892 protein-coding genes, 10 tRNA genes, 2 other RNA genes, 2 pseudogenes and 1 riboswitch (2 of these 907 cut by a window edge) are annotated in these 922,746 nt (G+C 55.0%); of the genes and pseudogenes, 395 read left to right on the top strand and 511 right to left on the bottom strand.

The window, feature by feature from the left end; translation table 11 throughout:
* The 3 genes in view from OSB_RS07745 to OSB_RS16685 are tightly spaced (each overlapping or abutting the next) and all read right to left on the bottom strand, a layout consistent with a single transcriptional unit that may run on beyond the window.
* Positions 1-702, bottom strand: the 5' portion of a protein-coding gene (locus OSB_RS07745; RefSeq protein ID WP_049834448.1) for an ABC transporter permease. Its footprint begins 225 nt before the window's first position; only the first 702 of its 927 coding nucleotides appear in the window; the start codon lies at positions 700-702; the stop codon falls past the left edge of the window.
* Positions 702-1,793, bottom strand: coding sequence for an ABC transporter ATP-binding protein (locus OSB_RS07740; protein ID WP_049834447.1), 1,092 nt, complete (start codon positions 1,791-1,793; stop codon positions 702-704). The genes OSB_RS07745 and OSB_RS07740 overlap by 1 nt, the downstream gene beginning before the upstream one ends.
* Positions 1,790-1,966 (bottom strand): hypothetical protein, encoded by a 177-nt coding sequence (locus OSB_RS16685; RefSeq protein ID WP_158454107.1) that lies wholly within the window; start codon positions 1,964-1,966, stop codon positions 1,790-1,792. The genes OSB_RS07740 and OSB_RS16685 overlap by 4 nt, the downstream gene beginning before the upstream one ends.
* Positions 1,967-2,226: 260 nt before the next feature.
* Here OSB_RS16685 and OSB_RS07735 point away from each other — a divergent pair, with 260 nt between their 5' ends.
* The 7 genes from OSB_RS07735 (at position 2,227) to argE (OSB_RS07705) (ending at position 10,449) form a co-directional block, all read left to right on the top strand.
* Complete coding sequence (locus OSB_RS07735; protein ID WP_049834446.1) at positions 2,227-3,504, top strand: flavin-containing monooxygenase; 1,278 nt, start codon at positions 2,227-2,229, stop codon at positions 3,502-3,504.
* Between the two features lie 22 nt (positions 3,505-3,526).
* Positions 3,527-3,943, top strand: coding sequence for a RidA family protein (locus OSB_RS07730; RefSeq protein ID WP_049834445.1), 417 nt, complete (start codon positions 3,527-3,529; stop codon positions 3,941-3,943).
* A complete protein-coding gene (locus tag OSB_RS07725; RefSeq protein ID WP_049834444.1) occupies positions 3,940-4,614 on the top strand; it encodes a DUF1028 domain-containing protein in 675 nt (224 codons plus the stop codon). The genes OSB_RS07730 and OSB_RS07725 overlap by 4 nt, the downstream gene beginning before the upstream one ends.
* A gap of 15 nt (positions 4,615-4,629) precedes the next feature.
* A complete protein-coding gene (locus OSB_RS07720; protein WP_049834443.1) occupies positions 4,630-6,126 on the top strand; it encodes an aldehyde dehydrogenase in 1,497 nt (498 codons plus the stop codon).
* Positions 6,127-6,169: 43 nt separating this feature from the next.
* A complete protein-coding gene (locus OSB_RS07715; protein ID WP_049834442.1) occupies positions 6,170-7,108 on the top strand; it encodes a LysR substrate-binding domain-containing protein in 939 nt (312 codons plus the stop codon).
* Between the two features lie 97 nt (positions 7,109-7,205).
* A complete protein-coding gene (locus OSB_RS07710; protein WP_049834441.1) occupies positions 7,206-9,275 on the top strand; it encodes an oxidoreductase in 2,070 nt (689 codons plus the stop codon).
* Positions 9,276-9,300: 25 nt separating this feature from the next.
* Positions 9,301-10,449 (top strand): acetylornithine deacetylase, encoded by a 1,149-nt coding sequence (gene argE, locus OSB_RS07705; protein WP_049834440.1) that lies wholly within the window; start codon positions 9,301-9,303, stop codon positions 10,447-10,449.
* 261 nt (positions 10,450-10,710) lie between these two features.
* Here the strand turns inward: argE (OSB_RS07705) and OSB_RS07700 are convergent.
* Positions 10,711-10,798, bottom strand: a tRNA-Ser gene (locus tag OSB_RS07700).
* A gap of 145 nt (positions 10,799-10,943) precedes the next feature.
* On the opposite strand from OSB_RS07700, the gene OSB_RS07695 reads away from it, so the two are divergent.
* A complete protein-coding gene (locus tag OSB_RS07695) occupies positions 10,944-11,765 on the top strand; it encodes a DUF2059 domain-containing protein (protein WP_049834439.1) in 822 nt (273 codons plus the stop codon).
* Positions 11,766-12,002: 237 nt separating this feature from the next.
* On the opposite strand, the gene OSB_RS07690 is transcribed toward OSB_RS07695, so the two are convergent.
* Complete coding sequence (locus OSB_RS07690) at positions 12,003-12,353, bottom strand: hypothetical protein (RefSeq protein WP_049834438.1); 351 nt, start codon at positions 12,351-12,353, stop codon at positions 12,003-12,005.
* 185 nt (positions 12,354-12,538) lie between these two features.
* Between OSB_RS07690 and rplU the strand changes: the two genes are divergently transcribed.
* The 8 genes from rplU (at position 12,539) to OSB_RS07650 (ending at position 18,736) form a co-directional block, all read left to right on the top strand.
* Positions 12,539-13,285 (top strand): 50S ribosomal protein L21, encoded by a 747-nt coding sequence (rplU, locus tag OSB_RS07685; RefSeq protein ID WP_049834437.1) that lies wholly within the window; start codon positions 12,539-12,541, stop codon positions 13,283-13,285.
* Between the two features lie 12 nt (positions 13,286-13,297).
* On the top strand, positions 13,298-13,567 hold the full coding sequence (gene rpmA, locus OSB_RS07680) for a 50S ribosomal protein L27 (protein WP_049834436.1): 270 nt from the start codon (positions 13,298-13,300) through the stop codon (positions 13,565-13,567).
* 85 nt (positions 13,568-13,652) lie between these two features.
* A complete protein-coding gene (locus tag OSB_RS07675) occupies positions 13,653-14,141 on the top strand; it encodes a GNAT family N-acetyltransferase (protein WP_082166436.1) in 489 nt (162 codons plus the stop codon).
* Complete coding sequence (locus tag OSB_RS07670; protein WP_049834434.1) at positions 14,138-14,743, top strand: LysE family translocator; 606 nt, start codon at positions 14,138-14,140, stop codon at positions 14,741-14,743. Before OSB_RS07675 ends, OSB_RS07670 begins: the two co-directional genes overlap by 4 nt.
* Positions 14,740-15,306 carry a GNAT family N-acetyltransferase gene (locus OSB_RS07665; RefSeq protein ID WP_049834433.1) on the top strand — a complete coding sequence of 189 codons (567 nt, stop codon included), beginning with the start codon at positions 14,740-14,742 and terminating at the stop codon, positions 15,304-15,306. The genes OSB_RS07670 and OSB_RS07665 overlap by 4 nt, the downstream gene beginning before the upstream one ends.
* A gap of 54 nt (positions 15,307-15,360) precedes the next feature.
* A complete protein-coding gene (obgE, locus tag OSB_RS07660; RefSeq protein WP_049834432.1) occupies positions 15,361-16,395 on the top strand; it encodes a GTPase ObgE in 1,035 nt (344 codons plus the stop codon).
* Positions 16,383-17,486: a glutamate 5-kinase gene (gene proB / locus OSB_RS07655; RefSeq protein WP_049834431.1), complete on the top strand. Its 1,104-nt coding sequence runs from the start codon at positions 16,383-16,385 to the stop codon at positions 17,484-17,486. Before obgE ends, proB begins: the two co-directional genes overlap by 13 nt.
* Positions 17,486-18,736 carry a glutamate-5-semialdehyde dehydrogenase gene (locus OSB_RS07650; RefSeq protein WP_049834430.1) on the top strand — a complete coding sequence of 417 codons (1,251 nt, stop codon included), beginning with the start codon at positions 17,486-17,488 and terminating at the stop codon, positions 18,734-18,736. The genes proB and OSB_RS07650 overlap by 1 nt, the downstream gene beginning before the upstream one ends.
* Here OSB_RS07650 and OSB_RS07645 read toward each other — a convergent pair.
* On the bottom strand, positions 18,733-19,320 hold the full coding sequence (locus OSB_RS07645) for a histidine phosphotransferase family protein (RefSeq protein ID WP_244882153.1): 588 nt from the start codon (positions 19,318-19,320) through the stop codon (positions 18,733-18,735). The genes OSB_RS07650 and OSB_RS07645 overlap by 4 nt on opposite strands.
* Before the next feature lie 16 nt (positions 19,321-19,336).
* On the opposite strand from OSB_RS07645, the gene OSB_RS07640 reads away from it, so the two are divergent.
* Genes OSB_RS07640 through olsA form a run of 3 tightly spaced genes read left to right on the top strand, consistent with a single transcriptional unit; the run spans position 19,337 to position 21,158 of the window.
* Entirely contained in the window at positions 19,337-19,516 is a 180-nt protein-coding gene (locus OSB_RS07640; RefSeq protein WP_049834428.1) for a DUF3553 domain-containing protein, read from the top strand.
* Positions 19,517-19,557: 41 nt separating this feature from the next.
* On the top strand, positions 19,558-20,343 hold the full coding sequence (gene olsB, locus OSB_RS07635; protein WP_234967362.1) for an L-ornithine N(alpha)-acyltransferase: 786 nt from the start codon (positions 19,558-19,560) through the stop codon (positions 20,341-20,343).
* Complete coding sequence (gene olsA, locus OSB_RS07630; RefSeq protein ID WP_049834427.1) at positions 20,340-21,158, top strand: lyso-ornithine lipid O-acyltransferase; 819 nt, start codon at positions 20,340-20,342, stop codon at positions 21,156-21,158. Before olsB ends, olsA begins: the two co-directional genes overlap by 4 nt.
* On the opposite strand, the gene OSB_RS07625 is transcribed toward olsA, so the two are convergent.
* Positions 21,144-21,779: a thiamine phosphate synthase gene (locus OSB_RS07625; protein WP_082166435.1), complete on the bottom strand. Its 636-nt coding sequence runs from the start codon at positions 21,777-21,779 to the stop codon at positions 21,144-21,146. The genes olsA and OSB_RS07625 overlap by 15 nt on opposite strands.
* A 93-nt stretch (positions 21,780-21,872) precedes the next feature.
* On the opposite strand from OSB_RS07625, the gene OSB_RS07620 reads away from it, so the two are divergent.
* The 3 genes from OSB_RS07620 (at position 21,873) to OSB_RS07610 (ending at position 25,426) form a co-directional block, all read left to right on the top strand.
* Complete coding sequence (locus OSB_RS07620) at positions 21,873-22,610, top strand: RNA methyltransferase (RefSeq protein ID WP_049834426.1); 738 nt, start codon at positions 21,873-21,875, stop codon at positions 22,608-22,610.
* 203 nt (positions 22,611-22,813) lie between these two features.
* Positions 22,814-23,953, top strand: coding sequence for a heme A synthase (gene ctaA / locus OSB_RS07615; protein WP_049834425.1), 1,140 nt, complete (start codon positions 22,814-22,816; stop codon positions 23,951-23,953).
* A 3-nt stretch (positions 23,954-23,956) separates the two neighbouring features.
* Positions 23,957-25,426, top strand: coding sequence for a carboxypeptidase M32 (locus OSB_RS07610; RefSeq protein WP_049834424.1), 1,470 nt, complete (start codon positions 23,957-23,959; stop codon positions 25,424-25,426).
* A 6-nt stretch (positions 25,427-25,432) separates the two neighbouring features.
* Here OSB_RS07610 and OSB_RS07605 read toward each other — a convergent pair whose 3' ends face one another.
* Complete coding sequence (locus tag OSB_RS07605) at positions 25,433-26,218, bottom strand: enoyl-CoA hydratase (protein ID WP_074202207.1); 786 nt, start codon at positions 26,216-26,218, stop codon at positions 25,433-25,435.
* 54 nt (positions 26,219-26,272) lie between these two features.
* Between OSB_RS07605 and OSB_RS07600 the strand changes: the two genes are divergently transcribed.
* Positions 26,273-26,695 carry a PaaI family thioesterase gene (locus tag OSB_RS07600; protein ID WP_049834422.1) on the top strand — a complete coding sequence of 141 codons (423 nt, stop codon included), beginning with the start codon at positions 26,273-26,275 and terminating at the stop codon, positions 26,693-26,695.
* A 54-nt stretch (positions 26,696-26,749) separates the two neighbouring features.
* Here OSB_RS07600 and OSB_RS07595 read toward each other — a convergent pair whose 3' ends face one another.
* Positions 26,750-26,977 (bottom strand): DUF1127 domain-containing protein, encoded by a 228-nt coding sequence (locus OSB_RS07595; protein WP_049834421.1) that lies wholly within the window; start codon positions 26,975-26,977, stop codon positions 26,750-26,752.
* Positions 26,978-27,084: 107 nt separating this feature from the next.
* On the opposite strand from OSB_RS07595, the gene OSB_RS07590 reads away from it, so the two are divergent.
* The 6 genes and pseudogenes from OSB_RS07590 (at position 27,085) to OSB_RS07565 (ending at position 32,849) form a co-directional block, all read left to right on the top strand.
* Positions 27,085-28,485 carry an aminotransferase-like domain-containing protein gene (locus tag OSB_RS07590; protein ID WP_049836091.1) on the top strand — a complete coding sequence of 467 codons (1,401 nt, stop codon included), beginning with the start codon at positions 27,085-27,087 and terminating at the stop codon, positions 28,483-28,485.
* Positions 28,486-28,631: 146 nt separating this feature from the next.
* Positions 28,632-29,093: a 50S ribosomal protein L13 gene (gene rplM / locus OSB_RS07585; RefSeq protein ID WP_049834420.1), complete on the top strand. Its 462-nt coding sequence runs from the start codon at positions 28,632-28,634 to the stop codon at positions 29,091-29,093.
* A complete protein-coding gene (gene rpsI / locus OSB_RS07580; protein ID WP_049834419.1) occupies positions 29,093-29,593 on the top strand; it encodes a 30S ribosomal protein S9 in 501 nt (166 codons plus the stop codon). The genes rplM and rpsI overlap by 1 nt, the downstream gene beginning before the upstream one ends.
* A 108-nt stretch (positions 29,594-29,701) precedes the next feature.
* Positions 29,702-30,541: pseudogene (locus OSB_RS16855) on the top strand (YHYH protein).
* Positions 30,542-30,843: 302 nt separating this feature from the next.
* On the top strand, positions 30,844-31,923 hold the full coding sequence (locus OSB_RS07570; RefSeq protein ID WP_049834417.1) for a methyltetrahydrofolate cobalamin methyltransferase: 1,080 nt from the start codon (positions 30,844-30,846) through the stop codon (positions 31,921-31,923).
* A gap of 239 nt (positions 31,924-32,162) precedes the next feature.
* Entirely contained in the window at positions 32,163-32,849 is a 687-nt protein-coding gene (locus OSB_RS07565; protein ID WP_049834416.1) for a DUF4386 domain-containing protein, read from the top strand.
* A gap of 23 nt (positions 32,850-32,872) precedes the next feature.
* Here OSB_RS07565 and OSB_RS07560 read toward each other — a convergent pair whose 3' ends face one another.
* Together OSB_RS07560 and mnmA are read right to left on the bottom strand one after the other, a co-directional pair.
* A complete protein-coding gene (locus OSB_RS07560; RefSeq protein ID WP_049834415.1) occupies positions 32,873-33,256 on the bottom strand; it encodes an MAPEG family protein in 384 nt (127 codons plus the stop codon).
* 44 nt (positions 33,257-33,300) lie between these two features.
* Positions 33,301-34,440: a tRNA 2-thiouridine(34) synthase MnmA gene (gene mnmA, locus OSB_RS07555; RefSeq protein WP_049834414.1), complete on the bottom strand. Its 1,140-nt coding sequence runs from the start codon at positions 34,438-34,440 to the stop codon at positions 33,301-33,303.
* 130 nt (positions 34,441-34,570) lie between these two features.
* On the opposite strand from mnmA, the gene sciP reads away from it, so the two are divergent.
* From sciP to OSB_RS16920, 5 genes are all read left to right on the top strand, one after another.
* Positions 34,571-34,849, top strand: coding sequence for a CtrA inhibitor SciP (gene sciP, locus OSB_RS07550; RefSeq protein ID WP_049834413.1), 279 nt, complete (start codon positions 34,571-34,573; stop codon positions 34,847-34,849).
* A 93-nt stretch (positions 34,850-34,942) separates the two neighbouring features.
* On the top strand, positions 34,943-35,662 hold the full coding sequence (gene ctrA, locus OSB_RS07545) for a response regulator transcription factor CtrA (RefSeq protein WP_049834412.1): 720 nt from the start codon (positions 34,943-34,945) through the stop codon (positions 35,660-35,662).
* 133 nt (positions 35,663-35,795) lie between these two features.
* Positions 35,796-38,048 (top strand): NAD-dependent DNA ligase LigA, encoded by a 2,253-nt coding sequence (ligA, locus tag OSB_RS07540; protein ID WP_049834411.1) that lies wholly within the window; start codon positions 35,796-35,798, stop codon positions 38,046-38,048.
* Positions 38,045-40,144 (top strand): ATP-dependent DNA helicase RecG, encoded by a 2,100-nt coding sequence (gene recG, locus OSB_RS07535; protein ID WP_049834410.1) that lies wholly within the window; start codon positions 38,045-38,047, stop codon positions 40,142-40,144. The genes ligA and recG overlap by 4 nt, the downstream gene beginning before the upstream one ends.
* Before the next feature lie 109 nt (positions 40,145-40,253).
* Positions 40,254-40,376 (top strand): hypothetical protein, encoded by a 123-nt coding sequence (locus OSB_RS16920; protein ID WP_268794153.1) that lies wholly within the window; start codon positions 40,254-40,256, stop codon positions 40,374-40,376.
* A gap of 206 nt (positions 40,377-40,582) precedes the next feature.
* On the opposite strand, the gene OSB_RS07530 is transcribed toward OSB_RS16920, so the two are convergent.
* Positions 40,583-41,026, bottom strand: a complete 444-nt coding sequence (locus tag OSB_RS07530; RefSeq protein WP_049834409.1) for an iron-sulfur cluster assembly scaffold protein — start codon at positions 41,024-41,026, stop codon at positions 40,583-40,585.
* A gap of 69 nt (positions 41,027-41,095) precedes the next feature.
* Between OSB_RS07530 and hisI the strand changes: the two genes are divergently transcribed.
* A complete protein-coding gene (hisI, locus tag OSB_RS07525) occupies positions 41,096-41,455 on the top strand; it encodes a phosphoribosyl-AMP cyclohydrolase (RefSeq protein WP_049834408.1) in 360 nt (119 codons plus the stop codon).
* Here the strand turns inward: hisI and gluQRS are convergent.
* Together gluQRS and trmFO are read right to left on the bottom strand one after the other, a co-directional pair.
* Complete coding sequence (gene gluQRS / locus OSB_RS07520) at positions 41,452-42,336, bottom strand: tRNA glutamyl-Q(34) synthetase GluQRS (RefSeq protein ID WP_049836090.1); 885 nt, start codon at positions 42,334-42,336, stop codon at positions 41,452-41,454. The two genes, hisI and gluQRS, sit on opposite strands and share 4 nt — an antisense overlap.
* Before the next feature lie 4 nt (positions 42,337-42,340).
* Positions 42,341-43,696 (bottom strand): methylenetetrahydrofolate--tRNA-(uracil(54)-C(5))-methyltransferase (FADH(2)-oxidizing) TrmFO, encoded by a 1,356-nt coding sequence (trmFO, locus tag OSB_RS07515; protein ID WP_049834407.1) that lies wholly within the window; start codon positions 43,694-43,696, stop codon positions 42,341-42,343.
* Between the two features lie 168 nt (positions 43,697-43,864).
* On the opposite strand from trmFO, the gene OSB_RS07510 reads away from it, so the two are divergent.
* Entirely contained in the window at positions 43,865-44,839 is a 975-nt protein-coding gene (locus OSB_RS07510) for a YHYH protein (protein ID WP_049834406.1), read from the top strand.
* Positions 44,840-45,043: 204 nt separating this feature from the next.
* Here OSB_RS07510 and gyrA read toward each other — a convergent pair whose 3' ends face one another.
* From gyrA to rocF, 3 genes are all read right to left on the bottom strand, one after another.
* A complete protein-coding gene (gene gyrA, locus OSB_RS07500) occupies positions 45,044-47,803 on the bottom strand; it encodes a DNA gyrase subunit A (protein ID WP_049834404.1) in 2,760 nt (919 codons plus the stop codon).
* A 198-nt stretch (positions 47,804-48,001) separates the two neighbouring features.
* On the bottom strand, positions 48,002-49,045 hold the full coding sequence (locus OSB_RS07495; RefSeq protein ID WP_049834403.1) for an ornithine cyclodeaminase: 1,044 nt from the start codon (positions 49,043-49,045) through the stop codon (positions 48,002-48,004).
* A gap of 10 nt (positions 49,046-49,055) precedes the next feature.
* Positions 49,056-49,979: an arginase gene (gene rocF, locus OSB_RS07490; RefSeq protein ID WP_049834402.1), complete on the bottom strand. Its 924-nt coding sequence runs from the start codon at positions 49,977-49,979 to the stop codon at positions 49,056-49,058.
* Positions 49,980-50,084: 105 nt separating this feature from the next.
* On the opposite strand from rocF, the gene OSB_RS07485 reads away from it, so the two are divergent.
* Positions 50,085-50,513: an Lrp/AsnC family transcriptional regulator gene (locus OSB_RS07485; RefSeq protein WP_049836089.1), complete on the top strand. Its 429-nt coding sequence runs from the start codon at positions 50,085-50,087 to the stop codon at positions 50,511-50,513.
* 74 nt (positions 50,514-50,587) lie between these two features.
* On the opposite strand, the gene OSB_RS07480 is transcribed toward OSB_RS07485, so the two are convergent.
* Entirely contained in the window at positions 50,588-51,037 is a 450-nt protein-coding gene (locus OSB_RS07480) for a disulfide bond formation protein B (protein WP_049834401.1), read from the bottom strand.
* A 56-nt stretch (positions 51,038-51,093) separates the two neighbouring features.
* Positions 51,094-51,708 carry an exopolysaccharide biosynthesis protein gene (locus tag OSB_RS07475; protein ID WP_049834400.1) on the bottom strand — a complete coding sequence of 205 codons (615 nt, stop codon included), beginning with the start codon at positions 51,706-51,708 and terminating at the stop codon, positions 51,094-51,096.
* Between the two features lie 154 nt (positions 51,709-51,862).
* Between OSB_RS07475 and ypfJ the strand changes: the two genes are divergently transcribed.
* The 4 genes from ypfJ (at position 51,863) to OSB_RS07455 (ending at position 62,487) form a co-directional block, all read left to right on the top strand.
* Entirely contained in the window at positions 51,863-52,720 is an 858-nt protein-coding gene (ypfJ, locus tag OSB_RS07470) for a KPN_02809 family neutral zinc metallopeptidase (protein ID WP_049834399.1), read from the top strand.
* A gap of 62 nt (positions 52,721-52,782) precedes the next feature.
* Positions 52,783-52,868, top strand: a tRNA-Leu gene (locus OSB_RS07465).
* A 681-nt stretch (positions 52,869-53,549) separates the two neighbouring features.
* The gene (locus OSB_RS16595; RefSeq protein ID WP_049834398.1) at positions 53,550-61,034 is read left to right on the top strand and encodes a cadherin-like domain-containing protein; all 7,485 of its coding nucleotides are present in this window, start codon (positions 53,550-53,552) and stop codon (positions 61,032-61,034) included.
* Between the two features lie 286 nt (positions 61,035-61,320).
* The gene (locus tag OSB_RS07455) at positions 61,321-62,487 is read left to right on the top strand and encodes a Hint domain-containing protein (protein WP_049834397.1); all 1,167 of its coding nucleotides are present in this window, start codon (positions 61,321-61,323) and stop codon (positions 62,485-62,487) included.
* Positions 62,488-62,586: 99 nt separating this feature from the next.
* On the opposite strand, the gene OSB_RS07450 is transcribed toward OSB_RS07455, so the two are convergent.
* Both OSB_RS07450 and OSB_RS07445 read right to left on the bottom strand, forming a co-directional pair.
* Positions 62,587-63,156 carry a nucleotidyltransferase family protein gene (locus OSB_RS07450; protein ID WP_049834396.1) on the bottom strand — a complete coding sequence of 190 codons (570 nt, stop codon included), beginning with the start codon at positions 63,154-63,156 and terminating at the stop codon, positions 62,587-62,589.
* The gene (locus OSB_RS07445; RefSeq protein ID WP_049834395.1) at positions 63,153-65,543 is read right to left on the bottom strand and encodes a GcvT family protein; all 2,391 of its coding nucleotides are present in this window, start codon (positions 65,541-65,543) and stop codon (positions 63,153-63,155) included. The genes OSB_RS07450 and OSB_RS07445 overlap by 4 nt, the downstream gene beginning before the upstream one ends.
* A gap of 128 nt (positions 65,544-65,671) precedes the next feature.
* On the opposite strand from OSB_RS07445, the gene OSB_RS07440 reads away from it, so the two are divergent.
* Together OSB_RS07440 and OSB_RS07435 are read left to right on the top strand one after the other, a co-directional pair.
* Complete coding sequence (locus tag OSB_RS07440; protein ID WP_049834394.1) at positions 65,672-66,442, top strand: glycosyltransferase family protein; 771 nt, start codon at positions 65,672-65,674, stop codon at positions 66,440-66,442.
* Positions 66,442-68,847 carry a GcvT family protein gene (locus OSB_RS07435; protein WP_049834393.1) on the top strand — a complete coding sequence of 802 codons (2,406 nt, stop codon included), beginning with the start codon at positions 66,442-66,444 and terminating at the stop codon, positions 68,845-68,847. The genes OSB_RS07440 and OSB_RS07435 overlap by 1 nt, the downstream gene beginning before the upstream one ends.
* A 1-nt stretch (position 68,848) precedes the next feature.
* On the opposite strand, the gene OSB_RS07430 is transcribed toward OSB_RS07435, so the two are convergent.
* From OSB_RS07430 to hemB, 3 genes are all read right to left on the bottom strand, one after another.
* On the bottom strand, positions 68,849-69,406 hold the full coding sequence (locus OSB_RS07430) for a lipid-binding SYLF domain-containing protein (protein ID WP_049834392.1): 558 nt from the start codon (positions 69,404-69,406) through the stop codon (positions 68,849-68,851).
* 101 nt (positions 69,407-69,507) lie between these two features.
* On the bottom strand, positions 69,508-70,155 hold the full coding sequence (locus OSB_RS07425; protein WP_049834391.1) for a hypothetical protein: 648 nt from the start codon (positions 70,153-70,155) through the stop codon (positions 69,508-69,510).
* Positions 70,156-70,157: 2 nt separating this feature from the next.
* A complete protein-coding gene (hemB, locus tag OSB_RS07420; protein ID WP_049834390.1) occupies positions 70,158-71,150 on the bottom strand; it encodes a porphobilinogen synthase in 993 nt (330 codons plus the stop codon).
* 152 nt (positions 71,151-71,302) lie between these two features.
* On the opposite strand from hemB, the gene OSB_RS07415 reads away from it, so the two are divergent.
* Positions 71,303-71,791: a component of SufBCD complex gene (locus tag OSB_RS07415; protein WP_234967361.1), complete on the top strand. Its 489-nt coding sequence runs from the start codon at positions 71,303-71,305 to the stop codon at positions 71,789-71,791.
* A gap of 66 nt (positions 71,792-71,857) precedes the next feature.
* The gene (mfd, locus tag OSB_RS07410) at positions 71,858-75,295 is read left to right on the top strand and encodes a transcription-repair coupling factor (protein ID WP_049834388.1); all 3,438 of its coding nucleotides are present in this window, start codon (positions 71,858-71,860) and stop codon (positions 75,293-75,295) included.
* Here mfd and OSB_RS07405 read toward each other — a convergent pair.
* The 15 genes from OSB_RS07405 to OSB_RS07335 form a co-directional block, all read right to left on the bottom strand.
* On the bottom strand, positions 75,292-76,449 hold the full coding sequence (locus tag OSB_RS07405) for an MFS transporter (protein ID WP_049834387.1): 1,158 nt from the start codon (positions 76,447-76,449) through the stop codon (positions 75,292-75,294). The genes mfd and OSB_RS07405 overlap by 4 nt on opposite strands.
* Before the next feature lie 68 nt (positions 76,450-76,517).
* Positions 76,518-76,877, bottom strand: coding sequence for a potassium channel family protein (locus tag OSB_RS07400; RefSeq protein WP_049834386.1), 360 nt, complete (start codon positions 76,875-76,877; stop codon positions 76,518-76,520).
* Positions 76,874-77,518 (bottom strand): DsbA family oxidoreductase, encoded by a 645-nt coding sequence (locus OSB_RS07395; protein WP_049834385.1) that lies wholly within the window; start codon positions 77,516-77,518, stop codon positions 76,874-76,876. The genes OSB_RS07400 and OSB_RS07395 overlap by 4 nt, the downstream gene beginning before the upstream one ends.
* Complete coding sequence (locus tag OSB_RS07390) at positions 77,505-79,004, bottom strand: class I adenylate-forming enzyme family protein (protein WP_049834384.1); 1,500 nt, start codon at positions 79,002-79,004, stop codon at positions 77,505-77,507. Before OSB_RS07390 ends, OSB_RS07395 begins: the two co-directional genes overlap by 14 nt.
* A gap of 54 nt (positions 79,005-79,058) precedes the next feature.
* Entirely contained in the window at positions 79,059-79,286 is a 228-nt protein-coding gene (locus tag OSB_RS07385; protein WP_049834383.1) for a hypothetical protein, read from the bottom strand.
* Between the two features lie 62 nt (positions 79,287-79,348).
* Entirely contained in the window at positions 79,349-80,014 is a 666-nt protein-coding gene (locus OSB_RS07380; RefSeq protein WP_049834382.1) for an aquaporin, read from the bottom strand.
* Between the two features lie 283 nt (positions 80,015-80,297).
* The gene (locus tag OSB_RS07375; protein WP_049836088.1) at positions 80,298-80,930 is read right to left on the bottom strand and encodes a tyrosine-type recombinase/integrase; all 633 of its coding nucleotides are present in this window, start codon (positions 80,928-80,930) and stop codon (positions 80,298-80,300) included.
* A 371-nt stretch (positions 80,931-81,301) separates the two neighbouring features.
* Entirely contained in the window at positions 81,302-82,228 is a 927-nt protein-coding gene (locus OSB_RS07370; RefSeq protein WP_074202206.1) for an XdhC family protein, read from the bottom strand.
* A gap of 78 nt (positions 82,229-82,306) precedes the next feature.
* Positions 82,307-83,092: an FAD binding domain-containing protein gene (locus OSB_RS07365; RefSeq protein ID WP_049834380.1), complete on the bottom strand. Its 786-nt coding sequence runs from the start codon at positions 83,090-83,092 to the stop codon at positions 82,307-82,309.
* A 63-nt stretch (positions 83,093-83,155) separates the two neighbouring features.
* Positions 83,156-85,522: a xanthine dehydrogenase family protein molybdopterin-binding subunit gene (locus OSB_RS07360; RefSeq protein WP_049834379.1), complete on the bottom strand. Its 2,367-nt coding sequence runs from the start codon at positions 85,520-85,522 to the stop codon at positions 83,156-83,158.
* A gap of 12 nt (positions 85,523-85,534) precedes the next feature.
* Positions 85,535-86,020, bottom strand: a complete 486-nt coding sequence (locus tag OSB_RS07355; protein WP_049834378.1) for a (2Fe-2S)-binding protein — start codon at positions 86,018-86,020, stop codon at positions 85,535-85,537.
* A 36-nt stretch (positions 86,021-86,056) separates the two neighbouring features.
* A complete protein-coding gene (locus OSB_RS07350) occupies positions 86,057-86,572 on the bottom strand; it encodes an SRPBCC family protein (protein ID WP_049834377.1) in 516 nt (171 codons plus the stop codon).
* Positions 86,573-86,697: 125 nt separating this feature from the next.
* Complete coding sequence (locus OSB_RS07345; RefSeq protein ID WP_200802541.1) at positions 86,698-87,651, bottom strand: GAF domain-containing protein; 954 nt, start codon at positions 87,649-87,651, stop codon at positions 86,698-86,700.
* Positions 87,652-88,143: 492 nt separating this feature from the next.
* A complete protein-coding gene (locus tag OSB_RS07340) occupies positions 88,144-89,976 on the bottom strand; it encodes an extracellular solute-binding protein (protein WP_049834375.1) in 1,833 nt (610 codons plus the stop codon).
* A 335-nt stretch (positions 89,977-90,311) separates the two neighbouring features.
* On the bottom strand, positions 90,312-90,929 hold the full coding sequence (locus OSB_RS07335) for a hypothetical protein (RefSeq protein ID WP_049834374.1): 618 nt from the start codon (positions 90,927-90,929) through the stop codon (positions 90,312-90,314).
* Positions 90,930-91,103: 174 nt separating this feature from the next.
* Here OSB_RS07335 and OSB_RS07330 point away from each other — a divergent pair, with 174 nt between their 5' ends.
* Complete coding sequence (locus tag OSB_RS07330) at positions 91,104-91,889, top strand: 3-hydroxybutyrate dehydrogenase (RefSeq protein ID WP_049834373.1); 786 nt, start codon at positions 91,104-91,106, stop codon at positions 91,887-91,889.
* Positions 91,886-92,914 (top strand): patatin-like phospholipase family protein, encoded by a 1,029-nt coding sequence (locus tag OSB_RS07325; protein ID WP_234967360.1) that lies wholly within the window; start codon positions 91,886-91,888, stop codon positions 92,912-92,914. The genes OSB_RS07330 and OSB_RS07325 overlap by 4 nt, the downstream gene beginning before the upstream one ends.
* Before the next feature lie 9 nt (positions 92,915-92,923).
* On the opposite strand, the gene OSB_RS07320 is transcribed toward OSB_RS07325, so the two are convergent.
* The 3 genes from OSB_RS07320 to OSB_RS07310 form a co-directional block, all read right to left on the bottom strand.
* Positions 92,924-93,646, bottom strand: coding sequence for a DUF502 domain-containing protein (locus OSB_RS07320; RefSeq protein WP_082166515.1), 723 nt, complete (start codon positions 93,644-93,646; stop codon positions 92,924-92,926).
* A gap of 150 nt (positions 93,647-93,796) precedes the next feature.
* Complete coding sequence (locus tag OSB_RS07315) at positions 93,797-94,705, bottom strand: pseudouridine-5'-phosphate glycosidase (RefSeq protein ID WP_049834371.1); 909 nt, start codon at positions 94,703-94,705, stop codon at positions 93,797-93,799.
* Complete coding sequence (locus OSB_RS07310; protein WP_049836086.1) at positions 94,702-95,592, bottom strand: PfkB family carbohydrate kinase; 891 nt, start codon at positions 95,590-95,592, stop codon at positions 94,702-94,704. The genes OSB_RS07315 and OSB_RS07310 overlap by 4 nt, the downstream gene beginning before the upstream one ends.
* Before the next feature lie 162 nt (positions 95,593-95,754).
* Here OSB_RS07310 and OSB_RS07305 point away from each other — a divergent pair, with 162 nt between their 5' ends.
* Positions 95,755-96,426 carry a 1-acyl-sn-glycerol-3-phosphate acyltransferase gene (locus tag OSB_RS07305; protein ID WP_049834370.1) on the top strand — a complete coding sequence of 224 codons (672 nt, stop codon included), beginning with the start codon at positions 95,755-95,757 and terminating at the stop codon, positions 96,424-96,426.
* A gap of 6 nt (positions 96,427-96,432) precedes the next feature.
* Here OSB_RS07305 and OSB_RS07300 read toward each other — a convergent pair whose 3' ends face one another.
* Complete coding sequence (locus tag OSB_RS07300) at positions 96,433-97,623, bottom strand: hypothetical protein (RefSeq protein WP_049834369.1); 1,191 nt, start codon at positions 97,621-97,623, stop codon at positions 96,433-96,435.
* A 253-nt stretch (positions 97,624-97,876) separates the two neighbouring features.
* Between OSB_RS07300 and OSB_RS07295 the strand changes: the two genes are divergently transcribed.
* Positions 97,877-99,295 carry a pyridoxal phosphate-dependent decarboxylase family protein gene (locus tag OSB_RS07295; protein WP_074202205.1) on the top strand — a complete coding sequence of 473 codons (1,419 nt, stop codon included), beginning with the start codon at positions 97,877-97,879 and terminating at the stop codon, positions 99,293-99,295.
* Between the two features lie 39 nt (positions 99,296-99,334).
* Here the strand turns inward: OSB_RS07295 and OSB_RS07290 are convergent, their stop codons facing one another.
* A complete protein-coding gene (locus tag OSB_RS07290) occupies positions 99,335-100,141 on the bottom strand; it encodes a DUF4198 domain-containing protein (protein ID WP_049834368.1) in 807 nt (268 codons plus the stop codon).
* Between OSB_RS07290 and OSB_RS07285 the strand changes: the two genes are divergently transcribed.
* The 4 genes from OSB_RS07285 to tsf all read left to right on the top strand — a co-directional run bounded on the left by OSB_RS07285 (position 100,134) and on the right by tsf (position 104,665).
* Positions 100,134-101,486 (top strand): HupE/UreJ family protein, encoded by a 1,353-nt coding sequence (locus OSB_RS07285; protein ID WP_327196171.1) that lies wholly within the window; start codon positions 100,134-100,136, stop codon positions 101,484-101,486. The two genes, OSB_RS07290 and OSB_RS07285, sit on opposite strands and share 8 nt — an antisense overlap.
* 103 nt (positions 101,487-101,589) lie before the next feature.
* A complete protein-coding gene (locus tag OSB_RS07280; RefSeq protein ID WP_049834366.1) occupies positions 101,590-102,729 on the top strand; it encodes a diguanylate cyclase in 1,140 nt (379 codons plus the stop codon).
* 202 nt (positions 102,730-102,931) lie between these two features.
* A complete protein-coding gene (gene rpsB / locus OSB_RS07275; RefSeq protein ID WP_049834365.1) occupies positions 102,932-103,714 on the top strand; it encodes a 30S ribosomal protein S2 in 783 nt (260 codons plus the stop codon).
* 78 nt (positions 103,715-103,792) lie between these two features.
* Positions 103,793-104,665 (top strand): translation elongation factor Ts, encoded by an 873-nt coding sequence (gene tsf, locus OSB_RS07270; RefSeq protein WP_049834364.1) that lies wholly within the window; start codon positions 103,793-103,795, stop codon positions 104,663-104,665.
* A gap of 397 nt (positions 104,666-105,062) precedes the next feature.
* Here the strand turns inward: tsf and OSB_RS07265 are convergent, their stop codons facing one another.
* The 17 genes from OSB_RS07265 to katG all read right to left on the bottom strand — a co-directional run bounded on the left by OSB_RS07265 (position 105,063) and on the right by katG (position 126,887).
* A complete protein-coding gene (locus tag OSB_RS07265) occupies positions 105,063-105,812 on the bottom strand; it encodes an autoinducer binding domain-containing protein (RefSeq protein ID WP_049834363.1) in 750 nt (249 codons plus the stop codon).
* Positions 105,813-106,037: 225 nt separating this feature from the next.
* On the bottom strand, positions 106,038-107,090 hold the full coding sequence (locus tag OSB_RS07260) for a siroheme synthase family protein (RefSeq protein WP_049834362.1): 1,053 nt from the start codon (positions 107,088-107,090) through the stop codon (positions 106,038-106,040).
* A complete protein-coding gene (locus OSB_RS07255; RefSeq protein WP_049834361.1) occupies positions 107,087-108,028 on the bottom strand; it encodes a glycosyl transferase family protein in 942 nt (313 codons plus the stop codon). The genes OSB_RS07260 and OSB_RS07255 overlap by 4 nt, the downstream gene beginning before the upstream one ends.
* Positions 108,025-110,604, bottom strand: coding sequence for a nitrate reductase (locus OSB_RS07250; protein ID WP_049834360.1), 2,580 nt, complete (start codon positions 110,602-110,604; stop codon positions 108,025-108,027). Before OSB_RS07250 ends, OSB_RS07255 begins: the two co-directional genes overlap by 4 nt.
* Positions 110,601-110,948, bottom strand: coding sequence for a nitrite reductase small subunit NirD (nirD, locus tag OSB_RS07245; protein ID WP_049834359.1), 348 nt, complete (start codon positions 110,946-110,948; stop codon positions 110,601-110,603). Before nirD ends, OSB_RS07250 begins: the two co-directional genes overlap by 4 nt.
* A complete protein-coding gene (nirB, locus tag OSB_RS07240; protein ID WP_049834358.1) occupies positions 110,945-113,374 on the bottom strand; it encodes a nitrite reductase large subunit NirB in 2,430 nt (809 codons plus the stop codon). Before nirB ends, nirD begins: the two co-directional genes overlap by 4 nt.
* A complete protein-coding gene (locus OSB_RS07235; RefSeq protein ID WP_200802526.1) occupies positions 113,374-115,053 on the bottom strand; it encodes an ABC transporter ATP-binding protein in 1,680 nt (559 codons plus the stop codon). The genes nirB and OSB_RS07235 overlap by 1 nt, the downstream gene beginning before the upstream one ends.
* Before the next feature lie 5 nt (positions 115,054-115,058).
* Positions 115,059-116,132 (bottom strand): ABC transporter permease, encoded by a 1,074-nt coding sequence (locus tag OSB_RS07230; RefSeq protein WP_049834356.1) that lies wholly within the window; start codon positions 116,130-116,132, stop codon positions 115,059-115,061.
* Between the two features lie 72 nt (positions 116,133-116,204).
* The gene (locus tag OSB_RS07225; RefSeq protein WP_049834355.1) at positions 116,205-117,572 is read right to left on the bottom strand and encodes a CmpA/NrtA family ABC transporter substrate-binding protein; all 1,368 of its coding nucleotides are present in this window, start codon (positions 117,570-117,572) and stop codon (positions 116,205-116,207) included.
* 234 nt (positions 117,573-117,806) lie between these two features.
* On the bottom strand, positions 117,807-118,982 hold the full coding sequence (locus OSB_RS07220; protein ID WP_049834354.1) for a CmpA/NrtA family ABC transporter substrate-binding protein: 1,176 nt from the start codon (positions 118,980-118,982) through the stop codon (positions 117,807-117,809).
* On the bottom strand, positions 118,979-119,563 hold the full coding sequence (locus OSB_RS07215) for an ANTAR domain-containing response regulator (RefSeq protein ID WP_049834353.1): 585 nt from the start codon (positions 119,561-119,563) through the stop codon (positions 118,979-118,981). The genes OSB_RS07220 and OSB_RS07215 overlap by 4 nt, the downstream gene beginning before the upstream one ends.
* A 211-nt stretch (positions 119,564-119,774) precedes the next feature.
* Positions 119,775-120,965: an ABC transporter substrate-binding protein gene (locus tag OSB_RS07210; protein WP_049834352.1), complete on the bottom strand. Its 1,191-nt coding sequence runs from the start codon at positions 120,963-120,965 to the stop codon at positions 119,775-119,777.
* Positions 120,962-122,062 (bottom strand): branched-chain amino acid ABC transporter permease, encoded by a 1,101-nt coding sequence (locus tag OSB_RS07205; protein WP_049834351.1) that lies wholly within the window; start codon positions 122,060-122,062, stop codon positions 120,962-120,964. The genes OSB_RS07210 and OSB_RS07205 overlap by 4 nt, the downstream gene beginning before the upstream one ends.
* Positions 122,062-122,994, bottom strand: a complete 933-nt coding sequence (locus OSB_RS07200) for a branched-chain amino acid ABC transporter permease (RefSeq protein WP_049834350.1) — start codon at positions 122,992-122,994, stop codon at positions 122,062-122,064. The genes OSB_RS07205 and OSB_RS07200 overlap by 1 nt, the downstream gene beginning before the upstream one ends.
* A 1-nt stretch (position 122,995) precedes the next feature.
* Positions 122,996-123,712 carry an ABC transporter ATP-binding protein gene (locus tag OSB_RS07195; protein WP_049834349.1) on the bottom strand — a complete coding sequence of 239 codons (717 nt, stop codon included), beginning with the start codon at positions 123,710-123,712 and terminating at the stop codon, positions 122,996-122,998.
* A complete protein-coding gene (locus OSB_RS07190; protein WP_049834348.1) occupies positions 123,709-124,488 on the bottom strand; it encodes an ABC transporter ATP-binding protein in 780 nt (259 codons plus the stop codon). Before OSB_RS07190 ends, OSB_RS07195 begins: the two co-directional genes overlap by 4 nt.
* 212 nt (positions 124,489-124,700) lie before the next feature.
* The gene (gene katG / locus OSB_RS07185; RefSeq protein ID WP_049834347.1) at positions 124,701-126,887 is read right to left on the bottom strand and encodes a catalase/peroxidase HPI; all 2,187 of its coding nucleotides are present in this window, start codon (positions 126,885-126,887) and stop codon (positions 124,701-124,703) included.
* 96 nt (positions 126,888-126,983) lie between these two features.
* On the opposite strand from katG, the gene OSB_RS07180 reads away from it, so the two are divergent.
* Positions 126,984-127,880, top strand: a complete 897-nt coding sequence (locus tag OSB_RS07180) for a hydrogen peroxide-inducible genes activator (RefSeq protein ID WP_049834346.1) — start codon at positions 126,984-126,986, stop codon at positions 127,878-127,880.
* Here OSB_RS07180 and OSB_RS07175 read toward each other — a convergent pair.
* Positions 127,877-129,274: an aspartate aminotransferase family protein gene (locus tag OSB_RS07175; RefSeq protein ID WP_049834345.1), complete on the bottom strand. Its 1,398-nt coding sequence runs from the start codon at positions 129,272-129,274 to the stop codon at positions 127,877-127,879. The two genes, OSB_RS07180 and OSB_RS07175, sit on opposite strands and share 4 nt — an antisense overlap.
* A 196-nt stretch (positions 129,275-129,470) precedes the next feature.
* Between OSB_RS07175 and OSB_RS07170 the strand changes: the two genes are divergently transcribed.
* From OSB_RS07170 to OSB_RS07155, 4 genes are read left to right on the top strand one after another with little or no spacing between them, the layout of a single operon-like run.
* Positions 129,471-130,559 (top strand): polyamine ABC transporter substrate-binding protein, encoded by a 1,089-nt coding sequence (locus tag OSB_RS07170; protein WP_049834344.1) that lies wholly within the window; start codon positions 129,471-129,473, stop codon positions 130,557-130,559.
* 56 nt (positions 130,560-130,615) lie between these two features.
* Positions 130,616-131,749, top strand: a complete 1,134-nt coding sequence (locus OSB_RS07165; RefSeq protein WP_049834343.1) for an ABC transporter ATP-binding protein — start codon at positions 130,616-130,618, stop codon at positions 131,747-131,749.
* Positions 131,746-132,843 carry an ABC transporter permease subunit gene (locus OSB_RS07160; RefSeq protein ID WP_234967359.1) on the top strand — a complete coding sequence of 366 codons (1,098 nt, stop codon included), beginning with the start codon at positions 131,746-131,748 and terminating at the stop codon, positions 132,841-132,843. The genes OSB_RS07165 and OSB_RS07160 overlap by 4 nt, the downstream gene beginning before the upstream one ends.
* Positions 132,840-133,652 (top strand): ABC transporter permease, encoded by an 813-nt coding sequence (locus OSB_RS07155; RefSeq protein WP_049834342.1) that lies wholly within the window; start codon positions 132,840-132,842, stop codon positions 133,650-133,652. The genes OSB_RS07160 and OSB_RS07155 overlap by 4 nt, the downstream gene beginning before the upstream one ends.
* A 3-nt stretch (positions 133,653-133,655) precedes the next feature.
* Here the strand turns inward: OSB_RS07155 and phoB are convergent, their stop codons facing one another.
* The 11 genes from phoB to OSB_RS07100 form a co-directional block, all read right to left on the bottom strand.
* The gene (phoB, locus tag OSB_RS07150) at positions 133,656-134,339 is read right to left on the bottom strand and encodes a phosphate regulon transcriptional regulator PhoB (protein WP_049834341.1); all 684 of its coding nucleotides are present in this window, start codon (positions 134,337-134,339) and stop codon (positions 133,656-133,658) included.
* Between the two features lie 2 nt (positions 134,340-134,341).
* Positions 134,342-135,046 carry a phosphate signaling complex protein PhoU gene (gene phoU, locus OSB_RS07145; protein ID WP_049834340.1) on the bottom strand — a complete coding sequence of 235 codons (705 nt, stop codon included), beginning with the start codon at positions 135,044-135,046 and terminating at the stop codon, positions 134,342-134,344.
* A 10-nt stretch (positions 135,047-135,056) separates the two neighbouring features.
* Positions 135,057-135,818 (bottom strand): phosphate ABC transporter ATP-binding protein PstB, encoded by a 762-nt coding sequence (gene pstB, locus OSB_RS07140; protein WP_217511911.1) that lies wholly within the window; start codon positions 135,816-135,818, stop codon positions 135,057-135,059.
* A 50-nt stretch (positions 135,819-135,868) separates the two neighbouring features.
* A complete protein-coding gene (gene pstA / locus OSB_RS07135; protein WP_049834338.1) occupies positions 135,869-137,176 on the bottom strand; it encodes a phosphate ABC transporter permease PstA in 1,308 nt (435 codons plus the stop codon).
* Positions 137,176-138,657 carry a phosphate ABC transporter permease subunit PstC gene (pstC, locus tag OSB_RS07130; protein ID WP_049836085.1) on the bottom strand — a complete coding sequence of 494 codons (1,482 nt, stop codon included), beginning with the start codon at positions 138,655-138,657 and terminating at the stop codon, positions 137,176-137,178. Before pstC ends, pstA begins: the two co-directional genes overlap by 1 nt.
* Positions 138,658-138,753: 96 nt before the next feature.
* Positions 138,754-139,791, bottom strand: a complete 1,038-nt coding sequence (locus tag OSB_RS07125; RefSeq protein WP_049834337.1) for a PstS family phosphate ABC transporter substrate-binding protein — start codon at positions 139,789-139,791, stop codon at positions 138,754-138,756.
* Positions 139,792-139,919: 128 nt separating this feature from the next.
* A complete protein-coding gene (locus OSB_RS07120; RefSeq protein WP_049834336.1) occupies positions 139,920-140,978 on the bottom strand; it encodes a sensor histidine kinase in 1,059 nt (352 codons plus the stop codon).
* A gap of 3 nt (positions 140,979-140,981) precedes the next feature.
* Positions 140,982-142,163 (bottom strand): trans-sulfuration enzyme family protein, encoded by a 1,182-nt coding sequence (locus tag OSB_RS07115; RefSeq protein WP_049834335.1) that lies wholly within the window; start codon positions 142,161-142,163, stop codon positions 140,982-140,984.
* Positions 142,160-142,681, bottom strand: coding sequence for a gamma carbonic anhydrase family protein (locus tag OSB_RS07110; RefSeq protein ID WP_049834334.1), 522 nt, complete (start codon positions 142,679-142,681; stop codon positions 142,160-142,162). Before OSB_RS07110 ends, OSB_RS07115 begins: the two co-directional genes overlap by 4 nt.
* A gap of 12 nt (positions 142,682-142,693) precedes the next feature.
* Positions 142,694-143,344 (bottom strand): guanylate kinase, encoded by a 651-nt coding sequence (gene gmk, locus OSB_RS07105; protein WP_049834333.1) that lies wholly within the window; start codon positions 143,342-143,344, stop codon positions 142,694-142,696.
* Positions 143,345-143,348: 4 nt separating this feature from the next.
* Positions 143,349-144,248: a YicC/YloC family endoribonuclease gene (locus tag OSB_RS07100; RefSeq protein ID WP_234967358.1), complete on the bottom strand. Its 900-nt coding sequence runs from the start codon at positions 144,246-144,248 to the stop codon at positions 143,349-143,351.
* 252 nt (positions 144,249-144,500) lie between these two features.
* Between OSB_RS07100 and OSB_RS07095 the strand changes: the two genes are divergently transcribed.
* Positions 144,501-145,178, top strand: coding sequence for a PAS domain-containing protein (locus tag OSB_RS07095; protein ID WP_049834331.1), 678 nt, complete (start codon positions 144,501-144,503; stop codon positions 145,176-145,178).
* A gap of 10 nt (positions 145,179-145,188) precedes the next feature.
* Here OSB_RS07095 and OSB_RS07090 read toward each other — a convergent pair whose 3' ends face one another.
* The gene (locus tag OSB_RS07090; protein ID WP_049834330.1) at positions 145,189-146,559 is read right to left on the bottom strand and encodes a class II 3-deoxy-7-phosphoheptulonate synthase; all 1,371 of its coding nucleotides are present in this window, start codon (positions 146,557-146,559) and stop codon (positions 145,189-145,191) included.
* Positions 146,560-146,745: 186 nt separating this feature from the next.
* Here OSB_RS07090 and OSB_RS07085 point away from each other — a divergent pair, with 186 nt between their 5' ends.
* Positions 146,746-147,747 (top strand): GlxA family transcriptional regulator, encoded by a 1,002-nt coding sequence (locus tag OSB_RS07085; RefSeq protein ID WP_049834329.1) that lies wholly within the window; start codon positions 146,746-146,748, stop codon positions 147,745-147,747.
* A 40-nt stretch (positions 147,748-147,787) separates the two neighbouring features.
* Complete coding sequence (locus OSB_RS07080) at positions 147,788-148,213, top strand: hypothetical protein (protein ID WP_049834328.1); 426 nt, start codon at positions 147,788-147,790, stop codon at positions 148,211-148,213.
* Between the two features lie 151 nt (positions 148,214-148,364).
* Here OSB_RS07080 and OSB_RS07075 read toward each other — a convergent pair whose 3' ends face one another.
* Positions 148,365-149,237, bottom strand: a complete 873-nt coding sequence (locus OSB_RS07075; RefSeq protein ID WP_049834327.1) for an NAD(P)-dependent oxidoreductase — start codon at positions 149,235-149,237, stop codon at positions 148,365-148,367.
* Between the two features lie 101 nt (positions 149,238-149,338).
* On the opposite strand from OSB_RS07075, the gene OSB_RS07070 reads away from it, so the two are divergent.
* Complete coding sequence (locus OSB_RS07070) at positions 149,339-151,801, top strand: penicillin acylase family protein (protein WP_049834326.1); 2,463 nt, start codon at positions 149,339-149,341, stop codon at positions 151,799-151,801.
* A gap of 5 nt (positions 151,802-151,806) precedes the next feature.
* On the opposite strand, the gene hflX is transcribed toward OSB_RS07070, so the two are convergent.
* From hflX to dusB, 9 genes are all read right to left on the bottom strand, one after another.
* Positions 151,807-153,162: a GTPase HflX gene (gene hflX, locus OSB_RS07065; protein WP_049834325.1), complete on the bottom strand. Its 1,356-nt coding sequence runs from the start codon at positions 153,160-153,162 to the stop codon at positions 151,807-151,809.
* A 3-nt stretch (positions 153,163-153,165) separates the two neighbouring features.
* Positions 153,166-153,399 carry an RNA chaperone Hfq gene (gene hfq / locus OSB_RS07060; RefSeq protein ID WP_049834324.1) on the bottom strand — a complete coding sequence of 78 codons (234 nt, stop codon included), beginning with the start codon at positions 153,397-153,399 and terminating at the stop codon, positions 153,166-153,168.
* Between the two features lie 133 nt (positions 153,400-153,532).
* Positions 153,533-155,047 carry a TrkH family potassium uptake protein gene (locus tag OSB_RS07055; RefSeq protein ID WP_049834323.1) on the bottom strand — a complete coding sequence of 505 codons (1,515 nt, stop codon included), beginning with the start codon at positions 155,045-155,047 and terminating at the stop codon, positions 153,533-153,535.
* A complete protein-coding gene (gene trkA, locus OSB_RS07050) occupies positions 155,047-156,423 on the bottom strand; it encodes a Trk system potassium transporter TrkA (protein WP_049834322.1) in 1,377 nt (458 codons plus the stop codon). The genes OSB_RS07055 and trkA overlap by 1 nt, the downstream gene beginning before the upstream one ends.
* A 70-nt stretch (positions 156,424-156,493) precedes the next feature.
* On the bottom strand, positions 156,494-157,900 hold the full coding sequence (gene ntrX / locus OSB_RS07045; RefSeq protein ID WP_049834321.1) for a nitrogen assimilation response regulator NtrX: 1,407 nt from the start codon (positions 157,898-157,900) through the stop codon (positions 156,494-156,496).
* Positions 157,901-157,909: 9 nt separating this feature from the next.
* Positions 157,910-160,126 (bottom strand): sensor histidine kinase NtrY-like, encoded by a 2,217-nt coding sequence (locus OSB_RS07040; protein ID WP_049834320.1) that lies wholly within the window; start codon positions 160,124-160,126, stop codon positions 157,910-157,912.
* Between the two features lie 162 nt (positions 160,127-160,288).
* Positions 160,289-161,647, bottom strand: a complete 1,359-nt coding sequence (locus OSB_RS07035) for a sigma-54-dependent Fis family transcriptional regulator (protein WP_049834319.1) — start codon at positions 161,645-161,647, stop codon at positions 160,289-160,291.
* Positions 161,648-162,724 carry a two-component system sensor histidine kinase NtrB gene (locus OSB_RS07030; RefSeq protein WP_049834318.1) on the bottom strand — a complete coding sequence of 359 codons (1,077 nt, stop codon included), beginning with the start codon at positions 162,722-162,724 and terminating at the stop codon, positions 161,648-161,650.
* Positions 162,721-163,698, bottom strand: coding sequence for a tRNA dihydrouridine synthase DusB (dusB, locus tag OSB_RS07025; RefSeq protein WP_049834317.1), 978 nt, complete (start codon positions 163,696-163,698; stop codon positions 162,721-162,723). The genes OSB_RS07030 and dusB overlap by 4 nt, the downstream gene beginning before the upstream one ends.
* A 162-nt stretch (positions 163,699-163,860) precedes the next feature.
* Here dusB and OSB_RS07020 point away from each other — a divergent pair, with 162 nt between their 5' ends.
* The 4 genes from OSB_RS07020 to OSB_RS07005 all read left to right on the top strand — a co-directional run bounded on the left by OSB_RS07020 (position 163,861) and on the right by OSB_RS07005 (position 167,311).
* The gene (locus OSB_RS07020) at positions 163,861-165,012 is read left to right on the top strand and encodes a bifunctional 2-C-methyl-D-erythritol 4-phosphate cytidylyltransferase/2-C-methyl-D-erythritol 2,4-cyclodiphosphate synthase (protein ID WP_049834316.1); all 1,152 of its coding nucleotides are present in this window, start codon (positions 163,861-163,863) and stop codon (positions 165,010-165,012) included.
* Positions 165,009-165,509 (top strand): phosphatidylglycerophosphatase A family protein, encoded by a 501-nt coding sequence (locus OSB_RS07015; RefSeq protein WP_049834315.1) that lies wholly within the window; start codon positions 165,009-165,011, stop codon positions 165,507-165,509. The genes OSB_RS07020 and OSB_RS07015 overlap by 4 nt, the downstream gene beginning before the upstream one ends.
* Positions 165,506-165,979, top strand: a complete 474-nt coding sequence (locus OSB_RS07010; protein ID WP_049834314.1) for a CinA family protein — start codon at positions 165,506-165,508, stop codon at positions 165,977-165,979. The genes OSB_RS07015 and OSB_RS07010 overlap by 4 nt, the downstream gene beginning before the upstream one ends.
* A gap of 150 nt (positions 165,980-166,129) precedes the next feature.
* A complete protein-coding gene (locus OSB_RS07005; RefSeq protein WP_049834313.1) occupies positions 166,130-167,311 on the top strand; it encodes an ammonium transporter in 1,182 nt (393 codons plus the stop codon).
* A gap of 185 nt (positions 167,312-167,496) precedes the next feature.
* Here OSB_RS07005 and OSB_RS07000 read toward each other — a convergent pair whose 3' ends face one another.
* The 3 genes from OSB_RS07000 to OSB_RS06990 form a co-directional block, all read right to left on the bottom strand.
* Entirely contained in the window at positions 167,497-167,829 is a 333-nt protein-coding gene (locus tag OSB_RS07000; RefSeq protein WP_049834312.1) for a putative quinol monooxygenase, read from the bottom strand.
* Positions 167,830-167,833: 4 nt separating this feature from the next.
* Positions 167,834-168,475: a LysE family translocator gene (locus OSB_RS06995; RefSeq protein ID WP_049834311.1), complete on the bottom strand. Its 642-nt coding sequence runs from the start codon at positions 168,473-168,475 to the stop codon at positions 167,834-167,836.
* Positions 168,476-168,638: 163 nt separating this feature from the next.
* The gene (locus OSB_RS06990) at positions 168,639-169,082 is read right to left on the bottom strand and encodes a type II toxin-antitoxin system RatA family toxin (RefSeq protein WP_049834310.1); all 444 of its coding nucleotides are present in this window, start codon (positions 169,080-169,082) and stop codon (positions 168,639-168,641) included.
* An 84-nt stretch (positions 169,083-169,166) separates the two neighbouring features.
* Here OSB_RS06990 and hpt point away from each other — a divergent pair, with 84 nt between their 5' ends.
* The 3 genes from hpt to OSB_RS06975 all read left to right on the top strand — a co-directional run bounded on the left by hpt (position 169,167) and on the right by OSB_RS06975 (position 171,152).
* On the top strand, positions 169,167-169,703 hold the full coding sequence (hpt, locus tag OSB_RS06985; RefSeq protein ID WP_049834309.1) for a hypoxanthine phosphoribosyltransferase: 537 nt from the start codon (positions 169,167-169,169) through the stop codon (positions 169,701-169,703).
* 103 nt (positions 169,704-169,806) lie between these two features.
* A complete protein-coding gene (locus OSB_RS06980; protein WP_049834308.1) occupies positions 169,807-170,271 on the top strand; it encodes a c-type cytochrome in 465 nt (154 codons plus the stop codon).
* The gene (locus tag OSB_RS06975; RefSeq protein ID WP_049834307.1) at positions 170,271-171,152 is read left to right on the top strand and encodes a cytochrome c; all 882 of its coding nucleotides are present in this window, start codon (positions 170,271-170,273) and stop codon (positions 171,150-171,152) included. Before OSB_RS06980 ends, OSB_RS06975 begins: the two co-directional genes overlap by 1 nt.
* Here the strand turns inward: OSB_RS06975 and OSB_RS06970 are convergent.
* The 3 genes from OSB_RS06970 to OSB_RS06960 all read right to left on the bottom strand — a co-directional run bounded on the left by OSB_RS06970 (position 171,149) and on the right by OSB_RS06960 (position 173,799).
* Positions 171,149-171,685 (bottom strand): hypothetical protein, encoded by a 537-nt coding sequence (locus OSB_RS06970; RefSeq protein ID WP_049834306.1) that lies wholly within the window; start codon positions 171,683-171,685, stop codon positions 171,149-171,151. The genes OSB_RS06975 and OSB_RS06970 overlap by 4 nt on opposite strands.
* The gene (lipA, locus tag OSB_RS06965; RefSeq protein WP_049834305.1) at positions 171,685-172,641 is read right to left on the bottom strand and encodes a lipoyl synthase; all 957 of its coding nucleotides are present in this window, start codon (positions 172,639-172,641) and stop codon (positions 171,685-171,687) included. The genes OSB_RS06970 and lipA overlap by 1 nt, the downstream gene beginning before the upstream one ends.
* 114 nt (positions 172,642-172,755) lie before the next feature.
* Positions 172,756-173,799 (bottom strand): DUF6456 domain-containing protein, encoded by a 1,044-nt coding sequence (locus tag OSB_RS06960; RefSeq protein ID WP_049834304.1) that lies wholly within the window; start codon positions 173,797-173,799, stop codon positions 172,756-172,758.
* 217 nt (positions 173,800-174,016) lie between these two features.
* Between OSB_RS06960 and OSB_RS06955 the strand changes: the two genes are divergently transcribed.
* Positions 174,017-174,343 carry a DUF6477 family protein gene (locus tag OSB_RS06955; RefSeq protein WP_049834303.1) on the top strand — a complete coding sequence of 109 codons (327 nt, stop codon included), beginning with the start codon at positions 174,017-174,019 and terminating at the stop codon, positions 174,341-174,343.
* A gap of 34 nt (positions 174,344-174,377) precedes the next feature.
* Here OSB_RS06955 and OSB_RS06950 read toward each other — a convergent pair whose 3' ends face one another.
* Positions 174,378-175,931 carry a trimethylamine methyltransferase family protein gene (locus OSB_RS06950; protein ID WP_049834302.1) on the bottom strand — a complete coding sequence of 518 codons (1,554 nt, stop codon included), beginning with the start codon at positions 175,929-175,931 and terminating at the stop codon, positions 174,378-174,380.
* A gap of 150 nt (positions 175,932-176,081) precedes the next feature.
* Between OSB_RS06950 and guaA the strand changes: the two genes are divergently transcribed.
* The 9 genes from guaA (at position 176,082) to OSB_RS06905 (ending at position 184,373) form a co-directional block, all read left to right on the top strand.
* Complete coding sequence (gene guaA / locus OSB_RS06945) at positions 176,082-177,656, top strand: glutamine-hydrolyzing GMP synthase (RefSeq protein WP_049834301.1); 1,575 nt, start codon at positions 176,082-176,084, stop codon at positions 177,654-177,656.
* Positions 177,656-178,324, top strand: a complete 669-nt coding sequence (locus tag OSB_RS06940) for a YdcF family protein (RefSeq protein WP_234967398.1) — start codon at positions 177,656-177,658, stop codon at positions 178,322-178,324. The genes guaA and OSB_RS06940 overlap by 1 nt, the downstream gene beginning before the upstream one ends.
* 23 nt (positions 178,325-178,347) lie before the next feature.
* Entirely contained in the window at positions 178,348-178,710 is a 363-nt protein-coding gene (locus OSB_RS06935; protein WP_049834299.1) for a hypothetical protein, read from the top strand.
* Between the two features lie 5 nt (positions 178,711-178,715).
* Positions 178,716-179,579: a DMT family transporter gene (locus tag OSB_RS06930; protein ID WP_049834298.1), complete on the top strand. Its 864-nt coding sequence runs from the start codon at positions 178,716-178,718 to the stop codon at positions 179,577-179,579.
* Between the two features lie 135 nt (positions 179,580-179,714).
* Complete coding sequence (locus OSB_RS06925; protein ID WP_074202204.1) at positions 179,715-180,782, top strand: OmpP1/FadL family transporter; 1,068 nt, start codon at positions 179,715-179,717, stop codon at positions 180,780-180,782.
* Positions 180,783-180,877: 95 nt separating this feature from the next.
* Positions 180,878-181,741 (top strand): hypothetical protein, encoded by an 864-nt coding sequence (locus OSB_RS06920; protein WP_049834297.1) that lies wholly within the window; start codon positions 180,878-180,880, stop codon positions 181,739-181,741.
* Positions 181,742-181,781: 40 nt separating this feature from the next.
* Positions 181,782-182,747 (top strand): homoserine O-succinyltransferase, encoded by a 966-nt coding sequence (locus tag OSB_RS06915; RefSeq protein WP_049834296.1) that lies wholly within the window; start codon positions 181,782-181,784, stop codon positions 182,745-182,747.
* Positions 182,748-182,890: 143 nt separating this feature from the next.
* Positions 182,891-183,763 (top strand): polyphosphate kinase 2, encoded by an 873-nt coding sequence (gene ppk2 / locus OSB_RS06910; protein WP_049834295.1) that lies wholly within the window; start codon positions 182,891-182,893, stop codon positions 183,761-183,763.
* Positions 183,756-184,373 (top strand): TetR/AcrR family transcriptional regulator, encoded by a 618-nt coding sequence (locus tag OSB_RS06905; RefSeq protein WP_049834294.1) that lies wholly within the window; start codon positions 183,756-183,758, stop codon positions 184,371-184,373. Before ppk2 ends, OSB_RS06905 begins: the two co-directional genes overlap by 8 nt.
* A gap of 137 nt (positions 184,374-184,510) precedes the next feature.
* Here OSB_RS06905 and OSB_RS06900 read toward each other — a convergent pair whose 3' ends face one another.
* From OSB_RS06900 to OSB_RS06885, 4 genes are all read right to left on the bottom strand, one after another.
* The gene (locus OSB_RS06900; RefSeq protein WP_049834293.1) at positions 184,511-184,957 is read right to left on the bottom strand and encodes a MerR family transcriptional regulator; all 447 of its coding nucleotides are present in this window, start codon (positions 184,955-184,957) and stop codon (positions 184,511-184,513) included.
* Positions 184,958-185,058: 101 nt separating this feature from the next.
* On the bottom strand, positions 185,059-185,823 hold the full coding sequence (locus OSB_RS06895) for an SDR family NAD(P)-dependent oxidoreductase (RefSeq protein ID WP_049834292.1): 765 nt from the start codon (positions 185,821-185,823) through the stop codon (positions 185,059-185,061).
* Positions 185,824-186,909: 1,086 nt separating this feature from the next.
* Positions 186,910-187,836, bottom strand: a complete 927-nt coding sequence (locus OSB_RS06890) for a methylenetetrahydrofolate reductase (protein ID WP_049834291.1) — start codon at positions 187,834-187,836, stop codon at positions 186,910-186,912.
* A 32-nt stretch (positions 187,837-187,868) separates the two neighbouring features.
* Positions 187,869-188,165, bottom strand: coding sequence for a virulence factor (locus tag OSB_RS06885; protein WP_049834290.1), 297 nt, complete (start codon positions 188,163-188,165; stop codon positions 187,869-187,871).
* 217 nt (positions 188,166-188,382) lie between these two features.
* Here OSB_RS06885 and OSB_RS06880 point away from each other — a divergent pair, with 217 nt between their 5' ends.
* A complete protein-coding gene (locus tag OSB_RS06880; RefSeq protein WP_049834289.1) occupies positions 188,383-189,495 on the top strand; it encodes a Ppx/GppA phosphatase family protein in 1,113 nt (370 codons plus the stop codon).
* A gap of 90 nt (positions 189,496-189,585) precedes the next feature.
* Here OSB_RS06880 and OSB_RS06875 read toward each other — a convergent pair whose 3' ends face one another.
* The 15 genes from OSB_RS06875 to pyrH form a co-directional block, all read right to left on the bottom strand.
* Positions 189,586-190,350, bottom strand: coding sequence for an HpcH/HpaI aldolase family protein (locus tag OSB_RS06875; RefSeq protein WP_049834288.1), 765 nt, complete (start codon positions 190,348-190,350; stop codon positions 189,586-189,588).
* 35 nt (positions 190,351-190,385) lie between these two features.
* Positions 190,386-191,531, bottom strand: a complete 1,146-nt coding sequence (gene lpxB / locus OSB_RS06870) for a lipid-A-disaccharide synthase (RefSeq protein WP_049834287.1) — start codon at positions 191,529-191,531, stop codon at positions 190,386-190,388.
* The gene (locus OSB_RS06865) at positions 191,528-192,436 is read right to left on the bottom strand and encodes an LpxI family protein (protein ID WP_049834286.1); all 909 of its coding nucleotides are present in this window, start codon (positions 192,434-192,436) and stop codon (positions 191,528-191,530) included. Before OSB_RS06865 ends, lpxB begins: the two co-directional genes overlap by 4 nt.
* A complete protein-coding gene (gene lpxA / locus OSB_RS06860) occupies positions 192,433-193,212 on the bottom strand; it encodes an acyl-ACP--UDP-N-acetylglucosamine O-acyltransferase (protein ID WP_049834285.1) in 780 nt (259 codons plus the stop codon). Before lpxA ends, OSB_RS06865 begins: the two co-directional genes overlap by 4 nt.
* Before the next feature lie 2 nt (positions 193,213-193,214).
* The gene (fabZ, locus tag OSB_RS06855) at positions 193,215-193,676 is read right to left on the bottom strand and encodes a 3-hydroxyacyl-ACP dehydratase FabZ (RefSeq protein WP_049834284.1); all 462 of its coding nucleotides are present in this window, start codon (positions 193,674-193,676) and stop codon (positions 193,215-193,217) included.
* 82 nt (positions 193,677-193,758) lie between these two features.
* Positions 193,759-194,394 (bottom strand): OmpH/Skp family outer membrane protein, encoded by a 636-nt coding sequence (locus OSB_RS06850; protein ID WP_049834283.1) that lies wholly within the window; start codon positions 194,392-194,394, stop codon positions 193,759-193,761.
* A complete protein-coding gene (bamA, locus tag OSB_RS06845; RefSeq protein ID WP_049834282.1) occupies positions 194,394-196,709 on the bottom strand; it encodes an outer membrane protein assembly factor BamA in 2,316 nt (771 codons plus the stop codon). Before bamA ends, OSB_RS06850 begins: the two co-directional genes overlap by 1 nt.
* A gap of 160 nt (positions 196,710-196,869) precedes the next feature.
* Positions 196,870-197,001 (bottom strand): hypothetical protein, encoded by a 132-nt coding sequence (locus tag OSB_RS16915; RefSeq protein ID WP_268794152.1) that lies wholly within the window; start codon positions 196,999-197,001, stop codon positions 196,870-196,872.
* A 101-nt stretch (positions 197,002-197,102) separates the two neighbouring features.
* On the bottom strand, positions 197,103-198,482 hold the full coding sequence (rseP, locus tag OSB_RS06840) for an RIP metalloprotease RseP (protein WP_082166429.1): 1,380 nt from the start codon (positions 198,480-198,482) through the stop codon (positions 197,103-197,105).
* Between the two features lie 12 nt (positions 198,483-198,494).
* On the bottom strand, positions 198,495-199,667 hold the full coding sequence (gene dxr, locus OSB_RS06835; RefSeq protein ID WP_049834280.1) for a 1-deoxy-D-xylulose-5-phosphate reductoisomerase: 1,173 nt from the start codon (positions 199,665-199,667) through the stop codon (positions 198,495-198,497).
* A gap of 8 nt (positions 199,668-199,675) precedes the next feature.
* Positions 199,676-200,455 (bottom strand): phosphatidate cytidylyltransferase, encoded by a 780-nt coding sequence (locus OSB_RS06830; RefSeq protein WP_049834279.1) that lies wholly within the window; start codon positions 200,453-200,455, stop codon positions 199,676-199,678.
* Position 200,456: 1 nt separating this feature from the next.
* Positions 200,457-201,176 (bottom strand): polyprenyl diphosphate synthase, encoded by a 720-nt coding sequence (uppS, locus tag OSB_RS06825; RefSeq protein ID WP_049834278.1) that lies wholly within the window; start codon positions 201,174-201,176, stop codon positions 200,457-200,459.
* 47 nt (positions 201,177-201,223) lie between these two features.
* Positions 201,224-201,787, bottom strand: a complete 564-nt coding sequence (gene frr / locus OSB_RS06820; RefSeq protein ID WP_049834277.1) for a ribosome recycling factor — start codon at positions 201,785-201,787, stop codon at positions 201,224-201,226.
* Positions 201,788-201,881: 94 nt separating this feature from the next.
* Entirely contained in the window at positions 201,882-202,694 is an 813-nt protein-coding gene (locus OSB_RS06815; RefSeq protein ID WP_143831224.1) for a hypothetical protein, read from the bottom strand.
* Positions 202,695-202,723: 29 nt separating this feature from the next.
* Entirely contained in the window at positions 202,724-203,449 is a 726-nt protein-coding gene (gene pyrH / locus OSB_RS06810; RefSeq protein WP_049834275.1) for a UMP kinase, read from the bottom strand.
* 59 nt (positions 203,450-203,508) lie between these two features.
* On the opposite strand from pyrH, the gene miaA reads away from it, so the two are divergent.
* The 6 genes from miaA to OSB_RS06775 all read left to right on the top strand — a co-directional run bounded on the left by miaA (position 203,509) and on the right by OSB_RS06775 (position 212,079).
* A complete protein-coding gene (gene miaA, locus OSB_RS06805) occupies positions 203,509-204,399 on the top strand; it encodes a tRNA (adenosine(37)-N6)-dimethylallyltransferase MiaA (RefSeq protein WP_234967357.1) in 891 nt (296 codons plus the stop codon).
* Between the two features lie 78 nt (positions 204,400-204,477).
* Entirely contained in the window at positions 204,478-205,296 is an 819-nt protein-coding gene (locus OSB_RS06800; protein ID WP_049834274.1) for an AraC family transcriptional regulator, read from the top strand.
* A gap of 250 nt (positions 205,297-205,546) precedes the next feature.
* The gene (locus tag OSB_RS06795; protein WP_049834273.1) at positions 205,547-207,214 is read left to right on the top strand and encodes an ABC transporter substrate-binding protein; all 1,668 of its coding nucleotides are present in this window, start codon (positions 205,547-205,549) and stop codon (positions 207,212-207,214) included.
* A gap of 106 nt (positions 207,215-207,320) precedes the next feature.
* The gene (locus tag OSB_RS06790) at positions 207,321-208,367 is read left to right on the top strand and encodes an ABC transporter permease (RefSeq protein WP_049834272.1); all 1,047 of its coding nucleotides are present in this window, start codon (positions 207,321-207,323) and stop codon (positions 208,365-208,367) included.
* Positions 208,368-208,379: 12 nt separating this feature from the next.
* Positions 208,380-209,984, top strand: a complete 1,605-nt coding sequence (locus tag OSB_RS16470) for an ABC transporter permease (RefSeq protein ID WP_074202203.1) — start codon at positions 208,380-208,382, stop codon at positions 209,982-209,984.
* A 4-nt stretch (positions 209,985-209,988) separates the two neighbouring features.
* Positions 209,989-212,079, top strand: a complete 2,091-nt coding sequence (locus OSB_RS06775; protein ID WP_049834271.1) for a dipeptide ABC transporter ATP-binding protein — start codon at positions 209,989-209,991, stop codon at positions 212,077-212,079.
* A 69-nt stretch (positions 212,080-212,148) separates the two neighbouring features.
* Here OSB_RS06775 and OSB_RS06770 read toward each other — a convergent pair whose 3' ends face one another.
* Complete coding sequence (locus OSB_RS06770; RefSeq protein WP_049834270.1) at positions 212,149-212,736, bottom strand: lytic transglycosylase domain-containing protein; 588 nt, start codon at positions 212,734-212,736, stop codon at positions 212,149-212,151.
* A gap of 163 nt (positions 212,737-212,899) precedes the next feature.
* Here OSB_RS06770 and ssb point away from each other — a divergent pair, with 163 nt between their 5' ends.
* Entirely contained in the window at positions 212,900-213,421 is a 522-nt protein-coding gene (gene ssb, locus OSB_RS06765; protein ID WP_049834269.1) for a single-stranded DNA-binding protein, read from the top strand.
* Between the two features lie 60 nt (positions 213,422-213,481).
* Here the strand turns inward: ssb and aroB are convergent, their stop codons facing one another.
* Positions 213,482-214,594, bottom strand: a complete 1,113-nt coding sequence (aroB, locus tag OSB_RS06760; protein WP_049834268.1) for a 3-dehydroquinate synthase — start codon at positions 214,592-214,594, stop codon at positions 213,482-213,484.
* Entirely contained in the window at positions 214,587-215,171 is a 585-nt protein-coding gene (locus tag OSB_RS06755) for a shikimate kinase (RefSeq protein ID WP_049834267.1), read from the bottom strand. The genes aroB and OSB_RS06755 overlap by 8 nt, the downstream gene beginning before the upstream one ends.
* A 204-nt stretch (positions 215,172-215,375) precedes the next feature.
* Between OSB_RS06755 and OSB_RS16770 the strand changes: the two genes are divergently transcribed.
* The 5 genes from OSB_RS16770 (at position 215,376) to OSB_RS06735 (ending at position 219,676) form a co-directional block, all read left to right on the top strand.
* Positions 215,376-215,528: a hypothetical protein gene (locus tag OSB_RS16770; RefSeq protein ID WP_169750362.1), complete on the top strand. Its 153-nt coding sequence runs from the start codon at positions 215,376-215,378 to the stop codon at positions 215,526-215,528.
* Positions 215,528-217,093, top strand: a complete 1,566-nt coding sequence (locus OSB_RS06750; protein ID WP_049834266.1) for a hypothetical protein — start codon at positions 215,528-215,530, stop codon at positions 217,091-217,093. The genes OSB_RS16770 and OSB_RS06750 overlap by 1 nt, the downstream gene beginning before the upstream one ends.
* A complete protein-coding gene (locus OSB_RS06745; protein ID WP_049834265.1) occupies positions 217,090-218,019 on the top strand; it encodes a site-specific tyrosine recombinase XerD in 930 nt (309 codons plus the stop codon). Before OSB_RS06750 ends, OSB_RS06745 begins: the two co-directional genes overlap by 4 nt.
* A gap of 63 nt (positions 218,020-218,082) precedes the next feature.
* Positions 218,083-219,372 (top strand): HlyC/CorC family transporter, encoded by a 1,290-nt coding sequence (locus OSB_RS06740; RefSeq protein WP_049834264.1) that lies wholly within the window; start codon positions 218,083-218,085, stop codon positions 219,370-219,372.
* 37 nt (positions 219,373-219,409) lie between these two features.
* Positions 219,410-219,676: a helix-turn-helix domain-containing protein gene (locus OSB_RS06735; protein WP_049834263.1), complete on the top strand. Its 267-nt coding sequence runs from the start codon at positions 219,410-219,412 to the stop codon at positions 219,674-219,676.
* A gap of 41 nt (positions 219,677-219,717) precedes the next feature.
* On the opposite strand, the gene OSB_RS06730 is transcribed toward OSB_RS06735, so the two are convergent.
* Positions 219,718-221,256, bottom strand: coding sequence for a helicase HerA-like domain-containing protein (locus OSB_RS06730; RefSeq protein WP_049834262.1), 1,539 nt, complete (start codon positions 221,254-221,256; stop codon positions 219,718-219,720).
* Between the two features lie 505 nt (positions 221,257-221,761).
* On the opposite strand from OSB_RS06730, the gene OSB_RS06725 reads away from it, so the two are divergent.
* Complete coding sequence (locus OSB_RS06725) at positions 221,762-222,421, top strand: invasion associated locus B family protein (RefSeq protein WP_049834261.1); 660 nt, start codon at positions 221,762-221,764, stop codon at positions 222,419-222,421.
* A 76-nt stretch (positions 222,422-222,497) separates the two neighbouring features.
* Here OSB_RS06725 and OSB_RS06720 read toward each other — a convergent pair whose 3' ends face one another.
* From OSB_RS06720 to OSB_RS06705, 4 genes are all read right to left on the bottom strand, one after another.
* Positions 222,498-223,706: a beta-ketoacyl-[acyl-carrier-protein] synthase family protein gene (locus OSB_RS06720; protein WP_049834260.1), complete on the bottom strand. Its 1,209-nt coding sequence runs from the start codon at positions 223,704-223,706 to the stop codon at positions 222,498-222,500.
* Positions 223,703-223,960 carry an acyl carrier protein gene (locus OSB_RS06715; RefSeq protein WP_049834259.1) on the bottom strand — a complete coding sequence of 86 codons (258 nt, stop codon included), beginning with the start codon at positions 223,958-223,960 and terminating at the stop codon, positions 223,703-223,705. The genes OSB_RS06720 and OSB_RS06715 overlap by 4 nt, the downstream gene beginning before the upstream one ends.
* Before the next feature lie 66 nt (positions 223,961-224,026).
* The gene (gene lpxD / locus OSB_RS06710; RefSeq protein WP_049834258.1) at positions 224,027-225,070 is read right to left on the bottom strand and encodes a UDP-3-O-(3-hydroxymyristoyl)glucosamine N-acyltransferase; all 1,044 of its coding nucleotides are present in this window, start codon (positions 225,068-225,070) and stop codon (positions 224,027-224,029) included.
* Positions 225,071-225,095: 25 nt separating this feature from the next.
* Entirely contained in the window at positions 225,096-226,703 is a 1,608-nt protein-coding gene (locus tag OSB_RS06705) for a L,D-transpeptidase family protein (RefSeq protein WP_082166428.1), read from the bottom strand.
* A gap of 353 nt (positions 226,704-227,056) precedes the next feature.
* Between OSB_RS06705 and mepK the strand changes: the two genes are divergently transcribed.
* Both mepK and OSB_RS06695 read left to right on the top strand, forming a co-directional pair.
* Positions 227,057-227,626: a peptidoglycan L,D-endopeptidase MepK gene (gene mepK, locus OSB_RS06700; protein WP_049834257.1), complete on the top strand. Its 570-nt coding sequence runs from the start codon at positions 227,057-227,059 to the stop codon at positions 227,624-227,626.
* A gap of 155 nt (positions 227,627-227,781) precedes the next feature.
* Entirely contained in the window at positions 227,782-230,469 is a 2,688-nt protein-coding gene (locus tag OSB_RS06695; protein WP_049834256.1) for a peroxidase family protein, read from the top strand.
* On the opposite strand, the gene OSB_RS06690 is transcribed toward OSB_RS06695, so the two are convergent.
* The gene (locus OSB_RS06690; RefSeq protein WP_049834255.1) at positions 230,470-232,713 is read right to left on the bottom strand and encodes a xanthine dehydrogenase family protein molybdopterin-binding subunit; all 2,244 of its coding nucleotides are present in this window, start codon (positions 232,711-232,713) and stop codon (positions 230,470-230,472) included.
* A gap of 2 nt (positions 232,714-232,715) precedes the next feature.
* Complete coding sequence (locus tag OSB_RS06685) at positions 232,716-233,177, bottom strand: (2Fe-2S)-binding protein (protein ID WP_049834254.1); 462 nt, start codon at positions 233,175-233,177, stop codon at positions 232,716-232,718.
* A gap of 62 nt (positions 233,178-233,239) precedes the next feature.
* On the opposite strand from OSB_RS06685, the gene OSB_RS06680 reads away from it, so the two are divergent.
* Together OSB_RS06680 and OSB_RS06675 are read left to right on the top strand one after the other, a co-directional pair.
* A complete protein-coding gene (locus OSB_RS06680) occupies positions 233,240-233,806 on the top strand; it encodes a TetR/AcrR family transcriptional regulator (protein ID WP_049834253.1) in 567 nt (188 codons plus the stop codon).
* Between the two features lie 156 nt (positions 233,807-233,962).
* A complete protein-coding gene (locus OSB_RS06675; protein WP_049834252.1) occupies positions 233,963-235,594 on the top strand; it encodes an alpha-D-glucose phosphate-specific phosphoglucomutase in 1,632 nt (543 codons plus the stop codon).
* Positions 235,595-236,123: 529 nt separating this feature from the next.
* Here the strand turns inward: OSB_RS06675 and OSB_RS06670 are convergent.
* From OSB_RS06670 to iscR, 12 genes are all read right to left on the bottom strand, one after another.
* A tRNA-Arg gene (locus OSB_RS06670) sits at positions 236,124-236,200 on the bottom strand.
* Between the two features lie 30 nt (positions 236,201-236,230).
* Positions 236,231-237,454 carry a cysteine desulfurase gene (locus OSB_RS06665; protein WP_049834251.1) on the bottom strand — a complete coding sequence of 408 codons (1,224 nt, stop codon included), beginning with the start codon at positions 237,452-237,454 and terminating at the stop codon, positions 236,231-236,233.
* Positions 237,451-238,092, bottom strand: a complete 642-nt coding sequence (locus OSB_RS06660; protein WP_049834250.1) for a YIP1 family protein — start codon at positions 238,090-238,092, stop codon at positions 237,451-237,453. The genes OSB_RS06665 and OSB_RS06660 overlap by 4 nt, the downstream gene beginning before the upstream one ends.
* Positions 238,092-238,577: a hypothetical protein gene (locus tag OSB_RS06655; protein WP_049834249.1), complete on the bottom strand. Its 486-nt coding sequence runs from the start codon at positions 238,575-238,577 to the stop codon at positions 238,092-238,094. The genes OSB_RS06660 and OSB_RS06655 overlap by 1 nt, the downstream gene beginning before the upstream one ends.
* Positions 238,577-239,878, bottom strand: a complete 1,302-nt coding sequence (gene sufD / locus OSB_RS06650; protein ID WP_049834248.1) for a Fe-S cluster assembly protein SufD — start codon at positions 239,876-239,878, stop codon at positions 238,577-238,579. Before sufD ends, OSB_RS06655 begins: the two co-directional genes overlap by 1 nt.
* Positions 239,878-240,633 carry a Fe-S cluster assembly ATPase SufC gene (sufC, locus tag OSB_RS06645; RefSeq protein WP_049836081.1) on the bottom strand — a complete coding sequence of 252 codons (756 nt, stop codon included), beginning with the start codon at positions 240,631-240,633 and terminating at the stop codon, positions 239,878-239,880. Before sufC ends, sufD begins: the two co-directional genes overlap by 1 nt.
* 78 nt (positions 240,634-240,711) lie before the next feature.
* A complete protein-coding gene (locus OSB_RS06640) occupies positions 240,712-241,239 on the bottom strand; it encodes a hypothetical protein (RefSeq protein ID WP_049834247.1) in 528 nt (175 codons plus the stop codon).
* 119 nt (positions 241,240-241,358) lie between these two features.
* Positions 241,359-242,261 (bottom strand): FkbM family methyltransferase, encoded by a 903-nt coding sequence (locus OSB_RS06635; RefSeq protein WP_143831222.1) that lies wholly within the window; start codon positions 242,259-242,261, stop codon positions 241,359-241,361.
* A gap of 17 nt (positions 242,262-242,278) precedes the next feature.
* On the bottom strand, positions 242,279-243,802 hold the full coding sequence (sufB, locus tag OSB_RS06630; RefSeq protein WP_049834245.1) for a Fe-S cluster assembly protein SufB: 1,524 nt from the start codon (positions 243,800-243,802) through the stop codon (positions 242,279-242,281).
* A gap of 16 nt (positions 243,803-243,818) precedes the next feature.
* On the bottom strand, positions 243,819-244,898 hold the full coding sequence (locus tag OSB_RS06625; protein ID WP_049834244.1) for a cysteine desulfurase family protein: 1,080 nt from the start codon (positions 244,896-244,898) through the stop codon (positions 243,819-243,821).
* Positions 244,895-245,332, bottom strand: coding sequence for a hypothetical protein (locus OSB_RS06620; RefSeq protein WP_049834243.1), 438 nt, complete (start codon positions 245,330-245,332; stop codon positions 244,895-244,897). The genes OSB_RS06625 and OSB_RS06620 overlap by 4 nt, the downstream gene beginning before the upstream one ends.
* Positions 245,329-245,787, bottom strand: a complete 459-nt coding sequence (iscR, locus tag OSB_RS06615) for a Fe-S cluster assembly transcriptional regulator IscR (RefSeq protein ID WP_049836080.1) — start codon at positions 245,785-245,787, stop codon at positions 245,329-245,331. Before iscR ends, OSB_RS06620 begins: the two co-directional genes overlap by 4 nt.
* 188 nt (positions 245,788-245,975) lie before the next feature.
* On the opposite strand from iscR, the gene OSB_RS06610 reads away from it, so the two are divergent.
* From OSB_RS06610 to typA, 9 genes are all read left to right on the top strand, one after another.
* Positions 245,976-246,629, top strand: coding sequence for an alpha/beta hydrolase (locus tag OSB_RS06610; RefSeq protein ID WP_049834242.1), 654 nt, complete (start codon positions 245,976-245,978; stop codon positions 246,627-246,629).
* Entirely contained in the window at positions 246,629-246,880 is a 252-nt protein-coding gene (locus OSB_RS06605) for a hypothetical protein (RefSeq protein WP_049834241.1), read from the top strand. The genes OSB_RS06610 and OSB_RS06605 overlap by 1 nt, the downstream gene beginning before the upstream one ends.
* Positions 246,822-247,331 carry a hypothetical protein gene (locus OSB_RS06600; protein WP_327196170.1) on the top strand — a complete coding sequence of 170 codons (510 nt, stop codon included), beginning with the start codon at positions 246,822-246,824 and terminating at the stop codon, positions 247,329-247,331. Before OSB_RS06605 ends, OSB_RS06600 begins: the two co-directional genes overlap by 59 nt.
* A gap of 4 nt (positions 247,332-247,335) precedes the next feature.
* Positions 247,336-247,800: an NHL repeat-containing protein gene (locus OSB_RS06595; RefSeq protein ID WP_049834239.1), complete on the top strand. Its 465-nt coding sequence runs from the start codon at positions 247,336-247,338 to the stop codon at positions 247,798-247,800.
* Complete coding sequence (locus OSB_RS06590; RefSeq protein ID WP_049834238.1) at positions 247,800-248,966, top strand: HD domain-containing protein; 1,167 nt, start codon at positions 247,800-247,802, stop codon at positions 248,964-248,966. The genes OSB_RS06595 and OSB_RS06590 overlap by 1 nt, the downstream gene beginning before the upstream one ends.
* 222 nt (positions 248,967-249,188) lie before the next feature.
* Complete coding sequence (locus tag OSB_RS06585; RefSeq protein ID WP_049834237.1) at positions 249,189-250,400, top strand: NADP-dependent isocitrate dehydrogenase; 1,212 nt, start codon at positions 249,189-249,191, stop codon at positions 250,398-250,400.
* Between the two features lie 92 nt (positions 250,401-250,492).
* Positions 250,493-251,122: a YitT family protein gene (locus OSB_RS06580; RefSeq protein WP_049836079.1), complete on the top strand. Its 630-nt coding sequence runs from the start codon at positions 250,493-250,495 to the stop codon at positions 251,120-251,122.
* A gap of 12 nt (positions 251,123-251,134) precedes the next feature.
* On the top strand, positions 251,135-251,470 hold the full coding sequence (locus OSB_RS06575; protein ID WP_049834236.1) for a DMT family transporter: 336 nt from the start codon (positions 251,135-251,137) through the stop codon (positions 251,468-251,470).
* A gap of 109 nt (positions 251,471-251,579) precedes the next feature.
* Complete coding sequence (gene typA, locus OSB_RS06570) at positions 251,580-253,397, top strand: translational GTPase TypA (RefSeq protein ID WP_049834235.1); 1,818 nt, start codon at positions 251,580-251,582, stop codon at positions 253,395-253,397.
* A gap of 123 nt (positions 253,398-253,520) precedes the next feature.
* Here the strand turns inward: typA and alaS are convergent, their stop codons facing one another.
* Together alaS and recA are read right to left on the bottom strand one after the other, a co-directional pair.
* Positions 253,521-256,175, bottom strand: a complete 2,655-nt coding sequence (gene alaS, locus OSB_RS06565; RefSeq protein WP_049834234.1) for an alanine--tRNA ligase — start codon at positions 256,173-256,175, stop codon at positions 253,521-253,523.
* Positions 256,176-256,304: 129 nt separating this feature from the next.
* Positions 256,305-257,393 (bottom strand): recombinase RecA, encoded by a 1,089-nt coding sequence (gene recA, locus OSB_RS06560; protein ID WP_049834233.1) that lies wholly within the window; start codon positions 257,391-257,393, stop codon positions 256,305-256,307.
* A 181-nt stretch (positions 257,394-257,574) separates the two neighbouring features.
* Between recA and OSB_RS06555 the strand changes: the two genes are divergently transcribed.
* Both OSB_RS06555 and OSB_RS06550 read left to right on the top strand, forming a co-directional pair.
* Positions 257,575-258,174 carry a hypothetical protein gene (locus tag OSB_RS06555; RefSeq protein ID WP_049834232.1) on the top strand — a complete coding sequence of 200 codons (600 nt, stop codon included), beginning with the start codon at positions 257,575-257,577 and terminating at the stop codon, positions 258,172-258,174.
* Positions 258,175-258,272: 98 nt separating this feature from the next.
* Positions 258,273-259,184 carry an MBL fold metallo-hydrolase gene (locus tag OSB_RS06550; RefSeq protein WP_049834231.1) on the top strand — a complete coding sequence of 304 codons (912 nt, stop codon included), beginning with the start codon at positions 258,273-258,275 and terminating at the stop codon, positions 259,182-259,184.
* On the opposite strand, the gene OSB_RS06545 is transcribed toward OSB_RS06550, so the two are convergent.
* The 14 genes from OSB_RS06545 to OSB_RS06480 form a co-directional block, all read right to left on the bottom strand.
* Complete coding sequence (locus tag OSB_RS06545; RefSeq protein WP_049834230.1) at positions 259,181-260,236, bottom strand: YeeE/YedE family protein; 1,056 nt, start codon at positions 260,234-260,236, stop codon at positions 259,181-259,183. The genes OSB_RS06550 and OSB_RS06545 overlap by 4 nt on opposite strands.
* 29 nt (positions 260,237-260,265) lie before the next feature.
* Entirely contained in the window at positions 260,266-261,489 is a 1,224-nt protein-coding gene (gene hemA / locus OSB_RS06540; protein WP_049834229.1) for a 5-aminolevulinate synthase, read from the bottom strand.
* Between the two features lie 8 nt (positions 261,490-261,497).
* Positions 261,498-261,929, bottom strand: coding sequence for a DUF302 domain-containing protein (locus OSB_RS06535; protein WP_049834228.1), 432 nt, complete (start codon positions 261,927-261,929; stop codon positions 261,498-261,500).
* Positions 261,930-262,011: 82 nt separating this feature from the next.
* Positions 262,012-263,283, bottom strand: a complete 1,272-nt coding sequence (locus tag OSB_RS06530) for an NAD(P)/FAD-dependent oxidoreductase (RefSeq protein WP_049834227.1) — start codon at positions 263,281-263,283, stop codon at positions 262,012-262,014.
* A gap of 30 nt (positions 263,284-263,313) precedes the next feature.
* Positions 263,314-264,018: a c-type cytochrome gene (locus OSB_RS06525; RefSeq protein WP_049834226.1), complete on the bottom strand. Its 705-nt coding sequence runs from the start codon at positions 264,016-264,018 to the stop codon at positions 263,314-263,316.
* Positions 264,015-265,259: a c-type cytochrome gene (locus OSB_RS06520; RefSeq protein ID WP_049834225.1), complete on the bottom strand. Its 1,245-nt coding sequence runs from the start codon at positions 265,257-265,259 to the stop codon at positions 264,015-264,017. The genes OSB_RS06525 and OSB_RS06520 overlap by 4 nt, the downstream gene beginning before the upstream one ends.
* Positions 265,243-266,517, bottom strand: coding sequence for a sulfite dehydrogenase (gene soxC, locus OSB_RS06515; RefSeq protein ID WP_049834224.1), 1,275 nt, complete (start codon positions 266,515-266,517; stop codon positions 265,243-265,245). Before soxC ends, OSB_RS06520 begins: the two co-directional genes overlap by 17 nt.
* A gap of 15 nt (positions 266,518-266,532) precedes the next feature.
* Positions 266,533-268,236 (bottom strand): thiosulfohydrolase SoxB, encoded by a 1,704-nt coding sequence (gene soxB / locus OSB_RS06510; RefSeq protein ID WP_049834223.1) that lies wholly within the window; start codon positions 268,234-268,236, stop codon positions 266,533-266,535.
* Between the two features lie 102 nt (positions 268,237-268,338).
* The gene (gene soxA / locus OSB_RS06505; protein ID WP_049834222.1) at positions 268,339-269,190 is read right to left on the bottom strand and encodes a sulfur oxidation c-type cytochrome SoxA; all 852 of its coding nucleotides are present in this window, start codon (positions 269,188-269,190) and stop codon (positions 268,339-268,341) included.
* A gap of 24 nt (positions 269,191-269,214) precedes the next feature.
* Positions 269,215-269,544: a thiosulfate oxidation carrier complex protein SoxZ gene (gene soxZ, locus OSB_RS06500; protein WP_049834221.1), complete on the bottom strand. Its 330-nt coding sequence runs from the start codon at positions 269,542-269,544 to the stop codon at positions 269,215-269,217.
* A 14-nt stretch (positions 269,545-269,558) separates the two neighbouring features.
* Entirely contained in the window at positions 269,559-269,975 is a 417-nt protein-coding gene (soxY, locus tag OSB_RS06495; RefSeq protein WP_049834220.1) for a thiosulfate oxidation carrier protein SoxY, read from the bottom strand.
* Positions 269,976-270,008: 33 nt separating this feature from the next.
* Positions 270,009-270,479: a sulfur oxidation c-type cytochrome SoxX gene (gene soxX, locus OSB_RS06490; RefSeq protein ID WP_049834219.1), complete on the bottom strand. Its 471-nt coding sequence runs from the start codon at positions 270,477-270,479 to the stop codon at positions 270,009-270,011.
* Positions 270,480-270,586: 107 nt separating this feature from the next.
* On the bottom strand, positions 270,587-271,150 hold the full coding sequence (locus OSB_RS06485; protein ID WP_049834218.1) for a thioredoxin family protein: 564 nt from the start codon (positions 271,148-271,150) through the stop codon (positions 270,587-270,589).
* Between the two features lie 11 nt (positions 271,151-271,161).
* Positions 271,162-271,899: a cytochrome c biogenesis CcdA family protein gene (locus tag OSB_RS06480; RefSeq protein WP_049834217.1), complete on the bottom strand. Its 738-nt coding sequence runs from the start codon at positions 271,897-271,899 to the stop codon at positions 271,162-271,164.
* Between the two features lie 46 nt (positions 271,900-271,945).
* Between OSB_RS06480 and OSB_RS06475 the strand changes: the two genes are divergently transcribed.
* From OSB_RS06475 to OSB_RS06465, 3 genes are all read left to right on the top strand, one after another.
* A complete protein-coding gene (locus OSB_RS06475) occupies positions 271,946-272,344 on the top strand; it encodes a hypothetical protein (RefSeq protein WP_049834216.1) in 399 nt (132 codons plus the stop codon).
* 115 nt (positions 272,345-272,459) lie between these two features.
* Positions 272,460-272,795, top strand: coding sequence for an ArsR/SmtB family transcription factor (locus OSB_RS06470; RefSeq protein ID WP_049836078.1), 336 nt, complete (start codon positions 272,460-272,462; stop codon positions 272,793-272,795).
* A 54-nt stretch (positions 272,796-272,849) separates the two neighbouring features.
* The gene (locus tag OSB_RS06465) at positions 272,850-273,905 is read left to right on the top strand and encodes a YeeE/YedE family protein (protein WP_049834215.1); all 1,056 of its coding nucleotides are present in this window, start codon (positions 272,850-272,852) and stop codon (positions 273,903-273,905) included.
* Positions 273,906-274,646: 741 nt separating this feature from the next.
* On the opposite strand, the gene OSB_RS06460 is transcribed toward OSB_RS06465, so the two are convergent.
* The 8 genes from OSB_RS06460 to OSB_RS06425 all read right to left on the bottom strand — a co-directional run bounded on the left by OSB_RS06460 (position 274,647) and on the right by OSB_RS06425 (position 283,174).
* A complete protein-coding gene (locus OSB_RS06460) occupies positions 274,647-275,093 on the bottom strand; it encodes a hypothetical protein (protein ID WP_074202247.1) in 447 nt (148 codons plus the stop codon).
* A 256-nt stretch (positions 275,094-275,349) separates the two neighbouring features.
* Entirely contained in the window at positions 275,350-275,682 is a 333-nt protein-coding gene (gene fdxA / locus OSB_RS06455; RefSeq protein WP_049834213.1) for a ferredoxin FdxA, read from the bottom strand.
* Positions 275,683-275,774: 92 nt separating this feature from the next.
* Positions 275,775-276,044 (bottom strand): 4Fe-4S dicluster domain-containing protein, encoded by a 270-nt coding sequence (locus tag OSB_RS06450; RefSeq protein WP_049834212.1) that lies wholly within the window; start codon positions 276,042-276,044, stop codon positions 275,775-275,777.
* 6 nt (positions 276,045-276,050) lie between these two features.
* A complete protein-coding gene (locus tag OSB_RS06445; RefSeq protein ID WP_049834211.1) occupies positions 276,051-277,709 on the bottom strand; it encodes an FAD-dependent oxidoreductase in 1,659 nt (552 codons plus the stop codon).
* Complete coding sequence (locus tag OSB_RS16585) at positions 277,706-278,698, bottom strand: ABC transporter ATP-binding protein (RefSeq protein WP_049834210.1); 993 nt, start codon at positions 278,696-278,698, stop codon at positions 277,706-277,708. Before OSB_RS16585 ends, OSB_RS06445 begins: the two co-directional genes overlap by 4 nt.
* Positions 278,695-280,665, bottom strand: coding sequence for a dipeptide/oligopeptide/nickel ABC transporter permease/ATP-binding protein (locus OSB_RS06435; RefSeq protein WP_049834209.1), 1,971 nt, complete (start codon positions 280,663-280,665; stop codon positions 278,695-278,697). The genes OSB_RS16585 and OSB_RS06435 overlap by 4 nt, the downstream gene beginning before the upstream one ends.
* Positions 280,662-281,609 carry an ABC transporter permease gene (locus tag OSB_RS06430; RefSeq protein ID WP_049834208.1) on the bottom strand — a complete coding sequence of 316 codons (948 nt, stop codon included), beginning with the start codon at positions 281,607-281,609 and terminating at the stop codon, positions 280,662-280,664. The genes OSB_RS06435 and OSB_RS06430 overlap by 4 nt, the downstream gene beginning before the upstream one ends.
* Positions 281,610-281,674: 65 nt before the next feature.
* Complete coding sequence (locus tag OSB_RS06425; RefSeq protein WP_049834207.1) at positions 281,675-283,174, bottom strand: ABC transporter substrate-binding protein; 1,500 nt, start codon at positions 283,172-283,174, stop codon at positions 281,675-281,677.
* Between the two features lie 255 nt (positions 283,175-283,429).
* Here OSB_RS06425 and OSB_RS06420 point away from each other — a divergent pair, with 255 nt between their 5' ends.
* The 3 genes from OSB_RS06420 to OSB_RS06410 all read left to right on the top strand — a co-directional run bounded on the left by OSB_RS06420 (position 283,430) and on the right by OSB_RS06410 (position 286,472).
* A complete protein-coding gene (locus OSB_RS06420; RefSeq protein WP_158454106.1) occupies positions 283,430-283,909 on the top strand; it encodes a MarR family winged helix-turn-helix transcriptional regulator in 480 nt (159 codons plus the stop codon).
* A 32-nt stretch (positions 283,910-283,941) separates the two neighbouring features.
* A complete protein-coding gene (locus tag OSB_RS06415; protein WP_049834205.1) occupies positions 283,942-284,781 on the top strand; it encodes a ferredoxin--NADP reductase in 840 nt (279 codons plus the stop codon).
* Positions 284,782-284,843: 62 nt separating this feature from the next.
* On the top strand, positions 284,844-286,472 hold the full coding sequence (locus OSB_RS06410) for an alkaline phosphatase family protein (RefSeq protein ID WP_049834204.1): 1,629 nt from the start codon (positions 284,844-284,846) through the stop codon (positions 286,470-286,472).
* A 356-nt stretch (positions 286,473-286,828) separates the two neighbouring features.
* Here OSB_RS06410 and OSB_RS06405 read toward each other — a convergent pair.
* From OSB_RS06405 to OSB_RS06350, 12 genes are all read right to left on the bottom strand, one after another.
* Positions 286,829-286,918, bottom strand: a tRNA-Ser gene (locus OSB_RS06405).
* Between the two features lie 58 nt (positions 286,919-286,976).
* Positions 286,977-287,342 (bottom strand): hypothetical protein, encoded by a 366-nt coding sequence (locus OSB_RS06400; RefSeq protein ID WP_049834203.1) that lies wholly within the window; start codon positions 287,340-287,342, stop codon positions 286,977-286,979.
* The gene (locus OSB_RS06395; RefSeq protein WP_049834202.1) at positions 287,339-288,058 is read right to left on the bottom strand and encodes an alanyl-tRNA editing protein; all 720 of its coding nucleotides are present in this window, start codon (positions 288,056-288,058) and stop codon (positions 287,339-287,341) included. Before OSB_RS06395 ends, OSB_RS06400 begins: the two co-directional genes overlap by 4 nt.
* Positions 288,055-290,451, bottom strand: a complete 2,397-nt coding sequence (locus tag OSB_RS06390) for a DUF3772 domain-containing protein (RefSeq protein WP_049834201.1) — start codon at positions 290,449-290,451, stop codon at positions 288,055-288,057. The genes OSB_RS06395 and OSB_RS06390 overlap by 4 nt, the downstream gene beginning before the upstream one ends.
* On the bottom strand, positions 290,448-291,485 hold the full coding sequence (locus OSB_RS06385) for a cysteine synthase A (protein WP_049834200.1): 1,038 nt from the start codon (positions 291,483-291,485) through the stop codon (positions 290,448-290,450). The genes OSB_RS06390 and OSB_RS06385 overlap by 4 nt, the downstream gene beginning before the upstream one ends.
* A 50-nt stretch (positions 291,486-291,535) precedes the next feature.
* Positions 291,536-292,654, bottom strand: a complete 1,119-nt coding sequence (locus tag OSB_RS06380) for an NUDIX domain-containing protein (RefSeq protein WP_049834199.1) — start codon at positions 292,652-292,654, stop codon at positions 291,536-291,538.
* Complete coding sequence (locus OSB_RS16580) at positions 292,654-293,094, bottom strand: TrgA family protein (protein WP_074202201.1); 441 nt, start codon at positions 293,092-293,094, stop codon at positions 292,654-292,656. The genes OSB_RS06380 and OSB_RS16580 overlap by 1 nt, the downstream gene beginning before the upstream one ends.
* Before the next feature lie 255 nt (positions 293,095-293,349).
* On the bottom strand, positions 293,350-294,333 hold the full coding sequence (acuI, locus tag OSB_RS06370; RefSeq protein ID WP_049834198.1) for an acryloyl-CoA reductase: 984 nt from the start codon (positions 294,331-294,333) through the stop codon (positions 293,350-293,352).
* Between the two features lie 65 nt (positions 294,334-294,398).
* Positions 294,399-295,499 carry a dimethylsulfoniopropionate demethylase gene (locus OSB_RS06365; RefSeq protein ID WP_049834197.1) on the bottom strand — a complete coding sequence of 367 codons (1,101 nt, stop codon included), beginning with the start codon at positions 295,497-295,499 and terminating at the stop codon, positions 294,399-294,401.
* A 6-nt stretch (positions 295,500-295,505) separates the two neighbouring features.
* Positions 295,506-296,009, bottom strand: coding sequence for a DinB family protein (locus OSB_RS06360; RefSeq protein ID WP_234967356.1), 504 nt, complete (start codon positions 296,007-296,009; stop codon positions 295,506-295,508).
* The gene (locus OSB_RS06355; RefSeq protein WP_049834196.1) at positions 296,006-296,716 is read right to left on the bottom strand and encodes a DUF1326 domain-containing protein; all 711 of its coding nucleotides are present in this window, start codon (positions 296,714-296,716) and stop codon (positions 296,006-296,008) included. Before OSB_RS06355 ends, OSB_RS06360 begins: the two co-directional genes overlap by 4 nt.
* A gap of 12 nt (positions 296,717-296,728) precedes the next feature.
* Positions 296,729-297,514, bottom strand: coding sequence for a DUF2182 domain-containing protein (locus OSB_RS06350; RefSeq protein ID WP_200802525.1), 786 nt, complete (start codon positions 297,512-297,514; stop codon positions 296,729-296,731).
* Between the two features lie 63 nt (positions 297,515-297,577).
* Between OSB_RS06350 and OSB_RS06345 the strand changes: the two genes are divergently transcribed.
* The 3 genes from OSB_RS06345 (at position 297,578) to OSB_RS06340 (ending at position 299,389) form a co-directional block, all read left to right on the top strand.
* Positions 297,578-298,297 (top strand): FadR/GntR family transcriptional regulator, encoded by a 720-nt coding sequence (locus tag OSB_RS06345; protein WP_049834195.1) that lies wholly within the window; start codon positions 297,578-297,580, stop codon positions 298,295-298,297.
* Between the two features lie 52 nt (positions 298,298-298,349).
* Positions 298,350-298,700, top strand: a transfer-messenger RNA (tmRNA) gene (gene ssrA, locus OSB_RS16455).
* A 44-nt stretch (positions 298,701-298,744) separates the two neighbouring features.
* Positions 298,745-299,389 carry a DUF1194 domain-containing protein gene (locus tag OSB_RS06340; protein WP_049834194.1) on the top strand — a complete coding sequence of 215 codons (645 nt, stop codon included), beginning with the start codon at positions 298,745-298,747 and terminating at the stop codon, positions 299,387-299,389.
* Here OSB_RS06340 and OSB_RS06335 read toward each other — a convergent pair.
* Positions 299,386-299,847, bottom strand: a complete 462-nt coding sequence (locus OSB_RS06335) for an Lrp/AsnC family transcriptional regulator (RefSeq protein WP_049834193.1) — start codon at positions 299,845-299,847, stop codon at positions 299,386-299,388. The genes OSB_RS06340 and OSB_RS06335 overlap by 4 nt on opposite strands.
* 135 nt (positions 299,848-299,982) lie before the next feature.
* On the opposite strand from OSB_RS06335, the gene cysG reads away from it, so the two are divergent.
* From cysG to OSB_RS06305, 6 genes are all read left to right on the top strand, one after another.
* Positions 299,983-301,380, top strand: a complete 1,398-nt coding sequence (cysG, locus tag OSB_RS06330; RefSeq protein ID WP_049834192.1) for a siroheme synthase CysG — start codon at positions 299,983-299,985, stop codon at positions 301,378-301,380.
* 1 nt (position 301,381) lies between these two features.
* A complete protein-coding gene (locus tag OSB_RS06325; RefSeq protein ID WP_049834191.1) occupies positions 301,382-301,684 on the top strand; it encodes a DUF2849 domain-containing protein in 303 nt (100 codons plus the stop codon).
* 2 nt (positions 301,685-301,686) lie between these two features.
* Complete coding sequence (locus OSB_RS06320; protein WP_049834190.1) at positions 301,687-303,351, top strand: nitrite/sulfite reductase; 1,665 nt, start codon at positions 301,687-301,689, stop codon at positions 303,349-303,351.
* Positions 303,341-304,060, top strand: a complete 720-nt coding sequence (locus OSB_RS06315; protein ID WP_049834189.1) for a phosphoadenylyl-sulfate reductase — start codon at positions 303,341-303,343, stop codon at positions 304,058-304,060. Before OSB_RS06320 ends, OSB_RS06315 begins: the two co-directional genes overlap by 11 nt.
* A gap of 49 nt (positions 304,061-304,109) precedes the next feature.
* Positions 304,110-304,526 (top strand): DUF934 domain-containing protein, encoded by a 417-nt coding sequence (locus OSB_RS06310; protein ID WP_049834188.1) that lies wholly within the window; start codon positions 304,110-304,112, stop codon positions 304,524-304,526.
* 85 nt (positions 304,527-304,611) lie between these two features.
* The gene (locus tag OSB_RS06305) at positions 304,612-305,466 is read left to right on the top strand and encodes a ferredoxin--NADP reductase (protein ID WP_049834187.1); all 855 of its coding nucleotides are present in this window, start codon (positions 304,612-304,614) and stop codon (positions 305,464-305,466) included.
* Positions 305,467-305,535: 69 nt separating this feature from the next.
* Here OSB_RS06305 and OSB_RS06300 read toward each other — a convergent pair whose 3' ends face one another.
* Positions 305,536-306,540 (bottom strand): hypothetical protein, encoded by a 1,005-nt coding sequence (locus tag OSB_RS06300; RefSeq protein WP_049834186.1) that lies wholly within the window; start codon positions 306,538-306,540, stop codon positions 305,536-305,538.
* 202 nt (positions 306,541-306,742) lie between these two features.
* Here OSB_RS06300 and infC point away from each other — a divergent pair, with 202 nt between their 5' ends.
* Positions 306,743-307,291: a translation initiation factor IF-3 gene (gene infC / locus OSB_RS06295; RefSeq protein WP_074202200.1), complete on the top strand. Its 549-nt coding sequence runs from the start codon at positions 306,743-306,745 to the stop codon at positions 307,289-307,291.
* Between the two features lie 80 nt (positions 307,292-307,371).
* Here the strand turns inward: infC and OSB_RS06290 are convergent, their stop codons facing one another.
* On the bottom strand, positions 307,372-308,337 hold the full coding sequence (locus tag OSB_RS06290; RefSeq protein WP_049834185.1) for an XdhC family protein: 966 nt from the start codon (positions 308,335-308,337) through the stop codon (positions 307,372-307,374).
* Entirely contained in the window at positions 308,334-309,611 is a 1,278-nt protein-coding gene (locus OSB_RS06285; RefSeq protein WP_234967355.1) for a LysM peptidoglycan-binding domain-containing protein, read from the bottom strand. The genes OSB_RS06290 and OSB_RS06285 overlap by 4 nt, the downstream gene beginning before the upstream one ends.
* Positions 309,612-309,705: 94 nt before the next feature.
* Here OSB_RS06285 and OSB_RS06280 point away from each other — a divergent pair, with 94 nt between their 5' ends.
* Positions 309,706-310,260, top strand: a complete 555-nt coding sequence (locus tag OSB_RS06280; protein WP_049834183.1) for an LOG family protein — start codon at positions 309,706-309,708, stop codon at positions 310,258-310,260.
* A gap of 9 nt (positions 310,261-310,269) precedes the next feature.
* Here the strand turns inward: OSB_RS06280 and OSB_RS06275 are convergent, their stop codons facing one another.
* Entirely contained in the window at positions 310,270-311,430 is a 1,161-nt protein-coding gene (locus tag OSB_RS06275) for an AGE family epimerase/isomerase (protein ID WP_049834182.1), read from the bottom strand.
* A gap of 96 nt (positions 311,431-311,526) precedes the next feature.
* Positions 311,527-312,126: a superoxide dismutase gene (locus tag OSB_RS06270; RefSeq protein WP_049834181.1), complete on the bottom strand. Its 600-nt coding sequence runs from the start codon at positions 312,124-312,126 to the stop codon at positions 311,527-311,529.
* Positions 312,127-312,363: 237 nt separating this feature from the next.
* On the opposite strand from OSB_RS06270, the gene OSB_RS16850 reads away from it, so the two are divergent.
* Genes OSB_RS16850 through OSB_RS06255 form a run of 3 tightly spaced genes read left to right on the top strand, consistent with a single transcriptional unit; the run spans position 312,364 to position 316,777 of the window.
* Positions 312,364-314,961 (top strand): glycosyltransferase family 2 protein, encoded by a 2,598-nt coding sequence (locus OSB_RS16850; protein WP_234967354.1) that lies wholly within the window; start codon positions 312,364-312,366, stop codon positions 314,959-314,961.
* Complete coding sequence (locus OSB_RS06260) at positions 314,958-315,968, top strand: glycosyltransferase family 2 protein (protein ID WP_049834180.1); 1,011 nt, start codon at positions 314,958-314,960, stop codon at positions 315,966-315,968. The genes OSB_RS16850 and OSB_RS06260 overlap by 4 nt, the downstream gene beginning before the upstream one ends.
* Positions 315,965-316,777: a sulfotransferase domain-containing protein gene (locus OSB_RS06255; RefSeq protein ID WP_049834179.1), complete on the top strand. Its 813-nt coding sequence runs from the start codon at positions 315,965-315,967 to the stop codon at positions 316,775-316,777. Before OSB_RS06260 ends, OSB_RS06255 begins: the two co-directional genes overlap by 4 nt.
* On the opposite strand, the gene OSB_RS06250 is transcribed toward OSB_RS06255, so the two are convergent.
* From OSB_RS06250 to OSB_RS06230, 5 genes are all read right to left on the bottom strand, one after another.
* The gene (locus OSB_RS06250) at positions 316,774-317,778 is read right to left on the bottom strand and encodes a glycosyltransferase family 2 protein (RefSeq protein WP_143831218.1); all 1,005 of its coding nucleotides are present in this window, start codon (positions 317,776-317,778) and stop codon (positions 316,774-316,776) included. The two genes, OSB_RS06255 and OSB_RS06250, sit on opposite strands and share 4 nt — an antisense overlap.
* A 105-nt stretch (positions 317,779-317,883) precedes the next feature.
* The gene (locus OSB_RS06245; protein WP_082166426.1) at positions 317,884-318,414 is read right to left on the bottom strand and encodes a sarcosine oxidase subunit gamma; all 531 of its coding nucleotides are present in this window, start codon (positions 318,412-318,414) and stop codon (positions 317,884-317,886) included.
* Positions 318,407-321,415 carry a sarcosine oxidase subunit alpha family protein gene (locus OSB_RS06240; protein ID WP_049834176.1) on the bottom strand — a complete coding sequence of 1,003 codons (3,009 nt, stop codon included), beginning with the start codon at positions 321,413-321,415 and terminating at the stop codon, positions 318,407-318,409. Before OSB_RS06240 ends, OSB_RS06245 begins: the two co-directional genes overlap by 8 nt.
* The gene (locus OSB_RS06235; RefSeq protein ID WP_049834175.1) at positions 321,412-321,753 is read right to left on the bottom strand and encodes a sarcosine oxidase subunit delta; all 342 of its coding nucleotides are present in this window, start codon (positions 321,751-321,753) and stop codon (positions 321,412-321,414) included. The genes OSB_RS06240 and OSB_RS06235 overlap by 4 nt, the downstream gene beginning before the upstream one ends.
* Positions 321,754-321,882: 129 nt before the next feature.
* Positions 321,883-322,122, bottom strand: coding sequence for a hypothetical protein (locus tag OSB_RS06230; protein WP_049834174.1), 240 nt, complete (start codon positions 322,120-322,122; stop codon positions 321,883-321,885).
* A 39-nt stretch (positions 322,123-322,161) separates the two neighbouring features.
* Here OSB_RS06230 and OSB_RS16910 point away from each other — a divergent pair, with 39 nt between their 5' ends.
* Positions 322,162-322,284, top strand: a complete 123-nt coding sequence (locus OSB_RS16910) for a hypothetical protein (protein WP_268794151.1) — start codon at positions 322,162-322,164, stop codon at positions 322,282-322,284.
* Positions 322,285-322,366: 82 nt separating this feature from the next.
* Here the strand turns inward: OSB_RS16910 and OSB_RS06225 are convergent, their stop codons facing one another.
* On the bottom strand, positions 322,367-322,876 hold the full coding sequence (locus OSB_RS06225) for a hypothetical protein (RefSeq protein WP_049834173.1): 510 nt from the start codon (positions 322,874-322,876) through the stop codon (positions 322,367-322,369).
* Positions 322,876-324,120: a sarcosine oxidase subunit beta family protein gene (locus OSB_RS06220; RefSeq protein ID WP_049834172.1), complete on the bottom strand. Its 1,245-nt coding sequence runs from the start codon at positions 324,118-324,120 to the stop codon at positions 322,876-322,878. Before OSB_RS06220 ends, OSB_RS06225 begins: the two co-directional genes overlap by 1 nt.
* A 170-nt stretch (positions 324,121-324,290) precedes the next feature.
* On the opposite strand from OSB_RS06220, the gene ccmI reads away from it, so the two are divergent.
* From ccmI to OSB_RS06205, 3 genes are read left to right on the top strand one after another with little or no spacing between them, the layout of a single operon-like run.
* Positions 324,291-325,514 (top strand): c-type cytochrome biogenesis protein CcmI, encoded by a 1,224-nt coding sequence (gene ccmI, locus OSB_RS06215; RefSeq protein ID WP_049834171.1) that lies wholly within the window; start codon positions 324,291-324,293, stop codon positions 325,512-325,514.
* A complete protein-coding gene (gene ruvX / locus OSB_RS06210; protein ID WP_049834170.1) occupies positions 325,511-325,987 on the top strand; it encodes a Holliday junction resolvase RuvX in 477 nt (158 codons plus the stop codon). The genes ccmI and ruvX overlap by 4 nt, the downstream gene beginning before the upstream one ends.
* A complete protein-coding gene (locus OSB_RS06205; RefSeq protein WP_049834169.1) occupies positions 325,984-326,223 on the top strand; it encodes a DUF1289 domain-containing protein in 240 nt (79 codons plus the stop codon). The genes ruvX and OSB_RS06205 overlap by 4 nt, the downstream gene beginning before the upstream one ends.
* 662 nt (positions 326,224-326,885) lie before the next feature.
* Here the strand turns inward: OSB_RS06205 and OSB_RS06190 are convergent.
* Together OSB_RS06190 and dusA are read right to left on the bottom strand one after the other, a co-directional pair.
* The gene (locus OSB_RS06190; RefSeq protein ID WP_143831216.1) at positions 326,886-327,704 is read right to left on the bottom strand and encodes a sulfite exporter TauE/SafE family protein; all 819 of its coding nucleotides are present in this window, start codon (positions 327,702-327,704) and stop codon (positions 326,886-326,888) included.
* A gap of 55 nt (positions 327,705-327,759) precedes the next feature.
* Entirely contained in the window at positions 327,760-328,776 is a 1,017-nt protein-coding gene (dusA, locus tag OSB_RS06185) for a tRNA dihydrouridine(20/20a) synthase DusA (RefSeq protein ID WP_074202199.1), read from the bottom strand.
* A 112-nt stretch (positions 328,777-328,888) separates the two neighbouring features.
* Here dusA and OSB_RS06180 point away from each other — a divergent pair, with 112 nt between their 5' ends.
* Entirely contained in the window at positions 328,889-329,974 is a 1,086-nt protein-coding gene (locus OSB_RS06180) for a tyrosine-type recombinase/integrase (RefSeq protein WP_049834164.1), read from the top strand.
* A 19-nt stretch (positions 329,975-329,993) separates the two neighbouring features.
* On the opposite strand, the gene OSB_RS06175 is transcribed toward OSB_RS06180, so the two are convergent.
* Positions 329,994-330,257 carry a hypothetical protein gene (locus OSB_RS06175; protein ID WP_049834163.1) on the bottom strand — a complete coding sequence of 88 codons (264 nt, stop codon included), beginning with the start codon at positions 330,255-330,257 and terminating at the stop codon, positions 329,994-329,996.
* Positions 330,258-330,543: 286 nt separating this feature from the next.
* On the opposite strand from OSB_RS06175, the gene OSB_RS06170 reads away from it, so the two are divergent.
* The 7 genes from OSB_RS06170 (at position 330,544) to OSB_RS06145 (ending at position 334,790) form a co-directional block, all read left to right on the top strand.
* Entirely contained in the window at positions 330,544-331,074 is a 531-nt protein-coding gene (locus OSB_RS06170) for a hypothetical protein (protein ID WP_049834162.1), read from the top strand.
* A gap of 1 nt (position 331,075) precedes the next feature.
* Complete coding sequence (locus OSB_RS06165; RefSeq protein WP_049834161.1) at positions 331,076-331,567, top strand: hypothetical protein; 492 nt, start codon at positions 331,076-331,078, stop codon at positions 331,565-331,567.
* Entirely contained in the window at positions 331,567-331,815 is a 249-nt protein-coding gene (locus tag OSB_RS06160; protein ID WP_049834160.1) for a hypothetical protein, read from the top strand. Before OSB_RS06165 ends, OSB_RS06160 begins: the two co-directional genes overlap by 1 nt.
* Positions 331,808-332,062: a hypothetical protein gene (locus OSB_RS06155; RefSeq protein ID WP_049834159.1), complete on the top strand. Its 255-nt coding sequence runs from the start codon at positions 331,808-331,810 to the stop codon at positions 332,060-332,062. Before OSB_RS06160 ends, OSB_RS06155 begins: the two co-directional genes overlap by 8 nt.
* Positions 332,052-332,225 carry a hypothetical protein gene (locus OSB_RS16680; RefSeq protein ID WP_158454105.1) on the top strand — a complete coding sequence of 58 codons (174 nt, stop codon included), beginning with the start codon at positions 332,052-332,054 and terminating at the stop codon, positions 332,223-332,225. The genes OSB_RS06155 and OSB_RS16680 overlap by 11 nt, the downstream gene beginning before the upstream one ends.
* Positions 332,222-332,536: a hypothetical protein gene (locus tag OSB_RS06150; protein ID WP_049834158.1), complete on the top strand. Its 315-nt coding sequence runs from the start codon at positions 332,222-332,224 to the stop codon at positions 332,534-332,536. Before OSB_RS16680 ends, OSB_RS06150 begins: the two co-directional genes overlap by 4 nt.
* 289 nt (positions 332,537-332,825) lie before the next feature.
* Positions 332,826-334,790, top strand: coding sequence for a hypothetical protein (locus OSB_RS06145; protein ID WP_049834157.1), 1,965 nt, complete (start codon positions 332,826-332,828; stop codon positions 334,788-334,790).
* Positions 334,791-335,280: 490 nt separating this feature from the next.
* Here the strand turns inward: OSB_RS06145 and OSB_RS06140 are convergent, their stop codons facing one another.
* The gene (locus OSB_RS06140) at positions 335,281-335,901 is read right to left on the bottom strand and encodes an SWIM zinc finger family protein (RefSeq protein ID WP_049834156.1); all 621 of its coding nucleotides are present in this window, start codon (positions 335,899-335,901) and stop codon (positions 335,281-335,283) included.
* 63 nt (positions 335,902-335,964) lie between these two features.
* Here OSB_RS06140 and OSB_RS06135 point away from each other — a divergent pair, with 63 nt between their 5' ends.
* The 7 genes from OSB_RS06135 to OSB_RS06105 all read left to right on the top strand — a co-directional run bounded on the left by OSB_RS06135 (position 335,965) and on the right by OSB_RS06105 (position 344,968).
* Entirely contained in the window at positions 335,965-336,426 is a 462-nt protein-coding gene (locus OSB_RS06135) for a hypothetical protein (RefSeq protein ID WP_143831212.1), read from the top strand.
* 238 nt (positions 336,427-336,664) lie between these two features.
* Positions 336,665-337,339 (top strand): recombinase family protein, encoded by a 675-nt coding sequence (locus tag OSB_RS06130; protein ID WP_049834154.1) that lies wholly within the window; start codon positions 336,665-336,667, stop codon positions 337,337-337,339.
* Positions 337,340-338,094: 755 nt separating this feature from the next.
* The gene (locus OSB_RS06125; protein ID WP_049834153.1) at positions 338,095-341,217 is read left to right on the top strand and encodes a type ISP restriction/modification enzyme; all 3,123 of its coding nucleotides are present in this window, start codon (positions 338,095-338,097) and stop codon (positions 341,215-341,217) included.
* Entirely contained in the window at positions 341,210-342,229 is a 1,020-nt protein-coding gene (locus OSB_RS06120) for a restriction endonuclease (protein ID WP_049834152.1), read from the top strand. Before OSB_RS06125 ends, OSB_RS06120 begins: the two co-directional genes overlap by 8 nt.
* Positions 342,230-343,192: 963 nt before the next feature.
* The gene (locus OSB_RS06115; RefSeq protein WP_049834151.1) at positions 343,193-343,453 is read left to right on the top strand and encodes a pyocin activator PrtN family protein; all 261 of its coding nucleotides are present in this window, start codon (positions 343,193-343,195) and stop codon (positions 343,451-343,453) included.
* A 232-nt stretch (positions 343,454-343,685) separates the two neighbouring features.
* Positions 343,686-344,483: a phytanoyl-CoA dioxygenase family protein gene (locus OSB_RS06110; RefSeq protein WP_049834150.1), complete on the top strand. Its 798-nt coding sequence runs from the start codon at positions 343,686-343,688 to the stop codon at positions 344,481-344,483.
* A gap of 65 nt (positions 344,484-344,548) precedes the next feature.
* A complete protein-coding gene (locus OSB_RS06105; RefSeq protein ID WP_049834149.1) occupies positions 344,549-344,968 on the top strand; it encodes a bleomycin resistance protein in 420 nt (139 codons plus the stop codon).
* 24 nt (positions 344,969-344,992) lie between these two features.
* Here OSB_RS06105 and OSB_RS06100 read toward each other — a convergent pair whose 3' ends face one another.
* Complete coding sequence (locus OSB_RS06100; RefSeq protein ID WP_049834148.1) at positions 344,993-346,102, bottom strand: Gfo/Idh/MocA family protein; 1,110 nt, start codon at positions 346,100-346,102, stop codon at positions 344,993-344,995.
* Positions 346,103-346,105: 3 nt separating this feature from the next.
* Entirely contained in the window at positions 346,106-346,816 is a 711-nt protein-coding gene (locus OSB_RS06095) for a GntR family transcriptional regulator (RefSeq protein ID WP_049834147.1), read from the bottom strand.
* A gap of 101 nt (positions 346,817-346,917) precedes the next feature.
* Here OSB_RS06095 and OSB_RS06090 point away from each other — a divergent pair, with 101 nt between their 5' ends.
* From OSB_RS06090 to OSB_RS06065, 6 genes are all read left to right on the top strand, one after another.
* Positions 346,918-348,072, top strand: a complete 1,155-nt coding sequence (locus OSB_RS06090) for an LLM class flavin-dependent oxidoreductase (RefSeq protein WP_049834146.1) — start codon at positions 346,918-346,920, stop codon at positions 348,070-348,072.
* A complete protein-coding gene (locus OSB_RS06085) occupies positions 348,072-348,956 on the top strand; it encodes an aldo/keto reductase (RefSeq protein ID WP_049834145.1) in 885 nt (294 codons plus the stop codon). Before OSB_RS06090 ends, OSB_RS06085 begins: the two co-directional genes overlap by 1 nt.
* A gap of 1 nt (position 348,957) precedes the next feature.
* Positions 348,958-349,443: a flavin reductase family protein gene (locus OSB_RS06080; RefSeq protein WP_049836073.1), complete on the top strand. Its 486-nt coding sequence runs from the start codon at positions 348,958-348,960 to the stop codon at positions 349,441-349,443.
* 64 nt (positions 349,444-349,507) lie between these two features.
* The gene (locus OSB_RS06075; protein ID WP_049834144.1) at positions 349,508-350,263 is read left to right on the top strand and encodes a TRAP transporter small permease; all 756 of its coding nucleotides are present in this window, start codon (positions 349,508-349,510) and stop codon (positions 350,261-350,263) included.
* On the top strand, positions 350,263-351,810 hold the full coding sequence (locus OSB_RS06070; RefSeq protein WP_049834143.1) for a TRAP transporter large permease: 1,548 nt from the start codon (positions 350,263-350,265) through the stop codon (positions 351,808-351,810). The genes OSB_RS06075 and OSB_RS06070 overlap by 1 nt, the downstream gene beginning before the upstream one ends.
* Before the next feature lie 38 nt (positions 351,811-351,848).
* Entirely contained in the window at positions 351,849-352,910 is a 1,062-nt protein-coding gene (locus tag OSB_RS06065) for a TRAP transporter substrate-binding protein (protein ID WP_049834142.1), read from the top strand.
* Between the two features lie 87 nt (positions 352,911-352,997).
* On the opposite strand, the gene OSB_RS06060 is transcribed toward OSB_RS06065, so the two are convergent.
* Together OSB_RS06060 and OSB_RS06055 are read right to left on the bottom strand one after the other, a co-directional pair.
* On the bottom strand, positions 352,998-353,942 hold the full coding sequence (locus tag OSB_RS06060) for an MBL fold metallo-hydrolase (RefSeq protein WP_200802524.1): 945 nt from the start codon (positions 353,940-353,942) through the stop codon (positions 352,998-353,000).
* A gap of 99 nt (positions 353,943-354,041) precedes the next feature.
* On the bottom strand, positions 354,042-354,671 hold the full coding sequence (locus OSB_RS06055; RefSeq protein ID WP_049834141.1) for a DUF2238 domain-containing protein: 630 nt from the start codon (positions 354,669-354,671) through the stop codon (positions 354,042-354,044).
* Between OSB_RS06055 and OSB_RS06050 the strand changes: the two genes are divergently transcribed.
* Positions 354,643-355,428, top strand: a complete 786-nt coding sequence (locus OSB_RS06050; protein WP_234967353.1) for an endonuclease/exonuclease/phosphatase family protein — start codon at positions 354,643-354,645, stop codon at positions 355,426-355,428. The genes OSB_RS06055 and OSB_RS06050 overlap by 29 nt on opposite strands.
* Here the strand turns inward: OSB_RS06050 and OSB_RS06045 are convergent.
* Both OSB_RS06045 and OSB_RS06040 read right to left on the bottom strand, forming a co-directional pair.
* Positions 355,399-356,592, bottom strand: a complete 1,194-nt coding sequence (locus tag OSB_RS06045) for a Hint domain-containing protein (RefSeq protein WP_049834140.1) — start codon at positions 356,590-356,592, stop codon at positions 355,399-355,401. The genes OSB_RS06050 and OSB_RS06045 overlap by 30 nt on opposite strands.
* A gap of 132 nt (positions 356,593-356,724) precedes the next feature.
* The gene (locus OSB_RS06040) at positions 356,725-357,237 is read right to left on the bottom strand and encodes a tetratricopeptide repeat protein (RefSeq protein WP_049834139.1); all 513 of its coding nucleotides are present in this window, start codon (positions 357,235-357,237) and stop codon (positions 356,725-356,727) included.
* 66 nt (positions 357,238-357,303) lie between these two features.
* Between OSB_RS06040 and OSB_RS06035 the strand changes: the two genes are divergently transcribed.
* Positions 357,304-358,512: a cytochrome-c peroxidase gene (locus tag OSB_RS06035; protein ID WP_327196169.1), complete on the top strand. Its 1,209-nt coding sequence runs from the start codon at positions 357,304-357,306 to the stop codon at positions 358,510-358,512.
* Here the strand turns inward: OSB_RS06035 and OSB_RS06030 are convergent.
* From OSB_RS06030 to OSB_RS05905, 26 genes are all read right to left on the bottom strand, one after another.
* Positions 358,509-359,477 carry a nitroreductase family protein gene (locus OSB_RS06030; RefSeq protein WP_049834137.1) on the bottom strand — a complete coding sequence of 323 codons (969 nt, stop codon included), beginning with the start codon at positions 359,475-359,477 and terminating at the stop codon, positions 358,509-358,511. The two genes, OSB_RS06035 and OSB_RS06030, sit on opposite strands and share 4 nt — an antisense overlap.
* Positions 359,474-360,670 (bottom strand): hypothetical protein, encoded by a 1,197-nt coding sequence (locus OSB_RS06025; RefSeq protein ID WP_049834136.1) that lies wholly within the window; start codon positions 360,668-360,670, stop codon positions 359,474-359,476. Before OSB_RS06025 ends, OSB_RS06030 begins: the two co-directional genes overlap by 4 nt.
* Positions 360,667-361,533, bottom strand: coding sequence for a ThiF family adenylyltransferase (locus OSB_RS06020; protein ID WP_049834135.1), 867 nt, complete (start codon positions 361,531-361,533; stop codon positions 360,667-360,669). The genes OSB_RS06025 and OSB_RS06020 overlap by 4 nt, the downstream gene beginning before the upstream one ends.
* Entirely contained in the window at positions 361,526-362,482 is a 957-nt protein-coding gene (locus tag OSB_RS06015) for a hypothetical protein (protein WP_082166424.1), read from the bottom strand. The genes OSB_RS06020 and OSB_RS06015 overlap by 8 nt, the downstream gene beginning before the upstream one ends.
* Before the next feature lie 193 nt (positions 362,483-362,675).
* On the bottom strand, positions 362,676-362,885 hold the full coding sequence (locus tag OSB_RS06010) for a formate dehydrogenase subunit delta (protein ID WP_049834134.1): 210 nt from the start codon (positions 362,883-362,885) through the stop codon (positions 362,676-362,678).
* On the bottom strand, positions 362,875-363,699 hold the full coding sequence (fdhD, locus tag OSB_RS06005) for a formate dehydrogenase accessory sulfurtransferase FdhD (protein WP_049834133.1): 825 nt from the start codon (positions 363,697-363,699) through the stop codon (positions 362,875-362,877). The genes OSB_RS06010 and fdhD overlap by 11 nt, the downstream gene beginning before the upstream one ends.
* Positions 363,696-366,584, bottom strand: a complete 2,889-nt coding sequence (gene fdhF / locus OSB_RS06000; RefSeq protein WP_049834132.1) for a formate dehydrogenase subunit alpha — start codon at positions 366,582-366,584, stop codon at positions 363,696-363,698. Before fdhF ends, fdhD begins: the two co-directional genes overlap by 4 nt.
* Complete coding sequence (locus OSB_RS05995) at positions 366,581-368,098, bottom strand: formate dehydrogenase beta subunit (protein ID WP_049834131.1); 1,518 nt, start codon at positions 368,096-368,098, stop codon at positions 366,581-366,583. Before OSB_RS05995 ends, fdhF begins: the two co-directional genes overlap by 4 nt.
* Positions 368,095-368,562: a formate dehydrogenase subunit gamma gene (locus OSB_RS05990; protein ID WP_049834130.1), complete on the bottom strand. Its 468-nt coding sequence runs from the start codon at positions 368,560-368,562 to the stop codon at positions 368,095-368,097. Before OSB_RS05990 ends, OSB_RS05995 begins: the two co-directional genes overlap by 4 nt.
* A 97-nt stretch (positions 368,563-368,659) precedes the next feature.
* Complete coding sequence (locus tag OSB_RS05985; protein ID WP_049834129.1) at positions 368,660-369,544, bottom strand: LysR family transcriptional regulator; 885 nt, start codon at positions 369,542-369,544, stop codon at positions 368,660-368,662.
* A gap of 61 nt (positions 369,545-369,605) precedes the next feature.
* Complete coding sequence (locus OSB_RS05980; protein WP_049834128.1) at positions 369,606-371,069, bottom strand: mannitol dehydrogenase family protein; 1,464 nt, start codon at positions 371,067-371,069, stop codon at positions 369,606-369,608.
* The gene (locus OSB_RS05975) at positions 371,069-371,842 is read right to left on the bottom strand and encodes an L-iditol 2-dehydrogenase (protein ID WP_049834127.1); all 774 of its coding nucleotides are present in this window, start codon (positions 371,840-371,842) and stop codon (positions 371,069-371,071) included. Before OSB_RS05975 ends, OSB_RS05980 begins: the two co-directional genes overlap by 1 nt.
* Positions 371,839-372,855, bottom strand: a complete 1,017-nt coding sequence (locus OSB_RS05970; protein ID WP_049834126.1) for an ABC transporter ATP-binding protein — start codon at positions 372,853-372,855, stop codon at positions 371,839-371,841. Before OSB_RS05970 ends, OSB_RS05975 begins: the two co-directional genes overlap by 4 nt.
* Positions 372,856-372,866: 11 nt before the next feature.
* A complete protein-coding gene (locus tag OSB_RS05965) occupies positions 372,867-373,703 on the bottom strand; it encodes a carbohydrate ABC transporter permease (protein ID WP_049834125.1) in 837 nt (278 codons plus the stop codon).
* A gap of 12 nt (positions 373,704-373,715) precedes the next feature.
* Positions 373,716-374,654, bottom strand: a complete 939-nt coding sequence (locus OSB_RS05960; protein ID WP_049834124.1) for a carbohydrate ABC transporter permease — start codon at positions 374,652-374,654, stop codon at positions 373,716-373,718.
* Positions 374,655-374,830: 176 nt separating this feature from the next.
* A complete protein-coding gene (locus OSB_RS05955) occupies positions 374,831-376,126 on the bottom strand; it encodes an ABC transporter substrate-binding protein (RefSeq protein ID WP_049834123.1) in 1,296 nt (431 codons plus the stop codon).
* A 194-nt stretch (positions 376,127-376,320) separates the two neighbouring features.
* The gene (locus OSB_RS05950; protein ID WP_074202196.1) at positions 376,321-377,358 is read right to left on the bottom strand and encodes a LacI family DNA-binding transcriptional regulator; all 1,038 of its coding nucleotides are present in this window, start codon (positions 377,356-377,358) and stop codon (positions 376,321-376,323) included.
* Positions 377,359-377,498: 140 nt separating this feature from the next.
* Positions 377,499-378,260, bottom strand: coding sequence for a maleate cis-trans isomerase family protein (locus OSB_RS05945; protein WP_049834122.1), 762 nt, complete (start codon positions 378,258-378,260; stop codon positions 377,499-377,501).
* On the bottom strand, positions 378,260-379,423 hold the full coding sequence (locus tag OSB_RS05940) for a M24 family metallopeptidase (protein WP_049834121.1): 1,164 nt from the start codon (positions 379,421-379,423) through the stop codon (positions 378,260-378,262). The genes OSB_RS05945 and OSB_RS05940 overlap by 1 nt, the downstream gene beginning before the upstream one ends.
* Complete coding sequence (locus tag OSB_RS05935) at positions 379,416-380,465, bottom strand: pyridoxal-phosphate dependent enzyme (protein ID WP_049834120.1); 1,050 nt, start codon at positions 380,463-380,465, stop codon at positions 379,416-379,418. The genes OSB_RS05940 and OSB_RS05935 overlap by 8 nt, the downstream gene beginning before the upstream one ends.
* A gap of 191 nt (positions 380,466-380,656) precedes the next feature.
* Positions 380,657-381,937: an HlyD family type I secretion periplasmic adaptor subunit gene (locus OSB_RS05930; RefSeq protein ID WP_049834119.1), complete on the bottom strand. Its 1,281-nt coding sequence runs from the start codon at positions 381,935-381,937 to the stop codon at positions 380,657-380,659.
* Positions 381,934-383,688, bottom strand: coding sequence for a type I secretion system permease/ATPase (locus OSB_RS05925; RefSeq protein WP_049834118.1), 1,755 nt, complete (start codon positions 383,686-383,688; stop codon positions 381,934-381,936). The genes OSB_RS05930 and OSB_RS05925 overlap by 4 nt, the downstream gene beginning before the upstream one ends.
* Positions 383,689-384,132: 444 nt before the next feature.
* Entirely contained in the window at positions 384,133-387,642 is a 3,510-nt protein-coding gene (locus OSB_RS05920) for an RHS repeat domain-containing protein (protein ID WP_143831210.1), read from the bottom strand.
* Between the two features lie 20 nt (positions 387,643-387,662).
* Positions 387,663-399,449: a DUF7507 domain-containing protein gene (locus OSB_RS05915; RefSeq protein WP_049834117.1), complete on the bottom strand. Its 11,787-nt coding sequence runs from the start codon at positions 399,447-399,449 to the stop codon at positions 387,663-387,665.
* A 46-nt stretch (positions 399,450-399,495) separates the two neighbouring features.
* Complete coding sequence (locus OSB_RS05910; RefSeq protein ID WP_049834116.1) at positions 399,496-399,945, bottom strand: hypothetical protein; 450 nt, start codon at positions 399,943-399,945, stop codon at positions 399,496-399,498.
* 304 nt (positions 399,946-400,249) lie between these two features.
* Positions 400,250-400,325 (bottom strand) — tRNA-Thr (locus OSB_RS05905).
* Between the two features lie 142 nt (positions 400,326-400,467).
* Between OSB_RS05905 and OSB_RS05900 the strand changes: the two genes are divergently transcribed.
* Together OSB_RS05900 and OSB_RS05895 are read left to right on the top strand one after the other, a co-directional pair.
* Positions 400,468-401,343 carry a hypothetical protein gene (locus OSB_RS05900; RefSeq protein WP_049836067.1) on the top strand — a complete coding sequence of 292 codons (876 nt, stop codon included), beginning with the start codon at positions 400,468-400,470 and terminating at the stop codon, positions 401,341-401,343.
* Positions 401,333-402,190 (top strand): PhzF family phenazine biosynthesis protein, encoded by an 858-nt coding sequence (locus OSB_RS05895; RefSeq protein ID WP_234967352.1) that lies wholly within the window; start codon positions 401,333-401,335, stop codon positions 402,188-402,190. The genes OSB_RS05900 and OSB_RS05895 overlap by 11 nt, the downstream gene beginning before the upstream one ends.
* Positions 402,191-402,224: 34 nt before the next feature.
* Here OSB_RS05895 and OSB_RS05890 read toward each other — a convergent pair whose 3' ends face one another.
* A complete protein-coding gene (locus tag OSB_RS05890) occupies positions 402,225-402,482 on the bottom strand; it encodes a DUF2312 domain-containing protein (protein ID WP_049834115.1) in 258 nt (85 codons plus the stop codon).
* Between the two features lie 117 nt (positions 402,483-402,599).
* Here OSB_RS05890 and OSB_RS05885 point away from each other — a divergent pair, with 117 nt between their 5' ends.
* Entirely contained in the window at positions 402,600-402,815 is a 216-nt protein-coding gene (locus OSB_RS05885) for a hypothetical protein (protein ID WP_143831207.1), read from the top strand.
* On the opposite strand, the gene OSB_RS05880 is transcribed toward OSB_RS05885, so the two are convergent.
* Complete coding sequence (locus tag OSB_RS05880; protein WP_049834113.1) at positions 402,812-404,146, bottom strand: enoyl-CoA hydratase/isomerase family protein; 1,335 nt, start codon at positions 404,144-404,146, stop codon at positions 402,812-402,814. The genes OSB_RS05885 and OSB_RS05880 overlap by 4 nt on opposite strands.
* Positions 404,147-404,315: 169 nt before the next feature.
* On the opposite strand from OSB_RS05880, the gene OSB_RS05875 reads away from it, so the two are divergent.
* Entirely contained in the window at positions 404,316-404,741 is a 426-nt protein-coding gene (locus OSB_RS05875) for a protein tyrosine phosphatase family protein (RefSeq protein WP_049834112.1), read from the top strand.
* 6 nt (positions 404,742-404,747) lie between these two features.
* Here OSB_RS05875 and OSB_RS05870 read toward each other — a convergent pair whose 3' ends face one another.
* The 5 genes from OSB_RS05870 to OSB_RS05850 form a co-directional block, all read right to left on the bottom strand.
* The gene (locus OSB_RS05870) at positions 404,748-405,716 is read right to left on the bottom strand and encodes a FliM/FliN family flagellar motor switch protein (RefSeq protein WP_049834111.1); all 969 of its coding nucleotides are present in this window, start codon (positions 405,714-405,716) and stop codon (positions 404,748-404,750) included.
* A gap of 83 nt (positions 405,717-405,799) precedes the next feature.
* Positions 405,800-408,484, bottom strand: a complete 2,685-nt coding sequence (locus OSB_RS05865) for an ATP-binding protein (protein ID WP_049834110.1) — start codon at positions 408,482-408,484, stop codon at positions 405,800-405,802.
* Positions 408,481-408,765 (bottom strand): hypothetical protein, encoded by a 285-nt coding sequence (locus OSB_RS05860; RefSeq protein WP_049834109.1) that lies wholly within the window; start codon positions 408,763-408,765, stop codon positions 408,481-408,483. Before OSB_RS05860 ends, OSB_RS05865 begins: the two co-directional genes overlap by 4 nt.
* 18 nt (positions 408,766-408,783) lie before the next feature.
* Positions 408,784-409,152, bottom strand: coding sequence for a response regulator transcription factor (locus OSB_RS05855; protein ID WP_049834108.1), 369 nt, complete (start codon positions 409,150-409,152; stop codon positions 408,784-408,786).
* Between the two features lie 107 nt (positions 409,153-409,259).
* The gene (locus OSB_RS05850) at positions 409,260-410,528 is read right to left on the bottom strand and encodes an XRE family transcriptional regulator (protein WP_049834107.1); all 1,269 of its coding nucleotides are present in this window, start codon (positions 410,526-410,528) and stop codon (positions 409,260-409,262) included.
* A gap of 225 nt (positions 410,529-410,753) precedes the next feature.
* Here OSB_RS05850 and OSB_RS05845 point away from each other — a divergent pair, with 225 nt between their 5' ends.
* From OSB_RS05845 to accC, 10 genes and pseudogenes are all read left to right on the top strand, one after another.
* A complete protein-coding gene (locus OSB_RS05845; RefSeq protein ID WP_049834106.1) occupies positions 410,754-412,106 on the top strand; it encodes a substrate-binding protein in 1,353 nt (450 codons plus the stop codon).
* Between the two features lie 105 nt (positions 412,107-412,211).
* Positions 412,212-413,243: a branched-chain amino acid ABC transporter permease gene (locus OSB_RS05840; protein ID WP_049834105.1), complete on the top strand. Its 1,032-nt coding sequence runs from the start codon at positions 412,212-412,214 to the stop codon at positions 413,241-413,243.
* 62 nt (positions 413,244-413,305) lie between these two features.
* Positions 413,306-414,505, top strand: a complete 1,200-nt coding sequence (locus tag OSB_RS05835) for a branched-chain amino acid ABC transporter permease (RefSeq protein WP_049836065.1) — start codon at positions 413,306-413,308, stop codon at positions 414,503-414,505.
* Between the two features lie 11 nt (positions 414,506-414,516).
* A pseudogene (locus OSB_RS05830) lies at positions 414,517-415,035 on the top strand (ABC transporter ATP-binding protein); the annotation flags it as partial.
* Between the two features lie 15 nt (positions 415,036-415,050).
* Positions 415,051-415,275 carry an ABC transporter ATP-binding protein C-terminal domain-containing protein gene (locus OSB_RS17010; RefSeq protein ID WP_412457892.1) on the top strand — a complete coding sequence of 75 codons (225 nt, stop codon included), beginning with the start codon at positions 415,051-415,053 and terminating at the stop codon, positions 415,273-415,275.
* A 10-nt stretch (positions 415,276-415,285) separates the two neighbouring features.
* Positions 415,286-416,059, top strand: coding sequence for an ABC transporter ATP-binding protein (locus OSB_RS05825; RefSeq protein ID WP_049834103.1), 774 nt, complete (start codon positions 415,286-415,288; stop codon positions 416,057-416,059).
* Between the two features lie 130 nt (positions 416,060-416,189).
* Entirely contained in the window at positions 416,190-418,136 is a 1,947-nt protein-coding gene (gene acs / locus OSB_RS05820) for an acetate--CoA ligase (RefSeq protein WP_049834102.1), read from the top strand.
* A gap of 155 nt (positions 418,137-418,291) precedes the next feature.
* A complete protein-coding gene (locus OSB_RS05815; RefSeq protein WP_049834101.1) occupies positions 418,292-418,630 on the top strand; it encodes a hypothetical protein in 339 nt (112 codons plus the stop codon).
* A gap of 134 nt (positions 418,631-418,764) precedes the next feature.
* On the top strand, positions 418,765-419,268 hold the full coding sequence (gene accB, locus OSB_RS05810) for an acetyl-CoA carboxylase biotin carboxyl carrier protein (RefSeq protein ID WP_049834100.1): 504 nt from the start codon (positions 418,765-418,767) through the stop codon (positions 419,266-419,268).
* Between the two features lie 9 nt (positions 419,269-419,277).
* Positions 419,278-420,624, top strand: a complete 1,347-nt coding sequence (gene accC / locus OSB_RS05805; RefSeq protein ID WP_049834099.1) for an acetyl-CoA carboxylase biotin carboxylase subunit — start codon at positions 419,278-419,280, stop codon at positions 420,622-420,624.
* Here accC and OSB_RS05800 read toward each other — a convergent pair.
* Complete coding sequence (locus tag OSB_RS05800) at positions 420,621-421,328, bottom strand: class I SAM-dependent methyltransferase (protein ID WP_049834098.1); 708 nt, start codon at positions 421,326-421,328, stop codon at positions 420,621-420,623. The genes accC and OSB_RS05800 overlap by 4 nt on opposite strands.
* Positions 421,329-421,409: 81 nt before the next feature.
* Here OSB_RS05800 and aat point away from each other — a divergent pair, with 81 nt between their 5' ends.
* Positions 421,410-422,051 (top strand): leucyl/phenylalanyl-tRNA--protein transferase, encoded by a 642-nt coding sequence (gene aat / locus OSB_RS05795; protein ID WP_049834097.1) that lies wholly within the window; start codon positions 421,410-421,412, stop codon positions 422,049-422,051.
* On the opposite strand, the gene OSB_RS05790 is transcribed toward aat, so the two are convergent.
* The 12 genes from OSB_RS05790 to OSB_RS05735 form a co-directional block, all read right to left on the bottom strand.
* Positions 422,015-422,371, bottom strand: coding sequence for a DUF2155 domain-containing protein (locus OSB_RS05790; protein WP_049834096.1), 357 nt, complete (start codon positions 422,369-422,371; stop codon positions 422,015-422,017). The two genes, aat and OSB_RS05790, sit on opposite strands and share 37 nt — an antisense overlap.
* On the bottom strand, positions 422,368-422,814 hold the full coding sequence (gene mlaD, locus OSB_RS05785) for an outer membrane lipid asymmetry maintenance protein MlaD (protein WP_049834095.1): 447 nt from the start codon (positions 422,812-422,814) through the stop codon (positions 422,368-422,370). Before mlaD ends, OSB_RS05790 begins: the two co-directional genes overlap by 4 nt.
* A 3-nt stretch (positions 422,815-422,817) precedes the next feature.
* Entirely contained in the window at positions 422,818-423,201 is a 384-nt protein-coding gene (locus tag OSB_RS05780) for an NADH:ubiquinone oxidoreductase subunit NDUFA12 (protein ID WP_049834094.1), read from the bottom strand.
* Positions 423,202-423,282: 81 nt separating this feature from the next.
* A complete protein-coding gene (locus OSB_RS05775) occupies positions 423,283-423,666 on the bottom strand; it encodes a RidA family protein (RefSeq protein ID WP_049834093.1) in 384 nt (127 codons plus the stop codon).
* Positions 423,667-423,670: 4 nt separating this feature from the next.
* Positions 423,671-424,939 carry an ATP-dependent Clp protease ATP-binding subunit ClpX gene (gene clpX, locus OSB_RS05770; RefSeq protein WP_049834092.1) on the bottom strand — a complete coding sequence of 423 codons (1,269 nt, stop codon included), beginning with the start codon at positions 424,937-424,939 and terminating at the stop codon, positions 423,671-423,673.
* A 114-nt stretch (positions 424,940-425,053) separates the two neighbouring features.
* Entirely contained in the window at positions 425,054-425,680 is a 627-nt protein-coding gene (locus OSB_RS05765; RefSeq protein WP_049834091.1) for an ATP-dependent Clp protease proteolytic subunit, read from the bottom strand.
* A 167-nt stretch (positions 425,681-425,847) separates the two neighbouring features.
* Positions 425,848-427,017 carry a beta-barrel domain-containing protein gene (locus OSB_RS05760; RefSeq protein WP_049834090.1) on the bottom strand — a complete coding sequence of 390 codons (1,170 nt, stop codon included), beginning with the start codon at positions 427,015-427,017 and terminating at the stop codon, positions 425,848-425,850.
* A complete protein-coding gene (locus OSB_RS05755) occupies positions 427,017-429,281 on the bottom strand; it encodes an ATP-binding cassette domain-containing protein (protein ID WP_049834089.1) in 2,265 nt (754 codons plus the stop codon). The genes OSB_RS05760 and OSB_RS05755 overlap by 1 nt, the downstream gene beginning before the upstream one ends.
* Complete coding sequence (locus OSB_RS05750) at positions 429,278-430,609, bottom strand: TolC family protein (RefSeq protein WP_049834088.1); 1,332 nt, start codon at positions 430,607-430,609, stop codon at positions 429,278-429,280. Before OSB_RS05750 ends, OSB_RS05755 begins: the two co-directional genes overlap by 4 nt.
* 102 nt (positions 430,610-430,711) lie before the next feature.
* Positions 430,712-433,903 (bottom strand): Ig-like domain-containing protein, encoded by a 3,192-nt coding sequence (locus OSB_RS05745; RefSeq protein ID WP_049834087.1) that lies wholly within the window; start codon positions 433,901-433,903, stop codon positions 430,712-430,714.
* Between the two features lie 141 nt (positions 433,904-434,044).
* Entirely contained in the window at positions 434,045-434,872 is an 828-nt protein-coding gene (locus tag OSB_RS05740) for a YihY/virulence factor BrkB family protein (RefSeq protein WP_049834086.1), read from the bottom strand.
* A 9-nt stretch (positions 434,873-434,881) separates the two neighbouring features.
* Positions 434,882-435,433: a hypothetical protein gene (locus OSB_RS05735; RefSeq protein WP_049834085.1), complete on the bottom strand. Its 552-nt coding sequence runs from the start codon at positions 435,431-435,433 to the stop codon at positions 434,882-434,884.
* A gap of 95 nt (positions 435,434-435,528) precedes the next feature.
* Here OSB_RS05735 and moaA point away from each other — a divergent pair, with 95 nt between their 5' ends.
* Positions 435,529-436,533, top strand: a complete 1,005-nt coding sequence (gene moaA, locus OSB_RS05730; protein ID WP_049834084.1) for a GTP 3',8-cyclase MoaA — start codon at positions 435,529-435,531, stop codon at positions 436,531-436,533.
* Positions 436,526-436,999, top strand: coding sequence for a hypothetical protein (locus OSB_RS05725; RefSeq protein ID WP_143831205.1), 474 nt, complete (start codon positions 436,526-436,528; stop codon positions 436,997-436,999). The genes moaA and OSB_RS05725 overlap by 8 nt, the downstream gene beginning before the upstream one ends.
* Here OSB_RS05725 and OSB_RS05720 read toward each other — a convergent pair.
* The 3 genes from OSB_RS05720 to argE (OSB_RS05710) form a co-directional block, all read right to left on the bottom strand.
* Positions 436,996-438,159 carry a M20 aminoacylase family protein gene (locus OSB_RS05720; RefSeq protein ID WP_049834082.1) on the bottom strand — a complete coding sequence of 388 codons (1,164 nt, stop codon included), beginning with the start codon at positions 438,157-438,159 and terminating at the stop codon, positions 436,996-436,998. The genes OSB_RS05725 and OSB_RS05720 overlap by 4 nt on opposite strands.
* Before the next feature lie 120 nt (positions 438,160-438,279).
* Complete coding sequence (locus OSB_RS05715) at positions 438,280-439,626, bottom strand: NAD(P)/FAD-dependent oxidoreductase (protein ID WP_049834081.1); 1,347 nt, start codon at positions 439,624-439,626, stop codon at positions 438,280-438,282.
* Positions 439,619-440,782: an acetylornithine deacetylase gene (argE, locus tag OSB_RS05710; protein ID WP_049834080.1), complete on the bottom strand. Its 1,164-nt coding sequence runs from the start codon at positions 440,780-440,782 to the stop codon at positions 439,619-439,621. The genes OSB_RS05715 and argE (OSB_RS05710) overlap by 8 nt, the downstream gene beginning before the upstream one ends.
* Positions 440,783-441,031: 249 nt before the next feature.
* Between argE (OSB_RS05710) and OSB_RS05705 the strand changes: the two genes are divergently transcribed.
* The 5 genes from OSB_RS05705 (at position 441,032) to OSB_RS05685 (ending at position 446,932) form a co-directional block, all read left to right on the top strand.
* Positions 441,032-442,036 carry an ABC transporter ATP-binding protein gene (locus tag OSB_RS05705; protein ID WP_049834079.1) on the top strand — a complete coding sequence of 335 codons (1,005 nt, stop codon included), beginning with the start codon at positions 441,032-441,034 and terminating at the stop codon, positions 442,034-442,036.
* Entirely contained in the window at positions 442,029-443,105 is a 1,077-nt protein-coding gene (locus OSB_RS05700) for an ABC transporter ATP-binding protein (protein WP_049834078.1), read from the top strand. The genes OSB_RS05705 and OSB_RS05700 overlap by 8 nt, the downstream gene beginning before the upstream one ends.
* A 10-nt stretch (positions 443,106-443,115) precedes the next feature.
* Positions 443,116-444,837: a peptide ABC transporter substrate-binding protein gene (locus tag OSB_RS05695; protein ID WP_049834077.1), complete on the top strand. Its 1,722-nt coding sequence runs from the start codon at positions 443,116-443,118 to the stop codon at positions 444,835-444,837.
* A 165-nt stretch (positions 444,838-445,002) separates the two neighbouring features.
* A complete protein-coding gene (locus tag OSB_RS05690) occupies positions 445,003-446,025 on the top strand; it encodes an ABC transporter permease (RefSeq protein ID WP_049834076.1) in 1,023 nt (340 codons plus the stop codon).
* Complete coding sequence (locus OSB_RS05685; protein ID WP_049834075.1) at positions 446,018-446,932, top strand: ABC transporter permease; 915 nt, start codon at positions 446,018-446,020, stop codon at positions 446,930-446,932. Before OSB_RS05690 ends, OSB_RS05685 begins: the two co-directional genes overlap by 8 nt.
* 95 nt (positions 446,933-447,027) lie before the next feature.
* On the opposite strand, the gene OSB_RS05680 is transcribed toward OSB_RS05685, so the two are convergent.
* A complete protein-coding gene (locus tag OSB_RS05680) occupies positions 447,028-448,308 on the bottom strand; it encodes a DUF3422 family protein (RefSeq protein ID WP_049834074.1) in 1,281 nt (426 codons plus the stop codon).
* Positions 448,309-448,578: 270 nt separating this feature from the next.
* Between OSB_RS05680 and OSB_RS05675 the strand changes: the two genes are divergently transcribed.
* Together OSB_RS05675 and yghX are read left to right on the top strand one after the other, a co-directional pair.
* The gene (locus OSB_RS05675; RefSeq protein ID WP_049834073.1) at positions 448,579-449,124 is read left to right on the top strand and encodes a pseudouridine synthase; all 546 of its coding nucleotides are present in this window, start codon (positions 448,579-448,581) and stop codon (positions 449,122-449,124) included.
* A 74-nt stretch (positions 449,125-449,198) separates the two neighbouring features.
* A complete protein-coding gene (gene yghX / locus OSB_RS05670; protein ID WP_049834072.1) occupies positions 449,199-450,086 on the top strand; it encodes a YghX family hydrolase in 888 nt (295 codons plus the stop codon).
* A 151-nt stretch (positions 450,087-450,237) separates the two neighbouring features.
* Here yghX and OSB_RS05665 read toward each other — a convergent pair whose 3' ends face one another.
* The 3 genes from OSB_RS05665 to OSB_RS05655 form a co-directional block, all read right to left on the bottom strand.
* The gene (locus OSB_RS05665; protein ID WP_049834071.1) at positions 450,238-450,858 is read right to left on the bottom strand and encodes a hypothetical protein; all 621 of its coding nucleotides are present in this window, start codon (positions 450,856-450,858) and stop codon (positions 450,238-450,240) included.
* A 139-nt stretch (positions 450,859-450,997) separates the two neighbouring features.
* A complete protein-coding gene (locus tag OSB_RS05660; RefSeq protein ID WP_049834070.1) occupies positions 450,998-452,437 on the bottom strand; it encodes an NAD(P)(+) transhydrogenase (Re/Si-specific) subunit beta in 1,440 nt (479 codons plus the stop codon).
* Between the two features lie 13 nt (positions 452,438-452,450).
* Complete coding sequence (locus OSB_RS05655; protein WP_049834069.1) at positions 452,451-454,022, bottom strand: Re/Si-specific NAD(P)(+) transhydrogenase subunit alpha; 1,572 nt, start codon at positions 454,020-454,022, stop codon at positions 452,451-452,453.
* A gap of 146 nt (positions 454,023-454,168) precedes the next feature.
* On the opposite strand from OSB_RS05655, the gene OSB_RS05650 reads away from it, so the two are divergent.
* Entirely contained in the window at positions 454,169-454,519 is a 351-nt protein-coding gene (locus OSB_RS05650; protein ID WP_049834068.1) for an ArsR/SmtB family transcription factor, read from the top strand.
* Complete coding sequence (locus OSB_RS05645) at positions 454,519-454,986, top strand: SRPBCC domain-containing protein (protein WP_049834067.1); 468 nt, start codon at positions 454,519-454,521, stop codon at positions 454,984-454,986. Before OSB_RS05650 ends, OSB_RS05645 begins: the two co-directional genes overlap by 1 nt.
* A gap of 44 nt (positions 454,987-455,030) precedes the next feature.
* Here the strand turns inward: OSB_RS05645 and OSB_RS05640 are convergent, their stop codons facing one another.
* The gene (locus tag OSB_RS05640; RefSeq protein WP_049834066.1) at positions 455,031-455,507 is read right to left on the bottom strand and encodes a methyltransferase family protein; all 477 of its coding nucleotides are present in this window, start codon (positions 455,505-455,507) and stop codon (positions 455,031-455,033) included.
* Between the two features lie 421 nt (positions 455,508-455,928).
* Between OSB_RS05640 and OSB_RS05635 the strand changes: the two genes are divergently transcribed.
* Complete coding sequence (locus OSB_RS05635; RefSeq protein WP_049834065.1) at positions 455,929-460,845, top strand: Hint domain-containing protein; 4,917 nt, start codon at positions 455,929-455,931, stop codon at positions 460,843-460,845.
* A 91-nt stretch (positions 460,846-460,936) separates the two neighbouring features.
* On the top strand, positions 460,937-461,275 hold the full coding sequence (locus OSB_RS05630) for a hypothetical protein (RefSeq protein ID WP_049834064.1): 339 nt from the start codon (positions 460,937-460,939) through the stop codon (positions 461,273-461,275).
* Here the strand turns inward: OSB_RS05630 and OSB_RS05625 are convergent.
* From OSB_RS05625 to OSB_RS05615, 3 genes are all read right to left on the bottom strand, one after another.
* Positions 461,272-462,048, bottom strand: coding sequence for a gamma-glutamyl-gamma-aminobutyrate hydrolase family protein (locus OSB_RS05625; RefSeq protein ID WP_049834063.1), 777 nt, complete (start codon positions 462,046-462,048; stop codon positions 461,272-461,274). The genes OSB_RS05630 and OSB_RS05625 overlap by 4 nt on opposite strands.
* A 113-nt stretch (positions 462,049-462,161) precedes the next feature.
* Positions 462,162-462,590 (bottom strand): GlcG/HbpS family heme-binding protein, encoded by a 429-nt coding sequence (locus OSB_RS05620; protein ID WP_049834062.1) that lies wholly within the window; start codon positions 462,588-462,590, stop codon positions 462,162-462,164.
* A 72-nt stretch (positions 462,591-462,662) separates the two neighbouring features.
* Positions 462,663-464,810, bottom strand: a complete 2,148-nt coding sequence (locus OSB_RS05615) for a malate synthase G (RefSeq protein ID WP_049834061.1) — start codon at positions 464,808-464,810, stop codon at positions 462,663-462,665.
* A gap of 195 nt (positions 464,811-465,005) precedes the next feature.
* Here OSB_RS05615 and pepN point away from each other — a divergent pair, with 195 nt between their 5' ends.
* From pepN to OSB_RS05600, 3 genes are read left to right on the top strand one after another with little or no spacing between them, the layout of a single operon-like run.
* A complete protein-coding gene (gene pepN, locus OSB_RS05610; protein ID WP_049834060.1) occupies positions 465,006-467,567 on the top strand; it encodes an aminopeptidase N in 2,562 nt (853 codons plus the stop codon).
* A gap of 50 nt (positions 467,568-467,617) precedes the next feature.
* Positions 467,618-468,136, top strand: coding sequence for a hypothetical protein (locus OSB_RS05605; RefSeq protein WP_049834059.1), 519 nt, complete (start codon positions 467,618-467,620; stop codon positions 468,134-468,136).
* Entirely contained in the window at positions 468,133-468,552 is a 420-nt protein-coding gene (locus OSB_RS05600) for a hypothetical protein (protein WP_049834058.1), read from the top strand. The genes OSB_RS05605 and OSB_RS05600 overlap by 4 nt, the downstream gene beginning before the upstream one ends.
* Here OSB_RS05600 and OSB_RS05595 read toward each other — a convergent pair.
* Positions 468,549-469,415 (bottom strand): transglycosylase SLT domain-containing protein, encoded by an 867-nt coding sequence (locus OSB_RS05595; RefSeq protein ID WP_049836064.1) that lies wholly within the window; start codon positions 469,413-469,415, stop codon positions 468,549-468,551. The genes OSB_RS05600 and OSB_RS05595 overlap by 4 nt on opposite strands.
* 208 nt (positions 469,416-469,623) lie before the next feature.
* On the opposite strand from OSB_RS05595, the gene gatB reads away from it, so the two are divergent.
* Together gatB and OSB_RS05585 are read left to right on the top strand one after the other, a co-directional pair.
* Positions 469,624-471,135: an Asp-tRNA(Asn)/Glu-tRNA(Gln) amidotransferase subunit GatB gene (gatB, locus tag OSB_RS05590; RefSeq protein WP_049836063.1), complete on the top strand. Its 1,512-nt coding sequence runs from the start codon at positions 469,624-469,626 to the stop codon at positions 471,133-471,135.
* Between the two features lie 190 nt (positions 471,136-471,325).
* Positions 471,326-471,862 (top strand): DUF4177 domain-containing protein, encoded by a 537-nt coding sequence (locus OSB_RS05585; protein ID WP_074202195.1) that lies wholly within the window; start codon positions 471,326-471,328, stop codon positions 471,860-471,862.
* 6 nt (positions 471,863-471,868) lie between these two features.
* On the opposite strand, the gene OSB_RS05580 is transcribed toward OSB_RS05585, so the two are convergent.
* Positions 471,869-472,123, bottom strand: a complete 255-nt coding sequence (locus OSB_RS05580; protein ID WP_049834057.1) for a BolA family protein — start codon at positions 472,121-472,123, stop codon at positions 471,869-471,871.
* 74 nt (positions 472,124-472,197) lie between these two features.
* Here OSB_RS05580 and OSB_RS05575 point away from each other — a divergent pair, with 74 nt between their 5' ends.
* A complete protein-coding gene (locus tag OSB_RS05575) occupies positions 472,198-472,830 on the top strand; it encodes a DnaJ domain-containing protein (RefSeq protein WP_049834056.1) in 633 nt (210 codons plus the stop codon).
* On the opposite strand, the gene OSB_RS05570 is transcribed toward OSB_RS05575, so the two are convergent.
* The 6 genes from OSB_RS05570 to OSB_RS05545 form a co-directional block, all read right to left on the bottom strand.
* Complete coding sequence (locus OSB_RS05570) at positions 472,827-473,330, bottom strand: hypothetical protein (protein WP_049834055.1); 504 nt, start codon at positions 473,328-473,330, stop codon at positions 472,827-472,829. The two genes, OSB_RS05575 and OSB_RS05570, sit on opposite strands and share 4 nt — an antisense overlap.
* A gap of 149 nt (positions 473,331-473,479) precedes the next feature.
* Positions 473,480-473,887 (bottom strand): hypothetical protein, encoded by a 408-nt coding sequence (locus tag OSB_RS05565; protein ID WP_049834054.1) that lies wholly within the window; start codon positions 473,885-473,887, stop codon positions 473,480-473,482.
* An 84-nt stretch (positions 473,888-473,971) separates the two neighbouring features.
* Positions 473,972-474,439, bottom strand: a complete 468-nt coding sequence (gene msrB / locus OSB_RS05560; protein ID WP_049834053.1) for a peptide-methionine (R)-S-oxide reductase MsrB — start codon at positions 474,437-474,439, stop codon at positions 473,972-473,974.
* A 146-nt stretch (positions 474,440-474,585) separates the two neighbouring features.
* Positions 474,586-475,113 (bottom strand): fasciclin domain-containing protein, encoded by a 528-nt coding sequence (locus OSB_RS05555; protein ID WP_049834052.1) that lies wholly within the window; start codon positions 475,111-475,113, stop codon positions 474,586-474,588.
* Positions 475,114-475,239: 126 nt separating this feature from the next.
* Positions 475,240-475,935, bottom strand: coding sequence for an anti-sigma factor (locus tag OSB_RS05550; protein ID WP_049834051.1), 696 nt, complete (start codon positions 475,933-475,935; stop codon positions 475,240-475,242).
* Positions 475,932-476,474, bottom strand: a complete 543-nt coding sequence (locus tag OSB_RS05545; RefSeq protein ID WP_049834050.1) for a sigma-70 family RNA polymerase sigma factor — start codon at positions 476,472-476,474, stop codon at positions 475,932-475,934. Before OSB_RS05545 ends, OSB_RS05550 begins: the two co-directional genes overlap by 4 nt.
* A gap of 171 nt (positions 476,475-476,645) precedes the next feature.
* Between OSB_RS05545 and cobS the strand changes: the two genes are divergently transcribed.
* The 3 genes from cobS to OSB_RS05530 all read left to right on the top strand — a co-directional run bounded on the left by cobS (position 476,646) and on the right by OSB_RS05530 (position 478,608).
* Positions 476,646-477,635, top strand: coding sequence for a cobaltochelatase subunit CobS (gene cobS / locus OSB_RS05540; RefSeq protein WP_049834049.1), 990 nt, complete (start codon positions 476,646-476,648; stop codon positions 477,633-477,635).
* Positions 477,632-478,027: a hypothetical protein gene (locus tag OSB_RS05535; protein WP_049834048.1), complete on the top strand. Its 396-nt coding sequence runs from the start codon at positions 477,632-477,634 to the stop codon at positions 478,025-478,027. Before cobS ends, OSB_RS05535 begins: the two co-directional genes overlap by 4 nt.
* Positions 478,028-478,227: 200 nt before the next feature.
* Complete coding sequence (locus OSB_RS05530) at positions 478,228-478,608, top strand: hypothetical protein (protein ID WP_049834047.1); 381 nt, start codon at positions 478,228-478,230, stop codon at positions 478,606-478,608.
* Here the strand turns inward: OSB_RS05530 and OSB_RS05525 are convergent.
* A complete protein-coding gene (locus OSB_RS05525; RefSeq protein WP_049834046.1) occupies positions 478,591-479,109 on the bottom strand; it encodes a hypothetical protein in 519 nt (172 codons plus the stop codon). The two genes, OSB_RS05530 and OSB_RS05525, sit on opposite strands and share 18 nt — an antisense overlap.
* A gap of 106 nt (positions 479,110-479,215) precedes the next feature.
* Here OSB_RS05525 and cobT (OSB_RS05520) point away from each other — a divergent pair, with 106 nt between their 5' ends.
* The 3 genes from cobT (OSB_RS05520) to OSB_RS05510 all read left to right on the top strand — a co-directional run bounded on the left by cobT (OSB_RS05520) (position 479,216) and on the right by OSB_RS05510 (position 483,397).
* Positions 479,216-481,090 (top strand): cobaltochelatase subunit CobT, encoded by a 1,875-nt coding sequence (gene cobT / locus OSB_RS05520; protein WP_049834045.1) that lies wholly within the window; start codon positions 479,216-479,218, stop codon positions 481,088-481,090.
* A gap of 62 nt (positions 481,091-481,152) precedes the next feature.
* Positions 481,153-482,970 carry an aminopeptidase P family protein gene (locus OSB_RS05515; RefSeq protein ID WP_049834044.1) on the top strand — a complete coding sequence of 606 codons (1,818 nt, stop codon included), beginning with the start codon at positions 481,153-481,155 and terminating at the stop codon, positions 482,968-482,970.
* A gap of 85 nt (positions 482,971-483,055) precedes the next feature.
* Positions 483,056-483,397: a DUF427 domain-containing protein gene (locus OSB_RS05510; protein WP_049834043.1), complete on the top strand. Its 342-nt coding sequence runs from the start codon at positions 483,056-483,058 to the stop codon at positions 483,395-483,397.
* Here the strand turns inward: OSB_RS05510 and OSB_RS05505 are convergent.
* Positions 483,394-485,082, bottom strand: a complete 1,689-nt coding sequence (locus tag OSB_RS05505) for a chloride channel protein (protein ID WP_049834042.1) — start codon at positions 485,080-485,082, stop codon at positions 483,394-483,396. The genes OSB_RS05510 and OSB_RS05505 overlap by 4 nt on opposite strands.
* Before the next feature lie 77 nt (positions 485,083-485,159).
* Here OSB_RS05505 and OSB_RS05500 point away from each other — a divergent pair, with 77 nt between their 5' ends.
* Together OSB_RS05500 and OSB_RS05495 are read left to right on the top strand one after the other, a co-directional pair.
* The gene (locus OSB_RS05500) at positions 485,160-486,536 is read left to right on the top strand and encodes an FAD-binding oxidoreductase (protein WP_049834041.1); all 1,377 of its coding nucleotides are present in this window, start codon (positions 485,160-485,162) and stop codon (positions 486,534-486,536) included.
* Positions 486,537-486,584: 48 nt separating this feature from the next.
* Positions 486,585-488,357 carry a bifunctional helix-turn-helix transcriptional regulator/alpha/beta hydrolase gene (locus tag OSB_RS05495; RefSeq protein WP_049834040.1) on the top strand — a complete coding sequence of 591 codons (1,773 nt, stop codon included), beginning with the start codon at positions 486,585-486,587 and terminating at the stop codon, positions 488,355-488,357.
* A gap of 304 nt (positions 488,358-488,661) precedes the next feature.
* Here the strand turns inward: OSB_RS05495 and recN are convergent, their stop codons facing one another.
* The 14 genes from recN to ftsW all read right to left on the bottom strand — a co-directional run bounded on the left by recN (position 488,662) and on the right by ftsW (position 502,854).
* Positions 488,662-490,311: a DNA repair protein RecN gene (recN, locus tag OSB_RS05490; protein ID WP_049834039.1), complete on the bottom strand. Its 1,650-nt coding sequence runs from the start codon at positions 490,309-490,311 to the stop codon at positions 488,662-488,664.
* Positions 490,312-490,319: 8 nt separating this feature from the next.
* A complete protein-coding gene (locus OSB_RS05485; protein ID WP_049834038.1) occupies positions 490,320-491,174 on the bottom strand; it encodes an outer membrane protein assembly factor BamD in 855 nt (284 codons plus the stop codon).
* A 124-nt stretch (positions 491,175-491,298) separates the two neighbouring features.
* The gene (gene lpxC / locus OSB_RS05480) at positions 491,299-492,219 is read right to left on the bottom strand and encodes a UDP-3-O-acyl-N-acetylglucosamine deacetylase (RefSeq protein ID WP_049836062.1); all 921 of its coding nucleotides are present in this window, start codon (positions 492,217-492,219) and stop codon (positions 491,299-491,301) included.
* Between the two features lie 209 nt (positions 492,220-492,428).
* Positions 492,429-494,009 carry a cell division protein FtsZ gene (gene ftsZ / locus OSB_RS05475; RefSeq protein ID WP_049834037.1) on the bottom strand — a complete coding sequence of 527 codons (1,581 nt, stop codon included), beginning with the start codon at positions 494,007-494,009 and terminating at the stop codon, positions 492,429-492,431.
* A gap of 199 nt (positions 494,010-494,208) precedes the next feature.
* On the bottom strand, positions 494,209-495,555 hold the full coding sequence (ftsA, locus tag OSB_RS05470; RefSeq protein WP_049834036.1) for a cell division protein FtsA: 1,347 nt from the start codon (positions 495,553-495,555) through the stop codon (positions 494,209-494,211).
* A 17-nt stretch (positions 495,556-495,572) separates the two neighbouring features.
* Complete coding sequence (locus tag OSB_RS05465) at positions 495,573-496,451, bottom strand: cell division protein FtsQ/DivIB (protein ID WP_049834035.1); 879 nt, start codon at positions 496,449-496,451, stop codon at positions 495,573-495,575.
* Positions 496,439-497,350: a D-alanine--D-alanine ligase gene (locus OSB_RS05460; protein WP_074202194.1), complete on the bottom strand. Its 912-nt coding sequence runs from the start codon at positions 497,348-497,350 to the stop codon at positions 496,439-496,441. Before OSB_RS05460 ends, OSB_RS05465 begins: the two co-directional genes overlap by 13 nt.
* A gap of 90 nt (positions 497,351-497,440) precedes the next feature.
* Positions 497,441-498,376, bottom strand: a complete 936-nt coding sequence (gene murB, locus OSB_RS05455; protein WP_200802523.1) for a UDP-N-acetylmuramate dehydrogenase — start codon at positions 498,374-498,376, stop codon at positions 497,441-497,443.
* A 52-nt stretch (positions 498,377-498,428) separates the two neighbouring features.
* Complete coding sequence (locus OSB_RS05450; protein WP_049834033.1) at positions 498,429-498,683, bottom strand: DUF2484 family protein; 255 nt, start codon at positions 498,681-498,683, stop codon at positions 498,429-498,431.
* Positions 498,680-498,934 (bottom strand): DUF2484 family protein, encoded by a 255-nt coding sequence (locus OSB_RS05445; protein WP_049834032.1) that lies wholly within the window; start codon positions 498,932-498,934, stop codon positions 498,680-498,682. Before OSB_RS05445 ends, OSB_RS05450 begins: the two co-directional genes overlap by 4 nt.
* Entirely contained in the window at positions 498,931-499,158 is a 228-nt protein-coding gene (locus OSB_RS05440) for a hypothetical protein (protein WP_049834031.1), read from the bottom strand. The genes OSB_RS05445 and OSB_RS05440 overlap by 4 nt, the downstream gene beginning before the upstream one ends.
* On the bottom strand, positions 499,155-500,573 hold the full coding sequence (murC, locus tag OSB_RS05435; protein WP_074202193.1) for a UDP-N-acetylmuramate--L-alanine ligase: 1,419 nt from the start codon (positions 500,571-500,573) through the stop codon (positions 499,155-499,157). Before murC ends, OSB_RS05440 begins: the two co-directional genes overlap by 4 nt.
* Before the next feature lie 20 nt (positions 500,574-500,593).
* Entirely contained in the window at positions 500,594-501,688 is a 1,095-nt protein-coding gene (gene murG / locus OSB_RS05430) for an undecaprenyldiphospho-muramoylpentapeptide beta-N-acetylglucosaminyltransferase (protein ID WP_049834029.1), read from the bottom strand.
* Entirely contained in the window at positions 501,688-502,854 is a 1,167-nt protein-coding gene (gene ftsW / locus OSB_RS05425; protein WP_049834028.1) for a putative lipid II flippase FtsW, read from the bottom strand. The genes murG and ftsW overlap by 1 nt, the downstream gene beginning before the upstream one ends.
* 140 nt (positions 502,855-502,994) lie before the next feature.
* On the opposite strand from ftsW, the gene OSB_RS05420 reads away from it, so the two are divergent.
* Complete coding sequence (locus OSB_RS05420) at positions 502,995-504,179, top strand: BaiN/RdsA family NAD(P)/FAD-dependent oxidoreductase (RefSeq protein ID WP_049836060.1); 1,185 nt, start codon at positions 502,995-502,997, stop codon at positions 504,177-504,179.
* Here the strand turns inward: OSB_RS05420 and OSB_RS05415 are convergent.
* Positions 504,176-504,784 carry a carboxymuconolactone decarboxylase family protein gene (locus OSB_RS05415; protein ID WP_049834027.1) on the bottom strand — a complete coding sequence of 203 codons (609 nt, stop codon included), beginning with the start codon at positions 504,782-504,784 and terminating at the stop codon, positions 504,176-504,178. The genes OSB_RS05420 and OSB_RS05415 overlap by 4 nt on opposite strands.
* A gap of 18 nt (positions 504,785-504,802) precedes the next feature.
* Entirely contained in the window at positions 504,803-506,197 is a 1,395-nt protein-coding gene (murD, locus tag OSB_RS05410) for a UDP-N-acetylmuramoyl-L-alanine--D-glutamate ligase (RefSeq protein WP_049834026.1), read from the bottom strand.
* 159 nt (positions 506,198-506,356) lie between these two features.
* On the opposite strand from murD, the gene OSB_RS05405 reads away from it, so the two are divergent.
* Complete coding sequence (locus OSB_RS05405; protein WP_049834025.1) at positions 506,357-506,773, top strand: SpoIIAA family protein; 417 nt, start codon at positions 506,357-506,359, stop codon at positions 506,771-506,773.
* Here OSB_RS05405 and mraY read toward each other — a convergent pair.
* From mraY to OSB_RS05355, 9 genes are all read right to left on the bottom strand, one after another.
* Entirely contained in the window at positions 506,770-507,852 is a 1,083-nt protein-coding gene (mraY, locus tag OSB_RS05400; RefSeq protein WP_049834024.1) for a phospho-N-acetylmuramoyl-pentapeptide-transferase, read from the bottom strand. The two genes, OSB_RS05405 and mraY, sit on opposite strands and share 4 nt — an antisense overlap.
* Before the next feature lie 53 nt (positions 507,853-507,905).
* Positions 507,906-509,330, bottom strand: coding sequence for a UDP-N-acetylmuramoyl-tripeptide--D-alanyl-D-alanine ligase (locus tag OSB_RS05395; RefSeq protein ID WP_049834023.1), 1,425 nt, complete (start codon positions 509,328-509,330; stop codon positions 507,906-507,908).
* Entirely contained in the window at positions 509,330-510,823 is a 1,494-nt protein-coding gene (locus tag OSB_RS05390) for a UDP-N-acetylmuramoyl-L-alanyl-D-glutamate--2,6-diaminopimelate ligase (protein ID WP_049834022.1), read from the bottom strand. The genes OSB_RS05395 and OSB_RS05390 overlap by 1 nt, the downstream gene beginning before the upstream one ends.
* A 45-nt stretch (positions 510,824-510,868) precedes the next feature.
* On the bottom strand, positions 510,869-512,662 hold the full coding sequence (locus OSB_RS05385; RefSeq protein ID WP_049834021.1) for a peptidoglycan D,D-transpeptidase FtsI family protein: 1,794 nt from the start codon (positions 512,660-512,662) through the stop codon (positions 510,869-510,871).
* On the bottom strand, positions 512,659-513,012 hold the full coding sequence (gene ftsL, locus OSB_RS05380; RefSeq protein WP_049834020.1) for a cell division protein FtsL: 354 nt from the start codon (positions 513,010-513,012) through the stop codon (positions 512,659-512,661). The genes OSB_RS05385 and ftsL overlap by 4 nt, the downstream gene beginning before the upstream one ends.
* The gene (gene rsmH / locus OSB_RS05375; RefSeq protein ID WP_049834019.1) at positions 513,012-513,989 is read right to left on the bottom strand and encodes a 16S rRNA (cytosine(1402)-N(4))-methyltransferase RsmH; all 978 of its coding nucleotides are present in this window, start codon (positions 513,987-513,989) and stop codon (positions 513,012-513,014) included. Before rsmH ends, ftsL begins: the two co-directional genes overlap by 1 nt.
* A 1-nt stretch (position 513,990) precedes the next feature.
* Positions 513,991-514,494, bottom strand: a complete 504-nt coding sequence (locus OSB_RS05370) for a division/cell wall cluster transcriptional repressor MraZ (protein WP_074202192.1) — start codon at positions 514,492-514,494, stop codon at positions 513,991-513,993.
* 599 nt (positions 514,495-515,093) lie between these two features.
* Complete coding sequence (locus OSB_RS05360) at positions 515,094-515,573, bottom strand: GNAT family N-acetyltransferase (RefSeq protein WP_049834016.1); 480 nt, start codon at positions 515,571-515,573, stop codon at positions 515,094-515,096.
* Complete coding sequence (locus OSB_RS05355) at positions 515,570-516,664, bottom strand: Mrp/NBP35 family ATP-binding protein (protein WP_049834015.1); 1,095 nt, start codon at positions 516,662-516,664, stop codon at positions 515,570-515,572. Before OSB_RS05355 ends, OSB_RS05360 begins: the two co-directional genes overlap by 4 nt.
* Before the next feature lie 305 nt (positions 516,665-516,969).
* Here OSB_RS05355 and OSB_RS05350 point away from each other — a divergent pair, with 305 nt between their 5' ends.
* Positions 516,970-517,188, top strand: coding sequence for a YjiS-like domain-containing protein (locus OSB_RS05350; RefSeq protein ID WP_049834014.1), 219 nt, complete (start codon positions 516,970-516,972; stop codon positions 517,186-517,188).
* A gap of 232 nt (positions 517,189-517,420) precedes the next feature.
* Here OSB_RS05350 and OSB_RS05345 read toward each other — a convergent pair whose 3' ends face one another.
* Positions 517,421-517,873 carry an Lrp/AsnC family transcriptional regulator gene (locus OSB_RS05345; RefSeq protein WP_049834013.1) on the bottom strand — a complete coding sequence of 151 codons (453 nt, stop codon included), beginning with the start codon at positions 517,871-517,873 and terminating at the stop codon, positions 517,421-517,423.
* 72 nt (positions 517,874-517,945) lie between these two features.
* Between OSB_RS05345 and OSB_RS05340 the strand changes: the two genes are divergently transcribed.
* Positions 517,946-518,578, top strand: a complete 633-nt coding sequence (locus tag OSB_RS05340) for a LysE family translocator (protein WP_049834012.1) — start codon at positions 517,946-517,948, stop codon at positions 518,576-518,578.
* Positions 518,579-518,620: 42 nt separating this feature from the next.
* On the top strand, positions 518,621-519,007 hold the full coding sequence (locus OSB_RS05335) for a hypothetical protein (RefSeq protein WP_049834011.1): 387 nt from the start codon (positions 518,621-518,623) through the stop codon (positions 519,005-519,007).
* Here OSB_RS05335 and OSB_RS05330 read toward each other — a convergent pair.
* Both OSB_RS05330 and OSB_RS05325 read right to left on the bottom strand, forming a co-directional pair.
* Positions 519,004-519,411, bottom strand: a complete 408-nt coding sequence (locus OSB_RS05330; RefSeq protein ID WP_049834010.1) for a DUF6157 family protein — start codon at positions 519,409-519,411, stop codon at positions 519,004-519,006. The two genes, OSB_RS05335 and OSB_RS05330, sit on opposite strands and share 4 nt — an antisense overlap.
* Positions 519,408-521,774, bottom strand: a complete 2,367-nt coding sequence (locus tag OSB_RS05325) for an ATP-dependent helicase (protein ID WP_049834009.1) — start codon at positions 521,772-521,774, stop codon at positions 519,408-519,410. The genes OSB_RS05330 and OSB_RS05325 overlap by 4 nt, the downstream gene beginning before the upstream one ends.
* A 196-nt stretch (positions 521,775-521,970) precedes the next feature.
* On the opposite strand from OSB_RS05325, the gene pyc reads away from it, so the two are divergent.
* The 8 genes from pyc to OSB_RS05285 all read left to right on the top strand — a co-directional run bounded on the left by pyc (position 521,971) and on the right by OSB_RS05285 (position 529,323).
* Positions 521,971-525,414, top strand: a complete 3,444-nt coding sequence (gene pyc, locus OSB_RS05320) for a pyruvate carboxylase (protein ID WP_049834008.1) — start codon at positions 521,971-521,973, stop codon at positions 525,412-525,414.
* 3 nt (positions 525,415-525,417) lie between these two features.
* Positions 525,418-525,798 carry a VOC family protein gene (locus tag OSB_RS05315; protein ID WP_049834007.1) on the top strand — a complete coding sequence of 127 codons (381 nt, stop codon included), beginning with the start codon at positions 525,418-525,420 and terminating at the stop codon, positions 525,796-525,798.
* 72 nt (positions 525,799-525,870) lie between these two features.
* Positions 525,871-526,428, top strand: a complete 558-nt coding sequence (locus OSB_RS05310; protein WP_049834006.1) for a DUF2314 domain-containing protein — start codon at positions 525,871-525,873, stop codon at positions 526,426-526,428.
* A gap of 4 nt (positions 526,429-526,432) precedes the next feature.
* Positions 526,433-527,242 (top strand): phosphodiesterase, encoded by an 810-nt coding sequence (locus tag OSB_RS05305; protein WP_049834005.1) that lies wholly within the window; start codon positions 526,433-526,435, stop codon positions 527,240-527,242.
* Positions 527,243-527,429: 187 nt separating this feature from the next.
* Positions 527,430-528,242 carry a DUF481 domain-containing protein gene (locus OSB_RS05300; RefSeq protein ID WP_049834004.1) on the top strand — a complete coding sequence of 271 codons (813 nt, stop codon included), beginning with the start codon at positions 527,430-527,432 and terminating at the stop codon, positions 528,240-528,242.
* A 90-nt stretch (positions 528,243-528,332) separates the two neighbouring features.
* Positions 528,333-528,719, top strand: a complete 387-nt coding sequence (locus tag OSB_RS05295) for an MAPEG family protein (RefSeq protein WP_049834003.1) — start codon at positions 528,333-528,335, stop codon at positions 528,717-528,719.
* Between the two features lie 86 nt (positions 528,720-528,805).
* Positions 528,806-528,880 (top strand) — tRNA-Gly (locus OSB_RS05290).
* Positions 528,881-528,999: 119 nt separating this feature from the next.
* Positions 529,000-529,323, top strand: coding sequence for a DUF1801 domain-containing protein (locus OSB_RS05285; protein ID WP_049834002.1), 324 nt, complete (start codon positions 529,000-529,002; stop codon positions 529,321-529,323).
* On the opposite strand, the gene OSB_RS05280 is transcribed toward OSB_RS05285, so the two are convergent.
* Positions 529,320-529,907, bottom strand: coding sequence for a GNAT family N-acetyltransferase (locus OSB_RS05280; protein WP_049834001.1), 588 nt, complete (start codon positions 529,905-529,907; stop codon positions 529,320-529,322). The genes OSB_RS05285 and OSB_RS05280 overlap by 4 nt on opposite strands.
* A gap of 143 nt (positions 529,908-530,050) precedes the next feature.
* Here OSB_RS05280 and hisB point away from each other — a divergent pair, with 143 nt between their 5' ends.
* The gene (gene hisB / locus OSB_RS05275) at positions 530,051-530,638 is read left to right on the top strand and encodes an imidazoleglycerol-phosphate dehydratase HisB (RefSeq protein WP_049834000.1); all 588 of its coding nucleotides are present in this window, start codon (positions 530,051-530,053) and stop codon (positions 530,636-530,638) included.
* 4 nt (positions 530,639-530,642) lie between these two features.
* Positions 530,643-531,281 carry an imidazole glycerol phosphate synthase subunit HisH gene (hisH, locus tag OSB_RS05270; RefSeq protein WP_049833999.1) on the top strand — a complete coding sequence of 213 codons (639 nt, stop codon included), beginning with the start codon at positions 530,643-530,645 and terminating at the stop codon, positions 531,279-531,281.
* 81 nt (positions 531,282-531,362) lie between these two features.
* On the opposite strand, the gene OSB_RS05265 is transcribed toward hisH, so the two are convergent.
* Positions 531,363-531,749: a DUF2147 domain-containing protein gene (locus tag OSB_RS05265; protein WP_049833998.1), complete on the bottom strand. Its 387-nt coding sequence runs from the start codon at positions 531,747-531,749 to the stop codon at positions 531,363-531,365.
* Between the two features lie 161 nt (positions 531,750-531,910).
* Here OSB_RS05265 and hisA point away from each other — a divergent pair, with 161 nt between their 5' ends.
* The 5 genes from hisA to OSB_RS05240 all read left to right on the top strand — a co-directional run bounded on the left by hisA (position 531,911) and on the right by OSB_RS05240 (position 534,581).
* Complete coding sequence (hisA, locus tag OSB_RS05260) at positions 531,911-532,627, top strand: 1-(5-phosphoribosyl)-5-[(5-phosphoribosylamino)methylideneamino]imidazole-4-carboxamide isomerase (protein WP_049833997.1); 717 nt, start codon at positions 531,911-531,913, stop codon at positions 532,625-532,627.
* Positions 532,628-532,704: 77 nt separating this feature from the next.
* Complete coding sequence (locus tag OSB_RS05255; protein WP_049833996.1) at positions 532,705-533,202, top strand: DUF2867 domain-containing protein; 498 nt, start codon at positions 532,705-532,707, stop codon at positions 533,200-533,202.
* Positions 533,203-533,234: 32 nt separating this feature from the next.
* Complete coding sequence (gene hisF / locus OSB_RS05250; RefSeq protein ID WP_049833995.1) at positions 533,235-533,993, top strand: imidazole glycerol phosphate synthase subunit HisF; 759 nt, start codon at positions 533,235-533,237, stop codon at positions 533,991-533,993.
* Position 533,994: 1 nt separating this feature from the next.
* Positions 533,995-534,297, top strand: coding sequence for a phosphoribosyl-ATP diphosphatase (locus tag OSB_RS05245; protein WP_049833994.1), 303 nt, complete (start codon positions 533,995-533,997; stop codon positions 534,295-534,297).
* Entirely contained in the window at positions 534,294-534,581 is a 288-nt protein-coding gene (locus tag OSB_RS05240; RefSeq protein ID WP_049833993.1) for a Dabb family protein, read from the top strand. The genes OSB_RS05245 and OSB_RS05240 overlap by 4 nt, the downstream gene beginning before the upstream one ends.
* A gap of 67 nt (positions 534,582-534,648) precedes the next feature.
* On the opposite strand, the gene OSB_RS05235 is transcribed toward OSB_RS05240, so the two are convergent.
* The 3 genes from OSB_RS05235 to rlmB all read right to left on the bottom strand — a co-directional run bounded on the left by OSB_RS05235 (position 534,649) and on the right by rlmB (position 536,944).
* Positions 534,649-535,113 (bottom strand): CoA-binding protein, encoded by a 465-nt coding sequence (locus tag OSB_RS05235; RefSeq protein ID WP_049833992.1) that lies wholly within the window; start codon positions 535,111-535,113, stop codon positions 534,649-534,651.
* 177 nt (positions 535,114-535,290) lie between these two features.
* Complete coding sequence (locus tag OSB_RS05230; RefSeq protein ID WP_049836059.1) at positions 535,291-535,746, bottom strand: YHS domain-containing (seleno)protein; 456 nt, start codon at positions 535,744-535,746, stop codon at positions 535,291-535,293.
* Positions 535,747-536,167: 421 nt separating this feature from the next.
* A complete protein-coding gene (rlmB, locus tag OSB_RS05220; protein ID WP_049833990.1) occupies positions 536,168-536,944 on the bottom strand; it encodes a 23S rRNA (guanosine(2251)-2'-O)-methyltransferase RlmB in 777 nt (258 codons plus the stop codon).
* A gap of 112 nt (positions 536,945-537,056) precedes the next feature.
* Here rlmB and OSB_RS16645 point away from each other — a divergent pair.
* From OSB_RS16645 to OSB_RS05210, 3 genes are all read left to right on the top strand, one after another.
* Positions 537,057-537,140, top strand: a tRNA-Tyr gene (locus OSB_RS16645).
* Between the two features lie 184 nt (positions 537,141-537,324).
* Positions 537,325-538,494, top strand: coding sequence for an efflux RND transporter periplasmic adaptor subunit (locus tag OSB_RS05215; protein ID WP_082166423.1), 1,170 nt, complete (start codon positions 537,325-537,327; stop codon positions 538,492-538,494).
* Positions 538,494-541,604 carry an efflux RND transporter permease subunit gene (locus OSB_RS05210; protein WP_049833989.1) on the top strand — a complete coding sequence of 1,037 codons (3,111 nt, stop codon included), beginning with the start codon at positions 538,494-538,496 and terminating at the stop codon, positions 541,602-541,604. Before OSB_RS05215 ends, OSB_RS05210 begins: the two co-directional genes overlap by 1 nt.
* Here the strand turns inward: OSB_RS05210 and OSB_RS05205 are convergent.
* Positions 541,601-542,137 (bottom strand): hypothetical protein, encoded by a 537-nt coding sequence (locus OSB_RS05205; RefSeq protein ID WP_049833988.1) that lies wholly within the window; start codon positions 542,135-542,137, stop codon positions 541,601-541,603. The two genes, OSB_RS05210 and OSB_RS05205, sit on opposite strands and share 4 nt — an antisense overlap.
* Positions 542,138-542,222: 85 nt before the next feature.
* Between OSB_RS05205 and OSB_RS05200 the strand changes: the two genes are divergently transcribed.
* The 3 genes from OSB_RS05200 (at position 542,223) to OSB_RS05190 (ending at position 545,388) form a co-directional block, all read left to right on the top strand.
* A complete protein-coding gene (locus OSB_RS05200; RefSeq protein ID WP_049833987.1) occupies positions 542,223-543,251 on the top strand; it encodes a hypothetical protein in 1,029 nt (342 codons plus the stop codon).
* Between the two features lie 223 nt (positions 543,252-543,474).
* Positions 543,475-544,767, top strand: coding sequence for an O-acetylhomoserine aminocarboxypropyltransferase/cysteine synthase family protein (locus OSB_RS05195; protein WP_049833986.1), 1,293 nt, complete (start codon positions 543,475-543,477; stop codon positions 544,765-544,767).
* Between the two features lie 111 nt (positions 544,768-544,878).
* Entirely contained in the window at positions 544,879-545,388 is a 510-nt protein-coding gene (locus OSB_RS05190) for a hypothetical protein (protein WP_049833985.1), read from the top strand.
* Here the strand turns inward: OSB_RS05190 and OSB_RS05185 are convergent.
* Positions 545,385-546,101 carry an SIMPL domain-containing protein gene (locus tag OSB_RS05185; protein WP_049833984.1) on the bottom strand — a complete coding sequence of 239 codons (717 nt, stop codon included), beginning with the start codon at positions 546,099-546,101 and terminating at the stop codon, positions 545,385-545,387. The genes OSB_RS05190 and OSB_RS05185 overlap by 4 nt on opposite strands.
* Before the next feature lie 170 nt (positions 546,102-546,271).
* On the opposite strand from OSB_RS05185, the gene OSB_RS05180 reads away from it, so the two are divergent.
* Both OSB_RS05180 and OSB_RS05175 read left to right on the top strand, forming a co-directional pair.
* Positions 546,272-549,568, top strand: coding sequence for a hypothetical protein (locus OSB_RS05180; RefSeq protein ID WP_049833983.1), 3,297 nt, complete (start codon positions 546,272-546,274; stop codon positions 549,566-549,568).
* Positions 549,569-549,607: 39 nt separating this feature from the next.
* Entirely contained in the window at positions 549,608-551,518 is a 1,911-nt protein-coding gene (locus OSB_RS05175) for a cation:proton antiporter domain-containing protein (RefSeq protein WP_049833982.1), read from the top strand.
* On the opposite strand, the gene cobT (OSB_RS05170) is transcribed toward OSB_RS05175, so the two are convergent.
* Positions 551,519-552,529 carry a nicotinate-nucleotide--dimethylbenzimidazole phosphoribosyltransferase gene (cobT, locus tag OSB_RS05170; protein WP_049833981.1) on the bottom strand — a complete coding sequence of 337 codons (1,011 nt, stop codon included), beginning with the start codon at positions 552,527-552,529 and terminating at the stop codon, positions 551,519-551,521.
* Here cobT (OSB_RS05170) and OSB_RS05165 point away from each other — a divergent pair.
* Positions 552,528-553,382, top strand: a complete 855-nt coding sequence (locus OSB_RS05165) for an adenosylcobinamide-GDP ribazoletransferase (RefSeq protein WP_234967350.1) — start codon at positions 552,528-552,530, stop codon at positions 553,380-553,382. The two genes, cobT (OSB_RS05170) and OSB_RS05165, sit on opposite strands and share 2 nt — an antisense overlap.
* Before the next feature lie 37 nt (positions 553,383-553,419).
* Here OSB_RS05165 and OSB_RS05160 read toward each other — a convergent pair whose 3' ends face one another.
* A complete protein-coding gene (locus tag OSB_RS05160) occupies positions 553,420-554,163 on the bottom strand; it encodes an FG-GAP repeat domain-containing protein (RefSeq protein WP_143831203.1) in 744 nt (247 codons plus the stop codon).
* A 1-nt stretch (position 554,164) separates the two neighbouring features.
* Positions 554,165-554,488: a 2Fe-2S iron-sulfur cluster-binding protein gene (locus OSB_RS05155; protein WP_049833980.1), complete on the bottom strand. Its 324-nt coding sequence runs from the start codon at positions 554,486-554,488 to the stop codon at positions 554,165-554,167.
* A 220-nt stretch (positions 554,489-554,708) separates the two neighbouring features.
* On the opposite strand from OSB_RS05155, the gene OSB_RS05150 reads away from it, so the two are divergent.
* On the top strand, positions 554,709-555,257 hold the full coding sequence (locus OSB_RS05150) for a peptidoglycan-binding domain-containing protein (RefSeq protein WP_049833979.1): 549 nt from the start codon (positions 554,709-554,711) through the stop codon (positions 555,255-555,257).
* A 94-nt stretch (positions 555,258-555,351) separates the two neighbouring features.
* On the opposite strand, the gene OSB_RS16765 is transcribed toward OSB_RS05150, so the two are convergent.
* The 7 genes from OSB_RS16765 to rpiA all read right to left on the bottom strand — a co-directional run bounded on the left by OSB_RS16765 (position 555,352) and on the right by rpiA (position 561,941).
* Positions 555,352-555,528, bottom strand: a complete 177-nt coding sequence (locus OSB_RS16765) for a hypothetical protein (RefSeq protein WP_049833978.1) — start codon at positions 555,526-555,528, stop codon at positions 555,352-555,354.
* A gap of 106 nt (positions 555,529-555,634) precedes the next feature.
* Positions 555,635-557,131, bottom strand: coding sequence for a Do family serine endopeptidase (locus tag OSB_RS05140; protein WP_049833977.1), 1,497 nt, complete (start codon positions 557,129-557,131; stop codon positions 555,635-555,637).
* A gap of 137 nt (positions 557,132-557,268) precedes the next feature.
* Positions 557,269-557,469, bottom strand: coding sequence for a DUF2065 domain-containing protein (locus OSB_RS05135; protein ID WP_049833976.1), 201 nt, complete (start codon positions 557,467-557,469; stop codon positions 557,269-557,271).
* Entirely contained in the window at positions 557,469-558,356 is an 888-nt protein-coding gene (gene hflC / locus OSB_RS05130; protein ID WP_049833975.1) for a protease modulator HflC, read from the bottom strand. The genes OSB_RS05135 and hflC overlap by 1 nt, the downstream gene beginning before the upstream one ends.
* On the bottom strand, positions 558,356-559,606 hold the full coding sequence (hflK, locus tag OSB_RS05125; RefSeq protein WP_049833974.1) for an FtsH protease activity modulator HflK: 1,251 nt from the start codon (positions 559,604-559,606) through the stop codon (positions 558,356-558,358). The genes hflC and hflK overlap by 1 nt, the downstream gene beginning before the upstream one ends.
* 83 nt (positions 559,607-559,689) lie before the next feature.
* Positions 559,690-561,048, bottom strand: a complete 1,359-nt coding sequence (gor, locus tag OSB_RS05120; RefSeq protein ID WP_049833973.1) for a glutathione-disulfide reductase — start codon at positions 561,046-561,048, stop codon at positions 559,690-559,692.
* Positions 561,049-561,152: 104 nt separating this feature from the next.
* A complete protein-coding gene (gene rpiA, locus OSB_RS05115; protein ID WP_049833972.1) occupies positions 561,153-561,941 on the bottom strand; it encodes a ribose-5-phosphate isomerase RpiA in 789 nt (262 codons plus the stop codon).
* A 163-nt stretch (positions 561,942-562,104) separates the two neighbouring features.
* On the opposite strand from rpiA, the gene OSB_RS05110 reads away from it, so the two are divergent.
* The 4 genes from OSB_RS05110 to OSB_RS05095 all read left to right on the top strand — a co-directional run bounded on the left by OSB_RS05110 (position 562,105) and on the right by OSB_RS05095 (position 566,280).
* The gene (locus tag OSB_RS05110) at positions 562,105-562,794 is read left to right on the top strand and encodes a glutathione S-transferase family protein (protein WP_049836055.1); all 690 of its coding nucleotides are present in this window, start codon (positions 562,105-562,107) and stop codon (positions 562,792-562,794) included.
* Between the two features lie 93 nt (positions 562,795-562,887).
* Positions 562,888-564,261, top strand: a complete 1,374-nt coding sequence (locus tag OSB_RS05105) for an L-serine ammonia-lyase (protein WP_049833971.1) — start codon at positions 562,888-562,890, stop codon at positions 564,259-564,261.
* Between the two features lie 121 nt (positions 564,262-564,382).
* Positions 564,383-565,342, top strand: coding sequence for a DMT family transporter (locus OSB_RS05100; RefSeq protein ID WP_234967349.1), 960 nt, complete (start codon positions 564,383-564,385; stop codon positions 565,340-565,342).
* Positions 565,343-565,374: 32 nt separating this feature from the next.
* Positions 565,375-566,280 (top strand): DMT family transporter, encoded by a 906-nt coding sequence (locus OSB_RS05095; RefSeq protein ID WP_049833970.1) that lies wholly within the window; start codon positions 565,375-565,377, stop codon positions 566,278-566,280.
* Here the strand turns inward: OSB_RS05095 and OSB_RS05090 are convergent.
* Positions 566,225-566,860 (bottom strand): thiamine diphosphokinase, encoded by a 636-nt coding sequence (locus OSB_RS05090; RefSeq protein WP_327196168.1) that lies wholly within the window; start codon positions 566,858-566,860, stop codon positions 566,225-566,227. The two genes, OSB_RS05095 and OSB_RS05090, sit on opposite strands and share 56 nt — an antisense overlap.
* A gap of 188 nt (positions 566,861-567,048) precedes the next feature.
* Between OSB_RS05090 and OSB_RS05085 the strand changes: the two genes are divergently transcribed.
* Complete coding sequence (locus OSB_RS05085) at positions 567,049-569,337, top strand: hypothetical protein (protein WP_049833969.1); 2,289 nt, start codon at positions 567,049-567,051, stop codon at positions 569,335-569,337.
* 190 nt (positions 569,338-569,527) lie between these two features.
* On the opposite strand, the gene OSB_RS05080 is transcribed toward OSB_RS05085, so the two are convergent.
* Together OSB_RS05080 and OSB_RS05075 are read right to left on the bottom strand one after the other, a co-directional pair.
* Positions 569,528-569,758 (bottom strand): DUF2842 domain-containing protein, encoded by a 231-nt coding sequence (locus OSB_RS05080; protein ID WP_049833968.1) that lies wholly within the window; start codon positions 569,756-569,758, stop codon positions 569,528-569,530.
* Positions 569,759-569,761: 3 nt separating this feature from the next.
* The gene (locus tag OSB_RS05075) at positions 569,762-571,057 is read right to left on the bottom strand and encodes an adenylosuccinate synthase (protein ID WP_049833967.1); all 1,296 of its coding nucleotides are present in this window, start codon (positions 571,055-571,057) and stop codon (positions 569,762-569,764) included.
* Between the two features lie 142 nt (positions 571,058-571,199).
* Here OSB_RS05075 and OSB_RS05070 point away from each other — a divergent pair, with 142 nt between their 5' ends.
* The 18 genes from OSB_RS05070 (at position 571,200) to OSB_RS04985 (ending at position 587,418) form a co-directional block, all read left to right on the top strand.
* Positions 571,200-571,598, top strand: coding sequence for a DUF6524 family protein (locus OSB_RS05070; RefSeq protein WP_049833966.1), 399 nt, complete (start codon positions 571,200-571,202; stop codon positions 571,596-571,598).
* Between the two features lie 47 nt (positions 571,599-571,645).
* Positions 571,646-571,960, top strand: coding sequence for a DUF1272 domain-containing protein (locus OSB_RS16440; RefSeq protein ID WP_074202191.1), 315 nt, complete (start codon positions 571,646-571,648; stop codon positions 571,958-571,960).
* A 157-nt stretch (positions 571,961-572,117) separates the two neighbouring features.
* Positions 572,118-572,483: a preprotein translocase subunit SecG gene (secG, locus tag OSB_RS05060; protein WP_049833964.1), complete on the top strand. Its 366-nt coding sequence runs from the start codon at positions 572,118-572,120 to the stop codon at positions 572,481-572,483.
* A gap of 194 nt (positions 572,484-572,677) precedes the next feature.
* On the top strand, positions 572,678-574,321 hold the full coding sequence (locus OSB_RS05055) for a CTP synthase (protein WP_049833963.1): 1,644 nt from the start codon (positions 572,678-572,680) through the stop codon (positions 574,319-574,321).
* 100 nt (positions 574,322-574,421) lie between these two features.
* Complete coding sequence (gene rlmJ / locus OSB_RS05050; RefSeq protein ID WP_049833962.1) at positions 574,422-575,192, top strand: 23S rRNA (adenine(2030)-N(6))-methyltransferase RlmJ; 771 nt, start codon at positions 574,422-574,424, stop codon at positions 575,190-575,192.
* A gap of 37 nt (positions 575,193-575,229) precedes the next feature.
* Complete coding sequence (locus tag OSB_RS05045) at positions 575,230-575,655, top strand: tellurite resistance TerB family protein (RefSeq protein WP_049833961.1); 426 nt, start codon at positions 575,230-575,232, stop codon at positions 575,653-575,655.
* Between the two features lie 51 nt (positions 575,656-575,706).
* On the top strand, positions 575,707-576,144 hold the full coding sequence (locus OSB_RS05040; protein WP_049836052.1) for a tellurite resistance TerB family protein: 438 nt from the start codon (positions 575,707-575,709) through the stop codon (positions 576,142-576,144).
* A complete protein-coding gene (locus OSB_RS05035; protein WP_049833960.1) occupies positions 576,144-576,875 on the top strand; it encodes a phosphate/phosphite/phosphonate ABC transporter substrate-binding protein in 732 nt (243 codons plus the stop codon). Before OSB_RS05040 ends, OSB_RS05035 begins: the two co-directional genes overlap by 1 nt.
* A 63-nt stretch (positions 576,876-576,938) precedes the next feature.
* Positions 576,939-577,709 (top strand): ABC transporter ATP-binding protein, encoded by a 771-nt coding sequence (locus OSB_RS05030; RefSeq protein WP_049833959.1) that lies wholly within the window; start codon positions 576,939-576,941, stop codon positions 577,707-577,709.
* Positions 577,710-577,799: 90 nt separating this feature from the next.
* Positions 577,800-578,525 carry a transporter substrate-binding domain-containing protein gene (locus OSB_RS05025; protein WP_049833958.1) on the top strand — a complete coding sequence of 242 codons (726 nt, stop codon included), beginning with the start codon at positions 577,800-577,802 and terminating at the stop codon, positions 578,523-578,525.
* Positions 578,526-578,590: 65 nt separating this feature from the next.
* On the top strand, positions 578,591-579,475 hold the full coding sequence (locus OSB_RS05020; RefSeq protein ID WP_049836051.1) for an ABC transporter permease: 885 nt from the start codon (positions 578,591-578,593) through the stop codon (positions 579,473-579,475).
* Positions 579,475-580,281 carry an ABC transporter permease gene (locus OSB_RS05015; protein ID WP_049833957.1) on the top strand — a complete coding sequence of 269 codons (807 nt, stop codon included), beginning with the start codon at positions 579,475-579,477 and terminating at the stop codon, positions 580,279-580,281. The genes OSB_RS05020 and OSB_RS05015 overlap by 1 nt, the downstream gene beginning before the upstream one ends.
* 6 nt (positions 580,282-580,287) lie before the next feature.
* Positions 580,288-581,616, top strand: coding sequence for a glutamine synthetase family protein (locus OSB_RS05010; RefSeq protein WP_049833956.1), 1,329 nt, complete (start codon positions 580,288-580,290; stop codon positions 581,614-581,616).
* Positions 581,617-581,683: 67 nt separating this feature from the next.
* Positions 581,684-582,361 (top strand): type 1 glutamine amidotransferase, encoded by a 678-nt coding sequence (locus tag OSB_RS05005; protein WP_049833955.1) that lies wholly within the window; start codon positions 581,684-581,686, stop codon positions 582,359-582,361.
* Complete coding sequence (locus OSB_RS05000) at positions 582,358-583,710, top strand: glutamine synthetase family protein (RefSeq protein WP_049833954.1); 1,353 nt, start codon at positions 582,358-582,360, stop codon at positions 583,708-583,710. The genes OSB_RS05005 and OSB_RS05000 overlap by 4 nt, the downstream gene beginning before the upstream one ends.
* Entirely contained in the window at positions 583,707-584,837 is a 1,131-nt protein-coding gene (locus OSB_RS04995) for a hypothetical protein (RefSeq protein WP_049833953.1), read from the top strand. Before OSB_RS05000 ends, OSB_RS04995 begins: the two co-directional genes overlap by 4 nt.
* Before the next feature lie 12 nt (positions 584,838-584,849).
* Positions 584,850-586,157, top strand: coding sequence for an NAD(P)/FAD-dependent oxidoreductase (locus tag OSB_RS04990; RefSeq protein ID WP_049833952.1), 1,308 nt, complete (start codon positions 584,850-584,852; stop codon positions 586,155-586,157).
* A 79-nt stretch (positions 586,158-586,236) separates the two neighbouring features.
* On the top strand, positions 586,237-587,418 hold the full coding sequence (locus tag OSB_RS04985; protein WP_049833951.1) for a DegT/DnrJ/EryC1/StrS family aminotransferase: 1,182 nt from the start codon (positions 586,237-586,239) through the stop codon (positions 587,416-587,418).
* Here the strand turns inward: OSB_RS04985 and phaR are convergent, their stop codons facing one another.
* The 3 genes from phaR to phaC form a co-directional block, all read right to left on the bottom strand.
* Positions 587,419-587,973: a polyhydroxyalkanoate synthesis repressor PhaR gene (gene phaR / locus OSB_RS04980; RefSeq protein ID WP_049833950.1), complete on the bottom strand. Its 555-nt coding sequence runs from the start codon at positions 587,971-587,973 to the stop codon at positions 587,419-587,421.
* A gap of 148 nt (positions 587,974-588,121) precedes the next feature.
* Positions 588,122-588,571: a phasin family protein gene (locus tag OSB_RS04975; RefSeq protein WP_049833949.1), complete on the bottom strand. Its 450-nt coding sequence runs from the start codon at positions 588,569-588,571 to the stop codon at positions 588,122-588,124.
* A gap of 199 nt (positions 588,572-588,770) precedes the next feature.
* Positions 588,771-590,582: a class I poly(R)-hydroxyalkanoic acid synthase gene (phaC, locus tag OSB_RS04970; protein WP_049833948.1), complete on the bottom strand. Its 1,812-nt coding sequence runs from the start codon at positions 590,580-590,582 to the stop codon at positions 588,771-588,773.
* 155 nt (positions 590,583-590,737) lie between these two features.
* Between phaC and phaZ the strand changes: the two genes are divergently transcribed.
* Entirely contained in the window at positions 590,738-592,036 is a 1,299-nt protein-coding gene (gene phaZ, locus OSB_RS04965) for a polyhydroxyalkanoate depolymerase (RefSeq protein WP_049833947.1), read from the top strand.
* Between the two features lie 2 nt (positions 592,037-592,038).
* Positions 592,039-592,620 carry a DUF6151 family protein gene (locus OSB_RS04960; protein ID WP_049833946.1) on the top strand — a complete coding sequence of 194 codons (582 nt, stop codon included), beginning with the start codon at positions 592,039-592,041 and terminating at the stop codon, positions 592,618-592,620.
* Here OSB_RS04960 and OSB_RS04955 read toward each other — a convergent pair.
* The 3 genes from OSB_RS04955 to OSB_RS04945 form a co-directional block, all read right to left on the bottom strand.
* A complete protein-coding gene (locus OSB_RS04955; protein WP_049833945.1) occupies positions 592,617-593,327 on the bottom strand; it encodes an alpha/beta fold hydrolase in 711 nt (236 codons plus the stop codon). The genes OSB_RS04960 and OSB_RS04955 overlap by 4 nt on opposite strands.
* Before the next feature lie 71 nt (positions 593,328-593,398).
* Positions 593,399-594,256 (bottom strand): alpha/beta hydrolase, encoded by an 858-nt coding sequence (locus OSB_RS04950; RefSeq protein WP_049833944.1) that lies wholly within the window; start codon positions 594,254-594,256, stop codon positions 593,399-593,401.
* Positions 594,257-594,374: 118 nt separating this feature from the next.
* Positions 594,375-595,133 (bottom strand): alpha/beta fold hydrolase, encoded by a 759-nt coding sequence (locus OSB_RS04945; protein WP_049833943.1) that lies wholly within the window; start codon positions 595,131-595,133, stop codon positions 594,375-594,377.
* Positions 595,134-595,239: 106 nt separating this feature from the next.
* Here OSB_RS04945 and OSB_RS04940 point away from each other — a divergent pair, with 106 nt between their 5' ends.
* Positions 595,240-595,983: an ArsR/SmtB family transcription factor gene (locus OSB_RS04940; protein WP_049833942.1), complete on the top strand. Its 744-nt coding sequence runs from the start codon at positions 595,240-595,242 to the stop codon at positions 595,981-595,983.
* A gap of 12 nt (positions 595,984-595,995) precedes the next feature.
* Entirely contained in the window at positions 595,996-596,421 is a 426-nt protein-coding gene (locus OSB_RS04935; protein WP_049833941.1) for an MAPEG family protein, read from the top strand.
* Positions 596,422-596,424: 3 nt separating this feature from the next.
* Here the strand turns inward: OSB_RS04935 and OSB_RS04930 are convergent, their stop codons facing one another.
* A complete protein-coding gene (locus OSB_RS04930; RefSeq protein WP_049833940.1) occupies positions 596,425-597,084 on the bottom strand; it encodes a DNA-3-methyladenine glycosylase I in 660 nt (219 codons plus the stop codon).
* Between the two features lie 153 nt (positions 597,085-597,237).
* Between OSB_RS04930 and thrS the strand changes: the two genes are divergently transcribed.
* The 5 genes from thrS to OSB_RS04905 all read left to right on the top strand — a co-directional run bounded on the left by thrS (position 597,238) and on the right by OSB_RS04905 (position 601,900).
* Positions 597,238-599,184: a threonine--tRNA ligase gene (gene thrS / locus OSB_RS04925; RefSeq protein ID WP_049833939.1), complete on the top strand. Its 1,947-nt coding sequence runs from the start codon at positions 597,238-597,240 to the stop codon at positions 599,182-599,184.
* A 214-nt stretch (positions 599,185-599,398) separates the two neighbouring features.
* Positions 599,399-599,701, top strand: coding sequence for a BufA1 family periplasmic bufferin-type metallophore (locus tag OSB_RS04920; RefSeq protein ID WP_049833938.1), 303 nt, complete (start codon positions 599,399-599,401; stop codon positions 599,699-599,701).
* Between the two features lie 74 nt (positions 599,702-599,775).
* Complete coding sequence (bufB, locus tag OSB_RS04915; RefSeq protein ID WP_049833937.1) at positions 599,776-600,624, top strand: MNIO family bufferin maturase; 849 nt, start codon at positions 599,776-599,778, stop codon at positions 600,622-600,624.
* Positions 600,621-601,355 carry an HvfC/BufC N-terminal domain-containing protein gene (locus OSB_RS04910; protein WP_049833936.1) on the top strand — a complete coding sequence of 245 codons (735 nt, stop codon included), beginning with the start codon at positions 600,621-600,623 and terminating at the stop codon, positions 601,353-601,355. Before bufB ends, OSB_RS04910 begins: the two co-directional genes overlap by 4 nt.
* A gap of 11 nt (positions 601,356-601,366) precedes the next feature.
* A complete protein-coding gene (locus tag OSB_RS04905) occupies positions 601,367-601,900 on the top strand; it encodes a DoxX family protein (protein WP_049833935.1) in 534 nt (177 codons plus the stop codon).
* Here the strand turns inward: OSB_RS04905 and OSB_RS04900 are convergent.
* The 6 genes from OSB_RS04900 to thyX all read right to left on the bottom strand — a co-directional run bounded on the left by OSB_RS04900 (position 601,897) and on the right by thyX (position 605,724).
* Positions 601,897-602,262, bottom strand: coding sequence for a hypothetical protein (locus OSB_RS04900; protein WP_049833934.1), 366 nt, complete (start codon positions 602,260-602,262; stop codon positions 601,897-601,899). The two genes, OSB_RS04905 and OSB_RS04900, sit on opposite strands and share 4 nt — an antisense overlap.
* On the bottom strand, positions 602,262-602,585 hold the full coding sequence (locus OSB_RS04895; RefSeq protein ID WP_049833933.1) for an arsenate reductase family protein: 324 nt from the start codon (positions 602,583-602,585) through the stop codon (positions 602,262-602,264). The genes OSB_RS04900 and OSB_RS04895 overlap by 1 nt, the downstream gene beginning before the upstream one ends.
* Before the next feature lie 227 nt (positions 602,586-602,812).
* Complete coding sequence (locus OSB_RS04890; protein ID WP_049833932.1) at positions 602,813-603,136, bottom strand: arsenate reductase family protein; 324 nt, start codon at positions 603,134-603,136, stop codon at positions 602,813-602,815.
* A gap of 226 nt (positions 603,137-603,362) precedes the next feature.
* Positions 603,363-603,512 (bottom strand): hypothetical protein, encoded by a 150-nt coding sequence (locus OSB_RS16675; protein ID WP_158454104.1) that lies wholly within the window; start codon positions 603,510-603,512, stop codon positions 603,363-603,365.
* A gap of 545 nt (positions 603,513-604,057) precedes the next feature.
* A complete protein-coding gene (locus OSB_RS04885; RefSeq protein WP_049833931.1) occupies positions 604,058-604,816 on the bottom strand; it encodes a hypothetical protein in 759 nt (252 codons plus the stop codon).
* Positions 604,813-605,724 carry an FAD-dependent thymidylate synthase gene (gene thyX, locus OSB_RS04880; RefSeq protein ID WP_049833930.1) on the bottom strand — a complete coding sequence of 304 codons (912 nt, stop codon included), beginning with the start codon at positions 605,722-605,724 and terminating at the stop codon, positions 604,813-604,815. The genes OSB_RS04885 and thyX overlap by 4 nt, the downstream gene beginning before the upstream one ends.
* Before the next feature lie 194 nt (positions 605,725-605,918).
* Between thyX and OSB_RS04875 the strand changes: the two genes are divergently transcribed.
* Genes OSB_RS04875 through OSB_RS04865 form a run of 3 tightly spaced genes read left to right on the top strand, consistent with a single transcriptional unit; the run spans position 605,919 to position 608,957 of the window.
* Complete coding sequence (locus OSB_RS04875) at positions 605,919-607,034, top strand: hypothetical protein (RefSeq protein ID WP_049833929.1); 1,116 nt, start codon at positions 605,919-605,921, stop codon at positions 607,032-607,034.
* 3 nt (positions 607,035-607,037) lie between these two features.
* Positions 607,038-608,465 (top strand): tetratricopeptide repeat protein, encoded by a 1,428-nt coding sequence (locus OSB_RS04870; RefSeq protein WP_049833928.1) that lies wholly within the window; start codon positions 607,038-607,040, stop codon positions 608,463-608,465.
* A gap of 57 nt (positions 608,466-608,522) precedes the next feature.
* On the top strand, positions 608,523-608,957 hold the full coding sequence (locus OSB_RS04865; RefSeq protein ID WP_049833927.1) for a VOC family protein: 435 nt from the start codon (positions 608,523-608,525) through the stop codon (positions 608,955-608,957).
* A 63-nt stretch (positions 608,958-609,020) separates the two neighbouring features.
* Here the strand turns inward: OSB_RS04865 and OSB_RS04860 are convergent, their stop codons facing one another.
* The 3 genes from OSB_RS04860 to OSB_RS04850 all read right to left on the bottom strand — a co-directional run bounded on the left by OSB_RS04860 (position 609,021) and on the right by OSB_RS04850 (position 610,313).
* Entirely contained in the window at positions 609,021-609,536 is a 516-nt protein-coding gene (locus tag OSB_RS04860) for a MarR family winged helix-turn-helix transcriptional regulator (protein WP_049836050.1), read from the bottom strand.
* 103 nt (positions 609,537-609,639) lie between these two features.
* Positions 609,640-609,918 (bottom strand): succinate dehydrogenase assembly factor 2, encoded by a 279-nt coding sequence (locus OSB_RS04855; RefSeq protein WP_049833926.1) that lies wholly within the window; start codon positions 609,916-609,918, stop codon positions 609,640-609,642.
* The gene (locus tag OSB_RS04850; protein ID WP_412457889.1) at positions 609,915-610,313 is read right to left on the bottom strand and encodes a helix-turn-helix domain-containing protein; all 399 of its coding nucleotides are present in this window, start codon (positions 610,311-610,313) and stop codon (positions 609,915-609,917) included. The genes OSB_RS04855 and OSB_RS04850 overlap by 4 nt, the downstream gene beginning before the upstream one ends.
* A gap of 88 nt (positions 610,314-610,401) precedes the next feature.
* Between OSB_RS04850 and OSB_RS04845 the strand changes: the two genes are divergently transcribed.
* Entirely contained in the window at positions 610,402-611,604 is a 1,203-nt protein-coding gene (locus tag OSB_RS04845) for a pyridoxal phosphate-dependent aminotransferase (protein WP_049833924.1), read from the top strand.
* A gap of 53 nt (positions 611,605-611,657) precedes the next feature.
* On the top strand, positions 611,658-612,074 hold the full coding sequence (locus tag OSB_RS04840) for a hypothetical protein (protein ID WP_049833923.1): 417 nt from the start codon (positions 611,658-611,660) through the stop codon (positions 612,072-612,074).
* 159 nt (positions 612,075-612,233) lie between these two features.
* On the opposite strand, the gene OSB_RS04835 is transcribed toward OSB_RS04840, so the two are convergent.
* Positions 612,234-613,583 (bottom strand): MATE family efflux transporter, encoded by a 1,350-nt coding sequence (locus OSB_RS04835; RefSeq protein WP_049833922.1) that lies wholly within the window; start codon positions 613,581-613,583, stop codon positions 612,234-612,236.
* Between the two features lie 66 nt (positions 613,584-613,649).
* Between OSB_RS04835 and OSB_RS04830 the strand changes: the two genes are divergently transcribed.
* A complete protein-coding gene (locus tag OSB_RS04830) occupies positions 613,650-614,300 on the top strand; it encodes a DUF2461 domain-containing protein (RefSeq protein WP_049833921.1) in 651 nt (216 codons plus the stop codon).
* 90 nt (positions 614,301-614,390) lie between these two features.
* On the opposite strand, the gene OSB_RS04825 is transcribed toward OSB_RS04830, so the two are convergent.
* The 3 genes from OSB_RS04825 to OSB_RS04815 form a co-directional block, all read right to left on the bottom strand.
* Positions 614,391-615,524 (bottom strand): aminotransferase class V-fold PLP-dependent enzyme, encoded by a 1,134-nt coding sequence (locus tag OSB_RS04825; protein WP_049833920.1) that lies wholly within the window; start codon positions 615,522-615,524, stop codon positions 614,391-614,393.
* 73 nt (positions 615,525-615,597) lie between these two features.
* Positions 615,598-616,053, bottom strand: a complete 456-nt coding sequence (locus OSB_RS04820) for an Lrp/AsnC family transcriptional regulator (RefSeq protein WP_049833919.1) — start codon at positions 616,051-616,053, stop codon at positions 615,598-615,600.
* Positions 616,050-616,505 carry an Lrp/AsnC family transcriptional regulator gene (locus OSB_RS04815; protein ID WP_049833918.1) on the bottom strand — a complete coding sequence of 152 codons (456 nt, stop codon included), beginning with the start codon at positions 616,503-616,505 and terminating at the stop codon, positions 616,050-616,052. The genes OSB_RS04820 and OSB_RS04815 overlap by 4 nt, the downstream gene beginning before the upstream one ends.
* Before the next feature lie 135 nt (positions 616,506-616,640).
* On the opposite strand from OSB_RS04815, the gene ilvC reads away from it, so the two are divergent.
* Complete coding sequence (gene ilvC, locus OSB_RS04810; RefSeq protein WP_049833917.1) at positions 616,641-617,663, top strand: ketol-acid reductoisomerase; 1,023 nt, start codon at positions 616,641-616,643, stop codon at positions 617,661-617,663.
* Positions 617,664-617,723: 60 nt separating this feature from the next.
* On the opposite strand, the gene OSB_RS04805 is transcribed toward ilvC, so the two are convergent.
* Complete coding sequence (locus OSB_RS04805; protein WP_074202190.1) at positions 617,724-618,104, bottom strand: MarR family winged helix-turn-helix transcriptional regulator; 381 nt, start codon at positions 618,102-618,104, stop codon at positions 617,724-617,726.
* A 173-nt stretch (positions 618,105-618,277) separates the two neighbouring features.
* Here OSB_RS04805 and OSB_RS04800 point away from each other — a divergent pair, with 173 nt between their 5' ends.
* Together OSB_RS04800 and OSB_RS04795 are read left to right on the top strand one after the other, a co-directional pair.
* Entirely contained in the window at positions 618,278-618,853 is a 576-nt protein-coding gene (locus tag OSB_RS04800; RefSeq protein ID WP_049833915.1) for a hypothetical protein, read from the top strand.
* A 61-nt stretch (positions 618,854-618,914) separates the two neighbouring features.
* Positions 618,915-619,811 (top strand): DMT family transporter, encoded by an 897-nt coding sequence (locus OSB_RS04795; RefSeq protein WP_049833914.1) that lies wholly within the window; start codon positions 618,915-618,917, stop codon positions 619,809-619,811.
* Here OSB_RS04795 and glmM read toward each other — a convergent pair.
* The 8 genes from glmM to OSB_RS04755 form a co-directional block, all read right to left on the bottom strand.
* A complete protein-coding gene (gene glmM, locus OSB_RS04790; protein ID WP_049833913.1) occupies positions 619,801-621,156 on the bottom strand; it encodes a phosphoglucosamine mutase in 1,356 nt (451 codons plus the stop codon). The genes OSB_RS04795 and glmM overlap by 11 nt on opposite strands.
* A gap of 28 nt (positions 621,157-621,184) precedes the next feature.
* A complete protein-coding gene (gene folP, locus OSB_RS04785) occupies positions 621,185-622,180 on the bottom strand; it encodes a dihydropteroate synthase (protein WP_049833912.1) in 996 nt (331 codons plus the stop codon).
* Positions 622,180-623,082, bottom strand: coding sequence for a dihydroneopterin aldolase (locus tag OSB_RS04780; protein WP_049833911.1), 903 nt, complete (start codon positions 623,080-623,082; stop codon positions 622,180-622,182). Before OSB_RS04780 ends, folP begins: the two co-directional genes overlap by 1 nt.
* A 90-nt stretch (positions 623,083-623,172) precedes the next feature.
* Positions 623,173-623,838: a cell wall hydrolase gene (locus OSB_RS04775; RefSeq protein WP_049833910.1), complete on the bottom strand. Its 666-nt coding sequence runs from the start codon at positions 623,836-623,838 to the stop codon at positions 623,173-623,175.
* A gap of 189 nt (positions 623,839-624,027) precedes the next feature.
* A complete protein-coding gene (locus OSB_RS04770) occupies positions 624,028-626,574 on the bottom strand; it encodes a putative PEP-binding protein (protein WP_049836049.1) in 2,547 nt (848 codons plus the stop codon).
* Between the two features lie 80 nt (positions 626,575-626,654).
* Positions 626,655-628,880 carry a glycine--tRNA ligase subunit beta gene (gene glyS / locus OSB_RS04765; protein WP_049833909.1) on the bottom strand — a complete coding sequence of 742 codons (2,226 nt, stop codon included), beginning with the start codon at positions 628,878-628,880 and terminating at the stop codon, positions 626,655-626,657.
* The gene (locus OSB_RS04760) at positions 628,881-629,429 is read right to left on the bottom strand and encodes a DUF6446 family protein (protein ID WP_049833908.1); all 549 of its coding nucleotides are present in this window, start codon (positions 629,427-629,429) and stop codon (positions 628,881-628,883) included. It abuts the gene before it with no gap.
* Positions 629,426-630,355 carry a glycine--tRNA ligase subunit alpha gene (locus OSB_RS04755; RefSeq protein WP_049833907.1) on the bottom strand — a complete coding sequence of 310 codons (930 nt, stop codon included), beginning with the start codon at positions 630,353-630,355 and terminating at the stop codon, positions 629,426-629,428. The genes OSB_RS04760 and OSB_RS04755 overlap by 4 nt, the downstream gene beginning before the upstream one ends.
* A 208-nt stretch (positions 630,356-630,563) precedes the next feature.
* On the opposite strand from OSB_RS04755, the gene OSB_RS04750 reads away from it, so the two are divergent.
* Entirely contained in the window at positions 630,564-632,342 is a 1,779-nt protein-coding gene (locus OSB_RS04750) for a serine protease (RefSeq protein WP_049833906.1), read from the top strand.
* A gap of 2 nt (positions 632,343-632,344) precedes the next feature.
* Here OSB_RS04750 and OSB_RS04745 read toward each other — a convergent pair whose 3' ends face one another.
* Genes OSB_RS04745 through rpiB form a run of 3 tightly spaced genes read right to left on the bottom strand, consistent with a single transcriptional unit; the run spans position 632,345 to position 635,910 of the window.
* Positions 632,345-633,958 carry a thiamine pyrophosphate-binding protein gene (locus OSB_RS04745; protein ID WP_049833905.1) on the bottom strand — a complete coding sequence of 538 codons (1,614 nt, stop codon included), beginning with the start codon at positions 633,956-633,958 and terminating at the stop codon, positions 632,345-632,347.
* Positions 633,959-633,960: 2 nt separating this feature from the next.
* Entirely contained in the window at positions 633,961-635,412 is a 1,452-nt protein-coding gene (locus OSB_RS04740) for a TrkH family potassium uptake protein (RefSeq protein ID WP_049833904.1), read from the bottom strand.
* A gap of 54 nt (positions 635,413-635,466) precedes the next feature.
* Positions 635,467-635,910, bottom strand: coding sequence for a ribose 5-phosphate isomerase B (gene rpiB / locus OSB_RS04735; RefSeq protein ID WP_049833903.1), 444 nt, complete (start codon positions 635,908-635,910; stop codon positions 635,467-635,469).
* Between the two features lie 141 nt (positions 635,911-636,051).
* On the opposite strand from rpiB, the gene OSB_RS04730 reads away from it, so the two are divergent.
* Complete coding sequence (locus tag OSB_RS04730) at positions 636,052-636,477, top strand: hypothetical protein (RefSeq protein WP_049833902.1); 426 nt, start codon at positions 636,052-636,054, stop codon at positions 636,475-636,477.
* Here OSB_RS04730 and folE2 read toward each other — a convergent pair.
* Together folE2 and OSB_RS04720 are read right to left on the bottom strand one after the other, a co-directional pair.
* On the bottom strand, positions 636,474-637,577 hold the full coding sequence (gene folE2 / locus OSB_RS04725; RefSeq protein WP_200802536.1) for a GTP cyclohydrolase FolE2: 1,104 nt from the start codon (positions 637,575-637,577) through the stop codon (positions 636,474-636,476). The two genes, OSB_RS04730 and folE2, sit on opposite strands and share 4 nt — an antisense overlap.
* A gap of 164 nt (positions 637,578-637,741) precedes the next feature.
* The gene (locus OSB_RS04720; protein WP_049833901.1) at positions 637,742-638,920 is read right to left on the bottom strand and encodes an aminotransferase class I/II-fold pyridoxal phosphate-dependent enzyme; all 1,179 of its coding nucleotides are present in this window, start codon (positions 638,918-638,920) and stop codon (positions 637,742-637,744) included.
* 49 nt (positions 638,921-638,969) lie between these two features.
* Positions 638,970-639,047, bottom strand: a riboswitch (SAM riboswitch).
* Positions 639,048-639,198: 151 nt separating this feature from the next.
* Here OSB_RS04720 and OSB_RS04715 point away from each other — a divergent pair.
* A complete protein-coding gene (locus OSB_RS04715) occupies positions 639,199-639,480 on the top strand; it encodes a PilZ domain-containing protein (protein WP_049833900.1) in 282 nt (93 codons plus the stop codon).
* Here the strand turns inward: OSB_RS04715 and OSB_RS04710 are convergent.
* Genes OSB_RS04710 through ftsY form a run of 5 tightly spaced genes read right to left on the bottom strand, consistent with a single transcriptional unit; the run spans position 639,477 to position 644,180 of the window.
* Complete coding sequence (locus OSB_RS04710; protein ID WP_049833899.1) at positions 639,477-640,100, bottom strand: inner membrane-spanning protein YciB; 624 nt, start codon at positions 640,098-640,100, stop codon at positions 639,477-639,479. The genes OSB_RS04715 and OSB_RS04710 overlap by 4 nt on opposite strands.
* A 9-nt stretch (positions 640,101-640,109) precedes the next feature.
* Entirely contained in the window at positions 640,110-641,012 is a 903-nt protein-coding gene (locus tag OSB_RS04705) for a DMT family transporter (RefSeq protein WP_049833898.1), read from the bottom strand.
* An 8-nt stretch (positions 641,013-641,020) separates the two neighbouring features.
* Complete coding sequence (locus tag OSB_RS04700; RefSeq protein WP_049833897.1) at positions 641,021-641,935, bottom strand: hypothetical protein; 915 nt, start codon at positions 641,933-641,935, stop codon at positions 641,021-641,023.
* Positions 641,932-642,867, bottom strand: coding sequence for a hypothetical protein (locus OSB_RS04695; protein ID WP_049833896.1), 936 nt, complete (start codon positions 642,865-642,867; stop codon positions 641,932-641,934). The genes OSB_RS04700 and OSB_RS04695 overlap by 4 nt, the downstream gene beginning before the upstream one ends.
* Positions 642,864-644,180, bottom strand: a complete 1,317-nt coding sequence (ftsY, locus tag OSB_RS04690; RefSeq protein ID WP_412457891.1) for a signal recognition particle-docking protein FtsY — start codon at positions 644,178-644,180, stop codon at positions 642,864-642,866. The genes OSB_RS04695 and ftsY overlap by 4 nt, the downstream gene beginning before the upstream one ends.
* Positions 644,181-644,780: 600 nt before the next feature.
* Between ftsY and OSB_RS04685 the strand changes: the two genes are divergently transcribed.
* Together OSB_RS04685 and OSB_RS04680 are read left to right on the top strand one after the other, a co-directional pair.
* On the top strand, positions 644,781-645,803 hold the full coding sequence (locus OSB_RS04685; protein ID WP_049836047.1) for an alkane 1-monooxygenase: 1,023 nt from the start codon (positions 644,781-644,783) through the stop codon (positions 645,801-645,803).
* A gap of 46 nt (positions 645,804-645,849) precedes the next feature.
* Entirely contained in the window at positions 645,850-646,242 is a 393-nt protein-coding gene (locus OSB_RS04680; RefSeq protein ID WP_049833894.1) for a hypothetical protein, read from the top strand.
* 41 nt (positions 646,243-646,283) lie between these two features.
* Here the strand turns inward: OSB_RS04680 and xseA are convergent, their stop codons facing one another.
* Positions 646,284-647,693: an exodeoxyribonuclease VII large subunit gene (xseA, locus tag OSB_RS04675; RefSeq protein WP_049833893.1), complete on the bottom strand. Its 1,410-nt coding sequence runs from the start codon at positions 647,691-647,693 to the stop codon at positions 646,284-646,286.
* Positions 647,694-647,757: 64 nt separating this feature from the next.
* On the opposite strand from xseA, the gene purD reads away from it, so the two are divergent.
* Positions 647,758-649,020, top strand: coding sequence for a phosphoribosylamine--glycine ligase (gene purD, locus OSB_RS04670; RefSeq protein WP_049833892.1), 1,263 nt, complete (start codon positions 647,758-647,760; stop codon positions 649,018-649,020).
* A gap of 111 nt (positions 649,021-649,131) precedes the next feature.
* Here the strand turns inward: purD and OSB_RS04665 are convergent, their stop codons facing one another.
* From OSB_RS04665 to OSB_RS04645, 5 genes are all read right to left on the bottom strand, one after another.
* Positions 649,132-649,644 (bottom strand): CarD family transcriptional regulator, encoded by a 513-nt coding sequence (locus OSB_RS04665; protein WP_049833891.1) that lies wholly within the window; start codon positions 649,642-649,644, stop codon positions 649,132-649,134.
* Between the two features lie 179 nt (positions 649,645-649,823).
* Positions 649,824-650,159: a ferredoxin FdxA gene (gene fdxA, locus OSB_RS04660; RefSeq protein WP_049833890.1), complete on the bottom strand. Its 336-nt coding sequence runs from the start codon at positions 650,157-650,159 to the stop codon at positions 649,824-649,826.
* 76 nt (positions 650,160-650,235) lie between these two features.
* Complete coding sequence (locus OSB_RS04655) at positions 650,236-650,604, bottom strand: RNA-binding S4 domain-containing protein (protein ID WP_049833889.1); 369 nt, start codon at positions 650,602-650,604, stop codon at positions 650,236-650,238.
* Complete coding sequence (locus tag OSB_RS04650) at positions 650,601-653,279, bottom strand: helicase-related protein (RefSeq protein WP_049833888.1); 2,679 nt, start codon at positions 653,277-653,279, stop codon at positions 650,601-650,603. Before OSB_RS04650 ends, OSB_RS04655 begins: the two co-directional genes overlap by 4 nt.
* Before the next feature lie 21 nt (positions 653,280-653,300).
* Positions 653,301-653,840: a tetratricopeptide repeat protein gene (locus tag OSB_RS04645; RefSeq protein WP_244882144.1), complete on the bottom strand. Its 540-nt coding sequence runs from the start codon at positions 653,838-653,840 to the stop codon at positions 653,301-653,303.
* A gap of 118 nt (positions 653,841-653,958) precedes the next feature.
* On the opposite strand from OSB_RS04645, the gene OSB_RS04640 reads away from it, so the two are divergent.
* The 3 genes from OSB_RS04640 (at position 653,959) to OSB_RS04630 (ending at position 657,140) form a co-directional block, all read left to right on the top strand.
* A complete protein-coding gene (locus OSB_RS04640; RefSeq protein ID WP_049833886.1) occupies positions 653,959-654,249 on the top strand; it encodes an SCP2 sterol-binding domain-containing protein in 291 nt (96 codons plus the stop codon).
* Between the two features lies 1 nt (position 654,250).
* On the top strand, positions 654,251-655,198 hold the full coding sequence (locus OSB_RS04635; protein ID WP_049833885.1) for an alpha/beta hydrolase: 948 nt from the start codon (positions 654,251-654,253) through the stop codon (positions 655,196-655,198).
* A gap of 127 nt (positions 655,199-655,325) precedes the next feature.
* Positions 655,326-657,140, top strand: a complete 1,815-nt coding sequence (locus OSB_RS04630) for a M3 family oligoendopeptidase (RefSeq protein WP_049833884.1) — start codon at positions 655,326-655,328, stop codon at positions 657,138-657,140.
* 79 nt (positions 657,141-657,219) lie between these two features.
* Here OSB_RS04630 and OSB_RS04625 read toward each other — a convergent pair whose 3' ends face one another.
* From OSB_RS04625 to OSB_RS04600, 6 genes are all read right to left on the bottom strand, one after another.
* Positions 657,220-657,534, bottom strand: coding sequence for a DUF4389 domain-containing protein (locus tag OSB_RS04625; protein ID WP_049833883.1), 315 nt, complete (start codon positions 657,532-657,534; stop codon positions 657,220-657,222).
* A 25-nt stretch (positions 657,535-657,559) separates the two neighbouring features.
* Positions 657,560-658,534 carry a Gfo/Idh/MocA family protein gene (locus OSB_RS04620; RefSeq protein ID WP_049833882.1) on the bottom strand — a complete coding sequence of 325 codons (975 nt, stop codon included), beginning with the start codon at positions 658,532-658,534 and terminating at the stop codon, positions 657,560-657,562.
* Between the two features lie 117 nt (positions 658,535-658,651).
* Positions 658,652-659,548, bottom strand: a complete 897-nt coding sequence (gene rpoH, locus OSB_RS04615; protein ID WP_049833881.1) for an RNA polymerase sigma factor RpoH — start codon at positions 659,546-659,548, stop codon at positions 658,652-658,654.
* 194 nt (positions 659,549-659,742) lie between these two features.
* Positions 659,743-660,069, bottom strand: a complete 327-nt coding sequence (locus OSB_RS04610) for a hypothetical protein (protein WP_049833880.1) — start codon at positions 660,067-660,069, stop codon at positions 659,743-659,745.
* Positions 660,056-661,108: an RluA family pseudouridine synthase gene (locus OSB_RS04605; RefSeq protein WP_049833879.1), complete on the bottom strand. Its 1,053-nt coding sequence runs from the start codon at positions 661,106-661,108 to the stop codon at positions 660,056-660,058. The genes OSB_RS04610 and OSB_RS04605 overlap by 14 nt, the downstream gene beginning before the upstream one ends.
* A 163-nt stretch (positions 661,109-661,271) precedes the next feature.
* A tRNA-His gene (locus OSB_RS04600) sits at positions 661,272-661,348 on the bottom strand.
* Positions 661,349-661,485: 137 nt separating this feature from the next.
* On the opposite strand from OSB_RS04600, the gene OSB_RS04595 reads away from it, so the two are divergent.
* Together OSB_RS04595 and OSB_RS04590 are read left to right on the top strand one after the other, a co-directional pair.
* The gene (locus OSB_RS04595) at positions 661,486-661,677 is read left to right on the top strand and encodes a DUF6324 family protein (protein WP_049833878.1); all 192 of its coding nucleotides are present in this window, start codon (positions 661,486-661,488) and stop codon (positions 661,675-661,677) included.
* A 35-nt stretch (positions 661,678-661,712) separates the two neighbouring features.
* The gene (locus tag OSB_RS04590) at positions 661,713-662,528 is read left to right on the top strand and encodes a DMT family transporter (RefSeq protein WP_082166422.1); all 816 of its coding nucleotides are present in this window, start codon (positions 661,713-661,715) and stop codon (positions 662,526-662,528) included.
* On the opposite strand, the gene OSB_RS04585 is transcribed toward OSB_RS04590, so the two are convergent.
* Positions 662,525-663,001 carry an MmcB family DNA repair protein gene (locus OSB_RS04585; protein WP_049833876.1) on the bottom strand — a complete coding sequence of 159 codons (477 nt, stop codon included), beginning with the start codon at positions 662,999-663,001 and terminating at the stop codon, positions 662,525-662,527. The two genes, OSB_RS04590 and OSB_RS04585, sit on opposite strands and share 4 nt — an antisense overlap.
* Before the next feature lie 124 nt (positions 663,002-663,125).
* Here OSB_RS04585 and OSB_RS04580 point away from each other — a divergent pair, with 124 nt between their 5' ends.
* Entirely contained in the window at positions 663,126-663,443 is a 318-nt protein-coding gene (locus OSB_RS04580) for an ArsR/SmtB family transcription factor (RefSeq protein ID WP_049833875.1), read from the top strand.
* Positions 663,440-663,853, top strand: a complete 414-nt coding sequence (locus tag OSB_RS04575; protein WP_049833874.1) for an SRPBCC family protein — start codon at positions 663,440-663,442, stop codon at positions 663,851-663,853. The genes OSB_RS04580 and OSB_RS04575 overlap by 4 nt, the downstream gene beginning before the upstream one ends.
* Before the next feature lie 241 nt (positions 663,854-664,094).
* Here OSB_RS04575 and nusB read toward each other — a convergent pair whose 3' ends face one another.
* From nusB to OSB_RS04545, 6 genes are all read right to left on the bottom strand, one after another.
* Positions 664,095-664,577 (bottom strand): transcription antitermination factor NusB, encoded by a 483-nt coding sequence (gene nusB, locus OSB_RS04570; RefSeq protein WP_049833873.1) that lies wholly within the window; start codon positions 664,575-664,577, stop codon positions 664,095-664,097.
* Positions 664,574-665,113 (bottom strand): 6,7-dimethyl-8-ribityllumazine synthase, encoded by a 540-nt coding sequence (locus OSB_RS04565; RefSeq protein ID WP_049833872.1) that lies wholly within the window; start codon positions 665,111-665,113, stop codon positions 664,574-664,576. Before OSB_RS04565 ends, nusB begins: the two co-directional genes overlap by 4 nt.
* Positions 665,113-666,243: a 3,4-dihydroxy-2-butanone-4-phosphate synthase gene (gene ribB, locus OSB_RS04560; protein WP_049833871.1), complete on the bottom strand. Its 1,131-nt coding sequence runs from the start codon at positions 666,241-666,243 to the stop codon at positions 665,113-665,115. Before ribB ends, OSB_RS04565 begins: the two co-directional genes overlap by 1 nt.
* Positions 666,244-666,333: 90 nt before the next feature.
* The gene (locus tag OSB_RS04555) at positions 666,334-666,567 is read right to left on the bottom strand and encodes a hypothetical protein (RefSeq protein ID WP_049833870.1); all 234 of its coding nucleotides are present in this window, start codon (positions 666,565-666,567) and stop codon (positions 666,334-666,336) included.
* The gene (locus tag OSB_RS04550; protein ID WP_049833869.1) at positions 666,564-667,133 is read right to left on the bottom strand and encodes a hypothetical protein; all 570 of its coding nucleotides are present in this window, start codon (positions 667,131-667,133) and stop codon (positions 666,564-666,566) included. Before OSB_RS04550 ends, OSB_RS04555 begins: the two co-directional genes overlap by 4 nt.
* The gene (locus tag OSB_RS04545) at positions 667,133-667,729 is read right to left on the bottom strand and encodes a riboflavin synthase (protein ID WP_049833868.1); all 597 of its coding nucleotides are present in this window, start codon (positions 667,727-667,729) and stop codon (positions 667,133-667,135) included. The genes OSB_RS04550 and OSB_RS04545 overlap by 1 nt, the downstream gene beginning before the upstream one ends.
* Before the next feature lie 236 nt (positions 667,730-667,965).
* Between OSB_RS04545 and OSB_RS04540 the strand changes: the two genes are divergently transcribed.
* The 3 genes from OSB_RS04540 (at position 667,966) to OSB_RS04530 (ending at position 672,513) form a co-directional block, all read left to right on the top strand.
* Positions 667,966-669,177, top strand: a complete 1,212-nt coding sequence (locus OSB_RS04540; protein ID WP_412457888.1) for a capsule biosynthesis protein — start codon at positions 667,966-667,968, stop codon at positions 669,175-669,177.
* Between the two features lie 175 nt (positions 669,178-669,352).
* On the top strand, positions 669,353-670,483 hold the full coding sequence (locus tag OSB_RS04535) for a polysaccharide biosynthesis/export family protein (protein ID WP_049833867.1): 1,131 nt from the start codon (positions 669,353-669,355) through the stop codon (positions 670,481-670,483).
* Positions 670,483-672,513 (top strand): capsular polysaccharide biosynthesis protein, encoded by a 2,031-nt coding sequence (locus OSB_RS04530; protein ID WP_049833866.1) that lies wholly within the window; start codon positions 670,483-670,485, stop codon positions 672,511-672,513. Before OSB_RS04535 ends, OSB_RS04530 begins: the two co-directional genes overlap by 1 nt.
* Positions 672,514-672,517: 4 nt before the next feature.
* Here OSB_RS04530 and ribD read toward each other — a convergent pair whose 3' ends face one another.
* From ribD to OSB_RS04505, 5 genes are all read right to left on the bottom strand, one after another.
* Positions 672,518-673,597, bottom strand: a complete 1,080-nt coding sequence (gene ribD / locus OSB_RS04525; RefSeq protein WP_268794150.1) for a bifunctional diaminohydroxyphosphoribosylaminopyrimidine deaminase/5-amino-6-(5-phosphoribosylamino)uracil reductase RibD — start codon at positions 673,595-673,597, stop codon at positions 672,518-672,520.
* Positions 673,594-674,061 (bottom strand): transcriptional regulator NrdR, encoded by a 468-nt coding sequence (gene nrdR, locus OSB_RS04520; protein ID WP_049833864.1) that lies wholly within the window; start codon positions 674,059-674,061, stop codon positions 673,594-673,596. The genes ribD and nrdR overlap by 4 nt, the downstream gene beginning before the upstream one ends.
* A gap of 133 nt (positions 674,062-674,194) precedes the next feature.
* Positions 674,195-674,629 carry a hypothetical protein gene (locus OSB_RS04515; RefSeq protein WP_049833863.1) on the bottom strand — a complete coding sequence of 145 codons (435 nt, stop codon included), beginning with the start codon at positions 674,627-674,629 and terminating at the stop codon, positions 674,195-674,197.
* Complete coding sequence (locus tag OSB_RS04510) at positions 674,626-676,182, bottom strand: zinc-binding metallopeptidase family protein (protein WP_049833862.1); 1,557 nt, start codon at positions 676,180-676,182, stop codon at positions 674,626-674,628. Before OSB_RS04510 ends, OSB_RS04515 begins: the two co-directional genes overlap by 4 nt.
* Positions 676,179-676,577, bottom strand: coding sequence for a secondary thiamine-phosphate synthase enzyme YjbQ (locus OSB_RS04505; protein WP_049833861.1), 399 nt, complete (start codon positions 676,575-676,577; stop codon positions 676,179-676,181). Before OSB_RS04505 ends, OSB_RS04510 begins: the two co-directional genes overlap by 4 nt.
* Here OSB_RS04505 and OSB_RS04500 point away from each other — a divergent pair.
* Positions 676,564-678,234 (top strand): tetratricopeptide repeat-containing sulfotransferase family protein, encoded by a 1,671-nt coding sequence (locus tag OSB_RS04500; protein ID WP_082166420.1) that lies wholly within the window; start codon positions 676,564-676,566, stop codon positions 678,232-678,234. The two genes, OSB_RS04505 and OSB_RS04500, sit on opposite strands and share 14 nt — an antisense overlap.
* A gap of 25 nt (positions 678,235-678,259) precedes the next feature.
* On the opposite strand, the gene rpoD is transcribed toward OSB_RS04500, so the two are convergent.
* The 5 genes from rpoD to OSB_RS04475 all read right to left on the bottom strand — a co-directional run bounded on the left by rpoD (position 678,260) and on the right by OSB_RS04475 (position 684,782).
* The gene (rpoD, locus tag OSB_RS04495) at positions 678,260-680,218 is read right to left on the bottom strand and encodes an RNA polymerase sigma factor RpoD (protein ID WP_049833859.1); all 1,959 of its coding nucleotides are present in this window, start codon (positions 680,216-680,218) and stop codon (positions 678,260-678,262) included.
* Positions 680,219-680,354: 136 nt separating this feature from the next.
* Positions 680,355-682,310, bottom strand: coding sequence for a DNA primase (gene dnaG / locus OSB_RS04490; protein ID WP_049833858.1), 1,956 nt, complete (start codon positions 682,308-682,310; stop codon positions 680,355-680,357).
* Positions 682,311-682,363: 53 nt separating this feature from the next.
* Entirely contained in the window at positions 682,364-683,260 is an 897-nt protein-coding gene (locus tag OSB_RS04485) for a DMT family transporter (protein WP_049836045.1), read from the bottom strand.
* A 17-nt stretch (positions 683,261-683,277) separates the two neighbouring features.
* On the bottom strand, positions 683,278-683,883 hold the full coding sequence (locus OSB_RS04480) for a LysE/ArgO family amino acid transporter (RefSeq protein WP_200802522.1): 606 nt from the start codon (positions 683,881-683,883) through the stop codon (positions 683,278-683,280).
* A 143-nt stretch (positions 683,884-684,026) separates the two neighbouring features.
* Positions 684,027-684,782 (bottom strand): YebC/PmpR family DNA-binding transcriptional regulator, encoded by a 756-nt coding sequence (locus OSB_RS04475; protein WP_049833857.1) that lies wholly within the window; start codon positions 684,780-684,782, stop codon positions 684,027-684,029.
* 160 nt (positions 684,783-684,942) lie between these two features.
* On the opposite strand from OSB_RS04475, the gene OSB_RS04470 reads away from it, so the two are divergent.
* On the top strand, positions 684,943-686,718 hold the full coding sequence (locus tag OSB_RS04470; protein WP_049836043.1) for an SLC13 family permease: 1,776 nt from the start codon (positions 684,943-684,945) through the stop codon (positions 686,716-686,718).
* Here the strand turns inward: OSB_RS04470 and OSB_RS04465 are convergent.
* The 4 genes from OSB_RS04465 to mgtE form a co-directional block, all read right to left on the bottom strand.
* Entirely contained in the window at positions 686,715-688,496 is a 1,782-nt protein-coding gene (locus tag OSB_RS04465) for an SLC13 family permease (protein WP_049833856.1), read from the bottom strand. The two genes, OSB_RS04470 and OSB_RS04465, sit on opposite strands and share 4 nt — an antisense overlap.
* A 58-nt stretch (positions 688,497-688,554) precedes the next feature.
* Positions 688,555-689,370 (bottom strand): TIGR00282 family metallophosphoesterase, encoded by an 816-nt coding sequence (locus tag OSB_RS04460; protein ID WP_049833855.1) that lies wholly within the window; start codon positions 689,368-689,370, stop codon positions 688,555-688,557.
* Positions 689,371-689,472: 102 nt separating this feature from the next.
* A complete protein-coding gene (locus OSB_RS04455; protein ID WP_049833854.1) occupies positions 689,473-690,027 on the bottom strand; it encodes a 5-formyltetrahydrofolate cyclo-ligase in 555 nt (184 codons plus the stop codon).
* Positions 690,024-691,397 (bottom strand): magnesium transporter, encoded by a 1,374-nt coding sequence (gene mgtE, locus OSB_RS04450; protein WP_049833853.1) that lies wholly within the window; start codon positions 691,395-691,397, stop codon positions 690,024-690,026. Before mgtE ends, OSB_RS04455 begins: the two co-directional genes overlap by 4 nt.
* Positions 691,398-691,503: 106 nt before the next feature.
* Between mgtE and guaD the strand changes: the two genes are divergently transcribed.
* Positions 691,504-692,790 carry a guanine deaminase gene (guaD, locus tag OSB_RS04445; protein WP_049833852.1) on the top strand — a complete coding sequence of 429 codons (1,287 nt, stop codon included), beginning with the start codon at positions 691,504-691,506 and terminating at the stop codon, positions 692,788-692,790.
* On the opposite strand, the gene OSB_RS04440 is transcribed toward guaD, so the two are convergent.
* From OSB_RS04440 to OSB_RS04425, 4 genes are all read right to left on the bottom strand, one after another.
* Positions 692,787-693,248, bottom strand: coding sequence for a CAP domain-containing protein (locus OSB_RS04440; RefSeq protein ID WP_049833851.1), 462 nt, complete (start codon positions 693,246-693,248; stop codon positions 692,787-692,789). The genes guaD and OSB_RS04440 overlap by 4 nt on opposite strands.
* A 16-nt stretch (positions 693,249-693,264) precedes the next feature.
* Positions 693,265-694,602, bottom strand: coding sequence for an 8-oxoguanine deaminase (locus OSB_RS04435; RefSeq protein WP_049833850.1), 1,338 nt, complete (start codon positions 694,600-694,602; stop codon positions 693,265-693,267).
* A 183-nt stretch (positions 694,603-694,785) separates the two neighbouring features.
* Positions 694,786-695,598, bottom strand: a complete 813-nt coding sequence (locus OSB_RS04430) for an inositol monophosphatase family protein (RefSeq protein ID WP_049833849.1) — start codon at positions 695,596-695,598, stop codon at positions 694,786-694,788.
* Positions 695,599-695,672: 74 nt separating this feature from the next.
* On the bottom strand, positions 695,673-696,041 hold the full coding sequence (locus OSB_RS04425; protein ID WP_049833848.1) for a helix-turn-helix domain-containing protein: 369 nt from the start codon (positions 696,039-696,041) through the stop codon (positions 695,673-695,675).
* 284 nt (positions 696,042-696,325) lie between these two features.
* On the opposite strand from OSB_RS04425, the gene OSB_RS04420 reads away from it, so the two are divergent.
* Complete coding sequence (locus OSB_RS04420) at positions 696,326-697,282, top strand: NADPH:quinone oxidoreductase family protein (RefSeq protein WP_049833847.1); 957 nt, start codon at positions 696,326-696,328, stop codon at positions 697,280-697,282.
* Here the strand turns inward: OSB_RS04420 and OSB_RS04415 are convergent.
* Entirely contained in the window at positions 697,279-698,163 is an 885-nt protein-coding gene (locus tag OSB_RS04415; RefSeq protein ID WP_049833846.1) for a LysR family transcriptional regulator, read from the bottom strand. The two genes, OSB_RS04420 and OSB_RS04415, sit on opposite strands and share 4 nt — an antisense overlap.
* A 114-nt stretch (positions 698,164-698,277) precedes the next feature.
* Here OSB_RS04415 and OSB_RS04410 point away from each other — a divergent pair, with 114 nt between their 5' ends.
* From OSB_RS04410 to OSB_RS04400, 3 genes are all read left to right on the top strand, one after another.
* Complete coding sequence (locus tag OSB_RS04410) at positions 698,278-698,493, top strand: YjiS-like domain-containing protein (protein ID WP_049833845.1); 216 nt, start codon at positions 698,278-698,280, stop codon at positions 698,491-698,493.
* Between the two features lie 163 nt (positions 698,494-698,656).
* The gene (locus tag OSB_RS04405) at positions 698,657-699,400 is read left to right on the top strand and encodes a Bax inhibitor-1/YccA family protein (protein WP_074202188.1); all 744 of its coding nucleotides are present in this window, start codon (positions 698,657-698,659) and stop codon (positions 699,398-699,400) included.
* Between the two features lie 296 nt (positions 699,401-699,696).
* On the top strand, positions 699,697-700,284 hold the full coding sequence (locus OSB_RS04400) for a hypothetical protein (RefSeq protein ID WP_049833843.1): 588 nt from the start codon (positions 699,697-699,699) through the stop codon (positions 700,282-700,284).
* A 69-nt stretch (positions 700,285-700,353) separates the two neighbouring features.
* On the opposite strand, the gene rpmG is transcribed toward OSB_RS04400, so the two are convergent.
* The 8 genes from rpmG to OSB_RS04365 form a co-directional block, all read right to left on the bottom strand.
* Positions 700,354-700,521: a 50S ribosomal protein L33 gene (gene rpmG / locus OSB_RS04395; RefSeq protein WP_049833842.1), complete on the bottom strand. Its 168-nt coding sequence runs from the start codon at positions 700,519-700,521 to the stop codon at positions 700,354-700,356.
* A 96-nt stretch (positions 700,522-700,617) separates the two neighbouring features.
* The gene (gene mgrA / locus OSB_RS04390; RefSeq protein WP_049833841.1) at positions 700,618-701,649 is read right to left on the bottom strand and encodes an L-glyceraldehyde 3-phosphate reductase; all 1,032 of its coding nucleotides are present in this window, start codon (positions 701,647-701,649) and stop codon (positions 700,618-700,620) included.
* A 187-nt stretch (positions 701,650-701,836) separates the two neighbouring features.
* Positions 701,837-702,214: RNase P RNA component class A (gene rnpB / locus OSB_RS16255), an RNA gene on the bottom strand.
* An 11-nt stretch (positions 702,215-702,225) separates the two neighbouring features.
* Entirely contained in the window at positions 702,226-702,903 is a 678-nt protein-coding gene (locus tag OSB_RS04385) for an N-acetylmuramoyl-L-alanine amidase (protein ID WP_049833840.1), read from the bottom strand.
* A gap of 2 nt (positions 702,904-702,905) precedes the next feature.
* Entirely contained in the window at positions 702,906-703,592 is a 687-nt protein-coding gene (locus OSB_RS04380; RefSeq protein WP_049833839.1) for a hypothetical protein, read from the bottom strand.
* A 59-nt stretch (positions 703,593-703,651) separates the two neighbouring features.
* Complete coding sequence (gatA, locus tag OSB_RS04375; RefSeq protein ID WP_049833838.1) at positions 703,652-705,130, bottom strand: Asp-tRNA(Asn)/Glu-tRNA(Gln) amidotransferase subunit GatA; 1,479 nt, start codon at positions 705,128-705,130, stop codon at positions 703,652-703,654.
* Positions 705,130-705,417 carry an Asp-tRNA(Asn)/Glu-tRNA(Gln) amidotransferase subunit GatC gene (gatC, locus tag OSB_RS04370; protein ID WP_049833837.1) on the bottom strand — a complete coding sequence of 96 codons (288 nt, stop codon included), beginning with the start codon at positions 705,415-705,417 and terminating at the stop codon, positions 705,130-705,132. The genes gatA and gatC overlap by 1 nt, the downstream gene beginning before the upstream one ends.
* A gap of 68 nt (positions 705,418-705,485) precedes the next feature.
* Complete coding sequence (locus tag OSB_RS04365) at positions 705,486-705,941, bottom strand: nucleoside deaminase (RefSeq protein WP_049833836.1); 456 nt, start codon at positions 705,939-705,941, stop codon at positions 705,486-705,488.
* A 110-nt stretch (positions 705,942-706,051) separates the two neighbouring features.
* Between OSB_RS04365 and OSB_RS04360 the strand changes: the two genes are divergently transcribed.
* The 10 genes from OSB_RS04360 (at position 706,052) to dtd (ending at position 714,980) form a co-directional block, all read left to right on the top strand.
* The gene (locus OSB_RS04360) at positions 706,052-706,771 is read left to right on the top strand and encodes a class I SAM-dependent methyltransferase (protein WP_049833835.1); all 720 of its coding nucleotides are present in this window, start codon (positions 706,052-706,054) and stop codon (positions 706,769-706,771) included.
* Positions 706,772-706,798: 27 nt separating this feature from the next.
* Positions 706,799-707,656 carry a pseudouridine synthase gene (locus tag OSB_RS04355; RefSeq protein WP_049833834.1) on the top strand — a complete coding sequence of 286 codons (858 nt, stop codon included), beginning with the start codon at positions 706,799-706,801 and terminating at the stop codon, positions 707,654-707,656.
* A gap of 210 nt (positions 707,657-707,866) precedes the next feature.
* Positions 707,867-708,739, top strand: a complete 873-nt coding sequence (locus OSB_RS04350; RefSeq protein ID WP_049833833.1) for a 5-bromo-4-chloroindolyl phosphate hydrolysis family protein — start codon at positions 707,867-707,869, stop codon at positions 708,737-708,739.
* Positions 708,740-708,765: 26 nt separating this feature from the next.
* Positions 708,766-709,968, top strand: coding sequence for a toxic anion resistance protein (locus OSB_RS04345; RefSeq protein WP_049833832.1), 1,203 nt, complete (start codon positions 708,766-708,768; stop codon positions 709,966-709,968).
* Positions 709,969-710,958, top strand: coding sequence for a DUF2927 domain-containing protein (locus tag OSB_RS04340; RefSeq protein ID WP_234967346.1), 990 nt, complete (start codon positions 709,969-709,971; stop codon positions 710,956-710,958).
* Between the two features lie 36 nt (positions 710,959-710,994).
* The gene (locus OSB_RS04335) at positions 710,995-712,092 is read left to right on the top strand and encodes an SPFH domain-containing protein (RefSeq protein ID WP_049833831.1); all 1,098 of its coding nucleotides are present in this window, start codon (positions 710,995-710,997) and stop codon (positions 712,090-712,092) included.
* The gene (locus tag OSB_RS04330; RefSeq protein ID WP_049833830.1) at positions 712,092-712,412 is read left to right on the top strand and encodes a hypothetical protein; all 321 of its coding nucleotides are present in this window, start codon (positions 712,092-712,094) and stop codon (positions 712,410-712,412) included. Before OSB_RS04335 ends, OSB_RS04330 begins: the two co-directional genes overlap by 1 nt.
* Before the next feature lie 76 nt (positions 712,413-712,488).
* Positions 712,489-713,598, top strand: a complete 1,110-nt coding sequence (locus OSB_RS04325; RefSeq protein WP_049833829.1) for a TFIIB-type zinc finger domain-containing protein — start codon at positions 712,489-712,491, stop codon at positions 713,596-713,598.
* Positions 713,599-713,628: 30 nt separating this feature from the next.
* Entirely contained in the window at positions 713,629-714,543 is a 915-nt protein-coding gene (locus OSB_RS04320) for a carbohydrate kinase family protein (RefSeq protein WP_049833828.1), read from the top strand.
* Positions 714,540-714,980, top strand: a complete 441-nt coding sequence (gene dtd, locus OSB_RS04315; RefSeq protein ID WP_049833827.1) for a D-aminoacyl-tRNA deacylase — start codon at positions 714,540-714,542, stop codon at positions 714,978-714,980. Before OSB_RS04320 ends, dtd begins: the two co-directional genes overlap by 4 nt.
* Before the next feature lie 9 nt (positions 714,981-714,989).
* On the opposite strand, the gene OSB_RS04310 is transcribed toward dtd, so the two are convergent.
* The 4 genes from OSB_RS04310 to OSB_RS04295 form a co-directional block, all read right to left on the bottom strand.
* Positions 714,990-716,102 (bottom strand): hypothetical protein, encoded by a 1,113-nt coding sequence (locus OSB_RS04310; RefSeq protein ID WP_049833826.1) that lies wholly within the window; start codon positions 716,100-716,102, stop codon positions 714,990-714,992.
* A 73-nt stretch (positions 716,103-716,175) separates the two neighbouring features.
* A complete protein-coding gene (locus OSB_RS04305; protein WP_049833825.1) occupies positions 716,176-717,738 on the bottom strand; it encodes a trimethylamine methyltransferase family protein in 1,563 nt (520 codons plus the stop codon).
* A gap of 99 nt (positions 717,739-717,837) precedes the next feature.
* Positions 717,838-718,536, bottom strand: coding sequence for an HAD family hydrolase (locus OSB_RS04300; protein WP_049833824.1), 699 nt, complete (start codon positions 718,534-718,536; stop codon positions 717,838-717,840).
* Positions 718,533-718,811 (bottom strand): DUF3572 domain-containing protein, encoded by a 279-nt coding sequence (locus tag OSB_RS04295; RefSeq protein ID WP_049833823.1) that lies wholly within the window; start codon positions 718,809-718,811, stop codon positions 718,533-718,535. Before OSB_RS04295 ends, OSB_RS04300 begins: the two co-directional genes overlap by 4 nt.
* Positions 718,812-718,905: 94 nt before the next feature.
* Between OSB_RS04295 and OSB_RS04290 the strand changes: the two genes are divergently transcribed.
* Positions 718,906-720,297 carry a diguanylate cyclase gene (locus OSB_RS04290; RefSeq protein WP_049833822.1) on the top strand — a complete coding sequence of 464 codons (1,392 nt, stop codon included), beginning with the start codon at positions 718,906-718,908 and terminating at the stop codon, positions 720,295-720,297.
* Here OSB_RS04290 and OSB_RS04285 read toward each other — a convergent pair.
* The 4 genes from OSB_RS04285 to OSB_RS04270 all read right to left on the bottom strand — a co-directional run bounded on the left by OSB_RS04285 (position 720,294) and on the right by OSB_RS04270 (position 722,302).
* Positions 720,294-720,776 (bottom strand): periplasmic heavy metal sensor, encoded by a 483-nt coding sequence (locus OSB_RS04285; protein ID WP_049833821.1) that lies wholly within the window; start codon positions 720,774-720,776, stop codon positions 720,294-720,296. The genes OSB_RS04290 and OSB_RS04285 overlap by 4 nt on opposite strands.
* Positions 720,777-720,778: 2 nt before the next feature.
* The gene (locus tag OSB_RS04280) at positions 720,779-721,126 is read right to left on the bottom strand and encodes a hypothetical protein (protein ID WP_234967345.1); all 348 of its coding nucleotides are present in this window, start codon (positions 721,124-721,126) and stop codon (positions 720,779-720,781) included.
* Positions 721,107-721,691 (bottom strand): sigma-70 family RNA polymerase sigma factor, encoded by a 585-nt coding sequence (locus OSB_RS04275; RefSeq protein ID WP_049833820.1) that lies wholly within the window; start codon positions 721,689-721,691, stop codon positions 721,107-721,109. The genes OSB_RS04280 and OSB_RS04275 overlap by 20 nt, the downstream gene beginning before the upstream one ends.
* A gap of 80 nt (positions 721,692-721,771) precedes the next feature.
* Positions 721,772-722,302: an EF-hand domain-containing protein gene (locus tag OSB_RS04270; protein ID WP_049833819.1), complete on the bottom strand. Its 531-nt coding sequence runs from the start codon at positions 722,300-722,302 to the stop codon at positions 721,772-721,774.
* 189 nt (positions 722,303-722,491) lie between these two features.
* Here OSB_RS04270 and OSB_RS04265 point away from each other — a divergent pair, with 189 nt between their 5' ends.
* Together OSB_RS04265 and OSB_RS04260 are read left to right on the top strand one after the other, a co-directional pair.
* Positions 722,492-722,893 carry a DUF983 domain-containing protein gene (locus OSB_RS04265; RefSeq protein ID WP_049833818.1) on the top strand — a complete coding sequence of 134 codons (402 nt, stop codon included), beginning with the start codon at positions 722,492-722,494 and terminating at the stop codon, positions 722,891-722,893.
* 23 nt (positions 722,894-722,916) lie between these two features.
* On the top strand, positions 722,917-723,615 hold the full coding sequence (locus tag OSB_RS04260) for an NUDIX hydrolase (protein WP_049836040.1): 699 nt from the start codon (positions 722,917-722,919) through the stop codon (positions 723,613-723,615).
* Here the strand turns inward: OSB_RS04260 and OSB_RS04255 are convergent.
* From OSB_RS04255 to OSB_RS04245, 3 genes are read right to left on the bottom strand one after another with little or no spacing between them, the layout of a single operon-like run.
* Positions 723,604-724,509: a DMT family transporter gene (locus OSB_RS04255; RefSeq protein WP_049833817.1), complete on the bottom strand. Its 906-nt coding sequence runs from the start codon at positions 724,507-724,509 to the stop codon at positions 723,604-723,606. The genes OSB_RS04260 and OSB_RS04255 overlap by 12 nt on opposite strands.
* An 18-nt stretch (positions 724,510-724,527) precedes the next feature.
* Positions 724,528-725,433 (bottom strand): fatty acid desaturase, encoded by a 906-nt coding sequence (locus OSB_RS04250; protein ID WP_049833816.1) that lies wholly within the window; start codon positions 725,431-725,433, stop codon positions 724,528-724,530.
* Positions 725,426-725,629, bottom strand: coding sequence for a DUF2061 domain-containing protein (locus tag OSB_RS04245; protein ID WP_049833815.1), 204 nt, complete (start codon positions 725,627-725,629; stop codon positions 725,426-725,428). Before OSB_RS04245 ends, OSB_RS04250 begins: the two co-directional genes overlap by 8 nt.
* A 102-nt stretch (positions 725,630-725,731) precedes the next feature.
* Between OSB_RS04245 and OSB_RS04240 the strand changes: the two genes are divergently transcribed.
* Positions 725,732-726,592 (top strand): helix-turn-helix domain-containing protein, encoded by an 861-nt coding sequence (locus tag OSB_RS04240; RefSeq protein WP_049833814.1) that lies wholly within the window; start codon positions 725,732-725,734, stop codon positions 726,590-726,592.
* 33 nt (positions 726,593-726,625) lie between these two features.
* Here the strand turns inward: OSB_RS04240 and OSB_RS04235 are convergent, their stop codons facing one another.
* Both OSB_RS04235 and OSB_RS04230 read right to left on the bottom strand, forming a co-directional pair.
* On the bottom strand, positions 726,626-727,333 hold the full coding sequence (locus OSB_RS04235) for an SDR family oxidoreductase (protein WP_049836039.1): 708 nt from the start codon (positions 727,331-727,333) through the stop codon (positions 726,626-726,628).
* A 44-nt stretch (positions 727,334-727,377) separates the two neighbouring features.
* Positions 727,378-728,847, bottom strand: coding sequence for a carnitine 3-dehydrogenase (locus tag OSB_RS04230; protein WP_049833813.1), 1,470 nt, complete (start codon positions 728,845-728,847; stop codon positions 727,378-727,380).
* Positions 728,848-728,932: 85 nt separating this feature from the next.
* Here OSB_RS04230 and OSB_RS04225 point away from each other — a divergent pair, with 85 nt between their 5' ends.
* Positions 728,933-729,406 carry a DUF1203 domain-containing protein gene (locus OSB_RS04225; RefSeq protein WP_049833812.1) on the top strand — a complete coding sequence of 158 codons (474 nt, stop codon included), beginning with the start codon at positions 728,933-728,935 and terminating at the stop codon, positions 729,404-729,406.
* Here OSB_RS04225 and OSB_RS04220 read toward each other — a convergent pair.
* From OSB_RS04220 to bcoG, 3 genes are all read right to left on the bottom strand, one after another.
* Entirely contained in the window at positions 729,403-729,735 is a 333-nt protein-coding gene (locus tag OSB_RS04220) for a hypothetical protein (protein WP_049833811.1), read from the bottom strand. The genes OSB_RS04225 and OSB_RS04220 overlap by 4 nt on opposite strands.
* A complete protein-coding gene (locus OSB_RS04215) occupies positions 729,732-730,277 on the bottom strand; it encodes a lipocalin/fatty-acid binding family protein (RefSeq protein WP_049833810.1) in 546 nt (181 codons plus the stop codon). Before OSB_RS04215 ends, OSB_RS04220 begins: the two co-directional genes overlap by 4 nt.
* 564 nt (positions 730,278-730,841) lie before the next feature.
* Positions 730,842-731,750, bottom strand: coding sequence for a 3-dehydrocarnitine:acetyl-CoA trimethylamine transferase BcoG (gene bcoG, locus OSB_RS04205; protein ID WP_049833808.1), 909 nt, complete (start codon positions 731,748-731,750; stop codon positions 730,842-730,844).
* A gap of 77 nt (positions 731,751-731,827) precedes the next feature.
* Here bcoG and OSB_RS04200 point away from each other — a divergent pair, with 77 nt between their 5' ends.
* Positions 731,828-732,286, top strand: a complete 459-nt coding sequence (locus OSB_RS04200) for a GNAT family N-acetyltransferase (RefSeq protein ID WP_049833807.1) — start codon at positions 731,828-731,830, stop codon at positions 732,284-732,286.
* A gap of 11 nt (positions 732,287-732,297) precedes the next feature.
* Here OSB_RS04200 and OSB_RS04195 read toward each other — a convergent pair whose 3' ends face one another.
* On the bottom strand, positions 732,298-733,338 hold the full coding sequence (locus OSB_RS04195; protein WP_049833806.1) for an aldo/keto reductase: 1,041 nt from the start codon (positions 733,336-733,338) through the stop codon (positions 732,298-732,300).
* Positions 733,339-733,523: 185 nt separating this feature from the next.
* Between OSB_RS04195 and OSB_RS04190 the strand changes: the two genes are divergently transcribed.
* Positions 733,524-734,747, top strand: a complete 1,224-nt coding sequence (locus OSB_RS04190; RefSeq protein ID WP_049833805.1) for an MFS transporter — start codon at positions 733,524-733,526, stop codon at positions 734,745-734,747.
* Between the two features lie 147 nt (positions 734,748-734,894).
* Here OSB_RS04190 and OSB_RS04185 read toward each other — a convergent pair whose 3' ends face one another.
* On the bottom strand, positions 734,895-735,563 hold the full coding sequence (locus tag OSB_RS04185) for an imm11 family protein (protein WP_049833804.1): 669 nt from the start codon (positions 735,561-735,563) through the stop codon (positions 734,895-734,897).
* Positions 735,564-735,916: 353 nt separating this feature from the next.
* Here OSB_RS04185 and metG point away from each other — a divergent pair, with 353 nt between their 5' ends.
* Positions 735,917-737,629, top strand: coding sequence for a methionine--tRNA ligase (metG, locus tag OSB_RS04180; RefSeq protein WP_049833803.1), 1,713 nt, complete (start codon positions 735,917-735,919; stop codon positions 737,627-737,629).
* Between the two features lie 103 nt (positions 737,630-737,732).
* Positions 737,733-738,524 (top strand): lytic murein transglycosylase, encoded by a 792-nt coding sequence (locus OSB_RS04175; RefSeq protein WP_049833802.1) that lies wholly within the window; start codon positions 737,733-737,735, stop codon positions 738,522-738,524.
* Positions 738,525-738,636: 112 nt separating this feature from the next.
* Here the strand turns inward: OSB_RS04175 and OSB_RS04170 are convergent.
* From OSB_RS04170 to OSB_RS04160, 3 genes are all read right to left on the bottom strand, one after another.
* Positions 738,637-738,722 (bottom strand) — tRNA-Leu (locus tag OSB_RS04170).
* 49 nt (positions 738,723-738,771) lie between these two features.
* Positions 738,772-739,323, bottom strand: coding sequence for a tetratricopeptide repeat protein (locus OSB_RS04165; RefSeq protein WP_049836038.1), 552 nt, complete (start codon positions 739,321-739,323; stop codon positions 738,772-738,774).
* Positions 739,324-739,353: 30 nt separating this feature from the next.
* A complete protein-coding gene (locus OSB_RS04160) occupies positions 739,354-739,839 on the bottom strand; it encodes an Lrp/AsnC family transcriptional regulator (RefSeq protein ID WP_049833801.1) in 486 nt (161 codons plus the stop codon).
* 123 nt (positions 739,840-739,962) lie between these two features.
* On the opposite strand from OSB_RS04160, the gene putA reads away from it, so the two are divergent.
* Genes putA through OSB_RS04140 form a run of 4 tightly spaced genes read left to right on the top strand, consistent with a single transcriptional unit; the run spans position 739,963 to position 744,872 of the window.
* Complete coding sequence (gene putA, locus OSB_RS04155) at positions 739,963-743,337, top strand: bifunctional proline dehydrogenase/L-glutamate gamma-semialdehyde dehydrogenase PutA (protein WP_049833800.1); 3,375 nt, start codon at positions 739,963-739,965, stop codon at positions 743,335-743,337.
* Between the two features lie 47 nt (positions 743,338-743,384).
* Complete coding sequence (locus OSB_RS04150; RefSeq protein ID WP_049833799.1) at positions 743,385-744,125, top strand: rhomboid family intramembrane serine protease; 741 nt, start codon at positions 743,385-743,387, stop codon at positions 744,123-744,125.
* Positions 744,122-744,487, top strand: a complete 366-nt coding sequence (locus tag OSB_RS04145; RefSeq protein ID WP_049833798.1) for a GFA family protein — start codon at positions 744,122-744,124, stop codon at positions 744,485-744,487. The genes OSB_RS04150 and OSB_RS04145 overlap by 4 nt, the downstream gene beginning before the upstream one ends.
* 1 nt (position 744,488) lies before the next feature.
* On the top strand, positions 744,489-744,872 hold the full coding sequence (locus tag OSB_RS04140) for a VOC family protein (protein WP_074202186.1): 384 nt from the start codon (positions 744,489-744,491) through the stop codon (positions 744,870-744,872).
* Here the strand turns inward: OSB_RS04140 and OSB_RS04135 are convergent.
* On the bottom strand, positions 744,869-745,663 hold the full coding sequence (locus OSB_RS04135) for an inositol monophosphatase family protein (RefSeq protein WP_049833796.1): 795 nt from the start codon (positions 745,661-745,663) through the stop codon (positions 744,869-744,871). The two genes, OSB_RS04140 and OSB_RS04135, sit on opposite strands and share 4 nt — an antisense overlap.
* A gap of 211 nt (positions 745,664-745,874) precedes the next feature.
* Here OSB_RS04135 and OSB_RS04130 point away from each other — a divergent pair, with 211 nt between their 5' ends.
* Positions 745,875-747,779: a putative bifunctional diguanylate cyclase/phosphodiesterase gene (locus OSB_RS04130; protein ID WP_049833795.1), complete on the top strand. Its 1,905-nt coding sequence runs from the start codon at positions 745,875-745,877 to the stop codon at positions 747,777-747,779.
* Here the strand turns inward: OSB_RS04130 and OSB_RS04125 are convergent.
* Entirely contained in the window at positions 747,760-748,665 is a 906-nt protein-coding gene (locus tag OSB_RS04125) for a LysR family transcriptional regulator (protein WP_049833794.1), read from the bottom strand. The genes OSB_RS04130 and OSB_RS04125 overlap by 20 nt on opposite strands.
* A 94-nt stretch (positions 748,666-748,759) precedes the next feature.
* Between OSB_RS04125 and metF the strand changes: the two genes are divergently transcribed.
* Entirely contained in the window at positions 748,760-749,623 is an 864-nt protein-coding gene (gene metF / locus OSB_RS04120) for a methylenetetrahydrofolate reductase [NAD(P)H] (protein ID WP_049833793.1), read from the top strand.
* A gap of 122 nt (positions 749,624-749,745) precedes the next feature.
* Here the strand turns inward: metF and OSB_RS04115 are convergent, their stop codons facing one another.
* The gene (locus OSB_RS04115; protein ID WP_049833792.1) at positions 749,746-750,810 is read right to left on the bottom strand and encodes a DUF2235 domain-containing protein; all 1,065 of its coding nucleotides are present in this window, start codon (positions 750,808-750,810) and stop codon (positions 749,746-749,748) included.
* 281 nt (positions 750,811-751,091) lie between these two features.
* On the opposite strand from OSB_RS04115, the gene OSB_RS04110 reads away from it, so the two are divergent.
* Together OSB_RS04110 and OSB_RS04105 are read left to right on the top strand one after the other, a co-directional pair.
* The gene (locus OSB_RS04110; RefSeq protein ID WP_049836037.1) at positions 751,092-751,688 is read left to right on the top strand and encodes an HD domain-containing protein; all 597 of its coding nucleotides are present in this window, start codon (positions 751,092-751,094) and stop codon (positions 751,686-751,688) included.
* Positions 751,689-751,982: 294 nt separating this feature from the next.
* On the top strand, positions 751,983-755,156 hold the full coding sequence (locus OSB_RS04105; protein ID WP_049833791.1) for a valine--tRNA ligase: 3,174 nt from the start codon (positions 751,983-751,985) through the stop codon (positions 755,154-755,156).
* A gap of 14 nt (positions 755,157-755,170) precedes the next feature.
* On the opposite strand, the gene OSB_RS04100 is transcribed toward OSB_RS04105, so the two are convergent.
* The gene (locus OSB_RS04100; RefSeq protein ID WP_049833790.1) at positions 755,171-755,335 is read right to left on the bottom strand and encodes a hypothetical protein; all 165 of its coding nucleotides are present in this window, start codon (positions 755,333-755,335) and stop codon (positions 755,171-755,173) included.
* A 77-nt stretch (positions 755,336-755,412) separates the two neighbouring features.
* Between OSB_RS04100 and OSB_RS04095 the strand changes: the two genes are divergently transcribed.
* Positions 755,413-756,555 (top strand): pyridoxal phosphate-dependent aminotransferase, encoded by a 1,143-nt coding sequence (locus OSB_RS04095; RefSeq protein ID WP_049833789.1) that lies wholly within the window; start codon positions 755,413-755,415, stop codon positions 756,553-756,555.
* A gap of 174 nt (positions 756,556-756,729) precedes the next feature.
* On the opposite strand, the gene OSB_RS04090 is transcribed toward OSB_RS04095, so the two are convergent.
* On the bottom strand, positions 756,730-757,968 hold the full coding sequence (locus OSB_RS04090) for a pyridoxal-phosphate-dependent aminotransferase family protein (RefSeq protein ID WP_049833788.1): 1,239 nt from the start codon (positions 757,966-757,968) through the stop codon (positions 756,730-756,732).
* Positions 757,969-758,111: 143 nt separating this feature from the next.
* Between OSB_RS04090 and OSB_RS04085 the strand changes: the two genes are divergently transcribed.
* Positions 758,112-759,983: an ABC transporter ATP-binding protein gene (locus tag OSB_RS04085; protein WP_049833787.1), complete on the top strand. Its 1,872-nt coding sequence runs from the start codon at positions 758,112-758,114 to the stop codon at positions 759,981-759,983.
* Between the two features lie 9 nt (positions 759,984-759,992).
* The gene (gene ygfZ / locus OSB_RS04080) at positions 759,993-760,724 is read left to right on the top strand and encodes a CAF17-like 4Fe-4S cluster assembly/insertion protein YgfZ (protein ID WP_049833786.1); all 732 of its coding nucleotides are present in this window, start codon (positions 759,993-759,995) and stop codon (positions 760,722-760,724) included.
* Positions 760,725-760,727: 3 nt separating this feature from the next.
* Here the strand turns inward: ygfZ and efp are convergent, their stop codons facing one another.
* Positions 760,728-761,291 carry an elongation factor P gene (gene efp / locus OSB_RS04075; protein WP_049833785.1) on the bottom strand — a complete coding sequence of 188 codons (564 nt, stop codon included), beginning with the start codon at positions 761,289-761,291 and terminating at the stop codon, positions 760,728-760,730.
* A gap of 225 nt (positions 761,292-761,516) precedes the next feature.
* Between efp and OSB_RS04070 the strand changes: the two genes are divergently transcribed.
* Positions 761,517-761,855 carry a DUF6280 family protein gene (locus tag OSB_RS04070; RefSeq protein WP_049833784.1) on the top strand — a complete coding sequence of 113 codons (339 nt, stop codon included), beginning with the start codon at positions 761,517-761,519 and terminating at the stop codon, positions 761,853-761,855.
* 64 nt (positions 761,856-761,919) lie between these two features.
* Here OSB_RS04070 and OSB_RS04065 read toward each other — a convergent pair whose 3' ends face one another.
* Positions 761,920-762,597 (bottom strand): cobalamin biosynthesis protein CobQ, encoded by a 678-nt coding sequence (locus OSB_RS04065; RefSeq protein WP_200802521.1) that lies wholly within the window; start codon positions 762,595-762,597, stop codon positions 761,920-761,922.
* 62 nt (positions 762,598-762,659) lie between these two features.
* On the opposite strand from OSB_RS04065, the gene OSB_RS04060 reads away from it, so the two are divergent.
* Complete coding sequence (locus tag OSB_RS04060; RefSeq protein WP_049836036.1) at positions 762,660-764,114, top strand: cobyric acid synthase; 1,455 nt, start codon at positions 762,660-762,662, stop codon at positions 764,112-764,114.
* A gap of 9 nt (positions 764,115-764,123) precedes the next feature.
* Here the strand turns inward: OSB_RS04060 and OSB_RS04055 are convergent, their stop codons facing one another.
* The 3 genes from OSB_RS04055 to OSB_RS04045 all read right to left on the bottom strand — a co-directional run bounded on the left by OSB_RS04055 (position 764,124) and on the right by OSB_RS04045 (position 767,272).
* A complete protein-coding gene (locus OSB_RS04055; protein WP_049833783.1) occupies positions 764,124-765,113 on the bottom strand; it encodes a hypothetical protein in 990 nt (329 codons plus the stop codon).
* Positions 765,114-765,190: 77 nt separating this feature from the next.
* Entirely contained in the window at positions 765,191-766,558 is a 1,368-nt protein-coding gene (locus tag OSB_RS04050; protein WP_049833782.1) for a TolC family outer membrane protein, read from the bottom strand.
* A gap of 60 nt (positions 766,559-766,618) precedes the next feature.
* On the bottom strand, positions 766,619-767,272 hold the full coding sequence (locus OSB_RS04045) for a protein-L-isoaspartate O-methyltransferase family protein (protein ID WP_049833781.1): 654 nt from the start codon (positions 767,270-767,272) through the stop codon (positions 766,619-766,621).
* Between the two features lie 164 nt (positions 767,273-767,436).
* Here OSB_RS04045 and OSB_RS04040 point away from each other — a divergent pair.
* Positions 767,437-767,510: transfer RNA gene (locus OSB_RS04040), tRNA-Cys, on the top strand.
* Between the two features lie 34 nt (positions 767,511-767,544).
* Here OSB_RS04040 and OSB_RS04035 read toward each other — a convergent pair.
* From OSB_RS04035 to OSB_RS04015, 5 genes are all read right to left on the bottom strand, one after another.
* Positions 767,545-767,760 carry a hypothetical protein gene (locus OSB_RS04035; protein ID WP_049833780.1) on the bottom strand — a complete coding sequence of 72 codons (216 nt, stop codon included), beginning with the start codon at positions 767,758-767,760 and terminating at the stop codon, positions 767,545-767,547.
* Positions 767,761-767,878: 118 nt separating this feature from the next.
* Positions 767,879-769,189: a TRAP transporter large permease gene (locus tag OSB_RS04030; protein ID WP_049833779.1), complete on the bottom strand. Its 1,311-nt coding sequence runs from the start codon at positions 769,187-769,189 to the stop codon at positions 767,879-767,881.
* A complete protein-coding gene (locus tag OSB_RS04025; RefSeq protein ID WP_049833778.1) occupies positions 769,186-769,716 on the bottom strand; it encodes a TRAP transporter small permease in 531 nt (176 codons plus the stop codon). Before OSB_RS04025 ends, OSB_RS04030 begins: the two co-directional genes overlap by 4 nt.
* Before the next feature lie 67 nt (positions 769,717-769,783).
* Positions 769,784-770,776 carry a TRAP transporter substrate-binding protein gene (locus OSB_RS04020; RefSeq protein ID WP_234967343.1) on the bottom strand — a complete coding sequence of 331 codons (993 nt, stop codon included), beginning with the start codon at positions 770,774-770,776 and terminating at the stop codon, positions 769,784-769,786.
* Positions 770,777-771,103: 327 nt separating this feature from the next.
* Positions 771,104-771,742, bottom strand: coding sequence for a glutathione S-transferase family protein (locus OSB_RS04015; protein ID WP_049833777.1), 639 nt, complete (start codon positions 771,740-771,742; stop codon positions 771,104-771,106).
* Between the two features lie 281 nt (positions 771,743-772,023).
* On the opposite strand from OSB_RS04015, the gene OSB_RS04010 reads away from it, so the two are divergent.
* From OSB_RS04010 to OSB_RS03995, 4 genes are read left to right on the top strand one after another with little or no spacing between them, the layout of a single operon-like run.
* A complete protein-coding gene (locus tag OSB_RS04010) occupies positions 772,024-773,196 on the top strand; it encodes a zinc-dependent alcohol dehydrogenase (RefSeq protein WP_049833776.1) in 1,173 nt (390 codons plus the stop codon).
* An 18-nt stretch (positions 773,197-773,214) separates the two neighbouring features.
* Entirely contained in the window at positions 773,215-774,141 is a 927-nt protein-coding gene (locus tag OSB_RS04005; protein WP_049833775.1) for a dihydrodipicolinate synthase family protein, read from the top strand.
* Between the two features lie 18 nt (positions 774,142-774,159).
* A complete protein-coding gene (locus tag OSB_RS04000; protein ID WP_049833774.1) occupies positions 774,160-774,621 on the top strand; it encodes a cupin domain-containing protein in 462 nt (153 codons plus the stop codon).
* A 38-nt stretch (positions 774,622-774,659) separates the two neighbouring features.
* Entirely contained in the window at positions 774,660-775,634 is a 975-nt protein-coding gene (locus OSB_RS03995) for a quinone oxidoreductase family protein (RefSeq protein WP_049833773.1), read from the top strand.
* 8 nt (positions 775,635-775,642) lie between these two features.
* Here OSB_RS03995 and OSB_RS03990 read toward each other — a convergent pair whose 3' ends face one another.
* Entirely contained in the window at positions 775,643-776,326 is a 684-nt protein-coding gene (locus OSB_RS03990) for a FadR/GntR family transcriptional regulator (protein WP_049833772.1), read from the bottom strand.
* Between the two features lie 215 nt (positions 776,327-776,541).
* Between OSB_RS03990 and OSB_RS03985 the strand changes: the two genes are divergently transcribed.
* Entirely contained in the window at positions 776,542-777,597 is a 1,056-nt protein-coding gene (locus OSB_RS03985) for an Ldh family oxidoreductase (protein ID WP_049833771.1), read from the top strand.
* Between the two features lie 58 nt (positions 777,598-777,655).
* On the opposite strand, the gene OSB_RS03980 is transcribed toward OSB_RS03985, so the two are convergent.
* The 6 genes from OSB_RS03980 to OSB_RS03955 all read right to left on the bottom strand — a co-directional run bounded on the left by OSB_RS03980 (position 777,656) and on the right by OSB_RS03955 (position 783,648).
* Positions 777,656-778,603 carry a TRAP transporter substrate-binding protein gene (locus OSB_RS03980; protein ID WP_049833770.1) on the bottom strand — a complete coding sequence of 316 codons (948 nt, stop codon included), beginning with the start codon at positions 778,601-778,603 and terminating at the stop codon, positions 777,656-777,658.
* Entirely contained in the window at positions 778,600-779,733 is a 1,134-nt protein-coding gene (locus OSB_RS03975) for a Gfo/Idh/MocA family protein (RefSeq protein WP_049833769.1), read from the bottom strand. The genes OSB_RS03980 and OSB_RS03975 overlap by 4 nt, the downstream gene beginning before the upstream one ends.
* Positions 779,726-781,240, bottom strand: coding sequence for a tripartite tricarboxylate transporter permease (locus OSB_RS03970; RefSeq protein WP_049833768.1), 1,515 nt, complete (start codon positions 781,238-781,240; stop codon positions 779,726-779,728). Before OSB_RS03970 ends, OSB_RS03975 begins: the two co-directional genes overlap by 8 nt.
* A gap of 3 nt (positions 781,241-781,243) precedes the next feature.
* Positions 781,244-781,810 (bottom strand): tripartite tricarboxylate transporter TctB family protein, encoded by a 567-nt coding sequence (locus tag OSB_RS03965; RefSeq protein WP_049833767.1) that lies wholly within the window; start codon positions 781,808-781,810, stop codon positions 781,244-781,246.
* Positions 781,811-781,889: 79 nt separating this feature from the next.
* Positions 781,890-783,005 (bottom strand): Bug family tripartite tricarboxylate transporter substrate binding protein, encoded by a 1,116-nt coding sequence (locus OSB_RS03960; RefSeq protein ID WP_049833766.1) that lies wholly within the window; start codon positions 783,003-783,005, stop codon positions 781,890-781,892.
* A gap of 49 nt (positions 783,006-783,054) precedes the next feature.
* On the bottom strand, positions 783,055-783,648 hold the full coding sequence (locus OSB_RS03955) for a carboxymuconolactone decarboxylase family protein (RefSeq protein WP_049833765.1): 594 nt from the start codon (positions 783,646-783,648) through the stop codon (positions 783,055-783,057).
* A 229-nt stretch (positions 783,649-783,877) separates the two neighbouring features.
* Between OSB_RS03955 and OSB_RS03950 the strand changes: the two genes are divergently transcribed.
* The 3 genes from OSB_RS03950 to OSB_RS03940 are packed head-to-tail and all read left to right on the top strand — an operon-like array spanning position 783,878 to position 785,700.
* The gene (locus OSB_RS03950; protein ID WP_049833764.1) at positions 783,878-784,759 is read left to right on the top strand and encodes an MBL fold metallo-hydrolase; all 882 of its coding nucleotides are present in this window, start codon (positions 783,878-783,880) and stop codon (positions 784,757-784,759) included.
* An 18-nt stretch (positions 784,760-784,777) separates the two neighbouring features.
* Positions 784,778-784,957: an NAD(P)-binding domain-containing protein gene (locus OSB_RS03945; protein WP_049833763.1), complete on the top strand. Its 180-nt coding sequence runs from the start codon at positions 784,778-784,780 to the stop codon at positions 784,955-784,957.
* Positions 784,954-785,700, top strand: coding sequence for a sulfite exporter TauE/SafE family protein (locus OSB_RS03940; RefSeq protein WP_049833762.1), 747 nt, complete (start codon positions 784,954-784,956; stop codon positions 785,698-785,700). The genes OSB_RS03945 and OSB_RS03940 overlap by 4 nt, the downstream gene beginning before the upstream one ends.
* A gap of 27 nt (positions 785,701-785,727) precedes the next feature.
* Here the strand turns inward: OSB_RS03940 and OSB_RS03935 are convergent, their stop codons facing one another.
* From OSB_RS03935 to OSB_RS03925, 3 genes are all read right to left on the bottom strand, one after another.
* Positions 785,728-786,597: an NAD(P)-dependent oxidoreductase gene (locus OSB_RS03935; RefSeq protein WP_049833761.1), complete on the bottom strand. Its 870-nt coding sequence runs from the start codon at positions 786,595-786,597 to the stop codon at positions 785,728-785,730.
* 33 nt (positions 786,598-786,630) lie between these two features.
* Positions 786,631-787,425: a 3-oxoadipate enol-lactonase gene (gene pcaD / locus OSB_RS03930; RefSeq protein WP_049833760.1), complete on the bottom strand. Its 795-nt coding sequence runs from the start codon at positions 787,423-787,425 to the stop codon at positions 786,631-786,633.
* Between the two features lie 104 nt (positions 787,426-787,529).
* Positions 787,530-788,513 (bottom strand): Gfo/Idh/MocA family protein, encoded by a 984-nt coding sequence (locus OSB_RS03925; RefSeq protein ID WP_049833759.1) that lies wholly within the window; start codon positions 788,511-788,513, stop codon positions 787,530-787,532.
* A gap of 338 nt (positions 788,514-788,851) precedes the next feature.
* Between OSB_RS03925 and OSB_RS03920 the strand changes: the two genes are divergently transcribed.
* Complete coding sequence (locus tag OSB_RS03920; protein WP_049833758.1) at positions 788,852-790,066, top strand: pyridoxal phosphate-dependent aminotransferase; 1,215 nt, start codon at positions 788,852-788,854, stop codon at positions 790,064-790,066.
* Positions 790,063-790,866, top strand: coding sequence for an aspartate dehydrogenase (locus OSB_RS03915; protein WP_049833757.1), 804 nt, complete (start codon positions 790,063-790,065; stop codon positions 790,864-790,866). The genes OSB_RS03920 and OSB_RS03915 overlap by 4 nt, the downstream gene beginning before the upstream one ends.
* 55 nt (positions 790,867-790,921) lie before the next feature.
* Here the strand turns inward: OSB_RS03915 and OSB_RS03910 are convergent, their stop codons facing one another.
* The 8 genes from OSB_RS03910 to OSB_RS03875 all read right to left on the bottom strand — a co-directional run bounded on the left by OSB_RS03910 (position 790,922) and on the right by OSB_RS03875 (position 797,954).
* Positions 790,922-791,590, bottom strand: a complete 669-nt coding sequence (locus OSB_RS03910) for a GntR family transcriptional regulator (protein ID WP_049833756.1) — start codon at positions 791,588-791,590, stop codon at positions 790,922-790,924.
* Positions 791,591-791,605: 15 nt separating this feature from the next.
* A complete protein-coding gene (locus tag OSB_RS03905; protein ID WP_049833755.1) occupies positions 791,606-792,817 on the bottom strand; it encodes a LeuA family protein in 1,212 nt (403 codons plus the stop codon).
* Positions 792,818-792,842: 25 nt separating this feature from the next.
* A complete protein-coding gene (locus OSB_RS03900) occupies positions 792,843-793,718 on the bottom strand; it encodes a dioxygenase family protein (RefSeq protein ID WP_049833754.1) in 876 nt (291 codons plus the stop codon).
* Positions 793,719-793,737: 19 nt separating this feature from the next.
* Positions 793,738-795,045, bottom strand: a complete 1,308-nt coding sequence (locus tag OSB_RS03895; RefSeq protein WP_049833753.1) for a TRAP transporter large permease — start codon at positions 795,043-795,045, stop codon at positions 793,738-793,740.
* Positions 795,046-795,048: 3 nt separating this feature from the next.
* A complete protein-coding gene (locus OSB_RS03890; RefSeq protein WP_234967342.1) occupies positions 795,049-795,639 on the bottom strand; it encodes a TRAP transporter small permease subunit in 591 nt (196 codons plus the stop codon).
* 67 nt (positions 795,640-795,706) lie between these two features.
* Positions 795,707-796,795, bottom strand: a complete 1,089-nt coding sequence (locus OSB_RS03885) for a C4-dicarboxylate TRAP transporter substrate-binding protein (protein WP_049833751.1) — start codon at positions 796,793-796,795, stop codon at positions 795,707-795,709.
* Between the two features lie 22 nt (positions 796,796-796,817).
* Positions 796,818-797,276 (bottom strand): OsmC family protein, encoded by a 459-nt coding sequence (locus tag OSB_RS03880; protein WP_049833750.1) that lies wholly within the window; start codon positions 797,274-797,276, stop codon positions 796,818-796,820.
* A gap of 18 nt (positions 797,277-797,294) precedes the next feature.
* Positions 797,295-797,954, bottom strand: coding sequence for a malonic semialdehyde reductase (locus OSB_RS03875; protein ID WP_082166418.1), 660 nt, complete (start codon positions 797,952-797,954; stop codon positions 797,295-797,297).
* Between the two features lie 126 nt (positions 797,955-798,080).
* On the opposite strand from OSB_RS03875, the gene OSB_RS03870 reads away from it, so the two are divergent.
* The 6 genes from OSB_RS03870 (at position 798,081) to OSB_RS03845 (ending at position 803,533) form a co-directional block, all read left to right on the top strand.
* Positions 798,081-798,467, top strand: a complete 387-nt coding sequence (locus OSB_RS03870; RefSeq protein ID WP_049833749.1) for a YciI family protein — start codon at positions 798,081-798,083, stop codon at positions 798,465-798,467.
* 8 nt (positions 798,468-798,475) lie between these two features.
* A complete protein-coding gene (locus OSB_RS03865; RefSeq protein WP_049833748.1) occupies positions 798,476-799,774 on the top strand; it encodes a malonyl-CoA decarboxylase domain-containing protein in 1,299 nt (432 codons plus the stop codon).
* A gap of 133 nt (positions 799,775-799,907) precedes the next feature.
* Complete coding sequence (locus tag OSB_RS03860; RefSeq protein WP_049833747.1) at positions 799,908-800,936, top strand: type 2 periplasmic-binding domain-containing protein; 1,029 nt, start codon at positions 799,908-799,910, stop codon at positions 800,934-800,936.
* 93 nt (positions 800,937-801,029) lie between these two features.
* Positions 801,030-801,662: a TRAP transporter small permease subunit gene (locus OSB_RS03855; protein WP_049833746.1), complete on the top strand. Its 633-nt coding sequence runs from the start codon at positions 801,030-801,032 to the stop codon at positions 801,660-801,662.
* Positions 801,662-803,026, top strand: a complete 1,365-nt coding sequence (locus OSB_RS03850; RefSeq protein WP_082166417.1) for a TRAP transporter large permease — start codon at positions 801,662-801,664, stop codon at positions 803,024-803,026. The genes OSB_RS03855 and OSB_RS03850 overlap by 1 nt, the downstream gene beginning before the upstream one ends.
* Before the next feature lie 9 nt (positions 803,027-803,035).
* On the top strand, positions 803,036-803,533 hold the full coding sequence (locus OSB_RS03845; protein ID WP_049833745.1) for a GlcG/HbpS family heme-binding protein: 498 nt from the start codon (positions 803,036-803,038) through the stop codon (positions 803,531-803,533).
* Here the strand turns inward: OSB_RS03845 and OSB_RS03840 are convergent.
* Entirely contained in the window at positions 803,515-804,009 is a 495-nt protein-coding gene (locus OSB_RS03840) for a cupin domain-containing protein (RefSeq protein WP_158454103.1), read from the bottom strand. The two genes, OSB_RS03845 and OSB_RS03840, sit on opposite strands and share 19 nt — an antisense overlap.
* Before the next feature lie 110 nt (positions 804,010-804,119).
* Here OSB_RS03840 and OSB_RS03835 point away from each other — a divergent pair, with 110 nt between their 5' ends.
* The gene (locus tag OSB_RS03835; RefSeq protein WP_049833743.1) at positions 804,120-805,487 is read left to right on the top strand and encodes a hypothetical protein; all 1,368 of its coding nucleotides are present in this window, start codon (positions 804,120-804,122) and stop codon (positions 805,485-805,487) included.
* On the opposite strand, the gene OSB_RS03830 is transcribed toward OSB_RS03835, so the two are convergent.
* From OSB_RS03830 to modA, 8 genes are all read right to left on the bottom strand, one after another.
* Positions 805,484-806,065 (bottom strand): cupin domain-containing protein, encoded by a 582-nt coding sequence (locus OSB_RS03830; protein WP_074202185.1) that lies wholly within the window; start codon positions 806,063-806,065, stop codon positions 805,484-805,486. The two genes, OSB_RS03835 and OSB_RS03830, sit on opposite strands and share 4 nt — an antisense overlap.
* Positions 806,062-807,948 carry a TRAP transporter permease gene (locus OSB_RS03825; RefSeq protein WP_200802520.1) on the bottom strand — a complete coding sequence of 629 codons (1,887 nt, stop codon included), beginning with the start codon at positions 807,946-807,948 and terminating at the stop codon, positions 806,062-806,064. The genes OSB_RS03830 and OSB_RS03825 overlap by 4 nt, the downstream gene beginning before the upstream one ends.
* Before the next feature lie 67 nt (positions 807,949-808,015).
* On the bottom strand, positions 808,016-808,948 hold the full coding sequence (locus tag OSB_RS03820) for a TAXI family TRAP transporter solute-binding subunit (RefSeq protein ID WP_049833742.1): 933 nt from the start codon (positions 808,946-808,948) through the stop codon (positions 808,016-808,018).
* Positions 808,949-809,239: 291 nt separating this feature from the next.
* On the bottom strand, positions 809,240-810,082 hold the full coding sequence (panC, locus tag OSB_RS03815; protein WP_049833741.1) for a pantoate--beta-alanine ligase: 843 nt from the start codon (positions 810,080-810,082) through the stop codon (positions 809,240-809,242).
* The gene (gene panB, locus OSB_RS03810; protein ID WP_049833740.1) at positions 810,079-810,906 is read right to left on the bottom strand and encodes a 3-methyl-2-oxobutanoate hydroxymethyltransferase; all 828 of its coding nucleotides are present in this window, start codon (positions 810,904-810,906) and stop codon (positions 810,079-810,081) included. The genes panC and panB overlap by 4 nt, the downstream gene beginning before the upstream one ends.
* A 143-nt stretch (positions 810,907-811,049) precedes the next feature.
* Positions 811,050-812,087, bottom strand: coding sequence for a molybdenum ABC transporter ATP-binding protein (gene modC, locus OSB_RS03805; protein ID WP_049833739.1), 1,038 nt, complete (start codon positions 812,085-812,087; stop codon positions 811,050-811,052).
* Positions 812,087-812,782: a molybdate ABC transporter permease subunit gene (modB, locus tag OSB_RS03800; protein WP_049833738.1), complete on the bottom strand. Its 696-nt coding sequence runs from the start codon at positions 812,780-812,782 to the stop codon at positions 812,087-812,089. The genes modC and modB overlap by 1 nt, the downstream gene beginning before the upstream one ends.
* The gene (gene modA / locus OSB_RS03795; protein WP_049836030.1) at positions 812,779-813,567 is read right to left on the bottom strand and encodes a molybdate ABC transporter substrate-binding protein; all 789 of its coding nucleotides are present in this window, start codon (positions 813,565-813,567) and stop codon (positions 812,779-812,781) included. Before modA ends, modB begins: the two co-directional genes overlap by 4 nt.
* Positions 813,568-813,620: 53 nt before the next feature.
* Here modA and OSB_RS03790 point away from each other — a divergent pair, with 53 nt between their 5' ends.
* Both OSB_RS03790 and OSB_RS03785 read left to right on the top strand, forming a co-directional pair.
* On the top strand, positions 813,621-814,082 hold the full coding sequence (locus OSB_RS03790; protein ID WP_049833737.1) for an NUDIX hydrolase: 462 nt from the start codon (positions 813,621-813,623) through the stop codon (positions 814,080-814,082).
* A gap of 29 nt (positions 814,083-814,111) precedes the next feature.
* Positions 814,112-814,528 carry a DUF1178 family protein gene (locus OSB_RS03785; RefSeq protein WP_049833736.1) on the top strand — a complete coding sequence of 139 codons (417 nt, stop codon included), beginning with the start codon at positions 814,112-814,114 and terminating at the stop codon, positions 814,526-814,528.
* A gap of 3 nt (positions 814,529-814,531) precedes the next feature.
* On the opposite strand, the gene OSB_RS03780 is transcribed toward OSB_RS03785, so the two are convergent.
* The 3 genes from OSB_RS03780 to OSB_RS03770 are packed head-to-tail and all read right to left on the bottom strand — an operon-like array spanning position 814,532 to position 816,616.
* The gene (locus OSB_RS03780) at positions 814,532-815,074 is read right to left on the bottom strand and encodes an adenine phosphoribosyltransferase (protein ID WP_049833735.1); all 543 of its coding nucleotides are present in this window, start codon (positions 815,072-815,074) and stop codon (positions 814,532-814,534) included.
* A gap of 19 nt (positions 815,075-815,093) precedes the next feature.
* Complete coding sequence (locus OSB_RS03775) at positions 815,094-815,750, bottom strand: DUF2927 domain-containing protein (protein ID WP_049833734.1); 657 nt, start codon at positions 815,748-815,750, stop codon at positions 815,094-815,096.
* Positions 815,747-816,616, bottom strand: coding sequence for an S-methyl-5'-thioadenosine phosphorylase (locus tag OSB_RS03770; protein WP_049833733.1), 870 nt, complete (start codon positions 816,614-816,616; stop codon positions 815,747-815,749). The genes OSB_RS03775 and OSB_RS03770 overlap by 4 nt, the downstream gene beginning before the upstream one ends.
* A 163-nt stretch (positions 816,617-816,779) precedes the next feature.
* On the opposite strand from OSB_RS03770, the gene OSB_RS03765 reads away from it, so the two are divergent.
* A complete protein-coding gene (locus OSB_RS03765) occupies positions 816,780-818,393 on the top strand; it encodes a SulP family inorganic anion transporter (protein ID WP_200802534.1) in 1,614 nt (537 codons plus the stop codon).
* Between the two features lie 9 nt (positions 818,394-818,402).
* On the opposite strand, the gene OSB_RS03760 is transcribed toward OSB_RS03765, so the two are convergent.
* On the bottom strand, positions 818,403-819,005 hold the full coding sequence (locus tag OSB_RS03760) for a flavin reductase family protein (protein WP_200802519.1): 603 nt from the start codon (positions 819,003-819,005) through the stop codon (positions 818,403-818,405).
* 76 nt (positions 819,006-819,081) lie between these two features.
* Between OSB_RS03760 and OSB_RS03755 the strand changes: the two genes are divergently transcribed.
* Together OSB_RS03755 and OSB_RS03750 are read left to right on the top strand one after the other, a co-directional pair.
* Positions 819,082-819,555: a GNAT family N-acetyltransferase gene (locus OSB_RS03755; RefSeq protein ID WP_049833731.1), complete on the top strand. Its 474-nt coding sequence runs from the start codon at positions 819,082-819,084 to the stop codon at positions 819,553-819,555.
* 30 nt (positions 819,556-819,585) lie between these two features.
* On the top strand, positions 819,586-820,395 hold the full coding sequence (locus tag OSB_RS03750; protein ID WP_049833730.1) for an EcsC family protein: 810 nt from the start codon (positions 819,586-819,588) through the stop codon (positions 820,393-820,395).
* 25 nt (positions 820,396-820,420) lie between these two features.
* Here OSB_RS03750 and ptsP read toward each other — a convergent pair whose 3' ends face one another.
* The 13 genes from ptsP to coxB form a co-directional block, all read right to left on the bottom strand.
* Entirely contained in the window at positions 820,421-822,664 is a 2,244-nt protein-coding gene (ptsP, locus tag OSB_RS03745) for a phosphoenolpyruvate--protein phosphotransferase (RefSeq protein WP_049833729.1), read from the bottom strand.
* A 96-nt stretch (positions 822,665-822,760) separates the two neighbouring features.
* The gene (locus OSB_RS03740; protein WP_082166502.1) at positions 822,761-823,198 is read right to left on the bottom strand and encodes a GNAT family N-acetyltransferase; all 438 of its coding nucleotides are present in this window, start codon (positions 823,196-823,198) and stop codon (positions 822,761-822,763) included.
* Between the two features lie 2 nt (positions 823,199-823,200).
* Entirely contained in the window at positions 823,201-824,439 is a 1,239-nt protein-coding gene (locus OSB_RS03735) for an aspartate kinase (RefSeq protein ID WP_049833727.1), read from the bottom strand.
* Between the two features lie 68 nt (positions 824,440-824,507).
* Complete coding sequence (locus OSB_RS03730; protein ID WP_049833726.1) at positions 824,508-825,917, bottom strand: FAD-binding oxidoreductase; 1,410 nt, start codon at positions 825,915-825,917, stop codon at positions 824,508-824,510.
* Positions 825,918-826,021: 104 nt separating this feature from the next.
* Positions 826,022-826,606 carry a GNAT family N-acetyltransferase gene (locus tag OSB_RS03725; protein WP_049833725.1) on the bottom strand — a complete coding sequence of 195 codons (585 nt, stop codon included), beginning with the start codon at positions 826,604-826,606 and terminating at the stop codon, positions 826,022-826,024.
* The gene (locus tag OSB_RS03720; RefSeq protein WP_049833724.1) at positions 826,606-827,871 is read right to left on the bottom strand and encodes a M16 family metallopeptidase; all 1,266 of its coding nucleotides are present in this window, start codon (positions 827,869-827,871) and stop codon (positions 826,606-826,608) included. Before OSB_RS03720 ends, OSB_RS03725 begins: the two co-directional genes overlap by 1 nt.
* On the bottom strand, positions 827,868-829,256 hold the full coding sequence (gene thrC / locus OSB_RS03715; RefSeq protein WP_049833723.1) for a threonine synthase: 1,389 nt from the start codon (positions 829,254-829,256) through the stop codon (positions 827,868-827,870). Before thrC ends, OSB_RS03720 begins: the two co-directional genes overlap by 4 nt.
* 1 nt (position 829,257) lies before the next feature.
* Entirely contained in the window at positions 829,258-829,923 is a 666-nt protein-coding gene (locus tag OSB_RS03710) for an SURF1 family protein (RefSeq protein ID WP_049833722.1), read from the bottom strand.
* A gap of 83 nt (positions 829,924-830,006) precedes the next feature.
* Positions 830,007-830,810 (bottom strand): cytochrome c oxidase subunit 3, encoded by an 804-nt coding sequence (locus OSB_RS03705; protein WP_049833721.1) that lies wholly within the window; start codon positions 830,808-830,810, stop codon positions 830,007-830,009.
* A gap of 30 nt (positions 830,811-830,840) precedes the next feature.
* A complete protein-coding gene (locus OSB_RS03700) occupies positions 830,841-831,467 on the bottom strand; it encodes a cytochrome c oxidase assembly protein (RefSeq protein WP_049833720.1) in 627 nt (208 codons plus the stop codon).
* Positions 831,464-831,718 carry a hypothetical protein gene (locus OSB_RS03695; protein WP_049833719.1) on the bottom strand — a complete coding sequence of 85 codons (255 nt, stop codon included), beginning with the start codon at positions 831,716-831,718 and terminating at the stop codon, positions 831,464-831,466. Before OSB_RS03695 ends, OSB_RS03700 begins: the two co-directional genes overlap by 4 nt.
* A 1-nt stretch (position 831,719) precedes the next feature.
* On the bottom strand, positions 831,720-832,661 hold the full coding sequence (cyoE, locus tag OSB_RS03690; protein WP_049833718.1) for a heme o synthase: 942 nt from the start codon (positions 832,659-832,661) through the stop codon (positions 831,720-831,722).
* Between the two features lie 31 nt (positions 832,662-832,692).
* Positions 832,693-833,550: a cytochrome c oxidase subunit II gene (coxB, locus tag OSB_RS03685; RefSeq protein WP_049833717.1), complete on the bottom strand. Its 858-nt coding sequence runs from the start codon at positions 833,548-833,550 to the stop codon at positions 832,693-832,695.
* 180 nt (positions 833,551-833,730) lie between these two features.
* On the opposite strand from coxB, the gene tldD reads away from it, so the two are divergent.
* The 3 genes from tldD to dprA all read left to right on the top strand — a co-directional run bounded on the left by tldD (position 833,731) and on the right by dprA (position 836,874).
* Positions 833,731-835,152: a metalloprotease TldD gene (tldD, locus tag OSB_RS03680; protein WP_049833716.1), complete on the top strand. Its 1,422-nt coding sequence runs from the start codon at positions 833,731-833,733 to the stop codon at positions 835,150-835,152.
* On the top strand, positions 835,149-835,640 hold the full coding sequence (locus OSB_RS03675) for a hypothetical protein (RefSeq protein WP_049833715.1): 492 nt from the start codon (positions 835,149-835,151) through the stop codon (positions 835,638-835,640). The genes tldD and OSB_RS03675 overlap by 4 nt, the downstream gene beginning before the upstream one ends.
* Before the next feature lie 103 nt (positions 835,641-835,743).
* The gene (gene dprA / locus OSB_RS03670; protein WP_049833714.1) at positions 835,744-836,874 is read left to right on the top strand and encodes a DNA-processing protein DprA; all 1,131 of its coding nucleotides are present in this window, start codon (positions 835,744-835,746) and stop codon (positions 836,872-836,874) included.
* 6 nt (positions 836,875-836,880) lie between these two features.
* Here the strand turns inward: dprA and OSB_RS03665 are convergent, their stop codons facing one another.
* Positions 836,881-837,069 (bottom strand): hypothetical protein, encoded by a 189-nt coding sequence (locus OSB_RS03665; RefSeq protein ID WP_049833713.1) that lies wholly within the window; start codon positions 837,067-837,069, stop codon positions 836,881-836,883.
* Between the two features lie 187 nt (positions 837,070-837,256).
* Here OSB_RS03665 and topA point away from each other — a divergent pair, with 187 nt between their 5' ends.
* The 6 genes from topA (at position 837,257) to OSB_RS03635 (ending at position 844,619) form a co-directional block, all read left to right on the top strand.
* Entirely contained in the window at positions 837,257-839,902 is a 2,646-nt protein-coding gene (topA, locus tag OSB_RS03660; RefSeq protein ID WP_049833712.1) for a type I DNA topoisomerase, read from the top strand.
* 108 nt (positions 839,903-840,010) lie between these two features.
* On the top strand, positions 840,011-840,727 hold the full coding sequence (locus tag OSB_RS03655) for a CoA transferase subunit A (protein ID WP_049833711.1): 717 nt from the start codon (positions 840,011-840,013) through the stop codon (positions 840,725-840,727).
* Positions 840,724-841,347, top strand: coding sequence for a 3-oxoacid CoA-transferase subunit B (locus OSB_RS03650; protein WP_049833710.1), 624 nt, complete (start codon positions 840,724-840,726; stop codon positions 841,345-841,347). Before OSB_RS03655 ends, OSB_RS03650 begins: the two co-directional genes overlap by 4 nt.
* A gap of 223 nt (positions 841,348-841,570) precedes the next feature.
* A complete protein-coding gene (locus OSB_RS03645) occupies positions 841,571-842,578 on the top strand; it encodes a lysylphosphatidylglycerol synthase transmembrane domain-containing protein (RefSeq protein WP_049836028.1) in 1,008 nt (335 codons plus the stop codon).
* Complete coding sequence (locus OSB_RS03640; protein WP_049833709.1) at positions 842,575-843,870, top strand: FAD-binding oxidoreductase; 1,296 nt, start codon at positions 842,575-842,577, stop codon at positions 843,868-843,870. Before OSB_RS03645 ends, OSB_RS03640 begins: the two co-directional genes overlap by 4 nt.
* Entirely contained in the window at positions 843,867-844,619 is a 753-nt protein-coding gene (locus OSB_RS03635) for an SDR family NAD(P)-dependent oxidoreductase (protein WP_049833708.1), read from the top strand. Before OSB_RS03640 ends, OSB_RS03635 begins: the two co-directional genes overlap by 4 nt.
* Positions 844,620-844,925: 306 nt before the next feature.
* Here OSB_RS03635 and OSB_RS03630 read toward each other — a convergent pair whose 3' ends face one another.
* A complete protein-coding gene (locus OSB_RS03630; protein ID WP_049833707.1) occupies positions 844,926-846,350 on the bottom strand; it encodes a UbiA family prenyltransferase in 1,425 nt (474 codons plus the stop codon).
* A 1-nt stretch (position 846,351) separates the two neighbouring features.
* A complete protein-coding gene (locus OSB_RS03625; RefSeq protein ID WP_049833706.1) occupies positions 846,352-847,212 on the bottom strand; it encodes a lytic transglycosylase domain-containing protein in 861 nt (286 codons plus the stop codon).
* 352 nt (positions 847,213-847,564) lie between these two features.
* Between OSB_RS03625 and OSB_RS03620 the strand changes: the two genes are divergently transcribed.
* From OSB_RS03620 to OSB_RS03560, 13 genes are all read left to right on the top strand, one after another.
* Complete coding sequence (locus OSB_RS03620) at positions 847,565-847,750, top strand: Flp family type IVb pilin (protein WP_049833705.1); 186 nt, start codon at positions 847,565-847,567, stop codon at positions 847,748-847,750.
* 44 nt (positions 847,751-847,794) lie between these two features.
* Positions 847,795-847,980: a Flp family type IVb pilin gene (locus OSB_RS03615; protein ID WP_049833705.1), complete on the top strand. Its 186-nt coding sequence runs from the start codon at positions 847,795-847,797 to the stop codon at positions 847,978-847,980.
* 164 nt (positions 847,981-848,144) lie between these two features.
* Entirely contained in the window at positions 848,145-848,330 is a 186-nt protein-coding gene (locus OSB_RS03610; protein ID WP_049833704.1) for a hypothetical protein, read from the top strand.
* 133 nt (positions 848,331-848,463) lie between these two features.
* Positions 848,464-849,321 carry a Flp pilus assembly protein CpaB gene (cpaB, locus tag OSB_RS03605; RefSeq protein WP_049833703.1) on the top strand — a complete coding sequence of 286 codons (858 nt, stop codon included), beginning with the start codon at positions 848,464-848,466 and terminating at the stop codon, positions 849,319-849,321.
* A gap of 297 nt (positions 849,322-849,618) precedes the next feature.
* The gene (locus OSB_RS03600) at positions 849,619-851,043 is read left to right on the top strand and encodes a type II and III secretion system protein family protein (RefSeq protein WP_049833702.1); all 1,425 of its coding nucleotides are present in this window, start codon (positions 849,619-849,621) and stop codon (positions 851,041-851,043) included.
* Positions 851,044-851,061: 18 nt separating this feature from the next.
* Positions 851,062-851,733, top strand: a complete 672-nt coding sequence (locus OSB_RS03595) for an OmpA family protein (protein WP_049836027.1) — start codon at positions 851,062-851,064, stop codon at positions 851,731-851,733.
* A gap of 268 nt (positions 851,734-852,001) precedes the next feature.
* Positions 852,002-853,270, top strand: a complete 1,269-nt coding sequence (locus OSB_RS03590; protein ID WP_049833701.1) for a CpaE/TadZ family protein — start codon at positions 852,002-852,004, stop codon at positions 853,268-853,270.
* 12 nt (positions 853,271-853,282) lie between these two features.
* Positions 853,283-854,740, top strand: coding sequence for a TadA family conjugal transfer-associated ATPase (locus tag OSB_RS03585; protein WP_049833700.1), 1,458 nt, complete (start codon positions 853,283-853,285; stop codon positions 854,738-854,740).
* Positions 854,741-854,752: 12 nt separating this feature from the next.
* Positions 854,753-855,721, top strand: coding sequence for a type II secretion system F family protein (locus OSB_RS03580; protein WP_049833699.1), 969 nt, complete (start codon positions 854,753-854,755; stop codon positions 855,719-855,721).
* Positions 855,722-855,726: 5 nt separating this feature from the next.
* The gene (locus OSB_RS03575) at positions 855,727-856,704 is read left to right on the top strand and encodes a type II secretion system F family protein (protein ID WP_049833698.1); all 978 of its coding nucleotides are present in this window, start codon (positions 855,727-855,729) and stop codon (positions 856,702-856,704) included.
* Between the two features lie 8 nt (positions 856,705-856,712).
* On the top strand, positions 856,713-857,273 hold the full coding sequence (locus tag OSB_RS03570) for a tetratricopeptide repeat protein (RefSeq protein ID WP_049833697.1): 561 nt from the start codon (positions 856,713-856,715) through the stop codon (positions 857,271-857,273).
* Between the two features lie 29 nt (positions 857,274-857,302).
* A complete protein-coding gene (locus OSB_RS03565) occupies positions 857,303-858,160 on the top strand; it encodes a tetratricopeptide repeat protein (protein ID WP_049833696.1) in 858 nt (285 codons plus the stop codon).
* 2 nt (positions 858,161-858,162) lie between these two features.
* Complete coding sequence (locus tag OSB_RS03560) at positions 858,163-858,669, top strand: prepilin peptidase (RefSeq protein WP_049833695.1); 507 nt, start codon at positions 858,163-858,165, stop codon at positions 858,667-858,669.
* Here OSB_RS03560 and OSB_RS03555 read toward each other — a convergent pair whose 3' ends face one another.
* Entirely contained in the window at positions 858,670-860,286 is a 1,617-nt protein-coding gene (locus OSB_RS03555) for a hypothetical protein (protein WP_143831186.1), read from the bottom strand.
* Between the two features lie 169 nt (positions 860,287-860,455).
* On the opposite strand from OSB_RS03555, the gene OSB_RS03550 reads away from it, so the two are divergent.
* The gene (locus OSB_RS03550; protein WP_049833693.1) at positions 860,456-861,766 is read left to right on the top strand and encodes an ATPase; all 1,311 of its coding nucleotides are present in this window, start codon (positions 860,456-860,458) and stop codon (positions 861,764-861,766) included.
* A 138-nt stretch (positions 861,767-861,904) separates the two neighbouring features.
* On the opposite strand, the gene OSB_RS03545 is transcribed toward OSB_RS03550, so the two are convergent.
* From OSB_RS03545 to ruvC, 21 genes are all read right to left on the bottom strand, one after another.
* Positions 861,905-862,642: a LytTR family DNA-binding domain-containing protein gene (locus OSB_RS03545; RefSeq protein WP_049833692.1), complete on the bottom strand. Its 738-nt coding sequence runs from the start codon at positions 862,640-862,642 to the stop codon at positions 861,905-861,907.
* Positions 862,643-862,764: 122 nt separating this feature from the next.
* Positions 862,765-863,664 (bottom strand): bifunctional methylenetetrahydrofolate dehydrogenase/methenyltetrahydrofolate cyclohydrolase FolD, encoded by a 900-nt coding sequence (gene folD, locus OSB_RS03540; RefSeq protein ID WP_049833691.1) that lies wholly within the window; start codon positions 863,662-863,664, stop codon positions 862,765-862,767.
* Between the two features lie 99 nt (positions 863,665-863,763).
* Complete coding sequence (locus OSB_RS03535) at positions 863,764-865,440, bottom strand: formate--tetrahydrofolate ligase (RefSeq protein WP_049836026.1); 1,677 nt, start codon at positions 865,438-865,440, stop codon at positions 863,764-863,766.
* A 228-nt stretch (positions 865,441-865,668) separates the two neighbouring features.
* Positions 865,669-866,250, bottom strand: a complete 582-nt coding sequence (locus tag OSB_RS03530; RefSeq protein WP_049833690.1) for an MOSC domain-containing protein — start codon at positions 866,248-866,250, stop codon at positions 865,669-865,671.
* Positions 866,251-866,339: 89 nt separating this feature from the next.
* On the bottom strand, positions 866,340-867,095 hold the full coding sequence (locus OSB_RS03525; protein WP_049833689.1) for a methyltransferase domain-containing protein: 756 nt from the start codon (positions 867,093-867,095) through the stop codon (positions 866,340-866,342).
* On the bottom strand, positions 867,096-869,006 hold the full coding sequence (gene ftsH, locus OSB_RS03520) for an ATP-dependent zinc metalloprotease FtsH (RefSeq protein ID WP_049833688.1): 1,911 nt from the start codon (positions 869,004-869,006) through the stop codon (positions 867,096-867,098). It abuts the gene before it with no gap.
* 86 nt (positions 869,007-869,092) lie between these two features.
* A complete protein-coding gene (gene tilS, locus OSB_RS03515; RefSeq protein ID WP_049833687.1) occupies positions 869,093-870,361 on the bottom strand; it encodes a tRNA lysidine(34) synthetase TilS in 1,269 nt (422 codons plus the stop codon).
* On the bottom strand, positions 870,354-871,169 hold the full coding sequence (gene ybgF, locus OSB_RS03510) for a tol-pal system protein YbgF (RefSeq protein ID WP_049833686.1): 816 nt from the start codon (positions 871,167-871,169) through the stop codon (positions 870,354-870,356). The genes tilS and ybgF overlap by 8 nt, the downstream gene beginning before the upstream one ends.
* A gap of 19 nt (positions 871,170-871,188) precedes the next feature.
* Entirely contained in the window at positions 871,189-871,725 is a 537-nt protein-coding gene (gene pal / locus OSB_RS03505) for a peptidoglycan-associated lipoprotein Pal (protein WP_049833685.1), read from the bottom strand.
* Positions 871,726-871,817: 92 nt separating this feature from the next.
* Positions 871,818-873,140 (bottom strand): Tol-Pal system beta propeller repeat protein TolB, encoded by a 1,323-nt coding sequence (tolB, locus tag OSB_RS03500; protein ID WP_412457890.1) that lies wholly within the window; start codon positions 873,138-873,140, stop codon positions 871,818-871,820.
* Positions 873,141-873,251: 111 nt separating this feature from the next.
* Complete coding sequence (locus OSB_RS03495) at positions 873,252-873,641, bottom strand: hypothetical protein (protein WP_049833683.1); 390 nt, start codon at positions 873,639-873,641, stop codon at positions 873,252-873,254.
* Positions 873,641-874,762 (bottom strand): hypothetical protein, encoded by a 1,122-nt coding sequence (locus tag OSB_RS03490; protein WP_049833682.1) that lies wholly within the window; start codon positions 874,760-874,762, stop codon positions 873,641-873,643. The genes OSB_RS03495 and OSB_RS03490 overlap by 1 nt, the downstream gene beginning before the upstream one ends.
* A gap of 6 nt (positions 874,763-874,768) precedes the next feature.
* Complete coding sequence (locus OSB_RS03485) at positions 874,769-875,248, bottom strand: ExbD/TolR family protein (RefSeq protein WP_049833681.1); 480 nt, start codon at positions 875,246-875,248, stop codon at positions 874,769-874,771.
* Complete coding sequence (gene tolQ / locus OSB_RS03480; protein WP_049833680.1) at positions 875,249-875,917, bottom strand: protein TolQ; 669 nt, start codon at positions 875,915-875,917, stop codon at positions 875,249-875,251.
* Between the two features lie 114 nt (positions 875,918-876,031).
* Positions 876,032-876,421 (bottom strand): tol-pal system-associated acyl-CoA thioesterase, encoded by a 390-nt coding sequence (ybgC, locus tag OSB_RS03475; protein WP_049833679.1) that lies wholly within the window; start codon positions 876,419-876,421, stop codon positions 876,032-876,034.
* A complete protein-coding gene (locus OSB_RS03470) occupies positions 876,418-877,044 on the bottom strand; it encodes a hypothetical protein (RefSeq protein WP_049833678.1) in 627 nt (208 codons plus the stop codon). Before OSB_RS03470 ends, ybgC begins: the two co-directional genes overlap by 4 nt.
* Positions 877,045-877,313: 269 nt before the next feature.
* Entirely contained in the window at positions 877,314-882,137 is a 4,824-nt protein-coding gene (locus tag OSB_RS03465; RefSeq protein WP_158454102.1) for a beta strand repeat-containing protein, read from the bottom strand.
* A 346-nt stretch (positions 882,138-882,483) separates the two neighbouring features.
* Positions 882,484-883,506, bottom strand: coding sequence for a Holliday junction branch migration DNA helicase RuvB (gene ruvB / locus OSB_RS03460; RefSeq protein WP_049833676.1), 1,023 nt, complete (start codon positions 883,504-883,506; stop codon positions 882,484-882,486).
* A 7-nt stretch (positions 883,507-883,513) separates the two neighbouring features.
* The gene (locus OSB_RS03455; RefSeq protein ID WP_049833675.1) at positions 883,514-884,428 is read right to left on the bottom strand and encodes a DMT family transporter; all 915 of its coding nucleotides are present in this window, start codon (positions 884,426-884,428) and stop codon (positions 883,514-883,516) included.
* A gap of 3 nt (positions 884,429-884,431) precedes the next feature.
* Entirely contained in the window at positions 884,432-885,103 is a 672-nt protein-coding gene (gene ruvA / locus OSB_RS03450) for a Holliday junction branch migration protein RuvA (RefSeq protein WP_049833674.1), read from the bottom strand.
* On the bottom strand, positions 885,100-885,618 hold the full coding sequence (gene ruvC / locus OSB_RS03445) for a crossover junction endodeoxyribonuclease RuvC (RefSeq protein WP_049833673.1): 519 nt from the start codon (positions 885,616-885,618) through the stop codon (positions 885,100-885,102). The genes ruvA and ruvC overlap by 4 nt, the downstream gene beginning before the upstream one ends.
* Positions 885,619-885,949: 331 nt before the next feature.
* Here ruvC and OSB_RS03440 point away from each other — a divergent pair, with 331 nt between their 5' ends.
* Entirely contained in the window at positions 885,950-886,147 is a 198-nt protein-coding gene (locus OSB_RS03440) for a DUF1127 domain-containing protein (protein WP_049833672.1), read from the top strand.
* Positions 886,148-886,269: 122 nt separating this feature from the next.
* On the opposite strand, the gene OSB_RS03435 is transcribed toward OSB_RS03440, so the two are convergent.
* From OSB_RS03435 to OSB_RS03425, 3 genes are all read right to left on the bottom strand, one after another.
* A complete protein-coding gene (locus tag OSB_RS03435) occupies positions 886,270-886,620 on the bottom strand; it encodes a hypothetical protein (protein WP_049833671.1) in 351 nt (116 codons plus the stop codon).
* A 114-nt stretch (positions 886,621-886,734) separates the two neighbouring features.
* Complete coding sequence (locus OSB_RS03430) at positions 886,735-887,610, bottom strand: 50S ribosomal protein L11 methyltransferase (protein ID WP_049833670.1); 876 nt, start codon at positions 887,608-887,610, stop codon at positions 886,735-886,737.
* Positions 887,611-887,613: 3 nt separating this feature from the next.
* A complete protein-coding gene (locus tag OSB_RS03425) occupies positions 887,614-888,843 on the bottom strand; it encodes an MFS transporter (protein WP_049833669.1) in 1,230 nt (409 codons plus the stop codon).
* Positions 888,844-888,917: 74 nt separating this feature from the next.
* Here OSB_RS03425 and OSB_RS03420 point away from each other — a divergent pair, with 74 nt between their 5' ends.
* Positions 888,918-889,208 (top strand): DUF6958 family protein, encoded by a 291-nt coding sequence (locus OSB_RS03420; protein WP_049833668.1) that lies wholly within the window; start codon positions 888,918-888,920, stop codon positions 889,206-889,208.
* A gap of 104 nt (positions 889,209-889,312) precedes the next feature.
* Here OSB_RS03420 and OSB_RS03415 read toward each other — a convergent pair whose 3' ends face one another.
* Both OSB_RS03415 and OSB_RS03410 read right to left on the bottom strand, forming a co-directional pair.
* Positions 889,313-891,505, bottom strand: a complete 2,193-nt coding sequence (locus OSB_RS03415) for a primosomal protein N' (RefSeq protein ID WP_049833667.1) — start codon at positions 891,503-891,505, stop codon at positions 889,313-889,315.
* Positions 891,502-892,134, bottom strand: a complete 633-nt coding sequence (locus OSB_RS03410) for a LysE family translocator (RefSeq protein WP_049833666.1) — start codon at positions 892,132-892,134, stop codon at positions 891,502-891,504. The genes OSB_RS03415 and OSB_RS03410 overlap by 4 nt, the downstream gene beginning before the upstream one ends.
* A gap of 129 nt (positions 892,135-892,263) precedes the next feature.
* Between OSB_RS03410 and fsa the strand changes: the two genes are divergently transcribed.
* From fsa to OSB_RS03390, 4 genes are all read left to right on the top strand, one after another.
* Complete coding sequence (gene fsa / locus OSB_RS03405; protein WP_049836025.1) at positions 892,264-892,917, top strand: fructose-6-phosphate aldolase; 654 nt, start codon at positions 892,264-892,266, stop codon at positions 892,915-892,917.
* Between the two features lie 202 nt (positions 892,918-893,119).
* Entirely contained in the window at positions 893,120-893,827 is a 708-nt protein-coding gene (locus tag OSB_RS03400) for a DUF484 family protein (RefSeq protein ID WP_049833665.1), read from the top strand.
* A complete protein-coding gene (locus OSB_RS03395) occupies positions 893,827-894,759 on the top strand; it encodes a tyrosine recombinase XerC (RefSeq protein WP_049833664.1) in 933 nt (310 codons plus the stop codon). Before OSB_RS03400 ends, OSB_RS03395 begins: the two co-directional genes overlap by 1 nt.
* Positions 894,760-894,800: 41 nt before the next feature.
* Positions 894,801-895,496, top strand: coding sequence for a CDP-alcohol phosphatidyltransferase family protein (locus tag OSB_RS03390; RefSeq protein ID WP_049836024.1), 696 nt, complete (start codon positions 894,801-894,803; stop codon positions 895,494-895,496).
* A gap of 42 nt (positions 895,497-895,538) precedes the next feature.
* Here OSB_RS03390 and OSB_RS03385 read toward each other — a convergent pair whose 3' ends face one another.
* Together OSB_RS03385 and ileS are read right to left on the bottom strand one after the other, a co-directional pair.
* A complete protein-coding gene (locus OSB_RS03385) occupies positions 895,539-895,991 on the bottom strand; it encodes a methylated-DNA--[protein]-cysteine S-methyltransferase (RefSeq protein WP_049833663.1) in 453 nt (150 codons plus the stop codon).
* Positions 895,992-896,105: 114 nt separating this feature from the next.
* On the bottom strand, positions 896,106-899,024 hold the full coding sequence (gene ileS, locus OSB_RS03380; protein WP_049833662.1) for an isoleucine--tRNA ligase: 2,919 nt from the start codon (positions 899,022-899,024) through the stop codon (positions 896,106-896,108).
* A gap of 295 nt (positions 899,025-899,319) precedes the next feature.
* On the opposite strand from ileS, the gene OSB_RS03375 reads away from it, so the two are divergent.
* Positions 899,320-900,495: an FAD-dependent oxidoreductase gene (locus OSB_RS03375; protein WP_049833661.1), complete on the top strand. Its 1,176-nt coding sequence runs from the start codon at positions 899,320-899,322 to the stop codon at positions 900,493-900,495.
* A gap of 125 nt (positions 900,496-900,620) precedes the next feature.
* On the opposite strand, the gene OSB_RS03370 is transcribed toward OSB_RS03375, so the two are convergent.
* Positions 900,621-900,860: an accessory factor UbiK family protein gene (locus OSB_RS03370; protein WP_049833660.1), complete on the bottom strand. Its 240-nt coding sequence runs from the start codon at positions 900,858-900,860 to the stop codon at positions 900,621-900,623.
* A 101-nt stretch (positions 900,861-900,961) separates the two neighbouring features.
* Between OSB_RS03370 and lgt the strand changes: the two genes are divergently transcribed.
* The 5 genes from lgt (at position 900,962) to OSB_RS03350 (ending at position 905,233) form a co-directional block, all read left to right on the top strand.
* A complete protein-coding gene (lgt, locus tag OSB_RS03365; protein WP_049833659.1) occupies positions 900,962-901,876 on the top strand; it encodes a prolipoprotein diacylglyceryl transferase in 915 nt (304 codons plus the stop codon).
* A complete protein-coding gene (locus tag OSB_RS03360) occupies positions 901,873-902,931 on the top strand; it encodes a class I SAM-dependent methyltransferase (protein WP_049833658.1) in 1,059 nt (352 codons plus the stop codon). The genes lgt and OSB_RS03360 overlap by 4 nt, the downstream gene beginning before the upstream one ends.
* On the top strand, positions 902,928-903,695 hold the full coding sequence (pgeF, locus tag OSB_RS03355; RefSeq protein WP_049833657.1) for a peptidoglycan editing factor PgeF: 768 nt from the start codon (positions 902,928-902,930) through the stop codon (positions 903,693-903,695). Before OSB_RS03360 ends, pgeF begins: the two co-directional genes overlap by 4 nt.
* A gap of 260 nt (positions 903,696-903,955) precedes the next feature.
* Positions 903,956-904,123, top strand: a complete 168-nt coding sequence (locus OSB_RS16670) for a hypothetical protein (protein WP_158454101.1) — start codon at positions 903,956-903,958, stop codon at positions 904,121-904,123.
* Positions 904,124-904,405: 282 nt separating this feature from the next.
* On the top strand, positions 904,406-905,233 hold the full coding sequence (locus OSB_RS03350; protein WP_244882139.1) for a Hint domain-containing protein: 828 nt from the start codon (positions 904,406-904,408) through the stop codon (positions 905,231-905,233).
* Positions 905,234-905,241: 8 nt separating this feature from the next.
* Here OSB_RS03350 and OSB_RS03345 read toward each other — a convergent pair whose 3' ends face one another.
* Entirely contained in the window at positions 905,242-905,742 is a 501-nt protein-coding gene (locus OSB_RS03345) for an Lrp/AsnC family transcriptional regulator (RefSeq protein WP_049833655.1), read from the bottom strand.
* Positions 905,743-905,914: 172 nt separating this feature from the next.
* Between OSB_RS03345 and trxB the strand changes: the two genes are divergently transcribed.
* From trxB to OSB_RS03325, 4 genes are all read left to right on the top strand, one after another.
* Positions 905,915-906,856 (top strand): thioredoxin-disulfide reductase, encoded by a 942-nt coding sequence (trxB, locus tag OSB_RS03340; protein ID WP_049833654.1) that lies wholly within the window; start codon positions 905,915-905,917, stop codon positions 906,854-906,856.
* 20 nt (positions 906,857-906,876) lie between these two features.
* On the top strand, positions 906,877-907,605 hold the full coding sequence (locus OSB_RS03335; protein ID WP_049833653.1) for a class I SAM-dependent DNA methyltransferase: 729 nt from the start codon (positions 906,877-906,879) through the stop codon (positions 907,603-907,605).
* A gap of 159 nt (positions 907,606-907,764) precedes the next feature.
* Complete coding sequence (locus OSB_RS03330) at positions 907,765-909,798, top strand: bifunctional sulfate adenylyltransferase/adenylylsulfate kinase (RefSeq protein WP_412457887.1); 2,034 nt, start codon at positions 907,765-907,767, stop codon at positions 909,796-909,798.
* Between the two features lie 307 nt (positions 909,799-910,105).
* Entirely contained in the window at positions 910,106-910,846 is a 741-nt protein-coding gene (locus OSB_RS03325; protein WP_049833651.1) for a phosphoadenylyl-sulfate reductase, read from the top strand.
* Positions 910,847-910,908: 62 nt separating this feature from the next.
* On the opposite strand, the gene OSB_RS03320 is transcribed toward OSB_RS03325, so the two are convergent.
* Together OSB_RS03320 and OSB_RS03315 are read right to left on the bottom strand one after the other, a co-directional pair.
* Positions 910,909-911,133 carry a DUF1150 family protein gene (locus OSB_RS03320; RefSeq protein ID WP_049833650.1) on the bottom strand — a complete coding sequence of 75 codons (225 nt, stop codon included), beginning with the start codon at positions 911,131-911,133 and terminating at the stop codon, positions 910,909-910,911.
* 3 nt (positions 911,134-911,136) lie between these two features.
* Positions 911,137-911,550 (bottom strand): Hsp20 family protein, encoded by a 414-nt coding sequence (locus OSB_RS03315; RefSeq protein ID WP_049833649.1) that lies wholly within the window; start codon positions 911,548-911,550, stop codon positions 911,137-911,139.
* 183 nt (positions 911,551-911,733) lie between these two features.
* Between OSB_RS03315 and OSB_RS03310 the strand changes: the two genes are divergently transcribed.
* The 3 genes from OSB_RS03310 to OSB_RS03300 are packed head-to-tail and all read left to right on the top strand — an operon-like array spanning position 911,734 to position 913,559.
* Positions 911,734-911,952: a YdcH family protein gene (locus tag OSB_RS03310; protein WP_049833648.1), complete on the top strand. Its 219-nt coding sequence runs from the start codon at positions 911,734-911,736 to the stop codon at positions 911,950-911,952.
* A 55-nt stretch (positions 911,953-912,007) separates the two neighbouring features.
* Positions 912,008-912,493, top strand: coding sequence for a 5-(carboxyamino)imidazole ribonucleotide mutase (purE, locus tag OSB_RS03305; RefSeq protein WP_049833647.1), 486 nt, complete (start codon positions 912,008-912,010; stop codon positions 912,491-912,493).
* On the top strand, positions 912,486-913,559 hold the full coding sequence (locus OSB_RS03300) for a 5-(carboxyamino)imidazole ribonucleotide synthase (protein ID WP_049833646.1): 1,074 nt from the start codon (positions 912,486-912,488) through the stop codon (positions 913,557-913,559). The genes purE and OSB_RS03300 overlap by 8 nt, the downstream gene beginning before the upstream one ends.
* 69 nt (positions 913,560-913,628) lie before the next feature.
* Here the strand turns inward: OSB_RS03300 and OSB_RS03295 are convergent, their stop codons facing one another.
* Positions 913,629-914,348 (bottom strand): esterase/lipase family protein, encoded by a 720-nt coding sequence (locus tag OSB_RS03295; protein ID WP_049836023.1) that lies wholly within the window; start codon positions 914,346-914,348, stop codon positions 913,629-913,631.
* A 77-nt stretch (positions 914,349-914,425) separates the two neighbouring features.
* Here OSB_RS03295 and OSB_RS03290 point away from each other — a divergent pair, with 77 nt between their 5' ends.
* Entirely contained in the window at positions 914,426-914,884 is a 459-nt protein-coding gene (locus tag OSB_RS03290) for an NUDIX domain-containing protein (RefSeq protein ID WP_049833645.1), read from the top strand.
* A 125-nt stretch (positions 914,885-915,009) separates the two neighbouring features.
* Here the strand turns inward: OSB_RS03290 and groL are convergent, their stop codons facing one another.
* Positions 915,010-916,659, bottom strand: coding sequence for a chaperonin GroEL (gene groL / locus OSB_RS03285; RefSeq protein ID WP_049833644.1), 1,650 nt, complete (start codon positions 916,657-916,659; stop codon positions 915,010-915,012).
* Between the two features lie 42 nt (positions 916,660-916,701).
* Positions 916,702-916,989, bottom strand: a complete 288-nt coding sequence (locus OSB_RS03280; RefSeq protein ID WP_049833643.1) for a co-chaperone GroES — start codon at positions 916,987-916,989, stop codon at positions 916,702-916,704.
* Between the two features lie 249 nt (positions 916,990-917,238).
* On the opposite strand from OSB_RS03280, the gene OSB_RS03275 reads away from it, so the two are divergent.
* Positions 917,239-918,222 carry a TraB/GumN family protein gene (locus tag OSB_RS03275; protein ID WP_049833642.1) on the top strand — a complete coding sequence of 328 codons (984 nt, stop codon included), beginning with the start codon at positions 917,239-917,241 and terminating at the stop codon, positions 918,220-918,222.
* Here OSB_RS03275 and OSB_RS03270 read toward each other — a convergent pair.
* On the bottom strand, positions 918,219-918,875 hold the full coding sequence (locus OSB_RS03270) for a DUF2161 domain-containing phosphodiesterase (protein WP_049833641.1): 657 nt from the start codon (positions 918,873-918,875) through the stop codon (positions 918,219-918,221). The genes OSB_RS03275 and OSB_RS03270 overlap by 4 nt on opposite strands.
* A gap of 51 nt (positions 918,876-918,926) precedes the next feature.
* On the opposite strand from OSB_RS03270, the gene OSB_RS03265 reads away from it, so the two are divergent.
* The 5 genes from OSB_RS03265 to OSB_RS03245 all read left to right on the top strand — a co-directional run.
* Positions 918,927-919,280: an MmcQ/YjbR family DNA-binding protein gene (locus OSB_RS03265; protein ID WP_049833640.1), complete on the top strand. Its 354-nt coding sequence runs from the start codon at positions 918,927-918,929 to the stop codon at positions 919,278-919,280.
* A 105-nt stretch (positions 919,281-919,385) separates the two neighbouring features.
* Positions 919,386-920,303, top strand: coding sequence for a manganese-dependent inorganic pyrophosphatase (locus OSB_RS03260; RefSeq protein WP_049833639.1), 918 nt, complete (start codon positions 919,386-919,388; stop codon positions 920,301-920,303).
* Positions 920,304-920,441: 138 nt separating this feature from the next.
* Complete coding sequence (locus OSB_RS03255) at positions 920,442-921,314, top strand: TIGR01459 family HAD-type hydrolase (RefSeq protein ID WP_049833638.1); 873 nt, start codon at positions 920,442-920,444, stop codon at positions 921,312-921,314.
* Positions 921,315-921,408: 94 nt separating this feature from the next.
* A complete protein-coding gene (locus tag OSB_RS03250) occupies positions 921,409-921,852 on the top strand; it encodes a MaoC family dehydratase (protein WP_049833637.1) in 444 nt (147 codons plus the stop codon).
* Between the two features lie 35 nt (positions 921,853-921,887).
* Positions 921,888-922,746, top strand: partial view of a bifunctional riboflavin kinase/FAD synthetase gene (locus OSB_RS03245; protein ID WP_049833636.1) — the 5' portion only. The gene runs 74 nt beyond the window's last position; 859 of the gene's 933 nt are visible here — the first part of the coding sequence; the start codon lies at positions 921,888-921,890; its stop codon lies off the right edge, out of view.

Here is a 922,746-nt window from a genome sequence, read left to right as displayed (position 1 = left end):
GGCTATTACACCTGGCTTCACAGCGGGCAAAAGGATACGCCGCAGGGTCGTCCACTTGGTAGCGTAAAGGTCAGCCGCCGCTTCGGACATCGTGAAATTGTAACGTTCAACCGATGCGTAGATCGGTAGCACCATGAATGGCAGGTAGCTGTAAAACAGTCCCAATTGAACCGCGAGGTTTGTGTTGATGATATGCAGCGGATCGCCAATCAACCCGATGTTCATCAAAAAGTCATTTAGGGGACCCTCATCGCGCAGCAGGAATTTCATCGACACCGTGCGGATCAAAAGGTTCACCCAATAGGGGATCGTGATCAAAAACACCCAAAGCGCACGGGTATTAGCAGGGCGCGTGGCGATGTAATAGGCGGTTGGAAATCCGATCAGTAGTGACAGAATTGTCGCCAGGCCTGCTTGCCAAATTGAGCGCCAGAAAATGCTGATGTAGGTCCATTGCAGCGTCGGATCGTCGTCGCCGAACAAGCCGCGATCAAAGAAGAATTGATCGTAGGCCGCGAGGGTAGGGTCCCAGATTACTCCACCGCGAAATTCTTTGGTTAAAAACGAATAGATGACCATGACACAGACAGGCATGAGCACGAAAACAACGAGCACCAGCCATGACGGAAGCAAGAGCCAATTGCGCGCCTGTCTGTAGGTGTCGGATGCGGCACTGCCGCCGGAAGCTGCACCACCCGCCATTAGTCAACCAACAAGCGCGCAGCGCCTGTCTCCATGTCCACAAAAGCAGAGCTACCTGGCTCGAAAAGCCGTTTATTGCCGCGCTCAGTGTTTGATGTGCGGATGGTGATTTTCGGGCCACCGTCTAAATCCATCATCGTTGTGATATCGGTGCCAATAAAGATGTTTTGCGTCACCACACCTTTCAAACTCTCGGCGCTCGTGGCTTTTTCCGACAAGACCAGACGCTCCGGTCTTACAGAAAGATGTACTTTGGCGCCAGACGCGACACCTTCGACCGCGTCGCAGATTAGCTCATGACCACCGCCAATATGACATTGGGCGCGCCCTTGCGCGATTTTGTCGACGGACACCTCAAGAAGGTTGGTGTCCCCAATGAAATCGGCCACGAACATGTTGTGTGGGTGTTCGTAGATGTCGCGCGGCGCACCGAGTTGTTGCAATTCACCGGCGGACATTACGGCGATTCGATCTGACATGGTCAGTGCTTCTTCTTGGTCATGAGTGACAAAGATAAACGTAATTCCGGTTTCCCTTTGAAGCTGTTTTAGTTCTATTTGCATAGCCTTACGCAGCTTGAGATCGAGTGCAGACAACGGCTCATCCAGCAATAGAACTTTAGGAGATGGGGCTAGCGCCCGGGCAAGGGCTACACGTTGTTGCTGCCCGCCGGACAGTTGCGAAGGTTTACGGTGCGCAAACTGAGAGAGTTGAACCAGTTCAAGCATTTCTGCGGCACGTTTAGCGGCTTCTGCACGCGAGCTTCCCTTCATTTCAAGCCCAAAGCCGACATTTTCAAGCACTGTCATGTGTGGAAACAAAGCGTAGTTTTGAAAGACCGTGTTCACTGGGCGTTTGTGAGGGGGTAAGGTTTTTATCTCGTCACCAAAAAGGTAAATCCCACCCTCAGTCACGTCTTCGAAGCCAGCGATCATCCGCAAAAGCGTTGTCTTACCGCAGCCGGACGGGCCCAAAAGCGTGAAAAATTCATTGTCTCGAATGGCCAGTGAAATTTGCTGTAAAGCAGTGAAAGTACCGTATCGTTTGACAGCATCGCGGACATCGACCGCGATTTCTGTGGTCTCATTCATTTGTCGTCTCCCTGAATAGCAAGGTTAGGTGCGGTTTCATATTTGGTTTTTCCTACCTGAGCTGCTGCAATCGGGTTGGTCATCAAGGTGCCAATATTCACACTGTATTCATGAATACACTGGCAAGTAAAGTTATGAAGGCTTATCAAATGTCGATTGGCAACGCCGTTCATGACAAGCGCCCCTTTATCTTTATAGTCGCCATCATAGGATCTCTTCGATTTCGCCCTTCGTCTAGCGGGGGCTTGATACCAAAATTGTAGTTCCGCAGATAAAGAGATGTCACGTTTGAATTGACGAAGGCAAGCTTAGGCCCTTCCTTCCTCGCGGGGCAAAATCTTAGCCACACCCTAATCACAACTAATGCAGACTGTTCTTTCCACGGACCATTTAAACGGTAATCTTGAAAACCACCGATTGGGAAGGCCATTGAATGACAGTTGAAAAGATAGACACGCTAGTCGTTGGTGCCGGACAAGCGGGAATCGCGCTTTGTGAGCATCTAGGTCAACAAGGCGTACCGTTTCTGGTGTTGGAGAAAAGCCGGATCGCTGAGGCGTGGCGCACGTCGCGCTGGGATGCCCTAGTCACCAATGGCCCCGTGTGGCACGACCGTTTTCCGAACCTTGAATTCAAGGACAACGCGCCGGACGAATTCGTTGGCAAAGATAGGGTCGCTGATTACATTGAAGAATATGCATCCATGGTGAAGGCCCCAGTGCGAACCGGTGTTGAAGTATTGAGCGCTGTGCCGTTTGAGGATCGCGCTGGTTTTCGTGTTGAGACTTCAGATGGCATCATCGAAGCCATTCGGATCGTTGCAGCCACTGGGGCGTTTCAGCATCCAGTCATTCCGCCAATTGTTGAACAAGGCGCTGCAGTTCATCAGATGCATTCCGCCGCATATCGCAATCCTAATCAGCTCGCCGATGGCGCAGTCATGGTGGTTGGTGCAGGGTCATCCGGTGCACAAATTGCCGATGAATTAAACAGGGCAGGGCGCAAGGTCTTCTTGTCCGTTGGCCCACATGATCGTCCTCCGCGCCGTTACCGCGGCCGCGATTTCGTTTGGTGGTTGGGTGTGCTTGGTCTTTGGGACTTGGCGGCGCAAGAACCTGGCACAGAACATGTAACGATTTCAGTGAGCGGCGCTTACGGTGGTCACACAATGGATTTCCGCCGTCTTGCAAGTGAGGGCGTCACCCTTTTGGGACGCACGGAGACCTTCGCGGATGGTGTGCTAAAATTTGCAAATGACGCACGTAAGAATGTCGACGCAGGCGATGCCAACTATGCACAGATGTTGGATGCGGCAGACGCTTATGCTGCGTCCGCGGGGTTGGATTTGCCACTTGATCCGGACGCGCGCAAAACATGGCCGGACCCAGACTGCCTGACCGATCCTCAACTTAGCTTGGATATAAATGAGATGGGAATAACAACCATCATATGGGCAACGGGTTTCAAGCAAGACTTCAGCTGGCTAAAAGTGGATGCGTTCACTGAAACGGGCGCGCCAATCCACCAACGCGGCGTCTCCAAGGAGCCCGGCCTCTATTTCCTTGGCTTACCGTGGCAATCGCGCCGTGGGTCGACGTTCTTGTGGGGGGTGTGGCACGATGCCAAGTTCGTCGCAGATCTGATTGCAATCCAACGCGCCTATGCAGACTATGATGGCGATGCAGCAATTGTCCCTGCCGCAGATGAATGACTCAAAACTGAACGGAACCCCAATGGCACATACGCGCATTCGAAAATTCAATACGGGCGAAACCTACCCCGAACAGAACCTTGATAACGATCTGTGCCAAGCGGTTGTCACGCAAGGCGGCAAGACTGTTTGGCTTCGAGGGCAATGTCCGCAGAACCTTGATGATGCGCAAAATATCAATAGCCATGATCCCGTTGAACAGACCCATAAAGTGATGCAAAATATCCGTCAGCTGATCGAAGAGGCAGGTGGATCAATGGAGCACCTTGTCAAAGTTGTTGTCTACATTACGGACGTCCGCCACCGTGAAGACGTGTATCGCACGATGGGCGAATACATCAAAGGTGTGCATCCTGTTTCGACCGGTTTGGTGGTTCAGGCGTTGGCGCGGCCCGAATGGCTGGTCGAGATTGACGGCACAGCGGTGATCCCGGAATGACGTTCTCACTGGTCGCCCGCTGCGCTGAGACTGGGATGTTTGGTCTTGCGATATCATCGTCCTCTCCCGCTGTTGCAGCGCGATGCGCATATGCGCGCGCGGGTGTTGGCGCTGTGGCGTCTCAGAATGTTACGGACCCGACGTTGGGGCCATTGGCACTTGATCTCATGCAAGGTGGGATGGCCGCGGATGAGGCGATCGCAGGGGTGAGTGATCTGGGCAAATTCATCGAATACCGACAGGTTTTGGCCGTCGATAAAAATGGTGCGACGGCGATCCACTCTGGCCCGAACTCTCTCGGTATATGGACGCAAGCGCAGGGGCCGAATGTGGCATCTGGCGGCAATATGTTGGCCAATGACAGCGTGCCGCAAGCCGTGGTCGATGGATTTCTGAACAGTGCGGGTCACCTTGGGGATCGCTTGATTGCCGCGATGCGTGCAGGCTTGGCTGCCGGCGGTGAGGCTGGGCCACTGCATTCCGCAGGTCTATTGATGGTTGATAAAGTCGCGTGGCCCGTGGCCGAGTTACGCTGTGACTGGACCGAGGACTGCCCGATCGAGAATATCGCGACAGCTTGGGACGTCTATAAACCGCAATTGGATGCCTATGTGCAGCGCGCAATCGATCCACGCGAAGCGCCGTCTTACGGCGTTCCCGGCGACGAGTAAGTAAGGAATTTTACAATGCTAGATTACACCAAAGCCGACTGGACCAAGCGCGCCTCTGGCCTGACAATGCGTCACCAAGCTTTTATCAACGGGAAATTTGTTGATGCGGCTTCTGGAGAGACGTTTCAATCTATCAATCCGGCAACCGATGCCGTCTTGGCCGACGTCGCATCCTGTGATCTGGAGGATGTGAATCGCGCTGTGGCCTCTGGTCGCGCCGCGTTTGAGGCGGGCATTTGGTCGCGTACCGATCCTGCCCATCGCAAAGCGGTTCTTTTGAAACTCGCTGACCTGATCCGCGAGAATTTGGAGGAGTTTGCCCTGCTTGATAGCCTTGATATGGGTAAACTGGTCACGGACGCGGCGACAATTGACGCACCGGGTTCAGCGCATTTCTTTCAGTGGTACGCCGAAGCCATCGACAAGATTTACGATGAAGTCGCCCCAACCGGCCCCGGTGATCTGGCGATTGTCGCACGGGTCCCACTCGGTGTTGTTGGCGCGGTTACACCGTGGAACTTTCCACTCGACATGGCGACATGGAAAGCTGCAGCCGCTTTGGCCGCCGGCAATTCCGTTGTCTTGAAGCCCGCCGAGCAGTCACCCCTTTCGGCCCTTCGCCTTGCTGAGCTGGCGGTTGAGGCTGGCGTGCCTGATGGTGTGTTTAACGTCGTCCCCGGGTTTGGCCACACTGCGGGTCAGGCTTTGGGCCTACACATGGACGTGGACTGTCTCGCCTTTACCGGATCTACTTTGATCGGCAAGAAATTCATGGAATATTCAGGGCAATCGAACCTAAAACAAATCTGGCCTGAGACCGGCGGGAAAAGCCCGAACCTCGTGTTCGCTGATTGTGAAAACCTTGACGCGGCTGCGGATATGGCGGCCTTTGGAATTTTCTTTAACCAAGGTGAAGTTTGCTCCGCCAATTCGCGACTGTATGTTGAACGATCTATTAAGGACGAATTCGTTGAGAAACTCGTCGCGAGGGCGGCCGGCATGCAACCGGGTGATCCTCTTGATCCGGCCTCCAAGATGGGCGCGATTGTGGATCGTAAACAGACCGAAGGGGTGATGAAGTTTGTTGAAGCAGGCAAGCAAACCGCCAATCTTGTAGCAGGCGGTGAACAGGTTCACGTCGATGGCAAAGGGTGTTTTGTGCTGCCGACGATCTTTGATGACGTGAGCCATGATGACGCGCTTGCACGCGATGAGATTTTTGGCCCCGTTCTGTCGGTCATCCCGTTTGATGCAGAAGAGGACGCCATTCGTATGGCCAATGACAGTGTTTACGGCCTTGCTGCGTCTGTTTGGACAGACAACCTAAGTCGTGCGTTGCGCGTTTCTGATAGGTTGATGGCAGGAACTGTGTCGGTGAATACTGTTGATGCGCTCAGTGCGATGACACCGTTTGGAGGGATGAAACAGTCTGGTTTCGGGCGCGACCTATCGTTGCATAGCTTCGATAAATACACCGCGTTAAAAACCACGTGGATTAAGTATGCGCCCTGAGAATTGCGCTTGAAACTTTCAAGCAGCCCAGCGTAACTGGGGTATGGCGTTACGATTTACACTTCGACAATTGGAATACTTCGTCACGGTTGGTGAGCAGGGTTCAATTGCGCAGGCGAGTGCACAAGTAAACGTTTCGTCGCCTTCGATTTCTGCCGCGATTTCGCAGCTCGAAGACGAATTTGGTCTGCCGCTTTTCGTCCGAAAGCATGCGCATGGGTTAAGTTTGACGCAAGCGGGGCGTCAGTTCATGATACAGGCACAAAAAGTTCTGAAGGAGGCTGACAGCCTGAACCGGCTTGCGGGGACCATTTCCGGAAGCGTACAGGGACCACTGAATGTCGGCTGCTTGTTGACCTTCGCGCAGGTTTTGCTGCCTGCGCTCCGTCGCGAATTTCAACACAAGCATCCTGATGTGCAAATCTCGCAAATTGAATGCGATCAAGAAACGCTGATCGAGAAAATACGGCGGGCGGATATTGATGTCGCGCTGACCTATGATCTGGAAGTTCCGGCAGATTTAGATTTTATACCGCTGCGTTCATTGCCTCTGTATATTGTTGTCTCGGCCGACCATCCATTGGCCAATCGCAAATCGATTTCGGCTGAAACGCTCGTGAAATATCCGATGGTTTTGTTGGATCTACCGATAAGCCGCACTTACTTTATGAGCGTCTTTGATCGCGCCGGCGTATCCCCTAAAATCGTTGAAAGAACGCGCGATATGGCTGTTATGCGCTCGCTCGTCGCGAACGGTTTTGGATTCTCGGTTGCCAACATCCGTCCGCATACTGATCTGTCACCGGATGGCCGTGCGCTTTGCTTTATTCCGTTCAAGGACACGCCGAGGCCTTTGCGTCTCGGGTTCATTGTCCCCGAAGGTGCCCGCAATATTTTGTCGGTCGACACCTTCATCCATCATACATCTCAAACGATATCCAACTGGGGGTATCCGGGGCTTCCTATTGCCGATGGCGCTTAAGTCTTTCCTAAGCCATGGTTCCGCAACCGTGACTTTAGCCTAACCCGCTTCTCTGTCACGACTGGTCCTAAGCTTTTCCGTTACAGGAGTATTTTTCGTGCGCGATCCCCGTTACGACATTCTTTTCGAACCTATGCAGATTGGCCCAGTCACGGCTAAAAACCGTTTCTATCAGGTCCCGCACTGTAACGGAGGCGGTTACCGTGACCCGTCCGCGGCGGCTGAAATGCGGGCATCCAAGGCTGAAGGCGGTTGGGGCGTAATCTTTACTGAGCAGTGCGAGATACACCAAACATCGGAAATCACGCCCTTTATCGAGTTGCGTCTTTGGGAAGACAAAGACATTCCCATGCTGAACAAGATGTCGGAAAAAATGAAAAGTCACGGTGCTTTGGCAGGCATCCAACTGGCCTATTCCGGCGTGAATGGACCAAACCTTTATTCACGCGAAGTGCCAATGGCTGTCTCTGCTCAGCCAATTCGGACATTCACCAATGACCCTGTTCAGGCGCGCGCGTTGGACAAGACCGACATCAAGGATTTGCGACGCTGGTTTGTGAATGCGGCGAAACGATCAAAAGAAGCGGGTTTTGACCTGATGTGCCTGTATGGTGCGCACGGATTTGGCATTTTTCAACACTTCCTCAGTCGCGCCACCAACCACCGGACCGATGAGTACGGTGGCAGCTTGGAAAACCGTTCGCGGTTTGTGAACGAAGTCATCACTGACATGCGCGACGCCGTTGGCGACACAATGGCCATTACCTTGCGCGTCTCGTTGGATGAAACCATCGGTGACCTTGGGTTCTCAAATGCCGAAGTCCGCGATTTTGTAGAGATGAACCGCAATCTGCCCGACCTTTGGGATCTTGCCCAAGGTACGTGGGAGGACTGTTCAGGGCCGTCGCGTTTCAAAGAAGAAGCTGCGCAACACGAACTGGTCAAAGGCATTCATGAGCTAACCGATAAACCCATCGTAGGTGTGGGGCGTTTCACCAGCCCCGATGTCATGGCCAAGATGATCAAGTCTGGCACGTTGGATTTCATTGGATGTGCGCGTCCGTCGATTGCGGACCCGTTTCTGCCCAAAAAGGTCGAAGAAGGCCGGGTCGAAGATATTCGTGAATGTATCGGCTGCAACATTTGCGTTACAGGTGACATGACGATGTCGATCAGTCGCTGTACCCAGAACCCGACCTTTATGGAAGAATGGCGCAAGGGGTGGCACCCTGAACGGATGAACACCAAGGGCGATAGCTCTAATGTTCTTGTGATCGGCGCTGGCCCTGCTGGTCTTGAGGCTGCGCGCGCCGTCGCTGAGCGCGGCTATGACGTGGCGCTGGCCGAAGCTGGAACTGTCTTGGGCGGACGCGTGGCGCGAGAACGCCATCTTCCCGGCCTTAGCGCATGGGGGCGTGTGGCTGACTACCGCGAGTATCAGTTAAGCCAAAAAGCAAACGTCGAAAGCTATTTTGACAGTGAGCTGGACGCCGAAAGCATCCTCGAATTCGGGTTCGAAAATGTCTGCATCGCTACCGGTGCAAAGTGGCGGCGTGATGGCGTGTCTCGTCAACACGTTGTCCCGTTCCCCACAGACGATGCAATGCCGATCTTTACGCCTGATGATCTGATGGGCGATGCTAGCCCGAAAGGTCACGTCGTGATTTATGATGACGACCATTACTACATGGGCGGCGTCTTGGCTGAACTGCTGATCCAGAAAGGCTGCTCCGTTACTCTAATTACGCCTGCGGCTTATGTCAGCGAATGGACGCTTAACACGCTGGAGCAACACGAGATTCACCGCCGCTTGGCAAACATGGGTGTGTCAATTGAGCTTAACCGTGGCGTCTCCGCAATTGGTAAAGACCATGTCGTCAGCAATTGCATGTTTACAGATATGACCCGAGAGATCGCCTGTGATGCCGTGTTGATGGTGTCGTCACGCGCGGAAAACAACACCGTCTACAACGACCTAAAACTACGTGAACCGGAGTGGGCGGATGCAGGTATCAAGTCGGTCAAACTGATCGGGGACGCTAATGCGCCGGGGCCGATCGCTTGGGCGACTTATGCTGGTCACCGCTATGCACGAGAGTTGGATGGGACCGACATAGGTGATGCGCTTTCCTTCCGTCGAGAAATCACACAACTTGCTGATGATTGAACGCGTCAAATAGTTAGGCAATGACATGACAAACATAGCCAGAACGCTGGAGTTATTGGACAAGCTAGTGGCTTTTCCAACTGTCAGTTGCGACAGCAATCTTGATCTGATCGATTGGGTCGAGGATCTGCTGAAAAGCGCAGGTTTTGAGGTTGTGCGAATTTGGTCACCTGACCGAAGTAAAGCCGGATTGTTCGCGCGAATCGGCCCCGACGTTGACGGCGGCGTTTGTTTGTCGGCCCATACTGATGTGGTTCCCGTGGATGGACAAACCTGGACACGTCCGCCGTTTGAACTGACCGACGAGGGTGACCGCGTCTTTGGCCGTGGAACCACTGACATGAAAGGCTTTCTCGCGTCTGCTTTGGCGCTTGCACAGCGGGTAGGGGCGTCTTCATTGTCTGCTCCTCTAAGCCTGTCGATTTCTTATGATGAAGAAATCGGATGTGTTGGCATTCGTCAGATGATGCCCGAGTTGAAAAAGAAAGTGGGCAAGCCGCGCCTCGTAATCGTGGGCGAACCGACGTCCATGAAGGTCGCAACAGGACACAAGGGTAAGGCCGCTTTTAAGGTCACTTGCCATGGTCAAGCAGGACACAGCGCCCTCGCGCCGCAGTTCGTGAATGCAATCCATGTCGCCGCCGATTTCATTCACCAAACCCGCGACCTACAAGGCAAACTGGCAGCGGGACCACAAGATGCGGCGTATAGTGTCCCTTACTCAACCGTTCATGTCGGAAAGATCCATGGCGGGCGGGCGCTAAATATCGTGCCGGATAGCGCCGAGCTGGACATGGAAATTCGACACCTCGCCCAGACACCGGCACGTGAACTCCAGCAAGACATAGAAGATATCGCCCAGCGAGTAAGCGATGCTTATCCGGCAGCGTCGCCCGTTACAGTTGATCCCATCAATGCATACCCAGGTCTGCAAACCGACCCGTCAGAAGCAGCGGTCGTTTGGGCCACCAAGCTGGCCGGAGGCTGCGGCACGACCAAGGTACCGTTTGGAACAGAAGCTGGCTTTTTTGCTGACCTTGGATTGACGACAGTAGTGATTGGACCTGGTGACATGGCGTCAGACGGACACAAGCCAGATGAAGGGCTGCGCAAAGGCGATTTAGTCGCGTGCGACAAAATGATGGATAATATTTTTAAGGAGAATAGATCCTAGTCCTTCTTCAGGTAGGATTGGGCCAGGATCCGGTATGGGTCGAGAGAACAGCAACGGATGTCGCTAAAGGCTCGCGAAGAGAGGTTTTTCTAGGGGCTTTAAGCGGGTTTACGGCTGGTTCTGATGGTAAAACTCCGGCCTAGCAGTTAATTTTGATTTGTTGTTACCAGTCAGGGTCACACAAAACTGTACCCCGAAATGTACCCCAACCAAAAAGAACCCAGAATTTCTGAGTAATCCCAATATGTTCGCTAATCAAGATGGCGGAGAGACAGGGATTCGAACCCTGGGAACCGTTAGGCTCAACGGTTTTCGAGACCGCCACGTTCGACCACTCCGCCACCTCTCCGTGTCGATTGATCGCGGCTCTGATAGGCGCGGGGGCGAATTGGCGCAAGCGCTTTTGCTGACAATCGCGTGCACTTTGCGAACGGGTCTTGGAAATGCTGCGCCACGCACCTATTCCTATTATTAGAGCAGCAAAGAGGCCCCTTATGTTTATGCGTTTCGCGACACTGGCTACCGCCATCACTTTTGCCATGCCCGCAGTGGCACAACAAAGCGAGACGAACGAATTGTTCGACCTGTTGATGTTGCCTGACATCATCTCGATTATGCGCGAAGAAGGTGTAAGTTACGGCGACACCATCGGGCAGGACCTTTTTGCTGGCGCGCCAACGGCTGAGTGGGCCGCGACCGTGGAACGCATCTATGACTACGAAGTCATGGAAGGGATGGTCCGCGCGGACTTTGGAGCTTCCCTTGAGGGGGAAGACCTGACGCCGATCCTTGATTTTTTTGGCTCTGAACAGGGGCAAATGATTATCGGTCTTGAGGTGAGTGCGCGCCGCGCATTGCTGGATGATGCCGTCGAAGACGCGGCTAAAGACGCGGCCGTTATTGGACTCGCAGATGAAAACCCACGGATGATGCAGGTTGTCGAATTTGTTGACATCAACAACCTGATTGAAACCAACGTTGAAGGTGCGCTGAATTCCAACCTCGCGTTTTATGCAGGGCTGGTGGATGGGGGCGCGTTTGATGGGGCCCTCACGGAAGATCAAATCCTAACGGATGTCTGGAGCCAAGAGCCCGAGATCAGGCTCAGCACTACGGAATGGATAAATTCGTTCTTGTTCATGGCGTATCAGCCGCTAGATGATGCGGACCTTGAAGCCTATATTGCGTTCTCGCAAACAGAGGCAGGTGGTGTGATCAACCGCACGATGTTTGACAGCTTTGATCGCTTGTTCACTGGGATTAGCCGATCCTTGGGTCGTGCGGCTGCGAACGAGATGACGATGCAAGAGTTGTGAAGATAGGACGGCTCTGAGGGAGAAATCGGCCGTTCACTGCTTCCACTTCGTTGACGTAGCATCGCTTCGCGCACACGGTATGCCTGTTGCTGCACTGTTGCTGCATTTTCGTGGGAAAAGGTGGCAGCACTGGATCTCTCACTCTCGTAGAATTGTCACGCTGCGGGCCTTGGCGGCACGTTTTTGACACTTCTGCTTTGGGCTCAAATTCGACATTCGCAGCATAAGAAAACTGCGTTACCCTGACACCACCATAATCGCCACAATCAAAGCCTCGTAGTTGTTCGAGTAGAGCGCCAAGTCGGATTGTAACTGCAAAGTATGCGGTGCACGGATGGGTTTGGGGACGTCGGCAATCTCAAACGCTTGGGTCAGGATATCACCGCCGCCACGCTGGATGTCGGCGATGAGGGCAGGGTGGTTGGTTTTAACGAAGACTTCGACCTTGCCGCGGCGTTCATTGTAAACCGCATTCCCAAGGCTCGTGCCGAGCGCATTCAGGGGCAACAGCAGTGGGTTGCCCACGTGGTTCGCTTCATTGCTACACGCAGCGAGGAGCGTTAAGAAAACAAAGGTGAATTTGCGCATGTTGAACCTGACCAATTGGGTTGACTTGATGCGCAGTTGGACCGATAAGCCGCCATCCGAGCAAGGTATTTGTTCGGGCTAAGCGAAAACTCGCCCCAAGATGGGCGCGCTGTTTACGGGTTGCGAAAGCAATGAACGCCTTAGAAATAAGGGACCCCAGAGACGCGATTGAAAAGGAAAACGATATGTTTGCGGTTCTCAAAACCGGTGGCAAACAGTACCGAGTCGAATCTGGCGATGTACTGCGTGTCGAAAAAGTCGCTGCGGAAGCTGGCGAAACTGTTCAATTCAACGAAATTCTGATGGTTGGTAACAACGTGGGCGCGCCCCTCGTTAAAGACGCTGGCGTGCAGGCCGAAGTGATCGACCAGATCAAAGGCGAAAAGACGATTAACTTCGTTAAGCGCCGCCGGAAGCACTCTTCCAAGCGTACGAAGGGCCACCGTCAGCAACTGACACTCGTTCGCATCACAGACATCCTTGAAAAGGGTGCCGACAAGTCCGGCGTTAAAGCTGCGCTGAACGGTTCTGGCTTCATGTCTGCTGACATGATCGAACGTGCTGCTAACAAGGGCGCACCGTCGTCCAAGAAAGCTGAAGCTGCTGCTGCCCGCGCATCCCAGCCTAAGAAAGCGGCTGCAAAGAAAGCCGCACCAAAGGCCGCTAAGCCTGCTGCTGAAAAAGCTGCACCTAAGAAAGCCGCGCCTAAAAAAGCTGCTGCGAAAACTGACGGCGCAGACGACCTCACACGCATCAGCGGTGTTGGTCCGGTTATCGTGAAAAAGCTTCACGACCTCGACGTCACAACTTTCGCTCAGATCGCAGCATGGACCCCAGCGGACATCGCTGATATGGACGACAAACTGAACTTCAAAGGTCGTATCGACCGCGATGAGTGGCTGAAGCAAGCCGCAGAATTCGCTAAAGGTTAAGGAGAGACACCAATGGCACATAAAAAAGCAGGCGGCTCATCCCGTAACGGTCGCGACTCAGCTGGTCGCCGCCTTGGCATCAAAAAGTACGGCGGCGAGTCCGTTATCCCAGGCAACATCATTGCACGTCAGCGTGGCAATAAGTGGTGGCCGGGTACTGGCGTTGGCGAAGGCAAAGATCACACGATCTTCGCAGTCGTTGAAGGCAACGTGACCTTCCGCAAAGGCTTCAAAGGCCGCACCTTTATTTCTGTTGCACCGCTCGCGGAGGCAGCTGAGTAACCGAACCTTAGGTTTTAAAGAATTTGAAGGGGTCGGTGCAAACCGGCCCCTTTTTCGTATTTGTGTTCAGGCTTGGGAGGGCGTGATGATTTCAACAGAGAGACTAACGCTACGCGCCCCTAAGATGGGCGACGCGCCAGCCATTACGCGCATCCTTCAGGATGTTGAGGTCGCAAAGTGGCTTACGAACCCACCGTTCCCATACACGTTGGAGGATGCTGAAGCCTTTATTGGCATGGCTCACGATGAAGACGTGTATTTCATCGCTGACGATACAGGTGTCTGCGGATGCATATCTTTGCGCAGTGAGCTTGGGTACTACCTTGCGCCGGACCGTTGGGGGCGTGGTTATATGAAAGAAGCCGCCGTTGCGCTTGTCGCTGATCACTTTGAGACCTCAGATGCGGATCTGGAAAGCGGTCATTTCGTTGGAAATGAACGGTCGCGCGGCGTTCTAGTTTCACTTGGGTTTCAGGATACCACGATCGACAGGCATTTTTGCCCTGCACGCGAGGCCACGCTGAATAATCAAAAGATGATTTTGACCCGCGCAGGATGGGAGGCGCGATCATGAGCCTTGCTGTCCTTCCATTCCTAACGTTTGCTACGTCCCAAGTCGGCACACCCGGTCCAGCGAACATGGTTTTACTGGCAACGGGCGCACGATTTGGGCTGCGTCGTGCCTTGCCGTTTGTTGCGGGCGTTGCCCTTGGTAAGCAGTTGATCATCTGGCCGCTTGGTTTTGGACTTATGGCGGTACAGGACGACTATCCGATGCTATTTGAGGCTCTGAAATGGGTGTCGATCGCCTATATTTTATGGCTTGCGTACCGCGTGGCGAACATGCGCTTGAAGGCGGGTGAGGCTGAAGGCCAGCCCCATGGTTTCTTTGCAGGCTTAATCGTTCATCCCTTGAATCCTAAGGCATGGGCGATGATCACGACTGGGTTCACGACCTTCGTGAGCACCGGAACACCCCCCTTGCAAGCAACGGCATCCATCGCCATCTGTTTGTTGGGACTGCAAATGATACTGCATCCGATTTGGACCTATGCGGGACAGCGGATCGCGGTAAGTTTGGCCGGAACACCGGGGGAAAAATACCTGATGTGGACGCTTGCGGCACTTACTGTCGCGTCAGTTGTTTACGCATTATTTGCAGGAGGCGGCCAATGAATTCCGAAAGCCGGATTTCAGACGATATCGAGACCACTCAACCAGTGATTCACGCAGCACGCTTCGCGTTGCGCCCGATTGTGGCGTCCGACGCAGGCTTACTTGAGCGGTATTTGTCCGACGAGCGAGTCGCAAAAATGACCCGGGTGATCCCGCATCCTTTGCCACCTGAATACATCACGAACATGCTGACCCGTGCGCACGATCCTGAGCGCACAGAGGATTTTTGGGCGATTGACGGATCTGCGAATGAACACGCTGAAGTCATGGGCGTAATCAAAATGTCGCGTCTAGATCGCAACCAATCCGAGTTGCGTTACTGGGTCGCTCCCGCGTTCTGGAACACGGGTATTGCCACTGAAGCCGTTGAAGCAATCCTGTCCGCCAACCCGCAAGGGGCCGTTGATATCTATGCTGAGGTGTTTCAAGACAACCCCAGCTCTGCCCGTATCCTGACAAACGCCGGATTTGCCTACCTTGGTGACGCCGAAACGTTTTCCGTTGCGCGCAATATGGTGACACCTACGTGGACCTATGCCCGCAAGATGGGCAAGCCCGCTTGAGCGTGACGCGACTTTCGCGTATCGCCCAGTTAACCTGTTAGAAAGCCTGAACTGATGAACTTCCTCGACCTGTGTAAAGTCTATATCCGCTCCGGCAGCGGCGGCGGTGGCTGTATTTCGTTTCGGCGTGAGAAACACATCGAATATGGCGGTCCGAACGGTGGTGACGGCGGCAAGGGCGGCAGCGTCATCGTTGAGGCCGTTGATAACCTCAACACGTTGATCGACTTTCGTTATCAGCAGCATTTCTTTGCCAAAAACGGAGAGGCCGGTAAAGGTCAGCAACGTACGGGTGCGGATGGCAATGACATTGTTCTAAAGGTTCCAACGGGGACCGAGATCATGGATGAGGACCAAGAAACGGTCATTGTTGATCTTGCAGAAACGGGTCAACGCGTTGTGCTTGCAAAGGGCGGCAATGGCGGCTGGGGTAACCTGCACTTCAAGTCCGCAACCAACCAAGCGCCACGTCGTTCCAACCCTGGGCAAGACGGGATTGAGCGTACGATATGGCTGCGTCTGAAGTTGATCGCTGACGCTGGTCTTTTGGGTCTGCCGAATGCTGGTAAATCCACGTTCCTCGCAGCGACATCCAACGCACGTCCTAAAATTGCAGATTATCCGTTTACGACGCTGGTGCCGAACCTTGGCGTTGTTGGCGTCGATAATACCGAATTTGTTATCGCGGACATTCCTGGTTTGATTGAGGGCGCTAGTGACGGCAAAGGCCTTGGTCAGCTTTTCCTCGGCCATGTTGAGCGCAATTCAGTGCTTTTACACCTGATTGACGGAACATCCGGTGATCCGGTTGGCGATTACAAAACGATTATTGCCGAGCTTGAAGCCTACGGCGGCCACCTTGCCGACAAGCCACGTGTGACGGTTCTGAACAAGATCGACACGCTGGACGAAGAAGAACGCCAGTTCATCGTGGATGAGATCAAGGCCGGAACAGGCGTTGATGTGATGTTGATGTCTGGTGCCACGGGTGAAGGCACCGTTGACGTGTTGCGCGCCCTAAAGGTCGAAATCGATGCCGATAAGGAGCGCCAAAACGCACCTGAGGAGGAAGCGCCTTGGCGTCCCTAAAAGAAGCAAAACGTCTGGTCGTAAAGATTGGGTCTGCCTTGCTCGTGGACCAAAAATCAGGGCTGCGCTCTGATTGGTTGCGTTCGCTTGCGACGGACGTGGCCGCGATCCGTGCGCGTGGAACGGATGTGATCTTGGTGTCCTCTGGATCAATTGCTTTGGGGCGGGGCGTGCTTGGGCTGCCACGCACCGAACTTGCGTTAGAACAATCACAGGCCGCCGCCGCAGTGGGTCAAATCCGCTTGGCACGCGCTTACGAAGAAGCGCTCGCGCCGCATGGCATTACAACGGCACAAGTCTTGGTGACGCTTGAAGACAGCGAAAACCGCCGCCGTTACCTGAATTCACGTGCAACGATGGAAACTTTGCTGGGCCTGGGCGTAACGCCGATCGTGAACGAGAATGACACCGTTGCGACCGATGAAATCAGATATGGCGACAATGACAGACTTGCCGCGCAAGTCGCAGTGACGGTTGGTGCGGATTGTTTGGTTTTGCTGAGTGACGTTGACGGGTTCTATTCCGATAATCCTCACATCAACAAAGATGCACAGCACTATGAAGTTATTGAAGAAATTACCTGCGATATTGAACGGCAAGCCGGTGACGCCGGTTCTGGGCTTTCTAAAGGTGGCATGAAGACAAAGGTGATGGCGGCAAAGCTTGCGACAGGTGCAGGTTGTCAAATGGCGATCACATTAGGAACGCCATTAAACCCGTTGAAAACGCTTGAAGAAGGCGGAAAATGCACGTGGTTTAATGCGCAAACTAACCCGCAAGCGGCACGTAAAGGCTGGATCGCAGCGATGAAACCCCACGGCGAAGTTACCGTGGATGCAGGCGCTGGCGCGGCTTTGATGTCAGGTAAGTCGCTGTTGCCGATTGGCATTGTCGCAAGCTCGGGCGACTATCAACGTGGGGATGCGGTTGCGATTGTAACGGCTGATGGGCAGCATTTGGGCCTTGGACTGGCGCGTTACTCGAGCGCAGAGACTGTGGTGATCAAAGGCATGCAAAGCCGGGATATCGCTAAAGAACTAGGATATAAGGGACGCGGTGTGTTTATCCATCGCGACGATATGGTGATCTGATGACGGACGATATGAACATTCCTGCTTTGATGGCGGACATCGGTGAGCGCGCGAAAGCCGCTGCTAAAGCCCTTGCAAGCGCCACAGCAGAAGCCAAGACCAAGGCGCTCATGGATGCGGCGGATGCAGTCTGGGCTGCGCGTTCTGACATCATCGAAGCCAACGCCAAAGACATGGAATTTGGCCGCGACAAGGGCCTTAGCCCAGCAATGTTGGATCGGTTGATGCTGGATGAAACTCGCATTCAAGGGATGGTCGACGGGCTTCGCACCGTTGCAGCGCAGGACGATCCTGTTGGCGCTGTTATGGAAGAATGGACGCAGCCAACGGGCCTGAACATCCGTCGCGTTCGCACGCCACTTGGCGTGATCGGCGTGATCTATGAAAGCCGCCCGAACGTGACTGCTGACGCTGGGGCGCTTTGCCTGAAAGCGGGCAATGCGGTGATCTTGCGTGGTGGTTCCGAAAGTTTTCACAGTTCCGGCGCGATTCACGCGGCGCTTCAAAGCGGGCTTCGCTCTGCTGGTTTGCCTCATGACGCCGTGCAGTTGGTTCCAACGCGCGACCGTGCTGCGGTGCGTGAAATGCTGACGATGACTGACACCATTGATGTGATTGTGCCCCGTGGCGGCAAGGGGCTGGTGGGACTTGTGCAGAAAGAGGCCCGCGTGCCCGTTTTCGCGCATCTTGAAGGCATCGTTCACATTTACATCGACAAAGACGTCGACGCTGAAAAGGCGCGGGCTGTGGTGTTGAACGCAAAGACGCGACGCACTGGGATTTGTGGCGCGGCGGAATGTTTGCTGGTGCACAAAGATGCTGCCGCACTTGGCCAAGAAATCGTGGATGATCTGATGGCAGCGGGTGTCGATGTGCATGCGCAGGGTTTGAACGGGTCCAGTGTGGCGACGGGTGATGATTGGGGGATGGAATTCCTCGACATGAAGATCGCCGCGAAAACCGTTGATAACATTGACGAAGCCATCTCACATATCCAAACGTTCGGGTCCAATCATACCGATTGCATTTTGACCGAGAACGATGACGCGGCGGACCAATTCTTTGCACGCCTCGATTCAGCAATCCTGATGCGCAATGCCTCAACACAGTTTGCCGATGGTGGTGAGTTTGGAATGGGCGCAGAAATTGGGATTGCGACTGGCAAAATGCATGCACGAGGCCCAGTTGGGGCGGCGCAACTGACAAGCTTTAAGTATCTGGTTGTCGGTGACGGGACTGTCCGCGTTTAAAACTGGATCGCAACCCAGTCACTGCCGTGAGAAAACGAAAGCGTGCGTCTAGCTTCTGCTGCCATTTGGGGCAGGAGGCCGAAGTGAACCTGTGCGGCCGTCAGCGTATGCGAGTTTTCCCCTTTGCTAAGCGGAGCCCAGAGGTCTGGATCGAGGTTCAGGCGGTCGTGTTTTGCTTGAATGGTCCAGTTGGTGTCATCATGCGTGATCTGAACATCGCCACCCAATGGCAATGCCGTTTCGACACACATCGCTGATAACAGCGCGACACGCACATCGAGGCGCGGGGGATCAATTGGGACGTTCCAAGAATAACTAAGGCGCCCACCGTTGGAAACTTCGTCTAGGATCGACAGGATTTCGCTGCGCGCGACGACTTGGTCAGCCGTGGCATCCCCGAACGCCAAACGCAGAAACCGAACCTTCGCTGCTGCGTTTTGAACGCTTTCAGTGACCAGCGCCATTTCGGGGCTGTCGGCAACACCTGACAGGCCGAGTAGTTCAATGCCGTTGCCGATCGCGCCCAATGGGTTAATTAGGTCATGACAGATACGAGAGCCGATTAGGGCGTTAAAGTTGGACAACATGGAGCTCCGATAGATGACAGGGCCGTCTTTATTTGAACCTGGTATGATCGTGAAACATCCGGGCCAGCCGGATTGGGGTTTAGGGCAAGTCCAATCCGCTATTGGCGGAAAGGTGACTGTGAACTTTCAAGAGGCCGGCAAAGTTGTAATCGACGAAGCGCAGGTTGGATTAGTGGTTGTGTCATATGGTTAACGCTCCCGTCATAGGTGTAAAGGGCGAACTAGGTTTTCGCGATGAGTAAACTTGCTGAATTAAGTGACCGAATGGTTAACGGCGCACCTCTGTTTGAGACGCGGCTTGCGCGGACTGCGGCAGATATCCGTGGTGCGCAGGCGTTGCGTTATAAGATTTTCGTTGAAGAAATGGGCGCGGACGGCCCGCTTGTCGATCATGCGCAGGCGCTGGAACGTGATGTTTTTGATGCACATGCAGAACAGTTGTTGTTGATCGATCTGGCGCGTGCACCGGATGATCAGATCGTGGGCGTTTACCGTTTGTTGGGCCGCGAAGGTGCGAGCAACGCTGGGCAGTTCTATTCAGAAACCGAGTTTGATTTATCACCACTTACGCAATCTGGCCGCACCGTCATGGAATTGGGTCGTTCTTGTTTGCACGCTGATTACCGCGGTGGCGCGGGGATGTCGTATCTGTGGCAAGCACTGGCTGAGATCGTCAAGGAGCGCAAAGTAGAAATCTTGTTTGGGGTGGCGAGTTTTCACGGCACCGATTTAGACGCGTTGGCGCCATCGCTTTCGTTGCTGCATCAAAACTATCTTGCACCTAAAGACATTCGGGTGACGTCAAAGTTGAAACCACATTTAAACAACGAGCCTGTTACGGATCGCGTTGCCGCCATGCGCAATGTGCCAGCGTTGATAAAGGCCTATCTGCGGTTGGGCGGTTTCATTGGGGACGGTGTGTTTGTCGATCATGCGTTTAACACCACGGATGTCTGCCTTATCCTTGATCTGGCCCGCATGACGCCCAAGCAGGCATCACTCTATGGAGGCACGCGATGACATGGACGTCGGATGACCTGCCGCCAACGCATAAGGTAACGCCAGCTGGTTGGTTTCGTGTTGTGCTGCGTGGACTTGCATTGGCGATCCTTGTGTTTGGGTGTCTGGTGTTGCTGCTTCTCGTGCGTTTGATTGAAAGACCGTTGTTCGGGCAGGGTCGCCCTGTGACGCCCTACATCACGCAATTCGTTTGTCGCAGCTCCTTTGTGTTGATGGGGATCAAGTATACGCGCGTCGGCACGCCAATGGCGGGGGCGGGTGCGGTTGTGGCGAACCATTCGTCTTGGCTGGACATTTTCGCGCTGAACGCGGCAAAGCGCATATATTTCGTAAGTAAAGCCGAAGTCGCCGCGTGGCCCGGGATTGGCTGGCTGGCACGGGCAACGGGGACTGTTTTCATCGCCCGAGACCGTTCACAAGCGAACGCGCAGGTCGGTGTCTTCCGCGAACGTCTCGGACACGGGCATAAGTTGCTGTTCTTCCCAGAAGGGACATCAACGGATGGGCAATTGGTTTTGCCGTTCAAACCTACGCTGTTCGCTGCGTTCTTTGATGATGCATTACGAGAAACATTGGCGATTCAGCCGGTATCCGTCATTTACCAAGCACCCAAAGGCGTGGACCCACGTCATTATGGATGGTGGGGCGACATGGATTTCGGCACGCATTTACTGGCAACACTAGCGCAATCACCGCAGGGCGGCGTTACAGTCGTGTATCATGATCCAGTAAAGATCGCAGATTTTGAGAACCGGAAAGCACTAGCAGCACACCTTGAGAACGTGGTGCGCGCTGGTCATTCAGATCATAGCTGAGGCGAGCGTCGCAAGCGTTTCAGCTGGATCATCTGTTTTCCAAACTTCATCGCAAAGGCCAAAGAAATCGGTGTGTGGTGACAGCGTGCGTATAAGCTCGAGAGACAGTGCGCCTTCAGCGACAACTGGCACTTCGATCATTTCAGACCACCACTGGAACAGTTCAAGCTCGGCTTTTTCGCTGTTGCCGAGTGCTGTGTCACCAACAGGGCCGAAGCTGATGTAATCCGCGCCAAGTTCACAAGCCGTCATGCCGTTGTGGCGGGATGCGTAGCAGTTGGTGCCAATGATCGCGTCATCGCCCAACTCTTTGCGAACCGCTTTGATCGTGCGGGCCGCGTCATCAAGGTGCACACCGTCCAATCCGTGCGGTTCGACCAACATCACATGGCTATCGATGACCAAAGCCACGTCGCGGGCATGGGTGACTTCGCGCAGGGCATCAGCAGCTTTTGCGATGCGTGCTTCGTCCTTTGAGCCAAGCGAAAGACGCACACAGCCCACTTCGACCTTGTCCAAGCAAGCGGCAAGAAGGTCAGGATAGGTGGAAAGTTCGAATTCAGACGGGGTTATCAGGTATATCTGTGGTGTCTGCTTTTCTTCGATGATGTCGTCAGTCATGCGTGTGGCCTTTGTAATGGTGGCCTCGCTATAGCGTCCACATTGCGTATTGAATAGGGGTGCGCTACCTCAGCGGCAAATTAGGAGACAACCATGCCCACCGACGCCCCACAGCCGAGCTTTGTTTTGATCCGCCCGCAGATGGGCGAGAACATTGGTGCGGCGGCCCGTGCGATGTGGAATTTCGGGTTGGACCGGATGCGTATTGTCGCGCCGCGCGATGGCTGGCCGAACCCAGCGGCAGACGCAATGGCGTCAGGTGCGGGGCGTTTGTTGGACGAGGCTGAGGTGTCTGAAGACGTGGCAAGCGGGATTGCAGACCGAACATATGTGTATGCCACAACGGCACGTCCGCGTGAGCTGACCAAGCCGGTGTTTTCACCCGAAGCGGCTATGAAAGATGCAGCCGCGCGGATTGCGCGGGGTGAGAAGGTCGCCGTGATGTTTGGGCCTGAACGATCTGGGATGGAAAACGCCGATATTGCACACGCGAATGCAATTATCACGGTGCCGGTGAACCCTGAGTTTCCGTCCCTCAACCTTGCGCAGTGCGTTTTGCTTGTGGGGTATGAATGGCGACGTGCAGCAGGTGAGATTGAGGATGTTGTGGTGCAGGGTCAGACGACACAAATCGCTGATCAGCGCGACACCGAAGCCTTGGCGCGCCATTACGAAGAGCGTCTTGAAGAGGCTGGGTTCTTTTATCCAGAGCATAAGGCGGAGAATATGAAGGTGAACCTTCGCAATCTTTGGAGCCGTATGCCAATGACGCGCGCCGATGTTCAGATGCTTCATGGTGTGTTGCGCCAGTTGTTGCGTGGGAAAAGCTGAAGCTTTTGCGCCTGCGGCGGGCGGGGCACGCACCTGCAGTGCGCTTAAGAAAGAGGGGGCCAGCCCCCATCGCTGCGCGATCCCCCCGGGATATTTATGAAACAAAGACAATGTGAGCGTTTATGAACATTGCGGTGTTGGCTTTGGCTTGCCCATGCACGAGGGGCGGCATAGGTTCACCCAAAGCAAGTTTGAGGTTCGATATGGCTACCAAGCCGCGCAGTATTTTTGAAGATGTGAATGACGTACAAAAGCCCGTGGCAGCCCCAGGTGGGATTGACGCTGGCGGGAAGGGTGCTCGCGGCGCGATCCGAGTTTGGTTGATGGTGTTGTTTGCGCTGGTGGTCGTGATGATCGCAGTAGGTGGACTGACGCGGCTGACGGATTCAGGGTTATCGATTACGGAATGGGCGCCGATTTCCGGGTCTGTACCACCAATGAGTGTTGAGGCGTGGGAAGCCGAGTTTGAGGCCTATAAGCAGATTCCCGAGTACATTGAACAGAATGCCGGCATGTCACTGGGTGAGTTTAAGACAATTTACTGGTGGGAATGGGGGCATCGTCAGCTGGGGCGTTTTATTGGCGTCGTTTGGGCGTTGGGCTTCTTTTACTTTCTTTTGCGAAAGCAAATTCCGGTCGGGTGGACCGGGCGTTTGGTTCTTGTTGGCGCACTTGGTGGGCTGCAGGGCGCAATTGGCTGGTGGATGGTTCATTCTGGCCTGCAAGCGGGCATGCTGGATGTGGCGTCGTACCGTTTGGCGATCCATCTGGGGCTCGCGTTTGTGATCCTTGGGTTCATTGCATGGTTTGTGTTTTTACTTGGACGTCGTGAAGCGGATTTGATGCAAGCGCGCCGAAATGGCGAGGCCAAGCTGTTTTCGATGTCCACTGGGCTTATGCATTTTGCGTTCCTGCAAATCCTGCTTGGCGCACTAGTTGCCGGGATCGATGCAGGGCGCGCGTTTCCGACGTGGCCGTTGATGGGGGATGGATTTTTCCCGCCTGATCCGTTCCAGATTTCCCCGATCTGGCGCAATTTCTTTGAAGATGCGGGCTTGGTCCAGTTTATACACCGCATGTCTGGCTATTTGCTGTTTGCCTTTGGCGTTGTCGTTTGGCTGCGCGGGCGCAAGTCGGCCAACGGGCACACGCGCTTTGGTTTCAATGTGGTGTTTGCAGTGCTGGCGCTGCAAATGGTCATCGGCATTTTCACAGCGCTCTATTCTGCGCCGGTGCACATCGCGATCGTTCACCAATTCATGGCGGTCCTTTTGTGGGTCGCAATTCTAAGGGCGCGCTATTTGGCGCGGTATCCCCTGACACAATCCATTCGAGGAACCTGAGCCATGACTGCATATGATGATTTAATGGCGTTTCAACGCGACACGGAAGCCTTGGGCCAAGTGGCGGGTCGTTTGGGTTGGGATCAGGAAACCATGATGCCGCGGGATGCCGCACCCCAGCGTGGTGCCGAAATGGCCGCGATGGAAGGTGTGTTGCATGCGCGGCGCACCGACCCGCGGGTGGCGGATTGGCTGGCTGAGGCTGAAACCTCTGGCGAGGTTGAAGCCGCACAAGTGCGCGACATCAAGCGATCCTACGAGCGGGCGAGCAAAGTGCCAGCGGCACTGGCATCCGAGATTGCGCGGGTGACATCCCAAGCGCAGGGTAAGTGGGCCGAGGCGCGCGAAGCGGATGATTTCGCGGCCTTTGCACCTGTATTGAAAGAGGTTGTTTCCCTTAAGCGCGAAGAAGGTGCGGCGCTGTCTGCAGGCGGCGATGTCTATGACGCCATGCTTGATGACTATGAACAAGGCGCGACTGCGGCTGAGTTGAGCGCGATGTTTGATGCCTTGCGCCCGCGTTTGGTGGCGTTGCGTGAAAGCATTTTGGCCGCTGAAGCGCCAGCCGCGCTGCAAGGTAAATTTGATGAAAGCGCTCAGATGAAGCTGAGCCGTCAAATCGCCAAGACGTTTGGCTATGACATGTCCAAAGGGCGTGTTGATAAGGCGGTGCATCCGTTTTCAAGCGGTTCGGGCCTAGATGTGCGTATCACGACGCGCACGTCTGAAACCGATCCTTTCAACTGCATCTATTCAACGATCCATGAGGTCGGTCACGCGTGCTATGAACAAAATATCGACCCCGACTATCTGCTGACGCCACTGGGGCAGGGTGTGTCCATGGGTGTACATGAAAGCCAAAGCCGGATTTATGAGAACCAAATCGGGCGCGGCCGTGCGTTTACGGGCTGGCTATTTGGTCAAATGCGCGATGCGTTTGGCGATTTCGGGATTGCCGATGAAGATGCGTTCTACGCGACCGTGAACCGCGTTGAGAATGGCTATATCCGCACCGAGGCTGATGAGGTTCAGTACAATCTGCATGTGCTTTTGCGGTTTGATCTGGAACGCGCGCTGGTGTCCGGTGACATCGAAGTGGATGACCTTGAGGCTGCATGGAATGAGCGGTTTGAGGCTGACTTTGGCTTTGCCGTTGATAAGGCGAGCAACGGCGTTTTGCAGGATGTGCATTGGTCTGTTGGGTTGTTCGGATACTTCCCGACCTATTCACTGGGCAACGTTTATGCAGGCTGTCTGAACGAAGCGATGCGAAAGGGCGTTCCAGATGTGGATGCGGCGCTGGCACGTGGGGATACGTCCCATGCGACCCGTTGGTTGCGTGAGAATGTTCAAACGCATGGTGGGCTTTATGCGCCACGTGAAGTGATTGCGAAGGCCTGTGAGTTTGAACCGTCCGAAGCGCCGCTGTTGAGCTATCTTGAAGAGAAATTTAGCGGCATCTACGGGCTGTAAGTCAAACTAGTTCGACCAGTTGGGATCGCGCTTTTCTAGGAAAGCGTTGATGCCCTCATTGGTGTTGGCGTCGAGCATATTTTCAACCATGCGCGCACCTGTGTAGGTGTAGGCGTCTGCGGTGCTCATCTGTGATTGCTCATAGAAGGCCTGTTTGCCGGTTTTGACGGCGATGGGAAGTTTGTTGGCGATGGTTTCTGCCATATCGCGCGTTGCTTGGGCCAGTTGTTCTGCAGGAACTGATTTGTTGATCAGGCCAAGGGTCTGGGCCTCAACCGCGTCAATAAAGCGCCCAGTCGTCAGCATTTCGAACGCTTGTTTGCGCGGAATGTTGCGAGTGAGGGCCACCATTGGCGTTGAACAGAACAACCCGATATTCACACCATTCACGCCGAATTTGCAGGTGTCAGCAGACACCGCAAGATCACAGGTCGCGACCAACTGACACCCTGCAGCCGTGGCAATGCCGTGAGTTTGCGCAATGACCGGCTGGGGCAGCTTCTGGATCGTTTGCATCATCTTTGCGCAGCGATTGAACAGATCGCCAAGGGCAGCCGCGCCGCCATCAGCGGCCTGTCGTGCGGCCTGCATTTCACGAAGATCATGCCCAGCACAGAACGCCTTGCCCGCACCGGACAGGATAACAACGCGGGTATCTGTGTCATCCATCAGCCCGTCAAATTCAGCCTGAAGGGCGGCGATCATACCGTCGCTGAGCGCGTTTAAACGTTCTGGCGCGGTCATTTCGATATGGGCCACGCCGCTATGATCAGTTCTGTTCAGATGGGGCAACTTGTGTCTCCGCTTAGTGTCAGGCAAGTCTATGGGGTGAGGGGGCGTTTGGCTATGGAAATGAAGATGGATGCGGTTGCGCTGCAGGCGTTTTTAGAACGCGACTTTCCGCAAGTCGCGGATGATTTCGAATTTGTAGAGGTCGCGCCGCCATTTGTTACGATGGCTTTATCTGCTTCAGAAAAGCATTTGCGCCCTGGTGGGACAGTCTCAGGGCCAAGCATGTTCGCGCTGGCCGATGTCTGCGCCTATTTCTGCATCTTGTCTGTCTTGGGGCCCGTTGGATTGGCTGTTACAACCAATTGTTCCATAGATTTCATGCGCAAACCGCAACCGGGCCGTCTGCTATGCCGGATGGAACTGCTAAAGCTGGGGCGCGCTTTGGCTGTTTGCGAAGGGCGGATATTTACAGAAGGGTCTCCAGATAAACCCGTTGCGCGGGCGTCGCTGACCTATTCCATCCCGCCAAGTTCATAAAAAAGGGCCGATGACGATTGCGCGTCACCGGCCCAGTCAGGAAGTTACAAGAGTTCAGTCTTGCCAGAAGGGTTTGGACGCTTCGGTACGTGCGGTGACGCGGTCCAAACCGATGTCGTGGAGCAAATGCGCAGGCAGCCGTTTCAACTGCGTTCGGCTGCGGCGATTGTTATCCCATTTCGTCACCGTCACTGCGAATGCAACTGACCAACGAGCAACAAGCGGAAGGCTGTGTGCGCTGTGGAGGATATGCAATTGTGTCGCGTGAAGTGCGGGTGACATGGGGATGCTCCTTTATGTCATAGGGTGTTTTGTGTTGATTGTATCAATACAATTGGGCATTGTGCCGTGTAATGTTGATACAAAACGATTCCATGGCGGTAAACAGAATGATTGTACCTGATACAAAGTGGCTACCAGACCTGAAAGATAGCGGTCGATCTAAGTACAAAGCATTGGCTGAGGCGATCCGTGTTGCTGTTACCACCGGACAGTTGGAACCGGACGCGAAATTACCACCAGTACGCGAACTGGCCTACCAAATCGGCGTAACGCCGGGCACGGTTGCGCGGGCCTATAGCTTGCTGACCGATGAAGGCCGTCTGCGCGCCGAGGTCGGACGCGGTACATTCGTTGCCGGACAGGTGCGTAAAGCCCCAGCGCAGGATGTCCCCCTGATCAATACCGTCGATGAAACCTTTGCTGACTTTCGCAGCAGCCGCGTTCCAGACGTCGGGCAGGGCCGTCTGATCGATGCCGCCCTGATGGAAGTCGCATCATCCCACCGCCGCCGCCACATCAATTACCCAACTGAGGAAACTGACCTTGAGGCGCGCAACGCCGTTGTTGGTTGGCTTTCGAATGTGGACTTGGGCGCGTTCGATGCGAATGACATTGTACTTGCCAACGGCGCACAGAATGCAACGATCATGGCTCTCTTTTCCATCCTCAGCGGGCCAGCACCAGTTATTTTAACTGAAGATCTCGCTTATCCAGGGGTTCGCCATGCTGCACGCTTGTTGCGTGCCAAGGTCGTTGGCGTAGCTATGGATGATGAGGGGATCATTCCAGAAGCGTTGGCGCAGGCCTACCGCGAGCACGGCGGGCAGGTTCTGGTTACATCCGCAGAAGTTCACAGCCCAACAACGACACAGACGTCCCTAAGGCGCAAGAAAACCATTGCTGAGGTCGCGCGGTCCCTAAACCTTATGATCATTGAGGATGACTGTTACGGGCCGCTTCACACTGACATCCCAAACTACCGCGCGATCTTACCTGAACAAAGCTTCTACGTCTCTTCGCTGACAAAATCCGTAACTGGCGCGTTGCGGTTCGGGTTCGTTGTTGCACCTGCTGGGCAGGGGGCCGTGGTCCGCCAAGTCGCACAAAGTGCACATTATGGCGTGTCCCAACCGATTACGGACCTGTGCACTAAGCTGATTACCTCAGGCGTCGCTGCAAAAGTTCGGATTGATGTCACGGCTGCGGTGACGGCACGTGTGCGCTATGCTGTGAATAAGCTGGGCAGTTGGGACATTAAATGGCGCGAGGAAGCGCCGTTTCTTTGGCTGTCGCTTCCGCTAGGTTGGCGCGCCTCAAGTTTTGTGGCTGCGTGCGAACAACGCGGGGTGCTTGTTAAAGCTGCTGACGAGTTTGCATTACCCAGTGGCCGTGCGCCAAACGCAGTTCGGCTAGCAATTGGAACCTGTGTGTCTGACACGTTGTTTCAGGAAGCGGTTCAAACGATTGATGATTTGCTTAGTACTCCGCAGGGGCGGATTGATAATTGATGGGGTATTATAATACCTAATTTATAATGCATTGAAATCGTTTAACTAATGTAACTTCACACCGCTTGACCGTGTTTTCTAACCGCGTATAACGCCCCAATCGAATGACGGGCTACATGCGTGGCCCAAATACTTAGGAATGACCGATGAAAACCTTTTCTGCTACTCCGGCGGATATTGAGAAGAAATGGATCCTCGTTGACGCTGAAGGCGTTGTACTGGGCCGTCTTGCTTCCATTATCGCCATGCGCTTGCGCGGCAAGCACAAAGCAACGTTCACACCGCACATGGATATGGGCGACAACGTTATCGTAATCAACGCGGACAAGATCCAGTTGACTGGTAACAAGCGTGACAAGCCAAACTACTGGCACACAGGCACTGTTGGCGGCATCAAGTCCCGTACAACTGGTGAAATCCTCGAAGGCAAGCACCCTGAGCGTGTTGTCATGCAAGCTGTAAAGCGCATGTTGCCTGGCAACCGTTTGTCTCGCGTTCAGATGACACACTTGCGTGTGTTCGCTGGTGCTGAGCACGGCATGGAAGCCCAAAAGCCGGAAGTTCTGGATGTTGCATCCATGAACAAGAAAAACACGAGGACTTCATAATGGCTGATCAAGTAAACTCCCTCGAAGAGCTGGGCCAAGTTGCTGACAGCATCGAAACTGTCGACGCGGCACCTGAGATCACAACGATCCAACGCGAAGTCGTCAAAGACGCCCTCGGTCGTTCTTATGCGACTGGTAAGCGTAAAGATGCGATCGCACGCGTTTGGATCAAGCCAGGTTCCGGTAAAGTCATCATCAACGGCCGTGAGCAGGAAACATACTTCGCGCGTCCAGTTCTGCGCATGATCTTGCTGCAGCCATTCGAAGTAACTGCGACTGTTGGCCAGTTCGACGTTATGGCGACAGTCAAAGGCGGCGGTCTGTCTGGTCAAGCTGGTGCGGTTAAGCACGGCATCTCCAAGGCGCTTCAATTGTTTGACCCTACACACCGTGCAGCGCTTAAGGCGGCCGGCTTCATCACACGCGATAGCCGTGTTGTTGAACGTAAGAAGTACGGTAAAGCAAAAGCCCGTAAGAGCTTCCAGTTCTCTAAGCGTTAAGCTCTGGAATTACATTTTGGGGAAGGGCGTGCCACAGGGCGCGCCCTTTTTCGTTGGGAGAGTGTGCTTGCAGCGAATGTCCACTTAGAATTCCTGCTTCAATCCCCAATGCAATGCGGAAACGACTTTTTCGACGGAACCCTACGATATCTCCGTACAAGGCCTAAGGTAAACATTAGGAGGAATCCCATGCCAGCTCTACGCGTTGCAACAATCTTCATGATTGCAACTTCATCAGCCGCAGTTGCTCATGAGAACGTTACGCATACAGAAGTGAACGGGGACGTGACGTGCATTTCATCAAATGGGGCACCAGATCACGACATGGGAACTTTTCCTAATCGCGCCAATCCAAATGCATTTCGGATTCAGGATTTGACTTTCTGCTTTCCGACAGCGCCTAGCATGGCCGACACGGTCACGCGTGATTTGATGACCGTTGGCGTATCTGTCACGGGTTTCCCGATCCGACCGTATACCGCTGGTTATTATGACCCCGATGGACGGCGCGGGTTCAGCCAAGACCCGTCAAGCGGTTGGCGTCAACAGGCGATGCACAACCCTCGCAGTTTGGGCATGGACGATCAAAACGCCCATGTTGATCGATCCGGTCTGTATCATTACCACAGCGTTTCAAGTGACCTGCTGGCCTCGCAGAATGGCACATTAATCGGTTACGCACCGGACGGATTCGAGATCAAGTATAGCCCATCCACGGCAACGTCCTCGTGGCAGTAGAGGTCAGGTACCCGTCCGTCTCCTCCCCAAGGAACCTATGACGGCACCTTCGAGCAGGACTTTGAATACATCGCTGGCAGCGGAACGCTTGACGAATGCAATGGAGCGCAAGTGAATGGTGTCTATACCTACTTTGCGACGGACACCTACCCATACTTCCCCCGTTGTTTCGTGGGGCAAGTTAACCCAAGGTTCATGACGCGGAACTGATCAGCGCAATTGCTACTTGAATCGACGTGGTGGCTTTCCGACATGATTCTCGATCATCAATGGAAAAGTACGGACGATACAGACGTTCATTCCCATTTCACGAATGCCCGCTTCACCCGCAGAGCAGATCCTCTGCCATTTTGTCGACCTTCGACGCATAGAACTTCAGCCAGTTCCTCATCATTTTAATGAATACTATTCGGGGTGACGTCGCGGCTGGGGCTGGCTATGTCGCATGTACGCCGTACTTCAAGCAAATGCGCTCTAGGGTTCGGATATAACATTCTTACGGAGAGGCCAGTATGACCCGCACTGTTATCGAATCCAAAACCAAGACCGCCGTTATGGGCTTTGATGAGCCGTTCTGCGTTATTGGAGAGCGTATTAACCCGACGGGTCGCAAAATCCTGAATGAAGAACTTGAAGCGGGTGATTTCAGCCGTGTTGAAGCGGATGCGATTGCGCAGACAATGGCGGGTGCAACTGTGCTCGACATCAACTCTGGCGCTGTGTTCTCTAACAAAATGGCCGAAGATCCGCGCTATGCGGACAACAACTTCGTTGAGCCTGCTTTGATGGAAGAACTGGTGAAGCGCGTTCAGGCGATTGTGGATACCCCATTGTGCATCGACAGCTCGGTTCCGGGTGCGTTGGAAAACGGGTTGGCTGCTGCTGAAGGCCGTCCACTGTTGAACTCCGTCACGGGCGAAGAAGAACGTATGGAACTAGTTTTGCCGCTTGTGAAGAAATACAACGTGCCGGTTGTCGCGATTTCCAATGATGACACGGGTATTTCTGAAGACCCTGACGTGCGCTTTGCCGTGGCTAAGAAGATCGTGGAACGTGCCGCTGATTTCGGCATTCCAGCCCATGACATCGTGGTTGATCCACTGGTCATGCCGATTGGCGCGATGGGAACGGCGGGTTTGCAGGTGTTCACGCTTGTGCGCCGTTTGCGCGAAGAACTGGGCGTCAACACGACATGTGGCGCATCCAACATTAGTTTTGGTCTGCCGAACCGCCACGGCATCAACAACGCATTCCTGCCGATGGCGATGGCCGCTGGGATGACATCCGCGATCATGAACCCTGTGGCGCTACCGATTGGTCCCAAAAAGATCGGTGAAAAGAAGGCCGAGATCGAAGCGGCTGGCATCATCCTGCCAGAAGGTATTGATGACGAAACCTTCGTGACGCTGTTCGGCATGGGTTCAACTAAGCCACGTGCGGGTAAGGAAATGGAAGCCATTCGTGCGGCCAACTTCCTGACCAACAATGACGAAGGCGGTGCGGCTTGGATTTCCATGAACCGCGAAGCCCCGAAAGCCGGCCAAGAAGGTCGCGGTCGGGCAGGGCGCAAAGGTGGCCGTCGCCGCGGGTAACCCCAACTCGATCCTATTAATGTAGAACGCCCGCCATATTGCGCGGGCGTTTTGCGTTTCGGCGTCGAGCACGGCAATCCATACGAATTCGTATGGGATGTCTCAGGATTTCGACAATTCCTGCGTTGGCGTAGGTGATCTAAACAGTCTCCAGACACATCATGACGACAAATTTTAGCAGCTGCTTTGACGGGACCGTTTTAGCAGACGAACCCTTATTATCTGGAGAAGGACCTGACATGACTTCAACATATCCCTCACATCAACTGCCGCGCCTTGCCGGTGCATTCTATCTCGCAATCGCCTGCGTGGGCGGCTTTAGCATCGGCTATGTGCCGCAAGCGATTGTTGTCACTGGCGATGCTGCGACAACGGCCACCAATCTGTCCGCGAACCTCGGGCTGTTCAAACTCGGTGTATTGGCGGACATCTTTGTCATCTTGTTTGAGGTTGCCCTGACCGCAATCTTGTTCGTGATGTTCAAGAAAGTCAGCCCCGTTCTTTCTAGCACCGCAATGATAGCGCGGGCAGGGATGGCCATTGTTATGGGGCTGAACGTGCTGATCTGGGTCATGCCGCTGACATTCTTGGATGATCTATCGGGGCGGGCGGCAGAGATGATGATGCTCTTTGACGCACATGCACTTGGCATCTTTGTTTGGCAGCTGTTCTTTGGCGTTCATCTGTTGGCGCTCGGCGCGGCGATCCTGCGTTCGGACCTCGCGCCAAAATTGCTGGGCTGGGGGCTGTTTATCGGCGCGTTCGGCTATCTGGTGCAGGGCATCGCGAAGCTGATGTTCGTTGAAATCGCCGCCCTGAATTATGCGATCATCGGACTATTGGTCATCGTTACACTTGCCGAGCTTAGCTTTGCGGTTTGGCTGTTGATCTGGGGGCCAAAACGTTTCGCATCAGCGCAGCGCTAGTGAACTGGGCGTCGGTGCGCTGATTAGAACAGATGCCACACGGCGCCCAAAAGCGCCAAAACCAACAATGCCGCAATCGGGCCAAGCGAAAGCATGAAGCCAGTTCCACGCTTTGTTGGGGCATTCATGTAGGCCTGTTGGTACAGCGTGCGTCCTACCAGATAAACGATGCCGATTGGTGCAATTAGCCAAGCCGGCCAGTATTTCCCAGCCAATAACAGCACTGGAATGAGCGCGATCATAAGCTCAAGCGTGTTCATCTGGACGCGAAACGCCCGCTCAAACCCGTCATCGCCTGTCATTGTCGGTGCCTTCAGACCGGACTTTTGGCGCTGCATGCCAACTAAGTAACCAAAATACAGGAATTGGGCGACGGCAAGAAGAGCGATGATTTCGATCAAGGGCATTGATAACTATCCTAAAAATTGAGGTGTGTGGTGAAAACGGGAGATCAATACCCACGCCAAATCCAGCCGCCACCAAAGATGCGCGAGCTGTCATTGTCATAAAATACGCAAGCCTGACCCGGTGCGACGCCTTCTTCAGGGGTCAGCAGATCGACTTCGGCAGTCGTGGCGCTCAAGGGGCGGACGACGGCTTCCATCGGGGGCTTGGTGGAACGCACCTTCACCGAGATATGGTGCTCAGCCACGTCATCAAATGCACCGTCACCCAGCCAGTTGATTTCGCGCACGGGGATGGTCCGCGTTGTCAGCATCTCTTTTGGCCCGACGATGACATGCTTTTTGTCGACATCCAGTTTAACCACATAAAGCGGCGTGGCCAAACCACCGATGCCAAGCCCGCGCCTTTGGCCGATAGTGTAGTGAATAACACCGTTGTGTTGCGCCAAGACTTTGCCATCTGTGTCGACGATATCGCCAGGTTCCGCCGCACCAGGGCGCAGCTTTTCGATGACCGCAGCATAGTTGCCGTTTGGCACAAAACAGATGTCTTGCGAGTCCGGCTTATCCGCCAGCGCCAGCCCATATTTGCGCGCCAATTCGCGGGTCTGTTCTTTGGACGCGTGGTGGCCCAATGGAAAGCGTAGGTAATCCAGCTGTTCAGGTGTCGTGGAAAACAGGAAGTAGCTTTGATCTTTGGAGGCGTCCGCGGCTGAGTGTAGCTCGGCCCCGTCGTTTCCAACCATCCGTTGAATATAGTGACCCGTCGCCATGCAGTCGGCGTCCAAATCCTTGGCCGTTTCCAGTAGGTCTTTGAATTTCACGCGCTCATTACAGCGAATGCATGGCACGGGCGTTGCCCCCGCCAGATAGCTGTCGGCAAATTCGTCAATCACAGCTTCTTTGAACGTGTTCTCATAGTCCAAAACGTAATGCGGGAAATTCATTTCTTCAGCGACACGGCGCGCATCATGAATATCGCGCCCCGCGCAGCAGGCACCCTTTTTGGCCAAAGCAGCGCCGTGATCGTAAAGCTGCAACGTGACACCAACCACGTCATAACCTTCCTCTGCCAACATCGCGGCAACAACGGAACTGTCCACGCCGCCCGACATCGCAACAACGACACGAGTTTCGGACGGGGGCTTGGCAAAGCCGAGGGAATTTAGCGGATGATCAAGAGGCATAGGGCGTCCTAGCGGGAATATCAGTTGGAATATAGGAAAAGTGTAATCACTCTCAAGGGGCAGCTTTACCTCTCATTAGGCCGTTAGCTGCAAAAAGCATCCCATGAAAGACCACATAGGGGTGTGAGAGATGTATTTACGTAAAATTGACGGGCCAAGGTCCGTAAAACTTCCAGATGGAACTATGATGACGCGGGCAGACCTGCCTGCGCCAGAAACGCGCCGATGGGTCGCGTCGCGCAAAGCCTTAGTTGTGCGCGCGGTGGTGTATGGGTTGCTGTCGCGCGATGAAGCCCAAGACGTGTATGGGCTTTCGGGGGATGAGTTGACTGAATGGGAATCAGCAGTGCGCGACCATGGCGAAGTTGCATTAAAGGCAACATCGCTGCAAAAATACCGGCAACTTTAGGTAGAGTTGTAAAGTTAAATGTGTACGGTAACGTGTAGTTAACCATTGTTGCCCTAGGGTCTTCTTAGACACCGAAAGAGCGGAGAAGGCTAAATGCGCGTATTGCTGGTAGAAGATGATCCATCCACGGCCAAAAGCATCGAGTTGATGCTGAGCCATGCAAACCTGAACGTCTATACGACGGATCTAGGTGAAGAGGGGATCGATCTCGCAAAACTATATGATTACGATTTGATCCTTCTTGATATCAATTTGCCCGATATGAACGGGCACGAAGTTTTGCGCCAGTTGCGACTTAGCCGGATTGAAACACCAATACTGATCCTGTCAGGCGAAGATGGCACTGAAAGTAAGCTCAAGGGGTTTGGCTTTGGTGCAGACGATTACATGACCAAGCCATTCCACCGCGAAGAACTGGTCGCACGGATCCATGCGATTATCCGACGTTCAAAAGGTCACGCACAATCCATTATTAAAACCGGATCCATTGCTGTGAACCTTGATGCCAAAACGGTTGAAGCAGACGGCAGCCCGGTTCACTTGACTGGCAAAGAATACCAAATGCTTGAGCTTCTTAGCCTGCGCAAAGGCACCACGCTGACAAAAGAGATGTTTCTGAACCACCTTTACGGCGGCATGGACGAGCCTGAATTGAAGATCATCGATGTGTTCATCTGTAAACTTCGCAAAAAGCTCTCTGAGGCAACAAACGGGGACAACCACATCGAAACTGTTTGGGGACGTGGTTATGTGCTGCGTGACCCTGAAACAATGAGCATGCAAGACGCCGAGAAAATCGCAATCGGTGCCTAGCGCAATTTTTGTCTACGGCAAATCACTCACGGAGTGCCAAGACATTCGATGCGGGTCAGGGCTGGACCTGCCTCTGTCACAGACCTATCACTAGGCTAAAGGTTAATCGCTTTAGCAACGTCGGGGGTAGGGTGTGACCGCAGAGATATCGGTGAAAAATCTGACCCAAAATGAGGCCGCGCAGGAACTTGCGCGGCTTGCTCCGCTTTTGGCGCAGGCCAATGACGACTATCACCAAGCGGATGCGCCACAGATTTCAGATGCCGCTTATGACCAGCTGAAACGGCGTATGGCAGCAATCGAAGCGCAGTTCCCTGACTTAAAGCAGTCCGACAGCCCAACCGAGAAAGTCGGGGCGGCCCCGTCAGATGGTTTTGGAAAAATCCAGCATGAAGTTCGTATGTTGTCGCTTGGCAATGCTTTCGAAGATGATGATGTCGTTGAGTTTGATCAATCGGTTCGAAAGTTCTTGGGCCTAAACGCGGGTGCTTTGATCTACACAGCCGAACCCAAGATCGACGGGCTTTCACTGTCGTTGAGGTATGAAAACGGTAAACTCATGCAGGCTGCTACACGTGGTGATGGCAGCACTGGGGAAAACGTAACCGAGAATGCGCTAACCATCGAAGACATCCCGCATACCCTTTCAGGCGCCCCAGAAGTTCTTGAGGTGCGCGGTGAAGTTTACATGTCACACGCGGATTTCGACGCGCTCAATGTACGGCAAACCGAAGCGGGCGCCAAAACATTTGCGAACCCACGCAACGCCGCCGCCGGGTCATTGCGCCAGTTGGATGCGCGCATCACACGTTCACGCCCCCTTAAGTTTTTCGCCTACGCTTGGGGTGCTTTGTCTGAACCCCTCGCGCAAACCCAATCGGACGCTATCGAGCGGTTAAAAACACTTGGGTTTCAAACCAACCCACTGACCCAATCCTGCGCCGGCCTCAGCGCGATGATCAGGCATTACCGCGACATCGAAGCCCAACGCGCGACCCTTGGGTATGACATTGACGGCGTTGTTTATAAGGTTGATGACCTCGCGTTACAGGCGCGGCTCGGCTTTCGATCGACCACGCCACGCTGGGCTATAGCCCATAAATTTCCTGCTGAATTAGCTTGGACGACCCTTGAAGCAATCGATATTCAGGTTGGACGCACAGGTGCCCTCAGCCCTGTTGCACGTCTGAAACCTGTCACGGTCGGCGGGGTCGTCGTGTCTAACGCGACGCTGCATAATGAGGACTACATCCAAGGGCGCGGTAACAAGGGCGAGGCCATTCGCGACGGCAAAGACATCCGTGTCGGCGATTGGGTTCAGGTTTACCGCGCGGGAGATGTCATCCCGAAAGTTGCCGATGTTGACCTGAGCAAACGACCGGATGACAGCGTTCGCTACAGATTCCCCAGTGTTTGCCCGAAGTGCGGTTCAGCAGCGGTGCGTGACGAAGGGGACGCTGTTCGCCGATGCACAGGTGGTTTGATTTGTCCCGCGCAAGCCGTTGAAAAGTTAAAGCATTTTGTGTCCCGTGCCGCCTTTGATATTGAGGGTTTGGGCGCAAAGCAGATCGAAGCCTTTTACGAAGACGACCAACTGCCCGTTAAAGAACCTGCTGAAATTTTCACGCTACGCGCCCGAGACGCTGAGAACTTTACCAAGCTTGCGAACCGTGATGGTTGGGGTGACACAAGTGTCGCCAAGCTCTGGCAGGCCATTGACGAAAAAAGAAAAATTCCAATGGCGCGTTTGATTTTCGGCCTTGGTATTCGTCACATAGGTGAAGTTACGGCGCAGGATCTTGCGCGCCATTATGGAGATTGGGACGCGTTCGCGGACAATATCACAAAGGCACGCCCTGCGGCTTTGGCGCATCGCGCGGCGGATGTGGCCGAGGACAATGAACGCGTTGAAGCGGTGCGTGATGGGCGCCGCGCTCGGCTTGCGGATACGCGAAAAGCAGTCATTCAAGCGGCGAAGGTGCCATTTGATGCTGCGCGCGCTTGGGCGTTTTTGATCGACGCGGATGGGATCGGCGCGACAGTGGCCTTGTCGGTGTCGGATGCACTGGCAAACCCCGACGAACGTGCGGCGATTGACCGGTTGGTCGAGGCGCTAGAGGATATTCAACCGCCTGAAGCACGTGATACAAACAGCCCCGTGGCGGGCAAAACTGTCGTGTTTACAGGGACGCTTGAAAAAATGACCCGTGCGGAGGCAAAGGCCCGTGCCGAAATGCTTGGCGCGAAGGTGAGCGGATCGGTGAGTGCCAAGACGGACCTGTTGGTCGCGGGCCCGGGGGCTGGTTCAAAGGCGAAAAAGGCCGCTGACCTAGGGATTGAAACCATAGATGAGGACGGCTGGCTGGCGCTGACAAGCGGCGTATGAGCGCGCCGAGTGGCAGACCAGAGGTTCTTTGGCCGCTGTTTGGGAGCCTAGAAAGCCTTGATGGGATTGGCCCGAAATCAGCGCAGGCCCTTGTCGCGGCGCATATCGAAAAGCCGCGTGATTTGCTGTTCACACTGCCGCATTCTGGTGTCGACCGTCGTAGGCGTGCGTCCATTCTTGAGGTGCAAGCGCCCGCTGTTTGCACCGTGGAAGTGACCGTTGGCCAGCACAATGCGCCGTCTCAGCGGGGGCGTCCGTACCGTGTGATGGTCGAGGATGCACAAACGACGTTCCAGTTGGTGTTCTTTCGCAGTCACGGGGAATACCTTCGAAAACAATTGCCTACGGGGCAACGACGTGTGGTTTCGGGTAAGATCGAGCTCTTTGATGGTGTCGGCCAGATGGTTCATCCAGACCATATTCTGACACCGGATGAGGCGGAACAGATTCCGTTGTTCGAACCGGTGTACCCGCTGACAGGCACGGTGACCCAAAAGGCGATGTTTAAGGCAACGGCGGATGTTTTGGCACAAGCGCCGGACCTGCCTGAGTGGATTGACCCGGCGCTGCGCGCGCGCGAGGGCTGGCCAGAGTGGAATGCGGCATTGGCACAGGCGCACCGTCCGATGTCCTCGGCTGAGCTTGCGACGACAGCCGCAGCGCGGCAACGCTTGGCGTATGATGAAGTCTTGGCGCATCAACTGACGCTCGCGCTTGCACGTGCGCAACAACGCCGCGGTAAGGGGCGGGCGACTGTTGGGGATGGGTCCAAGCAGCGCGAGGTGCTGGCGTCGCTTGGGTTTGCGCCCACTGGTGCGCAGGTTCGTGCGACGGCTGAGATCGCTGAAGATCTGGCAAAGCCGCACCGGATGAACCGCCTTCTGCAAGGGGACGTTGGGTCCGGCAAAACACTGGTCGCGTTGTTGGCACTGCTGAACGCGGTTGAGGCTGGCGGGCAGGGCGTGATGATGGCCCCGACAGAAATCCTTGCGCGTCAACATCTTGAAGGGTTACAGCCGCTCGCAGCTGAGGCGGGTGTCGTGTTGGAAATATTGACAGGGCGCGACAAAGGGGCGGAGCGCAAAGCGAAGCTGGAGGCACTTGAAGCGGGCGACATTCACATTCTGGTTGGCACCCATGCGGTGTTCCAAAAGGATGTGGAATTCGCCGACTTACGCCTTGCGATCATTGACGAACAACACCGCTTCGGCGTCGCACAGCGTATGGAATTGGGAGCCAAAGGCGCTGCGGTTGATGTGCTGGTGATGACGGCCACGCCGATCCCTAGATCGCTGGCATTGGCGCAATACGGCGACATGGACGTCAGTGTGTTGGATGAAAAACCACCGGGCCGCAGCCCTGTGACGACCGCTTTGGTCGCGACATCAAAGATGGACGCGGTGGTGGACCGCCTGCGCGCTGCCGTGGCCGAGGGGCGGCAATGTTACTGGGTCTGCCCATTGGTTGAGGAGTCAGAGGTCAGCGACAAGACCGCCGCCGAGGAACGTTTTAAACGTCTACGTGCGGCATTGGGTGAGGGCGTTGTTGGTTTGGTTCACGGCCAGATGCCCCCCAGCGACAAAGACGCGGCCATGCGCGATTTCGTGAGCGGCCAGACAAAAGTGTTGGTCGCAACAACGGTGATTGAGGTTGGGGTGAACGTCCCGAATGCCTCGATCATGGTGATTGAACGCGCCGAAAGCTTCGGCCTTGCCCAACTTCACCAGTTGCGCGGGCGGGTCGGGCGTGGGTCTGCTAAGTCCACCTGTTTGCTGATGTATCAAGCGCCGCTGTCAGAAACCGGCCGACAACGGCTTGAGATCATGCGCGAAACCGAAGACGGGTTCCGCATTTCTGAAGAAGACCTTGCGATGCGCGGGGCGGGTGATGTCATTGGCACCGCGCAATCTGGCCTGCCAAGGTTCCGGATTGCTGATCTTGAACGGCAAACTGCCCTCATGGCGCTGGCCCAATCCGACGCTCGAAAATTGCTTTTGGACGATCCGACACTGGAATTTGAGCGTGGAACAGCCGCGCGAACGCTTTTATGGCTCATGGAACAGGATAGGGCTATTCGTTTAATTTCAGTAGGTTAAGCCTATTCAGAACATTTTGTTCACCTTTGTTCTCATAAAGTTCTTGCATTGTGAATTGGTTAATGAGAACAAAGGGGCAACAAAGAGAACATCACTGAGGAGCAGCACCATGGCGAAAGAAATCAAAAGCGTATTTGTTCGGTCAGCTGACACGATCATCGCGGATGCCATCGGTATGGCGGCCCTTGTTGTGATGCTTTTCGCGGCCCTGAGCCTGCCCAACGTCATCTAATACCTGTCTGTCTACCTTCGCGTTTCGTGCCGGTTTTCCCAGATCTTCTGTCCCACCTTACGATCTGTTTTAGTCCGACACTGCCTGTCATCGACCAATCGAGAGCCTGCCTTTCTCGCTTAACGCCGGTCCCACACGAAACGCATATCTGCCGCCACTTTCCGCTGTCCCGGAAAGTGGCGGTTTTTTCTTTTTGGGGCAGGGTGTTAGGCTGCTGTGGCGTCAGCAAAGGCATCCAATGTCGCATCGAACACCAGCAGGATAGACGCATGGCGGTTCTTGTATTCTGACGCGGGGCCGAGAACCTCGAACCCATCAAACGGCGCCTCTGGTGTTGGGCCTTCTGATTTCAGCATCGCAAAAAGCTGGTCGCGCCCGTGCTGCATTTCGGCTTGTGTGCGACCGATGATGTTCTGACCAACAATCGCCGCCGACGCTTGGCCCAATGCGCAGGCTTTTACGTCCTGACCGAACGCCGTGATCTTTCCGTCCTTAAGCGTCAAATCCACGGTCACTGTTGATCCGCACAAGGGGGATCGACGTTTCGCGGTGCCATCAGGCGCGTCCAAGCGCGTGCGATGTGGAATATCCGCAGCCAGCCCGAGAATGCGGGTGGAATACAATTTGATCAGGTCAGTATCGGCGGACATAGGTTTACTTTCTCGACGTGTTCTTCATAGATAGGCACGCGTAGCCAACTTGCCAAAGGAAAACCAGTCATGTCTTTCGATCCTTCAACATTGACCTACGATTCCAATGGCTTGATCCCATGTATTGCGCAGCAAGACGGCACGGGAGAGGTGCTGATGATGGCATGGATGAACGCAGATGCCGTTGCACAGACCTTAGCGACCAAGCGCGTCACCTATTGGTCGCGTTCGCGTCAGGCGTTCTGGATCAAGGGCGAGACGTCAGGCAACACGCAGGAGTTGGTGGATTTACGCGTGGATTGTGACAGCGATTGCCTGTTGGCCATTGTGCATCAAACGGGTGCGGCGTGTCACACAAATCGGCGCAGTTGCTTCTACACGTCAGTCATTGACGGTGAGGAAGTCGAGCTGATGGCACCAATGACCTAAAGCCCGACCATCTTGCGGATGTCTTCCGGCGTGGCACCTTCATCGCGGTACTTCGAAATTGCGCGGGCGTCGTCACGTTTGGCGAGGCGTTTACCCGCGTCATCGCGGATCAGCGTGTGGTGATGGTACACAGGTGTTGGAAGTTTCAGAACGCGTTGTAAAATAACGTGAATTTTGGTGGTTTCAAACAGATCTTCACCGCGCACGACGTGGGTAACTCCCTGTGCGGCGTCATCCAATACCACTGACAAATGATAAGAGGTGCCCATGTCGCGGCGTGCAAGAACGATGTCGCCAATCGTGTCGATCGCGTCTTGCATGCTGAATTCGATGCGGCCTGTTTCACTGTTTGGGCCTTGGCCTGTTTCTTCGAAAGAAAACAAATCACTACCTGTAAAGGCGCTGCCTTGTTTGCGTGCAACGGCATCCATCATCAAACGGATTGCGGTGTCTTCAGGCATCTGAACAGTGCCTGATTTATTGGTGCTAGCACGGCAAGTGCCAGGGTAGATCAGACCGTCAGGTCCGGTTGCAGGTTCTGCGCCTTCCTGTGGGGCTGACATAGCTTCCATCACATCGCGGCGGGAACAGCTGCATGAAAAGGCGTACCCATGGTTCCAAAACCAGCGCAGCTTGTCGCGGTACGCATCTAGGCGTTCAGATTGGCGCATGACGGGCGTTGGCCACCACAGGCCGAGCCATTTCAAATCCTGATAAATCTGCGCTTCCCATTCGGGACGTGCACGAGATTGATCAATGTCTTCAATACGTAACAGGAAATCGCCACCGCGTTCCATCGCCATGTCATGGGCCAGCAGTGCTGAATAGGCGTGCCCAAGATGCAGCGGCCCCGTTGGTGAGGGGGCGAAGCGGGTGATCATTGTGTCAGTCTGCATTCGCGTCCGATGTACCCAACCACGCTTGCCAGTCGAGCTTTGCGCGGTCTGTGTAAGCCTTGTAGCGGTCTTTGCGTCCGCGGCGACCGGACTTGAGGCCCTCAACTGGTGGGAACAGCCCGAAATTGACGTTCATAGGTTGGAACGTCTTCGCGTCAGCGCCGCCCGTAATATGTGTTACCAGTGCGCCGGTAGCCGTGGTGTTTGGAACCGCACCAAGGGTTTCACCGCGCATGTCGGCGGCTGCTAGGCGACCAGCCAAAAGACCCATCGCGGCACTCTCAACATAGCCTTCGACGCCTGTGATTTGCCCCGCAAAGCGGATGTTGGGTTTGGATTTCAAACGCATTTGATCATCCAGCAAAGTCGGTGAGTTCAGGAACGTGTTGCGGTGTATGCCGCCAAGGCGCGCAAAGTTCGCGTTCTCAAGCCCTGGAATGCGTTTGAAAACATCAACTTGTGCGCCGTACTTCATTTTGGTTTGAAAGCCGACTATGTTGTAGAGCGTCCCCAAGGCGTTGTCGCGGCGCAGCTGAACCACGGCGTAAGCCTTGTTTTGCGGATCGTGTTCATTGGTCAGTCCAACGGGCTTCATCGGACCAAAGCGCAATGTCTCGCGACCCCGCTCTGCCATGACCTCAATCGGGAGGCAGCCATCGAAGTAACCCGCTGTTTCGCCTTCTTTAAACTCGGTTTTGTCGGCGGCGAGTAGGGCGTCAATGAAGCCTTCGTAGTCCTCTTTGGTCATCGGGCAGTTCAGATAGGCTGTGCGTTCTTCTTCGGTCTCACCTTTGTCGTAGCGCGACTGCATCCACGCTTTGCTCATATCGATGCTGTCGTGGTAAATGATAGGCGCAATAGCGTCAAAAAATGCGAGGGCCTCAGCGCCAGTTTCGGCAGCAATCGCATCGGCCAGCTTGCTAGATGTCAGCGGCCCCGTCGCAATAATCCACTGACCGTCATCAGGAAGCGTATCTATTTCCTCGAATGAAACCGATATGTTGGGATGCGATGTTAATGTCGCTGTCACAGTCTCCGCGAAGGGATCTCGATCAACAGCCAAGGCACCACCTGCAGGCAATTTATGCTGATCCGCCGTGGTCATGATGATCCCGCCAGCCGCACGCATTTCCCAATGCAGCAGGCCAACAGCGTTTTGTTCATCATCATCAGAACGGAACGAGTTTGAACACACCATCTCAGCCAGATTGCCTGTGCGGTGGGCAAAGGTTTCGACCTTGGGGCGCATCTCGTGGATGACGACCTTTTGGCCGAGGTTGGCCACTTGCCAAGCCGCTTCAGATCCGGCCATTCCGCCGCCGATGATGTGTAATGTATCTGTCATGGGGCTGACTTAGGCGCTTGGTGTCCTATTGAAAAGAGTTGAATTTACTCTTGGGAGAGGCTTGGTCCAGTCGCCATCCTGCGATTACAACAAAAACGCCAGACAAACGACCAAATCGGAAACGTGGCACGTATCAGATAGAAATCGACCAATCGGAGAGAGCGAGACATGAGACAGCTTCACATCGGACTGATCGCGGTACAGGCCGCATTTGTCGCGCCGCAGTTGGTCTTGGCCCATGATGATGCTCAGCATTGCGAAGCGGTGCAAATGTCGGTGTCCGAGGCGGGGTTTTCGGAGACCGTGTTGGTGACCTGCAATGGTGATAATGCGGTTGTCAGCTCGGATACGTATCCCGATCATGAGCTGATGACAGGTATTGTTGGTACGAACGAGCAAGTGCCAGTGCCCGCAAAGAGCTACGACGCACCTATTCCCTTGCTGCCCGTTCTTGGCGATACACCGCAGACCCGCGACGCGGCCCTTGCGGTAGCTGTGAATGGTGTGCCGATTTTCGACTACACCGGTGGCGGCGAGATGAGTCAGGACGACTTGCTTCATTACCAGTCACAGCACGATACATTGACGACCCAGCAGCTTGATATTTGTGGCGGTCATGCGGGGCGTGGGGATGATTACCATTATCACGTCGCGCCGACCTGCATGATCGAGCAGATGAAAAACGCAGGCGATGATGCGATCATTGGCTGGGCGTTTGATGGGTTTCCGATTTATGGCGACAATAACCCTGATGGCACCGAGATCGCCGAAGGAGATCTCGATTTGTGTAACGGCCAACCTGATGAAACCTTCGGCTATCGCTATCACACCTCAACTGAGGCTCCGTATATCTTGCAATGCTTGATGGGTGAGGTCGCCAGCTTGCGTGACCTTCCGCGCACAGCACCGTTAGCACCTGCGTCAGGGGGCGGCGGCATTGAACCGGGGCGACCACCACGTGGCGGCGTCGAGGGTCTGGTTTTTACGCAATCGCCAGATGGTAGACGCAGCATGGATTACACCTATGAGGGCGAGGCCTATTACATGCGGTATTCACCGAGCGAAACGGCGGGCTGTTATAACTTTGAAACCCGCACCGTGACCAACGATGGCTCAGTCGTGTCCGAAGAATACTGCCGATAGGTTAGCTGCGCTTTTCAAGGGCAGCGGCGATGCGTTCAACCGCCGCTGTCTGTCGTTCTGCCAGTTCCATTTGTTTGCGTTGGTTGGCTTCGATCCGCTCGTTCGTCTTTTGCATCCGCTTGCCCCTTGGAATTCCCACCGCGACCATGAGGCCCAAAAGGGCGATCATGATTGTGAACGCGATGGGAAGAAAGATATCGGGGTTCATTCGTCTGCTGAATCCTCGGCTTCATCTTCATCCGCCTGATCCGCGATGTAGGCCACGGACACGACAACTTCGTTCTTGCCAGTGTTAAACACCTTCACGCCACCAGCGGACCGGCTGCGGAACGAGATACCTTCGATCGGTACGCGGATGGATTGGCCCTTGGACGTGGCCAACATGATCTGGTCATCCATTTCCACAGGGAAGGAGGCGACGATTTCACCCCCGCGCATGGCTTTGTCCATCGCCGTAACACCCATACCGCCGCGACCGCGAACAGGGTAGTCGTGGCTAGAACTGAGCTTACCAGAACCACCAGCGGTGATTGTCAGAATCAGGTTTTCTGACGCGGACATCTCAGCGTAGCGTTCTGTGGTGATGTCACCCGCTGGTTCTTCCTCGTCCTCTACTTCGGCATCATCTGCCAAGCCCGCCATGGCACGGCGCATCTTGAGGTAGGCCGTCCGCTCGGACGCTTCGGCGTCAAAGTGGCGGATCACGGACATGGAGACGATTTCGTCGTCGCCCTTTAGCTTAATCCCGCGAACACCCAGGGACGCACGAGAGTTAAACACGCGTACATCGGTACATGGGAAGCGGATTGCGCGGCCAGAGTTGGTGACAAGCATCACATCATCATCATCAGAACAGATGCGGGCGTTGATTAGGGAAACGCCTTCGTTCTCGCCCTCAAACTTCATCGCGATCTTGCCGTTGCGCATGACGTTGGTGAAATCAGACAGCTTATTGCGGCGCACGGTACCCGCTGAGGTCGCAAAGACGATTTGCAGGTCGTCCCAGTCTTTTTCATCGCGATCTACTGGCATGATGGCAGCAATCGAAACACCTGTCGGGATCGGCAGGATGTTGACGATGGCCTTACCTTTGGACGTGCGCGACCCTTGGGGCAGGCGCCATGTCTTGAGCTTGTAGACCATGCCGTCTGTTGTGAAGAACAACAGCTGTGTGTGGGTGTTGGCAACGAATAGCTGCGTAACAACATCGTCTTCCTTTAGACCACTGCCAGATACGCCTTTGCCGCCACGCTTTTGTGCGCGGAAATCGCTCAGCACGGTGCGTTTGATGTAGCCGGATTCCGTGACCGTCACGACCATGTCTTGGGATTCAATAAGGTCTTCGTCTTCCATGTCGCCGGACCAGTCGACGATTTCGGTGCGACGTGGAACAGCAAACAGATCGCGGCATTCTTGCAGTTCGTCCCGGATAATCCCGAGGATACGCTCACGAGAGGACAGAATGGCCAGGTATTCTTTGATTTTACCTGCGAGCTCTTCCAGCTCATCGGTGACTTCCTTAACGCCGATCTGGGTCAGGCGCTGCAGGCGCAATTCAAGGATCGCGCGGGCCTGAATTTCGGACAAGTTATAGGTGCCATCATCATTGGCCGTATGGGTCGGATCGTCGATCAATGCGATGAAGGGCAGGATTTCGGCGGCCGGCCAAGCGCGTGTCATCAAGGCTTCACGGGCGGCGGGCGCATCCGCGGACGCGCGGATGGTGGCGACGACTTCGTCGACGTTGGACACAGCCACAGCCAGACCACACAAAACGTGGGCGCGGTCGCGGGCTTTGTTCAGTTCAAACGCCGTGCGGCGGATGACGACATCTTCGCGGAATTCCAAGAAGGATGTCAGGAAACGGCGTAGTGTCAGCGTTTCAGGGCGGCCACCGTTCAGGGCCAGCATGTTGCAGCCAAAGCTGGTCTGCATCGGCGTGAAGCGGAACAATTGGTTCAGCACGACTTCGGCTGTGGCATCGCGTTTCAGCTCGACAACAACGCGCACGCCATTGCGATCTGATTCATCTTGAACGTGGGAAATGCCTTCGATCTTTTTGTCCCGCGCGGCTTCGGCGATACGTTCCACCATGGTGGATTTGTTCACCTGATAGGGGATTTCTTCGATCACGATGGCCCAGCGGTCCTTGCGGATCTCTTCGACTTTGGTCTTGGCACGGGTCACAACGGAACCGCGGCCCTCAAGATAGGCTTTGCGTGCGCCGGAACGGCCAAGCATAATGCCACCCGTCGGAAAATCAGGGCCGGGGACGAATTCGATCAGCTCTTCCGTGGTCAGATCAGGGTTTTCGATCAACGCCATTGTCGCGTCGATGACTTCGCCCAAATTGTGGGGCGGGATATTGGTGGCCATACCAACAGCAATACCGCCGGCACCATTCACCAGCATATTGGGGTAACGGGCCGGAAGAACCGTCGGTTCGCGGTCCTTGCCGTCATAGTTGTCTTGGAAATCGACGGTGTTTTTGTCGATGTCGGCCAACAGATACGCCGCCGGTTTGTCCATGCGGACTTCGGTGTAACGCATCGCGGCAGGGTTATCGCCGTCCATGGAGCCAAAGTTACCCTGACCGTCCAAAAGCGGCAGCGACATTGAGAAATCCTGCGCCATTCGCACCAAGGCGTCATAGATCGCGCTGTCGCCGTGCGGGTGGTATTTACCCATCACGTCACCGACGGCACGGGCGGATTTACGGTAAGGTTTATCGTGCGTATTTCCGCCTTCATACATCGCATAAAGAATACGGCGATGGACGGGTTTTAAACCGTCCCGAAGGTCCGGAATCGCACGGGAAACGATGACCGACATGGCGTAATCGAGGTAGGAGGTTTTCATCTCCGAAGTGATCGAAATCGAAGGGCCGTCATGCTCCATGCGAGTTACGACCGCGTCGCCAGAGTTTTCTTCTTCGTTTTCAGGTGTTTCCGGAGTGTCATTCATGTCGTTCGCCTGCCTGACCGAGCTGACTCGGTCCCTCTATATATTGTTAGTACAATCTATATCAGAGGCTAGGGATGGTGCAACGTCTGACAGTCGAATTTGCTTACGCAAATCCGATCCAGAGGGGGGCCAGCCCCCCCGTCCTGCGGACTCCCCCCCGGGATATTTTTGAGACAAAGACAGGCGCGGCACCTAGGACTATTTCGCGCGGTTGAGCATGCCATATAGGTCGCGAGGGTCGTCAGGGTCCGCAAGCATGTCGAAATCGATGTAAAAATCCGTTCCTTTGATCGCGTCTTTGATGCAGCGCAGCGCGGAGAAGTCCTCAATCGCAAAGCCAACTGAATCGAACAGCGTTATCTGCTTGTCGTCTGTACGGCCCGCCGTTTTGCCCGCAAAGACCTCGTGGAGTTCAATGACGGGGTGGTCGTTATTGAGGGCCTGGATTTCACCTTCAACGCGGGTTTGTGGCGGGTATTCCACGAAGATTGAGGAACGGTGAAGGATATCGGCGTGGAGTTCCGTTTTGCCCGGGCAGTCGCCACCGATGGCGTTGATGTGGACGCCAGCACCGACCATGTTGTCGGTCAGAACGGTTGCGTTTTGTTTGTCTGCGGTGCAGGTCGTTATGATCTGCGCACCCGTCACGGCGTCCTCTGCGGTTTGACACATCGTTACATGCAAGCCGCTGTTTTCAAGGTTCTTTGCACATTTTTGTGTTGCAGCCGCGTCGGTGTCGAATAGGCGCACATGTGTGATGCCACAGATCGCCTGAAAGGCACGGCATTGGAATTCAGACTGTGCGCCGTTGCCGATCATCGCCATTGTTGTCGCGTCTTTTGGGGCGAGGTGTTTGGCGGCCAATGCGGACATAGCTGCGGTGCGTAGGGCCGTTAGCAAAGTCATTTCAGACAGCAGAACGGGGTAACCGGAATGCACGTCCGCAAGCAGGCCGAAGGCCGTGACTGTTTGCAGACCTTCAGCGGTGTTTTTCGGGTGGCCGTTGACGTATTTGAACCCATACATCTCGCCATCAGATGTGGGCATAAGCTCGATCACGCCAACATCGGAATGCGACGCGACGCGCGGCGTTTTGTCGAACTGATCCCAACGCAAGAAATCGTTTTCGATCGTGTCAGCGATGCGGATGAGCATCTCATCAAGTCCGTTGTGATGAACAAGGCGCATCATGTTTTCAACGGACACAAAGGGCACAAGGGCGAGTTTTGAAGGCGATTGCATGTTCATTTCCTTAGGTAAAGGCGCGGGTTGGACGGTCAAAGACGCGGCGGCCCATGAGCGAGGCTGTGAGATCAACCATCAAAGAGGCGGTTTTGCCGCGCTCATCCATGAAGGGGTTAAGTTCGACCAAATCGAGGGAGGTGACGCGCTGGCTGTCGTGTAGCATTTCCATCACGAGGTGGGCTTCGCGTAGGGTCGCGCCACCTGGGACAGTTGTGCCAACTGCGGGCGCAATGTCGGGGTCGAGGAAATCGACATCGAGAGAGACATGAAGTAGGCCATTGGCGGCCTCAACTTTGGCAAGGAATTCGGCCAATGGCGCGCGAATGCCGCCTTCGTCGATTGCGCGCATGTCGGCGATGCTAACGTTCGTATCGGCGAGGGCTGCGTGTTCGGCGGGGTCAACGGAACGTAGGCCGATCATGCAGACGTTTTCTGTTGGAACGGGATTGTTGACCGCGGGAAAGGCGTCAAAGCCTGTGCGCCCCGTGAAATAAGCAGTTGGCGTGCCGTGGAGATTGCCAGAGGCGGTGGATTGTGGCGTGTGAAAATCGCTGTGGGCATCGAGCCAAAGCACGAAAAGCGGTCGCCCAACGTCGGCCGCGTGATCGGCAATACCTGTGACCGTGCCGAGTGCGAGAGAGTGATCACCACCTAAGAAAATCGGCAAACCCTTTGGAGCTGCGTCTTTTGCGGCCTCTTGCAATGTGCGCGTCCAGCCGACGGTTTGGGGCAGGGCGACGAGGTGGTCATGTTCCGAAATGTCCGTGTTTTCGGCGGTAAGGTTGCCTAAGTCAGAAACATTGTGACCCAGTTCAACCAAAGTCTCGGCAAGGCGGGCGGTGCGGTAAGCGTCTGGCCCCATTATGCACCCTTTGCGGTCTTTACCGCTGTCTACAGGGGCGCCGATGAGAAGAATGTCTTGTGGGGTCATGAGGGGCTCCGAAATGATTTGAGATATCTTCGCCGGAATTGACGGAGCAGTGAAGAAAGCGCATTGTGCAAATTGCGCGGTTAATTAGCAAAGTGGTCAGCTATGTTGGACGAATTGGATAGTAGGCTTGTGCAGGCACTAAAACGCGATGGGCGCGCGGCGGTTTCTGACCTCAGTGCCGATCTTGGCGTGACACGCGCCACGGTTAAGGCGCGGATGGATCGTTTGCGGGCTAGCGGTGAGATTGCTGGGTTCACGGTTCAAACCCGAAGCGATGTCGCAGCCCATAGCGTTCGTGGCTTGATGATGCTGGGTATCGAGGGGCGTGGAACCGACAAAGTCATGCGCGCGCTTTTGGGCATGGTTGAGGTTCAGGCCGTGCATTCTACAAACGGCACGTGGGATTTGATCGTTGAGATCGGCACCGAGACGCTGGATGTTCTGGATGCGGTGTTGTTTCGCATTCGTCGGATGGACGGCGTCACGCGATCAGAGACAAGTTTGTTGCTGTCAACACGTCGCGCGGGGCGGTGAGGGCGGGCTAGGGGCCAGCCGCTAGGGCCCCGGGTTACTTACAAAACAAAAGCAAAGCGGAAGAAAGGGTTTGATTATCGGCGCGCAGCCGCGATCCAAAGGCCCAGCAATACAAGTGAGATCAGCGCGTTGTAGGAGGCCATTGAAAGGCCCATGAGCGACCAGACGACATCGTCACACATGACAATTGGTGCAATGTCGGTGCTGAGAGGATCTGCCAAGTTTAATGCGCCGCCACCTGTGCAGCTTGTCGGGCCTTCCCACAAACCACGCTCGACCCCTGTATGGTAGACGCCGATGCCACCGGTTGTGAGGGCCGCGAGCGCGCCGAGGAGCGCCAGCTGGGTTTGGAAGCGTGTGAGCATGAGTGCCAAGATTCCGAGGACGATGGCCACCGCGTGCGGATAGCGTTGCCACAGGCACATTTTGCAAGGCGCATAGCCCAAGAATTGAAACAGGAACGCGCCAGCAAGGAGAGCGAAGCTGCCGAAAGCAGCAATGAAAATGTATTGAGATTTCGTCATTTCTTAACCGAGTCCTTCACAGCCGTTTGGGCCAGTTAGCAAGTGATTTCGAAGCATTATATCCCGAGCCAGCCACGCAATAGGGTGGCCAATGTCGCACCCGCAATAATCAAGGTTGCGATCCATGCTGTTCCAAGGAGTAGGCCCAGAAGGATCAAAATGCCATCCCGCTGTAAAAGACCCATTGAAATTATGACCACAGCCATACCCGGAACGGAATTGGTGCCGGGAAGCGGGACAAGGATGGAGGCGCTGAAAAGGACAAGCCCTATGCCAACCAAACGGTCCATTGGCGGGCGGGACAGGGCTGAAAGCCTTGGGTGACTGATGGCTTCGATTTTGCGTAGCCACGGGCCTGCACGGTCCGACAGGCTCTGAAGCCCCGCCTGCGTGACTGTGCGTGCACCCAGTTTTGCCGGAAGCCACGGAAGTCTGCGGCCGAATACGATTTGGATCGATACGAGCATCAGCGGCAAGGCCACGACCTGCGGGATTCCATAAAGAAAGGGAATGCAGCAGGGCAAAGCCAAAACAAGCAGAAACAGGCCAAACGCGCGTTCGTTCAGATGATGCAGAACCCAGTCAAGTGTGACGGTCTCATCGGGGGCGTTTGCAGCCAGTTGCGCGAGCTGTTGCGAGATCGCTAGATCTGAATGAGCTGAGGTTGTCATGGGCGTCCCCCTTTTATGGCACAGGTATTGTTGGCCGGGGACAAGGTACAGTTATAAAGACGACGGATCATGTAATGCTGCTCTTATTTGTTTGGTTTCTTAGGCCAGAGACAAGCTGTATGGTCAACAGCAACAATGTGCAGAGGATATGCAGATGAAGTGGCAAGGTAGACGTGGCAGCAGCAATATTGAGGATCGTCGCCGCAGTACAGGCGGTGGCGCGCGTAAGGCGGGGGGCATTGGTGGCATTGCCGGTGTGTTGATCTTGCTCGCTGGGTTGTACTTCGGTTTTGATACTTCGGGTTTTGTTGATCTTGGCGGTGGAACTGAACAGCAAGCAAGTGGCGGTGAAGTTACCGCTGCCGATGAAATGGCCGCGCAATTCGTCTCAGTTACTCTGGCTGACACAGAAGAAATTTGGGCGGATGTTTTTGAACGCCAAGTTGGGCGGGCATATAATCCACCAACTATGGTTCTGTTTAAGGGTGCAACGCAGTCACCTTGTGGGGGTGCATCCGGTGCATCCGGGCCGTTTTATTGCCCAGGCGATCAGAAGGCTTACCTTGATACAGAGTTTTTCGTGACGCTTGAAAACCGTCTCGGGGCAGGTGGGGACTTTGCAGCGGCTTATGTTGTGGCCCATGAAGTTGCACATCATGTCCAGAATGAACTTGGCATCTTGTCACAGGCCAACCGCATTCGTGCACAGGTTAGCGAACGGGAAAGTAACGAAATTTCGGTGCGCATTGAACTTCAGGCAGATTGTTTTTCCGGTATCTGGGCACGTTTGGCGCAAGAAAAGTTCAATTCACTTGAACGCGGCGACATTGGCGAAGCGATGAATGCGGCTGCACAGATTGGCGATGACACGTTGCAACGCAATGCTGGGCGCACGGTCCAGCCACATACCTTTACACATGGGACATCAGAGCAGCGTCAGCGCTGGTTCCGGACCGGTTATGAAACGATGCAAATGGCCGCATGTAATACGTTTGAGACCAATAACCTCTAAAACTTGATTTATCGCCGTTGACGTCGCGCGAGACGAGGGGTATTCGCCCCCTTGTCGCGTGTGCCGGTGTGGCGGAATGGTAGACGCAGGGGATTCAAAATCCCCCGATGGTGACATCGTGCCGGTTCGAGTCCGGCCACCGGTACCACTTAAAGTGGTGATGCATGCGACAAAATTCATATCAGATTTTAGTTGGTTTGTGACGTTGCGTCATAATTCGAATCGGTAACGTTGCCGAAGCGGATACAAATCGATTAAATTTGCGAAGTTTGTTTCCTTGCTGGAAGGCCCTTAAAGGGGGGCCTGTACTTAAGTTAGGTGCCTTTTGGGGGAAAACTTTTGTTTTTTTCCCCCGTTCAAAATTGTACATATTTTTAGGCCAATAGCCGGAAATTTGACCGATTGGTTGCAAAATGTAGCGTTTCTGGGGTTTTTCGGCTGTCGTCGTTTCCAATTTGGAAACAGTCGTTTCTCATTACCTTAGGTAAAGCGCAACCTATGAGTGTGCAGTCGCAGCATTGAATGAGCCGAGTAACGCAATCGTGCCACTTTTCGCTTTTTTGAACACAATTCTGTCTGTATTCAGAACAGGCCCATCTGGGGGGCATGCCGGCTGACTGGGGAAGCCGGGTCGAGATTTAGGTCTTGATGAAGTGAGTGGTGTCTGCGTGATCGGGGCTTTCCCTTTTACTAGCGGATGAGAGTTTGATCGCACTTTGTTAGTGCGGTCGGCGTGTGCGTGTAGCTGTGGCCCAAAACCCAGTTTCACACATACGTGTCATCAATAGGTCGGCCTGGGTTGGTCGACTTGGGGAAAGTAGGATTAACGATGTCTGATTATACAATTGACTGGTCAAATACGAACGTAGACGGAAACAACACAATCGCGGGCCCTGATGGGGACATCAGCGTTAGCATTGCAACGCCTCAAAATGCCGAGGGCAAAGAGTGGTTTGTTGACAACGGTATGTTGAAGAACTGGGACGTTACGTCCGATAGTTCAGCAGACATCACGTTCTCCGAAGAAGTGACGAACGTTCAATTCACAGTTCTAGACGTTGATGCGCTGGACGAGATTACCATCATGACAAAGGATGCCGACGGCAATCCTGTTGAAGTTCAGTTCGAAGCAACTGGCGTACACTCCGTTAACGGTAATACCGTGACTGGTACCCAAACAAACGCACCTGGCCCGGGTGAAACGAACAACGCCCAAGACATCAACATCACAATCCCAGGCCCACTCAAGACATTCTGGATCGTTCTGGATGACGGCCCAGAGCGTAGCTACTCTGGTACAGTTGCAGTAAGCGACATCACCTTCGACATTGCGACACAAGAAGACGGGTATGTAGAAGGTACTGCTGGAAACGACACAATCGACGTGGCCTACACTGGCGACCCAGATGGTGACCAAATCGACAACAACGATGCATTGCTTCCCGGTGAAGCCGCACAGGACGACATCGTTCTGGCTGGCGCTGGCGATGACCTCGTCATGGCAAACGACGGCGACGACGAGATCTATGGCGGCGAAGGCCATGATACGCTTTGCGGTCAAGATGGCGACGATGTCATCTACGGTGGCGAAGGCAACGATATCCTCGAAGGAATGAACGACAATGACGTTCTGATCGCAGGCGAAGGCAACGACACTGTATACGGCGACGCAGGCACAGACGTAATGTCTGGCGGCACTGGTGACGACAAACTGTATGGCGGCGCTGATAATGATGTTGCTTCTGGCGGCAAAGGCGATGACCTGATCAACATGGGTACTGGCGATGACGTAGCTTATGGCGGCGTTGGCGCAGACAGCATCCTTGGCGGCGCAGGAAACGATACTCTCATTGGCGGCAACATGTCTTATGACGGCACACAGGACTTCAATGACCTGTCCGCAGGTGAGCTCGTTGAAGGCCAGTACATCGCTGAAGGCGTGACAATCACGTCAGGTGATCCACGTCACCCTGTAATGGCGTTTGACACAAACAACCCAACAGGTGGTGACAGCGACCTTGCGACAAACAACCTCGGCACTGTTCTGATCCTTTCTGAGGATCGTGACGGCGGTGACCCAGATGACAACGCAGCTGGTGGTACATTCAACATCAACTTCGAAAACCCTGCTGATGTGACGTCTCTGACGTTGCTGGATGCAGACGGTGGTGCTTGGGTTAAGTACTACGACATGAACGGCAACCTGTTGCAGCAGGTCGATGTGACCACTGCAAACAACGGTCAGCATGTCGTGAACACCAACCTGTCCAATGTTGCTTCTATTGAAGTGATCCTCGGTTCATCCGGCGCAATCGACAACCTGACGTACTCTATCAACCCAGACAACATGGATGGCGCTGACGTTATCTCTGGTGGTGCTGGTGATGACTACATCGAAGGCAACGCAGGCGACGATGAATTGTCCGGCGACGACGGAATGGACACCATCCTTGGTGGTGCAGGCAACGACGACGCATTTGGCGGCGCAGACATGGACACGATCTATGGCGGCGCGGGTAACGACAACCTTGACGGTGGCGACGGCGCTGACCGCATCGAAGGCGGTGACGGCAATGACGTGATCGAAGGCGGTGCAGGCGATGACGGCTTCAACGGCAAAGGTCTTTATGGCGGCGCAGGCGACGATGACATCTATGGTGGCGAAGGCCGCGATGTGATCATCGGCGGGTCTGGCGACGACGAAGGCTTCGGCGGCGCTGGCAACGATGAAATCTGGATGGGTACTGGCAACGACACTGCAGAAGGTGGCGACGGTAACGACTGGATGCACGGTCAGGACGGTAACGATGAGCTGTTTGGCGGCGCTGGAAGCGACATGCTCTTTGGTGAGGGTGGCGACGATACACTGGACGGCGGCGACGGTGCTGACCTTCTGGAAGGTGGCGAAGGTTCCGACCTGATCCTCGGCGGCGCTGGCGACACTGTTGACGGTGGCGCAACGGGTTCCGATTGGGATGTTCTCGACCTTACTGGCCAAGGACCATTCTACCTCGACAACGTTGTGTCCGACACGGAAACTGGCGGTAACGGCAACGGCACAAACGGCACAGTTGTGTTCGTAGACGCTGATGGCAACCCAACTGGCGAAACACTGGCTTACACAGACATCGAACAAATCATCGGTGACGAAGTAAACCGTGGTCCAGACGCGGTAAACGACACTGCGACAACTGACGAAGACACGCCAGTAACAATCGACGTTCTTGGTAACGACACCGATCCAGATGGCGACGATCTGACGATCGTTTCTGCGTCAGTTCCTGCTGCGCAGGGCACTGTAGAGATCGTAAATGGCGAGTTGGTGTTCACACCAGCACAAGATTTCAACGGTGAAGCCACAATCACGTACACCATCTCCGATGGTAACGGTGGTGAAGACACAGCAACTGTTGCTGTTACTGTTGAAGCAGTGAACGACGGTCCTGACGCGGTTGACGATGCCGACACGACTGACGAAGACACAGCGATCACTGTTGATCTGCTTGCCAACGACACAGACGTTGATGGCGACACGCTGACAGTTATTTCCGCAACTGTTCCTGCATCGCAGGGTACATTGGTTGATAATGGCGACGGTACAGTCACATTCACACCGGCTGATAACTTCAACGGTGAAGCGACGATTTCTTACACAATCGAAGACGAATCCGGTGCAACAGACAGCGCAACTCACGTCATTACTGTAGAACCAGTAAACGACGATCCAATTGCTTGCCCTGACCACTACTTCGTTAACGAAGACGAAGACACAGGCGACCTGGACGGCAACGTCATCACAAACCCAAGTGACAACAACGCTGGCCTCGACATCGATCCAGATGGCGACACGCTGACTGTCGTTTCCGTTGACGGCGACGACACGGCTGTTGGTACGGTTGTGACGGGCTCTAACGGTGGTGAATTTGTTCTGAACGCAGACGGGTCATTCGACTTCTCCGCGAACGGTGACTTTGAAACACTGGGTGTTGGCGACACAGCCGATACACAGATCACCTACACTGTTTCCGACGGTAATGGCGGTGAAGCGACAACGACATTGACGATCACAATCAATGGCTTGAACGACGCACCTGATGCGGTGAACGACGCTGATACAACAGACGAGGACACTGCGATCACTGTTGATTTGCTTGCCAACGACACAGACGTTGATGGCGACACGCTGACAGTCACTGGCGCTACGGTTCCAGCAGAACAGGGCACACTGGTTGATAACGGCGACGGCACGGTAACTTTTACACCTGCTGAGAACTTCAACGGCACAGCAACGATTTCCTACTCCATCGAAGATGGCGAAGGCGGCACAGATACAGCGATCCACGAGATCGACGTGACACCTGTGAACGACGATCCTGTTGCGGTTGATGACATTGCTGAAACGGATGAGGACGTTCCTGTCACCATCGACCTGATCGGTAACGACACAGATGTTGACGGCGATCCGCTGACAATCGGTTCGGTCTCTGTACCTGCTGAGCAAGGCACAGTTGTCGATAATGGCGACGGTACTGTCACCTTCACACCTGCACCGAACTTCAACGGTCCAGCCACAATCACATACACTGTGGTTGACGGTCAGGGCGGCGAAGACGAAGGCGAAGCGACTGTAAACGTTGGATCTGTCAATGATGGTCCAGATGCAGTTGATGATGCGGACACAACAGACGAAGATACGCCGATCACGGTTGATCTGCTTGCCAACGACACTGACGAAGAAGGCGATGACCTGACTGTAACGGCTGCGTCCGTACCAGCAGAGCAGGGCACGCTTGTCGACAATGGCGACGGCACTGTAACATTCACACCAGCACCTGACTTTAACGGCGAAGCCACAATCAGCTACTCGATCACAGACGGAAACGGCGGAACGGACTCAGCTGAGCACGTGATCACCGTGACCCCAGTGAACGACGATCCAGTTGCGGTTGACGATATCGAGACAACAGATGAGGACACACCCGTCACCATCGACCTGATCGGTAACGACACAGACGTAGACGGTGACCCACTGACAATCGGTGAAGTTTCCGTTCCTGCCGAGCAGGGCACAGTTGTCGACAATGGCGACGGCACAGTCACCTTCACACCTGCACCGAACTTCAACGGTCCAGCCACAATCACATACACTGTGGTTGACGGCCAAGGCGGCGAAGATGAAGGCGAAGCAGTTGTTTCCGTAGGCGCAGTCAACGATGGCCCAGTTGCCAACACTGACACAGATACAACCGACGAAGACACACCTGTAACGGTTGATCTGCTTGCCAACGACACTGACGACGACGGCGACGATCTGACAGTTATCAATGCAACGGTTCCGGCCGAGCAGGGTACACTGGTCGACAACGGTGACGGCACTGTAACGTTCACGCCTGCGCCTGACTTTAACGGCGAAGCGACGATTTCTTACGAAATCTCTGATGGCAACGGCGGCACAGACACTTCAACGCACGTAATCACTGTAACACCAGTGAACGACGATCCAGTTGCAGTTGATGATACCGCTGAAACTGACGAGGACACGCCAGTCACCATCGACTTGATCGGTAACGACACAGACGTTGACGGCGATCCGCTGACAATCGGTGAAGTTTCCGTTCCTGCGGAGCAGGGCACGGTTGTCGACAACGGCGACGGCACAGTGACATTCACACCGGCACCTGACTTCAACGGCGAAGCTACAATCACATACACTGTGGTTGACGGCCAAGGCGGCGAAGATGAAGGCGAAGCAGTGGTTACTGTTGGCGCAGTCAACGATGGTCCTGACGCGGTTGATGATGCAGACACCACAGACGAAGATACACCAATCACGGTTGATCTTCTTGCCAACGACACAGACCCAGAGAACGATGACCTGACTGTGACAGACGCAACTGTCCCTGCTGAGCAAGGTACGCTTGTCGACAATGGCGACGGTACTGTGACCTTCACACCTGCTGAAAGCTTCAACGGTGAAGCAACGATCAGCTACACAATCACAGACGGCAACGGCGGTACGGACTCAGCTGAGCACGCGATCACTGTAACACCTGTGAATGATGCACCTGACGCGGTTGATGATGCAGACGTCACTGACTTCAACACACCTGTAACGGTTGACCTTCTGGCCAACGACACAGACGTTGATGGCGATGATCTAACAGTTGTCGCGGCGACTGTTCCTGCCGAGCAGGGCACGCTGGTTGACAACGGTGACGGTACGGTCACGTTCACTCCGGCTCTCGGATTTGTTGGTGAAGCAACAATCAGCTACACCATCGAAGACGAAGAAGGTCTGACAGACAGCGCAGTGCACGTCATCACTGTGGCACCTGGCGATCTGGACGGTACTGTCGAAGGGACTGCTGGCGATGACTTGATCGACGGCGACTACCTTGGCGATCCGGACGGCGACCTCGTTGACAACAACGATGCAATCCTGCCGGGTGATGTTGGTGACGATGACCTGATCTACGGCTTCGGCGGCGACGACAGCATCCTTGCTGGCGAAGGCAATGACGAAGTTTACGGTGGTGAAGGCAACGACACCATCGACGGCGGCAACGGCGCTGACAGCATCGAAGGTGGCGCTGGTGAAGACAGCATCCTTGGCGGCGAAGGTGACGACGTCATCGGTGGCGGCCAAGATGACGACATCATCGATGGCGGTGCTGGCGATGACATGATTTCCGGCGGTGCCGGAAATGATGACCTCTCTGGTGGTGCTGACGACGATAAGATCGAAGGCGGCTCCGGCGATGACACCATCGACGGTGGTGACGGTAACGACGATCTTTGGGGTGCATCAGGTGATGACACTGTCGACGGTGGTCTCGGTAACGACACAATCGCCACAGCCGAAGGCAACGATATTGTCTTTGGTGGCGAAGGTGATGACATCATCGACACTGCTAACGACCAAGTTCCACTACCTGATCTGAGCTTCGGTGACATCATTCCTGCGGATGGCGACCTTCCTGGGTCCTCACCAACGGATGATCTGGACACTGTGTTCGGTGGCGCTGGCAACGATAGCATCACAACTGGCGACGACGCTGACTACATCGAAGGCGGCACCGGTGCTGACACAATCGACGCAGGTATTGACGCTGACGAAGTCTATGGTGGTGAAGGCAACGACACGATCATCGGCGGCGAAGGCTCCGACACGATCTTCGGTGATGAGGGTAACGACACAATCTATGCAGGGCTTGAGCCAGGCACAGACTTGTTCGGTATCCCTGAGCAGATCGATGACAACCTCGGCGATCCAGAGCCCGACAACGGCGACGACACTGTTTACGGTGGCGCTGGCGATGACACGATCTTTGGTGCCGACGACAGCGATGTACTCTACGGTGACGAAGGCAACGACGTTATCAACGGTGAAATCGACGATGACACATTGTTTGGTGGTGAAGGCGACGACACTCTCGACGGTGGTGCCAATGACGACACCATCGAAGGTGGTGAAGGCAACGACACAATCATCGGCGGCACTGGCGTAGACGAACTGTCTGGTGGCCTTGGAAGCGATACCTTCCTTGGTGGCAACGGCGGCGACGTGGTTGTTGGTGGCGAAGACCCAGATGACGGCGACGTTGACGTTCTGGACCTGACAGGTTCCGGTGTTGCAAACATCACCTACACTGATGGTGACCCAGAGGCGGGTGAAGTGACCTTCCTCGACGGTTCAACAATGACCTTCTCCGAGATCGAGAATGTGATCCCATGCTTCACGCCTGGCACCACAATCGCGACACCAAAAGGTGAGCGTCTGGTTGAAGAGCTTCGCGAAGGTGATCGTATCATCACACGCGACAACGGCATCCAAGAGATCCGTTGGGTTGGCCGCAAAGAGATGTCCGGTAAGTCCCTCGTGGCGAACCCGCACCTCAAGCCAATTCTGGTTCGTGCTGGTTCCCTTGGGAACGGCCTGCCAGAGCGTGACATGCTGGTATCGCCAAACCACCGTATGCTGGTCGCATCCGAGAAAACGCAGCTCTACTTCGAAGAGCGTGAAGTTCTCGCGGCCGCCAAGCACCTCGTTGGTTCCGAAGGCATCCATGCCGTTGACGTGATGGGCACTGCCTACATTCACTTCATGTTCGACCGCCACGAAGTGGTTCTGTCGAACGGTGCATGGACTGAAAGCTTCCAGCCTGGTGATTATTCCCTCAAGGGTATCGGCAACAGCCAGCGCAACGAAATCTTTGAGCTCTTCCCAGAGCTTCAGGAAAAGCAGGGTCTGGAAGGATACCAGTCTGCACGTCGCGCACTGAAGAAGCACGAAGCAAAACTGTTGGTTCGCTAAACGAATATGCAGCACCCTCTGCGCGAATGATTCGCGCGGAGGGTGAGAAAAGGCCGATCCGCGCGTTTGCGGGTCGGCTTTTTTTGTTGATCGATTAAATTATGGGCGCTGTTGTTTACCGGCTGGAAACAATCGCCCATGAACATGAGCGTTGTCCCGCCGAAACTCTAAAATGATAGCCATTCGGAGAATATCCCCGGGAGTTTCGCCGAAATCTCATTATATGAATTCATGCGCCGCTGCTGGCGTAGACTAAGTTTCTTGAATTGCCACAAGGAAAACGAACATGGCCGAGATTACCGGCACCCAAAATGGCGACACGTTGCCAGGCACCGCCGACGACGACACCATCTCCGGTCTGAACGGTCAGGACAGCCTTTCTGGTGAAGGTGGCAACGACACGCTTTACGGAGGGGACGGTAACGACACCATCGAGGGTGGTGACGGTGACGATTCTATCGAAGGTGGGTCGGGGCAAGACATCTTGTACGGTGGCGACGGAAACGACACCATCCTTGACGACGAGGGCAACCAGAACCTTGGTCAAGATACGGTGTACGGTGGGGCAGGTGACGACACAATCTCCATGAGCGGCAACGGCGACATCGCCTATGGCGGCACAGGCGACGATGTTTTCAATATCCTGACGCTTTCGAACTTCAACGGACTTACAATCGATGGCGGCGAAGACGCCGATGGCAACGATAACGATGTCATCAACTTTTCAGCCCTGTACGAAGAATTTCCCGACCTGCAAATCATCTATGAGCAGGGCAGTGCGGACAGTGAAGACGGCCGCATCCTGATCAAAACTGCCCCGAACGGGCAGGAGCTTGGTCGTCTTACGTATACCAATATCGAAAGCATCATCTGCTTCACACCTGGAACGTTGATCGCAACGCCGCGCGGCGATATCCCTGTCGAAAACCTGCGCGCTGGTGACACGGTATTCACGCGCGACAATGGTATCCAGGAACTGCGTTGGACGGGTCGCAAAGATTTAGGCCACGTTGATCTGATGATGATGCCGGAATTGCAGCCTGTAAGGGTGAAAGCCGGATCGCTGGGCCATGGTTTACCGGAATCTGACTTGGTGCTGTCGCCCAATCACCGCCTGCTTTTGACAGGCGAAAGCGCGTCCTTATATTTTGAGGAATCCGAAGTCTTATCTGCCGCCAAACACTTGATAGGAATCGAGGGTGTGGAGCAATCGCAAGTCCCATCTATCGGCTACATTCACATCCTGTTCGACCATCACGAAGTGGTTCTGTCAAACGGCGCATGGACTGAAAGCTTCCAGCCTGGCGACTACTCCCTCAAGGGGATCGGCCAAGCGCAGCGCGATGAGATCTTTCAGCTCTTCCCTGAGCTTCGGGAAAAGCAAGGGTTGGAAGGATATCAGTCCGCACGCCGCGTTCTGAAGAAACACGAAGCCAAGCTTTTGTCGGCGTAAACGAATATGCAGCTGTGGCGAAGCCTTCGGGGTTCGTTGCTACAGAAAGGGCCGGATGCAGGGGTGCATTCGGTCATTTTTGGTTCTTAAACCTAAACATTATCGCGCGTGGAACTTGGCCCAGTCTTCCGGAGTATCCAAATCAAGACGTGCGCGATCACCTTGTAACGGAACAAACAACGTCTGCTCCTTAAGTTCGGCCGTTAGCTGCGCCGCGCCACGATCACCGGATATGGTTTCAAAGCGCGCAAAGGTTCGGGCCGCAAAGTAAATCGGGTGCCCCGCAAGGCCGTCTTGCGTGCAAGCGCGTATAATCGGCTCATCAGATGTCTGCGCAGCTTCAAGAATCTTGCGGATATCGTCTGCAGTTATGTCGGGCATATCGGCAGGGATAATCAACACTCCTTTGGCATCTGCGGGCAGGGCGGCGATCCCTGCTTTAATACTGTCGCTCATCTGGCCCGAAACCACGACGACCGTTGCTTCCTTTGGTAAAATCGCCCGCCGCGGATGATCTACACTTGGCAGTGTAACGTAGGTCGGCCCAGATTGGAGTGCGCGATCGGTTAGTAAACGAAGTAAGGGCACACCATCAACAAGTTCTCGTAACTTGTCGCGATCCCCCATGCGCGATGACTTTCCAGCCGCAATAAGAAGGATTGGTATCATCCGCGCAGTCTCGATCCATCGGCATCAAAGATCGGCTTCGTGATCAATGTCGCAGGGCGAAGGTCACCGAGGATTTCGATTTCAACGTTCAGGCCTTCTTTGGCGTCTTCCTTCGGGATCAGCCCAAACGCGATGGATTTGCCTGTGTGGTGGCTATATCCGCCTGATGTGCAAAAGCCCAAAACCTCACCATCAATGAAGATGGGTTCATAGGCTGTGACGTCCGCATCCGCGGCATCCACTTCAAATGTCACAAGCTGACGGGCAGGGGTTTCGGCCTCGGCGGCGTCTTTCCCGATGAAATCTTTGTCCCATTTGATGAAGCGATCCATGCCTGTTTCAGCGGCAGTATAGTCGGGTGAAAATTCCCGCATCCACGAGCCAAAGAAGCGGTCCAACCGCAACGACATGATCGCCCGCATTCCGAACAACGACAGGCCCATCGGCTGGCCAGCGCTCCACAATGTTGTCCACAGCGCGCGTTGGTCCATTGGATCGCAGTAAATTTCGTACCCCAGATCACCTGTGTAGGACACACGATTGACGGTGCACGCGACCTGCCCAATCGTCATCTGGCGCACGTCTAAAAACTTCATGTCTGCATCATCGCGGGTACACAGTTTAAGAAGTTCACGTGACTTTGGCCCTGCAATCGAAAATCCATTCATTTTATCGCTTATATTTCTGACGTTTACGCCATCTTTTTGATGTTGAAGGAACCAGCGCATGTGCTGCGCTTGCGCGCCATATGAAGCTGTCAGAACGAAGGTGTTTTCATCCAAACATGACACCGTGAAATCGCCCAAAAGCTTGCCCTTTGGGGACAACATAGGCGTCAAAGAAATGCGTCCAATTTTTGGGATACGCCCTGCCATAATGCGATCCAGCCACGCCCGCGCATTTGCACCCTCAACGCAATATTTTCCAAAGTTATGCACTTCGGTAATCCCGACGTTTTCGCGCAGGGATTTGACCTCACGTGCGACGGCATCAAACGCGTTTGAACGGCGAAACGACGGGTCTTCAAACGTCGGTTCATCGCCTTGGGCAAAGTAATTTGGAACCTCTAACCCATACTGATGCCCCCAAATCGCGCCATGCTGTGAAAAGATGTCATACATCGGCGTCATACGATGCGGGCGTGCCGCGGGAAGTTCTTCGTTTGGATACGCGATTGAGAACCGTTTTTGATAGTTTTCAATGACTTTGGGGCGCGTGTAACCGGGTGTGATCCAGTCCCCGAAGCGCGCGACGTCCATTGCGGTAACGTCACGCTCGCATTCGCCTTCAACCATCCATTGCGCCAGCATCAGGCCCACGCCGCCACCCTGTGAAAACCCAGCCATGACACCGCATGCAGACCAATACCCCTGCAAACCCGGGATCGGTCCGACGAGCGGGTTGCCGTCAGGCGCAAAGGTAAACGGACCATGCACGACAGATTTCACACCAGCGCGTTCAAGCGCAGGGAACCGTTTGTAAGCAAATTCAATGCTGTCCTCGATCTTATCAAGATCATCTGCCAGCAGTTCTGCACCAAAGCTCCATGGTGTTCCATCTACGGCCCAAGGGCGGCAGGGCTGTTCATAGAACCCGATACAGAGCCCGCGACCTTCTTGGCGCAAGTAGCTTTCGCCAGCAGGGTCCATCACATGGGGGTGTTCACTGTCACGCTCTACGATTTCAGGTACGTCATCGGTAACGATATATTGGTGTTCCATCGGGTGCAGCGGTGCGTAGATGCCCGCCATCGCCGCGACTTCACGCGCCCAAAGCCCACCCGCGTTCACCACGTTTTCAGTGTGGATCGTACCTTTGTCCGTGACCACATCCCACGTGCCGTCAGCCCGCTGCGTCGTTGCTGTGACCATGCAGTGCGTGACGATCTCCGCGCCGCCCATGCGGGCCGCTTTGGCATATGCGTGCGTCGTGCCGCTTGGGTCAAGGTGGCCATCAAGCGGATCATACAGCCCGCCGATAATGCCATCTGTGTTTGCGATAGGCGCGACTTTCTTGATCTCATCGGGGCCGATAATCTCGGTCTCGAGGCCCATATAGCGGTGCTTGGCACGTTCAGCGACGAGCATGTCAAAGCGGTCTTGATTGTCCGCCAGCGTCACACCCCCAACGTGGTGCAGCCCACAGGACATGCCGGTTAATTCTTCTAACTCTTTGTAAAGTTTGATGGTGTAGCCCTGAAGCGCCGCCATGTTTGTGTCGCCGTTCAACGTATGGAACCCACCTGCTGCATGCCACGTTGACCCGCTTGTGAGCTCTGATCGTTCTAACAGCATCACATCGGACCACCCCAGCTTCGTGAGGTGATACAATACAGACGCGCCAACAACGCCTCCGCCGATGACAACAACGCGGGTGGTGGTTTTCATAACATGCTCCTTCTTTCCTCAGCGTATTTTTGATTGGGACGCTTTGGAAGTCCGTTCGCGACAGGATGTGTCGCCTTACGGCAAATGATCGCTAGAATGGAGTTTCACAGTAAACGCAGGAGACATTGATGAGACTCGTTCTACTCACAGCATTCGCCACCCTTTGGTGGGCCGCAGCACAGGCTGATCCCGTCACTTTTGACGGTAGCATCGGGCCGTATGACATTGAGGCCGAGCTTTCGCGCAGCGATGATGGCTTGGTGGGGCGCTATCGTTATGCAGGGCGCGACACGTGGCTGGATTTGACAGGTGACGCGTTCGGACAAGACGTCATTCAGCTGAGCGAGCAAGTAGATGGCGAGGCAACAGGAACGTTTTTTCTAGACGTCGTAAACGACCAGCTTGAAGGGTATTGGGTAAACGAAACCGACGAGTACACGGCGCAATTGACGCCGCCTCAGGGCGCGCTCGTTTCCTTGCTTGATCCGATTGCGGAACCGCAGGTCAATTCTTCGGTAACGGGGCAGTATTTCGTCGGCAGTCACTGGGTCAATACGATGTGGGCGCCGCGCTATGAAGTTGCGTTCAATGGCGGGGACGTGAATGTCGTCGCTGTGTCGCCTGACCTCATTTACGTCCGGTTCGAATTTATAGTCGGGCCGACTTATCATTTCGCGTATTTCGAAGGGTTCGCGCGGCGCGCCAATGAAAGGACCTTTATTCACGATCAGGTGCTTGAGGGCGGCGATGAGCCCTGCCAGCTCGCCTTTACCTTCGAAGATGCCACACTTTCGATAGACGACAATAACAGCGGCTTTGCCTGCCAATTCGGCATGCGTGCCCATGCCAATTTTGACCTTAACAAGGTCAGCGATATTGCAGAATTTGAGGATTACTAATGCGAACACATGCCCAAGCAGTTGTTATCGGGGGCGGCGTCATCGGCTGCTCGATCTTGTATCATCTGGCGAAACTTGGCTGGACCGATGTGGTGCTGCTTGAGCGTGATGAGCTTACTTCAGGGTCCACATGGCATGCGGCTGCAAACATTCATGGGCTGCATGACAGCACAAATATCTCGCGTATTCAGCACTATACGATGAACCTCTATAACGAGCTTGAAGCAGAGACGGGCCAATCCTGCGGCGTGTTTCAACCCGGTTCGTTGTACTTGGCGCAGACCGAAGAACGTGAACATCAGCTGCGACTTCAGGCGGCTAAGGCCAAGTTCTACGGGATGAATTTCCATGAAGTTAGCCGTGCTGAGGCTGAGGCGCTGCATCCGATGGTCAACTACGACGGCATCCGCTGCATCATGTTTGAACCCGATGGCGGCAATGTGGACCCAAGCGGTGTGACCAACGCCTATGCAGTTGGCGCACGTCAACGTGGCGCTGAAATCATTCGCTTTTGTCCCGTCACCGCGACTGTGCAACAGCCTGACGGGACTTGGGTTGTTGAAACGCCAAAAGGCAATATTAGCACGGAGTGGGTTATTAACGCCGCGGGTCTTTGGGGGCGCGAAGTTGGCAAATTGGCAGGGATCGAACTGCCGCTATTGCCGACCGAACATCAGTATTTTGTAACCGAAACCATCGCAGAAATTGCGGACATGGATCGCCGACTGCCATCTGTCGCGGATCGTGACGGCGAATACTATCTGCGCCAAGAAGGGCAAGGTCTGCTCGTTGGGGCCTATGAGAAAGACGTACGATTCTGGGCTGAAGACGGAACACCGCAAGGGTTCGGGCATGAATTGTTTGCGGATGATCTAGAACGGATTGAGGACAACATGATGCGCGCAATTGATCGTGTGCCTGCCGTTGGTGAGGCAGGGATCAAGCGGGTGATCAATGGTCCGATGATCTGGTCGCCAGATTCCAACGTGCTGTTTGGCCCGCATCCAGACCTGTCGAACTATTTCTGTTGTAACGGGATTATCCCGGGCTTTTCACAGTCGGGCGGCATGGGCCTCATGGCTGCTGAATGGATCACCAAGGGCGAAAGCACCTATGATATGTTCGCGTGGGACGTGGCGCGGTTTGGCAAATGGGCGGATGCGAAATTCACCAAAGCGCGGGTCGGGGACCAGTATGCGAAACGGTTCGCAATCCATTTCCCAAATGAGGAACGCGATGCTGGGCGACCTGTGCGCGTGCGATCCGTTTACGAGCAGCAAAAAGAAATGGGGGCCGTGTTCGGGTTGAACTACGGCTGGGAACATCCGCTGTATTTCGATGCGGACACGCCGGAAAGCGCTGGATTTGTGCGCCAACCATGGTTTGAGAGTGTCGGGCGAGAGGCCAAGATGTTGCGCCAAGCTGTTGGCGTGATTGATATTTCTAATTTCGCCAAGTACCGCGTTGCGGGGGCTGAGGCCGAAGATTGGCTGAACGCTGTGTTTGCCAACAACATGCCCAAAGCCGTGGGTCGTTCGTGCTTGACGCCATTGATCGGTGTGAATGGTGGCATCGCGGGGGACTTCACCGTTACGCGCATGGGCGAGGATGAGTTCTGGGTCATCGGGTCGGGAATGGCGGAACGCTATCACCAGCGGTTCTGGAAAATGGTTCCGATGCCTGAGGATGTAACGTTTGAAAGCAAGACGGATGCTTGGTGCGGTTTCAATATCGCAGGACCTGCGTCACGTAAGGCACTACAAACGCTAACGAATGCTTCATTGGACACGGCGGACTTCCCGTTCATGCGTTCCAAGTGGTTGGAGATCGCGGGTGCGACCTGTCTTGCGTTGCGGGTGTCGTTCACCGGTGATCTCGGCTGGGAAATTCACTGCAAAGCAGAGGACCAAGCCGCTGTTTATAGTGCGCTGTTAACTGCAGCTAATCATGAGAAAGGCGGGCCGGTCGGCAGCCGCGCATTGATGTCGCTGCGGGTTGAAAAGGGCTATGGCTCATGGGGTCGTGAGTACTCACCCGAGTATTGGCCGCAAGAAGTTGGGCTGGATAGGCTCATTAAGACGGATAAGGGATTCTTACATAAAGACAGCTACTTGGAAGTCAAAGATAATCCATCACGTGAGGTGTTATCGCTGATCCATGTGCAAAACGTAACCACCGCAGATGCCACAGGTGGTGAGCCAATTTTCCTGACTGATGGAACACCTGTTGGTCGCGTCACATCCGGCACGTACGGCTATTCAGTTGATATGAGTTTGGCGCTTGGATACCTTAAAGATACCCCCGCAGGAGCGGCGGTGGATGTCATGATCCTAGGACAACCGCACCGCGGCGTGGTGCTGGCTGAGCCGCCGTTTGACCCGAAGGGTGAGCGGCTCAGAAACTAATTTATGGAATGATGCGCGTGTATTTGGTGCCTTCCAGCGTCGCACCTGCCCGAAAGCCCGCCTGTGCGAAAACAACCGCGATAACGGGGGCAAGCGACGTTGTGGTTTCCGCACGAATGGATTCGCCGGTGTCCTGCAGCGCGTATTCAATGTCTGCACCTGCCGCCCAACCATTTGCACGGCGGAAATCGGTAAGTGCATCTTGCGTCATGAAAAACAGCACTGTCGAGAATTGCTGCCCACCAATTTGCAGGCCCGCGCTCGCAGACGTTGCAGAGTAGTAATCCACAGTGGAGTTGCCGATGCGCAATGCGCCGCGTCCGAATGAGCCACCAAGCCCAAGTCCGGCTTCTGTAACAACCGGCATAACAAGCATACCGCTTGCTTTGTTGGCCAGATCGCGGGTGCCTGGGTAATCGTTATACATAAATGCCAGCGTGCTATCGACACGGCTGTCGATGACGGCGCTGCCGTTGCCGCCAATACCATTGCCACATGCGGACAACGTTGAGGTTGCAAGCGCGGAAAGCGCAAAGTTGCGTCTTGTGATTAGGGTCATAACTGCCTCGTGCCTATTAGATCGGGGTTTGTCCCCGTTATGACGCAAACTATAGGCGGTATTTCGCGCTCTGTCAGCAGCTAGATTTAGGGCGGCGAGAATTAGCCCGTTTTGACCCAAACGGTTAGTGGGCCGAGTGATGTAAACCCCATCGCGACAAAGGGGGCGGGGTCCGCCTCATAACCGACCAAACTGTCGCCAACGGGGAGATCGCTGAGCCCATCGAGGACGCGACTTAATGACCCGAACAAGTTGGAAATGCCTGTAACTCCATCGCGATGCCTGTTCGTAATAACGCCTGCATGGAAATCGGGTGTGGCACGCATTTGAATGTCAGTTCGCGCCAGAATGTCCAATGTGAAATTGCCTTGCGCACTTGAATTTCCTGCATCCCATGCGTTGAGCCAGCCCCGCAAGCTGAGCTCATCCGCAACACGATAGAGCGGTCGCCCCGTCACTTGCGTTGGTATACGTGCAATCCAATGGGCATTGACCACAGCGGTAAACCCCATCTGCGAAAGATCGAGCGTTGCAAAGCTGTCTTTGACTCCAGCGCCAATGGACAACGTTGCGATGTGGGCAATCGTGCGGTCGTCTAATTGCGCCTCACGGGTGATAACACTCGGAAAGTACGGACGCGGCATGCCATGAAATACGGTGGCGCAGCCGTGTGATTCCACTTTGATGCCAAACTGCGACAACACCGTGCGACACAAGTGAACATTGTTGTCGATTGCAGTGTTGAGCATCCTTAACCGTTTAACAACTTGGCCGCAGCCGGAGCGAAATACGTCAGGACACCATCACAGCCAGCCCGTTTGAAGCCCATCAAGGATTCCATCATCACAGCGTCATGATCAAGCCAGCCGTTCTGTGCAGCCGCTTGGATCATCGCGTATTCACCGCTGACTTGGTACGCAAACGTTGGCACACCGAATTCGGTTTTCACGCGGCGCACGATATCAAGGTAAGGCATGCCCGGTTTAACCATAATCATATCTGCGCCTTCAGACAGGTCTCGCGCAACAAGGCGCATGGCCTCATCCGAATTGGCGGGGTCCATTTGGTAGGTGTTCTTGTCACCTGTTAGCGCGGCAGACGCGCCAACAGCATCGCGGAACGGGCCATAAAACGCGGAGGCATATTTCGCCGTGTAGCTGAGGATGGTGACGTTCTGATGTTTGGCGGATTCCAATGCCGTTCGGATCGCGCCAACGCGCCCGTCCATCATATCGGAAGGTCCAAGAATATCTGCACCGCACTCTACCTGTGCCAGTGCCATCTTAACCAGTGCTTCAACAGTGCGGTCATTCACGATCTGGCCGTTTTCAACGAACCCGTCATGGCCGTTGATATTATACGGGTCGAGCGCAATGTCCGTCATCACGGCCATGTCCGGCACCGCATCCTTGATTGCGCGGATGGCGCGGTTTGCGACATTGTCGGGGGACCATGCAAGCGCGCAATCCTCGGTGCGCTGTTCCATTCCCGTATAGGGAAACACACAGATCGCGGGGATGCCAAGCTCGTACGCCTCACGCGCAGCAGCGCCGATACGATCAACCGTATGACGCATTACACCGGGCATGGATGCCACGGGTTCGCTTGCGTCCGTTCCATCCATCACAAACACTGGCCAAATGAAGTCACTCGGCGATAGCGTACTTTCGCGCACCATCGCGCGCAAAGCTGGGGTCGCACGCAGGCGGCGCAGGCGGGTGTTGGGGAAGGGTGGTTGCGTCATAACAGGGCCTTTCTGGTCACACCCATTGGGTGCCATGGAATTCACCTCATCACAAGGCTAGGCATTGTCGCATCGCGCGGCTAGGTTGCGACGAAATAGAGAGGCTGCCAAACCCCGTGAACTGGACCAATACCCTTTTCGAAGTAATCGACATGCGCTCATTCAGTAACCTTTGGTTCTGGATCGCGCTGGCTGTGTTCTGGTCGTCCGTAAGCCATTGGGTTTTGGGCGTGCCGTTCGACATGATCCAGAAAGCCCGAAAAATGGGTGGGCAGGCCGAAGTCGATCTACACGACATGGTGCGGATCAACGTGAACCGCTTGCTGTACATCGGCCAAGTTTCGGGCCTTGTGTTGTTGGCATTCCTGTCCTTTTTTCTAACATCAATGGGCATTTTGGCCTTTGTCTATGACGTGGAATTTGCTCAGGCGGTCTTTCTTCTCGGGTTCCCAATGACGATTGTTGGCGCGCTTAGCCTGTCCACGGCCAAAGTTATCGCAGCGCAGCAGCCCGAAGGTGAGGCGCTCTTTGCGCGACTTTCAAAGCACCGTGTGATTACGCAGTTCATTGGCATGATCTCAATCTTCATCACTGCGATGTTTGGCATGTATCAGAATTTGGCAGTCGGACCGGGGTTCTAAAGCTCGGGATTCTAAAATGGATTTCTAGCGGTTGACTTGGGCAGCCCGCGCAGTAAGTCGGACGTTATGACGAAACCATCACACATCACCGTTTCTGGCGCGCCGGAAGGCTTTGACGCCCGTTTGATCTTGGCCGAGGCCGAAAAGGGCGCGGTGGTCCACGTGTGTCGTGATGACAAACGCCTTGAGGCGACGCGCGCGGCTTTGGCGTTCTTCGCGCCCGATATGCCTGTGATTGTGTTTCCGGGCTGGGATTGTTTGCCCTATGACCGTGTGTCGCCCAATGCGGATGTGTCCGCTGCCCGGATGGCGGTGCTGGCAGGGCTGGCACATGGGATGCCGGAACGCTTTGTTCTGCTGACGACGCTGAACGCCGCGACGCAAAAGGTGCCGGCGCGATCCGTCCTGCGAGAGGCGGCGTTCACCGCACGCGTTGGGTCACGCATCGACGAACCCGCGCTTCGTGCGTTTTTGGTGCGCATGGGATTTGTTCAAAGCCCCACAGTGATGGAACCGGGCGATTATGCCGTGCGCGGTGGCATTATTGATATTTACCCTCCGGGGCAGGTCGGCCCTGTGCGCCTTGATCTGTTTGGCGATGATCTAGACGGCGCACGTCGCTTTGATCCAGCCACACAACGCACGACCGAAAAGCTGGATGTGGTTGAACTTGCGCCTGTGTCCGAGGTTATTCTGGACGAAGCTGCGATCACGCGGTTCCGCCAGACGTATCGTTTGGAATTCGGGGCTGCTGGGTCTGATGATCCGCTCTATGAAGCTGTGTCAGCAGGCAAAAAGCACGCAGGTGTCGAACATTGGATGGGGTTCTTTCACGAAAAGCTCGACACGCTGTTTGACTACGTAAAAGGCGCAACCATCACGCTGGATGAACAGAACGCCGCCATGCGTGAGGCCCGTTGGGTTTCCATTGACGATCAATACGATGCGCGCCGCGAAGCGATGGTCGCCAAGGGGCGGATGGATTCCGTTTATAAGCCTGCCAAACCAGACGGACTATATCTGGATGGTGCAGCATGGGATGCAGCGCTTGCTGGGTTTCGTGTGCTGCAATTCGGGGCACTTCCTTTGCCGTCCGGCCCGAACGTTATTGATGCAGGCGGGCGTATTGGCCGTAACTTCTCGCCAGAGCGTCAGCAAGAAAGTGTGAGCCTTTTCGGCGCTTTAGCACAACATATTAAAGCGAAGCTGGGTGATGGACCCGTTGTAATAGCGTCCTATTCTGAAGGTGCACGCGAACGTTTGATGGGTCTGATTGAAGATGAAGGCCTCGCTGAAACCATCCCTGTGACGGATTTCTCACGCGTTGGGAAAACGGGCCTGCATTTGGCCGTCTGGGCGCTGGAACACGGGTTTGAAGCCAAGGGCCTGACCGTTGTCTCCGAACAGGACGTGCTTGGTGATCGTCTGATCCGCCAAACCAAAAAGAAACGCCGCGCCGAGAACTTCCTCACTGAAACCCAAAGCCTCAGCCCGAGCGATTTGGTCGTTCATGTAGACCACGGGGTCGGGCGCTATTTGGGGCTTGAAGTTGTCACGGCGGCGGGGGCTGCGCACGAATGTCTGCTTCTGGAATATGCCGAAAATTCAAAGCTTTACCTGCCAGTCGAAAACATTGAACTGCTGTCGCGCTACGGCCATGAGGTCGGGTTGCTCGACAAATTGGGCGGGGGTGCGTGGCAGGCTAAGAAAGCTAAGCTGAAAGAACGCATTCGCGAGATGGCGGAACGTCTTATTCGTGTGGCGGCTGAACGTGCGTTGCGCACAGCCCCCGCACTAACGCCGCCAGATGGCATGTGGGATCAGTTCCTTGCACGCTTTCCGTATTCGGAAACCGACGACCAGATGCAGGCGATTGAGGATGTTCTTGAGGACCTTGGCTCTGGACTGCCGATGGACCGCCTTGTTTGTGGCGATGTTGGCTTTGGTAAAACCGAAGTCGCGATCCGCGCCGCGTTTGTTGCCGCGATGTCCGGCGTTCAGGTGGCAATTGTTGCGCCAACGACGCTGTTGGCGCGTCAGCACTATAAAGGGTTCGCAGAGCGCTTCCGTGGTTTTCCGATTAATGTCAGAACCTTATCGCGCTTTGTTAGTGCAAAAGATGCGGCGCTTACCCGCGATGGGATCACTAAGGGAACGGTTGATATCGTCATCGGCACCCATGCGTTGCTGGCGAAATCTATTCGCTTCAAGGACCTAGGCCTGCTGGTGATCGACGAAGAACAACACTTCGGTGTGCAACACAAAGAACGCCTAAAGCAGATGCGCACGGACATTCATGTGCTGACGCTGACGGCCACGCCGATCCCGCGGACGTTGCAATTGTCGCTCTCTGGAGTGCGCGAACTCAGCATTATTGGCACGCCACCTGTCGATCGACTGGCGATCCGCACCTATGTGTCGGAATTCGACACGGTCACCATCCGCGAGGCCTTGCTGCGCGAACATTATCGTGGCGGTCAGTCGTTCTTCGTCGTCCCGCGCATTTCTGATCTGGAGGAGATTGAAGATTTCCTCAAACGCGAAGTGCCCGAAGTGTCCTTTGTCACCGCGAACGGCCAGATGGCAGCGGGTGAACTCGATGATCGGATGAACGCGTTTTATGACGGCAAGTTCGACGTGCTGCTGGCGACAACGATTGTGGAATCCGGCCTCGATATTCCGACGGCGAACACCATGATCGTGCACCGTGCAGATATGTTCGGCCTTGCGCAGCTGTACCAAATTCGCGGGCGGGTCGGGCGTTCGAAAACCCGTGCCTATGCCTATCTAACCTACAAACCGCGCCAAAAGTTGACACCGCAGGCGGAAAAACGTCTTCGGGTTCTGGGATCAATCGACAGCCTTGGGGCTGGGTTCACGCTGGCGTCGCAGGATTTAGATATTCGCGGGGCTGGTAACCTGCTCGGCGAAGAACAGTCCGGCCAAATGCGCGAAGTCGGCTATGAATTGTACCAGTCCATGCTGGAAGAGCAGATCGCCAAGATTAAGTCGGGCGAAGTGACACTGGTCGACGACGGCAAATGGGCGCCGCAGATCAACCTTGGTGTCCCAGTGCTTATCCCAGAGGACTACGTGCCTGATCTGGATGTGCGCCTCGGCCTTTATCGTCGCCTGTCTGAACTGACGACGAAGGTGGAACTTGAAGGCTTTGCTGCCGAATTGATCGACCGTTTCGGCAAACTGCCGAAAGAAGTGAACACATTGATGCTGGTCGTACGTATCAAAGCAATGTGTAAGCGGGCAGGGATCAGCCAACTGGATGCGGGTCCGAAGGGCGCCGTGCTGCGGTTCCACAATGACAAATTCGCCTCACCGGTGGGGCTGGTTGAATTCATCGAGGACGAACGTGGAACGGCCAAGGTGAAGGACAACAAGATCGTCCTGCAACGTGACTGGGCAACTGATCGCGACAAGATCCAAGGCGCGTTCAACATCGCTCGTGATTTGGCTGCAAAGGTGAAAGCGGCTAAGAAGGCGCCTTAGTCGCTGTCTCTGCGGATCATTGATGTCAGCAAGAACGCCAAAAACGCGCAAACCAAAATTCCAATAGCAAGACGCAGGGGAGTGCCGTCAAAGCTGAGTCCGATTGGGATCGCAATAATGACTGCCCCAACGGTGGCTGTGGCGGTGACGATGGACGCCGCAGAACCTGCGATGTGGCCCATCGGTTCAAGAGCGAGTGCGTTCAGGTTGCCCAACGTAAGGCCAGCTTGAAAGAACACGGACACATTCCAGAGCGCGTAGAACAACAATTCAATCCGGTTTGGCAGGCCGAGCATCATCACAGCGAGCATTCCAACCGAGATCAAGATTTGCGCGATAAACATCGCCTTGATGATCGGGCGCATCCCTAAACGGCGTACAAAACGCGCGTTCACGATGGACGCCGTAGACGCGAGCACGGCGATGCCGCCGAACCAAAAATGGAAGGTGTGACCTTGCCCGTAGGTCTGATCAAACACCTGTTGAGTTGAGCTCAGCATCGAGAACAGCATCCCCAAGCTCAGAGTTTGTACGAACGTCGCAAGGCGTACCGTCGGATGTGAAAACACCTCAACGACGGCGGCCATCAAATTTGCCATGCTAAGGGGGCGGCGGTTTTCTGGGGCAAGCGTTTCAGGCTGGCGCAGCATCATCCAGAGGGTCATGGCGCTCATGAACATGGCGAAAGCCAAGAACAGGACACGCCAGTTGGCCAACGCGATAATGCCGGCCCCCAAAGTTGGAGCAAGCGCGGGAACAAGTGAAAACACAAGCATCACAAAGGACATGATGCGCGCCATTTCTCGTCCGGAATAAAGATCACGCACCATCGCAACAGCCGCCACGCGCGGCGCTGCGGCAGCAATCCCCATTAGCAACCGTGCCGCAAGCATCGTTTCGAGCGACGTCGTGAAATATGCGATGATCGTGGCCGTGACATAAAGAACAGCGCCCCAGACGATCACAGTTTTTCGCCCAAAGCGATCAGCCAAAGGTCCGGTGAAAAACGTCCCAATACCCATCCCGAGGACAAAGCTGGTCAGGATCAGTTGGGCACGGTTGAGGTTGTCAGGCGACAACTCTGCGCCGATGTCGGGCAGGGCGGGCAGCATTGCATCGATCGAAAAAGCAATGCTTGCCGTAAGCATAGCCATGAGCGCGACAAACTCGACTTGGCCGAGAGCCTTTGTCGGCGCAAATTTACGCGTCTTGGGTGCGCTCGTCACGCGTCAGGTCCGCGTTCGAGCGCTGCGTCTGCACGTTTTTCGGCTTCTGCCGCACGGTGGCGGGCCTTCATGAGTTCTTCGCGGGCTTTAATGCGGTTTTGCAATGTGAATGCTCCGATGTGTTGGATAACAGCGGCGACCACGATGACACCGAAGAATATCAGTATTGTTGTGCCAATTTTCCCGACTGCCGTCACGGGAACAAGCGACCCGTATCCCACTGTAGATAGGGTTACAACGGTGAAGAAATAGGCGTCTAGCCAGCTCCAACCCTCGACGAAATGAAAGAACACGGTGCCGACACTGACGATCATCACAAGGGAACCGATCAGGTAGACAACAAGGCCGCGACTCACTCTGCGGCCTCTATTTGCTCCATGATTTCGCCCATCACCTTGAGCCACATTTCAGTCGGCTGTGCGCCGGGAACAGCATGCTGATTGGCAATGATAAATGTAGGAACAGAATTGATGCCCATGTCGCGCGAATGTTGGTCGCGCTTTTGCATGTCATCAAGGTCCGCATCAGACGCGAGGAGTTTGGACACAACACCAGCATCCATTTCACAGCTGTCCGCAATGTCTGCGAGAACCTCAACATCGCCGATATCACGGGCATCGCGGAAATAGGCTTCAAACAGGCGCTGCACGACGAAGGATTGACGCTGCTCAATGCCGGCCCAATGAATAAGGCGGTGGGCGTTGATCGTATTTGGCGTGCGTTGCATGCCTTCGAAGTCGATCTTTAGACCAGCGGTTTCGGCAGCCTGAACAACGGGTGCGTAGGCGCGTACGGCGCCGTCTTTGCCGCCGAATTTACCCTCAAGATATTCACGGCGACCCATGCCTTCGGTCGGCATTGTTGGGTTTAGCTGAAACGGATGCCATTCAATCGTGAACGGATGATCGGGGAGCTGTTCCAGCGCGTGATCAAGATTGGTTTTGCCGATATAGCACCAAGGGCAAATCGGGTCGGACATAATATCAAGTTTGACCATTTTCGGTCTCCCATTGCGACCTGAGCGCACGGCGCAGGAGTTTGTTGTTGGCACCACGTGGCAAGGCGTCCTTGCGGATATAGAGGCGCGGGGTTTTGTAACGGGCAAGGTGTTTGGCGCAATGCGCCGACAGTTCATCTTCCTCTATCACATCCGTGCTGGTGTAAAAGGCGGCAATGACTGTGACATCTTTTTTGATCGGCAAAGCAACGGCGGCGGCTTCGTTCACATTTGGATGCAATGAAAGGGTAGTTTCAACTTCGATGGGGGAAACACGGAAACCGCCAGCGTTCATCATGTCATCCACGCGCCCGTCATACCCGATCGCGCCGGAGGGTAGACGATGGCCGACATCACCCGTCAAAAACCAATCACCGCGAAAACGGTTTGCGGTTTCTTTGGGCGCATCGAAGTAGCTCAACATAAGGCCCGTGTCGGATTTATGCACCGCGATTTGGCCATGATCGCCTAATGTTGCGTCGTCGGAGAGCAAAGCAATGCGGCGACCGGGTTGGGGGGCGCCTAGTGTTCCAGCATCAGCCGGTGTGGTTGGACTGCCTGAGATGAACGTGGAACACTCCGACATGCCATAGGCCTCATAGATGGGGGTCCCTGTGGCGGTCTCCCAAGCATCTCGCGTGGCATCTGGAAGCTTTTCACCCGCGGACAATCCGTGCCTTAGGGTGTTGATCGGTGGCATCTGTGACTTTAAGAGTTGCCGGTAAACACCTGGTGCGGCGGCAAAAATCGTGGCATTATGTTCGCGCAATAAAGCAGGAACCGCTTGGGCCGTCGTACCGGCCTCGGGGATCAACGCCGTCGCACCCAGCGTCCAAGGGTCCATCAGGCCGGTGCCGAGCGTATAGGTCCAGTTGAACGCACCTGCGTGCAAGACGCGGTCGGTTTGCGTTAGCCCGTACCAACCGTCATGCATCATACGGCGCGCCCAAATTGCGCGATGTGCGTGGACAACCCCACGCGGCGCGCCAGAGGTTCCTGAGGTGTAGATGATGTAGGCGGCGCGGTTGGGATCGCCCGTCACGTAATCCGCATGGGGGAGTGTGTAATAGCTTTCTAATGTGGGCGCGTCGATAACGGGGGCCGCGACATGTTCGGGCAGCGCGATATCATCGCCCGCAATGATCGCTTTGGGCTTCAAACCCTTTGCCATTGCCGTGATTTCCGCCGCTGTAAGCTGGGATGACGTCGGCACTGGGATCAGGTCCACAGCGATGCATGCCAAAAACGCGATTGGGAAATCCGGCGTATTTCCAAGGCGTAACAAAACGCGGTCGCCTGCTACCAATCCGCTGTTTAACAGCCCTGTGGCGGCACCCCGAATTGCAGCTTCAATTTGCCCATAGGTCCAGTTTCTGGCGGTACTGCGCCCTAGGATTGATAGCGCTGTTTTATTGGGGTTATCACCCGCGCGTGCCAGGACATACGCGGCCATATTGAACGGCGATGGAACAGGATCACGGGTCATGTACCAAGCGGTACCGTAAAGGCGTAGTCAGGCGCAAGTGTTGTGAAAATGGGCTTAGGCTGCGTCGGGTAGCGCTATTCGTTCGGCGCTATAGGCAAGCCAGTCATCCAGCGCTTGGGCGGCTTCTGTGATGGTCAAATCGTGGGTTTCAGCGAGGTACAGATTCATCTTGGCACGATTGCCGCGAAAACGGATCAATGCGCGGTGGTCTAGGTGTCGAAAACGGGTGCAAAGCTGCGCAAGCAGTTCTGACCAGTTGGCGAGGGCAAGGGTCCATGACATGACATTCCTTTCAATGACGCAAAGGGTCGGCATCATCAAAGCGCGTCAAAGTTGAAACTTCGTTAAGGTTGTTTTGGCGTCTCGTCAGAGAATAGCAAACGGATCATTGGCAGCGCGATCGCAAGCCCAATGATTTGCGCGACGATAAAGGCAACGACATGCGCTGGGTTTATGCCCGCGAAAGTATCCGTAAAAGCGCGTGCAATTGTGACGGCAGGGTTGGCAAAGCTGGTAGAAGATGTGAACCAATACGCCCCTGTAATATAGATCGCCACGAGGGTCGGCACAGTGTCAGGACGGCTGCGCAACCCGCCAAAGATAACCAGCAGCAACCCAAAGGTCGCAAAGATCTCCGAGGTCCATTGGTTCACCCCAGTACGCGCGGTGCTGGAGGTCTGAAAAAGCGACAGATCAAACATGATATGGCACAACCAAACACCCGCGATACCGCCGATGATCTGCACAGGGATATAGCTGGCAACGAGGCGCCACGGATGCTCACCTTTTATCGCGAAGGCCAGCGTCACGATGGGGTTGAAATGGGCTCCGGATATGGGGCCAAGGATCGTGATGATGAAATACAACGTGCAGCCCGTGGCGATGGCATTTGCCAACAGCGCAAGGGCGATATCATCAGTAAGCGATTGCGCCATGATGCCAGACCCAACAACCCCAATAAGAAGAAATGCGGTGCCTAAGGCTTCGGCGGTGAGTTTTTGAATATCCATTACGATTGGTTAGGTGGGTTTTGTAACGGGATCAAGACAAAGAGAGGGATGTCCGGTTTGCGGCCTTTAGCACCCGCAGCTATTGCTGATGCAGCATTTCTCACATGTACGTAAGCCTGATATCTCCGCCGCGGTCGCGGTCACCAGACCGGCCGTTCTTACCAGTAAATCTAGCCTAGATCGCGCAGCGTAAACTCATGCGCGATCGCCAAGGACCAATTCTGTGATGGTAACACAAGACCGCTTTGCATTGGCGAACGGCACGACCCCTCGCCATCGACAATTATAGGTCGATACGCTCCGCGATTCTATGCGCATTTTCCAGCTCGACGCCCAAGTATCGCACTGTGCTGTTGACCTTCGTTTGGCCCAGCAGAAGTTGCATTGCGCGAAGGTTGCCCATCTTGCGGTAAATTTCCGCAGCTTTGGTGCGGCGCATCGAGTGTGTTCCGTATCCGCTGGATTCCAGACCAATCGCTTTCACCCAGTCTCGCACAAGTCGACCGTATTGGCGTGTTGAAATTTGCGGGCGGTCACGAAAGCAGCTCGGAAACATGAACCGGCATCCGATCATCTCAGGTGATCTCACCCACTCAAAAACAGTATCACGTGTGTTTTCAGTCAGTTCGAGCTGAATTGGTTTCTTGGATTTACTCTGGATCACCGAAACCCGTTCACGCACGCGACCATCTTTGACCAAATCAGCCACGGCGAGTTTGACCAGATCACAGCCGCGCAGTTTGCTATCAATCGCAACGTTAAACACCGCCTTATCACGCAGGTGGCCTGCAAGTTCGAGACGGGCACGTATGGCCCACACTTGTCTGGGAAACAGCGGTCGTTTCTGACCAATTATCCGGCCCTTGTTCCATGCTTTGTGTATTGGGGTGACTGCGGGAAGTTGGACTCTTGGCATAAAATGCCCTCCAATCATCCTTCCAAACCAAGACATAAGCACCGCGCCGACAAAGAGAGCATAGCTTCCAGTCGAATGGCCGTTGTCCGAAGTCGCTGGCAAGCGGCGTTTCTGCAAACGCATTAGGCCGCGAAGAGCCCAAAACGACATATGCAACGGAGTGTGCGAAAGGCGTAAATAGTCGAAAACTGGAATATGAGCGCTAGAAGATTAATCGTTTCGGTGAACGATTCCACTAGACGCCATTTGTTATAGCGTTCGTTAATTAGTTGGTAGTTGTATCTATTTGGGGGTGTCATCTCAAAATGCCCAGCAAAATGCGAGGTGATCCTGCCGTTTCACTCTAAACACCGGAACTGTCTGTTTGAACCTCAATGGTTGGCGAGTATTTCCGCAAGGACCGAGACCGCAAGTGTGCTGCTGTCGCGTGCGGATGGTATTAGCCCAATCGGTCCACGAACTTTCTGGATTTTCGCCGCGGACACTCCGATGAGGTTCAATTCCGCAAGCCTCTTCTCGCTGGTTTTTTGGCTGCCCTGACATCCGATATAGAACGTTTCATGATCAAGGATTTTGCTGAGGATCGGGGCTTCCCAATCATGGTCATGGAAGAAAAGCAGAACGGCTGTGTTTTCATCCAATGATACCCCTGTCGGGCAAATTGGGCTGTGTATCTCATGTAAGTCCCACTCGCCGACGGCAGAAATGTTCAGCGTTTCTGGATCCGGAGAGACCAAGGCACCATGGTAACCGAGCGATTGGGCCAGTCGTGTGAATGTTGTCGCCTCGGGGCCTTTACCGAAGACCACAAATCTAAGCGGAGGCGTAAGGTGCAGGGCAAAGTTCGGGCCAAAAATTCCGGTCTTTGATGGTGGGCCTTGCGAAATTCGGCCGCTTTCCATTGCGATGGAAAGGTCAATTGCGTGACGATCGGTCACAATCTTGGCAATCAACGCCAGTTCATCGGGTTGCGGTTGCGGCAACAACAGGATCTCGAGGCCGCCGCCACAGGGCAACTGGATATCCACATAAGGCGACCCTGAGCCGTAGAGGATGCGCCGCGGGGAGTTATCTGCTTTTACCTCAGCGGCATGCAAGGCGAGATCGGATTCGATACATCCCGATGACAAACTGCCAATCCGGCTACCGTCGTCAGCAAAGACCATTGATGCCCCAACGGAGCGATAAGAAGGACCTTCGGTACGTATAACCAAGGCCACCACGCCAGAAACCTCGCCCATCGCCAGTGCAAGAAGCGGATCACGCGTGTTGGGTTGCGCGGTAGTGATCGCAGTCATGTGCATAAGGGGCTTTCGAACGATATTGAAAGAAGTGAGAACGCCACAATTGTGACGTCCTCACCCGTTTTTTTCGGCTTAGGTACAAGCCTGCACCGCGCGCCTAGTCAGTACGCCAATCAAATGCGCACGATACTCTGCAGACCCATGCAGGTCCGAAATCAGATCACCGGCATCCACAGAGAGGCCTTCGACTGCATCTGGCGCGAAATTGGCGCCCAATGCGGTTTCTGCTTCGCTCCAGCGGAATACTCCGCTGTTGGACGCGCCTGTGACGGCCACACGCACGGCGTCGCCGAACTTGGCAACAAAAACACCGACCAAAGCAAACCGAGAGGCGGGCTGGTCGAACTTCTGATAGTTCGCCGCATCAGGGATGGGGAAGTTCACGCCCGTGACGATCTCACCTTCCTCAAGCGCGGTTTCGAACAGATCGACAAAGTAGTCGTCCGCCGCAATTTCACGCGTATTGGTGACGATTGTCGCACCGGCCCCGAGTGCACCTGCCGGATAGCAAGCCGCCGGATCGTTATTGGCGATTGAGCCGCCGATAGTACCCCGATTGCGCACGGCTGGGTCACCGATATTGCCAGCCAAAACCGCCAAAGCAGGGAAAGCAGCGCCTTCGTCAGCAACCTGCGCATGGGTCGTTGCGCCACCAACACTGAGCGTACCCGATGCAGCGTTCACACCGACTAGTTCGCTAAGGCCACTTAGCCTCACCAAAACGTCCGGCGATGCCAATCGCTGTTTCATTGTTGGCAGGAGTGTCTGCCCACCGCCCAATGCCTGCGCGCCATCAGCTTTCATTGCTGTGGATGCCTCGGCCACCGAACTGGGGATTACCAAATCAAAATCATACATGTTTCATGTCCTTATTCTGTGACCAAAGGCAGGGGCGGACCCCAACCCTTGGCCTACGAGAGATCATTTGTTCATAGCCGCCCATACGCGTGACGGAGAGACAGGCATATCGATATGATCGACATCATGCCCCCCACGTACCAGCGCATCGACCACGGCGTTCACGATCGTCGGAGGCGACCCAATTGCACCCGCTTCACCGCAACCCTTGGACCCGATCGGGTTGTGGGTGCAGCGCGTCGCATGACTATGATCGACCACCAAATTTGGCAGATCGTCTGCCCGTGGCATCGCGTAGTCCATGAGCGATCCTGACAGCAGTTGGCCGTTCTCGTCATAGACGCTGTTTTCCAACAACGCCTGACCAATGCCCTGCGCTAAACCGCCCTGCACTTGGCCTGTGACGATCATCGGGTTCACGACAACGCCAAAGTCATCTAGCGCAACCATCGAACAAATCGTGACCTTGCCAGTTTCAGGGTCCACTTCAACCTCACTGGCATAAGCGCCCGACGGGTATGTGAAGTTCGCCGGATCATAGAACGCTGTTTCTTCCAAGCCCGGTTCGAGATCCTCAATCGGGTAGTCGTGCGGGATGTAGGCCTTAAGTGCGACATCACCAAAGCCCACGTTCTTGTTGGTGCCTTTAATCGTAAAGACGCCGTCTTTGAACTCGATGTTCTCCGGTTTATCTTCCAGCATGTGCGCTGCAATCGCAGTTGCCTTTAAGATGATCTTTTCCGTTGCGCGGAACACCGCGGACCCACAAACAGCAAGGCTGCGGGATCCATAAGTGCCCATCCCGAACGGGATTTTCGACGTATCACCATGCACGATGTCGACTGACAACGGATCAACCCCCAGCATATCCGCAACAATCTGCGGGAAGGCGGTTTCATGGCCTTGGCCGTGGCTATGCGCCCCAACCATGACCGAAATATTGCCCGTCGGGTTCACCCGCACAGTCGCGGCATCGTATAGACCAACACGCGCGCCAAGAATGCCGACAAGGTTGGACGGCGCGATGCCGCAAGCTTCGATGTAGGCGTTGATACCAAGCCCGCGTAGCTTGCCGTTCTTGGCACTTTCTGCACGGCGCGTTTCAAATCCGGCAAGGTCGGCAGTCTTTTCCAAACCGTCCATCAAGGCGTCATAATCACCGCTGTCGTATTCAAGACCAGCCGCTGAAGCGTAAGGATATTGATCCTTTTTGATGAAGTTTTTGCGGCGGATTTCGACAGGGTCCATCCCCAACTCGCGGGCGCACTTGTCGATGACCCGTTCGAGTGAATAGGTCGCCTCTGGCCGTCCTGCGCCGCGATAGGCATCGACGGGTGCCGTGTTGGTGAACACCGCTTTGACGTTCACGTAGACATTGGGAACCGTATAGTTCCCCGCCATCAACGTGCCGTGCAGGAAGGTTGGCGTCACAGTCGCAAAGTTAGACAGGTAAGCCCCGACATTGGCCATCGTTTCCGTGCGGAACGCGATGAAAGTGCCATCGGTTTCTGTGGCCAGTTCGATCTTTGTAACGTGGTCACGACCATGGGCATCTGCAAGGAAGGATTCTGTGCGGGTTGCCGTCCATTTTACAGGGCGACCCAGCTTCTTAGCTGCAGCAAGAACCAAAGCTTCTTCGCTGTAGTGGTAGATCTTCGAACCAAATCCGCCACCGACGTCCGGCGCATAAACAGTCAATTTGTTCTCAGGAATTCCAAGCACAAACGCCGCAATCAAAAGCCGTGATAGGTGCGGGTTCTGGGATGTGGTCGTAAGTTTATAGTCACCCGTACCAGGGTCGTATTCACCAATAGAGGCACGTGGCTCCAAAGCGTTCGGAACCAGACGGTTGTTGACCAATTCCAACGTCGTCACATGTGGCGCGGCCTTAATGGCATCGTCCGTGGCGGCACGGTTGTCTTCGATCCAGCCCCAGTCAAAACAGGTGTTCGTTTCGATTTCGTCATGAACGAGTGAACCTGCATTCGCGACGGCCGAAGCCATGTCGGTCACTGCATCGAGCTCTTCAATGTCCGCTTCAATCGCTTCCACCGCATCGAGCGCTTGTTCAAGCGTCTCGGCAACTACAGCCGCATAAGCATCGCCAACATGGCGGACTTTACCATGGGCCAGAACAGGCCGCTTGGGTTCTTTCATCGGCTCGCCGTCTCGGCTCACGATGGCCCAACCAGCGGGGTTCCCGCCGGTTTCGACGAAATCTTCGCCTGTGAATGTCGCCAAGACGCCGGGCATTTCTGCCGCCGCGCTCATGTCGACACTATTGATCTTGCCATTCGCCACTTGGCTGCGGGCAAAGGCGCAATAGGATGTGTTTTGGGGCGTGAAATCGTCTGTGTATTTCCCGCGGCCCGTCAGAAACCGCGTGTCTTCGCGGCGTTTGGTTGGTGCACCAATTCCTCCGTCTGGCATTTGGTATCCTCCCTATTCTGCGGCAATCGAGGGGACGTCTTGCCCGCTCGCTGCCATGATTGCGTTCACGATGCCCTGATATCCGGTGCATCGGCAGATGTTCCCCTCAAGGTAATCGCGGATTTCAGCCTCAGAGGGCTTGGGGTTCACTTTCAGAAGTTCAGCCGCGCTCATCACCATGCCAGGCGTGCAAAACCCGCACTGCAATCCGTGGTGATCCTGAAAGGCCTGCTGGATCACGTTCAGCGATCCGTCTGCGTTGGCTTGGCCTTCGATGGTGTCGACCGTCGCGCCATCAAGTTCAGCCGCAAAGACAGAGCAGGATTTCACGGCCTTGCCGTTCACATGCACCACGCAAGCGCCGCACTGGCTGGTGTCGCAGCCGATATGGGTGCCTGTCAGATGCAGGTTTTCACGCAATGCCGTCGATAGCAGGGTGCGGTTTTCCACCTCTGTCGACGTTTCGCGTCCGTTGATGTTCATCGTAATTTTAGGCATCTCTTCCTCCTTGGAAAATGATCTAAAGTCGGTGCGCTATGCTTTGAACATGCGCCCGATCCATCCCTTTCTCGTCTCTTTCTGGTCTGTATTTTCGGCAACGGTTTCGAGTTCTGGTTCCAGCCCTTCCTGAAACCTCTCAAAAAATTGGCCAGCCAATTTCTTGGCAAATCCGTCAATAATCCGGCTGCCGAGTTGGGCAAGCTTACCACCCACTTTGGCATCGACATCATATTCGAGCAGCGTGCCACCCTCTATATCAGTTAGACGAACGTCCGCCGAACCCGAGGCGAATCCAGCAGGCCCACCTTTGCCTTGCCCCGACAAGGTCAGGCTTTCGCCGATCACCACGTCGGAAATTGTGACTTCACCTTTAAACTTGGCTTTCACGGGACCGACTTTCTGTACGACGACGGCTTCGAACCCGTCTTCGTGCGATCCGGTCAGTTCCTCACAGCCCGGAATGCAGGCCTTTAGAACCTCCGGATTCAAGATCGCCTCCCAAACGGTTTGACGTTCAGCAGCGATCTCTCGTTGGTCGGATAATTTCATTGCGGCCCTCCCAGTCCATCAATGGCTCCTCGAAGTAGACAGAGCAGCAATTTTAGGGAGGTCTGGGAAGTGGCCTTTACGTCAAGCCATCCAACAAGTGTCGCACATCTGAGACAGGCGGCGGGTTATTCGCTCAAACCCAACCGTTTCATACGCCGGTAGAGCGTCGCACGGGACACAGCCAGATCGCGGGCCGCGACGCTGACGTTATTGTTGGCGCGAACCAAAGCACGCACAACGGCTGCGCGTTCTGCCTTTTCAAATCCGACAGGGCCGTCGCCACGCCCGAACAGATCACTGGCCGCCCTCGGCGATAGCGCGCCTTGCGCTTCCAAACCATAAGCCTTTCGCGCGCCACGGGTTGCCCCGACAACCACGTCGTCGGCATCGACAGCCAACAACATGGAGCTGGACGCATCGACGTGATCTGCAACCACGATACGGGCCTGCGCATAGGTCGCACGGAAATTGTCGGCCTCAACCGTGCGTGCAATCTGTGATACCATTTCAGCAATCATCCCATTGATGGCCTGCGTTTGGTCGGCACGCGCTGAAGACACATCAAGAGCTGCTATCAGTTGCCCATCGGATCCAAAGATCGGGGCGTCGATGCAGCTCATCGCGGTGTTGCGCGCCATGAAGTGCTCGTTGCGGTGAATCGTAACTGCGCGCTCTTCGGTGATGCAGGTTCCTATGCCGTTGGTACCTTCGGTCGCTTCACTCCACACCGCGCCAAGCCCCAGCCCCCATCCTTCAAAGACCGTTTGGTCGGCGTCCGAAAAACGATGATCCACAACGACGCCATCGCAGTCCGTCAATACAACGCCACAGCCTGAACTCCCCACCAGCTCGAAAAGTCGATCTAATTTGGGGGCTGCAATATCCATAACACGGCCCAAAGCGTCGCGTCGTTCGGCGATATCTTGACCGGGAAGACAGGCCTGTGGGGCCATATGGGACGGATCAAGACCATGCGACAACATCGAGCGGCGCCAAGACGCTGCAAGCCGAGAGCGCGCGGCCGCCGACTTTGATTGCACCGATGCGATTACAGCCTCGACGTGTGTTGTTGATAGCATTGCCAAGATTTGTGTCTCCCTCCGCAATCATTCTCAATTTCCTAAAAGAGTCAAATTTGACCATTGAAGACCTGCGCGGAGGTAAACTGACATTGAAGAAAAGTGTGCGGTTGCAGCCCCGATCCAGACGGCGAAAACCGACCCAGTGAAGTGACTTTTGCAACTGACCAGGTCCGCTCTTTTAACCTGAACGCAGCGTTTGAAAGGCAATCGAGAGGCAGTAGAAAGGTGGGTTTTGGCTGCAAGAAACCCTTTGAAAGGGAGAATTGAAAGCCAGCTTAGTCCCGCAACTTGTAAATTCGCCGGTTGATCCATGCTACGGGCTACACCATTGACAGTTTCTTTCGTTGCGCGACGGCATGGCGGCTTTCGCTTACGCAGCATTCTCCCCGCTGCGAGCGCGCGAAACGGGAATTTTACACTTCTGCTTTGGGTTCATTGCAGAAATTCGTTGCGCCGCAACAAAAAGGCGCTCCGAGGAGCGCCTTTTCTTTAGTCTTCTGAATACCACCAAACGTCTGGCTGCCAGCCGGGCCAGTCGCCGAAGATCGGCATGGTTTCTGGGTAGTGCAGGTTCTTGTCGTGGGCGATGCGGCTGATGTTCCACTGATAGATCGGGATCACGTAGCGCCCAGACGTCAGAAGACGGTCCAAGCCTTGCGTTGCGGCGAGGAAGTCGTCTTGGCTTGGGGACGTCAGCAAGTGGTCGATCATCGCGTCGATCGCTTCGGACTTCACGCCCATCATGTTGCGCCCACCTTCAACGTCAGCGCCTTCAACGCCCCAGTAGAGGTACTGTTCGTTGCCCGGGGACAGGGATAGCCCGCGGCGGTAGTAGGTCATGCCGAAGTCATAGACATCCGTACGCTCAGAGTATTGCGCGTTGTCCACCACAGTGATCGTTGGCGTGATGCCAAGGCGACCGAGGCTTTCGACATACATGTCCACCATCGACTGGTTTTCACTTGAGCCTGATTTCAGCAGGATTTCAAAGGTGAACGCTTCGCCGTCCGCGTTTGCCATCACACCGTCCTGAACGCTGTAGCCAGCCTGTTCCATCAGATCGAGCGCAGCGCCGATGTTGGCGCGGTTACGCTCTGATCCGTCAGACACGGGCAGGGCGTAGCCTGTGATCGCATCAGCAGGGATGCTGTCGGCGAATGGTTCAAGGAACTCCAACACGCGGCCCGTGGCTGGGCCGTCTTGCATCGCCAGTGGCGAGTTTGAGAAATAGGAGGTGATGCGCGGCTGCGCGCCGCCTGTCATCGTGTCGTTGATGAATTCAAAGTTGAACGCATGGATCATCGCATCGCGTACGCGGATGTCTTCAAACTGCGGCAGGCGGGTGTTCATGACGAAGCCTGTAATCCCGCTAGGGCGCGAGTGCGGCAGGATGGAGCGTACAAAATCGCCCGACTGCATCAGCGCGAAGTCATACTGGCTGTCCCACTTGGCGACGTTGAATTCACGGTTGGTGTTGATCTCCCCCACTTTGAAGGCCTCAAACGCGGCGGTTTCATCGCCAAAGAACTCCATACGGATCGTGTCGAGGTTATAAAGCCCGTTCACGAATGGCACGATATCGGCACCCCAGTAGTCGGGATTGCGTGTCATCTCGATGTGACGGCCAGCTTCAAAGTCGGTGATGATATAGGGGGAGGACGTGACAGGGATCACATCGAGGCCGGATTCAGCGAAATCCAAGCCTTCCCACTGGGATTTCTGCAAAATCGGACGCAAACCCGCGAGAAGCGCCAATTCGCGGTCTTCTTCATTGAAGTTGAAACGCACGCCGCGCTCGCCGACGGTTTCGATGCTGTCTACTTTGTTAAAGAAGCCATGGTAGCGCGGGTGACCCACAGTGCCGAGAGTTTCGTAAGACCAAATCACGTCTTCGACCGTAACTGGGCTGCCATCAGAGAATCGGGCCTCTGGGCGGAGGGTAAATTCGACCCATGAGCGGTCTTCAGCGGTCTCAACCGATTCGGCGAGAAGGCCATAAAGCGAGAAAGGTTCATCCAAAGAGCGCCCCATCAAGCTTTCGCCCATCAAGAAACGCATCTGCCAATGAACCGAGCCTTTGACGATGAACGGGTTCAGGCTGTCAAAGGATCCGACGTTGGCCGTGACGATAGATCCGCCATATGGCGCATCGGGGTTGGCATAAGGTAAATGCGCAAAATCTAGGGGTAGGGCAGGGTCGCCATACATAGCTATGCCATGTGTTGCCTCAGCATTGGCAAACGTCGCAAGCGCTGTGGTCGCCATTGCAAGCGCCGTCGTGCGCAGTGTCGCGCCCAGCCTTGTGTATATTCCTGTGGTCATTTTGGTCCCGCTCCCCGTTTCAATGAATCTGTTCTTGGGGCCACGTTAGAGGTGGAAACAAACCTTTTCAAACTTTTAGCTTGGATGCGGGCGGCCTAACGCTTATACAAAGGTCACTGCTCGATAGGTTTCTTGCCTGTATGAAACCTGCCTCAATAACTTAACCCCAGCTTCGGCTGGGGTTTTTTTCTGCCCATTTTTTAAGGGCGAGCAGTGATTTATGTTTTTGATTTTAGGTTGTGAAAACTGACCGCAGGAATCACCAGAATCGGGCGTTAAGAATACTTAACGCGGCAGGGTGAAGTATGCTGAATATCGTGAAAGATTCGGGTGGCCTAAAGTGTGCCTACCCGAAGCTCGTTTTCCAACGCTTCAATGTCGAGATCATTGAGGCTGGACGTGGCCGCGTTTTCAAATGTCGCGTTTAAGGAAACGACAACGTCGTTCTTGCGGTTTTTCTGTTTTGCCTTAGCGCGTTGTTTCGGCCGATTATTTCGGGAAGCCGCCGCAAAAATTCCACTCAGCTCGTTCGCGCTAAAGAATTCACCTGTGGTGAGGTAAAGCGCTTTTTTACCTGAAACCAGTTCATCCATTTGTTTGGCGTTCAGTTCAACGTTCAGATCAAGCGGGGCATCTTCGGTTTGGTCGGTTGTCGCAAGAACGTCCGTTGCATCATACCAAGGCGTATCCACATCAGCATATGCGGCGTTAAGGTCCGCAACGGTGATGTGAATGTCAGGGTAGGTTGAGTGGGTCTTTAGAACCACAGCTGCAGATCGGGTCTGAACATCAATGCGGTCGACCGTGCCACCGTTTGGCAGGCCTGTTTCGGCATCATAAGTAAGATTGGCCCCATAAACGACCGCGCCCTGAAAAACAGGCGCGCTGTCGACATCCGCAAATGTGCCGAACAAAAAGCGCGTTTCGCCTGCATTTGAGATAATCGGGGTCATTCTACGTCCAAATTCGAAACAGTTGTCTGGTTCGCGAGTGTTTTACGCGTGAATCGTGGACAAATCGGGGCAAGGATAGGGCAAATTTGGCTAATTCAATGCGGCTACGACGAGCACTCGCGCATTGTGCAGATGCAGCATATACTACGCCAAACGCAACGCAGGAGCAAAACCATGTCAAACAACGGACCTCTTACAGGAAAAACCGCCGTCATTACGGGTTCAAATTCAGGCATCGGCCTTGGCGTTGCGCGTGAGATGGCCAAAGCGGGCGCGGATGTTGTTCTGAATTCGTTTTCAGACCGCGAGGAGGATCATGCGTTAGCAACTGAAATCGCTAAAGAATTCGACGTAAAGGCGACCTATATTGCCGCTGATATGTCAAAGGCTGATGATTGCCGCCGCCTCATCACGGATGCTGGCGCTTGTGATATCTTGATCAACAACGCGGGCATCCAGCACGTCGCCCCGATCGACGAATTCCCGACGGCTAAGTGGGACGCGATCATTGCGATCAACATGAGTTCTGCTTTCCACACCACGGCGGCGGCCTTGCCGATGATGCGGGCGGCAGGTTGGGGACGTGTGATTAACATTGCCTCAGCCCACGGTTTGACGGCTTCACCTTACAAATCAGCCTACGTCGCGGCCAAGCACGGGATTGTTGGCATGTCCAAAACTGTTGCTTTGGAAACTGCGCAAGAACCAATCACCTGCAACGCGGTTTGCCCAGGCTACGTGCTGACACCGCTTGTCGAGGCGCAGATCCCCGACACGATGAAAGAATATGACATGAGCCGCGAAGACGTGATTAAGAACGTCATGCTTAAGCGCCAACCTTCCAAGGAATTCGCAACCGTTGAACAGCTTGGGGGCACTGTTGTGTTCCTTGCATCTGATGCGGCTGCCCAGATCACAGGAACGACCATCAGCGTTGACGGCGGATGGACGGCGCTGTGACAAAAAACGTAAAACGCATCAACCTCGCGCTTCAGGGCGGCGGTGCACATGGTGCGTTCACTTGGGGCGTGTTGGACCGCATCCTTGAGGATGATCGCATTGAAATCGCTGCGATTTCTGGAACCTCTGCAGGGGCGATGAATGGCGCAGCATTGAAGGCTGGGATGCTGAACGGTGGGCGTGAAGGCGCGCGCGAGAACCTGAATTGGTTCTGGGGGCAGGTTGGTGCGGTCAAGGATGAGGCCATGTCGCAATGGATGGATATTATGTCTCCCGCGACAAGCATCCTATCCGCTGCGATGGCCTATTCGCCAGCTTATGCCGCCTTGGATATGACGACACGCATGATGTCGCCCTATGGGTCTGGTCCGTTTTACAGCAATGCGTTGAAGCCGATTGTCGACCAGATGAGTTACGATGCGGTTTGTGCCGAAACTGGTCCAGAATTGCATGTTTGTGCCACGAATGTACGCACTGGTAAAATCAAGATCTTCAAAGGCGACGGTATCACAAGTGAGGCGCTGATGGCGTCCGCCTGTTTGCCAACGATGTACAAAGCGGTTGAGATCGACGGCGAGGCCTATTGGGACGGTGGTTACACCGGTAACCCCGCGCTGTTCCCGTTGTTTGAGGCAGGATTGCCGGAAGACATCATGGTCATCAACATTAACCCGCTGCACCGCGAAGAGGTTCCTACGGACAGCCAAGCCATTCAGAACCGGATCAACGAGATCAGCTTTAACAGTTCGCTCTTTCGCGAACTTCGGGCGATTAACTTTGTGAAGCGTTTGCTTGCCGCAGGGTCGATGCCTAAAGGCGCGATGAAGAACGTATTGGTGCACATGGTGTCTGATGACGTGCTGATGAATGAGCTGAGTGTGGCGACGAAATCTGTTCCAAATCCAGTTGTATTGGCGCGCTTAAAGGCCGCCGGACGGGCCGCGGCGGACACGTTTATTAGTAATCATTACAACGATTTAGGTGAACGTGATACCGTGGATCTTCAAGAGATGTTCTCTGAGTAAAAGCGCGGATTACTCAGCAGCGTCCGTGTCAGACTTATGCGTATGGGCGATTTTTTCTGCAAGGTCGGTGTAGGACTCTGACAGTTCGCCTTCTTTTTCACCCGGATAGACAAGACCTGCAGAGATGACCAATTTGGCCGCGTCTTCCACCGTCATATCCAACTCGATGATGTCGCGGGTCGGGAAGAACAACAAAAAACCCGATGTCGGGTTTGGCGTTGTTGGCAAGAACACGGACGTCATTGGTCCTGTGTCTGCCTTGTCCAAAATCTCACCCTTGGTTGAGGTCGACACAAAGGCGATCGCCCAGATACCTTTGCGCGGGTATTCAATCAGGCAGGCTTTATCAAAGCTGGTTTCTGTCTGTGCGAAAACCGTTTCGGCGATTTGTTTGACGCCGTTATAGATGGAGCGCACGACCGGCATGCGCGCAACAAGCCCTTCGCCCCAGCGAAGGAAACTACGTCCTAGTAGGCCTTTGCCCATCCAACCCACAAGCATCGTAAACAGCAGGAAGACAAAGACGCCAATGCCGCGCACGTTAACCGTGATCCAATTTTCATCACCAACAGTGCGGCCGAGCGCCCAGTTCAGCAATTCTTCGGGCTGATAAGCGTTTGGAACGAACGGCCATACGAAACTGTCGACCCAGCCCACAACGGTCCAGATCAGCCAAAGCGTCAGGCCAATTGGCGCGATGACCACAAGGCCGGCGAGGAAATTGGTCCGCATGCCACCGATAAGCGAACGGCGCGGTGTAGTCGGGTCTTTGATCGTTTTCACTTAAGCGCAGCCTTGGATACATGCTCCGCGAAGGTGCGGACAGATGTTATGTAGGGGATGGTGGGCGCTTCCACAATGATTGGCGGGATAACTGCGCCTTTAGGTCGCCAAACTGCCTGCAATTTGGGCAGCAAGACGTGCATTGTTTCGCACCAGTGCAATATTCGCCGTTAATGACGCTCCATCGGTAAGCTCAAGGATACGACCAAGCAGGAACGGCGTGACGCCTTTTGCGCTGATGCCATGTGCGTCAGCTTCCGTCAAAGCCTGCGCAATGATCGGGGCAAGGGTCTCAGCGGGGATCTGTGCGTCGCTTGGGATCGGGTTCGTGACCAACTGTCCACCGGGGAGGCCCATCGCGACGCGCATTTCATGTGCAGCCGCGATGTCAGCTGCGCTGTCCATGCGTAGGGGCGCGGGCAGGGGCGATGTAGCGGACCAGAACGCGGGAAGGGTGTCTTGGCCATATACAATGACAGGAACTCCCAGCGTTTCGAGGACTTCGTAGGTTTTCTCAAGATCTAGAATGGCTTTGGCGCCTGCGGCCACGACGGTCACCGGCGTTTGGGCCAACTCGTTCAGGTCAGCGGAAATGTCGAACGTGGTTTCCGCGCCTTTATGGACGCCTCCAATGCCGCCTGTCGCAAACACTTTGATACCCGCCAGATGTGCCGCGATCATCGTGGCGGCCACGGTTGTCGCACCTGTGCCACCCGTTGCTATGCAAGCTGCGATATCTGCACGGCTGAGCTTGGCGACGTTTTGGGCTTGGCCAAGGGTGTCGAGTTCCACGTCGGTGAGGCCGATGTGCAATGTTCCATTCAATACGGCGATGGTTGCAGGCACTGCACCACCAGCACGAACTTCTTCCTCGACCAGTCGCGCGGTTTCGACGTTCTGCGGGTAAGGCATGCCGTGGGTGATGATTGTGGATTCAAGCGCAACGATGGGTGTGCCGTTCTTTTTGGCGGTTGCTACGTCTGGCGCGAAAGTCATTGGAATGGTCATGAAGGTGTTTCTCCGGAAACGTAAGTTGCGGCAGCGTTGAGGGCGCGTTCCAGCGCGGCTTGACGCGGCATGCCTTGGATTTCTGACGCGATGTGCGCCGCCATAAACGTGTCACCCGCGCCTGTAACGCGTGTAACGAGAACCTCTGGGGGCTGCGCCGTTAGAATGTCACCGTTCAGGCATTCAGCAGCGGGATTGCCGCCATCGGTCACAAGGGCGCGGTGCACACCACGTTCTGTCAACGCCTTGGCGCCGTCTTGTGCAGTTTTAAACGTGGTTTGGCACAGCAGCCCAGCTTCTTCGAGGTTCACATAAAGCGTCGCGGATGGGTGCCCGACAAGGGCCAGAAGGCGTTCCGCCTTACCAGGTGACGCTGGTGCGACCCGTAAATCGGAGGCCGCAAACAGTGGCGATGTTGCGATGTCTGCCAGCAGATCACGGGTGAGGTTGCCATCCAGCGCCACAAGGCCAGACCAAGGCGTGGTTTCACTACCTAAGGTGCCGTCAGACATCGGGCGAAGGATTTTGGTGCCTGCTTGCTCAAGTGAATGTGCGTCCGCAATGGCCGCAATCAACCCGTTCGCGCCCTCAATCGCCATGTAGGAATCGGTTGGCAGGTCTTCCGAACGGTAGACGTAATCGGTGATAATCCCGAGGCGCGCGGCCTCACCGACAAGCTCATCCCCTTCAAGATCGCGCCCAACGGCGGACAGGGCCGCGGGTGTGAGGCCAAAGTTGTTCAGCGTCATTGCGATATTCATCGCGACGCCACCGGGCAGGCGCGTAATACGGCCCGGTACATCAGATCCCGCGCGCATGCTGCTGGATGAGCGTCCGATGATGTCCCAAAGGAAGGAACCGATGCAAAGAATGTCAGGTTGTTTCATACGGAAGTTCATGGCGCGGCCACTGCATAAGGTCAACGGGGTGTGTTGGGTATGGAATGCCTGACCTTACTGTTGGCGGCTAAATTGGCATAAATGAACGATGTTCACGTCTCGAGAGTTTCCCAACTTTCAATCAATTCACTCTTCTGCCAAGGTTGCCCCATGATGCGATTTTTTGATGCCACGCTCGGTAAGTGGACCCGCCATTTATTTTTTGTGCTGCTGCGCACGTACTATGGGCTGTTCTATAACGTCAGCGCCTCAGGCAAGCACTTGTTGCAAGCCCAGCCGGGGACATTGATTTTGGCCACGCACGTCAGCCGCCATGACGGGCCGCTGATCGCAACGACCCTTTATTCCACGACACGTGTGCGCCCGACAGTTCACTATGATGAATACCACAACTGGGCGCAGTGGTTCCCGATGTATGTCGCAGGGGCCGTTCCTATGAGTTCGCCAAAAGCATGGCCAGAAGAAAAACGCGCCCAGCGTAAGGTTGAGACATTGGAGAAAATCCATACGCTTTTGGGGGACGGGAATTCCATTCTGCTGTTTCCTGCGGGGCAGGTGCGTCGCCAACCTGAGGAGATCGTGAAGCCGTATCTCTCTGGGGTTCATGAAATCCTACGGGCTGAGCCGGATACCCCTGTGATGTTGTTGCGCCTTGATGGTTTGGGAAAGTTCCAACGCGCCACCCATGATCTGTTCTGGAGCTTTATTGGCCGTAAAAAAGGCCGCCGTCATGTCAGTCTTGATTTGCAACCGATTGAGCTGGACGCAAACATGGAATTGGAAGCGTTTAACATTGAGTTGGAGCGGTTGTTGAATTCGTAAACGGCTCTATTCAACTGCTTGGCCAAAGACCGTAATTGCGATGCCAACACAGGTCAAAACCGCAAAAAAACCTGACTTGGCTGTGCGGCCTGTTTGATGTGCTGAAATCGCTGCGATACCTGCTTGCAGGGCATAGTAAGCTGCAAACGCGCGTGAGGCGTAGCTGATGATTTGGAACACATCCGCAGTCCACGTTAGAAACACGCCGACAATGACAAGCACCCCGTAGGCGCTTTTTTCGCTCACTTTGCCTTTGGTGATTTCGGAAATAAGGCCACCTGCACCGCTGGTGTCGGCCACCGCCGCGCTAAATTGCGCACTCAATGCAGCGGCCACAAGCAAAAGTGGAAGCACAGGCGCAACAATGGCCGTAAGATCAATAATCGCGGTTTCACTAAGCGTCAAAGATCCTGCGTCCAACGCATAAGTGAGCAAAACAATGTAGGCGATATAAATCACGGCAGAGATCAATTGCGCCAAACGCATCGAACGTATCCGAAGCGCTGCGCTATATGCATTACCAAGGTAGCGTGATGTCTCGAACCCTTGAACGGTCACGATCAAACCCGCCGCAAGTGTGAGTGCCCCCCAACCTGAAACTTGGGCAGGGTCAAACGCGAGTGTTTGGTCATGGACCGCTTCGCCAAAATACACGATTAGGCCGAAGAGCAGGCCCGCAATGATCGCAAGTTTGATCCCAACGGTGATTTGCTCCATGCGCTCTAGTGCTGAAAAACCGCGCGTCCAGCCCACCAATAGGATAATCGCAAATACCGAGGTCGTAAGTAGACGTGCGTTCTGGCTGTTGTTGAGGTCCGTAAGGCTAACCCCGAATGCGCCAAACAGGTTCAAGTAATACGCAACAGAAATGATAAATGCGAAGGCCAATACGACCGATGCAACCTTGTCCAATTGTTCAGTAAACGAAGGGCGCGAATGTCCGCGATCTATCTGGGCGATGTTGAACCGAATTGCGCTGCCAAACAGGTAGGCCACCACACAAAGCCCTGCCATCACCAATGGCGCGTACCCCCCATAGCTGACGTCGAGGATCGGCCCGAGAACCAAGAAGCCGCTCCCGATGATCGAGGCAAGCGGTGTGATCGTGGCCCGCCACAGCTGCGCATTTGCGACCCTTGGAAGGATCAGGATGCCGCCAACAATAACGACGACAGCAAGGATAAGTGCATTTAGCATATTTGCGTTAAACCGCGCTGTCGGTTTGCTGGCAAGCTGGTGAAACAGCGCACCTAGAACATGCAGCCATTTGGGTTGAACGCAAAGCTGGGACGGGTGGCATTTGATACCGTGTTAGCGCGCTTTGTGAGGGATAAAGTTTCAGTCCTTTGATGGACGAAACGCCAAAGAAAGTAGCAAGTTCGGTTGAAGTTGCGAAGCGACCTAAAAAAATGTTCTAAGACCGCAACACTGCTTTCAGAAAGGCTTCGCTATGACGCATGAGGGTGCCCACCTTGACCCAGAGAACTGGGATGAATTCAGCCGCGACATGCACAAGTTAATGGATCAATGCCTTGATCGTATGAAGCAAGCAAGAGATCTGCCATGGCAACCAAAGCCGAATGATCTTAGCGAACGGTTGTCACTGCAAGACGCAGAAACAGGGGCGGGTTCTGCGCAAACCTTCAACCAACTAACATCTGAAATCATGCCTTATGCCACGGGTAACACACACCCGAATTTCTTTGGCTGGGTACACGGCGCCGGGTTGCCTGTCTCTGTTGGGGCCGAGCTTGTGGCGGCCACGATGAATAGCAATTGTGGTGGCCGTGATCACGGCGCCATTGAGGTAGAGCGCGCAACGCTGGATTGGTTGCTCGGTGTTTCGGGCATGCCCAACGACGCCTCAGCGATCTTAACAACAGGAACGTCACAAGCGACGATCCTCGCCCTGATTGCTGCGCGCAATCGCCAGTTTGGTCAGGATGTTCGAAAGACCGGTATTCAATCACTGCCAAATGTTGCGGTCTATGTCCGCAAAGGAACCCATTCGTGCATTAGCAAAGCGCTAGAAGCGATCGGCTACGGGTCGGATGCAATTCATGTCGTTGATACGGACGACAACATGAAAATGAACTTAACATCATTGGCAGACGCGGTGGCCGCAGACCGTGCGGCGGGCAGGGTGCCGTTGGCGGTGGTCGGAACAGCCGGATCCGTGAACACAGGGTCGTTTGATGAATTAGATAAGATAGCTGATTTCTGCGGCGAGCAGAACATCTGGTTTCATGTCGATGCGGCTTTCGGCTTTTGGGCCAAGCTGGCTGACGATCCATGGAAACAGCTGACGAACGGAATGGAGCGGGCCAATTCGATTTCATGCGATTTTCATAAATGGTTGTCCGTCCCGTACGACTGCGGGGCGTGCATGATTTATGACCAGACTTTGCACTTTGACAGCTTCACCTCGCGCCCGAATTATCTGGAACAGCAGGACGCGGGCCTTGGCGGCGGCGACGTGTGGTATTGTGACTACGGGCTTGAGCTGTCCCGCGGCTTCAGAGCGTTGAAAGTCTGGACAGCAATTAAGTCCATCGGAACCGAGGCGTTTTCGAAATCCATTACCGACAATTGCAAGCAGGCCAATTTGATGGCCGACTTGGTCGAGGAATCCGACCTGCTAGAGCTCGCGTTTCCGGTCGCGTCCAATGTGTGTTGCTTCTCTGTCGCGCATGGAGACGTAAACAAAATCGCGGCTGAGCTCCAACTGAGCGGCGAGGCGGTTTTTTCGACCACGGTGATCCACGGGAAACCCTGTCTGCGTGCCGCGCTGGTGAACCACCGCACGACGTCTGACAACATCCGCCAATCGATCAAAGCTGTTGAGGATGCCGTAAGTCGTTGTAAATAAAACTGTTCGGGCAGCCGCGGGACTGCGCCCAGCCACCATTTACTCCGCTGGAACACCAAACGTCAGGGCTGCCCACAGGGTCTCCCATACAATATCGGCCTCACCTACAAGTTCTGGGTCAGGCTCGCGCAGCACCACCGCATCGACAAGATAACTGTGCCCCGCTTTGACGGGCAGGGTGGCAACACCCATCGCATCTGTGCGGTGCAGGGTAACGGCGACGGTGCCGTCGGGTGCCTTTTCAAACAGTTCAACTTGGGCATCGGCGCGCTGGTTGCCGAGGTAGAACAGCTGAACGCGGATGCCATTACTCAGATCATCTGTATAGGGATTATCAAGCGCGACGAACTCGGTCGCGAGACCGGTGTTGAAATCGCGCCCCATTGCGTTTCCAACACCAACGAGGGTCTTGGCAAACCGCCAGTACCCTTCGGAGAAACCGGTGCGGGGCAGGCCGCGGGCATCGTGGATGGCCTCAATGTCGGCGAAATCCTTATGCTCGGCGAAGGCCAAGAATTTAGCCCATTCCGAATAGCCGATTGTTGCAAGCCGCGACTGATAACTAATTACGTGCAATCCCTCAGCCAGAGGGTCGATATTCAAAGCAGGCCGCGCACCAAGGCGGTTTTCGACATCGTTCTGGCGCATGCCCGCTGCAACCGTAAAACGTTCAAACCGTTGAGGAAGATATCCCAGATGCGCCCCTGAAAACTCTTGTCCATTGATAAGCTCGCCGCTAATCATTCCATCTGAATCAACTTGATACGCCAATGGTTCAATCCAGAATTCATGGGATTGGGCGGGTAGGGCGGCAAAGACTGTTAGAAGGATGGCGAGTATGCGCATGGGGAACTCCGTTTGGGCTGAGACAAAGGTGACATTCATGCGGGTGGTGTCAATGGCTGCCCTCGTTTGGATCACGCTCGCGTCATTCGCAAATGCCCATGAAGTATTCCCGACGATTGGCGACATGGAGGTCGTGGACGATCAGATCACGTTCCGCCTTGAAGGGAACTTCGAAAGCATCGTTGCCGGAATCGATTTGGACGGTCTGGAAGACACGGAAGCCGCGCCAGAAGCCGATATTTATGACACCCTACGCGCGCTTGAACCTGATGCCCTTGGTGCCCAAATGCAGGCCTATTGGCCAAACATGGCGGATCAAATTACAGTTTTGTCGGGTGGTGAGCCGGTTGCGCTGTCACTGACATCGTTTGACGTGCCTGAGGTCGGCGATGTCGAGGTCGTGCGCCAATCTACGTTGGTTTTTCAAGGCACGCTTCCAGATGGTGCCCAGGATATGCAGATCGAATGGCCTTCTGAATACGGTGTGCTTGTGTTGCGTCAAGTGGGCGTTGAAGGGGGATGGGACGGCTATTTGTCCGGCGGTGGCCTGACAGATCCAGTGTCCCTAGCGGGTGGCGATGAAATGTCTGGTGGCGAGGCGTTTATGCGCTTTATCCCTGTTGGCGTTGAACACATTGTTCCGCTTGGATTGGATCACATTCTGTTCGTGCTGGGCTTGTTCTTCTTGTCCGTCAAAATGCGCCCGCTGCTTTGGCAGGTAACAGCGTTTACTGCGGCCCACACGGTGACATTGGCGCTGGCGACGATGGGGTATGTCAACATCCCAGACGAGCATATGTGGATCGTCGAAAGCATCATTGCAGCATCGATTGTTTATGTCGCTGTCGAGAACATATTCACGGATGGTCTGAACCCGTGGCGACCCGCGATTATCTTCTGCTTTGGCCTGCTGCACGGGCTTGGCTTCGCGTCGGTGCTTACGGCCTATGGTCTGCCGGACGGTGCTGTCCTGCCAGCATTGCTCGGCTTTAACATTGGCGTCGAACTGGGCCAGCTGTTGTGCATCGCGATTGCCTTTATCATCGTGGTGTCCGCGATCCGTCTTTCTGAAGACGGCAAAGCCAACAAGCCAGCCGCTTGGGTTTATATGGCCATCGCTATTCTCGTTGTGCCATTGGCGATCATCCCTGTTTCAGCGCTGGGCGCAGATGCGGTCGAGGCTTACTTGCCGCTGTTGTTCATGGTTGCAGCCCTGTCCGGTCTCTGTGCGGCGTCTTGTGCGGTGGAACGGTTTGAAAGCTACCGCCACATGGTCGCGATGCCTGCGAGTATCGGTATCGCGCTTATCGGCGCGTATTGGGTTGTTGAACGCGTGTTTCTTTAACGGATCGGTTTTTATTGGAGAATCCCACAATCAAAACGTCTTAGTAACGGTTTGTTAGGGGCTATCACGTAGCACGTTACCAGAGTGAATTTTTGGTGCTGTTATGATCGAGCTTCTTTTTAATGCCCACATCGTGGTGGACCCGATCGCTCTGATCTTGGCGTTGATATTGATCGTCAGCATCGTCAAACGGAAAAAACAGTCAGAGTGGAAAAGCCGACTGGTGATGGCGGGATTGTTTTCGTTCACCTTGATGCTCTCCATGTCCAACCCGATAGACCTAGGGGAAGGCGGTATTCACGACATGCGCGGCCTTCTTATTGGCGTCGCGGTTGCGTTGCTTGGGCCAACGGTAGGATTGCTAACGTTGGCGACAGGGCTGGCTATGCGTTTGGGCATTGGTGGGCCGGGCTTGGCTCCAGGGCTCGTCGCGATGTTCGCGGCTTTCGGGGGCGGTCTGGTCTGGCGTTACAAGTTTTATGACTCGGAGCACGCAGTTTGGATTAAGTCGGTAATCTTGGGGTGTTTGATATCGTTTCACCTCGTTGGACTGACGTTGTTTCCGGCGGACCTGGCGCTTCACCTCTTTTTGGTAATGGGGCCGTATTACATCGCTGGCAACATTATTGGTGCGCTGGTGATTAACTACCTGTTGGGCGGGGAGCTGTCCTTTCTGTCAGAAGCTCAAGCCCTAGAAATTGATGCGAACACAGATCACCTGACAGGGCTGTTAAACAGGCGCGGCTTGGAAAGCGCCTTACCGAACCTGAAGACAAAATTTGCGCCAAAGAAGGGGCGCGCCTTGCTCTACTTCGACATCGATAACTTCAAAACTTCCAACGACAAATATGGCCACGCCTTTGGTGACGACCTTTTGGTCGGAATTTCTGAACGTATTTCTATGAACCTACGAAGGCATGATGTGTTTGCGCGCATGGGGGGAGACGAATTTGCGGTCATTCTGCCTGAAGTGGACATCGAAGAAGCGCGGTTTGTTGCAGAACGCTGCCGATCCGTCGTTGGAGATGAAGGCTTTTTTTATGGCGAACAAAAAGTTCCTGTAACGCTTAGTATCGGCGCTGTTTGGCTGGATGAGCCTAGCGAAATGAACGCAATGATCCTCGCGGCGGACAGGGCAATGTATCATGCCAAGGTTAGCGGACGAAATGTCGTTGTTTTCTTGGAAAACCATAGCAACTCGACCTTGAAGCGACCAATTCAAAACATGCAGCAAGTCGCTTAAGAAAAGACCGCGTTGTGGCATTGATATTGGTGCGTGCAAGATTGACGTAAATCACTTGCGTCTTACCCAAACCCAAACTATACGCGCGACACGAAATCCCCAGACGGGGGCGGGTAACTTGGGGAGAAATCCCAAGGCATCCACCGGTTGGCGAAAGCTGATACCCCCGTCCAAGGCTAATGAAACCGGAAAGGAACTACACATGGCTCTTCCAGAGTTTACCATGCGCCAACTGCTTGAAGCAGGCGTACACTTCGGCCACCAGAAACAACGCTGGAACCCGAAGATGCAAGAATTCATCTACGGCGCCCGCAACGGCATCCACATCATGGACCTTACACAGACGCTTCCAATGTTGGACGCTGCTCTTGATATCGTTCAGAAAACTGTCGCTAAAGGCGGCCGTGTTTTGTTCGTTGGTACCAAGCGTCAGGCGCAGGCACCAATCAAAGACGCTGCTGAGAAGTCCGCGCAGTTCTACATGAACCACCGTTGGCTCGGCGGCACGTTGACCAACTGGCAGACTGTTTCCAAGTCTATCCAGCGTCTCAAGAACATCGACGAAGCAGCTGAGCGCGGTTTTGAAGGTTTGACCAAGAAAGAACGTCTTGGCATGGAACGTGAGCAGGGCAAGCTTGAAGCTTCCCTCGGCGGTATCCGCGAAATGGGCGGCGTACCTGACCTGTTGTTCGTCATCGACGTCAACAAAGAAGATCTGGCCATCGCTGAAGCCAACAAGCTGGGCATCCCAGTTGTAGCTGTTGTCGACACCAACTGTTCCCCAGCTGGCATCGACTACATCATCCCGGGCAACGACGACGCGGCCCGCGCGATTGCACTGTACACAGACCTCGCAGCACGCGCGGCACTGGACGGTATGACAGCACAGATGGGTGCCGCTGGCATCGACATCGGAGAAATGGAAGCCTCTGTTGAAGAAGAACTCGCAGAAGCAGCACCAGCTGAAGCACCTGCAGCCGAATAAGGCAGCGGACGCTTATACGAATTTGGATGCGGGGATAGCCTCGCATCCACTTCACACACATTCCAAAGGAGACCAAAGATGGCGATTACAGCTGCATTGGTAAAAGAACTGCGCGACTCCACAGGCGCGGGCATGATGGACGCTAAGAAAGCGTTGACTGAAACGAACGGCGACATGGAAGCAGCGGTCGATTGGCTGCGCACCAAAGGTCTTGCAAAGGCCGCTAAGAAATCCGGTCGTACAGCTGCTGAAGGCCTCGTGGCTGTTGCGGTTAAAGACGGCAAAGGTATCGCGGTTGAAGTGAACTCCGAAACTGACTTCGTTGGTAAAAACGCTGATTTCCAGAAAATGGTTTCCGGCATTGCTGACGTTGCGCTCTCTGTAGACGATGTTGACGCGCTGAAAGCGGCTGACATGGACGGCAAGTCTGTTGAGCAGACTGTCACAGATGCTGTTGCGATCATCGGTGAAAACATGTCCGTGCGCCGGATGGCGACATTGGGCGGCGACACTGTTGTGTCCTACGTTCACAACGCTGCGGCACCTGGCATGGGTAAAATCGGCGTTCTGGTTGCAATGACTGGCGGCGACGAATCCCTTGGCAAGCAGGTTGCGATGCACATCGCGGCTGTAAACCCAGCAGCACTTTCCGAAGCCGACATGGATGCGTCCATCGTTGAGAAGGAAAAGCAGGTCCAGATGGATATCGCACGTGAGTCCGGTAAGCCAGAAGCTGTAATCGAAAAGATGATCGTTGGCCGCATGAAGAAGTTCGTTGCTGAAGCGACACTTCTGAACCAAGCGTTCGTCGTGAACCCAGACCTGACAGTCGGGCAGGCGGCTTCTGAAGCTGGCGCGACCATCACAGGGTTTGCACGTTTGGAAGTTGGCGAAGGCATTGAAGTCGAAAAAGAAGACTTCGCAGCTGAAGTTGCGAAAATGAACGGTTAAGCCAGTACATTAAGTACAGCCAGTAAGCTTTTGAAAGGCCGCTCTTTTTTTTGAGCGGCCTTTCTTGTTTTTGGAATGTAGTTGCGGCCTTGCGATGGGAAGATCGCAAGGCCGCATTGACGTGCATCACAGGGATAAGAAAAACAACACACGACTACTCAGGGTGCTGGTCTCCTTGGGCTTAGCCCAAACAGACCAGCGTCCGGTTTCCCGGTGCGGCTAAGCTAGCCTTGAAATCTCAAGGGTTCAGAGCCACTGTTCCCAGGCCTAAGGCCACCACTCACGGAACAACCATAGAGTTGCATTTACGCAGGGGAAACTACAGTACGGGTTTCCTTACCGGCGCATTTTTGTCGATAATAAAGGGGAAAATGCGAGGATTTCGCGCAGAACGCGTTTACGCGGCTTCCAACTCGATCACAAACATCTGGTTGTAAAATGCTGCCTTTAGAACGGCTTGCGCTGTGGTTTCGACGTCTAAGGCTTCACGCGCCAAACGAAGGTGTTTCTCGATCGTTGCGGCCGTAAGTTCAAGCAGGATAGCAATATCTTGCGTTGTTTTGCCATCTCCGACCCATTGCAGAACTTCGCGCTGGCGTTTCGTCAGTTGGCGTTGAGAATAGGGCAGGGTTTGGATTTTTAGATGCATCACATTGTTTAACATAGTGATTTCGTCACCATACTTAGCCCATACTGCGTCAATATCGTCTTGGGACATGCCTGCTTTCGCCGTGAGCGCGGTCGCGCCCTTGGTGCGTTCCGTAACGCTCAGAAAGCTCACGGTATAGCCAGCTGTAACATTTTGGCCGATATTAAAAGCCATAACGTCTTGCTCTTGGGCGCTCAGCTCGGCTTGCTTCATCCAACTCCAAGAGCACGCGCCAGTGTTGGCGAGCGCCCAGCGGATCATCGGTGCGTGATAGAGATGACCTTTACCGAGAAATTCTTCCATGTAGCTGTCACCGTGGTTGGTGAGCAGAACCCAATCTTGAGGATCACCAAGCGAGCGGCCACTGCGGTAACGGGTAAAGCCGTAGATGATACGATCAAAGCCGTAAGAGGCCATACGGTTCGAATGCAAAGCCCAAAGGGCCTCAACGGTCGGCGCGTTCGTTAAAGAATTTAGGTATGAGGTTAGGTCTGACATTTTGTATGGGTAGCATTGTTTGTCTTAAGCGCGAAGGTTTTTTGTTAATTCGACCGGGTGCTACAATTGTCAACTTAACGCGTTCATGCATCTAATTGATTTCAAATAGCAATACATATTTTACATAATACTGATTATAGGAATTATGTACATTGGAAATCAGGATTACCAATTGCCCTCCACTATGTGGACCACGCGACTCTCTTCCCCCAAGTCTTCCGCCTATCAGCGCAGCTGAGCGACCTTTTCGACATAAGGGCCACGAGACGCCGTATTTCCCGTTGTTGCCGTACAGCTCACGCCAGGTACGATTTCGAAATCGATGTCGGCTGCGCTGAGAGCGTCGACGTCATTGGCGCTACGCGGATCGCCGGTTTGAAGATGAACGACACGTTTGCCTTGTCGTGCGGCTGAAACAAGTACGCCTAGAATTTTGTCTTGCGGCCATTGTTGGAGTTCTGGTGCGTTACCAAGCTGAACACGTTCGGCATCGCGCCGCGCAAGATCTAAAACTTCGCCGTCAATCTGATGATCATAATAAATCACATCAGCTTCTTGCAGCCGTTGAACGCCGCGCATCGTTATGAGGTCCTTTGAGCCAGGCCCTGCCCCAACCAGCGCAACCGAACCGGAACTGTCTGCGCCGAAACTTGCGGTGTCGATGGCTTTCTTAATCATCTGCGCGGCGTTGCGCTCTGCGCCGCGCGCATGAACGTCGCGAACCGGACCAGCAAACACCCAGCGCCAAAGATCACGTCGCATACGCGGGCCAAGGCGCGTCGCAGCACGATCACGCAAACGACCAGCCAGCGCGGCCAAGTCGCCCAAGCGCGGCTCAAGCATGTCTTCAAGGCGGGTTTTGATCTGGCGTGCCAACACCGGTGCCGTGCCCTCAGTACCAATCGCCACAACAACCGGCGAGCGGTCGACAATCGAAGGTGTCAGCGCATCGCAAAGATGCGGTTGATCTACAACATTGACCGTCGCCCCAGCAGATTTCGCAAACATATGCAGGCTGGCATCTGCTGCGGGACACCCCGAAGCGATGAACACAAGGGCGGCGTCTTTAAAGTCGCTTGGGCTAATCGGGCCCCGTTGCCAGTTAATCCGCCCCTGCCCGTTAAGGTCTTCAAGCTCAGGATCGAGTGATTGTGCCAACACGGTTATCGCGGCCTCGGTTTTCAGGATCAGACGGCATTTTTGCGCGGCTTGCTCTCCGCCGCCGGCAATAATGACGCGGCGACCCTGCATTTGCAGAAACATGGGAAAGGTCTTCATCCTGCTCTCCTTGATAGGGAATGTCGGTCGCGCCACATGTCCGCTGCAAGGGCGCTGGATTGCGAGACTGTAGCGGCTTCATCCAGTGTCCAAAGGGCCAACGCGGCCGTTCCTATGATCGTCTCGATGGCGAATGTGTCGTCACTTGAACCACGCCATAATGATTTAATATCAAAGGCTTGCTCGGGTTCGTTCATGCGGCGTGTTTCGCTTAGGCATGCGGGGGCTGAGGTGTTCAACTCTTCCCCATTGCGCAAACCAAAGATGGCCGTTTCCTTCGTTGGGTTACGCTCGAATTCGCCACCGCCGCCTTTGATGACGGTCAAATTTCTGTCGCCAAGTAAAGCAGCCGCGCGCGATTGCAACCCGCGATAGGACGGATGAAAGACACCCTGTACCGATGCCCCTGCCCCAGACGGATTCCACATACGAAGAACCGTGTTGATGCAGCTTCGCAGCCCGAATGTATCGCGCAGTTTTAACAACTCAAACGCGGCCGGGTTTAAGGTTTCAAGTGGTCGGTATGTGAGCCCGTCACCTTCCAGCTCGAGATCGTACAGAACCTCACGCACATCCGCAGCTGAGCTTTGGTGCGAGTTCCAGCCATGAAGCGTAACCGCGTATCCAGCCTGTGCCACCAGCTTTGCGGCGAGTAGAAACAGCGGCGAACCACGTGTGCGCCCAGCAGCGTAACAGGGCCAATCCAAGTCAGCGGTAGGGAAGTTTGGCGTTGTGGCCCGTAATGCGGCCGTAAACCCTGCGATTTCCGCATCTGTTTCACCGCGCAAACGCAGCACCATAAGAAGCGCACCAACGGCTTCAGGCGCGGCATCACCTGACAACATCAATGTCATCGCTTGCTGCGCCTCGTCCTGCGTCAATGGGCGTGCGCGGCCTTTGCCGCGGGCGACAATACGAACAAATGGCGCAAGCGTCATTCTGCGGCCATTGGAAGTTGGAAATCTGCGAGCAAGCGGGCCAATTCAGGTTTGCACGAGCCGCAATTGGTCCCAGCAGACGTGGCGTCGCCCAAGGCATCGACACTGTTCGCACCGTCCGCGATTGCCTGTCGCAAGGTGTTCACACCAACGTTGAGGCAGGCACAAATGGTGGCGCCCGGATCTGGTTGGTCCGCACCGCTTTGCCCAGCCAGCGCCAACAGCGGCGGCGTTTCGGTGCCGATCAAGGACACCGCGTGGCTACGGGACAGGGACACAGGTTTTGGGCTGATAAAGAAAAGCCCGATCACCTGGTCGCCATCATGAAACGCAAGACGGGTTTGTTGCCCTGTGTTGTCCCGAACCTCAGACACGTCGCCCTGCCCTATGTCCATGAGATCACGCGCAAGCGCTTCCCAGTTTTCAGGCGCATCAAGACCCGCGAATTCACCCTGCCAACCGGTCAAGGTTCGTGAAATAGCGCCATACGTGCAATCGGGGCTAATGGGGTTCAAACCCGCGGCATAACCGTACCAGCTCGCGCCATATCTGCGTGCCGTGACATTGATATTCTTGGACGCAGGTTGCCCAGAAAACGGATCAACTACAGATGAGGCCAGATTATTCACCCAAGCTTTGCTGCTTTGCTGGCGGGTCCAGTGCATGGGCGCGAAGAGTTGACGCTCAGTGGTGCGATCAGTGATGAGAGCCCGCAGAACTGACGTCCCCTTCGGGTTGCTTAGCTCAATTAGATCGCCAGCCGTGATGTCCAATTTGGCCGCATCAACGGGGTGAATTTCAACGTAAGGTTCCGCCAAATGCGCCCCAAGACGCGGGGCTTTGCCTGTGCGGGTCATTGTGTGCCACTGATCGCGGTTGCGCCCAGTATTCAATATAAATCCGTCACCCTCGCACGGCGTTGGTGCGCAGACAGGCAGCATACGTGCTTTGCCATCAGGGTGATAGAATCCACCATCCGCGAAGAACCGTTTTCCATCTTTAGGCCACTGCGTCGGTATCAAGTTGGCGTAGTCGGCATCTGCAAAGATGCTCAGATCAAGGTCACGCCCGAAGTCAGCGGAGGCAGATGAAAGTGCGACGTATTCGGCAAACACCTCAGCAGGAGACGCAAAGGTAAACGCGTCTTTCCAACCCATTCGAACACCAACGTCACAGATGATTTCCCAATCTGGACGGGCTTGTCCTGGCACGGGAAGGAACGCGCGCTGGCGTGAAATACGGCGTTCTGAATTGGTAACCGTGCCATCTTTTTCGCCCCATCCGGTTGCCGGCAACAACACGTCCGCCAGATCACCGGTATCCGTGCGTGCCATGATGTCAGAGACGACGACAAACGGCACCTTTTTGATCGCCTCTGCAACGCCATCGGCGTCTGGCAAGCTAACGGCAGGATTGGTCGAGATAACCCAGAGCGCCTTGATCTTCCCGTCAGCGCAGGCCTGAAACATATCGACCGCCTTAAGGCCAGCCTGCGTCGACATAGTCGGGCTGTTCCAAAAGTTTTGTACGCAATCGCGGTGATCTGGGTTTTCGATGTCCAGATGATTGGCGAGCATATTGGCCAAGCCGCCTACCTCACGCCCACCCATCGCATTGGGTTGTCCTGTAACAGAAAACGGCCCACAGCCCGGCGTTCCGATGCGCCCTGTTGCAAGGTGGCAATTCAGGATCGCGTTCACTTTGTCAGATCCGCTTTCAGATTGGTTTACCCCTTGGGAATAAACCGTGACCACCTTTTGCGTGCTAGTCCAAAGCTGATAGAAGTCAGACAGCTCTTGTGGGGTTAGCCCGCTTTCAGATGGATCATCAAGGCGGGCTTGCGTGATCGCAGGAAGGCCGCCTTCGACGTGATCGCGGATGTAGTCATTGTTCAACGCACCTGTGTCAGCCAAATGCGCCAGCAACCCGTTGAACAGCGCGACGTCGCCGTCTTTTGCGATCCGCAAATGGATGTCAGCTAGGTCGGTGGTCGCGGTTTTGCGCGGGTCGATATTGACGATGCGCATGTTGGGGCGCTCGGCTTTCGCCGCAGCGATGCGATGGTGCAGCACGGGATGGCACCATGCAAGGTTGGACCCGACCAACACGATCAGATCCGCCTGTTCAAGGTCCTCATAGGTGCCGGGCACAGTGTCGGTCCCAAAGGCCCGTTTATGGCCCACAACAGATGACGCCATGCATAGCCGCGAGTTCGTGTCGACGTTCGCAGAGCCAATGAACCCCTTCATCAGCTTGTTGGCGACGTAGTAATCCTCCGTGAGGATTTGTCCTGAAAGGTAGAACGCAACACTGTCGGGGCCATGCTCACGGATGGCGGTGTTGAACTGTTCAGCAATAAGGTCGAGGGTTTCGTCCCAATCGGCATCCTTGCCGTTGACCTTTGGCGTCAGAAGCCGTCCTTCAAGATCAATGGTTTCACCAAGTGCCGCCCCTTTTGAACACAGCCGCCCAAAGTTCGCTGGATGTTCAGGGTCGCCCTTAATGGTGCCGTCAGCACCGGCCAAAACCCCGCAGCCGACGCCGCAATAGGGGCAAACTGTCTTCGTTAGATTCATGCAACCGCCCGTCTGACTAGGAAGGCTGTATCAAGCGTGATGCGCCCATCAACGACCTTGGCCGGATAGGTTGCCACCTGCCCCTCGTCCGCGCCCTGCACTTCCCCTGTTTCCAGCGAGATAACCCAGTTGTGCAACGGGCACGTCACGGATTTATCATGCACGATCCCATCTGCCAGCGGACCCTGTTTGTGCGGACACGCATTGTCGAGGGCGTAGACCTCATCCGCTCCGGTGCGGAACACAGCGACGCAGCCATGCGCGGTTTTGATCAGGCGCGCGCCCCGTTTCGGTACGTCTTCAAGGGCGGCGATATCGACCCAATTGGCTGGTTGCTCGTTCATTCTGCGGCCTCCAAAGTCAGGTCAGCTAGTGGCTGATAGGTTTCGGCCTTGGCGACGTGCTGCGCCCAAGGGTCCTTGCGGTAGATAGTTTGTGAAAGATCGAAACGCTCAACCAGCGCTGCGCGCGTGTCGAGGTCCTCAACGGTTTCTTGGATCCACTCAAGGCCAACCTTGTCCATCCATTTATAGATGCGATCCAAATATTTGGCGTTTTCACGATAGGATTGTGTAACCGCTTTTATGACGTCGACGACTTCTTCTTCCGTCGGAACCTGGCACAGCAGAACCGTTTCGCGCACATCCATGCCCGCAGCCCCACCGATGCTGATCTGATACCCACTGTCGACACAGACGATGCCGATGTCCTTACAGGTGGCCTCAGCGCAGTTGCGCGGACACCCCGAAACACCAAGCTTCAACTTATGCGGCGTCCAAGAGCCCCAGAGTATCTTTTCCAGTTTGATGCCAAGACCGGTGCTGTCCTGGGTCCCAAAACGGCAATGGTCCGTACCAACACAGGTTTTGACCGTACGCAACCCTTTGGAATAAGCGTGGCCAGACACCATGCCAGCCTTGTTCAGATCGTCCCAAATTGCTGGCAGGTCTTCACCCTTTACACCGAGCAAATCGATCCGCTGACCGCCAGTGACCTTAACGGTTGGCACCTCAAACTTATCGGCGGCATCGGCAATCGCACGCAGCTCATCCGGTGTGGTGATCCCACCCCACATGCGCGGAACAACTGAGAATGTGCCGTCTTTCTGGATGTTGGCGTGCTTGCGTTCGTTAATGAAACGCGACTGCGGGTCATCTTGGTATTCAAGCGGCCAGTCGGCCAGCAGATAGAAATTCAATGCCGGGCGGCAGACATGGCAGCCACAGGATGTCTTCCAACCGCATTCCTGCCAAACGGCGGGCATTGAGGTCAGTTTTTGCGACTTGATCATGCGACGCACGTCTTCGTGCGTCATGTCTGTGCAGCCACAAATGGACGCGGCCGCTGGGATGACAAAATCATCGCCCAGTGTGACGGCCAAGACCTGTTCAACCAATCCGGTGCAGGTCCCGCAGGATGCGGATGCTTTTGTGCTGGCTTTGATGGCAGCTAGGTCGCCAGAACCAGCTGCGATTGCGTCTTCGATTTCACCTTTGGAAATGCCGTTGCAGCCGCAGATTTCCGCATCACGCGGTAAGGCTGCAACGGCTGAGAGCGGGTCCGAGGCACCGCCCCCCTGAAAGGCTGGACCAAAGATCAAGGTCTCGCGCATGTCAGACACGTCGGTCTTTTCGCGGATCAGGCCAAAGAACCAGTTGCTGTCAGCGGTGTCGCCATACATGACGGCCCCGACGACAACGTTATCTTCAAGCACCAAGCGGCGGTAAACGCCGCGCGCAGGGTCGCGGAACACAATATCTTCGCGCCCTTCCCCTTCAGCGAAATCACCCGCGCTGAACAGATCACAGCCCGTGACCTTCAACTTGGTGGACAGTTCTTTCTGAACGAATTGCGCCTCGTCGCCCATCAGCGTTTTCGCGACGACCTTTGCTTGATCATAAAGCGGGGCAACCAAACCAAAGATCGCACCGTCGTGTTCAACACATTCGCCAACCGCCAAAATATCGGCATCAGACGTACACATTTGATCATCCACATGGATGCCCTTGCCGACAGCCACGCCAGCGTCTTGCGCAAGCTTGGTATTCGGGCGGATGCCCACGGCCATGACCAACAAGTCACACGGCAATTCAGTGCCATCATCCAACAGCAACGCACGGACTTTACCGTTTTCGCCAAGGATTTCTTTTGAGTTGGCAGAGCATTTAACGGTAATGCCCTTGTCCACCAATGCCTTGCGCAAAAGGTAGCCCGCGGCTTCGTCCAACTGACGTTCCATCAAGTGGCCCATGATGTGAATAACGGTGACGTCGACACCCCGCGCGGCCATGCCTGCAGCCGCCTCTAGGCCCAACAAACCACCACCGATGACAACGCATTTATTGTCAGGGCCAAGGCCCATCATGCGCTCGGTGTCCTCAAGGTCGCGGTAGGCAATGACGCCTTCAAGATCATGACCCGGAAGCGGGATCATAAACGGATTAGACCCCGTCCCGAACAGCAGTTTGTCATAGGACAGAACATCGCCGTTTTCAGCCGTCACAGTTTTGGCGGCCCGATCAATCGATGCGATTTTCTCACCGAAGCGGCAGGTGATGCCGTTCTCTTCGTACCATTCAGCCGTGTGGGTTTCGATTTCGGCATATGTTTTTTCGCCGGACAAAACGGGCGAAAGCATGATGCGGTTGTAGTTGCCGCGCGGTTCCGCGTTAAACAACGTTACGTCGTAATCCGCGCCTGCATCCAACAGATGCTCCAGCGCGCGGCCTGTCGCCATGCCAGCGCCGATTATGATCAATCTCTGTGTCATTATTCTGCCGCCACTGTTGTTATGGGTTTCGGTTTCGGGGTTTTTCCGTGTTCATATTCCTCAAGGAAATCAAGAACCTCTGCGCGGTAGTTGTAGTAATCTGGATGCTCTAGCAACGCTTTGCGTGTGCGTGGGCGTGGCAGTTTCACATCGGTAATTTTGCCGATTGTGGCCTGTGGTCCGTTGGTCATCATCACCACGCGATCCGCGAGCAAAATAGCCTCATCCACATCGTGCGTGACGCAGATGGCGGTCACTTTGGTACGGGACCAAACCTCCATCAGGACCTCTTGTAGCTCCCAACGAGTAAGACTGTCGAGCATGCCGAATGGTTCGTCCAAAAGCAGCAATTTCGGCGACAGCGCAAATGCGCGTGCGATCCCGACCCGCTGTTTCATACCGTTGGACATGGAGGATGCGACCGTATCCATGCTGTCGGCCAAACCAACACGTTCAAGGTAGTATTCAATCACGTCCTGACGTTCGGCTTGGGACGCACGCGGGTAAACCTTATGCACGCCAATCGCGACGTTTTCCTTGGCTGTCAGCCATGGAAACAGGTTTGGCGACTGAAAGACCACAGCGCGTTCTGGATCAGCGCCTTCAACGTTCCAACCATCCAGTTTGATCGCACCCTTTGAAATCGGGTTCAGGCCGGCGGCCATGGTCAGAACCGTGGATTTACCACAGCCAGAATGCCCGATCAGGCTGATGAATTCACCCTTGTTGACCTTAAGGTCAAAGTCTTCGACCACGGTTAGCGGGCCTTTGGGCGTTGGGTACACTTTGTGTAGCTGCGAGAAGTTCAAATAGCGTTCTTCGATGCCGCCCTCTTGTGCCTCGGCGACCGCCGCAGGAACCGAATGGATCGGGGTTACGTCTGGCAAATGCCGCGTATCTTCGACCTTGGCCGCGATACCGATATCCATCAAATACTTGGTTACCTGTGCACGCAACGCTTTAAATGTTGCGTCATCGTTCATCGCACCGCGATCACGTGGGCGCGGAATGTTGACGGTAACCGGATCGGCCAAGGTGCCATCCGGGTTCAATGGTATGATACGGTCGGCCAGCAAAATCGCCTCGTCCACGTCATTGGTGATCAGGATACAGGTCTTCTTGTCCGTCTCCCAAATATCAAGGATTTCGTCTGCGAGATTGGCACGGGTCAACGCATCGAGCGCACTTAGCGGCTCGTCCAGCAACAACATCTCAGGGCTCATTGCCAGTGCACGGGCAACGGACACCCGTTGGCGCATGCCACCGGACAGTTCTGATGGTCGCCGCGACGTTGCGTGGGACAGCCCCACCATGCTGACATAGTGGTCAATCTTGGCTTGGCGTTCTTCTTTGTTCAGCTTTGGGAACACCGCATCGACCGCAAGGCCGACGTTTCCCCCAACCGTAAGCCACGGCATCAGAGAGTAGCTTTGAAAGACCAGACCACGTTCCGGCCCAGGCCCCTTAATAGGCACGCCTTTAAAGGTAACGCTGCCGGTGTCGGGCATTTCCAGCCCAGCGATCAGGTTCATCAGTGTGGATTTCCCTGTACCGGAAAATCCGAGGATTGCGACGAACTCACCGTCTTCGATTTCAAGATTGATGTCTTGAAGAACATCGACGCGGTTGGTGCCTTGGCCGAAGCCCTTGGAGACGTTTTCAAACTTTAGGATGCTCATATCGTTCACCGGTTTTCTGTGAAGGTGAACATGGATTGCAGTGCGAACATCACGCGGTCCAGCAAGAAGCCGATGATACCGATGGTGAAGACAGCAACCATGATTTTAGCGAGTGATTGGGATGAGCCGTTCTGGAATTCATCCCAGACGAATTTCCCAAGACCAGGGTTCTGCGCGAGCATTTCCGCAGCGATCAGAACCATCCAACCCACACCCAATGACAAACGAAGGCCGGTGAAGATCAGCGGCAATGCAGACGGCAATACCAGCTTGGTGATCTTCGAATAAGTGTTCATTTTCAGAACCTTGGATACGCTGACCAAATCCTTGTCGATGGATGACACACCCAAGGCCGTGTTGATCAATGTCGGCCATAGTGAACAAAGGGTCACCGTGATCGCGGACACGAGGAAGGATTTGGAAAACATCCCGTCGTTGGTCGCGTAAACCGCAGAAACCACCATGGTAACAATCGGCAACCATGCCAGCGGGCTAACCGGTTTGAAGATTTGAATGATCGGGTTGATCGCGGCGTTTGCCGTCGCGGAAAGGCCGGCCATAATCCCGAGTGGGATCGCAATTGCTGACCCGATGAGGAACCCGAAGAACACCGTTTTGATGGATGTCCAGATCTGTTGATAATACGTCGGCTTACCTGTGTAGATACGGTCGCGTACGTCTTCTGCGTTTCCTTCTGCAATCAATGCCGCGTTGCGCTCGTCTTGGCGCACGTAGAACGCAGCTTCTTTCTCGCGTTCGCGCACGGCGTCGGCGTTCAGATTAATCGCCTGCTCCCAGACCTGTACGGGTCCTGGGATCGCACCGAGGGACGTTTGCACTGTTGGAGCCAAGGTCGCCCATGCAGCGATAAAGATACCAATCGCCAGAACAGGCACCCCTAAAAGGCGCCAGATTTCAGACATTTGCGCGCGTGGGTTGTCCCCTGCGGCGGCTTTCAGAATTGGCGTTAACCACGCCAAACCCATCACCTGAAACCATGCGTCGGCTTTGTTGATCCGCGTAAAACGGCGCGCTTTGCGGGCCTCTTGTTCGATTGTATCTGGGTCGATGGCGGTCATGTGAGGGCCTGTATTCTGGAGGACGTTAAAAGGAGTTTGCCCGCCCCACGGTGCGTGGGGCGGGAAAGTGTTTTAGTTTTGGATTTCGGAACCGACGACCATTTGCTCGCCCTTCAAGCCGATCGGAAGGCTCTCGAGGTAGGCGTTTGGCGTGCGGCCGTCATAGCCGATGCCGTCGATGACATCTGCTGCTGGTGTTGGCTCTTTGAAACCGTCGCTGTCCCAAGGAAAGTCAGCTTCGTTTGCGATACCGTCGTCGACCAACATGCGTGCTGCATCAAGGTAGATGTCGGAGCGGTAAACAGACTGCGCGGTTTCAATGTACCACTCATCTGTCTGTGGCTCAGCGATTTGGCCCCAGCGACGCATCTGTGTCAGGTACCAGATCGCATCGGACGCAAACGGGTATGTCGCGTTGTAGCGGAAGAACACGTTGAAATCTGGAACGTCACGAACGTCGCCGCTTTCGTATTCAAACGTACCCGTCATTGAGTTCGCGATGACTTCTGCATCTGCGCCGACGTATTCGGAACGCGCCAAGATTTCGACCGCTTCTTCGCGGTTGGCGTTGTCGTTTTCATCCAACCAGATCGCGGCACGGATCAGCGCTTTGGTCAGGGCGATTGTTGTGTTCGGGTTCTCTTCCGCGAACTCAGCTGAGATGCCAAACACCTTCTCTGGGTTGTTGCGCCAGATTTCATAGTCGGTGATAACTGGAACGCCGATGCCTTTGAAAACGGCCTGCTGGTTCCAAGGTTCGCCAACGCAGTAACCAAAGATCGTACCCGCTTCCATTGTGGACGGCATCTGCGGTGGAGGTGTCACGCTAAGGAACACGTCTGCACCGATTTGGCCGCTTACGTCGTCTGGAGAGTAATACCCTGGCTCAAGCCCGCCAGCAGCCAACCAGTAACGCAGTTCGTAGTTATGTGTGGAAACAGGGAAAACCATACCCATGTTGAACGGGATACCTTGGTCTTGGTAATCCTCAACAACCGGCGCGAGGGAGGCCGCGCTGATCGGGTGTTGTGGGCGGCCATCTTCCATCAATGGAACGTGTGGGCGCATTTGCTCCCAGATGTCATTGGAAACGGTGATGCCGTTGCCGTTCAAGTCCATCGAGAAAGGCGTAATGATATGCGCCTCTGTACCGTATCCGATTGTCGCCGCCAGAGGTTGGCCTGCCAGCATGTGTGCGCCGTCCAATTGGCCGTCAATCACGCCGTCCAGCAAAACTTTCCAGTTCGCTTGTGCTTCGAGCGTTACGAAAAGGCCCTCGTCTTCGAAGTAGCCAAGTTCATAAGCGACGGCCAAGGGCGCCATGTCGGTCAGCTTGATGAAGCCAAGTGTGAGTTCATCTTTTTCAAGGTCCAACATCTCTGCCATCACGGGGCTTGCGCAGAAAGCTGTGGAGGCGAGAAGCCATTTAAGAGTGTTCATTTATTAGTTCCCTGTTGAAACGCAAAAAACCGCACGACTGCTACATGCGGGAGGAGGTGCATGCACAATCGAGCGGCTTTGCTCTGAAAACGTTAGCTGGCAACACTGTCAGCTGGTAAAGGCATCGTTGCCTTGCTTCATACTTTTAACCTTTACGTAGGGGGTTGCCATGTAACGGCTTCGCATTTGCGGCATAATTTGCCGCAATGCAGCAAGTGCTTAAAAACTGTGCAGTTATGGCGCATCAAAGTCGAAAACCGCGCCATTGAAAAACCGGTCCGGTCCCAGAATCATTTGACCCATAGTTGAAGTAACGGTTGTCGGGCCTGCCATTGTACCTTCAATCTTTTGGGATGCTGCAGGCAAGTCGACACCAATCGGTAGCAAAGCTTCGCGGTAAATATCGCTGCGAAAACAAGCCTGTGCGATCTGTCGCGCCGCGTCACGGTCAAGGGAATGCCAGCGTGACAGGATATCAGCGATCCAACATGCCTGACTGCGCCATGGGAAATTCGCAGCCCCCTGATGAAAGACCATGAAGCGATCCATCTGTTCCGGCGTCTCTCCCTGCTTGGTTATGAACTGACCACTTAGCGCGGGATCAATTGCATGATCGGGAAGGTCTAAGTGTTGGCTTCGCGCCAAGATTTCCACCGCAAGCGGAATGTTCTCGGGTTGCGCCAACCAACGCGCGGCTTTGTAAATCGAACGGATCATCGCGTGGCATTGCTTGGGGTTTTGGGTTGCCCAACTGCGCTGTACACCCAACACCTTTTCAGGTGAAAACTCCCAGACGCGGGATCCGGGTAGAATAAGCGTCGCGCCGCTTTGCTGAACTGCGACCGAACCCCAAGGCTCACCGACGCAGAACATATCAAGGTCTCCGTCTTGCATGGCGTCTGCCATTTTGGTGGGGGGAACGGTCACGATCTCGATGCGGTCTTCCGAGTACTCGGGCGCTTGTGAAAGCCATGTCTCAAGCAGCATGCGGTGCATTGAAAACGGGAATGGCACCCCGATACGCACCGGTTTACCGCCTGCGGCAAAGATCGCTTGCGATGCGGCGGATGGGTCGTTGAAGGTGTTTGACCAACCGGTTTCTTGCATCCTGCGATCCAGATCAGCGGACACACCGACAATCGTGCCATTGGCCGACAGAACCATCAAAACGTCGATGTCGCGTGCCACGCCACCCAGACCCAGCGACATCGCCACGGGCATAGGTGAAAGCATATGAGCAAAGTCGATTTGACCGAACGCCAGCATGTCGCGCAACGAGGACCACGAAGGCTGTTTAACTAGCGTCAGATCTAGCCCCTCTTGGGCGGCGAACCGTAATTCTTTGGCAATGATCAGCGGTGCACAATCCACAAGCGGAAGATAGCCACAGCGCACTTGGGTCAACTTCATTGCAAAAGCTCCGCAGCTGTGACCAAGGCAGTGGCCACATCGATCACTTTGCGCCCCTGATCCATCGCTGTTTTGCGCAGCAACCCATAAGCCTCGTCTTCCGAAATACCGCGTGCACGGATCAAGAGGCCTTTGGCGCGGTCAATCATCTTGCGATCCGAAAGCGCCTGCTTCGCGGCATCCAGTTCGGATTGCATTTTCTCGACCATGCGAAAGCGTGCAATTGCGGTTTCAAGCACGGGCTTGATGCGATCCTTTTGCAGGCCATTCACGACATAGGCGCTCAGCCCAGCCGAAATCGCAGCTTGTGTCATTATCTCATCGGTTTGATCGACAAACATAGCAACAGGCCGATTGCGCGCGTTGGCCACCTGTCCAAGGTGTTCAAGCGTATCCCGATCCGGGTTTGCAAGGTCGATCAAGATGATGTCGGGGTCGAGGTCCTTTACCGTGCGTTCAAGCGCGGTTGGCGAAGATATGACCGTGACGTTGTTCCAGCCGCCATCCATGAGAGCATCGATGATCTCATGGGCCTTGGTCTTGTCGCGTTCCACGACGAGTATGGTGAGGTCTATTTGCACTTGGTTTGACTACGGTGCTTCGCCCGTCAGTGACCAGACGCGGTCGCACGCTCAACAAGGTCAGCGGCACGGTGCCCGCTTAGTTTGCGGATTTTGGGCGGTGTGCTTAGTAAATAGGCGGCGTGAACATGAGCTGGCCACCCTGCCCTGCATACGAAAAATGCCGGAACCCTTCGGCTCCGGCATCTTAGTTCTTAATCGAACAGATCGCTTATTGGATCAGTTCAGCAGCCCATGCGCCGTCAACGACTGTGGACTTAGAGAAGTTACCAGCAACGTCGCCGTTCTCGTCAAAGTCTTGGTTGCCTGCGCCACCCTCATAGTTGATGTCGCCACCAGCTGCGAGGATCGCTTTAGCTTCAGCCCACTGACCTGGCAGGATGATTTCACCCGGTGCAGAGGAAATCGCGCGCAAGGATGCAGCGATTGCTTCACGGTCGCCAGACCCAGCGTGCTCGATCGCGAGTGCCATCATGAACGTCGCATCGTAAGAGTTCGGAACGAACGGGTCAGATGCCGGAACGTCAGCCGCATCAGCGATTGCCTGCCAAGCAGCGAACGCATCGGTGCTGGAGTCGGACGCCGCAGTCGTGAACGTAGACGTCGTCAGGTTTTCTGCACCCAGCTGTTCGATCAGCTCGTCTGACAACATGCCGTCAGCACCGATGAAGTTCGTGAACGCGCCTGTTTCGAGAGCGTTACGCATCAATGTGATGCCGCCGGAACCGTAGTATGAAAACAGAGCGAGGTTTTCAGAGGATGCACCGATTGTCGCGACTTCAGAACGGTAGGATGCTTTGTTCGGCTCGTGTGCTTCATTCGCAGTCACGGTGCCGCCCATGCCCTCATATGCTTCTACGAATACAGCTGCGATCGCCGCGTTGTAGTCGTCGTTTGCATAAGAAACAGCAAGCTCAGTCATGCCCTGTGCCATCGCGAGTTCAGCCAGTGCAACGCCCTGATACGCATCAGAAGCAGTTGTACGGAATACGAGGTCAGTGCCGTCTTCCATTGCTGTGATCGCTGGTGAGGACGCGGAAACAGAAAGCGTTACAACGCCAGCTGGAATGGAGACTGATTCAGCTTGCGCGATTGTACCACCAGAACAAACTGGGCCAACAATTGCGGATACGCCGTTTACGTTGATCAGCTTTGTTACCGCGTCAACAGCAGCAACTGGGTCACATGCGGAGTCAGCACGCACAACGTTGAACGCTTCGCCGTCAGCGAACATGCCGCCTTGGTCGTTGATGTTCTGTGCCGCAAGATCAACAGCAGCCGCCATTGGTGCAACCAGATCAGGAATTGGGCCAGTCAAACCCATTGGGTTGCCGATGCTGACATCAGCCATTGCAGTTGTTGCCATAAGTGTCGCGGCAGTCGCGAAAGTCATAGTTTTCATTTGGTCTCTCCCATTGAGCCCGCGTCTTGTTTTTCAGCCTTCGGTGATGCGGGTCTCACCTCAGGTAGTATCCCTTCAGGATAGCGTTGCAGGATAACTTGCATCAAGATGCCAATCAGCATCATACGCAAGAACCCTGCCCGTGTCTGCAAGAAGCTTGGGTCAAGCGTCGAGAAGATGTTTGAAATCAGGTCTATGCCGCCTGTGATGACGAGTTCGGACGCCGACCAAATGGTCCAGATCAGGAACGCACCAAGGATGGCACCGCGGTTGTTGCCGGATCCACCAAGGATCAACATCACCCACGTTAGGAACGTGACCTTGGCTGGATCAAAGGTGTTTGTCGGCTCAATCAGGCGCAGGTGTTGCGCGAACAGCGCCCCTGCCAGTCCCATGATGGCGGCACCAATCACGAAGGCCTCAATGCGGCGACGCGTGACGTTTTTGCCGGACGCACGTGCGGCGGGTTCGTTTTCACGGATCGCTGTCATCATGCGGCCCCAAGGCGCGGTGCGTGCGCGTTCGAGCATGCGGTAGATGATATACATGATCAAAAGGATCGTGGCTGCGAACAGTGGCTGCCAGTACCAGTTTGGCAGCTTGTCAAAGAAGGCTTCCCAGTTTTCAGGCGTTCCGAACCAGCTCATCGGCCAGCTGGAATAGAAACGTTCTTCGCTGAAATGTTCCCAAGCACGCGGGATTTTGTTGATACCACGCGGGCCGTTGGTGACCTCGGTTTCGTTCTTCAGGATTAGCTTAATGATCTCGGCAATCCCGATTGTGGCAATCGCCAGATAATCCGCCCTGAGCCTGATACAGATTAGACCGATAAAGGCCGCGACAATGGCCGACATGACCATGCCGACAAACATGCCAATCGGCAGAGGCAGACCAAAGCCGCCCAAATGGAACGTCGATTCAGCCGTTGTCAGCAGCGCATATGTATAGGCACCCACAGCTGCAAAGCCGACGATACCCACGTTAAACAGGCCCGCGAAACCCCACTGGACGTTCAGCCCAAGTGCAAAGATCGCGTATATGCCACCAACTGTCAGGAGCGACAGAAGATAGAGGAAATATCCAACATAAGCTTCCATTAGAACGACCTCCCCTTGAACAGACCTTGTGGGCGTACGATCAGCATGATGACCATGATCGCAAAGGCCACGCCGGTTTTATATCCCGGTGAAAGCAGTGGCGCGTCGCCGATCCACGGATAGGCGCTGAGTTCTTCTGCAAGGCCGATAATCAAACCGCCAGCAACCGCCCCGTAGGGTTTGCCGATACCGCCCAAGATAGCGGCAGCAAACATCGGCAACAGCATTCTAAAGCCCATCGTTGTTTCCAACATCTGGGTATCCATCACAAGGAACACCCCTGCAGCCGTGGCGCAGATACCGCCAACGATCCATGTGGCGTTGATGACTTTATCAACGTTGATCCCTGTCACGTGGGCCAGATCAGGACTGTCAGACACGGCGCGCATGGCCTTGCCGATGCGTGTGCGGTTCAGCAAATACCCGAGTGCGACCACAAGCACGATTGTCCCTGCAAAGATGAACAAGTGCTTGTTTGGCATCAGAATTTGCAGGCCCATGTTTGACGTAATTTCGCTAAGGGTTGCGTTTGGCTTTGCAATGCCGCGCACAAAGGTGATCTGGTTTGGTCCCCAAATCATCTGCACCGCAGAGCGGATGATCAGCATCATACCAAAGGACGCCATTACGACCTTGATCGTGTCTTCCTTACGGAAAGGTTTGTAGAAAAACTTGTCCGTGCCGAGGAACAACAAGATCACAAGGAAAGCTGCAGGCACCATCGCCACCAGCGGATGCAAGGTAAGCCCCGCACCGGCCGCAATCGCCATGACGGTCCATGTCAGATACGCGCCCGACATCATGATTTCGCCGTGCGCAAAGTTGGCAAAGCGCAAAATACCGAATGTCAGCGTGATGCCGATCGCGCCGAGCGCATAGATGCAGCCCAGCACAAGACCGGGGATGAAGTAGTAGTTTACGAATTCCCACATTTCAGTGACCCCCGCCCAAGAACATGCGTGCGATTTCTGGATCAGCGGCAAGCCCTGCCCCAGTCCCCGTGTGGCGGTTCGCACCGTCAACCAGCACATAACCACGATCAGAAACGCCAAGCGCCTGCTTTGCGTTTTGTTCAACAATCAGGATCGGCACGCCGGTTTCCTTGATCTTTTGAATGGTTCCGAAGATCTCACCACGGTATTTTGGCGATAGACCCGCCGTAGGTTCATCCAGCAGCAAAATCTTGGCATCCACCATCAGCGCCTTGGCCATCGCTACCATCTGGCGTTGCCCACCAGACAGCGATCCCGCCGCCTGATTGCGCTTTTCCGCGAGGTCAGGAAACAGCACGTACATTTCTTCAAGACGCTCTTCGACACCCTTTGGCCGCGTCCACGCGCCCATCTCAAGGTTTTCTTTAACGGAAAGGTTCACAAACACGTTGTTGGTTTGCGGCACGTAAGAAATGCCCTTCTCGATGACCTTTTGCGCTGGTGTGTCGGTGATGTTTTCACCGTTCAGCTCAACCGAGCCCTCGGTGATGTTCAACAGTCCAAGGACCGATTTCATCGCTGTCGATTTACCAGCACCATTAGGGCCGATGATCGCAACGATCTCGTTTGGGTTCACGAACATGGACAGGTCATGGAGGATTTCGGTTTGGCCGTAGCCAGCTTTTAGATTGTTTAGCGATAGTACAGGCTGGGTCATACGACTTCTCCGCCGAAATAGGCGTCAATAACGCGTTCGTCGTTGCGCACTTCGTCCATCGTGCCTTCCATCAAGACTTGGCCCTCTGCCAGCACGACGACCTTGCCGCACAGTCGTGCGATCATGTCCATGTCGTGTTCGATAATGCAGAACGTGTAGCCGCGTTCTTCGTTCAATTGTTCAATCATTTCAGCGACTTTGCGCATCAATGTCGGGTTCACCCCTGCCCCTGGCTCATCCAGCAGAACGACTTTGGAGTCGTTCATCATGGTGCGGCCGATTTCGAGCAGCTTTTTCTGACCACCTGACAAATTGCCCGCCAGTTCTTCACCGACATGGGTCAGCCCGAGGAATTCCAGCGTGTCGCGGGCGAGTTCAATCACCTCGGCCTCGCGCTTCTTAACACGGCCGTTGGTAAACCAGCTGGACCAGATGCTTTCGCCTGTCTGATCAGGTGCTGCGACCATCAGGTTTTCAAGCGACGTCATACGCGCATATTCGTGCGAGAGCTGAAACGTGCGCATCAGGCCTTTGTGGTACAGCACATCTGTGCGCTGGCCAGTGATGTCTTCGCCATTCAGCGTGATCTTACCTGATGATGGCGGCAATTCACCGGCAATCATGTTGAAGGTTGTGGTTTTGCCAGCACCATTCGGGCCGATCAGCCCGACGATTGCGCCTTTGTCGACGTGGAAATCCACACCACGCACGGCATGTAAACCACCGAAATTTTTTGCCAACCCAGCTACGCTGAGGACAACCTCACTTGCAGACATCCGCACCCTCTCCCAAAAGTCGCGTGTGCTTTGAGGTTTCGGGTAGGTGCGCGTGCGCACACCATGCTTATCCATCAAAGCGGCTGTGAAATTGCTAACGCGCTGTTTTTGGGTTGTCCACGGCGAACTGAAGTCATTTCGACTGCGTTTCGCCGCGTCACAATGCGAAACGGCGCCCCAAAGGGGGCGCCGCTAACTTTTTGGTTCGTTATTTAGTGTAGATCGAAGCGATCAAGCTCCATCACCTTGACCCATGCTGCCACGAAGTCGTTGACGAACTTGTCGCCCGCATCCGCGCTTGCATAAACTTCAGCCAATGAACGCAGGATTGAGTTGGACCCAAACACAAGGTCAACAGTCGTTGCGGTCCACTTCACATCACCACCGTTACGTGCGCGGCCTTCCATGATGTCGCCGTTTTCAGTCCAGACAGTGCCCATATCGAGCAGGTTGGTAAAGAATGACTGATCCAGCGTACCAACGTTGTCCGTTAGAACACCGTGCTTTGATCCACCTGTGTTGGCACCGATCACACGAAGACCACCAACCAGAACGGTCATCTCAGGCGCTGTGAGTGTGAGCAATTGCGCACGATCAACCAAATGTTCTGCAGAAGAACGTGTTGCACCGTCTTTGATATAGTTGCGGAAACCGTCTGCCTTTGGTTCTAGCCATGCATAGCTTTCCACGTCTGTATCGTCTTGGCTGGCATCTGTACGGCCTGCGTTGAACGGAACGGTGATGGTTTTCCCAGCAGCCTTCGCCGCCATCTCAACACCCACAGAACCTGCAAGAACAATCGTATCAGCCAAGGACACCGGCTTGCCGAACGCTGCGCGCACCTCGTCCAGTTTCGCAAGGACAGAAGCCAACGCTTTCGGGTCGTTTACTTCCCAGTCTTTGGCAGGGTTCAAACGTACGCGCGCACCGTTAGCACCGCCACGTTTGTCAGAGCCGCGGAAAGACGCTGCAGATGCCCAAGCCGTGGTCACCATTTCAGCAGAGGTCAGCCCAGACGCCGCAATCGCTTCTTTCAACCCATCAACATCAGCGCCAGAAATCAGCGCATGATCAACCGCAGGCACAGGGTCCTGCCAGCTTTCAGCCGTTGCTGGAACGTATTTGCCAAGACCGAGTTCATAAGGACCCATGTCGCGGTGTGTCAGCTTGTACCACGCCTTGGCGAAGGCCTTGGCGAACTCTTCAGGGTTTTCCATGTAGCGACGGGAGATCTTTTCGTAGGCAGGATCCATGCGCAACGCCATATCGGCCGTTGTCATCATGATGTGCGTCTTGCCTTTGCCGTCAGCTGTTGGCGCTTGGTCGCTGTCTTTCAGGTCTTTTGGCTGCCATTGCTGGGCACCAGCCGGAGACTTCGTCAGTTCCCATTCGTACCCGAACAGAACACCAAAGAATGACATGTCCCATGTGGTTGGCGTTGGCGTCCATGCCCCTTCAAGACCGGACGTAACCGTGTCGACCCCGTTGCCGGTTCCGAAGGATGTTGACCAGCCAAGACCCATTTCCGTCAGGGTCGCTGCTTCAGGTTCTGCACCGACATACTTTTCGGGGTCTGCAGCACCGTGGGTTTTACCGAACGTGTGTCCACCGGCGACCAGCGCTACGGTTTCTTCGTCGTTCATCGCCATTTTGCTGAATGTTTCGCGGATGTCGTTGGCGGACAGCAATGGATCAGGGTTGCCCATCGGGCCTTCTGGATTCACGTAAATGAGGCCCATCTGCACAGCACCCAGCTGACCGATCAGTTCACGGTTGTCTTGCTTGTAACGCTCGGAATCGTCGCCCAGCCATTCGGTTTCAGGACCCCAGTAAATATCTTCTTCAGGCTCCCAAATATCGGCACGGCCACCAGCAAAGCCGTGGGTTTCAAAGCCCATGCTTTCCAGCGCAACGTTGCCTGCAAGGATCATCAAGTCAGCCCAGCTAAGTGCCGCACCGTACTTTGCTTTGACGGGCCACAAAAGGCGACGCGCTTTGTCGAGGTTGCCGTTATCAGGCCAGGAGTTCAGCGGCGCAAAACGTTGTGAGCCGGAACCCGCACCACCGCGACCATCGCCCACGCGGTACGTACCAGCAGAGTGCCACGCCATACGGATCATGAATGGGCCATAGTGGCCGTAATCCGCGGGCCACCAGTCTTGGCTGTCTGTCATCAGCGCTGTGAGGTCCGCAATAACTGCATCCAGATCAAGCGTCTTGAACGCCTCAGCGTAATCAAACGCGCCGCCCATTGGATTGCTTTGGACGTCATTCTGGTGGAGCGGTTTCAAGTTCAGGGCATTTGGCCACCAACCAGCGTTGGCGACAGAACCTGTCTCTTGCGACGTACCGTGATCGAATGGGCATTTGCCGCCTGTGTCTTTGGGTGAACCGTCCATTGGGGAATCTCCTGTTTGCTGAATTTAGAACAACTCTAACCAGCCAATTTGATTAGTTTAAGTGGTATTTTCTGATTGGATTGATAAGTTGACCTTATGATGAACTTAACATTAAAACAGCTTCGTTATTTTGAAGCATTGATCCAACACAAACACTTCGGACATGCGGCGGATGCCAGTGGAATTTCACAACCTGCCTTGTCCATGCAAATCAAGGAGTTGGAAGAAAGCCTTGGTGTGCCCCTGTTCGAACGCGCTGCCCGTCAAGTCCGCCTAACGCGCTTTGGCGAAGACCTCGCCCCACGGGTGCGCGATATTTTGCGCAGCGTTGGCGAGGTTGAGGACATGGCACGCCTTGCACAGCATACGATGTCGGGACGCTTGCGCATCGGTGTGATCCCCACGATTGCGCCCTACCTATTGCCTGCGTTCATTGGTCATTTGAAACAAGAACACCCGACACTTGATGTTCACATCCGTGAAACCCTGACACCACGCCTGATCGCGGAACTTTCTGAGGGAAAGATCGACACCGCCATCGTAGCCCTGCCTGTATCTGAGCCTGCGTTTGAAGAAGTCACGATATTTGAAGAAGATTTTGTATTGGTGCGCGCCGAAAGCGATGCATCGCGCCCTGTACCAAGTGCGGCGGACCTTCAACTTATGCAACTTCTGCTTCTTGAGGAAGGCCACTGCTTTCGCGACCAAGCGCTGTCGTTCTGCAATATCCGCTCTTCCCTGCCACGCGAAGGGTTGGATGGATCATCCCTTACAACACTGGTGCAATTGGTGGCCGCAGGGCTGGGTATCACGTTGATCCCGCAAATGGCGGTGTCTGTTGAAACACGTTCGGCCGCCGTTTCTGTGGCGCGGTTTCCCGCGCCACAGCCCAAACGTAAAATCGGGATGATTTGGCGAAAGACTTCGCCATTGTCCGAGCAGTTTCAACAGATTGCCAAGATCGTAGAAGTCGCTGCCAGCGGCTTGCGCTAGCCGACTTGATACAACCCGTCAGCTTTGATCAGGTCCAACGTCTCATCCAGCGATTTGATCGCGCGTTCAATAAGCGTATCAATTTCGGCTTTGGTGATAACCAGCGGCGGCGAAATCACCATGCGGTCCCCGACGTGACGCATAATTAGGCCGTTGGCAAAGCAACGCGTGCGACAGGCCAGTCCAACAGTGCCAGCATCGGCAGCAAACTTGGCACGGCTTTCTTTATGCGGCGTCAGCGCGATAGACCCCATCATCCCGACGATCTTCGCCTCGCCCACAAGTGGGTGCGCAGTCAGGGATTCCCATTTCGCTTTCAGATAAGGGCCCGTGTCTTGCGCTACGTTTTCGACAATCTTCTCTTCCTGCATGATGCTTAGGTTTTCCAAGGCAACCGCACAGGCAACTGGATGCCCAGAGTAGGTGTATCCGTGGTTGAAGTCCCCTGCATTTGCGATGGTGTCCGCCACTTCATCACAGACCAAGGACCCACCAATCGGCGCGTAACCAGACGACAACCCCTTGGCTATGGCCATGATATGTGGGCGGATGCCGTAGTAGTCGGTGCCAAACCAATGGCCTGTGCGTCCAAAACCGCAAATGACCTCATCCGCGATCAACAGGATGCCGTGCTCATCACAGATGCGCTGAATTTCTGGCCAATAGGTTGAGGGAGGAACAATCACGCCCCCTGCCCCTTGGACTGGTTCCGCGATGAAGGCCGCGACGCGGTCCGCGCCAAGCTCATGGATCGCGGCCTCAAGCTGGCGGGCGCGTTCCAGACCGAAGTCTTCTGGCGTCTTGTCACCCCCTTCGGACCACCAATCAGGTTGGTCGATGTGGTGAATGCCCGGAATGACCGGCACACCTTGGTTTTGCATGCCCGACATACCGCCTAGCGAACCACCACCTAAGGTGGACCCGTGGTAGGCGTTCTTACGGCTGATGATGATGTTCTTGTTGGGTTGGCCTTTGATCGCCCAATAATGGCGCACAAGGCGGATGTTTGTATCATTGGCCTCAGACCCAGATCCTGCATAAAACACGTGGTTCAAATCGTTCGGCGCGAGTTCCGCCAGCTTAGCAGACAGCGCAATCACGGGCACGTGGCTCGTCTGGAAGAACGTGTTGTAATACGGCAGTTCCTTCATTTGGCGCGCGGCGGCATCCGCCAACTCATGGCGTCCGTAACCAATATTAACGCACCAAAGCCCTGCCATTGCGTCCAGAATTTGCACACCTTCGCTGTCGGTCAGTGTTACGCCATTTGCGCTTTTAATAATGCGCGCACCGGTTTGGGCCAGTTCAGCACCGGCCGTAAACGGATGCATGTGGTGTGCCGCATCCAGCGCCTGCAAATCCGCCGTCGGCATGTGGTTTGAAATCACGTTCATGAAGCTGTCCTATCGATTGGGAGTTGCGCGTGTTTCGCGCCTTTCCGTCACATTATTCGGAACCTTGGCCAAGTCAATTGGTCGAGAAATTCAATTCCCCCATTCCAGAACGCCATATATTGCCAATCCCTTAGCTGCTCATCATACTGACGCATACAGACGGGCAAGCCCGCCGAAAATACGACAGGGAAATCACATGAAAAACGTAAATCTACTTTCCGGCATCGCCGCCCTTGCGCTCGTTGCGGGCACGGCTACGGCTGAAGAAGTTCGGGTCTATAACTGGTCCGATTATATCGACGAAGACTTGCTGACACAGTTCGAAGAAGAAACCGGCATCGATCTGATCTATGACGTTTTCGATTCCAACGAAGTTCTTGAAACAAAGATGCTTTCTGGTGGCTCGGGCTATGACGTTGTCGTGCCGTCCGCAACTTTCCTGCAGCGTCAGATCTCAGCGGGTGCCTTCCAGCCACTTGATGTTGCCGCGCTGTCTAACCACGGCAATCTTTGGGGCGCAATTCAGGACCGCACCGCGCAGTACGACCCAGATGGCGCCTATTCCGTGAACTACATGTGGGGCACCACTGGGATCGGCTTTAACATCGGCAAAGTAACCGAAATCTTGGGCGAAGATGCCCCGTTTGACAGCTGGGACCTCGTGTTTGACCCGGCAAACATGGAAAAACTGGCCGAATGTGGTGTGTATTTCCTCGATGCTCCGTCCGAGATGATTCCGGCGGCGCTGAACTACATCGGCGAAGACCCCGACAGCCACGATCCAGAGGTAATCGCTAAGGCCGAAGACGTGTTCGCAGCGGTTCGTCCCTACATTCAAAAGTTCCACAGCTCGGAATACATCACGGCGCTGGCTAACGGTGACATTTGTGTAGCTGTCGGCTGGTCAGGCGACGTCTTCCTTGCGCAACTTCGCGCTGTTGAGGCCGAAAACGGCCAAGAGATCGACTATGCAATCCCGAACGAGGGCGCGCAAATGTGGTTTGACCAAATGGCTATTCCAGCCGATGCGCCGAACCCTGAGGGCGCACATGCATTCATCAACTTCATCCTTGATGCAGAGAACGCGGCGGCTGCGACCAACTATGTTTGGTATGCAAGCGGCAATGAAGCTGCACAGGAGTTCATTGATCCAGAGATCCTCGACTATCCAGCGGTCTACCCAGACGCTGCAACGCTTGAGAACCTCTACACAACACGGCCCTATGATGCGCGTGTTCAGCGTGTCGTGACACGTCTTTGGACCACTGTTAAGTCCGGTCAATAAGCTATTGATCCCTCGCGCTTTTTTGCGCGAGGGAATTCCGATTTTGAGGATGAATAATGGCGCAACCTGATCCAAAACCAGTCTTCGCTCCTTGGGAAGATGCGAGTGAGAAGCCTCTCATCCAATTCAAGAATGTCACCAAACGGTTTGGCGATTTCACAGCTATCGACAACCTCTCACTTGATATCTACCCACAAGAATTCTTTGCGCTGCTCGGCCCTTCGGGATGCGGAAAAACCACGTTGATGCGCATGCTCGGCGGATTTGAAACACCTACTGAAGGTACGATACTGCTCGACGGTGTCGACATCGGCCCCGTTCCCCCGAACGAGCGCCCTGTGAACATGATGTTTCAATCATACGCGCTGTTTCCGCACCTATCCGTGTGGGACAACATCGCGTTTGGGCTAAAGCGGTCAAACATGCCCAAAGACCAGATTGGCGACCGCGTTGAAAAGATGCTGAAGCTGACACAGCTGAGCAAATTCGCCAAACGCAAACCGCACCAGATATCCGGTGGTCAACGCCAACGCGTGGCTCTTGCCCGTGCGCTCGCTAAAGCGCCAAAACTATTGCTGTTGGATGAACCCCTCGGCGCGCTGGACAAAAAGCTACGAAACGAAACCCAGTTTGAGTTGATGGACATTCAAGAAACCACTGGCACCACTTTTGTGATCGTCACACACGACCAAGAAGAAGCCATGACTGTTGCATCACGGGTCGCTGTGATGACCGAAGGCAAACTGGCGCAGGTCTCGACGCCGGATCAGATTTACGAAGCTCCCAATTCCACCTATGTCGCGGATTTCATCGGGGACGTGAACATTATCGAAGGCACATCGGCGGTCGCGCAAGGTGGCATGGATGTGCATTGGGGCGATCAACAGCCCGCCATTCACATCACCACGCAAACGCCCCTGCCCGCTGGGTCAAACTGTCACTTTGCGATCCGCCCCGAAAAGGTGTCGATCTCGGCAACCAAGCCGAAGGCTGCGAATGTGGTTAAAGGCACAATCCTCGACATTGCGTACCTCGGCAATATTTCGACCTATCACGTTGAGATCGCCGCCGGGGTGATCTTCAAGGCCCAGACCACCAATTCGCAGCGCCTGTCTCGGCGCTCGTTCACGTGGGAGGATGAGGTCTACCTCAGCTGGACAGACACCGCTGGTGTCGTGCTTACAGAATGAAGTTTCGCCGCCTCCTTTTGATCTCAATCCCGTACACGTGGTTGCTGATTTTCTTCCTTGTGCCGTTTGGCATCGTGTTAAAAATCTCCGTTTCAGACCCTGCCGTGGCGATCCCACCCTATACACCGACTTTGAAGGACGGCTTCTGGCAAATGCTGTCAGGATTGGACCTCGAGAACTATGCATTCATCGGCGCAGGAGCCGTCTTCGCGCTGTTCGTTGGAATCGTGCTTTCCATCGCCATGTTCCAAATTGTCTATCCTTGGGTGCTTCGCGCCCTAATCCCAGAGGACAAACATGGCATATTTTATAGTGCTGTGGCCGCTTTGGCGACTTTGGCTGTGGCTCTGGTCAATGTCGCATTGATCGCCGCGCTTCTCAGTTTTCTGTTCCCTGTCCTCAAAGCTTTCGTTGATATCCCCGATTTTCTATACTTCGCGGCCTATCTTTCGTCCCTGAAAATTGCGATCATTTCGACGTTCCTGACGCTTCTTATTGGCTACCCGATTGCATACGCTATGGCGCGCGCAGCCGAGCATTGGCGACCCACGTTATTGATGCTGGTGATCCTACCGTTCTGGACCAGTTTTCTAATTCGCGTCTATGCATGGATCGGCATTCTCAGCACCGAAGGATACCTCAACCAATTCCTGCTTGGGGTGGGTATCATCGGCGAGCCCTTGGCGATTTTGAACACGCCCGTCGCCGTCTACATCGGCATCGTTTACACCTACTTGCCCTTCATGGTGCTGCCAATTTATGCGGCCCTTGAAAAGATGGACGACAGTCTTGTGGAAGCAGCAGAGGACCTCGGGTGTTCGGCGTTATCCGCCTTTTGGCTGGTCACGGCCCCCCTGTCCAAACCTGGTGTCATCGCGGGCTGCTTCCTTGTGTTCATCCCAACACTCGGTGAATTCGTGATCCCGTCCCTGCTGGGCGGGTCAAACACGGTAATGATCGGTAAGGTCCTGTGGGAAGAGTTTTTTAACAACCGCGACTGGCCTGTGGCCTCGGCCGTTGCTGTGATCTTACTGTTGATCCTGATCATTCCCATCGTGTTGTTCCAGCGCAACCAAGAGGAGGCGGAACAATGAGACGGTTTTCTTGGTTCAACGCCACATCCCTGACATTCGGGTTTGCGTTCCTTTACCTGCCGATGCTGATGTTGATCATCTACAGCTTTAACGAGTCTCGTTTGGTCACGGTTTGGGCCGGCTTTTCCACCAAATGGTACGGAGAGCTGATGCAAAACGAGGCATTTCTTGATGCCGCGTGGGTTACGATCAAAGTGGCGTTCTGGTCGTCTTCCTTGGCCACAATCCTTGGCACTATGGCGGCCTACATCATGGTTCGCGCAGGGCGTTTTCGCGGGCGCGGATTGTTCAGCGGCATGATCTACGCCCCGCTCGTGATGCCCGAAGTCATCACTGGTCTATCTTTGCTGTTGTTTTTCATCGCTGTTGACGTGAACCGCGGAATCTTGACGATCGTGCTGGCCCACACGACGTTTGCAATGTGCTATGTCTCGGTCGTTGTCACATCGCGTCTGGTGAGCTTTGACAATGCCTTAGAGGAAGCAGCGCTCGATCTTGGGTGTACGCCGTTCGATGCGTTCCGCTCTGTTACGCTGCCGATCATCTTCCCTGCGGTGATTTCAGGCTGGCTGCTGGCGTTTACGCTGTCGTTGGATGATCTGGTGATTGCAACATTCACCTCTGGCCCGTCATCAACCACATTACCGATCAAGATTTTCAGCGCCGTGCGCCTTGGCGTGACGCCAGAGATAAACGCGCTATCGACGATTATGATCTTGCTGGTAACGGTTGGAGTGATATCCGCCTCGCTTGTGTCGCGCAGTATGGCGATCAAGGCGAAAGCGGATGAACGGAAAGCTGAACAGTAAGTGTTAGCCTAGCGCATAGCCTGCGCCGCGCACGGTGCGTACAGGGTCCGCTCCACCATTGCTCGTTAGGATTTTGCGAAGTCGTCCGATGTGAACATCAACAGTGCGCGTATCAACGTAGATGTCACGCCCCCAAACACGATCCAACAGCAAGTCGCGGCTCCAGACACGGCCTGGGTTTTCCATAAATGTCGCCAGTAGACGAAATTCAGTCGGGCCGAGTTTGAGTTCAGCCTCGCTCCGCATAACGCGGTGGGTTTCACTGTCTAGCGTGATGTCCTCAAACTCTAGAACCTGACCTACAGTGCTGGGGCGAACGCGGCGTAACTGGGTGCGCACGCGTGCCATGAGCTCGGCGACAGTGTAAGGTTTGACCACATAATCATCTGCGCCAGTTTCAAGGCCGCGTACCTTGTCGACTTCTTCGGATCGTGCAGACAGCATGATGATCGGAATGTTGCGCGTATCACTTCGAGACTTGAGCTGCCGGCAGATTTCGATGCCCGATATATGGGGCAGCATCCAATCCAACACGATCATATCAGGCGCGTCTTCTTCAACCGCCAAAAGCCCTTGCTCACCATCGGCCGCAGTGCTGACGCGGTAACCCTCAGCACTTAGGTTATAGCTAAGAACTTCGCGCTGTGCAGGTTCGTCTTCGACAATGAGGACATGAGGCTGCGACATGGTTAGATCTCTTCTGCCGCGATTGTGCTGCTCATTTTTGGACGTTCGTCTTCGGGCATTTCGCCTTTGACCATGTAGATCACCTGCTCAGCCATATTAGTGACCAGATCACCCATGCGTTCAACGTTCTTGGCGATGAAATGCATATGCATACAGGCGGAAATGTTGCGCGGGTCTTCCATCATGAACGTCAGGAATTCGCGGAACAGCGCGTTGTACATCTGATCCACGTCCAGATCGCGTTGGCGCACGCTTTCGGCCAGTTCAACATCGTTGCGAACGTAAGCATCCAGCGCGTCACCCAGCATGGATTGCACTTCTTTGGACATGCGGCGCAGCGCTGAGTCAGCACCGCTGATCGGCTTTAGATCGGCAAGGATCGGTGTACGTTTGGCGATGTTCTTGGCGTAGTCCCCGACTCGTTCCAGCGACGCGGACAGCTTCAAAACGGACAGCAATGTGCGCAAATCTTTGGAAACGGGCGCGCGCAACGCAATCGTGCGTGCCGCAGCTTCGTTGATCTGTTCTTCAAGGGCATCAATTGCCTTGTCATCCTTTCGCACCACTTCGGCACGCTCAATATCACGCACCTCAAGCGCCTTTGCGCTCTCAAGGATGGCATGTTCAACCATGCCACCCATCTTCATGATAAGCGTTTGAATTTGCTCAAGATCGCGGTCGTACGCAGATGAAATATGTTCGTTCATGTCGCTCTCCTTACCCGATCCGACCAGAGATATAGCTCTCTGTGCGTGGATCTTCGGGGTTGGTGAAAATCTTATCCGTTTCGTCGAATTCAACCAGATTGCCGAGGTGGAAGAAGGCTGTTTTCTGGCTCACACGCGCGGCTTGCTGCATCGAGTGGGTCACGATCACAACGCTAAAGCTTTGGCGCAACTCGTCGATCAGTTCTTCGACTTGGGCCGTGGCGATTGGGTCAAGCGCAGAACAGGGTTCATCCATCAGCAAGACTTCTGGGGCCGTGGCAATCGCGCGCGCGATACACAGGCGTTGCTGTTGGCCGCCGGACAGTCCAGTCCCTGGTGAATGAAGGCGATCTTTCGCTTCCGTCCAAAGCGCCGCTTTGCACAAGGATTGCTCAACGATCTCATCAAGCTCGGCCTTGTTACGGGCCAAACCGTGGATTTTCGGACCGTAAGCCACGTTGTCATAGATCGATTTCGGGAACGGGTTTGGTTTTTGAAACACCATCCCGACCTTGGCGCGAAGCTGCACAGGGTCAACGGCGGGATCATAGATGTCTTCGCCATCAAGCAGAATGTCGCCCTCAACGCGGCAGATATCAATCGTGTCGTTCATCCGGTTCAGGCATCGCAAGAACGTAGACTTGCCACAGCCAGACGGGCCAATGAACGCGGTCACAGTCTTGTCGTCGATGTCGACATTCACGTCCTTGATGGCGTGGTTGTCGCCATAATAGACCTGCACACCTTTGGCAGAGATTTTGTAGTCGGTCATTAGGTCCGTGTCCTTCACGTTCGTATCTGTCACGTTCGTATCTTTCATATCTACCACCGACGCTCGAATTTTTTGCGCAGTAAGATGGCGATGGCGTTCATCAACAACAAGAACACCAGCAGCACGATAATCCCGCCCCATGCTTTCTCATAAAAGCCTACGTCAGCACGTGCGGCCCATGTGTAAATTTGGGCGGGCATGGCCGAATTCGGGTCCAAGAAACCGGATGCGATACCGTCTGGGTATTCGCGTGCAACAAACCCGACCATCCCGATTAATAGCAGTGGTGCGGTTTCGCCCAAAGCCTGCGCAAGGCCGATGATTGTCCCCGTCAGGATGCCCGGCATCGCCAGTGGTAGCACATGGTGGGTTACGGATTGCATTTTGGATGCGCCGATGCCCAGTGCCGCGTCGCGGATGGAGGGCGGCACGGACTTCAGGGATGCACGGGTCGAGATGATGATCGTTGGCAATGTCATCAACGTCAGAACCAAGCCCCCGACCAGTGGCGCGGATTGCGGGAGGTGCATGTACTGAATGAAGACAGACAGGCCCAAGATACCAAACACGATGGATGGCACCGCCGCGAGGTTAGAGATATTGACCTCAACCAAGTCTGTGAAACGGTTCTTTGGTGCGAATTCTTCAAGGTAGATCGACGCGGCGACACCGATTGGCAGGCTTAGGAAGAGAACCACCAACATCATAAAGAACGAGCCAATCACAGAGGCCCCGATCCCCGCTCCACCTGGGTTATCCACGCCAGAGTCCTTGCCGGTCAGGAACGCCCAGTTGAAACGCCCTGTCATCAAACCGGCATCGCGCAGCACGTCAACGATATCGAGGTCTGCTTTCTCAAGGAAGCGGCTGTCGACCAACGTGTCGCGTGTCACACGTCCGCGAAAGTAGCCTTCAACCCGTGATGACAGTTGAAGCTGAAATGTGGTCGGTTGGCCAATGTCGCTGGGGTTTTCGCGGTAATGGGCGCGGATATCGCCACCAACTTTGCCAAGCAAGCGTTCTAGCGCAGCGGCGTCGTATTCAACCTCAACGCCGTTGGTGTCCAGTTGCTCAGAGAAGTTATCGATAAAGATGTCGCGATAAACGGCTGTCTTCAACAGCTGGCTTTCGGCGTCATCAAACTGTTCTTGGCTCAGCGTGACTTCCAGCTTCATCACATATTGCGTGAAAGCTGGAAGGCCGGACTTTACGATCGTGAATGTCAGCGCGGCCAAGAAAAGCCCGCCAATCGCAATCGCGACGATACCATAGGCACGGAACCGTTTTTCAGCGGCGTTGCGTTTCTTGGTGCGCGGATCTTGCACCTTCAACGATGTGAATTTGGATGTGTCAGTCATCAGTCGTACTGCTCCCGGTACTTGCGCACGATATAAAGCGCGAAGACGTTCAAACACAGGGTGATGACAAACAAGGTCATCCCGAGCGCGAAAGCCACCATCGTTTCTGGGCTGTTAAACTCACCGTCACCGGTCAGCTGGCTGACGATTTTGGCGGTCACGGTTGTCATAGCTTCGAACGGGTTGAGCGACAGGCTGGCCGCAGCCCCTGCCCCAAGAACCACGATCATGGTTTCACCAATTGCCCGCGACGTGGCGAGAAGGATCGCACCGACGATGCCTGGTAAGGCTGCGGGCAGGATCACTTGACGAATGGTTTCAGATTGGGTCGCACCAAGCCCGTAAGACCCGTCGCGCATTGCTTGTGGGACGGCATTGATGATGTCGTCAGACAACGAGGACACGAACGGGATCAACATGATGCCCATGACAGAACCCGCAGTGATCGCAGCAGTTCCCCCCGACATCCAGTTCACCCCGAACAAACCACCGCTGCCAAAGGCACTGACCAAGAGCGGCCCAACCGTAAGCAGCGCGAACAACCCGTAAACAATGGTCGGGATCCCTGCGAGGATTTCCAACATCGGCTTGGCAACTGCGCGTACACGGTCAGACGCATATTCAGACAGGTAAATCGCGGAAAACAGGCCCAGCGGAACGGCAACGATCAAAGAGATGATCGAGATGTACAGGGTGCCCCAGATCAGCGGCAAGAACCCAAGGTCCGATGCGCCGCCGCGCCCAGAAAAGCTCGGCTCCCAACGGGTGCCGAAGAAGAAGTCGGCGGCGGGAAACGCGTCAAAGAAATTGATGGTATTGAAGATCAGGCTCAACACGATGCCGACTGTTGTTAGAACCGCGACAGAGGCCGCGCTAAACAGCAGAACCAAAACACCGCGTTCAACGACGTTGCGGGCGCGGAAATCTTTGTGGGTGCGCTGCAAAGCAAACACAAAACCGGCAAGCGCTACGGCAAGCACCGCAAAACCGCGCCATAAGTTTCCGGTCTGCGCTAACGTGCGGTAATGACGTGCGCCGTCCAAAGTCTGTTGTGTGATCTCAGAGCCAACCGCGACGCCAACATCGCCCAGCAAGTCGCGAACGTTTGTGGTGTCAGCGTTAAGTGCCGCGATCTCAGCGTCGGCCAAAACCCCTTCGTGAACGACAACATCCAGACCGTCAGCAACGCGGCGCATATCTTGAATAATAAGTGAGCTCGACGCGCCTTCAGCGATGTCTTGTTCCGCAATCAGACCAGCAACGGATTGATTAATCAAAAGCGGTTGCGCGATCAGCCAGATCGCCAGCAAAATCGCGGACGGTACAAGAACACTAAGTGCAACGTTCTGGCCGTAATATCCTTTTAGGGAGTGGAGCAACCTCTGATCGCCATCCGCTGAACCCAGCGCGCGACGCGTCCCCAATATGTAGCCAATGACGCAAAGCGCGAGCACCAAGTTGACAGTTAGCAGCAATGACATTTCGGTTGTGCCCCCAAGCAGCAAGCGTGGCCTTTCGGCCCCAAAGTTTGTTCAGGTGGCCCGATGTTGGGCCACCCGAGAGGTCATAAGGACGTTTTAGTTAACGTCCAGTGTTTCTTCTGCTTCAACAGCGGCCTGCGTTGCAGCAAGCTCAGGGTCGGACACAAGTCCGTACTGTGCAAGTGGACCATCTGGGCCAGCGATTTCGTCAGCGATGAAGAACTGAGCGAATTCTTTCACACCAGGGATCACACCGATGTGCGCCTGCTTGATGAAGAAGAACAATGGGCGGGATACTGGGTAGTCACCTGCCGCGATTGTTCCAGTGGTTGGCTCAACGCCACCCATTGTCGCAACTTTCAGGCTGTCTGTGTTGTTCTCGTAGAACGCCAGACCAAATACACCGATACCGTTCGGGTTTGCTTCGATACGAGCAAGTGTTTCTGTGTAGTCACCGTCGATGTCGACTGTGATGCCGTTGCCGCGCACTTCGATGCATGCATCTTCAGCGTCGTCTTCGGACATGCCAGCAGCCATCATAGCGTCAAATGCGCCAGTTGTTTCACAACCAACCATCAGGACTTTGTCTTCGAACACTTCACGTGTGCCGTGCTTTGTACCCGGGATGAAGGCTACGATGTCGTCAGCTGGCAGATCAGCGTTGAAGTCAGCCCACTGTGTGTGCGGGTTCGCGACAACTTCGCCGTCTACCAGTACAGTCGCGCCAAGTGCGTTGAAGATGTCAGCAGGTTCAAACGCTGTGTAAGCAGGGCCGTCGATCTGGGATGCAAACACGATGCCGTCATAACCGATGCGAACTTCGATGATGTCAGTCACGCCGTTTTCTAAGCAAAGCTCAATGTCGCTGTCACGGATTGGACGGGAAGAGTTTGCGATGTCGATTGTGTTTTCGCCAACGCCTTCACAGAAGCGCTTAAGGCCAGCGGAAGAGCCACCGGATTCAACAACTGGTGTCGGGAAATCTGTGTTGTCGCCGAATGCTTCAGCAACGATGGATGCATATGGAAGCACTGTGGACGAGCCAGCGATCTGGACGTTTTCACGTGCTGTTGCGGATGTTGCTGAGATCGCAGCGATCGCGAGCGTTGAGGCAGTCAATTTGAGAACGGACATTGTAACTCCTACGTTTGTCATCATCTCTCGCCCATCGCGAACCGAGGGGCGTTGAGGCACGAACTACGGTGTCCCCACAAAGCTTTTGTGACAGTAATGTAAAAGTAATATGACAGCGTTAAACAACGTTAACTTTGTTGCGATGCCGGTCTGCGCTCGACGGGCAAAATTACTTTAAATTCAGAGCCTTCGCCAATTACGCTAGAAATGCGCAGCCGCCCTCTGTGACGGTTAATAATGTGTTTTACGATGGCCAATCCAAGCCCCGTTCCCCCGACTTCGCGACTTCTGTGACTATCTACACGGTAAAACCGTTCTGTGAGCCGTGCGATGGCATGGCTTGGGATTCCGATTCCATTGTCGCGCACAGTGATTTGCACACCGTCTCGCATGATCGCGCGCTCATGTTCGGGACCCGTCATTGAAATTTTGACTTCACCACCCTCAACGCCATATTTGATAGCGTTTTCAATGAGATTGCTGAAAACCTGCCAAAGCTGTTCACGGTCTCCGACGATTTCGATGTCTTCCTCTGGCAATTCCGGCACAAGGGTCACCGTCTTCGCAGCGGCGACGGGCGTTAGGGCGGCAAGGACCTCGTTGACCAGCCTTTGCAAGTGGACCTCGGTGGTGGGTCGTACGCGAACATCGCTTTCAACGCGGCTGAGCGACAACAGATCCTCAACCAATCGGTGCATGCGCCCTGCTTCTTGATCCATGATCCCTAGAAAACGCTCAATTGCGGCGGGGTCGTTCTTGGCGGGGCCACGAAGCGTTTCGATAAACCCTTGCAGCGATGTAAGCGGTGTTCGCATTTCATGGCTGACATTAGCGACAAAATCGCGGCGCATGTCCTCGGCTTGCTCAAGCGCTGTGAGGTCTTGGTAGGACAAGACCACAGCTAGGCCACTGGAAACTTCGGCGCAGCGCACCGAAACCTCAAACGTGGTGCCTTGCACACCGTCATTGCCAAGATAGGTCGTGGTGCGCGCTGCGTGGTCCTTCAAAGTGGCCTCTACCGCATCTAGCAACGCGGGTTGGCGCAGCGCGGTGATATAAGGCATCCCCTCACAGTCCATCCCAACCAACTGCTTGGCCGGTTCGTTAATTCCAATGATCCGTTCATCCTGCCCGACCAGAATGGTGGGGTGTGGCAGAGCAAGGATCAGGGATTTGGCGTCAGACATACTTTAGGCTTTTTGGCTTTCGGCGATGGCATTGCTGATCTCTTCAATCAGCAACTTCGGCTCCTCAAGCCCGACCGAGACCCGAAAGAACCCTTCCGACATGCCAAGGTCTGCACGCGCTTCAGGTGTCAGAGCGCGGTGGGATGATGACGCTGGGTGGCTGAGGGTCGTCCCCACATCCCCCAAGGTCGGAGCGAACGGCAATTCGGGTGCAGCGCGGGTCAACGCGTCTGCGGCGGCACGCCCGCCTTCAACTTCAAAGCTAAGCATATTGCCGGGACGGTCCCCCAGAATTTGAAGGCCACGGTTGTGATCAGGGTGATCAGCGCGGCTGGGATGAATGACGCGTTTCACGCCTTTCACATCGGCCAACGCCGCAGCCAGTTCAATCGCCGTTGCCTCAGCGCGGTCATAGCGCAGATCAAACGTCTGCAAGCCACGTTCGGCAAGCCAACAATCAAACGGGCTCGCCGTAAAGCCAAAGGTCGTGTTGGCGATGTAGATTTGTTCCATCAATTCAGGGTCTTTGGCGACCACATAACCCAGCGTCGCATCTGCATGGCCCGCAAGCAGCTTGGTGACCGAATGCAGAACGATATCCGCGCCGTTTTCAAACGGTAGATAGCTGCGCGGCGTGGTAAAGGTGTTGTCGACCACCAACAGAATACCGCGCTCATTGGCGATTTTGGCGATGCCTTCCATGTCGGCAATCCGGATCGTCGGGTTCGAAACCACTTCAACAACCATCATCCGTGTGTTCGGTTTGATCGCAGCCTCAAAGGAGGCCGCGTCGGTTGGGTCAGCCAACGTGGTTTCCACACCAAAGCGTGGCAAATCCTGCGTCATCATCCGCAGAGTACGCCCGTACAGCTGATCCGCGCCAATGACATGATCGCCAGCTTTCAGAATGCCCAGAAATACCGCCGACACAGCCGCCATGCCGGACCCGTTCACAATACCGCCTGTAACACCTTCGAGCATGTCGATTTTTTGCGCCAGAACCGTTGCGTTCGGGTGGCCTTCACGGGCATAGGTGAACCCGCTGCCGTCCGCATATTGTTGATCAAGCGAACTTGGGTCCGGTGAAGAATAGACGACTGTTGGCTGAAGCGGCGTCGCGACGGGGCGTGATACGCTTGTCGGCCATTCAGGACGGCGGGATAGGGATTTGGGTGTATCGCTCATGATTGAATCTCTTTTAGACCTTTGCGGAACCGTGCCGCATTTTGTTGGTATCCAAGTGCTGATAGCGTGAGGCCGTTTATCGCTTTATCGTCCAATTCGCGCACGATTTTGCCAATGCCCATAACAAGCGATCCGTCAGGTATCACTTTGCCTTCGGTGATCAACGCCCCTGCCCCGATCAGGCAGTTTTTGCCAATCACAGCGCCATTCAACACCGTCGCGCCCATTCCGATCAGGGAATTGTCGCCAATGGTACACCCGTGCAGCATCGCCTTGTGACCGATGGTGCAGTTACTGCCGATAGTCAGCGGAAAGCCCATGTCTGTATGAAGGACGCTGTTTTCTTGAACGTTAGATCCTTGGCCGACACTGATCAGCTCGTTGTCACCACGCAGGGTGGAGCCAAACCAAACGGACGCCAAATCAGCGATGCTGACCTTTCCGATCAGATGCGTTCCGGGTGCGATCCACGCGCCCTTATGAACTTCCGGCGATACGCCGTCCAATTCGTAAAGCATTGTAAACTCCGTTTATCGGCCCTTCTTTAAGCCGTCTGTAAACTCGTCATGTAACAATCTTACGTGGTCCGCCAAATCAGGTTGTTGATCCCGTCGCTGGCGTTCACCTTCAACGATGGTGCGCAGCTGTGCTTCCGTGGCGTCCAGATCGTCGTTGATCAACACATAGTCGTAAGACCGCCAATGGCTGATCTCATCCCAGCTTTGCATCATACGTTTGTCGATTGTCTCTTTGTCGTCCTGCCCACGTGATTCCAGTCGGCGGCGCAGTTCTGTGATCGAGGGTGGCAGAAAGAAAACGCTTAGGACGTGCTGGCCAAGAGAGGAGTCCTTGATTTGCTCAGCGCCTTGCCAGTCCACATCAAACAATACGTCACAGCCCGCATCGATTGACGCCTTAACCGGGCCCTTTGGTGATCCATAAAAGTTCCCGAAAACATGGGCGTGCTCAAGCATTTCACCATCCGCGACGAGGTGACGGAATTCATCTTCCGTGCGGAAATGGTAGTCCTGCCCGTCTACTTCACCTTCACGCGGATTTCGCGTCGTTGCGGACACCGAGAATTCGATCGTCGGATCCCATGCGCGTAACCGTTTGGAATGAGTGGATTTTCCAGCGCCGGACGGCGAAGACAGAATAATCAATAGACCACGACGTTGCATTGTATCACTCCACGTTTTGTACTTGTTCGCGCATTTGGTCGATGACCGCCTTCAGCGCAAGGCCGATCTGGGTCAGCGCGACATCCTGCGCCTTGGAACACAGCGTATTGGCCTCGCGGTTAAATTCCTGCGTCAAAAAATCAAGCTTACGACCAACCGGACTGCCCTGCGCCAGCAAATCGCGCGCCGCTTTGATATGTGCGCCCAACCTGTCGATTTCCTCAGTAATGTCGGACTTCACCGCAAGCAGCGCCAGCTCTTGTGCGACGCGATCAGGGTCAGCTCCGGTTGCGCTATCCATCACCCGTGCAAGCGCATCGGCCAATTGGGTTTTGACAGCTTCAGTCCGATCCTTAGCGGCACTTACAGACTGCGTCGTCAGCTCTTCGATTTGATCAACTTGTTCTGTCAACACGGCCAGCAGCGCGGCACCTTCGGCTTCACGCATATCTTTCAAAGCACCAAGCGCCACGTGCAGGTCTGCACTGAGCGGCTCCAACAGATCAGCACTATCCGCCGCCTGCCCGTTCACCAAGACACCGCGCTGCGCCAAAACATCGGCCGCAGTCGGCTGACCAAGCGTCACGCCCTTATCAAATGCACGGTCCTGCACCGTGTCGAGCGCTTCAAGGATTAAATCCATCCGCGCAGGGTCAATCTGCAAAGCCCCTTCAGCTTGCGCGCGCTGCAATCGAAGCCCGATCGTCACGTTGCCGCGGGTTACGTGTTCTGCTGTCGCGCTCCGCACTGCCGCTTCAAGGCCGGGTGTTCCTTCCGGCAGGCGAATTTTCACATCCAGACCGCGCCCGTTCACACTACGCACATCCCAAACCCATGTGGTTTCGCCTGCATCGCTGGCTGAATTTCCTTGCTGCGTGGCGAAAGCCGTCATTGATCGGATCACAGATAATTTCCCCAGTTAGACGCGTTGCTTATGCTCTTGCACCTAAAGGCAAACACGCCGCCAGAGCAAGGGTGCGAACCGCGCCATTGTCGCTTGAGCCGTAGCAGTACGCGCTGAGCGAACCAGCGCGCACATTAACCTGTTAAGACTTTGTTAAGAGCAATTTGAACCAAAATCGGTCAAAACAGTGGTGCATACTTAAAACCGTTCCTAACCAGTCAGGACGGGTTTCAACACTGAAAGACGTTCCACATGAGCATGACATTTGACCCCTATAAGGTACGCGCCAAAGACGTTTCCCAAGCGCAGGACGTTATCATGACAAATCCGACCGCATTGAAAGAGCTCGAAAGCTACTGGGCCTCACTGCCGCGTATGAACGGCATTCCAAGTCGCCAAAACGTTGATCCTGTTGCGCTGGGTGGTTTGCTTGAAGACACTTTTATACTTGAGCGCGTAGCGCCCGGTGTCGCGCGCATTCGCGTTGCGGGGCGAAACATCTCAAAGTTGATCGGTGTTGAACCACGTGGGCTTCCGTTAACCAGTCTCATGCTTCCAGAGGCACGCGCGGACATTGCCAACCACCTAGAGACAGCCTTTGCAACGCCAAGCGTTGTTGAAATCCCCCTCGTCGGTCCACGCGCAGTCGGTCAGCCTAAACTTCAAGGTAAGATCCTGCTTTTACCACTGCGTGACAATCATGGTCGCGTCAGCCGAATTCTAGGAGTTTTGGTCATGAGCGGTCGACGGGGGCTTGGCGGTCGCCGGTTTGCAATCTGTTCTGAAACTGCTGTCCGGACGGACGCTGTTGTTGGGCTGCGCTCAATAGATGGCGGCGTGACAGAAACGCGTTTTCCGACGTTTCGGGTTCCCGACCACGAAAAAGCGGAGGACAAACCTGCCCTCCGCCTTGTTGTTTCAAACGTCTAAGCGCGTTTGCTTAGGCTGACTGTGCCGCCAAAACTTTTTCACGACGAGCAGACAGCTCTTCGCCGACCAAGAACGCCAGTTCAAGTGACTGGGACGCGTTCAAGCGTGGGTCACAGGCTGTGTGGTAGCGATCAGACAGATCCTCGTCTGTAACAGCACGTACGCCACCGGTACATTCAGTCACGTCAGCGCCTGTCATCTCAAAGTGAACACCACCTGGGATTGTGCCTTCGGCGTTATGTACGCCAAAGAATTCACGAACTTCGCGCAGTACGGACTCGAACGGACGGGTTTTGTAACCCGTGGACGATTTGATCGTGTTGCCGTGCATTGGATCGCAAACCCAAGTAACCTTGGCGCCTTCTTCTTCAACAGCTTTGATAAGACGCGGCAGGTGTTCGCCCACAGTGCCTGCACCAAAACGTGCGATCAGGGACAAACGGCCCTCTTCGTTGTTCGGGTTCAGCTTCGCCATCAATGCCTTAAGGTGGCCAGATGTCATTGTCGGGCCGCACTTCAAACCAATTGGGTTTTGCACACCTGCGCAGAACTCAACATGGGCACCATCAGGTGAGCGTGTGCGATCGCCGATCCAAACCATGTGACCAGACCCCGCCAGCCACTTGCCGGATGTTGAATCCAAACGTGTGAGCGCCTCTTCATACTCAAGCAACAACGCCTCATGGGAGGTGTAGAACTCAACTGTTTGCAGCTCGTGGTTTGTATCCGTGGACAGGCCAGCCGCTTTCATGAAATCAAGCGTATCGCCAATGCGCTCCGCCATTTCACGGTACTTTTCGGCTTCAGGCTTGGCTGTGAACGCAAGGTTCCAGCCATGCACTTGATGCACATCCGCGTAACCACCGCTGGAAAATGCGCGCAACAGGTTCAACGTACCAGCGGCCTGTGTGTAGGCCTGCAACATCTTTTCAGGGTTCGGAATGCGGGCTTCTGGTGTGAAGTCCAGATCATTGATGATGTCACCGCGGTAGCTCGGCAGCTCCACACCATCGACTGTTTCGGTGTTTGCCGAACGCGGCTTGGCGAACTGCCCCGCCATGCGACCCACCTTAACAACAGGAACTTTGGCGCCGTATGTCAGCACCATCGCCATCTGCAACATCACTTTGAACGTGTCGCGGATTTGATCAGCGTTAAACGCCGCAAAGCTCTCGGCGCAATCGCCGCCCTGCAACAAAAACGCTTCACCACGGCTAACGGCCGCAAGGTGGTCACGCAAACGACGGGCTTCACCCGCAAACACGAGCGGTGGATAGGAGCTGAGCTTTTCCTCAACAGCGGCCAAGGCCGCAGCGTCGGTATAGTCAGGCATCTGTACCCGCGGCTTGTTGCGCCAGTCAGATTTTTTCCAGTCCGTCATTTTCTTGCTCCGAGTTTGGCGCCCAAAATGGGCGCGTTAGCGATATCAGACCTGCATATAGCCTTCCTGTGGATAAGGTCCAATGGCAAAGACGCCTGTTTTTCTTGCAAACGGTGTTTAATTGTCTTGATCGAGGTGCAGAAAGGTGGTGAGGCTGGGTATCAGATTTATAGATGCGAACCTGCCATGCAACGTCAAAACACCATCGACATCGACGTCTCACGCAATACACCGCGCCGTTTCGTCTTTGTCTTATTGAACGAATTTACGTTACTGTCCTTTGCGGCAGCCGTTGATTGTTTGCGTCTGGCCAACCGTATGGCTGGGCAAGAGCTATATAGCTGGCGTTTGGTGGGCGAAGGTGGAGAAAGCGTCTCCTGCTCGACAGGCACGACATTTCAGTTGGATGGCGATCTTGATGAACTGCACCGCGATGACACTGTCATTCTGTGCGGTGGCGGCGACATTCAGATCGCAACCACCAAGAAGGTTCTGAATTGGCTGCGCCGTGAAGCCCGTCGTGGTCTGATTATCGGTGGGTTGTGCACTGCAGCTTATACAATGGCAAAAGCCGGATTGCTGGATGGAAAACGTGCGACGATCCACTGGGAAAACAACGATAGCTTTTCCGAAGAATTCCTTGAGGTTGAACTGACAAAGTCCGTATTCGTCAAAGACGGAAACCGTTGGACGACCGCTGGTGGTACCTCCTCGATTGACTTGTTTCTACAGATTCTCGCGGACCAATGCGGCGAAGAACTGGCCAATGCGGTCGCCGATCAGCAGATTTACAGCGCGATCCGAACCGATCAAGACACCCAGCGTCTGTCCATTCCGACACGAATCGGCGTGCGCCACCCGAAACTCAGCCGCGTCATTCAGGCAATGGAACAAAACATCGAAGAACCGATCAGCCCGTCGATACTGGCCAAAGACGTTGCCATGTCGACCCGCCAGCTTGAACGCCTGTTTCGTCGCTACCTAAATCGGTCTCCAAAACGCTACTACATGGAATTGCGGCTACAAAAGGCGCGTAACCTGTTGATGCAGACGGATATGTCGGTGATTAATGTCGCACTCGCCTGTGGATTTGCGTCGCCAAGCCACTTCTCCAAGTGTTACCGCGCGCACTATGACACAACTCCATACCGCGAACGCGGCTCTCATGCGGCCCGTCTATCTGTGTAAAGTACTCGCCCCTCGGCAAAGTTTCGAAGAGATCTGATTGATGAAAAACTCCACCGTGCTGCCAGTCTTGGTCGTTATCACAATCGTCATTCTTACCCTGACTGTCATGATGTCAGGCCGTTCCAACGATCCGGGAATTCAAGGTGACCGCGCCTACCCCCACTACGCCTGCCAGATCAACAGATACTGCGAAGGTAACAACTGTTCGGATACTCCGATTTCGTTCATTGCCTACCTTAGCCACGAAGATGGCGAGCCGCGCCTAGAATTGCCGCGCTTTGACCCGCGCGCAACACTTACCGAAACGCCTGACAGGTACTTTTTTGAAAGCAACGACGGTGACATCAGCGGTATAGTGACCATTTTCAAAGATCGCGGCGTTGATCTTGCTGGAACGTCCGGTGCTGGCGCTTCACTTGTTGAACACTTTGCCTCAGGCAGTTGTGATCGTCTGGTCGAACCATAGAGCTAAGGCGCGTCGCTTATCAAACCATCAGGAGAGGCCAAAACCTAAAGCGCGGCTTTGCTTTTGTTTCTCAAATATCTTGGGGTGGATCGCGAAGCGATGGGGCCTAGCCGCCTGTTGATCGGATTTGCGAAGCAAATTCGAAGGCCTCTTACCCCAAAGCGCGCAGTCGCTTTATTAAGCTGGACGTATCCCAACGTCCGCCCCCAAGATTTTGAACATCCTTGTAAAACTGATCGACCAAGGCCGTGACAGGCAGCGATGCCCCCGTCTCATCCGCCGTATCCAGACAAATCCCAAGGTCTTTGCGCATCCAATCCACAGCAAAGCCGTGTTCAAACTCACCGTCAATCATCTTCTCATAGCGGTTTTGCATCTGCCATGAACCCGCTGCGCCCTGGCTGATCACCTCAACCACGGCGCGCCCATCCAAGCCCGCCTTATCAGCGAAATGCAATGCCTCGGACAGGCCCTGCACCAATCCTGCAATCGCGATCTGGTTACACATTTTGGTCATTTGACCCGCGCCAGAGTCCCCGATGCGGCGGCATACCCGTGCGTAGGCATCAATGATTGGCTCAGCACGCGCATAAACTTCAGCATCCCCACCACACATGACAGACAAAACACCGTTTTCGGCACCAGCTTGGCCGCCAGAAATCGGAGCGTCGACAAACCCGATCCCACGTTCTGCAGCGGTAGAATAAAGCTCTCGTGTAACTTTTGCAGACACCGTGGTGTGGTCGATAAAGACAGAGCCTTTCGCCATTGACGGAAATGCGCCGCCTGGCCCCGTGCAAACTGCCCGAAGATCGTCATCGTTACCGACGCAAGCAATCACGAAATCGGCTTTTTCGGCGGCTGACGCTGGCGTCGCACCGAAGCCTCCGTGATAGTCTTGCACCCACAAGTCCACTTTCGAAGCTGTACGGTTATAGACCGTTACCTCGTGTCCGGCCTTCACCAAATGCCCTGCCATCGGGTAGCCCATGACCCCTAAACCCAAAAATGCGACCTTCGCCATAGTGTCTCTCCCGCTTGCATCACAATTGCTGTTGCGAGATAGGTAACGGACCCGCGCCGCACGTCAACCACTCCGGCGGCTCGATTAACAAGGGACCTGTTATGGCACTCGTATTTCGTTGGCTCGTCCGGCTCGCCTCCGCGCTTATTGCTCTCACTGTTGCAGTGTTTGCGCTGGCTTACTATTTCGCCTCGCGCTCCCTGCCCGATTATGACGGCACGCTCGAGGTTGCTGGCATTTCAGCACCTGTGGAAATCGTGCGCGACAACGCCAATGTTCCCCATATTTTCGGACAAACCGACGAGGACGTCTTCTTTGCCCTCGGCCTCGCGCATGCTCAGGACCGTCTGTGGCAAATGACGATGCTGCGTCGCACCGCCCAAGGGCGCTTGTCTGAGCTGTTCGGCGAACGCACATTGCCCATCGACAGCCTTATCCGCCGCCTTGATTTGCATCCGCTCTCGCAAAGATCTGTGCAGGCATTGGACGCGGAAACCCAGTCAGCACTTCGGGCCTATTCAAGTGGTGTGAATGCATGGATCGACCAAGTGAACCAAGGCGCGCGCGGACGCGGCGCACCTGAAATGTGGGTTTTCAACCAAGCAATCGCCCCGTGGCAGCCCGCGGATTCCGTGTCGATCATCAAATTGATGTCGCTGCAGCTCTCCAGCCATTTGGAAGAAGAAGTCTTGCGCGCACGAACCTCGCTGATCTTAAGCGACGAGGACCGCTTGAATGACATTTTGCCCGAAGCCCCCGGCGCAGGTTTGGCGGCATTGCCGAGCTACGCCTCATTGATGCCGGATGTTCCACGCTATGCCCCTAACAACCGTATGGCGTTCGCTCCGATCTCACCTGTTGTTCCACGTAATTTGGCGGGCGCGTCTAACGCATGGGCCGCTGGCATTACGCGTTCAGCCACTGGCTCAACGTTGCTGGCTAATGATCCGCACCTTGGTCTAACCGCCCCGTCAATTTGGTACCTCGCACGTCTTGAGCTTGAGACCGGCGGCGTGATTGGCGGCACCATCCCGGGAGTTCCGGTGGTCATGCTCGGGCGCTCCGCTGATTTGGGTTGGGGAATTACATCGTCCTATCTGGACGACCAAGACGTCTACATCGAAGAAGTGAACCCATCAAACGCCAGCCAATACCGCGTCCCGAACGGGTGGGCCAATTTTGAGACCCGCGAAAGCATCATTCGCATCAAAGACGCACCCGCCGTGACGTTGCAATTGCAATGGACGGTGAACGGCCCCGTCTTACCGCCAGATCAATACGACCTCGCGACGATCCGCCCCCCGGGGCATGTGACGGTTTTGGGCTGGACGGCCCTGTCAGGCGAAGACACGACGATGCAGGCCGCGATGGGCTTGATGCGTGCGCGTACGGTTGAGGCTGGGATTGCAGCGGCGGAAGATTATGTCGCGCCCTCCCAGATGCTGACACTCGCGGATCGCAACTCTGTTGGGCTTAAGCTGATCGGCCATGTCCCGAACCGCAGCCCTGATCACGTAACCCAAGGGCGCCTGCCCCATTACGGCTATCTGCCGCAAAACCGTTGGGATGGCCGGCGCGATTACGGCGAAAACCCTGAATGGATCGATCCATTTGGCGGGATTGTCGGCAACACCAACAACAAGATCATCGACGCACCCTTTCCCGCACATATCAGCCACATGTGGGGCGATAGCCAACGCGTAAACCGCTGGCTTTTGCTGATGCAAGCGCGTGAGGTTCACACCCGTGACAGCTTTATCGAAGCCCAAAGTGACACCGTGAGCTACACAGCGCGTTCTATTCTGCCGCTGATCGGTGCGGACCTTTGGTTCACCGGTGAAGCCGCGCCTGAAGGAACGCCAGAAAAGCTGCGCCAAGACGCGTTAGATTTGCTTGCGCAATGGAATGGTGAAATGAACGAGCACCTTCCAGAACCCCTTCTATACGCTGCGTGGATGCGTGCCCTGCAAGATCGCCTTATCCGCGACGAGCTAGGCCCACTGTCCCAAGAATATACCCATGTCGAACCGCTGTTCATTGAACGCGTTTACCGCAACACGGACGGCGCTGCGGCGTGGTGTGACGTGCTGCAATCTGCGCCACAAGAAACCTGTTCTGACATCGCGCGCTTGGCCTTGGATGATGCGCTGATTTGGGTCGCTGCGAACCGCGGCACTGCATTGGAAAGCCTGCGCTGGGGTGATGCCCATGAAGCGACCCACGATCACCCCGTTTTGGGCGAAGCCCCTGTGTTGCGCTGGTTCGTCAACATCCGCCAATCCACGTCTGGTGGTGACAACACATTGATGCGCGGACGCACGTCTGGTGGCGCCGAGGACCCGTTCATGAACGTGCATGCCGCCGCCTATCGTGGGGTCTACGATTTCGCGGACCCTGACAGTTCAGTGTTCGTGACATCCACAGGGCAATCAGGACATTTCCTCTCGCGCCACTATGACGATCTTGGCGATCTGTGGCGTCGTGGCGAGTACATTCCAATGTCACTCGACCCCGCGTTGGCGCGTGGTGGTGCTGTTGGTGTAACGGTGTTGGAGCCGCAGTAATAAGGCTAATCTAGCGGGTGATATTCGCCACTTGGCGCGTCTTCATCCTTGTCAGATTTGTCAGCTTCGACCGTCGGCATGGCATCTGGAAATTGTTTTTCAAACTGCGCCTGCTGGATCGCGCTCCAGCGGACATCAATGGTCCAGCCGGTCTCTGTCTGCTTGTCATCGACAATAACGCCCTCGCGCTGCAGCCAGCTTTGCGCGGCACCCTGCGCCCAATCAAGCGACAGGGTCATCGTGCGCGTAGACCCTTTTAGGATTTCGCTGACGGTCCCAAGAAGACGATCAAGCCCCTCACCGGTCACGGCAGAAATCGCGAACACACCTTCGTCGTCTTTGTTGAGCGCCTGCAAATAGCCTGCGTCCTCCTCAGACAGCAGATCAACTTTGTTCAGGACTTCGATCATCGGAACATCCGGGTTCACGTCAAGCTGGCGTAGCGTGTCTAGCACCGCTTTCTTCTGTTCAGCAGACTGCGGATGGCTGACATCACGGACGTGCAGAATAATGTCTGCCTCAAGCACTTCCTCTAAAGTCGCGCGGAACGACGCGACCAGCTGGGTTGGAAGCTCAGAGATGAATCCAACCGTGTCGGACATGATCACATCTTCGCCCGACGGCAGTTCAACGCGGCGCATGGTCGGATCAAGGGTCGCAAACAGCATATCTTTGGCAAACACATCCGCGCCCGTAAGACGATTGAACAACGTAGATTTGCCTGCGTTGGTATACCCGACAAGTGCGACAATCGGATACGGCACTTTCGCGCGGGCTTTGCGGTGCAACTCGCGCGTCTTGACGACTTTGGACAGTTGCTTTTTCAGGTTGTTCAGTTGGATATCAATGGCACGACGGTCGGCCTCGATCTGGGTTTCCCCAGGACCACCGACAAACCCAAGCCCGCCACGTTGGCGTTCAAGGTGGGTCCACGCGCGGACAAGGCGTGTGCGTTGATAGGTCAACGCGGCCATCTCAACCTGCAAAACACCTTCGCGCGTGCGCGCACGGTCGCTGAAAATCTCAAGGATCAGACCTGTGCGATCCAGAAGTTTAACGCCCCACTCTTTTTCAAGGTTGCGTTGCTGAACAGGGCTTACGTGGCCGTCAATCAATACGAGGCCCGCCTCAGCGTCCTTCAACCATTGATCGATTTCTGCAATCTTGCCCTTACCAAACAACTTGCCCGCATGAACTTTGGGCAGGCTCACGACCTGACCGCCTACAAGCTCTAGCTCGGGCAAGGCACGTGCTAATGACATGCCTTCTTCAAGCGCAGAAGCGGCGTGCCTGCGCGTTTGGTTTGATTTTATTTCAGGATGCAGGACGAAGGCTCGCGTGGCGGACCGTTCTTCACCCATGTGCTATTCTTCGCCGTCGTACATGTTGATCGGCGTGCTTGGCATGATGGTGCTGATCGCGGATTTATACACCAGCTGGCTCTGACCATCGCGGCGCAACAGCACACAAAAGCTGTCAAACCAAGTGATAACGCCTTGCAACTTTACGCCATTAATCAGGAATATCGTTACTGAAACTTTGGCTTTGCGAACGTTATTTAGAAATGCGTCCTGAAGGTTTTGCTTGTCTGAGGCCATGTTCCCCGTCCTTATTTTTATTGTGACCGACGTTGCGGCCAATTAATATCCATCCAAAGTGCACTATGTCTGGACGTGTTTGCAATATCCACCCCAAAAACCAAAGCGCCCGCAAAGCATGTTTTATGGTGACTTATTGGCGCCAGAACTCGGGATTGAGCAATGCAATGATCGCCAGTGCTTCAAGGCGGCCAACCACCATCGCAAATGCAAGAACGGTTTTACCGAAATCAGGAATACCTGCATAGGAAATAGGCGTTTCAGCCGCGACTGATGCAAGCGGGCCCGTGGTCGACAGCGCTGATACCGCCAGCACCATTGAGGTCTCAAATTGAACACCCGTGAATGACAACAGGACCATGACTGCGGCGATCGATATCGTGAACAGCATAAAGAAGATCCACGCGATCTGTGCACCTTGGCGTCTAATGCGGCGTGCATCAGCCCCTGCTCCGCCAACGGATGACGGATGAATCAGGCGCTCAATCTCGCGTTGTCCGTGTTTCCAAAGCGCGTAAACCCGCAACAGCTTGATGCCCCCAGCCGTGGTCGCAACGCCGCCCCCGATGAGAGACAACCCGACCAACATCAACCCAGGTGCGCTAAGGCCGGACCATGCGCGCGTTGATGACCAGTCCGCTGATTCAAACCCTGTCGTGGTTAAGAAGCTCGTGACGGTAAACAACGCGCCCCAAAGCGCGGACGCCGCAGATGCGATGTCGTTGTTGGCAGCATCGTCGAACGCGATAATCCCGTGGCGCAAGAATAGAACGGTTACCAACGCCCCGATCAACATCAACGCCAGTCGCACTTCGCTGTCTTTGCGCAACGGGTTGGTTTCTTGCCCTGAAAGGCCTCGCGAAAACGTAACCCGCGACAAAGCGAAAGCAAAAAATATCACAATGATGAACTCGCCTGTAAAGCCCGCCGGAGAGAAAACCAATCCACCAACCGGCGAAATGCCAGACGTCGCCAAGACAGACATCGCATGGCACAAAGCCACGAAAGCGTTCTCGCCCGATGCCGTTAGCCCTAGCCACAAAAGCGCTGTAAGGGCGAAATACAAAGGCACCAATTTCGCGCCAAACCGCAACAGTCGCTCTGATGGATCGGACACGCGACCTACCTGTGCAAAGGTCCTGTCGCTTGCGCTGCCGCCGTGGACGGCACGGACTTCGAACCCACCAATGTTGAGCGGCGCAAGGATCGCGATGGCAGATACCCAGACCAACAACCCACCAAGCCAGCCCATCAGTGCACGCCATAAATGGACAGAGCTCGGCAGGTCTTGCGGGTTATCAAACAGCGTCGCCCCTGTGGTCGTGAAGGACGAGACGCTTTCGAACCATGCTTCGTGAAAGGTCAGATCGGGAACGGCTTCGTACATTGGTACGGCCAGCATGATCGGTAGAACCAAAAAAGCGGCCAACAATGAAACAAGGTAGCCCCGTGAGAGCGCGACCTTATAGCCCGCTGTTGCCAGCCCAATGAACAAGGTCAAAACGAAAAACAGCAGCGCAGAATAGAAGAACGCCCGCGCTACGGCGTGGTTGTCGATAGACAATGCGTGGATCGCAGGAAGAACCATCGCCAACGCGCCTAGCCCCATAAGTAGGACGAAAAACGGTCGTTGCGACAGGCTGTGCATCAGAAAAAGTCGATGGAAACTTGAAGCAGCGCTTCAACTTCGGCGACTTGACTCGTCATTGCGAAAATGGCGACGACGTCCCCTTCTTCGATGCGCATGTTTCCGTGGGGTTTGTGCATTTTGCCAGCTTTCAACACACCGCCGACAAGGACCCCTTCAGGAAAGTCGACATCACGCAGCATTTTGCCCGCCATTGGGCTCGTGGTCAGCACTTGCGCCTCGATCACTTCTGCCTCGGCGTCCCCGATTGAGTACACTGACCGCACGCGCCCGTGGCGGATGTGGCGCAAAATTGAGCTCACGGTGGTTGAGCGCGGGTTGATGTAGGCGTCAATTTCGAGTGGGCCCATCAAGGGAACCAAAGTCGGATCATTGGTCAAACAAATCGTCATCGGACAACCCAGCCCTTTGGCGCGTACCGCGGCCAAAAGGTTTGTTTTGTCATCATCTGTGACCGCCAGAACCGCATCAGCGTTTGAAATGTTGGCTTCTTCCAAAAGCGACGCATCCAGCCCGTCGCCATTCAGAACAATCGTGCGTTCCAACTGATCGGCAGCGGCTTCAGCAATTTCGCGGTTCCGCTCAATCACGCGAACGCGCACGCGCTCAGTTCTGGTTTCCAGAGCCCTAGCCACGGCAAGGCCAACGTTGCCGCCACCAATTACAACCACACGCCCAAGTTTACCTTGGGTTTTGCCGAAAATTTCTAATGTGCGCGTCACGTCAACGCTCTCGGTCATGACGTAGCATTCATCGCCCGGGAACAGTTGGTCGCCAGCGTTCGGCGCAAACAAAACACCCTTGCGGCGGATGCCCATCACAACGGCCTTCAACGTCGAGAACAGGTCACTCAGTTGGCGCAGCGGCGTGTTAATGACTGGGCAGTCTTCATCGATCTGAATACCCAAAAGCTGTGCGCTGCCTTCAAGGAAGCTTTCCGTGTCAAACGCCGCAGGTGCCGCCAAACGTTGCAACGCGGCCTCGGCGACTTCCATCTCAGGTGAAATCACAACATCAATCGGCAGATGGTCACGACGGTAAAGATCAGAATAAATTGCGTTCAGATAGCTTTGCCCACGCAAACGGGCGATCTTGCGCTGTACGGAAAACACCGAATGCGCGACCTGACAGGTCACCATGTTCACTTCATCAGAATGGGTCGCGGCAATGACCATATCCGCATCCGCCGCGCCTGCACGCTCAAGAATATCAGGGTAACTTGCGAACCCGACAACACCCTGCACATCGAGCGTATCCGTAGCACGCCGCACGAGTTCGGGGTTCTTATCAACAACCGTAACGTCGTTTCGCTCGGACGCGAGGTGGCGAGCAATCTGCCAGCCAACCTGACCTGCCCCGCAAATAATGACCTTCATGAACGCACCTTGAGTGGTTTGAATTCAAATGTCGTGACAGATGGGCGCAGTCCGGTCAACACGCGAGGGGCTACTCTTCTGCGTCTTCTTCAACATGTGCCACCCGCGCACCCGCCTTATTGGACGTCACAACACCAAGTGTCTTTAGCTTGCGGTGAAGGGCAGAACGCTCCATTCCAACAAAGCTCGCGGTGCGGCTGATATTGCCGCCAAAGCGGTTGATTTGCGTCAATAAATACTCACGCTCAAACAGCTCACGGGCTTCGCGCAGCGGCAAGGTCGCAAGGCTGCCGGACAGCAGCACTCGCCCTTCATCCGCTGGTCCGTCGGACTGGCTTGGAAGCTCCTTGGCCTCAATCGGACCTGTTGCATCGCCTAGGATTAGGACACGCTCCATCACGTTCTTCAACTGACGCGCATTGCCCGGCCATTGCATCGTTTGCAGCAACGCGCCCGCTTCATCGCTCAAGGTACGTGCTGTCAGGCCTTGCGTTGCGTTGAGTTCTTCAATGAAATACGCCGCCAAAAGTGGAATGTCTTCACGACGTTCCTCTAAGCTTGGCACATGTATCGGCACGACGTTTAGACGGTGATACAGTTCTTGCCGGAACGTTTCTGCTTCAATTGCCGCTGTTAGGTCTTTGTTTGTGCTGGAAATAACCCGCACATCCACTTGTACCTTATCGACACCACCAACGCGTTGGAATTTCTGATCGACCAAAACCCGAAGAAGTTTCGATTGCGTCCCAAGCGGCATATCCGCAACGCCATCAAAGTAGATGACGCCTCCGTCTGCCTCTTCCAGCAAACCGCGCTCAACGCCGCGGCCCTCAGTCTCACGCCCGAACAGGACTTCTTCCATGCGCTCTGGTTCGATGGAGGCGCAATTGACCGATACAAAAGGCATATCAACGCGATCAGAGTTCACATGAATATAACGCGCAGCCGTTTCCTTGCCGGATCCACCCTCGCCCGTCAGCATCACGCGACCATTGGATTTGGTCACCTTGTCTAGCTGGGAAATCAGCGTGCGGAACGATGCACTTTCACCTAGCATTTCTGTTGGACCTGCATCGGTGCGCTTAAGATCAATATTCTCACGGCGCAAGCGGCTGGTTTCCATTGCACGGCGAATAACAACCATTAGTTGGTCAATATTAAACGGCTTTTCAATGAAATCATAAGCACCCTGCTTAATCGCGGCGACTGCGATTTCGACGTTCCCGTGGCCAGAAATGATGACCACAGGTACCTCAGGATGGTCGCGTTTCACCTGTTTAAGGATGTCGATTCCATCCATCCGACTGTCTTTAAGCCAAATATCAAGGATCATCAGCGCGGGCGTTTCTTTCTCGATCTGCGCCATGCACTCGTCAGACGTGCCGGCCAGTCGTGTTGAAAACCCTTCATCCTTGAGGATATCAGAGATCAATTCGCGGATGTCGCGTTCGTCGTCGGTGATCAGAATATCGCCCATTGGGTTACCTCATGCAGTTTCTATTTGGGGCAGCGCGGCGGCTGCTTGAATTGGAAGTGTGATGACAGCCATTGCGCCAAAGCGCCCTGTCTCATCAAAGGCGGGCGCGTCCGTCAAGGTCAGCGTTCCGCCATGCTCATCGATAATTTTCTTCACGATCGGCAGACCAAGACCGGTGCCTTTTTCGCGGGTGGTTACGTATGGTTCGAACAGTTTGGCGCGGTCTTCAGGAAGGCCGATGCCATTGTCCGCAATCGTCAGGGTCGCCACATCACCTTCTGTCGTCAGGCGAATTTTGATTTGCGGAGAAATCTTGATTGCAGGGTCCATTTCCTGAAGGCTTTCAATAGCTTCACCAGCGTTCTTAATCAAATTGGTAAGCGCTTGAGACATCATCGTGCTGTCCAAATCCGACAGAATTTCACCGTCCGGAATGTTGACATCAAAGGTCACATCAGGCTGACCGGATTCTTGTAATGTCACTGCGTCACGCAGGATCTTCGCGAGGTCATAGGTTCGTCTGTCTGGTTCGGGCATCCGTGCGAACTTTGAAAATTCATCAACTATGACCCGTAAGTCGTTGGTTTGCCTTACAATAACGCCTGTGAGTTGTTCTAGGTCTTCTGGAACTTCGACTTCACGGCTGAATTTGCGCTTGATACGTTCCGCCGACAATTGGATCGGCGTCAGCGGGTTCTTGATTTCATGGGCAATTCGGCGGGCAACATCGCCCCATGCGGCCATGCGCTGCGCTGATACAAGGTCGGTCACGTCCTCAAACGCAACAACATAGCCCTCAAGCGTGCCATCTTCCCGAAGACGGTGGGACATACGCACCAAAAGGCTTTCTTGCAGGCCACCCCGCACAAGGTTCACCTGCCCCTGGACTACAGACTTCCCGCCCTGTGTCATTTCTTCAAACAGCGATGCAAACTCAGGCACGGCAACCGCAAGCGCGCTGTCTTGCCCGCCATCCACCTCAAGCAGTCGGTTGGCGGATCGGTTCACGAATGTTACGCGCCCATCTTCATCAAGGCCCACAACGCCAGACGGCACCGAAGACAACACAGAGTCAAACAAACGGCGGCGGCGTTCGATCTGGCGGGTATTGTCGAGCAGTTCTTCACGTTGATCGTGGAGTTGGGCCGTCATTTGGTTAAAGTAACGCCCCAGCTGCGCGATCTCATCTTCGCCTTCTTCTTCACGCACACGCACGTTCAGATCACCTGCACCAACACGCTGCGAGGCACCCACAAGTCGCCCAACCGGTCGTGAAAGCCTTTCGGCAAACCAAAGGCCAACCCAGACAGACGCTAGGATCAGGATCAGTGCAAAGCCGAGGTAAATAAGGCCGAATTCGAACAGAACCCGTCCGCGCTCGTTTTCCAACTGACCATAAAGCGCAACCGTTTCTTGCGTGTCATCCAGAAGCGCTAAAATGCCGCCGTCGACTTCACGAGTGACGTACAAATACTTTTCACTGAACGCGACCAGCGGGATCAACGCACGAAATTCGTTGTTCGCCCAGTCCTCAATAATCACAAGTCCAGTAACGCTGGCTTCCGCCAACTCTTCACGGGTCGGTTGTTCGAAATAGAACTCATATGAACGCTCACCTCGTGCCCAAATCTCACCGTCGCCATCCAGAACGAAGGCTTCGGTTAACCCCCGCTCGATCTGCGGTTGAACGGCCGCAAGGGCTTGGCGTACCTCGCCACGTTCCATGAAAAAGGTCTGCAAACGTTCAGTGTTCAAATACCCCGCAAGTGCATTGCCATCGCGCGTGACTTCGGTGCGGTGTTCTTCTTCGTAGGCTTGGGCCGCGGACAGCGAATTGCCCAAAACGTCGCGAACGCGTTCGGAAAACCAACCTTCAAGGCCGATGTTGATCGTCAAAACGGCAAAGACCGCAACGGCAACCGTTGGGATCAATGCCAATAAGCCAAAAACGCCGGTAAGACGCAGGTGCAACCGCGAACCCGCGGACTTGGCGCGTCGGGCGACAATCATACTGACAATGCGCGATGACACCAATGCGGCAATCACCAAGACATAGATAATATCGGCAAGCAGAATTAGGCGCAGAACTTCAGTGCGCCCTGTTTGGTCAAGTGGGCGCAGTGCCGTGATGGTAAGAATAACAAGAAGCGGGCCGAGCAAAACCAAGACAGCCGTCGTCACATTCTGGACGCTGCGCCGCCTGCGCCAGCGTGAAAACGCCAGCATGTTTTTACCCAAATGGGATCGCTTCACGCGATAACCCCCGTTTACCAAGGGCTTATGTGCCGTTGTTAAACCACACTTCGCCCACCGCCTGTTTGATGTGGTCCTGCCCTGATTCCACCAAATACGAAAAGGTGGGGCCAGAGGGCCACGGTTGTTGCCCTTTTACATCATTTTGCGGCGGCGTGTCACGCGGATATCCAGTTCTGTGATCTTTTTTCTCAAGGTATTGCGGTTGATGCCAAGCAACTCGGCACATTTAGCTTGATTTCCAAGGGTCGCGTCGAGCGCGATTTCGATCAGTGGCGCTTCAACTTCGCGCAAAACACGCTGGTAAAGTCCGGCGGGCGGCAGTGATCCACCATGCAGATCAAAGTAACGGCGTAGGTGTTGTTCAACCGAGCCCGACAACTTGTCCGCCTGCCCTGTATTCAGCGGTTCAATGGCGGGTTGCGAACCAAGGACTTGTTCGACCTCGGGGCGGTGAATTTCCGGGTTGCTTGAGGTCACCACAAGGCGGCGGATCACGTTCTCAAGCTGGCGCACGTTTCCGGGCCAAGTATAAGCGCGCACAATATCTACGGCATTGCTGGCCAAACGACGCGCAGGCGCGCCTTCACGGTTCGCGCGGGTTAGAAAGTGTTCCGCCAAAAGCGGAATGTCATCGACGCGATCACGCAAAGGTGGAACTGCCACCGTTACGCCGGCCAGTCGGTAATACAGATCTTCGCGCAATGTGCCCTTTTCGAGCGCATCCAAAAGGTCGGAACGTGACGTGGACATAATGCGGGGTGCTGTGTCGCCCAATGCATCTAACATCCGAACGATGCGGGCCTGCGCGTCCATCGACAGATCGGACACTTCATCAAACACAAGGCTGCCCGCCTTTGCGCGTGACAATAGTGATTGCGGGCCGTCCATTCCTTCTAGGTCAGTCGCAGAAGCCACCACAAACGGCAGTGAGCGGCGATCTGAAAAGTCATGGATAGCACGTGCAATCAGGCTTTTTCCGGTGCCGCTTTCACCCGTGACTAGAACCGAGAGCGACGTGTTCATTACCCGTGCAACCAAGCGATAGAGCGCCTGCATCGCGGCCGTGCGCCCAACGAGTGGAAGATCATCGCTTTGCGCGTCCTCGGTCGGCGACGCTGCACGACGTGGCGTTGCTTCAAGTGCGCGCGACGCACGTTTCATAAGATCCGGCAAATCAAATGGCTTTGGAAGGTAGTCGTAGGCATCAGCCTCCGCTGCCTTGATCGCCGTCATGATCGTGTTTTGCGCCGAGATGACAATCACAGGCAAATTCGGGCGCAATTCCGCAATCTTCGGGAGCTGGTCCAACCCGTTGCCGTCAGGCATGACAACATCGGAAATGACCAAGTCGCCTTTGCCCTCTTCGACCCAACGCATCAACGTCACCAAGGACGACGTGGCGTGTACCTTGCACCCTGCCCGTGTGAGAGCTTGGGTTAAGACCGTGCGGATTGTGCGGTCGTCATCTGCGACCAGAACTGTACCATCCATTTATGCGTCTCCTGAATTTTCTTTTGGAACAACGGGAAGCGATACCCGAAACACGGTGCGCCCAGGTACGGAGTCCACGGATATCCATCCGCCAACGTCCGCAATCAATTTACTTACAAGGGCAAGGCCAAGGCCGGTGCCGTTTTCACGACCTGAAATAAACGGCTCAAACACGTCAGCTGCAATATCTGGCGGCAGTCCGGGGCCATCATCAATAATCTCAATTTGGAGCGGTAAACGCGCCGCAGAGCCGTCTTTTCGTTGCATGCGCAGGGATGGCTCGTAGAAGGTGTGCAGCGTTATTGTGCCACCAGCGGACCCAGCTTGGGACGCGTTCTTTAGCAGATTTAGCAGAACCTGCAGCAACTGATCAGGGTCTGCGTAGGTGGGTGGCAAGGACGGGTCATAGTCCTCAAGGAACATCATATGCGCACCAAACCCGACGGAAGCAGATTGGCGTGCGCGATCTAGCACATCATGCAGGTTCACAGGCTGGCGATTAGGCGGTTGAAGGTTGCCGAACTGTTCGACCTGTTCCAGCAGCTTCACGACACGGCGGGATTCCTCGACGATTAGATCCGTCAACTCGCGGTCTTCATTGGACAGGGTCATCGACAAAAGCTGTGCGGCACCCGTGATGCCAGCCAGCGGATTCTTGATTTCATGGGCCAGCATTTCTGCCATCCCGATAGCGGACCGTGCAGCACGTACCGATTTGGCGGACGTGTTCATGCGCATCGCCATTTCACGCGGCTCAAATATCATCAGCATCTGTTCGCCTGACTTTTCATCAGGCTCGTTCAGCGGCGCGAACTGGATGTTGCATTGCATCGGCATCCGCTCACCGCTGCTAACGTCGACGTCGTTCACAAACAATGATGAGCGATTTTCACTGGCGCGCGCATAGGCGGCCTCTAGTGGGGAGTCGATCATCACTTTGTCCCAAACGCTCGACCCGACAAGCGCCTTGGTGGATAGATTCAAAAACGCCTCAGCCGCTGGGTTGCTTTGTGCAATCGTGTCATCGCGGTTCAGGAGGAGCGCGGGCACCGGTAAGGAATTCCAAAGAGCATTCATATGACGGCCTCCTGTGCCAGCGCCTCGGGGAGTAGTTTGAAAACTTGCGCGGTTAAGCGTTGTGTCAGAACGGCTTTACGCAAAGCAGGCTCCGGCTGAGAAATGTCCATGTACCAACCCAAATGTTTACGGGCGACTTTGCCGCCGAGCTCGTCACCATAAAAAGACAGCATGGCGTCGTAGTGGGTGGACGCCATGTCGATGAAGGCAGACCCTTGTGGGGCTGACGGTGCCACCTGCCCTGACAATTCCAACGCGACGTCGCGCAATATCCATGGGCGCCCCTGTGCGCCGCGCCCGATCATCACGCCGTCAGCACCCGAGGCGCTCAACGCTTTCTTGGCAGTTTTGGTGTCGACAATATCGCCATTTGCGATGACTGGGATTGAAACCGCATCTTTAATCGCTTTGATCGCAACCCAATCAGCGTTGCCTTTGTAAAACTGACAGCGCGTGCGGCCATGAATAACAATCCGCGAAATGCCTGCGCTCTCGGCGCGGACCGCCAACTCAGCGGCGTTTAGCAGCGCGTCGTCCCATCCAAGACGGGTTTTCAGCGTTACAGGAATATCAACTGCCCCAACAACGGCATCAATCAACGTGAGCGCATGATCCAAATCGCGCAGTAGCGCAGAGCCCGAATAGCCACTCGTGACCTTCTTGGCTGGGCAGCCCATGTTGATGTCGATCATCGCCGCGCCGTTTGCTTCGACGTGACGCGCGGCCTCGGCCATCCAGTGCGCTTCGCGACCGGCCAACTGTACGGCAGTGTTGCCTTGGTTGAACCCAAGCTCCGCTTTTTCGCGCACGCCGGGTTTCGCCTGAACCATTTCTTGGCTCGCGACCATTTCCGACACGACCCAGCCTGCCCCGAACGACGCGACCAATTGGCGGAACGGCAAATCCGTAATGCCCGCCAGCGGCGCGAGGGCCACTGGGCTGTCAGGTGTGGGCAAGGGAAATTCACGGTACATGGGAATTGGCTATCGCGAATTTAGGGCATACTCAAGAAATCACTGACTAATAATCAGGCACGAAACACGACGTGCCTAATATTTGTGCGCATCCTTCGATCCCCTTCCCACCAACCGCTGCGCTGGGTAGAACGGGGCGACTAGTAAGGACTTTTCCCGACCATGAACGCCAAGCCAACAGTCGCCGCAATTATCGTTGCCGCCGGACGCGGAGTCCGCGCTGGCGGCGATGTGCCAAAGCAATGGCAGAAGATTGCTGGAAAAACCGTTGTAGAACACACGCTTGATTTGTTCATTGGACATCCCCGTGTAAGCGAAGTTGTTTTGGTAATCGCTGAAACTGATCGCGATTGGGTCACGTCACTGGGGCTCGATAAACACGCGTTGATCGCCATTGGCGGCGAAGATCGCGCGGCGTCTGTGCTGAGTGGCGTGATGCAAACCCAAGCAGATCGCGTGCTCATCCACGATGGCGCACGGTGCTGCTGCCCTCGTGATGTTATTTCGCGGGTTTTAGACGCACTGGATCATAATGATGCAGCGGCCCCCGCATTGCCTGTTACTGACGCGCTTTGGACTGGGGCAGATGCGATTGTCACCGGCGTTCAGGACCGCACAGGCCTTTTTGCGGCTCAAACACCCCAAGGGTTCACCCGTTCAGCGATATTGGACGCCCACCGTAAAAACACCGGCCCCGCTGCGGATGACGTTGAAGTTGCGCGGCGCGCAGGTCTTGATGTCGCAATCGTTCAGGGCGATGCACGCAACCTTAAAATAACCACGCCCGAAGACTTTGCGCGGGCCGCTAAACTGCTGGAGACATCAATGGACATTAGGACAGGCAACGGGTTTGACGTGCACCGTTTCGGAGATGGCGATCATGTTGTGCTATGCGGTGTTAAGGTTCCACACGCGCGTGGATTGCAAGGCCATTCGGACGCAGACGTAGGCATGCACACGGTGACGGACGCAATTTATGGCGCGCTGTGCCGCGGTGACATCGGCCAGCATTTCCCGCCCAGTGACCCACAATGGAAAGGCGCTGAAAGCCATATTTTTCTAGCCCACGCCTGCGCTTTGGCGCGTGAGATGGGCTTTGCGATTACCCACATGGATTGCACGCTTATCTGTGAATTTCCAAAGATCGGGCCTGTGGCGCAATCCATGCGCGCCCGCATGGCCGAAATCATGGACATCGACATTGACCGCGTTAGCGTTAAGGCCACAACCTCTGAACGGCTTGGCTTTACGGGGCGCGGCGAAGGCATTGCGGCGTTGGCAACAGTGACCCTTATTAAAGGAACAACAGCATGAAACAACGCTGGGCAGAAATCACGGCGACGTATTTTTACGTAGGCTACATGAAACCCGCACCAGGGACTTGGGGGTCCCTCATGGCCCTGCCTCTTGCGTGGTTGATCTATGAATTTGGTGGACTATGGCTGTTCCTCGTCGCCATTCCCGCAGCCTATATCAAAGGCTACATCGCGACAAAGATCATGACAGAGGGCAAAGATAACCATGATCCGTCAGAGATCGTGATTGATGAAGTTGTCGGCCAATGGATTGCCCTCGCACCTGTGATAATCGCCGCATCATTCATCGGTGTCTCGTCCCTTTCCCTTTGGCCCGGCTGGATCGTCGCTTTTGCTGCGTTTCGCCTTTATGACATCACGAAACCCGGTCCTGTTGGCTGGGCCGATCGGAAAGATAACGCAACGGGCGTGATGTTGGATGATGTTATTGCAGGTCTGTTCGCCGCGCTTTGGGTGGTTGTTCTTGCAGGTGTTTGGCACGGGGTTATGCAGTGACGCTGGCCCGTGATGTTGTCGCCGCTGCGATTGCTAAGGGGCTTACCATCACCACTGCGGAAAGCTGCACAGGTGGCATGGTCAGTGCGGCCATCACGGACATCGCCGGAAGCTCGGCGATGTTTGAACGCGGGTTTGTAACCTATTCCAATACTGCAAAAGTCGAAATGGTGTCCGTTTCGGAAGCGACCTTAGACGCGCATGGTGCGGTCAGCGAAGAGGTCGCAGCGCAGATGGCGACGGGTGCCGCAAATGCTGCGCGCGCAGATGTTGCCGTATCGATTACAGGCATCGCAGGGCCTGGCGGATCAGAACACAAACCAGAGGGACGCGTGTGCTTTGGCGTGGCGGCTGGCGGCTCAGTTCAGACCAAAACCGTTGAGTTCGGCCCCATAGGGCGTGCGCAAGTTCGTCAGCGTAGTGTTGAAGCCGCATTAACGCTGATTGCCGAAGCAATAGATTCACTTTAGCGACATTTTTGGGCGTTTAGCGCTGGTCGCGCCTATAATTATGGCATTTGCCGAATGCCTGTAAATTATGCGGCCTCGATTCCCATTGCCTCTTTTTAAGTCGCAAAAAGTGCGCTTTGAGGTTTTCCAAATAAAATGGAGGAATATCCCATGAACGGAGCGGACACCGCTTGGATTATCGTCGCAACAGCACTCGTGTTGTTTATGACCCTACCCGGGTTGGCTTTGTTTTACGGCGGCCTTGTGCGCGCCCGCAACGTGCTCAGCGTGTTTATGCAGTGTTTCGGCATTGCCTGCCTTATGTCGGTGCTGTGGCTCGCGTTTGGGTACTCCATCGCATTTGGTGACGGAAACGCATACTGGGGCGGTCTCGGTAAGATGTTCCTGAACGGCGTGGATGAAGACACCATGTCAGGCAACATTCCCGAAGTCTTGTTCTTTGCTTTCCAGATGACATTCGCAATTATCACGCCTGCGCTGATCGTTGGTGCCTATGTGGAACGTATTGGGTTTGCCTTTGTGATGACTTTCTCAGGCCTTTGGATGTTGATCTGTTACGCACCTGTTGCGCATTGGATTTGGGGTGGCGGCTTGTTGGCTGGCGCTGAATGGTCCCTGTTCGCAGATGGCGTAAACGACTTTGCTGGTGGTATTGTCGTTCACCAAACGGCTGGTCTTGCAGCGTTGATCGTTGCGTTCTTCCTTGGCCCACGTCGTGACAAAGGCAAGCCACCGCATAACCCAGGTATGGTTATGATCGGTGCTGCGATGCTTTGGGTTGGTTGGTTCGGCTTTAACGGCGGTTCTGAACTGGCGGCAAACGGCTCTGCTGCAATGGCGATCACAGTGACGCACCTGTCTGCTGCAACGGCATCCCTGACATGGATCCTGTGGGAACGTATTCGCTACGGCAAATCTTCCCTCGTTGGTCTTGTCACAGGTACGATTGCTGGTCTCGCGTCCATCACACCTGCATCCGGTTCTGTCGGCCCTGTTGAGGCGCTGATCATCGGTGGCGTTGCAGGCATCATGTGCCAAGAGCTGTGTTCTTTCGTGAAGAACAAATTGAAGATCGACGATACACTCGACGTATTCGCGGTGCACGGCATCGGCGGCATGTTCGGTATCGTTATGCTGGCCGTGTTCGGCCACGCAAGCTGGACAGCCCAACTGGGTGGCCTTGCAGTCGTCGGTATCTGGACTCTGGTCACAACGGTTGTGATTGTCTTTGTCGTAAAAGCGATCTTCCCGATCCGCGTTGGGGAAGAAGACGAATACACTGGTCTTGACCTGACATCGCACGGCGAACGCGCCTACGACATGACAAGTTAAGACCTGTTACAAACAACACCAAAAGGCGCCCTAACCGGCGCCTTTTTTTGTTTTTCGGATGTTGAGGAAAGTTTCAACTCAATGTCGGCTTTGCGGACTTAGCGCCATTTCGCTGCAGCTGCGCCAATGACCGCTATCCGTTCCATGCCACTAAACCAGCCCGACTTCCGCTGGAATGAATGGCCTTATGTCACGAAGGGCACAAACGGGATACGCTCTCGATGCACGGCCTTTGCGATGAGATCATCAACCGCTGCAAGGAAATGGAGTGATGTGTTGTGCGCGTCCCACCCAGACGCATCTTCGTAAAGTTCATAGACAAAAAACTGTGATGAATCTTCCGGTGATCTGTAGGGCATGAAGAATTTCATGCCCGGTTCTGCGTTTGATGGTCCGGCCAAACTTTGGAGGATTTCAGCTACGGCGTCAGCTTCTCCTTCCTTAGCTGTTATCCGCACCATCACTGCGAAACCTGTATTGAGGTTTTGAGCCGTTGCGTTGTCGTCGTAGGTTCCCATCCGTTCAACCCCGATCCGTTAGCAATCGAAGACCAGCGAGGCCGAAAAATGTGCAAAGCGCGCCTTGAATGAAGCGGCGTGCGCGCCCGTAAACACGAACCATCATCGGCGTCGAAAAAGCCACCGCATAGAGAAGGTGGATCACCACTGACAACACAAACGTGCCACCCACAATCGCGCCTGCAACCCATAGCGGTGCACTGGGAGCAAGGCCAAGCGAGATAATCGCGATCCACGCCAAGGCTGCTTTCGGGTTCGTCATCTGGATGATATATCCGCGTCTTGCGTAGCCCCAAGCAGTGCGCCTGTCACCCGCCAGCTCTACGGCATCAATATCATGGGCGGATGCCGCTGACCGAAACGCCTTAAAAGCCAACCAGAGCAAGTAGAGCCCACCAAATATTTTGATGATGAGAATGGCAGAAGCATAGGTCGCGAGCAGGGCTGACAAACCGATTGCAGTCAGCAGCGCCCACGTAAGCGTGCCTGTCGCCACGCCCATGGCTAGCGCCATACCCGAAGGACGGTTGACTGCCATAGAGGTTCCGATCACAGCGAGGACGTTCGGACCGGGGCTTGCGATAGCCATCAAAAATGCACCGTAGGACAGCAGAATACCGACTAGGTAAGGTGAAATATTTTCCAAGAATTGAGCCTCGCTTGGGAATAATGATGTTCACACTATGTTCTGCGCGGCATGTTTTCGCAAGGACTTGTTGTTGGACTGGATCGCGTCAAAGCGGCCACTCGTGCATTCCGCAGCATCGGTCGAAGAGGGTTCTAACCTGCCGTGCTCCGCAGCATCGACCTTACCCGTACAGCGCCTCAGCACGTTTTTCAAAAGCGCGAACAATGGTTTGCATGGCTTGATTAAAGAACATGCCAGCCGCGCCTTGCAGGATGCGGTTTTTAAATTCGAAGTCGACTTGGAAATGCACGTCGCACCCGTCCTCAGACTCTATAAACGTCCAAACGCTTTCCAAATACTTGAACGGCCCATCGATATATTCAGTTTCGATCTTGCGCATTTCTGGCCACAGCACAACTCGGCTGCCGAATTTTTCGCGAAACACTTTAAAGCTAACAACCAAGTCAGCGAGCATCACAGTATGATCGCCCATTTCATCACGTGAGCGAATGCGTGCAGCAGCAGTCCACGGCAAAAACTTCGGGTAATTGGCGACATCACCAACCAAGGCAAACATTTGCTCGGCGCTATAGGGAAGGTGTCGGGTTTCGGAATGGGCAGGCATATCGGACTTTCGCGCGTGACTCTTACACTCCATGTCGTATGGTTTGTTCGAAGATTCAAGCAATTGGCACAAGGTCCGGACCTAATGACGCACGACCCTTACGTGATCGACGAAATGATATCCGCGAAATCTATCGCTGCACGCATCGAAGACTTGGCCAAAACCATTCAAACTGAATTCAAAGATACAGACAAACTGGTGGTGGTTGGTCTTCTGCGCGGATCTTTCGTGTTCATCGCGGATCTGGTGCGTGAGCTGGATTTACCAGTCGAGGTCGATTTCCTTGAGGCGTCTTCTTATGGCGACGGCATGGAATCCTCGCGCGAAGTGCGCATCCTTAAAGATCTACGTGGCCAAATCGAAGGGCGTGATGTGCTGGTTGTTGAGGACATCGTTGATACTGGCCACACCCTGCACCAAGTCATTGATATGCTGAACACGCGTCACCCAAGAAAACTGAAATCTATCGCCCTGCTCGACAAACCGTCGCGCCGCGAGGTTGATATGCGGGCAGATTGGACGGGCTTTGAAATTCCTGATGAGTTTGTCGTGGGTTACGGCATTGATTACGCACAGCGTAATCGCAACCTGCCCTTCATCGGCAAAGTGCGCTTCACCTAAGCGCACACGCTTTTGTGCGCAGACGCACGGAAATTGCACGGTGCGATTGTGTGTTCCTATGTTAGCGTTACGTCAATTGTAACGTCCACGCAGGAGCTTATTCATGAAAACCCTTTCTCTACTCGCAGGTGCGGTTGCCGTATCCCTGACAACAATGGCTTTCGCAGACGGCCACGCTGAGGTCGATCCAGCAGTCACAGCGCGCCAAGCGCATATGCAGCTTTATGCCCATAACCTTGGGGTCTTGGGCGGTATGGCGCAGGGCAAAATTGACTACGACGCTGATGCCGCACAATCTGCCGCGGACAACATGGTCGCTCTTATTGGCATGAACCAAATGAGCTATTGGCCAGCTGGAACCGACAATGCCAGCATCGAAGGCACCAAAGCCCTGCCCGCACTTTGGGAAAACTTTGACAACGTTATGGTGATCAGCGCTGACTTCGGTGCTGCCGCTGATGCGATGGCGGACGTTGCTGGTACAGATCTTGAAAGCTTGCAAGGCGCGATGCAGGCCCTTGGTGGTGCGTGTTCTGCCTGTCACCGCGAATATCGCCAGCGCAACTGATGCGTAAACGCTGGCTTGCACTCGGGGTCGGCGTTGTTGGGGCTGCAGTTGCGTTTTACGTGACTGCGCCCCAAAACCTTGATCCGGAGTTTTTGATTGATCCTTCAACCGACAGCTTGCTTGCCGGCGATGCAGCACGTGGTGAAGTTGCCTTCGCTGCTGCTGGATGTGGGTCTTGCCACAGCGCGGAAGGTTCCGAAGCACTTGCCGGTGGAAACGCTTTTGTTAGTGACTTTGGCACGTTCTATGCGCCGAACATTTCTCCTGATTCCGACCACGGAATTGGCGGTTGGTCGGTCTATGAAATAGCTAATGCGATGATGGCTGGTGTGTCACCAGATGGCGCGCATTACTACCCAGCCTTCCCCTACACGACCTACTCAAAAATGACGGCACAGGACGCTGTCGATATCATCGCCCACCTGCGCACCCTGCCCGCCGATGCCACCCCATCGCGGGATCATGACGTTGGCTTTCCATTCAACATCCGCCGCTCACTTGGCGGCTGGAAATTCCTTTTTGCAAACGATGATTGGGTCGTGACGGATGTGCAAACACCGGAAATCAAACGTGGCCGCTATCTGGTCGAAGCCCTTGGCCACTGCGCTGAATGCCATACCCCGCGCAATCCCCTTGGTGGTCTAAAGACGGACCAATGGCTTCGCGGCGCGCCGAACCCATCTGGCGAGGGTACGATCCCATCAATTCACCCCGATGATCTGGGATGGTCTGCGCAAGACATTGTGATCTATTTCGACAGCGGGTTTACACCTGACTTCGATACCGTAGGCGGTGAAATGGTTGATGTGGTTGAAAACATGTCGAAATTACCAGAAAGCGACCGCGCCGCGATTGCGGCCTATCTTGTCGCACTAGATTAGGAAGCCGGTGCGCTGCATGGAGGGCTTGGCTCATTCAAAAAGGTAAATCCCGGCATCGTTGCTTGTAGGATCTGGTCGGAAAACGCATCTCTCGTTTGGACGAACCATTCGCCGCCAAACCCGAACACCAAATAGGAATTGCATTCTCGAGGAAGTATTTCAGCCGTTTCGAGGTACTTAATTTGGCTTGTGAACGGGACAATGCCCCATTTCAACGGCCCATTTTCGCCAAAAACTGCACCGTCGGCCTGAACATTGTGTTCGACAACCTCGACAAGTTCTTTCGACTGCGCATATCCAAGCCGCATCGCGTCATAAAGGTCTTGCGTTGAGGGCAAGTTCAATTGCCGAGCAGCCGTTTCCGCATACGGTTCAAAGGTTCGCGAAATTGAATGTTCTATGCCATCACCAGAAAGTAACGCTGCACTGAATTCCTGAGCTTCATCAATGATTTGTTGCTGCGCAACCTCACTTACATCCGCCGCGACACCAATAGGCAGTGTCGCCAACGCGCCAAATAAGAACGCCCGCATCACGCGCCAAATTTTTCCATCCGTGCGGCCCGCAGTTTCGCGAAATCATCGCCTGCATGATAGCTGGATCGCGTCAAAGGCGTTGACGACACCATTAGAAAGCCTTTGTTGAAGGCCGTTTTTTCATAGGATGCAAACTCATCCGGCGTCACAAAACGATCCACTTTATGGTGCTTCGGCGTTGGTTGAAGGTATTGGCCAATCGTCAGAAAATCGATGTCCGCGGCGCGCATGTCTTCCATGACCTGCGTCACACCCTGCTTATCTTCGCCAAGGCCAACCATGATGCCGGACTTGGTGAACATTGTCGGGTCAAGTTCCTTCACACGCTGCAATAGACGCAAGCTGTGGAAATAGCGCGCGCCCGGGCGTACCTCTGGGTACAGGCCCGGAACGGTTTCAAGGTTGTGGTTGAACACATCAGGACGTGCTTCAACAACGACCTCTAACACACTGGGGTCACAGCGAATAAAGTCAGGCGTCAGGATTTCAATTGTTGTGCTTGGGGACTGCTTGCGAATGGCGCGGATTGTTTGGGCGAAATGTTCAGCCCCGCCATCTTCAACATCATCGCGATCCACGGATGTGATCACCACGTGGTTCAAACCCAGCTTTTTCACGGCATCCGCCACACGGCCCGGTTCAAAAACATCCAAATCCTCGGGCGGCTTACCCGTCGCGATGTTGCAGAACGTACAAGCCCGCGTGCAGACCTCGCCCATAATCATCATCGTCGCGTGGCCTTGCGACCAGCATTCGCCAACGTTTGGACAACCGGCTTCTTCGCAAACTGTGGTCAGATTATGCTCGCGCATGATGTCGCGCGTTTCCATGTAGCCCTCAGACACAGGCGCTTTTACGCGGATCCAGTCCGGTTTTTTCGGCTGCGGGCTATCAGGCCGACGCTGCTTTTCAGGGTGACGCTGGGCCGGAATCTTAAGATCGCGCGTGGACATTAGCTTCTCCTCTTAGCTGTAACTTAAGGAAAAAAGCCTGATGATCCAAGTGCCTTGGTTGCACGATTTGCGGAAATGCATAGGGTGCATGGCTCAGCGTACTTGGGTCGGCAATCAGCCGATACGAGGGCCCAACTCTCCACGCGCTTCATAGTGCAGGACAAGGCGCTGGAGGGCGATGCGCAACACGATTTTGCAAGACCGCGCAGCCCAACCTAAATGCTTCTCAGTTGTCTCTAAGCCTTCCAACAAACAACAACAGCGCAACGCGACCTCGGACAACCCAGGCCCAAGATAGACCAACGCGGCCTGCATTTGCCCGACTGCATTGTCCCCTTTGGTGTCGACCGGTTGATACGTTTCAATCGAATGCAAAATATCACGCCAATCCAAAGTGGTGCGTTTCTCACGGTTTTGGCTCACGAGAGCGAGTTCGTAATCTTCGCGTAAACGTTCCGCCGCACGCACCATCACGCGGTTTAAAAAAGGTTGACCGTCACGGTCTTTGCGTCGCGCAAGCGCTTGCACAGGGCTTTCTAATGACGGCTGACGCACCATGCCTGGCTTGTCATCGCGATCCCCCAGCCACGTACCGGTCCCCGTAGGTGCGCCCTCAAACGAGGCCGGCGCCTCCGCCATAGCACGCGCGCGGTTTTCTGTTTCGGCGGTCAATTCACGCAACGCCACGCGGCCAGCGGGCGTGATGCGATACCGCAAGACCCGCCCGATCGTTTGGCCACCTTCAATCCAACCACGTAACGCCAAAGTCATCGCTGTTTCCGATGGTAGTTTGCTGCCGTGATCAGGGTCGCCCTTGGCTGTGTCATGGATGATCACGCCTTGGTCCATCCCTAGCGCAATCGCCAACATTGCATTGGGTTTTGCAAGGTTGCGAAGGGCCTGCATCATCTCCAAACCATTTGGCACCGGTTTGCTTGAATTCTCTTCGGCCAAGGCCTTGATTGCACGGTCCACCAGCGGGTCATCGCGGCGCGTTTCCACCTTACGGATCTGGCGCATGATCGTTGAAGCATGGCAAGATTGCGATCGCGCCAGCACCCGAATGGGTTGTCCCATCTCAGTATGAAAAACGTAATTTCGCACCTCATTAGGCACCCAAGAAGGCACCGCGCGCACGGCGGTTTTCGCTTCAGTCATTCCTGTCCCCAATACCCTGCCTGTCGGTTCTTTAGACCTAGAGGCAGTTCAAACGTTGCCGTTAATTGTTTCCGAATAGTTAATTTTGTCTACAGGGGTCCATGATTGTTTCTATTTGGTAACCAATTGTAAACGCACCGAACGCTGCGACTTATGCACACGCAACACCCCCTTAAGTTGTGTCAGGTTGGCTGGAGTTGAATGAGGGAGACTCAATATGGAAGATGCTTTGACAATGATTTCGCGGCTCAAACGCCCGACGCTTTTGGTACGTACAGCCCGCCATGGACTTGCCGATTACAAACGCGTGATACACCTTCGACGCCTGCTAAAAACGGAAGCCGTTCCCGGCCCATCACAGGCCATAATCAAGCTGATGGACCTTGAGGTTGAGCTGGATCTACAGCGCCAAAACAAACGTGCTGAATACTCGGCCGCCAGACACGTCGAAGCCCTCGTCGCGCTGATGAGCGAGGCACGCATTTTGAAAGCCTCACAAGCATCCAAGATCGCACGCGAAAGTCGCGAACTACTGGATCACTGACGCCAAGCGAACGACGACATAACGATTGGGGCGTCTACATAAAGCTGTCTGGTTCAGACGCCTTTTTCTGCGCAACATAGGCTTCAAGCTTTGCGCGGATTTCAGGGTCTAGCGGAGGTGCAACATATGTCCCGAGAAGGGTATCGACACGTGTCGCGGCAAGTGTTTGGCTGTCGCGCGCGCCTTCCTCTTCCCATGTCTCGAAAGGCTTGTAATCAAAGACATCGGAGCGCCAAAATGCCGTTTTAAAGTTAGCCTGCGTGTGCGCACACCCGAGGTAATGTCCCCCTGGGCCAACTTCGCGAATAGCATCCATCGCTTGGGCGTTTTCATCAATTTCGACGCCTTTGGCCATGTGGTGCAACGTTCCAAGCTGATCGGCATCTAGAACGAACTTTTCAAAGTCGGCCACAAGCCCGCCTTCAAGCCAACCGCATGCATGCAGCATAAAGTTCACCCCTGACAGCAATCCCATGTTGAGGCTGTTGGACGTTTCATACGCGGCCTGCGCATCTGGTAGCTTGGAGCCATTAAATGACCCCGCAGAACGGTATGGCACGCCAAGACGGCGGGCCAGCTGCCCTGCCCCGTTTGTGATATGTGCGGCTTCTGGTGTGCCAAAGGTCGGTGCACCTGAATTCATGTCAATTGATGTCACAAATGTACCGAAGATAACTGGCGCTCCGGGGCGAATGATTTGGCTATAGGCAATGCCCGCCATCACTTCGGCCAAGACCTGCGTTAATGTGCCCATGACGGACACCGGTGCCATTGCACCGCCAACAATAAACGGCGAAATGATCGCGGCCTGATTATGCGAGGCATAAACCTCAAGCGCGCCCATCATTGTTGCGTCAAAGGTTAACGGCGAGTTGATGTTGATCAGGGACGTCATGACGGTGTTGTCGGCCACAAATTCTTTGCCGAACAAGATCTCACACATCTCAATGCTATCGCGCGCGCGGCTAGGCTCTGTGACAGACCCCATGAACGGTTTGTCTGAAAGCGTCATATGCGCCATCAACATATCAAGGTGGCGTTTGTTAACGGGCACGTCTGTCGGCTCACACACTGTGCCACCAGAATGGTGCAGCCATTTGGACATATAGGCGAGCTTCACGAACTTTTCGAAATCAGCGATCGTGGCGTAGCGGCGTCCTCCGTCTTTGTCTCGCACGAATGGCGGGCCGTAAACGGGTGCCAGAACCAAGTTGTCGCCGCCAATGGTGACATTGCGCTCTGGATTTCGGGCGTGCTGAACAAACGTACTTGGCGCAGTGGCACATAATTTGCGCGCCAAACCTTTCGGAATGCGAACCCTTTCACCATCCACTGACGCGCCAACAGATTTCCAACGTTCCAGCGCTTCGGGATTGTCGACAAAGGCAACACCAATCTCTTCGAGCACCGTTTCAGCATTCGCCTCGATAATATCGAGCGCTTCATCCGAGAGCATTTCGAGGTTTGGGATCTTGCGTTCAATCGTTTTCGCTGTGTCAAAGCTTACAGCTGTCCGTTCTGCACGTCGTGCAGCGCCGCCGCCACCGCGTCCACGTCGTGCTGGTGCTTTTTGTGCTGCGTCCGACATCGTATTCACCCCATTAGAATCCTGTTGATGTGCAAGCTACACCGCGCAGCCGCCTCTGATTTGAAAAGAAGCGGCCATTAAGGGGCGAAAGCGACATCGAACACCCTCGGCTGCACTTGCACGCCGCGCCTTCGCGTTTTACGAGACCACATGGATAATCTCACACACGACACCCTGCTTATCATCGACTTTGGTTCCCAAGTAACGCAGCTGATTGCGCGCCGTCTGCGGGAACAGAACGTCTATTGCGAAATTCACCCGTATCAGAACGTTACGGACGCGGTTTTGGCCGATATCGCGCCCAAAGCTGTGATCTTGTCTGGCGGTCCGGATTCGGTAACCCGCGAAGGCAGCCCCCGCGCACCTGAAAGCCTGTGGGGCATGGGTATTCCGGTTCTCGGCATTTGCTACGGTCAGCAAACCATGATGACGCAATTGGGTGGCCTTGTTGAAGGCGGCAAGATTTCCGGCGGTGGTGGCACCGCTGAATTTGGCCGCGCTAAGGTAACGCCAAAAGCCGACCTTGATCTGCTGGACGGTTGGTTCACAGAAGGTGATGAGCAAGTCTGGATGAGCCACGGCGACCACGTATCCAAAATCGCACCGGGGTTTGAAGTTTACGGAACCTCCCCCAACGCGCCTTACGCCGTACTGGCTGACACAAACCGCAATTTCTACGGTGTGCAGTTCCACCCAGAAGTTCACCACACCCCACGTGGTGCGAAGCTCTATGAGAACTTCGTGAAGCTTGCTGGTTTTGCCGGCGACTGGACGATGGACGCCTACAAAGACATCGCGATTGAGAAAATCCGCGAACAGGTTGGCGACAAGAAGGTCATCTGTGGATTGTCCGGCGGTGTGGATTCATCCGTTACCGCAGCATTGCTTCACGAGGCGATTGGCGACCAGCTTACTTGCGTATTCGTTGACCACGGATTGTTGCGTAAAGACGAAGGCTTGGACGTGATCGCGATGTTCCGCGACAATATGAATCTGCACGTCATTCACGCGGATGAAGCAGACCTGTTCTTGGGCGAACTCGAAGGCCAGTCTGACCCCGAAACCAAACGCAAGATTATCGGTCGTTTGTTCATCGACGTGTTCCAGAAGTACGCGAATGAGATCGAAGGCGCTGAGTTCCTCGCGCAAGGTACGCTTTACCCTGACGTGATCGAATCCGTGTCATTTTCCGGCGGTCCATCTGTAACGATCAAGTCGCACCACAATGTTGGTGGCTTGCCTGAGAAAATGGGCCTGAAACTGGTCGAACCGCTGCGTGAGCTGTTCAAAGACGAAGTGCGCGTGTTGGGACATGAGCTTGGCCTACCTGCCAGCTTTATCGGTCGCCATCCCTTCCCTGGACCGGGTCTTGCGATCCGCTGCCCGGGTGAAATCACCCGTCAGAAGTTGGATATCCTGCGTGAAGCCGATGCCGTTTACATCGATCAGATCCGCAAACACGGTTTGTATGACGATATCTGGCAGGCCTTTGTCGCGATCCTTCCGGTCCGCACCGTTGGTGTGATGGGCGACGGGCGCACCTATGACTTCGCATGTGCACTGCGCGCTGTGACGTCTGTCGATGGTATGACAGCGGATTATTATCCGTTTAGTCACGAGTTCTTGGGCGAAACCGCCACGCGCATCATCAATGAGGTCGCAGGTATTAACCGCGTCACCTATGACATCACGTCCAAACCCCCAGGAACGATTGAGTGGGAGTAATGCGTCTCGTCCGATTTGTCGGACGGTTCGCAAAGCTTGGCTTCGCGGCTTACATTGTGATGACACTGGCAATGCTGGCGTGGACATTCCTATGGCCTGAACCTGACGTGCGCGAAATCCAAAAGGCGGATGTAATCATTTGCCTTGGTGCGGGAATGAGCGCGGATGGCACCCTTGATGCAGCCGCCCTAGCCCGCGTTGATCGCTGCGTGCAGCTTTTTGAGGCCGATCTAGCGCCCGCCATCGTGTTCTCAGGTGGCGTCGCGCGCGAAGATGGTCCAAACGCAGGTGGGCAAATGGCACGCTACGCTCAGTCCCTTGGAGTTCCAGAAGAAAACACCATCATCGAAGGCCGCGCCCAGTCTACACTGCAGAACGCCCTATTTTCACTAGACCTGACACGCGATGCACAGGACATCATCCTCGTGACAGAAGCATTCCACCTGCCCCGCTCATGGATGTCGTTTCATTGGGCCCGTTGGGAGATGGACCTGCTGAACACCATGTCGTTTCATCTGATCATGTCCGAAGACGTGCGGCGTACCCAACCTGAAAACAGAATTGGCTGGCCTGTTTTGTTCCGCGAAAGCATCGCGATTTGGTTTAACGGCGCGCGCGCAGCGGCCTATTCCATATCCCCTCACAAATCTGTTGGGTTGCTTCACTAACGGTAAAGTTTAGGATCATCGGTATGCGAATATTGAGTACACTTCTTCTGGTCGGCCTCACATCGATCGCGAACGCACAAGAGCCCGTATTGCTTCCAACGCCTCTAACTTGCGGCGGCGTTGAACCGGAATGGTCTATGTCCCTAGACGGCAGCCAAGGCGAATTTGAATATCACGGCGCGTCGAACATGACGATCATGCTGGACACGCCTGCGGAAGGTGCAGACTGGCCGCGTGCGTTTACGCTGATCGGGCGTGGCGATAGCGCGATTTTGATCGTTGAGCCAAACGCTTGCGAAACAGGCCCATATACTGCACGGGTCCTTACACAACGCGGCGAAACACCCGTTCTTTTGACGGGCTGCTGCCTGTTTTTACAGGGTTAACATTGATGACGGACACCTTGCGCGCAGGGCTTTGGATGATCGGCGCGATTGTGTCGTTCACGGCAATGGCTATCGCTGGCCGCGCTGTCAGCCTTGAGCTTGATACGTTCGAAATCATGATGTTCCGCAGCTTCACGGGGATCGTGATTGTGCTGGTCGTGGCTTACGCTGCGGGCACGTTAGGCCAAGTAAATCGCCAGCAGTTCGGTCTTCACGTTGTTCGCAATGTCGCGCATTTCACAGGGCAAAACCTCTGGTTCTTCGCCCTGCCTCTTATTCCTCTCACGCAATTGTTTGCCTTGGAATTCACGTCACCGATTTGGGTCATTCTTTTAGCCCCCATCATGCTGGGTGAACGTCTAACGCGCATTGGCGTTATTTCTGCGCTTATTGGCTTCATGGGTGTGATGATCGTCACCCAACCGTTTGAGACCGGAATTTCAACAGGAACAATCGCAGCTGCCTGCGCCGCAATTGCATTCGCATTCACCGCAATCTTCACGCGTAGGCTTACCCGCACGCAATCCATCACCTGTATTTTGTTTTGGCTGACCGTGCTTCAAGCGATCTTTGGCATCATTTGTGCGGGCTATGACGGCGACATCGCCTTGCCGAGTTTGTCGGCCCTGCCATGGATCATCTTGATCGGCTTTGCCGGGCTCATCGCGCATTTTTGCCTGACTACGGCGCTTTCTCTTGCGCCAGCGAACATCGTCATGCCGATCGACTTCATCCGCCTTCCCGTCATCGCGATTGTCGCCGCCTACGTTTACAACGAGATTCTGGATCCATGGGTTTTCATCGGCGCTGCTGTGATCTTTGCGGCCAATTACCTCAATATTACCTATGGTCAACGCGCAAAAGCGTGATGCAAATGTCGCCAATCCGGAGCGCTGCGTTTTAGACGTAGCGTCACGACGGTATAAGAATTGACCAAAATGCCGCACCCTCCGTAGGGTATGAATTGGGAGAATACATGCACTCTAGGGATAAGGGAAAGAGACATGAAAAAGTTTATGACAGCAGGCGCAGCCCTGCTTATGACGACCAGCATCGCGGCCGCGGGCGGTCTTGATCGTTCAGGCCAAGGCATTGGCGTGATTTTTGAAGATACAGGCGCGACGGGTGCTTACGCTGAATTGAGCTACGGTTCCGTTAATGCGGACCTGTCAGGCACATTTGCAGGCGGTCAAAGTGGTGATATCGCACCTCGCTACGGTCAGCTTGGCATGGCATTTAAACAGCAACTCTCCGAGCAGTTCTCGCTCTCTATGATCTACGATCAACCATTTGGCGCAAGCGTGGACTATTCAACACCCGGTTATGCATTGTCTGGAGTAAACGCCGAAGTCAAAAGCGACAGCGTTACGGTTCTTGGCCGTTATGAGATTAACCCAAGCTTCAGTGTGCACGGTGGTTTGCGTTACGTTCAAGCCAACGGTGTTTATGACATCGTCGCTTATGAATCCATTTACGATACTGACGGTGACTTCGGTTATGTCCTTGGTGGCGCGTATGAGCGTGATGACATCGCAATGCGAGTTGCCCTTACCTATTCCAGCGGTATTGACCTTGAGCTTGATGGCAACTTCTTCGGCAATACGTTGACAGCGAACCTTCCTGAGAGCGTAAATCTGGACTTCCAGACAGGGGTTGCGGCAGATACTCTTGTGTTCGGTTCCATTCGTTATGTTGCATGGGACGGTTTCCAACTGGTTGATAGCAATGACCCAACTGGTGACGGTAATATCTTGTCCTATGATGACGATGTCATAACTTACAATATTGGCGTTGGTCGCCGTTTCAGTGACAGTTTTTCAGCGTCCTTCGGAATCGGCTACGAACAATCTACTGGTGAGCTGACTGGTCAGCTCGGCCCAACAGATGGCTACATTAGCTATCAGGTTGGTGGCGCATATACGTTGGACAACGGTATCGAAGTTTCTGGCGGCATCCGCTACGTGAACATTGGCGATGCGAACACTAACCCCGTTGCGCCTGCGCCGTTTGGTCAAACCTATGAAGACAACAATGCGATCGCAATTGGCCTTAAGGTAGCTTACGCATTCTAAGTCGACACAAACTCGGAATTATTAAGCCCCGCCCGTCCCAGACGTGGCGGGGCTTTTTCGTTGCCCCACCCGCGCCCATCCGCTACCCAATCCCCATGATTTATCAAACCGCCTCTGATTGGACCAATGCCGCGCAAAAGCGTGTGCTTATCTTCGCTATGTCGGGGCTGGGAAAAACCTATGCCTCCAACATGTTGCGCGAGACGCGAAGCTGGTTTCACTACTCAATCGATTACCGTATTGGCACCCGCTATATGGGCGAATTCATCGCCGATAACGCCAAGGCTGAGGCAATGAAGGTTCCGTTTCTGCGTGAATTGTTGATGTCTGATAGCATCCACATCGGATCAAACATCACCTTTGATAACCTCGAACCTGTAAGTACGTACCTTGGTAAGCCTGGTGATCCGTCTAAGGGCGGCCTACCGATGGATGAATACCAACGCCGCCAAGAGCAGTTCAAACGTGCTGAACTGGATGCGCTTCGCGACACGCCTTACTTCATCGATCGCGCACAGGCGCTTTATGGGTATCCGAATTTCGTGTGCGACACGGGCGGGTCAATTTGTGAATGGGTCGATGCGAATGATCCCCATGATCCACTTCTTAAGATGCTGTCAGATAATGCTTTGATGGTTTGGATCAAAGGCAGCGATGATCATACGGCCGATCTGGTTGCACGCTTTGATAAAGCACCAAAGCCGATGGCCTATCAGCCTGAGTTTTTGGTAAAGGCATGGCGCGATTATCTGAGCGAAAACAAAGCCCAAGAAGGTGATGTTGATCCAGATTCTTTCATCCGCTGGACTTATGCACGCGCCCTCGCACACCGCCAACCCCGCTACAGCGACATGGCGAAAAACTGGGGCATAACCGTAGATGCCTCAGACATGGCAACTGTGCGTGACGAAGCGGATTTTATCGCCGTTGTCGCCATGGGCCTTGAGGCCCGCACCTAAGCGCACTACCTAATTAGACTTAGCAACACAGGTTATTCAGATGCCCATTCGCCTTCCCCGTTCTCTCCCCGCTTTTGACGTGCTTTCGCGCGAGGGTGTGATGGTGATGGGGCAATCCATGGCGGATACCCAAGACATTCGCCCGATGCGCATTGGTATTTTGAACCTGATGCCAAAGAAAATTCAGACTGAAAATCAATTCGCTAGGTTAATTGGTGCTACGCCTTTGCAGATTGAGCTGACGTTGATCCGCATGTCCGAACACGAGGCCCGCAACACCGCAGCGGACCATATGCAGGAATTCTATCGCACCTTCCAAGAGGTGAAAGACCAAAAGTTCGACGGCCTCATCATCACAGGCGCGCCCATTGAACATTTGGATTTCAAGGACGTTACCTATTGGGACGAACTTTCCGAAATCATGGATTGGACGCAAACCAACGTGCATTCAACCTTCGGCGTCTGCTGGGGCGGCATGGCGATGATCAACCACTTCCACGGCGTGAAGAAACACTTACTCGATACAAAGCTGTTTGGTTGCTACCGCCACATGAATAACGCCCCGCAAAGCCCTTATCTTAGAGGGTTTTCCGATGAAATGGCGATGCCTGTTAGCCGCTGGACAGAGATGAAGCGCGACGAGATTGATGCCGCCGGTCTGACCACATTGCTGGATTCAGATGAAGTCGGTCCCGCGCTTGTCGAAGACCCAGCGCACCGTGCGATCTATGTGTTCAACCACTTCGAATACGACAGCGACACCCTAAACCAAGAGTACATGCGCGATTTGGAAAGCAATCAGGTTGAAGGCGCAGAAATTCAGCTGCCGGTAGATTATTATCCAAATGACGACCCGTCCCAGCCGCCCAAGAACAATTGGCGCAGCCACGCGCATTTGCTTTATGGTAACTGGATTTCTGAAATCTACCTGACCACGCCCTACGATATCGATCAGATCGGGTTGAGCAGCACAGATTTACGCGCTTCAACAGACGCTACGGAATGAAGCCAACCAACCGCGTTGGGTTTGCCTTCTCACACATGGTGCCTATGTTAAAGGTTAACACATAAGTCTTCGCGACAGTGTTCAAAGTGTGCTAACCCTTTGTAACCGTGTAGTGACGTTCAAAAAACGATGAGGCGAAACAGATGACAGACCTGCCCTTTGACGGCGAAATCCGCCGCTATTTCCGTGAAGATGCACCAAGCGAGGTGCGCGATGAAATTGAGGACGCGAAAAAGGGTGAAATCCTCGCCACTGATTTTCCGTACGACAAGAAATGGAAACGCAGCGAATATGAGGACGCCCTCGCCACAATCCAGATCGAATTGGTCAAGATGCAAGCCTGGGCGCGTGAAACGGGTCAACGGATTGCCATTGTTTTTGAAGGCCGTGACGCGGCAGGTAAAGGCGGAACGATCAAGCGGTTTCGTGAAAACCTGAACCCACGCGGTGCGCGTGTTGTCGCCCTCAGCAAACCAACGGACGCGGAAGCCGGCCAGTGGTATTTCCAACGCTACATCCAACACCTGCCCACCGCAGGCGAAATCGTGTGCTTTGATCGGTCTTGGTACAATCGCGGCGTCGTCGAAAAGGTCTTCGGTTTTTGCGACGACAAGCAGCGTGACAAGTGGTTTGAGCAAGTTAACCCGTTTGAACAGATGTTGGTCGATGAAGGCATCAAGGTTTTCAAAATTTGGCTGACGGTTGATCGTGCAGCGCAATTGCAGCGTTTTATGGACCGTGAAAGTGATCCGTTAAAGCAATGGAAGCTCAGCTGGATCGACGTTGAGGGCCTTAAGAAATGGGACGAATACAGCGCGGCGATTTCAGAGACGCTGGCAAAAACTCACACGGACGACACCCCTTGGCTGGTTGTGCGGTCCGCGGACAAGCGCCGTGCGCGTGTAAATGCGATCCGCGCGGTTCTTCAGCAGTTGGATTACACTGGCAAAAACGCTGCCGCCTTGGGCGATGTAGACCCGAAAATCACTGGCGGACCGGAGCATCTGGGTGGCTAAACGCGGGTATCATCACGGTGACCTAAAACGCGCATTGGTCGATGGCGCGTTGCGCTTGATCGAGGGAAAGGGCCCGACAGGTTTCACCCTGTCAGAAGCTGCCCGCGAAGCTGGCGTGACCCCAGCCGCCGTCTATCGCCACTTTGAAGGCCGCGAAGACCTGATCGCAGAAGCGGCACGCCAAGGCTACGAGATTTTCGCCGACCTTATGGAATACGCCTACGCCAAGGGGCAGCCATCCGCACTTGCGTCATTTGAGGCCACGGGGCGCGCCTACCTTGCGTTTGCACGCAAATATCCCGGGCACTACGTGGCGATGTTTGAGAGCGGGATTTCAATCCAACGCACGCCTGAATTGAATGATGCAGCAACCCGCGCAATGGGCGTGTTGGAAAAGGCCGCCGAAGAGCTGTCCATGCACATTCCAGAAGAAAAGCGCCCGCCACCGCAAATGTTCAGTGCCCATATTTGGGCCATGAGCCACGGGGTCGTTGAGCTGTTTGCACGTGGATCCCCAGGAACGAAGTCACCGTTTCCACCTGAAGACCTGCTGGAGACCGGAATCGGGGTGTATTTGCGCGGATTGGGTTTAGTAAAAGCGGACGAATAAACTCGCATCTCAATCGAATGACGCTCGAAGGTCCGCTGTGCGGGACAAAACGGACTTTGCTGAACATTAGTTCGACGGCCTCTTTCGAGATTTGGTGATGGGCAAAGCGCTCCGCTCGAAGTAATTGCCGCTTGGTTCTATCTGGGGTCGGCCGCGCTTAAGTCGGCGGGTTTCTCACGACGCACAAAGGGGCCGGTCGTGGTTTCCATTGTCTCAACTGACTCGTCCGAACTTGAAATACCGTTCTTCAAGACGGCAAGGCGCTCAAGAACCGCCGTGCGGCGATCGTCCAGATCAGCCCTGAGCCGTTCAATATGCTCTAGCTTTTCCAACATTTTTTCAATTCCACCCTCACAAGGGCCGGAGCCGTCGTCGGATAGGCAGGCGCTCATGGCACGGATTTCGCGTGTGGAAAATCCGGTCGCAATAAAGTCGCGAATGCGACCAGCGCGACGCAGATCGGATTCGTTATATCGACGATACCCATTGAGCGTGCGTCCAACGGACATCAGACCTTGTTTTTCATAGTGGCGCAACATGCGTTGCGTTATCCCGAGCCGTTCGGACGCTTCTTTAGCCTGCATCTTTATCCCCTTTCATCTAACCTAGACACACATGTGAAGGTGTTCATTGTTCGTCAAGGGTGGAACTGGAGGAAACGGTTTCCTCCAGCCCATTTGTTCCCTCAGGTTCGCAAAGACCAACCGCCGTCTACGGTCAAGATTTGACCCGTCAGCCATTGGTTATCTGAACTTCCCAATTGGAGGATCCATGGCACGATATCGCTTGTCAAACCGCGACGCCCAAGAGGAACCTGAGCAGCCTCTTGTTCTTCGATCTGTTGCGCCATTTCGTCTGGTAATCCCATCATTCCCGTCAGCGCGCCACTTTTGACGGGACCGGGCGCAATCGCGTTTACACGAATGCCATCACCAGCCAGTTCGATGGCCCAAGACTTGGTCAAACTTTCCAGAGCGACTTTGGTTGCGGCGTAGTGGGCAATCATCGGCACCGCGTTTTGGGCCGCAGCTGTACCGATATTCACAATGGCCCCTTTGCTTTCGCTCAGGGCGGTGCGCCCTGCCTTTACCAAAAGTGAAGGCGCAACGATATTCACAGCAGACATATTGGCGATGACATCGGCATCGTAACCGACCATCGGGTGCGGTTGACCCGCCCCTGAATTATTAACGATCAGGTCAAGGCGTCCCCACTTGCTGGTTGCTGCCTCTACGATCTGCATTCCGCTCTTTGGGTCCGCGCTGTCTGCCTGCAGTGTTTCAATCGCATCGCTCATTGTTGCCACTTCGGCAAGTTTATCAGCGTTGCGTCCGGTGATCAGAACTTTCGCGCCCTGTGCAACAAGCTCAAGCGCCGTCGCCTTGCCAATGCCGGAACTGCCGCCGGTCACAATTGCGACCTTGTTTTGCCAAATGTTATTTTGTGTCATGTCGTGTTCTTCCTGTCTGTAAATACATCATCACCTATGGTGAGCAGACAGCCTTAGCGGCCTAACACTAGTGTCAGGGTCAAGCCCGTTTTTTGATATTATCAAAATTTCACTTATGGACGAATGTTGGACCGGGCTGGGCTGGGGGACTGAAATTCACGCCTATGAGCTAGTCGTAAAGCAGACCTTCGCCGCATCACAGAAATCTAGAAATTTGGGCTCATAGCCGACCTTCTCTGCATCTGCATCCAGATTAGCGCACAAAAATACCGTAGGTGTCGGTTCTGCGGACGACGTTGTCGTTTGGAGGTAAAGATGCAAGGGCCGCTTTCTTGAATTGATCCAATGTTAAGCATCACTGCACTCACAAAAGGCTATACAAAACGGAGTGTATAAGAGCTCAAGTTACCCGTAACTGAAGCGTATTAGTGGGCCCTTAAGCGTTTTCTTGACCAGCTCTTTTCCAGCCGCCGCGGAAAATATTGACCCATTAGCAAGACTGGTCCAACCGATAAGCATTGAAGCCGAAGCACGGGAATTAATATTGCCCAGGCCAGTGTGACTGATTGCATGCTCAAGTTCGAAACACTTCGGCGCTATTCAGGTCGCAGGATTGTCTCGACAACAGACATTGCCGATCTCGCGGACCTCAACGGAAGCAATTCTGTGTTCTATTCACCCCTGGACGTGAAGATGAGGGCACGCCATGGCGAGTCTTCATTTCGGCCGATCAGGCAAGAGCCACTAATCGACTTGATCGCCCCTCAAGATCTGCCCGATTGTCTTTCCAAGAAAGGTTCGGGCAACAATGCAGAGATGAGACATGTCAATTCGAATACCTCCCCAAAGTTTGGACATACGTATCCAATCAAGCATTCCGTCCAAGCGCGCAGATCGGGAAAATGCGTTTCGAACCGCGAACGACATATGCCACAGTCAGGCTGACCACCCCGGGTTAGTATCCGAAAAGCGGTAGTCCGAAGTCAGAACGCACAAAGCGGTCACGCTGCCAAAGTGCAACGTCGTTGGGTCTGGTCTCAGACCCGACGTTCGTTTCAAACAAAACGCGTGTTCTATTTTGTACGTTTACCCTTCAGCTGCAGGCACCGCTGACGCCCCGCCATGTTCAATGGCCCAATTGGCATTGGTCTTAATGCCACCTAGTGGAAAGAAGTGGACGCGTTCGATGTTGCTATCAGGGTTCGCAGCCTTATGGGCGGCCAATTCTGTCAGCACGTTTGTTGGTTCAAATGGTAACAGCAGCTTGGTCACATCCTTGGCGCGCTTTTGCAGCACTTTAAGGGATGGGCCAACACCGCAAGCGATTGCGAATTTGATCATGGTTTGCAGCTTGGCTGGGCCTGCAATCCCGATATGGATCGGAATTGTAATGCCTGCTTCTTTTAAACTGTCGGCCCATTCAATGATCGGACCAGATTCAAAGGCGAATTGCGTTGCCAGCGCCATCTCGGCGTCTGTGGTTTCAGAAAACTTCTGCTTCCAACGAAGGGCTTCATCGACCATGGCTGTCCCGCCCTTGGGATCGATATCTTTGTTGCCCTCAGGGTGCCCAGCGACATGCAAACGCTTGAAGCCCGCGCGATCAAATGCGCCGTTTTCCAAAAGCTGCATGGAGGAATGGAAATCACCGTGCGGCGTGGTCACGCCACCAGCAAGCAGCAACGCTTGATCGACCCCAGCTTCGCCCTGATACATCGCAATCCAGTTTTCCAACGTGGCAGCATCTTTGATAATGCGCGCTGGAAAATGCGGCATGACGGGGTAGCCATCATTGGACAGACGCTTGGCCGTTGCGACCATGTCTTCAATCGGTGTGCCCTCAATATGGGCGATGTAAACGCGAGTGCCTTTGGGCAGAAGCGCTGTGAAGTCTTCGACCTTTTCAGCGGTGCGCGGCATGATCTCAATAGAGTAGCCATCAAGAAACGTTTCAAGCTGCGGGTTCACACCAGCGGCTTCGTCTACTTTTTTGCGGAAATTCAATAGCGCCATCACAGCCTCCCAGACGTTCGGTTTTGGCCCACTCACGCACGACCATCGTTGTTTATAAGAACCATGAGGCGATCCTTGTCGTATTCCGCCTCAAGACGCGCAGCTTCAGAGGCGGCGACATCAGCGTCAGCGCCTTCAACGGGATACGGCGCAGCCTTGCGCCAATCCGCCAAGTAATCGTCCGTACCAGCGGCACCGGATTTCATCGCAGCGCGATCAATTGCTTGCTCAAAACGTTCGGTAAGTTGCACCTTGGTGCCCCGACGCCCTTTGCCAACGATGACCTGCGCAGGAATATCCCGCCAATAAACGATTGTGACATCTGCCATGCGATTCTCGTGCCTCTTACCTGCGTTCTTCAAAACCTAGCTTGGGTGCTAAACTCTACGTCGCCTATTTTCGACATTGGGGACGCATTTGGCGACCCCTTTAAGGACGCATTATTCTCATCTTAGGTATGAGGGCGGTTACAAGTCTCATCTCTGGGCTTGCGCGACACCGGTTGCGGGCTTACCTTTGGGGTAACTCGAAATGGAGGGCGTTAAAATGACGCCCAAGCGTCCCGATGGTGCGGGCGCGTTCCCGAAACCGGTTGAGCACGCCGTGCCAAAACCGCCCGATCCATCACAGCTTTATGCTGCGTTGGATTTGGGCACGAACAGTTGCCGTATGCTGATTGCCCAACCGAAGGGCAGCCAGTTTCATGTGGTCGACAGCTTTTCCAAATCCGTCCAGCTTGGGCAAGGTTTGGAACAGACTGGCAAATTGTCCCGCGCTTCGATGGCGCGAACGATCAATGCTATGCGTGTTTGCCGCCAAAAATTACAACGCCACAACGTCAGCCACATGCGCCTTGTTGCGACAGAAGCCTGCCGCCGCGCGCGCAATTCCAAACACTTCATTTCTTCGGTTAAACGCGAAACCGGATTGACGCTTGAGATAATCGAACCAGAGGAAGAAGCGCGTCTTGCGGTGATTTCTTGTGCTCCGCTGGTCAGCACCAAGACAGAACAGTTGTTGGTTGTTGATATTGGCGGCGGGTCTACCGAATTGGTTTGGATCGACCTGACGAATGTTCCCAAACGCGAACGCCCCCGCGCGATCATGCGACTGCATTCAGGTTTTCGCCAGGACCCCGGCCCGTTTGCGGCAGCCAAGGTTGTTGATTGGATTTCTGTGCCGCTGGGTGTTGCCACATTGCGTGACCAATTTGCCGACGTGGAAGACGATTCCGCACGGTTTGCGTTGATGTCGTGGTTCTTTGAGGAAAACCTCGAGAAATTCGCTCCCTCTTTGGAGGAACAGGCCCGCGAAGGATTCCAGATTGTCGGCACCTCAGGAACAGTTACCACGGTTGCGGCCAGTCATCTTGGGTTGCGGCGCTATGATCGTCTGAAAGTTGACGGGCTGCGCATGACCACCGATCAGATTGATGCGGTGATCCATGGGTATCTGAAGCTTGGAGAAGCGGGCCGCAAAGCGGACCCTCGTATTGGCAAAGACCGCCAAGCGCTAATCATGTCCGGTGCTGCCATTTTGCAAACGCTAATGCGGCTCTGGCCGACGGACCGCCTGTCCGTTGCGGATCGTGGCTTGCGTGAAGGGCTACTGTACCAGCAAATGTCCGCGAATGGTGTCTTGGAAGACGCGCCCTACTGATCTGTTGGGATGATCTAGCGATCAGCACCTGCGGTGGGCGGGGAGCGCCCCTGCGGGGCGCAAGAGTGAGTATTTAAGAGCCAAAGAAAATCAGGGCGCTTTTGAAGCAAGCGTGCGCAGTGAGGTTTGGAGCGCAAAACTGTCTGCGCCCAAGCCGAGAAAGGTGACGCCTTTGTCGATTTGGTTCTGGAAATCGGACGCGTCAAAAACCACGGTTCCAATCGCTTTTCCGGCGGCTTTGGCGCGCTCATAGACATGATCAATGGCAGCGATGACCTCTGGAGCGTCCATCTGGCCGACGAACCCCATATCGGCGCTGAGATCGGCTGGGCCGACGAAAATGCCATCTACGCCTGGTGTGGCGGCAATTGCATCTACGTTTTCGACGGCTTCAGTGCTTTCGATCTGCACGAACAGGAATATCTGCTCATTGGCTGAGCTTACGTAATCGACGATCTCTCCGTAACCGGAGGCGCGGGCCAGGGTTGCACCCATTCCACGTGACCCCTGCCCTGGGTACCGCACGGCCGATGCGACCAGCGCGGCTTGTTGTGCGGTGTTGACCATTGGAACGACGACTGTTTGGACGCCAAGGTCCAAGACCTGCTTCAGGATCCAGTCCTCGCCACTTGGCACACGCACCACCGCCTGCGCAGGTGTTCCCGCCAAGGCCTGAAGCTGTGTTTGGATTGTGGTGAGCGTATTTGGCCCGTGTTCAGCATCGATCAAACACCAGTCAAATCCCGCCTTCCCTGCGATTTCGGCAACGGCACCGCTGGCCAGTGTCAACCAAAGACCGTTTTGAATGTCGCCGTCATCAAGGGCTGCTTTGAGGGCGTTTTGTGGGGCTGGCATTTGCGTCTCCTGTTTGGGATAGCTTCGCCTAACGTTTACAGACGTGCAAGCACTGCGCGCGCGGCACGCAAACCGGGGGCATCGCCACCGCGGCCAAGGCGTTCCATCGTTACATCAAGAGCATCGAGTTGTTCATCGGGGTTCCCCAGAACGTTTGTGAGCGCTTCTGCGATCGGGGTTGGCGTGCAATCGGCGCCAATGAATTCGGGCACAACGCGGGTTTCGCTGACGAGGTTCACCAAGGTCACAGTATCTGTCAGGAGCATGCGGCTGATGATCTGTCGGCTAAGCCAGCTCATGTCATAGGCGATGACCATAGGGGTGCGCACGGCTGCAAGTTCAAGGGACACGGTTCCAGAAGCAGCCAAAGCCACATCTGCGCATGCCATTGCAACAAGGCGTTCACGTGCTGCGGCTTCTGGGGACAGGCCGTCGCCGGATAGGATGCATCGGTTGGTATTTCTCAATGGCAGCGTTGTGGTAACAGCCTCAACGAGGTGCGGTAGCGTTGGGACAATGACCGTTCTGAACGCGCCATCCGTTTGTGTGAATGCGGCGTCGAACGTTTCAGCAAGACGGGCAATTTCTGAGCGGCGTGAACCAGGAAGAATGGCTAAGATCGGCGATTGCGTAATTCCGTGGCTGGATTTGAACGCGTCGATCTCATCTTGGGTAACTGGCGGTTCGGCCGCCACGGGATGCCCGACAAAATCACAATCCATGCCTGCGGCTTCCATAAAGGGCGGTTCAAACGGGAACAGCGCAAGCACATGGTCAATGACCTGCGCCATTTTTTCGGCGCGCTTAGGGCGCCACGCCCAAACAGTTGGGGCTACGTAATGCACCGTCCTGATGTTTGAGCCTGCCTTGACCAGCCGCGCGACGCGAAGGCAGAAATCAGGGCTATCGATCGTGATCAGGACATCCGGCTTGGCAGCGATGACAGCGTCGGCCGTTTGGCGGATACGGCGTTTTAGGTGCCGATACTTTGGCAGGATTTCCGCGATCCCCATGAGGGACAGTTCTTCCATCGGGAACAGGCTTTTCACGCCAAGGTTTTGCATCAACGCGCCGCCGATCCCCTCAAAGGTCACGTCGGGGACTTCGTGGATCAACCCTTCCATCAAGGCCGCGCCGAGCTTGTCGCCGGACGGCTCTCCCGCAATCACGAACACCTTCATGACGTCACCCAGAGGAACATATTTTGCGCATTTAGGATTGCGACGACTTGCGGCAGGTCGAGCACCATCACCACGCCGCTTGGGATTACGATGCCCGCCAAACCTGCTTCGGAAGCCTGCATTGCTGTTTCCGGCCCGATGAGCGGCATATCAGCAGTCAAGATCTGGTCCGGCTTAGGCGCTTTATACAAAACGCCCCCTTCCGCTGGTCCTTTTGTAGCCGTGTCGGCTAATGCAGCGCCTGCAGCAATGCCAACTGCAGAAATTGCAATTCCAAGAACGGTGCTTGTATCGTTTGGCATGAAAACGTTCTGAGAGGACGGTTGGCAAAGACTATTAAGCATAGCAGCGGTTCCGCGGTCATCTTCGCTCACAAGAATTGTTCCGTCTCGAACCACAACCGCTTGCCCAATATCGGCACGCCCCATCTGGTCAAGTGCTTTGCGTGCAACGGCAACTTCCGTTTCGATATCATGAGGTGCGATTTGCGTTAAAACGCCTGCGTTAGGCAACAATTCCGGAGCAATTTCATGAGCACCGACAACTTCGAACCCCCACTCTTCAAAGAGTGCAACAATTTCACGCAGGGTGCCATCGTCTCCTTTGGCCATTGCTGCGCTGAGCCGAGGAACTAGCGGTGCGGTTGCGGCGTCAATGAGCGTAGGATCGACCTTAGGCCGTGACACTGCCCCTGCCATACAAATTTGCGTAACGTCCAATCTCTTCAATTCATTCAGAAAGCTAGCTAACGTCTCGATACGAAACGACAAACGTTTGAAACCACCCGCTATAGAAGAAGAAAAACCCTCCATTTCACAGACCAGAGGAGCGTTCCCTGCTGCTTTGAGGCTACCCGCCAAATGGGGAGGCAAACCACCCGTCCCTGCGATCAGCGCGATGGTCATCTTGGGGTCAGGAAATGGCGGTCCGTATCGGCGAGGATGAAATCGACCATTTCAGAAACATGTGCGCTCTCGGATTCATCGCCCAAACGACGTGCGCGATCCATGAACGAACCATCCCCGTCCTTGAGAGTTTGAAACGCGACCCGCAGCGCAGAGATATCTTTGCGATCCACACCGCGGCGCTTTAACCCGACAAGGTTCAACCCGTCCAATTCGCCCCGTGGTCCTTGCACCAAACCATGTGGGATGACGTCGTTTGTGACCATCGACAAAGCGCCAATAATCGCGCCTTTGCCAATGCGTACGAACTGGTGAATCCCACACAACCCGCCAATGATAACGTCGTCTTCAATGATGCAGTGCCCTGCAATCGCCGTTTGGTTCACGACAATCACGCGGTCGCCGACGATGGCGTCATGTGCAACATGGCACCCAGCAAGGAAGAACCCGTCATCGCCAACTTTGGTTATGCCACCGCCGCCTTCGGTTCCAGGATTCATGGTCACGTGTTCGCGGATGCGGTTGCGTTCACCTATGACCAATTTTGCAGCTTCGCCGTGGAATTTCACATCCTGCGGAATTTCACCAATGCAGCAAAACGGGAATATCGACGTATCCGCGCCAATTTGCGTATCACCCGTCACCACCACATGGGACTTCAGTTCAACCCGATCGCCAAGAACGACTTTGGGGCCGACAATGCAAAACGGACCAATCGAAACGTCCGCGCCAATCTGCGCGCCGTCCTCAATAATGGCGGAAGGGTGAATGGCCATGGTTAGCTCTGCATGTCCATCATTGCAGTGAACTCTGCTTCAGCCGCGAGTTCGCCATCAACAGTTGCGACGCCTTTGAATTTCCAAACCTTACCACCGGGCTTGCCGCGCGTGGTTTCGACCTTCATTTCCAACACATCACCGGGGACAACTTTACGGCGGAACTTACAGCCGTCGATGCCCATGAAATAGATCAGCATGTTCTTGTCCATCAGGCCCATCGTGGCCCCGACCATAACGGCAGATGTTTGCGCCATGGCCTCAATAATCGTGACACCCGGCATGATTGGTGTGCCCGGGAAGTGGCCCTGAAAATGCGGCTCGTTCATCGTGACGTTCTTGATGCCCGTCGCGGATGTCGTACCTTCGATGTCTATGACTTTGTCCACCAGCAGGAAAGGATAGCGATGCGGGATAATCCGTTGGATCAATTGAATATCTGCGGATGTAATCGGGTCTGACATATGGTTCTCCCTGTGGACGTTTCACGCCCGTATCTGTCGTTACTTATGACTAGCAAGACAGGCGGTGCGCGGCAAGGCAGGACTAATTTTCAGGGGTGTCATCCGTTGTGGAATCTGGCGCTGTTTCTAGCGTTATCTGCGATCCGTCCCCGATAGCGGCGTCGATCCGTGCAATGGCGTTTTCGGTTACATCAATGCTGCCCAGTGATAGCAATACAGAACGCCGATCGAGGATTGCAAATGCCCCGCGTTCCACCATCAATTCGCCAAGGATCGGGCGGGTCACGCTGAGGAACTGATCACGTCCAAGCGAAAGCGCCTCTTCAAGCTCGCGCTCTTTGGCATCTTGGGCCCGCCGGATTGCCTGTGCCTTTTCGTCAAATGCGACGGCTTCCTCCCGAAAGACTGCGACATCCATTTCGCTGCGTTGTGCTGCTAACGCGAGTTCGTCTTCACGAAGCGCCTGTGCGATTCGTCCATTTTCTGTCGCAAGCGCTTCGCGCCCTTGGGCATAGCTTTGCCCAACGCGTTGTCCGAACTGCGACTGAATAAACAGCTGCTCAATATCAACGGTCAGGATTGTCGGCGCGACCTGTACCGTTGGCACTTCAAACACTGAAGGGTCGACCGCTTGTTGCGCGCTCCCGCTTCCAGAAAGAAGCGCTAATGCGAAAACGGCCAGTAGACGAGAAACCGAAATGGTTGCCCAGAGACGCATCAGAAGTCCGTTGAGATCGTCACGTCGAAGTTCTTGATTTGGTCATTGGCCTGCACATCAAGCGGTTCTGTATAGTTGAACCGCAGCGGGCCAATTGGCGTGTCCCAGAAGATAGAAACACCGGCAATCGTACGAGGTGTAAAATCATTGTAAAGCACATTGGCTGCTGACGCACCGTTGCCCACATCCCAAACAGACCCATAGTCAAGGAACAGACCGCCCGAGATGCCATATTCTTCTGGAAGGCCCAGCGGAAACTCTGCTTCAAGACGCGCAACTGCGAAGGCGTTGCCGCCAAGGGCTTCGTCAGTCGCCAGATCGCGTGGTCCGACACCACCAGCATCAAACCCACGCATGGTTCTGCTGGATAGGAAGTAGCGGTCCGAAATGCGGCTATCGTCATTTTCAAAGGCCAGATAACCACCTTCAATGGTTGCGCGCAGGGTTACTTCTTCTGCGAGGACAAGCGTTTGCGCCGTGACCTCGGCGGTGGTTTCAATATAGCTGGCATCGCCGACACCGAATTCCTGTCCGAAGCGGAACAGAACGCCGGCGTTCGGGTTCAACCCTGTGCGTCGCGTGTCGAAACTGTAACTGTATCCAAGCGCGTGCGTTGCGACGGCGCCCTTGGCTTCATCGTCCGTAATGAAGTTCGACGTGCTGGTCACATCTTTGATGTCTGTAAAATCGTAAGCGTAATAGAGAACCAAACGCCCGTTTTCGCTAACCGGAAAACCGAAACGTGGGCTGATTGCAGCGGTTGTCGTATCATACAGCGCAGCGTCGCTGTCCGTCTCTTGGTAGCTTGCATCAAGACCAAAACTTAAATCGCGACCAAGCAAACGCGGCTCGGTGAAGCTAAAGCTGAAAATATTGCTGTTTTCGCCGGCCTGTAAGTTGAAGCTAAGCGCCTGACCACGACCCAAGAAATTCCGCTGGCTAAATTTCGCCAGAAGGCTAAACCCATTATCGGTTGAGAAGTTACCGCCAAAGGACAGCGAACCTGTCGGCGCTTCAGTAACGTCAACATCAATCACGACCTGATCCGGACTAGAGCCTTCACGGGCATCAACATCAGCGTTTCCGAAGAAGCCCAACGCACGAATGCGTTCAGCGCTTTCGCGGATTTGGCGCGGATTGAACGGGTCACCCTCAACGACATCAAATCGAGAACGGACAACGCGATCAAGTGTGGTGTTGTTGCCCTCAATATCGATGCGCTCAACGAAAATGCGTGGACCGTTCACGAGGGCGAATTCAACGTCCAACGTCAACGTCCGGTCATTGCGTGTAACACGCGGGTCGACACGAACGAAATTCAGACCTTCGCGGATCGCCAGCAACTCAAGCCGTGCAATGTCGCGTTCGATCAACTCAGGTGAATAGGTAACGCCAGTGCGCAAACGCAATGCGTTTTCAAAGATCGCAGGATCGGCATTGGTAACTTCAGATGTCACCGAAATATTGCCGAATTCGAACTGCTGCCCTTCTTGAACGTTAAACGTAATGAGGTAGGCATCGCGTTCGCGTGTCAGAGACACATCAACGTTTTGAACTTGGAAATCAACGTAGCCACGTGATTGATAAAAGTCAGTCAGGACCTGTTGGTCGAATGCAACGCGGTCCGCGATGAATGTATCGCGGCCGATCACGGCGCGCAAAAGTCCGGCTTGCTTGGTTTCAAGTACACGGCGCAGGCGGTTTTCACCATAAGAACGGTTGCCGACAAAGCTGATGCGCTCAACCTCGGTCAGACCGCCTTCAAAGACTTCAAACACCAGATCAACACGATTGTCTGAGCGCTGAATAATGCGTGGCGAAACCGTTGCGTTGATGCGGCCTTGGTCTGCGTAGACTTGTGTGATCGCGGCTGTGTCTGCCTCTGCTTGGTTTGGGCTGTAAACGCGGCGTGGTTGGCTTTGGACAACGGCGCCCAGCTCAGCGTCACGAACGCGGTTGTTGCCTTCAAATGAGATGCGGTTGACCGTTGGGTATTCCGCGACGCGAATAACCAATGTGCGCCCCTGTGGAACGACATCGACGCTCTCAAACAGGCCCGTTGCGCGAATCCGTTGTGCGGCGTCATTGAGAGCGCCAGCAGTCACCGCCTCGCCCTGACCAAAGCCAAGGTAGGTCAAGATCGTTGCGGTTTCGATCCTCTGGTTTCCTTCGACAGAAACGTTGGAAAAGTTGAAGTTTTGAGCGGTTACAGGGGTGGCAATGGCCATCATCCCAGAAACGAGCATGAAGGCGACAGTCGCCCCAACCCGGATACGTCCCAAAATCGCAGTTACAGCTTGCAGCGCATTGTTCATATTTTTTGCTCGTTTAGACATCCCAAGTAGGTCCGGTCTACCCGTGCTACGTAAGGTTGTCAAAAGCAACAAACGCGTCACACAGAACCAACTGTGAGACGCGCTAAATACTGCCGATCAATTAGATGAAATCGATATGTCGAAGACCTGCTTTGCCAGCTTAATACTGCAGTGATCCAACCCAAGCGCCTATACCAAGCGCCGCAACGATTGTGCCAAGATAGATCATGCGATCCCAATTCAGGTTCACAAGAAGGCTAAGGCCTTGGTATCCAGCTGTAATCGTCTGCATTGTACTATCCTCATTGGATCAACTCATGTTCAAACATGACGACCAAATGTGGCAACTTCTGGGCAGCCCCATGACAACTGTAAGGTAATCCCTGCCCTCGTTTATGGGCAAAACAGTAAATCATTCCCAATTGCGAACAGCATCAGAGTACCAATCAGCGCGATTCCGATCGCCATTAGGATCCGCAAAGCACCATCGCTTGGCATCTTTCCCGTAACGGCTTCATAGGCATGAAAAACGAGGTGCCCGCCATCAAGAATTGGAATCGGGAACAGGTTCAACAAACCAACAGCCGTCGACAACACGGCGATAAAGCTAATGAAGCTCAGCGTGCCTTGGCTGGCCATTGAGCCGGACGTTTCCGCGATCCCAACTGGCCCGCTTAGATTGCAGGTATTGATGTTGCCGATGATCATCTGCTTAAGGCCGTTGATAGACTGTTTGATGATGAACCAGACCTGCTGGATCGCCAGCTTCAACGACTCGCCGAAACCAACGGCTTCGGTCGCAGGCTCAAAGAACAAACCACCCGTGCCAATGCCGAGCTTTGGCTCATCGCGCATGGACCCGTCTTCTTGCGGCATTGCCGTCAGACGTGGGGTCAATGTGCTTTCAAATGTTTCACCATCGCGCCAGACTACCAGTAAAATAGGCTGTTCACGCGTTTCGTTTACGAATTCAATCATGTCGTTGAACTGATAAACGGGCGTGCCATTCATGCTGACAATGACATCGCCAATCTTTAGATTTGCATCATCGGCTGCCGAACGTGGCGTGATGGCTTGGACAAACGATGGCTGTGGCTGTGGGCCAAGCACGGTCATCTGCTCGCCGTTGCGTTCAATGGTATATTCAACGGACGGCTTGGATGGCACGTCTGACACAGCAGCAAAGAACCCGTCTGGATAGTTCAGTGCGACGCCCTCAACCTCAAGGATGCGATCACCTTCTTCCAATTGCTGCTCAATCGCATCAGGAAACGCGGGTAACGCCGAAACGGTCAATGGCGTGCTAGGCTGACCTTGGAACAACAAAATTGCGGCAAACACCAGGAAAGACAGGATAAAGTTAAAGATCGGCCCCGCAGCAACCGTGGCGGAACGCGCCCAAAGTGGCGCGCCGAGCATAGTATTGCGTGCGTTAAAGTTGTGCTTTGTGCCGTCCGCCGTTGCGGTTTTATCGATATAGGCCCGCAGGTCCGGGTCAGCGTCCCCGCCAACGGACGCCGCATTCGCATCACCCAAGAATTTAACATAACCGCCGAACGGCAACGCCGCGATTTGCCAGACAGTGCCGTGCTTATCAGTGCGGCTCCAGATAACTTTACCAAACCCAATGGAAAACACTTCCGCATGGATGCCAGACCAGCGGCCCACGATGTAGTGACCATATTCATGGATCGCCACGATGATCGACAATGCGATCACGAAGAACAGCATCGTAAAGGCAATATTCCCGAAGGACGGGATCAGGTTTGTCATGAAATCCAAGGTCTAACTCTCAATCTTCGCAATTTCTTCGACGGCAAGCGCGCGCGCCATGCTGTCGGCTTGGTTAACGCTATCTAATGTGATCGTGGCATTTTGCAGCCCCTCGCGGGACAACATCACGTCAACGACCCGATCAACAACCCGTGCCATATCGGTGAAACCGCAATCCCCTGCAAGGAATGCATCCAGCGCTTGTTCTTTTGCGGCGTTGAACACGGCCCCTGTCAGACCACCCTCTTCCATTACCTTTTGTGCAATGGCGAGCGCGGGGTATCGGGCCGCCTCGGGTGCGCGGAAGTTCAGCTGACCGATGGCGGCAAGATCAAGACGTTCGACAGGAACGTGTTTGCGATCCGGCCAGTTCAGCGCGAAGCCAATGGCGTGGCGCATGTCTGGTGGTCCGACATGGGCCATCAACGCCCCGTCGTTAAACCCGACCAACGCATGGATCAGGCTTTCGGGGTGAATGATGGTTTCGATTTGATCGGCGCGGACGCCAAAGAACTCTTTTGTTTCAATCAGTTCCATTGCCTTATTAAACATAGAAGAACTGTCGATGGTGATGCGTTGGCCCATATCCCAATTGGGATGGTTTGAGGCCTCAGCCACGGAAACACGGTCCAACGCATCAAGCGGATGATCGCGAAATGCACCGCCGCTTGCTGTGATAACAATGCGTTCAACCGCCGAGATGTCCTCGCCGATAAGCGCCTGGAACACTGCAGAATGTTCGGAATCCACAGGCAGAACTGTCGCCCCTAACCGTTTGGCCTCGGACATCAAAAGCGGGCCGGCAGTGACGAGGGATTCTTTATTCGCGAGCGCCAAAGTCGTGCCCTGCTTCAACGCCTCTAGCCCCGGCGCGAGACCAGCGGCACCGACAATCGCGGACATCACCCAGTCAGCAGGCCGTGCTGCGGCCTCAATCAATGCGATGTCACCAGCGGCAGCCTCAACCCCGGATCCGGCCAGACCATCGCGTAACTCGTCCAGCTTTGAAGGATCAGAGGTCACAGCAATTTCGGCATGTAACGCTATGGCATCTTTAATTAATTGGGGAATGTTCTGTGACCCTGTCAGGGCCACAACATCATATTCATCGGGGATTCGTGCGATCAGATCGATCGTGCTTTGACCGATAGAACCGGTTGCCCCTAGGATCGAAACACGCCGCATGCGCACCTCTAGACCGAGACCTGCATGACCAAAGACAGCGCCAGCAAAAAGATCACAGCACCAGAAATGGCATCGAAACGATCCAACACACCACCGTGCCCCGGGATCAGGTTTGAGCTGTCTTTGATACCCTGTTTCCGCTTAAGCGCGCTTTCCGCGATATCGCCCATTTGCCCCGCAAAGGACGTCAGAACCGAGACGAAGATCAGGCTGATTGGGGAGCCGTTCCAGATCACAAAGCAAAACCCGACCAGTGCCGCCCCAACCCAGCCTGCGGCTGTTCCAGACCATGTTTTCTTGGGGCTAATCGACGGCCAGAACTTAGGCCCCCCGAATGTCTTGCCAGCGAAATAGCCCATAACGTCGGAGGCAATAACGACCAGCAACATCCACAAGATAAAGACTAAACCTTCGTTTCCACGAAAAATCAGTAACCCACAGCCAACAACTGTTGGCACAAACAACAAAGAAAACACCCAATCATTGATCTTCTCAGGACCGAAGTAATGACCAATCAAAAGCAATACAGCCAAACCGAAGGCGAGCCACAGGCCGATGCCTCCAACGAATGATAGCAAGATGATGACAGCGCTAAGCCCTGCGAACAAAACCTGTTTTTGGCCTTCAAAAACGCCAAACATCCGCAAGAGTTCCCATGTCATCGCCCAAACACATAGCGCGACCAACAGATTGAACCAGATACCGCCCAGAAAGACCGCCGCGCCACCGACCAAGGTCATGACAACCGCTGAGCCAACGCGTGGACCTAGGTCGGACCAGTTCGCCATATCAGGCCTTTACCCCGCCAAAGCGACGATCACGCGCTTTGAAGCCCAGTAAAACATGGTCAAAAACCTCAGGCGTGAAATCCGGCCAAAGCGTATCGATGAATTCATATTCAGCGTAGGCCGACTGCCAGAGCAAGAAGTTCGAAATCCGTGCCTCACCGCTGGTGCGGATCACAAGGTCAGGATCGGGCAGGAAACAGGTGTCCAAATATTTGGGCAGCGTTTCATCGTTCACATCTTTCGGGGCGAGCTTTCCGGCGGCGACATCATAAGCCAACCGCTTCGTTGCTCGGGCCACCTCATCGCGGCCGCCATAGTTGATCGCCACAGTTAAGTGAACACGGTCATTGTCAGAGGTCAGTAACTCCAGCTCATCCATCAAGTTTACGAGCTTGTCGTCCAGACGCACACGGTCGCCGATAAAACGAACCCGAACACCATTGGCCAACAAATCGCGGGCTTCGCGCTGAATATAGCGGCGAAACAGCTTCATCAAACCGGCAACTTCGGTTTGCGTGCGCTTCCAGTTTTCCGTCGAAAACGCAAATATTGTCAGATACTTAACGCCTTGATCCGGGCATGACTCAACAATCTCGCGCACGCGTTTCGCACCAGCATGGTGCCCGAACAGGCGCGGACGCCCACGCATCTGCGCCCAGCGTCCGTTCCCATCCATAATGATAGCAACGTGGTTTGGACCGTTTTCAACATCTTTGGCCATTAAGAGGCCCCCGCTTTACTCGTCTACCTCTCACCCGCGATTGCGGATCAGACTTGCATGATCTCGGCTTGCTTCGTTTCAAGCTGATCATCAATGCGCTTGATGAAGTCGTTGGTCATGTCCTGCATTTCAGATTCCCAAAGCTTTTGGTCATCTTCGGACATGCCGTCGTTCTTGGCTTTCTTGATCTGGTCCATCCCGTCACGACGTACGTTACGAATGCTGACCCGCGCGCTTTCGGCATAGTTGCCCGCAACCTTTGTCAGATCGCGACGGCGTTCTTCGTTCAGTTCTGGAATTGGCAGCATGATAATCGTGCCGTTCAACTGTGGATTGATCCCCAAGCCGCTTTCACGAATGGCCTTTTCGACCTTACCAACAAGGCCCTTGTCCCAAACGTTGACCGTAACCATGCGCGGCTCGGGAACGTTAACGGTGCCAACTTGGTTGATCGGCGTCATGGAGCCATAGGCGTCAACCATCACCGGCTCCAAAATCGACGCAGAGGCACGACCCGTGCGCAGGGAAGCGAACTCAACCCGCAAATTGGCAATCGCACCGTCCATGCGGCGGTTCAAATCGTCGGTATCTAGAATAAAGTCATCTGACATTGTGCTGCTCTTCTCGCGTTATTTCGGTTGATATACAGTTAATGCGCTGGGTTTGTATAGAAGGTGTGCGCAGAAGTTGTGCAGATCGGCGGGTTCAGTTCGGATAATGGCACAATGGCGGGCGTGGAGCGCCACGTTCTGATCCGCTGAGGCCCTCGTGCCACCCCGCGGCCATTGTGATCAGTTCGTATTCGAAGAACAGCCATGCATTAAACGTGGGGTCCGGATCCTCAAATCTGTCCCCGCTCAACCCCTGAAGTTCCGCGGCGATCGACAAGGCCGAACCGGATGCAGGCCCGTCACATTCACTCGTTTCGCCAATGGCACGGACATATTGGCCAAAATGGGATGCAATGAAATCATGGCTCGGCGTGACAATGGGCATGTTTGGCACGTCTGCGCAGTCCCCTGCAAACGACTGGAACCCAAGTGGGGTCGCAAGCGGATTGGGCGAGAAGAAGCGCAATTCGCCGGAAATGATGCCAGCCGCTAGAAAATCAAGATAGTCAGCGGTCCCTCGGTCCAGATCCCCGCTAGCGCGATCAGTAAACACGTCCACCGCGTCAGTTAGGAAGCATCCCTCATTGACGGTCGTTTCGCCTGCGTACTCATATTCATCGCGAATGTAGGGTGCTATTGCGCGAATTTCGGGGTTGCCAACGGCCAATGTTGTTTGAATATCGGGCAGTTCAATCGTGCAAATGCTGGCATCCAGCACCACATAGGCACCTTCTTGCTTTGCAACTCCGCGCGATAAGGCGTCCGCAATAATCGCATTTGTATAAGGTTCAAGGAAACCAGCGTTAGCCAATGCATCTTTGGATTCTTCACTTACCGTGCATCCATGGCGAGCCAGAAAGTCAAATGTCTGTTGATCAGCAAAAACAGGTGTTGATACGGCTGACATCGCAACCGTTGCAAAAGCTATAGCGCGCATCAGTCCGTAACAGTCGTCGACGTTCCCGACCCGTCCAGAATGCCTTTAAATCCACCATCTGCATCAAGGCTGAATACCACAATCGGCAGTGAGTTTTCACGGGCCAACGCAATCGCGCTGGCGTCCATCACACCAAGGTGCTGCGCCAGAACTTCGTCATATGTGATCTTTTCATAGCGCTTAGCGTCTGCGTGTTTGGCGGGATCTTTGTCGTAGACGCCATCAACCTTCGTGCCCTTAAAGATCGCTTCACAGGCCATTTCGGATGCACGCAATGTGGCTGCGGTGTCTGTCGTGAAATACGGGTTGCCCGTACCGGCGGCGAAAATACAAATGCGTTTCTTTTCAAGGTGACGCACGGCGCGGCGGCGGATGTAGGGTTCTGCAACCTCGTTCATAGTGATCGCAGAAATCACACGGGTGTGGATGCCGAGCCCTTCAAGGGCGGCCTGCATCGCCAGCGCGTTCATCACTGTCGCGAGCATGCCCATATAGTCAGCCGTGGTGCGTTCCATCCCCTGCGCAGAACCCTGAAGTCCGCGGAAGATATTGCCGCCCCCGATGACCATGCAGATCTCAACGCCCATCTCCTGAACGCTTTGAACTTCGCGTGCGATGCGTTCAACGGTTGGCGGGTGCAGACCAAAGCCTTGGTCGCCCATCAGCGCCTCACCGGAGATCTTTAGCATGACACGTTTATAGGCGGTTTTTTCTGTATCAGACATGGGTGCTCCGGTGCTGCTTTCAGTTCGCCGTAAAATGTCGCAAAAGGAGGCAGGACGCAATGGGACATCGCATGATTGAGCTAAGCAAAATAGACGCCGAAAAGCCGGTCTTGATTTACGGGCCAACGGCATCAGGCAAGTCGGGTTTGGCGCTGCGAATTGCCGAAGAACAAGGCGGCGTTATTATCAACGGCGACGCGTTGCAGGTCTATCAAGGCTGGCCGGTCTTAACGGCGCAACCACCTTCTGAAGACTTGGCGCGTGCGCCACACCATCTTTATTCCCACCTTGCATATGATGCACCTTATTCTGTCGGCGATTGGCTGCGTGATGTGGCGCCATATTTAAACGGCGTACGCCCGATCATCGTTGGGGGAACAGGCCTTTACTTTAGTGCACTCACAGAAGGGCTTGCCGAAATTCCGCCGACACCTGCGGCTGTCAGGGCCAATGCGGATACCATCGCCCTGCCCGACCTTATTGCCGCGCTGGACGGCGAAACTGCCGCCGGAATTGATTTGAACAACCGGGCCCGCGTGCAACGCGCGTATGAGGTGCAGGCAGCGACTGGACGCAGTATTCGCGAATGGCAGGTTGATACGCCACCGCCGCTAGTCTCCTTGGAAAGTTGCACGGCCCTTGCCCTGATGCCCGATGTCGAATGGCTGAACGCGCGTATTGCGCAGCGATTTGATATGATGATGGATGCGGGCGCACTGCGTGAGGCTGAGGCCATGCTGCCGATCTGGGATGAAACGGCCCCGTCCTCCAAGGCGATCGGGGCGCGCGAAATGATCCAATTGCTGAACGGTGACATCACACCCGATTCGGCGCGAGAGGCGATAATTGTCGCGACGCGCCAATATGCCAAACGACAACGCACTTGGTTACGATCCCGCATGAAGCGGTGGCAGATTGTGCCGCTACCAGATGTGGGCGATCACAAATAATCCACATAAAGGTCTTTGATTTACACGCATTTACGGTGAAAATTGTCCTAATCGAACATATGTTAGGATTGCCCGCCAATGATGACCGACCCTCAAAACCGCCTCGCACTGACTGCAATTGCACAGAATGCTGGCCAAGGGCGTTGGCGTACCGAAGCGATGCGCAGCCATGCATCGCCGCGCCTGATCTTTGTGGCACGCGGCCAAGGGCGGATCACAATCGCAGGGCTGACCAGCGGATTTGGCGCCAATAACCTGATCTATATTCCAGCGGGCACCATGTACGGATTTGAAGTCGGCCCGACTGTGTTTGGCCAAATGTTGACGGTCCCGTCGGCAATGGCAGATGAATGGCCACTTGAACCGGTACATCTGCGTTTGCGTGATGTGATCGCGCAAAAAGAACTCGCCGCGCTTTTGGATGTGTTGGAGCGGGAATTGAAATCTGATCAGGCGGCAAGCACACGCGCAGCGCACTACCACCTCGGATTGTTGGCGATCTATTTTGAGCGCCAGTTGGAAGTGCGCACCGAAGACAGCAAAGATGCGCGCAAAGACAGTGCCGCCGCACGACTTGTGGCCGCCTACACCGATCTGATCGAGCGCGACTTTCATCAACATGAAGGTGTCGCGGATTACGCTGCGAAGCTTGGCGTGACCCCCACCCACCTTGCGCGCAGTTGTAAACAGACCAGCGGCAAATCTGCGCTGACATTGCTGAATGACCGCATCCTATTTGAGGCTCGCCTGCTATTGCGCGACACCAAAGCCCCCGTTCGACAAATTGCTGACGACCTTGGCTTTGGGTCGGCGGCCTATTTCACCCGCGCGTTTCAAACACAGACGGGACTGACACCGTCCGAGTTCCGTAAAAAAGGCCCGCTTGCGCAGGCTTAACGGTGTATTTTCCTTAACTTAACGCCGCAGCGCAGCAATCCCTGCTTTCGCCTTGCGGTCCATTTACGACCATGCAAACGTCGCAAACGTGATCGCAAATGCCGATTGTAGCCGTTGACGGGGTGGCAAAAACCCTGCCCAATACACTTTCTAATGGGGGGGAATAGTAATGAGGCAGTACAAAACTGTGCTGACTGTCTATTCCTAACACCCCAACAAAAACAAAAGCGTGTCATCAGGGAGAACACGAATGACAAAACATACAACCATTAGCGCGCCGATGCATTCCGCTATCGATGCCTACGTCAAAGACGAGAAGGCCGGCAAACTCAGCCGCCGCGAGTTTTTGACGCGCACGACTGCGCTCGGTGTAACCTCTGCCGCAGCTTACGGCCTTTTGGGTCTTCAGCAGCCGGCAGCAGCTGCTGGCCACGCCCAACAGGGCGGCACCATGCGCATGCAGATGGAAGTCCGCGCACTCAAGGACATTCGCGCAACAGACTGGACGCAGATGGCGTTCGTATATGCTGGCTGGCTTGAGTATCTCATCGCGTACAATTCCGATGGTACGTTCACCCCTGCTCTCCTCACAAGCTGGGACGTCAACGCTGACGCTACTGAGTACACACTGAACGTCCGCCAAGGCGTTAAGTGGAACAACGGCGACGACTTCACTGCTGAAGACGTTGCACGCGTGCTCACCGACTGGTGTGACAAAGACGCAGAAGGCAACTCCATGGCGGGCCGTATGTCCGTGATCGTTGATGCAGACACAAACAAAGCCATCGAAGGCGCAATTGAAGTCGTCGATAGCCACACTGTTAAGCTAAACTTGCCAGCATCCGACATCACGTTGATTGCAGGCATGGCCGATTACCCAGCTGCGATCTACCACGGCTCAATCGACCGGGATAACCCAATCAATACACCTGTCGGTACGGGCCCATACATCCCTGAAAGCCACGAAGTCGGTGTTAAATCCGTTCTCGTGCGCAACGAGGGCTTTGAATGGTGGGGCTACGCTGAAGGCGAAGGCGCTTACCTCGATCGTATTGAATACATCGACTACGGTACTGACCCATCTGCTTGGGTTGCTGCTGCAGCGGCAGACGAAATTGACATGACATACGAAACGGTCGGCGACTTCGTCGAAGTGTTTGAGTCAATCGGCTACGAGCGTTCTGAAATCGCATCCGCTGCGACAATCGTTATTCGCCCGAACCAAGCTGCTGAAGTTGACGGCAAGACACCTTACGCTGACGTTCGCGTACGTAAGGCGATCGCAATGGCGGTTGATCCTGCTGTTTGCCTTGAGCTGGGCTATGCAAACCAAGGTGAAGTTGCACGCAACCAGCACGTTGGTCCGATGCACCCAGAATGGGCTGACGTTCCAGCGACAGAACTGGACCCAGAAGGCGCTCTTGCCCTGCTGACAGAAGCTGGCATGGCGGATTTCGAGATGGAAATCTCTTCCATCGACGATGACTGGCGCAAGAACACGACTGACGCGGTTGCCGCGCAGTTGCGTGACGCAGGCTTCAACGTGAAGCGCACAATCATTCCAGGTTCTACATTCTGGAACGACTGGACGAAGTACGCGTTCTCATCCACCAACTGGAACCACCGCCCACTTGGCACACAGGTTCTTGGCCTTGCTTACCGTTCTGGTGAAGCATGGAACGAATTCGCGTTTGCCAATGCAGAATTCGATGCGTTGCTTGATGAAGCGAACTCCATCGCTGATGCAGATGCACGTCGTGAGGTAATGGTGAAAATCCAGCAGATCCTCACGGATGAAGCTGTGACGATCCAGCCATACTGGCGCACGGTTTACCGTCACGCCAAGCCGGGCTTTGTTGGCTGGGATATGCACATCGCGTACCTGCCGCAGATCTATAAGATCGGCATCGCAGCCTAACGAATACGACAATCGGGCCGTCCCACATCGGGGCGGCCCTTTTTTCACACGGCTACTAAAAAGATCGCGCCACTAACGCGCGCGGCAAACCCAACAGGGGTACCACATGGGACTGTTTATTCTGCGCCGCTTAGGGGTCATGCTCCTGACGGCACTATGCCTAACGTTCATCGTTTTCTGGCTGACCAACCTTTATCCAAAGCTTGAGGTTCTGGCCAAAACGCAAGGCAACTTCCGCATGTCCGATGAGGCTGTCACCAGCTATCTCGACAACCGCGGCTACACACAGTCCCTTCCAGTGAAATACGGACAATGGCTGGGCGTCGTCCCCGGTTATGTCATTGACGGGTCAGACGGCGAGACCCGCGCAAAATGCGAAGGCAACGCCGCACCAACCGCCGACACCCCACGGTTCTGTGGCATTATCCAAGGCAACTGGGGCTTTTCCACTGTTGCAAAAGACGATGTTGCAACGGTTCTGCCAACCCGCCTCGGCAATACTGGTAAACTGATGTTCTGGGTCATGGTTGTCATGGTTCCGGGCGCGCTGATCATCGGCGTTTTGGCCGGTATGCGCGAAGGGTCAAGGACGGACAGATCGCTGTCCACCGTGTCCATCGTCGCCACCGCCACACCTGAATATGTATCCGGTGTTATCCTGATTGCTTTATTCGCAACGCCGCTGTTTGGCATGCAATATTTCAAAGGCACCGCGACGAGCGCGATGGATGACATAACGTTCAATAACTTCTTCTTACCCGTCATAACGATCGCGCTTTACGGCATGGGCTACATCGCCCGCATGACCCGCGCCTCTATGACCGAAGTTATGACAGCACAATACGTGCGCACCGCCCGCCTAAAGGGCGTGAGCTTTCCAAATATCGTGATGAAACACGCCCTACGCAACGCGCTGATCGCACCGTTTACGGTCATCATGTTGCAGGTGCCGTGGCTTCTGAACGGTGTTGTCATCGTTGAGACCTTGTTCAACTACAAGGGTTTCGGATGGGAGCTTGTGCGCGCGGCGTCCAACAACGACATCGAAATGCTACTTGGCGTTTCAGTGATCTCCGTCATCGTGGTGCTGACGACGCAGCTGATCTCAGACATCGGCTACGTTTTCCTCAACCCACGCATTCGCATTTCTTAAAGGAGCCAAACAATGGAAGAACTATCCTGGACCGGCTCCTTCGGGAGCAACCTCATCCCCGCCCTTGTCATCACTGCTGCAGTGTTCTTGGCGGGCGTCGTTTTACAACTCATCATGGGCTTCTTTGCGCCTGAAGAGAAACTGCAAGCCAACGCGGACGGCACGCTACAATCACGTGGCGGTCTGCTCGGCGGGCTTGAAAAGCTCAATGGTCAGATCTTTATGCTGATCGTGTTCATTCTTGCCGCAATCGTCGTGATCTCTTGGTTCATGCCTTATGGCAAAGCGGGCATCTTGGGCGAAGTCATCAAGCGTTTCCTACCTGTCTGGATCGCGTTGATCGTGACGTTCGCCTTGTCGATCACGTTCAAACGCAAACTGGGTCTTTACGGTAAGTTGTTTGACTCAACCATCGGCATGATCGGCTTTGCGCTAGTGATGTTCTGGGTTTTCACGTCGATCTTCGTCGGTGTGTTCGACATGATCGCTACCCATGATCCGTTGCAGCAAATCTCGGGCCTGAAGAACAAAACACCGGGGATTGCGGTTCCTGAGGGGCAAGATGCGGATTTCTTCCCGCATTACCTGCTTGGTGGAGACAACCTTGCGCGCGACATCTTTAGCCGCATGGTCCACGGGTCCGTCATCGTGATGATCATCGCACCTTTGGCGACAGTGTTTGCCTTCATGGTTGGCATCACGCTGGGCCTGCCAGCGGGTTACTATGGCGGCGTGGCGGTTGAACCCAAGTCACTAATTTTTTGGGTCATAACCTTAGTTTTTGCTGTTTTGGCAATCTTGGCAGTTGTAACATTTGGCTTCGGCCCTGGGCTTATGGCAGTGGTGGCCTTGGCCATTTTGTTAGCTTTGCTGACGCATTCGAAACTGGACACGATCCTGTCCTTCCTTGCCAACCTGATCCTCGCCTTCCCAGTGATCCTGTTGTTCTACCTTCTCGTCACACCGGAAATCGTGGAAACGGGTCTGCCAAACTATATGGCGGCTTTCCTGTTCATCTTCCCGCTGATTTTCTTCGGCGTGCTCATCAACTCGCGCTACAAAACTCAAGGATCCAAGAACACGCTTTACCTTGCGGTGGTCTTGATCCCACTGGCGTTCATCTACCTGAGCGCGATCAGCGAACCGAACTCGCCACTGCAAATTTGGCCAGCAGCGCTTGATCTGTTCTCGATCAATTCGGGTATCTTGGTGGTGTTTGTGTCCGTGGTCTTCGTGAACTCGCCCACAGTGTTTCGTATCGTGCGCGGCCTCGCGCTAGATATCAAAACACGCGACTACGTGGCGGCGGCGCAAACCCGCGGTGAAGGCACATGGTACATCATGCTTTGGGAAATCCTGCCCAACGCACGTGGACCGCTGATCGTCGATTTCTGCCTGCGCATCGGCTACACCACAATCCTTCTGGGCACCTTGGGCTTCTTTGGCCTTGGTCTTCCGCCGGAATCCCCTGACTGGGGCAGCACGATCAACGAAGGCCGAAAGCTGCTGTTGATCTTTGCACACCCTGCTCTGCCACCTGCGATGGCACTCCTGTCACTCGTACTCGGCCTCAACCTTCTCGCGGATGGTCTGCGTGAAGAAAGCCTGAAGGATTAAGCCCATGGATAAGCAAACCCCAACGGAAAGCTATTCCGGCCCCATCCTTGAAATCGACCGCCTGTCGATCAGCTTTTTCACACGGCTGCGCGAAATCCCTGCGGTGATGAACTTCTCGGCCTCCCTACAACCGGGCGAAGCGCTTGGCATTGTCGGGGAATCTGGCTGCGGTAAGTCCACAGTTGCGCTTGGGGTCATGCAGGACCTTGGCGTTAACGGACGCATCGTTGGCGGCTCGATCAAGTTCAAGGGCCGTGAGATGAACACCATGACGCGCGAGGAATTGCGCGACATTCGTGGATCCGAGATCGCGATGATTTATCAAGAACCCATGGCGTCCCTGAACCCCGCTATGCGCATCGGCAAGCAGCTGATGGAAGTGCCGATGATCCACGAAGGTGTGTCAAAGGAAGAAGCCTACGCGCGTGCCTTGGAAGTAGTCACCGACGTTAAACTGCCTGACCCGAAACGCATGCTGAATTCGTTTCCGCACCAGTTGTCAGGCGGGCAACAACAGCGCATCGTGATTGCCATGGCGCTGATGTCCAAACCGTCTTTGCTGATCTTGGACGAACCAACAACCGCGCTTGATGTGACGGTTGAAGCGGCGGTTGTTGAACTGGTTAAAGACCTCGGCAAAAAATACGGCACATCTATGCTGTTCATCAGCCACAACCTTGGGCTTGTGCTGGAAACCTGTGACCGCATCTGTGTGATGTATTCCGGCGAAGCGGTTGAGCGTGGCACCATTGAAGGTGTGTTCGACAACATGCAGCACCCCTATACACAGGCGCTGTTCCGTTCGATCCCCCTGCCCGGTGCCGACAAGAACGAGCATCCCTTGGTCGCCATTCCTGGGAACTTCCCGCTTCCGCATGAGCGCCCGAACGGCTGTAATTTCGGCCCACGCTGCGATTACTTTGAAGCAGGTCGCTGTGACCAAGACCACATTGCAATGCGCGACGCGGATGTAGATCACGAAACCCGCTGCCTGCGCTTCGATGAAATCGACTGGAACGCCCCACTTGTTGCCGGTGCGCAAACCGAAAAGCCCGCACCGGGTAAGGTCGTTCTGAAAATGGACAACCTCAAGAAATACTATGAGGTCGCGGCGTCTGCGCTGTTTGGCGGTGGATCAAAGAAGGTCGTCAAAGCCAATGAAACGCTGAGCTTTGAAGCGCGCGAATCCGAAACCCTCGCCATTGTTGGCGAATCCGGTTGCGGTAAATCTACGTTCGCTAAGGTGCTGATGGGGTTAGAAACCGCAACAGACGGTGAAATCCTGCTCGACAACAAAAGCATCGGCAACATCCCGATTGAGGACCGCGACACCAACACGGTCGCAGATGTGCAGATGGTGTTCCAAAACCCGTTTGATACGCTGAACCCATCTATGACAGTCGGGCGCCAAATCATGCGTGCGCTTGAGATCTTTAAGATCGGGAACAACGACAACGACCGTCGTGAGCGCATGTTGGACCTTCTGGACCTTGTGAAGCTGCCCCGTGCCTTTGCGGATCGGATGCCGCGCCAGTTGTCTGGTGGTCAAAAGCAGCGTGTCGGTATCGCGCGTGCCTTTGCAGGTGATGCGCGCATTGTTGTGGCAGATGAACCCGTGTCCGCATTGGACGTGTCGGTTCAGGCCGCTGTGACCGACCTATTGATGGAGATCCAGCGCGAGCATAAAACCACGCTTCTGTTTATCTCGCACGACCTTAGCATCGTACGCTATCTGTCTGATCGCGTTATGGTAATGTACCTTGGGCATGTTGTGGAAATGGGCAGCACGGACCAAGTCTTCGCACCACCGTACCACCCCTACACCGAGGCGCTTTTGTCCGCCGTTCCGATTGCGGATACGAAGATCAAAAAGAAGCACATCGTGCTTGAAGGCGACATTCCATCAGCCATGAACCCACCAAGCGGTTGTCCGTTCCAGACGCGTTGTAACTGGAAGGACAAGGCCGGAAAGTCGCTTTGTGAAACCGAAGTGCCACCAGTTCGGATGCTGGCAGACGGTCATCAGGTGAAATGCCACCTGTCTGATGCAGACTTGGCCGAAATGGAGCCCGTCATCGAGATGGCTGCTGAATAATATTCACGCAATATCAATGAAAAAGGCGCCGCAATTCATGCAGCGCCTTTTTCATTTAGAGGTAACTAGTTAGCTTCCCCAAATAACCCGAACATAGTTGCGCGTTTCGCGGTACGGCGGCACACCACCGTGCTGCTGCACTGCACCCGGTCCCGCATTATAGGCCGCGAGTGCCAAACGCCATGACCCGAAAGTGTCATACTGTTCACGCAGATATCGCGCGCCGCCATCAAGATTTTGATAAGGATCACGAGGGTTTACGCGCAGATACTGCGCCGTTCCTGGCATAAGCTGCGCGAGCCCAATCGCTCCAGCATGGGACACAGCATTGGGATTGAACGCGCTTTCCTGTTGCACCAAACGCAGGAACAAATCCTCAGGCACTTGGTTACGTCGCGCTGCTGCCTTGGCCATGTCCAAGAACTGGCCACGGTAGTTGCCGTTGTATTGCGGGCCCGTGTTCGTCGCGGTTGGAACCACAACGCGTGGCGGCTGTAGGCGTACGGAATTTGCATATTGCGACGACGCGCGGCCATCCAAAACATCCAATTGAGAACTAAAGAGCGTCGTACGGTTGCGCGTCGACAGGCTATCGGCAGTGACAGGCACCGCTGATACCGCTGTGGCGAACGCCGCCAAAAAACCAATTACTCGCATATTTCGTCCCCAAGTTTCCGCACATATAGCCCACCCACGGGTTGGTTTCCACACTTTATGGTACATTTAGGCGGTGTACAGCCCATCCTAGGCTTCCATTAACCACTTTCAGGTGATGTAACAGTCATCAACTCTTAATAGATTCGAGCAAGGAGACGCTGTAATGGCCGGTTCACTTAACAAAGTCATGATCATCGGTAATTTGGGGCGTGACCCCGAAGTGCGCAGCTTCCAGAATGGCGGCAAGGTTTGTAACCTAAACATCGCAACGTCTGAAACTTGGAAAGACAAGAACACAGGCGAGCGCCGCGAAAAGACAGAATGGCACCGCGTCGCCATTTTCCAAGAGGGGCTGGTCCGCGTCGCGGAGCAATACCTGAAAAAAGGCTCAACAGTTTACATCGAAGGCAAACTGCAGACCCGCAAGTGGCAAGACCAATCCGGCAAAGACATGTACACGACAGAGATCGTATTACAGGGCTTTGACGGCGTGATGACCATGATCGGCGGCCGTGGTGACGGCGGCAACGGTGGCGGTTACGGTGGTGGCGACCAAGGCGGCGGCTATGGTGGCGGCGGTGGCGGTGGCTACGGCGGCAATGACCAAGGTGGCGGGTACGGCGGCGGCGACCAAGGTGGTTCCAGCGGCGGTGGCGGCGATATGGACGATGAAATCCCGTTCTAAGGCGCGGCCAAACTCCAAAATTCAGAAACCCGCGTGGCACATGCTATCGCGGGTTTTCTTTTAGCGGGCGGCCAGACCGTCGTTCAGCACGGACAACACGACATCCGCAGGAACATCGCCTGTGACAAAGGCATCGCCAATCGCGCGGGCCAGAATGAAACGTAGCTGGCCATCAACGACCTTTTTATCCTGTCCCATTAAAGACAGTAGGCCTTCGGCATCCGGCAAATCGCCATCAATATCGGCCAGATCAGTCTTCATACCCATCGCTTTAAGGTGTTCGCGCACGCGGCTTGGGCTTTCTTGCGAACACAGCCCCATCCGTGCGGACACTTCAAACGCCATCGCGCAACCAATCGCCACGCCTTCACCGTGCAACAAACGGTCGCTGTAACCAGTGGCCGCCTCAAGCGCGTGACAGAACGTGTGGCCAAGGTTCAAAAGGGCGCGGTCCCCCTGCTCTGTCTCATCGCGTTCAACGATGCGGGCTTTCATTTCGACGGATCGTTTGACCGCCCGAACGCGTGCATCCATGTCGCCCGCCGCCAACGCCGGACCCTGCGCCTCTAACCAGTCAAAGAATTCTGCATCCCCCAACAGACCGTATTTCACGACCTCGCCGTAACCAGAAAGGAGATCACGCGGCGTGAGGGTCCCAAGCAATTCAGTATCCGCCAGCACCAATGAGGGTTGATGAAACGCACCGATTAGGTTTTTACCCGCAGGCGAGTTAATACCCGTCTTGCCCCCAACGGAACTGTCGACCTGCGCCAATAGTGACGTCGGCATCTGCACGAACCGCACACCGCGACGTAAAACGGCGGCGGCAAAGCCGACCAAATCCCCAATCACGCCGCCACCAAACGCCACGACGATATCGCCACGCTCTACCTTTTGGGCCAGTAGCCATTCAACGGTTTGCTCAAGGAAAGGCCAGCTTTTGGTGCCTTCGCCTGCAGGCAACACGAGCGCTTCTGACGAAATACCGGACGCTTCAAGGCCCGACTGAAGACCCGTCAAATGCAAGGCCGCAACGTTTTCTTCCGTCACAATGACAACGCGTGGGCGACGTAGGAACGGCGCGATACGTGCGCCCGCGTCTGCCAGCAATCCTGGCCCGATCACCACATCATATTCACGGCCCGGAAGGTCTACGTGGACGGTCTCAATCATTCTTGGTCTCCAGAACGTCGGGGCGCGCGGCAAGAACCTGCAACACCTCATCCGTCATTTCATAAATAGAAAATTCCGCTTTCGCCTCGGCGCGCATGTCGGCCAAAGCGTACACAGGTGCACGCTGCTCAAAGATTTCGCTCAGCGTTTTCTTTGGGTCCGCTGTTCGCAACAGTGGCCGCGTATCCTTGTGGCGCACGCGTTCCCACAACAATTCAAGCTCAGCATCAAGCCAAACAGCAACACCCTGTTCGGAAATCGCAGCGCGGTTGCGCTCTGCAAGGTAGGCACCGCCGCCCGTGGAGAGAATGCAGGGTTCCGATTGCAACAGGCGTGCGATTACTTCTGCTTCGCGATCACGAAAGAACGGCTCACCTGAGCGTTCAAAAATCTCGGAAATTGTTGCGTTTGCCGCCGCTTCGATCTCGGCATCAGAATCGACATAGGGCACATTCAAGCGATAGGCCAATTCGCGCCCGATCGCGGTTTTTCCCGACCCCATCATGCCAACAAGCACCACAGTGCGGCGCAAAATTTGCTCCGGTTGTGGCGTTTGCATGCCGTCTTGGTCGTTCATCGCGCCCGTTGCCCCCTTTTAAACAACAATATGCCAATCAAAATCGGCTGTGCGCCGCCGGTTTGAAAAAATTAACGAACCAGTGGCGTGATCTTGCTAAAAAGGACATATATAACCTAGGGCAAAGCAGCAACTGAGGCTGCGCAATTGGTTCGTGAAATCGAACCATCGGGTAGAATTGAAAACAGGCGGAGCGAAATTCATATGTGGCGGTTGATCAAATTCTTATTCGTGCTGGTCGTTTTAGCGGCAATCGCGTTTATTGCGTTTGCCTATTTAGGACCGATCTTCATGCCAGCTGATTTCGCGGCGCCCGTTGAAGAAGTGGTTGTACCAGTAACGTTGGGTGGTGGCTGATGATTTCGCGTTCGACAATTGTGTGTGTGTTAATGTCGTGCGCGGCGCCTGTTTGGGCCCAAACCAGTGAAGACGCGCCTTTGTCCGCCATCGATTGGCTGTCAGAAAGCGTTGAGCAACCCGAAGTCCTCGCCGCGGCCCCCGTTCTTGGAACGCAAGCAACCCGCACACCGGATGCGAATGAAGCGCCTGTCGCTGATTCTGCATCCACACCGAATGTTTCCGTGCAAACCCTTGGTGGCCCTGCCCCACGCGTTCTTGGCCTTTTACCGCCAAGTGCCACAGGCTTGCCCGCTGATCTTTGGGGGCAAAGCGACGTCACCACATTGATCGCGTTGTTGCAGGCCGAACAGATCGACACCCTGCCCGCGATTCAAGATTTGCTGAAGACACTGACCTTGGCGCAGGCCAATCCCCCGATAGAGGCCGCCACACCTGGCGCGTTCTTTACCGCCCGCATAGATAAACTGTTGGAATTTGGTGCGCTGGAACCCGCGCAGGCGATGCTCGAAAGCGCCGGCGCAGATACGCCAGAACTATTGCGCCGTTGGTTTGATGTGTCACTTCTTACAGGCACCGAAGACGGCGTGTGTCGTGCATTGCGCGACCAGCCCGATATCGCACCAACCCCGTCTGCACGGATATTCTGCTTGGCCCGTTCAGGCGACTGGTCTGCGGCTGCGCTGACGTTGAACACCGGACTGGCGCTTGGTGATATTGATGCACCAACTGGTGCGTTGCTTGCACGCTTCCTTGATCCCGACCTTTATGAAGGCGAACCTGAACTTGATGCGCCAACACGCGTAACACCACTGACGTTTCGCATGTTTGAAGCCATCGGGTCATCCCTTACAACTGTCGGACTGCCGCGTGCCTTTGCACATGCGGATTTGCGGGCAAATGTTGGCTGGAAAGGCCAGCTTGAGGCCGCTGAACGCCTTGCCCGCGCGGGTGCAATTTCTGACAACGCGTTGATTGGCCTATATACCGCCCGCGTCGCAGCTGCGTCTGGCGGGGTTTGGGAACGTGCGAAAGCTGTTTCACGTGTAAGAGCAGCCCTTGTTGACGGGAATGGCGACGACATGCTTTTCGTCCTCAACAACCTTTGGGATGAAACCCAAGCTGTTGGCGTGACGGTGCCCCTCGCACGGCATTTTGCACCTGACCTTATGACATCAACACTTGCTGATCGCCGTTCTGACGCGGTGATGTTCAAACTTCTGCTCCTCTCCGATCACTACGAAGACGCCGCATTGATTGATGCCTTTGCACAAACCGATCCATTCCTTGCGGCAGTCGCACGGGGCGATCCGTCCCAAGCCCATGCTGGCCGCGGGCAGTATCCTTTGGTCCGAGATGCGTTTGCTGCTGATCCAGATGCAACACTTGTTGAGATGGCTGCAAACGGTCGCACCGGTGAAGCGATCTTGCGTAGCATCGCAACATTGCAACAAGGCATCGACGGTGATCAGGTCGCGTTTAAAGAAGGTTTCGCAACACTACGCGCCCTTGGCCTAGAAGACGTCGCACGCCGCACGGCACTGCAATATCTGCTGCTAGAATGAGCGCGTCAGATCGACCCAACGCCAATTGGATACAAGCCTTTCTAGAAGCACAGGCCGCTGAATTGGACGCGGCGACGAATACTCAATTGGCTTACGCACGCGACCTTGCTGACTTTTCCGATTGGCTGAACGGCACGCATTTCTCAAAGGTCACGCAAGACCATGTTGAGAAATATTTGATCTGGTGTGACAGCCAAGGCCTTGCCAAATCCACACGGGCGCGGCGTTTGTCCGCCGCCAAACAGTTGTTCCGCTTTGCGTTTGAAGAAGGCTGGCGCGAGGACAATCCAGCGATCCAGATTTCCGGCCCCGGACGCGACAAGCGCCTCCCCAAGACCCTAAGCCATGAAGAAGTCGACGCGCTTTTGCAGGCTGCCCGCGGCGCCAAGAAAGACCCGTTGCGCACGACCTGCCTGATGGAACTGTTATACGCCACGGGCATGCGCGTTACTGAATTGGTGTCACTGCCCGTATCCGCAGCACGCGGTGATCCGCGTATGTTGTTGGTGCGTGGTAAGGGCGACAAAGAACGCATGGTTCCGCTGTCGCCCCCTGCCCGCGCTGCCACAGCTGTCTGGTTAAAAACCCGCGACGAGGCCGAAGATTCCGCATTCAAAGATGGCACTCCGCGCAGCAAGTTCCTTTTTCCATCCCGAGGAAAGCTTGGCCATCTGACACGGCAGAGCTTCTTTAACCTCATCAAAGACCTTGCCGTTGCGGGTGGTGTTTCCCCTGCAAAAGTCACGCCCCACACGCTGCGCCATGCCTTTGCGACCCACCTTTTGGCGGGCGGTGCGGACCTGCGGTCTATCCAGACGTTGCTGGGCCATGCAGACGTGGCGACCACTGAAATCTACACCCATGTGCTTGATGAACGCTTGAAAGAACTGGTGCTGGATCATCACCCACTTGCGAAAGACGATTGAGTGGTACTTGAAAACGCCCGCAAGCCCCTACATACAAAGGGCAAATGACAAAAGTGACCCCCCATGCTTGATGCTGCCTTCTGGACCACCGCCGGTGCGATCCTGTTTCTTCTTGTGCTTTCCGGTTTCTTTTCCGGCTCTGAAACCGCTCTGACGGCTGCGTCGCGCGGTAAGCTGCGCAGCAACGCTGACAAAGGGGATAAGGGTGCTGAAAAAGCGTTTGAGGTAACTGAGGACCGTGAAAAACTGATCGGCTCAGTGCTGTTGGGTAATAACTTGGTCAACATCCTGGCGACGTCGCTGGCGACGACCATGTTTTTGCGCGCTTTTGGTGAAAACGGTGTCGTGATCGCCACGGCAGTCATGACCGTGCTGGTTCTGATCTTCGCAGAAGTGCTGCCCAAAACCTATGCCATCACCAATCCAGAACGCGCAGCCAGCATCTCGGCACGGCCAATTTCGATTGTCGTGACAATCTTTGCACCATTCGTGACAGCCGTGCGTTGGCTGGTGCGTGGTGTGCTGCGTATTTTCGGTGTTCAGACTGACCCTGACAGCAACATCCTTGCCGTGCGTGAAGAAATCGCCGGCGCGCTTCAGCTCGGCCATTCCGAAGGCGTCGTTGAAAAAGAAGACCGCGACCGTATTTTGGGCGCGCTTGATCTGAGTGAGCGGATGGTGGAAGAAATCATGCTTCACCGTAAAGAGATTGAGATGATCGACGCGGCCCTGCCCGTCCCTGAAATCCTGCGCCTTTGTTTGGAAAGTAACCACACGCGTTTGCCCCTTTATCGTGACGATCCTGAAAACATCATCGGCACACTTCATGCCAAAGACTTGTTGCGCGCACTTCATAAGATGCTGGGTGACGGGCGGATTGAACCGCAGGAAATGGCGGATTTCGATATTATGGCCGTGGCCATGACGCCCTACTTCGTGCCCGAAACCACGACGCTGGATGACCAGATGCGCCAATTCTTAGCACGCCGTGCGCATTTCGCACTGGTCGTGGATGAATACGGCACGCTTCAGGGTTTGATTACGCTCGAAGACATTCTTGAAGAAATTGTCGGTGAAATCACCGATGAATTCGACACAGATGAAGAGAACGAAGTCACCGAAGAGGAAGACGGCAGTTACATCGTTGAAGGCACCATGACGATCCGCGACGTAAACCGCGCGACGGATTGGAACCTGCCAGATGACGAAGCCAATACCGTTGCTGGACTGGTGATCCATGAGGCGCAGATGATCCCTACGGTCGGCCAAGTGTTTAGCTTTCATGGGTTCCGCTTTGAGGTCATCGCAAAAGATGAAAATCGCATTTCCGAGCTGAAGATTTCCAAGCTATAGCAACTGAACGCACAAAGACCGAATTGGACCAAAGACCATGACAACAGAAACAATCCTCGCTGACCGCCTGAAATCAGTGCGTAAAGCGCGTAAGATTGGGCATCCGAAGCTGGCGAAGTTGTCTGGACTGACAGAACGCCAACTTGCAAAAATGGAAACCAAAGGGGCTGAATTGCCCGACGCAGTACTGGTCAGTTTAGCCGACGCGTTAAAGATTACGCCTTTGGCACTGACGGGCGCCCTGCCCTTGATTGATGCGGATTTGAAGCCAGCATCCACCTGCACAAGCGGATGCTGTAGCTAGACACCAAGCGTTCGCAGGGCCGACAAAGGCCCTGCGCTTCGTTAGCGGCCTTTGAACAAGCCACCCAAAATGCCGCGCACGATGCGCCGACCAGTGGTGCCTTTCAACTCCTTGGCAACGACGGTCGCGATCGCACCACCCCAGCCTTCGGACTTGGAAGACCTGCGGCTGGTTGAACGTTCTCCATCACTACCTGTGTAACGACGCCCTTGCTTGTGCTCGCGCTCCTCCGCCTCAAGCTTTTCTTCGGCATCCTCAGCCTTTTCAGCCGCCTCTGCCGCTTCGCCTGCGCGTTTCGCCAGCATTTCAGCGGCGGAATTTCGATCTAGGCGTTCGTCGTATTTGCCTGACATCGGGGATGCAGCCATTACTTCGGCACGCTCGGCTTTTGTGATTGGGCCAAGCTGGGATGATGGTGGGCGGATCAGCGTGCGCTCAACAATTCCAGGAATGCCTTTCTCGATCAGCATGGATGTCACCGCTTCACCCGTCCCGACTTCACGGATCGCTTCAGCCGTATCAAACGCAGGGTTCGGACGGTACGTATCCGCCGCCTGTTTCAATTCCTTTTGGTCGTTGGCCGTAAACGCGCGCAATGCGTGCTGCACACGGTTACCAAGTTGGCCAAGGATATCTTCCGGAACGTCCGCTGGGTTCTGCGTGATGAAATACACGCCAACCCCTTTAGAACGGATCAAACGCGCGACCTGTTCAACCTTATCGACCAGTGCTTTGGGCGCGTCGTCAAACAGCAGGTGCGCCTCGTCAAAGAAGAAGACGAGCTTGGGTTTGTCAGGGTTCCCGACTTCTGGCAGCTCTTCAAACAGCTCAGACAGCAGCCATAGAAGGAAGGTTGCATAAAGTTTTGGCGACGCCATGAGCTTGTCAGAGGCTAGTATATTGATACGTCCGCGCCCGTCATCCTCGGTTGCCATGATGTCGCGCAGATCAAGCGCGGGTTCACCAAACAGCCCTGCACCGCCTTGGTTTTCCAACACAAGCAACTGACGCTGGATCGCGCCAACCGAAGACGTCGCCACGTTGCCGTAGCGCAAGGACAATTCCTTTGAGTTCTGACCAACCCAAACAAGCAACGCCTGCAGGTCTTCGAGATCAAGCAGCGGCAGGCCTTCTTCATCGGACACACGGAACGCCACGTTCAGCACGCCTTCTTGCGCTTCGGTCAGTCCCATCAGCGTGGACAACAACAACGGACCCATTTCGGCAACCGTGGTGCGGATCGGGTGGCCCTGCTCGCCCAGAAGGTCCCAGAACGTGACAGGGAATTTGTCGTATTGAAGATCAAGGCCAATGGTATCCGCGCGTTTCATGAACGGTTCATGAAGTTTGAAATCCGCGCTGCCGGATTTTGCCAAGCCAGAAAGGTCTCCTTTCACGTCAGACAAGAAGACCGGAACACCAATCGCGGAAAACCCTTCTGCAAGGATCTGCAACGTGACGGTCTTACCTGTCCCTGTCGCACCAGCGATAAGCCCGTGGCGGTTTGCATACTTTAACAACAGGTCCTGCGCCTCGCCGTAGTCGTTGCCACCGCCACCTAAGAAAATTCCGTCGCTCATTGCCTGTTCCCTATTTCCATCGACCACACTTCAACTTGGTCGCATTTCCGTTTGCGCCAAAATACATCCTTAACCTTTATGGGCCAGTATATTCGTATCAGCGCCGCTCATGTCCTCCTGCGGCGTTGTTAACTTCCTCCTTGTTGGACTTGCCGCGTGCTCAGTTTTCACTGACGCGCGGCCTTTTTAGATTCAAATGGCGTAATATTATCAAATCAAACAAAAAAGAGAATTCTAAGTTATAGAAGAATAGCCTGTTGACGGTTAGTCCACTGTTCCGTAACGTCTGCGCAATAAATCGGCTAAGTCCGATAGGGAGAAGACGAAGAAGGACCTTTCGGGGTCCTTTTTCTATTTTATAACCGACTGTTACACTGCCCCAAATTACACTACGAATTTTGCAAAGACCGTTTCGGCAAAGGCCTGCCTATGCTTGTTTTCGCCCTGACACGCCACACAACCCATGTTAAGCCTCGCGCAACGACAGACCATATTGGACGGACTTATGACCCTTTTCACTTCTAACATTTCAAAAACGCTAACGGCTGCGGCATTGGCTTGCACACTTGGCGCACCAACGTTTGCGCAAGAAGCAACCGAAGAGACGCCCGCAGAAGCTCCTGCTGAAACGACTGAAGAACAGCCTGAGAGCGTTTTCAATATGGGCGAAGAAGTTGATGAAAACGGTGATCCTGTTGCCGCTGAACTGCAAGAACCGCAGCCGGGCCAGCAATATCTTTCAGAAGTCCACGGTGATTGGGCTCTGCGTTGCCTGAAGGCTGAAGAAGGCGAAGACCCTTGCCAGATGTACCAACTGTTGAACGATGCTGACGGCAATGCTGTGGCAGAAATCGCCATCGTTGTTCTACCAGAATCTGGCCAAGCGGTTGCTGGTGCGACGATCGTTGCCCCGCTTGAAACATTGCTGACTGAACAGATCACATTGCGCGTTGATGGTGGCCAAGCCCGCCGCTTCCCGTTCAATTTCTGTAACGTTGGTGGTTGCGTAACGCGTCTTGGTCTGACTGAGCAGGACGTTGCATTGTTCCGCCGTGGTGCAGAAGCCACGCTGACAATGGTACCAGCTGCCGCGCCTGATCAAAACGTAACCGTCACAATGTCATTGGCTGGTTTCACAGCAGCGTTCAACGCAGCGGCTGAGTAATACGCACCGCTACTTGAGTATTTAAGAGCCAAAGAAATCAAAGCGTCGCGCCTGTAATGGGTGCGGCGTTTTTCGTTTACGCAGACCTAAGTGCGATGACGGCGTTCAGGCCGCCAAACGCAAAGGCGTTGGAGAGAACAGCGGTGACCTTCGCCTCGCGCGCCACGTTTGGAACAACGTCCAGCGCGCATTCTGGGTCGGCTTCTTCATAACCAATGGTGGGCGCGATGATGCCGTCGCGCAGCGCCATGACACAGGCCAAAAGTTCGACCGCGCCGGTTCCGCCAATCAGGTGGCCGTGCATGGACTTGGTACTCGACATCATCAAATTGTCCGCGTGCGCGCCAAACACATCTGCAACGGCGGCGCATTCGGCTTTATCATTTGCGGCCGTGCCTGTTCCGTGGGCATTCACGTAGCCCACGTCCTCGCGGTTCAACTTGGCGTCCTTTAATGCGCCAGCAATGGCGCGTGCAGCCCCCTGTTTGGACGGTGTGACGATATCGGAGGCATCCGAGGACATCGCAAAACCAGCAACTTCTGCGAGGATGGTCGCGCCGCGTTTGACGGCATGATCGTAGTCTTCGAACACAAACACGCCCGCTCCCTCGCCCTGCACCATACCGTTTCGGGTGGCCGAAAACGGGCGGCACGCGTCCTTTGACATGACACGCAGGCCTTCCCAAGCTTTTACGCCACCAAAACACAGCATGGATTCAGACCCGCCCGTGACCATCACGTCGGCCATGCCAGAGCGGATCATCATAAAGGCTTGGCCCATCGCGTGGTTGCTAGAGGCGCAGGCGGTGGCCAAAGTAAAAGACGGGCCGCGCAGGTTGTATTGCATCGACACATGGGATGCGGCGGCATTGTTCATCAGCTTTGGTACGATGAACGGATGCACGCGGTTTTTGCCTTCTTCATAGACGGCGCGGTAGTTTTCGTCCTGTGTGTTTAGCCCACCACCAGATGTTCCAAGGACGACGCCAGATCGATCCGCAAGATCGCCTGAGAACGTAATCCCAGCCTCATCGATCGCCTGTTTAGCCGCTAAAAGCGTGAACTGGGTAAAGCGGTCATAAAGGCTGATTTGTTGACGGTTGAAATGGGTTTGTTCGTCATAGTCACGCACCTGACCGCCGATTTTAACAGCCAAACGATCCACATCACGTATATCTAGCGGGCCGATGCCACAGCGCCCTTCGCGCATAGCCTCGAGCGTGGTTGGCACATCATGGCCCAATGCATTGATTGTGCCAGATCCGGTGATGACGACGCGTCTCACGCTTGATCCTTCACCAATGCATCCACGGCTTTGATGATCGAGCCAACTGTTGAGATGTCAAAATCACCCTCAGACGGGTCATTGGCGTTAAACGGGACCGTGATATCAAAGGCTTCTTCAATTGCGAAAATACTCTCGACCAAACCAAGGCTATCAATACCAAGGTCTTCCAGCGTGGAAGCCTCAGTCACGTCACTTGGCTCAAGCAAGGCTTGCTGTGCAATGATTTCAATTACTTGCGGCGCAATGCTCATGTAGAAGTACCCGTCATGTCCTCATCCTGCCCTTGATGTAAAGCGAAGGGCGCGGTTTTGGAACCTTTATTGCTGGGTCAGGCGCTTCAGGGCTTTAAGGCCGGCGCGGTATTCATGGGTTGGTTGCGCCGGATGGCCCGAGACAAACACGCCATCTGCGACATTACCTAAAACGATCGCCCCGCCTCCGACGACCACATCGCGACCGATGGATAAGTTGTCCGCAACACCGGATTTACCACCAAGGATGACGCGATCGCCAAGAATGGCGGACCCTGCCACCGCAGCCTGCGCGCATAGCAGGCAATCTTCACCCAAAACAACATTGTGGCCAACTTGAACAAGGTTATCGATTTTGCAGCCGTTTGACACACGCGTAGCGCGGATCGTGCCGGCGTCGATGGTGGAATTGGCACCAACCTCAACATTGTCGCCGATCACAACGCCACCCAGTGAATGAATGCGGTGCCATGTGCCGTCCATCGGTTTGAGCGGTTCACCGCGCGCGCGTACAGCACGCTCCACGTTTGATGGGGTTTCAGTCGTGAAAGAGAACCCATCCCCACCGATAGCGGCGCCCATTTGTACGATACAGCTGTGCCCGATAATGACATTGGGCCCGATGCGCACTCCAGAATGCAGCACAACATTCGCGCCGATCTCAACCTCGCGGCTGATGCTAACATGGGATGCAATCCGCGCATTGGCCCCGATTTGAACGTCAGCAGCGATGACAACGAACGGGCCGATGACTGCGCCTTCGCCGATCTTAGCGGATGGGTCGATCACTGCGCTGGGATGGACGCCTGTCTGCCCATCAAAGGCCAGATCACGATCCATCTGTTGCGTCAGCCCTGCCATCGCCAAGCGTCCGCGTGGCGCAACGATTGCGCCCTCAAGCCCAAGCTCATTTAGGTTCGCCCCCGGCCAGACCACGGCGGCGCGGGCTGCTGACTTTTGCAGGTGTTCGGCAAATTTCGGGGCCACCGCAAGTGCAAGGTCCCCTGCACGTGCCTCAAGTGGCTCAGCCAAGCGGTCCACCAAAAGCGAAGCGTCGCCAAGGGTTTCAGCCCCAAGCGACGCAGCGAGTTCTTTCAAAGTCTGTGACATCTGCGTCCCCTATTCGGGACCAGATTTACCCGCCAATCGCGCGGACAGCCACCCCTTCGTTTGCCAAGGCACTCCAGATGCGGCTGTCGCGGTTGTAAACGTCACCGCGAAAGTTCAGCTGACCTGTCGTGTGGGTAAACGCTGTGCGGTAAACCAGATGCACTGGAACCGGATTATCAAGGTTCACACGTGCTTCACGGCCGGTGCGCAGTTGCGACTGGAAATACGCTTCAGGGTCGGATTCTTGAACAGCAAGCAGCGCATATGCGAAATCAAACGGGTCATTCAAACGAATGCAACCATGTGAAAACGCACGCACTTCGCGGCCAAACAAGGACTTCGCCGGCGTGTCGTGCAGGTAAATGTTGTACTGGTTTGGGAAGATGAACTTCACCAGACCAAGCGCGTTGCCACGGCTCGGAGGTTGACGCATGGAGTACGGGAAAGTGCTGGCGTTGAACTGACTGAAATTCACGTTGCTGCGGTTGATCGCACGACCACGGCTGTCTGTGATTTCAATGTGGCTGACAGCGTTACGGTTACGCTGCAACGCTGGAAGGTATTCGTTCACGATGATCGAACGCGGCACATACCAGCTTGGGTTGATGACCATGTATTCCATTACGTCTGAGAATTCAGGGCTTTGGCGGTCGCTTGCCGTCGCACCAATAACAGAGCGCGTTTGGTAGGTTACGCGGTCGTTATCCATGATCGCAGCCGTGAAATCGACGAGGTTTACCCAAACGTGGCGCTCACCACGGGGGCGGTTCATCCAACGTTCGCGTTCCATCGCAACGATGATCTGCTGCAAGCGGGATGCGACGGGTACGTTCAATTCACGCAGTGTCCCTGCCCCTGCTTCGCCGTCAGCCGTTAGCCCGTGGGCTTGCTGAAAACGCTGCACGGCAGCTTGAACCGTCGCGTCATATGTCTGCGTTGCTGAGCGTTCCATATAGCCCATCACGACCAAACGGTCGCGTAACGCCACAACACCAGCGCCAGATGCACCCGGCGCAAGACCGCCGCCAGTGACAGTTGGGCCCCAACCACCGTTGGACAACAGACGTTCAAGGTTCAGCTTTTCACGCAACAGCCGCGCATACTCTGGGGAGCTTGGTGGCAATGTCGCGAGGTAGGACGCAGGCGAGGAATCAACAAAACCCTGAAGGTATCCAAGGCGTGAACGGAGCGGAATTTCGCGGCGAATTTCGGAAACAACGCGGCTTGGTGTTAGGATGCCTGTTTGAACGTCGCGGGCGTATGAAAGGAACAGACGCGACATCTCGACTTCCATTGCGCCTTTCTCAGCTGGCGTGTTGGCGGCCTGCAGGCGCGCCATCAATGCGTTCGGGTCATACTGTGCGGCTGGCAGGCCATGATCACCGGCATTCGCAAAAACTGCGAGCAGCGCGTTGCGGCGTGCCCGGTCACGGCCAGTAGCACCTGTCCAGATACCTTCAAACTCGCGGGCACGGTAAAATTCAGCCAGAACATCATCTTGCGATGCGCCCTCGGCAACGGCTTGGCGAAACGCCGTTGTCTGAGCCGCGGCGTCTTGCGCGGACAAAGCAAAGGCGATTACAAACGCCAGAAGCGCAAAACTGCGCGAAAACAAATGGTTAAAGGTCGTCATTTTGTCCCCCCAGGAACGTACAGGCCCACATGAACTGTGAGTCGATTAATAGTCTTGATCCGTGAATCAGGCAGCGAGCACCTTATGTCTATTCACTTTTCTGCTATTACGCGAGTTGGTTTATATCTGTCGCCGCACTGCCGCGAACTGTTCTTGCACAAATGCAACAAATCCTAAATTGCACACAATCTGCGCAAAATACCGCCTATTTCCCCCTTGATACGATTTCTAACCCCTCAAAGGGCTTGGTCCACGAATCATTTTGTGGCATAGAGTTCGAGCATCTGGGGACAAGAATGCACAATCGCCTGCAAAATAGCAGGTTTACAGGTAAGCGACGGGACAGCGCTAACATGACAATGAAAACAACTTCGAGCATTTCTCGGCGTGGATTGCTGGGCGCTTTTGCAGCGACAGCGGTTATGGCCGCCCCTACTTATTCAAACGCAGCAGGCTTTTTGCGCGGTGGTGGTGATATCCGCCGCTTGAAAATGTATTCTGGCCGCACTGGTGAAAGCATCGACACGATCTACTGGATCGAAGGAAACTACATTTCCGAAGCGATGACTGAAGTGAATCGCTTCTTCCGCGACTGGCGCAATGGCCAGACACATCAGATCGACACCCGTACGATCGATATTGTTGCGGCAACCCAGAACCTTCTGGACAACGACCAGCCCTACACACTGATTTCCGGCTACCGTTCACCACAAACGAACGCGATGCTGCGTGCGAACTCGTCCGGTGTTGCACGCAATTCATTGCACTTGCAGGGTAAAGCGTCCGATCTGCGCATGCAGGGTCGTTCCGTGAACCAAATGGCACGTGCTGCTGCCAGCTGTAACGCTGGCGGTGTTGGCCGTTATTCCGGTTCTAACTTTATCCACGTTGATTGCGGTGCTGTACGTAACTGGGGCAGCTAAGCCCGACGACTGACCGTCATTGATATTGATACAATTCAAAAGCCCGAACTTAATTGTTCGGGCTTTGTGCATAATACACCATTTTTCTTCAATTAATTTGTCAAAACATTTCCAACGCCCTAATTATCACAAAGGGGTGATGTGAAGGTGGTCTGATGGCAAGTAGCTGTCCTTTTCTTGCGAATATCGAAGCACAAGAGCGTCTTACTGAGGCGCGCTATGATGATGGCATATCTGAAACGTTCAGCGGTGGCGCTGATCTTGTGGACGTGTCGATGGTTGTATTTGACCAAGACGGCGACGCGCCCAATAGCGCCGGCCTGTCCACGCTTTTCACCACCTTTGGCCAATTCCTAGACCATGATTTAGTTCTGACGCCCGAAGACCATGACGAAGGCGTGCTTGATCTGGTCGGTATGCCCCATGACATCGCCCGTTCTGCCGTTGCCGATGAGATCGGCGAAGGTGAAACGATTGCGCCGTTCAATGCAGTGACGTGGCAGATTGATGGATCGCAAATTTATGGATCCACCGAGGCACGCATGGATGACTTGCGCAGCTTTGAGGACGGCAAACTGCGGGTGCAGGATGACAGGACTTCGGCCAGTGAAATGCTGCCTGACGCGGACGAAGACAGCTTTATGGCGGGCGACATCGAAGGTGACGATCCTGTCTATCTTGCCGGCGATGTGCGTGCCAACGAGAACCCTAACCTGTTGTCTATGCAGACAATGTTCGTGCGCGAGCATAACTATTGGGCTGAAAGGCTAGCAGAAGAACACCCTGATTGGGACGACGCGCAGCTTTATGATGCTGCGCGCTCTATTGTGGAATTTGAGCTGCAACAGATCACCTACAACGAATGGCTTCCGCATTTGGTCGGTGACGCAGTCGGCGAAGACACCGGCTTTGATGCAAATGTATCCGGTGAAATGTCTGTCGAATTCTCGACGGCGGCGTTCCGGTTTGGCCACACCTTGGTTTCATCCAGCATTGACCGGATTGCCGAAGATGGCACGGACGATGGGTCCATGGCGTTGATGGACAGCTACTTTAACCATTCTCCGGTTGAAGACGGCGGTATTGAAGCGATTATTCGCGGCCAACTCAGCGAAACGGCGCAAGAACTCGACACTGAAATCGTCGATGACCTGAACTTCTTTCTGGAAACGCCGGATGGGGTGTCTGGATTTTCCCTCGCCGCGATCAACTTGGCGCGTGGCTTGGATCACGGGTTGGACAGCTACATCAATGTGCGTGCACAGCTGATTGGGGACATTGCTCCTGACACGCTGGACCCCCTAGATTTCTCCATCATCACCAGCGATGAGGACGTACAAGCCCGACTTGCCACTGTTTACACCGATATTTTCCAAGTGGATCTTTGGGTTGGTGGTTTGGCCGAGGATGCGACTGGTGGCACCCAAATGGGGCCCCTATTCACCCATATCATTGCGGACCAATTCACGCGTACCCGCGCAGCGGATGAAACGTTTGGTGACCTAGACCCTGCCTTGGGTGACACGATTATCGCCGAAGTTGAGGCCAGCACTTTTGCGACCATCATCGAACGCACCACCGATGTGGACATGGTACAAGACGATGTTTTCATTGCAGAAGACCGCATCCTAACCGACGCAGACCCGATTGAGACCACGTGGAACGCCGATATCATCACCCTCGCTGCCAAGACGGTGAACGGGTCGATTTACACCCAAGGGGGCGACGATGTCGTGACGCTTTCAGGCGGCACGATGATCACCGGCGATGTGAGCCTTGGCGATGGCGATGATACGTTTTTTATGTCGAGCGGCACCGTCCTAGGAAGCGTTAGCACTGGTACCGGTAATGACGTTGTCACGCTGGAAGGTACCGCAAAGGTACTGGACGGTATCAACACGAATGAGGGTGAAGACACCGTTGTTTTGTCAGACATGGCCCAAGTTGTTGGGGATGTCCGCACCGGAGACGACAACGACTCGGTAACATTGTCAGACCGCGCAAGCATTGATGGCACGCTTTGCACAGGTGGCGGCGATGATGTTGTCACGCTGGGCGCACGCACGTCTGTCGATAATGTTAGCTTGGTTTATGGCGATGACGTCATCCACCTTGAGGCCGGTGCCGACGTTGGCACAATTCACGGCGGCAAAGGGTTTGATACCCTGAAGCTGTCTGGAAACACCCGTGTTGAATACGATGGCAATCCGTCAAATGGCACGGTTTTCTATCTGGACGCTGACGGCAACGACACCGGTGAAAGTGTTGCGTTTCATTCCATCGAAAGCATCACCTGCTTTACCTCTGGGACGATGGTCATCTCTGAACGTGGCAAAGTCGCGATTGAAACGTTGCAAGTTGGCGATCGCGTTTGGACCTTAGACAATGGGTTGCAGCCGATCGCGTGGATTGGTCAAGCGACGGTTCCAGCCAAGGGCGACCTTGCGCCGATCCTGATCCGCCAAGGCGCGATGGGCAACGCACGTGACCTTCTTGTGTCACCACAACACCGCATGATGTTGGATGGCTGGCGCGTTGAAATGCACTGCGGCGCGGATGAGGTTCTGGCCCCCGCCAAAGCCCTTATCAATGACGGATCAATCCGCCGCGTTGAAGGTGGCACCGTCACCTATGTCCACATCGCATTCGACACTCATGAGATTGTCATGGCCGAAGGCATCCCATCAGAAAGCTTCTTCCCCGGGGCCGAAGCGCTTAACGCGCTGGATCAAGCCGCACGCGACGAAATCCTCGCGTTGTTCCCTGAATGGCGTTGCCCACATCTGCGCCCAACAGCGGCACGTCAGGTCATTACCCCACGCGAAGCCAAAGCTCTGATCTAGTTAGACAAAATCGATATGCCTACTGAACGGCATCTCACGAATACGCTGCCCAGTTGCGGCGAAAATCGCGTTTGCCAACGCGGGCGCTGCGGGTGGCACCGGTGGCTCCCCAATGCCGCGCACATGGTCACCCAACTCTAGCCCGCGCACCTGGATTTCAGGCGCTTGGTACTGTCGCATCGCTTGGAAGCCGTCATAATTGATCTGGTCCGTCATCCCATCGCTATGGGTGATTTCGGCAAACATCGCGTGCCCAAGTCCCCAGAGCATCGCTCCACTCATCTGACTTTGAAGGTTGATCGGATCTATAATGCGCCCAACGTTCGCAACAGCGTAGGCTTTGTCGATCTGGATGCCGCGATCTGTGTTCGTCACCTCAACGACCTCAGCACAGGGCACGCCGAACGACATGCAAAACGCAACACCGCGCCCGCGACTAGGGCCCATATCAGGGCCATCCCAACCAGACATTTCGGCCACGGCCTCGAGCACCGCGCGGGAATTGTCGTCCCACGCAAGGCGAATGCGTTCTTCCATTGGGTCAGCCCCCGCGGCGTGGATAAGTTCATCCAAGGCGCTGTCATGGAAGAAACCGTTGGTTGATGCCCCGACGCTACGCCAACTTGAAATCGGTGCAAGCGGTTCACTTCGATAGCCTGTGACACGATAGTTCGGGATGCCGAACGGCTGATCCCACGCACCTGCAACGATCATTGGGTCGGGCCCGGGGACCGACAAACCAAGCCGCCCCATTTGGCTACTTGTTACGGACGGCATCGCAATGCCAAGATCAAGCGTATCCACCTGCCCGTCTTTCACCGAGCCACGCATCCGCGCCATCGCGATCTGGCGCGTGTAGTCATGGGCCATGTCTTCTTCGCGCGAATAGGTCAGCTTAACGGGCGTGTCTTTCATCGCTATGCCAAGCAGCGCGGCCTGTTTCACAACTTCGATCTCAAGGCGATGCCCAAACGAGCCGCCCATCATCAAGACATGGATATGCACGTCCGCATCATCCAAGCCCGTCAGTTCAGCCACAGCGCTTTGCGCAAATCGCGGGGTCTGTGTGCCTGTCCAGATATCTGCACGTGTATCCGTGATCAAAGCCGTCGCATTGATCGGCTCAAGCGGAGCGTGGGCGACATAAGGCGCGCGGTATTCAACATCGATCACGTCAGCGCTGTCCAATGCGTCGTCAACGTCGCCGTCATCACGGTACCGGCTGTCGCGCTGATCATCTTTGAAACTATCAGCAAGTGCGGCCCAATGGTCTTCTTGCTCAGCTGGATATGTCGCCGCGTCCCAGTCAAACGAAATAGCCTGTGCCGCTTGGAATGCTCGCCACGTGTTGTCAGCGATCACGCCAACGCCGTTCGGCAGCTCAACGACCTTTAGAACACCGCGCATGGTTTCGGCTTCGGATGAATCAAATCCCAGCATCGCGGCGTCTTTGCGCGGGTTGGTAATGACGGTGGCATGAACCATTCCGTCCAGTTCCATATCGATGCCGTAGGTTTGCGTTCCGGTTGATTTAGGAACGATATCAAGGCGCTGCATATCCTTGCCGATATAGCGCCACTCGGACGGGTCTTTCAGGGCGACCGCATCCACTGGGTCCAATGTCGCCGCTGTTGCCGCCAATTCGATATAGGTCAGCTCAGATCCATCAGGTAGGATCACCGCTCCACGCGCTGTCCGCATTTCACCGACATCCACGCCAGTTTCAAGGGCTGCCGCCGCCTTTATTGTCTCGCGTGCAACCGCGCCTGCAACCCGCAGCTTTTCCCAGGAATCCGCAACGGTGGATGAGCCGCCGGTGATCTGAACCCCCATGATTTTCATCGCCGCGTCCATCACTGTGCGCACAGAATTAGCAGCAAAGCCTTCGTCTGTCGGCATAAAGCCCGGTGCTTCGGCGCTAAGGGCAGTGTTGTAATAGGCTGGCGAAGGTGGTCCCGGTTCAACGGTGACCTGATCAAGGTCGATGTCCATTTCCTCGGCGATCAGGGCGGCTTGAACATGGTAAACACCCTGCCCTTTGTCCGCACGCGGCGTGATCAGTGTGACGCCATCCGCAGTGATGCGGACATATTCAGTCATGGACGCTTCATTCTCGCCCAAGTCATCGAGCAATGGGTTCGCAACGGGTTTCTTGTACAGATATGTGCCAAAGGCAACGCCGCCGACAATCGCCGCTGAACCAAACAAAAAAGTACGCCGTGCAATGGTTTTCAAACGACCCATGATTAAGCCTCCCGCAATTTGGCTGCAGCCGTGACGATGGCGGCGCGAATTTGCGGATATGTTCCACATCGGCAAAGATTGCCGGACATTTCGGCATCGATGTCTTCATCCGTGGGGTCAGGAATTGCTGCTAGCATTGACGCCGCCTGCATAATTTGCCCCGACTGACAGTACCCGCACTGTGCAACCTGATGTTCAGTCCATGCCTCTTGAACAGCGTGCATCGCCGCAGGCGTTCCGAGCCCATTGATCGTCGTGACTTCAGCGCCAACCGCGTCCACGGCCCACGTCTGGCAAGACCGCACTGCGACACCGTCCAGATGCACAGTACAAGCCCCGCACTGCGCAATCCCGCAGCCGTATTTCACACCCTTGATGCCAATTTCATCGCGCAACACCCACAACAGCGGCATGTCGTCTTCAACATCGACCTCGTGGGTGGTTCCATCTACAGTTAGTCGCATTGCGGGTCTCCTGTTGTTTGAGCTCAACTTGACACTTCGTCAAAATTTGTCAAGGTGTCGAAATGAAGACGGAAGAAATTGCAATCCTTGATGCCGCCTTAGAGGTGTTCATGCGCTACGGGTTCAGGCGCTCGACCATGAGTGACGTGGCCAAAGCGGCTGGTTTGTCACGACAATCCCTTTATGCACGATTTGCCAACAAAGACGAAGTCTATGCCGCAGGCGTCATTCTTTACGGTGAACGTATTCTTGAAGAATTAAAAACAGCGTGGGCGCAGGCGACCTCCATGGACCAAGCAATGGATAATTTCGCCAACATTTGCATTGTTCCCACGTTTGACTTGTTACGCAGCAGCCCTGATGCCTCTGACTTGATTGAGGCCGCCAACAGCCCCGAAGGTCAGGAGGCTATGGCCCGCCTCAAGATCCTAAAATGTGCAGCTCTAAGTGAATTGTTCACGCCTTACGCCAAGGCTCTGAACACCCGTGGGCTAACGCCCGAGCAACTGGCTGATTTTGTCGAGACCAACAAACATACCATTGCAAAAACCTCGCAAGACCACGGACAGCTCGAGGCCCAAATCGCGACGCTCAAAGCGTCGGTCCTATCGTTGACGTCGCAAGCGTAAAAATGGCGGCCTTTATGTGCCGCGGTCACCGCGCTACGCAAAGCCGACGCTATCAAGTCACACTGGGCATGGCAGTGGCGTGAAATTGCGTCGTGGTCCTCTTAAATGAAACAGAAAGCAGCTAGACCGCAAAGACGACAATAAGAAGGAACAAACATGCCAGTGCAGAATGTGCAAACGTCACCGATTGAGGGACAGAAACCGGGAACGAGTGGCCTTCGAAAAAGGACAGCGGAATTCAGACTCCCGCATTTTCTTGAAAACTACGTACAGTCGACCTTTGATGGGATTGGTGGGGTTGACGGCAAGACGTTGGTTATTGGCGGCGACGGCCGGTTCTTCAATGATAGCGCGATCCAGATCATCTTGCGCATGGCTTCTGCAAATGGCGCGGCTAAATGTATTGTCGGTCAAGGTGGGATTCTGTCGACCCCTGCCGCATCGCATCTTATCCGTTTGCGCAAAGCGGACGGTGGGCTAATCCTATCTGCCAGCCACAATCCGGGCGGTCCGGACGCTGACTTTGGCTTGAAATACAACGGCCCCAACGGTGGGCCCGCGTCCGAATCCGTAACGGACAAGATCTATGCGTGCACGAAGTCGATCGAACAATACCTTATTGCGGCCGGCGATGATGTTGATCTTGGGCAACGCGGCACGCAATCGCTTGATGGGATGTCGGTCGAGATTGTAGATCCAGTGGCAGACTATGCTGCATTGATGCAGACCATTGTGGATTTCGACAAAATCCGCGCGCTGTTTGCTGGTGGCTTCACGATGTGCTTTGACGCGATGCACGCAGTGACTGGCCCCTACGCACACACGATCCTTGAAGACATGTTAGGGGCACCCAAGGGGACCGTCATGAACGGCACACCCAGCCCCGACTTTGGCAAAGGCCACCCTGACCCCAATCCGATCTGGGCAAAAACCCTGATGGACAGGATGTATGGCACGGACGCACCTGACTTCGGTGCCGCCTCTGACGGGGATGGCGACCGCAACATGATTGTTGGTCGCAGCGCCTATGTCACGCCTTCTGACAGTCTGGCGCTTTTGACGGCGCATGCGCATCTCGCCCCTGCTTACAGCGGTGGTTTGGCAGGCGTCGCACGGTCGATGCCAACATCGCGTGCGGTTGATCGCGTTGCCGAGAGCCTCGGAATAAGCTGTTTTGAAACGCCCACAGGCTGGAAATTCTTTGGCAACCTGTTGGACGCCGGAAAAGTCACTCTTTGCGGTGAAGAAAGCGCTGGGACTGGGTCGGACCACGTACGCGAAAAAGACGGGCTTTGGGCTGTTCTTTTGTGGCTTAACGTTCTGGCCGAAAAAAAGATGTCCGTTTCAGATTTGATGACCGATTTGTGGGCGACTCATGGCCGCTGCTACTATTCGCGTTTGGATTACGAGGAGGTCGACAGCGCGAAAGCGAAGGACATGATCGAAGGCCTGCGCGGCAAGCTTTCTTCGCTTGCTGGAACCAACGTCGGAGCATTGGCGATCGAAACAGCGGATGAGTTCGCTTACCTCGACCCTGTGGACGGATCGCAATCAGCGGGCCAAGGTATCCGCATCTCCTTTGAAGGCGGCGCGCGCGCTGTGTTCCGCTTGTCGGGAACAGGCACGCAAGGAGCAACGATCAGGCTTTATCTTGAACAGTTTGAGACTGATCCAAATCGTTTGCACGAAGACCCGCAAACGGTATTGAAAGACGTGCGCGAGGCCGCGTTGGCGCTTTCTGACCTGACGGCGACCACAGGACGCGATGCGCCCGATGTCGTAACCTAAACAGAGCGGGAGCGTCTGCGAAGCTCTACCCCTTTAGAACGGGATCTTCAAAAATGCGCGCATTTTCACCCCGTCAATTTAATTGCGACGTTCTTCGTTTGCACGTAGTTCTACGGGATAAACTGCGCGGAAACACTGAAAGGCTCATAAGTCGTGAAATCGAAAGAGCCCTTCCCGAGCGGGATCGCCCCCCTCAAGGGTCTCGGCTTAGTTGTCGCAGTTCTCAAAACACCGCGCCTCACCTTCTATTTCGATACGGGTTTCCCAAAGTGGCTTGCCTAGTTCCATCGTTAAAACAGATGCAATCTCATCGATTTGATCCGGTGCAGATTAAGATGATCGTTATGAGGTTTCATACACAGGTGAACACGACGCACCCGTTCAGGTGCGTCATCTACTTCAAATTGGCGTCGTTTCTAGCGTCTAAGTCCAGAAGGGCTTCGCTCAAGAACAGTTTAAAAGAAAGTCATGCGCAATTTAACTGCGGCGCGGTCATGGAAAAACCTAGTGTCGTTTCACAGTGGTTTTTTGGCGGTCCCTAGAGGATTCGAACCTCTGGCCTCTGCCTTCGGAGGGCAGCGCTCTATCCAGCTGAGCTAAGGGACCTTCTGTGTCGCTATAGCCGTGGTCTGGGCCTTACGCAAACAACTTGTGGCACAACTCAAGAGCATCAACCAAGGCGTCGACATCATCCGTCGTGTTGTACATCGCGAATGACGCACGGCAGGTTGCTGAGACGCCCAAGTGTTCCATCAATGGCCCCGTGCAATGTTGCCCTGCACGCACCGCCACGCCCTTTTTGTCGAGAACCGTGGAAATATCATGGGCATGGGCCGCGCCTTCAAGCGTGAAGCTGAAGATCGCCGCCTTACCTGCGCTGGTGCCTTGTACGTTCAGCCAGTTCAGCCCGTCGAGCTTGGACCGTGCGTAGTCGCGGATGTCACGTTCATGCACGGCGATGTTCTCCATCCCTAGACCCATCATATACTCGAGTGCCACACCAAACCCGATGGTTTGCACGATACCCGGCGTTCCGGCCTCAAACTTCATCGGCGCGTCGTTGTAGATGATGTGATCCTTGTGGACTTCGCGGATCATATCTCCACCCCCAAGGAACGGGCGCATTTCGGCCATTCGTTCCGCGCGAATGTAGATCGCACCGGACCCCGACGGGCCATAAAGCTTGTGACCTGTGATCGGGTAAAAATCACAGCCCAGATCTTCGACGTTCACGGGCATATGTACTGCTGCCTGCGATCCATCGATAAGCGTCGCGATGCCTTTCTCGCGGGCCGCGTGGCAGATGGTTTTCACGTCAACAACGGTGCCAAGCACGTTGGACAGGTGCGTCACCGCAATAAGCTTGGTGCGCGGCGTCACCGCATCCAGCACCTTTTGCGGGTCAAGATCGCCATTGGCGTCCACATCGATCCAAACCAGTTTCACCCCCATGCGTTCGCGTAGGAAATGCCACGGCACGATGTTGGCGTGGTGTTCCATGACGGACAGGATGATTTCATCCCCAGCCTGCATGTTTTCCATCGCCCAACCGTAGGCCACCGTGTTGATGCCCTCAGTCGTGCCGGAATTCAGGACGATCGTATTCTCGTTAGACGCACCAAGAAACTTCGCGATGGTCCCACGCACGCCTTCGTATTTTTCCGTCGCCAGGTTGGACAGATAATGCAGCCCACGATGCACGTTCGCATACTCGGACGCATAGGCGGTGTTGATTGCATCAATGACAATCTGCGGCTTTTGCGCAGACGCACCGCTGTCGAGATAAACCAGTGGTTTGCCGTTCACTTCACGTGACAAAATGGGGAAATCCGCACGGACCGCGGTGACATCAAAACTCATAGCTCATTTCCAATCGGCAATGGCACGATCGTGCCTTGTGGCGTCAAACCAAGGATGCTTGCCCCGAAAACAAGCGCCATAAATAGAACAACCGTCGCAATCACCGCGACCCAAGCAGAGCGACCAAGGCTGTTGAAATCATGACCGACATTCACGGCATGTCCAAGACCGCGCAACGCCACATAGAACGCAACCAGCAACAGCCCGAATGCAAAGATCGGCAAGATAATATCCGTCAGGTAAACGACAACGAACAACGCCGTTACGACCATCTGCAATACGGCCGTCACGCCAAAGATATCCGCCAAATCGCCCTGCCCGCCCATACGTTGACCGACCCAGAACAATGCAAAGCTACCGCCGATCCCTGAAAGCACCGCGATAAGCCCCTGCGCAATCGGGCCAGCGCGTTCCATCTGAAGCCCCTGCGTTTCCGAAATCGGCAGGATGATATCTGGCGATCCGATCATGATGTAATGCGCACCCGCCGCCACCGCAGACACGACGCCAGCCAGCACAATCATCAGGATTGAAACTTCCAACGGCAGTTTGGCAGATTTTACCAGCTCAAACGCCAAACGCGGATTGCGCACGGTTAGTTTGGTCCACTCCAAAAGGTTGGCAAAAGAAAGGTCCATCAGTCCGTCCCACTCGTTTCAATCAACCCGCAAACCCAAAACCACGCAAGCACAGCAAGCCAAAGCGCGCCGATCATGACCGTGCCCGGATGATCCGCCCCGTTGAACCCAACCAGAAGTCCGTAAAACAAGGCCAGCGGCGTGGCCGCAAGCCAGCCCCAAAACACCGAAAGCCGTGCGCCATATGCTGTCGCGCTTTTGCGGAATGCGTAGATCAGGCCAAATGCCGCGAACGACAGCGCGTAAAAGCCAAGTGGCCAAACCAAAAGCCACGAGACAAACGCATAGACCATATCGCGCTGAAAATTCCCGCCCTCAAACACGGCACTGCGTTGCAGTGCAGGCAAATAGGACACGAACACAATGAAACAGCCGATCATCAACCACGCAATTGCGCGGTCTTCTCGTTGGCCCATGTCATACAGCCCCCGCACCACTTGGCGCGGGGCGCGGTACATAAGCACGATATCGCGGCTAACTGGCATCAGCTCGCGCGACGCGCCAACCAGCCTTCAAGGCGTTCAAGAATACCCTCGGCCAGCGTTTCGTCTTCGATTTCTTCCAGTGCTTCCGCAAGGAACGCGAGCACAAGAAGATCCGTCGCTTCTGCTTCAGGAACCCCGCGGGACCGCAAGTAGAACATCGCGTCCTCATCAATCGCGCCGGTCGTGGACCCGTGCGAACAAATGACGTCATCGGCGTAAATCTCAAGCTCCGGTTTGGCGAGGAACTGGCTGTCATCATCCAGCAACAAAGACTGGCTGATCTGATAGCCATCCGTCTTTTGTGCGTCCTTTTTCACAAGGATTTTGCCTTGGAAAACGCCCGTCGCACCGTTGCGCAGCACCTTTTTGAAAACCTGGCGGCTTTCACAGTTCACGGCGTCATGGGTGATGAAAACTGTGTCGTCATGGTGGAAGTCACTGCCATCCCCAACACAAGCACCAGCAACATGTGCAATTGCATCGTCGCCTGTCAGCTCAATCACACATTCGTTGCGCGTCATCACGCCGTTCATCGTAAGGGTGAAAGATTTGAACGCGGATTCAGTGCCAAGGCGTGTGAAGATACCCGTTACAGCACGGCGTTCATGATCACGACCTTGAACACGAACGTGGTTGAACTTGGCGTGGTCAGCGACATCGACTTCCATCACGTTGTTAAACCGCGCGGCCGCTGGTCCAGTTTCCAGAAGGGTCATTTCGGCCCCTTCTTCAAGCTTGATGCAGTGGTGTAGCGTCGCATCAGAAGTCTCTGATTTATGGAGATAAACCAGACGAACAGGTTTGCTCACTTTGCCCGTCACGTGGATCACAACACCGTCCGTTGCAAAGGCCGTATTCAACGCAGCTAGCGGGCGTTGAACGACCTCTTGGCCGCGTGTTTCAAGAACGCCATACAAATCCTTAGCCCAGTGAATGTCTTTGTCAGCGACATCCGCCAGACGTTCGATGCTAAGACCTTCAAGTGCGAAATCATCGGATGCGCCAGCATCAAAAACACCATCAACGAAGACGATCGTCAGGTTTTCTACATCAGCCCAGAGTGGCCCCTCATCGCTTTGGAACACGGCGGCTTTCGGGGCATCGCGCTGCACCAAACTGTCTGGCTTGGTGAATTTCCAATACTCATCACGACCATGCGGAAGGCCCATGTCACGCAGGCGCGCAAGTGCATCTGCCCGCGCATCATTGGCCCAGGCAGCGCCGGTCGGCAGCGCCCGATCCGCAAGAAACGCGTCCGTTGCGTCCTGCTTTACTTGCAGCATTTTCTTCGACTGGGCCATTAGGCCACCTCTGCGAGGATATCGGCGTAACCATTGTTTTCGACTTCGAGCGCGAGCTCAGGTCCGCCTGTTTTTACGATACGACCATCGGCCATGATGTGCACAACGTCTGGTTTGATATGGTCCAGAAGACGCTGGTAGTGCGTGATAACCAAGAAACCACGGCCCTCGTCGCGTAGGGCGTTCACGCCTTCGGACACCAATTTCATCGCATCAACGTCCAGACCAGAATCCGTTTCGTCCAAGATGCACATCTTTGGCTCAAGCATGGCCATCTGCAAAATCTCGTTGCGCTTTTTCTCACCACCAGAGAAGCCAACGTTCACAGGGCGTTTCAGCATTTCTGCATCGATCTTAAGCGTCTTGGCTTTCGCGCGGATCACTTTCAAGAACTCGCCCGCGGACATTTCTTCTTCGCCGCGTGCCTTGCGCTGTGCGTTCACAGCTGTGCGCAGGAACGTCATGTTGCCGACGCCCGGGATTTCCACAGGATATTGGAACGCAAGGAACAAGCCAGCAGCGGCGCGTTCTTCGGCCTCCATATCCAGCAATTCTTCGCCTTCCAACGTGGCGGATCCTTTGGTCACTTCATAGCCACCCTTGCCGGACAACACGTAGGACAATGTCGACTTACCTGAGCCATTCGGCCCCATGATCGCATGGACCTTGCCCGGTTCGACAGTCAGGTTCACACCCTTAAGAATCTGCTTGTCTTCTTCTTCAAGTTTGACGTGCAAGTTTTTGATTTCTAGCATTTTATCATGTTCCCATAGCATTCGAGAGGACTCGCGAAACCGCGGTCCTCTTCATCTGATTAAGTGTAAATTTCGGTGTTAGGTCAGCAGGCTTGCGGTTGCGACCATGTCGGCAATCCAGCTCTGCGGGTAAAAACGTGCGTAGACTTCCGGTGCCAGCGCAACCAGTTCGCCCTCGAACAGGACCGCCCCGATGAAGCCAGCCATCTGCAACGGCACTGTTTGTTTGGAGCGCAGGCCCAGCACAAACATCGCGATTATGCTGATGATCACGGCCAACGACAGCGCTGTTGGCACGTTGCCAATCACCGCTGCAGCGTCCACGCCCTTCTCGGCGGCAAATGCCATCGCGGTGTCCAGATAGGTGAAGTCGATCCAACGCGCTGCGATTACGCTGACCGCGCCCACAGCTAAGGCCGCGACGTACATCAGTGGATTGCGTTTCTTCTGCGTAGATTTTTTCACTGTCTTTACGGAGGATTTGCGTAGGAAGCTGCGTTCGTCGCTGGAGGTCGCCAAGCCTTGTCCAGGCACAGTCCACGATGTGGTCTTGCCTGAATTGATCTTGTCCATACGCTGCGCAAATGTTGTCGAACTGACTGCCATTTAGATCGCTCCCCTTGAATTCTATACAAAGGGTTAATCTGAAGGTGCGGCCGAAATTGGGCATAGTACGGGCATCACAAGGGCGTTTGTGTGCAAACTGCGACATAAATCGAACCTCCTCAGTTTGCTTTTGGCTTCAGAAGGAAGTTCTGATTTACGCGGGTTGCTTCGAATGCATGGGCCACCTCATAGTCGAACTCTTCAATCAATGCGTGAAATGCGTCCAGATTTTCTTTGTCGACCTCGATGAACATCGTCGGCTTGCACCGTGCGAGTGTGGCTTTAAGCCCCTTCAACGCGCCGATCTCCATGCCCTCAACGTCCATCTTCAGCACGTCGATTTGCATGCCATCAAATAGTTCATCTCCAGCACGCACGGAAATCGCTTCATCACCCTCGCCTGCCTTTTTGAGACGCGCCCAACCAAGGTTTTCACGTGGCGCGTGAATTGCGAGGTCATCAGCGGCGCCTTCGTCTAAGCCATAGCCCAGTGTTTCAAGGGCCACACGGTCAGCCACGCGGTTCAGGATCATGTTCGACAGAAGCAATGATATAGCATCAGGGTTCGGCTCAACCGGCACCACACGCCCAGCGCCGCCTTTCAGCAGCATGTAAAGCGAATGGTTGCCGACGTTGGCCCCGATATCACAGAACGTACCCCCCTTTGGCATATGTTCGGCCATCATCGCCAATTCGTCTTCCTCGTAGAAGAAACCCTTGGTCTGGCGCATGTGGATACGGTCATCTGGGTTGTTTACGCAAAAAATCACCGGAACGTCATAGCGGTGTGACATGATCGTGCGCACGCGGCGCGGCGTGCGAAAACGGTTCTGGTTGCCCAGCGCACGGCGCACAGATGGTTGAAGGCGCTCATCGGCTAACGCATCCGCAATGGACCATGGGGCCGCTACGGGTGCTTTGGCCTTCGCAGTTTTCTTTGGCGTTGCCGCTTTTTTAACAGCAACTCTCTTGGTCGTAGCTTTCTTGGTGGTCGCCTTCTTAACGGTAGCTTTCTTTGCCACCACAGGCTTCTTCGCGCTCACCCGACTGACCCTTCAAGAGAGATCGCCACCAGCGCCTGTGCTTCCATGGCAAATTCCATAGGCAGCGCTTGCAGCACTTCCTTGGCGAAACCGTTCACGATCAGCGCAACTGCTTCTTCTTCGTCCATACCGCGGGATTGGCAGTAGAACATTTGATCATCATCGATCTTGGATGTGGTTGCTTCGTGCTCAACACGGGATGAGTTATTCTTCACCTCGATATACGGCACAGTGTGCGCCCCGCATTTGTCGCCGATCAGCAAGCTGTCACACTGGGTGTAGTTGCGGCTATCTTTGGCTTTCGGGTGCATGGATACCAGCCCACGATAAGTGTTCTGCGCTTTACCCGCTGAAATGCCCTTGGACACGATGCGCGACTTGGTGCGCTTGCCGAGGTGGACCATCTTTGTGCCGGTGTCGGCCTGTTGCATGTTGTTGGCAATCGCGATGGAATAGAACTCGCCTTGGCTGTCGTCCCCACGCAGGATGCAGGATGGGTACTTCCATGTGACAGCAGAACCTGTTTCAACTTGGGTCCACATCACCTTAGAGCGATCACCACGGCAATCAGCCCGCTTCGTCACGAAGTTATAGATGCCGCCCTTGCCGTTCTCATCGCCAGGGAACCAGTTCTGAACGGTGGAGTACTTCACCTCAGCGTCGTCCATGATCACGATCTCAACCACTGCCGCGTGCAGCTGTGCCACATCGCGCTTAGGCGCTGTACAGCCTTCAAGGTAGGACACATATGCGCCCTCATCACAGATGATCAGCGTACGCTCGAACTGACCAGTGTTTTCAGCATTGATGCGGAAGTACGTGGACAGCTCCATCGGGCATTTTGTGCCCTTGGGAATGTAAACGAATGAGCCATCGGAAAACACAGCGCTGTTCAGCGTCGCATAGAAGTTATCTTGCACGGGAACAACGGACCCAAGGTATTGCTTCACCAGCTCAGGGTGATCTTTGATCGCCTCAGAGATGGAACAAAAGATTACGCCCGCTTTGGCCAGCTCATCCTTAAAGGTCGTGCCCACAGACACAGAGTCAAACACCGCATCCACAGCAACCTTGCGCGGAGCATCTGTCAGCTCCTCAGCACCCTCGACGCCTGCAAGAATCATCTGTTCCTTCAACGGAATACCTAGCTTCTCGTACGTCGCCAACAACTTCGGGTCGACCTCGTCCAAGGACTTAGGCTTCACTTCCATGCTCTTTGGACGGGCATAGTAGTACTGATCCTGAAAATCGATCTTCGGGTAATCAACCATCGCCCACTCGGGCTCTTCCATTTGCAGCCAGCGCTGATACGCGGCCAGACGCCATTCCAGCATCCATTCGGGTTCATCGTTCTTGGCAGAAATCAAACGCACGATGTCCTCAGACAGACCAAGCGGAGCATACTCCATCTCGATATCCGTGTCCCAGCCGTATTTATACGTGCCGGACAGCGCCTGAACCGCATCAACGGTATCCTGATCAACCCCGTCTTTAACGTCTACTTGGTCTATCGTGTCCATTTGCTTCATCCCTACTTCAAGCCGACCGCGCACGGTGCTTGTTTAATTTATCAGTCCAGACATCCACAAAGCGCGTGACGTCCTCTTCGGTATTCTCCGGCCCCAGTGACACGCGTATCGCGCATGCCGCATCGGCCTCGTTGTATCCCATCGCCATCAGCACACGGCTGGCTTTTACCTTACCGCTGCTACAGGCAGACCCTGCGGAAACGGCAAAGCCCGCCAAATCCATCGCCATAACTTGCGTTTCACCCTTCCAGCCAGGTGTCAGCAAGCACGACGTATTGGGAATCCGCGCTTCGTCTTTCCCGACCAAAATAGTCTCCTTTGACGCAGCCTCAACCCCAGTTTCTAGAATATTTCTAAGTTTCTCGACGTGGTCCCAAACACCGCTTTCAAGATCGCGCATCGCGGCCTCGATAGCGGCCCCCATCCCCGCAATGCCAATGACGTTTTCGGTACCCGACCGACGCCCCATTTCTTGGCCACCCCCAACGGACAAAGGATCGGTATCAAGGTTGTCGCGAATGATAAGCGCCCCGACACCTTTGGGCCCACCAAACTTGTGGCCCGTCAAAATCGCCATGTCCGCCCCAGCCCATGAAAACGCAAACGGTATGCGCCCGACGGCCTGGGTAATGTCGAGCAACAACCAATCGGCAGCGGCACGTCCCACAGGCCATTGCCCCTCTACCTTTTCAGGTGGCCGCGTAATCACACCCGTCTCGGAATTCGCCAAACCCATCGCCAACGTATGGCCCGGTCCGTTTGGCTTCAACTCCCAGAGATACATGGAACTTTGCGCCCAAAGCGCATCATGGGCCGATTGATCGACCAGCACATCAACACCCGTTTTTGGGTTCCCTAATACACTCGCAGCCTCAGTCGCCCCGCTGGTAAACACAACCTCAGCCGGATTGCAGCCTACAGCTTCCGCGACCTGCGCTCGTGCACGCTCAACCAAAGCTTTCGCAGCGCGTCCCTCACCATGCACGGAACTCGGATTTCCAACGACATCCATCGCCTCAATCATCGCCGCCCGCGCTTCAGTCCTCAAAGGCGCTGTCGCATTATGATCCAAATAGATCCGGCTCATGCTGCGTCCTTTCGCAAGGCAGCAACCTGATCGCGCAAATCCACGACCACGTCTGCACGCAATAGATACAAGGACGCCGGTGCTGCAAGTTCACCCACATCGCTACCAATTGCCTCCATCACTTGGATCAGAATTCGCCCCGGCACCTGCGCGTATCCGGGAAAACGGGTTGTCATCAAATTATGTATCCGCCCGAAAACCGATTGTTCCCGATTCCAGCTTTGAGTGGCATCCTGCGCGGCCCGTGCGAGGAAAAGATGAATTTCACCCAACGCCATGCCCGACAGCGCTACGGCTTCAATGCGTCCTCGTCTGTGTTCCATCCTCTCGCCTGGCGTTGCCCAAGTAGACAGCTCCTCTAGACCGCCTTGCCCATCAGGCCCAATCACTGCGTCCAGTGCCTGCAGTGTGATCAAGGCGCGAAGTTCGCTCATTCGTCAACAACCTCAAACAACGACGGAACAGCCGGACACGGTGCCAGCTCGTTTTGCACAACATCGCTCAGTCGTGTCTGGTGCAAGAATACGTAAACATGTGCGCTAAGCCCCTCCCATAACCTGTTGGTCATAGACTGTGCGCGGCTTCCTGACGATCCACCCGACGCGCCTGCACCTTGATGCATGGCACTCACGGTCTCATCCACTGCCGCCAAAATCTCGACCACACGAATTTCTGACGCCCCGCGCGCCAGCTTATATCCGCCCCCTGGCCCACGCACACTGTCCACCAAACCGGCGCGACGTAACTTCACAAAAAGCTGTTCCAAATACGGCAAAGACACATCTTGACGCTTGGACAACTCCCCAAGGCTCACCAATGTTCCTTCAGGCTGCAAAGCGATATCGGTCAATGCCACCATCGCATATCGGCCTTTTGTACTTAATTTCATTGGCATTCCCCCATTTCGTTTCGTGCTTGGGCGTTGACGCGGACCCACGCTGCGATTAACTCAAGCTAACTGCAAAGGATCAAACGGGTCCCGCGCTAGAAGTTAGAATCTTTCTAAGGTGACTGAGCGTTTTCGTCAACTATTTCGCGCAACGCCCTTAGAAAACAGCAGACGAGAAACGGACAAACATGCCCGAAGTCATCTTCCCCGGACCCGAAGGCCGCCTAGAAGGCCGCTACCACCCACAAAAAGAAAGAGACGCGCCAATCGCGATCGTCTTGCATCCGCACCCGCAATTTGGCGGAACGATGAACAACAAGGTGGTCTACAACCTGCACTACGCCTTCTACCAAATGGGCTTTACGGTTTTGCGCTTCAACTTCCGTGGCGTTGGTCGCTCTCAGGGTGAATATGATCAAGGCATCGGCGAATTGTCTGATGCGGCGTCTGCACTGGATTACCTGCAGTCGATGAACAACAACTCTAAGCACTGCTGGGTTGCCGGTTTCTCGTTTGGCGCATGGATTGGCATGCAACTGCTGATGCGCCGCCCAGAAATCACAGGCTTCATCTCTGTGTCGCCCCCAGCCAACATGTATGACTTCTCCTTCTTGGCGCCTTGCCCAAGCTCAGGCCTGATCATCAACGGCGCAGCGGACCGCGTGGCACCACCAGCTGATACCGTGAACCTTGTGAATAAACTGCACGAGCAAAAGGGCATCACCATCACCCACGAAGAAACACCGGGTGCTGGCCACTTCTTTGAGGACCCGCATATGGATCCGATGATTGATACGGTGCAGTCCTACGTTAAACGTCGCCTGACAGAGAACACGCGCTAATGTCTGAAAGCCTGACCAAATTGGCTGCAAAATTGGCCGAAGATGTGCTTGAGATCCAAAAGGCCACGGGCGAAGACCGCTTGTTTATTGAGCTTGGCCACATCGTCGGCGCGGCATCCCAGACGCTGGAAGAGGCATTCTTGACCGAATGCCGCATCCGCCTCGCGGAGCAAGGCGCGCGTAAGTTCCTCGATGACAAGATTGCGGAATTGGCTGCGAAAGCCGAAGCGCAGGCCAAAACCGAAGGCTAGGATGCAAGAGGCCGACCATATTCTCATCCCCCTCCTCGATGGTCGCCACGGCGTCGCGCAGGTGGTTCGGCTTCAGGATGATCGCGTCTTCTTGTATCTGTCCAATCGCCGCCATCATCAAAACGACAAGGTCGTCGCGTTTGCCGATAACGACGTTAACGCGTTTATGTTTGTCGACATCGCGGATCTACCGGACAATCATTGGCCCGTGATTGGTTATGACGCCATTCCAAATCTACGCCGCGCACCAGAACATCTTTCGTGGGACCTGCTTGGCGAAAAAGACCCGATCCACGATCCCTCCATTATCGAAGCCTTCGCAAACGCGGTCCACGGGCTTTACCCTTGGGACGGTTTTCCTGATCCCGAATTCTTCACCAACATGCTGAGTGATCCCAACACGCTACCGCCTTTTGCTCGGATGACATCCGACTTCCCATCTCCGGAGTAACCCGATGCGCAACTTGCCAAGCACAGCCTGTGTCGTCCTTTCGGCTTTCTTGGCATCCCCTGCGCTTGCCGATGACGGCTGCGACGACATTCGCAAGCTTATGCCTGAAGATTTCAACGACTTCGCGCTCGTTAGCTGCGAAACTGAAGGCACCCCACAAACAAGGGCCCAACTCACGCTGACAGTTCCGCCCGAAGACGTCATCGCACTGTCAAAGCGCCTAACGGCTGACTTTGGAATGGGCGAATTGGTGTTCTTGTGCTGCGGATATGAGCCAGCTGGCGGACAAAACGGTAGCTTTGAAGTCCCTGAAGGCATCATTGCTCCTGGGCCGAGTGGTTCATACACCCATCTCTCAATCGGGATGTCAGCAATGGGGTTAGATGAAACTGGGTCCGGCGGTGCGACTGAATTCTTCTCGCTTGGCGAAACTACTGCAACGCTTAGCCTCGCGATCGTGGATATATAATGACCATTCCAACTCCCGCAGACCGCATCCCCGCCCAGCTCGCGTTTTTGATTGAAGCCGACAAGCTCAAATCTGTCACCCGCGCAAATGTGCTTTCAGATGGATCACGGTTTGAGAACACGGCGGAACACTCATGGCATGTCTGCCTTTGGGCGCTTGTCTTTGCGGATCACTCAGGCGGCGCAAATATCCCCCGTGTCATCCAAATGCTCTTGGTGCACGACATCGTTGAAATCGACGCCGGCGATCACCCTGTTCATCTTGATCACGACATGGACGAAGTGCGCCGCCTTGAAGCAGCTGCTGCAGCCCGCATCTTTGGTCTGCTCCCTGCAGATCAAGGCATCAACTACCGTCTTTTGTGGGAAGAATTCGAAGACGGCAAAACCGCTGACGCGCGCTACGCCAACATGATCGACAAAGCGTCGCCCATGTTTCAAGAGCTTTCCAATCCAGTGCAGACCCAAGACGAACACGACATCCTGCGCGGCATCTTAGAAACCGGCCGCTTCAGCGATCTGCATGATGACTGGCCCGAGATCCACCAACACGCGTCAAACTTGCTGAACAAACGCCACCTTGCGCCACTTGAACCCTTGGCCTCACAGCTGCGGTTCGTCATGGAGGCCGATCAACTCAAGTCAGTCCTGCGCGGCACCACCCTTTGTGACGGATCACGGCGCGAAAACTCGGGCGAGCACAGCTGGCACATCATGCTTTGGGCCATGACCCTCCATGAACACAGCCACGCCCCTGCGCAGTTGGATGTGGTGCTGATGATGCTGCTTTTGCACGATATTGTTGAGATCGACGCAGGCGACAACCCAATCCATGGAACCTTTGATGCCGCAGCGGTCGAGGCTGAAGAACAAGCCGCCGCGGATCGGCTGTTTGGCATGCTCCCCCCAGCGCAACGCGACACGTTCCGTGCAACGTGGGAAGAATTCGAAGCCGCTTCAACAGTCGATGCTGTCTTTGCCAAATCACTCGACCGCGCCCAACCCCTTATTTGCAATCTGGAATCTGGTGGCGGCTCATGGCGCGATTACAAAGTCACGCGCGACCAGCTCGACGCCCGCGTCGGCCACAAAGTCAAACGCGGCGCCCCTGCCCTTTGGGACGCGCTCGTCCCCGGCCTAGACGCGTGGTTTTCCGCAAACACCTAGCCCCCTTTTGCTTCTGTTTCCCAAATATCCTCGCCGAACGCAGCAAAATTTCTTGAAATTTTGCCCCTGCTCGCCGCAGGCGCTAAGGGTATGTTCAATAACCTGCGCTAACTGACGCCGAGACACGCTATCAATACTGTATACAACGGCATACAGGCTTCCCAAGACACACCAGATGCGCTATCTGGTCGCCAACTCATACGCACAAAAGGATATCCCCAGATGGATAAGATCAAAGTAGCAAATCCAATCGTCGAGATGGATGGCGATGAAATGACCCGCATCATTTGGGCCTTCATCAAAGACAAACTGATCCTCCCTTACCTTGATATTGATTTGCTCTACTACGATCTCGGCATGGAAAGCCGCGATGCGACGGACGATCAAATCACGATTGATGCCGCTGAAAAGACAAAAGAAATCGGTGTTGCGGTCAAATGTGCAACCATCACCCCCGATGAAGCACGGGTTGAGGAATTTGGCCTCAAGAAGATGTGGAAATCACCCAACGGCACAATCCGCAACATCCTTGGCGGTACGATCTTCCGCGAACCAATCATCTGTTCCAACGTGCCGCGCCTTGTGCCGGGTTGGACTCAGCCGATCGTTATTGGCCGCCACGCTTATGGTGACCAATATAAAGCGACCGATATGAAGTTCCCTGGGCCAGGTAAGCTCAGCATGAAGTTCGTTGGCGAGGACGGCACAGTCATGGAAGAAGAAGTCTTCGATGCGCCAACGTCCGGCGTCTACATGGCGATGTACAACCTTGATAAATCCATCGAGGACTTCGCTCGCGCGTCGTTTGAGTACGGCTTGAAGCGCAACTTCCCAGTTTATCTGTCCACTAAGAACACGATCTTGAAGCAGTATGACGGCCAGTTCATGCTGACCTTCCAGCGCATCTTTGACGCTGAATACAAAGACAAATTCGACGAAGCAGGTCTTGAGTACCAGCACCGCCTGATTGACGATATGGTTGCATCGGCGATGAAATGGTCTGGAGGTTATGTCTGGGCCTGTAAGAACTATGATGGCGATGTGCAGTCTGACACAGTCGCGCAGGGCTTTGGCTCGCTTGGCTTGATGACATCCCAGTTGATGACACCAGATGGCAAGATCGTTGAATCCGAAGCCGCGCACGGCACCGTCACGCGCCACTACCGCCAGCACCAGAAAGGCGAAGCAACGTCTACGAACTCCATCGCGTCTATCTTTGCGTGGACGGGTGGCCTGCGTCACCGCGCCAAGCTGGATGACAACGCAGCACTGACCAAGTTCGCTGAAACTTTGGAAAAAGTCATCGTGGATACGGTTGAATCCGGCTTCATGACCAAAGATCTCGCACTTCTCGTTGGCCCAGACCAATCTTGGCTCACCACTGAGGGCTTCCTTGAGAAAATCGACGAGAACCTGAACGCTGCTTTAGCTTAAAGACTAAGCTAACGTATTAAGAATTAAGGGCTGCCCAACTGGGTAGCCCTTATTTGCTGGACACCTACCTTTTCGGCAAATACCCCTTCTTCATGTCAGATGAATCCCTTATCCCGCCCAAAAACCGCCCCCGTCGCCACACGCTGTTGGAAGACGCGCAAGGGCTTGTCACGGGCACAGGCATGGCTGCCACGGGTCTCGTCATCCTGACCCATCTTGGCCTTGTCACAGGGCAAACTGCCGGGCTTGCGCTGCTGTTGTCCTACGCCACCGGCTATTCATTCGCGTTGATGTTCTTCTTGGTGAACCTGCCGTTCTACTGGCTGGGCTACAAACGCATCGGGCCGCGATTTGTTGTGAAGACCGTGATTGCCGTGGCCATGGTTTCGGTATTTTCGATTTGGTTCCCGACCTTGATCAGTTTCGAAGCGCTCGACCCGTTTTATGGCGTCGCCCTGTTTGGGGCCCTTACGGGTGCTGGCCTGTTGGCAATCTTTCGCCATGGCGCGTCGCTTGGCGGTGTTGGCATCCTTGCGCTTTATATTCAGGAAAGCACCGGCTTTCGCGCCGGTTTCACTCAGCTTTTGTTTGACGCCTGCATCTTTGCGGCCGCGTTCTTCATTATTGATGCGCGTGCTGTACTATTCTCGATGCTTGGTGCGTTCATCGTCAACATGATCATCACCTTCAACCACCGCAAAGACTGGTACGTAGCCACGTAAAGGACGCGAAACATGCCGACGCATTTCATCACGCTTTTTGTCGCCGTTATATTTGAGACAATTGGCACGACCGCGCTGCAAGCCAGCCAGCAATTCACCAAACTCGGGCCATCGATCATCGTTGTGGTTGCTTACGGTCTTGCATTTTATCTGCTGGCCTTAACGCTTAAGTCTATGCCGGTTGGGATTATGTATGCGATTTGGTCAGGCTCTGGCATCGTGCTGATTGCGCTGATCGGTTGGATCGTATTTCGCCAAACGCTTGACTGGCCAGCGATCCTTGGAATGGCGCTGATCCTTGGCGGAATTGTCGTCATTCAGCTGTTCTCAAAAACCGCCGTGCATTAAGCGGCGCTAGATAACCCTAGCCTTTCTGCCGAAGGCGCGTTAAAGCCCGCGCAACGTCATTCACGGGCCCGCGTTTGCGCCCGATCTAATGCTTTCTTAAGGACATCCAATGGAACTGCGTAACATCGCCATCATCGCTCACGTTGACCACGGCAAAACCACACTTGTGGACGAATTGCTGAAGCAATCAGGCACCTACCGCGAAAACCAAGCGACGACAGAACGCGCTATGGATTCCAACGATCTGGAACGTGAACGCGGCATCACAATTTTCGCCAAACCAACATCTGTTGAATGGCAAGGCCACCGCATCAACATTGTTGATACACCAGGCCACGCCGATTTCGGCGGCGAAGTGGAACGCATCCTGTCCATGGTTGATGGTGTTGTCTTGTTGGTGGACGCCGCTGAAGGCCCGATGCCACAGACGAAGTTCGTGACATCCAAAGCGCTGAAGCTTGGCCTGAAGCCGATTGTTGTCATCAACAAGGTCGACAAGCCAGACGGCGAACCAGACCGCGCACTGGATGAATGCTTCGATCTGTTCGCAAGCCTTGACGCAACAGACGAGCAACTTGATTTCCCACACATGTACGCATCTGGCCGTTCCGGTTGGGCCGACATGGAGCTGGACGGTCCACGCAAAGACCTGAGCGCGATGTTCGAATTGATCACAAAGCACGTCCCTGCCCCTGCGCAGATCGCTGATGCGGGCAAGCCATTCACAATGCTGGCCACGACACTTGGCGGTGACCCGTTCTTGGGCCGCTTGCTAACGGGCCGTGTTGAATCCGGCACGCTGACCGCTGGTCAGTCGATCAAAGCAATGTCGCGTGATGGCACATTGATCGAAAACTTCCGCGCCACCAAAATCTTGGCGTTCCGCGGCCTCGAGCAAACAGCGATCGACACGGCAGAAGCTGGCGACATCGTTTCCATCGCAGGCATGACCAAGGCGACGGTTGCCGACACGCTGGCCGACACATCTGTCGTTGACGCGATTCCGGCGCAGCCAATCGATCCACCAACCATCACTGTGACATTCGGCATCAACGACTCGCCTCTGGCAGGTCGTGACGGCAAGAAAGTTCAGTCTCGTGTGATCCGCGAACGTTTGTTGAAAGAAGCTGAATCCAACGTGGCCATCAAAGTTACGGATTCCCCGAACGGTGACTCGTTTGAGGTTGCAGGTCGCGGCGAATTGCAGATGGGTGTTTTGATTGAAAACATGCGTCGCGAAGGGTTCGAATTGTCGATTTCCCGCCCACAAGTGTTGTTCCAAGACATCGACGGCGTACGCCATGAACCGATTGAGGAAGCCACAATCGACGTGGATGACGAATACTCCGGCGCTGTGATCGAAAAGATCACGGGTGTGCGCAAAGGTGAGCTGGTCGAAATGAAGCCAGCTGGTGCAGGCAAAACCCGCATCATCGCCCATGTGCCATCCCGTGGCCTGATTGGTTACCACGGCGAATTCCTGACCGACACACGCGGTACAGGCGTTATCAACCGCGTGTTCCACGACTGGGCACCGCACAAAGGTAAGATCCCAGGCCGTCGCGCTGGTGTTCTGATTTCCATGGAAAATGGTACGTCCGTATCCTTCGCGCTATGGAAGCTTGAAGACCGCGGTAAGTTCTTTATCGGTGCGCAGGTCGAAGTGTATCAAGGCATGATTATCGGTGAGCACACACGCGAAAACGATCTGGAAGTGAACCCATTGAAGGGTAAGCAGCTGACCAACGTTCGCGCATCCGGTACAGATGAAGCGGTTCGTTTGACGACACCGGTAACCCTGTCGTTGGAAGAAGCGATTGCGTACATCGACGATGACGAATTGGTTGAAGTGACACCAAACGCTATCCGTCTGCGCAAGCGCTACCTTGACCCGCATGAGCGCAAGCGTCACGCAAAGTCTGAGTGATAACTCACTGAAAAGTATAAAAAAGGGCCGCGCTTCATTTGAAGGCGCGGCCCTTTTTTGTTTGAGAGAAGAACCAGGGGCTAGCCCCCGGACCCCCAGGATATTTGAGAAACAGAGACAGGGTTAAGAAGAGATTACCTGCTCAGCCGCAGCGATTGCGGCGTCAGAGTTTGTCGCGTCTTTGCCGCCACCCTGCGCCATGTCAGGACGACCGCCGCCGCCTTTGCCACCAAGTTCCGCGACAGCGGCGCGCACGAGGTCCACGGCGCTGACTTTGTCGGTCAGGTCCGCCGTAACACCCGCAGCCACGGCCGCTTTGCCATCTGCATCTGCAATCAACAGAACAGCACCGCTGCCCATCGCCGCTTTCATTTCATCGATCATAGCAGGCAAATCACGCCCTGTGACGCCTTGCATCACTTGAGCTTTGAACGCTACGCCGTTGATTTCTTTTGCTTCTGCTGTTTCAGCCTTGGCACCGCCACCCATCGCAACTTCGCGACGCAGCTGCGCCACCTCATTGGCGAGCGCTTTGCGTTCATCCATCAAGGCCTTGACGCGCGTTGGCACGTCAGCTGCTGGCGCTTTAAGCAGTGTGGCGGTTTCGGAGAGGCGTTGATCCTGCGTCAGCAATGCGTCCAGCGCGGCCTGCCCCGTGAGTGCTTCGATCCGGCGCACGCCGGCGGAAGACGCTGAATCGCCCAATGTGACGAATGCACCAATGTCACCAGTTTGGCGCACATGAGTGCCGCCGCAAAGTTCCAGCGACCATGTTTGGCCGTCTGCGCCCTTGCCCGTATCTGCGCGACCCATGGATACGACGCGGACTTCATCGCCGTATTTCTCACCAAACAGCGCCTGAGCGCCAATGGCACGGGCATCGTCAGGTGTCATGATGCGGGTATCTACAGATGTGTTCTGGCGGATCATCTCGTTTACGCGGGCTTCGACTTGGCGAATTTGATCCGTTGTCATCGCGTCGTTGTGGCTAAAATCAAACCGCAAACGATCTGGTGCATTAAGCGAACCCTTCTGCGCGACATGGTCGCCCAAGGCCTCGCGCAGTGCTTCGTGCAGCAGGTGCGTCGCTGAGTGGTTGGCGCGGATGGTGCTGCGGCGGGTGTGGTCAACCGTAAGCTCAGTACCCTGCCCTTTGGTCAGCGTGCCATCTGTGACTTCAGCCATATGCAGGAACAATCCAGCGACCTTTTTAGTATCGGTAATACGCGCTGTGCCTGTGTCTGTTTTCAACACACCTTCATCGCCAACCTGACCACCGCTTTCCGCGTAGAATGGCGTTTGGTTGAAGATCATTGCAACAGTGTCGCCCTTTTTGGCGCTGTCGACAGCGTCGGTATCGGCGACAATCGCTAATAGCTGACCTTCAGCGGTTTCGGTTTCATAGCCGAGGAATTCAGTGACCCCATGTTTGTCAGCAATATCAAACCAGATCGCGGCGTCGGCCGCGGCGCCTGTGCCAGACCAAGCAGCGCGTGCTTTGGCCTTTTGTTCCGCCATGGCCGCATCAAAGCCGTCAACGTCCACGCCGTGGCCCTTTTCGCGCAAGGCATCTTGCGTGAGGTCAAGTGGGAAGCCGAAAGTATCATAAAGCTTAAACGCAGTTTCGCCCGGTAAATCCGCGCCTTCATCGACATCAACCAAGGCGTCATCAAGCAGTTTCAAACCGCGATCCAGCGTTGTTTTAAAACGGATTTCTTCGTTCAGGAACGTGTCCTCGATCAGTGTTTGACCTTGGCCCAGCTCAGGATAGGCAGCACCCATTTGTTGGACCAATGCAGGCACCAGTTTGTGCATGACGGGGTCCTGTGCACCCAAGAGGTGCGCGTGGCGCATAGCGCGACGCATGATGCGGCGCAGCACGTAGCCGCGGCCCTCATTGGATGGCAGCACACCTTCAGCGATCAAGAAAGATGTTGAACGCAAGTGGTCCGCGATGACGCGGTGATGCACGTTCTGGTCGCCGAACGGGTCGGTTGACGTTGCATGTGCAGACGCTTCGATCAGGGCCTTGAAAAGGTCTGTCTCGTAGTTGTCATGGCCGCCTTGCAGCAGCGCGCCGATACGTTCCAGACCCATCCCAGTGTCGATGGATTGCATATCTAGCGGTGTCATTGTGCCGTCTTCGAACTGCTCGTTTTGCATGAAAACAACGTTCCAGATCTCAATGAAGCGATCGCCATCTTCATCCGCCGATCCCGGAGGGCCGCCCCAGATGTGATCGCCGTGATCATAGAAGATTTCAGTGCATGGGCCGCAAGGACCAGTCGGCCCCATGCGCCAGAAGTTGTCGTCCGTGGCAATGCGAATGATGCGGTCTTCCGGCACGCCGATCTTTTTCCAAAGCTCAAACGCTTCGTCATCGGTGTGATAAACGGTCGTCAGTAGCTTGGATTTATCAATTCCGAAATCTTTGGTCAGCAGTTCCCACGCAAATGGGATCGCTTCTTTCTTGAAGTAATCGCCGAAAGAAAAGTTGCCGAGCATTTCAAAGAACGTGTGGTGACGCGCGGTGTAGCCAACATTGTCGAGGTCATTGTGCTTACCACCGGCGCGCACACATTTCTGGGATGACGTCGCACGCTGATAGTCGCCTGCTTCAACGCCAGTAAAGCGGTTCTTGAACTGAACCATGCCGGAGTTGGTGAACATCAGAGTCGGGTCATTGCGCGGGACCAGCGGACTGGAGGCCACGACCTCATGTCCCTGACGTTTGTAGTAATCAAGGAAGGTAGAACGGATGTCTGACAGGCTGGTCATGGCACTTCTTTCGGGCGGGTTAATTGCGACACATGAAATAGCCCTGCGCCTGCCCCAAGTCCACAGGCAGCAAACGAAAAAGGGCGCAAGGTTTCCCCTGCGCCCTTCAATTCTAGGTTTCGTGCTGGATTAATCTTCCAGCAAAGCCCCGTCATCATTTGCGGTATCTTTGGCGGCATCTTCGGAACCGTCAAAATCAAGGCCGTGTGCAGCGCGGATTTTATCTTCGATCTCAATCGCGAAATGTTCGTTATCGCGCAGGAACTGTTTGGCGTTTTCACGGCCCTGCCCGATCCGCTCATCCCCATATGAGAACCAAGAGCCGGATTTCTCAACGACACCGGCTTTCACGCCCATATCGACAAGTTCACCCATCTTAGAGATGCCTTCGCCATACATGATGTCGAATTCCACAACCTTAAACGGCGGTGCGACCTTGTTCTTCACGATTTTGACCTTGGTAGAGTTACCCACAACTTCGTCGCGGTCTTTCACGGCGCCAATGCGGCGAATGTCCATGCGAACGGAGGAGTAAAACTTCAGCGCGTTGCCGCCAGTTGTCGTCTCAGGCGAGCCGAACATAACGCCGATTTTCATGCGGATTTGATTGATGAAAAGAACGGTACATTTTGTGCGGCTGATAGAGCCCGTCAGTTTACGCATCGCTTGGGACATGAGGCGCGCATGTACACCAACGGAATGGTCACCCATGTCGCCTTCAAGTTCAGACTTCGGTGTCAGCGCCGCAACAGAGTCGACAACAACCATGGAAACCGCGCCGGAACGCACCAGTGTGTCAACAATTTCAAGGGCTTGCTCACCGGTATCAGGTTGCGAGATCAGTAGTTCATCAAGGTTAACACCCAGTTTCTTGGCGTAGCCTGGGTCGAGCGCGTGCTCGGCATCAACAAACGCACAGACGCCGCCCTTTTTCTGCTCTTCCGCGATGCAGTGCAGTGTAAGCGTTGTCTTACCAGATGATTCAGGACCGTAAATTTCAACGATGCGCCCTTTCGGGATGCCACCAATGCCAAGCGCGATATCCAGACCCAAAGAACCGGTTGAAGTGCTTTCAATCTCTTGGGTAGCGTTACCGCCCAACGTCATGATTGAGCCCTTACCGAACTGACGTTCGATCTGTGCCAGCGCGGAATCGAGCGCCTTTTGCTTATCCGCGGATTTCTTGTCAGTCATTTTTAAAAGCTCTGCCGTTGCCATGATTTTATTCCTTATTCCACGCCCTACTGAGGGTAGCAATTATTTGCTTCGTTCACCTCTTGTTCTCTTTCTTATGAGATCAAAACGAGAACACATCAACTAAAATCGTTCACAACACATCTTTCATGCTTATTGGTTAAAGAGTAGTTTACGGTTAACCGGAGAGTGGAGCCCTATGTAAATGCTTGTTTTCGCAAAAGAAAAATTGGTCCTTCTGGCCCTACCCAAGACCGGAACAACAGCAATTGAAGAAGCGTTGTCAGCACGTGCTGATATGGCGTTGCGCAATCCAGCGATTCTAAAACACACCCCAGCCTACCGATACATCCGCTATTTAGAACCCTATCTGGGCAAATGCGGCGTCAGTGATTTGGAGGTGGTTTGTACGGTTCGCCACCCAATCGGTTGGCTCGGAAGCTGGTACCGGTATCGTCAGCGCTCCGCGGTAGATGGCAAACCCCAAAGCACCAAGGGTGTGTCTTTCGATGATTTTGTGAATGACTACGCCAAAGGCGACCCGACCAGTTGGTCCCATGTTGGTGATCCCAAAAAGTTCGTGCGCGACAATGAGGGCGAATTGGCCGTCGATCATATGTTCCAATATGAGCAGCTCGACAAATTGGTCGACTTCTTGGAAGAACGGTTGGACTTTAAAATCTCACTTGAGAAGCACAATGTTTCCCCCGTTGGCGACATGACGTTAAGCCGCCAAACCGAAAACAAACTCATGCGGAAACGGCCTGAGTTGTACTCGGATTGGGAAGCTGCACGACGCAGCTAAAGGGGTCCGAACTTCATATTTCTATACGCCTAGGCCATTTGACTAAACGTAGCAAACCCTATTACATATTCCCAAATAAGAATATGTAAGGACGTGCCATGACGTTATCACGCAGAAAGCTGCTTTCAATGGGTGCCGCAGGGCTTGCTGGATCGCTCTGGCCGCATAACCCCTTGATGGCGAAAACAGAAATCGGTGCGTTCACTTTGACGTCCCTTTCTGACGGATCGCTAACGCTTCCTGCATCCATGGTTCTAGCCCCCCTTCCCGAAGATGACCGCGCAGGCGCGATTGTCGAATTTGGGATTGGCGAAGTTATGACGCCCCCTTGCAATATCACATTGCTGCAAACAGATGAGCGCAACATCCTGTTTGATGTCGGCGCAGGATCTGAATTCATGAGCAGTGCTGGCTTTCTGCTGGATGCGCTTGATGAAGTCGGCCTTACACCGGACGACATCACCGACATCGCCTTTACCCATGCCCATCCTGATCACATTTGGGGTCTTGTCGATGATTTCGACGATCTATTGTTCCCCAACGCGCGTTATTTGATTGGGCAGCAGGAGTGGGACTATTGGACCAACCCAGAAACCGTCGACACCATTGATGAGGGGCGCACGACCTTTGCTGTTGGGGCGGCACGCCGTCTGGCGAGGATTGAGGACAACATCACGTTCTTTAACGATGGTGAGGAAATCTTACCCGGCGTGGCGGCGCGTGCCACCTTTGGACACACACCTGGGCATATGGCTTTCGAAGTGCGACACGGCACAAATGCGATGATGATCCTTGGTGATTGCATCGGTAACGATCATATCGCGCTGGCCCATCCGACTTGGAAGACGGGATCGGATCAAGATATGGAAATGGGGGCGATGACGCGCGCATCGCTGCTGGATCAGATTACCCATGACCAAATCCCAGTCCTTGGCTTTCACATGCAAGGCAATGGCATCGGACGTATCGAACGCGCCGGCGACAGGTATCGCTTTATTCAGGATATCTAGGCCGCGACGACCTGCGGCTTTTCTAACACCAGCTGCGCACCCATCGCGCCGATCCACATGCATCCAACAGCGACCCATGCCGTTAGCGAGAAGATCGCGCCACCAGACATGCCCGCGCCAACCGCGCAACCGCCAGCTAGCATGCTGCCGAAGCCCATCAGAAACGCGCCGATCAAATAGCGCTCCATCGGGGTGTCTTGGCCAAATCGTTGAATGCGCAGGCCCGACGTCAAAGCGGCAGCTGTTGCCGCACCGATAAACACCCCCGGAACGAGGCCAAGGCCAAAGCCCATTGGCACGCTTGGCTCAGTTACCAGCGCCATCAAAGTATCCGCCGACGGCCCTGTAAACGTGACCGAGGTAATTGAAACCACTTCAAATGACGCCTGTGCGATCTGATAGGTGCCGACCCAGCCCCCCGCAACCGCGAGGCCAACAATCACCGCCGCGCCATACTGCGATACGGGAACTTGTTTTCGTGCTGCAAAGATCAACGCACCCACAAAGCAGATACCAGCAAGTGTTGCAGCACCCGTCGCGTTCAATCCGATGAGAGCCAACATATCACGCGCCGATCCCCCTTGGATCGACCACAGGCCGGACAAATAGATCCGCGCTGGAGCAAGGACGCCGCTAAGGGATGCTTGCGCCACGACCGTCAGGACCAAGCCTGTTACCAATGCACGCAAGTTTCCTGTGCCCGACAGCACCAATAGGCGGCTTGCACAGCCGCGTGCCAGCACCATGCCGATACCGAACATCAACCCGCCAATGATAGCCCCTGACAGGCTGCCGACATTTGCCAACTGGCGTGCGTCCGCGACGCTTAGCCAGCCCATTGCGATGGAAAACTGAACCCCGAAGACCGCTGCGCAAAACGCAATAAGCCAGATGCTCAACCGGCTTCCGAAGCGGCCTTGCGCGACCTCGATCGTCGCCGCACGCAGGCAAAATTTTGATTGATACGCTGCAGCGCCAAACACCAGACCGACGATGCCGCCAAGCGCAAAGAGTACGGTGCCTTCACCGTAGGTTTCCAATAGGTTTTCCATGCCACTTACCTGCTAAATTGCTGGTCGCGTCACTGCGCTGCCATCGGAATGCGTGCCAATTCACACTGGGACCAAAGAAGTTCCAAAGCGCCAACGAGGTTATCAATATCCGCTTGGCTATGCACCGGAGACGGCGTGATACGCAGACGTTCTGTCCCCTTTGGAACAGTTGGGTAGTTGATCGGTTGGATGTAAATACCGTGATCTTTCAATAAGATATCGGACAGATACTTACACTTAACCGGATCACCAACCATCACCGGAATGATGTGGCTGTCGTTGTCAGTGTGTGGAATTCCAACCGCATCCAGACGTGCGCGAACTTGTGCGACACGCTGCTTATGCTGCGCACGCTCAAAGCTGCTGTCCTTAAGGTGACGCACAGACGCCGCCGCCCCAGCCGCTACGGCTGGTGGAAGCGCAGTCGTGAAAATGAACCCGCTCGCGAAGGACCGGATGAAGTCACAGAGCGCCGTGGATGCCGCAATATAACCGCCCATGACGCCGAATGCTTTGCCGAGCGTCCCTTCGATTACCGTCAGGCGATCCATAAGGCCGCGTTCTTCGGCGATACCGCCGCCACGTGGGCCGTACAGCCCAACGGCGTGAACCTCATCAAGATAAGTCATGGCGTTGTATTTGTCCGCCAGATCGCAAATTTCTTCGATCGGGCCGATGTCGCCGTCCATCGAGTAAACGGATTCAAACGCGATCAGTTTCGGGCGATCAAGCGGTTGCGCCTTCAGGAGTTCTTCAAGGTGTTCAACATCGTTGTGGCGGAACCGCTGACATTCTGCACGCGAATGGCGAATGCCTTCGATCATACTGGCGTGGTTCAATGCGTCTGACAGCACCAAGCAATCGGGAATGCGCGCGGCCAAAGTACCAAGTGCGGCCCAGTTGGACACATAGCCCGATGTGAACAGCAACGCGGCTTCTTTGCCATGCAAGTCGGCCAGTTCCTGTTCTAGAACAACGTGTTGGTGGGTCGTGCCAGAAATATTGCGCGTGCCGCCTGCCCCAGCGCCAACCGTATCAATCGCTTCGTGCATCGCGCCCAGAACGTTTTCGTGCTGGCCCATTCCAAGGTAGTCGTTGGAACACCAGATCGTCACATCACGCTTTTGGTCGCCGTCACGATTTAACGCCTGCGGAAAAGAGCCGCGCTTGCGTTGGAGGTCAGCGAATACACGGTAGTTGCCGTCGTCGCGCAGGCGGTCAAGTTCGCCAGTGAAGAAGTCAGTGTAGTTCATAGCGCGTGTTACTCTCCGAGGGCCTCTTGGACGATACCGTCAAGAAGGCTTTGGACCTTCTGCATTTCGCCCTCTGGGTAGTTGCGATAGCCGATCATCACTTCGCCGTCCCGTTCAGCAACGAAAACGCCGTATGGGCAATATGCGATGTTCATCGGGTCTGCCTCCATCACTTCGCGTGACAGACTGGCGGAACAAAACACGAAGATGTCGGCCGCAGTAAACAGTTCAACGTCACTGCCGACGTCCGCAGCGGTTCGCGCCAGCATCTCACCTGTGTGGCTGACGTAATCGATGACCAAACCTTGGCCAACAATCGCGCTTTCAACAGAAAAAGTTGCGTCATCAAATGAACCGTCAAAGGTGTAGACCGTCGATCCCTGCGAAGCAGCGATCGTGCCAATCACGCTTAAACAAGCTGAAAGTAAAAACCGTTTCATTGTCAGTCCTCCAATATTTCACTTTTTGATAACGCGAAATTAGGTGCTGGGCCGTGATCTAGATCAAGGCCCAGCAGGTATTTTAGCCAAACATGTCGGCTGTGATGCCGTCATACCAACCAACAGATTCTTCAAATGTCGCCTGACGCACTTCAGCGCTTTCGCCGACTTCTGAAATGAACCCGTCAACCTTGGCGATCTTCTCATCCGTGGCTTCATACGAAGCACCGACTTTAACACCATTATTGGTATCGATCAGTGACCAGCATGTGTTTGCGAAACGTGCCGGGAACACGGTTGAACCCGTCAACGCACCGCGCACCGCATTGGCACAAACCTTGGCCTGAGAGTTAGCCGAGAAACCGGACTTCGGCATATCGCCCTGCGCACAAGCATCGCCCAAGACGTGGATGTTTTCATCCATCTTGGAGGACAGGTCAGCCGCGTTGACTGGCGCCCAGTTGCCTTCGGTGATGCCCGCAAGATCCGCAATCTTGCCCGCTTTCATTGCAGGAATAACGTTACAAACATCAACGTTTGTTACGTCACCATCAATGCTTAGCGTCATAGCGTTTGGATCAACTTCGATGTTGTCGCCACCAAAGTCAGGACCAACGCGTTCGATCATGCCCGCGTAGTGATCGTTCCAACCGGCTTCAAACAGCCCCTGCTTTGAGAACTTTTCCTTCGGGTCCGCAATTAAGATCTTGGCCGTTGGGTTTGTTTCTTTCAGCATATGCGCAACCATGCTCACACGCTCGTATGGGCCAGGAGGGCAACGGAATGGGTTTGGCGGAGCCACCATTGCGTAGGTACCACCCTGCGGCATTGCCTCGACCTGCGCACGCAGAAGTTCAGTCTGTGAACCCGCTTTATAGGCGTGCGGCATCGCGTTCTGGGATGTCACATCCCAACCAGCAACAGCACCGTCAACAAAGTCGATACCAGGTGACAGGATCAGACGATCGTATGGGATTGTATAACCGCCAGCTGTCGCAACAGTCTTAGCGTCGCGATCAACACCCGTTGCCCAGTCATGCACAACGTTGATGCCGTATTCCGCGGCCAGCGTGCCGTAAGAATGGCCCAAGCTGTCCATTGTGCGGAAGCCGCCCAAGTAGAGGTTGGAGAAGAAGCATGTGTAATACGTGCGCGTCGGTTCGATCAACGTAACGTCGATTTCACCATTGCTGTCCTTGGCGATGTAACGTGCAGCAGTTGCGCCGCCAGCGCCCCCGCCGACAATTACAACACGTGGTTTTGCATGGCCGTCCGCACGAACCAACAACGGTGCGGCAAATGTACCAGCCGCTGCAGCCGCAGTACCAATAAAGGCGCGTCTATTCAGTTTCATGTCACTTTTCTCCCTTTTATGATGCATCGATTATTCGATGTCTTCGAAATACGCAGCAAGCGCTGCGATCTCTTCGTTTGACAGCCTCCCAGCCATCATTTGCATGACGGGATGAAGGCGAACTCCATCCTTGTAGGCATGCATGGCGATCACGAAATCTTCGCTTGGCCAATGGGTGATGCTGGGAATGCCGCTGGCCGCACCACTGATTTGGTGACACGCTGTGCATTCGCCAGACAGGTATTCTCCGTAGGCAGGATCCCCGACAATCGCGAGGATTTCGGGCGCAACCTCATGGTCAACAGCAACCGCTGTCGGGGCGGATTCCGGAATGTCGCGCGGGTTGTCAGAAAACAGGCGTAAGTAGGCTAAAACGTCATCGCGATCTTGTTGATCGTCAAATCCGCGAAATGACATTCGCGTCTGAGACACCAGTGAACGCGGGTCCTCGATGTAGGCATCGAGGGATTCATACGTCCAAACCAAACCACCAGTCGCTGCACGTTCCATACCGCTTGAGTAACGGAACCCTTCGGACTGCCCCGCCGCGCGGTCGAAAATACCATTCAGGTGCGGACCGACCCGATCAACAGCACCTGCACCAATTTGGTGGCAGCTTGAGCATTGACGATACAGATCTTCTCCGCGTGTCGCATCGCCCCCAACGTCTGCATGTGCCACCGCTGCGACCGCAACGGTGGACACTGCCAATATGTAGCGCGCTACACCCTTCATTCAGAGCCAACGCTTTGAATGTAGGCAATAATCGCCGCAATATCTTCCGGATTACGAACACCGCGGAAGGCCATTTTGGTGCCAGACATAACGCCGCGTGGGTCCGTCAGGAACGCGTCGAGCGCTTCTGCAGTCCACGTATCACCTGCTTCGCCTGCGTCACTCATCACGCTGGAGTAGCGAAAGCCATCAATGCTGCCGATTGAGCGTCCAAGCAGACCGTTCAATTCAGGGCCAGTCCGGTTTGACGCGTTTTCACCGACTTCATGACACGCCGAACACTGGCGGAACGCGCTTTGACCGGCTTCGATCAATGCTGGATCAACAGCGGCCTCAGTTTCCACTGCAGCGCCTTCAACCGCAGGTTCGGTCACAACAGCGGCTTCCTCTGCCGCGGCTTCTTCTTCAGTCTCTGGTGTAACGTCGACAACAGATGCATGCATCGTGATCTCAACGCCTTCTTTACAACCCGTCATGCACGGTTCTGCGCGCCAAACGGTGTATTCAGTGTCAGCACGATCATCGAGAACGAACCCGCCCGCGTTGGGCAGTTCAACATCCATGAAGGTCTCGTTGCTCAGGACGAAGTCGTCATCAATCAGGTCGTTGGAATACAAAATGTAAGCAACGATTGCATAAGTATCATCCGCGCTAAGCGTACCCGCGTTGCCAAATGGCATGGAGCGGTTGATGTAGTCCCAAGACGTGGACAGGTACGGCCAGTAAGACCCGATTGTCTTCACAGGGTCTTCATCTGAAAGTGTGCCAAATCCGCCAGCCAAAACCGGCCAATTTCCCGAACCTTCTGCGAAGTCACCATGACAGGCGGCGCATTGCTCAACGAAGATTTCTTCGCCGGTCCAAACATCACCACTGCCCACAGGCAAACCACGACCGTCTGGAAGAATGTCGACGTCCCATGCGGCGATTTCTTCAGGTAATGCTTCGCGGCCAAGCCCATAGACAGCCTCGGCGACTGGTGCAGGTTGTGTTAATCCGCCACCAGCTGCCGCAATGACCTGAAGTTCATCGCGTTCTGCTGCCAAAACTTCGATCTCAGCTTCAGCAGCGCGCGCATTTGCAACCGCGTCCGCGGCGCTTGCAGTCGACTGCTCAACCTGAATTTCAAGGCTTTCGATCTTTTGTTCCGCATAGTCACGCGAGGTGAAGCCGTAAGCGCCCCCCAACATGAGGGCCGTACCGCCAATTGCGGGGAGAAATAGATTAAGAGACTTCGACATTCTCGGCGACCCCTTCTTCATTCACAAACCATGTCTGGATGCAGTTGTTGTGGTAGACCGAATTCTCGCCGCGCATCTCGCGGAGTTGGTCTTTTGTGGGTTGGACGTAGCCGGTGTCATCCATCGCGCGGGCCTGCATCAGCATCTCGCGGCCGTCCCAGTCCATGTCGTAGTAGAAACGGGTCAGTGCTTTGGTATCGCCCTGCTTGCCCAAACGCGCGGTTTCCCATGTGATGCCGCCGTCAATCGACACATCAACCCGTGTGATCTTGCCGTGGCCAGACCAAGCGAGGCCCGAAACAACAAGTGGGCCTGTGCCGTGCGTGATTGGCATTTGCGGGCTCGGCGATGTGATGATCGATTTGGCATCCATCACCCACGTCCATTTGCGGGCCACGCCGTCCTCGTGAAGATCGGTGTATTTTGACGTTTCTTCGCGGCTTTCGACGGCTGCGTCAGTGACTTCAATACGGCGGATCCATTTGATCCACATATTGCCTTCCCAACCCGGTACGACAAGGCGCACTGGGTAACCGTGCTCCATCCGCAAAGCTTCGCCGTTTGCTTTGAACGCAACGAGCACGTCATCCAAAGCTTTTTCCATCGGAATTGAGCGGCCGTTAGACGACGCATCAGCGCCTTCCACATAAACCCACTTGTCCGCAAAATCGCCTGCCGCATCGAGGCCCGCTTCCGCCAGCAACGTGCGCAATGGAACACCGGTGTATTCCATGTTGTGGATCATACCGTGGGTGAACTGCGCGCCGTTTAGCTGCGCACCCGCCCATTCCATGCCTGTGTTCGCCGCACATTCGCAGAAGTACACGTGGTTCTCACGTGGAAGTCGCTCAAGATCGGCATAGGTAAACACCAACGGGCGGTCGACCAAACCGTTGATCATCAAGCGGTAATCGTCCTTGCTCAATTCAATCGCGCCGGAATGGTGACGTTCAAACGCGCAGCCTTGTGGTGTGATCGTACCTTCAAGGGCGTGGATCGGTGTAAAGTTGATCGACGAAATCGGAGATGCGGTCAGCCACGGAACACTGCGGCGCACGACGTCTGTTTCGAATTTGATCGGCAAGCCATATGGCGTTTCATCGACGCCGACGCCGAGATAGGACGCCCAGTCCTGAAGTTCTGTGATCGCCGGATCAGGCGCGCCTTGTGCGGCCGCATGCCCTGCGACAGTTCCCGCAGCGACTGCTGCGCTGCCGCGCAAAAACGCGCGACGGGATGTTTTTGCAAACTCATCCATTTTTATTGCTCTCCCTTATGCGCCAACAACGTCGACACTGGTGTTTGGTGCCACGCTGACGGTGCCCTCGCGTTTGATGTAGTTTTCGACCACGTCCCAAATTGGCGGGCCTTCTGTGCCCTCATTCACCGACGCCCAACCCGCGACCATGTAGGTCTTAGACGGATCAATTGCTTCGCCGGTTTTGAGCAGCGTCAGGTTGCTGACGCGCTCGCCGATGGGCTTGTTGATGTCGATGCGGTAGCCCATGCCACCAACACGGACCATGTCGCCGCCTTGCTGGTAATATGGGTCCTCATTGAACAGGTTATCCGCTACGTCTTCCATGATGGTGTGAATGAATTCACCTGTCATTTCAGTACGGTAAGCGTTCGGGTACGTCATAGACGTAACATTCCAAAGGTCTTCCCGTGTGATGTCTTGGCCCGGCAATATCGACGGCCCCCAACGCACACCTGGTGACATGGCGATGTCGGCTTCACGCTCTTCGATCAGCGCATCACAGATCAGGTCGTCCCATGATCCGTTAAAGTTCCCACGACGATAAAGCGTCGTGTCCTCAGCCGTTCTGCCCAGTACTTCGGACAGCTCAGCCTCAAACGGTGCACGTTGCTCGTCGATCACGGCAGTAACTTCTGCGTCCGGCTCGATCACGTCCGAGAAGATCGGGATCAGCTTGTGGCGGAAGCCCATCATTTTGCCATCACGCACATCCAGATCAACGCGGCTGACGAATTTGCCGTTAGAACCAGACGCGATGATGATGGTGTCACCGACCAAAACAGGCTCAGGCAATGCATCATGGGTGTGACCCGCAAGGATCACGTTAATCCCTGTAACGCGGCCTGCCATTGCTTTGTCGACGTCAAACCCGTTGTGGCTGAGGCAGACGACCAGTTCGGCCCCTGCTGCGCGCACTTCGTTGACCATTTCTTGCATCCGCTGATCGCGAATACCAAAGGAATACTCTGGGAACATCCAACCCGGGTTGGCGATCGGCATGTATGGGAACGCCTGCCCGATGACGGCGATCTTAACGCCGCCACGTTCAAAGAACTTATACGGCGCGAAATCCTCGGATGGTTCATCCCATTCGCTATCAAAGATGTTCTGTCCAAGGGCCGCGAACGGCAGGTCATTAACGATGTCACGCACACGGCCAGAGCCCAGCGTAAATTCCCAATGGAATGTCATCGCGTCTGGTTTCAGCATGTTCATCACGTTGACCACGTCTTGGCCTTCGGTGTGATAGCAGGTGTAAGACCCGTGCCATGTATCGCCGCCATCCAGCAGCAATGCATCAGGACGTGCAGCGCGGATTGAATTTACAACGGTGGACACACGATCCATGCCACCCATCTTGCCGTAGCCTTGGGCCAAAGCGGAAAAATCGTTATATGTCAGCGCGTAATGGGACGAACTTCCATCATCAATACCGTAAGCCTTACGAAAATCTGCGCCCGTAATATGCGGCACAGCGCCCCTGTTTGATCCCACACCAAGGTTCACTTCAGGCTCACGAAAATAGATCGGCTTTAGCTGCGCATGAATGTCCGTAACGTGGATCAGGGAGACATTGCCGTAAGTTTCAAAATCCAGAAGGTCGTTTTGCGACAACGTCTGCTGTGCGGCCAGTTTGCCCCAATTGCCGAAGCCGGATGCGCCTACGAGCGCGCTGGCGGCCATGCTGGCCTGTAGAAAATCACGGCGAGAAATCATGCTGTGTCCTGCTTCCTAAGTCGAAATCATATTCCGAAAGGTGAATGTATAAAGTGAAAGAAAGGCCGCGTACGCTTTCACGCCGCGGCCTTTTCGGGAGGTTTAGTTTCGGACGGATGGACCTTCGACGCCCAACCCATTGCCGCGTGAAGCAACATAAAGCTCAAGCGCGACGAACTCAGGGCTACCAACCGCATAAGTTTCAGCGCGTGTGTCACGGACACAACCACGGAAGCGCGAGTGCACACCGTTTAGACGCGCGTTTTTAAGACGATACGTTGGGAAGCCGTTGATCTGGCCTTGGCTCAGGTGATCCGCGCGGATGTTGTTGCCGTAGTTGTCTTCGTGGCAATTCGCGCAGGACAGTTCAAGCAAACCCGTGCGTGTGTAGTACAAGTCACGCCCCTGCTCCCATGCTGCTTGTGCTGGACCATCAATCGCTACGTTTACAGGCATTCCACGAGATACGGAGGCCAGAAGCGCTGTCATGTTCAACAGGTCCGCTTTGTCATAGGCCCATTCTTCAGCGCCCATCTGCTCAGTGCGGCAGGCGTTGATCTGCATGGTCAATGTGCGCACTTCTTCCGCGCCATCGTTCCACTTTGGGTAAGTCGCGCTCACGCCAGCCATTTCTTCCGGAGCATCGTGACAACTTGCACAAGACTCGCCAGCTTCACCTTCAACAGTGTTCCAAGATTCAATTCCTGAATCCACAAAGATCATGCCTGGGTTTTCGAAGTCATCCAATTGAAACGCTTGCGTTTCAGTTGAACGATAGACCCAACCAGATGTGATCTCGTCAAGGTTCTCGACATGCGCAGGTGCAGGTGCACGTACCGCGATCTCAAGCTCGCCGTTTACGACAAGGTCTGCATCCTCATCCGCAAAAGCCTGCCCAAACGGAACGGCCATTGCGAGGCATGCGGCACTTATTGAAGTAAGTGTTCTTTTCATCTTGGCCCCTCCCCGGGTCAGTGATTAGCTAACGGCGATTTCTTTTGTGTCGGTGTAGATGTCACCGTCATCGTCGTACCATGTGAATTCAAACGCGCCGCTCTCTGGGACGATCGCTTGGAATTCAAGGAACGGGTTTGTGGAAATCGCAGGTTCCATCGTCACGTCGATGACGTTCTGACCGTTGAAGTCACACGTAAACCGATTGATGATCGAGCGCGGGATGACATTGCCGTCCCCGTCTTTACGCTGACCGGATTCCATTGGGTGAGAGATCAACGTTTTGATTGTGATCGTCTCGCCAGCGGATGCTTCGCGTGGAACGCGAATGCGTGGTGTTACATTTTCTGCCATGTTCTTATGCTCCCTTAGCCGCCGCAGCCGCCGATTGTGACTTTAACTTCTTGGCGCGCTTGCACGAATGTGCCGTCAGCCATTTTCGCGATTGCGAGAACGTCTTGCGTCCCTGCAAGGCGGATCCGTGTGGACGCCATTTGAGCGCCAGCCAGTGGACCGAAGTTAAACGTACCAACAGCTGGTGTTGGGTTGCCTGTCGCAAGAACCAAGATCGCTACCGCGCCAGGGGCGTCGACTTCGATTGGCACTGTGTTGCCGTTTTCAGCGATCTCCGGCGCGATGAGCGTAATACCGCCCTCACCGATTTCCGCACCCTCTGTGAAGGCTGCGACGTCTGAGTCGACATCTGCAAATACTTTGAATGGAATAGCCGCCGCGAATGCGGTGCCCATTGCCAGTCTGAGCGTATCTCTACGTGTAAAGCTCATGATTTCTCCTGTTATTTTGTCGAAAGCTGAAGATTACTCTTTCAGCGTCATTAGATAAGCGACCACATCTTCGATCTCTTGTGCGGTCAGAATTGGTTCAATCTCACTTTCTGCTGCGCGACCTGTGTAGCCATCGCCAGCGCGAACAAAGCCTTCAGTCTTGTAAAACGATGGCATGACTGATTCAGGGAATGTCATCTTCGCGTTTGCGACGATGCCCCGCAGATCAGCCTCTTCCCAACGTTCGCCGACGAAATCCAAAGACGGGCCAACTTCCCCGTGGAATGGATATTCTTCAAGCGCAGTCACCTGATGGCACGCAATACAATTGCCCTTGCCGCGGTTGACCATAATCTCAAGGCCAGCCGCCGGATCGCCAACCAGACCAGACAAAGATGTCTCGATCTGACCGTACTCACCGAAGGTGATTTCATTTGGTGCTGTCTGGGCGACCGCGATGGTCCCCATGCCTGCAATTGCGGCAGCTAGTATAGTTCTTTTCATTGGGCCCCTCCCAGAGTCCGTCCTCTTGTTGTGTACCGTAGCGCACCGAAACAGATTCTCGCAACTACAAAATCAACTATTTGAATGTGACAATGTGAAGCGATGCTTTATTCAACAATTCCACGCTCTTGCAGGATGCGTGCGTGATAACGTTGAAAGGTTTCCTCGTCTTCATAGCGATCTTCGCTAATCCAGTTCAGCAAATTCAGTGTCGTCCACTTCCCGAAAGCGCCCGGCATGGACACAATCGCCGCGTCATTTGCGGCGACGTCACTAGCAACTTCTGGTGGAAAGAACATCAGCATTGGTGTGAAGTTCGCATTCCAACGCTGGACCATATCTTTCTCGGATAACGTCTCACCGTCGAAGTCGGTTACCTCAACGTCGCCAAACATATTAATTTGAACGACATAGAAGTCATCCATCAACGCTGCCGTGATCTCTGGTTCGGGGAACACTTCTTCGTACATCTTGGTGCAATAGATGCAGCCACGCTGTTCGATGATCACCATCAACGTCTTGCCCTGCGCCTCGGCCTCTTCCAAGTCTTCGCGCAGGTCTTTGAACGTCTCTTCAATCCAAGGGGCCTCGTGCAAACCATCATCGCCAATTTCAGCAGCGAAAACAGGTACCGCAAGCAATGCGATTGCGGCCAGTGTTGAGCGGAACATAAAATTTCTCCTTAACCAATGGATGTGAAAGACGGGAAAGTACGGATCAGCCAATCGGCGATGTAGTTGATTGAATTGGTCGCAATCAGGATCGCAAAGACAATCAGCATCGCGCCCATGACCTTTTCAACGATGCCAAGGTATTTGCGGTTGCGCTGTGCCCAACCAAGGAACGGGCGCGCAAACAAGGCTGCGATAATGAAAGGCGATGTCATCGACAAACCGTACACCGCCAACAGCGCCGCACCCTCCCAGATGTTACCAAACCCGCTGGCCATCATGAGGATCGACGCCAACGCCGGGCCAACGCAGGGTGTCCAACCAAATCCAAACGCAAGCCCCATAAGATAGGCACCGACAACGTTGGACGGCTTCGCACTGCTTTCAATTTTCGCTTCGCGATACAAAAGCGGAATGCGCATAATCCCGAGGAAATGCAGCCCGAATAACAACAGGATTGCCGCCGCGACCCAGCGCAGCTCATCCTTCCATTGCCCAAAGACGCCCCCAACAGCGGTCGCCCCCATCCCGAGCAGAATGAAAATCGTCGTGACACCAAAAGCGAATGCGACGGCGGAAAAGATCAAACGGCGTTGCGTCCCTGGTGGAAAATCATCCTCGCCTTGCAGCTCGTTCATGGACACACCCGCCATGTAGCTTAGGTAAAACGGAACCATCGGAAGGATGCAGGGTGTGAAAAAGGACAGCAGCCCTGCAATCATTGCTCCAAAGAATGTGATCTCTTGCATGTCGGGCTTTCTTGAAACGGCGCTTGATTCATATTACAATAATTGAATGTTTGATCATTTGACCAGAGTTTTCGCAACAACCGTGCTTTTGGCCCTGCCGTCATTGGCGATGGCCGAAACCACTTTGCTAATGGCAGAAGAACCGGGCTGCGTATATTGTGCGCAATGGAATGCGCAGATCGGCCCAATCTATGGCAAAACCGGTGAAGGTGCTGCTGCACCATTGCGCCGTGTTGATATCACCCAAGCCCTCCCCAATGACATCATCCTCGCCCGCGCGATCAACTTCACACCGACGTTTGTGTTGCTGGTCGACGGTGAAGAAGTGTCGCGCCTTGAGGGCTACCCAGGCGAAGATTTCTTCTGGGGACTTGTCGGCATGATGCTTGAGCGCAACGACATCCCGTTTGAGGTTAAGTCGGCTTCCGGCAGTGATGACACGTGACACACCATCCGAATATTAATTCGCGCGAGTCTCGCAAAACGAACAAGAACGCTGTAAACGAGCATGAATTGGTGGCGAAAACCTCGCTACGCAGGCCCAAGAGCAGATGAGTAACATGTCCATTCCCGTACTTGATGACAGCCTTAGCGAAGCCGAAATTGACCGTATGGTTGAAAGCGCGGCCAACGCGACGAACTTCCTCAAGGCGATTGGTCATGAGGGTCGCTTGCTGATCCTTTGCCATCTCGCAAGCGGTGAGAAATCCGTGGCCGAACTGGAACATTTGCTGTCTGCGCGCCAAGCTGCAGTGTCTCAACAGCTGGGCCGCTTACGACTAGAAGGTCTTGTGAAACCTCGCCGTGAAGGCAAAGCAATTTACTACAGCTTGACGGATGACCGCTGTAAGCGGATCATTTCTGTCGTCTACGATCTATTCTGCAACAAAGACTGATCGACGCGCGGGGAGGTAAGCCGCGTTGTTCAAGTCAAATAGGGAGGACGCACCATGCTTGACGCTTGGGGTGATGGAACCGTTGCCGCGTTAGGCGGTGCTTTGGGGGGGATTCTTCTCGGACTGGCGGCCCGTTTGGGGCGGTTTTGCACCCTCGGCGCGATAGAAGACTACGCCTTTGGGCGCAGCGATGTGCGTTTGCGGATGTGGGTTCTTGCGATTGGCACCGCGGTTTTTGGCACGTTCGCATGTCTCGCGTTCGGATTGGTCACTCCGTCGGCCTCGTTTTATCTTAACCTAAATGTTGCCCCCATCGCGACGATCTTTGGCAGCTTATTGTTCGGCTACGGTATGGCGATGGCTGGAAACTGTGGGTTCGGTGCGCTTGCCCGACTTGGTGGCGGCGATTTGCGGTCGTTTGTCATTGTCGTTGTCATGGGCATGGCGGCCTATGCAACATTCTCGGGGCCCATTGCGTGGCTTCGCGTTGCGCTGTTCCCGCCACAAAGCCCTGCCCTTGAACCACAGGGTATCGCCCATTTCATCAATGGCTTCACGGGCTTCCCTGTTTGGGCCATTGGGTCAGTGATCGGACTTGGCCTCGTTGCGCTGGCGCTGTCCAGCACAGCGATGCGTTCGGACAAGCGGGCGATGTTTTGGTCCGTCGTTGTTGGCTTTGCGGTCATCAGCGCGTGGATTTCAACCAGCTGGATAACCGCGAACGGTTTTGATGGCACGCCAGTCGTGTCCCACACGTTCGCGGCGCCGATTGGCGAAACAATGCTTTACGCGATGACGGCATCGGGACAAACGCTGAGCTTTGGAATTGGCTCGGTTGCGGGCGTCTGGCTCGGTGCGTTTATCGGCAGCCTCATTAAGGGCCATTTCCGGTGGGAAGCCTGCGAAGACCCACGCGAACTGCGCCGTCAGATCTTTGGCGCTGCGATGATGGGTGTTGGTGCTGCAATCGCGCTTGGGTGCAGCATCGGCCAAGGCCTTTCGGCGTTTTCACTTCTGGCTTTCTCAGCACCGCTCGCATTTGCATCCATGTTCATTGGCGCACGTATCGGTCTGCGGCATCTCATCGAAGGCTTCGTACCTGCCGACTAGCGTCAATGTCTCATGTAATGGAAGTGGCGGACAGACAGCCCATACAATAAAGTGAACCACTCTCAAATAAACAAATATTGTCATGTAGTTTTGGTGGAACGTAGAGCTTGTCGGTGCGGCGGAATGTCTAGCAGTTTTGCCTATTTGTGACAGGTATCAGGCCCCACAAGCGCTAGCAAAATTATGTCCATTTTTACCCATCTCCATAACGAAATGAGTTCGACGCAAGCTAAAAATGTACCCGTGAACGGCCCTTTCCGCCCTCAGGCCGGCCATCGCATGCTGCGCTGCTGCTTCCCCGAAGCAGACATTAACTGGTCTTCTAATTTTTCCATCTACAAGCGGCTCACTATGCGCTGTTGCGCGACCCGCACACGGCATGTTAGCCGAGCAATAGCCATTCCTGCGTATGCTGCTCAGGTGTCGGTTAGGGCTGGTTCGGTGATTGCACACCTTTCCAGCCCGAACAGGAACTGTCCTGAACGGACAATCCTATTGGTCGCAACAAATGTTTGCTTCAAGCTCACAGCAGAGCTTTTCAGGCAATTGGCGCAACCGAGATCCAGATTGGATCGCCCGCCTCAAAGACACTAGCCAAAGCGTCTTCCGGTCAGGACTTATCGAGCCGTGGATCGATATAGAACATTCGTGATTTGCCAATCATCTCTCACTAAGGAGGTTCAACTGCGCAAGCTGGACGCCGTTCAAGCGCTCTGTGCTCGCGCCGAGCAAAACGACCACCTAAGAAAGGCCGTTTAAGCGGGCTACGAGCAAAACTGTAATAACCAGCAAAACGGTTACCGGTGTGAATTGGGTCAGATTGGCGTCCGTCGCGACCTCGCGCCCGAACACCGTGAACTGGTATTTAGGTACGCCGTTCACTTTGTCCTGCGGTGCGCCCCCGTAAATTTTCTGGGTGAAAAAGGCGATCCAGAAACCGCCAAGGCAACAAACGGCCAGCGCGGTTGGGATCCATAGCTGCGTAACATCGTCACCAGCCGTCCAGATGAGGAACAACGACAGCAGCGCTATGAGGTCGTAGGAAGCAACCTGCCATACAACATGCCAACGAGCATGCGGCGTCCAAGACGGATTAGTCGCATGGGTGTCGCTGAGATCATAATTTGTCGGAATAGCACTGTAGGCCAAGGTCAACAGTGTCAGCAGAATTTTTACAAGGATCAGCATCAGCGCCTCCATTTTTTCTGTGCAATCATGCGCGTACTTACGCCCTTTTCGACGGGCATAAATCAGCCAACCTGACCTTCAATAAACAATACCGAAAGGGCATGATCCCTAACAATGATCTGGATCAATAGGTTTGCGCGGTGCGGATGTGGGCATGCTCAGGAGTTGGCGATACCTGTCAATGCAACCTATTTCGGAGGCCGCGTTTCACAAACTCGCCATGATGGGTTCCGGCTTTGGGGCAAGACACTTCCCATTACTCCGCTGGTGCTTCAGAGAAATACTTCTCGAGCTTTCCTTCTACGCCGACAAAGTCATCCGCGTTTTCCAGAGGCTCTTTCTTTTCGATGATGACAGGCCACAGGGCAGCGTATTTACCGTTGAACGCAATCCACTTTTCCGCAGCGCTTTCAGTGTCCGGAATAATAGCATCCGCAGGGCATTCGGGTTCGCAAACCCCGCAATCAATACATTCGTCGGGCGCGATCACGAGCGTGTTTTCACCCTCGTAGAAACAATCGACGGGGCAAACCTCCACACAATCTGTGAATTTGCACTGAATGCAGGCATCTGTGACAACGTATGTCATTCCTTTAAATCCTCGATCTTAAGTTGAGTTTATTACTTTCAGCGCCGGGTCGATGCATAGCTGTCGCCCGACGTCTCCGGCGCTTGTTTTCATCAACCGAAACTCATGGCAAAACCCAACGGTTTGTCAGCTGAGATTGTGATGGCCCCGGGCTCTGGGCAATCCAACTCGCAAAGTTTGCACAGCATGCAATCTTCCCAGTAAGTCGCCTCTAACCACCTAGTTTCTCTGTTGATCCGCAACACATCAACCGGACATGAGCGAATGCAAATGGCGCAGTTGATGCACAGGTCGTAGTCGATGTTGACCACGCTCGCCGCTGGCTTTTGAGTGTCCGGTTTAGGGGGTAATTTCTTGCTCATGGTTTTCTACCTTGCTGTTTCTTCGGCAGTTGGGATGACTTCGTTCGGCAAACGCCATTCGTAGCGTTCGACGTAGGGGCGCGACAAATCCGGTTTCCATTCATCGGGGACCAGCTCTTTCTCAAGCACCATCTTTCCGTCTTGCTCACCGATCAAAACCCAAGCAAGCCAGTCGTCGTCACGCGATGGGAAGTCTTCTCGATAATGGCAGCCGCGACTTTCGGTGCGGAACAATCCGGCACGTAGACGCATCTCGGCGTTGAGGACCATGTTGGCGGTTTCATGAACCAAACGAAGTTCATGTGCGTCTTTGGCGTACATTTTCGGCACAAGATGATCGCGCATGAATTCAATCAACGTCAGAGTGGCCTGCAATCGATCCCCGTCTTTCACCATCAAGACAAAGTACGGCATCATGTAGCCCTGCAATAGGTTCGTAACCCAGCCAGGGGAATACCCGCCTTTGCGTTCCATGGGCGCAAGTATTCTTGTTCGTGTCTCTTCAATCTGTTCGGGCGTGATGCTTGTCTGATCGATTGTCGCCGCATAGACGGCAGCAGCCGTTCCAGCGCGTGCGCCTGTCACGGTACAATTGGCGGACGACAAGCCCATTGCCGCATAGGTGGCACCGCTGGCCATAGATCCGAGAGCATCACCAGCTGCGTACAAGCCGGGCACGCCACTCCAGCCGTTCATGTCTTTGGCCCAAACGCCCTCGGCCTTGTGAATAGACATACCGAGCGCGCCGCCACCTACCAAGGTGCGTCCTTCAACCCGCTCACCTTCGGGGTGGAACTGTATTGGCGCGCGCCCTGCGTGGGCTTCAAATTCTAATTCCAGAAACAGGGTGCCACGTTGAGACACGACATCACCCTCAGCGTTCGTTAGATGCCCCTGAGGCGGCCCTTTGTCTTCGAGCTTTTGACCACCGAACTTGAACTGCCAGTTAAAGTCCGCGGGTTTTTCTGCGCTCGTTGGATGCGGATCCATGAACTCTTTTCCGGTGATCGAAGCACCGGCACGGTAGGCCATAGCATCCCCATCGCCAGTCAAACTATGAATTGGCCAGTGCGGGCCTTTCATGCCACTTGCACCCGTCGCTAACACCACTGATTTGCATTCAATGACAGTGAGCGCAGTGCCCTTAATTCCAAAACCGACGGCACCGACAACCTTTCCGTCCCGCACGAGCAGATCGTTGATCATACGCCGATAGAGGATATTAACGCCCCGTGCCAAGGCCTGTTCGCGCAGAACGGTTGGAACTTTCGCTGGCTCCATGAACAGCGTTTTCGCAGGGCCAAGTTTCGCAGTCTTGCGGAAAAGCGTTCCATCGTCATGTTTCGCAAACTCAACACCCCACTCGACGAGTTCCTCGTAACGATCGTGGGATTCAACAAAGCCTGCTTTCGTCCATTCGCGGTGATTAACATGCTCGCCAACCTGGCCGATCATATCCATCCACTCATCGAGATTGTCGCCCCAGTCCTCATTGAAAACGAGGAAACTATCGACGTATGGCGACTGGCCAGATCGGCTCATGTAACCTTTGTCGATAAGGGTAACACTGGCGCCAGCATCAGCGGCCTTGATTGCCGCATACCCGCCAGCGATACCGCCGCCGATTACAAGCACATCAGTCTTCATCACGCGTTCTTTGGTCATGATCTTTCCTGTTTCAGTAAGTGGCAACGGCCCTGCCCGCCGTCTGTTATTTTTTCGACTTCGGGGAGCTTGCTGTGGCATATGTCCATGACTTCAGGACAGCGAGTCCGGAACGGACAGCCTTCGGAACCTCTAGGTGCGAGCTGCGCCGATCCGTAGTTACGCCGCACATCTGCGCGCAAGCGTTGGCGTTCAGGGTCGGCCACCGGCGTCGAGGCGACGAGCATTTTCGTATAAGGGTGTTGCGGGTTTGCGAACACCTGTTCGGTCGGACCTTCTTCTACCAATCGGCCTTGCAACATCACGCCAATGCGTTGGCTGATATGTCGTACGGTGCCAAGATCATGGGAGATGAACAGATAGGTCACGCCGGTTTCCGCCTGTAGATCGCGAAACAGGTTTACGATCTGACCCGCGACAGAAACATCGAGTGCGCTGGTTGGTTCGTCACACAGGATTACCTTGGGCTGGACAGCCAAGGCACGGGCAATCGCAATGCGCTGCCGCTGACCTCCTGACAATTCGCTTGGAAGCCGCCCAGCGATCGCGGAAGGGAGTTGTACGAGGTCCAACAATCGCGCCGCTTCTTGACGCTGTTCATGCGCAGTGCCAGTCGCGAGGTGATGTTTCTTAAGGACTTGAGCGATCGCGTCCCCGATTGTCATGGACGGGTTGAGCGCCGAGGTTGGGTCTTGAAATACAGCCTGCACTTCACGGCGGAATGATTTGAGCGCCTCACCCTTGGGACTGGAAACGTCTTTGCCGTTTAATATGATTTGGCCCGACGTTACCGGAGCCAGCTGAAGAACGGCTCTGGCAACCGTAGACTTGCCTGAGCCGGACTCGCCGACCAACCCAAAAGTTTGGCCCGGCGCTACGGACAAGCTGACACCGTCAACTGCGCAAAATCCTTCGGGCTTAACAAACAGCCCCCTCTGCCCGGGGTAGGTTACGTTCAGATCGTTAATGGCGAGCATTGGCGTGGTCATAATGGCGTCCGATCTCGCAAGTTGAAGTCTAATTCATCGACGCGTCGACAACGGGCATGGTGGTCTTCTGTCAGCGTAAACATAGCGACCGGCCCTGCTGCGCAAGCGTCGTGCGCAAAGTCACACCGTGCGTGGAAGCGGCACCCAAGCGGGAATTCAGTGGCTGAAGGAACACTGCCTTCGATAACGAACATCTCATCCGAAACAATCTCGGGCTCAGGAGAAGCGTTCAACAACGCTGCGGTGTAAGGGTGGCGAGGGCGTTTAAACAACTCGCCAACCGGCCCGTCTTCAACGACTTCGCCCGCGTACATTACAACCACCTGATCACAGATTTCGGCAATGGCACCCATGTCGTGGGATATGAAGAGAAGCGACATTCCCATGTCGGCTTGGATCTCTTTCAATAAATCGAGCACTTGACCCTGTACCGTAACGTCGAGGGCACTGGTCGGTTCATCAACGATCAGGGTTTCAGGTTTACACGCGAGCACGCGAGCAAGACCGACGCGCTGAGCCATGCCGCCTGACAACTGGTGCGGATAGGTGTTGATGATCTCTTGCGGGTTTGGAATGCGAACTTTGCTCAACAGCTCGAGCGCGACTGCGGTTGCGGCATTTGTATCGAGACCTTGGTGATGTTTGATCACTTCGCGCAATTGGGACCCCACCGTTCGGGTCGGGTTCATTGACGCGTGGGGTTCTTGATACATGATGGCGATGCGACGGCCACGGATCTGTTCCCATTCATCACGGCTGTTCCCGACAAGTTCTTGCCCATCAAGCTTGATTGAGCCCTCATTGACCAAGATCGCTGAGGGCAGCATCCCGACAATGGAATAGGCGGTCATGCTTTTTCCTGAACCGGACTCGCCCACCACGCCCACAGTTTCGCCGGGCTTAAGGGAAAACGCGACATCGCGAATGAGCCTGATCGGTTCCCCCCGAACGGCCGGTATCGACACAGAAACGTTTGAAAGCTGGAGACCCTTTTCAACTGTGGCGTCGTCACTGGCTTGGCGGTCATTGGGCAGGCCACCACCGTGCAAAGCCATCATGACCTTGCTTGGCGTCGGAATGTCGTGCTTGCGATCCAATGCTCGCAGGATCCCATCGGCGAGAAGGTTGAACGCAACCACGTTGAGGATCAGCGCGATGCCTGGTGGAACGATGAGGAACGGTTCTCTGATGAGCAATTCCCGAGCGGTGGCAAGCATACGGCCCCAAGTCGGGGTATCTAGCGGCACGCCAAGCCCCAAGAAACTCAGCTCGGACTCCAGTACAATCACGACACCCATGGTGATCGCCATCAGAACGATCAACGGTGGCAACGCGTTTGGCAAAATCTCACGCAGGATGATGTGGAAATCGGAAAAACCAAGCACTTTGGCGTTTTCAACGTAGGTTTGTTCGCGCTGCGCAAGCACCGCTGCTCGCGCGTGTCGGACATAGATCGCTGACAGCAAAACACCAACCGCCGCCATTGCGGGGATAAGCCCGGGAGGCAGCAATGTGAATGCGGCAATCAGCATAATGAGGCCAGGCAACGCGATGAACAGATTCACGACCCACATAATTGAACGCTCAGTACGTCCACCAAAATAGCCCGCAGCTAGTCCGGTTGGTATCCCGATAAGCGCGGCTGTGCTTACTCCAACCAGAATAGAAATGGCTGCGTATCGATAGCCCCAGATCAGCTGGCTGAATACGTCGCGACCGAGATCATCCGTGCCAAGCAAATGATCCATGCTTGGTCCGACCAACACGTTGCGCAGGCTTTGCGCAGAAGGATCATGCGGCGCAATCCAAGGTGCAAAGACAGCTATAAATATCTCAATGGCGATGATGACGAGCGCAAAGACAACGCGCGGTTGGCTTCGAAGGTTACGCAAAAGCCGTCGGTTCGGCGTGTCAGGCGTCGCCTTAGAAGTCTTGGAAACGGAGTTTTTGGAAATGACTGTGCTCATGAAATTCGCACCTTTGGATTTAGCCACGCATAGCTTAAATCAACAACCAAGTTGACGATGATCACAGCCCCCGAGAGCACCAAAACAGCGGCCTGTACCGATGGCAGATCTCTGGTTTGCACGGCGGAAATTAAATACGGACCCAAGCCTGGGAGGCCGAAAACGTTTTCAACCACCACGGATGACCCGATGACGACTGTGGCTCGAAAGCCAATGTCAGTCACAATAGGGAGCATCGAATTTCTCATGACGTGACCACGCACGACCGCGTTTTCACTGAAGCCTAAGGCTCGGGTTGCTTGCACATGGCGTGCATCCAACCCCTTTAGAACCGCAGATCGTGTCTGGCGGCTGAGTGAGGCTGCACCCGGAATACCAATCGCAAACCATGGTAATACCATGCGCACCACCCATTCCAGCGGACTGTCGCTAAACGGCACGTAGCCGCCAAACGGAATGAGCTGGAGCCAAACAGAGAAAATCACAGCGAGGACGAGTGCTGCATAAAACGGCGGGACCGCAATCACCGTGGACGCAACGACGTTGATCGCTGTGTCGAGCTTGGAACCCGCGCGCCTTGCGGACACCACTCCGGCGGTGATGCCGATGATCGCGCCGACCATCAATCCGCCGATTGCCAATTGGAATGTCACGATCGCCTTTGGTCCAATACGCGTCGATACGGCTTGGCCGTCAGAAAAGGAATTCCCGAAATCCCCTTTCAGCATTCCCATCGCCCAATTCACGTATTGAACGACAACCGGCTGGTCGAGGCCGAGCTCGGCCTCCAGCTCCGCCACGGCTTCGACTGTGCGCATGTTAGCGGGCAGCAGAAGGTCAACCGCACTCCCGGGCAATGCCACGGCGATGGCAAAAATCAGAAACGACAAGACGATCAGCATAACGAGCGCCCCGACGAGTTTTCGCCCAAAAAATATCAACATTTGATGACTTTCACCTTATCGACCTAGCAATGTATGAGCCCGCCATCAGCGGGCTCATGCGCTCTCTAGTCTGCGAACCGCATGGACCGCCAAGTCGGTGTAGCCGGCATGTGCATGCGCAGGTTTACACCTTCGAGGTTTGGTCCGGTTACGACGGGTCCACTGAAGTTCGCTACGAAAATGATGTTGTTCGCTTCAGTAAACTGCTTCAACAACTCGGTCCAAAGTGCATCTGCATCTTCAGGCGCCGCTGCGGAAGCTTCTTCAAACAAGGCCATCAACTCAGGATCCTCGACCCCAAACGGATTAAAGAGCCCTCTTGGAAGCATGTACTGCTCAAGGAAGTCTTTCGGGTGAAGGACTTCTACAGGTGCGTAGACCATACCGAAATTACCGCTCAGGTATGTTGCAACATGTGGCAGATCGACCGGAACCAAATTGGCGCTGATACCCACATTCTGGAGCAACCCGCCAAGCGCCTGAGTGCGTTTTCCGAAGATGAAAGCAACGGGCAAATCTACTTCAAGATCGCTGACCCCTGCTTCTTCAAGGAGCGCGCTCGCCTTGTCGGGATCATAGGTGTAATTTGTCAGATCATCGATGTGCCAAGGGGATGCGGGGTCTGAGTAAAGCTGATTGGTTACAGACCCAATACCGCCTTCGATCACGTCGACCAGAGCCTCGCGGTCAACCGCATACTGAAGAGCTTCCCTCACAAGTGGGTCGGCCAGTTCGGGCGCCATTGTGCCATCACGATCCATTGGCACGAGAGCGAAGACAACCGACTTGTTCTCGGACACCGTAAACCCTTGCTCCGTCAAGGCGGCTGCGTCGGCGCCTGTAATATGCACGCCGTCCATGTCACCATTCGTCAGTGCTGCAGCGCGTGCAACCGGCTCAGGTACTCCGTTGATCTGGACCGCATCAAAGCCTTGCTGCGACAGGTCATAAAAGCCGTCAAACGCGTCGAAGTGATAAAGCGATCCGTCGATACCCGCATCCGCGTTGTACACATAAGGTCCAGTCCCAAGCGGCGTCGTGTTGGCTGTTTCCAAGCCTTGGGGGCTGATCATCATGCCAGGTTGGCGCGCCAACGCATAGATAAGCACGGGATCAGGAGACTTCAGATTGAGGCGCACTTCATGCGAGCCAATAACCTCGACGGAGTCGATGGAATTCAATCGGAAAGCAATCGGAGGCAGGGCGTTTGCCTGCGTGTGTTCGAGGTTTGCCTTTACGGCCTCAGCATCAAAGGGCGTTCCGTCATGGAAAACCACGCCTTCGCGCAATTGCATGGTGATGGTGCTGCCGTCGATAGTCCACGACGTGGCCAGACTTGGTTCAAGCATGCCATCAAGATCTTCGACCACAAGCGAGTCGTACATCAGCGTAAGTTGCGCCATCGTTCCGGCTGGAATTGCTTGATCTGGGTTCAGTGGGAACGTTGGTGGGATGAAAGTGCCCCAGCGCAGGGTGCCTCTTTCTCCGTCTTCCGCCATCGCGGTGCCAATTGCCGAGGCGGATACACCCAGCCCAACAATCAAACCTAGTATTTTGCTATTCATTTCGTCTTCCTCCCTAGTGTTATTATCCTCGATGGACGCGAATGCCGGGATGTAGATCCATTCAACGAAATGCGACCATCTGAGGTCTGTGCCGTGAAGCTCCTTCTTCGTGGTCGAACGCAAACCCCGCAGACTTTGCGATGCGTTTCCTTGTTAAAATCAGCTCCTCCCAAAGCTGATTTAACCCTCACGTTTGATTACGCTCACATGAACTTTGTACTTGCAAAAAACAAAAGTCAATATATTAACTTTGGTATGGTTGACCGCATTCCCCAGTTCCACCCTATCCTGCATGCCGCCCAGATTATCTCTGACAAGCTGCGCGAAGATCTTGCCGGTTTCGGTGGAACCTCGACGCAAGGCCGCGTCTTGGATGTCATCGACCGTCTTGAAGACCCAGTGCCCGCGCGCGTTGGAGAAGCACTTAGCCTGACGGCATCCGCGATGAGTCAAATGGTGCAACGGTTGCGCAAGGCAGGATTGATTGAACCATCCACTCGAACGCAAGGGCGCGCCTATTCAGAGCAGCTCGTGCTATCTGCAAACGGTAAGGATTTTCTGCATAAGACCCGCCAAACTTGGGATCAGATCGAACGAGACCTCATAGAGATCGTCGGCGAAGACGCTTTGGCGAACATGTTTCATACAAGTTACGATATTGTTCAGGGCCTTGGCGCACACCCACCCTTTCCTAGGGATATTCACATGGCGAAAAAACGAAACGATGTTTCTTAGCGCTACCATCTGAAAATGAGGAAGTAACACCCGTGACTGACCCATCAACTGCACCCACCAAAACCGTCCCCGCCCTGCCCGATGCGCAGACCGTGACCGAGGTTAAACACTATACCGACCGCCTGTTCAGCTTTCGTTGTACGCGCCCTGCATCATTACGGTTCCGGTCCGGTGAATTTGTCATGATTGGCCTGATGGGCGAACCACACCCCGAGACAGGCAAAGTAAAACCGCTATTGCGCGCCTATTCTATCGCATCCCCTTCATGGGACGAAGAAATGGAATTCTATTCCATCAAGGTCCCTGACGGCCCATTAACATCGCGCCTTCAGCACATCAAAGTTGGCGACGAGGTTATCCTGCGCCCCAAACCAGTCGGGACCTTGGTTCACGACGCTTTGATCCCCGGCAAACGTCTTTGGTTCTTTGCAACCGGCACTGGCTTTGCGCCTTTTGCATCCCTTTTGCGCGAGCCGCAGACCTATGAAGACTACGATGAGATCATCATCACCCACACCTGCCGCGAAGTCGGTGAACTTACGTATGGCCGTGACCTGATCGAAGATTTGAAATCGGATGAGTTGCTTAACGATGTGATCGGTGAAGGCTTCAGGAAGAAGATCAAATATTACCCGACCACAACGCGCGAAGAGAGCCCAAAGATGGGCCGCATTACAGACCTTATGAAGTCTGGCGAGGCGTTTGAAGATCTTGGCGTACCGCCATTGAACGCGCAAACCGATCGCGCAATGATCTGTGGCAACATGGCGTTCAATCTTGAACTCAAGGACATGTTTGAAAACTATGGCCTTGAAGAAGGCGCAAATTCAAAGCCTGCGCATTATGTGGTCGAGAAAGCGTTTTTGGACTGAATTCGAAAGCGAAAGAACGTTCGATCGTTTCCGCATTTCGCAGAACAAGAAGTGGAAAAGATATGAGTAAGGCCAAAAACGTACTCTTCATTATGGCTGACCAATTGCGCTGGGATTACCTCAGTTGCTACGGTGCGACGCATATTGACACCCCCAACCTTGATTGGCTGGCGTCCCAAGGCATGCGGTTCAACAAAACCTACGTCCAGTCACCCATTTGCGGCCCCAGCCGGATGAGTTTTTATACGGGGCGCTATACTCGTAGCCATGGAGCGACGTGGAACGGGTTTCCGCTGCGCGTTGGGGAACCCACGCTGGGCGATCATCTGCGCGAAGCAGGTGCAAAATGTGCGCTTGTTGGCAAAACTCACATGCTTCCGGATGCAGAGGGTATGAAACGCCTAGGCATCACACCTGAAAGCACCATCGGGGCCTTGGTCGCGCAATGCGGCTTTGAGGAATACGTGCGCGACGACGGCGAGAACCATACCGACTGTCCCATGCGCCGTGGGGAAGACTACGATAGATATCTGCGTGAAAACGGCATGGACGGCGATAACCCTTGGGAAGAATGGGCCAACACGGCCATCGGGCCCGACGGTGAAATGTGCTCTGGTTGGATGCTAGAGAACTCTGGCCTCCCCGCGCGAGTGCCAAAGGAGCATTCGGAATCGGCGTGGCTGACCACTCGCGGTATCGATTTCATTGAAGAACAAGGCGACCAGCCATGGCTGTGTCACCTGAGTTACATCAAACCCCACTGGCCCTATCTTGCGCCTGCCCCCTACAATGACATGTACGGGCCAAGCGACTTGCCGCCCGTAAACCGCAGCGACGCTGAGCGCCAAACCGATCATCCGTTGATGCAGGCATGGATGGACATGCGGGTTAACCAAACCTTCTCAGGCGAGGAGCTCCGCAACATCGTGGCACCCGTTTACATGGGGCTGATCAAAGAGCTCGACGATCAAATGGGCCGTCTGTTCGCCTATCTACGCGACACGGGGCGGATGGACGACACCATGATCGTGTTCTGCTCTGATCACGGCGACAACATGGGCGATCACTGGATGGGCGAAAAAGACCTTTTCTTTGACTGCTCTGCCCGAATTCCGTTAATCGTCTATGATCCGCGCAGCGAAGCCGATGCAACACGGGGCACGTCAACCGACGCCTTAGTTGAGGCGATTGATCTTACGCCGACGTTCCTTGAATTCATGGGCGGGGAGGCGAAACCGCACATTATAGAAGGCCGTTCTCTTTCGACATTACTGCACGATACGGGGGACGATTGGCGGACCTATGCGGTGTCGGAATACGATTATTCTACCCGCGCAGCCCGCAAACCGTTGGGCCTTGATCAAGGCGACGCGCGACTGACGATGATCTTCGACGGACGTTGGAAATATATCCACGTTGAGAAAATGCGCCCATTGCTGTTTGACCTACAATCCGATCCTGATGAGCTTGTCGATCTTGGCAACGATCCCGCTCACGCAGACCAGATTGAACGGCTGGCGGCGCTTCACTTTGACTGGGCGCGTAAACACCACACCCGAATTACGCGATCCGCAGGTTTCATCGACATGATGTCGAACAAAGGCGAACCCCCGGGCGTCTATATTGGCGTTCGGAACAAAGAAGAGAATGAGGCTATGGGGCGGGATCTGCCCCCCCATGTCACACGATAGTTGCCTTTCGCTAAAGAGTTCGCCCGCAAGTTGGTTTGATGTCTGCGGCCGAGTTTATTGCTGATCAATTACTCTGACCGCTCGCACCAAATTTAAGGTCCGCATTTCGTCCCCCTGTGGGCCATCGTGGAATGGGAATTGAACTCTCTTTCCGTCGCGAAGGTCTTCCCGCTGGCACCCTGCCCCATGAACATCCATGGGGTATCCTCCCATAACGCATCCCGCAATCGACCTACCGTGTAGAATATTGTGTAGCAATTTCGGGGTGTTAGATTGATCCACACTGCATGGAAAACACCTTTAAGGAGCTTACTATGCCAAAGGATCGGGTTTCATGCGGGTGGTAGAAAAGGTCATGGCGGACAGACAGGGATTCGAACCCTGGAGACGGTCTCCCGCCTACACACTTTCCAGGCGTGCGCCTTCGACCACTCGGCCACCTGTCCGTGAGGGGCGTTTAGCCAATAAAGCCCTACCTTTGCAAGAGGCGTTTGCCGCTTTGTTCTAGTTTTTACGCGTGCCAAGCAGAAGTGCCGCAATCAGGACCTCACCCGCTGCCGCCAACAGGATCATCGGTGCGGCAGTCCCTTGCATCCAGGCCAGCACTCCGGTCATGGCGACACCGGCAAACATAACCGCAAAACCCAAAGCGACAGCCTCGCGCAACTTACTGTGCGCAGCGCTGGACGCGGCCCATAAAACGATCACTGGAGCCAGAAACATAGGCGCAGCGCGGCGTGTCATGAATTGCGCGCTTTGGTTTGTTTCAACGCCGTAAAGCGGCGAATAGGCTTGCGGGGCAAACAAGAATATCACGAACAAGATCGCGCAGACAAGCACCACAAGGCGGGCTGTCAGCTGAAACGTCATGTGTCCAAGTGCAAGTAAACGCGGCGGTTTTGCTTGCCCTTCTTTTCGACCTTACCCAAACGAACGCGCCCGATCTCAGATGTGTAACGGACGTGCGTTCCGCCGCAGGGCTGCAAGTCGGCGGTGTTTTCACCCTCACCGATGCGAACAAGGCGGATGCGCCCTGCCCCTTTGGGTGGCGCAACGGACATGGTTTTCACAAGCTCGGGCTTTGCGGCCAGTTCTTCTTCGCTGATCCATTCGTTGCTGACTGCAAAATCACACTCAATGAGCTTGTTCAGTGTGTCTTCTAACGCGGCTTTGTCTTCAATCGCGTCGGGCATATCGAAATCAAGCCGCCCCTTTTCTGTACCGATAGACCCGCCTGTCACAGGCAGCGGTATGACCACCGACAACAAGTGCAGTGCCGTGTGCACGCGCATGTGGCGATGGCGGCGTTCCCAGTTCAGCACTTGCGTTACAACCGCGCCCACCGCTGGCATTGCGTTAGGTTCAGCTGGAACAAGAATGATTGCGCCGCCCTCGCCTTTCACAGCCGTTGCGATTTCGATCTCACCACCGTCCCAGGTCAGTTTCCCACTGTCGCCCGGTTGCCCGCCACTGGTGGCGTAGAAGATCGTTTCGTCCAGAATAATACCGCCTTCGTCCGTCACGGCAAACACCCGCGCCGCAGCGTCACGCTGATAAGCATCTTCAATGAACAATGGCTTGGTCATGCTTTTGTGTCACCTTTCGGTTTGCTTGGCTTTCGGGCTGGCCGTTTAGCGCCAAAATCCAACGCCTCAGGATTGCGCAACCAGATGTCGCGCTGCCCGAACGGAATTTCGATCCCTTCCGCCACAAAGCGCTTGGCGATTGCGTGGTTCATTTCGGATTTGACGGACAGCACGTAATTCACATCCCGCAAAATCGCGCGGATCTCAAAGTTAAGGCTGTCGGCTCCGAATTCTTGGAAGACAACAGACGGCGGCGGATTCAACAGCACCATCGGGTGCGCCTCGGCGATCTCTTGCAAGATGCCAGCGATCATATCGGTATCAGTGCCGTAAGCCACGCCAACCGGAACGATCACACGGCCCACGTTGTTGCCACGGGTCCAGTTGGTGACCTGATTGCTGACAAGATCGGCATTGGGAACGATGACGTCTGTGCGATCAAAGGTCTCAATCCGGGTTGAGCGCACCGAGATGTCGCGCACATAGCCCATCTGCCCGCCGACCTCGATCCAATCGCCCTGAGAGATCGGGCGCTCAATAAGCAGGATGATCCCAGCCACGAAGTTGGACACGATGTTTTGCAAACCAAAACCAATACCAACGGACAATGCACCGGCAACAATCGCCAAACCGCTAAGGTCGATCCCTGCAGTCGCAATCGCGACAACGGCGGCCAAGATTATCCCGACATACCCCATGCCAGAGACAACAGCATTCTGCCCGCCAGCATCCATTTTGGTACGTGGCAAAACGGTTGAGCGCAGCGCACCTTGGACCATTCGGGTGATGGTGTAGCCGATGACGAATACAATTGCGAACAACAGGAAGTTGCTTGGTGAAATCGTGGTGTCGCCAATGCTGAACCCTTCGCGGAATCGCGTCCAAAGCTCGGTCATATCAGTGACTTGTGCGCCCCAGATCAACGCAAAAACAGGCAAGGAAAGAAGAACGAGAATAAAACCGATCAACACAGGGATCAGCGCCTCAGACGCGACACCCTCGCCTTTGGAAAACAGCGCATAGGCATCAACCGATAAACGCTGCAAAAGCAACAAAACAGCCAAGACCATGACCGACAAGCTCGCTGGGAAAATGACATCCTCAAAGGCATTGGCGTATCCCAAACACGCCAAAACAAAACCACCTACCGCTGCAAGCATCAGTCCGCGACCTACTGTCGTCCGTAAGCCAGCCCGAAACTGTCGCGATGCATCATCGCGCATATCAGCGGCGCTTTTGCGGATAATTTTTCCGAACAAATACAGTGCCCACGCAAGCAAAAAGCCGAACGGGAACATCACCAATGCTTCGGATGCCGTGCTGAAATTATTGGACGATACGAACACGGAAACGAGCCCGAACAACGCCATAGCATAGCCCAGAATGATAAGCCGCGTATGCGTCCGTGATGACACCTGCGGTGACATCCCAAGTGGATGCGCATCTTCGTCCATGTTGTACGGTGCCAACTGCCCCGCAAGCCAATGCCCGACGATGGCCAGAAACCCGTATAGCGGAATTACCTCGATAAGCGCACCTAAGCGACGCCCAGACATGCCTGTAAATTCGAGTGCCTTTGCCAGCGCAACAACCCCGACGAGCGGAATGATGATTTGCCCAAGCGACAGGACAAACTGCGCAACCGCGTGGCCGCGCCGAAAGCGGGACGCTATTGCATTTGCCCCGATCAGGTACCAAGCCCGCCCGCGGAACAAAAACACCAGCGCAAGCGCGAGAAGCGCGAAAATGGCAGGCAGGTTGCTGACGAGTTCGGACTGCCGGCTTGGGTTGGTGATTTCACTTTCCACCTCTGCCTTAACGCCAAGCGCGGCGTCTCCAACAGACTCCCATGTTGTGGCCCATCCGCTTGGGTTCAACGGAGACAGGGTGCGCGTCAAGAACGTCTGTGTTTGCCGTTCGCGGATCAGATTGTCGATCTCGCCAATAAGCCCATCGGCTTGTGTGTGGGCTTCGGTCGCCAATGTGGCGGGCACACTTAGCTCATTCAGTTGTGCCGTCAGCTCAGAGCGACGAGTAGCAACGCGCGTGTCCTCCTCCCCGCTTTCCGGTGCATCACCGAGCGCGGCAATCTGCGAACTTACTGTCGCAATGCGCGGCCCATTTAAAGACTGGCGCTCAAGGAAAGTATCACGCCAATCCGCAAGCTCGCCGCGCAGTTCCGCGAGAACCGAGTTGGACGCGAGGCCCGCTTCAATCGCCGTTTCGACACGGTTGGCGAACGTATCCCATTCGGCCTCATCGCTAAATGTACCCACAAGCGGAGAAACCACGAACTGATCCAGAGGCTCTAGCGGCACGGTTGTTTCGTCTTGTGACCAAGCTGGCGACGCGACGATCAAAAGTGCGATCAACAGGCCTCTAAGGAAGGTCATACGTCTTCAAATACCGTTGGAATTTCAAGCGGCTCTTTGTCCAACCAATTTGGCACGGGTAGCCCTTTTTCCCGCAGGAATTCAGGGTTGAAAAGCTTGGACTGATAGCGCGTTCCGTAATCGCACAGAATCGTCACGATCGTGTGGCCCGGCCCCATGTCTTTGGCCATCCGAACGGCACCAGCGATGTTCACACCACTTGAACCGCCCAAACACAGGCCTTCGTTTTGGAGCAGATCAAACACATAGGGCAAAGCATCCGCATCGTGGATGTTATAGTTGTAATCCGGCGTCAGGCCTTCAAGGTTTTTGGTGATGCGCACCTGACCGATGCCCTCGTTTATAGAGCTTCCGTCAGTCATGGTCAGCTCACCTTTGGTGTAATAGTTGAACAGCGCTGCCCCGTCTGGGTCCGCAAGGCCGATCTTTACGCCCTTAGGCTGGAGCGCCATCGCGACACCTGCCAGCGTACCGCCAGATCCAACAGCACAGATGAACCCGTCAACCTTACCACCCGTCTGTTCCCAAATCTCAGGCGCAGTGGTTTCGATATGGGCTTGGCGGTTGGCGACGTTGTCAAACTGGTTGGCCCAGATCACACCTTCGTTGGTGTTGCGGGCCAGCTCGTTTGCGAGCCGTTCAGAATAGCGAACAAAGTTGTTCGGGTTGCGGTACGGCGCCGCTGGGACTTGCACCAGTTCAGCCCCTGCAAGGCGCAGCATTTCTTTCTTTTCTTCCGATTGCGTTTCGGGAATGACAATGACCGTCTTGAACCCCATCGACGCGCCAACCAGTGCAAGGCCGATGCCGGTGTTTCCGGCCGTGCCTTCGACAATCGTGCCACCCGGTTTCAGCAGCCCCTTGGCCACTGCATCACGGATAATGAATAACGCCGCGCGGTCCTTAACCGATTGACCGGGGTTCATAAATTCCGCTTTGCCCAAAATCTCGCACCCTGTCTCCTCAGAGGCGGCTTTCAGACGGATAAGGGGTGTGTTGCCAACTGCGTCAGCGAGGTCAGTTCGGATGGTCATTGGTGCGCCTTTCACATTTGTTACTGGTGTAGGCGAGCGTTCGCACACCTTCAAGCAGATGCGCGCAATGTCTCACGATTACGTGCCAACCAATGCCCTGCCACAAGCAGCGGCAAAAGCCTGTATTCGCCAGCGTTCAACGCATCATCAAAGTCCGCCCAATCCATAACCTGCGAGCGGATATCTTCAGCCTCTGACAGCTTACCCGCGATACCTTCTGCCCCATCAGGTAAGTCGGTGATGCCGATGAAAACATAGAAGTGCTCTGTCGTTGATCCAGGGCTTGGGTAGGCCGCTGACACGCATTGAAGGGACGAAATATTAATACCCGCCTCTTCTTTCGCCTCGCGGATCGCGGCTTCTTCGGGGCCTTCGCCGGGGTCAATGCGTCCCGCGACGGGTTCCATCGTCCACGGGTTCGGATCGCCGCGAAAATATGCACCGGGGCGGAACTGTTCGACCAGCATCACGCGGTCCCGCACTGGGTCATAGGGCAGTACAATAGCCGCATCCACGCCAACGAAAACCGCACGATTTACCGGCTCTGACATTGACCCATCAAAACGGCGAAACGTAAAGTCCAACTCTTCCACGTTGAAAAAACCAGCGTATTGCTTGCGCGCTTCGATCAGATGCACATCCGCGCGCCCCATGCCGCCCCCACCAGACGAGCTCGCAGCGCGGTGCTGGGACGCCGCGCGCGCCATCATACTCTCATAAAGCGCGCCCATCTGCTGCGCAGTCATGGTTCCAAGGGCCGCCATCGCCTCACGCGCCGCGATTTTGGTCACTGCGCCAAGCTCGGAAATCCATTGTTGACGGTTCCACGGTTCCGCAGGCGTCCAACGCCCTTGCGCTGGCACATAGGCGGTGACGCTGCGCGGTGCCTGATCCTTATCGAGGACAACAAAATCAACGCGATCATAGTCGAATGCTTTTTCGTAGAAGTCCAATCGCTCAAGCTGCGTGTCGCTCAGGCCTTCAATAACCACGCCTTCGGCAACACTGTCGGCGTCTTCATGCATCATCGGAAACTCATGGCCATCAACACGGCTCACACGGTAACCGGGACGAACGGCCCATGTAATACGCTTGGCTATGTCGCAATCACCACTCACCACTTCCAAAAGTGGCATGTGCAGCAAAGTGCCGAAAATGAATAGGTCCATTAGGTGAACCGCCGACCGAACACCTCAGTCACGAGGCCGCCGACCACGCCACCGACCAGCAATGTGGTGATGATTTCCGGCGTCAGGATCATCAGCCCGTGCTCCATAAACAACGCAAAGACGTCCGTCACAGCTTCACCGGCGCCATCATAGCGTTTGCGCAAGGAACGCTCGATCATCACAACAAAGGAATTAAAGAACAAAGCCATCACGACCATAGAGACCAATGCGGTCAGCCCATAGCTAAATGACGCAACATATCCCGTTCCCGCCCGCGGCCCTGCGACAGTCCAACCAGCGACCAAACCAAAGAACGTGTTCACTTCTTGGAACAACCCTAAATTCGTTCCCTCAGGGAACAGAGGTACAATCAGAGTCGTTGTGTACCAAGCAAGCGCCCCAAACAGGATCGCCCCGATCAATCTTCCCATAGTCGGCATTGTTCTGCTCCTCAGCTTTAACGCTGCCCGACTTTTTTCACGCCTTTGGTCGGTTCACCGTGATCTGCGTTACAACGCAAATACCCCCCCGAAAGGCCCCCGCGCAAGAGGCGAGGTAAAAGTTCCGTATCAGCCAGACGCATTCACACACCCAAATCAAAGAAAGACGGTGCTTTCACGCCACCCATTTGCTTTTGTTTTATAAAGATCCCCGCCGGAGGCTCCGAGCAGAACCTCAAACGCGCGGACCGTCGTTTACGCGTTCACATCAACAACAACGCGTCCCTTCACTTGGCCCTTTAGAATGTCGCGACCAAGTGTTGGCAGGTCAGACAAGACAGCCGGTTGGACCATCGCTTCAAGCTTATCCATCGGCAGATCTTTGGCAATTCGCGCCCAAGCACGGACACGGTTATCATAAGGCTGCATGACTGAATCGATCCCGAGCAGGTTCACACCGCGCAGCAAAAACGGAATGACAGTCGCCGGAAGCCCCGCGCCACCTGCAAGGCCCACAGCCGACACAGACGCCCCGTATTTCATCTGCCCAAGTACGCGCGCGAGCATCTCGCCGCCAACAGCGTCAACACAACCGCCCCAAACTTCAGCCTCGAGCGGGCGTTTGGTGGTCTCGTTCAACTCTTCACGGGCCACGATCTGCGTTGCCCCAAGGGACTTCAAATAGTCCGCTGTTTCAGGCCGTCCCGTAACGCCGGCAACCTCATGGCCCAAGTTCGCCAAGATCGCAGTCGCAACGGACCCGACGCCACCAGCCGCACCCGTGACCAGCACAGGCCCGTCTTTGATCCCATGATCCTCAAGCGCCATTACGGCGAGCATGGCCGTAAATCCAGCCGTTCCAACGGCCATCGCTTGGCGTGCGTCCAGACCATCGGGCAACGGAACCAACCAATCGGCTTTCACGCGGGCCTTTTGGGAATAACCGCCCCAGTGCGCCTCGCCGACGCGCCAGCCGGTCAACACAACCTTATCACCTGCCTTGTATCGCGGGTCATCGGACGCCTCGACGGTCCCTGCGAAATCGATGCCGGGAATGTGGGGGTAATTGCGTACCAAACCACCACCTGGCCCAATGCACAGCCCGTCTTTGTAGTTCACGGTCGAATATTCGATCGCAACCGTGACGTCGCCTTCGGGCAACCGATCCAGATCAATCTGCTGCACGGACGCGCTGGTTTTGCCGTCGTCGTCCTTCTCAACCATCAAAGCGTTAAACATAGTCTTCTCCTAACTTCATCTTGGCCCAAAAACTCCCGCCGGTGGCTCCGACGGTGCAATAGGCGCTAAATCCAAAACGTTTCTTGCACGACCGCAGGGAAAACCCCTGCTTGCGTCACGACATCTACGTCGGTCATCGGCTCCCAGTGGGTCATCCGCACCATGCCAATCGCGACGTTTGTTTCAAAATCTGGGCTCCACGCGGCGGACGTCACAATGCCAACCTGTCGTTGCCCATCCATCAGCGGCCATCCGCGATCACAGGGTGGCAAATCACCCTCAATGCGCAGTGCGCGCACTTGTTTTACAGGGCCTTCCTTGGACACACGCAACAATGCATCGCGGCCTACACAGCCAATCGCAGTCTGCGTTGAACAAAACCGCCCCAAACCTGCCTCATGCGGGGTGTTGTCGCGGTTCATGTCATTGCCATACGACAGCAACCCACCCTCAATCCGTTCAATCAGGTTCGGGCAGCCCGCATAGACATCAAGATCCTTGCCCGCCTCCATCAGCGCATTCCAAAGCGGCATGCCGTTTTGCGTGCCCTCAACATAGACTTCGAAACCGCCCTGTTTGGAATAACCCGACCGTGCGACCAACATCTGCTGGCCTTGAAAGTCGAACCACCCGTAGCGGAAAAACTTAAGGTCTTTCACCTTGTCACCAAACACCCGCGCTGCCAGCTCATCCGCTTTGGGCCCTTGGATCGCAAGCGGAGAAACATCAGGTTCATCCACCAAAACATCCAGACGAAGTCCATAGGCCAATCCTTTGACCCAAAACAATAAATCACTATCCGCGATGGACACCCAATACCGATCGTCCGTGATCATAACCGCAACAGGATCATTCAACATCCCACCGGTTTCATCCACCATCGGCACGTAATAGCACATACCGGGCAGCATCCCGCGAAGGTCACGTGGCGTCAGCATTTGCATGAGCTTTGCCGCGTCCGGCCCGCGAATTTCGACCTGTCGTTCTACTGATACATCCCAAACCTGCACCGCAGATTTCAGATGGTGATAGTCTTCTACAACCGAGCGAAACACGGTGGGAAGAAGCATATGATTATAGACCGTGTAGCCTTTGACACCGGACGCCTCTACGCCATCAGAGAACGGCGTGCGCCGAATACGGCGCGATCCTGCAATAATAGCCATGCTCGTTTAACCCTCTGGAATAAAAGGAAGATCAGTATCGTTGGGCTTTTGCCCCGCAGCCGTCAGCATTGCATGCACCTGCCCGCGGTGATGGGTTTGGTGGTTGAACAATTGCATCACGCAGATCGCCTTAGGCTTGGTCATGTCACGCCCCAAAGCACCGGAATACCAATGCAGATCGCCAACGAGATCAATCGTTGCGACGTTGCGCGCCCACTCATTGATCCGGCCATCCACGCGAAACCGCTCAGCGGCCCAATCCGAACCATTGGCCATAAAATCGAGGCTATCAGGGATTGAAACATCCGTGCTTGGCCCACCATCAAAGCGGCTAATCCAAAGCGTGTCACCCCAAAGCAAATGGTTCAACGTTCCAAGGATGGACCCGAAAAACGCGCCGCGATCCAACTTTAACTCATCATCGCTCATTGACTTAACAATGTCACGCAAGCCATTGTTTTGCCATTGATTATACCGCGCCATCGTTTGGCAGTATTCAGGCGAAATCACGCCTTTGGCCCCTTCCAGTCAATCGGACAAATTTCCGCGGACATGCCACCAAAATCCCAAACACGACCATAGTCGCGCACCTTGGACTTAAGACCCTTAGCCGCAATAATATCCGGCCCCATCCAGTACTTGGAATTGGAAATCATAACCGGATGGTCAGGGCTCGCGCCGTCGATCATTTCAATCTCACCAGCAATCTTACGGCCGATATAAAGCCCGCGCTTCTTGCCGTCGCGTGTGATTTCGACCTTTTCGCGCTCAGCACCAATGATTTCGGAGACAAGGAACGTGAACAGCCCTGTTGTGCCACCCGCGGCACCGCTGAAGATTTTCAACAGCCCATTATAGGCCTTTTGCGTTGAGCGTTCATCCACATATGCCGCCACGCGCCAGTTGCCCTCGCCCATACGACCGGGAATATCCACCAGCAGACCAACGTTAAGACCTGACAGGTCTTCACCCTCAAAATGGCCCTCATCAATCGCAATCGCCATCCACGCGTGACAATGCCCTTCCGTGGGCGGATGCGCACCAAGCGACACGACACAAGGACAGAACATGGTGCAAGAGCAATTCAAAAACAGCTCGCCCTTGATGGCCCAGTCCGTGGGCCGCATCTTACGGCGTAACGGATGGCTTTCTACCTTGCTATCAATACGTTGGCTAACCGGCAGGCGGTCAGACGGTGCGCGTGTTTTTTCGGCCATGTGGCGTACTCCCTAAAGGTTTGCCCAAGCGGGCAATGCAAGTCCTGCGGTGATCAAGGCGACCCCCATAGGCTTCGTTACGATATGCCCGACGCTGGGCAGTTTTTCTAAAATCATGAACACAGTCGCGAGACCCATCCAAAGCAGGCTCATCACGCCGCCAACAAAGCCGAGCGCCATAAAACCCCAGCAGCAGCCAACGCAGAACGCGCCAAGCCCGAGCCCCATCCGCAACCCACCCTGAAAACCTGTTTTCCAGTGGCCAACGAAATACATCATCGGAGAATGGCAAACCCCGTGGCACATTTCCTTAACGCGGCTGAACTGGAACAATCCGACGACAATCAGCAATCCCGCCGACACCCAGATGCTTTTCGCAATCCCAAGCATGTCAACGACACCGCCAAACAGTAGCCCCAGTTGAACGGCCGTAATCAGTGCCGCGAAGCCGACCCAAACAACAGAATACCCCAACAAAACGCCAAGCCACCCTGCCCGTGTGCCATTCGCGCTGGCCATCAGGTCTTCGTAGGACCGTAATGTTGGGATCATTGTCGGCAACATCATCGCCGCCATCATAATTGCCCACATTGCAAACAGCGGGCCAAACCGCGCCATCGGCATATCCATCGGCATCCGCGGATCCATCACGGCCATCGCTGCGCCCATTTCACCAGGACGCCCGATAAGGTCGAGGTCCATGCTGATTGCCATCATGTACATCATCGCCCACGACAGCAAAATCGCGGCAAAGAACGCAATCCAAAGCACTGAACGGATATTTAGCAGTGACGACACAGGCGCCCTCCCAAGCGACTCATTCCTTGCAAAACAAATGTCAGACAATTAAATGTCTGACAAATGAAAAATGCACCTGACCTTTCCGCGCAAATCGCCAAGTCCATCCGTGACGCCATTGTTTCAGGTGATTTGCCTGTGGATGAGCGCCTTCCAAGCGAGGCAGAGCTGAGCGATCAGTTCGATGTGTCCCGCTCAACGGTGCGCGAAGCCCTCAAACGTCTCGCGGCGCAATCCCTGATCCGGACCCAACGCGGCGCAACAGGCGGCGCGTTCGTGAATCGCCTCACGTTTGAGGACGCCTACGGCCAGCAAATCACCACATCCGCCCTGCTCCTCAGCATGAATGCAGTGGATTTTGACACCGCCTGCGAAGCGCGTTTCGCACTGGAACGCGCCTGCGCGCCCCTCTCTGCCACGCGCCGAACGGCCGATCACCTCGCCACCATGCGCGCCGAGATCACGCGCCAAGCCCAACCAGGCCTCAGCGATGAAAGCTTCTGCGCTTCAGATGTCGCCTTCCACCGCGCTTTGGTTGATGGCGCTGGCAACCCTGTATTGTCCTACCAGCTCGCCGGCGCGGTTGAGGCGATTGAACCGTTGATGAACATGATCACCTTCACCGCCCGCTCAAGAACTCACATTGTCGGCTTGCACACCGCCATCGCCGACGCACTTGAGCAGCAAGACGCGGGCAAAGTAGATGCGATTTTGGCAGATCTTGCCACCTATACCGCTAAGCTGGGTCAAACCGTGGCCGATGCAAAGAAAACGCACGCATAGCCAACGAAAAACGCTACGCCCCGCTTCTTTGGCTCAAAAATACTCAATTGTACCCTTTGCAACAGGCGACCACCGCCCCTATATATGAACTGTCCTTCGGGACTATGAACATAAACGCGCTCGTAATAAGCGGATCGGACCCGGGGGCGGTACCCGGCGTCTCCACCAACACACCCTCATTTGGGGTAGGACGGGGACGAAATAGGATCGACGAACGTCTAAAGGGGTTAGCTTTGTTTCGGTGAGTTACCACCGTTATCGGTACGTTTTAAGCTAGTTGCAAATGACAACAATGCTCAGGTTGCTCTCGCTGCGTAAGCAGTGCGAAATACCGAAACTTAAGCCCCTACGCTTTGCAGCCTAGGGCGGGGTTCGCAGGTACCTGGCAACAGAAACCTGCACTTACACCCCCTATCATTCCAAGCTGTTCCGCGCCAAACTCATGGCATGAGAGAACTAATCGCAGCCTTTTCGCTCGGCGCAACACAGGCAATTGCTTGTGATACGGCCCTCATGTTGACCATAGACGTTTCAAACTCCATCGACCCTGTTGAATATAGGCTTCAAACCGATGGCATGGCAGACGCTGTTCTGGACGCCGAAGTGTCCGAAGCCCTTATCCAAGGCCAGGTTGCTGTCGCCGTCATCCAATGGTCTGGCGTGGATCGTCAAGAACTGTCGATCCCGTGGCGCCAATTACGATCAACCGCTGACGTGCAGGCCTTCGCCGTTTATGCCCGCACCATGCCGCGCGCCTTTGTGCAAAGTGACACAGCCCCCGGAAACGCAATCATGTTCGCGCTCGATCAGTTCGCTGATGCGCCCAAATGTGACCGACAAGTCATTGATATATCAGGAGATGGTACGCCTAATGCAGGTAGCGATACCCGCCTCGCATCGCGTGAAGCCGAGCGCCGCGGCGTGACAATCAACGGCATCGCGATTGAAAGCATGGGCGTCGCCATCACGACGTTTTTTACCCGTTCCGTCATAACCCGCGATGGTTTTGTCATTACCGCACGCCGCCACCGCGACTATCCGCGTGCGATCCGTGAAAAGATCCTGCGCGAGGTCTCGCGGATCTTTGGCTAAAGCGGCAAAGCAACCGTCGATTTGATCTGTTCCATGCTCAGCAGCGCGGTCACGTTGAACACCCGCACCTCAGAAATCAGCGCTTGATAAAACACGTCATAGGCCCGCGCGTTTTGAACCCGTACTTTCAAGATGTAATCGATGTCGCCTGCCAGGCGATGTGCTTCTTGCACTTCCGGGCGATCCATCAACGCTTTCAGAAACTTAGCCTGCCAATCTGCTTCATGCTCAGACGTGCGGATGAGCACAAAAAAGCACGACTCAAACCCCAGTGCTTCGGCGTCTAGCATCACCGTTTGCTGCCCGATCACCCCTGCTTCACGCATCTTGCGAATCCGGTTCCAAACGGGTGTCTTGGATGACCCCACAACCTTGGCAATTTCGTCCAAAGATTGCCCTGCATCCGCTTGCATAGTGCGTAGGATTTTCCGGTCTAGTTCATCTATCCGAACATCCATTCGCTTTTCCTTCCGTTTTGGAAACATTTTGACTGACTCTCAGGTTAAGGTGAACAAACGTCCCTTTCAAGCGCTGATATGAAGCAATTTGTGGAACATTATTCTATATTGAACCCAAGCAACGGGATCAGACACATGAACCACTTTCCAATCTTCCTCGCCACACAAGGGCGTCGCATCGTTCTTTCAGGCGGTGGCGAAGCGGCATTGGCCAAGTTGCGCCTGCTTTTGAAGACCGAAGCGAAGCTAACAGTTTTCGCCAAGGATGCCGCGCCAGAAATCCACGCTTGGGCGTCTGAGGGTAAGCTGGCATTGGTTGAGCGGTCCATGGACCACGGGGACGCTTTGTGTGCCGCATTGTTCTATGCCGCCGATGAAGACCCGATTGAAGACGCACGCACGGCAGCCATCGCCCGCGCAGACGGCGCGCTGGTCAACATCGTGGACAACTTGCACGACAGCGAATTCATCACGCCTGCCATCGTAGACCGTTCCCCTGTCACGGTCGCGATTGGTACCGAAGGCGCAGCACCTGTTTTGGCGCGCAAGATCAAGGCCGACCTTGAGGAAAACCTTCCCGCTTCCCTTGGCACCCTCGCCCGCATCGGAAAAGGCTTTCGCGCAATGGCAGAAAAGCTCCCGTTTGGTGTGGCGCGACGTGATTTCTGGTCTGACTTCTACTTTAACGCTGGCCCCCGCGCGATCACGCAGGGCGAAACCGCTGTAAAAGAAACGCTTAACTCGCTGCTGCAGGACCACCTGAACACCAGCGCCAAGCCCGGTCACGTTGATCTTGTCGGTGCTGGACCCGGTGATCCCGACCTGCTGACACTGAAGGCACGCAAAGCCCTCGATAAGGCTGATGTGGTTATTTACGACCGTTTGGTGACGCCTGAAATCCTCGAGCTCGCCCGCCGCGAAGCGATCATGATTGATGCGGGCAAAGAGGGTTTTGGCAAAGCAATGGCCCAAGGCGACATCAACGCGCTGATCGTTGAACACGGTTCAAACGGCCACCACGTTGTGCGCCTTAAGGCGGGTGATCCGACTGTGTTTGGCCGCTTGGATGAAGAAATCGACGCAATTGAGGGGGCGAACCTGTCCTATACAGTTGTGCCGGGCATCACTGCGGCTTCCGCTGCGGTGGCTGACATTGGCCAGTCCCTTACCAAGCGCGGGCGCAATTCATCCGTTCGCTTCATCACGGGCCATGACACCAAAGGCTACGCGGATCACGATTGGAAGACATTGGCCGAAACGGGCCAAGTCGCTGCGATCTACATGGGCAAAAAATCCGCACGCTTTATCCAAGGCCGCCTGCTGATGCATGGTGCCAACCCTAACACGCCCGTCACCGTTATCGAAAACGTCTCTCGCGCTGATCAGCGTGTTTTGACAACCACACTGGCGGAAATGGAACCGACCATTACCGCTGCAGAGTTGACTGGCCCTGCCCTGACATTCCTTGGGCTCGCGCCCCGTGCGGCCATCGCGGCTGCGTCATCTTACGACCTACAACAGGAGGCCCAATAACATGGCCCGCGCATTCACACCAAAAGTGATCACATCCAACCTTCTGATTGAGGGCGATGCGGTTTGGTTCACAGCCAAGGATACATGGTCCGGCGATATTGCCGAAGCAGAGTTCCTGACAGACGAAGCGCACGCCGATCTGCGCCTTCTGGAAGCAAACGCACAAAAGAACGTGATGGTTGGCGCCTACTTGGCCGATGCCAAGTTGGGTGAAAATGGCCCAGAGGCCACCCACTTTCGCGAAGAATTCCGCACACGCGGCCCATCCAACTATGCCCATGGCAAACAAGTCGAGCAGGTTTAATCATGTATAAGTACAACGATTTTGACGAGAAATTCGTCCGTGAACGTGTCGCCCAATTCCGCGGCCAAGTTGAACGTCGTATTGATGGGTCTTTGACCGAAGACGAATTCAAGCCGCTGCGCTTGATGAACGGCCTGTACCTGCAACTGCATGCCTACATGCTGCGCGTTGCGGTGCCGTATGGCACGTTGAACAGCAAACAAATGGATATGCTCGCCCACTTGGCTGAGACATATGACAAAGGCTACGGCCATTTCACCACGCGCCAGAACATCCAATACAACTGGCCTGAACTGCGCGACGTGCCTGACATGTTGTCTGACCTCGCAGATGTTGAAATGCACGCGATCCAGACGTCTGGGAACACCATTCGTAATGTCACCGCTGACCACTTTGCAGGCGCTGCAGCTGATGAAGTCGCAGACCCGCGCCCTGTCGCAGAATTGCTGCGCCAGTGGTCGACTGACCACCCGGAATTCCAGTTCCTGCCACGTAAGTTCAAACTTGCTGTAACGGGTGCTGCTGCCGACCGCGCCGTGATCAAGGCGCATGACATCGGCATCCGCATTCTGGAGCGCGACGGCGTTCGTGGTTACGAAGTGCTTGTTGGTGGTGGTCTTGGCCGCACACCAATGATTGGCAAAGTGCTGCACGACTTCCTGCCAGAAGCCGACCTGCTGCCATTCATTGAGGCGACTGTTTCCGTTTGGAACCGTCTTGGTCGTCGCGACAACAAGTATAAAGCGCGCATCAAGATCACTGTGCACGAGCACGGAATCGATGAAATCCGCCGCTTGGTGGACGAACGTTTCGCTGAAATTCGCCCAACGTTTAATGGCGTCGATCAAGACATCCTGCGCACGATTGAGGCGCAATTCGCTGCGCCAGAGTTCAAGTCAGCCAACACGGATGGTTTTGAGGCCGCGCGCCTTGCAAACCCTGCGTTCCGCAGCTGGACTGATACCAACCTGACTGCGCACCGCGCCGACGGATATGCAATTGTCAGCATTTCCATCAAAAAGCATGGTGATACACCAGGTGACGCAACTGCGGATCAAATGCGCGTCATGGCGGACCTTGCCCGCAAGTACGGCCACGATGAGCTGCGCATCAGCCACGAGCAAAACGTTATCCTGCCGCATGTCCACAAATCTAACCTTATGGATATCTACCAGATATTACGGGTAGCTGGGCTAGCGACGGCCAATATCGGACTGGTATCAGACATCATCGCCTGCCCCGGTATGGACTACTGCGCACTTGCAACAGCCCGCTCTATTCCAATCGCACAGCAGATCGCGACACGTTTTGACGAACTGAAATTGGAACACGACATCGGTGAACTAAAGATCAAAATTTCGGGCTGCATCAACGCCTGTGGCCACCACCACGTGGGCCACATCGGTATTCTTGGCCTCGACCGTGCTGGTGTTGAAAACTACCAGATCACACTGGGTGGCGATCACACCGAAACGGCCGCTGTTGGTGAACGCGCAGGCCCAGGGTTCAGCGCGGATGATATCGTGCCGGCAATCGAACGTCTTGTGGTCGGTTACATGGACCTACGCGACAACGACGACGAGACCTTTATCCAAACCTACCGTCGCCTCGGTGCGGCACCGTTCAAAGACATTCTTTATCCAAAGGAAAAAGCAGATGCCGCTTGATGGTCAACTTTCCACGCTCAACCGCGTCTACAAAGACAAAGATGCGCAGGACGTCCTTGAACACGCGCTGAACAACTTTGGCGACATGGCTTTGGTCAGCTCGTTTGGTGCGGAAAGCGTTGTTTTACTGCATATGGCTGCACAAATTAACCCTGACGTGCCGGTTTTATTCATCGACACTGAAATGCTGTTTGCCGAAACGCTTGAGTACCAGCGCGATGTTGCGGCCCAACTTGGCCTGACAGACGTGCGTGCTATCCGTGCCAAGCGCGAAACACTGTTTGAGAAAGACAACGAAAACCTGCTGCATCTTCACGACACAGATGCCTGCTGTGCCCTGCGCAAAACAGAACCACTTCAACGCGCGCTGCAAGGGTTCGACGGTTGGGTTTCTGGGCGCAAGCGCGTCCAAGGTGGCGATCGTCAGGCGCTCGAGTACTTTGAGATCGAACGTCCATTAGGCCGCCTGCCACGCGCCAAGGTAAACCCGTTGGCCCATTGGGACAGGGATGATCTGCAGGACTATATCAAGGCGCATAACCTGCCGCGCCACCCGCTTGTCGCCAAAGGCTACCCATCCGTTGGATGTTCGCCTTGCACGACAAAAGTAAAGACCGGCGAAGACGCACGTGCGGGCCGCTGGCGCGATCAAAGCAAGACGGAATGTGGCATCCACTTCGGAGCCAACGGCGCCGTTCGAGCCTCCTGAATTTGAGTTTATTGGCCAAGATGAAGTTGAGCCAGAAAAGGACGAAAAAATGAGTGTGATCGTAACCGACACAGGGTTTAGCAACGATGACTGGCAGACCGGATGGGTCGCTTTGACAGACATTGCGGCCAATGATTGTGCTAAGCTGGCTGTGGACCTTGCGTCAGATGCCGAACCATCCGATTTGGCAGAATGCCTGCAAAAGATCGACATGATCCGCATTGATTTCCCGTCTTTCGCGGATGGGCGTGGCTTTACGATTGCTGCGCAGTTGCGTCGCATGGGGTTCACGGGACGCCTTCGCGCGCGTGGTCACGTGATTGCGGATCAATACGCAATGGCGCGGCGTTCTGGGTTTGATGAGGTCGAGATTTCCGATGATCTGGCCGCGCGTCAGTCTGAGGACCAATGGCTGGCCCGTGCGGACTGGAAAGCACACGATTACCAAGCACGTATGCGCGGCTAATCCCGTCGCGGTAAACGCACCCCTTTCACTGACATAGATCAAAGCGTAACAGAGGGGCGTGGGCATATGCCTGCGCCATAGACACATGACAGAAATGAAGCCCGTGACAGATACAAGCACAGCAACCAAAGCCGTTCCCGCCCTGCCCGATGCGCAGACCGTGACCGAAGTGAAGCACTACACAGACCGCCTGTTCAGCTTTAAAATGACCCGCCCCGCATCCATGCGGTTCCGCTCGGGTGAATTTGTGATGATCGGTCTGATGGGTGATCCGAACCCAGACACGGGCAAGGTTAAGCCGCTATTGCGTGCGTATTCCATCGCCTCCCCTAGCTGGGACGAGGAATTGGAATTCTATTCCATCAAAGTGCAAGACGGCCCGCTGACATCCAAGTTGCAGCACATCAAAGTTGGTGAGCAAGTCATCTTGCGCCCCAAGCCTGTTGGCACACTGGTGCATGACGCATTGATCCCGGGCAAGCGTATCTGGTTCTTTGCAACCGGCACTGGCTTTGCGCCTTTCGCATCCTTGCTGCGCGAACCACAGACTTATGAAGACTACGACGAAGTCATCATCACGCACACCTGTCGCGAAGTTGGCGAATTGACCTATGGCCGCGACCTGATCGAGGCGCTCAAAGATGATGAGCTGCTGAACGAAGTGATCGGTGAAGGGTTCTGGAAGAAGATCAAGTATTATCCGACCACCACACGTGAAGAGAGCCCGAAGATGGGCCGTATCACGGACCTCATGCGTTCTGGCGAAGCATTCGAAGACCTTGGCGTGCCACCGCTGAACCCAGAAAGCGACCGTGCGATGATTTGCGGGAACATGGCGTTCAACCTTGAGCTCAAAGAGATGTTCGAGGAATACGGCCTGGTTGAGGGCGCGAATTCCAACCCACAACACTACGTGGTTGAGAAAGCCTTCCTAGACTAAACACTTGTTACAGAATGCAAAAAGGGCCGCTCGATTGAGCGGCCCTTTTCGTTTGGTATGCCGTTTGGCTTACATGCCAAGCGCTGTTTTGATCGCAGCAAGTACGTCAGTCAGCTTGGATGGGTCAGCCGCAGCTTCTGCAACCTGTGCAGCCAGCTGTGTCTTAGCAATCGCGCCAAGGTCGGAAGACTGAACCAGTTCCAGAACCTGACCAGCGTCGAAACCTTCTGGTGTCAGAAGTGTCGCGATGTCGGGTGTTGCTGCTGTTGCTGCTTCAGTTGCTGCTTCTGCAGTGTCAGCAGCAGCATCAGTCGCGCCTTCTGCAACGTCGGATACTGCGTCTGTTGTTGCTTCAACTGCGTCGGATGCTACGTCTGCTGCGCCTTCGGCAACGTCGGATACTGCATCAGTTGTTGCTTCAACTGCATCAGACGCCATGTCTGTCGCGCCTTCTGCAACGTCAGATACTGCATCTGTTGTTGCTTCAACTGCATCAGACGCCATGTCTGTCGCGCCTTCGGCAACGTCGGATACCGCATCAGTTGTTGCTTCAACTGCGTCGGATGCTACGTCTGCTGCGCCTTCAGCTACGTCGGAAACCGCATCAGTTGTTGCTTCAACCGCGTCGGACGCCATGTCTGCAGCACCTTCGGCTACGTCGGAAACCGCATCAGTTGTTGCTTCAACAGCGTCAGACGCCATGTCTGTCGCGCCTTCGGCTACGTCGGAAACTGCGTCAGTAGTTGCTTCAACCGCGTCGGACGCCATGTCTGCAGCGCCTTCGGCAACGTCGGAAACCGCATCAGTTGTTGCTTCAACCGCGTCGGACGCCATGTCTGCAGCACCTTCGGCAACGTCGGAAACCGCATCAGTTGTTGCTTCAACTGCGTCAGACGCCATGTCTGTCGCGCCTTCAACAACGTCACCAGCCATGTCTGCAGCGCCGGTCGCTGCGTCGCCAGCCATTTCAGCAGCGCCCGTGAATACTTGCATCGGGTTTTTGCCATTGGCGCCCCACTGGTAACCAAAGTAACCAAGTACGGCGATAACGATAATTGCAATCGTGCCTCTCATGTGTCTCGTCCTTTAAAAATACATGGCCCCAACTGGACCTCGGGCGGACGTATGCCATGCTGCTTGTGCAAAGAAAAGCGGGAAGCGATACCCTATCTTCCCCGTTTCACCCAATTACGAATTCGCGTTTTGCGCCTTGAAGTGCTGGCGTGGCAGGTTTACGTTCTGCGCTTGAACGACAAACAATCTAAGGAAAAGTCCAATAGCCCGCAGACCTCATAATGCGCCTCCACAGCGCGACACCGGCCCCCGCGTAAATGACCGCATTCGCGCACCCGAAATCCGTCTCATCGGAGCGGATGGCGAAAACGCCGGCGTCGTAACGCCTGAGCGCGCGATGCAAATGGCAGATGATGCCGGCCTCGACTTGGTTGAGATCTCTCCGAACGCATCGCCGCCCGTGTGTAAGATCATGGACTTCGGCAAGTTCAAGTATGAGACGCAGAAACGCGAGGCCGAAGCCCGCAAGAAGCAAAAGATCATCGAGATCAAAGAGGTTAAGTTCCGCCCGAACACGGACACCAATGACTACGACGTCAAAATGCGCAACGTTTTCAAATTTCTGGACAACGGCGACAAAGTAAAGATTACTTTGCGGTTCCGTGGTCGCGAAATGGCGCACCAGAACCTTGGCCGCGAGCTGCTGGAGCGTGTTGCTGAAGACACCAAAGAGCACGGCAAGATTGAGAACTTCCCGAAGATGGAAGGCCGCCAGATGGTCATGATCATCGGGCCATTGCCGCAAAAATAAGTCGCTCGCGACATTCTAATTTGAAAGCGCGGCACTTAATTGTGCGGCGCTTTTTCGTTTAAAGGCAGCCGGTTAACGCCCTACCCTTGGCGTAACGCCTGCGTCACTTGCGCGATAATGCTGACGGCAATTTCCGCAACCGAACGCCCGCCAATGTCCAAGCCAACTGGCGCATTGATCCGCTCAAGTTCATCGCTAAAACCTGCGTCATTCAACCGTGTCACCCGCTTCGCATGGGTGCGCGTGGACCCCAAGCACCCAAGGTAAAATACATCCGAGCGCAGCGCGGTCATGATCGCGGGGTCGTCCAGTTTCGGATCATGGGTTAGTGTGACAACTGCCGTGCGTGCATCAAGGCCCAGTTGCTCAAGTGCTGCATCGGGCCATTCTTCTATGATCGTTACATCCGGAAACCGCGCAGGTGATGCAAAACTTGTGCGTGGATCCACCAAAGTAACGTCATACCCACAAGCCCGCGCCATGGGCGCTAAGTGTTGGGCAATATGTACGCCACCAACGATGATCATGCGCAAAGGCGGGTTGTGAACGGCGACGAACGTCTGGCCGTCCTCTTCCACGCCGGACCGGTCCAAGCGAAACCGGTCTGGGTAAGAACCACAACCGACCAATGACCGTGCTTCCCCGTGCAGATCAGCGACATAGGCTATGGATTCGCTGGCTTCGCGCGTCGCGACCAATTTGGTCAAAACATCGACGGGCAACGCCCCACCGACAGGCTCAACCAGTACGCGTATGCGACCACCGCAGGCCAAACCGACGGCAAAGGCCTCATCATCACTGACGCCAAAATCCAAAAGCCGCTGTTTTCCGTCATTCAGGGCGTCCATCGCCTCAACGATAACCGCGCCTTCAACGCAGCCTCCTGAAACGGACCCCTCCATATGCCCGTCGGCGCGAATGGCCAGTTGGCTGCCCGCGGGCCTTGGTGCGGATCCCCATGTCTCAACGACAGTTGCAAGGACCGCGCCTTGCCCACTTAGATGCCAATCAAGGGCCAGTTTTGGAAGCCCGCCTAGATCGTTCAATTTGAACTCTCGGCATCGTCTTCAGGAACCATAAACACCTGCCCCGGATAGATCAGGTCAGGGTCGCGGATGCGGTCGCGGTTGGCCTCGAACACTTTAAAATACAAAACGCCCGATCCATATCGTTCCTCAGCAATCGCCCAGAGCGTCGCCCCAGGTTGAACCGTGCGCGTTGCAACTGTGAATTCAGGATTTGCGACATCTTCGGCCATCGCTTCGATCACATCGGCTGGGTCTTCACGCAGGAACGGGGTTTCAATGCGGCTGACAACATCGCCCTCAACGTCGACCTCATCGATTCGCAGCGTGTACACGCCCGTATCAACATCCGGCAAATCGCCACGCCATGTCCCGTTGGCATCAATGGGTAAGCGGCTAACGGGAGCGTTGTTCACGTAAACCTGCACATACCCGCCCTCCCCGATAGCGCGGCCGCGCAGGATCACATCGCCTTCTAAATCATAGGTGATCGTATCAAGTGCAACGTTGGACATCACCTCGGGCGGCGTGTCCGCGGCAACCGGAGCCTGAACAACATCCACGCCTTCAGGTGTAATGGCGATGATCGCGGGTGTCGCTGGGCTGGCTGGGGCGGTTGTTTCAGCGACCTCTGGTTCCTCGGGCGCCTCAAGAGCGTCTGGTGCTTCAGCAACTTCAAGTGCTTCAGTTTCCTCAGGCGTTTCAACTTCCTCAGCTACTTCAGTTTCCTCCGGTATTTCAACATTCTCAGGTTCTTCGGCTTCTTCGGCGGTTTCATCAACTTCGGTGACTTCTGGAATGACCTCTTCCACAGCAGCAACAACAACCGGCGCAGGATTTGCGGCCAACACGAACGTTCGGTCTGCTTCAACGCTATCACCGTCAGGGTTGCTAACGACTGTCATTGTACGCGGGCTGTCGGAATGGCCCACAAAACCGACAAACGAAAACGCACCATCCGCGCCGGACATCACCCGTTCAACTTCGACACCATCAATCATCACAGCGACTGCGGTGTTTGGCTGCCCCGTGCCAGAGACCACAAAGCCGCCATCAGGTTCAAACCGCAAATCGGTCAACAGCAACGGTGGAACGGGTACCGGCTCAGCGACCGGTGCTGTTTCCTCAACAGTTTCAGCGGGTTGCGCAACAACGACCACCTCTTGAGCGGCAGGTTCAGCAACTGCCTCAGGCACGCTATCCGCGTCTTGCGGCAACGGGCGCAAGTAAATCGCCGCGCCAATTGCGACAGCAACCACGGCGCCGCCGCCGATCATTTGGTATTTCGTCTGCACGTTTCGCTCCCCAACAGTTGGCAGACTGTAGCAACGAGACTATCACGGGTCAAAACCTGCTTTAGTGCAGCCAATAACGATGATCGGAGCCAACATGTCCCCTACCTTTTCAGTCTGCGTCTATTGTGGGTCTCGTGATGGAACGGACCCAGCTTATGCGCAGGCCGCCACCGATTGCGGGACAATGCTCGCCAAGAACGGTTGGCGATTGGTTTACGGTGCGGGCGATGTCGGATTGATGGGTCGTGTCGCACGTGCGGCCCAGATCGGCGGCGGTGATACGTTCGGCGTTATCCCTCAGCACTTAATGGATTGGGAAGTGGGCAAAACCGACCTCACGACCTTTATCGTGACTGAAACCATGCATGAACGTAAAAAAGTCATGCTGATGAACGCCAATGCAGTCGTCGTTCTACCGGGTGGCGCCGGAAGCCTTGATGAACTGTTCGAAGCCCTCACATGGCGACAGCTTGAATTGCATGACAAACCCGTCTTTGTGATCAATACCAATGGGTACTGGGATCCGCTCCTGACAATGATCGATCACATGATCGACAATGGATTCGCAGACGCAAGCCTGCGTGGATATGTTGAAGTGGTGTCGGATATTGGCGCGCTGGAAACCGCGCTGTCAAAACACGTGGCTTAGGCACGAGGCTTAGGTCTGGGGTATTTCCCATAGACCTGCCTTGGCCCCTTCGGTCATTGCAATGACGATGTGGTACATCAGGCGGGTTAGCCCTTCGCCCCAAATGACGGTGCCATTCGCATCAAGCTGGTTGATGAAGAAACGATACTCAGTGAACCAGCGCTCGAACATCAGGCACATCAGATGTTGCGCCTGTTCACCTGCCGCTGGGTCGCCCGCACGATGACGGGATGAGAGGATCTTGATCGCTTCGGTCTGTGGCCACATTAGGAAACTGTTTTCAACAACTGCCCCCTGCGCGGACACCGCATCATAAACCGCACCGCTAAACAGGCCATTACGCGCAAACCCATGCTGGTTGGTGAATGCAATCAAACGCGCAGCGGCGGTTTTTGGGGCGTCGATCTGCGCAAGCTCGGCCTCCTCAAGCAATAACCACGCCCATTCGCATTGATGCCCGACTTCGCGGCGCTGTCCGTTCGCCCCCTGCAATGGCTTCAGGTCTGGCGTCAAGAACTCAGCGATTGTTCCGCTGTCCTCATCCATGAAGTGCTTCAACCCAATTTCGCGCAATCCAGCGGCGCGTGATAACCAAACCGCGTCTTGCGTCATTTGGAACCCCTGAAGGCAGGCTTCATAAAGGTGCATATGTGGGTTTTGCGCGGGTCCTGTATCTGCACCGCTATCATCATTGCGCAAAAGACCCGTGGCTGGGTCCGTTAGATCAGACTGTAGCGCAGCCCAACAATCTTCGATCAGAACAGCATTTTCAGCGGACGGAACAATCTTGTTCCACGTCACAAAGCCCAGAATGATAAAGGTCTGGTCGTAGCTGCGTGCGAAACTATCCTCAGGGGCGTCGCTCGGTTGCCCGTCCCGTGTCATTTTGGCGCGGTACAAGCCTTTCGATTTTTCAAAACTGCGCACAATGTCGGCCTGCTTGCGGGCAGCGTCAATGAAGACCGGATTGCCCGTCGCCAATGCGGCATGGGCAAACGTGAAAAGACTGCGCGCCTGCGCAAGAACGGTTTTGCCAGACGAGAGATCAGACGCACCGTCTAGATCGAGAAAATCAAAGACCCCGCCTTGATCGTCCTGAACAACCGAAAGCCAATCGGCAAAGAACGTGTCCCAAAACCAGTTCGACCAATACTGTGCGTCTTTTGTCATCGTCTAAGTCCATCGTTTCGCTGCCTGGCAACCGGCACCCCGATTGAAAAAGGCCCACCAAACTGGCGGGCCTTTCTTATGTCTGGGTTGGGTTGATCACATGCGGGATGCGACGTTTTCCCAGTTCACAAGGTTGTCGAGGAAGTTTGTAAGGTACTTCGGGCGCGCGTTGCGGAAATCGATGTAGTAGGAGTGCTCCCATACGTCGCAACCAAGCAGTGCAGTCTGGCCGAAGCACAATGGGTTCACGCCGTTTTCTGTCTTGGTCACAGCCAAGGAACCGTCAGCGTTCTTCACAAGCCATGCCCAACCGGAACCGAACTGGCCTGCACCTGCTGCGGAGAACTGTGATTTAAATTCGTCAACAGAGCCGAAGCTCTCTTTGATGGCGGCTTCGAGCTCGGACGGCATTGCGCCAGAGTTCGGGCCCATCATTTCCCAGAACTGGTTGTGGTTCCAAAGCTGAGAGATGTTGTTGAAGATGCCGTTCTGCGCAGTTGCAGATGCATCGTATGTACCCGTGATGATGTCTTCGAGGGATTTACCAGCCCACTCAGTGCCCTCAATCAGCTTGTTGCCGTTGGTGACGTATGCGTTGTGGTGCATGTCGTGGTGGAATTCCATTGTTTCAGCGGACATGCCGTGTGCTGCAAGTGCGTCGTGGGCATATGGAAGATCAGGAAGTTCAAAAGCCATTAGGTAACCTCATTGTTGGATTTACAATTCTCTAACACGTAACAAAGCCTTCAGGCCCCTAAGGTCAAGTCGCTTTGCATCAAAATGGTCGCAATTGGCATTGTTTCCCCCCTCGCAACAGTGGACTTGGGGCCTCAGGTCGTTATGGTGCGTTAACGCCAAAATAACTGGCAACCGCGCGAGAACGCGAAATAAAAGCAGGTAAAACGTGAACAACGCACAGCTGGGCCGCATCTGATGGCTAAACACCAGTATACAATTTTGTCGATGATGAAGGATGAAGGCCACTCGCTCGTTGAATGGGTCGCCTACCACAAGCACATCGGCTTCGATAACATCTGCGTTTACACAAACAACTGCGGCGACGGCACGGATGAGATGCTTATTCGCCTGCAAGAGCTTGGTTGGGTCCAGCACTTCCGCAATGACGTCCCAGAAGGCAAAAAACCCCAACCGAACGCCTTGGCCTTGGCGTCGGCAAATCCCGAAATTACAGACTCTGACTGGGTTCTCACAATGGACGCAGACGAGTTTGTGTCCATCAAGTGCGGCGACGGCATGATCTCTGATGTGATGGACCGCCTGCCCCCACAAACGGATGCCCTTGCGATCACATGGCGGTTTTTCGGCTCGTCCGAAGTGACGCCATGGAATCCTGGACTGGTCACCGAGACATACACAAAAGGCGCACCAGACAGGTTCCGCAAAGGCTGGGGCGTTAAGTCCATGTTCAAGCCGCGCGAGCACATCAAGTTTGGCATTCACCGCCCCACCAACAAACCTGGAAAGATCGAACAACTTGGCGAAGACGCCGATATTCTGAAGCACTGGGTCAATGGATCCGGCCAGCCAATGCCCGAAAGCTTTCAGCAAAAAGGCTGGCGTTCTACGGGTCGCACGCTGGGCTACGGGCTGATCGAACTGAACCACTATGCCGTCAAAAGCTACGAGGCTTATTTGTTGCGCCGTTTGCGCGGTAACGTAAACAACAAAGAAGACAAGTATAACGCCGGTTATTTCGCGATCTTTGACCGCAACGAAGAAGAACATCTGAATGTGCAGCGCCACAGCAAAGCGTTACATGAAACGATTGCCGAAATCCTCGCTGATCCAATCATGCGTGAACTACAAGACAAGGCGCTGGACTTTCATGCGTCTCGCGTAGAACGCCTTCGCAGCCTTGGTGAATATGATCCATGGATCGTCGAGCTGAAAAAGGCGAGTGCCGTTGAAATTACGGGTTTGGATGAAGTTTTGTTCACCCAACACTTGCCCAAGGTCTGGCAGGAAAAAATCAAAGAGATGCAGGCCAGCGGTATTGACGACGCGACGATCGCAAAAATGGTCGCCCGCTCTGTCGGTATTAAGGCCGAGGAAGACGCGCGCAACGAAGATGTCTTTGATGCTGCTCGACCGACCCAAAAGGGCGACAATCGACCTGTGTCGCGTGAAAAAGAGAAAGAAAAGGCACCCAAACTCAACGCGAAGGTCAACCCAGAATCTGCGGCCCCCAAATACCGCACGACCATCCTTTCGATGATGAAAGACGAAGGTCATAGCCTTGTCGAATGGGTCGCCTATCACAAGCACATCGGCTTCGAAAATATCTGTGTCTACACCAACAACTGTAATGACGGCACCGACAAGATGTTGATGCGATTGCAGGAATTGGGACACGTTCAACATTTCCGAAATGACGTACCCGAAGGCAAACGCCCCCAGATGAACGCGCTGTCCCTTGCGGGTCGCAATCCTGAGGTGATGCTGAGCGAATGGGTTTTGGTGATGGATGCCGACGAGTTCCTGACCGTTAAGACCGGCGAAGGGAAAATTGACGACCTGCTGGATGTGATGAACCCAGATGCGCAGGCAATGGCCATTACGTGGCGCTTTTTCGGGTCGTCTGGTGTTACAGATTGGAACCCCGGCCTTGTGATCGAAAACTACAGCCATGCGGCTGACGACGGATTTCGCAAAGGTTGGGGGGTTAAGACCCTCTTCAAACCCTACGCGGATATTAAACTCGGAATTCACCGCCCCTCGATCCGCAAGTTGAACCACCGCCCAGAGAACGCCAAAGCATTGCTCGATCAGCTTTGGGTCAACGGGTCTGGCGATCCATTACCAGATGAATTCTCTTTGTCGGGTTGGCGTTCTACTCGGCCCACGATTGGGTATGACATTGCTGAAATGAACCACTACGCGGTTAAAAGCTACGAGGCCTATTTGCTGCGTCGTGTGCGTGGCAATGTGAACAACAAAGAAGACAAGTATAACGCCGCCTATTTCGCCTATTTTGACCGGAATGAATCCACACCCGGATCCATTGACCGCCACATCCCTACGGTCCAAAAAATGGTCGACGACATTCTAAGCGACCCACAAATGCGCCAACTGCAAGACGAAGCATTGGATTATCATGCTGGCCGCGTGAATATGCTGCGTGACAACGGTGAATATGATCATTGGCTTTCAGAACTGAAAGAAGCCTCTACGATTGATGTGGATGCGCTGAAAGAGTCGGTGATCTTTACACAGCACTTGCCCAAGTCCGCACAGGCCGAAGTAACACGCCTGAAAGAAGCCGGCGTCGCCGATGATGACATTCGCGCATTTATCACGTCGCTGCGCACCGCATCCAAAGGCGCCAGCCGCAGCAACCTCATCGCGCAAGCGAAAGGGGAAGCGGTTGCCGATGACAAAACACCGAGCGAGGACGACACAGACGCCCGCACAAGCGCTGCAGAAGCGACCGCATCTGCAGATGCGCTCATCGCAGCCCTCTCAAAAAAAAAGTCTCGAAAAGACCTAAACCAGAAAGCAGCAAACCAATGACGATTGCTCCTGATGCGGGCCGAAAGGTCCTTGTGTCGACAATGAAGAATGAAGGCCCCTACCTTTTGGAATGGCTGGCCTATCATAAGTCCATTGGAATCACAGATTTCTGCATCTTTTCAAATGATTGCACGGATGGCACCAACTTAATCTTGAACCGTTTGGACCAGATGGGAGTTGTTAAACATTTCGACAACCCCCTTGGCCCCAAAATGGACCCACAACGCCGAGCCTATTCGCGCGCCAATCAAATTGACTGGGTCAAGGCTGCGGATTGGGTCCTCATTGTCGACGCTGATGAGTTCCTCAACATCCATGTTGGAGACCGCTCAATCGACGCGCTGATTGAGGCATGCGGCGCCCCTGACGCCATTTCAATCAACTGGCGTTTGATGGGCAGCCAAGGGCAATCCAAAATGTCGGATGAGCTGGTAACAGAACGCTACACACGCGGATCTAGCTTCGATGACCCCGAGAACGGCCTTGTCTGGGGCTTCAAAACACTATTCCGCCCAGGCAAGTTCGACTATTTCGCTGTCCACCGCCCAAGGTTTGAAAAAGACGTTGAGCTTGTACCAGGCATGGTCAAATGGACCAATGCAGCGGGCAAACCGATGGGTGACCAATACCTTGAAAAAGGTTGGCGCGGGAACAGCGAAAACGTTTCCAACGAGTTTGCACAGGTTAACCACTACGCGATTAAATCCCGCGAAGATTTCCTTCTTAAGCGTCTGCGTGGCACTGCGAACTCCAAGAACAAAGACCGTATCGACATGGAGTATTGGGACAAATACGACATCAACACCTGTGAGGACACGACGATCCGCACAGACGGTATTCGCCCCATTATTGATGAGTGGATGAAAGACGATGACCTTGCGGCGCTAACCCGTGCCTGCGCGGATTGCTCCCAACGTGTGCTCGATTACCAACTGACAGAGCCGGATTTCCGCACGTTCATCGACACGGGCCATTTCGGAAAGCCGAAAGACGCAAAAAAAAAGTGATAAATCCGGCTGAGATCGGCCCTGCGCGGTTCTTATGTGTCGGAACCCATCACAAAACGGGCACCGTTTGGCTGCGCCGTGTTCTGCACGAGATAAAGCGCGATCAGGACATCCCCCTGATGCAATGCCACGACGCGGAAAAGATTAGTTTGGCAGCCGAAACTGGCCCGCAGATTATAGTGAATTGGGAAAGCACCTTTCCCAACGAACTGCACGCCCTGCCCCATGCCCGTTTCATTCACATGATCCGCGATCCGCGTGATGTGCTGTTGTCGGGAATGCGCTATCACCGCAAAGCCCCACTTGGACGAGAGAAATTCCTTGCTAACCCGAGCGATGATCTGGGTGGCAAAAACTACCAAGACCACCTGAACGCTCTGCCCAATGACCTTGAGCGATGGCAGTTTGAAATGCGCAACAAGCATGCCGAGACTGTCGCTGAGATGTTGGCATGGGATTATAGCGGCAACGCGGTTGGTGATGTGCGCTATGAAGATCTGATCGTTGATGTGAACTGCGTGAAAATTCGTGAAATCCTTGAAGAATTCGCGATTGAGGGCCTCGATATCGACAAAGCCGTGCAGGCCTATTGGCAGCACAGCCTGTTCGGTGGCGTGAACGAAGCATCCGAACTTGGCAAACAGCATGCACGCCACATTACCTCCGGTTCCGTGGCGCAATGGAAAACTCAAATGCCGCGCGCGCTGGCGGAAATCTATGTCGAGGAATACGGTGATGCGCTCATCAGTTTGGGCTATGCTGACGATAAGAACTGGGTGAAAGACTGCCCCGTTTCGGTAAAGTCCTAGCCCGCCAAACCTGGTTTCTTGCGTTGCTGCTTACGAATTCGGTTGTATAGCCCGCTCATGTTTTCGTCTTTCTTCAACTCAACAAGTCGGTTTTTGTGAATCTCAACCGCGCGTTGGTGCAGATCGTTCAACTCTGGGTCTTTGCGCAGCTCGGCCACGGCGTCTTGCACCCGTTCGGACCATCGTTGAATGCGCGTGTCATGCACGTCGTTGTTGTTGTAACGGCGCCAGTATTTGAAATCTGCGCTGCGGTCCGCGTGGTTTGCGTTGCCGCGGTCCGCTTGCAGCAGAAAGCTTTCCGCAGATTTGACAACGTAATGGTTCAACTGCACCAAATCGTAGCCAAAATCGGGTGCTTCAAGGAATTTCACGTCGTTCAGCAAACGCGACGCATCAAGTGGCGCGCCACTGCCATTCACATATTTTACACCGCCCAGATCCTCCTTGCGCACGTTCGGAGAGTGATTGGCGAAATTGCTCGCGTTTGCCGACTTATGCGTGAGGGACTTGGTGCCGCGGCGCGACACACCACGATGGTATTCACCTTCATAGGCCCAAGCATATTCGAACTGGTCAATAAGCAAACGATCTTCATAGGTGTCTAAACCGCCAGACCCGAAGTTAAGCTGATTGAATGTAATGACGTTCGCGCCATTCACGGCATCAAACAACGCCTGCAATGTTCCGTCACCTGCATTAACACAAATAAACTCGTCCACATCGAAACTTGCCACCCAATCGGACCGTTTCAGGCGTGTAAACGTGTTGATGTATCGAATAACTTGCCAATGATGGTGCGTGCTCTTGGTAAACATTGTCGGGTTGGCAAAATGGCGCAATTTGCCCAACTCATCCAGCCGCTCCAGCATCAAATCGGTGCCATCAGTGCAATCGTTTGAAAACACTAGAAAATCATTAAAACCAATCAAGCTGTGATAGGCATACCATTCCAGAATGAACGGCGCTTCGTCCTTCATTGGCGTGATTGATGTAATGCGCATGGCCTGCCCTGACTTTTGTTCGTTTTTCAGAGTTTCGCACGACACCGCAGCGGACAAAAGGTAGCGCCACACAAATGCACAAGTTGCTGCAAAATGCGCACGCCTTTAGGCGAAAAAGCCGGTCTTGTCTCCGGTGGTCGCTGCGCGGGTCAGTACCCCGTGCGCATAATCCGCGACCGAGCGGAAACAAACCACGTCAAGGCCACCCTCATGCATCCAGAACGCCGCCGCAATCTGCGCTAAGCGCGTGCGGCGTGCTTGGCCGACGCCAAAGCTGTCAGGGTGCAAATCAACAGGGCAAAGCCGCGCCAGCACATCGCGTGCGCCGTCTCCGGAAACCGTAAACACCGCCCGTGCGTCCGAAACATCCACAGTCAAGAAGTGCGTCTTGACGAGCGCTTTGTTGAGCCCCTCGATTGACGTGCCAACGCTGTCATAGGGAACGATCAACAACAGCTCATCCGGGGACATCCACGCAACACCCTGTGTCCCGTCGCCCAAAAACTGTCCAGACACAGGCATCTTTTGCCCTGTGGCAGCTTTGACCGCTTTCTTTATCTTTGCGCTGCCCAGATCACCGCGCAAGGTAATCATGCCGCGTGCATCTGCGCGCGTTACTACTGCTATATTAGACATTTTGTTTCTCCCCAGCTGGGTCATAGAAAACCGGATCAACGATCTTTGCTTGAACTTCCGTGCCGTCAGTTTTGGGGAAGGTAATCACCTCGCCCATCCGGTCCGGCCCGTTGTGCACAAGCCCCATCGCGATCCCGCGCTCAAGGTTGGCGCTGTAATAGGTTGATGTAATGCGCCCCTGCACGTTGCGTTGGCCATTGGCGTTCTCGCCCTCCGCAACAGCATAAGCACCATCAGGAATGACGGACCCATCCGTGCTTTCCAGCCCCACAAGTTTCCAGCGATCAGGATCAACCATATGGCTGCGCAGCTGGCCGCGTTTGCCCAAGAAGTCTTCTTTCTTCTTGGAAATCGCCCAGTTCAGCCCAAGGTCTTGCGGGATGACCGTGCCATCCGTCTCGTCCCCGATCATAATAAAGCCCTTCTCGGCGCGCAGCACGTGCAGGCCTTCGGTGCCGTATGGCATCAGGCCGAATTCCTGCCCTGCCTCATACAAGGTCTTCCAGAATGCTTCGCCTTCACTGGCTTTCACCGCGATCTCGTAAGACAACTCGCCCGAGAACGAGATGCGATAGGCACGACAATCAAACCCGCCGATTTCACCATCGCGCCATTGCATGAACGGCAGAGCCTCTGCCGATACATCCATGCCGCCCAGCTTTTCCAACAGCTTACGGGCATTGGGGCCGACCACAGCGATTTGCGCGTATTGTTCCGTGATGTTGGCGACGTAAACGTCCCAATCCCACCATTCTGTCTGCAGCCACTCTTCCATATGCGCATGAATACTGTCCGCGCCGCCCGTGGTCGTGTGGCAAAGCCAGCGATCCTCAGCGATGCGCGCAACCACACCATCATCTGACAGGAAGCCCTGCTCACCGCACATCAAACCGTAGCGGCATTTCCCGACAGCCAAATTGGACATCATGTTGGTGTACATCATGTCGAGGAACTTGCCCGCATCGGGGCCGGAAACCACGAGCTTCCCTAGGGTTGACGCATCCAACAGACCAAGGTTCTCACGGGTGTTCTTCACCTCACGGTTCACCGCATCCTCAATGCTTTCACCGTCTCGCTGATAGGTGTAAACGCGACGCCATTGGCCGACAGGTTCCCAGTAGGCACCGTTGTCGTCGTTCCACTCATGGATCGGCGTTTTGCGCAACGGTTGGAATAGCTCGCCTGACGCTTCGCCGCCAATGGAACCCAGTGAAATCGGGGTATACGGCGGGCGGAATGTTGTTGTTCCCGTCGCCGGAATAGCCTGCCCAAGTGCGTCAGAAAGGACCGCCAAACCGTTGATGTTACTTAGTTTACCTTGATCCGTCGCCATACCCAAAGTCGTATACCGCTTGGTGTGTTCAACGCTTTCATAACCTTCCTGCGCGGCCAGCTGAACGTCAGAAACTTTCACGTCGTTCTGATAATCTAACCACATCTTTGAGCGCAGCTTATACCCCGCACCCTGCGGCATGATCCAAACCGCCGCCATCGGAGCCTCATCTGGCGCGTCACCTTTCGGGGCTTTGCCAACCTTGCCGGTCGCCCCAGCCAATGCCGCTGCCTGAGCGCCTGCTTCATGGCCGTTGACAAGGCAATCGCGGGTGCTCATGGCGCCGTGGGCGATCCCTGCTGTGGTCACGAACCCTGTGCCATCAGCCCCCAGTGGTGGGCGCGCGGGATCAGGACGGAAATGACTTTGCGCCTCGTCCCAGATCAGCTTGCCGCCGCAATGGGACCATAGGTGCACCACGGGCGACCAACCACCTGACATGGCCACGGCGTCGCATTCAATCTCTTCCAGCGCGCCGCCTTCTCCGGCCTGCGCACAGATTTCAACACCGGAGACCTGTTTGCCACCTTTAACCTTTGAAATACCTTTGCCGTGCAGCACGCGAATGCCCAGCGCCTCGGCCTCCAGCGCCAAAGGCCCCGCTGCCATCCGCGCATCGATGATCGCAGGGACATCAAGGCCTGCGTCCACCATTGCAATCGCGGTGCGATAAGCGTCGTCATTGTTCGTCACGACAACGGTGCGATCCCCAACAGACGCGCCGTAGTTCACCACGTAATCACGCACCGCAGACGCCAACATGACCCCCGGAATGTCATTTCCAGCGAACGACAGCGGGCGTTCAATCGCACCTGTCGCGGTCACAATCTGCTTCGTGCGAACGCGCCACAAACGATGACGCGGGCCGTCTTTTCCGCTTAGGTGGTCTGTCAGACGCTCATACGCCAAGGCATAACCGTGGTCATAAACACCCGCCCCCATGCAACGTGCAACAACGGTAACATTCGACATATTTTCAAGATCTTGCAGAGCGTTCTTTAACCACGCATCGGCATCCAAACCGTCAATCTGCGCACCATCAACTGGCGCACGACCGCCCCAATGGGCCGTCTGTTCAACCAGCAACACGCGCGCGCCAGCACGTCCAGCAGCCAAAGCTGCGGACAGACCCGCAATGCCGCCACCAACGACCATAACGTCCACATGGGCGTAAAAATGTTCGTAGATATCTGCATCGCGATCTTTGGGCGCCTTGCCCAATCCAGCGGCATGGCGAATGATCGGCTCATAGACATGCTTCCACAATGGGCGCGGATGGATGAACATTTTGTAATAGAAGCCAGCCGGCATAAAGCGTCCCAGCTTGGCGTTCACAGCCCCCACATCGAATTCAAGGCTCGGCCAATGGTTCTGTGAGCTCGCCTCAAGCCCGTCAAACAGGTCCTGCGTTGTGACCCTTTGGTTGGGCTCAAAATGCCCGTCCTTGCCAAGGTTCACCAAGCCGTTGGGTTCTTCCGCACCGGATGCCACAATGCCACGCGGACGGTGGTATTTGAACGAACGCCCCACCAGCATCTGGTCATTGGCGATCAGTGCAGACGCCAGCGTGTCGCCTTCAAACCCATGCATGTTCTTGCCATTAAACGTAAAGCTGACAGGCGTGTCGCGGTTGATCAGCCGCCCTGCAGTGTTCAGACGTGTGCTCATGTCGATGCCCCCCCGAATTCACGCCATGTCCAGTCAGGGCGCTTCTCTTTTATCTTTGCAACCAATTCCTTAGGCGGCGCGAGGGTTTGTGCGGAATACGTGCCAAACACCTCAAGCGTCGTCGTGCAGCGCGCGGCGTGGAACCACTTGCCGCAGCCATAACGGTGCTGCCAGCGTTCCAGATGCACACCCTTGGGGTTTTCGCGCACGAACAAGTAGCCTTCGAACTCTTCATCAGACGCCTCAGGTCCGAACCGTTTCAGGTGCGCTTCGCCCCCTGCGTGCAGCTCGGTCTCATCAGCGTTTACGCCGCAATATGGGCATTCAAGGATCAGCATGGGCGGACCTCCGTAGCGGAGGCAGCAATGCCCCCAAGTTCAAAGTGAAGGGGCAAGTTTAGGGCGGACACGGCTTTTGGGGCGGGGATTGCGCCCCGCCCTGTAAGACTTAGCCGTGAGTGGTGGTCGTTATTGCGTTGGCGCGGGTGTTGCGTCGGCAGCAGGTGCTGGCACTTCAGACGCGGGCGCAATGGCGCTTGGGTCTTGCTCAAGCGGCACGGCAGCCCCCCCGAAGACAGCGTAAAGCACGACGAGCACGATGACGGTGCCAACGAGGATAAGCCCCAAGCCCCCCGTGCCCGAGCCCGTGTTATGCGGAATGCGGTGCGACCGGTCTGGCGCAGGTTTCGAGAAGTCGTAGTCAGCCATTTCAAGTCCTCCTGTTTCTGGCGTTTTGGGCCCCCCAGAATGGAAGACGCCGACAAAATGTCCCGAAAGCGCGAAGCGCGGCAGGGTATTTTGGCGACAGTCATGTCCCGAAACGCCTTTGGTGAGGACACAATGGCGGAAATTGGGCGCGTTGGAATATGAGCGGAAAACGCCGGACGATTTGGGCGAGAGGTGGCCGGATTGGCGGGTTTGGGTCGGCTGGAAGATGCCTGATAGACTGAGATCAATAGCATACTTGCCACCCGTTTCCGTGCGCCCAACAATGAAACAGGTCACCGTAGCCCCACTGTAAAGTTCCAACGATCAACAACGCTATTTCCGCAATCGACAAATTCCTCAGAAACCGTGCCACTTGCGGCAACAATTCCAATCCGTTCTCAACTTCTTCTTTCACACTAAGAACTTCGTTGATCTTGGCTTTTTCCTCGGTTGCCAACTCAGCTTCGCTTAGTTCCGAAACGCTCTGTTCCAGATCGCGAATGCTCTCGGCGGCCGCCTGTAATCTCTCAAGTTTATCAGAGTCCACGCTCTTTCTTAATGTGGTTAACTCTTTGTTCGTAAGCGCAAACGCGAAAACTGTAAAAGCAACAATCACCGATCCGAACCTCTGAAAATCAGTTGCTGAATCCCCCAGTGCTGCCTTTGCAAACGACCAGCCCATGAAGCCACAAATCGGGAGTAAAACCAAAGCAAACCCTATACGCCTGCCGCTCAGGCCCTTGAGCCACTCCATCAATGCGCGACCCCCGCCGCTACACTCTCATCAATGAACTTCCCTTCCCTAAACCGGTACATGGAAAACTCATCCGTCAACGGTGACGCGCCCTTGGCCATCAGTTCTGCCATCGCAAAGCCGGACCCTGGGATGGCCTTAAAGCCCCCCGTGCCCCAGCCGCAGTTCACAAAGACGCCCTCAATCGGGGTTTTCGATAGAATGGGCGAGCGATCCCCCGTCACATCAACAATCCCGCCCCATTGGCGCAGCATTTTCAGGCGCGACAGGATTGGGAAGGTTTCATTGAGCGCCCGCACGGTTTCCTCAACATGGTGGAACGACCCGCGCTGGGTGTAGTTGTTAAATCCGTCCGTGCCGCCGCCAATCACCATTTCGCCCTTATCGGACTGGGACAGATAGCCATGCACAGTGTTGGCCATCACGACAATATCCATACACGGCTTGATCGGCTCACTCACAAGCGCCTGCAACGCCACAGATTCCATCGGCAGTCTAAAGCCCGCCATATCCGCCAAATGCGACGCGTGACCTGCAACAACCATCCCCAGCTTATCGCAATCAATCGCACCTTTGGTCGTATCGACACCGACGACCTTGCCACCCTCGGTGCGCACATTCGTGACTTCGCATTGCTGGATGATGTCCATGCCCATATCAGAACAGGCCCGCGCATAGCCCCATGCAACCGCATCGTGACGCGCTGTGCCGCCCCGTGCCTGCCACAGACCACCCAGAACCGGATAACGCGGCCCCTCAATATTCATGATCGGGCAGAGTTCCTTCACCCGTGCAGGGTTAATCCATTCTGTCGTGACGCCCTGCAACGCATTGGCGTGCGCTGTGCGCTGATAACCGCGAACCTCATGGTGGGTTTGGGCCAGCATGATCACACCGCGTGGGCTAAACATGACGTTGTAGTTCAGGTCTTGGCTCATCGTTTCGTACAAGGACCGAGACTTCTCATAGATCGCCGCAGACGGGTCTTGCAGGTAGTTGGAGCGGATGATGGTCGTGTTGCGCCCTGTGTTACCGCCGCCAAGCCAGCCTTTTTCGATGATCGCCACATTGGTGATGCCGTAGTGCTTGCCCAAGTGCCACGCCGTCGCCAGCCCATGTCCACCGGCACCAACGATAATGGCGTCGTATTTCTTCTTTGGTGTAGGGCTGCGCCAATGGCGTTCCCATCCTGAATGGTAACGTGTGGCTTCACGGGCAATGGCAAAAGCGGAAAAGCGGCGCATGTCGGTCCCCTGGACGTTAAATCATCTACTTATTCTTCTGGGCCGTATGGAGAAAAAGAGGATACTCGCAGCGGCATAAAGACATCAGTTTGCGACACGCGCCCTTTGGCCGCAACACTTCACGCGATTGTCCCTTTTTTCGGACGCGCCAAACGACTACATCTTGCGGTATGAACAGCGAATTTATCATTTTCGGGCTGACGTGTGCGGTACTCGGTGTGCTGGCAGTTGGCGCAGTGCTCACCCCGCTTTGGCGCGGGCGCGCCGCTCAGGCCGCCAAAGACACAGACATCAACATTTACCGCGACCAGTTGCTGGAAGTTGAGCGAGACTTGGCGCGTGGCGTATTGGATGAGGCTGAGGCCGAGCGTACACGTACCGAAATCTCACGTCGTTTGCTGACAGCAGACACAAATGCGCGCGCCGATGCCACAGGCGCTCCACAAAAGATGAGCCGTGCGGTTGCGTTTACTTTGGCCGCGGCATTACTGACCGGCACTGGTTTGCTGTACTGGGAACTTGGTGCTGCAGGTTACGGCGATGTTCCACGCGCTGAACGCATTGCGATTGCCGAAGAACGCCGCGCCAACCGCCCTTCCCAGCTTGAGGCAGAGGCCGAAAGTCCCGAATTTGACTCGATCTCATTGGCTGAACCTGAGACCGCTGAAATTCTGCAAGCTTTGCGCGCGGCGGCGTTTGAACGTCCGGATGCTGTGCAAGGATGGGCTTACCTCGCGCAGGTTGAGGCCAGTATCGGAAATATGCAGCGCGCTGCCCGTGCGCAGGAACGCACCATCGCCCTTTTGGGGGATACCGTCACTGAGGCTGACTACGTACGCCTCCTCGACTTTCTGGTGATCGGCACGCAGGGCTATGTGTCGCCTGAGGCAGAAACAATCACTGTGCGTATTCTGCAAAACAACCCTGAAAGCACCCCTGCGCTGTATTATGCGGGTCTGCTTTACGCGCAGAACGACCGCCCTGATCGCGCCTTTAACTTCTGGCGCAATGTGGTGGAAAACGGCGACAAAGATACGATGTATTGGAATTTCGCCGCTGGCCAGATTTCCGACGTCGCTGCGCAATTGGGTATGGACTACGCCCTGCCCGATCAACGCGGTCCAACCAACGCCGACCTTGAAGCGGCCGAAGACCTGAGCCCGGAAGAGCGCCAGCAAATGATCCAAGGCATGGTTGGTCAGTTGGCAGATCGCCTCGCATCCGAGGGCGGCCCACCACAAGACTGGGCGCGTCTCGTCTCATCCCTTGCGATACTCGGCGAAGATGAAACTGCATTAACGGTATTTAATGAGGCCGAGGCAATTTTCGGCGCTGACATCCAAGCTGTTCAAATCGTACGTCGCGCAGCACAAGATGCAGGCCTGACCGAATGATCTTCGAAGACGTCACAGAATTTGCTGGCGCCCTACCCAGCTTTGCGCCCCTTGTTGGCCTCGATCTTGGGACCAAGACCATTGGCGTTGCTGTGTCTGATGCGATGCTGACGATCGCCTCTCCACTTGAAACCATCAAACGTACGAAGTTTCAGGCTGATGCCACGCGCCTGTTTGAAATCACAGCGCATCGCAATGTGGCGGGCATTGTGCTTGGCTTGCCGCGCAATATGGACGGCTCTGAAGGGCCGCGCGCGCAATCCACTCGCGCCTTTGCCCGCAATCTTGCCCGCCTAACCGAGCTGCCGATCACCTACTGGGACGAACGCCTGTCTTCCGTGGCCGCTGATCGTGCCATGCTTGAGGCCGACCTATCGCGTAAACGCCGTGCCGAACGCATCGACAACGTCGCCGCTGGGATCATTCTGCAAGGCCTGCTAGATCGCCTCGGCCATTTGCGGACCGCGTCATGACCGACGACACAGATGACATCTGGAAGCGCGCCGAGATCGAAAGCCCCTGCATCAAGATTTGCGTGATCCATCCAGAATCGCGCCTGTGCACCGGCTGCTTACGCTCAATCGATGAAATCGGTGCATGGTCCAGCTTGTCTGGCGATGCGCGCAAGGCGGTTATGGACGACCTGTCCAACCGCACAAAGCTAATCACCAAACGTCGCGGTGGCCGTGCGGCACGCCTTAAGGGATGAATATCTGCATTGAGCCCAATGTTGCCAATGCTATGTCATGCACGGATGTATGCTATCAATGCGTTATTGAGCCGAATCCTCTTTATATTATTGGTCTGTCTAGGGGTGGTTAGGTATGCTGTGGCGTTTGCGGGGGAACTTAAGATGTATGACTTTTGGCGCGCAAAAAGAAAACGAATAACAATGTTCTTTTGGATCACGGTATTAATGTTCGCTACTGCCATCGCAATTCCATACACATCTTTTCCTGAGAAACACTGGCTTATCAGAAAGCTCTTCTTAGTGTTTGGTTGGCCCATTTTTCTTACACATGAGTGGTTTGACTATAAGAGGCGTAAGTGATGAGCCTTTTTGAAAAGAAGGGCATCTCTTGTTCAAGATCACATAGAGAAGAACGCCCTAAGCCAAACCAACATCGAAGAAAAACGTAAGAAAAGAAGCACGAAAAATGACACGCCAAGTAAACCGAGGACCACCATGGTGCTGGTCTTTGGGTCTCCCGCTTGTAATAAGTCGCCAAAAAAGCAAAGCCAAACAAAGCAAGCAACGCAAACAAGGGCCAAGACATTTTTTAATTTAACCATGGAAACTGCTAGAGCACGACTCGCCAAAAAGTTCAATCAAGCGGACGGCAGCTTTGTCCGCAAAGTGGACCTTAGCACCTAACCCAACAGAACCTTACGTAGCATGTTCAGCGCAACCAGTATCAGGAAGAACCCGAACACCCGCTTCAGCGGTTTCGGGTCCATGCGGTGCGCCAGTGCCGCACCCCAAGGCGCTGTGATGAGCGTCATGCATACAACCACACCGAACGCACCGAAGTTCACCGCCCCCACGGTTAACGGTGGAGCGACCTCAATATCGGCAAACAGGAAGCCAATAACTGCGGGCAGTGCGATAATCACGCCGTAGCCGGACGCTGTTGCCACAGCACGGTGGATCGGTACGCCGAACAACGTCATTGTTGGCACCCCAAAGCTGCCGCCGCCAATCCCCATCAACACAGATAGAAACCCGATTACCGGTGATCCAATCGCGCGGAACGCACCCTTCGGCATCCCCTCACCCAGCCGCCAGTCCGATTTCCCAAACGCCATATACAAGCCGATGCAAATTCCCAAACCACCAAACAGCGCCTGCAAAACAACGGATCGTAATTGCGTCGCCACGGCCACGCCGATGATCGCGCCAATGACAATGCCCAAACCCCAGCCACGCAGAATGTCCCATTCCACCGCACCCTTTTTGTTGTGCGAATTCAGAGACCTTAGTGACGTAACGATGATCGTCGCCAAGGAGGTCGCCAAACAAATTTGCATCAATTGCGGGCTGTCATAGCCAAGCGCCGAAAACGCATAAAAGAACGCGGGCACCAGCACGATGCCCCCTCCAACGCCCAATAATCCCGCCAAAACGCCAGCAAACGCACCAATCACCATAAGCAATCCGACAAGCGGTAAAAGTACAGACATTTCAGGCATAGTAAGCTCCAAGATTTGCGCCAACATTGCCTAAGCACGGCGCGGCGACAACCCGTTAAGCCGCAGTGCGCTCCATCGCGGCCAGCGCATCTTCGATCGTAGACCAGCCTGCGCCCTCAAGGTGGGCATTTTCAGACAGGTAGCGCCGCCATTGGCGCGCACCTGGACGCCCTGCAAACAGCCCCAACATCGGCTTTGCAACGGGCATCAGCTTGCCACCGCCACGCGTCGTGTCCGCCATGTGTGCTTCGATATAGTCGCGCATTTGCAGAACGACATCTACGGGGTCCCGCCCCATGTCCCCGCCCCAAACAACGGCATCAGCGGCTTGCAAAATATCGGTCGGATTGTGGTACGCCGCCCGCCCGATCATCACACCATCAAGGCCTGCATCCAGCAATTCCTTGGCATGTTCCAGCGTCGCGACACCGCCATTGATGGAAATATGCAGGTTCGGAAACAGCCCCTTCATCCGGTGTACCAGATCATAATCCAGCGGCGGTACGTCACGGTTTTCCTTAGGCGACAGCCCTTGCAACCACGCCTTTCGCGCATGGATCGTGACGCGGGTTACACCTGCGCCAACGATACGGGCGAGGAACTCTGGCAAGACTTCTTCGGGGTCCTGATCATCCACAGCAATGCGGCATTTCACAGTGACTTCAGCAGGTTGCGCGGCAATCATCGCAGCGCAACATTCAGCCACCAACGCGGGTTGTTTCATCAAGACAGCCCCAAACGCGCCCGATTGCACCCGATCAGACGGGCAACCGCAGTTGAGGTTGATCTCAGAATATCCCGCATCCGCGCCCATCACAGCGGCCTTTGCAAGCTCTACAGGGTCAGATCCGCCAAGCTGCAACGCCACTGGCTGTTCCGCCCCATCAAACCGCAATAAATGGCGCGCATCACCACGTACCAGCGCAGGCGACGTCACCATTTCCGTATAGAGCAACGTGCGGCGCGACAACAGACGATGCAGATAGCGGCAATGGCGATCCGTCCAGTCCATCATCGGTGCAACGCTGAGGCGAGCAGAGCTGGAAAGGTTATATTTTATTGGGTTATTCACTTATTTTCCACTCTATCAGCCTGCCCGATTTTGTCCCTTTTTGCCCCATTTACGCCCGTTTTGTCATACAGTATGACTCAGAGTCATACGAAATATATCGGAGTCATACAGAATGGCCACCTTTCGCGAACGAACCTTAAAGAGCGGCAAGACCAGTGTTACGGCGCAAATTGTCCGCCGCAATCCTCCTTACCAAGAGTCGCGTACGTTTGACAAACCGAAGCCCGCCAAGGCGTGGGCGAAGAAACGCGAAGAAGAGATTGACGCAGAAATCCGTTTGGGGCTGACGCCCAAGAAGCGAAGCGATGCAGGTGTAACCCTAGGGGATGCAATTGATAAGTATATCAAGGAGTCTTTGACCGCGATTGGGAAGACAAAGGCACAGGTTCTGCGGACCATACGTACGGAATATGATATTGCAGGTATGCCCTGCGATAAGATCGAGTCCAAACATATCGTTACGTTTGTGAAAGAGCTTCACGACCGCCCCGACCTAAACTCAAGCGCCACCGCCCTCAATTACCTCTCACACCTTGCCGCCGTATTCTCAGACGCACGACCGCTGTGGGGCTATGAACTGGACGCACAGGCTATGAAGGACGCGCAACGGGTTCTGACCCGTAACGGCCACGTCAGCAAAGCAGAAGAGCGCACCCGCCGCCCTACACTGGACGAACTGGACAAGCTAATGGCGCATTTCCAGCAGGCCACGGAGTCCAATCCCAGAACCATGCCTATGCACAACGTTGTCGCTTTTGCTATTTTCAGTACCCGCCGTCAGGCGGAGATTTGCCGGATCACGTGGGAAGACTTTGAGCCGGACCATCATAGAGTCTTGGTCCGCAAGATGAAGAATCCGGGGCAGAAGGGCGGCGTGGATACGTGGGTGGAATTGCCGGACCCGTGCACCGCGATAATCGAAGCCATGCCACGCAAAAAGGAAAAGATTTTCCCCTACAATGGCGACACCGTCAGCAGGCGATTTACAGAGGCCTGTAAGCTACTGGACATCCACGACCTACACTTTCACGACCTTCGCCATGAAGGGGCTTCATACCTCGCGGAGAAAGGCCTCAGCGTGCCTCAGCTTGCCGCCGTAACCGGCCACAAGGCATGGAAGAGCTTGGAACGGTACACGCACGTCCGCGAGCGCGGCGACAAGTACGCAAGTTGGAAGTGGATCAACGAAGTGACCTGACACGCCGCTAACGCGGCCATCAGGAATTCAGCCAGAACCCAAAACCAATTAAGGCGAGAAAAACAAATGTCAGGGGCAATGCCCGCCCGATGGATTTATGTATCCGTACTTCATGGTAAAGCATGACCGGCCAAGTCAGAACAACGAGCATGAATCCGACTAGAAAGCGGCTTGAGTTGCGGGCATATGCTGGACGGTTGTGGAAGCTCTGCTTGAAATCTTGCCTAATTCGATAAACGCCTGTCAGCAAATACGAAATAACAATGACGATAATTGGGTTCATGAATATGGCCTTTTCGAAATGGGTTTACCTTTCATACCCATAAGCATCCAGACTTTCCATATACCCACGCCTGCGCCGCCTTGTAATGGTCCCAGCCGCGTTTGCGCCCTTGCTGTGCCAGCGCCCCTGCCCGTTCTGTAGCCCCGTTAGCGGCGTGGAGGTGTGCGGCCCCCTAAATCAAAACGAATCATTTTTGACCCGTTCCTGTCAAAAACGAGACTCGGCCCTGCCATATGTGGTAAAGATAGTCAATAAATAAAAACTCTCTAACCGCAAAAGGCCCTCAATGTTCATTTCTATCGACGATTATGAGAATGCGGCGGGTGTGTGCCGAATTACCCCCACCCGTCGCTTCAAGCGCGGGGGGATCACCCCCTCGCATCTCGCCCCCACACCCTCACCTAAGTCTATCGCACCGGCATATCGCCGCCGCTATTTGCTCGCAGAAGCTGTGACGACCTTAGCACCTTCTGAGGTAGCAGCGGGTGCAATTGAGAAGCTTTTCGCAGCCGCAACCATCGCACCGGACAGCATGTATGCAGGAGGGATCGAGGCGACACCCACCGCACGTCGTCTTATTGATTGGTTGCCTGACGAGGCAATGCAGGACCGGTGGGCGCAGGTCCAGAGCGCATTTTTTGTGGCCGTTGCGAATTCAAAGCTTTGCGTCCCCGCCGTCGTTGGGAATCTTAACGAGCTGAAGGACCTCGCAATCCTGCAGCCGCACGTCTTGGCGCACGTTATTTGCAACGCCCCCCGCCCCGCAATGCTGGCAATGTCGCCCGCGTTCATCATCGCCAATAATGAGGAGTCTTAAAATGACCGACCACACAAACTTTACCGCAATCGTAAACGCCTCTGACACGCTTGCTAGCCGCCTCGCAGAACTGTCTGAACGCGCAATCACCGACGCCCGTGCGCAGGGCGTCACAATTGAACCGGCGGACGTTCTGGACATCCGCGAGATTCGCCTTGCGACTATGGGTGCACCGCTGGACGAAGAGGCCTATCAGCGTGAACTGCGCGAGCTTCCGGCGTTGTCCGATGTGGCGCGCAAGGCGGCAATCGCGGATGGGGACGAAGACGCACGCGCCGCCGCCGTTGCAGAATTGGATAAGATCACCACCGACGCAGCCCACGCACGCAGCACCGACGCCCGCGCACGTAAGCTCGCCCGCGCGCGTGATTTGGGCGTGACCACCGCCCCCGTGGGTGAAGCTGACGACCGCAATGAAAAGATTCGATTGCTTTCAGAAATGTCAGACCATCAGGCACGCCTTCGCATGGCGCGCAAGTGGGGGCTTTTGTGATGACCTTGGATAAGATTGAAAACGCTTGCCGCGAACACGCACCGGACGGTCCATATGACCACCTGTTTCGAATTCAGGACGGCGCGCACCAGTGCGTCTTGTTTCCTAGCCGCCTGTTGACCGTGGCAGAGTTTGAAGCCCTCCAGCGGCGTCTTTCAGGACCTGTGGCCCTCACGCCTGAGGATCGGCGGCGCAACGATTTGAGGGCGCGTGCCAGCCTCAAGGACGGGGACCGCCGTTATGGATGAATTTGAAGACGGCGGCGCAATGTCGGATTCTTCCGTCATTTATCGCAAGAACAGCGACGGTCGCGACGGCTTTGGGAAGAAGGGAAAGACCGCTTCAGAGATCGCGCGCGAACGTGAAAAGCGTGCGCGCATTGAGCGCGGTTTGGAGGCCCGCGAACGTATGACCCCCGAACAGCGCGAAGCTGAAGAGGCGCGTCTCAAGATCGAAATTGATGAGTTTTTGGAGGGCATGAAGAATGCAGAATAAGACGACCACACGCCCCGCGCGTCGTGCCGAACTGTGGGCAAACGCCCGCGCCGCAATGGTGGGGGCATCCCCTCAGGAATTCGAGTCCGCTTTCGAGACCATCCGCGCGGCAATCGCGAACCGGTTGAATATGGAATACCCACACTTGAAGGAAACGTCATGACCTCTGACATTGAACACAACGCCCCGTTTATTAGCGATGATAACGCCCTGACGATTGAACTTATCAACATTTTTCGCGCGGCGACGACCACAACACGCCCCGCGCGTTGTGGCGGATTTTATATCAGTTTCGTTGATTTTGCAGCCGTGTTGGACGGGGATGAGGCAGTGGCCCGCCGCGTTCTTAGTGCATCAAATTTTATCCCCCGCGATGACGGGACGTGGACCTTCAAAAGGGGTGGTTGGCCTCTTCAGGACACAATCTCGTTTGACTGTTTGACGGATAGTGTGGACTTCCACCGGCCCGTTTAAGCGCAGCTTGAAGCTGCATTTGCCGTACTTTGGTGCAACCTCCAATTCATCTTCAAGCCAGAAGTAACTGAATTTGTTGCACTTTCCTTGACCCAACCCGCACGAATTGCGTAGAAGAAAGCGGCGTCTCACTGACGTCCTGAGATACTATTGGCGGCGTTAGCCGCCTTCATCAGCCTGCCCTTGTCCGTTGCGGCGTCCCCCTGATCATCGGGGCAAGCGAAACGGTCCAGAATGTGAATCGAGAAAGGAATCCGAATGCAAATTTAACCCACAAAAAGGAAACCACATGGCAAATGTTATCGCGATGACTCCGCCGGATCATCCAACCGTTACCGTCCGGACAAAGATGTCGGAAGGCGGCAGAAAGTTTAGGAACAAGTTCAACATTCGAGAAATCGAAGAGATTAGAAATGTGCCGTTGTATGTAAACGTGATGTTCGAACAGCAGATCGAAGAGCACGCAGACGACTCCCCCTTCACGGACCTCGAACTTGCCAAGTTCTATATGTCGCTTGTGAAGTCCAAGATCGATACAAGTCAGATCAACATCTTTTCCAGTAAAATCGCGACAAAGTGGTCTGCGGCCCTTCCCAAGCGCTATTTGAACGCAGCTCATAACTTCGCAGAGTCGGAATGGTCCGCCATGGGTATCGCGAATGACAAGGCAAAGGGAAAGACGAACGTGATGGGGACGTTTGGCTTCGACGACCTCAAGACATACGCATACGACAGCATCAAGAACGTGAATGATAATTATACACCTGTCCTGTTACGGCACGGTAAGAACCTTGTCCGCGTCGTCCGCAACCCTCAGGCAGAGCGCGAAGAAATGGACTTTTTGTCCCCGCGTAGTCTTCGTCCAATCGTCCACGATTACGCCCCGTTCTTTGTAGATCAGGGGGGCGAAATGCAGTCATGCAGCGCCCCCATGGATGTAGTAGAGGAGCTGTATTACGGTAACTACACCTTCCCCTGCCTCACCCAGATTGCAACGCACCCTCTGTTTGCGTCCGATGGGGATTTGATCAGCACGAACGGATACGACGAAGACACAGGCATCTATATGTCGCTTCCTGCGAACTTGCGTATGCTGAACATTCCTCGCATTCCGACGCAGCTTGACATCGATGAGGCCTTGGAAACTTTGTTGGACCTGTTTGGAGACTTTCCTTTTGACGGGGAGGACTGCCGCCCCGACGGGGAAACGCTTTATGCGGATGACGTTCCTGCGAGCATGGCGAATTTTCTTGCGATGTTGCTTACCCCCTTTTGCCGTCAGATGATCGACGGGCCGCTGCCGATGGCTTTCATTACGAAGCCCAAGGTCGCAACGGGTGCGTCTTTGCTCGCAGAGGGTGCGTATCGCATTGTTGCCGGTGCATCCGAACCGTCCGCCGCCTTGCCTTCAAACGAAGAGGAACGGCGCAAGCTTATCTTTGCCTCTCTGCGCGCGCCCAAGCCTTTCATGTGGTTTGATAATGTATCGGGCGAAATTGTGTCCGACGCCTTGGCGTCCGTTCTGACGGCAACGACGTTTGAAGGCCGCATTCTTGGGCAGTCATCGATGGCGACCGTGGCCGTAAACGCCATGACCATCATGACGTCAAATAATGCCCGCTTGAACGAAGACCTCAAGCGGCGCGCGTTTTTGATCCGCCTCGACGCCCAGATGGAGAACCCCAAGGCCCGTACCACATTCAAGTATAGCTTGGAGGGGGGGCATATCGCAAAGCACCGAGAAGAGCTTCTGTGCGCCGCGCTGACGCTTGTGAAGGCGTGGGTGTTCGCGGGTATGCCCGCCCCTCAGAATGCCCCCCATATGGCCTCGTTTGGCGAATGGGTCCGCGTATTGGGCGGCGTCCTTGAACATGCTGGGATCACCACCTTTCTGTCTAACGAAGACCAGAAGGACCGCGTCGCGTCGATCAACGAGGCGGAAGGCATCAATGACCTTGTCGCCGTCTGGTGGGAAAAGGCTAATGACGCGGCACAGAGGAACGTCAGTAACGAAATGTTGGTCGGGGGTGACGAGGGACTTGTGGACTTGTGTTTCACTGAAGACATCGCACTTGAAGGCGTCCGCAAGACGAAGCGCGATGCAGACGTCATCTATGACGCCACCGCGATGGGAAAGTTTCTCGCACAGTACGCTGACGCGTACTTTAACCTCGACGGTGTAGAGGTGCGTCTGGAGAAGGCAGGGACACGCCAGCGCCGGACCGTGTGGAAGTTGACGCCTAAGGTCACTTGAACGTCGCTGAATTTGAGTGACAGTGAGAGGATAGAGGGCGCGTCAGCGCCCTTTCTCTTGTCCGGCGAGGGATGTTCTGGCCTGCTTCAGGAAGTCACTTCACCATCCTGCCCGTCATAATGAAGTGCAACAAGGACACATCACACCAGTAAGTACCTGTTTTAATTACAACAAGTAAGATAAGTGAGGTAGGTGAGGTCATGAGGTACCCCTGCCCGCGCCGCCCCATAGGATATATTTTTTATTTTTCTTTATCGACATATGCCTACGGCAATAAAAAGAAATGTTTCTCTATAATAACTCTCAGATCACTTCATTAACATCACTCAACTCACTTAAAGAAGAAAAGACCAATAAAATAAGTACGAATTAGAGGTGAGGTAAATCTAGACCACCTCATTTCACCTCATACGATGAAGTGGGCAGGATTCAACGCGTGGCGGCTCTTCGCTGAGGGAGAAGTGATTGCGTCTGTAGGCGCGTCAGCGCCTCAACCGCGCTTCGCCATAGCCTTGATAAGGAAGTCATAAGCATCCTCGAATTTTTTGCGTGTGACGGTCTGCATGCTCTTCCCCCTAACCACGTATGGACGCGCACGGGGCTTCACGTTCTCATAGGCCAATGACCCGTCCGCTTGGACCACCACGTCCCCTGACATTTCTTCCCAAGTCAGTTCAAACGCCGCGCCCTTCTTAAGGTTTCCGTTCCTCCAACGTTCGTGCAGTGTCAGGCGGCGCACCTTCCAGTCCCCGCCCTCTTCGCTGTATTGAGGCGTCAGGTCCGTTGCGTCGATTAGCGGGCAACCGACTTCGTAAAGCGACTTCACGCAGCTCGCGCCCTCAGGCGGTCTGTGTGGCATCTTTTCAAGTGGTCGGTCCATGGCCTCTGCAATCGCCGATGACCCCGCCGCCAGCTTCGCCAATTCAACTAAGTCGCCAGACCCTTCCTGTAGCGCAGTCACCTCCCCCATAAGAAGCGCGCGGGCGTGCTTGCATTGTTTTCCTGTCTTGCGTCCGGCTGGGCATGAACAAGCCAGATAGAACGTCTCACCTGCGCCCGTTGCTTTCAATTCGTACGGGGTCTTCCCGCTTCCTTGGACATAGAACAGCATATCTGACTCCTCTTTTCGGAATTGGTGCAGCACATTTACGGCACGATTAAGGCGCACACGCCCTTGCATAATCCGTCCGCCGCTGTGATTTATCCTCGCAACCTAGAGGGGCATACGATCATGGACCAGTGCACGATTGATGAAATCCAAAGGACATCTAACCTCCTGCCCTTTGAGGCCAAACACACGCAGTTTCTTCTGTCAGTTTTGAAAAAGCAGCACTCGAAGGGTTTGGTGGTACGGTTTCATCCGGAATTTACACAGTCTGCACAGGCAGCGTTAGACGGCATGGACAAGGGTGTCTTTGTCCTGACCTGCCCTCAGATTGAATCAGACTTTGTCTTCACTTGTGAGAATGCTGGACAGGGATTGTTCGGAAGGCAAAAACGAGTGTTCAAAGTGTATGATGGCGATTTTGCGCTAGACGAATTCAGTGCAGCATCCACGTTCAAATCGTTTGCACTTGCCGCGACCTCGATCAACAACATCTTTAGACACGTTGGTCTGCTCAGCGGCCCGCTTTGAGGCAGGTTATATGGCGTCCGCAATAACACCTAAGGCGCCAAAATACCCCGATTAGCCGCCTTCGACGTGGCACCGCGCAACCTCGCGCAACCTTGCATTCTAGCATACCAGATTGCAAACAACGTTCACGACACGCACTACTCCCCCAATAAGTCATTGAAAAGACTCCAGAATCATGCATAACCATGTTACAAATGGCGTAGGGCTCCCTAGTCCATTTGTAAAAAGAGGAATAAGTATGAAGATCGTAACGTATATCAGAGTAAGCACCGATAAGCAGGGGCGCAGCGGTTTGGGTATCGAAGGCCAGCGCGCTGCAATCGCGGCTTACGCCGCCACCCACGGCGCAGAAATCGTGGCAGAATTCGAAGAGGTAGAGTCGGGACGGATCGACTCCAGACCGCAGCTTGAAAGCGCCCTTAGAACGGCACGCGCCAAGGGTGCGACCCTTGTCATCGCCAAGCTGGACAGACTCTCACGCAATGCGGCTTTCCTCCTTAATTTACAGGACTCTAAGGTCCCTTTCGTGGCGTGCGATATACCCACCGCCAACCCCATGACCATCGGAATCATGAGTGTTCTTGCACAGGAAGAATCCCGCATGATCGGGGACAGAACCCGTGTCGCCATGAAGGCCGCAAAGGCACGTGGAAAGACATTCGGGAACCCCAACGGGGCTGACGCCCTTAGGCGTGCTGACAAGGGCAATACAGCCGCTGTGCAGGTCATCAAGACACGCGCGTTAGCGCGTGCATCGGACCTATCCGCAGCCTTGGAAGACCTCAGAAACGAAGGTTTTAACACCCTTCAGGCCAAGGCAAATGAGTTGAACAAACGCGGTTTTGAAACGGCACGGGGAAAGCAGTGGCACCCCACATCCGTGGCCAGATTAGAGGCCAGACTCGCCGCATAGTAGAAACAAGCGTATTTCTGGCCCATGGGCATGGCGGGGCGGCGTGGTCTGGTCACGTTGAATCGTTTGGTTCGATCAAAGGGAACTGAGCGCGTTAGCGCTAAGACGTTGACGAATATAAGCAATATGAGGCTCCAAGGGGGTATACCCTCCACGTCGATTCCGGCGCGTAGTAGCTGAGGACCAGAGCAACAGCAACAGAAACGGAACCCATCCGGCGCGTGCAACCGTGTTTAACACTTTCCTTGCAGACTCCTCCGAAATACAGCCGTCCGGTTGTAGACTCGCTAATTTTTCCACGCTTGTAAGATTTTGCCTTTTTCTGACAGCCCCCCCTCCCCCCATGGGGGATTCGCAGGTGGCCCGAAAAAAATTTCAATTCTGGCTGGAAAAGGTTGCCTTTGTTAACCCGTTTTCGCGCCGTTTTCTTGGTCCAAGTGGCTCTCTATGCGCAGTTGCACGACCCACACACTGCATGTTAGCCGGGCCATAGCCATTTCTGGGTATGCTGCTCAGGCGTCGGTTAGGGCTGGCTCGGTGATTGCACACCTTTCCAGCCTGAATAGGGACGGCCCAAAGCAGACACTGGCTCACCCTCTGCCATGCTGCAGTGCGGCCCATCGAACCAAACTTTCGCTGCAGCGCTGAAATCGACGCGCCCGCGAACTCACACTTAGCTCAGGCAATGCCTTTTCTCTTTCGAGTAGACGTTCTTCCTCAGGAGCTCTAACCATGTTACACGTATGGGGTGAGTAATGAGCCAAAGACTGATCAACAGCTATCTTGCTGACATCGACAAAATCCGAATGGTAAGCGGCTCTCTTACTGAAGGCGTCATCAGCGAGGCGTTCAAGGACTTGCTAAAAGCTTGGGCCAAGTCGGACGGCCTTACCTTCATCAATCAGTATCCGATGCAATCTAGCCTCAAGAAACCTATCCGCCCTGACGGGGCTATCCTGCACGATGTGCGCGTCCCCTTGGGGTATTGGGAAGCCAAAGACACCGACGATGACCTTGACGCTGAAATCAAGGCGAAGCTGCTTACAGGGTATCCTCAAGACAACATAATCTTTGAAGATTCCCGTGTCGCGGTCTTGTGGCAGGACCGCAATGAAATCACCCGTTGCGATATGACAGATACCGCTGGGCTTGAGCAACTCCTCAACCTGTTCTTCGGCTATCAACGCCCCGAGATCGCTCAGTTTCGACTGGCGGTTGAACAGTTCAAGGCTGACTTACCCGCTGTCCTGACTGCGCTACGCGAGAAGATTGACGAAGCCTACAAGATCAACGTGACATTCAAAACCGCTGCCAAGAAATTCCTCGCCCACGCATGCGAAACCATCAACCCCACGCTTGGGCGCGATGACGTGCGCGAGATGCTTATCCAGCACATCCTTACGGAAGAAATCTTTGCCCGTGTCTTTGACGAAGCGGACTTTCACCGCGACAACAACGTGGCGAAACTGCTCTACGAACTAGAGGGCGCATTCTTCACCGGAGCGGTCAAGAAATCCACTCTCAAGGCATTGCAGCCCTACTACACGGCGATCAACGCCAACGCTGCGCAGATCACCAGCCACACGGAGAAACAGACCTTCCTAAAGGTGATCTACGAGAACTTTTACAAGGTCTATAATCCTGACGCCGCTGACCGTCTGGGGGTGGTCTATACACCAAACGAGATCGTGAAATTCATGATCGAAGGGGCCGATTGGCTGACCGACAAACATTTCGGCAAGCGCCTGATCGACGAAGGCGTCGAAATCCTTGATCCCGCGACGGGCACTGGCACCTATATTTGTGAACTCATCGAGTACTTTCGTGGCCAGCCCGACAAGCTGCGCCACAAATACACCGAAGAACTGCACGCGAACGAGGTCGCGATCCTGCCCTACTACGTGGCCAACCTGAACATTGAGGCGACCTATCAGGCGGTGTCAGGCCAATACGCTGAATACCCCAACCTGTGCTTCGTGGACACGTTGGACAACATCGGCGGGCTTGGCATCAAGTCTGGCCACCAGTTTGATATGTTCGCGTCCGTGTCGGATGAAAACGTCGCGCGGGTAAAGCGCCAGAACAAGCGCAAGATTTCCGTGGTGATCGGCAACCCGCCCTACAACGCCAACCAGCAGAACGAGAACGACAACAACAAGAACCGCACCTATCCGCACATTGATGACCTGATTAAGCGTAGCTTTGTGAAGCTGTCCACTGCGCAGAAAACCAAAGTCTACGACATGTATGCGCGGTTCTTCCGTTGGGCGTCAGATCGGTTGCACGATGACGGTGTCATCGCCTTCGTCACCAACCGTAGCTTCATCGACAGCCGGACGTTTGATGGGTTCAGAAGGTATGTCGCGCAAGAGTTTGACGAAATCTACCTTGTGGACCTTGGCGGTGATGTGCGTGCCAACCCGAAGCTGTCCGGCACCAAGAACAATGTCTTTGGCATCCAGACGGGTGTGGCGATTTCGTTCTTCGTGCGCAGACAACTGGGCAAGAAAAAGAAACGCGATTGCAAAATCCACTACGTGCGCAGGCCGGAACTGGAAACCTCGGACGACAAGCTGTCATGGCTAAGTGCGGTCAAGGCGTCGGATGCGAAATACGAGGTGGTGACACCGGATGAAAAGGGGAACTGGATCAACCAGACGGAAAACAACTGGGACGATCTGTTGCCCGTCGCGGATAAGAAGACGAAGGCTGCGAAGGTGGCCTCGCAAGAGAAAGCGATATTCAAATTATTTTCTCTTGGCGTTGCTACGAACCGCGATGATTGGGTTTACGACTTTTCGGAGAATGATTTGGCCGCAAAAGCCAAGCATCTTGTTGGGATTTACGAACAAGATCGAAAGCGATTGAAAACACTCAAGAGCCCCAAAGAAATCGCTGACGCGCTAGACTATTCAATCAAATGGACCCGCTCGGTAAAAAAAGACTTGCTGGGACGCAAGAAGCACCGATTCAATAAGTCGTCAATCATTACCGCGAATTATAGGCCGTATGTCAAAAAGGCGATGTATCGAGACACGGCCTTTAACGAAATGTCAAATCTGACTCGAACAATCTTTGGGATGGGTCAGCACCTAAATTCCTCAATCACGTTCATGGGTGATAGTTCAGGGAAGCCATTCTTGAGCCTTGCGATTAATCAAGTCCCTGACCTGAACTTTGTCAGTCCGGCGTCCGGTGGGAGTCAGACGCTTGCCCGCTATCGCTACAACCTTGAAGGCGGGCGTATCGACAACATCACCGATTGGGCCTTTAACAAATTCACCGCCCATTACGGCAAGAAAGCCAAGATCACCAAGGACGACATTTTCGCCTATGTCTACGCCGTCCTGCACGATCCCGTTTACCGTGAAACCTACGCAATCAACCTGAAACGCGAATTTCCCCGCATTCCGTTCTATCCCGATTTCCCCCAATGGCGCGATTGGGGCCAGACCCTGCTGGACCTGCACATCGGCTACGAAAAGGTCAAGCCGTATAAGCTGAAACGCTCTGACGAAGAGGACGTGAAGGCTGTGAAGGCAGGTCTGGCACCCAAGGTCAGCCTCAAAGCCGACAAGGACGCTGGGACCATCACACTGGATAGCGAAACAACCCTGTCCGGTATCCCGCCAGAGTGTTGGGACTACAAGCTGGGCAACCGCTCCGGCCTTGAATGGATACTGGACCAATACAAAGAGAAAACGCCTCGTGATCCCACGATCCGCGAAAAGTTCAACACCTACCGCTTTGCCGACTACAAAGAACAAGTGGTGGACCTACTTAAGCGCGTTACCCGCGTCAGCGTCGAGACGATGGAAGTCGTCGAGAAGATGAAAGCCGTCAAACGTAGCAGTAACGAGGACAGCAAAGATGACTAATATCTGGGGCGTTCACATGCCAAAACAGGTGAGCGACACGCCGCTAGAAGATGGCTTCGTCTCAATGGGCTGGCATGAACTCGGCAACATCTTTGAACTTCCGGATGATCGGGAAGCCTATAAAACCGCCATCGCGGCCACATACCCTGACCTTAAAGCGGGCGCAGTGCCTGTTACAGCAGGCATAGTCTATCGCTTTACCCATGCGGTTAAGGCTGGCGACTACGTTATCTATCCCTCCAAACACGATGGGCGCGTGAATATCGGAACCTTCACTGACACGGTCGAGCGTGTCAACATGGGCGAAGATGGACTGGACGAACTGACGCACAGGCGCGGCGTGAACTGGATTGAATCATTTCCACGTAGCGACTTCACCCAAGCCGCACTTTATGAAATCGGATCGTTCATCACGCTTTTTGCTGTGACCAAACACGCAGCAGAATTTTTGGCAAAGGTCGGCGTTAAGACTGACGCGGACGTCCCAGACGAAGACACTCCAAATGACGATCAAGTAACCCAGCGAGTGTCAGCGCAGGCAGAGCAGACCACCCATGACTTCGTCATTAAGCGCATTCATTCCGGCCTAAGCGGGTATGACTTTGAAGAGTTCACCGCCCATTTGCTAGAGTGCATGGGCTACACCGCGCGCGTGTCTGACAAATCTGGCGACGGTGGCGTCGATGTGATTGCCCACACGGATGAACTCGGATTTCAACCTCCCATCATCAAAGTTCAATGTAAGCGCCAGACAGGACAAATAGGTGAGCCAGACGCGAACCAGTTGCTCGGGACACTGGGGGACGGTGAATTTGGCCTGTTTATAACCCTTGGGTCCTACAGCCGCCCCGCCCGATTACTGGAACGCAATCGCTCAAAGCTGCGATTGATCGATGGCGAAGAACTCGTCGACATTATTCTCGAAAACTACGGGAAGATGTCAGCAAGTTACAGGACGCTCATCCCACTTAAGCAAATCTACGTTCCAGACGTTATCGAAGCTGCGGAATAATCGGCAAACACAGCACAAAGCCGAATGTTCTCGAAGGTGTTTTCTCCAGTCACAAAACCGACCATCTTGCACCCGCAGCGAATGTCTGCAAACCGCCCCTTCTTGCTAGTGGCTATCTAGTCGCGTTCTGTTTTCGCGCTTGCGGCGAATGCCAACTGCGTCCGCTAACGCGGACAATGACGACTCCCCGCCCATCGAAATCGTCAGCAACCCCGATTAACAAACCCACCGCCTTTGCCTGAGGTGGGCAGCTAATCGCGGCCAGATAAGTATTGTTATCGCGTCGTACAGGTGACGTTGTTTCCAAACCGATTGCAGTTTGTCGTCGTGGTCACCGGCGCAGGATTCACCACAATGGGCGGTGGAACGTACTGTTGCCCCCGAAACGGGAAGCTAGGCGTGCGCCCATCGGAAGCACCACACTGATAATTCATATAGTACCAAGTGACCGGACCCGGAAGAACGTCAGCAATCAAACCGCCAGACTTGCTGTAGCTATCTAGGACTTGATAAGACCCCTGACAGGTTTCTGAAGCTTGTTGGTAGCATCCATTTGGTGACTGACTGCATCTGGCCAATGACATGACCTGCCCAGATGGGCCAACAACAGCGGTCTGCTCAGGCGGCACGCACCCTGTCAAAACCAACAATGCTCCAACGACAAGGCCCGACTTCGACACAATGCACCTCCAGTAATAAACCATCGCCGTCTAGTTTCGCTGAGAAAAATAAAATGACAAGTGCGTTCGCCCATCGTGCACGAAGCTTCCGCGAAAATGGTAACGGCTCGCGGCGTCAGCCGCCCTGCCCGTCCGTGCAACCCAAAATTCAGCTTCAAGCTTAAAAATGCATTCAAAAACAATGACTTGACCGTTTATCTGTCTGTCTGCTATACGTACCATGCCCACAACAAAAAGGAGAGCTGGCATGCAATGAAACGACGAACGGAAGGAAATATGACATATGGATACACTTTGGATGCTGACGGGCCGATATGAGGGATTGCCCATCATCCCCGTGGACGTAGTAGTTAAGGACTACTTCCCCCACCTCACCTTGCCCAAGTTCCTGCGCAAGGTTTCAGACGGCAAAATCAAGCTGAACGTCATTCGCATGGAAGACAGTCAGAAGGCCGCAAAGGGCGTGCACGTGCGCGACCTCGCCACCTATGTGGATGAACGCCACGCGGATGGATTGGAGGAATTTAGCCGCCTTCACAGCTAGGTTAAATGGGACGGAACACCATTGCGCGTATGACTCGCGTATGACTCGGAAAAAACAGCCGCCTAACCCTCTGGTAAGGCGGCATTTTTCTGTCTGTAGGTCCAATCCATCATCGGGGCCACGCTTAGGCGGGCAGCTGTATGTAAATTCGCGCTCATGGCCGCGCATATAACCCCGCCACGGCGCGCTGTCATCCCTTGACGCACCGCAGCGCGAGGCCCACGCTGCTGACATGACACATCTCCTTATTACGCAAGACCACATCGACGCCTATCAACGCGACGGCGTGGTCCTCATCAAAGGTCTGTTTGCAGACCACGTCGAAACACTTCGAGAAGGCGTTGATCGCAACATGGCTGAACCTGGCCCCTACGCCGCCGAAAACCTAAAATCTGGCGAAAGCGGGCGTTTCTTTGATGATTACTGTAATTGGCAACGCATCCCCGAGTTCGAAACGGTCATTCGCGACAGCCCCGCAGCCCAAATCGCAGCCGACCTGATGCAAAGCCAAACGGTGCAGCTGTTTCATGACCACGTGCTCGTGAAAGAACCGGGAACGTCAAAGCCCACGCCGTGGCACACGGATGGCCCATATTATTTCGTTGAAGGCCAACAAACCGTCAGCTTCTGGTCGCCGCTTGATCCGGTCACGGATGCATCTTTGCGCTGCGTTGCTGGATCGCACAAATGGCCCAAGCCCGTTCTGCCCACCCGCTGGCTTTCTGAGACTGCGTTTTATCCGAATGAGGACGACTACATGCCCGTACCGGACCCAGACGCCGAAGGCATGGAAGTCCGCGAATACACTATGGAGGCAGGCGACGCTGTGGCGTTTAACTACAACATCCTGCACGGCGCGCGCGGCAATGAAACGGCATCTCGCCGACGCGCCTTTTCCCTGCGATTATTGGGGGATGATGCGCGTTACACCGAACGCCCCGGCCCCACATCGCCCCCATTTCCGGGGCACGACATGGTTCAAGGACAGAAATTGCGAACCGATTGGTTCCCGATGATTTGGCCGCATTGAGCCCAAATTGACGGCCCCATCTTGTATGTTCTATCTACCTACCGGTCATTAGAAGGTCGTTTTTCATGCCATCCTTAGTTGTTCCAGAATTCGCAGTTTCTGATTGGGTCAAATCTCGAACGTTCTATTGCGAAATTTTGGGCTTTGCGTGCCTTTATGACCGTCCAGAAGAAGGTTTCAGTTACCTTAGCCTCGACGGCGCTGAACTTATGATTGATCAGATTGGCGAAGGAAGAACATTTGACGACGGTCATTTACCGACCCAATACCCTTTTGGCAGAGGTTTAAACGTACAGATACAGGTCGAAGATATCGCCCCTATTACAAACGCGCTGGCAGCGGCTAAAGTCCCGCTTTACCTCGAAGTTGAAGACAAATGGTATCGGAAAGACGACTGCGACGTAGGTAACCGTCAATTTGTCGTCGCTGATCCCGATGGATACCTGCTACGTTTCTTTCAACCACTTGGCTCAAAGGGGCGTTAAGTCCGCACAGCGGACCATCTTAACCTATTGAACCGTAACCGCCTGCCCCGTACGCGCACTTTCCTGCGCGGCCAACCCAATTGCCACAGCCTTTGCGCCATCCGCAAGGGTGACCTCGACCTCACCCTGCCCGCGCACCACTGCGTTGAAGCGTTGATGCTGGTAGAACGTAGAACCGTTGTGATCGCCTGCGTCCAGCAATGCCGGATCAACAGGAATATCCATTGTGATCGGCCCCTGAGGTGCACGTGGCGAGATGATCACCTGCGGCACGGGCGCTGGTCCCAATTGTGCTGGCCAAAACCGTCCCGGTCCGGGCACGAGGCATTCGATCTTGCCCTTTGGCCCCACAGCGCTGATTTCTTCTTGGTAGCGCGATCCTTCGGCAAACATGCACAGCTCAAGCATGGCGCGGGTGCCGTTTTCAAAATCGACAATCACATAGCCGTTGTCCCAAATGTCAGGCGTGCGTCCGTCGTAAGTTTCTTCCAAATGGTTCATCGCCTGCCCTGCAGACGCCATAACGCGCACAGGTTCCGCCTTTAGAATAAGGCGCATGAGGTCAAAGAAGTGGCAGCATTTTTCGACAAGTGTGCCGCCTGTGTTCTCGTTAAAGCGGTTCCAATCGCCGATCTTTGGCAAAAACGGAAAACGGTGTTCGCGCACGGTCAGCATGGATATCCCGCCCGTTGCTTGCTCAGCCTGTTCAATCAATGCTGCTACGGGTGGCATGTAGCGGTATTCCATCGCGACCCAAACAGGATGCGGGTAACCCTCAAACAATGCGTCCAGCTTAGCGGCATCTTCGGGGTCCGTATAAAGCGGCTTTTCGCACAAGATCGGCAAAGGTCGTTTCGCGACGATTTCGTGCAATTGGGCGGCATGCAGGTAGTTCGGGCTCACGATAACAATCGCGTCCAACTCTGGATGCGCCAATAAATCGTCCAGCGATCCAGCAACCACTGCTTCAGGCCCTGCCCCGCCTTTTCCAGCCAGCACTGCGCAATTTTGCGCCATTTCCAGCACTGGGTCGAACACCACCGAAACGCGGCCATGAGGCAGCAGGTTGATATTTTGAATATGCTCGCGCGCCATCATTCCGCAGCCGATTATGCCGTAGTTCACCATGTCCATGTGTTAGGTCTTTCCAAGTCTCGAGACGTAATTAATCTGGTTCGGATCGAACCATGTTCTTGAATACTCAACAGTTTCGCCCGTATGCGCGCGCCCTGTTCGCTCAATATATCCAGCAATTTCACCCGCCCTTAAACCAAATCGGGGATCAACCCAATCAGGTGTAGGCGCAAGGTTAATTCGGTCTTCAGCGCTGGTGATCACGACCCCAAGCACTTCAGAATAATAGAGGTAAAGGGATTCAGATACGGCATCCTCATCGACCACCTCTGTAACCGCGCAATCCAGCCAAATTTCTTCCATGGCCGCTGGAATGTCGTCCATGAATCGCAACCTGCGGAACCGAAACCCGTTCGGGCTGGCAAATCCTGCTTCGCGTGGGGCCACCATCTGGTCAATCGACAACACTTCGGCCGTTGGCAAACCACCGCCCTGCAACCGCTCGATCCGCAAAAACGAATAGACAGACGGCACATCAGCGCGCGCACGTACATAGTTCCCCGACCCCTGGACACGTTCCAGAAGGTTCTTTTCCACCAATAAATCCAGTGCCTTACGCAAGGTTCCAACTGCGGTGTTCAGGGATTGAGACAGCTCACGCTCAGGCGGCAAACGCGCGCCATCCACAAGCCGACCGGCCGCAATATCACGGATCAGCATCTCTGCGATCTGAACGTATTTGGGCAGCGCCGTGGGGCGTTGACTGTCTGACATTTGCGCCCCTCCCTAAAGTTGCGAAATAATTGATACAGTATTGATGCACTACGTTTGGGATGCTACGCAAGGGGCAATACCACTCTCTGGGGAGGAGAATCATGAGCATCGTTCCAGTCACGTCCGCCGACCTTGATGCATCAGAGGTTAGCTGGTTTTCCGCTTTATGTTCAGACGACTACGAGTTTTTGGGCGTGCCTGATGGATCACTTCGTTCCTCATGGGAGCATTGCCGCGACATCGTTCTGGAAGCCGAACAACAAGGATTCCGCAACATCCTCGCGCCGTCCAGCTATCAGGTTGGGCAAGATACACTGTCTTTCGTTGCGGGCATGGCTCCACTCACGGAAAAGATAAACATGCTCGCCGCGATCCGGTGCGGTGAAATGCAGCCAATCATGTTGGCGCGCACGGTGGCGACGTTGGATCATATGATGAAGGGCCGTTTGACCCTGAACGTCATCTCCTCCGATTTCCCAGGTGAAGTTGCAGAAAGCGGCTTTCGCTACCAACGTTCCCGCGAAGTTGTCGAAATCCTCAAGCAAGCGTGGACGCAGGACGAAATCAACTATGACGGCGAAGTCTACCAATTCGCAAACGTCCCCACTGCCCCAGCGACCCCGTACCAAACTGGTGGTCCGCTACTTTACTTTGGCGGCTACTCGCCCGCTGCACTAGACCTGTGCGGTCAGCACTGTGACGTTTACCTGATGTGGCCCGAGCCCAAGGAACAACTCGCACAGCGCATGAAAGACGTGAACGCGGTGGCGGAACGTTATAATCGCACACTCGATTACGGCCTGCGCGTCCATATGATTGTGCGCGACACCGAAGCTGAGGCACGCGAATACGCGGACCACATCGCGTCAAAACTTGACGATGAATACGGCAAACTGATCCGTGATCGCGCCCATGACAGCATTTCGTTGGGAGTTGCCCACCAAGCTAAGGCGCGGGAATTGGCCGATAAATTCGGCTATGTTGAACCAAACCTTTGGACCGGCGTTGGTCGTGCGCGGTCTGGCTGTGGCGCGGCCCTTGTTGGATCTGCCGATCAGGTGCTTTCCAAAATCGAAGAATACCGCAAAATGGGCATTCGTTCTTTCATCTTCTCAGGTTACCCACACATCGATGAAGCTAAGCACTTTGGTAAACTCGTCATGCCAGACCTAAAAACCTGTTCATTGCCTCATGCCTATGGTCGTGTCCCCAATGACACGCCTGCAACCCCTCTCGGAAACGGACCCCGCATCTAATGGAACGCATTAATCTCACGCCTGACCTTTCTCTTTCGCGCATCGTGTACGGTATGTGGCGCCTTGGAGACGTGGATGACACGTCCCCCAAAGCCGTCCAAGCCAAGATCGAAGCCTGCCTTGAGCAAGGCATAACAACCATGGACCAAGCTGACATCTATGGCGGCTACATGGCCGAGGAAATTATGGGTGCGGGCCTGACCCAATCCATCAAAGACCAGATCGAAGTCGTCACCAAATGCGATATCCTGATCCCTGCGGGTCGTTACGGTCATGTCTCTGGCAAGTTTTACGATACCAGCCGTGAGCATATCTTGAATTCCGTCGAACATTCCTTGCGTTTTATGGGGATCGACAAGATCGACGTTCTGCTGATCCACCGCCCTGACCCACTGATGGACCACCACGAAACGGGTGCGGCACTGGACGAAGTCGTTGCCTCTGGCAAAGTGCGTTCCGTGGGTGTTTCCAACTTCAAGCTGCACGACTGGACGCTGCTGCAATCTGCGATGAAGTCCAAATTGGTCACCAACCAGATCGAAGTTTCCCTGTCTGCACATGACGCGCTGACCAACGGCGACCTTGCATTCCTGCAAGAACGCGGCGTTGCTCCGATGGCATGGTCCCCGCTGGGTGGCGGTGCGTTGATGACTGCCGACACGGACCTTGGCCGTGCAATGGATACTGTTGCCGCTGAAAACTCAGTGGATCGCAGCGCAGTTGCCGTCGCTTGGCTTTTGGCGCACCCTGCAAAAATCCTTCCTGTTATGGGAACAAATAACATAAGCCGTATCAAAGGCTTCTCTGACGCACTTAAGGTAGAAATGGATCGCGAGACTTGGTTCAAACTCTATGAAGCCGCGCTAGGACACGAGGTTGCTTGACGTGAACGCCTTTGACCCCACGCAAGATGCACGCGCGTTTCGCGACGCCCTTGGCGCTTATGCCACTGGGGTTACTGTGGTGACGGTTCCGTCAGCCGATGGCCCAATCGGGATCACCGCAAATAGCTTTGCCTCGGTGTCGCTTGACCCACCATTGGTGCTGTGGTCCCCCGCGAAATCATCCAAGCGTTTCAATTACTTCACAGGTGCAAAGCACTTTGCGATCCACGTTTTGGACGCCCATCAGAAACAGCTTTGCGACGGGTTCACCAAAAACAAATCTGCTTTTGACGGGTTTGATGTGTCTATGAATGAAAACAACGTACCCCTCATTGAGGGATGCCTTGCACGGTTCGAATGTTCACTTCACGCCGAACATGACGCGGGCGATCACACGATCATCATTGGTCAGGTCACACGCGCGCAATCACGGGACGGCCTACCGCTATTGTTCCAATCCGGAAAGTTCGTTTCGCTAAAAGGTTGAATTAGAAACAGGGCGTAAGACCCTGATAACAGCTCAAAATGAGCAAGCTAGGGAGGGTAAGCCGTTGGGAGGACGTCTTGCAATCGGACTGGTCGCCGCCGCATATGTGGTGATCTTGTTCATCGGTGCCTTTGAGGACCGCCGCGAAGCTTTGGCTGATGCCATCGGCATGGGTGATATGGCCTTTGTCGGTCTCATGCTCGCGATCCTTTGGATTGCTTGTTTGATCCGCCCTGTTCCGGCGGTCCAAGCCCATGCGGCAATTAATGAACGCCTTCATAAGGCCTGCAAAGCCATTTCAATTGGCGCGCTTATCCTCATGGTTTGCTTCATTCTGCTCCAAGTCTTCATGCGCTACGCCCTAAACGATGCCCCCAACTGGACCGAAGAAGCTGCCCGTTTCGGTATGCTCTGGATGACAGGCCTTATGGCGCCAGTCGCCTACCGTCATGGTGGTTTTGTCGCCATTGATATGTTGGAACGCGCCCTCGCGCCGCGCCTTTCTGCGGTTTTGACGCTTATCTTGTTTGGCATGTCTTTAGCAGTGCTGCTTGTGATGTGGGACAAAGGGCTAAACAACCACGTCGACACGCTGTCTGGTCGCGGCTGTTCGTCAACGCTGCGCTGGCCCTTCGGGATCGAAATCGGCAAGTGCCGCGCTAAGTTTAGCAACTATTATCAATACATTGCCCTGTGGATCGGGATCAACCTCCTCATCTTGGCGTGTGTTGAGTTGATCCTTCGTCAAATCCTGAAACTGTTCGGTAAAGACACCGGCCTCGCCCCCCTTGGCGACGAAGACATGGCGAGTGCTTCCTGATGCTGATTTGGTTCCTTCCCCTCTTCCTCGTGATCTTGATGATCGGCACACCGGTCGTTTTTGCGCTTCTGTTCGCCCCGGGTTTCATGACGTGGGTAACCGGTAACGAAAAGGATCTCGCGATCCTTTATCGCAATGTTTACACGGGGATCGACAGTTTCCCGCTGATGGCTTTGCCGTTCTTCATGCTTGCTGGTGAAGTGATGAACCGTGGTGGCATCACCACGCGTCTTGTTGAGTTTTCACAGGCATTCATGGGCCATCTGCGCGGCGGACTTGCGCAGGTGAACATCCTCAGCTCCATTCTATTCGCAGGCCTGTCCGGGTCCGCTGTGGCAGACACATCTGCCCTTGGCTCCACCTTGATCCCTGCGATGGAAAAGAACGGCTACACCCGCAAATTCGCTGCTGCCATTACGGCAGCATCTTCCGTCATTGGCCCGATCATCCCGCCCTCCGGCATCATGATTATCTACGCTTATGTCATGGGGGAAAGCGTCGCGGCGTTGTTCCTTGCAGGTATCGTACCCGGTGTTCTCGTGGGTGTTGGCCTGATGGTTATGGTGCGCCTCATGGCGGATCGATACGACCTGCCGAAAGCGGAACGCATCGTCACCAAAAACCAGACCATCGCCCCGATTGAATTCTGGCTGTCCTTTGTCCTCGCACGCATCAACCTTATGGGCCTGCTTTGGGCCGTTTATCGTGGCGTGCAATCCTTCAGCGGTTACACGCGCCCAGAAGGTTTCATGCTTTGGGGAACGCTGCTGATCTTACTGATCTTGGCGCACGTCCTGCTGGTCGCGTTGCGTGGCCAAGTCAGTGCTGACTTCCGCACCGTGTGCAAAAAGGGCGTCGTTCCGCTGCAAACACCGATCATCATCCTCGGTGGTATTCTGATCGGCGTCATGACCCCGACGGAAGCCTCGACAATCGCGGTGGCCTACGCCCTTCTGGTGTCCGTGTTCGTGCTTAAATCCCTCACATGGGCGGACTTCTTTGACGTGTTGCAACGCTCGGCGCTTGCGTCGGCATCGGTGCTGTTGCTTGTGGGCGCAGCCGTTGCGTTCAAAACCATTGTCGCGACATCCGGTGCGGCAACGACATTGGCAGACCTGATTCTTGGGTTGTCTGAAAACCCGCTGATCCTGTTGTTCCTGATCAACATCCTGTTGTTCATCGTCGGCATGTTCTTGGACGCAGGACCCGCGATCATCATCCTTGGACCCATCCTCGGACCAATCTTTGTTGATATCGGCGTACACCCTGTCCACTTCGCCATCATCATGAGCGTCAACCTCACGGTAGGCCTGGCAACGCCGCCAATGGGACTTGTTCTATTCGTGGCTTCAACGGTCTCTCGCGAAAAGGTGGAAACCATCGCGAAGGCTATCCTGCCGTTCCTTGCCGTGGAAGTCGCGGTGATCTTTTTGATCACCTTCTTCCCACAAATTTCAATGACGGTTCCCTATCTCGCGGACTTCCTCGGATGTGCGCCTGACAGTGGTTACATGGCTTGCATTAGCCCTGGACCACCCGCAAACTAACCCTAATCCAACATCAAAAATCTGGGAGGATTATTAAAATGATGAAGTATCTCGCAACGGCTGGCATGATCGCAGCCTACACAATGGCCGCAGTACCAGTTTACGCTGATGGCCACGCTGTCACTCTGCGTGCCACGGCGAACTCCAACGAAAACGATGAAGACTATGACGGTCTGATCGTGTTCAAAAACTACGTTGAATCTGCATCCAACGGCGCAATTGCCGTGGAAATCTTCATGGGCACACAAATCTGTGCGACTGGTGCGGAATGTCTTGAAGGCGTTTCTGAAGGCTCCATCGACATCTACGTGTCCACATCTGGTGGCGCTGCGGGTATCTTCCCGTACGTGCAAGTCCTCGACCTGCCGTACCTGATGTCTGATGACCGCGTTGCTGAATCCGTGCTTCAAGGCGATTTCGTGCGCACAATGCGTGACATGGCGCTGGAAACATCTGAGGACACGATCCGTCTGATGACGATCGGTAACACCGGCGGCTGGCGTAACTTTGCGAACACTGTTCGCCCTGTTCAGACACCTGCCGACATGGAAGGCCTGAAGATCCGTACGGTTGTGGCCGACCTGCCGCAGGAACTCGTGCGCGCTTTGGGTGCATCCCCGACACCGATCCCATGGCCTGAGCTGTTCACATCGTTCCAAACGGGCGTTGTTGAAGGGTCCAAGAACGGCATCACAGACATCATGGGCATGAAGTTCCCTGATGCAGGCCTGCAGTACGTCACGCTTGACGGCCACGCTTATATGGGTGCGCTCTGGTGGATGAACAACGAACGTTTCACTGGCATGGACGAAGCACAGCGCCGCGTAATCGTGGACGGCTTCTACGCGCTGCAACAGGCGACTTTCGCGTCACCTAAGCGTAACTCTATCCAAGCCTACGCAGACTTCGTTGCGGGTGGCGGTAACCTCTACGTTCCAACACCTGAAGAGAAAGCAATGTTCGCTGAAGCGGCTGAGCCAGTTCAAGCTTGGTTCCGCGGCAACGTGGATGGTGCAGACCAAATCCTCGACGCATTGATCGCGGCCGTGGACGAAGTCGAAGCCGACCTCGCAGCAAGCTACGACGCTGACCTAAACTAATCTGTTGTTTCTAAACACAGTGAGGGCCGCCCAGTTACGGGCGGCCCTTTTACGTTTCGGCTTATTCTAATGGGACGAAAGCGTCGCTTATTCCCACTCCATCTCGGAATAGACCACGCCTGCGTTTCTAGTGGCCAGTTCCTCAAACGTGTCTAAATGTTTGTAGGGAGACTGATCAACGTAGTAAGCCCCAGCCAGATCGCCGCCTTCCTCGATGTGCTCGCCAATCTTTTCGCGCAGGTAGCTGACGTAGCCATGGGTCCCTGCGCGCACCACGTCCATGTTCGTTGGGTGGCCGTGCCCTGGGATTACGTAAAGCGCGCCGAGCGGTTCGACGGCGGTTTCCCATGTCTCCAACCAACAGCGCGTACAAGTGTCCCCGAAAATTGGGGGCATACGTTCGTGAAATGCTGCATCGCCCGCAATCAACATCTTCTGTTCAGGTAGCCAGACCGAAACATCACCGGGGCTGTGCGCGGGGCCAAGGTCCAAAACCTCAATCCGCATATCGCCCATCTCAATGATGTATTCGCCTTCAAACGTAATGGTTGGCCCGTGAGCAACTGTGCCTTCAGAGTTTTCACGAGCATACCGAACCATCCCTTCGTAACTTTGCGCAGCCCGATCCTCAAACGCGGCGGCGGCATCGACGTGGGCGAGGATATCAACCCCCTGTTCGACCCAGTAGTTGTTGCCCAGCATCGCGTGGCCCTGCCCGTTCTCGTTGATGACCAATTTCACGGGTTGATCCGTCACGGCGCGAATTTCGTCATGCATTGCAGCGGACAACGCGTAGTTGGCCCCAGCATTCACCACGATCACGCCGTCGCCCGTCACAATGAAAGACAGGTTGTTGTTGTGCCCAGCGTTTTCATACGTTGGCGGTGCCGTCGCGCCGATTGCGGACCACACGTTCTTGATGACCTGAACTGGCGCTTCGTACAGAACGGACTGTGGATACTGATCGGCAATGTCCTCATTCGCCAACAGCGGCGTTGCTGCCGTCATGCATAAAATACTGGTGCGGATCATTGGGCGCGCCCTTCTGGCAATTACATTCAAGAACATGCATACGATATTTTGCATGGATGTCACCAGTGCAGGTCGCCGCACCTGCGAGACCAACTTTCGCTACTTCCCGTACCAACGCTTATTGGCGTCTACAAACTGTTCCAGAACCTTTCCAAGCCCGCCGAACTGTCGACCTTTCAAGTAAAGATACCCTGAAAATGCGCCAATCGCAGCGCCGGCGGCGTCGACGATCAGGTCCTTCATGGTATCCACGAGGCCGGATTTTTGCATGTTCATCCCAAACAGCTGATCCATGGAAAACTCAAAAACCTCCCACAAGCTACCAATCGACAGGCCAACGCAAAACGCTAATGTCGCTAAGGCCCAAGGCGGTGCGGCGTAGCGATCCCCCTCAAACAACATGAAGATCAGCAAGAACCCAAACGCGCCAAAGCTGAGCGCGGACATGAAGTGCAACACGACATCCCACCACCAGAATTTTTCATAAAAATCGCCAACCTCGCCCAGAAACATTGTCGCGAATATGAACACGACAATCGATGTGAGAACCGAGCGTGGCAATCTAATCCCAAAGAACGCAGCAAACCGTTCTGGCAAGAACGTAAGCCCCAAGGTCGCCGCACCCACGAAAACCGCCTGCCAAGTTTGGGTGGCAACACCCGATAATATCTCAAGCGTTAGAATGGTCTGGATGATGCGAATGACGATTGGACTGGATATCTTTTGCATGGGTCTTCCGATTGCAACGTTGAATGCCAATATAGGTAGTATGCAGCAACACACACCCCTTCGCATAGCCAGCTATAACATTCGCGCAGGCCTTGGCACGGACCTGCGCCGTGATCCGTTGCGGGTACTGGACGCTGTGAATGCCCTTGATGCCGATGTGGTTGCCCTGCAAGAGGCGGACTTTCGTATGGGTGCGCGCCCATCAGCCCTGCCGCGCAATCTGATCGAAACCCATACCGATCTGCGGCCGCTTCCTGTGGCCGACAACGACACCAGCCTTGGGTGGCACGGTATCGCGTTGCTGGCACGTCCAAACATTACCGCTGAACAGGTTCACAGGTACCCGCTTCCAGGGTTGGAACCGCGTGGCGCGATTGCTGTTGATTTGCCAAACCTTCGCGTTGTTGGCGTTCACCTTGGGCTGTTGCGCCGTTCGCGCCGAAGCCAGCTGGACCATATCCGTGAGGAACTCGATGCGTTACCGCCGCGCCCAACCATCATTTTGGGGGATTTCAACGAATGGTCACAGCGCGTGGGGCTTGGTCGCCTTGCACGACGCTACACCATCCTGACCCCGGGGCGTACATTTCCGTCGAGCCTGCCCATGGGTGCGCTCGATCGGATCGCCCATTGCAAACGGCTAAACGTGCGCATGCTTGATATTCCGCGAAAGGTGACGGGGCGCCACGCGTCAGATCATTTACCGATACTAGCAGAGGTGCAGATTTCAGATCGCAAGCGGACGGTTGTTGCGTAAATGACGGGCGACCAGTCTGGATGCACGGCGACCACCGACCAACGCACGCGCTGGCAACGCTTCAACGCTCCCATCCGTCAGATCATCGATTGAAACATCCAACAACAGGCTGATTTCCTTCAGACCTTGTTCAGGGATAGACGCCAAGGCTTGCTCTCCAAGAAACAAACTTTCAGCCGCAACTGCGTTGGCGGTAACGATGTGATGATCGTCTAACATGACATGATAATAGGTGACCGAAACCTCCGGCACCTCAAGAGATACGCCCGCCACACTTAGTAATGCTTTGGCTGGAATTAGGACTTCATCTTCGCCAAACATGCGTTGCGCAATGGCCCCCTGCACCAAGACACGATGTTGTTGGGATAAACGCAAATCACAACTAGGCAAGCCAACGCCAAGTGCGTCTGCGCGGATTAAGACAGCTGAAAGGTTTAGCGATTGACTGACGTCTTCGCGTTGCCACGTGCAGCTGTAAAGCCAGCGAACAGGTTGCGGCCCATCATCTGCGGTGTGCACAAGATCACCAATCTTTAGGTCTTCAATTGAAATTTCCCCATTGGGTGTCGCAAGGCGCGTTCCATCGGCAAAACAGACGTTCGTGGTTCCCGGCGTCGGTGTTCCGCTGATGAAAGTGTCCTGACCATCACCATCCCGCTGTAAGGATTCACCGTCGGTGTCATTGCCAAAGTCTTCGCCTGCACCGACCTGCGTTGCTGTACCGGAAAACCCTGAGTAGGTCGTTGGGTCATCCAAAGGATCGCCATTGAACGTCGCCTGAATGAATTCGTCATTGTTAGGGTCATAGAGGGTGACGTTATCGCCACCGTTGTTGATCACCGCCGTTCCGCGCCCTGCATCAAAGAACAAATCATCTGGGCCACCCGTCGGCAAACTACCACCTAACTGCACACCAGTGAGAACCATAGCGCGGCCGCCAGATTCCAATACCGAGCCCGCAGGAAACGTGAACCATTGTCCGGACCCAGAATCCCACAATTCTAGTCCAGAAATATCAATCGCGCTGCCAGATGTGTTGTATAGTTCAACATACTCATCCAGTGCGCTCGCGGTACCATTCCCGTCTGTGTCGAAATTGAGCGCGCCATTTGGATCAACGAAAATTTCGTTGATAATAATGCCACCTAATAACATATCGGCCATGGTACACGTCCTTTGTCGACAGGCCGCAATACAGCCCACAATTGCGTGCGAATTAACCTAAAAGTCAGTCATTAATATGTCGATAATTTGCGGATAAACGGCGGATTTCTGGGAAATCTAGACCGCGTAACATCACCGAAACGGGTACATCCAGACCTTGTAGTCATCCACCAAAACCTGCGCACGGGCGATCTGCTCGGCGGTCATGCGCGGGGTCAGTTCCTCAAGCGAGTCCGGCGCGTCCACGTCTCCGCCAATCGCAGATAACGCATACCATAAATAGGCCCGAACCAAGTCAGGCGCCTCAATCCCGCGTCCGAGTTCATAGTACCAGCCAATCCCGGATTGCGCGCCAGGGTGCCCTTTCATTGACGAACGCAAGTACCATTCAAAGGCACGTTCGTCGTCCTGTTCGACACCAAGTCCAAGGGCATACATGACGCCGATCAGTTCCTCGGCATCGGCATTACCGGAGCGCGCCAGAACCTCAAATTGCGCACGCGCGGCTTCAAATTCGCCCGCTTCCATCAAATCGCGCGCATCTTCCAAATCAGCCGCGTAAACAGGGCTTGTAACCCCCAGCAATGCAGCCAAAATGCCTGCATGAGCTATACGTTTTCCATACGGTTTCCATACGTTTTCCATATCGTACTTTCCTGCAGTTTTGCTGCGAGCGGGGCGTTCGCCGACTCGATCTCCATGGATGATTTCGTGGACAGCGACCCAGCGCAAGCGCGGATTGGGCAATTGCTATTTTATGATAGGATATTGAGCGGAAACCGGAATATTTCATGCGGAACCTGCCATCATCACGACCTCGCCAGTGGCGATGGGCTATCGCTGGGGATTGGTGAAGGCGGCATCGGGCTTGGCGAAGAACGTCTTGTCGGGGACATCCGAAAACGCGTGCCGCGAAACGCTCCAAGCCTTTGGAACATTGGGCATAACTCGATTGATGTGCTGTTCCATGACGGGCGATTGGAAGTATCCAACCAATTCGGGAACGGATTTGATTCACCCGCCGAAGAATGGCTCCCTCAAGGTCTCGATAATATCGTTGCCGCCCAAGCCTTGTTCCCCCTAACGGCCCAATTCGAAATGGCGGGAAACCCTGGCGAAAACGACGTAGCTGGCGCAACCCATGACCGCATTGATGCGGCATGGCCCATCATCGCCGCGCGGGTCCGAGGGAACGAGACTTACGTGGACATGTTCATCGAGGCCTTTGATAGCGTTGAAGAACCGCTGGACCTGACAATCGTCGAAATTGGCAATGCTTTGGGTGCTTTCATCAATACCGAGTGGCGCAGCTTTGACAGCCCTTATGATGCGTGGCTGGCCGGAACACCCCTGCCCGAAAACGCCGAACGTGGGCGTGCGTTGTTCTTTGGCGAGGCCCGTTGTGCCACATGCCATTCTGGCCCGCTGTTCACAGACCAAGGCTTCCACGCACTTGGCTTGCCAGCATTCGGTCCCGGTCGCACACGCACCTTTGATAAAATGCCACGAGATGTCGGGCGCATGGGAGAAACAGACCTGCTATCAGACGCCTACCGCTTTCGTACACCATCGCTGCGTAATGTCGCCCTCACGGCGCCATATGGGCACAACGGCGCTTACCCGAGTTTGGCCGACATGATCCGCCACCATGCCGATCCGGTCAGCGCGCGCGCGGCTTGGACCACTGATATGGCCGCCTTGCCCGACGCCCCGCGATTTGGAGGCGTTGATTTCGCGATCCGTCAAGACACGCGCGAAATGGCGCGGCAAGTGGCAGTCCTCGACATTAATCCAGTTGCGCTAAGCGTCGCTGAAGTGACCTATATAGAAGCGTTTCTGCATGCACTAACAGGCGTCACAGCTGACGCGCGTCCAATGGGGCGCCCAGAAAGCGTGCCAAGCGGATTGCCCGTAGATTAACGGATGACTTCGCTTAAGGGGCGGCGCGCACGGGGTGCGGCTTCACCTGTAGGTAATCCAAAACGAATGACCTGAACCAATTGGCGATCTTGCCCGATCCCGAAACGTTCACAGACCTGCGCGTTCGTTGTTGGATTGTCCGACAAAGCTGCCATTGGCCACCCAGCAAAGCCTAACGACGCGGCCTCAAGACACATGCGCAGATACGCACGGCCAGAAACGACCGGATCTTCAGCATTATCTCTATGAAACAAAGCTATAAGAGGCGCTGTTAATGTCACTTCTGTTTCAGAAACCAACCCCTTTGTAAGACCGAAGACTTTCAAACAGCGCCAGAAGTTAATCAGTGCATAGTGCGCCATGCGCGCCTCAGACTCACTCATCTGCATGGAGGCGCGATCCATCCCATCAAGACCTGCGCGCGGATGAGTGTCGCTCAATCGCATCCAGCTCACCAGTTCATCACGAAAGCGGCCCTGCTGCATGATTTGATGGCTGGCCCAGTCATTGCGTTCCGCCAGCCAACTGCGACCTGGCTGATCCATGACGAACCGTGCATCGCCCCGCGTCCAGCCGAACAGCTTCGCAGGCTCAGACGAAAACGCGCCACGCCATGTGAACCGGTTTTCTAGCTGCTCATGCAAACCGTCCTGTTCCCCAGACGAAACAACTAGGTGGGCCACAGCAACGAGCCCCTGATTTGGCGCAGTGTCATTACCTGTCAGGGTCACTTCAACCGTGATCTGATTAGCGGACAAGGCCAAGATCATGGCCTCAAGCACAGCGCCACAAGACAAAGCGGCATCGCGCCCTGACGGGTCCCCAAACGTAAGTCCGACGTTCGTGTCACAGAACAGCGACAGAACATTTTCATCCCGCACCCAACGGGCCGGCTGGGTATTGTGGACGGTCGGTGCCAATGCAGCACGCGCCACGCAGGTTTCAAAAATGTCTTGAGATATCATGGCCTTGCCTTCGTCATTAATCGCGCCATGCGTTGGACTGCGGCTAGTTCTAGCTCGGCACGTGGTGACGTCGCCAAGGATGGCATCGACAGCGCGACCAGCGTGATCGGTTCGTCGTCAGCCAGCAGGATGTGGCTGGCGTTAAACATGCTGAACAGGTGCTTGATGTGGTCACCCTCTGCGCCGTCTGTGAAGGGTGGATCGGCGCGGCGCAACACGGGGCGAACCTTAAAGATGTGCTTCAATACAGATGTCTCTAGATCACTTAGCTGCGTGGCCTCGATCAATGCGGCCCCTTCTACCAAGGGGTGCGCTTGTAATCCGCGTAGGAAGCCGAGCGCGTCGCGAGAGCGATCCTCGGCCAGATGCCGAAGTAGTGTTTGCGACTGTTCTTCCGAGCGCAGTGTTTGCGCTTCGATAAAGAGGACAGCGACCAAAACAGCAGCGAGGATCACCACCAATGTTAGGATCGTCGCATCCTTATCCATCCCAACCATGTGTGCGATGACAAACCCAGAAAGCCCCGCGCCCAAAACGATGGCAAAGAATGACACCAACGGTGCGCGATGTTGCGATTGCGAGCGTCCTAATGAAACCGCAAGCCAGCATAAAAATAGCACGCCTAGCGGTGAGATTTGTGCCGGAAGATCCAGATAATCCATAAGAAAATCTGCTGCGGCGAACGGAACAAGTAAGAAAAGCGAAAGAGCCAATCGCTCAACAGTTTGGTTTTCTGCGACCGTTAAGCTCGCCTTGTTGCGGGTCAAAACAAGCCATGCCCCGATGAAAAAGCCGCTCAATTGGAACGCCAGCAGGCCAACAAGCCTTAACGGATCGACGCTGTTTGACCACCAAAATGACAGAATGGAAAACAGGATCGTGCCCCCCATAACCCAGAATTTTACGCCCAGCGGTGCATGTCGCCGCAGCAAGCCCTCGGCCAAAAGCAGGACCGACAGTGGGATCAAAGTCGCCCCTAAAAGGATGAAAAATCTGAAGAAATCCCATCCCGTTAAGATTAAAAGCGCACGCCCAGCAAAAAGCATCGCCATAACGCGTAACCCAAGCAAAAAGCGGCGATTAAGCGGTGCCCAAGGGTCGCGCGCACAAATCACGGCCTGCAAAATCAGTAACCCTGCGAGGGCGGCCAACGCTAGGAAGAGGTTTCCAGTATCTGAGGCAGCCAACGTCATTTCATCAGCCCATTCAGAAATCTCCGCACAAGTGGGCGCATAATTGCTGCGACGATCGCGGGTTTGGGGCGTTCAACGCGGGCTTTGTACGGATTGAAAAAGTAGCCACGGTTATCGGTGCCATGCGGGCGGTCCAGTACGGCGTTAATGACTTCGTAGCACATTAACTGACCGGTTGTGATCACCATTGGCGCAAAAGACATACGGGATCGTTTGCCCGCAACAACGTCCCCAACGATTTCCAAGTCGATGTAGTTTCTAGATGAGGAATGAATCACAACCCATTCAGATTCCAATAAAAATGCCTGATTTATCTGATCGTCTTTTAGCTTATCCCAATCCGTCCCAATCGTCGGGTAGCCGAACTTTTCCTCATGCGGCTTATCCGTTGGAGCCGTAACGTAGACCGACGGAAGTGGTGAGGCATAGGCATCGATCACGGTCTTCCCCAAAGCGCGTGCGCGGCGGTAGAGCAGCAATGAGGCCCCTAAATCATCGGTGCCGTTTACCACAATTATCGCACGATCAATCAGCGCATCGACCTGCTCTGTCCAATCCCCGTGATGAACTTCGATCTCGATCTCCGGGTTAATCTGGCGCGCGATTTCAGCCGTGGCTTCGGCCTTATGTCGATCCATCGTATGATCAAACGCAAAGACCTGACGGTTGAGGTTACTGACCTCAAATTCATCAAGGTCCGCGATGATCAGCTTACCGACACCTGCCCGCACAAGGCCCAGAATACAGGCCCCACCCATACCGCCGGTGCCACAGACGAACACGGTGGCGTCGCGTAGCTTGGTTTGCTCAGCTTGAGTGACGAACCCGATGTTACGGGTGGTGAATTCAGCGTAATCAAACATCGCGATCCCCTTTTGCGGGGCGTAGGATCGAAAACTGTCGCGAACTGTCAGACCAATACAGTACAGGAAGGATCAAGCGCCGCAACGCAACGAAGCCTGCAGTGAACAGGACGCCAATGACCGCAGTTTTTGGGACTTCACGGGTCAGATATCGTCGGATCGCGGCAAGATCCATGCGCCCCAACTGCAAGACATCGTCACCGCGGGTGTAATCCAATTCGGCAGAGCAGAAGTCATTAAACGCTTCATCACGGTGCTTTGGGGCGGCGTTCCACGTCTTTTTCAGATCATCCGATCCCCCCGTGTAGGCGTTGGCGATGACAAAGCGTGTTTCGTCAAATTCTGCATCTTGGCCGACACCAAAGACATGGCGTTGGCTGCCCATAATCCGGCGCGCCATTAGGAGGTGGCTCAACGTACGGCGTTCCGCGTTCGGTTTAGGCCAAATATCTGAAAACATTTCAGAAACCATACCAACGACGGCAGGAACCTGAGTGACATTAGATATCCAAAGCGGGCGAAACTGATTGCGCACGAATAACAAAAAGCACGTGAGACCATAAAGCACCCAAGACAGTCCACCAGAGCGCTGCGCTGGGTCCACCATCACAAGACCGAGGTGCAAAACGTCAACAGGTTCGGGTTGTGTTTCTAAGGTCATCACGGCCAGCGCGTTAAAAGCGATTGGCGTTCCATCGCGCAGGGTAACCAGCGTAATGATGGTGTCCCGCATACGATCGCGATCCCCCGCAAAGACGCCGTAGGTTAGGCTGCCTTCGTCCAAGGTTTTAGCCGCAATAGTGCGCAGGTCCGTTGTGAGGGCGTTCAGCTGGGTTTCGGACATCCAATGGCCGGGGCGTTCCATAATACGCACAATACGCTCACGCCCATTGCGCAGGGTCACGTCCATGTATTCACGCCGGAGCGATTTGAGGATGGGTCCGATCATGATCCGCCTGCATTGCCTGTTAACCATCAGGTTATGGCGGCGGTGCGTGGCAAACAAGCGTGGAAACCCTGACCTTTTTGCGGCAACCGGTCGGGTTTGCGCCTGCGGCGGGCGTGGTCAGGGGGCTGTCTGCCCCCTCTGGCCAGAGGCCATTCACCCCCGAGGATATTTTCGAAACAGAGACAAAGCGAAGTTAGGACGTAACTCGTTTGCTGGCTTCTAACGCGAGCGGGCTGAGGCCTTCGCCGCCGGTTTTCAGATGGGCCGCGAGTTTTTCTAGCATGCGTGGTTCCCAAAATTCCTTGAGGTGCGCGGCAACGCTGCCTGCTTTGTCAGCGTCCGGTTGGCTTTCAAAGAAGGTGGCGATTTGGTTTGCCATACGGGTCATTTTTTCAGGCGACATCGGGGGCCTCATTGGATTGGGAAGATTGCACCAAGATACGGTGCGGACGGGTGAAAATTTCAAAGGTTTCATCGCGTGCGAGAGCGACGAGTGTGATGTTTGCCGCCTTAGCCGTGGCGACGGCGAGGGTCGTTGGGGCAGAGACGGCGAGGATTATTGGGGCACCTGCCATCGCGGATTTTTGCACCATTTCGACGGACACACGTGATGTAAGTGTGATTGCCCCATGGCTGCAGTCTGGTGTCGCACCAATGAGTTTGTCGAGGGCGTTGTGGCGGCCAACATCTTCACGAATTTCTGTAAGACCCTGATCGGGATCGTAAAAACCTGCCCCATGAACGGCGCGCGTTTGGTCGTGCAGGGTTTGCCCCGCCCGTAAACTGCGCATCGCGGTGGCGATATCTTTCGCGGTTAGCGTAATATCACCGTCAACCGCCGGCACGTCGCGTATGGCTTGATCAAGGCTGTCGATGCCGCACAAGCCACATCCAACGGGCCCCGCCATCGCACGGCGGCGGGTTTGCAATGTATCTGCCATTTCTTCGGGCAACCACATTTGCACTTCGATACCGTTTTCGTGGGGCACGACTTCGATGCTCTCAACCTCGCCCCAGCCTTCCGTGCGGGTGAAACCACGACCGAAGTCTTTTAGATCACAGGGCGTTGCCATCATCACGGCTTGGGTCGTGCCGTTGTAGACCAGTGCCACCGGCACCTCTTCGGGCAGGCTTCGCGTGGCCGCAACTGAGCGGCCGTTGCTCACAACGTGAGCATTGGTCGCGCGTGCGCCGTTGCCTGCCCGGCTCGGGCTCATTCGGCAGCCGGTAGGATGCGGCGCGATTGCGCTGCCTGTGCGTTATAGTCTTCCTGCCAGTCAGACGGGCCGTTGGACAGAGCCACTTGCACCGCTGTCACCTTGTATTCAGGGCAGTTCGTGGCCCAATCGGAATAGTCCGTGGTGATAACGTTGGCCTGTGTGTCGGGGTGGTGGAAGGTCGTGTAAACCACACCCGTCGACACGCGATCGGTGATCTTGGCGCGCAATTGCGTTTCACCTGCACGCGAAGCAAGCCGAACGTACTGGCCATCGCGCACGCCGCGAACTTCTGCGTCATGGGGGTGGATTTCGAGTACGTCTTCCTCGTGCCAGACGACGTTCTCGGTGCGCCGCGTCTGTGCGCCAACGTTGTATTGGGACAAGGTCCGCCCAGTTGTGAGGAGTAGCGGGAAGCGTGGGCCGGTTTTTTCATCCGTCGCCACGTATTCGGTAATGATGAACTGCCCTTTGCCGCGCGCAAATCCGTCGACGTGCATGATCGGGGAACCGTCAGGCTTATCGTCATTGCACGGCCATTGAACCGAGCCGCGTGTTTCCAGCATTTCGTAGTTCACATTGGCAAAGCCGGGTGTGGTGGCCGCGATTTCGTCCATAATCTGGCTTGGGTGGGTGTAGGTCCAACCTGCGTCCATCGCGTTGGCCAACATCATGGTGATTTCCCAATCCGCATAGCCGTTTTTCGGGGCCATAACCTTGCGCACGCGGTTGATGCGGCGTTCGGCGTTGGTGAATGTGCCGTCTTTTTCAAGGAACGTGGAACCAGGTAGGAAGACGTGGGCGTAATTCGCGGTCTCGTTCAGGAACAGGTCATGCACGATGACGCATTCCATCGACGCAAGACCCGCCTGCACGTGCTTTGTATCTGGGTCGGACTGAAGGATGTCTTCACCTTGGCAGTAAAGCCCCTTGAACGTGCCATCGACGGCGGCGTCCAGCATGTTGGGGATGCGCAGGCCCGGTTCTGGGTCGATCTTGCCGCCCCAGATTGCTTCGAACACTTCGCGTGTGGCGTCGTCAGACACGTGGCGGTAACCGGGCAATTCATGCGGGAACGAGCCCATATCACATGCACCTTGCACGTTGTTCTGGCCGCGCAGCGGGTTCACACCAACACCGTTTTTGCCCAAGTTGCCCGTCATCATCGCAAGGTTTGCGATGGCCATAACCGTGGTCGACCCTTGGGAGTGTTCCGTCACGCCGAGGCCGTAATAGATGGACCCGTTGCCGCCAGTTGCAAACAGTTTGGCAGCGGCACGTAATTCTTTTGCGTCAACTCCCGTTAGCATCGCAGTCGCCTCAGGTGCGTGGCGCGGATCGGAGATGAATTCGGCGTAATGCGCGAACTCGTCCCAATCACAGCGCGTGCGGATGAACTCTTCGTCCATCAATCCCTCAGTCACGATAACATGGGCGATTGATGACATGACCGCGACGTTCGTACCCGGAAGCAGCGGCAGGTGGTGCTGCGCTTCGATGTGTGCAGATTTCACGATATCCGTGCGGCGTGGGTCGATTACGATCAACTTGGCTCCTGCCCGCAAACGCTTTTTTAAGCGGCTGGCGAACACGGGGTGGCCGTCTGTTGGGTTGGCGCCAATTATGATAACAACATCTGTTTCCTCAACGGAATCAAAATTTTGCGTACCAGCTGAGGTACCGAAAGTCGTCTTCAAACCGTAGCCTGTTGGCGAATGACACACCCGCGCGCAGGTGTCGGTGTTGTTGTTGCCAAAGGTTGAGCGGATCATCTTTTGCACGAGGTAAGTTTCCTCGTTCGTGCAACGCGACGACGTGATGCCACCAATGGATTTCACGCCGTGCTTGGCTTGCAGATCGCGCAAGCGTTTGGCGGTGTATGAAATCGCCTCGTCCCAGCTTACTTCTTTCCACGGATCGGTGATCTTATCGCGGATCATTGGGTTCAGAATACGGTCAGAATGGTTGGCGTAGCCCCAAGCGAAACGGCCCTTCACACAAGAATGGCCGCGGTTGGCTTCGCCGTGCTTGTAGGGAACCATGCGCACCAGCTCGTCGCCGTTCAGTTCAGCCTTAAACGAACAGCCAACACCGCAATAGGCGCAGGTGGTGATAACGGACCGCTCAGGCGTGCCCATTTCGATCACGGATTTTTCCTGCAAGGTCGCCGTTGGGCAGGCCTGCACACAGGCACCACAAGACACACAGTCAGAGCTGAGGAAATCGTCCCCCCCAGCGCCCGCAGACACGCGAGAATTGAAACCCATGCCTTCGATCGTCAGGGCAAACGTCCCCTGCACTTCTTCGCAGGCCCGCACGCAGCGCGAACAGACGATGCATTTGGCAGGATCATAAGTGAAATACGGGTTGCTGTCGTCCTTCGGGATGAACTGAGCGTTCGTCTCACCAGATGTGTCCCGTGCTTCAAAGTGGTTCGCGACGGCCTCATAGCGGACATCGCGCAGACCGACCATGCCGGCCATGTCTTGCAGCTCACAATCGCCGTTTGCCGAACAGGTCAGGCAATCAAGGGGGTGATCGGAAATGTACAATTCCATCACGCCTTTGCGGATCTTTTTGACCTTTGAAGATTGCGTTTTCACAACCATGCCCGATGTAACCGGTGTGGTGCAGGACGCGGGCGTACCACGGCGCCCTTCGATTTCGACGACACATAGGCGGCAAGACCCGAAGGCCTCAACGCTATCAGTGGCGCACAATTTCGGAACCTGAATGCCAGCCTCAGCCGAGGCGCGCATTACGGAGGTGCCCTCAGGAACCGTCACGTCAAAGCCGTCAATCGTCAGCGTAACCATTTCCGTAGATTTGGACGCAGGCGTGCCCATGTCCATGTCTTTGCTGGTCGGGATTATGAAATCTTTCATTCGGCGGCCTCCTTCTTGGTGGCAAAGTCGTCTGGGAAGTTCTGCAGCGCGCTCATGACTGGGAACGGGGTGAACCCGCCCAATGCACAGAGCGAGCCGTCTTTCATAGTCTCACAAAGGTCTTCCAACAGCTCAATCGCGTCTGTGTCGCCCTTGCCGATGCGGTCAATCGTTTCGACGCCCCGCACAGCACCAATGCGGCACGGAGTACACTTACCGCAGCTTTCAACGGCGCAGAATTCCATCGCGAAACGCGCCATACCAAGCATGTCGGTACTGTCATCAAACACAACGACGCCAGCGTGGCCGATCAAGCCGCCCTGCCCGTCGAATTCCTCATAGGCAAACGGCGTGTCGAATTTGGACCTTGGCATATACGCGCCAAGTGGCCCACCAACCTGCACGGCCTTTACCGGACGACCTGAAAGCGTGCCGCCTGCAATCTTGTCGATCAGATCACCCAACGGCAGACCGAAGGCCGTTTCATACAAGCCGCCAAATTTGACGTTACCTGCAATCTGGATCGGCATGGTGCCTTTGGAACGGCCAAGGCCGAAGTCCGCATAATGCGCCGCACCCTTTTCCATCACCACAGGCACAGTCGCCAGTGAGATCACGTTGTTGACCACTGTGGGCTTGCCAAGGAACCCTTCAAGCGCGGGCAGCGGCGGCTTGGCACGCACAACGCCACGTTTGCCTTCGAGAGAGTTCAGAAGCGACGTTTCTTCACCGCAAACATAGGCCCCCGCGCCAACGCGGATTTCCATATCAAACGCACGACCAGAGCCAAGGACATCGGCCCCGAGAATGCCAGCAGCACGCGCCAGAACAACCGCTTTCTCCATGATATCAATGGCATCGGGGTATTCTGAGCGCAGATAAACGTAGCCTTGGGTCGCTTCAACGGCGAGGCCTGCGATGATCATACCCTCAATCAAGGTGAAAGGGTCGCCCTCCATGATCATGCGATCCGCGAAGGTGCCGCTGTCGCCCTCGTCCGCATTGCAAACGATGTATTTCTGATCGGCCTGCGCCCCCAGAACCGTGTTCCACTTGATCCCCGTCGGGAATCCCGCGCCACCACGACCACGCAGACCGGAATTGGTGACTTCCTCGACGATGCCCGCTGGTGTCATCGCGATTGCGTTGCGAAGTCCTGTAAGACCACCGTGGGCCTCGTAGTCAGTCAGCGACAGCGGGTCAGTTATACCGCAACGCTGGAACGTCAGGCGGGTTTGGCCCTTCATCCAGTCGAGGTCTTCGACCACACCAAGGCTTTCGAGCTTGCCGTCGAGCAAGGCAGGAACATCAGCGACATCGACTATGCCATAGCCAACGCGACCGCTTTCGGTTTCGATCTCAACCAGTGGCTCAAGCCAGATCATGCCACGTGTGCCATTGCGGATGACTTCAATGTCTAACCCGCGCGTATTTGCCTCTAGCAGGATCGCATCTGCAACATCGTCAGCACCAACCGCCTTTGCAGCGCTGTCTAAAGGAATGTAAATCTTCATGCGCCTGCTTCCGCCAAGAGTTTATCCAGCTTGGCACCGTCGACACGCCCGACAACCTTGCCGTCCACCATCGCTGCAGGGCCACAGGCACACAGACCAAGGCAATAGACCGCTTCAATCGTAACGGAACTGTTTGCGGTCGTGCCGCCCCACTCAACCCCGAGCTTTTCTAGTGCGCGGTCGGAAAGCGCATTCGCACCGACCGATTGGCACGCTTCAGCACGACAAATCTTGATGATGTGCTTGCCCGCAGGTGCGTCGCGGAAATCATGGTAGAACGAGATCACACCATGCACTTCGGCGCGTGTGATATTTAGATGGTCGGCAATAATCTGCACCACATCTACGGGGATGAATCCATATTCAGCCTGCACCGAATGTAAAATTGGCAGCAACGGCCCTTCCTGCTTCGCATGACGAGCAAGAATACCTTGCATTATTTCAATGGTTTGCACGTCCGACATCTGGAAAACCCCCTAAATTCTTATGTTAGGTATCACCAGTTTTATATAGGTTATCAATATCGCTATTCCGTCAATTGATAGAAGCTACCTATCGAACCTATGCAAGTTCTGAAAGCGCCCGCGCACGGTCCAGCAAGCCTGCTAGAACTGGCGTAAAGGGTTCGCGGTGCGGTGCGACAAGGCCAACCACGTGGCTTGCGTCAGGCCTAATCAAAGGAACCGCACCAAGGTCGTCGCCCTTGAGAAAAATCTCAGCCGCACGAACCGGCAAAATCGTCGCCAAATTGCTGCGCACAACATGGCTAACCAAAACAACCACTGAAGAGGCTTCGATTTGCGGTGTCGTTTCAACCCCCGCTTCAATCAGATGCTGCGCAATAATCCGACGGTTTTGCATGTCCGGCGTCAAAAGGCATAGCGGCACGTCCCCCAGATCGCTCCACTTTACCGGACCAGACAATAGCGGATGACCTGCTTTTGCGACCAAAACATATCGCTCGGCATAAAGTGGCACTGTCGTCACACGGCCCAAGGGTTCATTGTCGAGGTAGGTCAGCCCTGCATCGATCTCGAGATTGTCGAGCATCGATAGAATCTGAGCCGACGTCTTGGATTGCACAGAGAACCGCACGTTCGGATGGGACTCGCCAAAATCGGCTGTTAATTCAGATACAACCGTCAGCGCGGTTGGAATAACCGCCAGTCGTAGATCGCCTGACAGTCCTTCACGGGCGACGCGCATTTCTTGGCGTAACGTACGCGTGTCCCCAACAATCTGGCGCGCCCAAATGAGGGCGCGTTGCCCTTCCGGCGTTAGCCCCTGATAGCGCGACCCTCGCCAGACAAGCATCACGCCAAGCTGGTCCTCTAACTGCTTGATCGCAGCGGACAACGTGGGCTGGGTCACCCCCTGCGCCAGTGCTGCACGGCCAAAGTGTTCTTCGCGCGCAAGGGCGATGAACATTTCAAGTTTGTCGATCATGGGTGTGACTTTCGATAGGACATGCCTATCAAACCCTACTCACCGATGTGACGCAAGTGTATCAGCTATCGAGATAAGCTTGAAGCGCAGCCTCGGTGCCGTCTGACTGAATGAGACCGTGCCATTTCGCAAAGCTTTCCGCGAAACGCGGGTTGGCCCCAAGATCACCATATGCTTGTTCTTGGTCAATCCACGCTTGCGGATTGTTCTTTGCTTTCAAGGCAGTGGCATTCAATGCGTCCCAGAACGGGTCATTGGGTTCAATCAAACTGCCGTCCTCGCGCGTGCCTTCACACATGCGCGCCCAGAGCGCCTCAACCAGCACAAGACCGTCAATTGCCGTGCCTGCCGCAAGCGCATCGCGCAGGATCGGGTGCAAGAAACCAGAATGGCGGGAGGAGCCATCAAACGCCACGCGGCGCGTGGTGTCGTAGATTTCAGGATTTGAAAAGCGATCGTCGATCAGGTCGACGTATTCCAGTGCAGTCATGTCAGGGACCGTATGGACGTGCGGTGCGATCTCTTCGATCTCCACCTTACGAAACAAGCCCTTGATCAGCGGATGCGCCATTGTACCAGCGATTGTCGGCACAGACAGCAGTTCACCCGGTGTCGCAATAATCTGGTGGCCCGCGTTCAACTGGCGCAGCTTCATGGCTTCAAATGCGTGGACGTCATCGGTGAATGTCGCGCCGACTTTGTCCCAATCAGGACGTCCGGCACAGAATTTGTCTTCAATTACCCATTGGCGAAAGTTTTCATGGGTAACCGGTGCGTTGTCTTCGATCCCAAATTCACGCGCGAGTTTTAGCTCGGCAGGACCGGTTGCTGGAACGATACAATCCACCATAGCGTTGGGAAATGTGGCGTTGTCGTTGATCCATGCGGCAAGATCAGGGTCGCTTAGCGTGGCCAAGCCAACGACTGTTTGACGCAAAATGTCACCATTGGCCTGCAGGTTGTCACAGCTTTGACAGGTAAATGGCCCCGCACCGCTTTCACGGCGCGCTTTAAGGGCGGCAATCATAGCGCCAAAAGCAGTTCTTGGGATTTCAGGGTTTTCAGCATCGTGTTTGATGTCGTCGTGGTCCGCATCGAACCCACCCTCAGGGGATAAGTAGTAACCGCCCTCAGTCACGGTCAATGCCACGATACGGATCGCAGCCTCAGACATATGCGCAATCAATGGGCCATTGTCGTCCGCGACATTGATAAACCCAATCATGGACCCGATCACTTCGGCAGATTTACCCTTCGGATCCAGCTCAATCAATGTGGTAAAACAGTCCTGATCCAGCAGACGATCACGCTGTGCTGCATCCCCTGCCCGCACGCCAGCACCAAGGATGGCCCAGTCTTGCGCAAGGCCCTGATCCATCAAACGGTGCAAATACCACGCCTGATGCGCACGGTGAAAATTGCCCAAGCCAATATGGACAATACCTGCGCTCAGCTCATCACGCTCATAGCGTGGGCCGCGGACTCCATCTGGCAAGTTAGCAATGTTTTCAAGGGTCAGTTTCATTAGCTCATCCATTGGCCGCCATCGACGTTGTACGTCTGGGACACGATATAATCGGAGTCAGATGACGCCAGAAAGACGGCCATCCCTGTTAAGTCTTTAGGGTCGGCGAACCGCCCAGCTGGGACGCTTGCTGCGACCTCTGCTTTTTTCTGGCCAGGTTTCTTGCCCTCCAGTTTGGCGAACATGGAATCCACGTGTTCCCAATGGTCACCGTCAACAACGCCTGGTGCGATGGCGTTTACGTTGATGCCGTGCTTGATCAAATTGAGACCAGCCGATTGCGTCATCGAAATCACCGCTGCTTTGGTGGAACAGTAAACCAACACCAGCGCTTCCCCCCGCCGCCCCGCTTGGGACGCCATGTTGATAATTTTGCCGCCGTGCCCCTGTGCGATCATTTGTTTTGCTGCAGCCTGCATTGTGAACAATGTACCCGCCACATTGACGGAATAGAGCTTGTTGTAGCTGGCACGCGTAATGTCCACTGTTTCAGCGGCATCAAACAAAGCTGCATTATTGATCAGGATATCTAGTTTGCCAGCTTGACTGACGACAGCCGCAATTGCGTCGTCGATGCTGCCTTGATCAGACACATCAATTTGGATCGGATAAGCACCCGATCCAAGCTCAGCAGCCGTTTGTTTGGCCGCCACCATATTGATGTCCGCAATCGCAACCGTCGCGCCTTCAGCAAGATAGCTTTCAGCGAAGCCGCGCCCGATTCCGCGCGCGGCCCCCGTTATGAGGGCAGACTTTCCCTCAAGCCGTTTCATTCGACCCGCAGGCCTTGCGCATCGAACTTGTGCAGCTTGTCCATCTGTGGCGTCAGGTACACTGTATCGCCGTGGCTGACTTCGATGTTGCCGCTGATGCGTACCGTGAACAGGTCGCCTTCGCCTACATCCAAGCCAGTTTCGTGCACGTGGATGAACGTGTCAGAGCCGAGGTGTTCAGCAACGCCAACAACGCCCTTCCATGTGCCTTCCGTCAGGGACACGTCTACGTGCTCAGGGCGGATGCCGATGGTAGTTGCGTTGTGCTTGGCTGCTTCAGCGCCCTCGATCTGGTTCATCTTCGGTGAGCCGATGAAGCCCGCAACGAACTTGTTGCGCGGACGGTGGTATAGCTCCAATGGGGAACCAACCTGCTCAATCACGCCCGCCTGCAGAACGACGATCTTGTCGGCCATTGTCATGGCTTCGACCTGATCGTGCGTCACGTAGATCATGGTTGTGTTCAGCTTCTTGTGAAGCTCCATGATTTCCAGACGCATGCCAACACGCAGCGCGGCATCAAGGTTGGACAGTGGTTCGTCAAACAAGAACGCGGATGGTTCACGAACAATCGCACGGCCAATGGCCACACGCTGACGTTGACCACCAGACAGCTGGCCCGGCTTGCGATCCAGATAGTCTGTCAGGTTCAAAGACTTCGCCGCAGCGTCGATCTTCGCGTCTTGTGTCGCTTGATCAATGCCCGCCATCCGCATCGGAAAAGCGATGTTTTTGCGAACCGTCATATGCGGGTAAAGCGCATAGGACTGGAACACCATCGACAAGCCACGCTTGGCTGGGGACGTTTCTGTCACGTCGGCGCCGTCGATTGCGACGGCTCCGCTTGTGAGGTCTTCGAGACCAGCAATCATGCGCAGCAGTGTTGATTTACCGCAGCCAGATGGCCCAACAAACACAACAAATTCGCCGTCGTTGATTTCTAGATCCAGCGGTGGAATGACTTCCGTTTCGCCAAATTTCTTTTGAACTTTATCAAGTACGATGCTTCCCATGAGATCGCTCCTTATTTCACTGCGCCAAAGGTCAAACCTGAGACCAATTGTTTCTGACAGAACCAACCCAAGATGATGATTGGTCCAACTGCTGCCGTGGAAACCGCCGAGAGGCGACCAAAGAACAAGCCTTCTGGGGCGCGGTTGCCCTCAATCAGCTTGGACAGCGTTGCTGCGTCGATTGTTGTAAGACGGACCGTCCAGTACGCTTCGTTCCAACAGAAGATGAAGGTCAAAAGTGCCGTAGACACGATGCCACCCCACGCCAGTGGGATCAGGATCTCTTTGACCTCGCCCCATGTTGTCAGGCCGTCCATTTGACCGGCTTCGATGATGTCTTTCGGGATGTCCTTAAAGTAAGTGAACAGCATCCAGATCACGATCGGCAGGTTGATAAGACACAGAACCAGGATAACCAGGAAGTGCGTATCAAAAAGGCCAAACACGTTCTTTGTCAGGAACGTCATCGGATACAAGACAGCCGCGGCTGGTAGCATCTTTGTAGACAGCATCCACATCAACACGTCTTTGGTTGCGCGGCTGGGGTTGAACGCCATTGCGTAAGCACATGGCACCCCGACAACCAACGCAAACAGTGTCGCGAAGACAGAAACGATGACCGAGTTGGTCGCAAAGCGCCAGTAGTCATAGTTTTCAGCCATGTTGGCGTAGTTTTCCAATGTTGGCGTGAAGAAGAATACATGTTCCGGCTTAACAGCGTCAGCGTCTGTCTTGAAGCTGGTCAGGATCATGTAAAAGATCGGAAAGAAAAAGATCAGTGCGACGATCCAAGCCACTGTGGGCCATGCGATCCTTGAGAAACGAGAAGTTGTTGCAACGATTGCCATTGGTATGTCCCCCTATTCCATCAACGTCTTGCCGACAGCGCGCAGCAAGAAGATGGCTACGATGTTGGCGAGAATGACGGCGAAAATGCCCGTGGCGCTTGCAGCACCGATGTTGTTGTTGGTGAATTCACCAATCAAGTAAGGCAGGTTTTTGTTGCCGTTACCGCGGCTAACGATTTCGATCTCTGCGTATAGCGAGAGGTGGAAAATCGCTTGGATCATCACCACAATCGCCATCGGGCGACCAAGGTGCGGCAAGGTCAAGAAGCGGAACTGCGACCAGCGGCCTGCCCCGTCCAAAATGGCGGCTTCTTTTTGCTGTTGGTCCTCAGACTGCAGCGACGTCATAAAGATCAGTACCGCAAAAGGTGTCCACTGCCACGTCACCATCATGATGACAGCAATCGAAGACGTTTGGGTTGCACGGAACGAAATCGGCTCAAGCACAGGCCACAAGTTAAAGAACCAACCAACGAGTGGTGCGTCCTGCATGCCGGCTGCAAAATTGTTGATTCCGCCAATGGCGATACCTTGAAGGCCCAGAACCGGATCAAGCAACATGTTGATCCAAAGAACCGCGTTTACCGCAGGCATAATAAAGAAGGGTGAAATCAAGAGAACGCGAACAATGCCCCGCCCCGGAAATGACCGGTTGATAAGAACCGCGATAAGAACACCAAGAACAACAGTAAGCGTCAGAATGCTTGTCACGATGAACAGGCTGTTCTTGATTGCAAACAAGAAATCCTTTGAGTTCAAGACGAATTGGTAGTTACCAAAGCCGCGCCAGTTCGAGAATGACGGTGTCGTCCATTCAGGTCGAACGGTGCTGTTTAAAACGTAGCGGATAAACGAATAAAAGAGCGTCATCGCGAGTGGTACGATCATCCAGAACAAGAGCAGTATAACCGCCGGCGTCTGAAGTAATCTTGGGATTGTTCTATTAGCCATGTTCTTGAGTCCCCCAGTTAATTGAAAGTCGCTCGCTTTCAGAATTCGAGTTTCTGAACGCCGTAGCCAGGCCGGTTAAAGCGGCCCTATCAATAGTAGCGACGATCAAAGAGAAAAAGAAAGAGAAGTGGAAAGACCCAAGCTAAGCCTGGGTCTTTCCTTTTAAGTCGAGTGACTTATTCGTAGTAGCCAGCTTCACGCATGATCGCGTCAGCAGCTTCCTGGCTTGCAGCCAGTGCTTCTTCAACAGTCTTCGCGCCGGACAGAGCCGCTGCGATTTCCTGAGCTACCGCTGTACCCACTTCTGGGAATTCTGGGATAGCTGCGAACTGAACGCCAACGTATGGCTTCAGGTCTGTTGCTGCTGGAGCCGCAGATTCAATCGCAGCCATCTCAGCTGCTGCGAAAGGAGCAGCCGCCTGGAATTCAGCGATTTCATATGTGGATGCACGTGTACCTGTTGGAACAGAACCCCAACCGAAGTCTGGGTGGTTACCTACAGCTTGGATGTACTCTTTAGAAGTTGCCCACTCGATGAACGCGTGTGCTGCTTCGGAGTTTGGTGAACCTGTTGGAACAGCCATTGCCCAAGCCCAGAGCCAGTTTGCACCGACTGGGTTACCAGCGTTTGGAGACTGTGCGTATGCAACGCCGTCTACTTCAAGGAAAGAAGCAGCGATTGTAGCATCGATCCACAGGCCACACTTGCCTTCGTTGTAGAGAGCCAGGATTTCGTTGAAGGAGTTACCTTCGGAACCTGGAGGGCCGTATGTACCCAGAAGCTCAACGTAGAAGTTGATTGCAGCATTCCACTCGTCGGAGTCGAGAGCTGGCTTCATGTCAGCGTCGAACCAAGCACCACCGAAGGAGTTAACCATTGTAGTGACGAACGCCATGTTGTCGCCCCAACCTGGCTTACCACGGAGACAAGCACCGTATACGCCGTTGTCTGGGTCGTGCATTGCAGCAGCAGCCGCCATGACGTTTTCCCAAGAGTCGTTGTCAGCGATAGTCACGCCAGCAGCGTCTGTCAGGTCCTTACGGTACATAACCATAGAGGATTCACCGTAGAATGGTGCAGCGTAGAGTGTGCCGTCAGCGGACAGACCGTTTGCCATAGCTGGCAGAAGGTCGCCTACGTCGTAGTCGTCGCTCAGCTCAAGTGGTTCGATCCAACCTGCAGCGCCCCAGATTGGTGCTTCCTGCATGCCGATGTTGATGATGTCGTACTGGCCGCCACCGGTTGCAGTGTCAGAAGTAACCTGCTCGCGCAGAACGCCTTCTTCCAAAGATACCCAGTTCAGCTCAACGCCAGTTTCGGCAGTGTAAGCTTCAGCAACTGTTTGCATGTTGATCATGTGACCGTTGTTTACGATCGCAATTGTCAAAGATGTGTGGCCGTCAGCGGCAGCGATGCCTGCTGTAAGACCGAAACCGACCGCAGTGGTCAGAAGTGTTTTCTTGATAGACATTGGTGTCCTCCCTTTTTTGACACACGTAAACTTTGCAGAACGACCCTCGATGAGTCAAGTACATTTCGTCGCACCCGAGAATTCTAGTTAGCGCTAACACAAACTTCGGCGGCAAAGTCCTCCCCTCGCAAACGATTACACACCTGCCTTGGCGGCATGCTGCAACGCGGCATCAGGTGGAAACAATCTTGCGTTCAGGCAGACCTGCGAACAACTAAATTGCCGTCAAAAAGCGTGATTTCGGGAGTGTCATCAATGACTTCCCCCCGGATAAGTTGCAGCATCCGCGACACTGCTTTTCGCCCAATAGACGCGGTATCCTGCGCGACTGTGGTAAGGGGTGGGTTCAGGTAAGGGCAAAGTAGGTAATCGTCGTGCCCAGCAATCCGCAGCCCCCCTTTTTTCGTCTGTCCGGGTGTTAAACCGTGAAGAGCAGCAGCGCGAAGGGCCCCAATTGCAACGCGATCATTCGCACAAAGAATCGATCTGTCAGTAAATCGGCCCTGAGCAAACTCCGCCGATAGAACGGCCTCACCATGGTCCTCAAAGTGCCAATTTTCATTGACGAACTCGGCACCGATGACCTCAGGCTTAAGGCCCAATTCATTCATTTTAGCGACATAGCCATTTTCACGCTCAATGGCGTTAAAGTTAACGCGCGGCATTGCCATAAACACAGGTGGCTCGCCTACGCGAGATAGGTATTCTGTAATTAAACCAGTGCTCTGGGCGTGATTTGTCCCAACATAATCCACATCAGGCATCGTCGTAGGGCGCGAATCCATCAAAACGAACGGCATGCGCGACTTTAACCTTTGGTAAACCGCTTGATCGCTATGATCCCCGAGAGGCGCAACAATAGCGCCATCCACGTTCATCGACATAAACGTCTCGGCTGCGCGGGCCTCAATCGCGGGATCGGAGTGAGAACATTGAGTGATAACTGTCAATCCCGCATCCATCGCGGCGACCTCAACAGCCTCCAACAACTCAGTAAAGAATAGGTCATTTAGGTAGGGAATAATGACCCCAATCATCCGTGTAGACTTGCGATTTAGTCGGGTCGCAAAGAAGTTAGGGACATATTCAACCTGCTCCAACCCCTTCTCGATTTTGGCGACAGTTTTCGCTTTAACGAGAGTCGGATCCTGAAAGAAGCGCGACAGCGTCGGACGCGAAACACCAATCGCAAGCGACAGCTCTTCCATGGTTTTGATACGTGGCTTGCTCAACTTAATCCCCCCAGTCAGCGCTGTTTACTATATAGTATGAACTGAAGATGTCGAACTTTTTTACACGTGGAAATTTTTTTCTTTGCTTTTTTACACGCGAATTTCACAAAAAACTGGTCAAATTTGGTGCGCTAGGAAAACTACTGACTGTGTGCGCACGTCTTGCAAAGAGCCCCCGGTGCATCCTGCGCAAGCTGCGCTGACGCGAGTTGAGCCATATGCCATGCCAGCGCTTGATTGCTGCTGACGACAGGGCAACCTAGGCGTTGTTCAAGGTCGTCAATGATATTCAAGGTACGCAAGTTCGTGCAGGACAAGAACACCGCATCAACCCCGTCGGTCTTTCCAATCGCCAGAGCGGCCGCATGAATTGAGGCCGGATCAATGCGTGCGACATTGGCTTCAACTTCCTCTCCGAAGGACACCGTTGCAGGAACATCAAAGCCTGCATCCTCAAAAGCCGCCTGAATGGGCGTAGCCACAGTCGCTATATAGGGCGAAACAATCGCGATAGATTTCACGTTAAGCGCTTTGAACGCAGCTATCGACGCGCTTAACGGGTTCGTAACCGCCTTCGTTTTAGCGTGCACTGTCACCAAATCACTAACTTTGTCCGCGCCGATCAGCGTTGTGCCAGATGTGCAGGCATAGCCAATCACATCAAACGCGGCCGCGGGCGGTAGAAGCGATGCGGCTTGTGGTAGATCAATCGCCATTTGTGCAATTGTGTCTGGGGTCAGATTGTCCCCCGACGGGATGCGGCTGACATAAAGCGCCACGTCTGGCCCAGAAAACAACCTGTGGAAATCTTGTTCGATCGTCTCATCAACTTGCAGCACCACCAATCCCAATGTCGCCGTAGTCCCGATAGGCCCCGTTAAGGTATAGGGAAAGTGATCCATCATCCTAACTCTGGCAAAGTTTGGGGCGCGCGTGTTGATAGCAGCTCCGGCCCGTTTGCCCGCAAAACGATGTTCTCTTCATGGACAAGGAATTTCCCCGCCGACACCTCAACACCCGGCTCCAGTGTCAAAACCATTCCTTCGCGCAGCGGCGTGGTGTCTTTGGCAGTGAACGAGGGCCACTCCGTCAATGTAATGCCCAGCCCATGCCCGAACCGGCCACCCCCAACTGTTGCACCAGCCGCGCCCAAGGCTTTCGTCATAATCCCATATAGGTCTGCGGCCGTCATACCGGGGCGCAGGGTGTTCAGCGCCAGCTCAGTGGCCATGAACAACGCATCCTGCGCGCGTTGAACTGCGGAAGATGGCGGGCCAACGGAATAGTTCCGATCAAAGTCGCAAAAATACCCGTCCTTAACAGCGCCTGTGTCGAGCATCAAAACATCACCCTTGGCGAGTGGTTGCGCCGTCGCGGGCGAGATCACGTCGCCGTAGCCCCCCTGCCCAGCACTGCCCGCAACATAGCTGACCCAGTCAGCGCCTTCTTGCAGCAGCGCGATCTGGAAGTCGCGAAAGACCTGATCGAGCGGTTTTCCACTCGCTGCAAATTCGGGCACGCGTGCGAAGACGCGGTCGGCGATTTCACAGGTTGCCCTAATCTTGGCGATCTGAGTCTCAGACTTAATCTCGCGGACACGCTGCACGGTTGTCGTGCCATCCACGATGTTCCGAGGTTTGATCGCGTTCCCGACACGCGCGAAATCGGCAAGCGGCATGCGAAGGTGCGTTTCCAACCCCATTGGAACCCCAAGCGAACCCTTCATCGGAATGGTCTCAGCGATGGCATCCACCAGCAGGGAAACCCCGTCATCGGTCGGATCGGGGGCGTCCCATGTGCGAATATCATCCAGCCAACTTTGCCCCATTAACGCGGCCCCAATAGACGGGATGACAGCAATCGGGCGGCCCGTCGCTGGGATCAAAATGAACCAAGGGCGCGCAGGGCTTTCCCAGAACCGCGTTAGAAAGCCCGTGACATAGAAGATATCGGCAGGCGTCGTCAGCAGCAGACCATCTAGCTGCTCGGTCTTCATGTGATCCTGCAAACGCGTGACCCGCCAGAGATATTCTTGGGTCGAAAACAGTGGCGCTGCGTCAGACATCCTCTGCGCCTTCGCTCAGTATAATCAAAACACGCGCTTCCGGTCCCATGTCTTCAAACCCATTTAACGCCGCCGCGAAACCCGCCCCGCCTGATGGCGTGGTTGTCAGACTGTGTTCAGCCAGCACCTGAACGGCCAAGGCTGCGTCTTCTTCGGTGACTGTTAAAAACGTATTCGCATCGCGTGCGAGACCAGCCAGCGCAATCATAGAAGGCGTTTTGCAATCCAGCCGTCCCATATCGGAAACAGGGCCCGTCGTTTCGACAATCGCGCCAGCCCGCATGCTCTCAATCAACGCAGGTGCGGCGTCCGGTTCAACAACGACAATCACAGGCCCAATGCCCCAAACGCGCCGACTATACGCCGCAACTGCGGCCGCCAGACCGCCAACGCCCGCCTGTAAAAAAATATGCGTCGGCGCCTCATCTATTTGCTCTGCAACCTCAACGGCCATTTGCAAATACCCCTCCATGACCCGCGACGGGAGGGTCGTATATCCGGGCCATGATCCGTCTGATAACAATGTGCCCTGCCCTGCATCCGCACTGACCTGTGCAGCATCCAAGCTGTCCTCATAGGTCGCACCTGCACGCACCACATCCGCCCCAATCGCGCGAAGCCTGTCGGCAAAGGCTTCGGGTACGGATTCAGCAAGGTAAATGATCGCTTTGGCGCCGAACAAACGCGCACCTGCGGCCACAGACAAACCGTGATTTCCGGCACTCGCTGTAATGAACACTTCACCTGTCAGCGCCATGCTCCATTGGTGATCGACCACTTTGTCGGCAGCTTCGCAGGCGATAGCATAGGCCGCCCCAAGGGCCTTGAAGCTTCCTAGCCCCATGCGCCCGCTTTCATCTTTCACGCTGACTTTCGCCACCCCGATACGGCCTGCCAAATCCGGCATATCCAACAGCGTCGTCGCCTTGTGCGCCGGACATTTCGCCAACAACGCAGAGACGTTCGTGGGGTCATCTTTTGGCATGTCTTTCCAATCGGGCAGTCCAACTTGGAAATACGGGTTGTCAAAATGGTCGCGCATGGAATGTACCTTTGAGCTATCTCGCCACGATGACTGAGCGTGGTTTCCAAAGCCTGACCGAGTTCTTAATACAAGTCTAGCGCAGTGCGTGCGTCGCCAGATGCCCCAGTTGCTTAGGACCTTCCGCCCTCACCTTCTCGATGCGGAAAATCTGGCCCGATACGGCAATACTGGATCAGCGCAGCTTTGCGTCAACCATCGCGGAAAACGCGGGCCACGTAGTCCATCAACGGGCGTGTTAGGTAATTGATCGGTGTGCGGTCCGCCGTTCTGATGAACGCCTCAACGGGCATGCCGGGGATCAGGGTCGTGCCATCTGGAAGCCGCGCGAGTTCCCCGTCATTGAGCCGAATTTCAGCGCGAAAGTACGACGCGCGGGTTGCACTGTCTGTGAATGCATCTGCAGACACAATTGCCACCGTGCCGTAAAGCTCCGGTGTGGTGCGTTGATCAAGGGCGGAGAACCGCAGGCTCACCTGCTGGCCGATTGTCAGCACGTCTACATCGTTCGGCGAAACCTGTGTTGCGATCACCAGTGGGCGATCTTGCGGAACGATATACAGCAACGGATCGGCAGGGCTGACCACTGCTCGAGAGCCAAACACGCTCAATCCATAAACGATACCACTCACAGGAGAGCGAATATCAAGCCGGTCAAGCTGACGTAGAATGCTGGTGCGTCTCTCACGCAGTTCTAATTCGTTGAATTGCAGGTCACGCAAACGGGTGATGGCTTCTTCGCGCCGTGTTGTTTGCAGGCTCAGGATCTCGATCTCGATCTCGGTACTTCGTTCCTCGGCACCGCCAATGGACGCGACAAGTTCCCCGACCTGCCCCTCAAGGCGTGCCTGTTCACGCTGCAAATTCAACACCACCGACGCCTGCGCCAAGCCGCGATCAAGCAAGGCCTGCTGGTTGGTGAGTTCTTCTTTGATAAGGTCAAGCTGCGTTTCAAGCGCCGCCTGTTGCGCCACGATCCCGCGCACCTGTGATGCGATTTGATCCTTACGGTTCAAAAGCTGCTCCGTGCGGCGCGCTTCGGTTTCGAGGCGGGCATGAAACAGGCTGAGCTGCCCTGATGTTAAGTCGGTTGTGGCTTCGTTCAAAAGCGGATCAAAGGTGAGTGTTTCAGCATTCTCACGCTCGGCCTCAAAACGGGCGCGACGGGCCAGAACTTCAAACAACTGCCCCTCAACCACCGCAAGCTCTGCCTGCAGATCTTGCGCATCAAGGCGCAGCATCACGTCGCCTTCTTCGACAAGATCGCCCTCATCGACTAGAATTTGCGTAACGACACCGCCGTCTTGGTGCTGAACGATTTGCCGATTTTGGTCGACTTCAATCAACCCGCTCGCAATGATGGCACCACTGATTTGCGCGGTCATTGCCCAAGTGCCAAAACCGCCCACCAGCACCACAAGTGCGAGCAAGCCGACGATAAGTGGGCGACGTGCGGACCATTCCGTCTTCATGCGACGCCCCCCCCTTTACCTTTGCCCTGATCAATCTGCGCACGGTTCGCGAGGATTTGCGCTTTGACCTCTTCGGTCGGACCAAACGCCTTTAGCAACCCGCCGTCGATGTACATCAGTTTATCGCATTGCTCGATCGCGGCGGGACGATGGGCCATCACGAAGACACAGCGGCCTTCCTGACGCATAAGGCGTATCGCATTGTTAATCGCAATAGAGCCGGCATTGTCGAGGTTTGAGTTTGGTTCATCCAGCACTAGATAAACAGGATCGCCATACATCGCGCGTGCAAGGCCAACGCGTTGAACTTGCCCGCCAGAAAGGCGCCCGCCCGTACTATCGACAATCGTGTCGTAACCTTCAGGCAACTCAAGGATCATTTCATGTGCAGCGGCACGTTTCGCGGCTTTAATGACAGCTGCATCATCAGGGGTTGTGGACATGCGCGCAATGTTGTCGCGGATCGTACCGTTTAGGAGCGTAACGGTTTGCGGTAAGTAGCCGATATAGGTGCCAAGGACATCCGGTTCATATTGATCCAACGACGCCCCATCCAAACGGATCGTCCCACCCGCTGGGGTCCACAGCCCTGCAAGCGCACGTGCAAGCGTGGATTTACCCGCACCAGATGGTCCGATGACGCCCACTGCTTCGCCCGGGTTAACCTTGAACGACACCATGCGAAGGCTGGCTTTGGCTTCACCGGGCGGCAGAATAGTTACTTGATCCGCAACAATCAGTGCCTTGGGTGTTGGCAGTTCAGTGCGACGCTGCACAACGGGTACCGAGCCCAGCAAACGTGCCAAATTGCGCCAGCCAGAACGCCCCCGATTGAGAACCGGCCATTGGTTCACAAGCATTTCAACAGGCGCAAGTGCGCGCCCCAAAAGGATAGAACCGGCAATCATCGCACCCGGTGTCAGTTGGTCCTGCAAAACCAGGTAAGCACCCATCCCCAGCATTGCAGACTGAAGAAATAGCCGCAGCGATTTGGTCAGGCTGCCGAAGCTTCCCGCGAAATCCCCTGCCTTGATACCTGCCTGCAAGGAACCATTGCGCAGGTCCTTCCAACGTTGAAACGCTGACGCCCGCATGCCGAGCGCCTGTATGGTATCAGCATTGCTTCGCAACTGCTCGCCCATGTTTTCGGCATGCAACGTTGCGGCGTTTGCCTGCTCGAGTGGACGTTTTGTGCTGATTTGATTGATGATCGCAATCGCCACGAGCAAAACCCCACCCGCAATCGCCAAGTAGCCGAGGTAGGCGTGGAAAATGAAAATGCCTAACAGAAAGACCGCCGTCCATGGCAGATCAAACTTGGCCATTGCCACAGGGGACGTAATGGATTGTTGAACCGCTTGAAGGTCGCGCAGGCCAGTGGCGGCTTCAGCGGGCGCACGACCTGATGCCTTGGCACGCATGGATGCGTTAAAAACACGCTCGTCCAAATCGGTCTGAAACTGCGCACCGATACGTCCCATGATCCGCCCGCGTGCGTAATCCAGTATCCCCATCATCAGATACATGAACGCCACCAACACAGACAGCGCGACCAAGGTTTCAAATGAACGTGATCCGAGCACAGAGCCGTAAACGTTGAGCATATAGAGAGGCCCAGTCAGCATCAATGCATTCACAAAGCTGCTGAAGATCGCGACAAACCAGTATAACCCACGCGATCTCTTTCGCACGCCCAAAAGCTCAGCTTCGCCGGCTTTTACTTCCGCTTGGGTGGGTTCTTTCAAATTCATTTGTTGTGATCGGCTTCCATCAAATTAGCTTCGTAATCTACCGTTAGAGCTTATACCTAGTAAAGCCAGTTTAAAGAGGCATGAAAACTGAAAAAGGCAGACTAATAACGCAGCCTTTTTCAATCAACCCTGCCAAGATGTGCTTGGCGGGACAATGTTGACCTAATGCGGCTCATCTTTTCCCCATGCAGCCGTTCTGGTGCCCGGTCATATTAAACTGCCCACAAAACCGCATCGCGTGATGGCAATCAGTATTATTTGCTCATTTTTAAACGCAAGTTGGGCCCAAATAGGATAACATCAGGGGACCAGCACCTTTGACGCAGGTGTTTGCTCGCAGTTAAACCGGTTAACGAATTCGGCTTTTCAAGCACTGTCCTAGATGGACTAGATCAAGAATAGGGGGCGCCATGCTTCTTTGCAGTCATCATGCGGATAACTGATCTAGTACTTTGCGATGATGTTCAGGAAGATGCCTTCATCATTGGACATATCTGTCAGATCATCCGAGAACGAACCAAAGTTATAACCGACGCCAACTTTGAAGTTGTTTCCAAAGTGCCGATACGCCGCCGCGAGAGCCGCGGTCTCAGAGGTGCCGGCCTGAATGGTTTGGAAATTGCGCAACTCAACCAGCATGTCCCAGTTGTGAACTAGGTGGTAGCGCAGGCTAACGGCGCTCAATACCGCATCGTTCTGTTCGAATGGCGACGTCTCATCCGCCGACGTTTCCGAAATACGGTAACCAAACTTACCACCCAGCGTCCAATGTTCATTCAGGTCATAACTGGCATCAACGCTTAGAACGTGACTGCGCTGGCGCGGGCCGTTTTCATCGGTGTCATCTACCCTCTGACCATACATGTCATGCAGGTAACGGTATCGCGCCAGCACGTTCAGACGGTCATGTTCGGTCGGACGGTAGGCATAGCCAACCGACAGTTCGCCGTACTCACCATCTAGTGCAATATTGTCATCGGTCTCGGTGCTTGCTGCGTTCAAATCGAAGACAAGTCGGGCATCGGGGCTAATGATATAGGTCGCGTTTGTGGCAATTACGAAGGTTTCTGAATCGATGGCAGTGCCCGACTTGTCACCCTCTTCGACGCGGTACTCCAATCGACCCGACAGCGAAAGGTTTTCAGTTTCACGACGTAAGCCAAACGAAACCGCTGTGCGGTCGAAGACGTTTTCGAAGTCATCATCTACTGAGCCAAGTTCAAAGGCGACCGTTGTCGACCAAATGTCAGACGGGGTGTAAGTCAATCCATAGGCAGATGTGAACGAGCGGTACCGTCCGAATGCGTCATATGAGTTCTCGCCAAACATGGTGACTTCATCACTAACAGTTCGCGTTCCACCCATGATGTATCGGCCGCGGTCACGACCGACGACTGTATTGCCATCAATTTCGCGCCCAGCATCAAGTTCGTAGCCAAGGTAGCTCGTATTGCCAGCACCATCGTCACGTTCGGCAATTATGCGTGCGCCCTGCCCGTCAGACCCATCAGATATCTCACCTGCAAGCGACCAGCCGTTTTCCATCACATAAACGCCACCAACACCGTAGCGGTCATTCCTGTCGAGTCCGTCAACAGCGACCGAGTTTTGGCCAAAGGCATAGACTTCAAGCGTTTCGGTAAGCGCATAATCAAAACGCGCAGCAATATCAGTGCGGGTTCCTTGCTCCGCTGACGGAGTTGGATCAACTATATCAACATGCTCAATGCCAAAACTAAGGATTGCGCGCTCGGACAAGACAACCGCGGCTTCTGCCCCAATCGTGCGATCCACTTCGCCTGCATCGTTCTCATAACTGTCAGCATAGACTGTATAGCGGAAGGCATCGCTTGGTGCGACATCAGCGTAGATACCCCAAAGCGTTTCATCACCTGTTGCTGCTAGAACTTGATAATCGAGGCTGGAAAATCCTTCAGTGCGGTGTTCGAAATACGCGCCAATTGAGCCCTCTGTCGTAAGACCAAGATCGGCCAGACCCACTCGCGCATCAAATTTTAAAGCTTCGCCCGTACGCGCAGCACGGGCTTCGTCATCGTAAACTAATTCATCAAAAACAGGGTTTGGATCAATTACCAACCCACCATCGCTGGAATACGTGCTTCCAAATCCGGTGCCTTCAGTACGGGCAAATTCGGCGACAACATAGGTGTCGTCATTTAGGCGCCAAAGGGCGTCAATGCCGACGGCCGTGTGATCAACAGAACCGCTGTCATCGACCATTGCGTTTACACCAAGTCGGAATTGATCCGTCACCCAAACTTCACCACGTCCACCATAGGTAAAGCCGTCAATATCCGTCAGCGTTGGTGTGTATTCATACTGCGCAACAAGAACGAGGTCGGGGTCGCTGCCCGTGATAATCAATCCGCTGTCCAGCGTGCTCGCGAGCGGTCGCGCAAGGGTTACGATGCCTTGAATGTAGTTAACGTCGTAATCGACACCGGGTTGCAGTTCGACTGTATCGAGGATGCGACCTGTGTCGGGGTCACGGATTTGGGCAGTCAGGGTTGCGGTGCCGCTAAGGATGTCCTGACGTTCGAGGAAATAAACCGAACCGCCCGTTCCAAGGAACACATCGCGCTGCGGTAGCTGGTCAGGTTGCGCAGCATATAGCATTACGCGTGCGCGCGCCTCGCCTTCATCGGTAGTTTCAGCGGTCGCGTAGGCACCCTGCAGGCCGTAAAGCGCGCGGTCGTTTTGAACGAGGGTTCCGCCATCAAGGTCCGCTTCGAAGTCACCAAACTGAACGAAGTTACCTTCGCGTTCAATGCGCAGATAAACACGGCCCGAAGTCGGCGTGTTGTCAAAGGATGTGCTGTCATCGCCATACGTCGGATAAAGTGAATCTGGGTCAACCCGAAGGGATAACTGACGTGGGTCTTTTTCCTGAAGACGCGAGAAAATGTCTTCCAAATCGCCGTTTCCGGTGTCTACGCTTGCGGTGATCTCAACGCCATTTTCGGTACGTCCATCAACGTAGGCAGACAGGCGGCCTTCTTGATAGGTTTCGGAAATTCCGGTGGCGCCATCTGTACGGCGACCAAGAGTCAGATCCGCCACGGCAACATAGAACCACTCAGATGCAGGGATATCCACGTCACGCGTAAGGTCAACGTTTTGACCTGCGCCGCTTACCTGCACATTCACAGGGTAGTCCCCTGCCGGCAGGATACGTTGCAGAACGAAACCACCCGAAGAGTCAGGTCGAATTTGTTCACCAAGAGCTGAAACAGTCGCGCCTGCCGGAACATTGTCACCGGACACAGTAACAGCGCCGCCATAGACGGGAATGCGGCGCAACGCCGTTTGGTCTGTTCCTTCTTCAACACCGTCGGTATTTGCTCGTCGATCTACACGGGTCACTGGAATTGGTGCAGTCGCATCAAACCGTCCATCCGCGTCATAGACGCGGTGGATCAACGCGATGTCGCCGCCCTCGGGCACAGTAATCGTCATCTGCCCATTCGGCGAAATTGGAACAACGCCGATCACCTGTGGACCACCACGCGCGGCAAGATCGACAACACGGATTTCGCCACGTTCCACATAAGCTGGATAGTTCAATTCGGATTGCACAGTCAGGCTATCACCAGCCCGATACATACGGGGCCCGCCCAACAGTTGAAGATCAAGACGCGGTGTCCCACCCAGACCGTCATAAACCACCTGCACATCCGCTTGAGCGAGTTGTACATCTGTTCGACGGATTACATCGCGCACGCCGACATCACCGGCAATCGCATCGCCATCGATAGAAATCACAAAGCCCTGCGGTGCCGAAACAGGTGGCACGCCGACGCTGGTATTTTCCTGACGTGGCATTTCCACGACCAATGGCGGGCTATCCCCGTCAGAGATCGCAACCTGAGCAGGCAACATCAAAGCAGTCGCCCCCAGAAGGGCAGCAAGCGTGGATTTGCGGTTCGTCATCATCATCACTCTCACTCGTCTTTCTACTGCAACCGGTTGATCGTGCGTTCAATGGGCAGTCGTCCTGCACCAGTGTCGCGCCAGCGGTCACGGATCAAGGCTTCTAGCCTATCCATACGGTCACGCGCCAGTTGCTGACTTTCGTCGGCGCGGTAATAGGTCAAACGCAGCACGGAAGGATCTTCTTGCAGTGCCGCAACCAATTGATCGACACCCTGTCGCAGCGCAGGCGTTATTTCTTCCGAACCCGGCGCAAAAGCGCTGTCCATTAGATCGATGTCAACGACAGTCGCGATCGTTGCGCCGAAGTTCAGACGCGCCATGGTGCCTGCGGTCACGCGGATAACGCGCGGGTTTTCCGTTGTGACCTGATACCCGCTTGGTAGCGAGCGTGTATCTAGCTTGAGAGTGAAGTTTTCACCGGTATCACCAGGCAATGCCGCACAAGGTACGCTGTAGCGCCCGTATTCATCTGTCGTGATGATCGTACCGTCCACTGTCGACAATCGTACATTTGGCAAGCCCGGCTCGCCGTCTGGCTCAATAATCGGAGCTACAGTGAATTTACCGCCATCGTAAGTCTGATCAGTAATACCGCGATCTTCAATCACGCCGTCCTGATAGCCATTCATGTTCCGATCATCGAACACTTTGCCAATGATGTCTGTACAATCGAACACGGCCTCAACGGGTAGACGCAGAGTTGCGCTGGCAACGTTAGACACGCGTGCGCCCGACGGGTCGAGCACATAGGCTTCGTTCACGATATCGCCCAAACCACCATCGCTCACACGCGCTTGCACCGTGATCGTGACGGTCTCACCAGCGGCAATCGTGACGTCAGGCCATGTCAGAGTGCGGCCTGCGACGTCAGGTTGAGGGCTGGCGGCACCGTTATAGGTCGCGCTGTCAGGCGTGTAGGTCAGGCCCGCTGGCATCGCATCAACCAAGGTCAAATTGGCCTCATCGGTGGCAAGGTTGTTGGTGAACAGCATCGTATAAGTAACAGTCTGACCAACAGTTGCGCGGTCTGGAGTGACCGTTTTCACAGCGAGGATATCGGGGTCGGCACCTGCGATTACGGTCGCAGTTGCGCTGACTGCCGATGTGATACGATCGGACGTCGCGCTAAACACGTTTGAGCCTTCTGGCTGCCCATTGGTTACGTCATAGGTAACCGTCAGCTCGATCGTGCCTGTCGCCCCCGGAGCGAGAGACGTTCCGGCCGAAGCCATAACAATATCACTTGTACCGTTGTAACCCAGATTTGCCGTTCCGGTGGTGAAATCTTTCAAAACTGGCGTCGCAACTGAGCTGAGCGTTGCTGGCGAAACAAATGCCGTCAGATCATCTTCGAGGACCAAGTTGGTTTGCGTCACATTGCCGAGGTTGGTCAGCGTCATCGTGAAGGTCACTTCAAAGATATTCGGGGCGATGCGCGTCGGTGTGCTGGCAACTTTCGTGGCTTCCATCGTGTCGATCTGAGTGATCGGCGCTGGAGTTGGAGTACTACCGTCGCCACCATTTGGAATGTCTGACACGTCTGATACGGACGTCCCGTTTGGTGCGACACCTGTTGCCGTTGCGGTGTTGCTGACACCGCCGCTGTCCACATCAGCCTGCGTCAATGTGTAGGTAACACGGTAAGTCAGGATGCCATCCACTGCCAACAAAGCCGGATCGCCAGGCGACACTACGGCCACCGTTACAGGGTCCAGAACCGTGCCGTCATTATTGGTCATGGTGTCGACGATAACCACATCGCGCAATGTCGCTTCGCCAGTGTTGGTGACCGTGATCAGGAATTCGACCTGTTCAAGTGCTGCGTCACCGACGCTGACAAATTCTTTCACAACGGTAAGCGCTGGAACCGGAATAATGGCAAAAAGAGTGTCATCATCTTCGGAATTACCATCAGTATCATCGCCATTGTCAGATTGGTCGGTCACTGGATCACCGCTTGGGTCACTGCCGCCGGCTGTGGCTGTGTTTACCAAACCGCCTGCATCAACGTCGTCTTGCGTGATCTCGTAAGTAAAGGACCAAACCCATGCCTCGCCCGGATCAATCCCGTCGGCATTGCCAGAAGTCAGGGTAGGCCCAGTTGTTACGCCAGTCGCCACCCCCCCGTCAGCGCGCGTGATGCTGTCTGTGATCGTGTGATCAGTCAGCGTGACGTTGCCAATGTTTGTTGCGGTAATCACATATGTGATCAACTCGCCCGGCGCCGGATTGCCCAATGTCGGATCGCGTGGAACAATTGTCTTAACCGTATTGATCGCCGGACCTTGGACGATCGGAACTTCGGTTGGATCATCAGTGGTGTTGCCATCACTGTTGTCGCCGTCATCAGACGTGTCAAACGCTTCTGTGTCATCCCGCGCTGTCGCGGTTACGTCGACCGAGTTGGACAATCCACCAGCATTCAAGTCGGCTTGGCCCAATGTATAGGTCGCGGTGTAGACCCAAGTTTCGGTAACATCGACTTCGTCGTCGTCGTCTGTGTCGCCAGACTGGTACTCAAACGGCGCATCAAGACTAACAACCTGACCATTGTTTCTCGTCATGGTGTCAACGATCGTTGGCGTGTTTAGCGACACGTTGCCAGTGTTTTCGACAGTCAGCGTATAGGTGATCTCGGACCCAACGGTCGTACCCCCAACACTGGCTGTTTTGACGGCTACAAGCGCTGGCTCCGCATCTGGACCTTCGGCTGTATTTGTCGCGGTAGCTGGAACTTCTGTTTCAAATGGATCAGTGGCTGTCGCGTTCGCCACGTTGATGATCTCGCCTGCATCAACGTCTTCTTGAGTGACTTCATAAGACAAGGTGCAGCTGTTGTCGTTTGCGCCGACATTCAGGCGCGCGATCGTACAGCTATAAGCCGGATCAACGATGTCATCCGTAATCGTGACGTCAAAGAGGGTGACGGTACCGTCGTTTGTTGCCGTGAATGTGTAAAGGACGCTGGTCCCAACGGCGCCAAACGGATCAGGGTTCGCAGTTTTGCTGAGTACAAACGAAGGTTCGGCGTCGGGCATTCTGGTGATGATTTCGTCACCACCGAGAACCTCTTCGCCCTGCGGATCAACCGCAGAAACGCTCGCCGTGTTTACCAGTGTTTCACTATCAATATCGTCTTGCGTGACGATGTAAGTGTCAGAACAAATAAGCTCGGCATCAACAGCCAATTCGTCGACTTCACAGGTGAGATCGGGCAGCAAAATATCAGTGGCACTGATGTTGGTCAGAGTCTGGTTGCCTGTGTTCGTGATCGTCAGTGTATACGTCAGAACTTGATCAACTGCCGTAACAGGCAAAGTCTCAACGGACTTCACAAGCTCGATCAGTGGGGCTGGGTCGGCAGGCGTTGTTTCCGAACCTGCTGGAGACTCTACGGTGGTCGGCAAATCGCCAAATGATGTCTGCGCCGTTGCTTCATTGAACACTTCGCCCGCATCCAAATCGTCCTGCGTGACTTCATATGTACCTTGGCAGGTAACCACCTCATCCGATCGGAAATCAGGGTCTGCATCAGGGCCGACCGTGGTTGATGTGAAGCAAGTAATCGGGCTCTCGACGATCATCGGGTCGACCACCAAAACATCATTGGAGAAGGACACCTCACCCGTGTTGGTCACGGTAAACTCATACGTTAGAATATCACCGACAGTATCAAACATTGTCGCCGCTTCATCGCCATTTACTGCGAACAGCGTTTTGACGGTGTTCAGTGCTGGTGTGCCGTCATTCGGGATCGTCTCACTTGCAGTAGGCGAGGTCGTGGTGCCGTCCGTCGCCGTCGCGTTGTTAGTAACCACACTCAGGGTGTTGTCATCGACTGTGACTTCGTAGGTAGCAGTACAAACGTAGGTGCCGTCAGGTGCAATGCCTGTTGACGGGAACGTTGGGCAACTGATGTCGGCGCTGTCGATCTTGTTGTCAGAAATCGTAATCGGATCCGTAATCGTCACGTTACCGGTATTGGTTACAGTGTAGGTATAGCTTGCAATTGCCCCAACGAAAAATTCGTCTGCCGGCATGTCATCCGCGACCTTCAGCAATTCAAGTTCCGGTTCCTGCAACGCTGGAACTGTAACTTCTGCTGGCGTTGTTTCGTCAGATTCATCGCTCAGCGCTGTCGCGGAGTTTGTGATCGATCCGTCATCGATGTCTTCTTGGGTAACGAAATACGACCCTGTGCAGTTGAGGGTATCACCAGGTGCAAGTGGTGTTGGATCACAGGTTATTGCTTGGGCAGGAACTGCGCCTGTAATCATTGCATCATTGATCGTGATTGGATCGGTTAGCGTTATGTTTCCTTCGTTTGTAACAGCGAAGTTAAAGACCAGCTCTTGGTCAACGGCGTTATATGTAGGTCCGCCTGAAAGCAGCGTCTTGATCATGGAAATTTCAGGCTCTGCAGCGATATCAAGTTCGGTCGGATCATCGCCGCCGCCTGTACCGTTGTCTGTCACGTCACTCGCCGAGCCGCCGGACGGATCATTACCGGTTACGGTAGCCGTATTGACGATACCGCCCGCGTCAATGTCTTCTTGAGTCAGTACATACGTCGCCTGATACGTTGCAATCTCGCCCACCAGCAAAGTGCCTTCGACCGAGTTTTGATCAGCCGAAACGAATGCTGGTGGTGTGGTCAGTGTCAACGGCGTGCCATCTGCGCGGGTCAATGTATCACTGGCCACTGCAACGCTGTTCAGCGTGACGTTGCCGGTGTTCTCAATCGTGATCTCAAAGATTACTGTTTCATCCACGGCAGTTGTTCCAGACAGAATAGTTTTCAGACCTTCGACTGCTGGTTCATAGTCGATCGGGAACGGAGTCGGCTTGCTGCCTGCGCCCGTTCCGTCGTCTGACGTATCTTCAACATCGGTACCAAATGGATCGGTCGCCTCAGCTAGAACGGAGTTAGACAGACCACCCGCGTCGATGTCGTCTTGTGTAATCACATGGCTGACTGTGTAGGTCCAAATCTCACCCACATCCAATGTACCAGCAGTGCCAGTCGTCGCCGAATCGCCTGATGCATAAGCAGGAATAGGGGCCGGCATGACTACCGTCGTGTCCAAACGGGTCAGCGTATCGGTCAGGACCGGAGCCGTGAGGCTGACATTACCGTCGTTCTGAACCGTGATCTCAAACGTGACTGTAGTTGTTGGCGCAACCGGATCGGGTTCCACCGACAGAGTTTTAAGCGCAACAAGCGACGGGTCGGCCGCTTCAACCGTGACCGTTTCGTCAGCGGTGACTGGGTCTAGCGTGGTGCCAGAAGGCGGTGTCGGTGTCGCGGTGACAGTATTGGTCAGATCCGCACCCGCATCGATGTCTGCTTGAGTGACGATATAGGTCGCCTCAAGAACCACAACATCATCTGGTGCCATCGTGGCGATAATTCCGCCGTCTTCAATAGCGAGCGGAAGGTCCGCGCCAGCAGCGGACGTGTGGTTGTCTACCAACGTCACCGGTTCCAGCGTCACATTACCAGTGTTGGTCACTGTGTAAGTGTAGGTAATCGTGTCACCCGCCTCTACGTCCGTCGTGTCAGACGCAACTTTGGTTACTGTCATCTCAGGATCGCGCACAGCAGGAAGCGTCACGCTATCAGTGGCTTCGATCGGCGAGGTGCCATAGTCGTTTGGCGCAGTGACAGTGGCGATGTTGGTCAATCCATTTTCATCCGCGTCATCCACGTCTTCCTGCGTCACCGTATAGCTGCCGGTACAGGTGATGAAGTCAGAGGGCTCAAACCCGTCCGCGGGAATGTCGTCACAAATCAAACCAGTCGGTATTTTGTCATCACTCAAAGTCGGTTGATCAAAGATCGTTACGTTACCGGTGTTGGCAATTACGTAAGTATAATCGATCTGTTCGCCTTCAAAGCTGAACTCAGTCGCTTCGGTTGTTTTGTTCACGGTGAGTTCTGGCTCAAAATCTGGCCCGTCGACCTCAATGTCGTCTTCTCCAGTGACGTCTTCTGCACCGGGTGTGACAGGTGTGCCGACGGCGCTGGCCACGTTGGTCAGCTCGCCTGCATCTATATCTTCCTGTTGGATTTGGTAAACGAAGATACAGCTGCTGTCACTTTCATCAGGTGCCAACGGACCGGCGATCGTGCAGCTCGCCGTGCTGCCATCGGGAAAATCGTCCGTCACCACAATGTCGCGAAGCGTGACGTCGCCACTGTTGGTCACCGTGATCGTAAACGACACCGGCTGACCCGCGTCCGTATAGGTCGCCGCAGAGCCTGGCGTCAGATTTTTCTCTACGCTCACAGCACCTGTGTCAGTAATTAGGTCCTGTTCGTGTACGGCCGGATCCGGTTGAACCAGCGTGCCGTCAGGCGACGAGCCCTCAGCCGTGGCCGTATTCTCCAACGCAACCTGTGCATCGATGTCATCTTGCGTCACCTCATAGGTGCCCACACAGACCAGCTCCTCCCCTGCTCCGTTCAGACCGGCCTCAAGCGTGAATGGTGACGTCACCGATGTGCCGTCAATGGTACAGGTCAACGTCGGGATCAGCGGATCGTTCACCGTGATGCCACTGACGCGCTGGTTGCCCGTGTTCGTCGTGGTGATCGTGTATCCAAGCACATCGCCAACCGCCGCTTCCGCAGGGCCGTCTGTCATATCTTTGGCCGTGGTTAGTTCAGGCTCTGCAGATCCATCAACAGTCACAGTTTGTGCTGGCGAGACAACGGTAGTGGTAGCAGTAAATTCAGTTTCGGCGATAGCGTTGTTGGTGACAAAGGCCGACGTCAGCCCCCCTGCCCCGTCACCTTGAACGGCATCCAGATCATCCTGCGTAACAAAGTAGGTCGCTGTACAGGTTGTTTCTTCGTCTGGCGACAAACGGTTGTCAGCGGTCGGAAGACAGGCGATGTCGACACCGGGGAACTTATCATCTGTGATTGTGATCGGGTTTTCAAACGCAGGACGCAAGAACACACCCGGGCTTGTTTCTACACCGATTGAGGTGTTGGTCACCGTATAAGTATAGACAATCGGATCATCTACAGCGCTGAACGTCGCTACGTCGGCCTCTTTAAGCATCGACATTGACGGGTTTGAATCTCCCGGTACGGTTTCATCCGCAGGCGGGCTTTCGGTGCCGCCACCATCTGTGGCCGTCGCAATATTGGTCACGGAGCCAAGTTCAACGTCGTCAGTGGTGATCGTGTAACTCGCTGTACAAACCATCGGAGCGTCTGTCGGAGCAAGGTCAACCAAAGGACAGTTAATGGTACCAATAAGGTTGTCTTCGATCGTGATCGGGCTGGTCAGTGTCGTGTTACCAGTGTTGGTGATCGTGTAGCTATAAAGGGCCACGTTACCAGAGGCGAAGGTGGTTGTGGGTGCGCTGCCCGGTGCCGGTTCTTGTAGACCGGTCAGTACTTTCACCATTTCCATTTCAGGGGTCTGAATCGCGGTCGCGATTGCGGTCGCAGGGACCGGAGTTACCACGGGGTCGGTTCCAAAGGTCGTGGCTGCTGTAGCTGAGTTGGTAAAACTACCGTCGTTTATGTTTCCCTGTTCGGGTGACCAAGTGGCCGTACAAGTCACAGTGTCACCAGGCGCGATGTCGACTGGGCCAACCGCTGGACAAGTCAGCGTCGTGGGGTCGAGGTTTAGATCTGTGACTGTCACTGTATCCGTCAGGGTCACGTTGCCTGAGTTGGTAACAACAAACTGGAACGTCACGATATCATCTGTTGCGGAGTAGGTAGAAGGCGTGCCAGGCGCGATAGATTTTGCAATCTCAAGCCCAGGATCCTGAAACGCGGTTACCATTTCTGTGACTTCAGCCGAGGACACTTCAGCTGTGCCTGTCGGATGGGTCAAAGACGGCACAACTGTTTGACGAATTGTCGCTGTTGCATCGTTGGTAACGACACCGGCATCCAGATCATCCTGATTTACCGCATAGGTCGAAGTACAGGTAATGCTTTGAAGTGGTGGCAACCCAGCTGCCGGTAACACAGGACATGTCACCGTAGTCTTATCGTCCGCCACCGTTATCGCCGCTGTTAGGGTCATATTTCCGGTGTTCGTGACAACGTAATCGTACTCAATTACATCCCCCACATCGCTGAAGTTCGCCCCTGAGGTCGCCGTCTTGGTCATGTCCAGCAGCGGCAATTGCGCAGGTCCCAACAGTGACACGGTATCCGTCGCTGTCGTCGTGCCGTCGGTCACAGTGACGGTATTCGAGAACGATCCGCGGTCGACGTCTTCTTGTTGCACGGTATAAATCGTACTCAGCGCCGGGGCGCCGGTGTCACAGGTTGTCGTGGATGCTCCGGGAGCAAGGTCTGGAAGTGTACAGGAAAAGCCGGTCAGGTCGTCCGTAAGAACAAAACCCTCTAAAGTTACGTTGCCGTCGTTGGTGACTTCAAAGGTAAATGTCTCTGTTGTCGGCGGTGTGTCCAGATTGTCAAAGCTCGCCGTGCCGTCGCTTTCGGTTTTGACAACGCTGATCGAAGGCGCAATGTCTTCCAGATCAACCACTTCACTAGACGTGACTGGATCAACCGTGGTGCCAGAAGGCGGTGTCGCCGTAGCCGACACGGTGTTGGTCACATCCGCGCCCGCATCGATATCGTCTTGCGTAATCACATAAACGGTGGTCAGCGTCACACTGTCCCCCGGCGCCAATGTCGCAATCACGTTGGACGGCGAGAAGGTCAGCGATTGAGTGCCACCAGCGCTTGTATGAGTATCCGTCAACGTAATGTCGGTCAGCGTCACAGTGCCATCGTTGGTCACAACGTGGCTGTAGGTAACAATTGTCCCCTCGGCCACCTCAGTGTCGTCGCTGGCTGTCTTTTCGATCGTGAATGAAGGCGTACGGGTCGGGCCGGTGACAGTGACATCGGACATAACGCTTGCAGCGTCTGTTGCGGATGCCGTCGCCTCGTTAAAGACGCTTCCTGCATCGATGTCTGCTTGTGTGATTTCGTAGGTGCCCACACAGCTGTCATCGCTCGCAAGCGGTGCGAGCGTTCCAATGTTACAAGTTAGACCAAGTGTTGCGTCGGTAATGACAACGTTCTCAAGCGTAAGTGTTCCCGCATTCGTCACTTCGATCGCATAGTTGATCGTCTCACCAACAGTCGTGAAGGACGTGGTGCTGGCAGACTTATCTAATTCAAGAATAGAGGTCCGAAACGCAGGCCTCATTCTAATCGTGTGCACATCCGTCGCCGTTTCGGTAAGGCCCGTTGGGCTTGTTCCAAGCGCGTTAGCTGTGTTGACGATTTCACCTAAATCCACATCTTCCTGCGTGACAAAGTAACCGCCTGTGCAACTGCTATCCGTCGCACCCGGCGCTAGATCCGTGATGGTGCAGGACAGCGTCGGGATAAGTGGGTCCGTTACCACAACAGACGTCAAAGTTTGCGTTCCATCGTTGGTCACCGCAAAGGTATACTCAATCTCTTCGCCCAAGGTTTGGTAACGATGATGTATTCCGCTTACAGGCAAACCCTCCTTCACAAGCGATAGTTGCGGGACAATGTTCGCTAGTACTGTTGCAGAGCTGCTTGGGGATGTAACCGTTAGTCCACCAACTTCAAAAGACGCCGACGCGGTGTTGTCCACCTGCCCCGTATCGATGTCACCTTGGCTTACAGGTCCGTATGTCCGTGTACAGCTAAAGCTGTTTGGCGTTGACCCACTAGAAACCGGGAACAGGTTCAACGGTTGTTCCGAACAGGTGAACGGTGCGCCGATTAACGGGTCATCAATAGTGATCGGCTGGCTGCTTGCGATGGGGGTTTCGCCAGAGTTGGTAACAGTAAAGGTGTAGGTAATAGTATCGGCCAGATCGTCATAGCTCGGAGTGTCCGCAACCTTATCCAATGTAATCCCTGGTGCACCGTCTTGCGGGATCGCAACGCTGTCAGTGTTCGAAGTCACGTTTCCATCGCTGGCCGAAGCCACGTTTACAACAGTGCCCGCCGCAACATCCGCACCTGTGATCATATAGGTTTCGCGGCATTCAATTGAATCCCCAGGCGCAATGTCACCTGGAGGACAAGTGATCAGCGACCCAAATTTATCGTCCGTAATCGTAACAGCATCAGTGATCGTCACGTTACCGTCGTTGGTGACCGTATAAACATAGTCGACCGTCGCACCGTCAAAGAAATCCGCGGCAAGAACAGGATCAGGGTCAGACGCTTTTACTAAGCTCAGCTCAGACGTTTGCGTTGCAGGAACTGTCAAAGACACTTCGGGCGATATTATCGTATCGCCATTAGCAGCCACGGCTGTGGCGGAGGCAGTGTTTGTCACGCCACCGTCGTCGATATCGCTTTGCAACACGTCATAAGGATCGGCGATTGACGTACAGGTCACGCTGTCACCGGGGTCGAGCGTTACCACTGGGCAGACTACGTCGACTTTGTCGTCACTCACTGCGAGTGTGTTTAGCTGCGTGTTGCCGTCGTTCGTCAATTCATAGCTATAAACAAGCTCGTCCGTATCGGCGGTGATCGGGTTCGCTCCGCTTTCCAGCGTTTTTACTATGGTCAGGCTGCTTAAAGGCACTGCATCGTCATTATTTGTAAAGGTACAAGTGACTGCCTCCCCCGCCGCCAACGTCAGGCCGTCCGTCAAATCAGTGTCGCTCCCCCCAGTACAAACAAGATCGGTTTGCGTATAACCTGTTGGTCCGGCTTCGCTCAGGCTGTAGTCCCCAGCCGTAACCGTTCCGCTGATGCCTGTGGCGCCCGACAAAACTGTCGGCCCTGTCGCAGTCAGGGTCCACTCAGAAGGAACCGCAGTTCCATCGTTATCGTTTACGACCGTCTTCTGAAGCGTCAGAACGGGATCAGATGGAAGCGAATTTGTAATCGTGCAAGCAATATCGTCGCCAACATCGAGGGTCCCACCCGCAATCGTCAACGACGCTGTCGCTTCGGAAAACGTCCCAATGGACTCGACCCCGTTTCGAGTACAAGAGATATCCGTGACCTCCCATCCCGACGGTAAGGTCTCGGTTAACACAAATGGATCGGCGAGGTCTTGGATCAGAAACTCCAAGCCGTCGGTTGCAGAGGTGCCGGATGTTGTTGTTGTAATCGACGACGTGTTGCCACCAGTTGCGCTGTTAATTTCTGCATTTGATACCGAGTAGTCGAAAGTCCCGGTGTCGCCATTCGATATCTTTGAAATAGAAGAAATCGCTGCGGCGGTCGGGATTGTAAAACGAGCCAATCCATCAGCATCGCCAATCCGACACTTTGGACCCTCAAACTCCCAATCCTTATTGTCTCCTACTCGTTGAACCCAATCCAAAACGGGTGAGACCATAAGGTTTGGATCGACTGCCCCCGTCCCTAAGGGATCACAAGACATCGTGAATGAAACAGTTCCAGCCGTACCAGGCGTGCCTCCATAGACATCGCCGCAGTCACCATCACCGTCGATGTCGTCAAAAATGGACGAGCCTGCGGATGGGTCCGCCGGATCATCTGGTGTAATGCCCAATGCGGAATGGGCACATTCCTGATAGAACACCTGTTCAGTTCCGCCAGATGGCGTGGATAGCCCAAATCGGAAGTCATATCGGTTCGAGTTTGTAAAAAATGAATAATCGAATGAAACGTCAACCGTATCACTGGGGGAACCGCAACTACCGACAATCTGGACATTAGCTACGGAAACTGCGCCGGCGTCTTTTGCTGAGCAGCTCGGCAATGTGTAAGGTAGTGGACCAGTTTGGGTTGTCTGGGAAAGCGTCGCCGTTGGCAGAAAAAATGGGGCCGCAAGAAAGATTGCTCTCATTGTAACGTTGCTAAAAGTCAAACTTCTGAGCCCTTTTCTAAAAAAATCATACACCTAGTGGCCCATCCTGTGCTTGGTATCCGTTGATGAACAGCTTGATGTCATCCTCACCAAAGCCATCCGGCTGGGTGCCGCCATCCCAAGCCGAAAAACGCACATCCATTCGCGCAATGGACCCACCGAAATAATCGAAACAAGACGAAAACCCGCAATCCAACGAGATGGGGTCGTTTACAGTAAACGGATTGCCGCGAAACGCGACAGGCTGACCATTGTTGTTAAATCCGCGAAAAGCGCCATCCGGATCGCTAAACTGGTAATAAATGTTACCGTTTGCGCCGGTCAGAACGATAACAACGCCACCAGCAGCCGGATATTCTGGCGGCAAAGGCAATGAAGTCGGCGCAGGAACGTTCTCTGTGTAAGGGGTCGCCAGAGTCGAACTTGACCAAATGCTCAGAAGCAAGATCATGGCTACCTGAAAAAGGTGTTTCATATACTTACGCGCCCATGTCCGTCTTAATTATACTTATTAGAAATTTATCAGGCATAGATCGCTTAGAAGCAAGGTCGCACCCAGTAATATTTTCCCCCTAGAGTAGAAATTTTGGATAGGTTGAAAATCGAAAATGGTTTAAGTAATTGGTGCCAACTGCGGGAGCCACGATGACATCAGAATCGAGGCACCACAGGGCCGTACAAGATGTGCCCCCATACCCTCATGCCGTTTGCAGGACCAACTCCAGCAATAGCAGCCAAAGCGCGAGCTACAGTAAGCTCTTTGATATTCATGAGTGAAATGGTGCCCCCACACGGACTCGAACCGCGGACCTACTGATTACAAATCAGTTGCTCTACCAGCTGAGCTATAGGGGCACTGGGCGCTGCTTTAAGGAACCTTTTGGGTTCGCGCAAGAGGGTCTGAACAGAAATTTGCATCAAGAGCGGTTCCACTAGTGATAAATCGAGCATAAGGTCTGAAAAACAACATTTCACAACGATGTCAGGCGCGGAATTAATGCAGATTGTTTATCACATCGGTGCGAATTGTACGGATCAGGACCGCCTACTTAAGTCTGTCCTTAAGAATGCTGAAACATTCGCCGAACAGGGCGTGAAGGTTCCCGGACCCGGCAAGTACAGACGTCTGATTCGTGAAACAATTCAAGCGCTTGATGGGCAACAACCCGCGAGCGATACTCGCGAAATTTTGATGGATGCGATTCTTGACGATGAACAATGCAACCGCGTTGTAATGAGCCATGCTCAGTTTATGTGCGTGCATCGGCGTGTATTTGAGGACGGTATTTTCTACACGCTCGCCGAACAGAAGCTTCACGGCCTTTCGGACCTGTTTCCGGACGATGATATTGAAATTTTTATCGGTCTTCGCAATCCAGCGACGTTCATTCCCGAGACATTCGGGGACAGCAATACAACGAGCTTCAACAACTTCATGAACGGGATCGCTCCACTCGATTTGCGTTGGTCTGATCTGATTGCGCGGATCCGCAATATATTGCCACGCGCCAGCCTGACGGTTTGGTGCAATGAGGACACCCCGCTTATCTGGGCGCAGCTTATTCGTGAGCTGGGCGGCGTTGATCCCCTCACCAAAATTACCGGCGGGTTTGACCTTCTCAGTGCCATCATGAGCGCTGATGGCATGAAACATTTCGTCACTTATCTAAAGGCCAACCCTCCCCAGACCGAACAGCAAAAGCGGCGTATCATTGCGGCGTTCTTAGAGAAATACGCGCTGGAAGATGAAATCGAGGACGAAATCGACATCCCAGGTTGGACGGAAGAAACCGTGGACCAGCTGACGGCGAATTATGACGAAGATATTGACCGGATCGTCAGCATGGAAGGTGTGAATTTCATTGGCCCGTGATCGTAACCCAAAATCCCGCGCATTCATGCAGTGCGACGTTTTCAGCACGACCCCAACCGGTGGCAACGGGCTGGCGATCGTATTGGACGGTGACGGGCTTAGCGACGATGAAATGCAGGCCTTTGCGCGTTGGACCAATCTGGCTGAGACGACATTTGTTTGCCCTCCGAGCGACCCTGATGCGGATTACGACATTCGAATTTTCACAGTCTCACGGGAAATGAAGTTTGCAGGCCACCCCACATTGGGAACTGCGCAATGCTGGTTGGCGGCAGGAAACAGCCCTAAGATCACAGGCAAGATCGTACAAAACTGCGGTGTCGGTCTGGTCGAAATTGACCTAACAGGTGATGTGCCCGCCTTTGTCGCCCCACCGACCACGATCTCACCGATGCCCGACGATATTTTGACCCGTTTATTAGGCCAGTTCGACCTTGATCCAGCGCAGGTTCGTGGCGCTGCCGTCTTGAACAATGGCCCCGAATGGCATGTCATCGAAATGGCTGAGGCGCGTGAAATTCTCGCGATCGATATGGACGCTCTTGGCCAGACTGAAAATGTCGCGCTCGGGTTGATTGCGGCCCACCCGGACGGCCGACCAACCAACTATGAGGTGCGAATGTTCGGAATGTTGTACGGCATTAAGGAAGATCCGATTACCGGATCACTGAACGCCGCGCTTGCCCATTGGTTCCAACAACTAGGACGCGCGAACGACCCCTATATGGTGGCACAAGGGACCAAGATAGGGCGTAGCGGCCGCGTACATGTCCTTCCGACACCCGAAGGTGACATCAAGATCGGTGGCCATACGAATATCTTGATTGAGGGTCACGTGACCCTCTGAATAGCCTGAATGTTAAACGTCCCCTTTGGGACGATTACATGCCAAGCGCTTCTTTATACATTTCCAACACCGCTTCTTCTTCGGCGATGTCATCGCTGTCACGCTTGCGCAGTGCGATCACTTTGCGCATGACTTTGGTGTCGTAACCACGACCCTTGGCTTCTGCCATCACTTCTTTTTGCTGCTCGGCAAGGTCTTTTTTCTCGGCGTCCAAACGTTCAATCCGTTCAACGAACTGGCGCAATTCGTCTGCGGTTACGCGGTAGCTTGCATCGGTGGAAGTGTCAGACATATCGGGCCTCATTTAGGTTGGATCGGCCCCTTCCCTAACCCTCCCAGCGCCGCGCGGCAAGCGGTTGCGTGCAGCGCGTGGGCGCGGTACCCGATGTCTGGAAAACAGGAGACGCAAATGGACCTACTCATCAGCATTGGCGCCGTCATTTCGGTGATTGGCCTTGTCGGAATTATTCTGAGCATCCTGAAAGTGCGACGCGCCAAACGCGAGGCGACCAACGATGAAGAGTTGCGTGCGAAAGTTCAGGCTGTGCTTCCCCTGAACTTAGGATCATTCCTGTTGTCCGTGATCGGCCTGATGTGCGTCGTTGTCGGCGTGATCCTCGCCTAAGATCGCAAGATCGCGTCAAAGCCGCCCGCGTCTTTGATCGCGTCATCCAGCAGATCCGGTACAGCCCAGTTATCGCTGTCTTGCGCCCAAACCCGCATGTCTTTGCGTAAGCTGATAAGCCCAAGCGTTTGCGCAGCACGCATCGGACCACCTTTTCGGCGCGGAAAACTGATCGCGTGAACCGCGATTGCATCGATGTCTGAGGGCCGCTGAACTGCACCTTCATCAACACAGGCCGCGCCTTCAACAAGAAGCGCTGCGATCAATTTGCGCTCAACGTTGGAATTACTTTCGGTTTTCGTTCTGCCGCCAAACGGCCCTTTTCGAAATCCGTAAGCGACCATTGCGCCGTCAACGTCAGCCTCGTTTGCGCCGTTATCTACAAGGTTTTCCGCAGCCTTAAGAAACGCTTTACGCAACCGGTTTGCCACCGCTTTGCCCATCGGTACGACGGGGCGGAAAACGCCATCGTCCTTCTCAAGCAAGGCATTGTCGACCTTGCGTTCCGCCATGAAAACATGACGCAATGCGACAGATTGTGGATGTTCAAGACAGCGCGCAAATGCGTCGGCTTCAAATGCCAACCCCGCGTCAAACGGCAGCAAGGCCGCAACCTCAACGCAATCGACCACCCTTTCAGGCGCGTTAAGCGGGTTGTCCTTTAAACTCTCACGTGCGTGCGCAATCGCGGCAGCATGGGCCCGCACGTCTTGAAAATGTGTCCGATTTGCTCGCGTTGATCTTGGGCCTTGCTCGCGCGCAACCAAGTTGTTTGCGAACGCAATAGCGCCAGACCCGAGGTCCCCTTGAACGATCCCGTCCACCAGTCCGACACGGTGCGCGACGCCGGCCTCAATCGAGCTAGTGGACACCATCAACTGAAGCGCGCGTTCGGCCCCAATAAGGCGTGGCAGCCGCTGGGTACCACCTGCACCAGGAACAAGGCCCAGCGCGACTTCTGGCAGTCCAAACCGCGCATCCGGTGACGCGAGCCTGTAATGCGCTGCAAGCAACAGTTCCGCCCCACCGCCTAATGCTTGGCCATGGAATGCTGCGACGACAGGTTTGGAACAGGCTTCGATGTGGTTACACAACTGCGACAAGGACGGCTCACTTGCTGGATTGGAAAACTCACGAATGTCAGCGCCTGCTGAAAACATACGCCCCGCAGCCATTAACACGGCCGCTTTGATATCTGGGTTTGCGTCAATGCGTTTGAAGACTTCCCATAGGCCTGCCCGCAACGGTGCCGAAAGCGCATTCACAGGGGCCGCGTCCAGCGTGACGACGGCTATGCCGTCTATAACTCGAAACCGCACCAAACGCGCCATGCCACATCCTTATCCAGCGGGCCTATGAAACCGCCGCCCCACTTTGGTTAACAGAATGGCGGCCTGAGCGAAAAAGGGAAAGCCCCCAAACGCATCAATCTGGCGTTGCGTGGTTCGATTAGTGACTTGTCGGGCTAGACCTGCGCCGCGACAGGTATTAAATCGGGGTATGGATATACGCCAACTGACCCCCGACTACGCCGTTTCCCCACAGATTGACCCGCAGGACTTACCTGCGATCGCTGCGCTTGGGTTTACGACCATTATCAACAACCGCCCGTGTTCTGAAATCCCGCCGTCCCATCAAGTGGACGCGATGCAAGCGGCCGCAACTGCAGCTGGGATTGAACTTGTGGTTCTGCCCGTCACGCACGCAACGCTATCAGTTGACTTGGCAGCCCAACAGCAAGACGCCTGTTCACAGGCAAAAGGTCCAGTTCTCGCCTACTGTGCATCCGGTACGCGCAGCACAATCGTTTGGGCGCTTAGTCAAGCTGGAAAGCGTGACACTGATGAGATCATGCAAACCGCCGCGCAAAACGGCTATGATTTGTCGATGATGCGCGGACAGCTGAACGCCCTAGCAGGCAGCTAAACCGATTTAACTATCGACCAAATCCGACGAAGTCGGGTTCGGTTCCTTCGCGGTTTCGACAAACTGTTGAACAGGCGCCAGTTTCGGCGGGGCGTCCTGCATATCAACTTGAGCATCCTCAATCCGCACGGCCCGTTTACCTGCCACCTGCCCCAGACGCGCCGTTGCAACCTTTTCACCGCCCGGCCCAGTCAGCGTGACGGACCCAACGGTTGTTCCGGCCAGTTGCACCACCTGCCCCACTTCGAACGCGTCAATCTTGCCGATGGGCAAAGTCATTTTGGAAAGAACTGCATCCAGATCGGCGGGCGCGTCATCCAAGGCGTCGCGCAGGTTCGTTGACCACGCATTTGAGTCTTCAACGGGTTGCGGGGCGTTGTCGCTTTGGGGGCGTAACGCGATCATCATCTCACCTTGTGCTTCCCCCCCGCCCAATTGAACCGTGACCCGCCAGACGCGATATTGGCCTTGCATCATAACCAGCCCAGCCGTGCGCAGATTTTCGACAGGGCCTATGTCATACGCGGCCATGTTAAAATCTGGTGTGCCAAATTCGACCTCTCCTAATTCGGCAAGCAGGTTTGCAGCAAATGGGACCGTCATCACCGCGTCCGTGCGTGTGACAGCACGCTGCGTTTCCGCCAAGGGGAGCAAACTACCCATCGTTTGCATTTCGATCAATGCGGATCGCAAAGGTTGATCCATTAGAAATAGGCCCGACAAGCCTGCGGCGTCTCCGGTACGCAGCCCCAATACGATCCATCCGTCAGGCCCGTCTGCGATAAGGCTTTCCGCATCCATCGCTTCTTCAGAAATCCCTAGAACGGACGCGGATAAGCCGACAGCATTGTCTGCGGCGCGCCCCAGCGCACGGCGCATCTGTCGCGTGGGCGACGTCGCACTTTCAGCTTGCTCGGACGCAACCGGTTGCGAGTGCCCAAGTTTGTGGGCCAGGATCGGATTTACCGCGTCCATCAGGGCTGCCTTTTGTCAAAACTCATGGCTCTTTGTAGGGGCGGTGTGGTTACCAACACCCTAACAACACAACAAAGTTTTCACTATTGTGCCGCCAAGGCTTGCGTTTGTGGCAGCGTCACCCGAAACGCTGCACCGCCTTGGCCTGGAAGGTACGTAACATCCCCCCCAAGCGCGCCCATAATTTGACGGCAAATCGCAAGCCCTAGACCCGCGCCCCCCGCCTTTCCTTCGTCTTCAAGCCGCGAGAATTTCTCGAAAATCATGGATTGGCTCTCGTTTGGGATGCCTTCGCCATTGTCGCAAAAATCGACAACCGTTTCGCCCCCGATTTCACGTACAATGATCCGCAACTGTGGCGTTTCCGACGTGCAGTATTTTGCGGCATTGCTGATGAGATTAATGAACACCTGCGCCAGTCGGTCTAGATCGGTGTTCACGACAACAGCCTCGTTTGCAGGCTTGCGCATGATCTTGAGCTTCCCAGTATCCGCGCCGGACGCAATCACCGCGCGGTCCAATACGTCCGCCAAACTGCCCTGCCCCAAATTCAACTGCACCTGCCCGCTTTCCAGAACACCAAGGTCCAGCAAGTCATCCAGCAAACGGGTCAAGCGGTTGGATTCTTCGTGTATAATTCCTGCAAAGCGTTTACGCGCATCGTCCTCAACTTCGCCGTCTCGCAAAATATCCGAAAATGATCGGATCGACGTCATTGGCGTGCGCAGTTCGTGGCTGATCTGGCTTAGGAACGCATCCTTCTGGATCGACAGCGCCGTCAACATTTCATTGGCCTCAAGAAGGGCGCGTGCGGTACGTTCTTGCTCAGCGCTTTTGGCTTCCAATTCGTTGGAATATTCCATGATTTGCGCGGTTTCATCCGCCACCGCAATAAGGTCTTCAACGGACACCATCGTACCTTCGGTCAACTGACCGATCATCGCGTGTGCCGTGGCCGCGCCGACGGAACCGGATAATTCACGCTCTAAGCGTCCAATAAAATCAGGTGTCACATCCGGCAAGAACCCGACTTTACCTTGAGATTTTGCTTCTGCCCTAAATGTTTCCTGCGCTACGGATCCACCAAGGATACGCTGCGCCATGACCAACAGGTCTTCGGCTTGTGCCGCCGATTGTGACCACGTGCGCGCACCGCTTGAATAATCAAACACATTCACAAATTGCGCCCCCTGCAAACGTTCCAACGGGTTCGGGAATGTCAGGATGGAAACCACCATAAACGAGGTGGTGTTCAGGAATATCGACCAGAACAACGCGTGCACGAACGGGTCCATCCCAGTGACGCCAAACAGTGCCTGTGGGCGAAGCCAGCCGATCCCGAATGGCCCGTTCTCGAATACGGATTGGGAAATCGCAGCATCAACCCCGAAGCTCGGCAAGAAACTGGTCCATGCCCAGACTGTAAACCCGACCAAAAGACCAGCACCTGCCCCCCATCGATTGGCCCCGCGCCAAAATACGCCGCCAATCATCGCAGGCAGCACCTGCACAACGCCCATAAAGGACACGAGCCCGATAACCGCCAATGCCGTGCCGCCCCCAGACAAGCGGAAGTAAATGTAGCCAAACGCCAAGATCATCCCAATGGAAATACGCCGTGAGATCACGACCACGCGCCGCACGTCACCTGACACCACCGCCCCCGGCGTGCGGGCGTTCAACCAGCTCGGTACAATGATGTGGTTGGACACCATCGTCGCCAAGGCCAAAGTCGCTACGATCACCATGGATGTCGCAGATGAAAAGCCGCCAAGGAAAGACAAGATCGCAAGGCCCTGCCGCCCCTCGCTAAGGGGCAGTGTCACCACGAACAAGTCAGGGTTCGCGCCTTCTGGCATCAGATCAAGCCCGACGACGGCGATCGGCACGACAAACAGGCTCATCAACAACAGATAGGCCGGAAATGCCCAGCTTGCGGTGCCCAGCGCGCGTTCGTCAGAGTTTTCAACGACCAAAACTTGAAACATCCGCGGCAAACAAAGGAATGCACCGGCAGAGACGAAAATTAGACCGATCCAGCGCCCTGAAATCGGCCGCCACTGTGATTGTGCTGACGCATCGATAAGGTCCAGTGTCGGCCCGACCCCGCCGGCGATGCCCCAGACGACGAAAATACCAACCGCCAAAAGCGCAAACAGCTTCACCACGGCCTCAACAGCGATGGCCAGAACGATCCCGTGGTGACGTTCATGGGCGTCTAGATTTCGCGTACCAAATGCGACCGTGAACACCGCCAGCCCCACCGCGACCCACATTGCCGCGCTATTCAGGTCGCGTGGTAGCCATGTTTCACCACTGCTGGCCGCAAAAACTCCGATGGATTGCGTAACAGATTGAAGTTGCAGAGCAATATAAGGTGTCGTTCCGACAATCGCGAGGACTGTTACCATAACGCCCAACACCGTCGACTTGCCGTATCGGGACGAAATCAGGTCAGCGATAGACGTAAGGCGTTGCGTGCGTCCGATGCGCACCAATTTGCGCACCAGCCACCACCACCCAATCATCACCAACGTCGGCCCAAGGTAGATCGTCAGGTATTCAAGGCCAGATCGCGCGGCATATCCAACCGCGCCGTAAAATGTCCACGCGGTGCAATAGATGCTCAGCGACAGTGTGTAGATTGTAGAGGACCGCAGCCATCCGGTTTTGCCCTGCGCAGCGCGGCGTTCAGCGGCAAAGGCCACCAAAAACAAAAACGCCACATAAGCCAGTGACACAAAGACTAGCAGGTTAAACGAAATCATTCGCCGCCACGCGGCGTGCGCGCCTCTTCGTCACGAACCGGATCGCTGAGACGTAACACACGCGACAACGCGTATGCGCATACGATCAACAGCATCCAAAGGAAAAAAATATATATAATTCCACTGCTTGTCAGACTTTGCTCAGGTGCGTTGCGCGGCCACATCAACGGCAAGACCATCAACACCAACGCAATGATTGGCAAGAGGCGTGCACCGTCACGGATGCGACGTTGGCGATAGCTGCTGCGCTCGAGGAATTCGGTACGTTTGGGTTTGCTCATATCGCTGTCCCCACCGCGTTACGGCGTGACCAGTGCGCGAACGCTTTCCAGCACTTCGGCATTTGAGAATGGTTTCGTCATGAACCGCGTCGCCCCAAGATCAATCGCCATTTCGCGATCTTTGGCTTGGCCCCTCGCCGTGAGCATCATGACAGGAACATCCGCCGTTGTTTCTTGGGCCTTCAGGTCACGAAGAATGTCATAGCCCGATCGTCCAGGCAGCATCACATCGAGAATAATCAGATCAGGGACGCCTTGCATCACCTTTTCCATCGCCGTTTCACCGTCAGAATGCGTATGAACCGTCCAGCCATCCTTACTCAGGATATAGCTGACCGCTTCGATAATGTTTGGTTCATCTTCGATAAGAAGGACACGTTGGCCCATATTGTCATACCCTCCCAAAGGTCTGAAATGTCACGCTCTAAGCTCCCCCCTAGACCGGACAGTTTAACTATCGCGTTAACTTACCGCGAAGTCAAAGACTCGCGGTACTAGACAAGGCTCGGATGCCTGCGGCTGGAACACTCTTTCACGGTACACACACGACACCCCGGCCCGACAACATCGGGAAGCTCTTCATTTCGTGCCGGACGCACCAGCATTGTTGCTATCACGCGTGGCTCTGATGAAAAGGACGCATCACCAACAGGCGTTGCAATCGCGAAGCATTCAAAAGGCGTATGCGCTGCGCCAGGAAGACGCACAACGCGACGTATCGCCCTACCCGGTTGGGTCAACGCCTGATAAAGCGGCCAGAGCGGACAAGCTGCGCCAGACCGTGGAAGGCGGAAGTCCAACACCGGCTTTTGAAACGTTACCACGCCAGCCGCATCACAAACGGCCAACCCCATCAACGGATGGTCCTTGTCGCTTGGCAAATGCGCGAGCCGCCGAAAGACCATATCTAGCGGCACATCAAACCTTGCAGCTAAGCGGGCTGGATCATGTGCCGTTGCGTGGGCGGCTTGACTGAAGGCATCAAGTGGTAAGCGTTCGGCGTCTTTTCTGGCGAGGCTGGCCCAATCTTGCAAAATCAACTGTGCCGCTGGATCACCCACATCACCAAAATCCGGTTCTTCCCCCTTATCAATACCGGCAAAGTAAAATGAGGACTCCGCCATCTTTGCTTCCACCTGCTCCATCGCGGATTCAGTTTCGGTATCACCTGCCTCCATCTCCATATCCAAGAACCCCAACAATGCCTGACTACTTTGGGCCAACCGCGCCGAGTCCGTGTCGATGTTGGTGTGAAAGCGGGCTTGCCATTCGCGATCCAGATCCGGTGTTTCGGCAAGAATGCTCGCCGTTGATCGGATCGCCGTCGCAGTTGAGATAACTTCATGCAGTGAATTGGCGATTTGGCTGTCATGGGCCAACCTGTTGCTGAGCGCTTCAGTACGTTCTTCAAGTTGCGCGATACGGCGACGCTGTGCGGCGACCAAGGCCGCCCATCCCGGAAAGCGGGACACCAGTTCTTCCGCGCGGGCATCCTCTACGATCGCTTCAGGGAATGCCGCTGCAGCTTCTTTGATCGGCAACAAAATGGCGTCCGTGGTATCGTCAGAAAGAAGGGCTGCATCGATTTCTAGTACACGTGCGAGATCAGTTAACAATTTTCCGCCGATTCTGCGGCGGTTGTGTTCAATCAGGTTCAAATAGGACCCTGAAATCCCCACAACTTTAGCGACAGTTGCCTGACGCAACCCCAAATCAAGCCTGCGATTACGCGCTCTAGTCCCCGTCAAAACCCTATCCGGCATTAAATTTTCCTAAGCAAATTCATAATGTTTCTGCAGTGTGTAGATAATTTATTTACAACTTACTGCTTTGCCGCGTCGATGTCTTTACAAAACTTTGCAATTAACCCGAGACCTTATTGTCAAGTTTTCAAAATGCCCGTCTATTAAGCAGGCTACTAAAAGCATGTGCAGCCGGGCGGGAGGCCCAAGGTCGTAAGATCGCTGTATCACTCTAGGGAGGATTAAATGTCCAAATCAAACTTTACACGTCGTGGTGTACTGAAGACTGGTGCCGTTGCTGGTGCTGGCCTGACACTGCCAACTTATCTGCGCGCTGATGGCCACGCTGGCTTTACCAACGCTCCAGGCGACTCTGAAGTCGTACTTGGTTTCAACGTTCCACAGACAGGCCCATACGCTGATGAGGGTGCAGACGAACTGCGCGCTTATGAGCTGGCAGTCGAGCACCTGAACGGTGGCGGCGACGGCGGCATGCTGAACACGTTCTCTTCCAAAGTTCTGGACGGTACAGGCATCTTGGGTCGCGAAGTTAAGTACGTAACTGGTGACACACAGACCAAATCCGACGCGGCGCGCGCTTCTGCACGTTCCATGATCGAAAAAGACGGCGCAATCATGATTACTGGTGGTTCATCCTCCGGTGTGGCTGTTGCTGTTCAGGCTCTGTGTCAAGAAGCTGGCGTCATCTTCATGGCTGGCCTTACGCACTCCAACGACACAACTGGTAAGGACAAGAAGGCCAACGGTTTCCGTCACTTCTTCAACTCTTACATGACTGGTGCGGCTCTCGCGCCTGTTCTTGCAGCTCAGTACGGTACAGACCGTAAGGCATACCACCTGACAGCTGACTACAACTGGGGCTACACAACTGAGGAAGCCATCCGTGCCTCCACAGAAGCCATGGGTTGGGAAACTGTTAACTCTGTTAAGACACCTCTTACACAGACTGACTTCTCTTCCTACGTTGCTCCGGTTTTGAACTCCGGTGCTGACGTTCTGGTTCTGAACCACTACGGCGGCAACATGATCAACTCTTTGACATCCGCTGTTCAGTTCGGTCTGCGCGAAGCTCAGGCAAACGGCCAGAACTTCGAAATCGTTGTTCCACTGTACTCCCGCCTCATGGCGCGTGGTGCGGGCGAAAACGTTAAGGGCATCTTCGGTTCCACAAACTGGCACTGGTCCTTGCAGGATGAAGGTTCTCAGGCGTTCGTTCGTTCCTTCGGTACGAAGTACGGCTTCCCACCATCCCAGGCTGCACACACAACATACGTTCAGACACTTCTGTATGCGGATGCTGTTACACGTGCTGGCTCTTTCGCACCTTGTGCGGTTGCTGAAGCTCTCGAAGACTATGAATTCGACGGTTTGGGCAACGGTAAGACACTTTACCGTGGCGACGACCACCAGTGCTTCAAAGACGTTCTCGTCGTGAAGGGTAAAGAGAACCCAGAGTCCGAGTTCGACCTTCTCGAAGTTGTGGAAGTTACACCTGTTGATCAGGTTATGTACGATCCAGCACACCCACAGATGGGCGGCGCAGAAGCCACTCTCGGTGAGTGTAACAACGGCGCGTAAGCGACTTTGTAAAACAATCCGGACGCGCGGCCTTGGCTGCGCGTCCACCCCCACTGCTGCACCCCCTACTCACATTTCCTATTTCCCCGAACCGAGGCCACGTCCATGGACCAGATCATCGTTCAAATTCTCAACGGTCTAGACAAGGGGTCCGCTTATGCGTTGATTGCCCTTGGTTTGACCCTCATCTTCGGCACGCTTGGCGTTGTGAACTTCGCACACGGTGCGCTGTTCATGATGGGCGCCTTCTGCGCCGTTGTTACATCCAAAATTTTGTCTTCATCCCACAAGGTTGTTGACGAAACGCGCACTGACTTCCTCGGTAATCCTCTCGAAGTGGATGTGTTCTACATGCAGGATTGGTTTGGCGAGGCCGCAGGTGCTGCGATTATGGATTGGGCCGTTCCGCTCGCCATTTTGGTCTCTATTCCGGTAATGATCCTGATTGGTTTCGTCATGGAACGCGGTTTGATCAAACACTTCTACAAACGCCCACACGCTGACCAGATCCTTGTGACCTTCGGTCTTGCGATCGTTATGGGCGAAGTCATCAAGTACTACTTTGGTGCGAACCCAATTCAGACCCCTGCCCCAGAAGCGCTTTCTGGTCGTGTGGATTTCGGCGTCTGGCTTGGCTACGGACCGAACGCAATCGTCTACCCGATGTGGCGCTTGGTATACTTCTTCTTCTCCGCTTCGATTATCGCAGCCGTCTTCGCCTTCTTGCAGTTCACAACCTTCGGTATGGTTGTTCGCGCAGGTATGGCTGACCGTGAAACGGTTGGCTTGCTGGGCATCGACATCGACAAGCGCTTTACGTTCATGTTCGGCCTTGCTGCCGCCGTGGCCGGTATTGCCGGCGTGATGTACGCGCCAATCGTTTCCCCTGCCTACACGATGGGTATGGACTGGTTGGTTCTTAGCTTCGTTGTTGTTGTTGTTGGCGGTATGGGCTCTTTGCCTGGTGCTGTTTTAGCCGGCTTCGTGCTCGGTATCATCGAAAGCTTCGCGTCTATGCCAGGTGTCGTTAACCTGCTGCCAGGCATCAACCAAATTATCATTTACGTGGTCGCAATCGCGATCCTGCTGATCCGCCCTCGTGGCTTGATGGGTCGCAAAGGCGTGATGGAGGACTAATCATGACCGATCAAACAACACAGACACCAATTGCCGCTCCGGCCAGCTCCTCAAAGGGTGGCATGTTCGGATTGGCAGCCAAAGACACGACACTGTTTCTCGTCGTTATCGGGTTGGTTATCTTTGCCCCTTTCATCCTAAACCCCTTCCCTGAAGGTTCCGCGATGGCGCAGTTCAACGCGGGTTACCCCGACTTGATGCAGCGTTTCGTAATCTTCGGGATCCTCGCAATCGGCTTTAACATCCTGTTTGGCCTTACTGGCTACCTCAGCTTTGGTCACGCCGCCTTTCTGGGTGTGGGTTCCTACGCTGCGATCTGGTCACTGAAACTGTTCACACTGAACGTTATCCCGGCCATTTTGTTTGCGATCATAGTCGGTGGTGTATTTGCTTGGGCTATTGGCAAGATCTCTTTGCGACGCTCTGGTATCTACTTCTCGATCCTGACGCTTGCGTTTGCTCAGATGTCCTTCGCGATGGCCTACTCTGTTTTGACACCGATCACTGGTGGTGAAACAGGTCTGCAGATCAAGAACACAGACAACCCGCTGATTGGTGGCCCAACGGATGGCAGCATCGGACGCGCAAACTTGTTTGGCGCCGAGATGGGCAACTCGTTCGAGCTGGGCATCGGCAACTGGGTGTTCACATTCAACCTTGGCTACTACATCGCGGCATTCGCCATGATCGTCGCCTTCTACCTGTCGATCCGCATCTTCCGCAGCCCATTCGGCATCATGCTTCGTGCGGTTAAGTCTAACCAAAACCGCATGAACTACACGGGCCTGACACCTAAAGTTTACACACTGTACGCCTTTGTCATCTCTGGCATGTATGCTGGTCTTGCTGGTGGCCTGATGGTTGCAATGGATACCCAAGTTGGACCTGAGCGTATGTTCTGGACCGCGTCTGGTGAAATCGTAATCATGACCATTCTCGGTGGTGCCGGTACGTTGATTGGCCCCGTCCTTGGTGCTGGTTCGATCAAGTACATGGAAAACATCCTGTCCAAGATCAACAAAGACGTTCTGCACCAGTGGTTCGCGATGCTCCCTGATGGCTTGGAAGACGTAGTCGTTGAATTTGCTTACATCTTCGTAGGCAAGCAGTGGCACTTCACCCTTGGTATCGTTTTCATGCTTGTTGTTATCTTCCTGCCAGGCGGCCTTGTTGAAGGCGCACAGCGCGTCTCTGCACGCTTTGGTCGTAAGAAGAAGACAACTGACACCACCGACAACTCCGCAAGCACTTCTGCGGAATAAGGAGACAAACAATGGCAATACTCTCAGTCAAAGGCGTCAATAAACGCTTCGGTGGCCTGCAAGCTTTGGGCGACGTAAACCTCGATGTGGTAGAAAACACCTGCCACGCAATTATCGGCCCGAACGGGGCCGGTAAATCCACCCTCCTCAACGTGCTGGTTGGCAAGTTGATCCCAGACTCCGGTTCGGTCGTTTTCGATGGCCAATCCGTTCTGGGTCGTCAGCCACACGAGATCAACCAGATGGGCATTTCGCGCGTGTTCCAAACACCGGAAATCTTCGCTGACCTGACCGTGATGGAAAACATGCTTATCCCATGTTTCGCAAAGCGCGACGGGGCCTTTCGGATGCACGCCATCGAAAGCGTGCGTCATGAGAAGGACATGATCGAAAAAGCGGAATCGATGCTGGCCGAAGTCAACATGCTTGATAAGCGTGAGATGACTGCATCGTCCATGTCACGTGGTGATAAGCGTCGCCTTGAGATGGCGATGTGCTTGGTGCAAGAACCTCGCCTTCTGCTTCTAGATGAACCAACCGCTGGTATGGCCCGTGCTGACACGGAAAACACCATCGAGTTGCTCAAGACCATCCGCAAGGAACGCGGACTGACAATGGCAATCATCGAGCACGACATGAACGTTGTGTTCTCGCTTGCTGACCGCATCACCGTGCTTGCGCAGGGTATGCCGCTGGTCGAAGACACGCCTGACAACATCAAAGGCCACCCGAAAGTACGTGAAGCGTACCTCGGCGAAGCTCAGGTCTAAGGAATATCATATGACACACGTTGAACACCTCGAGACCGACAGCAAATTCGACAAGAACCGCAACATGGCGGCCACGTCTACCAAGTTCTTGTCAGTTTGGAACATGGAAGCCTACTACGGCGAAAGCTACATCGTTCAGGGCGTTAGCTTTGACATCCACGAAGGCGAAATCCTCGCGCTTCTGGGACGTAACGGTGCTGGTAAAACATCCACTCTGCGTGCCCTCGCCCGCATGGATGACCCACAGCTGAACCACGGTGAAATTTGGCTCGACCACAAGCCAGTTCACGAAATGAAGGCTTGGCAGGCATCACAGGCTGGTATTCAGCTCGTGCCGGAAGATCGTTCGATCATTCCTGGCCTGACGGTTGAAGAAAACCTCAAGCTCGCACAGATCGCACCGCCACATGGTTGGTCTATCGAGCGCGTATACGAATTGTTCCCGCGCTTGAAAGAACGCCGTAACCAAGAAGGCGTCACGCTTTCTGGTGGTGAGCAGCAGATGTTGGCCATCGCCCGCGCCCTTTGCCGGGACATCAAAATCCTGCTTCTGGACGAGCCCTATGAAGGTCTGGCGCCTGTTATCGTTCAGGAAATCGCGAAAACATTGCAATTGATCCGCGACCAAGGCATCACGACCATCATCGTTGAGCAAAACGCGGTTGCCGCGCTTAAGCTTGCAGACCGCGCTGTGATACTTGACATCGGTAAGGTCGTCTACGACGGTTCCGCGACTGAGGTTCTCGAAGACGAGGCTCTGCGTTCAAAGTACCTCGCGATCTGATATTTTAGCGGGGGCCTAACGGCCCCTGCCCTACTCTTTATACCACTTTCGGGCTGATCCGGTTCCAGACGTGAACCAAGCGACAACATAGTTGCCGCATCAGACCCCAACCCAAACGAGGGATGCCCCCATGCCAAAGACCTACCCCCCTTCCGCCAAAACCATTGCCAACGCTCACATCACTGCCGAAAACTATGGCCCGATGTATGAGCAGAGCATCAATGATCCGGATACGTTCTGGGGAGAGCACGGCAAGCGCGTCGATTGGATCAAGCCTTACACAAAGGTTAAAAACACATCCTTCGAGCCTGGTAATGTGGACATCAAATGGTTTGAAGACGGCACGCTGAACGTGTCTGCCAACTGTGTGGATCGTCATGTTGAAACACGCGGCGACCAAACGGCGATCATCTGGGAACCGGACGATCCAAACACAACCGAATCCATGCACATCACGTACGCTGAGCTGCAGGTTCACGTTTGTAAAATGGCCAACATTCTTCAATCACTGGGTGTTTCTAAGGGCGACCGCGTTGTTCTTTATCTCCCGATGATCCCTGAAGCTGCCTATGCGATGCTGGCTTGCGCGCGTATCGGCGCGATCCACTCCATCGTTTTCGCTGGGTTCTCTGCGGATGCTCTGGGTGCGCGGATCAATGGATCTGACGCCAAAGTGGTCATTACAGCCGACCATGCCCCACGCGGCGGCCGCTCTACCCCTTTGAAATCAAACGCGGATGCGGCCCTGCTGCACTGCAAAGAAAGCGTCAAATGCCTCGTGGTCAAACGCACAGGCGAACAGACCACTTGGACGGATCGCGACTATAACTACAACGATATGTTGCTTGAAGCGGACGACTACCAAAAGCCACAAGAAATGAACGCCGAAGATCCGCTGTTCATTCTCTACACATCTGGTTCAACTGGCCAACCTAAGGGCGTCGTCCACACAACTGGTGGCTACCTCGTTTATGCGTCCATGACCCATCAATACACATTCGATTATCATGATGGCGATGTGTTCTGGTGTACCGCTGATGTTGGTTGGGTCACAGGCCACAGCTACATCGTCTATGGTCCATTGGCCAACGGCGCGACAACGATCATGTTTGAAGGCGTGCCAACCTACCCTGACGCAGGTCGCTTCTGGGAAGTCTGTGCAAAGCACAAGGTCAACCAATTCTACACAGCGCCAACTGCAATCCGTGCACTAATGGGTGCTGGCAACGAATGGGTCGAAAAGCACGACTTGTCAGACCTTCGCTTGCTCGGCTCTGTTGGTGAACCGATCAACCCTGAAGCTTGGAACTGGTACAACGACGTCGTCGGCAAAGGAAATTGCCCAATCGTTGATACGTTCTGGCAAACGGAAACGGGTGGTCACATGCTGACACCCCTGCCTGGCGCAACAACTCTGAAACCGGGTGCAGCGCAGCAGCCGTTCTTCGGCGTCAAACCTGTCGTGCTGGATCCGCAATCGGGCGATGTCGTTCATGGAAACGATGTCGAAGGTGTTCTCTGCATTGGCGACAGCTGGCCAGGTCAGATGCGTACCATTTACGGCGACCACGAGCGTTTCGAGAAAACCTACTTCGGTGATTATGCTGGCTACTACTTCTCTGGTGATGGCTGCAAACGCGATGAAGACGGTGACTACTGGGTTACTGGCCGCGTAGATGACGTGATTAACGTCTCTGGCCACCGTATGGGCACCGCCGAAGTCGAATCCGCACTTGTGGCACATGTCGCTGTCGCTGAAGCCGCGGTTGTGGGCTACCCACATGACATCAAAGGCCAAGGTATCTACGCCTACGTCACATTGATGAATAACCAAGAACCGTCAGATGAGCTGCGCAAGGAGCTTGAAAAGTGGGTTCGTGCCGAGATCGGCCCAATCGCCAAGCCTGACCTTATTCAGTGGGCACCGGGCCTGCCGAAAACACGCTCAGGTAAGATCATGCGCCGTATTCTGCGCAAGATTGCCGAGGATGATTTCGGTGCATTGGGCGATACATCGACCCTTGCGGACCCGTCGGTGGTTGATGATTTGATCGAAAACCGCATGAACGGCAGCTAAGGCGCAAAAAACTAGAATAAAGTGCCGCGTTGATCCGTCAGCGCGGCACTTTTTATGAGCAAGTTAGCTCAAATGTTCTATTCAATACTTCCTTAAGACTTCTCGCGTTAGGTCAATCCTTGGTGGGGGTTCCGTTCTAGCAACAGGAGCTTGAGATGGAATTTCAGAACACAACAGCTGCAAGTCAGGTGTCTGCGCCTTCGGTACAACAGACGGCACCTCCCCAGGCACAAGCAGATGGGCAAGCGCCCGCGGATGCCAAAGCAACATCCACCGACCCAACACCTGAGGTGCCGCTGCCGATCCCCGCGAGCCCATCACAGACTGGTTTGGTGAGCAAAGCATCCCTTCCAGACGACGAAGCTGAACCAAAGTTCGACACGACCGGCGCATCTGCGGCACAACGCACATTGAAACCTTACGGGATCATTATGCTGCCTGAAAAACTTGAAACGCCCCAGCAAGGCCCCCTTCCCGATACATCAAGCGAATAGCGCCTCAAATTCCCTAACGTCATTTTCCAAGCAGCGCCCGCTTCCCACCCTCGCAACCTTGGTGTAGGACTTACGAAGCGTTTGCGCTAAACCTGTGCAAACGAGCTATAAGACAGGCAACCGCCGAGGGAAAAATGACTAAAAAAACGCCTCACGACTCAGATGTCAGCTTTATTCAAGCACTGGCAGAACTGCTGCGCGAAAATGATCTGACAGAATTGCAGGTTAAACGCGAATACGGCGAAAACGACGCATTGAACGTGCGCGTAAGCCGCCAACAACCCGCGCAAGTCGTGACCCAAGTGGCCGCCGCTGCGCCTGCTGCTGCACCCGTTGCCGCCGCAGCGCCTGCCGCTGCCGCAGCTGCCCCTACGGCTGAGGCAAGCGCTGACCCTGCCAGCCTGCCCGGAGCCGTAACATCCCCGATGGTCGGAACAGTTTATATGTCCCCTGAACCAGACGCCGATGCCTTTGTTAAGGTCGGCGACACGGTTTCTGAAGGTGACACGCTGTTGATCATCGAGGCGATGAAAACCATGAACCACATCCCAGCGCCTAAATCTGGCACGGTTAAGCGTTTGTTGGTCGAAGATGGTGCGCCCGTTGAATTCGGCGCCCCGTTGATGATCGTCGAATAGGCCGCCGCCATGTTTGACAAAATCCTTATTGCGAACCGTGGTGAAATTGCACTGCGCGTGATTCGTGCTTGCCGTGAAATGGGCATCAAGTCCGTTGCGGTCCATTCCACCGCCGACGCAGACGCCATGCATGTGCGCATGGCGGATGAATCCGTTTGCATCGGCCCTGCCCCGTCTCCGCAAAGCTACCTTAGCTTTCCGGCGCTGATTTCCGCCTGCGAAATCACCGGTGCGCAGGCTATTCACCCTGGATATGGGTTCTTGTCCGAAAACGCCCAATTCGTGCAGATCGTTGAAGACCACGGCCTGACGTTCATTGGCCCAACAGCCGAACACATCCGCACAATGGGCGACAAAATCACAGCCAAAGACACCATGAAAGCCCTTGGCGTTCCGTGTGTTCCAGGGTCTGAAGGCGGTGTTGATACCGTTGAAGACGCGCTGAAGATCGGCGAAGAATTCGGCTACCCTGTCATCATCAAAGCCACGGCTGGTGGTGGTGGTAAGGGCATGAAAGTCGCCAATTCCGCGGACGAAATAAAATCCGCGTTTCAAACCGCGCGTGCTGAGGGCAAGTCGAACTTCGGCAATCCTGACGTTTACATTGAAAAGTACCTCACCACGCCGCGCCACATCGAAATTCAGGTGTTCGGCGACGGTAAAGGCAAGGCTGTGCATTTGGGCGAACGCGATTGTTCCCTGCAGCGTCGTCACCAGAAGGTCTTCGAGGAGGCCCCTGGCCCGTCGATCACTCCAGAAGAACGCGCGAAGATCGGTAAGATTTGTGCGGATGCCTGTGCCAATATCAACTACATCGGCGCTGGTACGATTGAATTCCTGTACGAGAACGGCGAATTCTACTTCATCGAAATGAACACCCGTCTGCAGGTCGAACACCCTGTGACAGAAGCGATTTTCGACCAAGACCTCGTGCGTGAACAGATCCTTGTGGCGGCTGGCGAACCCATGTCGTTCACACAGGAAGACCTGAAAATTCGCGGTCACGCGATTGAGGTTCGCATCAACGCCGAGAAACTGCCGAACTTCTCGCCCTGCCCAGGCCGGATCACGCAGTTTCATGCGCCGGGTGGTCTTGGTGTGCGGATGGATTCAGCGCTTTACGACGGCTATTCGATACCGCCCTACTACGACAGCTTGATTGGGAAACTGATCGTGCATGGCCGCGATCGCCCCGAAGCCTTGGCACGCCTTGCGCGCGCTTTGGGTGAATTGATCGTGGACGGCGTGGACACAACCGTGCCGCTGTTCCATGCATTGCTGCAAGAAGATGCTGTGTTAACAGGGGATTACAACATCCACTGGCTCGAGCATTGGCTTGAAGAGAACCTTACCTAAGCGATAGGACGCAGCGCGCAAGTTCCGCGCCGCATTTCCTTTTCGCGATAGTAATCAGAGACCCCGCGCCGATCATCTTTGGCGCGGGCGTCCCAATCCACCCACTCAGTCTTATATCCCAGCGCGTCCGCGATGTGTTCCATCGCGACAAAACTTGGCACAGCTTTGATGGCGCGTTCTTGGCCCTCAAATTGCGGAATGGCGTTCAGGACATTGGACGTGCGTTCAGTCTTTAGCAACATAATCGGACCAGAGCGCAGCATGAACTCGCTGTCGACAAGGATCAGCTTGGGCTGCAGCTTTCGTGCAAGTTGGAATAGTCGAAAGTGGTCCATGACGTGATACAATATCCCGAAAACGCCAATAACATCATAGGTTTCACCGTTTTTGACGGCGTCCTCCATTCCTTCATACAGATCACCAACGCGCATTTCGACCTTGGCCCTCAGGTTCGCGTCTGGGTAATCACCAAACTTGTCCACCATCTCTTGACGACCTTCAATTCCAACGACTGAACGTGCGCCTGCACCGGCAAAGGCATAACACCAACGCCCGTCATGTGAGGCAAGATCCAGCACCTTCGCACCGCTGATTTCATCCACAAAAGGGTCAATCAGCGCTTCATATCGCTTGTTCATTCGAGGTACTGGTGACGTGTGGTCTTCATAATGCGGCAGGTCCGCGATGAAATCGAAAAAACCCAATGACTTACCCCTACTAAGTTGTCGCCAATTATTTACGGGCGCGACCGATCATGCAACAACCATTAGGTGCAAAGGGGCGCTATGACGACAACATTGACACCAGAAAATCTACTTGCTGCCTATGCTGGCGGGGTTTTTCCGATGTCCGAACATCGCGACGATCCTGAACTGTTCTGGGTCGACCCGCGCCAACGCGGGGTTTTGCCGCTTGATGGGTTTCATATATCTCGCTCGCTAGCGAAAGCGATCCGATCAGAACGCTTCAAAGTTACTTTTGACGTTGATTTCAACGGTGTTGTCGCGGGCTGTGCCGATCGCGACGAGACTTGGATCAACGACATGCTCACCACGCTTTATGGGCAGCTTCATTTGGCACGTATGGCCCGATCTGTTGAGGTATGGGATGGCGACGTCCTTGTCGGTGGGGTATTCGGCATCACCCTTGGCGGCGCGTTCTTTGGGGAAAGCATGTTTAGCACTCGTACGGACGCATCCAAAGTGGCCCTCGTTTATTTGGTGGACAGGTTAAATGTTGGTGGATTTGCATTGTTTGACACCCAGTTTATCACACCGCATCTGGCCAGCTTGGGCGGGCTTGAAATTCCAAGGGCTGACTATCGAAAGATGTTAGATGACGCGCTGGTCTTAGGTGCAGGGTTTGATCGACAGGGCGAGGTCCCTGACCCTTATTCGCTGCTACAGCGCAACGCCCAGACATCATAGCGCGGGTGGTCCAGCGCATTGATCGCTGGTGCGGATGCGATCATCCAGCCACGAAACACCGGATCCGCCGCATTCCCATATACAATCGTAAGCAAAGCATATGCGTCACCCGACCTGTTGCCACTGGGATATCGGCATTCGGACATCGTGATCGCCAAAAGGCCAAGCGACTGTGTCTGGCCATTCCTAAACTCCATATCGTGCGTAGAGCCTGTGATCTTATCGAGAACCCGCAACGTCCCACCCGGCGCAGTCGTTGCTTGCTGTGCAACCGCTGGGGTCGCAAGAACCAGTGCCAACGCTGTCAGGAGGGCCTTCATGCTTCTTCCCCGCCAACGAACTTCATAAGTAGTTGAATTAGGCTTACAGCACCTTGGGTGTCTTGGATAAGCCCGCCATCTGCGAACATCTCAAATGATCCGCCCGGTACAAGCTCAACAAATGTTCCACCCAAAAGCCCCTCAGAGGCGACAACAGCCGCGCTGTCGTCAGGAATGGCGATACCTTCATCAATCGAAAACACAGCTTCTGCGCGGTAGGTTTCGCCGTTCAGGTCAAGTTGACTGACGGTTCCAACGGAAACACCAGCAAGGCGGATATCGGTGCCAACACTGACACCTTCTGCAGAACGGAAATTCGCCTTAAGTTCCATGCCTGCGGTACCACCACTAAGCCCCGTCGCGCTGACAATGAACCACAAAAAGCCCAAAGCCGCCGCAAGAACGGCGGCCCCGACAACGACCTCTGTGGTGTTTTCACGCATCGTTTATTCCGGTGTCCACGCTTCATAATCCGCGCGTGACGCAGGTTCAGCTCGACGCAAGGAACCAGCAGGCGCATAGGCTGCCGCTGTCCCTGTCAGGTTCTCAAGGTGCGGTTTTTCCCAAGACTTGTGGGCCAATGGCTTATCGCCCGGCATTTCGTCAAACGTGTGGTGCAGCCAGCCGTGCCAATCAGGGCTTACGCGGGAACCTTCCACTTCGCCGTTGTAGATAACCCAACGACGTTCGCCTTTTGCATCGGTGTAATAGATGTTGCCGAGTTCGTCTTCGCCAACCTTTTTACCCTTGCGCCATGTCCACAGCTGCGTGCCGAGCGTTTGCCCGTCCCACCATGTGAAAATACGTTTGATAAAGTTGAAAACGCCCATTGGCTTGGCTCCGGTTTTGCTTGGCCCCGTGATGCCCGATTATTGCGGCGAGGTCCAGTGGCGCGATTGCGTGCTTGCGCGTTAACCCGCTAATGCAGTGACTTCGATTTCGATACGGAACCTAGGGTCAATCAAACCGCATTCAATCATTGTCGCCGCTGGAGGATTTGCACCGAATGCTTCACGAAGCTGCGGCCAACACGCCTCAAACTCAGCGCGATCTGGCAAATAGTAATTCACCCGAACGATGTCCTCAAACCCGACACCCGCCTCTGCCAATGCGGAACCAATGATCTTGAGAATACCTTTGGTTTGAACTGCGACGTCAGTGGTTTCCGTGCCAGCGTCTTCGTCAAACCCGCAAACAGTTCCCGCAATGTGAACAAACCCGCCCGCGACAACGGCGCGGCAGTAGCCGATCTTTTCCTCAAAGGGACCGCCAGAATGGATGCGTTTGATCGTCATTCGGTTAACCTGCAGACGCCGGCTCGGCCTTTTTCTTGCTCTCATCGTGGATCATCAGCGGTTGTACGTCGGGGCCAACGGCCTCTTCGTTCACGACCACTTCGGTCACAGTCTCCAAGCCTGGCATTTCAAACATCGTGTCGAGCAGGATGTCTTCCATGATAGAGCGAAGGCCACGCGCACCAGTTTTGCGTTCAATCGCGCGTTTAGCGATTGCTGTAAGCGCGTCGTCGGTGAACGTTAGCTGCACATCTTCAAGTTCGAACAGGCGTTGGTATTGTTTGACCAACGCGTTCTTTGGCTTGGATAGGATCGTGACTAGCGCATCCTCATCAAGGTCTTCGAGCGTCGCGATAACCGGCAAACGGCCAACAAATTCAGGGATAAGACCGAACTTCAGCAAATCTTCTGGTTCGAGATCGTTGAAGATTTCGCCGACGCCACGATCATCAGGACCGCGTACTTCTGCACCAAAACCCATGCCAGCGCCTTTGCCGCGCTGCGCGATGATCTTGTCGAGGCCCGCAAACGCGCCGCCACAAACGAATAAGATGTTTGTTGTATCCACTTGCAGGAATTCCTGCTGTGGGTGCTTACGACCACCCTGCGGAGGAACGGAGGCAACGGTGCCTTCCATGATTTTCAAAAGTGCTTGCTGCACGCCCTCACCCGAAACATCACGTGTGATGGATGGGTTGTCGGATTTGCGAGTGATTTTGTCGACTTCATCAATGTAGACGATGCCGCGCTGTGCGCGTTCAACGTTGTAATCAGACGCCTGCAACAGCTTGAGGATGATGTTTTCGACGTCTTCACCCACATAACCTGCTTCGGTCAGCGTAGTGGCATCAGCCATTGTGAACGGCACATCCAGAATACGTGCCAATGTTTGGGCCAGAAGTGTTTTACCGCAACCCGTTGGCCCGATCAGCATGATGTTGGATTTCGCCAACTCAATCTCGGACTTTTCAGCGTGGTTCAGGCGTTTGTAGTGGTTGTGAACCGCCACAGACAAAACGCGCTTGGCGTGGGCTTGGCCGATTACGTAGTCGTCAAGCACCTGACAAATCTCAAGCGGCGTTGGCACCCCTTCGGAGGCTTTAAGGCCGGCCGACTTGGTTTCTTCGCGAATGATGTCCATGCACAACTCAACGCATTCATCACAGATGAAGACCGTTGGTCCTGCAATCAGTTTGCGAACTTCATGCTGACTTTTGCCGCAAAAGCTGCAGTAAAGGGTGTTTTTGCTATCACCGCTGGACGCCGTTGCCATGTCGATTTCCTTTTACCCGCTTAAAAATATGGGGCCGATAAGTGTGTTTCGGGCTGCTTTGGTCCGTATCCTACGGCAGCCCGAAATGGTCCACAACGCCAAAACGTCGTGTGTTTACTCTTCGTCAGCAGCCTTGCCGCGGCTTTCAACGATCTCGTCGATGTGGCCCCAGTCTTTGGCTTCTTCTGGTGTCATCCAGCTATCGCGATCAAGCATCTTTTCGACCTCTTTTTTGGTCTGGCCAGTGTGCTTGTTGTACAGCTTGTACATCCGCTCACGTGTTTGCTCGATGTGCTTGGCGGAAATCAGAATGTCAGACGCCTTACCCTGTGCGCCACCAGAAGGCTGGTGCACCATGATTTCAGAGTTCGGAAGCGAGAAACGCATGCCCTTTTCGCCGCCAACAGCAATGATAGAACCCATTGATGCTGCCATGCCGCAAATCAGCGTGGACACCTTCGGGCGGATGTATTGCATGGTGTCATAGATGCTCATGCCGGAATGCACAGCGCCACCAGGGCTGTTGATGTACATTGAGATTTCTTTTTTCGGGTTCTCGGCCTCAAGGTGCAAAAGCTGCGCCACGATCAGTTGGCTCATGCCGTCGTGAACGGGGCCGTTTACGAAAATGATGCGTTCTTTCAGCAAACGCGAGAAAATGTCATAGGCGCGTTCGCCACGGCTGGTCTGTTCAACAACCATAGGAACGAGGTTCATGTATGTTTCGACGGGATCGTGCATATGCTCTGCCTTAGAATTGGGACGCGTGCGGCGCCCGTGTACGGGAATTTTGTTACCCAAACCTTAGTGCTGCAATCGGGGGGCTACAAGAGCACCTGAACGCTTTGGTTAGGGGAAAGATAAAAGCATTCCCGCACAGAATTACAACCAAGCGTTAACCAATTATCCTAAGGTTCGCGAAGCGCTTCCTGAGAACGGTACAGCGGCTTGGTGAGATATTGCAAAACGGTCTTTGATCCGGTGTGAAGTTCGACGTCCGCCTGCATACCAGGACGAATTTCGATCTGGGACTGACGCTCACCAAGGTCGGTGGTGTCCACACGCAATGTCACGCGGTAGTGCGGTGGCGCGTTCGGATCGCGTTCGTCTTCAAATGTATCAGCAGAAATCAGCTGAACTTCGCCCGTCAGTGCGCCGTAGATAGTGTAGTCATAGGCGCTGAGCTTAATCGTAGCTGCTTGGCCGGGGATGACGTTGGCGATGTTGGAGGGCGACACTTCGGCCTCAACGAACAGCTCATCGTCCAGAGGAATAATCTGGAAAATCTCTTCACCGGGGCGAATAACGCCGCCGATGGTTGTCACAGCCAAACTGTTCACGATTCCGCGCATTGGGCTGGTGATCACGGTGCGGTCCATACGGTCTTCCGCGCCGCGCAAGTCTTGGCGCAGGGTCGCGAGGGCAGACAAAACATCAGAATACTCAGATGCGCGTTCCAGTTCAGACCGTGTCACGATTTCATTGTACGTATTCAGCGCGTCGGAATTAGCTTTGCGGGCGCGGGTCACCTCGATCAAGGCTGCGATGTCGCGATTATACAGGTCTTCCATCACGCCAAGTTCGCGGCGCGTTTCTGTGACAATCGCCTGTGCGCCGTCTGTGCGGCTAACATAGTCGGACTGGCGCGCGTTCAACAGCGCACGCTCGGACGTCACCATTTCTGGGCTGAACGATGCGATGGCTTCTGGCACTTCAAAGTCGAACATGCCGTCGATTTCGGCCTCAAGACGCAAGCGACGGATTTCAGCGGCGATCACTTGCTCGCGCAAGTCCGTCACAGAGGTTTCAAACTGTGTACCACGCAAGCGGGCCAATACATCGCCCGGTTCAACTTCATCACCTTCGGCGACCAGCAGTTCAGCCAAAATGCCGCCTTCAAGGTTTTGAATGATCTGCGGACGGGACGAGGACACGACATTGCCGTTCGCACGCACAATTTCATCAATCGCCGCGAACTTTGCCCAAAGGATAAAGAGCAGTACCGTCAAGCCGATCAACCAGATCAGCAGGCTTGGGCCTTTGGTACGTGCTTCAAACTCGTCATTAAACGTTACCATTACGCGGTCGCTTTCTTATTATTCTTTTGCAGATGCGCCAGCACCTCTTGGCGCGGGCCGTCCACAGCCAAGCGGCCATTTTGCAGGATCACGGTACGTGTTGTGAGTTCAAGGATTGGCACACGGTGCGTCGCGATGATCGCGGTGCGCCCTTCCAGCCACGTGTCCAAGCGACTCACGATCGTGGCTTCAAGCGTTTGGTCCAGTGCCGCAGTAGGTTCGTCCAGCAGGCAAACCTTGGGGTCTTGCAGCCACAAGCGCGCCCAACCGATTGATTGGCGCTGGCCAACAGAAAGGCCTTCCCCACCATCAGAGATTTCAAGATCGAGACCCTTAGGGTGGTTGCGCACGAATGGGCCGAGGCCCGCAAAATCGAGCGACGCCAACAGGCGATCATCATCGCGTTCCAGCAAAGTCAGGTTCAGGTTTTCGCGAAGCGTGCCAGAGAACAGACGCACTTCTTGGGAGAGGTAGCCGATGGAACGGCGCAGATCGCGCGGCATCACTTGGCCCATGTCAACGCCGTCAATCAAAACGCGCCCCTTTGTCGGGCGGTAGATGCCGGACAACAGCTTAAGCATTGTGGACTTGCCTGACCCGTTGGAGCCAAGCACAGCAATGCGCTGGCCCGCTTCGATCTTTAGGCCCGGAATGTCGAGGTTCTGACCGCTGTCTGCGTTATAGCAAAACGCGATGTCGCGCAGCTCAAACGCGCCCTTCATCTCTTCGCGGCGCAGATAGGTACGGTCTTCTTCTTGGTCTTGCTCAGCGTCGGCGATTTCGCCCAAGGCTTCCAAAGCGGCCTTAACGTTGGACCAACGTGCAAGCGTCGCAGCAAGTTGGGTCAGTGGACCCAATGTGCGGCTTGTCAGAATACCAACGGCGATAATTGTACCAACGGTAAATTCACCCGTGAACACCATGAAGGTACCCGCAACAACGGCTGCCACATAGGTCGCCTGCTGCACACCCTGCGCCCAGAATGTCAGGGTGCTGGCGAGCTTGCGTTGCTCGGACGTTGCAAGGGAAGACACGGCGGACAGTTCGGACCAAAGACGCTTGAAACGGTCTTCGCCACGCTGCGCTTTGATTGTGTCGGCTTCATAGATCACTTCGTGAAGCAGCTTGTTGGACTTGGCCGATGCGCCCTGTGTTTGGTGCGTCAGCGCGATCATCTTCTTTTGTAGGAAGAAGGACGGCAAAACCATCAACAAACCACCAACAAACAAGACCCAAACCACGTTGCCACCAATGGAGGCCACAAGTGCAAGGAACAATACGATGAACGGTAAATCGGTCAGCGTACCAATAGTGGAAGCTGTGAAAAATTCGCGCACAGAACCGAATTCACGCACGGCGGAGAACAAACCAGACGGTGTTTGGCCTTCTTTGCCGCGGCGCATGCCGAGCAAGCGATCCATCAGCAGGCTTTGCACCTTCAATTCAATCTTGCGCCCTGCCCCGTCCATAAGACGGGCACGTGCAATGCGAAGGCCCGCTTCAAGCAACATCGCCAAACCGGCGCCAATCGCCAAAACCCATAGCGTCGCGGTGGACTGGTGTGGGATTACGCGGTCATAGACCTGCAAAGAAAACAGTGCCACAGCCACAGCCAGAAGGTTGGCAACGAATGATCCGAGCGCAACTTCCGCGATGTGACGGCGGAATTGCATCATCTCGCCCCAGAACCAGTGCGCCTTTTTGCCTTTGCGCGCGTGCTTTTTGGACAGATCGGCGATCGCCATATCCGCACGCAACACGAGGCCGCTAAAGTACGGCAGGAATTCGTTGATCGGCACTTCTGCGCGGTTGTCGCGACAGGTTGTGTCAAACACGATTACCGCGTCATCAGTCTGGTCCAGCACCAACAACACATGGCCCGATGTCATTTCAACAAGGGCAGGCCATTGATCAGGCGTCGGTTTGCGCACGGTTGTTACCGCAGTCACAAGGCCAGCTTGGTTCAGTGCCTTTGCGATCGCGTGCGGGGTAATGTCATCGCCACTTTCCGTGGTCATGACCTCTAGTAAATCGGAGCGTACGATGTCGACACCGAGCAAACCCGCGTAAGTCGCAGCCAGATCAGCACGTAGCTTGGCCTTATCGGAAAAGCGATCTTCGGCACCTGCAGAATAGGCTTCAACACTTGGTTCAGTCATCGGTGTCTCAGTATTCGCGGCCTCAGCAGGTTCAGCCTTGGAAACGCGCGTAACTTTGCCGCCACGTGTGGCGTTGATATCAAAAGCGATGACGGGTCCGGTCATATGTCTTCTCCGTCAACCAATGTACCGTAAATACGGGCAAGCTTCAGTTCTTGGCGGGCAAGATCATAGCGCAGTGCAACCGCGTCGCGTTCTGCATCCAACTTGGTGCGAAACACACCGACGACCTCAGGCACGGTCCGCTGACCGGCACGCAACTGTTCTTCAAACAGTGTGTAGTTGTCATTGGCTTGCGAAATGATCGTTTGGATATTGGACTGCTGGCGACGCAGGGATGTGATTTGCCCCTCAATGGCCGCCACTTCGCGATTACTATCTTCGCGTTGCTCTGCAACTTGCAATTCAGCCGCTTGGCCCATTGCGTCAATAGCCGCCATATCAGCACGACGACCAAAACCAAGGCCGTTCGGGATACCAACATCAATGCCAGCGCCCCCGCCCTCTCCGATCAGACCGGTGGCGGATACACTCGGGGAATAGCCAGCCTGAAGCGCGCGCGCTTCGGCCATGCCGCGTGTGCCTTCGGCCTCAACCTTCATCACATCGAGCGGCTGGGAGGTTCCAGCGGGATCGCTGATTGTGTCAATGCCGCTTACACCGTCTAAAGACGTGGCGGACATGGCTGCAAGTTCTGCACGCGCTGAAGATGCGGCTTCGCGGTCTTCCAAAACGTCAGAACGCATTTGTGTTAGCTTTTGTTGCACCAACTGTAGATCGGCGCGGTCATTTATGCCCGCGTTCACACGCTCGGACATCACGTATTCAAAACGCTCCATCCGGGCCATGCCGCCTTCATTCACGGCCGCGCGGGCTTCGGACGCTTGCGCAGTCAGGTAAAGATCAAGCGCTTGGTAAACACGGTCGTTGGTATCTTGGGCCAGTGCCACTGCCGCGACTTCAACGTCAGCGCGGGCAAATTCACGCTCAGAGCGTTTGGCACCGTTATCAAACAGAGTTTGCTCAACCACCAAGTTCGCAACGATGGACCCGAGGGAGTTCAAGGAAATCGTCGGGCCAAGCGTTGGCAACCAGTTCAGCTCACGCGCCTCAGCACGCAACATCGCTGCGCGAAGCTCGGCTTCGGCAGCGCGGGAGTTTGCAGCCAATACGGATGAAGAAACTTGGGCGTAAGGTCCGGAGGAAATGACAGAGCGGCGATTAAGGAGTGCATCGATTAGTTCGGAACGTTCGCCATTAGAAAGCTCACCTTCAAGCGCGGCGGTCGATTGCGGCGCGTCCGTTGCGATCTCTTCGTTAGTCCCTAGTAGGTTGCCAGCGCGGGAAACGATGTCTTCGCCCATGCACCCGCTCAAGACAGTTGCGGCCAACAGTGCAGCAATCGGTGTCTTGATGTAATTCGCCTGTCTCACTCGATACCCCAGTTCGCTTATATTTTGCGTAGCGGGGGCCGGTTGGTCCGGCCCTCCGCCAATGTCGTGCGCCCTCCCCTATTGCGGGGAGAGCGTGGGTTTTTAGATGGTGACGTTTACGCCATCTTCGATAAAGACCTGTGCGTCGTCGCCCATTGTGTAGATGTCGTAGGACTTGCCATCGATGTTCTTGGACTGACCACTGTCTGTCGCCCCAAGGATCGTGACGCTATCATTGTCGGCATCGCTACCGTGAATGATGAGGTTGTTGTCGACATCCGACAGACCTTCAAGCGCTGCAAGATCAAGCGTAAGTTCAGCATCCTGTGCGTAACCCAGATCGATCGCGCCGATGTCAAATCCGTCCAAGCCACCCAAGTCTACCGAGTTGGTTGCTGTTTCTTCCAACACAACGAATGTCGCGTTCGAGTTTCCAGCGTCATCCAGCTCGTTGACGACAAGGTGTGAACCGTTTGGCAGAGGTGCGTCGAAGCCGTAGTAATCGCCAGCTGAGCCAAGGGAGATGCCGTCGTCTTGGTCACCCAACTCGTTGGTCTGGTGGGAAGCCGTGATTTCGTTAACAGTCACATCGGCGTCAGTCGCTTCGATCGTTACAGCCGTTACACCCTGCGGCGTCACAACAACGCTTTCGATTTCTGGCGCTTCTGGGTCAACCGTATCAACGCGGAACTCGTCCGTGATGCTGAGGGTGTTGCCATTGGCGTCTGTTGAATCGATTGTGATGTTTACATCGTACTCACCCTGCGGGATCTCAGAGCCCGCATAAGTGATGGACCAGTTACCTGCGGCATCAACCGTTGCTTCACGAACAATCTGACCACCATTGTAGTCGTATGTGATCATCACCGTAGAGCCCGCTTCGACCGTACCTGTCAGCGTAACACCGTCAGCAGCTTCCGCGAAGTTGACAACGTTGTCTCCTTCAACCGGATCAGCAGTCGTTAGGTGCGTCACGAGCGTGTCGACCTCAACCGTGCGAGTGATTGGCGCGGATACGTTGTCGTGCACGTCAGTTGCAGTCGCCTTAACAACTGCTGTGTACTCATCCACACCGATTTGCGCTTCGGTGAATGTCGCGCTCCACTGACCTGCACCGTTTGCAGTCACTGTTTGCGAGTATCCGTTGAATTCAACCAGAACAGACGAGAACGCCTCAACCTGACCATCAAATGTCACGCCGCCGTCTTGGGCTTCTGCGTGATTGATGATGTCGTTGCCTTCAACCTGACCAGCAGAGAAGTTGAACGGGTTAACAACAGTATCAATCTCAACTGTGTCGCTAACTTCTTTGTAGTTTCCAGCCGCATCCGTGATGGAAGCTGTGATTTGCGCGGACGCAGTATCAGCAGGAACTTGGCTTGCTGGGAAGTTTGCAGACCATGTGCCGTCTGGCTGAGCGAGAACATTCATTGTCGCGTCACCAAAGCCGACCGTAACAATCAGGCCAGCCGTTGCAGTACCATTAATCACAACACCATCGCTGGCTTCGTCATAGTTGACCACATCGTCAAATTCGATCGGCTGCGTGGACAGCGCAAGATCGCCAGCAACTGTATCAACCTGTACAGCTTCTGTCAGCGAAGAGGAGTTTCCTGCTGCATCTGTAGCCGTGACAACAACAGTTGTAGGGTAGTCACCGCCCGGCAGCGTGCCGCCTGGGTATGTGACAGTCCATGCGCCTGATGCATCAACAGAGGCTTCCATGATGACACCATGCAAGTTCACGCTGACAGTTGAGCCGGCTTCAACCGTGCCTGCCATTGTGATGGACTGGCTGGATTCATTGAAGTTAACCACACCGTCGTCGCCGCCAGCAGTGTTTGTCGTCATCTCGAGTTCGTTCACGTAAGTGTCGATCTCAATCGTACCTTCGTCACGTGACATGTTGCCAGCTGCGTCCGTTGCCTCAACAGCGGCAACCAAAGTCAGCTCACCCGTCGGCAGTTCGCTTGCTGGGAACGTGTGTGACCACGTACCGCTTGCACCCGCAGTAAACGTGTGTGTCGCATAGGTTTGCGATCCATCGGACAACGTCACAACTACAGTTGAACCCGCTTCGGCAGTACCTGTCAGAGACACTCCGCTTGAGTGCTCTCCAGAGAACACAACGCCGTCTGCGCCACCAACACCAGACGTGCTGATCGTTGCAGTCGTGACTGTATCAACAACAACCGTGCCAGTCGTGCTGGAGGAGTTACCAGCCGCGTCTGTAGTTGTGATGATGATGTCGTGTGTATGATAGTCGCCAGCGGTAATCGCCGTGCCAGTCACCAAGGTCCATGTAGAACCAGACACCTCAGCCGCGTATTCTGTGCCGTCGATTGTGACAACAACAGCGTCACCACCGGTAACGGTACCCGTGAGCGTCACGCCATCGCCAAATTCAGTCGCATTAATTACGCCATCAGCGCCACCAGTTGCCGTCAAATCTGCACCAATCACGGTATCAACAACAAGCGTATGCGTTACAGATGTGGACCCACCTTCGTTGGTGACAGTCACATCTACCTCAGTAGAGTATTCGCCAGTTTCAACATCGGCCGGATCGAACGTAACTTCCCAAGTACCATCTTCGCCGACAGTCGTTGTTTCAGTTACCTCATCAATCGTAACATCGACTGTCGCGCCAGGTGTACCCGTGCCGCCAATATCTACGCCATCAGCGTGGTCTTCTTCATTCACAACATGGCTATCGCCTTCGTCGGTTCCAGTTGTCACTGCAACTTCCGGGGCCGCAGGGCCACCGCCATCACCGCCACCGACAGTCGTCACCAACGCCGCAGCACCAGCTGCAGCAGCCGCGCCACCCCAACCAAACAATGGGGCCATCGCGCCCAACATGCCAACTTCGTCGTCAGCAGGTACATATGCATCAGCCAGCATAACGTCTGAGCCGCGCATGAAATAAAGGTCGTCATTTACTGCGAACTTGCCGGCGCTATCAGCCTGCAGATAGTTTGCATAGTAGTCAGCACCCGCGCCCTGCGTCAGGTCTACTTCTGTTAGGTAGCCGTCTGAAGACAAGAACAACTGGTTTTCGGAGACACCCTCAGACGTGAAATACCCCTCAATCACAATCACACGCCCGTCAACCAATGTGACCTCTAGCGCCTGACCCTGACGGGTATATGAAATGATTTGGCCCTGTGTGAGGTTAAGCGAAACATCCGCCCCCGCCCCAACAATTAGAGATGACGGAACGCCCTCTCCGGCTACAGTTCCTCTGGAAATATTGCCCGCAACATCGCGGACAACGAAATTAATCGCTGACATGGTACTCACTCCGCCTCATTATCACGGCATTTTTTACGCCGCTTTTATCATTGCAGATACCATATGTTGATTTATCCACAATTTCTAGGGGGAATTTTAATCCGTCTCAATCATGCCACATTTTAAATATTTCACATTGTTTCACAATGGCTTACGGCGATCCAAGGCAACATTTACCGCCCCTCCAGCAAGGATCAGGTACGCGCTTAGGTAGAACCAAAACAACAGTGCAATGACCGCCCCAAGCGAGCCATAGACCTCGTTGTAAGTGCCGAAATTAGCTACATAAACCGTGAACATAGCCGACATTCCAAGCCAAACTGCCACAACGATAAACGCACCCGGAGTGATCCAACCGAGCCGTGAAAAACGGCGATTGGGGCCGTAGCGGTACAAGACACCGAGCCCCACAAAAAGTACCGATATCGCAACGATCCAGCGGATGGTTTCAAGCAGTACGCCTGTATCCGTTTTGAATGGAATAACCGCAAGGGCGATAGGCGCAACGACAAGCATCAACAAGGCGACAATCGCGATCCCGACCAGACAAAAGGTCAGCAACAGCGCCACCAAAACATGGCGAATACTGCCGCGATTAGGGCGCTCAAAAATCGCGTTAAGCCCACGAATTAAGGCCGCAACACCCGTGCGCGCAGACCAAAGCGCCAACCCAATTGAGATCAATGTTGTCAGACCAAGGGTCGTCGTTCTTGCACTCAAAAGTCGATCAACCTGTGTCTCGAAAAGCGTAAAAACCCCAGTCGGCATTATCCCCTGCATGATGTCCAATTGCGCCTCGACGACGAAGGGATCCGCGAAAAGGCCAAACAGAGAAATCGTCGCTGCGATGCCGGGGAAAATCGCAAATAGTGCATAAAACGCAACGCCAGCCGCGATCAGGCTGGCGTTCTTTTCTCCAAGATCATCAATGACTTGACGTGAAACATCGTATGCCGTCCGCCACGCCATCAAGACCCCCTAGTTTGCATAGACTGTCACTTCGGGAAGTCCGGTAAGCGGCGCTTCAATCAGGCGCATCGCGGCCAGTGATATCTGGCTACCAGACCCTGCCGCGCCCCCGCTTGGGCGTAGCTCAACGTTTACCGACTTGCCATTGTAGTCGACGCGGCCTTGCGTGACCTCGCTTACCAGCGGTGTTTTGAACCAAATTCCTGGATCTGTCGGGCTGCCTAGACTTGCTATGGTTGTCCCGAGACGACGTTCCCCGCTAGCGGGCGGCGCAACTGCTGCGGCGCGATCTTCGGCCGTCGTCGTGTCAAATTGCTCAACCGTTCGGGCCGTTGGTGGTGGTGGCGGCGGTAAATCAGGCCGCGTCTGCGTTCTGTCGAGGGTAGGACGTACCGGCGGCGCAAAGGCTTCACCGCGGGATGGGGACAAATCCGGCCCCTCAACCGTGACAGCAACAGGTACCACAACAGCAGGATCAGTGTTTTGCATCCCACCAAGAAAAGACCCCTCAGCACAGGCCGTCAGCCCAGCAAGGGCGGCAATCGTAATAACGTATTTCATGACGCCAAACCTACGGTTGGCCCCCGCCACTGTCGAGGGGGAATTGGCCGCGTAATTCCCTTGCGCGGCCTGTTGCGCGTGCTAACGTTCAACGCATGGAACAACGCCTCATTGACCCCTTTCAACGTGCCATCACTTACCTTCGGGTTTCGGTGACCGATCGCTGTGATTTTCGCTGCGTTTATTGCATGTCTGAAAACATGACCTTCCTTCCCAAGAAGGACCTTCTGACACTAGAAGAACTCGACAGACTGTGCTCGAGCTTCGTTCGATTAGGCGTTGAAAAACTTAGAATAACTGGCGGTGAGCCTTTGGTGCGTCGCGGCATCATGACGTTCTTTGATGCGATGACCCGTCACCTTGATAGTGGCGCGTTGAAAGAGCTAACGCTGACCACCAACGGTTCCCAGCTTGAGAAATATGCCGACGATTTATACGCCGCTGGCGTGCGCCGCATCAACGTTTCGCTGGATACGCTGGACGACGACAAATTCGCGAAGATCACCCGTTGGGGCCGCCTGCCCCAAGTCATGCGCGGCATTGACGCAGCCCAACGTGCTGGTTTGCGCGTCAAGATCAACGCCGTGGCTCTCGCGGATTTCAACGAGTCCGAGCTGTTCACCATGCAAGCTTGGTGCGCAGAACGTGATATCGATCTGACATTTATCGAAGTCATGCCGATGGGTGATATCGGAAATGAGGACCGCATCACGCAATACTGGTCGCTCAAAGACTTGCGTGCACGTCTTGAAGAACGGTTTACTGTAACTGATCTAGCGGAAACCACGGGTGGACCTGCACGCTACATCCGCCTTGAAGAAACCGGCCAGAAAATCGGCCTCATCACCCCGATGAGCCATAATTTCTGCGAAAGCTGCAACCGTGTGCGCATCACCTGCACCGGTGAAATCTATACGTGTTTGGGCCAAGAAGGGCATTCCGATCTACGCGCACCGTTGCGCGCCAGCGAGGATGATGCACATCTAGAAACGGCCATTCGCGCGGCTATTGGGCTGAAACCGAAGGGCCATGATTTCGACTATTCGCGCCAATCCGTTGACGGCCAAGTGTCCCGCCATATGAGCCACACAGGTGGCTAATACTTTGTTTCGTCGTGCGTTATGGGCAGCGCTTTTAGCTTTCGTTGTTTCAATTTGGTGCTGGGTCTTGGTGTCCCTTCACGGCGTGTGGTCTTTTGGCATGGTTGAAGGCTATCTCGATGGTGGCCGCCTCCCGCTCACGCCAAGTGTTAACGTGACTTACGGCGACTTCTTTCTTCTTGGCCTGACATCCATTGTTGTCACCTTCCCGCTCGCCTTCTTTTGGAGCAGCTTCGCCCCGCAACGGTTTAATATTCCAGGACTTTTGGTCTGCTGGTTGATCGGGTTCTGGACAGGTGCGGAAAGCATCGCCTTCGCGTTTCAGATTGATTACGGCGCGACGTGGGGGCCGTTCGAAGCCTTCCTCGAACTGTTTTTCCACCCTGTCGTAACGCCGTTCGCGATAGCCATCGGATTGTTCGGCATCGACACAATCACCGGTGCACTTCGCCGAAAGCTGGTTTAGCCAGCAGGCATCCGCTGCTCCACGATCTCCGCCCACCAGCTACACCCTGCCGGAATTGCTTCGTCGTTGAAGTTGTATTCAGGGTGGTGAACCATCGCCGTGTCGCCATTGCCGACCAGAATGTATGCGCCGGGACGTTCTTCAAGCATGAACGCAAAGTCTTCCCCGCCCATCACAAGCGGCGCATCATCGCAATCGCCTGAAACAGACGCGGCAACTTCGGCGGCAAACGCTGTCTGGTCTTCGGAATTCACCATGACCGGATAGCCGAGAATATAGTTCACATCCGCACTGCCCCCAAATGTCGCCGCGGTGCCATCGCAAATCTCGGTGACGCGCTTCTCAGCCAGCGCACGCATGTCCTTGCTCAGCGTGCGCACAGTACCACGGATCGTGACCCGCTGCGGGATCACATTGAACGCCTTTGAAGACGATTCAATTGATGTCACCGACACTACAATCTGATCAACGGGGTCGGCATTGCGGCTGGCAATCGTCTGCAATGTCATCACCGCTTGGGACGCCATGACCAGCGTATCCACCGTTTCGTTCGGCTTAGCCGCATGGCCGCCTACCCCCTCAAACGTGATTTCAAACGTGTCGGTCGCAGCAAAAAACGCACCGGGGCGGATTGCAAAAGAGCCAACTGGCTTACCCGGCCAGTTGTGCATGCCGTAGACTTCTTGAATTCCGAAACGTTCCATCATGCCGTCATCGCACATTTCCTTACCGCCGCCGCCGCCTTCTTCTGCGGGCTGGAAAATCACCACAACGGTGCCGTCGAAATTGCGTGTTTCAGAAAGATACTTGACCGCGCCAAGCAACATCGCCGTATGCCCGTCATGGCCACAGGCATGCATCGCGCCATCGGTTTTAGATGCGTATTCAAGGCCAGTTTGCTCATGGATCGGTAGTGCATCCATATCCGCGCGAAGCCCGATCACTTTGCCAGATGCGTCAGATTTCCCTTTGATAACAGCCACAACACCCGTGCGCCCGATACCTGTCACGATCTCATCGCAGCCAAATGCCTTGAGCTTCTCAGCCACAATCGCGCTGGTGCGGTGCGTCTCAAACAAGATCTCAGGGTTTTCGTGCAAATCGCGGCGCCACTCTGTGATCTCTGGCAGCAATTCGGCAAATCGGTTCTTAACTGGCATGTCTTTTCTCCAAATGAATTGACCTTAGCTTGATCTTCGGCTCGCCGTTCAGCAAGCCCCCCTATCGCTTCTTTGGCTCTTAAATACTCAAGCGACGTGTCCGAACGCGCACCGTTTCCGCTAGATAGCGGGCCCCAGCACAATTTTTGATCCATCCGAAAACCGCGAAATCCGGAAGCGGGACAAATCATAACCCGCGTCTTTTCCTGTCACGACATCTGCCAGAATGCGCCCGATGGCAGGGCCAATTCCAAAACCGTGCCCGCTCATGCCCGTCGCGATCGTCAAGCCACCGACGTTTTCAACGCGGTCAACCACAGGGACAAGGTCCGGCATCGTGTCAATCATCCCCGCCCAAGCGGCCTTGGCTTTGATCGGACCGAGGTTGGGGAACAGTTCGGCAAAGTCACTGACGAGCGACGCACATTTTTTCGCATTCGGTTTGGGGTTCAAAACGCGCATCCGCTCAAACGGGGATTGTTCATCCAGTGCCCAGCGCCGCGGCGTGCCCCAGGCATCGGGATAGCCTTTGGGTGCTGCGGGAAAATAGCGCGTGCCGAACGGGTCGTGTTTTATCTGGGTAAGGTATTTGCCAAACGCCCTGAATGCGTCTGGGCCGATGAAGAACTCATGAAATTCACCTGCGGCGAGTGAATAGCCACCATCTGCACGGGTTCGGAATGCGATTTTCGAATCCGCGCCACCGCCTTGGTATGTCATTGGCGCACCGTCCACGGCGACTACGCTGGCACGCACAGACAATTGCGGAACGTTCACACCCGCGTTTCGCAAGAACAGCGACGACCACGCCCCGCCTGCAACAACAACTTGTGGCGTGTTGATCGTTCCTTGTTCGCTAACCACAGCCGTGATCTGTCCCGCTGAGGTCTCAACCCCACGGGCCGCGCAACCTTCAAGGATCGTCACCCCCTCGGACACCGCCAACCGCGCGAGGGTTGGAACGGCCACCCAAGGTTCAGCCCGCATATCGCTTGCGGTGTAGATACCCCCTGCCCAGTTGCATTTGGCATCGGGGATCAGATCGGCCAGCTCCGAACGGTTCAGCATTCGGCTATCAACGCCGTTTGCTTTCGCATGGGGCATCCACGCCGCGAACTTTTCATATTCGGCGTCGTCTTGGGCCATGTAGGTCAGCCCGCCTTGAACCAGCCCGATGGTGTCACCTGTTTGCGCGGAAAGTTCACGCCACAAGCGGCTTGCCTCTACCATGATTGGCAGCTCATCTGGATCACGCCCTTGCTGGCGAATCCAACCCCAATTGCGGCTGGACTGCTCGCCTGCGATGCGCCCCTTTTCAAGTAGCACAACGCGTTGTCCAAGCCTGTTCAGATAAATCGCAGCGGATACGCCGATAATACCGCCACCGATAATAACGACATCCACTCTTTCAGGCAGTGCTGCACTGTGCTCGATCGGGTTGGCGTCCGAGATCGGGAACTTAACCAAGGCTGTCGAGCAAGCGTTCCATGAACGCTTCTCCTGCTTTGAATTGCTCAATCGTGATGAACTCGTTGGGCTGGTGGGCCTGTGCGATGTCGCCTGGTCCACAGATTACAGCGCTATATCCGCGTTCTTGGAACTGCCCCGCTTCAGTGCCGTAACTGACGACGTTCACGGCGTTGTCACCTGTCAGGTTGCGCACAATTTCTTCGGCTTCACCGGCCACTTCCGGCTTCAACCCCGGAACGTCGAATTTGCGGGTGTAATCGATGCCCGTGTCAGGATGGATCGCCTTCATCTCGGCCTCGATCTCGGCCACTTTATCCTCAAACGCTTTCACCCACATATCGCCTGGTTCCCCAGGTACAGCGCGGAAAGTCAGCACAAAATTGCAGTCCTTTGCCGTAATGTTGTGGGCTGTACCACCTGTGACCATGCCCACATGAAGCGTCGTGTAGGGCGGCACGAAATCGGCATCAATCTCAAGCGGCGCTTTGTCGGCGTTAATTGCATTCATCTCGTTGCACCAATCGATCAGCTTGGCCCCAAACATGATCGCGTTGACGCCGGTATGGATCAGCGACGAATGCACTTCGAATCCGCGCATGTGCACGTCAAATCCAATGCCACCCTTATGCCCCGTGACCACCTTCATCATCGATGGCTCGCCAATGATGGCGGCAGACGCGCGCGGCATTCCGCTACTGACCATCGCATCAATCATCACCGGCGCCCCCGTACAGCCGACTTCTTCATCGTAGCTCAGCGCGAGTTGCAATGGCCGCGTGACGTTACGTTTTTTCGCTTCAACCAAAGCCCAAATCGACAGCGCATCAAAGCCTTTCATGTCGCATGTTCCGCGCCCGAAAAGCTTGTCCCCTTTTTCAACGACCTCAAACGGGTCGGTGTCCCATGCCTGCCCATCTACGGGCACAACATCTGTGTGACCGGACAAAACAATCGCGCCTTCAACCTGCGGTCCGACATGGGCGTAAAGCGCGGCCTTTTCCCCTGTTTCATCAGGGACACGCGTGGAATTGATGCCATGTTCTGACAAGTAGGATTCGACGAAACCAATCAATTCGAGGTTGCTGTCTCGGCTGACTGTCGGAAACGCGATCAAGCGTTCCATCAGTGTTCTGGCGTCCAGTGTTGTTGTCATAGTGCCCCTGAGTCTGGCCGCAAATTGGGCCGCGCGTTTCAACTGTGACCGTGAAACGGGCATGCCTTGCGGTCAAGCGCGATAAATCACCGGAAATAAAAATTTACCATACGGTAAAATGCTATCAGGGGTTGCGGGATGTCTTTTTTCCGCTAACGTCAACTCAATCGCACGGTCTGCTCATGCATCGCATGGGACTTACTGGCAACAAAAACAAATACTTAGACCGCTTTTACAGGGAGGTCGCCTATGCCCGATGGGGCTCAACCCGTGCTCGATGTACGGGGACTAAAGACTGTATTCAAAATTCGCGGCGGGGAAGTCCACGCCGTTAATGACGTGAGCTTTGATCTCAAACCCGGCGAACTTTTAGGCGTTGTCGGAGAGAGTGGTTCTGGCAAGTCTGTCACCATGATGTCCCTCTTGGGTCTGCTGCCCAGTCCGCCCGCTGACGTGCGTGGCGGCACCGTTACGTTTGACGGTCAGGACTTGTTGAAAGTGGACGCCGAGACCTTGCGCAAGACACGCGGCGGCAAAATCGGGTTTGTGTTTCAGGATCCGATGACGTCCCTAAATCCAGTCTACAACGTCGGCATGCAGATCATGGAACCCCTGCGCAAACATATGGGGATGACCAAGAAACAAGCAGCGGTTCGTGCAAAAGAATTGCTTGAACTGGTCGGTATTCCTGACGCGGACCAGCGTCTGAAAGATTACCCACACCAGTTTTCTGGCGGTATGCGCCAACGCGTCATGATCGCGATTGCGCTTGCCTGTGATCCAAAGGTGTTGGTCGCGGATGAACCGACAACGGCCCTTGATGTGACTATTCAAGCGCAAATTCTTGAGTTGATGAAAGAGCTTCAGGAGCGCCTCGGGATGGCGGTGATTTGGATCACCCACGATCTTGGCGTTGTGGCCGGCATCGCGGACCGTGTGGTGGTGATGTACGGTGGGCAGATCGTCGAACAAGCCCCAACGCGCGAATTGTTCAAGAACCCACAACACCCCTATACGCGTGCGCTATTAAAGACGGTCCCACGTGTATCTGGTGGCCGCGAAGAGAGGCTTGAAATCATCGAAGGCCAGCCTCCTATTCTTGGGGCCTCGCCGACAGCCTGCCCGTTCCGTGATCGTTGCGATGTCGCGATGGACCGTTGCGCACACGAAAACCCGCAGCGCTATGACGTCGGCAACAACCACGACGCCGCCTGTTTCTATGATGCCCGAACAGGAGCGCCGCGCGATGTTTGATGACACCAAAACCGCGACCAAGCTGGTTGAAGTAAACAACCTCAAAATGCACTTTCCAATCCATACCGGTTTATTTCGTCGCCACACGGGTGATGTGAAAGCCGTCGATGGCGTATCCTTTGATATTTATGAGGGTGAAACACTGGGACTGGTCGGGGAATCCGGCTGTGGCAAATCCACCTGTGGGCGTGCCGTATTGCGTCTGTATGACATAACGGATGGGTCCATTGTCGTTGACGGCGATGACATCGGGGATGTGCCGCAGAAAGACCTGCGCACCAAACGCCCGACGATGCAGATGGTGTTTCAAGACCCGCAAGCGTCCCTTAACCCACGCATGACGGTTCAAGCGATTATTCAAGAACCGCTGGACGAACATACCTCGCTGTCTAAAGCTGAAAAGCGCGAAAAGGTTTTGGCCTTGATGGATCAAGTTGGCCTGAACCGGAAGTTTTCCGGCCGCTACCCGCACGCGTTTTCTGGCGGGCAACGTCAGCGTATCGGCATTGCCCGTGCTTTGGCATTGAACCCGAAGTTTATTGTCTGTGATGAACCAATTGCAGCGCTTGATGTGTCGATCCAAGCGCAGGTTGTGAACCTGTTGGAAGACCTGCAACGCGAATACGGGCTGACCTACCTGTTTATCAGCCACGATCTGTCGATGGTCCGCCATATCGCGACGCGTGTGGCGGTGATGTACCTAGGCAAAATCGTCGAACTCGCCCCGCGCGAGGAATTGTACGCGGAACCGCTGCATCCCTATACAAAGGCGCTGCTTTCCGCCGTGCCAGAACCAGATCCCGATTTGCATGACACAATGGAGCGCACCATCCTAACCGGTGATGTCCCCTCCCCGTCCAATCCGCCAAAGGGGTGCAATTTCTGCACCCGTTGCCCCGCGGTCATGGACGTCTGCAAGCAAATCGAACCTGAATATCGTGAAGTGATGCCAGGCCGCTTTGTCGCCTGCCACCACTACAACGACGTGACAACGACCGCCGAACAAACGGCGGCGTCCGAGGCATCAGACCGACAGAGCCTGAGCAATACAAATACGAAAACCAACTAGGAGAGAGTTCATGAAAAAACTATCAGCCCTAATGGGCGCTACCGCACTGGTAGCCTGTAGCACGGCAGCACTTGCTGACGGCCACGAAGGTGAGCGCGGCCGTGACGGCCAGCTCAACATCATCTATTGGCAAGCGCCATCCACGTTGAACCCGTATCTATCGGGCGGCACAAAAGAAGTTGAATCCGCATCCCTTGTGCTGGAATCCCTTGGCCGTTTTACCGACACTGGTGAACTGGTCCCGTGGCTTGCTGCTGACATTCCGACTGTTGAAAACGGCGGTGTTTCTGAGGACCTGACATCCATCACATGGACGCTGCAAGACGGTGTAATGTGGTCGGACGGCACACCATTGACCGCAAATGACGCAGTTTTCACATGGCAGTACTGTACTGCTGAAGGCGGCGGCTGTGCGCAGGCGTCTTACTTTGACGGTGTTGAATCCGTTGAAGCTGTTGATGATCAAACTATCAAGATCACCTTCGATTCACCAAAACCATTCCCATACACTGCGCTTGTCGGTGCTGAATCCCCAATCATCCAAGCGGCACAGTTCGCGGACTGTCTTGGTGCGGCTGCGCCAACATGTGTGGATGCAAACTTTGGTCCAATCGGAACCGGCCCATTTGTTGTGACGGACTTTAAAGCCAACGACGTGGTTCAGTTCTCGGCCAATGAAAACTTCCGTGTTGATGGTCAGCCCGCGTTTGAAACAGTTCTGTTCAAAGGCGGCGGCGATGCAGCATCCGCAGCGCGTTCCGTTTTGGAAACAGGCGAATTTGACTACGCTTGGAACCTTCAGATTGACCCAACTGTTCTATCCGATATGGAATCCGCTGGCCTTGGTACAGTTGTCACGGCGTTTGGTACGTCCGTTGAGCGTCTGCACCTGAACCAGACGAACCCGTCTGCTGATTTGGGCGATGCACGTGCGACAGAAGCTGGTGGACCACACCCGTTCCTGACAAACCAAGTGATCGGTCAAGCGATGTCTATGGCGATCGACCGTGGCCTGCTGGTTGAAATCGGCTACGGCGCTGGTGGTCAAGCAACATGTAACGTGCTGCCTGCCCCTGCGGTTTATGCATCCACTGCGAATGACGCGTGTCTGACACAAGACGTGGCTGGCGCGATTGCCTTGCTTGATGAAGCTGGCATCGTTGACAGTGACGGCGACGGCATTCGTGAGTTTGAAGGCACACCACTTGTTGTGTCCTACCAGACATCCACAAACGCTGTTCGTCAGGATGCGCAAGCCCTGATCAAGCAGTGGTGGAGCGAGATCGGCATTCAAGCTGACCTGCGAAACATCGACGCGTCTGTGTTCTTTGGTGGCGATCCTGCGTCCCCAGATACGTTCCAGAAGTTCTTTGCTGACGTTGAAATGTACACAAACAACTTCGCGGGCGTTGACCCAGAAGCGTACATGGCGAACTGGTCATGTTCTGAGTGGCCAAGCCCAGAAAGCCAGTGGCAGGGTTCCAACATGCAGCGTTTCTGTGACCCTGCATATGACGCTCTGATCGACGAGTTGGCAGCAACAGCTGGCATCGAAGCCCGCGCTGAGATCGTCAAGCAGATGAACGACATGCTGATGCAGTCGTATTCCATCATCCCACTCGTTCACCGTGGCGGCGTATCTGCCCACGCGAACACACTGGGCGGCGTGAAGATTTCCGACTGGGATTCTGAACTGTGGAACATCGCTGAATGGTACCGCGTCGGTGAATAGTCACCATTGATAACAACGGGGTGGGCAGAAATGCCCACCCTTTCCCTCATCTTAACAGATTAGATTTTTATGCCGTCCACTGCCTCGGTGTGGATCACATTGAAATCCAATCTCACGACACAAGGCCGATCTGTTGAATTGCTGCATTACAAATAGGGCCCGCCCATGCTGACCTACACAATCCGGCGTTTGCTGACTGCGATCCCGACACTGATCTTCATCTCGTTGATCATATTCTTGCTACTCGACATGGCACCGGGCGATCCAACGGCGCAATTGCCGCTGACGATCCCGCCAGAAGTGCGCGAGCAAATCCGCCAGTCCCTCGGCTTGGGCGAACCCGTCCACATCCGCTACCTGCTCTGGCTGAAGCAAATGGTCTGGTCTGAGCCTGTCTACTACCTGTCGCAATCCGTCGATTGGATATCTGCACCTGATGAAGCGCGCCTTATCTCATGGCAGACCCGCGCACCTGTCATGGATACGATCCTTGAACGCCTACCCCAAACGTTGATGGTTGTCGGCCTTGCCTATGTTGTCGGCGTGTTGATCGCCCTGCCGATCGGCATCATATCCGCTTACAAACAGTATTCCGTCTTCGACCAAGCGGGTACATTCGTCTCCATGATCGGCTTTTCAATCCCGCCATTCTTTAGCGGTGTTTTGATGATCATCCTGTTCACTGTGATGATGCCAAACGACAGTTTTTGGTGGTTCCCATCCATCTATGACACCACACTCGTCATCGACAGCTGGGAAAACTTCGGCAAACAAGTTCGTCAGATGGTGCTTCCTGTGATGGTCTTGGCCCTGCAAACCACAGCGCAAATTAGCCGGTTTATGCGGGCCTCCATGCTCGACAACCTGAACCAAGATTACGTGCGCACCGCCCGCGCGAAGGGCATGACCGAAAGCGTCGTTGTCCTGAAACACGTATTGCGCAATTCGATGATCCCGGTGGTCACTGTCATCGCCCTTGGCATCCCTGCAATCTTTGGCGGCGCAATCATCACCGAACAGATCTTCAAAGTGAACGGCATCGGCCAGCTTTTGATCGTATCGATCCAAGCCAGCGACGTTCCGATGGTGCAAACATTGACCTTCATTTTCGCGATCCTGATCGTGTTCTTCAACCTGATTGCCGACATCCTCTATGGCATCCTAGACCCGAGGATCCGCTATGACTGATCAATCAATCGACGCCCGCAACGACGCCGTCGCCCGCAACCAATGGTGGGACGTCTGGGACCAGTTCAAAACCCATAAGGGTGCGGTCATGGGGGCGTGCTTCTTCATTTTCATCGTACTCGCCGTTTACGTGGGCCCATGGATCTGGAGCATTGACCCAACCTACATCGACGTGCGTGCACGCAACCAAGGGCCAACATGGGCACACCCCTTTGGCACAGACCAGCTGGGCCGCGACATGCTCGCGCGGATGATGGCCGGTGGGCAAACCTCTATTTCCGTGGGCCTTACGGCAATGGGCCTCGCCCTGTTCCTTGGCACGCTTGTTGGCGTACTTGCAGGCTATTTCAAACGCATCGACGGTATCTTGATGCGCCTCACCGATCTATTCCTCGCCCTGCCCTTGCTGCCGCTCTTGTTGGTCATGGTCATGCTGTTCCGCCAACCGCTTTCGGCGTCCTTCGGCCCTGAAACCGGTATCTTTATCCTGATCGTGATCGCGATCGGCATCACCTCATGGATGCCCACCGCCCGCATCGTACGCGGTGATGTGCTGGCGCTGAAAGAACGCGAATTCGTCCTTGCCGCGCGCTCAATCGGGACCCGTCCTGGTAAGATGATCCTGCGCCACGTGCTGCCAAATGTGATGTCACCGATCATGGTCTCTGCCACGCTTGGCATCGCCACAGCCATCATTACTGAGTCCGCACTCAGCTTCCTCGGCCTTGGCTTTCCACCTGACTTCCCGACGTGGGGCCGCTTGCTGTTTGATGCGACAGACTTCATGCAACAGCACCCACAGCGCGTCATGTGGCCCGGCCTCGCAATCAGCCTAACCGTGCTGAGCGTCAACTACATGGGCGACGGTCTCCGCGACGCATTAGACCCCCGTATCCGCGGCCTTTGAACCTGTCTCTGTTTCTCAAATATCCTGGGGGGAGGCCGAAGGACGGGGGGCTAGCCCCCTCTTCTTCGGATGAGCGCAGCTCATTCGAAACCAACTTAGTGCAACGCCTTACGAATACGGCGCACCATCAACCAAACCCCTAGGATCACCAGAGGCGTCAATATTGCCTTCAGCGTCTTTTCACCCACCCCAAGATCATAGGCAAACGGGGCCGCGATATTGCCCGCAAGATTGACCGCGTAATAACTGATCGCCACAATCGACAGCCCCTCGACGGTTTCTTGCAATCGCAGCTGCATATCGGCGCGCCGATCCATACTTTGCAGTAACGCTTTGTTCTCGGCTGAGCGTTCCACATCAACCCTAGTGCGCAACAAATCCGACGCCCGTATCGCGCGGTTTCCCATCGCTTCCAGCCGTGCCCTAGTACTCGCGACCGTCCGCATCGCGGGATCAAAACGCCGCATCATGAATTCACCAAACGTTTGTCGCCCCAAGAACCGCTCTTCGCGCAACACTTCAATGCGTTGGTTCACGATCGTTTCATAGGCGCGGGTCGCCCCAAATCGAAACGTTGATCGTGCTGACAACGCTTCCAACTCTCCCGATATTTGTAACAGTGCACCCAGCGTGTCTTCTGTGCTCTCAACAGGGCCAGACAGCGCCTCTGTCAACGCAGACAAGCGAACATCTATCGCCCCCATATCCGCGCCAAGCTCTCTGCAGCGCGAAAATCCAAGCATCGACATCGCCTTATAGGTTTCAATCTCACACAGCCGCTGAACAATGCGCCCCACGCGCCGCTCGCCTGTTGCGGGCCGCGCAAAGACCGCGAAGCGAATATGTCCCGCCGAATCAATCCTGAAATCGCCAGCAATGACCGCATCATCATCCAGCACACGGCTTACGGCGACGCTTTCAGGAACAAACCAATCCGCTACCTTTTCCGCTATCCCTTTGTCCCCGATCAATTGCTCCACCCGAATAAGCGCTGACGTTACCCGTGTGCAATTCGTCCCTTCAAGCCAGCTTTCGGGAAACATCGCAAAGGTCGTTCCATCAAACGGCACGTCGCGCACACCGTCCTGAAAGATCGTGTAAGTCACAAATTCAGTATGACTTTCCCATTTCAAAGTGTGGCGTCCGATCTGGCCAAAATAGTGCGTAGCGCCCTCCTCTGGATGCGGTGCTGCATAATGATCCAGCAAGGCCGTAAGTTGCGCCATATCAGCAGCGCGATCCCGTCCGGCGGCATCCTGTGCAGGCTTGATCGCTAGATAGGCTGCATGACACGGCGCACTCAGGGTCGGAAACGGACGCGCGTGCAGCTCATTCGCCATTGCGTAGCGAAGTGGGTGGTCTTTGATAGAACTCATTGCAGATTCCTTACAGAATTTGTCCAGAACCTAGCGGATCGCCGTCACCTGTAAAGCAAAAAATTGTTTAATCTCAATAAGTTATGTGAATACAACGGTATACATCCATACCTTTTCAAACGCGCCGAGTTCGGAACAACCGTTCAAATACCCAATCATTTCAAAGCCTTTAGCAGTCTCTTCTGCTTTGCTTTTGTTTCAAAAATATCTCGGGGGGCGCGCAAGCGCGGGGGCTGGCTCCCTCCCGCACATCGGGTTACCACTGCGTCCATGACCACAATTCTGTTCAATAAACCCTTCGGCGTTCTCACCCAGTTTACGGACGTCAAAAGCCCAACCGAACGCCCAACACTCTCAGGCTTCAACCTTCCCAAAGGGGTCTACGCTGCGGGTCGTTTGGATCGCGATAGCGAAGGTCTGCTGGTGCTGACTGATGACGGCAAACTTCAAGCCAAGCTATCTAGCCCGAAGTTCAAGACCCCCAAAACCTACCTGGTTCAGGTTGAAGGTGATCCATCAGACGCGGACATCGCCCCGCTTCGCACATCAGTGACCCTCAAAGACGGCCCGACCCAACCTGCCAAAGTACGCCTCATAGATCCGCCCGACCTTTGGTTGCGCGATCCGCCCGTGCGGGTGCGAAAATCGATCCCCGATCGCTGGATTGAGGTCACAATCACCGAAGGTCGCAACCGCCAAGTCCGCCGAATGTGCGCCCATATTGGCTTCCCGTGCTTGCGACTTGTGCGTTGGTCGGTTGGGGCATGGTCGTTAGACGGATTGGCGCAAGGCCGCTGGCGGGACGAACGCGCGTAAATGTGAATTGCCCTGCATACAACCTGAGGTAACGTGGACTTAGCCGCAAATGGCCCACACTCAGGAGATTCCCGATGACCCGGATGACTGCCAAAGACTTCGATCAAGAACTGCTCGATCTCTATGATTTCTACGCCCACGGTAAAATCACCAAGCGCCAATTTCTGGACCGCGCAGGGAAGTTCGCCGTCGGCGGTGTGACAGCGGTTTCGTTGTTGGGGATGCTCAGCCCTGATTACGCGCTTGCTGAACAAGTTTCGTTTACCGACGAAGATATCTTGCCCGAATATATCACTTACCCGTCCCCCAATGGCACGGGCGACGTGCGTGGCTATCTGGTGAAACCCGCGAATGTGACAGGACCTGTGCCATCGGTGTTGGTGATCCACGAAAACCGTGGCCTTAATCCTTACATTGAAGACGTCGCCCGCCGCGTGGCGAAGGCAGGGTTCATCGCGCTGGCCCCCGATGGACTAACATCTGTGGGCGGCTATCCGGGCAATGACGTTGAAGGGCGCGAATTGCAACGCACCGTCGACGGCACAGAACTGATGAACGACTTTTTCGCAGGCTTCGAACACCTGATGGGCCGCGAAGACACCACTGACAAAGTTGGCGCAGTTGGGTTCTGTTACGGTGGTGGCGTTTGTAATGCGCTGGCCGTGGCCTACCCTGAAATGGCAGCATCTGTTCCATTCTATGGCCGTCAGCCCGCGACTGAGGACGTGCCGAAAATCAATGCCGCGATGCTGATGCAATATGGTGAACTAGACGAACGCATCAATGCAGGTTGGCCCGCTTATGAAGAAGCACTGAAAGCCGCTGGAACAACCTATGAGGGCCACATCTACGAGGCCGCTAACCACGGTTTCCACAACGACAGCACGCCGCGCTATGACGAAGAAAAAGCCGAGCTTGCGTGGTCCCGCACGATTGAATGGTTCAACACCTACCTCGTTTAAACATTAGACCGCAGGGATCGGTACTGACTGATCCTTGCGATCCTGAAACTTCAAATAAGCGTCTGCATTAGGTCAGTAGGCATTCGAAGCGTTTGTGGGCCGAAGGACGAATGAGTTTTCGTTAGGCCGTATGAGGAAACCGTCGCTCCGTTTAAGGCGTATCCGTTCCGTAAATATATAGCTCAACCGTAGCCAAAGAACCGCTGTCCGTAAGCCCGACGCCGGTAGGATCGCCGGCGATTGTACCTTTGATTATATTGTCAGGGTCACTCGTTCGGTTGCCCTGAAACTGACCGACCAGATCGCCATCCAAGGAGACGCCACCACTTGCCCAGCTCAAGTCGCCTTCGTAGTCCGCAGCCCATTGGTTCTCGACGATGATGCTATCGTTACCCCCAATGGTGATCGTGCCTGACACCTGCTGAAGTTCAGGAGACACTGGGTTCGGAATTAGCGCGTCCAGATCTGACACAGTCCCTGTCACTGGACCTGGTTGGTCAAAACGCACTTCCAAATGGGTCAAACCAAGCAACAAAACATCATCTATGTCCGTTGATGGAATAGTGCTGACTCGCATTGTCGCATAACCGTCGAAGGTCGCCATCCCACTTGTTGGCATGCGTTCAACGGTTGTCGGGGCATAGCCTGTAACTTCATCAAGCATTGTTTGCGCTGCAGTTGCACGATTGAAAGCTGCTTGTTGTTGAGATTCAGTATCGCCGCCACATGCGGCAAGCCCAATAAGGGCTGGTAAAAGCGCTAAAATCCGCAAAATGAAGTTCCGTCTCTGATCCTAAAAACAAGTGTTAAGGAACAGTTAGCCACAACCTTAGGTTGGCGCAACGAGCATAGAAGAAATAGATTGTTTCTAGGGATGCCCCATCATCCAATTGGACAATGGGGCAACCGAATTAGCTAATTTTACCGAGCAACGCGTCCAAGGATGCCTTCGCATCGCCGTAGAACATGCGTGTGTTGTCCTTGAAGAACAACGGGTTCTCGATGCCGGAGTAGCCAGTACCTTGGCCACGCTTGGACACGAATACCTGCTTGGCTTTCCAGCATTCCAGAACCGGCATGCCCGCGATTGGGGAGTTCGGATCGTCCTGCGCAGCTGGGTTCACGATGTCATTGGAACCGATCACGATAGCGACGTCCGTTTCTGGGAAGTCCTCGTTGATCTCGTCCATTTCCATCACGATGTCATATGGCACTTTGGCTTCTGCCAAGAGCACGTTCATATGACCCGGCAAACGACCCGCAACAGGGTGGATCGCAAAGCGTACATTTTTGCCTTTAGCACGCAAACGGCGTGTCAGTTCAGCGACGTTCTGCTGTGCCTGCGCCACGGCCATACCGTAACCTGGGATGATGATGATGCTGTCAGCTTCTTCCAAAGCCGTCGCAACACCGTCCACGTCGATGGCGATTTGCTCGCCCTCAACGGCCATCTGCTCACCCGCTGGGCCACCAAAGCCACCCAAGATAACGGACACGAACGAACGGTTCATCGCCTTACACATGATGTAGGACAGGATCGCACCAGAGGAACCAACCAGCGCACCAACAACGATCAACAGGTCGTTCCCGAGGGAGAAACCAATCGCCGCTGCGGCCCAACCAGAATAGCTGTTCAACATGGAAACCACGACAGGCATATCCGCGCCGCCAATTCCCATGATCAGGTGGTAGCCGATAAACAGCGCAGCCAAAGTCATGAGGAACAGTGGGAAGAACCCGCCTGTGTTGAAGTACCAAATCAGTGTGATCACGGAAACTGCTGCCGCAGCGATGTTGAGCATGTGGCCGCCCGGCAGTTTCGTCGCTGCAGAATCCACTTTGCCCGCCAACTTACCGTAAGCAATGATCGAACCTGTGAAGGTGATCGCACCGATGAAGATACCAAGGAACAGCTCAACGCGAAGGATGTTAAGCTCAACCGTTGATTTCTTGGCGATAAGTGCCGCGAATGTCCCGAGTTCCTTAAGGTCCGCGTTTTCCGCGATAAGGCCAGCAACGCGACCCATCTCAAAGTGAGCGATAAAGCCAACAAACACCGCCGCAAGGCCGACGAGCGAGTGCATCGCTGCAACCAGCTCAGGCATTTGCGTCATCTGAACCTTCGTGGCGAGCTGATACCCAATGGCACCGCCACCTGCGATCAGCAGAAGCGACAAAAGCCAGAAACCGCTACCCGGTCCGACCAGTGTCGCAGCGACGGCCAAGGCCATACCAACGATACCGTACCACACCGCGCGTTTCGCGCTTTCTTGGCCAGAAAGACCACCCAATGACAGGATGAAAAGAACTGCTGCAACTACGTAAGCTGCTGTTGTGAAACCAAATTCCATTGAACAGCCCCCCTTAAGATTTCTGGAACATGGCAAGCATGCGCCGTGTGACGAGGAACCCGCCAAAGATGTTGATACCCGTCATGAACAAGGCAAGACCCGCAAGCAGAACAACAAGGAAAGACCCCGATCCGATCTGCATGAGTGCGCCCAAAATGATGATCGAGCTGATCGCGTTCGTTACAGCCATCAGTGGTGTGTGCAGGCTGTGCGCCACACCCCAGATGACTTGGAAGCCGATAAAGATCGACAGAACGAAGACAATAAAGTGCTGCATAAACGATGCTGGCGCCCAAAGGCCCGCGAGCAAGATAACGGCGGCACCGATTCCAAGAAGCGTAACCTGCTGCTTGGTCTGCGCTTTGAACGCTTCGGTTTCTGCTGCACGCTTTTCTTCTGGTGTCAGCTCAACGACGGCCGCTTTAGGCTGTGCTGCAATCGCTTGGATTTTTGGAGGCGGCGGCGGGAAGGTCACTTCCTTGCCATGGGCCACTGTCGCGCCGCGGATGACATCGTCTTCCATGTTGTGATCGACCACACCGTCCTTTTCAGGGGTCAGATCGGTCATCAGATGGCGGATGTTGGTCGCGTAAAGCGTGGATGATTGCGCTGCCATACGGGATGGGAAATCGGTGTAGCCGATGATGGTCACACCGTTGTCGGTGACGATCTTCTCGTCCTTGACGGTCAGTTTACAGTTGCCGCCCTTTTCAGCGGCAAGGTCAACGATCACAGAACCAGGCTTCATGGAAGCAACCATGTCGGCCGTCCAAAGCTCAGGCGCCTCGCGGTTCGGAATCAACGCCGTGGTGATAACTATGTCCATGTCAGGTGCAATTTCGCGGAACTTGGCAAGCTGCGCTTCGGCGAACTCTGGCGATGACACAGCGGCGTAACCACCTGTGGATGCGCCGTCGGCCTGTTCTTCTTCAAAGTCGAGGAACACAAATTCCGCGCCCATGGATTCAACCTGCTCGGCCACTTCAGGGCGAACGTCGAACGCATAGGTGATCGCGCCAAGGGACGTCGATGTGCCGATAGCCGCAAGACCCGCGACCCCTGCCCCGACAACCAGAACTTTCGCTGGCGGAACCTTACCCGCAGCGGTGATTTGACCTGTAAAGAAACGTGGGAAGTTGTTACCCGCTTCAATAACCGCACGGTAGCCTGCGATGTTCGCCATCGAGGACAACGCATCCATCTTCTGGGCGCGGCTGATGCGTGGGATCATCTCCATCGCGACAACTGTGGCACCTTTACGGGCCGCAGATTTCATTTTGGCTTCGTCAGCGACTGGGCTGAAGAAGGAAATGAGCGTCTGATCCGCAGACAGGCGTTTCATCTCGCCGTCGTCGGGAACGCGGACCTTGGCAACAATGTCTGCCGCCTTCCACAACGCGGCGGCGGTTTTAACAACCTCAACGCCTGCATCTTTATAGTCCTTGTCCGAGAAACCCGCGGCTGCGCCTGCTTTGGTTTCGATCACACAAGTGTGCCCCAATTTCTGAAGTTCGAGAGCAGATGCCGGCGTCATCGCGACGCGGTTCTCTCCCTCAAACAGTTCTTTTGGCGTGCCGATTTTCATAAAGTGTCCCCCTCATATGCCGCAATTGCGCAATTCGTATAGGCCTAGACGGTTGATCACAAGCAAGTGGTAGCATGTTAGCGTTCACAGGGGGCAATTCCCCGTCAATGGTTGACTCACGGCTCCACATATATAACAATATAGTTATGGATAAATCGACGAACCAAAACCTCGACAAAGTCTTTTCGGCCCTCTCCGATAGCACCCGGCGGGCGATCCTGATGAAACTCACCAACGGCGACGTTGGCGTCATGGATCTCGCCGCCCCGTTCGACATGAGCCAACCTGCGATTTCACGTCATATCAAGGTGTTGGAAACAGCGGGGCTTGTGACGCGCCACCGCCAAGGCACCCACCGCATGTGCCGCTTGGCCCCTGATGCCCTTGGCGAAATTGAACCGTGGTTGAGCATGATCGCCGACCGTTACCGCAATAAATACGATCGCTTGGACGTTGTCCTAGAGGCGATGACCCCAACAATACAAGGAGACGAATAATGCCACCACTTCAACTTACCCTAGAGGGCGACACAGACGTTCTTGTCACACGAAAGTTCAACGCGACGCCCGAAAACGTCTACCGCGCCCATCTTGAGCCAGAGCTGATTTGCCAATGGATGGCAGCATGGCCAGGCTGGACGATGCCCGCCTGCGAAACAGATTCCCGCGAAGGTGGCGCATTCCGGTTCGAGTTTGATGGCGGTGAAGAAGGCGCGTTCACGACGACAGGTGAATACATCACGCTCACGCCGAGCTCGCTGATCGTTCACGTGGAACGCATGCATATGCCGGATCCCGCGCCAGACAGCCATGTTTGCACGACGTTTGAGGCGTCTGGCACGGGCACATTGTTGACCCTAAAGATGTCTTTACCGGATGCTGAATCCCGCCAAGGGATGATGGACATGGGCGCCGCTGACGGCATGGAATTGTCCTACGCCAAGCTGGATGAAATCATGTCGTAAGCTACGCGACGACGTCCCCTTCTCACCCGCCGTTACACCCGCCGTTAGATCCAGCGGCGGGTTTTTTGTGTGTACTTGAAAAAGTCCTGCCGGAACTTACGGCGCAAACGGTTTTCTTCTGGGATGACAAACCGTTTCTCTAGCACCCAAAGCAAAATTGGAATTAATGGCAGCGCGACAGGCGCATCCCAGCGTAAGATGAAGCCCGCCAAAATCATTACATCGCCCAAGTAAATCGGGTTGCGGGAGTGTTTGAAAATGCCCGACTGCACCAGCTGATCTGCCTCCAGATGCGGAATGACTGTCGTCTTTTGGCGGCGCATTTCCGCTATGGCCAAAAGCATCAATATCAAACCACCGCCAATCAAAACAGCGGCCAAGAATTGGGTCACCGGATGCGCAATGCTAAGGTTCCATGGTTGGCTTTGGCCAAGGAAGTATGCGGCCAACAACGCGGCGACCAACCAAACTGGAGGTATGTCGATCCACTTGAGCGGTGATTTAAGGGGCGAGTTTTCCATGCCCGAGGACTGACATAGGAATCCGCCTTATTCCAGAGTTCTTTATAGGATATGTCGGCCTAAAAGTGGCGAAAGCCGCCATGCAACCCAAGGTGGTTAACGAAAAATGTAGCTACCGCTCAGCTAGATTTGAACCGCTTCTTTCAAAATTTGCACTCACTAAATTTCAACACATGACGCCTAAAACCCCTTTGTACGCAGTACGAATCGTGGCGCAGGGAAGATGGCCCAGTGGCCACCCGCCTTCCAACTAGGCCGACAGAACACACCAATTAGGGCGCTACGCCTAAATTGTTTCTACCACAGCGTGCAAATGCCATTATTGCGCCGCAAACAGACCCCGCCCTCGGCCCTGTTGAACCCAACTTGCGCCACCTCGTTCCGATAGTTCGCAGGCAAGAAACGAGTTTAGGAGTTATGTATGCCCACCCCGCTTGAGTTAAATTGGTCCGACGAGACAACGATCACCACTGCTGGCTTTACCCAGGATACAGGGGGCATCAACGTTGGTGTTTCCTATTTTGGACAGGCAAGTGGCACTACCTTTACCGGATCAACGTCCGCCCAGTACGTTGACACGGGCGCGGGTGAAACGTTTGCATCGAACTCTTCTTTGCAACTCGGTGGTAACGGCAACGACGGCACCGAAGGTGATGAGCAAACATCCACAACTACGATCGACTTTAGTGCCGTTAGTGGATCCGGCTTTAGCGAAGAAGTTGAAAACGTTTCACTCAGGATCAACGATTTTGATACCAGTTCTTGGATCGACGTTGTCACTGTGCGCGCCTATGATGCTAACGGTGACCAAATTAGTGTCGACCTAACTTGGAACGGTAGTAGCTATAGCGGCACCGACGTGACGCTGACATCTAATGTTGCGAACGGTTCTGCGGCGACACAAACAGGATCTATCCTAGTCGAGATCGCGGGACCTGTGTCCTATTTCGAAATCGATTACGACAACAACGGGACTGGTGGTCAGGCCTTGTGGGTTACAGATATCCACTTTGATGCCATTTCACTGGACGGTACGGTCGAAGGATCCGCTGGTAACGATGTTATTGACGACAGCTATATTCTTGATCCCGATGGCGACAAAGTAGACGCAGGTGACGAGATCCTCGCGGGTTATGGCACAGACGGCGACCTTATCGAAGCTTATGGCGGTGATGATACTGTCCTTGCAGGTGCTGGCGATGACAGCGTGTACGCAGGTACAGGGGCGGATTCCGTCTCCGGTGGCGATGGTGACGATACGGTCTTCCTAGAAGACGGCAACGACACCTTCGGAGATTGGGGCACTGATTCAGGCAATGACACCATTTATGGTGGCGCTGGCAACGATGACATTAACGCGGGTGACGGCAACGACACTGTCTACGGCGGCACAGATGACGATACGCTTATAGGTGCATCTGGGAATGACACTTTGTTCGGTGGGACTGGAAATGATGAATTCCAGATCACAGACGACCACGAAACTGACGTCATTGTTGGTGGCGAAGACGTTGGTGACGGTGACGTCGATATCGTAAACTTCTCTAACTACGAGACCACAGACGGCGTAACTGTCACAGCGACAGGCGACGAAGCTGGTACTTATGACTTTGACGGCACCGTAGGTAGCGGTTCCTACACCGAAATCGAAGGTTTCAACGGCACGTCAGGTGACGATACGTTCAACCTAAGCAGCGACGGCAGCGGGACCAACGTGGATGCTGGCGCGGGCGACGATAGCATCACAACCGGCAGCGGCGACGACGTTATTGACGGCGGCCAAGGCGCTGACACGTTCAATGCTGGCGCTGGCAACGACCAAATCAACTTGGGCGAAGATTTTCCAGGAACGCCAGATGGCGACCCTGATGTTGTTGTGCTTGAAGACGGCTTCGGCAATGACATCGTCACCAACTTCGACGCCCCTACCCCAGATGGCGACGGCACATTTACAGGTATCGACACGCTGGATGTCTCGAACCTCTATGACCTGCCAGTTGGCGACCCTGATCGCACACCGGTTTTGACGAACGATGTGACTGTCACGGATGACGGGTCTGGCAACGCGCTCCTGACGTTCCCGAACGGCGAAACGATCACGCTCGTCGGGATTAGCCCGACTGACGCTGATGATCCGTTTTACCTCAACGCGATTGGCATCCCGATGCCGGATGGCACTGTTGAAGGCACCAGCGGCGATGACACGATTGATGACAGCTATATCGGTGACCCTGATGGCGACATGGTCGATGCAGACGATGCGATCCTAACAGGTGACACGGGTGATGATGACCTGATCTATGGCTACGGTGGCGATGACAGCATCACTGCTGGCCAAGGCTTTGACGAGATCTACGGCGGCGCCGGTGCAGACACGATTGATGGCGGCGATCAAGGCGACTTGATCTATGGCGGCGCGGGCAACGATACGATTGAGGCCGGCGAAGAACTAAGCATCGGCGACGATGACGTCATTTATGGCGGCACAGGCGACGACACGATCACCTCGAGCGAGGCGGCAGCCACGTCCAACGACACGCTTTACGGTGAAGATGGTAATGATACCATCTCGGTAACAGGCGGCAGCAACAACCTGCTGGACGGCGGCGCTGACGATGACACCATTACAGGTGGCACAGGCAGTGACACGATGCTGGGCGGCACGGGCGACGACAGCCTGAGCGTGGCCAGTGGCGGTGGTGTCGATGTTATTGAGGGTGGTGAAGACGTCGGAAACGGCGATACCGACACCCTTACATTTAGCGACAGCAGCGGCACCGATGGCGTCGACGTAACAATGTCCGGCGACGAGGCTGGCAACTATTCGTTCCCGACGGATGGCGGCTCTGGCACGTTCTCAGAGATCGAGCAATTCGACCTCACAGACCTTGACGACACGTTCGATGGGATTGCCGCAACTGGTGGCAGTACAGTGGATGGTGGTGCCGGTGATGATACGCTTGTTGGGTCAATTGGCAGTGACAGCTTTACCGGCGGCACTGGCGACGACGTTCTGAATGCCAATGCAGGCGACGATACGCTTGACGCAGGCGACGGTAACGACACGGTCTACGGCGACGAAGGTGCCGACAGCATCACGGGCGGCACCGGTTCTGACGAGCTTTACGGCGGCGACGACAATGACACTGTCGACGGTGGTGATGATGACGACACGATTGATGGCGGTGCCGGTGATGACACCCTGACAGGGGGCGATGGCGCTGACACGATCACGGGTGGCGCAGATCAAGATGTGATCTATGGCGGTGCAGGCGATGTTATAGACGGATCCGAAACCGGAACCGACAACGATACGCTGATCGTATCGGGCGTTGACTATATCGATTACGACACCAACCCCGAAAACGGCATCGTCTACTTTGAAGGCGGCGGCAGCCTGACGTTTACAAACATCGAGAACGTTGTTGTGTCAGACCGTGACGGCACAGTTAGCGGCACCGCAGGCGACGACACGATCAACGCCGGTTACGTTGGCGACCCTGACGGCGACCAAGTGGATGACACGGATGCTATCCTCGTCGGTCACGAACCAAACGATGATCTGATTGAAGCAGGTGCTGGTAATGACGCCATCACCGCTGGCGCTGGTGACGATTCAATCTATGCAGGCACTGGTAATGACACGGTTCAAGCAGGCACGGGTGATGACACCGTGTTTGGCGAAGCTGGTGATGATTTGATCATTGGCCAAGATGGAACTGACACCATTTATGGCGGCGCAGACAGCGACATCATCAATGGTGGTGTCGATGCAGATGCCCTGTTTGGTGGCGATGACGATGATCGTTTTGTACAAGAAGCCAGCTTTGGCAACGATGTAATCGTTGGCGGCGAAGGCGGCGTTGATAACGATGAAATCTGGTCGACCCAAAACGTCGACATGACGATTACGACGTCAGGCGACGAAGCGGGTACCATTTCGGATAGCACGTCCACCGCGACGTTCACTGAAATCGAAGCCATCGAAACCGAAGGCGGCGACGACACAATTAACCTGAGCAATGACAGCGCAGGCATGACCATCGACTCTGGCGCAGGTACGGACACGATCACTGGTGGTTCCGGCAACGATAGTATCGATGCAGGCACTGGTGCGGACGTCATCACAGGCGGCGCTGGCAATGACGTTATGGATGGCGGAACAGGCTCTGACAGCTTCGTGCTTGGCGAAGGGTTTGGTACTGACGACATCACTGCAGGCGAAGACGCGGGTCTCGTTGATATTGACGTTGTCGATGCGGGCGGTATGACGTCTGACGTAACGCTAGACTTCACCGGAGACGAAACTGGCACATTGAGTGACGGCACAAACACGGCTTCGTTCTCTGAGGTTGAATTGTTCAACCTTGGCTCTGGCGATGACACCGTTGTTGGCGGTGTTGGCGATGAGCTGGTGTTTGCGGGTGCAGGTGACGACACAATGAGCGCTGGAGCAGGCGAAGATACGTTCTACGCTGGCTCAGGTGATGACGACATCACCTTCTCTGAAGGGGATGAGATGTATGGCGGGTCGGGTGACGACACGTTCACACTCGAAGATCTTGGTGAACCTTCAAATGGCGCGATCACAATTGAAGGTGGCGACGGTGGTGAAACCCTTGGCGGCGGCGATACGCTGCAGCTGGGCTCACTTGCCGATTTGTCGACGTTGGTGCAAACAAGCGACGGGATCAACGCCGATGGTAACGAAAGCTTCTCGGGTTCGGTTACGCTGGATGACGGCACGATCCTAAACTTCTCTGAGATAGAAAACATCATCTGCTTCACGCCGAACACCCGCATTGCTACGCCGAAAGGCTTGGTTGCGATTGAAGACCTTGAAGTTGGCGATATGGTGGTCACCCGTGATCATGGCCTGCAGCCGATCCGTTGGATTGAAGGGCGTACTGTGCCTGCCTTTGACTGCTTTGCACCAATCAAAATCCGCAAGAACGTATTGGCGGGCCAAGAACGCGACTTGATCGTGTCTCCGCAGCACCGCGTGCTGTTCCAAGGATACCGTGCCGAGCTGTTGTTCGGTGAGAGCGAAGTTCTGGTTGCGGCCAAGCACCTCGTGGACGGAATGGATGTGACACAGGACGAAGCCGAGATGGTGACCTATGTGCACATGCTTTTTGACCAACACGAGGTCATCTATGCAGAAGGTGCAGCCACAGAAAGCTTCCACCCTGGCGACATCGGCTTTTCCGCGGTTGGCGACGCCGCGCGCGAAGAACTGTTTGCGATCTTCCCTGAGCTGCGCGTTGACCCGCGTCAGTACGGCAACACTGCACGCCGTTGCTTGAAACCTCATGAAGCAAAATTGATCCGGACCTAAGAACTGCTTGATTAGGCGAAATTCGCGGGCCAGTGTTCACGTAACACTGGCCCGCTTTGCTTTTCGGGTATTCATTAAAGGGATCACGACGATGCGTCTGACTTTACTTGTAATTCCAGCTTTCGCGCTCGGCGCTTGTACCGCCGTTCCACAGCAAACCGTATCAACCACTGCTAGCCCAGAACCAATTGCCGCATTTGAAGTGCCAATGGACCCCGGTCTCATTCGTTGTTCTTCGCTGACAAATCCAAACGCCCTTGCGGCCGCCACCCAATGGACAATTGGCCAAGCGCGCGCAGGTGTTCTGGCGGGTCGGGTTGCTGAGTTGCCAAATGAAGGGAACCTAGCCCAGACGTTCACAGCTTATTGTGCTGAAAACCCTAACAACACCGTTCGCGCCGCCGCTGTTCATTGGGGCCTCGCCTCTTAGGCGGATTGGCGCAGCGACGGTCTGCTTTGGTTGGCCCAAGCACGCGCCGCGTCGCCAAAGGCTTCGAACAGCGGCTTTGAAACCGGATCGAGGCCAGCTTGCCATTCGGGGTGCCATTGTACCGCGAGCGTAAAGCCGGGCGCATCTTTGATGTAGATCGCTTCGGGTGTGGTGTCGGGTGCCCGTCCATCAATCACGATGCGTGGGCTACATTCGAGGATCCCCTGCCCGTGCAATGAATTGGTCATAACCTCACGCTTGTTCCATAGACGATGGTATGGGCCGCCGTCCTCAACTGTAACGACATGGCGCATCTCGAATTTCTCTTCGAGGCTGCCTTCGGGTGGCATACGGTGGTTATCACGTCCAGGAATATCGCGAATTTCAGGATGTAGCGTGCAGCCCATGGCGACGGCGATTTCTTGGAAACCGCGACAAATCCCAAGGATCGGTTGGCCTCGTTCAACGCATTTACGGATAAGTGGCAATGCAATCGCATCGCGTTCGCGATCAAAGGCACCATGCGCCTCTGTTTCGTCGTGCCCGTATTCGTCCGGATGCACATTGGGGCGCCCGCCCGTAAACAAGAACCCGTCACACACGTCTGCCAAATGATCGACATCAACCAAATCCGGATGTGCCGGCACAACCAGTGGCAAGGCACCAGACACCTGCGAAACCGCAACGGCATTCATCGCACCCGACGTATATGCCGGATAGTCACCATGAAGGATATCATGGTTGCCGATGATGCCGATAACAGGTCTATACATTGCACGTCTCTTTTAGCAGGAACTTTATCTGGTATCTCTTAGCAGTTACTTAACAAATAATGCGTTAACAGCAAAACTCAAATCGCTGTTCCTGCTAACTCGGCGTAACGTTACTAAACTTCTGCTACGAAATTTGCGGCCTCGATGCCAAATGCAGCACAAATCGCATCATTTTCGGACAGATCGCCGGTAACCCCAACCGCACCAATAACGGCACCGCGTTTGTCGCGCACCAGCACACCACCAGGCACAGGCACGACTTGGCCGCCAAAAACGCCGTTCGCGGCGTCCATGAAATAGGTTTGCTGTTCAGCCCGCGCCATTTGCGCAGTCCCTGCCATGCCTAGCATCACAGACCCGTAGGCTTTGCCGTGCGCAATCGCATAGCGGCCCGGTGCAGTTCCGTCTTCACGTTCAAATGCTTTAACGTTTCCGCCTGCATCCAAAACGATAACCGCAAGCGGCTTGAGGTCCAGCTCACGGCCTTTTTGCATTGCCTTGCGGATCATAACCCGCGCCTTGTTCATTGAGATATCAGCCATTTTTCTAGTCCTTAATCTTTGCTCTTTGCCCCACGGTTTGGGACAGATGATATTGTTTTCAGGCGCGACAGATCACGAATTGCGCTGTGCTTTCAACTCTAAACGACGACGGTGCAGCACGGGTTCAGTGTAGCCCGACGGCTGTTCACGGCCGCGGAACACCAGATCACATGCTGCTTGGAACGCAATTCCATCGAAATCTGGCGCCATCGGGCGATAGGTCGGATCACTGGCGTTTTGCCCATCCACGACCCCTGCCATCTTACGCATCGCTTCCATAGTGTCGGCCTCATTAACGACACCGTGGTGCAGCCAGTTGGCGATGTGTTGCGCTGAAATCCGGCAGGTGGCGCGGTCTTCCATCAAGCCGACATTGTTGATGTCAGGCACCTTGGAACAGCCAACACCGGCATCGATCCAGCGTACAACGTAGCCAAGAATACCCTGCGCGTTGTTTTCAACTTCGCGGATGATTTGCGCCGGCGTCCAAGAACGGTAGCTTGCCAACGGAATATCAAGCAATGCCTGAACATAGGCGCGACGCCCCCCTGCTTTCAGCTTTTGTTGAACCGCAAACACATCGACCTTGTGATAGTGCAGCGCATGCAATGTCGCCGCGGTTGGCGATGGCACCCAAGCACAGTTCGCGCCAGATTTCGGATGTCCGATTTTCTGTTCGATCATCGCTTCCATCGCATCGGGCATTGCCCACATGCCTTTGCCGATCTGCGCCTTACCGGACAGACCACATTCCAGACCGATGTCGACGTTCTGGTCTTCATACGCACCGATCCAGCCCTTGCGCTTGATAAAGTCTTTACGGCTAAATGGCCCAGCTTCCATGGAGGTGTGAATTTCATCGCCTGTGCGATCAAGGAAGCCCGTGTTGATGAATGCGACACGTGATTTCGCGGCGCGGATACATTCCTTAAGGTTCACCGACGTGCGGCGTTCCTCGTCCATGATGCCGACCTTAATCGTGTGCTGCGGCAGGCCAAGTGTGGATTCCACATGGGCAAAGATGTCATTGGTAAACGCCACCTCTTCTGGCCCGTGCATCTTGGGCTTCACGATATAAACCGAGCCATGCACCGAGTTGCCGCTTTCGCGTGCAAGGTCGTGCTTGGCGATCAGGGTCGTAACCATCGCGTCCATCAAGCCCTCAAACACTTCGTTGCCATCACGGTCCAAAATGGCAGGGTTCGTCATCAAGTGGCCGACATTGCGGATCCACAAAAGTGCCCGCCCCTTAAGCGTCAGTGTGCCACCGTCCGGCGCGGTATAGCTGCGGTCATCGTGAAGACGTCGCGTGAAAGTTTTACCGCCCTTTTCAAGCACAGCTTCAAGGTCGCCTTTCATTAGGCCAAGCCAGTTCCCATAGGCCAAAACCTTATCTTCAGCGTCCACACAGGCCACGGAATCTTCGCAATCCATGATCGCGGAAACCGCGCTTTCAAGACGCACATCCGCCAACGACGCGCGGTCATGCTCGCCAATCGGATGGTTCGCATTGAACACCAACTCAACGTGCAAGCCATTGTTCTTAAGAAGGATTGTTTCTGGCTCTGCCGCGTCACCAGTAAAGCCGACGAATTGCTCTGGCATCATCAAGGCATTGCCATCCACCAACAACGCACCGTCTTTTACGCAATAGGTTTCCGCATCCCCATGCGACGCCCCTTGGATCGGGAACGCATCATCAAGGAACACACGGGTGCGGGCCACAACACGGCTACCGTGACCACGGTCATAGCCTTTGCCCTGCGCATGACGCCCCATCGCGTCGGTGCCATACATGCCATCATAAAGGCTGCCCCACCGCGCATTCGCGGCATTCAACGCAAAACGCGCGTTGGTGATTGGGACAACCAGTTGCGGGCCAGGAATGCTTGCGATTTCGGGATCTACGTTTGTGGTGTCGATTGTGAAATCTTCACCTTCTGTGACCAAATACCCAATCTTACGCAGGAACGCTTCATAGCCGGCCTCGTCGTGGGCTTGGCCAATCCGTGCGCTGTGCCAATCGTCAATTTGGCTTTGCAATGCATCGCGCTTTTCCAACAGGGCTTTGTTCTTGGGGCCAAAGTCATGAACAAGGTCGGACAGGCCAGACCAAAACACATCGCCGTCCACGCCAGTGCCAGGCAATGCCTGCGTGTCGATAAAGTCAGCCAGTTCCGTCGCCACGGATAGGCCGGCACGATCTACTCTGTTGGTCATGATATTTTTCCTTTGCATGCGGCTGTATACAGCGCTTGAGGGACTTCGTAGGCCACATGGTACACATTGACAACTAAATGCGGCTTCAAAATTATTACTAACCGTTATCAAAATTAGGGCGACAATCACCGCCCAGCGCACCTTGTAGCCCCGCCTCGCCAAGCCTAGGTTTCCACAACATCACCGGAGATTCAAATGACCGACGCGGCCCCACAAACCATTTACCTCAAAGACTACCGTCCCTTCGCCTATATCGTGGATGACGTGCATCTGACCTTTAAACTGGCGGACACTGCGACGCGCGTGATCAGCCGGACTTCGTTTCGCCCGAATACGGACTTTCCCGGTGAATTCTTCCTGCATGGTCAGGATATTAAGCTGATTTCCGCCAAGGTTGACGGCGTTGAGGTTTCGCCCAAAGTCACGTCCGAAGGCCTGACATGCGATGTCCCCGACAAGCCCTTCGTGTGGGAAGCCGAGGTTGAGATATCCCCAAGCACCAACACCGCGCTTGAGGGGCTTTATATGTCTGGCGGCATGTATTGCACGCAGTGCGAGGCCGAGGGCTTTCGTAAGATCACCTTCTATCCTGACCGCCCCGATGTAATGAGCGTGTTCACCGTGCGGGTTGAGGGGGACTACCCTGTGTTGCTGTCCAACGGGAACCCCGTTGCATCCGGTAACGGCTGGGCCGAATGGCACGACCCGTGGCCCAAGCCCGCCTATCTGTTCGCATTGGTGGCCGGTAATCTGGTCGCCCACCCAAGCTCCTTTACCACGATGTCCGGCAAGGACGTGGACCTGAACATTTACGTGCGCCCCGGTTCTGACGAGGACAAATGCGCCTTCGGGATGGAAGCGCTTAAGCGGTCAATGAAGTGGGATGAAGACGTCTATGGGCGTGAGTACGACTTGGACATCTTCAACATTGTCGCCGTGGATGACTTCAATATGGGTGCTATGGAAAACAAGGGACTGAACGTCTTCAACTCCAGCTGTGTTCTTGCCTCGCCCGAAACCAGCACCGATGCCAATTTTGAGCGCATCGAAGCGATCATCGCCCATGAGTATTTCCATAACTGGACTGGTAACCGGATTACCTGCCGCGATTGGTTCCAGCTGTGTCTAAAAGAAGGGCTGACCGTTTTCCGCGACCAGCAATATACGGGCGACCAAGGCAGCCATGCGGTTAAACGGATTGAGGATGCAATCACCCTGCGATCCCGTCAATTCCGCGAAGACGGCGGCCCGCTCGCGCACCCTGTTCGCCCCGAAAGCTTTATTGAGATCAATAACTTCTACACGATCACCGTTTATGAAAAAGGTGCTGAGATCATTGGCATGCTTAAACGCCTTGTCGGTGATACCGAATACTACAATGCGCTCGATCTTTATTTCAAACGCCATGATGGCGACGCCGCAACAATTGAAGACTGGTTGCAGGTGTTTGAGGACTCAACGGGCCGCGATCTAACCCAATTCAAACGCTGGTATTCACAAGCAGGAACACCGCGTGTCACGGTCACTGATGATTTCAGGGATGGCTCCTACACCCTTAATTTTGCACAAGAAACGCCGCCGACACCGGGACAAGATGAAAAGCATGCGCAGGTTATTCCGCTCGCCGTTGGTTTGCTTTCTGAGAACGGTGATGAAGTTGTGCCGACAACAGTTCTTGAAATGACTGAAAGCACCCAAAGCTTCACCTTCGATGGCCTCGCGACCAAGCCTGTTCCGTCAATTCTGCGGGACTTTTCAGCCCCCGTGATCTTGCAACGACAGCAAACCAGCGCCGAGCGTGCGTTCCTCATGGCCCATGACACGGACCCGTTCAACAAATGGGACGCTGGCGATGCATTGGCCATGGATGTTTTGAAGCAGATCGTTACGAAAGACGCAGCACCGGACGCGGCCTACCTTGACGGGGTCGCCGCGATTATGCGCGATGACAGTCTTGATCCGGCGTTCCGGTCTTTGGCAGTTTCCCAGCCTTCAGAAAGTGAGGTGGCCCAAGCCTTGCATGATGCCGGCACCACGCCCGACCCACTGGCCATCTATCACGCGAGCGAGGCCCTCAAGCTGGCGGTTGCCCAACATATGCAGGATATCCTGCCACTTATCATGGCCCAATATACAGTCGACGGGCCCTACTCGCCCGATGCTAAATCCGCCGGAAAGCGTAGCCTCGCGCGCGCCGCTTTGGGGATGTTGACGCGGCTGGACGGTGGCGCGGCAGCGGCCAAAACCTTTGCTGAGGCCGACAACATGACCATGCAATTGGCGGGGCTTGCTGGATTGAGGATGATTGGCAAAGGCGAAGACCAAAGCCAAGCGTTCCGCAAGCAGTGGCGCGATGATCGCTTGGTGATGGACAAATGGTTTGGCTTGACTGTTTCACTTGCCGCACCTGAGAACGCCGCACAAACGGCAATCATGATGACGCAAGAGCCTGATTTCGATATGAAAAACCCGAACCGTTTCCGTGCTGTGTTTGGCGCGCTTGCGGGGAATTCGGCTGGTTTTCATGACGCTTCGGGCGCGTCTTACACCCTTCTCGGAGAATGGTTGGCCAAGCTTGATGCGATCAACCCGCAAACCACCGCGCGGATGACGGCGGCCTTTGAAACGTGGCCGCGTTATGATGCGGATCGGCAAGCAAAGATGCGGGCGGCACTTGAAACGCTGGGCGCAACATCGGGGCTTTCGCGTGACACTGGCGAAATGGTTGGGCGCATGCTGGGAAACCAGACTTCCTGAAGGGGCTAAACGGCGGTATCCATTAGAAAAGTCATATTGGGAACCTGTTTATGCCGTTTATCATTGCACTTCTTGGGATCATTGGGGCCGCGTATTTCTGGGCACAACGTGCGCGAAACGCACGCGACGTGGTTGGCGATGTTGCAGATATGGCCAACGATGTGCGCCTTGCCGCGCGGCGGTTCGGGTTCAGCCGCAAAATGAACGTGCACCCTGTTGAAAACATTGAAGACCCGCGCCTCGCCATCGCTGCGATTGGGGCTGCATTTATTGAACTGGATGACCTTCCAACGGCAGAGCAACGCAAGCTTTTGCAAATCCAAATCCGGTCAAAACTGCGTGCCGACGCGGAAGAAGCCGAGGAAATGGAAGTCTTGGGCCGTTGGTTTATGTCTGAATGCGGCGGGGCTGATCCGGCCGTGGCACGCATTTCCCGCAAGCTTTACAAAATTGGCGGTGCTGAACAGATGGAACCATTGTTGGAGCTTCTAAAGGCCAGCGTAACCACCCTGAGTGATCGGCAACGCGACGCATTGGACGACATCAAACGCGCAATGCGGGTGCGATGATTTATCGGCACGAGCGCCGTGGCCGACGCTGGGGCGTTGCCCTGCCATTGTTTGGCGCGTGGGTCGCGATTTTCGCGCTTTGGATCAGCCTGAGCGCCGCGTGGTGGATTGTCGTTATTGCCGTCGCTTTCACCCTGCCCGCCCTTTGGGACGTGATCCGCGACACACGAACATGGGTCGAAGTTTGGCCGCAACGCATTGTTTGGGGCTCTGCTCTGCGCAGCGGCGAAACGGCAGACATTGATCACGTAAGGTTAGACCGCAAGTTCGATGGCGGCATGAAAATCACGCTTATTCATGTGGGCGGAACGCATACGCGTCTGCCACCAGATGTGTCACCACCAGTGGATGCATTTCAGAAAGCGTTGAAAGACGCGGGAATAACCGCCCAGCGCCACCCGTTCTCGGTCTTTTAGCTGTCGTCGTTCATGGTCGACAGCGTCGCTTGCACGATCGGGCGTGCTTGCGGGCGGATTGAGCGGCGCGAAACGCAGTATTCTTGGCGTCGCGTCCATGCGGACATCTCAGCGATCTTGGACCGATGGGTCATTGGGCCCCAATCAGCCGCTACACCACGCCAACGACTGTCGCGAATTGCGATGGCCTGATCACGCGGCACGGTCACATTCATGATGCGAATGGCGCAGCTAAGATTGTCTTCGGGATCCTTGAGTTGCTCACCCGTTGTTGCGCGACACCCATAACGACGCGCTGTGTCAGGATAGATTTGCAGCAATCCGTACCAAAGATTGCCCCCGCCAACCGCGGTGGGGCGATAGGTGCTTTCGTGCTTGGCCAAGGCAGACATCATGCCGACCCAAAATGCACGGCGCAAATGCGGTGGGTTTTCCTCATAAGCTGGACACCAGTCCGCGATATCACGCGGCACAGTTTCTTCCATGAGGCTGCCGTGGCTTCGCAACGATGCAAGTGCCGCACGCGTCCAACTGTCTGATCCGCTGACGAAATCCCAACGGGTGTCAGGAATGTAATTGGTGCGCATCACCGGGCGCTGCGACGGGTTTTGCGACAGCGTGACCGGATAGCGCACCATATAAACGGGACGCGACGTCGGGCGCGCTTCTGCAAGCGCTGCGATTGCGGTCAGCCGCGCGTCTTCGGCCCGCGTTAGGGCGGCCTGCGTGCGCATTACAACCACATCAGCGCGGCTTAGGGGGCGGGTCTCGCTCGCAGGGCCACCAACCGGCCATTCAGCCAGCGCAGCAGTTCCCATCGTGATCGCGAGAATCCCCCCCAGGAGATTTCTAAAAGCAAACATCGCGTAGACCTTTGCCCATGCTTCAAAAATTTGCAAGAAAATCGGGCAATTCCCGTGCGTTACAAGCAAGTTTCCGCAATCGGACACCAGATATTGCGTTTACCCAACGTTGAACCGCAACGCAGCCGCTTGATGTCGTCTTGAAGCTCGGCGCGTGCAGGGCTATTCAGCCCTTAACAACGCCCAACAACCTGATGCGGAGCGCGATATGCTTGACCTCACCTATGAGACGCCAAAAGTGAAAACCATTGCCGGAATGACTGGCGACTGGGAGCTTGTGATTGGTCTAGAAGTCCACGCGCAGGTCGCCACCAAAGCGAAACTGTTCTCAGGTGCATCCACCCAGTTCGGCGCGGAGCCTAACAGTAACGTCGCATTCGTTGACGCAGGCATGCCTGGCATGTTGCCCGTTATCAACGAAGAATGCGTGGCATACGCGGTAAAGACGGGCCTTGGTTTGAAGGCCGAGATCAACCTGAACTCTGCGTTTGATCGCAAAAACTATTTCTACCCCGACCTGCCCCAAGGCTATCAGATTTCGCAACTATATCACCCGATTGTCGGTACAGGTGAAGTCTTGGTCGAAATGGGCGATGGCACTGCGCGCAACGTGCGCATTGAACGTATCCACCTTGAACAAGACGCGGGTAAATCAATCCACGATATGGACCCAACGATGTCTTTCGTTGACCTGAACCGTACAGGCGTTGCCCTGATGGAAATCGTGTCCTTCCCTGATATTCGCGGCCCAGAAGAAGCCGCTGCCTATGTTGTGAAGCTGCGCCAGATCCTGCGGTACTTGGGCACGTGCGATGGCAACATGCAAAACGGCAACCTGCGGGCGGACGTAAACGTGTCCGTGTGCCGCCCTGGTGACTATGAAAAGTTCCAAGAGACTGGCGATTTTGGCGTTCTGGGCACCCGTTGCGAGATCAAGAACATGAACTCCATGCGCTTTATCCAAGCTGCGATTGAGCACGAAGCGCGCCGTCAGATCGCGATCATCGAGGATGGTGGCGAGATCGTTCAGGAAACACGCCTGTATGATCCGGACAAAGACGAAACGCGGTCCATGCGATCCAAAGAAGAAGCGCATGATTACCGCTACTTCCCCGATCCAGACCTGCTGCCATTGGAAATTGAACAGGCTTGGGTCGATGACATCGCGGCCTCCCTGCCCGAACTCCCGGACGCGAAAAAGGCCCGTTTCATCAAAGATTTTAAATTGTCCGACTACGATGCCTCAGTGCTAACGGCGGATGTTGTGAACGCTGGTTTCTTTGAAGCCGTTGCGGAAGGTAATGACGGCAAGCTTGCGGCCAACTGGGTCATCAATGAGCTGTTTGGCCGCCTGAAAAAGGACGACAAAGACATCGCGGACAGCCCGATTTCTGCCACCCGACTTGGCCAGATCGTAAGCTTGATCAAATCCGAAAAGATCAGCGGCAAGATTGCCAAAGACGTGTTCGAGATTGCCTATACCCAAGACCGCGATCCAGAAGAGATCGTAAAGACCGAAGGTATGGAGCAGGTCACGGATACGGGCGCGATTGAGGCGGCTGTAGATGAGATTATTGCCGCCAACCCAGACCAAGTTGCCAAGGCGAAAGAGAACCCGAAACTTGCGGGTTGGTTCGTTGGTCAGGTGATGAAGGCCACGGGCGGCAAGGCGAATCCTGCGGCTGTGAACAAGTTGGTCTCTCAAAAGCTGTCGCAATAAGCACGACTACACGGGGGCAAGTTGCCCCCGTCGCTCCCTTCAAGTTCCCCAAGGTCCCTGAAACGAACGAAGATGTTGGGGTAGCGCGATCTTGCGCTACTACCCTTAGTACGTTTCTAAAAAATCCAATGATTGCTTTGCGTTAAAGCCCACTCTTGATACAACTCTCTCGGGCAGAGTGAGGTAAGTCATGACCGGATTTGAGTATAAAGTAGTGCCAGCACCGATGCGCGGGCTAAAGGCCAAGGGCGTCAAAGGCACGCCAGCGCGGTTTGCGAATGCACTGCAATCGGTGATGAACGACCTTGGTGCGGATGGTTGGGAATACCAGCGCACAGACACACTGCCCGTTGAAGAACGCGTTGGTTTGACCGGAAAGAATACGACGTTTCAAAACATGCTCGTATTCCGCCGCGCGATTGAATTGCAGGTTGAAGACGCGCCAGAAGTGGCCGCCCTCATCGAAGACCAGACCGAAGTTCTAGAAGACGTGACTGAGCCTGACGTGGCAGTCGAAGACATTGCAGCTGCATCGGAAACGGACGCTCCGATCGAAGACGCGCCTGTTGTTGACGTTGTTGAACCTGAAAGCGACGAGACGATGCCCTTGGAAGCCAAAGACCGCGTGAGTGAAACCCTCAATGCGCCGTTCGTGTTTCCGTGGAACAAGCGTCGTGCGGCTGGGGCGCCATCAAACGACGACCAACCCCAACACCCCGCGGAATAACGAAACCTACGAAATCTGAAGCGACAGGGCGTGAATACGCCCGATGATGTCTGTACCAAGTGCGGCGTGGATCGCGCGATGCTTTGCGATACGGGATTTCCCGTCCAGCGCAGGCGCCGTAATTTCAACCCGCCAATGGCTTTCACCAGACCCGTCATCGCCAGAATGACCCGCGTGTAAATGGCTCTCATTGATCACGGCAAGCGTCGTCGGTGAGAGCGCGGCTACCAAAGCATCATTTATTTGTTGTTCAAGACCCATTATTTTCACTTCTGCCCCTTCAATCCTCGCGTCGTTGGTCTAATATCTATCGTCCGAGTCGGAAAGGTAACACCATGTCAAAAGACGATCCATTTGGTTTCAATATGTCGGTTTCGGCCAGCAAAAAGAAGAATCCGCGCGGACGCCGTGGCATGTCTGGTGCGTCAGAGACGTCAAAACGGGTTTGCGAGAAACCTGGCTGTACTGAGCCGGGCTTGTACCGTGCCCCCAAAAACCCTGATGTCTTGGATGACTTCTACTGGTTTTGCAAAGATCACGTGCGAGAGTATAATTTGGGCTGGAACTTCTTTGACGGCACGACCGAGGCCGAGATCAACGCGCAGCAATCCAAGGACCGCGTTTGGGAGCGTGAGACGTCTTCGATGAAGAAGTCCGACGAGCAGCGCGCATGGGCGCGTCTAGGCGTTGATGATCCCCATCAGGTGTTGGGCGTGAACGCGACGCAGAACCCGGGCAAGTCCATAACAGGGTCAACGCGTAAGTTGCCTGCAACGGAACGCAAAGCGATTGATATTCTGGAAGCCAAGGATCACTGGGCCAAGCCTGAAATCCGCAAGGCTTATAAGAAGCTTATCAAAGTGCTGCACCCTGACATGAACGGCGGGGATCGCAGCCAAGAAGAACAGCTTTCCGAAGTTGTTTGGGCTTGGGACCAGATCAAATCCAGTCGTCACTTCCGAAACTAGGTGAAACGACCTTGAAGGTGCATGCGTAGGCTTTCGGGGTGATCGGAGATGTTCATTCGTGCGGGGGTAAAGATCGTGTCCCGTTCACGTTGATACGTTGCCATCAGAAAGTGAACTCCGAGAAGGTTGAACGCCCAAAGCATCGCCAAAATCGGTGCACCCATCAAAGTTACCACGACAATGAACGGCCCAAACATCGTTCCGTAAAACGGCAGACCGAGCGTTCCCCCGATCAATGCACCGATAAACGTCACCCAGATTGCCCCCGCTAAGGCTCTTAACGCCCCAGTGCTACCAGACTGACCCATTCGGTCGCCCGACAAGAAAAGTGCGATCATACCGCCAAGTCCCGATGCGACGATTATCCATGTTTGATACCAACTAAGGCCATCCAAAAGCGCTGTATTATCCAAGTGGTGCACAGCGATAAACCCAACTCCCGCACTACAAACCCCCACGAGCAAAAAGGCCAACGCGCGTGCACGTTCACCTTCTGACATCTTCTTTCTTTTGCGCGTTAGTGGACGCATCGATCCTCCGAGTTTGAAGGTTTGATATGATGGCGATTTGAGGCGGGTATAAGGCATCGGGTGGCGTTTAGGGAAATGCACTGTTTCGCCACGCACAACAGTCGCGCTCCAAAGACCTCCTAACCATTTGTTTTCAATAAAATAACATGCATACTCGCCATTAATGCGAGCCAAACAATTATGATCATCGGATGGGCAATCGCTTCATCCAGAATCGCAGATGGCGCCATGATTGTTCCCAATATCGGGAACACGATATTTCCACCGATTGCAGCGCCTAGGATCGTCGACAAGCACGCACCCAAAGAAGCCAACACCCATCCTTCCGCTTTAGGGCGGCCGAACATCCAGCCACAAGCCATTCCTGCCAGCCACGCACTTGGCCCCGCGATGATCACGACGCCAATCTGACCCGTCCACGTCGCGTCCAAGATCCGTGTGTCTCCGAACGCTAGAAGCGCCAGCGCGGTCAACAACCCCACCAGCCCAAAACCTACTGCAACGTCTTTTCGTTCTGGTCGTGCCATAAAAAATCCCTCGTCCTAGTTTTTCTAGGAGAGGGATTAAACGCGTGCGGTGCAGGTCCCGCGTACCAGATGTGCAGCATTTGCTTATGCCGCGCGGAACACCAAGCTAACGCCGTTTAGACAATGACGCAGGCCTGTCGGTGCAGGGCCGTCATTGAAGATGTGCCCAAGATGGGAACCACACCGGTCACAGTGGCATTCCGTGCGCACTGATAGAATGCGCCGATCTTCCTTGGTCTGGATTGCACTTGGCAACACGTCATAGAAAGATGGCCAGCCTGTTCCACTGTCGTACTTATGTTCAGACGAATAAAGCACCTGATCGCAACCGCGGCAGTGATAAACGCCATCCGCATAGTTCTTATCCAAAGGCGAGGACCCTGCCCGTTCGGTGCCTTCTTCACGCATAACCCTGTATTGCGCGTTGGTCAGCATGCCGCGCCATTCGGCCTGTGTTCGGGTCACCTCATAGGGGCCGTCAGCTGCGGTGCTTCGCGTTGCGCCAAATGCGGCGGCTGCGAGGGCGGTGAATGAAAACATCCGGCGGTTCATGGCGGTACTCCTGTAAACTTGAGGTCATTGTAAAACGTGCGCCGCGACATGGGGATAGTTTTCGTCGCAACGCACGTAGATGTGACCGAAAGCCTGTTCACTGGGGGAATTGCCTTCGATCCATAACCCGATCTTGGTGTCGGGTATTATTGCTGTGGTAAAATCACGCGGTCGATCGCGTGGATCACACCGTTGGAAGACGCAATGTCAGCAACAGCCACAGTCGCAGCACGACCGTTTTCATCCGTAAGCATAATGCTGTCGCCGTCCATCTCTGCGTTCAAGGTACAACCACCCAAAGTCTCAACCGCAAACGCACCGCCGTTATCGGCAATCAAACCCGCGAGCGCATCAGAAAACACCTCTGCGCCAACAACGTGGCAGGTCAAAATTTGCGTCAGTTGCGCTTTGTTTTCGTCCATCAGAAGTGCACCAAGTGAGGCGTCTGCAATCATGCCAAACGCATCATCCGTTGGGGCAAACACCGTGAACGGGCCCGCGCCAGACAACGTCTCGACAAGGCCAGCCTGCGTAACGGCAGCAACGAGCGTTGTGTGAATTGGTGAGTCTACGGCGTTTTCGACGATCGTCTTACCTGCAGCGTGTCCATCAGCGAAAACCATACCAGCGGTTACAACAAAGGCAGCGGCAGTTGTGAATGTCTTGATAGTCATGAAACTTCTCCAGTTTGTTGAACTTGGAACCGCATGATTGCGACCACGATGCCATGAGCAACGGATGTTTCAGGAAATGAGTTTCAGCGTATTACAGCGCCTCACAGCGATGTGAGGTTGCCGTGATCAAAGGGTCGTAATTGGCCCAACCGCAAGCACAGCGCCAGTCGCAACCCCAGTGGGTGATCCGCCAATCGGCTCATCAGTCACCGCAAGCGCGCCGTCAGCCAAAAGATCTTGCAGCTCAGCAGGTACAGAGAATTCCGTAATCTTTCCTTCTTTGCTCAGGACACCGAGGGAAATCGCTTCGCCTTCGGAAACCAGCCAAAGTTCAACATCACGGTCAGGCAGTCGTTCTCCAACTTGCCATTCGACAAACAGCGTATTGCTGTTATCGACATAGGCTGCCGCAACGACAATGCTTTCGTCTTCGGCCACCATCTCTGCCACAAGGCTGGCAACGGGTGTTTCGGGCTGCATGTAATTGCCAAATTGCAGAGCTAGGATCAGAACGAGCGCCGCAGCCCCTGCCCCCAGAAACGCCGGGAGAATGCCGAGATGGTGCCAGATACGTATTGAGCTCTCAGGGTACGCTTGCTGAGTAATCTTATGAAACAGGCCCTTCGGTGGTGTCACCGGCTCAATCGTTTCAGTTAGCGTGCTGAAATGAATGTCCCAGTCTTCGACTAGGCTGGCAAATCGCAAATCCGTGCGCGCACGACGTTGTGCATGGGTCAGCGCATCGCCCGACAACAACCCAAGGCTCAGCTCAGCCGCAAGGACATCGTCGTTGTCTTCTGGAATGATGCTCTCGTCGCTCATCTGCTCAAACAGTCTTTCAAACTCATTAGGCTACGGCGCAGCCATGTTCGCATTGTATTTAGCGGCACATCAAAACGCGCCGCGAGGTCCGCATATGTGTCCCCGTCTAGATAGGCACCGCGCACAGCTGTTGCACGGTCGGGCTGTAATTCATCCAAGCACGCATCGATCATTGCGCGCTCAGACGCGGCAACGGCAAGTCCTTCTGGCCCCAGTGCCGGATCGCGTGGTTCAGCAACACCATCAAGGTTGCTTTCGGGTTTAACGCGCCGCAACCGATCAATCGCGCGGTTGCGTGCAATTGTGGCAAGCCAACTGATCGGGCTGGCACGCCCTGTTGCGAATGTCTGCGCCCCGCCCTGCCAAAGACGCAGGTAAACGTCCTGCAACACATCCTCAGAAGCGGCGCGATCTTTTAAGACACGTAGGATAATCCCAAAGAGTTTCGCACTTGTCGCGGAATACAACGCCTCAAACGCTGCGCGGTCATTCAGCGCAACGCGATTGATCATATCCTCGATGTCTTGACGTGTTGTCATTTGCAGGCGATCCCCTTGGCACGCAGCATGACAGAGTGAACACCAAATACAAGCAAATGGAATGGGCGATACAAGCAATTGGAATGCCCGTTCCCCTTGCAGCTTACCGCGAATTGTTGCATCCCAAATCGCAAAGCGACCACGCAGATTTTGATAAGTAAGGGCACCATCATGGCCGAAGAAAACCTTGACCCGAATATGAAACCAACCGAAGAGATTTCGGTCCGTGAAGTGTTCGGCATTGATACCGACATGAAGGTCAAAGGGTTTCCAAAAGGCACGGGCGACCGCGTTCCGGAAATTGACCCAACTTATAAATTTGACCCAGACACCACGATGGCGATCTTGGCGGGCTTTGGTTACAACCGCCGTGTCATGGTGCAGGGTTACCACGGCACAGGTAAGTCCACGCACATTGAACAGGTCGGCGCACGCCTGAACTGGCCAACTGTGCGTGTGAACCTCGATTCACACATCTCTCGGATTGATCTGATCGGTAAAGACGCGATCAAGCTGAAAGACGGCGTTCAGGTCACGGAATTCCATGAGGGTATTCTCCCATGGGCGCTGCGCAATCCTGTTGCGATTGTGTTTGATGAATACGACGCGGGCCGCGCGGACGTTATGTTCGTGATCCAGCGCGTTCTAGAAGCCGACGGTAAACTGACGCTGATGGACCAGAACGAAATCATCACGCCGAACCCGAACTTCCGCCTGTTCGCGACAGCCAACACGGTTGGTCTTGGCGATACGACGGGCCTGTACCACGGCACACAACAGATCAACCAAGCGCAAATGGACCGTTGGTCCCTCGTGGCGACGTTGAACTACCTCAGCCATGATGCGGAAACCAACATCATCCTGTCCAAAGCACCGACGTTTAACAACGAAAAGGGCCGCAAGACGATTTCCCAGATGGTGACCGTCGCCGACCTGACACGCACCGCGTTTATGAACGGCGATCTGTCCACCGTCATGTCCCCACGGACCGTCATCGCATGGGCCGAAAACGCACGTATCTTCCAAGATGTCGGCTATGCGTTCCGCCTTTCGTTCCTGAACAAATGTGACGAACTCGAACGCCAGACGGTTGCTGAGTTCTATCAGCGGTGTTTTGACGAGGAACTGCCGGAGAGTGCTGCAAGCTTGAGCTTGGGGTGAAGCTGCGCGCTGTCTTCGCTGTGACTATTGGTTCGATCTTGCCGCTGCAAGTCAACGCGCAAGACGTGCAACGCGACATCTTTGAGTATGCGAAATGTATCGGACAAACCGATGGATATCACGTTGCAGCCGAACCTTATGCCGAAGGAACCTTTTTATTAGACCTCCACTTAAAGGATGTCGCAGTATTGCAGTCGGCTTCGACGCCAGAGCAATGGGCGAACTTTCAAGTGAACAGGGCGCTGGGTCTTTCGGAGTGGGAAGCGCGGATCGCGGTTTTACAAACAATACCGATGGAGCAAAGCCCATTATGGACTGAGCATGCTTCAATTGCGTGGGAATGTGGCCAGCAGCGACAACGCCTTGTGGCTGCTGGAGTTTTTGAACATTAAACATACCAACCGATAACCCTGCTGATCTGTTCAAAAAACCGCTATCCGAGATCCCGTAGAAAACGCCGCTCGCGACACAAGGCTGAGGCTGCCCCTATTGCTCCTGCCGAGTACCCCGCCCCCTAAATACCGCCCAATATCGATAAAAGTTTTCATACCGCACACTTGACGGGCGCTATTTCACCATGCTTGCATAAGTTATGGGCGGAATAAAAACATACACCCCCATCGGGCTTCTTGCGCTTTTGGCGCTGACAGCCCCTGCGCCAGCACAAGCCGACCTCGAAAATCCGTTGCGATATTTCGCCTCCTGCGCAGGGCGGCTTTCAGCGCAAATGGAACATGAATGGCTTCTGGCAGATGCGAACTCAGATCAAACAGAAGACCACCGCGCAGCGATGATCAGCCTACTGGACGCGACGATGGGCCCAGACGATGGAAGGCAGGTTTTAGCGTGGCGCATTGAGGCCAAAGCTGCACATTCGCGGCTATTAACCCGCGCCACATTTCGCGAAGATACTTGGGCCAAAGATCGCGCTGTTCAAATGGTACAGGCCTGCACGTCAATTATGATGTCTTGAAGATGTCATTTCATCCAAACGGAACAGCGGCAACGCGGCCGACCGACGCCATTGTGTCCAATCCTCGTGCTGTTCTACCAAGCCCATATCGCGTGCAATCAAGTACGCCCCCGCCCGGCTAACGGGCTGTAACACGCGACGCACTGAACCGTTTTCGCCAGCCAACCAAGGCGCTGGGTTTGAAGCCCGCTCCGTTAGCATTGACGTTACAACGCTTCGGTAAGATTCCATTTGTGTCAGATAGTCCAACGCCCGATCCTGAGTAAGCGGATCAACATCGGCTGCGTAAATCATCGCATCAACGCAATCCTGTGCCATCTGCATCCTGAAGGTCGCCTGCAACCGCCCGCGCCTATCCTTAAACGCTTGATTGGTGAAGAACTGGCAGGTCCTGTCAAAGTCTGTCGCGCGACCCTCGGCGTACGCAGCAAAAGGGGTGACAGATACGTATGTCAAAATGCCGACCAGTAGGAGTTTCAAAAGCCCTTGAAAATTCAACATATGAATAGGCTACACCAAAAACGTCATAGAACTGTTACTTTTTGAAAATTTCTTTGCGACCGTTCCCCTTGCGGCCATGGACCCAATGTCGGAAAAGAAAACCATCATGAATAAACCAACCGACAACCCAGCTGATCCGTTCAAAAAAGCGCTTGCCGAGGCCACGAAGGTCATGGCGGATGATCCTGAACTGGCCGTGACGTTCACTGTGGACCCTCCGGGTGCGACGGCGGAAACCGTTCGTTTACCGCAGGTGTCCCGCCGCATGACCCGCGAAGAGGTCTTGATCGCACGTGGGACAGCAGACGCGTTCGCGCTTCGCCACAAGTACCATGACGCCAAAGTGTCCGCCAAATACATGCCGCAAGGCCAGATGGCGCAAGACCTTTACACCGCGATGGAAAACGCGCGGGTTGAGGCTGTTGGCGCACGTCACATGCCTGGAACTGCTGGCAACATCGACGCCAAGATCGGCAATGAGGCCCTGCGCAAGGGCTATGACCAAGTACGCGAAGCGTCCGAGGCCCCACTGGCGACGGCTGCCGGTTACCTGATCCGCCACCTCGCAACAGGGCGTGAAATGCCAAGAGGTGCGGCCAATGTGATGGAACTCTGGCGCGGGTTTATTGAGGATTCCGCAGGCGGAACACTGGATGCCTTGCAGGAAACTCTCGAAGACCAAGCAGCCTTCGCCAAGTTCGCCCGTCAGGTGATTTCTGATTTGGGTTACGCAGATCAATTGGGCGACGACCCTGACGACACTGGCGAAGAAGACGAAGCCGCAGATGAAGGTGGCGAGGACGAACAAGAGCCAGATTCCACCGGACAAGATGACGGCGACGAAGAAGAGACCGAGGGCACGCCCGAGCAGTCGCAAGAAGAACAGCAAGACAGCGCCGAGGCGCAGGTCAGCATGGATGACAGCGCAGAGTCCGAGATGGCCGAAGAAGCGGAAATGCCCGAGGGCGAGGCCCCGATGGAGCCGCCTGCCCCGCAGCCCGTGTCTGACGCCGACCCGAACTACATCGTTTATTCCACGGAACATGACGAAGAAATTGGCGCCGAAGATTTGGCGGAACCTGCTGAACTGGAACGCTTGCGAGCTTACCTCGATCAACAGCTTGAGCCTTTGAAGGGCGCGGTGTCGCGTCTGGCTAACAAGTTGCAACGCCGACTTCAGGCGCAACAAAACCGCTCATGGTCGTTTGACCAAGAGGAAGGCATTCTGGACGCGGGTCGTTTGGCGCGTGTTGTTGCCAACCCGACAACGCCGCTGTCCTTCAAAGTTGAGCAAGACACCGAATTCCGCGATACCTGCGTGACACTGCTGCTGGATAATTCCGGCTCTATGCGCGGCCGCCCGATTTCGATAGCTGCGATTTGTGCGGATGTTTTGGCGCGTACTTTGGAACGGTGCTCGGTGAAGGTCGAAATTTTGGGCTTTACGACGAAAGCTTGGAAGGGAGGCCTGTCCCGCGAGGAATGGCTGGCTGAGGGCCGTCCACAACAGCCCGGCCGACTGAACGATTTACGTCATATCATTTATAAACGTGCCGACGCGCCGTGGCGTCGGTCGCGCGACAATCTTGGTCTGATGATGAAAGAAGGCCTGCTGAAAGAAAACATCGACGGCGAAGCGTTGGAATGGGCGCACCGCCGCATCACAGCGCGCCAAGAAGCCCGCAAAGTACTGATGGTGATTTCTGACGGCGCGCCAGTGGACGATTCAACTTTGTCCGTTAACCCCGCGAATTACTTGGAAAAACACCTGCGCGACGTGATCGAGATGGTCGAGAAACGCAAAGCTGTCGAGTTGATTGCGATTGGGATCGGCCACGATGTGACGCGCTACTATGACAAAGCCGTCACGATCACGGATGTCGAACAATTGGCTGGTGCAATGACCGAGCAATTGGCGAGCCTTTTTGACAGTGATCCACGTAAGCGCGCCCGTGTTCTGGGGATGCGCAAGGCGGGTTAGTCTGTGGGTTAGGTTTACGACAGATTTGAGTATTTTTGAGCCAAAGAAGCGGGGACGCACACATGTTTCAGACGTTTGATGTGACTTCGACACCTGAGACGGGGCCTGCGCGGTTGAATGCGTTACGCGCCGAGATGGACGCGCGAAACCTGGACGGCTTTCTGGTGCCCCGTGCGGATCGGTTCCAAGGCGAATACGTTGCCCCGTGTGATGAACGATTGGCATGGTTGACTGGGTTCACGGGCTCGGCTGGATTTAGTGCCGTGCTTGCGAATGTGGCGGGTGTGTTCATTGACGGGCGCTACCGCGTTCAGGTGCGCGACCAAGTGGCGGATGTGTTTACGCCGGTACACTGGCCTGAGGTTCAGTTGGCTGATTGGTTGAAGGAGCAGCTGCCAAACGGCGGCGTCGTGGGGTTTGATCCATGGCTGCATACGGTTGCGCAAGTGCGCGAGTTGACCAAAGCGCTCGATAAGACGGGGATCGAATTGCGGCCTGTTGGCAATCTTGTGGACGCGATCTGGGACGACCGCCCCGCCCCACCCCGTAATCCCGTTCGCGTCCAACCAGATGAATTGGCGGGACAGTCGTTTGGTGAAAAGTGCCGCCAGCTTGCAGCGGAACTTATGAAGAATGGGCAGCAAAGCGCATTCATCGCATTGCCAGATTCCATTTGTTGGCTACTTAATATCCGCGGCAGAGATATCCCGCGAAATCCTGTAATGCAGGCTTATGCCATTCTAGGCGCAACGGGTGTGGTTCAGCTGTTCACCAACGCGCAGGTCGGTGACGATGTTCGAACGCATTTAGGCGCCGATATCGGAGATGTTGAACTCCACCCGCTTGAAGCACTTGAGGAAGTGTTAAAAAAATCCATCGATCAAGCGTTTCAGATTGACCCTGCATCGACCCCGCACGCTGTGTTGGAAATCGTTGAAGAACGAATTGCGTCAAACCTAATTTCAGAAGGCCAAGACCCCTGCATCCTGCCCAAAGCACGCAAGAATGAAGTCGAGGTTGAAGGATCCCGTCAGGCGCATCTACGGGACGGTGCGGCGATGGTGCGGTTTCTGGCTTGGCTGGATGCAGAAGGCCCCAAGGGAGCGTTGACTGAGATTGATGTTGTGACAGCACTTGAAGGGTTTCGTCGTGAAACGAATGCTTTGCAGGACATCTCATTCGAAACCATCAGCGGTGCGGGGCCGAATGGGGCCATCGTGCATTACCGTGTAAACGAGGATACGAACCGTGCTGTTAACCCAGGCGAGTTACTGTTGGTCGACAGTGGTGGGCAATACCTTGATGGCACCACGGATATCACGCGCACCATTGCCATTGGTGATGTCGGTACTGACGAGAAAACCTGCTTCACCCGTGTGCTGCAAGGCATGATTGCCATCAGCCGTGTGCGGTTTCCAAAAGGCGTTGCCGGCGCTGATTTGGATGCGCTGGCTCGGTATCCGTTGTGGTTGGCGGGGCAAGATTATGATCACGGCACGGGCCACGGCGTTGGGTCATATCTATCCGTGCACGAAGGGCCGCAGGGACTGTCGCGACGGGCGAAAACCCCGCTTGAGGTCGGCATGATCTTATCGAACGAACCGGGGTACTACCGTGAGGGGGCATTCGGTATTCGTATTGAAAACCTGATTGTTGTGCGCGACGCGGACGCCGTTGCGGGTGGTGATGCACGCAACATGCTAGATTTCGAAACACTGACCTATGTGCCGCTTGATCGTCGTTTGATAGATGCGACACTTTTGTCGGGTGACGAACGCGCATGGATTGATCAATATCATTCTGATACGTTGCAAAAAATTGGCCCTCGCGTGGACGGGTCGGCGCTGGATTGGCTCAAAGCGGCCTGTGCGCCGCTTTAGTCTCTACACTATGACTTAACGCGAATGAGCCAATATCCCTGATCATGAAGATCACGGAAATACTGCCTTTGGGGGGACGATACGAATGTCTGATCATATCAAAATTAAAGCCGCGGCTGGGACTTGGGTTGTGCGCGCTGCTGGCGCTGTTCTGGGCGAAAGCAATGACGCCTTGGAACTTTCAGAGGGTGCCTTTCCAGAGGTAATCTACTTCCCACGCAAAGACATTTCGATGGCGTTCTTTGATAAGTCCGAAACGACATCAAGCTGCCCCCATAAGGGCGCGGCAACCTATTATAATCTGGAAGCCAAGAGCGGCACTTTCGCGGATGCGGCTTGGTCTTATGAAGCGCCGATTGATGGCGTGTCCGAGATTGCAGGCTACCTTGCCTTTGATCCAACTAAAGTCGCAGTTGAAAAGCTTTAAGAGTGCTCTTCGGCTGCGGTTGCGGCCAAAGCACGGTTGAACGCACGCAGGGCATCTACCTGAAACAGCGCACCGCGCAGCTCGGGTGGGCCGTCGCCATTGGCGGGGGCGACAACGGGAATAAAGTTTGAACCCGTGGCCTCAAGAATGGGCATGGCTTGGTCGAGGGTCTTATCCTCAAACACATATGTTCCTTCCAAGATCAGAGCAGCGCAGGTTTCCTGATCCGCCGCTTTGGGGTGATCGACACCGCGCATTACGCTGGAAACCTTAAACGTCCCGAGCAAATAAGCCTGCGGCCCTGCAGCCAAATGCACGTCGCGACGTTCTAGCTGCGAAAGGAAGAAGCTGCGGTGCACAAGCTTTGATGCCAAAGCCGAGGACAGCGAGACGGACACCATAACTGCGATCCCTGTTTGCCAATCCCCTGTCAGTTCAAAAACGATGAGTGTCGTGGAAATCGGTGCACCTAGGACCGCCGCCGTGACAGCGCCCATACCTGCCAACGCATAAAGGGTCCCTTCCCCAGAAACGTCGGGGAAGATGCCTGTGGCGACGAAACCAAACGCCAAGCCGGTCAATGCGCCAACCATCAAAGACGGTGAAAACACCCCGCCCCCCATACGACCTGCCATTGTGATTGCGACTGCTACGATCTTGATAAACACGAACACCACGGCCTCGTGCATGACCAAGCGGCCTGTCAGTGCGTCTGATGTCGTCTCATATCCAACACCGATGATGTGCGGATAAAAGATTGCCAATGCGCCAAGCAGCGTGCCGGCAATCATCGGGCGCAGGTAACGTGGCAATCCAATCTTAGCTTGCAAGTTTGAACCAAATTTATCCGCCCAAAAGATAGATCGCATCAGAACGACCGCGATCAGCCCACACAGCAATCCGAGGATCAGGAATGCTGGAAGTTCTACGTAAAAGGCCAAAACATTCTGGTTTGGAATAAGGAATTCGGTGACATCTCCGTACACAAGACGGTTGATCACTGTACCCGCAACAGAGGCGATAACAATTGGCGCAAAGGCATGTACTGCGAAGTGACGCAGCACGACCTCAAGTGCGAAAAGCGCACCTGCAATCGGCGCGTTAAAACTAGCAGAAACAGCGGCGGCAACAGCACAGCCTAGCAGATCACGACCCGTAATCCCGTCCGCGCGGATCAGCCGGCTTACGTATGTCGATACAACTGCCGCCAAATGCACAACCGGCCCTTCACGGCCAGTCGAACCACCCGTGGACAGCGTGATGAAAGATGCGAGCGTTGAGGCAAGTCCCTTGCCTCGCTCAACCCGCCCATCATAAAGGGCGGCCCCTTCAATCACATCAGCAACAGATCGCACGCGCCCGTCGTCGGTGAAGCGATCCAAGATCAATCCAACCAGCAATCCACCGGCCATCGGGATCAACAAGATCCACCACCAATCGAGCCGCGCTGCATCTGTGCGCAGATTAGCAATGTCATCGGTGCGATAGAGCCAGGCCTGCAACGCCTCGATCCCAAAACGAAACCCAATGGCAGCAAAGCTCGCGGCTATGCCGACAAGCAACGCGATGAACCAAAACTGCACCTGCGATGGGCCGCGATTGCGGATCACGTTCCACATGTCACGCGAGGCCTGAAGGGCATCATCAACCCCTTGCCGTATCGCTGACTTTTGCGGTTCCGCCATTTCTTTCCCCTGCTACACGTCTGGTCCCCTTCAAAGGAACCGCCTAATCTTAAGCCAAGCCAATGTAGGAGAATTCCATGTCCATCGACGCCGCTATTCGTGCGCTTTCCACAGTGTTAGGCGATAGGCTGTCGCTGTCCAAGTCCGATTTGGATGCACACGGCCAATCAGAGGCCCACTTTGAGCCAATCGCACCAGATGCGGTGGCATATCCATCTTCAACAGATGAGGTTTCCAAAATCGTAGCGATTTGTTCCGAGCATCGCTGTCCTGTTGTCGGCTATGGCGCGGGAACTTCATTGGAAGGACATACTTTGGCGATCCAAGGCGGCATCGCGCTGGATTTTCGCGACATGGCGCAGGTAATTGAGGTTAACAACACTGACATGACCGTAAGGGTCCAACCAGGCATCACCCGCGAAGCCCTGAATGAAGACCTCCGCGCGACGGGCCTGTTTTTTCCCGTTGATCCGGGGGCAAACGCGTCGCTTGGCGGCATGGCGTCCACCCGCGCGAGTGGCACAACGGCGGTGCGCTACGGCACGATGCGCGACAATGTCATGGCGCTCGAAGTCGTGTTGGTTGATGGGCGCATCATTCGAACCGGGTCCGGCGCACGCAAATCCAGTGCGGGATATGATCTGACGGCGTTGATGGTCGGTTCCGAGGGAACTTTGGGGCTCATCACCGAACTCACCCTCAAACTTCAGGGCCAGCCCGAAGCTACAGCAGCCGCGACCTGTGCTTTCAAAACAATCGACGAAGCCGTGGATGCGGTTACAGCGACCATTGCAATGGGCATCCCCATGGCCCGTATCGAATTCCTAGACGCCGCCAGTGTTGCCGCCGTGAATGCCTATTCAAAGGCCGATATTCCTGTCTCGCCGCATCTTATGGTGGAATTTCATGGCTCCGATCAGGGTGTAGCTGAACAGGCGGAACGGTTTGGTGAAATCGCTGCAGAGTTTGGCGGATCGGCTTTTGAATGGGCCACCAAACCCGAAGACCGCACACGCCTTTGGCAGATGCGCCACCATGCGTACTGGGCCATTCTTGCGTCCCGCAAGGGCGCGACGGCGATTGTTACGGATGTTTGCGTTCCGATTTCAAAACTGGCGCAAGCGGTCGCAGAAACCCAAGCCGACATTGACGCATCCACAATCCCAGCCCCGATTTTGGGCCATGTTGGTGACGGAAACTTTCATGCGATCCTTTTGATCGACCCCGACAATGCTGCTGAAAAACAAGAGGCTCAGCGCCTGTCTTCTCGCATGGCTGAGCGCGCCATCGCCCTTGGTGGCACCATTACGGGCGAGCATGGCGTCGGCATGGGAAAACTGCCCTACATGGCCGCGGAACATGGTGCTGGCTGGGATGTGATGGCGCAGATCAAACGTGCACTGGACCCCGAAAACATCCTCAACCCCGGCAAGGTCGTGCGCCTGAATGGCTGAGGTGACCCATGGGAAACTTTCTGCTATTCACTGAACCAGAGAGGGAAAATGGGTACTGACGAAAAGCCAGCGGCGCCGCACAGCACCGCAAACACAAACGAGATGATCGATCGGCTTTATGAAGTCGCCGTCGACCCTTCTCGCTATGAGGCGTTGTTAGACCATTGGGAAGCCATGATCGGGCCGGAACGCCTTGCTGCACACAAGTCGAACACTCCAATTATCGGGCTGGAGCATTTGACGGGGCATGTTGAAAGGGCGGATCAGGTTTTGGACCGTGTCCTGCGCGATGATTTCAACAAAGGGCCGCGCACGATAATCGACCAAATTGACCATTCCGCAGCGTTTGCAGTTGATCGGTCCCTCACAATCATCGCGGCAAATGCAGGTGCGACCCAACTGCTGCATGTTCAGCATGGCAACCGTTTGCAAGATGCCCAACTTGGCGAAGGTGATACGGACCAGCTCGCGCACCACATCGGCCGTCTATTGAACCTGAAACAAGACGAACCTGTAGTTTTGCGGGGCCACACCGCACAAGGCGACCGCTTAATTGTGTTTCACATGCGGGTCATTCGCACTGACGACAGCGAACCATATGTTCTGATCCTCTCCTCTGATATCCATTGGCCTGACGGGTTCTCTGAAATGTTGCGGGCCGCTTTTGACCTTACCCCCGCTGAATCCCAAGTTGTTCGTGCCCTAACCGAGGGAAATACACTTCAACAAGCGGCCGAAATCCGTGGGCGCAGCGTTGATACGATCCGTGCGCAACTCAAATCCATCATGGCCAAAACCGAGACCCGCAGCCAAACAGAGCTGGTTCGCCTTACACTCTCGACCATGGAAATTGCCCAGTTCACGACGCAAGTGTCCGAAAAGACAAGAGCCATTTCGCAAGGGTACGACACCTTGCCGCCCCGCCCTTTCCAGACGTTTACATTGGAAGATGGGCGGCGGATGGATTACCTGATTTTGGGCGATCCATTTGGGGCACCCCTTGTTTATTCGCCGTTGGATTACGGTTTAGTGCGTTGGCCGGCAAAGGCAGAAGTCGAAGCGGCGCGTCTTGGTATCAAAGTGATTGTACCTGTTCGGGCCGGATACGGTAAATCTGATCCCATTCCCAAACGAACGCCCTATGTTCCCCAACTCTGCGATGATCTTGCCGCCCTGATGACCCACGTTGGCGTGGAAGCCGCGCCCATGCTTACCCTTGGCGGGGACACCCATTTAGCCTGCCAATTCAATCAATTACACGAAGGTCGCGTCACGGCGCTTATCGCCTGTGCCGGCGTTCTTCCCCTAACCCGCGCCGAACAATACGACCGAATGGACAAATGGCACCGCTTCATCCTCGCGGGCGCGCGCTACACGCCTCACCTGCTGCCGTTTATGGTTAAGGCTGGGTTCGCCTTGGCCAAAAGGCTCGGGAAGTATGGTTTTCTCCAAGCGGTTTATGGAAAGTCGGACGCGGATATGGCGGCGGTCGCGAACCAGGATGTGTTCGAGGCCTTGGTTGTTGGCTCGGAAGTTTGCCTTTCTGAAACGCACAGTGCCCACGATGCATTCGCCCGCGAAGTTATCGCCCATGAGACGACAGAGTGGACGGATTCCGTCTTGGCGTTGAAGGGGTCCGTCCCTGTCATCATGATGAATGGGCTGCAAGATCCACAGGTTCCGGCGGAAACGCTTGCGGAGTTTCGGCGCGACTATCCGTGGATAACCTTTGACGTGTTTCCAGACGCTGGCCAATTGCTGTTCTTTGCCAAATGGCCGCAAGTTCTTGAGCGTCTTCAACAATTTCTCAACAAAACCTAACTTTACCCCAAATGGGGTAAGCGAGAAGTTGACCAAAAGGTTAATTTACTCCTCATTAGAGTGGTGAATTGGTATTTGGCTCTCGGGCCACAGAATTTCTTTTAGACCTCGTGGCACGAACTAATCGTGGAGCGAGTATTTTAACAAGCCGAGCAATCGGCGCTGGTCTTGGTCGGACGGTGGCAATGACGTGGGTATTTCAGCGTTAAACACCAACCGGCTGGGCTTGTCTTTTTCCAATAAAATTCAACCAATTATCTGTAATCTCATGGGGCAAGGTTGACCTTTCGCGACCTAAAGCGGGTCACTCAGGAACCAACGCCCTTGCAGCAGCGCGGGCTTCTTCTGTGATGCGGTCACCGCTGAGCATACGTGCGATTTCATCTATACGCTCATCATCCACCAAGCCAACGACAGTCGACAGCGTTGCGTCTTTGGTCTGGCGTTTCTCGACACGCCAATGATGATCCCCGAGGGCAGCAACCTGTGGGCTGTGCGTCACGACCAGTACTTGGCCCTGCCCTGCCAGCTCTGACAAACGGCGGCCAACAGCATCCGCCGTCGCACCACCTACACCGCGGTCGATCTCGTCAAAAATCAAAGTCAGACCGGACTCAGCGCCCGTCAGACAGACCTTGAGGGCAAGTAGGAAGCGGCTTAATTCACCACCCGAAGCGATCTTTCCGATTGGCCCAGCGGGCGCGCCTGGGTTGGTTGCAACTGTAAAAGCAACCGTATCAACCCCATCCGGCCCGGCCTCGGCTTCGGTAATTTCAGTAACGAAAACAGCGCGTTCCATTTTCAACGGGGCAAGCTCACTCGCCATCGCCTTGTCAAGCTTCACGGCCCACTTGCACCGCGACGCCGTCAACTTGGCCGTCGCTTTGTCGTATCCCGCCTGCGCAATGCCCAATTCTGTCGTTAGATCGGCAAGGTCAGACGCGCCGCGATCCAGCGCGTTCAATCGTTCGCGCAATCCATCGGCAAATGGTCCAAGCTCATCTGCAAGAATGTTGTGTTTGCGCGCCAAACCACGGATCGCGAACAGGCGCTCTTCGACTTGTTCCAGCTCAAACGGATTAAACGCCAGCGCATCGATGCAGGTTTCGACGCCCGCCTGCGCTTCGCTTAGTTCAGCCATTGCGCGTTCCAATGCGGCGATCGGCGCTTCTAATGTGCCGTCTGCTTGGTCGGCTGAATCGCTGAGCCAACGCATCGCATCTCCAAGCATGCCTTCGCCCCCATTTAGGCCAAGTGCTTGTTGTGCTTTGGAAATATCAACGCCAATTTTCTCAGCGGCCTGCATTTTGCGGCGTTGCTGATCAAGGTCCGCATCTTCACCGGCAGTCGGCGCAAGCCCATCTAGCTCAGCCACAGCGTGACGCAGAAACTCTTCTTCCGCTTGCAGCTCAGCGACACGCGCCTCAGCTGCAGTGAGTTCTTTCTTCGCCGCCACCAAGGTTTTCCACGTGCTGCGAACCTTAGCCAACTCAGGCGCGAGGCCGCCAAAATCATCCAGAAGCACCCGATGCCCCCGTGGGTTCAGCAACCCGCGATCATCGTGTTGGCCGTGTAACTCGACCAGCGTTTCAGACACCGCCCGCAAGATTTCGCCACTGACGCGACGATCATTGATCCAAGCCGTTTTGCGCCCGTCGCGCGTGTTGATGCGCCGCAAAATCAGACTGTCATCATATGTGAAACCCGCCTCACGCAGCACATCCCATGCCGCGTGACTTTCGGCGAGATCGAACTCGGCAATCACCTCACCTTGGTCTGCGCCTTGGCGAACAAGCTCAGCTCGGCCACGCCAACCGAGAACAAAACCCAACGAATCCAACAGGATGGATTTACCCGCACCAGTTTCACCCGTCAGCACATTCAACCCCGGTTGGAACGCGAGCTCCAACCGATCAATGATTAACATGTCACGAATATCAAGGCTGCGGAGCATGCCCTAGCCTAGAGCCATTCGCCGCGAACCATCTGACGATAGATGGCGGACAGCCAGTTGTCGCCGATAGATTTCGGCTCAAGCCCCTGCCCTGTCAGCAATGCGAAACTGTCCTCGTACCACTCAGTTGATTGGTAGTTGTAGCCAAGGATCGCACCTGCGGTTTGGGCTTCTTCAACAAGACCAAGCGACAGATACGCCTCAACCAAGCGGTGCAAGGCTTCGGGTGTGTGGGACGTTGTTTGGAAATCTTCGACAACGATACGGAAACGGTTGATCGACGCCGCAAAATGGTCACGCTTAAGGTAGTAGCGGCCGATTTCCATCTCTTTCGCGGCGAGGTGGTCAAAGGCGAGGTCGAACTTCAGAACCGAAGAACGCGCATATTCGCTTTCAGGGTAGCGTTCGATGACAACGCGCAGTGCTTGTAGTGCTTGGAACGTCAAACCTTGGTCACGACCAACTTCGTCGATCTGATCGTAATAGGACAGCGCCAGCAAATATTGGGCATAGGCCGCGTCTGCATCCACTGGGTAAAAGTCGATGTAACGTTGGGCTGCGGCACGTGAATTCGGGTAGTCTTGATCGCGGTGATAGGAAAACGCCTGCATAATCAATGCGCGTTTGGCCCATTCTGAATAAGGGTAAAGGCGTTCGATTTCACCGAAGTAGAACGCAGCCTCATCGCCCTGCCCGCGTTCGAGTTCAAACTCGCCGCGTTCAAAAATTTCTTGTGCGGAGTATGATTCCAAGGCGCCCGGTGAACGCGTATCAAGCGAACCACACCCTGCCAGTAGACCAAGCGAAAGCACGCCTGTGGCCAGACCCTTACGAAGTTTCAAAATGCTGCTGCGGCCTGACATTGAGGCGCCCCCGCTCAAGATTATTGTTCGAACATCGTTTCTCGTTGGGATCGGTCTAGCACATAAATATTGGGTGCAAAATGCCTTTTGCACACGCGTGATCACGATTGATAAATGTCGTAATTTAAGCGACGGCCGGAACGTCAGCCCAACGAAGGCCAACACCCGGCAAACGAGCCGCGGTTGCCACGTCAGCATCGCGCCACGCCCAAGCATCAGGGTCGTTAAACAACGCACAGAGCAAGGCGTTTGTGACCGCATGGCCGGCCTTTGAGCCCGTGTAGCGACCCAGAATTGGTGCGCCAGCCGTGTACAAATCGCCCAATGCATCCAACATCTTATGGCGTACCGCTTCGTCTTTGTGACGTAATCCACCGGGGCTAAGAACCTCGGCACCGTCAACCACAACGGCGTTTTCCAACGTGCCGCCAAGGGCAAGACCCTGCGCGCGCATCGCGTCTACATCAGAGGAACGGCAGAACGTACGGCTATTACTTAGCTCACGTACGAATGCGCCATTCGACATGTTCAAAGTCTTTTCCTGATGCCCAATCGCACGGTCTGTAAAATCGATTTCAAAGCGAATGTGCAACGTATCGGCAGGATCAAGGCGTGCTGTTGCATCGCCCACCTTCACTGAAACGGGTTTCAACACTTCAATCACACGCAAAGGTGCGTTCAGGCGGCGAACGCCTGCGTGAAGGAAACCTTCAACAAATTGCGCAGCAGACCCGTCAAGGATCGGCACTTCGGGGCCCGTTACTTCAACCAATGCGTTGTGTAGGCCACATCCCGCAAGTGCTGCCATGATGTGTTCGATTGTGGACACAGACGTCCCTGCCGCGTTCTCAATCCGTGTGTTCAGCGGGGAAACGATGACACGGTGCCATAATGCCGGAACATCAGCTTTGGATGCATCAACGTCCATGCGGCGAAAGATAATACCGTGATCCGCAGGCGCAGGACGCACAACAACAGACACAGGCTGCCCGAGGTGCAGCCCCTTGCCTTCAAATGCCACTGTTGTGTCGAGAGTCGTTTGCACGGATAGAACCTTCTTTGTTGAAAAAGACTTAAGAGGTGGCTGGCCTTCTCTCAACACACTCTTTGCAACGGACTGAAACATCCCTGTTACAAAACGGCGCAAAACTGCCTGCCTTATAGCGGCAACGCGGCAAACGCTTGATACAAAAAGAAAAAGGGCCGCCAATTGGCAGCCCTTCCCCGTAAATTGTGACCTAGCGTCACATCAATTTAGTTCGCTTGGCGACGCAGGAACGCTGGAATTTCGATGCGTTCTTGGTCTGCGTCAGCTTCAGACGCTGGTGCAGCCTCTTCGCGCAGGGTCGCAACCGGCGGCTGCGGGCGCTCGTTGGCTTGGCTTTCGTTGTGACCAGTCATGCGGCTGATCAGGCTGTTCAGCCCACCCATCCGTGGCTTTGCAGCCTCTTCTGTTTCCATTGGCTCAGCCACTGGAGCAGCTGCAGGCGCGCTACGTGTCGCTGCAGTCCGCAGACGATCAAGCGTTTCCTGAGATGGCGTTCCAACTGCAGGGCGCTGAGGTGCAACGAAAGCGTCTGTTGTTGCTTCAATTTCAGGCTCTGCACGTGGCTGGTAAGCAGCTGGTGGCAGGTCAGCTTCTGCAGCAGCGGCGGCTGCCGGTGCGTCAAAAGTTGGTGCAGGTGCCGGTGTAGCGGCGGCTGTTTCGTCAAACAGTGTTGGCTCAGGTGCTGCTTCAGCAACAACCGCAGCAACTTCGGCTGGCGCTTCAACTGGTGCCGGCGCTTCTTCTTTTACTTCAGCAGTAACTTGCTGTGTCAAAGGTGCAGCCATTGGGCGGCGTGGAACCGGAACATCGGATGTCTTCGCAACAGCGTCGATACCAGTGGCCACAACGGACACGCGCATCTTGCCTTCCATGCCAGTGTCCAATGTGGAACCAACAATGATATTTGCTTCTGCGTCGACTTTTTCGCGGATCTTGTTCGCTGCTTCGTCGAGTTCGAACAACGTCAGGTCGTAACCACCTGTGATGTTGATCAACACGCCGCGTGCACCTTCCAAGGAGATCTCGTCCAGCAGTGGATTCGCGATGGCTTTTTCAGCTGCCTGAACCGCACGGTCCTGACCGTCGGCTTCGCCTGTACCCATCATCGCCTTGCCCATTTCGTCCATAACGGCGCGAACGTCAGCAAAGTCGAGGTTGATAAGACCTGGGCGAACCATAAGGTCTGTAACACCCTTAACACCTTGATAAAGCACATCATCCGCAAGGGAGAACGCTTCGGTGAATGTTGTGTTTTCATTCGCCAGACGGAACAGGTTCTGGTTTGGAATGATGATCAGCGTGTCGACAACCTTCTGCAGAGCTTCGATGCCTGCATCAGCTTGGTTCATGCGCTTGCCGCCTTCAAACTGGAACGGCTTGGTAACAACACCAACAGTCAGAACGCCAAGCTCGCGGGCAGCCTGTGCGATGATTGGTGCAGCGCCCGTACCGGTGCCACCGCCCATGCCAGCTGTGATGAAGCACATGTGTGCGCCAGCAAGGTGGTCGACGATTTGTTCGATTGATTCTTCTGCGGCAGCTGCACCAACGGTTGCACGTGCTCCTGCACCCAAACCTTCGGTGACTTTGACACCCATCTGAATTTTCGCATCAGAGCGGGACTGCTGAAGGGCCTGCGCGTCTGTGTTGGCGACGACAAATTCAACACCTTCAAGCTCTTGCTCGATCATGTTGTTTACTGCGTTGCCGCCTGCGCCGCCGACACCAAATACGGTGATGCGTGGTTTCAGTTCTTCCTGCCCGGGCATGGAGAGGTTCAATGTCATGTGCTGTCCGCCTGTCTTGTTGGGCCCGTCCCATCGGGCGTTCTTGTCGAATTATTTACTGGACCTTAACGGCCTCTGCCCCTTGGGTCACGTCTAAAGTGCCAAAAAACCGCAAAATGTGGGCCTCCCAGCAAGTTTTTCCGCCGTATCTGGGGTGATCGGCGAAATCTTGCGTATGCGTGGGTGGTAACCCACGTAACTACCAGTTCTCTCTAAACCAACGAACCGCCCGTTTGAGGGAGCGTGCTGGATATTTCTCGGCAGGAATATCGAAGTCCCACCACTCGTCTTGCGGGTTCGCCGCAAAAAGGCTGAGGCCAACAGCCGCCGAAAATGCTGACCCGGTCGCCGCTTGAGGCAAACCTTGAACGCGCAACGGGCGACCAAGGCGCACTTGCTGGCCAAGGATTTTGCTGGCTAGACCATCAAGGCCCGGAATTTGGCTGCCGCCACCAGTCAGAACGATCTGTTGGCTTGGCAAATGTTCAAAGCCCGCCGCGTCCAAACGCACGCGCACTTCTTCAAGGATTTCTTCAACGCGTGGGCGCATGATGCCGATCAGTTCCGCGCGACTGACGGTGCGACGATCGCGCTCCCAATCACCTGTGTTACTGCCAACTTCGATCATCTCGCGATCATCCATGCCCGTCGCCAGCACGCCGCCATAGAATGTCTTGATCCGCTCCGCCATCGCAGGCGCAACCTGCAGACCCATGGAAATGTCGGACGTCACATGGTCCCCGCCCATACGAACAGAGTCCGAATAGATCATATGTTTGCGCATAAAGATGGAAATACCGGTTGAACCGCCCCCCATATCAATACACGCGGCACCGAGTTCTTGCTCGTCTTCCACCAGCGACGAAATCCCGGCCGCATAAGCAGAGGACGCAACGCCCGCCAGTTCAAGATCACAGCGTTTGATACAGTATAGAAGGTTCTCAATGATGCTGTCTTCGACAGTCATGAGATGCATGTCTGTGGTCAATGTTGACCCGATCTGACCACGCGGGTCTTCAAGACCCGAGCGGTGATCCAGTGCGAAATTGATCGGCTGCGCGTGCAACACTTGGCGGCCTTCGCCGATATCCGGTACTTCGCATTCCGCCAACACGCGACCAATGTCGCCCTCAGTAACGGTTTGACCCATCACATCGACCTGCCCGTCCAACCCGTATGAGCGCGGACGCCCACCTGACAAACAGGCAATCACGTGATCCACACGAACATTCGCCATCTTTTGTGCCGCTTGAACCGCCGTACGGACCGCACGTTCCGTTTCAGCCATTGCTTCAACTTCACCAAAACGCACACCGCGTGAACGGGTTGTCGCCGCACCAATCACCCGAAACGAGGACTGCCCCGCCATGGAACCAACACCATCCCCGAAACCATCCTTGGCGCTAAATTGCTCAGGTCCGTCGAAACGCAGAACAAGGCAGGCAATCTTGGAACTGCCGATGTCCAAAATCGCGATAACGCCGCGTTGCATTGCCGCTTGACGCATGCTGCGCATGGCGCGCTGGGATTGGTAAAGATCTCTCATGTTTTACACACCTATTCTTATTCTTGTTCGGCGTTGATCTGACGCAAATTCGTCACGGCCTGTTCGTTTAATCGGATTGTCGGACGGTCTGGGTGGCGCATATCAACGACGGCGACATCCCGTTCCAGCAAGTCTTGGGCTTGGTTCAATGCAACAACGCGTTCAAACGCGGGCACTGGGCTTTCTGTTGGCAATAGAATGCGTTGCCCACTGTCGAGGATCACATCCCAACGACGCTCCCCCATGCGAACAACACCGCGCATACGCGGCGCAAGCGGCCCTGCAACGCGGTAGATCTCAAGCCCTTCACCAAGCGCTTCGCGGGCGCCATCACCCGTAATCAGTGGTAAGTCAGAACGATCCGCACGCGCGATAATATTCTGTATCAGCACACCTCCGCCGTCGATTAGCTTGAGGCCTTCAGGCGCACGGAACACGGCAACCGGAACCCGTTGCGTGACGTTCACTTGCAAAATTCCACCCGGACGCACGCGCAACGCGGCCTCAGCTACGGCGGGCAATGCAGCAACCGTTTGGCGCATTTCCTCTAGGTCGAGGTCAAAGTTGGACTGCGGAAATTCCAATGGCAAAACCGTGCGGATATCAGCTGCCAACGTGTCATCAGCCCCATCAATCGCCATCATCTTAACCATGAATTCATCGCGCTGCTGAATTTGGGTTTTGGTGTTGTTGTAGGCATCCGCGATCATCTGACGGTTCGCTTCGCGCGCCGTCCAACCCGCGATCAATCCACCAACCACCAGCAACGGAACACCAACCTTAACCAGCTTGCGAAAGCCTGGTGTCAGCATCAAACGCTGGTAACGATATCCCCAACGGCTTGGCGCTGGGTCGCGGCGTGTGCCGTCTGGGCGTTGTGCCTTTAGCGATCGCATGACGCGTCCTCCACCATCCAAGTCATCAGTTCTGGGAAAGAAATTCCAACATGCGCCGCCTGTTCAGGGGCCAACGATGTCGGTGTCATTCCAGGCTGTGTATTCGTTTCCAGCAAAATCAGCCCATCAAGACCGCGGCTTTCGTCCCAACGGTAATCCGAGCGACTCAAACCACGACAGCCAAGCGCATCATGGGCGCGCACCGCGTAATCGATACAAGCATCGAAAATTTCCTTTGGAATATCTGCAGGCAGAATGTGTTTGGATCCGCCATCGCCATACTTGGCTTCATAGTCATACCAACCGTCCACGACGATATCCGTCACCGTCAACGCGCGATCGCCCATCACTGCTGTCGTCAACTCACGACCTGGCGCATATGTTTCGACCATCATCAAATCCGGCAAGCCATCCGCAAGCGTTGGGGGCGTATCGCCTTCCATCACCAGATAAATACCTACGCTAGAGCCTTCATCAAATGGCTTTACAACGTAAGGCGGCGTCATCACGTGGCCCGCTTCAATCTGCGCCTTCGTTGCCAAAACGCTTTTCACGAACGGCAAGCCATGGGTGCGATAGACGTCTTTGGTCTTTTGCTTATCCATCGACGTGGCCGACGCCAAAACGCCGCTGTGCGTGTACGGGATACGCAGCCATTCCAGCACACCCTGCACAACACCATCTTCGCACCAACGACCATGCAGCGCATTAAACGCAACATCTGGCTTGGCGGATTTCAGCTGTTCAACAAGGTCGACACCTGCATCGATCTCAACCACGTCGAAGCCGGCGACGCGCAAAGCGGTCGCACATTCTTTGCCTGAACTGAGGGATACCTCACGTTCAGCCGAGGGGCCGCCCAATAGAACGGCTACGGTTTGGGGTGTCCTGCTCGACACGCTATCGCCTCTTTCGCGACCCTTTGTTGGGTCGTCATATACTTTGTTTACCGCGCCCCTGCCTGTGGGGCTTTGACCCGATAAAGGGGGTCAGTCTTTCGGGGCCGGTTCACCAACCCTCATAATTTCCCATACTAGCGTTAATCCACTGGTTTCGTAAACCTTTTTTCTAACGCTTTCCCCTAGGTCTTCTAGGTCGGCAGCAGTCGCGCCACCAGCGTTGGTCAAAAAGTTGGAATGTTTAACGTTCATGACCGCGCCACCGATGGTTGCGCCGCGCATGCCAGCGTCGTCAATCACCTTCCACGCCTTCAGGTCTTGGCTGTCATCCGCCTTCCCTGTGCTGGAAAACCCTGCCGGATTGCGGAATGTACTTCCCGCCGTTCGGTCTTTCGTCGGCTGGGTTTCATCGCGCTTGGCCAGCTGTGCCGCCATGCGGTCTTCAAGAACCTGCGCATCTTCACTTGGGGCTTTCAAAGTGGCCGAAACGATCACGGCCCCCTCTGGCAAAGTGGACGAGCGGTACTGCAAATCAAGCGCATCAGCGGCCAGCGTTTGCACAGAACCATCCCGCATCACCACGCGCACGTCCTGCAAAACATCGGCCATGTAATCGCCGTAGCACCCAGCATTCATCCGAACAGCGCCGCCAACGGACCCTGGGATTGTGCGCAAAAACGTCAGGTTCAGCCCCTGCGCCGCAGCCTTGCGCGCTACATGCATATCCAACGCCGCAGCCCCTGCCCGCACAGTATCTCCGTCAAACTCAATCCCGTTGAAACCACGCCCAAGCCGGATCACGACGCCGCGCACCCCACCATCACGCACGATCAGATTTGACCCGACCCCCATCGCAAAAACGGGAATATCATCTGGCAATGCGGCCAAGAACGCGCACAAATCGTCTTCATCGGCAGGTTGGAACAACACATCCGCAGGCCCACCCACGCGCATCCACGTCAACTCAGACAGGTCACGGTTTGGCGTTAACACGCCGCGTACTTCGGGCAAATCATTCAACATCATGGGGCTCGTTTAGCGCGACACACCACTGCTGCCAAGTGATTGTCGGTCGATCTTAGCTTTCAGCCTTTGTCACCATGCGGCGCACCCAACGCGTCAAATAGACCACCGGCCAACGCAACACGCTACATCCAGCGATCAAAAACACCATGCCAAGAAGCGGTCCGTTCGTATAGGTAATGTAGCCCAACAACGGAATTCCGATCGCGATCAGCACATAGGCCCGCGTCCACAAATTATCTCGGCTCGGTATAAGTGCCAAAACATTGGCGGCAACAAGCCATGCAAATCCTAACCCCATAGCCATCATTTCGGAAGCTCCGGTCGTCGCCCGCGCGCGCGCGCAAACAGGTATCTAAGCGGATTACGAAACATTGATGCAAACGCAAGGAACGCCGCAACACTCCAGCCCCACCCAAAGTCATAGCCAAGCCAAAGAATGAGGATCGGTGCGAGCAACAACAAAGTCACGCCAGGCACATATTGCCTGCGCATCGGCAGCAAAGCCGTCCCAGTCGCGGCCAACACCCAAAGGGCGGCAATGACTATCGACCAGCTCACAGCATTCCCCCCAAAACCATGCGTCGGATGGGGCGTGCAAACATCAACCCGCCGCCCATCGCGCCCAGTGCCAGTGTTGCCTCACCGGGATTGTGCTGCATATGAATTAACATCATTCCAACGAATGCAATCGTGAACGCCCACAGCAAACGGCGCACCCATTTGATCATCGGCAAAAGCGCGACAATCAGAACCGCACCAAGGATGAGCCATTCATAGGTCACGCTTTAAGTAGCTCCGGCAATGCGTTCGCCCAGCTGGAAATAGAACCAGCACCAAGACAAACCACCATATCACCTGGCTTTGCTTGCTCGCGTACCAAACGCACCAAATCGGCTTCATCCGTAATTGCGCGGGCATGGCGGTGGCCTGCGCGGATCAGTCCTGCGACCAAATCATCGCGCGTTGCGCCCTCGATTACGTCTTCACCCGCGGCGAAAACCTCGGAAATGGCGACAACATCGGCATCGTTGAAACATGCACAGTAGTCGTCAAAATGATGGTGCACACGCGTGTAGCGGTGCGGTTGGTGAACCGCGATGATACGCCCGTCGCAGGCTTGGCGTGCGGCCTTTAGTACAGCCAGAATTTCGGTCGGATGGTGACCGTAATCATCAATTATCGTCACGCCATCCACTTCGCCAACACGGGTAAATCGACGGTTCACGCCGCCAAAGTTTTCCAACGCCGTGCGAATTTCTTCGGCTTTCATCCCCAAATGACGCGCCACGGCGATTGCCGACAACGCGTTTGAAACGTTGTGATCACCGGGCATTGGCAATGCACAGCCCTCGATAGTCATATCTTCGTTTTGCAAGACCACATCAAAATGCGCGATGCCTTGTTTGTAGGTCAAATTGGTCGCCCGCACGTCTGCTTGGGCGTTAAACCCATAGGTCATCACGCGGCGATCAGTGATTTTACCAACCAACGCCTGAACGTCGCTATCATCCGTGCAGCACACGGCCAGCCCGTAAAACGGAATACCTGATACAAAATCATAGAACCCGCGATGCAGGTTTTCTTCGGTGCCCCAATGCTCCATGTGCTCTGGGTCAATGTTGGTCACAATCGCGATCGTCGCTGGCAGGCGGTTGAACGTGCCGTCGGACTCGTCCGCTTCGACCACCATCCATTCACCGTCACCGACGCGCGCATTAGATCCATAGGCGTGAATGATGCCGCCGTTCACGACCGTCGGGTTGAAATTGCCACCATCAAGCAACGCCGCAACCATCGTCGTGGTCGTCGTTTTACCGTGCGTCCCTGCCACAGCAATGTTGGACTTCATCCGCATCAGTTCCGCCAGCATTTCGGCGCGACGCACGATTGGAAGACCACGCGCGCGCGCTTCGTCCAGCTCAGGGTTGCCTGCTTTGATTGCGCTGGAAATTACGATGACTTCCGCGTTTGCAATGTTCTCGGCCTTTTGGCCTACGAAAATATGCGCACCCAGTTTGGTTAGCCGCTTGGTGATTGGGCTTTCCTTAAGATCGGACCCTTGAACGGTGTACCCATGCGACAATAAAACTTCTGCGATCCCCGACATGCCAATACCGCCGATACCAACAAAGTGGATCGGGCCGACGTCGAGGGGGAGTTTTGTCGCTGCTGCGTTCATGGGTCTGCTTCCGTCCATCTTCTTAGTGTTACTCGTATTTACGGTTTAGGTTGGGTCAATTCTATCGTCAGCGAGACCAGGGTTTCGGTCGCATCTGGTTTGCCACACGCAAGTGCCGCTTGGGACATGGATTGCGCTTTGCCTGCATCGCCCAACACGTTTGAAATCTGCTCTGAAAGACTGTCGACCTGAAGGTCCGTCTCGGCGACTAAAATAGCCGCGCCTGCGTCAACCAGTTGGCGCGCATTCGCCGTTTGGTGGTCTCCTAATGCCATTGCATATGGAACAAGAATTGCTGGACGCCCGATGATGCTAAGGTCTGCAATAGACGACGCACCTGCGCGAGAAATCACCAGTTGGCACTCAGACATCAGCGTCGGCACGTCATTAAAGAACGGCTGCACATCAGCGGGAATACCTTCGTCTGCATAATACTGCGCAACGCGCTCAAGGTCCTCAGCGCGGGCCTGATGGCTGACGCGAATGTTGCGGCGAATGGCGGACGGAAGCGCAGAAATCGCAGGTGGGACAATGTCGGACAAGATGCGTGCGCCTTGCGAGCCACCCATCACCAGAATGGACATTGGGTAGTCACCCGGTGCGATGTAACCTGCCCCTGCCCGTTCCAGAATTGCATTGCGGACGGGGTTGCCGACGGGCACGCCCTCGACACCACTTGGCAATTCAGTCGGCCACGTTCCGCAGGCCACCTTGTTCACCCGCTTTGAAAATATCTTGTTCACGCGGCCCAGAACGCCGTTTTGCTCGTGGATCATTGTCGGTTTACGCAAGACCCACGCGGCGGACATCGCCGGAATGGTTGGGTAGCCACCAAAGCCCACAACGACTGTCGGCTTGTCACGCAGCATCTTGAATACAGCGGATATCACTCCGCCAAAAATCGTAAACGGCGCTTTGAGTTTCGCGATCAATCCACCGCGTGCGAACGTCGCCGAACCAACTTGCTCAATCTCAACCGCATGGGGGAAGCCACCCGTATAACGCGCACCGCGCACATCCGTGGACAGTTTGACCCGCCAGCCGCGCGCCAGCATCGCTTCGGCCAAGGCTTGGGCTGGGAACATATGCCCGCCCGTGCCGCCCGCTGCGATAATCAGAAGTGGATCAGCCATTAGCGCCCCCGCCGTAGCAAAATGTCACCAATTTGTCCCTGTGGACGCGTTCGCGTGAACGCCAGCAACATGCCCACCGCAATCGCGGAAGCAATAACCGAGGATCCACCGTAGCTCACGAACGGCAATGTCATGCCTTTGGCAGGCAACAAACGCACTGCCACGCCCATGTTAATCATCGCCTGAACACCCACGATGCACGCAAGCCCACAGCCGGCCAAACGAATGAACGGATTACGTTCTTTCATCAGGCGCATCAAGGAACGCACGACGACAGTGGCGTAAAGCCCGATGATCGCCAGAACGCAAATTAGCCCGTATTCTTCGGCCGCAACTGCAATAATGAAATCCGTGTGCGCATCCGGCAGCGACCATTTCACCTGCCCCTCGCCCACACCAACACCGAAGAACCCGCCTTCGCGAATGGCGTTTGTGGCATAGCCAAGCTGCGTGGTCGGATCGACGTCTGGATTCAAGAACCCATCAATACGACGCGCAAAGTGTTCTGAATTCGAATAGGCAACCGTGCCGCCAAAGATAACAACAACCGCCAGTCCGACAAGAATAAGCATCGGCGCGCCAGCAATGAAATACATCACGCCCCAGCCAAACAGGATCAGTGCGGATTGGCCAAAGTCAGGCTGCATTGCCAGCATCAACACGATCACCGCCGTCAAAATAAGGGAATATGACTTACCTGGAGGACCACCAATCTCTTGGCTCGCGGCCATAAACCATGCTGCCACAACGATAAAACCGGGTTTCAGGAATTCGGACGGCTGCACGGACGCAAAGCCCAATGAATACCAGCGCACAGCGCCTTTACCAAAGTCAGTCCCCAAGAATGGTAGACCGGCCAGCGCGATGAACGCGGCCAAAAAGCCAAGAACAGCCAAGCGACGCACCAAAGTCGGCGACATCATCGACGTGACAACCAGCACAACCATCGCGATTGAGCCAAACAACGCCTGACGTTGCACATAGTGGAAGGGTTCAAACCCGTTCTTTGCAGCCAAAGGCGGCGACGCAGCCAGCCCTAACAACAATCCAATACCGAATAAAACGATGATGCAGGACAACGTCAATTTATCAACGGTCCTCCACCAACGTGGAAGAACCGGATCACCCGATTGAGCGGGGATCGCACCGAAAACCATTTCTGTCATGGCGACTGCCTTACTGCCTCAAAACGCCCGTTTGCCGGGTCTGCTTTTTACTCTAACGACAAAACCCTTACGATTCCAGTGAAATGACACGTTTTTTACCCCCCCTTGTGCGCGACGCGTTTTCAAGGCACCTGATTGCTATGCATGTAAACACACTTATCCTTGGTGCCGGCGCAGCCGGACTTCACTGCGCTGCCTACGCGGGTCCCAGCACTTTGGTCGTTGATCACGCCAAAACCGCCGGCGAAAAAATCCGCATTTCAGGCGGCGGGCGCTGTAATTTCACCAACCTTGGCACGACGGCCGCGAACTTTATCAGCCAGAACCCCCATTTCGCTAAGTCCGCGTTGGCGCGCTACACGCAGTGGGATTTCATTGATCTGATGGACCGCTACAAAATCGCATGGCACGAAAAAACCCTTGGGCAGCTGTTTTGCGATGACACGGCCAAGGACATTATCGCTATGTTGCTGGCTGAAGTTGAGAACGCCGGTGGTGAGGTTTGGACACAAACAAGCATTGGCAATATCCGCCACGACGGTGCGCAGTTTCAGGTCGCCCTGAAACGCCACGGTCAAGCGCAAGTGGTCACGGCTGACAATCTAGTGGTCGCAACGGGAGGCAAATCCATTCCCAAAATGGGGGCGACTGGGTTGGCCTATGAGATCGCAACGCAGTTCGGGCTTGCCGTTACGGATACCCGCCCTGCCCTCGTGCCGTTCACGTTTTCAGATGAAAAATTCAAACCGCTGGCTGGCGTCGCCACCCCCGCGCGGGTCACGACGAACGACGGCACCGCGTTTGATGAGGCCCTGTTGTTCACCCATCGCGGGTTGTCCGGCCCTGCTGTTCTGCAAGCGTCATCTTACTGGGTTGAGGGTGAAGATGTGTCCGTGTCGATTTCGCCAGACTTCGACCTCGCAAGCGCGTTGAAGGCGGGCCGAACCACCGAGGGCCGCAAGGCACTGACCACGACATTGGCAAAATACATCCCTGCCCGACTGATCGATTTCTTGACGGCGGACCTAAAGCTAACCGGAAATACAGGCGACCTGTCGGACGCTCGCATCGACGCGGTGATCGCAGACTTGCACAACTGGAAACTCAAACCCTCCGGCACCGAAGGCTATCGCACAGCCGAAGTCACGGCGGGTGGCATCGACACAAACGGGCTGTCCTCAAAGACGATGGAGGCCAAGGCGCAAGCGGGTCTCTATTTCATCGGCGAAGCGGTTGATGTCACGGGGTGGCTTGGTGGGTATAACTTCCAGTGGGCATGGTCTTCGGGTTATGCCGCCGGCACCGCCATCGCCGCCAGACCTTAGGTATGGTTCCAATCGTCTGGATTGTTTGAATCATTTGGCGACAGTCCAATGATGTCTCCGACTGTCGAGCACCCAAGTCCCAGAACCGTGCGGTTGGCGTAGTTAAAATAGGCGCAAACTTGATTGATTTCGAGGATTTCTCCATCATCAAATCCCGCCTCGCGCAGAGAAATCGCGTCAGCCTCAACCATGCCTTGCGGGTTCAGCGTTAGCTTTTCTGCATAGACCAAAGCCTGTTTTTGCGCAGCGCCCAACGGAGCCCCCGAAAGGTCTCGCGCCTCAATCGCGCCTCGGATCGCGTTTGATTTTGCGTCGTCGCCAACCAACCGCTTCATCCCGCCAAAATGATGTTCAACGCAATACGCACAGTCGTTCAATGAACTGACCCAAACGCCAAGCACTTCAAGAAACCATTTTGGAACAGTGTTGGAGGAATGGTGCAGCACATTTTTGTAAATCGTCATGTGCCCTTCCATCGAATGCGGCCGCAGGCTGTGGGCCATCATGATGTTGTCGACATTGTCATCGGGCCCTTTAACACGATCGTAGAGCATCTTCAGTTTGCCTGTGGCGACGGAATAGGGAACTGTTTTAATCCACGACATATCGGGCTCCTTCAAGGGTTAGGAAAGTGATGCAACCTGTTCCGCAAAATCATCACCGCGCTTCTCAAAGCTATCGTATTGATCAAACGACGCCGCGGCTGGCGCGAGCAACACGGTTTCCCCCGATTGGGCATCGGCCGCGGCCTTTGTCACAGCCGTTTTCATGTCACCGCAGATTTCCACGTCGAGCCCCTTAAGCTTCATAGCGAAGGCCGCGGCCTCACGCCCGATGACGTAGGCTTTGACCACGGTTGGCGCGGGCAGCAGGGCTTCCAATCCGCCCTCTTTTTCCAACCCGCCGCAGATCCAACGCACCTTACTGAACGCTGCCAGCGCTTTGGCGGCTGAGTCGACGTTGGTCGCTTTACTGTCGTTAACAAATGCCACGCCATCGCGCTGCGCGATCAACTGACTGCGGTGCGGCAGGCCCTTAAAGCTGTGCAAGGCTTGCTCAATCACCCGTGGCCCAATCCCCAAAGATCGACAAGCAGCATATGCGGCGCAGGCATTCTGATGATTATGCGCGCCCGGCAATCCCGCGATTTGACGTAGATCGATTGATGCAACCTGCCGCCCCTTACGGGTCTCGCTTAGGAAACCTTTGCGGGCAAACACGTTCCAGCCATCCCCGCCAAGCTTGGTACCGCTTGAGACGCGGATCACGCGATCATCTGCCGGCCCTTCCGACAGCTGGTTGGCGATGTAGTTGCCTTCGGGTTCATCCACACCGATTACTGCGCGATCTGGCCCGCCTTCTGCGAACAGGCGACGTTTCGCGGCGAAATATCCTCCATGCCCAGCGTGACGATCCAGATGATCCGATGAAAGGTTCGTGAATACGGCCACATCCGGCGTGAGTGCACGGGCAAGGTCGGTTTGATAAGAGCTAAGTTCGAGTACGATAACTTCGCCGTCATGCGCTTCATCAATGTCCAACACCCCGCGCCCGATGTTTCCGGCCAACTGGGTCGGACGGCCCGCCTCCTCAAGAATATGATAGATCAGCGCAGAGGTCGTGGATTTACCATTGGACCCAGTCACCGCAATGACCTTTGGGATGGTTTCAAAGTTGTCCCACTCCCCCGTCGCAAAGCTGCGAAAGAACAACCCGATGTCGTTGTCCACTGGGCAGCCCTCGACCATCGCACGCGCAATTGCAGGATGCGGTTCGGGGTATAGATGCGGGATGCCAGGGGACGTAATCAGCGCCGCAACGTCTGTGAACGCGCCCTGTTTGGTTAGATCGCGCAGCGTCACGCCAGCGTCATTCGCTTTGTCGGCGGCTTCGGGGCTGTCGTCCCACACGATCACATTAGCGCCGCCAGCTTGCAGTGCCGTGACAGTCGCAAGACCTGATCGTCCAAGGCCAAGAACCGCGACGGTTTTGCCTGAATAACCTTGAACTGGAATCATGTTTTTAGCCCCTTTGATTGGCGCGCAGAGTGCCGTGTGCGAGACGGTTTCGCAAGCTCATGATAGTGGCGGCAATAGTTTGCTGAATTGCTCCAGATCAAGGTGCGAAACTCCTGAAGGGCGTATGGTTAGCGTGTGATCAAAAATGGAGGACACGCGATGTTACTCGTACATAAAGCCAACTCTAATCGCCTCGATATTGAAATTGGGGGACCGCTGGATGCGGACATGATGAAATTCGGCCTCGAAGACTTTTTCCAAGAGTCCGAAGGCATGTCTGACGCTCAAATGATGATAAAGATTGCAGATTTTGCGATGCCGACATTTGCCGCCGTCATGATTGAAATGGCACGGCTTCCGGCGCTGTTTACCGCGATGCGGCGGTTCGAAAAATGCGCTGTTTTGACAGATGCGAAGTGGATGCAAAAGGCGGCCCAGATTGAAGGCGCGCTCATGCCTGGTTTGGAAATCAAAGCGTTTGATATCGGGGATGCGCCTGCTGCCGAAACATGGCTAACAGGAACGCCGGCGCCCGTTGAAGAAGAATACGATCCGATGGACAATATGCCCGTTTAGCGGACCTTCAACGTCGCAAGACCAATCACCGCGAGGATCAAGGAAATGATCCAGAACCGGATAACGATCTGCGGTTCGGCCCATCCCTTTTTCTCATAGTGATGGTGGATCGGCGCCATAAGGAAAACGCGTTTCCCTGTGCGCTTGAAATACAGCACTTGGATAATCACGGACATGGCTTCAACAACGAAGAGGCCGCCAACGATGGCGAGGACGATTTCATGCTTGGTGGCGACTGCGATTGCGCCCAGCGCGCCGCCAAGTGCAAGCGACCCAGTGTCGCCCATGAACACGGCTGCTGGTGGGGCGTTGTACCACAAGAAACCCAAACCACCGCCGATGATTCCGGCTGCAAAGATAGCAAGCTCACCAGTCCCAGGAACGTAGTGCAGGCCAAGTTCGGTTGTAAAATCGGTACGACCAACGAAATAGGCGATGACAGCAAAGGCACCTGCCGCGATCATAACCGGCATAATCGCAAGGCCATCCAAACCGTCGGTCATGTTCACAGCGTTCGCTGCACCAACAATGACGATCATCGCAAACGGAATGAACAGAACGCCAAGGTTGACCAAAACGTCCTTGAAAATAGGCAGCGCGAGTTTGTTGGACAGCTCAACCGGGTGATATTGCGCCGCCCAATAGGCCGCAACGCCAGCGATCAGAAACCCAAGGGCAAGACGCAGCTTACCAGATACGCCAGCCGTGTTTTGCTTGGACACCTTTGCGTAATCATCAGCAAAACCGATCAGAGCGAACGACATTGTGACGAACAGAACCATCCAAATGAACGGGTTATCTAGACGCGCCCACAGCAACGTTGACGTCAGCAATGCGCCCACAATCAGCAAACCACCCATTGTCGGTGTACCCGCTTTAGCAAAGTGGCTTTCTGGGCCGTCGTCACGGATCGGTTGGCCTTTACCCTGACGTTTGCGCAGTACACGAATAAGGGATGGACCAAACACGAAACCGAAAATCAGTGCTGTCAGAAACGCGCCACCGGCACGGAACGTGATGTAGCGAAAGAGGTTGAAGAAGTCCCCGCCGTCAGAAAGTGCCGTGAGCCAAAACAACATATACGTAAACCCCATCGCGTTATCACTAGATCGTGTCGGTTCACATTGAACCGCTAGAGGGTATCGGGATGCCCCAGTTTGCGGATGGCGTCAACGACAAGGCTGACTTTTGAGCCTTTTGAGCCCTTAACAAGCACAACATCGCCCGCATCCACGAGTTGAGACACCTGTCCAGCCAGTTCTTGCGCCGTCTCGGCCCACTCGCCGCGCTGCGCATTCGGCAAAGCAACGTATAGGTGGCGCATCCGTGGGCCCGCACAATGGATCAGATGCAAAGCTGGAACAGACGGGTCTTTCACCACATCGGCATGCATCGCCATTTCATGTGGCCCAAGTTCAAGCATGTCACCAAGGATCGCCACACGCCGCCCCTTCACCACACGTCCCACGTTGTCGCGCGGGGTGTAGGATGCCAGCACTTCGAGCGCGGCTGTCAGCGATGTCGGGTTGGCGTTGAACGCATCATCCAGCAGTGCAAGGCTTTCGCCAACGTTGGCTGGGTCCGTCGTGACGGTTTCCAACGTGCCACGCCCAGCGGGGGGCTGCCAAAGGCCGAGGTCCATCGCCGCTTGCACAGGGTCCGCGCCCATTGCATCACAGGCGGCCAGAATGCCAAGCCCGTTCATCGCAAAGTGACGCCCCGCCGTTGAAAGTTTGAACATAAGCGGGCCATTGGGCGTATCCGCCTGAACCATTGTCTGCCCCTCGGACAGGGCCACATGTTCCAACTTCCAAGATCGCGACATTTGGCCGAACAAGACCTGCTCGACCTCACGGCGCGAGGCGTAGTTCTGCAAAACGGCGCTTGTTTCGGTATCCGCGTTCAAGACAGCAACACCGTGATTGCCCAGCCCATCAAGGATCGAGGCCTTTTCACGCGCAATGCCGGTAATGTCGTCAAACGCTTCAAGGTGAGCGGCTGCCACCGTTGTGATCATCGCAACATCAGGATGGGTCATGCGTGACAGCGGCGCGATCTCACCGGGGTTGGACATGCCAATCTCGATCACTGCGAATTCTGTGTCTTGCGGCATCCGCGCAAGGGTCAGTGGCACGCCCCAATGGTTGTTATAGCTGGCTTCGGCGGCATGGGTCTTGCCCTGGCGCTGCAATACCGTGCGCGCCATTTCCTTGGCCGAGGTTTTCCCGACCGACCCTGTAATCGCAAGAACTTTGGCTTTGGTGCGCGCACGTGCTGCCTGCCCCAGTGCCTCAAGTGCCACCAAGACGTCAGGCACAACCAACAGCGGTGCATCATCGGCAACATCATCTGGTTTGTGCGTTACAAGCGCCGCAGCGGCGCCTTTTTCCAGCGCCATCTTTACAAAGTCATGACCGTCGCGTTCGGCCTTAAGGGCTACGAACAGGTCACCTTCCTTAATCGTGCGCGTGTCGATGGACACGCCATTCGCGGTCCATTTCGTGGTGGAGGTGCCACCCGTTGCAGCAACCGCATCGCCTGATGTCCAAAGCGTCATTACAAATCTCCGTCAAGCGCGCCTACGGCAACGCTGGCTTGTTCCACATCGTCAAATGGTAGCACATCATCCCCAATGACCTGCCCGCTTTCATGACCCTTACCGGCAATCAACAACGCATCCCCAGGTCCAAGCGCATCAACACCGCGCAGGATTGCTTCGGCGCGATCACCGACCTCAATAGCCTCAGGGCAGCCCGCCATAACAGCGGCGCGAATGGTGCTTGGGTCTTCTGAACGTGGGTTGTCGTCAGTGACGAACACAATATCCGCGTTTTCTGCAGCCGCCTGCCCCATCAAAGGCCGCTTGGTTGCATCACGATCACCGCCTGCCCCGACAATCGCGATGAGCTTGCCCATCACATGCGGGCGCATCGCCTTCAACGCTGTGGCAACCGCGTCAGGCGTGTGGGCATAATCAACGAATACCGATCCACCATTCTTGCGGGTCGCGGCATGCTGCATGCGGCCCCGAACCGTCGTAAGGTACGGCAGCGTGTCGAACGCTTCTTCGGGATCGCCCCCCGCGGCAATCACCAACCCAGCGGCAAGCAATACGTTGTCGGCCTGAAACCCGCCGATCAGATTTAGACGTGCCTTGTGGCTGCCGCGTTGCCAATCAAACAGGATTTCCTGCCCCGTTCCGTCAAACCGTTGTCCTGTAAGCTGCAAACGCGCATCAGCGCTGCGACCAACTGTGATGGTTTCCAAACCGCGCGCTTCGGCGAGTTCAACAACCTCGGGTCCTTTTGGGTCATCAATGTTGATAACGGCCACGCCTTCTTCCGGCAGAAGCCGCGTGAACAACCCCATCTTGGCGTCAAAGTAAGCTTCAAAGGTCTCGTGATAATCAAGGTGGTCTTGCGTGAAATTGGTAAAGCCAGCGGCTGCCAAAATCACCCCATCAAGGCGGCGTTGGTCCAACCCGTGGCTGGACGCCTCCATCGCGACATGGGTTATGCCTTCGGCCTTCGCCTGCGCCATGGTCCGGTGCAGAGTGATTGGTTCTGGCGTTGTGTGTTTAAGCGGATGGGTCCACGCGCCCTCAACACCCGTGGTGCCAAGGTTCACGGCGGCAAGCTCCATCTCGATCCAGATTTGGCGTGCGAATGTGGAAACGGATGTCTTTCCGTTGGTTCCGGTGACCGCAATGACCGTTTCGGGGTGCGCACCAAACCAAAGGGACGCGGTTTGCGCCAAGGCACCACGTGGGTCTTCCGCAATAATCAGCGCCGCATCACTTTCAGCCAGCTCTTTCGCTGCAATTTCAGCGCCTTGCGCGTCTGTCAGGACAGCGGCCGCCCCCATGCGAAGCGCGTATTGAATGAATTCAGCACCATGCACTGTGGAACCGGGAAGTGCGAAGAACAACGTGCCCTCGCCAACCTCACGGCTATCGACGGTTAGGCCGGTAATCGTTGCCTCTTGCCCACCCTGCGCATGCAGGCCAAGGCCCGTCAAAGTGGATGATTTCTGGTCTGCTTGGCTGCTCATGTTCGACCTCACGTTAGGGCGACGTGGTTTCACCAAACGCCCGTATCAATTTGAGGTCAGTGTTACACCCGTTGGCGTCAGGGATTCAACGTCCGGTCGCATGCCCAACAAAGGAGCGACGCGGCGGATCATCTCTGCGGCGACTGGAACGGCTGTCCAACCTGCGGTGCGGCGTTCCTCACCGAGGGTTTCGATTGTTGGTTCATCCAAGGTGACGATCAAAACATATTGCGGATCGGATGCTGGGAACACGGATGCAAATGTCGCGATGGTGCGGTCCTCATAATAACCACCCGTTGGGCGCGGCTTGTCTGCGGTGCCTGTTTTGCCACCAACCTCATAACCATCCACATCCCCGAAGGACGCCGTGCCGTGGTCAACAACGGCGCGCAACATATTGCGAGACGTGGTCGATACCTGCTCAGACACGACGCGATCACCGTATTGCGGTCCGTCTTGACGGATGATCGTCGGTTCAACCCGGTAGCCGCCGTTCAAAAGACTGGAATAAGCCGTCGCAAGGTGAACAGGCGAAGACGACAGGCCGTGCCCGTAAGAAATCGTCATCGTCGAAATTTCTGACCAATTCGCTGGCAATAGCGGGTCGCCTGTCGGGGCCTCAACCATTTCAACTGTGGTTTCTTCCAGCAAACCCAATGTGCCGAGGAATGCACGCTGACGCTCGCCGCCAATCATCATCGCAATGCGGGCTGTGCCGATGTTGGATGATTTCACAATCACATCCTCAGCGCTCAACGCGGGGCCGTAGTTGTGGAAATCGCGGATGCGAAAACGTCCCCATTCAAGCGGACCAGACGTGTCGATCATCGTGTTGGCGTTGATCAGGCCAAGGTCCATGGCCTGTGCCACAGTGAAAATCTTAAACACCGACCCAAGTTCATAAACACCCTGCACCGCACGGTTAAACAACGGGCTGTCGGATTGGTCCCCAGCACCGTCGGCCGCGGTTAAAACGCGCGGGCGATCGTTCGGGTCAAAATCTGGCAAAGACACCATTGAGATAATTTCGCCCGTGTGGACATCCATCAAAACGGATGACGCGCCCTTGGCGGACATCAACATCATACCGCCCTGCAATACGCGTTCAGATGCGGCTTGCACGGTTAGGTCGATGGACAGTTCCAGCGGTGCGCCCTCATTTGCGGGGTCCCGTAGGAAATCGTCATAGAAGCTTTCAACGCCAGCAACGCCGACAACCTCGGCTGAGCTAACGCCTTCACGCCCGTAGGTCGCCCCACCAAGGATGTGCGCAGCAACGGACCCGTTCGGGTAAAGGCGCATTTCACGTGGGCCAAACAACAGACCCGGATCGCCAATGTCATGCACGGCTTGCATCTGCTCAGGTGAAATTTCACGACGAATCCAAAGGAAACGGCGCTCTCCTGTAAAATCTTTCAACAGTTCTTCAGCATCAAGCTCGGGAAAAATAGCAGCCAGATCGGTCGCAGCTTTCGCCGGATCAATCATATCTGGGATTTGCGCATAAAGGCTGTGCGTATCAAGGTTCGTCGCCAATACGCGTCCGTTTCTGTCCACAATATCAGACCGTTGCCCGATGATGGGCGAACCAGACGCCTGCGCAGTTGGTTCTTCCGGAACAGATCCTGACAAGGTACCCATACGCACGCCGATAACTGTGAACGCACAAAAGAACGCGATCCCCATAACCAACAAGCGCCCTTCGGCACGGTTGCGGGCACGGTCGCGGTCTTCCTCGTGGCGTAGACGGATGTTTTCCGCCTCAATCGCGTCAGGGTTTTGGCCCTGTTCGCGGGCTTTGAGGATACGGGCAAGCGGGCGCAGTGGCGTGCGGATCATTGGTTCGCCTCCGGTGCATTATCCGAGGACACTTCAACAGAGTTGGAAATGTCGAAAACGATCTCGGTCGGGTATGCCACCTGTTCGATACGCCCGAATGCGTCAGGCATAAGCGGCAACAATCCAAGGCGGTCAAAGTTCAATTCCGCCAAGTCACGCAGGCGGTCTGGGCGGTTCAGGTAGGCCCATTCGGCCTCGAGGATATTCAGACGTTCATGGGCGGAACCAATTTGGCGGTGCAAGCTGCGCACATCCTTCAGGGAGGCCTGCGTTTCGTAATTCTCATGGTAGGCCCAATACGCCAGACCCATGACCATCAAACCGGAAATAATGTAAAAAATTGAACGCATTACCGTTTGTCTTTCAGTTGAGGCATACCAAGTTTTGAGCGATCCACAGCACCAGCTGGCGCTTCCGTGCGGCGCGCGACACGCAGCTTGGCCGATCGCGAACGCGGGTTCATTTCCAGCTCATCTGCGTCTGGGCCGATGGCTTTTTTCTTGGTGATTTCAAACGCTGGCTTTTCCGTTTCCAGAACAGGGGAATAGCGGTTGGCATTGCCCATCCCGCCCCCGCGCTGCTGCAAGAACCGCTTAACCATGCGGTCCTCAACAGAATGGAACGTCACAACGGCTAAGTAACCACCGGGCTTCAACGCCCGTTCAGCGGCCTCAAGCCCTTCGGCAAGCTGGCCGTATTCGTCATTCACAGCGATGCGGATCGCTTGAAAAGACCGCGTCGCAGGATGGCTTTGCCCCGGTTTGGACCGCGGCAAACATCCTTCGATTATTTTTGCGAGGCGAAGTGTCGTTTCAATAGGCTCACGGTCACGTTCTGTGACGATTTTTCTTGCGATCCTTCGTGACGCTCGTTCTTCACCATAGGTAAAGAGAATGTCAGCAAGATCGGTCTCGTCTGCTTCATTGATAATGTCAGTTGCACTTGGCCCCTCCTGTCCCATCCGCATATCCAGCGGACCGTCCCTCATAAACGAAAATCCACGCTCTGCTTGGTCCAGCTGCATGGAAGACACACCGAGGTCCAGGACGACCCCGTCTAAATCGGTCGCAATCGCGTCAAGGTTGGAAAATGTATTTTCCACCAACTCAATTGCGGGGTTTTCGATCGCCCATTGTGCCATTTTGAAAACGGCTGGGTCGCGATCAACACCAATTACCTTGTCGGCACCAGCGTCCAAAAGGCGCTGTGTGTAACCGCCCGCGCCAAACGTGCCATCCAACCAAGTACCCTGAATAGGCGAACAGGCCGCGATAAGCGGCCCGATCAGCACGGGAACATGTGGAGGAGAGGCGGCAGCAATCTCCATCTTACTCGGACCCTGGGGGATAGATTAAAGAAAGCGGATCAAAATCACCGTCAAATTCTTCTTCCATTGCGGCGGCTTCCGCGGCCTCAACTTCGGCGTAGGTTTCTGCGTTCCAGATTTCAAAGAAATCGCCCATCGCGGCCATCGTCGCCTCACCGGTCAAACCGATCTGCTGGCGCAAGCGCTGGGGCAAAACGATACGTCCGTCTTTATCGACTTCGGTATCCCATGATTTACCAAGGATCATCCGGCTGGCACGCTTTCGGGCTTCGGACCCGCGCGGCAAAGCTTTGATACCCTCTTCAATTTCTTCCATGGCTTCAATTGTATAAGCGTGGAGGCAATTTTTAAGATGTGGGCCGTGCAAAACGACCATACGTGGGAGAGGGTTTTCAGGGGAACGCGGATCACCATCGGCGAGCACAACGCGAAAATCAGCAGGGATCGACATGCGTCCCTTACCGTCAACCTTCTGATTGAATTCGCCTCTGAAGCTCAAACCCACTGTCCCGCGGCTCCTACTACTCTTCCCCCCATTAAATTACTGTTTTTTAACGAAAAGAGGCGGATTAGTCTGCTGCCACTGACCAATCCGCCATCTCCGTCCCGTTTCCGGGTTAGTCCAGCTGCGCGCGCCACCTGGGGGGATGTCTGCTCGCTCGCGCGCCGGATCTCTTCGTTCAAGAATTGGGTGCCTGTATGAAACCTGACCTAAGTTTTCTTAGTGTCGGTGGGGTCGTTTGGTGCCCCGTATTGTCTGCCCGTCTTCTTGTGATGTTTATGCATGGGAAAGTATGGTCCGCCAAGTACTTTCTGGGAATTCATGGCACAACATGGTGTTTTCGAGCACCTTCCAACACAAGAGCTTGTGTTGGAAATAGCATATATGGGCAATTTGCCCAGAATTCCGGCAGTTGAGGCACAAGATATAGAAAACGCGCAATTCAGAAAAAAGTTCCACGATTTCCCGGAAAAATGCGCATCTGAGGGAATGATCCGTGGTTTCCCACGACTGATTTGGCCAAATTTCGCCGAATCATGGAGCATTTTCTTGAATTTGATTCGGAAAGCACAGACCTTGCCCATGATTTCCCATCTAGCCGCTTATAGCGCTTTCCACATGACGTGACCGTCAACGGTACCCAACGTAGGATGGTCAAACGCGGACGGAAGCGTTCCAACGATATCAAACCCAAGCTTCTGCCAAAGCCGCACAGCGCCTGCATTGGACGCCAGCACCATATTGAACTGCATTGCGCCGTACCCCAGATCACGCGCTGCGTCTTGGGAATGCTCGCACATCATACCAGCAACACCCCTACCCCGCGCCGCATCCGCCGTGACATAGCCGCAGTTGCACACATGCGCACCGCCGCCTTGGTGGTTTGTCTTGATATAGTACGTGCCAAGGATTTCGCCGTCCTGCGCCACAAACGTCGCCGCTGGCGCGTCCATCCACATGGCGCGTGCCGCCGCTTCATCTATGTCACGGGAAACCGCATAGGTTTCACCCGCACGAAATACAGGACGCAACATGTCCCAGATCGCGGGCCAGTCCGCATCGGTGGCCCGCCGGATCATCATCCCATGCCGCCGTCAATCAGACGCTTTGCAAGGGTCGCATAGGCCTGCGCCATTGGTCCCTCACCTGCCGCGATGGGGGTACCCGCATCGCCAGCCAGTCGCGTATCCAGATCAAGGGGAAGCGCACCAAGGAAAGGCGCGCCAATGGTTTCGGCCTCGGCCTCTACACCGCCGTGACCAAACAGATGCGCCTCATGCCCACATTCAGGGCATATATAAGTAGACATGTTTTCGACCAAACCCAGCACAGGGGTCTTGAGCGTGTTGAACATATCAATCGCCTTGCGCGCATCGATAAGGGCCACGTCTTGCGGCGTAGAAACAACGATCGCGCCGGTCAGGTTGGTTTTCTGACAAAGCGTCAACTGCACATCGCCCGTTCCGGGTGGCAGATCGACCAGCAAAACATCCAGCTCGCCCCACTCAACCTGCGTCAGCATCTGTTGCAGCGCGCCCATTAACATCGGGCCGCGCCAGACAACGGCCTTGGCAGGGTCCAACATCAGACCAATAGACATCAGCGTTACGCCATGCGCCTGAAGCGGGATAATCGTTTTACCGTCTGGAGACGCAGGGCGCTTGTTGGTGCCCATCATGCGTGGCTGGCTTGGCCCATATATATCGGCATCCAAAAGACCGACTTTGCGGCCCTGCTTGGCAAGCGCCACAGCAAGGTTGCTAGAGACAGTCGATTTACCAACGCCACCTTTACCAGACCCAACAGCAATAATACGTGCAACGCCGGGAATACCTTCTGGCCCCGCTTGCGGTGTCGGGTGACGGCCGATCGTCAGGTTCGGCGGCGTTTTATCAGCGGGTGGCGGTGGCTGCTTTGCCGGACCACCACTGTGCGCTGTAAGAACGACAGAAACCGTCTCAACACCATCCATCTTTGAGACGATCATCTCAGCGGCTTGGCGAACAGGCTCCATTCGTCCTGCCATTGCCGCATCGGGCGCTTCGATAACAAAGCGTACGGTGTCACCTTCAACTTGCAACGCGCGCACCATATCCCGCGAGACAAGATCCCCGCCATCCGGAAGCCCAATTGTTCCAAGAGCTGCAAGAATCGTTTCTTTAGTTTGCGACATATGTTCACCCGATAATTGTTAGCACTTCCTTAGACCGCCCAAGAATAAGACAACAGTGTTGATATTTCGAACAGGTTGAAAAATCACTGAGTGCAAATGCGCCCATTTACCTAGCGTAAAGATATTCGTTTGCGCAATCAGTAACAGTTTCAAGACATTAACTATGCATTTTCTGCATAGCGGCATTGAGCACGCGAGGGATTGTGCAACTGCAGCAATTGCCTATTTTCAATCACAGAAGCGCAATACGGCGCAACAACCGATGGCCCACCTAAACGGGCCCAACACTGAAAAGAGACTAAGACATGGCACATATTACTGACGTTCGCATCGGCAACGCATCTGTGTTCTCAAACATCGCGGCTCTGCGCGACACACTCGCAGCACGCTTCGCACAGCACCGCGTTTACCGCAAAACATTGGCTGAGCTTCAGTCCCTGTCCAAGCGCGACCTGGCTGACCTCGGCATGCACCCAAGTGCAATCGTATCAATCGCTTATCAAGCGGCATACGGCCAAAAGTAATTACCGGAATCGGGGCTTTCTCTTCCTCCCAGAAAGTTGCCCCGTGATCGCGCCCACCTCCTCCTCCCGGGGAACGGGCGCAGCGATCAAGACGCGGCGATGTCTTCCTCCTCCCTGACATCGCCGCTCTTGAACCGCGACACGGCCAACCGTCCTCCCACGAGTTGGCCAAAGAAAAGAGCGACGAGTTCCCTCCTCCCGGGGCTCGTCGTTTTTTTGTTTCAGGGTGGCGCTATGCGCGCATATCTTTCGGGGATCCCATAACCATATAGCTTGTGATTGAACGCACATGCGGCACGGTCCCAAGCCGATCTGTGTGAAATGTTTTATAGGCGCTCAGATCTGCCGTTTCGACACGCAGTAAATACTCAAACGCGCCTGCGATATTGTGGCATTCGCTTACTTCATCGAACAATTTCATAGCCTTCTCGAACCCTTCTTGGGCGGCCTTTGAATGCTCCGACAACCCCACAGCGACATAGACCACATAGGCCTGTCCGGTTTGAACCGGATCAAGGCGGGCGCGGTAGCCAGTGATCACGCCACGACGTTCAAGGTCCTGCACACGCCGCAAGCATGCTGACGGGGACAAGCCGACCTTTTCTGCCAATGCCAAATTGCTTATGCGCCCATCAACGCTTAACTCGCGCAATATTTGCGCGCCCATTTGATCTAATTCCATCATTAATTGCCCACTTACTCCGGTCGTTACACAATTTGAAATTTCATTGCTGGAACTACTGCATATAATTGCGCCATGAGCTATGATATTTTCCTCACCCTGATAACGTTTGCCTTTGTTGGAACCGTCACACCCGGACCAAACAACGCGATGTTGATGGCATCTGGCGCGAACTTTGGGTTGCGACGCACCTTGCCGCATATGTTGGGAATCACACTCGGGTTCCCGCTTATGATCGCGCTGGTTGGTTTAGGGCTGATGCAGGTGTTTGACGCCTTCCCCATTGTAGACCGGACCCTAAAGGTCGTCTCAATCGCTTATCTTTTATGGCTAGCCTACAAGATTGCGACAGCAGCACCAAAACTGCCCGACGTGCCTCAAACCGGTGGTAAACCGCTAACGTTCCTGCAGGCCGCCGCGTTTCAATGGGTGAACCCAAAGGCATGGAGCATGGCGGCCTACGCCATCACGCGCTTTGCCACGGATGCAGACGGCACACGTTCCCTTTTGGCGGTCGGAATAGTGGTTTTCGCGTTCTTCGCCGTCAGTTTCCCGTCAATTTCGTTGTGGACGGTCTTGGGCCAACAAATGCGCCGCTTCCTGACGTCCCCAGTTCGATTGCGCAGCTTTAACATCATCATGGCTTTGCTACTGGTCGCGACCCTTGTTCCGGTTGTTTTTCCAAACCTGTTAAGCCCTGCGTCATAATGCGCTCTGGTTCGACTCAAAGGACTGAACCACCCTTCCCCCATGTTTGACGACGTTCAAAACCTTTGGCTTTTTGCAGCAGGCGTTGCCGCTGCACTAACCGCTTTGATCCATATCTTCGGTGGTGGCCCCGAAAATGTCCGCCCCTTATTGCGGTCCAATGACATCGCGGACGTGCCCAAATATGTGAACTACTACTGCTGGCACTTGGTAACGCTGACAATCACGGCAATGGCCACGGGTCTTATCTGGGCGTCTCTTGATCCTACGCAAACCGGCTTAGCATGGATGTGGACAATCATGGCGATACTGTTCACGCTATGGTCGCTCGTCCTTATCAAATGGAAGGGGCAAAAGCTGTTTCATATGCCTCAATGGACATTGTTCGGCGTGGTTTCAGTGCTGGCTGTGATCGGGCTGGCAACCTAACGGCGCTTGTTGCGCATTCCGTGAATTTTTCGAACGTTATCATCGGCATTCAACGCGGCGTATTCTTTGGTGCCGACGTCAATCATTGCGATTCTGCTGTTGGCGTCGTGGTGCAGCGCCCAGCCCATTGTTTTGACAAGCGGAGAAACGCGCGTGCAAGGCTGGCCTTTGCTGAAAATCTCAGCCCGTAAATCCGCCCATTCTTCTTGCGGAATGCTCTTTCGTGTTGCGAGAACCGCAATCAACAAATCATCCCCTGTCAACGTGTAAGGACTGGCCTGCAGCATATCAAATTGCACCGCACCAATCGTACCTGACGTGCTGGGCATCATTGAAAACGCGGCTTTGCTGTCCTCAGACGGGGTAATCAGAACATTCGTGTAATTTGTGCTGTGAACCTTCAAAACGGTACATCACTGGCTTTGTCTGCGCTGACAATAAACTTCCCAACCACCTTCTTTTCACCGGCTTTATCGAATTCAATCACCAGCTTGTCGCCTTCAATCTCGATCACTTCACCATAGCCGAACTTTTGATGGAAAACCCGCTCACCCGTGGTGAAGGACGACGTCGCGGTCATATCGATTGTTGTGCCGCGGGCCTCTCTGGATTGGCCCGTTGGGCGTTGTTGTTGCCGGCTTTGCAAGCGCTTCCAACCCGGAGAATTGTAAACATCAGCGCTGGCGACTTTTTCGTGGATCGATCCAGCCATGTCATCCTCGCCACCAAAGCCCATGCCAAACTGGCTCGTCGTTGGGAGGACTTCGACGTGCTTGTGCGGCAGCTCATCGATAAATCGGCTTGGCGCTTGATTTTGCCAGCGGCCAAAAACCTGACGGCTGGACACAAACGAAATCAAACAATGCTTTTCGGCCCGCGTAATCCCGACATAGGCCAGCCGCCGCTCTTCCTCGAGGCCCTTGAGCCCGCTTTCGTCCATGCTGCGCTGGGATGGGAATATCCCCTCTTCCCAACCGGGTAAAAACACCGCTGGAAATTCGAGGCCCTTAGAACCGTGCAGCGTCATGATCGTAACCATGTCGCCGTTTTCTTCCTTGGCGTTGTCCATAATCAGGCTGATGTGTTCCAAGAACCCTTGAAGGTTTTCAAACCCTTCAAGCCCGTTGACCAATTCCTTAAGGTTCTCCAGCCGCCCTGGCGCTTCGGGGGTTTTGGTGTTTTGCCAATGGGCGGTATAGCCGGACTCGTCCAAAATCATTCCGGCAAGTTCGATATGGGTGTCGGCCTCATCAAGAAGCTGGCGATGCCAACGATCCAGCCCCTGCACAAGCTCCTTCAACGCCGTCGCGCCTTTGCCCTTAATCAGCCCGCTTTCAACACACATCCGCGCGCCTTCAACAAGGTTAACGCCATTGGAGCGCGCTGTGACCTGAATGGTCTGCACAGCCTTATCGCCCAAGCCGCGTTTCGGGGTATTAACAATGCGTTCAAACGCGAGGTCGTCGTCTTGGCTAACAGCCAACCTAAAATACGCCAGAGCGTCCCGAATTTCGAGGCGCTCATAGAACCGTGGCCCGCCAATCACGCGATATGGCAAGCCGATCGTCAGAAAACGGTCTTCAAAGGCCCGCATCTGATGCGAGGCACGCACCAAAATGGCCATTGAATTCAAATTGATAGGGTCAAGACCGCGTGTACCGCGTTGCATGGATTCAATTTCTTCGCCGATCCAGCGGGCCTCTGTGTCGCCGTCCATATGCCCGATCAAACGCACTTGTTCGCCGTCTTCGCCAGCTGTGAACAATGTCTTGCCAAGGCGATTGGTGTTGGCGTCAATCACGCCCGCCGCTGCGCCAAGAATATGTCCGGTTGAGCGGTAATTCTGTTCAAGCCTCACGACATGCGCGCCCGGAAAGTCCTTTTCGAACCGCAAGATATTGCCGACTTCGGCCCCGCGCCAGCCGTAGATGGATTGGTCGTCATCGCCCACGCAGCAGATATTTTTATGCCCCTGCGCCAGTAACCGCAGCCACATATACTGCGCCACGTTGGTATCCTGATACTCGTCCACAAGGATATATTTGTACCAGCGTTGATAGTTGGCCAGAATATCCGCGTGGGTTTGGAAGATCGTTACCATGTGCAGCAACAAGTCGCCAAAATCGCAGGCATTCAGCTCCTTAAGGCGCTGTTGGTAGGCCGTGTATAGCTCAACGCCCATGCCGTCATAAGCAGAGCTTTCGGCGACGGGAACTTGGCTGGGCAGCCATGCTTTGTTCTTCCAACCATCGATGATCCCAGCTAGCATACGAGGCGGCCAGCGTTTCTCGTCGATGTTTGCGGCACGCACCAGCTGTTTCAGAAGCCGGATTTGGTCGTCCGTATCCAAAATCGTAAAGCTGGTTTTCAAGCCAACCAGTTCCGCGTGTCGGCGCAGCTGCTTCACGCAAATCGCGTGAAACGTCCCGAGCCAGCGCATCCCCTCTGACACACCATTGGTCAACGTCCCAATACGGGTCTTCATCTCGCGCGCGGCCTTATTGGTAAACGTCACGGCCAGAATTTCATCCGGACGAGCGGAATTTGTGGCCAACAGATGCGCAATCCGACAGGTCAGCGCTTTGGTTTTTCCGGTTCCCGCACCGGCAAGCATCAATACTGGCCCCTCCAACTTCTCAACCGCTTCACGCTGCGCGGGGTTCAAACCATCGAGATAGTCGAATTGGGGCATACCCATCGCCTGTTGCGACAGGGACGGCTTGGCTATTGCGCCCTCAAAGGCGTCTTCATCGGAATAACTGCTCATGCTGCGCAACCTACCTCCTCGTGCATTGCAAGAAAACCCCATGTTCGCGATCTGTTCACGCATGATTGGTAATATAAAATTACCAATTTTTTAGTGTTACCGCAAACAGACGGGTGACCTTTCTGGTTCAATCGTTTACACCACGCGCAATTTGTAACTAAATGCTGCAACTGCACAAAAAAGGGCCCAACTACACATGGCTGACTTTCAGAAAATCCTCATTGCCAACCGTGGTGAAATCGCAATCCGTATCATGCGGGCTGCCAACGAGATGGGAAAGAAAACAGTTGCTGTCTACGCCGAAGAAGACAAGCTTGGCCTGCACCGTTTCAAAGCGGATGAAGCCTACCGTATCGGCGAAGGCCTTGGCCCTGTTGCGGCCTATCTGTCCATTGAGGAAATCATCCGCGTCGCCATAGAATCTGGAGCGGACGCTATTCACCCTGGTTACGGGCTGCTGTCGGAAAACCCTGAATTCGTAGATGCCTGCGAAGCCAACGGTATTAAATTCATCGGCCCCAAAGCTGAAACCATGCGCATGCTGGGCGATAAAGCCAGCGCACGCGACGTTGCGGTTGACGCAGGTGTTCCAGTTATTCCCGCCACGGGCGTGCTCGGTGATGACATGGACGCCATCAAGAAAGAGGCTGCTGAAGTTGGCTACCCACTGATGCTTAAGGCGTCATGGGGTGGTGGTGGTCGCGGTATGCGCGCCATCAGTTCCGAGGATGAGCTAGAAGAAAAGGTACTTGAGGGCCGCCGCGAAGCTGAGGCTGCGTTTGGCAACGGTGCTGGCTTCCTTGAAAAGATGATCGTGAAGGCCCGCCACGTCGAGGTGCAAGTCCTTGGTGACAGCCATGGTGCGATCTACCACCTTTGGGAACGCGATTGTTCTGTGCAGCGCCGCAATCAAAAAGTAATCGAACGCGCCCCTGCCCCGTATCTGTCTGGCACCCAGCGCGAACAGCTGTGTAACCTTGGCAAGAAAATCTGCGAACACGTAAACTATGAATGTGCCGGTACAGTCGAATTCCTAATGGATATGGACAGCGGCGAATTCTACTTCATCGAAGTGAACCCGCGCGTACAGGTTGAGCACACCGTGACCGAAGAAGTCACAGGCATCGACATCGTTCAGGCGCAGATTAAGATTGCCGAAGGCAAATCATTGGTCGAGGCGACGGGCTGTGCAAGCCAGTATGACGTCAAACTCGACGGTCACGCGCTGCAAACTCGCGTAACCACGGAAGACCCATCTAACAACTTCATTCCTGATTATGGTCGTATCCAAACGTACCGAAGCGCGACTGGCATGGGCATCCGTCTGGATGGTGGTACAGCCTATTCCGGCGCGGTTATCACGCGTTATTACGATAGCTTGTTAACCAAAGTGACCGCATGGGCCCCAACGCCCGAGGCCGCGATTTCTCGTATGGACCGCGCGTTGCGTGAATTCCGTATCCGCGGCGTAAGCACCAACATCGCCTTCGTTGAAAACCTGCTCAAGCACCCGACGTTCTTGAACTACGAGTACCACACCAAGTTCATCGATCAGACGCCTGAGCTTTTCAATTTCAAGCCGCGCCGTGACCGTGCGACCAAAATCCTGACCTATATCGCGGACATCACCGTAAACGGGCATCCTGAAACCGCTGATCGCCCGAAGCCCGGCGCAGAAGCGATTAACCCCAAGGCCCCGACCCCGCGCACAAAGGACAACGTTCCAGGTACGCGCCAAATCCTTGACCAGTTTGGTCCAGAAGCCGTGGCCGACTGGATGCGTGATCAGAAGCAACTTTTGATCACAGACACCACGATGCGCGACGGGCACCAGTCCTTGCTGGCCACGCGCATGCGATCTGTCGATATGGTTCGTGTTGCGCCGAGCTATGCTGCAAATATGTCTGGCCTGTTCTCAATGGAATGTTGGGGCGGTGCGACGTTTGATGTGGCTTACCGTTTCTTGCAGGAATGCCCATGGCAGCGCCTGCGCGACATTCGCGCCAAGATGCCCAACATCATGACGCAGATGCTTTTGCGTGCGTCAAATGGCGTTGGCTACACCAACTATCCTGACAACGTCGTGCAGGAATTCGTCCGCCAAGCCGCCACATCTGGCGTCGATGTCTTCCGCGTGTTTGACAGCCTGAACTGGGTTGAAAACATGCGCGTCGCGATGGATGCGGTCATCAAAGCCGAGAAAGTTTGCGAAGGCACGATCTGCTACACTGGCGACATGCTGGACCCTAATCGTTCCAAGTATGACCTGAAATACTACGTCGGCATGGCCAAGGATCTGGAAAAAGCTGGTGCACACGTGCTGGGCCTGAAAGACATGGCCGGCCTGCTGAAGCCACAAGCCGCGACGCAACTGATCAAAGCGCTGAAAGAAGAGGTCGGCCTTCCGATCCATTTCCACACGCACGACACATCGGGTGCTGCAATCGCGACTGTTCTGGCGGCGTCCGCAGCGGGCGTTGATTGTATCGATGCGGCGATGGACAGCTTCTCTGGCAACACATCCCAGCCGACACTGGGTTCCATCGTGGAATCCTTGCGCGGATCTGAGCGTGATACGGGTCTAGATATTTCCGCCATTCGCGAAATTTCCAACTACTGGGAAACTGTTCGCGCCCACTACGCACCGTTTGAATCCGGCCTTCAGGCCCCTGCATCTGAGGTGTACTTGCACGAAATGCCTGGCGGTCAGTTCACCAACCTTAAGGCACAAGCTCGCTCCTTGGGTCTGGAAGAACGCTGGCATGAGGTTGCGCAGACTTACGCAGACGTGAATCAGATGTTTGGTGACATCGTAAAGGTCACGCCGTCCTCCAAGGTCGTTGGCGACATGGCCCTGATGATGGTGTCCCAGAACCTGACACGTGCGCAGGTTGAAGACCCTGAAACAGACGTCTCCTTCCCCGATTCAGTCGTGGATATGATGCGCGGCAACCTTGGTCAGCCACCTAAAGGCTTCCCAGATACGATCGTGAAAAAGGTTCTAAAGGACGAGAAACCAAATCTGACCCGTCCGGGTAAGCACTTGAAAGCCGTGGATTTAGAGGCGGTTCGCAAGGAGCTTTCAGTCAAATTGGATGGGGCGGAAATCGATAATGAAGACCTCAACGGGTACCTGATGTACCCGAAGGTCTACACCGATTACGCGGAACGTCATGAGACTTACGGTCCAGTCCGCACACTTCCAACGAAGACATTCTTTTACGGCATGGAACCAGCCGAAGAAATTTCAGCTGAGATTGATCCAGGTAAAACTTTGGAAATCCGCCTGCAGGCCGTGTCAGAAACCACCGAAGAAGGCGAAGTGAAGGTCTTCTTTGAACTCAACGGTCAACCACGCACCATCCGCGTGCCGAATCGCATGGTTGCAGCGTCCACAGTCCAGCGCCCGAAAGCGGAAGTTGGCAACGACAACCATATCGGCGCACCAATGCCTGGCGTTGTTGCCAGCGTTGTTGTTGCTAATGGTCAGACAGTCAAAGAAGGCGATCTGCTTCTGACGATCGAGGCGATGAAGATGGAAACAGGCATCCACGCTGAACGTGACGGGGTTGTTAAAACGATCCACGTCGCAGCAGGCGGGCAAATCGATGCCAAGGATCTTTTGGTGGAAATGGAGTAAGGCGTGCAGCGTCTCTCTACCCTTTCCATCCTTGTTCCCACCTATGAAGCTGGGCTTGCGTTTTTCGTGGGCCAGCTGGGGTTTGACCTGCTCGAAGACACGGACCAAGGTCACAAACGTTGGGTGAAAGTTGCGCCTAAGGGCGCTGAAACCGCGTTTCTTTTGGCCCAAGCCTCGACGCCTGAACAGATCGCCGCGATTGGCAATCAAGGCGGCGGGCGTGTTTGGTTGATTTTGGAGACCGACGACTTCACCCGCGATCACGCGGCCTACCTTGCCGCAGGAATTACGTTTGAAGAAGCCCCCCGCAATGAGCCCTATGGCACCGTGGCTGTGTTCAACGACCCGTTTGGCAACCGCTGGGATCTGATCGAATTTACCTAAGGTTGCGTTAATGTGTTGCGGCAGCAATCCCGCCCTGCTCTATATTTCCTCGACAGTTTTGAAAGGATCAATATGAGACGTGTGGTAATTGGCGCTGTAATTCTTGGCGGGTTCTGGCTTTATAACAACGGCCATCTGGACAGTATCTTAGGAAGCGTAGCACCTGAATACGTGTCGACGGGTAGCGGCGATCCCGTGACCGAATTCAGTAATGATGATTCACAGATGAATGCGGCAGAGGCCGAAGCGCAGGCAACATTCCCGAAATTCTTAGCTAACGCCGTCGATGAAAACGGTGCCGCGTTCGACAATGTTATGCTGAAGGCCGCCTTTCCAACCTCTGGCGTCGACAACGCCGAAGTGATCTGGATTTCCGGTTTTCAACAAACATCCGCGGATGAATTCAAAGGGTTCCTTGCCAATCAGCCAAGCATGATGGAAGGCTTGAACGCTGGCGACGAGGTTACATTCACCACCGATATGGTGCGCGACTGGTCATTGGCCACGGACGATGGGCAACTGTTTGGCAACTACACGACACGAGTGATGTTACCCCACGTGGATGAGGAGACAGCAGCGATGCTAGGTCAAATGCTGTCACCTGATCCTGTACCCGCAGACTGGAACTAACACCTTGGAAAAGATCCTCGCGCTGACCGATTTGCATTTGCGCGGCGCGGGGCAAACGATCATCGGGCTCGACCCGACCGCGCGGCTGCGGGAGGCGCTTGACGCGGCACTTAATGACCACCCAGACGCCAAGGCATTGATCTTGATGGGTGATCTAACCCACTCAGGCCGTAGCGAAGAATACGAGACCCTACGCGAGATATTGCAGGACTGCCCTATCCCCGTGACCTATATGCTTGGCAACCACGACCTGCGTGCGCCATTTCGCACCGCCTTTCCTGATGCGCCGGTAACGCCGCAAGGCCATGTTCAACACATCATTGACCTGCCAGATCATCGGATCATTACGCTTGATACCCATCAGGCAGACGTTGAGCCACATCATGCAGGGTTCCTATGTGAAGACCGCCTCGCTTGGCTGGATGCAGCCCTTGAGGGGGCTGACGGTCGGTTGCCATTGGTTTTTACCCACCATCCACCCCATGCGGTTGGGCTACCCGGAATGGACGCGATTGCGCTGACGAATGGCGACGCACTGCTGGAAAGACTGGCCCACGCCAAAGCACATCTGTTTTGCGGGCACGTTCATCGCACGATTTCGGGGCAAGCCAGTGGTGTACCCTTTACGATGTTCAAAAGTACCTGCCACCAAGCCCCGCTTGATCTGATCGCCGCCGACAGCACACTGTCGAATGCAGAGCCAGCCGCGTACGGTTTGCTGTTGCTCAGCAAAGGTGGCGTAATTGCCCATAGCGAGGATGTCGGGCTGAACTTTCCACCTATCTCTGGCTCAGACGCCCTGCCAAAACACTAGCCCTGCCGCGACGTCAGTCGACGCATCGGCCTATTTTGGCCCATCACTCCCCCCACCTTCGGCGGGAAATTGTGCATGAGCGCTAGGTGCGTTTCCTCCCCCTAAATTTTCAAACGAACTAGGCGTAGGTCGAACAAGTCACCGCACATATTTTGTGTGCGGATCAAAGACTTGAAGGAAAGAAACAATGAAAAACACCACTCTCCTCCTCGCAGGTACCGCATTGTCCATGATGACAACGGGTGCCGTTGCCCAAACTTTTGGTGACAGCGCCGTAGACACCCGCAACGAGCAATTGGCCGAAAACATCGCTGATGATTTCAACCGCGACGTTGGCACATTTGGCAACACAGGCCGCGCACTGGGTTTTGAAGGCTCTATGTCCCTTCAGGGCGCCGCTGCGACTGGTAACACCGACACGGCATCCCTCGGGATTGGCGCTGACTTGGGCTACTATGACGGCACAAACGGTTACAGCGTACAGCTGAGCTACCAGTACTCCGAAAACGAAGGCACAACAGACGAAGACAGCCTGTTGTACGATCTGGAGTACACCCGTGACCTCGGCGCGTCTTACTACGGATTTGCAACGCTGCAAGGTAACGTTGAAAGCATTCCGTTTGACACATCCGACAACTTCCTTGGTTTCGGTGCCGGTTACCGCATCTACGACACATCCAAAGTATACTGGGCTGCACAAGCAGGTGTTGGTTACCGTGTGGCTGATTTGAACTCTGCCAGCGATCTCGGTGAAGGGGCATTCACAATCGGGTCCACCTACTCCAACCAGCTGTCCGAAACGCTGGCCCTCACAATGGATACGGATATCGTTTCTTCCGAAAGCGACACCGTTGTTTACAACGATCTGGGCCTAAACGTTGCCATGACTGAAGTTCTAGCACTGCGTACGTCCTTGGTTACGGAATACCATACTGAACCAGAAGCCGGTCTAAACGACACTGACAACACATACGGTGTTTCGCTCGTCTTTAACTTCTAAGCGATACTTCTACGTGTTTGCAGGACGGGGCGGTTGCATCATGCAGCCGCCTCTTTCATGTTCTGGGTGAAACCAGAACAGGAGCTTCCAATGATCACAGGCATCTATGCAGCCCTCATCGCCGTTATTTTCATCGTACTGAGTGTGCGGGTTATTCTATTCCGGCGACAGAACCAGCTCGGTTTGGGGGATCACGGCAACAAGAGTTTGATGAAACGCATGCGTGCGCAGGCCAATTGCGCGGAATACGCGCCGTTTGGGTTGCTGTTGATGGCCCTGGTTGAATTGCAAGACGCCGCCCCAAGTGCGTTGCATCTGATCGGTGCCACCCTGTTTTTGGGCCGCATCGTTCACGGATACGGGTTTTCCGCATCGCCCCCGATAATGCCTCTGCGTCAGGCCGGTATGTTGCTAACGCTCGCGTCTTACTGCCTTAGCATTTTTTGCCTGATATTCTTTGCATTCGTCTGGACCTAACGGCCGCGAAAAAAAGTAGTCGGATTAATAACTTTTCCTCTTGCGGGGTTTGGCGAGAGTTTATAGATGCTGCCTCACGAAACGGTGCGGGCGTAGCTCAGGGGTAGAGCGAAACCTTGCCAAGGTTTAGGTCGGGCGTTCGAATCGCCTCGCCCGCTCCATTTCGATCCAGCTTACCCAGCTGGAAGCACAGGCCACCCCAAGGGGTGGCTTTTTGCTTTTCTAGGCCATCCCCATTCGGCGGCGTTGCTTGGCAGGAATTGCCAATCTAGGGTGGCTTATGGATGAAACAGTCAAATCAACGATCATTGAAACCGTCGTCGCCCGCGCCAAAGACCTGCGTCCGAGCATTCACATCGGATCCAAATATGGTGGCACCATCTTCGTGACTGATCCCGAGTTTCCGGATTCGGTTAGCTTGGTTGGCGGCGTCTACGGTTATAAAGACTACGTTTCCGTCGAGTTCTCAAAAGGTGCTGGATTTGATGACCCCAACGGATTGCTTGCCGGAAAAGGCAAAGCCCGCCGTCACGTCAAACTGCACAGCCTTGGCGACATAGATGCGATGAACGTCGCGGGATTTCTGAGCCAAGCATTCGCTTAGATAATGGGTTCCTGCGGGCTGCTGTCGCGAGGCAACACACCGTTCAGCCGCGGATCGTCCGCAATTTCGACCTGGCGATCATAGGCAGTAAAGCCGCTTCGCATGTAAAACGGCAATGCTTGCGGACTATCTAATGTGCAGGTGTGAACATGAAAGCGATTGACCGGCTTTTCCCAAGCCTTTTCAAGCGCATGTTCCATCAACCAGCGCCCTGCCCCTGTGCCAACCATCGCGGCAGTTAGACCGAAATATCCTAGCTCACATTCGTTTGGCACACGGTAATCAAGTTCCAGCATCCCCTCGTCGCGCCCATCAACCCTCACCGAGAATATCTGAACATCCTCGTGGTGAATAACCGCGGCCAAATCCGCATCATCCATGCCAAGGCGCGAAAACCACATCCAGTCATGCCCACCAACGCGCGAGAATAAATCACGGTACCAAGTAAGGTCTGGTTTTTCATGGGCAATCAATTCAGCTTTCACCGCAGGCACCTTGCGCGGTGCAGGGCGTTCAAACATCTGTAAATGCGTGACGACGGCGGCAATTTTGCCCTTTGGCACATCCCAAAACTCTGACTGCATTTCAACGCCTTCCCGTGCTGACTGACTGCATCTGATGCCATTGAAAGCACAATACAAACCTGAAAACCACACCCCAGTGAAGCATGGTTGCTCGGAGCCCCACAGGCGGCCTATAAGGGCGCCAACATCAAGGAACCAATCCCATGCGCACCAGCTCAATCACCCGCAAAACTGCGGAAACCGATATTTCCATTGAGATTAACCTCGACGGAACAGGCGTTTATGACAATCAGACCGGCGTTGGTTTCTTTGACCACATGCTTGATCAACTGGCGCGCCACTCTCTGATCGACATGACGATCCGCGCGACAGGTGATCTGCACATTGACGACCACCACACCGTCGAGGACGTGGGCATTGCACTAGGTCAGGCTTTGGCTGACGCATTGGGCGACAAGCGCGGCATCAACCGTTACGGCGATTGCCACCTTGCGATGGACGACGCACAGGTGCGTTGTGCGCTCGACTTGTCGGGCCGCGCCTATCTGATCTGCAATCTTGAGCTTCCAACAGCCAAGATCGGTACATTCGACACCGAATTGGTGCGTGAATTCTTCCAAGCGCTGTCCAGCGCGGGCGGTATCACCCTGCACATCGATCGTTTGCACGGCTTTAACAGCCACCACATCGTTGAGGCTGCGTTCAAATCCGTTGCCCGTGCCCTACGTATCGCGGTTGAGACTGATCCGCGTAAGGCGGATGCAATTCCGTCGACCAAAGGCGCTCTTTGATCCTATGACCACAGTCCTTATCGATTACGACAGCGGCAACCTGCACTCGGCGCAAAAGGCGTTCGAACGTATGGCCGCTGAGGTAGGCGCAGGTGACGTTATCGTCACGGGCGACCCTGATGTCGTGGCAAAAGCGTCCCGCGTTGTCTTGCCAGGTGACGGTGCCTACCCCCACTGTCGGAGCGAACTTCACGGTATTTCTGGCCTTGCCGATGCGATCATCGAGGCCGTTGAAGTACGTGCAGTGCCGTTCATGGGCATTTGCGTGGGCATGCAGCTGCTTGCCCAAAAGGGCTATGAGTACCAAGAGACTGAGGGCTTCGGTTGGATCGACGGTGAGGTCCAAAAGATCACGCCAGCGAACCCAAGACTGCCGGTTCCGCACATGGGTTGGAACGACCTTGTCATCGATACACCGCACCCCGTACTGGACGGAATGAAGACAGGTGACCACGTCTATTTCGTTCACTCATGGCAGATGGTTTTGAACGATCCAAATCAGCGTTTGGCCCATTGCGATTACGCAGGTGACATCACGGCGATTGTCGGGCGCGACAACATCATTGGCGCGCAATTTCACCCCGAAAAAAGTCAAGACGCAGGGTTGCGGATGATTGCAAACTTCCTGCAGTGGACCCCATAAAAAAGCCGCCCCCCTGAATTTCCAGAAAGCGGCTTTCTCAAATTATATCAAATCGCTAAAGGGCGATCTTAACTTAACGCATTAATTGCGAGTCCACGTACCACCGTCGCGGCAAATGCCCAGAACACAACCGGAAACGGACAGCGTGTTGCCGTTCAACGTCAGGCGTGAGTTATAGGTTTTGTCACGGTCGGGCGAGTACACCTGACCACGGTACTCACCACCCCCACTTGGCGTTGTGTCAAAAATAATCTGACGGCCAATGTTCGCAGAATCCATAGCCGCGCCAGACCCGTCAAATGCTTGTACAAGGGTGCCACACAGGGCCGCGCCACAAGGTGCAACCTGCACAATGCCAGAATTTCCGTTGTCATCTGTTGGCGTGCGCCAGTTGCCTTCCAGCGGGTCAGCCGCAGCAGCCCCAGCGAAGCCAACAACAGCCGCGAGTGTAAGTGCAAAAGTCTTCATTTTAGTATCTCCTCCCTGAGATTGAACAAATCTTGCCCGCGATGTGCGATTCCACGCAAGCGTAACGTTAGGTCGCACCGAAAACGTAGGTTTGACAGCTTGCGTTGCATCCCCCGCCTGCCCGTGCATAAACGCGCCAAACGTAAACCACAGGTGCCATCATGATCCTTTACCCAGCAATCGACCTTAAAGACGGACAAGCCGTTCGACTGGTGCATGGCGACATGGACCAAACCACCGTCTTCAACGACGACCCTGCCGCGCAAGCGCGTGAATTTGTGGATGCGGGTTGTGAATGGCTGCATCTTGTCGACTTGAATGGCGCATTTGCGGGCGAACCTGTGAACGCTGCCCCTGTTGAGGCGATCCTCAAGGCCTGCCCTGTGCCTGCGCAACTGGGCGGTGGCATTCGCGATCTGAAAACAATCGAGACATGGATCGACAAGGGCCTCGCTCGCGTGATCCTTGGCACGGTGGCCGTGGAAAACCCTGATCTGGTGCGCGAAGCCGCGAAAGAATTCCCCGGCCACGTCGCTGTGGGCCTTGATGCGCGTAACGGTTTCGTTGCGACCAAAGGCTGGGCAACAGAAACGGACATCCAAGTCACCGACCTCGCCAAATCATTTGAGGACGCAGGCATTTCGGCGATCATCTACACAGACATCCTGCGCGACGGCGCTATGAAAGGCCCCAACATCACCGCGACCGAAGCACTGGCCCGCGCTGTTAGCATCCCCGTGATCGCGTCCGGCGGTGTGTCCTCAATGGCCGACCTTGAAGCGTTGAAGGCCACAAACGTGATCTCTGGCGCTATTTCGGGACGTGCGCTTTATGACGGAGCAATTGATCTGGGCGCGGCTCTGGCGGCACTCGCCTAACCTGCGTCACCACGCCACCTACGTTTACACAAGGACCAAGCATAACCTTTCCAGACAACAGGAAAGTGAGCCGTATCATGCCCCTTGTACTAAAAACCCCTTTACCGAAAACATCTCATCTCTGGACGCATGTCCAAACGGGTGATTTCATCGATGGCTACTGCGTTGCCGCTGAATTGCCTCCCAAACTGGCGGCTGAAATCGGCCTAACTATGCCGGCATGGGCAAATTTTCTGCTGGCCTTGCGAAACAAGATCGTCGCTCCACTTGGATTGAAAACAGAGACCGACGCGTCCTCGGGGGATTCGGAAAATCTAATTTTTCCCACCACCTATGAAAGCGTGGATGAAATTATTCTCGGGACCGATGACAAGCACCTCAACTTTCGTATCGCGGTGCGGCGCGAAGCTGGCATGATCCATATGGCAACATGGGTTCACCGCAATAACCTGATGGGGCGCATCTATTTGGGTTTGGTCATGCCGTTTCACATTCTCATTGTCCGAGATGCCATGCGCCGCATCGCACGACATGGCACTGCGGCACCAATTGCATCGCCGCCCAGCACACACTAAAGACAGGCCAATCGCTCTGAAAAGGCTTCTTTATGCTCAAGACACGCATCATCCCCTGCCTTGATGTCGCCAATGGACGCGTCGTCAAAGGCGTGAACTTCGTTGATATCGTTGACGCGGGCGACCCTGTTGAATCCGCGATCCGTTACAACGACATGGGCGCGGATGAGCTGTGTTTCCTCGACATCATGGCAACCGAAGAAAACCGCGGCACTATGTACGACCTCGCGACGCGCACGGCTGAAGCGTGCTTTATGCCGCTGACCATCGGTGGCGGCGTGCGCACCCACGTTGATGTCCGCAATCTGCTGCTGGCGGGCGCTGACAAGGTCAGCTTCAACTCCGCCGCCGTTGCCGACCCTGATGTCTTGACAGAAGCCGCCCTGCGCTTTGGATCCCAATGTATCGTCTGTGCGATCGATGCCAAAACCGTTGAACCTGGGCGCTGGGAAATCTTCACCCACGGCGGACGCCGCGCAACCGGTATTGATGCGGTTGAATTCGCGCTGACGGCACAAGCCAAAGGCGCGGGCGAGATCCTGCTGACCTCAATGGATCGCGACGGTACCAAAGCAGGGTTCAACCTGCCCCTTACAAAGGCCATCACCGACGCGGTGTCCATTCCTGTGATCGCTTCGGGGGGTGTCGGCACGCTTGATCACCTTGTGGAGGGCGTCACAAAGGGCGGTGCCTCTGCCGTCCTCGCTGCCTCGATTTTCCACTTTGGCACCTACACAATTCCTCAAGCCAAGGCACATATGGATGCCGCTGGCGTCCCTGTAAGGCTCTGATATGTCATTAAAAGACCTCGCGAATACCATTGCAGACCGCGCAAACACTGATCCAAGCGAAAGCTGGACAGCCAAGCTGCTTGCCAATCCAGACAAAGCCGCTGAAAAGTTCGGCGAGGAAGCTGTTGAAGCGATCATTGAAGCAACCAAAGGCGACAAGACCCGCCTCACGTCTGAGGCCGCTGATGTGATGTACCACCTGTTGGTCATGTGCGCCGCGCACGGTGTCACGCTGAACGATATCGAAGCAGAACTGGCCAAACGCACCAACCAAAGCGGCCTCGCCGAGAAGGCCAGCCGATGATCCGTCACATTGCCTTCTTCTCAGCAATCGATCCAACCGACTTGGATGAAATCGAAGCGGGCCTGTGGATCCTAAAAGACAATCCGCACGCCGAAACCTTCAGCGTCTCGCGCAACCTAAACCTTGATGAAATCCCCGGCCCACATCCGGATTTCGTCGTGATGGCCGAAATTAAGGACGAAGCCGCGCTCGCAGCCTACAAAGCCCACCCGCTTTACGCAGAATCCATCCGCCGCGTACGCCCCCTACGCGATATCCGCGTCGCAGCCGACTTGCGGATCTAATCCCACACCTCACCTTGTCTCTGTTTCTAAAATATCCCGGGGTTCGGGGCAGCGCCCCGATCCAACGCTACAGTCTGGACGAAATCACACCCGTGGCGAACCCACCCATCCGTAATTCCCCAAACAAGCGCTGAAATTCAATCTTCGGGCACCGGTTTTCAATCACAGTCACATCGCGCGCCCGCGCCACCTCAGCGGCCTCAGAATGCTCAACACCCAACTGCATCCAAATCGTCTGCAAGTGCGGCCAACGGGCCAACGCCTCGTCCACAATTGCAGGGACTGCATCTGAACGACGGAATATATCAACCATATCAACATCAAACGGGATATCGGCCAAGGTTGCGTAAACCGTTTCCCCAAACAGCTTTTGCCCCGCCAGCCCGGGGTTTACCGGCACAATGCGATACCCTTTAAGTTGCAGATACCGCGCAACAAAATAGCTGGGGCGAATCTGTTTAGCGGACACACCAACAATCGCCACTGATTTGGCACGTTTCAACACATCTTTGAGCATTTGATCACTATACATACTGCCTCACTAACCGAGTCTTTCATCATAAAAAAGGCGCCCGGAATGAACCGGGCGCTAAGTTCGGAACGAGGGACAGTGAGTTCGCGCAAGGGGGTTCCAGCCCTTGCTCACCAACTAGAGATATGCACGAAAGCCTGTTTTTAAAGGGAGATCAGGTAAACGTGATCGAAGACACTAGCCTAAGATTGTAGGCCATTGCGCGTCCGCCAAAGCGATATTTCCGGGAATATCTTCAGACCAAACCTGACGCACATTTACTGAATAATTCAGGTAAAGCTTCCCGTCATGCACGGTCCAAGCTTCAGGAACGGAGCTCGCCAAAGACCCTTTTGACAGAGCGAAAGCACAATACCCGCCATATTGCGGCGCATAGGCACGCGGATCGGCCATAAACATTTCCATGTTCTCAACGCTGGCAAAATGCCACGTCGCCCCTTCCCACATCAACGCATGATCAGGGCTGCCGATAACGGGTGCACCTTCGGTAAAAAAGGCCACGGGGTCGGCGCCGCGAATGGCGATCCCGTCTTCGGAGAAGATATATGGCTCTGCGGCCTTTGCAGGGTGGGCGAAAAATGCGGCGGCTGGGGCAGCAGCGGCGGCGCTTAATAGCATACGGCGTGTCAGCATTGGGGGCTCCAAGAATTCAATTGCGTTGAAACCAATTTGGGGCATCTCGGGGCGTTAAAATACCCACCTCGCCAATCTGTGACAGGCCGTGCACAAATGTTTCAATCGAAAATATCTTCGATTTCGTCCCAAATCCCCTCAACAAGATGACGCATCAACCCTTTGCGTTTATTGTATTTTTTCACCTTTCTCGGCCTTGGATGGGGCTGCTTAGGGTGTGTTGGTTTGGGCGTCGGGCGGGCGGGCGTCGCGGAACGCGCGGTGGCCTGCACGGCGGCAATCGGTAACATTTTGAGGTCGCGCAACGGCGCTCCACAGCTTGAACACGCCAGTTCATGGCGCTCAGATCCGCTTAGAATCAGAACCGCGCGGGTTCCGCAGTAACAACAGGTCGCTAATTTCCGCGCAGGCATGTCGGCTCCTAGGTCGCGCGACTTGCATAAAGCGCGACTGCCGCTGCGTTTGAAACGTTCAACGACCCAAACTCACCCGCAAAATCGATCTTAACCAGTGCGTCGCAGGTTTCTTTCGTCTTTTCGCGCAACCCCGGCCCTTCGGCCCCCAAAACCAGCGCAATTGCACGGTCACGCTTACCTTCTACAACCTGTTCGATGGTCTGCTCGGCTTCACCGTCCAGCCCAAGCACCATATATCCCATTCCCTGAAGCTCAACGATCGCGTCGGCAAGGTTACGGACCCGCAAATAGGGTTGGCGTTCCATCGCGCCACTGGCAGTTTTCGCCAAAGCGCCTGTTTCAGGTGCTGCGTGGCGGCTCATGGCGACGACAGCCTGTGCGCCGAACACCTCCGCCGAGCGAAGAATCGCCCCGACGTTATGTGGATCAGTTACACGGTCCAGAAGGACAACACGCGGCGGATTTGTCCCATCCCCCATGCAGCGGTCTTCGATTTTGCCCCAATCCAGCGGTTTCACTTCAAGAGCGGCCCCTTGGTGGACGGATTGCGGATCAATTGGCGCTGCAAAACGGCGTGGATCGCTCATTTCAGGCTCAGGACCATGCTGAACGGCATCACCAAGACGATCAAAGGCGTTTTTTGTCACGACAAAGCGTAATTTTTCACGCGCAGGGTTCAAAAGCGCGTCGCGCACCGCATGAATCCCAAACAACCAAACAGTTTCGTTGGCAGCAATGCGTTTGTTGCGTTCTTTTTCAACAACCCAAGTCGGTTTTTTCATGGTGTTTTCCTTTGTCCTTGCCCCCTCATGCGCGGCTTATGCAAAAACCGCAAGGTGCAGCGCAGAATTGAGGTTGACGGCCCCCAGACCCAAAGCTATTCACGCCGCCAGTGGGCGTCAGGCCGCAAGGTGTGGCAGGAGACTGTAACTCTCTCGCGGAAACGCACGCCTGGTTCGATTCCAGGGTCGCCCACCATTTACTCCCCTCTGCTATTTTGTTTCACAAGAACAGCGTGCCCCCTATTCCAATTCGCCCAAGCCGTCCTATTTCGAACGGTGAAGTGCCATTTTATGACATTGACGATTTTACGTCGTATTAAGTTCAGTAGTATTTGAACAATCGACTTTGTAGCAGCCCGCAGTTCAAAAGGACTGACCTAATGACAAGTAAGCCCCAAAAAGCCGCCAAACCCGAAACCGTTAACCCGCCTGTGGTTGAAGACCCTAAAGCCGCGCGGGAACAGCTAACGTTTACGGCCGACAGTGGTGCGTCTCGCTCGACGTGGTTTTCGGGTATATTGGTGCTGGTCATTGTGGGATGGATGGGCAGCGGATTCATTTTCCCTTCAGAAGATACTGACACGGTCACGGCGCGCGAAGAACCTGCGCCGGTCGCCGTTGCGGTTGAAACCTCTGTCGCCGAGGTGATTACGCAGTTCTATCAAGCCGAAGGGCAAGCCCTGCCCGATCGTGACACGATGATGCGGGCCGAAACCTCAGGTGACATCGCCGAGGTCTTGGTGCGTAAAGGGCAAGACGTTTCTGCGGGTGACGTCATTGCCCGCTTTGACCCGACCAGTAATCAGGCCGACGCAAACCGCGTCGCCGAAGACCTCGCCAGCGCTGAGCGCGAGCTTCAGAACGCGCAGCAACTGCTTGAACGCGGGGTCGCAACGGCTGACCGCGTCGTGGACGCCCGTGCAAGTTTGGCTTCGGTGCAAGCCGAAGCGATCGCCATTGAACAGGCCGCCGATGCGCTGACGATCACGGCGCCATTTGATGGGCGCATCGAGGCTCTCGATCTTGATGAGGGCGAATTTGTCTCTGCCGGTACGGAAGTGGGTCGTCTGGTGGATATCACGCCCCTCACCGTTGCCATTCAGGTGCCGCAACAATCATTGACGCGCTTGTCTGTTGGCCAACCTGCCACTGTACGTTTCATCACCGGCGAAGAGCGGACAGGCACAGTCACCTTCGTTGGGACGTCTGCCGCCGCTGAGACCCGAACGTTTTTGGCGGAAGTTGAAGTGGAAAATGACGACGGCGCGATTCCCGCAGGCATTTCTGCCGAAGTGATAATCCCGACAGGCGAAGCTACAGCACACTTCTTGTCCCCTTCGATCGTATCACTTAGCGCCGAAGGTGAACTTGGAGTGAAAACAGTAAACAGCGATGATGTCGTTGAGTTTTACGCGATCCAAGTCGTCAAAGCACAGATTGACGGCATTTGGGTCACTGGATTGCCTGAAAGTGTGGACATCATCACTGTGGGCCAAGGCTTTGTGAATGAAACCGAAACTGTTGCACCCAGCGTCGGGGAGCAAAGCTGATGTACGCCATCATCGACGCTGCATTCTCGCGTTCGCGCGTTGTGGTCATGGCGCTTCTTATGATCCTCGCTGTGGGCGCATATGCCTATGTCGCGATCCCCAAAGAGGCCAATCCCGAAATCCCACTACCATTCTTTTATGTCTCGACAGGTCTAGACGGCATTAGCCCCTCGGATGCCGAACGGCTGTTGCTAGAACCGATGGAAACCGAGTTCACGTCCATTGCCGGTCTGCAAAGCATGAATTCGGATGCCACAGAAGGTTTCGCCAGTATCCAGCTAGAATTCAGTGCTGGCGGTGACACGGCTGAGGCGCTGGATAAGGTGCGAGAGGCTGCAGATCGTGCGCAGGGTGATCTGCCCGATGACGCCCGTGACATCACCATCACCGAAATCAACACCGCCCTCTTCCCGATCATTACCGCGATTCTGTCTGGTCCAGTCCCAGAACGGACGCTGAACAATCTGGCCGACCAGATGCAGGAAGAAATCGAAGGTCTGCCTGGCGTTCTCGAAGTTAGCGTTGGTGGGCAGAGGTTCGAGTTCCTTGAAGTGCTGATCGATCCCACGGTTTTTCAAACCTATAACCTGTCGTTTGACGAACTCATCGGGCAAATCCAACGCAACAACATGCTGATCGCCGCTGGCGCGATTGAAACCGGATCTGGGCGCATCGTGCTTAAGGTGCCGGGGTTGATCGAAGACCTCGAAGACGTCATGGCGATGCCCGTAAAGGTGCGCGGCAATGCTGTTGTGACCTTCGGGGATGTCGCCACGATCCGGCGCACATATGAAGACCCTAGCTCGTTCGCGCGCATCAATGGCCAACCTGCCTTGGCCTTGGAAGTCACAAAACGTTCCGGTGCCAACATCATTGAAACCGTCGCAGCCGTCAAAGCCGTCGTAGAAGAGTTGCAGTTGGACTGGCCGGACAACATCGAAGTCGCATTTTTGCAGGACCAATCCAAGACAGTTGAAGACCTGCTAAGCGACCTTGAAGCCAACGTTATCGCCGCCGTGATCCTCGTGATGATCGTGATTGTATTTGCCCTTGGCACGCGCTCAGCTATCCTCGTTGGCCTATCCATTCCGGGGGCGTTCTTTGCGGGCGTCATCGCGCTTTGGACCTTGGATTATTCCATGAACATTATCGTGCTGTTCGCGCTGATCCTTGTGGTCGGGATGCTGGTGGACGGAGCCATTGTGACCACCGAGCTGGCGGATCGAAAGCTGCAAGAAGGGGTCGAACCCAAGGAGGCCTATTCTTTTGCCGCCAAGCGAATGGCATGGCCTATCATTGCATCAACCGCGACGACCCTGTCAGTATTTTTCCCGCTGTTGTTCTGGTCCGGCATGGTCGGGGAATTCATGAAATATCTGCCTATCACAGTGATCTTCACGCTGTCGGCTTCCCTGTTTATGGCGCTCATATTTATTCCTGTTGTCGGCGGCTTGATCGGCAAGCGCCAATCGCAATCCGTCAAAGCCAAGGCCGCACTTCATGCCGCCGAAATCGGCGACCCGCGTGATATGGGCGGATTAACGGGGGCTTACGTGCGCGTTCTGCATTGGGCCATCATGCGCCCCGCCGCGACGTTGCTTCTTGCCATCGCATTGTTACTCGGTGGTTTCAGCCTTTATGGGCAATTCGGCAAAGGTGTGACGTTCTTTCCCGATATTGAACCTGACTTCATGCAGGTCCAAGTCCGCGCGCGCGACAACTTCTCAATCTTTGAACGCGATGCATTGGTGCGGGCCGTTGAAGACCGCCTTTTGGGGTATGACGAGATCGCCAGCATCTATGCCCAATCCACCATGAGCGCCGGCCAAGGCGACGAAGAAACCATCGGAACCCTGCAACTGGAACTAACGCCGTGGGACACGCGTCGCACTGCGGCCGATATTGGAGTCAGCATCCGTGAAAGCGTAGCAGACATCGCGGGCATTGACGTGCAGGTGCAAACCGAAGACGGCGGCCCATCAGCGGGCAAGCCTGTGAACCTTCAGATTACCGCCCGCAACCCCGACGTCCAAAACGAAGCCGTGCAACAGGTGCGCGATATCATTGACGGTATGGGTGGATTTACGGACGTTACCGACACCCGCCCTGTCCCCGGTGTCGAAGTGTCTATCCTTGTAAACCGCGCGGAAGCGGCACGATTTGGCGCGGACGTTAGCCTCCTTGGGCAAGCGGTGCAGCTTTTGACTCAAGGGATTACCGTCGCAGATTATCGCCCTGGTGATGTCGACGGTTCACTGGATATCCGCGTGCGCTTCCCACGTGAAGAACGCTCGCTTGCAGAACTTGGAAGCCTGCGGGTCCCGACGACATCTGGTCTTGTTCCGATCTCAAACTTCGTGACATTTGAGCCAACCGACCGAACAGGTATCATCCGACGCATTGATGAAAAACGTGTGGCCACGATCGAGGCCAATGTTACCGCCGATGTTCTGGTGAACGACCAAGTTGTTGCACTGACTGCGGCGCTTGAAGCGGCGGACTTGCCCGAGGGCGTGGACTTTAGTTTCGGTGGCGAAGCAGAGGATCAAGCCGAAAGCATGATCTTCCTTGTTGGGGCCTTCATCACAGCGATTTTCTTGATGTTCGTGATCCTAGTGATCCAGTTCAACAATTTCTACCAAGCCTTCATCGTCATGAGCGCGATTGTCTTCTCGATTGCGGGCGTTTTACTTGGTCTTCTTGCGACAGGTCGCCCTTTTGGTGTGGTTATGGGCGGTATCGGCGTCATCGCGTTGGCGGGGATCGTTGTGAACAACAACATTGTTCTAATCGATACGTTCAACGACCTTAAGAAAGCGGGCCAATCCCCGCTTGAGGCCGCATTGCGCACGGGCGCACAACGTCTACGACCTGTAATCTTGACGTCTGTGACCACGGCGCTTGGGTTGATGCCGATGGTGATCGGCCTCAACCTGAACTTCTTTACGCGTGACATTGTCTACGGCGCACCGTCAACGCAGTGGTGGACGGAACTGTCCTCTGCCATCGCGGGTGGTTTGGTCATTGCTACGATCCTGACGCTGGTTGTGACGCCCGCCATGCTGATGCTTGGCGAAAGACGGCGTCACGAACCAGCGCAAGTGCATTAAGGAATCCGAACTTCGTTACGCTCAAACTGGCCGAAGTCAGTCGTCCCATCGTCGAAAACAATTTCCACGTAAACGCTTTCAATCGATCCGACCGGATAAACGACGTAGGGCAGATAGTTTTCGATATCGACCATGACATTGGGCTGAGCGAATTCTTCGTTGCAGGGTTCCATCGGCACGACGATGTCCGCCGGTTCACCGTTGATGCCATACCGAATATCCCAAAGCCCGCAGCGCCACGCCATCAGGTGTGAAAAGTACAGTAGATCCTGCCCTTCATATTCGCGCACCCCGACCCAATTTGTCTTGGTCATTCCAAGAATGGGGCGGATTTCGATGGCGGTGGTGTATTTCCCCGTTGGGATTTGCGGCTCTGGCTCGCGCGCGGCGCTTAGATCATCCCCAGACCCGAGATCAACAGGCGGCAGTGCCTCGGCCACAACCTCAGGTTCAGCGACCTCGTCAACCTTACCTTCTGGGGGCGTGATCCCGATACCAAGGCCCAAAACGAGCGGTAAAAATAAATCAATCATCTTCGTCTCCTATGCGGCAAACGGGCCTTCCCTTGCGGCCCGCAGCACCCCTATAGTGGCAGCATCGAGCAAGCAGGCAAGTAAAATGGCGAAAAAGACATCCCGAACCAAGACCTCAGCAGCGGCTGCAGTGTCGTCCGACTTTGATATTGTGATCGTCGGACAAGCGGGTCGTTTGCAATATGAAGCCCTGCTTTTGACGGCGTCGTTGCAGGCAAATGCGCCCAATTTCACAGGCACACTTTACGTCGCAGAACCACAGATGAGCCGGCATTGGCCCAAAGACCCGTCCATGCCGGGCGACATTAAATCGGCGTTAGAAGAACTAGGCGCGGTGATCCTGCCGTTTGAAAACCAAGTTTTCGGTGCTGAATATCCATACGGAAACAAGATCGAAGCGCTTTGCGCAATGCCCGCTGGTCGCAATTTTTTGTTTTTGGACACCGACACGCTGATTGTTGGAGACATTGCGACTCTTGAGACGGATTTCACCAAGCCCAGCGCATCCATGCGCCGCACCGGAACATGGCCGGAAGAAGAGCTGTACTGGCCCGGCTATTCTGCAACGTGGAAGTCACTTTATGACCGCTACGGTTTAGACTTTGAGAGCACCTTGGACACAGATCAGCCGGACGAATACTGGCAGCGCTACCTCTATTTCAACGCAGGCTGGATCACGGGTCATGACGCACCGACGTTTGGTGAGCGATGGAAAGAATGGGCGCTAGATGTGCGCGACGACCGCCCTGAAGAATTGGTGCTGCAATCGCTTGATCCGTGGTTGGATCAGGTGACATTGCCGCTTGTGATCCACAGTTTCGGCGGTGGACGACCTGGGGATGATCTGGCCGGATTGGACGGCGACCTGACCTGCCACTACCGCATGCTGCCCTTGCTTTATGCCCGAGAAGACGATGCGGTTGTGGCCGTGCTAGAAAACGTCACCGCACCGAACAAAATCAAAAAGTGGCTCAAGCAGTACGACCCGTTCAAGCGTATGATCTACCAAAATCGCGGCGACAAAGTCCGCGCCCTGTTTGACCAAAACGACATGCCACCGCGAGAGCGCCAGATCCGGAATACGATCAAGCGCGAAGGATTCTGGATGCGCTAAAGCGCAGCGCCTGCGGCGAGCGGGGGCGGATTTTTTTCAAAAACCCGCAGTGGCCGACCGCAAGCATTGCGCTGGCAATTTCAGTATGAGGGGGCTGTCTGCCCCCGCCTTCGGCCCCCCGAGGATATTTCCAAAACAAAAGCAATTGAGCGGGGCTGCCCATTTGATTGAGGTTTGCGCTGTAATTCCCTAACGTGGCGGCAACTATTTTGGGAGAGACCACATGACCGACACGCCATCTTACGGCTTTGATACGCTGCAAATTCACGCGGGCGCACGCCCTGACCCGGCAACAGGTGCGCGCAATACGCCTATTTACCAGACTACGGCCTATGTGTTTCGTGACGCAGACCACGCAGCCGCGTTGTTTAACCTGCAAGAGGTTGGCTACATTTATTCGCGTCTGACAAACCCAACGGTTGCTGTTTTGCAAGAACGCATCGCAACACTTGAGGGCGGTGCTGGAGCCGTATGTTGTTCGTCAGGTCATGCCGCGCAGATCATGGCGCTGTTTCCGATCATGTCTCCGGGTAAGAATGTCGTCGTCTCCACGCGCCTTTATGGTGGGTCCATCACGCAGTTTTCGCAGACGATCAAACGGTTTGGTTGGGACGCTAAATTCGTTGATATGGATGATACCGCTGCCGTAAAAGCCGCGATTGATGACAACACCCGCGCGGTATTTGGCGAAGCCATTGCCAACCCTGGTGGTTACATCATGGATGTGCGCGCGATTGCCGATATTGCGGATGCTGCTGGCATTCCGCTGATTATCGACAACACAACAGCCACGCCGTACCTGTGCCGCCCGATTGAGCTGGGTGCGACGCTCGTTGTGCATTCCACCACCAAGTACCTCACAGGCAACGGGTCTGTGACGGGCGGTTGTGTCGTAGATAGCGGCAAGTTTGATTGGGCTGCATCCGACAAGTTCCCATCCCTCAGCGAGCCAGAGCCAGCATATCACGGCATGAAGTTCGCCGAGACGTTCGGTCCATTGGCCTACACGTTCCACGGCATTGCAATTGGCCTGCGCGACCTTGGCATGACAATGAACCCGCAAGCGGCGCATTACACGCTTATGGGCGTTGAAACCTTGTCATTGCGCATGGATCGCCACGTTGAAAACGCGACCAAGCTGGCCAAATGGCTAGAAGCGGACGCACGGGTTGATTACGTCACCTACGCTGGTTTGGAATCGTCACCGTATTTCCACCGCGTGAAAGATGTATGCCCACGTGGGGCATCTGCGCTGTTCACATTCGCGGTCAAAGGCGGATACGATTCTTGCGTTAAGCTTGTGGATTCACTGGAAATTTTCAGCCATGTCGCAAACTTGGGTGATACGCGTTCTTTGATCATTCACCCAGCATCAACAACACACCGCCAGTTGACGACCGAACAACAAGAGGCCGCGTCTGCTGGCCCAGGCGTTGTGCGTGTATCCATTGGCCTTGAGGATGCGGATGATCTGATCGCGGATCTGGACCAAGCGCTGTCAAAAGCGACAGCGTAAAAATAATATTCTATAGATTTAGAAAAGGGCCCTGTCGCGGGGCCCTTTTTTGTGGGTGTCTGCGCGCGCCGTCTTGCCTTAAGGGGGTGCCAACCCTGAGGAGAATGATCGATGGACGCGTCACAAAACCTACCAGAACTGGTCGCAGCCGCACAAAGCGCCGCGAGCGCATCGCAAAGCCGCATTGCTGCGGCGCGCGCCCAGCCTGACAGTGAAACCGCTGAAGCAGACCTGACCGCAGCCGCGACAGAGATCGGCGCATCCGCAATCGACATTTTTGCTGTGTTCGAGGCACGCATGCAGCGTTATTTCAAACGCGGCCCGTTGTCGCGCAAGGTTAAGGCGGCTTTGCTCGATGTTGGACAGGCGGACCTCGCCGATAGGCTTCACCAACACTACCTGATGATCAATGTCCTGAAACACGGCACAGGCGCGAGCCACCGTGAGTTGCTGGGCAACAAAAGCACCCTTGTGTCAGCCAAGTCTACGGACAATGACCGCGATGATGCTGCCGCCCCGCACATTGACCTGATTGATGTCACACAACCGGGTTTCTTTGATACCTTGGCGGCAACCATTCTTGAGGCCGCCGCCTTTCTTCAGAACAGAAACGCACCTTAGTCAGCGATTGCGTAAACCAGAACAACGGACGCGTTCAGGTCAATTTTTCCTGGCGATACGGGGACATCGTATTGCGGTGACGACGCAGCCAGTTCCATTTGGCGCGTTTCGGCAACCATGGGTCGATACCCAACGCTACCTGCTTCGTTGATCAGTTGTAGTTCGCCCACGGAAACACCTGCGGCCTGCGCGTAAAGGTCAGCCAAACGCGCGGCTTCTATGACGGCGCGACGGCGGGCTTCGTCCGTGGCCTCACTCGGGTCTTGCAGTCCAAAATGAACGCCATCCAGACGGTTCGCTCCATCGCCGACCACTGCGGCGAGTAGCCCGCCCAAACGGTCCAGATCATTCACCTGCACTTCAACGGAATTCACAGCCTGATACCCCGTAATCTGTGTGCCCGAGCTAAGCACACTTTGGCTGTAGCGCGGATTAAGGCGGATCGCGCCGCTGCGAATATCCTCAGCCAAGACCCCTTCCCCGTCTAACGTTGCCAGAATCGCAGCCGTTGCTGCGCTGGCTTCATCAAGCGCCGTTGCCGCGATCTCTGCTTCGGTTTGAACCCCGATGATGACGGTTGCCATATCCGGTTCAACGCTGATTTCCCCGCGCCCTGTTACGGTAATGGAACGCTCTTGTGCAGCGACAGGTGCCGACAAGGCTGCAACGGCGAGTGTTACGGTTAAAAGACTAAGGGAAATGTACGTACGCATGAGTGACTCCATTCTTGATGCTTCATCTTATCTGACGTGGGTCGCTTCGCCATCCTTGGAAATAAAATTCAGAAAAACTCCCGCTTGGCGTGGGCGAAAGCTTGCTATACCGTTGCACGTTAAGAAAAAGGGGAGTTTTCAGCCCCGCTACAGGATGCTAAGCCACGCAGATGAAACCGAATTTCGCCTTGTCATTGTCCTTTGACGGACTGCGTTTGATGCACCGCGTTACTGGTGGCTGGCATCTCGTTGGTGAAGTGGCGTTGGATGAGGCCGATTTGTCAGGTTCGCTGGCACGGTTGCGCAGCGCCGCTGAGGGGCTTGAACCCGATGGTATCTCAACCAAGCTTTTGATTCCAAACGACCAAATCAAGTACCTCGCCCTTGATACAACACGTGCTGAAGTCGACGACGTGCGTGAGGCGCTTCATGGCGCGACGCCGTACAGCGTTGATGAGCTGGTGTATGATTTCACCAAAGGTGGCGGGCGCACTTATGTTGCGGCAGTCGCCAAGGACACGCTGAACGAAGCACAACAGTTTGCGACAGAGCATGGGTTTAACCCAAACAGCTTTGCGGCGGTGCCGGAACCGTTTACTTACGTTGGTGAGGCCTTTTTTGGCCCCGTTGACGGGCAAGCAGTAGAACGCGACGCCGACTCGGTTGTGATTATCGGGGATGCCGACGTTTCGATCCCTGAACCAGTGGCTGAACCCGCGCTCGAGCTGGAAGAGGTACCTGAAACCGTTGCCGAGGAAGCACCGGTCGATGTGTCAGAACCAGAAGTGGACGCGCCAGCTGAGGACGTTGTCGCTGACGAAGAAATCGCAACGGAAGTTGTGCCAGACGTTGAAGTAGCTGAAAAAACTCCTGTTGAGGAAGCGCCTGAAGACGTTGCTGAGCCTGAACTCGTTCCTGAAATTGCGCCCGAAAACGAAGACGTTGTTGTCAGTGAACCGAGCACGGATGAACCCGCTGCTGAAGCTGCGGTAGAAGACGTAGTGGTTGAAGAAGACGCGACCGTCGAGGACGAGCAAGTAGAGGAAGCACCTGCCCCGATGTTTGCGTCGCGTTTGCGCGCAGATCGCACGGACGGGCACCCTGCTCCGGCTCCCGAAACCGAGGTCACGCCAGAAACTGGCCGTACCGAGCCGACGTTCAGCCGCCAAACGCCCGCATCTTTGGCCGTCCCAACTGGCAAAGGCACCGATCCGATGCCACCATTGTCCGCGCCAAACCGCGGTGTAGATGCAGCCCCAGTTGTGCAACCGATCACGACCGAAGCACCTGATGTGCAAGCTCCGGCAGCTGAGATTGCCATCACAGGAGAAGCGCCAACCGCGTTGTCGCCGGATGCAGCGGTCACGGCCAAGCCCCTGACAGCACAGCACGACGACGACGTTTCAGCACCGAGCGTCGAGACCACAGATGAACCATCGGACGAAAAGCGTGGGGCTGCAGCCACGGCGATTGGCGCAGCTACAGCAGTTGGTGGGGCCGTTGGTGGCATGTTCGCCAGCCGACGCATGGCGCGCGCCGAAGCAAAGGCCGCCGATGCCGCCAAAGAAGCGGAAACAGACGCAAAACCCGATGAAAAATCACGCCTAACCGTCTTTGGCGCACGCAAGCAGCCGAAGAAAAAGCCTAAAGTGGTCGTCGGTGGTAAGCCGCGTTTCCTATTACCGATCCTAACAGCCGTGTTGTTGCTGTTCCTTCTTGCATTCGCAGCGTTTGCGGCAATGTCTGAAGAAGGCTTCGCCTATTGGTTTGGATTTGGCTCAGCTGAAGAAACACAAATCGCAGCTGACCCTGCCGATCCTACATCGGCTCCGGAGGTGGCCGAAGCGCAAGCTGAAGACGCCACAGAAGTGGCCGCATTGGATTCGTCCGATGCATTGGCCGCTCCAACAGCGCCCGCAGGGGGACAGGTCCTTACCCCTGAGGAAGCCGCGCGTATCTATGCCGCCACCGGCGTGTGGCAAAGGGCCCCCCGAATTCCCCTAAATCCCCGCACAACTTCACTTGATCAGCTGGCGCTTGCAACCGCCCCAAGCCCCGTCGTGCGTGTCCCACCCAGCCCCTTGGCATCCGCCAGCAGCGTGGCAGGTGATGCCGTTATCGCCACTCCGATTGACCCACCCCCACCAAGCCAACAGTTTGATTACAATGAAGAAGGCCTTGTTGTTGCAACCGAACAAGGCGCTGTAACACCTGACGGGATTTTGGTGATTGCTGGCCGCCCTGCGCTGAACCCACCGACGCGCCCTGGAACCGTTGCCCCTGAAATCACCCCGCAAGACCAGCTTGCCGCCGTTATACCCGAGGAAGCAGCACCCATCGAAAACGCCCCTGAAGGCGTCATTGTGATTGCTGGCCGCCCGTCAATTGAACCACCCGTTCGTACTGGAACCGCTGTCCCTGCCCCTGCGCCTGCGCCTGAAGCCGCCGCATTGGCCGCTGGTGATGCGCCGCTTGTCGCCACAGATGATCTGTTGGTTCTCGCTGGGTCGCCGACCATTTTGCCCCCTGTACGCCCAGGAGCGCTGGCCCCCACGGCTGCCCCAACACCTGAAGTCGCGCCCGAACTTCCCGCTGACGTTACCCCCGAAGTTGAGACGCCGACGACAGATACCGCTGTTGACGGTGTGAACTTGATTGCGGGTCCGCCACCGATTTTGCCACCTGCCCGCCCAGGAACCATTGCACCGCAAGCGGACATCGACAGCCTGACGCAAGACATTGCCGTCGCGCTTTCGACAAGCACGGCACAAACACCTGATACGGACACACGACGCCCGACACAGCGCCCAGCCAGTATCCAACAAGTCGCTGTTGCCGCCGCCGAAGCTGCAGCCGCCGCAAACACCCCCGTTGTTGGCGCACTCACGATTGAGCAAGCCGCAGGTTTCCGCCCGCGAACACGCCCTGCCGGCCTTGCCCCCGTACCGACGCCCGACCCAGAGCCCGAACCCGAAGTCGCGGCCGTCGAACCCGCGCCAGCTGGCCTCCAAATCGCTCCGGAAATCGCAGCCGCGGTACAGGCCGCCGCGAACCGTCCGAACCCTATTGTAAACCCAACCGCGCAGGCCGTACCGCAATCCTCACGACCAGATACACGCCCGCGTAACATGGACCGTATCGTTGCCCGCGCCGCACAAGCTCAAGAACGCGCAGCCACACAAGTGGCCGCCGTCGCGCCGCGCACTGTCGCGCCAAGTGGTCCAACAGCTGGCTCTGTGGCGCAAGCGGCGACACTCGACAATGCGATCAACCTGCGTGACGTGAACCTCATCGGGATTTATGGCGGGTCGGGTGACCGTCGCGCATTGGTCCGCATGGGCAACGGCCGCTATTTGCGCGTCACCGTTGGCGACCGCCTTGATGGCGGTCGCGTGACAGCCATCAGCGCGAGCGCACTTAGTTATTCAAAGCGCGGGCGCGCGATAACCTTGGAAGTTCCCGGCTAGGCCCTTGTCATTCCTGCACTGCACGCGGATATCTAGGCTATGGAACAAACCCTAATTCTAGCAACAGTTTTGCTTGGCGCCGCGGTCATTGCAGTGCCTTTGGCTGCACGCCTCGGACTTGGGTCTGTTCTTGGGTATCTCCTAGCAGGCGTCGCCATCGCGCCTATCATTGGTGCGCAAGCCGCCGAACTTCAGCATGTCGCCGAATTTGGCGTGGTTATGATGCTATTCCTGATCGGGCTTGAGCTCGAGCCACGCGCGCTTTGGGGGATGCGCCACCGCCTTCTTGGGCTTGGGGGGCTACAAATCGGGCTGACGACCGTCTTGTTGATGGGCGTTTTCATGTGGCTTGGGGAACCTTGGCAAACCTCGCTCGCCATCGGTATGATTTTCGCGCTCTCCTCCACTGCGATTGTGCTGCAGACCTTGGACGAAAAAGGCCTGATGCAAACGAGCGGCGGGCGAAGCACGTTTTCTGTTCTGCTTACCCAAGACATCGCAGTGATCCCAATGCTCGCATTCTTGCCCCTACTTGCCTTTCGCTCACCTGTGTCGATTAACCCTGATGGCTCCGTGACCCGTGGGATTGAGACCGAGGATACGGCACACCACGCCATGAGCCTCGTTGAAGGGTTGCCTGCTTGGGGCGTCACCCTTGTGACACTTGGTGCTGTCGCGGCTGTCATTTTAGTCGGTGTGTTCCTAACCAATCCACTGTTTCGATACATTCACCACGCACGCCTGCGCGAAATGTACACTGCCCTCGCCCTGCTTATTGTTGTCTCAATCGCAGCGCTTATGGGCCTTGTCGGGCTTTCTGCCGCCCTTGGCACATTCCTTGCAGGTGTGGTCCTTGCGAACTCAGAATTCCGGCACGAACTGGAAAGTGACCTTGCCCCGTTTAAGGGTCTGCTGCTTGGGTTGTTTTTCATCACCGTTGGCGCGGGTATTGATTTTGAAACGCTACTTAACAAACCCGGCCTTATCGTTGGGCTAACGCTTGCTGTGATCCTGATTAAGGGGTTCGTGCTTTACTTACTTGCTGTCATTTTCAAGCTGCGCGGTCGTGCGCGTTGGTTGTTCACCCTCGGCCTCGCGCAGGCTGGCGAATTCGGGTTCGTCCTCATTGCATTCTCACTTCAGCAGAACGTTCTTACGCAATCTCTTGGTGCTGATCTTTTGCTAGTTGTGGCGCTTTCCATGCTCGCCACCCCGCTGTTATTCATCCTCTATGAGGTCCTCTCGAGACGCATCACATCCGAGGCGACCGACGATCCTGAGGACGAGATTGACGAAAAAGGCACCGTCATCATCGCAGGTATCGGGCGTTTCGGTCAGGTCGTGAACCGTCTTGTACAATCCAGTGGGTTTAGCACGGTGGTTCTTGATGCCGACCTTAAGACGGTTCAAACCATGCGGACATTTGGGTTCAAAGGCTTCTTTGGCGATCCGACGCGGCCTGACATCCTACATGCTGCAGGGTTGGATGATGCCTCGGTGCTTGTGGTTGCGCTAGACAGCAAAGAAGCGGCCGTCAAACTGGTGAAATACGCGCGTTCGCACAACCCTGATCTACATATCGTGGCCCGTGCCCGTGACCGCGTTCACGTCTACGAGCTCTATGCCGCTGGCGCGAATGATATCGTCCGCGAGCTGTTTGACAGCTCACTTCGTGCCGGTCGATATGTTCTGGAAAACCTTGGTCTGTCTGAATTCGAAGCCTCAGAAGCGGAGATGTCATTCTACCACCATGATCGCCGCGTGCTGCGTGAACTTGCCGAAGTTTGGGACCCGAAAATTCCAATCGCACAGAACAGCGCCTACATCGAACGAGCGAAAGCATCGAACCGTGACTTGGAAAGTGCGCTGGCCCAAACCTTGGACGAGGCTGAACGCAAGGCATCGCGCCAAAGCGATAGCCCTGCGTTCAGCCACAAGCCTAAAAGCTAGTTAGCCTGCAGCAACGCCAGCTTCTGCAAATGTCGCCATGTCGGAATGGCATGCAATCGCCGACTTCAACACATTGATTGCCAAGGTCCCACCAGAGCCTTCGCCTAAACGTAGCCCCAATGACAATATCGGTTTCTTATCAATGGCGTTCAGCAGGCGTTCATGGGCACCTTCCGCACTCAGGTGGCCTGCAACCGTATGATCCAGCGCACCCTCGACGGCCATTTCAAGCGTCGCAGCGGCTGCGCTGCAAATGAACCCGTCCAAGATAACCGGAATACGGTGGTGACGTGCTGCCGCAATCGCGCCAGCCATCGCTGCCAGCTCGCGCCCACCAAGGCAACGCAGTGCCTCAAGCGGATCGGTTGTGTCATGCAATGCCAATCCGCGCGCCACGACGTCCGTTTTGCGGGCAAGCCCTTCGTCATCCACACCAGTCCCGCGACCTGTCCAATCAGCGGCATCGCCCCCCAAAACCGCCGCCGCAACCGCCGCCGCAGATGTCGTGTTGCCGATGCCCATTTCACCCGTCACCAGCAAATCTGCTTTCGGGTCAACGGCCGCCCAGCCAGCACTCAGCGCCTGCACAACTTCATCCTCAGTCATCGCCGCAGTGACGGTGAAGTCCTGCGTCGGAGCCTCTAGATCAAGGGCAACAACATCCAAAGACGCGCCTGCCGCTTTGGACAACTGGTTGATCGCCGCCCCGCCATGTTCAAAATTCGCAACCATCTGAACGGTCACTTCAGGTGGGAACGCCGAAACGCCTTGCGCACAAACGCCGTGATTGCCCGCAAAGATAATCACCTGCGGGTTTTCGATGCTTGGGCGGTCCGTATCACGCCACCCAGCATACCAAATCGCCAGTTCCTCAAGTCGCCCTAACGCACCCGGCGGCTTGGTCAGCTGCCCATTGCGCTCTTTGGCTCCGGCGATCGACGCCATGTCAGGTCCCGTTGCCGCCGCAAGCGTGGCGCGAAATTCGGAAAGCGTCGAGAAAGGAGCGGTCATGGGAAAGGCCTCATTGCAAACATTTACCGCACTCTCTACCCAATGGGGCGGAAATGACCAGACAGGAAGCGGCGACATGGCACAAAACAGCGACAAGACTACGCCTATCGCGTTCTCAGACATTGCCGCAGCCCTCGGACTGCTTAGCCGCCTGCCGATATCCGTGGACACAGAACGCGCGACGCAACGCGGCGCCTTGGCCGCTTGGGCCTATCCTATCGCCGGCCTTATCCTTGCGCTGATCGCTGGCATCGTAACCCAATGCGCGCTGTGGCTCGGCTTACCCGGCACACTGGCCGCAGGCCTCACCCTCGCCACGCTCATCATCACAACGGGTGCAATGCACGAAGATGGTTTAGCAGATTCTGCCGATGGGCTTTGGGGCGGCTGGGATAAGGATCACCGCCTAAAGATCATGAAAGACAGCTTCATAGGCACTTACGGCGTGCTGGCTCTTGGCCTTAGCCTTCTTCTACGGTGGAGCGCACTGACGCTTATCGTCGAGAACAACATGCTTTGGCCCGCACTCCTCGTTGGCGCAATGCTCAGCCGCGCGGTGATGGTTCCAATGATGGCATTCGTGCCCCACGCCCGCACAGAAGGCCTCAGCCACTCGGTGGGCCGCCCACCCGTACAAACAGCCTATATCGCACTTGCCATCGCTGCTGTTGGGGCCCTTATCCTCGTCCAGTTCTCGGTGTTCTGGCTTGTCGTGACTTGCACACTCACAGCGTTCACATGTGCGACGATCGCAAAATCAAAGATTAATGGTCAAACCGGTGACATTCTCGGGGCTACGCAACAGCTAACAGAAATCGCGGCTTTGCTTACATTTGCAGCACTTCTTTCTTAAACTTGTCTCTGTTTTGAAAATATCCCCGCCGGATGCTTCAAAGCGAACAGTTAAGAACCGCTTGCAAACGTTGCGATGAAAACGCTGCAACCGAGCGCGTCTCTAAAACGCCGCCATCCATACGCGTCACCATGATATCGGACCAATCACTATCCGCCGTCACCATCTCAGGGCTGTCGCCGCAATCGCGCACGCCACTGGAAATGAAATCCTGACCAATCTGATGGTTCGTCAATCCGCCAAGCTCAGCGTCCAACACCAAGCCCGTGCCGTCCCATTCAAAGACCCGCAATGTCTTGGCTAAATGCGGGCGATCAATAAACGCAACCTCAATCCGACCGTCCCCATCAAAATCAGCGGCACCAATTGGCGCTAGCCAACGGTTCGAGCGGCCAATGTGGGGCGTTTCGCCAATCTTACCGGTCTCGTCGTAAACGGCCAAAGACCCGCCGCGCGCCGTGTCCGTTTCAATCACCACTACTTCAGGCGCACCATCGCCTGTGATGTCCCACAGGCGCGGCGCGATATCTTCAAAAACATGATCTTCCGGCAGACTCACGCGATATCGCACCTTATGTGACCAATCCTCGGTCTCGATCACAAGCTCAGTGAACTCAATCGCGTCACCCAGAATACCATGCCCATACCGTGTCGTTGGCCCGTCGAACGTCGCGCCAACAATCGTCTCCGCTGCACTGGCCCCTGCCAACCCCACGCAAAACGTCAACGACGCACCGCGCAAAAGACCTTGCAACGCCCACGACATCAGACGCGGTGCCATCTTAAATCTGCTTTTCAGGCATCCGAACGACCAAGCCGTCCAAACCGTCTGTCACTTTCAACTGGCACGTCAAACGGGACTTTTCAGCGTCCGGTTCATAAGCGAAATCAAGCATGTCTTCTTCCATCGCGTCTTTCGCTGGGATTTTCTCAACCCAAGCTGCGTCCACATAGACGTGGCAGGTGGAACAAGCACATGCGCCGCCGCAATCGGCTTCGATACCCGGAATGCCGTTGTCACGCGCGCCTTCCATAACGGTCAAACCGTTGGCAACGTCTACGATGTGCTCTTTGCCGCCGTGCTCGATATAAGTGATCTTTGCCATTGTTGTTGACCCTTTTTAAAAAAACTCTGTTGCCTGATAGATAGGCCGCGTTGCACGACCATTCCAGCCCCTTTTAAACACAAGGTCGTTGATGGGGTGGCACGTAAACGACACCATCGACACCTGAAATGCCCCGTCGCGGCGCATCATGCTTTGCGCGCATGCCTTGCTCGGGTACAAATCCGTAACAAACGGGCCAAAAGAGCCCGAGGATGAGCAGATGACGACACGAACCCTTCGATCCACGTTTAGCGTGCTTGCGGCCTTTGGGCTGACCGTTTTGACGGGCTGTATGGAGGCGCCTCAAGTGACCCGTGCAGATAGCGACCTTATTGGTCCATTGGCGGAACCTGCCACCGTGGACACAGACAGCGGCACTTGTTTCGCACGCGCAACGACCCCTGCCATCATTGAAACCGTGACTGAACAAATCATGGTGCAACCTGCAACCGTGCGCAGTGACGGCAGCGTCGATTCACCTGCGGTCTTTCGCACTGTTACGCGCCAGCAAATCCTACGTGAACGTCGCGAGGTGGAATTTGAGACACCCTGCGCCCCGCTGATGACGCCGCAATTCGTGGCCTCTGTGCAGCGTGCGCTTATTGCACGGGGCTATTACCGTGGAAGCATCAACGGAACCTTGGATGCACGCACAACGGGGGCGATTGAAAGGTTCCAGACAGCACAAAACGATGTGCACACTGGCACCCTCACCCTCAAGACGGCTCAAACTTTGGGATTGGTCGCGCTTCCACGCGATCAACTATAAGCGCCAAGGCGCAAACAGTTGCTTTGTCAAAAACGAAAGGTTTTCGCCGGCAATTATGTGGCGGCGAAACCTGCGTGATCCATAGCGCGCACGATCACTTCTTGTCGCGCGCGGCTTTCTCTTCTTTGGTCAAAGTTTGGTTCCAAACGTTCTTGCTGATGCCCAAGGCTGGGTCCAGCGGTTTGGTTTTACCTTTGGTGACCTTGCCGCCCTTATTCAGATATTGCTGAATTAGATCGTCGTCTGTGGTGTCTTTGGGTACATGTTTCATACCCAAGGCTTACCCCGATCAATTGAGGGAGGCAACACAGGCCCGCGCCCTCCAACGAAAAAGGGCGCTCCGATCGGAGCGCCCCATTCCTAAAGTTTGGTTCTGTTTACTCAAGCCCAAGCGCAACAAACCGCGGCGCGCCATCGCGGCGAACCAGCAGAAGCAAAGACTTACGCCCTGCTTCTTGCGCCTCTTCAACACGGGCTTCGAAATCCGCGATGCCTGTCAGCTTTTGTTGGCCGGCCTCGGTGATCAGATCCCCTGCAAGCAGACCTTTGGTTTCCGCCTCAGAGTCAGCTTCGACTTCAACCACAACAAGGCCGCTGCCTGCTTCAACGCCAAGGCTTTCTTCCATGTCAGGTGAAATTTCGGACAGGGTCATGCCAAGCATGTTGGTCGTGTCAGGCGTTCCTTCATCAGGTGTTTCGCCTTCTTCTGGGAAGGCTGCGGCTTCGGCAGTTTCACGGCGGCCAAGCACAACCGTTAGGTCAACCATTTCGCCTGTGCGCAGCACCTGAACCGGAACTTCTTTGCCCACGGGTGAGTTGCCGACGATCTGTACCAGCTCACGTGTGTCCTCAATCGCGACACCGTCAAACAAAAGGATAATGTCGCCAGACACCATGCCCGCATCTTCTGCTGGGCCAGAAGGCACATCAGTAACCATCGCACCACGTGCTTCTTCCAGCCCATCAATCGCGTCGATCATATCAACGGTGACGTCCTGAATGCGCACACCGAGCCAGCCGCGACGTGTCTCACCGAATTCCTCCAGCTGATCGACAACATTGGTCACAACATCCGAGGACATCGCAAATCCAATCCCGATTGATCCGCCGTTCGGGGACAGGATCGCCGTGTTCACGCCAATCACATCACCATCCATGTTAAACAATGGCCCACCAGAGTTCCCGCGGTTAATCGCAGCGTCGGTCTGGATGTAGTCATCATATGTCCCTTGAAGCGAGCGGTTGCGCGCTGAGATAATACCAGCGGAAACAGAGAACCCCTGCCCCAACGGGTTACCCATCGCCATGACCCAGTCGCCAACACGCGAGCCCGGGCCGTTGCTGTCGCCAAAGCTTACGAAGCTTAGCGGGGTGTCATATTCAACCTTCAAAAGCGCAATGTCTGTGTTCGGATCGGTCCCGACCAACTCAGCTGGAAGCAGCTCGGATGGCTGGCCGTCGCCTGGGAAAAACTCGATCTCGATCTCGTCCGCGCCTTCAATGACGTGGTTGTTCGTCACGATGAAGCCATCAGCAGAGATCACGAAACCGGATCCCAACGCAGATGAACGGCTTGGGCCGTCGTCATCAAACTCGTTAAAAAAGTCTTCAAACGGAGAACCTTCTGGCACAACGCCCTGCGGTCCAGTGCGACCTGCAATCACGGTGCTTGTGGTGATGTTCACCACGGACGGGCTGATCTGTTCCGCCAAATCCGCGAATGTTGCGGGGCGGTTCTGTGCGTCCGCGCTCACGACTGTTAGCAATGACAAGGCAAGGCCGGTCATCAGTGCGGCGATCCATTTCTGGCGCGTAACGTCTTGGGTTGGGGCGATTGCGATAACCTGTGGCTTTGTAACCGATTGGGGTTTCACGTGACTCTCCTTCAGAGGGTAGCAATTCAATGACTGAACATCAGTCCTTGGGATAGAATGTAGGGGACGATTGCGCCAACGCAACGTCTAACACGCGTTCGTCAACAGCTTGTGAGCATTTCTGAGCAACGAAACGCTTAGCTTAGCACGTCAAGGCTTGCCGCCAGCCAAACCAGTGCAATGCCGATGCACAGCGCTGCGAAGCCGACCAAGCGCCGTGTCTCGAGTGTCATTTGACGCAAAGCTGCCAACATGTCCTCAACAAGCGAAGGGGCCAGTGCGTACACCAGCCCCTCCACGATTAGCACCAGCCCGAGGGCTAAAAGTGCAATACCCATTATTCGCCAGCATTGCCGGTTGGGGAGCGTAAGTAATCAAAGAAATCGTCCGGAGGCGTCATGACCAGGCGGGCGTTACCCGATGCAAGACCCGTACGATACGCTTCCAAAGAACGGTAGAACTCAAAGAACTCAACGTCTTGTCCGTAAGCTTGCGCAAAGATTGCGTTGCTTTGGGCGTCTGCTTCACCTTCAACGATACGCGCTTCGCGGTTCGCATCAGATTCCAGCTCGACCACAGTACGATCCGCAAGGGCAGTGATGCGTGTCGCGGCTTCACGACCACGAGCACGTTCATCTTCTGCTTCACGCTGACGTTCCGACACCATCCGCTCAAACGTGCGTTCAAGGTTTTGGGACGGCAGGTCCGTGCGCTTAAGACGCACATCGATCACCTCAATACCCAAGGCAGACGCCTCGGCAATCGCGGCATTTCGGATGCGTAGCATCAGGGCGTCACGGTCCGTGGACAGGATGTCGCCAGACGTCACCTCACCCAGAACGGTCCGTGTTTGCGCGTTCAAGATCCGTTCAAGACGCTGATCTGCAATTGCAATTGCCTGATCCCCGCCCGCACCAGTCGCCTGACGCACACGTTCCAGATCAACAATCCGGTACCGTGCGAAGGCATCAACGCTCAGACGGCGGTCATCACTCGGAATGACCTCTTGCGCGGCCATGTCGATGGAAATGATGCGGTCGTCATATGTGATAACTTGATCAATCATCGGCATACGGAAGTTCAAACCGGGGTCTTCAACAGTCTGCACTACACGACCGAACCGCAACACGAGCGCCTTTTCGCGTTCGTCCACGATGAAAATCGAACTCAGTGCCGCTACGATCAGGATGACAATAACCGGCAAGATAAAGAGTGACTTATTCATTAGTTCGACCCCCCAGAGTTGGTTGGAGTACGTAGTTGATCAAGCGGCAGATATGGTACAACACCGCTTCCGCCATCCGTGTTTTCATCAAGCAGAATGATATTCGCCGTTCCGAAGACGTCTTCGACCATTTCCAGATATAGACGTTCACGCGTCACTTCCGGTGCTTTCTGGTATTCTTCAAGAACGGAAACAAAACGCGCAGCTTCACCCTGTGCTTCGTTGACGACACGGGCACGGTAGCCTTCTGCATCTTCGAGGATTTGGGCTGCATTACCACGGGCACGCGCCGTTTCACGGTTGGCATAAGCGTCCGCTTGGTTTTGCAATTGAATGCGTTCTTGTTCGGCATCCTGAACGTCGCGGTAAGCCGCGAGTGGGGATGTCGAGATGTCTTCGCCATCGATGTTTTGCGTGTCTACGCGCGTCGCGGGCGGATCGGCAGCACCAAGGTTGATGCGAACGATATTAACACCGGAGTTATAGCTATCCAATGTTGTTTGCGTAAGTTCACGCATCCGCTGTTCAATAGACGCACGATCTTGGTTTAAGTTGGCCAGTTCCGATGTCGCGATGATTTCACGCATTACAGATTCAGAAACCGCTTCGATGGTCTCAGTTGGTTCAGCCAAGTTGAACAAGAACTCATCAGCGCGGTTGATGTTCCAGACCACCTGGAAATCGATGTCGACGATGTTTTCATCGCCCGTCAGCATCAAGCCTGTATCGCCTTCAAGTGCACGTAGCACTGATGGGCTTTCGGACAATTCTTGTGGAACCGGATCGTCGCCAATCGAGATCACGCGTTCCTGCGTAACCTGAACGATTTCATATGTGACCAGCGGCCACGGTGCGAAGTTCAGACCGTCAGACCCGATGCAGGGGTCATTACATTCGCCAAGGAACAGCTCAACAGACTGTTGTTCAGGCAAAACGCGGTAAAAGCTATTGAACCCCCAAAGGGCAACAGCCGCCAAAACACCAAGGCCGATCATGCCACGCGACACAACAGGGCCACCTGCCCCACCGCTGCCACCAGAACCGCCGCGGTTTCCACCGCCGCCGCCCAGCAGGTCGCGCAACTGGTCTTTGGTTTTGTTTATGATCTCATCGAACTCAGGGATCTGCGGTTCGTTGGTTGGGCGACGCCCACCATTGCGATCGCCATTCCCGTTCGGGCGAAAACGGTCGTCGTCGTCGCCTCCGTCGTTGCCTCCGCCCCCCCAGGGGCCGCCGTTGTTTCCAGCCATTAAGCCTGTCTTCCCTTGTTGCGGTCCGATATTTTCGGACCCGAATTATCTTGTTCTATTAAATGGGCTTTTGACCCCAACATTCAAGCGGTTCTCACCGGTTCCTTCATTGTCACCAGTTCTTCCGAAATCGTCGGGTGCACCGCGCAAGTCGCATCAAACTGCTCTTTTGTGGCCCCCATCTTGATCGCGATGCCCGCCAATTGGATCATCTCGCCGGCATGCGGGCTGACGATATGGCATCCTAGCACCTTTCGGGTCGCTTTGGACACGACGAGTTTCATCAACACGCGATCTGGGCGATCCGCGAACGCTGATTGCATCGGACGGAAACTTGTCGCGTAAATCTCAACGGGCTCCTGCTCGGCGGCGGCTTCCTCAGAAAGGCCCACGGTGCCCATTTCCGGCTGTGTGAAAATCGCGGACGGGATAAGATCGTGGTCCACTTTTGTCGGGTTGCCTTTGAATACTGTCTCAACGAAGGCCATACCCTCGCGGATAGCAACAGGTGTCAGCTGGACGCGGTTCGTTACATCGCCAACGGCGTAGATGCTTGGCACTTTGGTCTGGCTATAGTCATCAACCACAATCTCGGACTTACGACCAACTTCAACGCCTACAGCCTCAAGTCCCAGCCCGTCTGTGTTTGGGGTACGGCCTGTCGCGAACATCACTTGGTCGTAAATCTTTTCAGACCCATTCGTGCACTTCACCCAAATGCCACCGTCACGTTTTTCCATCTCAAGCACGTTGGTTCCCAAATGCAAGCCAACGCCCTTCTCGATCATCATCTCTGAAACGAGTCCACGGGCCTCATCGTCAAACCCGCGCAGGATTTGCGCGCCACGATAGAATTGCGTGACCTCAACGCCGAGGCCATTGAGAATACAGGCAAACTCAGACGCGATGTATCCGCCGCCAACGATCAGGATCTTCTTTGGCAGCTCAGGCAGCAGGAAGATTTCATTCGACGTGATGCCAAGCTCGGCATTTTTGATGTCCGGCAGAACCGGCCGCCCACCTGTCGCAACAAGGATGTGCTTGGCGCTGTAGGTTTTACCGTCTGCCAACGTGACCTCATGGGTGCCAGACACCGTTGCGCGGCTATCATGAATGATGACGTCTGAATTGCCGAGGAGCTTGCGGTAAATGCCCTCAAGACGGTCCAACTCAGCGTGCAGTTTCTTTTGGAACTGCGGCCACTCAAACGTGCCATCCTGAATGTCCCACCCGTAAGCGCGCGCGTCTGCGAACATCTCATGATACTCGGACGCGAAAACCATCAGCTTTTTGGGAACGCAGCCACGGATCACGCAGGTCCCGCCCATGCGGAACTCTTCGGCCAAACCAACCTTAGCACCCGTCGCAGACGCCACGCGAGCAGCGCGAACGCCGCCAGAGCCGCCACCAATTACAAATAGATCGTAGTCGAAATCAGCCATGGCGTTGGTCCTTCAGCGCAAAATTTGTTCGGGAGTTGGATAAAGCACAGCCCTGCGATGATGACCAGTCACAGGGTTGTGCAATTGAAGCGGCCGATTCCGCCTTAGTCGTTCAAGTCAGCGAACAGATTTTCCGTTTCAACGAATTCGATCCGGTCTTCTTCAACCGATCCCTCATTAATATCGCGGCTCTCAACGCGCCCATCGCCGAACCCGATTATGACGACGTCACAGATATCAATGAACAATCCGTTCTCAACAACGCCCGGTATCTGATTGACTATAAGTGACAATTGCCGCGCGTTCCCGATCCGGTTCAGGTGCATATCAAGGATATGGTTGCCCTCGTCCGTGTAAAACGGCGCATCCCCATTCATTCGTAATGTCACCTTACGGCCCAGCACATCCATGCCGATCAGTGTTTCCTCGACCAGTGTTTTGGTTGTCTGCCAGCCAAAAGGGATCACTTCGATCGGCAACGGAAATGTACCCAGAGTCTCCACCTGCTTTGACGCATCCGCGATCACGATCATCTGGTCGCTTGCGGTCGCGACAATCTTTTCCTGCAGCAACGAACCGCCACCGCCTTTGATCAGGTTCAGGTTGCCGTCATACTCATCAGCGCCGTCAATAGTTAGGTCCAGCCACTTGGCCTCATCAAGCGAAATAACCTCAATCCCAACTTCACGTGCCAATGCTGCGGTACGCGATGACGTTGGTACGCCTTTGATTTTCAGGCCCTCTTTCTCGACCCGTTCGCCTAGGCATTTGACCAACCACGCAGCAGTTGATCCGGATCCAAGGCCCACTTTCATGCCGTCTTCAACATAGCTACTTGCCTGTTTCGCCGCGACGAATTTGGCTTTGTCGATTGGGGACAATTCGGACGACATGGGCAGCTCCTGCGTGTTGAATCGGTACTTATGCCCTTATAAGCGCGCAAACGCTTCTGAGCGAGACGGAATGGTTAATCGCAATGATTTAATTATTCGGAAACGCCGCAAATTGCGTCGTGAAGACGCTGGCCCCACCTGTGAACTGTGCCATGTTACAACCATGACCAAACTTGTTCTTTACTACGCGCCTGACAATGCGTCGCTGTGCATTCGCCTCGCACTTGAGGCGGCTGGCCTGCCGTTTGACACCCGTCTCGTGGATCGCGCAGCGTCTGCGCATAAATCGGAGAACTACCGCGCCTTGAACCCCAACGGGTTGATCCCTGTTCTTGAAACCCCTGATGGCGCGCTGTTTGAAACAGCCGCGATATTGTTGTGGGTTGCCGAGCAGGCGCCAGAGTTAATGCCCAGCGACAACGGTGAACGCGCGCAGGCCATTAAGTGGCTGATTTGGATGTCAAATACGCTGCACCCAACCCTGCGCATGCTGTTTTACCCTGACCAGTATATTGCCGAATCCTCTCAAGACGCGCTGTCCGAGCGGACCCGTACGCGGCTGGGCAAACAGCTTGCGATCATTGATGGTGGATTGGCTGACGCGGGATATGTCGGCGGTCAGGTTCCCAGCATCCTAGACTGCTACCTTTGCCCGATGTTGCGCTGGACGCAGCTTTATCCCGCCAACGCCCCTTCGCGCCCGAACCTTGCGGATTACCCAACGCTGCAACGCATCGCGGCCATAAACGAAACATATCCCTCAACCGCCGCTGCAATCACCGCCGAAGGTCTTGGAAATACGCCTTTCACCGCCCCGCACTATGCTAAGCCCCCAGAAGGGTCCGCAACCTAAGCCCCGCAAACATGCGCCATGGTGTCGTTTTCCACACCGACAAAGACACGAAACGCGATCTACAGTCAGCGGACATAAACAAGGCAGCTGCACATGTTTCTATCCGTTTTCGATATGTTCAAAGTTGGGATTGGCCCTTCTTCGTCGCACACGATTGGCCCGATGGTTGCCGCGGCACGTTTCCTTGACCACCTGCGCGCGCAGCCGTTCAAGGTCGCTGGTGTTAAGGCGTCGCTACATGGATCGCTTGCCTTTACGGGTGTGGGACACGCCACCGACCGCGCGACGATCCTTGGCCTCGCAGGATTTCGCGCTGATGACTATGACCGCGACAAGGCGGATGCTGAAATGGAACGCATCACCGCGGAAGGAACGGTGCATCCAGACGGGCTCGGGACCCTCACGTTCCGCCCGAAAAACCACTTGGAATTTGATTACGGCCCAGCGCTTAAGGGCCACGCGAACGGCATGATCCTGATGGGCACAGATGCGCAGGGCGATGTTGTCATGCAGGTTACCTATTACTCCATTGGCGGAGGCTTCGTTCTTACCGAAGATGAACTCGCTGCAGGCGCAGATAAAGAGGACGGTGCACCTGTTCCGTTTCCTTTTAAGAGCGCAGCAGAAATGCTTGATATGGCAGCGGAAAGCGGTTCGAGCATTTCCAACATGAAGCGGCAAAACGAATTGAGCCGCATAGCTGACGCAGACCTAGACAAAGGGCTGGATCGACTGTGGCAGGTGATGAACGATTGCATTGATCGCGGCCTCGAGACGGATGGAATTTTACCTGGCGGATTGCATGTGAAACGCCGCGCCAAGGGCATCCATGATGCGCTAAAGGCCGAAGCTGGCGTGAACCTTACAGCGCCGCACACGATCAATGATTGGATGTCGACCTACGCAATGGCCGTGAATGAGGAAAACGCGGCCGGTGGGCAAGTCGTCACCGCCCCGACCAATGGCGCGGCAGGCGTCGTTCCCGCCACGATCCGCTACTATATGGACCACGTGCCCAGCGCGACCGCAGCCAAGATCCCCGACTTTTTGTTAACGGCGGCTGCGATTGGCGGATTGGTAAAATTCAACGCGTCCATCAGCGGTGCTGAAGCGGGATGTCAGGCCGAAGTTGGTTCTGCGGCTGCAATGGCGGCGGCGGGTCTTTGTGCTGTTCTTGGCGGCACGCCTGAGCAAATCGAAAACGCCGCCGAAATCGCGCTTGAGCATCACCTTGGCATGACCTGCGACCCCGTGCGTGGATTGGTTCAGGTGCCCTGCATTGAACGCAACGGGTTAGGCGCGATTAAGGCTGTGTCTGCCGCGTCGCTTGCGATGCGTGGGGATGGCACGCACCTTGTTCCGCTTGACGCCGCGATTGAGACCATGCGCCAAACCGGTGCCGATATGTCTGAAAAATATAAGGAAACCGCGCTGGGTGGTTTGGCAGTTAACGTGCCAAACTGCTGAATACGACTATGAACCCGACCCTACGGGGTGAGTTTCTTGGCCAAGATGAAGTTAAAGTGCTCCTCTATTCATCTTGCCAAAAACTCCCGCCTGAGATTTCTGTAACCTAAGGCCCATCGATATGGCCGCAAAATCGAGCGCGTTTGAAATGACACCACGCACGGAAACACCAGACCGTATTATGCTGGGCATTTTGCTCATGCTTGGATTTTGCCTGACCGCTCCTTTGTTGGACGTCGCGGCGAAACTTGCGTCTGACACCATTCCTGTGGGGCAAATCACCGCCGCGCGTTTTTTGGTGCAGTTGGGTTTGATGTTGCCCGTGTGCCTGATGATGGGTTTGTCGTTCGGCATGAACGGGCAGCTAGGGGTGTTGTCGCTACGCGCCCTTCTTTTGCTGCTTTCTACATTCTTCTTTATTGCCGCAATCCGCGTCATGCCTTTAGCGGATGCCTTGGCGATTGTGTTTACCGAACCGTTTATCGTCATGCTGGTTGGTAAGTATGCTTTCGGCGAAGACGTCGGGCCGCGCCGCATTGGGGCCGCGGTCGTCGGCTTCATTGGCGTGGTATTGGTGATCCAGCCTTCCTTCGCAACCTTTGGGGCCGTTGCACTGTTTCCCCTTGGCACCGCTGTGTGCTTTGCAGGCTACGTTTTGGTAACACGCGGCCTTCGCGGGCGGCTTCACCCTGTGATGATGCAATTCCATACAGGCGCAATCGCTACTGTGATGAGCGTGCCAATTATCTGGCTTGCAAACGGAAGTGGCAGTGAAATGCTTGATCCAGTTTGGCCCACGGGAATCTATTGGACATGGCTGCTTGGCGTGGGCTTCTTTGCCACCATTAGCCACATGATGATGACCTATGGTCTGACCTTTGCGCCTTCATCGACCCTTGCGCCGATGCAGTACCTCGAAATTCCGGTTGCTACGGTGCTTGGGTATCTGGTGTTTAGCGAATTCCCAAACTCAATGGCCCTTGGAGGAATCGCGTTAATCATCGGTGCGGGTATCTATATGATCCACCGCGAACGCGTGACGTCTCGTGGTGTCTCGACCCGCCCCCATGCACCGGTCTAGACGCGGCACCTCGCCCCGCATAGCGTGCCCCTATGTCTGATCGCCCCTTCTTAGGTATCCTTTTGATGCTCGGCTTTTGCGTCTTGGCCCCTTTGGGGGACGCAATGGCGAAACTGCTGGGTGATGATTTGTCAGTTGGGTTTCTGGTATTTGTGCGCTTTGCGATCCAGGCGATCCTTTTGTTGCCGCTTGTGTGGTTGTTTAAATATCCCCTCCCTTCTGGCGCACGCCTGCTGCGCCTGACGGCATTGCGCACGGCGTTGCACATCGCAGGCATCACGCTGATGTTTTCGTCCCTTCAATTCCTTGAGCTGGCGGACGCCATCGCGATTGCCTTTGTAATGCCGTTCATCATGTTGCTTTTGGGTAAGGTCTACCTCAACGAACATGTGGGCCCGCACCGTTTGGTCGCCTGTGGTGTCGGGTTCATTGGGACGCTGCTTGTTGTGCAACCCAACTTTGTTGAGGTCGGCCTACCCGCATTACTGCCTATTGGTGTCGCGGTGGTATTTGCGCTGTTCATGCTGGTGACCCGCAAGATCGCCAAAGACGTGGACCCAATCGGACTGCAAGCACTGTCTGGCGTTATGGCCGTGCCTGTTGTCGGTACAGCTTTGTTGATGTTCCCAAGCACCCCGCTGTTTGCGACCCACCCGATTGTCGGCAAGGCGTGGATACTGCTTCTTGTCCTCGGCGGGCTTGGGACCATCGCGCATTTGCTTATGACGTGGTCTTTGCGCTTTGCGCCCTCTGCCACCCTCGCTCCGATGCAATATCTGGAAATCCCGATCGGCACGGTGATCGGCTACCTTATCTTTAAGGACCTACCGAATGGCATGGCAGCCATAGGCATCTGCATCACGGTCGCGGCTGGCCTCTATATTATCTTGCGCGAGCGGGCCATCTCACGTCGTCCTGCAGCATCGCCTGCACTGTAACGCCAAGGGCGCTGCGCGGCAGGATCAACAACATCTTTGGCGCGTCGGGCCGCAAAGTCACCGTACCATCGACCTTGTTCAAGGTGCCGATCTGCCTGTCCGGTGCAAACCGAAGCCCCCCCGTCGGCCAGCGCAACCCATCGCTTTCACACCCCACTTCTGCCATAGGGAACAACGAAACGGCGCTTTCCATTGGCAAATCTAGCGTGATTTGCGGCGGGCAAAGCAAAACGATCGTGTCTTCACCAATCAAAATACAACGCCGTTCAGGGTGACGCACCAACACGGTCATGGACCCTAGCTCATGATCCAACCGCGCCCCACTAAACCCGACCCCCAAAACCAAAGGCGCATCTATATGGCGCAATGCCTTATCGAAATCCGTGCTGTCCTGCTCAGTGATTGGATGAAACACGTCTTTAAACGCATCCTGCGCAGCCTTTGATATCGAATCCATGTCCCCGATCACAGCTTCCAGTGACACCCCCGCCGCTAAAGCATGATCCGCGCCCCCATCGGCTGCGACAACCAATGATGCTATGCTTAACACCTCTGAAAGAGTCGCTGACGCAGGGTTCACGCCTCCAATCAATGTGATTGGACACGAACTAGAAACAATCGGCGGATTCACGTTGATTAACCCCAATTTTGGAAACGTGCCTTAAAACGGTCACGAAATAATACTCACTTTAACGCGGTTCTGTTCCGGATTGCGAACCAATTGATGGTAAACAGACTGTCACTGGTTGGGTAGAAAGCGAGCAAATAATGGTTGGTACGAGCAAAATTCTTACCGTCTCATACGGCACTTTTTCGTGCACACTTGAAGGATTCGATGATTCCTTCAACACGATGAAAGCGATTGCGGAATATTTCCGCGGTTTGGCCTCTGATGATCGGTACTTCGGGGCAGAGCCCCCCACTCCAGATGCAGAAATGCTGGCAAAAATCGCCGAGCGTGAGATATCACGCCGCGTCGACGCCAGCATGGACGACAGCGGCATTGTGCTGCGCGCTGCGGCCCTGACAGACCAGTCAGACGCGCCAAGCGACGCAGCTGAGGCCCCTGCCGAACCTGAACACGACAAAGAATCACGTGCCAAGGTCGAAGCTGAACGCAAAGCGGCCAAAGCTGAACGCAAAGCACGCCGCAAAGCTGCACGCAAAGCGAAGCGTGACGCTGAACGTGAAGCAGAAGCCGCTGCAAAAGCAGAAGCGGACGCGAAGGCTGAGGCCGCAGAAGCAGAGGCAAAAGTTGCAGCAGAAGCGAAAGCTGCGGCTGACGAAAAAGCCGAAGCAGACGCCAAAGCGGCAGAGCAAGAAAAGTCTAACGCTGATGCCAAGGCAGACGCTGACACCGCAGCAGAAGACAATTCTGATGCATCTATTTTGAGTTCCGTAAGCTCTGCGACGGCAGAGCAAGCGGAGGGGACGACCGGATCCGACGTCGAAGAAACGCGCGGCGACGCGCCGTCTTCTGTGCTCGCGACGAACGATCCGGCCCCCGCCCTTTCTGAAGTTCCCGCCCACCCAGACGCTGACAGCGTTGCCGCGAAACTTCAGCGTATCCGTGCAGTTGTCGGCAATTCTGATGACGACGAAAACGCAGCGACCGACGATCTGACCGCGCAGTTCTTGCCGCAGACCGAAACCCCGGACGTAGCTGATGTTCGTGCACCGGACGCTGAAGACGGTGGTCTCGTCGCTGAGTTTGACGCCCATGAAGCTGAAATGGATCAGGAAGCGCAAGCCACTGAACAAGACAGTGAAACACCTGTGGCAGATGGCGGCGGTTCGGACATGATTTCTCGTGTTATGGGACGTCACGCGGAAGACGCGCCTGAGGAAAACGCAACTCCGGAAACGGCATCAATCGAGGTCGAAGAAGCCGTAGATGTGCCCGCACAAACGCCAAACGCACGTGTCGTTCGAATGAAACGCTCTGACTTCGAGGACGCCGTGGAAAACGGTGACTTAAAGGCCCCTGAAGCGGAAACTCCATCCAATACAGGCCCTGATTTCGGTCTTCTGGACGGCGCGGATGAGCTTGATGAATATCTTGAGGACAGCGACTTTTCTGACACCGCCCTTACTGAAAGCGAAACCTCCGATCTCGATGAAGATCTTGCAGCGATCGAAGCCGACTTTGCACAAGAGGACGATGGGGTCGAAGCTGTTGAGCCTGAAGAAGAGGTTGCTGAAGTTGACGATGCAAACACGCTAGGTGCAATTTCAACGGCAATGAATGCGAATGCAATCATCCCTGAAGCCCCTGCATCAGATGAGTTGGCTGAAGAAACCGAAGATGTCGTGGAAGACGAAGAAGAGCACGAGGTTGAACCAGCTAAATCCGCGTTTCTAAGCGAGGAACCTCAGGTCGACGACGAAGCCCTTGATCGTTTGATGTCTGAATCCGAAGCGCAAATGCAAGAGCCGGAAGGCAGCCGCCGCCGCGACGCAATCGCGCAGCTTAAGGCCGCAGTCGCAGCCAAAGAAGCCGCGCGCCAAGTTGGTGATACGCAGGATGATGCACAAGACGCAGAAAACGCGTTCCGTGATGACCTGTCTCAAGCAGCTCCACCTGAAAGCGGTGGCATTGTTCGCCCACGTCCGGTTGTACGTTCTAGCAATCGCACAGAGCGCCCGCGCCCAGCGCCGCTAAAACTCGTCGCAGCCCAGCGCGTCGACATGGTGGATAGTGAAAAGCGTGACACGCCAATCATCCCACGCCGTGTGGTAGCGCGTACTGACGCCGATGCAGCACAGCAACCCGCGGGATCTTTTGCTGAGTTTGCTGAAAACATGGGCGCGTCCGAACTTCCGGATTTGCTCGAAGCAGCCGCCGCTTACACTGCCTTCGTAGAAGGCGCGGACGAGTTCTCACGCCCACAGATCTTGCGCCGTGCGCGCACTGTGGCCAGTGATGACTTTAACCGCGAAGACGGTTTGCGCAGCTTCGCAGACTTGCTGCGCGCCGGTCGCTTTACCAAAGTGCGCAATGGCCGCTTCCAGGTCGCCGACGACAGTCGCTTCAACCCGGAGCGCCGTGCCAGCTAAGGTTCGACAACAGACCTAAACAAAGCGGCGCGAGGTTTACCCCTTCGCGCCGCTTTTTCTTGTCGTTTCTTTGGCTCACAAATACTCGCCCCGCAGGGACGTACTAGCCCACTCACGATATGTCGCGATTGGCTCACCTCACCAAATACGCCAACTAAACAACGCCGCGCAGCGGCTCCGTTAGATCAGCTCACGCGTCTGGATCTTCTTGGCCGACACCTTTGAAGATGAACTTCAGCGGGAATGCCCAAAGCAGGCCAATACCTAAGAATATCCCGACTTGCACCAATGGCGGTGGCAACGTCATTGGATCTGGGTAAAGCCAGTTGATCACACTGACCGCGACGACCACATAAACGGGAAGCCCCACCAGCAAAATCACCAGTGACCAGCGCTTTCGTGCTTTATGCGACAGCGCCATGGGTTAATCCGCAAACGGATCAGTGACGAGGATCGTGTCTTCACGTTCAGGGCTGGTTGAAACCAAGGCCACCGGACATTCAATCAGCTCTTCCACGCGGCGCACATATTTGATCGCCTGCGCCGGAAGCTGCGCCCAAGAGCGCGCGCCCTCAGTCGACTCGCTCCAGCCTTCCATCTCTTCATAGATCGGCGTGCAACGGGCCTGCGCATCGGCGGCTGTTGGCAAATAGTCCAAACGTTCACCGTCCAGATCGTAGCCGACACAGATTTTTAGCGTCTCAAACCCGTCCAAAACGTCCAGCTTTGTTAGGCAGATGCCTGTAATGCCGGATGTTGCGCAGGTCTGACGCAGCAAGGCTGCATCAAACCAACCACAACGGCGCTTGCGGCCCGTAGTGGTGCCAAATTCATGTCCACGTTCGCCAAGGCGCTGACCATCGGCGTCGTCCAGTTCCGTCGGGAACGGCCCCTCGCCCACGCGGGTTGTATAGGCTTTGACGATGCCCAAAACGTAGTCAATCGCCGTTGGCCCAAGGCCCACGCCAGTCGCCGCCTGGCCTGCGATCACATTGGAAGACGTCACAAACGGGTAAGTACCAAAGTCGATATCCAGCAAGGCGCCCTGTGCGCCTTCAAATAAAATGCGCTTTCCGGCTTTGCGCTTTTCAGCCAAAACTTTCCAAACCGGCGCTGCATATGGCAGGATTTTCGGTGCAATTTCTTGCAGTTGCGCCAAAAGCGCATCGCGGTCGATCTCGTCAAATCCAAGACCTTTGCGCAGCGGGTTATGGTGCTGCAACGCGCGATCAACGCGGGCTTCCAATGTTACTGGGTCTGCCAAGTCCGCAACGCGAACGGACCGACGGCCGACTTTGTCTTCATAGGCTGGTCCAATGCCACGCCCAGTGGTGCCAATCTTGGTGCCCTTGCTGGCGGCTTCTTCGCGTACGCGGTCAAGCTCGCCGTGGATCGGCAGGATCAGCGGCGTGTTTTCCGCGATCATCAAGTTGTCAGGATTGATCTCAACGCCTTGCGCTTCAATCGTGGCGATCTCTTTCATCAGGTGCCACGGGTCCAGTACAACGCCGTTGCCGATCACCGAAAGCTTGCCGCCGCGAACAACGCCAGACGGTAGCGCGTGCAATTTGTAGACTTTGCCATCAATCACCAGTGTGTGGCCCGCATTGTGCCCACCTTGGAATCGCGCAATCACATCGGCGCGTTCTGAAAGCCAATCGACAATTTTGCCTTTGCCTTCATCGCCCCATTGTGCGCCAACAACTACTACATTCGCCATATTCTTGATCCCCTAAGGTAAAACCCGTGCCCCTCTTAGGGCATCATGCCAGAGGGCGAAAGTGGACATTTAGCTCAGCCCCCTAGACAGGGCGCATCCACACCGCCATCTTGCCCGCAAAACAATATCTTTAGAGGCTTTCATGAGTGGTTTTCTCCTTCGTTGGTTATTCGCGTTTCTGCTTTTGGCAGCCACATTCAACCCGACACAGTGGTGTTATGCGCGCTGGGTACAGACATCTGGTGCAGAGAATCTGTCAATCGCAGTGCTGTGCGGCCTGTTGTTGATTGTCGGCTACATCATCTATGTCCGCGCCACCCTGCGCTCTATTGGGTTCGTTGGCATGTTCCTTGTCGCCGCGATCACGGGCGCTCTGCTTTGGGTTGCTTATGATTTGGGTTGGATGAATTTCGAAAACCCGACAGCAAACACTTGGGTTGCCCTATTCATGATGTCCTTTGTGCTCGGTATCGGCCTCAGCTGGAGCCACGCACGCCGCAAGCTGTCGGGTCAGGCGGATATGGATGATGTGGATGATTAAAAACTATAAGACATGCGAGGCTTCGCTGGAACAAAGGGAGAAATGCAATGCTTGAAGTGAGACCAAACTGTGAATGGTGTGACTGTGATCTGCCACCAGCGTCACAAGAGGCTCGGATCTGTAGTTACGAATGCACCTACTGTGCAAGCTGTGTTGATAACGTTCTTGAAAACGTTTGCCCCACCTGCGGAGGCGGGTTTGTTATGCGCCCTATTCGGCCCAAACGCGCTGATGGTCTGCAGAAAAACCTTGGATTGCACAACCGGCCTGCTGGCACAAAACGGCATCATTCATCTTGGACACGCGCCCAAGTTGAAGAGGTGCGCGATCGACTAAAGGATTTGCCCCCTTGGGAACGATGATACCTGAAAACTCGCTTTGATCTATCGCTCTCCACGGTCGGCCTGCGATATTTCCCACCTCACCCTACCTAAGATCGAGCAAGTTTCATTGAGAGGGGTTGCGACCGTCTCTTTTCGCTTCTAAGTACCACTCGTTCTTCCGCCAAAGGGTCCATCCATGGAAAATGTCGTTCTTGTCGTCCACTTGTTGCTTGCGCTTTCGCTGATTGGCGTTGTTTTATTGCAGCGTTCTGAAGGTGGCGGTCTTGGCATTGGTGGCGGTAGCGGCGGTGGCGCAATGTCCAGCCGGTCTGCGGCGACGGCCCTTGGCAAGCTCACATGGATCTTGGCGATTGCATTTATTTGTACGTCGATCGCGCTGACTGTGCTTTCCGCGCAGCAAGCAAGCGATGCATCTGTTGTTGGTGATGGCACTGTTCCAGCGGTTGACGCGACTGATCTTGCGCCAGCGGCTGGCGAGAGCTTGTTGCCGCCATCCGTTGAAACGCCAAGCGATGAGCCACTGGTTCCAGACGTCGACTAAACCACTACCTATTGCGGGCTAAACTGCTTTATCTACTCGATATTGCGGAAATATTGGCTTTTGCGGATAGTCTTGGTTGCCAGAGCACCCCGAATCCGCATAGACTTAAATCCCGTGATATATGCGTTCTGGCGTGCTGCTGCTGGGCTGTAATCCAATAATTTTAGACCTATTTCACGGGGGTTTCCTGCTTCATGGCGCGTTACGTATTCATCACTGGTGGGGTTGTGTCCTCGCTTGGCAAAGGTTTGGCATCTGCGGCTCTGGGCTCTCTGTTGCAGGCCCGTGGGTTCTCGGTTCGCTTGCGTAAGTTGGATCCCTACCTGAACGTTGATCCCGGAACGATGTCCCCGTTTGAGCACGGCGAAGTTTTCGTTACGGACGATGGCGCGGAAACCGATCTGGATCTTGGCCACTACGAACGTTTCACGGGTGTCCCTGCACGTATGACGGATTCTGTGTCCTCTGGGCGGGTGTATTCCACCGTGTTGGAAAAAGAACGCCGTGGCGATTACTTGGGCAAAACCATTCAGGTGGTGCCGCACGTCACAAACGAGATCAAAGACTTCCTGCATGTGGGCGATGACGAAGTCGACTTTATGCTGTGCGAAATCGGCGGCACGGTCGGCGACATCGAAGGCCTGCCATTCTTTGAGGCGATCCGTCAGTTTTCCCACGACAAACCGCGCGGCGAGTGCATCTTCATGCATCTGACGTTGCTTCCGTACTTGGCGGCATCGGGTGAGTTGAAGACGAAACCGACGCAGCACTCGGTTAAGGAATTGCAATCCATCGGCATCGCGCCTGACATTCTGGTCTGCCGTTCAGAACATCCAATTCCCGAAAAGGAACGCGAAAAGATCGCGCTGTTCTGTAACGTGCGCAAAGAGGCCGTTGTCGCGGCCTACGACCTAAAGTCCATTTACGAAGCGCCACTGGCCTACCACAAGCAAGGCCTCGACCAAGCGGTGTTGGATGCCTTCAACATCACCCCTGCGCCGAAACCCGACCTGTCCGTTTGGAACGACGTCTATGACCGCATCCACACGACAGACGGTGAAGTGAATGTCGCGATTGTCGGCAAGTACACGCAACTTGAAGACGCCTATAAGTCCTTCAAAGAGGCGCTGACGCACGGCGGCATGGCCAACCGCGTGAAGGTGAATGTGTCTTGGGTCGACGCCGAAGTGTTTGATTCTGAGGACGCAGCACCGCACCTTCAAGGGTACCACGCGATCCTTGTCCCAGGTGGTTTTGGCGAACGGGGCACCGAAGGCAAAATCAAAGCCGCGCAATACGCCCGAGAGAATAAGATCCCTTACTTCGGGATCTGTCTCGGTATGCAAATGGCCGTGATTGAAGCTGCACGCAACGTGGCAGGCATTTCTGAAGCCGGTTCTGAGGAATTCGACCACGAGGCCGGAAAGAAACGCTTCGAACCGGTCGTCTACCATTTGAAAGAATGGGTACAGGGCAATGCCAAGGTTAAGCGCAAGTCGGATGACGACAAGGGCGGAACCATGCGCCTTGGGTCTTATGACGCGACACTGACGGCTGGATCGAAGGTTGCTGAAATCTATGGCACGCAAGCCATCGAAGAACGCCATCGCCACCGCTATGAGGTGGACACCAAGTACCGCGCGAAACTGGAAGACGCAGGCCTGTGTTTTTCAGGCATGTCACCAGATGGTAAATTGCCTGAGATCGTTGAGTGGACGGATCATCCGTGGTTCATCGGTGTGCAGTTCCACCCAGAATTGAAGTCCAAGCCCTTCGCCCCGCACCCACTGTTTGCGGATTTCGTGCGGGCAGCGGTTGAAGCGTCTCGGTTGGTCTAAGGGAAGCTTCGCCGCGAGATAAAAGAAGGGGGCCAGCCCCCGTCCTGCGGACTCCCCCGGGATATTTCTGAAACAAAGACAATCGTAAGAGGAACGTCTGATGTTGTCGTACCAACACCTGTATCACGCGGGAAATTTGGCGGATGTGCATAAGCATGCCGCCCTGTCTTGGGTGCTGGAGTATATGACGCGCAAAGACAAACCCATGAGCTATATCGAAACACACGGTGGACGTGGGCTGTATGATTTAAGCGCTGTTGAGGCGGTGAAAACCGGCGAGGCAGAGGCGGGTATCGCTGTCGCGGAGCCGTGGTTTGCGGATGATCATCCTTACGCGCGAACACTGGCTGCGTGCCGCGCCGAGAATGGGGAGAAATCCTATCCGGGATCGCCTTGGATCGCGTCGAACCTGTTGCGCGGTGATGATGTTTTGCACATTGCTGAATTGCACCCGCAAGAGTTTGAAGGGTTATATGACGCAGTCCCCGGCGCGCATGTTCATGCGATTGATGGGTTCGACTTGGTCTATTCCATGTGCCCGCCAACGCCGCGGCGTGGCTGTATGCTGATCGACCCGTCCTATGAAATAAAAGACGACTACGTGGCGATCGTGCGCCATTTCACCAAGATCGCGAAAATTTGGCCAGTTGGTGTTTTGATCCTATGGTACCCGATCCTAACCGATGCGCGCCACCGCACGATGCGATCTTCCATTATGGGCGCCCTACCTGATGCGTTGAACCATGAAGTCTATTTCGAACCCGCGCGCGAAGGGCACCGGATGGTCGGATCTGGTTTAATCGTGGTGAATGCGCCTTGGGGCTTGGATGAAGAGTTGAAGTCGCTTGGGGCGCAGTTTGCCAAGCTTTGAGGCTTGCAGGGAATGTTATCCCAACTAAAGTGGGCATATGTTTGAACGCGTCCTTTCCCTTCTTCGATCACCTGCAGATTTCACCGAAATGCCGGAGGCAGATGCCCGTCACGCACTTGGGGCATTGTTGGTGCGCGTTGCCAAGGCTGACGGTGCCTATCTGTTTCAAGAGATCGAGGAAATCGACCATCTGCTGGCCGACCTGTACGAGCTGAACGCGATTGAAGCTGCACGAATGCGGGCTGAGTGTGAAAGACTGGAAGCCGCGATGCCGGACACCAGTGAGCTTGCCCATATCTTGTCGTGCGATGTGACCAATGGTGAGTGCAACAACCTTGTGCGTGCGCTTTGGAAAGTCGCGGATGCAGACGGGCAGCGTCACGATTCCGAAACCCAAGTGGTCGCGATCGCGACAAAAACCTTTGGCATGTCGCCAGAAGATGCAGCGGCTTTGCGCGCCTAGCTCTGTTTATTGGGTCTTGGCGTTCTGCGTGAGCCTGCCTATATCCGTTATATGTTTGCAGACCTTTTCAAACGCTTAACCGCGCCCGATCCCGCCCCGCTTCCTGACGTTGATGCCCGCGTTGCCCTTGGCGCGTTGTTGGTAAGGCTTGCGCGGTCTGATGGGTCGTATGACGGCGAAGAAATTTCCCAGATTGATGCGGTTTTAATGCAGCGCTACGGCTTGACCGAACTTGAAGCCGCCGATTTGCGCATCCAATGCGAAGCGGCAGAAACCGAAGCGCCTGATACAGTGCGTTTTACTCGCGCCATTAAGGATGCAGTTCCGTTTGAAGACCGTGTTGGCGTGATCGAGGCCCTTTGGTCCGTCGTTCTGGCTGACGGTGTGCGCGACGAACATGAAGACGCTATGTTGCGTATGGTCGCGCCGCTGCTGGGTGTTAGCGATATGGAAAGCCACCAAGCCCGTCTTCGCGTGTCGCAAGGCTGATGTTTGCCAGTTTGCCAATGTATGATCGGCCGGAAAACCGGGCCGCCCATGATGCATTGTGGGATGGTGTACGTGGTGCGTTAGGATTTGGGCCTGAAGCGCTTGATCGGGAAACCGACCATGTTGAGGGCTGGGGCCGTGACGATTTGCTGTTGGGGCAGATTTGCAACCTCCCGTATCGGGCGCAATTTCGTGATAACGTCACAAGGATTGCCTGCAGCGACTACGGATTAACGGACACCCCAGCTGGCTATTACCATTCTGTTTTCGTTGTACGTGCAGAGGATGCGCCGCGCGGTCTTGCGCCAGCCACTTTGGGCCGTTTTGCCTATAACGACGCGCTGTCCCATTCCGGTTGGGGTGGTCCGCTGGCGCGTGTCACCGAACAAGGGCTGCAGTTTCACACCACGCTGCATACGGGCGCGCATATCGACAGCATGAAAGCCGTTGTCGATGGTCGCGCCGATTTGGCGGCGATTGACGCTGTGACGTGGCGTATGTTGCAGTCGTGGGAGCCCCGGTCAGCAGAATTGCGCGTTATTGGCCGCACCGGTCTTTCACCTGGAATGACCTTCATCACGGCTAAAACCATTGATCCTGCGCCAATCAAAGCGGCTTTAAACACTGCAATCGCTGAACTTTCACCAGAACATGCGCAGACACTCGGGGTGCGCGGGATCGTCGAACTCGCAGATAGCGCTTATGACCTTCCCATTCCGAAAGCCCCCTAAACGCACATTGCATTTAGAAAAGATTTGCGCCCTACTCGGCCAGATCATTGTAAACGAGGCAATATGACCGCTCCTGTCATCGAAATCCGGAACCTTCACAAAGCATATGGCGACCTCGAAGTCTTAAAGGGTGTCGATATCAGCGCCCCTGCGGGCCATGTTGTCAGTCTGATTGGGTCTTCTGGGTCCGGCAAATCCACGCTGCTGCGTTGCGCCAACCTGCTTGAAGACAGCCAGCAAGGGGATGTGTTGTTTTGCGGCGAGCCCGTGACGTGGAAAGGTACAGGACTTGCGCGTCACCCTGCAGATCGCGCACAGATGATTCGCATTCGCACGAACCTCAGCATGGTGTTCCAGCAGTTCAATCTGTGGTCGCACATGACGATCCTTCAAAACGTGATGGAAGCGCCATTAACTGTGTTGAAACGGGATCGCGAAGAAGTCGAAGCCTCTGCGCGCAAGTATTTGGAAAAAGTCGGCATCGGTGACAAATGCGATGTGTATCCGGCGATGCTGTCGGGTGGCCAGCAACAACGCGCCGCGATTGCGCGTGCGCTTTGTATGGAACCAAAGGCACTGCTGTTTGATGAACCAACCTCGGCACTCGACCCTGAGCTCGAGCAAGAAGTCGTTAAAGTTATCAAAGACTTGGCGACTGAGGGGCGCACGATGCTGGTCGTCACCCACGACATGCGGATGGCACACGATATTTCGGACCATGTCGTATTCCTTCATCAGGGCCTGATCGAAGAGCAAGGCCCGCCTAAGGAATTGTTCAACAATCCGAAATCCGAACGGCTACGCGGGTTTCTTTCCGTCACGCAAACCGCTTAATCTATTGCCTTTTCGCGCAACAGCGACAATCCTGCGCGACAGTTTGGCGACCACGATATGAGTCGCCCCTTCATCAACAGGAGACACCCGATGAAAAACCTTATCCTTACGACCGCTGCGGTCGCACTCACTGCTGGAATGGCAATGGCTGAAAACCACTCCGTTGTTCGCATGGGCACTGAGGGCGCATACGCCCCTTGGAACTTCATCAACGATGCTGGCGAAGTAGACGGCTTTGAGCGTGAGCTCGGTGACGAACTTTGCGCCCGTGCAGAACTCACATGTGAGTGGGTCACAAACGAATGGGACAGCATTATCCCGAACCTCGTATCCGGCAACTACGACACAATCATCGCAGGCATGTCCATCACAGACGAGCGTGACGAAGTAATCGACTTCACAACGGAATACACGCCTGCTGACCCAACATCGTTCGTGGCTTTGTCCATGGACGTTGACCCAGCTGCTGGCGTTGTTGCAGCACAGACAGGCACAATTCAGGCAGCCTACATTGCTGACCAAGGTTGGACTTTGGTCGAATTCGCCACGCCGGAAGAAACCATTGCTGCTGTGCGTGCTGGTGAAGCGGACGCTGTATTTGCAGACAACTCTTTCCTCGCGGCAGCAATCGAAGGCCAAGACGAACTGATGATGCTTGAACAGCAAGTCACTTTGGGTGGCGGCGTTGGCATGGGTATCCGTGAAAGCGACAACGAACTGCGTGACACTTTCAACGCGGCGATCCAGTCCATGAAGGACGACGGCTCCCTGAACGAACTGATCGTTAAGTGGGAAGTTGCTTCAACGTTCGAATAAACTGATCTTCGCGTCCGCCCTAATATTTGGGGCGGACGCATCCAATCATCTGATTGAGCTATCCCATTTTTGAATTTTGCGCAGACCCTGACTCCCTAGAGACCTTAAAATGGCTCTCCTGCTACCTGACCACAGGCAAGCACATGGGGTTCTATTGGTCATTCCTGACCGTTCTTACATTGCTGGCGATCACGGCCCCCCTCGCCCTGTCATTTGGCATGGGCGGCGCAATGGCTGCGCGGTCCCGCATTGCACCGGTTTCATGGCTGGGCAAGGGCTACATCGCGATTGTACGTGGCGTGCCCGACATCGCGTTCTTCCTGTTTTTCGTTATCGCTCTGGACCAAGGCATCGAATACCTGCGTCATCAGGCGATCTGCCCTGACTGGCCCGACGCCATTCGCCAAGGCAACGATTTCATCGTTTGCCAAGCCGCGAAAATGCCGCTGAGCAATGCCGCCCCCGAAGTACATGACCGTTACGGGTTCTTCATCGCCGTGTTCACCTTCGCCATCGTGTTCGGTGCTTTCGCTGGCAACGTGTTGTTTGGCGCAATGAAGGCTGTACCTAAACCACAGATCGAAACCGCTGAGTCCTATGGCATGACCCCGCGCCAAACCTTTTGGCGCATCGTCGTGCCGCAGATGTGGGTCTACGCCCTGCCCGGTCTTGGGAACCTGTGGATGGTGCTGATCAAAGCCACGCCGCTGTTGTTTCTACTTGGCGTCGAAGACATCGTTTATTGGGCGCGTGAACTCGGCGCGACCAAAACACCGCGTTTTACCGATTACCCCCACGCCGATTGGCGCATGTGGTATTTCCTTGCACTGCTGGTGTTCTACCTCGCGTTTACGCGTGTTTCTGAAATCGTTCTGGATCGCACCATGCGCCGCCTCACCCGTGGCCAAGCGACAGCAGGCGGCGAAGCCCAACGTAAGGTGGCTGGTTGATGGAATGTTTAGACACCATTGCAGACTACGCCCTGCGCTCAGTCGGGGTTGGCGAACGGTTGTTGCCACGTTCTGATTTCACCCTGTGTCAGCAGTTCACGCTGATCGGTTCCGGCATGATCTGGAACATCTATTTCGGGCTGCTTGCGCTTTTGACGGGCTTCTTTCTGGCGACAGCCGTGGCCGTTGGCAAGGCGGCACATAACCCGATCATCCGCAAAGCCTCGGAATGGTTCATCTTTGTTTTCCGCGGTTCACCGCTGTTTATTCAGTTCTTCTTTGCGTATTTCTTCTTCCTTTCCCTCAAAAGTCAGTACGCGTTCTTTGATGCGTTTACCTCTGCGTGGCTTGGTGCGCTGATCGTATTGTTCCTCAACACCGCCGCCTACACGGGCGAGATCTTTTATGGTGCGCTGCAATCCATCCCTAAAGGCGACACTGAAGCCGCAGATGCCTACGGTCTGTCCGGCTGGCCCCGCTTCCGGCGTGTGATCTGGCCAACAATGTTGCGCCTTGCGTGGCCGGCCTACACCAACGAAGCGATCTTTCTGTTCCATTCCACAACACTTGTGTTCTTCAGCGGCTTCCCTGTTTGGGGTCAGAAAGGTGACGCGCTTTACTACGCTGCCTTTTTTGCCGACAAAACGTTCAACCCCTTCATTCCTTACCCCATTTTGGCGTTCTATTTCATCCTACTGACCCTGGTCATCATTGCGATTATGGGGAAAATCGGCACGCGCCTGAACAGACATTTGCCGCAAGACGCCAAGCCCAAGTTCCGTTTCCGTCCTCAAATTATTCGGTGATCCGCCATGACATGGCTCCATGAGAACCCAGATATCAAAACCATCCGCGTTGCGGCCTCAGACCTGAACGGCGTGGCGCGTGGGAAACGGATCCCGACCAAGTTTGCGCAAAACATCGAACAAGACGGTACACGTTTCCCGCTATCGGTTCTGAACCTTGATATCTGGGGCGAAGACATCGACAACTCTCCGCTGGTTTTCGAAGCGGGTGACCCCGACGGCGTTGCCCTACCGACCGAACGTGGTTTTATGCCGATGCCGTGGCTGGAAAACCCGTCCGCCCTTTTGCCGATGTGGATGTATCGCGAAGATGGCCGCCCGTTTGACGGCGATCCCCGCCATGCCCTTGCCGCAGTGTTGAAACGCTATGCGGATCGTGGCCTAACGCCTATCTGCGGCACCGAGCTGGAATTCTACATCGTGGATGACAGCGGCAAAGATCTAAAGGTCGTTCCATCAGAACGGTCTGGTAAGCGTCGCCCAGGTGCTGAAATCCTGTCACTGCGTGCGCTGGATGCCTTCGATAACTTCTTCACCGCGCTTTATGACGGGGCCGAGGCGATGGATATTCCCGCGGAAACCGCCATTTCCGAAGCAGGCCTTGGTCAGTTTGAGATCAACCTGTCCCACAGCCACGCGATGAAAGCGGCGGACGACACGTGGTTGTTCAAACTGCTGGTGCGCGGCATTTCCCGCCAGCACGGCTTTGCAGCCAGTTTCATGGCGAAACCCTATCCGGAATATGCTGGCAACGGCATGCATGTGCATTTCTCGGTGTTGGACGCGGATGGCAACAACATCTTTGACAACGGCGGCAGTCAGGGCACAGACGTGATGCAGCACGCAATTGCAGGCTGCATGAACGCGCTTGGGCCATCCGCGCTGATCCTTGCTCCCCACGGCAATTCATATGATCGCTTGGTCCCCAATGCCCATGCGCCAACGTCTATTTGCTGGGCCTATGAAAACCGCACTGCAGCAATCCGCGTTCCCGGTGGCAATCACAAGGCACGCCGCATTGAACACCGCGTTGCGGGGGGCGATGTTAACCCCTACCTGATGCTCGCCGCAGTTCTGGGTGCGGCTTTGACGGGGATCGAGGACGCTGAAATGCCCCCTGCGCCGATAACAGGGAATGCTTATGATCAAGGTCTGCCACAGTTGCCCGGAAGTTGGGCAGAAGCGATCGAAAGCTTTGAATCTGACGCGCGCATCAAACGCATTTTTCCGGCAGAACTGATCCGCAACCTTGTCGCGACAAAGCGTCAAGAATTGCAGGCGTTTGCGGACCTCAGCCCCGAAGAACAGATCGACCTTTACCTAGATACCGTCTGATAACGGTCTGGCTTGTGTGACGGCCTAAGGCGGATTATCCTAGACGCAAATCAACCACTGGTGTTTCATGAAAATCGGCATTTTGCAGACTGGCCATTCTCCGGATGAGCTACGGCCCGTTTTGGGCGACTATTCCAACCTGTTCGAACGGCTTTTGGCGAACCAAGGTTTCACCTTTGAGACCTTCGATGTCGTTGACGACGTGTTCCCTGATGCGCCTGAACGGTGCGATGGCTGGCTAATCACAGGTTCCAAACATGGGGCTTATGAAGACCACCCATGGATTGCGCCCCTCGAGACCTTGATCCGTGACATCTATGCGCAGGAAGTTCCGCTAGTCGGCGTTTGCTTTGGCCACCAGATCATCGCGCAGGCCCTTGGCGGTAAAGTCGAAAAGTTCAAAGACGGCTGGGCCGTGGGCCGCCAGACCTATGACTGGGACGGCGAAACTGTCTCGTTGAATGCTTGGCACCAAGACCAAGTTGTTGAACGTCCAGCTGACGCGACTTCTGTCGCCTGCAACGACTTTTGCGAAAATGCGGCACTGGTCTACGGGAAGCGCGCATTCACCGTTCAGGCCCACCCAGAGTTTGAAGCTGAGCTTATTGACGGATTGATCCGCACCCGTGGTGGCGCAGTGCCAGCTGACCTAATTAGCGCCGCACGCGCAGACCTCGAAAACGAGGTCGACAACAAACGCCTTGCTGCACAAATCAGTGCCTTTTTCAAAGGAGTGGCAGCATGAGTTGGAGTGATAAAATCCCGCAAGCCGCCCGCGACTATCTTGATGCGAACCGTCTGGACGAGGTCGAGTGCATGATCTCTGACCTGCCCGGCATCGCCCGCGGTAAGGCGGTTCCTGCGGCGAAATGGGAAAAATTGACGCAATTTCACTTGCCAGAATCCATCTTCTTTCAAACACTTACAGGTGGTTGGGGTGAAGCCGCAGGGGATGCGGGTTTTACGGAACCCGATATGGTTTTGAAACCAGACTACTCCACGACGACTGCCGCTCCATGGGCAGCGGACGGCACGTTGCAGGTCATTCATGATGCTTTTGACACCAGAGGTGATCCGATCCAGTTCAGCCCACGCAATGTTTTGAAGCGTGTTGTTGATCTCTATGAAAAAGAAGGTTGGACACCTGTTGTTGCGCCTGAGATGGAATTCTTCCTCGTGGCGCGCAACACTGATCCGACCAAGCCGATTGAACCGATGATTGGACGCTCTGGTCGCCCTGCTGCTGCCCGCCAAGCCTATTCCATGACGGCTGTGGACGACTACGGACCTGTCATTGATGACATCTATGAGTTCGCTGAAATTCAGGGGTTCGAGATTGATGGCATCACGCAAGAAGGCGGCGCTGGCCAACTTGAGATCAACCTCAACCACGGTGATCCGGTTGAGCTGGCCGATCAGGTCTTCTTCTTCAAACGCCTTTTGAAAGAAGCAGCGCTCAAACACAATTGCTACGCTACCTTTATGGCGAAACCGATTGAGAACGAGCCTGGTAGCGCCATGCATGTGCACCACTCAATCCTCGACAAGGACGGCAACAACATCTTCACCGGCCCGCAGGGTGGCGAAACGGATGCGTTCTTACATTTCATCGGCGGCATGCAAGAGTACCTGCCGAGCGTGATCGCGGTGATGGCCCCTTACGTGAACAGCTACCGCCGCTACGTCAAAGACCACGCTGCCCCAATCAATTTGGAATGGGCGCGTGACAATCGCACCACCGGCCTGCGTGTACCGTTATCGTCCCCCGAAGCACGTCGCATTGAGAACCGCCTCGCGGGGATGGATTGCAATCCTTACTTGTGTATCGCGGCGTCGCTGGCCTGTGGTTACCTCGGCATGAAGAACCAGATCCGCCCTGACAAACGGTATGAAGGGGACGCCTATGAAGGCGACGGTGAATTGCCCCAAGGTCTATACGCCGCGCTTGACCTGTTTGATGCAAACACGGAAATGCATGAGGTTCTCGGTCCAGATTTCGCCCGCGTTTATTCCATCGTAAAGCGCGCAGAATACGAAGAATTCTTGCACGTCATCAGCCCGTGGGAGCGTGAACACCTCCTTCTAAACGTATGATACGGCTGGCCTTTCTCCTTGTTACCCTTGTGGGTGGATTGATCGCGTTTGGCGCGTTCTATTTGGTGCGCGGATCAGGCACGCAGACCACAGGAACGACTGCTGCTGTAGCTGAACAACCCATCGAGGCACCTACACCTGCCCCCGAACCTGAGCCTGACACAAGTGCACGGCTTTACTTCCTAGCGGATCAGTACCTCGACACGGGTGAAATCGCATTAGTGCTGGATCGCGCAGGGCCAAATGGCACATCTGTCGTTATCACCGACCCTGCCGCCATAAAAAACGCACAAGACCTAGCGTTCGTGAACACTGAGACGACAGGCGGTGAAGTCGCAGGTGCTATCGTCCTTGGCGCAATGGGCGTTCCACTGGAACAACGTATCGCGGCACTGTTTCGCGACGATGAACTGGTGCTTGAAGTCACATGCGGCTCAACGACCTGTGGCGACTTTGCCAGCGCCGAAGACGCCGATTTTGCGGGCCTTCTGGACGCTGCCGAACCTCTGGTCCCTATTGAGGAATATTACGACACCTACGCGACGTACCTCGAAGCACTGGCGTTTATCGCCAATGAACCGGATTATGCATTGCTTGGTCTAAAGGCGAACCGCGATCAGGCACACCCTGTCCCGCAAGCCATACCAGAAGCGATCGTGACGCTGCCAACGATCCATCAAAGCACCAGCCAGCCGCTTGATACCGAAACCCACGCAGCCCTGCTGAGCGCATTGGTCCAAGGTGCCCTACCCGAAGGCGTGACGATCAGTTCCATCAATATCGAAGACCACGGCGCCGCAATTCTGGTCGATGCTGACAATGGCCTACCTGCCACCCGTGCCGGCGCTGAAATCCCGTTTCCTGACGTGCTGTTTTATACACCTCATATCAATCTCACGGGTGCGTCCAGCTTGCCAGATGACCTGCTAGAGACCCTCACCAGCGAAACACTGTCGCGGGTTGAATGGGACGACGCGTCAAAGGCGTTTATCCAAGACCTCGGGCTAACCTGCACTGATTGCTACAACTTTCAGATCAAAGGCGATGTTTATGATGAGGCAACCGTGATCCACAGTGTGCCGGAACGCTACGATCTAACGTTCTATGACCTACGCGACGCTCCTTGAACCGAGGTAATCATGTCAAACGCCCTATACCGCAATGACCGCCCTGCTAAGTTCCCCAATAGCTGGTATGCCGCAACCGCCGACATCCCACCAGAACGTGCTCCGTTACACGGCAAAATCAAAGCGGACGTCTGCATTGTTGGCGCTGGTTTCACTGGCCTGATGGCCGCGCTTGAATTGGCCGAAGCCGGAATGGACGTTGTTGTACTGGACGCCCACCGCGCGGGTTGGGGCGCGTCTGGTCGCAATGGTGGGCAAGCCGGATCAGGGTTCAACCAAGACCAGCGCTGGATTGCTGCAAAACTTGGAAAAGGCCCAGCCAAGGCGCTCTGGGATATGACGGAAGAAGGCAAAGACCTCCTGAAGTCGCGCATCGAAAAACATACCCCCGAAGCCCGCTTTCGTGCAGGCGTCGCGCATGGCGCATACAACGCGGTTGAGGCCCGTGAACTGCGTGATGAGGCTGAGTTCTTGCGCCGAACCTATGACTACAAAGACGTCGAAGGCCTGACGCGCGAAGCATTCCAAGACATTGTAAAGTCACCACATTACCAAGGCGGCCTAGTTGACCGTGGCGCGGGTCACATACACCCGCTGCGCTACGCCCTTGGTCTTGCCAAAGCCGCCGAAGCCGCTGGCGCGCGCATTTTTGAACGCTCGGAAGTGCATGAGATCGTTGAAGGTGATCCTGCTGTTGTCGCCACGGGACAGGGTCGCGTAACGGCCCCGTTCGTGCTGCTTGCTGGCAACGGATACCTTCCAAACATCAACAAAAAGGTCACGTCGCGCACCATGCCGCTAAACTCTTTCATCGCTGCGACCGAACCGCTGGGTGAGCGTGCAAAAGACATCCTGACCCAAGACATCGCCGTAGCAGACAGCAAGTTTGTGGTGAACTATTTCCGTCTGTCTGAGGACAACCGCCTGCTGTTTGGGGGGCGCGAGAACTACACCACGGGGTTCCCGCAAAACATTGAACCCGCATTGCGCAAACGGATGGAGCACATGTTCCCACAGCTTAAGGGCGTGAAAATCGATTACACATGGGGCGGAACCCTGGGCATCACACCGACCCGCCTGCCCAACTTAATGCGTGCTTCCTCTAACATCTTAAGTTCTGGTGGCTATTCCGGTCACGGTGTCGTCCATTCCGGTTTCGCCGGTAAACTGATGGCCGAAGCCGTACGCGGCCAAGCAGAACGCTTTGACGTTTTCGCGAGTCTACCAACACCGCGCTTTCCGGGTGGCACAATGCTACGCGCACCTTTGCTAATGGCGGCGATGACGTGGTATTCGATGCGCGATCGCTTGGGCATTTAGTCGCTGATCCGCAAACAGTCATGGCCTTGTCATAATCACGATGTTAAGTTTCGCAAAAATTCAAATTAGGTGCTGATCTATGCCCCAAATCCCAAACGTTTACGATGCAGAACCCATTCCTGCAGCTGCGCTGGAAGAAGTCACCAAGCTGCTGAACTCTGCAGACCTGTTTCGCTACACTCGGGCCGATGACGCGCCAGTTTCGCTTTTAGAACAAGAATTTGCAGCGCTGATGGGTACGAAATATGCCCTCGCGGTTTCAAGCTGTTCTGCAGCCCTATTCTTGTCCCTCGAAGCGCTAGACCTGCCCCGTGAGGCCCGCGTTCTGATCCCTGCGTTCACCTTTGCGGCTGTTCCGTCCTCTGTAGTTCATGCGCGCTGTGTGCCTGTCCTTGTAGAGTGTTCCGACAACTACCGCATCGACATGGATGACTTTGCCGCCAAACTTGAGAACGCTGACGCCGTACTTATTTCGCATATGCGTGGGCACACCTCAGATATGGATGCAATCATGGCATTGGCCGATGCAGCTGATGTGCCTGTCATTGAAGACGCGGCCCACAGCCTTGGCACCACATGGAACGGTCGCAAGATTGGGACTATCGGCAAGATCGGCTGTTTCAGCTTCCAAAGTTACAAAATGATCAACGCGGGCGAAGGCGGCATTTTGGTCACCGACGACGCGGATCTCGTGGCGCGGGCCATCATCATGTCTGGCGCCTATGAACACACATGGCAGAAACATGCGATCCCAACAGAGGTGATGCAGAAATGGCAGAACAAACTGCCGCTTTATAATCTGCGACTGTCCAACCTGTCCGCTGCAATCATTAGGCCGCAATTGCCCGAGCTCGCACGGCGTGTCGTCGATGGGCGACGCAACCATGACCACGTGGCAGCACGGTTGAACACGCACCCGAATCTTGTTGTCCCTGCCCCTCTAGCGGGCGAAGTTCGCGCGCCGGATTCTATTCAGTTCAACCTGTACAATATGGATGACGCACAGACCCAAGCTTTTGCTGATGCGGCTGCGTCTTTGGGCCTCAAGGTGCAAATCTTCGGCCAAAGTGCGGACAATGCGCGGGCTTTCTGGAATTGGGAATTCTTGGGCGCCACACCAGAGCTGCCGAAAACGCGCGCCATGTTGATGCGCGCGTGCGATGTGCGCCTACCTGCCCGCCTGACGCTAGACGATTGCGATGTGATCGCTGAGGTTCTGCTGGAAGCCGCACAAACGGCGACATCCGCTAAGGTAGCTTAATTACTTGCCCAGCTTTGAGAGCTTTTCCTGAAGCGCAGCAAGTTCCGCCTTAATGTCATCAAGACCTTCGTCGGCTTTTTCGGCTTTGGCGGATTCGGCAGGCTTGGCCGCAGATGGCATCATGCCCCCTGTCATCGCCTTCATGAACGCTTGTTGCTGTGCTTGCATCGCTTCGAACCCTGGCATCGATGCCAGCGGATTAGTTGATCCGATGTTTTCCATAATCTTGGACTGCCCATCACGAAGCATATCAAATGATTGCGCCAAGAACTGCGGAACGACAGACATCGACTGGCTCGTGTAGGACCGCACCAAATCCGTCAAAACATCAACCGGAAGCACGCTTTCGCCGCGGCTTTCATGTTCCGCGATGATCTGCAGCAAGTATTGACGTGTAAGGTCGTCCCCGGACTTCAAGTCAACGATCTGCACTTCGCGCCCATCACGAATGAATGTCGCGATATCTTCGAGTGTGACGTAATCGCTGGTCTCGGTGTTGTACAAACGACGACTTGCATAACGCTTGATCAGTAGCGGTTGTGATGTGTTGGCCAACTGGTTTCCTCCCCGAAATGTTGCACTGCAGAGAAAGCCTATGCCGCATGTCAGCAAAAGAAAAGGGCGTGCTGTCGGGAGGAACAGCACGCCCTAAGAAGACGTTGGCGCTCAGGGAGGAGAAAAGCGCTTATCTATCTAATGTCGCTTACTTTGCAGTAGCGGCTTTCTTAGCAGCAGCAGTTACGTCTGCAGTGGCTTTCTTAGCAGCAGCAGTCATGTCTTCTGACGCGTCTTTGCCAGCAGCCATCATCAGTTCCAGAGTTTCTGTCTGAACTTTTTTCGCGATTTCAGCGAAGGCAGCCATGTGCTCAGCAGCGGCTTCAGCAGAAGCGGATGCGAAGTCAGTTACGGATTTTGCGTAGTCAGCAGGCTCTGCCTTTGCTTTGGACAGTTCTGTAACCTTAGCAAGTGTGTCCTGAGCCCATTTCGCGGACAGCTCAGTGGATTTTTCTGCTGCAGTGATGGAAACAGCGGACAACTTTTCGCTCAACGCGGACTGTGTCTTAACAGCGTCGTCGAATGCTTTTGTGTCTACAGGGAATGCGCCCATCATGTCTTTGAGAACGGCGGTGAAGTCAGGTGTCGTAGCAGCCATGTCGGTGCTCCTTAAATATGTACCGGACCATTCCGGCGTTTCTGCGTCTGCAAACAACTTACTTGCTGCAGTGCAGCATTTCAAGTTTTTTCTGCAGTGCAGCATAAATAAGTTACACACGCATTAGGCGATTGAATTTATTGCGGAAAACCAACCAACCCAAGAAATGCAGGCTAAAAAGGTTACCTTTTGCCCTGCGTCAAACTGTCTTCTCACCCAAAACATAACTTCCGGGTGCAGGCATAATCGAGGGATGAGTCGCACAACCAGGCGTTCTCGCATCGATCTTCTTGCCAGACTTGTTGGCCAACCACTTGCCCCACATCGGCCACCAAGACCCTTCATGCGCCTTGGCCCCTGCTTGCCAATCGTCTGGGCTGAGGGTGAGGTCCGTATTTGTCCAATGGCCATACTTCTTCTTAGCAGGTGGATTCACGATCCCTGCGATGTGGCCTGACCCCGACAGGATAAACGTCTTGTCCTTGGACCCCATCTTTTGCACGCCACAATAAGATGACTTCCAAGCCGCGATATGGTCGCTTTCGCAAGCAATCGCAAATAGCGGCACGTCGACATCACCCAATTTCACAGAGATACCCGCGACCTCAAAGCCAGTCGTCGCAAATGCATCGTCCTGACAAAGGCCACGCAAGTATTCGATCGCCATTTTGCCGGGAAGGTTCGTGCCATCGCCGTTCCAATAAAGCAAATCGAAGGCCGGTGGAGCCTCCCCCAACATGTAGCTGCGGATCGCGGGCTGATAGATAAGGTCGTTGCTGCGCAAATAGCTGAACGTACGGCTCATATAGAAACTGTCGAGGAAACCGGCGTTCATGACCTCAGCTTCGATGCCATCCACAAAGTCATCGTTCAGGAACACGCCAACCTCACCGCGATCTGAGAAGTCGGTAAGCGTCGTGAACAGCGTGGCGGATTTTACGTAATCAAGCCCGCGTGCCTTCATAACGGCCAGTGACAACGACAACGTCGTACCAGCAATACAGTATCCGACCGCATTCACCTTCTTCACACCGCAAATCTCGCGGACGGTTTCAAATGCGGTGATGTAGCCGTCCTCGATGTAGTCGGTCATCCCGATGTCGCGATATGCGTTATCAGGGTTGATCCATGAGACAACAAACAGCGTGAACCCTTGATCGACGATCCATTTAACAAGTGATTTTTGCGCGTTCAGGTCGAGAACGTAGAATTTATTGATCCATGGTGGGAAAATCACCAGCGGCGTTTCATGAACCTTTTCGGTGGTCGGCGCATACTGGATCAGCTCAAACATGTGATTGCGGAAAACAACGTCGCCTGTCGTCGTGGCAAGGTTTTCACCAACGCTAAACGCATCCTTATCCACCAGTGAAACCACCAGTTCGCCGTTGTTGGCTTCTAGGTCGGCGATCATATTTTCCAAACCGCGCACAAGGCTGTCACCTTCCGTTTCAACGGCTTTGGTCAACGCGTCAGGGTTGCTGGCTAGAAAATTCGTCGGGGACAGCATGTCGACAATCTGTTGGCTAAAGTATTCCATCTGCCGCTTGTCGCGTTCATCCAAACCTTCCATGTCAGATACCGCCGCATCAACGGCCTGTGCGTTCAGCATGTATTGCTGCTTTAGAAAGTTGAAATAGGGGTGCGATTGCCACAACGGGTTCTTAAAGCGCTTATCCGTTGGTGTGTCGTCTTTGGGCGCTTCAAGGTTTCCTTTGGACAAGGCCTGCTGCGCATCGACAAAATGCTGCAGCGTTTTGCCCCAATATCCGACTTGCTGTTCAATAATCTTCGCCGGATTCTGTATCATTTCTTGAAAAATAGCGCCGCCTGCCCGCGCATATAGTTCGGGTTCTGGCCCCTGCAAATCTTGTGGCACCTGACGCTTGTTTGACATCGCCGCTACAAGCCGCGTTGTAAGTTCCTGAATACGTTCCATATTTTGCTCGAGTTTTGGCAAGGCCGCGTCCAGACCGTCGGATTCACTGCGTTTTGAATCATCTGTTGTCATATCGGCATCGCCCTCTTATTGTGCAGGTGCAGCATTTTCTCTTTTTGCTATCTGCCAAGATAGCGTCTCGGTCAATGCGACATAGTCATCGCGCCTTAAGGCTGGGTCGAAAGGCCAACACAGTCGGGCCGCGACAAAATCCGAGGACGCGCAAAATGAAGTATATGGCAACATACGACCTTATGGAAACCATTCGAAACACGAATGAATGGATGGGGGCCTCCGCACGGGCCATTGCATCTTATCCAGCTGTCGCGATGTGGCCTGGTCCAGGCATGGAAATGCTGCGCGCATGGGGCGAAGTCACCGAGCGCAGCTTTGCACGAATGGTCACCAAACCTGACTGGGGTATTGATAGTGTTCCAGCCGAGGACGGCAAAGATCACGTCATCATGGTGCGCAAGGTTGTCGAAAAACCATTTGGCGATCTGGTCCACTTCTGCGCTGTCGGACGTTCGGAACGCAAACGCAAGGTTCTGCTTGTTGCGCCAATGTCGGGCCACTACGCCACTTTGCTACGTAAAACGGTCATGTCCCTGCTTCCAGATTGCGAAGTTTACACAACTGACTGGCACAACGCGCGCGATATTCCAGTGTCTGAGGGCAAGTTCGACGTTGAAGACTACACACTTTACCTGTCCGAGTTCATGAAAGAGATGGGCCCAGACACGCACGTTATCGCCGTTTGTCAGCCCGTGCCGCTGACCCTCGCGGCGACAGCCTACCTCGCGGAGCAAGACCCAGACGCGCAGCCACGTTCATTGACCTTGATCGGTGGCCCCGTTGATCCAGAAGCCAACCACACTGAAGTCACCGACTTTGGCCGCTCGGTCACGATGGGCCAACTGGAAGAGACCATGATCCAGCGGGTCGGGTTCAAATACCCGGGCGTTGGCCGCAGAGTTTACCCTGGGTTGTTGCAATTGGCGTCCTTCATCTCGATGAACGGTGAAATGCACAGCGATGCTTTCCAGAAACAGATCATGGCCGTCGCCAAAGGCGAAGCGTCAGAGCACGACAAACACAATGCGTTTTATGATGAATACCTCGCCGTGATGGACATGACGGCAGAATTCTACCTTTCAACGGTTGAACGCATCTTCAAGAACCGTGAAATCGCGACCAACAGCTTTACCGTCGAAGGTCACCCTGTTGATTTCGGTAAGATCACGACCGTCGCTGTGAAAATCGTCGAAGGCGAAAACGATGACATCTCTGCACCGGGCCAATGTCTTGCAGCACTGCCATTGCTGACGGGTCTTCCGGACAGCAAAAAAGCATCTCACCTTGAGCCAGGTGCAGGACACTACGGTATCTTCGCGGGCCGCAGCTGGCGCGACAACATTCGCCCCTTGGTACTGGATTTCATTGACGCGAATGCCGATGCACCGGCGAAAAATGAAAATACCAAAACAAAAGCCGCGAATAAGAACGCGGTCGATAAGGCCAGCTAATCATGGGCCAAGACATCCCCTTCGGTTGCTCATGTGGCGCTATGCGGGGTGTTTTGCGTGATATTACCCCGCGATCTGGCGGCCACCTGCGATGCTATTGCGAAGATTGTCGCGCGGCCGCGGTTTGGGCCGGCGACGAGAATGTCGGTGGTACGGGTGTCCACTATTACCAAACAACGCCAGACAAGTACGATTTCACGACGGGATGGCCTGACGTAAAGGTGTTTCAGTGGAAAAAAGGGCGCTTGTTGCGTTGGTACGCCCCGTGCTGCGGCGCGACATTGGTAAACACGCTCGACAGCCCGAAATGGGCTTTTGCAAGTATCAATACAGCGCGGTTTGATGACCCGAACGCGCTAGGCCCCGCCAAAACCTATGCATTTAAGCCAATGCCAAATGGCAAATCCAAAACCGTAGGGTTCAGCCACTTCATCATCGGCTTTATCCGCCGCACGATCTGGGCACGTATTTCAGGTGGATGGCGTAAAACGCCCTTCTTTGATGATCACGGTTTGGCAATTTCATCTATCCAAACGCTCAACGCGCAAGACCGAGCTACAGTGCCACAGGATCCGCGCTCCTAGCGTAGCACTAACGGTTGGCGCATCCATGTATAAAGCGCCTCGGTCGTGCCCTCAGGGTCTTCTAGCATCACCGTATGCCCAACCCCGTTCAAAACACCGAGTTTGGCATAAGGGATCAGTTCCGCCAAAAATTCCTGTCGTTTCAAGGGTACAATCTGGTCTTCCTCGCCCGCCAAAATCAACGTTGGCTGGATGATACGACGAAGGGTACTTTGCTGGTCGCGGCGGCGCTGCATCGCGCGTTCTTGGCGTGCAAACACGTCCGCCCCCAGCGACATCGCCATCTCTTTAAGCTCGGCCGTCGCTTCCGAACGCAGCGGCCCACTACCCACATGGCGTGGCAGCACGTCTTGCTCGAGCAGGCTTTCAAATCGACCCGACTTTGCACCAATCATTCGCGGTTCACGATCTGCAGCTTCTTGCGGGGTATCTGACAGTGGATTGGTTCCGATCAATGCCAGTCGGATAACCCGTTCTGGCGCACGGCGCGTCAACTCAAGCGCAACAGCGCCGCCCATCCCGTGCCCGCACAACGCGAACTTGGATGGCAAACATGACAGTAATTCGGATGCGATCTCTTCGATGCGGTCGCCAACACCAACCGGCGCGACCGTGACAGGACGCTCATAGCTTAGAACCGTCAACTGCGTGGCCCAGACGCGCGCATCGCACATCATACCCGGCAATAGGACGAGTGGTTCTGCCATGTCTGCCTCTGCTTATACTTTTGCCTGTTGGCCTAAATTGCCCATGCACAGCACCCAGACGCAACCCCTATTCACAACGCATTGACCCAAGCGATGATCCGATCCGCCAATGGCGCGGTTTGCTTCGGGCTAAACACGTCGCCTGCCATCACATGCCCCATCTTGTCGTCACTCGGTCCCTGCACCAAAATGTCCTGTGTCACAGGGCCAGCCCAACGTGTCATGACCGCACGCGTCCGTTTCGGGCTGACGACCTGATCGTCCTCATTGAAGGCAAAATATGCTGGGGTTTGGATGGCCTCGATGTCACCGGCAAGGCACGCACGCACCGCGTCGCCCATAGTGAACACCGCCTGCGTGTCATACTTTATGGTCCAAAGCGCGGCATGCGCGTCAGAAACCGCATCAAATGTCCTCTCGCGCCCTGCGACCAGTGGCCCCCAACGGCGCACGCCAGGTAAATCTAGCAGCATTTGCCCCAATCGGTGGCGCAACCCGTAATTGGGTGAAAGATGGACGACGCCCTTGACGCTCGCCCCTTGCGCCAGCGCACTCGTCAACAACGTGCAACCTGTCGAGCACCCAATGACGACCACATCATCCCCAAGTGCGGATCCAATCTCCAACGCCTCAACAACATCCCGCTCCCAATCGGGAAGGCGGGCGCGCCCCATTGCGGCACCGTCCTGCCCATGTCCAGTAAGACGCGCGAAATACAAATTCGCGCCCAGTGCCTTGGCCACCATATCCGGCAACGGACGAACCTCAGCGCCCGTGGCGGAAAACCCGTGAACATAGACGATGCACAATGGCGTCTTTGTCGGCGTCCCCGCCCAGACAATCTGCTTCGCGCATCCCTCACGCACACCACCAACAGCGGCTTCGCGTTCAGCCAACCAGCCATCAAACTCATTTATCTCTGGCAACATGGGACATCCTTTTCCACTACGGTTCACAAACAAACACTACAAAGGACTTCGCGCAAAGCAACGCGTCGTTCGCCTTTGTTTTCTAAATATCCTGGGGGGAGTCGCTTGCGGCGGGGGGCTAGCCCCCCTCCACGCCCGCCGCAGGCGCAATCACCTCGCCGATCGCACCAATGATCATAGGCAAACACACCTCGCTGGAAAACGAATGATCCGCTCCATCGACCAGTGTTAACCGCATATCCGAACTGCTCGCATGCTCAAGCAGACGCAGCGCAGTCTCTGTACTCACTGAAGTATCTGCAGTCCCAAGCAAGAAGCGCACTGCAAACGGCAAATCAAGCGGCGTGCGAAGGACCAATCGGTCCCGTCCTTCCTCGATCAAACGCTTGGTGATGATGTAGGGGTCGCCGTACTCTGACGGCAGCGCTACCCGCCCTTCACGTTCCATCTCGGCCTTTTGCGCTTCATCAAACCCAGCCCAGAAACCGTCTTCGGTGAAATCCGGCGCGACCGCTATGCCGACCAGCCCCGCGACCCGTTCTGGCATGGCGCGCGCAACAAGCAGTGAAATCCATCCGCCCATACTGGACCCAACCAAAACAACCGGCCCATCGATCAAACCAAGTGCTGCGCAGGCGTCTTCATACCAGTCCCCGATGCAGCCGTCCTCGAAGGCCTCGCTGCTGGAACCATGCCCTGAATAGTCGAATCGCAAGAACGCACGACCCGTTTCAATGGCCCAGTTTTCTAGGAAAACCGCCTTCGTTCCTGTCATGTCAGACTTGAAACCACCCAAAAACACCACCGTTGGCCCCTGACCGGCCGTCAAATGATAAGCAATCTTGCGGCCCTGCGGAGTTACCAATGTATCAACCATTTCAATTCCCTAGCATCGTTTCCCCTGCACCCTAACGCAGCACGTTCGGCAGGTAAATCACGTTACCCTATTGTCACGTTACTAAATACTCACCCATAATGCCTTCATGGAACATATCTTCAAAGCCCTCGCAGACCCAACGCGCCAGAAACTTCTCGATGCGCTGCGCCTTCGCGATGGTCAAACTCTGACGGACCTAGAAGCCAGCCTTGAGATGACGCGCTTTGGCGTCATGAAGCACCTCAAGCTGCTGGAAGACGCCGGTCTCATCATCACGCGCAAACAGGGGCGCTTCAAATACCATTACCTAAACGCCCTTCCCTTGCAGGAGGTCATGGACCGCTGGGTCGCGCCCTTTCTTCAGCCCCAAGCCAAGGCGCTGACTGACCTCAAAGCCAAACTCGAAAAGGATACCCGTATGAGCAAACCAGATTTCATGATGCAGACCTTCATCCGTTGCACCCAAGACGCCCTATGGGACGCCCTCACCCAAGCCGATGACATGGCGCGATATCACTTTGCCTGTAATACCGTGCAGGGCAACGCGGCTGTTGGGGAAACCACATCGTTCATCTTGCCCCACGGCGAAGCCATGCTGCGCCAAGTAACAACCGCCCTCGATCCGAAATCGAAAATCGCCATGACGTTCGAACCGCTGTTCTTGGGCCCAGACGCACCATCATCCCACATGGTCTACCTGATCGAACCCCAAGGCGAGGTCTGCCAACTAACGATTGAACACTACGACATGTCACCGGGCCAAGAAGGGTTCGCGGAAGGCTGGGCACGTTTGGCGGCCTCTCTCAAATCTTACCTCGAAACGGGCGATGCCCTCAAAATGGCCATGTAAGGAGTAACACTCATGGATTTCCCAACAGAACTCGGCATTCTCACCTGCCTCATGATCCTCGCGGCGTCACTTTGGATTCCGCAAATTGTCGGCCAAGCTAATTTGAAGCCCGAAGACATGCCGGACGGCGCGCCGGATGGCTTTTCGCGCATCGCCAACATGCACTTGATGCCCGCATGGATCGGACGCGCCCACCGCGCGCACCTGAACCTTTTGGAACAGGCATTTCCATTTGCGGTGTTTGTACTGATCATTGACCGTCTGGATGGTTTCACTGCCCTAACCTATTGGACCGCAATCGCATTCTTCTGGCTGCGTATCGCACATGCCATTGGCATGATCTCAGGCTTGGCTCTGATGCCTGTGCGCCCGCTGATTTTCACCGCTGGCTTTGTCTGTAACCTGATCATGGCCCACGCGGTTTTTGCTGCGGCCTAACTGTTAGGCATCAATACTTTGCCCCAACACGCGGCTGATTTCCGTTAGGCTTCGCCCTGATTGTTCCACCCACGTGTTGAACGCCTCTTGAACCGCCGACATTGCCTTTTGCGATGTTGGCGGTTTGTCGATTACGCCTTCGGCGATCAATCTTGCCACCACGTCGCGCGACAACAAAAAGCTATCAACACCAAGACGTCTGAGCGCATAAGCCCCCGTTGATCCCCCCAGTCGGGACCCGTTTTTCTTTAGCCATAAAGCTAGGCCCGCGAAATCGTCTGTTGGCCAATCCGCGATGAAGGCGCCGAAATCCCCGGTCTCTTGGATCATCACTGCGTTTTCTTGGATGGCGCGGATTTTCGGAGCGCTGCGAATGACCCGTTTGTCTTCGACCAGATCATAAAACCAATCATCAGACATCATCGCCACACGCCCAACATCAAAGCCATGAAACGCCTCAAAGATGTCTGGCCATTTGTTTTTCACGACAGTCCATGCCAGCCCCGTTTGAAAAATGCCTTCCGCGAAGGATGCAAGAAACCTATCCCCTGGTATGGCTGCAATTTCATCGCGTGATTTGGGCAATTCGATCCCATCCAAAATCGCCCCGCGTCCGCCTTTGCGATCCGCTGCAATGTCTAAAATCTCGTCGAAATGTCTCATGACTTGCCCCATTTATTTCGTATCACCCTGACACCTTGCGAAGTTCGCGGCAATCAGACCTTGACCCATGCGCCCAAAATCGCCATTTCAACACTGAACACATAACCCGCAACCGGACGCTTTGTAGGCGTCAAACTGACGAGGAGCCCAAAGATGGCCCAAATCTCCCTTACATTTCCTGACGGCAATTCACGCGAATACGATGCAGGTGTTACCCCTGCTGAAGTCGCAGCATCTATTGCGTCATCGCTGGCCAAGAAGGCCATTTCCGCAACCGTGAACGGTGAACACTGGGATATGCAGTGGCCGATTGATGCGGATGCAAGCATTGCCATCAACACCATGAAAGACGCAGAGCCTGCGTTGGAACTGATCCGTCACGACCTCGCACACATCATGGCGCGCGCGGTGCAGGAACTTTGGCCTGACACGCAGGTTACAATCGGGCCTGTTATTAAAGACGGCTGGTATTATGACTTTGATCGCAAAGACCCTTTCACACCCGAAGACCTCGGTGTGATTGAGAAGAAGATGAAGGAAATCATCAACAAGCGCGACGCCGTCCGCACTGAAGTCTGGGAACGCGATGTTGCGATCCAGTATTATAGAGACAAAGGCGAACCCTATAAGGTTGAGCTGATCGAAAGTATTCCGGGCAACGAAGACCTGCGTATGTACTGGCACGGTGAATGGCAGGACCTTTGCCGTGGGCCGCACCTGCAGAACACTGGCCAAGTGCCGGGCGATTCATGGAAACTGATGTCCATCGCGGGCGCCTACTGGCGTGGCGACAGTGACCGCGCGATGTTGCAGCGTATCTATGGCGTTGCGTTCCAGAACAAAGAGCAACTCAAAGCGCATATGAATATGCTGGAAGAGGCGGCCAAACGCGACCACCGCAAGCTGGGCCGCGAGATGGACCTGTTCCACATGCAAGAAGAAGCCCCTGGTCAGGTGTTCTGGCATGCGAACGGCTGGCTGATCTACACCCAGCTGCAAGACTACATGCGCCGCAAGCAACGGAGCGGTGGCTATGTGGAAGTGAACACTCCGCAGGTGGTGAACCGCAAACTCTGGGAAGCTTCCGGTCACTGGGAAGCCTATCAGGAAAACATGTTTGTCGTCGAAGTGGACGAAGACCATGCCCGCGAAAAGACCATCAACGCGCTAAAACCGATGAACTGCCCATGTCATATTCAGGTGTTCAACCAAGGTATGAAGTCTTACCGCGAACTGCCGCTGCGCATGGCTGAATTCGGGTCCTGTAACCGTTATGAACCTTCGGGCGCGTTGCACGGCATCATGCGTGTGCGTGGTTTTACCCAAGATGACGGTCACATTTTCTGTACTGAAGATCAGATCGCCTCCGAAACTGAACGCTTCATCGACTTCCTGTCCCAAATCTACACAGAGTTGGGATTCAGCAACTGGAAGATCAAGCTGTCCACCCGCCCTGAAAAGCGGATCGGGTCCGAGGAAACTTGGGATCTACTCGAGGCGGCATTGGGCGAAGCGTGTAAGGCTGCTGGCCATGACTATGAAGTCCAAGAAGGCGAAGGCGCATTCTACGGCCCGAAACTTGAGTTCGTGCTAACCGATGCGATCGGCCGTGATTGGCAGTGCGGCACCTTGCAGGTGGATAGCAACATGCCAGAACGCCTTGGCGCGTCCTACATCGGGTCGGATGGCGAAAAGCACCTGCCCTATATGTTGCACCGCGCGACACTTGGGTCGTTCGAGCGCTTTATCGGTATTCTGATCGAAGAACACGCAGGTAAGCTGCCGTTCTGGATTGCGCCGCGTCAGGTGGTTGTAGCATCTATCATCAGCGACGCGGATGATTACGTGCACGAAGTCGTCGCTGCCTTGAAAGCCGTAGGCGTGCGCACCGAAGCCGACATCCGCAACGAGAAGATCAACTACAAGGTTCGCGAACACTCGCTTGGCAAGGTTCCGATCATTCTCGCGTGCGGTGCGCGTGAAGTTGAGGAACGCACAGTGTCCGTGCGTCGCTTAGGTGAAAAGCAAACTTCTGTAACATCTTTGGATTCGATCACGGAAGAGCTGTCAAAATCGGCTACTCCACCCGATCTTTTGTAACATTTCGCACTTTAGTAGTGTTACAGACCCGGCCGTGAAAACGGTCGGGTCTTTTATTTTCAATGACTTAGGACTGAATACGGTCTAACACGAGATAACGCACACGCGATGCACGCTCCTGTGAGTGGATCGTTAAGGTTGGTGCGCTCTAGTGTAAGGAAGTCGCCAATCACGGCGCGCTACTACTTGTAACCAACCAACAGGAATTCACACCATGTCCAAGACAACAAACTCCCTCGTACTCGCAGCATCTGTCGCAACTGCAATCGCTGGCCTGTCCACAACTGCACACGCACAAGAAAACGAAAAGTGCTACGGCGTATCCCTTGCTGGCGAAAACGACTGTGCAGCTGGCCCGGGCACAACATGCGCCGGTACATCCACAGTTGATTACCAAGGCAACGCATGGACATTCGTTCCAGCAGGCACATGTGAAGACACAATGATCGAAGCTATGGGCGACTCCCCAGAGCGTTCCGGTTCCCTGACTGAACTGGACCGTGACATCCCAGCATAAGCTGCCTCACGAAAAATGCGCCCAGCCTCCCAGTTTTGGTGTAGGCTGGGCGCACACCACTGCCGGAGGCCTATATGCTAGACGTTACCAGACCATCCCTGCCCTTCACCCCCGGCGTTGGATATAAAGCACAACATTTCAATGACATCATGAAAGATGCAGGCCCCGTCGGCTGGCTCGAAATTCATGCTGAAAACTATATGGGGATGGGTGGCCGCCCCCTCGCGCAACTGCGCCATCTCTCTGAAAAATTTCCGTTTTCCGTCCACGGCGTCGGTCTGAGCATCGGTGGCGAAGGCCGCCTTGACGCCGACCACCTCGCGCGGCTGAAAACCCTGTGTGACTGGCTAAACCCCGCCAGCTTTAGCGAACACCTTGCGTGGTCCACGCACGAGAGCGCGTTTTTGAATGATCTTCTGCCGCTGCCCTACACCGCGGCCACCGTAAAACGCGTGGCGGATCATATCGACGAAGTGCAATCCACGCTTGGCCGCCAAATGCTGCTTGAAAACCCATCCAGCTATCTGGCCTTTACTGAATCCGACATGTCTGAGACTGATTTCTTGGCCGAGATCGTCGCCCGCACGGGCTGTGGTCTGTTGCTGGACGTGAATAACGTCTTTGTTTCCGCCACAAACCTCGATTATTCGCCGCAAAGCTACATAGACGCTTGCCCGCTTGATGCTGTTGGTGAAATTCACCTTGGCGGCCATGATGAGGACGAAGATGAAACTGGTGCGCCATTGCTTATCGACAGCCACGGTGCCGAAGTGGTGGACCCTGTTTGGGCATTGCTCGACTACACCCTTGCGAAATCCGGCCCTAAACCTTTGCTGATTGAATGGGACACGGATGTTCCTGAATGGGCCGTACTGGTTGAGGAAACGAAACGCGCGGACACCGCACTAACGGTTGTTGCATGATCACCACGCAAACCGATTTCCGTACCGCACTGTTGGACCCGTCTAAACATGCGCCAAATGGTGTGCAAAACCCTGACGGCGTGCCCGCGACCAAACGCTTTGACGTTTACCGCAACAACGTGGCCGTCAGCCTAACCGACGCGTTGGAAACCGCGTTCCCAGTCGTGAACAAGCTGGTTGGGAATGATTTTTTCCGCGCGATGGCAGGGGTCTACCTGCGTGCGCATCCGCCAACGTCCCCCGTAATGATGTTTTACGGCGAAGATATGCCCGACTTCTTGGCAAGCTTTGGCCCTGCGCAATCAGTCCCGTATTTGCCGGATATGGCGCGGCTGGAATTGGCGTTGCGCCACAGCTATCACGCAGCGGACGCCAGCCCAATTGAACCTGATGCTTTGGCAAAAATAGCGCCAGACACGCTGCCAAATGTGACCTTCACGTTCTCACCATCGGTGCATTTGATCGTGTCAGAATACCCGCTCCATTCCATCTGGTGGACGAACACACATGGCGGCGACATCGCCAAAGTCGCGCAACCGACACTGATCTCACGCCCCGAATTTGACCCGACTGTTGATGCGCTTATGCCAGAACAATCGGCAGTCCTAGCGGCCCTGATCAACGGCGCGCCCTTAGGAAAAGCCTTGCAAAGTGGCGGCGCGGGATTTGACCTTGGCCCACTCCTCGGCCTACTCCTATCCCGTAACGCATTGATTTCCATAAATACCTGAAAGTAAGAACCATGATCGCATTGTATGACCGCATCTCAAACGCCCTAAACGAATCTGCCGACAAAATCTTGCCGACACTGGCCCGTTTCGTCTTTGCCGCGACCCTATTGTTCTATTTCTGGAACTCAGCGAACACCAAGTGGGACGGCACACCCTTCTCACCCGGCGTCGGCGGCTACGCGCAAATCTTCCCAAAAGCGATGGAGGCCGTAGGCTATGACATTTCTCAAATGTCGATCTTCCATTGGGCCGTCGTCGTTGCTGGCACCTTGGCAGAATACATCCTACCCTTGCTGATCGTGATCGGTCTATTCACCCGTTTCGCAGCATTGGGTATGATAGGCTTTGTGACCGTTCAGTCCCTAACAGACCTCTACGGCCACGGCGGGATTGAGCACACCGAAACTCTCGGCAAATGGTTTGACGGCTTACCAACGGGCGCGATCCTTGATCAACGCGCGTTCTGGATGGTGGTGCTTGTGACGCTTGTTCTTAAAGGCGCAGGCCCACTGTCAGTGGACCGTTTCCTTTCCAACAATCGCTAGAAGTGCGCTTTTTCTTCGTCCGGCTTACCGGCGGCTATCGCTAGGATACCGCCCAAGCCGGCGAAACCAATCGGAAACATCGTCCAACCGTTGAACCCGAACGCCGCCAAAAACAACGCACAACCAATCAACAAAGCAATCCCACCCCAAAGCGCACGCGCTTTGGCCATTGCGCCACCTGCGATGCACAACATCGGTGCTACAAAGCTGGCGAATTGGATGAACTTCGGGTTCTCGAACGTTAGCCACTCGCTGGCCTCTGGCACCTCGTTTGCCAGCGCGACCATGCCCCAGCCGAATAGCCCGATGAAGATGCCCATGATCCCCGCGATGATGCCCAAAATGGCGGCTGCGTTGCGCATTATTCTACTCCTACGGCGGCTTTTGTGGCAGGGGTCCACCCCTGATACCACGCACCGTCCAATTCAATCACTGGTCGTTTCATAAGCGTTGGATGCTGCGCGAGCAACTCCGCAGGGTCTTTTGCGCGCTCGTCTTCTGGCAAATTGCGCCACGTCGTTGAGCGGGTGTTCAACACCCCTGCCCCAAACGCTGCAATCATCGCCGCTTGGTCCGCTGGGCTTACGCCATCGCTGCGCACATCAATGATGGTTACATCGTGACCAGAAAGCGATTTCAGCGCCTTACGACACGTGTCACAAGATTTAAGAGAGAAAAAGCGCATGTGTCAGGCTCCGCAAATGGTTGCGCGGATACTGTCGGTCATGGGCAGGAATGTCACTGCCGTTGTTGTTGTTGCTCGGTTAATTTCCCCAAAAGCGCACGCACCTGTTGTGGAGTGAGCGGAAAAATTGGGGACGGAGTGGCTGTTTGTGATGTCTTTTCCATGCACTATATCTAGCCATTCGCGCTGCGGCACGTCAGGGGAGAGTCCAGCCAGGGTTCCCCGTTTTACAGCCACTCACCCTTCACCGTTTCATCCCACCCCAGCGTGAATTTCGTCCCATCCGTTATCACAGGGCGCGCCATAACGGCTGGTGTGTCGGCCAATTGCGCATCGGCCTCGGATTCTTTCATCCACACGTTGAGATTGCGAAACGCGAGGGATTTGCGATCCACGAGGTTATCGCCAAACTCAGCCAGCAACACGGCCCATTCGGCCTCAAGCATCGGCTCCGCACGGACATCACGAAAGGCGACGTTAAGACCCGCCTCCTCCAAAACCTTGCGCGCACGGTTGCAGTCAGAACAGGTCGGGAGGCCATATAGGATCATGTGAGGGGCTTTCTATCGGGTCTCGTTATCGCCGCGAAGGTAGCCTTGCTATGCGACAGATACCAGACGGCTTGAAAACAGGGGCTCTCTAAAAACAACAACGCCCGCACGGGGTGTGCAGGCGTTACCGCGTGTCATCAATGTAAGGTTTTTCATGGCAGCAAACCACCCGCTGCGAAGTTAACGCGATCGGAGAACTTCAACGCGCTTTCGGTGCGGCATCCGCTCATTTGCGCAACCAGCTGAAGTACTTAGGCTTCTTGATCTCATCTTCTTTGTCCATTTTGTCAGCCTCATCCAGCAGACGATCCAACAGATCAACGCGGATTGGCGGAAATGCATGCTTGGCAGCTTGTGCAGTGTTTAACGTATTCATTTTCGAACCCCCTCGATGTTTCGATAACCTCAATTTAAGGGATGCTGTGTGCAGGTGCAGCGGGAACAGTTTTGGGCGTTTCCCCAAAACACGTAGCGTCAACTATATTGACTCATCGTTAACTAATTTGGAATTTTGCGAATCTAGGGAAACTTCCAAATGAATCCAACGGATTGCGACGCCACACACGAACGTTAGAAATGTTTCGGTTTTGCCAAGAAATTAGTCAAATTGGTTAAATCGAGCCCAAATCCGCCCGATTTTGGGTCGAGATTCAAGAAAAAGTAACCTCGTTTTCGCTGCTTTTCGAAGCAATGGAACGACAGAATCACCGACCTTTTCGTGCTGCAGGTGCGAAATAGAAACTCACCCTAGAACGAGGTTATAGCCACCACCCTATCGGCTATCGACGCGCCTGACCCGGGGTTGGTGCGGAACGCGCCCGCCCGTAGGGCGGGGTTTGGACCGTCTAGGAAACGATCCAGTGGATCGTTTCAGGTGCTAACGGTCGGAGACCTGTACTGGCGGGTGCGATAGTCAGCTGCTTATTCTTTGAATTCAAACCTGAAAGCCGTGTCACCGAGACTCTGAATTACCTCCACCGTCATCTCAACACACTTTCTGAGCTTTGCCTCATCGGCTCGTAGGTCCGAAGCAATCGTTTTAAAGTTATCGGTCAATACCATATGACGGCCAGCTGCTTCTTGCTTGCTCTCCAACTGAGGTTGAAAACCTTTTCCTTGGCCAACGAACTCTTTGTCCATTATTGCCAACAGTTCAGCTCGCCTCATTTGTCCGACTCGAAAACCATCCCAAAGCGCCTTTATGTGGGTATCTAATAGGCCGATTTCATTATACAAAGTTAAGAACTTCCGCCGGATCAGCATTGACTTGATACCTAAGGAAAGCGGTTCATGCGTGGGCTCGCTGGATAACTCCATAACGGCCAAGGACGCGAACTCTTCATTGACGGCAAGAGCCATCTCATAGCCTTGTTCAATGTGTTTCCTCAAAAATGTTGCATTCGCCAAGTAATCGTTAAGCAAACCAAACAAGTCGTAGGCTTTCACCAAATCAGATTCTTTGTTTTCATGCTCTCTCTGGGCCGATTGATTTTGACTTTCCAACACTTGCCCAGCAAGAGCAATTCCGCCGCCAATAACAGCGCCGATCATGACGGCCCAAAGCTCAGACGTTGGATTGAGCACTTCGGCAAATAGGCCAATCGTCAGAAAAGCTAAGATCGTAAAACAAACACCAAGTGTTAGGCCCAGCGCAAGCGTTCCACCTTGGAGAATTTTCAACCCTCAACAACCCCCATAAACTCACGCCACTCGCCCTTGCTCATCCCAGACGTTTCCTGCGTGACCTCTTCGCCTGCGACCATCTTGCGGATGCACTCAACCGCTTTGCCGGACAGGGTTGCGCCACCCAAACGGTAGTCCTCGAACGCGCCGTAGGCGGCAGGCACCCAGTCTTTCACGATCTCGCAGATCGCATCCGCATAGACGCGGATTTCCATTTGGGCGTGGCTGTCCGCGCGCAGGCGCAGGAAGTGGAACAGGTTGTGCAGGTCCACTTTCCAGTACCACTGGGTGTAGATGTTCGCCGGAAGGTTCATGCGGGCCAATTCGCGGGCGAGGCCCTGCTTGCCGTCTTCCTCGGAAATCATGTCCTCGTAGTGGTCGTAGGCGCGGTTTGAATCGTCCTTAAGGTAGCGCAACACCCGCTCGGCTTCCTCACCTGTCAGGGTTTCGCCGCGACCTTGGTTGTTGATGACGGATTGCGCGGCAAGGTCTTCGACGCGGGGAATGTAGAATTCGCGATCAAGAATGGAATAGCGGGCGGAATATTCGTTGACGTTGGCCGTGCGGTGGCGAATCCATTGGCGGGCCACGAAGACGGGCAGCTTCACGTGCAGCTTGATCTCGCACATCTCAAACGGGGTGGAATGCCAGTGGCGCATCAGATAGCGGATCAGGCCTTCGTCGTTTTGAACCGACTTGGTGCCCTTGCCGTAGGACACGCGGGCGGCCTGACAGATCGCCTCGTCGTCGCCCATATAATCGATAACCCGTACAAAACCGTGGTCCAAAACATCGTGCGCCTTATAAAGGTGCTTCTCCATACCAGGTGAGACCGCGCGCAATGTCGGCTGCGTCTGTGCGCGGAGTTCGTCGATTTCGGCCTGTTGTTCTGGGGTCACGGGCATGTGTCTGTCCTTTGTGTACGGAGGCAGTGATTCTGCTGGAACGGGTTACTTACACTATATATGCGTGGAACTGTGCCGAAAACCGCCATATAAGGTGGTTTTTCGCGTTTAGCATGCGTTGACTTGGCGTTTGCAATTTCCGACTATACGCACAACGTGCAAACAGCGCAGATCACACCCGAGGACGAGCCGTCATGATGAAAACTTTTACCGCCATCGCCGTTACTTCAGTACTGGCCGGGTGTGATGGTACGAACCCGTTTATGGTCGAAGTGACATCACCGGACGGTGAGACCGAGCTGATCGACGCGAACGATCCCAACACCGATGTTAACAGCCAGTTCGCGTATGATCCGACACGCAACCTAACGATGAACTCTGTCGAATATGATGCCACCAATGATCAGTTGATCATCAACAACTTGCCCTTTGACGGCCCTGATGGCGTTTATGATGACGTCGCAGGCGCCCGAACCGTTAATGCGAGCGGGCAAGTGACCGATATTTTCGAGAACACTGAAGCCGTCATCAATGGTGAGATGCAGTACTACGCTGTATTCGTGCAAAGCGATTACTTGGACGCCACATCTGCCGCTGGTCGAGAATGGGCCAATTTCGGTTTCGCAGGTGCCAATCTTAATCGAACTGAATATGCGACCCCGACGCCATCTCAGTCCAGCTATGAGTACCTCGGTGTTTATGCTGCGACACGTACTTACAACTTTCGCGGCGGTATTGAACTGATCCGAGGCGACGCCAGATTACTTCTTGATGTGGACGACACAGATCCGCTCGAAGGTTTGCAGGGCACAGTTGTTGGCGCGATCACCAACCGCACTAGAGATACAATCGGCGATACGATGGTTGGCGATTTGCCCGATATTTCCCTGATTTCCGTCGAATTCAACACTGAAACGGGCTTGTGGGAAGATGGAACCGCGGCAACGTATTTCGATGATGGAAACGTACGCGACACTGGAACGCATACAGGTCTCATTGGCGGTCCGGATGCAGAAGAATTGGGCGGTTACGTTATTTTAGAAGGTGTAGCGGACGTTCAAACCGTTACCTTTGAAATTGTTGAGTATACGAACACGGACGGCTCGACAGGTACCGCTACGGGTCAGCAGTTTGCAGATTTTGACGCAATTCAAGCCGCGGTGAACGCAGGCATCCCGGTTGGAACGCTTTCAGTAGGAGGCAATCTACCGACTGGGGCAACGATTGATAGCACATCCTTTGATACATTTGACGTCAACACAACCTTCGACGCCCGTGAAATCGGCGTGTTTGTTACAGATCTTAATTAACCGATGGCGAACCTGCGTGGATTTTTTCTAGGAGCTACGCAGGCGTGCTTTCTGGCACTGACTGCTCTTGGTGCAAACATTCCGACTGAGGCCCAAGCACAGCAAGGCGAGCAACGCCTTAGCCGTGAAGACGCACGCATTCTTGCGAGCCGCTTGGCCTCTGAAGGTCGACCATCTGCAGCCCGCGAGATTGCGTTGGGGCTCCTACAGGCGGACCCAGGAGATATTAGCGCGTTGCTCATCCTGTCGCAGGCTGAGAAGCAACTTGGCAATCTAGATGCTGCAAAAACGGCAATCCGAACAGCTTGGCGCGTTGGCGAAACCAAACGCGAAAGGTTTGCGGCGGCATTAACAATGGCTGATCTTCACGCAGCGCAAGAAGCTTACACGCGCTCGCAGATCTGGATACGCCGCGCCATTCAAACTGCACCAGATCAGCAAACCGAACAGGTCGCGATAACTGCGTTTAGGCGTGTTCGGCAGGAAAACCCGCTTGCTGTTGAACTTAGCTTTGGCCTCAACCCGTCCACCAACGTGAACTCTGGCAATTCAAACCAAGCGATTAGCTTTGCTTATCTTCCAGGCTACCTTAGCGAGATCCTTTGGCTTGTTCCGGCAGATGAACGTCCACTTTCTGGCCTCGAAATCTCGCTACAAACTGACTTGCGCTACCGCATCGCTGAAACTGCAACTAGCCAAACTTCTTTAGAATTTGGCCTATACGGCCGCACCTATTTAATGTCTGACGCCGCGCGTGCGTCCGCACCTGAGGTGACCGGTGCAAGCCTCTCGTTCGCCCAAGTGTCGTTAGGCATTTTGCATCAATGGCACCCAAGCGGAGCCGACGCCCCCTACTCTGCTAGCCTAACCTATAGCCATGACTGGGCTGGCGGCTCGCCTTACCAATACCAATTGAATGGAACGCTCGGCACTCAATTCACGCTTGGAAATGACGACACGCTCGCTCTGTCGGCAAGCATTCGTTACGCCCATCGCTTTGCGAGCGACGCCGAAGTTTTCACCTACTCGCTTCTTGGGCGTTGGTCGCGCGACCTCGCGAATGACGATAAAGTTGGGATCATCGGGCAGATGGCGAAAGCAACGGCGGATGCCACGGACCTCGCATACGAAGAAGCGACACTGGGGGTCAGCTACGACTTCGGCGCGCTTTCGGTAAATAGCGTTTCTTTGGGTCTCGACCTGTCGACCAGCTACACAGAAAAGTACCGGGTTTATGAAACATCAGCCTATGACCCTACCGGACGCGAAGACCGGATCTCGTCTTTGCGGTTTGATGTTGGGCTGAACAACGTTGATTTCTATGGATTTCAACCGGTTGTGACCTTACAGGCGCGTCGGACCGCGTCATCTGTTGAGCGGTTTGATACAGATGGTGTGCAAATAGGTGTAAACCTTCGCTCCAGTTTCTAACCTCTGGTCGTTTCCAATCAGCGTGTTAGGGTCCGCCCGAACAGCTTTGGAGACAACATGCCCCTTACATATTTGCACACAATGGTCCGTGTGAAGGATCTCGACGCCTCGATCGCGTTTTATAACCTTCTGGGTTTGAAAGAACGCAGACGGATCGACAGCGAAGGTGGTCGCTTTACGCTCGTCTATTTGTGCCCACCAGAACAGACCGACGGAACCGCAGACCTTGAGCTGACCTACAACTGGGACGGCGACGATGAATTACCGTCCGACAGCCGGCACTTTGGCCACCTCGCCTATGAGTGCGACGATATTTACGCGTTGTGTCAGCACCTGATGGACAATGGTGTTACGATTAATCGCCCACCACACGACGGCCGGATGGCGTTTATCCGTAGCCCTGACAATATCTCGGTTGAGTTGTTGCAAGCTGGCGATGCACAAACGCCAGCTGAACCCTGGACCAGCATGGGGAACACTGGTCACTGGTAAGAACCAGATCATGCGAGTGACGACGAGTTTGCGGCGCATAGATTGCGCCGCACATTTCCCACGCTAGTAGATGTAGCGAATTTGGTCTGTCCAATAGCGTTCAACGCGGCGCAACGAACTGGCGATTTCATCTAGGCTGTTCATATCCAGTACACCCTTTTCTTGCAGACCAGACGCATGGCCAACGAAAAGGCGCGCCACGACATCGCGTACTGAGCGCCCTTTTTCCGTCAAACGCACGCGCACAGAACGTCGATCAATCTCGCAGCGTTGGTGATGCATGTATTCCATCTCAACCAGTTTCTTGAGGTTGTAGCTGACATTGCTGCCTTGATAATATCCGCGCGACTTGAGTTCACCGGCGGTGACTTCATTGTCACCAACGTTGAACAGCAGCAGCGCTTGAACGGCGTTGATTTCAAGCACGCCAACGCGTTCAAATTCATCTTTGATCACATCAAGCAACAGCCGGTGAAGTCGCTCAACCAAGGTCAACGCGTCTAAATAGATCGTCATGAATTCAGTATCTGTTCCCGAAGGCGGGGCACCATCGGCGGTTGGCAGCGAATGCAGGCTCATTTCAATCTCCGTCTCGTTCATTTCACGATTTTTTCTGGAACCCGATTGCCATGCGAGTGGCAAACATTCCGTTAAATTACGAAAAATTATGCGAAACGAAGTTTCAAACTGCAGACGGTTTTGTGACCCCAACCGCGCCTTCGCGGATCAAATCCATAAGGCCGCGATAGGGTTCGGGTTCAACAGATTGATTGCTAACCCATTGATATAGATCATGATCATTCTCAGACAAAAGCTTGTCATACAACCCAAGCTCATCAGCACTCAAGCCTGCCAGGTGCGTCTTAGAAAAATCCATCAAGATCAAATCCATCTCTTTGATCCCGCGCCGGATTGACCGCATATGCAGACGTTTGCGCATTACATCTAAGGGTTCGCTCATGCTTGGCCCATCCTACGAAGTCGTTTTTCAAGCTTAGCAAGCCTGTCGTTAGACGCGGTCAATTGCGCCCGCACCGCGCGCACCTCGTTCAAAACATCCGCAACATCTGCAGTCACGGGCGCATCTTCTTCGGGTGCTGCTAACCCCTCGCCTTCGGCCGTCAAAAGCCATCGCAGGGACACCCCAAGAATGCCGGACAAGATGCTCAAACGGTTGGCGCGCGGCTCACTCAGGTCTTCTTCCCAATTGCGCAACGTGCTTGTCTTGATGCCGACCCGTTGCGCCAATTCTTTCTGGGTTAAGCGTGCTTCTTCCCGCGCCGCTGCCAGACGATCCCCGAAAGTAGCGGTCTCTTCGCTGTACCAGTCGATTGTTTCGGAATGCTCGTCCATCATAGTTCCCATTCGGTTTAAGATCAGTTGCCGTTCCGTGTCGCGCCCCATATGACATGATTAACTTATAACTTCCACATGAGGCTGCCCCATGACTTTTCTCTCAGCGACACTTGATCGAGTAAAACCATCGCCAACGATCGCTGTGACGACAAAAGCGCAAGAACTAAAAGCGGCCGGGCGCGATGTAATCGGCCTTGGTGCGGGTGAACCGGACTTTGACACCCCCGAAAACATCAAGGCCGCGGGTATCGCAGCGATTGAAACTGGCAAGACCAAATACACAGCCGTTGACGGCATTCCTGAGCTGAAAAAGGCGATTTGCGCCAAGTTTGAGCGCGACAATGGCCTGACATATGAGCCCGCCCAAGTGACCGTCGGCACGGGTGGCAAGCAGGTTTTGTATAACGCCTTCATGGCAACGCTGAACGCGGGCGATGAGGTTATCATTCCAGCGCCGTATTGGGTCAGCTACCCCGACATGGTTCTGCTGGCTGGTGGCGAACCCGTTTTCGTTGAAGCGCCACTTGAGACTGGGTTCAAAATCACTGCCGAGCAGCTTGAGGCGGCAATCACTCCAAAAACTAAGTGGTTCTTGTTCAACTCGCCGTCCAACCCGACAGGTGCGGGTTATTCATGGGATGAACTAAAGGCCCTGACCGATGTGCTGTTGCGTCATCCGCATGTTTGGGTTCTTACGGACGACATGTATGAACACCTTGCATATGGTGGCTTCAAATTCTGCACCCCGGCACAGGTCGAACCCCAGCTTTATGATCGCACGCTGACAATGAACGGGGTGTCCAAAGCCTACGCCATGACCGGCTGGCGTATCGGCTATGCCGCGGGGCCAAAGGAACTGATCGGCGCGATCCGTAAGGTGCAAAGCCAATCCACCTCCAACCCCTGCTCCATAAGCCAATGGGCCGCGATTGAAGCGCTGGAAGGCCCGCAAGACTTCATCGCCCCCAACAATGAGATGTTTGTTCGCCGTCGCGATCTCGTCGTGACCATGCTGAATGCGGCTGAAGGCATCATTTGCCCCAAGCCCGAAGGCGCGTTCTATGTCTATCCCAACATTGCAGGCTGCATCGGCAAGACCACGCCTGCCGGAACGCAAATCTCCAACGACGAAGTCTTCGCCACGGCCCTTCTCGAAGAAACCGGCGTTGCGGTCGTCTTCGGTGCCGCCTTTGGCCTCAGCCCGAACTTCCGCGTCAGCTACGCCACCTCGGACGAGGCGCTCAAAGAAGCTTGCACACGAATTCAAACCTTCTGCGCCAGCTTAAGCTAGCCCCATCCTTGAAGCGCTGCTAGACTGCGTTCAGAAACGTTACAGGTGACGCTATGGGCGCAGATCTTCCAGACTACTATTTCCGCGTCCGCGAGAACGGCGCAGCTGTGTTCCGTGTCGACACCGAAAACCGCCAACGCCGTATTGAGATGGACCAAATTGCCGTCATCAACATCAAAAACGGCGAAGTAAAACCACAGGGCGATCGCACACTTTCAGAAACTGACATCGCTCAGATCGAAAACTGGATGGCCGAACGCATGGCCCTCCTCGCCCAGCGCGATATCGACGACATTCACCGCGCTGTGGATTACCTCAATATCACGACGCAATGGGTGCAATCCAAAGCGAGCGACGAGCAGCTCGAAGGCATCACAGATGACTTGTTGCTCGCCATGCACGACCTACGCTCAATCCTCGTGCGCAAAAAAGCAGACCGTTTGATGAAAGCCCAAGACGCCGCCGAATAACGCATCTTCGCTCTGCTTTTGTTTCATAAATATCCCGGGGGAAATCGCACCGCGATTGGGGGCGCGTCCATTGTGCTTGAACCAATGGCGCATCAAAGGACGCCCCTCTTTCTTAGCCAATTTTCTTGAAAATTGGCGACCCGCCCGCTGCAAGCGCATCTATCCGATATGAACTGAGCGCGCCCAAAACCGCTGGCTCAGCAGCACTGCAGCAACGCCCAACCCGACGGTCAATCCAAGCCAAAGACCGATAGGACCCCATCCCAATACGAACGCCATGACATAGCTCGCCGGAATACCAATTATCCAATAGCTGACAATCGCCAACCACATTGGAACACGGGTATCCTGCACGCCGCGCAAAACCGAAAGGGCCACGATTTGCGCGGCATCCACAAATTGGAACAGCGCAGACAACAAAACCAACACGACCCCAAGCGCCAAAACAGCATCCCGCGCCGGGTCAGATGGGTCGAGGAACAACCCGACAAAAAACGCAGGTATCGCGAGATAAAGCACGACAACAATCGCACCGAAACTCAGCGAGACAAAGTATGCCGCAATCGCACCACGCCGAAGCTCTGCCTCATCTCGCGCACCGAAATGTCGGCTCGCGCGGATCGTTGCAGCCTCGGACATTCCAACATGAAACATGAACATAAACGCGGTCAGCTGTAGCGCGATCCCGTGGGCCGCAAGCTCAATCTCGCCAATCCAGCCCATCATTACGGACGCCCCTGTAAATAACGCACCCTCGGCAAAAGACGTAAGGCCAATCGGCATCCCAAGTCGAAACACCTGTGCCATCGCCTCATTGTCGCTTTTCCAGATGCGGCGGAACAATTCGGCTTCGGGCTTTTTGCGTTGCACATAGGCCATCAGCGCAACCATTTGTAATATTTGGATCACGACAGACGCAATTGCTGCGCCTTCAATCCCCAACTCCGGCGCACCAAAGTTGCCGAAAATCAGCGCATAGTTCACCAGCGCATTCGCCGCCAACGCCACAAGCGTGATCCACAGCTGGACCGCAGTGAGCTCTAACGCGCCAAGGTAGGATCGCATAACCTGCGCGCCCATCGCCGGAAACATCCCCAGCACAGCAATCCGCAGATACAAACCACCCTGCGCCGCCACCGCAGGCTCTTGTCCCATCATTAGCAAAACCTGTTCGCCGTACATGAACGGAACAATCAACAACGCCGCATAGATCGCCGACAACCACAGTGCCATGCGCGTCACACGGCGCGCGCGGACCTCATCGCCCATCTCAACCGCTTCGGCGACCATCGGCGTGACGGCACGCCCAAAGCCAGCGCCAACAATAAACGTGATAAACCACAGCCCCGTGGCAACCGTCGCCGCCGCCAGTGAGGTCACCGAATACCACCCCAGCATGATCGTGTCCGTCATGTGGATCGAAAAGCCTGCAACATTGGCCCCGACAAGCGGCAAACCAAGTTTGAGCAAACGGCCCGTATGGGTGCGATATGACATCTGAGTGGACATCCGACTGGCATATGCCCAATCTTGTCATGGGTCTATAGTCTTGGGTCCCACCACAGGAGGCCACCGATGTTCGACACCTTAATCCCCGACGCTCAGACCTTCGTGCGCGCCCTCGCCCGCGACAACACCCGCGATTGGTTTCTGGCACATAAGGCAGATTACGATGCGAAACTGCGTGCGCCGGCTCTGGCCCTGCTTGATGCGCTGACGCCCAAACTGGCCAAGCTATCTGACTGCAAAGTGACGCCAAAACTGTTTCGCGCCAACCGCGATGTGCGGTTTTCCAAGGACAAAACCCCTTACAAAACCCACCTGCATATGATGTGGACGATCGAAACCGGCACCCGCCAGAACCCCGTTATGTTCTTTGGAGTTGACCCCGACAGCGTAACGGTCGGCACAGGCATGATGGAGTTTTCAAAAGAGGTGCTGACCGATTGGCGTAAGATGGTCGACCTTGATGGTGCCTATATCGCGCAAAAACTCAAACTGGTCACCGACAAGGGCTATGCGCCATGGGAACCCAAGCTTAAACGCGTGCCCTCTCCCTTCGACAAAGACCACGCGCATGGCGATTTGTTGCGCCACAAGGGACTGGTTGTCACAGGCACGCCAGCCCTTACAGGTGATCTGGTCGCTGATCTTGATGCGGCATTCGCGGACCTTTGGCCTTTGTCTGACATGCTTATCGGCGTGGCAGAAACACCAACGCTTTAGCTGAGGTTTACAGTATGACGGCCAAAATTCTTTTGAATTTTGGCCTCCGCCCGCTGCAAGCGTAATATGGTCCGCTGCAAGCGCAATGCGTTACAGAACTTGATCCGCCACATCGGTGAATGCCTTCAACGTCGCATCCACATCTCGCAACTTGTCGATGCCAAACAGCCCAATCCGGAACGTCTTAAAATCGGCTGGCTCGTCCACAGCCAGCGGCACGCCTGCCGCGATCTGCATGCCTGCTGCCGCGAAGTTGGACCCGTTCTGGATATCGCCGTCGTCCGTGTAGCAAACAACAACGCCCGGCGCGCCAAACCCATCAGCCGCAACAGGTTTCAAACCCTTCGCCGCCATATACGCACGCACCCCATTGCCCAGCTCCCACTGCGCATCACGCAATGCATCAAAACCCATCTCTTTGGTCTCAAGCATCGTGTCGCGGAAATCGCGCAGCGCGTCTGTGGGCATTGTCGCGTGATAGGCATGACCACCGTTCAAATAGGCTTCCATGATCTGACGCCATTTCTTGAGATCAATCGCAAAGCTGTTAGACGCAGTCGCATCCAGACGCTCAAGCGCACGGGTCGACATCATCACCAAGCCCGCAGACGGGCTGGAAGACCATCCCTTTTGCGGCGCAGAAATGAGCACGTCCACACCTGTGGCCTTCATATCAACCCAAGCACAGCCAGACGCGATGCAATCCAGAACCATCAGCGCGCCAACTTCATGGGCGGCCTCAGCCAAGGCTTTCACGTAATCATCAGGCAAAATGATGCCCGCACTGGTTTCGACATGGGGCGCGAAAACCACGTCAGGCTTTGCCTCGCGAATGGCCGCAGTCACTTCTGCGATCGGCGCTGGCGCGAACGGTGCGCGGCTGTCGTTGCCGGTTTGTCGCGCCTTATGCACAGTCGTCTTGGCCGTAAATTCTCCTGCATCGAAAATCTGGCTCCAACGGTAGGAAAACCAGCCATTGCGAACGATCAAAGCGTGGGCGTTGCTCCCAAACTGGCGCGCCACTGCTTCCATACCGTATGTCCCGCCACCTGGAACAATCGCCATACCATCCGCTTTGTAGACGTCACACAGCATCCCGTGCAGGTCGCGCATCACGCCCTGAAACGCCTTGGACATGCTGTTAAGAGAGCGATCGGTGAAGACCACAGAAAATTCCATCAAACCGTCGGGATCAACGGCACTCGGATTTGGGTTGGTGGTCATCTGATATTCCTTTGCATCTCTTCCGCCGTTCTAAGGCGCGATCAACAGCAGGGCAAAGTCTATCTTCGTATACCTATATCGGCCCAGGCCTGCGCTCTTCGCTGAGCAGCACATTGGCCTCAACGTCCCCGACCCCGGGCAATGTCATAACACGACGGCGCAAGACCCGTTCAAAATCTGCCAAGTCCCGCGCGACCACACGTAGGCGGTAGTCATAAAGGCCGAGGACATGCTCAACCAACTGCACCTCAGGGATCGCGGCCACCGCGCGTTCAAAATCTTCCAAAGAAACGCGCCCCTTGGTCGCCAGTTTCACGCCGAGGAACACTGTTACCCCGAACCCCAGTGCCTGTGCATCCAAAGCCACGCGCTGCCCTGCCAGAACCCCACTTTCGCGCAGACGTTTAATACGCCGCCAAGTCGCGGGCTGGCTTAACCCGATGCGCCCTCCAAGGGCCGCCGCGGTCTGCGTGGCATCGCGCGAAAGTGCGGCAAGGATTGCGCGGTCCTGCTCATCCAGTTCGATCATAACGGCAAGCTTTCGTCGTTATGCAGCGTGGCGACCGTCATCAGCGCTTCAATGTCTGCCATATGCGGTAGCGCCAAAATCTGTTCGCGGTAGATCGTCTGGTAATGCGCCATATCGCGCGCGATCACGCTCAGGCGCACATCAACGCGCCCCAAGAACGTCTGGATCTCGGTGACTTCCGGAATGGTCCGCGCGCCCTCCATGAACTCATCAAAGGCGCGGCTTTGCGTTTTATCCAGCGTGATGCGCAGCGACACCCCAACGACATATCCAAGTGCGGCCCAATTGATGACCGCATGTTGGCCTTTCAGGATACCGCTTTCTTGCAAACGTCCCAATCGTCGCGTGGCCTTCAATGCAGACACACCTGCCCGCCCCGCAAGCTCAGCGGCTGTTAGGCTTGGTTCGGCCTGCAACTGGCGCAGCAATCTCTTATCAACATCATCAAGCATGAAAATGTCACTAAACTAAATTTGTACGCATAACAACTTCACCAAAATGGAAAAACACAACCCCAACACTCTCGCATCACCCTTCATTCCAGTTCATAAGCGCGTCAATGCAACCGCAACCAAAGGAATATCCCCATGCGCGTTTATTATGATCGTGACTGCGACGTTAACCTCATCAAAGACAAAAAAGTCGCCATCCTCGGCTACGGCTCACAGGGCCACGCCCACGCTTTGAACCTGCGTGACTCTGGCGCGAAGAACCTTGTTGTCGCTCTGCGCGAAGGCTCCCCGTCCCAAGCGAAAGCCGAAGGCGAAGGCCTGAAAGTTATGGGCATCGCTGAAGCTGCGGCTTGGTGTGATGTGATCATGTTCACAATGCCCGACGAACTTCAGGCAGAAACATACAAGAAATACGTCCACGACAACATCAAGCCAGGTGCTGCAATCGCATTTGCACACGGCCTGAACGTACACTTCGGCCTGATCGAGCCTAAAGAAGGCATCGACGTGATTATGATGGCGCCAAAAGGCCCAGGTCACACAGTACGCGGCGAATACACAAAAGGCGGCGGCGTTCCGTGCCTTATCGCTGTTGACACAGACGCGTCCGGCAAAGCCCACGAAATCGGCTTGTCCTACTGTTCCGCAATCGGTGGCGGTCGTTCCGGCATCATCGAAACTAACTTCCGTCAGGAATGCGAAACCGACCTCTTCGGCGAACAGGCTGTTCTGTGTGGCGGTATCGTTGAATTGATCCGCATGGGCTTTGAGACACTTGTTGAAGCTGGCTACGAGCCTGAAATGGCTTATTTTGAGTGCCTGCACGAAACAAAGCTGATCGTTGACCTGATCTATGAAGGCGGCATCGCGAACATGGATTACTCCATCTCCAACACAGCTGAGTACGGCCAGTACGTATCCGGCCCGCGCATCCTGCCATATGAGGAAACAAAGAAAGCCATGAAGGACGTTCTTACAGACATCCAAACTGGTAAATTCGTACGTGACTTCATGCTTGAAAACGCTGTTGGTCAGCCAACAATCAAAGCGTCCCGTCGTGCAAACGACGAGCACCAAATCGAATTGGTTGGCGGCAAACTGCGCGACATGATGCCTTGGATTTCCGAAGGCAAAATGGTCGACAAAGCGAAGAACTAAATTCTTTCGCACTGAACGATTTGAAGGGGGGCTCAATGGGCTCCCCTTTTTCGTTGCTATCTACCCAAGACGGTTCGCATCCAACCATTGACCAAGCTGTTTGAGCGTTTTCGCAAACGCTTCAAGCTCGGCTTCATCTATTGATCCGAAAACCTTTTGAAGATCCGGCCCGATGTCTTGGTAAATCCTTCCAAGCAATGCACCAGCTGCGGGCGTCGCGCTAACGACTTTCGCCCGCTTGTCGCTTTTGTGGGAAACGATTTCGACCAACCCTAAGTTCTGAAACTTAGCGAGCGCTTTGGTCACCGCAGGCTGCTCCACCTCAACTGCTGCGGCAATTTCTGACACACGGCTCCCACCGCCGATTGCAGGGCGGGTAATATGATGAAGGATACTAAACTGCCCCGTAGTCAAACCGTGCGGCTCTAGCAAGGTCGCCATGCGGGTTCCAAAAAGCTTGCTCACAATGGACAACCAAGTCGAACATTCGGCAACGAGAGGTCCAGCTACGGGCATAAAGGTTCTTTCATGACGGTTTTGTTTAGAATTAACGCTTGACTTACATTCCTGAGAATATATTTACATTCCACGGAATGCAACTACAGGATCACATTATGACGCTGCGACTTATTGAGAAACTGACAACAATCCCGCTTTGGGTCCACGCCACGGCAACCGTCGGTGCATTCGCAGCCTTTCAGGGGGTCAAAAGCGTTTTAGACAAAAGTTATGCCGCATCCTTACATCCTGTTGATTACGTAACCGGACAAACCAGTTTTAACGGCGAAACGATCAAAGGCTATTACGCGGTCATGCAAGATGCTGGCACACTGGACGCATACCGCACGACGCAGATAATTGACTTTGGTTTCCTAGCGGCGATGGCCTGTTTCGGAATCCTTCTTGCCACATTGGTTGCGCGCTTCAGCCACCCTGGCAGTTGGGGGCGTCGTTTGGGACTGTTCGCTGGACTGGCGGCTTTGGCTGGCGCGTCCTGTGATGCCATTGAAAACGCATGGTCGTTCGTCATGCTTTCCGATCCGGTGGGTTTCGCAGATTGGCTTGCCCTGCCCTATTCCGGCTTCGCAGTTACAAAGTTCGCACTGATCACCGCAGCAATGCTCTTGGTCTTGCTAAGCCTTGTCTTCCTCGTGATTGGACGCAGCTTAAAAGACTCTCGATTGGGATGACCATTCGATCAAAGCCAATCGGAACTATACTTTATGCGGCACCTCTGATCCAAACAGGTTCATGACCACACACCCCACCCCACTTAATTGGTTTTCCATCGGCTTACTCGGCCTGATCTGGGGCGGAACGTTTATGGTCGTCTCGATTGCGCTTGAGGGATATGGGCCGCTGACGGTTGCCTGTGCGCGCACGACCTTGGGTGCGGTCACTTTGCTACTGCTTGTCTTGGCAATGGGCCGCCCGCTCCCCAAGCAGCCAGTCGTTTGGGTCTATTTGGCGGTGACGGGCGTTATGAACACCGCCCTTCCCTTCGCGCTGCTGTCGTGGGGGCAGCAATACGTGCCGTCTGCCTTTGCGGGGATTTCCATGGCCGCACTGCCGCTTTTCGTGCTGCCGTTGGCGCATATATTTGCCGACGACAAATTGAGCCCGCGCAAAGCGGCCGGTGTGGTCATCGGCTTTGTTGGTGCCGTAGTTCTGATCGGCCCAACCGCGTTTGATTTTTCCGAGGGCAGTTTGGCGTTGCCACAACTGGCCTGCGTTGCTGCATCCCTATCTTATGCAATTTCCAGCGTGCTAACCCGCCGCTGCCCGCCCGTTGATAGCGTTGTTATGGCGGCGCTGACTTTGGTCGTCGGGGCCATTTGCCTTATCCCCGCGATGCTTATGGTTGAGGGCGTGCCAACATGGGTCGAAGGGCGTGCAGGCTACGCGATCCTTTTCCTTGGGTTCGTGCCAACCGCATTCGCCGCATTGCTGCGTGTCACAACGATCCGCACCGCAGGTCCGGTCTTTATGACGTTGGTGAATTACCAAGTCCCTGTTTGGTCTATGATTTTCGGCGCATGGGTGCTGTCCGAAGTCTTGCCACTGCGCTTTTTCGCAGCCCTTGCGTTGATCTTGTTCGGGCTTGGCATCAGCCAAGGCCCAAGTCTGATGCGGGTGTTTAAGCGCTGACAGTTGCCACTGCTTCCACTTCGGCTACGATCCCATCTACGACCTGTCCAAGCAACGCATCATCGACACATTCTGCCATGACACGGATCAACGGCTCTGTACCCGACTTGCGGATCAGCAGGCGGCCTTTGCCGACCAAATCAGCCTCAGCCGCAGCAATTGCCGCTTTGACTGATGCCTCATTCAATGGATCTGCTCCATCGCTATAGCGTACGTTCTTCAACATCTGCGGTACAGTTTCGAAAACCTTGATCAACTCAGACGCTGGTTTGCCTGTCTCAATCATCGCAGACAAGAATTGCAGACCTGCGAGCAGACCATCTCCCGTTGTCGCGTAATCCGTCATCACAATGTGGCCGGATTGTTCGCCACCTAGATTGAAGCCCCCGGCGCGCATGGCCTCAACAACATAACGGTCACCGACATTGGTCCGTTTGAGGTTTAGCCCGTGATCCTGCAGGAAGGTTTCAAGCCCAAGATTAGACATCACAGTGGCCACCAATGTATCACCGTTCAAGCGGCCTTGATCAGCCCAACGCAATGCAAACAGGCCCATGATCTGGTCGCCGTCTGCAACATTGCCATTTTGATCAAGGATCATCACACGGTCCGCGTCACCATCCAGACAGATGCCGACATCAGCGCCATGCGTCACGATGGTTTCCGCCGCCGTGCGCGGGCTGGTTGAGCCGCAACCTTCATTGATGTTGAACCCGTCCGGGCTGGTGCCAACAGGGATAACCGTTGCGCCAAGCTCCCAAAGCACTTCGGGTGCGACGCGGTGGGCCGCGCCATTGGCACAGTCGATTACAACCTTCATACCATCCAAGCGCATGCCTTGCGGGAACGTCCCCTTCAGGCGTTCAGCGTAACGAAAGCGCCCGTCATCAATACGTTTGGCACGCCCGATGTTGACCGCTTGCGCTGGCTCAATCTCGCTTTCCAGCAGGCGTTCGATTTCCATTTCGGCCTCATCGGACAGTTTGAAACCATCAGGGCCGAACAGCTTAATTCCGTTATCAATCGCAGGGTTGTGGCTGGCCGAAATCATGATGCCCAAATCGGCACGCATGGACGTCGTCAAAAGCCCAACACCGGGCGTCGGGATCGGGCCAAGAAGCAGCACGTTCATCCCGGTGCTGGTCAGCCCTGCTGTCAGAGCGGACTCAAACATGTAGCCCGACAAACGTGTGTCTTTGCCGATCACCACGCGATGTCCGTTGGATCCGTCATTGCGGAAATACCGACCAACTGCGGCGCCAATCTTCAGCGCAATTTCTGCAGTCATTGGATATTTGTTCGCCGTGCCACGCACGCCATCGGTTCCGAAAAATTTACGTGCCATGTTAGTCCCGCTCAATAAAAATATCGTATTAGTTCACGGCTAGAAAAAGCCGCATTGCCTGTTTTGTAGGCAGCGTATCATGGACCCGCAAGAATTGCATACCCTGTGATAGGCCATGCAACGCGACCGCGACTGACCCGCCGAGCCGGTCATGCGCATCAGGTGCTTGTCCAATCGTACCGATAAATCGCTTTCGCGACGCGCCAAGAAGCACAGCACATCCAAGTCCATGAAAAATAGACAAATTCCGCAGCAGTGTAAGATTATGTTCTTGGGTTTTTCCAAACCCGATCCCAGGGTCCACAATGATCTGGTCACGGCGAATTCCTGCCGCTTCTGCAGCTTGGATACGGGCGTTCAGAAAGTCATAAACGTCTAACATAACATTAACGTATGTCGGGTCATCCTGCATCGTGGCGGGGTCACCCTGCGCATGCATTAGGCAGCAGGGTGCGTTTGCCTTAGCTGTGACCATGGGCATATCAGGGTCAAACGTAAGCGCAGCCACGTCATTCACAAGCGACGCACCAGCATCCAGCGCGGCCTGTGCAACAGGCGCTTTTCGCGTATCAATCGAGATCGCAACATCACTGCCTGCCCGCATTGCTTTGATGACAGGTGCTGTGCGTTCAATTTCCTCATTAACATCGACCGTAACAGCGCCGGGGCGCGTGCTTTCGCCACCGATATCGATGATATCTGCGCCATCCGCCACCATTGCACGGGCCTGCGCTAGCGCCGCATCGGGCGCGTTGAACATCCCGCCATCAGAGAAACTGTCTGGGGTTACGTTCAGGATGCTCATGATACGTGGCGTGGTTAGATCCAGCCCTGCAATCGGTGCACGCGGCGCACTAAGCCGTGTCAGAACATCATCAGGCACCTCGGCGGCAGGAACGACCTCGCCAACGCGCCCGCGTTCCATACATTCGACATGGCTGAACCAACACCACCCCCCCACAAGTGAGACCGCGTCTTTCGGGCGATGCGGGTCGGTCATTGCAATGGGGCGATAATAGACCATCAAAGGGTTCGGACCGGCACGTCGCAAGGCGGCGCGTCAACGCCAGCCACAACCAGTTCAAGCGCCTGCAACTCGCCCGCAAACCACGCAGCCAAGACAAGACCATCGGTGGTATCTGGGCTGTCTGAGGCGTCCAACACGGCCTTAGACGGTGCCCACACGCAGGTTTGGCCGTTCTTCATGGCCCAATCCAGCTCGGTTCGGGTTTCGACAACCACGCAACGCTTATCGCGCCCCGCGAGGACCCACGCATTTTGTTCGATTGAAAGTAGATCAATGCGCCGCTGTGCCTGTGTAACGCTTGCGGATGGCGCGGGTGTGTCCCCTGCTCCAACACAAAATATCAGCGGAACATCATCAGCCGATAGCGCGTCGATTATCGCGGTAAGCCTGTCACCGCGGATCGTGTCATTGGACAAATAGGCCATGCGGGGATGCGGTTCGTCCATGACCTCAACCGCTGCGCCATCGTCGCCGCCTTGCTCGCGCATGATCTCAACACCAAGCGAAAATGGTCCTCGGTCGATCTTTTCGATCCGCACGAACACCCGCAACGCTTGCGGTTCAAGCAAAATGCGTTCCGCTATACGTGCGGCAAGCGTTTCAAGAAGGTTCAGACGTTCCGCGCCGAGTTCATAGTCAATCGCTTCGGTTACGCGGTCATATGACAAAATGCGGTCCACATCATCATCAATTGGGCCGGTCAGGGGTTCAACCTCAACCACGACATTGAACTTGATGCGTTGCAGGTGGCCGCGTTCTTGCTGGAACGCGCCAATTTCGACTTCGGTGATATAATCGCGCAGGGAAATGCGGTCGCGCAGTCCGCCGTTGCCGTTTGGCGCGGTGGCTTCGGCCCGCTCTGACGGGTGGGCAAACGCCAATTTTGTATCGCTGCTCATGTTGTCACCCTTCCAGCCGTTCCGATGGGGATACTAACAGAGCGCCCTATCGACAAGCACCACTTGCGGCACCCTAGCGGGTAAACACGCCTAGCTTTGACGGTAGAAGTGGTGCGAACCGATTGTCGCAGTGCGTGGAAAGACGCGGGCCCAACGCGGGTTAACGGCCCGTGTGTGGTAATGCGTAGCACCATCCGTCAATTGGCGCGGTGCGCCATCAATCAGTAAACGTGCGACCTTGCCGACCTTTGCCCATGCAGCCTGTTCATGGATCACTTCGGCTGCGCCGTCGCAGGTGTAGGTAAACTGACAGGCAAACTGGCGGCCAGTCCCTTGGTTGATTACGCCGCACAGCGTGCTTGGGTAGCGTGAAGAATCGACGCGATTCATGATGACCTCGCCGACGGCAAACATGCCGCGTACGCTTTCACCGCGTGCCTCGAAGTATAGGGCTTCGGCCAAACACTTCCACTGATCGCCACCGGATGCAGATGGCTGGGATGCAAGGAATGCGTTGTCATAGGTAATAACGTCTGGGGCAGTCGGAATGTTGCGTGCGGATGCAGGTGGCACAGCAGTCAACGCAGCAACGCGTGCATCAGAAACTTGCTGGATCGCGGCACGTTCTTGTCCAAGCAGCGCACCCAAACGCGCGGCCAAGACATCGTCAGCTTGCGCTGCGGATGCACCACCGAAAGCAATTCCAAAGCTCATGGCGCAGATCGCCAAAAGTTTCGTTCCGATACGCTTAGACATATTTGCCCCCAAGACAAAACGTGACGAGCTTCACGCGAGCGCCTTGCCTTTAAGGGAATGTTGCTGGCACGTCGAGTCTGACCCAGTGCGCTAACCCGCCGCACCGATGCAGTTAAGGCACAGCCTAAGCAACGAACCACAACATCTTGCGGCTGTTGGCTTTTTCAAAGTCACACCTAGGATCCAAAATCAGCCCAGCCTGTCGGTCAGTGCAAGCTGTGCAGCGGAAAGTCGCGCAACTGGCACACGGAACGGTGAACAGGACACGTAATCGAAGCCCTGTGCGCGGCAGAAAGCAATTGTAGCGGTATCGCCACCGTGCTCGCCACAGATGGACAAGGTCACGTCTGGACGCCCCTTTCGACCCCGCTCAGCACCGAGCTGAAGCAACTCACCGACGCCTTCCAGATCAAGCGTGTGGAACGGATCTTCTTCGTAGACCTGCAATTTCACATAGTCGGACATGAATTTACCCGCATCATCACGCGACAGCCCATATGCCATCTGAGTAAGGTCGTTGGTCCCAAACGACAGAAAGGCGGCATGTTCGGCGATGTCTTCGGCGCGCAACGCAGCGCGTGGAGTTTCAACCATAACGCCCAAACGGTATTCAAAATCGACACCGGATTCAGAGTGTACCGAAGCCGCGACGGCCTCAATATGCGCCTGCACCAGCTCAACTTCGCGCTTGGCACTTACGAGCGGGATCATGATCTCCGGCACCAAAGTACGTCCGTTTTTCTGACAAGCCACGACTGCCTGGAAAATTGCACGGGCCTGCATTTCATAAATCTCGGGCACGGTAATACCCAACCGGACGCCACGCATCCCAAGCATGGGGTTGTATTCAGTCAAATCTTCGACCCGCGCGGTAACTTCCGCCAAAGGCACATCAAGAAGGTCGGCAAGCTCGCGCATGCCGGCTTTACCCGCTGGAAGGAATTCATGAAGGGGCGGGTCAAACAGACGAATGCAAACCGGCTGCCCATCCATAATCTGAAAGATATCCGCAAAGTCAGATTGTTGGAGCGGCAACAACCGCTCAAGCACGGCAGCACGCCCTTCAGGGCTGTCTGCAAAGATCATTTCGCGCATCAAATCAACACGATCACCATCGAAGAACATATGCTCTGTACGGCACAGCCCGATACCTTGGGCCGCAAAGTTTCGCGCAGTTTGCGCATCTGCAGGAGTATCCGCATTGGCACGAATGCCAATGTCACGCACATCATCCGCCCAGGTTAGAAGGGTCTGAAACGCATCATCAAGCGCTGCTTCCAACATCTTTGGCTCACCCACCAGCACTTGTCCGGTGCTACCGTCCACGGTCACCATGTCGCCTGCTTTGAAAACACGGCCATCTGGCCCAGAAATCAATCGCTTACGTTCATCCACGTCCAAATCGGCAGCGCCAACGATGCAAGGCAAACCAATGCCCCGCCCGATGACTGCAGCATGGCTGGTTATGCCGCCGCGCAGGGTCACAACGGCGACCGCCGCGTGCATGCCGCGAATGTCTTCTGGCGTGGTTTCGCGGCGCACCAACACGCAGGCCTCGCCCCGTGATGCGCTTGCTTGCGCTTCGGACGCCGTAAAGACCAAACGCCCAGACGCTGCACCGGGGCTGGCCGCGATACCTGTCACAAGCACGTCCCGTTCAGCACGGCTGTCCACCTGACGGTGCAACAATTCTGACAGCGCGGCAGGCTTCACCCGCATGATTGCCTCTTCTTTGGGGATCACACCTGAAACCGCTAGATCGACCGCAATTCGCACGGCCGCTCGGTTGGATCGGTCAATGCGAATGCCATCCAAAATCGTGAGCACCCCGTCACGCAGGATGAACTTGATTTCCATTTCCTCGCGCAGCTTTATCCGCGCAATCGCACCGAATTTAAGCAATTGCTGAAACACATCTGGCGCGCTTTCTTCAAGCGACGGGCCGCGTGGATCGCGTGTTAGAAACAGCGCATGGTCGTTGTCGCGCATACCTTCAGCGTGCAACATTTGCGGCACAAACCGCCCGTTGATCTGCTCTTCGCCTGTCACTCCGGATGCAAACTGGATCACACCAGACCCCGAAACCCCTGCACCCATTGGCAACGCCATTTCTTGAACAACCAGCCCAAGGCCAGCATCCGCAGGCGCTCCCTTGGCTTGGCGTAACAGCCGCGCTGTCGTGCCCTCCCAAGTGCGCGACATGGATCGCAACACTTCGTTAATTTGCTCACCTACATCCTGTGGGAACTCCGCGTCCATTTCGGTTTCATAGGTGTGCAGCATTGCCTGCAACGCATCCGCAGACGGGTGATCGCTTAGGTAAAATTCCTCTGGGTCAAGGCGTGCCACTTCGACGGCAAAGGTCTGAATATATTGCATATAAAGTCGGGTCGCGACTTCTTCACCCAGCGTCTTACACAGCTCAGCGTGCTTGATGTCATTCAACCCGATATTTAGGATTGCATGCGGTCCACCCCAATCAGGGTCCATGCTGCTCGGACGGACCGACAGCAACGGGTTCTCGCCGAAATGACGTAAAATATCTGGCAGATTAGCCGCCGCACCACCCGCAATCGCGCGCACCGCATCAAACGAAAGCGCCACGGTGGTTGGCACAGGCATGTCCAGCCGGATCAAACGCTGCAGACATTTCGCCCGCCCACCATGAACTTCCGCTGCCATCGGCGCGGTTTTGGTGACGTGGCACATATCTTTGAGCGTAATGACTTTCTGCACTGCGGCATCCCCCTGGCGGACACCATAGTGCGGTGCCCCCACAGGGCAAGGAGAACCTTAAGAAATCCTTAACTTCTGGATTAACCCTCAAGCTTTCGTAAATCGGCCACGCTGAGGCAGATTGTCCGGATACGGTGCAACATATTCAGGCGGTTACGGCGCAAAACTTCGCTGTCCGCGTTGATTTGAACAGCATCAAAGAATGCATCGATCGGCGCACGTAAGTCTGCCATAGCGGACATCGCCGTTGCAAAGTCCTCGGCCGCCATCGCAGGCGCAATCTTTGCATCTGCGGCATCCAGCGCCGCAAACAGCGTCTTTTCCTCATCGGTTTCTGCGAATTTCACGTCGGCCCCGAAAGAATACTCAACCCCATCCTTCTCTTCCGCTTGGGACAGGATGTTGTTGGCGCGCTTAAACCCTTGGATCAGGTTGGTACCGTCATCGGTCTTCAGGAACGCCGCCAATGCTTTAGCGCGATTCACCAGCAACAACAGGTCATCGTTACCCGGCATCGCAAGGGAGGCATCGATCGCATCATGGGAAACGCCCTCGTCCTTAAGGTAGACCTTCAGACGGTCGTGGAAGAAAGAAAGCAGATCGACGGACAAGTCAGGAACAGCATCGCCAAGGTCGTTAAACCCTTGGGATGGTGAAACATCCTTGTCTTTCCAGAAATCTTTCGCCGTTTTGAATGCAGCGCCAAAAACACCATGCTTGGCGATTTCTTCCAACAGCTCAGTTACTTCATCGTTAGACAGCGTGTCGAAAACCTTTACCTTCTGGCGCACCAATTGGGCGTCAATGAAGCGATCCAACTTAACGGTTAGGCCATTCTCCAGCACCAATCGGATAACGCCCAAGGCTGCGCGACGCAGCGCGAACGGATCCTTGGACCCTGTCGGTTTTTCATCAATCGCCCAGAAGCCTGTCAGCTTGTCGATCTTTTCGGCGAGCGCCACGGCCACTGACACAGGCGCATTTGGCACATCATCAGACGGGCCCAGCGGGGAGTAGTGTTCCTGCGCAGCCAATGCGACGGCGTCAGTCTTGCCCGCCTCCTTGGCATAGTAGCGCCCCATCAGACCCTGAAGGTCGGGGAATTCGTAAATCATTTCTGAACTCAGGTCGGCCTTGGCGAATTTCGCCGCCTCTGCCGCGTCTTTAGGATCAGCACCGACCATTGGCGCGATCTCGGCAGATAGCGAAGCCATGCGATCCACCAATTCGGCAACCGTCCCGAGCTTGTTGTGGAACGTCACATTCGCAAGTGAATCGAGCCACTCTTGGCCGCCAGTTTTGGCGACGCGCAGATCGTTTTCCCAGAAGAATTTCGCGTCCGACAAACGCGCGAACAACACCTTCTGGTTGCCTGCCAAAATGGTCACACCTTGGTCTTTGGTTTCACGGTTTGCGACCGTTACGAACCGCACAACTTGGCCCGACTTATCCTTCACCGAGAAGAACTTTTGGTGCTCACGCATGGAAGCTGTCAGCACCTCAGGTGGCAATGACAAAAAGTCATCCGCGATGGTGCCCATCAACACGACAGGCCATTCAACAAGGCCCGAGACCTCAGCCAATAGGTCCTTGTCTTCGACCAATTCCAAACCAGCAGCGAACGCCTGATTAGACGCCTCGGACCAGATCATATCCGCGCGTTCATCAGCACGTAGAACAACATTGGCGCGCTTTAGCTTCGCCTCGTAATCCTCGAAAGATGTTACAGAAAATTCATCCGGTGCCATAAATCGGTGACCGCACGTCGTGTTGCCAGACTTGATGCCATCAACAGACATTGCCACGACTTCGGCACCGGCTTCGTCACTGAGAATGCAAATGATGGAATGCAGTGGGCGAACCCATTTCAACGCACCATTACCCCAACGCATGGACTTGGGCCACGGGAAGTTACGGATCGCGCTTTCGAGCACTTCGGCAATAATTTCGGGCGCGCCGCGCCCCTTCTTTTCGATCACGGCGAAGTAGACTTCGCCTTTGCCCGTATCGCGTGCTTCAAGGCTGTCACGTGACACGCCTGCACCGCGACAGAACCCGTCAATCGCACCATCTGGTGCGCCAACTTTTGGGCCCTTGCGTTCTTCGCGTGTGTCGGGGCTTTCGGCGCTCAAGCCTTCGACAGAAAGCGCCAAACGACGGGGCGTGAAAAAGGCACCAGCACCGGCATACGTCAGGCCGGCTTCGACCAATCCGTCGGTCACCAATTTTTGCAAATCAGCGGCGGCTTTGGCCTGCATACGTGCAGGGATTTCTTCGGAGAAAAGTTCGATTAACAGGTCAGGCATTTAAAAATCCTCCGGCGGTTCTGGGCAGTCTTCGGGGGTGTTGTCACCGGCAAAAACGGCCTCCCCGCACGCATTAAGCTGGTGCCAGACAAAGCCGCGGCCGTCTGGCATAATAGCGACGACACGATCGACGCCGAAGCTGATGTTTTCTTCGCTCATGAACGCGATGGCTTCGCCGTCTTCTAAGGCCTTACCAATTTCTTGTGCGTTGAAGCATTCAAACCATGACGGCGCAGTCAACGGGACCGGATCACCCATGATTTCAAAGGTTTCAGACAGCATGGCCTGACTTTGCGGCGCATCGAAACAAGCGCGGAACGAAATCGCGCCGGAGATACGAACACCGTCTTCAACCGTGTCGATAGCCATTACATTATCCAACATAATCGGCTCAGGCTCGCCGCTTACGACACTGACCAATTGGATTTCTCCAACCTGCTCTGGTGTAAGTTCGGCGTAGCCTGCGTAGACAATGTTGTAATACATGAATGCACCGCCAAGAACGGCAGGAATCAAGATAGCCAGAATTGCGAGGCGCGTGGCATTCATGCGCTTGCCTCCTGAAAACCACCAGCGGCGGTTTGAAGGAACGCATCGGCACATAGCTTGGACAACGCCCGCACACGCCCGATGTAGGCTTGGCGTTCGGTCACAGAAATCACACCGCGTGCATCAAGCAGGTTAAACAGGTGGCTGGCCTTGATGCACTGGTCATAGGCGGGCTGTGCCATGACGATTTTATTACCGTTCTTAGGGTCAATGTGTTCGTGGCTCAGAATCGCGGCACATTCACGTTCCGCATCTTCAAAATGCGTGAGCAGAATGTCGGTGTCCGCGATATCAAAGTTGAAACGCGAGTATTCCTGCTCAGCCTGCTTGAACACATCACCGTAAGTCAGCGCAATCGGCGCATCAGGGTCGTTGAACGGCATGTCCATCACGTGATCCACGCCCAAAACATACATCGCAAGGCGTTCCAAACCGTAGGTCAGTTCACCCGAAACAGGGTGGCAGTCATGGCCGCAAACCTGTTGGAAATAAGTGAATTGCGACACTTCCATCCCGTCACACCAAACTTCCCAGCCAAGGCCAGAAGCCCCCAATGTCGGGCTTTCCCAATCATCCTCAACAAAGCGGATATCGTGCATCTCCATGTCGATACCGATGGCTTCCAAGGACCCGAGATACAGCTCCTGCAGGTTGGGCGGGCTTGGCTTAATCAGGGCTTGGAACTGGTAGTAGTGCTGCAAGCGGTTCGGGTTCTCACCGTAGCGACCATCTGTTGGGCGACGCGAAGGCTGAACATAGGCCGCGGCCCAAGGCACATCGCCCAATGAACGCAGCGTGGTGGCAGGGTGAAACGTTCCTGCGCCAACCTCCATGTCGTAAGGCTGCATCAACGCGCAGCCCTTTGCAGCCCAATAGGACTGAAGACGAAGGATAATCTCTTGAAAACTGCGTGGTGTATCGGCCATTGGACCCTCTTGTATTGCTGGCGCTTGCATAAGTCGCTGTGGAGCGAGGGTCAATGTACGCAAATCAGCGCGATCCCCTTTGTACGCCTGCAAGTTTCCTTATTCTTCGACCACTTTCCACGTGCGCTTTGTCGCAAGAGTGTTAAAAAGCGCGGAACGCGCGGTTGGGATTGCAGTCGCCAGACATTTTAGGGACGTTTTCACAGCCATGCTTCGTATTTTATCAGCACTTATTATTAGTATCTTCATGGCGCTTCCGGCAGCAGCCCAACAAAGCGTTTGGGTCCAGATCGAAGCACAACGCACGTTGACCGGCGCACAGGACGCAGCACGCGGATATGCAGCCGCAGGTGTTCCCGACGTCACAGGGTTCGCCCTTCCCGGTGGATGGTACGGTATCGCGCTTGGCCCCTATGCTGCGGTAGACGCCGACAACCAACTGAACCAGTTGCGCCGTGCAGGTGTTATCCCAGCCGATAGCTATATCGTGGATGGCGGTCGCTTCCGCACGCAGTTCTGGCCGGTCGGCGTAACAGCCCCAACGGAACCTGTTGAGCTTGAAACACCGCAAGCGACTGAAGCGCCAACGGACGAGGAAACGCCTGTAGCCGCTGTCGAGCCAGAACCAGTTCCAGAACCCGACCCCATTCAAACGCCTGATGAAACCCTTCGCGAAGCCCAAGCCAGCGAGCAAGCCCTTGATCGTGATCAAAAGCGCCTGTTGCAGACTGCACTTCAGTGGGCTGGCTTTTACGACAGCGCGATTGATGGCGCTTACGGTCGTGGTACGCGCCGTTCTATGGTTGCGTGGCAAGAAGCCAACAACCATGAGCCGACTGGCGTTTTGACGACTGGTCAGCGTGCCGAGTTGCTCGGCGCATATAACTCAATCCTAGACGGCATGGGCCTGCAGCTTGTGCGCGACGATGCTTCAGGTATCGAAATGCAAATCCCAACAGGCGTCGTGAAATTTGCGGAATACGAACCACCGTTCGCGCGTTTTGATGCGTCGGGTGATGTTGCCGCGCAGGTTTTGCTGATCTCGCAACCGGGCGATCAGACGCGCATGTTTGGTCTATATGAAATCCTCCAAACGCTGGCGATTATCCCGCCAACAGGTGAGCGGTCCCGCCGTGACCGTGGGTTTGAGATCGAAGGCTTTGACGAGAATGTTCATTCCTATACGTCCGTCGTTCTTGAAAACAACCAAATCAAAGGCTTCACGCTCGTTTGGCCTGCTGGCGATGATGAACGCCGCCGCCGTGTGCTGGCAGAAATGCAGGCGAGTTTTGCAACGATTGATGGCGTTTTGGACCCTGCCATTGCGCGTCCCGATGAAGACCAAGCCATTGATCTGGTTGCCGGTCTTGCTGTGCGTAAGCCCGTTCGTGACCGTTCTGGGTTTTACATCAACGGGGCTGGCGAAGTCCTGACGACAATCGAAGCCATCGGTGAATGCACCTCCATTACCCTTGGCATGGAGCATGAGGCGACTGTTGTGCATCAAGATGAAAACCTTGGCCTTGCGATCCTGCGCCCAACCACACGCCTTGCACCGCCTGCGGTTGCTGAGTTCCAAACAGGTGTTCCACGTCTTCAAGCCGAAGTCGCTGTTGCAGGCTTTCCATACGGTGGCGTGTTGACGACCCCTGCCCTGACGTTTGGCACATTGGCCGATATTCGCGGGTTGAACGGTGAAGATGACGTAAAACGCCTATCGATTTACGCACAACCCGGTGATGCGGGCGGCCCAGTCTATGACAATGGCGGCGCGGTTCTGGGGATGTTGCTTCCGAAGGTGCAGACCAACGGGCAGGCATTGCCACCCGAAGTGTCATTCTCTGTTGATGCCGACCAGATCATAGCATCCGTAACAGGTGCTGGCCTGAACGTCGTGACAACCGAATCCGTGGCCTACATGACCCCAGAAGCCCTGACTTTGATGGCCGCCGACATGGCCGTTCTTGTGAGCTGCTGGAACGACTAAGTTTAGGTTCCAATCAATGCAGGCGTGAGGCGAATGATCGTCGGCACGTCTGCTTTGAATGCTGCATCTAGGGCTGGCGCGATATCTGCCAAAGTCTCGGGTTGAGACGCCTCTGCCCCATATGCCTTTGCAAGCGCCAAGAAGTCAGGATTGCGTTGGATCACTGAATTAGGCGCGATCTGTGCGGCGACCATGCTGTCCTCAATCGCACCCAGCTTGCCATTGTCCCAAATGATGATCGGTAGTGGAACGCCCAGTTCAACGGCGGTGGCAAGTTCGGCAATTGTGTATTGGATACCGTAATCACCATGAATGCAGACGGTCGGTTTGCCTTTGCGTGCAACTGCCCCACCAATGGAGGCGGGCAGCGCATAGCCCAAAGTACCAAAGCCTGATGGGTGGTGCCAATGCCCAACGCGGCCCATGTCCCAGCATTCTTTTGCCGCGTAGGCGAACTGGGTCATATCCGAATAAATCATCGCGTCATCCGGCATTGCGTCGCGCAAAACATCCATGATTGGCAAAATGTTGGGGAATTCGGCATCCACTTCGCTGCGCCATTTGGTGCGGGTTTTTGCGACATCTGCGGACGACCAATCGGAAGATTGCTCTGTTTCACCAAGCTCAACCAAAAGCTCATCAACAAAAGCGGACGCATCAGCGTGGATGTTGAAATAGGCGTCCACATCAGTGGTGAGTGCTTCTTGGCTGGTGTCAACGCGGATCATCTTGGCGGTGTGGCCAAGGTGCTCGCGCCAGATATCTACTTCAGCCAATTGAGACCCGATGACGATCACCAGATCCGCCTCACCGATTACGCGGGCGCTGTCTGGGCGCGTCAGGAACGGGCCGAAGTGCAGCGGGTAGTCGAGTGGAACAACTCCGCGTCCCGCAAATGTGCAGAACGTAGCCGGCGCAATCCGGCTGAGAAGAGGCGCAATTCGGCTGGCACCTGTATCTGGGTTCTGCTCAACCAATCCTTTGGCCCCGCCGCCAAAGACGATCATGGGCTTCTTAGCATTGCGCAGCTCATTCGCGGTGATCGCAATGTCTTTGTGATCAGGGAACAAGCGCCCCACACCATATGGCGCGGTTCCATGTGGCTCAGCAATGCCTTGCAGCGTTGCAATCGGCACGCTGATGTTTTTGGGACGTGGGTCACCTGTTGAGAAATCGCTCAATGCGCGATCGATCAGGCGGTACGCAGTCTTAGCATCCTGCGCGGTTTCAGACCAATCACAGACAGTCGCAGCAGCCCCAACTTGGTCTTTCATCTGGTGCAACTGTCCCTTACGGCCCACGACATCGTCAAGGCAGCTGGACAGGCACAGCACGGAAACACTGTCGGAATAGGCTTGGCCAAGGGGCGTCATAGTATTGCATAGACCTGGCCCCGTGATGACGTAGCATACACCGAAACCACCCGTCGCACGGGCATAACCATCGGCCATAAAGCCCGCACCTTGCTCATGGCGTGCAAGAACATGGGTGATGCCGGCCTCTTCGATGCCGCGGTACATTTCTTGATTGTGGACCCCCGGAATTCCGAAAATCGTATCAACACCGCGGTCTTTCAACATGTGCGAAATCTGCGCACCCAATGGTCGTGTTGTCATGCTTAGTCTCTCCAGAAATGCCAGCTGATGATAGTGAAGACGGCCATGATCTCAAGCCGTCCAACCAGCATCGCGATTGCGAGTATCCATTTTGCGGTATCGTTCAGCCCAGCGAAACTCCCCGCTGGGCCGATTTCATTGCCGAGCCCAGGTCCGACGTTTGCAAGTGCGGTTGCCGCGCCTGAAATTGAGGTAATGAAATCGAGCCCCGTAAACGCCAAGGCGACCCCAACAACGCCAATCGCCACCATGAACGCCACAAAGAACGCCATAACCGAGTTCAGAACGTCATCGCCAACAGCGCGGCCCTGATAGCGCGGCGTGAAGATCCCATTCGGGGAATGGATGCGCCTAATTTGCGCTTTGATGGATGTGAACAGAAGTTGGTAGCGGAAGATTTTCACACTGCATGCTGTCGATCCCGCACAGCCCCCGATGAGGCCAATGAAGAAGAACATCGTGACGGCAAATGGCCCCCACTGCATGTAATCCGCGCTGGCATATCCGGTGCCGGTCAAAATAGAGACAACGTTAAACAGCGATTGGCGGAACGCCGTTTCGTTCATGCGCTCACTTTGGGCCCATTGCCACAAAGACAAAACGAAGACCAACGTTATGGCGACAAAAAAGAACGTCCGAATTTGGCTATCCTTGAAAAGCGGCATCGCGCCACCGCCTGATATCAACTGAACGTAGCGCACAAACGGCAACGCAGCGAGCAGCATGAAGACAACGCTGGCATATTCCACCCCAGGGCCAAACATCCCGAAGGACGCATCGTAATTGGCAAACCCCCCTGTCGCGATCGTCGTCATGGCGTGGATGAAGGCGTCGAAGTTGTTCATCCCCATCGCTGAATAAGTGATCGTGCAGGCCATCGTCAGCCCGACATAGATGACCGAAATACGTGACGAAATCTCAGTCGCGCGGGGTAGGATTTTACCCATCGTATCAAAGCCTTCGCTTCGGAAGATCTGCATACCACCAACGCGCAGTTCCGGCAGGAACACCATCGCCACAACAATAATACCAATGCCGCCAAGCCATTGAAGCACACCGCGCCACAGCTTTAGCCCCTCAGGGAGGGTCTCAATTCCTGTGATGACAGTCGACCCCGTGGTCGTCAGCCCTGACATCGCCTCAAAGAAGGCGTCGGTAAAGTTCAACTCGGACCCGCCCAACATGAACGGCAAGGACCCAAACAGCGGCAGCGCCAGCCAAACAAGCGTTGTTAATAGGAAGGTTTGACGAATGCTTAGCCCGGAAGAGACCCCGTTCTGGCACGCCAAAGACACAAGCCCGCCCACGAGAATAGTTATGACAGCACTTTCAAGGAACGCCGGCCAATGCCCATTGCCCGACACCAGATCGGCCAGCAAAGGCGCGAACATAGTGACCCCAAGGGCCGCGACCAAAAGGCCGATCACATATCCAACAGGGCGTACGTCTAACATGGGTAACGGTTGGCTTGAGGGAAGCGCCGTGTCAAGCGACGACGCACCTTGCCATTAGCTAGGTTCGATCATCGCCACGCGTGTTGCATGGCGTCCGCCCTCAAATTCGGCATCCAAATAGGCATCAACGATATCAAGAGCCAAACCTTCGCCTGTGACCCGTGCACCAAGAGACAGCATGTTCGCATCATTGTGCTGGCGGATCATGCGGGCAGAAAACGTGTCAGAGCAAACGCCACAACGAATGCCCTTTACCTTGTTGGCAGCCATCATGATGCCCTGCCCTGTACCGCATAGAATAATCCCAAGCTGACAGTCACCAGACGCAACCTTTTGCGCAGCGGCCTCGCCATGAATGGGGTAGTGCGTGCTTTCCGACGTCATCGGGCCGATGTCGACAACTTCGTAACCTTTCGCCGCCACGTGCTTTGCGATGGTCTGGCGAAGCTCGATATCGGCGTGATCACTGGAAAGGACGATGCGTTGTGTGGCGGTCATGGCGGTTTCCGTTTTGATAAATTGGGCCTGCCAGACTCATAGCAGAGGTCCATCCGACGTCCAGTCGCGCAGTTCACTATCTGAATTTTTGCCAAACTGTACTATAGATGCTGAAACACGACGCGAAAACTGGAGATCGAAATGAAAACACCTTGGCATTTATGGACTGTTGGTGGCCTAACGTTGGCTTGGAACGCGATGGGCGCAATGGACTACGTCATGACTGTTTCGCGCAACGAAAACTACATCGCAAACTTCACGGCTGAACGCCTCGCATTCCTTGAGGCATTCCCAACTTGGACAATGGCGACATGGGCGCTCGCGGTCTGGCTTGCGGTGGCGGGTTCTCTGTTGTTGCTGTTGCGGTCCCGCTTTTCAGTGCCCGTTTATTTGGCAGCGTTCATTGCGATGGCCGCAACAAGTATCCGCAATCTGTTCTTTGCAGAAGTCTCAGCTGTTTCAACGATGACCAGTTTTGAGATGTTGTTCACGGTGGCCATAATCGCCCTCGCGATCGCGCAATGGCTTTATGCGCGCGCGATGTTCAAGCGCGACGTACTAACCTAGCCAACGTGAAACAACGTCGCGAACAGACGCGGATCGAGGGATTCCGCGTCAAACGTGCTGCCTTCGGTCAAGACAGAGACGGCATCATGGCTGTGTAGGCTTTCTTGATGGGACGCGATCACGCGGTAATCTGTGATCCGCTTATCCGCTTGAAATGTCTCAGCAAAAAGGCGTGCGGCGTCTTCGACGAAGATCGGGTTGGCAGCATTGAGTTCTGCAAAGGCCTGCTCGTCTTCGCGTTTTACCATGACTTGCGTTTCGGTTGGAACGGCCGCACGACACATGTCGATCAGGTCTTCGAACCACAAAATGTCGGCGTCTTGGGCCATTTCTACCGACACCCGCGCGACGGACCGCTGCGAATGTGGCGTGGCAAGTTGCCCACGGAACTGGCGCGCATGTTCTGACAGCTCCAAAGAACACGGGCATGTGCTGGAATAGACGTAATCCAAATGCACGATCTTTTTGCGTACGCCGTCGGCCTCGATCAGCTCAAGCGCGATGTCGTAATATTGGTATCCCGACAGGCCAGAACGCAGCGAGTCTACTTTCATCGGGAAGGACGTGCGCATCATGATGCGGGCATCAAAGCTTTCCAAATCCGTCTTATACGCATCAAGGGCTGCATCGATCACTTCGAAACTAAACGTCTTTTCCGCATGCTTGTAGAATGTCCGCATTATGCGAGACATGTTGATGCCCTTCTTTTCGGCCTCAAGGCTGACCGTGCCCGTGACGGAAGTTTCAAGCGTCAGATCGTCCCCATCGCGGCGATGAAACCGGATCGGCAAGCGGAAGTTGGAAATCCCTACATGCTGGATCGCACGTTTTGCGCCTTTGATCAGGCTGCTTGGGCCATTCTGTAGGTCCGGCATGGACGCCTTATAGGTTTCATCAACCTCGAACTCTTCAGGATAGGCACGCGCAAGCGCTGGATAATTGCTCAGCTCACGGCCTGGCACCAAACGCGACACCAATGGATCAAGCGCTGCAACTTCTTCTTCGCTCACCTGTCCTGCCCAATGGCGTAACAAGGCCAATGCCTCGGCTGCTTCGGCGTGGGTCAATGTGCGCTCTGGCTCACCGGTCTGAATGTTCATGTCGTCGCCTTTCGATGCGGCACGTAGAACCTCAACATGGGGATGATCGTGATCGTTTTCCACCAATAGTGCTCCCGAAGCGTGAACCTGCCAACAATACGCCTTAAACAATGACCTTAAAGCCCTGAAAAGGCTAGTCCATCACGGTAAACGACAAATCGGCCCTAGATTGCGTCGAGCGCGGCCAACAGATCGTCAATCAGATCACCCGCATCCTCAAGCCCCGCAGACAAGCGCACCAAGCCGCCCGAAATCCCAAGCAAGTCTTTCTGGTCCTGTGGAAGGCGCTGATGGGTGGTCGTTGCAGGGTGGGTTACGATGGACTTAGCATCGGCGAAGTTGTTTGAAATGGTGAACAATTCCAGCGCGTTAAGAAACTTGAAGCAGGCCTCTTTGCCGCCCTTCACTTCCAACGCCATCACTGTCCCGCCTGAATCCGCCTGGGCACGTGCAAGTTCATGCTGCGGATGGCCGGAATGGGTCGGGTAGCGCACAGCGTTAAGTTTCGGGTGCCCATCAAGGGCCTCAACGATTGCCAAGGTCGTGCTGGACTGTTGGTTCACACGTAAATCGAGCGTTTCCAACGCCTTAAGGTGCGTCCACGCCGTAAACGGGTTCATCGCGCCGCCGGTGTGTTTCATGTAAGTTTCAATGGGCCCACGCACTAAGTCTTTGTTGCCAGCGATCAAACCGCCCAGCATGCGCCCCTGCCCGTCCACGTGTTTCGTGGTCGACACCAAGGCCAAATCAGCCCCGCATTCAGCGGCATAAGAATAGATCGGTGTTGCCATCGCGTCATCCACAAGCACCAGCGCGCCGACCTTATGGGCGGTTTCGCAGACATGGCGCAGATCAACGACTTCGAGTGTTGGATTGGAAATGGATTCAAGGAATACCAGCGTCGTATCTGGCCGGATCGCAGCATCCCATGCGGCGTTGTCCGTACCATCCACAAGCGTGATTTCCACGCCGAAGCGCGCAAGGATGTCTTCAAGAACATATAAACATGACCCAAACAACGCGCGGCTGGACACAACATGATCGCCCGCTTTCAACAGCGCCGTCAGCGCGCCAGACACCGCAGCCATACCGGACGTACAGGCAAACGCGTCTTCATAGCCCAGCAATGACGCCATGCGGTCTTCGAACATGCGAACAGTTGGGTTGCCGTAGCGGGCGTAGATAAATTCATCCTCGCCCAAGGCCTCAAAACGCGCTTCTGCGGCCTCGGCTGAAGGGTAAACAAACCCTTGCGTCAAAAAGACAGCTTCGCTGACCTCGCCGTACTGGCTGCGACGTGTACCTGCATGCACCGCTTTGGTGCGTTTCTTCCAATTATTCATCTCGTGTGTCCCCTTTTGAACGACAAAGCCCCGACACCGGCAAAGGTATCGGGGCAAACCCGTTCCCTTTTTAGCAGAATATTTAAAGTGGCCCGCAATCCGGTAACAAATCGCCACTAAGTGTCGAATACGCCTGTGCATGTTTGACGTCAACCAACTTGCCCTTTGCTGCTCGCAGTCATTTCCTCGCAAAAGCGAACCAAGGCGTACTTTTCAAGGGTGGTTAACCACTTCTACATATTTGCCCGCGACATTGGGGAAGTGAGTTAGGAGTTGCCATGTCATCCCGTCAAAAGCGTTATCCCGCAAATTTCCCTATTGTGATACGCCAAGGACCGGAAATGCTTGGCGCCACGATCTGCAACATTAGCTTAGGCGGCGGATGTATCATGACCGATCACCCATTCAAAAAAGGCGATACAATCGTGCTGGACTACACCTTCGGGCAAACGCGTGCAGTCGTGATGTGGTCAATGGAAAAGATAACAGGGCTCAGGTTCGAAAACGAATTGACGATCAATGGGCTGCACAACATTCGCGATCTTCGAGTGTCCGCTTAGCGGTTTTCACTGTCGCTTACGTCTTCATCTGGCTCAATCACGTATTTCTGAAGCATGACGATCTGCGCCCATAAAAACAGAAACAACGCCGCTGGAAACGCGAAGGTTTCGATTTTCACCCATGCGTCCGTCGACATGGTGCGCCATACGAACTCGTTGGCAATTGCCAGTACCGCAAACCCGATCGCCAAACGTTTGGTGAGGATCATCCAGCCTTCCTGCTCCATTGGGATCATGTCACCCATCACGTATTGCAGCAGGCTTTTTCCGCGCATCAGTCCAATTCCAAGGATCACCGCGAACAGCCCGTTCACGATAGATGTCTTCATCTTGAAGAACCGCTCATCGTTGAACCATGCTGTTAAGGCCCCAAAGAAGATGACCATAAATGCTGTAAACACCTGAATACGGCTAAGTTTTCCGGTCAGATACCAAAGCACCGCCATAGACGCCAAAAGGATCGGTACGAAAACAATCGTCGCAACAATGAAGCCAGAATACTCGGTTCCACCAAAGGTGTAGATCTCTTCTTTGATCCGTAAATAGATCACGAAGAAGACGATTGTTGGCCCCAATTCTAGGACCTGCTTCAAGACGGGGTTCACTGATTTTTCACTCATCCCGTTCACCTAACCGCCAAGCTGCACAATTACAGCCCCCAAAGCGATAAATGCCATCAATATCAGGCGACGTGGCCCGACGGTTTCGCCCAAGATGAACCACCCAATAAGGGCCGCAAACACGGTTGAGGTTTCACGCAATACAGCCGCCTCGCCCACGCCACCAAGTCGCGTCGCCATCATCACGCCCCCAAAACTAACCCACGCAATCAACGCTCCTGCCAAGCCACGTCGCAACAGCGAACCAACACCGCCCGGAACGCCATAACGGCGCGCGCGAAACGCGGCCAAGATCGGAAAATCCAAGGCTGTCAAAAAGAAGAACCACGCCAAAAAGGTAAATGGATCAGGGCTTTGCCGGATTCCGTAAGCGTCATAGACCGTGTAGATTGCAACCAGCAAACCACCCGCAACGGCCCAAAGAAGGCCAATTTTGAGGCCGCGCAAGTCAACCTTTTCTGCAGCCATATTACGCAACGCCAAAAGCAACATCGCCCCTGACAGGCACGCAACGCCAAGCCATTGAAGCGCGGTGAAATGCTCTTGGAACAGCAGAGTCGCGCCGACCACAGTGACCAATGGCCCCGTGCCGCGAATGACGGGGTAAACCACAGTGTAAGCCGCCCGTTCATATGCGAGGGCCACAGTCAATTTGTAGGCAAAATGCACCACCATCGCACCGAGTAAGATCATAAAGGTCGCGTAACTGGGCCAAGGCACCACAAACAGCGCAACAGGTGCCGAGATAAGAACTAAAGACGCGTCAATCGATCCGCGCATTAACCACGGATCATGCCGCCCCTTTTGCAACGCACCAAAAGCCGCATGCGCAAGCGCAGACATTAACGCCAACGCCATTGCCAGTCTCGCCCCCTCGGGCGTTCCAGCAATCGAGTTAAGCCAATCAACCATGTTTCTAGTTAATCCGCGAGTTGCGCATCAGGCGACCAATCTGCTGTAATGGTTATCCCATCCAAGAGGATGTCCAACTCATTGCCATCGACTTCATCGCTGATGACTGCTTCGAAACTGTTGTAGGCCCACATGCCAACCTGCATCAGCCCAAGGCCCCGCTCTGAACCAACTGACACTTCAAGTTCTCCGACCGGCTTTGGTAAATCACCTGCGTATGCGGTTAGTTCTGCACGGGATGCACCATCAAGAACGCCATCGGGCAACCTTGAGACCAGATCAAATGCCGCGTCTCGCTGGGCTTGCGGAACACCCTGCATTTCAACGTCGATCCCAAAGCCAAACGGGTTTTCATGGGTGCCTTCAAGCGTCATCGATACCAAACCCGCCTTAAACGCTGCTGATCCCATGGAAACCTGCATCATGGAAGGTGAAGACAGGAACACACGTTCAAAAACGCCTGAAACCGTCAGGCTGTCACCCGCGCCATTGTTCATCGTCGCGTGTTCAATCACGATCATTCCGGCGTCTGGCAGTTGGCGCAACAACATCTCAAAGTCTATGTTGGGCCGTTTCGTGTCTATACCTCCTTGCATTTCATCAGGGTCCATACCGGAAATACGAACCTCGAGTGCAAGTGGTGGGATACCGTCACGCGTCCAACGGGTAATGCCTTCGGCACGCCATTCAAGCGTATCAAACTGTGCATCTTCCAAACCCGCGGTCCCGCCGCGCATTTCACACCAGCCTTGCGGGCTTACACGAATGCTGCGCGACATAACGGCAGTATTCACATCATCAGGCTGCATGATGTCTGCGAGCTTTTCAAAGGCGACCTGGCAATCGCTCCGCATCATCCGTTCAAACGCCGTTGCCGGCATTGCCGTCAACGCGATCAGGATTGCTGGAACTATGTGCTTCATTTGTCATCCCCTGTTGGTGTCCACGTGAATAAAAGCGCAACGCCGCCTAAACCCAGTTCGACGATTTCATCCAGCGTCGGCTCACGCCCCAACAGTGCAAACGGTGTCATGCGAGCAGCCCCAAGAGGTGGGTTCGCGCTCAGTTGTAGGCGGGCAGTTCCGCGTGGTCCGGGTAAGTCTTGAATAAATGCACCTAGCGCGTCACGGCTCGTAGATGGGACAATACTGTCCGGCATATTATTAATAATTTCAATCGCTTGCGATTGAAGGTTTTGAACCTGAACCTCGGGTGCAATTCCATCTTGAGTTAGCAAACCCGTCCCCAATGGCAGCGCGACATAGGTCTCAAACCAGCCTGCGAACTGTGTGGTTACGATTAGGTCTTTCAGCCCCATACTGCCGACGCTGGTTTGCATCGTTGTCTGATCTGTAAGATCCACACCATCGATGCGCGCGGTGGCTTCGATCCGGTTTCCAACAAAGAAATCAACGTAAGCCTCATCTACAAAGACCGCGTTTTGCACGCCGTCCCAGCGCACCGAAAGCCCAAAACCCGAGTTAGCGGCAGAGGATTGAAGCTCCAGCAGGTAGTCAAAAACCGGATCACCGGTTTGTGCCGAAACAGCGAACCCGATGCCCTCAATTTCAAGGGCACGAGGAGGCAAGCCTTCCTCAACGACCCGCGCCATATCCGATGCGCGCCAACGAAACGTTTCAACCTTAAATGACGAGTTCAAATCTATTGGCAGCGTCAAATCATCGATCTGGCACCAACCATCGTCAGTTACTGACATTTGCGGAAGCTGTGCGTCTGGCGTGATCATTGGGACCACGGTTGCCCAACCTTGTTGGCACGCCGACATCTCCATGCGTTCTTGTGCCGAAACTTGGCCAGCGCAGAACATCAGCGCGGCGAATACATAACCTCTCATAACTCAAGTCCTGTTAGTGCAGCTGCAAATTCTTCAGGGTCAAACGGCGCGAGATCATCAATCTGCTCGCCCACGCCGATTGCATGAATTGGAAGGCCGAACTTATCGGCCAATGCGACCAGCACGCCGCCCTTTGCCGTGCCATCCAGCTTGGTCATCACCAAACCGCTGACGTCGGCAAGTTCCTGAAACGTCTTAACCTGTGACAACGCATTCTGCCCCGTCGTCGCGTCCAACACCAACAGGGTGTTGTGCGGCGCGTCGGGGTCTTTCTTGCGGATCACACGCACGATTTTTTGCAGCTCTTCCATCAAATCCGAGCGGTTTTGAAGGCGTCCGGCGGTGTCGATCATCAACAGATCAGCCCCGTCGCGCGCGGCCTGTTCCATCGCTTCGAATGCCAATGATGCGGGATCCGATCCTTCGGGTGCCGTCAAAACTGGAACGCCTGCGCGATCACCCCAGACCTGCAATTGTTCAACCGCAGCCGCGCGGAAAGTGTCGCCCGCTGCGATTACCACCTTTTTACCAGCTGCCTGAAACTGACTGGCGAGCTTGCCAATCGTCGTCGTCTTACCAGATCCGTTCACGCCAACCACCAGCACGACCTGCGGTTTGGTCGGGTAAAGCGGCATCGGACGCGCGACAGGTTCCATAATGCGGGTGATTTCACCAGCAAGTAATTCTTTAATTTCTTGCGTAGAAAGTCGTTTTCCGAACCGCCCTTCCGCCATATTAGACGTCACGCGCAGGGCTGTGTCGACGCCCATATCCGCGCTGATCAACAGCTCTTCAAGGCGTTCCAACATGTCGTCGTCCAACTCGCGGCGTACGACGGTTTTCTTTTCACCGCGCCCAAGCAACCGCCCAAGCAAGCCCGGCTTAGCGGCTTTTTCTTGTGCTGCCCGCTCTGCCTCAAGGCGCTCTTCTTCGGCTTTGCGCGCGGCCTCTGCACGCTGTAATTCTTCTGCGCGCTTTGCCTCTTCTTCAGCTTGCGCTTGCGCCTGACGCGCCAATTCCGCTTCACGCGCTTCGCTGGCTTGCTGCGCTTCTTCTGCACGACGAGCGTCCTCTGCCAACTGTTTAGCTTCGGCCTGACGCGCCACTTCTTCCAGACGCGCGGCTTCTGCCACACGTGCCGCCTCAGCGCGTTCCGCTTCTTGAGCTAGGCGTTCAGCTTCCGCAGCTTGCGCCGCTTGCTCTCGCTCTAACCGCTCAGCTTCCAGTCGCGCGACCTCTGCGGCGTCTGCCTTGGCTTTGGCCTCTTCGATCGCCTTTGCATCGGCTTCCGCTTGCGCCTTTTCAGCAGCAATGCGTGCCGCCTCTTCCGCAGCCTGACGTTCTTTTTCGGCTTGTTCGGCCATCGCACGCGCCTCTGCTTCACGCTGTTCAATTTCAGCTTCTTTGCGCGCTTCTTCTTGACGGGCTGCTTCAGCTTCGCGTTCAGCTTTCGCCAATTCTTCAGCTTTCAGCGCTGCTTCACGCGCGCGCTCTTCTTCAGCCAAACGCGCCGCTTCTTGTTCACGCTCAACCTCGGCCACGCGCGCGGCTTCCACCCGGGCCGCTTCTTCTGCGGCAAGGGCGGCTTGTGCTTCCTCAGCGGCCTGTGCCTCAGCAACGGCCGCATCGTCCGGCTCGACCGCCTCAATTTCTTCCTCTACGCCACCATCTTCAATGATAGCGTCCAACCCTTCCTCAATTTTTGAGGATGATTTGAACAAACGGTCTTTGAGCTTCTTGAAAAACGCCATTGAGGGCTCCGAACTAAGGCTTTGGTAACACTTAATAGGCCAAATGCGCGGAAGTAACCCGCCACCACGAAAATTCCTTATCCAAGCCTCGCTTGAGACGCCATGTCGCGTTAGATTTGCGCAAATTCCACCTATATCGCGAGCATGCCTGTGCAAAACCCGATGCCAATCTTCTCAATCGTCACTTTGATGGCGCCTACACTTATCGCTGCTGGCGCGATTTGGGGTGGGATTTGGGCTGTTGCGGGCCTGTTTTGGATGACAGCACTGACCGCAAGTCTGGACATGCTGATCAGCCGGACCCTGACGACAGTTGAAGGCGACGAGTTTCCTTCGGCTGACCGTTTGTCTGTTGCGTTGTCGCTGGCGCATTTTGCACTGTGGCTCTTGGTCGTCGCGGCACTTAGCGGCTGGACCGATCTTGTCCTGTGGGAAAAGCTGGTCGTCTTCACGGCTGCGGGGCTGTTTATGGGGCAAGTTAGCAATTCAAACGCCCACGAACTCATCCATCGCCCCGGCCGTTGGCTTCGCCGCATGGGGCGCTGGATCTATATTTCGGTCCTGTTCGGGCATCACCTCTCAGCGCATACATTGGTGCATCATGTCCATGTCGGCACGAAATCCGACCCGAGCACGGCACGCAGTGGTGAAAGTTTTTATCGTTTCTTTGCAAGAGCATGGAAAGGCGGCTTTCGCGAAGGTCTTCGCGCCGAGAACCGCCGTTTTCCACAATCTGGTCGTCCTTGGTGGCGCCATCCTTATTACGCCTATGTTGTCGGTGCCGCGCTTGCGGTGATTACCGCTGCAGTCATTGGCGGCGCGACCGGTGTTCTGGCAGCTTTGTGTCTTGCTGGGTTTGCCCAAACGCAGCTGATGTTGTCTGATTATGTACAACATTACGGGCTGTCGCGGCGCATCTTGGAGAACGGCAAACCCGAACCAGTGGGTGCACGCCATTCTTGGAACGCACCACACCTAATGTCCTCTGCGTTAATGCTAAACGCGCCGCGCCATTCGGATCACCACGCCCATCCCGCGCGTGCGTTCCCAGCGTTGCGGTTAAGTGACGACATGCCGATGTTGCCACGCTCCTTGCCGGTTATGGCCTGTGTTGCGCTTTATCCGCGTCTTTGGCGCCGCGTCATGGATCCACATGCCGCGCAGTGGCAACAGCCTTCGCAATAGCGACTTTGGACTTTCCGCGCGGTGCCGTTTCTGCCAGAATTCGGGCATGCGTACATTTATCATTACTCTTGTACTAGCCAGCCCCGCATGGGCCGAAACTCCAATCGACGGGGATGCCTTCGAGGCTTTGGTAACAGGTAAAACCTTGACCTATTCCAACGCAACGGGCCCTTACGGCATTGAATATTACGCGCCGAACCGTCAGGTGATCTGGTCGTTCATTGGCGGTGAGTGTGAAGTTGGAAAATGGTCCGAAGTTCCAACTGAAATTGGGCCAAGCATCTGTTTTACTTATGAAAGTGAGCCTGACCCGCAATGCTGGTATGTCTATGACAATGACGGTCAGATACGTGCAGATTTTGTCGGTCGCGTTGCTGGATCGATCCTATATCAGCTTGCTGAAACGGAACCATTGGTTTGCGGCGGCGTTGGTGCCTGAGGCAGCGGGCGGTATTTTGAGTATTTAGAAGCCAAAGAAAGCTAAAAGAGACTGCCTTGATCAGGGGCAGGAATTTTGGTTTTGGCTTTGAGGGTTTGTTTGCCCGCAGGTTTCATTTTTCCATCGGCGAATTCGATTTCAAGTGAGGTAGCGGCTTTTGCAGCTTTCGCCGTCGTGACGACATCGCCATCCCCCCGCACCACGGCATAACCACGCTTCAAAGTTTCGCGATAGCCCAATGTTTCGCGCATCCGGTCCAATGCATCCAGACGGCTACGTTGGCGTTGAGTTTGGGTCACGGCCGCCGAAACAAGCCGCGCATTTCGGCTGTCCAATCGCTCACGCCCTTGGATGATCCGGTTGTTCAACATGCTCGGGCGCAGATGGCCTGCGACTTCTCCCAGACGCAAACGCCCGACACCAACGCGTGCCTGAAGCGCTGCATCCAGTTTTTCTGACCAATAATCAAACCGTTGTTTGGCGTCTTCGGTCAGCTGTTCCGGTTTCGGAAGCACCCGTGCCAGATCCGCGACACGCTGTTTACGCCGCACCACTGCATCACTCACAGCGCGGGATGCGCGCGCGCCCATCTGGTCTACTGCAGCCATCAAATCCAACCGTACCGGAACCGCCATTTCGGCGGCCGCAGACGGTGTAGGCGCACGTTGATCAGATACGAAATCGATCAATGTCGTATCGGTTTCATGCCCAACGGCCGAGATAAGAGGGATGGAAGATGCAGCCGTCGCGCGTGCCACGGCTTCTTCGTTAAACCCCCAAAGATCCTCAATAGAGCCGCCCCCACGCGCCACGATAATCAAATCTGGACGTGGCAATGCGCCCCCTGGCGTCATTGCATTGAACCCCTCAATCGCACGCGCCACTTGCGGGGCGCACTCTTTGCCCTGAACTGCCACTGGCCAAACGATCACCTTGCGTGGAAAACGGTCCCGCAAGCGATGCAGAATATCACGAATTACCGCACCTGTCGGCGATGTCACAACGCCGATAACTTCAGGTAAAAACGGCAGGCCTTGCTTTCGATCCGCCGCAAACAGCCCCTCAGCCTCAAGCGCCTTTTTGCGCTTATCAAGCATCGCCATGAGCGCGCCCACACCCGCCACAGAAACTTCAGTTGCGTTCAATTGGTATTTGGATTGGCTACCGAACGTGGTCATTCGGCCGTGAACGACGACCTCCATGCCTTCTTCGGGGATAACCGAAAGTTCCGAAACCTGCCCTTTCCACGTGGTGCAGGCCAGAACATTGCGATCATCCTTAAGGTCAAAATACAAATGTCCTGATCGCGCCTGCACGACGCGCCCCACTTCTGCTTTGACCCGCACATGGCCAAATTCGCCCTCAATGGCGCGTTTCACTGCGCCTGAAAGCTCGCTCACCGTAAATTCAGGGGTATTGCCTGCGGCTTCGGGTTCGTCAATTAGGTCCATTGGGTGCTCTTGTGCTGACTTCCTGCGCACCTTAAACGGCAGCAAAGCGGAAGGGAAACAGCTGATGAACATCCTTATCTTGGGCGGCGGCGGACGCGAACATTCACTTGCATGGGCCGTAAAGCAAAACCCTAAATGTGATCGCCTAATTGTTGCCCCTGGCAATGCTGGAATCGCCCAAATCGCTGAATGTGCTGATCTGGACATCGAAAATGGCGATGCAGTCGCGGCGTTCTGCGCAGAAAACGCGGTTGAGTTCGTCATCATCGGGCCAGAAGCCCCCCTCGCCGCTGGTGTCGCGGATATTTTACGCGGAAACGGGCTTGTCGTTTTCGGATGTTCCAAAGCCGCGGCGCAGTTGGAATCGTCCAAAGCTTTCACAAAAGCAATCTGCGACGCATGCGACGCGCCAACAGCCGGTTATGGGCACTTTACGGACGCGACGCAGGCGCATGCCTATGTCGATCAGCAAGGCGCGCCTATCGTGATCAAGGCCGATGGACTTGCGGCCGGTAAAGGCGTTGTAGTCGCGATGGACCTCGAAACCGCGCACTCTGCAATTGATGATATGCTTGGTGGTCAGTTTGGCGCTGCTGGCGCTGAAGTCGTTATTGAGGAATTCATGGATGGCGAAGAAGCGTCTTTCTTTATCCTTTGTGACGGCGAAACCGTCCTTCCCGTTGGCACCGCACAAGACCACAAACGCGCCTTTGACGGCGATGAAGGCCCGAACACCGGCGGTATGGGCGCCTATTCGCCCGCTCCGGTTCTTACCGATGCCATCGCGGACATTGCGTTGAATGAAATCGTAAAGCCAACGGTCGCTGAAATGGCCAAACGTGGCACTCCGTTTCAAGGCATCCTCTATGCAGGGCTAATGATCAAAGACGGAAAGCCCCGCCTCGTCGAATACAACGTACGCTTTGGGGATCCCGAATGTCAGGTCCTAATGATGCGGCTTGGCGCGCAAGCCTTAGACCTTCTACATGCCTGCGCCGAGAACCGCCTCTCAGATGTCTCACCAACATGGGCAGATGATCACGCGATGACCATCGTGATGGCCGCTAACGGCTACCCAGGATCTTACGAAAAAGGTTCAACAATCAAAGGTCTAGACGCCCTTCCCGAAACATCGTCTGAAATGACATTCCACGCGGGCACCGCAGAAAAAGACGGTCAAACAATCGCGACAGGTGGCCGCGTCCTCAACATCACGGCCCGTGGCGCATCGCTTCAAGACGCCCACGCACGCGCCTACGCAATGACCAAGCAGGTCGATTGGCCCGAGGGTTTTTATCGCACCGACATCGGACATCGCGCGCTCTGACTTTCACTTTCTCGATCGTCTGGCATAAGCGCCCTTGCGATTGGCTAAGCCTCCTTAAAAACAACAAAAGCCGCCCACTTGGGGCGGCTTTTTCAATTCTTTAACAGAAACTTAGGCTGCAGATGCGCGGCTTTGAAGTGTATCCGTGATCTCGTTGCCTGCATCGGTTTCGTTGCCATTGCCAACAGCCGCAAATTCACGTGTCAGACGCTCAAGTGCGGCTTCGTACAGCTGACGTTCGGAATAGCTCTGCTCGCGCTGATCATCGGCACGGTGCAGGTCACGGACAACTTCAGCAATCGCGATCAGATCGCCAGAGTTGATCTTCTGCTCGTATTCCTGCGCACGGCGGGACCACATGGCCTTTTTGACCTTCGCTTTGCCCTTCAGCGTTTTCATGCAATCAGCAACAACATCGGCTGACGCAAGCGAACGCATGCCCACTTCTTCCGCTTTATTCGTCGGAACCTTTAACGTCATCTTGTCCTTTTCGAACGCGATCACGAACATTTCCAGCTCAAAGCCTGCAACTTCTTGCGTTTCAATCGAAACGATTTTGCCAACCCCATGCGCGGGGTAAACGACGAAATCATTCGGGCTGTAATCATATTTCTTCTTGGCCATTCTACTGGTCCTTCTCTCAAATTCAGCATCACCACACGACAAAAAATCCGGCGGCGACCATAGGTCTCCGTCAGATCACATCGTCAAATCTGGTTCAGCAATAACGCGGCATTAAAGCCATCATAGCACAAAAATCGCCTGATTCCCACTAGCATATTGATATGCTGCACGTCGGCGTTTTAGCCGCCCTCACCTGGCGCTTCAGAAAACAGGTCCATCTTGCCTTCTTTGCCGTCCATCTCTTCGGCTGTCGGCAATTGGTCTTTCTTGGTGATGATAACCGGCCATTTTTCGGAATACTTGCGGTTAAACTCAACCCACTTTTCCATGTCCGGCTCAGTATCGGGGCGAATCGCGTCCGCAGGGCATTCAGGTTCACAGACGCCACAGTCGATACATTCATCAGGATGAATCACGAGCATGTTCTCACCCTCATAGAAGCAATCTACGGGGCAAACTTCAACGCAATCAGTGTATTTGCAAGCAATGCAGGCATCATTGACGATGTAGGTCATAGTCTCGTGTCCTTTGTGGTCACGGCGTCTGTAACGACCACCCGCAAGACCTTCAAGACCTGACATTAGGGCCGTATCAGCGGGACCCCTTTAAGATGTCCATGTCACGGCGGTCCTTCTTGGTCGGACGCCCACCAACCCTATGTTCTAATGGGTTAATTCGCGGCTCACGTGCCGGAGTCAAATCTTCGTATAAAGCTTGTGCTTCCGGAGCTGGTCCACGCCGCACGCCGAGACCCAGCACCTTAACAATGCGCACCTCGTCTTCTTTTGGGAAAGTCAGCACCACACCGGCCGAGATCGCGCGACTTGGTTTGGAAACAGGCGTGCCATCCACCCGAATGCGCCCTGACTTAACGAGCGCGGCGGCCAGCCCGCGCGATTTAAAAAACCGCGCGTGCCAGAGCCATTTGTCTAATCGGAGACTGTCAGCAGCCTCGCTCAATCCTTCTTAAGCCCTGCCAAGGCAGCGGCGAACGGATTGTCGGGATCAATTGCTTTTTCCTTCCGCGGCGGACGTGCCGAGAAGTTCTGCGCCTTGTTGTCCCGTTGTGGTTTACCACCGCGCTTGCCCTTTGGCGGGCCTTTGCGTTGTGGCTTGTCGCCTTGTGGGCGTGGGCTGCGCTTAGGTGCCCAAGTGATGGTGTAATACACCTCCATCTCAGGGCCTTCTTCGGCCTTTTCAGTAGGTGCGACTTCAGCGGCCTCAGCATCCGGCGTGGCCTCTAGCGTCGCTTTCACCTTCTCGCGTTCGCCCTTTTCAGCCTTGTAGCCAAGACCTTCCATGAGGTTCGCAAATTGCTCAAGCGTCATGCCTGTGATCGACAGCATATCCGCCGTCGCCTCAAAACCCGCACGCGTGTTCTGGTCGCGCAGCATATCTGCAAGGCGTTCCAGCATATCGATCCGGATCGCGCGCGCACCAGCGGCGCGGTAGCCTGACATTGTGTATGTTCCGTCAGGCAGGCCATCAATGGTTGGCACAGTGACCAAGCCTGGGGGCGGCGCTTCAGGGAAGTCTTGCAAACCTTTAGAAAGGCTCCACAAAACCAAACGCAAACGTGTTGGTGCGGGCTTCAATAGCAACGGCATAAAGATCGTGAACTGGCCGAAACGAACACCGTGCTTACGCAATGTACCACGGGCGTCTTGTTCAAGCGCTTTGACCTCATCGGCGACATCACCGCGTGGAACAACGCCGAAACTTTCGGACAGACGGAAGGCAAATCCTTTGGCGAGACCTTCCATGGCCTCGTCCGCGTTCATCTTCAACATCGGCTCAAACGCGGTCGCGATCTTGCGGTCAATGAAGTGCTGCAAACGGCGCTGCACTTTTTCAGCAACCTCCGCGCCAGCCTCATCATCGACGAACGCAACAACAGTCGGCTTCAATGGATCTTGGCCTGCGACCAGTTTCCCAACGGCCTCGGCACCCCACATCAGGCCACCTTGCTCGGTGAAATCAATCTCGGTGTCGGGCGCGTTATAGAAACGGTCCGCGCGCAAATGGAACTGCGGAGCCAGTGCCTGAATGCATGCCGCGCGAATGGTTTTCGCTTCTTCGGCTGACGCATCCTTGTCCTGACGGAACCGGAATCCCTCGATTTTTCCAACAAACTGTCCTTCGACAGTCACTTCACCTTTGTCGTTTACGTCGGCCACAAGGCCCTCCTTTTGGTTGAGCCGGCGAAGCAAAACACTTGTCCGCCGGTCCACAAATCTTGCTGTCAGGCGTTCATGCAACGCATCTGATAGGCGGTCTTCTACAGCCCGCGTCACCTCACGCCAATGGCTTTCGTCACTTACCCAACCTTTACGCTGGGCCACGTAAGTCCATGTGCGGATATATGCCAACCGTTTTGACAGCGCATCGATGTCGCCATCTGTTCGATCAATACGGTTTACGCGCCCTGCAAGCCAATCGTCGGGCACACGTCCTGTTTGATGTAGGAAGTTATAAATATCGGTTAACAACTGTGCATGTTCGGCGTTGCTGATGCCGCGAAAATCCGGAATGCCGCACACGTCCCACAGCATATGCACCGACGGCCCATCTGTCGCGCGCGCCGCAACTTCAGCATCGGCGGAAACCGCCTTTAGCGCACCTAGGTCATCACTTTCACGCACGCGGGTTAGCCACGGATCATCTGTGCGTTCTTCTAACGTTTGAATGAGGCGTTTGACCGAACCAAACTGCAGCCGCGCATTGCGCCATTGCAGTTTTTTAACCGGCGCGAACTGGTTGTCCTGAATTGCATCCACCACATCGTCATCCAGTAACGGCGCCTCACCGGTCACACCGAACGTGCCGTTGTTCATATGGCGCCCAGCGCGTCCGGCGATCTGCGCCAGCTCGTTCGGCATCAAATGACGCATACGACGGCCATCAAACTTAGTGATTCCCGAAAACGCCACGTGATCGACATCAAGGTTCAGGCCCATCCCAATGGCGTCCGTCGCGACTAGATAATCGACATCGCCGTTTTGATACATTTCGACCTGCGCATTGCGCGTGCGCGGCGAAAGTGCCCCCATAACCACCGCAGCGCCCCCCTTTTGACGGCGCAAAAGCTCGGCGATTGCATACACATTCTCAACCGAGAACCCGACGATCGCCGATCTCGCAGGCATCCGGCTTATCTTTTTGGAACCTGAATACGTTAGCGTACTGAACCGTTCCCGTTTCAGGAACTCCGCCTCGGGAACCATGCTCGCAATTGCGCCCCACATGGTCTCAGCACCCATGAAAAGGGTCTCATGTAACCCGCGCATACGCAGCAGGCGGTCAGTGAACACATGCCCGCGATCCAGATCGGCACAGAGTTGGATTTCATCAATCGCCACGAAGTCCGCGCCGATATCCTGCGGCATTGCTTCAACGGTGCTGACCCAGTATTTCGCACGCGGCGGCACAATACGTTCTTCACCCGTCACCAGCGCCACCACGCTTGGGCCGCGCAACGCGACGATGCGGTCATAAACCTCACGCGCCAGCAATCGCAGCGGCAGGCCGATTACACCGGTGCGATGCGCCAGCATCCGTTCGATCGCGTAGTGCGTTTTACCTGTATTGGTGGGCCCCAAGACAGCCACAACCCGCCCGCTATTCAGGGTCGACATGTTCACATTCCCTAAAAGACGTTAAAGCGCTTCGCCGCGTAGTTGGACCTGCAATCTTTCAATCATCGCAAAGACTTCCGGATTATTCGGGGCCAGCAGTTCAACCTTTTGCCAGACCTCAAGTGCGTCGTTTGGGCGTCCGATTTCTTCTAGCACAACCGCAACACCCGTCATCGCCCCAAAATGGCGCGGCTCTAGCACCAAGACCTGACGCAAATCATCAATCGCAGGGCCGATCAGCCCCATCTGATAGTAGGCAGTGGCCCGCCCGTTGTATCCTTCGGCGAAATCTGGCGCATGATCCACCAAAGCCGTGAAATGTTCGACTGCAATTTCAGGGGTGCCAGCGACCAGCGCGTCGTCCCCGCGTCGATACAGCAAATCCATCGCCGCTGAGCCACTTTTGGACCATTCCGTAACGATTTGGCCCTCAATCCGCTCCGACTCACCCGGCTCTGCCTCAAGCAATTGTTCAAACAATTGATCTAAACGGTCAGCTTCAGCGCTCGTTTGCGCGTAAATAGGTGTGGAAATCCCCACTCCTATAAAAAGTGCCGCCACGATAGAATTGTGAAGATGTTTCTTAATGCCCATAGTGGAGAGTGTAGCGCATACCGCGCGATCTACCAGAGGCCCTGCATCACAACTTCGGGGTCATAACAAAGGACGAGACCACATTATGAGCGACGTTATCACCCAAGCCGTTGACGCCCTGAACGCCAAAATGGGCGCAGACGGTTTTGACGGGACCGCAAAATTCGACATCGAAGGCGAAGGCGCCATTGTAATCGACGCAAACGGCGCACGCGCGGCTGACGACGATGCAGACGTCACGCTGTCTGCAAGCGCGGATACGTTCAAGGCGATCCTTGACGGTGAACAAAACCCGACATCCGCCTTCATGACAGGCAAGCTGGCCGTTGATGGCGACATGGGCCTTGCGATGAAACTCGCCGGAGTGCTGAGCTAATATGACAAACGCGGCCCCCTACCACGCTGATATCGCTGGAATTTCTGATGGAATTTGCCATTGGTTATTGACCGTGGATGGGGTCCGCATTCGCGTCGGCCATTGGCCTGTCGCAGATGCAAAGGGAACGGTTCTTATCTTCCCTGGACGCACTGAATACATTGAAAAATACGGCCGCACAGCCAAAGACCTTGCCAAGCGTGGCTTTGCGTCTGTTGCAATTGACTGGCGCGGCCAAGGCATCGCAGATCGCTTGCTGGAAAACCGCGCCGTTGGCCATGTTGAAACGTTTGAGGACTATCAGCTCGACGTGAAAGCCATGCTCGCGCATGTCAAAACGCTTGGCCTTCCCGAACCTTATCACCTGCTCGGGCATTCAATGGGCGGCTGCATCGGTTTGCGCGCGCTTCATGACGGGCTGCCGGTGCAATCCGCTGTCTTCACGGCACCGATGTGGGGTATCAAAATGTCTGCTGCTTTGCGCCCGATCGCTTGGGGTCTTAGCTCGGTTAGTAAGCCGTTAGGCTTTTCCGAAATCTTCGCACCGGGCCAACAAGCAGAAACTTACGTTTTGCGCGCTGAAGCAGGCGACAACACGCTCACGTCGGATATCAGCAGTTTTGAATTGCTCCAAAACCAGCTCAAGACCCACCCTGATCTTGCGTTGGGTGGTCCATCCTTGCACTGGCTGAACGAATCCTTGCGCGAAATGCGCACGCTTTCGCAGCGCCCATCGCCTGACATTCCTTGCCTCACATTCCTTGGCACTGACGAGGCGATTGTCGATCCTGCTCGCATTTACCAACGCATGGAAAATTGGCGGCGCGGTGAACTCGTCGTTCTTGAGAACGGCCGCCATGAGGTTTTGATGGAGAAACCTGAGATACGCGACCGCGTTCTTGACGGCGCGGAACGCCTGTTTCTCGCGCAAACTCCAGAAATGGTCTAAGCGCCGGTCGAAAGATACGTCGCGCTGCTTCCCATTTTCTTTTGTTTCAAAAATACCCCCCCGGAGGGCCGTCTAGCCAAATCCGCCGCGCGTGCCTACATAAGACAAAACCAACAATGAGGCTTCCATGTTTGACCCCCGCACATTTGACGCTAATTCATCCTCCGGCACACCATTCGGTGACCTGCCAGAATGGGATCTGACGGACCTGTACCCGTCCACCGACGCCAAAGAACTTAAGCGCGATATGGATTGGCTCGAGGCTGCCTGCCAAAGCTTTGCATCTGATTACGAAGGTAAACTGGCCGATCTGGATGCCGATGGATTGCTCGAAGCCGTCAAACGGTATGAGCAAATCGACATCATCGCTGGGCGCATCATGTCATTCGCGGGCTTGCGTTATTACCAGCACACCACAGACCCTGAGCGCGGTAAATTCATGTCCGACACGCAGGACAAAGTCACCACGTTTACAACGCCGCTGGTGTTCTATGGGCTGGAATTCAACCGCATGGACGACGCCCATGTCGACGGGCTGTTGGCAGCAGACGCCGACCTTGCGCGATACAAACCCATCTTTGACCGCATGCGGGCGATGAAGCCGTACCAATTGTCTGACGAGATGGAAAAGTTCCTGCATGATCAGTCTGTTGTGGGAACATCCGCATGGAATAAGCTGTTCGATGAAACCATTGCTGGACTTAAATTCACCGTTGATGGCGTAGAAATGAACATCGAGGGTACGCTGAACCTGCTGTCCGATCAGGACCGCGCGACCCGTGAAAAAGGTAGCCGCGAACTCGCCCGTGTGTTTGGTGAAAACGTTGGCTTGTTTGCCCGCGTTCACAACACCCTCGCCAAAGAAAAAGAGATCGAAGATCGTTGGCGTGGAATGCCCTCCGCTCAGGCGGGCCGCCACCTGTCCAACCACGTCGAACCCGAGGTGGTTGAAGCACTGCGAAATGCCGTCGTTGACGCCTATCCACGCCTGTCACACCGCTATTACGCGCTCAAAGCCAAGTGGATGGGCCTTGAGACGATGGAAGTCTGGGACCGCAACGCGCCGCTACCGATGGAAGACGATCGCACCGTCAGCTGGGATGAGGCCGAGACAACGGTGATGGACGCATACGCCGCGTTCGACCCACGCATGGCCGAAATTGCCAAGCCGTTCTTCACCGATGGTTGGATCGATGCAGGCGTCAAAGATGGCAAAGCACCGGGCGCTTTTGCACACCCGACGGTCACAACCGTGCACCCTTACGTCATGCTCAACTATCTCGGAAAACCGCGTGATGTCATGACCTTGGCACATGAACTTGGCCACGGCGTGCATCAGGTACTCGCGGCTGAACAGGGCGAATTGCTGTCGTCCACCCCCCTTACTTTGGCGGAAACAGCATCGGTGTTTGGTGAAATGCTGACCTTTCGAAAGCTGCTCGAAAAGTCTGAAACGCAAGAAGAACGCAAAGTCCTATTGGCTGGCAAAGTTGAGGACATGATCAACACCGTGGTCCGCCAAATTGCCTTCTATGATTTTGAATGCAAACTCCACGCAGCTCGTGGCAACGGCGAACTTACACCGGATGACATCAACGCGTTGTGGATGTCAGTTCAGGGCGAAAGCCTTGGCCCTGTGTTCAACTTCATGGACGGTTATGAAACGTTCTGGGCCTACATTCCCCACTTCGTCCATTCACCATTCTACGTCTACGCCTACGCGTTCGGCGACGGCTTGGTGAACGCGCTTTACGCCGTCTATGAGGACATGGGCGAGGAGTTCAAAGACAAGTATTTCGACATGCTCAAAGCGGGTGGTTCAAAACACCACACCGAATTGCTGGCCCCGTTCGGGCTGGACGCATCTGACCCGAAATTTTGGGCGAAAGGCCTCGGCATGATTGAAAGCATGATCGACGAGCTGGAAGCGATGGAAGGCTAATCGCCACAAAAAACACTTGGTGCGCCTTGGTTTTAAACCAAGGCGCACCAATTCGTTTAATCAATTAAAGTCGAACTGCTTAGTCCAATTCCGTCCACGGCCAAGGTTTCACTTCGGACGCAGCCGTTTGATAACGTGTTGCTTTGGCGAACCAAATCCCAACATCGGTTCCAAGATCCGCAATCCGTTCATTGGGTTGTTTGTCGTTCACCAACATGATGATGAATTGGATCACCGCCAAAATGCCGATCGCCGTACTCGCAAAGCTCATCATGATAGAAATCAGGATCAGATAAAGCAGCCGCGTGAACAGGTTTTCCTGAACAGGATCTTCTGGTTCTCGCTTAGACGTATTTTCCGGCATTACATCGTCGAACTCATGCGGGTCGGCCATTTCGAATCTCCTTGTTAGTGGCAGTCTAGCGCGAGGTCGCAGCCGCATAAACCGCATCAATCACCGCCTGCGTGGCACGCGCATCTTCAAGTGTCCACGCAAACGCGGCACCACCTCGAACAGATGCGCAAAACGCTTCAACTTGCGTTTTATACTGCGCAACTTCGGGCCAGCGTTCTACACGAGCAGCCCCATCGCTTTGCGTCAGTTCAATCCGCGCTTCACCGTATTTCCCGGGGTTAAACGGGGCAGTCACGTGGATGCGTCCAAGGGTTCCGTAAAACGTCATGCTTTGGGAGTTGTGCACGTTCATCGCCGTCACCCAATGGGCACTAAACCCTTCAAACCGCGCCGAAACACGCGCACAAATATCGACCCCATTGAGGTAATCAATATCCGCGAACGTAATTTCAAGCGGCTCCCGCCCCGTCGCCAAACGCGTGGAACCAATGGTGTAAACGCCAATATCAGGCAGGCTGCCCCCACCCTTGGCGGCATCAAACCGCACGTTGGACAGATCCGGATTGTTGTAAGTGAAAAACCCATCCACATGGCGCAATTCACCTATCGCCCCCTCCGCGATCATCTCTCGCACGCGTGTCCATTGTGGATGATGCGCAATCATAAAGGCTTCACTGCACTGCAGGCCGGATTCATCACGCAAGGCAATCAATGGCTCAATCTGCGCAGCCTTCAACCCGACAGGCTTCTCAACCAAAACATGCTTGCCAGCGTTTAGGGCTTTTTGGGCCCATTCAATATGTAGATGGTTTGGCAGCGGAACATAAACGACATCAACGTCCGCGTCTGACAGCACTGCATCATAGGTTTCATGCACCCGCAGGTTTGGGGCGAATGCCGCAAAAGGCGCGGCTTTTTCAAGTGACGATGTGCCCAGCGCCACCAATTCAGCACCATGTGCGGCATGGATCGCCGGCCCCATATGCTCACGCGCGAACTTACCTGCGCCCAAAACCGCCCACCGAACCGATTGTGTCATACTGCCTGTTTCTTTCTTAAGTTTTGTCTTTGTCTCTCAAATATCCCCGCCGGAGGCATCCAGCGCAAGAAAAAGGGCGCCAACCATTCCGGTCTGCGCCCCATCAAACATAAGCCATTAAGCGTTTTCTAGCATGCCACGCTCACGGGCGAGCGTTTGCATCTTCTTTTGCAACTTTTCAAACGCGCGCACTTCGATTTGGCGGATGCGTTCGCGGCTGACGTCATATTGGCCGCTCAATTCTTCAAGCGTGATGGCTTTTTCCATCAAGCGGCGCTGCATCAGAATGTCCTTTTCACGGTCATTCAACACATCCATCGCTTCGGCCATCAACTCGCGGCGCATGTCCAACTCATCTTTGGCTTCATAATCACCGGCTTGGTCAGCGGATTCGTCTTCCAACCAATCTTGCCATTGCATCGTACCTTCGCCTTCAGACCCGACTGTCGCGTTCAGGGATGCGTCCCCACCGGACATCCGGCGGTTCATGGACACAACTTCGTCCTCAGTCACCCCTAGGTCATTGGCAATGCGCTGCACGTTCTCAGGGCGCAGATCGCCCTCTTCCAGCGCGCCAATACGGTTCTTGGCTTTGCGCAGGTTGAAGAACAGCTTCTTTTGCGCGGATGTTGTGCCCAGCTTGACCATTGACCAGCTGCGCAGCACGTATTCCTGGATGGACGCACGGATCCACCACATCGCATAGGTCGCAAGGCGAAAGCCCTTTTCAGGGTCAAAGCGTTTCACAGCCTGCATGAGGCCGACATTCGCCTCAGAGATCACTTCGGCTTGCGGCAGGCCGTATCCACGGTACCCCATCGCAATCTTGGCCGCCAATCGCAGGTGCGATGTTACCATTTTATGCGCAGCTTCGGTGTCCTCGTGGTCCACCCAGCGTTTGGCCAACATGTATTCTTCATCCGGTTCCAGCATTGGAAACTTGCGGATGTCCTGCATGTAGCGGTTCAGACCTTGTTCCGGCGACGGGGCCGGTAGATTTGTATAAGATGACATGTTTGTCCCCCTCATTTTATTCGCGTCCCATTATGGCAACGCGGCCGCATATGTTTACGGCCTTAACATCAATATGGTCACACTTTCGATCAATTCAAGACTGATCGGTTCACTTTTCGTAAATTAGACTTAAGGAACAATGAACAGTTTACGAGATGTGTTTCTGTGTGTTCACGCACATGGGACTGTGTGTTTCAGCCCGGAACTTCGCCCGTCGCGTAGTATTTGGGGAGAAAATCAACAGAAACCGAGCGGCTACAGGCCTGTTTTATGTGTTTATCAACGGTGTTGGTCAGCTTTTCCAAAAGCGTTTGCATGAAAACATCGTCACGGTGTGGTTTTTCAAGAACCTGAACCGTCAAGAAAACATGGCTATGTTGATAGCTCGCCGCCGGATAAGCCCGCCCCTTACATTTTCCTGCTCCGCTATCAAAGTCGCCAATCACCGCTTCGATCTCAGCCAAAAGACCCTCCGCGTCGATATCCATATCGCTGGAATACTTAAGATCAGCTTGAGGCATTGGAACTTTCCTTTGATGCACCAAGTGCGGCGATCAGATCGCACATGTCTTTGGGCATCGGGGCCTCGAAACGAAGCATGTCTTTGCTCACGGGATGTTCAAACCCCAATGTCGCGGCGTGCAATGCTTGGCGGTAAAATGTGCGTGCGGCTTCGCGTCCAACTTCACCCACTGCCTTTTCAGACAACTTGCGCCGTCCACCATATGTCGGATCACCGATCAAGCCGTGGCCCGCGTGGGTAAGGTGTACGCGGATTTGGTGCGTGCGCCCCGTTTCCAGCCAGCAATCCAATAGTGCTGCAACCGCTGGCGTACCAAGCGGTTCAACAATGCGTGCACGTGTCACTGCGTGACGGCCATTGTGCCAAACCACCTGTTGTTTTTGACGGTCATGCTTGTGGCGGGCCAGCTGCGTTTGCAATTTCAGGATATTGCCGGGCTCAAAGCTCGCGCCTTTGATGCCACGCACGCGCGGGTCATTGCTGTCTGGGACGCCGTAACAAATCGCGCGGTAGTGGCGCTCAACTGTGTGGGCTTCAAACTGGGCTGCAAGGCCGTGATGTGCGCGGTCTGTCTTTGCAACGACCAGTAACCCACTGGTTTCTTTATCAATGCGGTGAACAATTCCGGGGCGCTTTTCACCACCGACACCAGACAGTGCCTCGCCGCAATGATGCAGTAGCGCATTAACCAATGTCCCACCCGGCGTTCCCGGTGCAGGGTGAACAACCATGCCCGTGGGTTTGTTGATTACGATCAGATCGTCATCTTCATAAACCACATTCAACGGAATGTTTTCAGGCGCGACGTGATAGTCATCCGCGATCTCAACCTTGATCTCAACAGCGTCCCCTTCGGCGGGTTTCGCGCGCGGATCCGTGACCACCTTGCCATTCACCTGCACCGCTCCATCCGCCAAAAGGCGCGATAAACGCGAGCGGCTTAGGGCCGCATCAATCGGTACATTCAACGCCAACGCCTTATCCATCCGCGCAGGTGGATTTTCGGCAATGATGAATTCTACAGTCGTGGCAGACATGACGGCCTCTCCAATAATCTAGAAGGGGTCTTAGTTCGCACACGCGCCCATGTCACGCCCCGCAAGTGACTCGCCCACCTCAACAACGCAATCCTCGCGCTGTTTGACCCTTGTGCAGGGACAAACGCCGAAAGCATGCAAGATTAGACAATTGGAGGGGGGATGGTACCGCCTCCCCGGCTTGAACGGGGGACCTCTGGTTCCACAAACCAGCGCTCTAACCAACTGAGCTAAGGCGGCATCAGGAGCGATTTAGCGAGGGCGGCGATCGATTGCAATACCCAAGCTGCGCTTTGGGTAGGCGTTTTTTCACAGGTCTTGCTAAGAAGCGCCCGCGCGGGGTAAATCGGGGCCAAGCATTCCAAAGGATCAGGGCCATGGGCATTAACGACGAACGCGATATCGAAGCGAACCTTCAAATCGGTCCGACCGACATTGGGCAGGTGCGCCTGTTCATCGAAGGGTCTGGCATTGAGATCCCAATGGACTTCTCGCCTGACGAAGCCGAGGAAATCGCAGAAGAAATCGTTGCCGCCGCCAAGGCTGCCCGCATGGTGCAATCCCGCTAGTGCAGCCTATAGCGCTTTGGCGCGTTGGACTTGTCATGGTGACGTCGATGACGCTGATCGTCGGTGGGGACGTCGCCGCGAAAGTGCTGACACAAGATGGGTTCAGCCCAATTTTCATCGCATGGACACGCTTTGCGCTCGCCTTTGTGGTGTTACTGCCGTTTTGCGGGCTTACCCGCGCTGATGCCCCTGCCCTGCGTGACCCGCGTGTGTTGCTGCGGGCGCTGCTGATTGCGGGTGGCATTAGCTGCATTCTGACTGCGCTGCGGACCGAACCGGTGGCAAACGTGTTCGGCGCATTCTTTGTTGGCCCGATCTTTGCTTTTGCCCTGTCTGCCGTTTTGCTCAAAGAACGGGTGACGCTAACCCGCGCAGTTCTGTTGGGCCTCAGCTTTGTGGGCGTCCTCCTCGTTGTGAAACCCGGTTTCGGCATCACGTTCGGCATGGGGCTTGCGGTTCTCGCTGGGCTTTTGCACGGCAGTTACGTGGTCTCAACACGCTGGATCGCACCGCTGTATCGGCCAAGGCTGCTGCTCTTGTCACAGCTATTCCTTGGCGCAATCATTCTCGCCCCCTTTGGCCTTGCCGCACTGCCGAACACAGTGACATGGGCCGCCCTTGGCCTGATCGCTATTAGTGCGTTTGGGTCGGCCTTAGGGAACTTGATGCTGGTTTTACTAAGCAAAACAACGCCTTCAAACGTGATCGCGCCACTGATTTACACCCAGCTTATACCGGCGACATTGTTTGGGTTTCTCGTGTTTTCGGAATGGCCCGATTGGGTCAGCTTTGTTGGCCTCGCAGTGATCTTCACAACCGGCCTTGCGTCACTGGCCTTGTCACGACGCTAGAACAATCCAATTTTTAGACGATGTTTCGGGTCGCGAATGACCTGCAAGCGCTGCGCTGCCGTTCGCGCAAACTTCCGCACCATCACCTTGCGCCGCGCAGCCGCAAGTTTGTTTTCGGGCGCCATGCGAACCACCTCGCCGTCGTAAGCATCCGCGATGATTAGCCCTGTCTCATCTGGAAGCAATTCTGTCGGGAACTCGGCGTCCACGGCCCAGAAGAAACGATCACACCATTCAAGATAGCCCTGCCATTTTCGATCAGATTGAAAGTCAGCACGGCTGGATTTGCATTCCACAACCCAGACTTCACCCTTTGGTCCAAGCGCCATCACATCAACCCGCAGCCCACGCGTTGGCACCAATTCTTCGACACAAACAAAGTCATGACTGCGCAAATGGCGGCACACCCCACGGGCCAACAATTGGCCAGTTTGGTAGCTGCTTACGTTATCATGGATCGCGTTATCGGGCATTCCACAAAGATGAACAAAAAGTGAACATCCGTCAAGGCGTGGATCATTTCCACAAAACCCACTTGACGTGATACCAATTGGTATCGCATTAATGTGAAACCTTTTGGTATTACGTGAGTCGAAAATGAATGAACCCCAGCCACTATTCCGCGCCCTTGCTGACCCGACCCGCCGTGACATCTTGCTGATGTTGCGCGGTGAAGACCTAACAATCGCGCAGGTCGCCGAGAATTTCGACATGACCCGCGCGGCCGTTAAAAAGCACCTGACGGTGTTGTCCGACGGCGGGCTCATCACTGTGCGTGCCCAAGGGCGCGAACGCTATAACACCCTAAACCCAAACGCTTTTGCCCCGATCAAAGACTGGCTGTCGTACTTCGATGCCTTCTGGGATGACCGCCTAAGCGTACTCAAATCAGCCATCGAAAAGGATGCACAATGACCAACACATTGAACAAGACCATTTACCTCAAGGCGACCAAAGCAGACGTTTGGGCGTTCCTGACGGACCCAGAAAAACTGGCGATGTGGTTTCACAAACCAAAGGTCGCGTTGGCCCAAAGTGACGCCTATGCAATGTACGGCACAACAAGCGGCGATAAGTTGATGTGGGGCGATGTCGTTGTGGCAAACCCGCACGACTACCTAGAATACACCTTCACCATCGCGCCAATGGGCGATGCAACAAGCACCGTGAAGTGGACGCTGGAAGACGTTGCGGGCGGCACACGCCTGTCCTTGGTTCATGAAGGCTTGCCAGCTGCCGAAGAAGCATTCGGCCTGACGCTTGCCCTAGACAAGGGGTGGGAAGGTCATTTCGCGGACCTGCGCAAAGCGCTCCACGGGGAGTAACACAACCCTTGTAGAAGCCTGCCCGCCGCACTACGTGTTGTCGTGGCGGGCTTCTGCTCCTCTCGTAACACAGTGGCATAATTCCAGTGGCCTTACGCAAATCCGAGGTGGCTGGCGCTGTCGGGGCTCAGGCTTCGTTACCTGGCTACCACCTGTACATACAGGTCCTCGGGAATACATGACCCTACGGTTGCTGCGGGGCCCGCCACATTCCACGTATTCAGATTGTTTAGAAGCGCGCTTAAAACGCGTCTGGCTTGGCTGTTTTTGCCATATGGTCAAGCACAGCGTTCACGAACTTCGGCTCATCGCCATCGTCAAAAAACGCACGTGCTACGTCGACATATTCGGTAATCGCAACACGCGGTGGCGTATCACGGCCAAGGATTTCGACGCCAGCGGCACGGAAAAGCGCGCGCAAAGTCGGGTCGATACGGCCAAGCGGCCAACGCGCGACCAGTGCGCGGTCTGTCAGCTTGTCGATCTCAACCTGTTTCTCAACCGCGACTTCTACCAGCATTTTGAAATGCGCGATGTCGCCATCAATCATTTCGGCACCATCATAGGTCTCGCCGAAACGGTAATTCATGAACTCAGCCGTCACCTTGTCGATCGTCTGCGCGGAGTGTTCCATCTGAAACAACGCCTGCACAGCGTAAAGCCGTGACGCAGATTTCATTTTACGTCGTTGGTTGCCAGACAAGTTTGAGTTTGCGTCGGTCATGCTGTGGTGTTGCCATCTGTATTGCCCGCCATCAGAATGTCGTTGGTGAATCCAACGCCTGTGGCAGAGCGGCCCCACTTACGGCTGAGTGCAATCAAGTGCAAGGCCGCAGCAGCTGCACCGCCACCTTTGTTTTGATCTTTCGGATCCGCACGAACCTCAGCCTGCTTTTGGTTCTCAACTGTCAGGATACCATTGCCGATGCACAGCCCCTGAAGGCCAAGTAACTGAATAGCGCGGCTGCTGTCGTTGCAGACCGTGTCATAATGGGTTGTCTCACCACGGATCACGCAGCCAAGTGCTACGTAGCCGTCAAAATTGCTCATACGTTCGGCGATGCCGATTGCTGTTGGAATTTCCAACGCGCCCGGAACATGCACCACGTCCAATGTGGCCCCTGCAACTTCGAGTTCGGCGATCGCACCGGCGATTTGGTTGTCGCTGATCTCTTTGTAATAAGGCGAAGCCACAATCAGGACTTTGACAGGTGCGTCAAACGTCGGGCGGTCTAGAATGTGGTGTGATGATCCAGCCATTAGCCAAGCTCCGAAATTTTGCGTGTGCCGATAATTTCCAGCCCGTAAGCTTCAAGGCCTACGATCTTGGGTTTCGGGGAATTGGTCAGCAATTCGATTTGGCCTAGCCCCAAGGACGACAAGATCTGCGCCCCTAGCCCGTATTGGCGCAGGGTATTTGGGGACACATCGTCATGCGCTTCCATTTTCATGGACGTGTCGCGCAACAGAACTACAACGCCGCGCCCTTCTTCTTCGACGCGCTTCATCGCTTCGCCAAATTCGGATGTGCGCCCTTTGGGGCCGATACCAACAACGTCCAGCATCGGGTCCATCGCATGCATGCGCACCAAAACAGGCGCGTCGCCTGAAATATCGCCCTTGGTCAGCACGATATGCTCGTCGCCGTGGGTTTCATCAGCGTAAATCTTCATATCCCATTCACCGCCGAACTCGGATGTGATGGTTTCTTCCGTCCGCACGCGCACGAGGTTGTCGTGGCGACGACGGTAGGCGATCAGGTCGGAAATCGTGCCGATCTTCAGACCGTGCGTTTGCGCGAAAGCAACCAGATCCGGCAAGCGGGCCATTTCGCCGTCGTCTTTCATAATCTCGCAAATCACACCGGACGGGTTAAGCCCCGCAAGGCGCGAGATATCAACAGCCGCTTCAGTATGGCCGGCACGCACCAACACACCACCCGCACGCGCGCGCAGTGGGAATACATGTCCCGGCGTTGCGATGTCTTGCGCGCCTTTGGTCGGATCAATCGCAACAGCCACTGTTTTGGCGCGGTCTGCGGCGGAAATACCGGTGGTGACACCTTCACGCGCCTCAATGGACACGGTGAAAGCCGTCTCATGGCGGCTAGAATTATGCGTGGACATCAATTGCAGGCCCAGCGCGTCGAGGCGGTCAGCAGGCAACGTCAAACAGATCAACCCGCGCCCGTATGTCGCCATGAAGTTGATAGCATCCGGCGTTGCCATCTGTGCGGGGATCACCAGATCGCCTTCGTTCTCACGATCCTCGTGATCGACCAAAACAAACATGCGGCCATTACGAGCATCATCGATGATGTCTTCGATGCTGGAAATCACGTCTTTCCAGTCAGTCTCAACGGGGCCGGGTTTTTCAAACGATTGGTTCATGGGAATCCTCTCAGCGTCTTAAGGCGCAATAGCCTGTGGGCCGTGATTTGGAAAGGGCTAGGCCGTGCGGCGTAGCGCCTTTCGGGCGTGTCAGTCCATCAACCATTCAACGTTACGCGTCGCAGCCGTATAGGCCGCAAATTGGGTTGTGTAGGTCTTTGCAGCGTCGTCTTCGACCAGCTGCCAGTCGTCCTGTTCGCCCTCACCACGGTGATATTCGGCGTAGGTGAAATGGCCCTCAGTGTGGCTAAGAATGTCTACGATGCGCAATCCTTCATCGTCCTCAAGGGAGGTAACGACTTCGGGTTCGGTTTGGTCTGTCATTGGGTAACCTCGAAAAATGTCTGTGCAGGAAGCGCACCGGCCATGCGGCCCGCTTCAACCCACTCGCGTTCCATTGCGGTGTCGCAAATCAGGATGAAACGGCTAGGTGGGCGGCCAACTTGCGCGAAAACGTCGCGCAGGTGCGCGCGCTTTTCCACCCAAGGGGCCAGCGGCATTGGGGCTGTGTGTGCTGTTTGAAGTGGTGGCGTTAGTTGGTCCGGCGTGGTCGGTAACTGTGCCAGACCGATGGAGCGCGCGTCTTTCAGAGCGGCGATTTTGGCTGCCTTACTTGCCGCAACTTTGTCCGCGCGACGCAGTACATCCAGTGCATTGTTGGAAAACATGAAGCCGATCAAATCGTCACCTGACGACGCGCGAAGGCCTGCGTAGGTCTTATAAGGCAGGCCCAATTCTTTTGCACGTGCCACGCGTCGGCGCACGACTTCAATCGGGAGAGTCGGCATAAGTTGTTTACGTGCTTTCGCCCAGACATGGGTGCGCCAGCTTTTGCCAGGCTCATCCACACGGCCCGAGTTATGCCCGATCCCAGGGGTAAAATCCGGCATTAGCTATAGTCCTGCAGGCGTGCGACGTAGCGGGCCATTGTGTCGACTTCGAGGTTCACAGGATCGCCAACTTTTGCGTCCCCCCATGTCGTCACGGATTTGGTGTGCGGGATGAAATTGATGCCGAATTTCGCACCATCAACCTCGTTTACTGTTAGGGACGTTCCGTTCAACGCAACCGACCCTTTGGGCGCGATAAAGCGCCCCAAATCATCGGGTGCCTCAAGCGTGACGCGTGTACTGTCGCCCTCATCGACCATTTCAACGATGGTGGCGACGCCGTCTACATGACCCGACACGATATGCCCGCCAAGTTCATCGCCAACTTTCAGCGCACGTTCTAGGTTAACACGTTTGCCAACCACCCAAGCGCCTAGCGCGGTCTTACTGACGGTTTCGGCTGAAATATCAACGTCATACCAACCGCGTAAATCTGTACCTTTGGCGACAACCGTCAGGCAAACCCCGTCAGATGCAATCGACGCCCCGATATCGATGCCCGAAATGTCGTAATCGGTGCCGATACGCGCCCGCAAATCACCGCGATTTTCTAGCGCCAGAATTTCACCTACGTCTGTGATGATACCTGTGAACATTGCGTATCCTTCTCATATTTCCACGTCTTACCCTTGGCCTAGCCCCTTGATCGCAGGGGGGCAAGGTGGCTAGGTGGTTGCGGGCGCGGCATATGCCATATTTCGGCCAAACTGATTGGTTAACTTCGCCGAAACCCGCACCGACTAATGATGGGACTAACGTGAGCGCAGAGCAGACCAGATCTTTTCTATTTCTACAGGGGCCACATGGGCCTTTCTTCCACCGCTTGGGCAAAATGCTCCGCGCGGCGGGTGTGGATGTGTGGCGCGTTGGTTTCAACGCGGGCGACCGTGCGTTCTGGTTTGGGGCCAAAGGCTATATACCCTACCGTGGCGGCCCTGATGAATGGGTTGAAACGTTTCGCGCAATCGTTGCTGAGAAATCAATCACTGACATCGTTTTATATGGCGACACCCGCCCGATCCATGCGGATGCAATTGTTGCCGCCAAAGAAATGGGCCTGAACGTTCACGTCTATGAAGAAGGCTATATGCGCCCGTTTTGGGTGACCTATGAGCGTGGCGGTGCAAACGGGCATTCCAAGCTCATGGACACCTCTGTGCAAGATATGCGCGACGCGTTGGCGAAATCCGAACTCGACGTGCCAGAGGCGCCAGCCCATTGGGGCGACATGCGCCACCACGTGTTTTATGGCGCATTATATCATTGGTTCGTGATGTTCCGAAATCGCGAGTACCGCAAATTCAAGCGTCACCGCGAATTGCCGCTGGTTGCCGAAACCGCCCTTTATACACGCCGTTTGATGTTGATGCCTTGGTTCGCGTTGGACCGGATTTTTTCAACCTTCCGCATCAAACACGGCGGTTACCCTTATCATATTGCGCTTTTGCAGCTCGAGCATGACTCAAGCTTTCAGATGCATTCGCCTTTCAATCGGATGGAAGAATTCCTTGCCGTCGTAATCGAAGGCTTTGCCAAAGGCGCACCCAAGCATCACCACTTGGTATTCAAGGCACATCCGCTCGAAAATGGCCGCAGTCCATTGCGTAATATCATCCGCCGCTTGGCGAAAGAAAACGACGTCTTTGATCGTGTTCATTACGTGCGCGGCGGTAAGCTAGCGCAGATATTGGACCCTGCGCGCACTGCTGTGACCGTAAATTCAACCGCCGCACAACAGGTCTTGCACCGTGGCATCCCGCTAAAGGTCTTTGGTAATGCTGTTTACGCAAAGCCCGAATTCGTGTCCGACCTGCCAGTTGATAAATTCTTTGCCAAGCCCGCACGTCCCGACAACCGTGCGTTTAAGGATTATCGTCGGTATCTTCTTGAAACTTCACAGGTTCCGGGTGGCTTTTATTCCGCTCGAGGGCGTCGCCAATTGATGCGTCAAGTCGTTGATATGATGCTCGATAACAACGATCCCTATGATGCACTCGCATCGGGCCAAGCCCCGCCGCGCCAGCAGTTGCGTGTCGTAAAGTAGCAAACACTAGACCTTGTGGGTGCGGTGGCACCTCTGCCACACCCAACCCGCCTGACAACCTTATACTAGATTTTGCACACGGATTCCCGTAGGTTACAGACAAAAGGTGAGGTGAATCCAAATTCGCCCGCATTAAGACCGAGGCAGTTTTTAATAGGTCGAGGAGACCGGAGCAGTGAAATCCTTAAGATTGCGCCTTACAAAAGGCGTGGCCCTACTCGCCGCAGTGGCAGTTGTTGCATCGTGTGGTTTGCCCCGTTCGGGCCCAACCAAAAATGAAATCTTCGCAGGTTCCGTTATGGAAGACGGCGATGCATTCGTGCTTCTCGTCGATGATCGTGTGAATTTGGTGGCGGGTGTTACACCTGCCCTCGGGTTTGCCGCTGGTTTTCGCGATGCAAGCAACCTTGGTAGCGACACGATCCGCCCCGGTGACGTGCTTGGCTTGACGATTTGGGAAAACGTCCGCGATCCGCTTCTTGTGCCTGCAGGGCAAAACGCAACTGTGCTTGAAGAAGTGCAGGTTGACGGGTCCGGCTTTATCTTTGTGCCTTATGCAGGTCGCATCCGCGCCGCTGGCAACACACCAGAAGCAATCCGTCGCATCATCACAACCAAACTCGAAGAACAAACTCCTGATCCACAGGTTCAGGTACGTCGCCTTGCGGGTGACGGATCTACCGTTTCTGTAGTTGGCGCGGTTGGTGCTCAAGGCGTGTACGCAATCGAACGCCCAACCCGCACATTGGCGTCAATGCTGGCCCGCGCTGGTGGTGTTACCGTTCAGCCCGAAATTGCACAGGTTACTGTGGTTCGAGGCAGCCATTCCGGTCAGATTTGGTTCGAAGACCTCTACGATCATCCGGGCCATGACATCGCACTGCGTGCGGGTGACCGTATTTTCGTAGAACAAGACACACGGACCTTCACAGCGCTTGGCGCAACAGGATCCCAGTCTCGCGTGACGTTTGAATCCCAGACGATTTCAGCAATCGAAGCGATTGCACAAGTTGGCGGCCTTTCCACCAACCTCGCCGATCCAACAGGCGTGTTTATCTTCCGCAATGAGCCAGAAGAAATCGCCAACCAGTTGGTCGGTCGTTCGGACCTTGTTGGCACACAGCGTGTTATCTATGTGCTTGATTTGACTGAACCAAATGGCATGTTCATGGCCCGCGACTTCGCGATCCGCGACGAAGACACAGTCTATGTCACCGAAGCACCGTTCAGCCAGTTCAACAAGACTATTTCGGCTGTGTTCGGCACGCTGGGCAACGTCGACACGCTCGCTACTCTCGGGCAGTAATGACCTTACACGACACTTCAGCCGCCGCAGGGGAAACTCCGCGGCGGCTTTACGTTTATAACGGCGGTTTTCTGACCCAGAAGCGTATCCGCCGTATCCTGACCCTTTCCGGCTATGACATTTCGCTTGGAAAGCCCTCCCCCGACGATCTTATTGGTGTTTGGGGGCAGTCCCCGACATCTTGGCGCGGCGAGGCGGTTTCTGATCGCACATCAGCACCCGTCTTACGCGTTGAAGATGCGTTCCTGCGGTCTGTTCTACCGGGCCGCGACGGGGAACCCCCACTTGGCCTGAATCTGGACAGCCGCGGCGTGCATTTTGACCCATCCAAGCCGTCGGACCTTGAGGTTATTTTGCGCGAAGAGCCACTGGACGATACCGTCCTGCTGAACCGCGCACGTGACTGCATGGACGCGATCAAACGTGGTCACCTCAGTAAGTATAACGCCTACAATCCCAAGACCCCCGCCCCAGATGCAGGCTATGTGTTGGTCATAGATCAAACTGCCGGCGATGCATCGGTCACTGCATCACGCGCTGACAGAAACACGTTTCTTGAGATGTTGTTCGTCGCACGTGAAGAACACCCCGCCGCACGGATTTTGGTCAAAACCCATCCCGAAACCGTTCAAGGCCATCGCGACGGGCACTTCAGAGATAGTGATCTATCAGAAAACGTTGAGTTTTTCAGCGATGCCGTTTCACCGCATCACCTTCTTGAAGGCGCAATTGGCGTTTACACCGTCTCCTCGCAATTCGGGTTCGAAGCGATCTTGGCGGGGCATAAGCCCATTGTTTTCGGACAACCGTTCTATATGGGCTGGGGGCTGTCCGATGATCGGATGCCGCTTGATCGCCGCCAACGCAAACTGACCCGTGCGCAACTGTTTGCGGGCGCGATGATCCTTTATCCGCGCTGGTACGATCCCTATCGCGACACCCTGTGCGACCTTGAAACCGCGACCCAAACCTTAGATGCGCACGCCCGCGCTTGGCGCGATGATGGGGACGGTTGGGTCGCGTCAGGCATGCGGCTTTGGAAACGTGCGCCGCTGCAAAACGTGTTCGGTCAGCATCGCAAAGTGATATTTGAAGACGACCCAGAAAAGGCCGATGCCCTCGCCGCGAAAACGGAACGTGGCCGCATGGTTTGGGCTGGTAAAGCAGACGGACACGACAGCGCCCTTCGTGTTGAGGACGGTTTTTTGCGGTCTCGCGGCCTTGGCGCGGACCTCATCGCGCCGCTGTCTTTGGTTCTTGATGAGCTTGGAATTTATTACGATCCGACAGGGCCAAGTCAGCTGGAAGAGTTGACCAATGCGTCTACCGCACTGCCTGACGTCGCAACCAGACGCGCCGAAGCGCTTATCAAACAGATCGTTGGATCTGGCTTAAGCAAATACAATCTTGCAGCCGACGATCTGCCTGCGGGCCTCCCCAAAGGCCGCCGTATTCTTGTGCCAGGTCAGGTGGAAGACGATGCCTCTATCCGTCTTGGCACGTTTGAATTTTCGACAAACCGCGACCTCCTTGCCGCGGCCCGTGCTGCAAATCCTGCCGCTGTGATCCTGTATAAACCCCATCCTGATGTCGAAGCCGGATTGCGAAGGGGTGCCGTTCCGGACGCCGAAGACTTCGCTGACGTTGTGCTAACGAAAACGTCCCCTATCGCTGCGATGGACGCTGTTGATGCCGTCTGGACGATGACCTCAACGCTTGGGTTTGAAGCGCTGTTGCGCGGCAAAGACGTGACCTGTCTTGGGTCGCCGTTCTATTCTGGTTGGGGCCTGACTGATGATCGTGCGATGCCGATCGAACGGCGAACCTCGCGGCCAACATTGGCCCAGTTCGCCCATGCTGTATTGATTGATTACCCAAGGTACTTCGACCCTGTCAGCAATCTGCCCTGCCCTGTTGAAGTTGTCGTGGAACGTTTGGAAAATGGTTCGATTCCGCGCCCTTCTCGCAAAAATCGGCTATTGGCCAAGCTCCAAGGCGCGTTCGCAAGCTACGCACATTTGTGGCGCTAGCCGTTTATGGACGCACCCAGCGGTGCATCAGATCCGCACCAACACGTTGTATCTCTGCCAATTCAAATCGCGGGGCATCTGCTAACTGATCCAACCCCATCGCGCCAATTGACGGCGTGCCTTCGGCCCCCAGCATGGCGCCCGCGGTAAACCCGACAACCTCATCCACCAGTCCAGCGCTAAGAAGAGACGCTGCAAGACTGCCCCCACCTTCACAAAACACGCGTGTTAGCCCGTTGTTGGCGAGGTTCTGCATCAGATCAACGGGGTCAATCTGGCGACCTTGCACCGCGCATTCAAAGGTTTGCGCACCTAGGTCGGTCCATTTTTGTACATCAACGTTCAGCCCGTGACATAGCCAAAGCGGGGCTTGGGGGATCGTCTCCACAAGCTGGCTTGCATCGATCTCCAATCGACCAGATGCAACGACCCGAACAGGTTGGCGCGAAACCCCAAGGTCGCGCACCGTCAGGCTAGGGTCGTCCGCACGGACGGTTCCGGCCCCGACAAGAACTGCATCATGTTGCGCGCGCATCGCGTGAACCATGCGGCGTGAGTCTGGCCCCGTGATCCATTTGCTTTCGCCCGTCGCCGTCGCAATCCGCCCGTCAAACGAACTGGCGAGCTTTAGCGTCACAAAGGGGCGATTTTGCGTGATCCGCAGCAGGAAGCCGGCGAGATCGGCGCGGGCCTCGGCCTTTCGCAGGCCAGTAATCACTTCCAAGCCAGCATCGCGCAACATCGCGATACCTTTACCCGCAACGCGCGGATCAGGGTCGCCTGTGGCGATGACCACACGCGCTACTTTTGCGGCAATCAGGGCCTCGGAACAGGGTGGTGTTTTTCCGTGATGGGCACAGGGTTCAAGCGTGACATAAGCCGTAGCACCCGTCGCATCGATGCCACGTAGTGCTTGGGTTTCCGCATGGGGACGTCCGCCATCCGCTGTCCAACCGCGCCCAATGACACAGCCATCGCGCACGATGACGCAGCCGACATTCGGGTTCGGCCAGACACGACCAAGGCCCCGCCGCCCAAGCGACAGGGCCATGCCCATAAAACGATGATCTAACTCAGCGCTCAATCGTCCGATTTTTCAGGTGGGCGAAGCTCGCTCACAAACTTATCGAAGTCATCAGCCGCTTGGAAGTTCTTGTAAACACTCGCAAAGCGCACGTAAGCGACGGTGTCGATGCGGGCCAAGGCCTCCATCACGATCTCACCGATTTGCTTTGATCCGATGTCCGTTTCACCCATGCTTTCAAGACGGCGCACGATGCCAGAAATCATCTGATCCACGCGTTCCGGTTCAACTGGGCGCTTCTGCATCGAAATGCGAACTGAACGCTCTAGCTTTGGTCGATCGAAATCTTCACGGCGACCATTTGACTTGATGACGACCAGATCGCGCAATTGCACGCGTTCATAGGTGGTGAAACGACCGCCGCACGCAGGGCAAAACCGACGGCGCCGAATGGCGACGTGATCTTCCGCTGGGCGGGAGTCTTTAACTTGTGTGTCGACGTTTCCACAAAATGGGCAACGCATATCCTGTCCTCGTCTTCTGCCTGTGGGGTCTAACGCCCCATTTATCCACAGCCACTATAGGGAACGGGATAAGTTTTGGGTAGTGGGCAAATGAAGGCACAAGATCATGAGTCGGATAAGCCACAGTTTAGCGCTAAAACTCGTAGTCAACTGTACCCGGAGTGCATTCGAGATGGGCAAGGAGGTCTCCTTGCAAGTTTTCGATGTAGATACCGCCGAAGACCGGTGAGGTTTCCGTTTCGGGATCCCATTCGACAGCTTCAACTTTATCGAAACCGCCATACACCTCATAGACGACATCTTCATTCGTCATTCGGACTGCTTCCCAAATCGTTCGCCCGATACCCGGCCACTCAACGAGATCCGCGCCTTCCCCGTAAGGCAACGCCAAATGCAGTTCCGGAGATTGCCCGAGCTGCCCATACCGATACCGGACATATTCTTCTTCCAAACAGACCTCGACGTACTTCCCGTTAGCGAATGAACAGGCCATAAACGTGTGCTGATCGGAACTGCACTCGGCCCAAGCTGGGTTTGCGAATACTAAAAGGGCGATTAAGGCTCTCATTTCGTCTCCAACTTTGGAATGTGCCAATCCTCACCGCGGGACGTTTGTACGTATTCGGGCCATTTGAACCCATGCGGAGAAGGGTAGTCGCACAATGGCGGGATATCGTGTTCCGCTTTTCGGCGTTGAAATTCGCTTTGGGTTGCAGCGCGGGCACCTTCGTCCTCCATCAAACGAAGTGCGGAACATGCCAATACTTTCGCCGCCACCTGCACCATCGGATCAATCGTTTGTGGCATGCCCCCAAGCGCGTTCATCGCCCACGAAGGATAAGGGCCACCCTTCAATGCAGGTCGCGCGATATAGAACCGCGCGGTCGGAGCGTGCCACGTCATATCTGTGTAATCATCAGACGTTGAGTTACGCTGATTGGGCGGCAGGCTTTCACGCAAAATGGCTTCGGCGTTCTGTGGTGAAATCAGGGTTTCACAAGCAGGCAAGATTGGGTCATCATCTGCTGTGACGCCACAATTTTCCTGCACTTGCTTCATCAATGCCTTCGCGCCCGTATCCCAAACGGGTGCGCCAACCTGTTGAATTTGCTCCCAAACCACATTTGCCATCGCATGGTTGGCAAGACCGGGGCGCGATTTGCACACCCAGTGCCGCTCAACACGGCAGCCCGTTTGTGCTGCCACGCTTTCCGCCAATGCATCAAGACGTGCGCTTACGCTTTCAGCCATTTCTACTGTCGGAACACGCATCATATATTGCAGTTCGGCAAGCCCCGCAGGCAGGTTATCTGCGGTTGCCTGCCCCGTGCTGATGATGCTTTCAGAAATCGACCAACCGCCGACATTGGGCAGCATCGTATCGCGCAACATGCGGGCCTGTGAATACATCATGACCAAGGCATCGTTCGCACCGGGGGCGCGAATATCACTGTGGCTTTGCGGGATGGGTGCGCCATCCGAGGCCCCAAACAAATGCGGCGCATCGCAGATAAACCGGTAAATCATCGAATAAGCGGCACCGCAGTGGGTGTCCCAGCGCACGGTATTACACATGGGCAGCATGTAGAACGGATGGAACGACAACATCCCCGCCAGCCCGTCGTAATAGCCCTTTGCGGCGTGGATGGGCTTGGACCCGCGCACCTTTTCCGCAGGCTCACCCGTAAAACGCAGCCCGCCCTTGATGCCATGCTGCTCCATCGCGGCCTTGGTCGCGAGCAAACCACCCAATCCACTGATCCCTAAAGCTGAATGCGGGTCTGTGTGGCCAGCGGCATAGGCGCTTAACCCATCACGCGGCGCTTCACGAACGACTGCTGCTTGGCAATTTCCGGGTACCGCATCGTATTCTGCATACATGCCCACAACAGGCCCTGCTCCGTTTGACCATTCGGCACAAAAGGCTGTTGGCATGCCGCCGCTGCCCTCTTCAACGGTGAAACCTTCTGCCCGCAAGCGTTCAACATACCATTCAGCCGAACGGTATTCACGCCATGCGGGTTCACCATAAGAAAAGATACGCGCGCAGTCTTCGGACAGGCCATCGCGAGCGTTTTCAATCCACGCAAGGGCGCTTGATTGTGCTGCAGAAACACTCATCGCATCATCCCTACAACGCGCCGCGCGTGCGGCACGGTTCTATGTTCAAAAATGTAAATCCCTTGCCAAGTTCCCAACTGCAAAACTCCATCAATGACGGGAACCTGCAAGCTCGTTGGCAGCATCGACGCTTTTATATGGGCCGGCATATCATCCGGCCCTTCATAGGTATGCCGCAGATAAGACATTGACGGGTGATTTGCGTTTGGAACCAGTCGATCGAAGAACTCCGTCAAATCGGTCTTAACCTCAGCATCGGCGTTTTCTTGAATGAGCAGCGAACAGGACGTGTGCCGTACAAACAGCGTAAGCACCCCAGTACCTGCGACGACGCCAGCCACGTCACGCGTGAATTCATAAAGCCCAGGGCCGTTGGTTTGTATGAGAAAATCCATAGCTGTGACCTTCGGACCTGCGTCGCACTCTTGCAAGTGGGCAAATGACGTGATTCATCTAGATTATAAGAAGGAAACAGAAATGTCGCCCGCATCCAGCATTACCAAAGAGATTACGGCCTTACTCAAATCCGGCCGAGCAACGGAAGCCGTACGTAGGATCGAGTTAATGATCCAAAAAGCGCCGCGCGAAGTGGGTCTTTGGCTGCTTCTTGCACAGGTACACGGGCGAGGAACCAGACGATACGATTTAACCCTTAAAGCCGCCCAACAAGCGATCAAGCTTGCCCCCAAGAACCACCGCGGCTGGCTTGAGGCCGCGCAGTCTCTTGACCGGTTAGAACGCTCTAGAGAAGCAAAGGTGCATATCGAAAAGGCGCGAAAGCTAGCTCCGCTTGACCTAGAAGTTAGGTTCTCCCTTGCGGCCATCCTCGCCAATCTAAACGAAATCGAAAAAGCCCGCGACATTTTGGAAAAACTATTGAAACGCCAACCGGATTTTTTACAAGGCCAGATTCAGTTGGGCTTTCTGATGGTACGTGCAGGCGACTTAGAAGCTGCAAAAAATCTCGCGCAAACGCTTTGGTCGCAACACCCTGACAACCCATCAATCTATGACCTAATGGGCGCAACAGGTACGTGGGATGCTGATAACCCGGCGTTAAAACACCTCGAAGAAAGCCTAATTCCGGAAGCCCGAGAAATGAATTCGCCGCGCCTCCCGACGCTGATGGCGACCTTGGCTAAAGCTAAGAATGACCTAAAGGACTACGATGGCGCGATCACGCTTTGGACAAACGCCAAACAGGTCGAAGGGCGGGCTCATAACGCCGAACGTTATGGAAAGTTCATCGATACGCTCATAAATGGTGTCTCGCGGGCGACCTATCTAGGGAACCCTGGCTCTAGTGATGAAACACCCGTCTTGATTGTCGGAATGCCCCGTTCTGGCAGTACATTATTGTCCCAGATCCTCAGCGCACACCCGGCCATCGCAAGCGTCGGGGAAAGCCCAGCTTTGCATCAATCGGTTTCGTCATTCGGCTTGCGTGAGCATGATGCCCAAGCTCAATTACGTTGGCTTTCCTCACTTAAGCCTGAGGATCGAGACGCCTTTGCTTCCCGTTATTTGGCTCGAACCAAAGACGAGAATCCTAAGGCAAAGCGCGTGGTGGACAAGCGTCTGCACAACTTTGAAAACCTTGCACTTTTTTCTGCTGCGTTTCCTAGAGCCCGAATACTGCACAGCTTACGTGATCCAATGGACACCTGCGTATCTTGCTACATGCAAAAGCTGAAGATTGCCCACAGTTACACTGGCGACCTAAAGCAGCTGGGGGACTATTATGGTCAGTACCGCCGCCTGATGGATCATTGGGAAAAAGTTTTACCGAATCCATTTATGAACGTTCAGTATGAGGAGGTTGTCGCGGATACTGAAGAACGGGCTCGTCAGATCATTGATTTTATTGGACTTAAATGGGATCCGGCCTGTCTTGCCTTCCAAGACAACGACACACAGGTTCGCACTTTGTCAAACTGGCAAGTGCGCCAACCGATCTATACGACATCCGTCGAAAGATGGCGGCGGTATGATGAGCACCTTGGACCGCTTAAATCAGCGCTCGTACCTTTTTATCCCAACGGTCTAAATTAGAAGGGCCCCAAATGGGGCCCAATCACTACTGATCGAGGAAGCTACGCAAACGGCGTGAGCGGCTTGGGTGCTTAAGCTTGCGCAGCGCCTTCGCTTCGATCTGACGGATACGTTCGCGGGTAACGCTGAATTGCTGACCAACTTCTTCCAACGTGTGGTCGGTGTTCATACCGATACCAAAACGCATCCGCAGCACGCGTTCTTCACGAGGAGTAAGGGACGCCAACACCCGTGTCGTTGTTTCCTTCAGGTTTTCCTGAATGGCGGAATCCAACGGCAGAACAGCGTTCTTATCTTCAATGAAATCACCGAGTTGGCTGTCTTCCTCGTCACCGATTGGTGTTTCGAGAGAGATCGGCTCTTTCGCGATCTTCATGACCTTGCGGACCTTCTCAAGCGGCATCTGCAGCTTGGCGGCCAATTCTTCCGGCGTAGGTTCGCGGCCAATTTCGTGCAGCATCTGACGACCTGTACGGACCAACTTGTTGATCGTTTCGATCATGTGCACTGGAATACGGATCGTGCGGGCTTGGTCGGCGATGGAACGGGTGATCGCCTGACGGATCCACCACGTCGCGTAGGTCGAGAACTTGTAGCCACGGCGGTATTCAAACTTATCAACGGCCTTCATCAGGCCGATGTTACCTTCTTGAATAAGATCAAGAAATTGCAGGCCGCGGTTCGTGTATTTCTTCGCGATGGAGATAACCAAACGAAGGTTCGCTTCGACCATTTCTTTCTTGGCCTGACGCGCTTCTTTTTCACCCTTCTGAACTTGCTGCACGATGCGGCGGAATTCGGGGATATCAACACCAACGTATTGGCCAACTTGCGCCATTTCAGCGCGCAGTTCTTCGATTTTGCCGGTAGAGCGTTCGATCAGCGCTTGCCAACCACGGCCGGACTTTTCGCCCATTTCTTCAAGCCAAGTTGGATCAAGTTCACGACCCTTATAGGCGTCGACGAATTCACGACGGTTGATGCGGGCTTGGTCAGCCAGCTTAACCATGTTGGAATCGATCTGCATGATGCGGCGGTTGATGCCGTAAAGCTGGTCGATCAAGGCCTCAATCCGGTTGTTGTGCAGGTGAAGTGAATTCACCATTTCAACGACTTCGGACCGCAGCTTCTGGTACTTCTTTTCTTCTTTCCCAGAGAAACTGTCGTCTTCGTTCAGCGTCGCGGACATCCGCGCGTCTTGCATGTCAGAAAGCTTGCTAAATCCTTTGGCGATCACGGCGAGCGTTTCCAAAACCTGCGGTTTCAGCTGTGCTTCCATCGCGGCGAGAGACAGGTTCGCTGCCTCGTCCTCATCATCGTCGTCGTCCTTGGCGATGGGGTTCCCATCGGCATCAAGTTCTTGCTTTTCTTCTTTTTCGCCACCGCCCGCAGGCGCTACGACAGCCGCCTGCTCGGTTTCTTCGGCCAGTTGATCGCCGAACGTCGTTTCAAGGTCGATAACATCGCGCAGCAGAATGTCTTCGGACAAAAGTTCGTCGCGCCAGATCGTGATCGCTTGGAAGGTCAGCGGGCTTTCACAAAGCCCAAGGATCATCGTGTTGCGGCCTGCTTCGATACGTTTCGCAATCGCAATTTCGCCTTCACGCGACAGCAGCTCAACTGAGCCCATTTCGCGCAGATACATGCGAACAGGGTCATCCGTGCGGTCCAGCTTTTCAGCTTCCGCACCGCCAAGCACAACGTCACGGCCAGCAACGGTCGCAACTTCTTTGGACGTGCCGTCGTCGACTTCTTCGGATTCTTCTTCTTCCGTAACCTGAATGCCCATTTCGTTGAGCATGCTCATCACGTCTTCGATCTGGTCGCTGGACACTTGGTCAGGCGGCAGAACGGCGTTCAGCTGGTCATAGGTGATCGTGCCGCGTTCACGCGCTTCCGCGATCATCTTTTTGACGGCGGCTTGGCTCATGTCCAAGGAGTGGTCCGAGTCGTCGCGCTGCTCGTTGGTGTCTTTGGCGGCCATGGTCGTGTCCCTTTCGATATCGAGCGGTTGATTCGCACCGCTGATTCGGGTGATTCGGTTTGAAACGAATCAACCAACCCTGCGGCTGATTCGCAATGCCTCGAATGGCTTAATTTTAACGTTGTTGCAAAGGCACTTAGTTGCCTTTGCTGCCTTTGGCAAAGTCGATCTTGTCTAAAAGTGCATCAAATGCGCTTCTTTCGTCTTTATTGATTCGCGCTCCGTTGTCGGAGGTGTCGTATTGGGCGCTGTCGTCCCCGTCTTGTCGGCCTGCGTTGTTCATCGCCGCGATCGATTGTGCCAAGCGCGCCGTCAGGCGTTCATCGGCAACATCTGAGTTCATTTCATCGATTGCGTCTTGAACCTCATGCGCGTGGCCACGACGGGACGTAAGTTTTGCGAGTTCTTCTGCAAGGCACATCCGTGCGAGTTCCCCGTTGTCGGGTCGGCGCACAGCGGGCGTAATGGCCACGTGGGCTTGCGCGAATAGTTTTGCAAGGGGCGCATCACCTAAATCGTTGTTGAGCAATGCTTCAACATTGTCTTCAGGTTCGACCTTCAACAGTGCATCCCGCAGCATGGCAATGTCGGGACCGGAACACAGCATCCGCTCTAACGCACCGTAAAAATCGTTCAATATCTTTGGGTTGCGGATCAACACCGCAAGGATTACCGCCTCACGCAAGTGGTCTTCTGACGAAGATCCGCCCCCAAGAAGCGATGCTTTCGTACTCATCTGGGCGGGCAACTTTGCACCCTTTGGCGTCCATGTACTGCGTTGCTGTCCGCCACCGGATGGTTTGCGATTGTTGCTAAACAGCTCCCAACGCATGTCCTTGATCGCCTGACCATAGTGGCTGCGAATGCTTGGGTCTTTGATCAGTTTGATCTTTTCGCGCAGCGCCTTATCCAACGCGGCCTTGCGTTCGGGGCTGTCAAAAACCTTACCTTCAATCTCGCGCTGCCAAAGCAGCTGTACCATCGGCAATGCGCCCTCGACCTTTTCACGCATGGCACCAGCACCCGCCGATTTCAGCAGATCATCAGGATCTTGGCCCTCAGGCATCATCGCAAAACGCACCGATTGCCCAGCCTCAAGCAATGGCAGCGCCAGATCAATCACCCGCATCGCAGCGCGTTGGCCTGCGGTGTCGCCGTCCAGCGTAATCACCGGTTCCGGCGCAATCCGCCACATCATTTGTAGCTGCGTTTCGGTCACGGCGGTTCCCAGTGGCGCCACCGCAGCCCCAAAACCCGCCTCGCTCAGCGCGATGACATCCATATACCCTTCGGCCACGAGCAACGGCTGCCCCTTGCCCGCCGCCTCACGCGCGGGGGCGTAGTTAAACAGGCTACGGCCTTTATCGAACAGCTCAGTCTCGGGGGAATTCAAATACTTAGCGTTATCATTTGGATCAATCGCACGACCACCAAACGCAATGCAGCGCCCGCGCGCATCGCGGATCGGGAACATAATGCGATGGCGGAACGTGTCGTAGGGCTTCTTGCCTTGGTTGCTTGGCTTGCCCAGCCCCGCCCCAAGGATCAAATCCTCAGCCACGCCTTTACTCGTCAGATGGTCCCACAAGTTTTGCCAGCCTTGCGGTGCCAAACCGATTTCCCAACGTTCCAACGCGGCGTCGTTTAACCCACGCCCGGCTAGATAGTCACGCGCCTCAGCGCCCGCGCCAGTTTTCAGCTGTAGTCGGTAATACTGCACCGCTTGTTCCATGACCTCAGCCAAAAGCGTGCGGCGATCCGATTTCGCCTGCGCCTGCGGATCACGCTTGGGCATCGTCATCCCAGCTTCACCCGCCAAGATTTCTACGGCCTCCATGAACCCAACATTCTCGGTTTCACGCACAAACGAAATCGCGTCGCCCTTCGCGTGGCACCCAAAGCAGTAGTAATACCCTTTGCGGTCATCCACATGGAACGACGCTGACTTTTCCTGATGAAACGGGCACGGCGCCCACAAATCGCCCTTACCTTGGTTGGACTTACGCTGATCCCACATGACCTTACGCCCAACGACCTGCCCAATGGACAGCCGCGTGCGAAGCTCATCAAGAAATCCCGGTGGTAATGACATGCCCGTTATATTGGGTCTGTTGGGCCAAGAGTCGAGGGGGTCAGCGAACGAAACTAACCTTTGGTCTGGTGTGCCGTAGGGGTAATACGTCGCTTCGCTACGGCTTCACGCCATGTGATAAAGCTAATCGATGCCATGATAACCGCGCCGCCAAACACGACCCAACCATCCACCGGTTCGCCAAAGACCAACGCCCCAAGCAATACAGCCCAAACCAGCTGCAAGAACGTGACCGGTTGGGTGACCGTCAACGGTGCCGACGCAAACGCCAGTGTCATTGAATAATGTCCCGCCGTGGCAAAGCACGCCACAAGGAACAGCCAACCAACGTCCGCCCAACTAACAGGAACCCAAACCACCCAGGCAAAGGGTGCCAAACCAATGGTCACCGTTATCGACAACATGCCAACAACCACCGCAGCGCTGACTTCACCACTTAATTGCTTGGCAATCAGGTAGCCCGCCGCAAACATCAACGCCGTCCCAAGCATCGCAATATGGCCCGGATCAATCTCGCGAAAACCGGGTCGCAAAATAATTATCGCCCCCAGCAGCGCCATCACAACAGCCGCCAAGCGGCGCGGCGGCAATGCCTCTTTCAGCAACAACGCGGCACCCAAAGTCACATAGACGGGGGACAGATAGTTCATCGCCGTAACATCCGCGATCGGGATGCGGGCCATCGCATAGAACCAAAGGATCACAGCAATCGTGTGCACCACGCCGCGCCCAGCAAACAGTTTCAGCTGCCGTTTCGTTAGATGCGCCGCCATGATCGGCCGTATCATCGGGATAAGGAACACGAGGCCCAGCAAGTACCGCAAAAACGCGCCCTGTGCAGCAGGCACATCAGATCCGACGTGTTTCACAATGGCGGTAACAGCCACGAAATTCAGGCCCGTCAGGACCATCCAGAACATTCCAATAAGGGGGCGATCTTGTGCAGCCATACCCGCACCAAACGCCTCTAACCCTTGAAGATCAAGCCCAAAGCGATGGCCCACATCACGCAACCAATAAGCGCCTCAAGAACACGCCATGAACCGGGCTTCGCCATCACGGGTGCCAACAGTCGCGCCCCATACCCGAGACTGAAAAAGAACACGAAGGATGACGTCACCGCCCCAGCCCAGAACGCAACTTCCGCGCCCTCAAAGCGTGTCGCAGCCGCCCCTATAAGCAACACCGTATCCAAATACACATGCGGGTTTAAATAAGTGATCGCGAGGCAAAACAGCACCGCCGCTTTGAGCGACGTCGCAGCACCACTCGCAGGGTCCAGCGCCGCCCCTCCCCGCCACGCGCGCCAAAAACTGAACGCACCATAAACGAACAGAAACGCAGCGCCGAGCCAGAGCATAACAGGCGCAAAAGCAGGTACGACTTCCGTCAATGCCGTTACCCCGAACACCCCGACAGTGATCAGCAGAGCATCCGAACAAGCACAAACTAAAACCAAAGGCAGCACATGCTCGCGCCGCAAACCTTGCTTTAACAAAAACGCATTTTGCGCCCCAATCGCCAAGATCAAAGAAAAAGAAACACCAAAACCGTACAAATATGCCGTCAGCATTTAACTCTTAGCCTTTGCTTTTGTTTTGTAAGTATCTCCGCCGGAGGCGCACATCCTAGCAAGGAACTCCTGAATCCCTCGATTGGCTCACGCTAACCAAACCAACCAACATTCCAGCAGCCGCATGTACGGCTCCAATCAGATCAGCCTTCCAGCTCTGCGTAGGCCTGCATAACCTCGTCCGTCGCATCCATGTTGGTTGTGACTTTCTGAATGTCATCGTCATCCTCAAGCGCATCAACCAAACGCATCAGCTTTTCAACGCCTTCAACGTCAAGGTCGGACATGATGTTTGGCTGCCAGATCAACTTCGTCGATTCAGACTCGCCTAAATCAGCTTCAAGCGCAGTAGACACATCATTCAAGTCCGTGTCGGCACACAAAATCACATGGTTCTCATCGTCGCTTTGCACGTCTTCCGCGCCAGCTTCAATCGCAGCCATCATCACTGTGTCGGCATCGCCAACGGACACAGGGTAAACGACTTCACCCTTGCGATCGAACATGAACCCAACGGATCCGGTTTCACCCAAGTTACCGCCCGATTTAGAGAACGTGGAACGCACGGTCGATGCTGTGCGGTTTTTGTTGTCGGTCATCGCTTCAACGATCACAGCAACACCACCCGGGCCGTAGCCCTCATAGCGGATTTCGTCGTAGTTCTCGGCGTCGCCACCGATCGCCTTCTTGATCGCGCGATCGATGTTGTCCTTTGGCATCGACAGGCTTTTCGCCTCTTTTACGGCCATACGCAGACGCGGATTGTTGTCGACATCAGGGTCGCCCATCTTGGCGGCAATCGTGATCTCTTTGGACAATTTGGAAAACAACTTGCCGCGAATTTTATCTTGGCGCCCTTTGCGGTGCTGAATATTCGCCCATTTTGAGTGGCCTGCCATGCGACGTCTCCCGATCAGAAATTCTGTAAATTAGTTTAGTGTTTCAGCGCTCTCTATAGGGCACGCACCCGTTGGCCTGCAATCCCATGACAGGCGGTTCGTAGCCGCTCCATCAAAGAACGCTGTTTTCGCCCCCCGCATGACGCGCTACACCTATCCCATGACAACTGATCAAATTATCCTGTTTTCGCTTTTCACCGCAGTTTTCGGCATGCTCCTTTGGGGGCGCTTTCGCTATGATCTTGTGGCCTTCACCGCCCTCATGGTCGGCGTGGTCTTAGGTGCGGTGCCAACCAAGGACGCCTTTTCTGGCTTTGGCCATCCGGCGACGATCATCGTGGCGCTGGTGCTTGTGGTGTCTGCTGGCTTGGTACGCTCTGGCGCCGTCTATCTTATTACCCGCACGCTGGTAGACGCATCGCGTAAATTGGGCGCGCATATTGCGATTATGGGCGCGATTGGCGGGTTGTTGTCTGCCTTCATGAACAACGTTGCGGCCCTTGCGCTGCTGATGCCCGTCGACATTCAGACCGCCCGCAAAGCTGGCCGTGATCCGGGCCTGTCTTTGATGCCGCTTAGCTTCGCGACGATCCTTGGTGGCATGGCCACCCTTATCGGTACGCCCCCGAACATCATCATCGCCTCCATCCGCGAAGAGAACTTGGGCGAGCCGTTCAAGATGTTTGATTTCGCCCCTGTCGGCGGCATCACAGCGATTGCTGGATTGATTTTTGTGGCCCTGATCGGGTGGCGTTTGATCCCGACACGCGAAGGCAAAGCCACAGGCGCGACACTTGACAGTTATACAGACTACCTCGCCGAGCTGACTGTGCCCGAAAAAAGCAAACACATCGGCAAGCGCGTCTCCGAACTCTATGACATTGCTGAGAAAAACGATGTCGCAATCCTTGGCCTTATCCGCGACGGCAAACGCCGTTACGGCACGGCAAAGAACACCAAACTTCAAGCGAGTGACGTGCTGGTTATGGAAGCTGCGCCTGAGGCTTTGGATGAGTTCCGCGCTGCTTTGAACCTCGATTTCTCTGACACTAAACGCGAAGAACTTCTTGCGGCATCTGATGGCCTCGTGAAGATCGAGGTGGTCGCGACTGAGACGTCGCGCATCACAGGTAAAACCGCTGAGGCGATTGGGTTGGCATGGCGTCAGCGCACCGTGTTGATGGGCCTGTCGCGCAAGGGTAAGTCCGTCAAATCCCAGATGCGTAAAACCGTGATTGAGGCTGGCGACATCCTGTTGCTGCTTGCCCCACAAGACGCCGCCAATGACGTAACAGAATGGCTCGGTTGCTTGCCGCTGGCAGATCGCGGCGTGGCTGTGACTGCGAACTCTAAGGTCTGGCTCGCGATTGGTCTGTTCGCTGGTGCCGTCGCCTTGGCAAGCTTTGGTTTGATTTACCTACCAATCGCCCTTGGTCTTGTTGTGGTGGCCTATGTGCTCGCAAAGATTGTTCCCATCTCCGAGCTTTACACCCATATTGAATGGCCCGTTGTCGTGCTCCTTGGCTCGATGATCCCTTTGGGCGCAGCCTTAGAAACGTCTGGCGGCACCGAGCTCATCTCAGGCTCGCTCGTGCAGCTGACCAGTGGCCTCGCGCCGTGGATGATCCTGACAGTTCTGATGATCGTCACCATGACCCTGTCTGACGTACTGAACAACACCGCCACCACAATCGTCGCGGCCCCTATCGCGATCCAAATGGCGCAATCGCTGAATGTGTCCCCTGACCCGTTTCTGATGGCTGTCGCAGTTGCTGCATCCAGCGCCTACCTCACGCCAATTGGTCATAAGAACAACACGCTGATCCTTGGTCCTGGCGGGTATTCGTTTGGCGATTACTGGCGTATGGGCCTACCGCTCGAATTGCTTGTGGTTGCCGTTTCGATCCCATCGATCCTCGTGTTCTGGCCTCTCTAGAGCGGCCAGAGGTACGGGATCACCGCAGAGGCCAAGATGCCGATGCTTAGGTTCAATGGCACGCCGACCTTCAGGAAGTCGCTGAATTTGTACCCACCAGGACCATAGACCAATGTGTTGGTCTGATAGCCGATGGGAGTGGCAAAGCTGGCGGATGCCGCGACCATAACGGCCACAACCAAGGGACGCGGATCATAACCAAGCTCTAGCGCCAGCCCGATGGCGATTGGCGTGACAACCACCGCAACTGCGTTGTTGCTCACCATTTCGGTCAGCACAGACGTCAGTAAGTAAATCGCCCAAATGATCAAGAACGGCGGCAACACCGCGAGGCCCGGTGCCACACCTTTGACGATCAGCTCAACCGCGCCCGACGCTTGTAATGCGGCCCCTACCGCAAGCATCGAAAAGATGAGGGTCAGCAAACGCCCATCAACAAAACCAAAGGCTTCATCCGCATCAATACAGCGGGTGATCAGAACGATTGCGACGGCAAGAATGCTCAGCAGGAAAATCGGAGCGACACCAAACGCCGCCAGCCCAACGATCATAGCAAGTGCAAGCAAAGCGATGGGGGCTTGTGCACGTCGATACGCGCGCGCGGATGGCTGCGAGACGTCAACCATATCCATCTCAGTCGCGAGGCGCTGAATGTCTTCCGCTGACCCTTCCAACAGAAGCGTATCCCCGACCCGCACTACAAGATCATCCAACTGACGGCCAATGTTCTGATTGCGCCGATGCACAGCCAAAACATACACACCAAAACGACGGCGCAGACGCATCGCGCCCAGCGTTCTGCCGATCATTTTACAGCCTGGTGTGATCAAAACCTCAACCGTTTGGGATTCCACTGCGGACACTTGGTCAACGCGTTTCAGCTCTTTAGTGGCTTGCAAAGACAGCAGTTCAGTCATCGCGGTGCGTAGTACAACACGGTCACCAACGGCCAATTCAACACCCGCCATATTGCGGCGCAATGACGTATCACCGCGCACAACATCGACCAAGCGCACGCCTTCACGTTTGAACAGCTGCACACCCGTAACCTCGCGGCCAATCAAGTTGGATTCCGGTGGGATAACGGCTTCGGTAAAGAAGCGCATCTTTGAGCGATCCGACAGAAGGTTCGCCATGCTATCACGGTCAGGCAGCAGTTTTGGCGCAATAACGCCAAGGTAAATCATGCCCCAAATGACGAGGACAACACCCAGCGGAGTGACCTCGAAAATTGTGAATGGCTCAAGTCCTTCGGCACGTGCAACACCGTCAACAAGCAGGTTGGTGGACGTACCAATCAACGTCAGTGTGCCCCCTAAAATCGCGCCGTACGACAATGGTATCAACAGCTTAGACGCCGAAAGCCCCATCGATTTCGCCAGTTGAACAAAGATCGGAATCATCACGACCACGACAGGCGTGTTGGACACAATTGCGGAGGCCAGCACAACAAACGCCATCAATGCGCCCAGCGCCAAGGCAGGTCGCGTCTTGGCATTGCGTTCGGCCAGCGCCGTCAGTGCATCCAGCGACCCTGTTCGCACCAATGCGCCCATAACGATGAACATCGCGGCAATCGTCCACGGCGCTGGGTTGGACAGCACTTCCAACGCGTCGTCATAGGGCAACACACCTGATGCGAGCAGCAGTGAAACACCCGTTAGGGCAACCACCTCGGTCGGGTAGCTTTCGCGCAAAAACAGCACGAACATGATGGCGACGACGGTGAGCGTTAGCACCGCCTGTCCTGTTTGCGAAATTTCGAAAAGCTCGAGCATTACGCGTCCTTCAATTGTGTTGATCTAGTTTCGCGTGGAGTGCAGGTCTGCGCAAGCCTCACATGGGGCCTTGCTGGCTTAACCGTCCGCCCTGACGCACGGGTTCAACGCGCGTGGCCTTACCCGTACGGTCATCGGTTTCCACATAGATGCCCGACAACGTCGCCTCGCCCTTGGCGGGCTCAAAGCGCGATTTGGGCATGCCTGTGATGAAACGGCGCATCGGTTCTTCTTTTTGCATGCCGATGACGGAATTGTAGTCGCCGCACATGCCAGCATCAGATTGGAACGCCGTGCCACCGGGCAAAATCATCGTGTCCGAAGTCGGCACATGTGTGTGCGTGCCAACGACAATCGACGCACGCCCATCGCAGTAATGGCCCATCGCCATCTTTTCAGAGGTAGCTTCACAGTGCACATCAATCAGGCTGGCCTGCACATTGCCACCCATCGGGTGGGTTTTCAGAACCGTTTCCACGGCGGAAAACGGGTCGTCAAATGCGCGCTTCATAAAGACCTGCCCAAGAACCTGAGCCACAAGGACTTTACGCCCACGGGTGGCCTCAAACACGCGAAACCCCTTACCTGGTGAGGCTTTGGAATAGTTCAGCGGGCGGATGATGCGCGGTTCGGCCTCGCAATATTGCATCATGTCCTTTTGATCAAAGGCATGGTCGCCAAGGGTCAGCACATCAGCACCCGCGTCGAGAAGTGCTTTGGCATGGGTCGCTGTCAGACCCGCCCCGTTGGACGCGTTTTCGCCGTTCACCACGACAAAATCGAGTTTCCAATCTTCGCGCAGCTTGGGAAGCCGTTCGATAATTCCAGTGCGGCCAGCGCGGCCCATGACGTCGCCAAGAAAGAGTATTTTCATGGAGGTGGGTATTCCAAGCGCAGGCAGGTGTTGCAAGGGCGGAATGGGGGCTAACCCCCGTCCTGCGGACTCCCCCTAGATATTTTTAAGACAAAGACAGGGTTAAGAGGGCTCGATGATGCCTTGTTCAGTGACAATCAGGTCGAGTGGTTGGTCCGTCGGTTCGAGCGGCAGATCGTCGAGTTCTTGTGCGGCGTAGGCGAAACCGATGGCCAGCGTCGGCTTGATCGCGCGCAAGCCCTCGAGGGTGCGGTCATAAAAGCCGCCGCCGTAGCCAAGCCGTCCACCGTTGCGTGAAAACGCAACCAGTGGGACGATCAGGATTTCAGGCGTAACCCAGTCACCGCTTTCAGGGATGCGCGCGCCAAATGCGCCTTCGATCATCGCACATTCAGGTGACCAAGCGCGAAATTTCAAAGGACTTCCAGCAGCCTCAATCACGGGCAAACAAACGGGGCCATGTGCGCTGGCTTCTTCCATAGCAGCGGATGGGTCTATTTCGGTGCGCATCTGCGCGTAACCGGCAAGCGGCACACCGCGGTAGCCTGCAAGCACAGATGACAGATGCCCAGCGTGCCCCATGCCTGCTTGATGGGCTATTTTGCGCGCAGCAAAAGCGGATTTTCGGGCTGCGTCTTTGCGTTCCTGAAGGGTCATAAGAGCATCACTGCGGCGAGGCTTAGGAAGGAGAAGAAGCCGACGACATCCGTAACGGTGGTCACAAATGCACCGGATGCCAAGGCCGGATCAACGCCCATTTTCTCAAGCACAACGGGGATTCCAGTACCCGCTAAGCCCGCGACGACCATGTTGATGACCATTGCCAGTGCGATTACCACACCGATCATGGGCTGGCCGAACCAAATCCAGCCAACGAGCCCCATAATAACAGCAAATATCGCGCCGTTCACAAGGCCCACGAGAACTTCACGTCTGATCACTCGCCAAACGTTGGCACCAGTAAGGTCTTTGGTCGCGATTGAACGCACAGCAACCGTCAGCGATTGCGTACCCGCATTCCCCCCCATGGATGCCACAATGGGCATCAATACAGCCAACGCCACAAGTGTCGCGATGGTTTCTTCAAACATAGCGATAACAAGCGAGGCGAAAATCGCGGTGACCAAGTTTACCGCCAGCCACGGGAAGCGGCGCTTGGTGGTCGCGATCACTTTGTCTGTCAGGCTCGATTCAGCATCGACACCCGCAAGTCGCAGAATATCTTCGTCGTGTTCCTCGTCCAGTACCACCATCGCGTCATCAATAGTAATTACGCCGACCAGCCTGTCATCTTCGTCAACAACAGGTGCCGAAATCAGGTGGTATTGATTGAAGGCATAGGCGACATCTTCTTCGTCCTGATCGACACGAAACGTACGAAAGCTTGCCTCTACCAATTCAGTGAGATGGATCGCGCGCGGCGTGCCAAGTAAACGCCCCAACGCTACATAACCTACGGGTTTCATACGTGGATCAACAAGAACGACGTGATAAAAATGTTCCGGCAAATCGTCGGACGCACGCAGGTAATCAATCGCTTCGCCAACCGTCCAATGGGACGGCGAACGCACGACTTCGACCTGCATAAGGCGACCGGCGGATTCCTCGGGATAGGCCAGCGCCTTTTCAACGGCGACACGGTCCCCAGCCTCAAGCGCGGCCAGAACCTGCCACTGCTGTTCTTCGTCGAGGTCTTCAACAAGGTCGACAACATCATCGGATTCAAGGTCGCGCACGGCCTCCGCCAACTCAGTTGGTTCAAGCGCGTTGATGACCTCTTCGCGCAGGTCATCGCCAAGCTCAGACAGGATATCCCCATCCATCCCGCCCTTCCAAAGCTGCAACAATGCAGCACGGTCACGTTGGTCGATTTGCTCATAGAGGTCGGCGATATCGGCTGGGTGAAGCGGGTCAAGAAGGGCGTCAACGACTGCCGCGTCACCGAGTTCAACAGCATCAGTAACGGTTGCGACAAGGTTCTTGGGCAAGCCTTCGTCTTCTTCAATCATGTCGACGGTATCAGCCATAATCACCCTCCATTGCGGTGCAGCATATCTATATGCGGACCACTCTCAAGCGGTGATCGGTGTTTTCGCGATTTACCTGCGACGATCTGGGGACTAACAAATAAACATGACAGATCAACTTCTTCTTGGCCAAACTTTGCGCTTTTCAGGTGACCCATTTCAGGGTGACGTGGACGCGGTTGTAAACATCAGCACGCGCGGCGGAGTTCTAGTGCGCAACGGGCGAATTGCCGCCGTCGGCGAGGCCGATGATCTGCGCCGTAAAAACCCGCAGGCAGCAGTTACAGACCACGGCAACCACTTGATAACAGCCGGTTTTGTCGATGCACACATGCACTACCCACAGACAGCTATGATCGCGTCTTGGGGGAAACGCCTGATTGACTGGCTCAACACATACACCTTCCCCGAAGAGATGCGTTTTGCAGATCGCGCATATGCGGATGACATTGCCGGGCGCACGCTGGACTTGGCCTTGGCGAATGGGACGACGACGCTGACCAGCTTTTGCACGATTCATCCGCAAAGCGTTGATGCGTTCTTTAATGCGGCGCGCACCCGTGGGATGGCCGTGGTCGGTGGAAAAACATGCATGGATCGAAATGCCCCCGACGGCCTACGTGACGATGCGAAGTCAGCCTATGACGATAGTAAAATTCTTTTGGAAAACTGGCATGGCAAGGATCGAATTTCCTATGCGATCACGCCGCGTTTTTCACCGACCTCGACACCTGAACAGCTAGAGGCCCTCGGCGCACTTTGGGCAGAACACCCCGAGGTGTTGATGCAAACACATCTCTCAGAGCAACTTGATGAGATCGAATGGGTTCGCGGGCTGTACCCTGAAGCCCGCGATTATCTTGATACCTATGAGAAATATGGACTCCTCGGTGAACGCGGCCTTTACGGCCATGCGATCCACTTGGAACCGCGCGAGATTGATCGTTTGGCTGAGGTCAACGCCGCCGTTGTTCATTGCCCAACCTCGAATACCTTCATCGGGTCCGGCCTGTTTGACATGGCTGGCATGAAAGCACGCGGCATCCGCACGGGGCTGGCAACTGACACTGGCGGTGGTTCATCGTTTTCGATGTTGCGCACGATGGCTGCCGCCTACGAAATATCGCAACTGCGCGGCATAGCGTTGCACCCTGCCCAATTGATGTGGCTAGCAACTGAAGGTTCCGCGTCCGCGTTGCATATGTCGGGCGAACTCGGCTCTCTTAATTTTGGTGCAATGGCGGATATAGCGGTGATAGATCTCACCTCCACACCGGAAATTGCGCAGCGATCAAACCGCGCAGATACGCTTTGGGAGGCGTTGTTCCCGACCATCATGATGGGCGATGATCGGGCTATTTCAAAAGTTTACGTTGCGGGTCGTGCCGTTTAGCACCCCCGCCCAAGAAGCATCACCCAGTGATTGTTGACCCGACCAATGCCAAACTCCCTGGCATCACTCAGCAAGATATTGCGACGGTGCCCTGCCGAATTCATCCATTCGTTCATGACTTCCGCTTCTGAGCGTTGACCCCATGCGATATTCTCAGCGGCAACGCAATTGTAACCAGCGGCACGGGCGCGTGAGCTTAGGTTAGAACCGTTGAGCCCCTGATGGGAGAAGTAGTTATTCGTAACCATGTCTTGCGCGTGGTCGCGCGCTGCACGTGACAGCCGCGCGTTTTCCGTGATTGGGCCACGGCCATTTGCGGCGCGCTGCTGATTAATCAATGCCGCGATACCGCTGACCGGACCTGGAGCCTGGGCAACAATTGGGGTTTGCGTTGACGGAGTTGGTGCCGGCTGGCATGCGGCCAAAGCTAGTACCGCCAATAAAGCTAGGTTTCTCATCTCTAAATCCTCCGTTTTATGCCTGTAAACCTTGCACAAGCCGGTTTTGCTTCACAATAGCACGCTCCAAATCAAAACTGACGACATGCCCATCGGCAACAATTTGCCGTCCCTCAACTAACAAATGTTTAACAGTCACAGGGCCCGCCAGCAAAATCGCAGCAGGATCCCATGACCCAGCACTGTGCACTCCAGATACATCCCAAATGGCAATGTCCGCCCGCTTACCCACGGCAATTTGACCGCAATCATCACGCCCCAAAACCTCCGCGCTACCGCGCGTCGCGATCTCCAACGCCTCCCGCGCAGACATCGCATCAGCGCCATTTGCCACCCGTTGCAACAACATCGTTTGACGTGCTTCGCCAATCAGCGATCCCATATCATTTGACGCAGATCCATCGACACCAAGCCCAACCTTAACCCCCGCATCCCGCATCGCCCGCACCGGCGCGATCCCAGACCCAAGTCGGCAGTTTGAACACGGACAATGGGCAACCCCAGTCTTTGATCTCGCAAACAAATCAATCTCTTGCCCGTCGAGCTTCACACAATGCGCGTGCCAAACATCCGGCCCTGTCCATCCCAAATCTTCCGCATATTGCCCCGGTCGGCAGCCGAACTTTTCTAACGAATAGGCGATGTCTTCGTCGTTCTCTGCCAGATGCGTGTGCAACATCACGCCTTTATCACGAGCCAAAAGCGCCGCGTCCCGCATCAAGTCTCGGCTCACGGAAAACGGCGAACAGGGGGCCACGCCGACACGCACCATCGCGCCCTCGCTTGCGTCGTGGAACGCATCAATCACGCGGATGCAATCCTCTAGAATATCCGCCTCACGTTCCACCAAACTGTCGGGCGGCAAGCCCCCGTCACTTTCGCCAATGCTCATCGCGCCACGTGTAGGGTGGAATCGCAAACCGACCTCGCCAGCGGCTGCAATCGTGTCATCCAAGCGCGAACCGTTTGGATAAAGGTACAAATGGTCGGAGGTCATCGTACAGCCGCTCAGCGCCAACTCAGCCAACCCAATCTGCGCCGAGATAAACATCTCTTCCGGTCCAAACTTAGCCCAAATTGGATAAAGCGTTTGCAACCACCCAAACAGCAGCGCGTCCTGACCACCGGGTACCGCGCGTGTCAGTGTTTGATACAAATGATGATGTGTGTTCACCAGCCCGGGCGTCACAACACATCCCGCCGCATGAATGACCTCGGCGCCCTCAGCACCCAGCTCAACGCCAACACCGGCAATCACACCGTCGCGCAGCAACACATCAGACCCCGCCAATTCACGTCGCGCATCATCCATTGTAAGAACCGCCGCTGCGCCCTTAATCAAAACATCAGGCATATGCCCTCCTCTCGACCCCGTTCGGTCAAAAATTCGCCGCCAGAACGGGTAAGGACGCGACGCATAGACCTTAGCAATCCGCGCTTTTTCTTCAAGCCTGTCTTTGTCTCACAAATATCTTGGGGGAATCGCGTAGCGATGGGGGCTAGCCCCCTCTGCGTCGGATTTGCACAGCAAATTCGATCAGTGCTTAGCCAATATCGCCAAAGCCTGAGCATGAATTTCAACATTGGCAGCCGCCAGTGCACGCCCGCCTTCATGGGCTGGGCCTCCGCGCCAATCAGTTACAATTCCACCCGCCGCTTCGATCACTGCGATAGGCGCTTGAATGTCATAAGCACTCAAACCCGCTTCAACCACGAGATCAACCTGCCCCGCGGCCAACAGCGCATAGCCATAACAATCCATTCCGTAACGGGTTAGCTTGCAGCGTGCAGCAACCGCTTGAAATCCAACGGCGTCTGCCTTCACACCAACTTCGGGAAACGTCGTTAAGATTGTCGCCTCGGCCAAATTGTTTGTTGTCTTGGTACCCAACGCCCGTGCACCCAAAGGCCCGCTCATCGCGGCATGTCCAAATCCACCTTCAAACCGCTCGCCAATATAAGGCTGGTCAATCATGCCATATATCGGGCCGGTCTTATCACGTACTGATACCAACACGCCCCATGTGGGCGTTCCGGAAATAAAACCGCGCGTGCCGTCAATCGGGTCTAGGACCCACTGCAACCCGCTCGTGCCGTCTTGCTCGCCAAATTCCTCACCCAAGATGCCGTCCAGCGGACGCATATCCGCGAGCACCTCCCGCATCGCAAGTTCTGCAGCGCGGTCCGCTTCTGTAACAGGGTCAAATCCGCCAGCATCTTTATTGTCTGAGGCAAGCCCTGAGCGGAACAGCGGCAGGATCGCAGCGCGTGCAGCATCCGCCATGACATGTGCGCACTCGCGCAGCGCTGTCGTCTCTTTTTCGGTCAGGGTAACTTTAGAAAGGGTCATGGCCGGCCTTTTGTCGTCTGTTCCCCAACGCGGTAGCGTTGGGGACAGTCAAAGGTCAAGGGCCGTTGCGCAGCTTAAGCAGCTTCGCTTAGTACGCGCGCCAGATCAAACAGGCGACGACGTTGGTTCTCAGGGATCGCGTAGTAGGACCGCAGAAGGTCCAAGGCTTCTTTGTCGGACAGAATATCGCTTGGCATGCCGCCCATGTCTGTAGGGATCAAATTACCATCTAGCCCCTCAAAGAAAAACGCAACGTCAACGCTCAATGCAGCGGCAATATCCCAAAGGCGGGATGCGCTGACGCGGTTCATCCCAGTCTCGTATTTTTGGATCTGCTGGAACTTGATTCCAACTTGATCAGCAAGCTGCTGCTGTGTTGTGCCGCTCACCCAACGGCGGTGGCGGATACGTTTACCAACATGTACGTCAACTGCGTGCTTCATAGCGTTCGTCCTGTGTCTTGGCTGGGCCCAGCAGGATGCGCTGGGCCGCAGACTATTCAAAATTGTGCAGATTCTTCTGCCTTGAAGCCTTTACACACGTATCGCGCTTAAACACGCAAGGGTTGCATCCCCTATCCTGTCCTTTTGGACAGGTTCGGGCCGTGTTACCCTGTCGGAAAGGACAGGCTTACTGTTTTTCTCGCCCTAAACGCTCACCCGATACCTTTCCCAAAATGCCGTTATCGGCCTGTGTCTGAAACGGTTTTTATTCTCGAAAGTTCCCCATGAAAGCCTTCCAAGTCCAAACTTACGATACGCCGCCGACACATTGCGCAGTAAATGCGCCCGTGCCCGCAGAAGGCGAAGTGCTGCTCAACATCGAAGCCTGTGGGCTAAACTTCGCCGATCTGCTTATGGCCAAAGGCACGTACCAAGACACACCGTCGCCGCCCTTCACGTTGGGGATGGAAGTTTGCGGAACGGTGCTTGCTTTGGGTAACGGCGTCAGCACACCCGAAATAGGCACGCGCGTTGCCGTTTTTGGTGGCCAGGGCGGGCTGGCTGAACAGGGTGTTTTCCCTGCGAACTTGTGTCGCGAAGTACCAGCTGAGATGTCATCGCCGGATGCAGCTGGCTTTCAGGTGGCTTACGGAACGTCCCACCTCGCGTTGACGCGGCGCGCCAAACTGCAGGCCGGTGAAACGCTTTTGGTGATGGGCGCAGCAGGTGGCGTTGGCCTTACGGCGGTGGAAATCGGCAAGGCGATGGGGGCCACCGTGATTGGCGTCGCTCGCGGCGCTGAGAAAATGGCCGTGGCGAAGGCCGCGGGCGCAGATCATGTGATTGACGCAAGCGCAGACATCACAGCAGAGGTCCGCGCCTTAGGCGGTGCAGATGTTGTCTATGATCCAGTCGGCGGCGATGCTTTTAAAGCCGCAATGCGCGCGACCAACCGCGAAGGTCGTATGATCACGATCGGGTTTGCCAGCGGCGATGTTCCGCAAATTCCAGCCAACCACCTGTTGGTTAAAAACATCACCGTCATCGGCTTTTATTGGGGTGGGTATTTGAAATTCGACCCAACTTCACTGACCGACAGCATGGGCGAATTGATGGACTGGTACGTACAAGGTCGCTTAAAGCCCCATGTCAGCCATACTCTGCCACTCGAGCAAGCCGCCGATGCACTTGAACTACTGCGCAGCCGCAAGAGCACCGGAAAAGTTGTCGTAACGCCTTAGACGCTGCGCAATTTGGCGGCTGTGCTTGCCCATTCAGACATATAGGATTCGCGGATCATGTCGTGCAATGCGGCCTGAACCGGATCTTCCTTGGACTGCATATATAAAACGATCTGCGACTTTCCGGGATCCGGTAAGTTTGCCTCTGACGGGACTGGCACGGTCTGGCGGGCATAAACGCCCTTGATGACAGCATGCACAGCGAGATCCGCGCTCACCACGGCCTCAATAGCCGTATCAGTTTGCGACTCTACGACCATTTCCCAACCGAAACTTGCATCATCCATCCGCTTTAAGACGCCAGACCGGAAGATACAGTTGCTGCAAAAGGCAACAGGCAACGGACGCTGCTTCCACGCCGTACCGCCAACCGCACCGACCCAAACCAGTGGCAATGTCACAAGTGATTCACCGCCAGGGCCAGGCTCGGCCTCTGTGGTGATGATCGCGTCACACTCGCCGCGTCCAAACATCGTACGCAGGGCTTTGGTCGGCTCAGACACGAGGTGAATTTTCATGCGCGGGAAATCAGCCGCAAAACGACGCAGAACATGTGGGATATAGGGATCAATAATATCATGCGGCACGCCAAGGGTAATTTCGCCCTCATATTCATCCGCCGTCATGCGCTGCAGTGCTTCGTCGTTTAGGGACAGCATCCGGCGGGCATAACTCAGCAACTGCTCCCCTTCTGCGGTGACAGAGATTTGCCGCGCAGAGCGATCAAGCAGCGAAAGATCAAGACTTTCTTCCAGCCGCTTCAGCTGCATCGAAACCGCCGATTGGGTCAGGTTCAAAACGCCGGCCGCCTTCGTGACACCGCCAGCATCCGCAACGGTTACGAAAGAGCGCAGTGCGGTAAGGTCCAGATTTCTTGCCATATCACAATTCCTGATGCTTCACATTTCAATCATTCATTTCCCTTATGTATCAAAATGCCCGATACATCAACACATCAAATACAACGAACCAAACGCATCACGAAAGGAAATGACATGACACTCTCCCTGAGCCGCACAACAGCCGCAACATGCACACCAGCCCGCAAGGCGCGCGTGCCATCTTTGTTCACCTTCCTGACCGTCTGGAAAGAACGCCGCGAGCTTGCAGCCCTTAGTGAAACCCGCCTGAAAGACATCGGTATTAGCAGCCATGCTGCCGCTATCGAGGCCGCACGCCCTGCATGGGATTTACCAACACGCTGCCGCTGAAAAGGATTTGTGGGCAAATTTATGCGATAATATGCCCACAAACCCGCAGTTTACCTTGAATTACAGGGGAAGCATGCCAATATCATCTCCAAGGGAGTTCCGGCGGCCATATGGTCCGTTTCTGGGGCCCGAATGAAAGAAATGATCACCTTGGAGGGATCTCATGGCTGACTACAGAACCCCCGGAATGGGCGCCGCAACAAGCGCGCACACCGCGGAAATCGACGAGGGCCTTCGCGCCCACATGAACAAAGTCTATGGGCTGATGTCCATGGCAATGGTTGTTACGGCAGTTCTTGCCTACGCAATCGGCACAAGCCCTGTCGCGCTTGAAACCATCTTTACAAACACACCGCTGCTTTACGCGATCATGTTTGGTCCACTGGCCCTCGTGCTGGTGTTGAACTTCAGCTTCGCCCGCCTGTCGGTTGGCGCGTTGAACGGTATCTTTTGGGCCTACGCAGCCCTGACTGGCGCATCCTTGTCGGTGATTTTCCAGATGTTCAATTTGGGCGAAATCTTTGTCGCACTCGGCATCACGTCCGTGGCCTTCCTTGGCTTGTCCCTTGTGGGTTACACCACAAAGAAAGACCTTGGTCCGATCGGTTCATTCCTGATCATGGGCGCATGGGGCTTGATTGCTTTGTCACTGGCGTCTTGGATCTTCGGGTTCAGCTTTAGCGGCATGACGTTCTTCATCAACATCGCAGCCCTCGTGATCTTTGCAGGCCTCACAGCCTACTACACGCAAAGCATCAAGAACGAGTATCTGCAGGCCCGCACATATGGCGGCCCAGAAGCGGAAATGTACCTTGAGAAAGCTGCCATCGTTGGCGCGCTGAGCCTCTACATCTCGTTCATCGCGATGTTCCGCTCTATCTTGTTCCTGCTGTCCGGCCGCGAATAAGCACCGGATCAGTTGAAAGATTTAGGGTCGCCTTCGGGCGGCCCTTTTTTGTTGTGCTTCATGTGGATTCGAATTGGCTGCGCCAATCCGACCGACTGGAGGGCCAGCCCTCCAGACCTCCCGGGATATTTTTGAAACAAAAGCAAGGGAAAGCGGGCTTTAGTGAATGGCGAGTTACCGCTGTTTAAGGGCTTGGAAGTTCAGCGTCATTCCCTCAAGCACACCTGCCTTGCTAACGTAGGCCCCAGTGAAGGGCATCAGCTGCGCCCTTCGGTTTGGGACAAAGGGCTGATCCATTGAAACTTATGCAGTCGTTTTTAGGTGGAACTGGCCCCCGTGACCCAGTCTCATTGGCGCTGGGTGCCGCTGGTCTGGCTGTAAATGTAGGCCCATGGACGCAGGTGGCGGTTCGTAGTGTTGGCGGGTTAAGCGCGGTTGGATTTGATCGCGCAAGTGACACCATGCTGGTGACCTCTGCGAACGGGCAAAGTGTGATTAACGGTGCAACTGGCGACATCCTGTATCGCAATCGCGAGGACGACGGGCTGGACGCATCTGCCCTAAAGGGGACGCGTCTTGATCACCCCGCGGATGAGCGGTTTGATATGGCGGGGCTTTACGGGGGCGGCCTACGAAGCGTGACCGACGATGGGTGGAGCGTTGAGCGCCTTGGGCACCACTGCGTGTTGCATCCTGCCGGTGCCTCAGTGCATTTCCTTGAGGCCAAGTGGGCGACGTACAACAAGGATGCGACGTTTCATGTGCTTGATCGCAGTGGTGAAGAAATCCGCGCCTTTGGTTTTTCTTGGACGGGACGCACACTTGTCTGCGCGACGCCAAGCACGTTGTTGATTTGGAACCGCCCTGCCCCGCTTGCCCTTTAAGAACCAAACCACAAACGAAAACGGGCCGCCCGAAGGCGACCCGTTTCTAATCATCTAAGTCAGGCGATCTTACTTGATCTTGCCTTCTTTGTATTCAACGTGCTTGCGAACAACTGGGTCATACTTATTGACGACCATCTTTTCAGTCATTGTGCGTGCGTTTTTCTTTGCCACGTAGAAGTGGCCGGTGCCTGCTGAGGAGTTCAGGCGGATTTTGATCGTGGTTGGCTTCGCCATGTGTTTTCTCCGGCTTCGCGCCTATTGTTCGGCGCGTGAATTCATTTGAACCCGCCTTCTAAGCGCTTGAGCGCCCGAGTCAACACCAATCACCGCTTAAACGCCTTCTGATGAATTGGCCCAGAGGTTCAGGCCCTTGTCTGCGGCGAATTTATCAATTTCTGCAAGCTCTTCGGCGGTGAATTCAAGGTTCTTTACCGCCCCCGCACAATCAACGATTTGGCTGGCCTTTGATGCACCGATCAGGGCTGTCGTGATGCCCTCATCCCGTAGCACCCAAGCGATCGCCATTTGGGCGAGGGTCTGATTCCGGTTCTCAGCGATCGCGTTGAGGCCCTGTAGCGCCGCGATCATCTCATCCGTGATCAGATCTTTGTTCAGTGAGGCGTCTTTTGTGGCGCGACTGCCTTCTGGGATGCCGCCGAAGTACTTCTTCGTCAGCAAGCCCTGCGCGAGTGGCGTGAACGCGATTGAGCCAACGCCAAGGTCCTTAAGCGTGTCTTTCAGCCCGTCCCGTTCCACCCAGCGGTTCAGCATGTTGTAGCTGGGCTGGTGGATAATGCAGGGCGTTCCGAGGTCTTTGAGGATCGCTGCGGCCTCGCGCGTACGATCCGAATTATAGGACGAAATACCGACATAAAGCGCGCGACCCGAGCGCACAATGTGATCCAACGCGCCCATCGTTTCCTCAAGCGGTGTGTCGGGGTCAAAACGGTGAGAATAAAAGATATCGACGTAATCCAGCCCCATCCGTTTCAACGACTGATCGCAGGAAGAAATCAGGTACTTACGGCTGCCCCATTCGCCGTAAGGACCATCCCACATGTGATAGCCAGCCTTGGAAGAAATGATCAGCTCATCGCGGTAGCCTGCGAAATCCGTTTTTAGAATGTCCCCGAATGCTTCCTCAGCGCTGCCCGCTGGGGGGCCGTAGTTATTGGCCAGATCAAAATGGGTGATGCCATGATCAAAGGCTGTCTGGCACATCTCGCGCTTTGTATCATGCGGGGTTTCTCCGCCGAAGTTATGCCAAAGCCCAAACGACACCGCAGGGAGTTTGAGGCCGGAGTTACCGCAACGGTGATAGGTCATACGGGAATATCGGTCGGCAGCGGGTGTGTAGGTCATGGTGGGCTCCTGTGTTGGCGGGAGTTTGCGGGAGTTTGCGGGAGTTTGCGGGAGTTTGCGGGAGTGGGTGTTACAGCACAAGGGGTGGTCAACCTGCTGCAATCAGCGAGCCTTAAGTTCTGAGTGGGCTGCACGTTTGCGAGCAAACATGCTTTGCCCACCCGTATTTCTGGCCCTGCGGCCAGAAATACGCGGAGGATCTATAAGCCGGATTTTGTTCCCCGCCGAAGCGGTTCGATGACCATTCATCTAAGGCGTTTGTTACCAAACACCTTCTAGCTGCCAACCCGGACCTGCTCGGATCAAGACGATCCTGTGGTTACCCACACGCGGCCCCTATTTGGCATTGCTCCTGATGGGGCTTGCCATGCCAGCGATGTTGCCATCGCCGCGGTGGGCTCTTACTCCACCGTTTCACCCTTACCTTCTTATAGAAGGCGGTCTGTTCTCTGTGGCGCTGTCCGTCAGGTTGCCCTGCCTGGGCGTTACCCAGCATCATGCCTTGATGGAGTCCGGACTTTCCTAGACAGGGGCGAACCCTTGCCTCGGCCATCCAATCCTCCGCGTGGGAATGTCCTAGGAAGTGAGGCCGTGCTTGGCAATAGGGAACCTTGCCGCCAGATCAGCAGCGATGGCACAATCCCAGCCGTCTAGCGGCCCGCTATGGCCCTGTCTGTGACGCAGACGGAAGGCAGACAGCAGCACATCCATATCTGCCCCTGTCCCGTAACCCACAGCCGCCAGATCGCGTGCAAAGACGTTCTCGTTCAAATCAATCGCCGCTTTCGGGGACGCTGAGATTGCGAGGCCAGCCCGCACCAAACGCGACCAATCAAACTTTGCGCCTGGGTCAATCTTGCGCCCCGGCGCGAGGTCGGAATGCGCGATCACCCGTTCAGGTTGGATCGCCCAACGGTCCATGATTTCGGGCAACAACCGTTCCAATGCGCCCATCAACGGAGCCGCAAATGGCGCGCTTCCGGTGTTGTTCAGCTCAATCCCGATAGATCGCGAATTGACGTCTGTTATATCCCCCCAAGACCCCGCACCTGCGTGCCATGCGCGTTGATCTTCAGCCACCATTTGCACCACATCCCCTTGTTCGGAAATGATATAATGCGCGGATACCTCAGCTTCGGGGTTGCACAACCAATCGCGTGCCGCGCACCAATCTGGCATCGCGGTGTAGTGCAAAACGATAATATCTGGGGTCGCCCCATCGCGCCGCTCACCAAAGTTTGGTGAAAGGCTCAACGTTAGTTGCCAGCGGCAAATGCGCGGAACGCTTGTGGATCCCATCCACAGGCAAAACCGTCGCCATCTGGGTCAATGCCAAGGCGGTCGCGCTGTGGACCACCACGGCTGATGAAATCGCGCTGGGCGTCATCTGGCGTGCGGTACTTGGCGCAGTTGCGCTGGAAGCGGCCTTCGCCAGAAATGCTTGAACGATCAAACACAGGCTCGCCGCGATCATTGGGCGCTTGCAACGCGTATTGAATGATATTCGGGCCCGTACTTCCGGAACGATCCGGAAGCGCTGTGGCCTCGATCAACTGATAGGCTGCGGCTTGCCGTTCACGGCGTTCCGCATCACTTTCGATGCTTTCGCGACTGGACACCGCTGAAAAGTCTTGCTCGTCAGAAATATCTGGGTTCGATGCGAGGGCCGTTTGCGTCTCAGCGACTGTTCCATCTGCTTCAACCGGAACAATGCCTGCCTCGGCCAGTTCCGTTGTCGAAACAGCCGGCGCAGGTGGCACAATTGCACCATTTTGCGCCAATGTCGGGGCTGTTGTGCCCTGCAATGCGGCCTCACGTTGGGCGCGTTCAAGCTCATACTGGGCGTAATCGTTGAACCCAACACCTGCACCGCTGTCTGGAACTGGCTGGCCACATGCGGCCAAACCCAAAAGGCTCACGCCAATAATCGCTATCTTTTTCATACGTTTAGTCACAGGGGCGTAACGCCCCATCACCTTCATAAGTCGAGTTTAGACGCGGTTTACCACCAACGGTTCGGTTTTGCTACAAATTGCAGGGATTGCTCCAATGCGTAGGCAGTATTCAGCAGATCGCCTTCTTCCCATGGACGGCCAATCAGCTGCAGACCAAGCGGCAACCCGTTTTTATCTAGGCCCGCAGGAACCGCGATGCCTGGCAATCCGGCAAGGTTGGTTGTGACTGTGAAGACGTCATTCAGATACATCTGTACTGGGTCCGCATCCTTCATTGCGCCTAATTCAAAGGCCGATGACGGGGTCGCAGGTGTCAGGATCGCATCAACGCCGTCTGCAAACACGTTCTCAAAGTCGCGCTTGATCAACGCACGCACTTTACGGGCGCGGTTGTAGTAGGCGTCGTAGAAACCAGCAGACAAAACATATGTCCCGATCATCACGCGGCGTTTCACTTCGTTACCAAAACCTTCGGCGCGGGTCTTTTCGTACATCTCGGTGATGCCATCGCCAGCCTCAAGCTTGGCACGGTGGCCAAAGCGCACGCCATCATAGCGCGCAAGGTTGGATGACGCCTCAGCTGGGGCAATCACGTAGTAAGCTGGCAGCGCGTATTGCGTGTGCGGCAGCGAAATGTCTTTGATCACAGCGCCTGCGTCTTTCAGCATCGTGGTGCCATCATCCCAAAGCTTGGAGATTTCTTCGGGCATACCGTCCATGCGGTATTCCTTCGGAATACCAATGGTCTTGCCGCGAATGTCGCCGGTCAGCGCAGCCTCAAAATCCGGCACTGCAAGGTCAGCGGATGTGCTGTCTTTCGGGTCGTGACCGGACATCGCCTTCAACATGATCGCGGAATCGCGCACGTCTTTTGTCATCGGGCCTGCTTGATCAAGCGAGGACGCGAACGCCACAACGCCCCAACGAGACACGCGCCCGTAGGTTGGTTTGATACCTGTAATGCCCGTGAAGGCAGCAGGTTGGCGGATGGAACCACCCGTATCAGTCCCCGTTGCGCCAAGACAAAGGTCAGCCGCAACCGCAGATGCGGAACCACCGGATGAACCACCCGGTGTAAGTTGCGCGTCGTCATTGCCGCGCTTCCAAGGGTTCACAGCATTGCCGTAAACGGATGTCTCGTTGGACGACCCCATCGCGAATTCGTCCATGTTCAGCTTGCCGAGCATGACTGCGCCGTCAGCGAACAACTGGGTCGTCACGGTGGATTCATATTCAGGTTTGAAACCTTCAAGAATGCCGGATGCGGCTTGTGACGCCACACCTTTGGTACAGAACAAGTCTTTGATACCAAGCGGGATTCCGTTCAGATCGCCCCCAGCTTTGTTCGCATCGGCAGCTTTCGCCATGTCCAACGCCAGCTCAGGCGTTTTATGAACAAACGCGCCCAGCGCATCTGCTTTTTCGATCTCGGACAAGCAGGCTTGCGTCAGCTCAACGGACGTCACCTCACCCTTCTTCAGGGCATCGCGCGCTTCGGAGATTTTGAGTTTTGAAAGTTCAGACATTATTCAACCACCTTCGGAACTGCGAAAAACCCTTCGCGGGCATCGGGTGCGTTTTTCAGAACGGCCTCTTGCTGGCCACCATCGTTAACCACGTCATCGCGGCGCTTCAGGCGCTGTGGGGTCACGGATGTCATTGGCTCAATGCCGTCGACATCGACTTCGTTCAACTGTTCAATAAAACCCAGTATCGCGCTGAATTCATTGGCCAATTCTGGCAGTTCGTTTTCTGGCACAGCAATCCGTGCAAGTTTAGCGACGCGGCGGGCGGTTTCGATGTCGATGGACATGGGATTTCTCCGTTCAAATCTTTGTCCCGCTTTACCCGTGGTGCGCGCGGGCTTCAACCACCGCGACGCTAGCCTTGGCGTTTTGCAGCAAAGAACGTCTTAAGCAGCTCTTCGGATGCTTGCGCCGAAAGCCCGTCATAGACTTCAGGGGCGTGGTGGCATTGGGGCTGCGCAAAGATGCGCGGGCCTTGGGCCACGCCGCCGGATTTCGGGTCCGCAGCCCCGTAATAAAGGCGTGCGATGCGGGCGTTTGAGATCGCCGAGGCACACATCGGGCAAGGTTCAAGCGTGACGTATAGGTCATGCCCCGTCAGGCGTTCTTGCCCAAGCGCTTCGCAAGCCGCTCGGATCGCGAGGATTTCGGCATGTGCTGTCGGGTCATTCAGCTCACGTGTTCTGTTTCCCGCAGTGGCAATGACCTCACCAGTAGGGGAGACCACGACCGCGCCCACAGGTACTTCGCCGCGGGTGGCGGCAGATTTGGCCTCATCCAAGGCGGCGTCCATGTGGGTGCGGAAAGTCATGTGCTTTGATGGGCCGATGAAGGTGGGTTTGGCAAGTGTTGGATTTGAGTATTTTCGAGCCAAAGAAAATGGGTGTTTCTCTTTAGAATTGAGCGGGGTAGCGTGCAGGTATGAGTGATGATCCGTCCTATGACCCCGCCGATGTTGCCGCACTTTTTGACCGCTGTGCAGGGAATTACCGTTGGTGGAGCAATGTTAGTTCGTTTGGATTTGTGAACCGTTGGCGGCGCGCGGCGGTGCGCCAGTTGCCAGTGACGCACCCCAAAGTGGTGGTCGATTTGATGGCCGGCACCGGTGAGATTTGGCCCCATGTTCTGGCGCGTTTCCCCGATGCCGAGATCACCGCGATCGACATTTCGCACCAAATGCATGTGCATGCCCTTGAGGTCTTACATAGTGAACGGGCCGAAAAGATAACGCATTTGGAGGCCAATGCCCTCACCACCCCCCTGCCCGATGGGATGGCGGATGTGGTGGTATCTACGTTCGGGTTAAAGACGTTCAACGATGAACAGCACGTCATTTTGGCCCAGCAAGTGGCGCGGCTCTTAAAACCCGGTGGCGCGTTTTCTTTGATTGAGGCGTCAGACCCCAAGGGTTGGCTGCTGCGTCCGTTTTTCAGGTTCTACATGGACCGCGTTGTTCCGTTGGTGGAAAAGCTATTCCTAAATGGGGCCGAAGATTTCAGCATGGTCGGCCCCTATTCCAAACGGTTCGGGAATTGCGAAGGCTTTGCCCAAGCGATGCGCGATGTGGGTCTTGAGGTGACATATCATCGGCATTTCTTTGGCTGCGCGACCTCCGTTTCGGGGCGAAAGCCCGTTGCCTAAGCCCGCCTGAGGGACTAGGGCCAAGGGATGACTGAAAAACCAACACCATCTGGCGATCGCATCGCCAAAGTTCTCGCACGTGCCGGCGTCGCCAGCCGCCGCGGAGCCGAAGCCATTATCGAAGCCGGCCGCGTGCAGGTGAACGGGGTCGTTATCACGTCACCCGCATTGAACGTCACCGAGCGCGACCGGATCGTTGTGGACAACAAACCACTTGCGGAACCTGAAGCCCCGCGCATCTGGCTGTATCACAAGCCCGCGGGCTTGGTGACGACAGAGCGCGATGAAAAAGGCCGCAAGACCGTCTTTGACGCCATGCCGGCAGAAATGCCCCGTGTGATGTCTGTCGGACGTCTTGATATCGCATCTGAGGGTCTGTTGCTGCTGACCAACGATGGTGAGCTGAAGCGCACGATGGAATTGCCTGCAACAGGTTGGCTGCGTCGGTATCGCGTGCGCATCAAAGGGTCATTGTCTGAAGCCAAGCTGGATGAGCTACGCAATGGCATTACCGTTGATGGGGTCGAATACGCGCCGGTTGAGGTGAAATTTGACCGCCAACAAGGCGCAAACGCGTGGCTGACGATGGGGTTACGCGAAGGAAAGAACCGCGAAATTCGCCGCCTGATGGAAGCCATGGGTGTGGTCGTGAACCGCTTGCTGCGCATTTCATACGGGCCGTTTCAACTTGGCACCCTGAAGCCAGGGGCAGTTGAGGAAGTAAAACAACGCATTGTGCGCGACCAAATGGGCCTGCGCGAGACGCCCAAACCGTCGATGGTTAAGCGCAACACAAAGGGCAAACGCCCACCGCCAAAACGCGGCACCAACGCCTCGGCGAAGGCGAAGTCCACAGGTTCAACGGGGAAAACGCCCCGTAGATGACCCTTGCCCCTGTGGTTGTGGTGTGCATGGTTGTTGCGACTGTTTTATCTAAGTCTTTGGGGACGTTTCATGTGTTTTGTGTTTGCTGTAACCTTGCCATTGGCGAAACGTGGAGGCGCGCTTGCCTGATACTGTGAAAATGATTTCGTATATCTTGCTCATCCTGCTGATGCTTGGTGTTGTGACCGGCTGGCTTGGGGGGCTGTAGACATGGCTAAGAAGTTTGGTGGCAAGTTCAGCCCTGATGGGTCTGAGACGGGTGGCATTCGCGAAGCCGTTGTTGATGAACGTCGCGTTACGGCGGCGGGTGCCAAAGCGAACATTCTATTTATTCCTGGCATTATTTTGGCATTCCTGTCGCTGAATGAGGGTGCGTTGAATTTGCTGCTTGGTTTGGGCGGCGCGGCTGTGCTGACATTGGCCGCTTGGCTAACACGTGACGGGCTGAAGGCTGCAGCGGCCTATGATCTGCGCAAAGTGGCGCGAAAGCCTGTTTTACCGCGCAAGTTGTTGGGATCCGTCCTTACGGGCGCCGGCATCACAATGGCGTCTTTGTCCAATGATCCTAGCGTTTTGGCGGCCGCTCTTTATGGCATTGTCGCCGCTGGCTTGCACATCACGGCCTTTGGCATGGACCCGATGCGCGACAAACGCATGGAGGGGATTGATACCTTCCAACAGGATCGCGTTGCCAAAGTGGTGGATGAGGCCGAGGCGCATCTTGCGTCTATGAAGGACCACATCGACACCATCGGCGATCGCCATCTCGAAACCCGGACCGCGCAGTTTCAAGCAACGGCACGTCGCATGATCCGCACCGTGGAAGAAGACCCGCGTGACCTGACAGGCGCGCGCAAGTTCTTGGGCGTTTACTTGATGGGTGCGCGGGATGCGGCAGCGAAGTTTGCTGACCTTTATAAGCGTGATCGCAATGAAGGTGCCCGTACTGAGTTCGAAAGCCTGCTCACCGATCTTGAGCAGAATTTCGCCGCACGAACAGACAAGATGTTGCTCGATGACCGCAGCGACATGGATATTGAAATCAAAGTGCTGCGCGATCGTTTGCAGCGCGAAGGCCTATAAACAGGCCACTACATAGGGGGACAAATATGTCTGACACAGTCGCAAAAAACATGGAGGCCGCACAAGCGAGCCTTAAATCTGTCGAAAAAGTCACTGCTGTGATTTTGGCGGAACCAAAAAACGAACTCGTCACGTTGGAAGCCGCCAACAAGACGACAACAACCGCGATCAATAAGCGGATGAAAGAACTGAATATGGAAGACACGAATTCCATTATCTCGTTCGGGTCATCCGCACAGGCTGAATTGCAGGAAATCTCCCAGTCCATGCTGCAAGGCGTGCGCAACAAGGACGTTGGTCCTGCTGGCGATAGCTTGCGTGAGATCGTGACAACCATTCGCGGCTTTAACGTTTCCGAACTCGACGTGCGCCGCAAGCGCAGCTGGTGGGAACGCCTTCTGGGTCGTATGGCCCCTGCTGCAAAGTTCGCCGCGAAGTTCGAAACTGTTCAAGGCCAGATTGATAACGTCACCGACGATCTTTTGAAGCACGAGCATGTGCTGTTGAAAGACATCGAAAGCCTTGATGTTCTGTACGACAAAACGCTCAGCTTTTATGATGAACTGGGCCTCTACATTGCGGCTGGTGAAGCAAAGCTGACTGAAATGGATTCCAAAACCATCCCAGCTAAGGAAGCGAAAGTTGCCAAAGCGTCTGAAGAGAAAGGCGTGATGATGGCACAAGAACTTCGTGATTTGCGTGCAGCACGCGATGATCTGGAACGCCGTGTTCACGACCTTAAGCTGACACGTCAGGTGACAATGCAGTCCTTGCCGTCCATCCGTTTGGTTCAGGAAAACGACAAATCCCTCGTGACCAAGATCAACTCTACGCTGATCAACACAGTTCCACTGTGGGAAACACAGTTGGCGCAGGCCGTAACGATCCAACGCTCTGCTGAAGCTGCTGTTGCCGTGCGCGAAGCCAACGATCTGACAAACGAATTGCTGACAGCCAACGCGGAAAACCTGCGCTCTGCCAACAAGATGATCCGCACCGAAATGGAACGCGGCGTGTTCGACATCGAAGCTATCAAGAAGGCCAACGCTGACCTGATCGGTACGATTGAGGAAAGCCTGCAGATTGCTGATGAAGGCAAGCGCAAGCGCGCTGAAGCCGAAGTTGAGCTGAAGAACATGGAAGCCGAACTCAAGGCGACATTGTCCGCAGCCAAAGCACGCGGCACTGCGTCCGGCCACAACATCGGTTCCGCTGCAGGATCCGAATAATTGACAGCAAACACAGGCGGCATCTTCAAGACGGCAGTAGGGCTTTTGGCCCTATTGTCGCTTGCCGCCTGTGACCCTGCCGACAGTATTGAAACCTCTGTTACGCCAGAGATACGCCCTGCGGTTACACCCGAACCCCTTCCCTTGCCCCCGATTGAGCTGCGACCGGTGGATGAACGCTCTGCCACAAGCATCGAACTGGCGACCCACTTTCGCCGCGTTGAAAACGACCTCAGAACCCGTGGGCTTTTACGCACCGATGGCGGCGGGCCGGATACGACATTTACCGACACCATGCTTGCCCGAAATTTCGTGCGCATCGCGCTGTTTGACGAATTCGTCATGACACCGACCGGCCTGCGCGCACAGCCAACCATCAGCCGTTTGCGCCGCTGGGAAAAGCCCGTGAACTTCACGGTGCAATTTGGTGCCACGGTCCCCGAAGACCAACGCCTTGAGGATAGCCAAAACGTGCGCAACTACGTGTCCCGTTTGGCGCGGGTGTCCGGCCAGCCGATGTCGATGAACGACACGGATCCCAATTTCCACGTGCTTATCCTGAACGAAGACGACCGTCTGGGATTTGAGGGCGAACTACGTGCCCTCGTCCCTGGAATTGACGACTCCAGCGTGCGCGCATTCCTAGACGTCCCTCGCGACACACTGTGTCTGGTCTTGGCGTTTTCCCAAGACGGAAAACCACAATATTCACAGGCCGTTGCGCTGATCCGTGGCGAGCACCCCGACCTGATGCGCCTGTCTTGTATCCACGAAGAATTGGCGCAGGGCCTTGGCCTCGCCAACGACAGTCCGCAAGCGCGGCCGAGTATTTTCAACGACGACGAAGAATTTGGCCTGCTGACCACCCACGATGAACTGCTGCTAAAAATGCTCTATGATGATCGTCTGCAGACTGGGATGGCTGCCGCAGAAGCCGCCCCCATTGCGCGGGTAATCGCGACTGAATTGACGAACTCTGGGCCAAGTTAAACGAATACTGAACACATCTGACTAAGGAGACCCAACATGGGCATTCTCGATTTTCTCACTGGCGAATTTATTGACGTCATTCATTGGACAGACGACACCCGCGACACGATGGTGTGGCGGTTTGAACGTGAAGACCATGAAATCAAGTACGGTGCCAAGCTGACGGTCCGCGAAGGCCAAGCCGCTGTATTCGTTCATGAAGGTCAGCTGGCGGACGTGTTCACGCCGGGCCTTTATATGCTTGAAACCAACAACATGCCGATCATGACGACGTTGCAGCATTGGGATCACGGGTTCAAATCACCGTTCAAATCGGAAATCTATTACGTCAACACAACGCGGTTTAATGACCTCAAGTGGGGTACGAAAAACCCGATCATGCTGCGCGACCCTGAATTTGGCCCAACCCGCATTCGCGCGTTTGGTACTTATTCGGTTAAGGTCTCCGACCCTGCCACGTTCCTGCGCGAAATCGTGGGCACGGACGGCGAATTCACGATGGACGAGATCAGCTACCAGATCCGCAACATCATCGTTCAGGCCTTCACCCGCACGATCGCAGCGTCCGGTATTCCGGTTCTGGATATGGCCGCAAACACCGCCGACCTTGGCAAGCTGATCGCGGGTGCAATTTCCGAAACGGTTGCGGCTTACGGTCTCAGCATTCCTGAATTGTACATTGAAAACATCAGCCTACCACCAGCAGTCGAGGCTGCTTTAGACACACGCACATCCCGCGGCCTGACGGGTGATCTTGATGCGCATATGAAATACGCCGCCGCAGAAGCGCTGCGGTCGGGTGGCGAAGCATCCGGCGCGATGGGTGCTGGTATGGGCGCAGGCATGGGCATGGCGATGGCGCAGCAGATGGCAAATCCGTGGGCACAATCAGCCGCACCTGCCGCCGCTGCACCCCCACCACCGCCCGTCGAAAACGTCTGGCACATCGCCGACGACGGCAAGACCAAAGGCCCCTTTTCCAAAGCCGCGCTTGGACGCATGGCGGCTGAAGGTGCGTTAACCCGCGAAACCCATGTATGGACCCAAGGGCAAGACGGCTGGAAGACCGCAGATGAGGTCGACGAACTGGCGAAACTGTTCACTGTGTCGCCTCCACCACCCCCAGGCGCTTAATGTCCTCAGGCGACATAGAACGTATATTTTCCACCGTGCAGACCCGTTGGGGCCTGCGCGGTGATCCACTGCTTTGGGACGCGATAAAGCAGCGCATGATCTTACGCGGTTTACCTGACACAGCCGATCAATTCGCTGCACAACTGGCGCAGGACTATTTCGAAATTGTCGGGCAGCACCTTGATGAAAGTGACGATTTTGTTGGCGTAACGACCCTGCGCCGCGAAAACGGTGGCATGTCGAACGGGATGGTGTCCCCGAAAGCGTGGCGCGAAGGGCTGATGCCTTTACTGCTGAGCCGTTTCAACGAGAATGTCTGAAATTCCCCTCATAAATCTACGTGACAATGCGTTGCGGATTATGGCGCCTCAGGTGTTTCACGGCTATCTTTAGCTCATGGAGAATCTTGAGCAGATAGCCCCCGCCGATGAGCACCGCTTTCCTTGTGATCAATGCGGGGCCGACCTGCGGTTTGATCCGGGTGAGAACCAGTTGATCTGCGATCATTGCGGCAACACCCACGCGATTGGCGATGGGCTATGGCGCGGTGGCTCGTTGCAAGAACTTGACTTTCGAAATGCCGTCTCGGGCGACATGCCAGAATCCGAGATCGAAGAAACGCGCGTTGTGTCCTGCCCCAACTGTGGCGCGCAGACCGAGTTTGACGAAAGCGTGCATTCCGCCGAATGCCCGTTTTGCGCAACGCCAGTGGTCACCGACACAGGGCTGCATCGACACATCAAACCCAAAGGACTGTTGCCCTTCGCGTTAGATGAACGTGCCGCACGCCTGAAAATGACCAACTGGCTTGGCAGCCTTTGGTTCGCTCCGAACGGCCTTAAGGAATACGCGCGAAAGGGGCGCACGTTGTCGGGTATCTACGTCCCCTATTGGACGTTCGATGCTGATACCAAGTCCAAATACTCAGGCCAGCGCGGAACCCATTACTACGAAACCAAAACCGTCACCCGCAACGGCAAACGTGAACAGGTTCGTGTGCGAAAGACGCGTTGGCGCCACGTTTCAGGCCGTGTAGCGCGGTTTTTTGATGACGTGCTGGTGTTAGGGTCCAAATCCCTTCCCAAGAAATACACCGAAGCACTGGAACCGTGGGACCTGTCCGCGATGGAACCTTACCAGCCTGAATATCTCGCTGGTTTCCGCGCCGAAGGGTACACAATCGAGCTTGAAGAAGCCTTCAAAGATGCCCGCCAGTATATGGATCGTGTCATCCACCGTGATGTGAAATTCGACATCGGTGGCGATGCACAGCAGGTCTCAAACGTGGATACCAAGATCGGCACACTGACGTTCAAACACGTGCTCCTACCCGTTTGGATGGCCGCGTATAAGTATCGCGGCCGCACGTACCGTTTTGTCGTGAACGGGCGTACGGGCCGTGTTCAAGGAGAGCGCCCATTCTCAGCCATAAAGATCGCATTTGCCATCTTTATTGGTTTGATTATCGCTGGGTGCATCGGGTTTGTTATCGCTAACAGTCAGTGATAGAAGCACGGCCAAACGAAAGGATACGTTATGATTCTGGCCTGCGGCGAAGCCCTGATTGATATGTTACCGCGCGAAAGCACCGACGGAGAGGATTGCTTTGCACCCTACCCTGGTGGCGCGGTTTTCAACACTGCCATCGGCCTTGGACGGTTGGGTGTCGACGCGCAGTTTTTCTGCGGCATGTCGGCGGATTTCCTTGGTGACATCCTGCGCGGCGCATTGGACGCAAGCAACGTGGATCACACGCCATCCCCACGCATGGTTGCGCCCTGCACGGTGGCATTTGTGAAACTTGTCGACGGTCAGGCAACTTACGCATTCTACGATGAAAACTCAGCCATGCGCACCTTGGCAGCGGCACCCGAAATAGAGGCTAACGCTTTGTTTTTTGGTGGCATTTCCTTGGTCGGCAACGGATGTGGTGACGTCTATGAAGCGTTGATGCTGCGCGAATCTCCGCGCCGTGTCACCATGATTGATCCCAACATTCGCCCGTCTTTCATCAAAGACGTCGTGGCCTATCGCAAGCGGATCGATCGCATGATGGCCGCTGCAGATATCATCAAACTCAGCGATGAAGACCTGCATTGGCTGGAAGGCGAAGGCGATTTGGCGGAACTGGCCCGTGGCTTGGTCGCCAAGGGCGCTAAACTGGTTTGCATCACGCAAGGGGCCGACGGCGTGACAGGCTACACCGCCAATCACGAAGTATTCGTGCCGTCTGAACGTGCCGAAGTGGTGGATACGGTCGGCGCTGGCGACACGTTTAATTCTGGCACCTTGGCGGGTTTGGATCGTTTGGGATGCCTTAGCAAAGCGCGTATCGCAAATCTGACTGCAGAAGAAATCCGCGAGGCCCTACATCTCGGCGTGCGCGTGGCGGCGGTTACCGTGTCGCGAGCGGGGGCAAACCCGCCAACAGCCGCAGAACTCGGACTTTGAGGGCGCTGATCCAGCGGGTTCAATCCGCACAGGTCAATGTTGACGGCGCGCTGGTAGGTGAATGCGGCGCGGGTGTTTTGGTGCTGATCTGCGCGATGCAGGGCGATACCGATGATATGCCCGCCAAACTCGCGGCCAAGATCTCCAAACTTCGGATATTCAAAGACAATGAGGGCCGGATGAACCGCTCGGTCGCTGATATTGGCGGCGAAGCACTGGTTGTTAGCCAGTTCACCTTGGCTGCGGATACGTCTCGTGGAAACCGCCCTGGCTTTTCCGCAGCTGCCGCCCCGCAAGACGGTGAACGCCTGTACGAGGCTTTTGCCGCTGAAATGGGCGCGTTGATCCCAACACAAACGGGTCAATTCGGCGCGGATATGGCGGTGTCTTTGGTTAACGACGGCCCAGTGACCATCTGGATGGATACCGACGCTTAACCGCGCCGATTAAAGCGTTTTCCCGAAAATATGTAGCCGGTGCATACGGCTACTGCCCGCTTTCTCTGCTTGGGCAAGGCTCATCGGGTTCACGTCTGCGATCCACGTATTGCCCACCTCAGTATATCCCGCTGCCTTCGCATTCATCATCACATGTCGCAGGATAACAGGGTTAATCCCCTGCCCCTGAAGCTCGGGCATGATGCCCGCAAAAATCACAATCGCACGGGTGTTGGTCATCCGATGCCGCAAGAAATGCCATGGCGTCGACAGCCCAAAGCGCGAGCGGATACGCCGTAAAAACGGGTTCAAATCGGGCACACAAATGATGCAGCCAGCAGGTTTGCCCTTATGATGCAGCACTGCCGAGATGCGCTTGTCCATCACCCATTTCATATCTTTGGCTTGAAAATTGAACTCCTCGGCACTCACCGGAACGAACATCGGATTGTCAGCGAAAGATGCATTCAAAATCAGCCGCGCCTCTTCGATGCGCTGCGTGATGGTCCGTCGATTGATCGGCGCAAAGGTAAAGTCGCGATTATCCAGCACCGCCTGCTGTTTCGGCCCAATGCCCATATCAGGCGCATCTTGCAGGTTGCGCACCTCCATCGTGGCCATCGGGAAACTCGGTTCATATCCGTTCTCGGCTAGCAATCGCGCGATGTGCGGCGGCGACCACGTCTGATCAAGGTATGGCGCATGTTCAAATCCCTCCGTCACAATGCCAATCTGCTGCATCGCCGTCAGGTTAAAGTTTCCCGCGATCTCGGTTAACCCGCGCGCACGGCACCACGCCTCAGCTGCCCCAAGAAGCGCAGCCGCCGCCTCAACATCATCGCCGCAATCAAAATAACCGAAATATCCGCGCTTAACCCCGTGCAACCGGTTCGAGGCGCCATGTTCATGCGCCGTTATTCGCCCAACAACAGCCCCATCCCGATGCGTGGTAAAATAAGTCAACGCGCCTGCACCCGCACCGGACACCAGTGGGTTTCGATCCGACAAGAACCGCTTCAAATCACCCTTTAGGGGCGAAACAAACGGGCTATCGCGCCCATAAACTTTGAACGGCGCCTCAAAAAACGCTTCAAAATCCCGCTCGCGTAACTCAATCGACATAGGTGCTCCAGATCATCCGCTGGAGCACCCTACCCCATTGTCTTTGTTTTATAAATATTCCTAGGGACAGCGCTTAAAAATCCGTCGGCGCGCCGCCCTCAGATTTCCGCCGCGCAACGAAATCATCCAACTCGCTGCGAATACCCGCATCCATCGGTGGTTCTTCAAAATTGTGAATGATTTCTTTGAATATCCGGTGCGCACGCTGCGCCGTCCACTCCGCCCCCGCAACTTCCCAAGCCTCGAAGTTGCGCCAGTCAGATGCAAACGGCGAGTAAAACGCGTTCTCATAGCGATCTTGCGTGTGTTGGATGCCAAAGAAGTGTCCGTTTGATCCAACCTCTTTGATTGCATCAAACGCAATGTCTTCGGGCGCAGTCGCTGTGACCGCCGGTTCCATATATCGCTGGATCATCTGCAAGACTTCGCAATCCATCACGAACTTTTCGGGGGACGCAATTAGCCCGCCCTCTAACCAACCTGCCGCGTGGTAAACCATATTGGTCCCCGACTGCACGGATGCCCAAAGCGCGTTGGTGGTCTCCCACATGGCTTGCCCATCAGGGACATTGGCGGCACAAGACCCACTTGAACGCAGTGGCAACCCGTAAAACCGCGCCATCTGCCCCGTCATCTGCGTTGCGCGCATGTATTCTGGGGTGCCAAACGCAGGCGCACCCGATTTCATATCAACGTTCGATGTAAACGTTCCGATCACACATGGCGTGCCGGGGCGCACGTATTGGAACAACGCAATCGCCGACAGCGCCTCGGCAACTGACAACGCCACAGCGCCCGACATGGTCACAGGCGCCATCGCCCCTGCCAACGTAAACGGTGTGACAACCACTGCCTGCCCGCGCCGCACGCAACGCAAACATCCGTCAATCATCGGCACGTCATGCTTTAGCGGTGAGGTAGAGTTGATGTTGGTGTACATCTTGGGTGAGGCTTCGAATTCTTCATCCGTCCAGCCGCCCGAAATCTGGATCATATTCATGACGTCTTCGACCCGTTCTTTCCCCAAACTATACGCATGGGCAACCTTGTCGCTGATCGTCATCTTATCAAACACCACATCCAGATGACGCACGGATGCATGCACATCGACGGGTTCCACCGGATAGCCGCCCGCAAAATGGATGCAATTAAAGTGCTGTGTCAGTCGCAACAGATCCGCACATTGCTTGCGGTTGCCGCTGACCTTCTTGCCGATTTCCATGTCGAAATAATTCGGCGGAGAGGACACATTGCCAAACAAGATATGCCCACCCCCCACCGTAATTTTGCGATCCGGATTGCGCGGCGTGATGTCAAATTGTTCCGGCGCCTGACCAATCATCTCCATGACCCAATCACGGCCCATTTTGACGTTGGTGCCATCGACCTTGCAGCCCGCCTGCTTGAACAGTGCAATCGCTTCTTGGTTCAGAAACTCGATACCGATTTCTTCAAGAATGCGCATCGCGCCGTCATGAACAGCCTGCACACCATCCCCATCAAGGGGCTCAGTTGGGCGGTCCGTGTTCACAGGAATGCGCCAAGGCATTTGGTTTATGTCGGTGGTTTGGCGTTTCGCAGTATTGGCTGCGCGTCCACCGGAACGGCGACGGCGGGGCTGGGCGGCATCAGACATCGGAATATCCTTTGTTGGTCCTCTTCAGACTGACACGCTACCTCCCCTTCGTTTTGCCTTTTGCGACACATCTTGTCGCGAACCAAACTTTGCCGCGTGCTAGATTCCCAGCCACTCTGGCAGCTCAGCAATTGAATTCAGGACAACGTCGGCATGCGGCGCGAGCTCTTCACGCCCTGCTACACCTGTCAAAACCGCAACAGTCGCCATGCCCGCCGCGCGCCCCGCGTGTAGATCATGGGTGCTGTCGCCGACCATTGCGCAGGTGTGCGCCGCAAGACCCGTCGCCTCACAAAACCCATGCAGTTGCCCTGCTGCGGGCTTTCCGCCAAATCCGGAATCAGACCCTACTATGAAGTCGAATAGCGCTTCGGTTTGTGCCGCTGCCAAATGCGCACGGGCGGGCGCTTCGCCATCATTCGTGGCTACCCCCAATTTTAATCCCGCGTCTTTAAGCGACGTCAAAAACGGCACCAGCGCCGTTGTTTCAACCTGCGGCGCAAGAATTGCTGCCGCGTTAAAGCGATCGACCAGCGCATCAACTGAAGTTTCTGGAACAAAAGGCAATGCCGCTTGTGCGATCTCACTAACAGTACTCGCGATCACAAGGCTTCCCGGGCGAAACAGTCCAGCATCAAGATCGTACCCAAGCGCATCCGCAAGTTCCACAAGACGCGACGGTTCGGCCTTGGTTTCTGCCACGAACACGTCCCGCGCCCATGCGCCCCAAGTTGCGTTGAAATCAAACAGGGTCCCGTCTTTGTCGAAAACTACGCCTTTGATCTGCTGCACGGTCATGTCCAATGTACCACCTGCGCGCCTGGTAAAGCATAACGCGCCATTAGTGGTTCTTCATACTTTAGGGCGTTCACATCACAAAATGCGACCACCCAAGCGTCATCCATGGTTAGGAATTCCAACACCGAACCCAGGAAAGCGGGGTTTTCCGCCTGTGCACGAATATCCTCTGCCGCGGCACCGGATGAGCCAAGAAATAAAGGCAAAAGCTCATCATTTCCGGCCAGCCACGCAAGGGCTGAAATGGCAATATGTTCTGCGCGTTCAGGAGTCATTCAGGATATTTACCAATACAGAAAGAGTTTCTTAACCATTCAAGGCCAAATCTATTTGCGAGGAGACTGGGGTAAAGCTCTGAAGGAAACAAGAATGGCTGGTGAAATTCTTATCATAGACGCCGTCGCGACAAACCGGATTGTTCTGAAGGTCAAACTTCTGAGCGCGCAATATCGCGTGCGGCTTTGCGAAACGCTCGCTGAAGCGAAGGCCGAAATCGACGCGTCCCTACCGGATCTCATTCTGCTGGACACAGCTATTGGTGCAAAGTCGGTTCATGCATTTTGCGCTGCACTTAAGGCCGATGAGCACGCAAGCCTTATTCCCATCATCGCAACAGGCGGGTTCGCAACTCCGCATGACCGCGTCGCAGCACTCGAAGCAGGCGCAGACGACGTGCTATCGAAACCCTTTGATGACCACATTATGCAAGCCCGTATCAGAAGCTTGTTGCGCGGCCGTGATGCCCGCCAAGAACTTCGCATGCGTGAAGGGACCCGCACGGCCCTTGGTTTCGCCGAAGCGTACAGTGAATTTACAGCGCCGACACAGATGATCGTCGCCTCACACGGTGACACGTTAGCGCCGGATCTTGGATACTTGGCAAAGACCTTAGAAAACGTGCAAATCACTGCATCTGCAACCGAAAGCATCACGCGCGGGACGCTCCGGCAATATCCCGTCGACCTTTTTCTGCTCGATTTCCGCGCCGGACTTTCCGATGACAAGGTCCTCTATCGCATCTTATCCGAGCTTCGAAGCCGATCTGCTACGCGGCACGCTGGGATTATGGCATTACTGCCCGCCGATGCGCGTCACGCCGCAGCTATGGCATTGGACCTTGGGGCCAGTGATATCGTTTATTCTACCGTCGATGCCGATGAAATCCGGCATCGTTGCGCTGTTTTGATCCAAGCGAAACACGAAGCTGACGCCCTACGCCGCACCGTTGAATCCGGCCTAGAAGCCGCCATTACGGACCCGCTGACAGGGTTGTTCAATCGCCGCTATGCTATGCCGCATTTGTCGCGACTGTCCGCCGAAAGCCGCAAGAATGGGCGCCAGTTTGCGATCATGGCGCTCGACCTCGACCACTTTAAGTCGGTGAATGACACCTATGGCCACTCAGCAGGGGATGAAATTTTGCGTCAAACGGCGCAGCGTTTGCAGGGAAACCTACGCGCCGTTGACCTGCTTGCGCGGATCGGCGGTGAAGAGTTTCTTGTCGCGATCCCAAACAGTGATGTCATCCATGCCAAGAAAGCCGCAGAACGCCTGTGCCAACTGATCGGTGGAACACCGTTTTTCGTTGGCCCCGACCGCCAAGAGGTGCGCGTGACAATGTCAGTTGGCGTTTACCTTAGCGACGGGAACGACACCGGTGAGGTTGTCGAAAACCACGGGGAATTGGTAAATGCAGCAGATGTCGCACTTTATGCTGCCAAGAACGGCGGCCGTAACAAGGTCAGCTTGTCCGCCGCTTAATTGCTTTGCCTGCGTGGGGCCGGCGCACGACGTGCTTGGTCTTCCAAACGGTCTGCGAATGCCGCACGTTCTTCGGAGTCCATTTCTTCAATCTGCGCTGTGACCGCATCTAGAACGGCATTTTGCCCCGATTGTAGCCGTGCACGTTGACGCGACAACGCGTCGCGAAACGCAACCTCGTCGAACTCGTCCGCCCGCAGGGTCGCGAGTAAAACCTGCATATCTTGGCGGATTTCCGAACGATCGCGACGCTCAAACGCACCACTTTCACGCAGGGCTGTGCGTACGGCATCGCGGCGCTCACCCTCCATCGCACGGGTTAATGGGCCTGCAGTCAAGTCAACGCGTTGCGGACCGCCAGGCCCGTTACCCGTGAATACAGTGCCGGCAACAACGCCCAACACAAGCAAGTTCAAAGCCAACGATCCGATCAAAAGCCCGCGTTGCAGGCGACCAGATTTCTTTTGCTTTTCGGCCATCTTTAGCCCTCCAACCCAGCGAACATATCGCTTTCTAACAAAGGAACTTCAATCGTTGTTCCCCAAATACCAGCCGACAGGTCCGTCAGCGCCGCGGGTGGCGCGACGCCAATCCACAGACCGGCAACCGTTGCTGTGGCCAAGCCGCCAAACGCGGTCCAACCACCGATTGCATCAAGGATCATCGCACCCAACTTTTGCTTGGGACGCTTGGCTTCGGGGGCAACAGCTGACACAGAATCCGCATCCATCATGATCCGGTTCAACAGCGCCTCAGACGGCTTCATGTCAGGCGTTCGTGCCTGCGCGAAAGCGGCCTCTAGCATTTCATCATCTGTTGTCATCGTCATACCCCAATTCTTCTTTGCGCCCTGATAGTTTCGCGATCAAGGCACGTTTGCCCCGCGCAATCAGACTTTCAACGGCGCGCACGTTGGTGTCCATAATGGTGGCAATCTCAGGATTGCCGAGTTCTTCTAGGTGGCGCAAGGCAACGGCCTGCGCTTGCCGTTCCGGCAGGTCCGCCAATGCGTCATGCAGCGCCGTTGAACGGGCTGTGTCCTGCATGTTGTCTGCGGCCGATTTCGCATCATCTGCGGGTTCTTCGATAGCATCTAACGCGACACCCCGACCCGATTTTCGCAACCGATCTGTACAAAGGTTAGCGACAACGCGATACAGCCAAGTGGTGACTAGCGCGCGATCCGCGTCCCATTCCGGTGCGATCTTCCAAAGCCGCATCATCGCATCTTGCGTGACGTCTTCGGCTTCTGCCCGGTTCCCGAGCATACGATACGCCTGCCCCATCAAACGCGGCGTTAACCGCTGCGTGAGTGTCAGAGCAGCGTTACGGTCACCGCCTGCAAAGGCCGCAAGCAAATCCGCATCGCTTTGAACTGGAGCCATCTTGGTCATCAGTTAATCAGCTACCCACATCATCCGTTTCCCGCAAGGGAGTGCAGCGCGAGGGACGTCCCCCCGCGCCACGTTTTTAGTTAATTGTCGCCGCGACGGCCGTTTTGGCCACGATCACCGCGTTCGCCACGGTTTTCCATGCGGGTTTGCGCTTCAGCAAACTCTTCCGCGCTCAGGGAACCATTATCGTCTGCGTCAAAGCGATCGAACATACGTTCTGCGCCGCGGTTGCCGCGACCTTCAGCACGCTCTCCAGCCTGCGCTGTCAGCTCTTCAGCTTGCAACAGACCATCGCCGTTGGTGTCAGCCTTTTCGATCCGATCAGCGATACGATCGGCCATACGCTCTTGGCGTTCGCCTTCAACGCGGGCAACCATTTCTTCAGCGGACAATGCGCCGTCACCGTCAGTATCGGCTTCAGCGAAACGTGCAGCGGCTTGCGCTTGCATTGCGCCTTGGATTTCTGTCGCAGTGACTTCGCCGTCACTGTTCAGGTCGAGTTCTTCGAATGCTGGCATTTGCATACGCGGGCCGTTTGCTTCACGTGCTTGGGCGGATGCCGCCAATGTGATGCCTGCTGCGATTGCTGCCACAAGGAAAGTCGTTTTCATTTTCTAGTCCTTTTCAGGTTTTGTTATGACGCCCTCTCTGGGGCGTCGATGCAAGTAAAACGGGCAGCGCGCACAATTCCGTCGCAAATTGTGAAAAAAAGATTCAGACTAGAATGTGCCGCGACACTTTCGCCCATATGAATCTGGGGTTTGGGGCTGCACAGTTGCCCCAACAAAGTTGAGGAATCTATGCCCGATCAACCTACAAGCACGGCCAACGCCATCGTCGAACGCGAAACCAAGCCAGCAATCTGGAAAGGTCTGCGCCGTCGTTGTCCAAACTGTGGTGAAGGCGCGTTGTTTCAGGGCTACCTGAAGGTTGCAGACAGTTGCCCTGTTTGCCACGAAGAATTCCACCACCATCGCGCAGATGACGGCCCCGCCTATCTTACGATCTTGATCGTGGGACATATACTCGCGCTATTGATGCACTTTATCTGGTCCCAGTTTCGCCCTGACCCGCTGATCTTTGCGACGGTGTTGACGATTGTATGCGTCGGGCTTTCGCTCTACCTATTGCCAAGGCTGAAAGGCATGATCGTCGCCATCCAATGGGCGCGACGCATGCATGGCTTTGGGGGCAAATCCTAACCCCTTTTGTTTGGGGTATCGGAATGACTGACACGATCGACAAAACCGCAATTCGTGACGCCGCCACGATCATCGTGGTGCGCAACCGCTTGACCAAGCCCAGTATTTTGATGGGGCAGCGCGGCGCGTCTGCTGCGTTTATGCCGAACAAATACGTCTTTCCTGGTGGCGCGGTTGATGCGGGCGATGAAGGCATTGCCCTAGGTGCGGGGCTTTCAGACCTCGACACAGCGCGGTTAGCGCAGGAAAGCACCCGCCCCGCAGCAACACTGGCAACAGCGGCCATTCGTGAGTTGTGGGAAGAAACGGGCCAAATTCTTGGGACACCCGCTGTTTGGGACAACGCACCAACCGATTGGCGCGGCTTTGCCGAGCGTGGCCACCGCCCCAATGCATCGGCTTTGACGTTCATGTTTCGCGCGGTCACACCGCAGGGCCGCCCACGCCGCTTTGATGCACGCTTCTTTACAGTGGATGCGGACCATCTGGTCACCGACCCTGATGATTTCCGCGATGCCGAGGACGAGCTAAGCCACCTACATTGGGTCCCCCTGCAAGACGCGCGTTCCCTCGACCTGCCCTTTATCACAGAAGTCGTCTTGGCCGAGCTTGCCGCGAACATTCGCACTGACGGACCGCCACCGTCTGTGCCGTTTTTCCGCAATGACGATGAAGCCCATTTGGTGACACGTCTCGGCGGACGAAGTCCGCTAGATCACTAGGATCAGCACGACCACCGACAACATCAACAACCCGCCGCCCTGCAACTCGCGCCGGCTGATTTTCTCGTGGAAGATGAACACTGAGAACGCCAAGGAAAATAGCAGTTCGATCTGCCCCAACGCGGCGACATAGGCCACGGTTTGCAATGTAAACGCCACGAACCAACAGGTTGATCCGATCATGCTGGTCACCCCGACCAATCCCGCAACCCGCCACGCCGCAAACACACGGGTGATTTCGCCGCGTTCCCGCCAGCGAAGCCAAATCCCCATCGCGATTGTTTGTGCCGTCGTCACACAGGCCAGCGTTACAGTGGCCCGCAAAAAGACATCACCCGTCTCCAACGACAAAGACGCGCCGCGGTACCCAACACCTGACATCGCGAACAAAACGCCCGACAACAGCCCAAGCCCCGCCGCGCGGTTCATAATGCGTTTGCGCCACGGTAAATCGGAAATGCCCGATGGATCCGACAGCAGCAGAACGCCCGCCAGCCCAATCAGGATCGCTCCGAGGCCAATGAAGGAAACCCCCTCACCCAGCACCACGAACCCCACAAGAACGGACATCAAGACTTCGGTTTTCTTAAACGTGATACCCACCGCAAAGTTGCGATGCGCAAACAGCGCCACCACACACATGGTTGCCAGTATCTGCGTCGCCCCGCCAGTCAGCGCGTAAAACCAGAATACCGTTGGGATTTCGGGTAAGGCCTGCTCGGTCAGGTTTGCATAGAAAAGCACGCCCAACACCACCAACGGCGAAGAATAGATGAAACGCGCAAATGTCGCGCCGCCCGTGCTCAACCGCGTGGCTTTCAGCTGCTTTTGCAATCCAAAGCGCGCGGTTTGGGCAAGTGCTGCGAGAATAGTGACTGGGATCCATGCGGTCATACCCAGTTACATGACGCCTCAGCCGCGCGGACGCCAGAGCGGATGCGCCACTGTATCTTTTGCCCGCCAAAAGTGACGCCGGAACACGTCACGGTAGGACGTGAACACATAGCCCTCGTTGCGCCGCAGATAGTGGGCTTTATTCTGCGCATAAAGCGACGGCAAATCATACCATGCCACGTTCGGGTGCATGTGGTGAACGACGTGCAAGTTGTTGTTCAAGAACAACAAAGCCAACGCCCCATTATCTTCAACAATGACGGTTCGGGCACGTGCAAGCTCATGTGCGCGGTGTTCAAGAAAGGTTCTTATCCGCAAGATCGAATGCCCTAAATAGGCCCCCGCAAAGTAAGCCCAGAACGGCAACGGCGCGATCCAAACCAACGCGACAATCACGCCCAAAGCTGGAATATGCGCGAGCCAGCCAAACAAAACGGCTCGGTCCCCCGCTTTGCATGCGCGAAAATCGCTCATCATCCACATCACTTGCCCAAGCAGCGGCCCAATCAGCATTCGCCCTGCCAACGTGTTGTTAATTCGCAATACGGTTTTCATTGGCGCGAGCAGGCGTTGCCAGACAACAGGATCAAGATAGTTGGTTTCAGGATCATCATACGGGTCTGTCAGCATCTCATCACGGTGATGCGCCAAATGCGTCGCTCGAAAACGCGCATAGGGAACAGTCAGCGTCAGTGCGGGAAAAACCATCGCCGCATTCGCCAACCTGCTTTGAAACGGATGCCCATGCACAACCTCATGGGTCAGCGACGCATGCAACGCAATGGTCGGCCCCAACACTAGGATCGCAATCCAAACCGGTAAAACCCACAGCGCACCGAAAAACATTCCATAGCAAACAATAGCCAAGCCAACGGTCGGCCACTCAACCGCACTCTTGGCAGAGGTCCGAACGCAATCAGACACGCCGGCCCCAAGCCACGCGGTTCCAAATCCGTTCGTAGATGACATACATCGACAGCCCGAGTGCCGCGTTCACCAGTGCCATTGCACCGCCAACGGCCAAGGATCCTGTCGCGATCAACCCAACCACTGCCATCGAAACCAAACCGATCAAATTCCAGATCAATGCTTTGGTTATTGTGCGTTTTGGGCTGTCCATGCTGTCTCCGATAAATGGTCCCCCACAGTTAAAGCGCGCTCAGCTGATTGGGCATTCTGGAAATGGTTAGCAAAACTCACATATGGTGATATATTTCACCTCATGCCGCATAATATTGACAAACGAGATCGCGCCCAATTGCTTCGCACCCGCTTGGCTGAATCCATGGAAACCCAAAACGCTACGCAATCCGGCCTCGCGCGTGCCATCGGCGTTGATCGCTCAACGATCTCCCAGCTCCTTAGCGGAAGCGGCGCACGCCTGCCCAATGCGCATGTCGTTGCGGGGTGCGCCTCCGCCCTTGGGGTCTCGGCCGATTGGTTGCTTGGGTTAACTGAGCGTCCCGAACTTGTCGCCGAACTCATCGCGGCCTCCGTTGAGGTCACCAAAGCCCCCCGCGCCCTTGTGGATGAGCAAATCTTCGCATGGCACCAAGAGGCGGCGGGCTATAAAATCCGCCATGTTCCAGCTGGCCTGCCCGACATGCTGAAACTGCCTGATCTTTTGCGTTGGGAATACGGCCCGCATTTGGGGCGCTCAACGGAACAGGCCATCGGCGCATCAGAAGACCGCCTTCGCTGGATGCGTGAGGCCAAATCCGACTTTGAGATGGCCCTGCCGCTTGATGAACTCTCCAGCTTCGCCGCTGGTACTGGCTATTACGAGGGCGTCCCAGCAAGCCTACGCGCAGCCCAACTAAACCACATCGCGCAATTGCAATCGGACCTTTATCCAACGCTAAGACTTCACCTTTTTGACGCCCGCCGCCTGTTTTCGGCTCCGATCACTCTCTTCGGCCCACTCCTTGCGGTGCTCTATTTGGGGCAAAACTATCTCGCCTTTCGCGACACCGAACGCGTGCAAATGGTGACCCGCCACTTTGATACGCTCGTGCGCGAAGCCACAATCACGCCACCCGACGTTGTGCCCCATATCCAAACATTAAAATCAAAGTACCTTTAGTGCTTCTTTGGCTTAAAAATACTCAATTCAATATCACGGTTTGGGATCGGGGTTCTCGGTGTGCCCGTCCACTGAAATCACCTGCCCCGACACCCGCTGCGCCCCATTAGACGCCAGAAAAACCGCCATATTTGCGATGTCTTCAGCCGTCACAAAGGTGCGCAATGACGTGCCTGACGCGTAACCTTCATAAACCGCATCCCGCGTCATGCCCTTGGCCGCCGCTTCGCGCTCCAACACACCTTCCATGCGTGGCCCTTCCACAGCCCCAGGGCAAATGGCGTTGGCGCGAATGCCGAACGGCCCCAATTCCATCGCGAGCGTTTTCATCAACCCGATGACACCCCACTTTGCCGCAGAATAAGGTGCACGGTTCGGATATCCGAAGACGCCAGCCGTGGATGAGGTCAGCACAATCGCACCCTGACCCGCCGCTTTCATCATCGGTGCTGCGTATTTCGCACATAAAAACGCGCCACCTAACGTAACATCAACGCAGGTCTTCCAATCGTCCCACGCCACGTCCTCAACATGCGCAGTTGGACCGGCGACACCAGCATTGGCGCAAACGACGTCCAATCCTCCGGCCACTGAAATCTCATCGAACAACGCACGCATTTGCCCGTCGTCGGATGAATCAACCCGCCGCGCAGTCCACGCATCAGGACAACGCGCCAAAGCGGCGTCATCAACGTCTGTTACCCAAACCTCATATCCAGCCTGCGCAAAGGCCTCGCCCATCGCGAACCCGATGCCCGACGCCCCTGCTGTGACCAGTGCGCGTTTCACCGCACACCTACCGCGGCACCTGCTCCCTCTGGACGCGGCAAGTCTGCATGCGCTGTCGCCAAACGCGCCAATGGGTCTGCAACGCTTGGCGCAGGATCGCTGGCTTTGCGTGTCTCAAGGCTCACATGGATCAACATATGTTCACCCGTGGCCAACAACCGATCGCCTTCATACATCGCGTGAAACAGGTGCATCTTTTTGCCAGCCCCCGCCAAGACCTGCGTCTCAACCCTAATTTTTGCGCCCGCATGCACTTCATCGATGTGGCGGATATGGGTTTCTGCGGTGAAATAGCTGCCGCCTTCGGCAATATAGTCTGGTGTGCAGCCGACGATCAGCATCAAGCGGTCCGTCGCATCGCCAAAGGCCTGCAGATAGCGCGCTTCGTTCATGTGGCCGTTGTAATCGGTCCAATCGATCGGCACCGCGCGTTCCACGGTTTTGACGGGTTTGCTCAGGTCAGAAACATCCGCCAACCGCTCAGCAATCCCACCCGTCTGGTTCATCACCTTGTCATGGGTATTCAACAACGCACCCGCGCCCCAATCACGCGCCTTTAGTGTGCGCATCATACCGACAAGGTTTGCGTCGCGGTGACGTTCAAGCTCGCGGATCGTGTACATACCCGACTGCGCATCAGATTGGTCCGCGATTTGATCGATCAGCTCATCTGTCAGTTCCGGCACGTCCATCAGTTTGGTCCATGGCCAAGACAGACACGGGCCGAACTGTTCGATGAAATGGCGCATGCCCGCCTCACCGCCCGCAATGCGGTAGGTTTCAAACAGACCCATTTGCGCCCAGCGCATCCCGAACCCCATGCGAATGGCTTCGTCGATTTCTTCGGTTGTCGCGATGCCGTCTTTAATCAGCCAAAGCGCCTCGCGCCAAACCGCCTCAAGGAAACGGTCCGCGATATGGGCATCAATTTCTTTGCGGACCTCGAGCGGAAACATCCCAATTTCTGTCAGAACTGTTTTGGCCCAAGCGACAGCACGTGGATCATGGTTGTCCCCGGGAACCAGTTCGATCAGTGGTAACAGGTAAACAGGGTTGAACGGATGCGTCACAAGGATTTGCGTCGGATCCTTAGCGCCCTCTTGCAGCTCAGACGGCTTAAAGCCGGATGTGGACGACCCGATCACCGCTTCAGGATCAAGGTGGGCTTGAATTTCGGCGAACACTTTGTGCTTCAGCTCTAGACGTTCTGGAACGCTCTCTTGCACCCATTTCGCGCCTTTGACGGTTTCAGCCAGCGTATCGCAATACGTCAGCGTTCCTTCATCAGGCATCGCCATGTCATAAAGGCCTGGCAAAGATGCACGCGCATTGTCCAGCACCTCACCGATCTTACGCTTGGCCTCGGGATCAGGGTCAAATACCCGCACGTTCCAACCATTCAACAAGAACCGTGCAGCCCAGCCGCCACCGATCACGCCACCGCCAACAATCGCTGCAGTCTTCATATTTTGCCCCTTCGCATTTGCGCAAAAAACGGGTCGCTCGCCCGTCTGTTTCCGGTTCATACCATCCAACATCAGGAGGCACAGCATGAGACTTACATTTTCAGGACTACCCACGACGACAACACGCGACATCAAAGCCAGCGGTAGCGACACCTATGATTTACCGATTGAAACGCACACCTCTGACGGGTCAGCGTCCCCATGTCGCCATTGCTTTGGTGCGACCCCCAAGGGTGAACCCTATCTAATCCTAGCGCACCGTCCATTTGAGACCGTGAACGCCTACACGGAAACGGGGCCAATCTTTCTATGTGCCGCTGATTGCCCAGCCTATGACGCAGGCGCAGTCCTACCAGACGCATTGAACAGCCCTACCTATCTGGTACGCGGTTACTCAGCGGATGAGCGCATTAAATACGGGACGGGTTCCGTCGTTAACCGAGACAGCATTTTGGAACGCGCAGGTGAAATCCTAACAAACGACGCAATCGCGTTTGTCGATGTGAGGTCCGCAATGAATAACTGTTGGCAGGGTCGAATTACGCGGGCGGTTGATTAACCCTCAACCGCTTCGGCGACTTGTTCAACGGCCTGCGGAACGGGGCTGCCCGGGTGGTCAAATTCATTGGCTGGCACAGGCTCACGACGAACGCGCGGGTCGCAGGCAATCATTGGGCTGCCTGCATCACGGATGATAATACCGCCCCGCGAGCGGCATTCTTCAAAACTCATTGTTGATCCAAGGACAAGGTATTCGCGGAAACCACCGCCACCACCAGATGATGCAGCAGCAGTCGGTGAAGCAACACCAGCCACGCCGGGCAACGCGATTTCATCGCAGCCAACAAGCGCCATCATCAAACCAAAACCAACAATTACACGTTTCATCTGTCCACCTCTTCGAGTCGTGACACATTATAGCCAAACCAATCCATAATGTCCCGTGCTGCCGTGATCCTATCGCCGCCTCCGGTGATGTTTTTATCCATGATCCAGCCAAACTCCCCCGAAGGGGTGCCAATCGCCGCTGTGCGGCTGTCAAATTCCATCCACATCACCCAAAGCTCCCCATTAGGCAAGGCAGCCTGCGGGCCTTGGGCAGTCCAGCGCCCCGGTCCTGATTTTTCCAACAAAATAAGGATTTCTTCTTCGAAACACACATCATCTATGCACTCCCCGCCCAACACGGACAGCTGCAATGCCTCATTCGGGAGCGCTTGTAACGACATGCCGGAACGCGGGGTGCGCGGGGCGGCAAACCTTTGCCGAATAGCCCAATCTCCGGCCATCCGTGCGGCGGTCACATCCGTTTGGGACGCAATCTGCGCCGATGTATCGCGGAAAACCTCAGCAGGTGGAGGGGGTGCAGGCGGTTCCTCTGTGCAGCCCAACAAAAGGGCTGGAATCAAAGCCAACACAACCCGCTTCATACGTACTCCTCACCGTCCCATCGCGCAAAACGCGCCGTCGGGCCCCATCGTTATCCGTCCACCCATTCCGTTGCAGGTGGTTTCTTCTACCATCGTCACCCCAAAGGGTTCTGGCAAGGGCGTTTTAGCACAGGACGCTAGGGCGATCACCCAGACAGCGCCCAACGCAGAAACCAGCCTCATAAACAAATACCGGGAATCAACGTCCCAACACTGTCAAAATAGTCCAACCCACAAGAGTCTCGTACCGTTTCTCGCGAACATTGTCCGGTGACGCCATCTTCGTTGGCAAGGCACATTCCGTCGCACTGGTTAGCTGCAGTGCAGGTCTGACCGGCATCGTCAAACGTAAAAAAACAGATCTCGGTGTTGTTGACGTTTCGGGACACTTCACCCCCCGTCGCGAGGCAAGCAGCGCGTTGATCTTCCCCCATCTGCCCGACGTCAAGCAGTTGACAGGCAGCCAAGAGAAGCAATGAACAAATACATAGTCTAATCAAAGAAACATTCCTCGCTATCACGCAGTCCAGAATTTGACGCCGCTCAACCACGCATCCTTGGAAACTAAACGGGCGCGCGCTTCACCAGCCCCAGCTTTTCACGTACTTCAGCTGGGCCAATGACCCGTGCACCTAGGTTTTCAATAATCCCATGTGCGCGCTCAACCAGTTGCGCGTTGGTCGCCAACACGCCCTTATCCAGCATCAGATTATCCTCAAGCCCGACACGCACATTGCCGCCCGCCAGCACGGACGCAGCAACGAATGGCATTTGTGAACGCCCAAGACCAAAGGCGCTGAACGTCCACTCTGGTGGGACGTTATTAACCATCGCCATAAACGTATTCAAATCATCCGGTGCGCCCCAAGGAACACCCATGCAAAGCTGAACCAAGGCATTCGGTTCCAAAATCCCTTCGGCCACCAACTGCTTTGCGAACCAAAGGTGACCAGTGTCAAACGCCTCAATCTCTGGCTTCACGCCAAGGTCCGTCATCATCTGGCCCATCGCACGCAACATGCCAGGCGTGTTGGTCATTACGTAGTCAGCCTCGGCGAAGTTCATCGTACCGCAATCAAGCGTACAGATTTCGGGTAAACATTCCGCGACATGGGCCACACGTTCCGTTGCGCCAACCATGTCGGTTCCCGCTACTGTCGGCAGCGGCGCTTCCACGCCACCAAAGACAATATCGCCACCCATGCCAGCAGTCAGGTTCAACACCACATCAACATCCGCTGCACGAATGCGATCGGTCAATTCACGGTACAAATCCAAACGGCGGCTCGGCACACCACTTTCAGGATCGCGCACATGGCAATGCACCACAGCAGCGCCCGCCTTGGCCGCATCTATCGCGCTATTGGCAATCTGTTCAGGTGAGCGCGGCACATGCGGGCTGCGATCCTGCGTGCTCCCCGATCCAGTGATGGCTGCGGTAATAAAGACGTCGCGGTTCATGGTCAAAGGCATGGGAATCTCCTGTATTTCGCCTGAACCCTAGACGCGCGATCTTGACAAGCAAGTCCTCAAAACGCCCTTTAAGCCCCATGACCGACATTTCTTTTGCGACCCGCTCAGACCTCCCTGCGATCTATGATATGATTTGCGCGTTATGCGCCTATCATGGCGATGAAGCGCAAGTTGGATTGCTTCAGCTTGATGACATCTTTTTTGGCACATCTCCCACGGGTACCGCATTAATTGCCAAACAAGGCGACACGCCTTTGGGCTACGCGGGTGTAACCTCGGCGACGGCGATTCACGAACGACGACCGCGCCTCGATATCCACCACCTGTTTGTGATTGAATCTCACCGCGCACGCGGCATCGGCAAATCCCTGATCACGGCCGCCAAGGCCCATGCCATTTCCGTCGACGCCCTTCGGCTGACCATCGGCACGGACCCCGGAAACGAAACCGCAATTGCAGCGTACCGCGCTATGCCCGACCTTGAGGAAATCACAGGCAGCGGTCCACGTTTCGCGATTGACCTAAGTCCAACCTGAACGCTGGGGCGCTAGAACGGCATCGGATGCGCACGGTGGGCAACGTCGATATCCGCCAAACACGCCTCAGTCAGCTCAATATCTTTGCCTTCCAACAAGTACGCCAGTTGCTCTGATGTGGTCGCTCCGAAAATCGCACTGACCTTGAACGGGCGCGAGCGTTGGAACGCCATCGCCATATGAGGCAATGACAGCCCATGCCTTTCAGCGACTTTTGCATATGCATTCACTGCCTCAAAAGCGCGCTCAGTTACGCGTCCGCCAAGTTGCGGACCGAAAGTCATGCGCGACCCTTCTGGTACGGCCCCATTCTGATATTTCCCCGTCAAAAGCCCCGTGGCCAACGGCGAATAAGAGAAACACACAACATCTTCGTTCACCGACATTTCAGCAAGGTCGGTATCATAGTGGCGATACAGCAACGAATATTCATTCTGAACAGACGCCAAACGCGGCGCGCCCAATTCTTCGGCGACATCGATCCACTTGGTCACGCCCCAGGCGCTTTCATTGGACATCCCAAAGGCGCGAATTTTGCCAGCCGCCTGCGCTTCTTTCAGCTTCTCCAAAACGCCGCCCATGTGATCCAACGTTTGCTGGCGGTTCTGTTTGCTTGGGTCGTACAACCAGTTCTGACGAAACGCGAAGGATCCGCGCATGGGCCAATGAAGCTGATACAAATCGATGTAATCCGTCCCGAGCCGCTGAAGGTTGCCGTCCAGAATGCGCAGGATATTTTCACCGCTATAGCCCTCGCCGCCACGGATCATCGGGCTATCGCCACCCGCTTTGGTGGCCACCACAACGTCCTCGCGCCGCCCTGACTTTGCAATCCAATCCGCGATGCATTTTTCGGAATTGCCAACCGTCTCTTTTCGCATCGGGTTCACCGGATACATTTCCGCCGTATCCAGAAAATTGATCCCCGCGTCCAAACACATATCAATCTGGCGATGTGCATCCTCGGCTGGTGTTTGCGTTGAAAACGTCATCGTGCCGAGGCACCAATCGCTGACGGAAATGCCTGTGCGGCCAAGCTCGATCTGTTTCATAGCATCCTCGGTTCTATTTGGGGCAAACCATACCCCCCGACAATCGAGGCACAACCCATTGAACCCGCGCTTGGAATTCCTATGCCCCCTGTTTCAAACATTTCACATGCTTCAAACAGCACTTTGCGACACAACACGTCGATTTACCCCTAGCACTCGCCACGGGTTCCAGCGTTTATAACCTCATGCGAATGATCATCTCCTTTGCGGCGCTGTTCCTATCCGCCCTTCTGTTGCAGCTCTCATCGGGGGCTGTTGGCCCTCTTGATGCGCTGACGGGGTTGGGCAGCGGGTTTAGCACGGGTCAGGTCGGTTTTCTGGGCTCCATGCACTTTGTCGGCTTCTTTGTCGGCTGCTGGTGGGCTCCGCGCCTGATGGGGAACGTCGGCCATTCGCGCGCCTTCGCTGTTTTCACAGCTATGGGCGCGATTGGCATGGCGGGGCATATCCTTGTGTTCGACCCGACCGCATGGGCGTTTTTGCGCGTGATGTCAGGGGTTTGCATTGCTGGCTGCTACACGGTCGTCGAAAGCTGGCTGCAGGCCAAAGTCACCAATGACAACAGGGGTCGCGCCATGGGCATGTACCGTGTTGTCGACATGGGTGGCAGCCTGATGGCGCAGCTTTTGATCGGCAGTTTGGCCAGCATGGAAACCTATATCGCCTATAATTTGCTGACGATCCTATGCTGTGCTGCGATGCTGCCCTTGGCGCTCACCCGCGTTCCCCAACCCGAAACCCCAGACGCACCGCGCCTACGTCCAAGCCTTGCATGGCGCATGTCGCCACTTGCGGTTGCTGGCGTTCTGGTTGCTGCCCTCTCTGGCGCGTCGTTTCGAATGGTCGGCCCAATCTACGGCCAAGAAGTCGGCCTCGCCGCCAGTCAGATCGGCCTGTTCCTCGCGGCGTTTGTCGCGGGCGGAGCGGCGGCGCAGTACCCCGCAGGCTGGCTCGCCGATAAGTTTGACCGCCGTTGGGTTCTTATTTGGCTGTCCGTCGCGTCCGTTTTGTCCTGCGCCGTAACCGTTGCCGCCTCAGGCCTCGGCACAGTCGGTGTAATGGCGAGCGCGGCCTTCTTCGGCTTCACAACGTTCCCCGTCTACTCGGTAGCTGCATCCCACGCCCACGACTTTGCAACCTCAGAGGAACGGATCGAACTGTCCGCCGCGCTGATGTTTTTCTACGCCGTCGGAGCGATTGCCGCCCCGTGGACGACCTCGGTCCTCATCGAACTCTATGGCCCCGCCGCGCTGTTCTATTTCATCTCACTTGGCCACATCGGGCTTATCATCTTCGGCCTCAGCCGCATGCGCGTACGCGAAACCCGCGAAGACAAAACCCGCTACATCTATGCCCCGCGTACATCCTTTACGATTGGGCGGCTGCTGGGCAAGTCGCGGGATCGGTGAGGTCAAAGGTCCGCTTTGAGCCCAATTTACCGGATTTCTGCGATACAGCTAATGTCTGCTGTCTCGTCGCTTTTGCGAATGAGGTGGTGAACTTGAACCGATAATTCTGAGAACGAAAATGACATTTGTTAATCCAAAACTAAAAAATTATACGATCTGGGCGCGTGCAAGGCGGAAGTCGGCGTCAACACCGGCATCTCTCAATGCTTGCGCCAGTGAATCACTTATAAAGAACGTTCCGTTGAAATTTGGCTCAATCCAGACATGAGCGCCCCCAAGCGCATCCGAGGTCACACCAACCGCGTCGTCGGGTATTCTAGACTTAGCACGCCGAGAGCTAATGTCTTGCGGGTTTTCCAAAGCGGCAGCCGCGTTGTCCGGATTTGAAAATCGAAATGCGTTCTTTGGGTTTGCTGGAATCAAAATATAAACAGGTTCATCAATCTTGGTCGCCCCGCCAGCTTCCATAAAATCAACTTCGTAGAACTGCGCTTCGCCCAAATCGAACTTTTGAAAAACCTCAATTGCTTCGTGGGCAATGCAAAAATAAGTTTGATAGAACATATTCGGAAGCCGACGGCCTTTTTCATCAGTCGCTGGTTTCTTCTTTGAACCGATCGTTCCATCGCCATTCAATTTATGGGCACACTGCATTTCCAGCGGCTTGCAATCATCAGGAAATCGGCCACCAGCTTCTTGGACCCTTTGCCAGCCATGAACGCGCTCTCTTAGGCTGACTTCAGGTTTCGTTACGCTGAACGCCCAACGATCTTGGGCCAAGGGGTCTGTGCGCACCCACCAAACACAATTACTCATCTTGCATATCCTTTGCCGACGTTTTTGCGCCCATCTTTTCCAAGGTCTCTTTATCGACCAAGCGGGTCACGATCTGCTGCAAACTATGTCGAATAGTCTGGATCGTCGAGTGGCAGAAAGTCCCGCACACGGGAAATCGAAGCACCCCGCAGCGAGCGTCCGCTTTGGGATTTCAGCCTGTCCCAAAAAGGACCGTTTTGGGAAACGGTTGCCAAAGCGGACATTTATGTACGTCTGGTGAAGGTCGGGTTTGTCCGCACACCAGACATTCCCAAAACTCAATTATCAACGCGACTAGCCCTTCGCAGCCCTGTCCGCTAAACCCCTGCCAACACCGCACGAACAGGACTCCCATGGCACGTCACCTCATCACTTCCGCGATTCCCTACATCAACGGGATCAAACACCTCGGCAATCTGATCGGCAGTCAACTGCCCGCAGACCTTTATGCACGCTACCTGCGCGGGCGCGGGGATGAGGTTTTGTTCCTGTGCGCCACGGATGAACACGGCACCCCTGCCGAGCTTGCCGCCGCCAAAGCGGGCAAACCGGTTGATGAATACTGTGCCGAAATGTGGTCCGTTCAGGCCAAACTCGCCGAAGGGTTCTCCCTGTCGTTTGACCACTACGGCCGCTCCAGCTCTGAGCAAAACCGCAAGCTTACCCAGCATTTTGCGGGCGTTCTGGCGGACAAAGGCCTCATTGAGGAACGCATGGAAACGCAAATGTATTCCCATGCCGATGGCCGCTACCTGCCGGATCGCTACATCGAAGGCACATGCCCGAATTGCGGGTTTGAAGATGCGCGTGGCGATCAATGCGACAACTGCGGCAAGCTGCTTGATCCGGTCGATCTGATCAATCCGCATTCCACGATCTCTGGGTCCACCGATCTGGAAATGCGCGACACAAAGCACCTCTATCTGCTGCAATCCAAGCTGAAAGACGACATCGATGCGTGGGTCGATAGCCAAACTGGCTGGCCTGTGCTGACGACCTCAATCGCCAAGAAATGGTTGCATGACGGCGACGGGTTGCAGGATCGTGGCATCACCCGTGACCTTGATTGGGGCGTGCCTGTGAAACGGGGCGACGAAGACTGGCCCGGCATGGAAGGCAAGGTTTTCTACGTCTGGTTTGACGCGCCAATCGAATACATCGCCTGTTCTCAGGAATGGGTCGATGCAGGCAAAGGCGACGATTGGGCACGCTGGTGGCGAACCGACAAGGGCGCAGACGATGTACGCTACACCCAGTTCATGGGCAAAGATAACGTTCCATTCCATACACTTAGCTTCCCAGCCACAATTATCGGGTCGGGTGAACCATGGAAGCGCGTCGACTACCTCAAGTCGTTCAACTACCTGAACTATGACGGCGGCCAGTTCTCTACGTCACGTGGGCGCGGCGTCTTCATGGACCAAGCGCTTGAAATTCTGCCTGCCGATTACTGGCGCTGGTGGTTGCTGTCGCGTGCCCCTGAAACCTCGGATTCCGAATTCACGTGGGAGCAGTTCCAAACCGACTGCAACAAAGACCTTGCTGATGTACTGGGCAATTTCGTGTCCCGCGTCACCAAATTCTGCCGCTCGAAATACTCCGAAGACGTCCCTGCCGGCGGCGAATGGGGAGAAGCCGAAACCAAGCTAATCGAAGACCTGCAAACGCGCCTTGCGTCTTACGAGGCCGCGATGGACGGCATCGAAATCCGCAAAGCCGCGGCTGAGCTGCGTGCGATGTGGGCCGCGGGCAACGAATACCTGCAAGCCGCAGCCCCTTGGGCGCTGTTCAAAACCGACCCCGAACAAGCCGCCGCACAAATCCGCCTCGCGCTGAACTTGATCCGCGTTTACGCCGTTCTATCCGCGCCGTTCATTCCAACCGCCAGCGCCAAACTGCTGAGCGCGATGAACACGCTGGATATGGCGTGGCCAAGCGACATGAACGCCGCCGTCAACGCCCTGCCTGCGGGCCACGCATTTACCGTACCGGACAATCTGTTCACCAAGATCACCGACGAACAGCGGGAAGAATGGACCGAGCGATTTGCAGGCAAACGCGACTAAACCCCATCGGCGGCACTCCGCCACTTGGTCGCGTTTTCCTGACTTTGCACCCGCTTAAAACCTGCTAACCTCCGGTTAACCTATATTTTACCGGAGTTTCCCCATGCGTTTCGTTCTTGCTGCTGCCTTTACCGCCCTCGCGGCCCCCGCTATCGCCGCCCCATGTGGCAACGACGCGTCGGGCTTTGGCGCATGGAAACAAGCCTTCGCACAGGAAGCGTCCGCAGCTGGCGTTGGATCAGCCGGATTGCAAGCCCTTGCAAACGCACAGTATTCCACATCAACGATCCGCGCTGACCGCAACCAAACTGGCGTGCGCTATGAGCTGAACGAATTCATCCGCATCCGCCTTGGATCCCTCGACAGCTTTGCCAACCAAATGCGCCGCGAGCAAAACAAAAACCCGAACTTCTACGCCTCACTTGAATCCGCATACGGCGTGCCAGCGGGTATCTTGTTGGCGATCCACGGTATGGAAACCGGATTTGGCCGCACCATGGGCAGCACGCCCGTTGTCGACAGCATCACAACCGTCGCCTACGACTGCCGCCGCTCGGCGTTCTTCACACCACACGCGATTGCTGCGTTGATGCTGGTTGACCAAGGCGGCCTTGGCGCAAACCAACAAGGGGCTGCGCATGGCGAAATGGGCCACACACAATTCCTTCCAGGCAACGCGCTGCGCTACGGTGTTGATGCAGACGGCAACGGCCGCGTTGATCTCTATTCTGTCACCGACAGCCTCGCCTCAACTGCGAACTTCCTGCGCCAAAAAGGTTGGCAGCCCGGTGCGTCTTTTCAGGAAGGCAGCGCAAACTTCCGCGTGTTGAACGAATGGAACGCTGCGACGGTCTATCAACAAGCGATCGCGCTTTCGGCCGCTCGCCTGCAATAAGCTAATAGAAAATCAAACATTAAGGCTCTCGCTTAACGGCGGGGGCCTTTCTTGTTCTCATGGTTAGACAAGGCTGCTTGTTAGAATTCGTTTTCGCTTTGCGAAAACGCGCTGGTACCCGCGGCCGGACTCGAACCGGCACGGCCGTAAGGCCAAGAGATTTTAAGTCTCCAGTGTCTACCATTCCACCACGCGGGCCAGCCCCCGCAACATAGGCAAATCGTGGTGCGCGTCCAGTACATATCGCCTATAGATCGGTCTCTAATTCCTCGGTCAGCAGCGCGCGCTCTGCGAGCCACGGATTGATCGCCAAAGCAGTGCGCAGAACCTCTTGGGCCGCATCGTCACGCCCCATTTCAATCAAGGTGCGCGCCTTACCTGTCAGCGCGCCCAAATGCAGCGGCTGCAAATCAATCGCGATGTCCAAATCCACCAAAGCGGCGTCAAAATCGAACGCCAAAAAAGCAGCATAAGCACGCTGGTTATATCCTTCAGCGTAATCGGGGCAGTATTCGACAAGCTCGCTCAACACTGATCGGCTAGCCAGATAGTCCCCGTAGCGTTGGTTCGCCAACCCTTCGTCCAGCATAGCTTGCGCCAAGGCGTCAGGCGCATCGAGCCAGATTTCCCACATCTCACCCGCCAGCTCTTGGGCGCGCCCTCTATCTGGAGCGAACTGCATCTGGTCCACGATGACCACCAACTCGTCGCTGTAATCCCGCCCGATCGGACAGTCTGCAGCTGCAGATCCCGCCAAAAACGACGCACCGATCAGGCTATAGGCGAATGCATGTTTCATACCCACAGGATGGCGCAGTTTGTTGTTTCGTCAACTATTGCCTTTCTGCGGCGCGACGGCCTCTTCTTTCACGGCCTGCATCGCGACATAAGTCGATGTGTTCGCTACATTGGGTAACGTCGATAATTTCTCAGCCAAAACAAGCCGATAACTCCCCATCCCTGCGGTGCGAACTTTCAGCAAATAGTCAAACGAACCCGCAATCAGATGGCATTGTTCAATCTCGGGGATCTGCGTCACTGCCTTGTTAAACGCCGCGAGCGCAGATTCGCGCGTGTCGCTAAGCTTCACTTCAACAAACGCCACGTGATCACGACCAAGCCGGATTGGGTCAAACAACGCGCGATACCCACGCACTACCCCCGTTTCCTCCAACCTTCGCAGTCGTGCTTGGGTCGGAGACTTAGACAGCCCAATGCGCTTCGCCAGATCAGTGACAGTGATTCTGCCGTCCACTGCAATAACGTCCAAAATCTTGCGGTCGAAACCGTCCAGATCAAAAGCATTTTCGACCATAAATCCTCCCAAATTTCAGTCAAAATGAATGTCCTAGAACATAAACACAGTTCAATTGACGTGTCATTTCCAAATATACTGGATCAAACACCTAATCGCAATTCAAGTAAATTGGAGCGTAACATGATCAAAAATGCAGGTCAGCATCTTCGCGCAAACATCGACAACGCATACCTACGCGACGAGGCGGAAACTGTGGCCGCGCTTGTAAAAGCCGCAAACCTGTCAAATGCGGATCGCGCTGCAATTGCCGCAAGCGGGGCTGATCTGGTCCGCCAAATCCGCGCGGCATCTGACCCCGGCTTGATGGAGATCTTCCTTGCGGAATACGGGCTGTCCACGGATGAAGGCATCGCGCTAATGTGTTTGGCCGAAGCCCTGTTGCGCGTGCCAGACGCCGACACCATTGATGCCTTGATTGAGGATAAGATCGCGCCGTCCGATTGGGGCACGCACCTTGGTAAATCCGCATCCTCATTGGTGAACGCATCAACTTGGGCGCTCATGCTCACGGGGCGCGTGTTGGATGATGAAAAGCCTGGGTTAACCCGCCACCTGCGTTCCGCTGTGAAGCGTCTTGGCGAACCCGTCATCCGCACCGCCGTGGGCCGCGCCATGCGTGAAATGGGCCGTCAGTTTGTGTTGGGCGAAGACATCACCAAGGCTATGAAACGTGCCGCCGGAATGGAAGCGATCGGATTTACTTACAGCTATGACATGCTCGGCGAAGCTGCCCGAACCGAGAAAGACGCAAAGCACTACCACCTCGCATATTCCCGTGCGATTTCAGCAATTTCAGACGCCTGTACCCATGACACCGTGGCCGAAAACCCCGGCATTTCTGTCAAACTTTCCGCCCTTCATCCCCGCTACGAAGAAGCCCAGCGCGATCGCGTCATGGCGGACCTCGTACCGCGCCTTCGATCCCTTGCGATGCTCGCGAAATCTGCCGGCCAAGGTTTCAACGTGGACGCAGAAGAGGCCGACCGCCTGTCCCTCTCGCTCGATGTTATCGAAGCTGTCGTCTCAGATCCTGCCCTCGCGGGTTGGGACGGGTTTGGAGTTGTCGTCCAAGCATTCGGGCAGCGCGCGGGCCATGTCATTGACTGGCTCAATGACCTCGCGATCCGCACGGATCGCAAACTTATGGTGCGCCTTGTGAAGGGTGCGTATTGGGATGCGGAAATCAAACGAGCACAGGTTCTTGGACTTGATGGCTTCCCCGTGTTCACCTCAAAATCCCACACGGACGTCAGCTATATCGCCAACGCCCGCAAGCTACTGGGCATGACAGACCGTATTTATCCGCAGTTCGCCACGCACAACGCCCACACCGTGGCAGCAATTCTCCACATTGCGGGCGACATGGATGTCGACGCGGATAAATACGAATTCCAACGTCTGCACGGGATGGGCGAAACGCTCCATAAACTCGTACTGAACGCCAACAAAACCCATTGCCGCATCTACGCGCCCGTCGGCGCACATGAAGACCTGCTCGCCTACCTTGTGCGCCGCCTGCTTGAAAATGGTGCCAACAGCAGTTTCGTCAACCAGATCGTTGATGAGGACGTCGCGCCAGAAATTGTTGCGGCGGACCCGTTCGGTGACATTGGCGACATACCAAACCTGCCCAAAGGCCCTGCCCTATTTGCCCCCCACCGCGCCAATGCCAAAGGCTGGGACATCACCCATCGCCCGACTTTGGACCAAATTGATCTGGGGCGTAGCCCCTTTAAACGGCATCAATGGTCCGCTGCACCGTTGTCATCCGCGCGTGGAAACGATGCAACTTCAAGCCCTCGCGCAGTTCTCAACCCAGCGGTGTCGAACGACACCGTCGGGCAAATCACATGGGCTTCACCCGAAGACGCGACAGCTGCAATCGGGGCCGCAAAGCCGTGGGACGCATCTGCGAATGATCGCGCCGTTGTCCTGCGCAAAATCGCCACCGCCTATGAGGACAACGCGACCGAACTTTTTGCGATGCTGCACCGTGAAGCTGGCAAAACAATGCTCGATGCCGTCGGAGAAATCCGTGAAGCCGTTGATTTCTTGCACTATTACGCAAACGAAGCCGAACAGAGATCCCCAACCCCACGCGGCATCTGGACCTGCATTTCACCTTGGAACTTCCCACTGGCAATCTTCACAGGCCAAATCTCAGCCGCCCTCGCTGCTGGCAATGCCGTCCTCGCCAAACCCGCAGAACAAACCGGCCTGATCGCCCACCGCGCAGTGCAATTGATGCTTGATGCAGGCGTTCCGGCAGACGTCCTTCACCTTCTCCCCGGAGGTGGCGACATCGGCGCGGCCCTCACCTCTGACGCCCGCATCAACGGCGTTGCGTTCACAGGCTCCACACCGACGGCCCTAAAAATCCGTTCAACCATGGCCGAAAACTGCGCCCCCGGAACGCCGCTTATTGCGGAAACGGGCGGCTTGAATGCCATGATCGTGGATTCCACCGCCCTGCCCGAACATGCCGTACGCGACATCGTGCAATCGGCGTTCCAATCGGCAGGCCAGCGCTGTTCGGCGCTGCGCTGTTTGTATGTGCAAGAAGACGTGGCCGACAAAGTCATCGACATGCTCAAAGGCGCGATGAACGAGCTGCACTTGGGCGACCCGTGGCACCTGTCAACGGACGTTGGCCCCGTTATCGACGAAGCCGCTCGCAAAGGCATCCAAGACCACATTGATACCGCAGCCGCGGATGGCCGCGTGCTACATGCCCTGCCTGTTCCTGACACAGGCACCTTCGTCGCGCCCACGGCGATTAAGGTGGACGGCATCGCAGACCTCACCCGCGAAATCTTTGGTCCCGTGCTGCATATCGCCACCTATAAATCCCAAGACCTCAACAAGATCATCGCTGACATCAACGCCACGGGGTACGGCCTGACGTTCGGTCTGCACACCCGTATTGATGACCGTGTTCAGCAGGTGGTCGAAGACATCAACGCGGGCAATATTTACGTGAACCGCAACCAGATCGGTGCTGTCGTTGGCAGCCAACCCTTTGGTGGTGAGGGTCTTTCTGGCACTGGCCCTAAAGCGGGAGGCCCGATGTATATGCCGCGCTTCGCTGCCTCTGTTGATTATCCAGACATCCCACCTGCCCCCGTTGATTTGCCCGGGCCAACAGGTGAATCCAACCGCCTGTCGACGCATTCCCGTGGTGCGATCCTGTGTCTCGGGCCGGACAAAAAGGCGCAAGCAGATAAAGTTCTGGACCTTGGCGGCACGCCGATGGTGCACGACGACGAGGTTTCAGATTCTGAGCTGCAAAAAATGCAGATTGCCGCTGCCGTCTGGCACGGTGACGTCGATGCGGCACGCGGCATTGAACAGGCGCTTGCCAAACGCACAGGCGCGATCGTTCCCCTGATCACTGAACCGATAAACGCAGGCCATGTTCTGCATGAACGCCACATCTGCATCGACACAACAGCGGCTGGCGGCAACGCAGCCCTTTTGGCCGAAGTCGGTGGCTGACAACGATAACTGCTTGACCGCCCGCCGCCATTCGCGGACGGTCAGGCATGTTTCCAATTCGCGATCACAACCCGTCCGAACGAACCCCATACGTGACCTTCGCCCTCATCGGGCTGAACGTCTTGGTTTTTGCATGGCAATACGGCGTCCTGACGGACGTCCCGTCCAGCAATCAGTTCCTAATTGATTACGCCTTCTGGCCCAGCCAATTCGAAAACGGTGGCGGCAGGGTCGGCTTTTTCACGCATATGTTCTTGCACGGTGGCTTTATGCACCTTGCGGGTAACATGCTATTTTTATGGATATTTGGCGACAACATGGAAGAGGAAATGGGCCATCTCCCGTTTCTTGGGTTCTACATCCTTAGCGGCTTCGCGGCGGCCTATCTGCAATATCTCCCCAATCCGTCCAGCGCCATTCCAATGGTCGGCGCATCCGGTGCGATTGCAGGTGTCATGGGGGGCTATCTGCTGTTGTTCCCTAAAGCCCGCGTCGACGTGCTTTTGTTTTTCGTTATCATTGTGCGCATCATCCCGATCCCGTCCTTTATCGTGTTGGGTGTCTGGATGGCGCTCCAAGTGTTCAACGGGCTCGGAAGCGACCTAAACGGTGGCGGCACCGCGTATTGGGCGCATGTCGGGGGCTTTATCGCTGGCTTCGTTATGACAATCCCGATCTGGTTGCGCCGTGGATCAACCCGCTATTGGGACCGCACCGAGGGCCACCCGCCCCACCCTGAGGCAACCTACACGCGCTCAAACATTCCAGTCATTCGGAGGGACCGATGACCAAAGTAACCTGTCATTGTGGCGCAGTTGAACTGCGTGTCACCCTCTCAGACGGCCTGAACACAGCGCGGCGTTGCGATTGCTCATTTTGTCGGCGGCGTGGTGCGCCTGCCGTCAGCGTAAATGTGGGCGACCTTGAGGTTGTCAAAGGCGAAGAAAACCTGACGCTTTACAGTTTCGGCACCAACACCGCCAAGCACCATTTCTGCAAGATATGTGGGATCTATACGCACCACCAACGCCGCTCGAACCCGAGTGAATATGGGGTGAATATGGGTGGCATCGAAAGCGTGAACCCTGCCGAACATGAACCCATCGGCTGGCACGATGGAGTCAATCACCCGTCAGACCGGAAGGCATAGCATGATCAAACTAAATGCAGTTGCGGTGTCTTCAAAGGACATCACCAAGACGGTCGCGTTCTACAAATTACTTGGCTTTGAATTCCCTGAATTCGGCCCAGATGACAAACACGTCGAACCCATAACAAAACCCGGCGATGTGCGCCTGATGATCGACACTGCCGAGCTAATGGAACAGCTCACAGGGCATCCACCAACGCCGCCGAACCATTCCAGCTTTGCCATGTTGTGCGATACCCCTGCCGAAGTCGACGCCGTAGCCGCCGCGCTAAAAGACGCAGGGCACGTCCTTACGGTCGAACCGTGGGATGCCTTTTGGGGCCAGCGCTACGCGACGGTGAAAGATCCTGACGGATACCAGATCGATATCTTCGCAGAGCTTTAGGAAGATTTGTCGCGGATAACCTTCGAGAACTTTTCAAAGATCGGCTCAGCCGCGCAAATCACTTCGCCAGACTCAAGGATATCATTGGCTGGGTTAATGGATTCGACCATGCCGCCCGCTTCGCGAACGATGATCAGGCCAGCGGCCATGTCCCATGAATTCAAGCGACGTTCCCAGAAGCCGTCGTAACGGCCCGCAGCAACATATGCCAAATCAAGCGACGCGGTCCCCCAACGACGCACACCAGCACAGGTTGGCAAAATGCGTGCAAGGTCCTGCAATGTGGCAGGCAAATCGGTACGGCCAGCAAATGGCAAACCGGTTGAGAAAATGCTCTCGATCATTTTTGTGCGGCCAGAAACGCGCAGACGCTTTTCGTTCATCCATGCGCCTTCGCCTTTTTCAGCAAAGAACAGCTCGTCTTTCATTGGGTCATAAATGACGCCGATCACGATCTGGCCCTTGTGCTCAAGTGCAATGGAAACAGCCCAATGCGGCAGACCGTGCAGGTAGTTCGTAGTGCCGTCCAACGGATCAACAATCCAACGGCGTGTTGGGTCCGTGCCCTCAATCTCCGTGCCCTCTTCGCCAACGAAACCATAGGTCGGGCGGGCTTCCATCAGCGCCTCTTTGATGAGGTATTCTGCATTGCGATCGGCACGGGTCACAAAGTCTCCTGGGCCCTTGGTGGACACCTGAAGGTTCTCGACCTCACCGAAGTCTTTTAGCAACGCACGCCCCGCACGTCGGGCTGTCTTCATCATCACGTTGAGGTTTGCACTGGCAACCATGTCGATCTCCTTTGTGCGTTAACCCAAAATCGGTTTCGCATCAGTTCTGGGGGCGTATAGGGGCTGCTTCATTTACGAACAAGGGGGATGAATACGCAACTTAATTGCTATTCACCTTTAAGTTTAACGCATCACCCTATGATTGTATGGTTTAACCGCAACTAACGTCATTTGAGGCAATATGTTTCGATTACTTATACAAAAGAACCGTATGCATTACGCAGCAATCACGCATCTCGCGACGCGCGATTACCCATTGCAGTCTGTGACTGTCCTTTTCCTATGTGCGGTTTGCCACTACCTCGGACATACAACCTTGGCTGTGTTTACGGCTGTGTGGCTCGTGATTTCAAAGGTGTGCGCCTATTTCGTCTGCAAACGGCAAAGCCCCTTTGATCAGCTTCCGAAAGACTGGGCCTTGTTGGCGCTGATGGCTTTGTTTTTCGTCAACGCTATTCTTTATGTCGTGCCAGCGTTGGTCTTGGCATCTGATCCTTCCATTGCGATGAAACTATCGGCCGTTCTTTGGGTAATAGGTGCGCAAGTTTATGTAACGAACACGTGGTCAGGTGTTCCGACCTTCGTTTATACGATGCTGTTGCCGATTATGCTGCTGATGGTGATCGTATTTTTGCGGCTCGGCTCAACAGTTCCCGTTGCCTCAACGCTAAGCCATTGGATCGTGACCTTCGCCTTTGTGGGCCTTTTTATCTATACCTCAATCGATACCTTACGTGGGCATTTGGCGACCGAAGCTGCGCTAAAGAACGCGGAACGCACGGCCACTTCGCGGCTGTTACAACTAGAAGAAGCCCAGCGGATTGATGGTCTTACAGGTCTTCTCAATCGTCCGGCTTTCGATGTCGCATTACAGATCATGTTAGAAGACCGTGCACATGGCAACGGTGAGGTTGCAGTGTTTCTCGTTGATCTCGACAGCTTCAAACCAATTAACGACACCTACAGCCATGAAGCCGGTGATCGGGTCCTGATGGAAACGGCGACCCGCCTGCAAAAACATATCGGTGATTTGGGCATCGTTGGACGCCTTGGCGGGGATGAGTTCATTCTCGCCATTCAAATCGACAACGGCGTGGATGCATTGGGCATCGCAGAAACGCTTTACCAGAACATCGCTTTACCGGTCTTGTGGACCCAACACATGCTCAAGGTCACGGCAAGTATTGGCGTATCAACGACTGGCGCTAACCTGAGGACCGTCCCTGCCTTATGTTCGGCGGCCGACCAAGCAATGTTTGCCGCCAAGTCTTCGCCAAACCGTGCGCCCGTTTTATATGAAGAGCAGCTGTTCACCCCGCGTCTTTCAAGCGACGAAAAACAGGCGCTTGTCGACAGTATCGCGAATGAAACTGTTAAGCCGTATTACCAACCCAAAATCCACCTGCCGACAGGTGATATCATTGGATTTGAGGCGCTCGCCCGTTGGGAACACCCAAACAATACCCTGCGCCTTCCGTGTGATTTCTTGCGACAGATCAATGACCTCGGCTTGCAGGGTGATTTCATGATCAGCATTGCCTCGCAGGTTTTTCGCGATGTCGAAGCAATGCTTGAGCACGGACTGGACCCTGGGCAAGTGTCCTTGAACATCCCAGAAGTCGCGCTGGCGACCTACAGCGGCCGCCAAGACCTGCATCGTATTGTCGCCGCACGGCCCGCTTGTGCCAAACACGTCACCTTCGAGATTACAGAAGATGTCTTTATCGCGCGTGCAGCAGACATGATCCAAGCCTCCATCGCAAGTTTTCGTGACCTTGGCTTGCGCATTTCACTGGATGACTTCGGCACTGGTTTTGCCTCATTCGACCACCTGCGTCAGTTGGATTTTGACGAGTTAAAAATCGACACAAGTTTCGTCTCGGATTTGGGACAGGACAACACAGCCGACGTCCTCGTACGTGGCTTTCTGGATATCGCGTCTGGCCTTGGTGTCAGCGCAATCGCAGAAGGCGTCGAAACAGAAGCCCAACGCCAGCATTTGGCCAACATGGGTTGCTTGATCGCGCAGGGTTACCTTTTCAGTGCGGCGCTACCGTTTGATGAAGCCACGGCGCTCTTAACCACGAACCGACTGATTAAGCCCGCTGTAACTTAACCGCTTCTTGGCGTGCATGGCGCACCAGATGTGCGACATAAGGCAGTTCCGCTTCATCTTCGCGCACGGCCGCATAAAGACGGCGGGTAAGCCCTGTCTGCGTCAACGGTCGCGTCACATAATCAGACCCATAAGACGCCTGCCGCACGACCCAATCGGGCAACACCGCTACACCGCGCCCTGATGCCACAAGCAGTAAAATCACTGCCGTCAGTTCAACCTGACGCACATCGCGGGGTTCCACATGTGCTGGCGTCAAAAGCTGCGAAAACACATCCAAGCGCGATGGCTCCACCGGATAGGTAATCAGGGTTTCGGTGCTAAAATCGTCTGCTTCAATATAGGCTTTGCTTGCCAACGGATGGTTCTTCGCAGCCACAAAAACAGGCTCATAATCGAACAGCGGCAAGAACGTGACGCCCGGAATGTCTTCAGGATCCGAAGACACAACCAAATCAACCTGCTCTTTTTTCAACGCTGGCAGCGCATCGAACGCCAATCCGGGTCGAATATCGACATCCACGTCCGGCCACGCCTTGCGAAAACCCTCAAGCACTGGAAACAGCCACTCGAAACAGGCATGGCACTCAATGGCGATGTGCATGCGCCCCGCGTGCCCTTGAACCAGCCCAGAAAATTCAGCCTCCAACGCCGCAACTTCCGGCAATATCCGGTCCGCCGCCGCCAACAGCCGTTTCCCCGCCGCAGACAGCTTCAACGGCTTTGATCGACGCACGAACAATTCCACGCCGGCTTGGTCCTCAATCCCTTTAATTTGATGGCTCAACGCCGATTGCGTGATCCCCAAACTATCCGCCGCCCGCGCCAAACCGCCCATCTCGTGGATGGCTTTTATCGTGCGCAAATGGCGAAACTCGATGTGCATAACTGAACCAGCCTCATGATGTTCGTGAAGGTTATGAATTTGCCTCATGTACGCCAAACCGCCATAAGGATGCAACCTTACGGAGCACGTCCCCATGTCCAGCCCAGCCATTTCCTTTGAATTCTTCCCGCCCAAATCGGTACAGGCATCGTTCCGCCTGCGCGACTGCGTGCAGACACTGGCTCCACTGGACCCAACTTTCGTTTCCGTGACCTACGGTGCAGGCGGCACAACCCGCACGCTCACCCATGAAGCGGTCGATGCCCTTGTGAAAACCAGCGACCTCAACGTTGCAGCGCACCTGACTTGCGTGAACGCAACCCGCGCCGAAACATTGGCCATCGCAAAAGACTACAAAGCCGCAGGCGTAAACCACATCGTCGCCCTGCGCGGCGACCCGCCAAAAGGCTCCGACGGGTTTCGCCCACACCCCGAAGGGTTTGACGGCTCAATCGACCTAACCCGCGCCCTGGCTGATGAAAGCTTTGAAGTCACAGTCGGCGCCTATCCCGAAATGCACCCTGATGCCTCCAGCCAACAGGCCTGCATTGACCACTTGAAAGCGAAAATTGACGCCGGCGCGACCCGCGCCATCACCCAGTTCTTCTTTGAAGCAGACACATTCCTGCGCTTTCGCGATGCCTGCGCGGATGCGGGCATCACCGCTCCAATTATCCCAGGCATCCTGCCGATTGAGAACTGGAATGGCGTGCAAAAATTCGCCAACAGCTGCGGTGCGAACATCCCGCAAGTCCTACAGGACGCCTTTGCAAAAGCGAAAGATCCAGAAACAATCGACCTTCTGGCCACAGCCCAAGCAACCGAGCTTTGCGATGACTTGATGACCCAAGGCGTTGACCACCTGCATTTCTACACGCTGAACAAACCAGAACTGACCCGCGATATCTGTCACGCTCTGGGCGTTACCCCAAAACAAAGCCTTCAAAACGTGGCATAACCCACGGGCTTCTTTGGCTCAAAAATACTCAACGCGACACTGACAGCACAAACAGGCCCAGCGATGTGGGCTCACACCTGCCAAGCACACCAAACAAAACTGCACACAAGCCGCGCTTGTGTTCAATTTGGCAGCGCGAATTTGGCCTCTTTGGGGTGACGTTGCGCGACGCTTGGGTGGTAAGTTTCAGACGGATCACGCCCAACCACACGCGCACCACGCACAAAAAACATCTTCGACCAGCCCCGCCAACGCCCCATGGACGGTGCCGTTGGATCGGTCGGAAACCGTTTGGCCCAATCGGTTGGCAACGGAACCTCGCATTGCTCCAGCCGCTCTAACATCCAAACCAGCGACAAGTTCGCCAAGGGACGCGCGGCCTCATATCCACCAAGCTGCCCACCAACGTCGCCATGGGTGCCAGAAAACCAAACCTGCTCCATGTGGCCTTTCCATCCCGGCGGACAGGCCCAAAGCACCGGCGAATAGGCCTCGCGGGTCTCATCCAAAGCCAACGCATGAAAACCGTGTTTGATCGACCCGCCAAGCGCGTGGTTGTGAAACGCATGTTCTACCACCGACCATCGCCACAGAATAGGCAATCGAACCCCAAGCGCTTTCACGGTATCCCAAACGGCGACAGCCTCAATTTCCACCGCGGCGTGACAATGACGCTTGCGAAACGCTTCTGCCGCGACCCCGCGCCCGCCGCGTCGATAGTGACGATACGCCAATTGAACATTTCGCTCGGTCGCGCTGGTGGTCTTCACCAACCCAACAAGGTCAATCACCCCCGCAAGCGATCGCGCAGCGTAAGCGCCACGCGAATAACCCGCCAAAACAATGCGATCACCCACTTGGTAACGCGATGCCAACACGCCATAGGCGCGCTTGATTTGGCGGTTGATCCCCCGCCCCTGCATCACATCCAACGTCGCGCCCCAGTCTTTCCACTGGATGCCCGGCTCATAATAAATCGTCAGGTTCGCCCCGAGGTTCGCCGCATCGTTGGCTTCTTTCAGCAACTTATAAAGCTGCCCCGCATGGGTTTCCTCACCCCCATGAAGCGACGACATCGTGCCATCTAGAATGATCACATGGGTCGCTTGCCCGCGTTTACGCACGCCCGCCGTTTCATGTTGGCGTCCGCGCCCAAAGACGCTTTTTATCCAGTTGGTCAGCGCCATGCAGCGCCCTCTCTTTTGTGAACACGGCTTGCGATAGCGCGTTTGGGTGTCTCATTCATCGGGCCAATATCAACCTTAATGCTTTCAAAATCGCAACGCCTGCTTTGCATCCTTAGAACCTAATCGCCGTGCGCGGCAGGTCCAATCCCCTTTGCGTGAAATAACGAAGGCTTGTTTTTGTGTCGTATCGCGAAAGCCAACTCCAACACCACCAATTGCGCAATGACCAGCAAAACGCCACAGTAGCTGAGATATCGATCATCTGTTCAGAAAGCCAAGCTATGGATCACGTCAAATTCACCCAAATGAAAGACGGCGACGCCGAGGACTATGCCTTCCTGACCGAACACGAAATCGCCTATACCAAGGGCACCGCAGATCGCTTGCTCGGCGCGCTTGTTAGCCTTGATGAAAGCCTGTCGGGATATCAAATCAGCCGACTTGGGCACTCCCTTCAGGCCGCAACCCGCGCTGAAAACGACGGCGCAGACATCGACTGGATCGTCGCGGCGCTGCTCCATGACATCGGCGACATTTTCGCGCCCTACAATCACGACGAATACGCGGCCAGCATCCTGCGCCCCTTCGTGCGCGAACAAGTTACATGGGTCGTCGAAAAGCACGGCGATTTCCAACTGGCGTATTACGGCAACCACGTCGGCGCAGACCCCGACAAACGAAACGCCTACGCGGGCCATCCATATTTCGATGACTGCGCGACGTTCTGCGAACGCTGGGACCAAAACTCGTTCGACCCCGACTACACCCACAAACCCATCGAACATTTCGCCCCAATGGTCCGCGCCGTCTTCGCCCGTGAGCCCTATGACCCTGCCGTTATCCGCGAAAGGGAACGTGAACCACTTGTCAGGAGCTAATCCACCGAGCAATGAGGTTCAAAACAGGGTACACGCGTAGACGGAATTTCTGGGTAAGTGGTGCCTACATACGAGTCGATAGGAATATGTATTAACATGCACCCTGTTTTGCGGGGTTGCAGCCCATCCCGTTGCATCCCGAAGTTGTTTTGCAACGGGAAGTCCTAACAAATCGTTAACATCTGTTCATATTCCATTAACCGACGTCAAATTTTTTGGTTTCGGCCCGCTGCCGCTTTCCCTTTCCGTCCCCTTTGGCTATTTCATGCCCAACTTGATGAAAGGCACACCCCCATGCCAATGGAAAAGAAATTCGACGCAAGCGAGGCCGAAGCCCGCATCACCGAACGCTGGTTGTCAGGCGACGCCTTCGTCGCGGGCGCAAATGCCAAGCGTGATGACACCTACTGCGTCATGATCCCGCCGCCAAACGTCACCGGCGTTTTGCACATGGGCCACGCCTTCAACAACACGCTTCAGGACATTCTCGTCCGCTGGCACCGCATGCGTGGGTTCGACACCCTTTGGCAACCGGGTACGGACCACGCGGGCATCGCTACGCAGATGGTGGTGGAACGCAAACTGGCCGAAAACGGTGAACCCAAACGGGTAGAACTGGGCCGTGAAAAGTTCCTTGAAAAGGTCTGGGACTGGAAGGCTGAATCCGGCGGCCAAATCATCAACCAACTGAAACGCCTCGGCGCGTCTTGCGACTGGTCCCGCGAAGCCTTCACCATGTCCGGCGCCCCTGGTGCCCCCGCCGACGCGCAGGGGAATTTCCACGACGCCGTGATTAAAGTCTTCGTTGAGATGTACAACAAAGGCCTGATCTATCGCGGCAAGCGCCTCGTGAATTGGGACCCACATTTCGAAACCGCGATCTCCGATCTTGAGGTTGAGAACATCGAAGTCGACGGCCACATGTGGCATTTCAAGTATCCGCTCGCGGGTGGTGCCACTTATGAGTACGTCGAGAAGGATGAAGACGGAAACGTAATACTTAGCGAAACGCGTAACTATATCTCAATCGCGACGACGCGCCCCGAAACCATGCTCGGTGACGGCGCTGTTGCGGTGAATCCAAAGGATGAACGTTACGCGCCAATCATCGGAAAACTATGTGAAATTCCCGTTGGCCCGAAAGAGTCGCGTCGCCTGATCCCGATCATCACCGATGACTATCCAGACATGGAATTCGGCTCCGGTGCCGTAAAAATCACCGGTGCGCACGACTTCAACGACTACATGGTCGCCAAGCGTGGCGGCATCCCGATGTACTCCCTCATGGACACCAAAGGCGCGATGCGCGCCGATGGGAAGCCCTACGTTGAAGAAGCGGCAACCGCCCAAGCCATCGCCAATGGTGAACAGGAATTTGACGAGGCGATGATCGCCGCGATGAACCTTGTGCCCGAAGCATACCGCGGCATGGATCGCTTTGAAGCGCGTGATGCGGTTGTTGCCGACATCACGGCCGAAGGCCTCGCCGTCATGCACGACGTCACCCGCACCGTTAAGAATGATGACGGTGAAAAGGTGGAAATCACCGAGACCGTCCCGATGGTCGAGAACAAGAAAATCATGCAGCCGTTTGGCGACCGCTCCAAGGTCGTCATCGAACCCATGCTCACGGACCAATGGTTCGTTGAAACCGACAAAATCGTAAAACCCGCGCTGGACGCGGTTAAGGACGGGACCGTAAAAATCCTGCCTGAATCTGGCGAGAAAACATACTACCATTGGCTCGAAAACATCGAACCATGGTGTATCTCCCGCCAGCTCTGGTGGGGCCACCAAATTCCGGTTTGGACCGCGATGGTTCCGACCCTAGACGGTCAATTCGGTACGTGGAGTATCGGAGTTGGGGAAGGCATTTCTCGCGAAAAAGCCAAAAAGTTTCTCGACGAAAACAAGTACGACGAAGAAGCAATGGGTGGCAAGCTTACCGCCGGCGGAATGCTAACAATGGATTTCTGTGCCGCCAGTGTTGAGGAGGCTCAAGCACAGATCTCAAAAGTCTGGCAGGAAAGAATGAACGTAGTCCCACAAACGTTCGCAGAACTCGAAGGCGACCCCGGCGATTGGTATCAAAACCAAGATTTGGTGCTACCTGACGACAGTGGGTATCAAGCGATACCGATGTGGCGCGACCCCGACGTCCTCGACACGTGGTTCTCCTCCGGCCTCTGGCCCATCGGCACGCTCGGCTGGCCCGAAGAAACCGATGAACTCGCGAAATACTTCCCGACCTCCGACCTCATCACAGGTCAGGACATTCTATTCTTCTGGGTCGCGCGGATGATGATGATGCAGCTGGCTGTCGTCGATCAAATCCCGTTCGACACCATCTACCTCCACGGCCTCGTGCGCGACGCCAAGGGTAAGAAGATGAGCAAATCCACGGGCAATGTCATCGACCCGCTCGATATCATCAACGAATACGGCGCCGATGCCCTGCGCTTCACCAATGCGGCGATGGCCTCCCTTGGTGGTGCGCTGAAGCTCGATACACAACGCATCGCGGGCTACCGAAACTTCGGTACAAAGCTTTGGAATGCCTGCCGTTTCGCTGAAATGAACGGCGCGTTTGGGCAAGACGCTGTATATACGCAATCTATACAGGATATATACGCAATAAATACGACCCAATCCGTTAACAAATGGATCATTGGCGAGACGACGCGCGCATTAACAGACGTTAACGCCGCCCTCGACAGCTACCGCTTCAACGACGCCGCCGACACGCTGTATAAGTTCGTTTGGGGCAAGGTTTGCGATTGGTACGTCGAACTCTCCAAGCCGCTGTTGATGGACGGATCAGACGCAGAAAAGCAGGAAACTCAGGCAGTTATGAACTGGGTCTTGAACCAATGCCTGATCCTGATGCACCCGATTATGCCCTTCATCACCGAAGAGCTTTGGGCGCTGGATGGCAACGAAACCCTGTTAACACATCAGGACTGGCCAGAGTACGGCGCAGACTTGATTGACGAGGTGGCTGACGCCGAGATGTCGTGGGTCATTCAAGCCATTGAAAACATTCGCTCAACCCGCGCTCAGATGAACGTTCCAGCGGGGTTATACGTACCGCTAATCCAAACAGAAGCGGATGATGCTGCCAAGACGGCATGGGCCAACAACGAAGCCCTGATCAAGCGCCTCGCACGGGTTGATGATCTGGCCGTTGGGGATGCCCCAAAAGGGTCCATGATGGTCGGCACCAAGGGCGCGACCTTCGCCTTGCCACTGGCCGACATCATTGACGTGGATGCGGAAAAAGCCCGCATTACCAAGTCGTTGGGTAAAGTTGAAAAAGAAGCAGGCGGTTTGCGTGGGCGTTTGGGCAACCCCAAGTTCGCAGAAAACGCGACAGTGGAAGTGGTGGCAGAAGCCAAAGCCAACCTCGCCCTGCGGGAAGAGGAAATCGCGCAGCTGACGGCCGCTTTGGCGCAGCTGAACGAAATCTAAATGAAGGGGTGGTCTTAAAAGACCACCTTTTCGACCGCCCGCATCATGCCAAGCGATTTATCGTAGACCAGCGTCAAGATACGACGGCCAGATCCACTGCGTGCCAGCGGGGCGACACCGCGCACGCCAATGGCTGCACCTGTCGTCGCTAAAAATCCACGTCTCGTAAGTTTGGGCATCTAAATGTCCTCCTCTAATATAGGTGGTCGTTGCGTTAACCCTTTTCAAAGGGGAACAGACACACCAAAGTCCCCGCATGACCAAAGATACAGAAAACGACCCACGCCTGACGCCACTGGCGGCGTCCCTGCCTTCAACTGTCCCCTTCATAGGACCAGAAGCGCAGGAACGCGCCAAAGGAACGCCGTTTAAGGCGCGACTTGGTGCGAACGAAAGCGTGTTTGGTCCGTCGCCAAGCACCATCCGTGCCATGCGGCAAGCGGCCAAAGATGTGTGGATGTATGGCGACCCGGAAAGCCACGACCTGCGCATGGCTCTAGCCGTGCATCACGTTGTTAATCCTGATGAAATCGTCGTTGGGGCGGGTATTGATGGGCTGCTCGACAGCCTTGTGCGCCTGACGGTTACCGATGGCACGCCGGTTGTGACCAGTGCCGGTGCCTACCCGACCTTCAACTACCATGTCACGGGCTACGGCGGCACGATCCACACGGTGAACTACACCGCTGATTTTGAAGACCCCGACCACCTTATCGCCAAGGCGCGCGAAGTCGGGGCGAAGCTGATTTACCTTTCTAACCCTGACAACCCGATGGGCACTTACCACACCGCGGCAACCATACAGCGTATGATTGAAAGCCTTCCTAAAGGCTGCCTCTTGGTGTTGGACGAAGCATATGTCGAACTGGCCCCGAAAGGGACCGCCCCTGCGATAAACACCAAGGATAGCCGCGTGATCCGTATGCGTACCTTTTCAAAGGGGTATGGTATGGCAGGTGCGCGGATTGGATATGCTGTGGGGCATAAGACATTGATTTCGGCCTTTAATCGCGTGCGCAATCACTTCGGTATGGGGCGTATTTCACAAGTTGGCGCACTTACCGCGTTAGAAGATCAGGCATGGCTGGAAGATGTCTGCGAACAGGTCGAAGAGTCGCGTCAGCGACTTTATGAGATCGCCACTGAAAACGGGCTGGAAGCGATCCCGTCCGCCACCAATTTCGTCGCGATTGATTGTGGGAAAGATGGCGCCTTCGCGCGCACAGTTCTTACAGCGCTTGGCGAATTGGGTGTGTTTGTGCGGATGCCGTTCGTTGCGCCGCAAGACCGTTGCGTCCGAATTTCATGCGGTACGAAAAAGGACATGGCCCTTGTGGCGAAAGCCTTGCCAAAAGCGTTGGCGCAAGCCCAAGCCGCGGTCGACACACAAAAGGTTTAGGTGATTTTTCACAAAAAGCGGTTACGATAGGCGGAATTTCTGCTGGAGACCGCTATGCGAACCTTCCCAAACCGCGTTGAAAACTACACGAATACGTTCTTGGCCATGGCTGGCTTGATCTTATTTATGGCGCTGTTCACCTTAGCAGCCACCATGGGTTTCATTTGGGTTTTGCTATCCGCAGCAGGTATCAACGCCAGCCTTCGTTTCGCCGCAACACGCGCTGCGCGTTCCAGCTAGATCCGCCAAAGTTTGGCTCGCCGCTTCAAGTGCGCCTTTGCCATGCGGGATACCCAGCGCCTTTAGGCCTGCATCAATCGTTCCCAAGAACCCCAACACCATATGCCCGTTTACATGGCCCATGTGTCCAAGTCGGAAAAACGCGCTTGCAGGTGTGCGTCCCAATCCAATGCCAAGCGTCACGCCCATGTTGTGTTCGCACCACGCGCGCAGCGCATCGGCCTGTCCTTCCTCAAGGCACAATGACGTCACCGCGCGCGAGCGTTCAGCCGGATTCATGACATTGATCTCCATCGGACCTTCCGCAGCCCACGCATCAATCGCGGCCCATATCGCACGGGCCAACCCGTCATGGCGTGCCCAGACGTTTTGCAGGCCCTCTTCGTTGATCATATCCAGCGCCTCACGCAGCCCATAGATGTGGTGCGTTGGGGACGTGCCATCAAAGAACTTCCAGTACTCGTCCGCATTGACCCGCGGGCGCCAATCCCAATACCGTGAGACCTTTGGCGTCGTTTCACGCACGGCATTCGCTTTGTCGTTGAACCAGACAAAGCCGATTCCGGGGGGTGTCATCAGCCCCTTCTGGCTGGCGGCAACAGTGATATCCACGCCCCAGTTATCCATGTAGTACTCGTCGCACCCAAGCGAGGCGATGCAATCACACATCAACAGTGCAACATGGCCCGCCGCATTCATTGTATCACGTATACCTTTGACATCGTTCAGAACACCGGTCGACGTATCCACCAAAACAGTCAGTACCGCCTTAATGCGTCCCTCAGTATCTGCCTTCAACACAGCCTCAACCTGCGCGAGGTCAACTGCGTTGCTGTTCCCAAAATCAATTGTCTCGACAGATGCACCAAGGCCGTCGGCCATCTCGCCCCAACCTTCACAGAACCGACCCGTTGCCAGAACCAATACCGTATCGCCCGCGCCAATTACGTTAGACAGGGCGGCCTCCCATACTGCGTGGCCGTTGCCGATATAAATGGCGACGTCATGACGTGTGCCAGCCAGCGTCTTTAGGTCGGGAATAACACTGCGTGTCACGTCATGCAGCTCGCCCGTATAAATGTTGGGCGCTGCGCGATGCATCGCGCGCAAAACACGTTCGGGCATCACCGAGGGGCCTGGAATGGCCAGATAGGTTAAACCATTTGCAAACATCCGAACCGTCCTTATGTAGGTTGATCGGTTCGACACTAGCCAAGGTTTGCCGAGCGTCAATGCCACCCTTTCGCAAACACGCGTTTACGCTTAGATGATACATAGGCCTCGCACATACGAGGCGTTGAAGTGGACTTTTTTGTATGCAGTCACAATCAAATTCATCGCCGTATTCAAGCAGGCAAATGCTGCTTTGGCTTTGGGTAAATTACCTAAGCCATTTCAAAGGTTGGCTCGCAGTTGCGGTGCTTTTAATGGCTATTGAGGGTGCGACGTTCGGATCCATTAGTTTCATGATGCAACCGATGTTTGACCGCGTCTTTGTGGGCGGGGAAACAGGCAGCATCTGGACTGTCGGCTTAATCATTTTGGCGATTTTCGTTGTGCGCGCGTTCGCTGCATTGATCCAAAACGTCATCATGACATACGTGTCTCAAAGAAGCGGTGAAAACCTGCGATCTGACCTAATGGGTCACATCATTGGGCTAGACACAGCTTATCATCAGACCCACCCACCCGGACAAATGATTGAACGTGTGCAGGGCGATGTTGCGTCCTTAAGTACTGTCTGGGTCCAATTGGTTGCTGGTCTTGCACGGGATATGGTCGCAGTGATCAGCCTGTTGTCGGTCGCGTTCTGGATTGATTGGAAATGGATGTTGATCGCCCTGATCGGCATCCCGATTGTCATCTTACCAGCCGTTACGCTCCGTGTATTTGTGCGCCGTAAGGCACTTGCCGCACGGGCTGTTTCCGCAGAAATCTCCACCCGCATGGATGAGGTTTTTCACGGTATTACCCAAGTCAAACTGAACAGCCTAGAAAACTATCAGACCCGCCGGTTCGATAAGCTTCTAAAGCGCCGCGTTGGCACCGAAGTCGAAGCAAGGTTCGGCCAAGAGCTATTATCTGGAACCGTAGATATCATGGCTGGCGTCGGCTTTCTGGCCGTCATCGTCTTTGGCGGTTCTGAAATCATTGAGGGTGAGAAAACTGTCGGCCAGTTCATGGCCTTTTTCACCGCTATGGCGATCGCGTTTGACCCAATTCGCCGCCTCGCTAAGATTTTTGGCAAATGGCAGGTCGCAACAGCAGCGATTGAACGCATACTGGACGTGTTTGACACTAAGGCAACGCTGCTGTCCCCACCTACACCTGCAACAGCGCCAACCGCAGCGCCGGAAATCACATTTACGGACGTCTCGCTAAGTTATGGTGATCTGCCCGTATTGAACGGCACGTCCTTCACGGCGCAAGCAGGCCAAACCACGGCCCTCGTTGGGGCTTCGGGTGCAGGTAAAAGCACATTATTCAATGTTTTGACCCGTTTGATTGAACCCCAAGATGGTAGCGTTACGCTGAACGGAACACCGATCAACGCACTTGCCCTCACGGATTTGCGTGCTCTAATCTCTACAGTGTCACAAGATGCGGCCTTGTTTGATGAGACGCTACTCGAAAACATCCTGCTTGGGCGCGAAGGGGTCAGTAATGAGGCGCTTCAAGCGGCATTGAAAGATGCCCACGTTGCCGACTTTCTTGAGAACCTGCCCGACGGCCTAGACAGCGCAGCGGGACCGCGTGGGTCAAACCTGTCAGGCGGTCAACGCCAACGCATCGCGATTGCGCGTGCGCTGTTTCGCGACACTCCCATTTTGCTTTTGGACGAAGCGACAAGCGCCCTAGACACCAAGTCCGAGACGATCGTCCAAAGCGCGTTGGACCGTCTTGCTGAGGGGCGCACGACACTTGTGATCGCCCACCGTTTGTCCACTATCCAGAACGCAAACAAGATCGTTGTGATGGATAAGGGCCAAGTCGTTGACCAAGGCACCCACGAAGACTTGTTGGCACGTGGTGGGCTTTATGCTGATCTCTATCGTCTGCAATTTCGTGACGGCAAACAGGTTGTGGACCATGAAAACCGCCCCAAACGCACGCCGATTGCAGCCAAGTCGCAAGATCGCCCACAATCATGGCTGTCACGCCTGTTCAAACGCCGCCAGCGCCCCTAAGTGGCAACTATGAACACACGCTCCCTCCTGCGCCTTTCGGGCACCGACGCCAATGATTTCCTTCAAGGGCTCATTACAAACGATGTGAGCAAAGCCAAAGACGGCCTTGTTTACGCAGCCCTCCTGACACCGCAGGGCAAGTTCATCGCGGATTTCTTTGTTGCCGCAGATGGCGACGCGCTTTTGATCGACGTCGCAACGTCCCACGCACCGACCTTGGCACAACGTTTGACGATGTATCGCTTGCGCGCCGATGTGCTGATCGAAGAAAGCCCGCTGGTCGTTTCGCGCGGCACAGGTCCAGCCCCAAGCGGTAGCCACCCTGATCCGCGCCACAGCGCATTAGGCTGGCGGTTATTTAGCGACACCGACCAATCAGACGACACAAATTGGGACGCCTTGCGCGTAGCGCATGTCATTCCTGAAACGGGAATTGAGCTCACACCGGACACTTATATTCTTGAGGCAGGGTTTGAGCGTTTGAACGGCATCGATTTTCGCAAAGGCTGCTACGTCGGGCAAGAAATCGCAGCCCGCATGAAGCACAAAACCGAGCTAAAAAAGGGTCTGGCACAGGTTGCGATTGACGGCGCAGCGCCCATTGGGACACAGATAACCGCGGATGGAAAACCCGTTGGCACACTCTATACCCAATCGGATGGGCTCGCGCTCGCCCATCTGCGCTTTGATCGCGCGAAAGGTGCCATGCAAGCAGACAAGGCCACCTTGCAGCGCACCTAGCCTTTATGCGCGCTCTGAGTATTCCATCGTTTCGGTATCAACGACGATATCCGTGTCCTGCCCAACAAACGGCGGAACCATAACGCGTACACCGTTGTCCAAAATTGCAGGCTTGAATGAATTGGCCGCTGTCTGACCCTTAACAACAGGCTCGGTCTCGACAATTTTGCAGATGACCTTTTGGGGAAGACGTGCGTTCAACGCTTCTTCCTCATGGAATTCTACAACAGCGATCATGCCGTCTTGCAAAAACGGGCGGCGCTCGCCCAACAATTCAGCAGGCAATTCGATCTGCTCGTAGGTTTCCGTATCCATGAACACCAACATTCCGTCTGTTTCATAGAGGAATTGTTGATCTTTTTGCTCCAAACGGACCTTCTCAACTTTGTCAGCGGACCGGAAGCGTTCGTTCAACTTGGATCCATTGCGCAGGTTGCGCATTTCCACTTGCGCGAACGCACCACCCTTACCGGGTTTCACATGATCCGTCTTAACTGCGACCCAAAGGCCACCATTATGCTCGAGAACATTGCCGATGCGGATTTCGTTGCCGTTAATTTTTGCCATGACTCAAATGTGTCCAAAAGTTGTCAAAAGGTTGAAGGAAAGCTGCCAATGCCTATATCTTGGGTTGTGGAACCGTGCAAGCCAACCAGATACTGTTTACCGGCTGGCTGAGGTATGCAGAAATTGCATGCCTGCCATTCCAAATGAAGAACCCCGAATCGGATAAGAGCTGTCATATTGCCCAAACTGCCAGCTTCAAGGGCAAAAGCAAAACAAGGACCGACTATGCGAGATTTCGTCGACGGCACTGCATTCAACAACGAACAAGGCAACCGCGCGCGCAAACTATTTGCTGCCGTCGTGTTGGCCGCGTTGGACGACGCCATTGCGGACGATAAGAAGTATGGTAACGGCCCAGAACAGATCGCACGCTGGGCACGTTCCCGCGATGGTCGCGAAGTTCTGTCTTGTGCTGGCATCGACCCCAACGAACGCGTTGTGACTGGTCTGATGGACTTCGTCGGTAAAGGTGTACGGACTTCCGTAGCCCTGTCGCGCGAAGAAAGTGAACGCCGCGCTGTGGCTGAAGCGGAAGCTGCGGACATGGAAACACGCGCCGCTTAAGCACTTCAAAAGTTTAGACTGCCAAAGAACGCGATCCTCTGCTCGGGGTCGCGTTTTTCTTTGCCTACGTGCCAAACATGAATATCCAGACAATACCGGGAAGCAGCTGACCGAGCGCAAGAAGCATCGCAAGCCCGCGCATTCCTAAGCCGACAAACCAATGTGCGATTGCAATCGGCAATGAGAAAATCCCGGCCACCGATCCGAACAAACCTAAGATACGATTGGTTCGGCTTTGGATGCCATCCGGCCATTCATATCGACGCCAAAGAACACCACACAAAATAAGCGACACCACAATTTCTATTGTGGCGACGATGCTCCCGTAGTGATTGCGATCCCAATAGCTGACGGGACTTTCGAAAATCCAGTTCGTTATCGGCCAGAAATGCGCGCGCCCGTCATCATGATGTAATGGAAAATCCAAACCGATATGCAAAAGCGCCGCCCCAGCGAACGCGATCACCCATGCTTTTCTCAGCGCGATCGCAAGGCCAAGCACCACTCCCCAAACAATAAACGAATTATCTATCCGGAAAATGCTCTGCCACAGATCCGAGAAATACAACTCTCCAAAGACAACCTGCGGGTCCGTTCCAAGCACGAACAGATGCACACCAGCCAAAAGATAAAGCGAAACATCAGGGAGCAATGCTCCCACAATCGCGGCGGCTGTCACCTTTGGCGCATCCGCTTTGCCAAAGGCGGCAAGACCGAAAATCAAATGAGCGGGTGTATTCATCTTCGTTCCTTGGCCCTTTCCTCTTTCGACGTGACTGCTAGACAGAACCGTGGAGGATGAACATGGCTAAAGCAATCATGATTCAAGGCGCAGGGTCCAATGTGGGGAAATCCATGTTGGTTGCGGGTCTGTGTCGCGCAGCTGTGAAGCGCGGACTGACTGTCGCGCCATTCAAGCCCCAAAACATGTCCAACAATGCGGCTGTCACGATGGATGGCGGCGAAATTGGCCGCGCACAGGCGCTGCAGGCGCGTGCATGCGGGCTAGAACCACACACAGATATGAACCCCGTGCTGTTGAAACCAGAAACCGATGTCGGCGCGCAGGTTATCGTGCAGGGCAAACGTTTCGCCACGATGAAGGCCCGCGAATATGGGTCACGTAAGGCGGATTTGATTGGGCCTGTGTTAGAAAGCTACCACCGCCTTGCCGCTGCCTATGACCTGATCATCATTGAGGGTGCAGGCTCCCCCGCAGAAATCAATCTACGCGCCGGTGACATTGCCAACATGGGCTTTGCCGAGGCCGCTGGTTGCCCCGTTGTGTTGGTCGGCGACATCGATCGTGGTGGCGTAATTGCGCAGCTGGTTGGCACGGACGTAATTCTTCCAGATGAGGACCGCGCCCGCATCAAAGGTTTTGCAATCAACAAGTTTCGTGGCGATCCATCCTTGTTTGCTGACGGCATGACGGCGATTGCCGAACACACAGGTTGGGCGCCACTCGGCATTGTGTCTTGGTTTGAGGATGCATGGAAACTTCCCGCCGAGGATGTGATGGACGTGGCGACACGCAAAGGCGGTACCATTAAGGTTGTTGTGCCACGGCTGAACCGCATCGCGAACTTTGACGACCTAGACCCGCTTGCCGCGCAACCCGATGTCACCGTTGAAATAATAGAGGCTGGTCGCCCTCTGCCCGCTGATGCGGACCTGGTGCTGATCCCCGGGTCCAAATCCACCATTGCCGACCTCGCGCATTTTCGCGCCCAGGGCTGGGACGTCGATCTGCTCGCCCACGTGCGGCGCGGCGGGCATGTGCTGGGTATCTGTGGCGGATACCAGATGCTGGGACGCGAAATTGCGGACCCTGACGGTATTGAAGGGCCAGCTAGCAACGTAGAGGGCCTTGGGTTGTTGGATGTGACCACGACCATGTCAGAACACAAACGCCTCGCGCTGAGCAATGCGACGTTCAACGCCACGGGCGACGCTGTGACGGGTTATGAAATTCATATCGGGGATACTGTTGGGCCGGACTGTGCCAACGCATGGCTTACGCTTGATGGTCGCCAGATCGGGGCGGCGAGCACGGATGGGCGTATCAAGGGGTGCTATCTACACGGACTGTTTGCCTCTGACCCGTTTCGCACGTCCTACATGGACAGCATCGGCGCGCCCGTTCAGGCAATGAACTATGACGTCGGGGTCGACTCCACGCTCGATGCGCTTGCGCAGCATCTTGAAAACTGTCTCGATGTGGATCGTTTGTTCGGCTTGGCGCAGACGGTTTCGTAACGACCTGCGTTAGTCGAACTCTTGGCTCGACAGGATGCGGTAGATTTCGCGGCGGACCAATTTGCGGACGTTGCGCGTAATACGCTCACCCAATGGACCCGTCAGTTCTTCGCGCACAACCTCTGAGACCAATGCACGCAGCGCTTCTTCGTCCAGCGTAACGCCACCCGCCTCAAGCAACCCATCAAGGTCGTCGTCGCCGTATTCATCCTGCGTGTCAGCGATACCCGCCTCGGGTTCGTCTTTCGCTTCGACTTCGCCCGTTTGCTCAGCTTCCGTTGTCCGGTGCTCGAATGCGATTGGCGTATCGTCCGCCTCAAGGTCTGGATTGAACTCGGGCGCAGCGGCTTCTTCTGCATCTTGCGCATCATCAAAATTGCGCGCAACGGCACCTGGCCAAGCGATGGTTTCACCCATGAAATCGGCAACGTCTTCGCTGCCATCGGGTTCAAATTCTTCAACTTCGTTGCTGACAGCCGCTTCCAGTTCCGCGATCGTCGCTACAAGTTCCGAGCGATCTGGCGTATGCGGTGGGGTTACTTCCGCTTCGACATCACCAGGAACAGCGGCAATGCCGGCCTTGCGTGCATCGTTAACCGAATCCCAAACCATGTCGGTCAGTTCTAGCGGGCCTTCGTCACTTTCAACATCAACCTCAGGTTCGGGCTCAGATGTTTCAGAAATTTCTTCGACCCATTCATCTTCGTCGTAGGTCTCTTCAGCGGTTTCGTCGGCATGCTGATGTTCCACAGCGTCCGCTTTTGCCGCCTCTTTAGACGGCGCATTGTTGTCTACGACCAAAAACGCGGGTGTTAGGACGAATTTATCCTGCTTTGATTCGGAGGTTTCAGCGGCGTCTGCAGGGGTGTTTTGAGCAGGTGCTGCATCGGCTTCAATAGGCGCTGGATCACGCGTACGGGCCTTATCTCCATCGCTTACAAGCCGACGGATGGAAGACAGCACGTCTTCAATTTCTACGTTCGTCACTGGATCGGACATTGTTCATCCTGCTTAAGCCTCAGGCGTGCAGTTTAACCTGCCCGAAGCAACCAAACAACCGATAGTCGGGATTTGATCTATTCGCCGATGGATCGCAGAACCCTATCCAGTGCTTGGCCCTGCTCTGAATAGGTCGCAGGCGCTTCACGGACGAGGTTGTAATAGGCAGCAGGATCATAGCTTTGCACGCCGAGGTTAAGGTGCTCAGCTGTGAGCAGCCCCATTGTCGCCAGCACGCGGTAGCTTGCCACGACCTCATCGGCTTGCGCGGAAATCGTGTTGGCCTGCGCATCGAGAAGTTCTTGTTCGGCGTTCAAAACATCCAAGGTCGTGCGTGCGCCCAATGTCGCCTCTTCGCGCACACCGCGAAAGGCTGTGCGTGCAGCACGCACTTGCAGGTTCGACGCTTCAAGGCTGGCACGCGCAACGTTCAAGATCGCATAGGCATTGCCAACATTCTGACTGACGCCTTGGGTCGTCACGAGAAGGCCAGAGCGCGACGCATCACGGTTCGCTTGTGCTTCGCGAATAAGAGATTGCAACTGCCCACCCTGATAGATTGTACCACCATAGGTTAGCCCCAATTGTTGCGACGCTGTGCCTTCATCATTCAAGCCGACAGATCCATTCAGGCTTAGACGCGGGTTCAATGCCGCTTCGGCGCGGCGGATGTTGAGCTCGGCCGCTGAAACACCATGTTGTGCGCCAATCACATCTGGGTGGCGACGCATCGCAAATGCACGTGCATCTTCAAGATTGTGCTGTAACGCTGCCGGTGAAACGACATCCAGACGACCTGGCGCACGCCCAACAGCAGCGCGGAATTCTTCATTGGCTTGGGCCAACGCCCCTTCAGCAGACGCCAGAAGGCTTTGCGCTGCAGCCAGCCGCGCTTCTGCCAACGAAACATCGGTACGTGTGACTTCGCCAACTTCAAAACGATCCCGCGCCGCGCGCAGTTCTTGGTTGATCACACTCACATTACTGCGACGAAGCGCAAGGAATTCAGACTGACGACGCACATTCATGTAGGCGTCAATCGCGCGGAAAAGCACCTGCTGTTCAACCTGAACAAGGCCCTCTCGGGTTTGAAGAACGACTTCTTTTTGGACTTCCGTCGCCAAGGCGCTTGCACCACCGTCATGCAACAATAGGCTCGCAGAGACGGAGACCGTGGCGCTCAGATCGTCGGACAGGCTGCTCGACGTCGATGCTGACGAAGTCGCGTAAATCGCTTGTGCTTGCCAGCTGACAACCGGACGCAATGCCGCCAAAGACTGGGCAACGTCTTCATCAGCGGCCCGCAACAGTGCGCGGTTCTGATCGAGAAGGCCAGAGTTGTGATAGGCATCGCGCAACGCATCCGCCAAGGATTCCGAACGCGCAGGTGACGAAACAACAATCAAAGCGACGCACATTGCGCCAAATAGACGTCTTAGTGTCATGATCGTTTCCTTATCAATCAGGTCATCGTACCAAAATGGACCTCTGACAAAAGTGTTTTGTCAGAAGCTGAAGGCAGCTTCTTTACCAAAGTCCGCCAATACCGGTGCGCTTGCATTGAAAGACATGCGCCAATTCACAGAACCGTCAATCTTGCGGCCCACACGAACGACGCCCAAAGCGCCCTCTGCGAAGATCGCAACAATGCGTCCGCCGTCTTTAACTTGCGCCAACAACGCCGCAGGAACTTGTTCAACGGCACCTTGCAGCAAGATCACATCGAAAGGGCCGTTCTTTGCCGCACCCTCAACAAGTGCGCCTTCAAATACGGCGGCATTGTCGATGCCGTGATCGGACAGGTTTTGTTGCGCTTCTTCAGCGCGCCCGGCCTCGTCTTCGACGGCAACAACGAAATCGGCCAACTGTGCAAGGACCGCAGTCGAATACCCAAGCCCGCACCCAAGATCGAGAACAACATCCGTTGGCTCGATCTCAGCAGCTTCAAGCATTTTGGCAAACGTGCGCGACTCAAGCAGCACCCGGCCTTCGCCAATATCGATATTTTCACCGATGTAAGCCGCCTCGCGCTTGGCGTCCGGCACGAAGTCTTCGCGCGGCACGCTCAACAGCGCATCGATAATTGGGAATTTGGTCACGTCTGATGGGCGAACCTGTGTGTCCACCATCATTGTTCTGCGGGTTTGATAATCAGCCACGAGCTAAACTCTTTCGTTCAGAATCTACGGCCCATTCATGCCACAGCGATTGGCTGTCGGCAACGGCCCATTGTTGCTAACAGCGTTGTTCTTCCGGCAGACATGCAAACACCCTATTGAACCGCCCCAGATTCGTCGCTAAAGCACACCCACAACCACAGGACGGCGAGTTGGCGGAGTGGTTACGCAGCGGATTGCAAATCCGTGTACACGAGTTCGATTCTCGTACTCGCCTCCAAACGGTTGTGATAACTCCGACCTCTCGCAGATGATCACTCAGCGTCGGCTCCCCAACCCTGAGCGGCATCCCATTCCACGTAGATCCATAGCTGCGCAATTAGCGCCCCGTATTGGTCGACATGCGCGATGGACCGCAAATTGGCTTCACCTAAACGCACTCCTCGCGCCACCAAAACATCGATATCCGGCTTATGCAGATGCGGTTGGCCGTAGCCTCTTAGGTAGTCGAAACGGGGCTGATCAGCCATGAACGAATTGTCCGAAACGGTGGATCAACTAGGGTAAAGTGTGCAGCTCATGCAACGACTCGAAGCGTCAGGTCTTTCCCTTGCCCCGTTTGGCGACAGTATTAAGCGCGTGTCGTGTTTACTTAAACGTGTCCGGCATCAACGTTTGTGGCAGCCACAGTGCGATGCTTGGGAAAACGATAATCAAAAGCAGGATCAGCAACATTGGCAGCAAGATGATACACACTTCACGCATCACTTGCACAACGTTCATCCCACCGATTGAGGCCGAAATCAGCAAGCACAATCCGTACGGCGGAGTCACCAGCCCAAAGGCGAGCGAAACAATACCGATAATCGCAAACACCACCGGATGAATTTCTGCCGCCGTCGCAACAGGCAATAGAACCGTACCGAGGATGATGATCGTCGGGATCGCGTCAATGAACAGGCCGAAGAATAAGAACAGGCCTGCAATCACAAGAGCGGTTCCGAAGGTACCAAATTCAAGGCTTGTCATCGTGTCCACAACCAACTGCGGCACATGATAGAAGGCCAGCAACCAACCAAACGCAGACGCAGATCCAATCGCGAAAAGTGAGATCGACGCGAAGCGCCCTGTGTCATAGAAAATATGACCTAAGTCTTTGATCGTGACTGTTCGATAAACAAACATCCCAAGGATCAACGCGTAACCCGCCGCAATGATCGCGCTTTCCGTTGGCGTAACAATGCCGCCGACGATGCTGCCGATAACAAAGATCGGTGTAAGCAACGCAAGGAATGCGCCCTTAAACGCCACCCAGATTTCGTTCAGGGTCGGCTTGCCGATAATCGGGTAATCATAAACCTTTGCATAGCCGTAAACCGTTGCCATAAGCGCAAGCCCGATCATGATGCCCGGAATGGCACCCGCCAAAAACAAAGCTCCGACCGACGTCTTCATGACCCCGCCCCAAACGATCATCAAGATCGACGGAGGGATGATGACGCCCATAACGGACGAACAGGCAGTAATCGCAATTGCGAAACGGCGGTCGTAACCCTCGTTGATCATTGCGGGGATCAAGATTTTCCCACAACCCGCCGCATCCGCGGTAGATGACCCTGAAATACCAGCAAACAGCATGGAAACAGCAACATTAACGTGCCCCAATCCACCAGGCATCCATCCCGTTAAAACACGCGAAAGATCAATCAGCTTTTCCGTAACTTTCCCCGAATTCATGAGGTTCGCGGCAAGCAAGAAGAACGGCACAGCAAGCAAGATGAAGGCGTTATAGGACTGGAACATACGGTCCAGCACAATGAACGGGGTCAGGCGCAGTTCCAGAACCACAATCGGCACCGTCGCAATCGCAAGTGAAAACGCCACAGGAATGCGCATGGCGACCAAGAAAATAAAACTGCCGACAAGAATGGCGCAGGCGAGGCCCGTTGAGATAATCATGCTGCGTCTACCGCCCGATTTTTATATTTGAGAATAGCTTCGTAAAGCCTGTAGCCCGCGAACAAGATCCAGATGACACCTGCAATCGGCACCGAGATATAAGTGACCAGCATATTCGCGCGCATCATAACGGAATTCTGGATGTAGCCGAATTTGGCGTATTCAATCCCGTACCACGCAAAGATCAGCGCGAAGGCGAGGATCATAACCAGCACAAACCCGTCCTGTAACAGGACAAGCAGAGGGCGTTTGGCATCTGGGATTACGCGTACATCAAAGTGGGACCCGTCCCAAACCGCAATCATCGCGCCGATCATGACGGCCCAAACGAAGATGAACGTCGCCAGCTCTTCGGTCCAAAGATACACAGGAATAAGACCAGTGTAGCGTGCGATTACCTGCATGCCGACAGGGATGGCGAGGACGGCGATAAGAACTCCTAGCAACACCCGTAAAACATTGCAAAGCTGCTCAAGCGCCTGCCCGACAAAGCCGCTGCGAAGCAATTTAAAGACCCGAATTATCATGACGTCCCCTAAGTAAAATTATCGGCGCCGTTGACCGGCGCCGATAATCATTTTCAATGTCCGAGACTTACTTAGCGCGGATTGCTTCAAGCAGATCAGACGCGCCCAGTTCAGCGGCGTATGCGTCTTGCACAGGGATCACCATCTCAAGCAGCGCATCGCGGCCTTCGAATTCAGTGACAAACACCTGACCAGCATCGATCATCTCTTGCATCTTTTCACCGTCCTGACGGCTTTCCAGCTCACGGCCGAATGCGCCCGCTGCGGCACCGGCTTCAAGAACAACAGCTTGAAGATCGGCATCCAAAGCAGAGAACGTGCTTTCAGACATCACCAATGGGCGCACGGTAATCGCGTGGCGCGTCAGTGTGATGTGCGGGGCAACTTCGTAGAACTTAAGGTTCTGGATGGACGCCGCTTCGTTTTCGAAACCAGCGATCACGCCTGTCTGAATCGCGTTGTAAACTTCGTTATACGCAATCGCAGAAGGTGCCGCTTGAATGGCTGCGAAGATTTGCGCCTGAATTGGCGCACCCATTACGCGCATCTGGTGGCCTGTCAGCTCATCGATGTTTGTGATGGCTTCAGCGGATGCGAGGTTACGAACACCGCCACCTGCATAACCGATGACGCGGATGTTTGCCTTTTCAAGGAGCTCAGCTTCGAGGGGGGCCATAACACCGCTGGCCAATGCAGTATCCCAGTGCTCAAGGTCACGGAACAAGAATGGCATGTCCATCAAAGGAATGGATGGTGCGAATGTCGCCATGTTGGACGGCGCCATGATGGCGTAATCGATCGCAACACCCTGCTGCAAGAACGTCACGAAATCGCTCTCGTCGCCCAGTTCGCCGTTCAAGCTGATGTCGAATGAAACGTCGCCATCATAGCCCTCAGTGACCAAGCGTTCGAACTCGCGAAGTGTTTTGGTGTAGGCGTGCTCTTCGTCAAACAAGCTCGCGCCGCGCAATGCAGTTTCCGCAGAAACGGACGTCGCCATAACAGCTGTTGCAGCGATCGCGCCGACGGTTACAGCCTTCATTGATTTGAAGTGAAACATTGTGTCCTCCCAGACTTAAAAGTGCCCGCAAAATGAATGCAGACTAGTATACCTGTTGGTTTGGCGAGTTGGGCACACCAAATTAGCTTTGTAAACACCTGTCGAGATCACATACATACGAAGCGGCAAAATCCACCAGTAAGTATTTGAAAAGATAACGCATTTACTGCGGGCAATCTTCAGGTTCCGCTAGGCTGGTCGCGGATTAACCGATATGGGAATCGGTGCCTCGAGATCATATCGGTCGGCTTTTCCAGGCTTGGCGGGACGACGTGAACGAAAAAGGGGCGCATTACTGCGCCCCCAAACACTCCGTTCTGATGCCACTTACGGCATGGGGATATCGGTCGTATATTTAGGAATGTGGTAGCCCTTTTGTACTGCGGGACGATCCACGATGCGCAAATACCAATCGCGTACGTTTGGATAATCCTTAAGGTCAATTTCCTGCCAGTCGTGACGGGCAATCCAAGGAAACATCGACATATCGGCGATGGTGTAATGACCTCTGCCCTCACCCACGACGTAGTCACGCCCCTCAAGACGGGTGTTAAGAACCCGATACAAACGCTGCGCTTCTGTGGAATAGCGCTGTTCGCCGTACTCAGACTTACCTTTGTTGTATTTTACGAAGTGGTGAACCTGCCCCAACATCGGGCCAAGACCACCCATTTGCCACATCAACCATTCAACCATGCGCCAATATTCATCACCCTCGCAGGTGAACTGCTTATGCTTGTTGGCCAGATACAGCATGATCGCACCCGTCTCCATCAAGGACATGCCGTTGTCCTGATCAACAATCGCTGGAATTCGATTGTTCGGCGCGATCTTCAAAAAGTCAGGATCAAACTGCTCGTCCTTAGAAATGTCGACTGGATGCGCGGTATAAGGGATGCCCAGTTCTTCAAGCAAAATAGAAACCTTACGGCCATTCGGTGTCGTCCAAGTGTAAAGATCAATCATTTGGTTTGTCCTGCGTAAGTCCGGAATGTGGAGTCGTTGATAATAGCGTCGCTTCGATATTAGGGCGTTTGCATCGGCTGACAAGCCCTCACAACCAAACTAATCACAACCAACTGGTCAACCAATGCGGAATCATTGCGATTCACTTAAATTCGAATTTTCTACCCATTACACCTATACAGCCCATTATTGCAGCATTATCCTTACTCAACGACTCAGCGCGCTCAATCAAAATTGGTTGACCATTATACATAAAGATCACTGATTATTAGAGGCCCCGCATGACCCGCGAAACTCCTGAATGGAAAGCTGTAAAGACGTCCCCAAATATGCCTTTGCCAAACGAAATGAAGGCATGGGTTCTTGGAGACCCTGAAGAGCTGACGCTGACCGAAAAGGTTATCCCTGCCCCTGGAAAAGCCGAGGCGCTGGTGCGGATCGATGCGGTTGCGATTTGCGCGACCGACTTGGAAATCCTGAAATACGGAACGCCCGCTTTGATCGAAGGCGGCGCGCCCTTCAACAAAAACTACACGCCCGGCCATGAATACATGGGCACAATTGCCGCGCTAGGGCCTGGGGTGGATGAATTCGAAATCGGCGACCGTGTCACGGTTGAAATCCACGCAGGTTGTGGACAGTGCAAACGCTGTCGCATGGGCATGTACACCTCGTGCCACAACTACGGCAAAAACTACGGTGACGTCGACAAGGGCCACCGCGCCAATGGGTTCACGACAGACGGTGGCTTTGCGCAATATGCAGTCAACAACATCAACACGATGATCCGTGTGCCCGACGATATGTCCGACGAAGAAGCCACGTTGGTCGTCACCGCGGGCACATCCATGTACGGACTGACCGAACTTGGCGGATTAGTTGCCGGCGAAAGTGTCGTCGTTATCGGGCCCGGCCCGATTGGGCTGCTGGCAGTTGCCGTGGCGAAATCCCTTGGTGCATCGCCTGTTATCCTTGTGGGAACGCGTGAAAACCGCAATGAGATCGGTCGCAAACTGGGTGCGGACTACGTTATTGATGCGCGCAACGAAGACGTGGTCGCGCGGGTCATGGAATTGACAGGCAAAGGCGCGGATTACGTCGTTGATTGCGCAGGCAACGAGACTACAACAAATCAAGCGGTCAAGATGACCAACCGTGGCGGACGCATTTGCCTCGCGGCCTTCCCAAAGGAACCGGTTAAGTTCGACCTTGGCTATTTGGCGGTGAACAATATCTATCTCTACGGTATTCGCGGCGAAGGACGTTCCGCGACGCACCGCGCTATGGCGTTCATGGCGGAAAAGCGGTTCGATGCCCGACTGGTTCACACCCACACGTTTTCCATGGAAGAGCTACCGACAGCGTTGAAATATGCGCGCGAACGCATCGATGATGCGATCAAAGTTGTTGTGTCGATGGGCAACGGCCCCAAGGACCCGAAAACAGTAAAATGAGCGTAGAAGGCTAGACCTATGACCAAAGCAATTCGTGGCATCTATGCTGCCGCAATCTCCCCGTTCAATGCCGACGGATCTCTAAACACAGACCTCTTGATTGGCTATTGCAAGCATCTGATGACGGATGGTGGGTGCGATGGGGTCGCGCCAACTGGAACCACCGGTGAAGGCACATCCGTTCCCATGCGTGACCGGTTGGCCCTTCCCGAAGCGTTTGCAAACGCAGGTATCGCTAAGGACGCAGTTATTTTCGGGACTGGTGCGCCTTCCGCTGAGGACTGCGTCGCGTTGACCAGATCTGCCGTCGACGCAGGCTATATGAACGCGCTTGTTCTGCCGCCTTATTACTACAAGAACCCGTCCGATGATGGGTTGTTCGCCTATTATGCCAATCTCATCGAAAAAATTGGGTCCGACGATTTACGGATTTATCTGTACCATTTCCCACAAATGTCGGCCGTGCCCTTGTCCGTCAATCTGGTCTTGCGGTTGCGCAAGGCCTTCGGTGGTATCATCGCAGGGCTAAAAGACAGCAGCGGTGATTTTGAACAATCGCGCGCTTTCATCGAAGCGACCGACGGCGTCACCGATGACTTTGATGTATACCCGTCCTCCGAGGCGTTCTTGTGGGATGGTCTGTCGATCGGGTCTGCTGGCATTATCTCTGGGTCAACGAACGTCTTCGCAAACGGGGTTCAGGCCGCCAAAGCCGCACCAGAGGGTGCAGCGCGTGATGCCGCGATGGACGTTGTGAGAACGGCCCGTGCCGTGGCCGGTAAGTACCCATTGATGGCCGCGATGAAACAAATCGAGGCGTGGCGCAGTGGCAAAGACTTATGGACACGAATGACGCCGCCATTGGTCCCGCTAACGGCCGAACAAAGATCATCTTTACGCGCAGACCTCGAAGCTATCGGCGCGATGCCTGCCACCAAAGCCTAAGAAGAACAGGAGATACTTATGTCAACGAACCTGAAAACCGTATCAAACCACGTTGAACGCAACACCGATCCGGCCGCGTTCGCCCATTGGCCAGACGGGTTTTACGAAGAAATGCTGGCCGGCCTTGAGAACGGGTGTGTGGGTTCGACACTGGTGTCTGAGACGGCCGATATGCGGGTTTGGCATTTGATCATCCCAGTGGGCGGACGTGCTGGATTTCACTGCCACGTAAACCGCTACTTTTGGTCAGCCGTGGCTAGCGGAAAAGCGCGCGGTTACTTTTCCTCCGGCGAAATCAAAGACGTTGAGCACTACGTCGGTGAGACCAAGCATTACAACTACGGCGCAGGTGAATCGATGGTGCATTCCGTCGAAAACATCGGCGACACAGAACTGTCGTTTGTCACGGTGGAATTTCTGGATGGCGAGAACCCAGCTTGGCCCATCCCCGACGATATGCGCCTTAAAACACCAGCTTAAATTGGGAACTCGCCCAAAAACTGAGACAGGATAGTCCGATGAAAACCACACGCATTGTAATGCGATCGCAGGGCAGCCCTGAGGTCATGGAGCTCGAAACAATTGAACTGCCCGCCCCGACTGAAGGCGAAGTTCAAATTGAGCACACGGCACTTGGCCTAAACTACATGGATATCTACCAGCGGTCCGGTGCGTACAAAATGAACCTGCCCAGTCCGCTTGGCCTTGAGGCCGCTGGCACGGTTATCGCCGTCGGGGATGGTGTTGATGGGTTTGCCATAGGGGATCGCGTAGCCTACGGGCCGATCCTTGGGGCTTATGCGACACACCGAAACGCACCGGCTGCGCGGGTCGTGAAAATTCCAGACTGGATAGACGATGAAACTGCAGCCGCCGTTTTGATGAAAGGTACGACAGTCGAATACCTGCTGACGCGTACCTATAAAATTAAGGCCGGTGAGAATGTGCTGTTTTGGGCAGCAAGCGGCGGTGTGGGTCAACTCGCTGGACAATGGGGCAACCACATCGGGGCCAACATGATTGGCGTGACGTCGGGGCGCGAAAACTGCGACGCGATCCTTAAGCTTGGCTATGCCCATGCCATTGATCGTAAATCGGAAAACGTGGCTGAACGCGTGCAAGAAATCACGGGTGGTAAAGGCGTTCCTGTAGTTTACGACAGCGTCGGTGCCGCCAGCTTTGATGCCTCGATTGCCAGCCTGTCGCGTTATGGAATGTTTGTATCTTACGGCGCCACCACGGGCGAAGCGCCCGCTGTCGCGCCCAGCCTTTTGCAACATAGTGGGTCTTTGTATTTCACACGTCCGACGCTCGCGGACTACATCGCGGATCGCGCCGACCTTGAACATGCCGCAAACGAGATTTTCCGACTTGTCCGTGACGGCGTTCTTTGCGTGAACATCAACAAAACCTACCCACTTGATCACGTGCAAGTGGCGCATCGCGCCCTTGAAGATGCGTCGCTTACGGGGTCGACCCTATTGACGCTTTAACGTGCCGTTTAGTCCTCGTCGTCAGCCTGAATGGTATCAAGCGTCGATTTAAGGTGTTTGCGCATCGCCTTCTTTGCGGCGCTACTGTCGCGTTGCTCAAGCGCGTGGACAATTGCGTCGTGTTCTGTGAACGAATGATAGTCTTTGGAGGGCATTTCTTGTGGTGTGCTAAGGCGACGCCAAACCACAACCATACGCACCTGATTGATCACGCTGTGCACCTCATGCAGCAAGGAATTGCCGGATGCGCGTGCGATCATGTCGTGAAAGTCAGAATCCAACTTTTCGTATTTGCTCCAGGTTTCGGCGGTTTTCATTGCCGCGGCCAAATCCGCAATGTCACGTAGCTGCCTTGAAGACGCATGGATCGCCGCAAGCGAGGCCAGTTCAGGCTCGATTGCGATCCGCGCGGTCATCGCTTCATATGGGCCTGTGCGTTCGGCCAACTCGTTGATCCGCGCATTGACTGTTGATTTCTTGGCAACCGCGGCACGTTTTGCAAGGAACGTACCCCGCCCGACGATCCGCTCGACGCGCCCTTCAACTTCCAAGACGAACATGGCTTTGCGCAATTCGGCGCGACTAATGCAAAGGGTCTGTGCCAACTCGCGTTCTGCCGGAAGCCGCGCACCTTCTTTCATGCGGGATGTCTCAATCCAAGTGCGCAATCGCGTCAAAATAGTTTCATCCATTGTGTTACCAATCGCAGTCTTGTGTTACAGTCGCGGCGTGGAATGCACCTCTGAAAACAAACCAAATTCAACGGATTATCACTATAAATCCCAGAAAGCCTTCATGTCAGGTTTGCCAGCATGCTCGACAATGGTCAACCATTTCACGAGTAAGCCAACCAGCGTGGCTTGGCCTACCCGAATTACACGTCACCATACCAAAGGAACCTAGCCCAATGTCTGAAACAGCACCGCGCACCTCGCTCAGCACGCTTCAATCGTTCATTCAAAACGCGTTTGTGGCCGTTGGCATGCCCCATGAGGAAGCTGGAAAGGCCGCCGCATTGATGGCGCAGGCCGATCTGATTGGGCAGGATGGGCACGGGGTTTCCCGACTGCCAATGTATATCAAACGCATTCAGGCTGGCGGGCTAAACGTCAAACCCGACTTTAAGATCATCGAAGAACGCGCGGCGACCGCATTGATTGATGGCGACAATGGGCTTGGACATCTGGTCATGCAAAACGCGACAGAACTTGCGATGAAGAAGGCCGAAACCACAGGTGTTGCATGGGTCGGGGCGCGCCATTCCAACCATGCTGGCCCTGCATCCCTTTACGCGATGATGCCGCTGAAAAAGGATATGATCGGGCTCTATGTCGCGGTGGGAAGCGCCAACCATTTGCCGCCCTGGGGTGGCACGGAAATGTTGCTTAGTACCAATCCGATTGCGGTGGCCATTCCGTCTGGCGCCAACCCGCCAATCATTCTGGATATGGCGACCACAGTTGCCGCCTATGGCAAAGTCAAAACCGCGGCGCAACGGGGTGAAACGATGCCCGAAGGCTGGATGGTCGATAAAGACGGCAACCCGCTGACGGATCCGTCCCGCGCATCTGAAGGGTTTCTTTTGCCAATTGGTGGCGCCAAGGGATACGGGCTTGCGTTGATTTTTGGCATTCTCGCAGGCACGTTAAACGGGGCCGCATTTGGACGCGACGTGATCGATTTCAATGCCGACAGTAAAAAGACAACGAACACGGGCCACTTCATTCTAGCCCTTGATATCAAAGCCTTCGCAGATCCAAAGATGTTCAAAGCCAGCATCGATAACGTGTGGGCAGAAATGAAGTCATCCGAGCTGATGACCGGTGTTTCCGAAATCCGCCTCCCCGGTGAGAGGTTGGCGCAGGTGACACAAGATCGCACGGACAATGGCATCCCTCTCGCCCCCGCTCTGCGCGAAACGCTGAAAGAGCTTGCAGCAGATCTTGGAATTGCGCCGCTCTAAAAACTTGGGACGCGCCGTCAATTCGGCACACCCCAAAATCTGTTTTAATACGGGCGCTTTACGCTGCCCCTTCGCTCGCGTTCGCGATGTCGCGCTCAAACAATGCGATCAAATCGTCACCAAACCGGCTGCGTGTCTTATCGACCTCGCCGCGTGTTGCGTCAGCAAACGCCGCGCGTTCGTCTGCCGTCAACTCAACCAATTCAACACCGTCTTCTCGCATAGCCTTTGCGCAGATCACATCGTCTTCTGCCGCGAAGCGACGTTGATCTTTTGTCGCCTCGGCCACGGCTAGTCGCACCGCATCGCGGACGTCCTTGGGCCAACTTTCAACCTTTTCACGATTAAACAATACCAGCGCGACCCCCAAAAGATGTCCAGTCATCGTCACCGAACGGTGCGTTTCATGAAGGCGGAAGTTGTAAATGTTGGTCAGTGGATTTTCCTGCGCGTCGACGGTTCCGTCAATGACAGCCGCTGGCAGATCCCGCACATCGATGGCTTTTGGGTCAAACCCAAGCGCGCGAAACACACGCTGATGATCGTCGCTCGCCAAGGTGCGTAGCTTTAGCCCTTCGCAAGCTGCCGGCGTATTTAACTGCCCGCCGCGCGACGAAATATGGCGCAACCCATTGTCCCAATATCCCATGACTGAATATCCGGTCTTGGCTTCAACTTCTTGCTTCAAGCGTTGTCCCAACGATCCATCCAAAACACCGTAGGCATGCGCCCGTGACGGAACAGCAAAATGCTGGTCAAACAACGCCAGTTCAGGAACTCGGCTTGCCAGATAGCTCGACGAGAAATAGCACCCGTCCAGCTCACCGCTTTCTGTCATCGACAAAAGGTCGGACGCCTTATGGCCATCTTCCACGATATTTTGGCGAAACTTGATCCGCGCGGCGCCGTCAGAAAGCCGCTCAACGGCCTCGGCAAGGGATCGTGCACCGCGGGTGTGTACAGAGTTGTCCCCCTGATACCCGCCAAACGTAATTTCGATTGTCATCCAGTCAGTTCCCTCATCAATTCTTCCGGATCAGCGGGTAACGCGACAGGAACGCCGCGTTTAGCCGAGACATCCATCGCCATCGTCATCAACAGATTGCGATGCCCGTCAGCCGCCGTAGCGTGGGGCGTTTCTTGCCCGGCATAAATACGTTGGAACCACGAATTTGTCTCTTCGCGCATCGGCCCCCAAAGCTGTCCGTTGTGCAGATCACCGGGGGGATAGCTGGTCAAGAAATCAACGTGTCGTGGTGGTGGATTGTACCCATCTGGCACATAGCCACCACCCTGTTCGTGATTACTGGCCAAGACCACATCGCGGTGCGTGTCTTCGATATCGATAACCCCGTCAGTGCCGACGATTCCTATCTCAAGCCCGTAAACAGAACCGGGCCAAACTTCGGGCAAAGCCCATGAAATATTCATCGACCAGATTGTGCCGTCTTCCATCGTGAACACGCCAAAAGTCGAATCTTTGGTGCCCCATTCGCTTAGGACTTTGTCGCTGGATTGGGCGAAGACTGATTTCGGTACTTTGCCCTCCATCAGCCACATCGACATATCCAGACTGTGCGTTCCCGAGACCACCATCGGCGTCAACGTTGCGCGGTCCTGCGTGCGGCGCACCGTGGCGATCGGCACCATTCGGTTCATAAACGCGCGCGTGACGACCGAATGCACATCCCCGATCTGCCCTGTTGTGAGTTTTTCCTTAATGGCAAGGAAACGACGGCGGAACCGTTGCGTGTAGCCGACAACGGCATCGATGTTGTTCGCCTCTATCGCTTCAAGGATCTTTGCCGATTGGCGCGCATCCGTTGCGAGTGGTTTCTCAATGAAAAGGTCATGCCCCTTTTCAATCGCAAGCATCGTCGGATCGAAGTGAAAGTTTTCATCCGTTGCGATGATCGTCGCCGTTACCTCAGGGCGGTTGAGGAGCTCTTTGTAGTCGTTGGTGAAGAAATCCGCATCGACATCATCGCGCAACTTGTGGCCCAGATCGGATTTGATGTCACAAACCCCGATCCACCCGACACCAGGATAAGCACGCGCAAATTCCGCGCGGATCCGTCCAATCGTACCACATCCAATAACTGCAAGACCGATCTCTTTTCTCTGTTGTTTAGCCATCTTGTTCTCCTGTTAGCTGGGCGTCTTCGTCGATGGCGCGACCTGCCCGCATAGCTCTTAAAATTCCTTCGATCACCACGATTGCCGTGAACAGCATCAAGATGGTTCCGATCCATTGCGACGCCACGAACGTCCATGATTTGCCCTCAAAGACGAACAGAGACCTGCGCAGGTTTTCGTCTGCCAACGGCGCCAAAATGACCCCCAGTACGATTGGCGCGACGGGGAACTTGAACACCGCAAGCAACCACCCCGCCAATCCGGCACCAAACATGATCCAGACATCAAAGATTGAAAGCTTCACCGCATAAGCACCGATCACGCAGACCGGAATGATCAGCGGCATAAGGATGCCGCGCGGCAGGCTGAACAGCTTCACGCACGGCCCAATCAGGGCAAACGCCGCCAAATACATCATCACATTGGCGATAAAGAGGGCACCGTAGATGAAATAAATCAGACCCGGGTGGTCGATTTCGATCGTCGGGCCAACGGACACGTTTTTTAACGTCAGCGCCGCCAGCAATGCCGCCGCAGCCGCATTGCCAGGAATACCAAGCGCCAACGTGGGCAACATAGACCCGCCAATATTGGCATTGTTGGCTGTTTCAGCACAGACGAGCGCTTCATAGCTACCCTTGCCCCACTTGGCCTTTTCCGCAGGCGACGCGCGGCGTTTGCCGATGTCATAGGCGAGGAAGGATGCCACATTGGCCCCTGCCCCTGGAATGGCACCGATGAATGTCCCAAGCACACCAGAACGGATCGCAGACGGAGTGAACTTCGCCAAAATCCGCAACGGTGGAATGATCCGCCCAACATTGTCGGGAATGGCTGTGATATCTTTTGACGGCAAAGTTCGAAAGATCTCGGCCAGACCAAACAGTCCGATCAACACGGCGACATAGGAAATACCGTCAAACAGAGCGAAGCTGCCCAGCGTGAAGCGCGGTACCGCATGGATGGTTTCCAACCCGACGAAGGCCACGAGCATTCCAAGCCAGCCCGCGATCCAACCCTTGAGCGGCATGGTTCCCGCCGCCATAGAACCGGACACAAGAATCCCAATAACGGCGAGCCAGAACATCTCCCAGCTTTTGAAGTTCAAGGCGAACGTCAGGATGACAGGGATAAGCGTCACCAGCAGAATGATCCCGACCGTGCCGCCGACAAAGGACGCGGCAATCGCCATTCCAAGAGCCTGACCACCTTCGCCGCGTTGCGCCAGTTGGTGCCCCTCGATCATGGTTGGCACGGCGTCCGGCGTTCCCGGAATGTTGATGAGCACGGCTGAAATCGCACCACCAAAGACGCTGCCGGTATATACACCGAGCATGAAACAGATCGATGCGTCTTGCGACATGCCAGCGGACAAGCCGATCAACAGCCCCATCGCCATCGTCGTTGATAGGCCTGGTAAGGCTCCCCAGATAATACCCAGGCAAACGCCGGACAACGTCATGATCATCAGCCATGGCGTAACCAATTGTTGGATGGTTTCAATCATGGCTCAAAACCCTCCCGGCAAGGGGATGCTGAACACTTTTTGGAACACCAATGACAACGTCAGGGTCCAGCCGATTGAAACGAGCGAGGTAATCCACAACGGACCGCGCCAGAAAATGTGAATGATTGCGGACAGCGCGATGATCGTCACGGGCTCGAACGCGCTGAGCACCATCGGAATCGATCCGATGTCAAAATAGTATTGGAACGCCAACCCCTGAAGCGCGCCGACGTAGACTGCAACTGCGACAACCAAAACGATGGCGCGTGCATCTTCGCTGCGGTCTCGCGAGGTTTCGTCCCATAGGGGCGTTCCGTCGCGACGCCGGACAATCGCTGAGATTCCGAGCAGAACCGCCATGATCGCCAACGATCCGGCTGTCAGGAACGGCAAAAGCCCCGGCGCAGTAGTCCACGTCCCTGGAACCGGCAAGCGCCATGATGCCACTAGCACCAAAACAGAAAGCCCCAGCAAAAATGCTGTCGCGATAAGATCCAATGCAGGTGAGGCATATCCTGCGTTGCCGTCCTCGCCTTCGAACACAACTTGATTGTTGTCAGCCTGACTCATGTCATCGCCTTCATAAGCTTTTAGTGGAATTTAAACCGACCGAGGCGATCGTCTACCTCGGTCGGTTTCAGGAAGAACCTTAGGTAAAAGATGGCGGTGTGTAGCCTTGCGGCGGCCACCAGCTGTCGAAATCTTCAGGCGCAGGCAGGCCAAGCTCTTCGGCCGTTTTGACTTCGGCACCGATCTGTTCCTGATTGCGGTTGAAAATATCCGTGGTGATCGTTTCCATCAAAGCACCCTCACGGTCAGCTTCTTCGCCAACCTTCACGTCAAGCTGGAAGAACTTGGAGTCGACCAGCTCTTTGAAGCCGTCAGAGTTTGCCGCAGCGCGGAACCCGTCGACGATTTCTTGTTGGATTTCCGCAGGCAGATCGCGACGGAACATGAAGTTGTAGGTCGCGCCAACAGGCAGAATGCTGCGACTTTCAGGCAGGATCGTAGCGATCGAACGTAGAACCTGTCCGTCATCCAACGTGATGTCGTCCCCGCTTGTTTGCGTCAAGTTACGCATCTCGCCAGCACGGATCAGATCGATGTGTTCGTGCAAGCCACCACCGGAGATATCTGTCTCACCCTGAAGGCCCGCCAATGTCGCAGGCTTGCCGCCTTGGTACGGCACGTACTTCAGCTCAACACCTGCGATGTTTGCAACGATCAGTGCCAATTCATGCCACACGCCACCGGTGCCTGATGTGGAAATCGAAACAGAACCTGGGTTCGCCCGCGCTGCTTCGATAACGTCTTCCATCGTCTGGAACGGGCTGTCTGCACGCACCGACCAGCTGGCCAACGCATTTGCAGCCTTCATGGAAATCCAGTCTTCCCACGGCGTAAATTCGGCATGACCAAGCACGCGCACGAAGCGGTTGTAATTGGCACCACCGAGCAGCGTGTAGCCGTCCGGACGCGCAGCCCCAACGAACTGGGTCGCAACACCACCAACCGCGCCCGGGCGGTTGGCTACGTTGATCGTCCACCCTTTCGCAGCTGCCATTTCTTCAGCAAGCTTGCGCATGATCGTGTCCGTGCCACCACCAGCAGAATACATAACCACCAGCGTAATCGGACGCCCCGGATAGGTTTGTGCATGTGCGGTGTTCGCGATTGTAATATGCATCGCTGACAGGCCCGCTACGCCCGCAGCACCCGAAATAAATCCTCGGCGGTTTAGGCCGGCTTTCTTATTATCGTTCATCTCTCTCTCCCTTTTGTTGTCAGTTTTTCGAAGGCGCGGTTTACTCAATTCAGTCGGTTGTCCGCGCTTCTTTTGCTCCCTTGTATTTCCTCTCCTCCAGGAAATCGGTCACCTCTGGCTCCACGTCAGTGGCCATCAAGGCATTCCAGCGATTGTTAAATCCGAACAATGCAATCACCGCCCCGATCTCAACCACTTGCGCATCTGAAAAATACGTACGTAGCTCCGCCATATCTTCGGGCGTGGCGTAGGATGGGCACTGTCCGCCCGTCATCGCGATCCGCAAGGCCACCCGTTCGGCGGATGAAAACAGATCCGACGTTTCGAAATCCCAGATCGCGTCCAGCTTGTCTTGCGGCACCCCATTATCAGCGCCGTTCTTGAACGTATGCGCGGAACAGTAGCTGCATCCGTTGGACAAGCTGGTGACGTGGGCCACCATCCAACGCAGTGCAGGATCGACCGTGCCATCTGGCGTTCGAACCACAGCACGGATCAGGTCAAGTACGGCTTTTGCAATCTCGGGGCGGTAGGACAGGGTTAGCATCGAATTGGCGGTAAAGCCGGTGGCAGAGGCAAGCCACGCGATATCCGCCTGCGCCTCATCAGTTGCGTCGATCTTCAGTGGTTCAATGAATGGCATTCTAACCCTTTTCCGGCAAATTGGTTGACCAATGTAGAAAGTTTAACTAAGGCTAGCTAAGCACTTCAGTACAACACTTGGCAACTATTCTATTAATTTACTTTACGAAGTCTCTGATTCAATCAAATAATTTCCAACAATGGTTGACCATTTAAGTGGATACATTAAAACTCAGCAAGCAACTTAAAACGTCAGAAAGCCAGAGAAGCGACGACAAAAGGAATCACTTATGCCTGCCCCTTTACATGGTTCGTATCTGCACCCGATCCATCGCGTCACTGTCGGAGAGACCGACGTCACGACCGTGCGCGACGGTGCTCTAACGATGGAAGTTAGCCCGCCCTTTTTGTTGGATCATAACGCTGAAGACATTGCGCAAATATCGGCCGCAGCACACCTTCCCGCGACGCAAATCGAAAACGGTTTCACTCCGACGCTGGTCAATACCGGTTCTAAATTGGTGTTGTTTGATACCGGATTTGGCGCAATGGGCCGTGACAAAGGGGCCGGGAATTTGCGCCAAAACCTAGCGCTGGCCGGATACGCACCCGAAGACATCGACGTCATCGCCTTCACCCACATGCACCCTGATCATATCGGTGGCTTACTTGAAGATGGGAAACCCGCCTTTCCGAACGCACAATTGATGATTGGCCGCCGTGAATTTGATGAATGGTTCAGCGGCGCATCGATCCCTCCGCAGCGCGCGCAAAATCGCGATCTTTTTCTCAAGATCATCGCGCCTTTAGCGGATCAATTCACCTTTCTCGAAGACGGCAGCGAAGTGTGCAGCGGTGTGACGGCCATGGCGGCCTTCGGGCATTCGCTTGGCCATATGATGTATCACCTTGAGAGCGGCGGAGACCGCGCGCTTGTCTGGGGCGACGTTGCAAACCATTACGTTTATTCAGTTGAACACCCTGACAGCCCCGTCGGGTTTGACGACGACAAAGACATGGCTATCGCGACGCGTAAGCGCGTGTTGGATATGGTTCACACCGACGGAATTTTGGTTGCAGGCCACCACATGCCCTTCCCTTCCATTGGTTATATCGAGCGCGGCGGTGACAAATACCGTTGGGTCCCGGCAAGCTATCAACACCGAATTTAAGCGGTAACGGAGACTAGAATGGCCGAGCGCGTTGGCATTATCGGATTAGCTATCATGGGATCTTTTTATGCGAAAAACCTCATTGCCGCGGGATTTGAAGTTTGCGCGAGCGGTCCATTAAGTGGCGCACGCGAACGGTTGAAAACGCATGATACGGCATCATTGTTCGAAGTATACGCAGCAAAGCAGGCACAATGATTACAGGCTTCCCCTCACCGATCATTATGGTTGCGATCATGATCGTTTTCTTGATTGCAGGGACGATTAAGGGGTCACTCGGTGTCGGGTTCCCGGCCTTCGCGATGTCTGTATTTCCGATCTTTATCGACTCGTCCTTTGGTGTCGCTATTCTTGCAATCCCGATCTTACTGACAAATTTCATGCAGTTTTTCACTGTCAAAGGCTGGCAGCCCATTGTGCGCCGGTTCTTGCTTGCGGGCAGTGTGATCCTCGTCACCACCTTTATCGTCGCGCAGCTTGCCGCCGATGTCCCCAGCCGCTGGATCAACATTATCGTTGGCCTGTCACTGACGCTGTTCGCCTTGTCGTCGTTGTTCAAACTCAACATTCCGGCAAAGGAAAGCCCGCACTGGCAAATCGGTGTCGGGATTGTCTCAGGTGTGATTGGCGGAATTGCTGCTGTGACGGCCCCGGTGATGGTTTACGCGGTTGCGTTGAAGATGCCGCGCGAAGAATTCATGGCAGCGGCTGGCTTCATGTTTTTTACCAGCGGCGTCGGACTTGTCGCCGGATTGTCGACTGCCAGCGTCCTAAACAACGTCACGCTCTCGCTTTCGATCTGTGCGGTGTTTGTCTCGCTGGCTGGATTTCGAATTGGCGCTTGGATCAGACCAAAGCTAAGCGAACGTGTCTTTCGCACGGCCCTTCTCTGGACGATCCTCGCGCTTGGCCTACGTCTGACCCTCGTGAACATACTTTAGTGCCGCCGTGGCGCTTGCTCGCGCGACTTACTTGTCCGCCAAGTCGCCCAACGCTGGATACATCCGTGTGAAATCTTCTTCTTCCATTCCCGCATCAACTGCCGCTTGAATCCATGCGAGCGTCTGATGCCCGATCCGCATCGGGCTTCCGACTTCTTTGGACAGCGAGACCGCCATTCCAACATCTTTGCGCAAATTGAAAATGCGCGAACGGCCATCCCATGTTTCCGAGAGGATATGATCTGGAAAGCGGCGCTCGGATATAAAGCTGCGGGCATTTCCGGCGTTAAACACCTTGATCATATCTGCGAGGTCGATACCCGCCGCCTCGGCCAGTTGCCCTGCCTCGGAACAGGCCAGAAAGTTGGTGTGTGTAATGAGGTTGTGAACCACCTTCATCGTGTGCCCTGCCCCAGACGGCCCAAGATAAATTAGTTCACCAGCGCAAGAGTTCAGCACAGGTTGTGAGGCCTCAAACAGCTCAACCGGTCCGCCGATCATCAAGGTCATTGTGCCGTCATCGGCCCCTTTAGCACCACCACCCGTCATGCCTGCGTCCATGTACCCGACACCGACTTCATTGGCTTGAATAGCCAGTTGTTTGGTGTGGGTCGGGTCTGACGTGGTGAAGTCCCACAAAATCAAATCAGCCTTCGCCGCGTTTAAGATATCCGGAAGGATACTTTCGATTTGCTCTGACCCGGGGACGACGAAAATAATGACATCCGCTTGCGCTGCCATGTCCGCAGGTGTCGCTGCCTGACCAAGGTCTGCAAGCCCGTCGCGTGCGTCCGCCATCGCGTCCCAGACAAGCAACCGATGCCCGCCCTGCGCGATGTTTTTAGCAATGCCACGGCCCATATTTCCAAGGCCGATCACCCCTACAGTCTGTGCCATATGCGCTTCCTTTTATGTGCGAACCAGATTGACCTATAGGTCAAGAAACCTTTTGATGGACGCATTGAACGCCTCTGGCGCGTTGATGTTTGCTACATGGGCCGCGTCCGCAATTTCGATATATTTTCCACCAGGTGTCGCCGCTGCCATTGCGCCCATCGTCTCGGGCGATGCACCAACGTCTTCGCGTCCACCGACAAACAGAACCGGAATTTTCACATCGCCAAGCGACTTGAGGTAATCCAGTTTCTGCAAAGCCTTACAACAGGCGATGTACCCATCCACGTTCGTCGCCGTTACCATGTCCCGCACGGATTTCGTCCGCGCAGGGTTCGCGGCTTGCCAATCAGCCGTTAGCCACGTCCCCAACGTTCCGTCTGCAATAGCCTCAAGCCCGCCATCGGCAACGGCGGCCATTCGCTGGTCCCACATCGCAACAAACGGCGCCGGCGCATCCGCGCGGCCATCCGCACAGACCACGCGCGTAATTCTGTCGGCATGGTTCAGCGACAATCCAAGCCCCGTCATGCCGCCCATCGAAAGCCCCATGAAATGCGCCGTTTCGATCTCAAGCGCATCCATTAAGCCGATCACATCGCCAACCAAGCCATCAAACGAATACGGTCCCGACGGCACATCACTGGCCCCATGACCGCGCGTGTCATAGCGCAATACGCGGTAAGAGGCGGTCAGGAACGCGATCTGCTCGTCCCACATGGTCAAGTCCGCGCCCAAAGAGTTTGACAAGATCAACCAAGGCGCAGTGTCAGGGCCATCGATTTTTGTATTCAACGTCACGCCGGACGCAAGTTTAATGCTTTGGTTCATCGTGTTTACTCCTTGGGGTCGGCGTCGAATGACGCCTTTTGGCTGGGCTTGCCTTGCAAAAGCTAGCTGATCTAACGCAGCTTATCGTCGCGCTTTTCAGACCATCACAGCCGAACTGTTTCTCTGGTTTCCGCCGCTTGTGCGATGGCCTCCAGCACCTCGATGTTGTGAACCATGTCGCTCACGGGAATTGGGTACGGCGCACGCCCGTCTATAGCAGCGGCAAACGCTTCGAGGTTATGAACCACTGTGTCCTCCCACGGGAAGGATTTAGTATCTATCGGCTTGCCTGTTTCGCTGACGGACAAATGCGCAAAGCCACCCGGTGTATCGGGGTGCGTGTCATTGCGGACTTCGGCCCAACGATCAGACCCGAAGACGTGGCATCGAATGAAATGCGGAGTCTTCAAAACAGCCGACAACGTTGCCGTCATCCCTGCCTTAAACCCAAGTTGAACAGACACCAGATCGCCTGTTTCCCAGCCTAAAACGCGGTCTGCCGTTAGGGCCTGAACCACTTCGACGGGGCCGAACATGCCGATGAAGGCATCCGTTAAATGAATGCCCATTCCGGTCATTCCTGCCGCTGGTGCTGTCGTTTTTTTCGTGCGCCAATTGTCCAATGGGACGCCGATTAGCTTGTCGTGGCTGAACGCCGCTTCCGCATGCATGATCGTGCCCAGCGCACCGGTTTCCACCATCTCTGACAGGGCGCGCATTCCTGGTTCAAACCGCCGCTCATGCCCGATGGCAAGTTGAACGCCGTGCTCATCAATCGCAGCCGCCATCCGGCGTGCGGACGCGCCATCTAAGGAAAACGGTTTTTCACAAAACACATGCTTACCCGCAGCCGCGGCGCTAACTGTTTGTGGTTCATGAAATTGGTTCGGGCTTGTCAGGATCACGGCATCGACAGTTTCATCCGCGAGGACTGCCTCGTAATTCGGATAGACGTGGTAGCCTTCCGGCGTTGTGGATGACGTCAATTCTGGGGCGCAAATCCCCGTCAAAGACATGTTTTCATTCTCGGCGATCCGCGGCGCTAAATGCTGCCCCCACCATCCATAACCAATCAATGCCGCTTTCATAAATTCTCCCCTGTCGTGCAAATTTACGGGCAAACACTGAGCGCACCAATCATTTGATATGATCGCCGGTAGCAACAAATCTGTTGGCCTTACGTTAGCCCACCCGACACACGACCAATCAGTTAAACGCAACAAACGGCCAAACGCGTTTAAAACTTAATGCTTCCGCCTATCCTTTCGTCCAGCACGTACCCGATCGAACGAACCAAGTAGCTTTCCCAGATACGCGTTTACGGCCATAACACAGGGACTGGCGGAACCGCCCGCCTTGCGCTCGCTCGAAAAGTCGCAAATGTTGAATTCAGACACGAATACCCCCGCAAAATGAGAGTGAACCTATGGACGCGCTGGATAAGAAATTTATGGAACTGGGTGCGGATAGCGCTCCGGGGCAAGAGGTTCGACAGGACAACAGTGCATTGGCCGCCTTAACCCGTGGCGAAAATATTGACGGCGTTCCTGTGGATTTTTCACACGGAGATGTTGACGCCTTTGCACCGACACCTGGCGCACTTGAGGCGTGGCAGGAAGGCTATGATCGCGGCGGTCAACAAGCCTATACCGAATATCGGGGCGACGCGGACATCCGCAATGACGTTGCCGCGCGCATCGCTACGTTCACCGGCGCGCCGCTTACGGCGGATCAGGAACTGATCATCACACCCGGAACACAGGGCGCGCTATTCCTTGCGCTTGGGTCGGTAGTTGAAGTTGGAACCAAAGTCGCCGTTGTCGAACCTGACTATTTTGCCAACCGCAAACTGGTGCGGTTCTTCAATGGAGAGGTCGTGCCAATCCCCCTCACTTACGGTGCGGCTTCAGACAACAATGGGCCAGACTTAAACGTGCTCGAAACGGCGTTCAAAGCCGGCACGCGGGTCATGGTGTTTTCGACACCGAACAACCCGACTGGCTTGATCTATTCCAAATCAGCGATTGACCAGATTGCGGAATTGGCATCGCGCTATGACGTAACGGTCATCGTGGACCAGCTGTATTCGCGTTTACTTTATGAGGGCGAAACATACTGCCACCTACGCGCCAGCGCGTCGTGCCCCGAAAACATCATCACGATCATGGGGCCGTCCAAAACTGAATCGCTAAGTGGTTTCCGCCTTGGCGTGGCGTTTGGGTCAGCCAAGCTGATCGAACGCATGGAAAAGCTACAGGCTATCGTGTCCTTGCGCGCAGCTGGTTACAATCAGGCGGCGTTGTCGACCTGGTTCAATGAACCCGACGGCTGGTTGGCGAACCGGATAGCCCAGCACCAAGCGATCCGTGATGACCTGCTAAAGGTGTTTCGCGATGCAGGTTTGGAAACCGCCGCACCGCAAGGCGGAAGCTACATTTTCCCAAAGCTGCCTCCACTGATTCATGAGCCCGAGGTTTTCACACGGCTATTGCGCAGTCAGGCTAATGTGACAGTGACACCGGGCGCCGAATTCAGCCCACACACGGTCAACAGCATCCGGCTAAACTTCTCGCAAGATCACAAGGCAGCGGTCGCAGCGGCGCACCGGATTGTCGAAATGGTTGAAAGGTATCGCGCATGAAAGTCGGAATTGCAGGAATGGGCGCTGTGGGACTAAGCGTGGCCAAGGCTTTGGATCGCGGGACATTACAGGGGTTGGAGTTTGCGGGCTTTTGCGCAAGTTCTGACAGCCGTGGTGCTGAGCTGAACAAGGCGCTCACTACACCTGTGCCGATCTATGGCATGGATAGCATCGCGGACCATTGTGACATCGTAGTGGAATGCCTTCCCCCAGCAAGGTTCGCAGACATCGCGGATCCGGTGATTGAAGCTGGAAAGACCCTCGTCGTACTGTCGGCAAGCCAACTTCTTGGTCGCGCTGATTTGATTGAACGGGCCAAAGAAACCGGTGCGCGGATCATCGTCCCGTCCGGCGCGATGCTTGGTATCGATGCGCTTAAGGCCGTCGCCGTCGGCGAGTTAAAGTCCGTCACCATCAAAACGTCTAAACCCGTCGCGGGCCTATTGAACGCCCCCTACCTTGCGAAAGTCGACGTTGATTTAACGAAAATCAAGGAACCATATCGCCTTATGGCCGGAAGCGTCAGCGAGATCGCGAAGGAGTTTCCCGCCAACGTCAATGTCGCCGCCGCCCTCAGCCTTGCAGGGTTAGGACCAGAGCGCACTAAGATGGAAATTTGGGCCGACCCGTCCCTTAGCCATAACCTACACACCGTCGGCGTGACATCGGACAGTTCGGATTTCACGGTTTCTATTCAGAACCGCCCAAGCGACGAAAACCCAGCGACCGGACGTATTACCGCACAAAGCGTTATCGCCCTATTTCAGCAAATGACATCAAACCTCATCGTCGGCACATAGCGCGGCCATATTGCTAGAGGACTGCTCGACCTTACGCGTCGGGACATCACGACAATTAGTCGATGTAGTCCTTCAGAAATGCGCCTGTCCGCTCATAGTGCGACACCAAAAGTGCCGCCGCCGCATCGCTATCTTTCGCAATCACCGCATCTAGAATTTGGCGATGCTCATCATCGACCATGCGGCCCTTATAATCTGACGAGCGGCCAGCAAGATACCTGTAGCGAATGTTAAGGTCGTATAGCTGGCCACAAAACCGCAACAACAATGGGGATTGGCAATTGCCGATCAGCTCCATGTGGAAGAGCTTGTGCTGATGTTCGAATGCCTCAGATCGCTCCGCCTGAAGCCGCGTCATACGGTGGTGAACAACCACGAGGTTCTCAATCCATTCTTCCGTAGTGTTGGCCATACTTTGACGCAACGCCATGCTTTCCAGCGAACAGCGCAGCGTCAAAATTTCTTGAAAGTTCTCACGGCTGGTTTCAGCAGCACGAAAACCACGCTGCTCGTGGCGAACGACCAATTGGTCGGACACCAGCAAGCTGAGCGCTTCGCGGATCGGGGATGCCCCCGTTCCAAGCAAGTCACGCAATCTATCAATCTTAAGTTTCTCGCCAGGCGCTAGATCACCGGTCAGGATCAAATCACGCAGCTTGTTATACGCAAGCTTCGTGGCTGATCCCTCGGATGGCGTCTGGCTCTGGTTCAAACTTATATTCATGCGCGCGTCATAACCTTATTTTTTCGTCATCGCAGCAACAATATTTGCGAACTCATCGTTGGTAAGAACGTCACGCTTTGCGATGCCTGCAGCCTTCACTTCAGCCAAGATAGCACCGATCGTGTCGTCGTCGAGTTCGCCCAGACCCATTTCACCCATTTTATAGATGATGGACGCCTTACCGGACTTCTTACCGAGAACAACTTCACCCAGTTTCCCAGTAAGGGACGGGTGCGTTGCGAACATGACCAGCGGATCGTTCATGACATAGTTGATGCCAATACCGGATTCACGGATGAAGTTACCGTGGCCCAAAACAGGCTTATTGCGCGCGATTGGGATGTTGGATTTCTGCGCGATCATCTCGGCGAGCTCTGGAATTTTGTCGAGCTTGTAGTTGGTGTCGTAGCCATACAGCAGGTGTAGACCCATCATCAGTTCTTCGAGGGCCGCGTTACCTGTGCGTTCGCCCAAACCGTTGGCGCATGAGTGCACACAGTTCGCACCAGCCGTAACAGCCGCCAATTCAGTGGCGACGCCCATGCCGAAATCGTTGTGTGTGTGAATTTCGATCGGCAGACCCGTCATGTCATTCACCCAGCGAACCATATGTTTGATCGCTTCAGGTGTTGCACAGCCCATGGTGTCCACGATGCCGATGGAATCCGGCGCAGTGTGATCCATAATGTAATTGCACAGGTTTGTCAGGTCATCCTTGCGTGCGCGCGTTGTGTCGTATGGGAAAAACAGCGCATGCAACCCGTTGTCTTTGGCATATTTGATGATCGGCGCGGTCTTTTCCGCAACATCACGCCATGTCCAACCGAACTGGGTAACCAGTTTCGGGTAGCCAATTGGTACTTCGATCACAACACCATCGGCACCGCATTCAATCGCCAGATCAATGTCGGTCTTCATGGCACGCGCAAAGGTGAAAATCTTGGACTTCAAGCCCAGCTTAGATATCTCTTTGATCGCTGTCACATCGTCCGGTGACACGGCTGGCATGCCAGCTTCGATCCGGTCAACGCCAAGCTCGTCCAGCTTGGTCGCGATTTCGATCTTATCATCGACAGAGAATACGACGCCGGGCGTCTGTTCACCGTCACGCAGGGTCGCGTCGTGAATTTCAACCTTTTCTGGCAGGTTCAGGCTTTCACGGACGCTCGGTTCGAAATTGTACGGGCTGACCCACCACTTACCGTCTTCTAAATGTGTTTCGCGCATAGGATGTTCCTCTCGGGGTCAGAAATTAATTAGGTTCAGAGACAAGGGTGAAATCGAAATCAACCTTGTAATAGGGCAGTGTGACATCGCGTCCGACTTCTAGATCATCTGGAAGCGCGTCGAGGTCTGAGGTTTCGACGTAGTCCATGATCAAGTCGGAGCGCACGCCAAATACCGCGTCTTTGTCCAAGTAAGGGTCACCATTGGCAAAGACTTCGGTGACCAAAGATTTTAGGCCATCGGCCTGAACTATGAAATGCAGGTGTGACGGACGCCAAGGCGTGCGACCTGTGGCGCGGAACAATTCCCCTACGGGGCCGTCATCCGGCACCTTGTAAGGGGCGGGTTTCACTGTGGTCATCGCGTATCGACCATCCGGTCCGGTTTTCATGGAACAACACAGGTTGAAATCGTCTTGCCCGCCGTCTTGCGAATAGTAGAGGCCGTTTTCGGCGGTCTGCCACAACTCGATCACAGCGCCTTCAACAGGGTTGCCATCGATATCACGCACATGGCCTTCAATCACGACAGTCGTGCCGTCGTTATCTTTCTTAAGATCCCCGCCCACTGGCAAAAGCGGCGCACCAACGGAATGGAACGGCCCCAACACGCTTGAGGAGGTGCCGCCATGTTGTGACCCGATCATATCTACAAGTGAGGACATGCCCGTGACGTCTGAAATCAGAACGAACTCGTTGCGCTCATCGTCGGTGATCTTTCCGGCATCTGTCAGGAACTTCAGCCCCCGCGCCCATTCTGCATGGGTCAGTTCGGTTTCCTTCGCGAAGGCATGCATATGCTCGACCATTTTTTGAAGGACAAACATTGTGCGTGGATCGGTGTCATCGCCGCAGTAGTCCAAAAAGGCCTGAGTGATTGTATCGATGCTGACATTCTTCATTTGAATAGCGCTCCTGACGCTAAATTAAGGCGGTGGAAAGGACTGGGTATTGGATCAATAGGATCAGAACCAAAAGCATAAGAACCGCGAACGGGAACGACCCAAGGAACACGTCTTTGAGAGTGATGTTGGGATTATTCAACGTGCTCTTAATGACGAAACACGAGATGCCAAGCGGTGGCGTTAACAGGCCGATTTCAGCACCGATAACCGTCACAATGCCGAACCACACAAGGCTGAGTCCCATGCTTTCAATCAGTGTGATGAACAATGGCACGACGATCAGAATGATCGACGCCGTGTCCAGCAATGTGCCCAGAACCAACATCAACACCACATAGATCAGCATGATCTGGAAGAACGACATGTCCCAAGACTGCAACAACGCATCAAGCTGGTTGGGCAAGCCCGCGTAACCCAGCATTCGGCTGTAGAAAGACGCCATCGTAATCAGCAACAAAATCGCCGCTGTGATGTGGCCTGTCTCAACCAATGTGCGCCAGAAATCCGGCCATGATATCGAACGTCGTACTAAAGCCACGATCAAGGCCAGAGATGCGCCAGCCGCCCCTGCCTCAACGGGTGTTAACCAACCCGTGTAGATGCCACCAAGGACCAAGATGATCAGGGATGCTACGGGCCATGTCTTGCGGATCATTTCATCGCGCGGCATCGCCGGAAGCTCTTCCGTGCTGATGTTCTCGCCGATATATGACGGCCATGCCCGCGCCATGACGTAGATCGCTGCGACGTAGACACCTGTTAGGATCAAGCCAGGAATGATACCAGCAAGGAACATGTCCCCAACGGATTGTTCCGCCACGAAAGAATATATGATCAACATCGCGGATGGCGGAATGATCATGCCCAACACGGACGAACCCGCCACAACGCCAACGGCAAAACGTTTGTTGTAGTTGTAGCGCAGCATCTCAGGCACAGAGATTTTGGTAAACACGGACGCAGACGCGATGGACGATCCGGTGATCGCCGCGAAAACGGCGTTGGCACCAACAGTTGCCATACCGATGCCGGCTAGCACTTTGCGGAAGGCCGAATTCATTACATCATAAATGTCCCTGCCTAATCGGGCCTTGGACACAAGTAGCCCCATCAGCGTGAACAGCGGGATGGTGGCGAAGTTGTATTCGGTAACCCCGTCCCCCACAGCGACTTTCAAGAAGTTAAACGCGAGGATCGATTTCCCCGACATTATCCAGATCGAGACGAAGGACACGAGGCCCAGCGCGACAGGAATATAAAGGCCAAGGTAGACCAGAATGACGATCGCACCGACCGACAGCATACCAATTGTTAACGGATCCATGGTTTATTCTTCTCCGCTCGTTTGGGCAGTTACGTGCCGTGTGTCTTGTGTGTCGCCCAATATGGTCTTGAAGAAGAACAGGATCGCCGCCCAAGCACAGCCAAACGCAATGGCAAGACGGACAGGCCACCAAGGGGCCTGCAAGATTCCTGGTGTGCCGAAGTAATCGCAGCGCCCAAGCGCCGTTTTGAAATCGACCCACAAATTACCAGTCGCAGGCGCACCGAATTCAGGTGGGGTAAAGAAATGGCAGCTTTCAAAACTTTCGGTAAATTCGGGCCAGACCGTCCAAACGATCAGGCACATGAACAAGAATGCAATGCCGTCCAGAACACGCGTTAGCGCGTCGCCAAGTCGTGGCCTATGGGTGCGTAACAGCCCCAAAAACCCGTCAGACCGCGTCAAGCGCCCCGTGCGAACAACATCTGGAAGCTGCAAGAAAACAATCAATGCCAATGAAAAGACAACGACCTCTACGACACCTCTAAAAGGCGCGTTAAACAAATTTCGTGACACAACGTCGACGTTCATGATGGCCACCAATGACAGCAGCACAAACGCACCGCTGACATTGGCAACTATCGCGACCGCCACGACCCAACTTTCAATTTTTCGAAGACCCGTGACGATCATTTTCAACACTCACTTATCTAGAGTTCGATTACTCGAGTTCAACTGCCCAGTCGCGCAACGGTGTAAAGCCAGCATCAGCCAGCTTGCCCATGTATGCGTTCAGCATGTCGGAACCGGGTGCACCAGCAGTGTCCAAACCTTGCGCCCATTCAGCGGCGATGTTTGGCATGCTGTCAGCCCAAGCCTGACGTTCTTCTGGGCTCATCACGACGATTGTGCCACCAGCGTCAATGTAAGCCTGACGGGACTCTTCAGCGCGATCCATTGCGATACCTGCTACGTGGTCACGATATTCGATCGAAACCGCCTGCAGGACCTCTTTGACCTCATCAGGAAGTCCTTCCCAAACGTCAGCATTCACTGTCACCGTTTTGGAGTTCACTGCCCCAAGGTCCGCCTGAAGCATGTAAGGTGCAACTTCTACAAAGTTGAACGTTTTCGCAGCTTCCGGCCATGTCATCGCCGCTTCAACAACGCCTGTTTGCAGCATGTTGTAGAAATCTGGCAGACCGCCACGAACACCAGCCGCACCTGGAATACCTTCAAGGTAACGCAGGTTATAACCCGCGCCAGCAACCTTCAGACCTTCAAGGTCAGACAAGGAATTCAGCGGCTCGGTTGAGAACATCTGATAGGTGTCCAGAACAACGCCTGTTGCCAGATAGACCTGGTTTTCAGCAGCAAGTTCAGCCTGCATCTGCGGGAATTCACGTGCAATTTCGTCCACGGCTTGTGCTACGACGCGTGCATCAGAAGATACGAACGGCGTTACGGCCGAAATACCTTGTGATGGCAGCGCAGAGCTGTGGAAAATTGTGGTCACGATACCGATATCGCCAAGACCCAGCTTGATGCCCTCCAACACCCCGCGTGGCTTTACGATCTGGCCGCCGTAGGCTTCCATCCATTCGATCTGATAGTTGCCTGACTCTGCCAGCAGTTCATCCACACGTGGAATGAAAAAGCCGGAAAACTCAGCAACCCACATTGAGCGCTCTGGGTAGCCGTCGATGGCTGTCAGGTTGATGGTTTCCTGAGCCGAGGCGGCTCCTCCCATTGCGCCGGTCAAACCGACCGCAACGCCTGCCGCGAGGGCAACTCTTCTTGTAAAAGTCATAGTCTCTCTCCCTTGGTTTTAGTTAACTGGCAGTGCGCCAGTCCTGGTTGATAACCGTCCCTGCGCTTTTAAATAACTTCGATACTGCACAGTATTTCGCAGTTTCTTCAGCCACTTGCGCCAGTTCCTCCTCCGACGCGGGGCCATCTGCGATGATGGTTAAATCAATTTGTTCGAACGGGTTTTCCAGTTCTTCGATCAGCATAACGCCGAGCTTATTTAGTTTGCATTTCACGGTGACGTCCAAATTGCCGATGTCGATGCCAAGCTTGGCAGCACACTTTTGGCCAATCGTGTTGGTGCAACCCGCCAAGGCCGCCAGCGCCGTTTCCGTCGGCGACGGGCCCAGATTGGTACCGTGACGCTCCTTTGGTTCATCTATCAACATAGACACATCGCGCGTCGTCACCTTGGTCAGTGAATGCGACATGCACTCCGCTTTGACCGTTGTTGTGACGGTGGTTTTCATTTTAATCGCCATATCAATTAGCCCCTTTGATCAAACTATTTCGCAAACGTCGTCGAAATCGAACCGTGGCAACCGCTGGAACAATGCGGCTTCGTCCGCATAGCCAAGGTTGCACAAGAAGTTCGATTTAACGCTCGTTCCGGCAAAGAATTCTTCATCAACAACCGCATTGTCGAAACCAGAGATAGCCCCGATATCAAGGCCCAGCGCACGCGCAGCGATCATGAAGTACGCGCCTTGCAGGGTTGAATTGCGGTAGGCAGTGTCTTCGCTGTGTGCGGGCTTATCTTTGAAATGCGGGCGGCGGTCCTCATGGGGAAACAGTTTTGGCAGTTCCTCCCAGAAATTCACGTCATAGGCGATAATCGCGGTGACCTGTGCGTTCATGACTTTCGGCACGTTTGCGGGTTTCAACGATTTGGCCAACCGTTCCTTGCCTGCTTGCGAGCGCACGAAGATGATCCTGCTTGGGCAGGTGTTCATGCTTGTAGGGCCCATCTTCATGATGTCGAAGATCTTGTGCAGTAAATCATCTGACACTGGCTTATCCGTCCACGCATAGTGCGAACGTGCCTTGGTCAAGATCAACCCGATCTGTGCATCCGTCAATGTTGTGATTTCACTGCGCAATGCACGAACGTCGTCCTGTGCCGCGGCCCGCATGCTTTCAAGTGATATGCCGTCTTCCATGAATTCTCCCAGATTCGCTTTTCACAAAAGTGTCGTGATTTTTGCCTCTTGTCCAATAAAATCGATTTTTTATTTGCAGTGCGCCAGACTCGCGTTAGGGTCGGCGCAACAGAGGAGCCTGAGTCTATGCCAAAATGGGAAGAATATAAGAGTGAAGCGAAGGAACGCGGATCGCTTGCGATGGAGTTGTTTGTCGTGCGCACGCGACCCACTAGCGACATGGGTTTGGTGAAGGCCACCCTGCCCGACCACCTCGCCTACCAAAAGAAGATGGAAGATGCTGGCGCTTTGGTTATGGCTGGCCCCGTTTCGGACGAGACCGGCGATCTGATGGAAGCTGAGGGTATGATCATTTACCGCGCGGCTGATCTGGATGCTGCCCGAAGCATTGCTGACAATGATCCAATGCATAAGGTCGGCGCACGTGCCTATGAAATCCGCAAATGGCTGGTGAACGAAGGCAGCCTGACATTTTCCGTTTCGCTGTCATCCCAAAGCGTAGCATTGAGCTGAGAACACCCATGCAACGAAATCGCTTTCTTCCAGATATGTTGTCCACGTTGTTTGATCGCAGCCGCGTGAAATACAAGGACAACGACCCGCGTGATACAGCGCAGCTTTGTTATGCGTTGCTGTCCGAAGAGGGCGAAGTGTCAGGTCAAAAGCTGGCCGAGGTCATTCTTGATCGCTACCGCGCCTCAAGCGACGAAGACAAGCTGGCGTTCTTTCAATTCATGAACGAAGAATTGGATATCGACGCAAGCAAACTAGCCGAATTGGCAACGGAATACGCCGACAACCCGAGCGCCGAAGCCTATGCTAGCGTCGCAAACGAGTCCGCGCCGAAGCGTCGTCAATTGCTGCGTCGCCTCAATCAACCATCCGGGGCCACCTCGGATCTGGTGAACATGCGCGTTGATTTGCTTCGCTTGATGAAAGATGCGCCAGAACTTGCCCGCAGTGATCTCGACTTTACGCTTTTACTGCGCAGCTGGTTTAACCGCGGCTTTCTTGTTCTCAAACAGATCGACTGGGATGCTCCGGCTTCGCTTCTTGATAAAATTGTTGCTTATGAAGCGGTCCATGAAATTGACGATCTGGACGACCTGCGTCGCCGCCTTAGCCCACCGGATCGCCGCTGTTTTGCGTTCTTTCACCCTGCGATGCCGGACGAACCGCTTATCTTCGTAGAGGTCGCCCTGACCGCGACGATCCCTGGTTCTGTTGATGCGCTTTTGTCTGAGGACCGCGCACCTTTGCTGGCGGCGGACGCGCGTGCTGCTGTGTTTTATTCGATCTCTAATTGCCAGTCAGGGCTTAAGGGGATCAGCTTTGGCAATCTGTTGATCAAACAAGTCGCCAAAGAACTGGCACTGGAGTTCCCGCAGCTGAACGACTTCGTAACGCTGTCCCCGATCCCACGGATGAACACTTGGTTGCTCGATCAAACGAGCGATCCGGTCATTGGCCATGTCGCTGCCGCCGTGCTGGCAGGTGAAGCCCCTCCCGAGGACGTTCGGGCGATGGCGGCGCGATATCTGGTTGAAGCAAAGCGCGGCAATGGAACACCCGTCGATCCGGTTGCACGGTTCCACCTTGGCAATGGTGCCGAAGTTCATGCGGTTCACGCGAATGCCGACAGCTCTGACAATGGGCGTTACCAATCGGGCGGCGCGATGGTGAACTACCTATATGATTTGTCCGTTGTAGAGAAAAATCATGAGGACTTTGTGCTCAACGCGAAGGTCGCAACATCCAAATCAATCAAGGCGTTGGTCAAAGCGCCCTTCAAAACAAAACCCGAGGCTTTGGCTTCATAACGACACTTCAAATTACATTTTACAAAGCTCGCGAACATGAACAGTCTTGCAAAGTCACGCGACCCGCGTCTCAATAGGAAACGCAAATAACGATAAGATACGGCAAAATGCCAAAACCATCTGGGAGGATGACATGAAACTAATGAAAAAGATGTCCTTTGTCGGACTGCTCCTTGCGTCCACATCGGCAGCAGCGCAGACCGTTGAAGGCCCTGAAGTAAACTGGAGCCTGTCTATGTGGGGCAACCCGCGTGCCTTGTCTGCTGGGATGGAAGCGGTTGCTGAACAAGTCAGCGAACAGACCGGCGGCAACTTCAACATCGAAATCTTCTACGGAGGGCAGCTGTCTGGCAGCCGCGAAAACCTCGACGGCATTCAGCTGAATGCCTTTGAAGGTGCTGCGATCTGTAACTTCTACCACCCGGGTAAAAACCCAGCGTGGATGGTGTTCTCGCTGCCGTTCCTGCCGCTGGGCGATCCGGCCGTTGACCAATACGTGCGTTCGCGCATGTTCGAACACCCTGCGATCGTCGCGGATATGGCTGCATGGAATGCAATTCCTTACATGTCCGGCTTGCTGCCACAGTACGAGGTTCTCGGCAAAGGCGACGCACCAACTGAACTTTCCGGTTGGGAAGGTCTGCGCGTACGTGCGGGCGGTGGTCTTGGCGATGCGATGGAAGCCCTTGGTGCAACCAAGCAGACTTTGCCAGCCGGCGAAACGTCCACTGCATTTCAACGTGGCGCGGTTGATGCGGCAGCATTCCCATACACTTATGCACACGTTAGCTTTGGTATCGCAGAAGAAGCTGATTGGTTCACATCCAACATGGCACCAGGCACATCTGAGTGCGGTTGGGTCCTGAACAAAACAGCTTACGACGCACTTCCAGAGCAATATCAGACGCTTCTGATGGAACTGCGCGGCATGGGCATGGACGTGGAGCAAGCAGCCTACGCTGCGGCAGACGAAACAAACCTGCCAGTGTTCCGCGAAACCATGCAGGAAATCGTCTATTCAGACGAGCAGATCTCTGAATTCCGCGAAGTGGCTGGTCAGCCGGTGTGGGATGCATGGATTGCTGCAAACGCAGACGCGTTTGACGCGCAAGGCGTGTTTGACGCGATCTGGGAATATGCAGAAGAAGCACAGAACCAGTAAGGTTCTCTGACGGCTTAGTGTTCGGGCGCATTCTGTGCGCCCGAACGCACAGTTAACTCCCCAAATTTCTGCCCCTAAAACAAAGGACGCCACATGTCTTCGGAAACTGAGGTGCAACGTTCAATCCTTGCACGCTTGAACAAGGTATTGATGCCAATCGAGGATCTTGCCAACTTGCTGGCTGCCTTCGCGATTATGGCTCTGATGTTTCTAGGGGTCTTACAGATTGTCATGCGGACGGTCTTTAACACGCCCATCACAGGCTACATTGATCTGGTCGAACTTTCGATGGCGAGCATGGCCTTCCTTGGCGCGGCCTACACCCAACGTCTTGGTAGCCATATCCGGATGGAGCTTTTGGTCGGAAAACTGTCCGGCCGCGCGCTGTGGGCGCTTGAGGCATTTGGCGCAGCGGTGGCGATGTTTATTATCGGCGTGCTGATCTATTACAGCTACGGCCATTTCCTGCGCGCTTACACGCTTGGCGACACAACGATTGACGCCGAATACGTAACTTGGCCGTCCAAGCTCTTGGTTCCGATTGCGTTTTCCATCTGGTGGTGCCGCTTGGCGTTACAATGCGTCGGAGCCTTGCGTCTTGTTATCAACCCTACTGCGGACCCAATCGGCGTCGTCATTGCAAAAGACGTCGCTGAGCAGGCAAAAGACGAAATCCACGAAGTTATGGGTGACGACGCAGACCTTACTGATCCGGGAGCATCCTAATGATTATTGGTATCGGAATGTCCGACCCTTTCATGGTTGGGATCATCACGCTTTGTCTTCTTTTGGTGTTGATCTTGCTCGGCGTGCGTGTGGTTTTTGCCGCCGCGATTGTCGGTTTGCTCGGTTTGATTGAATTGCGCGGATGGGGTCCTGCTGCGGGTATCATTGGCACGATCCCCCACTCAAAATCGTCTACTTACGCCCTGTCGGTTCTGCCGATGTTTATCTTCATTGGGTTCTTGGCGTTTCACGCAGGCATGACCCAACAACTGTTTGACGCAGCGCGCAAATGGCTTGGCTGGATGCCGGGTGGTTTGGCTGTCGCAACCGTATTCGCAACAGCAGGCTTTGCCGCCGTGTCTGGTGCGTCCACCGCGACAGCAGCGGTCTTTAGCCGCGTGGCGATTCCAGAGATGCTCAAATACGGGTACGACAGACGCATGGCCGCAGGGGTTGTGGCCTCGGCGGGGACCTTGGCGACGTTGATCCCACCGTCCGCGATCCTCGTGATCTACGCGATTATTGTGGAACAGTCCGTGGGCAAGCTACTGCTGGCTGGCTTCCTTCCCGGCATTTTCTCGGCCATCGTTTACGCGGGCATTATTGTCGTCTGGGCAACGATGAAACCGGGCTCAGCACCTTCTGTGAAGGGGTTCACGTGGGGCGAACGCATGCGCACCCTGCCCGGCATTTCACCGATTGCACTGGTCGTCGTCATCATCATGACAGCCATCTACGGCGGCTGGGCGACCCCGACCGAAGCAGGCGCACTTGGCGCGTTCATCGTCTTCGTCCTCGCGATCATGCGCGGCACGCCCCTTAAGTCGATCAAAGACTCGCTGATGGAATCCGCCAAGCTGACAGTGATGATCTTTTCCCTGATCTGGGGCGTTTTGATCTTCGTACGTTTCCTTGGGTTTTCGGGCATTCCAGGTGCTTTCACCGAATGGGTCGTGCAATTGCCCTATTCGCCAATGACGATCATGATTTGCATCCTTTTGGCCTATGCGGTCTTGGGCATGTTCATGGACGCCATCGGGATGCTTCTGCTGACATTACCTGTCGTCTATCCAGCGGTCATTGCCCTTGGGTTTGACCCGATCTGGTTCGGCATCATCGCCGTCAAAATGGCTGAGATATGTTTGATCACACCGCCGATTGGCCTCAATTGTTTTGTGGTTAATGGTGTGCGACCGGACATACCGCTCGGCACGATCTTTCGCGGCGTCGCATTGTTCTTTATTGCGGACGTAATCACCATCGCGGCCCTGTTGATGTTCCCAGAGATCGTCACGTGGTTGCCAAACTTTGATTTCGCCGCATGGTGGGATGGCCTGTGGGCCGCCTCGTCAGCCGCCAGCTAAGGAAACACCATGCGCCTTCATACGTCTCTGTCACTCGATCGCGCCAACGCCATTGTAACCGAGGCGCTGGTCTTGGGACGCAAGGCATCCTTGTTGCCGCTTACCGTTGTCGTTCTCGACGCAGGCGGCAAACTGGTCGCGATGCAATCTGAGGATGGCTCTGGATTGGTCCGTTTTGAGATTGCGTTTGGCAAAGCCTACGGCGCACTCGGCATGGGTATTTCTTCGCGACTGATCAGGGACCGCCTGTCCGAACGGCCCGCCTTCCAAAACGCTATCGCTGCGGCGTCAGGTGGGCAGTTCATCCCCGTCCCCGGTGGTGTGTTGGTTGAGGATGCCAAAGGCGTGACGCTTGGTGCGGTCGGCATTTCCGGCGACACCTCAGACAAAGACGAATACTGCGCGATTGAGGCGATCAAATCCACGGGGTTTGCCCCTGAACCGGCTGAACCGAATCCTGAATGGCGGACGTCGTCCCTTTCAGATCACTACAAAGCATCGACCTGAACAACATGATCGAAATGCCGGTGTGTAATCTGAAGTCTCGGCAAATCAGCATCCTTTGGCGACTGCAACTTGAACGTCGACTGCCCAACATCGGCCAGTGGAATGACCATACACCGCACAAACCGCGTGTCCCCCCTTTCCTGCAACGCAACCGCGCGCACGGGACTTTGGGCCGGCTCAAACCAGCTGTCGCCTGTGCTCATAACCGTGGTGTCATGCTCAGCCTCAATGCGCAGCGTGCCCGCCACCAGATGCCGCCAACCGCTGCCAGAATGGGTATGACGATGTGCCACTGCCCCAACCGTAAAAGCCACTTCATCAAGACGCAGCGCCCAGCCATCCAGTGGCAAAACCACCGGATCGCAGCCCAGCACACCAGTGCCCGACAAGGCATTACGTGTAACAAGGAAGCACAAATCCGCCTCACCATTCCCGAGATCGCCGTGCCCCAACGGAGCGTCGCAACCGGTGTCCACGTTTTTGGTCCAACGGGCCGTCGCTACTGGCTCCACAGCCTGCCTGAAATCTCTGTTAACCACGCTCATGAACATGCTATTGCCTCGCTCTCGTTGACAGGAAACCTAGCATGAGAACCAGCGCACTCGCCATAGTTTTGATCGTCCTTTCGGTCCTCGTCCTTGGTGAGCGCACAGTGGGTGGCCCGCTGTTTGGCTGGGGTGCGGGATTGGGGTTTGCAACGCTGTGCCTCGTCGGATTGAAAACCAGCACCATTCGGGAATGGTTACTGCTTGCTGCAGCATTGGTTTTGTCGATGCTTCTTCTGAACGCAGAAAATGGCGTTAAGGTCTTCACAGAAGCCGTTGATCTCGCGGCTTTCTTTGCGGCCTTTATCCTCCTTTTGACCGCCCTTAAAATCGCGGCCGAGCGGTCCAATTCAGTGTTGACCGTTGGCCGTTACCTTTTGCGCCAGCCTGCATCGGGGCGCTTTATCGCGACCGCAGCAGGTGGGCATCTGCTTGGGGTTTTCCTCAACTTCGGTGCAATTAGCCTAATGTCCCCATTGATCCAGAACGCAGCAAAACGCGAGGACGGGACCACAGATACGGACCTCGAACGACGCCAATTGTCTGCTCTGTTGCGTGGCTTTGCGTGGATACTGTTGTGGGCACCGACGACCCTCGCGCAGGCGGTTTTGTTAACACTGTTTACCGAAATCGATCTGGGCAAAATCATCGTTCTCGGCATCGCGACCTCGGTGATAATGATCACGGTTGGCCTGTTTTATGATCGTGCCGAATGGCGTGGGCGGACGTCTGTTCAGTTTAGCCCGCCCCCATTCCCAAACACTGCTTTGCTAAGATTGGGTGTCGTTTGTGGCACGCTTATCGCCGCGACGGCTTTGCTGCAGATTACTTGGGGCTTTTCCACGGCGCTCGCTCTGATGTTCGTAGCGCCAACTGTCACGCTTATCTGGTTCATCGCACAGTGCCCACCTGAAACGGCCATGACGCAGCAGCTTGCAACGTTCTGGCCCGCGTTGAAAGACAACGCGCCGGGGCTTGCCCGCTCAGCGATCGCGCTTGGTTTGTCGGGCTTCATCGGACGCGCCTTGGCGGATGTTTTACCAATGGACACCCTAACGGCGCAACTGGACCTCGCGGGCATACCGGGATGGTTGTTCCTTGCAAGCCTTCCGGTTCTTATCACGCTGGGCGGTCAAATCGCGCTCAGCCCGATCATCCTTGTCGTCTTTATCGGTCAAGTCGTGCAAACAATCCCAAGCCTGCCGGCAGACCCAACGCATATCGTTTTCGCCCTCAGCGCTGGCTGGGCGATTTCGATGTTTGCATCACCAAACGCGACGGCAACATTGCTGATATCAGCCACAACGAACATCCCCCCAACGCACCTGACGTGGAAATGGAACCTTCGTTATGGCATTTTGTGTTACGCGATTTTGGTCGTGATCTTTGCGGTGATCGAGGCAGTCTAGCGCGGCGGAATACCTTTGCCGCCACCCGCCTGCGTTACACCGTCGATCAACACGAACATGATGGTACAGGGTTCAGTCCCGCGATTGGCCCACGCATGGTTCGTGCCACGCTGAACAACAACATCGCCTGCCTTTAGCAACACGTCGTCTTCTTCGTTGTCCATCAGCATCCAGATTTCACCGTTCATGACGATGCCGTAATCCACGCTGTCCGTGCGGTGCATCCAAGGGTGGCGACCACCCTGCACGATGTTGGCCCCTGCCCCCATTTCCGCAAAGGCATTCGCACCGTCCTCAGAGGACAAGCGCGCCATGACTTCGGGATCCTCGGGCATGAATTCAACACAGCGAAAGACCGATCCATGCTGTGGAGGATGCAGAATGAAATCGCCTGTGCAGGTTTCCGTTGGGCCGTCGTATTCGGCAGGCGTTTGATCCGTAAGCCAGAAGTTCGTCAGACGCACACCGGGGCGATTGGGCCGCTCTAGCATCTGGCTGGCCATTTGGTCGCTTTCGATAATGGCTGTGCCTTCAGCGTTATGTCCGGTGACAACGCGGCGGTATTCTTTGTGCTTCATGTAGAGACCTCAATTGATTTGGAGTTGCTGCGATCAAGTATGATCACACCAAGGAACAGCGCAATACCGACAACCGCACTCATCCATCCTTGGAAAAGTAGACACAAGCCAGCGGCAGCGGCGATCAGGCGAACAGCAGGTGATAGCCGCGCTGTGAGCGTGCCAATGATGCCAACCGCAACGGCGAAGGTGCCCGCGGCAGCGGTGACGACGGCCAAAATATTCTCAAGCCACGTGCCACCCATCAACAAACCAGGCCCGTAAACGAATGCAAACGGCAGCACGAAGGATGTCGCCGCGTAGGCCGCAGCGGTCCAACCAACCTTGTTCACGTTGGCCCCCGCGATGCCCCCAGCCACATAAGACGCGAGCGCAACGGGCGGTGTAATGGTCGAAATACAACCGTAATAGAACACAAAGAAATGCGCGGTCAGGACCGGCACGCCAAGTTTCACCAAGGCCGGCGCAACGACTGTTGCAAGGATCAGGTAGGCTGCTGTTGTTGGCAAACCCATTCCTAAGATGATCGAGGTGATCATTGTGAAAAACAGGGCCAAGAACAAATAGCCACCCGATGCGAGATCAATCAACGTCGCAATCTTCGACCCAAGCCCTGTGACCCCCAAGATACCAGCAATGATGCCCGCCGCGGCACAGGCCGCCGAGATTGTGACGACAGATCGTGCGCCCTCAGAAATGGACGTCAGAAGTTTGGTGAAAAACACTTTGTCGATCTTGCGGTTCCAAACGATGTCCCCAGCGATCAGGACAACCATTGCCCAAAGGGACGCCATGAACGGAGAATAGCCGATCAGCATCATGGTGATCAGCGTACCGAAGGCGGCGATGAACGGGCTGCCGTTAATCAAGACTTTGCTCAACGGTTCGTCACTGACTTCAGTACCAGCGTTTGGCGCAATGCCAGATTTCACGGCCTGCAAATGTACGACTACAAAGGCTGATCCAAAAAACAACATCGCTGGTAGGATCGCAGCCGCCATAACCGACGTGTAAGGAACGCCCACGATTTCAGCCATGATGAAGGCCGCGGCCCCCATAACCGGTGGCATGATTTGCCCGCCGGTTGATGCGACAGCTTCAATCGCAGCCGCCTGATGCGGAGCGTAGCCTTCGCGTTTCATAATCGGGATCGTCACGGTTCCGGTCACGGCTACATTGCCCGCAGCCGACCCACTTACCATTCCAATCAACGTTGAAAATAGCACTGCTGATTTGGCGGATGCGGCCCGTAGCCCGCGTGTGCAGCGCACGGAAAGTTCAAAGAAGAAATCCCCCGCGCCGAAGTTGCTGAGCAGTGCGCCGAAGATCGTGAACACGATGATATAAGTCGCAGCGACCCCAACGGGGATGCCGTAAACACCAGCTGTATCTGTCGTGAGAACCTGCACAATACGTGGGAAAGTCGACCCGCGTCCTTCAAGCACACCGGGTAAATACGGGGCGAGGAACGGGTAAAGAAAAAAGACAAAGGTGATCAGCGCGAGAATGAGTCCAATGCCACGACGTGCGGCCTCGAACACGACAATCAACAAGATAACACCTGCGATGAAATCACCGTCGGTCGTTATGCCACCGCTAAACGCGATTGGCTTCCAGCGCGTCAGCATCCAAATACTCGCGCCAACTGTTGCCCCAACCAGGACCAGCGACAACGCCGAGTTCAAAACCGTTCCGGCCAGTCGTTCGCTCGCCGGTTTGATCACGAACAGTAACGACAATGCCAACATCACATGTGTCAGCCGCATCGGCATGGTCGAGATCGCGAACACGCCAGACACGACCATTAGATGATAAATTCCCAGCGCCAAGCCGGCCAGAAAGATTGCGTTTTTAACGCTGAGGTGTCGTGTCATCGATGTCATGGTGGTGTCTCTAAATAAAGCGGGATGAGGCGCGAGATTGCGCCTCATCCAGTATCAAATCGTACACTTACTGAGCGTCGAAGTAGGCCTGCGCACCAGCGTGCAACGGAATAGCCAAGTTCAACGACATCGCCGGATCGATCTGGCGTGCGTTAGCATTTTCAGCCTGAAGCTCTTCGAGATTGTCGAAGATGGCTGCAGTCACAGCCTGAACTGTCGCCGCATCAAGGCTATTGGGCGCGATCAGCATGTTGTTCACACCAATTACCGTGCCGTCCTCTTCCATACCGTAGACGTCGGCTGCAATGTCGACAGGGATGTAAGCACCGTTGGCTTCAAGTGCCGCGTCCAACATCCCGTCAGAGAAACTGATAAAGCGCAAATCAGCACCAGCGGATGCCTGCATAACAGCGCCAGCTGGGTAGCCAGACAGCGCAAGTGCTGCATCAACTGTGCCATCGGTCAGTTGGCTAAAGCCATCAGAATAGGACACGAAGCTTGGAGTGATGTCTTCAATTGTCATGTCGTGCAGCGGGAACAAGAAGTTCACAAAACCCAACGTGCCGCCACCTGCTGGACCAACCGCAACGCTTTTACCGCGCAGGTCTTCGATTGTTTGAATGTCGCTGTCAGCCAGAACAACCATGTGCAAGACGGATGGGTGCAATGCCGCGACTGCGCCAATATCAATGGCCCCAGTTGCGCTATACGGACCAACACCCTTGGTCGCCAAAACAGCCAAGTTGTTGTTTGTGATCGCGATTTCGACTTCGCCGCTGGCGATCAAATTCGGGTTCTGAACAGAACCGCCTGTCACGATCGGCACCATAGAGATGCCGTCGCCCGCGTGTTCATTTACAACGTTCGAAATGCTCTGCCCCATTGGGTAGAAAGCGCCCCCCAGTGATGCAGTCCCGATGCGCAGCTCTTCTGCGAATGCTGTCGTTCCGATAACGGCAAGCACAGCTGCGCCTGTGACGTTCTTCATTTTACTAAACATGGAATCCTCCCTGATATCCGCCGCCATATTACCTAGATTTTTACGCTAATCCACAAAAAATCGATTTTATTGGATTACCCATAAAAACCTCGTAAGAATAAGCCTGTAGGCCCTTCCCCTAGGTCAGCTTTCAAGAACGCGGCGGACCAAATGGCATGATAAATTTTAAGAAGTGGAAGAATCATCCGCATCGAGAACGCGAGAAAACGCCCTCGGGAAAGACGATTTAGCCGGTCACGACATGATCGAAAGCGATATCGCGCTACGAATCCATAAATACCCGCGCCGCACCTAAACGGCGATGTTGTCGATCAATCTTACACCAGCGAGCCATGCCGCGGCGAACAAGCGCGCGCCTGGTTTCATGGAATTCAGCAAGGACAAATCAGACCCGTCGCGTAGTTCCAGATAGTCGACTTCATTGAAGCCCGCGGCAAGCAAGCGTGCGGTTGCATCTGGAACGATATCGCCCATCGCCTCGCCCTTGTTCAGCGCATCAGCAATGTCACCCATCACTTCGGCCAAGAGCGGCGCAAATATGCGGCTGCGGTCAGATAGCAGCAAGTTGCGTGAAGACATCGCAAGCCCGTCTTCTTCGCGGATCGTTGGGCAACCAACAACGTCGATCGGAATATTCAAATCAGCAGCAAGCCGCGTAACGATCTGTAGTTGCTGATAGTCTTTCTCACCGAAGAAGGCTTTATCGGCTTGGGTCTGCATGAACAGCTTGCTCACGACAGTGGCAACGCCATCAAAATGCCCAGGCCGTGCAGCACCACACAGCATGTCCGTCAAACCGCTTACAGAAACTGTTGTGGCAAAGCCGTCGGGGTAGATTTCTTCGGGGTTTGGCACGTAAATCACATCGACCTTAAGCGAGGCCAATTTCTTGGCATCTTCATGTTCAGTGCGTGGGTAATTCTTTAGGTCATCAGGATTATCGAATTGCTTTGGGTTCACAAAAATCGTGACGATCACGCGGTCGCACTGTTCTTTTGCGGCCCGTACCAGTGACAAATGTCCCTGATGCAACGCGCCCATCGTCGGCACGGCACCGATCACTTCATCTGCTTTGTGCCACGCGGTCGTATACTCACGCAGTTCGGCCAACGTCCGTACAATCGGGGCCGTCATTTTGCAGGAACTTCGTCTGCAAATGTGTGTTCTTGCGCTGGGAATGTGCGTGCGCGAACTTCTTCGGCGTAGGCGGCAATCGCGGCCTCACCGTCATTGGCCAGATGCGCATAGCGTTTCACGAACTTCGCTTTGAATGCTGTGAATAGGCCCAGCATATCGTCCACGACCAAGATTTGGCCATCACAGCCAGCACTCGCGCCAATACCAATCGTCGGGATCTCGATTTGCGCGGTCACTTCGTCGGCCAATCCTGCCGGAACCTTTTCAAGTACAACAGCAAACGCACCTGCATCTGATACTGCCTGCGCATCAGCCATTAGCATTGCACGTGCATCACCACGACCCTGCACCTTATAGCCACCAAGCGTGTTGATCGACTGCGGCGTGAGCCCGACATGCGCCATCACAGGAATGCCACGGGCAACCAAGAACGCAATCGTCTCAGCCATCGCGACGCCACCTTCAAGCTTAACAGCGCCCGCATTTGTTTCGGCCATCAATTGGGCCGCATTCGCGAAGGCTTGCTGTGGACTTTCCTCATAGCTGCCGAACGGCATGTCGATCACCATCATCGCGCTTTTCAGCCCGCGTGCGACGGCCTGACCGTGCATGATCATCATTTCCATCGTCACGCCCAAGGTGGACGGCAACCCGTGCAGAACCATGCCAACGCTGTCGCCAACCAGAACGAAATCGCAATGGGCGTCCATCATCTGCGCCATCGGCGTTGTGTAGGCTGTCAGGCTGACAAGGGGCGTACCACCTTTTGCGGCACGAATATCGTCGGCCATCGGCGCGCTTTTCTTGGCTGTAGCACTCATGTTGCGTCCTCGTCTTAATTTATTTGAAGCGTACGTATCAGTCGCTGAAACGTGTTTCTACCGCCAAACCGTCACAGCGGCACGAATGAACGTAAGCATTGCCTGTAGTCATTCAATGAAACGCCTTATTTAGGCGCGGCATGCTAGCTAACGTCCGAGGGCGCAATTGCAGTTGCTTTAAGGATTGCAAAGACTTGGTCGCCGTCCTTCAACTTCATCGCCTGGCAGGATCGCTTTGTAATGCGTGCTAGTAACCTTGCGTCGCCGGCTTGTAATGCTACCGCCACACCTGGCCCTTTGCCGTGCTCGAGCGCGGTAATTGTCGCGGACAGTACGTTTAGGGCGCTCATATCTTTCGGGGCTGATCGCGACAGGATCACGTCTTGCGCGGGAATTCGAACCCGCGCGTGGCTACCTGTACGCCCGACTGCACCCGGAACCCAAAGCGCGCCTGCACCCGTTTCGATCTTGGTTAAACCATCATCGGCAAGCCCGACGACACGCCCCGTCAAAACCGCGCCAGCAGCTCCAAGGCCCACGAAAGGCACCGCAGCAGGGTCCGCCAAAACATCCTGCACTTCACCAGAAAGCGCGACCTTCCCTTGGTCGATCACAACGATACGGCTGGCCATACGTGCGACCTCGCCCATGTCATGACTGACATAAAGGATCGGGATGGACGTTTGATCGCGCAGTGCTTCGAGATATGGTAAAACTTCGGCTTTTCGCGGTCCATCAAGCGCTGAAAGCGGCTCATCCAGCAGCAAAACTTTCGGCGCCGACATCAAGGCACGACCAAGCGCGACCCGCTGTTTCTCACCACCCGATAGAGACGCAGGGTAGCGTTCCAGCAATGCACCAAGGCCGAGAACCGCAATGACAGCTTCTTCGTCATGCGTCCCGCCGTACCGTAGATTTTTCAGAACCGTCATATGCGGGAAAAGGCGTGCGTCTTGGAAGACATAGCCCACTTTTCGTTTGTGCGGCGGCAGGTCTGACAGTACTTCACCGTCAAGCGAGATGTCCGCGCGATCACAATCCAGCACCCCCGCAACCGCGCGAATGATGCTGGTTTTTCCCGACCCAGACGGCCCAAAAATTGCCGTGACACCTGCGGGCGCTTCAAAAGCAACATCTAGCGAAAACCCTTCAAAGGATTTGGCAACCGAGACCTTTAACATCACAAAGCCCTCCGCTTGCTAACCCGCTGCGCAAGGACTTCCGAAACGATTAACGCACATGCGGCGATGGCAATAGACACGAGCGCAAGGCGCAGTGCTAACGGCTCCCCACCGGGAATTTCCAGCAACGTGTCGATGGAGAGGGCCAGTGTTTGGGTCTGTCCGGGAATGTTGGACACGAACGTTATCGTCGCCCCGAATTCACCCATGCCCTTCGCGAAGCCCAAGATGGCCCCTGCCAGTATCCCCGGCCACGCGAGGGGTAGCGTAATGGTGCGCAAAACCTTCCACTTCGATGAACCAAGTGTCGCGGCGGCTTCTTCTATTCCGGTATCGATCGCCTCAAGCGACAATCGGATCGCACGCACCATCAAGGGAAAGCCCATAATCGCAGCCGCTAATGCAGCGCCCGTCCAACGGAAGGCGAAGATCACGCCAAACAAGTCCTCGAACAATTCACCGAGCGGACCCGATCGCCCAAACCCCAAAAGCAACAGGTATCCCGTCACAACCGGTGGCATCACCAGTGGCAAATGCACCAAGACGTTCAACGCCTGCCGACCAAAGAAATTCCCACGCGCCAATGCATAGGCGGCAGCAAACCCGAACGGCAAACTAAGCAACGTCGCCCAAAACGCGACTTTCAGCGACAGCCAAAGGGCCGTCCACTCCGCAGGGCCGAGCCAGTCCGTCATTGTTGAATTTCCAAAGCTTCGAAACCCCAAAGAGCCAAGGAATTTTGCGCCTCAACAGATTGAATATATGCCATAAAACTCGCGCCTGCTGGGGTTACTTGCGCCCCCGAATAAACGATTTTCGGATGGGTGTCAGGTGCAAATGAATAGAGCTCGGACAGGGTCGGTAGCGCGACGAGGTCACTGGCATATCCAATCCCGAAACGTGCATCACCCCGTTCAACAAATCGCAACGCCGCACGCACGTTGGCCGCTTGCACGACCTGTGGTTCCACCGTCCGCCAAACACCATGCGTGATCAATGCAGCTTTCCCATAACGCCCGGCCGGAACCGCTTCGACTTGCGCCATGGCAATTCTGCTGTCGCCCAAGTTCGCGACTAGGTCTGCCATGCCCGCGATAGATGTGTCTTCGCGCCCAACGACAACCAAGCGGTTCGTCGCAAACGGTGAAACCTCCGTGACGGCCCCCTCAGCCAGCAACCAATCCGCCCAATCTTTGTCCGCCAACAACACCGCATCTGCCGGCGCACCTTGGGCCACCTGCCGCGCCACCGCTGAGGATGCCGCAAAAACGAGGACAACGTCGTCGCCTGATTGCGTCTCAAAGTCAGTAGCGATCTCACCCAATGCGTCACGCAGGCTTGAGGCCGCGAAGACCGTGAGCGTTTCAGCCTGCACGATTTGCACAGCGGACACCCAAATAGCGACGCAAGTCGCCAGATGGCGGCCCTTAATGCCTTCAAATCTTTGCAATAGGTTCGATATGTGGTTTAGCATCTTCATCAGATAATTGTGCGCACCAACGCGCACGAAGGGCAACAGGCGGATCAGCAAACATGAAAGGTTTGCAACAACAGGAAATTGAACTGGGGGACGCGTCGAAAACAGACCTGCGCACCCAATTCGCGGCCCTATGCTATCGCATCAAAAACGACAAACTGCAGTTTTGCGTTATTACGTCGCGTGGTTCGGGTCGTTGGATCATTCCGAAAGGCTGGCCAATGGATGGGCAAACCCCAATGGATGCCGCTGCGACAGAGGCCTATGAAGAAGCAGGCGTACGCGGAAAAATCCTTTCCCGTCCGATTGGGGTTTTCAGCTACAGCAAGACGCGACCCGAAGACGATTTACCTTGCATCGCGGTCGTCTACCCGCTTCGTGTTAAAAAGGTTCTACGCACATGGCCCGAGAAAAAAGAGCGCGATCGTAAGTGGGTTTCGCGCAAAAAGGCCGCGGCGATGGTCGATGACGTTGAACTGGGCGATATCATCCTTAGCTTTCGACCTGAGACTGCTTAAGCTACGTCGAACCAAACCATGAGGCTCTTTTGATCCGCTACACGCTCATCTGTGACCAAGATCACCAGTTTGAAAGCTGGTTTCAGTCGTCGGAGGCATTTGATGCCTTGGCAAAGGCTGGGCATCTGGCGTGCGCGGTTTGTGCATCGACCGCGGTGTCACGCGCATTGATGGCACCGTCGGTGCCTGCCAAGGGCAATAAAACAGACCTAAGCGCGCCCATGTCGGACGCTGAGGAATCCCTAACAAAGCTGCGCAAAGACGTCGAAGATAACAGCGACTATGTCGGCAAAGACTTTGCAGATGAAGCCCGCAAGATGCACGACGGCGATGCACCCGAACGCGCAATTTGGGGCGAGACGAAACTTGATGACGCTAAAAAGCTAATCGACGACGGCGTTCCGGTGATGCCGTTGCCCTTCGTTCCGAAACGCAAAACGAACTAGTCGTTATTCACCTTCAAATTCACACAGAATATGAACATCCATACCCAGCGCCTCTAACTTGGCACGGCCACCCAGTTCAGGCAGGTCGATCACAAAGGCACATCCCACGACTTCGCCGCCCAACTGTTCTAGCAGTTTGATCCCGGCCTCAGCGGTCCCGCCTGTGGCCAACAAATCATCCACGACCAGAACCTTAGAACCCGCCTCAATCGCATCGTCATGAATTTCCATGACCGCCTCGCCGTATTCCAGCGTGTAGGGTTGCTTGATCGTCTTGCCCGGCAATTTACCTTCCTTGCGGATCGGCACGAAGCCTTTGCCAAGCTGGTGCGCAATTGCGCCGCCAAGAATGAACCCGCGTGCTTCAAGCCCGACGACCACATCGATGTCTTCGCCCGCATAGGGGTGCAGCAGTTGGTCAATCGCCATGCGAAACCCACGCGGGTGGGAAAACAGCGTTGTCACATCGCGAAACATGATCCCCTCATGTGGGAAATCGGGAATTGTGCGGATGTAATCGCGAACGTCTTTCTTTGGGGCTTTCATGGTCGATCCTATGGGTAAGTCATTGGGCTGGATAGTGAAGTCGCAGGGCAGCGCGGTCTTGTACACCCAGTTTCGCGACTGAATTGCTGTCTTCTGAAAAAACCGAGCGGGTTTCGTAATATGGATTGCGGATATCCGTCATCAGCCCCATCGCTTGGGTCAGTTCCTCAAGCATGATGGGCCCTGCTTGGTCGATCGGGATATCACGGGCGAAGGCGATCAACGCTTCGGTAAGCTTCATGTCGTCGTCCCAATAAATCTGTACTATCGCAGCGCCAATCGGGGTCCCGTCGAGTTCGGCGTACCCCGTGCCACGGACCGCATCGCCAGATCGGATCGGTTGTAAAAACAAACGCACATGCGCGGACTCCGATTTGGCGACACGTCTTAGGTTTAACCCAGGTGCTGCGGAATTGATCTGCGAGATTGAGGTATCCAAAACGCGGTCAAACTCGCGCGCCAAATCAGTCGGGTATGACGGCACCATGGGTTCGAACCCTACGGTGACAACCGGTTGGTCCCATCGGACGATGGGCTCGTTACATCCCTGCCCCGGCCGCGCGGCGCAGGACACGACACCGTAAAATTCGCCGTCCGTCAGCGGGCCGTCTGTGACAATATATTCCTGCGCAGCCAAAGGCGTTGCGAGCATGAGTGACAGCAAACAACGGATCACAAAACCCGACCCGCGACGGCATCAAGCTTTGCCAAAAGTGCAGGATCTCGCGCATCTGGTGCGGTCATGATCGCGTGTTCCAAGGCGCGATCGCATCCATGTGGGCAGTCCTCGCGCACTGCGCCCAGTAGCGCGGGAAGACCAGCGACCATCGCTTTGGCCGCATTAGAATTCGCCCCTAGCGTCTTGATAATGTCAGAAATGTCGACGCTTCCGTGATCAGGATGCCAGCTGTCATAGTCGGTAATCATCGCCACGGAGGCGTAACAAAGTTCAGCTTCGCGGGCGAGTTTGGCTTCAGGCATGTTGGTCATACCGATCACATCACAGCTCCAAACCTCACGGTACAACTTGCTTTCGGCAAAGGATGAAAACTGCGGTCCTTCCATCGCCAAGTATGTGCCACCGCGATGAACCGTCACGCCCGCCGCCTTGCCCGCTGTTTCGCATGCATCACCAAGGCGCGGACACACCGGATGGGCGACACTAACATGGGCAACACAGCCGGTTCCAAAGAACGACTTTTCACGCGCGAAGGTGCGGTCGATGAAATCGCTCACGACCACAAAATCACCCGGGGCCATGTCCTCGCGGAATGATCCGCAAGCAGACACTGAAATCACATCCGTGCAGCCCAGCCGTTTGAGCGCATCAATATTTGCGCGATATGGCACGGTGCTGGGCGAATGCACATGCCCACGCCCGTGACGTGGCAAAAACGCCATTTCAATTCCATCCAACGTACCCGTCAGAATCGCATCAGATGGCGCACCCCACGGGCTGTCCACATCCACCCAAGCTGCACCTTGCAACCCGTCGATGTCATACAGTCCAGACCCGCCAATGATCCCGATTTTCGTTTTCATATCAAAACCCTTCCGCAGTCCCTCAACTTTGCCGTGCAATCTTCTGCTTGTGAAGGCCACAAATGCGGAACCATCGGGCGCTGCGGGGGTGACAGCACAGACCCCTTGGGCTACACGGCGCGCAACACTCCCCAATTATTCAGGTGAATCTGTGCGCCAATCCATGCTCGCGAGCTTTGTTAACCGTCTTGAAGAAGCCGATCTGAAACCGTCTGGTAAAAACCTGACGCCTGATCGCCTGCGGATCGAAATTCTCTCTGGTCTTACCGTTGCGCTTGCACTGGTTCCTGAAGCCGTGGCCTTTGCCTTTGTGGCAGGGGTTGATCCGCTGGTTGGACTTTATGCTGCGTTTATCGTTGGCCTGATTACGGCGTTGATTGGCGGTCGGCCGGGGATGATTTCCGGTGCGACGGGTGCTTTGGCTGTCGTGATGGTCGCGTTTGTCGCCCTGCACGGCGTTGAATACTTGTTCGCTGCCGTTGTTTTGATGGGGTTAATCCAACTGGTCGTTGGCTTTATGCATTGGGGGAAATTCATCCGCCTCGTGCCACACCCAGTGATGTTGGGCTTTGTGAATGGCCTCGCGATCGTTATTTTTCTTGCGCAGCTCGGCCAATTCCAAGTTCCCGGCACTGCACATGGGGGTAGCCACGGCATTCCGAATGGTGACTGGCTGACGGGTACGAAGCTTTACCTGATGCTGGCGCTGACTGCGTTGACCATGGCAATCATCTGGATTTGGCCACGAATAACGAACCTGATCCCGTCTCCTCTTGCGGGCATTGGTATCATTGCGATCATCGTGATTGGTCTTGGCCTTGATGTGCCGTTGGTGGGTGACCTTGCCAGCATCGAAGGCGGCCTGCCACCTTTCCACATTCCGATGGTCCCACTGACGCTAGAGACGCTGTGGATCATCTTGCCATTCTCCCTGGTACTCGCAGCAATCGGCCTGATCGAAAGCCTTCTGACGCTGAACCTTGTCGGTGAAATCGTGGGCAAACGTGGTGGCGCAAGCCAAGAATGTATCGCTCAGGGCGTTGCCAACACAGTCACTGGTTTCTTTGGTGGCATGGGTGGTTGTGCGATGATCGGTCAGTCCATGATCAACGTGAAATCTGGCGGCCGCACGCGCATTGCGGGCACCGTTGCTGCGCTGTTCTTGCTGGCATTCATCTTGTTCGCGTCTGGCTTGATCGAAAAAATCCCACTCGCCGCGTTGGTTGGTGTGATGTTTATGGTCGTGATTGGCACCTTTGCGTGGAACAGCTTTAAGATTATGACGAAAGTCCCACGCATGGATGCATTCGTGATCGTGCTGGTCACGGTCGTCACGGTCCTAACCAACCTCGCGATTGCGGTTGTGGTTGGCGTGATCGTCTCCGCGCTGGCATATGCATGGTCCAACGCGCGCCGTATCCACGCAGAAACCGAAACAACCGAAGACGGCGCCAAGATCTACAAAGTGAACGGCCCGTTGTTCTTTGGCTCCGCTGACGGTTTCGTTGAATTGTTTGACGTAGCAGGCGACCCGAAGTCAGTGATTATCGACTTCGCAGGCTCACGCGTTGCCGACCATTCCGCTTTGCAGGCCATCGAAGATGTCGCCGCAAAGTACGAAGAGCAAGGCAAGTCAATCCAACTGCGTCACCTGACCCATGATTGCCATTCATTGTTGTCCAAAGCAGGCCACCTGATTGTCGACAGTGACGATGACCCTGACTACGAAATCGCGGTCGATTATTCCGTCAAAACGGGCATCATCGGCGGCCACTAAACGCGAACGTTATGCGGGGCGGTCCAATTGGAACACGTCCCGCACGACGGAATAGTCACGATACCCACCCCGTGCGAGCGGCTGAAAACGTGTGACGTCAAACGCGCCATCGACCATGCAGTCATCACGCATCTGCACACCGACAACTTCCCCGAACACAGCGAAATTCGCATCCCCTTCGATCTTGATGATCTGGGTAACACGGCATTCCAGCACCGCAGGCGCACCGGCAACGCTTGCGCAATCAATCGTGCGGCAAGCGGCCTTTTCGATGCCTGCATCCACAAACTCATCCACTTCGCGGCCCCACGGCCCGCTGGTCTGGTTCATTGCATCGCGCATGGCGTATTCTACGATGTTGACCGCAAACACGCCGGTCTCTCGGATATTGGAAACACTGTCCTTGGTGTCCCCGCGATCAGGCTTGGTACTTGTTGACGAAAACATCACCTGTGGCGGCTCGTATGCGACGGCATTGAAGAAGGAATATGGTGCCAAATTATCGGACCCGTCCGTGCCACGGCTGGAGATCCAACCGATTGGGCGTGGCGTAACGATCGCATTGAATGGATTATGTGGCAGCCCGTGCCCGTCTTTAGGTTCGTAAAACACGTAATTTCCTTCGATCAATTGATTTTCGCCCATAACCTGTTTGCAATGAAAGCGAAACACGGGTTCATCTAACCCTATGGAGTTGCGGAACGAAACACCTGACGATTGGTGGGGCATTGAAAGCCTCTATGACCTGACGTTCGCGCCGGGCCGAAAGGCGCTGTCGTCTTATCGATTGCGCGATGACGTCCCCCCTGTTCCTGCGTTTTGCCGCGTATTTGCGACCGACGACGGAGTCATCGGCGGGGCGATCCGCTGTTGGCCAATCCGCGTCGAAGATCATAGCGCCTTGTTGCTTGGCCCCGTTGCAGTCCACCCTACCCGTCAGGGTGAAGGCCTTGGTGGGCTCTTGATCCGCGATGTTTTGGAACGTGCAGGCCCTGCCGGTTGGCCGCGTGTGTTGCTTGTTGGCGATGCGCCCTACTACGAACGCTTCGGGTTTAAGCTGCTCAACGGGGTGGTGATGCCGCCGCCAACGAACCCAGCACGTGTGCTGGGTTTTGGGGCTTGGGCTGGTATTCGGGGGCGCGTTCGCAAGCGCTTGGATTGATTTTTCGCCTTTCGACCCTATCTGTAAGATATGACAACAGATCCAACGACACTGCATCTCGTCAATCCAGACGCCCCTTCAACCCAACTTGATGATGACGCACGCGCACGTGTTGCAGCGCTTGCCGCACGGCAGAATGATGCGACGGGCGTGTTGATGCAGGTCGTGTCCTTTCTGGGCGGACAGGTCGAAGACGGCATGAAGCTGCTCCCTGAACGCACACGGACCCGTCTTGATGCGGCTGCCAAGCGTGGCCTTCGCGCCAGTTATGACGCTGCTGGGCGCAGCAAGGGTGGTGTCGGGCGCTTTGTCGCCACCGATCGTGCGCATAAGGCCCTTGCAACGGTGTCAGGCGCACTTGGGGGTTTGGGTGGTTTGCCAACCGCCCTTGTTGAGCTCCCGCTCGCCACGACCGTGATCTTTCGCGCAGTGCAAGGGATTGCGGCTGAACATGGCGAAGATCCCATGACAGTTGAAACACGTTTTCAGTGTTTGCAGGTGTTCGGCAAAGGCGGGCTGGGTGATGAAGACGATGGTGTTGATACATCGTTTGTCGGGGCGCGTGTCGGACTGTCCGGTGCCGCGATAAACAAGCTCATTAGCAAGATCGCACCGCAATTTGCTGCTGTTTTGGGGCAAAAACTCGCCGCTAAGACCGTGCCTGTTTTGGGGGCTGCTGCAGGCGCTGGCACCAATTACACTTTCGTGACGTATTATACGGAAATCGCCCATGTGCATTTCGGCCTTCGCAAACTTGCGCGGACTTATGGCACGGATCAAATCGCGGATGCGTTTACGCAAGAAACGATCAAGCTAAAGAAACCACTTCTAAAAGCCTGACCCGCCCGCGTTTGGGCCGGCGGCCTTAAACCTGTTTGCGCAGGTATTCCGTAACTGCACTACGAACAGATTGGTCCCCGCGAGCGCGGGACTCGTCGATTACGGCTTTGACTTCATCCAAATTCAGGCGTCTCAGAAGATGCTTAACTGGCCCAATCGACGCGGGACGCATGGACAAATTGCGCAAACCGAGTGCTGCAAAAACCACAGCTTCAATCGGGCGACCTGCGTCTTCACCACAAAAACTGGCAGGTGTGTTGTGCGCGTTGCAGCGCGCGATCAGCTGCTCCAAGAACGTCAGGAAGCTTACGTTTAGGGTGTCATAGCGGCGGCGTACACGCTCGTTTTCGCGATCTGCGGCAAAAAAGAACTGCTTTAGGTCGTTGCCGCCAATCGAAATAAAATCGACCTCTTGAAAGAACACGTCCGGCGCAAACGCGAGGCTTGGCGTCTCAAGCATCGCGCCGATTTCGAAAGACGACGGCAGCGGATGCCCAAGGATACGTTCACGTTCCATCGCTTTGTCAAACTCAGCCCGCGCCATGCGGTATTCTTCAAGTTGGGCGACAAACGGGAACATCACCGTCAGGGGCCTCCCATTCGCAGCCCGAATAAGCGCCTGCAATTGCATCCGCAAAACGCCCGGCTTTTCAAGGCCAACACGGATCGCACGCCAGCCCATCGCAGGGTTCGGTTCGTCATTGGGCTTCATGTAGGACAGGACCTTGTCCGACCCGATATCTAACGTGCGGAACGCCACGCGTTGACCATTCGCCGCATCCAGAACACGCGTGTAAAGTGCGGATAATTCGGCGCGTTTTGGCATTTGGCTGCGGATAAGGAACTGAAGTTCCGTCCGGAAAAGCCCGACACCTTCGGCACCCGAACTCGGAAGAGAGGGCAAGTCGGCCATCAACCCAGCGTTCATAGTAAGGGAAATCACTTTCCCACACTGCGTTTGGGCAGGTAGATCACGGATACTGGCGTAGCGTTTCTGTGCGGCCGTTTGCATCGCCATTTTGTCGTTAAACGCAGCCTTAACGGTGTCGTCAGGACGCAGGTGCGCAATGCCCTGATCCCCGTCCACCAAAATCTGATCGCCGTTCAACGCCTGCGCCGTAATTTCTGTTGCACGGATCACAAGCGGGATCGCCCAAGCACGCGCGACGATGGCCGCATGGCTGCCAACGGACCCTTCCTCAAGGACGATGCCTTTGATTTTTTTGCCGTACTCCAGCAATTCACCCGGGCCGATATTACGGGCGACAAGGACGGGGTTATCGGGCATTTCCGCACCGGTGGCATCGCGTCCCTGCCCCGTCAAAATGCGCAACAACCTGTTGGACAGGTCATCAAGGTCATGGAGGCGATCACGCAGGTAACTATCGGCCGATTGCATCCGCGTGCGCGCTAAGGATTGCTCTTTTTCGACAGCGGCTTCAGCAGATAGACCTTGGTCAATATCGGCTTCCATCCGCTTCATCCAACCGCGCGAATTGGCAAACATGCGGTAGGCTTCAAGCACTTGTTTCTGGTCGTTGTTTACCGTCGCCGTCTGCGTCAGCATTTCATCGACCGAAATGCGCAATGAATCGACGGCTTCGCGTAGGCGTGTCAGCTCGACCTCGGGGTCATCTGCAACCACGTTCGTCACGACCACGCGCGGCTCGTGCAAATAGACGTTACCGCCTGCGACCCCTTCTTGGCCGACGAGTCCCTTGAACATGATCGGTTCCTGATGGCGCGCGCGCATTGCGGCACCCTCACCGGTAAAGGCGCCAAGCTCATTCATCTCGGCCAGCACCATTGCGACGACTTCTAAGGCGTAGATTTCGTCTGCTGTGTACTCACGGGACTCGCGGCTTTGAACGACCAGAACGCCCATCGTTTCGCCAACGCGCTGAACTGGGATACCGCAGAAACTAGAATACCGCTCTTCGCCCGTTTCCGGCATGTAGCGAAATCCACGTTCAGACGGGGCGTCTGCAGTGTTAACAACACGACGCGTTTTCGCGACCCGCCCTACAAGACCTTCGCCCAAACGCATCCGCGTCTGGTGCACCGCTTCTTGTTGCAGACCCTCAGTCGCGCAAAGCTCCAGTGTCTCATCATCGCGAAAAAGGTATATAGAACAGACCTCTGCGCTCATCGAGTTCGCAATAAGGCGCACGATTTCGTCCAAGCGCGCTTGGCCAGCTTCACCACTGGCCATAACATCGCGCAGTCGCACAAGTAGCTTGCGGCTTTCAGTCTCGAAACCTTGTGGCATTTAGTCCCCCAGCGCCTTCGAAAAGGAGACTATAGGCCAGTGCATAGGGTCGCAATGGGGTTAAACACGCGAAAGTTGCGTCAAAACGCCCAAATTTCAGACGTTTAGATCGTAAGTAACCCAAGCCGTTTCGTTGGCGATCTTGTCATAAAGCCCACGTGCGCGTGCATTGTCCTTGGCGGTAATCCAGCGCACGACGCTATGGCCGTCTGATTTTGCGACATCCCGCACGGCATCAATCAACGCCCCAGCAGCACCTGTGCCACGCGCATCTGGCGAGACGAACAAGTCATCCAGAAACAGACCCGTCGCGGCGGCTAAGGGCCGTGCGAACACGCGGTAATGAGTAATGCCAACAAGGGCACCGTCCAGCTCAGCGCAGAACCCATTCACCTCATGGGCATGAGTCGTCAGCCATCCAAATACGCGCTCGCGCATGTCTGCTGTTTGATCGACACCATAGAATTCAGCGTAAGCCTGATAGAGCTCATCCCAAGCGGCGTGGTCTGCAACTTCAATAGGGCGAACAATCAAGTTCAAGCTGCTTTCTCCAATTCGAACGCGTCATGCAGAGCCTGCACGGCAAGCTCCATGTACTTGCGGTCAACCAAGACAGACGTTTTGATTTCAGATGTCGTGATGACTTTGATGTTGATGCCTTCATCGCGCAACGTCGCAAACATTTTTGCCGCGACGCCTGCGTGGGATCGCATCCCGATGCCGACAATCGAAACCTTTGCAACATCCGTATCAGCAACCAGATCGTGGAAGTTGATGTCGTCCCGTGCTTTGGCTTCGTCCATCGCCTTTTGCGCGTGCTTCACTTGGTCGATCGGGCAAGAGAACGTCATATCTGTGCGCCCCTCTTCCGAAATGTTTTGAACGATCATATCGACGTTCACACCCGCTTCGGCCAATGGCCCAAAGATCGCAGCCGCGATGCCAGGGCGGTCAGCAACCGAAATAAGCGTCATCTTTGCTTCGTCACGGCTAAACGCCACGCCAGCTACTACATTGGATTCCATGATTTCTTCCTCCGCACAGACGAGCGTTCCGGCTTCGTCAGATTGTTCTTCAAATGATGATAGCACGCGCAAGCGCACTTTGTAGCGCATCGCCAACTCAACAGATCGTGTCTGCAAAACCTTCGCACCCAAAGACGCCAGTTCAAGCATCTCTTCAAACGCGATCTTGTCGAGCTTGCGTGCCTTATCCGTGACACGTGGGTCCGTGGTGTAAACACCGTCAACGTCTGTATAAATATCGCAACGATCCGCTTCAAACGCGGCGGCAAACGCTACGGCAGTCGTATCAGACCCGCCGCGGCCCAGCGTTGTGATGCGTCCTTCGGGGCTGACCCCTTGGAAGCCTGCGACAACGGCTACTTTCATGCCTTCACCGAATTTCGCATTGATGTTGTCTGTCGGGATTTCCTCAATCCGCGCCGATGAATGCGCAGACGTGGTTTTCACAGGAACCTGCCAGCCCTGCCAGCTGCGCGCTGGCACGTCCATTTCTTGCAACGTCAGTGCCATTAGACCTGCCGTCACGTTCTCACCTGAACTCACGATCGCGTCGTATTCGCGCGCATCACACATCGGCGAGGTGTCGTTCACAAAACCCACAAGTTTGTTCGTTTCACCGGACATGGCCGATACGATCACGATCACATCGTAGCCCTTAGCCACTTCAACGCCGACCTTCTTGGCCGCCCGCTTGATCTTGTCCACGGTCGCCACCGATGTGCCGCCGAATTTCATCACCAGAACTGGCATAATCTGTCCTTAGTTTCTTAGTCCGCGCCGTCATACGGCGCACGGCTCAGCGGCGCAAGGTCACGCCCCTATTTGGCCCGTAATACTGCACCTGGGTTCATAATGCCGCATGGATCGAGCGCATCCTTGATGGCCCGCATCATCACCAGCTTTGTTGGGTCGCCGTAAGTTTCAAGGTCTTTGACCTTCAAGCGCCCAATCCCATGTTCCGCACTGACCGATCCACCGAATGAATGCGCCAGATCATGCACCGCTGTCTTGATCGCGTCACGTTGATCTACAAACTCGGAACGATCACGCCCCTTTGGCGGGAACACGTTGTAATGCAGGTTCCCGTCCCCCAAGTGGCCGAAACAATTGATCCTAAAATCCCCAATCTTAGCAAGGATCGCTGGTGCACGGTCAATGAACTCCGGCACACAAGAAATCGGCACCGAAATATCATGAGACGAGATCGACCCGATCCTCTTGTTCGCTTCAGGAATGGTCTCACGGATATCCCAAAGCGCCTGCGCCTGCTGACCAGATTGCGCAATGACACCGTCTGATACCAATCCATCCCCCGCCTCAAACAGCGCTTCTAACGCGTCTTGCGGTGATTGTCCTTCCGGCAACCCAACCTTCATCAAAACTGACCATTCAGGCGCCTCCTCAAAGGGGCGCTTATGGTCAATCCCGGCCTCCTGAAGGAAATCAAACCCTTGCCGGTGGATCAACTCGAACGCTGAAATCGTCTCGCCAAGCCGCTCACCCGCCAAGGCCAACAGTGAAACGGCGGCGGCTGGCGAGCGCACAACAAACATCGCCGTCGCCTCTTGCGCGGGGCGCGGCATAAGACGCAAGGACGCGCCCGTGATTACGCCCAACGATCCTTCCGAACCGATCATCAAGTCGCGCAAATCATAGCCCGTGTTGTCTTTGCGAAGACGGCTCATCCCGTTCCAGATCGTGCCGTCTGCCAGTACAGCCTCAATGCCCAAACACTGTGCCCGCGCATTTCCATACCGGATTACATTCAACCCGCCCGCATTGGTCGCTAACAATCCGCCAATACGCGCTGACCCTTCTGAGGCGAGTGAAAGCGGGAACAAGCGACCAGCATCCTCCGCCGCGCTTTGCACATCCTGCAAAATCACACCCGCATCCACCTCAATCACATTTTCATCTGGATAAACCGCCCGAATCTCATTCATCCGCGCCAGCGACAGAACAACCGGCACAGGCCCGTTTTCAACCACTTGCCCACCGACCAAACCAGTCCCACCTGCATACGGAACCACCGGAACCGAGGCCTCAAAGCACGCCGCCATAAGTGCCGAAACCTCATCGACTGACGCAGGCGACACAACAACGCCTTGCCCAATCCAACGCCCGCGTGGCTCAACTAAGAAACCAGCCGGATCAGCTGCGAATGCCGCCTCCGGAAGGATTGCCCACAACTTTTCAACGAAAGCAGTATCCGCAGAATTCAATGCCATCTCAGCAACCCTATTTGTCTTTGTCTTCTAAATATCCTGGGGGGAGTCGCTTGCGACGGGGGGCTAGCCCCCCTCATTGCTCGCGGCACGCGCTTAGCGTAAGCTCATCCCACATCCGTCTTTCCACGCCGATCATGACGTAGATTGGCGTATAGCACATGGTTTCGCCAGCGCCCGTTGATCTGCAAATACGCCTGCGCCACGCCCTCGTACTTAAACCCGCACTTTTCTAATAATGCGCGCGACGGCGCATTCTCTTTCAGGCACCCCGCCTCGATCCGGCTTAGGTCGAGCGTCGTGAATGCGTAATGCACAACGGCCTCAATCGCCTCACGCATATAGCCTTCACGTGCAAAAGGTTCGCCGATCCAATAACCTGTCGTGCCAGCTTGTGCAGGTCCGCGTCTAATATGATCCAGCGTGATTGCCCCTAAAAGCACATCATCGCTACGCCGAATAATAAACAACGGCAAGGCTGTGCCATTGGAAATCGACCGTTGCGCCCAGTAGACGCGATTGGTGAAACTTTTACGGGTCAAGTGGTCGGATGCCCATGTGGGCTCCCACGGCTGTAGGAATTCGGATGATTCATGACGTAACGCGGACCATGCGCGGAAATCTGAATGGATCGGCGGGCGCAGCGTCAACCGTTCGGTTTCAAGACGAACCTTTTTGCGCGCCCGAAGCATCAGGCAACCAACCTCGCCTTCAAAGCCTCAAACGCAGGTGCATTGTCAATCGGGCCATACAGCGCCATCGCGCTTCCGGCGTCCGTGATCAGCTTGCTCCCGAAGGCGCGCACATCACCTGTTGTCACTGCATCGATACGTTCAATCGTGTCCTCGATGTGCGGCACGTCGCCCCAAATCGCGACCATACGCGCAAGACGTTCGGCACGGTTCGAGGGGCTTTCCAACCCCATCAGCATGCCCGCTTTCATCTGCGCACGCGCACGCGCGACTTCTTCGGAGGACATATCGTCTGCTGCGCGTTTCAACTCATCCACAGTCAGCATTGCCAGCTCGCCCAATTGTTCGGACGACGTGCCAGCATAAACCGTCAGCATTCCAGTGTCGGCGTAGGCCCCTGCTTGGGCGAATATTGTATAACACAATCCACGGTTTTCCCGCAGCTCTTGGAACAGGCGCGATGACATGCCGCCTCCCATCGCGACAGCATGGATCTGTGCCGCATAAATGCTTGGGTCACGGTAGTCCGGCCCCTCAAACGCAAGTGCGAAATGGGCTTGTTCCAGCCCCTTCTTCACGCGCTTCTCTCCACCCGCAAAGGCAGCCGCTTCTGCAGCACTCGGTTCTGAACGTGGTGGCAAATGACCAAACAACTTTTCAGCCAATGCGAGCAGCTCATCGGGGTTCACAGCACCCGCTGCCGACAGGATCATTTGATCCGGTCCGTAGTGTTCGCCAATGAAGTCGGACAGATCACCGCGTGAAAACGAGCTCACGCGTTCGGTCGGGCCCAAAATCGTGCGGCCCAACGCTTGGTTCGGGAACGCCTCTTCCTGAAGCCAGTCAAAGATGATGTCGTCAGGCGTGTCGTGGGCTTGGCCAATCTCTTGCAAAATCACACCGCGTTCGACTTCGATTTCGTTTTGATCGAACACAGGGTTCAACAAAATATCGGCGATAACATCCAGTGCCAGTGGCACATCGTTTTCCAACACGCGGGCGTAATAGGCCGTCATCTCGCGCGAGGTATAGGCGTTGATATAGCCACCAACATCTTCAATCGCCTCGGCAATCTGCAACGCCGACCGCCGCTCCGTTCCCTTGAACGCCATATGCTCAAGGAAATGGGCAATCCCATTCTGGTCCGAACGTTCGTGGCGACCACCCGCCGTGACCCAAACGCCAATTGACGCGGATTGAAGCCCGGGCATTTGCTCTGTGACGATGCGAAATCCGTTGGACAGCGTGTGTTGTTGGACGGTCAATTTTGGATCCGCTCTTTGATTAGGGTTTGCAGTGCGTCCAGATCGCTTGGCACACGGGTTACACGCTCGTCACGCTCAAATAGATCGGCCATGTGCGGTGGCAGGTCTGGGTGTTGGCCTGTCGCTTTTTCGACCGCGGCCGGGAATTTGGCTGGGTGTGCTGTGGCCAATGTGATCATCGGCGTTTCGCCCAAGTGGTCACCCGCTACAGTTACGCCAACTGCAGAATGCGGACAAAGCAACTCGCCGGAAAGCATCAGCTCGGTTTTGATCGTTGCATAGGTTTCATCCTCGGATGCACGACCAGACGCAAACGTGTCGCGCAGCATGTCGATAGCACCTTGGGAAATCGTGAATTCGCCCTTGTCTTTAAGCTCGTCCATTTGCTCGGCCACAACAGCGCCATCGCGTTCGTAGGCTTCAAACAGTGCACGTTCAAAGTTGGACGACACCTGAATATCCATGGATGGCGAAATGGACGGTGTCACACCTTCCTTAACTTGTGCGCCGGTTTCCAGCGTGCGGTGCAAAATGTCGTTTTGGTTTGTCGCGATGACCAGCTGATCAATCGGCAGCCCCATGCGTTTGGCAATGTAGCCTGCAAAGATGTCCCCGAAGTTGCCTGTTGGCACGGTGAAGCTGACCTTGCGGTGCGGTGCACCAAGGCTAACCGCAGAAGAGAAGTAGTAAACAACCTGCGCCAATACGCGGCCCCAGTTGATCGAATTCACACCAGCAAGGTTCACACCATCGCGGAATTCGAAATCGTTGAACATGTCTTTTAGCGCGGCTTGGCAATCGTCGAAATCGCCGTCCATCGCCAAGGCGTGCACATTGCTTTCGACCGGCGTGGTCATCTGGCGGCGCTGCACTTCGGACACACGGCCGTGCGGAAATAGGATAAAGACATCGACGTTATCAAGACCGCGAAACGCTTCAATCGCGGCGGAACCCGTGTCACCGGACGTGGCGCCAACGATTGTGATGCGTTTGCCAGATCGTGTAAGGGACGCTTGAAACATCTGCCCGATCAACTGCATGGCGAAGTCTTTGAAGGCCAGCGTCGGGCCGTGGAACAGTTCCAGCAAGAAGTGGTTGGAATCCAGCTGTTTCAGCGGCGCGCGAGCGGCGTGATTGAAACCGGCATAAGCTGCCTCAATCAGGTCGCGAAATTCGTCGTCCGTGAACGTGTCGCCGATAAACGGACGCATCACCGTGAACGCGATTTCCTCATATGACTGGCCAGCCATCTCAGCGATATCATCATGGCTCAGCGTTGGGATCACGTCCGGCACGTAAAGCCCGCCGTCGCGTGCAAGGCCTGTCATCATCGCGTCTTCGAACGTCAGTTCAGGTGCGGTGCCACGGGTGGAAACGTATTTCATATCAATCGTCTTTCTTGCGCAGAATTCGCGCGGTGTAGAAGGAAGTCATCGCAAGCCAAACGACGGCAAGCAAGAACCACGTGATCGCATATTCAAGATGGTCATTCTTGATTGAACGCGTGTCCACTGGCAACGGCGTTAAGCGCTCGTCATACTGGGTCGCGGCGTAAAGGACGACCAGAACTGGTTCCGTTCCTAAAGCCTCAGCCATTGCGGGAACGTCACGCGCGTACCATTCACCGTCTTGCGGGGCTTGTTTGGAAATATCATCCGGCCAAATCAGGTTACCCTGCACTGTGACTTCATCGGTGAATGGCGTGCCTGTTTCGGAATAGAGCGGCAGCAAACCTTGATCGAGCATGATGCGACGACCATCGACAGTTTCAAAAGCGGTGATGATGCGGTGGCCTGTACCAGCTACGGTGCCGCTATCCAGAAAGCGGATCTCTTCGCCGGTAGCCGCACCTTGCATGATGACGGTGCGGTAGTTGTCTTCTTCAAATGTCGGCGCATCTGGTAGCGGGGCAGCATCTGCCGCGAGGCGCGCCTCGATTTCCCCGATGATACCCATCTTCCATTCGAGCCGGTCCATTTGCCAGAAGCCGAGATACAGCAGCACAACAAGACCGCCGAGGCCTGCCACAAGAGGAAAGAGAAATTTCCGCATAGTTAATGTCCCAAATAAAGAAAGACGCGCAAGGAGTTATCCTTGCGCGTCTTGTCGTGTCAAACCGTTCAGGTCAAGGTCGCTTACTGGCCCCAGACGTAGACGGCTGCAAACAGGAACAACCATACAACATCTACAAAGTGCCAGTACCATGCCGCAGCTTCGAAACCGATGTGCTGCTTAGCTGTGAAGTGACCGCGACGAACGCGCAGGTAACAGATGAACAGGAAGATCGTACCGATGATCACGTGGAAACCGTGGAAGCCCGTCGCCATGAAGAAGTTCGCGCCATAGATGTTGCCAGCAAGGCCGAACGCCGCGTGGCCATATTCGTAAGCTTGGAACACAGTAAAGATCACACCCAGAATGACCGCAAGGATCAGACCGGACTTCACGTCTTCACGGTTGTCTTCATGCACAAGCGCGTGGTGCGCCCAAGTCGCAGCAGCACCGGAACACAACAGGATCAACGTGTTGATCAGTGGCAGGTGCCAAGGATCGAACGTTTCAATGCCCGCTGGCGGGAACTGGCCATCAATCGCTGGGGACTGTGGACCCATTGGGTACATTGCGTGCTTAAAGAAAGACCAGAACCAAGCGGCAAAGAACATGATTTCGGACATGATGAACATGATGAAACCATAACGCAGGCCGATGGTGACAACCGGCGTATGATCGCCTTGGTGCGCTTCAACGATAACTTCAGCCCACCAAGCGTACATGCAATACAACACGCCCGCGAAACCCATCAGGAAGACGTATGGGCTGTCGCTGGAATCCATCCAGAGAACGGCGCCAAACAGCATAACAAAGACAGAAACCCCTGTCAGAAGTGGCCAAACAGAAGGCGGTAGGATGTGGTAGTCGTGGTTCTTTTCATGGGCCATGAGTTTCGTCCCTTTACGGCGTTGGTCTTATTAATTCAGGTCTGTCGGTTGCACTGTTTCCAGCGCGGTTTGTTCGTCCACCCGAAGGGTGGCTGTATCATAGTCAACGGGCAGATCGTTCCGGTGGAACGTATATCCCAAAGTAATCGTATGCACATACTGCCCTTCGCGGTCATCCACGATGGCAGGATCCACAAAGAATGAAACAGGCATACTTACCGTTTCACCTGGTTGCAGAATTTGCTGTTCAAAGCAAAAGCAATCAATCTTGTCGAAGAACGCGCCGGCCTCGTAGGGGGCAACGTTGTAGGACGCGGCACCTGCGATAGGTTCGCTTGTTGGATTGGTGGCTTCATAAAAGGCCAGAACGGTTTCACCGATGCGCACTTCCATTTCACGCTGCACAGGTTTGAAATCCCATGGCATGTCAGCGGCTGTTGAGCTTTCAAAGCGGACTGTAATCGTCTGATCGAGGACCGTCTGGCTTTCCATCGTCGCGACGTTCGTTACGCCACCGAAACCGGTGACACGACAGAACCAATCATAAAACGGCACGGACGCCCAAGACAGCGCGCCCATCAGGACAACAACACTTACAGCTTGTGCAGCTGTGCGGTTCGGGCCTTCGGGGATACGGTTAAACGGGTTCAGGCTCATTCGCTGGCCTCACTTTCCGAAGCGGCTTCAAGATCAGCAGCGCGTTGCTCCGCCGCTTCCAATGCACCCGGCTCAAGCTGCGGACGGGCGACGTGGTCGAACCGTTCCAGCTGACGGATGTCCGTCAGACCAAGAACCTTTACGACAGTCAGACCAAAAACGATGCCGATAAAGCCCAGAAGCAGCAGGCCAACGCCAAAGTTGCGCCCTTTGCGGCGCGAATGGATTTCATGTTCAGCTCTTATTGCCATTTTACCACCCCGCCCATGACGTCAGGCCGTAGCTGCGCAACAGCGCCTCAACCATCAGGGCACCGAAGTGGCCGAACAAGTAGTATATAGAGACAACGAATGTGCGGCGCTCAACAGCGTGGTTGTCGGCATCAGAATCTTCGTCCGTACGCGTCCAGATGCCGTAGCAACCTTTCAAAAACCAAACGTTCAACACCAGTGCGACCAGCAGGTAGAAAGGGCCACCAATTGACGTAAAGCCAAGCCAAAACGCGACCACAACCAGCGGCACACAATAAGCAAGGATATGGTTGCGCGTAACCTTGCGGCCATGGGTTTCCGTCAACATCGGAACGCCCGCATCGCCGTAATCAGATTTCACAAACAGCGCGAGCGCCCAGAAGTGCGGCGGCGTCCACATGAAGATCAGGCCGAACATCAGAACGGATTCGATCGAAACAGACCCAGTCGCAACAGCCCAACCAATCATCGGAGGGAACGCACCAGCGGCACCACCGATCACAATGTTTTGCGGCGTCGAACGCTTGAGCCACATGGAATAGACGACAGCGTAAAAGAAGATCGTGAACGCCAGCAGGCCCGCGGCCAATGCGTTTGTCGCCAAGAACAACAACACAACGGCAAAAGCCGACAGTGTCACGCCAATCGCCAGCGCTTCATTTGGCTGCACAGCGCCCGACGGGATCGGCCGGTTTACTGTGCGCTTCATGATCGCGTCGATGTCAGCGTCCCACCACATGTTCAACGCACCGGATGCACCGGCACCCACAGCGATGCACAAGACGGCAACGAAACCAACGAACGGGTTCACACCAACAGGTGCAACGACCAACCCAACAAGGGCCGTAAACACAACCAACTGCATGACGCGCGGCTTCATCAGGGCGAAATAATCGCCCATCTGCGCTTCTTGCGTCTGCGTTTGGTTGGTCACGTCAGTCATTACGATCCTCGATTAAAGATAGGCCCAACGATTAAGCTGGGAATTCTTCTTGTGCGCTCGCTACCCACTCTTCGTAGACAGCTGGATCAACCACTTTCACAGTGATCGGCATATAGGCGTGGTCTTTACCGCAAAGCTCTGAACACTGACCAAAGTAGATGCCTTCTTGCTCAGCGTTGAACCACAGTTGCGCGAAACGGCCAGGAACGGCGTCTTGCTTTACGCCGAATGCTGGGATCGTCCACGAATGGATCACGTCAGATCCAGTAACCGTCATAACAACAGTCGCACCAACAGGAACGATCACTGCTGTGTCTGTTGCCAAACCGAACTCGTCTTCGGAATAACCAGCTTCTTCAAGTTCAGCGATGATGTCATCGTTGATGTTTTGCGCGTAGCCAATCATGCGGCTGTCAAAATAGATCGCTTCGTCTGTGTACTCGTAGCTCCAGAACCATTTGTTGCCTGTCACAGTGATATGCACGTCGCCCTCAGGGATTTCCTGCTGCTTGAACAGAACCGGAAGGGAGAACGCGCCGATAAAGACGAGGACGACAATTGGAACAATCGTCCAAGCAACTTCGAGCGGCGAGTTATGTGTGAACGTCGCAGGTGTCGGGTTGGATTTCTTGTTGTAACGCAGGACGACCCAAGCCAGCAGGCCAGTCACGAACAGCGTGATAACCGCACAGATCACCAACAACATGCCATCCAGCCACTGCAGGTCGCGGGCCAATTCTGTCACGGCCGGCTGAAAACCAGTTGCACCTGGTGTCGGTGCGCCAATGATCTCAAGATCTTCAATGGCGGTTTGTGCATGGGCTGTTCCCGCCAGCGCGACGCCAGCTGCGGCAAGTCCAAAACGTTTTGCGATGTTCATCATCTGCATGTGATCCCTGTGATGTAAGCGCGAACGGTGCGCGATCTTCAATTCCTCCGCGACTCCGCAAGCGGAATCCCGTTGTATTCGTCTTGGGTCATCCCATATCCTGTAGGCCAACTCAAGCGATCCAGACGTGTCAAAGGGTCGCTTTTTGATCCAAATCAAAGAAACAGACAGGAATCCCGAATGTCGCACGATCCTTTCCGCCCTTTTGAGACGAATCTAGATCAGGAAAGTGCCTTGGCAATGCTGCGTGATGCCACTGCGGGGGCAGATGATGGTGAATTGTTCCTCGAGCGCCGCCGTTCCGAGGTCTTGTCTTTCGATGACAGCCGGATTCGCACCGCCAGCTATGATGCCACCGAAGGTTTTGGCCTGCGGGCTGTTCGCGGAGAGGTCGCAGGCTATGCCCATTCAACCACAATCGACGAACATGCCCTTCGCCGCGCGGTTGCTACTGCGCGTTTGGCGGTTGGGGATGGTGGCGGCACGTTGGCCGACGCCCCTGCCCGCACAAACACGGTCCTATATTCTGACCAAGACCCGATGGCCGAGGCGACATTCCCTGCCAAGATCGACCTGTTAAAAGAAATCGATGCATTCTGTCGCGACCTCGACAAACGCGTTGTTCAAGTCAGCGCGACCCTCGCCGCGTCCCACCAAGAGGTTGTTATCCTGCGACCCGAAGGCACGCTTGTGACCGACACACGCCCGATGAGCCGCCTGAATATCTCGGTCATCGTCGAAGAAAACGGCCGCCGCGAATCTGGAGGAATGGGCGGCGGCGGACGTGCCAGCCTGATCAACCTGATCGGCCCAGACCATTGGCAACCCGTCGCACGTGAGGCCCTGCGCATCGCGCTAGTGAACCTAGAAGCCGAAGCCGCGCCCGCTGGCGTTATGGATGTTCTGCTTGGCCCAGGTTGGCCCGGCATCTTGTTGCACGAAGCCGTCGGCCACGGGTTAGAGGGTGATTTCAACCGCAAAGGCACGTCTGCTTTCGCCGGACTGATGGGCGAACAGGTTGCCGCCAAGGGCGTGACCGTACTGGATGATGGCACGATCCCTGATCGTCGAGGTTCGATTACCGTGGATGACGAAGGAACGCCCAGCGCCAAGAACGTGCTGATTGAGGACGGCGTCCTTGTCGGGTTCATGCAAGACCGCCAGAACGCGCGCTTGATGGGTGTCGAACCTACTGGCAACGGACGCCGTGAAAGCTTTGCCCACATCCCGATGCCACGTATGACCAACACCTATATGCTTGGCGGACAGGACGACCCCAAAGACATGCTCACAGGACTAAAGGACGGCATCTATGCCGTTGGCTTTGGCGGCGGACAGGTCGACATTACCAATGGGAAATTCGTGTTCAGCTGCACCGAGGCCTACCGCGTCAAAAACGGCAAGGTCGGCGCTCCCGTCAAGGGCGCAACCCTGATCGGCGATGGCGCAACAGCCCTGAAACAAATTCGCGGCATCGGCAACGACATGGCGCTCGACCCCGGAATCGGCAATTGCGGCAAAGCGGGACAATGGGTTCCGGTCGGCGTTGGCCAGCCAAGCCTAATGATCGGTGGGCTGACCGTTGGCGGCGCTGCGACATGATCACGTCGCGCTACCCCGTCTGGCGCACCAATCCGGCTGGGTTTCGCGTAGCGGGCCACCTGCCGATCCTTACAGGGACGTTGGCCGTGCTTATCGGTCCCGTAATTCTAGGAACTATAATCGTTGGCCTTACTGGGCTGTTTACGGTGCCTATCACCGAAGACCCTCAGGCTTCGCCTGTTCTCGCGATCGAAACCATTGGGATACTTCTCGTCGCCTCGCCTCTCGTGTCTTGGTGCGGATTACTGGCAGCAATTCCCCTTAGCGCCTTCGCTGCCGCGCGTGGTTTTGCAGGATGGGGTGTTGCGGTTCTTGGTGGCTTTCTAACCGGATTACTCGCCGCATTAGTGATGAATGGCTTTGCCCCATCGCAAGAAGCCATCGTGATCGGCTGTGTCGGCGTCACTCTTGCAGTGGTGTATTGGGGCGCGATCCGTTTTGTCCACCCAACGGCAATAGGTGTTGGATTAAAAGCCCCACTTTCATGACGCCCAGCCTGACCATTCTTTGGGTCATGAAAAAACATGTGGTTAATAACCTTCCGTTAACTTGCCTAATCTAGACCTGATTTTGCAACAGACGGGGAAAACGATGACTAAGAGCGATTGTTCTTCCACTCACCCCCCACTCCCACCCACCACGGAAGATGACCGTGTCGATCATCTCCGTCTGTTGCGCTCTCGTCGCGTTGGCCCCGTCACCTATCGCCGCTTGCTGGCTGAACATGGCTCCGCTGCCGCCGCGCTTGAGGCTTTACCGCGTATCGCGCACGAAGCTGGTGTTCCCGACTATAAGATTTGCCCAGAAGGCGTTATTCGTAGCGAACTCAAGGCCGGCCACGCCACCAAAGCACGGCTTGTCTTTGCTGGTGAGGATGATTTTCCCGTTGGCTTAACCGAAGTTGAAGATGCTCCAGTGATGTTGTGGATGACCGGTTCCCCGAGCGTCCTCAAACGTCCGATGGTTGCCCTTGTCGGTGCGCGAAATGCGTCTTCTCTCGGAACCCGAATGGCCCGCAAACTTGCACTAGACCTTGGCGCGGCAGGATTTACCGTTGTGTCCGGTCTTGCACGCGGTGTTGATGCTGCGGCCCATGACGGATCACTCGCCACGGGAACTGTCGCAGTGGTGGCAGGCGGTGTTGACGTTATTTACCCCGCCGAAAACGCGAACCTCGCGCAGAAAATCGCTAAACAGGGTCTTCGCCTGTCCGACCAACCAATAGGTCTGCACCCGCACCCCCGCCATTTCGCCGCCCGCAACCGTATCATTTCCGGCATGGCCCAAGCGACCATTGTTGTTGAAGCCGCGGCCAAGTCCGGCAGCATGATCACTGCGCGCACAGCGCTGGACCAAGGGCGCGACGTTCTCGCCGTTCCCGGTCATCCGTTTGATGCCCGCGCTGCCGGTTGCAACATGCTGATCCGTGATGGCGCGATCTTGGTGCGCGGCGTCAATGACGTGTTAGATCATCTCGGCGACCCACGCGCGCCCGCCCCCGAACTACCGCTCGACACCCCCACACAACCGCGATCTTTGCGCGAAACCGCGCTGCTTCACACAGATATCCTCGACCGCCTAAGCCCCGCACCAATGGCTGAAGACCAGCTCATGCGTAGCCTGTCTGCGCCAGCAACTGCCATTGCTCCTCTTCTTGTAGATCTTGAGCTTGAAGGAAAAGTCATTCGTCAGCCGGGTGGATTACTGGCTCGTGCGGTTTAGTGCCTACTAATCGCAACCGTCAAAATCTGACCCGCCAACTGGCCCGCCACAATCACCACCATAAATCCCAGTTTCTTTGCCTTTGAGCTTTCTACTGATCCAATGGGACGCCGGCAGATTTCCGATGGCACGCTCGACAATGAACAGAACCACAATTATCGCACCGACGGTGACTCCTATCGCAATTTCAAACATTCTTGTGTTTTCCACTTTTGGGGCACTCAGTTCCCCTCAATAATGCAAGATTTGGGCGGCAACGTGGCGCGCATTTAGGGGGAAACGATTAAATCTTAAAGCATTGGCAAGATGCTGCATTGACAATCCCTTAAGCCCAACCACATTTTGCCCAACCATTACCAATGTGTGTTTTGAAAGGATTCCTATGCCTGTTGTTGTCGTCGAGTCTCCGGCTAAGGCCAAGACAATCAACAAGTATTTAGGGTCCGACTATACAGTCTTGGCCTCATACGGGCACGTCCGTGACCTGCCGCCAAAAGACGGTTCTGTTGATCCAGACAACGAATTCGACATGCTTTGGGAGATCGCAAGCGACTCGAAAAAGCATATCAAAGCCATTGCAGACGCTTTGGCGAACGATAACGAACTGATCCTCGCGACCGACCCCGACCGCGAAGGGGAAGCGATTTCTTGGCACCTCGAAGAGGCGTTGCGCAAACGCAAGTCGATCAAGAAAGACACCCCCGTTTCGCGCGTCGTATTTAACGCCATCACCAAATCCGCCGTTACTGAGGCGATGAAAAACCCGCGCGTTGTCGATCAGCCCTTGGTTGACGCCTATCTCGCGCGGCGCGCGTTGGACTACCTTGTTGGGTTTAAACTCAGCCCTGTTTTGTGGCGCCGCCTGCCTGGTGCGAAGTCTGCGGGCCGCGTTCAGTCAGTCACTTTGCGCATCATCGTTGAGCGTGAGATGGAAATCGAAGCGTTTAACAACCGCGAATACTGGTCCGTAAAAGCCCAGCTGCAGACACCGCGCAACCAATCCGTTGATGCGCGCTTAACTGTGCTTGCTGGTAAAAAGCTGGAAAAGTTTGATCTTGAAAACCAAACGCAGGCAGAACTGGCGCAACAAGCAGTGCAGTCCCGCGACCTGAGCGTCAAAAAGGTCGAAGCGAAACCTGCGAACCGGAACCCATCCGCACCGTTCATGACATCGACGTTGCAGCAAGAAGCCAGCCGTAAATTCGGCTTCGGCGCACGTATGACAATGAACGCGGCCCAACGTTTGTACGAAGCGGGCCTTATCACATACATGCGGACCGACGGCATCGATATGGCACCCGAAGCGGTGACTGAAGCGCGCGAAGCGATTGCTGCCAAATTCGGCAAGGACTACGTGCCGTCCAGCCCACGCATCTACAAGAACAAAGCGAAGAACGCCCAAGAGGCGCACGAATGTGTGCGCCCTACGGACCTGATGAAGGACGCAGAAGCGGCTAAAATCGCTGATCCCGACCAGAAGAAACTCTACGATCTCATCTACAAGCGCACCATCTCAAGCCAGATGGAAGCTGCGCGTATGGAACGTACCACGGTCGATATCGGCTCGGATGATGGTCAGGTCGAACTGCGGGCGACAGGGCAAGTTGTACTATTTGACGGCTTCCTTGCTGTTTACGAAGAGGGCCGCGACGACGAAGACGACAAGGTCGTGGATGACGACGACAAGCGTTTGGCGCAGATGGCTGAAGGTGACGCTATCACCAAAACGTCCGTCACGCCTGAGCAGCATTTCACGCAGCCGCCCCCGCGCTACACCGAGGCCACTTTGGTCAAACGGATGGAAGAGCTCGGCATCGGCCGCCCGTCCACCTACGCGTCCATTGTGACAACAATTCAAGATCGCGAGTATGTTCGCAAAGACAAGAACCGCCTTATCCCCGAGGACAAAGGCCGCCTCGTTACGGCGTTCCTGACCAACTATTTCCGTAAATATGTTGGCTACGACTACACCGCGTCGCTGGAAGAAGAACTAGATCACGTCAGCGCAGGCGATGCCGACTATAAGAAGGTATTGGCCGACTTCTGGGGCGACTTCAAAGTCACCATCGACGAAGCGATGGACAATTCCATCACCGAAGTTCTTGATAAAATTAACGAAGTTCTTGCGCCACATATCTTCCCACCGAATGAGGAAGGCACAGACCCACGACTTTGCCCCAACTGTGGCAATGGTCGTTTGTCCATGCGCACGGCCCGTGCCGGCGGCGCGTTCATCGGGTGTTCCAACTACCCTGAATGTAAATACACCCGTGCGTTCGGCCCTCCTGGTGCCGAAGATGCATCAGGCATTCCACCAGAAGGTAAGATGCTTGGCGAAGACGACGGCGACAAAATCTGGATCCACAAAGGTCGCTTTGGCCCGTATGCCCAGCGTGGCGAGGTCACAGAAGACAACAAAAAGCCGAACCGCCAGTCTATTCCCAAGGAATGGCCGCCCGAAGAAGTCACGCTGGAAACAGCAGTTAAATTGCTGTCTCTGCCCCGTTTCATCGGCACCCACCCCGAAGATGGCGTAAACGTTTTCGCAAACATCGGTCGCTATGGCCCGTATTTGAAACACGCAGAATCCACGTCGGATCGCGGTGGCACCAATGCGAACCTCGAAAGCCTTGAGGATGTGTTTACGGTTGGTATGAACCACGCTGTTGAACTGCTGGCCGCCAAGGTTGCCAGCCGTGGCCAACGTGGCAAAGCCGCCGTGCCTGTGCGCGAATTGGGTGAACACCCTGATGTTGGCGGACCGGTAAATGTGTTTGATGGCAAATATGGCCCCTACGTGAAATGGGACAAAATCAACGCAACGATCCCCGATACGATCGAAGTCGCTGATCTGACGTTGTCACAAGCGGTAACGCTCATCGAGGAACGTGCAGCTAAGGCTGGCAAGAAAGTCGCACGAAAAGCGCCCGCTAAGAAAAAGGCGCCTGCGAAAAAGGCCACAGCCAAGAAAAAACCGGCAGCAAAGAAGGCGACAACCAAGAAGAAAGCAAGCCCCAAGAAAGATTGATGCCTGCGATCAGAAAATTTTGCCATTAAATTGCGCTGCGGCGCAGCAATTTCATTGACTTCCCGTCAACCGCTCGCTTGAATGCGGCAAATTTACACGGGGGGTTAAATGAAGAAGATCTATCCAAACGCCGCTGCGGCCCTTGATGGGTTGCTACATGACGGCATGTTTATCGCGGCGGGAGGTTTTGGCCTTTGCGGTATTCCAGAATTGCTACTTAGCGCAATCAAAGACGCTGGCACCAAAGACCTGACATTCGCATCTAACAATGCAGGCGTTGATGATTTCGGGATCGGGATTTTGCTGCAGACCCGTCAGGTCAAAAAGATGATCAGTTCCTACGTTGGCGAAAACGCAGAATTCATGCGTCAGTACCTGTCCGGTGAGCTAGAGTTGGAATTCAACCCACAAGGCACACTGGCCGAACGCATGCGTTCAGGCGGCTGCGGCATCCCTGGGTTTTACACCAAAACTGGCGTTGGCACCGTGATTGCGGATGACAAAGAGCACAAAGATTTCCCGACCGGCCCTGATGGCGCCATGGAAACTTACATCATGGAAAACGGCATCTTCGCAGACCTCGCCATTGTGAAGGCATGGAAAGCGGACGAAACCGGCAACCTTGTGTTCCGCAAAACCGCACGCAACTTCAACCCGCCAGCCGCCATGTGCGGGAAAACCTGCGTCGTTGAAGTCGAAGAAATCGTGCCGACAGGCTCGCTTGACCCCGACAGCATTCACTTGCCCGGCATTTACGTGCACCGGATCATTCAGGGCGACCACGAAAAGCGCATCGAACAGCGCACCGTTCGGGAGAAAGCATAATGTGGGATCGTAACCAAATGGCTGCACGCGCAGCTGAAGAACTCGAAGACGGTTGGTATGTAAACCTCGGCATCGGCATTCCGACGCTCGTGGCAAACTACGTCGGTGACAAAGACATTACGCTGCAGTCCGAAAACGGCATGCTGGGCATGGGTCCCTTCCCGTTTGAGGGCGAAGAAGACCCTGACCTGATCAATGCGGGCAAACAGACCATTACCGAAATGGACCGCACAGCCTATTTCGATTCTGCGCAATCCTTCGGCATGATCCGTGGCGGCAAAATCGCGGCTGCGATTCTTGGCGCGATGGAAGTTGACGAAAAAGGTGACCTTGCGAACTGGATGATCCCGGGCAAGCTCGTTAAAGGCATGGGCGGCGCGATGGACCTCGTGGCTGGCGTTGGCCGCGTGATTGTCGTGATGGACCACACCAATAAGCACGGCGACAGCAAACTCCTCAAGGAATGCACGCTGCCGCTGACAGGTAAATCAGTCGTTGATCGCATCATCACCAACCTTGGTGTTCTCGATGTTGTTGACGGTGGCCTGAAGATCGTTGAATGCGCCGATGGCGTCACCGAGGACGAACTTCGCGCCGCAACCGAGGCAACAATCGTCTAAACAAACAAGGCGCTAGCCCTTGCTTTTGTTTCAAAAATATCCCCGCCGGAGGCTCCAACATAAGCCCCGGCGCGGAACAGCCCAGTTCTCATCACCTCACCTCAATCTGTGACAAGAACGCGCGCAAGCGCATATTTTCCCCAAACATCACTAAAACCGTTTCCGAATTGACAACAAAGTCATAGTCTCGCCCTATTCTGTCGCTAATCGCGAAATGATGACGATGAGCAGTACAAACACAACTGAGAGAAACTCAGCACAGACGACAAAAGGGCCTGCAAGACGGTGGCGTGATATCGCCCTGCTTGGCCTGCTCTTTGCGTTTGTGATCGCAGGGCTTGTCGGTTTGGCAGTTGCGACGGGTTGGGAAGAAACAAAACATCAGCTGATGCAGCTAACGCTTTCCCAAATCGTAATCCTACTCGCCCTTAGTCTTGTGAATTACCTATTTCGCGGTGCCCGTTGGCACCTGTTTTCCAATCGCCTCGGCCTCTCAACGACGCTGATCCAAGACCTTCGCCATTTCTTGGGCGGTTTTGCGATGTCCGTCACCCCCGGCCGCGTCGGTGAACTTATTCGCATGCGTTGGCTCAAGCGTGAAACAGGTTGGGCGGTTGAACGCACGGCCCCGCTGGTCCTGATGGACCGCGCATCTGACCTTGCAGCGATGGCGCTTATTCTTGCAGGTGGCATCGCGCTTTCTGCAGGCGGCATCAAAATGGCAATGCCCGTCGCCCTCCTTGCGCTTGCTGCTGCTTTTGTCGCGACACGCCCTAAACTCCTCGCGGCCTGCGTCACACTCCTTTATCGCACCATTGGCAAGTTCCCTCGCCTGATGGCCCGCGTGCGCAGCGCTGCGCGTTCCCTTACTGTCTTTTCCAGCGGCCCAATCATGGCCGCCGCCCTCGCGCTTGGCCTTATCGGTTGGGTCGCTGAAGGCTACGCGTTTCATCTGCTGTTAATGTGGATGGGCGCTGACATCGGCTTTGCGAAAGCAATCGCAATCTTTACCTTCTCCACCCTCGCAGGCGGTTTGACCGGAGCCCCCGGTGGTGTTGGCGGTGCCGAGGCGGCGATGGTCGCGCTGCTCTCACTTGAAGGCATCCCACTCGACGTCTCAATCCCTGCCACCGCCGTCATTCGCCTCACAACGCTCTGGTTCGCCATCCTGATCGGCGTTGCCGTGTTCCCGATGGCCGAACGTATTTCACAGAAGGCCGCCACCGCATGATCTGGGCCAAAGACCAAACCTATTCTGGCTGGGGCCGCGCGCTGAGCGCGAAGGGTGACATCGCCATCCCTGACACCGCCGAAGCACTACGAAACGACGGCCCCGCAATCGGCAATCGCCGCTCTTACGGGGATGCGCCGCTGAACTCCGGTGGCAAAGCCATCGACATGACCAAACTTGACCGCATCATCTCGTTTGATCGCGAAACAGGCCTACTGACGGTTCAGGCTGGTATTACACTCGGCGAACTCACCCGCGTATTCGCGCCGCAAGGCTGGATGCCTGCCGTTGTTCCCGGCACGGGCTTTGCGACGGTTGGCGGCGCAATTGCGATGGATGTACATGGTAAAAACCACCACCACGCAGGCAGTTTTTGCCAGCACGTCACCGCCATTACCCTGATCCAAGACAAGCCGCGCAAGATCACGCCAAAAACGGGTGCGCTTTGGCTCGCCACCTGTGGCGGCCTAGGGCAGACGGGCCTAATTGCGCAGGCGACCCTACAACTTGTCCGCACACGCGGCGACATGATGTTGGTGACAGAACAACGCGCAAGCGATTGGGATGAACACCTGTCGCTCCTCGACAATTCCCAAGCGCCCTACACAGTTGGCTGGATTGATGCGACTGCAACGGGTGAAGATTTGGGTCGTGGCATCGTTGAAGAAGGCGAAACCTGCAAAGGCCTGCGCCCAACCGCGCGTGGCACCAAGAAGGTTCCCTTCAACGCGCCGCATTGGGCCCTCAGCAGCCCAATCGTGAAGCTGTTCAACGCTGCCTATTACCGCCGTGTTCCGAAAATCGGTCGTACCGTCGTGCGCACCGTGCAAGATTTCTTCTTTCCACTGGATAAAATCCACGACTGGAACAAGCTTTACGGCAAGCGCGGTTTTCATCAATTCCAATGCGTTGTGCCACTGGATCAATCCGAAGCCCTGCGCACGATCATGCAAACAATCGCGACCTCCGGCCTTGCCTCCCCGCTTGCGGTGCTGAAACGCATGGGTGAAGGGCGCGAAGGGTATCTGTCATTTCCGATGGAGGGCTACACCCTCGCCGTAGACTTCCCCAACCGCCCTGCTGCACGCGCGCTTATCAAACGCCTAGAAGCGGCAACGTTAAACGCGGGCGGGCGACTTTACCTCGCAAAAGATGCGCTTTCGACAGGGGCCGCGATCAAATCGATGTACCCTGAACATTCCAATTGGGCGCGCGCTGTCGCCAAGGCTGACCCTGAGGGTCAGTTGCAAACCGACATGACCCGCCGCCTAGACCTAAGGACACCCCAATGACCGACACGAACACAAACCAAACATGGATCATCCTCGGCGCCAGCTCGACGATCGCCAAAGCCTTTACACGTTCTGTGGCCGAGCAAGGTGCACATGTGATCCTAGCAGGACGCCGGATGGACGATTTGAAAGCTTCGGCCGACGACGCCACGGCCCGTGGCGCAAGCGCTGCGACACCTGCAATCTTTGACGCACGTGTTCCAGACACGTTTCAAGCCATCATTGATTTGGCGAGTGCACAGTCAGGAACCATCAACTGTGCGGTCTTCGTGGGCTCTATGCCTGCGCAAGATGCGATCGACGCCGATCCTACCCTTGTGGATGGTACTATTGCAGACAGTTTCACAGGCCCCGCGCGTTTCTTACAAATGCTCGCCCCTGTACTGATTGAACGCGGTACTGGATCCGTCGTCGGCGTTGGTTCCGTTGCAGGCGACCGCGGACGCGTTGGAAATTATGTCTACGGCGCCGCCAAAGCTGGTTTTGCGACCTACCTGTCTGGCCTTCGTAACGCACTAGGGCGCCACGGTGTGCACGTTCTAACAGTCAAACCAGGCCCCGTGGATACGGTCATGACGCAAGGGTTGGGCAAGCAACCTTTTATGACAACCGCTGACGCTGTTGTTCAAGACATCCGAAAAGCGCTGCAAAAGAAACGCAACACGCTTTACACAAAGTGGATCTGGTGGCCGGTGATGACCATCATCAAACTTATTCCTGAACCGATCTTTAAAAAAATGTCGATCTGATCTTCGATCAGTACCTGCGGCGAGCGTGGAGGGGGCTAGCCCCCGTCCTTCGGACTCCCCCAGGATATTTTCGAGACAAAGACAAACAGCAAGAAGCCCGGCACACCTTAAAAGGAATGTACCGGGCTTTGGATCAAGCGATACTTGTCTCCGTCTACGGCCATCGGCGTCCCCGCCTGTACCGCATCGCTGCATTTAATTGAGCATGGTTAAGGTAGAGTTACTCCACCTTGCCTTTGTCTCTTAAATATCCCCGCCGGAGGCTCCCCCGCCGCCGCAGGCGAACAGCTATTAAGCTGGATCCTTTTAGCCGAACATGCGCCCGTACCATTCGGACCACAAACCCGCTGCGTAAAAGAGCAGTGACAATGTGATGAGGAGGAATCCAATGCCGCGAATGTCACTCATGGCGAAGACGATTGGATCATAATCCATTTGGCCCATGTAGCCCAATTTGATCATCCGATAGAGCCACGCCGCGATAGGGAGGAGTGCGACCCACATCAACCATTGGTCAGGATAAAGAGCGAGTGCTTGCTCGGAGAAGGAGTAAAGAAAGAAGATGACCAACGCACCGATCATGCCCACGGCAGACATGTTCAGCAGATCCCCCATATCACGGCGCGCGTAACCTCGACCTGGCAAGGGGTTTTCATCTTTGGCAAGTGCAAGTTCAGTCATTCGTTTGACGCAGCCCAATGAGATGAAGACCGGGAAGATGAAGATCAGCATGAATACCGAGGCATCAACGCCGCTGGCGGCAGCCCCAGCAACAACGCGCAAAGTATAAAGCGACGCCAGCACCATAATATCGATCCAACGCATGCGTTTGAGCCGCAGTGAGTAGGCCAATGAGAGCGACATATAGAACGCCACGACGCCGAACATTTGCACAGACAGCATTGCTGCGACCCCAAGTGCAATCACCCCCAAGGCTGCGCAGGTCAGCATCCCAATCGGTATAGGTACTGTTCCGGCGGCGAACGGGCGTTTACATTTCTTAACGTGCAGGCGGTCCGCTTCGATATCGAGCAGATCGTTGACTATATATATGCACGAGGCCGCTGCTGAGAAGCTGATGATGCCAAGACAGACCGCCAAGAAGGTGTCTAAGAAGAAGGCATGTGCTGCGATCATCGGCAAGAACAACAGTACATTCTTAACCCATTGGTGCGGGCGCATCGATTTCAGAACCGCGCGTGGCGACCACCCACCGTTAACCTTAACGACGTTTGTTAGCCCTTTGGCCCCACCGCCTGCGTTGCCAACGACAATCGCGCCATCGCTGTGGTCCCAGATCTTGCGGTCACTTTTATCGTTACCCGCGTAATCGAACCCTTTTTCACCGTAAGCTGCGACAAGTGCGTCTGCTTTTGCGCTGCCTTTAAGGTTAACGCCATTTTCTGAGGCGAAAACGCGTTCGATGCCGTAGTGCTCAGCCAAAGGCTGCACGAGTGAGATATCTGACGCTGATGCGATCGAAACTTCGCGCCCTGCGTCTTTCGCCTCAACAGCCATCGCGGCGATATCACCGTTAACGGGCAATAAATCGATACGTAGCGGCGCGATCCGTGCGATTTCTGTTTTGAAAGCGGCGCGATCCTTAATCAAAGCGAACGCTTTCAGCGTCGCGGCCGGATCAGTGCCTAGTCCCTTCCAGATTCCTTCAAGAAGCATATCGGTGCGCAGCAAGGTGCCGTCGGCATCCAAGACAAGTGGTTTAGTGGACATTTTAATCCCTGTTCACGTTGAAGACGCAGCCATCTGTAACCAATTCGGGCGGCGTGATGCACAAGCCCCGCGCAACTTCCCATGCGGCCAATACTTTGGGCACATAAGCACGCGTTTCTGGATACGGGGGGATGCCGTTGTTGTTGCGCACGGCACCTTCGCCGGCATTATACCCTGCCAACGCGAAGATTACGCCATTGTCGAATTCGTTCAGCAACCAATCGAGGTAAGCTGTGCCACCTTTTAAGTTGTCTTGCACGTCAAACGCATCCGTCACGCCAAACCGCGCGGCGGTTGGCGGCATCAATTGCATCAGACCTTGGGCACCTGCCCCGCTAACGGCATCCGAGCGCCCAGCGCTTTCAACCGAAATGACCGCTAATACCAACGCGGGTGAAACGTCTGTGCCAATCGTCGCCGTTAGGATTTCTACCCCGTAACGATCTGCGAGTTCTGTCATGCCCTGCAATCGTGGTGCCGGAATGCCTTCACCGCTAGGTGCTGTGTCCAATGCGGCGACGGCGTCTTCTAAGCTCAGGGTGCTTGCGTCGTCCAATGAGGGGGAAATCGTTTCCCAATACCAATCCGTTCCACTTGGTGCGGGTGCCAAACCTGCAATCGCGGGTTGGCCTGGTGTTCTGGGCGCTGCTGTCGCGGCGCCGGCTGCTGATGGTGCTGATGGACCGGAGGGCGCGCTTGGCGCAACCTGCACGGTAATCCGGTTCGTTGCCCCTGCTTGTGGTACGCCAACGCGCCGAAAGGTGAAATCATCTTGCAACCGATGACTCTCCGCCAACACGGATGTGGCGGTTGTCGCCCCACAAAGGGCGATCAGAACTGACATTATAATGCTGCGCCGCATTTGTGCGGTCTCCGCCTGCTTCTTGTTGTTGACTATACTTAACGCGAATGCGGCCCAGTAATCTACTATTTCGTGAACAATAGGTTTTTCAGCCCAATACTAGACACGATTTTGCAACGATCAAATGCACGCGTTAACTATTTTAAAAAGTAAAATCATTTAAATTCAAGCCACTAAGAGTTTATTTCGCAAGAATCTAATTGGATACAAAATTGCACGAATGCTGTCCCATTCTTGCCCCATTCGGAGTGCAAAAACTCCTCATCCAAGACGGGAACGCACCAACAAGAGGCCGGTGCAACGAACTCCCGGCTAGATACTGAAACTGAGAAAACCCTGAGGAGGGACTACAATGCTTAACTTTATCAAAAACTTCCGCAACGACGAAGACGGTGCTGTGACTGTTGACTGGGTTGTTCTGACAGCCGCTATCGTGGGCCTCGGCATCGCCGTTCTCACATCTGTAGGCAACGGTACAACTGCCCTGGGTGACAAGATCTCTTCCCAGCTGTCCGCACAGACAATCGCTACTTACTAATTCGCCTAACGGCAAACACACATCAAATTTTTTGGAGACTACACATGCTTAACTTTATCAAAAACTTCCGCAACGACGAAGACGGCGCTGTAACTGTTGACTGGGTTGTTCTGACAGCCGCTATCGTTGGCCTCGGCATCGCAGTTCTGACATCTGTTGGTAACGGTACAACAGCTTTGGGCGACAAGATCTCTTCCCAGCTGTCCGCACAGACAATCGCAACGTACTAATCTACGTCACGATTTGAAAGAAAGGTCGCGCCTTCGGGTGCGGCTTTTTTCGTTTAAAATACAGCACCTTAAAGACCAGAAACCATCACCTGGCCAACTTTTTTTTGCCACATTGTTTGGTTACAAAAGGGAAAGTTTGAAACGCCCCAACAAGTGGAGCCACCATGTTACAGTTTATTAAATCATTCCGCGCACGCGAAGACGGTGCCATCACTGTCGACTGGGTTGTGCTAACGGCCGCAATCGTTGGCTTGGCCATCGCATTGATCGCGCTCATCGCTGCAGGTGCTACGGATAAGTCCACCAGCGTTGGCGCATTCCTGAGTTCACAGGAAATCGTTACCCACTAGTTCGCACAAAACGCGATCTTAATTTCATAGCATGAACACGAATGCGGCACAAAGTGGCCGCATTCTTTTTGCAGTATTGGAACACGTAAATCCGTGCCAGCAGGAATTGGCACAAACTCCGAAAGGAAAGACAATGCGAGCAGTATTCGGACTTGTCCTTATCGTCGGCATGGGCCTAGCAGGCTTTGCCATCTATATGGTGCAAGGGTATTTTCAGGAACAGAATAACAATTTAAATCTGCAACGTGCAGCTTTAGCTCAGGCGGTCCCGACTGTGGACGTCTATGCCGTGAACCGTATTATGGAGCACGGCGAACAGATTACGGCCGAAGACATCGTTGTGATCAGATACGCTGAACCCTTTCTCCCAGAAGGCGCATTTCGCACCGAAGAGGAATTGTTCCCTAACGGTCCAGAAGAGCTTCGCGTTGTGACCCGCCAGATGGAGCCAAACGAGGTCATCTTGGCCGCCAAGGTTACTGCTCCAGGCGAAGTTGCTGGTATCAGCGCCCTTCTCGCACGCGGCATGCGTGCCTTTACGATCGAGGTCGATGTGTCTTCTGGCGTTTCCGGCTTCCTTAACCCGGGCGACCGCGTTGACGTTTACTGGACAGGCCGCATTCAAGGTGTCGGAAGCGGCGGCAACGGCGAAGTCACAAAGCTGATCCAAGAAGGTGTACAATTGGTCGCCGTCGACCAAACGTCCGAAAGCGGCCGTACTGGTGCGACGATTGCACGGACTGTAACAGTGCAGGTTTCCCCCAACCAAGTTGCAGCACTTGCCCAAGCGCAAGCAACCGGCAACCTGTCCTTGTCACTCGTAGGACGATCGGATGACACCGTTTCCGGTGCGATTGAGGTCGATCAGGCAAGCCTTTTGGGAATTGTGCCAGAAGCACCCATTGCAGAGGTCGAAGCAGAACAAGAATGTTCAATCCGAACTCGTCGTGGCGCAGAAGTGATCGACATTCCGATCCCGTGCACAAATTAAGCTGACCTTACGGAAACAGCTAACTACCTGATTTGACGTTGTTCAATCAGTACGTGTGCCGCTCGCATGGCCGTACTAATTGCACAAACTCAACCTAAACCCGACAGACGCCCTGGCCCCGCCACGGGCGTCTGTTTCAGTTTAAAACGAACGTGCCAACACTCAACTGTTGCCAGTTACCCACATAAACAAAGCACCCCAACACATTGATTCTTGCAAAAAATGTCAATTTGGCGCAGGTTCGACCTAATGACGGGCAAAAGCCCGCTTCGGGCGTGGCATTAGAGGCAGGTCACAATGACAAAAAATAGATTTATCAAGGCAGCCCTTACTGGGTTGGCTCTTACGTTTACGAACCTTCCGGCTCAGCTTCCCGCTGAGACCCTTCAAGTCATGCGGGGCGCTCCTTCGAGTGCGCTCAACGTGCCGATGAACCGGGCGGTTGTTGTAGAGAGCGACGTTCCATTTACTGAACTTTCAATCGCGAACCCAACGATTGCTGACATCTCGTCGCTTTCGGATCGCACGATTTATGTTCTGGGTAAGGAACCGGGTCGTACCACACTTACCCTTCTGGGTGGTGACGGACGTCTTATTACGAACGTGGAAGTCCACGTGACACCAGACATCGCAGAATTCAAAGAACGCCTTGAGCAGATCCTGCCAGGTGAAAACATCGAAGTTCGCACTGCGAACGACGGTATTGTTCTTTCTGGTACGGTTTCCTCCGTTGCGCGCCTTGATCGCGCACTGCAATTGGCCAACCGCTACGCACCTGATCGCGTTTCCAACCTCATGAGTGTTGGTGGAACGCAGCAAGTTATGTTGCGTGTACGCTTCGCAGAGATGCAGCGTTCCGTTTCTAAGTCGCTTAGCTCCTCGTTATCCCTTGGTGGCAGCACATTGGGTGGTGATCTTGGTCTTTCAGCTGGTACCGGCACGACTGTCGGCTCAACTGCACAAAACTTAGCGCTTACCGGCACAACGCCGGCAAGCAATGATAATGCAGGCGCATTCCTGTTTGGTTTCAACGCTGGTGGCGTCGAAGTCGGCATCCTTTTGGAAGCTTTGGAAAGCCGCGGCGTTGTTCGCACGCTTGCAGAACCAAACCTGACGGCCCTTTCCGGCCAAGAAGCCAGTTTCCTCGCCGGTGGCGAGTATCCGGTGCCAATTTCACAGGACTCAGGCTCTGTAACCGTTGAATATAAACCGTTCGGTATCGAGTTGTTCTTTATTCCACGTGTTGTTGATGGCGACATCATTAACTTGGAGCTTAAGGCATCCGTTAGCTCGCTTGATCCGTCAAATGGCTTCTCACAAGACGGTTTCACAATCGCGGCGTTTAAGACGCGTGAAACATCCACGACCGTTGAGATGCGCGACGGCGAAAGCTTCGCAATTGCCGGGCTTTTGTCTGATGATTTCGTTGATCTGTCCGGTCAGGTTCCTTGGGCGGGTGATATCCCTGTTCTCGGCGCGCTGTTCCGTTCCGCTGAATATAGCCGCCAACAAACCGAGCTGGTTATTATCGTAACGCCGCATCTTGTAACGCCGACCCGTGGCGAGGCGCTCGCGCTTCCGACGGATCGTGTACGTCCACCTACCGAACGTGATTTGTTCCTCTTTGGTCGCGTCGCGGCAGAGGACGCGCCACAACAAGGTGGCGCCGGTGAGGTTGCACGACAAGACTTCAGCGGTTCATATGGCTACGTGTTGGACTAAATGATGGGATTCGGGGCAATGAAAACGACAGCAGCTTTGACCGCAGCAGTACTTGTCCTTACGGGCTGTACAGGTGGCACCGCTACACAGTGGCGCGACTTCAACACCCGCGAAGCCGGGTCTGAGATTGATACAGGCTACTTTGGCAACGCGACCATGAACAACACTCAGGTCCATTCGGGCCAATCGAGCATCATGGTCAATTTGAACCGCCGCTTCGCCTCTGAGGTAAATTCAACGGTAACTTTCCCGTTTAACTCCACGGTCTTAGACGCCAATGCACGCGCTACGCTGCAGCAGCAGGCTTCGTGGATCCGTCAGTTCCCTGAAGTGCGTTTTAAGGTTTTCGGCCATACCGATTTGGTTGGCTCAACATCTTACAACCGCCGTTTGGGCCTACGCCGTGCAGAAGCGGCTGTTCTTTACCTGACAAGCCAAGGTATTGACCGCGGCCGTCTCGAAGCCGTTGTATCCTTTGGGGAAACACAGCCATTGATCGTGACACAAGGGCAAGAACGTCGGAATCGCCGGACCGTGACCGAAGTTTCTGGTTTCGTTCAGTCAAACCAGTCAGTGATTGACGGCCAGTACGGCGCAATCATTTTCCGCGAATACGTCACAAGCGCGACAGCACCTACAACGGTTGGTGGCGGTGGTGGCGGTGGTGATTTCAACCCTGGCGGCGGCTAAAACATCAGCAAAATATAGTGTTTCAGGGGCCTTTCGAGGCCCCTTTTTCGTTTCCAAGCGCGCTCAAGATATGGAAACAACCGTCTGAAATTCTCGTTACCGTCTCCAAATACCGCACAAATGGGCAGTTGTGGCCCCATTCCTGCCCACATTCGTCAGCATAAACACTCCTAACAAGGCCCCCAATGCGACTTGCGTTCAGGGCCAAAGGACAGGAGTGGCGCAAAATAAGCGCGCCGTCGATCTGGTGTAAAAGGACTAAAAGGCAATGAGTAGTACGAATATGTTACAGCCTGAACCACAACCAATCACCGCATGTACGGTGAGCCGTGATGTACAAAACTTCGATCTGTTGATCGAAGATATGGAATCCTGCCTAGGCGAAAGCTGGGGTGATCTTGGGTTCGGTGATGCGTTGCCATTCCTTGAACAGCCCGAGGCGGCTGATCTAGAGTTTATTGCCATCGCGCTGGACGCCGATGATGAGGGCGATTTGTCCATCATCTCCGAAATCGTTCGCGCGGCAAAACAACGCAATATCAAGGTATTACTGATCGCAGAGGATGTATCCCCTGCGTCCCTGCACGGATTGCTGCGCGAAGGCGGAGACGAATTTGTCCCCTACCCGCTTCCTGAAGGGGAGCTTGCACAGGCAATCGACCGCGTTTTGACACCACCAGAACCGGCGCCTGTTGTACCAGAAATTCAAAATAAACTGAAGGCCTCGGGCGACCACAACGGTGTTGTGATCCCTGTTCAGGGCATGTCCGGCGGCACGGGTGCCACGACTTTGGCGGTGAACCTCGCTTGGGAGCTCGCCAATATGGAGCCACCAAAGGTCAAAGGCGTCGACGCACCGCCAAGCCCGCGGGTCTGTATCCTTGATCTCGACTTCCAGTTCGGCTCAGTTTCCACATACTTGGACCTGCCGCGCCGCGAGTCAGTTTTTGAAATGCTGCAAGATACCGAAAGCATGGACAGCGAAAGCTTCATGCATTCCCTGTTGTCGTTTGAGCAGAAATTGCAGGTTCTGACAGCGCCGACAGATTTGATCCCGCTCGATTTGCTGTCTCCGGAAGACATTGAGCGCATCATCGAGATGGCGCGCACGAACTTCGATTACGTCATCATCGACATGCCTATGACGATGGTCGAGTGGTCCGAAACCGTGCTGCAAAAGGCACACGTCTATTTCGCGACCCTCGAGTTGGACATGCGTTCTGCGCAAAACACGCTTCGCATCAAACGCGCGCTCCAGAGTGAGCAACTGCCGTTCGAAAAACTGCGTTTCGTGCTGAACCGCGCTCCTAAGTTCACTGATCTGAATGGCAAAAGCCGGATCAAGCGCCTCGCTGAAAGCCTCGGCATTTCTATCGAAGTGCTGCTTCCGGATGGTGGCAAGGCCATTGCCCAAAACGCCGATCACGGCGTTCCGATGGCTGAAGGTATCGGTAAAAACCCGCTGCGCAAAGAGATCGCGAAGCTGGCCAAATCTGTGCACGAGGTCAATTCGACCGACGTAGCAGCAACCGCATAAAGGAGAGAATAGATGTTCTCTAAGTACAAAAAGACCGACCCTTTGGTTGCCAAAGCAATGGCCGCACCGGCAGCAGATGCCGACGCAAACAATGTCACCGAATTGCCCGCCGCCGCACCAGAGGCGCCGCGCAAGTCGATCATGAAAGCCGCCCCTGTTCAGGCGGTCGCTGTGGCTGGCGACAAAGAGAAAAAGCGCAAAGAGCGTCTCGGCGACATTAAGCTAGAGCTGCACAAAGCACTTTTGGACAACCTGAACCTCGCCGCACTTGAAAACGCGACGGATCAGGACCTGAAAGCAGAAATCCAGTCTATTGCCCAAGAATCCTTGGACGAAATGGGCGTGGTTTTAAACCGCGAAGAACGCCAGACGTTGACCAAAGAATTGTTCTTTGAAGTCAAAGGTCTCGGTCCGCTTGAAACACTGCTGCAAGACGAAACAGTGAACGATATTCTCGTGAACGGGCCACAGCAGATCTTCGTGGAACGCGATGGTAAACTGCAACTGACAGATGTGACGTTTAAAGATGAAAAGCACCTGTTGCGGATCATCGACAAAATCGTTTCCGCCGTTGGCCGTCGTGTTGATGAATCAAACCCTTACGTCGATGCGCGCTTGCAGGATGGTTCACGTTTCAACGCCATGGTTCCACCAGTTGCGGTTGACGGATCGCTGGTTTCCATTCGTAAGTTTAAGAAGGACAAGCTGGGCATTGATGACCTGGTGAACTTCGGTGCTTTCACCGAAGAGATGGCCGCATATTTGCAGGCCGCTGTGTCTACCCGCCTGAACATCATCGTTTCCGGTGGTACGGGTTCTGGTAAAACGACAACCTTGAACGCGCTGTCATCCTTCATCGACAACGACGAACGTATCCTGACAATCGAGGACACGGCCGAACTTCAGCTGCAACAGACGCACGTTGGCCGGATGGAAAGCCGCCCACCAAACGTTGAAGGCAAAGGCGAAGTTTCCCCGCGCGACTGTCTGAAAAACGCGCTTCGTATGCGTCCTGACCGCATCATCGTTGGTGAAACCCGTGGCGAAGAAGTTATCGATATGCTTCAGGCCATGAACACCGGTCACGATGGATCGATGACAACAATTCACGCCAACTCTGCGCGTGATGGTGTGTCACGTCTGGAAAACATGATCGCGATGGCCGGTATCGAAATGCCGCTAAAGGCGGTGCGCTCGCAGATTTCATCTGCGGTGAACTTGATCGTGCAGGCATCGCGTCTTCAGGATGGTTCTCGCCGCATGACATCCATCACCGAAATCACCGGTATGGAAGGCGACGTGATTTCCATGCAGGAAATCTTCAAGTATCAGCGCGTCGGCCTGACGCCGGACAATAAAATCATTGGCCACTTTACGGCCACCGGGGTGCGTTCGCACTTCTCAGAGCGCTTCAAGCTTTGGGGTTACGATTTACCACCAGCCATCTTTGAACCTGTAGCAGCCCAGTAAGGTACTGAAAAAATGACCATTTCAGCAGAACCAATTATCTATGGCCTGATCTTTGTGGCCTGTATCGTATTGGTGAACGGCATCTACCTCGTTGCCTTCGGCAAGAGCATCAACTTCAACAACAAGGTGAACCGTCGCCTTGATCTGTTGGAAAAAGGTGGCAACCGCGAGGAAGTTCTGGACCAGCTCCGCAAGGAGATGAGCCAACACATGAGTTCAAAGAACATTCCTTTGTACTCATTGCTGGCGTCCAAAGCGCAGAAAGCCAACATCGCCTTCACCCCTGCCCAGCTGATGATGTTGATGGTGGTGCTGTGCGGTGTAGCATTTATGGGCCTAACCGTTGGTACGGCCACGTCCCTGCCAATCCGCGCGGCTGTTTCTGTTGCGATGGGTGTTGGCGGTATCTTCTTCTGGGTTAACGGCAAAGCCAAAAAGCGTATCGCCATGATCGAAGAACAGCTGCCTGACGCGGTTGAACTGATGGTGCGTTCCCTTCGTGTGGGTCACCCTTTCAGCTCTGCGGTTGCGATTGTTGCGCGTGAAGTTCCGGATCCACTTGGAACTGAAATGGGCGTGATCTCTGATGAAGCGGCCTACGGTCGTGACATGGGCGAGACCCTTAAGCAAATGGCCGAACGTATCGACATGCAGGATATGCGTTTCCTTGCGGTGGCCGTGACCATTCAGCAAACCGCTGGTGGTAACTTGGCTGAAATTCTGCACGGTCTAAGCCAGGTTATCCGCGCGCGTTTCAAACTGTTCCGCCGCGTGAAAGCGATTACCGCTGAAGCCAAATGGTCTGGCATGTTCCTGTCCGTGTTCCCGCTGGGCGCGCTGGTCATGATCAACCTGCTTCAACCGAACTACTATGACGCCGTAAAAGAAACATCCGCATTCATTCCAGCATGTCTGGTTGTCGCCGGTTTCTTGGCAACGAACGTATTCGTCATGCGTCGTCTCGTGAACATTAAGGTGTAACTGACATGGCTTTCTTAGACACCATCAACGCCAAACTGACTGAGATGCTCGGTCCATTCGGCCCCCTTATGGCCGTCCTGATGCTGGGCGTTTTGCTGATCTTGTTGGTTCTTCCAGCATTGCTTCAAAAGCAGGACGATCCACTGGACAGGTTGAAGGCCTCCGCGAACGCGAGTTCCAAGAACAGCCCTGAAAAGCTGCGCGCCAGTCAGGGTACGGACAAGCTTGATAAATACTCCAGCTTTCTGGAACCACAGGACGAGGAAGAATATTCCGCGATCCGACTTAAGCTGATCCAAGCAGGTTACCGCACGAAGTCCGCCGTAAAAAGCTACCACTTCGCGCAGTTCGCTCTTGGTATTACTCTGCTTTTGCTCGGCGTAGCCTATGCAGTCTACAAGTCTTCCACTGGTGATCCCTCGACCAAGAACACGATCCTGTCGATCCTTGGGCCAGGTATGGCCGGTTACTACCTTCCGAAATGGTGGGTTGGTAAGCGCCAGAAGGAACGCCAAGAAGAAATGGTTAACGGCTTTCCAGACTCTCTGGATATGATGTTGGTCTGTGTTGAAGCGGGTCAGTCCCTCGACCAATCCATTATCCGTGTGTCCCATGAGCTGAAGTCAGGCTTCCCTGCGTTGGCCGAAGAATACGAAACCGTCAGCAACGAAATGAAAGCCGGTAAGGATAAAACCCAAGTTCTGCGTGATTTCTCGGAACGCACAGGCGTGGCTGATATTGCGTCCTTCGTGACCGTTCTGATCCAGTCAACGCAGTTCGGTACATCCATCGCCGAAGCCCTGCGCGTGTTCTCTGCGGAAATGCGGGACAAACGGGTGATGCGCGCCGAAGAAAAGGCCAACACGCTACCGACAAAAATGACACTCGCGACGATGATGTTCACGGTTCCGCCGCTTCTTATCATCCTCATCGGGCCGTCCATCTATAACATCTACGTAACACTGAGTACCGCCAACTTCTAAAGGCTCAAATGCGTAGACTTGTAGCTATCCTAATCGCAATAAGCGTCCTCGCCGGCTGTGGTGAGGGCGCTTTTGCGCCAACTGAGGGTGATCGGGTCTTCGCCCCCGGTGTTTCGGGCAATTCCAGCATTGATGGTCTTGAGGTCGGGCATCGTTTGATGGCAGCCGGCGAATACGATTTAGCCCTGCGCGCCTATACCCGCGCTGCCGGTCAACAAGGCTTAAATGTTGATACCCTATCTGCGCTTGGCTCTGCCAACCTTAAGCTCGGGCGCCTGAACCAAGCCGAAAGCCTATTGCGCCGCGCCGTAGACGAAGACCCTGCCTTCCCCCCTGCATGGAACAATTTGGGCGTCATTTTGATGGAACGCGGCAAAATCAGTGAAGCAGCGCAAGTTTTTCGTCGCGCATTTGCCACGGATAACGGCAATTCCGACGAAATTCGGGACAACCTGCGCTTGGCGCTCGCAAATTTGGAAAATCCGTTTAATACTACTCAGCAAGAGAACGAACCGTTCCAATTGGTGCGGCGGGGCACCGGCGACGTGCTGCTCCTGTCGACACTGTAGAGGCAGAGCAGTAAAAGGACGCAACAAACATGCGCCACCCTATCGTTATTTCCGCAGCCCTGATGGGTACGTTGGCATTGGCCGCGTGCGATCAATCTGGCGAAGCACAAGTCGAACGCGCGTTGCAAGACGTGAATGTTGTCGACGAAACCAACCTTAATGATGTGATGTTGACCGTCGCGGACCCGAACGAGGCCGTGAACTACTTTTTGCGCGCATCGACCAACGACCCGGGTCGTATCGATTTGATGCGTGGCCTCGGTAAGTCCTTGATCCGCGCCCGTCGCCCCGCTGAAGCAGCGGCGGCATGGAAATCTGTGGTTGAGCATGAAGACTCGACCCTTGATGACCGCATCGACCTTGCAGATGCCTTGATCCGCACCAACGACTGGACCGCAGCGGAAGAAGTTCTCGACCAAATTCCGCCGACCCACGAGACGTACAAGCGCTACCGCCTTGAAGCGATGGTCGCGGACAGCAACGAAGAATGGGACAACGCGGACAGCTTCTATGAAACAGCGGCTGGTCTTACGACCTCCCCTGCTGGCGTCCTCAACAACTGGGGCTTCTCTAAGCTAACGCGTGGTGATTATTCCGGTGCGGAACGTCTGTTCACGGACGCCCTGCGCAATGACTCCGACCTATTTACCGCCAAGAACAACCTTGTTCTGGCACGCGGAGCGCAGCGCAACTACGATCTACCGGTTATTCAGATGTCTCAAGTTGAACGTGCGCAGTTGCTCCATACGTTGGCGCTTACGGCGATCAAGCAGAACGATCTGACCATTGGTCGCGGGCTGCTTCGTGAAGCGATCGACACGCATCCTCAGCACTTTGAAGCGGCCGTTCGCTCGCTCCGTGCGCTCGAAGATAACGTGACGAACTAAACGTGTTCGCATTTCCTGAAGTCTCGGTCACGGTTACGCAATCCATTGCGTTCCTGATCTTCGTCGCACCCCTGTGCATCTATGTTGCGTGGAACGATCTGCGGGCGATGAAGATCCCCACATGGTCCACCGACGCGCTTGCGATCGTGTTTGTGGTGGTGGGCTACTGGGTGATGCCGTTTAGCGATTATTTGTGGCGTTACGCACACTTCGGGGTCGTTCTTATAGTTGCGATACTTGCCAACGCGATTGGCGCGATGGGCGCAGGCGATAGTAAATTTCTGGCATCTGCGGCCCCTTTTGTGGCGCTAGATGACACAGGATTTGTACTTATGCTGCTTGGGGCCGGTATGGCGGCGGGTCTTGCGATCCATCGCATCGCCCGATCCATTCCAGCGGTGCGCAACATGGTCCCAGATTGGGATAGCTGGGCCCAAAAGAAGCGCTTCCCGATGGGCTTCCCAATGGGAGCGGTCTTGATCGTTTACCTTGCGATCCCGCTCTTCTGATCAACCGAGTTCATAGAGAATATAAAGCTCGGTACGGCGAATTTCCGTCGCTTCGATCTTTTCCTCACGTTCCTCGAACGCAGTGAGGATGAGCGCCTGCAAATCCTGTGCAACGGGGCACAGCGGCACCAACAGGTAATCCGCGTCCTCAATCCCAGGAAGGCCACCGTAGTACCACGGCGCGCCGTTTTCCATTGGCTCCAGATCACCAAACAACCAGTGGCTTGAGAACAAATCGGCCGCAAACAACGAGCGACCATCGGCAAGCCCCGCATCTTCCAAGTCGCGTACCATCGTTTCCATGATGATCGGAAGGCCCAGCTCAACCGTACAATTGGGGATCGTTTCACCCATGAACGTCGGTTGTTCGTCGCGTTTCTCATAGGGGGCCAGCCCCGCCACAACACCGTCCATCGCGACCCGAGCGTCCACGCGGTTCACCCGCAGATCAAGCCCTTGTAGGTCACGGTGGATACCACCACGCGACATGATCGGCGCATAGTCAGCCTCAACCACGTTCATGTGACGAAACGGGCTATAGGCGAGGTTAAAGAAGGACGGCGCCGTCAGCGCGAGAGCGGCCACAGCCACAACACCAATCGCGTCACGCATATTCCAACCCCAACCGTTCACCACATCGCCCACGTCTTCGCGCAGTGCCAACAGCAGAACCGCCAGCAACAACAGCCACTGCGGATCATTCCCGAAATTCTGATACGTCACATAGAAGAACCCCGGAATAAGCAGCAAAAGCACCAACCCGCCGGTCTCGACCTCGGCTTGGCGCAGGAAAATCACCCCTGCAACCACCGCCAATGATCCACCAATATAGGCAGGTGCACCCATCACCGCCGAAAGCTTCTCGCCCGGTGCAGAGCGCACTTCAGACCCCGCAACCGTCAGCAAATCTTGCGCATATGCGAACCAGAATTCGAGCCCTGTAAACGCCGTAATCGCACCAGCAATCACAAGCCCTGTGATCAAGCCGACAAGCACCGCCCGCTTTTGGCCTGTCAGAAACAAAGCCAGCAAAATCGGGGCGGCAAAAGATACAAAATAGGTCATCTTGATCATGACCATCACGCAGATCATCGCGCCGACAATCACACCATCAACCGTGCCACGCCCCTGCTTTGGGGGGATAAGGGCGGTCACAATCGCAATGAACGCCGCCGCCCACGCCAATCGATTATAATGCATCGACATCGAGATTGAACGTTGGGATTCCCCGTGAACCAATGCCAGCAGCAAAACCAATACAAACAGGCCAAACATCGCGCCAACCACAGGTGTAAACCGCGTGCGCACGACCCAAATGATCGCAGGAAAAAACAAGGCCGCCATAATGACTTGCGACCAAAGCACCGCCATTCCGATGCCCAATCCCGCGCTTACAAGCATCGCAATCGGCCAGAACGCCAACGCGCCAATGGGCGTCATGAAGTCCAGATGTGGGACCTGCCCGTCCGCCATGCGGAACACGATCTGCATCAAATGCATCGTGTCGCCCTCGTGACGGCCGATATAAAGGCCGCCCTTCAGGACTGCCGCCGCACCCATCGCCGCAAGGACAGCGAATAGGAATATAGTCACCACAATTGTCTTAGAATTTGTCATTTTGCCTGCCTCTGGAACGGTTTTGTCCCTTTTTTCGACACAATAGTCAGGCACACCGTCATTGCAAACCTTTCCCTTTGTGCGGCTGTCTTGCTGTGCAAATGGGCGAAAAGGCCACAGAAACAACGTGCTTTCACTTTTTTGAAGCGCGAAATACGGGCAGACAGAGATGAATATGCAAACCTCCAACGTCATGGCGCCACCCGCGCCCAAGACCCTTGAAGCAATGTCGCTTTCTCCAGTGATGATGCGCGACATCCTTATAAAGACGATGTTTCGCACCAACCTTGAAAACGTCAGCGCGATTGCCAAAGTGATCTGCCTGCCAAACAACGTCACCCAGCAATTGGTCGACGGTATTCGCGAACAAAACCTGTGCGAAGCCACCGGTACGCTAAACGCGAACAACGGCAATGAAATGGGCTATCAGCTCACGGATGCGGGGAAAGCACGTGCGTTGGATGCTCTGGCACAGTCTGAATACTTCGGCTCAATGCCTGTCCCGCTTGAAGTTTATCGCGAGCAAGTTGAACGCCAGTCCATCCGCAACATCCAAGTCACCCGTGACCAGCTGATCAACGCGATGGGCCATCTGATTTTGCCACCTGACCTGCTGGACCAACTTGGGCCAGCCGTTGGCGCCGGTCGATCTATTCTGATGTACGGCCCCCCCGGTAACGGTAAGTCCGCGATTTCAAACGGTATTCGCGACGCTCTTGGCGATAAAATCTACATCCCACGTGCCATTGAATATTCTGGTCAGGTCATCACCGTATATGACCCGATTGTGCACTCGGCCGCCGAAGAAGACGTGGACGACCCGAACTCATTGCGCCGCACATCCGGGCGGTACGATACCCGCTATGTGAAATGCGAACGCCCGACTGTTGTGACCGGTGGTGAATTGACCACAACCATGTTGGACCTTGTCTACAACCCGACCGCGCGGACCTATCAGGCGCCGCTGCAGCTGAAATCGTCTGGCGGTATCTTCATCATCGATGACCTTGGACGCCAAGCGGAACCGCCACAGGCCATCGTCAACCGTTGGATTGTTCCACTGGAAGAAAACCGCGATATTCTCGCGTTGCAGTCCGGTGAAAAGTTCGAAGTTCCATTCGATACGCTCGTCATTTTCTCGACCAACTTCCACCCGAACGAGATCTTCGATAAAGCGGCCCTGCGTCGTATCTTCTTTAAGATTAAGATCGACGGTCCGGACCAAGAAGGTTTCTTAAAGATCTTCGCGATGATGGCGCGTAAGAAAAAGATGCCGTTGGATGAGAAAGCTTTGGTGCATCTCTTGCAAAAGAAATACCCGACGATCGACAATATCTACGCGAACTATCAGCCGATTTTCCTGATCGATCAGATGATTTCAATCTGTGAGTTTGAGGGTATCCCATACCAAATGACCCCAGATCTGATTGATCGTGCATGGGCAAACATGTTCGTGAAAGAAGAGAAGATCGTCCACTAAAACCTGCGAAGGGCGGCGGAGGGGGACCAATCTCCCCTCCTGCGAACTCCCTGAGGTTTACGGAACAATAGAAGATTGATCTTAGTGGCACGTAACGCGTCGAGCTAAAGGTCGCGCCAGTTCCGTTGGCGTCATGTCTTAAGCAGTAAGTAAACCTGCCTCGACGAGATTAGGGCGATACTTAGGGCCAATCGGAATGACATTGCCACAAGGGAGCTCAACAACATCACGCCCGTCAGCTTGTTTGACGCACGAAATCGCAGCTTCCGAAACCCAATGCGAACGATGAATCCAATGCCCTGGCTCAACGTCGATTTCTACAACGGCATCACGCAATCGCATCAACAATCGATGTTGGGAGCCGTCCGACATTATCACGCGAACGTGATGGTTGTCCGAGTAGACCCTCGCCACACGTGCAGATTTATCGATCGATAGACGGTCCAGCAGGCGGTCACGGGCCGGAGCAGCTTTTGGAAAAGCAACGGACTCACGAACAACACGGCGAAATGTAATTATTCCAGCGGCGATCGCTAGCACGCAAACCATTCCAGACCAGACATCCATCACAAGATAAGCGTCAGGCCCGCCAACGATCCAATTCAAGAACGCAATCATAGGGGCGAAGACGATCGACAGCGAAACAGCGACGGCAATATCCTCATAGGTTTCAGACCTACCCTTGAAGACGTGCCGCCAAACAGCCCTGAAAAATATGGCGATTACGATGGCTGCGGCGATCAGAACGCTCCAATATGCCAGCCGCCAAAGAAACGTACGTGAGTCAAATGTACCGAAAGGTCCTGCCAAAGCGACGACAACAGATGTGAGCGCCCAACACATCCAAAGTGTCGGCGACACAACTTCCTTGACCATGGACTTATAACCAAGTCCGGTGGCAAACCAAAATCGCACGTTTTCTCCCCGGAAACCCGCATCGATAGGAATCGATACTCTCTGGTTGCGGAGCTTACACGGTTGAAACCAGAGCGAAAGTCCTAGGCTGTAAGACCTTCGGGTTCTGGCAAGCCATTGGATCGGCAACAGGCCGTCAGGGTGTTCGCCAACAGACATGCGATCGTCATCGGACCAACACCACCTGGTACAGGTGTGATCGCAGCCGCAACGTTTGATGCAGACCCAAATTCAACGTCACCCAAGAGTTTTGACTTACCCGGCTTTTCAGGGTGCGGAATGCGCGTGATGCCAACGTCGATAACCGTGGCGCCTGGTTTCACCCAATCGCCCTGCACCATTTCCGCGCGCCCTACAGCCGCCACCAGAATATCAGCGCGGCCACATACTTCGGCTAAATCTTTGGTGCGTGAATGTGCGATCGTGACTGTGCAATTTTCCTGCAAAAGCAGTTGCGCCATAGGTTTACCAAACAGATTGGAACGACCAACGACAACGGCGTTCATACCTGACATGTTGCCCAACTGATCACGCAATAACATCAAACATCCAAGTGGCGTACACGACACAAGGCCCGTTTCACCGCTTGCCAAAAGACCTGCATTTGCAACGCTCAGCCCGTCGACATCTTTGTTCGGGTCAATGCGTGCCACAACGCGACGTTCACTCAAATGGTCGGGAACAGGGAATTGGCATAAGATGCCGTGCACCTTCGGGTCCGCATTCAATTTGTCGATAACTTCAAACAAGGCGTCCTCGGAAACATCCGCTGGTAGTTTATGTTCGAACGACGCCATCCCGACTTCGACTGTCTGGCGATGTTTAGCCGCGACGTAAACTTCGCTTGCAGGATCTTCACCGACCAACACAACAGCAAGACCAGGCGTGATGCCGTGCTCTTCCTTCAACTTCGCCACATGCTCGGCCACTTGGCCACGCACCTTGGCTGCAAAGGCTTTTCCGTCAATCACTGTCGCTGTCATCGCTAATCCTCAAACTCTGATCATAATGTCGCTCCCGAAACGGGAGGGTGGGCGGGGCGTCTTTGGCGAATGCCAAACAGCGACGTCCCGCCCGTTGTTTTAGAACAATCCTTCGATTTGGCCATCATCATTTAGATGAATGTTCTCAGCGGATGGAACACGTGGCAAACCAGGCATCGTCATAATCTCACCGCAGACAGCGACGATAAAGCCGGCACCTGCAGACAGGCGCACTTCACGCACAGGCACGGAATGCCCTGTTGGCGCGCCACGCAAAGTCGGATCGGTCGAAAAAGAGTACTGCGTCTTCGCCATACAAACTGGCAAATTGCCATAACCTTGATCTTCCCACAGCTTCAACTGATCGCGGATCTTCTGATCCATCAGCGCTTCGTCGGCGCGGTAGATGCGTTTCGCGATTGTTTGGATCTTTTCAGCCAATGGCATCTCGTCACGGTAAAGCGGCGCGAACTGGCTGACGCCACTGTCGGCAATTTCTGCCACACGTGTTGCCAATGCTTCGGACCCTTTGGACCCATGCTCCCAATGTTGGGACAGGATCGCTTCGGACCCTTGTGTTGCCACATAGTCCTTAACCGCCTGCACTTCGGCGTCCGTATCCGTGACGAAGTGGTTGATCGCAACGATAACAGGAACGCCAAAAGACTTTAGGTTCCCAATGTGACGGCCAAGGTTTGCGCAACCTTCATTCACCGCATCAACGTTCTCCGCGCCAAGATCACCCTTTGCGACGCCACCGTTCATCTTCATCGCGCGCACTGTCGCTACCAGTACCACGCAGTCAGGGCTTAGACCTGCTTTGCGGCATTTGATGTTCATGAATTTCTCAGCACCCAAGTCAGCCCCGAAGCCAGCCTCGGTCACAACGTAATCCGCAATCTTCAACGCAGTCGTCGTCGCAATAACTGAGTTACAACCGTGCGCGATGTTGGCAAACGGGCCGCCATGAACGAACGCAGGGTTGTTTTCCAGCGTCTGCACAAGGTTCGGCTGCATTGCGTCCTTCAACAGCACTGTCATCGCCCCATCGGCCTTAATGTCGCGTGCAAACACGGGCGAGCGGTCACGGCGGTACGCCACAATCATGTCACCCAAGCGCTTTTCAAGGTCCTTCAGATCTTTCGCCAAGCACAAGATCGCCATGACTTCGGATGCCACTGTGATGTCAAAACCGGCTTCACGAGGGAAACCGTTAGCGACGCCACCAAGGGAGGCTGTTATCTGGCGCAACGCACGGTCGTTCATGTCAACAACACGGCGCCAAACAACGCGGCGGATGTCGATTTCCAGCGCATTACCCCAGTAAATATGGTTGTCGATCATCGCGGACAACAGGCTGTGCGCAGACGTGATCGCATGGAAATCGCCTGTGAAGTGCAGGTTCATATCCTCCATCGGAACGATCTGCGCGTAACCACCACCAGCGGCCCCACCCTTCATGCCAAAGTTCGGCCCGAGGGATGCTTCGCGGATACAAACAGCGGCCTTCTTACCGATGCGGTTCAGACCGTCACCCAAACCAACCGTTGTTGTTGTTTTACCTTCACCAGCGGGCGTCGGGTTGATCGCAGTCACCAAGATCAGCTTGCCGTTCTTGTTTTTTTGAACGCCATTGATGAACGATTGGCTCACCTTTGCTTTGTCGTGGCCATAAGGCAGCAGATCGTCGCTGCTGATGCCCAGTTTCGCACCAATCTCTTGGATCGGTTTCTTGTTCGCTTCGCGTGCGATCTCGATGTCGGTCTTGTAACCCATTGTCTTCTCCAAGTTAGGCGCGACTGCGTCTGAATCAATTGTGGTCCACACTAATCACGGCCCTGCCAGAACTCAGGACGTGATTGCGACATTTCCCACTCCGGAATCGTCCAAAAGGAACACCGCATGCGAATGTATCAATGAATTTTTTTGATCCGACAATCGTTCTCGTGAAATTTTTAGCATTTTTTTCACAAGACGTGATTGACGTGAACCCAGTGCGGCGGTTTAAGGCGCCCAAACAGGCTGATCTGGAATATGAAGGGTCAGCGTATCACCGACCGCCACGCGCCCTTCCGAAGCAACCCATGCACAAACCCCGCGCAGGTTCTTGGCGGCTGGTTTGAACCCCTTCGCCGCATCACCATGATCCACGACCAAGGATTTCGCAGGGAACTGGCAAGGGCGGTTCTCCATATCAACCGTCACCGTGGCCCCGCTTGGCGCTTGCAAACGCGAGGACGGTGGTACGTGGCTGAAATCAGGAATGCCCTTAACAACCATGGTCGCACCCAAGCGGCGTGGGTCCAACGTATCGACGCCCATTTCAGCCGCGATCTGGTCGATCTCTTCTTGGCTGACGATGCTCAATTGGCGTTCGTTCTTGATCGGGGTGCCTTTGGCGTATTGTGATTTCACGCGGCTACAGGACGCCCGCGTTACACCTGCATGAAACGCTCCCGCGACACCTTCAAACGTCAAATCAAGTGTCGCGCGTTGCGGTGACATCAGCTCGTCGCGGTCATCCGTCATGACCGATCCTAACCAGACGATTTCAGCAGTGTAATGGGTCGGCATCAATGCAGGCATGTCGGTCTCCTTTGTTCGTGAAAATGGCGCAGGGCCTCGCGACCCTCAACCCACTTCTTGTGACATGACGTTTCACCAGATTGGATATGTCAGCCTTTGCGCAAAACGAAAAACAGCCGGTTGAACGCAAACAACACGCTGCCGTCATTTTCTTTCGGGTAAGCGTCCTCTAGCGCCTCGTCATACGCGGTAAGAAAGGCTGCTTCGGCGTCCTGCGATAGGTTCTCGACATAGGGACGCATCACCGTACTTTGCGTGAAATGCCGCACGGGGTGCCCGTGATCCACCGACGCAAGGGATTGCAGGTATTCGCTTTCCCAAACGCTGACCTCTCCGGCACCCTGAAGCAGGCGCATATAAACCTGCGGTTCTGAAACGGGTGGCGTGAAGTCATGTACGCCGGCAACTTTTCGTATCAAAGCGTGGCTGGGGGCCGCGTATTGGCGTGGCATTTGCACGGCGAGAGCCCCGCCGGGGACCAACTTCCCAATTAGATGATTCAACAATGCTGGGTGGTCTGAAAGCCAATTCAGACAAGCATTAGAAAAGATCAGCGCTGGCGGCGTTTCTGGCGCCCAAGTCGCCACATCTGCTTGCACAAGAGCGTCATAACCTTGCGCCTTAGCCAACATTGACGCTGATGCGTCTACGCCAATCAACCTGCGTCCTGCAAAGCGCTGGCGCAGAGCTGGGCCAACAGCCCCGTCCCCACACCCAAGGTCGATAACGTCCCCATCTGGCAATGCCCCAACCTGCGCCAGCAAATCCAATGCAGGGCGCAAACGAAGACCCCGAAAGCTGGCGTAGCTTACGGGGTCCCAGTCGTTTTTGTTCTCAGCGACCAATTAAGTGGTCTCTGGATTTAAGTCGCCTTTGGGCTTGCGCGGCTTGGTCTTTGGAACCGCCGTCGCCGAACTGCCAGACGTTGGCGGAATATCCAAACCATCGTCTTCATCGTCGCGGTTCAGCGTTTCACCCGCCATGACGCGCTTAATCTCAGCACCGGTCAGTGTTTCGTATTCCAACAGGCCTTGGCCCAGACGTTCGAACTCTTCGTTCTTCTCCGTCAGGATTTCCATCGCCTTCTGGAAGCCTTGGTCGATGAACGCTTTAACCTCATCTTCAATGACACCCTTAGTATCGGCCGAAACCGAGAACCCAGCAGTGTTCCCCTGATACCCTTCATGGGCTTCAGCGTAGTCGATGTTCCCGACTTTGTCGGACATGCCCCAACGCATGATCATTGCACGGGCCAACTGGCTGGCCTGCTGGATGTCACCGGCTGGGCCGTTGGACACTTGGTCTTCACCGTATTTGATCACTTCGGCGGCTTTACCAGCCATCGTCATCGCAAGTCGCTGATGGCACTCATCGCGGAACATATTCAGACGGTCCATTTCAGGCAAGCTCATCACCATGCCCAAGGCACCACCGCGCGGAATGATCGTCGCCTTATAGACGGGGTCACATTTCGGCAGCGTAATACCGACAACCGCATGGCCAGCCTCATGGTAAGCCGTCATTTCTTTTTGCGCGTCCGTCATGATCATAGAGCGGCGCTCGGCCCCCATCATGATCTTGTCTTTGGCGGATTCGAAATCAGCCATTGCAACAAACCGTCGCCCGACACGTGCTGCCGTCAGCGCAGCCTCGTTCACAAGGTTCGCAAGGTCCGCACCGGAAAATCCAGGGGAGCCACGTGCAATAATGCGCAGATCAACGTCAGGACCAAGCGGCACTTTACGCGCATGCACTCCGAGGATCTTCTCACGGCCTTTGATGTCTGGGTTGCCCACAGTCACGTTCCGGTCAAAACGACCCGGACGCAGCAACGCTGGGTCCAACACGTCTTTACGGTTGGTCGCGGCCAGAATGATCACGCCCTCATTGGATTCAAAGCCATCCATCTCAACCAAAAGCTGGTTCAATGTTTGCTCACGTTCGTCGTTGCCGCCGCCCATCCCAACACCACGAGCACGACCCACCGCATCGATCTCATCGATAAAGATAATGCACGGCGCGTTCTTTTTGGCCTGCTCGAACATGTCGCGCACTCGGGATGCACCAACACCAACGAACATTTCAACAAAGTCGGAACCGGAGATCGTGAAGAACGGTACACCCGCCTCACCCGCAATCGCGCGTGCCAGCAGTGTTTTACCCGTACCCGGAGGGCCAACAAGCAGCGCGCCTTTTGGAATTTTACCACCAAGGCGGCTGAACTTCTGCGGATTGCGCAAGAACTCAACGATCTCTTCCAGCTCTTCCTTGGCTTCATCAATGCCCGCAACATCATCAAACGTCACACGGCCTTCTTTTTCGGTCAGCATCTTGGCCTTGGATTTCCCAAAGCCCATCGCGCCACCTTTGCCACCACCCTGCATGCGGTTCATGAAGTAGATCCACACACCGATCAGCAACAGGAACGGCAACAGGCCGACAAGGAATGTCGTCAGGCCAGATTGCTCTTGGGATTCAGCGGTCAGTGGAACACCGTTTTCGATCAACAGGTTCGTCACTTCGGCGTCTTCCGGCAGAATTGCGAAATAGGTGCGGTTGTCGGAACCGCGGTAGCGGATGGTTTCGCCGTCGATATTGGCTTCCGCCACTGCGCCAGCCTCAACAGACTGCACAAATTCGGAATACATCTTCTCGTTGTTGGCTTGCGTACCCTGCCCTTGCCCGAACAGGTTGAACAGAGAAATGACCAGAACGAAAAGAACGACCCAGAAGGCCAGATTACGTGCGTTGCCCAAAGCGCGAGACTCCTTTGAAAAGCTTTTGGCCCTCAAACCACAGATTTGGGGGCCACGTCCATAAGATAGAGGCTAAAAAGCCGAGTTCAACGGGAAAGCAGGAAAGACTCGAAATCCGCGACAATGCGCGCGTTAAATCCGTTCTGTAGCCCTGCAACAGGCGCAGAAATGAGCGTTTCACCGTCAAAGACCGCAGGGGATGCCATTAGACTGCTGCGTGGCAGACCAACATCGCGCCAATCGGGCACGTCTTTAAGAGACTCACCAAGCGCGCGAATGCATAGATTAGGCGCATGCGGACCGTCGATGGCCCACCGATCCCAAACCTCATCGCTGCGCGTTTGTAACTCGCTGACCACCGCGTATTCCCGTGAAAACCGGACCACAGGCGCATCATCGCGACGCATCATCACGCCCGACAACGTGCGCGTCACGTTCTTTGGCCCCTCATTAGAGCCAAGGATTTGCAATAAACGCCATTGTTCCTTTCCACGCGGGTCATAGGCTTTCCCCCCAACCCAGCGTAGCAACGCCATGATCACCCGCCTGCGCCGTTCAAACGCGGGTCCGGGCAATTTTGTGAGATCGACCAGCGCGTCGCCATTATCAATCGTCACCGCACGGCGCAAAATTTCTGAGGTGTCGTCTTCCAACGCGGTTTGCGCGTCTCGAATATGACCAGCGGCTGCAGATAACTTCTCAACGCTCAGACCGGCCTGCGCCAGTTGCGGTAACAACTTGCGGATTTTCACGCGGTCATAGGTGTCATCATCGTTGCTAGGGTCATCGATCCAATCCTGCCCCAACTCGCCCAGCCACGTTCGTAAGTCTTCACGCTCAAACTTGGTCAGTGGTCTCGAGAATTGAATGCCATCTCGTTTGAAATCCGGTCGCATTTCAGCCAGCCCGGCCGTGCCAGAACCGCGTGCGATCCGCATCAGGAACGTCTCAGCCACATCATTCTGCGTATGACCCAGCAATACCGGAAGGTTCTTTTGCGTGCGCGCCCATTCGATCAGGGCAGCGTAGCGTGCATCCCGTGCGCGGGCCTGTAGCCCTGTCCCCTTCGTCAAATTCGGAACCGTCAATGTGGTGTGAAGTGCGCCATGTTTTTTGCATAGCTCCGCGACCCACTGCGCCTCAGCCGCGGCCTCGGGCCTTAACCCATGATCAACTGTAACCCCATGCACCGTCGCACCTTGTGTCGCAGCAAGCTCAACAGCGCCAAGCAAAAGCGCAACACTATCACTGCCACCGGAAACGGCGACAGCTACGGAATAATTCGAACGGTCATGATAGTGGTGGCAAAAATCGGCAATCGCCTGCGCAACAGCAGACAGATCGGCCTCAGCCACAGCCGAGTGTCGCCATCGCCTGTGCGGCTTCACCAACTTCCGGCGTACCCGGAAAGCGCGTCGCGACTTCGCCCAAAGTGACGCAGGCATCTTGCTGCTGCCCCAATGCCGCAAGCGACTTGCCGAGCTTGGTCAACGCGGCAGGTGCAACTGACCCTTCAGGGTTGCCGCTGAACGCCGCCAAATAGGCGCGCGCTGCATTGGTTGTCTCGCCCAATTGCTCAAACGCTTGACCGCGCAGGAAATGCGCATCGGCCGCTACAGGGCTGCCCGGATAGCTCTCATTGAAGGTCGCAAGGAGGTCAACGGCGCTGCGAAAGTCACCAGAGGCGAGCGCCTCCTGCGCCCGCGTGAAGTCTTCCTGTTCGCCAATCGCAAGCGACGGGCCAGAATTAGGTACGGTTTCAACTGCAGGGGCCGTTGGCTCAACATCAACACCACCAAGGGACGGCGTGTCACCAAGGGTGCCAATATCGCAGCCCGCTTCCAATTCGCACAGACGGAATTCAAGGTCGCCAATGCGGTTGGTGCCATCACGCGTGATGCGCGTGATACGGAATTCGAGTTCTTCGGTCTTGGATGTCAGACGTGTCAGCTCTGCCTCGATCGAGTTCAAACGATCCAGCGGCGTCGATCCAGTCGCGCCCTGCCCAGCCTGACCAGAGGCCACAAGCTCGCTGCGCAGCGCGGTCACATCACCATAAAGCGACGACAACTCAGTGCGAATATCAGCGAGTGTTTGATCTTGTGCAAAAGCCGCCCCTGCAGGGACGGCCATCGCTAGAATAAGTGCAAAAGTGCGAAACATGTCTTCCCCCAGAAAGAACTTAGCTATTCTGACCAATAGAAATGATGGTCACAGCGCGGCGGTTTTGCGCATAGCAGCTTTCGGCTGAACAGACCTCAAGTGGGCGTTCTTTACCATAAGACACGGTGCGAATTCGGCTTGCCGCCAGACCTTTGGACACCAGATACTCGCGCACTGCGTTGGCGCGACGTGCACCCAGTGCGAGGTTGTATTCACGTGTGCCCTGCTCGTCTGCGTGGCCTTCGATCACGGCGAGGTAATCGGAATTCGTAGCCAACCAACCGGCTTGCCCGTCCAAAGTTGCGCGACCTGCTGCTGTCAGCGTGGATGTATCGACTTCAAACAACACGCGATCGCCAATTGTTTGGCTAAAGAACTGCGGGCTGGATGGGTCGTTTGCGCCTGTCAGACCAGTTTGGTCAATGTTGACTGGCGTGTTCAAACCGTTCTGCGCGTTCAGATCAACCGCGTCGGCGTTGTCAAACCTGTCAGCGTTGGTACAGGCGCTTAGCGTCAATGCGCCAATCACCAGTGCGGCTTTGATAAAATGTTTCATGGGTCTGTCCCGTTATTTTTTTGTTTGCTCGTTGCGGCGACTCTATCACGCCTTTTTGCAATTGAGAATCGCGAATGCGTGATCGCGCCCTTTTACCGCTGCAAGGGCCCCCACGACGGATCAGAGCCACCTTGTGGCGTGCTGACGCGGCGCAGGTTGCGGCCCGTGATATCAACAGAATAAAGCGCAGTCGTACCGTTTTCACCTTGGGTTTCCCGCCCGAACATGATGACGCGACCGTTTGGCGCCCATGTCGGACCCTCATCCAAGAAGGACGAGGTCAAAAGACGTTCTTCGGTTCCATCGGTGCGCATTACGCCAATGTGGAAGCGGCCGGACTCTTGCTTGGTAAAGGCGATCAAATCACCGCGCGGGGACCAAACAGGGGTGCCATAACGCCCATTTCCAAAGGAAATACGTTGTGGTTCGCCACCATTGGCCGACATGACATATAGCTGCTGGGTGCCGGAGCGGTCGCTTTCAAACACGATCTGGCTGCCATCTGGGCTAAAGCTTGGTGCGGTTTCGATTGCAGGTGTGTTGGTCAGTCGGGTGTTTTGACCCGTCGCCAAATCCGTGCGGTAGATGTCTGTGTTGCCGCCGTTGATGAGGCTGTAAATCACCTGACGCCCATCAAGGCTAAAGCGCGGCGAGAACGCCATATCGCCCGGCGCAGTCGTCAATTGTTGGCGGCCAACGGTTGCGACATCAAGTACGTTGATGCGCGGAAATCCGCTTTCATAACTGGTATATAGCACGCGATCGCCCGTTGCCGAGAAACGCGGCGCCAGCACAATCGCGCTGCTGTCGGTCAAATACTGCACATTCGCGCCGTCGTAATCCATGATCGCAAGACGTTTTGCGCGGTCATCCTTAGGGCCAGTTTCTGCGACATAAACGATGCGGCTGTCGAAATATCCGGCCTCACCCGTGATGCGGGAGTAAACGACATCTGCCACTTTATGCGACATACGACGCCAGCCATCGGTGGTGCCTGCAAACTGCAACCCCTCACCCATTTCAGCGCCTGAGAACACATCATAAAGGCGGAATTTCACGGTCACTTGGCTGCCATTCACCGCCACAGCGCCCGTCACCAACGCCTGCGCATTGATCGCGCGCCAATCGGCGAATTCAATCGGACTGCCGAAACCTGCCGGAGTAGAGATGAACGATGAACTTTGGATCTGGCGGAACAAGCCCGTGCCATTCAAATCTTCTGCGATCACACGGCTGATATCGGCAGCCATCTGTTCGGACCCAGCAACTTCCGCTTGAAAGTTTGGTATCGCAAAGGGCAGCGCCTCGATCACACCATCGCGCAACGTTAGGCGTAGCGGTTCCTGCGCTTGCGCAGCAGTGACGGAAACAAGTGCGATCATCATCGCGGCGATTGCGGTCATTAATTTGGTCATCATGGCGCGTATACTCACTTAATTACCCCTCTTTTCAACGGGGAGTTTTTTGCTCGGCGGATCACTGCACGCCACTTTTCGCTCATTCCAGCCCTGTGGCCGTCTTTCGATCTATGGAACATAGTAAAAGAACCTGATTTCAACGAACTGCCACTGCGAAAACTGATCGAGCGGCAAGTCATACCCATTCTGGCCGCACCGCGTAATCGCACGGCGCGCAGCTTCAAGCGCTTGCGCTTCGCCTGCACGGCCAGATGGCGCGCTGAGTTGAATGGTTTGCGCAAACGGGCGCGTGTTCGGTGCCATTTGAAAACTGACCGCTGCAAACGCAACGGGCCTACTGGTGTTACCACCGGGGCTATAACACTGAGCAATCTGCGCCTGAAAACTATCCAGCCAAACTTGGCTTCCAAGGCTCGGGCCGCTTTGTTGGGTTTCCGTGCCATGATCGGCCGCCGCAATGGTCGCCAAAAGCGAAAGAATTATTGCCAAGACCCGCATTACCGCTGCCTCATCGCTGTTGGATCAACCGTTAAAATCACGCGCTGCCATTGCTCGTACTGTTCGGGCGGAAGGTCGTAACCCGTGTCCCCTGTGCAGCGTAGCAAGGCGCGGCGTGCTGTTTGGAACGCCGCATCCGCGTCCGCCGCACTTCCACCTGTGAACCCATCTAGGCGAACAGATCCGCTAACGGGGCGGCCATCTGGCGTCATATCAAAGACCATATCAATGATGGTGTTTTGCGCGCCTGTGGACAGGGTGCCTGTATTCCAACACCCCCCGACTTGGCGCAGGAAGCCGGATTTATCGCCATCCGACAATTGCCCACCTGACAGACCAGGGGTCGGTGTGGTGGATGGTTCAGGCGTGGTAGTTTCCGCAGCGCCCGCTTCGGCCAAAGCCGCCGCAACTGGATCAACCGCATCCTCACTCGGCGTTTCAGCCACAGGCGTAGAGCGTTGAGGTCGCGTTTGTGGGCGCGATGAAATCTCAGGCGCGAATGCGGGCTCTTCTGCTTCCGTCACGATCTGATCCGCAGCCTCTTCTGGGGCGGTTGTTTCATCGACGGGTTCGGTTACTTCTTCAACAGGCGCATCAGATTGCTCCGTCGCGGCCTGTGCTACTTCTGGCGCAACAGTCGCGTCTGGCTCTGGCGGAGCGACAATTTCGGGTGCGACACGTGTTGCGGGCCGCGGAACAGGGCGCAGACTGCTACCCAGCTCGGCTGACGGCGGCGGCGCGACAATTGTTGGCGTATCAGGAATATCCGGCGCGACGTCTGTCACGACAGTTTCCGGCACCGTCAAATCAGGTGCTTCAGGCGGGGTTTCGGGCGCAGGTGGTTCAACAGGCTGAGGGGGCTCTGCGACCTCGGGCGGTGTTTCCACCTCAGGTGCTGGTGGCGTTACATCCTCAACAACAGGCTGTTCGATCTCGGCAGGTTCACTTGGCGGCAATTCAGGCTGCACCCCTTGCGTCATCGCCGCGAAGTCAGCGCCCGACACAACAGACACTTCCGTCACCTCAAACGGCAACGGCTCCGAGGACATGCCCCAGCCGACAACCATCCACACGACCAACGCCGCGTGTCCCGTGCCTGAAAGATAGGTGCCGACGCTCATGTGCGTTTACCCGTCTGACCCGTCCAACGTCGGGCCACCAATGTCTGTCACCAGACCAATGTTGTTAAATCCGGCCGCGTTCAACGCACCCATGATCTGCGCCACTTCGTTCCACGCATTCACACCATCAGCCCGCAGGAAAATCTGGTCGCTGTCGCGCTCATCCGCAATCCCGCGCAGGCGCGTTACCAGATCAGAACGATCAACTTCGGTTTCCTGAATGAACACACCACCTTCAGCCGTTAGCGTCACGGTTAGCGGCTCTTCTTGTGGCGTTGGCAATGCGCTGGCGGCCGTTTCTGGCGTTTGCACAGGAACACCGACGACGGACAAAGGTGCCGCCACCATGAAAATAATCAACAACACCAACATTACGTCCACAAACGGCGTGACGTTAATCTCGCTCATTGGCATGGAACGACGGCCGCGACGACGTGCGCGTCGACCGCCCCCACCGTCGGCTTGTTTCATGACACCCGCGCCCATTTAGCTGTCCAACTGACGGCTAAGGATCGTAGCAAACTCATCAGCAAAGGCTTCATAGCCACTGACAATCCGGTCCGCATCGGCGCTAAGTTTGTTATAGTAGATAACCGCTGGGATCGCGGCGAACAGGCCGAGACCCGTAGCAAGCAACGCTTCGGCAATACCAGGCGCAACGACTGCAAGGTTTGTGTTCTGCTGTTCCGCGATTTCAATGAAGGCGTTCATGATACCGATGACAGTACCAAACAACCCGATAAACGGAGCGGCGGAGCCTACCGTGGCCAGCACAGTCAGCCCGCGCTGCAGGCTTTCGGTTTCTTTGGCAATCGCCACATCCATGTTGCGATCAATACGCGATGTCGCGCCAGCAATCAGCCCGCCATCTTGGCGGTGCGAGCGGCGCCATTCCAGCATACCGGACGCGAAAATCTTTTCAGACTGGCCCTTCGGCGTTGCGCCGATCTTGTCGAACAGCTCGTCCAGTGGATTGCCAGACCAAAACGCCTCGTCAAACACCCGCGCTTCGGCGCGCGCTTTGCGGTATTGCACCCATTTGTCCACGATCACCGCCCAACACCACACGGATGCGACGAGAAGAATAATCATGACAAATTGTACGGGAATAGTCGCGTGGGCAAACATGCCCCACAAAGTGAAATCTGGTTCCATAACGCCTGCTCTGCTCTATCGGGCCGATTTTCGGCCTCTGATTAAAACCAGATGTAGCTTAGCTTGCACAAGATTGCCAACAAAACGCGCACAAATCGGCGTTAGGGCGCGTTTTCAGTGAAGATTTCGGCGAAAAGCCGCCGGAAGACGGGCCGGCGCGCCCGCTTCGTTGATCGCAACAATGGTCACGAGTGCGCTAAACAGTGCCACGCCATCACGTTCAACCACTTGGCGCACAATCAGACGCGCACCCGTCACGGCCTCAACATCGGTCGTCACAATTAGCTCGTCGTCATACCGCGCAGGTGCATGATAATCCGCCTCAACACGGCGCACCGCAAAGACAACGCCCTCGTCCCGCTTCATCGCGACCTGATCGATCCCCATCTCACGCACCCATTCACTGCGGCCCCGTTCGATGAATTTAAGGTAGTTGGCATAATAAACGATGCCGCCAAAATCGGTGTCTTCATAATAGACGCGCACGGGAAAACGATGTGTCATTGCGGAACCTCAATCCTAGCGGCCAAACGCAAGGCATGGCTGGCGTCCTGCGCCACGGCGGGCATCACAGGGTCATAAACCGCGCGGATTACTTCGGCGATGTCGGGGCGCAAAACCGTCTTGCCGTCGGCCATCGCCAACGGGTTCGTCGTCTTGAACGCAACATCCGACCACAAAACAATCGCCTGCACCGCCTGCCCCAAGGCAAGCGCCTCGGCGGGCACCTGTTCCAATGCGGCGTCCATGCGTAGAAAAATGAAACAAGCCTTGATCGCGCCCGCCTCATCAAACCGGAATATCCGGTACTGATTGGCATCCGCTTTGATCAACCGCGTGACAACATCCCCCAGCTCCGGCACCAAACGATCCAGATCAGGCACGCCCGTCAGCTCATCCCAATCGCGGCAGAACAGCATCATGACATTGACGCCAAGCTCAGCGTCCATCTCATCCATCTGGTGCCCGGCCATCAAGCAAACCACCTCAAACGCGCCTTTCAACAAGGCCACGGTGTCGTCTTCAACACCAAACACCACAGGCACAATCGGGCGACCCCAACGGGCGCAGAGGTAACTGCCGTCAGAGCGAGTGAAGAGGGGTTCAATATCAGAGGCGTTCATCATGTCGCCCTTGTTACGCCATTCACAATTGATCGAAAACCCCGCCTCGCAGCCACCCAGAAGTCCGCTATGCGGGACTTTCCCGCCGTTAGAATGCTGGGTACGTGCGTCTTCTCATGGCCCTAAGCGGTCATTGGTCAGACAGGTGCGGCACGGTTGAGGCAGGTGGTTTTTTGCAGGGGCCATTCAGGCGAAACTACACGGTAAGGTTGCTCCTGGTGCACGTAAGTAAGCGCCACCTGCGGCGCGTCGGAACACCCCGAACGGTTTCGCTAGATCAAGAAATCAGCCACATCCGTCAGACCCGTGATGTTCATGAACGTCAAGTCACTGACCCCGTCACTTAGCATGGTGTTCGTGCCATCATCGCTGGCAATGAACCATGCGCCCTCGTTCAACACATCGACCGTATCAAGGCCCGATTCAAAGTTGAAAATCACAAAATCCTCCACGGTGCCATTAAAGATCAATGTATCCGCCGCCAAGTCCCCATAGGGGAGAGAGAGGTTTCCGGACGGGTTGCCAAGCGCAACGCCGCTATTTGAGCCACCCGTCACATTGCCGTCAAACGTGATCGTGTCAGCACCCTCACCAGCATAGATCACAACAGACCCTGCAACACTGCCGAACGTGATTGCGTCGTCGCCCAACCCGGCTTCGATAAGGACTAAACCGCCGTTTTGCGCAGCATTATCGCCAATTATGATCGTATCAACACCGGAACCTGTTCTGATATCGATCGAACCGCCGTCACTGCCGGCGTTGTCCCCAAATGTGACCGTGTCATTTCCGCTAGAACCGCGGACGTCGACGTCCCCATTGTCAAAACCTGCATCATTCCCAAATGTGATGATGTCATCTCCTGCACCGCCGAGGACCGCCACAGTGCCATTTATCGCGCCTGCGTTGTCCCCAAAGGTAAATGTATCAGCCAGACTTGATCCAGATACGTATGTCGGAACGCCGGCATTCGTATAATCGTGGTGATGGGCAACCGCGACGGTCACGTCTTGGGTGACGGATGCACCAAACAGATCCGTCGCAGTCACGGCAATCGTATGATCGCCGACTGCGCTTGGCGACGCGGGGTTCGTCAGGGTCAAAACCCCGTTCGTAAGGGTGAAGTTGCTAAACAGCCCCGTCGCCGAAATAGTAAACGTATCGCCAGACGCGGCGTTGGCATCCCCAAACAACGTGTTGAGGTCTTGGGAATAGACACTGACAGGAGCCAGTGACCCAACGGCTGCGCTGTCCAGAATTGTTGTTGCACCGGTAAAGGTTGGTGCGACGTTCATTTCGAGGCCCGACACAAGGTCGGCGGCTGCGACGCCTGCAGCCCCTGTCACTGTGAAACTTTGCCCGTTCGTGCTGAACACAGCATCGCCAGACACGTCGGCAACGGTCCAGATATTCCCAGTTTGGCCCGCAAAGGTGATGGTGTCATCCCCGTTAACCCAGTTGTTGATAACCGTGTTGGCCCCCGTCGCGCCGAGGAATATCAGCGCGTCGGACTCGCTGTCCGCGCCCAAATCAACGGTCAAATCGGCAATGCCGCTGCCGAGGGTGATCGCATCCGCACCCATGCCCACATCGATCGACACACCCGTTTCGTAGAAGTCGACATCAAAGCTCGCGATGGAAATGACATCTGCGCCAGCGCCGCTGATCAGCGACCAAAAACCGCCTTCTTCGACCTCAACTTGGTCGAACATCATCGTGTCGCCAAGGCTTGTCCCTGTGAGATATAAACCCCCATAGAACGGCGCAGATACATCACCGTAGTTGTTGTTAATGGCCACAGAAACGCTGAGGTTTTGGGACACCGTCGCCCCTAAACTATCGGTTGCTAGGATCGTGATGGTGTGATCGCCCGCAGTCGTAAGAGCATTTGTCGCGCTCAGAACGCCGCCCACCAAAGAAAAGCCAGTCGGCAGGTTGCTTGAGCTCAAAGTCAGGGAGTCACCCGACGCACTATTTGCATCCGCGAACAGCGCGTTCAGGTCTTGCGAATAGGCTGCGCCGCCGGTTCCGACAACGCCATTGGGCAGGGTGGTTGTCGCGCCTTCAAATGTTGGTGCTTGGTTGATTTCCAAGCCCGAAACGATGTCGCCGCCTGCAACGCCTGCGGCCCCGACAACTGTGAAGCTTTGCGTTCCGTCAGCGCTGACAAAAACACGGTCGCCGCCATTATCGCTCACGGTCCAAATCACACCGGGTTGTGCGGCAAAGTTAATTGTATCTTCGCCCTGATCCCAGTTGGTGATTGTCGCGTCTCTGACTGTTCCGCCAAACGTGAGCGTATCAACGTCCGTATCATCTCCAAGGTCGATCGATAGAACGCCCGCGCCTGTACCAAATTGGATTACATCCGCACCAAGCCCGCCACTCACAAGTGTTGGAACGGTGCCCGATGTGGCGCCAATGGAAATGGTGTCGACGCCGGACCCGCCGGTAATCGACAAAGCATCATAATTGTCGCCAATCGTGACGGAATTGGTGCCATCGCCTGTCGCGATGGTAAATTGGACAACACTATCAATGACAGCGTCCCCTACAACAATGGTGTCGTTCCCGTCACCTGTCACAATCTCTATGTCGCTGGTTGCGTTGGAATACGTCACATCGCCAAATGTGATGGTATTGTTGCCGCTTCCGCCGTCTACCTCGAACTCCGTTGCACTCAACCCCGTATTGTCGCCAAATGAAATGACATCATCACCCGACCCACCGTATACGTCAAAGTCGTGGGCGAAGTAAGCGACTTCATCACCAAAGGTAATCGTATCGTCACCCGCGCCACCATCCACATCAAAGTCGGTCGCACCGGCCGCGGTAGGAATGCCCCAATCGCTGATGGAATTATCAAAGGTGATTATATCATTCCCGTTACCGCCAGAGATATCAGTTGTCCCCGAGTCCGCACCGAAACCCAATGCAAATGTTAGGATATCATCACCGTCACCGCCCGCGATTGAAGCGACGGAATAGCCGCCACTGACTTCACGATCGAAATAATTCAGATGATCGAATGCCAAAATGTCATCGCCGTCGCCTCCGTCGACCAATATATTCGCATAATATCCAAGGCTTCCGAAAGTGATCGTGTCTGACCCAGCGCCAGCGTCCACTTCGATCAGACCAGGATCAGGATAACCAGCCCCGGCTTGGTGGCCAAAGATGACTGTGTCATCGCCCCCGAACAATTCCAGTGACACATTCTCTGCATAAACGCCATATTGGAGATGATCTGCATGGCTTGACCCAGGAAGCGGGTCGGTTAAATCGATATGACGACTATAGTAATCCCCATAATTGTAGTTCAACGAAACGACGAATGAGATGACGTGGGTTGTGCTTGCCGACAGATCATTGTTTTGCATGACGACTGTTACATCATAGTCCCCGGCCGCCCAAATACCAACAGTGCCTCCGTAAATATACCCAACATCTAAGGAGAAGCTCGCATCGGCTAAAAAGAAGGGATTATTGTCATTGGTGAAAAGCGAAAGTATGTCGAAATAAAATGTATGCAAGCCATTGTGGTCGTTGTCGACACCAAGGAAAATTTGAGCTTCGCCAACATAAACCGGCGCGGAATCGGTGCGCCCGTCGATGGTGACTGTCACTTCGGTTTCCACGCCGTCTGTGGTGATCGCAGTAAAGCTGTCGGTCAGGGTTTCACCGGCTTCCAGCGATTGAATAGCCACCTGATTATTGGTTGCGCTGTAGGTCCACGTGCCGTCCGCAAGCAGGGTGAACAGGCCCAGCCCGTTGTCGCCCGCCACGCTGGTCTGCGTGACAAAATCCGTCGCACCGCGGTAGTCATCAACCAGATCAATGGTGCCCGCCGCAACCAATGTCGCAGCCTCGTCTTCTGTGACGTCGTCTGTCGTCCCGCCTGTCACGATCTCAAGGCCGCGCACATCTTCAAACGTCTGCGTGCCATCGTCGAGCGTCGTTTCCACGTAAATCAACGCACCGCTGACTGTATCATAGACCTTTTCAATCGTGTTCCAGACGGCGGCATTCAAAACATCCGTCAAAAGCCGGGACTGCACGACACCATCCGTGTAATTGCTTTCAATTGTGATGCCATCATCTCGCGTAACCACTTTGGTCGCGATAAGCCCGTTCGCATCAAATGTAGACACCTGAGTGTCCCATGAATAGGCATTCGAAACGTCATCAATGGTCGTCGAGGCCAACACGCCATCGATGTAGGTTGCAGTCAATTCGCGACCGTCATCATAGATCACTTCACGGCTGTTCAATTGACCGTTTACCCCATAGTCAAGCTGGTGCGTGCTCCATGCCATGACGTCATCGGCATCGGTCCAGTTAATTTGACTGCGAACACCATCCGTAAAGTCAGTCACTTTGATGCGCCCGTCATCATACTCGAACGTGCGCTGGTCGAGGACACCAGTCGCGTCATAGAGGCTGGTTCGACTGTCCCATGTGTAGATGTCGGCGGTGTCAAAGGCCGTTATGGTCTGCCCCAGCGGTCCAAGTTTGGGGCCTGACACGACAACAGTTGAATCATCATATGTCGTGGTGATCGTTAGCAATTCGCCTGTCATTACGTCCCAAGTGTAGACTTTCGTTGCCCAGTTCGCAGTGTCGCCAAGGTCCGTTACCGTGCGTTGACTGCGCAGGCCGTTGACATAATCTGTCTCCGCCGTCCGACCGTTATCGTAAGTGAACGTGACAGACGCTAAACGGCCTGCTGAATCGAAAGTCTGTGCTTTGCTCGCCCACGTGTATTCATTATCGACGTCCGAGACCGTGCGCGTGGCGTTCACGCCATCCGCATAGGAGGTCGTTATGCTGCGGCCATCGTCCATAATGAGTGTCTGGCTGGTCTTCAGGCCAGTGGTGTCGCTGTATAAGGTGGTAATGGTTGTCCAAGGTGCCACGTTAAGAGGGTCAATGATCTCAGCGTTGGTAACAACCCCGTCGTTTATGGTCGTGGTGCGGACCCGACCATCGTCAAAGGTCGTTGTCTGACCGACCAGAAAGCCATCTAAGTCGACGTAAGACGTTATTTCCGACCAAGTGTAGAGTTCAGACGTGTCGAATGTTGTGAAACTTGACAAATTGGCACCTGCATAATTCTGCGTCAGTAAAACGAAATGGCCAAATGCCATTGGTGTTGATCAACAATTAACGCTTATTGCCACAAGTTTGAGATTTTTCCTAAAAGTTTCGAACCTCCCTTTATCGAGCGTTAGATGCGATACGCTAAGGGCATCTTGAATGACCGTCGAAATCGCCATTCAAAAACCGATGCGCTTGATCGGCGTGCCTTGACGCCGGGGCATACGTTGTTTGCAGCGACAATCTGCTTTCCGCCCTTAGCAGCCGTTCACGCACTCTGCAGCATCGGTCAAAGTGGGCTCAGAGCAGACATTGCGCTTTAACTTGACGCAACCATTCAAACCACTACCCCCCAAACATATCGCCCTGTCCTTTGGGCGCAGCCATTCCCAAATGCGTCCACGCCTTTTGCGCCAACATACGGCCGCGCGGGGTGCGTTGGATCAGACCTTGCTGCAGCAAATAGGGTTCAATCACTTCCTCAAGCGCATCCCGCGCCTCGCTCAACGCTGCACTCAGGGTCTCGATCCCCACAGGGCCACCCTGATAGTTCTCTGCAATCAGCCGCAAATACCGTCGATCCGCACCATCCAGCCCCAGATGATCCACGCCCAGCCGCGTCAACGCGCTGTCCGCAATCTCTTGGGTGACGGTCCCGTCCCCTTCAACAATCGCGAAATCCACGACACGGCGTAGCAAACGCCCCGCAATCCGCGGGGTGCCACGGGCGCGTTTGGCGATTTCTTGTGCGCCATCCGGCGTCGCAGGTGCGCCCATCAAACGTGCGCCGCGGGTGACAATCTGATGCAATTCCTCGGTCGTATAAAACTGCAAACGCGTCGGAATGCCGAAACGGTCGCGCAATGGCGTCGTCAACAACCCCATGCGAGTCGTCGCACCGATCAGCGTGAACGGCTGCAGCTCAATGCGCACCGTACGCGCCGCTGGCCCTTCCCCAATCACTAGGTCCAGTTCGAAATCCTCAAGCGCTGGGTACAGCACTTCTTCAACCGCCGGATTAAGCCGATGGATCTCGTCGATAAACAACACATCCCGCGCTTCAAGGTTCGTCAGGATCGCCGCCAAATCACCCGCCTTGGCCAGCACAGGACCAGACGTCATGCGAAACCCGACACCCAACTCCCGTGCCATAATCTGCGCCAAGGTTGTTTTGCCCAAACCAGGCGGACCGTGGAACAACGTATGATCCATCGCCTCACCGCGCCGCTTAGCGCTCTCGATAAAGACCTTCAGGTTCGCACGCGCTTCGGCTTGGCCAATAAACTCGTCCAGTGCCTGCGGGCGCAATGCACGATCGTTGTCTTCAGATTGGCGCTGAGGCTGCAAGGATGGGTCAGTTTCGTTCATTTTTTCACTATGCCTCAGTCGTGCGGATGGAACCAGACGTCATCAACGCCAAGCCCCCAGCCACGACAATCAATAGAATTCCGAATAGGGTTGGCGCATCTACCGCTTCGCCAAACATCAACCACCCCCAAAGGATCGCAAACGCCAGATAACTAAAATCGAACGCCCCCAACATTGCGCTTGGCGCTCGTTGATAGGCAAAGGCTGTTCCGACCGCACCGATCACAATCGCAATCGCTGACACCAACATCACACGCCAACCAGCGCCCGACACGGGAACCCAAGTTGACCTCCAAACCTCCGTCGATGCCCCATCGGGGAGAAGAACCAGCCCCGCGCCGCCGACAGCAACAAACGTTACATTCAACCAAATCGCGAGCGTCCAAATACTATTCGTCGCGCAGCGGGTGCGCGTCAGGATCATCGACAAAGCGTACAACATCGCTGCGCAAAGCGGCATCAAAAGCCAAAGCGACACGCCCGATGCCCGTGGGTTGGTGATGATCAGAACCCCAACAAACCCAAGCACGATACCAATCGCACCGATCCCGCCAATTCGTTCTCCAGCAAACAAAGCCGAGAAAACGAGGATAAACAGCGGCAACGTATAATATGCCGCTGCAGCAACAGAGAACGGCATGCGCGACAGGGCGGCATAATAGAACACCCACATCACGGCCAACATAGCACTGCGCAGCAAAACCCATCTATTTGGCATAAAGGTCGTGCGCGACAAACGCCTTGCGCAAAGCAGTAAAAGAATGGGCAACGCGATAAGCGACCTTAGGAACACAATTTGCCAAATGCTCATCTGATAGTCGGCTGCCAGTCCCATCTTGCGCACCAAAGCATCGCCAAACGACAGTGCGAAGACTGTGCACACAAGGACGCAGACGGCCAATCTTGGACGATCCTGCGTCACGGACTACCCCTTCGGAGCCAGCAATTTTAGTGCCGCGCGGATTAGGGTCGCCGCATCTGCGCCCTCATTCTCACCGGCCGCTTGCGCCACAGCACTTGCTGCATCAGATGGCCCATACCCAAGATTACCCAACGCGGACAACGCATCAGATTGCGCCGCTCCGCTGGCCTCAACAGGTGCGCTGATCGGTTCAAGCACGGCGTCGTCCGCCGCGTCAGTGGTGGGCGACGCCCCCCCGCCCGCCGCAGGTGCAGCTCCGGCCATGGCCATCACACTATGGGCTTTGTCTTTTAGCTCCAGAATGGTCTTCTTGGCGGTCTTCGGTCCTACACCTTTGGCCGTCGCGACCGCAGCCCAATCGCCCAGCGCAATTGCGCGGCTCACACCGTCAGCGCCCAAGGTCCCCAAAATCGCCATTGATGCTTTCGCGCCAATGCCTTGCACGGACATCAGCAACCTGTGCCATTCTTTTTCCACCAATGTCGTGAACCCGAACAGCTGCAACAGGTCTTCGCGCACCAGCAGGTCCGTATAAAGCGCAACGGCTTCGCCGACGCCTGGCAATGTCGCCATCACGCGGTCACTGACATAGACAATGTAGCCCACACCTTTGACGTCAATCAGCACATGATCGGCTGCGCGATACTCTAGCCTTCCGGCGATACGCCCGATCATGCCATGATCCCAGCGTGCGTAGCTTTTGCAACCCTTGCCGTCGCCCGCGCTGATTGTAGATGATGTGAGTGGCAAATCGCGATTGCCAATGCGTCCGCAGCATCCGGTCCATTCAGATCGACACCCGGCAATTGCAGCTTCACCATATGAGCGATCTGCGCTTTGTCCGCATGCCCCACGCCAACCACCGCTTTCTTAATCGCATTCGGCGCGTATTCCCCCACAGTCAGCCCAGCGCGCGCGGGTACCAGCATTGCCACACCGCGCGCCTGCCCCAGCTTCAGCGTTGCAGCCCCGTTTGAATTCACAAAAGTCTGCTCCACGGCGGCGGCGTCCGGCGCGTATTGCGCGATCACAGCTTCAAGCTGGTCATGAAGCGCCAAAAGCCGCACGGCCAAATCACCTTTGCCCGACTTGCAAACACCATTTGCGACATGGCTTAGCCGTGATCCATCCACGTGAATCACTCCCCAGCCCATGTTCACCAAACCTGGATCAATGCCCAAAACCCGCATGCTCGCCCTCTTTTTCTTATTCGTTAAACACTCGTTAGCACAAAACGCGAACACCCGCCTAGCCCTTTCGACATTTTCGCCACAGACGCCTCAACCGATTTTGCTACATTTGAGGTTCAAAAACGTCAGCCCCCACCATAAAACCGACGTTTCCTAGCGGCACCTGATGCTTAATTTACTGGCGCGCTGCCTGTTTTTTGCGCCATGCGAAAACCGCATGTCACCCATGCCAAAATGACACTGGTTAGTCGCAGAAAGAGATCCTAATTGCGCCATAGAACGATAACTAAACTTTAACGGCGCTTAGCCCATATTCTCAGGAGACTTCACCATGGCAGCCATCGCTTTCCGCACTGCAAACGCAAAATCCGGTTTTTCCCTTGTTGCCATGATTGGCACATTCGTTTCTTGGAATGACCGTCGTATGACGCGCAACACACTTAACAAATTGTCCAACCGTGAGCTCGACGATATCGGCCTCGTACGCGGTGACATCGAAAACATCGCCCGCGGCAACATTATCCGCTGATTGCCACAAGGCTTTCGGCCTTTCGCCGGAACAATGAAATGACAAAGGCCGCGTCCAAATTAATGGACGCGGCCTTTTTGTGTTCCTGAGGAAGAAACGAATTCTTTTGTGTTCAGCGTTTTCTAGTTCTGGAAGAAAAACTGCTTAAGGTAGCCACCAACTGCGACAGTCACAGGATCTTCCTGCATCAACACAGCGCCGGCTTTCTCAACCATTGACCCAGACCGCAGACCTTCAACTTTTTCCGCGTAATTGCCCGCACCAAGCTGAGCAAACAGCAGCGCCTTAAATGCGAAAAACAGAACGACAATTAGGAAGGCGCCTTTAAGCGGAAATGCAGGGCGGACCAGACGTGGGCGGGACCGGATGAGGCCATCCTTACCAACGCGGCGAACAACGCCATTGCGGCGCATGCGCTCATGGTTGCGAACAACTTTGTTTATGCGTTTGTCTAAAGAAGCATCGATGGTCATTTGGCAGCCTACTTGTTACTCGGCCCCCACCGAACATGACTAAAATCCCCCTCAAATGCGGCAAGAATGTGGCAAACAGGTAAATTTAAGGCAAAAACTGCGATAAATGCGGTTTTACTGTGTTTCTTTACGTAGGGTTAGCGTCGACCAATCACCAATCTTATCGTGTTGAACCAAATTGTATCCATTGCGTGCATAAACACCGATAATTTCCTCGGCCTGTTCGTTCAAAAGCCCTGACAGAATCGCGAATCCACCCGGTTTCGCGTTCGCACCCATATCCGGCGCCAGCATGATAAGCGGCCCCTTGAGGATGTTTGCGAAAATCAAATCAAAAGGCGCTGCGTCCGCCAGTGCGCCGTCATCAAACCCAGCAGCAGTGACACAGGCAACAGCACCCGCCATGCCATTCGCGGCCATGTTGGCCTCAGCTACGTCCACAGCGACTGGATCGATGTCACTCGCGATCACCTTGGCATCCGTCGTGCGCGCCGCGGCCATCGCCAAAACTGCCGTCCCACATCCAACGTCAGCCACGTCTTCAAACACTTCGCCATCATTCAACAGCCGATCAAAGGCGCGCAAGCACCCCAGCGTTGTCCCGTGATGCCCCGTGCCAAACGCCATTGCCGCATCAATCAACAATCCGATGCGACCTTCAGGCAGTTCTGCTGCGTCGTGCGAGCCATAAACGAAGAACCGCCCCGCCTCGACGGGTGGCAATTCGCGTTTCACATGGGCGACCCAATCGGTTTCCGGCACCTCAGACACCACAAATGGCTTTGCGCCAAATGTCGCGGCCAATAGCGCAAGCGATGCGCCATCCGGTTCGCCCTCAAAGTATCCACCAACTTCCCAAAGCCCGCTGTCGTCTTCCACTTCAAACACGCCAACACCAGTTGGTGCAGGGTCCATCCCCTCCATCGCGTCGCTCATGGCTTGCGCGGCAGGTTTGCCCATCATCGTGGTCAGTGCTGTGAAGGTCGTCATTGTCTACTCCGCAAGTTGCGCCCGCAGGCGTACAAATTCTGTTTCATTTCCCTCAACCGGATGGCGGGGGATCAATAGGGAAAGGGCCAGTGATACGATCGCCATTCCCGCAGCGCACAGAAACACCAAACCCGGCGATGAAAGCCACAGATATCCCAGCAGGGCTGGCAAGAACACGGCCGCGATATGGTTGATCGTAAAGGCCACGGCCGCTGTGGGCGCAATATCCTGTGGATCGGCGATCTTTTGGAAATAGGTTTTCAACGCCAGCGCAAGACTGAAGAAAATCGCATTCGTAACATACAACGCCGCCGCAAGCGTTTCGCCCCAATCAAGGTAGTAAAGGCCCGCATAAAGCAGGAAGATCACCGCAAGACCGACGTATTCCACAACCAACGCAAAGCGTTCCCCAAACATTTGCACCACGCGCCCGATCAAAGGCGCAGTTATCATTGTCACAACAAGCGTGATCAACAGCAACGATGTCATATCGCTCACTTTGTAGCCGAATTTCTCGACCATCATGAAACCCGCAAACACAAAGAAAATCTGGCGCCGCGCGCCGGACATGAATTGCAGCGCATAATAGAGCCAGTACCGTTTGCGTAGGACAAACTGTGTGCGTTGTGGGTTGGGGCTTTCGAATTGCGGATACGCAAACATACAGAACAACGCGACAAGCGCCGTAATCCCACCTGACACCCAAAACACGAGCGAATAAGACAGGTCGTATTTTTCCCATGTCAGCACGATCAATACATAGGCTAAAAACGTCGCCCCCGATCCAGCTGTGATAATCCATCCCAGCGTTTGGGGCGCGCGTGCCTTGTCGATCCATTGCAACTGCAGGCTCTGGTTTACGGTCTCGTAATAGTGGAACCCGATGGAGCTCAGCATCGTGATCACCAAAATGCCCCCCATTGACGGGAACTGCGCCGTCAACGCCGTCGCGACCCCCAGCAAGACGAGCGACACCAACCCAAGCACTTGTTCGCGAAACAGCAGCAACAAAACGATCACGCCAACCGCAAGGAACCCCGGGATTTCACGCACGGTATGCAACCACCCAATGTCCGCCCCATCAAAACCTGCAACCTCAATTACGAAATTATTCAGGAGGGCAATCCACGTCGAAAACGCAATCGGCATCATAGCCGCTATCAAAAACAACAGCGTCACCGGACGTCGCCATAACGGCAGTTTTTGCGCATCAAAGAGGGAAACTGTCTTCATACGTCGGCTCTACGCCTGCCCATCACATTTGTCGAACCCGCATTTGACTGTACTATCCTTGGCAGGAGGCCATCATGAGCGACAAAATAGACGTCCAAAACATCAACACCCCCGGCAAAACCACCCGCGTGGATCGTGCAAAATACAACGCGATGAAATCTGCAATGCTCAAGGTGATGACGAAAACCGCCCCCGGTGACACCGCGAAAGACATCAAAGAAGCCGCCAAAGCGCATTTGCCCGATGATCTCTTCCCCGCAGGCGCGACTTCTGGATGGTGGCAAAAGACCGTGCAGCTTGACCTTGAAGCTAAAGGCCTCATTAAACGCGCCGACACCAAACCGCTCCGCTTCTACCTCACCTAAGCGCCAAAAAACGCGCCCTATTTGTCTTTGTCTCACAAATATCCCGGGGGAGTCGCGCAGCGACGGGGGCTGGCCCCCTCCGCCGCACGCCGCAGGCGCATTACCTAGTAAAAACTCTGCGGATCAATATCGATCGCCATGCGCAACTCGCCACGCAGCTTGAATTGCCCCGCCCACGCCGCAAGCGCCTGTTGCAAGGGCGCTGATTTCTCAGCCTTCACCAGAAGACGTACACGGTGCCGTCCGCGTATCCGTGCAATCGGTGCAGGTGCAGGGCCGAACACTTGCGCCCCGATCTTACGCAGCGGCCCATCCATTCGTGCCATCTCGGTGCCTAGGTCAAACACCTCCTGCACGTTGGTTGAACTCAACACGATCCCCGCCATACGTCCGTATGGGGGCACGCCTGCGGCTTTGCGTTCACCCGCCTCTGCCGCCCAAAACGCTTCTTCATCGCCCCCCAAAATCGCACGAATGACAGGATGCTCAGGCTGGAATGTCTGCAGCACCGCCTCCCCCGCGATCTCGGCCCGCCCAGCACGCCCAGCCACCTGACGCATCAATTGAAACGTGCGTTCCGCCGCCCGCAAATCAGATCCTTGCAACCCAAGGTCCGCATCGATCACACCGACCAACGTCAGCTTGGGGAAATTGTGCCCCTTGGCCACCAGCTGCGTGCCAACAATCACATCCGCCTCACCGCGTGCGATGCTTTCGATATGTTCTTTCAGCGCACGCGCTGATCCGTACAGGTCCGAACTCAGCACCGCGATCTTGGCGTCGGGAAACAGCGCTTGCGCCTCTTCGGCCATGCGCTCCACACCGGGGCCGACGGGGGCCAGCTTATCCTCGGCCTGACAGCTAGGGCAGACTGTCGGCATCGGCTTTGTCTCGCCGCACTGATGGCACATCAGCCGTTTAAGAAAGCGGTGCTCAACCATCGTCGCATCGCAATCATCACAACCAATCTGGTGACCACAGGCCCGACAGATCGTAACAGGCGCATAGCCGCGTCTGTTCAGGAACAGCAACGATTGCTCGCCCTTCTCCAAACGGCTCTCAACCATCTTTTGCAAAGACGGCGACACCCAACGTCCCCCCGGTAAATCCTCAACCCGCATATCAATCGCGGACATTTCCGGCAAAACCGCATCCCCGTACCGCGACGCCAGCGTCACGCGGGCGTATTTACCCGCCTCAACGTTCGCCCAAGATTCCAAAGATGGCGTTGCGCTCGCCAAAACCACCTGTGCCGAATTCAGCGACGCCCGCAGCACCGTCATATCCCGCGCGTTATAAAGAACCCCGTCTTCCTGTTTGTAAGATGTGTCATGTTCTTCATCCACGACGACCAAACCCAAATCACGATACGGCAAAAACAACGCCGAGCGCGCACCCACAATCAACTGCGCATCCCCCTGCCCAACCATGCGCCAGCAGCGGCGGCGTTCTGTCATGGTCACACCGGAATGCCACTCGGCGGGCTTCATCCCGAACCGCGCTTGAACCCGTGTGATGAACTCACTCGTCAGCGCGATCTCGGGCAGCAACACCAGTGCTTGGCGTCCAGCGCGTAAACACTCCGCCACGGCCTCAAGGTAAACCTCGGTTTTACCCGATCCGGTTACCCCCTTTAGCAATGTTGTGCCGTATTTTCCGGATCGAACAGCCTCGCGCAGCACCATTGCGCCAGCGGTCTGGTCTTCGGTTAATTCTTTACTGCCATAATCAGGATCCAGCCGTGGATAAGGCAGATCGCGCGGGCTGTCTTCTTCGGACACAGCGCCCAGTTTGACCAAACCTTTCACCACCGAACTCGTCACGCCCGCTGTGTCCGCGACTTCCTTTAGGGTAAACGCCAGCCCGCCATATTCGCGCAACACGTCCAACACTTTGGTGCGTGCCTCGGTCATGCGATCGGGTTCAACACTGCCCAAACGGTAGACCTTCCGCATGCTTGGCGCATCCCCAAGCCCCGGTGCGCGGGTCGCAAGCCGCAACATCGCGTTCATCGGGGTCAACGTATAATCGGCTGCCTTTTGCAAAAACTGGCGCATCTCATCGGCCATTGGCGCGACATCCAACACACGAATTACCGAGCGCACCTTCTTGATATCCCAGTCACCCTTACCGTTGCCCCAGACAACGCCCAACACCTTACGGGGGCCTAGCGGAACCTCGACGAAAGCACCCAAATGGCACCCACCTTCCGGCGCTTTGTAATCCAGAACACGGTTAAGCGGTTGCGCTGTTAAAACGCCGACCAACTCGCCCTCATGGTAAAATTCCTGATTCATACTGCCGCTTTACGAAGGGTGGCCGTCAACACGCCCATGCCAATCAACACACCACCGCCGATACGGGTCATCCAACCCAGCACCGCTGGCTTGCGGATTGTCGTGCGCAACCGATCAGCCAACAGCGCATAGATCATGACGTTCACTGCTGCGAGGCCAACAAACGTAGCGATCAAAATGGCAAACTGCGGCGCCAAAGCTGCGTCTTGCTGAATGAACTGCGGAACGAAGGCGATGAAGAAGACGATCCCTTTCGGGTTCAACGCAGTTACGAGGCAAGCGTTGCGAAACACAGCGCCCGCACTTAACTGCGGCGCACCCTCGATCTTGTCCAGCGTCGCACCGCCAGCGCTGCGGATCATGCCAATACCCATCCAAACCAGATAGATCGCCCCAACCCATTTGAGCGCTGTAAACGCCGTAGCCGAGGCCAGCACAATCGCGCCAAGGCCGACCAAAGACGTTGTCATCGCGATGAAATCACCCAACGCAACACCTGCCGCAGACGCAATTGCCACGCGCCGTCCTTGGGTCAGCGCATAGGTCAGCACTAACACAATTGTCGGACCGGGGATGATCAAAAGCACTATGGTTGCCGCCACAAATGTCATCCAGATTGATAGGTCCATGAGAATCTCCTGACGCGGCTTGAGGCCACATTAGACACCTGCACTTAAGGACGCACAACCGCCCCTTCCAGACTCATGCGCTTTGGGGTATCCATCCCCAAATTCATTCATCAGCCGGAGCGCAGCCCCATGAAATTCTTTGTAGACACCGCAGACGTCGCCGCCATTGCAGAACTCAACGACCTTGGCATGGTCGACGGGGTCACTACGAACCCGTCCATCATCGCCAAATCCGGCCGTGACATTCTGGAAGTCACCAAAGAAATCTGTGAACTGGTCGACGGGCCTGTTTCCGCCGAGGTCGTTTCACTCGACGCGGACAGCATGATCGCCGAAGGTCGCAAGCTCGCGAAAATCGCGGACAACATCACAGTGAAAGTTCCACTCACATGGGATGGCCTGAAGGCGTGTAAGGTTTTGTCCAGCGAAGGCACTATGGTTAACGTCACGCTGTGCTTTAGCGCCAACCAAGCACTGTTGGCCGCCAAAGCCGGTGCGACATTCATTTCCCCATTCATTGGCCGTTTGGATGACATCAACCTTGATGGTCTTGAGCTCATCGAAGACATCCGCACGATCTATGACAACTATGGATTTGAAACGCAGATCCTTGCGGCATCCATCCGCAACGCCAACCACATGTCCGAATGCGCGAAAATTGGCGCGGACGTTTGCACCGCACCGCCAAACGTCATCAAGGCGATGGCGAACCACGTGCTGACAGACAATGGTTTGGCCGCGTTCATGAAAGACATCGAAAAAGCGAACATCAAGATCGTTTAACGAATGCGCGTGCCGCGGGCGTAGAGGGGGACCAGTCCCCCGTCCTGCGGACTCCCCCTGGGATATTTATAAAACAAAGACAAACGCAGGGCGGCACTTTACATGAGTGTCGCCCTGCAACACTTTGGATTCATCATAAATAAAGCTATCCGTTGTGTGTGCAGGTCTGCTACATATTCCCCAACAATAAAATGAGACGAGTATGAGCAGCGATCCCCTTTTGACCGATGACGTTCGGTCTAAAATCATGTCCGACCCTTCGGTTCTTCTTGAAGATCAAGATGTTATGCGCGCACTTGTCGCCGCAAACGAAAGCGCGCAAGGCAGCAATATTGTCGATCTGCGCGGCATCGCGATGGAGCGCCTTGAATCGCGACTTGATCGTTTAGAGGACACGCACCGCAACGTAATTGCGGCGGCTTACGAAAACCTTGCCGGAACAAACCAAATCCACCGCGCGATTTTGCGGATGATGGACGCCACGAAGTTTGAACCGTTCCTGAAAGAATTGCGCGGCGATGTCGCCGACATTCTACGCGTCGATGCGGTTCGTTTGGTTCTTGAGTCCGTTACACCAGAAGCCGACCCCGCGATTTCCAAACTAAGCGATGTCTTGTCCGTCGCCGAACCAGGCTTCGTGCGCGACTACATCACACATGGCCGTTCCGTTACGGCCCGCCAAGTGACACTGCGCCAAGTGAAAACCGACGACACAGCGATTTTTGGTGACAAGGCCGACTACATCCGCTCCGAAGCCTGCTTGCAGCTTGATCTTGGTGAAGGGCGTTTACCTGGAATGCTGATCTTTGGTGCCGAAGACCCGCATCAATTCACACCACAACAAGGCACTGATTTGCTGACGTTCTTTGCGGGAGTGTTTGAGCGCTCATTGCGGCGCTGGTTAAGTTGATGATTTCGCCTGCCATGTCCGCCGCCCTGGACAGCTGGCTGGCCCATCAACGTGCGCTGAAGGGCGCGGCTGAGAATACGATCACGGCTTACCAGACCGACCTGCTCGGGTTCCTTACCTTCATGACGCAATACCACGGTGAAGCGCAGGGCCTTGGCCCGATTTCGCGTATCACAGTCAGCGATATGCGCGCATGGATGGCGTCCGAGCGTGCACGCGGCGTTGCTGCACGATCCTTGGCGCGCAGCCTGTCGGCCGTGAAATCCTTTTACCGGTGGCTTGCGGATCGTGAAGGGTTTGAGCCAACAGCGGTGTTGTCTACGCGATCCCCCAAGTTTCAAAAGAAACTTCCCCGCCCATTGGCCGTCGATGCCGCCCGCGCGATGATCGACACCGTCGAGGTGCAAGCCCGCGAACCGTGGATCGCGGCGCGCGATGTGGCTGTCGTTACCCTTCTTTACGGCTGCGGTTTGCGAATATCAGAGGCACTTGGTCTCACCGCAAGGGATGTGCCCCTTCCTGCAACCCTGCGCATCATTGGTAAGGGCGGCAAAGAGCGGCTAGTGCCAGTTATTCCAGCGGCCCGCGCCGCCGTGAATGCCTACCTAGACGCCTGCCCCCACCCTATGGAACCCGACGCTCCAATCTTTCGTGGCGCGCGTGGTGGTCCACTTTACCCCAAAGCGATCCAATCGGTTATGGCGCAATCACGCATGCAATTGGGACTACCTGCGACAGCAACGCCCCACGCGTTGCGCCACAGCTTTGCGACCCATCTGCTTAACGCAGGTGGCGACTTGCGTTCCATTCAAGAACTCCTTGGACATGCATCGCTATCAACGACACAGGCCTATACCGCCGTCGATACAGCGCGCTTGATGGAAGTTTACGACGCGGCACATCCAAGGTCCCAAAACGAGGCAGACAACTAAGCTCACTTGCCCTAATGCGCGAGTTGCGCCATGACAGCCTGATGAATGCACAAGCAAAAGCCCTCGCCGTCCATTTTTTGACCGCGACAGGTGCCGTCTTCGCCATGCTCGCCATCCTCCAAGCCATCCAGAAAGACTGGGCGATGATGTTCGTCTGGCTGATTGTAGCATTTGCAGTGGATGGAATTGATGGGCCGCTTGCGCGCCATTTCAACGTAAAGAAATATGCGCCGCAGTTTGACGGTGTCCTACTTGATTTAATCATCGACTACCTCACCTACGTCTTCATCCCGGCCTATGCGCTTTATGCGTCGGGCTTGATGGATGGCTGGTCAGGCTGGGTTGCGATCATCGTGATAACCTTCGGATCCGCGCTTTATTTCTGCGACACGCGCATGAAAACAAAAGACAATTCTTTCTCGGGCTTCCCGGGATGTTGGAACATGCTGATCCTTGTTCTGTTCGCATTGTCCCCGCCGTGGTGGGCCTGTCTGGTTCTCGTCGCGGTTCTGGCGATCGCAATGTTCCTGCCGATAAAATTCATCCATCCAGTGCGCACCAATCGCTGGCGCGCGATCTCGCTACCGATGGCCTTAGCGTGGACCGCATTTGCCGGCTTGGCAGCTTGGGAAGGCTTTGAACCTGCCGTCACCGTTTTCTGGGGCCTGATGACCACGTCAGCCTACCTGCTTGCCGCTGGCGCCGTTCAACAAGTGCTCCACGGTCCAGACGGTTAAGCGCCCATGTTTCTTTGGCTCTTAAATACTCATCTTTTGGAGCTAGATCAGAAACCCGCCCGCACCTTCATGGCGCAGCAACGCGACTTTCGTCTCAACACCACCTTTGCCAGAAAACCCTGTCAAACCTTTCGCGCCCATCACACGGTGGCACGGAATAATGACAGGTATCGGATTGCCGCCACAGGCAGACCCGACAGCCTGCGCAGGGGCGCCCAACGCTTTGGCGATATCTCCGTAGGTAACGGTGTCCCCAAACGGGATGGCAGACATTTGATCACAAACCGCGCGTTGAAAATCCGAGCCTGCAACCCGCAACGGCAGGTCAAACGCTTCAAGTTCGCCCAAATCATAAGCCCGCAATTGGCGTGCAGCCTCAGATAAAAGGGCGGTCTCATCGCGCCCATCGCCGTCCCATTCAACGCGCACAATCGCGCCATCTTCGTCATGAAGCGTTAAGGGGCCGAATTGGGTGGGGATGGTAAGGTTGGGCATGCCTAACCTTGGCCCGCTTAACGGAGCGGAGCAATCCGAAACATGTGCAAGCTCGCACGCCTGCGGCGGGCGGGGTGGCCGAAATCCTACGGATTTCGGCCACGTCCTCGTCGTTTAGCTGAGCGCGCTATTGCAGCGGCCACATACGCCTTCATGGCTGTGCGTGCCAACGTCAGGTAGGATTTTCCAGCAGCGTTCGCATTTTTCACCGTCCGACATACCAAACACTACGCCGACACCTTCAACGTCATCCAACGTAAATGCACCGTCAGGGGCCGCGCCTTCAGCAATCGTGATCTGGCTGGTGATACAAAGGTCCGCGAATGTGTCACGGTTGGTGATCACTTTCGCCAATTCAGCGCTCAGATAAACTGTCGGAGCGGCTTCAAGCGAAGAACCGATGACTTTTGCGGTCCGCTGCTCTTCCAGCGCCCCCGTCACAACACGGCGCACGGAACGCACCACATCGGAACGCGCCGCCAATTCGTCATCGCGCCATTCAGCAGGTGTGTCCGGAAAATCAACCAAATGCACAGACGTGTCATCGCCATTGCGTTCCAACCAGACCTCTTCCATCGTGAAGGTCAGGATCGGGGCCAGCCATGTCGTCAGACGTGCATAAAGCGCATCCAAAACCGTCAGTGCAGCCAAACGACGCTCAGTGTCGCCATCACAATAGAGCGCGTCCTTGCGGATATCGAAGTAGAACGATGACAGGTCCAGCGTGGCGAATTCAAAGATCGCGCGGAACACGCCTTGGAAGTCGTACTTGGCGTAGCCTTCGCGCACGACACCATCGAGCACCGCCAGTTTGTGCAGGATCAACTGCTCAAGCTCAGGCATATCATCGCGCGCCACAGCCTTGCTCGCATCAAAATCGCCCAATGAACCCAGCATATAGCGCAACGTGTTGCGCAAACGGCGGTAGCTGTCCGCCACGCCTTTCAGGATCTCATCACCGATGCGTTGGTCATTGGTGAAATCCACCTGCGCCACCCAAAGGCGCAAGATATCCGCGCCGTATTGCTGAACGATCTTTTCAGGAACAATGGTGTTGCCGATGGATTTGGACATCTTCATGCCCTTCTCATCCAGCGTGAACCCGTGGGTCAGAACACCGCGGTACGGCGCGCGGCCCATCGTGCCACAGCCCTGCAACATGGATGAATGGAACCACCCGCGGTGCTGATCGGTGCCTTCAAGGTACAAATCGGCCAAACCATCCTCGGACCCATCTTCACGGTCGCGCAGTGTGAACGCATGGGTCGATCCGGAATCAAACCACACGTCCAGAATATCCATGACCTGATCGTAATCATCGTGGTTGTAGTCACTGCCCAAGAACCGCGCCTTTGCGCCTTCTTTGTACCACGCATCTGCGCCTTCAACTTCAAACGCTTCAAGCACGCGGGCATTTACAGCCTCATCACGCAGCAAGAAATCATCATCGGTTGGTTTCGCACCCGCTTTGGTGAAGCAGGTCAACGGAACGCCCCACGCACGTTGACGTGACAGCACCCAGTCAGGGCGCGCCTCGATCATGGAATGCAAACGGTTACGCCCCTTTTGCGGCGTCCACGTCACCAGCTCATCGATGGAACGCAACGCACGTTCACGGATGCTCGTGCCGTATGTGTCCTGCCCGTCGCCAACCGCCTTATCAATCGCAGCAAACCACTGCGGCGTGTTGCGGAAGATGATCGGCGCTTTGGAACGCCAGCTGTGCGGATAAGAGTGCTTGATCTTGCCACGCGCCAACAACCCACCAACTTCGGCCAGCTTGGACATCACGGCAGCGTTCGCGTCGCCTTCCCAATTGCCCTTCTTGGCCTTGGCGCGAAGAATACGTTTGCCGCCAAAGAACGGCATGTCCTCGCGGAAGGAACCATCATCCATGACATTGTAGGTGATGACCTCCGCCAACATTCCTAAATCACGGTAGAGTTCGAATTCCTCCATCCCGTGGCTTGGCGCACAATGCACAAAACCCGTGCCTTCATCATCGGTCACGAAATCAGCTGCACGGAAATCACGCAGATCATCCCACTCGCCATTGCCGTCTTCAACGCCGTTCAACGGATGCTTCAGTGACAGACCAGCCAATTCCTCGCTCGGAACATCACGAACGCGGGTCCATTGATCATCCTCAAGACGCGCCTTCGCAAACACGTCTGCGGCCAACTTGTCGGCCAGCAAGAACTTCTCACCGACGTCTGCCCAGCACTCATCAGGCGTCGCAGTCACTTCGTACAAACCGTAGGAATACTTATCGCCATAAACGACCGCTTTGTTAGACGGGATCGTCCAAGGCGTCGTCGTCCAGATCACGACCTTTGATCCAGCCAAGTCACCCTCAGCCACGGCGAACTTCACCCAGATCGCAAAACTCTCTTTGTCGTGGTACTCGACCTCGGCCTCGGCCAGCGCCGTTTCCTCAACCGGCGACCACATCACAGGCTTGGAACCCTGATACAGCGTGCCCGTCATCAAGAACTTCTGGAACTCTTCTGCGATGACCTTTTCCGCATGGAAATTCATCGTCAGATAAGGTTCATCCCATTTACCTTGAACGCCCAAACGCTTGAATTCCTCGCGCTGGATATCGACCCAACCGGACGCGAAATCGCGGCATTCCTGACGGAATTCCACAACGTCTACAGCGTCCTTATCCAGACCCTTTTCGCGGTACTTTTCCTCGATCTTCCATTCAATCGGCAGGCCGTGGCAATCCCAGCCGGGGATGTAGCGCGCATCGCGCCCCATCATCTGCTGGCTGCGTACAACCATGTCTTTCAGGATTTTGTTCAACGCGTGCCCGATGTGCAAATGCCCGTTGGCATAGGGCGGGCCATCATGGAGCGTAAACGGCGCGCGCGTTTCAGTCTTCGCCTTCTCGCGCAGCTTTTCATAAACGTTCATCTCCGCCCAGCGCGCCAACCAATCAGGTTCGCGTTTTGGCAGACCAGCCCGCATAGGAAAGTCAGTCTTTGGCAGGTTCAGCGTGGTTTTGTATTCTACTTTATCGGCGCACATGTGGGGCGTCCTTCGGATAGGTCATTTCGGGAATTTGCAAATGGCGGTGCGGATCATGCATGAATTCATTCGGGGCACCTTGGTCCGACGTGTGGGGGTCACAACGTCGGGGATATAATTCGAATAATCTGGATCGCGCGGAAGTTCATATCGGGCTTATAGGCCCGCCCGTCCCTGCGGTAAAGTGCGCGGTTTGCGCAGTTGCCAACTTGCATGGTCGCACCAGATTACCCATACGCTAGCTATATAGTTTCTATACGGAATCTATACGCTTTCTATACGGGGTTTTTTGAGTATGCGTATCGCCATTATCGGGGCCGGAATGGGTGGCCTCACCGCCGCGAGTTTGCTGGCTGACCAAGGTCATGAAATCACAATCTTCGATCAATTCGACACCCCCAAACCCGTGGGGTCCGGCCTTGTGATTCAACCTGTTGGTCAACAGGTTTTGGCAGAGGTCGGCGCGCTTGAAACAGCGCTATCCTACGGCAACCGCGTAACCCACATGCTCGGGATCGAAGCCCAAAACGGCAAGCGCGTACTTGATGTGAAGTATGACCTCGTTGACCCAAACGCCTATGGCCTCGCGATCCACCGCGCGGCATTGTTTGATGCCCTTTGGAAGGCGATGCTGACTCGGGATGGCATCACACTTACTACCGCATCCGATGTCACCTCCGTGCGCCAAGACGATGATAGCATTGAGGTTTTCACCGCCACCCATGACGTGCATGGCCCGTTTGATTTGTGCATCGACAGCTCCGGCGCAGGCTCCCCGCTTTCCCCGATCAAGTCCAAACCTTTGGGGTACGGTGCAATATGGGGAACGGTCGACTGGCCTGAAACCGAAATCCCCAAACACCACCTCAGCCAGCGTTACGTCAAAGCCTCGCACATGATAGGTGCATTACCCATCGGCCACATCCCTGGGCAGAACGGCTTCAAAGCCGCCGTATTCTGGTCTCTACCAAGCGACAGCTACGCCGCATGGCAAGATGCAGGTCTGGACGCTTGGAAAGCCGAAGCCACAACCCTCTGGCCCGCCCTCGCGCCCTTCGTGAACCAAATCACCGACGCAGACCAAATGACCATGGCCCGCTACACCCACGGCACCCTAAATCGCCCTTACAGCAACCGCCTCGTCCACATCGGAGACGCCGCCCACCGCGCCTCACCACAGCTTGGCCAAGGGGCGAACATGGCGCTGCTTGATGCGCTTGCCCTGTCTCGCGCTCTGAACACACGCCCTCTCACTCAAGCCTTACCCGCTTTTGCGCGCGCCCGCCGCCTGCATACGAAAATCTATCAAGCCATGTCTTGGGCTTTCACTCCGATGTACCAATCCGACAGCGCCCTCTTACCACTGATCCGCGACCGCGCCCTCTTCCCGATTAGCCAAATCCCGCCAACACCTCGCATCCTCACCAGCTTGGTCTGCGGAACAATGGTCCCCCCAATCGGACGCCTCTAACTTCTTTTGCTCTTTGAACCTCGGGGGCAGCGTCCCTCTATCTGACCAACCTTCCCGACACAAAAAAGGGCCGCCCAACGGCAGCCCCAATTCATTAATTATACTGTGCGGCGACGCCGCTCTGTTTACTTTCCTTCAAGCGCTTCGATACGCGCCAATAGGCTGGCGTTCTCTTCGCGGGCCTTCTGCGCCATCGTACGCACGGCTTCAAACTCTTCGCGTGTCACAAAATCACGATCCGCCAACCAACGATCCACCATAGACGACATTGCTGTCTGCGCTTCATCCTTGGCACCTTGGGCCACGCCCATGGCGTTGGTCATCAATTGTGAAATGTCGTCAAAGACTTTGTTGCGGGTCTGCATGGCGTTCTCCATTCTGTTATCCGCTATATGGGCACGCTTTCCGCCCAAAACAACCCCGTAGAGCAGTTGACATCGTCGCACCCTGCGTCACAACAGGGCGCATGTTTGCAGCCATTCCATTCCCCGATATCTCACCCGAGATTTTTAGCATTTCCCTTTTTGGCTTCTCCTTCGCGCTGCGTTGGTACGCATTGGGCTACATTGTGGGCATCGTCATCGGCTGGTGGGTCGCCATTCAAGCGATCAAACGCCTGCCTCTTTGGCGCGACGACACGCCAGCCCTGACACGCGACCAGATCGAAGACCTCCTGACATGGGTCATCATCGGCGTCATCGCAGGCGGGCGTTTTGGATATGTATTGTTTTACGGCGACGGCCAATTCAGCGATGACCCTCTGTCGATCTTTCGTATCTGGGACGGCGGTATGTCGTTTCATGGTGGTTTCATCGGCGTTTGTGTTGCCGTCATCATCAGCGCACGCCGTTACGGGGCCGCGTTGGGCGATGTCGCCAATATCCTCGCGCTTACTGCCACGCCCGCGATTTTCCTTGTCCGCATTGCCAATTTCATCAACGCTGAACTCTGGGGCCGCGCCACGGATCTGCCTTGGGGCGTGAAATTCCCGTCCATGTGCGTTGATCCTGCGCGCCAACTTTGCGCGACGGTGGGCGACTGGTTTTACTACGGCGATGAACCCGCCCGCCACCCCAGCCAGCTATACGAGGCGGGCCTTGAAGGGCTGCTTGTCGGCTCAATCATTATGTACCTCGCGTTCAAACGTGGCTGGTTGAAACGCCAATGGTCCCTCGTGGCTGTGTTCCTCATGGGCTACGGGTTGTCGCGGTTTATGGTGGAATTCGTGCGCCAGCCTGACGCGCAATTCACCAGTGTCGATAACCCCATCGGTTGGGCTTACGATTTCGGCACATGGGGCCTCACCCAAGGGCAGGCGCTTTCCATCCCGATGATCCTTGGTGGTTTGATCGTCATCATCCTCACCCGTCGCAAAGCATGAAAACGCTGCAAGACCTTATCGCCGCGCGTATTGCGACATCCGGCCCAATCACATTGGCCGACTATATGGCCGATGCGTTGATGCACCCCACGCTTGGCTATTACGCAACGCGTGATCCGCTAGGCGCAGCGGGCGATTTCACCACAGCCCCCGAGATTTCCCAAATGTTCGGAGAACTGATCGGTTTATCGCTTGCGCAAGCTTGGCTTGACCAAGGCCAGCCAAGCGCATTCGCGTTAACAGAACTCGGCCCCGGACGCGGGACTTTGATGGGTGATATCCTGCGCGCTACTCGCGGCGTTGCGGGTTTCAACGATGCTGCTGAGGTCCATTTCATTGAGGCCTCTCCGACCCTGCGCAAAGAACAAGCCACGCGGGTTCCACACGCCAAATGGCACGACAACATTACCACCCTGCCCGACATGCCGTTGTTCCTTGTCGCCAATGAGTTCTTCGACGCGCTTCCCATCCGCCAGTTCCACCGCGATGAAAATGGCTGGCGCGAGGTGCAGGTTGGTGTCCAGAATGAAACGCTTACCGCTGGCTTGTCCGCGCCCTCCCATATCGCCCTGCTGGATGATCGCCTGAATGACACTAAGTCGGGCGACATTGTTGAACACTGCACTGCCCTTCCAGCGATCACTCAAAACATCGCCACGCGCATCGCGTCTCATGGCGGCGCGGCGTTGATCATTGATTACGGGGATTGGCATTCCCTTGGCGACACGCTGCAAGCGCTGCAGAACCACGCGCCCGTTGATCCATTCGCAAACGCGGGCGAGGCCGACATCACGGCACATGTGGACTTTGAGGCAATCGCAACAAACGCGAGCCCCGCCAAATATACCCGTCTCACGCCGCAAGGCATTTTTTTAGAGCGCCTTGGCATCACGCAGCGAGCCCAAGCACTTGCGCAAAAACTGCGCGATGATGCCCTTGATCAGCACATTGCCGCCCACCGCCGCTTGACGCACCCGTCAGAAATGGGTTCGCTGTTTAAAGTACTGGGGCTTTATCCTGATGGTGCCCCACCGCCCGCAGGACTAGAACCATGACCCTTGAAATCATCACCGCCGAAAGCCTGTCCCCGTTTCGCCACGGGTTCTTCACCCGTCGCGGCGGTGCGTCCTCAGGTGTGTTTGAAGGACTCAACTGCGGCACGGGTAGTTCCGATCAACACGAGGCCGTCACCATCAACCGCGACCGCGTGGCGGATGCAATGGGTGTGCAGCCTGACGCCTTGATGGGCGTGTACCAAATCCATTCTCCGGATGTGATTACCGTCACCGAACCCAACACAGACCGTCCAAAAGCTGACGCAATGGTCACGGCGACGCCGGGTGTCGCGCTGTCGGTCCTGTCCGCCGATTGCCAGCCCGTCCTATTTGCCGATGCAAACGCGGGCGTCATCGGCGCGGCCCATGCCGGTTGGAAAGGTGCGCTAGACGGCGTTCTTGAATCCACCCTTGATGCGATGGAGACATTGGGAGCCAAACGCGACAATATCTCAGCCGTCATCGGGCCTTGCATCAGTCAAACCGCTTATGAAGTCGGGCCAGAGTTCTTTGAGGACTTCATCACCAAAGACCCAGCCTTCGCGCGTTTCTTTGCCAATGGTGAAAACGGCAAATATCAATTCGACCTTCCCGCCCTCGGCATGCATCGCTTGCGGACCGCTGGTGTGGGTCAAGCCGAATGGACGCGCCACTGCACTTATGCTGATCCTGACCGGTTCTATAGCTACCGTCGCGCGACTCATAATAAAGAAGCAGACTACGGCCGCTTGATCGCGGCTATCACGCTTGGGCCAGCTGTCTGATCTAGACTGAAATGCGGCAGGCCTCGCCATTTCCATGCCAAACTCAACCGGAAACAATCCACCCTTTTGGTGGCGGACTGTCCACAAATACGCGCAATACCCTTATTTAGAGCGCATTCACAGCACTTCGGGGCTGCGCCACATTTTCCGCATTCTACCGCACAAATTTTTTGAAGTTTTCGACAACGGGCCAAACTCATGCCGCTTTGCAACGTCATCTTAATCCTATCGAGCAAGAAGACAAACATGAGGAAAAACCCATGACTAAGACACCACGTTGGTTGCAATCCACAATTGCAGAAGCCAAATCATGCAACACCAAGATGCCTTGGGAACGTGGCCTGCGCCGCGAAGCCTTTATGGCCAGCCGACGGGCTGTTGCGGCACTTGCTGAAATGGATATGCGTACAGCGCGTCCAGCAGCCTAAATCGACCTACATCGCCAGCGCCTCCCCCTCGCTGGCCAGACAATCGCCGCCCCTTTGCATTCAGGGGCGGCGATTCTCGTTTAGGGGCTTCGAACCCTTCCACCAGAACCACCAATTATGGCAGCAGCGTTTTCATACGCTCAACAATCCGCGAAATTTCGCGTTGATTGATCCTGATTTCCGCCTGAAATGTCGAAAAGTTTGACGCATCTCGTCGGTTTAGGACACATTCCAGTTAACGAAACGCTCCTCAGATGTTGTTGGCGGGGGCCAACAGATGATGTGACCAACCAGACCGGTGATCGCATGATGAATACGACCCCCTCAGCCCGCGCAGGCCTCGCGCAGGCAAAACGCAAAGTTCCGGTGGCCTCCTCAGCCCGGTTTACTCAGCAAGACGGACGACCTCAGCGTGCGCAGCAACTCATGCGCCGCTATGAGGTCGTCCATCTTCTTCCCAATGGCGACATTGACGACTTTACCCGTATCGCTCCGGCGCATCATGCGTTTGAAGATAGCTTTGGCTCTCTCGCACGTGGGGCCTTGCTTAAAACTGAGCGCGGCGTTGTAGCGATCGAAGACATCCTGCCAGGTGATCTGGTCAAAACGGTTACCAATGGCTTCCAAAAGGTTCTCTGGCGTGGTGCGATGACCTTAGTTCCGAATACGCCACAGCAAGATGCACGTATGGGAACGCTCGTGCGCTTTTCCGCAGACTCGCTTGGAATTGGCCGCCCGATGCCTGACCTATTGCTCGGCCCATCCGCGCGACTTTATCAAAAATCTCCCGCACTTGAACGCATTACAGGGCAAGAAGCCGCCTTCGTTCCGGCGACCGATCTTGTCGATGGCGTGAACGTTGTTGAAGTTCAGCCGCAAGCCCCTGTGCAAGTCTTCCAATTGGGATTCAGCGCACATGAGCGGATCGCCGTGAACGGTGTCGAGGTGGACAGCCACAATCCCGGCGCGCGCCATGAACTAGGCCTGCGCGGAGATATGCTTGGGCTGTATTTGGATCTGTTTCCACACGTTGAGCGGATCGAGGATTTCGGGATGTTGATGCACCCGCGTCTTTCCCTGCAAGATCTGGATCTAAGCGCGGTCGCATAAGGGCGCGATTATGCGTCGCGTTTCAGGCGTTCTTCAAGGACATCAAAAGGCACACCCGGTTCATCTTTTGCACCGCGAATAACCAATGATGTCTTCACGCTCGCCACGTTTTCCGCACTGGTTAGGTCTTCTGTCAGGAAATTCTGGAACGTGCGCAGATCAGGCGCTGCGCATTTCAGAACAAAGTCCACTTCGCCGTTAAGCATGTGGCATTCACGAACAAGCGGCCACTCTTGGCATTTCGCTTCGAAAGCACTGAGATCAATCTCGGCCTGAGACACCAATCCGACCATCGCAAATACCTGTACCTCAAAACCCAGCTCGCGCGCGTTTACGTCCGCATGATAGCCGCGAATAAAGCCCTGCTCTTCCAATGTGCGCACACGACGCAAACATGGAGGCGCTGAAATACCGACACGTTTTGCCAGTTCAACGTTGGTCATTCGCCCATCTGCTTGCAGCTCTGCAAGAATCATCCGGTCGATTTCGTCTAACTTCTGTCCTGGCATGGTTGCGCGCGTCCCTTAGTGGCTGTCGCGATTCATACGCGCGCGCCAAGTTAGACGCAACATTATTTCAAATGTCCGCAACAACGTTTCATTGTATCAAAGCACCGCGATGTCTCTTTTACCCCGTGAACCGCCCGCGTATACGCTTAGAAAATCAAAACGGGAATCTGTCATGGCTGACACGCGCAAAACCAAAGTTCTTATCATCGGCTCCGGCCCCGCAGGATACACCGCAGGCGTTTATGCCAGTCGTGCAATGCTGAACCCGATCCTCGTGCAGGGCATCGAACCTGGCGGCCAATTGACCACAACAACCGAAGTCGAAAACTGGCCTGGCGATAGCCACGTCCAAGGTCCCGACTTGATGGTCCGCATGGAAGCCCACGCCCGCGATATGGGCTGTGAAATCATCGGCGACATCATTTCATCCGTGGATTTCTCCAAGCGCCCCTTCATCTGCCAGTCCGACAGCGGCACAGTTTATGAAGCCGACGCAATCATCCTCGCAACCGGTGCGCGCGCGAAATGGCTCGGCCTACCATCTGAAGAAGCCTTCAAAGGGTTCGGCGTATCTGCCTGTGCCACATGCGATGGCTTCTTTTACCGCGGCATGGAAATTGTTGTTGTCGGTGGTGGCAACACGGCCGTTGAAGAAGCGCTTTTCCTCACGAACTTTGCGTCCAAGGTCACACTGGTGCACCGCCGCGATGAGCTGCGTTCTGAGAAAATCCTTGAAGATCGCCTGATGAAGCATCCAAAAATCGAGACCCTTTGGTTCCACGAAATCGAAGAAGTCTACGGCACCGATATGCCAAAAGGCGTCGAAGGCGTGAAAGTCAAACACACCAAGACGGGCGAAATCACAGACCTGCCTTGTAAAGGCGTGTTCATCGCCATCGGCCACGCACCAGCAAATGAACTGGTTAAAGACCACCTCGAAACGCACATGGGTGGCTATGTTGTTACCAAACCCGACAGCACCGAAACCTCTATTCCTGGCGTGTTTGCAGCAGGCGATTTGACGGACCACAAATACCGCCAAGCCGTTACTTCCGCAGGTATGGGCTGCATGGCAGCGCTAGAAGCCGAACGTTGGCTGGCGGAGCAGGAGTAAACACCCGAAAAGGGACCATCATGACGCACGACGGCATTTTCGATACGAAAGTTGCTGCCACCTATGACCAAGATCACGGTGGCACGGACACGGCGCTTGTTCGCAAAACGGTCACCTGCCTTGAAGCGCTGGCGGGTGATGGGCCGGTCCTTGAATTTGCGATTGGTACTGGGCGAATTGCCCTTCCATTGGCAGCGCGAGGCATTGAGGTTCACGGAATCGAATTGTCAGGCGCCATGGTCGACGTGATGCGTAAAAAAGAAACGGGTAACCCGCTGCCTGTTGCCATCGGGGACATGACAACAACGCAGATCGGCGGACAGTTTTCGTTGGTGGCCTTAGTGTTCAACACTCTCGACAACCTAACGACACAAGCCCAACAGGTCGCGTGTTTTCAGAACGCAGCGCATCATTTGCTCGATGGTGGATTGTTCGTTGTGGAAACATTGGTTCCGCCGCTGCAACGATTGCCATTCGGTGAAACCAAACTTGTGTTTGCCTGCGATGAAACCCATTTCGGCGTAGATGAATTTGACATTGTGACCCAAACTTATGCGTCCCATCACGTCTGGATGGATGGCGAAAATCATGAGCACGTCACTGTGCCGTTCCGCTATGCATGGCCATCCGAGATGGATTTGATGGCGCAACTGGCGGGTATGACGTTGCAACATCGCTGGGCAAACTGGGATCAAGACCCGTTCGATCGCACATGCAGGTCACATATCTCTGTCTGGAAGAAATCCTAGGCTTGGCCGCTGTGATGCTAAAACCACGCCTTACTTGCTATCTATCAAGTTTGTTCTTGCGTGAACAAACTTTCGCTCTATGTTCACGCCTGAACAAACAGTGAGTCGCCCGCAATGGCTATGTCGCCCGCCAAAATCACCTCCGAGCAGGAGGACCAAATGTTCCGCCTGCTACGACAGCTGGATATCGCGCCTGACGCGTCCCAGCGGGTGACAGCGCAGGCGATTGGTGTGTCTTTGGGCCGTCTGAATGCACTGTTAAAGCAAGCCACTGACGCGGGCCTCGTGAACATCGAAGATCGCAACGGCCCCGACAAACGCGCCCGCCACACTTATGCGATTACCGCTCGTGGCGCTGGCGAAAAGAACCGCCTCACAACCCAATTTCTAACCCGCAAACTCTCTGAATATAACGCGCTGCACGCCGAACTGACGGGCAGCACATCCGGCCTAACGCCTATTAGTAACAGGAACTCCCTTATGGAACACAATCTCTCCCCCATCCCCGAGCTGTATGTCTCGTACGATTCCGCACAGAAGCTTAAAGTTGAAGCTGGCGAACTCGTCAGCCACGACCTGACACCGCGCCAGATCTGCGATCTGGAATTGTTGATGAACGGTGGGTTTAACCCGCTTAAGGGCTTTCTGACCGAGGCTGATTACGATGGCGTCGTGGACAACATGCGCCTCACAACGGGCGAACTGTGGCCAATGCCAATCACGCTGGATGTGTCTGAAGACTTCGCGGCTTCCCTTGAAGCTGGTCAAGACATCGCCCTGCGCGACCAAGAAGGCGTGATCCTCGCGACCATGACGGTCACCGACAACTGGACCCCAAACAAAGCCAAGGAAGCGGAAAAAGTCTTCGGCGCGGATGACGACGCGCACCCTGCAGTGAACTACCTGCACAACCAAGCTGGCAAAGTTTACCTTGGCGGCCCAGTCACCGGCATTCAACAGCCCGTCCACTACGATTTCCGCGCCCGTCGCGACACGCCAAACGAATTGCGCGCCTACTTCCGCAAAATGGGCTGGCGCAAAGTGGTTGCGTTCCAAACACGTAACCCGCTGCACCGCGCGCACCAAGAACTGACATTCCGCGCAGCACGCGAAGCACAGGCCAACCTGTTGATCCACCCTGTTGTGGGCCTTACAAAGCCGGGCGACGTTGACCACTTCACACGGGTGCGCTGCTACGAAGCAGTGCTGGACAAGTACCCGCAGTCCACAACAGCGATGTCCCTGCTGAACCTTGCTATGCGCATGGCTGGCCCACGCGAAGCTGTCTGGCACGGCCTGATCCGTAAGAACCACGGCTGTACACACTTCATCGTTGGCCGCGACCACGCGGGCCCGGGCTCCAATTCTGCTGGTGAAGATTTCTACGGTGCTTACGACGCACAAGACCTGTTCCGCGCCCACCAAGAAGAAATGGGCATCGAAATGGTCGACTTCAAACACATGGTTTGGGTTGATGAGCGTGCGCAATACGAAGCGATTGACGAGATCGAAGACAAAGACAAAGTCACGGTCCTCAACATCTCCGGCACAGAATTGCGTCGCCGTTTGGCTGAAGGGCTGGAAATCCCAGAATGGTTCTCCTTCCCCGAAGTCGTCAAAGAACTGCGCCGCACAAAGCCGCCACGCTCCAAGCAGGGTTTCACAGTGTTCTTCACTGGCTTCTCCGGTTCAGGCAAATCCACAATCGCCAACGCTTTGATGGTGAAACTTATGGAAATGGGCGGTCGCCCTGTTACGCTTCTGGATGGTGACATCGTTCGTAAGAACCTGTCTTCCGAGCTGGGCTTCTCTAAAGAGCACCGCGACTTGAACATCCGTCGCATCGGTTACGTAGCATCCGAGATCACCAAGAACGGTGGTATCGCGATCTGTGCGCCAATCGCGCCATACGCAACAACCCGTCGTGCGGTTCGTGAGGACATCGAAGGCTTTGGTGCCTTCATTGAAGTCCACGTCGCAACCTCCATCGAGGAATGTGAACGCCGTGACCGCAAGGGCCTTTATAAGCTGGCACGCGAAGGCAAGATCAAAGAGTTCACAGGTATTTCGGACCCTTACGATGTTCCTGCTAACCCAGAACTTTCCGTGGAAACCGAAAACGTGGACGTCGACAACTGCGCGCATCAAGTGATCCTAAAGCTGGAAAGCATGGGGCTGATCGCCGCTGAGTAATCGCAGCAATACTCAGCTGTTAAGATTGGAAAAGGCGTCCTAGTATTGGGGCGCCTTTTTTGTAATCCCCCCAGACATCGCGCAAAATCAATGTTTTACACTTAAGAACTGCGCAGCCCGCATGGCGCATGGCCCTAAATTCGTTCCTGATATGCTGCGATTGCGGAATACCCGTTCCATATTCAAACTTATTCTACCACCATGTTTTTTTCGCCCTGTCAGCGGATTGAATATCTCTTTTTAGCGCCAGATATGTTGTCCAACCAACGAAGGGGCCCACAGTTGCGCCCCGCAAAAGGAGAATACTGTGGCCACTCAAACTGCTCAAAAATCCGTCTCCGAAACCGTTGCGCAGGGCCCAAAAGTCTTTTCGGCAGCGAACGAATGGCTGGAACATCAACCTGCGGAAACGCGCATCGAATGGGCGCTGGAAAACCTGCCCCGCGACCATGTTTTGTCGTCCAGCTTTGGCATTCAATCCGCTGTTATGTTGCATATGATGACACAGCAAATGGCTGATATTCCCGTTCTGCTGTTCGATACAGGCTACCTGTTCCCTGAAACGTACCGTTTCGTGGATGAAATGACAGAGCGCCTCAATCTCAACCTCCATGTATTTCGCTCAGAGATGAGCACCGCATGGCAAGAGGCCCGCTTTGGCCAGCTTTGGGATCAGGGCGAGGACGGGTTGAAAAAGTACAACAAGATCAACAAGGTCGAACCAATGCAGCGCGCCATGTCATCCGTTGGAGCGGGGACGTGGTACAGTGGCCTGCGCCGCGTTCAGGCCGATAGCCGTGCCGAACGCAAGATCCTTGAATTCCAACACGGCCGCGTCAAATTCCACCCCATCGTGGATTGGACCAACCGCGACATTCACATGTACCTCAAGGAACATGACCTGCCGTATCACCCACTTTGGGAAGAAGGCTACGTCAGCGTCGGAGACACCCACACGACCAGCAAGTTTGAGGACGGAATGCGCGAACAAGACACCCGTTTCTTTGGCCAAAACCGCGAATGCGGTCTGCATCTGGAACAAAGCTAAACAAAACGCTGCGCGATACCAAAATCGCGCAGCGCCAAATGTCGATAACGTCAGTCGGTAGCTTAGTGCACCGTTACAGGCCGCATATCGTTCTGACGCGCCAGAACGAACGCCATCTCGCGTTCTGCGACCAAGGCCAACTGCTGACCCTCGCTGTCATGCACCGCAAACAGTTTCGCGCGGTCACCCGCAGCTTCGCGCACATCATCGGGTAGCCCAGCGACATCAACGGATTTCACGTAAACAACGCGGTCACCCATATCGGCAAAATTGAATTTCGTATCCATAACTTACCCTTTCCTGATGTTGATTTTCTGCACCACCGAATCCGGCACAGCGCGTGTCAGATCGACGTGGAGTAGCCCGTTTTCCGTAATAGCTTCGCCCACATCGACTCCTTCGGCCAATACAAACGAACGTTGGAACTGACGCGCAGCGATACCGCGATGCAAGAACACGCGCCCTTCGCTGTCATCGCGCTGACGGCCACGGATCACCAATTGATTGTCCTCAACGGTAATCGCCAATTCGTCATCGCCAAACCCCGCCACGGCAAGCGTGATGCGGTAGGATGTCTGCGAGGTTTGTTCAATATTATAAGGGGGATAGCTGTCATTTCCGGACTTAGCAGTGCGTTCCACCAACCGTTCCAGCTCTTCAAACCCTAAAAGGAACGGGTGCGTTCCCAACGTCAATTTTGTCATGCGACACGTCCTTATCTTAAGCGACCGTCAATCCTGCAGCCCCATTATGGCGACCACATCAAAAATATGGGGGCCAATGCGGCGCGATGCAAGGTCACTTAGGACGGTTTTCCTTTGAGAATTCGCGTTTCGCGCTTACATTCCAGTTTCAGACCCTCGCAGACCAAACTGATCGGACAGACAATGAACAGCAGCGCGCGTATGGAACAACTTGAGGTTTTGCGCGTCCAGCTTGGGGTTTTGCGCCAAGAACACCGCGATCTTGATGACGCTATTCATGCCCTTCAGGAAACCGGCAAGACAGATATGCTGACGATCAAGCGCCTCAAAAAGCAAAAGCTGGGCCTGAAGGATAAAATCGCCGTTCTAGAAGACCGCCTCACGCCAGATATTATCGCCTGATTGCACCCTGACGTGCGGGCGCTATAACGGCCCTTGAAGATATAAGGCGACAATCATGACCCCTACCGTTGGCATCATCATGGGCAGCCAGTCCGACTGGCCCACAATGCGCGAAGCAGCAACCATTCTGGATGAACTTGGCATCTCATATGAGGCGAAGATCGTTTCGGCCCACCGCACACCCGACCGTCTTTGGTCTTACGGCAAAGAGGCCGCGGGTCGTGGTCTTCAGGTTATCATTGCAGGCGCAGGCGGTGCCGCCCACCTACCGGGCATGATGGCGTCAAAAACCCGTATCCCTGTGGTTGGCGTCCCAATCCAGACCAAAGCGCTTTCCGGCGTCGATAGCCTGTATTCCATCGTGCAAATGCCCAAAGGTTTCCCCGTGGCGACCATGGCAATCGGCGCGGCTGGTGCTGCCAACGCGGGCCTGATGGCCGCGGGTATTGTGGCGCTGCAAGACCCAGACCTCGCCCAGCGCCTAGATGCTTGGCGCGATGCCCTCTCAGCCTCAATTGCGGATGAACCATCTGATGACTAATCCCCTTAAAACCGGCGCAACCATCGGCATCCTTGGTGGTGGTCAACTGGGCCGCATGCTGTCTGTTGCTGCGTCCCGCCTTGGCTTTAAAACCTGCATCTTTGAGCCCAACGCTGACTGCCCCGCATCCCATGTCGCCAATGAACACATCATGGCCGACTATTCCGACACCGCTGCGCTGACCAAGTTTGCCAACGCCTGCGATGTCGTGACCTATGAATTCGAAAACATCCCAACCGAAGCACTGGACGTGATCGAAGCCCTTGCCCCGATCCACCCCAACCGCGAAGCCCTCGCCACGTCGCAAGACCGTTTTCTGGAAAAGAATTTCCTCACCCGCATCGGCCTAACAACCGCGCCCTACGCTGCTGTCGACACCGCCGAGGGACTTGAGCAAGCAATCGACCAGATCGGCACACCCGCCATCCTGAAGACCCGCCGCTTGGGCTATGATGGAAAAGGCCAGTCTCGCTTGATGTCACCTGATGATGCGGACCAGGCCATCACAGATATGGCTGGTGCACAGGCCGTCTATGAGGGCTTTATCGACTTCTCGATTGAGGTTTCGGTCATCGGAACACGCAGCAGCGACGGTGCAATCTCTTGCTTTGATCCCGGAGAAAACGTCCACAAAGACGGCATTTTGCACACAACCACCCTGCCTGCTAAATTGACGCCCTCCCAGCGCACAGACGCGGTTCTGCTAACGGCCAACATCCTGAACGCATTGGATTATGTCGGCACCATGGGTGTCGAACTTTTCGTCACATCGACCGGATTTATCGTCAACGAAATCGCCCCGCGCGTACACAATTCCGGTCACTGGACCCAAGAAGCCTGCATCGTCGACCAGTTCGAACAACACATCCGCGCCATTGCGGGTTGGCCCTTGGGCGATGGCACCCGACACTCTAACGCAATTATGGAAAACCTCATCGGGGATGACGTAGACCGCATTCCCGAGATCGCCAAAACCAACACCGCGATCCACCTTTACGGCAAAGCCGACGCCAAGAAGGGCCGTAAAATGGGCCACCTCAACACAATTACTGGCCCCGCCTCCTAAAACGCCCGCGCCCTTTGTCTTTGTTTTAAAAATATCCCGGGAAGCGCGCAGCGCGGGGCAGCGCCCCTCTTACTGCAACCCGAACATCACGCCGCTCATGGTCAGATCTTGGTCAAACTGACCATCCGCCAAAAACGCCATCACTTGGCGCATCACCAGCGGATTGTTCATCATAAACGTGTGGGTCACTGGCAGCGTCAGATGATCGCTCATGCCGTCCAACCGTGTCGATTCCACCGAGACCTTCCCGTCATCAGCGCCATCAATCAGGCTTGAATAATATGCATTCAACGAACGGTTTCCGGCAATAATCCCCAAATCATACCCCTGCCATTCCAGACTCAATGGTTCGCCGTCCGTGCTGAGCTGCATGCCTGCAGGCCCATTGATCCACTCAAACGGCTCAAGCTCCCCAAGAATATCAACCAGTTGAGACCCGTCATTCGGTGGCCCCAGCATTACCACACGCCCCATCATCTCAGGGCGCGCATCTGCAAGATAGACCCGTACTAAAATGCCACCCATCGAATGGGTCACAAAATGCACGCGGCGATTGCCACAACTCGCCACGGCTTGGGGAACGTTCTGCGCCACCAAGGTCTGAATATCCGCACTGGTCGATGGGTAGCTGTTGTTGACGACCATGTAGCCCTCAAGCTCCAACAATTCTTCAAGCGCCAGAAACGATGTCTCCGTGCGCGCCAACCCGTGCAGCAACACAACACACTCCTCAGCCGCCGCCGCAAGCGGAGCGAAAACGAGCCAGAGCGTAATAAATAATCTTTTCATAACCCCAACATAGGACATCCGGCTGGATTGATAAGGTCTGGCTTGCCTGACCTTTCGCCGCAGGCCAAGCTACGCTTATGTCAAATTCCAAAGCGCGCCCCGTCCGTATCGCAGCCCGTGCAATCATCTTGCATGACAACAAACTTTTGCTGGTGAACGCCTACAAAGGCCGTAGCGACTTGTGGTGCGCCCCCGGTGGCGGCGCCGAAGCGCACCAAAGCCTGCCTGAGAACCTTGCCCGCGAGGTGATGGAGGAAACGGGGTTAACGGTTACCGTGAGTGACCCCTGTCTTCTGAACGAATTTCACGACCCGAACGGCACATTTCATCAGGTCGAAGTGTTCTTTCGCTGCACGCTGGTCGCGGGCCAGTTGGATGACGAATGGAAAGATCCAGAACACATCGTAAACCTGCGCACATGGGTGACGCGCGATGAAATGGCGGGCCTGACGGTGCGCCCGAAATCGCTCGCAGCCGTGGCGTGGGGCGATAACGATGCGTTGGTCTATGATCCGTTAGAGGCAATATTGCCGTAACGAGAAAGGGCGCCCCGTTTGGGACGCCCTTCTTTTTGGATAAGCGGTTAGACTTCAAAGCTCTCATTGTTTCTTCGAAACAACTGCCGCTTTGCAGCCTGATCACAAACGCTAGGCGTTTGTGATTACATCATGCCGCCCATGCCGCCCATGCCGCCCATGTCTGGCATGCCGCCACCGGCGCCGCCGTCTTTGGATGGCTTGTCTGCAACCATTGCTTCGGTTGTGATCAACAGACCAGCAACGGAAGCTGCGTCTTGCAACGCTGTGCGTGTGACTTTCGCAGGGTCGATAACGCCGAAGCCGAACATGTCGCCATATTCTTCAGTCTGTGCGTTGAAACCGAATGCTTTGTCATCGGATTCGCGGATTTTGCCAGCAACGACGGAACCGTCGACACCAGAGTTTTCAGCGATCTGACGCAGTGGCGCTTCGAGAGCCTTGCGAACGATGTTAACACCGATTGTTTGGTCAGCGTTTGCGCCTTCCAGATCAGCAAGTGTTTTCGCAGCCTGCACGAGTGCAACACCACCACCAACAACGATGCCTTCTTGAACAGCAGCGCGTGTCGCGTTCAAAGCATCATCAACGCGGTCTTTGCGTTCTTTAACTTCGATTTCGGACATGCCGCCGACGCGGATAACAGCAACACCGCCAGCCAATTTGGCAACGCGTTCTTGCAGCTTTTCTTTGTCGTAGTCGGATGTTGTTTCTTCGATCTGGTTACGGATCTGTGCAACACGTGCTTCGATCTCTGGCTTAGCGCCTGCACCGTCGATGATAGTTGTTTCATCTTTGGTGATCGCAACGCGCTTAGCGGAACCCAGCATGTCGATTGTGACGTTCTCAAGCTTCATGCCGAGGTCTTCGGAGATAACCTGACCGCCTGTGAGGATCGCGATGTCTTGCAACATGGCTTTACGACGATCGCCGAAACCAGGTGCTTTAACAGCTGCGATTTTCAGACCGCCGCGCAGTTTGTTCACAACGAGTGTCGCCAAAGCTTCGCCTTCAACATCTTCAGCGATGATCAAAAGTGGCTTACCAGACTGGATCACGGACTCGAGCAGTGGAACCATTGGCTGGAGGGAAGAAAGCTTCTTCTCGTGCAGCAAGATGATCGCATCTTCGAGTTCTGTCGTCATTTTGTCAGGGTTCGTGACAAAGTAAGGGGACAGGTAACCGCGGTCGAACTGCATGCCTTCAACAACGTCAGTCTCAGTTTCGAGACCTTTGTTTTCTTCAACAGTGATAACGCCTTCGTTGCCAACACGCTGCATAGCGTCTGCAATCTGGCCACCGATTTCTGCTTCGCCGTTTGCAGAGATTGTACCGACTTTTGCAACTTCAGCGGAGTCAGCAACCGGACGAGCCGCGCCAACAATCGCTTCAACCACTTTGGATGTCGCGAGGTCGATACCGCGCTTCAGGTCCATTGGGTTCATACCAGCTGCAACAGCTTTCATGCCTTCTTTAACGATGGCTTGGGCCAGAACTGTCGCAGTTGTTGTACCGTCGCCAGCTTCGTCGTTGGTACGGGAAGCAACTTCCTTAACCATCTGTGCGCCCATGTTTTCGAACTTGTCTTCAAGCTCGATCTCTTTGGCAACAGAAACACCATCTTTGGTGATACGTGGTGCGCCGAAAGATTTTTCCAGCACAACGTTACGACCCTTAGGGCCGAGTGTTACTTTTACCGCATCTGCGAGGATGTTCACGCCGCGCAGCATTTGGTTACGGGCGTCTGTCCCGAATTTTACGTCTTTAGCAGCCATTGATTAGCTCCTTTGAATATTACGAATGAGGGTCAGGTCCAATTAGGACAGGATGCCCATGATGTCGGATTCTTTCATCATCAACAGCTCTTCGCCGTCGATAGTGATTTCTGTGCCGGACCATTTGCCGAACAGCACTTTGTCGCCAGCTTTAACAGCCATTGGGACAAGCTCGCCGCTGTCTTTACGTGCGCCTTCGCCCACGGAAATGATTTCGCCTTCGGCTGGTTTTTCTTTTGCTGCGTCTGGGATGATCAGGCCGCCAGCGGTCTTTTCTTCACCTTCTGTGCGGCGCACAAGAACGCGATCGTGAAGCGGAGTAAAAGCCATGTTTGAGGCTCCTTGCTTTGCAATTTCAATTCATTAGCCCCGCTTTGGGGCCATTAGCACTCACATCATGCGAGTGCTAGCAGCGGATAGGTAGGCAAGCAAAAGCAGTGAGTCAACAGCCCGCCCGCGCAAGCCATTCAAAAAAGTCCAACCTCTCGTTGTGCACGCGGTCCCCAACCATCGTGCTACCTTGCTGAAAACAGCCCTGCGGCTTAACAATTGAAGGACCATCCCCAAGGAGCCCCTGCAATGATCCGCGCCTTTGTTTTCCTCTTAATGTCTTTGCCCGCCATGGCCTCTGCCCAATGCGTTGGCAGCAGCTTCGTTGAACGTTTGTCACTGCGCCAATTGGCGGACCTTCAAGCCTCGGTCGACGCGGTTCCTTATGCCAGCGGCAACATCTGGCTGGCGCAAAAAGGCGACACGACTTTAACGATCCTTGGCACCATGCACCTCCCCGATCCGCGCCACGTTGATATGTTCAACGCGATCGCAGATACACTTTTACAGGCGGATATCGTGCTCGCGGAAGCAACGCTCGAAGATCAGCAAGCCATGCAAACCTTTATGGCAGAGAACTCCGAACTTATGACTATCACTGAGGGTGGCTCCCTGCCCGATCGTCTTGATGAGGAAACTTGGAACGCCATCCGAGATGCCGCCGCCGCACGCGGCATGCCCGGCTTTATGGCCGCAAAAATGCAACCTTGGTTCCTGTCCTTATCTTTGGCGATCCCACCGTGCGCAATGACCGCGATGGCATCGGGCCAAGGAGGCCTCGACAACTTGGTTTTGCAGGCGGCCGAAGCAAATGGCATACCAACGCAGCCTCTCGAGCCATGGCAGAACATGCTCAACTTGCTGTCGTCGGGTACGTTTGAAGAACAGATCGAGGCCCTAAAACTCGCGCTGTTGGCGCCGGAACTGCAGGACGAACTGATCGTAGCAACGGTCGAATACTACTTCGCGGGCCAGTCCGCAAAAAGCTGGCAACTCAGCTATCTGTTGCAGGATTTCTTACCGCTGATCGACGCCGTCGAATACACCAAGCAGATGGCAGAGATGGAACAGACGCTACTGATTGGCCGCAACGCGGCGTGGATCCCAGTGATTGAAGCAACCGCCACCGAACATGATGATATATTCATCGCCTTTGGCGCGGCGCATCTGTTTGGTGAAACCGGCGTGCTGCGGCTGTTAGAAAACCGCGGCTGGGCGATCACGCGTTTCTAAACATCGCCCCAATCGGCGAGCCCTTTAGCGCCTGCTTCGGTCAGCCCGTACACCCCGCGCTCAACCCGCGTAAACCAACCGTAGTGATCGTCCGCCATGATCCGCGTGGCGACAGGAACCTCGGCCCATTCCGCAACCTTCGCGCCCTTGCTCGGCCCGTGAACAGCCAAGAACCGTGCGCACTTTAACGCGTCTTGGCGATAACCCGTGACAATCCCATGCCGCGTCGCGCCGCCCTCATTGGGGTCACCTTCAAGGCGATCAAACGCCCGCAATAGCGATTTCTTTTTCTTTTTTAACTTGCGCGCAGCATAGGGCCCGGGATCAGCCAATGCCTCAACAAACCCGTCACGCAAACGAACCGTCAAGACACCAAGCCCCAAACGGCGCGCTAGTTTCACATTGTTACGTAGCGCCTTGCCTTTGCCGCCCGCAGGGACAGCGACGTACACATCATCCGTCAGCGCCAGCCGCTCAATCCCTTGATGAAATAGCGCCAGAGAGAACCCGAGCTTCAGCTCAACGACAACAACATCATCGCCGCGCCGCCCGACGACATCCGCCGCACCGACCTCGCCCTTTACGTCATACCCCTGACGCTGAAGGTGCGCTTTCACGGGGCCGTATAGATCTGCTTCGCGGGGTTTACTCATGACGCCAAGCTAGCAGTTTACAGCCGCGATCCAAGCCACCAAACTGCGGCCATGACACGCGATGACATCATGGCCTTTTGCGCGACACTCCCCCGATCGACCCACGTCGTCCAATGGGGCAACTCCGACGTTTGGAAAGTCGGTGGAAAACTGTTCGCCGTCTTGGGTTGGAACGACGGCGAAACCGCGGTGACTTTCAAAGTCACCCCCATCGCATTTGAGGTCTTGCCAGAAATGGAGGGCATCCGCCCTGCGCCCTATCTCGCCTCACGCGGGATGAAGTGGTTGCAAGACACCCGCACGCCAGGATTGTCAGACATAGAACTGCAAAACCACATCACCTATTCGTATGAGATGGCCATCGACGCCCTTACCAAGAAAAAGCGTGCCGAACTGGGGTTGTGAGACCTTCGCGCGACACATAGGCGCGTTGCGTTTGCGGTGGGTGACAACGCGAAATACCCCGCCTATAACGCGGCCAAATCGACGCTTTGAAAGGTGTATCACTCCATGACCACTCTCGTTTTCGGCCACAAGGCCCCCGACACAGATTCCCTCGGCTCCGCGCTTATCTGGGACTGGTTCCTGAACCACACAGGCACACCTGCAAAAGCCGTTTTGCTTGGCACACCGAACACCGAAGCGGCGTTTGTTGCTGAAAAATGGGGCTTCGCGCGGCCTGACATCATCGACGATGTTGCTGACGATCAGGACTGCGTCATCGTTGACACTAACAACCCAGCTGAGCTGCCAGCCAACATCAACGGCGCGAACATCACCGCGATCATCGACCACCATAAACTGGTCGGCGGTTTGGAAACAAAAGGCCCAATCGACATCACAGTGCGCCCGCTGGCCTGCACCGCGACCATCATGCACGCGTTGATGGGTGAACACGCAGCGCACATGCCTGACAACGTTAAGGGCCTGATGCTCAGCTGCATCCTGTCTGACACACTGGAGTTCCGCTCCCCAACAACAACAGACACTGACAAAGACCTCGCGATTGCGCTGGCTGGCCAGCTGAACCTGAACGTAACTGATTACGCGACAGAAATGTTCGCTGCGAAATCTGACGTTTCCGCGTTCTCTGACGTCGAACTTCTACGCATGGACTCAAAGGAATTCACTGTCGACGGCACAAAATTCCGCGTCTCGGTTCTGGAAACCACAGCGCCTGCCATCGTGCTGGACCGCAAAGCATCCATCATGAACTCCATGACCGACGTGGCAACTGAGGACGGCGTTGACCAAGTGTTGTTGTTCGTCGTGGACATCTTGAATGAAGAAGCCACGCTTCTGGTGCCAAACGAAATGGTTAAGTCCGTGGCTGAAAAGTCTTTCGACGTGACGGTGTCTGGCGACAACGTTGTTTTGCCCGGCGTTATGAGCCGCAAAAAGCAGATCATTCCTTCCCTGAAGGTCTAAACCTAAACACTTTCTTAAAAAGGGGCGTTGACCATTCGGTTCGGCGCCCTTTTTTTCTGCACCTGCGGTATGTACAGGTTGTGTACAGCTTGTGTACGCAGTGTGCACGGCTTGTGCCCGCTAACAAAAGGTAAATCCATGTCCCATATCGTTAACACCTTCGCCGAAATTTCCGATCAGTATGACGTGGCTTTCGTCGATCTTTGGGGCTGTATGCATAACGGAATTACCCCGTTTCAGGACGCGGTTTCTGCGATGGCTTCTTACCGCGAACGCGGCGGTAAGGTCGTGTTGGTAACGAATTCCCCGCGCCCGTGGGATAGCGTTGCGCAGCAGCTTTTGGATATGGGCATGGCGCAATGCTGGGACACGATTGCAACGTCAGGCGACTCTGCACGCGCGGCGATGTTTCGCGGAATTGTTGGCGAAAAAGTCTACTTCATGGGCGAAACCCCGCGTGATGACGACTTCTTCAAACCCCTCAGCATCATCAAGAATCCCGTTGATATTCAAAAGGTTCCGCTTGATCAGGCCGACGGAATCGTCTGTTGCGGCCCGTTCGACACCCAGGCGGATGTCGATGTGAACCGCGCTGACTTTCTTTATGCGAAATCCAAGGGCCTAAAGCTGCTTTGTGCGAACCCTGATATCATCGTTGATCGTGGCGAGACCCGTGAATGGTGCGCCGGTGCGCTGGCCGCATTGTATACCGAAATGGGTGGTGAAAGCCTTTACTTCGGCAAACCGCATCCACCCATCTACGATCTCGCCCGCCGCCGGTACGCGGCATTGGAAGGATCGTTAACAGATCCGCGTATCATCGCCATCGGAGACGGGATTCGCACCGACATTCTCGGCGCCCAACAAGAAGACATCGACAGCCTCTTTATCACCGGCGGTCTTGCGGCGGCAGAAACAAAGACCGATCAACAACCCGATCAAACAGCGCTAAATACCTATATTCAAAGAGAAAAGATCACACCAACGCACGCGATTGGATTTCTTCGATAGGTTAAGAATGCCTTGACAAATGCTGCGCCTGCAAAGTAATAATATTTCAACTATCATGGTATAGAAGAATTTTTGTTACTCGATGGATGATAATATGCTCGACAATGACCACCGCGGAACCGTTTGTATTGAAGACATCGAAATCGGTATGTCGCGCTCATTGCGCAAGATAATTACCGATCGCGACATCGAATTGTTTGCCGAGATTTCGACAGATCATAACCCTGTCCATCTCGATGATGATTATGCAAACGAGACGATCTTTGAAGGCCGCATCGCCCATGGTATGCTGACGGCGGGCCTGATTTCGGCGGTTATTGGTGAACAGCTGCCGGGCCACGGCACGGTCTACCTAGGTCAGTCCCTTAAATTCCTGGCCCCTGTGCGTCCGGGCGACATGGTGGATGCCATTGTAACAGTTACCGACATGGACATCGGCAAGCGCCGTGTCACCATGGATACCCATTGCGAAATCGATGGCAAAAAGGTCCTTAAGGGCGAAGCAATCGTTCTCGCACCCTCGCGCAAATTCGACTGACTTGAACCTCGCGCAAGGGCGCGTTACCCAACCCCATGCGCATTATTCGTGACCCATTTTTTATTGCTCCTGAAGATCGCGGCGCAGCTGCGGCCATCGGTAATTTTGACGGTGTCCACCTTGGCCATCAAGCGGTGATCGACCTGACGCGCAGCGTCGCAAACGGCGCGCCCTTGGGTATCCTCACGTTTGAGCCGCATCCCCGCGAATACTTCGCGCCAAACGCCCCACCCTTTCGCCTCATGAATGCGGCATCCAAGGCCAGTCGCCTTGAAAAACTGGACGTTGAGCGTCTGTATCAAGTGCCATTCAATGAAGCCCTTGCCGCCCTTACGCCTGAAGAATTTGCGCAAACAATTATCAAAGATCACCTAGGTTTAACCCATGTTGTGGTCGGCGAAGACTTTTGCTTCGGCCAAGGTCGTGCGGGAACGGCGCAAGACCTGAAAGCCTTTGGTCTGGAGATGGGTTTTGGCGTTACGATCGCCCCTCTTCTTGCTACGACCTCTGGTGATGTGTCCTCAACAGCGATCCGCCAATCCCTTACGGATGGAACACCCCGTATCGCAGCAGAAATGTTGGGCCATTGGCATCGCATCGACGGCCCTGTCATCTCGGGTGAACAACGCGGTCGTGATCTTGGGTATCCTACCGCCAACATGTCTATCGAAGGACTGCATCCGCCAAAGTTCGGCGTATACGCGGTGAAAGTCGACGTTCTTGAGGGGCCGCATAAAGGCACCTACGATGGCGCAGCCTCAATCGGTATTCGCCCGATGTTTGACGGCGACGTACCAAATTGCGAAACATATCTCTTTGATTTTTCAGGCGACCTTTACGGTGCACGCCTTAGCATCGCGCTGGTTGATTATTTGCGGGGCGAAGAAAAATTTG

The sequence above is a fragment of the Octadecabacter temperatus genome (assembly GCF_001187845.1).
GTDB classification, from domain to species: Bacteria; Pseudomonadota; Alphaproteobacteria; order Rhodobacterales; family Rhodobacteraceae; genus Octadecabacter; species Octadecabacter temperatus.
This window is presented reverse-complemented; position numbering and strand designations above follow the sequence as displayed.

Coding starts and splice junctions, on each gene's coding strand:
- OSB_RS07740 (WP_049834447.1), bottom strand. CDS start 1,793: ATGAATGAGACCACAGAAATCGCGGTCGATGTCCGCGATGCTGTCAAA.
- OSB_RS16685 (WP_158454107.1), bottom strand. CDS start 1,966: ATGAACGGCGTTGCCAATCGACATTTGATAAGCCTTCATAACTTTACT.
- OSB_RS07735 (WP_049834446.1), top strand. CDS start 2,227: ATGACAGTTGAAAAGATAGACACGCTAGTCGTTGGTGCCGGACAAGCG.
- OSB_RS07730 (WP_049834445.1), top strand. CDS start 3,527: ATGGCACATACGCGCATTCGAAAATTCAATACGGGCGAAACCTACCCC.
- OSB_RS07725 (WP_049834444.1), top strand. CDS start 3,940: ATGACGTTCTCACTGGTCGCCCGCTGCGCTGAGACTGGGATGTTTGGT.
- OSB_RS07720 (WP_049834443.1), top strand. CDS start 4,630: ATGCTAGATTACACCAAAGCCGACTGGACCAAGCGCGCCTCTGGCCTG.
- OSB_RS07715 (WP_049834442.1), top strand. CDS start 6,170: ATGGCGTTACGATTTACACTTCGACAATTGGAATACTTCGTCACGGTT.
- argE (WP_049834440.1), top strand. CDS start 9,301: ATGACAAACATAGCCAGAACGCTGGAGTTATTGGACAAGCTAGTGGCT.
- OSB_RS07695 (WP_049834439.1), top strand. CDS start 10,944: ATGTTTATGCGTTTCGCGACACTGGCTACCGCCATCACTTTTGCCATG.
- OSB_RS07690 (WP_049834438.1), bottom strand. CDS start 12,353: ATGCGCAAATTCACCTTTGTTTTCTTAACGCTCCTCGCTGCGTGTAGC.
- rplU (WP_049834437.1), top strand. CDS start 12,539: ATGTTTGCGGTTCTCAAAACCGGTGGCAAACAGTACCGAGTCGAATCT.
- rpmA (WP_049834436.1), top strand. CDS start 13,298: ATGGCACATAAAAAAGCAGGCGGCTCATCCCGTAACGGTCGCGACTCA.
- OSB_RS07675 (WP_082166436.1), top strand. CDS start 13,653: ATGATTTCAACAGAGAGACTAACGCTACGCGCCCCTAAGATGGGCGAC.
- OSB_RS07670 (WP_049834434.1), top strand. CDS start 14,138: ATGAGCCTTGCTGTCCTTCCATTCCTAACGTTTGCTACGTCCCAAGTC.
- OSB_RS07665 (WP_049834433.1), top strand. CDS start 14,740: ATGAATTCCGAAAGCCGGATTTCAGACGATATCGAGACCACTCAACCA.
- obgE (WP_049834432.1), top strand. CDS start 15,361: ATGAACTTCCTCGACCTGTGTAAAGTCTATATCCGCTCCGGCAGCGGC.
- OSB_RS07650 (WP_049834430.1), top strand. CDS start 17,486: ATGACGGACGATATGAACATTCCTGCTTTGATGGCGGACATCGGTGAG.
- OSB_RS07640 (WP_049834428.1), top strand. CDS start 19,337: ATGACAGGGCCGTCTTTATTTGAACCTGGTATGATCGTGAAACATCCG.
- olsB (WP_234967362.1), top strand. CDS start 19,558: ATGAGTAAACTTGCTGAATTAAGTGACCGAATGGTTAACGGCGCACCT.
- olsA (WP_049834427.1), top strand. CDS start 20,340: ATGACATGGACGTCGGATGACCTGCCGCCAACGCATAAGGTAACGCCA.
- OSB_RS07625 (WP_082166435.1), bottom strand. CDS start 21,779: ATGACTGACGACATCATCGAAGAAAAGCAGACACCACAGATATACCTG.
- OSB_RS07620 (WP_049834426.1), top strand. CDS start 21,873: ATGCCCACCGACGCCCCACAGCCGAGCTTTGTTTTGATCCGCCCGCAG.
- ctaA (WP_049834425.1), top strand. CDS start 22,814: ATGGCTACCAAGCCGCGCAGTATTTTTGAAGATGTGAATGACGTACAA.
- OSB_RS07610 (WP_049834424.1), top strand. CDS start 23,957: ATGACTGCATATGATGATTTAATGGCGTTTCAACGCGACACGGAAGCC.
- OSB_RS07600 (WP_049834422.1), top strand. CDS start 26,273: ATGGAAATGAAGATGGATGCGGTTGCGCTGCAGGCGTTTTTAGAACGC.
- OSB_RS07595 (WP_049834421.1), bottom strand. CDS start 26,977: ATGTCACCCGCACTTCACGCGACACAATTGCATATCCTCCACAGCGCA.
- OSB_RS07590 (WP_049836091.1), top strand. CDS start 27,085: ATGATTGTACCTGATACAAAGTGGCTACCAGACCTGAAAGATAGCGGT.
- rplM (WP_049834420.1), top strand. CDS start 28,632: ATGAAAACCTTTTCTGCTACTCCGGCGGATATTGAGAAGAAATGGATC.
- rpsI (WP_049834419.1), top strand. CDS start 29,093: ATGGCTGATCAAGTAAACTCCCTCGAAGAGCTGGGCCAAGTTGCTGAC.
- OSB_RS07570 (WP_049834417.1), top strand. CDS start 30,844: ATGACCCGCACTGTTATCGAATCCAAAACCAAGACCGCCGTTATGGGC.
- OSB_RS07565 (WP_049834416.1), top strand. CDS start 32,163: ATGACTTCAACATATCCCTCACATCAACTGCCGCGCCTTGCCGGTGCA.
- OSB_RS07560 (WP_049834415.1), bottom strand. CDS start 33,256: ATGCCCTTGATCGAAATCATCGCTCTTCTTGCCGTCGCCCAATTCCTG.
- mnmA (WP_049834414.1), bottom strand. CDS start 34,440: ATGCCTCTTGATCATCCGCTAAATTCCCTCGGCTTTGCCAAGCCCCCG.
- sciP (WP_049834413.1), top strand. CDS start 34,571: ATGTATTTACGTAAAATTGACGGGCCAAGGTCCGTAAAACTTCCAGAT.
- ctrA (WP_049834412.1), top strand. CDS start 34,943: ATGCGCGTATTGCTGGTAGAAGATGATCCATCCACGGCCAAAAGCATC.
- recG (WP_049834410.1), top strand. CDS start 38,045: ATGAGCGCGCCGAGTGGCAGACCAGAGGTTCTTTGGCCGCTGTTTGGG.
- OSB_RS16920 (WP_268794153.1), top strand. CDS start 40,254: ATGGCGAAAGAAATCAAAAGCGTATTTGTTCGGTCAGCTGACACGATC.
- OSB_RS07530 (WP_049834409.1), bottom strand. CDS start 41,026: ATGTCCGCCGATACTGACCTGATCAAATTGTATTCCACCCGCATTCTC.
- hisI (WP_049834408.1), top strand. CDS start 41,096: ATGTCTTTCGATCCTTCAACATTGACCTACGATTCCAATGGCTTGATC.
- gluQRS (WP_049836090.1), bottom strand. CDS start 42,336: ATGATCACCCGCTTCGCCCCCTCACCAACGGGGCCGCTGCATCTTGGG.
- trmFO (WP_049834407.1), bottom strand. CDS start 43,696: ATGACAGATACATTACACATCATCGGCGGCGGAATGGCCGGATCTGAA.
- OSB_RS07510 (WP_049834406.1), top strand. CDS start 43,865: ATGAGACAGCTTCACATCGGACTGATCGCGGTACAGGCCGCATTTGTC.
- gyrA (WP_049834404.1), bottom strand. CDS start 47,803: ATGAATGACACTCCGGAAACACCTGAAAACGAAGAAGAAAACTCTGGC.
- OSB_RS07495 (WP_049834403.1), bottom strand. CDS start 49,045: ATGCAATCGCCTTCAAAACTCGCCCTTGTGCCCTTTGTGTCCGTTGAA.
- rocF (WP_049834402.1), bottom strand. CDS start 49,979: ATGACCCCACAAGACATTCTTCTCATCGGCGCCCCTGTAGACAGCGGT.
- OSB_RS07480 (WP_049834401.1), bottom strand. CDS start 51,037: ATGACGAAATCTCAATACATTTTCATTGCTGCTTTCGGCAGCTTCGCT.
- OSB_RS07475 (WP_049834400.1), bottom strand. CDS start 51,708: ATGACAACCTCAGCTCATTCAGATCTAGCGATCTCGCAACAGCTCGCG.
- ypfJ (WP_049834399.1), top strand. CDS start 51,863: ATGAAGTGGCAAGGTAGACGTGGCAGCAGCAATATTGAGGATCGTCGC.
- OSB_RS16595 (WP_049834398.1), top strand. CDS start 53,550: ATGTCTGATTATACAATTGACTGGTCAAATACGAACGTAGACGGAAAC.
- OSB_RS07455 (WP_049834397.1), top strand. CDS start 61,321: ATGGCCGAGATTACCGGCACCCAAAATGGCGACACGTTGCCAGGCACC.
- OSB_RS07450 (WP_049834396.1), bottom strand. CDS start 63,156: ATGATACCAATCCTTCTTATTGCGGCTGGAAAGTCATCGCGCATGGGG.
- OSB_RS07445 (WP_049834395.1), bottom strand. CDS start 65,543: ATGAAAACCACCACCCGCGTTGTTGTCATCGGCGGAGGCGTTGTTGGC.
- OSB_RS07440 (WP_049834394.1), top strand. CDS start 65,672: ATGAGACTCGTTCTACTCACAGCATTCGCCACCCTTTGGTGGGCCGCA.
- OSB_RS07435 (WP_049834393.1), top strand. CDS start 66,442: ATGCGAACACATGCCCAAGCAGTTGTTATCGGGGGCGGCGTCATCGGC.
- OSB_RS07430 (WP_049834392.1), bottom strand. CDS start 69,406: ATGACCCTAATCACAAGACGCAACTTTGCGCTTTCCGCGCTTGCAACC.
- OSB_RS07425 (WP_049834391.1), bottom strand. CDS start 70,155: ATGCTCAACACTGCAATCGACAACAATGTTCACTTGTGTCGCACGGTG.
- hemB (WP_049834390.1), bottom strand. CDS start 71,150: ATGACGCAACCACCCTTCCCCAACACCCGCCTGCGCCGCCTGCGTGCG.
- OSB_RS07415 (WP_234967361.1), top strand. CDS start 71,303: ATGCGCTCATTCAGTAACCTTTGGTTCTGGATCGCGCTGGCTGTGTTC.
- mfd (WP_049834388.1), top strand. CDS start 71,858: ATGACGAAACCATCACACATCACCGTTTCTGGCGCGCCGGAAGGCTTT.
- OSB_RS07405 (WP_049834387.1), bottom strand. CDS start 76,449: ATGGCTATGCTTACGGCAAGCATTGCTTTTTCGATCGATGCAATGCTG.
- OSB_RS07395 (WP_049834385.1), bottom strand. CDS start 77,518: ATGGTCAAACTTGATATTATGTCCGACCCGATTTGCCCTTGGTGCTAT.
- OSB_RS07390 (WP_049834384.1), bottom strand. CDS start 79,004: ATGACCCGTGATCCTGTTCCATCGCCGTTCAATATGGCCGCGTATGTC.
- OSB_RS07385 (WP_049834383.1), bottom strand. CDS start 79,286: ATGTCATGGACCCTTGCCCTCGCCAACTGGTCAGAACTGCTTGCGCAG.
- OSB_RS07380 (WP_049834382.1), bottom strand. CDS start 80,014: ATGGATATTCAAAAACTCACCGCCGAAGCCTTAGGCACCGCATTTCTT.
- OSB_RS07375 (WP_049836088.1), bottom strand. CDS start 80,930: ATGCCAAGAGTCCAACTTCCCGCAGTCACCCCAATACACAAAGCATGG.
- OSB_RS07370 (WP_074202206.1), bottom strand. CDS start 82,228: ATGACTGCGATCACTACCGCGCAACCCAACACGCGTGATCCGCTTCTT.
- OSB_RS07365 (WP_049834380.1), bottom strand. CDS start 83,092: ATGTATGATTTTGATTTGGTAATCCCCAGTTCGGTGGCCGAGGCATCC.
- OSB_RS07360 (WP_049834379.1), bottom strand. CDS start 85,522: ATGCCAGACGGAGGAATTGGTGCACCAACCAAACGCCGCGAAGACACG.
- OSB_RS07355 (WP_049834378.1), bottom strand. CDS start 86,020: ATGCCTAAAATTACGATGAACATCAACGGACGCGAAACGTCGACAGAG.
- OSB_RS07350 (WP_049834377.1), bottom strand. CDS start 86,572: ATGAAATTATCCGACCAACGAGAGATCGCTGCTGAACGTCAAACCGTT.
- OSB_RS07345 (WP_200802541.1), bottom strand. CDS start 87,651: ATGCTATCAACAACACACGTCGAGGCTGTAATCGCATCGGTGCAATCA.
- OSB_RS07340 (WP_049834375.1), bottom strand. CDS start 89,976: ATGACCACAGGAATATACACAAGGCTGGGCGCGACACTGCGCACGACG.
- OSB_RS07335 (WP_049834374.1), bottom strand. CDS start 90,929: ATGACCCCGATTATCTCAAATGCAGGCGAAACGCGCTTTTTGTTCGGC.
- OSB_RS07330 (WP_049834373.1), top strand. CDS start 91,104: ATGTCAAACAACGGACCTCTTACAGGAAAAACCGCCGTCATTACGGGT.
- OSB_RS07320 (WP_082166515.1), bottom strand. CDS start 93,646: ATGCGGACCAATTTCCTCGCCGGCCTTGTGGTCATCGCGCCAATTGGC.
- OSB_RS07315 (WP_049834371.1), bottom strand. CDS start 94,705: ATGACCATTCCAATGACTTTCGCGCCAGACGTAGCAACCGCCAAAAAG.
- OSB_RS07310 (WP_049836086.1), bottom strand. CDS start 95,592: ATGAAACAACCTGACATTCTTTGCATCGGTTCCTTCCTTTGGGACATC.
- OSB_RS07305 (WP_049834370.1), top strand. CDS start 95,755: ATGATGCGATTTTTTGATGCCACGCTCGGTAAGTGGACCCGCCATTTA.
- OSB_RS07300 (WP_049834369.1), bottom strand. CDS start 97,623: ATGCTAAATGCACTTATCCTTGCTGTCGTCGTTATTGTTGGCGGCATC.
- OSB_RS07295 (WP_074202205.1), top strand. CDS start 97,877: ATGACGCATGAGGGTGCCCACCTTGACCCAGAGAACTGGGATGAATTC.
- OSB_RS07285 (WP_327196171.1), top strand. CDS start 100,134: ATGCGCATGGGGAACTCCGTTTGGGCTGAGACAAAGGTGACATTCATG.
- OSB_RS07290 (WP_049834368.1), bottom strand. CDS start 100,141: ATGCGCATACTCGCCATCCTTCTAACAGTCTTTGCCGCCCTACCCGCC.
- OSB_RS07280 (WP_049834366.1), top strand. CDS start 101,590: ATGATCGAGCTTCTTTTTAATGCCCACATCGTGGTGGACCCGATCGCT.
- rpsB (WP_049834365.1), top strand. CDS start 102,932: ATGGCTCTTCCAGAGTTTACCATGCGCCAACTGCTTGAAGCAGGCGTA.
- tsf (WP_049834364.1), top strand. CDS start 103,793: ATGGCGATTACAGCTGCATTGGTAAAAGAACTGCGCGACTCCACAGGC.
- OSB_RS07265 (WP_049834363.1), bottom strand. CDS start 105,812: ATGTCAGACCTAACCTCATACCTAAATTCTTTAACGAACGCGCCGACC.
- OSB_RS07260 (WP_049834362.1), bottom strand. CDS start 107,090: ATGAAGACCTTTCCCATGTTTCTGCAAATGCAGGGTCGCCGCGTCATT.
- OSB_RS07255 (WP_049834361.1), bottom strand. CDS start 108,028: ATGACGCTTGCGCCATTTGTTCGTATTGTCGCCCGCGGCAAAGGCCGC.
- OSB_RS07250 (WP_049834360.1), bottom strand. CDS start 110,604: ATGAATCTAACGAAGACAGTTTGCCCCTATTGCGGCGTCGGCTGCGGG.
- nirD (WP_049834359.1), bottom strand. CDS start 110,948: ATGAACGAGCAACCAGCCAATTGGGTCGATATCGCCGCCCTTGAAGAC.
- nirB (WP_049834358.1), bottom strand. CDS start 113,374: ATGACACAGAGATTGATCATAATCGGCGCTGGCATGGCGACAGGCCGC.
- OSB_RS07235 (WP_200802526.1), bottom strand. CDS start 115,053: ATGAGCATCCTAAAGTTTGAAAACGTCTCCAAGGGCTTCGGCCAAGGC.
- OSB_RS07230 (WP_049834356.1), bottom strand. CDS start 116,132: ATGACCGCCATCGACCCAGATACAATCGAACAAGAGGCCCGCAAAGCG.
- OSB_RS07225 (WP_049834355.1), bottom strand. CDS start 117,572: ATGAACACTCTTAAATGGCTTCTCGCCTCCACAGCTTTCTGCGCAAGC.
- OSB_RS07220 (WP_049834354.1), bottom strand. CDS start 118,982: ATGAAGTTGACCCAAGTGCGCTGTGGCTATCTTCCGCTTGTGGATTGT.
- OSB_RS07210 (WP_049834352.1), bottom strand. CDS start 120,965: ATGAAAACTATGACTTTCGCGACTGCCGCGACACTTATGGCAACAACT.
- OSB_RS07205 (WP_049834351.1), bottom strand. CDS start 122,062: ATGGAAGCTTATGTTGGATATTTCCTCTATCTTCTGTCGCTCCTGACA.
- OSB_RS07200 (WP_049834350.1), bottom strand. CDS start 122,994: ATGTGGGAATTCGTAAACTACTACTTCATCCCCGGTCTTGTGCTGGGC.
- OSB_RS07195 (WP_049834349.1), bottom strand. CDS start 123,712: ATGACCCAGCCTGTACTATCGCTAAACAATCTAAAAGCTGGCTACGGC.
- OSB_RS07190 (WP_049834348.1), bottom strand. CDS start 124,488: ATGTCTGCAAGTGAGGTTGTCCTCAGCGTAGCTGGGTTGGCAAAAAAT.
- katG (WP_049834347.1), bottom strand. CDS start 126,887: ATGGACGGTTCACCCAAAGACACAGGCGGCAAATGCCCATTCGATCAC.
- OSB_RS07180 (WP_049834346.1), top strand. CDS start 126,984: ATGATGAACTTAACATTAAAACAGCTTCGTTATTTTGAAGCATTGATC.
- OSB_RS07175 (WP_049834345.1), bottom strand. CDS start 129,274: ATGAACGTGATTTCAAACCACATGCCGACGGCGGATTTGCAGGCGCTG.
- OSB_RS07170 (WP_049834344.1), top strand. CDS start 129,471: ATGAAAAACGTAAATCTACTTTCCGGCATCGCCGCCCTTGCGCTCGTT.
- OSB_RS07165 (WP_049834343.1), top strand. CDS start 130,616: ATGGCGCAACCTGATCCAAAACCAGTCTTCGCTCCTTGGGAAGATGCG.
- OSB_RS07160 (WP_234967359.1), top strand. CDS start 131,746: ATGAAGTTTCGCCGCCTCCTTTTGATCTCAATCCCGTACACGTGGTTG.
- OSB_RS07155 (WP_049834342.1), top strand. CDS start 132,840: ATGAGACGGTTTTCTTGGTTCAACGCCACATCCCTGACATTCGGGTTT.
- phoB (WP_049834341.1), bottom strand. CDS start 134,339: ATGTCGCAGCCTCATGTCCTCATTGTCGAAGACGAACCTGCACAGCGC.
- phoU (WP_049834340.1), bottom strand. CDS start 135,046: ATGAACGAACATATTTCATCTGCGTACGACCGCGATCTTGAGCAAATT.
- pstB (WP_217511911.1), bottom strand. CDS start 135,818: ATGACCGACTACAAAATCTCTGCCAAAGGTGTGCAGGTCTATTATGGC.
- pstA (WP_049834338.1), bottom strand. CDS start 137,176: ATGACTGACACATCCAAATTCACATCGTTGAAGGTGCAAGATCCGCGC.
- pstC (WP_049836085.1), bottom strand. CDS start 138,657: ATGTCATTGCTGCTAACTGTCAACTTGGTGCTCGCGCTTTGCGTCATT.
- OSB_RS07125 (WP_049834337.1), bottom strand. CDS start 139,791: ATGTCCGTTCTCAAATTGACTGCCTCAACGCTCGCGATCGCTGCGATC.
- OSB_RS07120 (WP_049834336.1), bottom strand. CDS start 140,978: ATGTCTGACGCCAAATCCCTGATCCTTGCTCTGCCACACCCCACCATT.
- OSB_RS07115 (WP_049834335.1), bottom strand. CDS start 142,163: ATGAGCGATACACCCAAATCCCTATCCCGCCGTCCTGAATGGCCGACA.
- OSB_RS07110 (WP_049834334.1), bottom strand. CDS start 142,681: ATGCTTTACGAATTGGACGGCGTATCGCCGGAAGTTCATAAGGGCGCG.
- gmk (WP_049834333.1), bottom strand. CDS start 143,344: ATGCAACGTCGTGGTCTATTGATTATTCTGTCTTCGCCGTCCGGCGCT.
- OSB_RS07095 (WP_049834331.1), top strand. CDS start 144,501: ATGAGCATGACATTTGACCCCTATAAGGTACGCGCCAAAGACGTTTCC.
- OSB_RS07090 (WP_049834330.1), bottom strand. CDS start 146,559: ATGACGGACTGGAAAAAATCTGACTGGCGCAACAAGCCGCGGGTACAG.
- OSB_RS07085 (WP_049834329.1), top strand. CDS start 146,746: ATGCAACGTCAAAACACCATCGACATCGACGTCTCACGCAATACACCG.
- OSB_RS07080 (WP_049834328.1), top strand. CDS start 147,788: ATGAAAAACTCCACCGTGCTGCCAGTCTTGGTCGTTATCACAATCGTC.
- OSB_RS07075 (WP_049834327.1), bottom strand. CDS start 149,237: ATGGCGAAGGTCGCATTTTTGGGTTTAGGGGTCATGGGCTACCCGATG.
- OSB_RS07070 (WP_049834326.1), top strand. CDS start 149,339: ATGGCACTCGTATTTCGTTGGCTCGTCCGGCTCGCCTCCGCGCTTATT.
- hflX (WP_049834325.1), bottom strand. CDS start 153,162: ATGGGTGAAGAACGGTCCGCCACGCGAGCCTTCGTCCTGCATCCTGAA.
- hfq (WP_049834324.1), bottom strand. CDS start 153,399: ATGGCCTCAGACAAGCAAAACCTTCAGGACGCATTTCTAAATAACGTT.
- OSB_RS07055 (WP_049834323.1), bottom strand. CDS start 155,047: ATGCACAGCCTGTCGCAACGACCGTTTTTCGTCCTACTTATGGGGCTA.
- trkA (WP_049834322.1), bottom strand. CDS start 156,423: ATGAAGGTCATTATTTGCGGGGCAGGTCAGGTTGGCTGGCAGATTGCT.
- ntrX (WP_049834321.1), bottom strand. CDS start 157,900: ATGGGCGATATTCTGATCACCGACGACGAACGCGACATCCGCGAATTG.
- OSB_RS07040 (WP_049834320.1), bottom strand. CDS start 160,126: ATGCTGGCGTTTTCACGCTGGCGCAGGCGGCGCAGCGTCCAGAATGTG.
- OSB_RS07035 (WP_049834319.1), bottom strand. CDS start 161,647: ATGGATGGTACAGTTCTGGTCGCAGATGACGACCGCACAATCCGCACG.
- OSB_RS07030 (WP_049834318.1), bottom strand. CDS start 162,724: ATGAATGCTCTTTGGAATTCCTTACCGGTGCCCGCGCTCCTCCTGAAC.
- dusB (WP_049834317.1), bottom strand. CDS start 163,698: ATGTACCGTGAATTTCCCTTGCCCACACCTGACAGCCCAGTGGCCCTC.
- OSB_RS07020 (WP_049834316.1), top strand. CDS start 163,861: ATGAACGCCAAGCCAACAGTCGCCGCAATTATCGTTGCCGCCGGACGC.
- OSB_RS07015 (WP_049834315.1), top strand. CDS start 165,009: ATGAAACAACGCTGGGCAGAAATCACGGCGACGTATTTTTACGTAGGC.
- OSB_RS07005 (WP_049834313.1), top strand. CDS start 166,130: ATGAACGGAGCGGACACCGCTTGGATTATCGTCGCAACAGCACTCGTG.
- OSB_RS07000 (WP_049834312.1), bottom strand. CDS start 167,829: ATGGGAACCTACGACGACAACGCAACGGCTCAAAACCTCAATACAGGT.
- OSB_RS06990 (WP_049834310.1), bottom strand. CDS start 169,082: ATGCCTGCCCATTCCGAAACCCGACACCTTCCCTATAGCGCCGAGCAA.
- hpt (WP_049834309.1), top strand. CDS start 169,167: ATGACGCACGACCCTTACGTGATCGACGAAATGATATCCGCGAAATCT.
- OSB_RS06980 (WP_049834308.1), top strand. CDS start 169,807: ATGAAAACCCTTTCTCTACTCGCAGGTGCGGTTGCCGTATCCCTGACA.
- OSB_RS06975 (WP_049834307.1), top strand. CDS start 170,271: ATGCGTAAACGCTGGCTTGCACTCGGGGTCGGCGTTGTTGGGGCTGCA.
- OSB_RS06970 (WP_049834306.1), bottom strand. CDS start 171,685: ATGCGGGCGTTCTTATTTGGCGCGTTGGCGACACTGCCTATTGGTGTC.
- lipA (WP_049834305.1), bottom strand. CDS start 172,641: ATGTCCACGCGCGATCTTAAGATTCCGGCCCAGCGTCACCCTGAAAAG.
- OSB_RS06960 (WP_049834304.1), bottom strand. CDS start 173,799: ATGACTGAAGCGAAAACCGCCGTGCGCGCGGTGCCTTCTTGGGTGCCT.
- OSB_RS06955 (WP_049834303.1), top strand. CDS start 174,017: ATGGAAGATGCTTTGACAATGATTTCGCGGCTCAAACGCCCGACGCTT.
- OSB_RS06950 (WP_049834302.1), bottom strand. CDS start 175,931: ATGTCGGACGCAGCACAAAAAGCACCAGCACGACGTGGACGCGGTGGC.
- guaA (WP_049834301.1), top strand. CDS start 176,082: ATGGATAATCTCACACACGACACCCTGCTTATCATCGACTTTGGTTCC.
- OSB_RS06940 (WP_234967398.1), top strand. CDS start 177,656: ATGCGTCTCGTCCGATTTGTCGGACGGTTCGCAAAGCTTGGCTTCGCG.
- OSB_RS06935 (WP_049834299.1), top strand. CDS start 178,348: ATGCGAATATTGAGTACACTTCTTCTGGTCGGCCTCACATCGATCGCG.
- OSB_RS06930 (WP_049834298.1), top strand. CDS start 178,716: ATGACGGACACCTTGCGCGCAGGGCTTTGGATGATCGGCGCGATTGTG.
- OSB_RS06925 (WP_074202204.1), top strand. CDS start 179,715: ATGAAAAAGTTTATGACAGCAGGCGCAGCCCTGCTTATGACGACCAGC.
- OSB_RS06920 (WP_049834297.1), top strand. CDS start 180,878: ATGATTTATCAAACCGCCTCTGATTGGACCAATGCCGCGCAAAAGCGT.
- OSB_RS06915 (WP_049834296.1), top strand. CDS start 181,782: ATGCCCATTCGCCTTCCCCGTTCTCTCCCCGCTTTTGACGTGCTTTCG.
- ppk2 (WP_049834295.1), top strand. CDS start 182,891: ATGACAGACCTGCCCTTTGACGGCGAAATCCGCCGCTATTTCCGTGAA.
- OSB_RS06900 (WP_049834293.1), bottom strand. CDS start 184,957: ATGCAGGCTAAAGAAGCGTCCGAACGGCTCGGGATAACGCAACGCATG.
- OSB_RS06895 (WP_049834292.1), bottom strand. CDS start 185,823: ATGACACAAAATAACATTTGGCAAAACAAGGTCGCAATTGTGACCGGC.
- OSB_RS06890 (WP_049834291.1), bottom strand. CDS start 187,836: ATGGCGCTATTGAATTTCCGCAAAAAAGTAGACGAAGCCGCTGGTGTG.
- OSB_RS06885 (WP_049834290.1), bottom strand. CDS start 188,165: ATGGCAGATGTCACAATCGTTTATTGGCGGGATATTCCTGCGCAGGTC.
- OSB_RS06880 (WP_049834289.1), top strand. CDS start 188,383: ATGACGCCCAAGCGTCCCGATGGTGCGGGCGCGTTCCCGAAACCGGTT.
- OSB_RS06875 (WP_049834288.1), bottom strand. CDS start 190,350: ATGCCAGCCCCACAAAACGCCCTCAAAGCAGCCCTTGATGACGGCGAC.
- lpxB (WP_049834287.1), bottom strand. CDS start 191,531: ATGAAGGTGTTCGTGATTGCGGGAGAGCCGTCCGGCGACAAGCTCGGC.
- OSB_RS06865 (WP_049834286.1), bottom strand. CDS start 192,436: ATGACCATCGCGCTGATCGCAGGGACGGGTGGTTTGCCTCCCCATTTG.
- lpxA (WP_049834285.1), bottom strand. CDS start 193,212: ATGGCCATTCACCCTTCCGCCATTATTGAGGACGGCGCGCAGATTGGC.
- fabZ (WP_049834284.1), bottom strand. CDS start 193,676: ATGTCAGACCCGATTACATCCGCAGATATTCAATTGATCCAACGGATT.
- OSB_RS06850 (WP_049834283.1), bottom strand. CDS start 194,394: ATGCGTCTCTGGGCAACCATTTCGGTTTCTCGTCTACTGGCCGTTTTC.
- bamA (WP_049834282.1), bottom strand. CDS start 196,709: ATGAACAATGCGCTGCAAGCTGTAACTGCGATTTTGGGACGTATCCGG.
- OSB_RS16915 (WP_268794152.1), bottom strand. CDS start 197,001: ATGCAGACGATTACAGCTGGATACCAAGGCCTTAGCCTTCTTGTGAAC.
- rseP (WP_082166429.1), bottom strand. CDS start 198,482: ATGACAAACCTGATCCCGTCCTTCGGGAATATTGCCTTTACGATGCTG.
- dxr (WP_049834280.1), bottom strand. CDS start 199,667: ATGCGGCGTGTTTCGATCCTAGGGGCAACCGGTTCTATCGGTCAAAGC.
- OSB_RS06830 (WP_049834279.1), bottom strand. CDS start 200,455: ATGGCGAACTGGTCCGACCTAGGTCCACGCGTTGGCTCAGCGGTTGTC.
- uppS (WP_049834278.1), bottom strand. CDS start 201,176: ATGGCCAAAGATGTTGAAAACGGTCCAAACCACGTTGCTATCATTATG.
- frr (WP_049834277.1), bottom strand. CDS start 201,787: ATGTCAGATGACTTTATTCTAGATACCGACGATTTGAACCGCCGCATG.
- OSB_RS06815 (WP_143831224.1), bottom strand. CDS start 202,694: ATGTCAGCCGTATCAACACCTGTTTTTGCTGATCAACAGACATTTGAC.
- pyrH (WP_049834275.1), bottom strand. CDS start 203,449: ATGTCTGATACAGAAAAAACCGCCTATAAACGTGTCATGCTAAAGATC.
- miaA (WP_234967357.1), top strand. CDS start 203,509: ATGGGACATCGCATGATTGAGCTAAGCAAAATAGACGCCGAAAAGCCG.
- OSB_RS06800 (WP_049834274.1), top strand. CDS start 204,478: ATGATGACCGACCCTCAAAACCGCCTCGCACTGACTGCAATTGCACAG.
- OSB_RS06795 (WP_049834273.1), top strand. CDS start 205,547: ATGACAAAACATACAACCATTAGCGCGCCGATGCATTCCGCTATCGAT.
- OSB_RS06790 (WP_049834272.1), top strand. CDS start 207,321: ATGGGACTGTTTATTCTGCGCCGCTTAGGGGTCATGCTCCTGACGGCA.
- OSB_RS16470 (WP_074202203.1), top strand. CDS start 208,380: ATGGAAGAACTATCCTGGACCGGCTCCTTCGGGAGCAACCTCATCCCC.
- OSB_RS06775 (WP_049834271.1), top strand. CDS start 209,989: ATGGATAAGCAAACCCCAACGGAAAGCTATTCCGGCCCCATCCTTGAA.
- OSB_RS06770 (WP_049834270.1), bottom strand. CDS start 212,736: ATGCGAGTAATTGGTTTTTTGGCGGCGTTCGCCACAGCGGTATCAGCG.
- ssb (WP_049834269.1), top strand. CDS start 212,900: ATGGCCGGTTCACTTAACAAAGTCATGATCATCGGTAATTTGGGGCGT.
- aroB (WP_049834268.1), bottom strand. CDS start 214,594: ATGATTGAGACCGTCCACGTAGACCTTCCGGGCCGTGAATATGATGTG.
- OSB_RS06755 (WP_049834267.1), bottom strand. CDS start 215,171: ATGAACGACCAAGACGGCATGCAAACGCCACAACCGGAGCAAATTTTG.
- OSB_RS16770 (WP_169750362.1), top strand. CDS start 215,376: ATGTGGCGGTTGATCAAATTCTTATTCGTGCTGGTCGTTTTAGCGGCA.
- OSB_RS06750 (WP_049834266.1), top strand. CDS start 215,528: ATGATTTCGCGTTCGACAATTGTGTGTGTGTTAATGTCGTGCGCGGCG.
- OSB_RS06745 (WP_049834265.1), top strand. CDS start 217,090: ATGAGCGCGTCAGATCGACCCAACGCCAATTGGATACAAGCCTTTCTA.
- OSB_RS06740 (WP_049834264.1), top strand. CDS start 218,083: ATGCTTGATGCTGCCTTCTGGACCACCGCCGGTGCGATCCTGTTTCTT.
- OSB_RS06735 (WP_049834263.1), top strand. CDS start 219,410: ATGACAACAGAAACAATCCTCGCTGACCGCCTGAAATCAGTGCGTAAA.
- OSB_RS06730 (WP_049834262.1), bottom strand. CDS start 221,256: ATGAGCGACGGAATTTTCTTAGGTGGCGGTGGCAACGACTACGGCGAG.
- OSB_RS06725 (WP_049834261.1), top strand. CDS start 221,762: ATGACCCTTTTCACTTCTAACATTTCAAAAACGCTAACGGCTGCGGCA.
- OSB_RS06715 (WP_049834259.1), bottom strand. CDS start 223,960: ATGAGCATTGCGCCGCAAGTAATTGAAATCATTGCACAGCAAGCCTTG.
- lpxD (WP_049834258.1), bottom strand. CDS start 225,070: ATGTCACAGACTTTGAAAGAACTCGCTGCGTCGCTTGGGGCTGAAACC.
- OSB_RS06705 (WP_082166428.1), bottom strand. CDS start 226,703: ATGACGACCTTTAACCATTTGTTTTCGCGCAGTTTTGCGCTTCTGGCG.
- mepK (WP_049834257.1), top strand. CDS start 227,057: ATGACAATGAAAACAACTTCGAGCATTTCTCGGCGTGGATTGCTGGGC.
- OSB_RS06695 (WP_049834256.1), top strand. CDS start 227,782: ATGGCAAGTAGCTGTCCTTTTCTTGCGAATATCGAAGCACAAGAGCGT.
- OSB_RS06690 (WP_049834255.1), bottom strand. CDS start 232,713: ATGGGTCGTTTGAAAACCATTGCACGGCGTACTTTTTTGTTTGGTTCA.
- OSB_RS06685 (WP_049834254.1), bottom strand. CDS start 233,177: ATGCGACTAACTGTAGATGGAACCACCCACGAGGTCGATGTTGAAGAC.
- OSB_RS06680 (WP_049834253.1), top strand. CDS start 233,240: ATGAAGACGGAAGAAATTGCAATCCTTGATGCCGCCTTAGAGGTGTTC.
- OSB_RS06675 (WP_049834252.1), top strand. CDS start 233,963: ATGCCAGTGCAGAATGTGCAAACGTCACCGATTGAGGGACAGAAACCG.
- OSB_RS06665 (WP_049834251.1), bottom strand. CDS start 237,454: ATGAGTTTTGATGTCACCGCGGTCCGTGCGGATTTCCCCATTTTGTCA.
- OSB_RS06660 (WP_049834250.1), bottom strand. CDS start 238,092: ATGGACCTTTCTTTTGCCAACCTTTTGGAGTGGACCAAACTAACCGTG.
- OSB_RS06655 (WP_049834249.1), bottom strand. CDS start 238,577: ATGCCAGTTAGCCGCGATATCGTGCTTATGTACCGCGCCCCGCGCCAA.
- sufD (WP_049834248.1), bottom strand. CDS start 239,878: ATGGCCCAGTCGAAGAAAATGCTGCAAGTAAAGCAGGACGCAACGGAC.
- sufC (WP_049836081.1), bottom strand. CDS start 240,633: ATGCTAGAAATCAAAAACTTGCACGTCAAACTTGAAGAAGAAGACAAG.
- OSB_RS06640 (WP_049834247.1), bottom strand. CDS start 241,239: ATGGCAGTCAGTTCGACAACATTTGCGCAGCGTATGGACAAGATCAAT.
- sufB (WP_049834245.1), bottom strand. CDS start 243,802: ATGGACACGATAGACCAAGTAGACGTTAAAGACGGGGTTGATCAGGAT.
- OSB_RS06625 (WP_049834244.1), bottom strand. CDS start 244,898: ATGAGCCGGATCTATTTGGATCATAATGCGACAGCGCCTTTGAGGACT.
- OSB_RS06620 (WP_049834243.1), bottom strand. CDS start 245,332: ATGAGCGAACTTCGCGCCTTGATCACACTGCAGGCACTGGACGCAGTG.
- iscR (WP_049836080.1), bottom strand. CDS start 245,787: ATGAAATTAAGTACAAAAGGCCGATATGCGATGGTGGCATTGACCGAT.
- OSB_RS06610 (WP_049834242.1), top strand. CDS start 245,976: ATGCCCGAAGTCATCTTCCCCGGACCCGAAGGCCGCCTAGAAGGCCGC.
- OSB_RS06605 (WP_049834241.1), top strand. CDS start 246,629: ATGTCTGAAAGCCTGACCAAATTGGCTGCAAAATTGGCCGAAGATGTG.
- OSB_RS06600 (WP_327196170.1), top strand. CDS start 246,822: ATGACAAGATTGCGGAATTGGCTGCGAAAGCCGAAGCGCAGGCCAAAA.
- OSB_RS06595 (WP_049834239.1), top strand. CDS start 247,336: ATGCGCAACTTGCCAAGCACAGCCTGTGTCGTCCTTTCGGCTTTCTTG.
- OSB_RS06590 (WP_049834238.1), top strand. CDS start 247,800: ATGACCATTCCAACTCCCGCAGACCGCATCCCCGCCCAGCTCGCGTTT.
- OSB_RS06585 (WP_049834237.1), top strand. CDS start 249,189: ATGGATAAGATCAAAGTAGCAAATCCAATCGTCGAGATGGATGGCGAT.
- OSB_RS06580 (WP_049836079.1), top strand. CDS start 250,493: ATGTCAGATGAATCCCTTATCCCGCCCAAAAACCGCCCCCGTCGCCAC.
- OSB_RS06575 (WP_049834236.1), top strand. CDS start 251,135: ATGCCGACGCATTTCATCACGCTTTTTGTCGCCGTTATATTTGAGACA.
- typA (WP_049834235.1), top strand. CDS start 251,580: ATGGAACTGCGTAACATCGCCATCATCGCTCACGTTGACCACGGCAAA.
- alaS (WP_049834234.1), bottom strand. CDS start 256,175: ATGACCAGCCTGTCAGACATCCGTTCTACCTTCCTTGATTACTACAAA.
- recA (WP_049834233.1), bottom strand. CDS start 257,393: ATGGCAACGGCAGAGCTTTTAAAAATGACTGACAAGAAATCCGCGGAT.
- OSB_RS06555 (WP_049834232.1), top strand. CDS start 257,575: ATGCTTGTTTTCGCAAAAGAAAAATTGGTCCTTCTGGCCCTACCCAAG.
- OSB_RS06550 (WP_049834231.1), top strand. CDS start 258,273: ATGACGTTATCACGCAGAAAGCTGCTTTCAATGGGTGCCGCAGGGCTT.
- OSB_RS06545 (WP_049834230.1), bottom strand. CDS start 260,236: ATGGAAAACCTATTGGAAACCTACGGTGAAGGCACCGTACTCTTTGCG.
- hemA (WP_049834229.1), bottom strand. CDS start 261,489: ATGAACTACACTGACTTCTTCACTGGCGAACTTGACCGCCTGCGCGAC.
- OSB_RS06535 (WP_049834228.1), bottom strand. CDS start 261,929: ATGAAACGGTTTTTACTTTCAGCTTGTTTAAGCGTGATTGGCACGATC.
- OSB_RS06530 (WP_049834227.1), bottom strand. CDS start 263,283: ATGAAACTGAATAGACGCGCCTTTATTGGTACTGCGGCTGCAGCGGCT.
- OSB_RS06525 (WP_049834226.1), bottom strand. CDS start 264,018: ATGAAGGGTGTAGCGCGCTACATATTGGCAGTGTCCACCGTTGCGGTC.
- OSB_RS06520 (WP_049834225.1), bottom strand. CDS start 265,259: ATGTCGAAGTCTCTTAATCTATTTCTCCCCGCAATTGGCGGTACGGCC.
- soxC (WP_049834224.1), bottom strand. CDS start 266,517: ATGGATGAGTTTGCAAAAACATCCCGTCGCGCGTTTTTGCGCGGCAGC.
- soxB (WP_049834223.1), bottom strand. CDS start 268,236: ATGATTTCTCGCCGTGATTTTCTACAGGCCAGCATGGCCGCCAGCGCG.
- soxA (WP_049834222.1), bottom strand. CDS start 269,190: ATGAAAAGAACACTTACTTCAATAAGTGCCGCATGCCTCGCAATGGCC.
- soxZ (WP_049834221.1), bottom strand. CDS start 269,544: ATGGCAGAAAATGTAACACCACGCATTCGCGTTCCACGCGAAGCATCC.
- soxY (WP_049834220.1), bottom strand. CDS start 269,975: ATGAGCTTTACACGTAGAGATACGCTCAGACTGGCAATGGGCACCGCA.
- soxX (WP_049834219.1), bottom strand. CDS start 270,479: ATGAAAAGAACTATACTAGCTGCCGCAATTGCAGGCATGGGGACCATC.
- OSB_RS06485 (WP_049834218.1), bottom strand. CDS start 271,150: ATGTTCCGCTCAACACTGGCCGCAATCGCATTGCTTGCGGTACCTGTT.
- OSB_RS06480 (WP_049834217.1), bottom strand. CDS start 271,899: ATGCAAGAGATCACATTCTTTGGAGCAATGATTGCAGGGCTGCTGTCC.
- OSB_RS06475 (WP_049834216.1), top strand. CDS start 271,946: ATGTTTGATCATTTGACCAGAGTTTTCGCAACAACCGTGCTTTTGGCC.
- OSB_RS06470 (WP_049836078.1), top strand. CDS start 272,460: ATGTCCATTCCCGTACTTGATGACAGCCTTAGCGAAGCCGAAATTGAC.
- OSB_RS06465 (WP_049834215.1), top strand. CDS start 272,850: ATGCTTGACGCTTGGGGTGATGGAACCGTTGCCGCGTTAGGCGGTGCT.
- OSB_RS06460 (WP_074202247.1), bottom strand. CDS start 275,093: ATGCTGATCCTTGTAAAAATTCTGCTGACACTGTTGACCTTGGCCTAC.
- fdxA (WP_049834213.1), bottom strand. CDS start 275,682: ATGACATACGTTGTCACAGATGCCTGCATTCAGTGCAAATTCACAGAT.
- OSB_RS06450 (WP_049834212.1), bottom strand. CDS start 276,044: ATGAGCAAGAAATTACCCCCTAAACCGGACACTCAAAAGCCAGCGGCG.
- OSB_RS06445 (WP_049834211.1), bottom strand. CDS start 277,709: ATGACCAAAGAACGCGTGATGAAGACTGATGTGCTTGTAATCGGCGGC.
- OSB_RS16585 (WP_049834210.1), bottom strand. CDS start 278,698: ATGACCACGCCAATGCTCGCCATTAACGATCTGAACGTAACCTACCCC.
- OSB_RS06435 (WP_049834209.1), bottom strand. CDS start 280,665: ATGAGCACAGTCATTTCCAAAAACTCCGTTTCCAAGACTTCTAAGGCG.
- OSB_RS06430 (WP_049834208.1), bottom strand. CDS start 281,609: ATGTTGATATTTTTTGGGCGAAAACTCGTCGGGGCGCTCGTTATGCTG.
- OSB_RS06425 (WP_049834207.1), bottom strand. CDS start 283,174: ATGAATAGCAAAATACTAGGTTTGATTGTTGGGCTGGGTGTATCCGCC.
- OSB_RS06420 (WP_158454106.1), top strand. CDS start 283,430: ATGGTTGACCGCATTCCCCAGTTCCACCCTATCCTGCATGCCGCCCAG.
- OSB_RS06410 (WP_049834204.1), top strand. CDS start 284,844: ATGAGTAAGGCCAAAAACGTACTCTTCATTATGGCTGACCAATTGCGC.
- OSB_RS06400 (WP_049834203.1), bottom strand. CDS start 287,342: ATGACGTTTCAGCTGACAGCCCGCCTTGTGGTGCTTGTCTGCGCGATC.
- OSB_RS06395 (WP_049834202.1), bottom strand. CDS start 288,058: ATGACCAAGCCATTGTTCATTGAAGATGCTTATCAGCGTGACGCTGCG.
- OSB_RS06390 (WP_049834201.1), bottom strand. CDS start 290,451: ATGACCTTCCTTAGAGGCCTGTTGATCGCACTTTTGATCGTCGCGTCG.
- OSB_RS06385 (WP_049834200.1), bottom strand. CDS start 291,485: ATGACCATCCGAACTGACCTCGCTGACGCAGTTGGCAACACACCCCTT.
- OSB_RS06380 (WP_049834199.1), bottom strand. CDS start 292,654: ATGGACCTATTCATTTTCGGCACTTTGCTGCACATGCCACTTTTGGAA.
- OSB_RS16580 (WP_074202201.1), bottom strand. CDS start 293,094: ATGCCGACTATGGGAAGATTGATCGGGGCGATCCTGTTTGGGGCGCTT.
- acuI (WP_049834198.1), bottom strand. CDS start 294,333: ATGTTTAACGCTTTGATGGTTGAGAAGGACGACGACGGCAAAACCAGC.
- OSB_RS06365 (WP_049834197.1), bottom strand. CDS start 295,499: ATGGCTATTATTGCAGGATCGCGCCGTATTCGGCGCACGCCGTTCTCT.
- OSB_RS06355 (WP_049834196.1), bottom strand. CDS start 296,716: ATGGCCGAAAAAACACGCGCACCGTCTGACCGCCTGCCGGTTAGCCAA.
- OSB_RS06345 (WP_049834195.1), top strand. CDS start 297,578: ATGAAAAATGCACCTGACCTTTCCGCGCAAATCGCCAAGTCCATCCGT.
- OSB_RS06340 (WP_049834194.1), top strand. CDS start 298,745: ATGAGAGAACTAATCGCAGCCTTTTCGCTCGGCGCAACACAGGCAATT.
- OSB_RS06335 (WP_049834193.1), bottom strand. CDS start 299,847: ATGGATGTTCGGATAGATGAACTAGACCGGAAAATCCTACGCACTATG.
- cysG (WP_049834192.1), top strand. CDS start 299,983: ATGAACCACTTTCCAATCTTCCTCGCCACACAAGGGCGTCGCATCGTT.
- OSB_RS06325 (WP_049834191.1), top strand. CDS start 301,382: ATGGCCCGCGCATTCACACCAAAAGTGATCACATCCAACCTTCTGATT.
- OSB_RS06320 (WP_049834190.1), top strand. CDS start 301,687: ATGTATAAGTACAACGATTTTGACGAGAAATTCGTCCGTGAACGTGTC.
- OSB_RS06315 (WP_049834189.1), top strand. CDS start 303,341: ATGCCGCTTGATGGTCAACTTTCCACGCTCAACCGCGTCTACAAAGAC.
- OSB_RS06310 (WP_049834188.1), top strand. CDS start 304,110: ATGAGTGTGATCGTAACCGACACAGGGTTTAGCAACGATGACTGGCAG.
- OSB_RS06305 (WP_049834187.1), top strand. CDS start 304,612: ATGACAGAAATGAAGCCCGTGACAGATACAAGCACAGCAACCAAAGCC.
- OSB_RS06300 (WP_049834186.1), bottom strand. CDS start 306,540: ATGAGAGGCACGATTGCAATTATCGTTATCGCCGTACTTGGTTACTTT.
- OSB_RS06280 (WP_049834183.1), top strand. CDS start 309,706: ATGTCCCCTACCTTTTCAGTCTGCGTCTATTGTGGGTCTCGTGATGGA.
- OSB_RS06275 (WP_049834182.1), bottom strand. CDS start 311,430: ATGACAAAAGACGCACAGTATTGGTCGAACTGGTTTTGGGACACGTTC.
- OSB_RS06270 (WP_049834181.1), bottom strand. CDS start 312,126: ATGGCTTTTGAACTTCCTGATCTTCCATATGCCCACGACGCACTTGCA.
- OSB_RS16850 (WP_234967354.1), top strand. CDS start 312,364: ATGGCTAAACACCAGTATACAATTTTGTCGATGATGAAGGATGAAGGC.
- OSB_RS06260 (WP_049834180.1), top strand. CDS start 314,958: ATGACGATTGCTCCTGATGCGGGCCGAAAGGTCCTTGTGTCGACAATG.
- OSB_RS06250 (WP_143831218.1), bottom strand. CDS start 317,778: ATGCGCATTACATCAATCACGCCAATGAAGGACGAAGCGCCGTTCATT.
- OSB_RS06245 (WP_082166426.1), bottom strand. CDS start 318,414: ATGTCTAATATAGCAGTAGTAACGCGCGCAGATGCACGCGGCATGATT.
- OSB_RS06240 (WP_049834176.1), bottom strand. CDS start 321,415: ATGAGCACACGTCTGAACACTGCAGGGCGGCTGATCAACCGCGACACG.
- OSB_RS06235 (WP_049834175.1), bottom strand. CDS start 321,753: ATGCTGATCCTTGAATGCCCATATTGCGGCGTAAACGCTGATGAGACC.
- OSB_RS06230 (WP_049834174.1), bottom strand. CDS start 322,122: ATGGCTGACTACGACTTCTCGAAACCTGCGCCAGACCGGTCGCACCGC.
- OSB_RS16910 (WP_268794151.1), top strand. CDS start 322,162: ATGGAAGACGCCGACAAAATGTCCCGAAAGCGCGAAGCGCGGCAGGGT.
- OSB_RS06225 (WP_049834173.1), bottom strand. CDS start 322,876: ATGGAGTGGCTCAAGGGCCTGAGCGGCAGGCGTATAGGGTTTGCTTTG.
- OSB_RS06220 (WP_049834172.1), bottom strand. CDS start 324,120: ATGCGCCGCTTTTCCGCTTTTGCCATTGCCCGTGAAGCCACACGTTAC.
- ccmI (WP_049834171.1), top strand. CDS start 324,291: ATGAACAGCGAATTTATCATTTTCGGGCTGACGTGTGCGGTACTCGGT.
- ruvX (WP_049834170.1), top strand. CDS start 325,511: ATGATCTTCGAAGACGTCACAGAATTTGCTGGCGCCCTACCCAGCTTT.
- OSB_RS06205 (WP_049834169.1), top strand. CDS start 325,984: ATGACCGACGACACAGATGACATCTGGAAGCGCGCCGAGATCGAAAGC.
- OSB_RS06190 (WP_143831216.1), bottom strand. CDS start 327,704: ATGCCTGAAATGTCTGTACTTTTACCGCTTGTCGGATTGCTTATGGTG.
- OSB_RS06180 (WP_049834164.1), top strand. CDS start 328,889: ATGGCCACCTTTCGCGAACGAACCTTAAAGAGCGGCAAGACCAGTGTT.
- OSB_RS06175 (WP_049834163.1), bottom strand. CDS start 330,257: ATGAACCCAATTATCGTCATTGTTATTTCGTATTTGCTGACAGGCGTT.
- OSB_RS06170 (WP_049834162.1), top strand. CDS start 330,544: ATGTTCATTTCTATCGACGATTATGAGAATGCGGCGGGTGTGTGCCGA.
- OSB_RS06165 (WP_049834161.1), top strand. CDS start 331,076: ATGACCGACCACACAAACTTTACCGCAATCGTAAACGCCTCTGACACG.
- OSB_RS06160 (WP_049834160.1), top strand. CDS start 331,567: ATGACCTTGGATAAGATTGAAAACGCTTGCCGCGAACACGCACCGGAC.
- OSB_RS06155 (WP_049834159.1), top strand. CDS start 331,808: ATGGATGAATTTGAAGACGGCGGCGCAATGTCGGATTCTTCCGTCATT.
- OSB_RS16680 (WP_158454105.1), top strand. CDS start 332,052: ATGCAGAATAAGACGACCACACGCCCCGCGCGTCGTGCCGAACTGTGG.
- OSB_RS06150 (WP_049834158.1), top strand. CDS start 332,222: ATGACCTCTGACATTGAACACAACGCCCCGTTTATTAGCGATGATAAC.
- OSB_RS06145 (WP_049834157.1), top strand. CDS start 332,826: ATGGCAAATGTTATCGCGATGACTCCGCCGGATCATCCAACCGTTACC.
- OSB_RS06140 (WP_049834156.1), bottom strand. CDS start 335,901: ATGCTGTTCTATGTCCAAGGAAGCGGGAAGACCCCGTACGAATTGAAA.
- OSB_RS06130 (WP_049834154.1), top strand. CDS start 336,665: ATGAAGATCGTAACGTATATCAGAGTAAGCACCGATAAGCAGGGGCGC.
- OSB_RS06125 (WP_049834153.1), top strand. CDS start 338,095: ATGAGCCAAAGACTGATCAACAGCTATCTTGCTGACATCGACAAAATC.
- OSB_RS06120 (WP_049834152.1), top strand. CDS start 341,210: ATGACTAATATCTGGGGCGTTCACATGCCAAAACAGGTGAGCGACACG.
- OSB_RS06115 (WP_049834151.1), top strand. CDS start 343,193: ATGGATACACTTTGGATGCTGACGGGCCGATATGAGGGATTGCCCATC.
- OSB_RS06110 (WP_049834150.1), top strand. CDS start 343,686: ATGACACATCTCCTTATTACGCAAGACCACATCGACGCCTATCAACGC.
- OSB_RS06105 (WP_049834149.1), top strand. CDS start 344,549: ATGCCATCCTTAGTTGTTCCAGAATTCGCAGTTTCTGATTGGGTCAAA.
- OSB_RS06100 (WP_049834148.1), bottom strand. CDS start 346,102: ATGGACATGGTGAACTACGGCATAATCGGCTGCGGAATGATGGCGCGC.
- OSB_RS06095 (WP_049834147.1), bottom strand. CDS start 346,816: ATGTCAGACAGTCAACGCCCCACGGCGCTGCCCAAATACGTTCAGATC.
- OSB_RS06090 (WP_049834146.1), top strand. CDS start 346,918: ATGAGCATCGTTCCAGTCACGTCCGCCGACCTTGATGCATCAGAGGTT.
- OSB_RS06085 (WP_049834145.1), top strand. CDS start 348,072: ATGGAACGCATTAATCTCACGCCTGACCTTTCTCTTTCGCGCATCGTG.
- OSB_RS06070 (WP_049834143.1), top strand. CDS start 350,263: ATGCTGATTTGGTTCCTTCCCCTCTTCCTCGTGATCTTGATGATCGGC.
- OSB_RS06065 (WP_049834142.1), top strand. CDS start 351,849: ATGATGAAGTATCTCGCAACGGCTGGCATGATCGCAGCCTACACAATG.
- OSB_RS06060 (WP_200802524.1), bottom strand. CDS start 353,942: ATGATCCGCACCAGTATTTTATGCATGACGGCAGCAACGCCGCTGTTG.
- OSB_RS06050 (WP_234967353.1), top strand. CDS start 354,643: ATGACGATTGGACTGGATATCTTTTGCATGGGTCTTCCGATTGCAACG.
- OSB_RS06055 (WP_049834141.1), bottom strand. CDS start 354,671: ATGCAAAAGATATCCAGTCCAATCGTCATTCGCATCATCCAGACCATT.
- OSB_RS06045 (WP_049834140.1), bottom strand. CDS start 356,592: ATGGCCGATATGTTATTAGGTGGCATTATTATCAACGAAATTTTCGTT.
- OSB_RS06040 (WP_049834139.1), bottom strand. CDS start 357,237: ATGGAAAACGTATGGAAACCGTATGGAAAACGTATAGCTCATGCAGGC.
- OSB_RS06030 (WP_049834137.1), bottom strand. CDS start 359,477: ATGATATCTCAAGACATTTTTGAAACCTGCGTGGCGCGTGCTGCATTG.
- OSB_RS06025 (WP_049834136.1), bottom strand. CDS start 360,670: ATGACGTTGGCTGCCTCAGATACTGGAAACCTCTTCCTAGCGTTGGCC.
- OSB_RS06020 (WP_049834135.1), bottom strand. CDS start 361,533: ATGTTTGATTACGCTGAATTCACCACCCGTAACATCGGGTTCGTCACT.
- OSB_RS06015 (WP_082166424.1), bottom strand. CDS start 362,482: ATGATCGGACCCATCCTCAAATCGCTCCGGCGTGAATACATGGACGTG.
- OSB_RS06010 (WP_049834134.1), bottom strand. CDS start 362,885: ATGTCGCCTGAAAAAATGACCCGTATGGCAAACCAAATCGCCACCTTC.
- fdhD (WP_049834133.1), bottom strand. CDS start 363,699: ATGAGCCCGAGCCGGGCAGGCAACGGCGCACGCGCGACCAATGCTCAC.
- fdhF (WP_049834132.1), bottom strand. CDS start 366,584: ATGAAAGATTTCATAATCCCGACCAGCAAAGACATGGACATGGGCACG.
- OSB_RS05995 (WP_049834131.1), bottom strand. CDS start 368,098: ATGAAGATTTACATTCCTTTAGACAGCGCTGCAAAGGCGGTTGGTGCT.
- OSB_RS05990 (WP_049834130.1), bottom strand. CDS start 368,562: ATGTCGGACGTGCAAACCATTGAAATAATGCAAGGTATTCTTGCTCGT.
- OSB_RS05985 (WP_049834129.1), bottom strand. CDS start 369,544: ATGATCGACAAACTTGAAATGTTCATCGCCCTTGCGCGCGAAGAACAC.
- OSB_RS05980 (WP_049834128.1), bottom strand. CDS start 371,069: ATGAAACTGACCCTTGAAAACATTGCTAACTTGCCAGATGGAGTCCGC.
- OSB_RS05975 (WP_049834127.1), bottom strand. CDS start 371,842: ATGAAACGGCTTGAGGGAAAGTCTGCCCTCATAACGGGGGCCGCGCGC.
- OSB_RS05970 (WP_049834126.1), bottom strand. CDS start 372,855: ATGGGAAGCATCGTACTTGATAAAGTTCAAAAGAAATTTGGCGAAACG.
- OSB_RS05965 (WP_049834125.1), bottom strand. CDS start 373,703: ATGGCAATCGTTGCAACAACTTCTCGTTTCTCAAGGATCGCATGGCCC.
- OSB_RS05960 (WP_049834124.1), bottom strand. CDS start 374,654: ATGGCTAATAGAACAATCCCAAGATTACTTCAGACGCCGGCGGTTATA.
- OSB_RS05955 (WP_049834123.1), bottom strand. CDS start 376,126: ATGTCTATCAAGAAAACACTTCTGACCACTGCGGTCGGTTTCGGTCTT.
- OSB_RS05945 (WP_049834122.1), bottom strand. CDS start 378,260: ATGGATCACTTTCCCTATACCTTAACGGGGCCTATCGGGACTACGGCG.
- OSB_RS05940 (WP_049834121.1), bottom strand. CDS start 379,423: ATGTCTGACGCAGCGCCACTGTTTTCGACCCAAGAATATCTCTGGCGG.
- OSB_RS05935 (WP_049834120.1), bottom strand. CDS start 380,465: ATGCGCGACCATTTTGACAACCCGTATTTCCAAGTTGGACTGCCCGAT.
- OSB_RS05930 (WP_049834119.1), bottom strand. CDS start 381,937: ATGAAGACGGAATGGTCCGCACGTCGCCCACTTATCGTCGGCTTGCTC.
- OSB_RS05925 (WP_049834118.1), bottom strand. CDS start 383,688: ATGAATTTGAAAGAACCCACCCAAGCGGAAGTAAAAGCCGGCGAAGCT.
- OSB_RS05920 (WP_143831210.1), bottom strand. CDS start 387,642: ATGATGACGAACCGCAAATCCACGCTTGCTGCCCTTCTGGGGGCGACT.
- OSB_RS05915 (WP_049834117.1), bottom strand. CDS start 399,449: ATGAGAGCAATCTTTCTTGCGGCCCCATTTTTTCTGCCAACGGCGACG.
- OSB_RS05910 (WP_049834116.1), bottom strand. CDS start 399,945: ATGAAACACCTTTTTCAGGTAGCCATGATCTTGCTTCTGAGCATTTGG.
- OSB_RS05900 (WP_049836067.1), top strand. CDS start 400,468: ATGCAGATTGTTTATCACATCGGTGCGAATTGTACGGATCAGGACCGC.
- OSB_RS05890 (WP_049834115.1), bottom strand. CDS start 402,482: ATGTCTGACACTTCCACCGATGCAAGCTACCGCGTAACCGCAGACGAA.
- OSB_RS05885 (WP_143831207.1), top strand. CDS start 402,600: ATGGACCTACTCATCAGCATTGGCGCCGTCATTTCGGTGATTGGCCTT.
- OSB_RS05880 (WP_049834113.1), bottom strand. CDS start 404,146: ATGGCGCGTTTGGTGCGGTTTCGAGTTATAGACGGCATAGCCGTCGTC.
- OSB_RS05875 (WP_049834112.1), top strand. CDS start 404,316: ATGGATATACGCCAACTGACCCCCGACTACGCCGTTTCCCCACAGATT.
- OSB_RS05870 (WP_049834111.1), bottom strand. CDS start 405,716: ATGGACGCGGTAAATCCGATCCTGGCCCACAAACTTGGGCACTCGCAA.
- OSB_RS05865 (WP_049834110.1), bottom strand. CDS start 408,484: ATGATTTCGTTTAACCTGCTAGTCTTTGTGTCACTGGCTTATGTGGCG.
- OSB_RS05860 (WP_049834109.1), bottom strand. CDS start 408,765: ATGAGCAAACCCAAACGTACCGAATTCCTCGAGCGCAGCAGCTATCGC.
- OSB_RS05855 (WP_049834108.1), bottom strand. CDS start 409,152: ATGGGCCAACGTGTCCTTCTTATCGAAGATGAACCAAACATTATCGAA.
- OSB_RS05850 (WP_049834107.1), bottom strand. CDS start 410,528: ATGCCGGATAGGGTTTTGACGGGGACTAGAGCGCGTAATCGCAGGCTT.
- OSB_RS05845 (WP_049834106.1), top strand. CDS start 410,754: ATGTCCAAATCAAACTTTACACGTCGTGGTGTACTGAAGACTGGTGCC.
- OSB_RS05840 (WP_049834105.1), top strand. CDS start 412,212: ATGGACCAGATCATCGTTCAAATTCTCAACGGTCTAGACAAGGGGTCC.
- OSB_RS05835 (WP_049836065.1), top strand. CDS start 413,306: ATGTTCGGATTGGCAGCCAAAGACACGACACTGTTTCTCGTCGTTATC.
- OSB_RS17010 (WP_412457892.1), top strand. CDS start 415,051: ATGGCCCGTGCTGACACGGAAAACACCATCGAGTTGCTCAAGACCATC.
- OSB_RS05825 (WP_049834103.1), top strand. CDS start 415,286: ATGACACACGTTGAACACCTCGAGACCGACAGCAAATTCGACAAGAAC.
- acs (WP_049834102.1), top strand. CDS start 416,190: ATGCCAAAGACCTACCCCCCTTCCGCCAAAACCATTGCCAACGCTCAC.
- OSB_RS05815 (WP_049834101.1), top strand. CDS start 418,292: ATGGAATTTCAGAACACAACAGCTGCAAGTCAGGTGTCTGCGCCTTCG.
- accB (WP_049834100.1), top strand. CDS start 418,765: ATGACTAAAAAAACGCCTCACGACTCAGATGTCAGCTTTATTCAAGCA.
- accC (WP_049834099.1), top strand. CDS start 419,278: ATGTTTGACAAAATCCTTATTGCGAACCGTGGTGAAATTGCACTGCGC.
- aat (WP_049834097.1), top strand. CDS start 421,410: ATGACGACAACATTGACACCAGAAAATCTACTTGCTGCCTATGCTGGC.
- OSB_RS05790 (WP_049834096.1), bottom strand. CDS start 422,371: ATGAAGGCCCTCCTGACAGCGTTGGCACTGGTTCTTGCGACCCCAGCG.
- mlaD (WP_049834095.1), bottom strand. CDS start 422,814: ATGCGTGAAAACACCACAGAGGTCGTTGTCGGGGCCGCCGTTCTTGCG.
- OSB_RS05780 (WP_049834094.1), bottom strand. CDS start 423,201: ATGGGCGTTTTCAACTTTATCAAACGTATTTTCACATGGTGGGACGGG.
- OSB_RS05775 (WP_049834093.1), bottom strand. CDS start 423,666: ATGACGATCAAACGCATCCATTCTGGCGGTCCCTTTGAGGAAAAGATC.
- clpX (WP_049834092.1), bottom strand. CDS start 424,939: ATGGCAACGGCGTCCAGCGGTGATAGCAAAAACACCCTTTACTGCAGC.
- OSB_RS05765 (WP_049834091.1), bottom strand. CDS start 425,680: ATGCACGATCCCGTCGAAACATACATGAACCTCGTTCCTATGGTTGTT.
- OSB_RS05760 (WP_049834090.1), bottom strand. CDS start 427,017: ATGGTAACGTTTAATGACGAGTTTGAAGCACGTACCAAAGGCCCAAGC.
- OSB_RS05755 (WP_049834089.1), bottom strand. CDS start 429,281: ATGACCGGACCCGTCATCGCTTTTGATATCAACGCCACACGTGGCGGC.
- OSB_RS05745 (WP_049834087.1), bottom strand. CDS start 433,903: ATGTCAGCGATTAATTTCGTTGTCCGCGATGTTGCGGGCAATATTTCC.
- OSB_RS05740 (WP_049834086.1), bottom strand. CDS start 434,872: ATGGCGTGGCGGACGGCATACGATGTTTCACGTCAAGTCATTGATGAT.
- OSB_RS05735 (WP_049834085.1), bottom strand. CDS start 435,433: ATGAAATACGTTATTACGATTGCCGCCCTTGCTGGGCTGACGGCCTGT.
- moaA (WP_049834084.1), top strand. CDS start 435,529: ATGGAACAACGCCTCATTGACCCCTTTCAACGTGCCATCACTTACCTT.
- OSB_RS05720 (WP_049834082.1), bottom strand. CDS start 438,159: ATGCCAGTTAAGAACCGATTTGCCGAATTGCTGCCAGAGATCACAGAG.
- argE (WP_049834080.1), bottom strand. CDS start 440,782: ATGACAACAACACTGGACGCCAGAACACTGATGGAACGCTTGATCGCG.
- OSB_RS05705 (WP_049834079.1), top strand. CDS start 441,032: ATGCCCGATGGGGCTCAACCCGTGCTCGATGTACGGGGACTAAAGACT.
- OSB_RS05700 (WP_049834078.1), top strand. CDS start 442,029: ATGTTTGATGACACCAAAACCGCGACCAAGCTGGTTGAAGTAAACAAC.
- OSB_RS05695 (WP_049834077.1), top strand. CDS start 443,116: ATGAAAAAACTATCAGCCCTAATGGGCGCTACCGCACTGGTAGCCTGT.
- OSB_RS05690 (WP_049834076.1), top strand. CDS start 445,003: ATGCTGACCTACACAATCCGGCGTTTGCTGACTGCGATCCCGACACTG.
- OSB_RS05685 (WP_049834075.1), top strand. CDS start 446,018: ATGACTGATCAATCAATCGACGCCCGCAACGACGCCGTCGCCCGCAAC.
- OSB_RS05680 (WP_049834074.1), bottom strand. CDS start 448,308: ATGAGTTCTATCAAAGACCACCCACTTCGCTACGCAATGGCGAATGAG.
- OSB_RS05675 (WP_049834073.1), top strand. CDS start 448,579: ATGACCACAATTCTGTTCAATAAACCCTTCGGCGTTCTCACCCAGTTT.
- yghX (WP_049834072.1), top strand. CDS start 449,199: ATGACCCGGATGACTGCCAAAGACTTCGATCAAGAACTGCTCGATCTC.
- OSB_RS05660 (WP_049834070.1), bottom strand. CDS start 452,437: ATGGAATTTGGTTTCACAACAGCAGCTTACGTAGTTGCAGCAGTTCTT.
- OSB_RS05655 (WP_049834069.1), bottom strand. CDS start 454,022: ATGAAAATCGGCACGCCAAAAGAACTGTTTGAGGGAGAGAACCGCGTC.
- OSB_RS05650 (WP_049834068.1), top strand. CDS start 454,169: ATGGATAAATCGACGAACCAAAACCTCGACAAAGTCTTTTCGGCCCTC.
- OSB_RS05645 (WP_049834067.1), top strand. CDS start 454,519: ATGCCACCACTTCAACTTACCCTAGAGGGCGACACAGACGTTCTTGTC.
- OSB_RS05640 (WP_049834066.1), bottom strand. CDS start 455,507: ATGGAAAACTCGCCCCTTAAATCACCGCTCAAGTGGATCGACATACCT.
- OSB_RS05635 (WP_049834065.1), top strand. CDS start 455,929: ATGCCCACCCCGCTTGAGTTAAATTGGTCCGACGAGACAACGATCACC.
- OSB_RS05630 (WP_049834064.1), top strand. CDS start 460,937: ATGCGTCTGACTTTACTTGTAATTCCAGCTTTCGCGCTCGGCGCTTGT.
- OSB_RS05625 (WP_049834063.1), bottom strand. CDS start 462,048: ATGTATAGACCTGTTATCGGCATCATCGGCAACCATGATATCCTTCAT.
- OSB_RS05620 (WP_049834062.1), bottom strand. CDS start 462,590: ATGGCTGATATCTCAATGAACAAGGCGCGGGTTATGATCCGCAAGGCA.
- OSB_RS05615 (WP_049834061.1), bottom strand. CDS start 464,810: ATGACCAACAGAGTAGATCGTGCCGGCCTATCCGTGGCGACGGAACTG.
- pepN (WP_049834060.1), top strand. CDS start 465,006: ATGACCGACGCGGCCCCACAAACCATTTACCTCAAAGACTACCGTCCC.
- OSB_RS05605 (WP_049834059.1), top strand. CDS start 467,618: ATGCCGTTTATCATTGCACTTCTTGGGATCATTGGGGCCGCGTATTTC.
- OSB_RS05600 (WP_049834058.1), top strand. CDS start 468,133: ATGATTTATCGGCACGAGCGCCGTGGCCGACGCTGGGGCGTTGCCCTG.
- OSB_RS05595 (WP_049836064.1), bottom strand. CDS start 469,415: ATGTTTGCTTTTAGAAATCTCCTGGGGGGGATTCTCGCGATCACGATG.
- gatB (WP_049836063.1), top strand. CDS start 469,624: ATGCTTGACCTCACCTATGAGACGCCAAAAGTGAAAACCATTGCCGGA.
- OSB_RS05585 (WP_074202195.1), top strand. CDS start 471,326: ATGACCGGATTTGAGTATAAAGTAGTGCCAGCACCGATGCGCGGGCTA.
- OSB_RS05580 (WP_049834057.1), bottom strand. CDS start 472,123: ATGGGTCTTGAACAACAAATAAATGATGCTTTGGTAGCCGCGCTCTCA.
- OSB_RS05575 (WP_049834056.1), top strand. CDS start 472,198: ATGTCAAAAGACGATCCATTTGGTTTCAATATGTCGGTTTCGGCCAGC.
- OSB_RS05570 (WP_049834055.1), bottom strand. CDS start 473,330: ATGTCAGAAGGTGAACGTGCACGCGCGTTGGCCTTTTTGCTCGTGGGG.
- OSB_RS05565 (WP_049834054.1), bottom strand. CDS start 473,887: ATGGCACGACCAGAACGAAAAGACGTTGCAGTAGGTTTTGGGCTGGTG.
- msrB (WP_049834053.1), bottom strand. CDS start 474,439: ATGAACCGCCGGATGTTTTCATTCACCGCCCTCGCAGCCGCCGCATTT.
- OSB_RS05555 (WP_049834052.1), bottom strand. CDS start 475,113: ATGACTATCAAGACATTCACAACTGCCGCTGCCTTTGTTGTAACCGCT.
- OSB_RS05550 (WP_049834051.1), bottom strand. CDS start 475,935: ATGAGCGACGAGAGCATCATTCCAGAAGACAACGACGATGTCCTTGCG.
- OSB_RS05545 (WP_049834050.1), bottom strand. CDS start 476,474: ATGACAACACGTCAAGACATCGAGGATATGATCAATCGCGTTGCGCTG.
- cobS (WP_049834049.1), top strand. CDS start 476,646: ATGGCCGAAGAAAACCTTGACCCGAATATGAAACCAACCGAAGAGATT.
- OSB_RS05530 (WP_049834047.1), top strand. CDS start 478,228: ATGGGCGGAATAAAAACATACACCCCCATCGGGCTTCTTGCGCTTTTG.
- OSB_RS05525 (WP_049834046.1), bottom strand. CDS start 479,109: ATGTTGAATTTTCAAGGGCTTTTGAAACTCCTACTGGTCGGCATTTTG.
- cobT (WP_049834045.1), top strand. CDS start 479,216: ATGAATAAACCAACCGACAACCCAGCTGATCCGTTCAAAAAAGCGCTT.
- OSB_RS05515 (WP_049834044.1), top strand. CDS start 481,153: ATGTTTCAGACGTTTGATGTGACTTCGACACCTGAGACGGGGCCTGCG.
- OSB_RS05510 (WP_049834043.1), top strand. CDS start 483,056: ATGTCTGATCATATCAAAATTAAAGCCGCGGCTGGGACTTGGGTTGTG.
- OSB_RS05505 (WP_049834042.1), bottom strand. CDS start 485,082: ATGGCGGAACCGCAAAAGTCAGCGATACGGCAAGGGGTTGATGATGCC.
- OSB_RS05500 (WP_049834041.1), top strand. CDS start 485,160: ATGTCCATCGACGCCGCTATTCGTGCGCTTTCCACAGTGTTAGGCGAT.
- OSB_RS05495 (WP_049834040.1), top strand. CDS start 486,585: ATGGGTACTGACGAAAAGCCAGCGGCGCCGCACAGCACCGCAAACACA.
- recN (WP_049834039.1), bottom strand. CDS start 490,311: ATGCTCCGCAGCCTTGATATTCGTGACATGTTAATCATTGATCGGTTG.
- OSB_RS05485 (WP_049834038.1), bottom strand. CDS start 491,174: ATGTCAGGCCGCAGCAGCATTTTGAAACTTCGTAAGGGTCTGGCCACA.
- ftsZ (WP_049834037.1), bottom strand. CDS start 494,009: ATGACATTGAACCTCTCCATGCCCGGGCAGGAAGAACTGAAACCACGC.
- ftsA (WP_049834036.1), bottom strand. CDS start 495,555: ATGAGAGATCTTTACCAATCCCAGCGCGCCATGCGCAGCATGCGTCAA.
- OSB_RS05465 (WP_049834035.1), bottom strand. CDS start 496,451: ATGCGATCGCTAAAGGCACAACGCCCAGACGGCACACGCCGCGACCCA.
- murB (WP_200802523.1), bottom strand. CDS start 498,376: ATGATGTTGAATGATTTGCCCGAAGTACGCGGCGTGTTAACGCCAAAC.
- OSB_RS05450 (WP_049834033.1), bottom strand. CDS start 498,683: ATGATGGCTATGGGGTTAGGATTTGCATGGCTTGTTGCCGCCAATGTT.
- murC (WP_074202193.1), bottom strand. CDS start 500,573: ATGGACGGAAGCAGACCCATGAACGCAGCAGCGACAAAACTCCCCCTC.
- murG (WP_049834029.1), bottom strand. CDS start 501,688: ATGGCTGATCCACTTCTGATTATCGCAGCGGGCGGCACGGGCGGGCAT.
- ftsW (WP_049834028.1), bottom strand. CDS start 502,854: ATGACAGAAATGGTTTTCGGTGCGATCCCCGCTCAATCGGGTGATCCG.
- OSB_RS05420 (WP_049836060.1), top strand. CDS start 502,995: ATGCATGTAAACACACTTATCCTTGGTGCCGGCGCAGCCGGACTTCAC.
- OSB_RS05415 (WP_049834027.1), bottom strand. CDS start 504,784: ATGTCGTGGATTAAAACAGTTCCCTATTCCGTCGCCACAGGCAAACTG.
- murD (WP_049834026.1), bottom strand. CDS start 506,197: ATGATTCCAGTTCAAGGTTATTCAGGCAAAACCGTCGCGGTTCTTGGC.
- OSB_RS05405 (WP_049834025.1), top strand. CDS start 506,357: ATGTTACTCGTACATAAAGCCAACTCTAATCGCCTCGATATTGAAATT.
- mraY (WP_049834024.1), bottom strand. CDS start 507,852: ATGTTGTTTTGGCTCACGGCACTTTCTGACGGCGGGGACTTCTTCAAC.
- OSB_RS05395 (WP_049834023.1), bottom strand. CDS start 509,330: ATGACGCTTTGGACATCAGGCGATGCGGTTGCTGCAACGGGTGGCACC.
- OSB_RS05390 (WP_049834022.1), bottom strand. CDS start 510,823: ATGAGCAGCCAAGCAGACCAGAAATCATCCACTTTGACGGGCCTTGGC.
- OSB_RS05385 (WP_049834021.1), bottom strand. CDS start 512,662: ATGATCCGCACGCCACTGCGCCCGCTTGCCCGTATCCTCAAAGCCCGC.
- ftsL (WP_049834020.1), bottom strand. CDS start 513,012: ATGCGTTCAATTTTTTACATTATTTCCGGTTTGATGGTCATGGGTCTG.
- rsmH (WP_049834019.1), bottom strand. CDS start 513,989: ATGGAGATTGCTGCCGCCTCTCCTCCACATGTTCCCGTGCTGATCGGG.
- OSB_RS05360 (WP_049834016.1), bottom strand. CDS start 515,573: ATGATGATCCGGCGGGCCACCGATGCGGACTGGCCCGCGATCTGGGAC.
- OSB_RS05355 (WP_049834015.1), bottom strand. CDS start 516,664: ATGTCGCAAACTAAAGAAACGATTCTTGCAGCTCTTGGAACAATTGGG.
- OSB_RS05350 (WP_049834014.1), top strand. CDS start 516,970: ATGGCACATATTACTGACGTTCGCATCGGCAACGCATCTGTGTTCTCA.
- OSB_RS05345 (WP_049834013.1), bottom strand. CDS start 517,873: ATGATGGAATTAGATCAAATGGGCGCGCAAATATTGCGCGAGTTAAGC.
- OSB_RS05340 (WP_049834012.1), top strand. CDS start 517,946: ATGAGCTATGATATTTTCCTCACCCTGATAACGTTTGCCTTTGTTGGA.
- OSB_RS05335 (WP_049834011.1), top strand. CDS start 518,621: ATGTTTGACGACGTTCAAAACCTTTGGCTTTTTGCAGCAGGCGTTGCC.
- OSB_RS05325 (WP_049834009.1), bottom strand. CDS start 521,774: ATGAGCAGTTATTCCGATGAAGACGCCTTTGAGGGCGCAATAGCCAAG.
- pyc (WP_049834008.1), top strand. CDS start 521,971: ATGGCTGACTTTCAGAAAATCCTCATTGCCAACCGTGGTGAAATCGCA.
- OSB_RS05310 (WP_049834006.1), top strand. CDS start 525,871: ATGAGACGTGTGGTAATTGGCGCTGTAATTCTTGGCGGGTTCTGGCTT.
- OSB_RS05300 (WP_049834004.1), top strand. CDS start 527,430: ATGAAAAACACCACTCTCCTCCTCGCAGGTACCGCATTGTCCATGATG.
- OSB_RS05295 (WP_049834003.1), top strand. CDS start 528,333: ATGATCACAGGCATCTATGCAGCCCTCATCGCCGTTATTTTCATCGTA.
- OSB_RS05285 (WP_049834002.1), top strand. CDS start 529,000: ATGGATGAAACAGTCAAATCAACGATCATTGAAACCGTCGTCGCCCGC.
- OSB_RS05280 (WP_049834001.1), bottom strand. CDS start 529,907: ATGCAGTCAGAGTTTTGGGATGTGCCAAAGGGCAAAATTGCCGCCGTC.
- hisB (WP_049834000.1), top strand. CDS start 530,051: ATGCGCACCAGCTCAATCACCCGCAAAACTGCGGAAACCGATATTTCC.
- hisH (WP_049833999.1), top strand. CDS start 530,643: ATGACCACAGTCCTTATCGATTACGACAGCGGCAACCTGCACTCGGCG.
- OSB_RS05265 (WP_049833998.1), bottom strand. CDS start 531,749: ATGAAGACTTTTGCACTTACACTCGCGGCTGTTGTTGGCTTCGCTGGG.
- hisA (WP_049833997.1), top strand. CDS start 531,911: ATGATCCTTTACCCAGCAATCGACCTTAAAGACGGACAAGCCGTTCGA.
- OSB_RS05255 (WP_049833996.1), top strand. CDS start 532,705: ATGCCCCTTGTACTAAAAACCCCTTTACCGAAAACATCTCATCTCTGG.
- hisF (WP_049833995.1), top strand. CDS start 533,235: ATGCTCAAGACACGCATCATCCCCTGCCTTGATGTCGCCAATGGACGC.
- OSB_RS05245 (WP_049833994.1), top strand. CDS start 533,995: ATGTCATTAAAAGACCTCGCGAATACCATTGCAGACCGCGCAAACACT.
- OSB_RS05240 (WP_049833993.1), top strand. CDS start 534,294: ATGATCCGTCACATTGCCTTCTTCTCAGCAATCGATCCAACCGACTTG.
- OSB_RS05235 (WP_049833992.1), bottom strand. CDS start 535,113: ATGTATAGTGATCAAATGCTCAAAGATGTGTTGAAACGTGCCAAATCA.
- OSB_RS05230 (WP_049836059.1), bottom strand. CDS start 535,746: ATGCTGACACGCCGTATGCTATTAAGCGCCGCCGCTGCTGCCCCAGCC.
- rlmB (WP_049833990.1), bottom strand. CDS start 536,944: ATGAAAAAACCGACTTGGGTTGTTGAAAAAGAACGCAACAAACGCATT.
- OSB_RS05215 (WP_082166423.1), top strand. CDS start 537,325: ATGACAAGTAAGCCCCAAAAAGCCGCCAAACCCGAAACCGTTAACCCG.
- OSB_RS05210 (WP_049833989.1), top strand. CDS start 538,494: ATGTACGCCATCATCGACGCTGCATTCTCGCGTTCGCGCGTTGTGGTC.
- OSB_RS05205 (WP_049833988.1), bottom strand. CDS start 542,137: ATGATTGATTTATTTTTACCGCTCGTTTTGGGCCTTGGTATCGGGATC.
- OSB_RS05200 (WP_049833987.1), top strand. CDS start 542,223: ATGGCGAAAAAGACATCCCGAACCAAGACCTCAGCAGCGGCTGCAGTG.
- OSB_RS05195 (WP_049833986.1), top strand. CDS start 543,475: ATGACCGACACGCCATCTTACGGCTTTGATACGCTGCAAATTCACGCG.
- OSB_RS05190 (WP_049833985.1), top strand. CDS start 544,879: ATGGACGCGTCACAAAACCTACCAGAACTGGTCGCAGCCGCACAAAGC.
- OSB_RS05185 (WP_049833984.1), bottom strand. CDS start 546,101: ATGCGTACGTACATTTCCCTTAGTCTTTTAACCGTAACACTCGCCGTT.
- OSB_RS05180 (WP_049833983.1), top strand. CDS start 546,272: ATGAAACCGAATTTCGCCTTGTCATTGTCCTTTGACGGACTGCGTTTG.
- OSB_RS05175 (WP_049833982.1), top strand. CDS start 549,608: ATGGAACAAACCCTAATTCTAGCAACAGTTTTGCTTGGCGCCGCGGTC.
- OSB_RS05165 (WP_234967350.1), top strand. CDS start 552,528: ATGGGAAAGGCCTCATTGCAAACATTTACCGCACTCTCTACCCAATGG.
- cobT (WP_049833981.1), bottom strand. CDS start 552,529: ATGACCGCTCCTTTCTCGACGCTTTCCGAATTTCGCGCCACGCTTGCG.
- OSB_RS05160 (WP_143831203.1), bottom strand. CDS start 554,163: ATGGCACCGCGTCTGATGTCGTGGGCGTTGCAAGGTCTTTTGCGCGGT.
- OSB_RS05155 (WP_049833980.1), bottom strand. CDS start 554,488: ATGGCAAAGATCACTTATATCGAGCACGGCGGCAAAGAGCACATCGTA.
- OSB_RS05150 (WP_049833979.1), top strand. CDS start 554,709: ATGACGACACGAACCCTTCGATCCACGTTTAGCGTGCTTGCGGCCTTT.
- OSB_RS16765 (WP_049833978.1), bottom strand. CDS start 555,528: ATGAAACATGTACCCAAAGACACCACAGACGACGATCTAATTCAGCAA.
- OSB_RS05135 (WP_049833976.1), bottom strand. CDS start 557,469: ATGGGTATTGCACTTTTAGCCCTCGGGCTGGTGCTAATCGTGGAGGGG.
- hflC (WP_049833975.1), bottom strand. CDS start 558,356: ATGAATAAGTCACTCTTTATCTTGCCGGTTATTGTCATCCTGATCGTA.
- hflK (WP_049833974.1), bottom strand. CDS start 559,606: ATGGCTGGAAACAACGGCGGCCCCTGGGGGGGCGGAGGCAACGACGGA.
- gor (WP_049833973.1), bottom strand. CDS start 561,048: ATGGCTGATTTCGACTACGATCTATTTGTAATTGGTGGCGGCTCTGGC.
- rpiA (WP_049833972.1), bottom strand. CDS start 561,941: ATGTCGTCCGAATTGTCCCCAATCGACAAAGCCAAATTCGTCGCGGCG.
- OSB_RS05110 (WP_049836055.1), top strand. CDS start 562,105: ATGACCAAACTTGTTCTTTACTACGCGCCTGACAATGCGTCGCTGTGC.
- OSB_RS05105 (WP_049833971.1), top strand. CDS start 562,888: ATGTTTCTATCCGTTTTCGATATGTTCAAAGTTGGGATTGGCCCTTCT.
- OSB_RS05100 (WP_234967349.1), top strand. CDS start 564,383: ATGGCCGCAAAATCGAGCGCGTTTGAAATGACACCACGCACGGAAACA.
- OSB_RS05095 (WP_049833970.1), top strand. CDS start 565,375: ATGTCTGATCGCCCCTTCTTAGGTATCCTTTTGATGCTCGGCTTTTGC.
- OSB_RS05085 (WP_049833969.1), top strand. CDS start 567,049: ATGGTTGGTACGAGCAAAATTCTTACCGTCTCATACGGCACTTTTTCG.
- OSB_RS05080 (WP_049833968.1), bottom strand. CDS start 569,758: ATGGCGCTGTCGCATAAAGCACGAAAGCGCTGGTCACTGGTGATTTTG.
- OSB_RS05075 (WP_049833967.1), bottom strand. CDS start 571,057: ATGGCGAATGTAGTAGTTGTTGGCGCACAATGGGGCGATGAAGGCAAA.
- OSB_RS05070 (WP_049833966.1), top strand. CDS start 571,200: ATGAGTGGTTTTCTCCTTCGTTGGTTATTCGCGTTTCTGCTTTTGGCA.
- OSB_RS16440 (WP_074202191.1), top strand. CDS start 571,646: ATGCTTGAAGTGAGACCAAACTGTGAATGGTGTGACTGTGATCTGCCA.
- secG (WP_049833964.1), top strand. CDS start 572,118: ATGGAAAATGTCGTTCTTGTCGTCCACTTGTTGCTTGCGCTTTCGCTG.
- OSB_RS05055 (WP_049833963.1), top strand. CDS start 572,678: ATGGCGCGTTACGTATTCATCACTGGTGGGGTTGTGTCCTCGCTTGGC.
- rlmJ (WP_049833962.1), top strand. CDS start 574,422: ATGTTGTCGTACCAACACCTGTATCACGCGGGAAATTTGGCGGATGTG.
- OSB_RS05045 (WP_049833961.1), top strand. CDS start 575,230: ATGTTTGAACGCGTCCTTTCCCTTCTTCGATCACCTGCAGATTTCACC.
- OSB_RS05040 (WP_049836052.1), top strand. CDS start 575,707: ATGTTTGCAGACCTTTTCAAACGCTTAACCGCGCCCGATCCCGCCCCG.
- OSB_RS05035 (WP_049833960.1), top strand. CDS start 576,144: ATGTTTGCCAGTTTGCCAATGTATGATCGGCCGGAAAACCGGGCCGCC.
- OSB_RS05030 (WP_049833959.1), top strand. CDS start 576,939: ATGACCGCTCCTGTCATCGAAATCCGGAACCTTCACAAAGCATATGGC.
- OSB_RS05025 (WP_049833958.1), top strand. CDS start 577,800: ATGAAAAACCTTATCCTTACGACCGCTGCGGTCGCACTCACTGCTGGA.
- OSB_RS05015 (WP_049833957.1), top strand. CDS start 579,475: ATGGAATGTTTAGACACCATTGCAGACTACGCCCTGCGCTCAGTCGGG.
- OSB_RS05010 (WP_049833956.1), top strand. CDS start 580,288: ATGACATGGCTCCATGAGAACCCAGATATCAAAACCATCCGCGTTGCG.
- OSB_RS05005 (WP_049833955.1), top strand. CDS start 581,684: ATGAAAATCGGCATTTTGCAGACTGGCCATTCTCCGGATGAGCTACGG.
- OSB_RS05000 (WP_049833954.1), top strand. CDS start 582,358: ATGAGTTGGAGTGATAAAATCCCGCAAGCCGCCCGCGACTATCTTGAT.
- OSB_RS04995 (WP_049833953.1), top strand. CDS start 583,707: ATGATACGGCTGGCCTTTCTCCTTGTTACCCTTGTGGGTGGATTGATC.
- OSB_RS04990 (WP_049833952.1), top strand. CDS start 584,850: ATGTCAAACGCCCTATACCGCAATGACCGCCCTGCTAAGTTCCCCAAT.
- OSB_RS04985 (WP_049833951.1), top strand. CDS start 586,237: ATGCCCCAAATCCCAAACGTTTACGATGCAGAACCCATTCCTGCAGCT.
- OSB_RS04975 (WP_049833949.1), bottom strand. CDS start 588,571: ATGGCTGCTACGACACCTGACTTCACCGCCGTTCTCAAAGACATGATG.
- phaC (WP_049833948.1), bottom strand. CDS start 590,582: ATGACAACAGATGATTCAAAACGCAGTGAATCCGACGGTCTGGACGCG.
- phaZ (WP_049833947.1), top strand. CDS start 590,738: ATGAAGTATATGGCAACATACGACCTTATGGAAACCATTCGAAACACG.
- OSB_RS04960 (WP_049833946.1), top strand. CDS start 592,039: ATGGGCCAAGACATCCCCTTCGGTTGCTCATGTGGCGCTATGCGGGGT.
- OSB_RS04955 (WP_049833945.1), bottom strand. CDS start 593,327: ATGGCAGAACCACTCGTCCTATTGCCGGGTATGATGTGCGATGCGCGC.
- OSB_RS04950 (WP_049833944.1), bottom strand. CDS start 594,256: ATGTTGCCAGAGATAAATGAGTTTGATGGCTGGTTGGCTGAACGCGAA.
- OSB_RS04945 (WP_049833943.1), bottom strand. CDS start 595,133: ATGGTTGATACATTGGTAACTCCGCAGGGCCGCAAGATTGCTTATCAT.
- OSB_RS04940 (WP_049833942.1), top strand. CDS start 595,240: ATGGAACATATCTTCAAAGCCCTCGCAGACCCAACGCGCCAGAAACTT.
- OSB_RS04935 (WP_049833941.1), top strand. CDS start 595,996: ATGGATTTCCCAACAGAACTCGGCATTCTCACCTGCCTCATGATCCTC.
- OSB_RS04930 (WP_049833940.1), bottom strand. CDS start 597,084: ATGAGACATTTCGACGAGATTTTAGACATTGCAGCGGATCGCAAAGGC.
- thrS (WP_049833939.1), top strand. CDS start 597,238: ATGGCCCAAATCTCCCTTACATTTCCTGACGGCAATTCACGCGAATAC.
- OSB_RS04920 (WP_049833938.1), top strand. CDS start 599,399: ATGTCCAAGACAACAAACTCCCTCGTACTCGCAGCATCTGTCGCAACT.
- bufB (WP_049833937.1), top strand. CDS start 599,776: ATGCTAGACGTTACCAGACCATCCCTGCCCTTCACCCCCGGCGTTGGA.
- OSB_RS04910 (WP_049833936.1), top strand. CDS start 600,621: ATGATCACCACGCAAACCGATTTCCGTACCGCACTGTTGGACCCGTCT.
- OSB_RS04905 (WP_049833935.1), top strand. CDS start 601,367: ATGATCGCATTGTATGACCGCATCTCAAACGCCCTAAACGAATCTGCC.
- OSB_RS04900 (WP_049833934.1), bottom strand. CDS start 602,262: ATGCGCAACGCAGCCGCCATTTTGGGCATCATCGCGGGGATCATGGGC.
- OSB_RS04895 (WP_049833933.1), bottom strand. CDS start 602,585: ATGCGCTTTTTCTCTCTTAAATCTTGTGACACGTGTCGTAAGGCGCTG.
- OSB_RS04890 (WP_049833932.1), bottom strand. CDS start 603,136: ATGATCCTATATGGCCTCCCGACCTGTTCTGACTGCAACCGTGCGCGC.
- OSB_RS16675 (WP_158454104.1), bottom strand. CDS start 603,512: ATGAATACGTTAAACACTGCACAAGCTGCCAAGCATGCATTTCCGCCA.
- thyX (WP_049833930.1), bottom strand. CDS start 605,724: ATGCCCGTGACCCCAGAACAACAGGCCGAAATCGACGAACTCCGCGCA.
- OSB_RS04875 (WP_049833929.1), top strand. CDS start 605,919: ATGATGAAAACTTTTACCGCCATCGCCGTTACTTCAGTACTGGCCGGG.
- OSB_RS04870 (WP_049833928.1), top strand. CDS start 607,038: ATGGCGAACCTGCGTGGATTTTTTCTAGGAGCTACGCAGGCGTGCTTT.
- OSB_RS04865 (WP_049833927.1), top strand. CDS start 608,523: ATGCCCCTTACATATTTGCACACAATGGTCCGTGTGAAGGATCTCGAC.
- OSB_RS04860 (WP_049836050.1), bottom strand. CDS start 609,536: ATGAGCCTGCATTCGCTGCCAACCGCCGATGGTGCCCCGCCTTCGGGA.
- OSB_RS04855 (WP_049833926.1), bottom strand. CDS start 609,918: ATGAGCGAACCCTTAGATGTAATGCGCAAACGTCTGCATATGCGGTCA.
- OSB_RS04850 (WP_412457889.1), bottom strand. CDS start 610,313: ATGATGGACGAGCATTCCGAAACAATCGACTGGTACAGCGAAGAGACC.
- OSB_RS04845 (WP_049833924.1), top strand. CDS start 610,402: ATGACTTTTCTCTCAGCGACACTTGATCGAGTAAAACCATCGCCAACG.
- OSB_RS04840 (WP_049833923.1), top strand. CDS start 611,658: ATGGGCGCAGATCTTCCAGACTACTATTTCCGCGTCCGCGAGAACGGC.
- OSB_RS04835 (WP_049833922.1), bottom strand. CDS start 613,583: ATGTCCACTCAGATGTCATATCGCACCCATACGGGCCGTTTGCTCAAA.
- OSB_RS04830 (WP_049833921.1), top strand. CDS start 613,650: ATGTTCGACACCTTAATCCCCGACGCTCAGACCTTCGTGCGCGCCCTC.
- OSB_RS04825 (WP_049833920.1), bottom strand. CDS start 615,524: ATGACCACCAACCCAAATCCGAGTGCCGTTGATCCCGACGGTTTGATG.
- OSB_RS04820 (WP_049833919.1), bottom strand. CDS start 616,053: ATGATCGAACTGGATGAGCAGGACCGCGCAATCCTTGCCGCACTTTCG.
- OSB_RS04815 (WP_049833918.1), bottom strand. CDS start 616,505: ATGCTTGATGATGTTGATAAGAGATTGCTGCGCCAGTTGCAGGCCGAA.
- ilvC (WP_049833917.1), top strand. CDS start 616,641: ATGCGCGTTTATTATGATCGTGACTGCGACGTTAACCTCATCAAAGAC.
- OSB_RS04805 (WP_074202190.1), bottom strand. CDS start 618,104: ATGGCGACCTTGCTAGAGCCGCACGGTTTGACTACGGGGCAGTTTAGT.
- OSB_RS04800 (WP_049833915.1), top strand. CDS start 618,278: ATGACGCTGCGACTTATTGAGAAACTGACAACAATCCCGCTTTGGGTC.
- OSB_RS04795 (WP_049833914.1), top strand. CDS start 618,915: ATGACCACACACCCCACCCCACTTAATTGGTTTTCCATCGGCTTACTC.
- glmM (WP_049833913.1), bottom strand. CDS start 621,156: ATGGCACGTAAATTTTTCGGAACCGATGGCGTGCGTGGCACGGCGAAC.
- folP (WP_049833912.1), bottom strand. CDS start 622,180: ATGGTCTATTATCGCCCCATTGCAATGACCGACCCGCATCGCCCGAAA.
- OSB_RS04780 (WP_049833911.1), bottom strand. CDS start 623,082: ATGAGCAGCGATACAAAATTGGCGTTTGCCCACCCGTCAGAGCGGGCC.
- OSB_RS04775 (WP_049833910.1), bottom strand. CDS start 623,838: ATGTCTAAGCGTATCGGAACGAAACTTTTGGCGATCTGCGCCATGAGC.
- glyS (WP_049833909.1), bottom strand. CDS start 628,880: ATGCCTGACCTGTTAATCGAACTTTTCTCCGAAGAAATCCCTGCACGT.
- OSB_RS04760 (WP_049833908.1), bottom strand. CDS start 629,429: ATGAATGCCACGCGCCTCGCAATTCTGGCTATCTTGATTCCTGCCGTT.
- OSB_RS04755 (WP_049833907.1), bottom strand. CDS start 630,355: ATGGCCGATACACCACGCAGTTTTCAAGAGATTATCCTTCGTCTTCAG.
- OSB_RS04750 (WP_049833906.1), top strand. CDS start 630,564: ATGCTTCGTATTTTATCAGCACTTATTATTAGTATCTTCATGGCGCTT.
- OSB_RS04745 (WP_049833905.1), bottom strand. CDS start 633,958: ATGACAACACGACCATTGGGTGCGCAGATTTCGCACATGTTGAAAGAC.
- OSB_RS04740 (WP_049833904.1), bottom strand. CDS start 635,412: ATGTTAGACGTACGCCCTGTTGGATATGTGATCGGCCTTTTGGTCGCG.
- rpiB (WP_049833903.1), bottom strand. CDS start 635,910: ATGACCGCCACACAACGCATCGTCCTTTCCAGTGATCACGCCGATATC.
- OSB_RS04730 (WP_049833902.1), top strand. CDS start 636,052: ATGAAAACACCTTGGCATTTATGGACTGTTGGTGGCCTAACGTTGGCT.
- folE2 (WP_200802536.1), bottom strand. CDS start 637,577: ATGAACATTCAGACCGGTGAGCCAGAGCGCACATTGACCCACGCCGAA.
- OSB_RS04720 (WP_049833901.1), bottom strand. CDS start 638,920: ATGAATAATTGGAAGAAACGCACCAAAGCGGTGCATGCAGGTACACGT.
- OSB_RS04715 (WP_049833900.1), top strand. CDS start 639,199: ATGTCATCCCGTCAAAAGCGTTATCCCGCAAATTTCCCTATTGTGATA.
- OSB_RS04710 (WP_049833899.1), bottom strand. CDS start 640,100: ATGAGTGAAAAATCAGTGAACCCCGTCTTGAAGCAGGTCCTAGAATTG.
- OSB_RS04705 (WP_049833898.1), bottom strand. CDS start 641,012: ATGGTTGATTGGCTTAACTCGATTGCTGGAACGCCCGAGGGGGCGAGA.
- OSB_RS04700 (WP_049833897.1), bottom strand. CDS start 641,935: ATGAAGCACATAGTTCCAGCAATCCTGATCGCGTTGACGGCAATGCCG.
- OSB_RS04695 (WP_049833896.1), bottom strand. CDS start 642,867: ATGAGAGGTTATGTATTCGCCGCGCTGATGTTCTGCGCTGGCCAAGTT.
- OSB_RS04685 (WP_049836047.1), top strand. CDS start 644,781: ATGCCAATCTTCTCAATCGTCACTTTGATGGCGCCTACACTTATCGCT.
- OSB_RS04680 (WP_049833894.1), top strand. CDS start 645,850: ATGCGTACATTTATCATTACTCTTGTACTAGCCAGCCCCGCATGGGCC.
- xseA (WP_049833893.1), bottom strand. CDS start 647,693: ATGGACCTAATTGACGAACCCGAAGCCGCAGGCAATACCCCTGAATTT.
- purD (WP_049833892.1), top strand. CDS start 647,758: ATGAACATCCTTATCTTGGGCGGCGGCGGACGCGAACATTCACTTGCA.
- OSB_RS04665 (WP_049833891.1), bottom strand. CDS start 649,644: ATGGCCAAGAAGAAATATGATTACAGCCCGAATGATTTCGTCGTTTAC.
- fdxA (WP_049833890.1), bottom strand. CDS start 650,159: ATGACCTACATCGTCAATGATGCCTGCATTGCTTGCAAATACACTGAT.
- OSB_RS04650 (WP_049833888.1), bottom strand. CDS start 653,279: ATGTCGACCCTGAATAGCGGGCGGGTTGTGGCTGTCTTGGGGCCCACC.
- OSB_RS04640 (WP_049833886.1), top strand. CDS start 653,959: ATGAGCGACGTTATCACCCAAGCCGTTGACGCCCTGAACGCCAAAATG.
- OSB_RS04635 (WP_049833885.1), top strand. CDS start 654,251: ATGACAAACGCGGCCCCCTACCACGCTGATATCGCTGGAATTTCTGAT.
- OSB_RS04630 (WP_049833884.1), top strand. CDS start 655,326: ATGTTTGACCCCCGCACATTTGACGCTAATTCATCCTCCGGCACACCA.
- OSB_RS04625 (WP_049833883.1), bottom strand. CDS start 657,534: ATGGCCGACCCGCATGAGTTCGACGATGTAATGCCGGAAAATACGTCT.
- OSB_RS04620 (WP_049833882.1), bottom strand. CDS start 658,534: ATGACACAATCGGTTCGGTGGGCGGTTTTGGGCGCAGGTAAGTTCGCG.
- rpoH (WP_049833881.1), bottom strand. CDS start 659,548: ATGTCATCTTATACAAATCTACCGGCCCCGTCGCCGGAACAAGGTCTG.
- OSB_RS04610 (WP_049833880.1), bottom strand. CDS start 660,069: ATGCCTCAAGCTGATCTTAAGTATTCCAGCGATATGGATATCGACGCG.
- OSB_RS04605 (WP_049833879.1), bottom strand. CDS start 661,108: ATGTCTGCCACGACTGTAGAATTCATCATTGCCGAAAATCCACCTGCG.
- OSB_RS04595 (WP_049833878.1), top strand. CDS start 661,486: ATGGGCATTAACGACGAACGCGATATCGAAGCGAACCTTCAAATCGGT.
- OSB_RS04590 (WP_082166422.1), top strand. CDS start 661,713: ATGGTGACGTCGATGACGCTGATCGTCGGTGGGGACGTCGCCGCGAAA.
- OSB_RS04585 (WP_049833876.1), bottom strand. CDS start 663,001: ATGCCCGATAACGCGATCCATGATAACGTAAGCAGCTACCAAACTGGC.
- OSB_RS04580 (WP_049833875.1), top strand. CDS start 663,126: ATGAATGAACCCCAGCCACTATTCCGCGCCCTTGCTGACCCGACCCGC.
- OSB_RS04575 (WP_049833874.1), top strand. CDS start 663,440: ATGACCAACACATTGAACAAGACCATTTACCTCAAGGCGACCAAAGCA.
- nusB (WP_049833873.1), bottom strand. CDS start 664,577: ATGACCGACGCAAACTCAAACTTGTCTGGCAACCAACGACGTAAAATG.
- OSB_RS04565 (WP_049833872.1), bottom strand. CDS start 665,113: ATGGCTGGATCATCACACCACATTCTAGACCGCCCGACGTTTGACGCA.
- ribB (WP_049833871.1), bottom strand. CDS start 666,243: ATGAACCAATCGTTTGAAAAACCCGGCCCCGTTGAGACTGACTGGAAA.
- OSB_RS04555 (WP_049833870.1), bottom strand. CDS start 666,567: ATGACAGACCAAACCGAACCCGAAGTCGTTACCTCCCTTGAGGACGAT.
- OSB_RS04550 (WP_049833869.1), bottom strand. CDS start 667,133: ATGCCGGATTTTACCCCTGGGATCGGGCATAACTCGGGCCGTGTGGAT.
- OSB_RS04545 (WP_049833868.1), bottom strand. CDS start 667,729: ATGTTCACAGGTATCATCACAGACGTAGGTGAAATTCTGGCGCTAGAA.
- OSB_RS04540 (WP_412457888.1), top strand. CDS start 667,966: ATGCTCCGCGCGGCGGGTGTGGATGTGTGGCGCGTTGGTTTCAACGCG.
- OSB_RS04530 (WP_049833866.1), top strand. CDS start 670,483: ATGACCTTACACGACACTTCAGCCGCCGCAGGGGAAACTCCGCGGCGG.
- nrdR (WP_049833864.1), bottom strand. CDS start 674,061: ATGCGTTGCCCATTTTGTGGAAACGTCGACACACAAGTTAAAGACTCC.
- OSB_RS04515 (WP_049833863.1), bottom strand. CDS start 674,629: ATGAGAGCCTTAATCGCCCTTTTAGTATTCGCAAACCCAGCTTGGGCC.
- OSB_RS04510 (WP_049833862.1), bottom strand. CDS start 676,182: ATGAGTGTTTCTGCAGCACAATCAAGCGCCCTTGCGTGGATTGAAAAC.
- OSB_RS04500 (WP_082166420.1), top strand. CDS start 676,564: ATGAGAAAATCCATAGCTGTGACCTTCGGACCTGCGTCGCACTCTTGC.
- OSB_RS04505 (WP_049833861.1), bottom strand. CDS start 676,577: ATGGATTTTCTCATACAAACCAACGGCCCTGGGCTTTATGAATTCACG.
- rpoD (WP_049833859.1), bottom strand. CDS start 680,218: ATGGCCGCCAAAGACACCAACGAGCAGCGCGACGACTCGGACCACTCC.
- dnaG (WP_049833858.1), bottom strand. CDS start 682,310: ATGTCATTACCACCGGGATTTCTTGATGAGCTTCGCACGCGGCTGTCC.
- OSB_RS04485 (WP_049836045.1), bottom strand. CDS start 683,260: ATGGCTGCACAAGATCGCCCCCTTATTGGAATGTTCTGGATGGTCCTG.
- OSB_RS04480 (WP_200802522.1), bottom strand. CDS start 683,883: ATGCTGACGGCATATTTGTACGGTTTTGGTGTTTCTTTTTCTTTGATC.
- OSB_RS04475 (WP_049833857.1), bottom strand. CDS start 684,782: ATGGCAGGCCACTCAAAATGGGCGAATATTCAGCACCGCAAAGGGCGC.
- OSB_RS04470 (WP_049836043.1), top strand. CDS start 684,943: ATGACAACTGATCAAATTATCCTGTTTTCGCTTTTCACCGCAGTTTTC.
- OSB_RS04465 (WP_049833856.1), bottom strand. CDS start 688,496: ATGCTCGAGCTTTTCGAAATTTCGCAAACAGGACAGGCGGTGCTAACG.
- OSB_RS04460 (WP_049833855.1), bottom strand. CDS start 689,370: ATGAAAATACTCTTTCTTGGCGACGTCATGGGCCGCGCTGGCCGCACT.
- OSB_RS04455 (WP_049833854.1), bottom strand. CDS start 690,027: ATGACCCTTCAGGAACGCAAAGACGCAGCCCGAAAATCCGCTTTTGCT.
- mgtE (WP_049833853.1), bottom strand. CDS start 691,397: ATGGCTGATACCGTCGACATGATTGAAGAAGACGAAGGCTTGCCCAAG.
- guaD (WP_049833852.1), top strand. CDS start 691,504: ATGACAGATCAACTTCTTCTTGGCCAAACTTTGCGCTTTTCAGGTGAC.
- OSB_RS04440 (WP_049833851.1), bottom strand. CDS start 693,248: ATGAGAAACCTAGCTTTATTGGCGGTACTAGCTTTGGCCGCATGCCAG.
- OSB_RS04435 (WP_049833850.1), bottom strand. CDS start 694,602: ATGCCTGATGTTTTGATTAAGGGCGCAGCGGCGGTTCTTACAATGGAT.
- OSB_RS04430 (WP_049833849.1), bottom strand. CDS start 695,598: ATGACCCTTTCTAAAGTTACCCTGACCGAAAAAGAGACGACAGCGCTG.
- OSB_RS04425 (WP_049833848.1), bottom strand. CDS start 696,041: ATGAAGCACGCAGTTGACGTACATGTTGGTAAACGTATCCGCCACCGC.
- OSB_RS04420 (WP_049833847.1), top strand. CDS start 696,326: ATGAAAGCCTTCCAAGTCCAAACTTACGATACGCCGCCGACACATTGC.
- OSB_RS04415 (WP_049833846.1), bottom strand. CDS start 698,163: ATGGCAAGAAATCTGGACCTTACCGCACTGCGCTCTTTCGTAACCGTT.
- OSB_RS04410 (WP_049833845.1), top strand. CDS start 698,278: ATGACACTCTCCCTGAGCCGCACAACAGCCGCAACATGCACACCAGCC.
- OSB_RS04405 (WP_074202188.1), top strand. CDS start 698,657: ATGGCTGACTACAGAACCCCCGGAATGGGCGCCGCAACAAGCGCGCAC.
- rpmG (WP_049833842.1), bottom strand. CDS start 700,521: ATGGCGAAGCCAACCACGATCAAAATCCGCCTGAACTCCTCAGCAGGC.
- mgrA (WP_049833841.1), bottom strand. CDS start 701,649: ATGACCTACACACCCGCTGCCGACCGATATTCCCGTATGACCTATCAC.
- OSB_RS04380 (WP_049833839.1), bottom strand. CDS start 703,592: ATGAAAAAGATAGCGATTATTGGCGTGAGCCTTTTGGGTTTGGCCGCA.
- gatA (WP_049833838.1), bottom strand. CDS start 705,130: ATGTCTGAACTTTCAAAACTCAAAATCTCCGAAGCGCGCGATGCCCTG.
- gatC (WP_049833837.1), bottom strand. CDS start 705,417: ATGTCCATCGACATCGAAACCGCCCGCCGCGTCGCTAAACTTGCACGG.
- OSB_RS04365 (WP_049833836.1), bottom strand. CDS start 705,941: ATGACTTTCCGCACCCACATGGACGCCGCCTTGGATGAGGCCAAATCT.
- OSB_RS04360 (WP_049833835.1), top strand. CDS start 706,052: ATGAGTGATGATCCGTCCTATGACCCCGCCGATGTTGCCGCACTTTTT.
- OSB_RS04355 (WP_049833834.1), top strand. CDS start 706,799: ATGACTGAAAAACCAACACCATCTGGCGATCGCATCGCCAAAGTTCTC.
- OSB_RS04350 (WP_049833833.1), top strand. CDS start 707,867: ATGGCTAAGAAGTTTGGTGGCAAGTTCAGCCCTGATGGGTCTGAGACG.
- OSB_RS04345 (WP_049833832.1), top strand. CDS start 708,766: ATGTCTGACACAGTCGCAAAAAACATGGAGGCCGCACAAGCGAGCCTT.
- OSB_RS04335 (WP_049833831.1), top strand. CDS start 710,995: ATGGGCATTCTCGATTTTCTCACTGGCGAATTTATTGACGTCATTCAT.
- OSB_RS04330 (WP_049833830.1), top strand. CDS start 712,092: ATGTCCTCAGGCGACATAGAACGTATATTTTCCACCGTGCAGACCCGT.
- OSB_RS04325 (WP_049833829.1), top strand. CDS start 712,489: ATGGAGAATCTTGAGCAGATAGCCCCCGCCGATGAGCACCGCTTTCCT.
- OSB_RS04320 (WP_049833828.1), top strand. CDS start 713,629: ATGATTCTGGCCTGCGGCGAAGCCCTGATTGATATGTTACCGCGCGAA.
- OSB_RS04310 (WP_049833826.1), bottom strand. CDS start 716,102: ATGTCGATTGAGTTACGCGAGCGGGATTTTGAAGCGTTTTTTGAGGCG.
- OSB_RS04305 (WP_049833825.1), bottom strand. CDS start 717,738: ATGTCTGATGCCGCCCAGCCCCGCCGTCGCCGTTCCGGTGGACGCGCA.
- OSB_RS04300 (WP_049833824.1), bottom strand. CDS start 718,536: ATGACCGTGCAGCAGATCAAAGGCGTAGTTTTCGACAAAGACGGGACC.
- OSB_RS04295 (WP_049833823.1), bottom strand. CDS start 718,811: ATGACTCCTGAACGCGCAGAACATATTGCCATTTCAGCCCTTGCGTGG.
- OSB_RS04290 (WP_049833822.1), top strand. CDS start 718,906: ATGGCTGGTGAAATTCTTATCATAGACGCCGTCGCGACAAACCGGATT.
- OSB_RS04285 (WP_049833821.1), bottom strand. CDS start 720,776: ATGGCCGAAAAGCAAAAGAAATCTGGTCGCCTGCAACGCGGGCTTTTG.
- OSB_RS04280 (WP_234967345.1), bottom strand. CDS start 721,126: ATGACGATGACAACAGATGATGAAATGCTAGAGGCCGCTTTCGCGCAG.
- OSB_RS04275 (WP_049833820.1), bottom strand. CDS start 721,691: ATGACCAAGATGGCTCCAGTTCAAAGCGATGCGGATTTGCTTGCGGCC.
- OSB_RS04270 (WP_049833819.1), bottom strand. CDS start 722,302: ATGAAAACGACTTTCCTTGTGGCAGCAATCGCAGCAGGCATCACATTG.
- OSB_RS04265 (WP_049833818.1), top strand. CDS start 722,492: ATGCCCGATCAACCTACAAGCACGGCCAACGCCATCGTCGAACGCGAA.
- OSB_RS04260 (WP_049836040.1), top strand. CDS start 722,917: ATGACTGACACGATCGACAAAACCGCAATTCGTGACGCCGCCACGATC.
- OSB_RS04255 (WP_049833817.1), bottom strand. CDS start 724,509: ATGACCGCATGGATCCCAGTCACTATTCTCGCAGCACTTGCCCAAACC.
- OSB_RS04245 (WP_049833815.1), bottom strand. CDS start 725,629: ATGGACAGCCCAAAACGCACAATAACCAAAGCATTGATCTGGAATTTG.
- OSB_RS04240 (WP_049833814.1), top strand. CDS start 725,732: ATGCCGCATAATATTGACAAACGAGATCGCGCCCAATTGCTTCGCACC.
- OSB_RS04235 (WP_049836039.1), bottom strand. CDS start 727,333: ATGGGCGAGGCCTTTGCGCAGGCTGGATATGAGGTTTGGGTAACAGAC.
- OSB_RS04230 (WP_049833813.1), bottom strand. CDS start 728,847: ATGAAGACTGCAGCGATTGTTGGCGGTGGCGTGATCGGTGGCGGCTGG.
- OSB_RS04225 (WP_049833812.1), top strand. CDS start 728,933: ATGAGACTTACATTTTCAGGACTACCCACGACGACAACACGCGACATC.
- OSB_RS04220 (WP_049833811.1), bottom strand. CDS start 729,735: ATGAAACGTGTAATTGTTGGTTTTGGTTTGATGATGGCGCTTGTTGGC.
- OSB_RS04215 (WP_049833810.1), bottom strand. CDS start 730,277: ATGAAGCGGGTTGTGTTGGCTTTGATTCCAGCCCTTTTGTTGGGCTGC.
- bcoG (WP_049833808.1), bottom strand. CDS start 731,750: ATGCCTTTGACCATGAACCGCGACGTCTTTATTACCGCAGCCATCACT.
- OSB_RS04200 (WP_049833807.1), top strand. CDS start 731,828: ATGACCGACATTTCTTTTGCGACCCGCTCAGACCTCCCTGCGATCTAT.
- OSB_RS04195 (WP_049833806.1), bottom strand. CDS start 733,338: ATGAAACAGATCGAGCTTGGCCGCACAGGCATTTCCGTCAGCGATTGG.
- OSB_RS04190 (WP_049833805.1), top strand. CDS start 733,524: ATGCGAATGATCATCTCCTTTGCGGCGCTGTTCCTATCCGCCCTTCTG.
- OSB_RS04185 (WP_049833804.1), bottom strand. CDS start 735,563: ATGAGTAATTGTGTTTGGTGGGTGCGCACAGACCCCTTGGCCCAAGAT.
- metG (WP_049833803.1), top strand. CDS start 735,917: ATGGCACGTCACCTCATCACTTCCGCGATTCCCTACATCAACGGGATC.
- OSB_RS04175 (WP_049833802.1), top strand. CDS start 737,733: ATGCGTTTCGTTCTTGCTGCTGCCTTTACCGCCCTCGCGGCCCCCGCT.
- OSB_RS04165 (WP_049836038.1), bottom strand. CDS start 739,323: ATGAAACATGCATTCGCCTATAGCCTGATCGGTGCGTCGTTTTTGGCG.
- OSB_RS04160 (WP_049833801.1), bottom strand. CDS start 739,839: ATGGTCGAAAATGCTTTTGATCTGGACGGTTTCGACCGCAAGATTTTG.
- putA (WP_049833800.1), top strand. CDS start 739,963: ATGATCAAAAATGCAGGTCAGCATCTTCGCGCAAACATCGACAACGCA.
- OSB_RS04150 (WP_049833799.1), top strand. CDS start 743,385: ATGTTTCCAATTCGCGATCACAACCCGTCCGAACGAACCCCATACGTG.
- OSB_RS04145 (WP_049833798.1), top strand. CDS start 744,122: ATGACCAAAGTAACCTGTCATTGTGGCGCAGTTGAACTGCGTGTCACC.
- OSB_RS04140 (WP_074202186.1), top strand. CDS start 744,489: ATGATCAAACTAAATGCAGTTGCGGTGTCTTCAAAGGACATCACCAAG.
- OSB_RS04135 (WP_049833796.1), bottom strand. CDS start 745,663: ATGGTTGCCAGTGCAAACCTCAACGTGATGATGAAGACAGCCCGACGT.
- OSB_RS04130 (WP_049833795.1), top strand. CDS start 745,875: ATGCATTACGCAGCAATCACGCATCTCGCGACGCGCGATTACCCATTG.
- OSB_RS04125 (WP_049833794.1), bottom strand. CDS start 748,665: ATGCACATCGAGTTTCGCCATTTGCGCACGATAAAAGCCATCCACGAG.
- metF (WP_049833793.1), top strand. CDS start 748,760: ATGTCCAGCCCAGCCATTTCCTTTGAATTCTTCCCGCCCAAATCGGTA.
- OSB_RS04115 (WP_049833792.1), bottom strand. CDS start 750,810: ATGGCGCTGACCAACTGGATAAAAAGCGTCTTTGGGCGCGGACGCCAA.
- OSB_RS04110 (WP_049836037.1), top strand. CDS start 751,092: ATGGATCACGTCAAATTCACCCAAATGAAAGACGGCGACGCCGAGGAC.
- OSB_RS04105 (WP_049833791.1), top strand. CDS start 751,983: ATGCCAATGGAAAAGAAATTCGACGCAAGCGAGGCCGAAGCCCGCATC.
- OSB_RS04100 (WP_049833790.1), bottom strand. CDS start 755,335: ATGCCCAAACTTACGAGACGTGGATTTTTAGCGACGACAGGTGCAGCC.
- OSB_RS04095 (WP_049833789.1), top strand. CDS start 755,413: ATGACCAAAGATACAGAAAACGACCCACGCCTGACGCCACTGGCGGCG.
- OSB_RS04090 (WP_049833788.1), bottom strand. CDS start 757,968: ATGTTTGCAAATGGTTTAACCTATCTGGCCATTCCAGGCCCCTCGGTG.
- OSB_RS04085 (WP_049833787.1), top strand. CDS start 758,112: ATGCAGTCACAATCAAATTCATCGCCGTATTCAAGCAGGCAAATGCTG.
- ygfZ (WP_049833786.1), top strand. CDS start 759,993: ATGAACACACGCTCCCTCCTGCGCCTTTCGGGCACCGACGCCAATGAT.
- efp (WP_049833785.1), bottom strand. CDS start 761,291: ATGGCAAAAATTAACGGCAACGAAATCCGCATCGGCAATGTTCTCGAG.
- OSB_RS04070 (WP_049833784.1), top strand. CDS start 761,517: ATGCGAGATTTCGTCGACGGCACTGCATTCAACAACGAACAAGGCAAC.
- OSB_RS04065 (WP_200802521.1), bottom strand. CDS start 762,597: ATGAATACACCCGCTCATTTGATTTTCGGTCTTGCCGCCTTTGGCAAA.
- OSB_RS04060 (WP_049836036.1), top strand. CDS start 762,660: ATGGCTAAAGCAATCATGATTCAAGGCGCAGGGTCCAATGTGGGGAAA.
- OSB_RS04055 (WP_049833783.1), bottom strand. CDS start 765,113: ATGTCCGATCCAGTGACGAACGTAGAAATTGAAGACGTGCTGTCTTCC.
- OSB_RS04050 (WP_049833782.1), bottom strand. CDS start 766,558: ATGACACTAAGACGTCTATTTGGCGCAATGTGCGTCGCTTTGATTGTT.
- OSB_RS04035 (WP_049833780.1), bottom strand. CDS start 767,760: ATGGCTGATCAGCCCCGTTTCGACTACCTAAGAGGCTACGGCCAACCG.
- OSB_RS04030 (WP_049833779.1), bottom strand. CDS start 769,189: ATGATTATCTCAACGGGCCTCGCCTGCGCCATTCTTGTCGGCAGTTTT.
- OSB_RS04025 (WP_049833778.1), bottom strand. CDS start 769,716: ATGATAATTCGGGTCTTTAAATTGCTTCGCAGCGGCTTTGTCGGGCAG.
- OSB_RS04020 (WP_234967343.1), bottom strand. CDS start 770,776: ATGTTTCACTTCAAATCAATGAAGGCTGTAACCGTCGGCGCGATCGCT.
- OSB_RS04015 (WP_049833777.1), bottom strand. CDS start 771,742: ATGATTGATCTTTACACTTGGACGACACCGAATGGCCGTAAGGTTTCT.
- OSB_RS04010 (WP_049833776.1), top strand. CDS start 772,024: ATGACCCGCGAAACTCCTGAATGGAAAGCTGTAAAGACGTCCCCAAAT.
- OSB_RS04005 (WP_049833775.1), top strand. CDS start 773,215: ATGACCAAAGCAATTCGTGGCATCTATGCTGCCGCAATCTCCCCGTTC.
- OSB_RS04000 (WP_049833774.1), top strand. CDS start 774,160: ATGTCAACGAACCTGAAAACCGTATCAAACCACGTTGAACGCAACACC.
- OSB_RS03995 (WP_049833773.1), top strand. CDS start 774,660: ATGAAAACCACACGCATTGTAATGCGATCGCAGGGCAGCCCTGAGGTC.
- OSB_RS03990 (WP_049833772.1), bottom strand. CDS start 776,326: ATGGATGAAACTATTTTGACGCGATTGCGCACTTGGATTGAGACATCC.
- OSB_RS03985 (WP_049833771.1), top strand. CDS start 776,542: ATGTCTGAAACAGCACCGCGCACCTCGCTCAGCACGCTTCAATCGTTC.
- OSB_RS03980 (WP_049833770.1), bottom strand. CDS start 778,603: ATGACAATCGAAATTACGTTTGGCGGGTATCAGGGGGACAACTCTGTA.
- OSB_RS03975 (WP_049833769.1), bottom strand. CDS start 779,733: ATGGCTAAACAACAGAGAAAAGAGATCGGTCTTGCAGTTATTGGATGT.
- OSB_RS03970 (WP_049833768.1), bottom strand. CDS start 781,240: ATGATTGAAACCATCCAACAATTGGTTACGCCATGGCTGATGATCATG.
- OSB_RS03965 (WP_049833767.1), bottom strand. CDS start 781,810: ATGAGTCAGGCTGACAACAATCAAGTTGTGTTCGAAGGCGAGGACGGC.
- OSB_RS03960 (WP_049833766.1), bottom strand. CDS start 783,005: ATGAACGATAATAAGAAAGCCGGCCTAAACCGCCGAGGATTTATTTCG.
- OSB_RS03955 (WP_049833765.1), bottom strand. CDS start 783,648: ATGCCATTCATTGAACCACTGAAGATCGACGCAACTGATGAGGCGCAG.
- OSB_RS03950 (WP_049833764.1), top strand. CDS start 783,878: ATGCCTGCCCCTTTACATGGTTCGTATCTGCACCCGATCCATCGCGTC.
- OSB_RS03945 (WP_049833763.1), top strand. CDS start 784,778: ATGGCCGAGCGCGTTGGCATTATCGGATTAGCTATCATGGGATCTTTT.
- OSB_RS03940 (WP_049833762.1), top strand. CDS start 784,954: ATGATTACAGGCTTCCCCTCACCGATCATTATGGTTGCGATCATGATC.
- OSB_RS03935 (WP_049833761.1), bottom strand. CDS start 786,597: ATGGCACAGACTGTAGGGGTGATCGGCCTTGGAAATATGGGCCGTGGC.
- pcaD (WP_049833760.1), bottom strand. CDS start 787,425: ATGAACCAAAGCATTAAACTTGCGTCCGGCGTGACGTTGAATACAAAA.
- OSB_RS03925 (WP_049833759.1), bottom strand. CDS start 788,513: ATGAAAGCGGCATTGATTGGTTATGGATGGTGGGGGCAGCATTTAGCG.
- OSB_RS03920 (WP_049833758.1), top strand. CDS start 788,852: ATGGACGCGCTGGATAAGAAATTTATGGAACTGGGTGCGGATAGCGCT.
- OSB_RS03915 (WP_049833757.1), top strand. CDS start 790,063: ATGAAAGTCGGAATTGCAGGAATGGGCGCTGTGGGACTAAGCGTGGCC.
- OSB_RS03910 (WP_049833756.1), bottom strand. CDS start 791,590: ATGAATATAAGTTTGAACCAGAGCCAGACGCCATCCGAGGGATCAGCC.
- OSB_RS03905 (WP_049833755.1), bottom strand. CDS start 792,817: ATGCGCGAAACACATTTAGAAGACGGTAAGTGGTGGGTCAGCCCGTAC.
- OSB_RS03900 (WP_049833754.1), bottom strand. CDS start 793,718: ATGAAGAATGTCAGCATCGATACAATCACTCAGGCCTTTTTGGACTAC.
- OSB_RS03895 (WP_049833753.1), bottom strand. CDS start 795,045: ATGGATCCGTTAACAATTGGTATGCTGTCGGTCGGTGCGATCGTCATT.
- OSB_RS03885 (WP_049833751.1), bottom strand. CDS start 796,795: ATGACTTTTACAAGAAGAGTTGCCCTCGCGGCAGGCGTTGCGGTCGGT.
- OSB_RS03880 (WP_049833750.1), bottom strand. CDS start 797,276: ATGGCGATTAAAATGAAAACCACCGTCACAACAACGGTCAAAGCGGAG.
- OSB_RS03875 (WP_082166418.1), bottom strand. CDS start 797,954: ATGGAAGACGGCATATCACTTGAAAGCATGCGGGCCGCGGCACAGGAC.
- OSB_RS03870 (WP_049833749.1), top strand. CDS start 798,081: ATGCCAAAATGGGAAGAATATAAGAGTGAAGCGAAGGAACGCGGATCG.
- OSB_RS03865 (WP_049833748.1), top strand. CDS start 798,476: ATGCAACGAAATCGCTTTCTTCCAGATATGTTGTCCACGTTGTTTGAT.
- OSB_RS03860 (WP_049833747.1), top strand. CDS start 799,908: ATGAAACTAATGAAAAAGATGTCCTTTGTCGGACTGCTCCTTGCGTCC.
- OSB_RS03855 (WP_049833746.1), top strand. CDS start 801,030: ATGTCTTCGGAAACTGAGGTGCAACGTTCAATCCTTGCACGCTTGAAC.
- OSB_RS03850 (WP_082166417.1), top strand. CDS start 801,662: ATGATTATTGGTATCGGAATGTCCGACCCTTTCATGGTTGGGATCATC.
- OSB_RS03845 (WP_049833745.1), top strand. CDS start 803,036: ATGCGCCTTCATACGTCTCTGTCACTCGATCGCGCCAACGCCATTGTA.
- OSB_RS03835 (WP_049833743.1), top strand. CDS start 804,120: ATGAGAACCAGCGCACTCGCCATAGTTTTGATCGTCCTTTCGGTCCTC.
- OSB_RS03830 (WP_074202185.1), bottom strand. CDS start 806,065: ATGAAGCACAAAGAATACCGCCGCGTTGTCACCGGACATAACGCTGAA.
- OSB_RS03825 (WP_200802520.1), bottom strand. CDS start 807,948: ATGACATCGATGACACGACACCTCAGCGTTAAAAACGCAATCTTTCTG.
- OSB_RS03820 (WP_049833742.1), bottom strand. CDS start 808,948: ATGTTTAGTAAAATGAAGAACGTCACAGGCGCAGCTGTGCTTGCCGTT.
- panC (WP_049833741.1), bottom strand. CDS start 810,082: ATGACGGCCCCGATTGTACGGACGTTGGCCGAACTGCGTGAGTATACG.
- panB (WP_049833740.1), bottom strand. CDS start 810,906: ATGAGTGCTACAGCCAAGAAAAGCGCGCCGATGGCCGACGATATTCGT.
- modC (WP_049833739.1), bottom strand. CDS start 812,087: ATGTTAAAGGTCTCGGTTGCCAAATCCTTTGAAGGGTTTTCGCTAGAT.
- modB (WP_049833738.1), bottom strand. CDS start 812,782: ATGACGGACTGGCTCGGCCCTGCGGAGTGGACGGCCCTTTGGCTGTCG.
- modA (WP_049836030.1), bottom strand. CDS start 813,567: ATGAAGATGCTAAACCACATATCGAACCTATTGCAAAGATTTGAAGGC.
- OSB_RS03790 (WP_049833737.1), top strand. CDS start 813,621: ATGAAAGGTTTGCAACAACAGGAAATTGAACTGGGGGACGCGTCGAAA.
- OSB_RS03780 (WP_049833735.1), bottom strand. CDS start 815,074: ATGAAAGCCCCAAAGAAAGACGTTCGCGATTACATCCGCACAATTCCC.
- OSB_RS03770 (WP_049833733.1), bottom strand. CDS start 816,616: ATGAAAACGAAAATCGGGATCATTGGCGGGTCTGGACTGTATGACATC.
- OSB_RS03765 (WP_200802534.1), top strand. CDS start 816,780: ATGCTCGCGAGCTTTGTTAACCGTCTTGAAGAAGCCGATCTGAAACCG.
- OSB_RS03755 (WP_049833731.1), top strand. CDS start 819,082: ATGGAGTTGCGGAACGAAACACCTGACGATTGGTGGGGCATTGAAAGC.
- OSB_RS03750 (WP_049833730.1), top strand. CDS start 819,586: ATGACAACAGATCCAACGACACTGCATCTCGTCAATCCAGACGCCCCT.
- ptsP (WP_049833729.1), bottom strand. CDS start 822,664: ATGCCACAAGGTTTCGAGACTGAAAGCCGCAAGCTACTTGTGCGACTG.
- OSB_RS03735 (WP_049833727.1), bottom strand. CDS start 824,439: ATGCCAGTTCTGGTGATGAAATTCGGCGGCACATCGGTGGCGACCGTG.
- OSB_RS03730 (WP_049833726.1), bottom strand. CDS start 825,917: ATGGCATTGAATTCTGCGGATACTGCTTTCGTTGAAAAGTTGTGGGCA.
- OSB_RS03725 (WP_049833725.1), bottom strand. CDS start 826,606: ATGCTTCGGGCGCGCAAAAAGGTTCGTCTTGAAACCGAACGGTTGACG.
- thrC (WP_049833723.1), bottom strand. CDS start 829,256: ATGAAATACGTTTCCACCCGTGGCACCGCACCTGAACTGACGTTCGAA.
- OSB_RS03710 (WP_049833722.1), bottom strand. CDS start 829,923: ATGCGGAAATTTCTCTTTCCTCTTGTGGCAGGCCTCGGCGGTCTTGTT.
- OSB_RS03705 (WP_049833721.1), bottom strand. CDS start 830,810: ATGGCCCATGAAAAGAACCACGACTACCACATCCTACCGCCTTCTGTT.
- OSB_RS03700 (WP_049833720.1), bottom strand. CDS start 831,467: ATGAGCCTGAACCCGTTTAACCGTATCCCCGAAGGCCCGAACCGCACA.
- OSB_RS03695 (WP_049833719.1), bottom strand. CDS start 831,718: ATGGCAATAAGAGCTGAACATGAAATCCATTCGCGCCGCAAAGGGCGC.
- cyoE (WP_049833718.1), bottom strand. CDS start 832,661: ATGACTGACGTGACCAACCAAACGCAGACGCAAGAAGCGCAGATGGGC.
- coxB (WP_049833717.1), bottom strand. CDS start 833,550: ATGCAGATGATGAACATCGCAAAACGTTTTGGACTTGCCGCAGCTGGC.
- tldD (WP_049833716.1), top strand. CDS start 833,731: ATGTCGCACGATCCTTTCCGCCCTTTTGAGACGAATCTAGATCAGGAA.
- OSB_RS03675 (WP_049833715.1), top strand. CDS start 835,149: ATGATCACGTCGCGCTACCCCGTCTGGCGCACCAATCCGGCTGGGTTT.
- dprA (WP_049833714.1), top strand. CDS start 835,744: ATGACTAAGAGCGATTGTTCTTCCACTCACCCCCCACTCCCACCCACC.
- OSB_RS03665 (WP_049833713.1), bottom strand. CDS start 837,069: ATGTTTGAAATTGCGATAGGAGTCACCGTCGGTGCGATAATTGTGGTT.
- topA (WP_049833712.1), top strand. CDS start 837,257: ATGCCTGTTGTTGTCGTCGAGTCTCCGGCTAAGGCCAAGACAATCAAC.
- OSB_RS03655 (WP_049833711.1), top strand. CDS start 840,011: ATGAAGAAGATCTATCCAAACGCCGCTGCGGCCCTTGATGGGTTGCTA.
- OSB_RS03645 (WP_049836028.1), top strand. CDS start 841,571: ATGAGCAGTACAAACACAACTGAGAGAAACTCAGCACAGACGACAAAA.
- OSB_RS03640 (WP_049833709.1), top strand. CDS start 842,575: ATGATCTGGGCCAAAGACCAAACCTATTCTGGCTGGGGCCGCGCGCTG.
- OSB_RS03635 (WP_049833708.1), top strand. CDS start 843,867: ATGACCGACACGAACACAAACCAAACATGGATCATCCTCGGCGCCAGC.
- OSB_RS03630 (WP_049833707.1), bottom strand. CDS start 846,350: ATGTCCACTAAACCACTTGTCTTGGATGCCGACGGCACCTTGCTGCGC.
- OSB_RS03625 (WP_049833706.1), bottom strand. CDS start 847,212: ATGCGGCGCAGCATTATAATGTCAGTTCTGATCGCCCTTTGTGGGGCG.
- OSB_RS03620 (WP_049833705.1), top strand. CDS start 847,565: ATGCTTAACTTTATCAAAAACTTCCGCAACGACGAAGACGGTGCTGTG.
- OSB_RS03615 (WP_049833705.1), top strand. CDS start 847,795: ATGCTTAACTTTATCAAAAACTTCCGCAACGACGAAGACGGCGCTGTA.
- OSB_RS03610 (WP_049833704.1), top strand. CDS start 848,145: ATGTTACAGTTTATTAAATCATTCCGCGCACGCGAAGACGGTGCCATC.
- cpaB (WP_049833703.1), top strand. CDS start 848,464: ATGCGAGCAGTATTCGGACTTGTCCTTATCGTCGGCATGGGCCTAGCA.
- OSB_RS03600 (WP_049833702.1), top strand. CDS start 849,619: ATGACAAAAAATAGATTTATCAAGGCAGCCCTTACTGGGTTGGCTCTT.
- OSB_RS03595 (WP_049836027.1), top strand. CDS start 851,062: ATGAAAACGACAGCAGCTTTGACCGCAGCAGTACTTGTCCTTACGGGC.
- OSB_RS03590 (WP_049833701.1), top strand. CDS start 852,002: ATGAGTAGTACGAATATGTTACAGCCTGAACCACAACCAATCACCGCA.
- OSB_RS03585 (WP_049833700.1), top strand. CDS start 853,283: ATGTTCTCTAAGTACAAAAAGACCGACCCTTTGGTTGCCAAAGCAATG.
- OSB_RS03580 (WP_049833699.1), top strand. CDS start 854,753: ATGACCATTTCAGCAGAACCAATTATCTATGGCCTGATCTTTGTGGCC.
- OSB_RS03575 (WP_049833698.1), top strand. CDS start 855,727: ATGGCTTTCTTAGACACCATCAACGCCAAACTGACTGAGATGCTCGGT.
- OSB_RS03570 (WP_049833697.1), top strand. CDS start 856,713: ATGCGTAGACTTGTAGCTATCCTAATCGCAATAAGCGTCCTCGCCGGC.
- OSB_RS03565 (WP_049833696.1), top strand. CDS start 857,303: ATGCGCCACCCTATCGTTATTTCCGCAGCCCTGATGGGTACGTTGGCA.
- OSB_RS03555 (WP_143831186.1), bottom strand. CDS start 860,286: ATGACAAATTCTAAGACAATTGTGGTGACTATATTCCTATTCGCTGTC.
- OSB_RS03550 (WP_049833693.1), top strand. CDS start 860,456: ATGAATATGCAAACCTCCAACGTCATGGCGCCACCCGCGCCCAAGACC.
- OSB_RS03545 (WP_049833692.1), bottom strand. CDS start 862,642: ATGGTCAAGGAAGTTGTGTCGCCGACACTTTGGATGTGTTGGGCGCTC.
- folD (WP_049833691.1), bottom strand. CDS start 863,664: ATGACAGCGACAGTGATTGACGGAAAAGCCTTTGCAGCCAAGGTGCGT.
- OSB_RS03535 (WP_049836026.1), bottom strand. CDS start 865,440: ATGGGTTACAAGACCGACATCGAGATCGCACGCGAAGCGAACAAGAAA.
- OSB_RS03530 (WP_049833690.1), bottom strand. CDS start 866,250: ATGCCTGCATTGATGCCGACCCATTACACTGCTGAAATCGTCTGGTTA.
- ybgF (WP_049833686.1), bottom strand. CDS start 871,169: ATGTTTCGCACTTTTGCACTTATTCTAGCGATGGCCGTCCCTGCAGGG.
- pal (WP_049833685.1), bottom strand. CDS start 871,725: ATGAAACATTTTATCAAAGCCGCACTGGTGATTGGCGCATTGACGCTA.
- tolB (WP_412457890.1), bottom strand. CDS start 873,140: ATGACCAAATTAATGACCGCAATCGCCGCGATGATGATCGCACTTGTT.
- OSB_RS03495 (WP_049833683.1), bottom strand. CDS start 873,641: ATGCGGGTCTTGGCAATAATTCTTTCGCTTTTGGCGACCATTGCGGCG.
- OSB_RS03490 (WP_049833682.1), bottom strand. CDS start 874,762: ATGAGCGTCGGCACCTATCTTTCAGGCACGGGACACGCGGCGTTGGTC.
- OSB_RS03485 (WP_049833681.1), bottom strand. CDS start 875,248: ATGGGCGCGGGTGTCATGAAACAAGCCGACGGTGGGGGCGGTCGACGC.
- tolQ (WP_049833680.1), bottom strand. CDS start 875,917: ATGGAACCAGATTTCACTTTGTGGGGCATGTTTGCCCACGCGACTATT.
- ybgC (WP_049833679.1), bottom strand. CDS start 876,421: ATGACACATCGTTTTCCCGTGCGCGTCTATTATGAAGACACCGATTTT.
- OSB_RS03470 (WP_049833678.1), bottom strand. CDS start 877,044: ATGATGAACGCCTCTGATATTGAACCCCTCTTCACTCGCTCTGACGGC.
- ruvB (WP_049833676.1), bottom strand. CDS start 883,506: ATGAACGAAACTGACCCATCCTTGCAGCCTCAGCGCCAATCTGAAGAC.
- ruvA (WP_049833674.1), bottom strand. CDS start 885,103: ATGATCGGGCGTATCGCCGGAAGGCTAGAGTATCGCGCAGCCGATCAT.
- ruvC (WP_049833673.1), bottom strand. CDS start 885,618: ATGCGGGTTTTGGGCATTGATCCAGGTTTGGTGAACATGGGCTGGGGA.
- OSB_RS03440 (WP_049833672.1), top strand. CDS start 885,950: ATGGCAGCCATCGCTTTCCGCACTGCAAACGCAAAATCCGGTTTTTCC.
- OSB_RS03435 (WP_049833671.1), bottom strand. CDS start 886,620: ATGACCATCGATGCTTCTTTAGACAAACGCATAAACAAAGTTGTTCGC.
- OSB_RS03430 (WP_049833670.1), bottom strand. CDS start 887,610: ATGACGACCTTCACAGCACTGACCACGATGATGGGCAAACCTGCCGCG.
- OSB_RS03425 (WP_049833669.1), bottom strand. CDS start 888,843: ATGAAGACAGTTTCCCTCTTTGATGCGCAAAAACTGCCGTTATGGCGA.
- OSB_RS03420 (WP_049833668.1), top strand. CDS start 888,918: ATGAGCGACAAAATAGACGTCCAAAACATCAACACCCCCGGCAAAACC.
- OSB_RS03415 (WP_049833667.1), bottom strand. CDS start 891,505: ATGAATCAGGAATTTTACCATGAGGGCGAGTTGGTCGGCGTTTTAACA.
- OSB_RS03410 (WP_049833666.1), bottom strand. CDS start 892,134: ATGGACCTATCAATCTGGATGACATTTGTGGCGGCAACCATAGTGCTT.
- fsa (WP_049836025.1), top strand. CDS start 892,264: ATGAAATTCTTTGTAGACACCGCAGACGTCGCCGCCATTGCAGAACTC.
- OSB_RS03400 (WP_049833665.1), top strand. CDS start 893,120: ATGAGCAGCGATCCCCTTTTGACCGATGACGTTCGGTCTAAAATCATG.
- OSB_RS03395 (WP_049833664.1), top strand. CDS start 893,827: ATGATTTCGCCTGCCATGTCCGCCGCCCTGGACAGCTGGCTGGCCCAT.
- OSB_RS03390 (WP_049836024.1), top strand. CDS start 894,801: ATGAATGCACAAGCAAAAGCCCTCGCCGTCCATTTTTTGACCGCGACA.
- OSB_RS03385 (WP_049833663.1), bottom strand. CDS start 895,991: ATGCCCAACCTTACCATCCCCACCCAATTCGGCCCCTTAACGCTTCAT.
- ileS (WP_049833662.1), bottom strand. CDS start 899,024: ATGTGCGCCGATAAAGTAGAATACAAAACCACGCTGAACCTGCCAAAG.
- OSB_RS03375 (WP_049833661.1), top strand. CDS start 899,320: ATGCGTATCGCCATTATCGGGGCCGGAATGGGTGGCCTCACCGCCGCG.
- OSB_RS03370 (WP_049833660.1), bottom strand. CDS start 900,860: ATGCAGACCCGCAACAAAGTCTTTGACGACATTTCACAATTGATGACC.
- lgt (WP_049833659.1), top strand. CDS start 900,962: ATGTTTGCAGCCATTCCATTCCCCGATATCTCACCCGAGATTTTTAGC.
- OSB_RS03360 (WP_049833658.1), top strand. CDS start 901,873: ATGAAAACGCTGCAAGACCTTATCGCCGCGCGTATTGCGACATCCGGC.
- pgeF (WP_049833657.1), top strand. CDS start 902,928: ATGACCCTTGAAATCATCACCGCCGAAAGCCTGTCCCCGTTTCGCCAC.
- OSB_RS16670 (WP_158454101.1), top strand. CDS start 903,956: ATGACTAAGACACCACGTTGGTTGCAATCCACAATTGCAGAAGCCAAA.
- OSB_RS03345 (WP_049833655.1), bottom strand. CDS start 905,742: ATGCCAGGACAGAAGTTAGACGAAATCGACCGGATGATTCTTGCAGAG.
- trxB (WP_049833654.1), top strand. CDS start 905,915: ATGGCTGACACGCGCAAAACCAAAGTTCTTATCATCGGCTCCGGCCCC.
- OSB_RS03335 (WP_049833653.1), top strand. CDS start 906,877: ATGACGCACGACGGCATTTTCGATACGAAAGTTGCTGCCACCTATGAC.
- OSB_RS03330 (WP_412457887.1), top strand. CDS start 907,765: ATGTTCCGCCTGCTACGACAGCTGGATATCGCGCCTGACGCGTCCCAG.
- OSB_RS03320 (WP_049833650.1), bottom strand. CDS start 911,133: ATGGATACGAAATTCAATTTTGCCGATATGGGTGACCGCGTTGTTTAC.
- OSB_RS03315 (WP_049833649.1), bottom strand. CDS start 911,550: ATGACAAAATTGACGTTGGGAACGCACCCGTTCCTTTTAGGGTTTGAA.
- OSB_RS03310 (WP_049833648.1), top strand. CDS start 911,734: ATGAACAGCAGCGCGCGTATGGAACAACTTGAGGTTTTGCGCGTCCAG.
- purE (WP_049833647.1), top strand. CDS start 912,008: ATGACCCCTACCGTTGGCATCATCATGGGCAGCCAGTCCGACTGGCCC.
- OSB_RS03300 (WP_049833646.1), top strand. CDS start 912,486: ATGACTAATCCCCTTAAAACCGGCGCAACCATCGGCATCCTTGGTGGT.
- OSB_RS03295 (WP_049836023.1), bottom strand. CDS start 914,348: ATGAAAAGATTATTTATTACGCTCTGGCTCGTTTTCGCTCCGCTTGCG.
- OSB_RS03290 (WP_049833645.1), top strand. CDS start 914,426: ATGTCAAATTCCAAAGCGCGCCCCGTCCGTATCGCAGCCCGTGCAATC.
- groL (WP_049833644.1), bottom strand. CDS start 916,659: ATGGCTGCTAAAGACGTAAAATTCGGGACAGACGCCCGTAACCAAATG.
- OSB_RS03280 (WP_049833643.1), bottom strand. CDS start 916,989: ATGGCTTTTACTCCGCTTCACGATCGCGTTCTTGTGCGCCGCACAGAA.
- OSB_RS03275 (WP_049833642.1), top strand. CDS start 917,239: ATGATCCGCGCCTTTGTTTTCCTCTTAATGTCTTTGCCCGCCATGGCC.
- OSB_RS03270 (WP_049833641.1), bottom strand. CDS start 918,875: ATGAGTAAACCCCGCGAAGCAGATCTATACGGCCCCGTGAAAGCGCAC.
- OSB_RS03265 (WP_049833640.1), top strand. CDS start 918,927: ATGACACGCGATGACATCATGGCCTTTTGCGCGACACTCCCCCGATCG.
- OSB_RS03260 (WP_049833639.1), top strand. CDS start 919,386: ATGACCACTCTCGTTTTCGGCCACAAGGCCCCCGACACAGATTCCCTC.
- OSB_RS03255 (WP_049833638.1), top strand. CDS start 920,442: ATGTCCCATATCGTTAACACCTTCGCCGAAATTTCCGATCAGTATGAC.
- OSB_RS03250 (WP_049833637.1), top strand. CDS start 921,409: ATGCTCGACAATGACCACCGCGGAACCGTTTGTATTGAAGACATCGAA.